We start from the raw sequence: 922746 nt of genomic DNA on the forward strand, positions 1-922746 counted from the left end.
ACCGCAAACCGCCGTGATGGATGCGCTGAAGCGTATGCCGAACTTCTCTTACGAAGTGCACGCCGAAGTGGTGAAAGTGGTGCTGCATGATGACAAGAAAACCGCGAAAGGCGTGATTTACTACGATGTCGATGGCAACGAAGTATTCCAGCCAGCGAAGATCGTGGTGCTCTCCAGCTTCCAGCTCTACAACGTGCGTCTGATGTTGTTGTCTGGTATCGGTAAACCGTACAACCCGATTACCGAAGAAGGTGTGGTAGGACGTAACTATGCGTTCCTGTCCAACGGCGGCGCGACCCTGTTCTTCAAAGACAAAAACTTCAATTCATTCGCGACCGCGGGTGCGACTGGTCAGATGTTTAACGACATCTCCCCAGGTAACTTCGATGGCCCTGGCCTCGGCTTCCTCGGTGGTGCCAAGATCCACAGTTCACAGGCGACCGGTACGCCAATCGCCACCTCGCTGCCGAAAGGTACGCCGAGCTGGGGGATGGGCTACAAGGAAGGTCTGGAGCAGTGGTACAACCATTCGATGAAGATCAGCATCACCACGACTTGTCAGTCGTACCGTGATATCTACCTCGATCTGGACCCGCATTACACCGACCACCGTGGCAATCCGCTGCTGCGTATGACCTTCAACTGGAAAGAGAACGAGTTGAAGCTCCAGCAGCATCTGAAAGGCATCGTGGGTAACATCGCCAAAGAACTGAATCCGGATAGCATGAGCATGAGCTTCCTGCCAATGGGCGCTGACTTTGACCTGACCAAATACGTTTCCACCCACAACGTGGGCGGTGCGGTGATGGGTGACAACCCGAGAACCTCCGCACTGAACAAGTACCTGCAAAGCTGGGACGTGCATAACGTGTTTGTACCGGGCGGAAACGCCTTCCCGCAGAACTTCCAGGCGAACCCGACCGATACCATCGGTGCGATCACCCTGATGGCGGCGCAGGCAATCAAAGAACAGTATCTGAAAAACCCCGGTCCACTGGTACAGGCATAAGCGCATGAAATTAAAATCATTGTTAATTGCTAATGCCGTACTGCTGGGAAGTCTTGCAGTACAGGCGCACGCGGCAGATGATGCTCAACTGATCAAGAAGGGGGAATACCTGTCGCGCCTTGGCGACTGTATGGCCTGCCACTCGGTTGCGGGTAAGCCGGACTATGCCGGTGGCCTGGCGATTGAGTCGAATCTTGGCACCATTTACTCCACCAATATCACGCCGGATAAAGAGCACGGTATCGGTAACTATACCGAGCAGCAGTTCTCCGACGCGGTGCGTAAAGGCGTGCTGCCGGATGGCTCGCGTCTCTACCCGGCGATGCCGTACCCGGATTACGCCAAAATCAGCGATGAAGATATGCACGCGTTGTATGCCTACTTTATGCAGGGCGTGAAACCGAGTGCTGAGCAACCGCCGGAAACCAAACTGAGCTTCCCGTTCAGCCAGCGCTGGGGCATGCGTTTCTGGAACTGGGCGTTCACCTCTGATAAGCCGTTCCAGCCGATTGGTGGCGCTTCGGAAGAGGTGAACCGTGGTGCGTACATCGTTGAGAGCCTCGGCCACTGCGGCAGCTGCCATACGCCGCGCGGCTTCGGTATGAACGAGAAAGCGCTCGACAGCAGCGATGCGCAGTTCCTGGCGGGCGGCAGCCTGAACAACTGGGATGTACCGTCCCTGCGTGGTCTGCCGCGCTGGAGTGAGCAGGAGATCGTTGATTACCTGCAAACTGGCCGTAACGATAAAGCGGCAGTGGGCGGTGAGATGAAGTCGGTGATTGAGCACAGCAGCTCGCACATGACCGATGCCGACCTGAAAGCCATCGCGGCCTACCTGAAGTTCCTGGGGGGCAACCCACCGTTGCAGGCATATAACGTGCAGGCTCAGCAGGCGACGGAAGCGAAGCTGACCGCAGGGAAAAATCTCTCGGAAGGCGAGCGTCTGTATCTCGACAACTGTGGTGCGTGCCACTTTGTCACCGGTAAAGGTGCGCCGGGAGTGTTCCCGGAACTGGATCAGGCCACTATCGTGAATGCCAAAGATCCAACCGGGCTGATCCACACCATTCTGGCCGGTGCGCAGCAGCCATCGACCGAGAAGACGGCCTCAACCTTGCTGATGCCTGGCTTTGCTAATCGTCTGAGCGATGATGAAGTGGCGCAACTGGCAACCTTTATCCGTCAGGGCTGGAGCAACAACGCACCGGCAGTCACCAAAGATCAGGTGACTGAAGTGCGTAAGACACTGAAGCACGAATAATAAAGTTCTAAACCGCACCTCATCGTAGCGGCGCGATTTATCGCGCCATTACATTGGGGTGCGGAAATTCACCGATAGGTATGTATCACTTCCAGCACGCCGTTGATAATAAACTGCACGCCCATACACACCAGCAGGAAGCCCATCAGGCGTGAAATCGCCTCAATACCGCCTTTCCCCACCAGCTTCATAATCGCGCCGGAACTGCGCAGCGATATCCACAAAATCACCGAAACTAAAAAGAAGATCATCACCGGTGCTACGGCCACGACCCAGCCGGGGAAATCAACGCCGCTGCGTATCGTTGATGCCGAACTGATGATCATCGCAATGGTTCCCGGACCGGCGGTGCTGGGCATTGCCAGCGGCACAAAGGCGATATTGACGCTTTCACGTTGGTTGTCACTGGATTCCATCTCGTTGTGTTTATGTTCCGCTTCCACCGAATGGCCGACCGGTTTGGCGGGAAACAGCATACGAAAGCCGATAAAGGCCACTATCAGCCCACCGGCCATGCGCAGGCCAGGGATGGAGATACCAAAGGTATGGAGTACCGCCGTACCGGCATACCAGGCCACCATCATAATCAGGAAAACGTAGATGGATGCCTGCATGGCCTGGCGGTTGCGTTCCTGAAAATTCATATCGCCAGCGAGGCCAAGGAACAGCGCCACGGTGGTGAGTGGGTTAGCGAGGGGCAGAATGACCACCAGCCCAAGGCCAATGGCTTTGAAAAGTTCCAGCATGTCGATTCCTTCTGATGTAGACGCGCCGATGACATATCAGCGCGTGGCACAGTTTACGGAGACAACGTGGCAAATCTTGTGCGGGCGTGTGTTTAGTGTTTCGGACGATCCAGCGCTTCAATCAGCTCCGGGAAAAAGTCTTCCAGCAGCTCGGGCGTCATCAGGTCCGGATATTGGATCAGATGCTCGCGAATACGCTCGTTCACATCCGGTATCAGCCGTTGTGCTGCATCATTGGCGCTGATTTTTTTCTGCTTCATCAGGCGCAGGACATCATCCGGCAGGCTGTCTTCATCTTCCGCTTCTTCCACCGCTTCGAGATCGTCCAGCTCATCCAGCATATCCATTAATGCTTCAATCTGCGGCGTGCGTGACTGGTACTCCTCTGGCTTTTCCTCCTCCAGATAACGTAGCAGGGCGCGCACCGGTGATCCATCTGGCGTCGAGGGTGGCTCGCTGGCAAACCAGTCCAGTAAATCATGCTGGCTCACCTGATGGACGTGATAGCCGTTATCCACCAGTTCATCCGCAAGGATATCGGCGGTGTCATGCTCAATCAGGCAAATATGGGTGCGATTGGGGGTGAACTGCTCCAGCCACTGGTAAATCTCTTCAATTACGCTGTCTTCGTAATTGAAGTTGTGACTCAGGTAGCTGCCGTCCTGCTGATGTACGGAAATACGAATCAGGTCGGGATCGAAGTAAATCGCAATGTTGATGCCTTTCATGCGCGCTGTCCTATGAGATCCAAAACGCCACTATAACGTTAATGATGTTGCGGGGAAATCACAGCGCAAGGGAAGGACGTGACAGGAAGCACGGACGTGCGATTTTGCCGGGGGAGGAGAGAGCGCGATAAACGCACAGACAAGGGACAGCTTGCCTGTGCGCCTCGCGCTGCCCCGGAATTAATTACACCCCGATATATTTTTTACCCTGCTTCAACACCACGTCACAGGCTTTGGTTTTCAGTTTCTCGCCCATGGTGGAATTGCTCAGGGTTTCCAGGTTGAGCTGCTGGCCGTTGCCGGCGTTCAACAAGCCCTGTACGCCCTGCTGATAATCCGTGGTCTGTGCCTGCGCGGTGGTGCTGTTCAGGCCGAGCTTGCTCATCACCTGGTCCTTCACCGACTGCACATTGTTTTTCACCACGTTGTGCTCAACACAATACTGCATCACACCGGCGGCATTGGTCATGCTGTTGGCGCTCACCGCTTTATCACCGCCGTTTAGCAGGCCGGTGATGGAGGAGAGCGACATCCCGCCAGCCTGCGTACCGCTGGTTGGCGTGGTGGTGCTATTCTGCTGGCTCAGCTGTGATGCTGCGCTGCTCAGTTGATCCTGCCAGCTCGCCGCCGATGCGCTACCCGCCACCAGCGCCGCCGCCATACCCAATCCCCAAATCACACGTTGTGTTGTTGTATTCATCTCAACCTCATTTTTTCTTTAATGGCTGACTGATGTCAGTTTTGCTTAAGAAAGGAGAGACCTAAGAAAGTTCCAGGATGCAGAGGAGATTGAGATTGTTCTGGGTTTTAAGCCGGGTGCGCGGGGGGAGGAGGAAGGGAAACGCTGCTTTTTTCAACGCTTGGCGCACACTCCCATTGATTCCGGTTGCGTGCCTTGTCTGTAACGGTATAATCCCCAACGTTTTCCGCATCCTCTTCAGTGCCGAAGTGGCGAAATCGGTAGACGCAGTTGATTCAAAATCAACCGTAGAAATACGTGCCGGTTCGAGTCCGGCCTTCGGCACCATACGATGCAATTAAGTCGCTTACGAGCGGCTTTTTTTGTGTCTGGAATTTAGTAGTTACCAACCTTTCTCGCTTTACTAACTCTCTCAAGGTCAACCGACGTCAACGTACATCTACCAACCGATGTTGGTATTTCCGGTTCGATAATGCTTGTATCAACAAGGAGGGCATTAGCATGGCTCTAACAGATATTAAAGTCAGAACAGCCAAGCCAACGGATAAGCAATATAAGCTGACCGATGGCAGCGGTATGCACCTGCTTGTCGATCCTAATGGATCTAAGTGCTAAGACCGTAGAGATGTCTGGACGTCTTGATGTTGCAGCCCGCCTCCAACAGCGCTGCCACAGCTATCATGCTTTATGTCGTACAGAGCGGATTGATTGATTATAACCTCGCCCAGGAGATGGCAGGGGCAGTTGCTTTTGGAAATAGACAACATCGTCCAGCACTGGAGTTAAAGCGAATTCCTGAATTATTACAGAAAACAGATGACTATACTGGCAGACCACTCACCCGCTGGGCAACAGAACTCACTCTACTTATCTTTATTCGCTCCAGTGAGCTGAGTTTTGCTCGCTGGTCGGAGATCGATTTTGAAACGTCAATGTGGACGATCCCACCTGAACGAGAGCCTATTCTCGGCGTGAAGCATTCTCACCGGGGAACAAAAATGCGTACACCGCATCTGGTACCACTTTCTAAACAGGCGTTGGCGATTCTGAAACAGATAAAACAGTTTTGTGGGGAGCACGAGCTGATTGTTATTGGCGATCATGATCCACGTAAGCCAATGAGTGAAAACACCGTTAACGGAGTGCTGCGGGTAGTGGGCTGACACTAAAGTTGAGGTTTGCGGCCACGGCTTCCGCACAATGGCCTGTAGTTCGTTAATTGAGTCAGGTTTATGGTCGAAGGATGCAGTGGAAAGGCAGATGAGCCATATGGAACACAATTCGGTGAGGGCAGCGTGTTTCCATAAGGCGGAATTTATTGACGAACGCAAGTTGATGCTGCAATGGTGAGCTGATTTTCTGGATGTCAACCGGGGGAGGGGGATTACGCCGTTTGACTATGCGAAGATCGATCGGGGAATGGCGAGTGAAGGGCTTGCCATCTCTGTTTAATTAAAGCAAATCGACCAGACTTGCTAAGGAGGCTGGTTGTGTTTTGACACACGAACAACGATTGGCCTTCATCAGTAAGAACTAGCCGCGTGAACCACGGACGTGAACTGACAATGGCGGCAATGAACATTATGTGTTGCGCGATATGGGACTGAGCTACTGGCGTTGTACAGGTGACATATTTTTTGATTTTTCAGGACGAATACCGAATCAGGTTGAGAGCTTGGCAACATGTCTGGTATTGGTTATCGCCCCAGATAATGGATTGAAGAGTTATATCATCGCAGACTAAACGGATACTCCCCACCATCCCATGGTTGGGGGGAATGGCTCATATTTAAATTGTTAATATTTGATGTTTCACCATGTTTTCTGCGCATTACATTCCATTATATCCCCCTGATACCGCCCTTCATGTTATCTTTAAGGCCCTCTTTTTTATCGCAGTGTACAGCGACATATCGCTCGGGATAGTGTTATCACCACTGCCTCATACAGACAGAAAAACTAATGAATAAGCAAAATTATGCCCCTGGAATGCGGGTGGTTATTCGTGATGCAGAGTGGCGCATTCGCCGGGCGGATGACAGCGGAGATGGTGGCAGCCTGCTGACTTGCGATGGTATTTCGGAGCTGGTACGCGGTAAAGAAGGGCTATTTCTGACAAAGCTGGAGCAAAAAGTCGAGATTCTCGATCCAGCAAAAACAAATCTGGTGGAAGATGAGTCAGCCAATTACCAGGCGGCTCAGTTGTACATAGAGAGCCAGCTACGCCAACGCGTACCGACTGACAGTAAAGTCCATTTTGGACATCAGGCTGCAATGGACTCTATGCCCTTTCAGCTCGATCCCACGCGCATGGCGCTGGCGCAGCCGCGCCAGCGGATATTAATTGCTGATGCGGTAGGGCTGGGTAAAACGCTGGAAGCCGGTATTCTGGTTTCAGAGCTGATTCGCCGTGGACGTGGCAAACGCATTCTGGTGCTGGCGGTAAAATCCATGCTCACGCAATTCCAGAAAGAGTTCTGGAGTCGTTTTGCTATTCCGTTGACGCGGCTTGACTCCGCTGGTTTGCAAAAGGTGCGTAACCGCATCCCAACCAACCACAACCCGTTCCACTATTTCGATAAGACCATTATCTCCATTGATACTCTGAAACAGGACATCGAATATCGCCACCACCTGGAAAACGCTTGGTGGGATATTATTGTTATCGATGAAGCGCATAACGTCGCTGAACGCGGGACCAGCTCCTTGCGCAGCAAACTGGCAAAATTACTCGCCGGGCGCAGCGATACGCTGATTATGCTCTCGGCCACGCCGCATGACGGTAAGGCTGAAAGTTTTGCCAGCCTGATGAACATGCTCGACCCGACGGCCATTGCCAATCCGAAAGAGTATGAATACGCCGATTTTGCCGATAAAAATCTGGTTGTACGTCGCTTCAAAAAAGACGTAAAAGATCAGATGGCTGGCGAATTTCCCGAGCGTAATATCGTCAAACTTACGCACCCGGCAACAGGGGCCGAAGAGGAAGCCTATCGTCGTCTGGTTGAGAACCAGTTCCGTGACGACGATGATGAAGACTCGCAGTCAAACAAAGGCCGCCTGTTTAAAATCACGCTCGAAAAAGCGTTGTTCTCCAGCCCAATGGCATGCGCCAGCGTAGTAGCTAACCGTCTGAAGCGGCTTGAGAATCGCAAAGAGATAAACAGTCAGAACCAAATTAATGAATTAGAGTTACTGCTGCTGGCACTTAATAATATTGATGCTAGTCAGTTCAGCAAGTATCAGTTGTTGCTAGAGACTATCCGTAAGGACCTCGCCTGGAAAGCGAACAATACGGAAGATCGTCTGGTGATCTTTACCGAGAGTATCAAAACGCTCGAATTCCTTGAGCAGCAACTGCGTTCCGATCTCAAGCTGAAAGACGATCAAATTGCCACGTTGCGAGGCGATCAGGGCGATACAGTTTTGATGGAAACCGTCGAAGCGTTTGGCAAAACCCAGTCTCCGCCACGCCTGCTCATCTGCTCTGATGTGGCGTCTGAAGGTATCAACCTGCACCACCTCAGCCATAAAATGATTCACTTCGATATTCCGTGGTCGCTGATGGTATTCCAGCAGCGTAACGGACGTATTGATCGCTACGGGCAAAAACACCAGCCACAGATCCGCTACTTGCTGACTGAAGCCAGCGAACCGCAGATCAACGGTGATATGCGGGTGCTGGAAGTGCTGATCAATAAAGACGAACAGGCGCAGAAGAATATCGGTGACAGCTCCGAATTTACCGGCAAATTTACCCAGGAAGAGGAAGAAGAGCAGGTTGCTGAATTCATGATGCAGGACGATGGTGCCAGCCTGTTCGATGATCTGTTGAATAGCAATGTTACTGGAAATACTGGACACGACCTGTTTGGAGAAATCTGCAACACAGTGTCCAGCGATACTTCGACCGTGACCGAAAGCGACATTAGCCTGTTCGATAATGAGCAGGCATACTGCGAAAAAGCGCTGGGCTATCTGAAGGCCAGCGGCCAGACTGTGCAATACGATACCTTGCCTGATAACACCTTATCGCTGGTCGCACCGGAGGAGTTACGCCGTCGCTTTAACCAGTTACCGCCAGAAATCGTGCCGGAAAACTGGCAGCTTTATCTAAGTCAGGACAAAACGGTTATCACAGAGGCCATTTCGCGTGCGCGCGGTGAGCAACACGCTTGGCCCGATGTGCAGTATCTCTGGCAAATTAACCCGGTCGTGCAGTGGTTAGACGATAAAATCCAGTGCGCATTTGGTCGCCACCAGGCTCCTGTGATGCGTCTGCCGCACCTGTTTGAGCCTGATGAAGATCACTTCATCCTTTCCGGGTTGTTCCCGAACCGTAAGTCGCACCCTATGGTGAACCCATGGTTGGTGGTGAGCTTTAACCGCGAAGCGTTAAGCGGTAGCCTGCCTTTTGCTGAGTTCCTGAAACAACATCCGCAATTGAGTAGCAAGCTGACTAACAGTGGCGGCAAAGATCGTAACCATCAACGCCAGCAGGATCTGCTGGAAGCGGCAATCGCCCATGCGCGGGATGTGTTTGTTCACGATCGAAATGCTTTTGAGGAGCATATCAATCAGCAGCTCAATGAGCATCTACAGAAGCTGGACGTTCTGCGTGGGCGTCAGCTGAGTCAACTGGAGCTGGATTTTGCCGATAATAAACAGCAGCTTTCCGTGAAACAGAACCGCAAAGAACAACGTCAGCGCGAAATCGAACACAATTTTGACAGCTATATCCAATGGATTGAGGACACCATGACCACCGAAAAAGAGCCCTACATCCAGGTTATTGCTGTCATCACCGGGGCGGAGGGCTAATTATGGCGCTGGTCGGTATTAATAACGAAAACGAATTTTACTCCAACCACTATCTGGGCGAAGTCTTTACCAGCGATATCCGCGATGTACTGGAACCCTGGATTGAGCAGGAAAATGTCGCTCGCGAAGCTGAACGTGCTGCCCGTGAACAGGGCAAAGAGGTTGAGGCGGGCTACCGCGCGCCGTGGAACCAGCTAAACAGCTTGGCGACAGAGTTTTTCCGCAAACTCACTGAACATGAAAAACAGCGCCAGATCCCGCAGCGCCTGGCCGATCAACGCGGTCGCTGGCAGCTGCTGTTAAAGGCATTGGGTTATGAACTCAATCCGCACATTCAGATGCTGGATGAAGATACGCCTTTGCCGGTACTGGCTCGTTACAACAGCACCGACGGCAGTCCGTGGCTGTGGATTGTTGAAGCACATGACCAGGAAGAAGGAAAGCTGGATCCGCTGGCGCTGTCACTACTGACCGCGCAGTTTCCTGCAGATACCGATAAACATAAGCGTGACAGTCTGGGTAAAAAAGCTAACGGCGAATACCGAAGCTGGCAGGATCTGCTCTCCACGGTGGTGTTTACGCAAAATGAACCGCCGCGTTTTGTGCTGCTGCTCGGTAACCGCCAGCTGTTATTGCTGGATCGTACTAAGTGGGCGCAAAACCGTCTGCTGCGCTTTGACTTTGAAGAAATTTTAAGTCGTCGCGAGATAGATACCCTGAAAGCGACGTCGGTGTTGCTACACAAAGATTCTCTGTTGCCAGGCAGCGGTGCACCGTACCTCGATTCGCTGGATGACAATTCGCACAAGCATGCGTTTGGCGTGTCAGAAGACCTGAAATATGCCCTGCGTGAGAGCATTGAGCTGTTGGGCAATGAAGCGATGCGTTATCTCATCGACAATGAGCTGGCTTATTATACCGGGAAACGTGCTATTAACCCGGATGAGTTGAGCCGCGAATGCCTGCGGTATATGTATCGTCTGTTGTTCCTGTTCTATATCGAAGCGCGCCCGGAACTGGGCTATGCGCCGATGACCGCCAAAACCTATCTACAGGGCTACAGCCTGGAAACGCTGCGCGATCTGGAGATGATCCCTCTGACCAGCGAAGAAGATCGCAACGGGCGCTACTTCCACGATAGCCTGAATATGCTCTTCAAGTTGGTGCGTGACGGCTACAGTGGCGGCGTGAAAATGCAGAGCGATCTGGAGAGCGGCGACCAGATCACTATTCACAGCCATCAGTTCAGCGTACCGCGCCTTGAAAGCCATCTGTTTGAAGCGAATAACACCCGCATTCTTAACCGTGTGGTGTTTCGCAACGAAACTCTGCAACAGATAATTCAGGCGATGTCGTTAAGCCGCCCGGGTAAAGGACGTTTTAACCGCCGTGGGCGTGTATCCTATCGCCAGCTGGGTATCAACCAGTTAGGTGCGGTGTATGAAGCGCTGCTCTCCTACCGCGGATTCTTCGCCAGCGATGACCTCTACGAGGTGAAGAAAGCCGGGGAAGAGTTTAACGAACTGGAAACGGGCTATTTCGTCAGCAAAGGCGAGATCGGCAAATACCACGACGACGAGAAGGTCTACGAAAAAGACGGCAGCCTCCGTATTCACCGTAAAGGTAGCTTTATTTACCGCATGGCCGGGCGCGATCGCGAAAAATCCGCCTCTTACTACACCCCGGAAGTACTGACCCGCTCGTTAGTCAAGTATGCCCTGAAAGAGTTGTTTAAAGAGCAGATTGATCCGATTACCGATCCGCATGCCAAAGCCGATGCCATCTTAAATCTCACCGTATGCGAACCGGCGATGGGCAGCGCGGCGTTCCTTAACGAAGCCATCAACCAGCTGGCGGAAGCTTACTTGTTCCACAAACAGCAGGCGGAAGGTCGCCGCATTCCTCAGGATCGCTACACCCAGGAACTGCAACGGGTGAAGATGTACATTGCCGACAACAACGTATTCGGCGTGGACTTAAACCCGGTGGCGGTGGAGCTGGCGGAAGTGTCGCTGTGGCTGAACGCCATCAGCGGCGATGCATTTGTACCATGGTTTGGCTACCAGCTGCACTGCGGCAACTCGTTGGTGGGCGCACGCCGTCAGGTGTTCAACAAGATCGAGCTGGCCTACAAAAAAGCGAAAGATCCCAGCTGGCTTAGCAGCGAACCGGCCGAGCTGGCGATGAATATTCCGCGCGAAGAGAAGCAGATTTTCCACTTCCTGCTGCCGGACAGCGGTATGGCCAACTACAGCGACAAAACCGTTAAGCAGCGCTATCCGGATGATTTCAAAGCGCTGGACAGCTGGCGCAAAGAGTTTACCAAAAGCTTTGCACCGCATGAGGCTGCCGATGTGCAGCGCATCAGCGGTAAAGTGGAAGCGCTCTGGAACACGTTCCGTCAGCAGCTGAAAGCCGAGCGTCAGAAAACAGCTGATAACTATCCGATATGGCCTGCGGAAAATACGGCTCAAGTTCGCTCTTCTTTAAGCAGCAAAGATGAAACCTTCAACGGTCGCCTCAAAGATAACAGTACTTATCAGAAACTGCGCTGGGTGATGGACTACTGGTGTGCACTATGGTTTTGGCCAATCGACAAAGCGGATGAACTGCCGGATCGCGGCATGTGGCTGATGGAGATGGAGACTCTGCTCGATGGTATTGTCGTCACAGAAAGAGTCACTGAAGCCGTAGAAAAGGCCACTGGCGATCTCTTTGCCGACGAGGGCATTGTGCGTGAAGAGTCTTCGCTGTTTTCCGGCGCCGGTCGCCTGAAAACCGATGTGCTGTTCCGCCATTTGCCGCGTCTGGCGATTGTTGATGCGCTGAAGAAGCAACATCGTTTCTTCCATTGGGATCTGGAATTTTGCGATCTGTTTTCCGAGCGCGGTGGTTTTGACCTGATGCTCGGAAACCCGCCATGGTTGAAAGTAGAATGGCAGGAAGCTGGCGTGCTGGGCGACTACGAGCCGGATTTTGTTCTAGGCCGATTAAGTGCTTCGAAGTTAGCGACATTGCGTCATGAAACCTTCAATCGAATTCCGCTGCTCGAAAATGCCTGGCGCAACGAGTATGAGGGTTGCGAAGGGATGCAAAACTTCCTGAATGCGCAGCAGAACTACCCTGTACTACGCGGGGTGCAGACTAACCTGTATAAATGCTTCCTGCCGCAGGCATGGCGTTTAGGAGCGCAGAAAGGGGTGGCAGGTTTCCTGCACCCGGAAGGGATTTATGATGATCCAAAAGGTGGGCAGCTGCGTGCGTCGGTGTATCCGAGGATGAGGGCGCATTTTCAGTTTCATAATGAATTGAGCCTTTTTGCCGAGGTTCATCATGCAACGATGTTCAGTATCAATGTCTATGGACCGCAGAATACGACGCCGTCCTTTATTAACATGTCAAATGTTTACGCAGTAAGCGCTATTGATGCCTCGTTTGAACACAACAACGCTGGTCCTGTTCCTGGTATCAAAAATGAGCAGGAAATTGAAGGCAAAATCAAAGTTTCCTGGAATACCTCAGGCCACCGTTCACGGCTAATTCATATTGGTTTGAAGGAGCTCTCTTTATTTGCTCGTCTGTATGACAGTGAAGGAACTCCTGCATGGCAGGCTCGTCTGCCAGCTTTGCACGCAGAACAACTTGTTGCTGTACTGGAAAAGTTTGCTAATCAGCCGAAGAGATTGGGTGATTTACAGGGGCAATATTTATCCCTTGAAATGTGGCATGAAACAAACCAGCAGAAGGACGGCACTATTGAACGTAAGACACAGTTCCCTGAGAATGCCTCCCAATGGGTATTGTCTGGCCCGCACTTCTTTGTTGGGACGCCGTTCTACAAGACTCCACGCCAAAACTGTACGTTAAACAGCGATTATGACTGCCTGGACCTGCTAACTTTGCCCGACGATTACCTGCCGCGCACTAACTATATTCCAGCATGTGATGCGCAGGAATATGCCAAACGTACTCCGCGAGTGACTTGGACTGAACAGGGTAAAGATGAGCCGAGGGAGGTAACGGATTATTTTAGACTAGGCTATCGAGGAATGTTATCTCAATCAGGTGAACGGACTCTCATTGCATCCATTTTACCTCCGGGAATTGCACACATTCATGGAGTACAAAGTACTTCGTTCAAATCAGAAGAATTGCTTTTACAGCAATTTTTAATGAGTGTTTCATTAGTGGGTGATTTTTTTATTAAGAGTACAGGTAGAAGTAACTTAATGGCCAGTTGGGCCAATTTTCCTTTAGTCGGCTTAGTTGGACATACATCTCTGCGATTACTCGCATTAAGTTGCTTAACAAAACATTTTGAAAAATTGTGGCTTAATTTTTTCACCCCTTCTTTCAATCAACTCAGCTGGAGCCGCAATCTCCCACAACTCCCTCAGGATTTCTTTGCCAACCTGACCCCAGAGTGGCAGCGTAACTGCGCTTTACGCTCCGACTACAGTCGCCGTCAGGCGCTGGTGGAAATCGATGTGCTGGTGGCACAGGCACTGGGTTTAACCCTCGAAGAACTGCTGACTATATATCGCGTCCAGTTCCCGGTAATGCGTCAGTATGAAGCCGATACCTGGTACGATCAAAACGGCCGCATTATCTTTACCCCAAGCAAAGGGCTGGTGGGCGTCGGCCTGCCGCGTACCGCGCGTAAAGCGGACCTGAAAAACGGTTTTGTCTTTAACGTCGACAGCCCAGACTGGACCGGCGGCGACTGCACCGATCAAGCCATCGGCTGGGATGATGTCAAGCATCTGCAAACTGGTACCGTCAGCGTTACTTTTGATGACTATACCCGCAGCGACGAAGGCGAGCGCCGAACCGTCACCTGGCAGGCTCCGTTTATCAAGCCGGATCGCGAAGACGACTACAAAGTGGCCTGGGCATTCTTTGCACAAGATAAGGAGAGCGTCTGATGCTGCCTTCCGTTGTCAGTCGACAGGTTGCCGACAGCGTTGCTTCCTTTTTAAGGGCAGCCTTTCCGCTTAACAGCCCGCTGTTTAATGGTGAAGAAAACAATAACGTCTCGATGCTGGAGCAATTTCTGGCCCAGCCGGAAACGCTGCTGAAAGGGCCGTATCTTTCCGCTCAGCTGCCGTTTCGTAAAAGTGACTTAGCGCTGAACTTCTTCCCTAACCTGACGCTGCCGTTCCCACCACACGCGCATCAGGCGCAGGCGTTCCAGCGCCTGGGTATCGAGGTGCCTCAGCCGACGCTGGTGGCTACCGGGACGGGTTCCGGTAAAACGGAATGTTTTATGTTCCCGCTGCTCAACTATTGTGCAGGTGCATCAGAGGCCGGTGTTAAAGCGATCATCATTTATCCAATGAACGCCCTGGCAACCGATCAGGCCAGCCGTTTCGCCAAAACCATCGCCAGCGATCCGCAGCTGCATGGGAAAGTGACCGTCGGCCTGTTTGTCGGCGACAGTGAAATCGAACCCAGCAAAAAGATGTCTGCGGATAAAGTCATCACCTGCAAAGATACCCTGCGTGAGAACCCGCCGGATATCCTGCTGACCAACTATAAGATGCTGGATTACCTGCTAATGCGCCCCGGCGATCAGAAACTCTGGCGCTATAACCAGCCGGGGTCACTGCGTTATCTGATAGTGGATGAATTGCATACGTTTGACGGTGCACAGGGATCGGATTTGGCCTGCCTGGTGCGCCGCTTAAAGCATCACATCGGTGTCGATGACAAGCGTTTTGCCTGCGTGGGGACGTCGGCTACCGTAGGTGACGAACTGGGACAACTACTCGATTACGCGAAAACAATCTTTGATCAGCCGTTTGGCGATGACGCGGTTATTCGAGAAGATCGCTACACAGCGGCGGAATATCTGCAAGGTTATACCATCGAGTACAGTCAGTATCCGGGCCAGGATGTCAGCGCTGCGCTGGATCCACAAACGTACGCCAGCCCGGTAGATTATCTGAACGGACAAATTCCGCTGTGGTTCCCGGGTAGTTCACTGCAATTACCTGCCGATCTGGACAGCGATCGCGGACGTGAAAAGCGTATTGAGTTGGGCGCATTGTTACGTCGCCACAGTATCCTGCATGTACTGCTTGAGGATTTGCAGGGCGGTATTCTGTCGGAGCAGCAGTGCCTGGAAAATCTCCAGGTGATGCTGGCGGAAAGTGCCGGGCATGCGACCCGCGTGCTGCAAAGCATTCTGGCACTGATTGCCCAGGCGCGCCTGGAGGTTCCAGAAAAACAGGACGATCGGGAAAAGCGCCTGCAGGTGAACAAAGCGCGTCCCGTTCTGCCCTTTGTGCAACTTCGTTCTCAGCTGTGGTTGCGCGAGATGCGCCGCCTGGTTGCCAGCGTGTCAAAAACACCTGAGCTTGTTTTTGCTGATGATGTCGCGGTGGAAGATCGCGAACATTATCTTCCCGTTATTCACTGTCGTGACTGCCATGCTACCGGGTGGGCGAGCCTGCGCCATGGTCAGAGTGTTCAACTCGAAACTGACCTGGACGGTATTTATCGTCAGTTCTTCGAAAGAGGCCGTTCTATTGTGTTGGCCTTTCCGGATAACAACGATAAACCGGTCAGCGGTGTTCACCAGAAGCTATGCCCTTCCTGTTTAAAGCTCAATAAGCAATCTAACGTGCAGTGTGGGCACTGTGGCCATACTGATCTGCTACAAGTACTCATCCCGGATATGCTCAAAGAGCGTAAGGATGAGCTGGAATTTGCCAACGAATGCCCGTACTGCAACAGCAAACAGGGTATTTCGATTCTTGGGTCACAGGCAGCCAGCCTGTCGGCGGTGATGATCCATCAGCTTTATGGCAGCCAGTTCAACGAACATAAAAAGCTGATTACGTTTTCTGACTCGGTACAGGATGCCGCACACCGCGCCAGCTTCTTTACCGCCCGAACCTGGCCGTTAATGGTACGCGGACAAATCGCCAGCGTGTTGGGTGAAAAAGAAACGTTACCGTTGGATGCCTTTGCGGCACGCGTCTGCCTGCAGACGCGTGAACGTTCACCGGATGATGCTCATTTTGCCGCGAGCTTCATCGCGCCCAACATGCAGTGGATGAACGATTACCAGATGCTGAAGAACGAAGGCCAGCTGGCAGAGAGTTCCGATTTACCGGAGCTGGTTTCTCTTCGTCTCGACTGGGAGGTATACAGCGAATTTACCCTACGCGCACGAATTGGCCGTACGCTGGAGGCCACCGGTTACGCAGCTGCAGGAATTGATATTGCACGTTTCAATTCAGCGATAACGGCGCTTCACCAACAGCTTGTCGAAGAGCTGGGTGATGAAATGGTTGGGGTCAGCGTTGAGCAGGTGGCACACCTGGTGATTGGCGTTCTTTGGCATCAGCGGCAGGCGGGAGCTGTTCTGCATCCGGCGTTCGAAAGTTATCGGCGTGAGGGTAAAACCTATATGATGACGCAGAAGGAACGAACTTCACGCTATATGCCATCTATTGGTCCGAAAACGCGTAAACCGGCCTATGCCTCGTTTGAAAAAATAAATGGCTTCCATCGACTGATTGGTGCGAAATCCAACCCCAGCTGGTATCAGCATTGGATCAACCGAACGCTCAGCAACGGCAATAATCTGTTCATCAGCAGCCTGGCTGAGACGGTTTTACAACGTCTGTTTACGGCACTGAAAATGGCTGGGTTGGTAAAAGATTTTGATACAAAAGGCAAGAAAGCATGGGGGCTAGTACCTTCAGCGTTGGTGGCAAGCCGAGATGTTGTTCAGCTAAATTGCTCTTGCTGTCGTGAGGTTGTTCGGACACCAGCAGATCAGGGGTGGCACTGGCGAAACGCGCCATGTCTTTCTCTGCGCTGCGAGGGGCGCTATCAGGAAGTTGAAAATACAGTGACCTGGCATTGGGATAATATGGACATCGCTCGTGTTCAGGGGGCAGAGCATACCGGATTACTGAGCCGTGAAGATCGTGAGGCTACGGAACAATCGTTCTACCGCGGTAATCAGCCATGGAATACCAACCTGCTTTCGGCAACACCGACGCTGGAGATGGGTATCGATGTGGGTGACCTTTCTACGGTATTACTCTGTTCTGTTCCACCCGCGCAGGCTAATTACTTACAGCGTATTGGTCGTGCCGGGCGTAAAGACGGCAATGCACTTAACATCACGGTGGCTGAGGGAAATCCGCACGATCAGTTCTTCTTTGAAGAGCCTCTGGAGATGATGCAAGGGCAGGTGCAGGCTCCTGGTGTGTTCCTGAACGCAACGGCTATCCTGGAGCGTCAGCTGGCCGCATTCTGCATGGACAACTGGGTGAAAACCGGCGTTCCGGCATCTGCTATCAGCAAAAACGTGAAGCAGATGCTGGACGAGCTGGAATTTGGACACAAGTCTGGGTTCCCTTATAACTTCTTGGGTTACGTCGAACAGCATCATGTAGATATTGCTCAGCAGTTCTCGTCCATCTTCCCTGATCTTACGGAAGACACACGTCTACAGCTCCTGTCATATTTGCAAGGGGCACCAGGACAACGTTCCCTGGTTCAACGTATCGAACAAGCATTAAAACTACTGTTGGAGGACCGCAAATCGTTGCGTTCCCGGATTGATAAGCTCAAGCGTAGTATCGACAAGCTGGAGAGTGATCCCCACGATCAAAACTTTGACAGCGATATGCGCGAGTTGACTTCGGAACGTCAGGCGCTGATGGCCCTGGTGAACCAGATCAATAATAAGCAGACGCTTAATTTCCTCACCGATGAAGGATTACTTCCCAACTATGCCTTCCCGGAGGCCGGTGTTACGCTGCGTTCTGTGCTGTGGCGGCGCAAGGACGGTGGGGAAACGCGTGAGTATCAGAACACGACCTACGAATACGAACGTCCGGCTTCAACGGCGCTGGCTGAGCTTGCCCCATTGAATAACTTCTATGCGGGCGGGCATAAAGTTGAAATCGAACAGATTGACCTGAAAGTGTCTGAGCCTGAAAACTGGCGTATTTGCAGCCACTGTAACTACAGCGAGAATATCGACCAGACCGGCGATCAGCATAAATACTGTCCAAAATGTGGCACACCAGGTTGGACCGATGCCGGGCAAAAAACGACATTACTGAAGCTTCGCCAGGTTTATGCCCGCTCAAGCGCGCGTGACAGCCAGATCAGTGATGAGAGCGATAGTCGCGAACCGGCATTCTTCCAGCGACAGCTACTGGTCAGCTTCGAAAAAGAGGATGTATCGGCCGCTTATGCTATTGATGAAGGAGAAATCCCGTTTGGCTTTGAGTTTTTGAGCAAAGTGACTCTGCGAGATATCAACTTTGGCAAAATGGCGGATGATGCCAATGAGCTGATGATTGCAGGAGAGGCAAAGAAACGCACCGGGTTTAAAGTTTGCCTCGGCTGCGGCATGGTGCAGCGCCCTCGCGATCATGAACCACGCCATGACCTGAGCTGTAAATATCGCGTTGAACCCGAAAAAGCGAAGTTTGAAGATTATCTCTACCTTTATCGCCAACTGGAATCTGAGGCATTGCGTATCCTGCTGCCGGTAACCAGCTACAGTAACGATCGCGTGGTGGAAGCCTCCCTGGGTGCAGCCATTCAGCTTGGGCTTAAACATTACTTCAAAGGTAACGTGGATCACCTGAAAGGCGTGGTGTATCGCGAGCCGGAAAATGAGGGCGAATCCTGGCGTCAGTATCTGGTGATTTACGACACCGTACCAGGGGGGACCGGCTCACTCAAAGAATTGATGCGTACACCTGACAACCTGCTGAAATTACTTGAGCTGGCCTACAAGGCGCTAGTGGAATGCAGCTGCAACCATGATACGCATAAAGACGGCTGCTATCGCTGTGTTTACGCTTACCGTGACCGCGGGCGTATGAAGTATGTATCAAGAGATCAGGCGCGTCTCTTACTGGCAAAAATCCTGAAGGCCAGTGCTTCTATACGCGTTATTGATTCCATCAAAAACATTTCGCTTGATGCCATGATGGGGAGTGAACTGGAAAAACGGTTCATTCACTGCCTGCAGGATAACAAAAATCTTCTCGTGAGCCGGAGTTATGCCCATCAGAACGCAGGCTGGATTATTAATACCCGTACAGAACCGGCGATGAGCTGGCATCTCAAAGCACAGGTTGATTTAGGGGTTAAAGAAAGAGTTGGCATCCTTAGCCGACCAGATTATGTGCTCTATCCTCTGATGCAGTCAGAAAAGATAAAACCGGTAGCAATTTTCCTGGATGGTTTTGCTTTTCATAAAGATAGCGTGTCGGATGATGTCCAAAAACGGCAGGCGATTAAAGACAGCGGTAATTTTTGGGTATGGACACTGACCTGGGCTGACCTTCAAGAACAAGGCATTAAACATATACAGAATGTTATGGGGCTTGGTCATAATCCGGATATGAAACAGCCTAAGTTTTATAACCTGTTCCATGATACAAACTTTGCTACGCTTGAAGGTTCATTCCGGGAGAGAAACAGTTTCGCACTGCTACTCGATTATCTCTCTGATCCTGTTAATAAAACTCTGCTATGGCAGAAAATGGCAGCTGCTTATGCCTGGGTGTGGCTGGATCCTAAAAAGTCGCAGGGAGACCGGAGCCAAACAAAAGTACGCCTATGAAATGCAGGAGAACGCTCCCGCTTATCGGTTGAATGCACTTTTTGCCTGATGAACCATTTGTATTTGGCGGTTTACTGGATAGCTGTAGTTCATCACAACAATTCATTGAGCTGGCAGCCGTTGTTCCTCAACAAGCCATTAAATCAACGACAAGTATTGAACAAATGCGAAATTGGTTGAGGCTGCATATTTGCTTTGACGATCGTCATTCGCAGGATGATGGCTATGAAGCCGGATTTAACGGTTTCTGGTGGATGGTGAATTTATTGCAGTTCCTGCCAGATATGACATTCACCAGCCGTAGAGCGGTTCATTTACCGCAGGAGCCTGAAACGGTAAAAATGCAGACTTCGGTGGTAGTGGATATTCAGCCTGACGAGAGCTGGGCGGAGATACTTGAGTTTGGTTTATTGAGCGCAGAAGAAATCGCTTTGCTTCAGTCATTATCACTACCGGCACCGACAGTTGGATATGAATTGCAGGATGACGATGGCGAAATTATTGCGGAAGCCGATCTCGCCTGGCCGTTACAAAAGCAAGCTTTGATTATCGATAATCAGGACTTTACTCCTTTATTCGAAAGTAAGGGTTGGCTCGTTGCGTTCGGGCCAATCGACGAAAGTACATTGCAACATCTGTTCGGAGGTGACAAATGACGGTTCAAGCGCCAATGGTGGCACTTTCTGATGGTTTTCTGGGGGCTTTTGCGCGGATTCCTAAAGCACAGCAAAAAAAGGTCCAGGAATTCATCTCCAAGTTCCGCCAGGATCCGACGAGTAATGGAATTAACTACGAAAAAATCCACGATGCGCGCAGCAATAACGTGCATTCCGTGCGTATTGATCAGATCTATCGGGGAATAGTCCTGAAACCCGAACAGGGGGATCTGTATATGCTGATGTGGGTGGATAAGCACGACGAAGCTTATGACTGGGCGCGACGACATGATTGTGCAATTCACCCGGTTACTGGTGCGATTCAGGTAATTGATATCAGCTATATTAAATCCGCCTCCGAACCTGCTGTTGTTGATAAACCCAAACTCTTTGCTGCTTATACTGCGGAGCAGATCCTCGCGCTGGGTGTTCCTCCTGTGTTTATTGAGCAGGTGATGGCTCTTGTGGATACCACAGGGCTGAATCAGCTGGAAAGCGTGATGCCTGCGGAGGCCTGGGAACCCCTACACTGGCTGGCAGAAGGTCTGGATTACCAGGAAGTGCTGGAGGAGTTTAACGATCACCGTGATGAGCCTGTTGATACCAAAGACTTTATTGAGGCAATTGAGAGAAGTAAACGTCGTTTCCATGTCGTTGAAAATGAACAGGAGCTACTGCAAATGCTCAATGCGCCACTGGAAAAATGGCGTGTATTCCTGCACCCGAGCCAGCGAAAACTGGTGGAGTCTCCGGCAAATGGTCCGGTGCGAGTATTAGGTGGTGCAGGTACGGGTAAAACAGTTGTTGCGATGCATCGTGCACGTTGGTTATCCCAATGCCTGGCCGATAAACCGGGTAAGAAAGTTCTGTTCACGACCTTCACACGCAACCTAGCAGCGGATATTCGCGCTAACCTCCAGCGTTTGTGTAGTCGTGAGGAGATGGCGCGTATTGAAGTTGTTAACATTGATGCCTGGATGAGCGAGCAGCTGAGACGCCATGGATATGATTTCCGCGTGGTGTATGACAGCGATGAAGGACGACGTAAATGCTGGAACTATGCCTTGCAGCAAGCCCCTGCTGAATTGGGATTACCGGAAAACTTTTATTCAGAAGAGTGGCAACGTATTGTTCAGCCGAATGCTGTTTACAGCCGTGAAGGATATCTGAAGGTGAGCCGTATTGGTCGTGGCACGGCGTTATCACGTATTCAGCGTGCGAAAATCTGGCCTGTGTTCGAAGAGTTCCGGGCACAAATGGCGCGTGCCAAACTACGAGAGATGGGGGATGCCATGCATGAGGCTATCATTCTGTTTAAAGAAAAACAGGTGCAATTGCCTTATAGCAGTATCGTAGTCGATGAAGCTCAGGATATAGGCGCACCGGCCTTTACCCTTATTCGTAGCCTGGTCCCGGAGTCTCCTAACGATCTCTTTATCGTGGGTGATGGACATCAGCGTATTTACCGCAATAAAGTCGTGCTCGGTCAGTGTGGGATTAACGTTCGTGGGCGTCGTAGTAAAAAACTGAAAATTAACTACCGGACTACAGAAGAGACGCGACAGTTTGCTGTCGGGTTGTTAACCGGAGTTATGGTTGACAACCTGGATGGTGAAACTGATGCCAGCAACGATTATTTATCACTGCTTCACGGTGAAAAACCCATGATCACTCATGCTTCAGATTTTAAAGAAGAGGCTGAGACGATTATCAAGCAAATTCAGGCATTGTTAGCCAATGATGTCCGTTCCCAGGATATCTGCATTACTTCCCGCACGAGGCATGCCAATGAGCGCTATGCGTCAGCCCTAAATGAAGTGGGGATTGAGACTTTTAATTTAGGGAATGATAGTGGCGACAGTGATCAACGAGCTGGTGTTCGCATTGCAACGATGCACCGTATTAAGGGGTTGGAGTTCCAGTATGTGTTCCTTGCGGGCATCAACGATGGTGTTGTGCCTGAAGTCAAAGCAATCGCATCTGATGACCCTGTTGAACAGCGCGATGCATTATTTAATGAACGAGCGTTGCTCCATGTGGCTGCAACCCGCGCGGTAAAAGGACTGTTTGTTTCTTCGTACGGCGTACCAAGTACATTATTAACGGTTCAGTAATATTCTCTATGGGCCATGAAGGCGAGTTTTTCTGGCCTTAAGTACGATATTAAAGTTAGAAAGATGGACCTGAGGGTTTATGCATTTACTGTCCGCTCTGTGGGCGAATCATATAGCTGGCTCTAACGCTGACCCGGCATTGCGGTCATCGCCCACATACGTTCATCATATAACGGTCTTAAAACTTCTGAGATTCATACGGCGCTCAGACAAGAATCGTCCCTGTGTGTGCAGGCTGTCGATGCGCAATTGTTCGATGGCTTTGATGATGATGCCGCGTGCAACCATCGTTTTTCCCAGACCCACTTCATCGGCGACCAGAAGCGATTCAGACGGTAGAACCGTTAAATTACTTTGCTACGGAGTTGGCACCTTTGACGTTTTCTCAGGTGAGAATCCAACAACAAATATTGCTGAATGTGCTTATAAAAACAAAGCTGCGTTACCACCTGGTACTTACTGGATTGTGCCGCGTCCGATTGGCAGCTTCGCTAACCAAGTGTTAAGTGCCATCAAAGATTGGCAGAACGGGACTGATCATAGCCAATGGTTTGGGTTATATAGTGATACCACGATGAGTGATCAACTGTTTGTTCACGGTGCGGAAAGAGGTGGTTTCAGGCTTCATCCTCTTCGCCCTGATGGTGGTGGAGAGTCATGGGGATGTATTACTTTTTACCATATGTCTCAATTTGAACTCCTCCGAAGGGCATTACTTGCAACACCCATGATTCAGGTTAAACCTGGAGTCAAGGCTTATGGACGGGTAGAGGTGAAAGGGAGAACGGATTATGACAACTGCAGCTTTAAGTAAAAGTATGCGTTCTTTCATTGTGTTTCTGCTGATCTACCTGATATGCCTTGCCATTGTTTCTTTGTTCACCCAGTGTGGGGTGTAATTGAGAAATTATCTTACAGGCTTGATGATGTTCTGAATGCCACAGGTGTGGCATTAGCTGATGGAGAAATCGATCCGGCTGGGCTGTGGGTAATATTTGGTGTCCCTCTGATTGTTGCGGCGTTAATTTTTTATCTAATTAGAAGAATTGCTCATCATCGATAATCATTACCTGTATTGATAGTACACATTAGGTGATCATAGCCAATGGTTCGACATATCACGACATGACTGGCAACCAGCTTGTCACCCCATCTGCCCCCCACAAAAACCCCATAGCAATCCCCGGCCACTGGTGGCACGATTCTCTCCATCCTCCCCGGTCACCTACCCAGGCAAAACAGGCAAAACCGTGACAACGCGTTCTCTCCCGCTCGACTGGCGGATTCCCGTCGCAGGATTATTAATCCTGACGTTACTGGCTATCGGCACCACGATGTACACCCATTGGGGTGCATTTCTCCAGTGGAGCCTCGCCACGCAAATCTCCCTGCACCGCAGGCTGGTGACGTATCTGCTGCAACTCAACGGCCACGATTACAATGGTGGAATCTGGTTGCTGGGCGGGGCGTTTATTTACGGCGTGCTGCATGCCGTTGGGCCAGGGCACGGAAAATTTATTATCACCACTTACCTCAGTACCAATAAAGAAATCCTGCTTGCGGCGCGCGTGGTGCCGTTTCTCGGCAGCCTGATGCAGGGGGGCAGTGCCATCCTGTTTGTTTATATTCTGGCAGTGGGGTTTAACCTCGCAGCGGGAGATCTCAGCACCAGCCGCTGGTATGTGGAAAAAGTCAGTGCGCTGCTGATTGGGTTTTTCGGCCTGTTTGTGATTTATCAGACGCTAAAGCCGCTCCGGCAACGGAAAATCGCCATTAATGCGCTGAAGCCGTTGCATCAACACACTGAACACTGTGGCTGTGGGCAGCATGGGGTAGGAAAAGATCTGAGCCACGCGGACTGGAAAACCCGGTTGGGGGTAGTGTTGACGATTGGTGCCAGGCCATGCAGCGGCGCGATCATGATTTTGCTGTTTGCCAATACGCTGGGGATCGTCAGCTGGGGCATTGCGGCGGTGATGACCATGTCCTTGGGTACGGCGTTATCCATTTTGTCATTGTCACTGGCGGTACGTTACGCGCGTAACCACACCGTCACGTTCTTCAGTCGGGACAATGAAAATCTCAGCTGGATGGTCCCAGCAGCCAAAATCGTGGGAGGCCTGATTATCATCCTCTTTGCCACGGTTTTATTTCTTACCGTGGTTCCCATCAGCCCAAACGGGGACTATATCGCCGCCGGGTGCTGATGGCCTTCTGGCATCAGATTGGTTGAGTTAGATGTCGTATTTTTGCTGTCAAAAATGTCGTATGTTTGCTATGATGAAAAAATGACCAGCTGGAGGATGACATGACAATTAAAGCTCTCATTCAGTCGCGGCTGAAACGCTCAAAACGTTATGTTTTCACGCGTGATGATTTCAAGGATCTGGCTGGTTATGATCAGATTGGCAGAGTATTGCGTGAACTGGTGAATGAAGGTCAATTATTGAAAGTTGGTTATGGTGTTTACACCAAAGCACGTAAAAATGCGATTACCGGGAAGTTGATGCCTGCGGCACCTGGTGGCTCTGCGGCAGTTATGATTGAGGCACTAAAGCGGCTAAAGGTTGATTATCGCCTGGTTGGAGCGTCTGATGACTACAATCGTGGTAAATCCACTCAGATTCCTGCTTCTCTGGAAATCAAAACGTCACCACGCTTTAAAAGGACTTTATCTGTGGGAAACAGCAAATTAAATGGATGATTTGATCAAGTTATTCCCTGATGTTGCTGATGCTCTGGGAATTGAGTCTGTAGCAATTGTCGAAAAAGATTATTACATCGTCGAATTATTAAGACTTCTCCAATCCCTGGTATTTGATACTCATCAGTTGGTATTTGCCGGGGGAACTGCTTTGTCAAAATCAGGAATATCCTTAAAAAGGATGTCAGAGGATGTTGATATTAAAATGGTTCCTGTTCCTGGTTTTACACGGAAACATTCGAGAAATCAGCGTAAAAATCTTCGTAAAAATATTGTTCATAGAATTACTAAGTTGATTGATGAATCAGGCATGTTCAGCTTTGATGAAAGCTATCCGTGTATCATCCGTGACGAATACCGTTATGTGGAGATTCCTGTTCGTTATCCGCAGACATATGCACAAGTTCCGTGTTTACGACCTTTTATCAAACTGGAATTGATGGAAGCTGTTTTACTTGAGGCGTCGGAATGTCGTGATATTTGCTCTTTATTAACGGACTTAACAAAACAGGGGAATATAGCGAAGGCTTTCCCTTGCGTAACCATCGAAAGCACTCAGGCTGAAAAGCTGGTAGCAATGATGAGGCGCACAGCTGCCATCATACGCAATGTCGAGCGAGAAGGTGATGAATCTCTGGTGCGCCATATTTATGACAATTTCTGTATTGTCAGAGAAAACGGCGTTGACGTCCCATTGTTAAAGCGCTTTGTGCATGAATGTATCCAACAGGATATTGAGCGTTACGGTAATCAATATCATGAATTCTGCATATCGCCTGTGCAGGAGCTTAGAATGGGGCTGGAAGAGTTAGAGAAAAATATAATATATAAGCAGCGATATCAGCAGTTCGTTGTTCCAATGGTGTTTGGCGATACTCCCATTTCATGGGACGAAGCCTATGCCTGCTTCCACCAAACGGCATCAGATGTACTTGATATCCCGAGCCATAAAATTGGTCAGTATAGATAATTGATAGTACGCGGCTGATAACCAGCTTACGTTCACCCCAACTCCGCAAGATCCGTCAGGCCAGGTGCTCCCCCGTTCAGGCATAGTCACCGGCAAGGAGAATGCCATGTCAGCCAATAAACCGGATGCTTACCGCCTGCGCTTCAATAAGGTGTTCGATTATATCGATCAACACCTGGACGATGCGCTGTTGCTGGAACAGCTGAGCGCAGTTGCCCACTTTTCGCCGTACCATTTTCACCGTCAGTTTACCGGCTACTGTGGGATCACGCCGGGGCGCTACATCCTGTTGATGCGTCTGAAACGCGCGTCGTATCGGCTGGCATTTAATTCTGCCGAAAAAATTATCGACATTGCACTTGATGCGGGATTTCAGCACGCCGAGTCGTTCAGCCGTGCTTTCAAACAGGTGTTTGCTATGACGCCGAGTGAATTCCGTCAGCAGCCCGCCTGGGTGAGATGGCATCAGTGCATGCCGCCGCTACAGCCAAAACGGAGAGAGAGCATGCCCGTCACAATCATAGATTTTCCCACCACCCCGGTGGCGATGTTGTCGCATTTCGGTCAGCCAGAGCGAATTATGGAGACCGCTGCGCGCTTTGTCGCATGGCGTAAAACCACGGGGTTATCTCCCATCGCCAGCAGCCAGACTTTTGGTGTCGCGCCCCATGATCCCGCTACCACGCCGCCGGAAACCTTCCGTTTTGATATCTGTGGATCGGTAAACTCACCGATTCCGGAAGACAACTCCTTCGGTGTGGTGAATGGGGTGATTCCCGCCGGACGCTGTGCGCGGTTGCGCCACCATGGTTCACACGATGCCTTATCGGAAAGTGCATGGACGCTCTATCGGGACTGGCTACCCGCCAGTGGCGAAGAGTTGCGTGATTTCCCTTTGTTCTTCCATTACCAGAATTTTATCCATGACGTCCCGGAGCATCAGCTGATCACTGACATCTATCTGCCATTGAAATGATAGAAACTCCCGGCTGCGCGTGCTGTCGGGAGTTTATCGACACGTCCCGCCCATATCGTGGCAGAATAGCCGCCCGACTCATCGGAAATCGCAAGGGGAAAGACGTTATGTCAGATGACATCGAACAGCGCATCTATGAGCTTGTCCGCCGTTATGATGGCGTATATCTGTTTAAGCAAAAAACGCTGATGCCACAGATTGATATTGATAGCGATCTTAACTTTGAGAACGACGAAGCGGCGGCATTGATGGAAGAGTTCTTTGCCGAATTCAATGTGGCACGTGGCACCTTCGCTATCGAAACCTATTACCCGCCGGAGCCATCCCTGAGCGAAATCCTCAATCCTTTTAATAAGCGAGCCGTGCCGGTAGTGCCGGATTTCACGCTGGGTATGTTGATTGAATCGGCAAAGGCCGGACGCTGGTTATATGAATAGCGTGGTCCGTTAACGTTCCCGGTGTACCCCAAACCCGGTTTCGCCCGGTGCAATCTCCTCCTTCAGCGTCAGCGCCGGAATGGCATAGTCACCGTGGTTCTGTCGCCGGAAAGGAATGGGTTCACACGTTTCCAGGGTATCCAGCCTTGTAGCCAGCGTATCGCACCAGCTACTGAAGCGTGTCTCCGCTGATTTCTGCACCTGATAAAACACCACGGGTGGCAGGACGCTAAAACCGGGATAGAACAGCATGCCGTGCTGAATGGGGAACAACAGATCATCAATCGGGCCATTGATCCCGCGCGGGCTGTAATGAGACTCCCAGCCGCCGGTGGTCACCACCAGCATCGTCCGTTTACCTGCAAGCCGGCCTTCACCGTAGCGGTCGCCCCAGTGGTTTTCGCTGTGTTCTCCCACGCCATAGGCAAAGCCGCAGGCGTATACGCGTTCAAACCAGCCTTTCATGATGGCGGGCATCGAGAACCACCACAGCGGGAACTGGAATATCACCGCATCGGCCCAGCGTAGTTTTTCCTGTTCGGCGCTGATATCTGCCGTCTGCAACTGATGCTCAAAGGCGAAGCGCGGGTCCTGAGAGGCCTGAAAATATTCACCCACCAGCGGAGCGAGGGTGTCGGCAGCATCCAGCTGCGCTTTCCAGTTCATGGCATACAGATCGGAAACCTGCACCTGATGTCCGCTCTGTTGCAGGTGCTGCACACTAAAATCTTTTAACGATCCATTCAGCGAATGGGCTTCCGGATGGGCATAGACAATCAATACATTCATGGCGTAATCCTGTTGGAAGAAATCAGGTGCAGGGTACGGCAGAGCTTTCTATAGTAGAAATCAATTGCTGATATCTCAGGTATAGACAGGATGAATATCGGAAGCCTGGACTTAAATCTTCTGCTGACGCTGGATGTGTTACTGGCGGAGCTAAACGTGACGCGCGCCGCGCAGCGTCTTAACCTGACTCAGCCTTCGGTCAGCGCCCAGCTGGCACGATTGCGCGGCATCTTTGACGATCCGCTCCTGCTGCCAGGGCCGCGAGGTATGTTGCCGACGGCACGGGCCGAAGCGTTGCGTGAACCGCTACGGTTGGCGCTGGAATCGCTGCAACGCGCGGTTGCACCGCCGGATGATTTTGATCCGGCAAAGGCGAATCTTACCTGGCGCATTGCCGCCACCGATTATATGTCCTCAGCGATTATATTACCGGCTATCAACAGGTTACGTGTGGCTGCACCGGATTGCCGCGTGGCGGTGTTCGGCCTTAATCCACCCTTGGTGGCCCAGCAGCTGGAGAAGGCCGAGCTGGATTTGATCTTTCATACCGGCGACCACGCCCCTGAGACGCTGCATCAGCGAAAATTGTTTAGCGAGCGCTATATGCTGGCCGGGCGCAGGGGGCATCCACGGTTGCATCCGGGGCTGACGGTTGATGAATTTTGTCAGCTGGAACATCTGATTGTCTCGCCGGATGGCGGCGGATTCAGTGCTGCGACAGACATCGCACTGGCGAAGCTCGGTCGCTCGCGTCCTGTGGTGCTGTCGGTGCCGCATTTCCTTTTCATGCTGGAAGTGCTGGCGAGCAGCGATTTAGTCGCAGTGCTTCCGGAACGGCTGGTGCGTTCATCCACATCGCTACAGGTTATCGAGCCTCCCATCGATGTGCCGGGATTTGATATTTTGATGATGTGGCATGAACGCGTGCAGCGCGATCCGGCACATCAGTGGCTGAGGCAACAGATGCTGGCGGTGGTGTAGTGATGATTTCGCCAAAAATTCACTTCTCCCCGTTCGAAAAACTGCGCACACTAGCCACCTTTACCATTATGGAGAGATGGCATGACTTCCCGATACCTGCTGGCGTTCGCGCTGTTTGCCAGCATGGCTGCGCCGCTGTGGGCAGACGACAGCGGCATTTCTTATAGTCATAAAGACTGGGAGCTGGCGTGCGACAACACGCTGACCTGCCGTGCGGCGGGCTACAGCACCGAAGAAGGTGCGGGTGGATCGGTATTACTGACGCGTCAGGCGGGTCCAGACACCGCGGTGAGCGGGGAAGTGGTGCTGGCCGATACCATGGATGAGGAGCCGAAGCCGGTGGCGGCGCTGTCGCTGTGGATCGATGACAGCTCCCTCGGTGAGCTGCAAAAGACCGATAACGACGAATGGCGCTTAACCGAAGCACAGACGCAGGCGGTGATCACCGCCGTCAAAGGCAGTGGCACCGTCGAGTTTCGCGGCGGTGTCGAACCGTTTGAGCTATCTGGTAATGGCGCTTTTGCCACCCTGCTGAAAATGGATGATGCGCAGGGACGTATTGGTACACCCGGTGCGATGATCAGGAAAGGCGATAAGCCGGAAAGCAGCACGCTGGTGGCGGTGGCGGCTCCGGTGATTCAGCAGGTGAAAGTCATCAAAGCCCAGCCGCGTCCGTTAAGCGCACAGGAGCTGTCATCGGTGAAGCCGCAGCTCATCGCTTCGCTTACCGATGATGACAGCTGCGATAATCTTGAGCCGTCTGACGATCAGCCAGCAGCTGGCGCTGAACCCATCATGCTGACGCCGGTCGATGGCTCACATGTCCTGATTTCCGCGCTGTGCTGGCGTGGTGCCTACAACGAAGGTTATGGCTACTGGCTGATGGATAAACGCCTGCAACAGAAGCCTGAACTTATCACTGATTCCGCTTCAGACTACAGCGATGGGGTGATTTCGCTGGCACAAAAAGGGCGTGGTATCGGCGATTGCTGGAGCACTGCCGCCTGGGTGTGGGACGGTAAAGATTTCCAGCAAAGCAGTGAAGCCACCACGGGCATGTGTCGCGCTATTCGCGCTGGCGGCCCGTGGCAACTGCCGACGCTGGTGACCAACGTCAAACCGGCGCGATAAATCGCGCCCTGGTCGTGGTTATTTCATACAACACTGCTTGTATTTTTTGCCGCTGCCGCACGGGCAGGGATCGTTACGGCCCACTTTCTTCCCGGCAAAATACGGCACCTGCGGTGCTGGCATGGGTTGAGAAAGACGTTCTTCCTGCCAGTAATCATGCAGTTGCAACGCAGCCAGGCTAATGGCCGCAATGCTGATTTCAAACTCTTCCTGTGAGAAACCGTCGAGTTTGGCAAAATTCTCTTCGCTGCCATGCAGGGCGATGGCATCCAGTGCGGGTTGTTCGGATGGTGGCAGGGCTGACCAGTCATCCAGCGCAACGCCGCGCATATAACCAAAGCACCACTCTTCCACCACGGTGAATTCCTGGCCTTCCATCTCCCGCGTGCCGAACAACGGATCAAACTGTTCCGGGAATTCGCTCAAACGTTCGGCGATATCGTTCATATGCTGGAAGGTCAGGGTCATAAAGCGATCCATTTCGCGCTCGCTGGACCACTTAGGAATGTGTTTCTTGCCGCCCCACATCGCCACCAGCCATTCACTCGGCTCAATGTCGTTCGGGCCGGAAAGCAGCGCTGTCAGCATGCCATCGAGTTCGGCGACATCCACCACGGAATGTTCAGTGCCGTATTTCTCCAGCATCTCCTCCAGCCAGTTCAGTTCTTTTCGGTTAACGGGCCCTGGTTCATACGGCATCTCCTGCGTCTGTGCTGATTGGCGGGCGCATTGCCCAACGTCGATAACGCGCGATTATAGCGGCAAGCATAGTGATTCAGCCATCAATTGCCACTTTATGACTATCCATTGCTGAACCTCTCCTAAAAATCATTTCCCATAACATATTGCCCAACATTATTGGCCCTGATTCGCGACCAATGTCAGCGTAAATACCGACACTTGCTGCATAAAGGACGCAATTATCATGGCTATGGGTACCTTGCCGGTACTGGATTTGGCTTTGCTGGAGTTACCGGCCGCTGAACAGGCAGAACATCTTGCCAGGCTACGGGAAACCGCGCGTGATATCGGTTTTTTCTACCTTGTTAATCACGGCATTAATCCGCAGCTGCTGCAAAATGTGCAGAGTCTCACCCGCGCTTTTTTCGCCTTAGCGGAGACGGAAAAACAGCGGGTGTCGATGATCCACTCGCCGCATTTTCGCGGCTACAACCGGGCGGGCGTGGAATATACCCGCGATCAACGTGACCAGCGTGAGCAGTTTGATATTGGCGCTGAACGGGCGGCACTCACGCTGCTGCCGGGGGATCCCGCATGGAAGCGCCTGCAGGGGCCGAATCTGTGGCCAGAGGCGCTGCCGCAGCTGCGTCCGGTGATTTATGCCTGGCAGCAGGCGATGACCGATGTGGCTCTGCGTTTGCTGCGAGCTTTCGCCAAATCGCTATCGCTGTCGGCCAATGCGTTTGATGCGCTGTACGGCACCCATCCCAATGAACACGTCAAACTGATCCGCTACCCCGGCCAGGAGGCGGATGCGAGCCAGCAGGGAGTGGGGGCGCATAAAGACTCCGGCTTTCTGACCTTTCTGTTACAGGACGAACAACCGGGGTTGCAGGTGGAAGTCACGCCCGGCAACTGGGTGGATGCGCTGCCGAAAACCGGTGCCTTTGTGGTGAACATTGGCGAATTGCTGGAACTGGCGACCAATGGCTATTTGCGCGCCACGGTACATCGTGTGGTGTCACCGCCGCTGCGCAAGGAGCGTATCTCCGTGGCCTTTTTCCTCGGTGCACAGCTGGATGCCCAGGTGCCACTTTATCAATTGCCTGCCTCACTGGCGGCGGAGGCGCAGGGGCCGACCAGCGATCCGGCGAACCCGCTGATTCGCGAGGTGGGCTGGAATTACCTGAAAGGGCGTTTGCGATCGCATCGCGATGTCGCGCAGCGTTACTACGCCGACACTCTCAATACCGTTAAATCATAAGAACTAAGGAAAACATATGCATAAAAAGGTGATAGCTGGACTGGCGTTATTTTCGCTGATGACCACATGGGCCTCGGCTGCCGCACTGCGCGTAGCAGCCGATCCGGTGCCACACAGCGAAATCCTCAACCAGATCAAACAGACGGATAAGCATCTCGATCTGAAGGTGATTGAACTGAACGGCAACCTCAATGCCAACGAGCTGCTGGCGCGCGGCGATGTCGATGCCAACTACTTCCAGCACGTGCCTTACCTGCGCGATCAGGAAAAAGCGCTGGGCGAGAAGTTTGTGGTGGTTGCGACGGTACATATTGAACCGCTGGGGATTTACTCGCACAAAATCAAATCATTGAAGGATATCCCCGATGGTGCACAGATTGCGGTGCCAAATAACGTCACCAATCTGAGCCGCGCGCTGTACCTGTTGCAGGCGAATGGGGTGATTAAACTGAAGGGGAACGGTGATGCCAGTACGCTGGTGACGACCGCCGACATCAGCGACAATCCGCATCATCTGAAGATTATTGAGATTGAAGCGCCGCAGCTGCCGCGTGCGCTGGATGATGCCACGCTTGCGATCATCAACGGTAACTATGCTTTGCAGGCGGGTCTGGTGCCATCGAAGGACGCGCTGGCGCTGGAACAGGCGAAGGGCAATCCCTATGCGAACGTATTGGTGACGACGCCAAAACTGGCGCATGACCCGCGCATACTGGAGCTGGCGAAAGATCTTGAATCAAAACAAACGGCTGAATTTATCAACCAGCAGTACAAAGGGTCGGTGATTCCGGTACATCTTTAATTCCTGTCACCACCCGTATTCTGCGGGTGGTTCTGTGTTATATTTCGCCAGATATATCAGCGATGATTTCCCCCAACCTGTTAATTTGACTTAAAAATACCTGTGATCTTCCTTTTTATCTCTGAGATGGCTTTGTGATGAGGCTGTGCACGCTACTGGTGATGGCGGTGTTGCTCAGTGCCTGTGGCACGCTGTCGCAAACGTCTGCCCCGGTGAGTGACGACGTTTATCTTTCGCACGCCACCTTCCATGAAAATGTCGATGATATGGTGCGGCATTACATGCAGCAGAAGCAGGTCTCCGGCATCAGCATTGCCATTATCCATCAACGAGGTGCACCGCAGTTTTACAGCTTTGGCATCACTGACGCGGTGCATCGTTATCCGATCACTCCGGATACCTTGTTTGCGCTGGGATCGCTGAGTAAGGGGGTGACGGCCGAAGTGATCATCGAGCTGGTCAATCGTGGCGAACTGCACTGGAATGATACGCTGGCGACTTTGCTGCCTGCCTCGGTAGCGCTCAGCGCCGATGCCAGACACATTACGTTGCTGCAATTGGTGACGCATACTTCGGGTCTGCCACGGCAGAATATGGATTTGCCGATGTTGATCAAATTCATGCGTTATCTCGGCAGTGGTGAGAATTTCTATGGCAACCTCGACAGCGATGCGGTGCTGGAGTATCTGGCCGATTTTCGTGCCCCCAGCCACCCGGTGGCACAATATTCCAACCTCGGCTACGCATTGCTTGGCTACATTCTGCAACATCGTTTCCATCAGAACATTGAAAGCCTCGCGCAACGCAATCTGTTTATCCCGCTGGGGATGACCAGCAGCAGTTTCGAAGCAGCAACGCTGCGTAATTTTCCCTGGCGGGCGCTGGGGCATGCGGGTGACCAGCCGAAGTTGATTGCCCGTGGACAGTTGGCGCCGGACTGGCGATTTAACAACAACATGATGGCGGCTGCCAGTTTGTACAGTAACGCGCGTGACCTGATTCGTTATCTCGACGCGCATCTTAGCGCGACACCCGATCAGGCGATTAATCAGGCCTTCACGCAGGTCGGGCAGGATTACCAGCAGCATGGCAACCAGTCGCAGAATATTGCCTGGGTTACCGATCATTATGGTGAGCAGAAAATCACTTATCAGGTCGGTTATATCGGCGGTTATTCCAGCTTTATCGGGTTTGATCAGCACAACGGCAACGCGATTGTGGTGCTGCAAAATGCGTTTAACTGGAGCAACTATCTTGGCATTGCCTTGCTCAGGGATTTGGCGCACAAGGATCGCCAGCCCTGATGTAACATGGTTGCTTGCAATTTTGCTTAGCGGAAAAGCGTATCGGCTGTTGTATGCTGTCGGGCGAAATTTGACGCGCAGGTTGCGGGGTGCAAAACGCACCGGGGAACCTTCCGCGTTCTGCACTTGTCAGTACATTGAACCGGTAATAATCAACCAGAGTGGAAATCACCATGCGCAGGACTCACGCTGTACTTCTTTCTGCAGGACTTTTTCTGGGCTCGTTAACCCTGACGCCCGCCGCGCTGGCCGAAGGCGAGCAAACTGATAACGTACCCACGCCACCGCAGGTGGAACAAACCGCACCGGACGCGCAGGTCCAGACTCCGGTTACCGACGCTCCGGCGGCCGTTGCCCCCGCGCAGCCGCAGGACAATGCGGCACAACCCGCAGCACCGAATAATTACGATCTGACCACCATCGTCATCGACTATAAAGAATACAAAGTCGGCGATGTGGTGCCGGATCAGTATCGTGGTAAATCCTACATCATTGCTGAATGGCAGCCGCGTCATCTGCCGGCTCCGCAGGAAAATACCCATTGGGCGTATATCAACGCCAACTACATCCTGATCACCGACGATACCGGTAAAATCGTGATGGCAAAATCAGGTGACATCTTCTTCAAAGGCTAAGTAAGCGCGCTAACTGCGCCACTGCATTGCCAATCTGACTGGTGCTGGTGTTGCCATATCCCAGCACCAGCCCCTGCTGTTTCTCCTCCCCCAGATAAAATCCCGATAACGCACCCGGTGCATAACCCGTTTTTATCAGTTGATCGACCAGCGTGATATCCGCGAGGGATGCTGGTAGCTGCATCACCAGATGCATCCCACATTCTCCGCCGAGTAACGGCACCTTAGCCCCGAATTGTTGCATCAAGGCCGCGCGCAGGGTGGCCTGGCGTTGACGATACAGACGGCGCATCTTGCTCAGGTGACGGCTGAAATCGCCACTGCGCAGGAAGTGCGCCAGCGCCTGCTGCTCCGGACGGTTGCCACCACGCAGCAGTTCATGCAGCGCGGGGCGTAAATGGGGGACCAGCTGTGCGGGCAGCACCATAAAGCCCAGGCGCAGGGCAGGAAACAGCGTTTTACTGAACGATCCCACGTAGATGACCGGCGTCTGCGGAGCCATACCCTGCATCGCTGCAATCGGTTCGCCGCTGTAACGAAAATCGCTGTCGTAGTCGTCCTCAATGATCCACGCCTGATGCTCTGTGGCGGCAGCCAGTAGCGTCAGACGGCGTGAGGCACTCATCACCACGCCGGTGGGATACTGGTGGGTCGGGGTGGTGTAGATCAGACGTGGCGGGCGCTGCTGCCAGTCTTCGGGTTGTGGTGCCAGCCCCTGGGCATCAACGGCGACCGGTTCGATACGCATATCGCCCGCGCGCATGGCAGCTTTGGCCCCACGATAGCCCGGTTCCTCTACCCAGCCAGTCTCACCCGGATTACTCAACAATAGTACGCACAATGACAGGGCCTGTTGTGCGCCTTCAGTGATAACAATTTGCTCGGGCGTGCAGCGTACACCCCGCGCCAGAGCAAGATGCTGCGCCAGCGCCTCACGTAATGTTCGCTCGCCAAGAGGATCACCGTAGCCCATCAGCGCCTGCGGTTGATGCAGCATCACGCGATTAAAAGCCCGTCGCCACTGGGCCAGTGGGAAGTGCGATAATGCGGGGATACCGGGTCGCAGTGCCATCTCCTGGTTCAGCGTGCGGTGAGAGGAACGCAGCTGTGTCACGCGTGAGGCTACCCTTATTTCTGTGGCGTTTGCCGGGTCAGGGGAGGGCTGCGGTAACTGCGCAATGGGGCTGACACGGCTGCCCTGGCGATCGCTGGTGAGAAAACCTTCCGCCTGTAGCTGCGCCCAGACGGCAATGACCGTGTTACGCGAAACCTGTAGTTCCGCCGCCAGCTGACGCGTGGCGGGCAGGCGTGTCCCTGCTGGCAGCTTACCGGCCAGAATCGCCTGGCGAATGCGCTGAAAAAGCTGTTGTTGCAGGGTTAAGGCATCGTCGCAACGCAATGGGGCCAGGAGCAGGGTGCTGAGATCAAAGGTGTTCATGCTGCGTTCACGTGGATCTATTAATAAGTCTGATTGTGGCGCTTTTTAATGAGCCAGCAAAGTGGCAATCTGCTGTTCACACCTCATCCAGCGACAGGGAAAATATCATGTCTCAAAACACCAATGCTTACGGACAACCGGTGGGCTTTGCGCTGCCAGACTGGCAACCGCGCCCTTGGCCGGAATTTATGACTTTTACCGGTGACTATTGCCGTCTAGAACCGCTCAGTGCGGAACGCCATGGCCAGGCGTTATATGCCGCCTATGCGCAAACCGGAGATGGACGGGACTGGACTTATATGTTTGCAGAACCCTTCGCTACTGAAGAGGCTTATCTGGCTTATGCGCGTCAGATCGAGAATGGACGCGATCCGATGCATTTTGCGGTAATTGACCGGCAAACTAACCAGGCGGTAGGTACCCTGGCGCTGATGCGTATCGAACCCAATCATGGTGTGCTTGAAATCGGGCATGTGGCATTTTCCCCCTTGCTGAAGCAAACACGTATGGCGACCGAAGCGCATTTTTTACTGATGCGTTATGCGTTTGAGCAGCTGGGCTATCGTCGTTATGAATGGAAATGTGATAGCTGTAATCAACCCTCACGCAAAGCGGCGCTGCGGCTGGGCTTCCAGCTTGAAGGGATTTTTCGTCAGGTCATTGTCTACAAAGGCCGCAGCCGGGATACCTGTTGGTTTTCCATTATTGACAGTGAGTGGCCGCAGGTGAAACAGGGATTTGAACGCTGGCTGGCGGCGGATAACTTTACCCCTGAAGGTACGCAGCGCAACCGGCTGGAGGCGCTGCGTCAGGCTAGCTGATAAAGATATATTTGCTGGCGGCAAGCACTATGGCACAGGTTGCTGCCATCATTATCCGCTTCAGCCATTGCAGTTCTTTCTTCATACCGATGATGTCCAGATGTAGGGTATGAATTTGGCCATCCGTTTTTTCAAACCGTGCGTCAATTTTATCGAAACGTTTATCAACCTGTATAAAACGTTTATCGACCTGCTCGAAACGAGCATTGACATTATTTTCAAATAATTCAACGCGTTCTTCTAAACGATCAACGCGTTGATTGAGGGCCTGCTGCCCCTGCACCACACCTTCCATCGCCTGGGCGAGGTCGGCCTTCGTCAGTGAGTGTTCCTGCTGCATTTCGGCAAAGATCTCGACCAGCACTTCTGCCTGCCGTTCTTCCACGCCTGCCTGTTGCAGAGATTTGTATGCTTTATGGGTGTTCATCATCGCCAGTGTCATCCATGTTCTCCCTGATCCGTTTCCTTGTGTGGGGGAAATTAACCAGGTTGTGATAATTACGCTATGCAACGATGTTTATTTTGCGCGCTGTCTCGAAAAAAATCAATTAGTACAAAGAGTAACGCGATATGAGGCAGGGTTGGCCTGCACCGAAGTGCAGGCAGGAAAGGATTAATTGTGTGCGTATTTTCCGCTGACGCTATTGCCTGATGACGGGGTTTCGTCCTCTTCATCGGTGATGGCGGGAACTGACAGGCTGGCTTTCACTCCCCAGAAATAGCAAACCAGTGAGGCGACAATCACCAGGACCATATCCAGTGGCGCGCTAATCACCCCGCTGCCACCGTAAGTACCCAGCATGGAAATCACCATCACCGCAATGTAATAGGCCAGCAGCCACCAGGCGCATTGTAAATCACTGCTGAACTGGCTGTTTTTCTTGCCAAAAATGGCGTAACCAATCCAGGCAATAATCAGTATCGGGATGAGGATTTCATTCACCGACCAGCCGCTCCAGTAAATCAGCAGGGTACTGGCAACAAACGCCAGCGGGCTGAGAATGGCGGCGACCGGCAGGCGGAATGGGCGTTGCATATCTGGCAGATGATTACGGAAGGCGCCCAGCGTTACCGGACCGGGCATATAGGTGAATACGGTTGCTGAGGTCACTGCGCCAATCAGACCTCCCCACACCTGAAACTCTGATGGCAGCGTCCAGACGATAGCCAGCAGCAGCGACAGCCACAGTGCACCACGCGGTACGCCGGATTTCGCATCCACTTCGCCAAACACTTTGAACAGATGGCCATTGCGCGCCCAGGCAAACAGCACGCGTGCGGCACCGGCCAGGTAGATGTTGCCGGTCCCGGCCGGTGAAATCACCGCATCAATCAGGATCAGGTTAATCAGCCAGGTCAGGCCAAGGCTGCGTGCCAGATCGGCATACGGCGACTGGAATACCTGCTTCAGCCCAGCCCAGCCATGCTGCGATAACAAATCACCAGGTACCGCGCCCATAAAGGCGTATTGCAGTGCCAGATAAATCACGAAACTCACGGCAATTGCGATGCCGATTGCCAGCGGTACATTGCGCTGCGGGTTTTTGGCTTCACTGGCGAAATCCACTGCCTGGCGAAAACCGAGGTAGGCAAACACGATACCTGCGCCGGTCAGCGAGCTGAACACGCCATGCGCGCCGCCAGGGGGAGCCGGTGGGACATCGAGGTTTGGCGCATGGAAATAAAGCAGCAGCGTGCCGATGGTCAGCAGCGGCACGATGAATTTGAAAGTGGTCACAATGGTATTTACGCGGCCAAAGAAGCTGACGCTCCAGTAGTTAAGCAGGAAAAATGCCACCAGCAGGCCAATCTGTACGGCAAAACCGAGTCCGGTTGGGCTGCCGTCAGCATGACCGAGCGCGGGCCACCAGTAGATGGCATATTGTCGTACCGCTTCCACTTCGACCCCGGCAGTACTGGTGTAGGCCAGCAGTGAGCTGACGCCAATAACAAAGCCGACGATGTTGCCATGGGAATAGTTGGGATAGCGCACAAAGCCACCCGCACGCGGCAGGGCCGATGATAGCTCGGCATAGACCAGGCCGATCATCAGCACAATGACCGCCCCTAACACCCATGCCCAACCGGTGTTACTACCTGCATAACCTGAGCTGTTAAGCGCCGCATAAAGCCAGCCGGATCCGATCATCGATCCAATGCCAAGTAACGACAGATCGACCAGCCCCAATTTCTGTTTCAGTCCACTTGACGCCATAAAATGCCCCTGTGATGTGTTTACCTGAATGGATTTCAGTTTTGCTTATTAAATGTTGTGGCAGGGGGATAAAGCATATCGCGTGCCATAATTATTTTATCAACGTGATTGTTTTGTTATGAAATAAATGCAGGGGCTGAATGGCTGAATAATTGGCTTTTGGCTTGCTGATTGATGCTAAATAAATTTTCTGGCGTGGAATGGATTATCAGAAATAGCGGAATCACGGTGCAGAGCGCACCGTGATGATCCGAAATATATATTATGAGTGTAGTTGAAACATTATGTCATCCCTGCTTGAGGAATGACATAATTTAACTTAACTCTGCGGCTGGGGAATAATTTTAATATCCACCATGCCGATACCTAATTTGCGCGGATCCTGGCCGATAATATTTCCCACATTGGATAGCTGTGGTTCCGGCGGTGAGATGATTAAATTATGGCTGCCGCCAGGATTGGTGAAATGCAGCGTGGTGGTGGAAAGATCATCCCCGAGGGTGATTTCCTGCTGTTGATCACCGACCCGCACCGGGATCGGACGATGGGCATTCGGGCCAAAGGCGCGTGCGGTGATCACCACATCAAAACGGCCTGGCAGCGGGTCAACATATTCAATATTGACCTCTGGCGCCAGATTGGCGTTGGACCAGCGTCCCCACAGTTCCGGGCGTGAAATACCGGTGAAACTTTTTATGTTCTGCGGTGCGCCTGGCACGTTGAGCATAAAGCTGTCGGCGCTGTAGCGAATGGCGTTGTCTTCGATACGAATCTGCTGCTCGTTATGCTGATACTGCGCGTCGCTCAGCGTGGTTTGCGGGAAGGTGGCTTTGCCTTTCCACACCGGCTTATCGATACGGGCCACACTCGGCTGGCCCCCCATTTGCCCCATCGCGACACAAAGATCGCCGGACAGCGCCAGCTCGGGCTGCCACAGACGCGCCATCTTAAAGCAGCGGTCCACCCAGACAAACTTATCCGCAGCGGCAAAGTCCGCCAGCTGATAGCGTAGCGGGGCGGAATACTCGCCTTCTGGCAGCGGCTCCACGCGTTTATCTCCGACACGGAAGAGAATCGGCAGCCTGAAGGTGGTTCCGGAGAAACTAAAGGTTCCTTTCTGCTGATCGATGGTGAAAGCATCAAGCTTGCTGGGGAAATTCCACAGCTGAATGATATCCGGTTTCCACGCCAGCACCTTCTGCGCCATGTTATCAAACTGGGCCGACAGCGAAGGGCTGCTGAGGCCACTGCGACCCAGGCCAATGGCCTTATCGCCGCCGAGAATATCCAGCACGGTGGCACCGTTATCCAGCGTGCTCCGTTTACCGTCGATCACTTTTGCCTCAGGCTGATCGCCACGAATCACCATAAACAGGTCATGACGCGGTTGCTGGATCAGATATTGATGGGCGGTGTTGTTCATGGCCAGATGGTCGGACGTCACCACAATGATGGTGTTCTTAAACCAGGGCGAGGCTTTGATGCGTTCAATCAGGCGTGCCACATGTTCCTGTGAACAGGCGACGGCGCTGAATGACTGGTTAGGTTTACCGTCATAGCTATAGCTTTTATGTTCACAGGTGCGGGAAATAAAGCCATCCGGGTGGTGTGTATCAACCGTCAGGGTAAAGAGCGCGAAGCGTTTTTGCTGGCTTGACAGCTCCTCAAACTTTTTAAATACCTCATCCATCACGGTGTCATCGTAATAACCCCAGTTATTACGATAGTTAGGATCGGCCACACGGTCTTTCAGTTCCTGCGCACCATACATATGGGCTGGATCAAAACCATGTGATTTCAGGAAGGTGTCTTTACCGGCGAAGCGTAAATCCGCCCCCTGAATAAACCAGTTTTCATAACCTGAGTTTTTCAGGATATCGCCAAGGCAAACATTCTGTGGGAAGAAACTGGAGAGCGCCGCAGAGGCGTTATCCTGGAATGGCGCAAACAGCGGGATACCACACTGTGAGCCGACCATCCCGGCAATAGTGTAATCAGTACCAGGCAGTTGCTCGGTGTTGCTGAAATCCAGGCTTTGATCTTTTTCCCGGCTCAGTTCGGGAGCCAGTCCAGGAAAGGTTTGTTCATTAAAGTAAGTCCGTTCCAGACTTTCGCCATAGATGTAGACCAGATTGAGCTTTGGCTCGGCAATGGCCGATTTTGGTGTTTTGTAATAGGTCTCGAAGTCGGAATCCGCCTGGCGGTTATGGGAGACGATCAAATCTTTGACCTGACGAAATGCCGGGGTGGTTTGTACCGAACCCGCAGCGCAGGCGATAGCCAGCAGACTCCAGCCAAGATGATGCTGCTGTTTACGGCGGCGCAACAGCCAGGAGAGCAGGCAGAACAGCAAAAACAGCGCAATGATAACGCCGATGCCAGGCACCACGTATTTGCTGATACCCGCACCGGTCAGGCTGTTGGTCAGGGTATAGAGTACCGCGTCATTGATGCCGTCACCGGTAAAATAGTTGCTGGCATACAGTGTGGTATTCAGCACGATAAACAGGGTAAGCAAAATCAAAATCAGGACAAACCAGAACTTATTTCGCCCGGCTTTGTAGGAATAGACTGCGATTGCAGCCAAAAAAAGTACAACCGATATGAGTTCGGACAAGATTCAGATCCTCAGGCTAATTGAATACGCATTCCGTGCGTAACGACCCTCTGCGGGGGTTTTCGCGTCAATCTATATTGGCTGTCACATGGCTGCAACATGACCAGTCAGATTTGTGCGGCTGATTTGAATTTGTTTATAGCGGGTTTAGGCGGGCTATGGTTTGTGCTGGCAGCATTGGGGGGCTGCCAGCAGGGGAGCAGGAATGAGGATCAGAGTTTGCCAGTCAGATACTGTGCTTCGCCATCGGCAAAACTCCAGTCACCTTTGTTGTTCGTAATAAAGCTGATCATCAGGTCGTTACCCTGCACGCCACAGTTTTCCTGCAACTCGCGTGCTAACTCTGCCATGAACAGCGTTTTCTGTTCTTCACTTCTTGGGCTGGTGTACACCCGCACCATCACCAGGTTGTCACTGCGCTCAAAACCGAGGCCTGTGTCCTGGAACACCATCTGATATCTTTTATTCTCGTGAACAATCTGATAACGATCGCGTGCCGGGACTTTAAACGCGGTTAAGACGGCGCGGTGAGCGGCATCCAGCAGTGTACGTAATTCTGATTCAGAACGGCCCTGAATAACATCGAACTGGAGTAGCGGCATGATTAAACCCTCGTTTTTGCTCACATGAAAAGAGTAGGATGTGAGGCTATGCTGCCGTGCGCAGCGGTAAAGAAAAAGCGCGCTGACTGAAATGATTATTTATTATTTTGAACAATCATGATGAAAGAGATAAAAACCGACGCACTTTGGGTGCATCTGCACTGGCTCACGGTGCTGGCCGAGCTGGGGAGTTTTACCCGTGCGGCTGAACGCCTTGACGTTAGCAAGGCGGCGATGAGCCAAAAGATTAAAGAGCTGGAAGAGATGGCGGGAGTGGCGCTGGTGCTGCGGACCACACGCAGCGTGCGCCTCACTTCTGCCGGGGAAAAGCTGGTGGAGGAGTTGCGCGATCCCTTTGCGCGTATTGAGCAAAGTTTTTTCAGCGTGCGTGATGAAGCCGGTCCGGTGCGCGGGCTGGTGCGCGTCAGCGCCCCTGTGGCCTTTGCCCGCCAGCAGCTGGTGCCGATTATCGGCGATTTTTTGCGGGAGTACCCGCAGGTGCGTTTACAGCTGGATGTGACGGATCGGCTGGTATCGCTCGGCAGCGAGGGGTTTGACCTGGCGATTCGCCATAGCCAGCAATTGCCGGAAACCCATGTCGCGCTGCCGCTGTGCGAAACCCATACCTTGCTGGTGGCGTCGCCCGCTTATCTGGCGGAGTACGGTATGCCAGCAACCCCACAGGCGTTGCAGCAGCATAATTGCCTGTATTACCCACGCGGGCTGGAGTCCCCCCAGTGGCGGTTCTGCCAGCGTAGCGATGCCAGTGAAACGGTGCTGGTCAGGATCCAGGGGAATTTTGCCACCAACAATAGCGAATCGATCCGCGATGCCGCTTTGCAGGGCTTAGGGATTGCCATGCTACCGGATTTTAGCGCCAGCGCGGCGCTGGCCGCCGGTACATTGCAGCAGGTACTGCCACAGTGGCAGTCGGTGGATGCGTTTGCCGATCGTTTATGGGTGGTGCGCCCTTATGCGGCTCAGGTGCCACGGGCGGTCACCACCTTTATTCACTGGCTACGCGCGCGCTTTGTTGATGGCTGAGGGCGACGTCAGCGTGACTGGCGTATGCGGTTGCATCAGCTCACCCAACAGACTGGTGCGATTGTAGTTACCCAGACGCAGATTAAAGTCGAGATGCAGTCGCTCATTACCGCTCAGTTTGATCACCGGCGGCGGATTGTGTGGGCGCTGCTGAAATAATACTGACCGGGCAAAGGCGGCGCTATTCCACCCGCTCAGACGCTGATAGAAGTACGCATTCGCCTGGCCTTTGCGTAAATAGACATTCGCCCGACGGTATTCACGCATCGCGGCCTGCTGTGCCAGGGAACATAAATGCTGCTCCGGCTCGGCAATCTTTTGTGTCAGCAGATAATAGTCATCACGCTTATTCAGCTCAGTGAAGAAACGTGACCCGCCGAGATGTTTAATCGGAGCATACTGTTTTCGCCACTCACGGATATAGGGATTATTGGGGGCGGCGGCAATAAACCAGTTTTCCATCACCGGTGACAGATAATTCATGGTCGAGACTTCACAATAGAAGCCAATCACGTCCATGCGTTGTTCCTGATGTACCCGATGTACCCAGCTGAGATCTTCAAACAGCAAAGTGCTGCAATCAATGCTGATTCCACCGTAGCGCAATAATAATTCCAGCCGAATCGCTTCACTCTTTTGTTGCAGAGTTAATTCAGAGGACGTAAAGACAAAATCCGGCAGCACTTCTTCAACGTTCCGACGATGTAACAGGTGCACCTGGTGATCGGGATTATCCTTACGTATTTTTTGAATATTTAACATCATTGATGCTGGCAAATATTCATCTTCCCAATACATCCAGACTATTTTTGGTATTTCCGGCAAATCTTTCTTTCCGGAAATTAACACCACATTATCCTCTTCGCTCGGATCGTATTCCGGTGCGGGTACGGCATTCAGCTGCTTTTTTTGCAGTAACATCTGGCTGGTAAAGGCAATTTTTTGCCAGTTTTGCCACAGCATACGGGCAGGTTGTCGGCGTTTTGTTGTCATGGTGCACCTGATTATTGTGATTATCGCGGTTGGGGTTTCCCTGATGCTGGCGCCTTGAGCGCTCTTGTTTCCTCACGGCTGTGTGTAAAATACTACCCTTGCTTAATAAAGCATTCAGGCGTGCCAGGCTATCGTTTTTTTCTTTTCAGATAAACCGGAAAATGAATGAACCGCTGCTGATGGAATGAGTGTGAAATAGATCAATTAATACGGTGGTGTTTAATTTAATGCGGTTAAGACAATTCCTAATAAAATAGAGCGGTCATGTGGCTGTATGCGAAAAAATTAAAAATGGTGTGCCAGATGCGGCGTTAATCCTGTTGTTTTTTTTACGGTCCTGGCATGTTGGCTACGCTTAAGGGAAGTCGTTAACAAAAAGGAGGCGTTATGCAGCCAGGTCACCGCGGACTACTGGCGGTTGATAAGCAGGGCAATCGCGTACTGTTTCTTAACCCGGATACCTTTGCCGTGGAGCAGGAGTTGAATGCTTTTCCCCCACGTCCCCATGAATTACTGATGTTACCGCAGTGGGAGAAAGCTTATGTACCGATTTACGGTGACGGCATCCACGGTGCTAACCCACATCCCGGTCATAAAGTGGCGGTGATAGATTTACGTCAGCGCGTGATTAGCGGCTTTATCGATCTGTCACCGTTGCAGGCACCGCATAGCGGCCAGCTGGGGCGCGATGACAAAGTTTATCTTTGTTGCGAAAACAGCGCGGCGGTGGCGGTGATCGATCCCACCAGCGATCGGGTAGAGAAAACCATTGCGCTACCGTCACACAAGGCCCACCGGCTGGCGCTATCGCCTAGCGGCCGCAAATTGTTTACCGACAATGAAGAGGACGCCAGTATCACGGTGGTGGATTTGTGCGAGGCTGAGGGGCGGGTCATCGACAACATTTTGCTGCCTGGCCCGATCGCCGGTATTGCGGCATCACCGAAACATCCTTATCTGGTTGCCAGTGCGGGTGATGCCCCGTTGCTGTATGTGGTGGATCGCCAGAGCCATCGTATCCGCCAGCGCGTGCGTTTACCGGGACATCAACAGCCTTGTCAGGTGGTCCGTTTCAGCCCCGATGGTGAGCGGCTGGTGGCGATTGGCGATCACGAAGCGGTGATCACGTTGTTTGACGATCTGCTCAATCCGCTGGGGGATATCGCGGTCGGCAACAAACCCATGGACGGCTGTTTTAGCGATGACAGGCGTACGCTGCTGATTGCCAATGAAGGGGATGGTTCGCTCAGCGTAATTGACCTGGCGCAGATGCGGGTGGTGGTGACACCGCAGGCCGGTACCGGCTGTGAAGTGCTGAGCTATTTCACGCTTAAATAAAGGGGCGGTGATAAATGGCGCTGCTCCAGTGACGGCTGCTGGCATGTTTTTCGGCCTGCCAGCCACGCTTACGCAGTTCGCGAGCAATCAGCTTGTTCATAATGCCGTGGCCGACCAGCAGCACGGTGCCGCTATCCGCCAGGGCGATCAGCTTGTCCGCAGCCTGGCAGGCGCGCAGACGGGCATGTTGCATCGATTCCACATGCCCGGCGTAACCACACAGCCACAGCAGGCGCAGCATCGCCAGCCAGACATTCAGCGGCAGATGCAATCGCTCAAACGGCAGCAGGGGGATGGCGACCTCGCTAAATACCGCATCCACCGCATGGGGCTGCAATCCCAGCCGCGCCAGTGACGAGCGCGCACGCGGCAGCGGGCTGGAAGCGATCACGCTGGCGAGGCTGGCAATCGCCTGGCTGCGCGGTGGCGGTGAATCGCAGATATCAGCCTGATCATAACCTTCGCACCAGTCGGCCAGTGCGCGCGCCGTAAAGCGCCCGCTCACCGGATGGTCGGGTTTGCCGTGTCGCATAAGGATGATGGTCATAATGTTCCTGAATGATTTTCTCCAGTGTAATGCAGATTCCGCAGGACCTGACAGGTCGGCAGGATTTAAGACAAATTCGCATTTGTCATTAAACCTTAATTGAAATATGCGACAAGAAGCGCGATGCAGGATCAGTCGCCACTTTGCTAATGATAAGCAGAAATCGTCAATTAAGTTGGTTTTTGACGTTTTTTTGTTCTCACGCATTGAATGTAATGTCATGAATTGACGCCATTTTTATCCTTAATCCCTGAGCGATAGTAAAGATAAATTAATTATTTTTACTAAGATCACTTGATTTATCTACGCGCGTAGATAGACTAATTACACAGTGATAGCTCACGGTGCCACGGAAAAAGTTGGCCTTGAGATGATGCAGTTACATTTGCCTTATTAATGCGATCGGTGAAAAAAACATCGGCAAAGCCTGGCGAATAAGAGAATTCCAACACCAGGGAATCCTTTACTGACCTTTCATCCAGGTTTGCCCACCAAACGTCGCCACCGGGGCGTTCCGCTTGTTGCAAGGGAACCTACCCAGGGAAGGGCGTTTGATTGATCTTCATCTATCAGGGAAATGGTTATGACGGTACATCACTCCGTTTCGCAACAACGCGCACTGTCTTCTTCTTCGGCCGCTGATGAGCGGCTGGCAACCTCGGCTGGCCGCAAAGATTTCTGGCGTGCCACCTTATCCTGCTGGCTGGGTACGGCGATGGAGTATGCGGATTTCGCACTCTATGGCCTGGCTGCCGGTATCATTTTTGGCGATGTGTTCTTCCCCGAAGCCAGCCCGACCATGGCGCTGCTCTCCAGTTTTGCCACCTGGTCGGTAGGTTTTATTGCCCGCCCGATTGGTGCGCTGCTATTTGGCTGGATTGGCGATCGCAAAGGACGCAAAGTGGTGATGATCACCACCATCATTCTGATGGGGGCCTCAACCACGCTGATCGGTTTTATCCCTTCTTACGCCAGCATTGGCCTGTGGGCACCAGCCTGTCTGGTGCTGCTGCGCTTTACCCAGGGGCTGGGAGCAGGCGCTGAACTCTCTGGCGGCACGGTGATGCTGGGCGAATATGCGCCGGTTGAACGCCGTGGACTGGTGTCATCGGTGATTGCGCTCGGTTCCAACAGCGGTACGCTGATCGCTTCGCTGGTATGGCTGGCGGTGGTGCAGATGGACCAGCAAAGCCTGCTGGCCTGGGGCTGGCGAATTCCCTTCCTCAGCAGCGTGCTGATTGCGCTGGTGGCACTGTGGCTGCGTCGTCATCTGCGCGAAACCCCGGTATTTGAACGCCAGCAAGCCGAGCTGAATGCCCAGCGTCATGCCCAGCTTGCCAGCCCGGCACCTGCTGACACGCGCAGCTTCTGGCAGCGCAGCCGCGCCTTCTGGACCATGGTCGGCCTGCGCATCGGCGAAAACGGTCCTTCTTATCTGGCGCAGGGCTTTATTGTCGGCTATGTGGCGAAAGTGCTGATGGTGGACAAATCGGTGCCCACCACCGCGGTGTTTATCGCCTCCCTGCTGGGTTTCCTGATTATTCCTTTTGCTGGCTGGCTCTCCGACCGCTTTGGTCGTCGCATCACCTATCGCAGTTTTTGTCTGTTGCTGATGTTCTACGCCTGGCCCGCTTTCCATCTGCTCGACAGCCGTGAACCGGCGGTGGTTATCCCGGTGATGGTGGTGGGTATGGCGCTGGCATCACTCGGCATCTTTGGTGTACAGGCGGCCTGGGGCGTCGAGATGTTTGGCGTTAAACATCGTTACACCAAGATGGCGGTGGCGAAGGAGCTGGGGTCTATCCTTTCAGGAGGCACTGCGCCGCTGGTTGCGGCGGCGCTGCTGTCGTTTACCGGTCACTGGTGGGCGATTGCGGTCTACTTTACGGCAATGGCGACCATCGGTTTTCTGACCACCTTTGTGGCACCGGAAACCCGCGGGCGTGACCTGAATCTGCCGGATGATGCCATCTGACAGCAGGTTAACCCATTGATGCACCGACCATAAACAGAGGCAGGCTATTGGCTAAATCGTCATCCGGAAATATTACACGCAGCGATGTCGCTAAAGCCGCAGGTACGTCGGTCGCGGTGGTGAGTTATGTCATCAACAACGGGCCGCGTCCGGTGGCGGAAGCGACCCGCCAGCGGGTGCTGGAGGCGATTAAGCAAACCGGCTACCGACCCAATGCCGTCGCGCGTGCGCTGGCCTCGGGCAGCACCAAAACTTTCGGTTTAGTGGTGCCGAATATCGCCAACCCGTTTGTCGCGGCGATGGCGCATGCGTTGTTGCAGGAGTCGCTGAATCACGGTCATGTCATGTTGCTGGGTGATGCCGGTGATGATCGCCAGCGCGAGCTGGAGTTGATTCAGGGGCTGCTGAATCGTCAGGTTGATGGCCTGTTTTACAACAGCGTCGATCGCCATCCCTATATCGATTTAATCAAGGCCAGCGGTACGCCGCTGGTGATGCTCGATCGTGTGGAACCCCAGCCGGGCGTCAGCATGTTACGGGTCAACGAACGCGAAGCGGCACGTCAGGTAACGGTCCATCTGCTCAGCCACGGCTATCAGCAGGTGGGGATGATCAGTGGTCCGCTGGAGATGCTGAATACCCAGGATCGTATTCAGGGCTGGCGCGATGCGCTGGCGGAGTACGGGGTGCAGGCTGACGATAGTTTGATTTTCCCCGCCGGTTATTCGCGGCAGGGCGGTTACGAGGCGGCGCAGCAGATGCTGAACAGTGGCCGCGTTCCGCGCGCCCTGTTTGCCAGCAACGAAGGGCAGGCGATTGGCTGCATTCGTGCTTTTTCGGAACATGGCCTGCGTGTACCGCACGATGTCGCGCTGGTGTGTTTTAACGGTACCGAGCAGTCGGCATTTCATGTGCCAGCACTGACGACGGTACGCCAGCCGCTGCGCGAAATGGCGCAGCGTGCAATTGCCATGCTGAAAAACGGCGATGGCGAGGCGGAGCTGGCGGAGTTTCCTCACCATCTGGAGATCGGTGAGTCCTGTGGTTGCCAACTTAGCAGAAAAAAATAAATAACATCATGAAAAGACTGATTATTGATTGTGATCCGGGGAATGGTATTGCCGGTGCAAACACCGATGACGGCCTGGCGCTGGCCTTAGCCCTGGCGTCGCCTGCGTTATCGCTGGAGTTAATTACCACCGTCAGCGGCAATACGCCCTGTGCAGTGGGTGCGCAGGTGGCGAAGGACCTGCTGCAACGGCTGGGCATCAATATCCCGGTGGTGCAGGGGGCAAAGCAGGCGCTGCGCGAAGATCCGGCTCCGTGGCGCGCCCGTCTTGACGGTGTTGAAGATCAGGCGCTGGCCGAGCTGTGGCGCGGGGTGCGTCAGCCACAGCTGCTGCCCGCCGATGGCAATGATGCAGCAGGGGTGATGGGGCAGTTGATTTGTGATAACCCCGGTGAGTTTACGCTGGTGGCTATCGGCCCACTGACCAACGTGGCGCAGGCGCTGCAACGCTATCCACAGATGGCGGAAGCGGTGGCAGAGATTGTGATCATGGGCGGCGTGTTCGCGCTGGATGATTACATCAAAGACACCAACTTTGGCCTCGATCCGGAAGCCGCGCATCAGGTACTGCATAGCGGGGCGACGGTGACGCTGGTGCCGATGGATGTCACCACACAAACGTTGATGACGCATCAGGACCTTAACCGCCTGACGCTTAACGATCACCCGCTTAGCCAGTTTGTGCGCGAAACCCTGCGGCCGTGGATTGATTACTCGATTCGCACGCGGTATCTGCCCGGCTGCTGGATCCACGATGCGCTGGTGGTGGCCTGGCTGCTGAATCAGCGTGTTGCCGACGGCATGGATTATCATGTCGATGTGGAGTTACGCCCTGGGGCGACACGCGGCAAAAGCTGGCGTTATCGCACGCCGCTGCGCCTGGATGTGGGCATCCCGGAACATGCCGGTGCGCTGGTACATGTATTGCACAGCGTGGATAACCCGCTGCTGCTGGATATTCTCGAACAGGCCTTTAATGGTCTGAAATAATCAACAACACACGGTCATCCCAGGGCGATGACCGTGTGACATGCTTGCTTACAGCGCGAAGCACTCGCTGACAATTCCCCGCCACAGCCCGCCTTTCTGACATGCTATATACAAATAGTTAACATAATAATAACCGATGCAATCATTCGCACGGTAACGTTCACAAGAATGTCCGGCCAACGATCCGGACGCTGTCAGACAGGATACCCCCTATGTTTAACTGGACTGCAACGCAGCGAAATGTGGCTTTTGCCAGCTTCGCCAGTTGGACGCTGGATGCGTTCGACTTTTTTATCCTGGTGTTTGTACTCAGCGATCTGGCTCAGTATTTCCACACCAGCGTTTCAGATGTCTCTATCGCGATTATGCTCACCCTGGCGGTGCGACCGATTGGCGCGCTGGTGTTTGGGCGTCTCGCGGAAAAATATGGCCGTCGGCCTATTCTGATGCTCAACATCGTGCTGTTTTCATTGTTTGAGTTGCTGTCGGCCTGGTCACCCAACTTCGCGGCCTTCCTGACGTTCCGCGTGATTTACGGCGTGGCGATGGGGGGGATCTGGGGTGTGGCGTCGTCGCTGGCGATGGAAACCATTCCGGACCGTTCGCGCGGTTTGATGTCTGGTATCTTCCAGGCCGGTTATCCGTGCGGTTATCTGCTGGCGTCGATTATCTTTGGTCTGTTCTTCGAGAGCGTGGGCTGGCGCGGGATGTTTATGATTGGCGCACTGCCGATCCTGCTGCTGCCGTTTATCTATTTTAAAGTGCCGGAATCCCCGGTCTGGCTGGCGGCGCGTCAGCGTAAAGAGAGCACGGCATTGCTGCCAATTATCCGCCAGCACTGGAAAATCTGTATCTACATGGTGCTGCTGATGGCTTGCTTTAACTTCTTCAGCCACGGTACCCAGGATCTCTATCCCACCTTCCTGAAAGTGCAGCATCAGTTTGACCCGCATACCGTGAGTATTATCGCCATCAGTTACAATATCGCCGCGATGCTGGGCGGCATCTTTTTTGGATCGCTGTCGGAACGAATTGGGCGCAAAAAAGCCATTATGCTGGCGTCATTTCTGGCATTGCCGGTGCTGCCGCTGTGGGCCTTTTCCAGTGGTACGTGGATGATTGGCATTGGCGCGTTTCTGATGCAGTTTATGGTGCAGGGCGCGTGGGGTGTAGTTCCGACCTACCTGACCGAGCTGGTGCCTGCCAACGCCCGTGCCGTGTTGCCAGGGTTTGTCTATCAACTGGGTAACCTGATTGCCTCGGTCAATGCGACGTTGCAGTCGCGGATTGCCGAGGCCCATGGCGGCAACTATGGCTTAGGGATGGCGATTGTTGCCGGGACGGTCGCGGTGCTGATCTGCGTGTTTGTCGCCTTTGGACGTGAAACGCGTGGCATTCAAATCTCCGGTGCCGTGGCGCGCGAATCGCGTTAGCGCGACTCGCACACATCAATCCATTTTGCCGCAGTGAGATCGGCCATACGCTGCGGTGAAATGCGCACGGCACTATGAATCGACCCTGCTGCGGGTAACACTTCCTCAAAGCCGCGCAGTGACACATCGCAATACACGGTCAGCGGGTTTTCCAGCCCGAACGGACAGACGCCGCCAACCGGATGGCCGGTCCAGTTCACCACTTCATCGACGCTCAGCATGCGCGCTTTGGCACCCAGCGCGGCTTTCAGTTTACGGTTGTCGAGGCGCGCATCACCGCGCGTGACAATCAGCACCACGTTATCTTTCACCTTTAACGACAGGGTCTTGGCTATCTGCCCCGGCTCCACGCCGTGGACGCGTGCGGCCAGTTCCACGGTGGCGGTGCTTTCTGGCATCTCGATGATGTCGACATCCGGTGCGTGTTCGGCAAAGAAGTGCCGTACCGATTCCAGGCTCATTTTTTTCTCCGGCAAAAACGAAGCCTAAAAGCTGCCATAAGGCTTTTCTGCTGTAAACGGGAGAAAGGGAGAATCTGTAACAGAATGCGCAGGCTTTACACCGCTTTTAACGTGCAGTTACCACAGCGCTCAACATCGGGAATACGATAGCGCTGGCAGCAGCTCTTGCGTTCCATCTCGCCGTTACGCGGGATCATGGTGCGATACAATGGATTTTCGCTGCCATCCAGCAGGGACTGGCTGAAGAACCATGCCTGCTCCAGCTGTGACGCTATCCCGGCGGGCAGCAGCGTTTTTAACTCTCCCAGATACCACCAGAAGGAGAAACCCATGTTGTTCCAGATAAGCCTGGCGTTGATATCGCCGTGCTGCGTCATGCCGTTCACCGCCGGGATCAGCAGCTGCTGAATCAGGCGTTCGATACGTTGTTGCGCATTAAGGTAGCGTGCCTCTTCATCTTCCTGCACATCAATCCAGAAGGCACAGGGATGGCCGTTTTCATGGAACTCAACGTGAATCAGATGGGGGGGCGCAGTTTAGCGCTCGTGGCTCCAGCAGCAGTGCCAGCAGCAGCGGGGGGAGCAACAGGCCAAAATACCATTGCGCCCACAGCGACTGGAGCGGTTTAGCTTCCTGCTGCGCATCGGGATGATTGCGGTAGAGATGATCGCTGTAGCGTTGCGTCAGGCGGCGGTAATGCGGGGCGGCAGACCATTCGGCCAGCGTCAGCGTACCTGCCGGGGCGGGTTGGCCGAGTTTAATGGTTTCCAGCATAGTGCTGCGCTGCTCACGCATCAGATCTTCCAGCACGCTCGCCAGTCCGCGGTCGCTCTGCATAAAGATCAGTGGATGTTCGCTGAAGCGATGATCCTGACGAGTGATAATGGCCATGCCGGTCCTGAATGAAAACGGTAAGCGAAAAACAAATGATAATCGTTCCCGCTTAACCTCACAAGACTGCCAGGCTAAGGATTCACCGCATCCGTGCGGTGAACCCACGGTTTTCAGGCCAAATCTTTGCTGCTCAGGGCGGTTTTCGGTAGATCTGCCCAGGCAAGAATGGTGTTACGTCCCTGATTTTTCGCCACATACAGAGCTCGGTCGGCATTCGATACCGCCTGATCAAAATCGTCAGCAAAAATCGGGGCGATGCCCGCACTGATGGTGACGTGGGTGGAAACCCGCTCATTAAACCGATGGGGGATTTCCAGGTTAAGCACATACTGGCGAATCCGTTCCGCTAGTTTCATGGCAATGGAGGCATTCACGTTGGTCATCAGCACCAGAAACTCTTCGCCGCCGTAGCGGGTCACCACATCCCGCGAGCGCACTGCATCGCGAATCGCCACCGAGACCCGTGCCAGCGCCTGATCACCCATCGCATGGCCATAGTTGTCGTTGTAAGCCTTAAAATTATCGATATCCAGCAGCAGCACAAAGTGGCTGCCTGCGTGGTTTTCCAGGATGGTATCGAGTCGGTTTTTCAGCCCACGGCGGTTATACAAACCGGTTAGCGGGTCCAGCATACTTAAATCGCTAAAACTTTCTTTTTCTTCATACAGCTGGCGCACCAGACGGCGGGTGAAATGATCAAAGCGGCGACGCATCAGATGGTGTAATGAAAAACCTATCAGCGGCAGGGTGATGGTGAACAGAATCATCATTAAATGCTGACCATCATCCAGCAGTAAAACGGTAAATACGGGCGGCGCGATATGTAAACAGAACGCAACTAAATAATCACTGAGTGCAATAGCACTGACAAAAAATACGCTTAACAGACTGATTATTAAAAAGCTGCCATCAAAATAAAAAACCAGATGGTACTTATGGTCAATGTGCCATGCCCATAATGCACCGAATAACAGCGCAACAGGATTTAATAGCGGGAATTTAAGTTTTGGAATGATTAAACAAACGGTAAGCAAGGTGATGCTAAAGCCCGCCACCAGTGTTGCCGGCAATGACCAGCTGCTGGAACCCTCCCCTAAAAATGGTAACAAACTAAATAGTGAAACAGCGACATTAAGAAACAGAAAAAGCATCACTGAAAGACGATATTTGCTGTGTTTCAATTCTTCGTAAGATTGTAATTTCATTATTATTACTCGTGACAGCCCTGAAATATCAAAGCGCTATCCGGCCGAGATATTCTCTCCACCAGGATAGTGAGCACATTATTGCTGTGTTTTCAAAATAGTTATCGGCGGCAATTTAGCATTTTCCAGTAGCAGTGTCATCCGCATGGCACCGCGCATAAAAAATCCGCTGCAAGATGAGAAGTATTATCATATGATAATGGGAATACTTATCATTTGAGGGTTGCGCGATGATCATGGCGATGATAGCTGCCTGCGGGTTGTGGGGCGTGAGCTGGATGATGGGCAAACGTCTGGATAGCGGCTGGGGCGTGTTATTACCGTGCGCGGCGATGCCGGTCTTCGCGTTGTGGGAACCCAGTTTCAGCCAGTGGCGTGTGGTGATGATGGTGGCGCTGCTGCTGACGGTGGTGATGTTATTTCATCATCGTCTGCGTCACTACCTGCTGCTGCCTTCCTGCCTGGCGCTGGCGGGGGGGCTGGCTGCGGTATCGGTGAATTTTCACCTGATCTGACAAGCAGAAACGACAAAATCACGCCAGAGCGTGTTCAGTACGATAAAAAATCTGGGGAGATAACACCGGGAAGGATGACAACGTTGGTGCGAAGAGAGGGACTTGAACCCTCACGTCCGTAAGAACACTAACACCTGAAGCTAGCGCGTCTACCAATTCCGCCACCTTCGCATCGCGTTGTCTGTTTATATCATCGCATTGGTGCGAAGAGAGGGACTTGAACCCTCACGTCCGTAAGGACACTAACACCTGAAGCTAGCGCGTCTACCAATTCCGCCACCTTCGCGCAGTGCGCTACGATATAAACGTTGTGGTTTTTGGTGCGAAGAGAGGGACTTGAACCCTCACGTCCGTAAGGACACTAACACCTGAAGCTAGCGCGTCTACCAATTCCGCCACCTTCGCGTACCTGCAACACCTTAGAGTATTGCTAACCACGGAGGCGCATTTTAGAGATTTTACTCAAAGCGTCAACACATATTTCGCGACGGTGAAACGATTGCTGCAAAAAGCAACGTTTCTGCCGCCGCGTCAGTCACATCGCTGAATTAACGTGCTTTCGCGCCGCGTCCGTAAACCGCACGATAAACCTTAAAGCGTCCGGTTTGCGCCAGCACTTCATGATTTCCGAAGGTTTCATCCAGCACCTGCGGATAGGGCAGGAAGGCGTTGGCGACAATGCGCAGCTCACCGCCGGTGCTGAGATGCTTCAGCGCGCCACGGATCAGCGTGTTTGCCGCATCCAGGCTGGTTTGCAGGCCATCGTGGAACGGCGGGTTGGAGATGATCAGATCGAAACGGCCATTCACATCCGAGAAGACGTTACTAGCAAACACTTCACCTTCGAGACCGTTGGCGGCGAGGGTGGCTTTACTCGCGGCAATCGCGGCGGCATGCACGTCGCACAGCCACAGACGCACTTTCGGTGAGTGCTGCGCCAGTACCGTCGCCAGCACGCCACTGCCACAGCCGATATCCAGCACTTTCCCTTTGGTATGCGGCGTCAGCGTGGACAGCAGCAGCGCGCTGCCAGCATCGAGGCCGTCACGGCTGAAGACACCCGGCTGGGTGTGGATGGTGAGACCGTCCAGCATGTAGCTGTCACCGAACGCGGCAGCATCAAAGGCCGGTTGCTGCTCCAGCTGGCCGTGATACAGGCCGCAGCGACGTGCGCTGTCGATCTTCTCTAATTTGGCCCAGGGTTCGATCATGCCTTCCGCGCTGCGTACACCGCTGCGGTTTTCACCCACCACAAAGATATCGCTACCGACCGGCAGCAGAGAAAGCAGGTTCTGCAACTGGAACAGGGCTTCTGGTTTGTTTTTCGGCCAGAAGTAGATCAGGGTATCGCAACCGGCAACATCGTCGGCGCTTGCCACCAGACCATACACCGCGCGCTCTGCGAGGCGACGGCTGAGGTTCTGCCAGTGATGATATTGCTGGGTATGCACGCGCGTTGAAGCGGTTTCCAGCTGGGCGGGCAGGTCGTCCTGCAAATCGCCAGCAAATAAAACGTGGCGGGCGGTAAATTCATCACTGTGGCGCAGAATCACTTCGCTGGCCGGGGTTAAAGCTGACATGAATGGCTCCTGTTAAATCAGAGCGGGGATTATAGTGCTTTGTTGGCGCATGTTCGATGGGTTTGCTAGCATAGCGTCGCATTATGGCCGCACAACGGGTAACAGCATGACATCAAGGCGCGACTGGCTTTTACAGCAAATGGGGATTACGCAGTATCAATTGCGGCGTCCGCGCGTGCTCCAGGGCGAAATAGCGGTGAGTCTTGCGCCCGATACCCGGCTGGTGCTGGTGGCTGAACACGCGCCCGACTTGCACGAACCGCTGGTGCAGGATGTGCTGCGTACGCTGCATCTTCAGCCCGCTCAGGTGATGACGCTCACCCCGGAACAACTGCCAATGCTACCGGAACAGGTCGATTGCGCAGGCTGGTTGCTGGGTGTCGACGGCGCGCATCCTTTTAATGGCGTCACCTTCACGACTGCCGCTTTCAATGAATTAATCAGCAGTGGCGCGGCGAAACGCGCCCTCTGGCAACAGATGTGTAAACATGACAGCCATCTCTTTAATCACCCCTGAAGACCAGCCGCAACTGCTGGCGATTGAACGCCGCAGCCACGCTTTTCCCTGGAGCGAACAGACGTTTGCCAGCAACCAGGGCGAGCGGTTTTTAAATTTACGTTTTGCAGCGGAAGGCAAGCTGGTGGCCTTTGCCATCACCCAGGTGGTGCTCGACGAAGCCTCGTTGTTCAATATCGCGGTTGATCCTGATTTCCAGCGCCGGGGTTACGCGCGCCAGCTGTTGCAGCATCTGATTGCCGAGCTGGAGAAGCGCGACGTGATGACGTTGTGGCTGGAAGTGCGCGCGTCCAACTTGCCTGCCATTGCTTTGTATGAGCAGCTGGAGTTTCACCAGGTCAGCCGCCGCCCGAATTATTACCCCACTGCCAGCGGACGAGAAGATGCCATCATCATGGCGTTAACGCTGTAGCCCTTTGGCTTAGGAGATCTATGTTAAACGATTGGGACTGCATTATTTTTGATGCGGATGACACGCTGTTTCACTTCGACGCCTATGCCGGCCTGCAACGTATGTTTGCCGGTTATGATGTGCAATTCACCGACCAGGACTACGCCGATTATCAGGCGATCAACAAACCGTTGTGGGTCGATTATCAGAACGGTGCGATTTCGGCCTTGCAGCTACAGACCCGCCGTTTTACCGGCTGGGGCGAGAAGCTCAGCATCGCACCAGAAGTGCTGAATCACGGCTTCCTCACCGCAATGGCTGAGATCTGCCTGCCTTTGCCGGGCGCGGCCAGTTTGCTGAACGCGCTGCACGGTAAGGTGAAAATGGCGATCATCACCAATGGTTTCACCGCCTTGCAACAGGCGCGGCTGGAACGCACTGGCTTCCGTGATTATTTTGCCACGGTGGTGATTTCAGAGCAGGTGGGGGTGCCGAAACCCGATCGCGCCATCTTCGATCATACGCTGGAGTTGCTCGGCAACCCGGCGCGTGAACGGGTGCTGATGGTGGGCGATACGCCGGAGTCGGACATTCTCGGCGGCATCAATGCCGGATTGAAAACCTGCTGGCTGGATCACGGTACGCGTCCTCTGCCGCAGGAGATTATCCCAGACTGGCGCGTGACATCGCTGGCTGAGCTGGAAAATCTGCTGACGCAGGGGTAAGAGTATCTATTCATCATTACGATGAACCTGTGTCTGAAGGCCCGCTGAGCGGGTCTTTTTTTATGCTAGTATCTATTCATAAATCTATTCATCAGGAGGCGGGATGGCGGATATCACCTCACAGCTGCTGGATGGCCCGCTGGGCGCGCCCGAACTGGTACGTCGGCTTGGCATCAGCCAGGCGACCCTGTCGCGCCAGTTACGTCAGCTGGACCAAATTGTCAGATGGGGCAAAGCGCGTGCCACGCGCTATGCCCTGCTGCGTCCGCTGCGAGGTGAAAGCCGTTTTCCCCTTTATCGGGTGTTGCCGTCGGGGCAAACGGTGCAAACGGGCTGGCTGGTGCGTACCTGGCCGCAGGGCAGTTGTCTCCATCTTGATGAACAGGAAAACGGGACCTTTTACGAAGGATTGCCGTGGTTTCTCAGCGATATGCGCCCGCAGGGTTTTCTCGGACGGCTTTGGGGACGGGAGAATGCGCAATCCCTCGGGCTGACCGAGGATCTGCGCGTCTGGAGTGATGAGCAATGTTTGATGGCATTGACGGTCACCGGCATGGATATGCCAGGCAATTGCCTGCTGGGAGCTACCGCCTATCAGCGTTGGTTACAACAATCAGCCCCGGTGGTGCTGAGCGCCGGGCAAAAAATCATGCGTTATCCGCAGCTGGCGCAGCAGGTGCTGGATGGTGATGAAGTCGGATCCTCGGCGGCGGGTGAGCAGCCCAAATTTCTTTGTTACGCCGAAACCACCTCCGGCCAGCGCCATTGTCTGGTCAAATTCACCGTGGCGCGCCAGAGCGAAAGCAGCCAGCGCTGGCGCGATTTGCTGCGCGCGGAGGATTGTGCGCTGCGGCAACTGGCGGCGGCGGGGCTGGCGGCGGCGCGTAGCCAGATTATCGAACAGGGCGGCCAGTTGTTTCTTGAGGTCCAGCGCTTCGATCGGGAAGGTGAGCGGGGCCGTCGCGGCATGTGTTCCCTTGAGGCGGTCAGTGCCGAATTTTTAGGGCGACAGCAGCACTGGCCGGATGCGCTGCGCGAACTGGCGCGCCAGCAGCGCGTTGATGAGGCATCAGTGCAGCGCGGCACGCTGCAATGGGCCTTTGGCCGCCTGATCGCCAATAGCGATATGCACGCCGGGAATCTGTCATTTTTTACCGGCGGCGATCGGCTGCAACTCACCCCGGCTTACGATATGTTGCCGATGGCGCTGGCGCCGAATTCGCTGGGGCATATGCGCGACGAGGTGAATTTAACCCTCGATTTCTCGCTGCCAGGTGATATCTGGCGCGCTGCCAGCGCGATGGCGAAAAGTTACTGGCAGACGATTGCGGCAGAGGTGGCGTTTAGCGACGGATTTCGGCAGATTGCGCGCCAGGCGCAGCAGCAATTGGCTGCGCTGGATGTGACCATCGAAAAAATGGCTTAAGATTTGGTTTCTTCCTCAGCGGTCTCTTCTTCTTTATCTTCCTTCACCGGCGTACTGGCGGTAAGCAGGAAAGGGGATTGCTGCCAGCGGGTACGACGGTCGCGCAGCAGGGTACGGGTCAGGATGATGCCGATCGCCAGCGCCAGCAGCATCATCAGGCGCAGAATATTGGTGGTGTTATCCACCTGGCGTGATTCGGTGACCAGCACGTGGGTATCCAGCGTGACGCGCAGAAAACCCAGCGGACCATCTTTGCCGTTGAGCGGCTGGACAATCTGATGGTTGAAGTAACTGCCAGCGCGTTTGCCGTCCAGCGCCAGGCGATCGCGCACATTGATGTTTTCACCGCTGTGCGCCACCAGGCTGCCATCATCGTCATAGACGGAGGCATCCAGAATACGGCTGTTATCGGTGAGTTGATTCAGCACCGCTTCAATTTGCGGGCGATTATCGTCGCTGTTATCCATCAGGGGTTGCAGGCTGAACGCCACCTGTTTGGTCAGGGTACGGGCGAGTTCATCCACCTGTTCGGAGCGCGCCATTTGATGGCCGAGACTAAACCAGGATGCACCCTGCATCAGCACCACTAACAGGGCCAGCGAGATAAGAACAATTACCGTGCGGTGCAGGCGAAATTTCAGTGCCGTTTTAACCATCAGAAACCCGTGTGACATAACAACAGAAAGCCTGGCAATTATGTTGCCAGAACCCGCGCAGACAAGGTAGCCTCTTGCGTGGTTTTGTTGTCCCTACAGGAGCTGTAATGCCAAATCGTCTTACCTGGTGCGATCTGCCTGCCGATGTGTCCCTCTGGCCGGGCTTACCCCTTTCCCTCAGCGGTGATGAAGTGATGCCGCTGGATTACCGTGCCGGTCGGACTGGCTGGTTACTGTATGGGCGCGGGCTTGATAAACAAAAGCTGACCGACTACCAGCATCAGCTGGGGGCGGCGATGGTGATCGTCAGCGCCTGGAATGTCGATGAGTACCAGGTGATGCGTCTGGCGGGTTCGCTGACACCCCGTGCCATGAAACTGGCGCATGATGCCGGTTTTGATGTGGCACCGCTCGGCAAGATCCCGCATCTGAAAACCCCGGGTCTGCTGGTGATGGACATGGATTCCACCGCGATCCAGATCGAATGCATCGATGAAATCGCCAAACTGGCGGGCTGTGGTGAGCAGGTGGCGGAAGTTACCGAACGTGCGATGCGCGGTGAGCTGGATTTCAAAGCCAGCCTGCGTGAACGCGTCGCCACCCTGACCGGTGCGGATGCCAATATCCTGAAGCAGGTACGCGATACGCTGCCGCTGATGCCGGGCCTGACCACGCTGGTGCAAAAGTTGCAGGCGCTGGGCTGGCAGGTGGCGATTGCCTCTGGCGGCTTCACTTACTATGCCGATTATCTGCGTGACACGCTGCATCTGGCGGCGGCCATGGCAAATGAGCTGGAAATCCGCGACGGCAAGCTGACCGGCCAGGTGCTGGGACAGATTGTCGATGCCCAATTTAAAGCCGATACCCTGAACAATCTGGCGCAGCGCTTTGCCATTGCGCAGGAGCAGACCGTGGCAATTGGCGACGGGGCTAACGACCTGCCGATGATTAAAGCTGCGGGTCTGGGTATCGCCTATCATGCTAAACCGAAAGTGAATGAGCAGACGGAAGTGATTATCCGTCATGCTGACCTGATGGGGGTGTTCTGCATCCTGAGCGGCAGCCTGATTCACGAAGAGCGTTAATTAAGGAACTGATTTGGCCAAAGCGGCAAAACGCGCGTTTGTTTGTAATGAATGCGGCGCTGATTATCCGCGCTGGCAGGGGCAATGCAGCGCCTGCCACGCCTGGAACACCATCACCGAGGTGCGCATTGCGGCCTCGCCTGCGAGCGCGCGTAACGAGCGTCTGAGTGGCTATGCCGGTAGCGCGGGCACCAGCCGGGTGCAAAAGCTCTCCGAGATCAGCCTTGAGGCGTTGCCACGCTTCTCCACCAGTTTTAAAGAGTTTGACCGTGTGCTCGGCGGCGGCGTGGTGCCGGGCAGTGCCATTCTGATTGGCGGCAACCCTGGTGCCGGGAAATCGACGCTGCTGTTGCAGGTGATGTGTAAGCTGGCGGAAGGGATGAAAACCCTGTACGTCACCGGCGAAGAGTCGCTGCAACAGGTGGCGATGCGTGCCCATCGTCTGGGATTACCCACCGAAAATCTGAATATGCTGTCGGAAACCAGTATCGAGCAGATCTGCCTGATCGCCGAGCAGGAACAGCCGAAGCTAATGGTGATCGACTCGATCCAGGTGATGCATATGGCGGAGATCCAGTCTTCGCCCGGTAGCGTGGCGCAGGTGCGCGAAACCGCTGCCTACCTGACGCGCTTCGCCAAAACGCGTGGCGTGGCGATTGTGATGGTGGGACACGTCACCAAAGACGGCTCGCTGGCGGGCCCCAAAGTGCTGGAGCACTGCATCGACTGTTCGGTGTTGCTGGATGGCGATGCGGATTCCCGTTTCCGCACTCTGCGCAGCCATAAAAACCGCTTTGGTGCGGTGAACGAGTTGGGGGTGTTCGCCATGACCGAGCAGGGCATGCGCGAAATCAGTAACCCGTCGGCCATCTTCCTGTCGCGGGGGGATGAGGTGACTTCAGGCAGCTCGGTGATGGTGGTGTGGGAAGGCTCGCGCCCCTTGCTGGTGGAGATTCAGGCGCTGGTCGATCACTCGATGATGGGTAACCCGCGTCGCGTGGCGGTTGGCCTGGAACAGAACCGTCTGGCGATTCTGCTGGCGGTGCTGCATCGCCACGGCGGTTTGCAGATGGCGGACCAGGATGTGTTCGTGAACGTGGTCGGTGGCGTGAAAGTCACCGAAACCAGTGCCGACCTGGCGCTGCTGCTGGCGATGGTCTCCAGCCTGCGCGATCGTCCACTGCCGCAGGATCTGGTGATCTTCGGTGAAGTCGGGCTGGCGGGGGAGATTCGTCCGGTGCCAAGCGGCCAGGAACGTATTTCAGAAGCGGCCAAGCACGGCTTTAAGCGCGCGATTGTGCCTGCGGGCAATGCCCCCAAAAAACCTATCGACGGAATGAAAGTTTACAGCGCGAAAAAGCTGGCCGATGCGCTGGCGATTCTGGATGAGCTGTAAACCGGCCTGGTCGCCATTTATGGCGACCTCATTACTTTTCATGCAGGAGGCACGCAGTGTCATCATTTGACTACCTGAAAACCGCCATACGCCAGCAGGGCCACACGCTGCAACAGGTGGCGGATGCCAGCGGGATGACCAAAGGCTACTTAAGCCAGTTGCTGAATGCCAAAATCAAAAGCCCCAGTGCGCAAAAGCTGGAAGCGCTGCACCGCTTTCTCGGGCTGGAATTTCCGCGTCGGCAGAAAACGGTCGGCGTGGTGTTCGGGAAGTTCTATCCGCTGCATACCGGACATATTTATCTGATCCAGCGCGCCTGTAGCCAGGTGGATGAGCTGCATATCATCATGGGACATGACGATCCGCGCGATCGTGAGTTGTTTGAAAACAGCGCCATGTCACAGCAGCCGACGGTGAGCGATCGTCTGCGCTGGCTGCTGCAAACCTTTAAATACCAGAAAAATATCCGTATCCACTCGTTCAATGAAGAGGGGATCGAACCTTATCCCCACGGCTGGGATGTGTGGAGTGAAGGGGTGAAAACCTTTCTGGCGCAGCAGGGGATTGAAGCGGATTGTGTTTACACCAGCGAAGCGCCGGATGCGCCGATGTATCAGCAGCATCTCGGTATCGAAGCGGTGGTGATCGATCCCAACCGATCTTTTATGAGCATCAGCGGCGGGCAGATTCGTCAGGATCCGTTCCGCTACTGGGAATATATCCCCACCGAGGTGAAGCCGTTCTTTGTGCGCACCGTGGCGGTGCTGGGCGGTGAATCGAGTGGTAAATCGACGCTGGTGAATAAGCTGGCGAATATCTTTAACACCACCAGCGCGTGGGAATATGGCCGCGATTATGTCTTCTCCCACCTCGGCGGGGATGAGATCGCGCTGCAATATTCCGACTACGACAAAATTGCCCTCGGCCAGGCACAGTACATCGATTTCGCCGTCAAATACGCCAACAAGGTGGCGTTTATCGACACCGATTTCATCACGACGCAGGCGTTCTGCCTCAAGTATGAGGGGCGTGAACACCCGTTTGTACAGGCGTTGATTGATGAATACCGTTTCGACCTGGTGATCCTGCTGGAGAATAACGTGCCCTGGGTGGCGGATGGACTGCGCAGCCTCGGCAGTTCGGTGGATCGCCGTGAATTCCAGTCGCTGCTCATCACCATGCTGCGCGAGAACAATGTTGAATTCGTGCATGTGAAAGAAGATGACTACGATACGCGCTTCCTGCGCTGTGTCGAGTTGGTGAAGCAGATGATGGGGGACGGTGTCCCACGTTAAGCAAAGCCGGGCATCATGCCCGGCAATGGTTTTAATGTGTCGCCAGTGCGCGCAGCGTATTCACCCCTTTTTGCCGCACCAGCAGCGCCAGCAATAACATCCCCGCCAGAGCCAGCACACTCGCCAGCACAAAGGCGGTGTGATAGCCGCCGCCATACTGAATCAGGAAGCCGGTAATCCCCGGTGACAGAATGCCCGCCAGATTCGCCAGCAGATGGACGAAACCGCCCGCGGTACCGATGCGACCCGCCGGGACGATATCCTGCAACAACGACCAGCACGCCTGCGGCGTCATATAGGCAAACACGCTCGCCAGTGTAATCAACGTCACCGCCGTTGCCAGGTTTTGGCTCCAGGCGGTGAGCAACACACACAACGCCGCCACCGCCAGACCGACAAAGATCACCAGTTTGCGCGACAGCAGGAAGTTCTGCGTGCGGCGAAACAGCATGTCACACACCACGCCGCCGCCGAGAAAACCGACAGTGGCACCGAGCCACGGCAGAATGCCGATGATGCTCATGCTTTTGATATCCAGATGCTGGAAATCGGTCAGGTAGCTGGGCAGCCAGGAAAGGAAGAAATACTGGATGTAATTGAAGCAGAAGAACGCACTGGCGACGCCCAGCACTGGCAGCGAGAGGACATAACGCCACAGCGAATGGTTATCCTGCTGCGGTGTGCTGGTGGTCTGGCTGGCGGGGCGCTGCTGCATAATCAGCTGGCTTTCTGCCTGGCTGACGCGCGGATGCTGCTCTGGCTTGTCACGAAACAGCAGCAGCCAGCTGGCAACCCAGACAAAACCGAGCGCGGCAATCACCACAAAGGCGATGCGCCAGCCAAAATTCAGCCCCACCAGACCAACGATCGGTGCGGCAATGGCGGCTCCCAGCGGTTGCCCGGCGTTGGTAAAGCCGACGGCCCGGCCCACCTCCTGACGCGGGAACCAGTTGGCAATCGATTTATTGGTGGTGGTGCCCATTGGGCCTTCGCCGATGCCGAACAGCATCCGCACAATCAGCAGATGGCCAAAGCCGGTGACCAGCGCCGTTGCGCCGCAGAACAGCGACCAGATAGTGGCAGCCCAGGCGTAAACGCGACGCGGACCAAAGCGGTCCGCACCCCAGCCACCGAGGAAGCAAAACAGGCAGTAGCCGATAAAGAAGCAGCTGAACAGGATGCCCATCTGCGCATCATCAATTCCCAGATCCTTTTTCACCAGCGGAGCCATCACTGACAGGGCCGCGCGATCGAGATAGTTGAGCATACCGGCACAGAACAGCAGCAGGGCAATGACCACACGATAGTTTTTAAACATGACGTTGCACTCCTTGCTGATCAATCTGCTGATGGGTTAACCGATATTCCCGCAACACTTGTTCATCGGGCTGATAACCGAGGCCAGGGCGCTGGCTCAGATTAAAGCTCACCTCGGCAGGGAGATCGGGATAGAGTGGGGCAGCAAAATCGATCCACGGGATCTCCATTTTTACGCTCTCCGGCAACGCAGCCACCAGATGCGCCGTTGCCAGCATCCCCGCACCGTAATAGAAGCAGTGCGGCACCACACGCACACGATATTGTTGCGCCAGCTCGAACACATGCAGGGCCGCCGTGATGCCACCCACTTTGGTGACGCTGGGTTGCACCACATCCACGGCACCACTTTCCAGCAGATTGACGAAACCAAAATCGCCATCGACATTTTCACCCGCCGCCAGCGGCACGCCGACGCGGCGTAGCTCCGCCAGACCATCAAAATCATCCGGTGGCCAAATCGGTTCTTCCAGCCAGCCCAGTTCCAGCGACCGCAGTTCGTAAGCCTGCTGACTGGCCTGTTCGCGCGTCCACGGGCAGTTAACGTCCACCATCAGTTGTACATCGGCAGGCAGTGCGGCGCGTGCGGCGGCAATAGCGGGCTGGGCGGTTTCATGCAGCTTCATAGTGCGGAAACCCTGCTGGTGGGCGCGCTGCACCTGAGCGGCGACTTCCTGCGGATCGTTGGCGTAGCTCACCAGGCTGGCGTAACGCTCGATGCGCTGCCGCGTGGCTCCCAGCAGTTGCCATAGCGGTTGCTGGCGCTGCTGACCGAGCAGATCCCACAGGGCGATATCCATGGCCGATAACGCGTAGCGTACCGGACCGCTGCGACCAAATGCATGCAAGGCCTGTTCGGCACTTTGCATCAGTGCTGCGATGGCCTGTTGGCTGTCGGGCAACTCCCGTTGCAGGAAAAACGGTGCCACCAGGCTGGACAGCGCCTGCTCGGTCACCGGATTCGCCAAATGCCCAAAACCTTCACCCCAGCCAACCAGTCCGGTGTCACTGGTAACTTTTACCAGCAGCGTTTCCATCCGGCTGAGCGACGGCGAGGCGGCGTTAAAGGTGGTTTCCTGCTCCGCTGGTGGGCGTCGATGCGCATCAAACGGGATCGCGATACGCATCACTTCGATCATAGTTATTTTCATGCCATAGACCTCAATAGGGGTAACGCCCGGCGTGAATAGTTATGAAGAATGCCGGGACTGAGAGAGATAAGTCAGGTCAATAGCGAGTATAAAAAGCGGGCAAAGCGGCGACATCGGGCAACAGCCCAGGAGTGAAAGCGGATTCAGGCGAGTTTTTGGGCCGATCAACGGAGCAGGGTGCAGGGGATCACAAATAAAGGGAAATGCTGCTATGAATGACAACAATCAGGCTTCATCAATAATAAAAACATGGTCCTGAAGTAGTTCATTCAGTGCTTCAGGCCCTTTTTCATAAGCGGCAATATTTGCTGCCAGCCAGTCATCAGCATTCAGGCCAGTCCAGTCAATACGAAAACCTGCATTCAGGGCGATATGCTCAAACAACACACGCAGGGAGCGACCATTTCCTTCCCGATAAGGATGGATGATGTTGAGTTCACCGTAATACCAGGACATTTTTTCGCAGAACCCGCCGTGCGTGAGGTCGTGAAGCCATAATTCACTCTCCATCTTGCGAAACAACCGTGCAGCTTCCCTCGTAATAAAAATCGGTTGGCAGAAGCGGGTATTACCTTTGCTGATAGCGATATCGCGTATTTCACCTGCCCAGTCATAGAGTTCGGCAAAAAGCGTGCGATGAATATCATTCAGTGTATCAAGTGAGAAAGGGGGCTGGGACAACCTGATATTTTGTACTGTGAGCGCCGTGACATTACGTTCAGCGTCTTCGAGTTGCTTACTGTCACGAATATTATAGCGATTGATTAAAACCAGTGAATCCGGGTAGCAGTAGTGGTCACTCCATGAGGAATAGCGGTCCATCGTTATTTCTGCCGAAAATGTTTACGAACCTGATCCAGTGAAGTGAATGCAAGCTCTCTTGGAATATCAATGCCTTCCAGAGCTGAACTTGCGATGAAGTTGTTATATTTAGTCTGTTCGTAAATGATTTCCTGGCGCTTACCTGTACGGTTTTTTTGCGCTTTTCTCATTTTCTTCTCCCGATGATAGTGAATAATGAGGCACCGTTGGAGGTGCCTCATTTCATGCGTTAGCGTGCTTACTTCGCCATACGTTTGTACTTCATACGCTTCGGCTCCAGTGCATCGGCGCCGAGGGTGCGTTTTTTGTACTCTTCGTATTCGGTGAAGTTACCTTCGAAGAACTCCACTTTACCCTCATCCTGATAATCGATGATGTGGGTAGCGATACGGTCAAGGAACCAACGGTCATGCGAGATCACCATGGCACAGCCTGGGAATTCCAGCAGGGCGTTTTCCAGCGCGCGCAGGGTTTCGATATCGAGGTCGTTAGTCGGTTCATCGAGCAGCAGCAGGTTGCCGCCTACCTGTAACAGTTTTGCCAGGTGCAGACGACCGCGCTCACCACCAGACAGCTCGCCAACGCGTTTGCCCTGGTCGGTGCCTTTAAAGTTAAAGCGACCGACATAAGCACGGCTTGGCATTTCGGTGTTACCGATACGCATAATGTCCTGGCCGCCAGAAACTTCTTCCCACACGGTTTTGCTGCCATCCATCGCATCACGGAACTGATCAACTGACGCCAGCTTAACGGTTTCGCCCAGCTCGATGCTGCCGGAATCCGGCTGTTCCTGACCCGACATCATACGGAACAGGGTGGATTTACCCGCGCCGTTCGGTCCGATAATCCCGACAATCGCGCCTTTCGGCAGCGAGAAGGACAGATCATCAATCAGCACACGATCACCATAGGATTTGCTCAGATTGCTGACTTCGACCACCTTGTCACCGAGGCGTGCACCTGGTGGAATGAACAGTTCGTTGGTTTCGTTACGTTTCTGGTATTCGGTGTTGTTCAGCTCTTCAAAGCGTGCCAGACGGGCCTTGCCCTTTGACTGACGGCCTTTCGCGCCCTGACGCACCCACTCCAGCTCTTTCTCAATCGATTTGCGACGAGCAGCTTCAGACGACGCTTCCTGCGCCAGACGCTGATCTTTCTGCTCCAGCCAGGAGGAGTAGTTACCTTCCCACGGAATACCTTCACCGCGGTCCAGCTCCAGAATCCAGCCAGCGACGTTGTCGAGGAAGTAACGGTCATGGGTGATCGCCACCACGGTGCCTTCGAAATCGTGCAGGAAACGTTCCAGCCACGCCACGGATTCTGCATCCAGGTGGTTGGTCGGTTCGTCGAGCAGCAGCATGTCTGGCTTTTCCAGCAGCAGACGGCACAGCGCAACACGTCGGCGCTCACCACCGGACAGGTTAGCGATTTTCGCATCCCAGTCTGGCAGACGCATCGCGTCAGCCGCACGGTTCAGCTGCGTTTCGAGGTTGTGGCCGTCGTGCGCGTGGATCACTTCTTCCAGACGGCCCTGTTCGGCGGCCAGCTTGTCAAAATCTGCATCCGGATCGGCGTACAGTGCGTAGACTTCGTCGAGACGCTTCAGTGCGCCAACCACTTCGGACACCGCTTCCTCAACGGATTCACGCACGGTGTGTTCCGGGTTGAGCTGCGGTTCCTGCGGCAGGTAGCCGACTTTAATACCCGGCTGCGGGCGCGCTTCCCCTTCGATATCTTTATCAATCCCGGCCATGATGCGCAGCAGGGTAGATTTACCCGCGCCGTTCAGGCCGAGGACACCAATTTTTGCCCCAGGGAAAAAGCTGAGAGAGATATTCTTCAGAATATGACGCTTCGGCGGAACCACTTTGCCGACGCGATGCATGCTATAGACGAATTGAGCCACGTTGTATGGAACTCCTGGTCTGTGGAGGTGAACGTCAGATGCTGAAGTTTAGCCGTTTTCCCGTGGTATTCACAGCCACGCGACGGTGAAACTCGCCGGAAGTGGATAACTGATTGATTCTCACTCAGCCGCCGGACTATGCTGCCTTTTTGCCTTAAAACGGGAGGAGGTGCGATGAGAGTGCTGATTGCTGCGGATGAACATGCCTGGGGCGGATTGATACCGTCGATTCGTCAGACATTACCCGACGTCGAATTTGTGGCGTCTGCCGGTCATGCGGCGGAAAGCCTGGCGGGATTTGATGCGCTGGTGCCCGGCATGTGTCGGGTGGATGCACGGCTGCTGGCCACCGCCGATCGCCTGAAACTGATCCAGCAGGCGGGTGTCGGGCTGGAAGGCGTCGATATCGATGCGGCAAAGAAGGCTGGCGTTATGGTGGCGAACGTCCCCTCCGACCATTCCGGCAATGCTGACTCGGTGGCGGAGCTGGGCATTTGGATGATGATTGGTCTGGCGCGTCGCCAGCAGGAAATCGCCCAGTGTCTGGCGCAGCAACGCCTCGGACAACCGATTGGCATGGGGCTGATGGGCAAAACCGTGGGCCTGGTGGGCCTGGGCGGCATCGGTAAAGCGCTGGCGAAGCGTCTCGCGCCCTTTGGCATGCGTATGATTGGCGTGAAACGTGAAGCCGATGAGGCCTTTGCACGTCAGCATCAGCTCGACTGGGCAGGTGGTATCGGCCAGTTGCCACAGCTGCTGGCGGAGTCTGATTTTGTGGTGTTGAGCCTGCCGGATAGCGCCGAGACGCACCACATCATCGACGCCGCCGCGCTGGCGCAGATGAAGCCAGACAGCTTCCTGGTAAACCTTGGACGTGGCGGCCTGATCGACAAAGCGGCGTTTCTCGCGGCGCTGGAGAATAAAACCCTGGCCGGTGCCGGATTAGATGTGTTCTGGCAGGAGCCGCCGGACCCGAACGATGCGGTGTTCCGTCACAACGTGATTGCCACGCCACATATCGGTGGCGTCACCGATATCTCACTGGCGGGCAATATCAAAGGGGTGTGCGATAACCTGCGTCGTCTGCGCGATGGCGAAGCGGTGGTCGATCGCTGGGCTTAACCACAACATAGCTTCACCTCTGCCGCCTGCATCACTTTCAGTAACGCGGGCGGCGGCGGGCTGTCGCTGACCAGAATATCAAACAGCGAAAAATCGCCGATGCGGGCAGGCAGCACCTTGCCGTATTTGCTGCTGTCACCCACCATGATGCGCGTCTGCGCCCGTTGCAACGCCAGATGTTTAATCGGCAGCTCATTCAGGTTGTAGCAGGTCGCCCCCTGACGCACATCCATCCCGGCGGCGGAGATAAAGGCTTTGGTCGGGCAGAGCGCGTCCAGCACCGTGACTTGCTCCAGCGGGGTAAACACCGCGTTATCGGCATGAAATTCCCCGCCCGATAAAATCACCCGACAGTTCGGTTTCTCCTTCAGCGCCAGAAAGGTATTGATGGCGCTGCAAATGGCGGTGAACGGCAGGTCATGGTCGATGGCATCCACCACCAGCGGCAGCGTGGTGCCGCAGTCGAAAAACACCGTATCGTTAGGCTCAATCAAGGCAGCCGCATACTGAGCCAGCTGCTGCTTTTTGCTCACGTTGAGGTTCTGCTGATCGCTGACAAAGTAATGCGCGATATGCTGACGCGGGTCACGCATGATATAGCCACCCAGCAGCACCACGCCGCTGGCTGGCGTCGGCAGATCGCGGCGAATGGTCATTTCTGACACGCCCAGCAGCTGCGCGGCTTCTTTCAGATGCAGTTTATCGGTGCGCTTCAGCGCCTGTGCCAGGCGGGTGATGCGGTCATCGCGGCGGGTTTCCATCTCTCGGTTTTTCCTGGAAAAAACATACGCCATGTTAACCAGAAATCACCTCAAATCGCCACCAGTCCGCGTACCCCATCGGCTTCCATTGCCTCACCCCGTCCACGCTGCACGATTTCGCCGCGTGACATCACCAGATAGCTGTCGGCCAGCTCGGCGGCAAAGTCGTAAAACTGCTCCACCAGCAGGATCTCCATATCGCCGCGCTGGGCCAGCTGACGGATCACCGCGCCGATCTCTTTGATCACTGAGGGCTGGATCCCTTCGGTGGGTTCATCGAGGATCAACAGCTGCGGTTTGCAGGCGAGGGCGCGGCCAATCGCCAGCTGCTGCTGCTGACCACCGGAAAGATCGCCGCCGCGGCGTGCCTTCATTTCGCGCAGCACCGGGAACAGCTGATAAATCTCCTCCGGCACCGCTTTAGCCTGCGCCCCTGAAAAGCGCGCCAGCCCCATCAGCAGGTTTTCTTCCACCGTCAGACGCGGGAAGATTTCCCGCCCCTGTGGCACGTAAGCAATCCCGGACTGCACGCGCTGATGCGGTTTGCGGCTGTTGATCACTTTATCCTGCCAGCGGATTTCACCGGATTTGGCCGGAATCAGCCCCATCAGGCACTTCAGCAGCGTGGTTTTCCCCACGCCATTGCGCCCCAGCAGACAGGTGATTTCACCGGTTTTCGCTTCGAACGACAGGCCACGCAGAATATGGCTGCCGCCGTAATATTGATTCAGTTCCGATACCTGTAACATCTCAGCGCCCCAGATAAACGTCGATAACCCGATCGTCGGCCTGCACTTCGCGCAACGATCCCTCGGCCAGTACCTGCCCCTGATGCAGCACCGTCACATGATCGGCGATGGTCTCGACAAACCCCATGTCGTGTTCCACCACCATCAGCGAATGCTTACCGGCGAGGCTACGGAACAGCTCGGCGGTGTACTCGGTTTCCGCATCGGTCATACCCGCCGCCGGTTCATCCAGCAGCAACAGATGTGGGTCCTGCACCAGCAACATGCCGATCTCAAGAAACTGTTTTTGCCCGTGCGACAGCAAACCCGCTTTGCGCTGGCGTTCAGCGCCGAGCCGCAGCAGCTTCAGCACCTCGTCGATGCGATCCTGCTGTTCGCTGCTGAGGCGGGCACGCAAACTGGCCCACACCGATTTGTTATTTTTCAGCGCGATTTCGAGGTTTTCGAACACCGTCAGCGCTTCAAATACCGTGGGTTTCTGGAACTTGCGGCCAATCCCGGCGTGTGCGATCTCCACCGGCGACAGGCGGGTGAGATCGGTATCCTGGTCATAGATCACCCGGCCATTATCCGGGCGGGTTTTGCCGGTGATCACGTCCATCAGCGTAGTTTTCCCTGCACCGTTGGGGCCGATGACGCAGCGCAACTCGCCAACGCCAATTTGCAACGACAGATCGGTCAGTGCACGGAAGCCATCGAACGAGACATTAATGTTTTCCAGCAGCAGTACCGGATCGCTTTGATCACGATGGCGATCCGCCGGGTGCGGTTGGGTAAAAAGTTGTTCAGTCATCTCGCCTCCGGCGCAGCAGACCAATCACGCCACGCGGCAGGAACAGCGTGACGAGGATAAACATCAGGCCAAGGAAGAACAGCCAGTACTCCGGGAACGCCACGGTGAACCAGCTTTTGGCTCCGTTAACAATCGCCGCGCCGAGCAGCGGACCGATCAGCGTGCCGCGTCCACCCAGTGCTACCCAGATTGCGGCTTCGATCGAGTTGGTCGGGGACATTTCGCTTGGGTTGATGATGCCGACCTGCGGCACATACAGCGCGCCTGCCAGGCCGCACAGCACGGCGGAGAGCGTCCAGACAAATAATTTAAAGCCGCGTGGATCGTAACCGATGAACATCAGGCGGTTTTCCGCATCACGCACTGCGGTCAGCACCCGGCCAAACTTGCTGCGCGCCAGGGCAAAACCGATGCCGAGGCTGACCAGCAACAACAGGACGGTGGCGACAAACAGGCCGATACGCGTGCTGGTGGCGGTGACGTTAAAGCCGAGCAGGGTGGTGAAGCCGGTAAAACCGTTGTTGCCGCCAAAGCCGGTTTCGTTGCGGAAAAACAGCAGCATCCCGGCGTAGGTCAGCGCCTGAGTCATGATCGAGAAGTAGACGCCTTTGATCTTCGAACGGAAGGCAAAGAAGCCAAACACCAGCGCCAGCAGACCGGGCACCAGCACGATCAGGCACAGCGCCCAGGCGAAGTGCTGAGTACCGGCCCAGAACCACGGCAGCTGATTCCACGACAGGAACGACATAAAGGCGGGCAGGCCGTCCCCCGATGCCTGACGCATCAGATACATCCCCATGCCGTAGCCGCCGAGGGCGAAGAACAGGCCGTGGCCGAGAGACAGCAGCCCGGCATAGCCCCATACCAGATCAAGCGCCACCGCAACGATGGCATAGCACAGGATCTTGCCGACCAGCGTCAGGGTGTAGGTGGAAAGTGCCAGCGGGTGGCTGGCGGGCAGCAGCGCAAAGAACGGCATGATCAGCAGCAGCAGGGCGATGAGCACGCCGAGGCTGAGGGTCAGGCGCGGCGCTTTGCGCGCGGCGGTTAAGGTTAGCGGCTGGCTCATCAGTCAATCACCCTCCCTTTAAAGGCAAACAGGCCCTGTGGTCGTTTCTGAATAAACAGCACGATCAACACCAGGATAAGGATTTTGCCCAGCACTGCGCCAATCTGCGGTTCCAGCACCTTATTAAGAATGCCGAGGCCAAAGGCGGCCACCACGGTACCCGCCAGCTGACCGACACCGCCGAGCACCACCACGAGGAAGGAGTCGATGATGTAGCCCTGGCCGAGTTCCGGGCCGACGTTACCCAACTGGGACAGCGCCACCCCACCCAGTCCGGCGATGCCGGAACCGAGGCCAAACGCCAGCATATCAATGCGTCCGGTAGGCACACCGCAGCAATCCGCCATCGCGCGGTTTTGCGTGACGGCGCGCACGCTGAGGCCGAGACGGGTTTTATTCAGCAGCAGCCAGGTCAGCCCCAGCACCGCAAACACAAACAGGATCACCGCGATACGGTTGTAAGGCAGCACCAGGTTTGGCAGCACCTGCATGCCGCCGGAGAGCCAGTCCGGGTTGGAAACCTCAAGGTTCTGCGCGCCAAACAGCATCCGCACCAGCTGGATCAGCATCAGGCTGATACCCCAGGTGGCGAGCAGGGTCTCCAGCGGGCGGCCGTACAGATGACGGATAATGGTACGTTCCAGCACCATGCCCATCACGGCGGTGATGATGAAGGCCACCGGCAGCGCCAGCAGCGGATACCACGCCAGCCACTGCGGTGCGAACTGCTGAAACAGGCTCTGCACCAGCCAGGTCGCGTACGCGCCCAGCATCAGCATCTCGCCGTGCGCCATGTTGATCACCCCGAGCAGGCCATAGGTGATCGCCAGACCGAGTGCCGCCAGCAGCAGGATCGATCCCAGCGACAGGCCGGTAAACGCCTGGCCGAGCAGATCCCCCCACATCAGGCGATGTTTGATTTGTTGCAGGCTGGCGCTGGCAGCGGCACGGACCTGGGCGTCAGGTTCGTTCGCCGGTTGTGTCAGGTTTAGCAGGCTGGCCTGCATATTGGGATCGCTCGATTCCCCCAGCAGCTGCACCGCTTTCAGCCGCACCTGCGCATCCGGGCTGGCGAGTTGCAGGTTGGCAGCGGCCATGGCGAGTGTGGCGTGGACCTTGCTGTCTTTTTCGCTGGCGAGACGTTGTTCAATCAGCGGCAACTGATCGGCCGCGCCATCATTTTGCAGCTGCTGCGCGGCGCGCAGACGAATGGCAGGATCGTCGCTCACCAGCTGGTGTGCGGCCAGTGCGCTGGCAATCAGCACGCGCAGCCGGTTGTTCATAAAGAGTTTTTTGGCGTCGCCGGTCGGCTGCTGTGCGCTGTCGAGCGGCTGGAATTTGTCGTCCTGTTTACTGAACGGTTGTTTGTTTTCATCAATGACCACGGTTTCATTGTGCAACGCCTCCAGCAGCGGCAGGCGGCTGGCCTGCGGCGCGGCGGCCCATTGCTGGAGCAGCGTGGCCTGTTGGGTACGACTGGCGGCAGCGAAATCTGCGCCATCGCCCGCCTGGGCCAGCCAGGGCAGGAGCAACAGCAGACAGCAGAGATAGCGGCGAATTGTCATGGTTCTGGCCCTGTGGTTGCGGGAGGGTGCGGTGATTGACCAGGTCGGCATTAATGCCGACCCTACATTCGTGCTCACCATTTGTAGGGTCGCCATTGATGGCGACCGCTAACATTACTGGGTGGATTTAACTGGATAATCCGGCTTCTTATCGTTACCGGCGATATACGGGCTCCACGGCTGGGCGCGTACCGGTTTATCGGTCTGCCACACCACGTTGAACTGACCGTTCTCTTCCACTTCACCAATCATCACTGGCTTATGCAGATGGTGGTTGGTTTTGTCCATGGTCAGGGTGAAACCGTCTGGCGCTTTGAAGGTTTGTCCGGCCATCGCCGCACGCACTTTGTCCACGTCGGTGGTGCCCGCTTTCTCTACCGCCTGCGCCCACATATGGATGCCGACATAGGTGGCTTCCATCGGGTCGTTGGTGACCACGGTGTTGGCGTTCGGCAGGTTATGCGCTTTGGCGTAGGCGCGGTAATCGGCGACAAACTTTTTGTTGGTTGGGTTATCAACGGACTCAAAGTAGTTCCAGGCCGCTAACTGACCCACCAGCGGTTTGGTGTCGATACCGCGCAGTTCTTCCTCGCCCACCGAGAAGGCAATTACCGGAATATCGGTGGCTTTGATGCCCTGGTTCGCCAGCTCTTTGTAGAACGGCACGTTGGAGTCACCGTTAATGGTGGAGATCACCGCAGTTTTACCGCCAGCCGAGAATTTCTTGATGTTAGAAACGATGGTCTGGTAATCGCTGTAACCAAACGGGGTATACACTTCCTGGATATCTTTATCCTGAACCCCTTTCGAATGCAGGAAGGCGCGCAGGATTTTGTTGGTGGTGCGCGGATAGACGTAGTCGGTGCCCAGCAGGAAGAAGCGTTTGGCACTGCCGCCGTCTTCGCTCATCAGGTATTCCACCGCCGGAATCGCCTGCTGGTTCGGTGCTGCGCCGGTATAGAACACGTTCGGTGACATTTCTTCGCCTTCATACTGCACCGGATAGAACAGCAGACCGTTCAGCTCTTCAAACACCGGCAGTACCGACTTACGCGATACGGAGGTCCAGCAGCCAAACACCACCGCCACTTTGTCCTGAGTCAGCAGCTGGCGGGCTTTCTCGGCAAACAGCGGCCAGTTGGACGCCGGGTCAACCACCACCGGTTCCAGCTTTTTGCCCAGCACGCCGCCCTTGGCGTTAATTTCATCAATGGTCATCAGCGCAACATCTTTCAGCGGTGTCTCCGAAATGGCCATGGTGCCGGAGAGCGAATGCATAATCCCCACTTTGATGGTATCGGCAGCCTGAGCACCAAAGGCAAAGCCCATGCTGACGACGGTAGCGGAGAGAGCGAAAGCCTTAAGCAACGAACGTCTTTTCATCGTTTAAACCCCTAAATGTGTAATGTGTTTTTATTCAATGGGTTGAAGCCTGGCCTGCTGTAACATATGTAAAGTGATTTTCCTGACCTCGGCCTTACTGACGGCGATATGGTCGGTCAGAATGCGCTGTGCCTCCTCGGTGTGTTGCTGAAAAATCGCCCGTAAGATCTGAGCGTGCTCGCGGTACGTGGCATCGACCCGGTCGTCTCGCGTGAAGTCGAGACGGCGAATGATGCGAATCTTTTCAGTCAGTTCGGCGTGCACCCGTGCCATCTCACGGTTGCCGGTGGCGCTGACCAGCGCCATATGAAACGCTTCGTCATGCAGCGACACCGCTTTGCCATCCTCCAGCCGGGCGTTGTCGATCCAGAAGATTTTCAGTTCGGTCAGGGTTTCCGCGCACTGCAACGGCGGCAGGGCGCAGAGACGGCGTACCGCTTCCCGCTCCAGCACGGTGCGGAAGTCGTACAGTTCTTCGAAGTATTCGAAGTCGAACGGCTTGATCTGCCAGCCGCTGCGGAACCACACCTCGACATAACCCTCGCGCTCCAGCCAGAACAACGCCTGACGCACCGGCGTGCGGCTGACTTCCATCCGTTCCGCGATTTCGCTCTCGCTGAAGCGGTCGCCGGGCATCAGGCGAAACTCAAAAATATCGTTCTTCAGCGCCTGGTAGACTTTCTCAGCCAGCGCTTCCGGACGGCCTTTGCTGCGTTGCGGGGTCGTACTCATGGCAATTCCTTATTCCAGCCACAGCAGGGTGTCGCCCGGACTGACCGGACGGCCCGCCTGGCAGGCGATACGTTTAACGCGACCCGCCTGAGGGGCAGTGATCGCCAGTTCCATCTTCATTGCTTCTACGATGATCAGCGTCTGACCGGCTTCGACTTCATCACCCGGCTGCACCAGCACTTTCCAGATGTTGCCGTTCATATCGGCACACACCGCCAGCGCGCTGTCATCCTGCTCGTCGTTCACTACCAGCGTCTCTTCACTGGTCAGCGGCGCGTTCTGCTCTTCCTGCGCCCACAGCGTCACTTCCTGCTCAAACGCGGCAGCCTGGCGGCTACGGAACGCGTCGATGGAGGCGGCATGTTCGGCGAGGAATTGCTGATGCGCGGCGAAATCAAACACCGTCTCCTCAATGCGGATGCGCGCCCGGCCTTCACGGAAGTCATCACGCAGTTGAGTCAGTTCGTCTTCGCTCACCGGGTAGAAACGCACCTGGTCGAAGAAGTGCAGCAACCAGGGTTCGTCGGCGGCGAACTGATCGTTTTTCAGGAATTTGTTCCAGATAGGCAGCGTACGGCCAACCAGCTGGTAGCCACCGGGGGAGTCCATGCCGTAGATACACATGTACATGCCGCCGATACCCACCGTGCCTTCGGCGGTAAAGGTACGCGCCGGGCTGTATTTCGAGCTGAGCAGACGATGACGCGGATCGACCGGCACCGCGCAGGGCGCGCCGAGATACACATCGCCCAGACCGAGGATCAGGTAGCTGGCATCAAAAATGGTGTCGCGCACCGCTTCGCTACTCTCCAGGCCGTTAATACGCTGGATAAAGTCAACGTTGTTCGGCAGCCACGGCGCAGTAGCGCGCACCGTTTCTTTGTAGCGTTCCACCGCACCGAGCGTGGCGCTGTCTTCAAACGCCATCGGCATCCAGACGATACGCGACGGGACTTTCAGCTGGCTGACATCACCCAGACCGGCTTCCAGTTCCAGCAGCAAGGCCATCAGGCGCGGCTGGCTGAGGATCAGGCTGTCGTAACGGATTTGCAGCGAGCGTACGCCGGGGGATAACTCTTCCACGCCGGGCACCGCGCGTTCGCGCAGGGCATTCATCAGCAGATGCACGCGCAGACGCAGCGCCAGATCCAGCACGTTGTCGCCGTATTCAATCAGCACGTATTTATCCCCCGCCTGGCGATAGGCCACCGCCGGAGTGCGGGTGGTGGCGGGCAGGGCGGCCAGCAGGGTCGCGGAACCGATATCGCTATCGGCCAGTGACGGCACTTCGAAGGCGGGCGCATGGGTCGGACGCAACGTCTCGACGCTGTGCGCCTGGGCTTTCTCCAGCGCCACCGCTTCGTCAGCGCTGATCGGATGGAAACGAATGCTGTCGCCGGGTTTGACCTGGCCGACTTTCCACAACTCGGCTTTGGCGATGGTGACCGGGCAGACGAAGCCGCCGAGGCTTGGGCCGTCATGGGTGAGGATCACCGGGAAGTCGCCGGTGAAGTTCACGGCACCGATGGCGTATTCGCAATCGTGCACGTTGGACGGATGCAGCCCGGCTTCACCGCCGTTGGCGCGCGTCCAGCTCGGTTTTGGCCCCACCAGGCGCACGCCGAGGCGGTTGGAGTTGTAGTGCACCTGCCAGTCGCTGGCAAAAAATTCATCAATGGCGGCCTGGGTGAAGAAATCCGGTGCGCCGTGCGGTCCGTACAGCACGCCGATGCGCCATTCGCTGCCGTAGTGTGGCACCAGCGCGTGATCCAGCGGCTGCGGCTCGCTGACCGGGGCTGGCGTGGTGCAGGCGGCCAGCTGCGGCTGGGAGATTGGCAGCATATCGGCGACGCGCAGGGTGCGTCCGGCATGACCACCAAACTGGCCGAGGGAGAAGGTGGCACGGCTGCCAAGATATTCCGGCACATCAAAACCGTTGCGTACCGCCAGATAGGTGCGGCAACCGCTGTGCGCACGGCCCAGCGTCAGGGTCTGTCCGGCGCGGACGTTGACCGGCTGCCAGTAGCTGATCGCTTCACCATCGAGATCCGCCGGGCAATCCGCACCGGTCAGGGCAATCACCGCATCGTTGTGAAAACGCAGCGTCGGTCCCTGCAAGGTGAATTCCAGCCCGGCAGCGGCTTCGTGGTTGCCGACAATACGGTTGGCGAGACGGAAGGCGAAATCATCCATCGGCCCGGACGGTGGTACGCCGATGTCCCAGTAGCCGAGGCGGCCAGGGAAATCCTGGATGGTACTGAAGGTGCCGGGTTGCAGCACCTCAATCACGCTGGCTGATGGGGTGAAGCTATCAAGGAAACGCGTCCAGACGTTGCCGCTGCGGAAAGCCTCAGTGGCGACGATTTGGCGCAGATAATCGAGGTTGCTGGCAATGCCGTGCAGCTGGGTCGCGCCCAGCGCCTGCTGCATTTTCGCCAGTGCGGCGTCACGGGTTGCGGCGTGCACGATCAGTTTGGCGACCATCGGGTCGTAATATGCTGAGACCTCGGTGCCGGTATCGATCCAGCCATCGACGCGCACGTCATCCGGGAAGCTGACGCCAGTCAGTACGCCAGGGCTGGGCTGGAAGTTTTTCAGCGGATCTTCGGCGTACAGACGCACCTCAATTGATGCGCCCTGCGGTGCCTGCTGCATCCGCGCCCAGTCGAGGCTGTCGCCCGCTGCCACTTTCAGCATGCATTCCACCAGGTCGAGGCCGGTGACGCACTCGGTCACCGGATGCTCCACCTGCAAACGGGTGTTCACTTCGAGGAAATAAAACGCATCCTGTTCGGCGTCGTAGATATATTCCACGGTACCGGCGCTGCGGTAGCTCACCAGCTCGCCAAGGCGTACTGCTGAAGCCAGCAACGCTTCGCGCGTCGCCTGCGGCAGATTGGGGGCCGGGGTTTCTTCCACCACTTTCTGATTACGACGTTGCAGCGAGCAGTCGCGCTCGCCAAGGGCGATGACCTTGCCGTTGCCGTCACCAAAAATCTGGACTTCGACATGACGGGCGCGATCGATGCAGCGCTCAAGAAACACACCCGCATCGCTAAAGAATTGTTCGCCGAGACGACGCACGCTTTCCCACGCGTTGCGCAGGGCATCGGCATCGGCGCAGCGCGTCAGGCCGATACCGCCGCCACCGGCGGTGCTTTTCAGCATCACCGGATAACCGATGTCATCGGCGGCGCTCAGCGCCTCGTCCAGCGAGCTCAGCAGCGGGGTACCCGGCGTCATTGGCACACCGGCACTGGCCGCCAGCTCACGCGCCCGGTGTTTCAGGCCGAATTCGCCGATTTGCTGGGCGGTGGGGCCAACAAACGCGATGCCCGCGTCTTCACAGGCGGCAGCAAACGGCAGGCTTTCCGACAGGAAGCCGTAGCCCGGCCAGATGGCTTCAGCACCGGTTTCTTTTGCGGCAGCGAGGATTTTGTCGATCTTCAGGTAGCTGTCGCTGGCTTTATCGCCGCCCAGCGCAATGGCAACATCGGCTTCTTTAACGTGACGCGCGTTGCGGTCAGCGTCGGAATAAACCGCCACGCTTTTCACGCCAAGGCGCTTCAGGGTGCGGATGGCACGGCAGGCGATTTCGCCACGGTTAGCAATCAGAACGGTGCTGAACATGATTATTTACTCCCCTGAGTCGCCAGCCAGTTGCGCCAGCCGCCGAATTCGGTGATCTCCAGTGCCTGTTTCAGCACCGCCGGTTCACAGATAAAACCTTTCACGACGCGGCCATCGGCCAGTGTCAGTGAGCCAATGCCCAGCGGAGGTGGGATTTCCGCCACGAACTCGCCAAAGCGCGCCAGCGGGATGTCCCACAGCTCGACGGTAATCGCCGTACCCTGCTCATCACGCAGCAGGCCGGGTTTTTTGATTGGCCCATCAAGTAGGGCAAACAGTCGGTAGTTGTTGGCAGTGGTGGTTTCTTCCACCAGCACCGCCTGACGGGTGGTGAGCTGGAAATTCAGTGGCATACCGGTCAGGTGCGCACCGACCACCGCGACACGCACATGGTCGGCTGAAGGAGGCAAGGCGGCGTGCTGCGTCGGTTGCGCCTTGCCAGTGGCACCGAGCGGCAACGCCAGCTGTTGTTGCCAGCGCAGGCCAAACTCTACCAGCGCACGATCGTGCCAGGCGGGCGCGATCAGGGTGATGCCCGCAGGCAGGCCATCGGCACGGAACGGCGCAGGCAGCGCCAGCGCGCTGAGATCGGCCAGGTTGGTGAAATTGGTGTAGGTGCCGAACTGCGAGTTGTAGTGCACCGGCTCCTGTTGCATCTCTTCCAGCGTATGGATGGTCGGCGAGGTGGGCACTACCACGGCATCAAACTGTGCCAGGGTCTGCTGAATCTGACGCGTCAGTTCGGCGCGCAGGTATTCGGCCTGATAAGCCTCCACGGCGCTGTACTTCAGGCCGCTGCTGACGATGCCATACACCACCGGGTCCATCTCTTCCGGGCGGTTGATCATCTCGCCCACTGCCACGGTGCGCTCGGCGACCCACGGGCCGTAGTACAGCTGCTCTGCCAACTGATGGAACGGGGTAAAGTCGATGGGATGCAGCGTGGCACCGCTGGCCAGCAGGCGCTCCAGCGCGCTATCCCAGGCGGCTTCGGCCTGCTTGTCATCAAAGAATTCCGGGTTGGCCGGGATGGCAAAGTCCGGGTGGGCCTTGATGCTGGCCGGTGCGGTATGCGGGTTGCTGCGTGAGTAGGCATCGTCCGCGTCATAGCCACCGGCGGCGCTGGCGACGGCAAACGCATCTTCCACCGTCAAGGCAAACACGGAAACGGTGTCATTCAGGCGACAGGCGGGCAGTAAGCCATTGGCAGAGAACCAGCCTTTGGTCGGTTTCAGGCCAACAATATTGTTAAACCCGGCCGGTACGCGGCCAGAACCGGCGGTATCGGTACCGAGAGAGAAGCCAACCAGACCGCGTGCCAGTACCGAGGCGGAGCCAGAGCTGGACCCGCCGCTGACGTAGTCCGGATTAAAAGTATTGCTGACCGCGCCAAACGGCGAGCGGGTGCCGACCAGGCCGGTAGCGTATTGGTCCAGATTGGTTTTACCGATCAGCACTGCGCCCGCGGCTTTCAGTTGTGCCACGACGAAGGCATCGGCGGTGGCGGTGTAGGTCAGTGCCGGACAGGCGGCGGTGGTCGGCCAGCCCGCAACATCGATATTGTCTTTAACCGCAAAGGGTACGCCGAACAGCGGCAGCGCAGCCGGGTTACTCAGGTAGCTGGCGAGCAGTGGCTCAATTTGCGCCTGCAATTGCGCCGGAGTGGCGAGGTAAAGCCAGGCGTTGTCCTGAGGATCAATGGCGTTGAGGTGCGCCGTCAGCAGGGCAGTAATCTGCTGCGGTTCCTGTTGATAGCGCTGTTGCCAATCCTGAATCGTAAGACCAAAAGTCGATGCCATGGGTGAATTCCAACTGGTATACAAGATGGAATTCAACAGAGCAAAGGACGTGCCATTTTTGTAACAGAATGATTATGCGTAACTAATGGTTTTACGATAAGTTTTTGTGATGAATAAATGCACAATGGCAGCGCGTCGGGTGGTCGATGACGGTGCGTGAGCGTAAATTTTGTGAAGAACATGGCAAGAGGCCGTGGGCCTGGTTAGCATGAATGAAGTCCGGCATGAGCTGGATCGCAGCACAAAGAGGAGATCGTCGTGGAGAAGTGGCGTAACTGGATGATAGGGATCTGTCTGGTCAGCGCGGCCAGCAGCGTATGGGCCGATTCGCTTGATCAGCAACGACAGCGCTATGCCCAGATAAAACAAGCCTGGGATAGCAACCAGATGGATACCGTGGCGCAGCTGATGCCTACGCTACAGGATTACCCGCTTTATCCTTATCTGCAATATCGGATGCTGGCGCAGGATCTCGATCAGGAAACACCGCTGGCGGTGAAAAATTTTATTCAGCAATATCCCACGCTGCCGCCTGCGCGATCGCTGGCGACGCGTTTTGTCAACGTGCTGGCGCACCGTCAGGACTGGCAGGAATTGCTGAGTTTCAGCCCGGAAGAACCCAAGCCGGTGCAGGCGCGCTGTAACTGGTACTACGCCAAATGGGCGACCGGCCAGCAGCAGGCGGCGTTTGACGGGGCGAAATCCATCTGGCTGCGCGGCACCGCGCTGCCCAATGATTGCGACCAACTGTTCTCGGTGTGGCAATCCAGTGGACAACTGTCGCCGATCACCATCCTCGAACGCATTCGCCTGGCGATGAAAGAAGGCAACGATAGCCTGGTGAATTATCTGGCGAAGATGCTGCCTGCGGATTATCAGACCACGGCGAACGCGGTGATGACGTTACAGCAGAACCCGCTCACCATCACCAGCTTTGCCAGCAGCGTCGGCCCCACCGATTTTACCCGTCAGGCCACCACTTTTGCCTTTGCCCGCGTGGCGCGCCAGGATGTGGAAAATGCCCGGTTGATGGTTCCGATTCTGGTGCAATCACAGAAGATGGGGCCGGAAGAGGACCAGGCGCTGAAAGAGATCGTGGCCTGGCGACTGATGGATAATGATGTCACCTCGGATCAGGCGCGCTGGCGCGATAACGTGGTGATGAACAGTGAATCCACCACCTTGATTGAGCGTCGCGTGCGGCTGGCGCTGGCGAATAACGATCGTCGCGGGCTGAACACCTGGATTGCCCGTTTGCCGGTGGAAGCGAAAGAGAAGGATGAATGGCAATACTGGCAGGCCGATCTGCTGATCTCCCAGGGGCGTAAAGAAGAGGCCGACGAGATTCTGCGTAAGCTGATGCAGGCGCGCGGTTTCTATCCGATGGTGGCGGCGCAGCGGCTGGGGGTGGATTATCCGATACAGGTTGATAAGGCCCCGGCACCGGACAATAACCTGGTGCAGGGCGCGGAGCTGGCTCGGGTGCGTGAGCTGATGTACTGGGGGCTGGATAACCTGGCGCGCAGCGAGTGGGCCAATCTGATTGCCAGCAAAACCCGCGATCAGCAGCAGATGCTGGCGCGTTACGCCAACGAGCAGGATTGGTGGGACCTCAGCGTGCAGGCGACCATCACCGCTAAAATGTGGGACAGCCTGAAAGAGCGCTTCCCGCTGGCATGGCAGAACCTGTATCAGCAATACACCGGCGGCAAAGGGATTCCACAGAGCTATGCGATGGCGATTTCGCGCCAGGAAAGCGCGTGGAACCCGAAAGCGCGTTCACCGGTGGGGGCGAGCGGCCTGATGCAAATCATGCCTGCCACCGCTACCCATACCGTGAAGATGTATAGCATTCCTGGTTATGTGAACAGCAGCCAGCTGTTTGATCCACAAACCAATATTCAGATCGGTACGCAGTATCTGGAATATGTTTATCAGCAGTTTGATCAGAACCGTATCTTTGCCTCGGCGGCCTATAACGCCGGACCTGGGCGGGTGCGCAGCTGGCTGAATAACAGCGGCGGACGTCTTGATGCTGTCGCCTTTATCGAGACCATTCCGTTCTCGGAAACCCGCGGCTACGTGAAGAACGTGCTGGCCTACGATGCCTACTATCGTTACTTCATGGGCAAGCCAGATAAGATTCTGGCTGATGGCGAGTGGAATCGCCGCTACTGACTGTGCTATGCTTCCGTACTCGTTAATGAGTACGGAAGCCCTTCATGAGCCAACCCCTTTCTTCCCAGCCGGAATCGGCACAGCCTGTTGAAGATAACTGGCTGCGTTTTGTCGAACTGATGCAAAACGCCTACGCCGATGGCGTGGCATTGCCGTTGCTGCATCTGATGATGACCCCGGATGAGCGGGAATCTTACGGTACGCGTCTGCGGATTATTGAAGAGTTGATGAACGGTGAGATGAGCCAGCGCGAACTGAAAAACGAGCTGGGCGTCGGTATAGCCACGATCACCCGTGGCTCCAACAGCCTGAAAGAAGCGCCGCCGGAGCTGAAACGCTGGCTGGAAGCGCGTCTGGGACGCGCCTGATTACTGCTGATACAGCGGATGCGTGAACGGGCAGAGTGCCAGAATCAACGCCTGATGATATACGCTGGAGCGGGTCAGCAGGCCGTGCGTAAAGGCGCCAATCGCCCCACCTTTGTGTTTGATATTCTCCACACCGGTTAAGCGCGCCATTTCATCACCCAGCTCGTGACCTGCGGCCAGGCCGCGCATCACTACCGGTGGCAGCGTAAAGCTGGCAGAACGCGATTCACCGCGCTGCTGTGCATTCTCCACTACCATCCAGGCGAAGGCGCTATCGCCCTCGATACCCGCTTCTATCGCCACCCAAAAATCGGCATCGGCTTTTTTCTCACGCGCATTGACGACGCGCTGACGTGCGCCAGTTCGCGTTTCGGCATCACTAAGCGGCTGGGCAGCAACGCCACTCTCGACCTCGACCCCCTCAATATGGCAGGATCCTTCGCCGAAAACGTCGTTGAACGCCTGTGCAATCGCGCGGATTTTTGCCGGGTTGATGGTGGCTGCGACAACATGGTACATAATTGTTTGAACCCTCAAGGCAAATTTGTCGCAGTATAACGGAAATTAAGCATGCTACAGGTCTATCTTGTTCGTCACGGTGAAACGGTTTGGAATGCGGCCCGACGCATTCAGGGGCAGTCCGACAGTCCGCTGACGGAAACAGGTGAACAGCAGGCCCATCAGGTGGGCGAGCGCGTTAAATCGCTGGGCATTACCCACGTGATTGCCAGCGATTTAGGACGTACCCGGCGCACCGCAGAAATTATCGCGGATGCCTGCGGTTGCACCGTCACTGTCGATGCGCGTCTGCGCGAACTGAATATGGGCGTGTTAGAGAAGCGCCCCCTCGACGGCCTGACGCCGGAAGAGGAAAGCTGGCGTAAAACGCTGGTGGATGGCACCGAAGGTGGCCGTATCCCTGGCGGAGAGTCGATGGCGGAAATGGCGACGCGTATGCACGCAGCGCTGAATGCCTGCCTTGACTTACCGGCAGGTAGCCGTCCGCTGATTGTCAGCCACGGTATGGCGCTGGGGGTGCTGGTGAGCACCATTCTTGGCTTACCGGCGCATGCGGAGCGTCGTTTGCGTCTGCGTAACTGCTCAATCTCACGCGTTGATCATCAGCAGAGCGCCTGGCTGGCGGCGGGCTGGGTGGTGGAAACGGCGGGCGATGTATCGCACCTCGATGCACCCGCGCTGGATGAATTGCAGCGCTGACACGCTTGTTCAAATTCGTAGCGGCGCGATTTATCGCGCGTCTTTTAAACCCGCGCGATAAATCGCGCCGCTACGTGGAATGTGCAAGATGCCAGTCGCGATTAGCTACTGCGCCGGGCGAATCGGAATCAGGTATTCGCAGCGGATTTCCGTTGGCGGCTCACTACGCTTTTTACCGCCGTGGGTAAAGAAGCGCTCGATATCCTGCCCCTGACGACGTACCAGACCCAGCGTTGGCATACAGGTGCCGTACAGCAGCAGAATAAACTCCTGCAACGCAGTGCGCGGCCCGGTATAGGTGAACTGCACATAATCACCCGCTTCCAGAATCACGCTCTGGTTAGACTGCATGCTTTTCCCTAACTGATCGGCCGTCACTGCGGTGGTGTAGAGAATTTCCTGCTCATCATCTTTCTCGTGGCTGGCACGTACCTGATGCAGGCCGTAGAGCACCGGCGGCACGGTGTCGGTTTCCAGCAGGAACTGCTTCCAGAAATGCACACGCATTTCGTCACGATAGCTGGAGATCTGTTCCAGCGTGCAGCTGTAAATTTGCGTCTGACCCACCAGCACCGTTTCCGGCAGGGTGACATACTGCGGCTCAGGCAGGTGATTATCGTCCAGACGGATGGGGGGGCGGATACCGAAGGAGTTCCAGTCTGACGAACGACGATACCAGGCGGGCGTTTGGTTAAACTGCTTTTTGAACGCGCGGGTAAAGGTCTGCTGGGAATCGAAACGGTATTGCAGGGCGATGTCGAGAATCGGGCGGCTGGTCAGACGTAATGCGACCGCTGCCTTCGACAGCCGGCGTGCGCGGATATACGCGCCGATCGCGTGGCCTGTCACGTCCTTGAACATGCGCTGCAGGTGCCATTTGGAGTAACCCGCTTTCAGGGCGACATTATCCAGTGAAAGGGGTTGATCCAGATGACTCTCCAGCCAGACAAGCAAATCGCGAATGATACCGGCTTGGTCCATAAAACATCCTCATAACTCTCTGGTGGCGCAACTTATGAAGTCGTCGAATAATAGCACGAAATGCAAAAAGGCGAGAGGGCGGTTTTGTAAGTCGACTGTGCTACATCAATGCGGGTTGTTACCCATTTGGTTTGGTTCTGTTACCAATTGCCAGTACATTACATTCTCATCTATTCCGTTTGCAATGGTAACTCAATGACAGTAACTCGCCTTCTTATAGTCACCCTGGCAACTTTCGCTTTCTCTGGCCCCCTCTTTGCTGAGGAGATCGGCTCTGTTGACACGGTGTTCAAGATGTTTGGTCCCGATCATAAGATCGTGGTGGAAGCCTTCGATGACCCCGATGTAAAAAATGTAACCTGTTATATCAGCCGGGCAAAAACCGGTGGGATCAAGGGCGGATTAGGCCTGGCGGAGGATACTTCCGACGCGGCGATTTCCTGCCAGCAGGTTGGACCGGTAACGCTTAGCGATAAAATTGCACAGGGTAAGGCGCAGGGGGATGTGGTGTTCCAGAAGCGCACATCGCTGGTTTTTAAGAAGTTGCAGGTTGTACGCTTTTATGATCAAAAGCGCAATGCTTTGGTGTACCTGGCTTATTCCGACAAAGTGGTCGAAGGCTCACCGAAGAACGCGCTCAGCGCGGTGCCGATCATGCCGTGGCACTGATCATCGCCCATAAAAAACGCCCTGACGGGCGTTTTCTAGCTAGCTAGACGGCGTTTTTTTTGCGGATAACTCAGTCCTGCAGCTCGCCGCAGAAGCGGTAACCTTCGCCGTGAATGGTGGCGATGATTTCTGGCGTATCCGGTGTGGACTCGAAATGCTTACGGATGCGGCGGATGGTGACATCCACGGTGCGGTCATGCGGCTTCAGCTCGCGACCGGTCATCTTCTTCAGCAGATCAGCACGGGTCTGAATTTTGCCTGGGTTTTCACAGAAGTGCAGCATGGCGCGGAATTCACTGCGCGGCAGTTTGTACTGCTCGCCGTTCGGGCTGATCAGTGAGCGGCTATTGATATCCAGCTCCCAGCCGTTGAAACGGTAGCTTTCCACCTGACGGCGCTCTTCATTCGGCATCGCCAGATTCATGGTGCGTGACAACAGGTTGCGCGCACGGATGGTCAGCTCACGCGGGTTGAATGGTTTGGTGATGTAATCATCCGCACCAATTTCCAGACCAAGAATTTTGTCCACTTCATTATCACGGCCGGTCAGGAACATCAGTGCGACGTTCGCCTGCTCACGCAATTCACGTGCCAGCAACAAGCCGTTTTTTCCAGGCAGGTTGATGTCCATGATCACCAGGTTGACGTCGTTTTCCGTCAGGACCTGATGCATTTCGGCGCCGTCGGTGGCTTCATAGACCACATAACCTTCCGCCTCAAAGATACTTTTGAGGGTGTTACGCGTGACCAGTTCGTCTTCAACGATAAGAATGTGCGGGGTCTGCATGTTTCGCTACCTAAAATTTGCCAACAAATCGAAAACAGGGCGTACGGCGGTTGAACTTACTGCGGGTAATAACAGTATGCCGTTCACAACCGGTGTACGAAATAATCTTCGGAATACACCATCCATCTACGTCAACTTCAGTGTTAGCTCAGCCAGTCAGGATGAATATTTGCGTGCCCCGTGGGTATCGGACTGGCGCTTATCCTAACCGTATTAACAGCAACCTAACAGCACCAACAACAACCGATAAGCATAAAAACAACGCTTCGTTGACTTATATCAAATGCAAGTGTAGCACGTTAACACTTTTATGAAAAACTTCTCCAGGAATGCCAGCTTAGCTCACAAAAAGCAGCATTTTTGCTACATTTCAGCTGCATAATAGCAAAACAAAAATCTGCCGGAAATTATATTTCAATAAGATGATATCTAATGCTTTTATATTAAAATGGTCCGGAAATTTAGCTTTAATCCGTTAATTTATGCTACCCATCGGTTTTATTCGCTTTTAACATCCTTAACATCTTATTTTCTTATAGCGCTATGGTTGGTATTTTGCGGTCTGCATGCCAACATAGGCCGCGTTGTTAACAGTTCGATGGAAAAATCATGCATTTCCCCCTCATTCTTGTCTCTCCCGCCCGACCAGAAAATATCGGTGCGGCAGCCCGTGCGATGAAAACCATGGGATTTAGCGAGTTGCGTATTGTTGCCAGCGATGCCTGGCAGGACCCGGCAGCCAGGCGTGTGGCACATGGCGCGGGTGAGATCCTTGATAGCGTAAAAACTTATGACACGCTGGGTGCGGCATTACAGGATGTGGACTTCTCTGTCGCCACCACCGCCCGCAGCCGGGCGAAGTTTCGTTACTACGCCACGCCCGCTAAGGTGGAAACCATTTTGCAGGAGAAACGCCAGTGGCTGAGCCGCATTGCGCTGGTATTTGGTCGTGAAGATAGCGGGTTAACTAACGAGGAACTGGACCAGGTGGATCTGCTGACCGGGATCCCGATGGCCAATGATTATCCCTCGCTGAATCTCGGCCAGGCGGTGATGGTGTACTGCTATCAGCTTGCGGCGCTGAATCAGGTGGCGGCTCCAGCAGCAGAGCGGGCCGACGCTCAGCAATTGCAGGCACTACGCGCGCGTTTCCAGCAATTACTGGTGCGCCTTGAGGTCAGCGACGATGCCAAGATGGCTGACTGGATCGATCAACGCATCGGTTTGCTGGAGCAGCGCGACAGCGCCATGCTGCATCGCCTGCTGCATGATGTAGAAAAAAAACTTATAGATAATAACTCGGGTAAATCCTGAGTTTATAGTGACAGATCGGGAGTTGTGGCTATTTGCTGAACGATCCCGATAGCATTTTCCGGGCAAAGCGTAGCACTGCGTAGTGGCGAAAAATCCAGCAAAGGACAAATTCGTTGACTTAACCGGCACTTTGCTTTAATTCTGGAAGGCAGACGGACAATCAAGACAGACAGAAAAAAATCTCAATGCGTACAATCAGCCTGAACACCACAATTATTATTACCACCACCATTACCACAGGTAACGGTGCGGGCTGACGCATACAGGAAAAACAAAAAAAGAAGCCCGCACCTAAACAGTGCGGGCTTTTTTTTTCGGCAAAAAATTCAGGAGAGCTTCAACCATGCGAGTGCTGAAATTCGGCGGGACCTCAGTAGCCAATGCGGAACGTTTTCTCCGCGTGGCAGACATTCTGGAAAGCAATGCGCAACAGGGACAGGTCGCCACCGTACTCTCTGCGCCAGCGAAAATTACCAATCATCTGGTTGCGATGATTGAGAAAACCATTAGCGGGCAGGATGCGTTGCCGAATATCAGCGATGCCGAACGTATTTTTGCCGACCTGTTGCAGGGGCTGGCCGATACTCAGCCTGGCTTCGATTTTGATGGCTTAAAAACCCGTGTTGATCTCGAATTTGCTCAGCTGAAACAAGTGCTGCATGGCATCAGCCTGCTGGGGCAGTGCCCGGATGCGGTGAATGCCGCCATTATTTGCCGTGGTGAGAAGCTGTCGATTGCCATCATGGAAGCGCTGTTGCAGGCGCGTGGCCACAAGGTCACGGTGATCGATCCGGTGGAAAAACTGCTGGCGGTGGGGCATTACCTGGAATCGACTGTTGATATCGCGGAATCCACCCGCCGTATCGCTGCCAGCCAGATTCCGGCGGATCATATGATCCTGATGGCCGGTTTCACCGCCGGTAACGAGCGTGGTGAGCTAGTGGTGCTGGGCCGTAACGGTTCTGACTACTCGGCAGCAGTGCTGGCGGCTTGCTTGCGCGCCGATTGTTGTGAAATCTGGACTGACGTGGATGGCGTTTATACCTGCGACCCGCGCCAGGTGCCGGATGCGCGTCTGCTGAAATCCATGTCCTATCAGGAAGCGATGGAGCTGTCGTACTTTGGTGCTAAAGTTCTGCATCCCCGCACCATCGCCCCGATTGCCCAGTTCCAGATTCCCTGCCTGATCAAAAACACCGCCAATCCGCAAGCGCCGGGCACCTTAATCGGTGGCGAAGGCGAGCATGATGAGAATCCGGTAAAAGGCATCACCAACCTGAACAACATGGCGATGTTCAACGTCTCCGGTCCGGGGATGAAAGGCATGGTGGGTATGGCGGCACGCGTGTTTGCTGCGATGTCCCGTACCGGCATCTCGGTGGTGTTGATCACCCAATCGTCTTCTGAGTACAGCATCAGCTTCTGCGTACCGCAGAACGAGCTGGCGCGTGCGCGTCGCGTGCTGGAAGACGAATTCTATCTGGAATTGAAAGATGGCCTGCTGGATCCGCTCGAAGTGGTTGAGCAGCTGGCGATCATTTCCGTGGTCGGGGATGGCATGCGCACGCTGCGCGGCATCTCTGCCAAGTTCTTTTCCGCACTGGCGCGCGCCAATATCAACATCGTGGCGATTGCGCAGGGTTCGTCTGAGCGCTCTATCTCCGCCGTGGTCAGCAACGATGAAGTCACCACCGGGGTGCGTGTCGTTCACCAGATGCTGTTCGCCACCGATCAGGTGATCGAAGTGTTTGTGGTCGGCGTGGGTGGCGTGGGTGCTGCGCTGCTGGAGCAGCTGCATCGCCAGCAGGCCTGGCTGAAGCAGAAGCATATTGATCTGCGTGTTTGTGGCATCGCTAACTCACGCGCCTTGCTGACCAACGTGCACGGCATCGATCTCAGCAACTGGGAGTCGGCGCTGGCGGAAGCCAAAGAGCCGTTCAACCTCGGTCGCCTGATTCGTCTGGTGAAGGAGTATCATCTGCTGAACCCGGTGATCGTCGATTGTACTTCCAGCCAGGCAGTGGCCGATCAATATGCCGATTTCCTTGCTGATGGTTTCCACGTGGTGACGCCGAATAAAAAGGCCAACACCTCATCGTGGAATTACTACCAGCAGATGCGCGCCGCCGCAGAGAAATCACGCCGCAAGTTCCTGTATGACACCAACGTGGGTGCCGGTCTGCCGGTGATCGAAAACCTGCAAAATCTGTTGAATGCCGGTGATGAGCTGATCAAATTCTCCGGTATCCTCTCTGGCTCATTGTCGTTTATTTTCGGCAAGCTGGATGAGGGTGTGTCACTGTCGGCAGCAACCAACATGGCCCGTGAACTCGGCTTTACCGAGCCGGATCCGCGCGACGATCTCTCCGGCACCGATGTGGCGCGCAAACTGCTGATTCTGGCGCGTGAAGCGGGACATCAGCTGGAGCTGAGCGATATCGAGATTGAGCCGCTGCTGCCTGCCAGCCTGACGGAGATTGCCGACGTTGAGCAATTTATGCAGCGTTTACCGGAACTGGATAACGCCTTTGCGGCGCGCGTTGCCAAAGCACGTGATGAAGGTAAAGTGTTACGCTTCGTCGGCGCCATCGAAGAGGGTGGGGCCTGCAAGGTGAAAATTGATGCGGTGGATAGCAATGATCCGCTGTTTAAAGTCAAAAATGGCGAAAACGCGCTGGCTTTCTACAGCCGTTATTATCAGCCGATCCCGCTGGTTCTGCGTGGATACGGTGCCGGGAATGATGTGACAGCCGCTGGCGTATTTGCCGATCTGCTGCGCACTCTGTCGTGGAAGTTGGGAGTTTGATGATGGTAAAAATTTATGCACCGGCCTCGATAGGTAACGTCAGCGTCGGCTTTGATGTGCTGGGCGCGGCAGTTTCGCCGGTGGATGGCACCCTGCTGGGTGATTGTGTGTCGGTTGTCGCAGCCGACAGCTTTAGCCTGGTGAACGAAGGGCGCTTTGTCAGCAAACTGCCGACCAATCCCCAGGAAAACATTGTTTACCAGTGCTGGCAGCGTTTTTGTGAAGCGATTGGCAAAGAAGTCCCGGTGGCGATGACGCTGGAAAAAAACATGCCGATCGGTTCGGGTCTCGGTTCCAGTGCCTGCTCAGTGGTAGCAGGCCTGATGGCGATGAACGAATTCTGCGGCAAGCCGCTGAACGACACTGAACTGCTGGCGCTGATGGGCGAACTGGAAGGGCGTATTTCCGGCAGCGTGCATTACGACAACGTGGCACCTTGTTTCCTCGGCGGCGTACAGCTGATGATTGAAGAGGATGGCATCATCAGCCAGCCAGTACCGTCGTTTGATGAGTGGCTGTGGGTGATGGCCTATCCGGGCATCAAAGTCTCCACCGCCGAAGCGCGTGCCATTCTGCCAGCGCAATATCGTAAGCAGGACATTATCAAGCATGGCCGTCTGCTCGGCGGTTTTATCCACGCCTGTCACACCGGTCAGCCCGCGCTTGCGGCTAAACTGATGCAGGATGTGGTGGCCGAGCCGTATCGCACCAAACTGCTGCCGGGCTTTGCCGAAGCGCGTAAAGCCGCTGCCGATATCGGTGCACTGGCTTGTGGTATTTCGGGGTCCGGCCCGACGCTTTTCGCCGTTTGCAACGAGATGGCAACGGCACAGCGGATGGCAGACTGGCTGAGCCAGCACTATCTGCAGAATGAAGAAGGTTTCGTCCACATCTGCCGTCTTGATACGGCTGGCGCACGTAAATTGGGATAACGCATGAAACTCTACAACCTTAAGGATCATAACGAGCAGGTGAGCTTCGCTCAGGCAGTGAAGCAGGGCCTCGGCTCACAGCAGGGGCTGTTTTTCCCGCTCGAACTGCCGGAATTTGAACTGACCGATATCGACGCGATGCTGGAGATGGATTTTGTCACTCGCAGCAGCAAAATCCTCTCGGCTTTTATCGGTGATGAAATCGCCGCCCATCAGCTGGCTGAACGTGTCAAAGCCGCGTTTGCCTTCCCGGCACCGGTAGCAAAAGTCAGTGACGATGTGGCCTGTCTGGAACTGTTCCACGGCCCGACGCTGGCGTTTAAAGATTTCGGCGGCCGCTTTATGGCGCAGATGCTTTCCTACGTGAGTGGTGCCGATGAGAAGATCACCATTCTGACTGCCACCTCAGGCGACACCGGTGCTGCGGTGGCGCATGCGTTTTACGGCATGGAAAACGTGCGTGTCGTAATCCTCTACCCGCAGGGCAAAATCAGCCCGTTGCAGGAAAAGCTGTTCTGTACCCTGGGCGGCAACATCGAAACCATCGCCATCGATGGCGACTTCGATGCCTGTCAGGCGCTGGTGAAGCAGGCGTTTGATGATGAGGAGCTGAAAAAGGCGATTGGCCTGAACTCGGCTAACTCCATCAATATCAGCCGTCTGCTGGCACAGATTTGCTACTACTTCGAAGCGGTAGCCCAACTGCCACAGGAAAAACGCAACCAGTTGGTGGTGTCGGTGCCGAGCGGCAACTTTGGCGACCTGACAGCAGGCCTGCTGGCAAAATCACTTGGTCTGCCGATCAAACGTTTTATCGCGGCCACCAACGCCAACGATACCGTACCGCGCTTCCTCGCCAAGGGTGAATGGACACCGCATGCCACCGTGGCAACGCTGTCCAACGCGATGGATGTGAGCCAGCCGAACAACTGGCCGCGCGTGGAAGAGTTGTTCCGCCGCAAAACCTGGCGTCTGGGCGATCTGGCCTACGGTGCGGTGAGCGACGAGACCACCAAAGCCACCATGCGTGAGCTGGCGGCAATCGGTTATCTCTCTGAACCGCATGCGGCGATTGCTTATCGTCTGCTGCGCGATCAGTTACAGGAAGGTGAGTACGGCCTGTTCCTCGGCACTGCGCATCCGGCGAAGTTTAAGGAGAGCGTGGAAGCGATTCTGGAACAGACGCTGCCGTTGCCGGAAGCCCTGGCTGAGCGTGCTGACCTGCCGCTGCTGTCACATGATATGGCAGCAGATTTCGCCCCGTTGCGTGCGTTTTTGATGAAGTAACGTAAAAAATGGCTGGCGTATGCCAGCCATTTTTTTCATCCGGTGTAACGGCGCGATTATTTCTGTTCGTGGCGCTTAAACACTAACTCGTTTTCGCTGCTCTCTGCCGCCGCAAAGAAATACCCATCCACATCGAATTTCTTCAATTGTTCCGGCTTGCTCAGGCGATGCTGGATGACATAACGGCTCATCAGGCCACGCGCTTTCTTGGCATAGAAACTGATCACCTTAAATTTGCCGTTCTTCTCATCGAGGAAGACCGGTTTGATCAGGCGTCCGGCCAGTTTCTTCGGTTTGATGGCTTTGAAATATTCATCTGAGGCGAGGTTAATCAGCACATCATCACCTTGCTCCGCCAGCGCTGCATTCAGCTTCTCCGTCAGCAAATCTCCCCAGAAGCCGTACAGATCTTTCGCGGCGGGGTTCGCCAGTTTGATCCCCATCTCCAGCCGGTACGGTTGCATCAGATCGAGCGGGCGCAGCAAACCATACAAACCCGACAGCATGCGCAGATGCTGCTGAGCGAAGGTAAAATCTTTATCGCTGAAGGTCTCCGCCTGCAAACCGGTATAGACATCACCTTTGAATGCCAGAATCGCCTGACGCGCATTCTCCAGCGTGAAAGGCGGCTGCCAGTCATTAAAACGGTCAGCGTTGAGATGCGCCAGTTTGTCGCTGATGCCCATCAGCGAGGCAATTTGTGCCGGTGACAGGTCGCGGGCGACATCAATCAGCTGTTGTGACTTTTCTAACAGCGCCGGTTGAGTGAATTGTTGTGTCGCAAGCGGGCTTTCAAAATCCAGTGTCTTGGCTGGCGAGATTACCATCAGCATTATTGTGTCCTCGATTGACCCGCATATTTATCAGGGTATTAACGGAAAATTCGTTCGGGCGAGTGTAGCAAAAAAGCGGCACGGATCGGCAAATCGCTCCCATTTGCGAATGCTTAGTAAAGGGCACGCCACGACCTTGCACCGTGGTTCCCGCGTGATATTATCGCAACAGCCTTTTTCACCCTGACAGTCAACCAAAGAGAAAAGAGAACCATGACGGACAAACTTACTTCCTTGCGTCAGCTGACTACTGTGGTCGCCGACACCGGTGATATCGCGGCGATGAAACTTTATCAACCGCAGGATGCAACCACCAACCCTTCTTTAATCCTCAATGCCGCTCAAATCCCTGAATACCGTAAACTGATTGACGAAGCTATTAGCTGGGCGCGTCAGCAGAGCAGCAACAAAGAAGAACAATTGCAGCTGGTTTCTGACAAGCTGGCCGTCAACATTGGTCTGGAAATTCTCAAACTGATCCCGGGTCGTATTTCGACTGAAGTGGATGCGCGCCTGTCTTATGACACCGAAGCGAGCATCGCCAAAGCCCGCAGCCTGATCAAACTGTATAACGATGCCGGCATCAGCAACGATCGCATCCTGATCAAACTGGCTTCTACCTGGCAGGGCATCCGCGCCGCGGAGCAGCTGGAAAAAGAAGGCATCAACTGTAACCTGACCCTGCTGTTCTCCTTCGCCCAGGCGCGTGCCTGTGCAGAAGCGGGCGTGTTCCTGATCTCTCCGTTCGTTGGCCGTATTCTTGACTGGTACAAAGCCAACACCGACAAGAAAGAGTACGCTGCGCACGAAGATCCGGGCGTGGTTTCTGTTTCTGAGATTTACGATTACTACAAACAGCACGGTTACGAAACCGTGGTGATGGGCGCGAGCTTCCGTAACGTCGGCGAAATCATTGAGCTGGCCGGTTGTGACCGTCTGACTATCTCCCCGAACCTGCTGAAAGAGCTGGCTGAGAGCGAAGGCGCGGTTGAGCGTAAACTGAGCTACAGCGGCGAAGTGAAAGCGCGTCCGGCAAAAATGACCGAATCCGAGTTCCTGTGGCAGCACAACCAGGATCCGATGGCGGTGACCAAACTGGCTGAAGGCATCCGTAACTTTGCCATCGACCAGGGCAAACTTGAGAAGATGATTGCCGAACTGCTGTAAGTGATGACACCGTGGCGACGCCGTTCGCCACGGTTTTAATCTTTATTCTCCCTTTCGCTTTGTATTATCCTTCTTAAATCCCCCTTTATATTTATGCCGCTTGCGGTAAACCACAGCGATAACTCTATGGATACATTACGTATTGGATTAATTTCCGTTTCCGATCGTGCTGCGAACGGTATTTATCAGGATCAGGGTATTCCGGCACTGGAGAGCTGGCTCGGCAGCGCGCTAACCACGCCATTTGAGATCGAAACCCGGCTGGTGCCGGATGAACAGCCGATGATCGAGCAGGCGATTTGTGAACTGGTTGATGAGCTTTTTTGCCATCTGGTGTTAACCACCGGCGGCACCGGACCGGCGCGTCGTGACGTGACGCCGGATGCCACCCTGGCGGTGGCCGACCGTGAGATGCCGGGCTTTGGCGAGCAGATGCGTCAAATCAGCCTGCAATTTGTGCCGACAGCGATCCTGTCGCGCCAGGTCGGGGTGATCCGCAAACAATCGCTGATCCTCAATTTGCCTGGTCAGCCAAAATCGATCAAAGAAACGCTGGAAGGGCTCAAAGCGGAAGACGGTAGCGTAAAAGTACCGGGCATCTTTGCGGCTGTACCATATTGTTTACAGTTGCTGGAGGGGCCTTATGTCGAAACAAACCCGCAGGTGGTAGCAGCATTTCGGCCAAAAAGCGCGAGGCGGGAAACAAACGTCTGAAAATCGTCATTTTCAGGCATAAAATTCAGTCTTACTGGTGTGGCAAAAAATTGACGGTATAGTAAGTATAACTTTACAACTACACTAATTTTGCCTCTGGATACCGGTACGTTATGGATTCGCACTCAACGCGTCGCCTCAATCGACAGGATTACAAAACCCTGGCGCTGGCTGCCCTTGGCGGGGCACTGGAATTTTACGACTTCATCATCTTTGTGTTTTTCGCTGCGGTCATCGGTGAGCTGTTCTTCCCGGCTGATATACCGGAGTGGCTGCGTCAGGTGCAGACCTTTGCCATCTTTGCGGCAGGTTATCTGGCGCGTCCGCTGGGCGGCATCATCATGGCGCACTTTGGTGACAAGGTTGGGCGTAAGAAGATGTTCAGCCTGAGTATCCTGCTGATGGCTCTGCCGACGCTGGCGATGGGCGCGTTGCCGACCTACGCCAGCATCGGGATTGCGGCTCCGTTATTGATGCTGTTACTGCGCGTATTGCAGGGAGCGGCTATCGGTGGCGAAGTGCCTGGCGCATGGGTGTTTGTGGCGGAACATGTACCGGAAAAACGCGTCGGTTTTGCCTGTGGTACCTTAACGGCGGGCTTAACTGCCGGGATTCTGCTCGGTTCGCTGGTGGCAACCATTATCAATACCTCACTGACCCCGGCGGCGATTGCCGATCATGGCTGGCGTATTCCGTTCTTCCTCGGCGGGGTGTTTGGTCTGCTGGCGATGTATCTGCGCCGCTGGCTGCATGAAACACCGGTGTTTCAGCAAATGCAGCAGCGTAAAGCGCTGGCCGATACACTGCCGCTGCAAACCATCCTGGCGCATCACAAACGTAGCATTGTGATTTCCATGTTGCTGACCTGGCTGCTCTCCGCCTGCATTGTGGTGGTGATTCTGATGGCACCAACCCTGATGCAAAAACAGCACGCGATTCCGGCTGCGCTCAGTTTGCAGGCCAACAGCGTTGCCACGGTGATGCTGCTGTTTGGCTGCGTCATCGCGGGTTGGGTGGTCGATCGCTTCGGTGCGGCGCGCACGCTGGTGGTGGGGTCATTGTTGCTGGCTATCGCCAGCTGGAATTTCTTCCATCAGCTCGACGGGACGCCAGAGATGTTGTTTGTCTGGTATGGCCTGGCGGGACTGTGCGTTGGTGTTGTGGGGGTGGTGCCGTTTGTGATGGTACGCGCCTTCCCGGCGTCGGTGCGTTTCACCGGTATCTCCTTCTCCTATAACGTCGCCTACGCCATCTTTGGTGGTCTGACCCCGATTAGCGTGACGCTAATGATGCGTCTGACGCCGATGGCTCCCGCCTGGTATGTACTGGCGCTGGCGGGTATTGGCTTCGTCGTGGGTATCTGGCTGTTGCGCGATAACCGGCAGGAAAGTGTGCAGCTTGATGGCCCCATCCACACCTCATAAATGTTCACGCGGAGCCAGCAGGCTCCGCGTGGCTATCAGCGGGTGGCACCAATCGGCAGAATAGTCCTTCCCCATTGTTCATTCAGCACTTCGCCCATCGCCAGATAGATGGCGCTGGCACCGCACACCAGGCCGATCCAACCCCCTATGCGTACCAGCAGGGTGTTATCGATCAAATGCCCAATTGACAGCATGGCAAACAGCACCGTCAGACTGGCAAAAACAAATTGCAGCATCAATGGGCCGGTCAGAGTACCGAAGAACAAAAACAGCGTGAATACGCCCCATAAGCCGAGATAGGCGCCAAGGAAATGGCTATCGGCGGCTTCCGCCAGTCCCATTTTGGGCAGCAGCAGAATCGCCACCAGCGTCAGCCAGAAGCTCCCGTAAGAGGCAAACGCCGTCAGACCAAAGGTGTTACCTTTTTTAAATTCCAGCAGGCCAGCAAAAATTTGCGCCAGGCCGCCATAAAAGATGCCCATCGCCAGAATGATGGTGTCCATCGCGAAGAGTCCGGTGTTGTGCAGGTTGAGCAGAATGGTGGTCATACCGAAACCCATTAAGCCCAGCGGCGCAGGATTCGCCAGAGAGATGTTGCGCATAGTTCCTCAGAGGTAATGTTGTGTAGACCCCTCGTTGTGGGGGCGCTGCATAATAATCAGCCACCACAAGGGCATCTTTGATCTGAAAGGGGGGAGATAATTAAAATTTTTTAGTTTTAACCCTTGATGCGCTTCGAAGCGGCCCCATCTAGTTGTCATCGAGTGTTGTGGAGCAGGAAAAAAAGCCTGCTCAGGCAGTTGAAAGCGGCAAGAATTGCCCGCATCTCTGCTTCACAACCCAATTTGGCACAGAATTTAAGTGGGAGACGTTTAGATGGGTAAGATTATTGGTATTGACCTGGGTACAACCAACTCTTGTGTTGCGATTATGGACGGCACTAAAGCACGCGTGCTGGAGAATGCCGAAGGCGATCGTACCACGCCTTCAATTATTGCTTATACACAGGATGGCGAAACTCTGGTCGGTCAACCGGCTAAACGTCAGGCGGTGACTAACCCGCAGAACACTCTGTTCGCGATTAAGCGCCTGATTGGCCGTCGTTTTCAGGACGAAGAAGTGCAGCGTGATATCAAAATCATGCCGTACAAAATCACCGCAGCAGATAACGGTGATGCATGGCTGGAAGTGAAAGGCCAGAAAATGGCTCCGCCGCAGATCTCTGCGGAAGTGCTGAAAAAAATGAAGAAAACCGCGGAAGATTTCCTCGGTGAGCCAGTGACTGAAGCGGTGATTACCGTTCCGGCTTACTTCAACGATGCACAGCGTCAGGCCACCAAAGATGCTGGCCGTATCGCGGGCCTGGAAGTAAAACGTATTATTAACGAACCGACTGCTGCGGCGCTGGCTTACGGCCTCGACAAAGGCCAGGGCAACCGCACCATCGCGGTATACGACCTGGGCGGCGGTACGTTCGATATTTCCATCATCGAAATCGACGAAGTTGATGGCGAAAAAACCTTTGAAGTTCTGGCAACCAACGGTGATACCCACCTCGGTGGTGAAGACTTCGATAGCCGTCTGATCAACTACCTCGTTGCTGAGTTCAAGAAAGATCAGGGCATCGATCTGCACAACGATCCGCTAGCGATGCAGCGTCTGAAAGAAGCTGCAGAGAAAGCAAAAATCGAACTGTCTTCTGCCCAGCAGACTGATGTGAACCTGCCGTACATCACTGCGGATGCGACTGGTCCTAAGCACCTGAACATCAAAGTGACCCGTGCGAAACTGGAATCACTGGTTGAAGACCTGGTTGCGCGTTCTATTGAGCCGCTGAAAGTGGCACTGCAGGATGCTGGTCTGTCAGTTTCTGACATCAACGATGTCATCCTGGTGGGTGGTCAGACGCGTATGCCGCTGGTTCAGTCCAAAGTTACCGAGTTCTTTGGTAAAGAACCGCGTAAAGACGTGAACCCGGATGAAGCCGTTGCCGTAGGTGCTGCGGTACAGGGTGGTGTGCTGGGTGGTGACGTGAAAGACGTGCTGCTGCTGGACGTAACCCCGCTGTCACTGGGTATTGAAACCATGGGTAGTGTGATGACTTCGCTGATCAGCAAGAACACCACCATCCCGACCAAACACAGCCAGGTGTTCTCGACTGCTGAAGATAACCAGTCTGCCGTGACCATTCACGTGCTGCAGGGTGAGCGTAAACGTGCCAGCGACAACAAATCTCTGGGCCAGTTCAACCTCGACGGTATCCAGTCTGCACCGCGCGGTATGCCGCAGATCGAAGTCACCTTCGACATCGATGCGGATGGTATCCTGCACGTGTCGGCGAAAGACAAAAACAGCGGTAAAGAGCAGAAGATCACCATTAAAGCTTCTTCTGGCCTGAACGAAGAAGAGATCGAAAAAATGGTACGCGACGCGGAAGCGAATGCGGAATCTGACCGTAAATTCGAAGAGCTGGTGCAGACGCGTAACCAGGGCGACCAGATTGCGCACAGCACCCGTAAGCAGCTGGATGAAGCCGGTGACAAGCTGTCTGCCGATGACAAAGCACCGATTGAATCTGCGCTGAACGATCTGAACACCGCGCTGAAAGGCGAAGACAAAGCCGAAATCGAAGCGAAGATGCAGGCTCTGATGCAGGTTTCCAGCAAACTGATGGAAATGGCACAGCAGCAGGGTCAGGCAGGCGCAGCTGACGCTGGCGACGCTTCCGCGAAGAAAGATGACGACGTAGTCGACGCTGAATTCGAAGAAGTTAAAGATAAAAAATAATTGCCCCTGACCGGGCGCGACGGCTGGCCTGACAGCCGTTGAAACCAGCACGGGCGTAGGAGATCTCTCCACGCCCGTGCGATCATGTTAAGGGCAGAAGATGGCGAAGAGTGATTTTTACGAGATCTTAGGCGTCTCTAAATCGGCAGATGAGCGCGAAATCAAAAAGGCGTATAAGCGCCTGGCGATGAAGTATCACCCGGACCGTAACCCGGGCGATAAAGAAGCCGAAGCGAAATTCAAAGAGGTTAAGGAAGCCTACGAAATTCTGACCGACGCACAGAAGCGTGCGGCCTACGACCAGTACGGTCATGCAGCGTTTGAACAAGGCGGCATGGGCGGTGGTGGATTTGGCGGCGGCGGCTTCGGTGGCGGTGGTGCTGATTTCAGCGATATCTTTGGCGACGTATTTGGCGATATTTTTGGTGGTGGCCGCCGTCAGCGTGCTGCCCGTGGCGCCGATTTACGCTACAACATGGACCTGACGCTGGAAGAAGCGGTGCGCGGCGTGACCAAAGAGATCCGCATTCCAACCCTGGAAGAGTGTGAGGTCTGCCACGGCAGCGGCGCGAAGGCGGGTACGCAACCCCAAACCTGTCCGACCTGTCATGGTGCCGGTCAGGTGCAGATGCGCCAGGGCTTTTTCACTGTGCAGCAGGCGTGTCCGACCTGTCATGGTCGCGGCTCGGTGATTAAAGATCCGTGCAACGCCTGTCATGGTCACGGTCGTGTTGAGCGTTCGAAAACCCTGTCGGTGAAAATCCCGGCTGGCGTTGATACCGGTGACCGTATCCGTCTGAGCGGAGAAGGGGAAGCAGGTGAGCATGGCGCACCGGCTGGCGATCTTTATGTTCAGGTGTCAGTGAAAAAACACCCGATCTTCGAACGTGAAGATAACAACCTGTACTGTGAAGTGCCGATCAACTTCGCGATGGCAGCCCTGGGTGGCGAGATTGAAGTGCCGACCCTGGATGGTCGTGTGAAGCTGAAAGTACCGTCAGAAACGCAGACCGGTAAATTGTTCCGCATGCGTGGTAAAGGTGTGAAATCAGTACGTGGTGGTGCGGTGGGTGACCTGCTGTGCCGCGTGGTGGTGGAAACCCCGGTTAGCCTGAATGACAAACAGAAAGCGCTGTTGCGTGAACTGGAAGAGAGTTTTGGCGGCCCGACCGGTGAGAAAAACAGCCCTCGCTCCAAGAGCTTCTTTGATGGCGTGAAGAAGTTTTTTGACGACTTAACCCGCTAAGTTTTTCTGCGTCATCCTGAAAGCCAGCGCTACGCCGCTGGCTTTTTTATTGCCTGCTTTCCCGCAATCATTCGGTTTTTTCGAACCTGGCCTAATAAATAATCTGTTTTTTTCGAGTTAATATTGTCGTTAAGCTAATCGCCTTTTTACTATTCGCTTACAACAAGGAATCTGGACGTGAATATACGTTTGAAAAAATTGCTTAACAGCGACGCCAGCAGCGGCGTCGTGCTGATTATTGCCGCGGCCATTGCCATGCTGTTGGCTAACAACACCAACACCCACCAGGGTTATCTCGACCTGCTTAACATTCCGGTGGAGTTCCGCTTTGGTGCGCTGGACATCAGCAAAAATTTGCTGCTGTGGATCAACGATGCGCTGATGGCGGTGTTCTTCCTGATGGTTGGCCTGGAAGTGAAGCGCGAAATGGTGATGGGGGCGCTGGCCCGACGCGATCAGGCGATTTTCCCGCTGATTGCGGCGCTTGGCGGTATGGTAGTACCCGGCTTAGTGTTCCTGCTTTTTAACGTCGGTGATGCAGCCACCCGCAGCGGCTGGGCCATTCCCACCGCAACTGATATCGCTTTCGCGCTGGGTATCCTGGCACTGCTGGGTAGCCGGGTTCCGCCTGCGCTGAAAATTTTCCTGATGGCGCTGGCGATCATTGACGATCTGGGCGCTATCGTGATTATCGCGCTGTTCTATACCAGCGATCTTTCCGTGTTGTCGCTGGGTGTGGCGGCAGGTGCGATTGTGGTGCTGGGCATCATGAACCTGCTGAATGTGCGTAACACCGGTTTGTATTTGCTGGTGGGGCTGGTGCTGTGGACCGCGGTGTTGAAATCCGGCGTGCATGCCACTCTGGCGGGCGTGGTGGTGGGTTTCCTGATCCCGCTGAAGAAGAAAGAAGGCCATTCTCCGGCCATCCATCTGGAGCACGCGTTGCATCCGTGGGTACGCTGGCTGATTCTGCCGCTGTTTGCCTTCGCCAATGCTGGCGTTTCGCTGGCAGGAGTGACACCTGGTAGCCTGTTCTCGCTGCTGCCGCTCGGCATCATGCTGGGGCTGTTTATCGGTAAACCCCTTGGCATCACGCTGTTTTGCTGGCTTGGTGTAAAAACCGGGGTAGCGAAGTTACCCGATAATACCTCGCTACGCGATATCGCTGCCGTCGGCGTGCTGTGCGGCATCGGCTTTACCATGTCGATCTTTATTGCCTCGCTGGCGTATGGCGAAGCCGCTCCCCAGCTGATCACGCTGGCGAAGCTGGGTATCTTGCTGGGATCGATAATCTCAGCCATCGTCGGTTATTTCCTGCTGTGGCGACGTCTGCCGCGTCAGGTGGCATAAGCTGACGCAGGGAGAGCGCAGATGTCACATATCAACTACAACCATCTTTATTACTTCTGGCATGTCTGCCGTGAGGGTTCGATTGTCGGTGCGGCGGAGGCGTTATTCCTCACGCCGCAAACCATCACCGGGCAGATCAAGGCGCTGGAAGACCGTCTGCAAGGCAAACTGTTTCGCCGCCAGGGACGTGGGCTGGTTCCGACGGAGCTGGGGCAGCTGGTGTTTCGCTATGCCGATCGCATGTTTATGCTGAGCCAGGAAATGCTCGATATCGTCAACTACCGCAAGGAATCCCATCTGTTGTTTGATGTCGGCATCGCCGATGCGTTGTCCAAGCAACTGGTCAGTAAGGTGCTGGAGGCGGCGGTAGTGGCCGATGAGAAGATACATCTGCGCTGCTTTGAATCGACGCACGAGCTGCTGCTGGAGCAACTGAGCCAGCATAAACTGGATATGATCGTTTCCGACTGCCCGATTGATTCGACGCAGCAGGAGGGGCTGTTCTCGGTCAAGCTGGGCGAGTGTCCGGTCAGTTTCTGGTGCAGCGCGCCCTGGCCGGAACAGGCTTTCCCTGCCTGTCTGGAACAGCGGCGTTTGCTGATTCCAGGCCGTCGTTCCATGCTGGGACGTAAGCTGCTGAACTGGATCCACAGCCAGGGATTGCAGGTTGAGATTCTTGGCGAGTTTGATGATGCCGCATTAATGAAGGCGTTTGGTGCGCAGCATAACGCGATTTTTGTCGCCCCTACGCTCTACGGTGATGCCATTTATCGTGATGATACGATTCAGGAGATGGGGCGTCTGGACGCGGTGATGGAGGAGTATCACGTGATTTTTGCCGAGCGTATGATTCAGCATCCGGCGGTGCAGCGCATCTGTCATGGTGACTTCAGCACGTTGTTCAGCGGCAAATAACAGGCAGAAAAAAACCGGCTTAGCGCCGGTTCTTTCACAAAGCGATTAACAGACGGGCGATTAAGCCAGTTTGTTGATCTGTGCAGTCAGGTTTGACTTATGACGTGCAGCTTTGTTTTTGTGGATCAGACCTTTAGCAGCCTGACGGTCCACGAGCGGTTGCATTTCGTTGAATGCGTTCTGCGCAGCAGCTTTGTCGCCTGTTGCGATAGCCGCGTATACTTTCTTGATGAAAGTACGCATCATAGAACGGTTGCTCGCGTTTTGCTTGCGACGTTTCTCAGATGTTACGGCGCGTTTCTTAGCTGATTTGATATTAGCCAAGGTCCAACTCCCAAATGTGTTCTATATGGACAAATCAAAGGCCGAGGACTATGCCTTTTGTGCCTTCTTTTGTCAATGGATTTGTGCAAATAAGCGTCGTTTTACAAACGACACCCGGTTACGTAATTGATGGCGCAAGATTCTACCAGCATCACCTCGTTGAATACAGTATTTCGCAATAAAATTCTCAAGATCGCACCTAAGCCCCTGCTTGCACGCGGAATAAGCTGTCGCAGACGCAGGAAAGGCACGTATACGGGTTAACCTGAACGCTATTCAAGGGTATAATCCGCCGATTTCCACCGGTTTGAGTCAGCCATGAAGTTTATCCGCGGTATTTACAATCTCAATGAGCAGCATCGCGGCTGCGTCCTGACCATTGGTAATTTTGACGGTTTCCATCGCGGCCATCAGGCATTGATGGCAGAGCTGATTGAAGAGGGCCGTAAGCGCCAGTTGCCGGTGATAGTGATGCTGTTTGAACCACAGCCGCTGGAGCTGTTTGCCGGTGATAAAGCGCCGGCACGCCTGACGCGTCTGCGTGAAAAGCTGAAGTATTTACAGCAGGCAGGTGTGGATGAGGTGTTATGTGTCCGCTTCGATCGCCGCTTCGCTGCCCATTCGGCACAAAGCTTTATCGCTGAACTGCTGGTGGAAAAGCTGAACGTCAAATTCCTCGCAGTCGGCGATGATTTCCGCTTTGGTGCTGGTCGCCAGGGCGATTTCCTGTTATTACAGAAAGCCGGTACGGAATATGGCTTTGATGTCATCAGCACCCAGACTTTTTGTGATGGTGTTGGTATACGCATCAGCAGTACCGCGGTGCGGCAGGCGTTGGCGCAGGATGACTTTGCTCAGGCGCAGGCATTGCTGGGCCATCCCTTCAGCATTTCAGGCCGCGTGGTGCACGGTGATGCACTGGGGCGCACCATTGGTTTTCCCACCGCAAATATCCCTTTACGCCGCACGGTAACGCCGGTGAAAGGCGTATTTGCGGTTGAAGTACTGGGCCTGGGTGACGAACCTATCCCTGGCGTTGCCAACATTGGTACGCGCCCGACGGTAAAAGGTCTGCGTCAGCAGCTTGAAGTTCACCTGCTCGACACAAATATGAATCTTTATGGGCGTCACATTGAAGTGGTGCTGAGGCATAAGATTCGCAGCGAACAGCGTTTCGCCTCGCTGGATGCCCTGAAAGAACAAATAGCGAAAGATGTGGTGACGGCCCGACATTTTTTTGGGCTAAAAACACCGGTTTAATGACCGAAATACGGAACCGAGAATCTGATGAGTGACTATAAATCTACCCTGAATTTGCCGGAAACGGGGTTCCCGATGCGTGGCGATCTGGCTAAACGCGAACCGGGAATGCTGCAACGTTGGTATGATGACAACCTGTACGGCATCATCCGCGAAGCCAAAAAAGGGAAAAAAACCTTTATTCTGCATGATGGCCCTCCCTACGCGAACGGCAGCATTCATATTGGTCACTCCGTTAACAAGATTCTGAAAGACATTATCGTTAAGTCGAAAGGCATGGCGGGCTTTGATTCGCCTTATGTACCGGGCTGGGACTGCCACGGTCTGCCGATCGAACACAAAGTTGAGCAAATGATTGGTAAGCCGGGCGAGAAAGTCAGCGCGGCGGAATTCCGTGAAGCCTGCCGTAAATACGCGGCGGAGCAGGTGGAAGGGCAGAAAAAAGACTTTATCCGTCTTGGTGTGCTGGGTGACTGGGATCATCCGTACCTGACCATGAACTTCCAGACTGAAGCTAACATCATCCGTGCACTGGGCAAAATCATCGGCAATGGTCACCTGCATAAAGGCGCGAAGCCGGTGCACTGGTGTCTGGATTGCCGCTCGGCGCTGGCTGAAGCGGAAGTCGAATACTACGACAAAACTTCTCCGTCTATCGACGTGATGTTCAACGCGCTGGATGCTGATGCGGTGCGTGCCAAATTTGGCGTCACAGCGTCTGAAGGCCCGGTTTCTCTGGTTATCTGGACCACCACCCCGTGGACCATGCCAGCCAACCGCGGTATCTCTCTGCATCCGGAATTTGAATACCAACTGGTGCAAATCGAAGGCCGTAGCCTGATCCTCGCCAAAGACCTGGTAGAAAGCGTGATGAAGCGCGCCGGTATCAGCGAGTGGCGTGTGCTGGGTGAGTGCAAAGGCGCGGCGCTGGAGCTGCAACTGTTCCAGCATCCTTTCCTGGAGAACATCCAGTCGAAAGTGGTGCTGGGTGAGCACGTCACCCTCGAAGCCGGTACCGGTGCGGTGCATACCGCTCCGGGTCACGGTCCTGATGACTACGTGATTGGTCAGAAATACGGCCTGGAAACCGCTAACCCGGTTGGACCGGATGGCGCGTATCTGCCGGGTACCTACCCGACGCTGGACGGCGTTAACGTATTTAAAGCCAACGACATGATCGTTGAGCTGCTGAAGGAAAAAGGCGCGCTGTTGCATGTGGAAAAACTGCTGCACAGCTATCCGCACTGCTGGCGTCATAAAACGCCGATCATCTTCCGTGCGACGCCGCAGTGGTTTATCAGCATGGATCAGAAAGGCCTGCGTGCGCAGTCGCTGAAAGAGATCAAAGGCGTGCAGTGGATCCCGGACTGGGGCCAGGCGCGTATCGAAGCGATGGTGGCCAACCGTCCGGACTGGTGTATCTCCCGTCAGCGCACCTGGGGTGTGCCGATGGCGTTGTTCGTCCATAACGAGACCGAACAGCTGCACCCGGATACGCTGGAGCTGATGGAGAAAGTGGCACAGCGTGTGGAGCAGGATGGCATTCAGGCGTGGTGGGATCTCGATCCGCGCGATCTGATGGGCGACGACGCTGACAACTACACCAAGGTGCCGGATACGCTGGATGTGTGGTTCGATTCAGGATCAACCAGCTATGCCGTGGTTGACGCCCGCCCGGAATTTGAAGGCCATAGCCCGGATATGTATCTGGAAGGCTCGGATCAGCATCGCGGCTGGTTTATGTCTTCACTGATGATTTCTACCGCGATGAAAGGCAAAGCGCCGTACCGCCAGGTACTGACGCACGGTTTTACCGTGGATGGTCAGGGCCGCAAAATGTCGAAATCCATCGGCAACACCGTCGCGCCGCAGGATGTGATGGACAAGCTGGGCGCAGACATTTTGCGCCTGTGGGTCGCTTCAACCGATTACTCCGGTGAAATGGCGGTCTCTGATGAGATCCTGAAACGTTCAGCGGATGCCTATCGTCGTATCCGTAACACTGCGCGTTTCCTGCTGGCTAACCTGAGCGGCTTCAATCCGGCGACCGATAAAGTCAGCCCGGAAGAGATGGTGGTGCTGGATCGCTGGGCCGTAGGCCGTGCACAGGCGGCACAGGCGGATATCGTGGAATCCTACGCTAACTACGATTTCCATGAAGTTATCCAGCGTCTGATGCAGTTCTGCTCGATTGAGATGGGGTCGTTCTACCTCGACATCATCAAAGACCGTCAGTACACCGCGAAGGGCGACAGCCTGGCGCGTCGCAGCTGCCAGACCGCGTTGTGGCACATCGTGGAAGCGCTGGTTCGCTGGATGGCACCGATCATGTCCTTCACCGCAGATGAAATCTGGGGTTACCTGCCGGGCGATCGTGCGCAATACGTGTTTACCGAAGAGTGGTACGACGGCCTGTTTGGTCTGGCGACAGACGAAGCGCTGAATGATGCTTACTGGGCTGAACTGCTGAAAGTACGCGGTGAAGTGAACAAGGTTATCGAGCAGGCGCGTGGCGATAAACGTATCGGCGGCTCGCTGGAAGCAACGGTTACGCTGTACGCGGATGCGGAACTGGCGGCTAAATTGCAGGCGCTGGGCAATGAGCTGCGTTTTGTCCTGCTGACCTCCGGTGCCACGGTGGCGGATTACGCCACGGCGAGCGACGAAGCACAGCAGAGCGAATTGCTGAAAGGTCTGAAAATCGCCTTGCATAAAGCAGAAGGCGAGAAATGTCCGCGCTGCTGGCATTACACTACCGACGTTGGTCAGAACCCGGAACACGCGGCGGTCTGCGGACGTTGTTACACCAACGTGGTCGGCGACGGCGAAGAGCGTAAGTTTGCCTGATGAGTAAAGCTATTCTCTCAACCGGATTGCGCTGGCTGTGGCTGGTGCTGGTGGTGATTGTTGTCGATTTCGCCAGTAAGCAGTGGGTCATGAATAACATGATGCTGCACGAAACGCGGTCGCTGATGCCGTTCCTGAACCTGTTCTACGCGCACAACTATGGCGCGGCGTTCAGTTTCCTGGCGGACAAAGGTGGCTGGCAGCGCTGGTTCTTTGCCGGTATCGCGATCGCTATTGTGGTCGCGTTACTGGTGATGATGTATCGCAATCCTGCCCGCAACAAGTTAACCAACATTGCTTACGCGCTGATTATCGGCGGGGCATTAGGTAACCTGTTTGATCGTGCTTACCACGGGTTCGTGGTCGATTTTATCGACTTCTATATCGGTGACTGGCACTTCGCGACCTTCAACATCGCCGACTGCGGGATCTGCATCGGCGCGGCGCTGGTGGTGCTGGAGGGCTTCTTTAGCCCGAAAGGCAAACAGGTTAAAGATTAAGGGTAAATGATGACAGACACTGTACAGCGCGATAGCGCCCTGCTGGTGCATTTTACGCTGAAGCTGGAAGATGGCTCGACAGCGGAATCAACGCGCGCCAACGGCAAACCCGCGCTGTTTCGTCTGGGCGATGGTAGCCTGTCGGCAGCGCTGGAGCAGGAACTGCTGGGACGTAAAGTCGGCGATAAGCACGGCTTTACCCTGGCACCGGAGGATGCCTTCGGTGGCATCAGCCCGGACCTGATCCAATATTTCTCCCGTCGTGATTTTATCGATGCGGGAGAGCCGGAAGTCGGTGCCATTATGCTGTTCAGCGGCATGGGTGGCAGCGAGATGCCGGGGGTGATCCGTGAAATCTCGGGTGATTCCATCACCGTGGATTTCAACCACCCGCTGGCGGGGCAGCGCATTCAGTTTGAAATTGAAGTGCTGGAGATCGATCCGGTGCTGGAGGCCAGCGATGCAAATCCTGTTAGCTAACCCACGCGGCTTCTGCGCGGGCGTGGATCGCGCCATTAGTATCGTCGAGCGCGCGCTGGAAATGTACGGCGCGCCTATCTATGTTCGCCATGAAGTGGTGCATAACCGCTACGTGGTGAGCAGCCTGCGCGAGCGCGGTGCCATCTTTATCGAAGAAATCAGTGAAGTGCCGGATGACGCCATTCTGATCTTCTCGGCCCATGGCGTGTCGCAGGCAGTTCGTGCCGAAGCGAAAGCGCGTAACCTGACCATGCTGTTCGATGCCACCTGTCCGCTGGTGACCAAAGTGCATATGGAAGTGGCGCGTGCCAGCCGTAAAGGCGTTGAAGCCATTCTGATTGGTCATGCCGGGCATCCGGAAGTGGAAGGCACCATGGGGCAGTACAGCAACCCCAACGGTGGCATGTATCTGGTGGAATCGCCGGAAGACGTGTTCAAACTGGATGTCAAAGATGAAAGCAACCTGTGCTTTATGACCCAGACCACGCTGTCGGTGGATGATACTTCCGATGTGATTGACGCGTTGCGTCAGCGCTTCCCGGCGATCATCGGTCCGCGTAAGGATGATATCTGCTACGCCACGACTAACCGCCAGGAAGCGGTACGCGTGCTGGCGCGTGACGCTGAAGTGGTGCTGGTGGTCGGTTCGAAAAACTCTTCCAACTCCAACCGTCTGGCCGAACTGGCGCAGCGTGCCGGTAAACTGGCAAAGCTGATCGATTCTGCCGACGATATTCAGGAAGAGTGGGTGAAAGGCGTGACCACCATTGGCGTGACGGCGGGGGCTTCTGCGCCGGATATTCTGGTGCAGCAGGTGATTCAGCGTCTGCGCGAGTTCGGCGGCGAAGCGGCGATTGAGCTGATTGGCCGTGAAGAAAACATCGTGTTTGAAGTGCCAAAAGAGTTGCGCGTAGAAGTTCGCAACGTACAGTAATCCCTTCCCCGTAACGGCGCGATGTATCGCGCCGTTACACCATTCCGCGCAGACCCATTTCCACCTGGTGAGATTGCTTTTACTGATAATCTGACGCGGCTGGCATAAAATTCTTATTATCCCTTTTTTATTGTGGCGTGACTGTTATCTCACCGTTAACCTGTTTGCGCTTTGCATGCATAGATTTGTATCAGGAATGAATAAATATGAGTGAAATCCGCATTGCCATTGTTGGTGCGCCGGGTCGTATGGGACGCAATTTGATTCAGGCTGCGCAGCAGGCGGAAGGCGTGGTGTTGGGTGCCGCGCTGGCTCGCAGCGGTTCATCGCTGATCGGTAGCGACGCCGGTGAACTGGCGGGCATCGGTAAAACCGGGGTGTTGGTCACCGCCGATTTACAGCAGGTCGTGGATGATTTTGACGTGCTGATCGACTTCACCCGCCCGGAAGGCACGCTGGAGTACCTGGCCTTTTGTCGCCAGCACCAGAAAGCGATGGTGATTGGCACCACCGGTTTTGATGAAGCCGGTAAAGCGGCGATTCGCGCGGCGGCGGAAGAGATTGGCATCGTGTTCGCCGCAAACTTCAGCGTCGGCGTGAACCTGGTGCTGGAGCTGCTGAAACAGGCGGCAAAAGTGATGGGTGATTACGCCGATATTGAAATCGTCGAAGCGCATCACCGTCATAAAGTTGATGCACCATCAGGGACGGCGCTGGCAATGGGTGAAGCCATTGCTGAAGCGATGGACTGGAAACTGGACGAGCACGCGGTCTACGCGCGTGAAGGCCATACCGGTGAGCGCAAAGCGCAGACCATAGGTTTTGCTACCGTCCGTGCAGGCGATATCGTCGGTGAGCACACCGCGATGTTTGCAGATATTGGCGAACGCGTAGAGATTACCCACAAGGCTTCCAGCCGCATGACCTTTGCAAATGGAGCCGTTAAAGCCGCTTCCTGGCTTAAAGACAAGAAATCTGGCCTTTATGATATGCGTGATGTGCTGGATTTATCGATGTTGTGAGTGTTGTGAACCATCGTGATGTGGTTATTTCAATCGGTAAGGCATTGATTGGATAGGGCAATATTATTATTGCCCTTTATTTTGTCTTTAAAATGATGGTTATGTATCTGTTTTAGTTTGAAGTGTGTTTTTTACTGTGTTTGTGGTCGATTTTTATCCGGTAAATCCTCATTTTTGACCATTTGGTCAAAAATTTTCTCCCGCTAGCACCATTTTAAGATTATTTCCGCCTCGCAACCGTTTATTTTTCCCAGTTGTCTCTCTCTTTTGTCGCTTATTGTGGTTTTTAACATTCAGTTGCCCGAAAAAAGCAAAAAAATACCGTCTCAGGGTAGACAAGGTGCAGGTCGATCATTAGAATGCGCGCAATTTGCCAAAAATCGACCAGTCAGGCGGTTTTTGCATTGATTCAGGACAGTATTTTGAATTAATATGCAAATATTGTGACTGTTTATTCCCTGGAGGATGTTTTGATTAAGTCAGCGCTCTTGGTTCTGGAAGACGGAACCCAATTCCACGGTCGGGCCATCGGGGCAACGGGATCGGCAGTGGGGGAGGTCGTTTTCAACACGTCAATGACCGGTTATCAAGAAATCCTCACTGATCCCTCCTATTCCCGCCAGATCGTCACCCTCACTTATCCCCATATCGGCAATGTTGGCGCTAATGCAGCCGACGAAGAATCCAGCCAAATTCACGCTCAGGGCCTCGTTATTCGCGATCTGCCGCTGATTACCAGCAACTTCCGTAGTGAAGAAAGCCTGTCAGCTTATTTGCAGCGCAACAACATCGTCGCCATTGCCGATATCGATACCCGCAAGCTGACGCGTCTGCTGCGTGAAAAAGGGGCACAGAACGGCTGCATCATCGCCGGTGACAAACCGGATGCCGCGCTGGCATTACAGAAAGCGCAGGCGTTCCCCGGTCTGAAAGGCATGGACCTGGCGAAAGAAGTGACGACGGCCGAAACCTATGCCTGGCAGCAGGGGAGCTGGACGCTGCAAGGTGACCTGCCGGAGCAGAAATCGGCAGAAGAATTACCGTTCCACGTTGTCGCCTACGATTTTGGCGCCAAGCGCAACATTCTGCGCATGCTGGTGGATCGCGGTTGCCGCCTGACGGTGGTTCCGGCGCAAACTTCAGCGGAAGAAGTACTGAAGCTGAATCCGGACGGTATTTTCCTCTCCAATGGTCCGGGTGACCCGGAGCCGTGTGACTACGCGATCAACGCCATTCAGGCTTTCCTGAATACCGACATTCCGGTATTCGGCATCTGCCTCGGCCATCAGTTGCTGGCGCTGGCGAGTGGTGCGAAGACCATCAAAATGAAACTGGGCCATCATGGCGGTAACCATCCGGTCAAAGATCTCGACAACAATACCGTGATGATCACCGCACAGAACCACGGTTTCGCCGTTGATGAAAGCAACTTACCGGCAAATCTGCGTGTGACCCATGTGTCACTGTTTGACCAGACCGTGCAGGGCATCCACCGTACCGATAAATCGGCCTTCAGCTTCCAGGGACACCCGGAAGCCAGCCCAGGCCCGCACGATGCAGCACCGCTGTTCGATCACTTTATCGAACTGATCGAAGCCTACCGTTCTAACGCGAAGTAATCAGGAGCTAACGATGCCAAAACGTACAGACATAAAATCCATCCTGATCCTTGGCGCAGGTCCGATCGTTATCGGCCAGGCATGTGAATTTGACTACTCCGGTGCGCAGGCGTGTAAAGCGCTGCGTGAAGAGGGCTACCGCGTCATTCTGGTGAACTCTAACCCGGCAACCATTATGACCGACCCGGAAATGGCCGATGCGACCTATATCGAGCCGATTCACTGGGAAGTGGTACGCAAAATTATTGAAAAAGAGCGCCCGGATGCGGTACTGCCGACCATGGGCGGCCAGACAGCGCTGAACTGTGCGCTGGAACTGGAGCGTCAGGGCGTGCTGGCAGAGTTCGGCGTGACCATGATTGGTGCCACCGCCGACGCCATTGATAAAGCCGAAGACCGCCGTCGTTTTGACGTGGCGATGAAAAGCATCGGTCTGGATACCGCGCGTTCGGGTATCGCCCACACCATGGAAGAAGCGCTGGCCGTGGCCGAAGACGTTGGCTTCCCGTGCATTATCCGTCCTTCTTTCACCATGGGCGGCACCGGTGGCGGTATCGCGTATAACCGTGAAGAGTTTGAAGAGATTTGCGAACGCGGTCTGGATCTGTCACCGACCAATGAGCTGCTGATTGACGAGTCGCTGATTGGCTGGAAAGAGTACGAGATGGAAGTGGTGCGTGATAAAAACGACAACTGCATCATCGTCTGCTCCATCGAAAACTTCGATGCGATGGGGATCCACACCGGTGACTCCATCACCGTGGCCCCGGCTCAGACCCTGACCGACAAAGAGTATCAAATCATGCGTAACGCCTCGCTGGCGGTACTGCGTGAAATCGGCGTCGAGACGGGCGGTTCCAACGTGCAGTTCTCGGTTAACCCGAAAGATGGTCGCCTGATCGTTATCGAAATGAACCCGCGCGTATCACGTTCTTCGGCGCTGGCCTCCAAAGCGACCGGTTTCCCGATTGCCAAAGTGGCGGCGAAACTGGCGGTGGGCTTCACTCTCGACGAACTGATGAACGATATCACCGGTGGCCGTACCCCGGCCTCGTTTGAGCCGTCCATCGACTACGTTGTGACCAAGATTCCTCGCTTCAACTTCGAGAAATTTGCCGGTGCCAACGATCGTCTGACTACCCAGATGAAATCTGTTGGTGAAGTGATGGCGATTGGCCGTACTTTCCAGGAATCGATGCAGAAAGCACTGCGCGGTCTGGAAGTGGGCGCCAACGGTTTCGACCCGAAAGTAAGCCTGGACGATGCCGAAGCGCTGACCCGTATCCGCCGCGAGCTGAAGGATGCCGGTTCCGACCGTATCTGGTACATCGCGGATGCGTTCCGTGCGGGCATGTCCGTGGATGGCGTCTTCAACCTGACCAATATCGACCGCTGGTTCCTGGTGCAGATTGAAGAGCTGGTCCGTCTTGAGGAGCAGGTCGCGCGTGAAGGCGTGCAGTCGCTGGATGCGACATTCCTGCGTGCGCTGAAGCGTAAAGGTTTCGCCGATGCGCGCCTGGCAACCCTGGCTGGCGTCGCAGAAGGTGAAATCCGTAAACTGCGTCAGCAGTTCAACCTGCACCCGGTTTATAAGCGTGTCGACACCTGTGCGGCAGAGTTCGCCACCGACACTGCTTATATGTACTCGACTTATGAAGAAGAGTGCGAAGCCAATCCGAATCAGGATCGTGACAAAATCATGGTGCTGGGCGGCGGTCCGAACCGTATCGGCCAGGGCATTGAGTTTGACTACTGCTGTGTCCATGCGGCGCTGGCGCTGCGTGAAGATGGTTTTGAGACCATCATGGTTAACTGTAACCCGGAAACCGTATCAACTGACTACGACACCTCTGACCGTCTCTACTTCGAGCCGGTAACGCTGGAAGACGTGCTGGAAATCGTGCGTATCGAGCAGCCTAAAGGCGTGATCGTGCAGTACGGCGGTCAGACTCCGCTGAAACTGGCGCGTGCGCTGGAAGCGGCGGGGGTGCCGGTTATCGGCACCAGCCCGGATGCCATTGACCGTGCGGAAGACCGTGAGCGTTTCCAGCAGGCGGTTGAGCGTCTGAACCTGAAACAACCGGCCAACGCCACCGTCAGCACACTGGAGCAGGCGGTAGAAAAAGCGGTTGGTATCGGTTATCCGCTGGTGGTGCGCCCGTCCTATGTACTGGGTGGCCGTGCGATGGAAATCGTGTACGACGAAATCGACCTGAAGCGCTACTTCCAGACGGCGGTATCGGTTTCTAACGATGCGCCGGTACTGTTGGATCGCTTCCTCGATGACGCGGTTGAAGTGGATGTGGATGCGATTTGCGACGGCGAGCGTGTGCTGATTGGCGGCATCATGGAACACATCGAGCAGGCGGGGGTTCACTCCGGTGACTCAGCCTGTTCACTGCCGGCTTACACCCTGAATGCGGATATTCAGAACGTGATGCGTCAGCAGGTAGAAAAACTGGCGTTCGAACTGAACGTGCGTGGTCTGATGAACGTGCAGTTCGCGGTGAAGGACAACGAAGTTTACCTGATTGAAGTGAACCCGCGTGCGGCACGTACCGTACCGTTCGTTTCCAAGGCGACCGGTGTTCCGTTGGCGAAAGTGGCTGCGCGTGTGATGGCCGGTAAAACCCTGGCTGAGCAGGGCGTCACCAAAGAGGTGATCCCGCCGTACTACTCCGTAAAAGAAGTGGTGCTGCCGTTCAACAAATTCCAGGGCGTTGACCCGATCCTCGGCCCGGAAATGCGTTCTACCGGTGAAGTCATGGGTGTCGGTCGTACCTTCGCTGAAGCCTTCGCAAAAGCGATGCTGGGTGCGCAGAGCAACATGAAGAAATCAGGCCGTGCGCTGCTGTCAGTACGCGAAGGCGATAAGAAACGTATCGTTGACCTCGCAGCAAAACTGCTGAAGTTTGGTTTTGAGCTAGATGCGACGCATGGTACGGCGGTGGTACTGGGTGAAGCCGGGATTAACCCGCGCCTGGTGAACAAGGTGCATGAAGGTCGTCCGCATATTCAGGATCGCCTGAAGAACGGCGAGTACACCTATATCGTTAACACCACCGCAGGTCGTCAGGCGATTGAAGATTCCAAGCTGATTCGCCGCAGTGCGCTGCAGTACAAAGTTCACTACGACACCACCCTGAACGGCGGTTTTGCTACAGCGATGGCGCTGAATGCGGACCCAACCGAGAAGGTGATTTCCGTGCAGGAAATGCATGCGCAAATCAACGGTTGATCTCTGAACGATTGTTACAAATAACGGCTCCGAAAGGGGCCGTTTTTTTCGCTATTGTTAATTGGTGCATAACATTAGTTTATGACAATATTATGATTTTAAGATTTTTTAGCGGCTGGTGCGGTATTTATTGTCTACACATTTATTAGCACGAATTTATAAATAGAAAGCGATACCGCTAGCCTTAGTATTCCAGTCGCTCATCTTTTCGAGCTTAACTGGGATAGATATAAAAAATGAAAATGCGTGCTTTCACACTCACCGCCATTGCTGCGCTGGTCGCAGCGGCTCCTCTCGCCAGCCAGGCTGAAGTGACTCTTCTGAAGGCGGATCCGCAGGCTAACGATCCGCTTAGCCGTCTTACCTTCCAGGTCGGCGGTAGTATTCGTCCGCAGTTCCTGCATCAGAACGGCGTGAACGACAAATCATATAAGCGTAATGGCTATGATGGCGGTTCCCGTTTCCGTTTCTCTGCGGATTACTACCTGTTTGATGATATTAGCTGGGTAAGTTACTACGAGCTGGGTGTTAACTTCCCGGCGTGGTGGGGATGGGATAACCACCATGCAGATGGTGCAAACAACACCACCCGCCGTCAGCTGTATACTGGCCTGAAGAGCGCCACCTGGGGTCAGCTGACCTTCGGTCAGCAGAACAGCGTTTACTATGATGTGGTCGGCGCGAAAACAGATATCTGGGACTACGATATGCTGGCCCAGGCACCTACCGTTGGTATCAACGGCGACTACGACGGTTCCTACCGTGCTCGTAAACAGCTGAAATACAAAAATACCTTCGGCAAGGTTGATGTTTATGCCTCCTACCTGTTTAACGATAATGAACTGTTACGCGGCAACAACCTCCGCTATAAGCGTAAAGGCGGCGGTTCACTGGGCGTGGATTACCACATCACCAAAGATCTGACCTGGGGTACCGCGTGGAACTACACGCGTGCTGAAATGCGTAATACCTCAACGGGTGATGACAAAAATTACGACCAGAACATCTATGGTACGGCTCTGAGCTGGAAACCGGATAACTGGACGCTTTCTGCTGGTGTTGGCTGGTATCAGAACTTCTCGCCAACAGGTATTAAGAATGCCCAGAATTACTTTGCTGACGATGCCTGGGGTGTGGAATACTTCGCAGGCTACAAGTTCCCGATTGGTCAGTATGCGGTGAAATCTATTCAGCCGTACTTTATGGGTGACCGTCTGCAATACGTTAATGGTCGCAACTACCAGCGTATCGACAACGGCCTGGGTGTCTCGTTCCAGCTCGACTACGGCTTCCGTGTTGACTACGAATACGTGATCACTTCCAGCACCGACAAGTCTCTGGGTAACGTCAATCTGGTGCGTCTGCGCTACGATTTCTAACCCTGTTAAAACGGCTCCTGCGGGAGCCGTTTTCTTTTGTCGCACACAGTGCGCTTTTCTTTACAGGCGCATACACGCCAGATCCTCTTTTCACGCTGCCTTGTACCGTTTCACCACCCATTTATGGCGCCTCTTTCGGAAATTGGTGAGAAAAGCGGTGTAAAACTCTGTCCAATAACAAAAATGCGGTGGCAAAGGAGCTTTACGTAAATAGCGAGTTCGCCCTATCGACGAAAGTTTCGCCTTTACGTATGATGGCGCCAATTTTTTTCCTGTAGGTCTTTTAACATGATTAGTCTGATCGCGGCACTGGCAGCGGATCGCATCATCGGTATGGAAAACGCCATGCCCTGGAACCTGTCGGCTGATTTAGCCTGGTTCAAACGTAACACCCTGAATAAGCCGGTGATCATGGGTCGCCTGACCTTTGAATCGATTGGCCGTCCGTTACCGGGACGTCTGAATATTGTGGTCAGCAGCCAGCCGGGCACCCATGATGGCGTGACCTGGGTAACGTCACTGGAAGATGCGGTCAATGCCGCGGGTGATGCTGAAGAGGTGATGGTGATTGGTGGTGGGCGTATTTATGAGCAGATGCTGCCGCGCGCCGATCGTCTCTATCTCACCCATATCGATGCGGAAGTGGAAGGCGACACCCAATTCCCGGACTACGAACCGGATGAGTGGCAGTCAACCTTCAGTGAATTCCATGATGCCGACGCCCAGAACTCACACAGTTACTGCTTCGAGATTCTGGAACGCCGCCGTTAATTAACGGCAGCTCGGTTTATCGCGCGGATGGCACAAGACGCGCGATAAACCGCGGCGCTACGGATGGGGATGTGTTGCGCTCTGCGCCATCGCCTGTTCGCGGTTAGAGTGCTGGACGTAATATTGCTGCGTTTCCCAGTGCAGCAAAGTTAGCGTGCCACCCCAGCAGCAGCCGGTATCAAGACCGATAATCCCTTCCGGTGTACCTTTGCCTTCCAGCGATGCCCAGTGGCCAAACACCACGGTGTAATCCTGCGCGACCGGACTCGGGATCTTAAACCAGGGTTTGAGCGGGGGTGGGGCGGATTCCGGCGCATCTTTGCAGATCATATCCAGCTGACCATTCGGGAAGCAGAAACGCATACGCGTCAGCGCGTTGGTGCTGAAACGCAGACGCGACAGTCCGCTAAGTTCCGGCGTCCAGTTATTCGGCATATCGCCATACATGGCATCGAGGAACAGTGGATAACTATCGCTGGAAAGCACCGCTTCGACTTCGCGCGCGCAAATTTTTGCCGTCGCCAGATCCCACTGCGGCGTGATGCCCGCGTGCGCCATCACCAGCTTTTTCTCTTCATCCACCTGCAATAACGGCTGGCGACGCAGCCAGTTAATCAGCTCATCGGCATCGTCAGCTTCCAGCAAGGGGGTCAGGCGATCTTTCGGTTTATTGCGGCTGATACCGGCAAACACCGCCAGCAGATGCAGGTCGTGGTTGCCCAGCACCAACCGTACGCAATCCCCTAGCGATTTCACATAGCGCAGCACGTCGAGAGAACCAGGTCCGCGCGCCACCAGGTCACCGGTCAGCCACAGGGTATCCTGTTGCGGATCGAAATTAACCTGTGCCAAAAGGGCACGAAGCTCATCGTAACAGCCGTGAATATCGCCAATCAGGTATGTACTCATTACGTCAGTCCGGTTAAAACGCGCCGCCCGGACGGGCCGGGCGGAGAAGGATTAGTGGATGTGGGTTTGTACCGCAAGCCGGAACACCGGGATCTCGACAAAGAACTCTTCACCTTCCTCGTCGATCATTACGTAGTGGCCTTGCATGGTGCCCATCGGCGTTTCAAGGATCGCGCCGCTGGTATATTGAAATTCGTTGCCCGGGGCGATATGAGGCTGTTCGCCAACCACACCTTCGCCCTGAACTTCGGTCTGGCGGCCATTACCGTTGGTGATCAACCAGTATCGGCCACGCAGCTGGACGCTGTTGCGTCCCAGATTGCGGATGGTGATGGTGTAGGCAAACACGTAGCGCTCCTCGTCAGGTGACGATTGCGACTCCACATACAGGCTTTGTACCTGGATACAGACGCGGGCCAATTCACTCATGCACTCAGTTCTCCGGGGTTGCTGCCTGATGATTGCCAAGCCAGTTGGCCAGTTGACAATATTGCGCCACCGAGACGTTTTCTGCACGCAGGGTCGCATCAATATTCAGTGCATCCAGCGCACCCGCAGTAAACAGGTGACTGAGACTATTGCGCAGCGTTTTACGGCGCTGACCAAAGGCTTCAGTCGTAATGCGGCTGAGCAGACGCACATCACTGACCGGATGTTGCGGCTGGGTAAAGGGCACCAGGCGTACCACCGCAGAGTCCACTTTAGGCGGTGGTGTGAAAGATTGTGGCGGCACTTCCAGCACCGGAATCACCTGACAATAATACTGCGCCATCACGCTGAGTCGACCATAGGCTTTGCTGCCCGGTCCGGCCACCAGACGGTTGACCACTTCTTTCTGCAGCATGAAGTGCATGTCTTTAATCGAACCAGTATAGCTGAAAAGGTGGAACATCAGCGGGGTGGAAATGTTGTACGGCAGGTTGCCGAAAACACGCAACGGCTGGCCTTTCTCCTGCGCCAGCGCAGAGAAATCAAAGGTCATCGCATCCTGCTGGAAGATGGTCAGTTTAGGACCGAGGAACGGATGCGTTTGCAAACGTGCGGCAAGGTCGCGGTCCAGTTCCACCACGGTCAGTGCATCCAGACGCTCGCCCACCGGCTCAGTCAATGCGCCAAGGCCAGGGCCGATCTCCACCAGGGCTTCACCTTTTTGCGGATGAATGGCGGAGACAATGCTGTCGATAATGTACTGATCGTTCAGGAAGTTTTGCCCGAAACGTTTACGGGCGTAATGCCCCTGATGGACGCGATTATTCATTACTGCTCTTGATCATAGTGATGGCGAGGTTAAGCGCCGTAATAAAGCTGCCCGGTTCCGCCTGGCCCAGTCCGGCCAGTTCCAGCGCGGTACCGTGGTCAACGGAGGTACGGATAAAGGGCAGGCCCAGCGTAATATTCACCGCACGGCCAAACCCCTGAAATTTTAGCACCGGCAAGCCCTGATCGTGATACATCGCCAGCACCGCATCTGCATGTTGCAGATATTTGGGCTGGAACAGGGTGTCAGCGGGGAGCGGGCCGGTTAATTGGATGCCTTGCTGGCGTAATTCGTCCAGCGCCGGAATGATGGTATCGATCTCTTCGCGGCCCATATGGCCACCTTCGCCCGCGTGTGGATTCAGACCGCAGACGAAAATATGCGGATTCGGCAGACCGAATTTCTGCTGCATATCGCGATGCAGAATGGTGATCACTTCATGCAGGCTGTCACGCGTGATGGCTGCTGAGACATCTTTGAGCGGCAGATGCGTGGTTGCCAGTGCCACCCGCAGTTCTTCGGTAGCCAGCATCATTACGACACGGTCACCGCCAGCGCGATCGGCAAAAAACTCGGTATGCCCGGTAAAGGGGATACCAGCATCGTTGATCACACCTTTGTGCACCGGGCCGGTAATCAGGGCAGAAAATTCGCCATTCAGACAGCCGTCACAGGCGCGCGCCAGAGTTTCCAGCACGTAGTGGCTGTTGGCGACCGTTAACTCACCGGGGGTGACAGGCTGGGCGGTATCGACCTGTAACAGCGTCAGCGATCCAGCCTGTTGTGGCTGGGGCGCGACGCCGGGCTGGTAATCACGCAGCGTCAGCGGTAAACCTAACTGCGCGGCACGGCGACGCAACAACTCGCCGTCGGCACACACCACCAGTTCAACTGGCCAGTCACGCTGAGCCAGTTGCACGGTTAAATCAGGACCAATCCCGGCAGGTTCGCCGGGAGTGATCACCACACGATAATTACTGACCATTGTTATCCAGAATCTTCACGTAAGCACTGGCGCGCTGTTCCTGCATCCAGGTTTGCGCTTCTTCCGCGAATTTACGGTTAAACAGCAGACGATAGGCACGTTCTTTCTGCGCGGCGTCAGTTTTATCAACCTGACGGGTATCCAGCAGCTGAATCAGGTGCCAGCCGAACGAAGAGTGAACCGGCTGGCTGGTCTGGCCTTTCTGCAGACGCATTAACGCATCGCGGAATGCCGGATCAAAGGCTTCCGGAGAGGTCCAACCCAAATCGCCACCCTGGTTCGCTGAACCCGGATCGTCCGAATACTGTTTGGCAGCAGCAGCGAAAGTGATCTTACCGCTGCGAATATCAGCGGCGATCTCTTCCAGCTTGGCGCGTGCCTGGTCGTCAGTCAGGATCGGTGACGGTTTCAGCAGGATGTGACGTGCGTGCACTTCGGTGACGGAGATGTTTTTGCTCTCACCACGCAGATCGTTCACTTTCAGGATATGGAAGCCAACGCCTGAGCGGATGGGACCGACCACATCACCTTTCTTCGCGGTTGCCAGTGCCTGAGAAAACAGGGTCGGCAGCTCTTCAATTTTGGCCCAACCCATATTGCCGCCTTTCAGCGCCTGCGGATCAGCAGAATAGGTCACCGCCAGTTTGCCGAAGTCAGCGCCTTTTTTCAGTTCACCTACCAGCTGATGAGCCAGTGCTTCCTGATCATCAACCTGTTTCTGCGTCGGGTTTTCCGGCAGTGGCAGCAGGATCTGGCTCACGTTCAGCTCAGTACCCTGAGTGTTCTGTGAACCCACCTGCTTCGCCAGCGTATCCACTTCCTGCGGCAGAATGGTGACGCGACGACGGACTTCGTTGTTACGCACTTCAGAGATCATCATCTCTTTACGGATCTGTGCACGATATTCGTTGTAGTTGATACCGTCGTAAGCGATGCGGCTGCGCAGTTGATCGAGGGTCATATGGTTCTGCCCGGCGATGTTCTGGATGGCTTCGTCCAGCTGCTGGTCGCTGACCTGCAGGCCCGCTTTTTCACCCATTTGCAGAATGATGCTATCCATGATCTGGCGCTCAAGGATCTGATGACGCAGGGTGTTGTCATCCGGCAATTGCTGATGGGCCTGCTGTGCCTGTGCTTTTACTGTGCGCAGCATGCTATCAACGTCACTCTCCAGCACCACGCCGTTATTCACCACGGCGGCAACTTTGTCTACCATTTGCGGGGCTGCGAACGCGGTGTTAGCGACAACCGCCACACCAAGAATCAGCATTCTCCAGTTCTTCATACTTTATCCATTGTTGTTTCCGCACTGCGGGATAGCCTGTCAAACATCACAACATCAGAAACCCTGCTGGTAAGGGATAATGCCCTGACGCAGCATTTGATGGGTGCCTAAGCCATAGTCGGAGCTAAGGCCACGTAGCTCAATGTTGAATGAGATTTGGTTGTCATACTTACTTTCGTTGTTTTCCCAACCGTTGATTTTGCGCTCGTAGCCAAGACGGATCGCGTAGCAGCAGGAGCTATACTGCAGGCCCAGTAACTGATCAGCCGGTTTGCTGTTGCGGGTGTCGTAGTAATACGCACCCACCAGCGACCAGGCATCAGCAATCGGCCAGCTGGCAGTCGCACCCACCTGGGATATCCCGTTTTTATAGATCGGGTTAGTCAGCAGACTTGAATCATTCAGCGCCTGCGCCACGTATTCCGGGCTGCTGTAGCGGTAGCTCAGCTGCACCATACGGTCGGCGTCCTGACGATACTCCAGCACCGCATTGCCCTGCGCTACGTTATCAAGGCGGGTATCGTATTGCAGCCCGCCACGCACGGCCCAGCGATCGCTTACCTTCCAGTAAGTGTCACCGGCCCAGATCAGGCTGCCGGTGTCATCTTCATCACTGGTCTGGTTAACACCAGTCCGCGATGGGGTAAACGAGTAGATTTGACCCACAGAAACGTTAAAACGTTCAACCAGATCGTTATCATAAATTCGGGTGGTGACACCGGTTGCCACTTGATTGGCCGAAGCGATGCGATCGAGGCCACTGTATGTGCGATCGCGGAACAGACCGGTGTAGTCGGTTTGCAGCAGCGTTGAGTCATACGGGTAGATACTGCTCTGGTCACGGTACGGAATATAGAGGTACTGTACGCGCGGTTCCAGCGTCTGGGTGTAGCCCTCAGCCCAGTCCATATCGCGGTCAAACACCAAACGCCCGTCCACTTTAAACTGTGGCAGCGTGCGGTTGACGGAATCTTTCAGCAAACCGCTGGCGGTGCGATCGTATGATGCGCTGTTGTAATAATCGAGGCCGTCCTGCTGGTAATGCGTGGCGAGGAATTTGGCTTCGGTATCCAGACTGGCCCAGCCATTCGACAACGGCAGATCCAGCGTTGGTTCGATATGCAGACGTGTCGCTTCTGGCATTCGGCTATTCACGTTGGTGAATTTCACCGCTTGCGCATAAATATGCCCATCAAAGGGTCCGATATCGTTCTGATAGAAATTCAGATCGAGCTGCGGCATCGCGCGATAAATATTGCTGGTACTGGTGCTGCCAAAGACCTGGAAATCTTTGGTGGAGAGCGTCGCGTCCCAGTTGGTATCCGCATAGCCTGCGCTGAATTTCTGCGTCGCATAACCATCGGTGGAGCTGTAGTACTTCGACGTGAGATCGGTGAAGTAGTAAGGATCGCTGACTTTGGTGTAGTCGGCGTTGAAACGCCAGTGTTGATCGTAAACACCAGCGTGACGCCAGTAGAACAACCAGCGATCGGAGCTGGCATCCTGCGAAATGCCGCGCACCGCTTTATCGTTATCGTACTGTTTGTCTGATGGCAGATAATCGAATTCCATCAAACCGCCACCGAACTCGCTCAGATAACGGAATTCGTTCTGCAACTGCATGCCGCGCTTGCTCATGTAGTGCGGCGTAATGGTCGCATCGGCCTGCGGCGCAATGTTCCAGTAATACGGCAGCATGAACTCGAAGCCATTGGTGCTGCTGTATTTTGCGTTAGGGATCAGGAAACCGGAACGACGGCGATCGCCAATCGGCAGCTGCATATATGGGCTGTAGAACACCGGCACGTTGCCCAGTTTGAAGCGTGCGTTCCAGATCTCCGCCACTTCTTCCTGACGATCCTGAATCACTTCAGAACCAACCACGCTCCAGCTATTGGAGCCAGGCAGACAGGAGGTAAAGCTGCCGTTTTCGAGGATGGTATAACGATTGTCGCCGCGCAGTTTCATCTGGTCAGCATCACCACGCCCCTGACGGCCCACCATTTGATAGGTACCGTTCCAGACGTTGGTGTCTTTGGTATTCAGATTCGACCAGGCTTTCGGACCTTTCAGGATGACCTGATTGTCGTCGTAGTGCACATTACCCAACGCATCGACAGTACGCACCGGGGTGGTTTGCCCATCCTGCTGGCGCTGATGCAGCTGAACTTCGTCGGCATTCAGGCGGCTGTTACCCTGCTGTACATCGACATTGCCGGTGAACACCGCGTCGTTGGGATAGTTCCCTTTAGACGTGTCAGAATGAATCGTGACGGGCAGCGAGTTCGTGTCTTTACTCTCCACCAACGGGCGGTTGAAGCTCGGCACGCCCAGCATACACTGCGACATTAAGTCGTCGGCCAGTGAATACTGACTGTATAACGCTGCACCAATCATGGTAGCCAGCACGGTAGGTATACGTTTTTTCATACGCGGTTTCGATAATTCCATGAAAACTGGCATCATGCCGACAATCCGGTCAGAGACTAACTTACTGCCCGGCGTTGCGCCAGTGTTAATCCTTGTCTGTCCGCGTTGCCGTTAGGCGCTGAGGTAAATGACAGGTATGATAATGCAATTTTCAGCCGCAAGCATGGCGAATTGAGGAGTTTATGCGCTACTGGGGAAAAGTAATTGGTCTGGCTCTGGGCTTGCTATCCGGGCTGGGCTTTTGGGGCATCGTACTGGGTCTCATCATTGGCCATATGTTTGATAAAGTGCGCAGCGTTAAAGGACAAGGCTATTTCGCCAACAACCAGACCCGCCAGACACTGTTTTTTAGCACCACTTTTCAGGTGATGGGCCATTTGACCAAGTCAAAAGGGCGCGTCACGGAAGCGGATATCCAGATTGCATCCTTATTGATGGACCGGATGCAGCTGCATGGTGATGCGCGTACCGCCGCGCAGCGTGCTTTCCGTGAAGGGAAACAGGGTGACTATCCGTTGCGTAATAAATTACGTGAACTGCGCAGCGCCTGTTTTGGTCGTTTTGATCTGATTCGGATGTTTCTGGAAATTCAGATCCAGGCGGCATTTGCCGATGGTTCACTCCACCCGAATGAACGGCAGGTGCTGTACGTGATTGCCGAGGAGCTGGGCATTTCGCGCATGCAGTTTGACCAGTTCCTGCGCATGATGGAAGGTGGCCAGCAGTTTGGCGGTGGCGGTTCTTCTTACAGCGGTGGAGGATTCCAGCAGGCCAAACGGGGTCCGACGCTGGAAGATGCCTGTAGTGTGCTGGGTGTGAAAAGCAGTGACGACAGCACCACCATCAAACGTGCTTACCGTAAGCTGATGTCGGAACATCACCCGGATAAGCTGGTGGCGAAAGGGCTACCGCCGGAGATGATGGAGATGGCGAAGCAGAAAGCGCAGGAAATTCAGGCAGCTTACGATCTGATTCGTAAGGAAAAAGGATTTAAATAAATCCTTTTTCCTCCTGTAGCGGCGCGATTTATCGCGCAGGTTTTTCCCGCCCCGCGCACGGAATTGCGCGATAAATCGCGCCGCTACAGAGTATTGGAGTCAGAAATCCGCGGGCTGACGAAACGTCATACTGTTACCAAACGCCGGATGGGTGATGGTCAGCGATTCGGCATGCAGCAGCAGGCGCGGAGCCATCGCCAGCGCTTCCGGTGGCGCATAGAAGCGATCACCGAGAATCGGATGGCCCAGCGCCAGCAAATGCACGCGTAGCTGGTGCGAGCGTCCGGTGATCGGCTTCAGCGCCACGCGCGCGCTGTTATCCGCGTCATACGCCAATACCTGATATTCCGTCTGCGCCGGTTTTCCCGTCTCGAAACACACCTTTTGCTTTGGCCGGTTCGGCCAGTCACAAATCAGCGGTAGATCGATCAATCCCTTTTCCTGCGCCGGGTGGCCCCAGACGCGTGCGACATATTGTTTGGCGGGTTCGCGCTCACGGAACTGGCGCTTCAGCTCACGTTCCGCCGCTTTGTTCAGAGCCACCACGATCACGCCGCTGGTGGCCATATCCAGACGATGCACCGATTCAGCCTGCGGATAATCGCGCTGAATGCGCGTCATCACGCTGTCTTTATGCTCATCGAGGCGGCCCGGCACCGACAGCAAACCACTCGGCTTGTTGACCACCATAATGTGGTCGTCCTGATACAGGATATGCAGCCAGGGTTCGAGCGGGGGGTTATAAGGTTCCATCAGCAGTTCCGTAAGGGGCCTGACGGCCCCGTTCAGTTATTGGTGCGTCACTACAATCAGACGTAACGCATCAAGACGCCAGCCTGCTTCACCGAGGCTTGCCAGCACCTGACGACGGTTGCTTTCCACTGCCTCAACCTCATCGTCACGGATGTTAGGGTTGACGGCACGCAGCGCTTCGAGGCGCGACAGCTCCGCACTCAGCTTCTCATCGGCTTCCACTTTTGCTGCGTCGATGACCGCCTGCGCTTCCGGCACCACGGCGCTTTCGGCCAGCGTCAGAATCTGATGCACATCCTGCTGGACAGCATTAACCAGCTTGCTGCCGGTATGACGATTCACCGCGTTCAGCTGACGGTTAAAGCTTTCGAACTCCACCTTCGTCGCCAGATTGTTGCCGCTGCGATCCATCAGCAGACGAACCGGCGTCGGTGGCAGGAAGCGGGTCAGTTGCAGATGTTTCGGTGCCTGGGCTTCCACGACGTAAATCATTTCAACCAGCAGGGTGCCGACCGGCAACGCTTTGTTTTTCAGCAACGACAGCGCACAGCTGCCGGTATCGCCGGAAAGAATCAAATCCAGCCCGTTGCGGATCAGCGGGTGCTCCCAGGTAATGAACTGGGTATCTTCGCGCGAGAGTGCCTGGTTACGGTTGAAGGTGACGGTGCAGCCATCTTCCGGCAGGCCAGGGAAATCCGGCACCAGCATATGATCGGACGGCGTCAGCACGATCAGGTTATCGCTACGATCTTCCTGATTGATGCCAACGATATCGAACAGGTTGAGGGCGAAATTGACCAGACCGGTATCGTTGTCCTGCTCGGCAATGGCGTCGGCCAGCGCCTGGGCGGCATCTCCCCCGTTGGAGTTTTGCTCCAGCAGACGGTCGCGTCCCTGTTCCAGCTGGATTTTCAGCTGGTCATGCTGTTTGCGACACTCAGTGATAAATTCATCCAGCCCCTGTGGATTTTCCGGTGCTGCCAGGTATTCAATCAGCTGATTGTAAACGCTGTCGTAAATGGTGCGGCCGGTTGGGCAGGTATGCTCAAACGCGTCCAGACCTTCGTGGTACCAGCGCAGCAGCACCGCCTGAGCGGTTTTTTCCAGCCACGGCACCAGAATCTGGATATCGTGCATCTGGCCGATACGGTCGAGACGGCCAATACGCTGTTCCAGCAGGTCCGGGTTGAACGGCAGGTCAAACATCACCAGTCGGCTGGCGAACTGGAAGTTGCGGCCTTCAGAACCGATTTCCGAGCACAGCAGCACCTGCGCGCCATCTTCTTCGGAGGCAAACCAGGCAGCGGCACGGTCGCGTTCAATGATCGACAAGCCTTCATGGAAAACTGCGGCACGAATGCCTTCGCGTTCGCGCAGAACCTGCTCCAGTTGCAGCGCGGTGGCGGCTTTGGCACAAATCACCAGCACTTTTTCTTTGCGATTGCTGGTGAGGTAGCCCATCAACCATTCGACGCGGGGGTCGAAGTTCCACCAGGTGCCGGTATCACCTTCAAATTCCTGATAAATCTGTTCCGGGTAGAGCATGTCACGTGCGCGTTCTTCGGCGCTTTTGCGTGCGCCCATAATGCCGGAGACTTTAATCGCCGTCTGATACTGCGCGGGCAGCGGCAGGCGGATCTGGTGCAGTTCGCGTTTCGGGAAGCCTTTGACGCCGTTACGGGTGTTGCGGAACAACACGCGGCTGGTGCCGTGGCGATCCATCAGCATTGAAATCAGTTCTTTACGTGCGTCTTCTTTGCCTTCGCGATCGCTGTTCGCCACCTGCAACAACGGTTCGATATCCTGCTCACCGACCAGATCGTTAATCAGGTTCATCTCATCTTTGGAGATCGATTTGTCGGCCAGCAGCGTGCTGACCGCATCCGCCACCGGACGGTAGTGCTGCTGTTCGGCGACAAACTGGCTGAAATCGTGGAAGCGATTAGGATCGAGCAGGCGCAGACGGGCAAAGTGACTTTCCAGGCCGAGTTGCTCCGGTGTGGCGGTCAGCAGCAGCACGCCGGGGGTTTGTTCCGCCAGCTGTTCAATCACCTGGTATTCGCGGCTTGGTGCGTCTTCGCTCCATGCCAGATGGTGCGCTTCATCCACTACCAGCAGATCCCAGGCGGCATCGGCCAGCTGTTCCAGACGCTGTTTGTTGCGGCGCACAAAATCGAGGGAGCAGATGATCAGTTGTTCGGTATCGAACGGGTTATCGCTGTCATGCTGGGCTTCGGTGTAGCGACCGTCATCAAACAGCGCAAAGCGCAGATTGAAGCGACGCAGCATTTCCACCAGCCACTGATGTTGCAGGGTTTCCGGCACCACAATCAGCACGCGCTCAGCCCTGCCTGCCAGCAGTTGTTGCTGGATGATCATCCCGGCTTCGATGGTTTTACCGAGGCCCACTTCATCGGCCAGCAGGACGCGGGGAGCGTGGCGACGGCCAACATCGTGCGCAATGTGCAGCTGATGCGGGATCAGGTTAGTACGCATGCCGCGCAGGCCGCTGGTGGGCAGGTTGTACTGTTCACTCTGATATTTACGGGCGCGGAAGCGCAGCGCAAAGCGGTCCATACGGTCCAGCTGACCGGCGAACAGGCGGTCCTGCGGTTTGCTGAACACCAGCTTACTGTCGAGCATCACCTCGCGCATCATCACGTTAGCTTCTTCGGTATCGAGGCGCGTGCCGATGTAGGTGATTAAATCGTTTTCGTTGCGAACTTCGTCAACGCGCATCTGCCAGCCTTCGTGGCTGGTGACGGTATCACCCGGATTGAAGATAACGCGGGTAACAGGAGAATCGTTACGGGCATACAGGCGGTTTTCGCCGGTTGCCGGAAACATCAGGGTGATCATGCGCGTATCCAGCGCAACTACCGTGCCCAGTCCCAGTTCACTTTCCGTATCACTTATCCAGCGTTGACCCAGTGTAAAAACCATATATTTTTTGCTCGACTCTCTGTCATGTCATGAAGATGTGCACCCGCTCTCAGGCAAAGCACTCCCGCCAAACAAGATGGGTTTGGGAAGGCATCGATGCGGTGAGATTCAGGAAGGGCGCTATGGTACTGGATGACAGGGGATTCGTCACCTGTCAAAAAAGCCCCAACTGCCCGGTAATCAGTGTAGCAAAATCATCGCCGACAAAGGGTAATATGCCTTCAGCCACCGGTTGTAGCTGCTTTGACACATAGTGATCATAGTCGAGCGGCGTGCTGCGCGCCTCCAGTGGCTCCGGGCCTGCGGTGGCGATGACATAGCGAATGGAGCCGCCATTTTGATACTGCAATGGGCGACCTAACTTGCGATTAACCTCATCGGCCTGACGGGCGGCACGCACATGTGGTGGCACGTTACGTTCATAATCTTTTAGCGGGCGACGCAGGCGTTTTTTATAGACCAGCAAATCATCGAGTTCACCCGCCAGCAATTTAGCCACGGTATCGCGAATATAATCCTGCCAGGGCTCGCCGCGAAAAATGCGGCCATACAGCGTTTGCTGGAACTGCTGCGCCAGCGGGGTCCAGTCGGTCCGCACCGATTCCAGCCCTTTAAACACCAGCCGTTCCGTCCCGGCAGAGCGAATCAATCCGGCATAGCGTTTTTTGCTGCCTTGTTCGGCACCACGGATGGTGGGCATTAGGAAACGGCTGAAATGGTTTTCGTACTCCAGCTCCAGCGCGCTGTCGAGGCCGTAGGTCTGCTGCAAATGATGCTTCCACCAGCCATTGACGTGATCGGCCAGTTGACGACCAATCGCTGTGGCCTGCTCCTCGCTATGTGCGCCTTTCAGCCAGACAAAGGTGGAATCGGTATCGCCATAAATCACATCATAGCCCTCGGCCTCAATCAGCTCGCGCGTTTGCTGCATAATGGCGTGACCGCGCAGGGTGATGGATGACGCGAGGCGCGGATCGAAAAAGCGGCAGGCGCTGGTGCCCAGCACGCCGTAAAAGGCGTTCATGATAATTTTCAGCGCCTGCGACAGCGGCTTATTGTGCTGACGCTTGGCTTGCTCGCGTCCCTGCCAGATCTGCTCAACAATGGCTGGCAGGCAGTGGGTCTGACGGGAAAAACGTGCGCCGCGAAAGCCGGGCACCGAGTCGGCATCATCGGGGTGCGCCAGTCCTTCCACCAGCCCGACCGGATCGATCAGGAAGGTACGGATAATCGACGGGTAGAGGCTTTTGTAATCCAGCACCAGCACCGAATCGTACAGCCCTGGGCGGGAGTCCATCACATAACCGCCGGGGCTGGCTTCGGGAGTGACTTCACCGAGATTGGGCGCAACGAATCCGGCGCGATGCATACGTGGAATATAGAGATGGCCGAAAGCGGCCACCGAGCCGCCGTGGCGATCCACTGCCAGCCCGTTAACGGTGGCGCGTTCCAGCAGAAACGGCATGATGGCAGTATGCTGGAAAATACGCGTTACCAGCTCGCAATCTTTCAGGTTATAGCGTGCCAGCGCCGGTTTATCATGAGCGAAGCGCCAGTTGATCTCTTCCATGCGCTGCCACGGGTTGTCGATGGCTTTGCCTTCGCCCAGTAATTCACGCGACACCGCTTCGAGGCTGAAGGAGGGGAAATCCCAGAAGGCGGATTTTAACGCCTCAATACCATCAATAATCAGGCGGCCGGTGGCCTGAGCGAAGAAGACGCCGGGTTTGAAACCGTGTTCACGCCACTCCAGCGCCTGTTGCTGGCGGCCCAGACGTAACGGGATACCGTAGCGATCGGCATGTTTTTGCAGCACGCGCAGGTCGAACTGCACCAGGTTCCAGCCAATAATCACATCCGGCTCATGGCGGGCAAACCAGGCGTTCAACTGCTCCAGCAGCTTCGGGCGGCTATCGACATAAATCAGTTCGAAATCAAGCGCGCTGGCATCGCCGTTCGGCGGGCCGAGCATAAACACCTGACGCTGACCGCACCCCTCTAACCCGATGCAGTACAGCTCGCCGTGCTCAGTGGTTTCAATATCCAGCGACACCCAGGAAAGCTGCGGGCGGTAGTCGGGATGGGGTTTCAGGCGCGTATTCACCACGCTGTCGCCACGCACATCGCCGCTGAACCACACCGGCGCGGTGATAAAGCGCTCCATCAGATAGCGCTCCGGCGGGCGAATATCTGCTTCATAGACTGGGATGCCGTTTTCCCGCAGGCGTTTTTCCAGGTTTTGCAACTGGCGGTAGCTGCGACAATAGAGGCCCAGCACCGGGCGGCGGCGGAAATCTTTCAGCGTCAGGGATTGCAGGCGGGTGTGGCGCTCATCACGCAACAGCACTTCAACCTGGGGTTGAAACTCGCTCGGCACAAAGGCGACCGACTCCTGAGCGGGCAGAACCACACGCTGTGCGCCCTGGTCGGTCGCCAGCCATAGCACCACTTCGCTGCCTGTGGGGGTGTCTCGCCAGTGTCGGGTAAGCAGAAATCCTGCGCGTGGATCGGTCACGATAACTCCTGGTATGAATACCCCTTAAGTGTATCATGGATGTTTATACAGTGTCTGTTGCTGGCTTAAACTGTCAGCATAACGTCAACATTGATGTACAAATCTTGCCTTGACGCTGTGGCGCTGGCTCTGGACAATCCAGCCTTCATATTCCGCAGAGGATATTTATGGAAGCCTGGGTACAACATCTCTTTACGCAATCTCTGGAATGGGCGCTGTTTGCTGTGGCGCTGGTGACCTTTCTGGAGTCACTGGCCTTCGTAGGATTGTTACTGCCGGGCACGGTTTTAATGGCGAGTCTGGGAGCGCTGGTGGGCAGCGGCCAGATCGGTCTGTATCCCGCCTGGGCGGCGGGTCTGGTCGGTTGCCTGATCGGTGACTGGGTGTCCTACGGCATTGGCTGGAAATTTCAGGGGCCACTGCATCGCTGGAAATATCTGCAAAAATACCGTGGGCTGCTGGATAAAACCGAGCATGCGCTGCATCAGCACAGCATGTTTACTATCCTGGTAGGCCGCTTTGTCGGGCCGACGCGTCCGCTGATCCCGCTGGCTGCGGGGATGCTGGAACTGCCGGTGCGTAAGTTTCTGCCGCCCAATATTATCGGCTGCATCCTCTGGCCGCCTGCTTACCTGATGCCGGGTATTCTGGCTGGGGTAGCCATCGATGTACCTAAAGCGAGCCAGGGCGGGCACTTTACCTGGCTGCTGTTGCTGGTGGCGCTGCTGGTGTGGCTGGGATTCTGGCTATGCTGGCGCTGGTGGCGCAGCGGTAAAACCGTCGATTGGGCCACGAAGTATCTGCCTGCGGCACGCCTGCGCTGGCTGGCACCGTTAGCCGCGCTGATCGGGCTGGCGGCGTTTATCGCGATTCAGTTCCATCCGATGATGCCCATCTTCCGCCATCTGCTGTGGAAGGTGTTCTTCACCTAAGGTTGTGCCACGCCGAGGATGGCCGCCGCCGGACTGCTGCCGTTAAGCAGGTCTGCGGTGTTGCCATCCCAGTAAACCCGTCCATCGACCACCACCAGGCTGCGCGGCGCAATTTGCCGGGCATCTTCCAGGCTGTGCGACACCATCAGCAGCGTGATGTTGCGTGCTTCACACACGCTGCGCACCAATTGCAGCATCTCATTACGCAGCGCCGGATCGAGAGCCGAAAAGGGTTCATCCAGCAACAGAATCGGCTGATTACGCAGCAGGCAGCGTGCCAGCGCCACGCGTTGCCGCTGGCCGCCAGAGAGTTGCCCCGGCAGACGACTAAGCATCTCGCTAAGCCCGGTTTGTAAGGCGATGTCGTTAACCTGCTGCTGCTGATCGTGATTGAGTTTCAGGCCGGGATGCAGACCCAGCCCGAGATTTTGTTGCACGGTCAGATGCGGGAACAGGTTGTTCTCCTGAAACAGCATCGATACCGGGCGTGCGGCGGGCACGCTATGAGTATGATCCTCATCGTTCAGCAGCAGGGTGCCGCTGCTGACAGGCAGAAATCCGCCAATCAGACTGAGCAGGGTGCTTTTCCCGGCTCCGCTCGGGCCGAGGATCGCCAGCCGCTCGCCCGGTTGTGCGCTGAACTGAAAGCGCATCGGCAAATGCTGGTACAGGTAAGTGAGGTTATTCAGTGTCAGCATGACGACCCGGTAATTTTTCCATCAGGGTAAACAAAAGCAGGCACAGCACCAGCAGCAGCAGGGCGGTCACCGCCCCATCCGCGCCACGATAGGCGCCAATTTGCTGGTACAGATAGAACGGCAGCGTGCGGAAATCCGCGCTGCCAAACAGTGCCACCACGCCAAAATCACCAATCGACAGCACACAGGCAAACGCCAGCGCCTGCGCCAGCGGGCGTTTCAGCGCACGCAGTTCAATCAGACGCAGCCGGTTCAGCCCCTGTACCCCGAGTGAGGCACACAACTGATTGTAACGCGCGCTGAGATCGCGCATCGGGTTCTCCAGCACTTTCATGGCGTAGGGAATGGCGATCAGTGCATTGGTGAAGATCACCAGCCCATCGGCGGATTGTGGCAGGCCGACGGTGGCGTTGAATAACAGGAAAAAGCCGCTGGCCAGCACAATGCCCGGCATCGCCAGAATCAGCATGCCACTGAGCTCCATTGTCTGCGCTGCCACGATGTTGTGGCGCAGACGCAGCTCACGGCTGCTCCACAACAGCATCATCGTCAGGGTGACACACAGCACGCCAGCGCCGACGGCAATGCGCAATGAGGTAAAGGTGGCCTGCCATAAGGCGGGTTGCCGCATCGCTCCGGCCACGCCGCCGCGCAGACCATCAGCCACCACTGCCAGCAACGGGGGGAGCAACAGCAGCAGGGCCATACCAATTAACAGGCTGTCGCTGATACGCGCGCGCCAGCTATCAGCGGGATCGCGCCAGCCGCGTATCTGCTGATGACCTGCGGGAATGGCCTTGCTGAAACGCTGACTCAGCAACACCAGCAGCAGGCAGCAACCGAGCTGCAGCAGTGCCAGCAGCGCTGCGCGTCCGGGGTCGTAGTCAAAATTTAATGCCTGATAAATCGCCAGCTCCAGCGTGGTCGCCTGTGGGCCGCCGCCCAGCGCCAGCACGGTGGCAAAACTGGCAAAGCACAGCATAAAAATCAGGGCGGCAGTGGGGAAAATTTGCCGCCGCAGCCACGGCCACTCCAGCAGACGAAACAGGTTCCAGCCGCGCAGACCCAGTTGCGCTGCCAGCTGGCGTTGTTCGCCGGGAATACTTTCCAGCGCCTGCAACAACATACGCGTCGCCAGTGGCAGATTGAAGAACACGTGCGCCAGCAGAATGCCCTGCAAGCCGTAGGGCGAGAAATGCCAGGGAATGCCCAGCGCTGCGCACAGCTGCGCCAGCCATCCAGTGCGGCCATAGACGCTCAGCAGGCCAAACACCGCCACCAGCACCGGCAGCACCAGCGTCATGGCGCACAGACGCAGCAACAGTTCGCGACCAGGAAAACGACGCCGATACAGGGCGCGCGCCAGTGGGATGGCGGGAAGGACCGAAAACAGCGCTGACAGCAGCGCCTGCCAGAAGGAGAAGGCCAGCACATGATGCAGATAGTCATCGGCGAGCAGGGCGCGCCAGTCGCCGATGGGCGCTGACATCAGCAGCGCGCCAAACGCCAGCAGCGCCACGGCGCACAGCAGCAGCGCAGTGAAACTGCCGGGCAACAGCCAGCCGGGGATTAACGGCTGACGGCGCGTTGCCATGCACTAATCCAGGCTTTGCTGTGGTCGGCGACTTCCGCCGGGCTATATTGCAGCGCCGTTTGCGGCACGTTCAGTGCCTGATAACCGGCAGGCAGATCGCTCTTGATCACCGGATACATCCAGTTGCCGGTCGGGATGGTCTGCTGGAAGGCCGGGGACACCATAAACTGCATGAATTCCTGTGCCAGCTGCGGTTGCTTGCTGCTGGCCAGCTGCGCCGCCACTTCAACCTGCAAATAATGACCTTCGCTAAACGGCGCAGCGGCGTAATTTTCTTTCTTCTCTTCAATGATGTGATACGCCGGAGAGGTGGTGTAACTCAGCACCAGATCGCCTTCACCCTTCAGGAACAACCCATAGGCTTCACTCCAGCCTTTGGTGACGGTGACGGTTTTCTGCGCCAGCTTCTGCCAGGCATCCGGCGCTTTGTCGCCATAGACTTTCTGCATCCATAGCAGCAGGCCGAGGCCTGGGGTGCTGGTGCGCGGATCTTCATAGATAACGCGCCATTTTTCCGGGCTTTCGACCAGTTCCTTCAGGCTTTTCGGTGGGTTTTTCAGTTTGTTTTTATCGTAGACGAAGGCGAAGTAACCGTAGTCGAACGGGATAAAGGTATCGTTATGCCAGCCACCCGGCAGCTGGAGCGCGTGGGTATCTACCTGGCTTTTGGCAAACAGCCCGGTTTTTTCTGCGGCCTGCACCAGGTTGTTATCCAGCCCCAGCACGATATCCGCTTTGCTGTTTTTGCCTTCCATCCGCACGCGGTTGAGCAGCGATACGCCATCTTCCAGCGCCACGTATTTCAGCTCGCAGCCGCACTGGGCTTCAAAGGCTTTTTTCACCGCCGGGCCAGGGCCCCAGTCAGCAGAGAATGAATCGTAGGTGTAGACGGTAAGTACCGGTTTGGCAGCCAGCACCGGGGCAGAGACCAGCAACAGCACAGGCAGAACTTTGTTTAACACTTTGCGCTCCTTGAGGAGAAGATAAGGTTGAGTCGCAAAGGATCTGAGCGGTGAGGCATCTCAAATCCCTACGCCGGTATTAACCGGATCAGGTTCGACGGGTCTCTCTCAGCCCCTGTAATGCAGGGCACCCCGTTGAGAACGGCACATTCTAGACATTTCCGGGTCAGGGCGAAAGGTTCACAGTTCCGGCGGGGCAAACCAGGCGGATTTGAAGTCAAACCAGCCGAGCGTATTCATGCGCACGCCACGCATACTGCGCTGACCTTCCAGCAACAGCCAGTGGTGAAACAACGGGTGCAGATAATCACTATCCACCAGTTGCTTACTCCATTCTGCGAGCGGCAGCGTTTTTTCGCGCCAGTGGGTGGCGGCATTTTCCCAGTCAATCGGGATACACAGCTGCATCAGCGGCAATTCGTACAGCTGGGCGAACAGCGAGTAGTCGAGCGGCAGGGTGAAGTTAACGCTGCCGAGCCAGATGTCGCTCTCGCCTTCGCCGTTAAACCAGGCTTCATAACTCAGCTCGCGGGTAATCAATTCCACGCCTTGTTGCGCCAGCAGTGGGCGTAAGGCGTTGGCGATACCTTCATGTTCCACATGGTGGCTGTACCAACTGATGGTGAGCTGCTTCAGGTTGTCCGGCTTGTTGACCGCCGTCAGATCGCGGCGATGATGCCAGCGCGGTAATAAACCATAAGCCGGGAACCAGTAGCGCTGATAACCGATACCCGCATTATTCAGCAGGGCGATAGGATTAAGCAGGTAACTGACCCAGCGGCGGAAATGCGCATCCCGGCCCTGTTCTGAGCGCTGGTCATACAGCAGAAAATAGCAGCCTTCTTCCAGACGACTTTCTTCCGATTTCTCATCAGCGGTTTCGCCTTGTAACTTCACCCCGGCATACACCAGCTCATCACTGATCTCCGGCAGTACCCAGATGGAGACATCGTCAATCAATGCGCGGTAACCGAAGTAGTCATCAAAGGCGGCGATCTTCAGCTGGCTCTGTTGATTGCGTACCACGCTATAGGGGCCGGTACCGATCGGCTGACGGGCGAAACCGCGCAGGGTCTGCCATTCACGCGGCAGGATCATTGCGCTGACGCTGCCGAGCAGCCACGGCAGCCAGTTGTCGGGTTGCGTCAGCTGAATATCCAGCGTCCAGGGAGCCGGGGAGTGCAGTGTTGCGATATGGGAGAACAGCGGCTGGCTGCGCAGACGCTCCAGCGAGCTGATGACGTCTTCCATCTCCAGTTCACGGCCATGATGAAAGCGAATAGCCGGACGCAAAAAGAAGCGCCAGTGCAACGGTGAGGTTTGCTGCCAGTGATGGGCGATATCCGGTTCGATTTCCCCCTTTTCCTCATTTACACGCGTCAGGCCGCTGAAAATCTGTCGTGCCAGATGGGTTTCCGATCGCCGCAGCGGTGAACCCGGCAGCAAATTCGGCAACGGGCGATAATAAAGCACGCGCAGAATATGTTTGCCCTGACGAAAGCTGCGCCCCAGATGTGCGGCAATCATCTGACGGACCTGATTTTTGTCACCCACCAGCTGCACCAACTGGTCGATACGATCCTGCTCCAGCAAATCTTCCGCCCGCTGCTGTTGTAGCGCCAGCCCGGTGTAGCAGAAACTCAGCATAGAACGTTTGCCGCGACCCGCTTCGGCCTGCCAGATAAGCCAGCCCGCAGCCTGCATGGCATTCAGCAGGTTACGCATGTGGCGGCGTGAGCAATGCAGCAGCTCCGCCAGCTCGCTCAGGGTGGTTTCCTGATCCTGGCCCTGGCAGCTTTGCCACAGGCGGATAAATTGCTGTTGCAGTCGTGAAGAGGACATAAAAGGGGAACTCCAGCGCATAATCGCTCAGTTTTTTCTGCCCTATATTAGAGGCATAGTAGACCTCATTGGAAGAGCGGGAGGCATTCAGTCATGAATGGCGCTCTGACAGTGGTTCCGCCGACGTGGAACCTTTTCTGAGTAGGGTGCAATTTCACCGCCAGCAGTGTTTTCTCTGCTGGCTTTTTTCGTTTTGCTGTGGAATCTTCTACCCTCTTTTTTGGTTCTTCGCTTTTCTTCCGCAAAGGGATTTCACCATGAAATCGCTGTTAACGCGTCAACGTCGCCTCAACCCGGTTTATCTGGCTTTTATGGCCGTCTCCTTTATGACTGGCGTGGCCGGTGCGTTACAGGCACCGACGCTCAGCCTGTTTCTGACGCGTGAGGTGCAGGTGCGCCCGTTCTGGGTCGGGCTGTTTTTTACCGTCAATGCAATTGCGGGCATCGTCATCAGCCTGCTGGTGGCGAAACGATCCGATAGCCACGGTGACCGCCGCAAACTGATCCTGTTCTGCTGCCTGATGGCGGTCGCTAATTCGGTGCTGTTTGCCTTCAGTCGTCATTATCTGACGCTGATTACATTGGGCGTGTTGCTGTCGGCACTGGCCAGCGTGGCGGTGCCACAGATATTTGCGCTGGCGCGTGAGTATGCTGACCATTCGGCGCGTGAAGTGGTGATGTTCAGTTCGGTGATGCGTGCGCAGCTGTCGCTGGCGTGGGTCATCGGGCCGCCGCTATCCTTCGCCCTGGCGCTGAATTACGGTTTCATCACCTTATTTAGCGTGGCGGCGGTGATTTTTTTAATCAGCACCGTGCTGATCTGGCGTACCTTGCCGTCGGTGCCCCGCGTTGCAGCCTCCCCCGAGCAGGTGCTGACGCAACTGAGTCCGTGGAAGGATAGCCAGGTGCGCCTGCTGTTTATCGCGTCGGTGATTATGTGGACCTGCAACGTGATGTATATCATTGATATGCCGTTGTATATCAGCTCCACGCTCGGCCTGCCGGAAAAGCTGGCGGGTCTGCTGATGGGGACGGCCGCAGGGCTGGAGATCCCGATTATGCTACTGGCCGGACATTATGCGCGTCGGTTTGGTAAACGCCGTCTGGTGCTGCTGGCGCTGGTGGCCGCTGTTCTGTTTTACCTTGGGCTGGGGCTGTTCCACTCGCGCACGGCGCTGATGGTGTTGCAGCTGTTCAACGCGGCGTTTATCGGTATTGTCGCCGGGATTGGGATGCTGTGGTTTCAGGATCTGATGCCGGGACGCGCAGGTGCGGCAACCACCATGTTTACCACCTCGATCTCCACCGGGATGATTGTGGCAGGGGTGATTCAGGGATCGTTAAGCGAACGCTTCGGGCATGAGTCGGTGTACTGGCTGGCGTTGGGTCTGGCGGTGCTGGCGCTGGGACTGACGTCGCGCGTGCGGGATGTCTAACTGCGCGCAATAAATTGCGCCGCTACGGGCCAGAGCGTACCTGTAGCGACGCGATATCGCGCTGTTTTTAACGTAAAAACGCGGGCTGGTTCGCCTCAAAACTGGAGATTGACGCTTCGTGTTGCAGCGTCAGGCCGATGCTATCGAGGCCATTGATCATGCAGTGACGGCGGAAGCTGTCGATTTCAAAGCTATAGCTTTTGTCACCGGCAGTCACGGTCTGGGCTTCCAGGTCAACGGTAAAGCTGACACCCGGATGGCTTGCCACCAGTTTGAACATCTCATCCACTTCTTCATCGCTCAGCTTCACCGGCAGCAGCTGGTTGTTAAAGCTGTTGCCATAGAAGATGTCGGCGAAACTCGGCGCAATCACCACCTGGAAGCCGAAATCGGTCAGTGCCCACGGCGCGTGCTCACGCGAGGAGCCACAGCCAAAGTTCTCACGCGCCAGTAAAATGCTGGTGCCTTTATATTCCGGCTTGTTCAGCACGAAGCTGGCCGTCGGCACGGTGCCAGCATCGTCATCGAAGCGCCAGTCGTGGAACAGGTGCGCGCCAAAACCGGTACGGGTCACTTTTTGCAGGAACTGCTTTGGAATGATGGCATCGGTATCGACATTCGCTGCATCCAGCGGTGCGACAATCCCGGTGTGCTGGGTAAATTTCTTCGCCATGGCTTAAGCTCCCTGAGTCAGTTCACGAATATCGGCAAAACGGCCAGTGACCGCCGCCGCAGCGGCCATCGCCGGGCTGACCAGGTGAGTACGTCCACCACGGCCCTGACGACCTTCAAAGTTACGGTTGCTGGTTGAGGCACAACGCTCGCCTGGGTTCAGACGGTCATTGTTCATCGCCAGACACATCGAGCAGCCCGGCAGACGCCATTCAAAACCGGCTTCGAGGAAAATCTTATCCAGACCTTCCGCTTCCGCCTGCGCTTTTACCGGACCAGAACCCGGCACCACCATCGCCACCACACCCGGCGCCACATGGCGTCCTTTGGCGATAGCGGCGGCGGCACGCAGGTCTTCAATACGTGAGTTGGTGCAGGAGCCGATAAAGACTTTGTCGATGGCAACGTCAGTCAGTTTAATGCCTGGTTGCAGATCCATATACGCCAGCGCTTTCTCGGCAGAGGCGCGTTCAACCGGATCGGCGAAAGAGGCCGGATTCGGGATGGCCTGATCTACCGCCATCACCTGACCCGGGTTGGTGCCCCAGGTCACCTGCGGCGCGATATCAGCCGCGTTCAGGGTTACGACGGCATCGAATTTCGCGTCGCTGTCGGATTTCAGGGTACGCCAGTAAGCGACGGCCTGATCCCATTGCTCGCCTTTCGGTGCGAACTGTTTGTCTTTCAGGTAATTAAAGGTGGTGTCATCCGGCGCAACCAGGCCCGCTTTGGCACCCATTTCAATCGCCATGTTGCACAGCGTCATGCGGCCTTCCATGGTCAGCGCTTCAATCGCCGGGCCACAGAATTCCACTACATGCCCGGTACCACCGGCGCTGCCGGTTTTGCCGATAATCGCCAGCACGATATCTTTTGCGGTGATGCCCGGCGCAGCTTCGCCCAGCACTTCAATCTTCATGGTTTTGGCACGGCCCTGCTTCAGGGTCTGGGTGGCAAATACATGCTCCACCTCGGACGTGCCGATACCAAACGCCAGTGAGCCAAAGGCACCGTGGGTGGCGGTGTGCGAGTCACCGCAGACAATCGTCATACCCGGCAGCGTCATACCCTGCTCAGGACCGATCACATGCACGATGCCCTGGAACGGGTGGTTCAGGTCATACAGCTGGATGCCGAATTCAGCGCAGTTCTTGATCAGCTCCTGCATCTGAATACGCGCCATCTCGCCAGAGGCGTTGATGTCTTTGGTCTGGGTAGAAACGTTGTGGTCCATGGTGGCAAACGTCTTCGACGGCTGACGTACTTTGCGACCGTGAGCGCGCAGGCCATCAAAGGCCTGCGGTGAGGTCACTTCATGGATCAAATGACGATCGATATACAGTAACGGAGTTTCATTCGGTGCTTCGTGGACGACATGTGCATCAAATAACTTCTGGTATAAGCTTTTCATTTTTTTATTTTTCCTCGGCGATGAAACGGGCAATGATGCTGCCCATCTCATCGGTGCTCACGGATTGACCGTCACCGGCCAGGTCACGGGTGCGATGACCCGCTTCCAGCGCGCGGTTGATGGCACGCTCAATGCTGTCGGCAGCCTCAGCGGCATTCAGGCTATAACGCAGCAGCAGGGACAACGAGAGGATCTGGGCAACCGGGTTGGCAATGTTCTGACCGGCGATATCCGGCGCGGAGCCACCGGCTGGCTCGTACAGACCGAAGCCTTCTTCGTTCAGGCTGGCGGATGGCAGCATGCCCATGGAACCGGTAATCATCGCGCATTCATCCGACAGGATGTCGCCGAACAGGTTAGAACACAGCAACACGTCAAACTGTGAGGGATCTTTAATCAGCTGCATGGTGGCGTTATCGATGTACATATGGCTCAGCTGCACATCCGGGTAATCCTTCGCCACTTCGTTGACGATCTCGCGCCACATCACTGAGGTCTGCAATACGTTGGCTTTATCGACAGACGTCACCTTATTGCGACGTTTGCGCGCAGATTCAAAGGCGATGCGGGCAATACGTTCGATCTCAAAACGGTGATAGACCTCGGTGTCGAATGCGCGCTCATGCGGGCCGCTGCCTTCACGGCCTTTCGGCTGACCGAAGTAGATGCCGCCCGTCAGTTCACGCACGCACAGGATGTCGAAGCCACGTGCAGCGATGTCGCTACGCAGCGGGCAAAATGTTTCCAGGCCTTTATACAGCGCAGCCGGACGCAGGTTGCTGAACAGTTTGAAGTGTTTACGCAGCGGCAGCAGCGCACCGCGCTCTGGCTGCTGTGCCGGTGGCAGGTGTTCCCATTTCGGGCCGCCTACTGAACCAAACAGGATGGCATCGGCTTGCTCGGCACCGGTAACAGAGGCCGGTGGCAGGGGTTCGCCGTGACGATCGATGGCGATACCACCTACATCAAATTCGCTGGTGGTGATACGCATGTCGAAACGCGCGCGAATCGCGTCCAGGACTTTCATGGCCTGCGCCATCACTTCCGGGCCGATTCCGTCGCCCGGCATGACTGCGATATGAAAAGACTTAGTCATAGTTACACCGTTTCCTTCTGTTCTTTAAATTTACGCTGCAATTCTTTTTCCACCTGCTTAGCACGCCAGATATTGTTCAGGGCGTTAACCATCGCTTTAGCGGAAGATTCGACGATATCGGTCGCCAGACCCACGCCGTGGAATTTGCGATTGTTATAGTTGACCACGATATCCACCTGACCCAGCGCGTTCTCGCCGTGGCCTTTAGCCGTGAGCTTGTAGTTCACCAGTTCCGCTTCAAAACCGGTAATACGGTTAATCGCCTGATAAACGGCATCAACCGGACCGTTGCCAGTGGCGGCGTCAGCTTTGGTTTCTTCGCCACAGCCCAGCTGTACCGACGCGGTGGCGGTGACGCTGGAACCGGTCTGCACGTTGAATTCTTTCAGCTGGAAATGTTCCGGTTCTTCATTCTGTTTGTTGATGAAGGCCAGTGCTTCCAGGTCGTAATCGAACACCTGGCCTTTTTTGTCGGCCAGCTTCAGGAAGGCGTCGTACAGGGTATCCAGGTTGTAGTCGGTCTCTTTGTAACCCATCTCTTCCATACGGTGTTTCACCGCCGCGCGGCCTGAACGTGAGGTCAGGTTGAGCTGGATTTTGTGCAGGCCGATGGATTCCGGCGTCAGGATTTCGTAGTTTTCGCGGTTTTTCAGCACGCCATCCTGATGGATACCGGAGGAGTGGGCGAAGGCGTTTGAACCGACTACCGCTTTGTTCGCCGGGATCGGCATGTTGCAGATCTGGCTGACAGTCTGACTGGTACGGTAGATTTCCTGATGTTTGATATTGGTGTGCACGTTCATGATCTGCTGGCGGGTTTTAATCGCCATGATCACTTCTTCCAGCGCACAGTTACCGGCACGTTCGCCCAGGCCATTCAGCGTACCTTCAACCTGACGCGCACCCGCCATCACGGCGGCAATGGCGTTACCGGTGGCCATACCCAGGTCATCATGGGTATGCACGGACAGAATGGCTTTATCGATGTTCGGTACGCGATTCACCAGCTGGCTGATGATGTTGGCGTACTCGTGCGGCAGGGTGTAACCCACGGTATCCGGGATATTGATGGTGGTGGCACCGGCGTTGATCGCGGCTTCCACCATACGGCACAGGTCGTCAATCGGCGTGCGGCCACCATCTTCGCAGGAGAACTCGACGTCGTTGGTGTAGTTGCGGGCGCGTTTGATCATATGCACGGCACGCTCAATCACCTCGGGCAGCGTGCTGCGCAATTTGGTGGCGATGTGCATCGGCGAAGTGGCGATGAAGGTATGGATACGGAACGCTTCAGCGACGCGCAGGGATTCGTAAGCGGCATCGATATCCTTTTCAACGCAACGTGCCAGTCCGCAGACGCGGCTGTTTTTGATGGTGCGCGCGATGGTCTGAACCGATTCAAAATCGCCCGGTGAGGAGACCGGGAAACCGACTTCCATCACGTCTACGCCCATACGTTCCAGCGCCAGGGCGATCTGCAGTTTTTCTTTAACACTCAGGCTGGCCTGTAATGCCTGCTCGCCATCACGCAGAGTGGTATCGAAAATAATAACTTGCTGGCTCATCGTAATCTTCCTTATGCATTAACTTCGCCGGTGCTACGAGCATAAAAAAACCCGCGCATGGCGCGGGTTTTTTAAACTTTCTGCAGGTTCGAATCAGTTGTCGATTCCGCCCACGAGTCTACCGCGCAATGGGGATGCGTTTAGTAGTAGACCAAGTAGACGGAAAGAACGGGACATGGATCAAACCTCGTAAATTGAGTGCTGCACATATTGATACTGAGAAAGGCCGACGATGTCAACCATAAGTGAAAGGTTATTTCCCGATGCGCTTAAGGCGGATCTGCTGTGATAATCCGCTTGTTCAGAGGAAAAACAAATATTAAGGGGGGAGGGGTTAGCTGAATCCGACTTAAAAAAAGTTTTAAAAATGAATGTTAATTTTAACGTGATGATTTTTATATGTTTTTTATAGGCGGTTTCTCTGGCAATAAGTCAGTATTCACCGGGTTGTTTAGACGATTCTCATGTGAGAAACAGATTTTAAAGATAATCACGCCAGAAATTAATTGGCGGGTAAGATTGTGGGCTGGAACGTTGCAAAATATGCATCGTATATTTCTTATAACTCGCTGGAAATAATCGCCAGGCCAGCATTATCCTCTGCCCTTCGGTGCTGGCATTAGTTTAATCCTCGCAAGCGATTATCACCCCTTAGTGCCTTTACTGCCACCATCAGCACGGTACGGCGTTGCGGCGTTTGCCTGCCGGGTTTTCTGCGGTTATGGTAATCGACCTACTCTCAAAAGAATGAACTCAAGTAGATTTCCCTGTACCTGGAAGGTGGAAATGACTTCCCTCTTCTGAGCATAAACATAAGGTTTTGATCTTAATTGGCGAATATGGGGCAGGATGCAAGTGGCGCGCCGGAAAGCGGTCGTCAGTGGATTCAGTTCCTCAAGCCTGGAGGCAGAAAATGGAGATGTTGTCAGGAGCCGAAATGGTCGTCCGTTCGTTAATCGATCAGGGCGTTAAGCAGGTATTCGGTTATCCGGGCGGAGCGGTGCTCGATATTTATGACGCTCTGCAAACGGTCGGTGGTATTGACCACGTATTAGTTCGCCATGAGCAGGGCGCTGTACATATGGCTGACGGCCTGGCGCGCGCCACCGGCGAAGTTGGCGTCGTGCTGGTGACTTCCGGCCCGGGTGCCACCAATGCCATTACCGGCATCGCGACTGCCTATATGGACTCCATCCCGATGGTGGTGCTGTCGGGTCAGGTGCCTTCTTCGCTGATCGGTTATGACGCTTTCCAGGAGTGCGACATGGTCGGGATTTCCCGTCCGGTGGTGAAGCACAGCTTCCTGGTGAAAAGCACCGAAGAAATCCCCACCGTGATCAAAAAAGCCTTCTGGCTGGCGTCCAGTGGCCGCCCGGGTCCGGTGGTCATCGATCTGCCGAAAGATATTCTTAACCCGGCCAATAAGCTGCCCTACGTCTGGCCGGAATCGGTCAGCATGCGTTCCTACAACCCGACGATTCAGGGCCACAAGGGACAGATTAAGCGCGCGTTGCAGACCCTGCTGGCGGCGCATAATCCGGTGATGTACGTGGGTGGCGGTGCCATTACCTCGGGTTGTGAAGCGGAACTGCTGCAACTGGCGGAAACGCTGAACATTCCGGTGACCACTTCCCTGATGGGATTGGGTGCCTTCCCGGGTACGCATCGTCAGTGCGTGGGTATGCTCGGCATGCACGGCACCTATGAAGCCAACATGGTCATGCACAACGCCGATCTGATTTTCGGCATCGGTGTGCGCTTCGATGACCGCACCACCAACAACCTGGCGAAATATTGTCCGAATGCCACGGTGATGCATATCGATGTTGACCCGACTTCGATCTCCAAAACCGTCGCGGCGGATATTCCTATTGTTGGCGATGCGAAACAAACGCTGTCGCAAATGCTGGAGTTGCTGGCACAGACCGACGTGAAGCAGGAGCTCGACAGCCTGCGCGACTGGTGGCAGCGCATCGACGGCTGGCGCAGCCGCAAATGCCTCGAATTTGATCGCACCAGCGACAAAATCAAACCGCAGGCGGTTATCGAAACCATCTGGCGTTTGACCAAAGGCGAGGCTTACGTCACGTCAGACGTCGGTCAGCACCAGATGTTTGCTGCGCTGTATTATCAGTTTGATAAGCCGCGTCGCTGGATCAACTCCGGTGGCCTCGGCACCATGGGCTTTGGCCTGCCTGCCGCGCTGGGTGTGAAAATGGCGCTGCCGGAAGAAACCGTTATCTGTGTCACCGGTGACGGCAGTATCCAGATGAACATTCAGGAACTCTCGACCGCGCTGCAATACGATTTGCCGGTGCTGGTGCTGAACCTGAACAACCGCTTCCTCGGCATGGTGAAGCAGTGGCAGGACATGATCTACTCTGGCCGCCATTCGCAATCCTATATGGAATCACTGCCGGACTTCGTGCGTCTCGCTGAGGCTTATGGCCATGTGGGTATCGCCATTCAGCATCCGGCCGAGCTGGAAGAGAAACTGACGCAGGCGCTGGAGACCCTGGCGAAAGGGCGTCTGGTGTTTGTGGATGTGACCGTGGATGGCAGCGAGCACGTTTACCCGATGCAGATTCGTGGTGGCGGTATGGACGAGATGTGGTTGAGCAAAACGGAGAGGACATAATTATGCGTCGCATTTTATCGGTACTGCTGGAGAACGAATCCGGCGCATTGTCCCGCGTGATTGGGCTGTTTTCGCAGCGTGGCTACAACATCGAAAGTCTGACGGTTGCCCCGACTGACGACCCCACCCTGTCGCGCATGACGATTCAAACCGTCGGCGATGCCAAGGTGCTGGAGCAGATCGAGAAGCAACTGCACAAGCTGGTGGACGTGTTACGTGTCAGCGAACTGGGGCAGGGTGCCTACGTTGAACGTGAAATCATGCTGGTGAAAATCCAGGCCACCGGTTATGGCCGCGAAGAAGTGAAGCGTAGCGCGGAAATTTTCCGTGGACAGATCATCGACGTGACGCCGACGCTGTACACGGTTCAGCTGGCGGGCACCAGTGACAAACTGGATGCGTTCCTGAACACCGTTCGTGACGTCGCGGAGATCGTGGAAGTGGCACGCTCCGGTATCGTCGGCGTGGCACGTGGCGAGCGCATTATGCGTTAATCGTCACCCACCTGATTGAACCTCAATGCTAACCCGGCGGAATGCCGGGTTTTTTTATTTTATGCGCTTGCACACCCCGGCGGATAAAAGCGGTTGCTCAGCGTAGTTTTCTGCGGTTAGATGTTACAAATGTTTTACCCTTAGCTAATCTGCGGACATTTTCGCCAGCATGGCTAATCAGGAATTAAGGTGTCATCGTGAAACTGGATGAAATCGCGCGCCTGGCTGGCGTGTCGCGCACCACGGCCAGCTACGTCATTAATGGCAAAGCGCGGCAATATCGTGTCAGCGACAAAACCGTCGAGAAAGTGATGGCGGTGGTGCGTGAGTACAATTATCACCCAAATGCCGTGGCGGCGGGGTTGCGTGCCGGGCGTACCCGTTCAATTGGCCTGGTGATACCCGATCTGGAAAACACCAGCTATACGCGTATCGCCAACTATCTTGAGCGTCAGGCACGCCAGCGTGGCTACCAGCTGCTGATCGCCTGCTCGGAAGATCAGCCTGACAATGAAATGCGTTGCATCGAACATTTGTTGCAGCGTCAGGTAGATGCGATCATCGTCTCCACCTCGTTGCCGCCGGAGCATCCGTTTTATCAGCGCTGGATCAACGATCCTCTGCCGATTATTGCGCTGGATCGCGCGCTGGATCGTGAACATTTTACCAGTGTGGTGGGTGCCGATCAGGATGATGCCCAGGCGCTGGCCGCTGAATTGCGTCAGCTACCGGTGAAAAATGTGCTGTTCCTCGGAGCACTGCCAGAGTTGTCGGTGAGTTTCCTGCGTGAAATGGGCTTCCGTGAAGCATGGAAGGACGACGAACGCCCGATTGATTATATCTACTGCAACAGCTTTGAACGCACTGCGGCGGCGGCCCTGTTCGAGAAGTATCTGGAAGATCACCCGATGCCGGAGGCCTTGTTCACCACTTCCTTTGGTCTGTTGCAGGGGGTTATGGATGTCACGCTGAAACGTGACGGGCGGTTGCCCACCGATCTGGCGATTGCCACTTTTGGCGACCATGAATTACTGGATTTCCTCGAATGCCCGGTGCTGGCGGTGGGACAGCGTCATCGCGATGTGGCCGAGCGCGTTCTTGAGCTGGTTTTAGCCTCGCTGGATGAACCGCGAAAACCGAAGCCAGGTTTAACCCGAATTCGCCGTAATTTATTCCGTCGTGGTCAATTAAGCCGCCGGACAAAATGAATGATGGGCGGCGTGCTGCCCACTTTATTCATCATGCTTTTAATTTCCCCCGCAACCTTCCACGTAAAAAAGCGTAAATTCTGGTCTACCTTGCTAACAAATTAAGCGCACTACCTTTTCTTATTTGTTTACATCTTCGGCATCTGCTGCTAGCAGAGCTGTCGCGATGGTGCTGGGCTTCCTTTAGGAAATCCCCTAAAATGCAGCCGCTGTCGCATATCGTCAGATATTTATCAAAACGCGATAAAGCGCTTTATTTTTCGCCGCTTTTCAATACGTGAAAATTTTTATTCCATTATTCATCAGGTTAATTTTTATTTTGCCATTCACGACCTTCTTATTCCCACCGCCAAATAATTTCACCCGCTGTAAAGAGTGATATTCACTTGCCGTTGCGGCTTGACAAGGATTTCATCGGCTCCGTAAACTCTTTTCGTGGTAAAATGTGGGATAAAGTGGTGAAAAAGGGTATCTGAGGGGTGAGGCTGGCATGTTCCGTGGGGCAACGTTAGTCAATCTCGACAGCAAAGGGCGACTGGCCGTACCAACGCGCTATCGTGAATTGCTGATCGCAGAGTCTCAGGGTCAAATGGTTTGTACCATTGACCTCCACCAGCCCTGCCTGCTGCTTTATACCCTGCCCGAATGGGAAATCATTGAGAAAAAGCTGTCTCGCTTATCCAGCATGAATCCCGCCGAGCGTCGCGTGCAGCGGCTGCTGTTGGGTCATGCCAGTGAGTGTCAGATGGATAATGCAGGCCGCCTGCTACTGGCGAATACCCTTCGTCAGCATGCGAGCCTGAGCAAAGAAGTGATGCTGGTTGGACAGTTCAACAAGTTTGAATTGTGGGATGAACAGACCTGGTATCAACAAGTTAAGGACGATATTGACGCAGAACAGTCGGCTCAGGAGCCTTTATCTGAGCGGTTGCAGGACTTGTCGCTATAGCTATGCAGGAAAATTTCAAACACACCACAGTGCTGCTGGATGAGGCGGTTAACGCGCTCAATATCAGGGAAGACGGCATATACATTGACGGCACTTTTGGTCGCGGTGGTCACTCCAGATTGATCCTTTCGCAACTTGGCGCGAACGGGCAGCTACTGGCGATAGATCGCGATCCGCAAGCCATAGCCGCAGCCGCTGAGATAAAAGATCCGCGCTTCTCGATCGTCCACGGGCCGTTTTCGGCGCTGGCGGAGTACGTGACCGAGCGCGGGCTGAACGGAAAAATTGACGGCGTTTTACTGGATTTAGGCGTGTCATCGCCGCAGCTGGATGACGCCGAACGTGGATTCTCTTTCATGCGTGATGGGCCGCTGGACATGCGCATGGACCCGACGCGCGGACAATCGGCGTCGGAATGGTTGCTCGGTGCGGAAGAGGCGGATATCGCCTTTGTTCTGAAGACCTACGGCGAGGAACGCTTCGCCAAACGTATTGCCCGCGCAATTGTTGAGCGCAACCGTGAGCAGCCGATGACGCGCACCAAAGAACTGGCCGACGTTATCTATGCAGCAACACCGGTGAAAGACAAGTTTAAGCACCCGGCGACCCGCAGTTTTCAGGCGATTCGCATCTGGATCAACAGCGAACTGGAAGAGATCGACATCGCGCTGAAAGGGGCATTGTCGGTGCTGGCACCTGGCGGAAGGTTGTCAGTGATCAGCTTCCATTCACTGGAAGATCGCCTCGTGAAACGCTTTATGCGCGATCAGAGTCGTGGTCCGCAGGTACCGGCGGGCATTCCGATGACCGAGACGCAGCTGAAAGCGCTGGGTGGTCGGGAGCTGAAAACCCTCGGCAAATTGGTGCCGGGAGACGCCGAAGTCGCTTACAACCCACGCGCACGGAGTTCCGTGTTGCGTATTGCTGAAAGGACGGCGTCATGATCGGAAACGAACGCCACAGTCTGCCCGGCGTCATCGGTGGCGATTTGCTGCGGTTTGGCAAGATCCCGGTGCTGTTGCTGGTGGCCGTTTTAGTTTCCGCCATGCTGGTGGTGACGACGACGCACAAAACGCGTCGTCTGACGGCAGAACGCGAACAGCTGGTGCTGGAGCGTGACGCATTAGATATCGAATGGCGCAACCTGATTCTTGAAGAGAACGCCCTCGGCGACCACAGCCGGGTAGAACGAATCGCAACCGACAAACTGCAAATGCAGCATGTCGATCCTTCGCAGGAAAACATTGTGGTGCAGCAATAAGGAATCTCAGAACCTGATGAGCGGCGCGAGCAAAACGCTGAAGTTGAAAAAACAGGAAGATAAGGCCAGCTTTGTAAGCTGGCGTTTTGCGTTGCTGTGCGGCTGTATTTTACTGGCGCTGGGTGGCCTGCTGTCTCGCGTAGCCTGGTTACAGGTGATCAATCCTGACAAACTGGTGAAAGAAGGCGACCTGCGTTCGTTACGCGTGCAGGCCGTGCCGACCGCCCGCGGCATGATTAGCGATCGTGCGGGCCGTCCGCTGGCGGTGAGTGTGCCGGTGAACGCCATCTGGGCCGATCCGAAAGAATTGAATGAACACGGCGGCGTCTCCCTCGATAGCCGCTGGAAAGCGCTTTCCGATGCGCTGTCGATCCCCCTCGATCAACTCTCCACGCGTATCAATGCCAACCCGAAAGGCCGCTTTGTCTATCTGGCACGCCAGGTGAATCCGGCGATTGGCGAATACGTCAAAAAACTCAAGCTGCCGGGTATCTACCTACGTGAAGAGTCACGCCGCTATTACCCGGCGGGGCAGGTTACCGCGCATCTGATTGGCTTCACCAATATCGATGGCCAGGGCATTGAAGGCACAGAAAAAAGCTTCGACAAATGGCTGACCGGCGAACCCGGTGAACGTACCGTGCGTAAAGATCGCTTTGGTCGCGTGATTGAAGATATCTCGTCGGTTGATAGCCGTGCCGCCCACAACCTGACGCTGAGCATTGATGAACGCCTGCAAGCGCTGGTGTACCGCGAACTGAATAACGCGGTGGCTTTCAACAAAGCAGAATCTGGCTCGGCGGTGCTGGTGGACGTCAATACCGGTGAAGTGCTGGCGATGGCCAACAGCCCGGCCTACAACCCGAACAATCTGGGCAACACGCCGAAAGATGTGATGCGTAACCGCGCCATCACCGACATCTTCGAACCGGGTTCTACCGTGAAGCCGATGGTGGTGATGACCGCCCTGCAACGCGGTGTGGTGAAAGAAAACAGCGTATTGAATACCGTGCCTTATCGTATCAATGGTCATGAGATCAAAGATGTGGCGCGTTACAACGAATTGACCCTGACCGGGGTTCTGCAGAAGTCGAGTAACGTCGGGGTTTCCCGTCTGGCGTTAGCGATGCCGTCCTCAGCTCTCGTAGATACTTACGCGCGCTTTGGACTGGGTAAGCCGACCAATTTGGGGTTGGTCGGAGAAAGCAGTGGCTTATATCCTCAAAAACAACGGTGGTCTGACATAGAGAGGGCCACCTTCTCTTTCGGCTACGGGCTAATGGTAACGCCGTTACAGTTAGCGCGAGTCTACGCAACCATTGGCAGCTATGGCGTCTATCGTCCGCTGTCGATTACCAAAGTTGATCCACCGGTACCCGGTGAGCGTGTTTTCCCGGAAGAACTGGTGAAAACTGTGATGCATATGATGGAAAGCGTCGCACTGCCCGGTGGCGGTGGCGTGAAGGCGGCCATCAAGGGCTACCGTATTGCGATTAAAACCGGGACCGCGAAAAAAGTCGGACCGGATGGGCGCTACGTCAATAAATACATTGCTTATACCGCGGGCGTTGCGCCTGCCAGTCATCCTCGTTTCGCGCTGGTGGTGGTGATCAACGATCCCCAGGCCGGTAAATATTATGGTGGTGCGGTCTCCGCGCCGGTGTTCGGTGCCATCATGGGCGGCGTGCTGCGTACCATGAATATCGAACCCGATGCGCTACCGGTAATTGATAAGAACGAGTTGGTGAAGAACCGAAGTGAGGAACCAAGTGACAGATCGTAACCTGCGCGATTTACTGGCCCCGTGGGTGCCGGGCGCGCCGGCGCGTCCACTCCGTGACATGACACTGGATAGCCGCTCTGCGGCTTCTGGCGATCTGTTTATCGCCGTGGTGGGCCATCATGCTGATGGACGTCGATTTATTCCGCAGGCTATTGCCCAGGGCGTGGCGGCAGTGATTGCCGAAGCCGAGGGTGAGGCCAGCGATGGAGATATCCGTGAGATGCATGGCGTCCCGGTTATCTACCTGGCGCAGTTGCCGCAGCGTCTCTCGGCACTGGCTGGACGCTTTTATCAGCAGCCTGCTGAAAAGCTTAAATTAATTGGCGTCACCGGCACCAACGGTAAAACCACTACCACGCAGTTGATTGCGCAATGGGCCAATCTGCTGGGTGAAACCGGTGCCGTCATGGGCACGGTAGGTAACGGTCTTTACGGGCATCTGGTACCCACCGAAAACACCACCGGTTCAGCGGTGGATGTGCAGCACGTTCTGCACGGCCTGGTTGGCCTGGGTGCAACGCTTGGGGCGATGGAAGTGTCATCGCACGGTCTGGTGCAACATCGCGTGGCTGCGCTGCCGTTTGCTGCGGCGGTATTCACCAATCTGAGCCGTGATCACCTTGATTACCACGGCGATATGCAAAGCTATGAATCTGCTAAATGGCTGCTGTTTTCAGAACATCAGGTTGGCGCGGCGATTATCAATGCGGATGACGAAGTCGGACGCCGCTGGCTGGCCAAACTGCCGGATGCCGTTGCCGTCACCATGCAGGATAACCTGCAACCGGGTTGTCATGGCCGCTGGCTGAAAGCCACGGCAGTGACGTATCACGATGGTGGCGCGCATATTCGCTTTAGCTCCAGCTGGGGCGACGGTGAGTTCGATAGCCGCCTGATGGGCGCTTTCAATGTCAGCAATCTGCTGCTGGCGCTGGCAACCCTGCTGTCGCTGGATTATCCGCTGGCGTCGCTGGTCAGCAGCGCGTCACAGTTGCTGCCGGTGACCGGTCGCATGGAAGTCTTTAGCGCACCTGATAAACCTACCGTAGTGGTGGATTACGCCCATACGCCGGATGCGCTGGAGAAAGCGCTGGAAGCCGCTCGCCTGCATTGCAAAGGCCAGCTGTGGTGCCTGTTTGGTTGTGGCGGCGATCGCGACAAAGGTAAGCGCCCACTGATGGGAGCCATCGCAGAACAGTTCGCTGACGTGGTGGTGATCACCGATGACAATCCGCGCAGCGAAGATCCGCAGGCGATTGTGAATGATATTTTGACCGGTCTGCTCGATCCGGGCCGCGCCCGTGTGGTGGCTGGCCGCGCGCAGGCGGTAACTAACGCCATCATGCAGGCCAAAAGCAACGATATCGTGCTGGTAGCTGGCAAGGGCCATGAAGATTATCAGATCGTCGGCAATCGTCGTCTGGATTACTCGGATCGCGACACCGTCGCGCGTCTGCTGGGGGTGATGGCATGATCCCGCTTTCACTCGCAACCCTGGCGGAAATCTCGGGCGGCACGCTGATCGGTGACGATCTTAGCGTGAATGACGTAGTGACCGATACCCGCAAGGTGACGGCAGGTTGCCTGTTTGTCGCGCTGGTGGGGGAACGTTTCGATGCCCATGATTTCGCCGCGGATGCCATCGCTCAAGGTGCGCAGGCGTTGCTGGTCAGTAAACTGCTGCCAGTGGCGGTACCGCAGGTGGTGGTGGCCGATACGCGCATTGCTTTTGGTCGCCTCGGTGGCTGGGTGCGCCAGCAGGTAAAAGCGCGCGTGGTGGCGTTAACCGGTTCGTCGGGTAAAACCTCGGTTAAAGAGATGACCGCAGCGATTCTGCGTCAGTGCGGCGAAACGCTGTATACCGCTGGCAACCTGAACAACGATTTTGGCGTGCCGATGACGCTGCTGCGTCTGACCAAAGAACATGATTATGCGGTGATTGAGCTGGGTGCTAACCATCAGGGCGAAATTGCTTACACCACCGATCTGGTGCGTCCGGAGACGGCGCTGGTCAATAACCTGGCCGCGGCGCATCTGGAAGGGTTTGGTTCACTGGCAGGCGTTGCTAAAGCAAAGGGCGAGATTTTTGCCGGTTTGCCGCCTCACGGCACAGCCATCATCAACGCAGAGAGCAATGATCTGCTGAACTGGCAACCGCAGTTTGCCGGTAAAACCCTGTGGCGTTTTTCGCCGCAGCCGCAGGCGGATGCTGAGTTCCGCGCCAGTGATATCACGCTGCGCCCGGACGCCACTCTGTTCACGCTGCATACCCCGCGTGGCGACATTGCCATCACGCTGCCACTGCCGGGACGTCACAACATTGCCAACGCTTTGGCGGCGGCGGCATTAGCGTTATCGGTCGATGCACCGCTGAGCGCGATTCAGGCGGGCCTGAAAACCTTGCAGCCTGTTCCAGGACGCTTGTTCCCGGTTCGTCTGGCTGAACATCAGCTGCTGCTTGATGATAGCTACAACGCCAATGTCGGTTCGATGACCGCTGCTGCGCAGGTGCTGGGTGATATGCCGGGCTACCGCGTGATGGTGGTGGGTGATATGGCCGAACTGGGGGAGGAGGCTGAAGCCTGCCATCGTCAGGTCGGTGACGCGGCCAAAGCCGCCGGAATTGATTGTGTGCTGAGCACCGGATGCTTAAGCCAGTTGATCAGTGAAAACAGTGGCAATGGCGAGCATTTCGCCAGTAAAGCCGCGCTGATTGAACGTTTGCGGACGCTATTGTCCGAACATCAGGACATTACCATTTTGATTAAGGGTTCGCGTAGTGCCGCCATGGAGCAGGTAGTACAGAGCTTACAGGAGAAAGGAACATGCTAGTCTGGCTGGCCGAGCATTTGGTCGCACTTTATTCCGGCTTTAACGTCTTTTCCTATCTGACGTTTCGCGCCATTGTCAGCCTGCTGACCGCGTTGTTCATCTCATTGTGGATGGGCCCCCGCCTGATTGCCTGGCTGCAAAAACTGCAGATTGGCCAGGTGGTGCGTAACGATGGTCCTGAGTCGCATTTCAGTAAACGCGGCACCCCGACCATGGGCGGCATCATGATCCTCACCTCCATCACCGTGTCGGTGCTGATGTGGGCGTATCCGTCGAACCCGTATGTCTGGTGCGTACTGGCTGTGCTGATCGGCTTCGGCATTATCGGATTCGTCGATGATTACCGCAAAGTGGTGCGCAAAGACACCAAAGGCCTGATTGCACGCTGGAAATATTTCTGGATGTCGGTGATCTCGCTGGGTGTGGCCTTCGCGCTGTACCTGGCGGGTAAAGATACCCCGGCGACCGAGCTGGTGGTGCCGTTCTTTAAAGACATCATGCCGCAGCTGGGGCTGTTCTACGTTCTGCTGGCCTACTTCGTGATTGTCGGCACCGGGAACGCGGTCAACCTTACCGATGGTCTGGATGGCCTGGCAATCATGCCCACGGTGTTTGTTGCAGCTGGCTTTGCGCTGGTGGCCTGGGCGACCGGTAACGTGAAGTTTGCTGAATATCTGCACATTCCGTATCTGCGTCATGCGGGTGAACTGGTGATTGTGTGTACCGCGATAGTCGGGGCCGGTCTTGGCTTCCTGTGGTTCAACACCTATCCGGCGCAGGTCTTTATGGGCGATGTCGGTTCACTGGCGCTGGGTGGCGCGCTGGGCACCATTGCGGTGCTGCTGCGTCAGGAATTTTTGCTGGTGATCATGGGTGGCGTGTTCGTGGTGGAAACGCTGTCGGTGATCCTGCAGGTGGGATCGTTCAAGCTGCGCGGGCAACGTATTTTCCGCATGGCCCCGATCCATCACCACTATGAATTGAAAGGCTGGCCGGAGCCGCGCGTCATCGTGCGCTTCTGGATCATTTCGCTGATGCTGGTGCTTATTGGCCTGGCAACGCTGAAGGTACGTTAATCATGGCTGACTATCGGGGCAGAAAAGTCGTCATCATCGGGTTGGGCCTGACGGGTCTCTCCTGTGTTGATTTCTTTTTAGCGCAGGGGGTGACCCCTCGCGTGATGGACACCCGTGTGTCACCACCTGGGCTGGATAAATTGCCGGAGCAGGTGGAGCGCTATGTCGGTGGATTGAACGACGACTGGCTGCTGGCAGCGGACCTCATCATCGCCAGCCCCGGCATTGCCCTGGCGCATCCGGCGCTGAGTGAAGCCGCTGATGCCGGTATCGAAATTGTCGGCGATATCGAACTGTTTTGCCGTGAAGCCCAGGCACCGATTGTGGCGATTACCGGCTCGAACGGTAAAAGCACCGTGACCACGCTGGTCGGTGAGATGGCGCGTGCCGCAGGCTGGCAGGTGGGGGTTGGCGGCAACATCGGTTTACCGGCGCTGTCGCTGCTGAAATCCCCGGCGCAGCTGTATGTGCTGGAACTTTCCAGCTTCCAGCTGGAAACCACCCATAGCCTGAAAGCCGCAGCGGCAACCATCCTCAACGTGACTGAAGATCATATGGATCGCTACCCGCTGGGGATGCAGCAATATCGTGCCGCCAAATTGCGTATCTATGAAAACGCCAGCGTCTGCGTGGTGAACGCCGATGACGGCATGACCATGCCGGTTCGCGGTGCCGATACCCGCTGCGTCAGCTTTGGTATCGACCTCGGTGATTACCATCTCAACCGGCAGCAGGGGAGCACCTGGCTGCGGGTGAAGGGTGAGAAAGTGCTGAACACCGACGAAATGAAGCTGGTGGGTCAGCACAACTATACCAACGCGCTGGCGGCACTGGCGCTGGCGGATGCGGTGAATATTCCGCGTGCGTCCAGCCTGAAAGCGTTAACTACCTTCACTGGCCTGTCGCACCGTTTCCAGCTGGTGCATGAAGCGAAGGGTGTGCGCTGGATTAACGATTCAAAAGCCACCAACGTGGGCAGCACCGAAGCCGCACTGAATGGTTTGCAGGTTAAAGGGACGTTGTGGCTGCTGCTGGGTGGTGATGGTAAATCGGCCGATTTCAGCCCGCTGGCGCGTTACCTGCAAGGTAACAATATACAGCTGTTCTGCTTTGGTCGTGATGGCGACGCGCTGGCCGCGCTGCGTCCGGAAATCGCCACGCGTACCGAAACCATGCAGCAGGCAATGGAACAAATTGCCAGCCAGGTGAAAGCGGGCGATATGGTTTTACTGTCACCTGCCTGCGCCAGCCTCGATCAGTTCCGTAATTTTGAACAGCGCGGCGACCAGTTCGCGCAACTGGCGAAGGAGCTAGGCTGATGCGAATTCCCGGTGCCGCGATAGCCAGCTTCCTCTCCCTGCGCCTGAAAGATTGGGTGATGGGGTCGCGTGAGAATGAAGATGCGCCAGTGGTGCTTTATGACCGTACGCTACTGTGGCTGACCTTCGGTCTGGCGATTGTCGGTTTCGTGATGGTGACCTCGGCTTCCATGCCGGTAGGGCAGCGCCTGAACGAAGATCCGTTCTATTTTGCCAAGCGCGATGCGTTCTATATCGCTCTGGCAGTCGGTATGGCGCTGGTCACGCTGCGCGTGCCGATGGATTTCTGGCAGCGCTACAGCAACGTGATGCTGGTGGTGTCGGTGGTAATGCTGTTGATCGTGCTGGTAGTAGGGAGCTCGGTGAACGGGGCCTCACGCTGGATTGCACTGGGGCCGCTGCGTATTCAGCCGGCAGAACTCTCAAAGCTGACGCTGTTCTGTTACCTCGCCAGTTATCTGGTGCGCAAAGTCGAAGAGGTGCGCAACAACTTCTGGGGCTTCTGTAAACCGATGGGCGTGATGGTGATTCTGGCGGTGTTACTGCTGGCACAGCCAGACCTCGGTACGGTGGTGGTGCTGTTCGTGACGACGCTGGCGATGCTGTTTCTTGCCGGGGCAAAATTATGGCAGTTCCTGGCGATCATCGGATCCGGCATGTTTGCAGTGGTCCTGCTGATTATCGCTGAACCCTACCGTATGCGCCGTGTGACCTCGTTCTGGAACCCGTGGGAAGATCCATTCGGTAGTGGATACCAGTTAACCCAGTCACTGATGGCGTTTGGACGTGGTGAATTCTGGGGGCAGGGCCTCGGGAATTCAGTGCAGAAACTGGAATATCTGCCCGAAGCGCATACCGACTTTATCTTCTCCATCATCGGTGAAGAATTGGGTTATGCCGGTGTGGTTTTGGCGCTGTTGATGGTATTCTTCGTCGCTTTTCGCGCGATGTCGATTGGCCGCCGCGCGCTGGAGATTGACCAACGTTTTTCCGGCTTCCTGGCGTGTTCCATCGGGGTGTGGTTCAGCTTCCAGGCACTGGTTAACGTCGGTGCCGCCGCCGGTATGTTGCCGACCAAAGGTCTGACGTTGCCGCTGATCAGTTACGGCGGTTCCAGTTTGATCATCATGTCGACGGCCATCGTGTTTTTGTTGCGCATAGATTATGAAACGCGTCTGGCAAAAGCCCAGGCGTTTACCCGAGGTGGTCGATGAGTGGGAAGCGACTGATGGTGATGGCGGGTGGTACCGGTGGACATGTGTTCCCTGGTCTGGCTGTCGCCCATCATCTGATGGAACAGGGCTGGCAGGTACGCTGGCTGGGAACCGCCGATCGTATGGAAGCCGATCTGGTGCCGAAGCATGGTATCGAGATTGATTTTATCCGCATCAGCGGTTTGCGCGGTAAAGGGGTAAAAGCACAACTGCTGGCCCCGGTACGTATTTTCAATGCCTGGCGTCAGGCGCGCCGCATCATGAAAAACTGGCAGCCGGATGTGGTGCTGGGCATGGGTGGCTATGTTTCGGGTCCTGGTGGCCTGGCCGCGTGGAGTTGCGGCATCCCGGTGGTGTTGCATGAACAGAATGGTATTGCCGGACTGACTAACAAATGGCTGGCGAAAATCGCCACCAAAGTGATGCAGGCTTTCCCTGGCGCATTCCCCAACGCGGATGTGGTGGGTAACCCGGTGCGTACCGATGTGCTGGCGCTGCCGTTGCCCGCCGAACGCCTGGCAGGACGGAGCGGACCGGTACGGGTGCTGGTAGTCGGGGGCAGCCAGGGCGCGCGTATTCTGAACCAGACGCTGCCTGCGGTTGCCGCCGAACTGGGCGATGCCATCACCTTATGGCATCAGACCGGCAAAGGTGCGCTGGAAACGGTGCAGCAGGCTTACCGAGATGCGGGTCAGCCGCAGCATAAAGTCACCGAGTTTATCGATGACATGGCCGCTGCCTACGCCTGGGCTGATGTGGTGGTTTGCCGCTCAGGCGCACTGACGGTGAGTGAAGTGGCTGCCGCAGGTTTACCGGCGATTTTCGTGCCTTTTATGCATAAAGATCGCCAGCAGTACTGGAATGCGTTGCCGCTGGAGCAAGCGGGCGCAGCCAAAATTTTTGAGCAGCCGCAGTTCACCGCGGCTGTGGTAGCGGACACGTTGCGCCACTGGGATCGCCCCACACTGCTGACCATGGCAGAAAAGGCCCGCCAGGTGGCAATTCCTGATGCAACCGATCGGGTTGCGCAGGAAGTGGCAGGTGCCGCGAAATAAGTTAATCGGTCAGCGAGGCTGACCCGTACCTGACTCAGGTACAAATGGAAAACACAGGTAACAGAGACAGATGAATACACAACAATTGGCAAAACTGCGTTCTATTGTGCCCGAGATGCGTCGCGTCCGGCACATCCACTTTGTCGGCATCGGTGGTGCTGGCATGGGCGGTATTGCCGAGGTGTTGGCGAACGAAGGTTATCATATTAGCGGTTCCGATTTGGCACCCAACCCGGTCACGCAACATCTGGCGTCGCTGGGCGCAACTATCTACTTCAACCATCGTCCGGAAAATGTGACCGATGCGAGCGTGGTCGTGGTTTCCACCGCCGTGGCGCAGGACAACCCGGAGCTGGTTGCGGCGCGTGAGCAGCGTATTCCGGTGATTCGCCGCGCAGAGATGCTGGCCGAACTGATGCGCTTCCGTCACGGCATCGCGATTGCCGGTACGCACGGTAAAACCACCACCACCGCGATGGTGGCGAGCATCTATGCTGAAGGCGGTCTGGACCCTACCTTCGTCAACGGTGGCCTGGTGAAAGCCGCCGGGACCCATGCGCGTCTGGGTAGCAGCCGTTACCTGATTGCCGAAGCGGACGAGAGCGATGCGTCTTTCCTGCATCTGCAACCGATGGTGGCGATTGTCACCAATATCGAAGCCGATCATATGGATACCTATCAGGGCGATTTCGAGAACCTGAAGCAGACGTTCATTAACTTCCTGCACAATCTGCCGTTCTATGGCCGTGCAGTGATGTGTGTGGATGACGTGGTTATCCGTGACCTGATCCCGCGCGTCGGGCGTCAGATCACCACTTACGGTTTCAGCGACGATGCGGATGTCCGTATTGAAAATTACGAGCAGCGTGGCGCGCAGGGCTATTTCACCCTGATCCGCCACGACAAGCCGGTACTGCATGTCACGCTGAACGCACCGGGTCGCCATAACGCCCTGAACGCAGCGGCGGCGGTAGCGGTAGCCAGCGAAGAAGGTATCGACGACAGCGCCATTCTGGCCGCGCTGGAGAGTTTCCAGGGCACCGGCCGCCGTTTTGACGTGCTGGGTGAATTTGATACCGCACCCGTGAACGGTAAGCCAGGCAGCGCCATGCTGGTTGATGATTACGGTCACCATCCGACCGAAGTGGATGTGACCATTAAAGCGGCACGTGCTGGCTGGCCAGAGAAAAAGCTGGTGATGGTATTCCAGCCGCATCGCTACACGCGTACCCGTGATCTCTTCGACGATTTCGCCAACGTGCTGTCGCAGGTGGATGTGCTGCTGATGCTGGATGTGTATCCGGCAGGTGAAACGGCCATCCCGGGAGCGGATAGCCGCTCGCTGTGCCGTGCGATTCGCGGTCGTGGCAAAGTGGACCCAATCCTGGTGTCAGAACACGATGCGCTGCCAGAAGCACTGGCCCCGCTGCTGACCGGCAACGATCTGGTGATTGTGCAGGGCGCGGGCAACATCGGCAAAATCGCCCGCAAGCTGGCAGAAATCCGTTTGCAACCCACGGTGAAAGCGGAGGTGCGCAATGGCTGAGAAGGTCGCGGTATTGTTAGGTGGTACGTCGGCGGAGCGTGAAGTTTCGCTGATGTCCGGTAACGCGGTACTGGCCGGGTTGCGTGAAATGGGCATTGACGCACATCCGGTGGATACGCGTGAAGTGTCGGTGCTCAACCTGAAGCAACAGGGATTTGATAAAGCCTTTATCGCGCTGCATGGCCGTGGCGGTGAAGACGGTACGTTGCAGGCGGTGCTGGAATTCCAGCAGATGCCATATACCGGCAGCGGCGTGATGGCTTCGGCGATCACCATGGATAAACTGCGCAGCAAACTGCTGTGGCAGGGCAGGGGATTGCCTGCGGGTAAATTTGTCTGGCTGACTCGTCAGCAGCAGGACAACGGTTTAGATGCAGCGACGCTGGCGTCGATTGAAGCCCTGGGTTTGCCGCTGTTCGTTAAGCCGAGCTGCGAAGGTTCCAGCGTGGGTATCAGCCGGGTGAATACGCTCGACGCGCTGCCTGCGGCGCTGGAAGAAGCTTTTCGTCACGACGAAGACGTGCTGGTTGAGGCCTTTCTGAGTGGTGCGGAATACACCGTCGGTATCTTAGGCGAGCAGATTCTGCCTTCCATCAGAATTAAGAGCGCCAGCGAGTTCTATGACTATGAAGCAAAATACATTTCTGACGATACTGAGTACTTCTGCCCGAGTGGTTTGAGTGCCGAACGGGAAGCAGAATTGCAGGCGCTGGTGGTGGCGGCCTGGCGTGCGCTGGGATGCAGCGGCTGGGGACGTGTTGATGTGATGGTGGACGGTGATGACAACTTCCAGTTGCTGGAAGTGAATACCTCGCCGGGCATGACCAGCCATAGCCTGGTGCCGATGGCAGCGAAGCAGGCGGGACTGAGCTTCCCGCAGTTGGTTGCACGTATTCTGGAGCTGGCCGACTGATATGTCACAGGCGGCGCTGAACGTACGCAACCGCGAACCCCAGGAGCGCACGCGCACCGGGCGTAGCAACGGTGCCCGACTTTTCGGCATCGTGTTCCTGCTGATTGTGCTGGGCATTATGGTGGCCGGCGGGCTGGTGGTGCTGAAGTGGATGAATGATGCTTCCCGCCTGCCATTATCGAAACTGGTGGTGACCGGTGAAACGCATTACACCACGCACGATGACATTCGCCAGGCGATTTTGTCACTCGGCGCACCGGGCACGTTTATGTCGCAGAACGTCGACATTATCCAGCAGCAAATTGAACGTTTGCCGTGGATTAAACAGGTCAGCGTGCGTAAGCAGTGGCCTGATGAGCTGAAGATTAACCTGGTGGAGTTTGTTCCGGTGGCTCGCTGGAATGACCTGCATATGGTGGACGCCGATGGTGTCTCCTTCAGCGTCCCGGCCAGTCACATTGGCAAAGAAAATATGCCGATGCTGTACGGGCCTGAAGGCAGTGAGAAAGAGGTACTGGCCGGTTATCACACCATGAGTGATGTGCTGAAGGCCAGCAAGTTTACCCTGAAGGTCGCGTCGATGACGGCGCGGCGCTCGTGGCAGCTGGTGACCAGTGACGATGTGCGCATCGAACTGGGTCGCAGCGATACCATGAAGCGTCTGAACCGTTTTATTGAGCTCTATCCGGAACTGCAACAGCAGGCCCAGAGCGGTAATAAGCGCATCAGTTATGTCGATTTGCGCTATGACTCGGGTGCCGCCGTAGGATGGGCACCGGCACCGTTAGAGCCACAGGAAGTCAATCAGCAACAGAACCAGGCACAGGCTAAACAACAATGATCAAGGCAACGGACAGAAAACTGGTAGTAGGACTCGAAATCGGCACCGCGAAGGTCGCCGCCCTGGTTGGGGAAATTCTGCCCGATGGTATGGTCAACATTATTGGGGTGGGCAGCTGCCCGTCTCGCGGTATGGATAAAGGTGGCGTGAATGACCTTGAATCGGTGGTGAAATGCGTGCAGCGCGCCATCGATCAGGCTGAATTGATGGCAGATTGCCAGATTTCATCCGTCTACCTTGCTTTATCGGGCAAACATATCAGTTGTCAGAACGAAATCGGGATGGTTCCGATTTCCGAAGAGGAAGTGACTCAGGATGATGTAGAGAACGTCGTGCATACCGCGAAATCGGTCCGCGTACGTGACGAGCACCGTATCCTGCATGTTATTCCTCAGGAATATGCCATCGATTATCAGGAAGGCATCAAAAATCCGGTTGGGCTGTCCGGCGTGCGTATGCAGGCGAAGGTTCATCTGATCACCTGCCACAACGATATGGCGAAAAATATCGTGAAGGCAGTGGAACGATGTGGCCTGAAAGTGGACCAACTGATTTTTGCCGGACTGGCGTCCAGCTTCTCAGTATTGACTGAGGATGAACGTGAGCTGGGAGTCTGTGTTGTTGACATCGGTGGCGGTACAATGGATATCGCGGTATACACCGGCGGCGCGCTGCGCCACACCAAAGTGATCCCTTATGCCGGGAACGTGGTGACCAGTGATATCGCCTATGCCTTCGGTACGCCGCCAACGGATGCCGAAGCGATTAAAGTACGCCACGGCTGTGCGCTGGGTTCCATCGTCGGTAAAGACGAGAATGTGGAAGTCCCGAGCGTAGGTGGACGTCCACCACGCAGCCTGCAACGTCAGACGCTGGCGGAAGTGATTGAGCCGCGTTACACCGAATTGCTGAATCTGGTGAATGACGAGATTCTGCAACTGCAAGAACAACTGCGCCAGCAAGGCGTGAAGCACCATCTGGCGGCCGGTATTGTGCTGACCGGTGGCGCGGCGCAGATTGAAGGCCTGGCGGCCTGCGCCCAGCGTGTTTTCCACACGCAGGTGCGTATTGGTCAGCCACTGAACATCACTGGCCTGACGGATTATGCGCAGGAGCCGTACTACTCAACCGCAGTTGGTCTGCTGCATTACGGCAAAGAGTCACATATGAACGGTGATGCTGAAACGGAAAAACGTGCTTCAGTGGGCAATTGGTTTAAACGCATCAACAGCTGGCTGAAGAAAGAGTTTTAATTTTTGTAAAAGGGGATCATGCTGGCTTTTTTTATGATCTCCAGGCGACAGGCACATAACGGAGAGAAATCATGTTTGAACCTATGGAATTAACCAATGACGCGGTGATTAAAGTCATCGGCGTCGGCGGTGGCGGTGGCAACGCCGTAGAGCACATGGTACGCGAGCGTATCGAAGGTGTGGAATTCTTCGCTGTGAACACCGACGCTCAGGCGTTGCGTAAAACAGCAGTCGGCCAGACGATCCAGATCGGGACCAATATCACCAAAGGTCTGGGTGCGGGTGCGAACCCGGAAGTCGGTCGTACCTCAGCGGAAGAAGATCGCGAAGCACTGCGTTCTGCGCTGGATGGGGCAGACATGGTGTTTATTGCCGCGGGTATGGGTGGCGGCACCGGTACGGGTGCGGCACCGGTCGTGGCAGAAGTTGCCAAAGATTTGGGTATCCTGACCGTTGCGGTGGTGACCAAGCCATTCAACTTCGAAGGCAAAAAGCGTATGGCTTTTGCCGAGCAGGGTATCGCTGAACTGTCGAAGCATGTCGATTCACTGATCACCATTCCGAACGACAAGCTGCTGAAAGTGCTGGGCCGCGGCATCTCTCTGCTGGATGCATTCGGTGCAGCGAACGACGTGCTGAAAGGCGCGGTGCAGGGTATCGCTGAACTGATTACCCGTCCGGGTCTGATGAACGTTGACTTCGCGGACGTGCGTACCGTGATGTCTGAGATGGGTTACGCCATGATGGGTTCAGGCGTGGCTTGTGGTGAAGACCGTGCCGAAGAAGCGGCAGAAATGGCGATTTCCAGCCCGCTGCTGGAAGATATCGACCTGTCTGGTGCGCGTGGTGTGCTGGTTAACATCACCGCGGGCTTCGATCTGCGTCTCGACGAGTTCGAAACCGTGGGTAACACCATCCGTGCTTTCGCATCGGACAACGCAACCGTGGTAATCGGTACTTCTCTGGATCCAGAGATGAACGACGAACTGCGCGTGACCGTGGTGGCGACCGGTATCGGTATGGACAAACGTCCGGAAATCACCCTGGTGACCAACAAGCAGAGCAGCCAGCCAGTGATGGATCATCGTTACCAGCAGCATGGTATGGCACCGCTGCCGCAGGAGCAAAAACCTGCTGCGAAAGTGGTCAACGATCCCGCAGCGGCATCTGGCAAAGAACCTGACTATCTGGATATTCCGGCGTTTCTGCGTAAGCAAGCCGACTAAGAATAACCCGAGAATTGGGTTTCTCCGCTCTTTGTGCTAAAGTGTTCGCCCGCTGGTAATTTATACTAGCGGTCGGATGGGTAATATTGCGAGATAATGCGATGATCAAACAAAGGACACTAAAACGTATTGTTCAGGCGACTGGCGTCGGTTTACATACCGGCAAAAAAGTCACACTGACCTTACGCCCTGCGTCGGCTAATACCGGGGTCATCTATCGTCGCACTGACTTGAATCCACCGGTTGATTTCCCGGCTGATGCAAAATACGTGCGCGACACCATGCTAAGTACATGTCTGGTGAATGATGAAGGCGTGCGTATTTCGACCGTTGAACACCTGAACGCCGCGTTGGCCGGACTGGGTATCGATAACATTGTTGTTGAAGTCGATGCACCAGAAATCCCGATCATGGACGGCAGTGCTGCACCTTTTATCTATTTGCTGATGGATGCGGGTATCCACGAGCTGAACAGCGCGAAGAAATTTGTGCGTGTTAAGCAAACGGTGCGCGTTGAAGATGGCGACAAGTGGGCTGAGATCAAACCTTACAATGGTTTCTCGCTCGACTTCACCATCGATTTTAAACATCCGGCAATTGATTCCAGCTCGCAGCGCTATCAGCTCAACTTCTCGGCCGAGGCGTTTGTGCGCCAGATCAGCCGTGCGCGTACTTTCGGCTTTATGCGTGAAATCGAATATCTGCAGTCTAAAGGCCTGTGCCTGGGCGGTAGTTTAGATTGTGCGATTGGCCTCGACGACTTCCGCGTACTGAACGAAGAAGGTCTGCGCTTTGAGGATGAGTTCGTTCGTCACAAAATGCTGGACGCTATCGGCGACCTGTTTATGTGTGGTCATAACGTTATTGGCGCGTTTTCCGCCTTTAAGTCAGGCCATGCACTGAACAACAAACTGCTGCAAGCGGTACTGGCGAAACAGGAAGCCTGGGAATGGGCGACCTTCGAAGACGAAGCTGAACTGCCGCTGGCATTCAAAGCACCCAATCTGGTCCTGGCGTAAGTCAGGCACAAAACGGCGGGTTTCCCTGACACTCTCTCCGGTCAGTGGCTCCTGCCGTTTTTTATTGTCTCCTGCCATTTCTGTCTAAAGACAGGCTCATCACTGCCAACACTGGCTAAACGCTGTACAAAAAAGCGCGAAATCTCCCCGCAGCCGTTTAATCACTGGTGTGGAAGCCACACATAAATGCTATTATCAGGCGCTTGTATTGGCAGGGTACGCCGTTAAACACGGTGGATGACTTACTTACTGAAGTTTTGTGGACGGGTTGTGATCGGGATTTTTTCACGCTGGCGACAATTTGGCAGACGCTACTTCTGGCCGCATCTCCTGTTGGGGATGGTTGCAGCCAGCTTTGGCTTGCCCGCCTGTGCCCAGACTGCCGAACCTGCTTCCGCAGATACCCCTGTCAGCAGCCTGTTTACCGGCAATGTTGTTCGTTTTGACCATTTAATTCGCCTGCAGGAAACTGCGCGCCGTCCGAACTTCAATGTCGATTACTGGCATCAACATGCCATTCGTACCGTTATCCGCCATCTTTCCTTCAGCATGACGCCTCCGGCGCAGGCGGAAAACGAGAATGCAGTACCGCTGGCAGCACAAAAGCTGGCGTTGATCGATTCATTACAGGCATTGCTGACCTCGCCAGCGATGCCGCAGATTGCTGCTGAATCGCAGCCTGCCGTTCTGGCCTCAGAACCGCAACTTAATACCCCCGCTTTCTGGTTATCTGCTATTCGCGGCATTCGTGCCGGACCTTCATTGCTCAACTGCTAACTTTTTTCCCGCACACTTTTTAGATTTCGCAGTCCGTGAAGTCACGGCTGAATTGAGAATATATTTATCATGTTAATCAAATTGTTAACTAAAGTTTTTGGTAGCAGCAATGATCGTACTCTGCGTCGCATGCGTAAAGTTGTGGATGTCATCAGCAAAATGGAGCCGGAATTTGAAAAGCTCTCTGATGATGAACTGAAAGCCAAAACCGGTTTATTCCGTGAGCGCCTGGAAAAAGGCGAAGTGCTGGAAAGCCTGATCCCGGAAGCCTTTGCAACGGTACGTGAAGCCAGTAAGCGTGTATTTGGTATGCGTCACTTTGACGTGCAGCTGATTGGCGGCATGGTGCTGAATGAGCGCTGCATTGCCGAGATGCGTACCGGTGAAGGTAAAACCCTGACCGCCACCCTGCCTGCTTACCTCAATGCGCTGAGTGGCAAAGGCGTTCACGTCGTAACAGTCAACGACTACCTTGCACAGCGTGACGCCGAAAATAACCGTCCGCTGTTTGAGTTCCTGGGTCTGACGGTGGGTATCAACCTGCCGGGTATGCCCTCCATCGCCAAGCGCGCCGCTTACGCTGCCGATATCACCTACGGCACCAACAACGAATACGGTTTCGACTACCTGCGCGATAACATGGCGTTCAGCCCGGAAGAGCGTGTACAGCGTAAACTGCACTACGCGCTGGTGGATGAAGTGGACTCCATCCTCATCGATGAAGCGCGTACACCGCTGATCATCTCTGGCCCGGCGGAAGACAGCTCTGACCTGTATATCAAGGTTAATAAAATCATCCCGCACCTGGTTCGTCAGGAAAAAGAAGATTCCGACACCTTCCAGGGTGAGGGTGATTTCTGGGTAGATGAAAAAGGCCGTCAGGCGCATATGACCGAGCGCGGTCTGGTGAAAGTTGAAGAGTTGCTGGTCAGCCAGAGCATTATGGATGAAGGTGAATCACTGTATTCACCGAGCAACATCATGCTGATGCATCACGTGACTGCGGCACTGCGCGCTCACGCGCTGTTCACCCGTGACGTGGATTACATCGTTAAAGATGGTGAAGTGGTCATCGTCGATGAGCACACTGGCCGTACCATGCAGGGGCGTCGCTGGTCTGATGGTTTACATCAGGCGGTTGAAGCGAAAGAAGGCGTGGAAATCCAGAACGAGAACCAGACGCTGGCCTCGATTACCTTCCAGAACTATTTCCGTATCTATGAAAAACTGGCCGGTATGACCGGTACGGCTGATACCGAAGCCTTTGAATTTAGCTCGATTTATAAGCTTGATACCATTGTCGTACCGACCAACCGTCCGATGGTGCGTAAAGATATGGCTGATCTGGTCTACATGACCGAGAAAGAGAAGATCGATGCCATCATCGAAGATATCCGTGCCTGTACTGCCAACGGGCAGCCGGTGCTGGTGGGTACCATCTCCATCGAAAAATCAGAAGTGGTGTCCAACGAGCTGACGCGTGCGGGCATCAAGCACAGCGTGCTGAACGCCAAATTCCACGCCCGTGAAGCGGATATCGTGGCCCAGGCGGGTCAGCCTGGCGCCGTGACCATCGCCACTAACATGGCCGGTCGTGGTACTGACATTATGCTGGGTGGTAACTGGCATGCCGAAGTGGCGGAGCTGGAAGCGCCGACTGAAGCACAGATTGAAGAAATCAAAAACGCCTGGCAGCAGCGCCATGAAGCGGTGCTGGCTGCCGGTGGTCTGCATATTATCGGTACTGAGCGCCATGAATCGCGTCGTATCGATAACCAGCTGCGTGGTCGTGCGGGCCGTCAGGGTGACGCCGGTTCATCACGTTTCTACCTGTCGATGGAAGATGCGCTGATGCGTATTTTCGCCTCGGATCGTGTGTCTAACATGATGCGTAAGCTGGGTATGAAGCCGGGTGAAGCGATTGAGCATCCGTGGGTGACCAAAGCGATTGCCAATGCGCAACGTAAAGTGGAAAGCCGCAACTTCGATATTCGTAAGCAGTTGCTGGAATATGATGACGTGGCGAACGACCAGCGTCGTGCTATTTACAGCCAGCGTAACGAACTGCTGGATGTGTCTGACGTGTCAGAAACCATCAACAGCATCCGTGAAGATGTGTTCAAAGCCACCATCGACACTTATATTCCGCCGCAGTCGCTGGAAGAAATGTGGGATGTGCCGGGACTGGAAGAGCGTCTGCGCACCGATTTCGACCTCAATCTGCCGATTGCTGAATGGCTGGATAAAGAGCCGGATCTGCATGAAGAGACGCTGCGCGAACGTATCATGAAGCACGCAACGGAAAGCTACGCTGCCAAAGAAGAAGTGGTGGGCGTGGAAATGATGCGTAACTTTGAGAAAGGCGTGATGCTGCAAACGCTGGATTCGCTGTGGAAAGAGCATCTGGCGGCGATGGATTATCTGCGTCAGGGTATCCACCTGCGTGGCTATGCGCAGAAAGATCCGAAGCAGGAATACAAACGTGAATCTTTCGCCATGTTTGCTGCCATGCTGGAATCATTGAAATATGAAGTGATCAGCACCCTGAGCAAAGTTCAGGTGCGTATGCCGGAAGAAGTCGAAGCGATGGAGCTGCAGCGTCGTGAAGATGCTGAGCGTCTGGCACAGCAGCAGCAACTCAGCCATGTGGACGATGAAACCGCAGCGGCCGCCGCGCTGGCAGCGCAGGGTGGGGAACGCAAGGTCGGTCGTAACGATCCATGCCCATGTGGTTCGGGTAAAAAATATAAGCAGTGTCACGGCCGCCTGGCCTGATAATAACAAAGGAGCCTGATGGCTCCTTCAGACCGTTGACAAAGCCCAGGTCCTTGTCTGGCACAAACTGTAGCGGCGCGATTTATCGCGCATTTCTGTGCGTGTTGGCAGAAAAAACCGCGCGATAAATCGCGCCGCTACAAAATCAGCGCTTCATTCATCTTTAGCGGAACTCAGTTTATGAAACACCTGCAAGTCGCGGTGGGCATCATTCGCAATGCCAGCCATCAGATCTTCCTTGCTCAGCGCGCGGCAAGCTCTTACATGGCCAATAAATGGGAGTTTCCAGGCGGGAAAATCGAACAAGGTGAAACCGCTGAACAGGCGCTGAAGCGTGAGTTAATGGAAGAGACCGGTATTGACGTGACGGCTGCCAAGGCGATCGGTCAAGCCGATCACAGCTACGAAGATTTGCGTGTGACGCTGCATTTCTTTCTGGTCGAAGGCTGGCAGGGCGAGCCGTGGGGCAAAGAAGGGCAGCCGCAACGCTGGGTTGAGCAGCAAGCGCTGGTTGCCGATGAATTTCCACCCGCTAACCATGCGCTGATTGCGCGTCTGGTCGCAGGCGAAATCTGACATCAGGGGCGCAGGCCCCTGATGGTTATTGCTGCTCTTCACTCCAGTCATCGCTGTCCGTGAGGTCACCGCTACTGGGGATGCGTTTTTCTTCCGCCGCCCACTCGCCTAAGTCAATCAGCTGGCAGCGTTTGCTGCAAAACGGACGCCACGGACTCAACTCATCCCACATCACGTCTTTACCGCAATTGGGACAGGACACAATAATCATTTCTTCCTGCATAACATCCTCTAACAACAGGCCAGTTCAAAATTAAGTCGCGCAGGCACGTCACCACGCTCACTGTCCAGCGGCAGGAAACGAATGGCATAACGGCTCTTGTGGCCGGATACCTGCGGGTAAAGCGCGTCTTCCAGCGTCAGTTGCAGCCGTAACAAATCAGCGCCTTCGGCGTTATCCTGATAAAAACCGTTCAGGCTGGTTTGATTACGGAAAACACCCGACTGACGAATCAGATCGAGGATCATCACCAGGCTATTGCGCAGCGGATTTAGCGACTCGACCCAGGTATTCACCTGCGTGTCGCGTACGGATTGTTCGAGGTGCAACCAAATATGCAAGCCGGGGATATCAAAGCTACAGCAGCCGCCAGGAATGCTCAGACGCTGACGGACCAGCCCAACCAGGCGGTCTTCACGTAATTGCTGGCCCATGCGTGGTGCCTGCATCAACTCAGACGATTGCTGTTTTAACTGCTTGCTAAGGGATTCAACCCGTTGCAGATCCACGCCGGGAACGTCGAGCCAGGCGCGCAATTTCTGCTGCTGCCGCTCCAGTTCTTTCAGCAATTCCGTGCGCATATCGCCACGTTCGAAGATATCCAGCAAATCACCAATAATGCGGAAAACACCCAGCGCCGACACGGAGCTGGTAACGGGAATGGTGTCGTGCAACTGGTTAAGCAAAAACTCAACGCGCAGCCAGGTGCGCATCTTCTCATTCAGGGGATGTTCAAACAGAACGACTGTACTCATGATGTTAATCCTGTCCTGCTGCTGCCAGGCGCAAATAGCGCTGGTGAAGTTCAGCAACACGCGGCAGCGCGTCATCAGGCGTGCCACTATTATCAATGATGTCATCCGCGACGGCCAGGCGCTGCTGTCGGCTGGCCTGCGCGGCAAGAATATTTTTGGCCTGTGCGAGAGAAATCCCATCGCGCTGTTGGGTGCGCTGCAATTGAGTTACCTCATCCACATCCACTACCAGCACGCGATCGGCCTGATGCTGTAAGCTATTTTCCACCAGCAAGGGCACCACCCACAGTACATAAGGTGAGGTCGCAAGTTGCTTTAACTGCTGAGTTCGCGCATTAATCAGCGGATGCAGCAGTTGGTTCAGCCAGTTCTTTTCCTGTGGCTGCTGAAAAATAATCTCGCGCAGACGTGCGCGATAAAGGGTGCCTTCCGCCGTCAGGATGGATTCACCATGGCGTTGGGCAATGGCCTGCAATGCCGGTGTACCTGGCTCAACCACTTCTCTGGCAATGGCGTCGGCGTCAACAATATCGACGCCCAGGGCCGCAAAGGCATTGGCGATGGTAGATTTGCCACTACCAATACCACCCGTTAGCGCAACGGTAAAAGGCATAACGTTATCCCGGAGTTCGCACTGTCATGCCACCACAACCTGCGTATCACTAAAAGCAAGATGAGAGCACGATCACAATCGATTTTCTCAGCTAAATTTAACGGATTGTAGCTTAAATAAAGTGAAATTCGCAGTCTTGTCGCGGAACGAATGGCGCGTATGATAACGACACTGGAGCCGTGAGCGCTACCCGAACTGCGGTTCGATGCCACTAACCAGGACACTTGTTATGCGTATTGAAGAAGATTTAAAACTGGGCTTTAAAGACGTACTCATCCGCCCTAAACGCTCCACCCTGAAAAGCCGTTCCGAAGTCGAGCTGGAACGTACCTATACTTTCAAACATTCTGGTCTGAGCTGGACAGGCGTACCGGTGATTGCCGCCAATATGGATACGGTGGGCACCTTCACCATGGCCGAAGCACTGGCTGCTTTTGGTGTGCTGACCGCCGTTCATAAACATTACAGCGTTGAAGACTGGCAGGCATTTATTCAGCGTGTTCCGGCGTCCGTATTGAGCCACGTGATGGTTTCCTCCGGGACTTCAGAAGCAGATTTCAGCAAATTAACCGCCGTTCTGGCACTTTCCCCGCAACTGAATTTTATCTGCATTGACGTTGCCAATGGCTATTCCGAGCACTTTGTCGCATTTCTGCAACGCGCCCGCGAAAGCTTCCCCGGTAAAACCATCTGCGCAGGTAACGTGGTTACCGGTGAAATGGTTGAAGAATTGATTCTTTCCGGCGCAGATATTGTGAAAGTGGGCATCGGTCCGGGGTCGGTCTGTACTACCCGCGTTAAAACCGGTGTCGGCTATCCGCAGCTTTCGGCGGTGATTGAGTGTGCGGATGCCGCGCATGGCCTTGGGGGGCAGATTGTCAGTGACGGTGGCTGTGCCGTACCGGGTGATATCGCAAAAGCGTTTGGCGGCGGCGCAGATTTTGTCATGCTTGGCGGTATGCTGGCGGCGCATGATGAATGTGAAGGCACCCTCGTGGAGGAACACGGTGAGCAATTTATGCTGTTTTATGGCATGAGTTCTGAGTCGGCCATGAAGCGCCATGTAGGCGGTGTGGCGCAATATCGGGCGGCAGAAGGGAAGACGGTGCGTTTACCGTTGCGCGGCCCGGTTGAAGAAACGATTAAAGATATTCTGGGTGGCTTGCGTTCAGCCTGTACCTATGTGGGTGCGGAAAGACTTAAAGAGCTGACCAAGCGCACCACCTTTATCCGTGTTGCTGAACAGGAAAACCGCGTGTTTACACGCTGATGCCGTGAAGCGGGTGCATGTGATATGCACCCGTTAGCGTATTGCATCTCCCAGCCCAAACACTGGCAAATACATGGCAATCACCAAAGTGCCAACGATGCCACCAATCACCACCATCATCATCGGTTCCAGCGCAGACGCCAGGGATTCTGCACGCGTTAATGTATGTCCCTCGTGCCATTCAGCCAGCCGCGACAGCATCACATCCAGAGCACCAGCCTGTTCACCCACTTTTATCAGCTGGGCGCACAAAGGCGTAAATAACGAATGTTGTTGCAGAGCCTGATGCAGTGGCGCGCCCCCGGCAATATGTTGCTGTAAATCGGTGATGGCTTCCCGCCAGAGCCGTGACGTCAACGTAGCTTCAACCGCCTGTAAACTTTGCAGCAGGGTTAAACCTGCCTGCTGCGTCAATTGCAAAATGGCATAGATTTGACTGAGCTGGCTGCCGCGCCACAGCGGCGCAAGCAACGGCAATCGCAGCAACCAGCGATGTATGCGACGCTGCCAGTCCGCCGACCGTCGATAAATTTGCCGGGCAATCATCGAGAACAATACACAGGTGGCCAGTAAAGGAAGCGCTGCCTGTTGCAGCAGAGCGGACAGGGCCATCACACCGGAGGTGAGCGTGGGCAGTGGTGCATCGAAGCTGGCGTAAACGGCGACAAACTCCGGCAACACAAACAGCAGCATTCCGGCACTCACGGCGATCGCTACCAGTAAAATGAACAGCGGATAACGCAGCGCTTTCACCACTTTTTGCCGCAAATGTTGTTGTCCGGTTTGCTGTTGCGCCAGCTGGCGGCAACATTCATCCAGTTGCCCGGTAAGTTCACCCACCTGCATTAATGCGGGAAACAACGGTGGAAATATTTGCGGCCAGTCGCGCAGTGCCTGAGAAAAGGGGATCCCGGTAATCACCCTTTGTTGCAACCCTTTAAGCAATATCCGCCAGCCGGTATCAGGATGACCTTCAGCAAGCAGTGTCAGGCTTTCCGCAAGTGGCAGACCGGCCCTGAGCAGGGTTGCTAGCTGGCGTATCAAATCGATTTTTTGCTGCCACTTCCAGTCGCGAGCCCGCCAGCATTTGCCCCGTTGCCAGCTCACGGCCAGCATGCCGCGATCGGACAGGTGCTGTAGCAGTGCTTCCTGATGGTTCATTAACGACTCGCCACTTTGCAGCGCTCCCATGCTGTCCAGCGCCTGCCAGCGAAAATGGTAGAGATTAGTCATTGCCTAACCCAATGACGCGCTGCATCTCTTCCAGTGAGGTTTCTCCCCGGCTCACCGCCTCCAGCCCGGCGCTGACTAATGTTTTCATTCCCTGCTGGTTCGCCAGCGACAGCAGATGCTCCAGCGGCATATCGGCGGAAATCGCGTTTTGTAATTTAGCGGTCATCGGCAGCAGTTCGAAAAGTGCCAGCCGTCCGTAATAGCCAGAAAAACAGTGATCGCAGCCGGGGGCTCGCCAGGTTTGCAGGGTGCCTGGCCATAACCCGACAGGTAAATGTGCGATCGCCTGCCCAGGCTGTCGGCAATGTGTGCATAGTCTTCTCACCAGACGCTGTGCCACGATCAGCTGCAACGCCGGGCCGAGCAGATAGCCGGGAATCCCCATTTGCCGTAACCGTGTCAGTGTTTCTGCTGTGGAGTTGGTATGCAGGGTGGAAAGCACCAGATGACCGGTTTGCGCAGCTTTGACGGCAATCCCGGCCGTTTCTGCATCGCGAATTTCGCCCACCATGATGACATCCGGATCCTGACGCAGCAGTGCACGCAGCACCAGATTAAAATCCAGCCCGCTGCGAGGCTGAATTTGTGTCTGGTTGATACCTTCCAGCGGGATCTCCAGCGGATCTTCCACGCTGCATACGTTTTTTTCCGGCACATTGAGTGCGCTCAATCCACTGTAGAGGGTGAAAGTTTTGCCGCTTCCGGTCGGGCCGGTAACCAGAATTAATCCTTGTGGTTTTGCCAGGGCGTTGCTGAACTGGCGCAACTGCGCCACCGGCATGCCGAGTTTATCCAGGGCAATGGCGCTATTTTCACTCTGCATCAGACGTACTACCGCTTTCTCTCCGTGGCTGACGGGCAGAGTTGAAAGGCGAAAGGCCGCGGTTTTACCTTCGATTTCGAGGGTAAACTGCCCATCCTGGGGTAGCCGACGTTCTGCAATATCCAGACCACCCAGAATTTTCAGGCGGGCAAGCACCGCGGCAGGTTGCGCATCGGGCAACTGCGTCAGGTTATGCAGAACGCCATCGATGCGGAGTCGGATACGTAGCGTATGGCGTTGTGGCTCGAAATGGACATCGGATGCCCGTCGCAGTATGGCTTGTTGCAGGATGTGCTCGACGGCGTTGATTGCCGATTCAGCTGAAACCTGCTCGCGGGGCTGCTTCTCAGTGCTTCCCGGCTCGTGCAACAGCTGCTCAATCCGCGCGGCAGGCCAGCACTCCACTTCAACTTTGCACTGGCTGGCAAACTGCAGCGCTTCCAGCAGGGCAGGTTCGGGTGTGCCCGCGACGGCCACACGCAACAGCGTGGTGTCATGATGCAGAATGATTGCGTGGTGGCGCTTGCACAGCGCCTTGAGCATAGCATCACACTTCTCCATTGCGGCCACCTTTGTCGGCAAAACGGAACTGTTCGAGGCAGTTTTCGCGCAGGCTGTTGTTATCGCTGGTGCAGCTGCGTTGCCAGTCAAGCGTGCCATCGGTGCTATTCCAGACGGGTTGCATTTCCACTGTTAAACCCGCAAGGCTTTCCTGGCCAGTCAGGCTGATGACGCCATTAGTCACGGCAAGTGTCGCAACATAGCGCGAACCTTTGGCCGCAGGAATACCGCGATCGCCCGCCTGGCACTGGGCTGGCCCGCCGCGTTCAATCGCGCAGAGCTCGACCGCCGTTTTGTAGGGCACCATGGTCTGCAACATATCCGTCAGTGCGGCGCGCTGCAGGTAGTTTTGATAAGCCGGTACGCCGATTGCGCTGAGGATGGCGACGATGCCAATCACAATCATTAATTCGATAAGGGTAAAACCGCGTTGTCGTTCCATAAACTGGCTCCTTGTTGTCGAGCCGCTACGGTAGAAAAGGGTTGAGCTAAGCGGAAGAGGGCAGAATGGCACGGCTGGAAGCCGTGCGCAGAATAGATTCAGGTTTGCAACGGAACGAACAGCAAACTGGAAGCGGTCACACAAATCGGCCGCGAATCACGATCAGGCGTCGCGGAAGCGCATCGACAGATCAAGGGCGCGGATGTGCTTAGTTAATGCCCCTACCGAGACATAATCCACACCCGTCTGAGCAATTTGCGGCAGTGTGCTTTCTGTGACGTTACCGGAGACTTCCAGCAACGCCTGCTTTTGCGTCAGCGTCACGGCCTCACGCATCATCTCCAGGCTGAAGTTGTCGAGCATGATGATATCCGCGCCCGCATTCAGCGCATCCTGCAATTCAGTCAGGGTTTCCACTTCGACTTCCACTGGCACATCAGGCTGTAACCACAGGGCTTTTTCCACTGCCTGGCGCACCGAACCGCTGGCAATGATGTGATTCTCTTTAATCAAAAAAGCATCAGACAGGCCAAGACGATGATTGCTGCCTCCACCACATAGCACGGCATATTTCAGCGCGGTACGCAGTCCCGGCAGGGTTTTGCGGGTATCCAGTAGCTGGGTGTTACTGCCTGCCAGCAATGTCACATAGTGGCTGACTGCCGTCGCCACGCCGGAGAGGGTTTGCACAAAATTCAGTGCGGTGCGTTCTGCCGTTAATAACAGGCGCGCCGGGCCACGGAGTTCGAATAACAGTTGGTCAGCCACGACAGCCTGTCCATCTTCAACGTGCCAGGTAATAGTGACTTTATTGCCTAACTGGATGAACACTTCTCCCACCCAGCGTTTACCACAGAAAACACCGGCCTCCCGGGTAATGATCTGTGCTTCAGCCTGTTTCTCAGCGGGCAGTAAGAGTGCAGTGATGTCACGATCGGCATCCACTTCGCCGCCTAAGTCTTCCTGAAGCGCGCGTGCAACGGCTTCGGGGATGTCATGCTCAATGCGTTTGATCAATTCGTGACGGCGATGATCGGGATCGTAACGACGTGATGCCATACTCTTCCTGCTCCAGATGACGAGATAGTGAGCGCACACCTTAGCCCGATTTTACCGGCATTGCCAGTTCAGGGCGGTAAAATGTTTAGTATCCTTAACTCTGGCAGGCTTTCGCATTAACGCGCAAGCAGCCGTGGAGAATCATGTTATTCTCAGCCAGACTTAAATGCAGGAAAAATGGCATGAAACTGGAAGATGGCTGGATTAACAGCGCGCGTAAAGTGCCGTCACCGCACTTTAACCAGCGACCGGAAAATGAAACGCCTTCCGTACTGATTATTCACAATATCAGCTTGCCGCCCGGTGAATTTGGCGGCCCGTGGATTGATCGGCTGTTTACGGGCACCTTGCCCGCCGATGCGCATCCTTATTTTGCTGATATTGCCCATTTGCGTGTCGCCGCACATTGCCTGATTCGCCGTGATGGCGAGCTGGTGCAATATGTTTCATTTGATGAGCGCGCCTGGCATGCGGGGATTTCTCAGTTTGAGGGCCGGGAAAACTGTAACGATTTCTCGATGGGTATTGAGCTGGAAGGCACCGATACTCAGCCTTATACCGACGCGCAATATGCCACGTTGCAGGCGGTAACGGCGTTATTAATGCAACACTATCCACTGACCGCGGAACGCATTACCGGCCACAGCAATATTGCGCCGGAACGTAAAACCGATCCGGGTCCGGCATTTGACTGGGAACGCTATAAACACGCCTTAAAGCGGGAGAATCCCTGAAACAGCAGGAGCAGTTATGACGTTGTTTAGCTTGTTATTAGTTTTAGGTTGGGAACGGTTGTTTAAACTGGGGGAACACTGGCAGCTCGATCATCGGCTGGAGCCGTTGTTTCGTGGTCGCCAGCGTTTTTCTTTATTCCGCACCTTGATGATGACGGTTGTGGCGATGCTGATTGTCTGGCTGCTGGTCTGGAGCCTGAAAGGCCTGCTGTTTGGTGTGGCACAGCTATTATTCTGGATTGTGGTGGGTTTGCTGTGTATCGGTGCGGGTTCGGTACGTTTGCATTATCACGCCTATCTGAAAGCGGCGAGCCATGATGATAAGGCGGCTCATCAGGCGATGGCGGCAGAGCTGACGTTAATTCATGGTGTGCCCGTAGAATGCACTGAACGCGACTTTCTGCGCGAGCTACAGAACGCCCTTATCTGGATAAATTTCCGCTTCTATCTGGCCCCGTTGTTCTGGTTTGTGGTGGGAGGCCCCTGGGGGCCGGTGTTGCTGGTGGGATATGCGTTTCTGCGCGCCTGGCAAAGCTGGCTGGCAAAACACCATTCAACGCTGGAGCGTGCGCAGTCTGGCGTTGATCGCGTGCTGCATCTGCTGGATTGGATCCCGGTGCGTCTTGCCGGTGTCGCCTATGCTTTGCTCGGACACGGTGAGCGCGCATTGCCAGCCTGGTTCGCTTCATTAACCGACTGGCATCGCTCGCAATATCAGGTGCTGACCAGCCTGGCGCAATTCTCCCTCGCGCGTGATCCACATGTTGATAAAGTGGAAACGCCGCGCGTGGCGGTTGCGCTGGCGAAACGTATTTCCCTGGTGCTGGTGGTGGTGGTGGCGTTACTGACCATCTACGGCACGCTGGTGTGATCGGCTGGCGGCACGCCAAAATCAGGTGTGCCGTCCTCGCGCCAGTCAAAGTACTTCAGTCGCGTATGGCGGTTAGGATCCCACAGGGGATCACCCTCAATTTCCGTGTAATTGCGTGCATGATAGACCAGCACATCCCGCCCCTGTTCATCGACGGTAAAACTGTTGTGACCCGGCCCATATTGATGATTATCCCAGCTGCTACTGAACACCGGACGCGCTGATTTTCGCCACGCACCAGGCTGGAGTGGATCGGCATTGGCATCAATGCTCAGGATCCCCAGACAATAATTCTCATCGGTGGCGCTGGCTGAGTAGGTGACAAACAGCGTCTTACCGTGGCGAATCACCGCCGGTCCTTCATTGACGCTAAATCCGGCACACTCCCATTCATATTCCGGGCGAGTCAGCATTTGTGGTGTGCCTTTCAGCGTCCAGGGGTTGAGTAATTCAGCAAGATACAGGTTCGAATTGCCAGGAATCGCCGGGTCTTTCTGCGCCCACAGATACCAGTTTTTCCCCTGATGGACGAAATGCGTGGCATCGAGAGAGAAACTATCCAGCGGCGTGTGGACGCGCCGGACGGGCTGCCAGTGGCCGGTCAATGGGTCGGCATCACTGCACACCAGCGCATACATCCGGTGCTGGAATAACCCATCTTTAATTTCACGATTGGGCGCAGCCGCGAAATAGATCACCCACTGCCCATTGATATGATGCAGCTCCGGCGCCCAGATCAGCGCGCTAAACGGACCCGTATCGGGTTTGTGCCACACCACCACCGGCTCTGCCTCAGGCAGTGCCGCCAGCGTAGCGGCATAACGTATTTCCAGCCGGTCATATTCGGGTACCGAAGCGACAAAGTAATAACCCTTGTCGTGGTGGAGAATAAAAGGATCGGCGCGCTGAGTGATAAACGGATTAGGCCATGGATTGCTCATTTAATTTCTCCGGGTTCGATAGCGGCGGTAGCGGCCGGGCGTGAGGCATGCAGATCACGGAAATTAGCGCGGCGCAGAGCGAGATCGTCCTGAATGGTACGCATCAGTTTGCGATCGACTTTCAGCAGACGGACGACCCCGGCGGTAATCAGGTAGCCAACGCCAGGTATCACGGTAAACAGCAGCATGATGCCATTCAGTGCGCTGGGGGCTTGTTGTTTGGCCCCGGCATCATAGCCATAAATGGAGAGTAAAAAGCCTACCATCGCGCCAGCCACCGCCAGCCCGACTTTGAGGAAAAACAGATTGCCGGAAAAGCTCATGCCAGTGATGCGCTTACCGGTTTTCCATTCGCCGTAATCATCGACATCCGCCATCAGCGACCAGTGCAGCGGGGAGGGGATTTGATGCAGGATATTCAGCAGGAAATAAGCAATAACCACTGCCAGGGTGGCATGCGGATCGATCCAGTAAAAACCGCTGGAGAACAGCGCCAGCGCGATGTTGGTCCAGAAGAATACTTTTAATTTGCACCAGCGATCGGTGAGGAGTTTTGCCAGCGTACTGCCCAGCATCATGCCGATCACACCGAGGCTGATAAACAGGGTGGCAAAATGGGTCGACTGGCCCATCACCCAGGTCACGTAATACATGGTGGCGGCCATGCGGATAAAGCCAGGGCAGACGTTGCAGAAGGTTAGCAGCAGAATGCGTACCCACTGGTCATTTTTCCAGACATCGCGCAGGTCGTTTTTCAGATCGTCGTTGCTGGGCACCGCCGGGCGAATACGCTCACGCACGGTGGCAAAGCAGAACAGAAACATCGCCAGACCAATCAGTGCCAGTACGCTCATCGCCATTTGATAGCCGCGTGCTTTGTTATCACCACCAAACCACTCGGCCATCGGCAGCAGCGACAGCGACAGGATCAGCGTGGCGACACCCACCATGACAAAACGATACGACTGGCAGGAGACGCGCTCGCCAGGATCATTGGTGATGACCCCGCCCAGTGAGCAGTAGGGGATGTTGATGGCGGTGTAGGTCAGCGACATCAGGAAATAGGTGATAAATGCCCAGATCACCTTGTTGTCATAGCTCCAGTCTGGCGTAGTGAACATCAGAACGCTGAACAGGACATAGGGAACGGACACCCACAGCAACCACGGGCGAAAACGTCCCCAGCGGCTCTGCGTGCGGTCGGCAATGGCACCCATAATCGGGTCCGTCACCGCATCCAGCACCCGCACCGAAAGCAATAAGGTGCCGACCAGTGCCGGTGCCAGGCCAAAAACATCGGTATAGAAATAGTTGAGGAACAACATGATGGCACCGCCGATCATGTTGCATCCGGCATCGCCCATGCCGTATCCCAGTTTTTCCCGGAACGAGAGTGCTGCTCCTTTCATTGTTCATCTCCAGTAATAACAGATGCAAAAATTATTAACGGAAAATCAGCAATCTGGCGGGGACCAATTGGTCACGATGATGGACAAAACACCTGGGCAGGAAAAAGTGTGAGGAAGATCTAAAGAAGAGAAACTTCTGCCCGGACATGAATGCCGGGCAGAAGGAACAGCTTTACGCCTGTTGGGCTTTGTTTTTGATCGCGTAACCCACGGCCAGCACTACCAGCCAGACCGGAATCAGCCAGACTGAAATCGCCATGCCAGGCGTCATCAGCATGATCACCAGAATCGCCGCAAGGAACAGCAGACAAATCCAGTTACCCAGTGGATAAAGGATGGCAGGGAAGCGCGTGGTGACACCCTGCTGGTCTTTCTTCTTACGGAATTTCAGGTGTGCCAGGCTGATCATCGCCCAGTTAATCACCAGCGCGGAGACCACTAAAGACATCAGCAGGCCGAAAGCTTCGCCCGGCATCAGATAGTTGATCAATACACAGAGCGCCGTGGCGACGGCAGACACCAGAATGGTCGCCACCGGTACGCCACGTTTGTCGACGTTCAGCAGCGCTTTCGGCGCATTGCCCTGTTGTGCCAGACCGAACAACATACGGCTGTTGCAGTAGACGCAGCTGTTGTACACCGACAATGCCGCAGTCAGGATCACCACGTTCAGCGCATTAGCGACCAACGAATCTCCCAGCTCATGGAAGATCAGCACGAACGGGCTGGTGTCTGCGGTGACGCGGGTCCACGGCAGCAGTGACAGCAGAACCGCCAGTGAGCCGATATAGAAAATCAGAATACGCCACAGCACCTGGTTGGTGGCTTTGGGAATGCTCTGCTCCGGGTTGTCGGCTTCTGCGGCGGTGATACCCACCAGCTCCAGGCCACCGAACGAGAACATGATGATCGCCATCATCATCACCAGCCCGCCGAAACCATTTGGCAGGAAGCCGCCCTGGTTCCACAGGTTGCTGACGGTCGCCTGCGGGCCGCCGTTGCCGCTGAACAGCAGCCAGCCGCCAAACAGAATCATGCCGATAACCGCGACCACTTTGATAATGGCAAACCAGAACTCCATCTCACCAAACACTTTCACGTTGGTCAGGTTGATGGCGTTGATCAGCACAAAGAAGATGGCGGCAGTCGCCCAGGTGGGGAAGTCCGGCCACCAGAACTGGACATATTTACCGACGGCAGTCAGCTCGGCCATGGCAACCAGCACATACAGTACCCAGTAGTTCCAGCCTGAAGCAAAACCGGCGAAGTTGCCCCAGTATTTGTAAGCAAAATGACTGAAGCTACCGGCAACCGGCTCTTCCACTACCATTTCGCCTAATTGACGCATAATCAGAAAGGCAATAAATCCTGCAATGGCATAACCGAGAATAACCGCCGGACCGGCGGATTTAATCACCGATGCGCTGCCCAGAAACAGACCGGTACCCACTGCGCCGCCCAGCGCAATGAGCTGAATATGGCGATTTTTCAAGCCGCGGTGCAGCGTGTCGCCATGTTGTTGTTCCATACGAACCTCGTGATGTTGTTATTTTACGCCCAATGTAAGGCTGTTTTTACATAACGTACTCATTTATTTACGGTATCTGGCGTGCTGTGTGCATACGTAAGCTACCCTGGCGACCAGAATAGTGATAAGCGCGCCGCTTTGCACCTGCTTTTGCTTTTTGTGCTGAGGGATGACGGAAAAAGCAGCAGCATCCACTGCTGGCCTGCCGCGCTATTTCTGACATGAATTGGTAATAAACACGAATAGCTTTCCCTTATGGTTGCGGAGAACGAGAAGCGCTAAATCTGTGTAAGGTTTGGTAAAAGCGGATTCTGTTAACAATTCTCCCTGAGGCTCTATTTCTGTCTTTATCAACGCCATTTAGCGCATTTAACCAATGATAATCCCCTGAAGTGTGACGGCTGCCATATAGACACAAGGTGAATACTTTGTTACTTTACCGGCACCCATTGGCAATTGGTATTACCAATTTACTCCGGACGCCTGGCATAACTAAGAAGGGAAGATGGCATACAGTAAGATTCGCCAACCAAAGCTCTCCGATGCAATTGAGCAACAGCTGGAATCCCTCATTATGGAAGGGACGCTGCGGCCGGGAGAGAAGCTGCTTCCCGAGCGCGAACTCGCCAAACAATTCGATGTGTCACGTCCTTCTCTTCGTGAAGCGATCCAGCGCCTGGAGGCGAAAGGATTGCTGTTACGCCGTCAGGGTGGCGGCACCTTCGTCCAAAAACATCTCTGGCAAAGCCTGAGCGACCCACTTATCGGCTTGCTTGCTCAACACCCTGAATCTCAGTTTGACCTGCTGGAAACCCGCCATGCGCTGGAAGGCATTGCTGCCTATTATGCGGCACTGCGTGGCACGGATGAGGACTTGCAGCGCATTCGCGACTGCCATGTTCAGATCCAGCAGGCACAGGACAGCGGCGATCTCGATGCCGAAGCGGACGCCGTGATGCAGTATCAGATCGCTGTCACAGAAGCGGCCCATAATGTGGTGCTTTTACATTTGCTGCGTTCCATGGGCCCTATGCTGGAACAAAACGTCCGTCAGAATTTTGAATTGCTCTACGCTCGCCGGGAAATGCTGGCGAAAGTGAGCGGTCACCGCGCCAGTATCTTTGAGGCGATTGTGGCTCGTGAGCCAGAACAAGCACGCGAGGCATCACACCGTCACCTGGCGTTCATTGAGGAAATCTTGCTGGACAGAAGTCGGGAGCAGAGTCGTCGTGAACGCTCCCTGCGTCGTTTACAGCAACGTAAGGAATAACGCGCGGCAACGAACGTGCGGATCAAAAAGCGACGGGCCTGTCTTCTTGTGCTGTGAACTGAAGCAAAGCACAAGCAGACAGGCTCCTGACAATTCAACGTATTAGACACAGATAAGGAATACACCCCATGTCAGAACGTTTACACAATGACGTGGATCCGATCGAAACTCGCGATTGGCTACAGGCGATCGAATCGGTCATCCGTGAAGAAGGTGTTGAGCGCGCGCAGTATCTGATTGACCAGGTATTAAGTGCTGCACGCAAAGGCGGCGTAAAAGTTGCAGCAGGTTCTTCTGCTGTCAGCAACTACATCAACTCTATTGCCGTTGAAGACGAACCGGACTATCCGGGCAACGCCTCCCTTGAACGTCGTATCCGTTCCGCAATTCGCTGGAACGCCATCATGTCGGTGCTGCGTGCGTCGAAGAAAGACCTGGAACTGGGTGGTCACCTCTCATCATTCCAGTCTTCCGCGACGATTTATGAAGTGTGCTTTAACCACTTCTTCCGTGCACGTAGCGAGAAAAATGGCGGCGATCTGGTTTACTTCCAGGGTCATATCTCTCCAGGTATCTATTCTCGTGCGTTCCTTGAAGGTCGTCTGACCGAAGAACAGATGAACAACTTCCGTCAGGAAGTGCATGGCAACGGCCTGTCTTCTTATCCGCACCCGAAACTGATGCCTGAGTTCTGGCAGTTCCCGACGGTTTCTATGGGTCTTGGCCCACTCAACGCGATTTATCAGGCTAAATTCCTGAAATACCTTGAGCACCGTGGTCTGAAAGATACCGCCGATCAGACGGTCTACGCCTTCCTCGGTGATGGCGAGATGGATGAGCCGGAATCCAAAGGCGCGATCACTATCGCAGTCCGTGAAAAACTGGATAACCTGGTATTCATCATCAACTGTAACCTGCAGCGTCTGGATGGCCCGGTAACCGGTAACGGCAAGATCATCAACGAGCTGGAAGGCATCTTTGCTGGTGCTGGCTGGAACGTGATTAAAGTGATCTGGGGCGGACGCTGGGATGAGCTGCTGAAGAAAGACACCAGCGGCAAACTGATTCAGCTGATGAACGAAACCGTTGACGGCGACTACCAGACCTTCAAATCACGCGATGGCGCATACGTGCGTGAGCACTTCTTCGGTAAATATCCGGAGACCGCTGCGCTGGTGAAAGACTGGTCAGACGAAGAGATCTTCGCCCTGAACCGTGGTGGTCACGATCCGAAGAAAGTCTACGCAGCACTGAAAAAAGCGCAGGAAACCAAAGGCCAGCCGACCCTGATTCTGGCGCATACCATCAAAGGTTATGGTATGGGCGACACGGCGGAAGGCAAAAACATCGCTCACCAGGTGAAGAAGATGAACATGGATGGCGTTCGCTACATCCGCGATCGCTTCAATGTGCCGGTAGCCGATGAAAACATTGAAAAACTGCCGTACGTGACCTTCGAAAAAGGGTCTGAAGAGTACAACTATCTGCACGGTCAACGTGAGAAACTGGGCGGCTACCTGCCGACGCGTCAGCCACACTTCACTGAGAAGCTGGAGATGCCGGCGCTGGAAGAGTTCAATGCGCTGCTGGAAGAGCAGAGCAAAGAGATCTCTACCACCATCGCTTTCGTGCGTGCGCTGAACGTGATGCTGAAGAACAAGTCGATCAAAGATCGCCTGGTGCCGATTCTGGCGGACGAAGCCCGTACCTTTGGTATGGAAGGTCTGTTCCGTCAGATTGGTATTTACAGCCCGAACGGTCAGCAGTACACCCCGCAGGACCGCGAGCAGGTTGCTTACTATAAAGAAGACGAGAAAGGCCAGATTCTGCAGGAAGGGATCAACGAGCTGGGTGCAGGTTCATCCTGGCTGGCGGCGGCGACCTCTTACAGCACCAACAACCTGCCGATGATTCCGTTCTACATCTATTACTCAATGTTCGGCTTCCAGCGTATCGGTGATCTGATGTGGCTGGCGGGCGATCAGCAGGCGCGCGGCTTCCTCGTGGGCGGCACCTCCGGTCGTACCACTCTGAACGGTGAAGGCCTGCAGCATGAAGATGGTCACAGCCATATTCAGTCGCTGACTATCCCGAACTGTATTTCTTACGATCCGTCTTATGCCTACGAAGTGGCAGTCATCATGCATGACGGCCTGGTCCGTATGTACGGCGAAGCGCAGGAAAACGTTTACTACTACATCACCACGCTGAACGAAAACTACCACATGCCAGCGATGCCGCAGGGTGCGGAAGAGGGTATCCGTAAGGGTATCTACAAGCTGGAAACCGTAGAGGGTAGCAAAGGCAAAGTGCAGCTGCTGGGTTCAGGTTCTATCCTGCGTCACGTGCGTGAAGCTGCGCAGATCCTGGCGAAAGACTACGGTATCGGCTCTGACGTTTACAGCGTGACCTCGTTCACCGAACTGGCGCGTGATGGCCAGGATTGTGAGCGCTGGAACATGCTGCATCCGACAGAAACTCCGCGCGTACCTTACATCGCTCAGGTGATGAATGAGGCTCCTGCCGTGGCGTCAACTGACTACATGAAACTGTTTGCTGAACAGGTTCGTAGCTACGTGCCAGCCAGCGATTACCGCGTACTGGGCACCGACGGTTTCGGTCGTTCTGACAGCCGTGAGAACCTGCGTCACCACTTCGAAGTGGATGCATCTTATGTCGTGGTTGCAGCACTGGGTGAACTGGCTAAACGCGGCGAAATCGATAAGAAAGTGGTGGCAGAAGCGATCGCCAAATTCAACATCGATGCCGATAAAGTTAACCCGCGTCTGGCTTAAGAGGTAAGAGAGTAATGGCTATCGAAATTAAAGTGCCGGATATCGGGTCAGATGAAGTTGAAGTCACCGAGATCCTGGTCAAAGTGGGCGACAAAGTAGAAGCCGAACAGTCGCTGATCACTGTGGAAGGCGATAAAGCCTCGATGGAAGTGCCTTCGCCGCAGGCTGGCGTGGTGAAAGAAATCAAAATTGCTACCGGCGACAAAGTGGAAACCGGTTCGCTCATCATGATCTTCGACGCAGAGGGTGCAGCAGCAGTTGCACCAGCGGCAGAAGAGAAGAAAGCGGAAGCGGCACCGGCACCGGCTGCGGCTGCGGCTGCGGTCAGCAAAGACGTTAATGTGCCGGATATCGGCGGTGACGAAGTTGAAGTGACCGAGATTCTGGTCAAAGTCGGCGATACCGTAGCGGCTGAGCAGTCACTGATCACCGTGGAAGGCGACAAGGCTTCCATGGAAGTCCCGGCACCGTTCGCGGGCGTGGTGAAAGAGATCAAAATTGCCACCGGCGACAAAGTAAACACCGGTTCGCTTATCATGGTGTTTGAAGCGCAAGGCGCTGCGCCTGCCGCTGCGGCACCGGCGGCACAGCCTGCTGCTGCACCTGCTCCGGCAGCGGCAGCGGGTGCGAAAGACGTCAACGTTCCTGACATCGGTGGTGATGAAGTTGAAGTCACCGAAGTGCTGGTGAAAGTGGGCGACAAAGTTTCCGCTGAACAGTCTCTGATTGTGGTTGAAGGCGACAAAGCTTCGATGGAAGTTCCGGCACCGTTTGCGGGCACCGTTAAAGAGCTGAAAGTGGCGACCGGCGACAAAGTCAAAACTGGCTCGCTGATCATGGTGTTCGAAGTAGAAGGCGCTGCGCCTGCTGCTGCCGCACCGGCTGCGAAACAGGAAGCGGCTCCGGCTCCGGCAGCTGCGCAACCGGCTCCGGCAGCTGCGAAAGCCGATGCGAAAAGCGACTTTGCTGAGAACGATGCTTACGTCCATGCCACGCCGGTGATTCGTCGCCTGGCGCGCGAGTTCGGTGTCAACCTGGCGAAAGTCAAAGGCACCGGTCGTAAAGGCCGCATCCTGAAAGAAGACGTGCAGACGTATGTGAAAGACGCGGTGAAACGCGCTGAAGCTGCACCGGCTGCTGCTGCCAGCGGTGGTAGCCTGCCAGGCCTGCTGCCGTGGCCGAAAGTTGATTTCAGCAAGTTCGGTGAAATCGAAGAAGTGGAACTGGGCCGTATCCAGAAAATCTCTGGTGCCAACCTGAGCCGCAACTGGGTGATGATTCCACATGTTACCCACTTCGACAAAACCGATATCACCGATCTGGAAGCGTTCCGTAAACAGCAGAACAGCGAAGCCGAGAAACGTAAGCTGGATGTGAAATTCACCCCGGTGGTGTTTATCATGAAAGCGGTTGCGGCGGCGCTGGAGCAGATGCCTCGCTTCAACAGTTCACTGTCTGAAGACGGTCAGAAACTGACGCTGAAGAAATACATCAACATCGGTGTGGCGGTTGATACGCCGAACGGTCTGGTGGTTCCGGTGTTCAAAGATGTGAACAAAAAAGGCATCACTGAACTGTCTCGCGAACTGATGGCGATCTCGAAAAAAGCGCGTGACGGCAAGCTGACCGCAGGCGACATGCAGGGTGGATGCTTCACCATTTCCAGCCTGGGTGGCCTCGGCACCACGCACTTCGCGCCAATCGTTAACGCGCCGGAAGTGGCTATCCTTGGTGTGTCCAAGTCTGCGATGGAACCGGTATGGAACGGTAAAGAGTTTGCACCACGTCTGATGATGCCAATCTCTCTTTCCTTCGACCACCGCGTGATCGATGGTGCTGATGGTGCGCGCTTTATCACCATCATCAACAACATGCTGTCGGACATTCGCCGTCTGGTGATGTGAAGTTAATCAAGGCCGGCAAATGCCGGCCTTGTTGTACGCATTCTGAGTTGCCGCGGTTGGCAGTTTGTTAACAATTCTGTAAACTCTTGCGGTGAAATGTGCCGGTGGAATAAGGGCATCCAGAGCCTGGGACAGGTTCGCGTCTGGCCGCCGGAAATCTAATAAGAGGTCATGATGAGTACAGAGATTAAAACTCAAGTCGTGGTACTTGGGGCAGGTCCTGCAGGTTACTCTGCAGCCTTCCGTTGCGCTGATTTAGGTCTGGAAACCGTACTGGTAGAGCGCTACAGCACCCTCGGTGGTGTATGTCTGAACGTAGGCTGTATCCCGTCAAAAGCGCTGCTGCACGTAGCGAAAGTGATTGAAGAAGCGAAAGCACTGGAAGAACACGGCATCGTGTTTGGCCAGCCTTCAACCGACATCAACAAAATTCGTACCTGGAAAGAGAAAGTCATCACCCAACTGACCGGCGGTCTGGCTGGTATGGCCAAAGGCCGTAAAGTGAAAGTGGTGAACGGTCTGGGTAAATTCACCGGTGCTAACACGCTGGTAGTAGAAGGTGAAGGCGGCGCGACCACCATCAACTTCGACAACGCCATCATTGCGGCCGGTTCTCGTCCGATTGAACTGCCGTTCATTCCGCATGAAGATCCGCGCGTGTGGGATTCCACCGATGCACTGGAACTGAAAGAAGTACCGAAGCGTCTGCTGGTGATGGGCGGCGGTATTATCGGCCTGGAAATGGGTACCGTTTACCATGCGCTGGGTTCAGAGATCGACGTGGTTGAAATGTTTGACCAGGTGATCCCGGCTGCCGATAAAGACGTGGTGAAAGTCTTCACCAAACGTATCAGCAAGAAATTTAACCTGATGCTGGAAACCAAAGTAACGGCCGTTGAAGCGAAAGAAGACGGTATTTACGTTTCCATGGAAGGTAAAAAAGCGCCGACTGAAGCCCAGCGTTATGACGCAGTGCTGGTGGCGATTGGCCGCGTACCGAACGGTAAAGGCCTGGATGCGGGCAAAGCGGGCGTGGAAGTGGACGACCGTGGTTTCATCCGCGTCGACAAACAAATGCGCACCAACGTGCCGCATATCTACGCTATCGGTGACATCGTTGGTCAGCCGATGCTGGCGCACAAAGGCGTGCATGAAGGCCACGTAGCGGCTGAAGTTATCGCCGGTATGAAGCACTACTTCGATCCGAAAGTGATTCCGTCAATCGCCTATACCGAGCCAGAAGTGGCATGGGTGGGTCTGACTGAGAAAGAAGCGAAAGAAAAAGGCATCAGCTACGAAGTTTCCACCTTCCCGTGGGCTGCTTCTGGCCGTGCTATCGCTTCTGACTGCGCTGACGGTATGACCAAACTGATTTTCGACAAAGAAACTCACCGTGTTATCGGTGGTGCCATTGTCGGTACCAACGGCGGCGAGCTGTTGGGTGAAATCGGTCTGGCTATCGAAATGGGTTGTGATGCGGAAGACATCGCGCTGACCATCCATGCGCACCCGACGCTGCATGAATCTGTTGGTCTGGCGGCGGAAGTGTTCGAAGGTAGCATTACCGACCTGCCGAACCCGAAAGCGAAAAAGAAATAAGCGCTGAGAAATAAACAGACGGCTCCTTAAGGGAGCCGTTTTTTATTACGTGTTTTAAATGTAGCGGCGCGATTTATCGCGCAATTCCGTGCAATTGGCTGGAAAAAAACGCGCGATAAATCGCGCCGCTACCCCAGTCTGTTATTTGTTTTTCTGTTTTCTTTAAGCCAGTCAATAAAATAGCGTAGCGGTGTGGGGATATATTTACGGCTGGGATAATATAGCCAGAAGCCTTCTTCTACCTGGGTAAATTCCGGCAGAATTTCCACCAGTTCCCCGCTTTGCAGCGCTTCAGCCACTGTACCCTGATGCAAAAAAGCAATCCCTGCACCCGCCAGTGCGGCTTGTAGAATCCGCTCGTTATTGTCCAGAACCAGAGTGCCGCGCACGGCCACCTCCTGTTTTTGCCCATCCTGCCAGAATTCCCAGCGATAGCGACGTCCGCTGGGAAAGCGCCGTTCGATGCAGGGAAAGTGCAGCAACTCTGCGGGAGTCTGCGGTACGCCGTGACGAGCAATAAATGCCGGGGTGGCGACCGCCACGGCACGCATCGGTTCACCAAATGGCACCGCCACCATATCCTGGGCCAGCACGGCACCATAACGTACACCGGCATCAAAACCCGCAGTCACAATGTCCACCAGCGTGTCATTGCTGTCGATTTCCACGTTGATCTGCGGATAGCGCTGCATAAACGGCAGAATGAGCGACTGGAAAAACAGGGCTTCGGCTGAGCGCGGGATACTGATACGCAGATTCCCCTGCGGATCGCTGCGCCAGTCATTCAGTTCATCCACAGCCTGCGCCAAATCCTGTAACGCGGGCTGGATGCGCTGGAGAAAGCGCTCCCCGTCGGGTGTCAGTGCCACTTTGCGGGTGGTGCGATTGAGAAGCCGCATGCCGAGGCGTTCTTCAAAATTACGCATCGCATGGCTCAGCGCTGATGGCGTGATGTTGCGTTCTCCAGCGGCTTTACGAAAGCTCAGATGCTGGGCGATAGCGGCAAACATCTCCAGTTCCTGTAGCGTGGCGCGATATTGACTCATTGCTGAATTTCACTCACTAAATCGGCAAGAATGCCTCAATTGTTGCGGTGATTGTTGAGGGTTATAACAATAACACTGACAGCGAAGAGGATGAAACAATGCAACAACGTCAATTAGGCAATCAGGGATTACAGGTTTCGGCACTGGGGCCGGGCTGCATGGGGATGTCATTCGCCTATGGCCCTAATGATGAGCAACAGGCGCTGAATACTCTGGCTCGCGCCTTTGAGCTGGGTGTCGATTTTCTCGATACGGCTGAAGTTTACGGCCCCTTTACCAATGAAATCTTGCTGGCAAAAGCCCTGAAGGGGCGTAAAGACATTAAAGTGGCGACCAAGTTTGGTTTCCGTATCAATGAGCAAGGGGAGGGCTGGGAGCGTGTGACGGGGGCCAACAGCGACCCGGCGCATATTCGCCGTGCGGTAGAGGGATCGCTGCAGCGCCTTGGGGTGGAAAGTATTGACCTGCTCTATCAGCATCGTCTTGATCCTGCGGTACCGATTGAAGAGGTGGTCGGCGTGATGGCCGATTTGGTGCGCGAAGGCAAAGTCAAATATCTGGGGTTGTCGGAAGTCTCCCCGGCGACCCTGCGCCGTGCCTGTGCGGTGCATCCGATTTCCGCGCTGCAAAGTGAATACTCGTTATGGACGCGCGATCCGGAGCAGGAGATCTTTGCCGTCTGCCGCGAGCTTAATATCGGTTTTGTGCCTTACAGCCCGCTGGGACGTGGCTTTCTGACCGGTAAATTCCCCGCTGCGGCAACGCTGGCTGAGGATGATTTCCGCCGTTATCTGCCGCGTTTCCAGCAGGACGCGCAAACACATAACCAGAAGTTAGTGAATCAGCTGACAGAGCTGGCTGCAGGTTATGACGCCACGCCAGCGCAACTGGCACTGGCCTGGGTACTGGCGAAAGGCGAGTTTATTGTGCCGATTCCGGGGGCCAGCAAAATTGCCCATCTGGAGCAAAACTGTGCTGCCGCAGCCCTGCAATTAAGCAGCGCTGACATTAGCGCGCTGGATGTGCTCTTTGATCCGCAACAGATTCAGGGTGAGCGTTATAACGCCTCGGAGTTTGTGCTGGTTGATCGTTAAGAAGCAGCGCGAGCGACACAACATAGCAGGCATCTGATGCCTGCTTTTTTTCGTGATAGGGTTCAACTTCAGCGGAATCTGCTGCTTAACCAAAGGATGTTGCTTTTTTGTAAACAGATTAACAATCAGCCGAAATGCTGCTATGCTGGCCGACGCGGAACCGGGCACCTCACCCTACTTTTGGACTGCGTCACAGGGTGCACCGGAAAGCTATACAATGAGAGCGAGGAGAACGTCGTGCTAGAAGAATACCGTAAGCACGTTGCCGAGCGTGCTGCCCAGGGAATCGTACCTAAGCCGTTAGATGCTTCCCAAATGGCCGCGCTGGTTGAACTGCTGAAAAACCCGCCAGCGGGTGAAGAAGAATTCCTTACTGACCTGTTGGTCAACCGTGTCCCGCCAGGTGTTGATGAAGCGGCCTATGTAAAAGCCGGATTCCTGGCAGCGGTCGCAAAGGGCGAAGCCCACTCTCCTCTGGTTACTCCTGAAAAAGCAGTCGAACTTCTGGGCACCATGCAGGGTGGCTACAACATCCATGCATTGATTGAATCCCTCGACGATGAGACGCTGGCGCCGATTGCTGCAGAAGCCCTGTCCCATACGCTGCTGATGTTCGATAACTTCTACGATGTCGAAGAGAAAGCTAAAGCGGGTAACCCACACGCGAAAAAAATTATCCAGTCCTGGGCCGATGCTGAGTGGTTCCTGAAGCGTCCAAAACTGGCAGAAAAAATCACCGTAACCGTGTTCAAAGTGACCGGCGAAACTAACACCGATGACCTCTCTCCGGCACCGGATGCATGGTCTCGTCCGGATATTCCACTGCACGCGCTGGCAATGCTGAAAAACCCACGTGAAGGCATCGAACCCGACGATGCGGGTAACATTGGTCCGATCAAACAGATCGAAGCACTGCAGCAGAAAGGCTTCCCGCTGACTTACGTCGGTGACGTCGTGGGTACCGGTTCTTCACGTAAATCCGCCACCAACTCGGTGCTGTGGTTTATGGGTGATGACATTCCGTATGTCCCTAACAAGAAGGGCGGTGGACTGTGCCTCGGCGGTAAAATCGCGCCGATTTTCTTCAACACCATGGAAGATGCTGGCGCGCTGCCGATCGAAGTGGATGTTGATCGTTTAAATATGGGCGATGTCATTGACGTCTACCCGTATAAAGGTGAAGTGCGTAACCACGACACCGATGAAGTGCTGGCGACATTCGAACTGAAAACCGAAGTGTTGCTGGATGAAGTTCGCGCGGGCGGTCGTATTCCGCTGATTATCGGTCGTGGCCTGACGTCGAAAGCACGTGAATCTCTGGGTCTGCCGCACAGTGATGTCTTCCTGCAAGCGAAAGATGTCGCCGCCAGCAGCCGTGGCTTCTCTCTGGCGCAGAAAATGGTCGGTCGCGCCTGTGGCGTCGATGGCATCCGCCCAGGCGCTTACTGCGAACCTAAAATGACCTCGGTCGGTTCTCAGGACACCACCGGTCCAATGACCCGTGATGAACTGAAAGACCTGGCCTGCCTCGGCTTCTCAGCCGACCTGGTGATGCAATCCTTCTGTCACACTGCCGCTTACCCGAAACCGGTAGACGTGACCACGCATCACACCCTGCCAGATTTCATCATGAACCGTGGCGGCGTGTCGCTGCGTCCGGGTGATGGCGTGATCCACAGCTGGCTGAACCGTATGCTGCTGCCGGATACCGTCGGTACCGGTGGTGACTCACATACCCGTTTCCCGATTGGTATTTCGTTCCCGGCCGGTTCTGGTCTGGTGGCGTTTGCTGCGGCAACTGGCGTTATGCCGCTGGATATGCCGGAATCGGTACTGGTGCGCTTCAAAGGCGAAATGCAGCCAGGCATTACCCTGCGCGATCTGGTGCATGCGATCCCGCTGTACGCGATCAAACAGGGTCTGCTGACTGTAGAGAAGAAAGGTAAGAAAAACATCTTCTCTGGCCGCGTGCTGGAAATCGAAGGTCTGCCGAAACTGAAAGTGGAGCAGGCGTTCGAACTGACCGATGCCTCTGCTGAACGTTCTGCGGCGGGTTGTACCATCAAACTCGATAAAGAGCCGATCATCGAGTACCTCAACTCGAATATCGTGCTGCTGAAGTGGATGATCTCTGAAGGCTACGGCGATCGTCGTACGCTGGAGCGCCGCGTTGAAGGCATGGAAAAATGGCTGGCCGATCCGCAGTTGCTGGAAGGTGATGCCGATGCCGAATATGCAGCGGTGATCGACATTGATCTGGCGGAAATCAAAGAGCCGATCCTGTGCGCGCCGAACGATCCGGACGATGCGCGTCTGCTGTCTGATGTGCAGGGCGAGAAGATTGATGAAGTGTTCATCGGTTCCTGTATGACCAACATCGGTCACTTCCGTGCAGCCGGTAAATTGCTGGATAGCCACAAAGGCCAGCTGCCGACCCGTCTGTGGGTGGCTCCGCCAACCAAGATGGATGCGGCACAGCTGACGGAAGAAGGCTACTACAGCGTGTTCGGTAAGAGCGGTGCGCGTATCGAGATCCCGGGCTGCTCGCTGTGCATGGGTAACCAGGCGCGTGTGGCGGACGGTGCGACGGTGGTATCCACTTCGACCCGTAACTTCCCGAACCGTCTCGGTACCGGTGCCAACGTCTATCTGGCGTCTGCGGAGCTGGCGGCGGTTGCATCGCTGCTGGGCAAACTGCCGACGCCGGACGAGTATCAGCAGTTTATGACTCAGGTTGATAAGACAGCGGCAGATACCTACCGCTATCTCAACTTTGACCAGCTGAACCAGTACACCGATAAAGCAGATAACGTGATCTTCCAGACCGCGCTGTAATCGGCTGTAAACTCAGCAAAGGGGCGATGCGAATCGCCCCTTTTTTTACGCTCTTTTTTCCTCTGTCGTGGCCTGACATAATGCGAGCGCGATCCCACTTTATTCAGCGTGTTGCGCACAAAATGAATTCAGGCAGTGCCACGCGGCGCGCCATTGGTAAGAGGTTACACACATGGAGTATGAATTTTTGCGCGATCTGACCGGTAAGGTCAAAGTGCGTATGTCGATGGACCACGAAGCGGTGGGGCACTGGTTCAACGAAGAGGTTGATGAAAATCTGGCTTTGCTGGATGACGTTGAAGCCGCCGCGCAACAGGTAAAAGGCACCCATCAGCAATGGCAACGTGTCGGTCATGAATACACGATATGGCTGGATGAGGAAGAGGTGATGATCCGAGCCAATCAGCTGGCGTTAGAAGACGACGGGCTGGAAGAGGGGATGACCTATTACGACGAAGAGAGTCTGTCATTCTGCGGCGTCGAGGATTTTCTGGCGGTGATTGCGGCGTACCGGCAATTTCTGGCAGGGAAATAACCGGTCACCGCGTTTTCACCATTTTTATCGGGCCTTGCAGCCCGATAAAAGGTTACTTATTCCAGTCTCTGTCGATGCCATACGTGGAGATAAGATCCACATCCGAAACCAGTGCCCCGCAGGCTTCCAGTGCCTTGCTTTTAGACGCAAATTCAATGGTTAAATGCAGGTCTTCGTGGGGTTCCGGCAGATCCAGTGCCAGGGCGTAAGAATGCCATTGCGGGTTCATTCTGGCGTGTTTGCGTTTACCCTCATGGTCGATGACGAATTCAGGGCTGGTGCCGAGATTATAGCGTTTTTGGGCAACAGGCAGTTCCTGACCTTCAAGTCTGACCGTCACTTCAACATCCTGACTACCCTGCAGGAACGGCAGGCTTCCCTGCCATTGGCTGTCAGCAGGTTTTGCGCACCACGGCTGGGTGTTATTGCCTAAACGAAATAACAAGACCGATTTCAGATGGGCACTTCTATCCGTATCAGGTTTAATAAAACTGACTTTTTGTGAAATTTTACCAGGATAAAGATAATAATTTTTACCCTCATATTCAGCCCGGCTCAACTCTACAGCCTGAGAGGCGCTTTCCGTATGTGCACCTTTAGCGGAAAATATAAATGCACCTCCCTCAACCTGCCATCCACCTTGTGATCCTTCGTTCAGGTAGCGGAGGGCATAATCTTTTAAATTACCCGTGTCGGTAAATGATTTATCTTTCAGTGCAACCAATTCTGAACTGTTGGCCAACAGGCAGGGCTTATCTCCGGCATCTGGCCGTGGTTTACTGTGCTGAACCGCCTGGACAATGATGGTGTTATGGTAATTCATGCCTCCGGGTAATTTAATGCAAGAGCGGTTTTCATTTTCATTTGCCGTCACTGCCCCCAGTCCAGATATATACCAGTAAGAAATTGGGACATATTGCTGTTCAGCATCAACCGCCGCTAATGTCATGCTTTGTTTTTCTGGCAGGCGGGTAATCCTTGAATTTATTTCCTTCCCATCCAGTAAAAAATGAATGTTATTCTCACCGGTCATTCTGTTTATTCCCCGGCCAAACATCGCTCTTCCGGTGGAGGAAAGGATTAAATCGATCTGACCGGACTGGTTGGGAGAAAAATTCCGATAGTGTGGGTTCAGATAGTAGTCTATTCCTGTCCAGGATTTGCCCCACCAGTCTTTTTCCGATGAAGCGATTACCCCATGAATGTAATCAGGTTGGATACCGCCAGGGAAGGCAATTTCCTGTTCGTTGACGCCAAAACTATTATCAACATCAACCCCACCCGGTGCATCAATAATATAGGTGTTCACACCGAAGAAGCGGGTGTGCATAATATTATAGCTGGTGCTGACTATCCCTGATTCCTGGGTAGCAATACCACTCACCATAGCCAGATTGCCACCATCTGGTTGCCATGGAAAAAAACCTTTCAGAAAAACGTCAGGAATAGAAGGGATTGATGTTAATGTTGAACCGGTGGAACGAAAAAGTATGTCTGAGTCTTCACGCCAATGTATTTTTTCAAAAGGCATGGCTTGATCTTTTTCTATATTCTTCAGGTTAATGCAGAGTGATACTGTGGTATTAAGCCAGTGTTGATACCACGGTGCCGATACCATCTCACCATCAGCCCATTCGGGTATTTTACCTGCCGTGGGAACACAGGCTTCACGTAATTTTCCGTAATCCGGATGTAACTCTCCTGGAAGTGATTCAATCGGGCTGGCAGAAAGAAGGTGGTTTTTCAGTGCAGCAGTATTCGCCGAATCTGCAAAGGTGGCAGGGGAGAAGAGGCTGGCGACGACAATATTAGTCGCCAGAAAACTTAATTTCGTTTTCATTACGGTGATGTCCTTATCCTGATTGCTTTGTTTCATCCATTAAAGAGCAATAAATTTAAGGGGTTACCGATAAATATTCATTGATGGCTGTCAAATTCTCACGATTGTAACCAATGTTTTTGCCTGGGGAAAAGAACGCCGCATCAGGACGATGCGGCGTGGCTGGGCACTTACGCGCCGCTGGTCAGGGTGTGTGGATGATGAACTTTTTCCTCATCCACGATCGGTTCAACTTTGCCCATCAGAAACAGGTAATTGAGGATGCCAATCACCACCAGCACGGCGGAGAACACCAGTGCCCAGGTGAAGTGACCGGTGGCACCGACGATGGCACCGGTAATGATCGGACCCACCGCGCCGCCCATATTCGAGACGGTGTTCTGTAAACCGGCAACAATCGATACGCTGTTTTTCGGCGCGACGTCGCCCGGCAGTGCCCATACCTGGGAAGCCGCCACGGTGGTGCCGGATTTCGCGATACATAGCAGCAATACCGTCATAAATACCGAGTCGGTGAAGGGGGCGAAACCGATACACAGCGCCATCAGCAGGCCAATGGTCAGGAACAGTTTGCGGGTGGCGGTGAGCGACAGCACTTTGTTATGCACCATGCGGTCAGATGCCCAGCCTGCCAGTACTTCAATCACCATGCCACAAATCAGCGGCAGTGCAGCCACCATGCCCATTTTCAGGAAATCCATGCCCTTATCTTTCACCAGGTAGGTCGGCAGCCAGGTGATAAAGAAATAGGAAGTGTAGTTAATGGTGAAGAAGCCAATGCACATCGCCCAGATATTGCGATAGCGCAGCAGCTTGTACCATTTCATTGGCAGCACGCTTTTATCGCCATGCTTGTTGGCCTGGCCATCACGGATCAGGCGAACTTCGTCGTGGCTGATCGCCTTATGATCTTCCGGATTTTCTGCGTAGATAAAGTACCAGGCGATCACCCAGAACAAACCGATCGCGCCGATGGCGAGGAAGGTGATGCGCCAGTCAAACATGGCGATCATCCAGACGATCAGCGGCATTGCGACGGCACCACCAAACTTGGAGGCGCTATCAAACAGGCCAGAAACCGTTGCGCGCTCGCGATCCGGGAACCAGCGTGCGGCGATCCCGGCGTTGCTTGGGTAAGCGGCGGCTTCACCGACACCCAGTGCCAGGCGCAGCGCCAGCAATGATTTAAAGCCCGTCGCCAGCCCCATCGCCATGGTGGCAATGGACCACCAGCCAACGGCAATACCAAGACCTTTTTTCTGGCCGAAGCGGTCAGCAAACCAGCCCGCCGGGATTTGCAGCAGCGCATACGACCAGAAAAACGCAGCCATGATCACGCCCATCATTTCCGGGTTGATCGACAGTTCTTTGATCAGGTGTGGGGCAGCAGCAGAGAGTACAGTTCGGTCAATATAGTTAATGGCAACCGCCAGCCACATCAGGCCTGCGATCCACCAGCGAATGCGAGAGGTGTTGTTCATAATAATAATCCACCAGACATTTCGTAGGGTTGAGCCGGGCGGCCTTTAGGCCAGCCCGTTCATCACGTTCAGCGGGCGTTCGCCCTGTTTAATGCACTGCACAATCTGCATCACGCAGCGTTCGCCGATGGCGCTGATGGCTCCGTCGGTGTAGCCCGCGATATGCGAGGTTGGGATAAAGTTACTCAGCGTGAACAGCGGGTGTTCCGCCAGCGGTTGCTGCTCAAATACGTCAGCAGCGGCACCGGCAATCACGTTGTCCTGCAATGCCTGGAACAGATCCTGTTCGTTCACCACGCCACCGCGTGACACGTTGATCAGGAAGGCGCTTTTCTTCATGCGTTTGATGCGTGCGGCATCAAACAGGTTGCGCGTTTCGTTGGTCAGCGGGGTATGCAGGGTGATGAAGTCGCTCGCCTCGGTCAGTTGCTCCATATCGACGAATTCAATGCCGTGTTCGGCAGCGAATTTTGTATCCGGGTAGAAATCAAAAGCGATGACGCGCATGTTGAATCCTTTGGCACGCAGTGCGACTTGCTTGCCTATGTTGCCCAGCCCGACGATACCGAGGGTTTTGCCATACACATCGGTGGCGAAAATGCGTGGCCAGTGACCGGCGCGGGTTTCTACGGCGGCTTGGGTGACCTGACGCGCGCTGTTGAGAATCAACGCAAAGGCGAAGTCGGCCACGGCGTGCTTATTGGCGTCCGGTACGTTGGTGACGTAAATACCGCGTGCGCGGGTAGCGTCGAGGTTGATGTTATCGACGCCAACGCCATGTTTGCAGACAATCTTCAGCTGCGGCGCTTTGCTCAGCAGTTCTTCATTCACGTCGGTAAAGGCGACAATCATCGCCACGGTGTCAGCCAGATGAGGTTCCAGCGCGCTGAGCGGGGCATCGGCCGGCAGGGTAATCAGCTCGAAACCCTGCTGCTGTAAGGTGGTGACTGGCGTGGCGTCATATTTGGCGAATGACGGTGAGGTACAGATGACTTTCATAACGCTTCCCGGTGTAAAAAGTGGAACAGGCAAGGGCAGCAGCGGCTGCCCTGACGGCCGTTACTGCAAATACTGGTTCACTACCTGGCGGATCTTCTGCTCTTCTTCGGCAGAGAAGCGCACCGCATAGCGGCTGTCACCCACGTCATAACCCAGCAGGGAGAGGGCTTTCTTCACCGCTGCCGGGGAGAACCCGATGCTGTAAAGATCGGTACGCAGGCCGGTGACGTTTTCCTGAGCCAGACGCGAACCTGCAATATCACCGGCATGGAAGCGCGCCCAGATGGCGTTGATCTCTTTCGGTGCTACGTTGGCAAGGCCGGAGATGCAGGCAGAGCAGCCATCGACGAAGCCCTGATGGATTAAGGAATCCGGACCGTTCAGCACATCAAAGCTATCGATACCTTCCGCTGCCTTGAGGAAACCGCTCAGGCTCTCATAGCTGCCCGCGCTGTCTTTGATACCGATGATGTTGGGATGCGCGGCCAGCTGGCGCACGGTGTCTGGTTGCAGCGTGTTGCCGGTGCGCGCCGGGATGTTGTAGAGGAACAGCGGCACGCTCAGGGCATCTGCCACGCTCTGATAGTGATAAATCAGCTCATCCTGTTTCAGCGGCACAAAATAAGGGGTGATCACCGACACCGCATCCACGCCCAGCTTCTCAATCTGCTTACCGAGACGGATGGTTTCACGCGTCGAGATCTCGCCAATATGGGCGACGACAGGCGCGCTGCCGTTGACTTCATCGACACAGGTTTCGGTGACGGCCAGCTTCTCCTGCTCATTCAGCACGAAGAATTCGCCGTTGGTGCCGCCGCAGAAAATACCGTTACCGGCGCTCAGCTGACGCCTGACCTGCTCACGCTGAGTAGCAGGGTTGAAGGCACCGTCGCGGTCGAAGGTGGTGACAATGGCGGTCAGTACGCCCTGGATTTTGTTACTCATGATTTCCTCGATAGTCCTTAGTGATTCAATGCCGGAAACAGCGTCAGGTAGACGTTTCGCACGTCATCGGCGCTCACTTTCATCGGTACATTCTTCATCAGGCGTTGCACGTCGAGCGCGGCTTCCACCAGATAGGGCAGGTGATCCGGGCCGATACCCAGTTCTTCCAGGCTGGCAGGCAACTTCAGGCGTTGCACCAGTGCGGCAAAATATTCCACCAGCGCGTGCGACTTGGCCTCTTCATCCAGCTGGAGGCCGGCATCGGGCAGTAAATCCCAGACCTGAGCAAATTTACTCACCGCTGCCGGGCGCACAAAGCGCATGCAGGGTGCCAGCAGGATGGCGTTGGCGACGCCGTGTGGGATGTGATATTTGCCGCCCAGCGGATAAGACATGGCGTGCACCAGGTGCGTACCGGCATGGGCAATCGACGCGCCACCGTAGTAAGACGCCCACAACATATTCAGTCTCGCTTCAAGATTACCCGGTTCGGCAACGGCGGTTTCCAGGCTGGCAAACAGCTTCTTCATGCCGATCATCGCGTAGTTATCGCTGACCGGATTCGCCACTGTCGCGGTGAAGCACTCAATCAGGTGGCACAACGCATCGATACCGGTTGAAGAGGCAATATGCGGCGGCATGCTGGTGGTCAGCTCCGGTATCAGTGCCACGTAATCCGGCAGCATCACCGGGGTGATAATGCCCACTTTGGTCTCTTTCTCCGGGATCGCCAGAATGGCGTTCGGCGTGGCTTCAGAACCGGTACCGGCGGTGGTGGGAATCAACAGCGAGGTGGTGCGGGTCAGCGGTTTCTCCCCCGCCAGCAACGCATCCAGGGTGGGGGCACCTGCTACGCACAGAATAGACAGCAGCTTGGCGACATCCAGTACGCTACCGCCACCCACGCCAATCACCAGATCGACATCGGTAGTTGGCAGGGCCGCGACGATCGCCGCCACATCGTGCTGGCTCGGCTCTGGCGGCACGCTATTGACCACGCTGAGGCTGGCGATCTGCTGCTTCAGCTGGGTGATTAACGTCTGTACTGCCGGAATGCCCTCTATATTCTTATCAGTAACCAGCAGAGCTTTTTGCTTACCTTTCAGCAGGTAGCTGAGGTCATTAAGTGCCTGGTAGCCGCTGATCACGGTGCTGTTGATATTCATTTCGTACCCTTTTCCCGGTGTTATCGCACTGTTTGATTGTTATTGCTCAATGCAATGCGATATCTGTCACTAACTGTGCCTGAATTTATAGGGCATATTGATTTCAATTAATTTGATCTTGCTCACATATAATCAATCATGATTGAATATAATCAATCTCAATACGGCAAGCTGGCCGTGACAGGAGAGAGAATGCGTTCACATCCATGGAAAACGTCGGTTCTGGTGATTGCCGATGATTTTACCGGCGCTAACGATGCCGGAAGCGGGCTGGCCCGGGCAGGCGCGCGCGTACATGTGCTGTTTGATAGCCAGACGCCACACGATGCCACTGCTGCTGATGTGCTGGTCATCAGCACCGACAGCCGGGCGGTGAGCGCAACTGAAGCGGCCGAACGCACCCGTTATGCGGTGCAACAACATCAGGCGATTGCTCAGGATGGCTGGCTGTTGAAGAAGATCGACTCGACGTTACGTGGCAACCCCGGTGCGGAGATCGCTGCGGCATTACAGGCCAGCGGCAAAACGCTGGCGCTGGTGGCACCCGCGGTGCCGAAACTCGGGCGGACCACACACAACGGTGAAGTGTGGATCAACCAGCAGCGGTTGACTGACACCGAATTTGCCAGCGACCCGAAAACGCCAGTCACCAGCAGCCACGTATTGACGCGCCTGCAAATGCAGAGCGATTTGCCGGGCGAGGTTGTCGATGTTGCCACGCTACGCAGCGGCAAGCTTGCGCAGCTGCTGGCTACGATGCACGGGCTGGTGGTGATTGATATTGAGCAGGATGCTGACCTGGCCCTGCTGATGCAGGCTGCCGCGACGCTGAAAACCCGCCCATTGCTGGCTGGCGCGTCCGGCCTCGGTGATGCCTTAGGTGAGTACCTTGCCGGACGCCCGGCACGTCCGGTGCTGGCGATCGTCGGTTCGATGAGTGCCATTGCGCAGCAGCAGATTGACCGGCTCGCCAGCCAGCGCGCCATCCGCATCATCGATATTGATATCCGCCAGCGGTTTGCCCAGCCCGCATGGCCGCAGGCCCGCGTCTGGCAGCAGGAGATGCAACAGGCGTTGCACGCAGGTATCCACTGCGTGGTTCGCACCACGCAACATGCCGGGCAGCGCCATGAGATAGATGCGCTGTGCCAGCAGCATCAGCTATCGCGCCAGCAGCTGGGCGAGCAGATTTGCCAGTTTCTGGCGCAGCTGACCAACACGGTCTGCCGCGATCATCAACCTGCCGGGCTGTATCTCTCCGGCGGTGATGTTGCGATCGCCGTGGCGCAGGCACTCGGTGCCAGTGGTTTCCAGATTCAGGGCCTGGTGGCGGGCTGTGTGCCGCACGGGGTTCTGCTTAATAGTGATTTACACCTGCCGGTGATGACCAAAGCGGGTGGCTTTGGTGACGAAAACACCCTGGTAGAAGCCATTCGTTTTATTGAGGAGAAGTCGAGTGAATAAAATTATTGCGGTGACCATGGGCGATCCGGCGGGCATCAGCCCGGAGATCATCATTAAAGCGCTGGCAGAAGGCGACCTGGCAGGCGTGCCTGCGGTGGTGGTTGGCTGCGCCAGTACGCTGCGTCGGGTGATGGGATTGAACATTACGCCGCAGGTCGAACTGCGCGTGCTGGATCAGGTAAAAGATGCGCACTTTGCGCCAGGCATCATCAACGTGATTGATGAGCCGCTGGCGAATCCGGACGCACTGAAGCCGGGCGTGGTACAGAAGGAAGCGGGCGATCTGGCCTGGCGCTGTGTGAAACGCGCCACCGAGCTGGCGCTGGCCGGGGAAGTCCATGCCATTGCCACTGCGCCACTGAACAAAGAAGCGCTGCATTCGGCCGGTCATATCTATCCGGGTCATACTGAATTGCTGGCGCAGCTGACCAATACCAAAAATTACGCCATGGTGCTGTACACCGACCATCTGAAGGTGATTCACGTCACCACCCATATTGCGCTGCGTAAATTCCTCGATACCCTGAATGGTCCGCGTATTGAAACGGTGATCGGCATGGCGGATAGCTTCCTGCGTCGCGTTGGCTACGACAAGCCACGTATTGCGGTAGCAGGGGTGAATCCGCATGCCGGTGAAAATGGCCTGTTCGGCGATGAAGAGATCACCACGGTGGCACCGGCTATCCGGGCGATGAAGGAAAAAGGCATCGATGTGTACGGCCCGTGCCCGCCGGATACGGTGTTCCTGCAATGTCAGCAAGGCCAGTACGATATGGTGGTGGCGATGTACCACGATCAGGGCCATATTCCACTGAAATTACTCGGTTTTTATGATGGCGTGAACATCACTGCCGGCCTGCCGTTTATCCGCACTTCAGCGGACCACGGCACCGCCTTTGATATCGCCTGGACAGGTAAGGCGAACTCTGCGAGCATGGCGATCTCCATCAAACTCGCGATGCAACTTGCATAGGGAAATATGAAGGGACAAAGTCGCCTCGACCAGATTATGGATTATCTGAAAAGCCATAATCTGGTTACTGTTGAACAGCTGGTGAGTGCCATTTCTGCCTCACCGGCCACTATTCGCCGCGATCTGATTAAGCTGGACAAGGAAGGTGTGGTAAGCCGCAGTCATGGCGGCGTGACCTTAAATCGTTTTATTCCTGCCCAGCCTACTACGCTGGAAAAAATGCAGCGCAACCTGGCAGAAAAACAGGCGATCGCCCATTTTGCCGCTGGTTTTGTGCAGTCCGGGGATGCGGTGGTGCTGGATGCCGGTACTACCATGCTGGAGCTGGCGCGTCAGCTGACCCATTTGCCGTTGCGGGTGATTACCGCCGATCTGCATATCGCGCTGTTCCTGTCAGAATTCAAACAGATTGAAGTCACCATCATCGGCGGGCGTATCGATGATTCCAGCCAGTCGTGCATTGGCGAACATGGTCGCCGCCTGCTGCGCAGTATCAATCCGGATATCGCTTTTGTCAGCTGTAACTCGTGGAGCATTGAACGCGGGATTACCACGCCAACCGAGGAGAAGGCCGGTCTGAAGATGGATCTGCTGGCGAATGCCCGGCGACGGATTCTGCTGGCTGACAGCAGCAAATACGGTTCCTGGTCGCTGTTTTGCGCGGCACCGATCGACAGCCTGACCGACATCGTCACTGATGCACGGCTGGATGAAACGGTATGCCATAGCCTGCGTGAACGCGGTATTGCGCTGCAACTGACGGAAACCTGATGGACACCTGGTCGTAGCGGCGCGATTTATCGCGCAATTCCGAGCGCGATGCCGGAAAAAACGCGCGATAAATCGCGCCGCTACGGGATCCGTTACGATTTCAACCCAATCGACGGGATGTTACGTCCGTAATAAATCTCCCGCATCTCTTTCCACAGCAAGCTGGTTATACGCTTATGTTCCTGCGGGCTGAGATCTTCCGGTTTGGTATTGAACAGGTAATGCTTCAGGTCGAATTCTTTCAGCAACATCTTGGTATGAAAGATATTCTCCTGGTAAACGTTCACGTCCAGCATGTCATACATTGATTTCATATCGTCAGACATAAAGTTCTGAATCGAGTTAATCGCATGATCAATGAAGTGCTTCACGCCATTCACATCACGGGTGAAACCACGCACGCGATAATCAATGGTGACGATGTCGGATTCCAGCTGGTGAATCAGATAATTTAACGCTTTCAGCGGGGAAATCACGCCGCAGGTCGAGACTTCGATATCGGCGCGGAAGGTGCATAATCCGCCTTCCGGGTGGCTCTCCGGATAGGTATGCACGCAAATATGGCTTTTATCGAGATGGGCGACGACGGAGTTAGGCAGCGGGCCGGGATGCTCTGAGTTATCGATATCTTTCGGATCGATTGGCTCCTCGCTCACCAGAATGGTGACGCTCGCGCCTTGTGGTTCATAGTCCTGGCGCGCGATGTTCAGCACGTTAGCACCAATGATCGAGCAGGTTTCTGTCAGGATTTCGGTCAGACGGTTGGCGTTATATTGCTCATCAATATAAGCGATGTAACCATCACGCTCAGCTTCAGTATTTGCATAGCAAATATCGTAAATACAAAAACTCAGGCTCTTTGTCAGGTTGTTGAAGCCATGTAGTTTTAGCTTTTGCAATTTCGTTCACCCCCTTATAAATGTCCGATCAGCGCGCGTCTGACAGGGCATTCAACAGATATTGCGGCAGGGCAAAGCTGCCAGTATGGATTGCCGGATTGTAGTAACGGCAGTTCAGGCCAGCGGCCACAAAACGTGACTGCAAGGTCGCACTATCGAGCGTGCGCAGCGCCGGATTGTCGCTTGCCCAGGCAAAGGTCATGATGCCGCCGTAGTAGGTCGGGATCGCTGCCTGATAAAAGCTGACATCGGAAAAGTAGTGGCTGAGTTTGCGATGGCTGTTAACCGCTTCATCCTGCTGCAGAAAACAGACGCCGTTCTGTGCCACAAAAATGCCGCCAGGGTTGAGGGCGTTTTTGCAACCGGTATAGAATTCCGAGGTAAACAGGCTCTCTCCCGGACCGATCGGGTCGGTACAGTCGGAGATGATCACATCGAATTTTTCCTGCGTCTGATTGACGAAGTTGACGCCATCATCAATCACCAGTTGCAAACGTGCATCGTCGTAAGCCCCTGCGCTGTGGTTCGGCAGATACTGCTTACAGAAGCTCACCACACCCGCATCGATCTCCACCATAGTGATCTGTTCGATGCTGCGATGACGTGATACTTCGCGCAGCATGGCACCGTCGCCACCGCCGATGATCAGCACACGTTTCGCCGCCCCGTGCGCCAGAATCGGTACATGGGTCATCATTTCATGGTAAATGAATTCATCACGCTCGGTGGTTTGTACCACGCCGTCCAGCGCCATAACGCGACCGAAAGCCGCATTTTCGAAGATGACGAGATCCTGATGCGCGGTTTTGTCACGGTAGAGTTCTTTATCAACCGTGAAGTACTGTCCGAAACCGGCATGAAGGGTTTCATACCACATTTCATTTTGGGCCATGATGAGGCTCTCCTGTAATGACATCGCCATGAAAATGGGCGGCAAATCATAGCGAATTATGACCGTGGTTGCACGGTCAAATGTTCAGCAGGAGAGCGGGGCGGCAGGTTATTTCACGTAGGCGAGCAGGCTCAGGGAATCCCGTGCCAGCGACTTACATTTCTTGTCGTTGGTGATGGCGATGCCGCTCAGATCTTTGTAACTGTCTTCGCCGAGCGCTTTCATGTTGAAGGTGCTGTAGTTACTCAAATCCCAGCGATTCTGCTGGGCGAAAAACACCAACGCCTTGCGAATCTGCGCATCGGGGAGATCCTGATAGCCGCAATCATTCTTCAGATAGACAAAAACCGCCGTCAGATCAGCCAGATCTTCCGCTTCGGATTCGCTCAGGGCAAAGCTGGTGGAGGAGAAGCCAAGGAGTCCCGCCAGCAGCAGGATCTTGATGCTTTTCGACATAATCATTCTCAACAGGGGGCAATAAAATGACGTTAGCACAGATATTGGCAGGATTCTGATAAATTTGCCGCTGTGGCACCCGCCACACTTTTTTTCGGTGCATTCTGCAGCAGGGCTTGACCCTCCCGCAGGGGCAAGGTTTACGCTGTGCCCTTATGCACAATAAGGATATGAATATGCAACGTCGTCATTTTCTGAAGCTGACTGCCGCCCTCAGCGCGGCAGGTGCCCTGCCCATGTGGAGCCGTTCGCTGATGGCTGCCACGCGACCGCTGCTGCCTATCCCCAACCTGCTGGAAGCGGATGCACGCGGTACCTACACCCTGACCGCTCAGGCGGGCACCAGCCAGTGGAATGGCAAAGCGGTGCCGACCTGGGGCTACAACGGCAGCCTGCTTGGGCCAGCAATTGTGCTCCAGCGGGGTAAACCGGTCACGGTGAATATTCATAACCGTCTGCCGGACGCCACCACCGTGCACTGGCACGGGCTGGAAATTCCGGGTGCGGTGGATGGTGGCCCACAGGCGACCATCGCGCCAGGGGCATCGCGTCAGGTGACCTTTACGCCCGATCAACCCGCCACTACCTGCTGGTTTCACCCCCATCAGCATGGCAAAACCGGCTATCAGGTGGCGCAGGGGCTGGCGGGACTGGTGCTGTTACAGGATGAAGCATCCGGCAAACTGCGCTTGCCGGTGCAGTGGGGCGTTGACGATGTGCCGCTGATTTTCCAGGACAAGCAACTGAGTTCGGATGGTACGCGGATTGATTATCAGCTCGATATTATGCGTGCGGCGGTGGGCTGGTTTGGCGACATGATGCTGACCAATGGCGTGCAGTACCCGCAACACGCGGTGCCGCGTGGCTGGTTACGCCTGCGTCTGCTGAACGGTTGTAACGCGCGTTCAATGCATATTGCCACCAGCGACCAGCGCCCGCTGTATGTGATTGGCAGCGATGGCGGCCTGCTGGCGGAGCCGATAAAAGTGGACAGCCTGCCACTGCTGCCCGGCGAGCGTTTTGAAGTGATGGTGGATACCTCAGACGGTAAAAGCTTTGACATGGTGACGCTGCCGGTGACGCAAATGGGCATGATGCTGGCACCGTTTGATCAACCGTTGCCGCTGGTGAATATCCTGCCATTACGCGTGATGGCAAGTGCTTCGCTGCCGGATAAGCTGGTGGATGTCCCGCCGGTGCCCGCCACCGACGGGCTACAAACCCGCTGGCTGCAACTGATGATGGACCCGCAGCTCGATAGCCAGGGCATGCAGGCGCTGATGGATCGCTATGGCGCGAAAGCCATGGGCAGCATGGAAGGCCATCACGCCATGAACATGCCGCAAGGGCAAAAGCAGGGCGATATGAAGATGGATATGGGTGACATGCCGATGGATCATAGCAAGATGGCGATGGATCATAGCGGCCATGACAAGGCTGCCGGTTATGATTTCCACAACGGCAACAAGATTAACGGCATTGCCTTTGATATGACCAAACCGATGTTCGATGTGAAGCTCGGCAGCATGGAAAAGTGGACGATTTCCGGTGAAGGCGACAGCATGCTGCATCCGTTCCATATCCACGGCACCCAGTTCCGTATTCTGTCCGAAAACGGCAAGCCACCAGCCCCGCATCGCCAGGGCTGGAAGGATATGGTCAGCGTCAACGGCTGGCGCAGTGAAGTGCTGGTGCGCTTCGACTATGTTGCCAATGCCGAACAGGCCTATATGGCCCATTGCCATCTGCTGGAACACGAGGACACCGGCATGATGCTGGGCTTCACTGTGACTTAACCGCCCAGCGCCTGGCGGATATCCTCAATCAAATCATCGGCATGTTCGATGCCGATCGACAAACGGACGGTGGCGTCAGTGATACCAATACGCTGACGCACCTCCGCCGCCACCCCGGAATGGGTGGTGCTGGCCGGATGACTGGCCAGCGATTCGGTCCCCCCCAGACTCACCGCCAGTTTGAACAGCCCGAGCGCATTGAGGAAACGAAACGCCGCTGGCTGCCCGCCGCGAATATCAAAGGAAAAGGTCGAACCTGCGCCGAAACACTGGCGGCGATAGGTTTCTCCTGCGCTGCTGTTTTTATCCAGGTAGGGTAGCCAATGCAGCTTTTCCACCTCGGGCCGATCGCGCAGGAACGCCGCCACCCGCGCCGCATTGTGCGCCGCTTTCTCCATGCGCAACGCCAGGGTTTCCAGCGAGCGGCCAATCATCCAGCTGGAGTGCGGGTCAAGCTGGGTGCCGATAGCGCTACGCAGCGACCGAACCTGATCGATCAACGCTTTCCTGCCGAGCACCGCACCGGCAATCAGATCCGAATGGCCGCCCACATATTTGGTCAGTGAATACAGCGACAGGTCGGCACCCTGTTCCAGCGGGCGCTGAAACAATGGGCCGAGCAGGGTGTTATCACAAGCGATAATCGGCCGCGATCCCTGATGTTGCGCAATCACCTCGGCCACCTGCACCATCAATTCAATATCCACCAGACTGTTGGTGGGATTGGCCGGGGTCTCAATCAGGATCAATGCCACCCGCCCACGTTGCCAGGCCAGCTTGGCCGCTTCGTGGACTTTCTCTTCATCGGTGCCGTCGCTGAAGCCAACCGCTTTGATTTCGAGGTTATGCAGCGTTTTGCTCAGCAGGGTTTCGGTACCACCGTACAGCGGCTGAGAATGCAGAATCACCTCGCCAGGTCGGGCGAAAGTCAGCAGCGTGGTGGCAATCGCCGCCATGCCGGAGGAGAACAGCGCGGCCTTTTCTGCGCCTTCGTAAATCGCCAGCCGGTCTTCGACAATTTCGCTATTGGGATGATTGAAACGTGAATAGACCAGCCCGCCGCTTTTACCTTCTGGCGGTTCACGTCGCCCGGCGACGAAATCAAAAAAGTCTTTCCCCTCTTCGGCGCTGTTAAACACAAAGGTGGAGGTGAGAAACACCGGCGGCTTCACCGCGCCTTCAGACAGGCGTGGATCGTAACCGTAATTCAGCATCTGGGTTTCGGGATGAAGCGAATGATTGCCAGCTTGCGGTTTTTTACTGGATGAAGATGTCATAACGTCTCCGGTTGGCAGGGGATCGCTGTTGGGTGCTTTTCATACAGTTAACGTCAGAGCAATATTTTTCGCCACGGTAACGTTTGCGTTGTGTGCGCGGCGTCAGTGCTTAAATGGACTATGATAGACTGCGTGGCTTTCTGAGATACCTAACCCAGGCTGAATGCAATGAAACACACCGTTGACGTGATGATCTCTGAGCAGGAGATTGCAACCCGTATTGCCGAACTCGGCAAACAGATAAGCGACCACTACCGTGACAGCGGCAGCGAAATGGTGCTGGTCGGTCTGCTGCGCGGTTCCTTCATGTTTATGGCCGATTTGTGCCGTGCCGTTGAGGTGCCACACGAAGTCGACTTTATGACCGCCTCCAGCTACGGCAGCGGCATGTCCACCACCCGTGATGTGAAGATCCTGAAAGATCTCGATGAAGATATTCGCGGCAAAGACGTGTTGATCGTTGAAGACATCATCGACTCCGGCAACACCCTGAGCAAAGTGCGCGAGATCCTGCGTCTGCGCGAACCCAAATCACTGGCCATTTGTACCCTGCTGGATAAGCCGGAGCGCCGTGAAGTGGATGTGACGGTAGAATACGTCGGCTTCTCCATCCCGGACGAATTCGTGGTGGGTTTTGGCATCGATTATGCCCAGCGTTACCGCCATCTGCCGTACATCGGTAAAGTGGTGCTGCTTGACGAATAACCGCACAATCTTCCAAGGCTAACCTTTCCCGCCTGCGATAAGATGCGCAGCCCGTCGGCCAGTGGCTGGCGGGCATTCTGCTGCGTTTCCCTGCGGCGCGCAGAGTGATAGACTCTGCCCGACTCCTTTGATTTCACAACCTTTATCCCAGCGAACGCGCACGTACCGCTCGCGCACACTATCATTTCAACAGGCAATGATGTCACTACAACAAGGTATGGACTCGCAATGACTTATGCACTGGAACTTTCCGGGCTGATCAAGACCTATCCTGGCGGCGTACAGGCGCTGAAAGGGATCGATCTCAGCGTGGAAGCAGGTGATTTTTACGCCTTACTGGGGCCGAACGGTGCCGGTAAGTCCACCACCATCGGCATTATCAGCTCACTGGTCAATAAATCTGGCGGCAGCGTTCGCGTGTTTGGCTATGACCTGGAAAAAGATGTGGTCAACGCCAAGCGTCAGCTCGGGCTGGTGCCGCAGGAATTCAACTTCAACCCGTTTGAAACCGTGCTACAGATTGTGGTCAACCAGGCGGGTTACTACGGTGTGGAACGTCGCGAAGCGAATCTGCGCGCCGAAAAATACCTGAAACAGCTCGATCTCTGGGGTAAACGCAACGAACGTGCGCGGATGTTATCCGGCGGGATGAAACGTCGTCTGATGATTGCGCGCGCGCTGATGCATGAACCCAAGTTGCTGATCCTTGATGAGCCAACGGCGGGCGTCGATATCGAGCTGCGTCGTTCGATGTGGGTGTTCCTGAAAGAGCTAAACGCGAAGGGCACCACCATCATTCTGACCACCCACTATCTGGAAGAAGCGGAAATGCTGTGCCGCAATATCGGCATTATCCAGAGCGGTGAACTGGTGGAGAACACCTCAATGAAAGGGCTGTTGTCCAAGCTGCAATCCGAAACCTTTATCCTCGATCTGGCCCCACGCAGCCCGCTGCCGCAGCTGGAGGGCTTCCAGTATCGTCTGGTGGATACGTCCACGCTGGAAGTGGAAGTGATGCGTGAACAGGGGCTGAACAGCGTGTTCAGCCAGCTGAGTGCGCAGGGGGTGCAGGTGCTGAGTATGCGTAACAAAGCTAACCGCCTTGAGGAGCTGTTTGTCAGCCTGGTGCAGGGAAAAACAGGAGCGAAAGCATGACGCATTTGTATTGGGTAGCGCTCAAGAGCATCTGGACCAAAGAGATCAACCGTTTTGCCCGCATCTGGATTCAGACGCTGGTGCCGCCGGTGATCACCATGACCCTGTATTTTATTATTTTCGGCAATTTGATTGGTTCGCGTATCGGTGATATGCATGGTTTCAGCTACATGCAATTTATCGTGCCGGGCCTGATCATGATGGCGGTGATCACCAACGCTTACGCTAACGTGGCTTCTTCCTTCTTCAGCGCCAAGTTTCAGCGCAATATTGAGGAGCTGCTGGTGGCACCGGTGCCGACGCACATTATCATCGCGGGTTATGTTGGCGGTGGCGTGGCGCGTGGCGTCTGCGTCGGGATTCTGGTCACGGCGATATCGCTGTTTTTCGTGCCCTTCCATGTGTATTCATGGTCGATGGTGGCGCTGACGTTACTGCTGACGGCGATTCTGTTCTCGCTTGCCGGGTTGCTGAACGCGGTGTTTGCCCGCACCTTTGACGATATCAGCCTGATTCCGACCTTTGTGCTGACACCGTTAACCTATCTGGGTGGGGTCTTTTACTCGCTGACGCTGCTGCCACCGTTCTGGCAGATGGTGTCAAAACTGAACCCGATTGTGTATATGATCAGCGGCTTCCGTTACGGTTTCCTTGGCATCAATGATGTGCCGCTGGAGCTGACCTTATCGGTGCTGGTGGCGTTTATCGTGGTGTTTTACGCGGTGGTGTATGTGCTGATTCAGCGTGGCAGAGGGCTGCGGAGCTAGCATGAGGCTGGGCTGTAGCGGCGCGATTTATCGCGCGATTCTTTGCTCGTTGCCGGAAAAAACTGCGCGATAAATCGCGCCGCTACAGGGGCGGGATATCAATCCCGCCCTTATTTTATCAGGCGACCTGAACCGGCAGCGCTTTGGCTATCCGCTTCATCTCGTTGTCGCCCTCAAAATAGGCCACTTTCGGCTGCCAGCTACGCGCGACTTCATCTTCCACCTGCACATAAGAACAGATGATCATAATATCGCCCTCGCAGGCACAGCGGGCGGCTGCGCCGTTGACGGAGATAATCTTTGAGCCACGCTCAGCGGCAATGGCGTAGGTAGAGAAACGCTGGCCGTTGGTCACGTTGTAGATGTCGATGGCTTCATATTGCAGAATGCCAGACGCATCCAGGAAGTCCTGGTCGATGGCGCAGGAACCTTCGTAATTCAAATCTGCCTGAGTCACTTTGACGCGGTGCAGTTTGCCCTGTAATACGGTACGAATCATGGCGGTACAACCTTCTATAAACGATCCCTTACTGGGTCAGATCTACTTGCTGATTATCGATCAGACGCGCATTGCCCAGCCATGCGGCCATCAGAATCACGGCTCGCTGGCTATCGACGGTCAGCGCCTGCAACGTTTCGGCATCGCAAATCGCCAGCCCGTCCGGGCGGAAACCTTTCTCGCGTAACGCCTGTTCGGCGTGTTCAATAATCTCTTCCACATGGCGCTCGCCATTGCTGAGGCGCTCTGCCATGCTGTTCATCACCTGGCTTAAGCCGGGTGCCAGTGTACGCTCATCTGCGGTGAGATAGCCATTACGCGAGCTGAGGGCTAAGCCATCTTTGGCGCGTACCGTGGGGACACCGACAATCTCGATGTCGAAACCCATATCCGCCACCATCTTGCGGATAATAGCCAACTGCTGAAAATCTTTTTCACCAAAGCAGGCAATGTCCGGCTGCACCAGGTTGAACAGCTTGCTGACAATGGTGGAGACGCCACGAAAATGGCCTGGACGGGCGGCACCTTCCAGCAGCGATGACAAACCCGGGACTTCCACGAAGGTCTGGGTATCGAGGCCTTTGGGGTAGACGTCTGCCGGGGCAGGGGCGAACACCAAATCAACGCCATGGCGATTCAGCTTTTCGCAATCATCCTGCAAAGTGCGGGGGTAGCGTGCTAAATCGTCCGGACGATCAAACTGCATTGGGTTAACAAAAATCGACGTCACCACGATATCGGCACGCGCGCGCGCTTCATCGACCAGCGTCATATGTCCATCATGCAGGTTGCCCATAGTAGGCACCAGCGCGATACGTTTGCCTTCCTGACGCCAGCGACGGATCTCGTGACGCAGCATCGGCAGTGTTTCAATGATCAGCACTGCACATCTCCTGATTTACTGGAAACTGTGTTCGGCGGCCGGGTAACTGCCCGCCTCAACTTCGGCAATATAGTGGCGAATCGCAGCGCGAATGTCGCCGGTTTCCGCGAGGAAATTTTTAGCGAATTTCGGGATATGGCCGCCGGTAATACCAAAGGCATCATGCATGACCAGAATTTGCCCATCGGTCACGTTACCTGCGCCGATGCCAATCACCGGGATGGTCAGCGCCTTGGTCACGCGTTCTGCCAGGGCGACCGGTACGCACTCCAGCACCAGCAGCTGTGCGCCAGCCGCTTCCAGTGCCAGCGCATCGGCCAGCAGGCGTTCCGCTCCGGCTTCGTCACGGCCCTGTACTTTATAGCCACCAAAGATATTCACCGATTGCGGCGTCAAACCGAGGTGACCACACACCGGCACCGCGCGCTCGGTCAGCATTTTGACGGTTTCCGCCAGCCAGGCACCGCCTTCCAGTTTGACCATATTGGCACCGGCACGCATCAGCTGGGCCGCGTTGTCAAAGGTCTGCTCCGGAGTGGCATAACTCATAAACGGCAGATCGGCCATCACCAGCGCCTGTGGAGCGCCACGGCGCACCGCTGCGGTGTGGTAGGCAATATCATTGACGGTAACCGGCAGAGTTGATTCGTGGCCCTGCACCGTCATGCCAAGTGAATCGCCAATCAGCAGGACCTGAATGCCTTCGTCAGCAAACAGACGGGCAAAGCTGAAGTCGTAGGCCGTCAGGGTGGCAAATTTGCGGCCACTGGCTTTCCACTGGCGTAAATGGGAGATAGTTGTCGGTTTCATCGCACGCTCTCAGTATTTTCTGATGGGCGCAGTGTACTGGATTGAAAGGGGAGGCGATACGATTGCCGTGCGATTCTGGGGTTACTCAGACCAGAAACGAATCTCGCTTTGATCGAGCGTAGCCAGCAGCGGGGCCAGAGGGGTGCCATCGGGGAAAGTGAGCTGGGGAGCGAGCTCCAGCAGCGGTAACAACATAAACGCGCGGTTGTGTATATCGTAATGCGGCACCGTCAGACGTGGAGTATTAATCACCGCGTCGCCAAACAGCAGGATATCCAGATCGAGGGTGCGCGGACCCCAGCGCTCGGCTTTGCGCACCCGGCCATGTTCCAGTTCAATGCGCTGGGTCTGGTCGAGTAAGCTTTCGGCGGTAAGCCCGGTTTCCAGCGCGACCACGGCGTTGAGGTAGTCAGGTTGATCCTGCGGGCCATAAGGCGGGGTGCGATACAACGAGGAGGTTGCCACTCGGGTGGTTTGCGGTATCGCATCCAGCGCCGCCAGCGCTGCATCAACCTGATGCAGCGGGTCGGCGAGGTTACTGCCTAAAGCGAGATAAACGCGGGTCATGGCGCACTGTTGTTGCGCGGTGCCGCCGGACGGCGACGCGGACGACGCGGTTTACGGCGTGGCGCAGGATCATCACCCAGGGTGTTCAGCATGTTTTTCTGCTGCGTCGGTGCTGCGGCCTGGAATTCACCCCACCACTGGCTCAGACGTTGCAGTTCCGGGTTATTTTCCACATCGGCACGCAATGCCAGCAGGTCATAAGCTGCTCGGAATTTCGGATGTTCCATCAGCTTCCACGCACGCTTGCCGTGACGACGAGACATGCGCAACTGCAACTGCCAGATATCGCGAATCAGCGTGGTGATACGCTTCGGAATCGCCAGCGCACGGCAGGCTTCATCCAGCGTTTCATTCATCGCCAGCGCAAAGGCATCGTAATAGGTCAGGCCGCTTTCCTGGGCAATCTGCTCAGCAGACTCCAGCTGCGGATACCAGAACATCGCGGCAAACAGGAACGCCGGATTGACGCGCATATCATTCTGAATGCGGGTATCGGTATTTTTCAGCACCTGTGCCAGCATACGCTCCATTGAGCTGTCGCTATGCTCGGTGAAACCGCGCGTCAGCGTCGGGAACAACGGCTGGAACAGCTGATATTCGCGCATCATCTGATAGGTGCGGTAGCCGTAACCCGCCTGCAGCAGCTTGAGCGATTCTTCGAACAAACGCGCGGGCGGAATATCATGCAACAGTGTCGCCAGGCGCGGAATCGGCTCGGCGGTTTCTGCGGCAATGCTCATCTCCAGCTTGGCGGCAAAACGCACCACGCGCAGCATACGCACCGGATCTTCCCGATAGCGTGTTTCCGGATCGCCAATCATACGAATGACGCCCTGCTGCAAATCCTGTAAACCGCCGACGTAATCACGTACGGTGAAATCCGCCACGCTGTAATACAGGCTGTTGATGGTGAGATCGCGACGCTGGGCATCATCTTCGATGCTGCCAAAGATGTTATCGCGCAGCAGCATACCGCTTTGCGCGCGCTGTGAGCTGTTGCGATCTTCTTCTTCGGCTTCTTCCATCTGGTGATGGCCACGGAAGGTCGCGACTTCAATCACTTCCGGTCCGAACATGACGTGAGCCAGACGGAAACGACGTCCGACCAGACGACAGTTGCGGAACAGTTTACGCATTTGTTCCGGCGTGGCGTTGGTGGTGACATCGAAATCTTTGGGTTTTTTACCCAGCAGCAAATCGCGCACACCGCCGCCTACCAGGTAGGCTTCGTAACCGGCTTTATTCAGGCGATAGAGCACTTTGAGGGCATTTTCGCTGATATCTTTGCGTGAGATGTTGTGGCTTTCACGGGGAATAACGGTCATCAGACTTTCGGTTTCCACCTCTTCAGGCGCCTCCTCGTCACGCTTGAGGACTCTCCGGCAAAAATTAGCGACTCGGGTAAAAATGGGACACCTCGACAGTGACATTAGTGGTGTTAGTAAAATCAGCGGCTAATCATAGCCTGTTGCGAACCATTTGAGAATGCCGTTGTCATTTCAACTGGCCTCAGGGCGTTCTCCAGTGGGATCAGACGGATATTCCACTGGTTAATCGCCGTCTTAAGCAGGGTTTCCAGCGATTCGTCCTGCCAGCCTGGTGATACCGGCTGACCCAAAAAGTGTAATGCCTGCACCAGCAGTGGCCGGGGATCACCCGCAGGCAGCGCGGGCGCATGGTTTTGCTTCGATAACTTGTTGCCATCGCCATTCACCGCCAGCGGCAGATGCAGATATTCCGGCACCGGCCAGCCAAATTGCTGATACAGCGCAATCTGGCGGACTGTCGGCTCGATCAAATCAGCACCGCGTACAATCTCGGTCATGCCCTGAAAATGGTCATCCACCACCACAGCCAGGTTATAGGCGAACAGGCCATCGCGGCGATGGATAATAAAATCCTCTTGCGCCAGCCGTGTGTCGGCCAGCAAATGACCCCGCAGACGATCGTCAAAGCCATACACCGGCGTATGCTGGCGCAGGCGCAACGCGGCGTTTTCCGCTGGCAGCTGCAACTCGCGGCAGTGACCATCATAAAAACCGCCCAGCTGCTGAATACGGCTGCGCGTACAGGTACAGAAATAACTCTGACGCTGCTCCCGCAACCAGTTTAACGCCGCGCGGTAAGCTTCATGACGCTGTGACTGCCACAGCACCTCACCATCCCAGTGCAAACCATAATGTTCCAGCTGTTGCAGAATGCGGGTTGCGGCACCCGGCACTTCTCGCGGTGGATCGATATCTTCAATACGCACCAGCCAGCGCCCCTGTTGTGCGCGGGCACTCAGGTAGCTGCCTGTTGCTGCAATCAGCGAGCCAAAATGAAGTTCACCAGAGGGAGAGGGGGCGAAGCGCCCAATACAGGGAAGGTTAGACATTGTTTGATGCGCACCGCACGGCGGGAAAACAGTGGTTTTCCCTGCCGTACGGTGACAGTCTGTTCACGGCCATTAGCCTGCCATCTGTTTCTCGCGGATTTCTGCCAGCGTTTTACAGTCAATGCAGAGATCGGCGGTCGGACGTGCTTCCAGACGACGAATACCAATTTCAACACCGCAGGATTCGCAGTAGCCGAAATCGTCATCTTCCACTTTCTTCAGCGTCTTCTCGATCTTTTTGATCAGCTTACGCTCACGATCGCGGTTACGCAGTTCCAGACTGAATTCCTCTTCCTGCGCGGCACGGTCAACCGGATCCGGGAAGTTGGCAGCTTCATCCTGCATGTGCGACACAGTACGGTCTACTTCATCCCGAAGTTGATTGCGCCAGGCTTCCAGAATCTTGCGGAAATGGTTCAGCTGGGCTTCGTTCATGTACTCTTCGCCCGGTTTCTCCTGATACGGCTCCACCCCAGCGATGGCGAGGATACTCAGGGACGATGTTTTACGGTTTTGCCCTTCTTGCATGTTGTTTCTCCTGGATAACACGCACTACCCTTGATACATCAGATTGCATGCGGCAAGGCCGTCTTCCTGCAACCCGAGTTACTTTGGGTTTATCGATTCCCAACAGGGAAAAAAACAGGCCGCTATAAATAGCAGAAGCAATCAAGGTTGGCAATTATTCATGATCGCACCTTGACAAGCCTGTGAGGAACAGCGTATTTAGCGCACCACTCGGAACATTCCTATCACACCAAATTGCTAAGAATATTACAACTCTACCCTTATCGGCCGCGTCAGTAACATTTTTAGCGGGGAGATGTGAGCCTGATACGCCAATACTTCCACGCCACGCCGCTGCGCCTGTACCAGTAGTTCTGCGTACTGCGCGTCGATATGGCGCGCCGGGGAAACGTCCTCAATCCCCGTATGCAGAACTGCAAACAACAAAACGGCCCGATGGCCTTCTGCCGCGATTTGTGTCAGTTCGCGCAGATGCTTTTGCCCGCGAGTCGTCACCGCATCCGGAAAATAGCCTTTACCGTGTTGTAAAAGTGTGACGGACTTGACTTCAATATAGCAGTTTGATCTGTCATCTGCCCGCAACAGAAAGTCAATTCGGCTTTTTTCCGTGCCGTATTTTACTTCAGGCTGGCAGTGCTCATAAGAGGATAATTCTGGAATCATTGCAGAGATCAGCGCTTCTTTCACCAGCTGATTGGCACGCAGGGTATTGACGCAGATCCAGTGGCCCTGCTGGGTTTCGGTCAATTCCCAGCTGTGCGGATACTTACGTGTCACGCTATCCGACGTGGAATACCACACCGTATCGCCTGGCGTGGCGCAGCCGGTCATGGCACCGGTATTCGCGCAATGAATGGTCAGAGTTTCACCCTCAGGGGTGATCACATCCGCTAAGAAACGCTTATAGCGGCTGATTAAACGGGCCGGTTTGAGAGGTGGGGAGAAAAGCATTCAGTCTCCTGTGGTGGCGGATAGCGGCCATCGGGCCAGCGCCTGATAATGGGTGCGGCCTTTCTCGAAACGCGACGAAAACAGCACAAAATGGCTGACATCCACCCGCCAGTGAAAACCGCGTGGCGGCAGCGCCACCTTTTGTGTGGCGTTACGCCACAAGGTAACGTGCGGATGAAACGACGGTGCGTTTTGCGCGCAGCCGTGACGCGCCGCCTGGGCGCGCAGCAGATTTGCCAGTTGCAGTAACCCACGCGGCGGACGCTGACAACCCAGCCACACCACGCCGGGACGCGGCCAGTGGCCAGCATCATCCAGATCGAGTGCAAAACCGGGTTGCGTGATGCGCGCAGCCAGCTGCTGCAAACGTTGCGAGGTGTCATCGCTGACCTCACCGAGAAACGCCAGCGTAAGGTGCAGATTCGCTGCCGCAATCGGCCTGCCGACATCTTCAGCAAAATTCTCCGCCCGCCAGCGCACCAGCTGCTGTTGCAGCGCGGCGGGCAGTTCGAGAGCAAAAAACAGACGTTGCGTTGCCATGATGGACTCTGCGGGGAATGCTACAATGCGCGCCATCTTAGCACAGGCAGAAACGGAGTTGAGTGTGAGTGAGTTACCGGTAAGCGAGGTGCTGCCTGAACTGCTGGCCGCGCTGGCGCAGTCGCCGCAGGTACTGCTGGCGGCACCCACCGGCGCAGGTAAATCCACCTGGCTACCTTTACAACTGCTGCAACAGGCGCAGTTACCGGGCCGCATCATTATGCTGGAACCGCGACGGCTGGCCGCCCGCAATGTGGCACAGCGGCTGGCGGAATTGCTCGGCGAACAACCGGGCGGCACCGTCGGCTATCGCCTGCGCGGGGAAAATTGCTGTGGGGCCGATACCCGGCTGGAAGTGGTCACCGAAGGTATTCTGACGCGCATGCTGCAACGCGATCCGATGCTGGAAGGGGTCTCTCTGGTGATCCTTGATGAGTTTCATGAGCGTAGCCTGCAGGCAGATCTGGCGCTGGCGCTGCTGCTGGATGTGCAGCAGGGGCTACGTGATGATCTGAAAATTCTGCTGATGTCGGCGACGCTGGATAACCAACGCCTGCGCAGCCTGCTGCCGGATGCCCCGTTTATCGCCTCGGAGGGCCGCAGCTTCCCGGTGACCCGTCGTTATGCCTCGCTGAATAATCAACAGCGGTTTGAGGAGGCGGTGGCACGGGAAGTGGCGCAGCTGCTGCGTGAAGAGCAAGGATCGTTGTTGCTGTTCCTGCCGGGCGTGGCGGAAATCGAACGCGTCAAACGTGAGCTGGAAGCGCGGGTGAGCGAAGATGTTGATCTCTCTCCTTTATATGGTGCGTTATCGCTTGAAGCTCAACGCCGGGCGATTCTGCCGTCGCCGCCGGGCCGCCGCAAAGTGGTGCTGGCCACCAATATCGCGGAAACCAGCCTGACGATTGAAGGTATCCGGCTGGTGGTGGATAGCGCGCTGGAGCGCGCGGCGCAGTTTGAGGTGCGCAGTGGCGTGACCCGGCTGCAAACGCAGCGCATCAGCCAGGCTTCCATGATGCAGCGCGCAGGGCGTGCCGGACGTCTCGAACCGGGTATCTGCCTGCATCTGCTGCCGCAGGAGCAGGCATTAAGGGCGGCGGCCCAGAGCGAGCCGGAAATCCTGCACAGTGACCTGGCCTCGCTGCAAATCGATCTGCTGCAATGGGGTTGCCCGGATGTTGCACAACTCAGCTGGCTGGATATGCCGCCTGCACGCCATCTGCGTGCGGCGCGGGAGTTGCTGGCCCGGCTGGGAGCATTAGATGAGGCGGAGCGATTAACCGCGACCGGGCGCAAAATGGCCGAATTGGGCAGCGATCCGCGTCTGAGCGCCATCCTGTGTGCGGCCGGACAAGATAAGAATGCCATCGCCAGCGCCGCGCTACTGGTGGCGATTCTGGAGGAGCCGCCGCGCAGCGGCAGTGCTGACCTGCGTGATGCGCTGCATCGTCCACAATCGATGTGGCAACGGCGCGCCCGTCAGTGGCAGCAGCGTCTCAATGCCAGCGGCGGCAATGTCGATGCCGATCTTTTCCCGGCGTTACTGGCTGCCGGATTTGCCGACCGGCTGGCGCAGCGCCGTGGCAGCAGCGCGCGTTATCAGCTGGCGAACGGTATTGGCGCGATGCTGGATGAGCAGGATGGCCTGAGCCGTAGCGAATGGCTGATGGCTCCCTCCTTATTACAGGGGGCCAGCGCGGCCGATGCGCGTATCCTGCTGGCGCTGCCGGTGGATATCGATCAACTGCGGCAGCAATGCCCGCATTTGGTGGAGCAACGCACCGATGTGGAGTGGGATGAAGAGAAAGGGACGCTGCGCGCCTGGCGGCGTGAAGTGGTGGGTGCACTGGTCCTGAAAGCACAACCGCTGGCGCGCCCGGAACCGGAAGTGTTACATGCGGCGATGCTGCGCTGGATCCGCGAAAAAGGTCTGGCGGTGCTGGGCTGGACGCCGGAAGCGGAACAGCTGCGCCTGCGTTTGCATTGTGCTGCGTTGTGGCTGCCGGAAGAGGACTGGCCGTCACTGGATGACGAGACCTTGCTGGATACGCTGGAAAGCTGGCTGCTGCCGGAGATGAGTACGGTGCGCGATTTGAAGGGCTTGCAGAGCGTCAATCTTGTCAGCGCATTATTACATTTGCTGACATGGTCACAACGCCAGCGGCTGGATAGTGTGCTGCCAACTCATTACACTGTGCCGACCGGAAGCCGCCTGCCGATCCGCTACGATGCAGAGAAGCCACCCGCGTTAGCGGTGCGTATTCAGGAAATGTTTGGTGAAGCGCGCAATCCGGCTGTGGCTGATGGACGGGTACCGCTGGTATTGGAGCTGTTGTCTCCGGCACACCGACCGTTGCAGATCACCCGTGACCTGGCGGCGTTCTGGTGTGGAGCATATCCTGAAGTACAGAAAGAGATGAAAGGGCGCTATCCCAAACATCCCTGGCCGGATGATCCGGCCAACGCCTTACCAACGAGGCGGACTAAAAAATTTTCATCGTGATCCTTTGGTATCGAATTCAGAGGGTTCTGCCATGCGCAGCACGAGAAAGCAGTTAGAGTAACGGCGCAGCCGTAGCTATGCCTGGAGAATAAAAGCATGTCTGGGAACGATCGCGAACCGATTGGGCGCAAAGGAAAACAGCCCAAACCACCGCGCAGCATCGCGCGCCGGGGTCGCCGCAGGGAACTTGATGATGATACAGAGCAGGATGATGAGGAGAGTGAGCCAGTGCCACGTAAAGGTAAAGGAAAACGCCCGCCGCGCGCGAAACGCCGCTGGTTAGGCTGGTTCATCAAACTATTCCTGGTGTTTGTGGTGGTGATGGTCATCTGGGGCGTCTATCTCGACTCAGAAATCCGCAGCCGTATCGACGGTAAAGTGTGGCAATTGCCTGCTGCCGTTTATGGCCGCATGGTCAGCCTCGAACCGGGAATGCCTTACGACAAAAAAGAAATGATTGCGCTGCTGGAAGGCACGCAATATCGCGAAGTCTCGCGCATTACCCGCCCTGGCGAGTTTAGCGTGAAGGGTAACACGATCGACCTGCTACGCCGTCCGTTTGATTTCCCGGACAGCAAAGAGGGGCAGATCCGTGCCCGTATGAGTTTCAGCAATAACGAGCTGAGCGAGATTAAAAACCTCGATACCGGGCGTGATTTTGGCTTCTTCCGCCTCGATCCGCGCCTGATCACCATGTTGCAGTCCCCGAACGGTGAACAGCGCCTGTTTGTGCCGCGCGCCGGTTTCCCGGATCTGCTGGTTGATACGCTGATCGCCACCGAAGACCGCCACTTCTACGAGCACGATGGCATCAGCCCGTACTCGATCGGTCGTGCGTTCCTCGCTAACATCACCGCCGGTAAAGCGGTGCAGGGCGGCAGTACCCTGACGCAGCAGCTGGTGAAAAACCTGTTCCTCACCAACGAGCGTTCGCTGTGGCGTAAAGCGCGTGAGGCCTATATGGCGATCATCATGGATGCGCGCTACAGCAAAGATCGCATTCTGGAGCTGTACCTCAACGAGGTGTACCTCGGCCAGGCCGGTAACGATCAGATCCGCGGCTTCCCGCTGGCGAGTCTGTACTACTTTGGTCGTCCGGTGGATGAGCTGAGCCTCGATCAGCAGGCGATGCTGGTGGGGATGGTGAAAGGCGCTTCGCTGTATAACCCGTGGCGTAATCCGCAGCTGGCACTGGAACGTCGTAACCTGGTGTTGCGTCTGTTGCAGCAGCAAAAGATTATCGACGAGGAGCTGTACAACATGCTGTCGGCGCGTCCGCTGGGCGTGCAGCCGAAGGGCGGGGTGATTACACCGCAGCCTGCCTTTATGCAGATGGTACGTAACGAGTTGCAGGCCAAACTCGGCGATAAAATGAAAGATCTCTCCGGCGTGAAGATCTTCACTACGCTGGACCCGATTTCCCAGGATGCGGCGGAGAAAGCGGTGGAAGACGGTATTCCGACGCTGAAGAAACAACGCGGCCTGAAAGATCTGGAAACCGCGATGGTGGTGGTGGACCGCTTCAGTGGTGAAGTCCGCGCCATGGTCGGTGGCTCTGATCCGCAGTTCGCCGGTTATAACCGTGCGTTGCAGGCGCGTCGTTCCATCGGTTCACTGGCAAAACCGGCCACCTATCTGACCGCGCTGAGCCAGCCGAATAGCTATCGTCTCAACAGCTGGATCGCCGATGAACCTATCGCGCTGAAACAGCCGAACGGCACCGTCTGGAAACCGCTCAACGATGATCGTCGCTTCAGCGGCAAAGTGATGCTGGTGGATGCGCTGACCAACTCGATGAACGTGCCGACGGTTAACCTCGGTATGACGCTGGGACTGAATTCGGTGGTGGATACCTGGGCGAAACTCGGTGTGCCGAAAGACCAGCTGAACCCGGTTCCGGCGATGTTGCTCGGTGCGCTTAACCTGACGCCGGTGGAAGTGGCGCAGGCGTTCCAGTCCATCGCCAGTGGCGGCAACCGTGCTGAGCTGTCGGCGGTACGTTCGGTGATTGCGGAAGACGGTACCGTGTTGTATCAAAGCTTCCCGCAGGCACAGCGTGTGGAGCCGCCGCAGGCCGCGTATCTGACGCTGTACAGCATGCAGCAGGTGGCGGATCACGGTACGGCGCGTGCGCTGGGTGCGCGTTTCCCGAATGCGCATCTGGCGGGCAAAACCGGTACCACCAATGACCTGGTCGATAGCTGGTTTGCCGGTATCGATGGCAAAGAAGTGGCGATCACCTGGGTAGGCCGCGACAACAACCAGTCAACCAAGCTGTACGGTGCCAGTGGTGCGATGCAGCTGTATCGCCGCTACCTCGATAACCAGGCACCGATGCCGCTGGTATTGACGCCGCCGGAAGATATCAGCCAGATGAATATTGATTCGGCCGGTAACTTTGTCTGCGGCTCCGGCAGCAGTACCTGGCGCACGTTGCCGGTGTGGACGCTTGATCCGAACTCCCTGTGTCAGCAGCAACAGCAGCAGGTTCAGCAGCAGCAACAGTTGCAACAGCAGCAGCAGGAAGAACAGAAAGACAGCAACGGCGTTGCTGGCTGGATTAAAGAGATGTTCGGCAACAACTAAGTGGCTGAAATCTAAAAAAGGGTGCTGTGGCACCCTTTTTTTATGGCCGTTTTTTCGTAACAAAAATGAACGAACTTGCGGCAAACGCACCGCCATCAGGCTTTATATCTTGCGGATCTTGCGACACTTCGCCTAAAATCCAACCTTTCTAATAATCATTCTCGTTTACATTCGCCTGCACCGACTTTTTTTCGAGAGATCCTGATATGAATGCGCGAACTGTTTCCTTTCCGCGCGGAACGTCTACCAAACGTCCGCTCGCTTTACTGATTTCCTTAATCCTGGGCTCCCTGAGCGCGCAAGCGCTGGCTGAAGATACCGTCGTGGTCACCGCCGATGGGGGTTCTGCCGCTCCACAGGAAAGTGCCTGGGGACCGGCACCAACCATCGCCGCGAAACGCAGCGCCACAGCCACTAAAACCGATACGCCGATCGAGAAGACGCCGCAGTCGGTTTCTGTGGTCACTCAGGAAGAAATGGCGATGCACAATGTCCAGTCGGTCAAACGTGCCTTCAGCTATACCCCTGGTATCAGCGATAACCGCGGCAGCTCGGATGTGATCGATGCTTTCTCCATTCGTGGCTTCAGCGAAACCAACACCAACCAATATCTCGATGGCCTGAAGTTGCAGGGCGATAACTACTCCGAGTTTGCCATCGATCCTTACTTCCTTGAGCGCGCCGAATTGCTGCGTGGCCCGGCTTCGGTGTTGTACGGCAAAAGCAACCCAGGTGGTGTGGTGTCGCTGGTGAGTAAGCGTCCGACCCAGGAAACCTTACGTGAAGTGCAGTTCCAGATGGGGACGGATAACCGTTTCTCCACCGGTTTCGATTTTGGTGGCGCGCTGGATGACAGCGGCGTTTACAGCTATCGCCTGACCGGACTGGCACGCAGCCAGGATGCGCAGCAGGAGATGAACAAAGAGAAGCGCTACACCATCGCGCCTTCCTTTAGCTGGCGTCCCGATGCCAACACCCGTTTCGATCTGCTGACCTATTTCCAGAACGAACCCGAAACCGGCTACTACGGCTGGCTGCCGCGTGAAGGCACCGTGGTGCCGATTATTCGTCCTGACGGCAGCCAGTACAAACTGCCGACCAACTTTGATGAAGGCGAACCGAGCAACAAGATTTCGCGCAACACCAAAATGGTGGGTTACAGCTTTGAGCACAGCTTCAACGACACCTGGACGGTGCGTCAGAATCTGCGCTATGCCGACCTGCGTACCGATTATCGCAGCATTTACGGCAGCAGTTTTAATCCTGAGACATTGCAAATTAATCGTGGCTCCGCGGTTTCAGATGAACACTTAAATGAATTCTCAGTTGATACCCAGGCACAGGCGAAATTTAACACAGGAGCCTTGAGCCATACTCTGCTGATGGGCGTTGATTATCAGCAAATGCGTAATGATATCAATGCACAGTTTGGTACTGCCAGCAGCCTGAACGCCGTTAATCCACAGTACGGGAATGATACGGTGACGCCGTTTGCAGATCCCTATCAACATCTGGACAAACAACGGCAGACCGGCCTGTATACACAGGATCAGATGGAGTGGAATCGCTGGGTGTTAACGCTGGGTGGTCGTTACGATTACGCCATGACATCGGTGTATGACCGTGTGGCCAGTTCCCTCGATCGTCAAAACGACCAGGCATTTACCTGGCGCGGCGGTCTGAATTACGTGTTCGACAATGGTATCGCGCCGTATTTCAGTTACAGCGAAGCTTTCATTCCTAATTCCGGTTCAACTTTTGATGGTAAGGCGTTCGATCCATCACGTGCCAAACAATATGAAGCGGGCATCAAATATGTACCTAAAGATCGCCCAATTGTTATCACGGCGGCGGTGTATCAACTGACCAAAAACAATAACCTGACAGCCGATCCTGAGCATCAATATGCCAGTATCCAGACGGGTGAGATCCGCTCACGCGGTGTGGAACTGGAAGCGAAAGCGGCGCTGAGCGCCAATATCAACCTGACAGCGGGTTATAGCTACACCGATGCGGAGTACACCGAAGATACCACGCTGAAAGGAAAAACCCCGGTGCAGGTACCGAAGCAAACTGCGTCCGTGTGGGGAGATTATACCTTCCACGAAACCGCACTTTCTGGCCTGACGCTGGGTGCTGGTGTGCGTTATACCGGTGCCAGCAAAGGGCTTTATGCTGATACCGAGGCAAACGGCAGCAATGCTAACCAAAACTTCGATGTGAAGGGCTATACCGTGGTTGATGCAGCAGTGAAATATGATCTGGCTCGTTTTGGCCTGCCGGGATCGTCGCTGGGTATCAACGTCAACAACCTGTTTGATCGCGAGTATGTCGCCAGCTGCTACCGCGAATATGCCTGCTACTGGGGCACCGATCGCCAGATTGTTGGTACTGCAACCTTCCGTTTCTGATAGAAAAGGGCGCGGAATGCGCCCGTAACGCCAGGGATTATCATGCAGCATCCGCACCACCAGGAAACAACCTTTACGCTGGATAACGTCAGTTTTCGCGTGCCTGGGCGCACGCTGCTCCATCCGCTTTCTCTCACCTTCACGCCGGGCAAAGTGACGGCCCTGATCGGTCATAACGGCTCCGGCAAATCGACACTGCTGAAAATGCTCGGACGCCATCAGGCCGCGAGTGAAGGCCGTGTGTTGCTGAACGGTGCAGCGGTGGATCAGTGGGGCAGCAAGGATTTTGCCCGCCAGGTGGCCTATTTACCGCAGCAGTTACCGGCGGCAGAAGGGATGACGGTGCGTGAGCTGGTGGCGATTGGGCGCTATCCGTGGCACGGGGCGCTGGGTCGTTATGGTCAGGAAGATCGCGACCGCGTGGAGGAAGCCATTGCGCTGGTAGGGCTGAAACCCTTTGCCGGGCGTCTGGTGGATAGCCTGTCAGGGGGGGAACGTCAGCGTGCCTGGCTGGCGATGCTGGTGGCGCAAAACAGCCGCTGTCTGTTGCTGGATGAACCCACTTCGGCGCTGGATATCGCCCATCAGGTGGAAGTGCTGGCGCTGATTCAGCGGCTCAGCCAGGAGCGTGGCTTGACGGTGATCGCGGTGTTGCATGATATCAATATGGCGGCGCGCTATTGCGACCAACTGGTGGCCTTACGTGGCGGCGAGATGATTGCCGAAGGTGGGCCAGAAGTGATCATGCAGGCTGATGTGCTGGGCAGCATTTACGGCATTCCGATGGGCATTCTGCCCCATCCGCAGGGCGGTGCGCCCGTCAGTTTCGTTTACTGAGGCTGGTGATGCTGGATATTTCTCGCCGTCGGCTGCTGGCGGCGCTGGCGTTATCGCCATTAATGAAAATGACGCCGTTACAGGCGGCGTTACCGGATACCCAGCGCATTCTGGCGCTGGAGTGGCTGCCGACCGAACTGCTGATGGCATTGGGCGTGGCCCCGCTGGGTGTTGCGGATATCTCCAACTATCGGGTGTGGGTAGGGGAACCGGCACTGCCTGCCGGGACGATTGATCTCGGCCTGCGTACTGAACCCAATCTGGAGCTGATGACTCAGCTCAATCCTTCTTTAATCCTGCATTCCAACGGCTATGGTCCTTCAGCGGCTACCCTGGCGCGCATCGCCCCTACTATGGGCTTTGATCTGAACAGTGGCGATGGCAAACCGCTCAGCACCGCACGCAAGTCATTGCATGAACTCGGGGCGCGTATTGGCCGTGAAGCGCAGGCGGTGCGACATTTGCAGTACGTTGATGGCGTGCTGGCGGCGGCGCGTGAACGCCTCAAACCCTGGGCAGGGCGACCGATCCTGTTGATGTCGATCCTCGATAGCCGTCATGCGATTACCTTTGGTAAAGGCAGCCTGTTTCTTGAGGTGATGGAACAGCTGGGACTGCAAAGCGCCTGGCAGGGCGAAACCAACTTCTGGGGCAGTGCGGTGATTGGTATTGAGCGACTGGCTGCCGTGGGTGATGTGCCGGTGATTTGCTTTGATCACGATAATGAATTGCAGATGCAGGAGATGATGGCAACGGCGCTCTGGCAGGCGCTGCCGTTTGTGCGCGCCGGGCATTTTCAGCGTGTGCCTGCCGTCTGGTATTACGGTGCCACCTGGTCGGCACTGAAATTTGTCCGCGTGCTGGAACACGCGCTGGAGTCGCACTGATGCGCAATCGTCTCTTTCCCGTCGCGCTCTTAAGTGCCTTATTTCTGCTGGCGCTGGCGTTAACCCTCGTTAACCTGCGCCAGGCGTTGCCGATGGCCGAGTGGGCGCAGGCGTTTGTCGCGCCGGACGTTAACAATATCCAGCAGGTGGTGTTCCATCACAGCTTACTGTCGCGCCTCGCGCTGGCGCTGCTGGTGGGAGCCGGACTGGGGCTGGCGGGGTTGCTGTTTCAGCAGGTGCTGCGTAACCCGCTGGCGGAACCTACAACTTTAGGTGTCTCTTCCGGTGCCCAGCTTGGCATCACGGTCGCTACCCTGTGGCAGTTGCCCGGCGGTGCGCTGACGCAGCAATTTGCTGCGATGGGCGGGGCGGTGGTGGTGGGTATTCTGGTGTTTGGCGTGGCCTGGGGCAAACGCCTGTCGCCAGTGACGCTGATTCTTGCCGGGCTGGTGCTCAGCCTGTATGCCGGTGCAGTCAACCAGATCTTTGCCATCTTCAACCACGACCAATTGCAGAACATGTTTCTGTGGAGTACCGGCGCGCTGAACCAGCTGGATGGGCGCAACGTGGCCTTGTTATGGCCGCGTCTGCTGCTGGCCTTTATGCTGGCGCTGGCGTTGCTGCGTCCGCTTACCCTGATGGGGCTGGATGATGGGGTTGCCAAAAATCTCGGACTGGCGCTGTCGCTGGCGCGGGTGGCTACCCTGGCGCTGGCGATTCTGCTTAGTGCTCAACTGGTCAACGTGGCGGGCATTATCGGTTTTATTGGCTTGTTTGCTCCGCTGCTGGCGAAGATGCTGGGCGGTCGCCGTCTGCTGAGCCGGATGCTGCTGGCGCCGTTGATTGGTGCGTTGCTGCTGTGGCTGGCGGATCAATGCGTGTTGTGGCTGACAACGCACTGGCGTGAAGTTTCTACTGGCACGGCGACGGCGCTGATTGGCGTGCCGATTCTGCTGTGGCTGCTGCCGCGTCTGCGCACCGGCTCGGTGCCTCCGCCGCTGAATCAGGGTGACAAAGCTCCGGCTGAACGTCAGGCGGTGGCGCGCTGGTGCCTGTCTGGCTTGCTGATACTGGCGTTGCTGGCAGTGATCGGCGTGACCTTTGGCCGCGATGCGCACGGCTGGGCGTGGGTGAGCGGCGATATGCTGCATCAGCTGCTGCCGTGGCGTGCGCCGCGTGTGCTGGCAGCGCTGGTGGTCGGGCTGATGCTCGGGGTGGCCGGTGCGCTGATTCAGCGCTTAACCGGCAATCCAATGGCCAGCCCGGAAGTGCTGGGGATCAGTTCCGGTGCTGCCTGCGGCGTGGTGGTGATGATGTTTTTCGTGCCGGGCAATGCAGTTGCCTGGCTGCTGCCCGCCGGTGCGCTGGGTGCGGCAGTGACCTTGCTGACCATTATGCTGGTGGCCAGTCGCGGCGGCTTTTCGCCGGAACGCATGCTGCTGGCGGGGATGGCGCTTAACAGTGCCTTCGTCACCTTGCTGATGTTGCTCATGGCGAGCGGCGATCCGCGTATGGGCGGACTGCTGAGCTGGATCTCGGGGTCCACCTACAACATTACGATGCAGCAGGCGCTGCAAAGCGCGGTGTGTGGCGTGGTGCTGGTGGCGCTGGCACCGCTGGCGAGTCGCTGGCTGACGTTACTACCACTGGGCAGCGCCACGGCGCGTTCGGCGGGCATGGCGCTGACCTCATCGCGTCTGGCGTTGCTATTGCTGGCTGCGGCGCTAACGGCTACCGCTACCTTAACCATCGGGCCGTTAAGTTTTGTTGGTTTGATGGCACCGCATATCGTGCGCATGCTGGGTTTCCGCCGCGCCTTACCGCAGCTGTTAATGGCGGGGCTGCTGGGGGCGGGGTTGATGGTGTTTGCTGACTGGTGCGGGCGTATGCTGGCGTTTCCGGATCAAATCCCGGCCGGATTGATGGCGACCTTCTTTGGCGCGCCGTATTTTATCTGGCTACTGCGACGGGCGCGATAAGAGCAGGGCACCGAACGGTGCCCTGTTTGATTACAGCTGCGCGAAGCAGCGGCGTGCCGCATCAATGGTACGCTGAATATCTTCCTGGCTGTGTGCCAGCGACATAAAGCCCGCTTCGAACGCGGAAGGCGCCAGGTAAACGCCTTCTTCCAGCATCAGATGGAAGAAACGTTTGAAGCGCTCCACATCACACTGGGTGACGTCCTGATAGCAGGTCACGCTGTCGGCTGCGGTAAAGAACAGGCCAAACATGCCGCCCACATGGTTGATCACCAGCGGGATGTTTTCCTCTTTCGCCGCCGCCAGCAGACCCTCAGACAACTGGGTGGTCAGCTCGGTCAGGGTTTCATGGGTGCCAGGCTGGGCAATCTGCGACAGGCAGGCAAAACCTGCCGCCATGGCAATCGGGTTACCGGACAGGGTGCCCGCCTGGTAAACCGGGCCAGTCGGTGCCAGTGCTGCCATCACATCACGACGGCCACCAAAGGCACCCACCGGCATACCGCCGCCGATGATTTTACCGAGGCAGGTCAGATCCGGGGTGACATCGTAATACGCCTGAGCACCACCGAGAGCGACACGGAAACCGGTCATCACTTCGTCAATAATCAGCAGCGCGCCAAACTCATCGCATAGCGCACGCAGGCCTGGCAGGAAGTCCGGCTGCGGTGGAATGCAGTTCATGTTACCCGCTACCGGCTCAACGATGATGCAGGCGATATCCTCGGGATATTGCTCGAACGCGCTGCGCACGGTGGACAAATCGTTGTAAGTGCAGGTCAGGGTATGTTTGGCGAAATCAGCTGGCACGCCTGGGGAGTTCGGCTGGCCAAGGGTCAGTGCGCCGGAACCGGCTTTCACCAGCAGGCAGTCGGCATGGCCGTGGTAGCAGCCTTCAAATTTGATAATCTTGTCGCGATGGGTGAAACCACGTGCCAGGCGAATCGCGCTCATGGTGGCTTCGGTGCCGGAGTTGACCATGCGCACCATATCCATGCTCGGCACCAGCTCGCAAACCAGCTGCGCCATTTTGACTTCCATCTCGGTCGGCGCACCAAAGCTCAGGCCACGCGAGGCAGCTTCAATCACCGCGTTACGGATGGTGGCGTTGTTGTGACCGAGCACCATCGGACCCCATGATCCGACATAGTCGATATAGGCTTTGCCGTCGGCATCATACAGGTAAGCGCCATCAGCGCGTTCAATGAACAGCGGCACGCCGCCCACACCGGTAAATGCACGTACCGGGGAGTTCACACCGCCAGGGATCAGGCGCTGTGCTTCGGCATACAGGTTTTCTGACTTACTCATTCTTCGGCTCCGGCTGTGTCTTAGAAAAACTCGCGCCATTCTACGGGAAGATAGCGGTCAGGTGAAAGGCACCCGGGCGCTAAAGCCGCCATGTGGCTATACTTTAAAGCATAACAGGCGGCACGCAGTGCGAAGGGCAACACTTGATTGCACTCAGCGGCTGGCAGATAATAGCGTGATTGAGGTCGTTTTCTGACCTGGACGTTTACCCGGAGTAAAACATGAGTGACGATGTAGCAGCACTGCCTTTGCAATTCACCGATGCAGCAGCCAAAAAAGTGAAAAATCTGATCGCGGATGAAGAAAACCCGGATCTGAAATTGCGTGTTTACATCACCGGCGGCGGCTGTAGCGGCTTCCAATACGGTTTCACTTTTGACGATCAAATGAATGACGGCGACATGACCATCGAGAAACAAGGCGTGGCGCTGGTGGTGGATCCGATGAGCCTGCAATATCTGGTGGGTGGTTCGGTTGACTACACCGAAGGGCTGGAAGGCTCACGTTTTATCGTGACCAACCCGAATGCCAAAACTACCTGCGGTTGCGGTTCTTCCTTCAGTATCTGATTTATCAGGCCGCCGTTCTGGCGGCCTGTTACCACTCTATCGTAACTAATCGTGACGTTTCGTGGCGCATCGCGTCGCGCGGCAATGTGCTTTGCGTAATACGTGGCTGGGCGCTGAAATGGCGGCCACAATCTACTGCAGGCAGCGATTGAATACCGGGGCGTGAAATATCACAGCGGGAGAAAATAGTCAGCGTAGCGACGATAGAGCCGGTGGTGGTGGCCGCACCGATGGGTACAGCGATCACAAGCCCTATGGCCAGCAGCAGAGCTCTGGTCATATTGATTTCCTGGTGTTTTAAAATTGCGCTTAGCGCAAAAAGGGCACAGAGCATACATGGCTGCTGTGCTTTGTTACCTGATTAACGACAATCTTTGGTGATTCTTTAATCGTTTTTGGTACTGATTTTCGCCGGATGCAGTGCTGCGCACAGCTGCCGGGCAGCCTGCAGCATACGTGGACCCGGTCGGCTTAGCCAGTCATCATTAAGTGCGATGACCGGCACCTGTAACTGCGGCTGCCAGTACTGCCCGATAGCGCTGGCCTGCGCGGCAGTACCACCCATCACAATTGCCTGGGGATGACGTGCCAGGACCTGTTCGCGACTCACCTGCGGCCAGCTCACCGTGCTATCGGCAAAGATATTACGGCCTCCGCACAATTCGATGACTTCATTTTGTAAGGTGTTGCGGGCGGCGGTGAACAGCGGCTGCTGACCAAACTGCAAAAACACCCGCACAGGTTGCTGTGCCTGATACTGCTGGCGCAATTGCGCTTCCTGGCTGCGCAGTGCCTGGGCGGCATCACGCGCCTGCTGCGGATGTGGGCTCCAGCGTTGCAGTGACGCCAGCGCATCAATCATCTGATCAAGGGTTTGCGGATCGATCCACTCTACCTTAATGCCTAAGCGTTGCAGTTGATCAATTTGCCGCTGCGGATTGCCACCACGCCACGCGAGCACCACATCCGGTTTGAGCTGCACAATGCGTTCAATGCGGATGCCCTGCCAATTCGCCACCTGCTCCAGCGATTTGGCACCGGCCGGGTAATCCGACCAGGCGCTCACCGCCACTGGCGTGATACCGGCGGCAAATGCCAGTTCCGTCAGATGCGGGGCAAGGGTAATAACGCGTGGCGTGGCAGCCAGCAGGCTGCTGCAAAACAGCAGCAGCCCGGCCAGCCAGAACGATTTAGCCACGTGCCAGCTGTGCCAGCAGGTTTTCCACCATCAGGGAAGATTGCTTCGCGGCAACGCTGAGGAATTCATCAAAGCTGAGATGCGATTCCTGATCGGCGACATCAGAGATGGCGCGAACCACCACGAAAGGTACTTTGAACTGGTGGCATACGTGACCGATCGCGGTGGCTTCCATTTCGACGGCAATCGCCTGCGGGAAGGTGCTGCGAATGCGCGCCAGCGGTGCGGCACCATTAATAAAGGCATCGCCACTGACCACCAGGCCACGTACCGCATTGAGATCCAGCTGTTTGATCACCTGCTCAGCCGCGGCAATCAGTTTTTCGTCGGCTACGAAAGCCGCCGGGCAATCGGCCATCTGGCCTGGCTCATAACCAAAAGCGGTCACATCGGCATCGTGATAACGCACCTCGTCAGAAACCACGATATCGCCGACTTTCAGGGTCGGAGCCAGACCACCGGCGGAACCGGTGTTGATCACCACATCCGGCTTGCACAGCTCCAGCAGCAGCGTGGTGCCGAGAGCGGCGGCGGTTTTACCAATGCCCGATTTCAGCAGGGCAACCTCAACACCATTCAGCGTGCCAGTGTAAATTTCGCACCCGGCCAGCGTCAGCGTCTGACGGTTTTCAATTTTGTCACGCAGCAGGGTAACTTCCTGCTCCATCGCGCCAATAATGCCTGCTTTCATAAAAGAGTCTCGCTAATGTTGTGGATGTAAACGGCAAAAGTGAGGCATAGTCTAACATGGCTGTCAGAGGAAGAATTCACGAAAAAATAAGGGGTAATTATGGCGACGATCAATTTCAGGAAGAAGATCAGCTTCACCCGACCCTATACCAGCCGCAAAGATCCCGAAGGGGAATACTTTATTACCCGTCATTTTGAGAGCGATCGCGGACGCATTATTAATTCCGCCGCCATCCGCCGTCTGCAACAAAAAACCCAGGTCTTTCCGCTGGAGCGCAATGCGGCAGTGCGCTCGCGTCTGACCCATTCGCTGGAAGTGCAGCAAACCGGGCGCTATATCGCTAAAGAGATCCTGCAAACCCTGAAAACGCAGGGTGGCGGGCTGGCAAAATACGGCCTGGATGAACTGGAAGGCGCATTTGAAAGCCTGATCGAGATGGCTTGCCTGCTGCACGATGTGGGAAATCCGCCTTTTGGTCACTTCGGTGAGGCGGCGATCAATGACTGGTTCGATGACAATTTGCCTGCCGAGCTGGTTGATCCGCTGGTGGCGGGTGTCGAAGATGATGCGCAACGTGTCGCTTTTGACCAGCTGAATGCAATGATTCGTCAGGATTTGTGCCATTTCGAGGGCAATGCGCAGGCGATTCGCATGGTCCATACCTTGCTGCAACTGAACCTCAGTTATGCTCAGGTGGCCTGTATTTTGAAATATACCGCCCCCGCCTGGTGGCAGGGAGATAAACCGGCTGAGTTCAGCGTATTAATGAAAAAGCCGGGTTTTTATTTATCAGAGCGGGAATATGTCGCTAATCTTCGCGTGGCGACCGATATAAAAGAACATCATCGTTATCCGCTGACCTGGATAATGGAAGCTGCCGATGATATCTCTTATTGCATCGCCGATCTGGACGACGCAGTAGAGAAAGACATCTTCAATGTCGATACCTTATATGATTATTTGTCGAAAGCCTGGGGTGTGGTGAAACCGGGGGATGCGTTCAGTCGTACCATTGGTGAGGCCTGGAAAGATGCCTGCCAGAAAAAATGGCGTACTAAAGGCGACCAGTTTTTTATGTCGTTACGCGTCAACGTACAAAACGTGTTAGTCAGCCATGCGGTACGGCGCTTTATCGATAACTTACCGGCTATTTTTACAGGTAATTTTAACCACGCCTTGCTGGAAGATGATGGTGAAGAGGGGCGTCTGCTGATGTTATTTAAGACGGTCGCTCGCCAGCAGGTGTTTAATCATCCGGAAGTCGAACAGCTGGAATTACAAGGCTATCGTGTGATTAAAGGGTTACTGGAAATTTATCAGTCATTAATGCAGCTGGATTATGAACAGTTCACCACGCTGATGAATGATGATTTCTTAGCCAGACACCCAATTGAAACGCGTCTGTTTCATAAACTTTCTGGCAAACATCGCAAAGCGTATCAACAATCAATGCGTGCTTTGATCGTCGAACATAAATATGAGCGCCTGCTGTGGGAACGCTATTATCGTTCACGTCTTATTCAGGACTATATCAGTGGTATGACCGATCTTTATGCCTGGGATGAGTACCGTCGTTTGATGGCGGTGGAATAAGCGAAGATTTGTAAAGAAGAGGAATAATTTTTACTTTTACCCAAAACTTTATCAGGAACTTCGCGTTTACAATTTAATCTCATCATCACGACCACAGCAATGGTAATGGTCCGGACGTAAATCTTATATGAGACACAGATGAATGAAAAAAAGCACATTAACGTTAAGTGCGCTGGCACTTAGTCTGGGCATGGCGTTCAGCCCTGTCAGTGTTTTCGCGGCGGAGACAGCTTCCTCCTCCAGTCAACAACTGCCCAGCCTTGCACCAATGCTGGAAAAAGTGATGCCCTCGGTGGTGAGTATCAGCGTGGAAGGCAGTACGACGGTGAAGACCCCGCGCATGCCGCAGCAATTCCAGCAGTTCTTTGGTGATAACTCACCGTTCTGCCAGGACGGTTCGCCGTTCCAGAGTTCACCGATGTGTCAGGGCGGTGGCGGCGATAACAGTGGCGGCGGTAGCGACACGCAGCAGGAGAAATTCCGTGCGCTTGGTTCTGGCGTGGTGATCAATGCGGATAAAGGCTACGTGGTCACCAACAACCATGTGGTTGAAAACGCGACGAAAATCCAGGTGCAGCTGAGTGATGGCCGTCGCTACGACGCGAAGGTGATCGGTAAAGATCCGCAGTCGGATATTGCGTTGATCCAGCTGCAAGACGCGAAAAACCTGACGGCGATTAAGATTGCCGATTCCGACAACCTGCGCGTTGGTGATTACACCGTCGCCATCGGTAACCCGTATGGCCTCGGCGAAACCGTCACCTCGGGCATTGTTTCGGCGCTGGGTCGTAGTGGCCTGAATGTCGAAAACTATGAAAACTTCATCCAGACGGATGCCGCGATCAACCGGGGTAACTCGGGTGGTGCACTGGTGAACCTTAACGGTGAACTGATCGGTATCAATACCGCGATTCTGGCACCGGACGGCGGCAACATCGGTATCGGTTTTGCTATCCCGAGTAACATGGTGAAAAACCTCAGCGCGCAGATGGTGGAATACGGCCAGGTGAAACGCGGCGAGCTGGGGATTATGGGCACCGAGCTGAACTCCGAGCTGGCAAAAGCGATGAAAGTCGATGCGCAGCGCGGGGCGTTTGTCAGCCAGGTGCTGCCAAATTCAGCGGCGGCGAAAGCCGGTATCAAAGCGGGTGACGTCGTGGTTTCCATGAACGGTAAACCGCTGACCAGCTTCTCTGCGCTGCGTGCGGAAGTCGGTTCGCTGCCGGTGGGCACCAAACTGCAACTGGGTCTGCTGCGTGACGGCAAACCGGTGAGTGTCACCGTCGAGTTGCAGCAGAGCACCCAGGATAAAGTGCAGTCAGCCACGATCTACACCGGCATTGAAGGTGCGGACCTGAGCAATATCGACAGCAATGGCCAGAAAGGCGTGCGTGTTGATAGTGTGAAACCGGGTAGTGCGGCAGCGCGCATCGGCCTGAAAAAAGGCGATGTGATCCTCGGTGTGAACCAGCAGGCCGTGGCGAATCTGGGCGAATTACGCAAGATCCTCGATACCAAACCGTCGGTTCTGGCGTTGAATGTACAGCGCGGCGACAGCAGCCTGTACCTCCTGATGCAGTAATCTCTGTAGCGTTAACTCAAGGCGGACTTCGGTCCGCCTTTTTTTGTGGTCACAGATGTGACCTCTCCCGCAATTCCCGCATTCTCTATCCGGCTATGTGCATTTGCACAATGTCAGCTACCGAATGGGCGCGTATTCTGTCTTCTCGTCTTTTTTCCGGAGTGATTGATGGCCACCTATCATCTCGATGCGCGCCTGGCACAGGACATTGTTGCCCGCACCATGAAAATTATTGACAGCAATGTCAACGTGATGGATGCCCGTGGCCGCATTATTGGCAGTGGAGATCGCGAACGTATTGGCGAATTGCACGAAGGTGCACTGCTGGTGCTGTCGCAGGGCAGGGTGGTAGATATTGATGAGGCAGTCGCCCGACATCTGCATGGCGTCCGCCCTGGTATTAATCTGCCGTTACGTATTGATGGCGAAATCGTCGGCGTAATCGGCCTGACCGGGCAGCCGGTCGCACTGCGTCATTACGGCGAGCTGGTTTGCATGACGGCCGAAATGATGCTGGAACAGGCGCGTTTGCTGCATATGCTGGCGCAGGATAGCCGTCTGCGCGAAGAACTGGTGCTTAATCTGGTGCGGAGTGAAAGCCTGTCACCGGCGTTGAGTGAATGGGCACAGCGACTGGGTATTGACCTCAATCAGCCACGCGTTGTGGCGGTGGTGGAGGTGGATAGCGGCCAGCTGGGCGTGGATAGCGCCATGTCGGAATTGCAGCAACTGCAAACGCTGCTGACCACCCCTGAGCGCGATAACCTGATTGCTATCGTTTCACTGACTGAAATGGTGGTGTTAAAACCGGCGCTGAATGCGCATGGTCGCTACGATCAGGACGACCATCGCCGCCGGGTTGAACAACTGCTGCATCGGATGAAAGAGAGTGGCCATCTGCGCATGCGTATTGCGCTGGGCAACTACTTCACCGGGCCTGGCAGCATCGCGCGATCCTATCGTACTGCCCGCACTACCATGATGGTGGGCAAGCAGCGCATGCCAGAGCAGCGTAGCTATTTTTATCAGGATTTGGTGTTGCCGGTGCTGCTCGACAGTTTACGTGGTGGCTGGCAGGCGAATGAGCTGGCCCGGCCGCTGGCGAAATTAAAAAATATGGATAACAACGGCTTGCTGCGTCGGACCCTGATCGCCTGGTTCACGCATAATGTGCAGCCCAGCGCCACGGCACGCGCGCTGTTTATCCACCGTAACACGCTGGAATACCGTTTGAACCGCATCTCGGAATTGACCGGTCTGGATTTGGGCAACTTTGACGATCGGCTGTTGCTGTATGTGGCACTGCAACTGGATGAGCAGACCTGATGAAGCTGACAGGGCTACTGGCATCGTTGCTGTGGCTGTACAGTAGCTTTGGCCTGGCGACGGAGCTGGCGTTTCTCTCGCTGACCGATTTACAACAGGTCAGGCAACAGCTGGCGCAGCGGACTGCCGCAGCGCCAACCCTTGCCGCCTGGCAGCAATTGCAGCGGGAGGCGCAGCAGGCGCTGAAACATCCAGACCCGAGCGTCACCGATAAAGGGCTGCTGCCACCGAGCGGTTCAAAGCATGATTATCTCAGTCTGAGCGCCTATTGGTGGCCAGACGACACCCACCCGGCAGGTCTGCCCTGGCAGCGGCGCGATGGGGTGGTCAATCCCGCCAGCAAAAATGATCAAAGCGATGGTGTCCGGCTGGCGCGTTTTACTGCCGATTTGCAGGTATTGACCCTCGCCTGGTACTTCTCGGGTGAGCAGCGTTATGCCGATAAAGCGCAGTCGATGGCGCGGCATTGGTTCATTGATCCCGCCAGCCGCATGAATCCTAACCTCAATTTTGCCCAGGGGGTGCCGGGTGTGGCGCAGGGGCGTCATACCGGGGTGCTGGATGGGCGTTATTTCGCCACCCGTGTGGTGGATGCGCTGACGCTGTTGCGCGGATCGCCGGGCTGGCAACACGCGGATGAGCAGGGCGTGCAGCAGTGGTTTCATGCCTATCTGCACTGGCTGCAACAGAGTCCGCTGGCGCAACAGGAGGCTGCGGCGGCTAACAACCATGGCAGCTGGTACTGTACGCAGGTGGCGGGCATCGCCTGGTATCTTGGCGATCGCGCGACGGTGCAGACGATGGTGGCGCTGGCGCGCCGTAAGATCGACCAACAAATTCGGGCTGATGGTACGCAACCGGCGGAACTGGCGCGCACGCGATCCTTTCATTACAGCTATTTTAATCTGCAGGCACTCAGCAACCTTGCCTGGCTGGCACAACGAAGCGGCTTCGGCGATCTCTGGCATTACCAGAACCCGCAGGGCGGATCGTTGCTTGCCGCGCTGGCAGCCATGGCCCCTTACAGCGATCCGGCCAAAGTCTGGCCGTGGAAAAATCGCGATCGTGTCAGCGTGCGGCTGATTCCTTTACTGTCACTGGCGGATAACAGTTTGCAGCAATCACGCTGGCAGCAGCGCATTGCTCAGGCGGACTGGACGGTATCGGGTGGCACGGTGCAACAGGCACAGCAAGATACCTGGTTGTTTTCACTGCCTTATGCGCAGAAAAAAGGCCAGCATTAGCTGGCCTGAGCAGAGCGGGAAGCAAGTATTAACGACCGCTGCGGGTCAGTTTATCGAGGTCGGATTCGATCTCAGCAATCTTGTTAGACACCACGTTTTCCAGATGGCGCAGATCGTCAAGGATTTTGCGTTTCAGATCGACTTCAACCTGATCGCGCTGGCAAATCTGATCCAGCTCATCAATCACATAACGCAGGTTAGGGCTGATTTCCTGAACTTCTTTATATCCCTGGCTGCTGTGGTCGGCCACCACGGTTTTGCGTTGACGCGGGTATTTGAACTTCACGCTTTTCGCGAAGAATTCGCCTTTGTCTTTGCGGAAGTAGATTTTCAGGATGTCGTTATTGGCTTCCTGACGCAGGCTGTAACGGTCAATGTCGTCAGGGTTGCTGATACCTAAGCTTTTCAGGTTGTCGTACATAGCTTTATATTCCATCAAAAGTGGGAGAGCGCGCAGGACCATCATCATTCAGGATGCAGCTGAAACGCAGCAACCAGCTTAAACAACTGTAGACATAAAAAACCGGGATGAACATTGCGCGGCCTGAGTTAACTGGCGCGGATTATGACCTGTTTGAAAAACAAACGCACTTGTTAATTCGCGGTGAGAAACAGGTTGTCAGGTAGGATGTGTAAAGAAAAAATTACGGGCCTGAATACAGGCCCGTCGGATAAGTTTATTTAAGGCAAATTCGCCTTAGTCGATAGTGCGCAGCAGCTCGTTGATACCGACTTTGCCACGGGTTTTCGCATCAACTTTCTTCACGATAACCGCGCAGTACAAGCTGTAGCTGCCGTCTTTAGAAGGCAGGTTACCTGAAACCACCACAGAACCCGCTGGAACACGGCCATAATGCACTTCGCCGGTTTCGCGGTCATAAATTTTGGTGCTCTGACCGATGTAGACGCCCATGGAGATCACGGAACCTTCTTCAACGATCACGCCTTCAACGATTTCTGAACGTGCGCCGATAAAGCAGTTGTCTTCGATGATGGTCGGGTTAGCCTGCAGCGGCTCCAGTACGCCACCGATGCCGACGCCGCCGGACAGGTGAACGTTTTTACCGATCTGCGCGCAGGAACCCACGGTTGCCCAGGTATCGACCATTGAACCCTCATCAACATAAGCGCCGATGTTAACGTAAGACGGCATCAGCACGGTGTTGCGTGCAATAAACGCACCCTGACGTACCGCTGCCGGAGGAACAACGCGGAAGCCTTCTTTTTTGAAGCGTGCTTCGTCCCAGTTAGCGAATTTCATCGGTACTTTGTCGTAGAAACGGGTTTCTGCGCCTTCCATGACCTGGTTGTCGTTGATGCGGAACGACAGCAGCACTGCTTTCTTCAGCCACTGATGCGTTACCCACTCACCGTTGATCTTTTCAGACACGCGCAGTTCACCGCTGTCCAGCAGACCGATGACCTGGTTGATGGCTTCACGAGTGGCGCTGTCCACGCTGGCTGGCGTGATGTCGGCGCGGCGCTCAAAGGCGGATTCAATAACGCTCTGTAACTGTTGCATGATAATTTCCTGATTCTGTCATAGCGGATGCCCGGCCAATGCCAGGCATGAGTCAAATTTTCTACCCTAAATCATTCAGGTTGCAGGAAGGCGGCGACGCAGCGAATCCCTGGGAGCATACTTCAGTATGTGACCAGGGTGAGCGAGGAAAGCCAACGCACCTGCAGCTTGAATGATGACGGGTAGATCACACTTTATCGTTTGGATTAAGGGCCTCTGTCAACCGTTGTTGCAACACATTGCGCATTTCGACATCAAGCGCGCGTCGCTCGCTGTTCGCCAGGATGAAAAGATCCTCAACCCGCTCACCAATTGTACTGATACGCGCACCATGCAGTGACACACCTAAATCGGCAAAAACCTCACCCACCCGCGCCAGCAAGCCAGGCTGATCGAGCGCGATCAGTTCCAGATAGCTGCGGCGATCGGTATGGGTTGGCAGGAAGCTGACCTCGGTGTCGACGCTGAAGTGCTTGAGACGTGATGACTGACGACGCACGCGCGGCGGCACCCATTCGGTTTGGGCGATCGCCTGTTCCAGTGCGTGGATGATCATCGGATGACGATCGGCGGCCAGCGGGCTGCCATCGGGTTCCAGCACGATAAAGGTGTCCATGGCCATGCCATCACGGCTGGTAAAGATCTGCGCGTCGTGCACGCTAAGGTTGCGCCGATCCAACTCGCCTGCCACTGCGGCGAACAGATAAGGGCGATCCGGGCTCCAGATGAAAATTTCGGTACCGCCACGGGTGGCCTGCGGGCTGACCAGCACCAGTGGCTTGCTCAAATCATGGTTAATCAGATGGCGTGCATGCCATGCCAGCTGATTAGGGGTGTGACGCAGGAAATAGTCGGAACGGCAGCGGCTCCAGATATGCTGCAATCGTTCTTCGTCGAGGTTTTCCATGCGCAACAGGGCCAGCGCCTGCAACCGATGATGGCGCACGCGCTCGCGCAGGTCCGGGCTGTTTTCCATGCCGCGGCGCAGCTGTTTTTCGGTGGCAAAAAACAGTTCACGCAGCAGGCTCTGCTTCCAGCTATTCCACAGACTTTCGTTAGTGGCGCAGATATCCGCTACCGTTAAGCACACCAGATAACGCAGGCGGTTTTCGTTCTGCATCACTTCAGCAAATTGCTGAATGACGGTGGGGTCCTGAATATCACGACGCTGAGCGGTGACCGACATCAACAGATGGTGGCGCACCAGCCAGGCAACCAGCTGGGTTTCGCGTGAATTGAGACCATGCAGTTCGGCAAAATCCAGCGCATCCTGCGCCCCCAGAATCGAATGGTCACCACCGCGCCCTTTGGCGATGTCATGCAACAGCGCCGCCATCAGCAGCAGTTCCGGTTGTGGCAGACGTGGCCAGAGTTCAACACACATCGGATGCATCGGACGCGTGGCTTCGTCGGCAAAGCTCTCCAGCTTCTGCAATACGCGGATGGTGTGTTCATCCACGGTGTAGGCATGGAACAGGTCAAACTGCATCTGGCCGACGATATTGCCCCACAGCGGCGTGTAGGCCCACAGCACGCTATGGCGATGCATCGGCAACAGCGCGCGCTTCACGGCGCCGGGGTGGCGCAGAATCGCCATAAAGGTCTGGCGCGCTTCCGGGATTTGGCACAACGGTTGTTTCAGGTGACGACGTGAATAACGCAGCTGGCGCAAGGTGGTGGAATAGATGCCTTTAATGTCCTCGTTGCGTACCATTACGTAAAACATACGCATGATCGATTGCGGTTCACGATCGAACAGCGTCGGATCGCGCAGGTCGATCAAATCCCCCCGCAGCTGGAAATCGTCGTCAATGCTGCGCGGTTTTTCTGTCGAGGAAAGTCCGAGAATGGCTTCATCAAACAATTGCAGCAGCATCTGATTCAGTTCGCCAATACGGCGCGTGACGCGGAAAAAGTCCTTCATCATGCGCTCAACCGGCTCATTACCTTCGCCAAGGTAGTTAAGGCGTTGGGCGACGTTTAACTGGCGATCAAACAACAGCCGGTTATCGTAACGCGTTAACGTCAGATGCAAAGCAAAGCGGATACGCCAGAGAAATTCCTGGCATTCATTCAGCTCGTTGCGTTCAGCTTCGGTGAGAAAACCGAAGCCGACCATTTCATCCAGCGTGGTGGCACCAAAGTGGCGGCGCGCCACCCATTGCAGCGTGTGAATATCGCGCAGGCCACCGGGGCTGCTTTTGATATCCGGCTCCAGATTGTAACTGGTGCCGTGGTAGCGCTTATGGCGTTCCTGCTGTTCCTCAATTTTGGCGGCAAAGAAATCCGCCGAGGGCCAAAAGCCATCGCTGAAGATGTTCTTTTGCAGTTCGAGAAACAGCGCCACGTCGCCGGTCAGCATACGTGACTCAATCAGGTTGGTGGCGACAGTCAGATCCGACAATCCTTCCAGCAGGCACTCTTCCAGCGTACGCACGCTATGACCGACTTCCAGTTTGAGATCCCACATCAGCGTCAGCAGTTGACTGGTGCGCTGTGCTGCCTGCTCGTCCAGCGGGCGACGGCTGAGGATCAGCACATCGATGTCTGACAGCGGATGCAATTCGCCACGGCCATAACCACCGACCGCCAGCAGGGCGATCTCTTTCATCTGATCAAAGCCAAAGAAGCGCCATAAGCGACGCAACAGCCGATCAATAAACAGCGTGCGTACATCAATCAGCGATTCAACATCGGTCCCGGCATCAAAAGCCACGCCCATGTGCTGCTGAAATTGTTCGAGATAGAGTTTGAGGTTCTCGCGGGTTAAGGCTTCATCAGGCCAGTCGGCAGGGGAATCGGTCAGGCTCTTGTGTACTGCTTCAGTCACGCTACCACTCATCGACATCGTCTCGTCTGCACGCCATAAAAAAGCCGACACAAGGTCGGCGAGGTCATTATTGGAAAGAGATTTACGCTACGTTTTCCAGCACCGCCGGAATGGTGTCGTCTTCACGCAGGGTCAGAATCTCACAGCCGTTCTCCGTCACCACAATAGTATGCTCATACTGCGCGGACAAGCTGCGATCTTTGGTTTTTACGGTCCAGCCATCCTTCATGGTGCGGATGCGGTAGTCACCGGCGTTAACCATCGGCTCGACGGTAAAGGTCATGCCAGCCTGCAACACCACGCCACTGTCATCAGCATCGTAATGCAGCACCTGCGGTTCTTCATGGAAACCTTTACCAATGCCGTGGCCGCAATATTCACGTACCACGGAGAAATCCTGCGCTTCAACGTACTTCTGAATCGCACGACCCAGCTCACGCAGGCGAATGCCCGGTTTTACCAGACGCAGCGCCAGATACAGGCTTTCCTGCGTGACCCGGCACAGGCGTTCACCCTGGATAGTGGGTTTGCCAACGATGAACATTTTCGAGGTGTCACCGTGATATTCATCTTTGATCACCGTGACATCGATATTGACGACATCGCCATCTTTCAGCAGGCGATCGTCGCTGGGAATGCCGTGGCACACCACTTCATTGATTGAGATGCACACCGATTTCGGGAAACCGTGGTAGCCAAGGCAGGCAGAAATAGCCTGCTGCTGTTGGGTGATGTGCTCGTGGCAGAGACGGTCCAGTTCACCGGTAGAGATACCCGGCACGACATGCGGTGCAATCATTTCCAGCACCTCAGCGGCCAGACGGCCCGCAACACGCATTTTTTCGATTTCTTCAGGGGTTTTGATTGAAATTGCCATTAAATTAATCCGCGGCTGTCGAAAATTTCGACGATAATTGAATTCTGTGCAGTCATGTTAGCAGCAGCGATTTAGGCTGCCAAATCGGGAAACACTAAGCCTTTTCCCGCTAACTACTATTGGCGTATTCCTGCACATTATGGTATAAAGCGCGCCGACGATTCTCTGTCAGCCGCCAGGTCGACAGGAAACGCATAAATCTCATTATGTGTACTAAAACACACATGTATCGACACGTACGCCGGGGTGCCTCGTAAGAGGTCGGTTGTATGGGATACATGGAGGCCCAACCCCAATCAAACTTTAGAGGTAATCATGGCAACTGTTTCCATGCGCGACATGCTCAAGGCTGGTGTTCACTTCGGTCACCAGACCCGTTACTGGAACCCGAAAATGAAGCCGTTCATCTTCGGTGCGCGTAACAAAGTTCACATCATCAACCTTGAGAAAACTGTACCGATGTTCAACGAAGCCCTGGCTGAGCTGAACAAAATTTCTTCCCGTAAAGGTAAGATCCTGTTCGTCGGTACTAAGCGCGCTGCTGCCGAAGCGGTAAAAGAGTCTGCACTGAGCTGCGACCAGTTCTTCGTTAACCACCGCTGGTTGGGTGGCATGCTGACCAACTGGAAAACCGTTCGTCAGTCAATCAAACGCCTGAAAGATCTGGAAACTCAGTCTCAGGACGGTACTTTCGACAAACTGACCAAAAAAGAAGCGCTGATGCGCGCTCGTGAACTGGCCAAGCTGGAAAACAGCCTGGGCGGTATCAAAGATATGGGCGGTCTGCCGGATGCACTGTTCGTTGTTGATGCTGACCACGAGCACATTGCAATCAAAGAAGCAAACAACCTGGGTATTCCGGTATTTGCTATCGTTGATACCAACTCTGATCCGGACGGCGTTGATTTCGTTATCCCGGGTAACGACGATGCAATCCGTGCTGTAAGCCTGTACCTGACTGCCGTTGCCACTACCGTGCGCGAAGGCCGTTCACAGGATCTGGCTGAGCAAGCTGAAGACGCGTCTTTAGAGAACGCCTGATAAGGTCTGCTCTTTCACAGAGCCCTTAGACATCAGATGTAATCTGTTAAGGGGGCCGCACAGGCCCCTTTATTATATCCAAGTTTGTCACGCTGACCTGTCAGGTGAGCGGGGCAGAGTAAATTTTCCGCAACAAGTTTCTGGCAGTGTGCAAACACTGAGAAACGAATCGAGGATTCTGGAATGGCTGAAATTACCGCTGCACTGGTAAAAGAACTGCGCGAGCGTACTGCCGCTGGCATGATGGATTGCAAAAAAGCGCTGACTGAAGCGAATGGCGATATCGAACTGGCCATCGAAAACATGCGTAAGTCTGGCGCAATCAAAGCAGCGAAAAAAGCGGGTAACGTTGCTGCTGATGGCGTGATCAAAACCAAGATCGTTGACGGCTTTGGTGTGATCCTGGAAGTTAACTGCCAGACCGACTTCGTCGCAAAAGATGCCGGTTTCCAGGCGTTTGCTGACAAAGTGATTGACGCAGCAGCTGCTGGCAAAGTGACTGACGTTGAAGTTCTGAAAGCGCAGTTCGAAGAAGAACGCGTAGCACTGGTTGCGAAAATCGGTGAGAACATCAACATCCGTCGCGTTGCGATTCTGGAAGGTGCTGAGCTGGGCAACTACCTGCACGGCGCACGTATCGGCGTTCTGGTTTCTACCAAAGGCGCTGACGAAGAGCTGATCAAGCAGGTTGCAATGCACGTTGCAGCAAGCAAGCCGGAATTCGTTAAGCCGGAAGACGTGTCTGAAGACGTGGTCGCTAAAGAGTACCAGGTTCAGCTGGACATCGCGATGCAGTCTGGTAAGCCGAAAGAAATCGCAGAGAAAATGGTTGAAGGCCGCATGAAGAAATTCACCGGCGAAGTTTCTCTGACTGGTCAGGCTTTCGTTATCGACCCGAGCAAAACCGTTGGCCAGGCTCTGAAAGAGAAAGGCGCAGACGTGATCAACTTTATCCGCTTCGAAGTGGGTGAAGGTATCGAGAAAGTTGAGACTGACTTCGCAGCAGAAGTTGCTGCAATGTCCAAACAGTCTTAATTGGTCCGAAAGAACCGCCGGAAGGCGGTTCTTTTTTGTCTGCATTTTGTTGCGGACGCATTTTCAGTCACTTCCCAATAGCTTTTCTCTCTCGCTAAGCGGATGATTGATCAGATTTAACTTCTCCTTTTCATCATATCTTCCAGGAAGAATTGACCATGGCGACCAACGCAAAACCTGTATATCAACGTATCCTGCTAAAACTGAGTGGCGAAGCACTGCAAGGTGCCGAAGGTTTTGGTATTGACGCGAGTGTGCTTGACCGCATGGCGCAAGAGGTGAAAGAGCTGGTTGAGCTGGGTATCCAGGTAGGTGTGGTTATTGGTGGCGGTAACCTGTTCCGTGGCGCGGGCCTGGCACAGGCGGGTATGAACCGTGTGGTCGGTGACCATATGGGTATGCTGGCAACCGTGATGAATGGCCTGGCGATGCGCGATGCGCTGCACCGTGCCTATGTCAATGCGCGTCTGATGTCAGCGATTCCGCTGAATGGCGTATGTGATAACTACAGCTGGGCCGAAGCGATCAGCCTGCTGCGCAATAACCGTGTTGTGATTTTCTCTGCCGGTACTGGCAACCCGTTCTTTACCACCGACTCAGCCGCCTGCCTGCGTGGCATTGAAATTGAAGCGGACGTGGTGCTGAAAGCCACCAAAGTCGATGGCGTCTATTCTGCCGATCCGGTTAAAAATCCGGACGCAACGCTGTATGAACAGCTGAGCTATGCCGAAGTGCTGGATAAAGAGCTGAAAGTGATGGATCTGGCAGCCTTTACGCTGGCTCGCGATCATCAGTTGCCAATCCGCGTCTTCAACATGAACAAGCCTGGCGCACTGCGCCGCGTAGTGATGGGTGAAAAAGAAGGCACCCTGATTACGCATTAATACCCGACGCAAGATAAAATAGGGTATATTCTGTTGGCGCGGCGCTCGGTCGTCGTGCCATACCCGAAATATGACGGGTATCAGGATGATCGATGATTATCGATACCGCTTCCGGTTAGCCCGGAAATGGCCAGGTCAAACCGAATCCAAGGGTTTCAACGTGATTAACGAAATTAAAAAAGATGCTGAAACGCGCATGGACAAATGCGTGGAAGCATTCAAAAACACCATTAGCAAAGTGCGCACTGGTCGCGCTTCTCCCTCTCTGCTCGACGGCATTGTTGTTGAATATTACGGTACGCCAACGCCGCTGCGTCAGCTGGCTAGCGTCACTGTAGAAGATTCCCGTACGCTGAAAATCAACGTCTTCGATCGCTCGCTGGGTCCGGCCGTTGAGAAAGCGATTATGGCATCCGATCTGGGTCTGAACCCAAGTTCAGCAGGTAGCGACATCCGTGTTCCGCTGCCAGCGCTGACGGAAGAACGTCGTAAAGATCTGATCAAAATCGTCCGTGGTGAAGCGGAGCAGGGTCGTGTGTCAGTACGTAACGTACGTCGTGACGCCAACGACAAGATCAAAGCGTTGCTGAAAGATAAAGAGATCAGCGAAGACGACGAACGTCGTACGCAGGACGAAATCCAGAAAATGACCGATGCACGCATCAAGAATGTTGATGCAGCACTGGCAGAGAAAGAAAAGGAACTGATGGAGTTCTGATTCCATCTTTGTCCGACAAACGCCGTCAAGAGAGGTATACCCATTTGGGAATGCACGATCTTGCGGCGTTTTATTTTTGTCCCTGCGGATGAGGGCATTTTCTGCCTGCCTTCTCCGGAAAACACACGGAAAGCGTCATGAAGCGATTAACTCTGCTTGGTTCCACCGGCTCAATTGGTACCAGCACACTGGCAGTGGTGCGGGAAAATCCCGAGCAATATCAGGTAACAGCGCTGGTGGCTGGTCAGAATGTGGCGTTGATGGCCGAGCAATGCCAGCAGTTTGCGCCGCGCTATGCGGCGATGGCGGATGAAATCTCCGCACAGGCGCTGCGTGAGCGACTGAGAGCACTCAACATCAAAACTGAAGTGCTCTCCGGCGTTCAGGCTGCCTGCGAACTTGCTGCGCTGGATGAGGTTGATCAGGTGATGGCGGCGATTGTCGGTGCATCGGGCCTGCTGCCGACGCTGGCAGCCATCCGCGCCGGTAAAACCGTGCTGCTGGCGAATAAAGAATCTCTTGTCACATGCGGCCGCCTGTTTATGGAGGCGGTACAGCGTCATCAGGCCCGGTTATTGCCCGTCGACAGCGAGCACAATGCCATTTTTCAGAGTTTACCGGCTTCCATACAGCAGCAGTTGGGGTACGCTGATCTGCGGGAGAACGGCATTGAGTCGATTATCCTCACGGGATCAGGTGGCCCTTTTCGTGACACGCCATTAGCTGAGTTAGCGGCTATGTCGCCGGATCAGGCATGTGCGCATCCGAACTGGTCAATGGGGCGTAAAATCTCTGTTGATTCAGCCACCATGATGAATAAAGGTCTTGAATACATTGAAGCCCGCTGGCTATTTAACGCAACGGATGCGCAGATGGAAGTGATCCTGCATCCGCAGTCGGTCATCCATTCTATGGTGCGTTATTGCGATGGTAGCGTGCTGGCGCAACTGGGATCGCCCGATATGCGTACCCCTATTGCTCACAGCATGGCATGGCCAGCACGTATTTCTGCCGGCGTGACACCGCTCGATTTCACTCGAATGAAAGCGCTGACCTTCGCTGAGCCGGATTACGCGCGCTATCCCTGCCTGAAGCTGGCAATTGACGCCTGCGCCACTGGCCAGGCCGCCACGACGACGCTGAATGCAGCGAATGAGGTGGCGGTCGCCGCATTTCTGCAGCATCAGATCCGCTTTACCGATATCGCAGCACTGAACAGTGAAGTGCTGGCATCGCTGAGCTGCGGGGAACCCGATAGCGTTGAGGCGGTGGTGGAGATTGATCGGTTAGCGCGAGTATGTGCCACGGAAATGTTGCCACGTTTGCGCATAGCAGGTTGATTGTCCCCGCTATTTGTTAGCTCAGGGCGAAAATGGTATAGTCGCTCGCTCGCGTTTCACGGCCTGGCATTGTTTCGATGCCAGCCGACTGAAAAGTCGGTGTTTGCTGCAGGCGCAATGTATTCAGAAACCACAGCATTTCTGATTAAAGGAATTATTACGCGTTATGTCGTCCAACAATCACAACACATTCGATGACCGGTCTGATTGTACGCCGCGTCACGTGGCCATCATTATGGATGGTAATGGTCGCTGGGCAAAAAATCAGGGCAAACTGCGTATTTCAGGCCACAAAGCCGGGGTAAAATCAGTACGCCGGGCCGTCAGCTTTGCGGTCAGCCATAAGCTGGAAGCGCTCACACTTTACGCATTCAGTAGCGAAAACTGGAGCCGACCGATACAGGAAGTGACGGCCTTAATGGAATTATTTGTCTGGGCGCTTGATAGCGAAGTCAAAAGCCTGCACAAACATAACGTACGTCTGCGTGTTATTGGCGACATCAGTCGTTTCAATTCCAGAATCCAGGAACGCATTCGTCGCGCCGAGGAACTGACTCAGCAAAATAATGGACTGACTCTCAACATTGCTGCCAACTATGGTGGACGTTGGGATATTATCCAGGGTGCCAGAAAATTGGCCGAGCAGGTTCAGGAAGGTTTGTTACGTCCTGACCAGATAACCGAAGAGAGTCTGGCTCCGTACCTTTGTATGAATGAGCTGGCGCCGGTGGATTTAGTGATAAGGACCGGGGGAGAGCATCGAATCAGCAACTTCCTGCTGTGGCAGGTTGCCTATGCTGAGTTCTGGTTTACCGATGTTCTCTGGCCTGATTTTGATGAACATGTTTTTGAAGGTGCACTGAATGCTTTCTCTCTGCGGGAGCGTCGCTATGGCGGCGCTGCACCAGGCGGCGCCTGAGCAACCTGGGGGTAACCTTTGCTGAAGTCTCGTTTAATTACCGCGTTTATTTTAATTCCGCTGGTGATTGCTGCGCTGTTCTGGTTACCACTATCCGGTTTTGCGATAACAACCATCATCATCTGTATGCTTGCCGCCTGGGAATGGGGGCAGCTGGCGGGTATGGCGACCCGTCAGCAACGCATCTGGCTGGCTGTGCTTTGTGGCTTGCTGCTGGCGGTGATGTTATTCACGCTGCAACCTTACCAACGTGATTTGCACCAGGTGCAGATGGAAAGCTCGTTATGGGCGTCTCTTATCTGGTGGGTCGTGGCGTTGGTGCTGGTGCTGTTTTATCCCGCTTCTGCGGCCGTCTGGCGTCATTCACGCCCGTTACGTCTCCTGTTTGGTGTGCTCACCGTGATCCCGTTCTTCTGGGGCATGATGGCGTTGCGCCAGTATCATTACGATACCGATCATTTCGCCGGAGCCTGGTGGCTGCTGTTTGTCATGTTTCTGGTGTGGGGTGCCGATTCAGGTGCCTATATGTTTGGCCGGTTATTTGGTAAACACAAGCTGGCTCCCAAAGTCTCGCCGGGTAAAACCTGGGAAGGCTTCCTCGGCGGGTTAGTCTGCTCTGCCGTGATTGCCTGGCTGTTTGCCACGTTCGCGCCATTAACTATTGCCACGTCAACCCTGATTATCTGTGCTGTTATCGCCGCATTGGCTTCGGTACTGGGCGATTTGACAGAAAGTATGTTCAAACGTGAAGCCGGTATCAAAGACAGCGGTAACTTAATTCCGGGCCACGGTGGTATCCTCGATCGCATTGATAGCCTGACAGCAGCGGTGCCGGTCTTTGCCTGCCTGTTGCTGCTGGTGTTCCGCACCCTCTGAGGATAGGCGACGATGTTGAGCATACTCTGGAGTTTTGCAGCCTTTATTGTGGCGCTCGGCGTGCTGATTACCGTGCACGAGTTCGGCCATTTTTGGGTTGCGCGCCGTTGCGGTGTCAAAGTTGAACGTTTTTCGATTGGTTTTGGCAAAGCGCTGTGGCGTCGTAGCGACCGTCAGGGCACGGAATATGTCATTGCCCTGATCCCCCTTGGCGGTTACGTCAAAATGCTTGATGAACGCGTTGAAAGCGTCCCCGCTGAACTGCGCCATCAGGCTTTCAATAACAAAGCTATCTGGCAGCGGGCATCGATTATTGCTGCCGGACCCATTGCTAACTTCATCTTTGCCATCATTGCGTACTGGGCGGTGTTTATTCACGGTGTGCCTGGTGTGCGCCCGGTTGTTGGCGAAATTCTGAACGGTTCCATAGCTGCAGAAGCGCAAATTGCCTCTGGTATGGAACTTAAAGCGGTAGATGGTATCGAAACGCCTGATTGGGATGCGGTACGCATGGCGCTGATCGGCAAAATCGGTGACCAAAGTACAACGCTTACCGTCTCGCAGTTTGGTGAACAGGCTACGCAGCAGAAGCAGCTGGATTTGCATGACTGGCAGTTTGAGCCAGACAAGCAGGACCCGGTGGTTGCGTTAGGTATTCGCCCACGTGGGCCGCAGATTGAAACGACCCTCGCCGAAGTGCAGGCTAACTCTCCGGCGAGTGACGCCGGTTTGCAAGCGGGCGACAGGATCGTTAAAGTCGATGGTCAGCCGTTAACGCAATGGCAGACTTTTGTGGTGCAGGTGCGCGATAACCCTGGCAAAAACATGGCGCTGGAGGTGGAGCGTAACGGTGAATCGCTGGCATTAACGCTGACACCCGAAGCCAAGCCGGGGAATAAAGCGGAAGGTTTTGCGGGGGTTATCCCGCGAGTGATTCCGCTACCTGACGAGTACAAAACGGTAAGGCAGTATGGGCCTTTCGCCGCGATTGGTGAAGCCAGTGTAAAAACCTGGCAACTGATGAAGCTGACGGTCTCCATGCTGGGCAAGTTGATAACCGGGGATGTGAAGCTGAATAATCTGAGCGGGCCGATTTCGATCGCGCAGGGTGCCGGGTTATCAGCAGAATATGGGGTGATTTACTACCTGATGTTCCTGGCGCTTATCAGCGTCAACTTAGGGATAATTAACCTGTTCCCACTGCCGGTTTTAGATGGTGGACATTTGCTCTTTCTGGCGATCGAAAAGATCAAAGGTGGACCTGTGTCCGAGCGAGTTCAGGACTTTAGTTATCGCATTGGCTCAATTCTGCTGGTGCTGTTAATGGGGCTTGCACTTTTCAATGATTTCTCACGTCTGTAATAGCTGGAATGCAGACAGACGTGGGATGTGTTAGGAAAACGCATAACAACGATGGCGATGAAAAAGTTGCTCATAGCGTCGCTGCTGTTTAGCAGCGCCACCGTGTACGGTGCAGACGATTTCGTGGTGAAGGATATTCATTTCGAAGGGCTACAGAGAGTCGCCGTCGGCGCGGCTCTGCTAAGCATGCCGGTTCGTGTCGGCGATACAGTGAATGATGATGACGTCAGAAATACCATTCGCGCACTGTTCGCCACCGGCAACTTTGAAGATGTTCAGGTTCTGCGCGACGGTACTACGCTGATTGTCCAGGTGAAAGAACGCCCGACCATTGCCAGCATCACTTTCTCCGGTAACAAAGCGGTGAAAGAAGATCAGCTGAAGCAAAACCTTGAAGCATCGGGTATCCGCGTCGGTGAAGCCCTTGACCGCACCACGCTCTCTTCCATTGAGAAGGGACTGGAGGATTTCTATTACAGCGTCGGTAAATATACCGCCAGCGTTAAAGCGATTGCCACGCCGCTGCCGCGTAACCGTGTCGATCTGAAATTTGTCTTCCAGGAAGGTGTTTCTGCACAGATTCAGCAGATCAACATCGTGGGCAACAAAGCGTTTAGCTCAGATGAACTGATCTCTCGCTTCCAGCTGCGTGACGAAGTGCCGTGGTGGAACGTTGTGGGCGATCGTAAATACCAGAAACAGAAACTGGCCGGGGACCTCGAAACCCTGCGCAGCTTCTATCTGGATCGCGGTTATGCGCGTTTTAATATCGATTCAACGCAGGTGAGCCTGACGCCGGACAAAAAAGGCATCTACATCACCGTCAACATCACCGAAGGCGATCAGTACAAGATTGCTGGTGTGATTGTTAACGGCAGCATGGCAGGCCACTCGGCGGAAATTGAACATCTGACGAAAATCCCTGCGGGTGAGCTGTATAACGGCACTAAAGTCACCCAGATGGAAGATGACATCAAGAAACTGCTGGGCCGCTACGGTTATGCCTACCCGCGTGTGGTGACACAGCCGGAAATCAATGATGCTGATAAGACGGTAAAACTGCATATCAACGTTGATGCAGGTAACCGTTACTACGTGCGTAAAGTCCGCTTCGAGGGTAACGATACGTCGAAAGATTCGGTACTGCGTCGTGAGATGCGTCAGATGGAAGGTGCCTGGCTGGGTAGCGATCTGGTTGATCAGGGCAAAGAACGTCTGAACCGTACCGGTTACTTTGAAACTGTGGACGTGGATACCCAACGCGTGCCGGGTTCACCTGATCAGGTAGACGTGGTCTACAAGGTGAAAGAACGTAATACCGGTACCTTTAACTTCGGCGTGGGCTACGGCACCGAGAGTGGTGTGAGCTTCCAGGTCGGTGTGACCCAGGATAACTGGCTCGGCACCGGTAACACTGTTGGCATCAGCGGCACCAAAAATGATTATCAGACCTATGCTGAATTCTCACTGACCGATCCGTATTTCACGGTGGACGGTGTCAGCCTGGGTGGTCGTATTTTCTATAACGACTTTAGAGCTGACGATGCTGACCTGTCTGACTACACCAACAGAAGTTATGGTCTTGATGGCACGCTGGGCTTCCCGATTAACGAGAACAACTCCCTGCGCGTTGGTTTAGGTTACGTACATAACGACCTGTCCAATATGCAGCCGCAGATTGCGATGTGGCGTTATCTCGACTCAGTAGGGAATCATCAGGGTCTGAATAAAGATGGTGATTATTCTGCCAATGACTTTACCTTCAACTATGGCTGGACATATAACACCCTTGACCGCGGGTTCTTCCCAACGTCGGGTAACCGTACCAACCTGAACGGTAAGATCACCATCCCAGGTTCAGACAACAGCTTCTATAAAGCGACGCTGGATACACAGCAGTACGTGCCGATTAACCAGGATCGTACTTGGGTGCTGTTGGGTCGTGGCCGTATTGGATATGGTGACGGACTCGGTGGTAAAGAGATGCCGTTCTATGAGAACTTCTACGCCGGTGGTTCCAGCACCGTTCGTGGCTTCCAGTCCAACACCATTGGTCCGAAAGCGGCGTATCTGAATGATGGCTCGTCCACCTGTACGCTGTCCGATCCGAATGGTGTTTGTAAGTCGGATGATGCGGTGGGGGGTAACGCAATGGCAGTGGCCAGCCTTGAGCTGATCACACCAACACCGTTCCTGAGTGAGAAGTACGCTAACTCAGTACGTACCTCATTGTTTGTCGATGCCGGTACCGTCTGGGATACTAAATGGCAGAATACCGCTGAAACGCGTGCGGCAGGGATTCCTGACTACAGCGATCCAAACAATATTCGCGTATCCAGCGGTATCGCACTACAGTGGATGTCACCGTTGGGGCCGTTGGTGTTCTCATATGCCCAGCCGGTCAAGAAAGTCGAGGGAGACAAGTCAGAGCAGTTCCAGTTTAACATCGGTAAAACCTGGTAAAGCTCTGAGCAGGGAAGTGTATACCCAACGGGTATAAATAGCGTCTTGCAAGCGTGTGGTTCTGCCACGCGCTGCAAACACACATGTTGAGGGTAAGGAGTTTATAGTGAAAAAGTTGTTCTGTGCCGCTGCTCTGGGTGTTGCATTAGCTGCTTCTGCTGGCGCCCAGGCGGCAGACAAAATCGCCGTTGTTAACCTGAGCCAGGTTTTCCAGCAGTCTCCGCAGCGTGCTGCTGTTGCTAAGCAACTTGAGACTGAGTTCCAGGGCCGCGCCTCCGATCTCCAGTCTCAGCAGCAGAAAATTCAGCAGGAAATCCAGGATCTGCAGCGCAATGCTTCCACCATGAAAGCAAGCGACCGTACCAAGAAAGAGAAGCAGATCTCTTCTGAGCGTGCTGCTTTCGAATCAAAAGCCCAGGCTTTTGAAAAAGACAACCAGACCCGTCAGATGCAGGAGCGCAACAAGCTGCTGGCTAAAATCCAGACCGCAGTTCAGTCTGTAGCGAAAAGCGAAGGGTACGATCTGGTTCTGGACTCTCAGGCCGTGCTGTACACTTCTTCCGATGCTAAAGACATCACTGCAGACGTTGTAAAACAGGTTAAATAATCGATGTCATCTATTCGACTGGCTGATTTAGCCCAGCAGTTGGATGCAGAATTGCACGGAGATGGCGATATCGCCATCTCCGGCATTGCTTCTATGCAATCCGCCACAACTGGCCAAATCACTTTTCTTGCAAACAGCCGTTACCGCGAGCAGCTCGCCCAGGTTCATGCTTCGGCCGTGGTGCTGACGGAAGCGGATCTGGAGTGGTGTAAGACGGCCGCGCTGGTGGTGAAAAATCCTTACCTGACTTACGCCCGCATGGCACAACTGCTGGACACGACGCCTCAGCCCGCGCAAAATATCGCGCCCAGCGCGGTGATCGACCCGACCGCGAAGCTGGGAAATAATGTGTCGGTAGGCGCGAATGCGGTGATCGAGTCCGGTGTTGAACTGGGCGACGATGTCGTTATCGGTGCCGGATGTTTTGTTGGTAAGCAGACGCGTATTGGTCGCGGTTCACGTTTGTGGGCAAACGTGACGATTTATCACGAAATCCAGATTGGTCAGGATTGTCTGATTCAATCAGGTGCCGTCATCGGTGCAGACGGATTCGGATATGCCAATGATCGCGGCAATTGGGTGAAAATCCCGCAACTGGGAACGGTGGTCATCGGTGATCGGGTGGAAATTGGTGCCTGTACCACCATCGATCGCGGTGCGCTGGATAACACTCTGATCGGCAATGGTGTTATCATAGATAACCAGTGTCAGATTGCGCACAACGTTGTGATCGGCGATAACACCGCTGTTGCTGGTGGTGTGATCATGGCGGGTAGTCTGAAGATTGGTCGTTACTGTATGATTGGCGGCGCCAGCGTCATTAATGGGCATATGGAAATCTGTGACAAAGTGACCGTGACCGGAATGGGCATGGTAATGCGACCGATCACAGAGCCTGGGGTATACTCTTCGGGTATTCCGTTGCAACCCAACAAAACCTGGCGTAAAACGGCAGCGCTGGTGATGAACATCGATGACCTGAGCAAACGTCTCAAAGCCATCGAGCGTAAAGTCGGCAAAGACGACTAACGTCATCCCGCGAGACCCGCTTCATAATAAGCAGCGTACCTCTTTCCACCTCAGGCGTTTTTTGAGGAAGTGCAGCAGGTATCGCAGAGAAGCGAAACGCCACCGAACTGATTTGCGGCCTGCAGATGATCGTTTTGATCGATGCAGGCCGTGTTATTGTTGCCATCAGAATTTTTTAGGACAGGAAGAGTATTTTGACTACTGAAACGCATACTCTGAAAATTGAAGAGATTTTAGAATTGCTGCCGCACCGTTATCCATTTCTGCTGGTTGACCGCGTGCTGGAGTTTGAAGAGCATAAATATCTGCGTGCGGTGAAGAACGTTTCCTTTAACGAACCGTTTTTCCAGGGACACTTCCCTGGTAAACCGATTTTCCCTGGCGTTCTGATTCTGGAAGCTATGGCGCAGGCGACGGGCATTCTGGCGTTTAAAAGCGTTGGAAAACTGGAGCCGGGCGAACTTTACTACTTCGCAGGTATTGATGAAGCTCGTTTCAAGCGTCCGGTTGTTCCGGGCGACCAGATGATCATGGAAGTCACTTTCGAGAAAACCCGTCGTGGTCTTACTCGCTTCAAAGGTGTTGCTACTGTAGACGGTAAAATTGTCTGTGAAGCGACCATGATGTGTGCCCGTAGCCGGGAGGCATAATTAGTGATTGATTCAACCGCCAACATCCATCCCAGTTCTGTTATCGAAGAGGGTGCCGTTATCGGTGCCAATGTTCACATCGGCCCGTTTTGCTTTATTGGTGCCAACGTGGAAATTGGTGAAGGTACAGTGCTTAAATCGCACGTGGTGGTGAATGGCCATACGCGTATCGGTAAAGATAACCAGATCTACCAGTTTGCTTCCATTGGTGAAGTCAATCAGGACCTGAAATATGCCGGTGAGCCGACCCGCGTGGAAATTGGCGATCGCAACCGCATCCGCGAAAGCGTCACCATTCACCGTGGTACGGTGCAAGGTGGCGGTTTGACTAAAGTCGGTAGCGACAATCTGCTGATGGTGAATGCCCATATCGCGCATGATTGTGTGATTGGCAATCGTTGCATTTTTGCCAATAACGCCACGCTGGGCGGGCATGTCACTGTTGATGATTTTGCGATCATTGGTGGGATGACAGCCGTGCACCAGTGGTGCACCATTGGCGCACACGTGATGGTAGGTGGTTGTTCTGGCGTTGCTCAGGATATTCCTCCTTATGTCATTGCGCAGGGTAACCATGCGACGCCTTTTGGTATCAATATCGAAGGTCTGAAGCGTCGTGGTTTCAGCAAAGAAGCACTGCATGCGATTCGCAATGCCTACAAATTGTTGTATCGCAGCGATAAAACGCTGGAAGAAGCCAAGCCGGAAATTGAAGCACTGGCAAAAGCTCACAGCGAAGTCCAGCCTTTCTATGACTTCTTTGCCCGTTCTACCCGTGGGTTGATTCGTTAATCCATGTCAGTGCGTCCCCTGACTATTGCCCTGGTCGCCGGAGAAACCTCCGGCGATATTCTTGGTGCTGGACTTATCCGCGCGTTGAAGGCGCGCCACCCTGATGCGCGTTTTGTTGGCGTGGCAGGCCCGCGTATGCAGGCTGAGGGTTGCGAAGCCTGGTATGAGATGGAAGAACTGGCGGTGATGGGCATTGTCGAAGTGCTGGAGCGCTTGCCACGCCTGCTGAAAATCCGTCGTGACCTGACGCAGCGTTTCACTGAACTGCGGCCGGACGTGTTTGTTGGCATTGATGCACCTGATTTTAATATCACGCTGGAAGGCCGCCTGAAGCGCGCTGGTATCCGTACCATCCACTATGTCAGCCCGTCTGTCTGGGCCTGGCGTCAAAAGCGCGTATTTAAAATCGGTCGTAACACCAATCTGGTGCTGGCATTTCTGCCGTTTGAAAAAGCGTTCTACGACCGTTTCAACGTGCCATGTCGTTTTATCGGGCATACCATGGCCGATGCGATGCCGATGCAACCTGATAAGCGGGCAGCGCGGCGTGATTTAGGTATTGCCGAGGATGCGATTTGCCTCGGCCTGCTGCCGGGCAGCCGTGGTGCAGAAGTCGAAATGCTGAGCGCTGATTTTCTGCGCGCCGCGCAGCTACTGTGCCAGCGTTACCCGACACTGGAAATTGTGGTGCCATTGGTTAACGCCAAACGCCGCGAACAATTCGAGCAGATCAAAGCTGAGGTTGCACCTGAGCTGCCGATGCATCTGCTCGACGGTAAAGGCCGTGAGGCGATGATCGCCAGCGATGCAGCGATTCTGGCGTCAGGTACGGCAGCCCTGGAATGCATGCTGGCAAAATGTCCGATGGTGGTGGGTTATCGTATGAAACCCTTCACTTTTTGGCTGGCGAAACGACTGGTGAAAACCCCGTACGTTTCTTTACCGAATTTACTCGCCGGACGTGAATTGGTGAAAGAGCTGTTGCAGGATGAGTGCCAGCCGGAAGCGTTAGCTGCCGCACTGGAACCGCTGCTGCATGCTGGCCCGGAGCGTGATGCGTTGCTCAACACCTTTAACGAGCTACATGCACAGATTCGCTGGAATGCCGACGAGCAGGCCGCGGATGCCGTATTGGAGATTGCCCATGGCTGAGTTTATTTATCCAGATGCGCGTTTGATTGCGGGTGTTGACGAAGTGGGGCGCGGTCCGTTAGTGGGTGCGGTGGTGACTGCTGCGGTGATCCTCGATCCGGCAAAACCGATCGTGGGCCTGGCCGACTCCAAGAAGCTGTCAGAAAAACGCCGTGTGGCGTTGTATGAAGAGATCAAAGAGAAAGCGCTGGCGTGGAGCCTCGGACGAGCCGAGCCGGAAGAGATCGACCAGCTGAACATCCTGCACGCAACGATGCTGGCGATGCAGCGCGCGGTAGCCGGTTTGACGCTGGTGCCGGATTTTGTCTTGATTGACGGTAATCGTTGCCCGGTCTTACCGATGCCTTCGCAGGCCGTGGTCAAAGGCGATAGCCTGGTGGCGGAGATCAGTGCCGCGTCGATCCTGGCCAAAGTGACGCGCGATCGTGAAATGGCCGAGCTGGATCTGCTGTTCCCGCAGTATGGTTTTGCGCAGCACAAGGGGTATCCTACGGTGCTGCACATGGAAAAACTGACTCAGCATGGTGCCACACCCCATCACCGTCGCAGTTTTGCGCCGGTACGTAACGCCCTGATTGATGCCGACGTGCTGGCCGCGCGTCAGCCGACTACGCTTTAATAGCCTGACGCTGTTTTAACCGGAAACTGATATGGCTGAACCCCGTTTTATACATCTGCGTGTCCACAGTGACTACTCAATGGTTGATGGCCTGGCGAAGACCGGGCCGCTGGTAAAAAAAGCTGCCTCATTAGGTATGCCAGCTATCGCCATTACCGACTTCACCAACCTGTGCGGGCTGGTGAAGTTCTATGGCACAGCGCATGGTGCCGGGGTGAAACCGATTATCGGCGCTGATTTTAACGTTGCCAATGAGCTGATGGGCGATGAACTCACTCAGCTTACCGTGCTGGCGGCCAATAACACCGGTTATCAGAACCTGACGTTGCTGATTTCACGCGCTTATCAGCGCGGCTACGGCATTGCCGGCCCGGTGATTGATCGTGACTGGCTGGCTGAGTATCAGGAAGGTTTGATTCTGCTTTCCGGTGGTCGCCGTGGTGATGTGGGGCGTAGCTTGCTGCGTGGCAACAATGCGCTGGTGGCGCAGTGCCTGGCGTTTTATCAGCAACACTTTCCCGATCGCTATTATCTCGAACTGACGCGTACGGGCCGTCCGGATGAAGAAAGCTATCTGCACTCCGCAGTCGAACTGGCCATAGCACACGGCGTGCCGGTGGTGGCGACCAATGAAGTTTGCTTCCTGAATGAAGACGATTTTGACGCACACGAAATTCGTGTAGCGATCCACGATGGTTATACGCTGGACGATCCGAAGCGCCCACGTAACTACAGCCCTCAGCAATATATGCGTAGCGAAGCGGAAATGTGCGAGTTGTTCTCGGACATCCCGGAAGCGCTGGAAAATAGCGTAGAAATTGCTAAGCGTTGTAACGTCACGGTGCGTCTCGGTGAATACTTTCTGCCGCAGTTCCCCACCGGCGATATGACCACTGAAGACTTCCTGGTGCTGAAATCGCGGGAAGGTCTGGAAGAGCGTCTGGAGTTCCTGTTTCCCGACCCGGCAATACGCGCCGAGCGGCGGCCGGAATATGATGAACGTCTGGAGATTGAGCTCAACGTTATTAACCAGATGGGCTTCCCCGGTTACTTCCTGATCGTTATGGAGTTCATCAAGTGGTCGAAAGATAACGGCGTACCTGTGGGGCCGGGACGTGGTTCCGGTGCCGGTTCACTGGTGGCCTATGCGTTAAAAATTACCGACCTCGATCCGCTGGAATTTGACCTGCTGTTCGAACGTTTCCTTAACCCGGAACGTGTGTCGATGCCCGACTTTGACGTCGATTTCTGCATGGAAAAACGCGATCAGGTGATTGATCACGTGGCAGAAATGTATGGTCGTGATGCGGTATCACAGATTATTACCTTCGGTACCATGGCGGCTAAAGCGGTTATCCGTGACGTAGGCCGCGTGCTGGGTCATCCCTATGGTTTCGTCGATCGCATCTCCAAACTGGTGCCACCCGATCCGGGCATGACACTGGAGAAAGCCTTTGCTGCTGAACCGCAACTGCCGGAAATTTATGAGGCAGATGAAGAGGTTAAAGCGCTGATCGATATGGCGCGTAAGCTGGAAGGTGTCACGCGTAACGCCGGTAAACACGCCGGTGGTGTGGTGATCGCGCCGACCAAAATCACCGATTTTTCCCCGTTGTATTGCGATGAAAACGGCAATCATCCGGTGACGCAGTTTGATAAGAATGATGTGGAATACGCGGGTCTGGTTAAGTTCGACTTCCTCGGCCTGCGTACGCTCACTATTATCGACTGGGCGCTGAAGATGATAAACCCGCGCCGCGAGAAACAGGGGCTGGAACCGATTGATATTGCCGCCATTCCGCTCGAAGACAAAAAGAGCTTTGACATGCTGCAACGCGCGGAAACCACCGCCGTGTTCCAGCTTGAATCGCGTGGCATGAAAGATCTGATCAAACGTCTGAAGCCAGACTGCTTCGAAGACATGATCGCACTGGTTGCGTTGTTCCGTCCTGGTCCGTTGCAGTCAGGCATGGTAGATAACTTTATCGACCGTAAACACGGTCGTGAAGCGATCTCTTATCCGGACATTGAGTGGCAACACGAGTCGCTGCAACCGGTGCTGGAACCTACCTACGGCATCATTCTGTACCAGGAACAGGTCATGCAGATCGCCCAGGTGCTATCCGGTTACACCCTCGGCGGTGCAGATATGTTGCGACGCGCGATGGGTAAAAAGAAACCGGAAGAGATGGCGAAGCAGCGCTCGGTGTTCCAGGAAGGCGCGGAGAGGATGGGCGTCAACGGCGAGCTGGCGATGAAGATCTTTGACCTGGTAGAGAAATTCGCCGGTTATGGTTTCAACAAATCGCACTCCGCGGCTTACGCACTGGTTTCTTATCAAACGCTGTGGCTGAAAGCACACTACCCGGCAGAATTTATGGCGGCGGTAATGACCGCTGATATGGATAATACCGAGAAGGTGGTGGGGCTGGTGGACGAGTGCTGGCGTATGGGCCTCAAGGTTCTGCCGCCGGATATCAACTCCGGGCTTTATCCGTTCCATGTTAACGATGACGGTGAAATTGTTTACGGCATCGGTGCGATCAAAGGGGTGGGTGAAGGCCCGATCGAAGCGATCCTCGAAGCGCGTAATCGCGATGGTTACTTCAAAGAGCTTTTTGATCTCTGCGCGCGTACCGATACCAAAAAGATCAACCGCCGGGTGATGGAAAAACTGATCATGTCCGGGGCGTTTGATCGTTTAGGTCCGCATCGGGCAGCACTGATGAGTTCGCTTAGCGATGCGCTGAAAGCGGCCGATCAGCACGCGAAAGCCGAGGCCATCGGCCAGGCGGATATGTTTGGCGTACTGGCGGAAGAACCGGAGCAGGTGGAGAAATCCTATGCCAGCGTGGCGCCGTGGCCGGAACAGATTCAGCTGGATGGCGAACGTGAAACGCTGGGTCTGTATCTCACCGGCCATCCGATTAATCAGTATCTGAAAGAAATTGAACGTTACGTCGGCGGCATGCGCCTCAAGGACATGCATCCGACCGATCGTGGTAAAGTGACCGTCGCGGCGGGGCTGGTCATTGCAGCCCGGACGATGGTCACCAAGCGCGGTAACCGAATTGGTATCTGTACTCTGGATGACCGCTCTGGTCGTCTGGAAGTGATGTTATTTACCGATGCATTGGATAAATACCAGCAATTGCTGGAGAAGGACCGAATCCTGATCGTCAGCGGACAGGTCAGCTTTGATGACTTTAGTGGCGGCCTTAAAATGACCGCCCGTGAAGTGATGGACATTGACGAAGCGCGGGAAAAATACGCGCGTGGTCTTGCTATCTCGCTGACGGACAGGCAAATTGATGACCAGCTTTTAAACCGTCTCCGCCAGTCTCTGGAGCCTCATCGTTCCGGGACTATTCCGGTGCATCTCTATTATCAGAGAGCAGATGCGCGGGCGAAGCTGCGCTTTGGTGCAGCGTGGCGTATTTCGCCCAGCGATCGTTTACTCAACGATTTGCGGTTGTTAGTTGGGTCGGAGCAGGTGGAACTGGAGTTTGACTAAAACAGGAACATTATGAGTCTTAATTACCTGGATTTTGAACAGCCAATCGCTGAACTGGAAGCGAAAATCGATTCGCTGAAATCGATTGGCCGTCAGGATGAGAAACACGATATTAATCTGGATGAAGAAGTGCAGCGTCTGCGTGAAAAAAGCGTCGAGCTGACCCGTAAAATCTTCTCCGATTTGGGTGCATGGCAGGTCGCGCAACTGGCGCGTCATCCGCTGCGTCCTTATACGCTGGACTATGTCCGCAATGCCTTTGACGATTTTGACGAGCTGGCAGGCGATCGCGCCTATGCTGACGATAAAGCCATTGTTGGCGGTATCGCGCGTCTCGATGGTCGCCCGGTGATGATCATTGGTCATCAGAAAGGCCGTGAAACCAAAGAGAAGATTCGCCGTAACTTCGGGATGCCAGCACCAGAGGGCTACCGTAAAGCGCTGCGTCTGATGGAGATGGCGGAACGCTTTAAGATGCCGTTGATCACCTTCATCGACACCCCGGGTGCTTATCCGGGTGTGGGTGCGGAAGAACGCGGTCAGTCTGAAGCGATCGCGCGTAACCTGCGTGAAATGTCTGGACTGAAAATCCCGGTGATTTGTACCGTGATCGGTGAAGGCGGTTCGGGTGGTGCGCTGGCGATTGGTGTGGGCGATAAAGTCAACATGCTGCAGTACAGCACCTATTCGGTGATCTCACCGGAAGGCTGTGCCTCTATCCTGTGGAAAAGCGCCGATAAAGCGCCGCTGGCCGCAGAAGCGATGGGTATCACCGCCGATCGTCTGAAAGAGCTGAAGCTGATCGATTCTATCATCCCGGAACCGCTGGGTGGTGCGCATCGTCACCCGGTCGATATCGCTGCGTCGCTGAAAAAACAGCTGCTGGCCGATCTGGCAGACCTCGATGTGCTGAGCACGGAAGAGTTGCTGAACCGTCGTTATCAGCGTCTGATGAGCTACGGCTACGCCTGATCCTGATTTGATCAAAAAAAGCGGACTCCGGTCCGCTTTTTTTATGTCTGCACAACAGCAGAACATTCCGACGGCCATTGCCTGTCGCTTTTCGCTATCATTATTCAGTGCCACAACACCACAGGAGGTGAGCATTGAATATTCTTGCGATCATGGGACCGCATGGCGTTTTCTACAAAGATGAACCGATTCGTGAGCTGGATGCCGCGCTGAAGCTACAGGGGTTTCAGACTGTCTATCCCACCAATGCCAGCGACCTGCTTAAGCTGATTGAGCATAATCCACGCATCTGCGGCGTAATTTTTGACTGGGATGACTACAGCCTGGAATTATGCAGCGAGATCAATCAGCTCAATGAATATCTGCCGTTATACGCCTTTATCAACACCCATTCGCAAATGGATGTCAGTATCAACGAAATGCGCATGGCGCTGCATTTCTTTGAGTATGCACTGAGTGCCGCCGACGATATTGCGCTGCACATTCGGCAGTACACCGATGAATACATTGATAAAATCACGCCACCACTGACCAAAGCGCTGTTTACCTATGTCAAAGAAGGAAAATACACCTTCTGTACGCCGGGCCATATGGGGGGCACGGCGTTTCAAAAAAGCCCGGTCGGCAGCCTGTTCTACGATTTCTTTGGGGCTAATACGCTAAAAGCGGATATCTCCATTTCGGTCACCGAGCTGGGCTCACTGCTCGACCATACCGGCCCACATCTGGAAGCGGAAGAGTACGTGGCGCGCACCTTTGGTGCCGAGCAAAGCTACATGGTGACTAACGGTACCTCGACTTCAAATAAGATCGTCGGTATGTATGCGGCCCCGGCGGGTAGCACGGTGCTGATTGACCGCAACTGCCATAAGTCACTGACGCACCTGCTGATGATGAGCGATATTATCCCGCTGTGGCTGAAGCCCACGCGCAACGCACTCGGCATTCTCGGCGGCATCCCGCAGCGAGAGTTCACGCGCGATAGCATTCAGCACAAAGTTGACATGACGCCGCGCGCCAGCTGGCCGGTGCATGCGGTGATCACCAACTCAACCTACGACGGCCTGTTGTACAACACGCAATACATCAAACAGACGCTGGACGTGCCATCGATCCACTTCGACTCGGCATGGGTGCCTTACACCAATTTTCACCCGATCTACGCCGGTAAAAGCGGCATGAGCGGCGATCGTGTGCCAGGCAAGGTTTTTTATGAAACGCAGTCTACGCACAAATTGCTGGCAGCGTTTTCGCAGGCGTCGCTCATTCACATCAAAGGTGATTACGACGAGCAGACCTTTAACGAAGCCTACATGATGCATACCACCACCTCGCCGAATTACGCCATTGTTTCCTCAATCGAAACGGCAGCGGCGATGCTGCGGGGTAATCCGGGTAAACGGCTGATCAATCGTTCGGTGGAGCGTGCCTTACATTTCCGGCGTGAAATCCAGCGCTTGCGCGAGGAGTCTGATGGCTGGTTCTTTGATATCTGGCAGCCAGAGAAGGTTGATGAAGCAGAATGCTGGCCGATCCAGCCCGGCGAAGAAGAGTGGCACGGTTTTACCCAGGCCGATCGCGATCATATGTATCTCGATCCGATCAAGGTCACCATCCTGACACCGGGAATGAGTGAGTTGGGGGTGATGGCGGAGGAGGGGATTCCGGCGGCATTGGTGGCAAAATTCCTCGACCAGAGCGGCGTGGTAGTGGAAAAAACCGGGCCATATAACCTGCTGTTCCTGTTCAGTATCGGCATTGATAAAACCAAAGCGATGAGCGTACTGCGCGGTCTGACGGAATTTAAACGCGCCTACGATCTCAACCTGCGGGTAAAAAACATGCTGCCGGATCTGTATGCCGAAGATCCTGATTTCTACCGCAACATGCGGATTCAGACGCTGGCACAGGGCATCCATCAGTTGATCCTGCAACATGATCTGCCTCGCCTGATGCTTAAGGCGTTTGATGTGTTGCCGGAGATGGAGATGACGCCCCATCAGGCCTTTCAGCAGCAGGTGAAAGGACAGGTGGAGACGGTGGATATTCGTGAGCTGGTGGGCCGTATTTCAGCCAATATGATTTTGCCGTATCCACCCGGTGTACCGCTGGTGATGCCGGGGGAAATGATCACCGAACAAAGCCGCGCGGTACTCGATTTCCTGCTGATGCTCTGTACCATCGGGCGGCACTATCCTGGCTTTGAAACCGATATCCACGGCGCGACATTGACGGAGGATGGACGCTATCTGGTGCGGGTATTAAAAGGCGAGAACGATCATTAACTTCGGACAAAAGCCTCTTTTCAGCTGGTCGCCTGCCGCGTAAGGTAGGCGGCAAATCAGAAAACCGGAGCCGCTATGCTGCAAATTAAACAGATCCACCACATCGCCATAATCGCGACTGATTATGCGCGCAGTAAGGCGTTCTATTGTGATGTGCTGGGATTTGCATTGATGGGTGAGTTTTACCGCGCGGAGCGTGATTCCTGGAAGGGCGATCTCGGCCTGAACGGGGTGTACACCATTGAATTGTTCTCCTTCCCGTCGCCACCGGCACGCGTCAGCCAGCCGGAAGCCTGTGGTTTGCGCCATCTGGCGTTTTGCGTTGAGGATGTCGAACAATCGGTGGCCGCGCTGGCAGAGAAAGGCGTGGTTTGTGAACCGATTCGTATCGATGCCCTGACCGGTAAAGCCTGTACTTTCTTCTCAGACCCGGATGGTTTGCCGCTGGAGCTGTATCAGGCGTAAAATAGCCACCGTCGTGAGCCACAATCAGGTGGCTCGCTTTCACGGAACGCGCCATGTCTTTGTCCCATCTTGCTGCACTGCTGACACCCGACGCCCGCTATTTGCTGGCGTTCAGCGGTGGGCTGGATTCCACCGTCCTGCTGCACCAATTGGTTTGCTGGCAACAGCAGCACCCGCAGGTCCACCTGCGCGCCTTACATGTTCATCATGGCTTAAGCCCCAATGCGGATAGCTGGGCGGCGCATTGCCTGCAAATTTGCCAGCAATGGGGGATTCCCTTAGCGGTGTTGCCTGTGTTGGTCGATGGTCGTGAGCAGGGGATAGAAGCCGCAGCCCGTGATGCGCGTTATCAGGCATTGTTTCAACAGTTGCAACCTAGTGAGTGCTTACTTACCGCCCAGCACCTTGATGATCAATGTGAAACCCTGTTGCTGGCGCTAAAACGTGGCAGTGGTCCGGCAGGACTGGCGGGGATGCCTGCGCAGCGTTCCCTCGGTGAAAAACGGCATCTGCGTCCGCTGCTGGGGATCAGCCGTCAGCAGCTAGAAGCCTGGGCGGCAGAACATCAACTGAGCTGGATTGAAGACGAGAGCAACGCTGATTGCCGCTACGATCGCAACTTCCTGCGTCAGCGGGTGATCCCTGAGTTGCAGGCGCGCTGGCCGCATTTTAGCGCCGCCGCTGCACGCAGTGCCGCGCTGTGCGGTGAGCAGGAGCAACTGCTGGATGAACTGCTGGCGGAGCAGCTGGCGCAACTCACCGATGCGCAGGGGCGGCTGACCTTCATGTCTCTGTTGGGCATGAGCGAAGCACGTCGTCATGCGCTGCTGCGTCGCTGGATTGCCGGGCAGGGAGGGGGGATGCCCTCGCGTGATGCCTTGTTGCGTATCACCCGTGAAGTGATGCAGAGCCGGGAAGATGCACAACCCTGTCTGAATTTTGGCGCTTTCGAGCTACGCCGTTATCGCCAGCACCTTTACTGGCTGCCACCGCAGACCTCCCTCAGTCAGCACTTACTTACCTGGGATGACCGTTCACAGTCGCTGCAATTACCTGATCAACTGGGTGAATTGGTGGCGCGCCCTGAAGTCTCACAGTTACGTTTTCCCGCCGCAGATGAGCAAGTAAGCGTGCGTTTTCAGGCGCAGGGCTATTTCCACCTGCAGGGCCGGACGGGCGGGCGCGAGATGAAAAAACTATGGCAGGAAGCCGGTATTCCACCGTGGCAGCGCGAACGCATCCCACTGATTTACTACAACCAGACGTTAATTTGCGCGCCGGGATTGTTTATCACCCGTGAAGGCGCGGCCAGCAATGAGCAAGGCTGGCAGGCGATTTGGTTAAAACAACAATAAAACGGAGAGCAATGATGAAACACTGGATCGCGGCGGCGTTTTTAGTCGTGACACTGCCGGCGCTGGCCGACGGTGATATCAAGGTAGGTGCGCAGAAAGCCGCCAGCTGTATGGCATGCCACGGTGCTGAGGGAAAAAGCGCAGTACCTTTGTATCCTAATCTGGCTGGGCAGCATGCGCCTTATCTGCTGCATTCCCTGCAGGCATACAAAAAGGGCGAGCGCAGTGGCGGCCAGGCTGAAGTCATGAAGGCGTTTGTGGCTGGGTTAAGCGATGAGGATATGGCGGATTTGGCGGCGTATTACAGTTCGCTACAGCCGTAAATGAGGGGGGCGGGATGTGAAACTTCCCGCCCGTTGGCAGATTACTCGTCTTCGCTGACGATGACGGTGCCCAGCTCAGGATGACTGAAGCTGGCGATGTGATCGAGCCGCAGCTCGCGTGTTTCACCGGAGAGGTCGACAGCAAGATACTCAACGTTTTTACGTGAGACCATGTCCACGGCTTTCGCCTTGAGCTGTTCGCCGCTTTTCAATTCCAGCGACAGCGTCCAATGTTTTTGGCAGGCGAGTTCCAGGTTGTCGTAGTCATCGCAGTTGATGGGTTTGTAGGCTTCATTCGTCAACATAGTCGCTCACCAATAAGTTCGCAGCGGCATAGGCTGCCTGTTCCCTGACAGAAGAGTTTAGCGCAGAATTAGCGGCAATATCATTGAGTGCATTCAGCGCACATCCAATGGCGTCTGGCACATACCCCAGGTCGCCGCTGCCAATCTCGGCATATTTCTGGCGAACTAACTCACAATACTTTTGCACATTCACCTCCTCAGCAGAGTATCAATACTCTGGTTGATAGGTGACTATATCACAGGCATTTCATTGAAATCAGCCAGGCAACAGCGTGAAGCACACAGAGAAAACCATGAAAGTGACAAAATCCGCTGGTCCTGAGCATGAGCAAAGAGCACAAAAGGTTAAGTTGATGAACAGGTTATTTTGCGGTATCGGCCCGCAGCCGACGGCAGGTGACAGATGATTGTGTTGTCACGTTCAGTTTCACTGCCGGAAAATGAGGTGGAGCTGAGTGCCATACGGGCGCAGGGGGCGGGCGGGCAGCATGTAAATAAAACCTCTACCGCCATTCATCTGCGCTTTGATATCGCTGCGTCGTCTCTGCCACCGTTCTACAAAGAACGTTTACTGGCAGCCCGCCACCATCTGATCACCGATGAAGGGGTGGTGATCATCAAAGCGCAGGAGTACCGCAGCCAGGAGATGAATCGTGAGGCGGCAGTGCAGCGATTAATTAACCTGATTCGGGAACTGACTACCGTGGAGAAGGTACGGCGTGCCACTCGTCCAACGCGCGCATCGAAAGAACGACGGCTGGAAGGCAAAGCGCGGCGGAGTAGTACGAAGTCGTTGCGGGGAAAAGTACGTTAAAAAAAAGCGCCTCCGGAGGGAGGCGCCTGCAGGCATTACTTGTTCAGGGCTTTTGCCAGGAAATCGACGATTTCGCTGTGCTTAATCATCTCTTTCTCACTGGCTGAGCGCGCTTTGTACTCGATCTCTGCGTTATCGAGGTTGCGGTCGCCAATGACGATGGTGTGTGGCACACCAATCAGTTCCATATCGGCAAACATCACGCCCGGACGCTCTTTACGATCATCCAGAATCACGTCGATGCCTTTAGCACGCAGCGTGTTGTACAGCTCTTCCGCCACTTCTTTCACACGGAAAGATTTGTGCATATTCATCGGCAGAATCGCGACTTCAAACGGTGCCAGCGCGGCTGGCCAGATGATGCCACGATCATCATGATTCTGCTCAATGGCGGCTGCAACAACGCGGGTAATACCGATACCGTAGCAACCCATGGTCATGACCTGATTACGGCCATCTTCGCCCTGGACTGCGGCTTTCAGTGCGTCTGAGTATTTGGTGCCCAGCTGGAAAATGTGGCCGACTTCGATACCACGCTTAATCAGCAGTGTACCTTTACCGTCCGGGCTCGGGTCGCCAGCAACGACGTTACGGATATCTTCCACGCGCGGTTCTGGCAGATCACGTCCCCAGTTAATACCGGCGAGGTGTTTACCATCGATGTTGGCACCTGCGCAGAAATCGCTGGTTTTCGCTACGGTGCGATCCGCGATGACCGGCATGGTCAAACCTACCGGGCCGAGGGAGCCTGGGCCTGCGCCCAGCACCGCACGGATTTCGGCTTCAGTTGCCATTTCCAGCGGAGCAGCAACGATATCCAGCTTCTCGGCTTTCACTTCGTTCAACTGATGGTCGCCACGCAGCAACAGGGCAACCAGCGCATGGCCGCTCTCTGCGGTGCCTTTCACGAACAGCGTTTTAACGGTTTTCTCAATCGGCAACTGATGTTGCTCAACCAGTTCGGCGATGGTCTTGGCGTTCGGCGTGTCGAACTGCACCATCTCCTGCGTCGGCTGCGGACGTTCACCGGCTGGTGCCAGCGCTTCAGCTTTCTCAATGTTGGCCGCGTAATCAGATTCGCTGGAGAAGATCACATCATCTTCACCGCTCTGCGCCAGTACCTGGAACTCATGCGAAGCGCTACCGCCAATCGAACCGGTATCGGCCTGCACAGCACGGAAATCCAGCCCCATACGGCTGAAGCTCTGGCTGTAGGCGCGATACATTGCGTCATAGGTTTCCTGCAACGATTCCTGAGAAACGTGGAACGAGTAAGCATCTTTCATGATGAACTCGCGCGAACGCATCACACCGAAGCGCGGACGGACTTCGTCACGGAATTTGGTCTGGATCTGATACAGGTTGAGTGGCAGCTGTTTGTAGGAGCTTAACTCGTTGCGAATCAGGTCAGTAACGACTTCTTCATGCGTCGGACCCAGCACGAACGGACGATCGTGACGGTCTTTAATACGCAGCAGTTCGGGGCCATATTGCTCCCAACGGCCACTCTCTTCCCACAGATCGGCTGGCTGAACCACTGGCATGGAGATCTCAATCGCGCCAGCGTTGTTCATCTCTTCACGCACGATGTTTTCAACTTTTCTCAGTACGCGGATGCCGGTCGGTAACCAGGTGTAGAGTCCTGAAGCCAGTTTGCGGATCATCCCGGCGCGCAGCATCAGCTGGTGGCTGATCACTTCCGCATCGGAGGGCGTCTCCTTCAGAGTGGAGAGCAAATATTGAGTAGTACGCATTGATTACGATTCCAGTTATACGGAAGGTCACTGACAAAAAATTTTGCTGGCGGCTAGTGTACCAGCGAGATCAGCCACTCAAAAGCGGGTTTTAGCGCGGATCGATCGCGACCACCTCTGTACCTGCCTCATCAATCCGCCAGCGCACATTAAAATCGAGCAGCCATGCGGCATATTCACGGCCGGCTTCCTCTCCTTTGCGATACGCCGGACGGGGATCCTGCGCCAGCACATCGCTGATAAAACGCGTCAAATGAGGATGTTGCTGCTGGTGCTGCTGAAGTTGCGCCAGGGCCAGAGGAGAGAAGCGCACCGGCATTGAGGCTTCAGGCGCGGCCTGCGCGAATCCAGCGCGTGCATCAGGCAATGCCTCGGCAAACGGCAAATAGGGTTTGATATCGACAACCGGCGTACCATCCACTAAATCGAGGCTGCCAAGTTGTAAAATGACCTGCTGCTTCTCACAGCGAATACCTTTGAGTTCAACCAGCGACATGCCGATAGGGTTCGGACGAAAGGTTGAACGTGTGGCAAATACTCCCATGCGCGTATTACCGCCCAGGCGTGGCGGACGCACGGTGGGACGCCAGCCGCCTTCCATCGTCTGATGAAAGATAAACAGCACCCATAAATGGCTGAATGCTTCCAGGCCACGTACCGCTTCAGGCTGATTATAAGGCGGCAGCAGATGTAGCTCACCACCGCCATCCTGCACCAGACCGGGCTGGCGCGGGACGGCAAATTTCTCTTTCCACGGTGAGCGGATCACACCGATTTGCGCAAAGGCAAACTCACTCATTGATTAGCGACTTTCAGTGCAGAACCCTGACAGATGGCCTGACGATAGCAACCTGGGGTGGTGGAGACGATTTCGCATTTGTGCAGCAGCACGGCGTTCGCTTTCATTCCTGCGGCTCGCTGTTGCAGGCGTTTACGGGCGGTATTGATATTTGGTGGTGAATCCTGGTTGCTGCTCTGGCAATCATCGTCGGAGACTTCGCCCAAATCGCGGAACGGTTTGCTGACCAGGTCGGTCGCATCAGTGTAGATCTTCACCGGGGCCGGGCGCGGAGCAGGTTTGCGTTCCGGCTCGCTGGATTGCTGCTGCGGGCGCGATGAAGCACTGCTTATCGGGTGATATTCACGCACACACCCGGTTAGCATCAATGCTAACAAGCAGAGCGGTAAAAAACGCATGGCAACATCCTCATGTTTTTAAAAGTGGCGTTATTGAAACAAGGACAACGGTAAATAACAAGTCAGGTGCCACAACCGGCAAAAGAAAGGGCGGCCGAAGCCGCCCTGCAAGGCATGAAGGGGGAGGGATTACCAACCCTTCACAGCACCGCCATTGAAGATTTTGTTCGCTGCTTCAGCAACTTCGTCAGACTGGTAAGCCTCGACAAATTTTTTCACGTTTTCAGCGTCTTTATTATCTTCACGGCTAACGATCAGGTTCACGTACGGTGAATCTTTATCTTCAACGAAGATGCCGTCTTTAGCCGGAGTCAGGCCAATCTGGCTGGCGTAGGTGGTGTTGATCACCGCCAGCGCAATCTGCTGATCGTCCAGTGAACGAGGTAACTGCGGCGCTTCCAGCTCAACAATCTTCAGGTTTTTCGGGTTTTCGGTGATATCCAGCGAGGTTGGCAGCAGACCAACACCGTCTTTCAGTTTGATCAGGCCCACTTTCTGCAGCAGCAGCAGTGAACGGCCGAGGTTAGTCGGGTCATTCGGAATGGCAATCTGTGCACCGTTCTGCAGTTCATCCAGCGATTTGATCTTTTTGGAGTAACCGGCAATCGGGTAAACGAAGGTGTTGCCAACCGGTACCAGTTTATAACCGCGATCTTTGATCTGCTGATCCAGATACGGTTTGTGCTGGAAGGCGTTAACGTCAATATCACCTTTGCTCAACGCTTCGTTCGGCAGAACGTAATCGTTGAAAGTGACCAGCTCAACATCAAGACCATATTTCTCTTTGGCGACTTTCTGGGCTGTCTCAGCAACCTGCTGCTCAGCACCGACGATCACACCCACTTTAATGTGGTTTGGATCTTTTGCTTTCTGATCGCATCCTGCCAGCGCAATCACGCCAATCAGAGCGCCCACAGCGGCAATCTTTTTAAATGTAAAAGACATATCCTTTCCTTAATAGAGAATATTGATATTGCTTGCTTACTTATGGGACACGGCACGTACGATGCGGTCGCCACAGAATTGGATTAAATAAACCAGCACAACCAGCAGTACCAGCACGGTATTCATCACGGTAGCGTTATAGCCGATGTAACCATACTGATAGCCAATCTGGCCCAGGCCGCCAGCCCCCACGGCTCCACCCATAGCGGAGTAACCGACCAGCGTAATCAGGGTAATTGTAGCGGCATTCACCAGTCCCGGCAGGGCTTCTGGCAACAGGACTTTACGGACGATCTGCAAGGGTGTGGCACCCATCGCGCGTGATGCTTCGATTAAACCCGTAGGCAGCTCCAGCAGGGCGTTTTCGACCATGCGGGCGATAAACGGAGCCGCACCGACGGTAAGCGGAACGATAGCCGCCTGCAGACCAATTGAGGTGCCGACAATCGCGCGGGTAAACGGAATCATCCATACCAGCAGAATAATGAACGGAATCGAACGGAAGATATTCACCAGCGCAGAAAGTACGCGATACAGCGCTCCGTTCGCCAGAATCTGCCCCGGACGCGTGACGTACAGCAGAACACCAACCGGCAGACCGAGCACAAAACCAAAAAAGCCGGAGACGAAGGTCATCATCAGCGTTTCCCAAATGCCACGTCCCAGTAGCCACATCATCGCTTCAGACATAACCCAGTACCTCTACTTTCACGTGGTTCTCTTTCAGCCAGATAATCGCGGCTTTGGTATCTTCTTCACTACCGTCCATTTCGGCCAGCATAATGCCGAACTTCACGCCACCGGCGTAATCCATCTGCGCACTAATAATATTGTTGTTAACGTTGAAGCGGCGTGCCGCTTCCGACAGCAGTGGGGCATCGACCGACTTGCCGGTAAATTCCAGACGTAATAAAGGTACGCTTCCCGCTACAGGCTGTGCGGACATACGTTGCTGGTAGTCGTCAGGAATATCGAGATGCAGCGTTGACTGAATAAATTGCTGTGCCAGCGGTGTTTTCGGATGAGAGAACACTTCACTTACGCTGTCTTTCTCGATCAATTCACCATTGCTGATGACGGCAACCTGATCACAGATGCGTTTCACAACATCCATCTCATGAGTGATCAAGAGAATGGTCAGACCGAGACGACGGTTAATATCCTTCAACAGTTCCAGGATGGAACGTGTCGTCGCGGGATCCAGTGCGCTGGTGGCTTCGTCGCACAGCAGTACCTTGGGATTGCTTGCCAGTGCGCGGGCAATCGCCACACGTTGCTTCTGGCCGCCGGACAGATTGGCTGGCCAGGCGTCATGCTTATCCGCCAGTCCCACCAGTTCCAGCAATTCGCTGACGCGTTTCTTAATCTGTTCACGGGAAAGATTACCCAGCTCCAGCGGCAAAGCGACATTGCCGGAGACGGTGCGCGAGTTCATCAGATTAAAATGCTGGAAGATCATGCCAATCTGGCGGCGAGCCAGCGTCAGTTGACCACCTGAGAGCGAGGTCAGATCCTGACCACCGACGACCACACGGCCTGAAGTGGGGCGCTCCAGCAGATTGACGCAGCGAATGAGTGTACTTTTACCGGCACCGGATGAACCGATGACGCCATAAATCTGTCCGGCAGGCACATGCAGGCTGACGTTTGACAACGCCTGAATAGTGCGTGAACCTTGCTGGAACACTTTGCTAATATTTTCTAGTTTAATCATTAGGTTAATTATTATCGTGTTGCGTTATCCGTGGTGTTTCGGTTTTCATCGGTCTGAACCATATGAAATCTGGATGGATGTTAAGGCATCCAGACGGCTAAATCAATGAAAGTCATTCAATCTGCCATTCTCTCATTATGCGCAATCATGCCATACTGAGCGGCAATTTTTGCAGCAGGAGTTTCTACGTGGCGAACAAAGTCCCGGCTATTTTTCTTGATCGTGATGGCACATTGAATGTCGATCACGGCTATGTTCATGAGATCGATAATTTTCAGTTTATTGAAGGCACCATCGAGGCGCTGCAGGCGCTGAAAAAAATGGGCTTTGCACTGGTACTAGTGACCAATCAGTCGGGCATTGCGCGCGGCATGTTTACGGAAGACCAGTTTATGCAGCTGACCGAGTGGATGGACTGGTCGCTGGCTGACCGTGATGTTGATCTCGACGGTATCTATTTTTGTCCGCATCTGCCGGATGCAACAGTAGAAGCTTATCGTCAGCAATGTGATTGCCGTAAACCACAACCTGGCATGCTGCTTTCGGCGCAGGAACATTTGCATATTGATATGGCCGCTTCTTATATGGTTGGCGATAAACTGGAAGATATGCAGGCTGCGCAGGCGGCAGGTGTGGGCACTAAAGTGTTGGTACGCACAGGCAAACCGGTGACGGCGGAAGGCGAAGCGGCGGCGGATTGGGTAATTGATAGCTTGGCGGACCTGCCAGCTCGCATTAAAAAGGGCTAAAAACGGGCCTTTTGCACAAATTTCAGCCGAACAGTAAAAAAGTTGAAATTTGCGCTTGCGCTTCGTCAGAGTCTCCCTATAATGCGCCTCCACTGACACGGCAAAGCGGCAACGCAGAGGGTCAGTGAGGGACGAAGTGATTCATCCCGCCGGAGAAAATCGCTGAAAAAAGTGATTGACTCTGAAGGAGGAAAGCGTAATATACGCCACCTCGCGACAGACGGCTAACCCGCTGCTCGCACTGCTCTTTAACAATTTATCAGACAATCTGTGTGGGCACTCGCAGGATTGATATCAAAAGTCTGCGGACTTAAAAAATATCAAGTCTCAAGAGTGAACACGTAATTCATTACGAAGTTTAATTCTTTGAGCATCAAACTTAAATTGAAGAGTTTGATCATGGCTCAGATTGAACGCTGGCGGCAGGCCTAACACATGCAAGTCGAACGGTAGCCTAGCTAGCTAGACGCTGAGGCAAGGCGGCAAGCGCAGTAAATGAAGGAGCATACATAAGTATGTGACTGAGTTTACAAGAGCGGCCAACGCAGCATCAGTGAAAAATATTCGTTTCTGGCACAAAGAATTTGCCTGGCGGCTGTAGCGCGGTGGTCCCACCTGACCCCATGCCGAACTCAGAAGTGAAACGCCGTAGCGCCGATGGTAGTGTGGGGTCTCCCCATGCGAGAGTAGGGAACTGCCAGGCATCAATTTAAGGTATTTACCTGAAAAGGTAACACCGGTTATCAGCGAGACCCCGCTGGTAATGCAGTATTCGGTGGTGCGGTAGTTCAGTCGGTTAGAATACCGGCCTGTCACGCCGGGGGTCGCGGGTTCGAGTCCCGTCCGCACCGCCACTCTCTTGATTAGCCCTGACTGAAAAGTCAGGGCTTTTTCATTTCTGGCATATCAACATTGATTGTTGACTGAAACGCAAAATTCCTCTGCTTATAAGCGGATTTTTCAGCAGCAATGATGCTGTCACAATATCCCTCATCGAAATATATTCCATTCACCGATGAGGAAATCATGACAATCCCTGCTTTTGGTTTAGGTACTTTCCGTCTGCAAGACGACGTTGTTATTCATTCAGTTAAAACCGCACTTGAGCTGGGTTATCGTACTATCGATACCGCTCAGATCTATGAAAACGAAGCCGCAGTAGGCCAGGCAATTGCCGAAAGTGGCGTCGAGCGTGGTGAGCTGTTCGTGACGACTAAGATCTGGGTAGAAAACCTCTCTGCCGATAAACTGATTCCCAGCCTCAAAGATAGTCTGTTGAAATTGCGCACCGACTACGTCGATCTCACCCTGATCCACTGGCCATCCCCAGGAGCCGCCGTGTCAGTGAAAGAAAGTATGCAGGCATTAATGGCTGCCAAAGAAGCGGGTTTGACGCGCCAGATCGGTATTTCAAATTTCCCCATCGCGCTGATGAAAGAGGCAATCGAAGCCGTAGGTGTGGAAAATATCGCCACGAATCAGATCGAGCTGCATCCCTATTTGCAAAATGGGCAGGTAGTGGAGTTCGCTCGGGAGCAGGGCATTCACATTACCTCCTATATGACGCTGGCTTATGGTGAAGCGTTGAAAGACGAAGCAATTAAGGCGATTGCGCAAAAACATCAGGCCACTCCTGCGCAGGTTGTGCTGGCGTGGGCAATGCAGCTGGGATATGCGGTGATCCCATCATCGACCAAACGTGAGAACCTGGCGGGCAATCTGCATGCGCAGGATCTGACCCTGGATCGCGAAGATATGGATAAGATCCATGCTCTGGATCGAGCACAACGTCTGGTCAGCCCGGAAGGTCTGGCACCGTCCTGGGATTAAGCGTGAAATGATCAGTCCTGGCTACGCCAGGGCTGTTTCTGCACCCATTCGCTAAGAAAATCAATAAACGCCCGCACACGCTGGCTCACGCCAAGGTCACTGTAGTAAACCGCATTAAAGGGCATTTCTACTGGCAGGCGCTGCTGCGCCAGCAATTCCACCAGGGTCCCCTCAGCAATTTCTTTATCGACCATATAGTCCGATAAGCAGGCAATACCATTGTCATTCAGGCAAAGCTGTTTCAGCGTCTCTCCACTGTTTGACGACATACCCGGCTGGATATCATAAAGTTCGCCATTTTCCTGCGCTACCGGCCAGCGATTAAGGCGTAAGGTTTCAGCGAAGCCCAGACATTCATGATTAGCCAGATCAGCCACCGACGCAGGAACACCAAACTTCGCCAGATAAGCAGGGGTGGCGACCAATTTACGGTAGCTGATAAACAGCAGACGAGCGCGCAGGGTGGAATCCGTCAGCGTTCCTGCCCGAATGGCAACGTCGACTTTTCTCTCAATAAGATTAATAAAGCTTTCTGAGGAGATGAGCGAGAGCGTGACATCTGGGTAACGTTCGCGAAAAGGCTTAATCATTGGCAGCAGCAGATGCAAAATCACCGGTGTTGCTGCATCAATACGCAGTAAACCCTGCGGCGCTTGCTGGCGTTCAATCAGCTCGTTTTCGGCTGTCGACATTTCCTGCATCAATTTCTGTACGCGACGGAAATAATGTTCACCTTCATGAGTGAGTGCCAACTGGCGCGTAGTACGAGTCAATAATGCCACTCCCAGTTTGGTTTCAAGCTTTTTTACTGTGCGACTGACGGCAGAGTTGGCCATATTCAACTGCTCCGCAGCCCGGCTAAAGCTGCCACTTTCCACCACGGCGATGAATACCTTCACTTCGTCTGATGATGCTTTCATTATCTCTCCAAAAGCAAAAGTCTATTGTTACTTTGCACCTTTTTGTTATTAAAGCATAAGCAGATACTGACGCCTATCAAAACCAATGGGAGTCAATCATGCCACTTGCACTCTGGGCGCTGACCATCAGCGCCTTCGCTATCGGAACAACTGAATTTGTCATCGTTGGGTTAATCCCGACCATTGCGGAACAGCTTGCCATCACTCTGCCTTCTGCTGGGATGCTGGTCTCTATCTATGCTCTCGGGGTTGCTGTAGGTGCGCCGGTGCTCACTGCTCTCACCGGGAAATTGCCACGTAAGCATTTGCTGATGGGATTGATGGCACTGTTTACTCTGGGGAACCTGGTAGCCTGGCAGGCACCGAACTATGAAACGCTGGTCATTGCCCGTTTGCTAACTGGCCTGGCGCACGGTGTATTCTTCTCTGTAGGCTCCACCATCGCCACCAGCCTGGTAAGCAAAGAGAAAGCGGCCAGTGCAATTGCGATTATGTTTGGTGGTCTGACCGTCGCGCTGGTGACGGGGGTACCGCTGGGAACGCTGATAGGACAGCATTTCGGCTGGCGAGAGAGTTTTCTTGCGGTATCGATGCTGGGGGTAATTGCCCTAATCGGTAGTATGTTGCTGGTGCCACGTAACATCGCGCAGCCGCCCGCTACATCGTTACTGCAGCAGGCTCGGGTGCTGACCAATCCACGTTTATTATTGATCTATGCGATTACTGCGTTGGGCTATGGTGGCGTGTTTACGGCCTTTACCTTTCTGGCGCCGATGATGCAGTCTCTGGCAGGCTTCTCTCCCTCAGCCGTGAGCATTATTTTGCTGGGATATGGTATCGCGGTGGCGATAGGTAATATCTGGGGTGGAAAACTGGCGGACCGTCGTGGTGCCGTGCCAGCCCTGACCATAATTTTCGCCGCTCTGGCGATTTTGTTAGCCGTCTTTCAGTTCACGGCCAATACGCACTACCTGGCGTTAGCGACAGTGATCATTATGGGCATCTTTGCCTTCGCCAATGTGCCTGGCTTGCAGGTTTACGTGGTACAAAAGGCAGAACACTATGCCCCCGGAGCAGTCGACGTTGCCTCTGGACTCAACATCGCCGCCTTTAATATTGGTATCGCACTGGGTTCCACGGTTGGCGGGTATATAGTGCAGCATTATGGATTAGCACAAACGCCGTGGGTGGGGGCAGTGATTGTCTTTGTCGCCTTGTTGCTGGTACGCCTTAGTAGTTTGCTGGATAAGCCACGTGCCGTTATGGCTGCGGAATAATCTTCAGAAACAGCCTGCCAAATGGCAGGCTGTTCACGTTTAAGCCGAAATATCCACTCCGACAATCAAGAACACCAATTGAAACCCCGCGCTAAAATCCCTATAACAGTCAGGTGAAGTATGTTTGTAACCAGCCAGGCGGGAAAGTGCGGAAAAAAACCTATGCAATGCGTTATGTAGCAGGTCAGCCTGCCGAGCGGATCTTTCCGCCGGGAGCGATGCTGCATCTTGGGCAGGCACTGCCGCCCGGCGCACCATTGCCAGCCGACCCAACTTTACGGGTATTGGTCTGGAACATCTTTAAACAGCAGCGAGCAGACTGGATGTCAGTGCTGCAGGGCTTTGGCAAAGATGCGCATCTGGTGTTGTTACAGGAAGCACAGACCACGCCTGAGCTAGTCAGATTTGCCACCAGCAACTATCTGGCTGCAGACCAGGTACCCGCATTTGTCCTGCCTCAGCATCCTTCTGGCGTGATGACACTGGCATCAGCGCATCCTGTTTATTGCTGCCCATTGCGTGAGCGTGAGCCGTTGCTACGGCTGGCAAAATCAGCACTGGTGACGGCTTACCCGCTACCGAACGGCGAAATGCTGATGGTGGTGAACATTCATGCGGTGAATTTCAGCCTTGGCATTGATGTCTACAGCAAACAGCTGGGGCCGATTGGCGAGCAGATTCAGTATCACCGTGGCCCGGTGATTATGGCGGGAGATTTCAACGCCTGGAGTCGTCAGCGCATGAAGGCGCTGTTTCGCTTTGCTCAGGAGATGTCATTAAGGGAAGTGACTTTTACTGATGACCACCGACGGAAAGCCTTCGGCCGTCCACTGGATTTTGTTTTTTACCGCGATATGAAAGTGAATGAGGCGTCGGTACTGGTGACTCGTGCTTCAGACCACAACCCATTGCTGGTCGAATTTAACTCCACCTGGGCAGCAGCGCGCTAAAACCGATTTTTCCCGATAAGAAAATGAAAAAGGCCGACAAATGTCAGCCTTTTCGAGCCATTAGGTATCTGGCGTTGCGCTATTATGGACAAACAGCGTGAGGTTATCCCCCGGCTGAATGCTTTTCGCAGCAGTTAATACACTGTTCCAGCGCATAACGTCCTGGATGTTAACACCATGACGTCGCGCGATACTGGCAAGAGAATCACCCTTACGAACACGATAGGTGATGCTGTTGCCGTTATCGGCCAGCTGCGAGCCTTTGTCGCCAACGGTCAGTTTCTGACCGATTCGAACCGAGGCACCGCGCAGGTTATTCTGCTGTTTCAGTGCATTGACGCTAACGCCAAGCTTGCTGGCAATGCCAGACAAGGTGTCACCTTTGCGCACCGTGTAGCTGCTAACGGCATCACTGGCTTTCGCCAGCTGCGGCTGCACGGAGGCAATATCACCGGATGCCAGTGAATTGCGTAGCTGAGCAACATTGGACTTAGGCACCATAATGTAGTGCGGTCCATTCGGCGCTGTCGTACCGTGTTTATAGCCGGCATTGAAGCTTTTCAGCTTACTTAACGACATACCAGCCATATCTGCGGCCTGCGTCAGCTCAATCTGCTGACCCACTTCCACGCGAGCCAGTGCACGGCTCTCATTTGGGGTCGGCAATTTGATGCCGTAGCGCTTGTTGTTCTTGAGAATATCACTCAAGGCCAACATTTTCGGAACATAAACCGTGGTTTCGCGTGGCAGCGACAAGTTCCAGAAGTCGGTCGGCTTACCGCGCGCCTTGTTCTGTTTAATCGCCTTGAGCACACGTCCTTCACCGCTGTTATAGGCGGCGATGGTCAGTAACCAGTCACCGTCAAACATGGTGTTGAGACGCTGCATCATATCCAGCGCAACCTTGGTAGAAGCCACCACATCGCGGCGACCGTCATACCATTGGTTTTGTTTCAAACCATAGTTTTTGCCCGTAGTTGCAACAATCTGCCAGATGCCAGCGGCATTCGCAGAAGATGTTGCATGTGGGTCAAAAGCGCTCTCCACTATGGGTAGCAGTACCAGTTCCATCGGCATTTTACGTTTCTGTATCTGCTCGACTATCCAGTACATGTACGGCTCTGCCCGTAATGTTACATCGTGGAGATAGCTCTTATTTCTTAAGTACTTTGTTTTTTGTTCGCGGATCCGGGGGTTATCCGGAATCCCCATCTTCAACTCGTCACTAATGTGATTCCAGAGATCAGTGTCTTCTGCGAGGCTTGTTCCATCATCTTGCCAGCGCGGCGACAACAAGCGATCTCCGTACTTTCCATTTTCACCTTGACCAGCTGAAGACAGGCTCTGAGCATGCTGTTCTGGGATCGTGGCGTCATTCCTTGATGCCTGACATCCTCCCACCAGCAAGACAGAGGCGATTAATATCGCTTTTGCCTTCATGTGTGTGTCAATAGTTCGCTTAAAAGACGAGCAATAATACGTGACGACCTGACACAACACAACCATAAAAATTAAAAACGATCTTTCTTCTCGCGTAGAACAGCAAAAGTTTGCCATAGCGGGGCGGTTGCTAAATTAACGCCTAAAGCCTTTTGCAAATCAGGATCTTGCGTGCGCAAAAATAAATTTATTTCCCTCTCCAGCGCCAGATTTGTGGGCAAAGTAATGCGATTTTCTGCACGTAAGTCCTTAATTTGCTGATACCTTGCCAAAATTTTCGGGTCATGAGGCAGAATAGCCGCAGCAAACTTCATATTGGATAAAGTGTACTCATGGGCACAGCAAATTAAGGTGTCGGCAGGGAGTTCATTAAGCTTTTGAAATGAATCAAACATTTGTTGCGCAGTGCCTTCAAATAATCTGCCGCAACCACCGGAAAACATAGTGTCGCCACAGAAAAGATAAGGCGAACTGAAATATGAGATATGTCCTAAAGTGTGCCCGGGGGTCGCGATGACACGAAAATTTCTCCCTAACAACGTAAATTCATCTCCATCGGCGATAATCTGCTTTGCCCCTTTATCTGCAGTTTCCTGTGGACCGAAAACGGCCATATCGGGGTAATGCTGGAGCAATTCGCTGACGCCACCCACATGGTCGTGATGATGATGAGTCAGTAAAATCGCCACCGGATGCCAGCGATTGGATTTGATTTTATCCAGTACCGGTTGTGCTTCGCCGGGATCGACAATCAGGCAATTTTGCTGGTCATCCGTCAGTGTCCAGATGTAGTTATCCTGCAATGCGGGAATACTGGTAAGATTCATAAACACCTCTCAGGCCGTAGAAAAGGAAGATGGTAAAGCATGAAGCCGGCTAAAACACGCCAAATCCTGACTGCGCCGCGCTCCTGGCGCGACATGCCCTGGGGCGATTACTTTCGCGACGCACTTACACAACAACTTCAGCCTTCGCTCGGCAAGCTGTATGGCTTTCATATGCTTAAAATTGGCAGCCTGAGCGCGGAAATCAATACCAGCCATTGTGCTATTTCGCATCAGGTCAATGTCGGCGAAGAGGGCGAAGGGCTGCAGGTGATTGCCCGTGCTACTCAGCTGCCATTTGAAGCCAAATCGATTGATGCCTGCTTGCTGGCGCATACGTTAGCCTGGAGCCAGGATCCGCATCGCGTGCTGCGTGAAGTGGACCGGGTCTTGATTGACGATGGCTGGATGATTATCAGCGGTTTTAATCCCTTTAGCCTGCTCGGCATCAGCAAAGGCATTCCGGGTTTGCATGGTCGTGCGCCCTGGAGCGGACGGATGTTTAGCCAGATGCGACTGCTGGACTGGCTGAATCTGCTGAATTACGAAGTAGTCTACCGTACCCGCTTCCAGGTAGTGCCGTGGCATCGGCAGGGCGGCAAAGTGATCAGTGCGCATCTGCCTGCGCTGGGTTGTCTGAATGTGGTGGTGGCGCGTAAACGCACCTTCCCGTTAACGCCCACCAAAGTGAAAAAAAGCCTGAGTAAAACGCAGCTGCGGCAGACGGTAAACGCCACGCGGCAGTTTCGGAAAATGAAGGATCAGGATTCGGGCTGATAGCCGATATCGTCCTGTGACGGCTGGCTGGCGGCACTGCGCGCCAGTTCGTCACAGCGTTCATTCTCCGGGTGACCGGCATGGCCCTTCACCCATTCCCACACTATCTGGTGTGAACTCAGCGCCAGATCCAATCGTTGCCACAGATCGACATTCTTCACGGGCTTTTTATCTGCGGTTTTCCAGCCACGTTTTTTCCAGTTGTGGATCCAGCTGGTAATACCCTGGCGCACATATTGGCTGTCGGTGCTGATCACCACTTCACAGGGTTGAGTCAGCGCTTCCAGCGCCACAATGGCGGCCATCAGTTCCATACGATTATTGGTGGTGAGGCGATAACCGGCACTGAAGGTTTTTTCATGCTGGCGATAACGCAGAATGGCACCATAGCCACCAGGACCGGGATTGCCAAGACAGGATCCATCGGTGAATATTTCTACCTGTTTACGCATCTCTGGTAGACTTCCTTCTGACAAAACGCCAAGTCTGACATAAACGAGTCCTATGAGCACTGCAAATAACCGCCAGATCGTCCTCGATACAGAAACCACCGGCATGAACATGCTCGGTGTGCACTATGAAGGACACCGCATCATTGAAATCGGTGCGGTTGAAGTTATCAATCGCCGCCTGACCGGCAACAACTTCCATATTTACCTCAAGCCTGACCGGCTGGTGGATCCGGAAGCCTTTGGCGTGCATGGTATTGCCGATGAATTTCTGGCGGATAAACCCAGCTTCAGCGACATCGCCGATGAGTTTCTTGACTACATCCGGGGTGCTGAGCTGGTGATTCATAACGCATCGTTCGATATCGGTTTTATGGATTACGAGTTTGCCATGTTGAAACGCGACATCGGCAAAACGGAAACCTTCTGCCAGATAACCGATAGCCTGGCGATGGCGCGTAAGATGTTCCCCGGCAAGCGTAACAGCCTTGATGCGCTCTGTAACCGTCTCGAAATTGATAACAGTAAGCGTACGCTGCACGGCGCATTACTCGATGCCGAAATCCTGGCGGAAGTGTTCCTGACCATCACCGGTGGCCAGACATCACTGGCATTCTCGCTGGACAGTGAGCAAAGCAACCAGGCCGATGGTGAAAATATTCAGCGTATTGTGCGTCCGGCATCCGGGCTGCGCGTGGTCAGCGCCAGTGATGAAGAATGTCTGGCACATGAAGGGCGTTTAGATCTGGTGATGAAGAAGGGCGGCAGCTGCCTGTGGCGCGCCTGAAATCGCTGATTTTGCGTGGAAAAGCGGCGTTAAGTCGAAAAAAGCAGCAAACGAAACAAAGCCACAGAAAAAGCGTTGACGGCTGATCGCCCTGCCATTAATATGCGCCTCGTTCCCGACGGGGAACACAGCGCGGTGCGGTAGTTCAGTCGGTTAGAATACCGGCCTGTCACGCCGGGGGTCGCGGGTTCGAGTCCCGTCCGCACCGCCAATCTCTTTAAAGAAGCCGATTCAGCAATGAATCGGCTTTTTGCTTTTCTGCCGTAGCGTCGCGATTAATCGCGCGGGTTTTACCGATATCGCGCGATTCCTGTAAATCACACTTAATCCTTCTGTACCGCCACTTTTCCACGATAGGTTGTCGTTACCGACGTCTCGCGTTCAGCGCGTGCCAGCCAGCGATAGCAACCCATGCCCAGTGCCACACCGATAAACCAGCTGAAGTTCGCCACTTCATGCAGTGAAGGGATAAAGCTGATAATCAGACCAATTCCCACTGATGGCAGCAGAGCGGCGATTGCTTTTGGGTTAAAACCGCTCTGATACCAGTAACGGCCTTTCGGCGTGTCATCAAACAGATCATCGACATACACCTTGCTGCGTTTGATCAGGTAGAAATCGGCGATCAGAATGCCAAACAACGGCCCAATAAACGCACCCAGCACATCCAGGGTGTAGTGGATCAGTTCAGGTGACTGGAACAGGTTCCACGGCGTCAGCAGGACCGAACCCACTGCGGCAATCATGCCACCGGTGCGGAAACTGATTTTCTGCGGCGAGCAGTTGGAGAAGTCGAAAGCCGGTGAAACGAAGTTCGCCACGATATTGATACCGATGGTGGCGGTGATCATGGTCAGCAGGCCAATCGCCACTGCCAGATCGTTACCCACCATGCTGACCGTTTCAATCGGGTCGGTAATCATGCGGCCAAACAGCGAATTGCTGCCGGAGACAATCACCACGGTGACGATGGAGAACAGCAGGAAGTTAAACGGCAGACCCCAGCGGTTGCCACGACGAATCTCACCCATATTTTTGCCATAACGGGAGAAGTCGCCAAAGTTAAGCAGCGGACCAGAGAAGTAAGACACCACCAGCGCCGTGGCGGTGATCATCTGCCAGGTCTGCTCACCGGCGCTCAGCTGCTTGCTGGCGAGGGTAAAGGAGATACCGTCAAACCCGGTCTTGTATACAATCCATCCGGCCAATGCCACCATCACGACGTATACCGCCGGGCCGGCAACATCGATGAAACGTTTAATCGCGTTCATCCCGTGCCAGAACACCAGCGCCTGCAGGAACCACATCACACCGAAGCAGCACCAGCCCAGCTGAGATAAGCCCAGCCAGCTGCTGTGGGTCATGCTGGTGAGTGACGGGAAGAACTTCAGCAGCACCAGCATCAACGCGTTGGCTGCCAGGTAAGTCTGAATGCCATACCAGGCGAACGCGATCAGGCCACGAATCACCGCCGGGATATTAGCCCCGAAAACACCAAACGCCTGACGTGAAATCACCGCGTAAGGCACGCCCGCCATCTGGCTGGGCTTGGCTACCAGGTTGGCACACAGCTGGACAATGCAAATTCCCACCAGCAGACACAGCAATACCTGCCAGCTTGCCAGGCCGAGAGTAAAGAAGCTGGCAGCCACCACATAGCCGCCCATACTGTGTACATCCGACATCCAGAAAGAAAAAATGTTGTACCACGACCAGTTCTGGTCACGCGTCGGTGCCAGATCCTCGTTGCAAAGTCGTGGGCTGTAATGGGCGTTGGCTTCAGAGGCCACCGCAGAGGTCACTTCAGAATGATTTGGCATGAAACCTGCTCCTCTCTTAATAATGAAAAAATAATCACAGCGTGAAACGGTATTGCAGGATCCAGGCCAGAATTGATTTCTTGTATACAAAAATTGTTTTTCGCGTATACGATGTGCTGTGCACAGACATTTACCGGAGCGGGAAATGAAGAGTGAAACAGGCCAGAGAACGGCCGCAGATCTGAATGATAGAGATGAACCCATCTACCAGGCGTTGCTGAACGCCATTGTCGAACATCAATTACCGCCAGGCAGCAAATTGCCGGAAGAAGCCTTATCCGAGGTGTTTGGCGTCAGCCGCACGGGCATTCGCAAGGTGCTGCAACGCCTCGCGGCGGTGCAAATGATCACCTTATCGCCCAGACGTGGTGCACAGGTTGCGACGCCTGGCGTGGAAGAGGCGCGTGATATTTTTGCCACGCGTAGTTTACTGGAATGTGCCAACCTGCCTGCGGTGGTCGCGCATGTGCAGCCGCCGCATCTGGCGGCGCTGGCTGGCCTGATTGCGGAAGAACAGCAGGCGCACGAACAGAATGATGGTGCCGCCGCGATTCGTCTGTCGGCCGCCTTTCACATCCAATTGCAGGCGATTTCCGGTAATCAGGTACTGACCGAGATGGTGACGCGCCTGACGCAACGTTCCTCGCTGGTGATTGCCGCCTGGGGCGCGCCCTGGCAGCGTGGCTGCCGTTGTGATCATCACGATCGGCTGGTGGAGCTGTTGCGCCAGAAGGATCTGCCTGCACTGACGGCAGCACTTCAGCATCACTTCGAACATATTGTTGCCAGCCTGCACTTTGAGCGCAGCGGTGAAACCCTTCCTGACTTTGCCCGGTTATTTGCCGGGAAAGGAGCAACGTAATGAGCCTGATCCAGGTCATCAACCCCAACACCAGCCTGGCGATGACGGAAACCATCGGCCAGGCGGCGCGTGCCGTTGCTGCACCGGGTACGGAAATTATCGCGGTATGTCCGAGCCAGGGCGTACCTTCGATTGAAGGGCATTTTGATGAAGCCATTGCGGCGATTGGCGTACTGGAACAGGTGAAGCTGGGCAAAGCGCAGGGGGTGAGTGGGCATGTGATTGCCTGTTTTGGCGATCCCGGCTTATTAGCTGCCCGCGAGCTGGCAAGCGGCCCGGTGGTCGGCATTGCCGAAGCGGCGATGCACACCGCCACGTTACTGGCGACGCGTTTTTCCATCGTCACCACGCTGCCACGTACGCTGATTATCGCGCGCCATTTATTGCAGCAATATGGTTTTACCCATCACTGTGCCGGGGTGCACGCCATCGATTTGCCGGTGCTGGCGTTAGAAGATGGCAGCGGAATTGCACAGGAAAAAGTACGTCAGCGTTGTATCCAGGCGAAGCGGGAAGATGGCAGCGGGGCGATTGTGCTGGGTTGTGGCGGTATGGCAACACTGGCACAGGATCTGACCCTGGAACTCGGTCTGCCGGTGATCGACGGCGTCGGTGCGGCGGTCAAAATGGTGGAATCGCTGGTGGCGCTGGGCTTTGGCACCAGCAAACATGGCGATCTCGATTACCCGCTAGAAAAACCGCTCACAGGTGCTTTTCAGCACCTAAACTAAGCACTGGTTGAGGTTTACCACAGGAATTTACAGAATGAGTGATGTATCTGAAAAGAAAGAGTACAGCTTCAACAAAAACTATCCACGCGACCTGATCGGCTATGCCAGTCAGCCACCCCATGCCCGCTGGCCGGATAAAGCGCGCGTCGCGGTGCAGTTTGTCCTCAATTATGAAGAGGGGGCAGAGAATAACGTGCTGCACGGCGATGCCGGTTCCGAGCAGTTTCTTTCCGACATCATCGGTGCAGCCAGCTACACCGATCGCCATATGTCGATGGACTCGTTATACGAGTACGGTTCACGCGCCGGGTTCTGGCGCATCCACAACGAATTTCAAAAGCGCGGTTTGCCGCTGACCATTTTTGGTGTGGCGATGGCGCTGGCTCGTCACCCGGAAATTGTCGCAGCAATCAAAGCCGCTGACTATGACGTGGTCAGCCACGGCTGGCGCTGGATCCACTATCAGGGCATGGATGCGAAAACCGAGCGCCAGCATATGCAGCAGGCGGTGGATGTGCTGAAAGATTTGTTCGGTAAAGCGCCGACCGGCTGGTACACCGGGCGCGACAGCCCCAACACCCGCCGTCTGGTGGTGGAGCAGGGCGGCTTCAGCTACGACAGCGATTATTACGGTGATGACTTACCGTTCTGGACCCAGGTCACCTGTCAGGATGGTACGGTCAAGCCGCATCTGATCATTCCGTATACGCTGGAATGTAACGATATGCGCTTTGCCTCGCCGCAGGGGTTCAACACCGCCGAGCAGTTCTATACCTATCTGCGTGACACCTTTGATGTGTTGTATGAAGAGGGGGAAACTGCGCCGAAGATGATGTCGATTGGCATGCATTGTCGTCTGCTGGGGCGTCCGGGCAAATTCCGTGGCCTGCAACGCTTCCTCGACCATATCCAGCAGCATGATCGGGTCTGGGTATGCACCCGCCAGCAGATCGCCGATCACTGGATGGAAACACATCCGGCCCCGACAGCCGGATAAGAGCACCCGCCGCGGCACGATAAATTGCGCCGCGGCGGCAATAAATCGCTAGTTCATCAAACTCACCTGCGCGGCAACAATGCGCCAGCCGCATGGCAGCCGTACCCAGGTTTGCTGCTGACGGCCAATCCTCTCCGTTCCCTCACGGGTAAACTCGGTGCTGCACACCGCAAAGTCATCGCCATAGGTGGTGATCACCGTGTGGCGTAACGTACGATCCAGTCCGGCCGAGGGGCGTGCGGCACGAAACGCGCGGATCTCTTCGATGCCATACAGATTCTCACCGGCACCGAGACGTACCGTGCGGCTGTCATGCCAGAACAGCTCATCCAGCACCTCCACGTCATTGCTGATCAGCGCCTGCTCGTAGCGATAAAACGCCGCTGTCACTTCGGCGACAATCGCCGGGCGATCAATATGTTCAGGTGTCATGCTTATGCGTCCATCAGGGTGGTTTGCGGCAGAGTAAGCCCTTGCTGTTGCAGCGCCCAGGCGGCGCGCAGTGCGAGGTGTTCTTTAAACGGTGCGGCGATCAGCTGCAATCCAATCGGCAGGCCGCTCGCCGTCGGCAGCGGTACGGTACACACCGGCAGGCCGAGGAAGGAGATCGGCTGAGTCAGCATCCCCATACTGGCGCGCGTCGGCAGATGCTGGCCGTTGATATGAATGGTTTCCTGGCCGATGGTGGTGGCGCTGCACGGCGTTGCCGGGGCGATCAACACATCGAACTGCTCAAACAGCGGCAGTATCTGTTGCTGGAAATGACGACGGAAGCGCTGTGCCTGCACATACCAGGCGGAGGGCAGCATCGCACCGGCCAGCAGGCGTTCGCGTGAGTTTGGTTCGAAACGTTCCGGCATCTCGCGCAGTTTTGGCAGGTAGTGATTGCCTCCTTCCGCTGCGGTAAGGATAAAGGCGGCAGAGCGGGCAATCTCAGCATCTGGCATCGTGACTTCATCGCTGGCTGCCAGCGCTTTGGCCACCACGGACAGCGCGGCACGCGCATCATCATTGCACCAGGTGGAGAAGAAGCCGCCTAACACGCCACAACGTAACCCTGCCGATCCCTGCGTCAGCGTGTCGCTGGCCGTCATCACAGGTTGCGCGGCCTGAAAGGCATCGCTGGCGTCAGCGCCCTGCAAAATGTCGTACACCAGGCTGAGATCTTCCACGGAACGCGCGAAGGGGCCGATATGGTCGAGGCTGGCGACGAACGGGTGGCTGCCGCTGCGGGATAAACGGCCAAAGGTAGGCTTCAGGCCGAAAATGCCGCACAGCGAAGCCGGGACGCGAATTGATCCGTTGGTATCGCTGCCGAGCGAGAAATGCACCAGCCCGGCCGCGACGGCGGCGGCCGATCCGCCGGAGGAACCACCCGCCACCCGCGTCAGATCGCGCGGGTTATGGGTGGGGCCATAATGGGTGTTCTCGGTGGTGAAACCGTAGGCGTAAGCATCCATATTCAGCATCCCGGAGAGCAGCGCCCCTTGTTGCCGCAGCTTGCTCACCGCCCAGGCATCTTCGCGCGCTGCCGGACGTTCGCTGAACAGGCTGGCCCCGGCCAGGGTACTGTGACCGGCGACGTCAAACAGGTTCTTCACCGCATAGGGAATGCCCGCCAGCGCCGGTAAGGTTTCCCCGCGCTGGCGTTGTGCGTCCAGCTGATCCGCTTCTTTCAGCATGCGCTGACCGGTGACTTCGGTCCAGGCGTTGAGTGCCGGGTTATGCTGTTCAATCGCGCTTAACGTGTGTTCGGCGATGTCACGCGCACTAATCTCACCGTTGCTCAGTGCCTGTTGCAGCGCGCTGATGGAGAGGGCAGAAAGTTTCATAGCTTATACACTCCCGCCACTTCCAGACGATCGTCGAGCGGATAAGCCATCAGCGGTTCAGCCATCGCGGCAATGCGATTAAATTGGGTCAAAAGTTCGGCGCGGCGCGCCTCATCCAGCTCCAGCGCCAGAATCTGTTCCATCTGGGCGATATAGGCGGCCCAGTCCGGTTGTGCACTCATCAGTTTTCTCCTTAGAAACCAGCGGCGCTGCCGTTGCTGCGCGGATCAAACGCGCCTTCCAGCATGCCGTTATTATGGCGAACGATGGCACCCGCATGGCCGACCACCTCGCTAAAATCAGGTAACAGCTCCACTTCATGGCCCAGTGCACGGAGCTGCTGCACCGTTTCCGGTGCCACGCGCGCTTCCAGCTTGAGGGAGTCAGAGGATTGGCCCCAGGTGCGGCCGAGCAGCCAGCGCGGCGAGCTTACCGCCTGTTGCAGTGGCAATCCCTGGATGACATGGCGGGTAAAAATCGCCGCCTGGGTCTGTGGCTGGCCGTCGCCGCCCATCGATCCATACACCATGGTGCGGCCATCTTTCAGGCGTGCCGCCGCCGGGTTAAGGGTGTGGAACGGTTGTTTGCCGGGAGCCAGTGCCAGTAGGTGGCCGGGCTGCAAACTGAAGGCCGCGCCACGGTTCTGCCAGGTGATACCGGTGCCCGGCAGCACCACGCCGCTGCCGAATTCGTGATAAATGCTCTGGATAAAGGAAACCGCCAGCCCGCTGCTGTCCATCACCCCCATCCACACGGTATCTCCCGGACCTTTGCCGGTGCCCCATGGAGCGGCACTGGCATCATCAATCTGCGCGGCCAGGCCAGCGAGATGATCGGCATCCAGCAGGCTTTGTACATCAATGTCGATATGGCGCGGATCGGTAATATGTTGATCGCGCAGGGCAAAGGCTTTCTTGGTGGCTTCAACGATGCGGTGCACGGTCTGCGTTTCATCGGCATCCGCCATATTGAGCTGGTCGGTAATGCCCAGAATCGCCAGCGACACCAGCCCCTGGGTGGGTGGCGTCATGTTCCAGATATCGCCTTCGCTGTGTGCCAGATGCAATGGCGTACAGCGGCGGGCCTGCTGGCGTTGCAGATCTTCGAGGGTGACCGGCATGCCGAGTGCCGACATTTCCCGTGCCAGATGATGCGCCAGTTCACCGCGATAAAAACTGTCTAATCCCTGCTCGCACAGCAGGCTGAGGGTATTGGCCAGCGCCGGTTGGGTGAAACGGCTGCCTGCCGCAGGCACTTCGCCATCGGGCAAAAAGGTGGCAGCAAACCCCGGCTGATCCTGCAATTCATGGCGTTTAGCGGCGGTGGCGGCAGCCTGCGAGTCAGTGACGGGAATGCCATCAGCGGCATAGCGGATAGCGTCACGCAGCAGGCGTGGCAGCGGCAGCGGTGTCGCTCCCAGCTCGGCGGAGTAGTTCAGGGCCTCCTGCCAGCCGCTGACGGTGCCTGCCACGGTCAGTGCCGCTTTCGGTCCGCGATGTGGAATTTTTGTTGCGCCGTGATAAAAATCGAAGTGCGCCAGAGAACCGGCGGCACCGCTGGCATCGATAGCGATGGGATCGCCGCCCGGCGGCACAATCAGCCAGAAGCCGTCACCGCCCAGCCCGTTCATATGCGGGTAGACCACGGCGATAGTGGCGGCAGCCGCGACCATGGCTTCAATGGCGTTGCCACCTTCGCGCAGCACCGCTAAGGCGCTTTCGCTGGCGAGATGGTGCGGGGTCACGGCCATGCCTAATGGCGCCATATTGCTCTGTATCATAGTGAACTCATTTTTCGGGTACGTGGGGAAGTTATAGCAAGAGCTGTTCCAGTTTTGGCAGGAAAACCATTGTGGATCGATTTATGCTAGCTTGTGATGAAACGAAAGTTACAGGACGAATGATGAAACAGTTAGATGAACGCCTCCGTAGCCACTATCCGCAACTGTCGCCGCAGGAGCAGCGCATTGCCGATTTTGTCTTTGACCATTTTGACGACCTGATCAGCTACAACAGCGCGGAACTGGCGCGGCTGAGTGGTGTGTCAAAAGCGACGGTGAGCCGCCTGTTCAAGCGCCTTGGCTACGAAAAATACAAAGATATGCGTGATGAGCTGCGTACCCTGCGCCAGAGCGGTATGCCCCTGACGGACAACCGCGATGCGGTGCAGGGCAACACGCTGCTGTCGCGTCATTACAAGCAGGAGATGGCGAACCTGACGCAGTGGGTCAACAGCATTGATCCGCAGCAGTTTGGCGAGGTGATTCAGGCGCTGGCACAGGCGAAACGGCTGTTTATCGTCGGCATGCGTAATGCCTATCCGGTAGCGCTGCATCTGCGCCAGCAGCTGATGCAGGCGCGTCCTCAGGTCCATGTGCTGCCGCAACCCGGCCAGACGCTGGGTGAGGAGCTGGTGGATATCACCCCGGAAGATGTGGTGGTGGTGATGGCGTTTCGCCGTCGGCCCCGCATCCTCCGCCCGCTGATGCAGCAGCTGCAACAAAGTAATATCCCGGTGCTGGCGCTGTGTGAACCGCAGGCGCAGGGGGTGATCACCCTGGCGCGCTGGCAGCTGTGTGCACCGCTCGACAGCGTCTCCGCCTTCGACAGCTACGCCTCCGCCATGAGCCTGGTGAACCTGCTGGCTAACGCCCTGTTGCATGAAATGTTGTCGCAAGGTCGTCAGCGTATTCATCAAATCGCCGACCTTTACCAGCATCTGGATGAGCTGGAACACCGTTAAAGGGCACCGTTTTGGTGCTTTGCACCTTTTTTGATCGCTTTAACGTCCCGGCGCTGCGCCGGTTTTTTTCACCCTGATAAAGCTGCAACCCTGATTTTTCGTGGAAGTGTTCTTTTTGTTTCGGTTGGCACATTAGTTGCAGAACGATTCATCAAGAATCTTTTGTTTCACGTAAACTCACCGGGGTGCATAATGAAAAAAGTTTTAATGGCAGTGGCAGGCGCTGCGTTAATGATGGCGCAGGTCGGTAGCGCGATGGCCGATCAGCTGCAGGACATCCAGAAACGCGGTGTTATCCGCATTGCCGTACCGCAGGACTTCCCGCCGTTTGGTTCAGTCGGCACCGATTTACAGCCGCAGGGCTATGACATCGACATGGCGAAGTACCTCGCCAAAGAGATGAAACTGAAGTTGCAGCTGGTGCCTGTCTCCAGTGCTAACCGCGTGCCGTATCTGCAAACCGATAAGGTCGATCTGGTGATCTCCAGCATGGGGAAAAATGCCGAACGTGAAAAAGTGATCGACTTTAGCCGTGCTTACGCGCCGTTCTTCCTGGGCGTGTTTGGTCCGAAAGGCGAAGAAATCAAAGATGCAGCGGCACTGAGCGGAAAATCCATCGGCGTTACCCGTGGTGCGGTCGAAGATATGGTTCTGAGCGATGTGGCACCGAAAGACGCCGATGTGAAACGTTACGAGGATAACAACACCACGCTGTCTGCTTATCTTTCTGGTCAGGTGCAGTACATCGCCACCGGCAACCTGGTCGTGGCCGCGATCGCACGCCAGAACCCGGCCAAAGCCCCGGTTGCGCAGTTTATGCTGAAAGACTCCCCGTGCTTTATCGGCCTGAAGAAGGACGAGCCTGCGCTGAAAGATAAAGTGAACACCTTGATCGAGCAGGGCATTAAAGATGGCACCCTGAACAAGTTGTCCGAAGAGTGGCTGAAAGCGCCACTGCCGGCCAACCTCGGCGCATAAGAAGGACGGCCAATGATTGGGCAACTTAACTTTGCTGCGCTCTGGCCGCACTGGCCGGAGCTGCTGGCGGGGCTGTGGGTCACCATCCAGCTGACGGTGCTGGCGACTGTAGGCGGTGTTGCGCTGGGGATTCTCGGTGCGGCACTGCGCAGCGGCAAACCCAGCTGGCTGAGCCGTATCTGGGGCATTTATGTCGAGCTGATTCGTAACACCCCGTTTGTAGTGCAGCTGTTTTTTATCGTCTTTGGTTTGCCCAATCTTGGTCTGAAACTGACGGCGGGCGAAGCAGCGCTGCTGGCGATGCTGATTAACCTCGGTGCCTACAGCACTGAAATCATCCGCGCCGGTATCCAGGTGACGCCGAAAGGGCAATGGGAAGCTGGGCGTGTACTCGGCCTGACCCGCAGCCAGACATTTTTTCGCGTGGTGTTGCCGCCGTCGTTGCAACGCATTTACCCGGCGCTGGTCAGCCAGTGCATCATCGTGATGCTGGGGTCGTCCGTGGTGTCGCAGGTCTCCTATGAGGAACTGACCTTCGCCGCCAACCTGATTCAGTCGCGCACGTTTTTGAGTTTTGAAGTCTATCTGGTGACCACGTTGATTTACCTGGCGTTGTCGATTGCCATGCGTCAGCTGCTGCTGGCAGTGGGACGTAAATGGTTTGGAGCGCTGCCATCATGACGACCTTTACCGACTGGGACATCCTGCGCAACCTGCTGCTGGCGGCGCGCTGGACGATTTTGCTGTCGCTGGTGGCCTTCTTTGGTGGCACGCTGGTGACCCTGCCGCTGCTGTTTTTACGCCTGCTGCGTAAGCCGTGGCTGATGCGGGTTATCCGCGGTTACACCGAATTGTTTCAGGGCACGCCGTTACTGATGCAGCTGTTTCTGGCGTTCTTCGGCGTCGCGCTGTTTGGTATTGATGTCGCCCCCTGGACCGCCGCCTCGCTGGCGCTGACGTTCTACACCAGTGCTTTTCTGGTGGATATCTGGCACGGCAGTATCCGTGCGTTGCCAAAAGGTCAGTGGGAAGCGTCGCGCTGCCTCGGCCTGACGTTCGGCCAGACGCTGTACCGCGTGATTGCCCCGCAGGCGATCCGCATTGCCATCGCCCCGACTGTCGGTTTTGCCGTGCAGGTGATTAAAGGCACGGCGCTGGCGTCCATCATTGGTTTTGTCGAGCTGACCAAGGCAGGCACCATTCTGAACAACGTGACTTATCAGCCGTTTAAGGTGTTTGGCCTGGTGGCGCTGGGTTACTTCCTGATGTGTTATCCGCTGTCTCGCTACAGCCAGTACCTGGAGAAAAAATTCAATGCCGCTCATCACCATTAATCAGGTACAGAAGTACTACGGCGACAATCATGTGTTGAAAGGGGTCGATCTCGATATCGAAATGGGCGAGGTGATCTCCATCATCGGCCGCAGCGGGTCGGGTAAAAGTACCTTGCTGCGCTGCATGAACGGACTGGAAGGCTATCAGGAAGGCAGCATCAAACTCGGCGGCATGACCATTACCGACCGGGAATCCCAGGCGCGTGACATCAGCCGTTCGGTCGGCATGGTGTTCCAGAGCTTCAACCTGTTCCCGCATATGACGGCGCTGGAGAACGTCATGCTGGCACCGCGCCGCGTACTGAAAAAGAGCGAGGCGGAGTGCCGGGAACTGGCAAAACAGATGCTGGAAAAAGTCGGCCTCGGTGAGCGCCTCGACTATTACCCGGCCAATCTTTCGGGCGGTCAGCAGCAGCGCGTGGCGATTGCCCGTGCGCTGGCGATGCAGCCCAAAGTATTACTTTGTGACGAGATCACCTCGGCGCTCGATCCTGAGCTGGTGGGTGAAGTGCTGAAGGTGCTGGAGCAACTGGCAGCAGAAGGCATGACGCTGATTCTCGTGACACATGAAATGAACTTCGCCCGCGACGTGGGCGATCGTGTGGTCTTTATGCATCAGGGACGCGTCTGGGAGCAGGGCGACAGCAAAACGGTGTTCGCCAATCCGCAAACCGCGGAACTGAAACAATTTATCTCGACGGTTCGTCTCTAAGCCAATAACAAGGAATTCATCATGGACATCGCGCAGTTTCCGCAAATCAATCCACCGCAACGCCTGCTGATGGGGCCGGGGCCGATCAACGCTGATCCGCGCGTACTGCGCGCCATGTCTACACAGCTGATTGGTCAATACGACCCGGCGATGACGAATTACATGAATGAGGTAATGGCGCTGTATCGCGGCGTATTCCGTACCGAAAACCGCTGGACCATGTTGATCGACGGCACTTCACGCGCCGGGATCGAAGCGATTCTGCTGTCGGCGATCCGTCCGGGCGACAAAGTGCTGGTGCCGGTATTCGGTCGTTTTGGTCATCTGTTGTGTGAAATTGCCCGCCGCTGCCGCGCGGAAGTACACACCATTGAGGTGCCGTGGGGCGAAGTGTTTACGCCGGATCAGATCGAAGACGCCATAAAGCGTATTAAGCCGCGTCTGCTGCTGACTGTGCAGGGTGATACCTCCACCACCATGCTGCAACCGCTGGCTGAGCTGGGTGCCATTTGCCAGAAATATGGCGTGCTGTTCTACACCGATGCCACCGCCTCGCTCGGCGGCAACGCGCTGGAAACCGATGCCTGGGGCCTTGATGCGGTTTCGGCGGGGATGCAGAAATGCCTCGGCGGTCCGTCGGGTACGTCACCCATTACCCTCAGCCCGCAGATGGAAGCGGTGATCCGCAAACGTAAATGCGTGGAGGAGGGGATCCGTACCGCCGATCATCAGGACGGTGAGGACGAGATGATCTACTCCAACTACTTCGATCTTGGCATGATCATGGATTACTGGGGGCCGGAGCGTCTGAACCATCATACCGAAGCCACCACGGCGTTGTTTGGTGCGCGTGAGTGCGCGCGTCTGATCATGCAGGAAGGTCTGGATAACGGTATCGCCCGTCATAAGCTGCATGGCGATGCGCTGCTGAAAGGTATTCAGGGTATGGGGCTGGAAACCTTCGGTGACCTGCAACATAAGATGAATAACGTGCTGGGTGTGGTGATCCCGCAGGGCGTGAACGGCGACCAGGTGCGCAAGCTGGTGCTGGAAGATTTCGGCATTGAGATTGGCACTTCGTTTGGCCCGCTGCACGGCAAGGTTTGGCGCATCGGGACCATGGGCTACAACGCGCGCAAAGATTGCGTGATGCAAACCCTGACGGCGCTGGAAGCGGTGCTGAATCATCTGGGCTTCCGTTCCACACAGGGTGCGGCGCTCCAGGCGGCCTGGGATCATTACGGGAGCCACGCATGAGTGAAAGCCTGATGACTGCCAGCGAGGCGCAGTCCGCCGCCGCACGCGTCATGGCGCGCTGCGATGCGCTGGCTGAGATCAGTGAAACGGAAGATGGCCTGATGCGGGTCTACCTCTCGCCGGAACAAATGCGTGCTAATCAGCGCGTCGGTGAGTGGATGCAGGCCGCAGGTATGACGGTATGGCAGGATGCGGTTGGCAATATCTGCGGCCGCTATGAATCCGCCACGCCGGGTGCACCGGCGCTGCTGCTCGGTTCACATCTCGATACCGTACGTAACGCCGGTCGCTATGACGGGATGCTTGGCGTATTGAGCGCGATTGAAACCGTACAGTGGCTGCACGATCACCAGCAGCGTCTGCCGCTGGCGATTGAGATTGTCGGCTTCGGCGACGAAGAGGGCACGCGTTTTGGTATTACGCTGCTGGGCAGCCGTGGCATCACGGGCAGCTGGCCGGAAAGCTGGATCACCCATCCTGACGGCAATGGTATTACGGTTGCCCAGGCGATGCAGGATGTTGGCTTAGACGCAGCAAAAATCCTTGATGCGGCGCGTGATGTTAATGATATCGCCGCCTATCTGGAGCTGCATATTGAGCAGGGGCCATGCCTGGAACAGGAAGATCTGGCGCTCGGTGTGGTCACCGCCATCAACGGGGCTCGCCGCCTGAATTGCCGTTTTACCGGCGAAGCAGGCCATGCGGGTACGGTGCCGATGACGCATCGTAAAGACGCACTGGCCGCAGCGGCCGAATGGATGGTGTTTATCGAGCAGACCACTCGCGAGCTGGATCCACAGCTGGTGGCGACGGTGGGAACGCTGCACTGCGCGCCAGGGGCGGTGAATGTCATCCCTGGTGACGTGCAGTTGTCACTGGATGTGCGCGGCCCGCAGGATGAACCGCTGGCCCGTCTGCTGTCGCTGTTACTGACCCAGGCGGAAGCCATTGCCTTACGCCGTGGCCTGACCTTCAGCGCTGACGAGTATTATCGTATCGCTGCGACGGCCTGCGATGCGCGTCTGCAACAGGCGCTGAGTCATGCGCTGGAAACGGTGCAGGGGCGCAGTTTGTCGCTGCCAAGTGGTGCCGGACACGATGCGATCGCTATTGCCGAGCGCTGGCCGGTGGGGATGCTGTTTGTGCGCAATCATCGCGGTATCAGCCACCATCCGGCGGAATCAGTGCAAACGGCGCACGTAGCGCTGGGTGTGCAGGCGTATTTGCAGGCGGTGTGCGATCTGGCACGGGCATAAAGGAGTGGTGGCATGAATCTGGAGAGCTTTAATCAGTTGTCGCCAGCGGAAGCACAGGCGGCGATTGCCCATTGTGTCGCCATTCCCGCCTGGCAACAGGCGCTGGTGGCGGCTCGCCCGTTCACGGATAGCGCCGGGTTGATCGCCGAGGCCGAGGCACTGGCCCAGCGGTGGCAGGGGGCGGAACTGGAACAGGCGCTGAGCGCTCATCCACGCATTGGTGAGAAAGCGCAGGGCAAAGGCAAAGAAGCCACGTTTTCACGCAGCGAGCAATCCGCCATGTTGGATGCAGACGGTGCGTTGCAGTTTGCCATGCTGGCGGGGAATCAACGCTATGAACAGCGTTTTGGCCGGGTGTTTCTGATTCGCGCCAAAGGTCGTAGCGGCGAGGAAATGCTGGCGGAGTTGCAGCGCCGCCTCAATAATGATGCCGCGACAGAACAGCAGGAAGCGCTGGCACAATTACGGGAAATCACTTTGTTACGGCTGAAGGAGAGCATCACATGAGCACCATCACCACGCATATTCTCGATACTTCGCTGGGTAAACCGGCGATTGGTGTGGCGATTTCGCTGGAGCAGAATAGCCCGGAAGGCTGGCTGCCGCTGGCACAGGGCAAGACCGATACCGACGGGCGAATTAAAGATTTGACGCCAGAGCCGTTAGCGCCGGGGCATTATCGACTCACCGCTGAAATTGGGGATTATTTTGCCGCAGCGGGTCGTGATGCGCTGTACGTCAGCGCGCAGATTGATTTTGTGCTGGGGGAAACCGGCAGCCATTATCATCTGCCGTTCCTGATTTCCCCGTGGTCGTGGTCAACCTATCGCGGCAGCTGACAGACAAGGTTACAACGTGAACGCATCCGCATCGCGCCACGCCGGGAAGCGTTCACGATACGCCTGCAACTCCTCCAGCGACAACTCAGCATCAATGCGCGCCCGCGCAAACGGCTCAGCGGCGGCCAGGATGTCACCCAGCGGTGAAATAATCCGGCTATCGCCGCTGTACTGGTGCTGATTACCGTCGCTGCCGACGCGATTACAACCCGCGACATAGGCCTGGTTTTCAATCGCCCTTGCCAGCAGCAGTGACTGCCAGTGCAGCGCACGCGGCGCGGGCCAGTTGGCGACAAACAGCGCCAGATCATAATCGTTGCGGTTGCGGGTAAAGACCGGGAAACGCAGGTCATAACAAATCTGCGGCAGAATGCGCCAGCCACGCCAGGTAAACACCTCGCGCGTTTCACCCGCGACATAATGCTGATGCTCATTCGCCATGCGGAACAGATGGCGCTTGTCATACTGATGCAGCGTGCCATCCGGTTCCACCAGCAGGAAACGGTTTACCGCGCCTTTTTCGGTCTGGATTGCCGCGCTGCCGCCGACCAGCGCATTGCTGGTTTTGGCATGCTGGTGCAGCCACGCTACCACTTCTTCCTGCGGCAGCGAGCTTTCCGCTGCTTCCATCGCGAAGCCGGTAGTAAACATCTCTGGCAGCAGGATCAGATCGCGCCCTTCAATGCCTTTCAGCACGCCGTCGAAATGGCGCAGATTCGCTGCACCATCCATCCAGCTCAGAGTTTCCTGCAAAACGGTAATTTTCAAAGCTGACATAAACGCTCCGCAGCGGCGTCGAGCGTCGCTTCCTGTTTGGCAAAGCACAGGCGGATCAGCTTATGCGGGAAAGGATCGGCGCAGAACACCGACAGCGGAATCGCCGCTACGCCGACTTCTTTAGTCAGCCACTGGCAGAAACTCACGTCATCCAGATCGGAAATGGCGCTGTAGTCTGCCAGCAGGAAGTAGGTGCCTTCACAGGGCAGCACTTCGAAACGACTTTTCGCCAGCGCCTGTACCAGACGGTCGCGGCGGGCGCGATAAAATTCTGGCAGCTCGCGATAGTGCTCCGGCTCGGCGCGCAGCATATCAGCAATCGCCAGCTGCGCCGGGGTATTCACCGAGAAGGTCAGGTACTGGTGCACTTTGCGGATTTCCGCACTGATCGCCGCAGGTGCCACGCAGTAACCCACTTTCCAGCCGGTCATATGGAAGGTTTTACCAAAAGACGACACGGCAATCGCGCGCTGACGCAATTCGGCATGGGCCAGCACGCTGGCATGTCCCTCTTCGGCGAAGCAGATGTGCTCGTAAACTTCGTCGCTCAGCACATAAATTTCCTGGGCGGCGATGGCCTGCCACAGCTGCGCGTAATCACTCTTGCGCCAGACGGTGGCGGAAGGGTTGTGCGGCGTATTCAGAATCACCAGACGGGTTTTGGCGCTCAGCAGGCTCTGGAATGCGTTCCAGTCCACGCGGAAACCCGGTGGCTGCAAGGCAATGCGTTTCAGCACGCCACCGGCCAGCTGCACGGCAGGGGCATAGCTGTCGTAACTCGGATCGAAGCAGATCACTTCATCGCCCGGACGCACCAGCGCGGTAATGGCGGCGTACAGCGCTTCGGTCGCTCCGGCGGTCACGGTGATATCGCTGTTAACGTCAGGTTTGTGACCATACAGCTCTGCCGTTTTGTCGGCGATGGCTTCGCGTAACGGTAATGCACCGGTCATCGGGGCATACTGATTAGCACCCTGGCTGACGTGATACGCCAGGCGTTCCTGGAGATAGCGCGGACCGTCGAAATCAGGAAAACCCTGCGACAGGTTAATGGCGTTATGTTGCTGCGCCAGCGCGCTCATTTGGGTAAAAATGGTGGTGCCGAGTGCCGGTAATTTGCTCTCGGGAATCAGGTTGTGCTGCGTCATTGATCTTTTGCCTTAAGCGCGAATGTCGTTGCGGAGTTAACCCTCTGTTGCTGCCACTATAAACAGGATGTTAATATTTGGCAATCGAGACGCTTAGACGTCCAAACTAACCTGCGGGATATCAATATCGCTATGACCGATTTTCTTCCACTGGAACAGCTGGTGGCTGCCTGCCACTGGATTGGCGCAAAAGGCTGGGCACCGGCCACGGGCGGTAACATGTCGGTTCGTCAGGATGACGAGTATTGCCTGCTGAGCGCCTCGGGCAAGGACAAAGGTCGCCTGACGCGTGATGATTTTATTCAGGTGGAGATTGCCACTAACGAGGTGCCGTCCGGACGTAAGCCATCGGCGGAGACCGGTCTGCACACCCTGATTTATCGTCTGTTCCCGGAAGCCGGTGCCGTGCTGCATACGCATACTGTCAATTCGACGGTGTTGTCACGGGTGGAGAAGGGCAGCGCGCTGCTGCTAAGCGGTTATGAGATGCAGAAAACGCTCGCCGGTCAGGACACCCATCTCAACACCGTGGCGATTCCACTGTTCGATAACGACCAGGATATCGATGCTCTGGCAGAACGCATTGCAGCCTTTGCCGCTGAAACACCGCTGCGTTATGGTTTTCTGCTGCGTGGCCACGGCCTGACCTGCTGGGGTAAAGACGTCAACGAGGCCCGTCGTCATCTGGAAGGGCTGGAATTTTTGTTTGAATGTGAATTACAACGTCGGCTGCTGGAGGCCAGATGATTCGCGCAATTGTTACCGATATTGAAGGCACCACCAGCGATATCCGCTTTGTCCACAACGTGTTATTCCCGTATGCCCGCCAGCATCTGGCGACCTTTGTGCGTGAGCATCAGGCGGAGCAGGCGGTCACCGCCGCGCTGGAGGCGGTGCGGCAGGAATCCGGCGCACCCGAGGCCACGCTGGATGAAGTGATCGCCACACTGATTAGCTACATCGACCTGGATCGTAAATCACCCGGCCTGAAAGCGTTGCAGGGCATGATTTGGCGTGATGGCTATGTCGAAGGCCAGTTTACCGGCCATCTCTATCCTGATGTGCTGCCCGCGTTTGAACGCTGGCGTCAGCAGGGTAAAGCGCTGTATGTATATTCCTCCGGTTCGGTGGCGGCGCAGAAATTGTTATTTGGCTACAGTGACGAAGGTGATTTAACGTCGTTGTTTAGCGGCTATTTTGACACTGGCGTCGGTGCCAAGCGTGAAAGCCAGTCCTACCGCAATATCGCGCAGCAAATCGGCCATGATGCGTCTGAACTGCTGTTTCTGTCCGATATTCACCAGGAGCTGGACGCGGCGGCTGAAGCGGGCTGGCGCACCCTGCAATTAATTCGCGGCGAGGCGGATAGCGAAAGTCGCCATCGTCAGGTAAACGATTTTTCCCAGATTAACCCGGAGTCGATTTAGGATGAGTGCACTGACCATTTTTACCGATACTGAAGCCAGCCAGCCGGTGTGGCACAGCAGCGATGCAGAAGCGATTCGCGAGCGTCTGAACGCCAAAGGCGTCCGTTTTGAGCGCTGGCAGGCCGATCGCGATCTGGGTGCTAACCCGGATTCTGACACGGTGATTAACGCCTACCAGCATGCGATTGATCGTCTGGTGGCAGAGAAAGGTTATCAGAGCTGGGATGTGCTGAGCATGCGTGCGGATAACCCGCAGAAAGAAGCGCTGCGCAGTAAGTTTCTTAACGAACATACCCACAGCGAAGATGAAGTGCGTTTCTTTGTCGAAGGTTCCGGTTTGTTCTGCCTGCATCTTGATGGTCAGGTGTATCAGATTCTGTGTGAAAAACAGGACCTGATTTCCGTGCCAGCCGGTACGCCGCATTGGTTCGATATGGGCTCTGAACCACACTTCACCGCAATCCGTATTTTCGATAATCAGGAAGGCTGGATTGCCAATTTCACCGGCGACAGCATCGCGGATGCGTACCCGCGTCTGGCGTAGTCTGGTACGGAATTCAACAAGGTCGGGATAAATCCCGACCTTGTTTATTTACGGCTTAAAAATCCCTTCCTGAACCTGCTCAGGCGTAACCACGCCGGTATCCAGCACCCAGCCACTGATAAGCGCAGCGGGCGTTACATCAAACGCCGGGTTGTAAACTGCCGCATTCTCGGGTGCCCATTGCACGCTACCAAAACTGCCGGATACGCCGGTCACTTCGCTGGCGGCACGCTGTTCAATCGGAATTGCGTCACCGTTCGGGCACAGGCGGTCCAGCGTGGTATGCGGCGCAGCCACATAGAACGGAACGCCGTGATAATGCGCCAGCACCGCCATGCTGTAGGTGCCGATTTTATTCGCCACATCGCCATTGGCAGCGATGCGATCCGCACCGACCCAAATCGCATCCACCACGCCGCGCGCCATCAGGCTGGCGGCCATTGAATCGGTGATCAGGTGATAAGGAATCCCCAGTTCACCCAGCTCCCAGGCGGTGAGACGACCACCCTGTAACAGCGGGCGGGTTTCATCCACCCAGACATTTTTCACTTTGCCCTGCTGATGCGCATGGGCAATCACCCCGAGCGCGGTGCCGACACCCGCCGTAGCCAGGCCGCCGGTGTTGCAGTGGGTCAGCAACTGGCTGCCCGGCGTGACCAGTGCGCTCCCCGCGCGGGCGATGTTGTCGCACAGTTGTTTATCTTCCGCCACCAGGCGCAGCGCTTCTGCCGTTAGTGCGGTGACAAAATCGTTCTCTGCCAGCGCCAGTTTCATGCGGTCCAGATTGTTCATCAGGTTGACCGCCGTCGGGCGTGCCGCCCGCAGCACCTCCAGCGCTTCTGCCAGCCCGGTTTTAGTCATGCCCTGCTCAGCCAGCAGCGCCAGCAGCAGACTGGCGGAAAGACCAATCAGCGGGGCGCCACGCACACGTAACGCGTGGATATGAGCTACCAGCTGCGCAACATCGTGCGCGGGTAGCCAGTTTTTCTGCTGCGGCAATGCCTGCTGGTCAAGGATCCACAGCTGGTTATCACGAATTTCCAGGCTGGTTGTGCGAAGTGTTTGCATGGTGTGAAATCTCTGTTGCGTTAATGGCGGCTATTGTGCCAACATGCGTGACGGATGTATAGACGTCTGAACGGCTTATTACTTACGATTCACGAGGAACAGGCAATGTCGCAATACCGTACGTTCACCGCTGCCGATGCTGTGGAATATGCAAAACAATTTGGCGGTGTGGACGATCCGTCAGCGCTGGTGAGCGCCGAGGAGATCGGTGATGGGAATCTCAACCTGGTGTTTAAGATTTACGACAATCAGGGCGTCAGCCGTGTGGTGGTGAAACAAGCGCTGCCGTATGTTCGTTGCGTGGGTGAATCCTGGCCGTTAACCCTTGACCGTGCACGCCTCGAAGCGCAGACGCTGGTGGAGCACTACAAACATTGCCCGCAGCACACCGTGCATGTCACCCATTACGACGCCGAACTGGCGGTGATGGTGATGGAAGATCTCTCCAGCCATCGTATCTGGCGTGGCGAGCTGGTGAAAGGCGTGTATTATCCGCAGGCCGCCAGCCAGCTGGGCGAATACCTGGCGCAGACTTTATTCCATACCTCGGATTTCATCCTGCATCCGCATAAGAAAAAAGCGGAAGTGGCGCGCTTTATCAACCCGGAAATGTGTGAAATCACCGAGGACCTGTTTTTTAACGATCCTTACGTCGATCATGAACGCAATAAATACCCGGCGGCGCTGCAATCGCTGGTGGAAAGCCTGCGCAGCGATGACGCATTACGCATTGCGGTCGCTGGTCTGAAGCATCGCTTCTTCGCCGATGCCGAAGCCTTGCTGCACGGCGATATCCACAGCGGATCGATCTTTGTGGCGGATGGCAGCCTGAAAGCGATTGATGCCGAGTTTGGCTACTTCGGGCCGATCGGTTTTGACGTCGGTACCGCGCTGGGCAACCTGCTGATTAACTACTGCTGCCTGCCGGGCCTGCTGGCCCCGCGTGAAGCGGCGGAAGCGCGTGAACGTCGCCTGAGCGATGTGCATCAGGTGTGGAGCACCTTTGCCAGCCGTTTCCTCGAACTGGCACAGGCCAAAACCACCGATGTGGCGCTGGCATATCCCGGCTATGCTGCGGCTTTCCTGCGCAAAGTGTGGAGCGACACCATTGGTTACTGCGGCACCGAGTTGATTCGCCGTACCGTGGGAATGTCACATGTCGCTGATTTCAAAAATATTGGCGATGACGCCATGCGTACCGAGTGCATTCGTAACTGCATCACGCTGGGTCGCACGCTGATTCTGGCGGCCAACCATATTGATGATGCGGATGGGTTGATTGCCCGTATTCGTCAGGCGAGTTAAAGAATAAAGCCTCCCGCAAGGGAGGCTTTTTTGCGCGATAAATCGCGCCGCTACGACCGGGTGCGAGCAGGTTTATGCTGCTTCGCTGGCGCGTGCGGGTGTTTTAGTTTGTGGCTTTGGCACAGCAAGGGCTTCCGGCGCAAACTCATCCACGTTGATGGCACGCAGACGGCTGGCCTCGGCGCGGGTCAGGATCTTCGCTTCGGCTTCGTCAATCCAGCCTTCTTTCAAACCACGTTGTGCCAGCTGATCCAGCCGGGTGAAGGAAAGATTTTTCTTCAGTTGCAGGCACAGACGATCGTGAATCACTTCCGCCGCCATCACATCCTGTAGCGCCTGTTCCAGCTGGCCCGCCGGATTGTGCGCGCTCGGTGCCAGATACTGGCCGCGACCCAGACGGGTACGCGTCGCGGAGGGCAGTTGCAGCAGTTTCGCCAGCTTATGATCGAGCTTATCAGACGGTGCCGGGCAGTGATGTCCACCAGCAAAGATCACCAGACGCAGCGCACCGGCGACAAAACGATTCGGGAAGTTGCGCAGCAGGTCGTCGATGGCCACTTCAGCCTGATGCAGCGCATCCTGGACACCCCAGTGCACCAGCGGCAGATCGGCTTCGTTACGGCCTTCGTCCTCATAACGTTTTAAGGTTGCTGATGCCAGGTAAAGCTGGCTCAGGACATCCCCCAGACGCGCAGAGATGCGCTCACGACGTTTCAGGCTGCCGCCCAGCACCGCCATGGCCACATCAGCCAGCAGCGCCAGGTTAGCGCTCAGGCGGTTCATTTGCTGATAATAACGGCGGGTGGCGTCGCGGGTGGGCGTCGCGCTGGTGCGACCACCGGTCAGGCCCAGCCACAGGCTGCGAACTTTATTGCTGCCCACATGGCCGATATGGCTGAACAGCGCGCGGTCAAAGGCGGCCAGATCGTTTTTCGCTGCGGCATTCATCTCTTCCAGTACCCACGGATGGCAGCGAATCGCTCCCTGACCGAAGATAATCATACTGCGCGTCAGAATATTGGCACCTTCGACGGTAATGGCAATCGGTGCACCCTGGTAGGCACGGGCGAGGAAGTTATTCTCGCCGAGCATGATGCCTTTGCCCCCGGCGATATCCATCGCATCAATGATCGACTGCTGGCCGCGATGGGTGCAGTGATATTTAACAATCGCCGACAGCACCGCCGGTTTTTCGCCCAGCATAATGCCGCTGGTGATCAGCGTTGCTGCCGCATCCATCACGTAGGCATTTCCGGCAATGCGTGCCAGCGGTTCTTCAATCCCTTCCATTTTGCCGATAGACACTTTGAACTGGCGGCGAATGTGCGCATAGGCACCGGTCGCCAGCGCGATACTTTTCAGGCTGCCAGTGGAGTTGGACGGCAGGGTAATGCCACGCCCGACCGAGAGGCATTCCACCAGCATACGCCAGCCCTGACCGGCCATCGCCGGGCCGCCGATAATGTAATCAATCGGGACGAAGATATCTTTGCCACGCGTCGGGCCATTCTGGAACGGCACGTTCAGCGGGAAGTGGCGGTGACCAATTTCCACGCCTGGCGTATGGGTGGGGATCAGCGCGCAGGTAATGCCCAGTTCTTCGGTATTGCCCAGCAGGTGATCCGGGTCGGAGAGTTTAAAGGCCAGGCCGAGCACGGTAGCAATCGGTGCCAGGGTGATATAACGCTTGTTCCATGTCAGGCGCATGCCGAGCACTTCTTTGCCCTGCCATTCCCCCATACACACCACGCCGGTATCCGGGATGGCTCCGGCGTCAGAACCGGCTTCCGGGCTGGTCAGCGCGAAGCAGGGGATTTCGTCGCCGCGCGCCAGGCGTGGCAGGTAATGATCTTTCTGCGCATCGGTGCCGTAGTGTTGCAGCAATTCACCCGGGCCGAGGGAGTTAGGCACACCAACGGTGATGGCGAGGATACCGGATACGCCGGCCAGTTTTTGCAGCACGCGCGCCTGAGCATAGGCAGAGAATTCGAGGCCGCCATACTCTTTTTTGATGATCATGGCGAAGAAACGATGTTCTTTCAGATACGCCCACAATTCCGGCGGCAGATCGGCCATTTCGTGGGTGATCTGAAAATCGTTCGCCATACGGCAGGCTTCTTCTACCGGGCCATCGAGAAAGGTTTGTTCCTCTTCTGTCAGACGTGGCTGCGGGTAGTTGTGCAGCTTCTGCCAGTCCGGCTTACCGCGGAACAGGTCGCCTTCCCACCAGGTAGTACCGGCGTCGATGGCTTCTTTTTCGGTGCGCGACATCGGCGGCATCACTTTCTGAAAGCTGTGCAGTATTGGCTTCGAAAACATGCTGCGACGCATCGCGGGCAGGTTAAAGGGCAGCAGGATAATGGCGAGCGGCAGCAACAGCCAGGGCGTCCACAACCCGCTAAAGGCGAGGGCTGCGGTCCACAGCAGCAGGATAGCGCTGCTGAAGCGCAGGGAAAGTTGATGGTAGAAGAGGGCGCTAATCAATATCAGCGTCGCAACGATTGAGGCAACCAGCATAATGAACCGCTCCGTAAGTTGTAAGAGGTCTGACCTGTTATATATAGAGGTTTAGAGCAGCGCCGAAAATTTATCAATCTGTTTACAACACAATTACAACCCAACTCACAAAATCGTCGGGGTGAGTTGATCTGACACACGACTTCACGCTTTTTACCGCCCGGCACCGGGCTTTCTCCTGCGCCTGTGCTTTGCGCCTCAACGTCATTCCGTTAAACTTGCAGGGGTCAATCTTTCCTCTAAAGGACATCCCTATGTATCAGGACATTATCCGGTCAGAACTTAATGAAGCCGCCGATACGCTGAACAATTTCCTCAGCAATGAAGCCAACATCCATGCGATTCAGCGCGCGGCGGTGTTGCTGGCGGATAGCTTCAAAGCGGGTGGCAAAGTGCTCTCCTGCGGCAACGGCGGCTCGCATTGCGATGCCATGCACTTCGCCGAGGAGCTGACCGGGCGCTATCGTGAAAACCGTCCTGGCTACCCGGCGATTGCCATCTCTGACGTCAGCCATCTTTCCTGCGTCAGCAACGACTTTGGTTACGATTACGTGTTCTCGCGTTATATCGAAGCGGTAGGGCGTCCGGGTGATGTGCTGCTCGGTCTGTCTACTTCCGGCAATTCCGCCAACATCATCAAGGCGGTGGAAGCGGCACGCGCGCAGGGGATGAAGGTCATCACCCTGACCGGCAAAGACGGCGGCAAAATGGCCGGTAGCGCGGATATTGAAATCCGTGTGCCGCATTTTGGTTATGCTGACCGCATTCAGGAAATTCATATCAAAGTCATCCATATCCTGATGCTGCTGATTGAAAAAGAGATGGTGAAGTAAGTCGTGGCTTCTCCTCCCACGCCGGTGGGAGGATTTTACTAAGGCGGTAGCTATGTGCGAATTGCTCGGGATGAGCGCCAATGTCCCCACGGATATCTGTTTTAGTTTTACCGGGCTGGTGCAGCGTGGCGGCGGAACCGGACCGCACAAAGATGGCTGGGGCATCACTTTTTATGAAGATAAAGGCTGCCGCACCTTCAAAGATCCTTTACCGAGCTATAACTCGCCGATTGCCCGTCTGGTGCAGGAATATCCGATCAAATCACATTCGGTGGTGGCGCATATTCGCCAGGCCAACCGCGGTGAAGTGTCACTGGAAAATACCCATCCGTTTACCCGTGAGCTGTGGGGCCGTAACTGGACCTACGCCCATAATGGTCAACTGAAAGGTTATCGTCAGCTGGAGACCGGCCATTTCCGCCCGGTGGGGGAAACCGACAGCGAAAAAGCCTTCTGCTGGATCCTGCATAAACTGACCCAGCGTTATCCGCGCACGCCGGGCAACTGGCCAGCGGTGTTTCGCTATATCGCGGAGCTGGCGGCGGAGTTACGGCAGAAAGGGGTGTTTAACATGCTGCTGTCGGATGGACGTTATCTGATGGCGTTCTGTTCCACCAATTTGTTCTGGATCACCCGTCGCGCGCCGTTTGGCAAAGCCAAGCTGCTCGATCAGGATGTGGAGATTGATTTTCAGCAGCAGACGACGCCGCAGGATGTGGTGACGGTGATTGCTACGCAACCGCTGACGGGGAATGAAACCTGGCACCGGATAGTGCCAGGCGAGTGGGTATTATTTTGCCTGGGAGAGCGCCAGGAATGATTTTGAAGCAGCGTCTGGCGCGGTCATTACCGCCGGACTGCTGTTTACCGCGTACTGCCCGCTGCCGGTGACGTTCACCGTCGGTGGCTGGTGGTACTTTGCAAAGTACGCATAACCCGGCTGTAGCTGACGCCAGAAGCTGGCGTAAGTGGAGTAGCGGTGACGCTGCATGTTGCTGTCGGTCATACGGAACGGGAAGATGCCTAACGACACTTCTTCCTGCCCGTTACGCAGTGCAGCGTTAACGTAGGTGTAGATCTCATCCATATAGGCGTTGGTCATGGCATAGCAGCCAATGGATTTACAATCGCCGTGGATCATCAGATATTTGCCGCTGTAACCATTGTCGCGGTCAAATTGGTTCGGAAAACCGGTATTAATCGCGCGATAATAATGGCTATCCGGCTTTAACTGATTCAGTTTGACGCTATAAAAACCTTCCGGGCTTTTAAAATCCCCTTCGCGGCGTTTGGGACCCAAACCGCCAGAGAAATTACAAATGCGGTAGCTATCCAGCAGACGATATTCATTACCGATCTTGCCGTACAGTTCCAGCGTACGCTCTTCCTTGAAAATCTGAATATAAACCGGGGTGCCAAGTAATTGTTTTTTTAGTTCTTTGCTTACCGGAGCCTCGGGGTTAACTGGCTCGGGATTGATTGCCCAGCTAAGGACCGGCATAAAAATCATCGCAAGCAAGAATGCGATTCTGCCCATTCTGTGTGTACCTTGAAGTGAAGAGGAACTGTGACGCATAACGTCTCTTATTGCATTATCGGAAATATCCGCTACCGCAGCGCAACATTAACATTGTCTGGCGTTTAATCAAGCCAGTGTCTGAGAAAATAGCCATTTACCACAGGGATTACGGCCATAAATTTGTAAACTTTAATGCGTGACCCGACAAATATTGCTGATATTTTGCAATGCTGTATACTTATCCAGTATTCGGAGGGGGTATGCGTAAGATCATTCATGTCGATATGGACTGCTTTTTTGCGGCGGTTGAAATGCGCGACGATCCTTCTTTGCGTGATATCCCGATCGCCATCGGCGGCAGCCGGGTACAACGAGGCGTGATCAGCACGGCCAACTATCCGGCGCGTGAATATGGCGTGCGCAGCGCGATGCCCACCGCCATGGCGCTGAAACTCTGTCCACACCTCCGCCTGTTGCCTGGGCGTTTCGAAGCCTATAAAGAAGCCTCCCGCCAGATCCGCGCTATCTTCGCGCGCTACACCTCGCTGATTGAACCCCTGTCGCTGGATGAAGCTTACCTTGATGTCACCGATAGCCCGCATTGCCAGGGATCAGCCACGCTGATGGCGCAGGCGATTCGCGCTGATATTCTGCGTGAAACCCAGCTCAGTGCCTCGGCGGGGATCGCGCCAATCAAGTTTCTCGCCAAAATTGCCTCCGACCTGAACAAGCCGAATGGCCAGTTCGTGATCACGCCGCAGGCGATGCCTGATTTTCTGTTGACGCTGTCGCTGAGTAAAATTCCCGGCGTCGGTAAGGTGTCGGCGAAAAAGCTGGAAGAGATGGGGCTACGTACCTGCGGCGATGTGCAGCAGGCCGATCTGGCACAGCTACTCAAACGCTTCGGCAAATTTGGCCGGGTGTTATGGGAACGCAGCCACGGCATTGACGATCGCGGCGTAGTGGTGGAGCGGGAACGTAAATCACTCGGCGTTGAGCGTACCCTGATGGAAGATATTCACAGCTGGGAACAATGCCTTGAAATCATTGATTATCTCTACGAGGAGCTGGATCGTCGTCTGACGCAGATTCGTCCGGACAAGTTGATCGCCCGTCAGGGGGTGAAGCTGAAGTTCAATGATTTCCAGCAGACGACCCAGGAGCATATCTGGCCGGTGCTGAATAAAGAGGACATGATTGCGGTGGCGCGCAAAACCTGGGACGAACGCCGCGCCGGGCGTGGTGTCAGGCTGGTGGGGCTGCATGTGACGCTGGTGAATCCACAGCTGGAGAGGCAGTTATTATTGGGATTGTCGTAGCGGCGCGATTTATCGCGCGGTTTTTTGGGGCGGGCACCTGCTGGCAAACCCGCGCGATAAATCGCGCCGCTACGGATCTGGGGTGGATTTACCCACCCCACTTGTTATTTGTTGCCGTACTTCGCTTCCAGGGTGGCAAACCACGGTGCGACGAAATCGTGGTTCTCACCCCAGCCTGGGATGATTTTGCTCAGCGATGCCACATTTACCGCACCCTGCTCGCTGCTCAGCTGCTGCTGAGTAATCGAGGAAGCCTTAAACTCGTAGCTGGCCGGGGTGCTTTCACCGGCAATCTTATTCGCCACCAGACGCATATTCACGGCGCCAATGGTTTTCGGATCGACTGCCACAGTCTGCACCCACGGGCTGTTCTTCTCGTGCATCAGCTGCAGATCCTGGTTGGAGACATCAATGCTGTACAGCTTGATCTCGGTACGGCCATTCTCCTGCAATGCTTTGTAGGCACCCTGGCTGAAGGCATCCCAGGAGCCCCAGATCGCATCAATTTTGCCTTTCGGGTACTTCGCCAGAATCGCACCAATCTTGTTAGCGGTATCGCCCTGCACGTCAGAAGAGACCGCACCGATCGATTCCAGTTGATGGATGCCCGGATTTTCCTTCATCAGTTTTTCATACACTACCTGACGACGATCCATCGCCGGGAAGCCAGCGACCCACAATTTGACGATGTTCGCCTTGCCGTTAAAGTCTTTTATCAACTGGCCCAGCGATTCCTGCGCCAGTGAGGCGTCATTCTGCGCGGTGACCGTCACGCCGTTCACCGGCGTATCAACCGGGGTATCAAACACCGACACCTTGATACCGGCATCGGCAATGCGTTTTACCAGCGCGGTGGAGTAGGGTTCTTTGCCGTGCGACAGAATGATGCCGTCATATTTCTGGCTGATCGCCTGGCTGACGAAGTCCTGGAAACGTGCGTCATCGCCGTTGCTCAGGAAGGTGCTAACTTTGAAGCCCAGCTTACGTCCCTGCTGGATGGCACCGGCAACAAACTGGGTGGTGTTATCGTCAGAACCGAGGTTACGGATAATGGCGATACGCACCGGTCCCTGGTGATTCGCGATGGCGGCAGGCACCGGTACGACGGTATCGGCAAAGGCGGCGCTGACATTCAGCAGGCCTACGGCCAGCAGTGAAAGGGTGATTTTTTTCATTTTGTTCTCTTTCTTCAGGGAAGCGCCTTAGCGGCGCTGAATATAGGTAATCGCCAGGGCCAGAGCCAGCACCAGGCCTTTAATAATGTCCATGGCGTAGTAGGGCACGGAAAGCATCACCAGTCCGTTTTGCAGCACGCCAAGGATGATTGCGCCGACCAGGGTTCCGAGCGCATTCGGTTTGCCGGAACCGGCCAGCGAGAAGCCGATCCAGGCCGCCGCCACTGCATCCATCAGGTAACCACCACCGGCATTCACCTGAGAGGAGCCAATACGCGACGCCAGCAGAATGCCGCCCACTCCGGCCAGCAGTGACGAGATGACATAAGCCAGCACGCGATAACGGTTAGTACGGATGCCGGAGAGACGAGCGGCTTCCGGATTGCCGCCGAGGGCATACATCCGACGGCCATGTTTGGTGAGCGACAGTGCCAGCTGTGCCACCACGGTCACGACCAGCATGATAATGACGATGGTCGGCACCTGGCCGAGCAGGTTGAAGCCAGCCGGAATAGCGCCTTCCGCCATATCCCCGTTTGGCATCACCATATTTTCGGTAATGGAGCCGCCAAAACTGTAGGTCATCGCCACGCCCTGAACCACAAACAGCGTCGCGAGGGTCGCCAGCATGTCAGGGATGCGCAGAATCACAATCAGGAAGCTGTTAAACAACCCGACCAGGGTACACAGCAGCAGGGTGATGACGATGGCTTCGGTGGAATTGAAGCCGTACCAGACGAATAGCGAAATCACCAGCGCATTCGCCAGCGAGGCGGTAGAGCCGACAGACAAGTCAAAGCCGCCAATGGTCAGCGAAATCGACACGCCAATCGCAATCACCGTGACAATCGCGATGGAACGCAGAATGTTGATGATGTTGGTAGGCTCAAGGAAGCTGTCTGAGGCGAGGCCAAATGCGGCGATCAGGATCACCACCGTCAGCAACATGCCCCATTTATAGAGAAAATCAAACAGCTGATGGCGCAGAGAAGGCTGCGGGTTCAGGATTATATCTTTGCTGCTCACGCAGGGGTTCCTCCGGTGGAATAAAGCAAAAGCGTCTCTTCTGTGGCCTCACGTCCTTCCATTTCTGCCACAATGCGCCCGTCCCAGAGCACACAAATGCGGTCGCACAGGCCCACCAGCTCGGAAAACTCACCCGAAGCATAGATGATGCCTTTGCCTTCCCGCGCTAAACCGTCGATCAGGCTGAACAGATCGGTTTTGGCCTTGATATCGACCCCTTTGGTCGGTTCATCAAAAATCAGCACATCGGCGTTATTACGCAGCCATTTGCCAATCGCCACTTTCTGCTGGTTCCCGCCCGACAGGCGGCGCAGCGTTTGCGCCGGTCCGGTGGTGCGCACGTTGAGACGGTTAATCACCTCTTCCGCCCAGCGCCACGCCTGACGATGGCCGAACAGGCTCCAGCGCGAAAAACTGCTATCGGCGCTGACGCTGAGGTTCATTGTCACCGATTCATCGATAAAGATGCCTTCTTTACGACGTTCTTCCGGTACCAGCGCCATGCGGTTTTCCACCGAGTCGTGCGGTGAACGCGGACGCCACGGTTTGCCATGCAATTCGCCGTGACTGACGCGGCTTTTGCTGGCGCCAAACAGCGCTTTGCACAGCTCGGTTTTCCCGGCTCCGGCTAATCCGGCGATACCGAGGATTTCGCCTTTATGCAGGCGCAGCGAAATATCCTGGAGCAACTGGTCATCATGCAGGCCTTCCACCGCCAGCAGTAGCGGCTGTTGCTGGCGTTCACGGCGCGGCGGATAAACATCGGTCAGCTGGTGGCCGAGCATCTTTTCCACGATCTGTTCGCCGCTCAGTGCCGCCATCGGGGCGGTTTCGATCAGGCGTCCATCCCGCAGCACCGTCAGCTGGTCGCAAATTGCTTTCAGCTCGTGAATGCGGTGGGAAATAAACACCACGCCGATGCCATTGCCCTGTAAACGACGTACCACGCTAAACAGACGCTCGCTTTCATGCTGGTCGAGCGGCGCGGTCGGTTCATCCAGAATCAGGAAACGGCAATGATGGGAAAGGGCGCGGGCCAGCAAAATCTGCTGCTTTTCCGCCAGTGAGCAGCGCTCCACCAGGCGTTTGACATCAATATTCACTTCCAGCTGGTCCAGCAGGGCGCGCGCCTGACGGCGGATTTCGCCCCAGCGATAACCGTGGCCCGGTTCGGCCAGCTGATCGAGCAGGATGTTTTCCGCCACGCTGAGCTGCGGCACCAGGGCCACGTCCACTTCCTGCTGGACCAGGTGAATACCCAGTTTTTTGGCATCGCGCGGTGAGCGAATGGTGACGGGCTGATCATCGAGCAGGATCTCGCCGTGATAATGGCTGTGAGCGCCAGAGAGCACCGCCATCAGCGTCGATTTCCCTGCACCGTTGGCACCGGTCAGTGCATGCACCGAGCCGCCGTGGGTGACAAAGTCCACCTCGGTCAGCGCGGCAAAACCGCCAAAAGCGATGGAGATATTACGCATCTCCAGGCGGTTAATCGCACTCATGGACGGGGCCTTTTAAAGAGAGAATTGGGCGCATTTTTTCCTGAACATCCAGGCTCGGCAACGAACGAAAGCGCATAAGCTAGCACAAAATCTTATTAGCCATCCAGACATCTGGGCGTAACGGCGTCTAAAACTGGCAGGGGGCTGACAGAGTAGTGGAAGAGGGGGGTGAGGTTAGGATTTGTCAGCATATTATGCTGGTTTGTTAACAGGCATAAAAAAACCAGGCCGAAGCCTGGTGAGTTACTTAACCAAATAATTACACTTTTTCTGGCACCACGTTGAGCAGTGAGGTCAGCAACTGCCAGTAAAGGCCAACGCTGGCGACATGTACTTGCTCATCCGGTGAGTGCGGGCCGGTGATGGTTGGGCCGATGGAGACCATATCCATGTCAGGATAAGGTTTCTTGAACAGACCACATTCCAGACCCGCATGAATCACCTGAATGTTCGGCGTTTTGCCAAACAGCGCTTCGTAAGTCTTACGCGTCAGCGCCATGATCGGCGAATCAGCATCCGGCTGCCAGCCAGGGTAGCCGCCTTTCGGCGCAGTTTTGGCACCGGCCAGCTCACCCAGCGACGTCAGCACTTCCACCACGTAATCTTTACCGGTATCGATCAGTGAACGAATCAGGCAGATGATCTCGGCATTGTCCTGATCCATGGTCACCACGCCGACGTTGAGCGAAGTTTCTACCACGCCTTTGGCCACGTCTGAATTGCGGATCACGCCGTTCGGGGTGGTGTTGAGCAGGTTAAGGAAACGATCGCGGCAGTCAGCGGTCAGCGCCTGGCCCTGATGCGCCAGCGGTTCGCTCAGCAGCGTGATGTTTTTCTCTTTAATACCCAGCTCGTTTTGCAGCGTGGCCTGGAAATGTGCCGCAGCAGATTTCAGAGCATCCACTTTGTGGCTGTCGATAGCCAGGGTGGCAAAAGCTTCACGCGGGATAGCGTTACGCAGCGTACCGCCAGTGAATTCGATCAGACGCACATCCAGATCGCGCGCATGTGCCGCCAGGAAGCGTGCCAGCAGCTTGTTGGCGTTGCCCAGACCCAGGTGGATATCCGCACCCGAATGGCCGCCTTTCAGCCCTTTCAGCGTCAGACGCAGGGATTCATAACCGGCAGGCACCGCTTCACGCGTCAGGGGCAGGGTGGTGATAAAATCGATACCACCGGCGCAACCCATATAGATCTCACCTTCTTCTTCTGAGTCGGTGTTGATCAGGATATCGGCCTGTAGCCAGTTCGGCTGTAAACCAAAGGCACCATCCATACCGGATTCTTCCGTCATGGTCAGCAGCACTTCAATCGGGCCGTGTGTCAGGCTGTTGTCGGCCAGCACCGCCAGCGCTGAGGCCATACCAATGCCGTTATCGGCACCCAGTGTGGTACCGCGTGCTTTCACCCATTCGCCATCCACATACGGCTGAATCGGGTCTTTGGTGAAGTCATGCACCGTATCATTGTTCTTCTGCGGCACCATGTCGAGGTGAGCCTGCAGCGCGACCGGAGTGCGTTTTTCCATGCCTTTGGTAGCGGGTTTACGAATCAGGATATTTCCGACCTGATCGCGTTCCACCCAAAGTCCCTGCTCTTTGGCCCAGCCGACAATGTATTCGGCCAGGGCTTCTTCATGGTAAGACGGGTGTGGAATGGAGCAGATTTTGGCGAAAATATCCCACAGTGGCTGGGGTGAAAGTTGCGACAATTCAGACACAACGCGTCTCCTGTGTCAGCGTGGCGGACGAGCCGCTCGCACGCGGGGTTCCAGTGAAAGATCGCCGTCAGCTCATCTGACGTGATGGGGCTGAGAATACCACTGTTTCTGACGGGGTGCGTAATCAGCCGCGCTAAAAAGCCGCAACCGATGCGTCAGATGCTGGTTTTTAACGCGACAGATCCTTATAATCTCGCGCAACCTTTTCCCCCTTGCACATTTTTAAGCCAACTTCAATTGGCCGGGACTCCTTTTATGAGCGAAAAATACGTCGTCACCTGGGACATGCTGCAGATTCATGCCCGTAAACTGGCCCAGCGCCTGCTTCCTGTGGAACAGTGGAAAGGTATCATCGCGGTCAGCCGTGGTGGTCTGGTTCCGGCATCGCTGCTGGCGCGTGAACTGGGTATTCGCTATGTCGATACCGTATGCATCTCCAGCTACGATCACGATCATCAGCGTGAAATGACCGTGCTGAAGCGTGCCGAAGGCGATGGTGAAGGATTTGTGGTCATTGACGACCTGGTGGATACCGGCGGCACCGCGCAGGCGATCCGTGATATGTATCCCAAAGCACGTTTTGTCACCATTTTTGCTAAGCCTGCTGGCCGTGCCCTGGTGGACGACTACATTGTCGATATTCCGCAGAACACCTGGATTGAACAGCCGTGGGACATGGGCGTGGTCTACATTCCCCCCATCGTCAAAAGCTGATTGATGCAACGCAAACAACGCCCGCTTTCGTCGGGCGTTGTGCTTTCTGGATATCGCACCGCACCGCAGTGTGCAGTAAACTGATCCTCGCCGTGACTGCCGCAGAAGAGAGTTTACGATGCCCAGCAAAAATCTCAGCGAAGAGCTGTTTAAACCGCGTTTCAAACACCCTGAAACCTCCTCTCTGGTGCGACGTGAGCACCATCAGCCCATCCAGGTTCATAACGCGCTGGAGGGTGACACTCAGCATTGCTGGTATCGCATGCTGAATAAGCTGCTGTGGACGTGGCGTGGCCTGTCTCCGCAGGAAATCAGCGAAGTGCTGGCCCGTATCGCCATCTGCAATCTTGAACACACCAGCGATTCCCTGTTGGACACGGTGATTGGTTACCGTGGTGGTAACTGGAACTTCGAGTGGACGAAGCAGGCAGGGATGTGGCAGCAGGAAGCGATGCAGTGCGAAAACCCTGACCAGGCTGGCCAGCACTGGCTGCATGCAGCAAACCTCTACAGCCTTGCGGCTTATCCTTATATTAAAGGCGACGAACTGGCCGATCAGGCTCAGGTGCTCGCCAATCATGCCTATGAAGAAGCGACGCAGCGGCTGGCTGGCGAACTGAAAACCCTGACCTTTCCTATCAGTGGCGGCAGTCCGGTTACGGGCTTCCTGCATATGCCAGCGCAGGCGCAGGCTCCGTATCCGACGGTGATGTTATGCGGTGGCCTGGATTCGTTGCAGATTGACCATTATCGCCTGTTCCACGATTACCTCGCACCGCGCGGCATCGCGATGCTGACGCTGGATATGCCATCGGTCGGCCTGAGCAGTAAATGGACGCTGAACCAGGACACCAGCCAGCTGCATCAACAGGTACTGCGTGAGCTGAGTAACGTGCCATGGATTGATCACACCCGCGTGGGGTTGTTTGGTTATCGTTTCGGGGCCAATGTGGCGACGCGACTCGCCTATCTGGAAGTGCCGCGCCTGCGTGCCGTGGCGACGCTGGGAGCGATGGTGCACGGCGTGTTTGTCGATGAACAGCGTCAGGACCAACTGCCGGATATGTATATGGATATGCTGGCAAGCCGCCTGGGCATGTTGTCCACCCCGGACAGCAATCTGCGCACGGAACTCAATCGTTACTCCCTGAAAGTGCAGGGCCTGCTGGGCCGCCGCACGCCGATACCGATGCTGGCGGCGTACTGGAACAACGATCTGTTTAGCCCCGAAGAGGACGCGCGCATGATTGTTAACTCCTCGGCGCAGGGTAAAGCATTGTTGATTCCGGCGGCACCGGTTTTCAGCAGTTTCGACAAAGCGCTAAATCAGATTTGCGACTGGCTGGCAAAGCAGTTAAAAGACTAAGTAGCGATCGTTACAAGGTCTGTTAACCAGTTAAGGGAGAATTAGCATGTCGTTACCGAGTGGTCACCCCCGTAGTCGCCTGCTTAAGCGTTTTACTGAGCTGGGACCCTATATCCGCGAAGGGAAATGCGCAGAAACACGCTTCTTTTTCGATTGCCTGGCTGTGTGCATCAATGTGAAACCGGCACCGGAAAGCCGTGAATTCTGGGGCTGGTGGATGGAACTGGAAGCGCAGGAAGATCACTTCACCTACCAATACACGTTTGGTATGTTTGATAAAGCGGGGAACTGGAGTGCCTCGGCGATCAAGGGCAAAGACAATAACGCCAGAGTAGAAGAGACGCTGCGCAACTTCCACGAGCGTCTTAAAGCCACACTTCATGAACTGAAGCTGGATCTCAAACCTGCTGCCGGATTTGATGAGCAGCCGGTAAAGTTAAGCGCCTGACGGCGATAAAAAAAGGGCAGGTGATGAGCCTGCCCCTGGTTTCAGACACATTGAGGGTAAAGCTAAATCAGAACTGGTAGGTCATGCCCACTGCAACCACGTCGTCGCTGTTGAGTGCCAGTTTGTTGTCGTCAGACAGCTGGTTGATTTTGTAATCCACCATCACAGACATGTTTTTGTTGAAGTAGTAAGTCGCACCCACGTCGATGTATTTCACCAGGTCGGCATCGCCGATACCGTTTTCGATATCTTTGCCTTTGGTCTGTACGTAACCCAGTGACGGACGCAGGCCGAAATCAAACTGATACTGTGCCACCAATTCGAGGTTCTGTGCTTTGTTCGCGGCACCAGAAACTGACGCACCCTGATATGTTCCGCTGATCGGAGTCATATTGCGGGTTTCGGTGTAGATCGCCGCCAGATACACGCTGTTGGCGTCATATTTCAGACCAGCACCCCAGGATTCAGCTTTCTGGCCTTTACCGTAGGTACGGGCTTCCTGCTGATTGGTACGGTCAGAAGAGGTGACGGCACTGATCGCGCTGATGCCGGTATCACCAAAGGTGTAACCCAGTGATGCACCGTAACCGTCGCCGTTCTGACGAGAAGTATCGGTGGCGCTACCACGGGCGTTGGCGCTGGTAGAATCGTTTTTGCCCTGGTATTGCAGCGCGAAGCGCAGACCATCAACCAGGCCAAAGAAGTTGTTGTTACGGTAAGTGGCTACGCCAGTAGCGCGCTGAGTCATGAAGTTATCCGCACGCGCAGTACCGTCGCCGCCGAATTCCGGGAATACGTCGGTCAGACCTTCCACGTCATACAGCACGCCGTAGTTACGACCGTAGTCGAATGAACCGTACTGGCTGAATTTCAGACCAGCAAAGCCCAGACGGGTTTTGTTGCCGGTGTTAGCGTCTGAACCTTCAGAGTTGTTGACGTTGTACTGATATTCCCACTGGCCGTAACCGGTCATCAGGTCGTTGATCTTGGTCTGACCTTTGAAGCCGATACGAACGTAGGATTTGTCACCGTTTGAGCTGGCGTTATCGCTCATGTAGTTTTCGGCTTTAACTTTGCCGTAGAAGTCCAGTTTGTTACCGTCTTTGTTGTAAACTTCAGCGGCATGCGCGGTTGAAGCCAGAGCCAGCGCGGATACGACTAATGCCAGTTTGCTTTTCATCATTTTGCTATCAATCCCAATGAGTAAAATTTGTTGTGCCCGTGAAAGGGCTTGTAATAAAACACGGGGACTTTTTACCGTTTAGCGATGAAAGTTTTATGACAGTTTTTCTGATTTCTTGTTAATTGCGAACTTTTGGTCTACCGCATTGTCCGGGGATTTTTGTGCTTTTCCCCCGGCGGCTGTTGGCTTCCTTGCTCACTCCTGATAAAACGTCCCTTCGCAGAACTTTTTTCTTATATGGCAGGAAAAACATGAGTGGCAGTCAGACCCTTGTGGTCAAGTTGGGTACCAGCGTTCTTACTGGCGGTTCACGTCGGTTGAATCGGGCGCATATGGTGGAGCTGGTTCGTCAGTGTGCACAGCAGCATGCGGCGGGTCATCGTATTGTTATCGTCACCTCGGGCGCGATGGCGGCCGGGCGCGAACACCTGGGTTACCCTGAACTGCCACCTACCATCGCCTCAAAGCAGCTGCTGGCTGCGGTGGGGCAGAGCCGTCTGATCCAACTGTGGGAACAGCTGTTTTCGATTTACGGCATTCATATCGGGCAGATGCTGCTGACGCGTGCTGATATGGAAGACCGTGAGCGTTTCCTGTACGCACGCGACACGCTGCGCGCGTTGCTCGATAACCATATCGTGCCGGTTATCAATGAAAACGATGCCGTTGCCACCGCCGAAATTAAAGTTGGCGATAATGATAATTTGTCGGCGCTGGCCGCCATGCTGGCGGGTGCTGACAAGCTGCTGCTGCTGACCGATCAACAGGGGCTGTTTACGGCCGATCCACGCAATAATCCGGAAGCGGAGCTGATCAGCGATGTGCATCAGATTGACGATGCGCTGCGCACGCTGGCCGGTGGTAGCGTCTCGGGTCTCGGGACCGGTGGGATGGCGACCAAGCTACAGGCGGCGGATGTTGCCTGTCGTGCAGGTATCGATGTGATTATCGCCGCAGGCAGCCGCAGCAACGTGATTGGCGAGGTGATCGACGGGAAACCAGTCGGCACCCGTTTCCACGCGCAGCAAACGCCACTGGAAAACCGTAAACGCTGGATCTTTGGTGCGCCTCCGGCCGGTGAAATCACCGTGGATGATGGCGCGCTGGCTGCGATTCTTGAACGCGGCAGCTCCCTGCTGCCAAAAGGTATCCGTGAGGTGCAGGGCAACTTCTCGCGTGGGGAAGTGATCCGCATTCGCAGCCTTGAAGGGCGCGATATTGCCCATGGCGTAACACGTTATAACAGCGATGCGATGCGTATGATCGCCGGACATCACAGCCAGCAGATCGGCGAGATCCTCGGTTACGAATATGGCCCGGTAGCCGTGCACCGTGACGATATGATCGTCAGTTAAGGAGCGATTGATGTTAGAAGAAATGGGTAAAGCGGCGCGAGCGGCGTCGTATAAACTGGCGGAACTCTCCACCGCAGAAAAAAACCAGGTGCTGCTGACTATCGCCGATCGGCTGGAAGCGGAAAGCGCCGACATCCTCGCGGCGAATGAGCAGGATCTGGCCGATGCGCGCCAGAACGGCATGAGTGCCGCGCTGCTGGATCGTCTGACGCTCAACCCACAGCGCCTGAAAGGTATCGCTGATGATGTCCGTCAGGTATGCCGTCTGGCCGATCCGGTCGGACAACTGATTGATGGCGGGTTGCTTGATAGCGGCCTGCGTATTGAGCGCCGCCGGGTACCCTTAGGCGTGGTGGGAGTGATTTATGAAGCACGTCCTAACGTCACGGTGGATGTTGCCTCGCTGTGCCTGAAAACCGGTAACGCAGCGATTCTGCGCGGCGGTAAAGAAACGTATCGTACTAACGCGGCGACGGTGCGGGTGATTCAGAACGCGCTGGTGCAGCACGGTTTACCGGCGGGCGCCGTCCAGGCAATTGAGAACCCGGATCGTGAATTGGTTAATCAGCTGCTGAAGCTGGATCGCTATGTCGATATGCTGATCCCGCGCGGTGGTGCCGGGTTGCACAAACTCTGCCGTGAAAACTCGACCATTCCGGTGATCACCGGGGGGATTGGGGTGTGCCATCTGTATCTTGATGAAACCATGGACATCGAAGCGGCGCTGACGGTCATCGTCAACGCTAAAAAGCAGCGCCCGAGTGCCTGTAACTCACTGGAAACGCTGCTGATTCATCGCGATCAGGCCGCACGCTTCCTGCCTGCTTTCCTGCAACGTATGGCGCAGGAACAGATTGCGCTGCATGCTGATGAGAACATCATCGCACTGGTGCAGAACGGTCCGGCCAGTGTGGTGGCGGTGAAGGCTGCCGAATATGACGATGAATGGTTGTCGAACGATCTGAATATCAAGTTGGTGGATAGCATTGATGAGGCGATTGACCATATTCGGCTTCATGGTACTCAACACTCGGATGGCATCCTGACGCGTAGCATCAGCAACGCCAACCGTTTCGTGAATCAGGTCGATTCATCGGCAGTTTACGTTAATGCCAGCACGCGCTTCACCGATGGCGGCCAGTTTGGCCTGGGTGCTGAAGTGGCTGTCAGTACACAAAAACTTCATGCGCGTGGGCCAATGGGCCTCGAAGCCTTAACCACCTACAAATGGATTGGCTGGGGCAACGATACGCCACGCGGTTGATGTTTATTTAGTCTGGAAATGGGCACCCGAAGCGGTGCCTATTTTTTTATTAATAATGCGATGCGGAACTGATATTACGCATGTATGGTATTTACGGTTTTTAATTACGTGTTCTCGTTACTTAAATAAAGAAATGGGCGCCTGAGCAAACATGTAAACAATGACGGAATAGCGGGGGAAATCCCCCGCTTATGAAGTTTCTACGATCGTAACTCGCAGGCCATTACCGCAGATAATTCAGCTGTGAATATCTTTAATCGTAACTCGCATAACGAACTGCGATTAATCAGACACAGAACTAATAAAATGAGTCCGCTGATAATCAGCTGGCTGAATATTGACTTCATCGTCACTTACTCCTTGATTTAAAGCGAGCAAGCGACTACCCTGACATTGTTGAGATGTGGTTGGGTAGTCGCTCGCTCGCGGTGGTTAAGTAAAATTAATCCCGCGAGCAACCTCTCCACAATCCACCTCAATTATCCTTTCTGATGCTTAAGGCAGATTGCCTCAAGCGCCCGCAGGCAGTCTACTCTGTTTTTTATTAAACCTGGTGTTTATTTTAATTATTTTTACTTTTCTATTTTTTTAATTAACGGATTTATTTAATGTCTTCTGTTAATTCGATGCGTTAATTTTTAATCTAATTTTTTAATGGCGAATACAAGCTGTGAGGCGTCTTACCAGCCATCACCGACGAGTGTTTTTGTGTGCGATATGAACGTTTTTATCAGCTAATGCTGAGAAAACTAACTCCCCGTGCTTTGGCGCTTGACTCATGTGGCGGTTTTTTCTAACGTGTTGCCCCGTAGTTCCCGCCTTATGCCGGTATAGCTCAGTTGGTAGAGCAGCGCATTCGTAATGCGAAGGTCGTAGGTTCGACTCCTATTACCGGCACCAGTTAAATTAATCCACCCCGCTATCAACCCCCAATGTTCCCCCTTGCACTCTTTTCACGTCTCAGGTCAAATAGCGCCCAGGCAAACGGTTGCGTGCTTACTTCGTGCATTTATGTCCATTAAATAGTCGACATGAGCATTAATCACACTTTTGTGACCGATTTTTGCGTTTATGCCATCCGGGCCGTAAAAAAACGGTTAGCATGAGGGTGTCGCGCCGACCGCGTCATAATTCGCAGCCGATACCGGCTGTGCTTTGGATCAAGATTCATTCTGGAGAGACAGATGGAAACCACGCAAACCGGCACGGCGGGTGCCGTCGAGGTAGCCGCAAAGGGCTGGCGAAAAAGTGATACCGTGTGGATGCTGGGCTTGTACGGTACGGCGATTGGGGCAGGGGTGTTGTTTCTGCCCATCAATGCCGGGGCAGGCGGTTTGATTCCGCTGATTATCATGGCGATTCTCGCCTTTCCGATGACGTTTTATGCCCACCGTGCACTGACGCGGTTTGTGCTCTCCGGGAAAAATCCCGGCGAAAATATCACTGAAGTGGTGGAAGAACATTTTGGCGTGGGCGCGGGTAAGATCATCACGCTGCTCTACTTTTTTGCCATTTATCCCATCCTGCTGATGTACAGCGTGGCGATTACCAACACCGTCGATAGCTTTATCGTGCATCAACTGGGCCTGGTATCGCCGCCGCGTGCCGTGCTGGCGCTGATTTTGATTGTTGGCATGATGACCGTGGTGCGTTTTGGCGAGCAGATGATCGTCAAAGCGATGAGCGTGCTGGTGTTCCCGTTTGTGGCGGTACTGATGCTGCTGGCGTGCTATCTGGTGCCGCACTGGCATGGCGCAGCGCTGGAAAGTCTGTCATTCAGCCAGAGTAGCGGCGACAGCAATATCTGGATGACGCTGTGGCTGGCGATTCCGGTGATGGTGTTTTCCTTTAACCATTCACCGATCATCTCCTCTTTTGCCGTGGCAAAGCGCGAAGAATATGGCGCAGGGGCGGAACAGAAGTGTTCCCGTATCCTGGCCTGCGCCCATCTGATGATGGTGCTGACGGTGATGTTCTTTGTGTTTAGCTGTGTGCTGAGCCTGTCACCGGCGGATCTTGATGCGGCCAAAGCGCAAAACATCACCATTCTGTCTTACCTGGCCAATCACTTTAACGTGCCGATGATCGCCTGGCTGGGACCGATTGTGGCGATGGTCGCGATCACCAAATCTTTCCTTGGCCATTATCTTGGCGCGCGTGAAGGTTTTAATGGGCTGGTGATTAAATCGCTGCGCAGTCGGGGGAAAAGTGTTGCACCGCAGCGTCTGAACCGTCTGACGTCGCTGTTTATGCTGCTGACCACCTGGCTGGTGGCGACGCTCAATCCGAGCATTCTGGGGATGATTGAGACCCTGGGCGGGCCGATTATTGCCATGCTGCTGTTCCTGATGCCGATGTATGCCATTCAGAAAGTGCCGGCAATGCGTCAGTACAGCGGGAAGATCAGCAATGGATTTGTGGTGATTGTCGGCGTGCTGGCAATTTCATCCATTTTTTATTCGCTGGCGAATTAATGCCATGACGGTGGCGAATTCTCGCCACCGTTAAATTGCCTTACACCGCGCTCAGTTCTAACGTGCGGCCAGTTTTAAACACACTCATTGATTGCGCCAGACGCTCAGCCTGGTCCTGCAATGCCTGGGAGGCTGCCGACGCTTCCTGTACCAGTGCGGCATTCTGCTGTGTTACCGCTTCCATCTGGGTAATCGCCAGATTGATTTCGCTGATGCCGCTGCTCTGCTCGTTGCTGGCAATGGTGATTTCACCCATGATATCCGCCACGCTTTTCACGCTGTTGACCACTTCACCGATGGTTGAACCGGCATGAGAGACCAGACGGCTGCCTTCATCCACTTTCGCCACCGAATCTTCAATCAGCACTTTGATCTCTTTCGCTGCTGAGGCAGAGCGCTGTGCCAGATTGCGGACTTCGCTGGCGACCACGGCAAAACCACGCCCTTGTTCACCGGCACGCGCGGCTTCCACTGCGGCGTTGAGTGACAGGATGTTGGTCTGGAAGGCAATGGAGTCAATCACGCTGATGATATCGACAATCTTCTTCGATGACAGCGCAATGGCCTCCATCTTCTCAATCACCTGCTCCATCACCTCGCCACCTTCTTTCGCCACATCAGAGGTGTTGGCGACCAGCTTGTTAGCCTCACGCGCGTTCTCGGCGTTGTGTTTCACCGTTGAGGTCATTTGCTCCATCGCTGAGGCGGTTTCTTCCAGCGAACTGGCCTGCTGTTCGGTACGCGAGGAGAGGTCAAGGTTGCCGCTGGAGATCTGGTTGGATGCCACGGCAATGGTGTCAGAACCGGCACGCACATCAGAAACGATGGTCAGCAGGTTATCGTTCATGCTTTGCAACGCACGCATCAGCACGCCGGTTTCATCGGTGCTTTTCACTTCAATGTGGGTGCTGAGATCGCCCGCCGCGACTTTACCGGCAATCTCAACCGCTTCATTCAGCGGACGTACGATCGAACGCGTCAGTAAAAAGCCGAGGATAATCGAGGCGACAATGGCGATAGCGGAGAACACCAGCGTCACCATGATGGCGGTTGAACCATCGGCAATAATGGTAATCCCTTCCTTCTGCAGCTGTTCAGACTGCGAATTGGCAAACGCGTTAGCACTGTCGAGATAGGTATTCTGGGTATCGGTGATCGATTTCAGCACATAGGTACTGGCACCATCCAGATTGCCTGCACGCACCAGATCCAGCAGCGCATTTTTCTGCTGTTCAAACTTATGACTGGCTTCCAGCAGACCGGCGATCTTCTTTTTCCCGACAGCGGTCACCTGGATCGCTTCGATTTTTTTCATCGCCGTGTTGGTACGGTCGGTCGCTTCAGCCAGTTGTTTGAAGCGTTTTTCGTTGTTCTCCGGACGGGTGGTATCGATGACGATGCCGCGCAGGTATTTGATCTGATCGTTGACGCCATCGCGCACATCAAATCCCAGGCGCACTTTGACATAACGATCTTCGACAATGGAGGTGATGCCATTTTTGATGTTGCTGATTTTCGTGATGGAGGTAATTCCCACCACCACCAGCAGCGCCACCACCAGGCCAAAGGCGATGCCCAGCCGGACGCCGACCTTCAGGTTCTTAAAGCTCAACATAGGTTCTCCCCGTGATACCAAAATGTATGGTTTTCAAGATAGAAAAGCAGATGAGTTATCTGCATCAGGTTGATGTTTTTTAAGGAAAAAAAAGTGTACTCACTTCGGCGGGACAAGCCTGACCGGCACGCGCAAGCGCTATGGTTATCGGATGTTAATGTTTTTACTTTAATTTTTTAGAGGTGTGTCACAAAAATTTGACCGGAAATGACATCTTGCAGGCGGGATGTAACATGCAGCGGCGCGATAACTCGCGCCGCACGCGTGATTTAGCGCACCGCTTCCAGCACGCGGTAAATCACATTCGACAATTCGTTAATTTCGAATTTTGCCACATAACCATCGGCCCCGACTTTGCGCACATGATCTTCGTTAGCGCTGCCGGAGAGAGAGGAGTGGATCACCACCGGAATATGGCGCAGCACATCATCACGTTTGATGTTACGCGTCAGGGTAAAACCGTCCATCTCTGGCATTTCGAGATCCGTCAGCACCAGCGCAATTTTGTCATGGATGGACTGACCCGCCGCCTGCGCTTCCTGCTGCATCTGGGTGATTTTTTGCCACGCCTCAAGACCGGTGTTGTGCATGATGGCGGGGATGCCCATGCTTTTCAGACCCTGCTCCAGCAGCTGACGCGCCACTTTAGAGTCTTCCGCCACAATCGCGACCTGGCCTGGCTTGAGGTTGAAGTTTTTCACCGTCTCTTCGCCCGGCTCGACGCCACGTACCGATGGGATGATGTCATACAGGATCTGTTCGACATCCAGCACCAGGGCCAGATTGTTGCTGTCACCGTCGCTATCGAGGCAGGCAATGCTGGTGATGTTGCGACTACCGATACCCGCCTCAGCGGTGTGCACCTGATTCCAGTCGAGACGCACGATGTTTTCCACCGATTCCACCGCGAAGGCCTGGGTGCTGCGCGCATATTCTGTCACCAGCAGCAAATTCAGCCCGGTTTCCGGGGTGCAGCCGGTCACGGCAGGCAGGTCGATCACCGGAATAAACTGATCGCGAATGCTGGCCATGCCCAGCAGGGGGGACTGCATACCCGCAGCACGGGTAATATTCGGCATCGGTACGATTTCACGCAGTTTGAATACGTTAATCCCGTACAGCTCGGATTTGCCTTTCCGCTGATCGGAGCCGAGGCGGAATAGCAGCAGTTCGAATTTGTTTGATAACGCGAGGTTAGCGCGTTCATCGATCTCTTTCTGGAAATTATCCATCCTGGCCTCGCTCAGGGCTGTGTTAAGGGCATGGCAACATCGCCGTGATCGAGTTATCGGCAGGTTGGTTAAAAAATAGAGAGTGGAGAGGGGAATTTTAGCGTGAAGGCGATCACCCTCACGCTAGCAGGATCATTTCAGCAGAATGGCACGCACGCTTTTGCCTTTGATCTTGCCTTCTTTTAGCTTGATCAAGGCCGCTTTGGCCTGGGAGGCCGCAATCGCGACATAAGCATGGGTGGGGGTGAGATCGATCTTACCGATCTGATCGGCATTGAAACCGGCGTCGCCCGTCAGTGCGCCGAGGATATCACCGGGACGGATTTTGGCTTTGCGGCCACCATCGATACACAACGTCATCATCGTGGCAGGCAGCGCTTTTACCGCATTGCCTTTCAGGGTGCTGGCGGCAACCCATTTGAGTTTCTGTTGCAGATAATCTTCCAGGGCATGGGCGCGCACCATCTCGTCGGCAGCGACAAAACTGACCGCCAGACCGGTTTCTCCGGCGCGGCCAGTACGACCAATGCGGTGCAGGTGCACTTCCGGATCCCATGCCAGCTGGAAATTCACCACCAGCGACAGCGCTTTAATGTCCAGACCACGTGCCGCCACATCGGTAGCGATCAACACCCGGCTGCTGCCATTGGCAAAGCGGATCAATACGCGTTCACGATCGCGTTGTTCCAGATCGCCATGCAGGGCGAGGGCGCTAATCTGACGATCGTTCAGGGCGGCGGCAATGTCATCGCACTCACGTTTGGTGTTGCAGAACACCACACAGGAAGCAGGTTGCTGCTGGCTGAGCTGCGCGCTCAGCAGATTGATACGTTCGCTGGCGCTGACTTCGACAAACTGCTGCTCAATGGCGGGCAGCTCGGCTTCGGTTTCGGTCGCCACTGCCAGTGCGTCACGCTGATAGCGCTCGCTCAGGCTGGCGATGCTGTCTGGCCAGGTGGCGGAAAACAGCAATGTCTGACGGGATGCCGGGGTAAAGCCGATAATCGCTTCCATGTCGTCACGGAAACCCATCTCCAGCATACGATCCGCCTCATCCAGCACCAGGGTTTGCAGCTGGCTGAGGTCGAGGTTGTCGCGCTTCAGATGATCAAGAATACGGCCCGGCGTGCCGACTACGATATGCGGGGCGTGTACCAGCGAATCGCGCTGCGCGCTCATCGGCTGTCCACCACATAACGTCAGGATCTTAATGTTGCGTGTGAAGCGTGCCAGCTGGCGCAGCACGTTGCTGACCTGGTCGGCCAGTTCGCGTGTCGGGCACAGTACCAGCGCCTGAGTATGAAACTGGCTGTTTTCAATCCGTTGCAGCAGTCCGATACCAAAGGCGGCAGTTTTACCACTACCGGTTTTTGCCTGCGCACGCACATCGCGCCCCTGCAAAATGGCGGGCAGGGCGGCAGCCTGAATGGGCGTCATGGCGTCAAAACCCATCTCGCGCAGGTTGTCGAGTTGGCTGGCGGGCAGTTGCGTCAGGGTAGAAAAAGCAGTCACGGAACAGTCTCTGATATCGGGCGGAGTTGCGGCGGCCAGTCTGGCAGAAAGGGGCGGTATCATCAATGATAAATCGCGCGGGTGTCAGCAGGGTGATTACCTGCGGGAAACAATAAACATCTGGAAATATTTAGTTTATTTTTTGACAGGTATTATCGCAAAGTTCTAATGAATTTTCCGAAATCTCCGAACGGCTGAAAAAACCTGTCTGGCAAAAAATAGTCGATTTAACATCATGATGTCAGCAAATTGACGGCAGGATATCACCTTTTTACTGATGTTATGCTTATATGACCTGTCTGTTACAGGAAATTCCGATTAAACGAGGCCGTTAGTCTGTTTTATATTTAGCGCGCCATTTGGCGATATAAAACAACTTCAGAGGTCACTTCATTGAGTCACTACGTCCAGGGACAAAACGAGGACATTCTGAAAATCGTCGGCCGCGCCGTGTTAACCCTACACATTCATGGAGAGACGCTGTCATCTGACAAAGTCAGTTCCATGATTGCCTGTTACGCGGAAGAAGAGCCTGTCAGCGACGAAGAAAACCAGCGGCTGTATGCGCTGGCTATTCAGATGTTATCGTAATAATCCAGCACATGGCGGCGGATGCATGTTATCCCTGCCTTTACGTTCATAAAGCCTCCTTTGCGGAGGCTTTCTTGTTTCAGAAGGCAGACTTCGGTAGCTGATTGGTCCTACCAATTGGCTTTAAATGTTGCCAGGACGTCACATAATACGAAAAATCACCCCAGCCTCGTTGCTTTATGTTAACAATGCGTTAACTATCTGGAGCCAGAAAGCCCGGTTAGCTGAATTTTGGTCGGACCAATTTAGCTAAAAACAGCGGCAAATCACGTGTGGTGCACTTCTGATGCGTCACGCAGACTTCTGGTGACCTCTGGAGATCGCAGCATGCAAGTCTGGCAACAAAATTATGATCCTCTCGACAATATCTGGCTCTCCAGCCTGGTGGCGGTGATCCCGATTGTGTTCTTCTTCTTCGCGCTGATTAAGCTCAAGCTGAAAGGCTATCAGGCGGGTACGGCGACAGTGGTGCTGGCACTGCTGGTGGCCTTGCTGTTGTACGGTATGCCGGTGGGGCAGGCGCTGGCCTCGGTGGTTTATGGTTTTCTTTATGGCCTGTGGCCGATCGCCTGGATCATCATCGCGGCGGTGTTCGTCTACAAAATTTCGGTGAAAACCGGTCAGTTCGACATTATTCGTGCTTCGATTCTGTCGATCACCCCGGATCAGCGTTTGCAGATGCTGATTGTCGGCTTTTCATTTGGTGCCTTCCTCGAAGGGGCGGCGGGCTTTGGCGCACCGGTGGCGATCACCGCCGCGCTGCTGGTGGGGCTGGGTTTCAATCCGCTGTACGCCGCTGGCTTGTGTCTGATCGTCAACACCGCGCCGGTGGCGTTTGGCGCGATGGGGATCCCGATCATTGTTGCCGGGCAGGTCACCGGGCTGGACAGCTTCCAAATCGGGCAGATGGCAGGGCGTCAGCTGCCGTTCCTGACCATCATCGTGCTGTTCTGGATCATGGCGATTATGGATGGCTGGCGTGGGGTGAAAGAAACCTGGCCTGCGGTGATGGTGGCGGGGGGATCGTTCGCCATCGCCCAGTTCCTCAGCTCCAACTTCCTCGGCCCGGAGCTGCCGGATATCATTTCCTCGCTGGCCTCCCTGATCTGTCTGACGCTGTTCCTGCGTCGCTGGAAACCGGTACGGATTTTCCGCTTCAATGATGTGGGTACTTCGCTGGTGGATCAGAACCTGGCGCGTCAGCGTTATAGCGCCGCGCAGGTCATCCGCGCCTGGATGCCGTTCCTGTTCCTCACCGCCACCGTCACGCTATGGAGTATCCCGCCGTTCAAAGCGTTGTTTGCCAAAGGCGGCGCGCTGTATGACTGGGTGTTTACCGTTCCGGTGCCGTTGCTGCATGAACTGGTGGCGCGTATGCCGCCGGTGGTCGGTAGCGCCACACCCTATCCGGCGCTGTTCAAATTTGATGTGGTCTCGGCGACCGGTACCGCGATTCTGGTGGCGGCGGTGTTGTCAGTGATTTGGCTGCGGATGAAGCCCAAAGCGGCACTGGAAACCTTTGGCGAGACGCTGAAAGAGCTGGCGCTGCCGATTTACTCGATTGGCATGGTGCTGGCCTTCGCCTTTATTTCCAACTACTCCGGTCTGTCTGCCACTTTAGCGCTGGCGCTGGCCCATACCGGCGATGCCTTTACCTTCTTCTCACCGTTCCTCGGCTGGCTTGGGGTGTTCCTGACCGGATCGGATACCTCATCAAACGCCTTGTTTGCCGCTTTGCAGGCCACCACGGCGCAACAGATTGGGGTGTCCGACGTGCTGCTGGTGGCGGCCAATACCACCGGCGGGGTGACGGGCAAGATGATTTCACCACAGTCAATCGCCATTGCCTGTGCCGCCGTTGGGCTGGTGGGCAAAGAGTCGGACCTGTTCCGTTTTACCGTCAAACACAGCCTGATCTTCACCTGCATGGTGGGGGTGATCACCACGCTACAGGCTTATGTCTTAACCTGGATGATTCCATGACAGAAAACACGCCGCGTTTAGCGGAGACGTTGCGGGCGCGGTTGCGCGCCTGGATTGATGAGCACCAGCTGCAACCCGGCATGCGCCTGCCGGCAGAGCGGCAGCTGGCGGCTGAATTTGGGGTTTCGCGCTCGTCGCTGCGCGAGGCCATTCAGCAACTGATCAGCAGCGGCGTGTTAATCAGCCGACGCGGCGGCGGCACCTGGCTTTGCGAGCCGCAGGAGCCGTGGTCAGAACAACGTATTGTTGCCCCGATTCGTCAGCTGCTGGCTGACGATCCTGATTACCGTTATGACATCCTCGAAGCGCGTCACGCCATCGAAGCCAGCACCGCCTGGCATGCGGCGTTACGCGCCACAGAGGCGGATAAAGAGAAATTGCAGTATGCCTTCGATGCCACGCTGAAACTGAGTGAGCGTGATGATCCCGATTTGGCCGCTCAGGCTGACGTGCGTTTTCACCTTGCCATTGCCGAAGCCTCGCACAATGTGGTGCTGTTGCAGACCATGCGCGGTTTCTTCGAACTGCTGCAATCTTCCGTGATGCAAAGCCGTCAGCGCATGTATACCCAGCCGGTGATTTTTGACCGCCTGACGGAACAACATCAGGCTTTGCTGAACGCCATTCTGGCGGGGGATGCTGAAGCGGCACGCCTCGCGGCGATGGACCACCTCGGCTTCGTCCACACCACCTTAAAAACCCTGCATGAAGATGAAGCCCGACAGGCGCGTATTACCCGTCTGCCGGGCCATGACCTGGATAAACGCAAGGACAAATCCTGATGATCATTTCTGCTGCAAGTGACTACCGCGCCGCGGCGCAACGTATTCTGCCGCCGTTCCTGTTTCATTATATCGACGGGGGTGCCTATGCGGAGCATACGCTGCGGCATAACGTGTCGGATCTCGCGGAGATCGCATTGCGTCAGCGTGTGCTGAAGAACATGTCAGATCTCAGCCTTGAGACCAAACTGTTCAATGAAACCTTATCGATGCCGGTGGCACTGGCACCGGTGGGGCTGTGCGGCATGTATGCCCGGCGCGGCGAAGTGCAGGCAGCACGCGCCGCCGCGTTAAAAGGGATTCCGTTTACTTTATCGACGGTTTCAGTGTGCCCTATTGAGGAAGTGGCTCCGGCTATTAATCGTCCGATGTGGTTCCAGCTGTATGTGTTGCGCGATCGCGGTTTTATGCGCAATGCGCTGGAACGTGCCAAAGCGGCGGGTTGCTCAACGCTGGTGTTTACCGTGGATATGCCCACGCCGGGGGCGCGCTACCGTGATGCGCACTCCGGGATGAGTGGGCCAAATGCGGCGCTGCGTCGTTACTGGCAGGCGGTGACCCATCCGCAATGGGCGTGGGATGTCGGTTTGCATGGCCGTCCGCACGATCTCGGCAATATCTCCACCTATCTCGGCAAACCGACCGGACTGGAAGATTATATTGGCTGGCTGGCGAATAATTTTGACCCGTCGATTTCCTGGCAGGATCTGGAGTGGATCCGTGAGTTCTGGGATGGCCCGATGGTGATCAAAGGTATTCTTGATGCGGAAGATGCACGCGACGCGGTGCGGTTTGGCGCTGACGGTATCGTGGTATCTAACCACGGTGGGCGTCAGCTGGATGGCGTGCTGTCCTCCGCGCGGGCGCTGCCTGCCATTGCCGATGCGGTGAAAGGCGATATCACTATTCTTGCGGACAGCGGCATTCGCAGTGGTCTGGATGTGGTGCGGATGATCGCCCTCGGTGCCGACAGCGTGCTGCTCGGTCGTGCTTTCCTGTATGCGCTGGCGACACATGGTCAGCGTGGTGTCGAGAATCTGCTGACGCTGATTGAGAAAGAGATGAAGGTGGCGATGACGCTGACCGGGGCGAAAACCATTGCGGATATTACGCGGGATTCGCTGGTGCAGGCTAACGCGCTGCTGTCCGAAGCGGGGCTGGCCCCGGCGCGTCCGCGCGCGGTGAGCTGATCCGGCAGAGTGAAGGGCGTTGTCTATACTTACTCCCTGTCTGACTAACAGGAGGAATGACATGACCATTCATAAGAAAGGATCGGCCCATTGGGAAGGTGACATCAAAGGCAAGGGAACCGTCAGTACCGAAAGCGGCGTGTTGAGCAACCAGCCTTATGGCTTTAACACGCGCTTTGAAGGGCAGAAGGGCACTAACCCGGAAGAGTTGATTGGTGCCGCGCATGCTGCCTGTTTTTCCATGGCGCTCTCACTGATGCTCGGCCAGGCCGGACATCCGCCAAAAAGCATTGATACGACTGCGGATGTCTCGCTGGACAAGCAAGGTGAAGGCTTTGCCATCACCAAAATTGCCCTGACCAGCAGCGTATCGCTGCCCGGTATTGATAAAGCCCAGTTTGATGAAATTATTCAGAAAGCCAAAGCCGGGTGTCCGGTGTCCCAGGTACTGAATGCCGAGATCACCCTCGACTACACCCTGAATAATTGATCGCCTCAGCGGCGGACCAGAGCTAAACTCGACGATGCGCCTGCGGGCGCATCGTTACGTTCAGCCAACCGGGAGGGTGCGTGGCAAAATATCTGGCTGCGAAGAAACACTGGAAAATGGTTTTGGTACTGCTGTGCATCTGCGGGGCGTTGCTGCTGATTCGCTGGGCGGCAATGATATGGGCTTAAAAGACTGGATTAGCCGCCACAAACTCGGTGTGCTGGTGATGGTCATTCTGGTGCTGGAACTGGTGCATTATCTGCTGACGGCCAGCTGGTTGCCGTGGCAGCTGGGCCAGGCTTAAGCGTATTCGTTGTCCGGCCGCGCGCTGCGTACGTTACTGCGCGCAATACGATAGGCTTTGCGCGGATCCCCCACCACAAATTCGAAGGTGGGTGAGTAGTAAAAAGGCAGCCAGCCACCATAGCCGCTCTCCCACTCCCAGCGTACCGGGCAGGGCCAGAGAATGCCGTCATACAAAATGTAATAAACCCAGCGTCCGTTCGGACGACGGGGGCGAGAAGTCTTCATGGGATTCACAACGGTAAAAGTGTACAACAGCTTATATTTTGAACGCTAAGCCGCGTACTTGCAATGCCGCCTGGTTAATTTATACCCAGACAGCAGACTCGCCGGCACCAAATTAACGGTGTACTTCACCGCAAATCAGTACCACTTTTGGTCGGACTTTATGAATCCGGTCCGCCATTTGCTCACAGGCCACTTTGGTCGGATAAATATGTTCCGACACGGGCAAGGCATCACAGGCATCGTGCCCACAAGCGCTCACTAATAAAACAAAACCAATCAGCATGGTTTGGCTCCTGATACACATTTTCTCTGGTACGGAAAGTGTGACTGTTTGTTCCTTTTTTACGATCCAGTATAGCCAAACGAAACGGGAGCCGCTTATCAGCCTGAGCGGCTTTTTTTACCCGAATTTCGGTATTATAACTGCGCCAGGGCTTAACAGCAGCGCAATCTGAGCTAAACTGTGCGGCCCTGGAAAAATGAGAAGTGAGTATAAGATGTCTACTGAAATTGCCCATCCTGACAGCAGCCCGAAACAAGCCGCTCTGCAACTGGTGATTGAGCTGGTGCGTGCCGGGAAACTCAGCCCGCTGCACGGCGATGCCTCGAATATGATTTCAATCTACGAACAATTCAAAAGCCATTTCGAAGCGGAAAAAGCGTAACGGTCGCGGCGCGAGTTATCGCGCTGTTTTTATGCGTAATACCAGACCGGCAGAATAGCGATAAGGTTATTCAGCGTGTGCAGGAACACCGGCAGCGCCAGGCTGTTACTGCGCAGGCGCGCGTAGCACAACAGCAGTGAGAACAGCGTCAGCGCCACGATGGTTTCCCAGTGCACGTATTGCGTGTGCATCACGGCGAACAGCAGCGACGTCAGCAGCATACAGGCGAAGCGGCTTTTCGGCGCCCACAGCAGGAAACCCTGTAGCAAAAATCCCCGAAACAACACTTCTTCAAATACCGGTGCCAGCAAAACTGCTGTCAGCAACAGGATCAGCATCGAATTGCGTCCCTGCTGGGTTTGCGCCACCAGCCAGCCTTCCGGTTGCAGGAACTGGGTTTGTGCTGCCATCAGAATAAACAACGCACCAATAAACATCAGTGTCTGGCCGGGACGCAGGTAGCCCAGCGGAATGTCATTACGACGCTGACAATAGAAGCGATACAGGGGATAGATCACCGCAAATTCGAACAGACACAACACCGGCACCAGCAAACCATCATTCCGCAGCACCCCGTAGTTAGGAAACAGCGTAATCAGCATGGTGACGAGGTAATAAACCACAAAGCTGCCAACGTAAAACAGCGTCAACGTAACTTTGTCGGATTGGGTGTCCATAGGCGACTCAGCGAGCAGAGGAAAACGCATAGTAGCAACGGCGGTGATCGCTGTCGAGGTGGCGGCGAGCAGTTTTCTGTTGCTCAATTATTCTGCCATTGGGCTAAATCTGCCGCGTGTCACGCCGATAACCGAAAAAACCATTACAGGCGTCGCTGCGCGATTGACAAGCAGCCTGCCACCTTTTTCCGCTGTCTGTTTTTCGCGAGCATTACGCATGAATTCTGAGTTCCACCGGGATACGTTGTTGTCTGCCAGGGACAACATGGAAGCACACACGGTGCGCGTGACGCGGCGTAGCCTGCGCACGCTGACCGTGTTGCTGTTTGGTGTCCTGATACTCTCGATGCTGATGGTGCTGGTGATTGCCCATCGCCAGAATAGCGCATCGGTCGGGCATGACGAGATGATGCTGCGCCAGGCGTGGCAGGCGCGTCAGCAGGAGATGCTGGTTGATGTGCGGGATTACGCCTTCTGGGATGACGCTTATAAGCATCTGCATCAACAGGTGGATAAAGTCTGGGCGTTCGATGAAGAGAACGTCGGGCCGGGATTATATAAGGAGTATCACTACCAGGGCGTGTTTGTGGTTGATGGTGCGGGCCAGACGCGCTATGCGCTGATCAATGGCGAGTTGGTGGACACCACGCTGGAAGACTGGCTTGGTGCGCAAGCCGCCCCCCTGCTGGCGACCGCCGGTAAACTCACGCATGATGCGATCGCGCGCAATGTGCAGGTCAATAAACAACCTGCCATCGTGGTCGCTGCGCCTATTTTACCGGGTAAAGTCGCCAGTGTGCCACTGCCTCCTGGTCCGCCTTCGGTGCTGGTTTTCGTCAATATTTTTACCCCCGCCAGGTTGCAGGAGATGGGTAAAACGATTGACGTACTTAACCCGCATGCGCCTGCTAACGTCAGGGATGCGAGCAGCGAACCGCGGTTGACGGAGCCGGTCCCCGGTGGTGAGCCGTCGCTGGTGATTCGCTGGCAGCCTAAAAATCCGGGGATGGGTTTGATTTGGCTGCTGCTACCTCTGTTGCTGTTGACGGCGCTGACCATTGCACTGGTGACACGGCGGGTGAGCCGCCATGCGTTATATAACGCGGTGCTTTCCGATCGACGTTTTGAAATGCTGGTGATCAGTCAGCGTGAGCTGGCCGACAGCGAGGAGCGCTTTCGCGATTTGGCCGAAGCCGCCTCCGACTGGATTTGGGAAACCGACGATCAGGGACGCCTGTGCTATCTGTCTTCACGTTTTAGCGAAGTGACCGGCCATGATGTGAAACGTTGGCTGGGGCGACATCTTGACCATTTGCTCAGCCATCCCAGCCACTCGCTGGTGGCCTGGCTGATGCGGCAGGGTGAGGACGTACAGCGCGTGCCGCTGCGTTGCCAGTTTATGTCTGCGGCGGGAGATCGCCGTATCGGGCAGTTGATGGCGAAAACCATTCGTCGTAACGGATTACGTGCCGGTTTTCGCGGTACCGTCTCGGACATTACCTATGAAGTCGATGCACAGGCACGCATCCAGTTCCTGTCACGGCATGACATTCTCACCGGGCTGGCAAACCGTATGCAGTTGCAGGAGTACCTGACTGCGCATCTCGATCAGGCCACCGATGACGATCCCTTAATCGTGATCAGCCTCGATCTCGATCAGTTCAAGCCGATCAACGATACCTGGGGCCACACGGTGGGTGATGCGGTGCTGAACCAGATTTCCCAACGCCTGCGTAGCCTGATGGGGGCGCATGAGCTGGCTGCCCGACTGGGCGGTGACGGATTTATTCTGGTGATGCGTGAGGCCTCGCGCGCGGGCGTTGAGTACCGCTGCCGTGCCCTGCAACGTGCGGTGCATCAGCCGGTGTTGAGTGGTACACATCAGCTGAACCTCAGCGCCAGTATGGGGATCGTCTGTGCGCCGCAGGATGCCAGCCAGCCGGAGGCGCTGTTGCGTCTGGCAGATATCGCGCTGGGACAGGCGCGGGCCGCCGGACGCAATCAATGGGTATGGTATTCCAATGAGATGGCGAGCCATTTGCAATCAAAACGCGAAATGGTACAGGCGATAGAAGCCGCCCTTAGTAATGAGGCATTCAGCCTGCATTATCAACCGCGCTATCAACTGCAAAGTGGTCAGCTGGCAGGGGCTGAAGCCTTGATTCGCTGGCAGGTTGCGGCGGACAAGTGGATCACACCAGATCGCTTTATTCCCCTCGCGGAAGAGAATGGCTTGATTACCGCCATCAGCGATTGGGTGCTGATGCGTGCGTGCACCGATGCCTGTGCGTGGGGCGAGCAACGTTATGTGTCGGTCAATATCTCACCGGTTGAGTTTCGCACCAGCGATCTGGTGCAACGTGTGGCTCATGCGCTGGCTGCCAGTGGACTGCCGGCAACCCGCCTGGAGCTGGAAATCACCGAAAATATTACCTTTGAAAATCCGGACCGGGCACTGGAGATCATGCAGGGGCTGCGGGCATTAGGCGTGCGTCTCACCGTGGATGACTTCGGCACTGGCTATGCCGCGTTGGGTTACCTGAAAGCGTTCCCGTTTAACGGCCTGAAAATTGATCGTTCATGGATGAAGGAGTTTCCCGAGTCACAGCAGGCGCAGTCGGTGGTGGCGGGGATTGTGGCACTGGCACGGGCATTCGCGCTGACCATCACAGCCGAAGGAATTGAAACAGAAGCGCAGTTGAACGAGTTGAAAGTATTGTCGTGCGAAGAGGGCCAGGGCTACTTTCTTGGGCGACCGATGCCGCTGGCGGCGTTCAGTGCGCTTCTGGAAAAACAGGATGTTTAACGAACTTTGACGGCCACGCAGGTCATCAAAATTGCCACAACGATAAAGATTGCGAGTTCCATAATTATCACCTCAGATAAATCTTAGGTCATTTTACGCAATACCTGCTGAGATAATGGGCGAATTGTGTGATTAATCCGAAAAAATGCGGAGGGAATCGCCATTTCACGAGGTTTTTCTGCTGGAAATCTTTGCGCATCACGGGCACGCTGGGTGACTCTCGGGCATCCGTTTGTCTGAAAATCCAGGAGGAGAAAACGTGAAATATTATGGAAAAGCGCTACTGGCGCTGGGATTTTTTGCCCTGACCGCCTGCCAGTCGGCGACCAAACCTGACACCGCAGCGGGGACCACCCAGGATGCGGAAAACGATATGTGTGGCGCATCGCAGTATCAAAACACCATCGGCCAGCCCTTATCGGTGCTGCATGACCAACGCTTTGACGTGCCAGTGCGCGCCATTCCGTGGAATTCGGCTGTCACCATGGACTTCAATCTGCGTCGGCTTAACTTTATGGCTGACCAGAGCGGCAAAATCAGCAAGGTCTATTGCGGGTAACATCAAACCGACATGGCATTGTCATCGGGCTGTCACAGCCTCAGGCGAGGATAGCAACGCATTTAGGAGATTTCCTCGTCACTCTCGAATATGCAATGCTCGTCTTGTTTCTTCCCGCTTCGGCGGGAATTTTTTTTACCCGTCAAAAGCTGATGTGGGGATTTATGCCGCAACCCAGGATCGCACTAGTTGTAGCGGCGCGATTTATCGCGCTTATTTGAACCAGTTAAGCATCTTAAAACCCGCGCGATAAATCGCGCCGCTACAGAATGTGCGGGATTACGATTTTACTCATGGGGTCGTGCTTCCAGCAGTTGTGCCAGCAGATTGCGATAACTTTGCAGGCGTTGCTCATCACCCTCAAATTCCAGCTTGGCAATCACTCTGGCGATCACCGCTTTGCTGGTCGCGGGCTGACCATCATCCATCAACTCACGCATAATGGCAGCCAGCAGATCTGTCTCGTGCGGTGCATGCCATGCAGGACTGTTAAAATAATCGGTAATCGCCCGACTGGCGCTGTTGGGATGCGTTCTCATAGCTGACCTCCGCAGAGACAACGATGCCCGCCGCCCGGAACAGGCAAGCGCGGGGAGATAGTGGTTTAAGCATGCACGCTGACCAGAACGGGTAGCGCCCCACCAGCGGTCGCTGGTGATTTTTTAAACATAGTTGCGACGTCAAAAATTGTCAGTAACCGTCAGAAATATTTTTTCACGTTTTGAGCTATTGGCGATGCGTGAAAATCATCCCCGCAATGTTTTTACACATTAAGCCGCTGTGAATTGCCGCCTGCGTAATATTTGCTGTGCGCAGACGTAAGCTGCACAGCGGAAAACTGCGTTTTTATCCTGATGCCATGTTTTGCCGTCCAGTAATGTCAGCTGATTGTTAAACTGAACCTTCATTTCATTTTTGATGTGCTTTCTCATGTTACGCTCCGTTGAACCCTGGAAAATCAACCTGATCTCGGTATGGTTTGGTTGTTTTTTTACCGGACTGGCGATCAGCCAGATCATCCCGTTTCTGCCGTTGTATATCGAACATCTTGGGATACGCGGAGATAATGCGCTCAGCCTGTGGTCGGGGCTCACCTTTAGTATCACTTTCGTGGTTTCCGCTGCGGTAGCACCGCTGTGGGGCAGCCTTGCGGACCGTAAAGGGCGCAAGCTGATGCTGCTGCGTGCTTCTTTTGGCATGGGAGTGGTGATCCTGTTGCAGGCCTTTGTCACCCACTCCTGGCAATTGCTACTGTTGCGCGCCCTGATGGGGCTGACTTCCGGTTATATTCCTAACGCGATGGCGCTGGTGGCGGCACAGGTGCCGCGCGAACGCAGCGGCTGGGCGCTGAGCAGTGTGGCAACCGGGCAGATTGGCGGCGTGATCCTGGGGCCGATGATTGGCGGCCTGCTGGCTGACTGGCTTGGTCTGCGCCTGGTGTTTATCGTCACCGCCGCGCTGTTGTTGATCAGTTTTCTGGTCACGCTATTTCTGATTAAAGAAACCGGTTATACCCCGATCAGCAAGCAGGACAAGATGAGCGGACGCGAAGTGTTTCGCAGTCTGGATAATCCGCGTCTGATGGTCTGCCTGTTCGTCACCACCATGGTGATTCAGATGTGCAACGGATCGGTGAACCCGATCCTGACGTTGTTCGTACGTGAACTGGCACCGAACGCGCAAAACATTGCTTTCCTCAGCGGCTTTATCGCGGCGCTGCCGGGCATTTCAGCGCTGATCTCTGCGCCACGGCTTGGCAAACTCGGCGACCGCATCGGCACCCAGCGCATTCTGATCGCCACCATGATCACCTCGCTGGTGTTGCTCACCGCCATGTCGTTTGTGACCAGCGCCACCCAGCTTGGCGTGCTGCGTTTTCTGCTGGGCTTTGCCGATGGCGCGATGATGCCCGCAGTGCAAACGCTGCTGGTACGTCATTCCCGCGATAATGTCACCGGACGCATCTTCGGTTATAACCAGTCGTTTATGTATCTGGGTAATGTGGCGGGACCCCTGCTGGGCGCGGCCGTTTCGGCGGCGACTGGCTATCGCTGGGTATTCTTTGCGACCGCGATGGTGGTGCTGCTTAACGTGCTGTTGCTGCGTCGTTTCTATCGCCGCCCGAAAACCACGCTGACTCAACCGGTGAGCCAGCGTGAATCGGCAGAGAAAACTACTGACGCAGCGTCAGAGCGAAGTGCCAGCGCTGCTGAGTAAGCAGGAACTCCGGGCTAACGCTCGGACTCCAGGAATCATCGCCGCCGACTCCCATATGGAAGCCATCGAGATGCAGCCAGCAACCCGCTTCCGGTTGCAGCAGGTGGCGATGTGAGGTGTCACGCAGCTGCTCCAGGCTGTGCGGGCTGAGTGAAAAGGCAAAATCACCGCTCACCTGCCAACTGCCACTATCCAGCTGACGAGTACCCCCCCGCAGGCCATTCTCGCCCGGAAAGACGTAATCGGTGCGCATCGCGTCCAGCGGCAATTGCCAGCGGGAGAACTGCGCCGCCAGCTGGCGATCGGGATAGTTTTCATCGGGTCCCAGCCCCAGCCAGCTAACCTGCTGTGGCGTGTGCGCCAGCTGGCAGCGTAAACCGATACGCGCCGGGGGCGGCAGCCCGGCAGCCTGTTCCACCTCGATGTCGATAGTCAGTTCACCCGTACCGCGAATTTGATAGCGCTTACGGCTGGTAAAAACCACTTGTCCGGCAAACAGCCACTGATGCAGCGTGTCGATCAACACGCTGTGCCTCAGGCTATCCAGCTCCAGTTCGACCAGCTGTGGCTCCAGTTGCTCGTAACCGGCGCGTTTCCAGCGTTCGATCCAGGCGTTAGGATCAATATTGGCGGCCTCGCTGGTGCCAATATCGTTATCAATGGGCGCGCGGATAAAACAATCCTGCAACGGAGTCAGCAGCGTCTCTTCATCGTTAACAAACCATTGCACCAGCTCACCGCTGCGGCGGGAAAAATGCCAGCGCTGGTTCGGCAGGCAGACGGCAATCAGATCGTGATTCGATTCGATAACCGGAGCCGGTTCGTGGTTCGCCAGCGTGCGCGCAGGGAGGGTGGCGGGCAGTGGCCACTGCTGCCAGGCAACGCGCGCATCAGCTTCCGACCAGGTGGTCGGCTGCACCTGATGCACTGCCAGATTGAGCCAGCAATTGCCCTGTAAATTTTCCACCGGCGGCAGGCTGAATGACTGGCTGCCGCGCGGTGCGATCGCCAGTGCCAGTTCGCCATGGGCTATCGATTCTCCTTCCTGCTCAATCGACCAGCGCAGCACCTCGTTATCGCTGTGGCGAAACAGGTAATCGCTGCTGACGGTAAAGCGCCAGGGATCCTGAGTATCCGGGGTGAACTGGAAAAACTGCTGGGCGCGCTGCGCTTCGAATAACGCCGGGTGCGGAGAGCGGTCGGCAAACACCAGCCCGTTCATACAGAACTGACGATCATTAGGAGTGTCACCAAAATCGCCACCGTAGGCCTGCCACGGCTGTCCTTGCTCGTCGTAGCGCGTCAGGCTTTGATCGACCCAATCCCAGACGAAACCGCCCTGCAAACGCGGGTGCTGGCGAAATGCCTGCCAGTATTTGGCAAAGCCGCCAAAGCTGTTGCCCATCGCGTGGGCGTATTCGCACAGGATCAGCGGGCGCGTTTCGCCAGGCAAACCGATCCATTTTTTCAGCGACCATTTCGGCACCGCCGGGAAGGGTTGATCCTGATCGACGCGTGCATACATCGGACAAATAATATCGGTGGCGGCGGTGTTGGCTCCGCCGCCTTCATATTGCACCGGACGGGTGGGATCGCTGCTTTTCACCCATTGATACAAGGCATCATGCGTGCTGCCGTGGCCGGATTCATTGCCCAGCGACCAGATAATGATGCAGGGATGATTTCGGTCGCGCTGCACCATGCGCGTAACACGTTCGCTGTAAGCGGCAAACCAGCGCGGATCGCTGGAGAGGCGATTCATCGGCTGCATACCGTGCGTTTCGATATTGGCTTCATCCACCACGTACAAGCCGTATTCATCGCACAGGCGATACCACAATGGATGATTGGGATAATGGGCGCAGCGCACCGCGTTGAAGTTGTGGCGTTTCATCAGTTCGATGTCGCGCCGCATACTGGCTTCATCCACCACCTGACCGTTTTCCGGGTGGTGCTCATGGCGATTGACGCCGCGAATCAGCAGCGGCTGACCATTCAGACACAGCAGACCGTTCTCAATCGCGACGCGTCGGAAACCGACATCATAAGCCTCGGATTCCAGCAGTACGCCTTGCTCATCCAGCAACGATACCACCGCGCGATACAGATGCGGGGTTTCAGCACTCCACAGCAGCGGCTGGCTGACGGGCAGCACCAGCAAGGACTGCTCCGGGTAGTGGCCGCGCTCGTCAATAATGGTGCTGCCCGGTGCCTGTTCATGTTCGCCAATCAGGGTGGTGCCCTGCCACAGGCGCAGGCGTAACCGACAGCCTGGCAGCGGGCGTGTCGGGCTGTGGATCTTCACGTTCACGCGCAAATCGCCGCGACTATATTCCGGACTGAGTGCAGTCTCGATCTGCACATCCGCCAGCTGTGTCGCCGGTTTATGCAACAGGGTGACATCGCGGAAAATACCGCTCATGCGCCACATATCCTGGTCTTCGAGATAGCTGCCGTCGCTCCAGCGCAACACCATCACCGCCAGGCGGTTATTGCCAGTGCGCAAGGTACGGCTCAGGTCGAATTCGGCGGGTAAACGGCTATCCTGCGAATAACCGATCCACTGACCATTGCACCAGAGAAAGAACGCCGAATTGACGCCATCGAAAATAATGCGTGTCTGGCCCTGTTGCAGCCAGGCATCATCGACATTAAATGTGAGCGAGTAACATCCGGTGGGATTGCTGGCAGGAACGAAAGGGGGATTGACCGGAATCGGGTATTGCACATTGGTATAAATCGGTGCGTCGTAGCCCTGTAGCTGCCAGTTTGCCGGGACGGGGATGTTGTCCGCGTCGGACAGATCCTGCAATAGCCAGCTTTGTGGTACCGCTTCCGGCTGAGCGAAATAGCTGAATGCCCACTGGCCATTCAGACTCTGACGTGAAGGGGAGGGGCGATCATCACGCGCGGCCTGTTCATCACGCCAGCTGGCAAAGGGTGGATGGGCGTCAAGCCGGTTCAGACTGGTGACGACCGGATTTTCCCAGTCGCGTCGCGCCAGAATATCACTGAGGGAAACAGATAAAGATGTCATGTTGGGATCTCATTAATTGTAATGCGCTCACATTGCGTGAAATTCCCCCAGCTGTAAAGCGCCATGACGCCTTGCCGGAGCGGATTTTTTATCGCGTTCATTACGTCTTTGTCGGTTTTCTCCTGGCTTAGTGCCAGTAAATTGTTAAGCATGGTGAGCAGAGATGAATAGCGCCAGCTTACGGAGAATTCTGTGTTGTCGGGCATGACGGCGGCTCATACACTCAGCCCGATTTCTCCATCCTGAGGTAATTATGGTCCGTATTGTTAAACTCGCCGCCGTAGTGGCATTGGTGACCGCGCTGAGCGGTTGTATTTTCCCGCCGCCGGGTGGCGGAGGTGGTTGGGGTGGCGGTGGTGGTGGCTGGGGCGGCCATGGCGGCGGTCCGGGCCGTGGATTTATGGGTCCATAAGTGATTAACGTCTTGCGTTAATGACTGCTTTTTGCGTGCGAAACGTTTCACGAGAACATTATTTCTGAGAGAAACGTTTCGCCGCTTAATAATAAAATCCTGCGCTGAGTTTTCTTTCCCGCCATTTTTAACTGTGTTATCTGGATCCCACAAAAATCCCTGTTTTTTTATTCTGCTCAATGCTAACGTCAACATTTCCCTCAACTAATTGAGTTGGTCGCATGAAAAATCTGATTGCGGAACTCCTGCTTAAGCTGGCTGAAAAAGAAGAAGAGTCTAAAGAGTTAGTGGTCCAGGTTGAGGCGCTGGAAATTGTGGTCACGGCCCTGTTACGCAAACTGGAACCGGAGCAATTAAAAGACATCACTTCGGGTATTAACGTTGCGATGTCACCCGTTGCGCATCATGAAGCCTCATCGGATGCCATTCTGCTGCGTAATTACGTGGAAAAACTGTTAAACCATCCCCGCATCTGATTTCCGCAACGCCTGTGATCGCCACAGGCGTTTTCATTATATTTATTTCTGCTTTGCTTATCTCATGCCAGACTTATCAGGCAATAACTTTATGGAGAAGGTGCAATGAAATCGTTTCTTATGGCAATGATGGCTGCGGGTCTGCTGATCGCAGGCAGCGCGGGTGCGGCAGAGAAGACCGCACAGCAGGAAAAAATGACCATGTGTAATCAACACGCGTCTTCACAAAACCTGAAAGGTGACGCGCGTAAAAGCTTTATGAGTGACTGCCTGAAAAAAGACAGCAAGATGGGCAATATGACGCCACAACAAATGAAGATGAAAACCTGTAACACCGAAGCGGGTGATAAAAAACTCAGCGGTGATGCACGTAAAACCTTCATGAGTTCCTGCCTGAAAAAAAGTTGATCTCCTGATAGCGGCCTGCGGGCCGCTAATTTTTTATCCCTTCCACGCACCCGCTTTTATTAATCTGTTTCTGTCGCGGGTCTTCCCTTAATTACATTTTCTTTCATCTGCAAAATGGTGAATAAACAGGCTGTTATTCCCCACATTGTTTTCCTCGCCCTGCCAAATCATCAGACTTTGCCACACTTACTGTTTGTATGGATTTATTGCATCACATCTAACTACAGCGTAGGGAGGCACAACGTGAGCTATCAATCTGTCGTTGAACTGAAAGCACTCAGGCAGCATAAACCCACTAAATTCTCCGTGGGTGAGAAGGATATTTTACTCATCCGTGAAGGTGAACGTGTCCATGCGCTTCAGGCGAAATGCCCGCATGCCGGAGCGCCGCTGGAACAGGGGGCGGTTTGTGGCGGCGAGCTGGTATGCCCCTGGCATAAAGCGGTATTTGGCATCGAAGATGGCAGGATGCATGAACCGCTGGCGCTGGCTGACTTGAAAAACTACCCGGTACGCATTGAACAGGGCAAGGTCTGGGTTGATACCAAACCCATGTCTGCCGCGTCACTGCCTGCTGTTGAACGGGAAACGCCGGTCTGCGTGGTGCTGGGATCCGGTGCCGCAGGGAGCGCGGCCTTATGGACGCTGCGCCATGAGGGCTTTAAAGGGCATCTGGTGTTAGTCGAGCGTGAAGCGGAAGCCCCTTACGATCGCACCGCGTTAAGTAAATTTGTTCCTTCCGGGAAAATGGCGATTGAAGATGTGCCGCGTTTGCTGAAGTCGGATGTGCTGAGCCATGTGGAGCGTATTCAGGCCAATGTGGTGGAACTGAATAGCGCGGAGCAGCTGTTAATCTTTGCCGATGGCAACAAATTACATTTTGATCAGTTACTGATCGCCAGTGGCGGCACGCCACAACCGCTGGCGATTCCAGGACACGATCTTCCCGGCGTGCATTTGCTGCGTTCGCTTAATCAGGCCAGCTCACTGCTGGATGATGTCGATGAAACCCATCAAATCGTCATCATCGGTAATAGCTTTATTGGTATGGAGCTGGCGGGGGCGTTACGCAATCGCGATATTGACGTCACGGTGCTGGCTCGTCACCCGCTGCCATTTGCGAAACAGTTCGGTGAGGAAATTGGCCAGCATTTCCGCGATCTGCATACCAGCAACGGCGTGAAGATGATCGTGGGAGAGCCGCAGGCGCTGGTCGGCAATGGCAAAGTCGAGGCGGTGATGTTGAAAAATGGCAAAAGTCTGACGGCCAGCCTGGTGCTGTTTGCCACCGGTATTAAACCGGTAACCGGCTTTGTTCATGATCTGGCGATGCAGAGCGACGGCAGCCTGACCACCGATAGTCAGCTTCAGGTGGCAAAAAATATCTGGGCGGCAGGGGACATTGCCAGTTATCCCACGCAACAGGGACCGCTGCGGATTGAGCACTATCGGGTGGCGCACCAGCAGGGACGGATTGCCGCGTTGAATATGCTGGGCCAGCGTGAGCTCTATGACCGGGTGCCATTTTTCTGGACGGCGCATTACGGCACGCGTTACGAGTATCTGGGACACGCCACGGAGTGGGATGAGTTCCACTTGCTGGGTTCGCTGCCGGAGAAACGTTTTATCGCTTTTTATGGTCAGCAGGGCAGGCTGGCGGCGGTGTGTTCAGCTGGCATGTATACCCTGACGGCGGCACTGGTGGAACATATGCAGCAGCCGATGACCGTGGCGCAGGGCATCGCGCTGTTTGAGGATTATCAGGGGTAGCGAATATCATTACCTGCCTGTGCAGCGGCGCAATTTATTGCGCGATAAATCGCGCCGCTACAATGGGTTACGATTTACTCAACGCATCCGATTTTTTCATACATTGCTGCATCGCTTCGATCACCGCTGCCCGGAAGCCTTTTTCTTCCAGCACCTTGACTGCTTCGATGGTGGTGCCGCCGGGAGAGCACACCATGTCTTTCAGCTCGCCAGGATGTTTCCCGGTTTCCAGCACCATCTGTGCAGAGCCTTTCACCGCCTGCGCGGCAAACTGATAGGCCTGGGCACGCGGCATACCGCCGAGTACCGCCGCATCCGCCATCGCTTCAATAAACATAAACACGTAGGCCGGGGCAGAGCCACTTACGCCAACAACCGCGTGAATCAGGTATTCACTCACCACGGCGGCTTTACCGAAACTCTCGAAAATCGCCACCACTTCGTCGGTTTCATGCTGCTCAACCAGCACATTCGGCGTGACTGAGGTCATGCCCTCATTCACCAGTGACGGCGTATTCGGCATCACGCGGATGATTTTACGATCGTGACCCAGCACGGCAGCCAGCGAATCCAGCGTTACGCCAGCGGCGATCGACACCACCAGCGCCTCTTTTTTCAGCTGGCTGGCCAGATCCTTCAGCACTTTGAGAATCACATTCGGTTTCACTGCGCCAAAAAGGATATCGACTTCACGTGCCAGGCTTTCGGCGCTCTCGGCTGCCGTGACGCCATACTGCTGCGCCAGCGCCTGATTGGTGGCGGGTTTGCGGTCAAAAACCCAGATGTTGGCCGGGGCGATTTGTCCGCTATTCACCAGGCCGCTGATGATCGCTTTCGCCATATTACCGGCACCAATAAACCCGATTTTCTTCTCCAGCATCGCTTGATCCTTTAGATGGTTCGATTTTCTGTATCGGCTAGCTTACGTCGCTGGGCAGGGGTTGCAACGTTCCGATCAAATTAAATTTGCCATTCTGGCGCAGAACGGGAAGATCACCTGCATTCACCGAGAGAAAGGATCAAATATGTCGATTTGGGTTGATGCCGATGCCTGTCCCAATGTCATCAAAGAAGTGCTCTATCGCGCCGCCGAGCGTACCCAAACCCAGGTCACCTTTGTGGCTAACCAGCCACTGCGCGTGCCGCCTTCACCCTGGTTGAAAACGTTGCAGGTGGCAGCGGGTTTTGATGTGGCCGATAACGAAATCGTCAAACGCGTACAGCCGGGTGAGCTGGTGATTACCGGTGATATTCCGCTGGCGGCGGAAGTGCTGGAGAAGGGAGCGGCGGCGCTAAATCCGCGTGGTGAACGTTATTCGCCGGACACGATTCGCCAGCGGTTAACCATGCGCGACTTTATGGAAACCATGCGCGCCAGTGGCATTCAAAGTGGCGGCCCGTCGGCACTAAGCCCACGCGACCGCCAGCAGTTTGCTAACGAACTGGATAAGTGGTTACGTCAACGGCGTTAGACAAAATTGTCATCGTCGTCGTTGAAGTCGCTGCCGCCGAAATCGCTGAAATCGTTGTTATCGGCGAAGCTGTTATCCCAGCCGTTGTTATTGTCATTCAGGAACGCATTGTTGCTATCGTTGACGCCATTAAAGCTATCAAGATTGTCATCAACCTGCGGCAGCGCGGGTTCATTGATGATGTTCACAATCTCTTCCGGCTGCGAATGGTGGAACATGCTGGTTAGCATGTCCGCCATCACCACACCACCGGCCACACCGACGGCGGTCTGCAACGCGCCACCGAGAAAACCGGTGCCGCGTGCGGGTGGCGCGCTGGCGTATTGCGGCTGCTGAGGTGGTTGCTGCTGCTGTGCCGGGGCGCTGTTCCACACCGGCTGCTGCTGAGGCTGTGCAGCAGGGCGCGATGCGCCACCACCAAACAGGCTGGAAAGGAATCCGCCGCTGCTTTGCTGCGGAGCCTGCTGTTGCTGCTGTGCCTGCGCCAGACGATTTTCCAGCTCACCCACTTGGGCATTGAGCTTTTTCATCGCCGCTTCCTGAATCAGGATGGCCTGTGCCATGTAATAAGGCGCACCGGGCTGTGACAGCAAATGCTGTTTGATTAACTGCTCGGCGCCGATATCACGCGGGCCGCTCTGGCTCTCAGCCTGTTTCAGACGGCTGAACAGGCTTTCAATTAACTGTTGTTCTTCGCTCTGCATGGTAAACCTCCGTTTGCGAGTTACCCCACTATATGCGGGCGAGATGACAGAAAGTAAATCAATGCGCTGGTAAGCAAATGTTGCCCAGACTTACATTTTTGTCGATGCACAAAAATTGCATGATTTTTTCTATGTAAATCATACGCATGTGAGATTGTATGGGCAAGATACGCGTAAATCGTGCTTCGCCGGTGGCTGATGAAATGAAATCCAGGTATCATGCGACGCAATATTGACCTGATGACAATGCCCGTGCGGCAAAACACGGCGGAGGATGAGCCAGAATGTCATTACCCATCTATCTGATCGGCGCACGCGGTTGCGGTAAAACCACCATTGGCCAGGCGCTGTCGCAGGCCCTCGGCTACGCCTTCCGCGATACCGACCATCACCTGCAAACCACCACCCAGCGCAGTGTCGCCGAAATCGTGACGGCTGAGGGCTGGGACAGCTTCCGTGCACGCGAAACCGAGTCACTGCAGGCAGTCACCGCACCCTGCACCATCATTGCCACCGGCGGCGGCATGGTGCTGGCGGAAGTGAACCGTCGTTTTATGCGCGAACATGGCCAGGTCATTTGGTTAAATGCCCCTTCCAGCGTACTGGCAGATCGTCTGGAGCGGCAGCCCGAAGCGGATCAACGTCCGACACTGACCGGTCGCCCGATTGCGGAAGAGATGGGCGATATCCTGCGCCAGCGTGCGCATTTGTACCATCAATCGGCCCATCATGAAGTGAATGCGATGCAGTCACCGGAATTGGTGGTTGAAGAGATTCTCCGCTCGCTGTCACTGGCCCGCGCCAGCTAACCTCCTCAGACTTCTCCCGGTTTAAATTGCGACCCTCCCCGCTTGTCTATACTTAAGGACGGGCAGGGGATTGCTGCTGTCCGTTTGGATAACTGACATACCCAGGAGGGAGATGTATGCCATCAAGACCACCTTATCCGCGACATGCTCGCATCGTCGCTGTTGAAAAAGGCACACCGGGCAACACTGTGACCTGGTACGAATTACGCGCCGATCATCCACGTCCTGATTCGCTCATCAGCGAACATAAAACTGCTGCTGAAGCGCAGGATGCTAAACTTCGCTACGAAGATGTGGAAAAAGAGTAATATCGGCTGGCAGGGATGCCGGTTATTAGTTTGTGCCGCTCAGGGTCATTTTCTATTTACGCGAAATAACTGCAAACCTGCCACAAAGTTACCGCCTTTTCTGCGTTCAATTTATTCTGCCTGATAAAATCATTGAGTTTTAACTTTACTCCTCATTTTATGCTGCCTTAATTTCTCCCCTGATTTGACCGGTACAAAATTTGCGCTTGACCACAAAAACCTGACGTTTTACTTTCGGGGTATTGATTCAGGAACTTAGTTCCAAATAGTGAAACTACCTGCATGACCACACTCGAAAATGCTGCCGCCGTACTTAAATTATTTCAGCGCTTTGGCGTGACGCAGGGGCATCCTGGTCTCACCTTTACCGAAGTGGTTGAGGCGCTGGATCTGCCGAAAAGTACCGTTTCCCGTTTACTGGCGACGATGGAAAGCCAGGGATTGCTGGAGCGCGATCCCGATAGCCGTTGTTTCCATATTGGCCGCGTGTTGCTGTCGGTGGCGGGACATTATCTTTCAACTCCGCTGGTGGATAGCGCCTCTGCTGCTATGGCACGCCTGGCGGCCAGCACCGGCTGCATGGGCTACATCTCGGTGCTGGACGGGAACGACATCATCGTGATGCGTATGTACCACGGACGCCTGTTTACCCAGTTGATCACCCCGCCAGGTACCCGTATGCCTGCGGCGGGCACCTCCACCGGGCGTGTGCTGCTGGCACAAAGCAGCGATGACGTGGTGCGCGAGCGTTTTGCCCATGAGTGGCATGCAGCCTCACTGAATTCACCGCTCGATCCTGATGCGCTGTGCGCTGAACTGGCGACCATCCGCCAGCAAGGCTGGGCGCTGGCGCGTAATGAAACGCTGCCAGGTATCAGCTCGATGGCGGTTGCCGTCACCAACAAACACCGCGGCGAAAGTGTCGCACTCTGCCTGTCATTTCTTTCACAAGAAGCCGCGCCCGGCTATCCGGAAGCGCTGCTCAATGAATTACGCGCCACTGCGGCCCTGATGGCCGAAAAATATGGCGCATGATTTAACGGCGTAATACTTCGCGCCACACCAGGGAAATAACAGGCCTCCGGGCCTGCTTATTTCAATCATCAGGGAACGATATTTAACTAAAACGCCGCTGTCCCGCGTGACGGGCGGTGCGTAATAACGTTTTCGCCAGGGTGAAAATACGGGGAATACCATGCGTCACCATAATCCAATAAAAAGTGTCGGAGTCGGTTTAATGCTGGTGTTGTTGTCCATTGCGGGCGCGATCATTGGCGTACAATTAATTACTACCATCGGAGTCACTCCCAATACTTCCATTATCGGCGCGCTGTTTGCCATGCTGCTGGCGCGTATTCCGCTGCAATGGTATCAAAGCTACCGTTCGGTGGAGGTGCAGAACCTGGCGCAAACCGCTATCTCATCCGCCACCTTCGGTGCCGCCAACAGCCTGCTGATGCCGATTGCGGTACCCTGGGCGCTGGGCGAACCACAGCTGGTGCTACCGCTGTTTGTCGGGGTCAGTGCGGCGATGTTGCTGGATGCTTATTTGCTGTATCGCCTGTTCGATACCCGCGTATTCCCGGCCAGCAATGCCTGGCCGCCGGGGGTGGCCGCTGCGGAAGCGATCAAAGCCGGTGACAAAGGGGGCCGCCAGGCGTGGCTGCTGGTGGTGGGCATTGTCGGCGGGATTGTGGGTTCGATGCTGAAGATTCCAATGTCGGCATTTGGCACGGCGTTTATCGGCAATATCTGGGCGCTGACCATGCTTGGTGTGGGCTTCCTGTTGCGTGCTTATTCTCAGCCGGTGGCGGGTATCGATATTAATGCGCTGTATATTCCGCACGGGGTGATGGTCGGTGCCGGTGTGGTGGCTCTGATTCAGGTGGTGCAGGTGATTCGCAGCCGCCGTAATGATGCGCTTAACGTCAGCCGCAGCGATAGCGAAGTGAAACGCTCGCTCGGTTTCGGCACCGTCGGCTATATCGTCATTTCCACGCTGCTGGCGCTGGCAGGTGGTTTGTGGAGCCAGATGGGCCTGCCGATGCTGGTGCTATTTATTGTTTATGCTGCCTTTGCTGCTTTTGTTCATGAGTTGATCGTTGGTATCGCTGCGATGCATTCCGGCTGGTTCCCGGCTTTTGCGGTGGCGCTGATTACCCTGATCCTCGGTATTTTGCTCGGCTTCCCGCCGCTGGCGCTGTGTCTGCTGTGTGGCTTTACCGCCGCAACTGGCCCGGCCTTTGCGGACATGGGTTATGACCTGAAAGCCGGTTTTATCCTGCGCGGTAATGGTGCGGATGTGCAGCAGGAGTTGTGGGGCCGTCGCATTCAGCTGATTGCGGCGATGATCGCCTTTGTGATCGCCATTCCGGTGGTGTGGTATGCCCATACGCTGTTCTTTGCGGAAAACCTGTTGCCGCCGGTTGCCCGGGTTTACGCCAAAACCATTCAGGCCGGTGCGGAGCCGGGCATCGCGGGTAATTTGCTGATTTGGGCCATTCCCGGCGCGATCATTCAGCTGATTGGTGGACCGAAACGTCAGCTCGGTGTGCTGCTGGCCACCGGCCTGCTGATTAACAATGCCGCCGCTGGCTGGGCGGTGTTGGTGGGGATTGCGTTACGCATTCTGATCCTGCGCGTGTGGGGCGAGCGCGGTCGTTCACCGATGGAGGTGATGGCGGCAGGCTTTATCGCCGGTGATGCGCTCTACAGCTTCTTCCATTCACTTTTTGCCAGTAGCAGTAAGAAATAACCAGGGAATCCAACATGAGTTTACAGCAGACATTGCAGGTCTTTGAGTTACTCGATAGTGCCTTTGTGGATGGTCAGCAGGTGGTTGATCTGTTTGCCGCCTATCCCGGCGTCAGCGCCAGTACCAAACGTGTCAGCGGGCCGAAAGGGCGTACCGATTTTGTGCGCATCGATATCCCTGGCGCCAAAGGTAAAAGCCAGGGAGGCAGTGCGCCGACCCTCGGTATTATTGGGCGTCTCGGCGGGATTGGTGCCCGTCCGACACGTATCGGGATGGTGTCGGATGCTGACGGTGCCGTGGCGGCCATCAGCAGCGCGCTGAAACTGGCACAGATGCAAACCAAAGGCGATGTGCTGGCCGGTGACGTGATCATTACCACCCATATCTGTCCGGATGCGCCGACACGTCCGCACGAGCCGGTGGATTTTATGGATTCACCGATCGATGACGTCACCATGAATGATAACGAAGTGGTAGCCGGGGTGGACGCGATCCTCTCCATCGATACCACTAAAGGCAACCGTATCCTGAATCACAAAGGTTATGCGCTGTCACCGACGGTGAAAGAGGGCTACATTCTGCGCGTCTCGGAAGATCTGCTGCGCATTATGGAAATGACCAGTGGCCGTCCGGCAGTGACCTTCCCGATCACCACCCAGGATATCACGCCGTATGGCAATGGGGTTTATCACCTTAACAGCATTCTGCAACCCTCAACCGCCACCGATGTGCCGGTGGTCGGCGTGGCTATTTGCGCTGAGTCGGTGGTGCCTGGCTGTGGGACGGGTGCCAGCCACGAAGTGGATATCGCCAGCACGGTGAAATTTGCCGTGGAAGTGGCTAAAGAGTTTGGTCGCGAGACTTGTCAGTTCTACGACGCGCAGGAGTACGCTCTGCTGCTATCTTTGTATGGTAGCCTCAGTCATTTGCGTTCCCGGAAATCCTAAGTATGAAAACATCTCTGGTTACTCTGACCATTGGTCAGTCGCCGCGCAGCGATATTCTGCCATTGTTGCAGGCGTATCTGCCCGCAGAGCAGGTGGCGCACGCCGGTTTACTCGACGGCCTCTCCCTGGCGGAAGTGGAGCAGCACTACACACCAGCAATGGGTGAAAAAGTGCTGGTTTCGCGGATGCAGGACGGACAGCAGGTACGCTTATCGGCACGTCAGGTGGAGCAGGGATTGCAGCAAAAAATCTACGCACTGGAGGAGCAGGGTTACAACACCATCCTGCTGCTGTGCACCGGAGAGTTTGGTGCATTGAAGACGCAAAAAGCGTTGTTGCTGGAGCCTGATCGCATCATTCCGCCGCTGGTGGGGGCGATTGTGCACGGCCACAAAGTTGGGATTGTGGTGCCGGTGGAGGAACAGATTGCTGAGCAGGCCAGCAAATGGCGTAACCTCGGTACTCCCCCCTGTTTCGCCGTCGCCAGTCCTTATCTGGCGCAGCAGACGGATATGATTGAAGCCGGCCTGTCGCTACAGGAGCAGGGAGCCGATGTGGTGATACTGGATTGCATCGGTTATCACCAGAAGCATCGTGATTTTCTGCAGAAGATGCTGGGGATTCCGGTCCTGCTGTCTAATGTCCTGGTAGCCAAACTGGCAGCGGAATTGATCGTTTAATCCACAGGGATCACAACTTGCGATCCCACCTGTCATTTCGCGTGACAGATCAGCGAGTTCCCTTGTAATCTGCCAGTCAACCTAATGTGCTGTGAGGAAGTGACATGCTCAACGTGAGTGAGTATTTTGACGGAAAAGTGAAGTCCATTGGTTTCGATAGTGTCACCATTGGGCGCGCAAGCGTGGGCGTGATGGCAGAAGGTGAATACACCTTCGGTACAGGTCAGCCAGAAGAGATGACGGTGGTCAGTGGCGCACTGAAAGTGCTGCTGCCGGGTGAAACTGAGTGGAAATGGTTTGAAGCGGGTAGCGTGTTCAACGTACCGGGCCAAAGCGAGTTCCATCTTCAGGTCGCTGAGCCAACCTCTTATCTGTGCCGCTATCTGTAAGCAGTTGCCCCAGGCCGCAGATTGCGGCCTTTTTTCACCGATTCACATCACAAAATTTGTAAATTTAATTTTTTATCCTATCTTCATTTAGAAAAAATCACTTCTTTTTTATTCGACGTTTTTCAAACAGATAAATTGAAGTTAATTAGTCGAATAAGTAATTAATAATTCGCTATGTTAATTTTTATGGCGATTATGCTGGTTGCATATTGATTTTATCTGTATTAAAAATGAATTCGCTCGCTGAATAATGATTCTAAAAAGGAGGTTAATATGTCGATTGGTCGAATATATTCTGCACCAATTTTACCGGAGCCTGTTATTCATTCTGGTAAAGATTATTCTGAGTCATCACCGTCACTGGCTGGTTTTATTTCCCATGTTTTTTGTTCAGCATGTAAGGAACGACCGGATTCATTGAAGTATCAGGTTAATTCTCGTGTCAGTCTGAATGAATTACCTGCGGCAAATAAACGGTGGTTTGGGGAGGCGGTGCCGCCACTTTCTGAACCTGTTGTCAAACCTGCACCGGTTAAACTAACAAGAGGTTTTGTTTCACCTTTTAGCGGAAAGTTAAATATTCTCAATCTCAGATTGAATAAGTTTGGTAGCTATTCACCAGTGGACGTTGCGGCTAAATCCGTGCAGACGAATTCTGTGCCAGAACCAAAAAAAGTGACCCAGGACGCGGGATGTGTTTCTGGGTTAGGGCAGTTTGTTCGTGCGATTAGTAAATCAAATAAGTATCCCGATGATACAACGCTGGAAGCAATAATGACTTCACTGGAAACAGGAAGAAATCCTTCCGGGAATTACCGGAGCTGGCCATTTGATTCTGAATGCAGAACAGTGCCAGAACCTGTTTCTGAGCATCCAGCGTCACCGACGCCTGAGCCAGAGCGTCAAACGTTGCCGGAGCCTGAGTCAGAGTCAGAGTATCAAACGTTACCGGAGCCTGCTTCTGAACATCTGACACCACCGAAACCGGACCCAGCGCCTGAGTATCAAACGTTGCCGAAGGATATCGAAGAGACTTCTTCGTTGTCCGGAAGTGACTCCGGGTGCGACATTCTTTCCGACAGTGAAGAACCCTCCAGGCCACCCATCCCACTCGAACCGGTTGTCATTATCAAAACGGCAAAGGACAGAAAAGCAGAGGATTTACAGGTAAAAATAGATAATTTCTATAACCAATTTGATGAAGATCGTGCGAGGAAGAATGAGATAAGAAGGCCAAACCCTTCTGGTTTTACGCTAAGAGCGCAGATGAGTAATCATTATCTTTGTAAAAATGCTAAACCACCCGCTGTCATCGGAACCATTCTTAAAAATGAAGTCCCGACAAGCAAGTATGAGAGTTTTGTCATTCCTTTTACTCATGCTGACCATTTGAAAATGGAGAATGACAGGAATAGAAAATTATCGGTCCGAGATTCTGATGATCAATTCCTGGAGGATCTGAAAAAAGAAATAAAAGAATGTGCTCGTATTTTTGAAGAAAGTCAGGCGTATCATTATGCACGCTATAAGAAGCTCAGAGAGAAAATAGATGGCCTCAATGGTGTGATGGAAACTATTAATGAAGGCAGTCTTTTATATCTCCCTCGTGTCGATGATGTAGGCGACTATTACCATAGCCTGCGTGATGAAATTATGCTGGCTATTGCAAGCGAGCAAAAGACCATCCTTGTTGATCATGCAGGCAGGAAAATAAATCCGCTGTATGTGGAGGACGAACCTGACTATTAGAGGCATCAACGTTTTTATTGAACTGAACGGACTCGTAGCGGCGCGATTTATCGCGCTGTTTCGTGCGCGATATCGGAAAGAAATGTGCGATTTCCTGCGCTATGCGTTAAAAACGCGTGATAAATCGCGCCGCTACGTCACAGCTCCGCCTTTATTCTTTTAATGGCCATAACCAGGCGGCACCACGTACACCGCTGGAATCGCCATGCACCGCTTTGAGTACCGGTGTTTCGCACTCCCGACCAAAGACCCACTGTTTCATCAGCGTCGGTACGGTCTGATACAACCGATCGTTATTACTCATGCCACCACCCAGCACAATGACATCCGGGTCGAGCAAATTCACCACCTGAGCCAGCGATTTTGCCAGACGCATTTCGTAACGGTGCATCGCCAGCTCAGCCACCGGGTCCTGCTGTTCTATCAGCTTAATGATCTCTGCCCCTTTCAGCGCTTGTCCGCTCAGACGCTGATAATCGATGGCAAACCCGGTGCCGGATACAAAGGTCTCGATGCAGCCCTGCAAGCCGCAATAACACGGCACTTCTGCGCGATAACGCAGCTCATCTTCATCCATCCACGGCAGCGGATTATGGCCCCATTCACCGGCATTGCCGTTGCCGCCGATGCGCGACTCACCGTTTATCGCCACCCCCGCTCCCGAGCCGGTGCCGATAATCACCGCAAACACCAGCGGCTGTCCTGCACCAGCACCGTCCACCGCTTCGGACACCGCCAGACAATTCGCGTCGTTAGCGATTCGCACGTCACGATTCAGCGCCTGTGCCAGATCCTTATCCAGTGGTTGCCCGTTCAGCCAGGTGGAATTGGCATTTTTCACCCGTTGGGTATAGGGCGAAATGGTGCCTGGGATGCCCAGTCCGACCGTACCCCGCTGCCCGGTTTTTTCTTCCGCCAGCTGCACCAGATCGACAATCGCCTGAACCGTCGCACCATAGTCATCACGCGGGGTATTCACGCGGTGCCGAAACAACTCCTGCCCCTGGTCTGACAGCGCAATTACTTCAATTTTGGTGCCACCTAAATCGATACCAATACGCACGTTTTATTCCTCATTATTCGTTCTGGTGAGAGATACAGTAGAAGGCCGTTTGGGTAAAGGCAATGAAACCCATTCGATGTTTCGCTATCATGCGCGCTGACTCGTAGACTTGTGCGTCCGATCGCACCCCCGGTAAGGAATCCCGATGTTGTGGTTTAAAAATATGATGGTTTATCGTCTGAATCGTGACATCCCGCTGTCCGCAGACGATCTGGAAAAACAGCTCGACGCCTTCACCTTTTCTCCCTGTGGTAGCCAGGATATGGCTAAAACCGGTTGGGTCTCCCCAATGGGTAACCGCAGCGAGGCGCTGACGCACGTGATTAATGGTCAGATTGTGATCTGTGCACGTACTGAGCAAAAAATCCTGCCTTCTCCCGTGGTGAAGCAGGCACTGGAAGCCAAAATTGACAAGCTTGAAGCGGAACAGAGCCGCAAGCTGAAAAAGACCGAAAAAGACTCGCTGAAGGATGAAGTGCTGCACAGCTTGCTGCCGCGTGCGTTTAGCCGCTTCAGCCAGACCTTTATGTGGATCGACACCGTCAACAACCTGATTATCGTTGACTGCGCCAGCGCTAAGAAAGCCGAAGATACGCTGGCGCTGCTGCGTAAAAGCCTGGGGTCGCTGCCGGTGGTGCCGCTGACGCTGGAAAAACCGATTGAAATGACGCTGACCGAATGGGTGCGTTCTGGTGAACTGCCTGCCGGTTTTGCCCTGATGGATGAAGCCGAGCTGAAAGCGCAGCTGGAAGACGGTGGCGTGATCCGCTGTAAAAAGCAGGATCTGGTGTCAGACGAAATTGCGACCCATATCGAAGCCGGGAAAGTGGTAACCAAACTGGCGCTCGACTGGCAGGAGCGTATTCAATTGGTTATCGCCGATGACGCATCGGTAAAACGTCTGAAATTCAGCGATACGCTGCGTGAGCAGAATGACGATATCGATCGTGATGATTTTGCCCAGCGTTTCGATGCCGATTTTATCCTGATGACCAGCGAACTGGCTGCGCTGATCAGCAACCTGGTCGAAGCGTTAGGCGGCGAAGCCCAGCGTTAAGGATGACATCCTCACTCGTAGCGGCGTGATTTATCACGCGCCTTTTAGCCGGGGCACTTTTCCTGACTGAAAAACAGCGCGATAAATCGCGCCGCTACGTAATGTTGTTGCTATTCGCCCACCAGCATTGAATCCTGCGGGGCGTTGTCGCGTTGCGCTTTCGTGGCAAGGAAGTAGACATAGCCCACCGCCATAATCGCCACAAACAGGCCGCCAATCACCGGGTTAAACCACAGCATCGCCACCAGACACACCAGCGACAGCACCAGCGCGATACCCGGCACAATCGGATAGCCCGGTGCGCGGAAGCTGCGTTCCAAATCCGGCGCGGTGCGACGAAGTTTGAACAAACTCAGCATGCTCATCAGGTACATCACAATCGCGCCAAACACCGCCATGGTGATCATGGCTGCCGTCAGGCTCATACCTTGCAGGTTAATCCAGCCGTCACTGTAAATTGCCGCAATCCCAATCAGGCCACCGGCAATAATGGCACGATGCGGCGTCTGAAAGCGTGACAGTTTCGCCAGGCTTTGCGGCAGATAACCGGCACGCGCCAGCGCAAAGAATTGACGTGAATAGCCCAGAATAATGCCGTGGAAGCTGGCAACCAGGCCGAACAGGCCGATCCACACCAGCATATGCATCCAGTTAGAGTTTTCGCCGACGATCATCTTCATCGCCTGTGGCAGCGGGTCATTGATGTCCGACAGTTTGCGCCAGTCACCGGCACCGCCCGCCAGCAGCATCACGCCAATCGCTAAAACCACCAGGGTCAGAATGCCGGTGATGTAGGCTTTGGGGATGGTACGCTTCGGATCTTTCGCTTCTTCTGCTGCCATCGCCGCCCCTTCAATGGCGAGGAAGAACCAGATAGCAAACGGAATGGCGGCAAAAATGCCAGACACCGCAGGCATACCAAAATGTTCGCTGCCCGCCCAGCCGTTGGCGGCGAAATTGGCAATGCTGAAGCCGGGTGAGACCACGCCCATAAACACCAGCAGTTCCAGCACCGCCAGCACCGTAACCACCAGCTCAAACATCGCTGCCAGTTTCACGCCGAGAATATTCAGCGTCATAAACACCACATAAGCCCCGACCGCAGCGGTTTTGGGGTTGAGTTCCGGGTATTGCACATTGAGATAGGCACCAATCGCCATGGCGATGGCCGGGGGCGCGAACACGAACTCGATCAGGGTTGCCAGACCGGCAATCAGGCCACCGGTTTCACCAAAGGCGCGGCGGCTATAGGCAAACGGACCACCGGCATGCGGGATAGCGGTAGTCAGTTCGGTGAAGCTGAAAATAAAACAGGTGTACATGGTGGCGATCAGCGCCGTCGTAATGAGAAATCCCAGCGTCCCTGCTACGCCCCAGCCGTAACTCCAGCCGAAATACTCCCCGGAAATGACCAGGCCAACCGCGATACCCCAAAGATGCAGGGTTCCCAGGGTGGGTTTGAGCTTGCTCGTCATAATCTTATCCCCGTCGTTTTTGTTGAGTGCGGTAACTTCACCGCGCCGGTTTATCGTTTGCGCTACAGTGAAGGGGATAATGCCGCTGCCTCTTACGGGAAAACTTGACGCAGGCGCAGTGAGTTTTGTCCTCCACGGTCAACTCTGACGCAAGAAAAGTGCCAGATGCACGCTGCGGTCAACTTTGGGTCATCTGCGGTCAAGCAGTCAGGACGACGTCATCCCATGCTGATAACACTGTTGTCATCCCTGGAGCCTGATGAATGAGTGCCAAACAATCCGACACCCTGACAAATGCTGAAACCACCGTGCTGGCGCAACAGGCGCTGGCTTGCTATCCCGCCGCGCTACAGGGCGAGCTGAAGCTGCTGTGCCGTTCTGAAAATGCCACCTTCCTGGTGCTGGCAGGTGGCAAACGTTATGCGTTACGTCTGCATCGCCCGGACTACCACAGCAAAGCGGATATCCAGAGCGAGTTGTTGTGGCTGGATGCGCTGCGCGACACCGGCATCATGGTGCCGGAAGCGATCCCGGCCAGTGATGGCGAAACGGTGCTGTCGCTGCGCCTGCCGGATGGCGAAGTACGCCATGCGGTGCTGTTTCACTGGATCGAGGGCGATATGCCGACCACCGATGTCGATCCCAAAGCCTTCCAGCAGCTCGGTCACATCACCGCGCGGTTGCATCAGCACAGCAAACGCTGGCAGAAACCACAGGGCTTCCAGCGCATCATCTGGGATCATCACACCATGGTGAGCGATCACAGCCATTGGGGACGTTGGCAGGATGCCCCCAATCTGAACCCGGCCGATCATCCTGTTGTGCAACAGGCGATCGCCCGCGTGGGGCAGGAGTTACAGGATTTTGGCAAAGGTGAGGATCGTTATGGTTTGATCCATGCCGATCTGCGTCTTACCAACCTGCTGCTGCACAAAGGGGAAACCCGGGTGATCGATTTTGATGACTGCGGCCTCGGCTGGTATTTACACGATCTGGCGGCGGCGATCAGTTTTGTCGAGCATCATCCGCGCGCAGAAGAGTGGGTGGATAACTGGATCCGCGGCTACGAGCAGGTGGGGCACATCACTGATGCGGAAATGGCGCTGGTGCCCACCTTGCTGATCCAGCGTCGTATTCAACTTACCGCCTGGATGGGATCCCATGCGGAAACCGAAATGGCGCTGAGCCTCGGGCCGCGCTGGGCCGATCATTCAGTACGGCTGTGTCATCGCTATCTGGAGAACAGCCAGCTGCCTGTCGGGGCCTGATGCACCATCAGCGGGCGTGGCTGCGCTGTTACGGTGCTCGCCGCGTCCGCTATCCACCCTAATCGCCTCTTTTTCTGCGTTGCCCGCCTGGTACGAAAATTGCTGGATACGGTAATTCGATTCACTCCTGCGTATCCTGTGAGGTCAGCATGAATTCACTGATGAGACAGCCCGAGGCGTTCAACGCCTTGTCAGCGCATGCCAGTGCCAGTAACCGTGGCGTGCTGGCGGCAGCGGCCACTGGCCTGAGCGACTTCATTACCGGTAAAGGCGGTGATGTGGATCGCATCTTTGGCATCAGCGGCATTGATTCAGAATTGCTCGCCAGCCCAACCCTCAGTCTGGGTCTGGTTAACTATTGTCGCGTGATGGAAGAAGCGGCGCGACATTCCGGTTTTGATAACTTCGGTTTGCACTACGGCAGGCAGTTCAAACCGCAGTCATTAGGCCTGATTGGCTACATCGGCCTATGTTCGCCCACGCTGGAGCAGGCGCTGCACAACGTGGTGAATGCTTTTCCGTGGCACCAGCACGACACCCTGACGCGCCTGGTGGACAAAGGCGACTGCTGGCGGCTGGATTATCAGGTACGTCACGGGGCAATTCTGTCGCGTCGGCAGGATGCGGAGCTGACGCTCGGCATGTTTCTCAATCTGATCCGTCATGTGGCAGGGAAAAACTGGGCACCGCGCGAAGTTCACTTCGAGCATCCGCGCCCGGAGCAGTGGCATGAGCACTGCAAAGTTTTCGATGCGCCGGTGTGGTTCGAACAACCCTTCAACTCGTTATTGATCCCGAAACGCGATCTGTTACGTACCATGCCGGAACAGGATCCGATGCTGCTGATGGTGATGCAGGATGCTATCCGCCGTCTCAACAGCAGCGCCAGCCAGCAGAGCGTGGTGGAGCAGGCGCGTTCGCAGGTCAATCTGTCGCTGATTCAGGGCGAACCGGTGCTGGAGGAAATTGCCGACAAAATGGGGCTGTCGAGCTGGTCGTTACAGCGCCGTTTACGCGAAGAGGGCATCAGTTTCACCGCGCTGGTGGACAAGGTACGGTGCGAAATGGCCACCCATTATCTGCAACAGAAACAGCTGCCGATTTCCGAAATGGCGCTGTTGCTGGGGTATTCCGAAGTGAGCGCGTTTTCACGCGCGTTTCGTCGCTGGTTTGGTATCAGTCCGCGCCAATGGCGGCAAGATGGACTGGTAAATTAACCTGCTGCGGCGCAAAGCCAAACCACGCTGGCTGCCCACGATCGGGTGGCGGCGGTAATCCTTTCGACTGACCAATCAACTGCCAGGCACGCAGACACAGCGGCTCATCGCCCTGGGTCTGGGTGACGGCATAGCGCCCGCTTTTTTCCCACTCCAGCCGCACCAGGCAACGCTGACCCGCATAATGACTGGCATCGCGGAAATCATGTACCAGCTTCAACTGCATTTCATCAGCCCATTTGCAGGATGCACTCGTGGGTGACTTATCCGGCTGGCAGACATTGCTCGCCTCATCCCGTTGTTGTGATGAGGAATTCTGACAGGCGCTCAGCACCACCCCAATGGTTAGCAGGCCCAATAGTCCCGCCATTCTATTAATTAAATTCATTAATATGCCGTTGTTAACCCTAAAGATCTGATTGTGCCCTGCCGACAGTCTACAGACCGACTCTCTGAATGCTATGGCAATCGTCTTACTGTCGGAAAAACCAGAATTTGCCGCCCCGTGCGGTTTTCTCTTCTTTATTCATGGATCTGAAATGCAAAAAAAATATGCCTTCGCGGCACTCTCCTTGTTATCGGCAGCGCTGCTGAGTGGCTGTGCCACTGAGTCTTCGCGCGCCATTGAAGCCCCGCAGGTGCGGGCCGCCAGCCAACCGGCGTACCAGGGCGTGCGTAGCCCGATTGCAGTAGGTCAGTTTGATAACCGTTCGTCGTATATGAACGGCATCTTCTCTGATGGTGTGGATCGTCTGGGTAATCAGTCAAAAACCATTTTGATCACCCATTTGCAGCAGACCGGGCGTTTCAACGTGCTGGAACGCAGCAACCTGAAAGAGCTGCAGCAGGAAGCGAACTTTAAGCACAGCCAGCAAAACATCAAAGGGGCCAACTATATCGTCACCGGCGATATCACCGAGTTTGGTCGCAAAGAAGTGGGTGATCAGCAGCTGTGGGGCATTCTGGGTCGCGGTAAAACTCAGGTTGCTTACGCTAAGGTCAACCTCAATGTGGTCGACGTCAACACCTCAGAAGTGGTTTACAGCGCGCAGGGCGCGGGCGAATACCAGCTTTCCGCACGCGAAGTGATTGGTTTTGGCGGCACCGCCAGCTACGACTCGACGCTGAACGGCAAAGTGATGGATCTGGCGATCCGTGAAGCAGTCGATCATCTGGTTGACGGCATTACCAGCGGCGCATGGCGTCCGGCGAAATAAGGATATCCCCGATGAAATTGATCAAACTGAGTGCCGCGCTGATTGCTGCGGGCGTGCTGGCAGGCTGTGCACCGAAAGGGCCGGAACCGATTTACTACTGGGGCGACTACCAGCAGCAGATTTATAGCTACTACCAGAAAGATAAAGATCCGATGCAGCAGATTGATGCGCTGAATCTGGATATCGAAAAAGCCCGTTCGGTGAATAAACCGGTTGCCCCAGGTCTGCATGCGCAGCTGGGCCTGCTGTATGCCCAGACCGGCCAGACGGATAAAGCGTTCAGCCAGTTTGCTGCGGAGAAGCAGCAATTCCCGGAATCCGCCCCGTATATGGATTTTCTGATGAGTAAGAAAAAAGGAGCAACCCAGTGAACAAACTGATTGCAGGCTTCGCGGTTCTTACTGCGTTGCTGCTGACCGGCTGTGCGCCGCATAAAAAACCTTATGATTACAGCGCGTTTCGTGCCAGCAAACCGGCTTCGATTCTGGTGCTGCCAGCGGAAAACAAAGCGCCGGACGTCAATGCCGCGCACAGCTTCACTTCGCTGGTGACGCAGCCCCTGGCGGAAGCGGGTTATTACGTGTTCCCGGTGGCAGTGGTGGAAGAGACGTTCCAGCAGAACGGTCTGACCAATGGTCATGATATTCAGGCGGTAAGTACCCAGCGCCTGCACGATATTTTCCATGCTGACAGCGCACTGTATATTTCGATTACCGATTACGGTACCAGCTATTTAGTGGTGGACAGCAACACGAAGGTATCGGCATCGGCGCGTCTGGTGGATCTGCGTACCGGTAAGGAACTGTGGCAGGGCAGCGCCACTGCCAATGACGGCGAGAATGGTAACAACAATAACGGTAGCATCATCGGCATCCTGGTGTCGGCGGCGGTGAAACAAATCGCCAATAATGTCACCGATAAAGCGCACACCATTGCTGGTGTGACCAGCGCACGTTTGCTGGCGCAAAACGAAGATGGCGGCCTGCTGGCGGGACCGCGTCGTCCGGTAACGGCAGCGCGTTAAGTGATCGCAAAGGGAGCGGGGTAACCGCTCCCTTCCACACGAAAATCACGTCGCGACGGCTTATTCCCCTGGCAACTCCAGCTTGCTGTAACCCAGCCCGTTCATCTTACGCACCTTGATCTGCACTGGAATGCGTTCTTTCATCGCTTCCACATGGCTGATCACGCCGATGGTTTTGCCACTGGCATTTAGCGCATCCAGCGCATCGAGCGCGGCATCCAGCGTCTCGGCATCCAGCGTGCCGAAGCCTTCATCGAGAAATAACGATTCAATGCGCGTTTTATGGCTGACCAGATCGGACAGGGCCAGCGCCAGTGCCAGACTCACCAGAAAACTCTCGCCGCCTGACAGGGTACGGGTATCGCGGGTGGCATCGGCCTGCCAGGTATCCACCACATCCAGCTCCAGCTCATCGCTGGCGCGGCGTTGCAGCAAATAACGGCCATGCAGACGATCGAGCTGACGATTCGCCAGCCACACCAGATGATCGAGCGTCAGACCCTGCGCGAAACGGCGGAATTTGTCACCCTTGGCTGAGCCAATTAACTCATTGAGCTGGCTCCACTGTTGCAGCTCTGCTTCGTTGTCGCTGATTTGGCTCAACAGGGAATGCTGCTGCTGACGCAGATTGGCGTCACTTTGCAATTGTTGCTGTGCCTCGCCCTGATGGCGGGCATTGTCGCGCAGCGCCATACGCAGGTTTTCAAGCCTCGCATCAATATCCGCCGCCATCTCATCGCTCAGCGCTGCCGGGCGCTGCTGCTGGTGCGCGCTTAGCCGCTGTTCCAGCTGCTGGGTCAGGGTAATTTGCTGCTGCCGTTGTTGCTCCAGCGCCTGTAAATGCTGACGCAGTTGCAGCGCCTGATGCTCGTCGAGCAGCGCTGCCCGCAGTGCCGACTCGTCGGCGAAATCACTTTTCTGCAATGCACTGAGGAAGGTGCTTTCGGCGTCCTGTACCCGCGTGCTCAGCGTTTGCTGTTGCTGGTCGATTTGCGCTCGTTGCCCATTCAGGCTATGCAGCGTGCTTTGTGCCTGCTGCCAGGCCTGCAACTGCTGCGCCAGCTCCCGTTCACACTGCTGCATCAATTGCTGCTGCGCCTGGCGCTCGGCCTGTACCTGACGATCGCCAAACAGCTGCTGGCGTTGCTGCTGCTGTTCTGTCCGTTGCTGCTGTAGCCCGCTCAGTCCTTGTTGCAGGGTGTCCAGCCGCTGTTGTTCACGCGCATGGTTTTGTTGCAGGTTATGGTATTCACTGTCGGCTGTGGCGCGCTGCGGTTGCAGGGTAGTGAGTAACCGCTCACTCTCCTGCCATTTTTGCCAGCGCTGTTGCAACGCCGCCAGCCAGCTGGCGCGGCTATCACGGGCGGGCAGGGTGAGTTGATGCGGTGCCAGCTGCTGTTCAAGTTGCTGGCTTAATTGCTGCCAGGCCGCGCGCTCAGTTTCGCTGCGCTGGCTGAGATCGTTCAATGTCTGCTGGACGCTGGTAATCTGCTGCTGCGCCAGCTGCTGCTGTTGCAGATGTTCCAGCCATTCCCGTAGCTGGTTTTCCTGCTGATCCTGCTGCTGTTGCCAGCAGGTAACTTCATCCTGCTGCTCCAACGCAAAGGTGAGCGCCAACTCACCGATCAGTCGTTGCCACTGCTCAGTCAAGGTGGTGATTTGCTGCCCGATATCCTTGAGTTCCTGCTGCAACGCCTGCTGTTGCAGCAGCGACAGGCGTTGTTGCTCACCTTTAGCGGTGCCGGATTCCTTTAACTGAGTTTCCTGAGTTTGCAGTGCGACAAGCCGCTGCTGATTTTCACCGGGTTCCAGCTGCCGATATTCTTCGATAGCCGGATGCTGACAGGAGCCGCACAGCGGGCAGGGTTGGTCCGGCTGTAACCGGGCGCGTTCATCCGCCAGCCGGGCGATAGCGAGTTCCAAATCACAGATTTTCTGCACATCAATTCGCGCTTGATTGATGCGCTTCCACTCCTCGCGCAGCGCCTGTAAAACCTGTTCTTCCGCGTGATATTGCTGGGTTAACGCGTGCAGTTTCTGCTGGCGTTGTTGCTGTTGTGGCTGGAGCGAACGCCACTGCGCAGCCAGCAAGGATAGCTGCTGACGGGATGCACGCTGTGCCTGATGCTGTGTCAGCGCATCACGCACCTGACTGATATCATGTTGTGTCCCCAGCTCTGCCACTGGCTGCGCCGCATGCTGGCGGGCAGAGAAGGCTTGCTGTAGCTGGTCGAGCTGCTGTCGCTGCTGCTGCTGCTGGTTGCTCAACTGGGCGATTGCCTGCTCGCGCTCATCCAGTCGCGCAATGTCAGATTGCCAGCGCGACAGATGCTCGCCCCAGTCGGCGACACCAGCCTGTGCAGCTCGCCACTGCTGCTGCTCATCCCAGATCTGTTGTAAGCGTTCACTCTCCTGTTGCTGCTGGCTGAGTGCGGTTGCGCTTTGTTGCAGCAGCTGTTGCTGCTGGGCTAGCTGACGTTGTTGCTCGGTGATCTGCTGTTGCAGGGTGGCGATTTGTTGATCAAGCGGGATGACCTGCTCTGTCAGCAAGGTTTCCAGTTGCTGTTGTCCGGCCTGCGCCTGATCTCGCGCTTGCTGAGCCGCCTGATAACGCACTTCACCCTGCTGCTGAGCGCCGAGCGCCTGTTGCTGCTGCTCCAGTAACTGCTGTGATTGCTGCGTCAGTGCCGCCAGTTCCTGGCGCAACTGTTCCCGCTGTTGCAGCTTATCGCGCAGTTTTTCCGCCGGTTCGGCGCGTGCCAGTCGCTGGCGTTCCGGTTCCGCCTGCTGCCAGGCACTTTCTGCGTTTTGCAGCGCCTGTTGCGCCTGCTGCTGCTCATTGCCCAATTGCCGGGACTGAGTTAACCACTGCTGCTGTTGCTGGGTGGCGGTTAGCTGCTGGTTGAGCGCCAGTTCGCTGGCGCTGAGTTGTTCCAGTTGCGTGGTCAGCTCTGCCCGCCGGGCGTCATCCAGCAGCACCATGCCACCGGCACGGGCGCGCAGGGTATCCAGATCGGTGCGCGCGGTTTTGTAACGCTCAAAAATCTGCATCGAGATTTGTCCATAGATCTCGGTGCCGGTCAGCTCTTCCAGCAGTTCGGCGCGTTCGCCGGGTTTAGCGTTGAGGAAGGCAGCAAATTGTCCCTGCGACAACATCATCGATCGGGTAAATCGGGCGAAGTCGAGGCCAGATAAGCTTTCAATCAGCCTGAGTTTGTCACCGACTTTATCGGCGACGATTTGGTTATCAGCGCAGCGTGCCAGTTCAACACGCGGAGCCTGCAATTTGCCATCGGCCTGACCCCGGGCGCGGTTCTGGCTCCAGAAGGCGCGCCAGGCTTCACCTTTGATTTCAAACTCCACCTCGGCCAGACATTCGCTGGCATCGCGGGTGATAAGTTCGTTCTGGGTTTGTGACAACACGCCGAGGCGGGGTGTCTGGTGATAAAGTGCCAGACAGATAGCATCCAGCAGGGTGGTTTTACCCGCCCCGGTGGCACCGGTGATGGCGAACAGGCCATTGCTGGCAAAAGGCTCACGACGAAAATCGATAAACCACTCACCGCGCAGGGCGTTGAGGTTTTTAAAACGCAGCGTCAGGATTTTCATGCAGAAGGATTCTCCAGCGCGGCAAGGGTAGTGCGAAACAGTTGGGTGAGCCGGGCAGCCTGTTCCGTATCCAGATCTTCTTCCAGCGCCAGACGACGGGCAAACACCTCTTCAACCTGCAATTCACTCAGGGTTTCATTATCCAGCCTGGCGAGGCTGCGGCTACGTTGCTCGCGGCTGCGGCGTACCAGTAGCACTTCCACCGGTAAACCTTCTGTCAGTTGCTCAATCCGCCGTTGCAAATCGCTGAGATGTTCCTGGGTGGTGATTTCAATGTCCAGCCACACCGGTTGTGATGCATCGTTAGTTTTAAAGGCGGCCAGCTGTTGTTCAATCTCCGCCAGCGAACCTTTGAGCATTTGCATGGGCTGAAACAGGGGAATGGTCAGCGGTGTCACGGTATCGAGGCCCACGCTGAAATCAAGCAGGAACACGCTCTTATCGCGGCCCAGCTCATCAAAACTCAGCGGGATGGGGGAGCCGCTGTAGCGAATATGGTCGCTGTCGGCAATGCGTTGTGCACGATGGATATGGCCGAGGGCGATATAATCCGCGGCGGGAAAGGCCTGGGCCGGGAAGGCATCCAGGGTGCCGATATAGATATCGCGTACCGAATCACTTTTAGTCACCCCCACGGTAGTGAGATGCCCGGTGGCGATAATCGGCAATTGGCCGCCCAATGCCGTACGCTGTGCCTCAGCGGCGGCAAAGCAGTGCTGATAATGTTGCTCGATGGCTTCCAGCAGCGAAAGCTGTTTTTCCCGCCCGGATTGTCCGGCCTGGCTGCGCAGAATATCGCGCGGACGCAGATAAGGGATGGCGCACAGCACCGCGCCTGGCGAGCCGTCACGCTGTTTCAGCGTCAGGATCTGCTGCTCGCCGTGTGGCGTCGCGCTGGTGATCACCTGGGTATTCAGGCAGGCAAGCAGCTCACGGGATTCATTCAGCGTCGCCACTGAATCGTGATTACCGGCCAGTACAATCAGCTGGCAACCGCTGGCCTGTAAGGCCACTACAAAGCGGTTAAACATTTCACGGGCATAACTCGGGGGGGAGCCGGTATCAAACAGGTCACCGGCGATAATCAGCGCATCCACCTGATGCAGCTCAATTTGCTGGCGCAGCCAGTCGAGAAAGGCCTGATGCTCCGCCGCGCGACTTTTGCTATAAAAGAACTGGCCCAGATGCCAGTCCGCCGTATGAATGATGCGCATGGATGCTCCCTGCCAGATTTCGCGTTGGGCGATTATATACGGATGGGGCTGTCACTGACATGCGTATTAGCCGTTCACTTTCGCTGGGAAAAAAATCATTTTTTCTTAATAGTTACCTGAGAAGCATATTCATATGCTACCCGCTGAAAATCCTGTTTCTGCTGTCACATTTCTGTTTTTATACTCCAGGCTACCCGTTGGTTTTTTCATAAAAGTGTCATAAAACTGACGCATAATGACGCCGCAAATCTCAGTGACAGCCGTCATATCAGCAGGAGTAATAATGGCTAAGCGCATTTTGGTTGTGGAAGACGAAGCTCCCATCCGTGAAATGTTATGTTTCGTGCTGGAACAGAACGATTACCAGCCGATTGAGGCAGAAGATTATGACAGCGCAGTAGGGAAGCTGATTGAACCCTGGCCAGATTTGATTTTGCTGGACTGGATGTTACCTGGTGGTAGCGGTATCCAGTTTATCAAACACCTGAAGCGTGAAGCCATGACGCGGGATATCCCGGTGATGATGCTGACGGCGCGTGGTGAAGAGGAAGATCGCGTACGGGGTCTGGAAGTGGGCGCGGATGATTACATCACCAAACCTTTCTCCCCCAAAGAACTGATGGCCCGTATCAAAGCGGTGATGCGCCGTATTTCACCGATGGCGGTGGAAGAGGTGATTGAGATGCAGGGACTGAGCCTGGATCCGTCATCGCACCGCGTGATGTCAGAAACCACGCCGCTGGAAATGGGACCGACTGAATATAAACTACTGCACTTCTTTATGACGCACCCGGAACGCGTTTACAGCCGCGAACAGCTGCTGAACCATGTCTGGGGCACCAATGTGTATGTCGAAGATCGTACTGTCGATGTGCATATCCGTCGTTTACGTAAAGCGCTGGAGGTCTCCGGCCACGACCGCATGGTACAAACCGTACGCGGAACAGGGTATCGTTTCTCTGCCCGCTACTAAACGGAGTTTATACCGTGCTGGAACGACTCTCCTGGAAGAGATTATTGACCGAGCTGGTGCTGGCTTGTCTGCCAGCACTGATTATCGGTTTGCTGTTTGGTTATCTTCCCTGGCTGCTGCTGGCTACGGTACTGGGCGTGCTGTTATGGCACTTCTGGAACCTGATGCGGCTGTCGCACTGGCTGTGGGTTGATCGATCCATGACGCCACCCGGCGGGCGTGCCAGCTGGGAACCGTTGTTTTACGGCCTGTATCAAATGCAGCTGCGCAACCGCCGCCGCCGCCGTGAGTTGGGCAATCTGATCAAACGCTTTCGCAGTGGTGCGGAATCGTTGCCGGATGCGGTCGTGCTGACCACGGAAGAGGGCGCCATTTTCTGGTGTAACGGTCTGGCGCAGCAGCATCTCGGTCTGCGCTGGCCGGAAGATAACGGCCAGAACATCCTCAACCTGCTACGTTATCCTGAGTTCTCCCGCTATATTCGCCAGCGTGATTTCAACAAACCCCTGACCCTGGTGCTGAATAATCAACATCACATGGAGTTTCGCGTGATGCCTTACAGCGAAGGACAGTGGTTGATGGTGGCGCGTGATGTCACGCAAATGCACCAGCTGGAAGGCGCACGGCGTAGCTTCTTTGCCAACGTCAGCCATGAACTGCGCACGCCGCTCACCGTGCTGCAAGGCTATCTCGAAATGATGAACGATTCGGTAATGAACGAACGTTCCCGCCACAAAGCGTTGCAAACCATGCAGGAGCAAACCCGGCGTATGGATAGCCTGGTGAAACAACTGCTGACGCTATCGCGCATTGAAGCCGCTCCCGCCATTGATCTGAAAGAGACGGTTGACGTGCCAACCATGCTGCTGCTGTTGCAGCGTGAGGCGGAAACCCTCAGCCAGGGGCGACACGAGATTCACTTCCACACTGACCCGCACCTCAAAGTGCTCGGCAATGATGAGCAACTGCGTAGCGCAATCTCCAATCTGGTGTACAACGCGGTGAACCATACGCCGGAAGGGACGCGGATTGATATCAGCTGGCTGCGGAGTAAGCAGGGCGCGGAGTTTAAGGTGTGCGATAACGGGCCGGGTATCAGTGCTGAACATCTGCCCCGTCTCACTGAACGTTTTTATCGGGTGGATAAAGCACGTTCTCGCGCCACCGGGGGAAGCGGGCTGGGACTGGCGATCGTGAAACATGCTCTCGGCCACCACAATACGCGGCTTGAGATCAGCAGTGTGCCGCATCAGGAGACGAGCTTCAGCTTTATCCTGCCAGCAAGGTTGATTGTCGCCAGTGGGATACGGGAGAATGTGGCGCAATAACTGTCACGGAAATCCCGCATGAAATCGTTGCTGCTGTTCATTTTGCTGTCGTTCTCTGTCCTGGCACAGGGGCAACAAACCATGCTGGCTGGCAATCTGAGTAGTGTGGGTTCCGATACCCTCGGTTATCTGATGACCTTGTGGGGTGAGGATTTCAGCCGCCAGTCACCCGGTGTGAATGTGCAGGTGCAGGCAGCAGGATCGTCAACGGCTCCTACGGCGCTGGCCGCCGGGGCGGCGCAACTCGGTCCGATGAGCCGGCCAATGCAGGCAGATGAGCGTCAGCTGTTTACCACGCGCTATGGCTACCCGCCGCTGGCAGTGCCGGTGGCAATGGATGCGCTGGTGGTGGTGGTAAATCAGGACAACCCGCTGACGCACATCGAACCGCAGCAGCTCGATGCGTTGTTTTCGGTGACGCGTTTATGTGGTGCACCGCAGGCTGCACAGCGCTGGGGCGATGTGGGGCTGAAGCTTCCCGGCTGGGAAACGCGCAGCATCCAGCGTTATGGACGCAACTCCGCTTCCGGCACCTGGGGTTTCTTCAAGCAGCAGGTGCTGTGCAAAGGCGATTTTCGTGCCGATGTGTCCGAATTTCCCGGTTCCGCAGCCGTGGTGCAAGCCGTAGCGGCGACGCCCAACAGCATCGGTTATGCCAGCTTTGGTTTTCATCTGAGCGGGGTAAAAACCTTACCGGTGGTGACCGCCAGCGGCGACAGCGTGATGCCCGATGCGGAGTCTATTCGCAGCGGACGTTATCCGTGGTCACGTCCTCTTTATATTTACGTTAACAAAGCGCCGGGCAAACCTTTGCCACCGCTGGTATCCGCGTTCCTGCATCAGGTATTGTCGCCACAGGGGCAGCGCCGCGTGAGCGAAGCGGGCTACCTGCCGCTGTCAGATAGCCAGATGGCGCTGGCGCGGGCGGCCATTGAAGGGAATTGAAGAACGAACATCGCATCATGAATTTTCTTCATGTCACCTGAATTTTCTTCGTTTGCCCAATCTCACTCAGCATGTCACTCTCCTTGGCCATATAGCCATCCAGATGGCTAAAGATAACCGGACGAAATTATTACCTGACGCAACCATGCGTTTACGGCTTTAGCCAGGAGTGATCATGCAACGAGTTACCGCCCCGTTCCGTGCCGATACTGTCGGCAGTTTTCTACGTCCCGCTGCGATCAAGCAGGCGCGTGAGCAGTTTGCTCAGGGTGAGATTGATGCCGCCCAGCTGCGTCAGGTAGAAGATGATGCCATCCGCCATGTGGTGGAGCAGCAGCGTGCCAACGGCCTGAAAGTGGTGACTGATGGTGAATTCCGTCGCGCCTGGTGGCACTTCGACTTCTTTGACGGCCTGCTGGGTGTGGAGCGTTACGAAGCCGAGCAGGGCATTCAATTCAACGGCGTGCAGACCAAAGCGCGTGGCGTTAAAGTGACCGGCAAAGTGGCGTTTAACCCCCATCACCCGATGCTGGAACATTTCCGCTTCCTGCAAAGCATTGCCGGTGATGCGGTGCCGAAGATGACCATCCCCAGCCCGAGTGTGCTGCACTTCCGTGGTGGTCGTAAAGTGATCGATGCCACCGTCTATCCGGATCTGAAAGACTATTTCGCCGATCTGGCGCAAACCTACAAAGATGCCATCAAGGCGTTTTACGCTGCGGGCTGCCGTTATCTGCAACTGGATGATACCGTCTGGGCTTACCTGTGCTCGATGGATCAGCAACAGCAGATCCGTGAACGTGGTGAAGATCCACAGGAACTGGCGCACATCTACGCTCAGGTGCTGAATACGGCGCTGGAAGGTAAACCGGCGGATCTGACAGTGGGCCTGCATGTCTGTCGCGGCAACTTCCGTTCCACCTGGATCTCGGAAGGCGGCTATGAGCCGGTGGCTGAAATCCTGTTTGGCGGTGTGAATATCGATGCTTTCTTCCTCGAATATGACAACGAGCGTTCAGGTGGTTTTGAGCCGCTGCGTTTTATCAAGCCGGGCCATCAGCAGGTGGTACTGGGCCTGATTACCACCAAAACCGGTGAACTGGAGGATCCGGCACAGGTGAAAGCGCGTTTGCAGGAAGCGGCGCAATTCGTCAGCCTGGAGCAGATTTGTCTCAGCCCGCAGTGTGGTTTTGCTTCCACCGAAGAGGGCAACAGCCTGAGCGAAGAGCAGCAGTGGCAAAAAATTCGCCTCGTGGTCGACATCGCAAATCAGGTGTGGTGATGCTGTAAAGTTGTGCAAACAGGCGCGTAAATCGCGCCTTTTGTGCATGTAAAAGGCGGGTTTTGCGCGGATTTCTCTCGCGCTGTGGAAAGTTTCAGCAAATCATCTGATGCGTTATCGACCTTATCTATACTGATTCACTGCTTTTTACCTGATTCGTGATATATCCTTCTGGTTTTCCGATCCCGTATTGCCTTTCTTCGCTATAAACGTTTTACTACGGCCCGTTGTCAATCCATCCCTCTGTGAACAGAAGAAAAGCAGTTTAAATCACCTGCGCTTTGAGTATACGGCGAGCATAACGCACTGGCATTGCCTGATAAGTCGTTGTTTTTAGCGCGGTCAGGGGACAACACGAACCCAACTTCCACCGCAACATCAGTTACAGGCAGTACAGAAGTTTATGACATATCGTTTAACCCCGAAGGATATCCTCGCGCTGGGCTTCATGACGTTTGCCCTGTTTGTCGGCGCAGGAAACATCATTTTCCCACCAATGGTCGGTATTCAGTCTGGCGAACACGTCTGGACTGCCGCGATTGGTTTTCTGATTACCGCGGTAGGTCTGCCGGTGATGACCGTCATCGCCCTGGCGCGTGTTGGCGGCGGTATCGATGCCCTTAGCTCGCCGATTGGCAAAGCTGCCGGTCTGCTGCTGGCGACCGTGTGCTATCTGGCTGTTGGCCCGCTGTTCGCGACGCCGCGTACCGCAACCGTATCCTTTGAAGTGGGCATTGCCCCGCTGACCGGTGATGGCGCGCTGCCGCTGTTTATCTACAGCCTGATCTACTTCTCGCTGGTGATCGTCATTTCCCTCTATCCGGGCAAATTGCTGGATACCGTGGGCCATTTTCTTGCGCCACTGAAAATTGTTGCGCTGACGGTGCTGGGCATCGCCGCGCTGCTGTGGCCAGCCGGTGGTCTTTCTCCGGCGACGGCGGATTATCAGCGTGCTGCCTTCTCCAGCGGTTTTGTTAACGGCTATCTGACCATGGATACGCTGGGCGCGCTGGTGTTCGGTATTGTTATCGTCAACGCTGCCCGTTCACGCGGTGTGGAAGATGCGCGCCTGCTGACCCGTTACACCATGCTGGCCGGAATCATCGCCGGTGTCGGTCTGACGCTGGTTTATCTCTGCCTGTTCAAGCTGGGTTCAGACAGCGGCGCGATTGTTGATCAGAATGCCAACGGCGCGGCGATTCTGCATGCTTATGTACAACAGACTTTCGGTGGCATGGGTAGCTTCTTCCTGGCTGCGCTGATCTTCGTGGCCTGTATGGTGACGGCTGTTGGCCTGACCTGTGCCTGTGCAGAATTTTTTGCGCAATACCTGCCGTTATCGTATAAAGCCCTGGTCTTTATCCTCGGTCTGTTCTCTATGGTGGTGTCGAACCTCGGCCTGAGCCATCTGATCCAGATTTCGATTCCGGTGCTGACGGCCATTTATCCGCCGTGCATCGTGCTGGTAGTGCTGAGCTTCACCCTGAGCTGGTGGAACAAAAGCAGCCGCATTATCGCTCCGGCGATGCTGGTCAGCCTGCTGTTCGGTATTATTGATGCCATCAAAACCACCAGTTTTAAAGACGCGCTGCCGTTATTCAGTCAGCACCTGCCGCTGGCCGATCAGGGACTTTCCTGGTTGCCGCCTTCGCTGGTGATGCTGCTGATCGCGGCGGTGGTGGATCGCGTAAAAGGACGCGAACAAGTCGCCGTTCACCAGTAAGCGACATTGCTGTTAATTTCGACCACGGGCCTGCCCGTGGTTTTTTCATTTGCAAGGTACTGTTGTTATGCAAGAAACCAATAAGCTCAAACGCGGACTGAGCACGCGCCATATCCGTTTTATGGCGCTGGGGTCAGCGATCGGCACCGGGCTGTTTTATGGCTCGGCTGATGCCATCAAAATGGCCGGTCCCAGCGTGTTGCTGGCGTACATCATTGGCGGCGCGGTGGCGTATGTGATCATGCGTGCGCTGGGTGAGATGTCGGTCAACAATCCGCAGGCCAGTTCATTTTCGCGCTATGCGCAGGATTATCTTGGCCCGCTGGCCGGTTACATCACTGGCTGGACTTATTGCTTCGAGATTCTGATTGTGGCGATCGCCGACGTGACGGCTTTTGGTATCTACATGGGGGTGTGGTTCCCCGAGGTTCCGCACTGGATTTGGGTGCTGAGCGTGGTGCTGATTATCGGCGCAATCAACCTGATGAGTGTGAAGGTGTTTGGTGAAGTGGAGTTCTGGTTCTCCTTCTTCAAAGTCGCCACCATTATCGTGATGATTCTCGCCGGTTTCGGCATGATCTTCTGGGGCATTGGCAACGGTGGGCAGCCAACCGGTATCCATAATCTGTGGACCAACGGCGGCTTCTTTGCGCATGGCGTGGTGGGGATGTTGCTGTCGTTGCAGATGGTGATGTTTGCCTACGGCGGGATTGAAATCATCGGTATCACTGCCGGTGAAGCGAAGGATCCGGAGAAGTCGATTCCGCGCGCCATCAACTCGGTACCCTGGCGTATTCTGGTGTTCTACGTGGGTACGCTGTTTGTGATTATGTCGATCTACCCGTGGAATCAGGTCGGTACTTCTGGCAGTCCCTTTGTGCTGACCTTCCAGCATCTCGGTATTGCCGCAGCGGCGTCGATCCTCAACTTCGTGGTGCTGACTGCCTCCCTGTCAGCGATCAACAGTGACGTATTTGGTGTCGGACGTATGCTGCACGGCATGGCGCAGCAGGGCCATGCACCGAAGATGTTTATGAAGGTCTCAGAACGCGGCATTCCGTGGGTCACGGTGCTGGTGATGATGCTTGCCATGCTGGTGGCGGTCTATCTCAACTACCTGATGCCGGAGAAAGTCTTTCTGGTGATCGCCTCACTGGCGACCTTTGCTACCGTCTGGGTATGGATCATGATTCTGCTGTCGCAGATTGCCTTCCGCCGCAAGATTAGCCCGCAGGAAGTGGGTAAGCTGAAGTTTGCCTTACCCGGTGGCAGTGCCACGGCGTGGGTTGGGGTGGTGTTCCTTGCCTTTATCATCGCCCTGATTGGTTACTTCCCGGATACACGCGTGTCGCTGTATGTCGGTTTTGCCTGGATAGTGCTGCTGATGCTGGCATGGCCGCTGGCGAAGCGAAATAAATAATAAATTGGGCGGCCTGGGCCGCCCAATTTTATTTAGGGGTTAGCGGCGCGATTATCGCGTTGTTTTTGTTTTGTCCAGTGACGGTGTATACCCGCCCCGGCATTGCGCGATAAATCGCGCCGCTACGTATTTTTGTGGTTTCTCACCAGTTCTTTCCTAACGCAATCTCGCCGCCATAGGGGCTGAGATGGTTGTTGTCGTAATACAACGGCAATCCGCCATTGGCAAACAGGCAACCATGGTCATTACAAAGATTTTCACGCAAAGACAGCACCCGCACGCCCTGCTGTGCATAGCTTTGCAGCAATTTGTCCACCGCCGCTTCCGGGTACTGGAAGAGTTTGGTGCGTGCCGTGCTCAATGGCGGGGTATCCCAGCGTCCCAGCCAGTCGCTCAGTTCACGACGAATCGGGATATTACGGTTGTTGCTGTAGCGCAGGGGATCGATATCCAGCGATGGGGCATCCTCAATGATGGTGACTTTCTTCCCGGCCTGTTGCAGTGCCGCAACCACCTTATCCATACCGAATTTTAACGCCTCCAGATTGCTTTTTTCCGGATGCGCCAGCTCACGAAAACCGGAGCCAGGCAGGATGCTCATACCGGATGCCCAGTAAGCACTGATCACCACTTCATCAATCTTGTCACTCAGCACCATTTTCAGTACTTCGCGATTAAAATCGACGCACTGCTGGGCATGGGCGGGTTCCTGAACCACCACCCGTGTCACATCAATGAAAAACGGACAGGAGGCTTTGGTTAGCTGAAACAGCGGCTTGTGCTGGCGCAACGCATAACCCGCGACCGAGGTGCGCAGCGCGGCGGCATGGCTATCGCCGATTAAGGCAATACCCGGTTGATCGGTGTCCGGATGGCATTGCGCATTCAATGACGGGAAATTAGCGCCGTAGTCCAGCAGACAAGGGTTGCGCTGCGCTGAAATTTTCCACGACTCACCGTTGACCACCTGTTCGCTGACGCGATACTTCAGGCCGCCGGTTTGCCACAGGATCACCATCGCCCCGGCGGCCAGCAGTGAGGAGGCGCAGTAAACCGGGATCACCAGGCGGGTGGCGCGCTGCGGATGACGGAAAGGTTGCTCGACAAAGCGCCAGGAGATCCAGGCAATCAGTAATGCCAGGGCGCTAATGGTCAGGCCCTGCCAAACCGTTAACGGATGATCGCTACAAATGCGCGCCAGGCTGAGCAGCGGCCAGTGCCATAAATACCAGGAGTAGGAGACGGTGCCGATAAAGCGCATGACGCGGTTTTCCAGCAGCAGCTGGTTCAGGCGACCGCGCGCGCCGATCATCAGGCAACCTGCCGCCACCGGAATCATCGCCAGCCAGCCGGGGAAGTCACTGTTGTTGGCCAGCAGCATGGCGGAGGCCACAATCAGCAGCCAGCCGAGCAGATTACACAAGTTAGCGGCGCGTCCCTGTATTGGCTGTGGTTGCCACAGCGCCAGCAGCACCCCGGCACCCAGCTCCCAGGCGCGGGTCGGCAGCAGATAGAACGCACGGGTGCTGTTAACCGGGGTCATCCACAGGCAGGCGATTAACGAGGCGATGCTGATCAGCAGAATCACCGCTGGCATGGAGCGTTTGAAGCGTGCGGTCAGCAGCAAAATAAAGGGCAACACCACGTAGAACTGTTCTTCGATGCCGAGTGACCAGGTCATCAGCAGCGGGTTTAAATCGGAATCGGTGCTGAAGTAGTCACCACTTTTCATCAGCAGCATGTTGGGTACGGAAATAAATACCGCTACGCTATATTTTGCCAGCTGGCTGAATTCGAGCGGGGAAAGCAGGAGGTAGCCGAGTAATAGCAGGATCGCCATCATAAAAAACAATGCCGGGGCGATACGTCGGATACGTCGTAAGTAGAATTGATAAAAGGAGAAACGCGCTTCGGTTATTTCCCGGCTGATAATGCCACCAATTAAAAAGCCAGAAATAACAAAGAAGATATCTACGCCAATAAAACCGCCGGGCAGGAAGGTCACACCTGAATGGAACAACACCACTGATAAAATCGCGACGGCGCGCAGGCCGTCAATATCCGCGCGATAACCGAAATTACCCGATTTGGTCATAAGGCCACCCGTTGCTCTTAAATATCCTGACGCCTGAGGCGAAAAAAATAAATCGGCGCATCCTGTCGCCGAAAAACAAGGGTAAAAAAATAATGAATCAAGGGATGATTGACGTTTAAAGGTTAACGCGAGGTAAACGAAATGCGTACCTCTGACGGAAAATATAGATAATTCTCAGACGACCCTGCGAATTACTCACACAAACTTAATGATTGTCTTTTTTATCTGATAAGCCGTGTGAGTATAAATAACGGGTTATTGTGGGTAATTGACGGGGATTATCGCTTGCTTATCCAGTGCCTGGCTGAAGGTACGCAACGTCGATTGATAAGGACACAAGGTACCGACATCGGTAATCCGACAGTTTTTCTCATGCCACTCCTCACGCAGCAACGGATGGCGATCGTCCACCGGGGCTAAGTGCCGCAGATCATCCAGACTTTGGGCCTGGAAGTAGATATGCAAAAAACGCTCGCCGGTTTGCATGTCGCGCCAGCGTTCGAACACCAGGCTACTGCCGGGTGGGACATTGCCACGGGCATAGCCCGGCAACTGCCAGCTGAAGTTCATCAGCGTTCGCACACGAGCGATATTGGTATCGTGCGCCACCAGCAGTAGCCAGCGGGTGTTCGGTGACGCGTTCTGCACCGGGCTGACACCCTGTTCCAGCCCTTTGATAATGGCATCCAGCAAAATCGAACCACGGCGCTGTGCCAGATAAGGGACATCGTTGCTGAGATCATAGCTGGCGGTCAAAATCGGTAACAGCGCGGTGATCTGGCTGGCGGCGGTGATATTGCCCCATGCCAGCTGGTTGAGCGGCAGGTTCTCGCTCCAGCCCAGCCGCAGCGTTTCCACCATACTGGCCAGCACGCTCAGGCCCTGTACGTAAGTATGTCCTTTTTTGGTTTGTTTCAGCTGCCACGGGCGATCAAACTGGGCGCAGTCGTTACCGGGCGCGCAAACCGCCTGTTTAAGCAGCTGCACGGCGGGTTGCAGCTGCTGTTGCAGTGCCGCCAGATCACCGGCTTTGGCCACCATCGCGGCATGTTCCCGGGAGGGATCGAGGTCAGCAAAGGGCAAATCCTCCGACTGGAACAGCGGGTCGGTAGCACCATCAACATGATGTATCGCGACCCCACAGCCAGGAAATGCGCCATCAACCAGTGCCTCTGCGGTGGCGCGAGTGCGCTGTAGCGGGCTGGCCCGCACGTAAATTTCGTCGCCCGTCGGGCAACCCAGGGGCAGCAGACCGAGCTGTCGATAATGCTCGCCTTCCCAGCGACCTTTATTCACCACGGCGGCGTAACCGTGCCCGGTCAGTTCACCGTCGGCAGTGACCCAGCGTGTCCAGGGGCGAGCGGTCACCGCTTCGATCTCTTTGCGATTGCCGGGGGTAGGAGGGCGCACACCGTGTCGGCTGAGCTCCACCACTTTTTCCAGCTGGTAGTGATCGGCAGCCTGACTGCTACCGATCAACAGCCACAGCGCACTGACCAGCAGCAAAGACGATCGCATGGACATCGGTGAATCCTTTTATAAGCGGGCAGAGGAGGCTGGCAGCATCGCTTTCAGCTGTGGATAGAGCGTCGCATTGGTGAGCAGCACCGGATTACCGTTTTTTAGCCCGTCGTGGCGCAGATAATCATTAGTGACGCCGCCTGCTTCACGCATCAGGACGATGCCCGGCAAACCGTCCCACGGGTGCATATGGGCTTCAAAATAGCCGATCAGACGCCCGGCAGCGGCCCAGGCGCTCATCAGTGCACCCGAGCCGGTACGGATAAACATGCCACCCTGTTGCAGCAGGGCAGAAATAAAGTTTGTAAGAGGTTCTGGTGGCTGGCTGTTGGAGCTGCTAATCCCCAGCACCCCCTGATCCAGCTGCCGGGCGCTATGTACCTGGATACGTTTGTCATTAACCCAGGCACCTTTGCCGCGGCAGGCGTGAAACAATTCGTGATGATTGGGATCGCACACCACGCCAATCACCGCTTCATTTTCACATACGATGGCCAGCGACACGCACCAGTTATGCAAACCATTAATAAAACAGCTGGTGCCATCAATCGGATCCACCACCCAGACAAAGCGCGCACCTTCCGTTTCGCCGCCACTCTCTTCGCCCAGCACCGCGTCTTCAGGAAAACGTTCGGCAATCAGGGATTTAATCAGTTGTTCCACATTGCGATCGGCTTCACTGACCACATCCTGAAGGTCCTTTTTATGCTCAATCACCAGTTGGTGGCGCTGCTGATACCAGGAAAGCGCGCGACTGGCGGCAGCTTTAGCGACATCACAGGCATAGTGATAACGCGCGTCAAGTTCAGTAAGTGATGCTGATGACATCTTTCCCTCTTATGATTTGCGACAGGCGAAATAGATTAAACCGCCCGGACAGGCGAATTGGCTGTGTGATCCAGGTAACGAAAGTTAAGAAAGGCTTCATTAAGCCGCAGATAAAAGCGGCTGGCAAGAGGGGCGATGGATTCGGAATGCGTTATAGCTGTTGCGTGCGGGCCAGCGCCATCATGCGCGGATAGAACTGGAAGAACTGTTGCTCCAGCCCGGCATAGTGCTCAACGAAGTCCTGATAAGAATCACGCAGTGCTTTAAGGCGCGGACGGCGCAGAGCCATGCCGTTCAGCACCCGTTCAAGACGCGTGGGTTCTGCATAATGTTCAAACCAGTGCTCGCGCCACATCACGCTGTTTAGCTCGATAAAGCCTTCCGGCGTGCCGTTTAACTGCGGCACAATTTCGCGCTCGGCAGCGGCAGTGAAGGCCACCAGCGATTGTTGCGGATGCATTTTATCCCAGTGCAGGGCGAGGAAATGGTCCCAGATAACGTCCAGCGTAATCGGGGCGACACGTCGGGTTTCGGCACGAAACCACTGACGCGCTTCGCGTACTTCCGGCAGATTATCGGTCATAACGTCGATACGACGGTGCATCCGGATGCCATCGGCAACCGGGGTCGGCCAGTCCTCATGCGGGTTACCGCGCACAAAGTCGGCCATTAAGTTACCGAGCAGTGAGCTGTCAGCCAGATGGGCCAGATGAAGGTGAGCAAGAAAGTTCATGGCGCATTATAGCCAGAATCAACGAGACGCAGCCAGTTGTTCAGAATTAGTCGCTTTTCCGCTAAACTATGCCGCCTGTTTTTAGTCCTGAAGAAGTGAAGTATGCGTGTAGCCGATTTTGCCTTTGAGTTGCCGGAATCTTTGATCGCCCATTATCCCCAGGCGCAGCGTAGCGGTTGCCGTCTGTTGTCGCTGGATGGCCCGAGCGGTGCGCTCAGCCACGGTGTGTTTACCGATGTACTGGATAAACTCAATCCGGGCGATCTGTTGGTCTTCAACAACACCCGTGTCATTCCCGCGCGCGTTTTTGGTCGCAAGGCCAGCGGTGGCAAAATTGAAATGCTGGTGGAGCGCATGCTGGATGATAAGCGCGTGCTGGCGCATGTGCGAGCCTCCAAAGCACCGAAGCCGGGTACCGAATTATTGCTGGGCGATGATGAAAGCGTCAAAGCAACCATGGTGGCGCGCCATGATGCGTTGTTCGAGATCGTATTTGAAGATGACCGTGCAGTGCTGGATATCCTGAATAGCGTCGGCCATATGCCGCTGCCGCCTTATATTGACCGTCCGGATGAAGATGCCGACCGTGAGTTGTACCAGACGGTATACAGCGCGCGTCCGGGGGCGGTAGCCGCGCCGACGGCGGGCCTGCACTTTGACGAGCCTTTACTTGAGGCGCTGAAAGCCAAAGGCGTCGAGATGGCGTTTGTCACGCTGCACGTGGGGGCGGGCACATTCCAGCCGGTGCGGGTGGAAACCATCGAAGATCACACCATGCACGCGGAATACGCCGAAGTGCCGCAGGACGTGGTGGATGCGGTGCTGGCCTGTAAAGCACGGGGTAATAAAGTGGTGGCGGTTGGCACCACCTCGGTGCGGTCGCTGGAAAGTGCAGCGCAGGCAAGCAAGGATGCGCTGATTGCGCCGTTCTTCGATGATACCCAGATCTTTATCTATCCCGGTTATCAGTACCAGGTGATCGATGCGCTTATCACCAATTTCCATCTGCCGGAATCCACCCTGATTATGCTGGTGTCGGCGTTTGCCGGTTATCAGCACACCATGGCGGCCTATCATGCGGCGGTCGCGGAGCAGTACCGTTTCTTTAGCTACGGGGATGCCATGTTCATCACCCGTAATATGAATGCACCTGACGAAAGCGTCGGGATTTAAAAATCAGACTGTCTCTCTGATGAGGTAATTGTGAAATTTGAGTTAGATACTACTGACGGGCGCGCACGCCGTGGCCGTCTGGTTTTTGATCGTGGTGTGGTGGAAACCCCGGCATTTATGCCAGTGGGCACCTATGGCACGGTAAAAGGCATGACGCCGGAAGAAGTCCAGGATACCGGTGCACAAATTATCCTCGGCAACACCTTCCACCTCTGGCTGCGCCCAGGGCAGGAAATCATGAAGCTGCATGGCGATCTACATGATTTCATGCAGTGGAAAGGACCTATCCTCACCGATTCGGGCGGTTTCCAGGTGTTCAGCCTGGGTGATATCCGTAAGATCACCGAAGCCGGTGTGCATTTCCGTAACCCGATCAATGGCGATCCGATTTTCCTCGATCCGGAAAAGTCGATGGAGATTCAGTTCGACCTCGGTTCCGATATCGTCATGATCTTTGATGAATGTACGCCTTACCCGGCGGATTGGGACTACGCGAAGCGCTCAATGGAGATGTCGCTGCGCTGGGCAAAACGCAGCCGTGACCGTTTTGACTCACTTGGCAACAAAAATGCGCTGTTTGGCATTATTCAGGGCAGTGTTTACGAAGATTTACGTGATGTCTCCGTCAAGGGTCTGGTAGAGATTGGCTTTGATGGGTACGCTGTGGGCGGCCTGGCGGTGGGTGAGCCAAAAGAAGACATGCACCGTATCCTGGAACACGTCTGTCCGCAAATTCCGCACGACAAACCGCGTTATTTGATGGGCGTTGGCAAGCCGGAAGATCTGGTGGAAGGCGTTCGTCGCGGTATCGATATGTTTGACTGCGTTATGCCGACGCGTAACGCGCGTAACGGTCATTTGTTCGTCACCGATGGCGTGGTGAAAATCCGTAATGCGAAGCATAAAGATGATACCTCGCCACTCGATGCCGAGTGTGATTGTTACACCTGTCGCAATTACAGCCGTGCATACTTGCATCATCTCGATCGCTGTAACGAAATACTGGGCGCACGTCTGAACACTATCCACAATCTGCGCTATTACCAGCGTCTGATGGCGGGTTTACGCAAGGCTATCGAAGAGGGTAAATTAGAGCACTTTGTTAGCGAGTTCTATCAACGGACGGGCAAAGCGGTTCCACCGTTAAACGTCTGATAATTCATCAATGAGGGAAATTTAATGAGCTTTTTCATTTCTGACGCTGTGGCTGCAGCAGGCGCACCGTCTCAGGGAAGTCCTTATTCTCTGGTGATCATGCTGGTGGTCTTTGGTCTGATCTTTTACTTCATGATTCTGCGTCCGCAGCAGAAGCGTTCGAAAGATCACAAGAAATTGATGGATTCCATCTCCAAGGGGGATGAAGTGCTGACCAGCGGTGGTTTAGTGGGTCGCGTGACCAAAGTAGCAGAAACTGGCTACATCTCTATCGCCCTGAACGACACCACTGAAGTAGTAATCAAACGTGATTTCGTGGCTGCCGTTCTGCCGAAAGGCACCATGAAGGCGCTGTAATTTTTTCTTCCCGAAGGAAACTGCCGTGTTAAACCGTTATCCTTTGTGGAAGTACATCATGCTGGTCGTCGTGATTCTCGTCGGCCTGCTCTATGCGCTTCCCAACCTTTATGGTGAGGATCCGGCCGTTCAAATCACTGGTGCGCGCGGTGGCGCCGCCAGTGAGCAAACGTTGGATCAGATCCAGACTGCATTACAAAAAGATAATATTCAGAGCAAATCCCTCGTTCTGGAAAATGGCGCGATTCTTGCGCGCTTTGCTAATACGGATGTGCAGCTGCGCGCCCGTGAAGCGATTACTAATGTGCTTGGCGAGAACTACGTTGTTGCGCTCAACCTGGCTCCGGCTACCCCGCGCTGGCTGAGCATGCTGTCCGCAGAACCGATGAAACTCGGTCTTGATCTGCGCGGCGGCGTACACTTCCTGATGGAAGTGGATATGGATACCGCCCTGGGCAAACTGCAGGAGCAGAACGCCGACGGCCTGCGCAGTGACCTGCGCGATAAGGGCATCCCCTACGTTACCGTGAATAAAATCGCGAACTATGGCGTGGAAATCCGTTTCCGTGACGGCACCAGCCGTGATGCGGCCATTAGCTATCTGTCGTCGCGTCACCGTGATCTGGTGATCTCAAGCCAGGGTAGCGATACCTTGCGTGCGGTGATGACCGATGCTCGCCTGAGCGAAGCGCGTGAGTATGCGGTTCAGCAGAACATCAACATCCTGCGTAACCGTGTTAACCAACTCGGCGTAGCCGAACCGCTGGTACAGCGTCAGGGTTCTGACCGCATCGTGGTTGAGTTGCCGGGTATTCAGGACACTGCGCGTGCCAAAGAGATTCTGGGTGCGACTGCTACCCTCGAATTCCGTCTGGTTAACACCACCGTTGACCCGAGCGCCGCGGCCAGTGGCCGTGTTCCGGGTGACTCTGAAGTGAAAATGACGCGTGATGGTCAGCCGGTTGTGCTGTACAAACGTGTGATTCTGACCGGTGACCACATCACGGATTCCACATCCAGCATGGATGAGTACAACCAGCCTCAGGTGAACATTTCACTGGATGGCGCGGGCGGTAACATCATGTCTAACTTCACCAAGGACAACATCGGTAAGCCGATGGCGACCCTGTTTGTGGAGTACAAGGACAGTGGTAAGAAAGATGCCAACGGTCGTGCGATTCTGGTGAAACAGGAAGAAGTGATTAACGTGGCGAACATTCAGTCGCGCCTCGGTAACAGCTTCCGTATCACCGGTATCAGCAACCCGAACGAAGCTCGTCAGCTGTCGCTGCTGCTGCGTGCCGGTGCGCTGATTGCGCCGATTCAGATTGTGGAAGAGCGTACCATCGGCCCAACTATGGGTCAGCAGAACATCACACAAGGTCTCGAAGCCTGCCTGTGGGGTCTGATCGCTTCCATCATCTTTATGGTGGTGTTCTATAAGAAATTCGGTCTGATCGCCACCAGTGCTCTGCTGTGTAACCTGGTGCTGATTGTCGGCATCATGTCACTGCTGCCGGGGGCTACGCTCACCATGCCGGGTATTGCCGGTATCGTGCTGACGCTGGCGGTAGCGGTGGATGCGAACGTACTGATTAACGAACGTATTAAAGAAGAGTTGCGTAACGGACGTTCCGTGCAGCAGGCGATTCATGAGGGGTACAAAGGTGCCTTCTCCAGTATCGTCGATGCTAACGTGACCACGCTGATTAAAGTCATCATTCTTTATGCGGTCGGTACCGGTTCAATCAAAGGTTTTGCGATCACCACGGCTATCGGTATCGCTACCTCCATGTTTACCGCTATCGTCGGCACCCGTGCCATCGTTAACCTGGTGTACGGCGGCAAACGCATCAACAAGCTGTCTATCTAAGGAGTGCGTTGTGGCACAGGAATACAGTATTGAACAGCTGAACCATGGGCGTAAGGTCGTTGACTTTATGCGCTGGGACACGCTGGCTTTCATCATCTCTGGTTTGCTGATTCTGGCGTCTATCGCCATTGTCAGCGTGCGAGGCTTCAACTGGGGCCTCGACTTTACCGGCGGGACGGTGATTGAGATCAACCTGGAAAAACCAGCCGAGCTGGATACCCTGCGTGTTGCGCTGGTGAAAGCAGGCTTCCAGGAACCCCTGGTGCAGAACTTTGGCAGCAGCCGTGACGTGATGGTACGCATGGCTCCGGTCCAGGGTCCGGCGGGTCAGGAACTGGGCAACAAAGTGGTGTCGGTGATTAACGAAACCGCACAGCAGAATGCTACCGTGAAGCGTATCGAGTTCGTTGGGCCGAGCGTGGGCAGCGATCTGGCGCAGGCGGGGGCGATGGCGCTGATGTCGGCACTGCTTGCGATTCTGATCTATATCGGTATTCGTTTTGAGTGGCGTCTGGCACTGGGCACCGTACTGGCGCTGGCGCACGACGTGATCATCACCTGCGGCATTTTGTCGCTGGCGCACATCGAGATCGACCTGACTATCGTCGCGTCACTGATGTCGGTGATTGGTTACTCGCTCAACGACAAAATCGTGGTTTCCGACCGTATTCGTGAGAACTTCCGCAAGATCCGTCGCGGTTCTTCTTACGATATCACCAACGTGTCGCTGACCCAGACGCTGAGCCGTACCCTGATCACCTCGCTGACCACGCTGGCGATGATCCTGATCCTGTTCATCTTTGGTGGTGCCCTGCTGAGAGGTTTCTCGCTGACCATGTTGATTGGTGTGACCATTGGTACCATCTCATCAATCTATGTCTCTTCAGCGCTGGCGCTGAAACTGGGCATGAAGCGTGAACATATGCTGGTGCAGAAAGTGGAGAAAGAGGGCGCCGATCAGCCTTCTATCATGCCGTAATTTGCGACAGTAAAAGCGTTGAAGTAAACCGCATCCTGGTTTGGATGCGGTTTTTTTTATCCAATCCATGTGCACTTTTACCATTCTCCTTAGCTTTTCCTCCTCACATCCAGAATTCAGTTATTCAATTGAATGGCGACTTTTCAATTCAATGTGATTTGACTCTGGTTAATGCATCAAAAGAGTATACATTTCCATCACTTTAACCATATTGTAACTGTGGTTTATTACTTGTCGGGTTTGTTCGATTATTTGAAAAGGAACTTTAGTGTATGGCTATACAAGGAAAGTTTGTTATCAACGATGCCGATTTCTGCCCATTAATGTTTTACGGGATAGGCACCTTCATGGCCTATTCCGGTAAAGACCAGTACCGTAACAAGGTTGGTTGTGTAGGTGTGCCAAATCTCGGGCCAATACCTGGGGGGCGCTACCACATTGTTAAGCGTCCGAGTGGGGGGCTAAAAGGTATTATTCGCACTGACCTTCAGGATATGTATTCATGGCCTACATCAACGCCAGTTAATAAACATGAATGGTTTGCACTGTTTCGAGATGATGGAACAATTAACGATGACACTTGGATAAATGGGGTAAAGCGAGGTAATTTCAGATTGCATCCCCCTGGGCCTATGGGGGTTTCTTTGGGGTGTATCACGTTGCAGCATCGTACTGATTTTATTGCAATTCGTCAGGCGTTAATGGCAACGAAACTGATTAAGCTAAGTAATGGCATGATGTCCTATGGAATGATCGAGGTGATTTTGCATGGCAGCCCGACGTGTCCCGATGGGGTTTAAGATAGCGATTGGCGTAACGCTATTCATTATCTCGTTTTTGTTGGTACGTCCGTCGTCTCCCGCCACTACGAGTGAATATGCGTTCTGGAATAAGGCAGCAAATTTGTTTGGTGAAAATGATGTCGAGGGGTTTGTCGGCATTGTTTTACTCATCATTTGCACATTAACGACGATTATTGGTTATCCCATAGCTATCAGACTTATTGAATGCAGGCTTAACAGAAAAAAAGAGTGAGACAGCTGTTCCGCATTTCAGTAGCAGCGCGATTTATCGCGCTGTTTTAATCACAGCGCAGAAAAACAGCGCGATAAATCGCGCCGCTACGAATCACTGCAAACTCACTGGCGATCAGGGTGTCGTTGCGCTGGTCACATCATGAACACGGACATAACCGAGTTGCTCAGGAGACAGTCCGCTGAGGCGCAGCGGTACGGTCACGGAACTGCGTGGCATCAGGCTGGCGGGCACGCTGATGGTCTGGCTCAGGCTGTCTGCATTCAGCGGTTTGCCGCTGGCCGGGTCCATTTCACCCCAGACCACGGTGGCGTTCAGCGCCGGAACCGGTTTGTCGTCCGTTGAGCGAATATTCAGATTGGCACGACTGCCGCTGGCTTCACCCTCTACGCGTGTGAGTGACAGGCGTAATTTGCCCAGTTGGGTTTGCAGCTCCACCGGCGTGTTGGCCTGGGGTAGCAACCATGCACCCTGGCTGGATTGGCTATTCAACTGCCCCTGAATTTCCAGCGCGCTGGCCTGATTGGTTAGCTGACGCATTTGCTGATTAAGCTGACTGACTTCCCGATGCAGTTGTTTGACCTGCGGTGAAACCGGGGTTGAACTACAACCACTCAAAACCAGCAAAGAAAGCGCTGCCGGCACCCATAACATCCTGATCGTCATGCAATGTCCTTTCCATTGTTGGGAAAACCTCATGTTGCGCGATAAATCGCGCCGCGACAACCCGTGCACTGTATCGTAGCGGCGTGATTAATCACGCTGTTTTAACCATTACCGTCCTTTTCATGTCAACGCATTTTGTTGAAATCGAGATCGGCGCTACACTGTATGGCCCAAATTCTCGCGACAGGAAACGTCATGCATTGCCCATTCTGCTCCGCTGTGGACACCAAAGTGATCGATTCGCGCCTGGTCAGTGAAGGCTCCTCAGTGCGTCGTCGTCGCCAGTGTCTGGTGTGTCATGAGCGTTTTACCACCTTTGAAGTGGCTGAGCTGGTGATGCCGCGTGTGGTAAAAAGCAACGATGTGCGTGAACCCTTTAACGAAGATAAGCTCAGCAGCGGCATGATGAAGGCGCTGGAGAAGCGTCCGGTCAGCGCCGATGCGGTGGAAAGCGCGGTTAATCATATTAAAACGCAGCTGCGCGCCACCGGTGAGCGCGAAATTCCCAGTAAACTGATCGGCAATCTGGTGATGGATGAACTGAAGAAGCTCGATAAAGTGGCTTACATCCGTTTCGCGTCGGTTTACCGCAGTTTTGAAGATATTCGTGATTTTGGCGAAGAGATCGCCCGCTTACAGGATTAATTCATGACCGACGAACGCTATATGGCGCGCGCGCTGGAACTGGCACGTCGCGGACGTTTTACTACCACACCGAACCCCAATGTCGGCTGTGTGATTGTGCGTGATGGCGAGATTGTCGGTGAAGGCTGGCATCAGCGTGCCGGAGAACCCCACGCAGAAGTTCATGCGCTGCGCATGGCTGGCGATAAAGCCCGTGGCGCTACCGCCTATGTCACTCTCGAACCCTGTAGCCATCATGGCCGGACCCCGCCTTGTTGTGATGCGTTGATCGCCGCCGGTGTCAGCCGCGTAGTGGCTGCGATGCAGGATCCCAATCCGCAGGTAGCCGGTCGAGGTCTTTACCGTTTGCAGCAGGCAGGCATTGAGGTGAGCCACGGTTTGATGATGAATGAGGCTGAAGCACTCAATCGCGGCTTCCTGAAACGCATGCGTACCGGATTTCCGTGGATCCAGCTCAAACTGGGTGCCTCGCTGGATGGCCGCACCGCGATGTCCAGCGGCGAAAGCCAGTGGATCACTTCTGCTGCGGCAAGGCGCGATGTGCAACGTTTTCGTGCCCAAAGTTCGGCTATTCTTAGCACCAGCAGCACGGTGCTGGCGGATAACCCGTCGCTGACGGTGCGCTGGGGTGAACTGAATGACGAAATCCGCCAGCAACTGGATGAAAACCAGCTGCGCCAGCCGGTGCGGGTGGTGATCGATAGTCAGCAGCGTGTGACGCCGCAACATCAGTTGATTGACCAGCCGGGCGAAACCTGGCTGATGCGCAGCCAGGCGGATCAACAGGCCTGGCCTGCAAGCGTCAGCCAGATTGCCGTGCCGCAGCGTGAAGGCCAGCTGGATTTGGTGGCAATGATGATGTTGCTGGGTCAGCGCCAGATTAACAGCGTCTGGGTTGAAGCCGGGGCATCGCTTGCCGGTGCGTTGTTACAAGCCGGGTTGGTGGATGAGCTGATTATTTATCTGGCACCGAAGTTGCTGGGTAACGCCGCGCGCGGCCTGTGTGAACTGCCGGGTCTGGAGCGTCTTGCCGATGTTCCTGCCCTGAATTTTAGCGATGTGCGCCTGGTGGGCGAAGACCTGCGTCTGACCCTGACCCCGCGCTGAAAAGCCTGAGCGCGTCGCCAAAGAGTATGATAGAATCCGCCCCCTTCTCGGGGCTTAACTCCGAAGGATATGTATGAAAGTTATCGAAGCTCCTGTTGCCACGCCTGATGCCAGCATCGCCATCGTAATTGCGCGTTTTAACAACTTCATCAATGACAGCCTGCTGGACGGTGCGGTTGATGCGCTGAAACGTATCGGCCAGGTGAAAGACGAAAACATCACCATCGTCTGGGTACCGGGCGCTTATGAACTGCCACTGGCGGCGCGTGCGCTGGCCAAAACCGGTAAACATGACGCCATCGTGGCGCTGGGTACCGTGATCCGTGGCGGCACTGCACACTTCGAATATGTGGCCGGTGAAGCCAGCTCAGGTATCGCCAACGTGGCAATGACCAGCGATATCCCGGTGACCTTTGGCGTGCTGACCACAGAAAACATCGAGCAGGCGATTGAACGCGCCGGCACGAAAGCGGGTAACAAAGGTGCCGAAGCGGCCCTGACTGCACTCGAAATGATTAACGTATTGAAAGCCATCAAAGCCTGATTTTTGTAAGGGGAATTTTGTGAAACCTGCTGCTCGTCGTCGCGCCCGTGAGTGCGCTGTCCAGGCGCTTTACTCCTGGCAGTTGTCCAACAACGACATTGCCGATGTGGAATACCAGTTTCTGGCGGAACAAGACGTCAAAGACGTCGATATTAGCTACTTCCGCGAACTGCTGGGCGGTGTGGCGACCAACAGCGCATACCTGGATGGTTTGATGAAACCTTACCTGTCGCGCCAGCTGGAAGAGCTGGGCCAGGTTGAGAAAGCCATCCTGCGTATTTCGCTGTATGAGCTGAGCAAGCGTGCTGATGTGCCGTACAAAGTGGCCATCAACGAGGGTATCGAGCTGGCAAAAGTATTCGGCGCGGAAGACAGCCATAAATTTGTCAACGGCGTGCTGGATAAAGCCGCTCCACAAATCAGACCCAACAGAAAATAGTGCAAGAGGCCGGATTCCCGGCCTTTTTTCATTGAGACCTGACTATGTCCTGTGGTGAATTCGAACTGATCGCACGTTATTTTAACCGCGTCACCAGCTCCCGCCGCGATGTGGAGAAGGGGATTGGTGATGACTGCGCGTTACTGAACGTGCCAGAAAAACAGACGCTGGCCATCAGCACCGACACGCTGGTGGAAGGCGTACATTTCCTGCGTGATATCCATCCTGCCGATTTGGGCTACAAAGCCGTCGCAGTAAACCTCAGCGATCTGGCGGCGATGGGGGCCGATCCGGCATGGCTGACGCTGGCCCTGACGCTGCCGGAAGTCAACGAAAGCTGGCTGGCGGCGTTCAGCGATAGCCTGTTCGAACTGCTTGATTACTACGATATGCAGCTGATCGGCGGTGATACCACCCGTGGCCCGTTAAGCATGACGCTGGGTATTCACGGCCTGGTGCCGGTGGGCCGCGCGCTTAAACGCTCCGGTGCGAAGCCAGGTGACTGGATTTTTGTCACCGGTACGCTGGGCGATAGCGCAGCCGGTCTGGCGCTGTTGCAGCATCGCTACCGTCTGTCTGATCCGGCGGTGCATGAAACCCTGATTAAACGCCATCTGCGCCCGATGCCGCGTGTGTTGCAGGGGCAGGGGCTGCGCAATCTGGCGACCTCGGCCATTGATGTGTCGGACGGCTTGCTCGCCGATCTCGGCCATATCCTGCAAGCCAGCCGCGTTGGCGCACGCCTCAATCTGGATGCATTGCCGCTCTCAGCGGCGCTGCGTGACCATTTCGAGCTGCCGCAGGTGCAGCGCTGGGCGCTCACTGGCGGTGAAGACTACGAACTGTGCTTTACCGTGCCGGAAGTAAATCGTGGCGCGCTGGATGTGGCGCTGGGCCATCTCGGTGTTCCCTATACCTGTATTGGTCAGATAGCGCCGGAAGCGGATGGACTCACGTTGCTGGAACATGGCAAACCGGTGAGCTTCAATCACAAAGGATTTGATCACTTTGACGTTAAATAAAGATGTGGCGAAAGGCCGCCTGCGCATGTCCAATCCGTGGCATCTGCTGGCGACCGGATTTGGCAGTGGCCTCAGCCCGGTGGTGCCGGGCACCATGGGATCGCTGGCGGCGATCCCCTTCTGGTGGCTGATGACTTTTTTACCGCTCCAGATCTACTCCCTGGTGGTGCTGATCGGCATCAGCGTGGGGGTGTATTTGTGCCACCGAACTGCCAAAGATATGGGTGTTCACGACCACGGCAGCATCGTCTGGGACGAGTTTATCGGCATGTGGATCACGCTGATGGCGATACCGATGATGAGCTGGCAGTGGGTGCTGGCGGGCTTTGTCATTTTCCGCATTCTGGATATGTGGAAGCCCTGGCCGATCCGCTGGTTCGATCAGAATGTGCATGGCGGCATGGGGATTATGGTCGATGACATTATCGCCGGGGTAATTTCCGCGGCGATTTTGTACGGGTTAGGGCATGCGATGGCTTAAGCTATTCGAAACCCACCACGGGATGCGGTTGATACACCGTCTCCAGTTCGGCGACATCGGTTGAACTTAGCTCCACATCCACCGCTTTCACCAGCTCATCAAACTGCTCGGCGCGTGAAGCACCGATAATCGGCGCAGTTACTGCCGGTTTATGTAACAGCCACGCCAGTGCGACCTGAGCACGCGTCACGCCTTTATCGGCGGCGATGGTGGCAAGACGCTCTGCGATGGCGGCATCATTCTCTTCGGTGTCGCTGTAGAGTTTTGCCATCACATTATCCGAAACGGAACGTGCGGTGGTTTCTCCCCAGGGGCGTGTCAGTTTGCCGCGCGCCAGCGGGCTCCACGGCAGTACCGCAATCCCTTCACGCAGGCACAGCGGATGCATTTCGTTCTCTTCCTCACGCTGAATCAGGTTGTATTGATCCTGCATGCTGACAAAACGCGCCCAGCCTTCACGCGCCTGCAACTGGAGCGCCTGCTCAAATTGCGCCGCATGCATCGATGACGCGCCGATATAACGCGCCTTACCTGCTTTAACCACGTCGTGCAACGCTTCCAGCGTCTCTTCAATCGGCGTGTCGTAATCCCAGCGGTGAATTTGCAGCAGATCGACATACTCCATGCCGAGGCGTGCCAGGCTGTCATCAATCGATTGCAGGATATTTTTGCGGGATAACCCCTGCGACAAATTACTCAGCGGAAAGTAAACCTTAGTGGCGACAACGATATCTTCGCGGCGGGCAAAATCTTTCAGCGCCCGTCCGACAATCTCTTCACTGCTGCCATCAGAATAGGAATTGGCGGTATCGAAAAAATTAATGCCGGCTTCCAGCGCTTGTTTGATCAGCGGGCGGCTACTCTCCTCCGGCAATGTCCAGGCGTGATTACCACGCATTGGATCGCCAAAGGTCATGCAGCCTAAACACAGGCGTGAAACCTGTAAGTCGGTGTTGCCTAACGGGATGGTTTTCATGAAGGCTCCTGCTGCCATGCTTAAGGGAAAGCGATCCCTAAAGCATAGCAGCAGGCCCGCTCATCGGTCGATGAGCGGGTAGGGGACTATTGTGCCAGCCAGGTGGTGATTTGCTGCTGAATACCGGCAGCATCCAGCTGATAATCATGACGCACTTCTTCCTGGGTACCCTGCGGGATGAACTCATCGGGCAGGCCGAGGTTCAGTACCGGGATGCCGAGGCGCTTCGCCATGACGAACTCGTTCACGCCGCTGCCCGCGCCGCCCATGATCGCCCCTTCTTCCAGGGTGATCAGCGCGTCGTGGCTGTCCGCCAGTTCAGCGATCAACGCTTCATCCAGCGGTTTAACAAAACGCATATCCACCAGGGTGGCATTCAGTGCTTCTGCCGCTGCTGCCGCTTCGGGTAGCAGTGTGCCGAAGTTGAGAATAGCCAGTTTCTCGCCCTGGCGCTTCACCACGCCTTTACCCAGCGGCAGGCTTGCCAGCGGGTCCAGCGTTGCTCCGGTGCCTGTACCGCGCGGATAACGCACTGCACTCGGACCCTCCTGATAATGGTAACCGGTGTACAACATCAGGCGACACTCGTTCTCGTCGCTTGGCGTCATGATCACCATTCCCGGAACGCAACGCAGATACGCCAGATCAAACGCACCCTGGTGGGTTTGTCCATCCGCGCCGACGATACCGCCACGATCGATGGCAAACAGCACCGGCAGCTTCTGGATCGCCACATCGTGGATCACCTGATCGTAGGCACGTTGCAGGAAGGTGGAGTAAATCGCCACAATCGGTTTGTAACCGCCGATAGCCATCCCGGCAGCGAAGGTCACCGCGTGCTGTTCGGCAATCGCCACGTCGAAATATTGCTGCGGATAGTCGCGGGAAAAACCGACCATGCCGGAGCCTTCACGCATCGCCGGGGTGATAGCCATCAGACGGGGGTCATCAGCAGCCATCTCGCACAGCCAGCTGCCGAACACTTTGGAGTAGCTCGGCAAACCGCCCGCGCTTTTTGGCAACGAGCCACTGGCGGGATCGAATTTAGGCACTGCGTGCCAGGTGATCGGATCTTCTTCCGCCGGGGCGTAGCCTTTGCCTTTTTTGGTCATGATGTGCAGGAACTGCGGGCCTTTCAGGTCACGCATGTTCTTCAGCGTACTCACCAGTGCCAGCACGTCGTGACCGTCTACCGGGCCGATGTAGTTAAAACCGAGTTCTTCAAACAGCGTCCCCGGTACCACCATGCCTTTCAGATGTTCTTCGGTCCGTTTGACCAGTTCTTTGATCGGCGGCAGGTTGCCCAGCACCCGTTTGCCGCCTTCACGCAGGCGGGAATAGGTTTTACCGGAAAGAATTTGTGCCAGACGGTTGTTGAGCGCCCCCACGTTTTCAGAGATCGACATCTCGTTGTCGTTGAGGACCACCAGCATATCCGGTTTGATGTCGCCCGCGTGGTTCATGGCCTCAAACGCCATGCCTGCGGTGATCGCACCATCGCCAATGATGGCGGCGGTGCGGCGGCCTTTGCCTTCACGCTCGGCAGCAGCAGCCATCCCCAGGGCGGCACTGATGGAGGTGGATGAGTGACCGACGCTCAGTACGTCATATTCACTCTCTTCGCGCCACGGAAAAGGATGCAGGCCATTTTTCTGCCGAATGGTGCCGATGCGATCGCGGCGACCGGTCAGAATTTTATGCGGATAAGCCTGGTGGCCTACGTCCCACACCAGATGGTCAAACGGGGTGTTGTAAACATAATGCAGCGCCACTGTTAGCTCGACGACGCCCAGACCCGAAGCGAAGTGACCACTGGAGCGGCTGACGCTGTCCAGCAGATACTGACGCAGCTCGTCACACAAAGCCGGAAGCTTCTCTTTTGGCAGTAAACGTAATTCCTGTACCGTGCCTGCCAGCGCCAGTGTCGGGTATTTTGCAATATCAAAACTCATCAGAGACTCATTATGAAAGTTATTTATCGCGTTCAATTATGAAGCTAGCCAGCGCTTGTAATGCTGTGGTGTTGAATGATTGCGCGGCCAGAATATCCAGCGCGCCCAGCGCCTCCTGATAGAGGTCCCAGGCTTTTTGACGGGCATTATCCAGCCCCATCAGCGCCGGATAGGTACTCTTGCCCAGTGCCTCATCGGCACCCTGGGTTTTGCCCAGTACGGCGGTATCACCAACCACATCCAGAATGTCATCCTGAACCTGAAACGCCAGCCCAATGGCATTAGCATACACGTCCAGCACCGGAAGGGCAGCGCGGCCTTGCTCACCTGCCGTCAGCGCGCCAAGGCGGACTGCGGCGCGAATCAGTGCGCCGGTTTTATGGCGATGGATCTGCTCCAGTTTTGCCAGGTCGATGTTTTTACCTTCTGCGGCAAGATCCAGCGCCTGTCCGCCGCACATCCCTGCCACGCCACTGGCCTGCGCCAGTTCCGAGATCATGCTAATACGGGCTTCTGCACTGACGCCAGGCATAGGCTGGTCGGCCAGAATAGAAAACGCCAGAGTTTGCAGGGCATCGCCAGCGAGAATCGCCGTGTCTTCACCATATTTAATATGGCAGGTTGGCTGCCCGCGGCGCAACGCATCGTCATCCATCGCAGGCAGATCGTCATGAATTAAAGAGTAAGCATGGATACATTCAACCGCCGCAGCGGGCGCGTCCAGGCTGGCCGGATCGGCCTTCAGCATCTCACCCGTGGCGTAGACCAGAAAAGGGCGCAGACGTTTACCGCCTAATAGTGCCCCATATTGCATGGCGTTCACCAGAGGAGAACTCTGAAAAGGAAGTGGATCTAACAGGCGCGTCAGCGCAAGGTTCACCCGTTCGTGATAGGCGCTCAGCAGTTCAGGAAAATCCATCAGTTATCTTCCGGGGTAAAAGGGGCGAGCGCAGCGTCTTTATCATCGCTGAGCAGAATCTGCACGCGCTGCTCTGCCTGTTGCAGGGTTTGCTGACCACTACGTGCCAGCTGAACGCCGCGTTCAAATTCTTTCAGCGCCTCTTCCAGCGGCAGCTCACCACTCTCCAGGCGGCTGACGATCTGTTCCAGCTGCTGTATTGCGCTTTCAAAACTGGCGGGCGCTTCGGCTTTTTTCGGCATAATCAGTGTCGACTCACAGGTTGGGACATCATCTTGCAGTCGGTCATGGTAGCCGACGAGGATTAATTAGCAAAATAATGAATGTGACTGCGGTTGCAGAAGCAGTCACCTGACAAAGGTGATATACTCTCGCGCCTCGGATGCGGGCGCTCCTGCTTAACCCGCAATTATATGATTTTAACAGCTAAGTGCCGATGCTTTTAGCACTTATTTGCCCAAACGAACCTGTGTCGCCATGAAGTTTATCATCAAGCTCTTCCCCGAAATCACCATCAAGAGTCAGTCGGTGCGACTGCGCTTTATCAAGATTCTGACCGGGAACATTCGTAACATTCTTCGTACTCTGGATGATGACATCGCCGTTGTACGCCACTGGGACCATATCGTGGTACGGGCGAAGAATGAGTCGCTGCGCGAAACGGTGGTTGCCGAGCTGACGCGCATTCCTGGCATTCATCATGTGCTGGCGGTGGAAGATCATGAATACACCGACATGCATAACATCTTCGAACAGACGCTGGCGTTATATCGTGACCGCCTCGAAGGCAAAAGCTTCTGTGTGCGTGTGAAGCGCCGTGGCAAACACGACTTCAGCTCGCAGGATGTGGAGCGTTACGTCGGCGGCGGTCTGAACCAGCATATCGAAACCGCGCGTGTGCAGCTGAATCACCCGGATGAAACGGTCAATCTGGAGATTGATAACGATCGTCTGTTGCTGATCACCGGCCGTTATGAAGGGCTGGGTGGCTTCCCGATAGGTACCCAGGAAGATGTGCTGTCGCTGATTTCCGGTGGCTTTGACTCCGGCGTCTCCAGCTACATGCTGATGCGTCGTGGCTGCCGCGTACATTATTGCTTCTTCAACCTCGGCGGCGCAGCGCATGAAATTGGCGTACGCCAGGTGGCGCATTATCTGTGGCAGCGCTTTGGTCGTTCGCATCGCGTGCGTTTTGTCGCCATCAATTTTGAACCGGTGGTGGGCGAGATTCTGGAGAAGGTCGATGACGGCCAGATGGGCGTGGTGCTGAAACGCATGATGGTGCGTGCCGCGTCAATGGTGGCTGAGCGCTACGGCGTGCAGGCACTGGTCACCGGCGAAGCGCTGGGTCAGGTATCGAGCCAGACGCTGACCAACCTGCGTTTGATCGACAACGCCTCTGATACGCTGATTCTGCGTCCGCTGATTTCGCACGACAAAGAACACATCATCAAACTGGCGCGTGAAATTGGCACCGAAGATTTTGCCCGTACCATGCCGGAATATTGCGGCGTAATTTCGAAAAGCCCGACGGTGAAAGCGGTGAAAGCGAAGATCGAAGCGGAAGAACAGCATTTCGATTTCGCCATTCTCGATCGCGTGGTCCAGGAAGCCAGCAACGTTGATATCCGCGACATCGCCGAGCAGGCTGATGAAGAAGTGGCGGAAGTGGAGACGGTTGCGTCATTCACGGCCAATGACGTGGTGCTGGATATCCGTTCAATTGATGAACAGGATGACACCCCACTGGCGCTGGAAGGGGTGGAAGTGAAATCACTGCCGTTCTACAAACTCAGCACCCAGTTTGGCGATCTTGACCAGAGCAAAACCTGGTTGCTGTATTGCGATCGCGGCGTGATGAGCCGTTTGCAGGCGCTGTATCTGCATGAGCAGGGCTTTACCAATGTGAAGGTTTATCGACCGTAACGTCGATAAACCTCTGTAGCGACGCGATTTATCGCGCGGTTTTTATTGAACCGCGCAATAAATTGCACCGCTACGATTCCTGATAATCATAAATCCCGGCCGCCAGCACCAGCTGTGACGCCACTTCGCGCGCTTTATCCTTATCTACCAGCAAATCAATCAGCTTCAGCGCAAAATCAATCGATGTACCCGGTCCCTGGCTGGTCAGCAGATTGACACGCGGATCCCACACCACCCGACGTTCCATCCATTTCCCTTCCGGGATGGTCTCTTTCAGACCGGGAAAGCCGGTCATATTACCCACCGGAAACAGATCATGCGGTATCAGCACCGTACCGGGCGCGGCGCAAATCGCTGCGACAATCCGCCCGGAAACATGAAACTGGCGCACGGTTTCCACCAGCAATGGACTGTCGCGAAAGGTTTCTGCCCCTTTTAAACCGCCCGGCAGGACGATGGCGGCAAAATCATTATCCGCCACTTCCACTAACGGCGCGTCGGCCAGCAGGCGTACGCCACGCGAGCAGACGATTTCCCGGCTGCCATCGCTTTCGACACTGGCGGTGGTGACCTGCAAACCGCCACGCACCAGCAAATCGATGGTGGTGACCGCTTCGGTCTCTTCACTGCCATGTGCCAGGCAAACCAGAACCGATGCGTTCGTGCTCATATTGGGACTCCTTGCGTTTAATCAGGTCATACATACGGGTGTTCTCCGGCACTGCGATGCCCTGTGCCCGCGCGCGGCGCAGCAGGTAGCCGGTGATGTAATCAATTTCGGTCTGACGTTGTGCGCGCACATCCTGTAGCATCGATGAAACGTTGGCAGCGGTGGTGTCGATCACGTCATAGATGATGTCGCGCAGATTATCGACGGCAATATGATGGCCTTCACGCTCCATCACCCAGGCGATTTCTTCGCACAATGTTGCAATCTGTTCAGGATAAGCGCGTAGCGCGCCGTTCTGGCAATCGTGTTCCACTGTCATGGGATTGATTACGCAATTTACCGCCAGCTTGCGCCAGCAGGCCGCAGCGATGTGGTTATGCCAGGCGACATCCGGCAGCGCCTGATGGAGGATATCGGCAATATCGCTGAGCGCCTCACTCTCGCGGCTGGTCGGGCCGATATGGGTAATGCCCTGCGCCACATGTTTGATCACCGTGCCATCGCGCATCGCCGCATGGGTGGTAATGCCGCGCAGCAGCGGCTGCTGGATATCTTTCAGCTCATCCAGCGTGCCCATGCCGTTGTGCAGCAGCAGAATCGGCGCATGGGCGGGCAGCACGCTTTGCAGGTTTTTCACCGCCGGTGAGACCTGGGGTGCCTTCAACGTCACCAGCAATAACTGGCTCTCCGCCAGAAACAGCGGGTCATTGGCGATAAAAGTGTGGTTACTGACCTGTCCTTCGGGATCGATCACATTGACCGAACAGTAAGGTTGCGGCACCCGCAACCAGCCCTGAACATCATGTCCCTGGCGTGCGAGTGCGGCGAGCCAAATCTGACCCAGGGCGCCGCAACCCAACACGGTAATTTTCATATTGCCTCCCGCTGGCGGGTTATTGTTTTTACACTCACCATCAATTATAGCTTTCGGCGGAGCGTGTTTTATTCGCGTGACAAGACGCGTATTATGCATGTCACTTTAGCGTCAGGAGAAGACAAGATGCCATCTTTCGATATCGTTTCCGAAGTCGAACTGCAGGAAGTCCGTAATGCGGTGGAAAATGCCAGCCGTGAACTGTCTACCCGTTTTGATTTCCGTAACGTCAGCGCCAGCATTGAGCTGAACGAAAAGAATGAGACCATCAAAATCACCACGGAGTCTGATTTTCAGGTCAAACAGCTGGTGGATATTTTAAGAGAAAAACTGCTGAAGCGCGGGATTGAAGGGGCAGCGATTGACGTCCCGGAAGAGATCGAGCACAGCGGCAAAAGCTGGAGCGTCGAAGCCAAACTGAAAAAAGGCATCGAAAGCGACGTGGCGAAGAAACTGGTTAAGCTGATTAAAGACAGCAAACTCAAAGTGCAGACCCAGATTCAGGGTGATGAACTGCGCGTGACCGGTAAGTCGCGTGATGATCTGCAAGGCGCGATGGCACTGGTGCGCGGCGGCAACCTCGGCCAGCCTTTCCAGTTCAAAAACTTCCGCGATTAATCGCGTTTGTCGCGTGCAGCACGACGATACAGCGTGCTGCGCGCGACACCTAACGCCTCGGCGGTTTTGCTGATATTGCCGTTAAAGCGTTGCAGCGTTGCGGCGATCAACCGCTCATCATGACTTTGCCTGTCCTCAGCCACCGGGGCCGCCCTGCGGTATTCGGCGGGCAAATGCACTTCACTGACTTCTTCCCCTTCATCCGCCAGCGCCAGTAACACGCGCAGCAGGCTGCGTAACTGACGCACATTGCCCGGCCAGGGAAGTTGTGCCAGGGAAGCCAGCAACGCGGGTGCCAACTGGATGTCGCGTTCTCCACCCCCCAGCTCAAGCCACAGGCGGTGAATGAACCCGGTGAGATCCGGCCATTCACGCAACGGCGGGATGGTCATGGAGAATTCCTGCAGGCGATAAAGTAAATCTTCCCGGAATTCACCTTCAGCAACGCGTTGCGCCAAATCACGGTGGGTGGCGCAAATCACTGCAAAGTTCACCGGCCAGCTGCGGCTGGACCCCAGCGGTGCCACTTCTTTTTCCTGCAACACCCGCAACAGACGGGTTTGCAGTGCCAGCGGCATATCGCCAATTTCATCGAGGAACAGCACGCCCCCATCGGCTTCACGGATCTTACCGATGTAGCCATTTTTACCCGCACCGGTGAAGGCACCCGGCTGATAGCCAAACAATTCGGACTCAATCAGCGATTCAGGGATGGCGGCACAGTTGATGGCGACAAATTTGCCCTCGCGCCAGCGACTCTGCTGATGCAACGCCCGGCTGACATACTCTTTGCCGCTGCCGGTTTCACCGTGAATACACAATGAAACTCCGGCATTGAGCAGACGCACCATTTTTTCGCCGTCACGACGTAACGAGAAGGGCAGGTCGCTGTGCGGATCGGCCGGGGTAGCAAAATGGGTGCGATGCGGCGCACGCAGACGGAAATACCAGGCTTGAGCGCCATAATGCAGTGGCAGTGGGATGGTGTTGGCAGCCTGCTCCTGCTGCGGGAACAGTTGCTGGAAAGTCAGACAACCGAGCTGCTCCGCACTGAGTGCCAGTTCCCGCATCGCCAGGCGATTAGCTGCCATCAGCACGTTATCGGAAAACACTAGCAGCAGTTCGTCGCAGGTATCAATGCCCTGCGGTTCGCGATGCAGGCTCATCAGCCATTGCTGCGGGTGCAGGCTCTGTTTCACCCACAGATACTCAATTTGTTTCGCGGCAGCTTTTACCCAACCGAAGGTTTGCGGATGAGGGAAGTGGGCCGGGCCGGAGATATCCAGCACGCCCGCAATCTGACCATTGGGCATCTGCAGCGGCATGGCGGCGCAGTATAGCCCCTGATTGCGCGTCAGGAAGTGCTGATGACCATCGATTTCGCAGCCGTCGTCAATCGCCAGCGCGGTACCGATGGCATTGGTGCCGCGTCCGCATTCGCTCCATAAATTGCCGGGCGCCAGCGCATAACGTTGCGCTTTTTCCATCGACTGCATATCGCCAAAGGTATGCAGCACCATGCCACTGGCATCGGAGAGAATCACCACCGATTGCAGTTCTGCCATCTTTTGCGCCAGCTGTTTGATCACCGGCTGGGCAAACTGCTGTAACCCAAGATTACTCGCCAGCAGGTCTGCCAGTTCGCCCTGGCGTACACGGGGAAAATCATCAGCGGTGCGATCAAGACCGTAAAGCTGGCTGCGGAACCAGGAATCGCTCAGAAGCGGAGTGGAATCTACGGCTGGTGCAATCGCGACGGATGAATTTCCCTGCATTGGTAACCTCATGCCTTAGCAAAGTGTTGCGACATTGTAGCTATTTGGTTTTTGTGGTGTTGCGATACGCAACACAGATGGCGATTTTTACCGCACTATCCCCTGCGCTCGTCAGGGGTAATCCATTTATAACCGACTGATTAACAATATCATTTTTTAGATTATCGCCAACTAAAAAAAACTGGCACGCCTGCTGCAATAACCTATCCGGCAGCGGGCTGTTCAACCTGTGACCCTCAGGTTGCCGCTGCCAGCTCCAGAACATCTGACCCTACATTAAGGAGTTTGCGATGCGTTATGCACATCCCGGCACGCCCGGCGCTTTGGTTTCTTTTAAAGCGACTTACGGCAATTACATTGCGGGCAAATTCACAGAGCCGCTTAGCGGCCAGTACTTCACCAACACCTCGCCAGTTGATGGCAGCGATATTGCGCAGTTCCCCCGTTCGGACGCGCGTGATATCGACTTAGCACTGGATGCTGCTCATCAGGCCGCCGACGCCTGGGGAAAAACCAGTGCCCAGCACCGTGCTAACCTGCTGTTAAAGGTGGCCGACCGGATTGAAGCCAATCTGGAAATGCTGGCCGTTGCCGAAAGTTGGGATAACGGTAAGCCCATCCGTGAAACCCTGAATGCGGATCTGCCGCTGGCCGCTGACCACTTCCGTTACTTCGCAGGTTGTCTGCGGGCGCAGGAAGGCAGCACGGCAGAGATTGATGAACATACCGTTGCCTATCATTTCCACGAGCCATTGGGCGTGGTCGGGCAAATTATCCCGTGGAATTTCCCACTGCTGATGGCAGCGTGGAAACTGGCTCCGGCGCTGGCGGCGGGTAACTGCGTGGTGTTGAAACCGGCTGAGCAGACCCCGCTGGGTATTACGCTGCTGCTGGAGTTAATTGGCGATTTGTTCCCGGCGGGCGTGCTTAACGTGGTACAGGGGTTTGGCCGCGAAGCCGGTGAAGCGCTGGCGACCAGTAAACGCATCGCCAAAATCGCCTTTACCGGCTCGACCCCGGTGGGCCGTCATATCATGGCCTGTGCAGCGGAGAACATTATTCCCTGCACCGTGGAGCTGGGGGGTAAGTCACCCAACATCTATTTTGCCGATGTGATGGACGGTGAACCGGAGTTTATTGAGAAAGCAGTGGAAGGACTGGTGCTGGGTTTCTTCAACCAGGGCGAAGTCTGTACCTGCCCGTCACGCGCCCTGATCCATGAATCGATTTATGCCCCTTTTATGGAACGCGTGATGGCGAAGATCGCCACCATTCGCCGCGGCGATCCGCTGGATACCGAAACTATGATCGGTGCCCAGGCTTCCCGTCAGCAGTTCGATAAAATTCTCTCCTATATTGATATAGCGCGTCAGGAAGGCGGCCAGATCCTGACCGGGGGTGAACGCGCCAGCATTACGCCTGCACTTGATAACGGCTTCTACATCCAGCCGACGTTGATCAAAGGTGACAACCAGATGCGTTGCTTCCAGGAGGAGATTTTTGGGCCGGTGATCGGTGTCACCACCTTTAAAGATGAAGCGGAAGCACTGGAAATTGCTAACCAGACGCAATTTGGCCTCGGGGCAGGTGTCTGGACACGAAACACTAATCTGGCTTATCGCATGGGGCGTAGTATTAAAGCCGGTCGCGTCTGGACTAACTGTTACCACATCTACCCGGCGCACGCTGCTTTTGGCGGTTACAAGCAATCCGGGGTGGGACGCGAAACCCATAAGATGGCGCTCAACGCCTATCAGCAAACCAAAAACCTGCTTGTTAGCTATGACATCGCACCACTGGGCCTCTTTTAGGCCCATATCAGACCCTTTTGGAGAGTGAATTGATGACTATGAAGATCAAAAGCACGATGAAAGCGGCAGTTGTGAAATCATTCGGTGAGCCATTGGTGATTGAAGACGTCCCGGTACCGTCCGTTGGACCGGGCCAGGTGCTGGTTAAAATCGCCGCCACCGGGGTTTGCCATACCGACCTGCACGCTGCCGAAGGTGACTGGCCCATCAAACCGAATCCGCCGTTTATTCCTGGCCATGAAGGCGTTGGTCAAATCGTGGCGTTAGGTGAGGGTGTGAAACATCTGAAAATGGGCGATCGTGTCGGTGTGCCCTGGCTTTACTCAGCTTGCGGCCATTGCGAATACTGTCTTGATAGCTGGGAAACCCTGTGCCTGTCGCAGCAAAACGCGGGCTACTCGGTTAATGGCAGCTTTGCTGAATATTGCCTCGCGGATGCAAACTACGTGGGTATCCTGCCTGATAACATCGAATTCAATGAAATCGCACCGATTTTATGTGCCGGTGTGACGGTGTACAAAGGGCTGAAAATCACCGATACCAAGCCGGGTGACTGGGTGGTGATTTCCGGCATTGGCGGGCTGGGGCATATGGCGGTTCAGTACGCGGTAGCCATGGGGCTGAATGTTGCCGCTGTCGATATTGACGACGAGAAGCTGGCGTTTGCGAAACGCCTCGGTGCCAGCGTGGTCGCTAATGCGAAAAATGTCGATCCGGCCAAAGTGTTCCATGAAAGCTTTGGCGGTGCGCATGGGGTGCTGGTGACGGCGGTGTCGCCTAAAGCCTTTGAACAGGCGCTGGGAACTATGCGTCGCGGCGGAACCATGGTGCTGAACGGTCTGCCACCGGGCAAGTTTGATCTGTCGATCTTTGATATGGTGCTGGACGGCATTACGGTGCGCGGTTCGATCGTGGGTACCCGTAAAGATTTGCAGGAAGCGCTCGATTTTGCGGGTCGCCACAAGGTGAAAGCCAATGTCGCCGTGGAGCCGCTGGTCAACATCAACGACATCTTTGCGCGTATGCATGCGGGTAAAATCGAAGGGCGTATCGTGGTGGATATGTCGCTGTAAACAACAAGCCCGACGCAAAGGTCGGGCTTAGTTTTAACTGCTGGCGAGCAGCGCTTCCAGTTCGACGCGGCTCGTCACCTTGCTGTCTATCTTGATATAAGCACTTTTCTCTTCCGGCACGATAAACACCGAGGCGACGCCCGGTTGTGCTTTCAGGCGTTTTTCCAGGTTTGGCACCGCCAGTACCGCATCGCTCAATACCAGACGCAGGCTGCTGACGTAGGGCGGTTCCTGCATTGACATACTGACGAACAACCAGATGGCTGCGACCACCGCGCCGACCAGAAACACCGTTTGCGCGTCAAAATGACCAAACACCCAACCGCCCATGCTGCCGCCAATCGCCACCCCAAGGAACTGGCTGGTGGAGTAGATGCCCATTGCGGTACCTTTGTAACCCGGCGGGGATTCTTTACTGATCAGTGACGGCAGAATCGCTTCCATCAGGTTAAAGGCGAGGAAGAACAACTGCACGCCAATCACCAGTGTCCAGAAGTGATTACCTGCACCCCATAGCACGATTTCAGCGATGACAATTAAGGCGACGCAACTGACGAAGACGCGCTTCATGCGGCGTTTCGCTTCGGCATAAATGATGAACGGTATCACGCTGACGAAGGAGATCAGCATGGTCACCAGATAAACTTTCCAGTGCTCAGAGGCGGGCAAGCCAGCCTGCTCAAACTGACCCGGCAAGGCCACAAAGCTCGACATCAGTAGGATATGCAGACACAGAATGCCGATGTTGAGTTTTACCAGCCTGGTATTGGTCAATACCGCGCGAATGCTGCCTTTCACCATCCCGGATTCACGGTTCAGCACGTGATGTGGCGCATTGGGTACCACCAGCAAAGTAATGACAATGCCAAGGCTGGCAAGAATGGCAATCATCCAGAACAGTGCGTGCAGACCGAGCGCATGGGTCACAATCGGGCCAATCACCATAGCGATGGCAAAGGTGATGCCGAAGCTGATGCCGATAAAGGCCATCGCTTTGGTGCGGTTCTGTTCGCGGGTGAGGTCAGACAGCAGCGCCATCACCGCAGCGGCAATCGCACCAGAACCCTGTAAGGCGCGGCCTAAAATCACCCCCCAGATGGAGGTGGTGGTAGCGGCAATCACGCTGCCCAGCACAAACATCAACAGGCCGCCGACAATCAGCGGTTTACGGCCGATACGGTCGGAGAGTAAACCAAAGGGGATCTGGAAAACCGCCTGCGCCAGGCCATAAATACCAATCGCCAGACCAATCAACGTTTCACTGGCACCCTGCAATGCCATGCCATAAGTGGTGAGCACCGGCAGCACCATAAACATTCCCAGCATGCGCAGGGAAAAAACCGTACCTAAGCCCCAGGTCGCGCGCCGCTCTGTTGGGGTCATTTTGTTATCGTTCATTCCAACCTCTAATAATTTGCTGCACTTATTCTAGGGAGCAGGGCAGGGTGGGTAAAACAATTGTTCTTAAGCAGTGGTAACAAAAAGAAAGGGCGCGAAATTCGCGCCCTTTCATGGTCTTGCGGAGCTGAATTACCAGACGTAAGTCAGCAGGTCTTTTGACGCCGGGGTCATAAAGTCCACCGACATCATCACGCTCAATGCAGTGACAGCAACAATCGAGAACACAAACAGTTTACGTGCCCAAACTTTGTCGTTTGAGGTTTTGTAACCTGAAAGTGCCATCCCGAGCCACCAGACACTCACTGCCGCAGCAACCACCAGATATTTGTAGCCAGCGTAACCGCCCAGCGAAAGCATCAGGGTGGCAATCATAAACGCCAGGATATACAGCGTAATATGATTCTTCGCCACTGAAATGCCTTTCACTACCGGCAGAACCGGAATGTTCGCTGCCTGGTAATCTTTAAAGCGGAAGATAGCAATCGCATAGGAATGCGGCATCTGCCACAGGCTAAAGATCGCCAGCAGAATCAGCGCGCCAGCATCAAACTCGTTGGTCACCGCGCAGTAGCCAATCACCGGCGGCATTGCGCCGGAAAGGCTACCAATCAGCGTACCGTAGACTGAATTACGCTTCATGTAGAGGCTGTAAATGCCGACGTATACCACGAAGCCCAGCACCGCCAGCCACATGGCCAGCGGGTTAGCTCCGAAATAAAGCAACGCAAAGCCAGCAATACCTAATGCGGTTGCATAAACCAGGCTTACTTTCGCCGAGATCAGGCCTTTCACCAGCACTCGATTCCGCGTTCTCTCCATCTTGATATCGATATCGCGGTCAATCACGTTGTTGAAAACACAACCTGATGCAACGACCAGCGATACACCAACCAGTGAGATGAGGAACAGGGTGTAATCAATGCTGCCCTTAGAGGCCAGCAGGAATCCACCGATCACAGAAATTAAATTGCCGAAAATAATTCCTGGTTTTGTTACTTGCAGGTATTGCTTAATCATCATGAGCGACTCTTAGTGGACCATCATGTTGTAGTTGAGGTTCCACATAATCCACAGTGAGCCTACGACGACAATCAGGATAATAACTGCCGCAAAGACAATGGCTACCATGTTCCAGCCACCCTCAGATTTGCTGTCCAGGTGCAGGAAGTAAACCAGATGCACCAGCACCTGAACCACCGCACACACCAGAACCACACCCAGAATGGTGCCGTGAGAGGCGCTGCCATCCATCACCATCCAGAACGGGATTGCCGTCAGGATGATCGACAGGATGAAGCCAATCATGTAGGACTTCACGCTACCGTGAGATGCACCATGGTCAGTTACAGAATGACTCATTACATGGCCCCCATCAGATAAACAATGGTGAATACGCAGATCCACACCACATCGAGGAAGTGCCAGAACAGGCTCAGACACATGATACGAGTGCGGTTAGTCGCCGACAGGCCACGTTTGGAGATCTGGAACATCAGAACGGCCATCCAGATCAGACCAGAGGTGACGTGCAGACCGTGCGTACCAACCAGGGTAAAGAATGCCGACAGGAAGCCGCTGCGGTCTGGACCGAAGCCTTCCATGATCAGGTGATGGAATTCATAGATTTCCATCCCGATAAATCCGGCACCGAACAGGAAGGTCAACGCCAGCCAGCTGATGACCGCGCCCTTGTTCTGGTTGTTCATCGCGATAACTGCCATACCGTAGGTAATGGAGCTCAGCAGCAGCAGCGCGGTTTCTACCAGTACAAACGGCAGTTCGAAGATATCTTTACCTGCCGGGCCACCGGCAGTGTTGTTGACCATGACTGCATAAGTCGCAAACAGGGTTGCGAAGATGATGCAGTCACTCATCAGGTAGATCCAGAAACCAAAGACTTTATTGGCTCCTGCATCGTGATGCCCATGCTCCGCATGGGCGTCGTGGTGGTGTGTCGTCACAGTTTGAGTTGACATTATTTCAGACCTGCTTTGCTGATTTCGTCAAAGTGCTTCTTCTCGATCTGCTCGATTTCCGCAACCGGTACGTAGTAATCCACGTCTTCATCGAAACTCTTCACGATCCAGGAGATGATCATGCCCAGGAAGGCAACAACCACCAGCCACCAGATGTGCCAGATAGCCGCGAAACCGAAAATCGTACCGAAGGCAGCGATAACAATGGCAGCACCACTGTTTTTCGGCATATGAATTTCTTCATATTTAGCCGGCTGCTGATACGCTTCGCCTTTCTCTTTCATTTCCCAGAAAGCATCGCGCTCGTGAACGTGCGGGATTACAGCAAAGTTGTAGAACGGCGGCGGTGAAGAGGTTGCCCACTCCAGCGTACGACCACCCCACGGGTCACCGGTCAGATCACGGTTCTGGTCGCGGTCACGCACAGAAACGTAGAACATGATCAGCTGGCACAGGATGCCACAGGCAATCAGCGCGGCACCACCAGCAGCAACCACCAGCAGTGAGTGGAACTGCGGATCGATGTCCTGGCTGATACGACGGGTCATACCCATGAAGCCCAGCGCGTACAGCGGCATAAACGCCACGAAGAAGCCGATGATCCAGAACCAGAAGGCGCGTTTGCCCCAGGTCTCGTTCAGGGTGAAGCCGAAGGCTTTCGGGAACCAGTAGGTCACGCCAGCCATACAACCGAACACCACACCACCGATGATGACGTTGTGGAAGTGCGCAATCAGGAACAGGCTGTTGTGCAGGACGAAGTCCGCACCCGGTACCGCCAGCAGAACACCTGTCATACCACCGATAGAGAAGGTGACCAGGAAGCCGATAGTCCACAGCATTGCTGAGTGGAACTCGACACGGCCCTGATACATGGTGAACAGCCAGTTAAAGATTTTCACGCCGGTCGGAATCGCGATGATCATCGTCATGATACCGAAGAAGGCGTTAACGTTCGCACCCGCACCCATGGTGAAGAAGTGGTGCAGCCAAACGATGAACGACAGTACGGTAATCGCGATGGTCGCCCACACCAGAGAGGTGTAACCAAACAGACGCTTTTTCGAGAAGGTCGCAGTGACTTCAGCGAAGACACCAAATACCGGCAGAACAAGGATGTAGACTTCCGGGTGACCCCAGACCCAAATCAGGTTGACGTACATCATCATGTTACCGCCCATTTCATTGGTGAAGAAATGGAAGCCGAGGTAACGATCGAGGGTCAACAGTGCCAGCGTAACGGTCAGAACCGGGAACGCAGCGATGATCAGGACGTTAGTACACAGAGAAGCCCAGGTGAATACCGGCATTTTGAACAGGTCCATGCCCGGTGCACGCATCTTCAGAATGGTCACGAAGAAGTTGATACCGGTCAGCGTGGTCCCGATACCGGATAGCTGGAGACTCCAGATCCAGTAATCGACCCCGACGCCTGGACTGTACTCCGCACCCGAAAGCGGCGGATAGGCCAGCCAGCCAGTCTGCGCGAACTCGCCCACACCCAGCGACAGGTTAACCAGGATCACACCGATCGCAGTGAACCAGAAGCTCAGGTTGTTCAGGAACGGGAAGGCAACGTCACGTGCACCGATTTGCAGCGGTACCGCGATGTTCATCAGACCGACCACGAAAGGCATCGCCACGAAGAAGATCATGATCACGCCGTGAGCGGTGAAGATCTGGTCGTAGTGGTGTGGTGGTAGTATGCCTGCTTCCCCGGCGGAAGCCATAACCTGTTGGGTACGCATCATCACCGCATCGGCGAAGCCGCGCAGCAGCATGACAAACGCCATGATGATGTACATGACACCCAGTTTTTTATGGTCGATTGACGTCAGCCATTCAGACCAAAGATATTGCCATTTACCAAAGTAGGTGATGGCCGCAATGACAGCCAGACCACCTATGATGATACCGGCAACCGTGACCATGATAATCGGCTCATGGTACGGCACTGCATCCAGTGTTAATTTTCCGAACATCGTATTATTCCTCGGCTCCGGCGTGACTCATGTCCATGCCTGCAGGCATGTCCATCTTCCCGTGGCTCATCTTGAACTTATCAATAACTTGCTTGAACAGTTCTGGATTGGCTGTTGAGAAATATTCCACCGGGTGATTTTCGCTTGGCGCAGCCAGTTTCTCGAAATCATCCATGGTGGTCAGCGTGTCAGGTGCCGCTTTAACTTTGGCGACCCACTGCTGGAATTCCGCGTCGTCTTTGGTGGCAATGGCTTTGAACTTCATACCAGAGAAACCGCGACCACTGAAGTTAGCAGAGATACCGTCGAAAATTCCCGGCTCGTTGGCGATCAGGTGCAGTTTGGTCTGCATGCCCGCCATCGCGTAGATCTGGCTACCCAGCGTAGGAATAAAGAAGGAGTTCATGACGGAGTTGGAAGTAATTTTGAAGCTGACTGGCGTGTTTGCCGGGAAGGCAATTTGGTTAACGGTTGCAATACCCTGTTCCGGGTAAATAAACAGCCATTTCCAGTCCAGCGCCACGACATCGATTTCAACCGGTTTCACGTCAGAGGCCAGCGGTTTGCTTGGCTCCAGCGCGTGGGTTGATTTCCAGGTCAGAACGCCGAGGAAGAGAATGATCAGGATCGGAATGGTCCAGACCACAGCTTCCACTTTGTTAGAGTGCGACCAGTTGGGGCTATACTTCGCATTGGTATTGGTTGCCCGATATTTCCAGGCAAAAAATACCGCCATAAAGACTGCGGGGATTACGACGATCAACATCAAGCCGAAAGCTGTCAGAATCAACGAACGTTGCTCCAGTGCAATCTGTCCTTTGGGATTTAACAACGCACTATCGCAGCCGCTGAGTAATACAGCGCCTGCAATTAATGACAAAATCCCCAAACTTTTATTGTATTTCCTGAGTCTCATTTAACGACCTCAATGACAAAGGGCTCTATTGTCGTTTAAGTGTGCGCGCATTTTACGGGAAGGTTTATACAGTGTAAACCAGCTTAAGGATGTGTCAGGAGCCTGTTGACACCTTTTGCTAAGGGTGTCACAGATGTTGCGTAGGGTGACAAATTATTAAAAGAGACAAGCAGTTGGCGTTAATATAACAAAAACAAATGATAGTAACCGCAGTAAAAACAGGGAAAGCATAAACCGTACTTTTAATACCCATTTATTTAACAATTTTGCATCATTTGTGAGATAAGAAAGCTACAAAATAATTGCTCACCGGTTTTTAATATTTTCTGCGATTGTTAATTTAATGTTTCTTTTTGTCGTTGCGAAAAAATGCTATCTACTAAAATTAGTCGCAGATATTTTTTCGTCAATTATTTCGCCAGCGACAATATAGTGATTAAGACTGATGCTGTTTTATCCGCGGGTGTTTTCGCAGCGCCAGGTAATCCAGTGTCACCCCAAATGCCACGGCGATTAAGGCCAGCGCCATTCCTGCCTCGAACAGATGCGTGACCAAATCCCCGCTTTGCCAGATTCCTGCGGCACCGAGCGCCAGCGCCAGCAACCACAGAGCCAGCAAAGCACATCCGAAGCTGAACAGGCGCACGGTCCAGCGATACCCCTGCGGGCAATAGCTACGGGTGATAAATTCGCCACTTTCCTGGATCGCCTGGAGTGTGTTACGGCATACCCAGAGCAGCAGCAGGCCCGGCACGCCCGCGAAGACCGTAAAGGCGTAAAACGTTGACCAGCCCCAGAGTTCAACCAGCCAGCCAGCGGCGGGGCCGACATAGACCCGGCCAACGGCAGAAAGCGCCGAGAGCAGGGCGAACTGGGTGGCGGAAAAGGATTTATTGCAGAGCGTCATCAGCAACGCGACAAAGGCTGCCGTGCCCATCCCACCGCACAGGTTCTCGATAAATACCGCGCTGGCCATGCTCCACAAGTGTGGTGGGGTGACCGCCAGCAACCAGTAAGCAAAGTTGGATATGGCCTGTAACACGCCAAAAATCATCAACGCGCGGAACAGGCTCAGGCGTTGCATCAATACGCCGCCATACAGCGCACCCACGATAGTAGCCAGTAAGCCAAGGGTTTTATTGACCAGCCCGACATCGCCTGCATTGAAACCGACGCCTCGAATCAGGAACGTGGTGGTGAGTGAGGCTGCGAATGCATCGCCCAGCTTATAAAGGATGATCAGCGTGATGAGCAACCAGGCATTGTTGCGCAGGAAGAAGTCTTTTAGCGGCAGCGAAACCGCCTGGCGCAGGCTGTGCGGTTCGTTGGCCGGGGCCGCTGGCTCTTTTGCCAGTAACGTGGCGATAAGGCCTGGCACCATCAACCCAGCCATCAGCCAGTAAGTGGCCTGCCAGCCCAGATAACGGTCGGCCAGCCACAGCGCGAGACCGCCGGAAATCAGCATCGCCAGACGATAACCTAATACGGTAATCGCCGCGCCGCTACCACGCTCTTCGGGTGGCAATACGTCAGTTTTCCACGCATCAAACACAATATCCTGTGAGGCGGAGCAGAAGGCGACCAGCACCGCAAGGGCCGCCAGCAGCGTTAAATCGCGTGAGGGCTGCATATAACCCATCGCGATGATGCCAGCGATGAGCGCCAGTTGCGTCACCAGCAGCCAGCCACGGCGACGGCCAAGAAAAGGCGGGGTGTAACGGTCCATCATCGGTGACCACAGGAACTTGAACACATAGGCCTGGCCGACAAGGGAGAAAAAACCAATGGTTTTCAGATCAACGTTCTCAACGGTCATCCATGCCTGCAATGTCCCTGCGGTTAACGCCAGTGGCAGTCCGGAAGCGAAGCCAAGCAGCAACAACACTGCGGCGTTACGTTGGGTAAAAATGCGCAGATAGTGAGAAGTCATAGCCAACCTGAAGTGAAGCCCGGCCAGAGGAGGCCGGGCGAAGAACGGCGAGATTAACGGGCGTTCTGTTTGATGAAGTTATGTACGCTGGTGTCCTGCGCCATATCAGCAATCACGTCGCCAAGCGTGGAGTTAACCGCGTTGGTGATCTTGTCGTTGGTCGCAGTGAATGCGCCTTCTACGCTGTAGGTCTGGCGGTAGTTTTTAATCTGCTTGTTACCATTTTTCGCGGTAGCAATAATAGAAATGTCCGCTTTAGTGGTAATGCTGTAGCGCACGTTGCCCTGTGTCACATCGGCATACAGACCATTGACCACGATTTGCAGATCAACCGCGCCATTCGGGCCAACCATATAGCCACGTGCGGTCATCTGTTTCTCCAGCACTTCCTGTAGCAGGAAACGCAGGTCACGGGAGGGGGTGAGGGTGACCAGCTGACCGTCGCGGTTTACTTTTGCCAGGGCCTGATCGCTACGTTGATCGGCACCATTGATGCTGACGGTCACGCCCATCAGGCTCGGATCCTGCTGTGGCAGCTGAATTTTAGGTTCGATATTCAGCGTCGTATTATTGCTGGCGCAGCCGGCCAAAATAAATGCAGCCAGCAGAGGGAATAACAGTTTTTTCAACATACTCATTCTCGTTAGCGGGTATATAGGTTGGTTTGCAAAACTGCGGTCATCATAGCATTGCATGACAGCGAAAAAAGCCCTGGGCCAGTGGAAATTGATTGTAAAGGCTTTTTTCAGATTGACTGAGATAAACCCCCGTTGACCTGCGTGGCAGGCAGGTTAAGATGCGCGGCGCACATTATTTTTTCCAGCTTCCCTGCGGAAATGGTTAAAAACCTACTAATATTTAAACAGATGAGGCACAGCGCTCGCCGTAGAGGAGTGTTAACAATGATTCGCGAAGAAATAGAAGAAAAGCTGCGTAAGGCATTCGACCCTGCACACCTCGAAGTGCATGATGAAAGCTACCGTCATAACGTGCCTGCTGGTTCTGAAAGTCACTTTAAGGTGGTAATCGTCAGTGATTGCTTTACCGGCCAGCGTTTTTTAGCCCGCCATCGCTCCATTTACAGTGAGCTAACGGCGGAGTTTGCAGGAGGCGTACATGCGCTGGCACTGCATACTTATACACAAAAAGAGTGGGATGGCTTACAGGACACGGTGCTGGCTTCCCCTAATTGTCGTGGTGCTGGTACGCTCGCCTGATTTTTCTGACTTAATCTATATAAAACGGCCTGCGGGCCGTTTTCTCTTCCTTATTTACTCCTAAACGCGATCTGCGGCGCAAAAAAGCAGCAAAACCGTTTAAAAGTGGTGACTTTGCAGCCTCGACTCGCCCCGGTGATGCCGCTATAATGCGGCGTCTATTTTTCCGGAATGTCTTCGGGAGCTTCTGACAACAGGGAACAGGTTCTGTCAGCAGATGCCCTCCCGCTAGTTGGATACGGCGCATTTCATATGTGTGGTGTCTGAAGTTGACCGAGCACGTGATTTTTTGAGGTAGCAAGATGACAGTTTCAGTAGAAACCACTCAGGGTCTGGGCCGTCGCATTACGATTACTGTTGCAGCTGACAGCATCGAAAGCGCAGTGAAGAAAGAACTGGTGGATGTGGCGAAGAAAGTCCGTATCGATGGTTTCCGTAAAGGCAAAGTGCCGATGCAGATCGTAGCTCAGCGCTACGGTGCATCTGTTCGCCAGGACGTGCTGGGCGATCTGATGCAGCGCAACTTTGTTGACGCCATCATTAAAGAAAAAATTAATCCGGCTGGTGCACCGAACTACGTTCCAGGTGAATACAAGCTGGGTGAAGACTTCACCTTTACGGTTGAATTCGAAGTCTATCCGGAAGTTGAGCTGAAAGGCCTCGACACCATCGAAGTTGAAAAGCCGGTTGTTGAAGTGACCGACGCTGACGTCGATACCATGCTGGAAACCCTGCGTAAGCAGCAGGCAACCTGGAAAGAGAGCGATGCAGCCGCTGGTGCTGAAGATCGCGCGACCATCGACTTCACCGGTTCTGTTGACGGCGAAGAGTTCGAAGGTGGTAAAGCCTCTGACTTCGTTCTGGCCATGGGCCAGGGCCGCATGATCCCGGGCTTTGAAGAAGGCGTTGTGGGTCACAAAGCCGGTGAAACCTTCACCATCGACGTGAAATTCCCGGAAGATTACCACGCGGAAAACCTGAAAGGTAAAGACGCGAAGTTCGAAATCGTACTGAAGAAAGTTGAAGTACGCGAACTGCCGGAACTGACCGAAGAATTCATCCAGCGTTTCGGCGTGGAAGATGGTTCAGTGGCGGGTCTGCGTACTGAAGTACGTAAGAACATGGAGCGCGAGCTGAAAGGCGCAATCCGTAACCGCCTGAAGTCTCAGGCGATCGACGGCCTGGTTAACGCCAATGCTATCGACGTGCCAGCTGCCCTGATCGACAGCGAAATCGATGTTCTGCGTCGCCAGGCGGCTCAGCGTTTCGGTGGCAACGAGAAGCAAGCGCTGGAACTGCCGCGTGAGCTGTTCGAAGAGCAGGCGAAACGCCGCGTTGTTGTTGGTCTGCTGCTGGGCGAAGTGATTCGCACCAATGAGTTGCAGGCTGATGAAACCCGCGTTAAAGCGCTGATCGAAGAGATGGCTTCTGCGTACGAAGATCCGCAGGAAGTGATCGAGTTCTACAGCAAGAACAACGAGCTGATGAACAACATGCGCAACGTTGCGCTGGAAGAACAAGCAGTGGAAGCGGTGCTGGAAAAAGCAAAAGTTACCGACAAAGCGACTAACTTCCAGGAACTGATGAACCAGACTGCTTCAGCCTGATTCGTTAGTTAACACGAAGTGCGAAGCCCGCGACCAAAAAGTCGCGGGCTTTTTATTTTTTTCGCTAAAAACCCTGGATTTGTCTTCTATTTGATTAATTAATCGGCAAATTATTCGCTAAGCTCTTTTTCCGTGTTAGCGATTGGGGAAAAGGTTGTTATGCTTGAAATAACTGGGCAGCATCCCCAGATACAGGGAGAATGCATGAAGACAGTGAAACTGACTGATTAACCGTCCTGTTGGTGTCGGAGTGAGGAGGCAGCGCATGGTTTTCGTCGCACGCCTCACGTAAAATCGGTACAGAATGTTGCCAACGAAATTTATCCAGGAGACGGTAATGTCATACAGTGGCGATCGTGAATTTACTGCACCGCAGATGGCGCTGGTGCCAATGGTGGTCGAACAAACCTCGCGCGGCGAGCGTTCTTACGACATCTATTCCCGCCTGCTCAAAGAGCGTGTGATCTTCCTGACCGGCCAGGTTGAAGATCATATGGCTAACCTGATCGTGGCGCAGATGCTGTTTCTGGAAGCGGAGAATCCTGAGAAGGATATCTACCTCTACATTAACTCACCGGGTGGTGTGATTACCGCCGGTATGTCAATTTATGACACAATGAAATTCATCAAGCCTGACGTGAGCACCATTTGTATGGGCCAGGCTTGTTCGATGGGTGCGTTCCTGCTGACCGCAGGCACGAAAGGCAAACGCTTCTGCCTGCCTAACTCGCGTGTCATGATTCACCAGCCGCTGGGTGGTTATCAGGGTCAGGCCACGGATATTGAAATCCATGCGCGTGAGATTCTGAAAGTTAAGCAGCGTATGAATGAGCTGATGGCTGAGCATACCGGTAAATCGCTGGAGCAGATCGAGCGCGACACTGAGCGCGATCGTTTCCTCTCTGCCAGTGAAGCGGTAGAGTATGGCCTGGTCGACTCCATTTTGACGCATCGCCAATAAGACACATCTGCCCGGCTCCTGCGCTATAGTTAACAGGACGAAGGGCAGGTGGGTTGAATGAATATCGGCCGTAAATGCACGGCCAGTGCCGTACGCCAGTATGGCCTGAGAACGAAAAGAGGTTAGCTGATGACAGATAAGCGCAAAGACGGTTCAGGTAAGTTGCTGTACTGCTCTTTTTGCGGCAAAAGCCAGCATGAAGTGCGTAAGCTGATTGCCGGGCCGTCAGTGTATATCTGCGACGAATGTGTCGATTTATGTAACGACATCATTCGCGAAGAGATTAAAGAGGTTGCCCCGCATCGCGAGCGCAGTGCACTGCCGACGCCGCATGAAATCCGCCATCATCTCGATGATTATGTCATCGGTCAGGAAAAGGCGAAAAAGGTGCTGGCTGTGGCGGTGTACAACCACTACAAACGTTTGCGCAATGGCGACACCAGCAATGGTATCGAACTGGGCAAAAGTAACATTCTGCTGATCGGTCCAACCGGTAGCGGGAAAACCCTGTTGGCGGAAACGCTGGCACGTTTGCTGGATGTGCCGTTTACCATGGCCGATGCGACCACGCTGACTGAAGCGGGTTACGTGGGCGAAGATGTGGAAAACATCATCCAGAAACTGCTGCAGAAATGTGATTACGATGTGCAGAAAGCCCAGCGCGGCATTGTCTACATCGACGAAATCGACAAGATTTCACGCAAATCTGACAACCCGTCAATCACCCGTGACGTATCGGGTGAAGGCGTGCAGCAGGCGTTGCTGAAACTGATCGAAGGCACCGTGGCTGCGGTACCGCCGCAGGGTGGTCGTAAGCACCCGCAGCAGGAATTTTTGCAGGTTGATACCTCGAAGATCCTGTTTATCTGTGGTGGTGCATTCGCCGGTCTCGATAAAGTGATTTCCCAGCGCGTAGAAACCGGTTCAGGTATTGGTTTCGGTGCGACGGTGAAAGGTAAGTCACAGAAAGCGAGCGAAGGTGAACTGCTGTCACAGGTGGAGCCAGAGGATCTGATTAAGTTCGGTCTGATTCCTGAGTTCATTGGTCGTCTGCCGGTGGTTGCGACGCTGAATGAGCTGAGTGAAGAAGCGCTGATTCAGATTCTGCGTGAGCCGAAAAATGCGCTGACCAAACAGTACCAGGCGTTGTTTAACCTGGAAGGTGTGGAGCTGGAGTTCCGTGATGAAGCGCTGACAGCGATTGCTAAGAAAGCGATGTCACGTAAAACCGGCGCGCGTGGTCTGCGTTCAATCGTGGAAGGTGCGTTACTCGAAACCATGTACGATCTGCCTTCAATGGACGACGTGGAGAAAGTAGTGATTGATGAGTCGGTTATCGATGGTCAATCAGAGCCGATGTTGATTTATGGTAAGCATGAAGCGCAGGCTTCTGGCGAATAAATAAACAATTAAACCACGTTGTTATCTTAAAAAGGGGAAAATCTTTCCCCTTTTGTTTTTCTCACGCCTGTGACATTGAATGTCGGATAAGCATCCCCATATACTCAATATCCTGTGGGTTTAACTGCAAATTGACTGTGTTCAGGCGGTTCCCATCACCTGGCGGACATTAAACTAAGAGAGAGCTCTATGAATCCTGAGCGTTCTGAACGCATTGAAATCCCCGTGTTGCCGTTGCGCGACGTGGTGGTTTATCCGCACATGGTAATTCCGTTGTTTGTTGGTCGGGAAAAATCGATTCGGTGCCTCGAAGCCGCGATGGATCATGATAAAAAGATCATGCTGGTTGCACAGAAAGAGGCTTCAACGGATGAACCTGGTATTAACGATCTCTTCTCTGTAGGGACCGTCGCTTCGGTATTGCAGATGCTGAAGCTGCCGGACGGCACGGTCAAAGTGCTGGTTGAAGGTTTACAGCGTGCCCACATCACCACGCTGGCAGACAACGGCGACCACTTTGTAGCCCAGGCTGAATATCTGATCTCGCCGGAAATTGAAGAGCGCGAGCAGGAAGTGCTGGTCCGTACCGCCATCAATCAATTTGAAGGCTACATCAAGCTCAACAAAAAAATTCCTCCTGAGGTCCTGACCTCACTGAACAGTATTGACGATGCAGCCCGTCTGGCTGACACCGTTGCGGCGCATATGCCGTTGAAACTGGCAGACAAACAATCCGTGCTGGAGATGTCCGACGTTAACGAGCGTCTGGAATATCTGATGGCAATGATGGAGTCTGAAATCGATCTGCTGCAGGTTGAGAAGCGTATTCGCAACCGTGTGAAAAAGCAGATGGAGAAAAGCCAGCGCGAGTATTACCTGAATGAGCAGATGAAAGCGATTCAGAAAGAATTGGGCGAGATGGACGATGCGCCTGATGAATATGAAGCGCTGAAACGCAAAATCGAAGCGGCAAAAATGCCAGACGAAGCGCGCGAAAAAGCTGAAGCTGAGCTGCAGAAGCTGAAAATGATGTCGCCGATGTCGGCTGAAGCGACCGTGGTACGTGGCTACATCGACTGGATGGTGCAGGTACCGTGGAATGCGCGCAGCAAAGTGAAGAAAGATCTGCGCAAAGCCCAGGAAACGCTGGATACCGATCACTACGGTCTGGAACGCGTGAAAGACCGTATCCTTGAGTATCTTGCGGTGCAAAGTCGCGTCAGCAAAATCAAAGGACCGATCCTGTGTCTGGTCGGACCGCCGGGGGTAGGTAAAACCTCGCTGGGTCAGTCTATCGCCAAAGCAACTGGCCGTAAGTATGTTCGTATGGCGCTGGGTGGTGTGCGTGATGAAGCGGAAATCCGCGGTCATCGTCGTACCTATATCGGTTCTATGCCGGGCAAACTGATCCAGAAAATGGCGAAAGTCGGGGTGAAAAACCCACTGTTCCTGCTGGATGAGATCGACAAAATGTCTTCGGACATGCGTGGCGATCCTGCTTCAGCACTGCTTGAGGTGCTGGATCCGGAGCAGAACATCGCCTTTAACGATCACTATCTGGAAGTGGATTACGATCTGTCAGACGTGATGTTCGTGGCGACCTCAAACTCAATGAACATTCCGGCGCCGCTGCTTGACCGTATGGAAGTGATTCGTCTTTCCGGTTATACCGAAGATGAAAAACTGAACATTGCGAAACAGCACCTGCTGCCGAAACAGATTGAGCGTAACGCGCTGAAAGAGAAAGAAATCAGCGTCGATGACAGCGCGATTATGGGCATCATCCGTTACTACACCCGTGAAGCGGGCGTGCGTAGCCTGGAACGTGAACTCTCCAAATTGTGCCGTAAAGCGGTGAAAGCGCTGCTGATGGACAAAGAGAAAAAGCACATCAGCATCAACGGTGACAACCTCAAAGATTTCCTTGGGGTACAACGCTTTGACTATGGCCGTGCCGACAGCGAAAACCGTGTAGGTCAGGTGACGGGTCTGGCGTGGACCGAAGTGGGTGGTGATCTGCTGACCATCGAAACCGCCTGTGTTCCGGGTAAAGGTAAACTGACCTATACCGGTTCACTGGGTGAAGTGATGCAGGAATCCATCCAGGCTGCTTTGACCGTGGTTCGCGCTCGTGCTGAGAAGCTGGGTATTAACGGCGATTTCTACGAGAAACGTGATATCCACGTTCATGTGCCGGAAGGTGCGACGCCGAAAGATGGTCCGAGCGCAGGTATCGCGATGTGTACTGCGCTGGTGTCCTGTCTGACTGGCAACCCGGTGCGTTCTGATGTGGCGATGACCGGTGAGATTACGCTGCGTGGTCAGGTACTGCCAATTGGTGGCTTGAAAGAGAAACTGCTGGCAGCACACCGTGGTGGCATCAAAACGGTGCTGATCCCGGATGAGAACAAACGCGATCTGGAAGAAATTCCACAGAACGTGATTGCCGATCTGACCATTCATCCGGTGAAACGCATTGAAGAGGTGCTGAACCTGGCACTGGAAAATGCGCCTTACGGGATGCTGGTTGCGACCGCAAAATAGTGATTAGCGGCAAAAACCGCTAAAAAGCGAGGCTGGCAGGCCAAATGGTGCTTGCCAGCCTTTTTTTGTGCCGCTAAGTTAGGGGGCTGCTGGATCAACGATTAAGATGAATACCGTTGTTTCGGCTCGTCAGGCTTGATATAACTGGCTGCGCGTTCGTACCCGGCGGGAAGCTCGGATACGATGTGAATAATAAAAGAGGGGATGAATAGAGTGAATAAGTCACAGTTGATCGACAAAATTGCTGCGGATGCGGATATTTCTAAAGCGGCAGCGGGACGTGTATTAGATGCATTCATGGGCTCCGTTTCTGATGCGCTGAAAGGCGGTGATGAAGTGGCACTGGTTGGTTTCGGTACTTTCTCTGTTCGTGAGCGCGCTGCTCGCACCGGCCGTAACCCGCAAACCGGTAAAGAAATCACCATTCCGGCTGGTAAAGTGCCGGGCTTCCGTGCTGGTAAGGCACTGAAAGACGCTGTCAATTAATGACTGTTGTCACATCCGTTGAAGCATTTTCTTCGATGGATTGAGGACGCAAAAGCCGTTCTCATGTAACATACGGGCACATCATTTTTGATGTGCCTTTTTTATTCTGATGCGCAGCAAAAAGCCTTTGGCTCTTGTCTCCGCAGGGTTGCCAGCTGCCAGCCTGAACTGCAGCTGCACGATGATGACATCGTGTCAGAGCTTTACATTCACACTACAGCGGAGTGTTGTCATACCATGATGGACAATTTACGTGCGGCGGGAAATCACGTCGTGCTCAAAATCATTCTGGGATTGATTATCCTGTCCTTTGTACTGACCGGGGTGGGCAACTACCTGATTGGCGGTAACAGTGATTATGCTGCCAAAGTGAACGGCCACGAAATCAGCCGGGCAGAGCTGGAGCAGGCTTATAACAATGAGCGCAATCGCCAGCAACAGATGCTGGGTGATCAATTCTCGCAGCTGGCCAGCAACGAAGGCTATATGCAGCAGATGCGTCAGCAGGCGCTTTCTCAGTTGATCGATCAGGCACTGCTTGATCAGTACATCAAAGATTTGCACATGGGTATCAGCGATGACCAGGTCAAGCAGGCGATTTTCAGCCAGCAGGCTTTCCAGACCAATGGTAAGTTCGACAACGTCAAATATAACGGCCTGATCACCAGCATGGGCTTCACCGCTGATCAATATGCCGAAGCTCTGCGTAAGCAGCTGGCGACACAGCAGCTGATCAATTCTGTGGCTAATACCGATTTCATGCTGAAAGGCGAAACCAGCAAACTGGTTGACCTGGTGGCACAGCAACGTGAAATTCGTCAGGCGACGATTGATGTCAATGCGCTGGCGGCAAAACAAACCGTTACTGACGATGAAATCAGCCAGTATTACCAGCAGCATCAGAACAGCTTTATGGCGCCTGAGCAGTTCCGCGTGAGCTACATCAAAATGGATGCTGCCAGCCTGCAGGAAACGGCCAGCGAAGCAGATATCCAGAGCTGGTTCGATCAGCATAAAGCCGATTACTCTCAGCCGCAGCGTAACCGTTACAGCGTGATTCAGACCAAAACTGAAGCCGATGCTAACGCCGTGTTGGATGCGCTGAAAAAAGGCGAAGATTTTGCGACGCTGGCGAAGAGTAAATCCATCGACCCGATCTCTGCACGTCAAGGTGGTGACATGGGCTGGCTGGAACCGAACACTACCCCGGATGAACTCAAAAACGCCAACCTGACGGAAAAAGGTCAGCTCTCTGGCGTCATCAAGTCATCTGTGGGCTTCCTGATTGCGCGTCTGGATGACATCCAGCCGGAGCAGGTAAAACCGCTGGCAGAAGTGCATGCTGCCGTTGCTGACAAAGTGAAGCAGGAAAAAGCGGTGGATGCCTTCTATAAAATGCAGCAGAAAGTCAGCGAAGCGGCCAGCAACGATAACGAATCCCTGGCCGGTGCTGCCGAGGCTTCCGGTCTGAAAGTGGTGGAAACTGACTGGTTTAGCCAGGACAGCGTACCGCAGGATCTGGATTTCGACGCGGTTAAACAGGCGATTTTCAACGGTGGTCTCGTGGGCCAGAACGGTGCGCCGGGCAATAACTCGGACATCATTTCAGTCGATGGCGATCGCGCATTTGTACTGCGTATCAGCGAACATAAACCTGAAGCAGTGAAACCGCTGGATCAGGTGAAAGCGCAAATCGCCGATACGCTGAAACATGATAAAGCCACGCAGCAGGCGAAAGAGCAGGCGAACAAGCTGTTGGCCGATCTCAACGCCGGTAAGCAGGATGTGTTGCAGGCCGCCGGTCTGACGCTCAGCGCCAGCAAATCGGTTGATCGCAATGCGCAGGATCCGGTCGCGCAGTCAGCCTTTAATCTGCCACAGCCAGCGGATAACAAACCGTCCTGGGGCGTGAGCGAAGATATGCAGGGCAACGTGGTACTGGTGGCGCTGGATAAAGTCAGCGCGGGTAGCATGCCGCAGCCGCAGATTGACCAGATGGTGAAAGGTGTGACGCAGAATAACGCGCAGATCGCCTTCGAAGCTCTGCTGGAAAACCTGCGTAAAGACGCCAAAATCAAGTACGGCGCAGCCGCACAAATGCAGTAAGCCTCGCAAAAAAATCAGAACTGCTGAAACAACCAAAGGCCGCTTATGCGGCCTTTTCCATTTCTGATTTTCCCCTTTTGAGCCTTTATCCACGCTGTGACACTCTGCATCTGCTGTTAAACACAAGGAGAGACACAGCATGGTCAAACACACTTTTCAGGTTTTATTCTTCTCGCTGGCCCTGGCTGGCACGGTCGCTACCTCCAGCCTGGCTGCGGCGGAAAGCCCCAGTGAAACTCAGGCCACACAGGTTTCGTCACCGGCAGAAGGGCAGATCAGCATCAATGAAGCAACGGCTGAGGAACTCGCCGCCGCCATGAATGGCATCGGCCTGAAGAAAGCCCAATCCATCGTCAGTTATCGGGAACAGTACGGTCCGTTTACCGCGATTGATCAATTAAAGGAGGTGCCAGGCATTGGCAGTGCGTTGGTTGAACGTAATAGCGCCCGGCTGAAATTGTGAGAAAGCTCGCGACTCATGAAGGATGAGGCAGACCTGCATTGACGCTGTGCTATGCTCAACAGGTCCAACCAGTTGTCATTCTCAGCCTAATCAGGAGCAACAATGCAGACCACAATCAAAGTGCGCGGCTACCATCTTGATGTCTATCAGCATGTTAATAATGCGCGTTACCTGGAGTTTCTGGAGGAAGCGCGCTGGCAGTGGCTGGAAGATGTCGATGCGTTTAACTGGCTGGTACAGCAGCAGCTCGCTTTTGTGGTGGTGAATATCAACATTAATTATCGCCGCCCGGCGGTGCTGGGCGACGTACTGACCATTGAGAGTGAGATTGCCCAACTGAACGGCAAGAGTGGTGTCATATCGCAACGTGTGTTGCTCGCCAGCGATGGTTCACCGGTTGCTGATGCGGCATTAACTTTTGTTTGTATTGATTTGCGCACGCAAAAAGCAGTGCCGATGGAAGGGGAATTGCGCGAACGTCTGGCGGCACTGATGGTATAACGGATGGAGCTGGCGTCAGCGACGCCAGCCGATTTCGGCGGTTATCAGGCCAGAGCGCTTTTCTGTTTCATCTGCGCCATAATCGCCGCAGTATTCGCCTGGTAATCCGCCAGACCACGCGCACGTAAATGGCAGGCGGCACATTCGCCACAACCATCGCCTTTTACGCCGTTATAGCAGGTTAGCGTTTCAGCACGCACCAGCGGCAGTTGCTGCCAGTAGTCGGCCAGCGCCCAGGTTTCGGCTTTGTTCAGCCACATCAGCGGTGTTTCGAAACGAATATTGCGCGCCATTCCCAGACTGACGGCGTTATTCAGGGCCTTAACAAACTCATCACGGCAGTCAGGATATCCGGAGAAGTCAGTTTCGCACACGCCGGTGATCACCGCTTCGGCTTCAACCTGATAGGCATAAATTGAGGCCAGCGTTAAAAACAGGATATTGCGACCCGGCACGAAGGTGCTTGGCAAGCCACTGGCTTCAGGATCATAAGCCGGGACCGGAATGTTATCGCGCGTCAGGCTGCTGACGGCTAATTCGTTCAGCAACGTCACATCCAGCACTTTGTGCGCCCGGGCACCGAGCTTGTGCGCCAGTTCGGCTGCCACCTCAATTTCTTCGCGATGGCGCTGACCATAATCAAAGGTGACGCAATGCACTTCATCATATTGTTGCAACGCCTGAATCAGGCAGGTGGTGGAATCTTGTCCGCCACTAAAAACTACAACGGCTCTTTTCATCTTTTCTTCCGTATAAAACTGAGCCGCTATGGTACTGGCTCAGGTGTGTGATGAACAGTATCGACTGCGGCTGGGGGTGGTATCCAGGCACGCGTGAAGTCGAACCAGCCCAGGCTGTTGAGTTGAATGCCTTCCACGCCGGGCGGGGCTGAAATCTGGTAGCGATAATTAAATAATGGCAGCAGATAACCGGCGCGCATCAGTTGCTCAAACAGCTGGTGGCTAAGAATAGCACGCTGCTCCGGATTCTGTTGTTGAGCGATCTCGCGCAAATGTTGACGTAAATGGATGTCACTTTGCGCACCCCTGAGCGGTTGCCATACCGGATCGTTCTCCAGCCAGCTGATCAGAGTAAACAACGGCGCATCGCCAATCAGACGATCACCCATCACTACGTCTGCATCAGCCAGCTCGCGTTCATCGCGCCAGCTTTTCACATCATGGAATATGCAGGTTAGCTGGCAACCATAGCTGGCCAGCAGGGGTTTCAGTGCTTCAGTCATCACATGAAGCTCAACCGGCAGATGATAATGCAGCGTCAGTGTGGCGGGCAGCGGCACATTTTCTTCTGCGGGTGGGGGAACCGGCCAGCCGGGCAGCAGCTCCTGGCTTGGCGTGATGAGCCCCTCATCCAGCGGCAACTGCTGAATCATGCCGCTACGCTGAATCAGGGAAATCAGGGTTTTGGCTTGTGCTGAACTGAGCCGGGATGAGATGCGCGGTGCCAGGTAGCAGAATCCCAGGCTGATGCTGCGATCGACCGGGCGCAGAGCATCCAGCTCGTCAGGATCACCAATAGCAATTTGCACCGGATGGCGACAACTGGTGCCAAGGGTGCGATCAAACAATTGCGGGGTGATCCAGTATTCAACGGCCTGGATCAGCGGCCGTTGCAGATGCCAGCGCGGGTGGCTTTCCAGTCGCACCAGTTCATCGGTGAAGTGCGCCAGTTTCCACGCACCGCTGCCGATGGTAGCAAGCTCCGGGTGTGGCAACAGGCAAAACTGATGCGCCAGTCGTTGTGGCAGCCAATAGTCACTGTGGCGCAGGCGGATACGCAGCGCCAGCGGGTGAGGGGCGGTGATGCTTTCAACTGAAGCCAGCAAGCGTAATCCTGGTGCGCTACGCAGAATCTTGTGTAACTGCGTGACCAGTTGCGTGGCATACAGTGGTTCATCGTTATGCCAGCTGAGCTGCGGCCGCAGCCAGAAAAACCAGTCGCAGCCGCTTTCATCATGCTGCCAGTGATGGGCTAAGTCGCCTTCAACATCATTGTCCCGAAAGCGCGTCAGCCCGGAAAATATCTGACGAGCGAGGTGTTGTTCGGCGCGCCCGGTCAGATGTAGCGGCAGCAGCGCTTCGAGGGATCGATAGTAAGGAATTCGCAGTACCGGGGCCTGATTGAGCCACTGTCCGCCCATCAATGGACGCAGCATCGTTAGCAAATGCTCCGGTTGCACATCCAGCACCTGCAATGCCTGCGTTGCTTCACCTGCCGCGAGCTGCTGCTGCAAAAGTTGCTGGCGTAGCTGATCCGGGGTGGTGAGAAAGGTCAGTGTTCCCTGTTTACCGCGCCCCGCAGTGCCCAGCCAGCGCAGCCAGCCAGCCTCCTGCCATTGGCGTAACAGGGTGCGGATATGGCGTTCACTGCAAAAACAGTGCTGCGCCATCGTCGCGACACTCAGATGCTGCGTTTCACCCTGGCTAAGTTGCCAGAGACGCTGAAATTGATTGACCCGATTAAGCTGGCGCATATCTAAACCCGGAACAGTTTTCTAAAAGTATTCACTATTAGTTCCGTAATTACCAGGCGATAGTAAAGGCCTCTAACCGACAGGAGAATTCGCATGGTCCGCCTCGCGGCATTTGATATGGATGGCACGCTGTTGCTGCCGACACATCGCTTAGGCAAAGAAACGCTCGCCAGTCTGCACGCCTTACACCATCGTGATGTCACGCTGACTTTTGCCACCGGACGTCATTTGCTGGATATGCAACCGGTGGTGAAGGAACTGATTACGCTGCCCGCATGGCTGATTACCGGCAATGGCACGCGCGTGCACGATCTGGATGGCAACCTGTTATTTGGCTGCGATTTGCCGCCAGCGATCGCCGAAGAGGTACTTCATCGCCACTGGCAAACCCCCGCGTCTATCCATGTATTTAATGATGAAGGCTGGTTTACCGACAAACCGTTACCCTTTGTACGCGAAGCGCATGTGATGAGTGGTTTTCAGTATCAGCTGCGTGACCTGAAGCAAATGTCGGCGCATGAAGTGACCAAAATCTGCTTTATTGCCCCGCATGAAACACTGCGTGCGCTGGAAATCGAACTGCGTGAAGCGCTGGGCGAACGTGCGAATATTTGTTTTTCTGCCTGGGATTGTCTGGAAGTACTGCCGCTGGGTTGCCACAAAGGCGCTGCGCTGACATGGCTGTGCCAGCACCTTTCACTGTCGTTAGCGGATTGTATGGCGTTTGGCGATGCCATGAACGATCGCGAAATGCTGGAGCAGGTAGGTAACGGCTTCATTATGGGCAACGCCATGCATCAATTGAAAGCGGTGTTGCCCCATTTACCGGTTATTGGCCATTGCGAGACACAGGCGGTGTCTCACTATTTAAATCACTGGATGACCACACCACACCTCGATTATTCCCCCGAATGCTGAGGTTTGCAGTGAACCGGACAGGATGTCCGGTTTTTTATTGCAGTTCACGCACCCACGGCGTGATATCACCAATGTGCTCCGCCACCCATTGCGCATCGTAATAAGTATCCGGATAACGCTCGCCACTGTCGCATAAAATGGTCACCAGTGACCCTTGCTCACCCTGTTCGCGCATGCGTTTCGCCACCTGCATCATGCCCCAGAAGTTAGTGCCGGTCGACGCACCCGGCCGACGCCCTAAAATCTGCTCCAGTTTCAGCATTGCTGCAATGGTTGCGGCGTCCGGCACTTTCATCATTTCATCAATGACATCCGGCATGAACGAGGGTTCAACGCGTGGGCGGCCAATGCCTTCAACCATGCTGCCACGTTCGCTGCGCAGCTGGTTATCACGGCTATGCCAGTAATCAAAAAAGACGGAATACTGTGGATCGACCACCAGCAGCCGGGTGTCAAAACCCTGATAGCGAATATAACGTCCCAGGGTGGCGGAAGTACCGCCGGTGCCAGCACTCATGATCAAGGTATGCGGCACCGGGAAAGGTTCATGCGCCATCTGGCGGAAAATACTTTCGGCAATATTGTTATTACCCCGCCAGTCCGTAGCGCGTTCGGCGTAGGTGAACTGGTCCATAAAATGGCCATTCAGTTCACGCGCCAGGCGTTCTGATTCGCTGTAAAGCTGGCAGGGATCGCTGACGAAGTGACATTCGCCGCCATAAAAGCGGATCTGCTCAATTTTACGTTTGGCGGTGCTGGCAGGCATCACGGCGATAAACGGCAGCCCCAGCAGACGGGCAAAATAGGCTTCCGATACCGCCGTGCTGCCGGAGGAGGCTTCAATAATTGGCGTTCCTTTGCGGATCCAGCCATTTGCCAGACCATACAGAAATAACGACCGTGCCAGACGGTGCTTCAGGCTGCCGCTGGGATGGGTGCTCTCATCTTTCAGATAGAAACGAATGCCGGGGAAATCATCCAGCGTAAAGCGAATCAGGTGTGTATCGGCAGAACGCTGAAAATCAGCGTTAATTTCGTTGATAGCGTGACGAATCCAGGGCGTTTGCATGCTGTGTTTCCGCAAAATTGAATGGCCACAGTTTAAGGCACTGGCAGGAAAAAGAGGTTGCTTTAATCCGGGTATAATGGCCCGATGAGAGAAAATTTTTCTCCCGGAGAGGCAAATGCTAGATAAAACTGACCGTAAACTGCTGGCATTATTGCAGCAGGACTGCACCCTGTCGCTACAGGCGCTGGCGGATGCGGTCAATCTGACCACCACGCCGTGCTGGAAACGCCTGAAAAAACTGGAAGATGATGGCATTATTCGTGCGCGCGTTGCGTTGCTGGACGGGGAAAAAATCGGCCTGGCACTGACGGCGTTTATGTTTGTCAAAACCCAGCAACACAGCAGTGACTGGTACCAGCAATTTGTCAGCGTCGTCCAGCAGATGCCGGAAGTGATGGCGTTCTACCGTATGGCCGGGGAATACGACTATCTGCTGCGTATTCAGGTGGCGGATATGAAAAGTTATGATGGTTTTTATAAGCGGCTGGTGAATGGCGTACCGGGCCTGATTGATGTGACCTCCAGCTTCGCCATGGAAGAGATTAAATACACAACCGCATTGCCGGTGGCACCCTGAACGGGTAAAGAAAGAGACAGTCTTGTGCGATTATTCAGCCAGTTAAGTTGGTATTTTCTGCGTGAGTGGCGGCGATATCTGGGCGCAGTCACGTTGCTAATCATTATTGCGCTTTTGCAATTACTGCCGCCGCATCTGGTGGGGGTGATTGTCGATGGCGTCACCCAACATACCTTAAGCACCGGACGGCTGATGATGTGGATCGGCGTGATGCTGATTACCGCCGTTATCGTCTATCTGCTGCGCTATGTCTGGCGCGTGTTGCTTTTTGGTGCCTCGTACCAATTGGCGGTGAAACTGCGTGAGGATTTTTATCGTCAGCTGAGTCGCCAGCATCCGGCATTTTATCTGCGCCACCGCACCGGTGATTTGATTGCCCGCGCCACCAACGATGTCGATCGCGTGGTGTTCGCCGCCGGGGAAGGGGTGCTGACATTGGTGGATTCGCTGGTGATGGGCTGCATGGTGCTGGTGGTGATGAGCGTGCAAATCAGCTGGCAGCTTACCTTACTGGCGCTGGTGCCCATGCCGATTATGGCGCTGATTATCCATCGTTACGGTAACCAGCTGCATGATCGCTTCAAACTCGCTCAGGCGGCGTTCTCCAGCCTGAACGATCAAACTCAGGAAAGCCTGACCAGCATTCGCATGATCAAAGCCTTTGGTCTGGAAGATCATCAGTCGCAGCAGTTTGCTGCTATCGCACGCGATACCGGTGAGAAAAACCTGCGCGTGGCGCGGGTGGATGCGCGTTTTGATCCCACCATTTATATCGCTATTGGTTTCTCAAACCTGCTGGCGATTGGTGGCGGTAGCTGGATGGTATGGCACGGCAGCCTGACGCTGGGACAGCTCACCAGCTTTGTTATGTATCTCGGTCTGATGATTTGGCCGATGCTGGCGCTGGCGTGGATGTTCAATATTGTCGAGCGCGGCAGCGCCGCCTGGGGTCGTATCCGCGCGCTGCTGGCAGAAGCACCGGCGGTTGAAGATGGCCAGACCGTCCTGCCGCCGGAAGCGGGGAATTTGCAGGTGGCGATTCGCGAGTTCCGCTATCCGGCTACGGCCGGTGCGGCGCTCAGCCATATCAATTTTCAGCTCAAGCCCGGTCAGATGCTGGGACTATGCGGGCCAACCGGCTGTGGTAAAAGTACGCTATTGAGTCTGATTCAGCGCCACTTTGACCTTGAGCAGGGCGACATTCGCTATCACAACACACCGCTGCCGCAGCTGCGTATTGATAGCTGGCGCAGTCGCCTGGCGGTGGTCAGCCAGACGCCTTTCCTGTTCTCCGACACCGTAGCCAATAACCTCGCGCTGGGGCGACCTAATGCCAGCCAGCAGGAGATTGAACGCGTGGCGAAAATGGCCTGTGTCCACGAGGATATCCTGCGCTTACCGCAGGGTTATGAGACCGAAGTGGGTGAACGTGGTGTCATGTTGTCGGGGGGACAGAAGCAGAGGATTGCCATCGCGCGTGCGCTGTTGCTGAATGCCGAGATCCTGATTCTGGATGATGCGCTGTCCGCCGTGGATGGGCGCACCGAACACGATATCCTGCACAACCTGCGACAGTGGGGCCAGGGGCGAACTCTTATTATCAGCGCCCATCGTCTGTCGGCTCTGACGGAAGCCAGCGAGATTCTGGTGTTGCAGCAGGGCATGGTGGCGCAGCGGGGCGATCACGATGAGCTGGCGGCACAAAACGGCTGGTATCGCGATATGTACCGTTACCAGCAACTGGAAGCGGCGCTGGACGAGGATGAGATCACCGAAGGAGCGAGTCGTGGCTAAATCTGTACGCCTGTGGCCCACGCTAAAACGTTTACTTGCATACGGTAAACCCTGGCGCAAATCATTATGGCTGGCGGTGGGGATGCTGTGGCTGGCAGCGGTGGCCGAAGTGACCGGACCAGTGCTGGTCAGTTATTTTATCGATCATCTGGTGGCGAAACATCAGATGCCGTGGGGAATTGTCGCCGGGCTGGTGGTGGGTTTTATTCTGCTGCAACTGCTGGCTGCGGGGCTGCATTATTTTCAGGCATTGCTGTTTAACCGCGCCGCGATTGGTGTGGTACAGCAATTACGTTCTGATGTGATGAATGCCGCGTTGCGCCAGCCACTCAGCGCCTTTGATACCCAGCCGGTGGGGCAGATTATCTCGCGCGTCACTAACGATACCGAGGTCATCCGCGATCTTTATGTCACGGTCGTGGCAACGGTGTTGCGCAGTGCCGCATTGATTGGTGCCATGCTGGTGGCGATGTTTGCTCTCGACTGGCGTATGGCGCTGGTGGCGATTGCCATTTTCCCGCTGGTTCTGGTGGTGATGCTGATTTACCAGCGTTACAGCACGCCCATTGCGCGTCGGGTACGCAGTTATCTGGCGGATATCAATAATGGCTTCAATGAAGTGATTAACGGCATGAGCGTCATCCAGCAATTTCGCCAGCAGGCGCGTTTTGGCGAACGCATGGGGGAGGCCAGCCGCTACCACTATCTGGCACGCATGGAGACGCTGCGACTTGATGGTTTCCTGCTGCGTCCGCTGCTGAGTTTGTTCTCTGCACTGATTTTGTGCGGCCTGCTGATGCTGTTCAGTTTTGCCACGCCCGGTGTGTTTGAAGTTGGTGTGCTGTATGCGTTTATTACCTATCTCGGGCGTCTGAATGAACCCTTGATTGAACTCACCACGCAGCAATCCATGCTGCAACAGGCAGTGGTCTCTGGCGAACGTATTTTTGAGCTGATGGATGCGGTCCAGCAGAATTATGGCGCGGACAACCGTCCGCTGGCGTCCGGGCGTATTGCGTTGCGTGATGTCAGTTTTGCTTACCGTGCCGATCGTGATGTGCTGAGCCGGATCGATCTGGATGTGCCTGCGCGTGGCTTTGTCGCGCTGGTGGGCCACACCGGCAGCGGCAAAAGCACGCTGGCGAATCTGCTGATGGGCTACTATCCGGTCACGCGCGGCAGTATCGAACTGGATGGTCGGCCGTTGCCACAACTGACGCATCAGGCGTTGCGCCAGGGTGTGGCCATGGTGCAGCAGGACCCGGTGGTGCTGGCCGATACCCTGCTTGCCAATGTCCGCCTTGGCCGCGATATCCCGGAAGACGCGGTATGGCAAGCGCTGGAAACGGTGCAACTTGCGCCACTGGTACGCTCGATGCCGGATGGCATCCATACCCGGCTGGGCGAGCAGGGCAATAATCTGTCAGTCGGGCAGAAGCAGTTGCTGGCACTGGCGCGGGTATTGGTGTCGCTGCCGCAGATTCTGATTCTCGATGAAGCCACCGCCAATATCGATTCCGGCACCGAACAGGCCATCCAGCATGCGCTGCGCGCGTTGCGCCAGCACAGCACACTGGTGGTGATTGCGCATCGCCTTTCGACCATTACCGAAGCGGATCAGATCCTCGTGTTGCACCGTGGTCAGGTTGCCGAGCGAGGCACGCACAGCGAATTGCTGGCGCAGCAGGGCCGTTACTGGCAAATGTATCAGCTGCAACAGGCGGGTGATGAACTCGCGGCGGGCATTCCCTTACCTATTGAAGGGTGACTTGCACCTTTTTTGAGCGCCATTATCGGATTATTCTGTACAAATGCACTTCTTTGAGGCTGTCCGCACCAAAGAAGTGCAAATATTCCACTCCTTTCTTCCTTTCCTTGTTGCATTTGTGTTGTCCATCACAGAACGAAGCGTGCTGCCACGCGGCTAATCCGCTGACTCTGCGGTTTTTTTATTTATGGCACACCCTTTGCTTATATCCCTGCGTGTCCGGTAAGACTTACTCATTAAATACCTGGAGGGGATCGTATGAAGCTGGTTACCGTGGTAATCAAACCATTTAAGCTGGAGGACGTGCGTGAAGCCTTATCCTCTATTGGCATTCAGGGACTGACAGTTACCGAAGTGAAGGGTTTCGGTCGCCAGAAAGGTCACGCAGAGCTTTATCGCGGTGCCGAGTACAGCGTGAACTTCCTGCCAAAAGTAAAAATTGATATCGCCATTGCTGATGATCAGCTGGATGAAGTGGTCGATGTCATCAGTAAAGCCGCTTACACCGGCAAAATTGGCGACGGTAAAATTTTCGTCGCGGAACTGCAGCGCGTTATCCGTATTCGTACTGGCGAGACCGACGAAGCAGCACTGTAACTGGGCCTTGATTGTGATGGGATGGAAAGAAATGAATAAAATGATGACGAAGTTGGGCCTGACCAGCCTGGCGCTGTTACCGTCTCTGGCCATGGCGGCAGCACCTGCCGTTGCGGATAAAGCCGATAACGCGTTTATGATGATCTGCACCGCGCTGGTGCTGTTCATGTCAATTCCTGGTATTGCCCTGTTTTACGGCGGTTTGATTCGCGGTAAAAACGTGTTGTCAATGCTGACTCAGGTAGCGGTAACCTTCTCCCTGGTCTGCGTGTTGTGGATGATTTACGGTTACTCACTGGCCTTCAGCGAAGGTAACGCCTTCTTCGGTAGCTTCCAGTGGGCGATGCTGAAAAACATCGAACTGAAAGCGCTGATGGGTACCTTCTATCAGTACATCCACGTTGCGTTCCAGGCTTCCTTCGCCTGTATCACCGTGGGCCTGATTGTCGGTTCTATCGCTGAGCGTATTCGTTTCTCTGCGGTGCTGATTTTCGTTGCGGTGTGGCTGACTCTGGCTTATCTGCCGATTGCGCACATGGTCTGGGCTGGTGGCTTGCTGGCGACCGATGGCGCGCTGGACTTCGCAGGCGGTACTGTGGTGCATATTAACGCCGCGGTGGCTGGTCTGGTGGGTGCTTACCTGGTGGGCAAACGTGCTGGCTTCGGTAAAGAAGCATTCAAACCGCACAACCTGCCGATGGTCTTCACCGGTACTGCGATCCTGTATGTGGGCTGGTTCGGTTTCAACGCCGGTTCTGCTTCTGCTGCGAACGAAATCGCTGCCCTGGCGTTCCTGAACACCGTGATTGCCACTGCGGGTGCGGTACTGTCATGGACCTTCGGTGAGTGGGCGCTGCGTGGTAAGCCTTCTCTGCTGGGTGCGTCTTCAGGCTTCATCGCGGGTCTGGTTGCTATCACCCCGGCGTGTGGTTATGTCGGTGTCGGCGGTGCGCTGATTATCGGTCTGGTGGGTGGTCTCGCAGGCCTGTGGGGTGTCACTACCCTGAAGAAATGGCTGCGTGTTGATGACCCGTGTGACGTGTTCGGTGTGCACGGCGTGTGTGGCATCGTAGGTTGTATCCTGACGGGTGTGTTCGCTTCCTCTTCACTGGGTGGCGTGGGTTATGCCGAAGGCGTGACTATGGGTCATCAGGTTTGGATTCAGCTGTTCAGCGTTGGCGTGACCATCGTCTGGTCCGGTGTGGTTGCCTTCATTGGCTTCAAACTGGCCGATATGATTGTTGGCCTGCGTGTTCCGGAAGATCAGGAACGCGAAGGTCTGGATGTTAACAGCCATGGCGAAAACGCTTACAACCAGTAAGAGCCAGGCTAAGAAGAGCAGTGCGCTAAAATAATAAAAAGCAGAAGGGGCGAGAAATCGCCCCTTTTTTTATGCGTCTCGCTGGCGCATCACGCCTTCCTGCACCGTGGTTGCCACGAGCCGGCCATCCTGAGTAAAGAATTCTCCGCGTACAAAGCCACGCGCACCCGAAGCCGAGGTGCTGACAACGCTATACAGCAGCCATTCCGACAGATCGAATGGGCGGTGGAACCACATCGAGTGGTCGATAGTCGCTACCTGCATATCCGCTTCGAGAAAACCTTTGCCGTGCGGTTGCAACGCGACGGGCAGGAAATTGAGGTCAGAAGCGTAGCCGAGCAGGTATTGATGAATCCGGCGGTCCTGCGGCAACTGCCCGTTGGCGCGAACCCATACCTGGCGTACCGGCTCATCGACGCGCCCTTTAAGCGGGTTGTGGATTTGTACCGGGCGAATATCCAGTGGCCGTTCGGCAAGGAATTTTTCCCGCAGCTTACCGGGCAGATGTGCTGCCAGCTTATGTGCCAGATCTTGCTCCGATGGCAGGTTATCCGGAGGCGGCACCTGCGGCATCACGTTCTGATGCTCAAAACCGCTTTCCGGAGCCTGAAATGAGGCCGTCATATAGAAGATCGGCTGGCCATTTTGCACCGCACTGACGCGGCGTGCGCTGAAGCTCTTACCATCACGCAGGGTTTCGACATCATAGATGATGGCTTTCTGGCTATCGCCCGGGCGCAGGAAGTAGCTGTGAAACGAATGAATGATACGTGCTTCCGGCACTGTCTGTTTCGCCGCATACAGGGCCTGACCAACGACCTGGCCACCAAACACCTGTCGCAGGCCGAGGTCTTCGCTCTGGCCGCGAAATAATCCCTCTTCCAGTTTTTCCAGATTCAATAAATTAAGCAGGTTGTGCAGGGCCTGGCTCATAACGGATTCCTCAGTGATACCGGTCGGGCAAGTTTGAAAGATCCGACCAGTTGTCGTCAATCTTTTTGCCGTGGTTTCAGCGATCTAAGACCAGTCTCAGGCGCAACGCGGATTTTTGTGCCAGAATTAATGACATTCGGCGGTTGAAAAGCTGCACATTATTTTTACCACCGATAATCATAGTGTTCATAAGGAGACGACATCGATGAAACTCTGGCAAATTATTAGCGGTATGACGCTGGCCGTGGCGGTCGCAGGGTGCGCGGACCACAGCAAGCCGGTAGCAACACCGACCTTAGGTGCAAGCGTCGCAGGACAGCAGGCGGCCATTGCGCAGCCGAATGTGAGTGGGACCATTTATATTCGCCAGCGCATTGCACTGCCACCCGATGCAGTCCTGACGGTAACGCTGTCGGATGCTTCGATATCCGATGCGCCATCCCGAGTGCTGGCACAGCATGTGGTACGCACCGAGGGCAAACAGGCACCGTTCCAGTTTGTTCTGCCGTTTAATCCGGCTGACATCCAGCCGAACGCACGCATTTTGTTAAGCGCGGCAATTGCCATCGATGGCAGACTGGCGTTTATCACCGATACCGTGAAACCTGTGATTAATCAGGGGGGCACGAAGGCGGAACTGCTGCTGGTACCGACCACCAATATGGCGATGCCGACGCAGCCAGGTGCGGCGACCACCGTACCTTCGACCTCACCGACGCAGATCACGCCGTCTTCTTCGGTACCTGCGCCAACCAGTATGTAGCATCGAAAGCGGCTTTAAGGATAAAGCCGCTCATTCAATTCTGATCCCAGCGATAACGCGCCAGTTCGATTTCCCCGGCGTCACTCACTTCAATACCTTCGGCCTCCAGCGCGTCACGCTGGCGAAACAAATCATCACCCTGGAGCGAAATACGACCATGACGGTTAAGGACGCGATGCCAGGGGAGCTGGCTACCCGGCGGCAAACGTTTCAATACGCCGCCCACCTGACGTGCCGCACGCGGCGAACCTGCTAAGCGGGCGACATCGCCATAAGTCATCACTTTACCCGGCGGGATGGCGGCGATAATCTGCCATACGCGCTGTGGAAAGCTATCGTGCTCGCTCATCGAGGCAACCCTGAGTCACTGTAAAGGCCAGACTTTAGCATGAGCGTGGTGAATGAAGCAGCATCCGGAGGCATAGCTGTTCAAGAAACCAACGGTCATCCGGGGTTTGCTTGCAATTGCCGGGGGCTTACCTGATAATGCCAGCGCTCTCGTAATGAGGGCTTGTCAATGGGGGCCCTGTTGGTTCTCCCGCAATGCTAACTTGTGAACTCGGTCAGGTCCGGAAGGAAGCAGCCGCAGCAGGCGACGCGTGTGCCGGGATGTAGCTGGCAGGGCCTCCACCATTTCTGTCTTCCGAAAAATCCCCATAATTCAACCCATAGCGTGATGCTGGCACTCCTTTGCCAGTGGCATGGTCAATCCCTGAAATTCGGTTGCTATGGCAGGCCGTAGATGAGAAGGGGAAAACTTAGCGGACAAACTTCCAGACAGAACCGGGCACTTTATCGTAGAGCTTATTCATCGTCAGCTCTGCAAGGCGGTGATCGGCAGCAGAATAGAATACCGCTAACTCGTCATCGGACAATTCATACTTGTTTTTCTCAATCACCCGCTCAAGGGTGTCGATTGAGCGACAGCGGCGCAGTCGCATCAAATAATCGGTTTTGGTTAAGGCTTGGTTGCTCATAAATAAGTCGTTCTCACTCTGATGCTAAAAGGAATGGCTGGGTTGCTGTAGAAAAGCGCACTCTTCGGCAAACAGGTTAAATAGGCGTCGGGCTGAACGTTGCCAACGTTGAAGATCCTGAGTATTGATTCCGTAGCTGCTAAACAACATAAAGGTATCGTCAAGATATTCATCGATTTGCGTTATCAGTGCTTCATCTTCAACATGCTTAATTTTGTAATTCATCGTGAAAGACGCGATATGCTCAATCAAATCGTTGAGCTGTAAATTGCTTTCCGAAGTTGGATCATTAACCCAGCCATGATGACTGTCAGTTAATGTTGCCATACTTTCGTCAAACAGGTTCTCACACAGGAATTTAAGCTGGGCAATATCATGCCGTTTCGGTGAGTATTCGTCCATCTTTTTCCCCTCCATAGCTAGCACAGTTACCGCAGCGCGGCGAGATTAGGAAAAGCTACCTGGAAGCGATCACGAATAAAATGAATTCAGCGACTCCTTAAATATAATCCACAATCATTAGTTTTGCTCACCTCCATTACCAAATATTACAATTCATCGGCAGGAGAAGGGCGTGTATTGTCGATCACTTCAAACACCAGCGCACCGGGGACGATATGAAACAGAACATCTTCCTGGCGTGTAAAGGTTTCATTTAAATCCTGACAGGGACTAAATAAATTCCACATGAAATCGTAAAGCATTTTAAATCGATTATTAGGACCAGGACTAATGGATATAATGCGAAAACTCTCGGGAACTAATCGCGCATTTTGTGAATACCATTGCAAATCACCTGCAAGTGCTTCCGCTATTTTGAGAATATTCCCCTGAATTATTGCCTGCAACTTAGTGCAGTCATCCTCACCTTCAGCAATATCACAATGAATAATGGCCTGCATCGTTAATCCGGTAAAAAAGATGATGTTTATATCATTGGGGTTTCATGCAGATATTGCAAGCACGCCTTAAGCAGAAATAGCTATTGTTGTGATGGATTCCAGCACCTGTTGGTGACGAAAAGGATGTAAGCCGCGCAGCGACTCCTTCGGTTGGCGGTGCTGGTTAACTTTTGAAACACTTTCCTGCGCGGCAGCCTGAGGCATAATCTGATAGTGTATTTGTTATGTTATAACATTTTGGTTGTGTCGTATGAATCATAGTGGATTACTTCTGTCTCTGGGCGGACGCTTGCTGGTGGCCCTGTTGCTGGTGGCCCTGCTGGGGATGGCGATTGTTTGGGGTATGCAGAAATGATGCAGTTTCACCATCTGCAAGCCGGTTATCAGGGACAAACCGTTACGCCGACTATTAATGGCGAGTTGCCTGCTGGCAGTATGACGGCGCTGATTGGCGCAAACGGCAGCGGCAAATCCACCTTATTAAAAACTATCGCCGGTTTGCTGGCCCCGATAGCAGGCCGTTGCGATCTTGCGGTTTCCCGTAAAGAACTCGGCTGGCTACCACAACGTACCGAGCTGGAGACGCGTTTTCCGATCACCGCTTATGAACTGGTGGCGATGGGATGCTGGCCACGCTGTGGTTGGTTCGGTGCGATTAACCGTGCTTTACGCAAAGAAATTGATGCGGCGCTGGATGCGGTACAGATGCGAGATTTCGCCGATGCCCAGCCTGCCACCTTGTCCGGCGGCCAGTTGCAGCGGGTACTGTTTGCGCGCCTGATGCTGCAACGCAGCAAGCTGTGGCTGCTGGATGAACCTTTTAATGGTATCGACAGCCAGACGGTAACCTTGCTGATGTCGATCCTCGAACAGCAGCAGCAGGCGGGCACCACGTTGCTGGTGGTGTTGCACGATCGCCCGCTGGTGGCACGTTATTTTCAGGATGTGCTGTCGCTCGATGAACCCGAATCCGCCCATGCGCCGTTGTTGCGGAGGGTGGCATCGTGACCCTGCTGCAACCTTTTATTGAGTTCGGCTTTATGCGTCGTGCGCTGGTGGCCTGTGTGGCGCTGGCGCTGAGTGCCACGCCGCTGGGCGTTTTCCTGTCGCTGCGCCGTATGAGCCTGATTGGTGACGCGCTTTCTCACGCCGTGCTGCCAGGTGCGGCTATCGGTTATCTCATTTCCGGGCTATCGCTGGTGGCGATGGGGATCGGCGGTTTGATCGCCGGTCTGGCGGTGGCATTGCTCTCCGGCGCGGTCAGTCGCTACACCCCGTTGAAAGAAGATGCCAGCTTTGCCGGTTTCTATCTTGGTTCTCTGGCGCTGGGTGTCACCCTGGTTTCCCTGCGCGGTTCCAGCGTCGATCTGCTGCATGTGCTGTTTGGATCGCTGCTGGCAGTGGACAACGCCGCCATCATGCTGGTGGGGGGCATCGCTGCATTTACCCTGCTGATGCTGGCCCTGATCTATCGCCCTTTAGTCATCGATGCTTTTGACCCCGATTTCCTGCGTGCACAGGGCAAGTGGAGTGCGCCGTTAGTACACGGCATTTTTCTCACCCTGGTGGTACTCAATCTGGTGGCGGGATTCCAGGTGCTGGGCACGCTGATGTCCGTGGGATTAATGATGCTGCCTGCCGCCAGCGCCCGTTTCTGGAGCCGTCATCTCGCCTGCATGCTGGCCATCGCCATGTTGCTGGCAGTCATTGCCGCTCTGATCGGCCTGATTTTATCGTGGCACTACTCGCTGCCAGCCGGACCGGCAGTGGTGCTGAGTGCCGCCGGACTCTTTTTACTTTCTATTTTGACAGGACCATGTGGCGGTTTACTGCGCCGCCGATAACGAAACCAATAAGGGGATATGTATGAAGAAGTTACCGATTAGCCTGGCGTTGGGTGCCATGTTGATCAGCCCGCTGGCGCTGGCGAAAACCGTGGATGCGGTGGCGAGTTTTACCGTGCTGGCGGACATCGTTAAACAGGTTGGTGGCGATCACGTTAACGTGAAGTCGCTGGTCGGGCCGAATGGTGACCCACACACCTTCGAACCGACGCCGCAGGACAGCCAGGCACTGGCGCAGGCGGATGTGGTGTTTGTCAGCGGTCTGGGCCTGGAAGGCTGGATGGATCGTCTGGTCAGCGCCTCGGGCTATAAAGGTTCGCTGGTGGTGGCATCACAAGGCATCAATACGCGTGAAATGGTTGATGATGGTAAAACCATCACCGATCCGCACGCGTGGAACAGCATGGCAAATGGCGTAATTTATGCCACCAACGTCATGAATGCCTTGATCAAAGCGGATCCGGAAGATGCCGCAGCGATTCGCAAGCAGGGTGAGAACTATATCCAGCAATTACAAAAACTGGATAGCTGGGCGAAGACGTCTTTTGCTGCCGTGCCGCAGAGCAAACGTAAGGTACTGACCAGCCATGATGCGTTTGGCTATTTTGGCCAGCGCTATGGCGTGTCCTTCCTGGCTCCCGTGGGCTTCTCCACCGAAGCGGAAGCCAGCGCCAGTGATGTGGCATCGATTATCAAACAGCTCAAAGCCGAGCACATCAATACTTACTTTATGGAGAACCAGACTGACCCACGTCTGGTGAAACAGATTGCCAGCGCGACGGGTGCGAAACCGGGGGGCGAGCTGTATCCGGAAGCCCTGTCGGAAGCCAATGGTCCGGCTGCCAGCTATGAAGCGGCGTTCAAACATAACGTCAATGTCATGCTGAAAAGTATGAAGTAATAAAAAAGGCCGGGGATTACCCCGGCCAATTATCACGACACATCCTAACGTTTCTTCTTCCTTCCCTGTACCGCTTTAAAGCGCGGATTGGTTTTGCAGATCACATAGATGCGACCTTTACGACGCACGACTTTGCAATCTTTGTGACGGGTCTTCGCTGACCGCAATGAACTCAATACCTGCATGATATTCTCCGTTATGCCTTACTGCGGCCCAGGAAGCGGCCAAAACGCTGGTTGAAGCGTGCAGCGCTGCCTTCTTTGGCAAAGTCTTTCTGTTTACCGGTGTAATACACGTGTGATTTCGAAGAGACATCAAGCGTGACGTAGGGCAGCACTTCACCTTCGAACTCGATGGTGCGTTCGGTTTTGATGGTGGAACCCACTTTGAAATATTCGTTCGCCGTGGTGTCGTGGAACACCACCGGACGGTAATGAGGATGGATATCAGGTTTCATAATTTCTCGCCTTGTGTAATGTTATAATATAACAATAGTATGAACCTGAGCACGTGACAATGCAACTCGTAGCGGCGCGATTTATCGCGCGGGTTTTATCTGAGGACATAAAAAAAGGCCGCATCAGCGGCCTTTTAAGGAAGAGAAAATCTTAGTGGTTGACCGGATGGCCCTGTTCCAGCTCGCTCTTATTCTTGCTGAAACGACGGCGTACCACGACGAAGAACACCGGTACGAAGAAGATCGCCAGCGCGGTAGCGGTAACCATCCCGCCCATTACGCCGGTACCTACTGCGTTCTGTGCACCCGAACCGGCACCGGTACTGATTGCCAGTGGCAGTACGCCGAGGATGAAGGCCAGTGAGGTCATCAGAATCGGACGCAGACGCATACGGGATGCCTCCAGCGTTGATTCCACCAACCCTTTACCTTCTTTCTCCATCAGATCCTTGGCGAACTCAACGATCAGGATGGCGTTCTTCGCCGACAAACCTATGGTGGTCAACAGACCTACCACGAAGTAGACGTCATTGCTCAGACCGCGCAGGGTGGTGAACAGCAATGCGCCAACCACACCAAGCGGAACCACCAGCATGACGGAGAACGGAATTGACCAGCTCTCATACAAGGCTGCCAGACACAGGAACACCACGATCAGCGAGATAGCGTAGAGGGCCGGAGCCTGGTTACCGGACAGACGTTCCTGGTAGGACATACCGGTCCAGTCGTAGCCGATACCGGCTGGCAGTTTCGACGCCAGCTGCTCCATCAGGTTCATCGCATCACCTGAGCTTTTTCCTGGTGCTGCCTGGCCGAGGATTTCCATCGATGGCAGACCGTTGTAACGCTCCAGACGCGGCGAACCATATTGCCACTTCGCACTGGAGAAGGCTCCGAACGACACCATCTCACCGGCGCTGTTGCGCACATACCATTTGCTGACGTCATCCGGCAGCATACGGGCATTCGCCTGTCCCATCACGTACACCTTCTTCACACGACCACGGTCGATGAAGTCGTTGACGTAAGAACCACCCCAGGCGGCACCCAGTGAGGTGTTGATGTCAGACAGCGACACACCCAGTGCTGAGGCTTTTTCCTGATCAATAATCAGTTTGAACTGTGGCGTATCTTCCAGACCGTTAGGACGCACACCCACCAGGGTATCCGGGTGCTGTGCAATCATGCCGAACAACTGGTTACGCGCTTCAGTCAGTTTTTCATGACCCAGGTTCCCCTGGTCGATCAGCTCAAAGTCAAAACCGGTGGCGTTACCCAGTTCGATAATCGCTGGCAGGTTGAACGGAATAACCATCGCATCTTTGATGGCACCGAGCGCACGCATGGCACGGCCTGCCAACGCGGGTACTTTCAGGTCTGCGCTGCCACGCTCATCCCACGGCTTGAGGCTGACGAAGGCGATACCGGTGTTCTGTCCACGTCCGGCAAAACCGAAGCCGTTAACGGTGAATACCGAGTTCACACTGTCTTTCTCTTTGGTCAGGAAGTAATCCGTCACCTGATCCAACACTTTCTGGGTGCGTTCCTGCGTCGCACCGGCTGGCAATTGCGCCTGAGCCAGCAGCAGCCCCTGGTCCTCTTCCGGCAGGAACGAGGTGGGTAAGCGCAGGAACAGGTAGGCCATACCGATCACGATGAGCAGGTAAAGCACCAGATAACGGCCGGTGCTGCGCACGATATGGCCGACGCTATCAACGTAGTGATGGGTGCTCTTATCAAACATACGGTTAAACCAGCCAAAGAAGCCGGTGGTTTTGCCGTGGCTGCCTTTCTCAACCGGTTTCAGCATGGTGGAGCACAGTGCTGGCGTCAGAATCAACGCCACCAGCACCGACAACGCCATAGCGGAAACGATGGTGATGGAGAACTGGCGATAGATAACCCCGGTCGATCCGCCGAAGAAGGCCATCGGGATAAATACCGCCGAGAGCACCAGCGCGATACCGACCAGTGCGCCCTGAATCTGCTCCATCGAACGTTTGGTGGCCTCTTTCGGCGGCAGACCTTCTTCTGCCATCACACGCTCAACGTTCTCTACCACCACGATGGCGTCATCCACCAACAGGCCGATGGCGAGCACCATCCCGAACATGGTGAGCGTGTTTATCGAGTAGCCACAAGCGGCAATGATTGCAAAAGTCCCCAGCAGCACCACCGGTACGGCAATGGTCGGGATCAGCGTGGCACGGAAGTTCTGCAGGAACAGATACATCACCAGGAACACCAGCACGATCGCTTCGAACAGGGTTTTCACCACTTCGAAGATGGAGATTTTAACGAACGGTGTGGTGTCATACGGATACACCACTTTCATTCCCGATGGGAAGAAAGGTTGCAGTTTCGCTAATTCGGCTTTTACCGCAGCGGCGGTGTCCAGGGCGTTGGCACCGGTTGCCAGCTTGATACCGATACCGGAGGCCGGTTTGCCGTTATAACGTGCGATGATGTCGTAGTTTTCACCACCCAATTCGATCTTCGCGACGTCACGCAGGCGCACCTGGGAACCGTCGGTGTTCACCTTCAGCAGGATATTGCCGAACTCTTCGGTCGAGGTCAGACGGGTCTGCGCAATGATCGAAGCGTTTAATTGCTGGCCCGGAACCGGTGGCGTACCACCTAACTGACCGGCTGCCACCTGGGTGTTCTGCGTGCCAAGCGCGCTGATCACATCCACTGGCGTCAGCTGGAAGTTGTTGAGTTTGTGTGGGTCCAGCCAGATACGCATTGCATACTGCGCACCAAACACCTGAGTATCACCAACACCCGGGGTACGGCTGATCGGGTCTTTGATATTCGAGGCGACGTAGTCCGAGATATCGTTCTGCGTCATGTTCGGATCGTCACTGACGAAACCGGCCACCATCAGGAAGCTGCTGGAGGATTTTTTAACCTGAATCCCCTGTTGCTGTACTTCCTGTGGCAGCAGCGGCATTGCCAGCTGCAATTTATTCTGTACCTGAACCTGCGCGATATCCGCATCGGTCCCGGACTGGAAGGTAATGGTCAGGGTGAGGGTACCGGACGAGTCACTGCTCGAGGACATATACATCAGCCCGTCGATACCGTTCATATTTTGCTCGATGACCTGGGTCACCGAATCCTGCAGCGTTTTCGCATCAGCACCCGGGTAGGTAGCCTGGATCTCAATCGCTGGCGGAGCAACATTGGGGTATTGCTCGATCGGCAGACTGATAATCGATAGCGCACCTGCCAGCATGATGATGATGGCGATTACCCACGCAAAAATGGGGCGATCGATAAAAAACTTAGCCATGTATTAACGGCTCCTGTTTATGAAGACGATTTCTGAGACTGCGCCTGAGATTCGGGTGCTGCTTTGGTATCGTCTGACACTTCTTGTGGTGTTACCTGCGCACCCGGTTTGGCACGTTGCAGGCCGACGGTGATCACACGATCGCCCGCTTTCAGCCCTTCAGTGACCAGCCACTTATCGCCAATGGCCTGGCTGGCTGTCAGGTTACGCATTTCAACTTTATTGTCGGCACCGACCACCATGGCTGTGGCCTGACCGGTTGGTGTACGCGTTACCGCCTGCTGAGGTACCAGCAGTGCTGACGGGTTGGTACCTTCATCCAGACGCGCACGGACAAACATACCTGGCAGCAGGCGGTGGTCCGGGTTCGGGAAGACGGCACGCAGAGTGATAGAGCCAGTGGTTTCATCAACCGTCACATCCGAGAATTCCAGGGTGCCGGTCTGCGCGTAGGTGCTGCCGTTTTGCATCAGCAGGGCGACATTGGCTTTGCCATCGTTCTGCTTCAGCTGACCGGATTCCAGCTCTGCGCGCAAACGCAGGAAGTCTTCACTGGATTGAGTCACGTCGACATACATCGGATCGAGCTGCTGCACGGTGGCGAGTGCGGTGGTTTGCGCATTGGAGACCAATGCCCCTTCCGTCACGGAAGATTTACCAATGCGGCCGCTGATAGGCGAGGTCACTTTGGTATAGGCGAGGTTAATACGCGCGCTTTCCACATTTGCCTGTGCGGCCTGAACGGCGGCGGCATTCTGTGCAGCGGTGGCGACGGCGGTGTCATAATCCTGCTGGCTGATGTACTTCGTTCCCAGCAGCGGTTTGTAACGTTTTACCGTCAAATCGGCGATACGGGCATTGGCCTGGGCCTCAGCCAGCGCGCCTTTGGCGTTATCGTAGGTGGCCTGATAGGTTGCCGGATCGATCTGATACAGGGAAACCCCGGCCTTCACGTCACTGCCTTCGACAAAATTACGCTTCAGAATGATTCCCGAGACCTGAGGACGAACTTCCGCTACCCGGAAAGCCGAGGTACGACCTGGCAGTTCTGTAGAGATGGTCAGTGGCTCGTTTTTTAACGTCACAACACCCACTTCTGGGGGCTGCTGCTGGGCGGCTTGTTGGGATTTATTATCATCACATCCTGTTAACACAAAGCTGCCTGAAAGCATCAGGACGGCCGCCAGAGGGGCTAATCCTCTGTTTTTATTCATAAATAAACCTCGAATGTCCGATATCAAATGATCAATGGATCACAAACCGATAAACCCATTGCTGCGTTAAAACACGGGTCGTGCTATGGTACATACATTCACAAATGTATGTAAACTTGCCAGTTTGTAAAAAAAGTCCTCTATGGCACGAAAAACCAAAGCGCAAGCGCTTGAAACACGTAATCAAATTCTCGATGCCGCGTTAGCACACTTCTCTGAACACGGTGTTGCTGCTACTTCACTGACGGATATCGCAACGGCTGCCGGCGTCACGCGGGGAGCCATCTACTGGCATTTCAAGAATAAAGCCGATCTGTTACATGAAATCTGGCTACAGTGTGACGCTGGGCTTGACGATGTGGAACTTGAGTATCAAACAAAATACCCCGGCGATCCACTCTCTGTTGTACGTTCGATGTTGATCTATATCCTTGACGCCACTGCAAAGGATCCACAAAGACGCGCATTGATGGAGATCATTTTTCATAAATGCGAATTTGTCGGCGAAATGGCGACCCTGCAGAAGATGCAGCAAAGCTTATTGTTGGAATGTTACGACAGAATAGAAGATGTACTGCGTTTATGCATTGATGCGGGCCAGTTACCCGCCAGCCTTAATACACGCCAGGCGGCATTAATTATGCGCGCCAATATTAATGGGCTGATGGAAAGCTGGTTATTTAACCCGGAAAGCTTCGACCTGGCGGCGGAAGCGCCGTGTCTGGTGGATGCATTGCTTGATATGCTGAAATTTAGCCCTACGCTGGCCATGTCACGTTAATTTTCAATGCGTTGAGTGGATTCGTAGCGGCGCGATTTATCGCGCAACAGCAGCATCGTGCTAACGGATGCGCGATAAATCGCGCCGCTACAGATGTTGCTGGTCGGGGTTCTCAGCCGCGTTTTTCTGTTCATAATCGCGCTGGACAATCGCCAGCGCCGCCAGCACCGTGGCGGCAGGGATGCGGTTCTCCTCCAGCAGCTGAATTAAATCCACCGCCAGTTTGATCTCGTCTGATGCAGTTTCCAGGGACATCTTTGCTCCTAAATACGTAATTTCGCCACCACCAGCAACATCAGCAAGGCACCTGCCAGTGCCATGCCGACGGTGGGCAGGCTCAGGGTCACCATATCACCGGCGTTAAAATAACTCGCGATATAACCGCCGATCAGCGCACCGATCACCGTCAGTACCAGCGTAACGAAAAATCCGCCGGGCCGTCCGGGAAAAATCACCCGCTTTAACCAGCCGACAGCAATACCTGTCAGAATCCAGGTGATAAAGGCCATGCGTAACTCCTTCTGTCAGAAGAGAAGAGTATAGAAGAAAGGGCGATGGGCTCACCGTGCGGAAAATTGCAGTTCCAGCTTGTGTATCGCCTGACGGCAGCGGCCAAGGCGAACTTTTAGCTGCTCCACTTCGCGAATCAACTGCTGTTGGATACTCAGCGTCTCGGCGCGTTGCAGATGCTGCTCGCGTTCGGCAATCATTGCCAGCAAACGGGTTTCATAGCCGCGATACTCTTCGCGTTTTTGCTGTCTGCTATCACCCCGCGGGCGTTCGCGCGCCACGCGCAGCTGCTGGCTCTGGCACTCGCGTTGCAGGGCGGCAATCTGATCCAAGACCTTATCGGCCAGCCACTGGCGACGTGCCACATCGGTATCCGCGGCGGTGAGCTGCGCGATATTGTGTTCCAGCTCCCGTAAATAATCGGCCAGTCGCGTTCCCTTGCAGTGAAATAACTGGGCGTCAAAGCGTGGCTGACGGCAGCTGCCATCCGGCTGCTGAGCAATTTGCTGACGGAGCAGATCGAGGGTGGATTGCAGGCGTTGCTGGGGTTGCGGTAGGGGCATCACTCTTTTCCCGACTGTGTTAACGTAGCGCGGTATCGATTTTATCAGGCATCGGGCATGCAACGCATATTATTACTGACGCTTGGCTGGCTGGCGATTGTGCTGGGTACGCTGGGGATTGTATTACCTTTATTACCAACAACGCCATTCGTGTTGCTGGCGGCCTGGTGTTTTGCCCGTTCGTCACCGCGCTTTCATCACTGGCTGCTGTGGCGCTCACCTTTTGGCCGTTACCTGCGGCACTGGCAGCAGCATCGTGCCATGCCACCCGGCGCAAAAGGGCGAGCCATGTTGCTGATTATCCTTACCTTTGCCGTGTCCATCTGGCTGGTTCACCTGCTATGGGTGCGTATCATGCTGGGCGTGATGCTGTGCATTTTGCTGCTGTTTATGTGGCGCATTCCGGTGGTGGCAGAAAGTACAGACGAACGCGAAACGGATTGACAGGGTTGCATTTAGGCGGCCATTTGCTTAGATTTGGGCCTCTTCGTGCGTGGCTTCCCTCTGTGAACTGACTTCGCTTAACCCGGTCCCCGGGTAATGGCGCTATGGGAGCTGCGCGAAATAGAGATTTCATCAGGCGTAACACTATGACCGCAACTGCCCAGCAGCTTGAACTCATCAAAAACAGCATCAAAAGCATTCCTGACTACCCTAAGCCGGGCATTCTGTTCCGTGATGTCACCAGTTTAATGGAAGATCCGCAGGCGTATGCCGCGTCGATCGCCATCCTGGTTGAGCGTTATCGCGACAAAGGCATCACCAAGGTGGTAGGGACGGAAGCGCGTGGTTTCCTGTTTGGTGCGCCAGTCGCACTGGGTTTGGGTGTGGGTTTTGTCCCGGTACGTAAGCCGGGCAAACTGCCGCGTGCCACCTTCAGCGAAAGCTATGAGCTGGAGTACGGCACTGACACGCTGGAGCTGCATCAGGATGCTATCCAGCCGGGTGACGTGGTGCTGGTGGTGGATGATCTGCTGGCAACCGGCGGCACCATCGAAGCTACCGTGAAACTGATTCGCCGCGCGGGCGGTGAAGTCAAAGACGCCGCCTTCATTATTAACCTGTTTGATCTGAGTGGCGAAGCACGTCTGCAAGCCATGGGCCTCGACTGCTTCAGCCTGGTCAATTTCCCCGGCCACTAAGGCCAGTGCGCTCCGCCTTAGCGCGGGGCGCGACTTCCGCAAAGTAATAGGCATATCCTGTTGTGGCTGTTAGACTACTGCCAAAATAAACAGGGTTTGCAAAGCAGCATTTTTCCCCTTTTGACTTACGGCGGACTGCGGTTCTTCAGCCGTGCCGCTGTGCCAACTCAACCAAATCCAGTGATCGAATCCACATGAGCTATCAGGTACTTGCGCGAAAATGGCGTCCCCAGGCTTTTGCTGACGTAGTCGGTCAGGAACATGTGCTGACTGCGCTGGCCAACGGGTTGTCACTGGGACGAATCCATCATGCTTATCTCTTTTCCGGCACTCGTGGCGTGGGTAAAACCTCGATTGCGCGTTTGCTGGCCAAGGGCCTCAACTGCGAAACCGGTATCACCTCGACGCCCTGCGGCGTATGTGATAACTGCCGGGAAATTGAGCAGGGACGTTTTGTCGATCTGATTGAGATCGATGCCGCCTCGCGGACCAAAGTCGAAGACACGCGTGACCTGCTGGATAACGTGCAGTACGCACCTGCGCGCGGACGCTTCAAAGTCTATCTGATTGATGAAGTGCATATGCTGTCGCGTCACAGCTTCAACGCGTTGTTAAAAACGCTGGAGGAGCCACCGGCGCACGTTAAATTCCTGCTGGCCACCACTGACCCACAAAAACTGCCGGTCACCATTTTGTCGCGCTGTTTGCAGTTCCATCTCAAGGCGCTGGATGTGGAACAAATTCGTCAGCAGCTGGAGCATATTCTGCAACAGGAGCAGATCGCCGCAGAGCCGCGCGCACTGCAACTGCTGGCGCGTGCAGCCGAGGGGAGCATGCGTGATGCCCTCAGTCTGACCGACCAGGCGATTGCCATGGGGCAGGGCAGCGTGACGCGCGATAGCGTGGCGCAGATGCTCGGTACGCTGGATGATGAGCAGCCGCTGGCGTTAATTGAAGCGCTGAGCGACGGTAACGGCGAACAGGTGATGGCGCTGCTGAATCAGGCGGCGTCGCGCGGTGTTGAATGGGAAGCGCTGCTGGTGGAGATGTTACGCCTGCTGCATCGTATTGCGATGGTGCAGTTACTTCCCAGCTCCCTCAGTGATGATGAGTTCAGCCAGGCACAGCGCCTGCGTGAACTGGCGCGCGTGCTGCCACCTGCGGATGTGCAGCTGTATTACCAGACGCTGCTGATGGGGCGTAAAGATCTGCCGCTGGCACCGGATCGGCGTCTGGGCGTGGAGATGACTTTGCTGCGTGCGCTGGCGTTCCATCCACAGGCGGCGATTGCCGAACCTGTGGCGCGCCCGGTATTAACCCCCCAGGCGGTTCCGGCTCAGACCCCGGTCCCGACCCAGGTTGTGGCGGCTCAACCACAAATGGCACCGCCACAGACTGAAGCGCCGCCGATTCCTGCCGATTATCCTGATATGCCCCCTGCGCCGGAAAATCTGCCGGATGCGACCAGCCAGTTATTGCAGGCGCGTACCCAGCTGTTGCGTCAGGGAGCCAGCAAAGCAAAAAAGAGTGAGCCGGCAGCGCGTTCCGCGCGGCCGGCTAATGCGGCGCTGGAACGTCTGGCTAACGTCACGGAACGGGTACAGCAACGCAGCGAGCCGGCGGTAAAGGCGACGGCGAAGCCGGAAGCGTATCGCTGGAAGGCGCAAACGCCGACTGAGGAAGTGATCGCTGCCCCGGTTGCGACGCCAAAAGCCTTGCGTTCGGCACTGGAGCATGAGAAAACGCCTGAGCTGGCGTTGTGTCTGGCGGAAGAAGCGCAGCAGCGCGATGCCTGGGCAGCTGAAATCGCAGCACTGACGCTGCCGAAGCTGGTGCAGCAACTGGCGCTGAATGCGTGGAAAGAGCAGGGTGACAACAGCGTCTGCCTGCATCTGCGCAGCAGTCAGCGCCATTTGAATTCAGGTTCTGCGCGCCAGGTGTTAGCGGAAGCACTCAGCGCGGCCGCCGGTCAGACAGTTGAACTGACCATTGTTGAAGACGATAATTCCACGGTAATGACGCCACTGGAATGGCGTCAGGCCATTTATGAAGAGAAGCTGGCGCAGGCGCGTCAGTCGATCATTAGCGATACCCACATTCAGACGTTGCGTCGCTTTTTTGATGCCGACCTGGATGAAGAGAGTATTCGACCCGTATGAACACGCTGCCGCGCGATGAGCGCGCAACGCAGCCCCAGCAGAGAGAGAAAACTATGTTTGGAAAAGGCGGATTGGGCAACCTGATGAAACAGGCCCAGCAGATGCAGGACAAAATGGCCAAAGTTCAGGAAGAGATCGCCGCGCTGGAAGTGACCGGCGAATCAGGTGCTGGCCTGGTCAAAGTTACCATCAACGGCGCGCATAACTGCCGTCGCGTAGAAGTCGATCCCAGCCTGCTGGAAGATGACAAGGATATGCTGGAAGATCTGATCGCTGCGGCATTCAACGACGCAGCACGCCGCATCGATGAAACCCAGAAAGAGAAAATGGCTTCCGTATCTGCCGGTATGCAGCTGCCGCCAGGCTTCAAGATGCCGTTCTGATGCAAACCAGTCCACTGCTTGAATCTTTGATGGAGTCGCTGCGTTGCCTGCCGGGCGTGGGTCCGAAGTCGGCGCAGCGTATGGCGTTTCATTTGTTGCAGCGCGATCGCAGCGGTGGCATGCGTCTGGCGCAGGCATTGACCCGCGCCATGTCGGAAATCGGCCACTGTGCCGATTGCCGTACCTTCACCGAGCAGGAAATCTGCACCATCTGCGCTAATCCGCGTCGTCAGCAAAACGGTCAGATTTGCGTGGTGGAAAGTCCGGCGGATATCCACGCCATTGAGCAAACCGGCCAGTTTGCCGGACGCTACTTTGTGCTGATGGGCCACCTGTCGCCGCTGGATGGCATTGGTCCGCACGATATCGGGTTGGATCGCCTTGAGCAGCGTCTGGAGCAGGAAAGTTTGCAGGAAGTGATCCTCGCCACCAATCCAACGGTGGAAGGGGAGGCGACGGCAAACTATATCGCCGAGCTGTGCAACCAGTATGGCGTTGATGCCAGCCGCATTGCGCACGGTGTGCCGGTGGGGGGCGAGCTGGAGATGGTCGATGGTACCACCCTGTCGCACTCGTTAGCCGGACGTCATAAGATTAAATTCTGAACACTTGCTGGTGTCGTCACTGACACCGGCTTGAAATTCTCCGCACCATCCCCATCTCTTCCTCAACGTTCGATCAACCCGATTCAGTTGAGGTAGCAATGACCATGAAAGGACAAGAGACGCGTGGCTTCCAGTCAGAGGTAAAACAACTTCTGCACCTGATGATCCATTCCCTCTATTCAAACAAAGAGATTTTCCTGCGTGAACTGATCTCCAACGCCTCTGATGCGGCTGACAAACTGCGCTTCCGCGCGCTGTCGGCACCGGATCTGTATGAAGGCGACGGCGAGCTGCGTGTGCGGATCTCGGTCGACAAGGAAAATCGTACGCTGACGTTGAGCGACAACGGCATCGGCATGCGTCGTGATGAGGTGATTGAGAACCTCGGTACCATCGCGAAATCAGGCACCAAAGCGTTCCTGGAATCGATGGGTTCTGACTCGGCAAAAGACAGCCAGCTGATTGGCCAGTTTGGTGTCGGTTTCTACTCTGCTTTTATCGTGGCCGATAAAGTCACGGTGCGCACGCGTGCCGCCGGTGCCAGCGCTGATGAAGGCGTGTTCTGGGAATCGGCTGGCGAAGGTGAATATACCCTCGCAGAAATCGAAAAAGCCGATCGCGGCACCGAAATCACCCTGCATATGCGTGAAGGCGAGGATGAGTTCCTTGATGCCTGGCGCGTGCGCAGCATCATCAGCAAATATTCCGATCACATCGCGCTGCCGGTAGAAATCGAAAGCAAAGATGAAGAAAGCGACGCCACCAGCTGGGAAAAGATCAACAAAGCCCAGGCGCTGTGGACGCGTAACAAAGCGGAAATCAGCGACGAAGAATACAACGAATTCTACAAACATATCGCCCATGACTTCAGCGATCCGGCGATCTGGAGCCACAACCGGGTGGAAGGTAAGCAGGAGTACACCAGCCTGCTGTATATCCCGGCACGCGCCCCGTTCGACATGTGGAACCGCGACCACAAACACGGCCTGAAACTTTATGTTCAGCGCGTGTTTATCATGGATGACGCCGAGCAGTTTATGCCGAACTATCTACGTTTCGTGCGTGGTCTGATCGACTCCAATGACCTGCCGCTTAACGTGTCGCGTGAGATCCTGCAAGACAGCCGCGTAACCCAAAGCCTGCGTGGCGCGCTGACCAAGCGCAGCCTGCAAATGCTGGAAAAACTGGCGAAAGATGACGCGGAAAAATATCAGCAGTTCTGGAAAGAGTTCGGTCTGGTACTGAAAGAAGGTCCGGCGGAAGATAATGCCAACCAGCAGCAGATCGCTAAGCTGCTGCGTTTTGCCACCACACAAAGCGAAGGGGCGGAACAAACCATTTCGCTGGAAGATTACCTGAGCCGTATGGTGGAAGGTCAGGATAAGATTTACTACATCACCGCCGATAGCTACGCTGCGGCGAAGAGCAGCCCGCATCTGGAGCTGTTCCGCAAAAAAGGTATCGAGGTGCTGCTGCTGTCCGATCGTATCGACGAATGGATGATGAGCTACCTGACCGAGTTCGACGGTAAATCCTTCCAGTCCGTGAGCAAAGCGGATGAATCGCTGAGCAAGCTGGCTGACGAAGAAACCGAAGAACAGAAGGAAGCGGAAAAAGCGCTGGAGCCGTTCGTTGACCGCGTGAAAACCCTGCTGGGCGAGCGTGTCAAAGAAGTGCGTTTAACCCATCGTCTGACCGATACTCCGGCGATTGTCACCACTGACGCCAACGAAATGAGCACCCAGATGGCGAAACTGTTCGCTGCTGCGGGCCAGGAAGTGCCGGATGTGAAGTACATCTTCGAACTGAACCCGGATCATACGCTGGTGAAACGCGTGGCAGATACCCAGGATGAAAGCCGCTTTGGTGAATGGGTGGAGCTGCTGCTGGATCAGGCGCTGCTGGCTGAGCGCGGTACGCTGGACGATCCTAACCAGTTTATCCGCCGTATGAACCAGCTGCTGACGGCTTAACATAAAAAGGGCGGCTTCGGTCGCCCTGATACATCAGATCCATGTAGCGGCGCGATTTATCGCGCTTTTTTTTTGAACAAAGGTCAAAAGAGCGCGATAAATCGCGCCGCTACGTTAATGCAGTGCCTCATCCCGTAACCAATCGCGAAACAAGGTAATTTCCGCATCATGCTGCCGCGAGGCTTTGGTCATCATCCAGGTGGCACGATCTACGCGCACAAAGCCGAGCGGAGCGATCAGCGTGCCGTCGTTTAACTCCTGACGCACCAGCAGGCGCGGTGCCATGATCACCCCCAGCCCATTTCTTGCCGCCTGGATACCCAGCGTGAGATTGTCGAAATGTTTACCCACCCAAAAATTACCCCGGGTGCCACTGGTTTTCGACCATTCGGCCCAGGCGTGCAGTCGCGTGTCGGCATGCAATAGCGGAAGCGTGGCCAGGTCCTGTTCATTCTGGAAACGCGCAGCAAATTGCGGGGCGCAGAGCGGGCCGATGTAATCATCGCTGATCAGCGTGGCATCAATATCGTCATCAGGTGACTGTTCATAGCTGAGAATCAGTACATCGGTGTGTTCGCTGCGCAGCAGATCGATCTCCACCAATTGCTGGAACTGGATCTCAATGTCGGGATAACGCAGATAAAAGCTGCTGATACGCGGAATCAACCATTGGGAAAGAAAACTGGGGGCGCAGGAGACGCTGAGGTGATGGCGCATACCGGTACGAATACTTTCGCAGGTGGTGGACAGTTCGCTAAAGGCTTTCTGGCAACTGACCAGCAAGCGCTCACCATGTGAGGTTAATTTGACGCGTCCATTGGTGCGAACAAACAGAGGCTTGCCCATCCAGCTTTCCAGCTGACGAACCTGATGGCTGATGGCGCTGTGAGTCACATGCAGGCGTTCAGCGGCAACGCTAAAACTGCTGTGGAGGGCCGCCTGGTGAAAATAATGCAGTGCGCGTAACGAAGGTAGCCCGGTCATACTCATCCCCTGTGTAAAAACCTAACAGGGATTGTCAGTTTATATCATTTCAAAGTCCAGCCGCATTGGCCTAACCTTTCCCCCTGATTATGGCGGGTTGACTGGCAGGCGTCTCTGTGTTTACGCCGGTGATTTTCGCCATGGACCTGAGCATCACCCGCCATCCCACACAGCAAAAAATAAGAGAATAATCACGCGATGGCTCGACAGAATGCTTCTGCCAGGGCGGCGGCGCGCGATCGGCTTCGCGGCTTGCTTTCCCGCCACTACCGGCTTGAACAGTATGACCTGTTCTTTGCACCTTCATTACATATTGCGCGGGTGTTGCTCTCGCAGCTGTTCTTACGTCAGGAGCAGGCGCGCAATCAGTCTCGTTTTGCCTCGCAATATCGCGCCAGTGAATTAAGCGTATTACCGGCGGTTCCGGTCATGGCGGGGAATATCGCGCTGATTGAACATGTTGATCTGTTCTATGGCCGCGTGCGTCCGCTGGATGAGTGTCAAAGCCAGAGCGTAACGGATGCGTCTGAGTCTTTTGCCTCGCAATTGCACCGTCGTCTGATCAGCGATGCCCGGCTATTTGTGGCGCGTCTGGATCGCCACGCAGAATTAAGCGCAGATCTGGTGTTGATCGCTTTGCGTACCCAGGATTTCAGTACGCTGGTGCGCAGCGAGTTGCGGTTGTTTGAACAGGGGCTGGCCCTCGGCGATACGCCGGAGCAGGCGCTGGCGCAGATGGCGGCAACGGGGTGGCGACCTTACAATATCGCCAGTGTCGACACCATCACGCTGGAAGCGCCATTTTCACTGCAATCTCTCCAGCAGCCCGGCCTGCCGTTTGCAATTTTGCCGACACTGCCCGGCAAGCCGCCACCGGAGCCGAATCCCGATTTGCAGCTGTGGCCAGTACAAAGGCGCATGTTGTTACGTGCCAATGTGCGCGGTAGCGCAACCAAAAGTCAGAATATGACCAGCACACTGGCGAAGCGTCTGCGCGAGCTGCTGAATAGCGGTCGCGATTCTGAAAAAGTGGAAAAATCCCGCATCGGGCTGGTATCCGCAACAAAAGGCAGTAAAGTAGGACATTAGGCGTAACCGCGCCCCCTTTCCTTGTGGTGCGCGGGTCATAATGGTATGGTCTTCGCCTTCTCAGATTGATCAATGCGATTCGCAAGGGGAATTACGCAATGCGTATTATTCTGCTCGGGGCACCGGGCGCAGGTAAGGGCACTCAGGCTCAATTCATCATGGAGAAATACGGTATTCCGCAAATCTCCACGGGCGACATGCTGCGTGCGGCAGTGAAAGCAGGCACCGAGCTGGGCCAGCAGGCGAAAGCCATTATGGATGCCGGTAAACTGGTGACCGACGAGCTGGTAATTGCGCTGGTTAAAGAGCGTATTACCCAGGAAGACTGCAAAAACGGTTTCCTGCTTGATGGCTTCCCGCGCACCATTCCGCAGGCTGATGCGATGAAAGAGGCGGGTATCAACGTCGATTTCGTGCTGGAATTTGCCGTGCCGGATGAACTGATTGTGGATCGCATTGTTGGCCGTCGCGTGCATGCGCCGTCTGGTCGTGTTTATCACATCCAATACAACCCACCGAAGGTGGAAGGTAAAGATGATGTGACCGGCGAAGAGCTGACCACACGTAAAGATGACCAGGAAGAAACCGTGCGTAAACGTCTGGTGGAATACCATCAGCTGACCGCGCCGCTGATTGCTTACTACAGCAAAGAAGCAGAAGCCGGTAACACGCAGTACCACAAAATCGACGGCACCCGCCAGGTTGCTGAAGTGAGTGCACAGCTGGCAACCATCCTCGGTTAAGCCATCTCAGGGCCGGTTTACCGGCCCTTTTGCAGCAATTGCTTTCCCCTCCGGCTTTTTCCGCTACAATTTCTCCCGATTTTGACCCATTCGTTTTGACAGCAAGGAAATACAATGAGGCAAGAAAAGCCCGGGGTTTTACTGGTCAATTTAGGCACACCAGAGGCACCCACTACACCCGCAGTTAAACGTTATCTGAAACAATTCCTTGGTGACCCGCGAGTGGTTGATACACCGCGCTGGCTGTGGTGGCCGATTCTTAACTTCATCATTTTGCCATTTCGATCGCCGCGCGTGTCCAAACTGTATGCGTCGGTATGGATGGATGAAGGTTCACCGTTGATGGTGTTCAGCCAGCGGCAACGCGCTGCGCTGGCGCAGCAGCTGGATATGCCGGTAGAGCTGGGAATGAGCTACGGTCAACCGAGTCTCGATGGTGCGGTGCAGCGCCTGCTGGCGCAGGGCGTGACCAAATTGATCGTACTGCCACTCTATCCGCAATTCTCCTGCTCAACGGTGGCTGCCGTGTGGGATGGCCTGGCGACCAGCTTCAAACCGCTGCGTTCACTGCCAGAAGTGGCATTTATCCGTGATTATGCCGAGCATCCGGCGTATATCGCCGCCCTGAAAGCGTCAGTCGAGCGTTCGTTTGCACAGCATGGCGAGCCGGATCTGCTGGTCCTTTCTTATCATGGCATCCCGCAGCGCTTTGCTGACGAAGGCGATGATTATCCGCAGCGCTGTAAAGACACCACCGCTGCACTGGCGGCTGCGCTGGGTATCGCCCCGCATAAAATTATGATGACCTTCCAGTCGCGCTTTGGCCGCGAGCCGTGGCTGACGCCTTACACCGATGAAACCATGCAGGGTTTACCTGCGAAAGGTATCAAACATGTACAGGTGATGAGTCCGGGTTTTTCCGCCGACTGTCTCGAAACGCTGGAGGAGATTAGCGAGCAGAATCGCGAATTTTTCCTGCACGCTGGCGGTGAAAAATTTGAGTATATTCCTGCACTCAACGCGGACGATGAACACATCGAAATGATGGTTCAGCTGGTCAACGCACGTCGTTAAGGGAGCGGCAGAGAATGTGCTATCATTCTCTGCCTGATTTTCCACACGGCATCCCCCATGAAATTTCCCGGCAAACGTAAATCCAAACACTACTTCCCCGTTAGCGCGCGCGATCCGCTGCTGCAGGTTTCGCAACAGATTCAGGAGGAGGGGAGCTGGGTGGTCGGTATTGACCAGACGCTGGTGGATATCGAAGCGAAAGTTGATGATGACTTCCTGCAACGCTACGGCCTCAGCGCCGGTCATTCGCTGGTAATTGATGATGCGACCGCTGAAGCGCTCTACAACGAGTTGGTGCGTGACCAGTTGATTAGCCATCAGTTTGCCGGTGGCACCATTGGCAATACGCTGCATAACTACTCGGTGCTGGCCGATGATCGTTCGGTGCTGCTGGGGGTGATGTGCAGCAACATCCAGATTGGCAGCTATGCCTATCGCTACCTGTGCAACACTTCCAGCCGTATGGACCTCAACTATTTGCAGGGCGTTGATGGCGCGATTGGCCGCTGCTTTACCCTGATTGGCGAGCAGGGCGAGCGTACGTTTGCCATCAGCCCAGGGCTGATGAATCAGTTGCAGGTCGCCAGCATCCCGGAAGAAGTCATCGCGGGTGCGTCCGCGCTGGTGCTCACCTCCTATCTGGTGCGTTGCCAGCCGGGCGAACCGATGCCTGAAGCGACGTTGCGCGCGATTGAGTATGCCAAACAACATAATGTGCCGGTGGTCCTGACGCTGGGCACCAAATACGTCATTCAGGATGATCCGCAGTTCTGGCGTGATTTTCTGCGCGACCACGTCTCCATTGTGGCGATGAATGAAGAAGAAGCCCTGGCGCTGACCGGTGAAACGGATCCGCTGCTGGCAGCCAATATGGCGCTGGACTGGGTCGATCTGGTGTTATGTACGGCGGGGCCGACCGGGCTTTATATGGCGGGCTTTACCGAACAGGAATACAAACGTAAAACCAACCATCCATTGCTGCCGGGGGCGATTGCGGAATTTAACCAGTTTGAGTTCAGCCGCGCGATGCGTCAGCAGGATTGTCAGCAGCCATTGCGTATCTTCTCGCATATCGCCCCGTATATGGGCGGGCCGGAGAAGATTATGAACACCAACGGCGCAGGCGATGCGGCTCTTGCGGCGCTGCTGCATGACATCACCGCCAACAACTTCCATCGTCAGAAAGTGCCGAACTCCAGCAAGCATGCACGGGAATATCTGACCTATTCGTCACTGGCGCAGGTGTGTAAATATGCTAACCGCGTGAGTTATCAGGTGCTGAACCAGCATTCACCGCGTCTGACGCGTGGCCTGCCGGAGCGCGAGGATAGCCTGGAAGAGTCGTACTGGGACAGATAAGCATCAGGCCCGTAGCGGCGGGATTTATCGCGCGTTTTTTCAAACCAGCGCGATAAATCGCGCCGCTACAGTATTTGCGATAGCCCGCTTAAATCGGGCACTCACGCACAATCGGGTTTTGCGCGATCGCTTCTTCCAGCATATGCAGCATGCTGTTGGCAATCTCGCGTTCACCCATCACCACGCGATTGGCACCACGCTCAAGGATATATTCCACCTCGTCGTCATAATGGGCGCGGGCGATAATCTCAATATTGTCACGCTTCTCACGGGCGGCAGTGACAATCTCACCGGCTTCATAGCCATTGGGAATGGTCAGCAACAGCCAGCGGGCGCAATCAAGCCGGGCCAGTTCCATGGTATCGCTGCGGGCGGCATTGCCCAGCACCGCTTTGATCCCTTGATCGCGCAGGGCTTCCACGCGCGCTCGTGAGTTTTCCACGACTACCAGCGGGACATCGGCTTCCATCAGTTTCTGCCCCAGCAGGCTGCCGACACGGCCATAACCGACAATCACCGCGTGATCGCAGATATCCACCGGAATTTGTTTTTCTTCTTCAATAGCTTCCTCCAGAGTCTGCTCTGCCATGGTCTCGGTTTTTTCGAGATAGCGCTCCAGCAGGGTGAACAGAATCGGGTTGAGCATAATCGAGAGAATAGCGGCGGCCAGCACCAGATTGCGTCCCTCCTGGCTCAGCAATCCCAGCGAAATGCCCAGACCGGCCAGAATAAAGGCGAATTCGCCAATCTGCGCCAGGCTGACGGAAATCGTCATGGCAGTACGGCGTGAGTGGCCCAGCAGCGTCACCAGCAGCCAGGCGGCCACGGATTTACCCACCACGATGATCACCAGCGCACCCAGCACCGCCAGCGGCTGTTCGATCAGGATCATCGGGTCGAACAGCATACCCACGGAGACGAAGAACAGCACCGCAAAGGCATCGCGCAACGGCAATGTATCGTGCGCCGCGCGATGGCTCAGTTCCGATTCATTCAGTACCATTCCGGCGAAGAACGCGCCGAGGGCAAAGGAGACATCAAAAAACTCAACCGCACCAAACGCGATGCCCAGCGCCAGTGCCAGCACCGCAAGGGTGAACAACTCGCGTGAACCGGTGGCCGCGCTTTTTGCCAGAATCCACGGCACCGCACGACGGCCTACCACCATCATCAGTACCATAAAGGCGACCACTTTACCGATGGTCAGTAACAAATCCCACGCCAGTAGCGTCGGGCTGGCATTGCCTTGTTCCAGCATACCAGCGATGGCCGGGAGCAGTACCAGCGTCAGCACCATCACCAGGTCTTCCACAATCAGCCAGCCGATCGCGATTTGCCCGCGCTGGCTGTCAATCAGCTGACGCTCCTCCAGCGCACGCAGCAACACCACGGTGCTGGCGGTGGAGAGACACAGGCCAAACACCAGTCCGGTCATCACTGACCAGCCCAGCGCCCACGACAACCCCATTCCCAGCAGCGTTGCCACGGCGATTTGCGCCACAGCGCCAGGAATGGCGACGGACTTTACCGACATCAAATCCTTCAGCGAAAAGTGCAGCCCCACACCAAACATCAGCAGAATGACACCTAACTCAGCCAGTTCGGGTGCCAGATTGGTATCGGCGACGAAGCCGGGCGTGAAGGGACCCGCGAGGACGCCAGCCAGTAAATAACCGACCAGCGGTGAAATGCGCAGGCGATTAGCCAGCATACCAAGGAGAAAGGCGAGGACCAGTGCCCCGACAATGGTGGTGATCAACGGTGTGGTGTGATGCATGCCTGTCTCCTTGTGTGCAAATGTATCCGCTTGTAACAACCTAGTCTACTGCACAATGGCTAACGGCGTTTATACATTTGCGCAGAATATGTAGAAAACTGAGAAAAAAGCCGCCGAAGCGTCATTTTCATCAGTTATCCCCCTCTATCGGCAGGATTTATGCTGAATAGAGGGGGAAGGGAAAAATAATTCCCCCCGGAAACTGGCTTAGGCGTGACGATTATCAGGCAGGAAAGCAGTCAAAAGGCCAATAAGTGGCAGCCAGGCACAGATTTGGTATACCCATTCGATGCTGGTGTGGTCTGCAACCACGCCCAGTACCGCGGCACCCAATCCACCCATACCGAAGGCAAAACCGAAAAACAGCCCGGAAACCATACCGATACGTCCCGGCAACAGCTCCTGCGCATAGACCAGAATGGCGGAAAACGCCGAGGCGAGAATCAGGCCAATAATCACGCTCAATACGCTGGTCCACATTAATGAGGCATGTGGCAAAAGTAGTGTGAAGGGGGCCACGCCCAGAATTGAACCCCAGATAACATATTTACGGCCAATCTTATCGCCAATCGGTCCGCCAATAATGGTGCCAGCCGCCACTGCGCCCAAAAAGGCAAACAGATGAAACTGCGATGCCTGCACCGAAAGGCCAAATTTCTGCATTAAATAGAAGGTGTAGTAGCTACTCAGGCTGGTGAGATAGAAATACTTGGAAAAAATCAGCAGCAACAAAATGCTGATCGCCAGCGCCACTTTTTTGCGTGGCAGCGGGTTCGCTGGCGTGATGGTGGTTTTGGCTTTAGCGGCGCGCTGCTGGTGGCTATACCAGCGGCTGACCTGCAACAGCACGATAATCCCCAGCAGTGCTGCCAGCACAAACCAGCCGAGGTGGCCTTTGCCATAGGGGGCGACAATCATCGCCGCCAGCAGTGGGCCGAGGGCGCTGCCAAAGTTACCTCCCACCTGGAACAGCGATTGCGCCAGACCGTGACGTCCGCCAGACGCCATACGCGCCACGCGTGATGATTCGGGATGAAACACCGATGATCCGCTACCCACCAGCGCGGCCGCCAGCAGAACCTGGACATAATCGCTGGCAAAGGTCAGCAGCACCAGACCACACAGCGTAAAGCCCATCCCGACCGGGAGTGACCAGGGTTTGGGGTATTTGTCGGTGTAATAACCCACCAGCGGTTGCAACAGAGAGGCGGTAACCTGAAAAGTCAGGGTGATCAGGCCAATCTGCACAAAGTTAAGGCTGAAATCTTTTTGCAACAGTGGGTAAATCGCCAGCAGCAGTGACTGCAACATATCATTCAGCAGATGGGCGAGGCTGATAGCCCCTAAAATGCCAAATGCAGTACGCGCCGGAGCGCGTGTCGGGGAAGTGAGGGTATGATCGCTTGCCATAAAATTCCTGAAATGTGCCAATTTTCGTTATCAAGTTGTTACTTCTCACATGACTCTATAAGCCTTTCATCTTGAGTTAAAGTGCGATCTGTGCGACACAGAAGGGCGATAAAGCACATAAAGTCCACTGGTTAGTGGAAACACGCAGAATAAGGAGATCGGCTTTGTTGTTACTTCCACGCAGAACGCATTGGCTGGCGTTGATCATCTTACTGTTGCCAATGCTGGCACAGGCCTGGCAAACCGATCGCACCTATCGTCTGACTATCCTGCATACCAACGACCAGCACGGCCATTACTGGCCTAACGCGCAGGGTGAGTATGGCCTTGCGGCGCAGAAAACCCTGATGGATTATCAGCGCTACGATGCACAGTCCAAAGGAAACGGCGTGTTGATTCTGTCGGGTGGCGACGTGAATACCGGTGTGCCGGAGTCTGATTTGCTGGATGCGGAACCCGATATCCGCGGCATGAATCTGGTGGGCTATGATGCAATGGCGTTGGGGAATCATGAGTTTGATAAGCCGCTCAGCGTGTTACAAAAGCAGCAAAAGTGGGCCAAATTCCCTTTCCTTTCCGCCAATATCTACGACAAAAGCACCGGTAAGCGGCTATTCAAGCCGTGGGCGGTCTTCAACCGCATGGGTCTGAAGGTGGCGGTGATCGGCCTGACGACTACTGATACGCTGCGCATTGCCAATCCCGCCAGCGTGGCTAACCTGGATATTCGCGATCCGGTCACGGAAACCGAAAAGGCGGTGGCGGAACTGCGTGCCAGCGTAAAACCGGATGTGATCATTGCGCTGACCCATATGGGCCATTATGACGATGGCAGGCACGGCAGCAATGCGCCGGGGGACGTGGAACTGGCACGTAGCCTGCCGCCTGGCACCATCAACCTGATTGTCGGTGGTCACTCGCATGATGCGGTCTGTATGGAAAAAGAGAATGTCAGCGTCAAAAATTATCAGCCAGGCCAGCCCTGTCAGCCGGATCGCCAGAATGGCGTGTGGATTGTGCAGGCGAAAGAGTGGGGGAAATATGTCGGGCGCGGCGATTTTACTTTCCGCAACGGCGAGCTGTCGCTGGAAAACTACCAGCTGATCCCGGTTAACCTGAAGCACAAGGTGAAGAATTTCGACGGCAGCGAGTCGTGGCTGACCTGGCAGGAAGAGATTCCGCAGAACCCGGCAATGATGAAATTGCTGACCCCGTTCCAGAAACGTGCTGAAGCCAAACTGGATGTGAAGGTTGGCAGCAGTGATGGTGTTTTTGTCGGCGATCGTGATCAGGTGCGTTTTGTACAAACCAATCTGGGGCAGCTGATTTTACGCGCTCAGATGGCGGCGACCAAAGCGGACTTTGCGGTGATGAGCGGTGGCGGCATTCGCACCTCGCTGGCGCAGGGGGAGATCAGCTGGCGCGATTTATTGCAGGTGCAGCCGTTCAGCAACCAGGTGGTTTCCGTGACGCTGACTGGCCGGGAATTGCTGGCGTATCTGGCAAAGGTCGCCAACATCACCACCGATGCGGGCGGCTTTGCGCAGTTTGCCCATATCAGCCTGGTGGCTGATGGCAGCAGCGTCAGTGAGGTAAAAATCAACGGTGTCCCGCTGGATATGGATAAAACCTATCGCATGGCGACCAACAGTTTTAACGCCACCGGCGGTGATGGTTATCCGCGTATCGACAACCATGCGGGCTATAGCAACACCGGGTTGCGTGATGCCGATGTGTTGCGTGACTGGGTCAGCCATCATTCACCGCTGAAGGTGAGTGATTACGCGCCAGGTGATGGCATCGTTCACCTGACGGAAGCACAGAAGCAGCAACGGGATAAAGCGCAGGAGCCACCGCAGGAGAAACCAAAGAAACGCAGCTATCCGCAAACGGTGCTGGCGTGGATTCTGCCCCATGCGGTGGAGAAATAAATCTCAGGCCTGACATGACTTACGCGTCAGCCAGCGCTGGCGCAACTTATCCCATAACCAGTTATACGCCACGGTATAAGGCAGGAAGAACAGGAAAAACGCCACTTCCAGCATAAAGGCTTCCAGCAGGGAAATACTCAGCATCCAGGCGGCGATCGGCAAGCCAATCACGATAAAGCCGCCTTCAAAGCCCAGCGCGTGCAGAATACGCAGCAGCGGACCCCGATGCACTTTACCTGGCGGGCAAAGGCGGTCGAAACCGGTGTTGTAAATCATGTTCCACAGCATGGCGACGGTCGACAGCATAATCGCCAGCGATCCCATCTGAAACAGCGGCTTTTCCATTGCCCAGGCTGCCAGGGGTGCCACAGTCAAAATCGCCAGAATTTCAAAGCATGCGGCGTGATAAAAACGCTCTTTTAATGAACGGGTACGCATAAAAACCTCCTGATTTGTTACGCGGCGCATTTTCTCACTCGCTGATGCTAAGATAAAATGAACACCTATCGATAAAAGCGATGGATAACGATGAAATACTCCCCGGAATCCCTTGAGGCTTTTGTGCAGACCGTGGCCAGCGGCTCCTTTTCTGCGGCCGCGCGTGCGCTGGGCAAAAGCCAGTCCACCATCAGCAGTGCGGTGGCGAATCTGGAAGATGATTTAGGTTTTATGCTGTTTGATCGCCAGGGGCGTCAGCCGGTCATAACCGAGCAGGGCCAGCGTGCGCTGGCGCAGGTGCAGCAAATTCTGGCGGCTAGCCAGCGGCTGGATGAACTGGCGGTGCGTCTGGCACAAGGCGTGGAGCCACGCCTCAGCCTGGCGATTTCTGATTTCTGGCAGGCGGATCATCATGAAAATCTGCTGACCCGTTTTGAGGCGCGTTATCCGGATATCGAATTTGAATGCATGATTGCGGAAGACGCCGATGTGCTGGATCTGCTACAGGCCGGGCGGGTACATCTGGGCGTGGTGCGCGCCCAGCCTGCGCTGCCTGCAGATATTGCGGTGACACGGTTGCAGGTGGGGGCGCAGATGGCGATTTATCTGCATCAGGATCACCCGCTGGCGCAACAGGCACAGGTCAGTGAGGGGCAATTGGGCGATCTGCGCCAGTTACGGCTCAATACCTGGGTGGAAACGCGCGAACCGATGCCTGCTGGCCGGGTGTGGTCAGCGCCTTCCTATCTGTTATTGCTGGAGATGGCTGAACAGGGGTTTGGCTGGAGCGTGCTGCCGCGCTGGCTGGTGCAGCAGTTTGGTCATCAGGTATTGCAGGAGTTGCCGGTGCCGGGATGGCCGCAGCATATTGCGGTGGAAGCGGTCTGGTCGCGGCGCAATCCGCCCGGACCTGCCGGGCGTTGGATGATCGATCAGCTCTGCGCTCAGCAGCCCGCTTAATCGCGACGGGCGACATCCGCCAGCGGCGCATCCAGCAGACGCGACAGATCCTGCGCCGCCAGTTCAATATCCAGCCCACGTTTCCCACCGGAAATAAAAATGGTGGCGAACTCTGCGGCCTGTTGATCTATCACCGTAGGCAGACGTTTTTTCTGCCCCAGCGGGCTAATCCCACCCACCAGATAACCGGTTACGCGCTGCGCCAGCAGCGGATCGGCCATATCGGCTTTTTTCGCCCCCAGTGCTTTGGCAACTTTCTTTAAATCCAGCTGGGTGGAAACCGGGGTGACGGCCACTGCCAGCTGTTTGGCATCAACGTTTAGCGCTACCAGCAGCGTTTTGAATACCTGACGTGCATCCAGATTCAGCTTACGCACCGCCTCGTCACCAAAATTGGTTTCATGGCTGTCATGTTCGTAAGGATGCAAAGTAAAGCTGACTTTTTGTTTTTCCAGCAGTTTTACGGCGGGAGTCATTTTTTTAATCCTTGCTAAGAAAAATCTTAAACTTATTGTGGCGAATAATGCTGGCGAAATTCTGAACTTTGCGCGAGAATTGGCCCGCGCCAGCCAGTAATGGCTGTGTGATAACCAAAATCATAAACAAATTCTTCTTTGACGGGCCAATAATAATATTGGCCTTCTTTTTTTAGCGCGTCTTTAACAGGCCCGGTAAATTATCATCCCCGTAAAGATGGAGCGCACCGACCGCCACCACATAACGCCCCGGCGGCAGTGCCAGCAGCAATTCCCGCCAGTGCTGGTTGCGATTACGCATCAAAGTGTCATTCAGTTCATTGCTAAAAGTGGTGGGTAACGCCACCGGTTGCCGTTTCGGTGGGGCATCAAGCCACCAGCTGATCATGGTTTGCAGCAAACGGGCGTTGGTGTGCCAGTGCTCCAGCGTATCCAGCAGCAGCGGCAGGCCATCGTCTGGCAACGATTTCAACAGGGCGATTTGCGTGTCAGGGCCTTCCAGCTCAATCACTGGCTTATTGACGTTTTTGGCCGCCTGCAACAACTGATAATCGATACCATATTGTGGTCGCAGGCCGAGGCGCTGCGCCTGTTGCGCCTGCAACATCAGGGCAATCTGCCACATGGGCAGATGATCAAACATCGCTATCGACAACGTCAGCTCATCACACAAGCTGCTGAGCCTGCTGAGGGTGGCGCTATCCAGACGCTCCGCCAGCGACGGCAGCTCGTCACCGTCGGTGAACGGTGATCCACCTTGGGTGATATCGGCTTCGACGATCAGTGCATCGGCCTTGGCTAACAGGCGGAGCAGACGAGCCGGCAGCGGCTGCATATCGCGTGTGCCCATATGAATGCTGCCGACCAGATGTAACCGGCGATCGCCCAGCTGAATATCCATCGCGGGCCAGGGGTAGCTGGCCGGAAACAGTCGCGCTATCAGCTGTGTTACGCATTGCCACAGGCTGCGTCTCATTCCCTGTCCTTTTTAAGTCAAAAATCCATGCTAGCGATTTCGACGCGCAAAAAACAGCGCAGGGCTTGCTATTAGCGCACCGGCGGCTTAAAGCGCAGCAGACGATTCGCGTTACTCACCACGGTAATGGAGGAGAGTGCCATTGCTGCACCGGCCACAATCGGGCTAAGTAGCATCCCGGTAAACGGATAAAGTACACCCGCAGCAATCGGTATACCTAAGCTGTTGTAAACAAATGCACCCAGCAGGTTTTGTCGCATATTACGCAGTGTGGCGCGGGAAATGGCCAGCGCATCAGCGACACAATGCAGGTCGTTGCGCATCAGCGCCATGGTGGCGGTTTCAACAGCGACATCGCTGCCGCCACCCATGGCAATCCCCACGTCTGCCTGCGCCAGTGCCGGAGCGTCGTTAATCCCATCGCCCACCATCACCACTTTGCGCCCCTGCTGTTGTAACTGCGCAATGGCCTGCGCTTTGCCTTCAGGCAGTACGCCCGCAATAACCTGGTCAATGCCAGCTTCGTCAGCGATGGCCCGCGCGGTTTTTTCATGATCGCCGGTCAGCATGATCAACTGATATCCCTGTTGATGCAGGCGTTGCAGCGCGTCACGGCTCTCCGGACGCAGGCTGTCACGCAAGGCGATCAACCCCAGCAGTCGGTGCTCATCCGCCAGCAGTACCGGGGTGGCACCCTGCGCTGCCAGCCGCTCGATATCGCCACCAGCGACCGCACAATCCACCTGCTGCGCTTCCATTAACGCAAGATTGCCCAGCAACAACGTTCTGCCTGCGACTTTAGCGCTGACGCCCTTGCCACGTATTGTACGAAATTGCTCAATGTCAGCGGCAGGCAGCTCTGGTGTAGCCGCAATGATCGCTTTTGCCAGTGGATGGCTGGAGCCTTGCTCCAGCTGTGCCGCCGCATGCAGCACCTGTTGACGATCCCAGTCGGCATACAACAGCACATCGCTGACCTGAGGCGAGCCCTGCGTCAGGGTGCCGGTTTTATCAAACACCAGCGTGTCTACTTCGCTGGCGCGCTGTAGCGCATCAGCATCGCGCACCAGCACGCCCAGCTCTGCGGCGCGTCCCACCCCGGCAATCACCGACATCGGCGTTGCCAGCCCGAGGGCGCAAGGGCAGGCGATAATCAATACGGTGGTGACAATTACCAGTGTGTAAGCCAGCTGCGGTTGCGGGCCTGCCATGTACCAAATCAATCCACTAAGCAGGGCAATCACCACCACCACGGGCACAAATACCGCGGAGATACGGTCTGCAAGGCGTCCGATGTCGGGTTTGCTGCTCTGTGCCTGGCGCACCAGATTGATGATGCGCGCCAGGGTGGTGTGGCTGCCGGTAGCTCGCGCGGTAAATCGCAGCGTGCCATCCTGTACCAGCGTACCGGCGTAAACTTTGTCTCCGGGCTGTTTGCTTTGCGGTACGGCTTCGCCCGTCAGCATGGCTTCATCGCACCAGGCTTCGCCACTGGCTACTTCGCCATCGACCGGCACGCGGTCACCGGTGACCAGTTTAATCAGCATGCCGGGCTGAACTTCACTCAGCGGCAGCAGGGTTTCACCCTGATCGCTGATAACGCGGGCCTGGGCCGGGGTTAAATCCAGCAAACGTTCCAGTGCCTGGGAAGCCCGTTGCCGTGCTCGCTGCTCCAGCGCATGGCCCAGATTGATCAGACCAATGATCATCACGCTGGCTTCAAAATAGAGATGACGCGCCTGCATCGGGAAAAATTCGGGCCACAGCGCCACGCTCATGGAATAGAGCCAGGCTGCGCCGGTGCCGAGGGCAACCAAGGTATCCATGGTTGCGGTGCCGTGACGCAGGCTGCGCCAGGCGCTGCGGTAGAAGTGGCCGCCTGCGATCACCATCACCAATAGCGTTATGACCCCCAGCGTGCGCCATAACGTGATGTTGCTGGCGCTGAGCATCATATTGTCGCCCAGCATGCCCCAGATCATCATCGGTACGCCGAGCAACAACGCCAGTGCCGATTGCCAGCCAAAACGGCGCATTGCCTGACGGGCGCTGACCTGCTGGCGTTCACGGCGGGTTTGTTCATCTTCGATAATTTCTGCGGAATAACCGGCCTGATCGACCGCACCTATCAGGTCTGCGGGCTGCGCATCACCGAGCACCAGCGCGCTGCGCTCGCCAAGGTTAACGCGTGCCTGACTGACGCCAGGCACCTTTTGTAGTGCCTGCTCAACACGGCTGACACAACTGGCACAGCTCATACCACCAATCAGTAAGTGATGGACGGGCTGGGTTTCATCTGCCGGGGGCGAATAGGACTCCGTTGCCAGTGCCTCCGGCTGCGGCTCTGATGCTGCCAACGGTTCAGACTTTGGGCTGTCTTTCAACGCTGCGTGATATCCCGCCTGTTCTACGGTGGCGATCAGATCGCTGGCGCTGGCGGCACCGGTGACACGCGCTTCCTGCTGAGTCACTTCAGCCTGTTCAACATCGCTGCGCTGTTCCAGCGCCTCTTTGACCCGTTTGACGCAGTGGCCGCAGGATAAGCCATCCAGCGCCAGTAACTGTGTATGTGACATGTTTAACTCCTTATGCGTTCAGGTTTGACTGCATGCAGACTTTGCATTAGTTATAAAGCCTAAACCTTCCATTCAGGGGAAGGTCAACACCCTTTCACACTGATGGGAAGGGAGGATAATGTTAACAAGGACGATACCTATGATTAGTGCTAAAAAATTGGCAGATGAAATGGCTGAGGCTATGCACATGGACAGCAATTTCTTCCGCGGTTTCTTACATGGTTTTGTAAATCTTCCTGTGGATTTTTATTATCTCGGGCGTGATTACATTGATACGGATAGCAGAACGGTCAATTCGTATGACAAGGAACGCATAATCAGAATGGTTAAACACGGAATGGCTTCAAGGCCGAACCTTGAAAAGGTGATTCGCCTTTTCCTGGATGATTTTATGAGGCACGTTGATTTTCAAAAGGTTAAAGAATTATCTGCAAAGGGTGGGGGGAGTTTTCTGGGGAGGATGACATTTAACCAGTTAGCCTCTGCAAATATGGGTTACATCCTTTCATCAAAATTGATCCCACGTCTTGCATCGGGTTTGACCATCGGCAGTATTCTTTCAATCGGCGCAGCGATGTCCCGCTCAGTCTACGTTGCCAGAGACCTGCAGGGCCGTAATCCTGTTGCATACAATCTACTCAGGCGTATGGGTGATTTGGATTTGCTCTACTTTATGGTTGCCGATAAAACCCGACCTTTTGAGGATGCAGCGGCGTTATGGTCAACAGACCGCGACAAGTTTCATCAGACATGCTGCTACTTTTTTGAAAAAGTTGATCTATGAAAAGAATATTACTGGCTGCTATCTCTCGTATTGTTCAGGGCATTGGGATTGGTGTGTGTGGGTTGGCACTGATTCTAATGGGGTGGTTCATTTTTTTCTCTTACAGCGAATATAGATACTATCTCGCGGTTATTAGTCTCATTGGTTTGCTGCCGGGTTACTACATCTTTAAGTTTGCTGTACGTAAAATATACGATGAAAGCCCCGGTGACTGGTGATCGTTGCGGCATTCACGCAGGTGGCTGTGAGGTATAAAATCCTTCCATTCAGGGGAAGGTCAAGGGGAGCAAATGAACATTAGCGATGTCGCCAAAAAAACCGGGCTGACCAGCAAAGCGATTCGTTTCTACGAAGAGAAGGGCGTTGTGACGCCGCCGCTGCGTAGCGAAAATGGTTATCGCAGTTACAATCCACACCATATTGATGAACTCAACCTGCTACGCCAGGCGCGGCAGGTGGGTTTCACCCTTGAAGAGTGCCGCGAACTGGTGACGCTGTTCAATGATCCTGCGCGGCATAGTGCTGATGTGAAGGCGCGAACGTTGCAAAAAGCGGATGAGATTGCGGCCCATATCGAGGAATTACATGCGATGCGCGCTCGTTTGCTGGCGCTGGCCGAGGCTTGTCCGGGGGATGATGGCGCAGAGTGCCCCATCATCAATCACCTGGCGGGTTGCTGCCATCAGGGTGCCGGGAAACGCGGCTGAATCCGCAGCGTGATGCCAACCACACCCGTGACCACCACCTGGGTTCCGGCGGGCAGATCGTTTTCTGCCTGCACGCGCCAGCTGCTGTCGCCAATGCGTATATGGCCGGTACCATCTTTCAGGGCGCTTTCCAGCGTGAAATGCTGCCCGATCAGTTGCGTACCGCGCTGATTGAGCACGTTAGGCTGCTGCGAGGATTCGCGGTAGCGCAACCAGCGATACCAGAAAAATGCACACAGCAGCGTCAATACCGCAAACAGCACGCCCTGGCTGGTCCACGAGAAGGGAAAAAACCACTCAATGATGCCGACCAGCACCGCCGCCAGTCCGCTCCATAGCAGATAGCCACTGGTGCCGAGCATCTCAGCGGCCAGCAGCAGGCCGCCAAGTGTCAGCCAGAACCAGTGCGGATGCGCAATCAGCTCCATCAGGATCACGGTTTGCGCTCCCGACCACTGTCTTTCAGCAGCTCGCTAATCCCGGCCACCGAGCCGAGCAGGCTGCTGGCATCCAACGGCATCATCACGACCTTGCTGTTGTTGGCTTCACCGATTTTTTGCAGCGCATCGGTATATTTTTGTGCCACAAAGTAGTTCACCGCCTGGATATCCCCGGCAGCGATCGCTTCAGAAACCATGCGTGTCGCATTGGCTTCCGCCTGTGCCTGGCGTTCGCGCGCTTCGGCGTGCAGGAAGGCTGATGTCCGTTCACCTTCAGCTTTCAGAATCTGAGATTGCTTTTCACCCTCGGCGCGTAAAATGGCGGCCTGACGCACCCCTTCGGCGGTCAGAATATCAGCACGTTTGGTTCGTTCGGCTTTCATCTGCGCGTTCATGGCAGCAATCAGTTCCTGCGGCGGACGCACATCACGAATTTCGATGCGGGTGATTTTCACGCCCCAGGGGTTGGTCGCTTCATCGACAATGTGCAGCAGACGGGTATTGATGTTATCGCGCTGCGACAGCATCTCATCCAGCTCCATGCCGCCGAGAACGGTACGGATGTTAGTCATGGTGAGATTGATGATCGCCAGCTCAAGGTTGCTGACTTCATACGCTGCGCGTGCCGGATCGACCGCCTGAATAAAGCACACGGCATCGATAGTGACGTTGGCGTTGTCTTTGGAAATGATTTCCTGAGAGGGGATATCAAGGACCCGCTCCATCATATTGACCTTGCGGCCAATGCGGTCCATGAAGGGAACAACTAAACTCAGACCGGGTTGCAGGGTGCGGGTATAACGCCCAAAGCGTTCCACCGTCCACTGATACCCCTGTGGCACAATTTTCACACCGGCCCATACAGTAACCAGCGCGAGTACGATGATTACCGGCATCACAGTCAACATATAACCTCCTGGTTGTCAGATGAGGGAGCTGAGTCTCTTCGGCTCCCTTTTAACGCTAGTACAGCAGCGAATAAAGCTGGCGGCGATAGCGGGCTGCCAGTGCATCCCCCGTTCCCAGCGCGGCAAGAATTTCCTGCAACATCTTACGTGCCTGGCCGTCAGCGGCGTTGAGATCGCTTTTCAGGAAGCCGAACAGCAGCTCAAGCGCTTCTTCATTTCGACCCACCTGATGTAGCTGTAACGACAGTTTAGCAGCCAGCTCGGCGTTCGCCGGGTCGTTTGCCAGCTGTTCCTGCAAATGCTGGATTTCCGGAGTGTCGGCGGCCTGTTTCAGCAATTCGATTTGTGCCACCAGGCTCTGATAGCGGGTGTCCTGATCCTGCAACGGCACCACGTTCAGCACCGCTTCTGCTTCATCGCTGCGGTTCAGGGTGATCAACACTTCTGCCAGCAGAAAACCGATTTCACTGGCCTGATGGCTTAACTGCCAGGCGTCTTTCAGCAGCGGCAGCGCTTCCAGCGGTTTGCCTTCATCCAGCAGGGCCATCGCCTGCTGCGCTTTCAACTCTTCTTCACGCGGCAGAACTTTTTGCAGCAGGGCGCGAATGGCTTCTTCGGGCTGAGGTCCCTGGAAACCATCAACGGGCTGACCATTCTGGAACAGATAAACCGTGGGCAGAGAGCGCAGACCAAACTGTGAAGCCACCATCTGCTCTTTATCGCAATCCAGTTTCGCCAGAATAAACTGCCCGGCATACTCCTGAGCCAGATGCTCCAGCACTGGCGTCAGTTGCTGACAGTGCTGGCTTCGGTCGGACCAGAAATAAAATAGCACCGGCAGCTGCGTGGATTGTTCCAGCGTCTGATGCAGGTTGGATTCGTTGATGTCGATAATTAAAGCGTGTGACATGAATGCGTCTCTTTGCTGAAAGTGTGTTGAGGATATGGGGGCAAGCTGCCCGGCTTCAAGTTCAAATCAGGGTTGCAGGCTATTTGCTGCGCAAAATGCGATCCAGCATCCAGCCTGGCAAGATGCGTTTTAACAGACTCATACTCCAGGCCACCAGCGTCACCGGGTAGCGCAGGCGCGGATGCTGACTTTCCAGCGCATGGCGGAGCTTCGGTAAAATCGCTTCGGGCGGCAGGGTGAAGCGCGCGGCAATACCGGGATTACGCACCGGTTTATCGCTCTCGCCCTGATGAACGTTATCGGTGAAGCGGGTACGAATCGGCCCTGGCTCAATCAGGCTGACACGGACGCCGGACTGACGCAACTCCATCCGCAGCGCATCACTCCAGGCTTCCAGCGCATATTTACTGGCGGCATAAGCGCCGCGTCCGGGAGTGGAGATCAACCCGAGGACGGAGCTGGTGTTGATGATACGGCCATTGCCGCTGGCTTTCAGCGCAGGCAACAGACGCATCGTCAGCTGATGCGTGCCAAAAAAGTTGGTGGAGAATTGCTGTTCCAGTTGCTGACGCGACAGGCTTTCGAGTGGCCCGTAAATGCCAAAGCCACCGTTGTTGAATAAACCGTGCAGGCGATTTTCCGTCAGCGCAATCACCTGGTCAGCGGCGGCATCGACGCTGGCCGGATCGTCAAGATCCAGTGCAATCCCGATAAATCCCAGCGCATGCATACGTTCAACGTCTTCCGCCCGACGGCAGGCAGCAATCACGCGATACCCGCGAGACAGCAGATCATTTGCCGCCACCAGGCCAATCCCACTGGAACAGCCGGTAATAAGAATCGATTTTTGCATATCTTTACCTGTTAAAAATCACGCGCCTGCGTTAATCATGCTTTACTAGCGGGGCCAGTTCTTTTGCCATCACCCCAGCGATAAAGGGCTGCGCATCCGGATTCGGATGTATGCCATCCTGCTGCATCCACTCCGGTTTCAGGTAGACCTGCTCCATAAAGAAGGGCACCAGAGGAATGTCGTACTGCTGTGCCAGCTGCGGATAAATCGCGCTAAACGCCTCCGTATAACGACGTCCGTAATTTGCCGGTAAACGAATCTGCATCAGCAGCGGCTGGGCATTTGCCGCTTTAACGTCGTTGATGATTTTGCTCAGATCCTGGGCGATATTTTGTGGTGGGAAGCCGCGCAGACCATCGTTACCGCCCAATTCGATTAACACCCAGTGTGGTTGGTGCTGTTTTAATAACGCCGGTAAACGCGCCAGTCCTTGTCCGGCGGTATCGCCGCTGATACTGGCGTTGATAATTCTGGGCTGCTGCTGCCATTGTTTATCCAGCAGGCTCGGCCAGGCGACGGCGGCGGACATCCGGTAACCGGCGCTGAGGCTATCGCCCAGCACCAGCAGGGTATCAGCCGCGGCAAGACGTGACACCAGCAGAAGCAATAACAACAGGAAGGGATAATGCCAGCGGAAAACATTGTTGAAGTTCATCATCTTACTAAGTCCGTCGGTCAGGGAGAGCATCAGCTGACCATCCTTACCGGAGTTGAGCTGGTTGTCAAACCAGCCGAGACCATCGCGCTGATTGGGGAGTCTGGCTCGGGCAAATCGACCCTGCTGGGCATCCTCGCCGGGCTGGATGATGGCAGTAGCGGCGAAGTCCATCTGCTCGGTGAACCCCTGCATTCCATGGATGAGGAGCAGCGGGCTGCGCTGCGTGCCCGTGAGGTCGGCTTTGTTTTTCAATCCTTTATGCTGGTACCAACGTTAAATGCGCTGGAAAACGTGCAGCTACCTGCGCTGTTGCGCGGCGTGAGCGATCGGGAAAGCCGCGCTCAGGCGGTGGATTTGCTGACCCAGCTTGGGCTGAAAGGGCGTTTGCATCATCTTCCCGCACAACTTTCCGGCGGTGAACAACAGCGAGTGGCGCTGGCGCGTGCCTTTAACGGGCGGCCCGGTTTACTGTTTGCTGATGAGCCGACCGGCAATCTCGATCGTCAGACCGGTGACCGCATTGCCGATCTGTTGTTCTCTCTCAACCGGGATCTGGCCACTACCCTGATCCTGGTGACACACGATGAGCAACTGGCGGCGCGCTGCGATCGTCGCCTGCGGCTGCGTGACGGCAAATTGTGGGAGGAGTCATGATCTGGCGCTGGTTCTGGCGCGAGTGGCGTTCGCCCTCGCTGTTGATCGTCTGGCTGGCGCTGACGCTGGCGGTGGCCTGTGTGCTGGCGCTGGGATCGATCAGCGACCGCATGGAAAAAGGGTTAAGCCAGCAAAGCCGTGATTTTATGGCAGGCGATCGCACGTTGCGCAGCAGTTCTCCGGCACCGGACGCCTGGCTGGCAAAAGCGCGTGAGGAGGGCTTGTCAGTCAGTCGACAGCTGAGTTTTATGACCATGACCTTTGCGCAGCAAACACCGCAGCTGGCGGATGTGAAGGCGGTCGATGATGCGTATCCGATGTTTGGCACCCTGCAAACGGATCCCCCTGGCCTGCGCCCGGTTGCCGGAACGGTGCTGGTGGCCCCGCGCTTGCTGGCGCTGCTCAACCTGAAAACCGGCGACCAGATTGATGTGGGTGACACCACGCTGCGTATTGCCGGGGAGGTGATTCAGGAGCCGGATGCCGGTTTCAATCCGTTCCAGACCGCCCCGCGCCTGCTGATGAACCTGGCCGATGTGGAGAAAACCGGTGCCATTCAGCCAGGCAGCCGTCTCAGCTGGCGTTACAAATTCTCGGGCGATCCGGCCCCGCTGGCGCGTTATGACAGCTGGATTCAGCCGCAACTGAAAGCCGATCAGCGCTGGATCAGCGTCGAAAACTCAGAAGATGCATTAGGACGATCGATGCAGCGGGCGCAGCAATTTTTGCTGCTTTCGGCGTTACTGACGCTGCTGCTGGCGATCGCCGCCGTCGCGGTGGCGATGAGCCACTATTGTCGCAGCCGCTATGATTTGGTGGCGGTGCTGAAAACCCTTGGTGCGACGCGGCGGGTGCTGCAACGCTTAATCATCGGCCAGTGGCTGGCAGTGTTGTTGCTGGCAGCGCTGGCGGGGAGCGTATTGGGGCAGGGGATTGAGGTCATCCTGCTGGTGATGCTGAAACCGGTCCTGCCTGGCGCGCTTCCGGCCGCCAGTTTCTGGCCCTGGCTGTGGGCGCTGGGGGCGATGTTTGTGATTTCGCTGCTGGTGGGGCTGCGACCTTATCGTTTATTAATGGCAACCTTGCCGCTGCGCGTATTGCGACGGGATGCGGTGGCGAATGTCTGGCCGCTGCGCGTCTATCTGCCGGTGATGGCGCTGGTGGTGATTGGTTTGCTGGCGCTGCTGATGGGCGGCAGCAAAATGTTGTGGGCGCTGCTGGTGGGCGTGGTGATGCTGGCAATCTTGCTGGCGGTGCTTGGCTGGGGGGCGCTGCTGCTGTTGCGGCGTCTGGTGGTGCGCAATCTGGCGATGCGGCTGGCGATCAATCGTCTGCTGCGCCAGCCTGCCATGACCCTCAGCCAGTTGGCGGCTTTTTCGCTCTCCTTTATGTTGCTGGCGCTATTGCTGGTGATGCGCGGTGACCTGCTGGATCGTTGGCAACAACAATTGCCACCGGATAGCCCCAACTATTTTCTGCTGAATATGACGCAGGAACAGGTGCCGCAGGTACGTGATTTCCTCAATTCGCATCACATCAAAGCAGAAACCTTCTATCCGATTATTCGCGCGCGTCTGACGCAGCTGAACGGGAAGGATGCCGATCCGAATATGGATAACGCGCTGAATCGCGAGCTGAATCTGACGTGGCAGGCGGATCGACCGGACCACAACCCGCTGGTGGCGGGCACATGGCCGCCGCGTGCCGGGGAGGTTTCAGTAGAAACTGAGCTGGCAGATCGGCTGGGAGTGAAACTGGGCGATACCTTAACCTTCAGCGGCGATACCCAGCAGTTCAGCGCCAAAATTACCAGCCTGCGTAAAGTTGACTGGGAAAGCATGCGACCAAACTTCTTCTTCATTTTCCCGCCGGGGGCGCTGGATGATCAGCCGCAGACGTGGCTGACCAGCTTCCGTATGGACAGCAATCCGACCTTACTGGCGCAACTGAATCGCAGCTTCCCCACCCTAAGCCTGCTGGATATTGGCAGCATACTGCGCCAGATCGGTCAGGTGCTGGCGCAGGTCAGCCAGGCGCTGGAAATTATGGTAGTGCTGGTGACGATTTGCGGCGTGTTGCTGTTGCTGGCGCAGATTCAGGTCGGTATGCGTCAGCGGCGTCAGGAGCTGGTGGTTTATCGCACGCTGGGGGCGAGCAAGCGGCTGCTGCGTGGGACGTTATGGTGCGAGTTCGCGCTGCTTGGTGTGGTGTCGGGTGTGGCGGCGGCGCTGGGTGCGGAAGCGGCCCTGTGGGGATTACAGCGTAAAATCTTTGATTTTCCGTGGGAACCAGACTGGAGCCTGTGGCTGGCGTTACCGATCTGCGGAGCAGTTTTGCTGTCGTTGTGCGGCGGCTGGCTGGGTGTGCGCTTGCTGAAAGGGAAAGCATTGTTCAGAAGGTTTGAGGCGGCGTGATTTTATTACGGCCAATAACCGCACGGAGCCGGTAAACCCCGCGTGATAAATCACGCCGCTACAATCCGGTGCGAGATTTCACTGCGGGGTCGTTTTCGTTACAGCTTCTCCACCGCCCAGGCAATGCCACTGGCGTACTCAGGCGGCAGCATGGGCACCAGCGCGTTCAGAGCCGCAGCCAGGCGGGTCTGGTCGCTGTCAGTGAGATTCAGGTGGCCCACTTTACGTCCCGGACGCACTTCTTTTTCGTACCAATGCAGATGTACCAGCGGCTGATGCAGCCACGCCAGATTCACATCAGTACCGATCAGGTTGACCATCACGGAAGGTGCAAATACCACCGGCTGTGGCAGCGGTAAGCCCAGTACGGCACGTAAATGCAGCTCGAACTGGCTGATGGACGCGCCATTCTGTGTCCAGTGCCCGCTGTTGTGCACGCGTGGAGCCAATTCGTTGATCAGCAGACCTTGTGGTGTGACGAAACATTCCATCGCCATCACGCCCACGTAGTTCAGCTCATGCATGATGGCGCTGAGCATGGCTTCGGCCTGCTGCTGCTGCGCGGCATCCGCCTGCGGAAAGGCCACGCTGGTACGCAGAATGCCATCCTGATGCAGGTTATGGGTCAGCGGATAGAAAACGGTGCTGCCGTCCTGACCGCGCGCGCCCACCAGTGAAACTTCACCGCTGAAGTTGATACCCTGCTCAACGATACATTCACCGTAGCATTCATCCGGCAGGCTATCGGTTTCATTGGCGCGCAGACGCCACTGACCACGCCCGTCATAACCACCGGTACGGCGTTTGACAATGGCAAGTTCGCCCAGTGAACTGAACACCTGCGGCCACTCGCCTTTATCCGCCAGCAACTGCCACGGCGCGGTGGCGAGGTTGAGCTGATCGAGCAGCTGTTTTTGCGTCAGGCGATCGGCCAGACGCGGGAAAATATCGCGATTCACAAACGCCGGATGGCTTGCCAGCTCACGCGTCAGCGCGGTTTCCGGCCAGCGTTCAATTTCGGCGGTGATAACGCTTTGTGCAATCGGCAGGGCAGAGGGTTCCGCATCCAACCCTACCGGGTAGACAGCGATCCCCAGCGGTTCACCGGCCTGACGCAGCATGCGGCCTAACTGACCATTTCCCAGTACGCAAACCGGCTTCATGCATCCCCCCGCGGGTCCGGGTTGTTCAGCACTTCATCAGTCTGGGTCTGACGCCAGGTTGCCAGGCGAGTTGCCAGCGTGCTGTCGTGAATCGCCAGAATCTGTGCGGCCAGCAGTGCGGCGTTCGCGGCACCGGCTTTACCGATTGCCAGCGTACCTACCGGGATACCACGCGGCATTTGCACGATGGAGTAAAGGCTATCGACCCCACTCAGCGCGGCGCTTTGTACCGGGACACCCAGCACCGGCACCAGGGTTTTGGCTGCCAGCATGCCCGGCAGATGTGCGGCACCGCCAGCACCGGCGATAATCACCTGAAAACCATTCTGGGCGGCGTTTTCGGCAAAGCTGAACAGTTTGTCCGGCGTACGGTGAGCAGAGACCACTTCAACGTGGAAGGGGACATCCAGGCTGTTAAGAATTTCCTCGGCGAACTGCATGGTAGCCCAGTCACTTTTGGAACCCATGACGATGGCGATACGAGCCGGGGCGGCGTTGGATGACATGCGGTCAACTCCTGTGAATATACAAACGAACCTGGCCGGGCGGGCAGGTGAAGAAGGGCACAGAGAATAGCATGAGATGGCAGCAAGGAAAACGGTTGCGTGGCCGGAAAACGGGCAAGATTGCCCGTTTGTCAGAACGGAAATTCGATAAGGCTGACGCCACTGGCATCGACCTGAACCATCGATCCCTGCTGATGCCAGGCACCGAGCACCACGCGTTGCGCGTTTTCCGCCTGTAAAACAAACTCATGGATAGCCGGGCGATGGGTATGGCCGTGAATCAATAGCCGCACCTGCTGGCGTGTCATGGCCTCGATAACTGCCTGTTGATTGACATCCATGATGCTCAGCGACTTATGCTGATTGGCCTGTTTGCTGTTGGCGCGCATTCTGGCGGCAATTCGCATCCGCAGACGCAGCGGTAAGGCGAGAAACAACTTTTGCAGCCAGCGCTGATGCACTTTGGCGCGAAAACGCTGGTAACCTTCATCATCGGTGCAGAGGGTGTCGCCGTGCATAATCAGCAGGCGCTGACCATACAAAGTTAACACCTGTTCTTCCGGTAGCAACGTCATGCCGCAGGCAGCAGCAAAGCGCTGGCCGAGCAGGAAATCGCGATTGCCGTGAATAAAATACTTCGGCACCGGCAACGCCTTGAGTGCAGCGGCGATTTGCTGATGCAGCGGATTAGGATCGTCATCGCCGATCCAGGCTTCAAACAGGTCACCGAGGATGTAAAGTGCATCGCACTGATGCGCTTCACGCTGCAAAAAATGCAGAAAACCGGCAGTAATTGCCGGTTCGTCCTGACACAGATGAAGATCTGCGATAAACAGCGTGCGCGACATTACTCGCTAACGGTCACTTTCTGGATGATCACGTCATCTTTCGGCACATCCTGGTGCATGCCGCTGCGGCCGGTAGCGACCGCTTTGATTTTTTCGACTACGTCCATACCTTCAACCACTTCAGCAAACACGCAGTAACCCCAGCCCTGCAGGCTTTCGTCACGGAAGTTCAGGAAGTCGTTGTCGGCTACGTTGATGAAGAACTGCGCAGTGGCAGAGTGCGGGGCCTGAGTACGAGCCATCGCCAGGGTGCCACGGGTGTTTTTCAGACCGTTGTTGGCTTCGTTACGGATTTCTTCTTTGGTGGCTTTCTGTTTCATGCCAGGCTCAAAACCGCCGCCCTGGATCATAAAGCCATTGATGACACGGTGGAAAATGGTGTTGTCGTAGAAACCATCACGGCAGTAATCCAGGAAGTTCTTTACGGTTGCCGGCGCTTTATCATCGAAAGTTTTAATTACGATATCGCCATGGTTCGTCTGGAAAGTGACCATCATTCTCGTCCTGTAAAGGTTGTCGTCGGTGCCAATAGCCGCGCATGCAAAGCAGCGGGCCTTTTTGTAGACGCTCCTTATATCACAAATTGTGATGACGCGTCAGCAAGGTGGCGGCTGTTGCTATGCTGGCGTCGCGCTGGCGTAAAAAATACGGCACAATACGCAGCTAGCCTGAACAGGCCTTCTTCGCACACGTTTATACGGAACCTTTCAATGTTAAAGATTTATAACACCCTGAGTCGACAGAAAGAGGAATTCAAACCCATCCATGCTGGCGAAATCGGCATGTACGTGTGCGGCATCACGGTGTACGACCTCTGTCATATCGGCCACGGGCGTACCTTCGTTGCGTTTGATGTGGTGGCGCGCTACCTGCGCTATGTCGGTTATACGCTGAAGTATGTGCGTAACATCACCGATATTGACGACAAAATTATCAAACGTGCCAACGAAAACGGCGAAAGTATCGAAACTCTGACCAATCGTATGATCGGTGAAATGCATAAAGATTTCGCCGCGCTGGGTATCCTGCCGCCAAATCTGGAGCCGCGCGCCACGCGTCATATCGACGAGATTATCGAGCTGGTTGGCCTGCTGATTGAGCGTGGTCACGCCTATGTGGCTGACAACGGCGACGTGATGTTTGATGTCCTCAGCGACAAAGATTACGGTGCGCTGTCACGCCAGGATCTGGAGCAATTGCAGGCCGGTGCGCGCGTGGAAGTGGCTGAAGTGAAACGCAATCCGATGGATTTTGTGCTGTGGAAGATGTCCAAAGCGGACGAACCGGCATGGAGTTCACCGTGGGGCAATGGTCGCCCGGGCTGGCATATTGAATGTTCGGCGATGAACTGCAAACAACTCGGCACCCATTTCGATATTCACGGCGGCGGTTCCGATCTGATGTTCCCGCATCATGAAAATGAAGTGGCACAGTCCACCTGTGCGCATGACGGCCCGTACGTTAATTACTGGATGCACTCCGGTATGGTGATGGTTGACCGCGAGAAGATGTCAAAATCCCTCGGCAACTTCTTTACCGTGCGCGATGTGCTGCAACATTACGATGCGGAAACCGTGCGTTATTTCCTGATGTCGGGCCACTATCGCAGCCAACTTAACTATGGCGAAGATAACCTCAATCAGGCGCGTGCGGCGCTGGAACGCCTTTACACCGCGCTGCGTCATACCGATGCTGCTGCGGTGGCGGCGGGTGGTGAAGAGTTCGAAACGCGTTTCCGTACCGCAATGGATGATGACTTCAACACGCCGGAAGCTTACTCGGTGCTGTTTGATATGGCGCGTGAAGTGAACCGTCTGAAAACAGAAGAAAAAGCGGCTGCCGATGCGCTGGCGGCGAAACTGCGTCAGCTGGCGGATGTGCTGGGCATCCTGCAACAGGATCCGGAGCAGTTCCTGCAAAGCGGTGCGCAGGCGAACGATGATGAAGTGGCGGAGATTGAAGCGCTGATTCAGATGCGTAACGATGCGCGTAAAGCGAAGGACTGGGCGCAGGCCGATGTGGCGCGCGATAAGCTGAATGCGTTGGGGATCGTGCTGGAAGATGGTCCGCAGGGCACGACATGGCGTCGTAAATAAGAACAAGGGCGAACTTCGGTTCGCCCTTGTTGTTTATGCCACAACGGTAATGCGTTGACCGGCAAATTCCACCGTCTGACCGGCGAAAATCTTACAGCGTTTACGGGTTTCCACTGCGCCATCAACGAGCACTTCACCTTCGCCGATGACCGCTTTAGCCTGAGCGCCACTCTCTACCCAGCCTTCGAGTTTCAGCAGATCGCACAGATCAACATGCGGGTGTTTACCCAGAGAAAAACTTGCCATTATACGTTCTCCTCATCGTGATATTCTTCGCACGCCTGCAGCGTGTTTTGGATCAGGGTGGCGACCGTCATCGGGCCAACACCGCCCGGCACCGGCGTGATATAAGAAGCGCGTTCGGCAGCGGCAGCATAATCCACATCACCCACAACTTTACCGCTTTCCAGACGGTTGATACCCACATCGATCACAATCGCGCCAGGTTTAATCCAGTCACCTGGGATAAAGTTTGGTTTACCCACCGCGACGATTAACAGGTCAGCATGTTCAATATGGTGACGCAGATCTTTAGTGAAGCGATGGGTGACGGTGGTGGTGCAACCCGCCAGCAGCAGCTCCATGCTCATCGGACGCCCAACAATATTCGATGCGCCAACCACCACGGCATTCAGGCCGTAGGTATCGATGTTATAGCGCTCCAGCAACGTCACGATACCGCGCGGGGTGCAGGGGCGCAGTTTCGGTGCGCGCTGACACAGGCGACCGACGTTGTACGGATGGAAGCCATCGACGTCTTTATCCGGCACGATGCGTTCCAGCACTTTGACGTTATCGATGCCTGCCGGCAGCGGCAACTGCACCAGAATGCCATCGATCTCGTGATCGTTGTTCAGGGCATCGATTAAATCCAGCAGCTCGGCTTCGCTGGTAGTGGCAGGCAAATCGTATGAACGGGATATGAAGCCCACTTCTTCACAGGCGCGACGTTTGCTGGCGACATAGATCTGTGAAGCAGGGTTTTCACCCACCAGAACGACTGCCAGTCCCGGGGCGCGTTTTCCGGCTGCCAGACGCTGCTGTACTTTTTCCGCAACCTCAAGGCGCACCTGCTGCGCAATCGTTTTACCGTCAATAATTTTTGCTGCCATCAGAGAGGAAATCCACTGTGTTATGTTGAATCGGGGAAAGGCGCCTATTCTGTCAGAAGCGCGCCGCGCTGTCAGGCACAGATTGATCCTGAGGTCTGCTTTTGTCACTTCAGATCGTCAGCGTTAACCCGTATCATGCCTGGCGATTAATTTAGTGGAATGCATATGATCTGGCTAATTCTTGCGACTTTAGTGGTGGTATTTGTAGTGGGTTTCCGCCTGCTGACTGCCGGTTCACGCCATGCGGCGCAGGCGCTGAGCAAGCGACTGCAACTGCCCCCGGTGCATGTGGAATCGATGTTGTCGCTGATGGGCAAAGAGGCGGCGAAGGAGTTTACCGACTACATCACCGGCGACAATGAAAGCCATTTACAAAATGCCGCGGCGGTGCTGCTGATCTGGCAGGTGTTTATCGTCGATAGCGGGGAGGCGAATATGCAGCGCTGGCACCAGATTCTGACGCGCGCGCATTTTTCTCCGGTTATCACGCAACAACAACTGTTGCTGGCGATGGGTTTTCTGCGCGAACTGGAACCCGACAGGCAGGAGATGAACGCGCTGCGCGAACGATTTAATGGCGGTTTTGCCCAGGGAATCGAGCTGGAAGGCGAGGCGAAAGAAGAGACGAATCTGATCTCAATGAGCGAATATCGCAATCGCCACTGAGCGGCGATTGGCTGGCGGGCGCAAGCGCACTCATACCGCAAAAAAATGCCCCCGTCTGTTACCAGCCGGGGGCATTTTTATTGCTGACACCGATGATTATTTGCGGTTTTTACGCATGAAATCATCCATGAAGTTGGTCAGTTTTTCAGCCGCAGGCAGGGACAGTGCATTATAGATAGAGGCACGGATACCGCCGATGGCGCGATGGCCTGCCAGGCCTGAGAAGCCTGCTTCATGGCTTTCAGCCAGGAATTTTTTCACCAGCATTTCATCAGGAAGTTTAAACGCCACGTTCATTTGTGAGCGGTCTTCGACGCTGCTCCAGCCATTGTAGAAACCATCACTGTTATCCAGCATGGCGTACAGCAACTCAGCTTTATGGCGGTTGGTTCGCGCCATATTTTCCAGACCACCAACATCATTAAGTAACCAGCGGGTAACCAGCAGTACAACGTAAATGGCAAACACCGGCGGCGTGTTGAGATTGGAATGGGATTCCACCTGACGGCGGTAGTTCAGGAAAGAGGGCAACTCCTCAGAAGAGGCTTTTACCACGGTGTCATGTACCAGCACGATGGTGACGCCTGCCGGGCCGATGTTTTTCTGGGCATGAGCGTAAATCACCGAGAATTTATTGGCATCGCAAGGTTTTGACAGGAAATCAGAAGACATATCGCACACACGCGGAACATCATCGCGGCCCAGGATGCGCTGGAATTGCAGCCCTTCAACCGTTTCGTTCGAGACGTAATGCAGATAAGGCGCGTCCGGTGAAAAATCGAGTTCATCATCAGCAGGCAGGCGGTTAAATCCGCAAGATTCACCGCTCCAGAGCACTTTAACCGGGCCTTCGCGGCGAGCTTCAGTGACAACTTTACTGCTCCAGTAACCGGTATCAAGATATTCAGCGGCGTGTTTCTGACCGCGAAGCAGTGTCATCGGTACCATAGAGAACTGCTGCGTGGCACCGCCTTGCAGGAACAGAATGTGGAAATCTTTCGACAGCCCCAGCAGGGTGCGAATGTTGTTTTCTGTTTCTTCAACAACGGCAGCAAACCAATCAGAACGATGGCTGATACCGAGGATGGACAGGCCAACTTCTGGCACTTCTTTAATTGCAGCTTCAACCTGTGCGAGAACCGTTTCCGGTAATGCCCCAGGGCCACCGGAGAAATTCAGGGCGTTACGTGAAATCATGTTTATTTTTGTCCTTTTAACGCATCATCAGATGTGTCGGTGTGCGCAAAGGCACGGGATAACAGCAAATTGCGGCATGCTGTTTTAACTTTGTTCATGTGGATTTGTTTATGCGGGAACATCTCTTCCAGATCCATTGCATGGACGACCATTGCCGGGTCAATTTCAAACACCAGCAGGGTGCCTTCCGGTGTTTCACTGCAATCAATTCCCAGATAATCGAGCTGCGTGGTGTCGTAAATAGCCTTCAGCGCCTGCTGGTGACGGTTTGCAAAATCCTGGAAGTGATCCAGAAAAGCCGCTTCTTCTTCACGTTTTTTCGGATCTTCGTACATGGACGCGTTGACGTAATGCACCATCCAGTGTGATGAAATCGCCATATGGCAGGCATAAGGCACACCGTCGATCAACGAAATACGGTACTTGCGGAACTGACCATCTTCATTGCTGTAATCAATAAAACGAGACAGGAAATAGTCTTCAACCTTAACGCGTGTCAAATATCCGGCCAGTTCGTCCTGGCTGGTGATTTTCTCCAGACCATGACCGCCATGTGACCCTGCCGGGCGCAGGATCACCGGGAAGTCACTGTCGGGCAGGGCATCGCGCAGTGTCATTTGTCCGGCAGCGACTGCGGCCAGTGTCGAAAATGTCACCGGATGTGCCTGCGCGATGGTTAAACCGGGTTTGTTCTGCAACACCCTGCTGGCGGTATGGCGCTCAGAACCCGGAATATGTTGCGGTGCATTGATCACCGGTACCGGCCACTGATTCGTGATGCTTTCAAGCTGTTGCAGCAGGAACAGATTTTCGGTGGTGGCACTGATGCCGATCATCAGGAGATCATGTTCAGGGATCGGAGATTCAAACGGGGCTTCTGGCGTAATGTAGTAATAAATCAGCTCGATATCGCTGTTTTCCAGCAGGCAATCGAGGGGCACATTGGCGGAAAGCGTACCGGGAACCATCAGCATCAGTAAACGCAGCCTGGCTGGTTGTTGTGCAGCCCTGAGGGTGTAAACCTGTTGCATCGCCAGGGCCTGATTCTGAATCGTCAGCCCCAGGTCAGTGCATTGCAGGCACTGCATGACGGTGGAAAGATTCATCCACAATACCGCGTCATCAGGATTTTGCTCAGCGCGCTTGATCAGTTCCTGTGCGATCTGAGTACATTCATCGCCCGCAATACTCATGCGTAAAAACGGTGCCAGTCCAAGGAAATGTGTCGCGTCAAAAGCCCTGGGCGTTGAGTTCTGGTCCGGAGAGAGGGGGGATAGTGTTTGCAAAGAAGTCGTCTCTTTTGGCCGTATGGTGCATCGAATACTGCATCGGTTTCTGTCCGTAGGATAACGAATCAGAGGGGGTGCCAATCGCCAGAAAATCGCTAAATTATTCGTCGACTAATACTGATTAAGGGCTTTTGATCTGGCTTAAACAGGCTGGATGTATCTAAACGTAAAAATTAATGTGGGTGTGCTTCTGCCAGTTATCATCGCATTCGGCATTGTTATCGCGATGCGGCACAGACGCTCAGCAAATGGCTGCAACTGCTTTCAATTCCTGTGGAATCGAGCTGGAAGGTGAGGCGAAAGAAGAGACGAATCTGATCTCACTGAGCGAATATCGCAATCGTCATTGAGGGGGATTGGTTATATGATCATCACTCTGCACTTAGCGGGTGCAAAAACGTTGACGCGACAACGTGCCAACGTATAATTCGACGCAACCGCATATGCGCCCTTAGCTCAGCTGGATAGAGCACCGGCCTTCTAAGCCGTAGGTCACAGGTTCGAATCCTGTAGGGCGTGCCATCTCCTCTTCTTCCTATATCCTTTTTAGTCTGCGAATCCCCTCGCAACCCTTATCACTGCTGCATTCCCGCTCTTTTAACTTCTATTCAGTTCCGCTAAAAACTTTACTTTTGTGGGGGCATCATTGGGGGCACTGGCCTGTTCAATGGAGTGAGATGCCCCCAAATGAAGCTCAATGCCCGTCAAATCGAGACTGCCAAGCCGAAAGACAAAGCCTACAAACTGGCTGACGGCGGCGGTCTGTACCTCGAAATCTTCCCCACTGGTGGTAAAAGCTGGCGGCTGAAATACCGCTTTGCAGGAAAAGAAAAGCGCGTGGTGTTTGGTTTGTATCCTGCGGTGTCACTTGCTCAGGCGCGGGGCAAGCGCGAAGACGCGAAAAGGATACTGGCCGCCGGTGGCGACCCCGGCGCGCTGAAGCAGGAAGCGAAACAGGCCAAAATCCTTGCGTTGAACAACAACTTTGAAGCGATGGCGCGGGAATGGCACGAGTACAAGAGCGTGGGCTGGTCGAAGGGCTATGCTAACGACATCCTTGAGTACCTGCGCAAAGATATCTTTCCCCACGTCGGCAAAATGCCCGTCACTGAAATCAAATCGACCAGAATGCTCGAAGTGCTGAGGAAAATGGAGCAGCGCGGCGTGCTGGATAAACTAAAGAAAACCCGCCAGGCGTGTAGTCAGATCTATGCCTACGCCATCATAACCGGCAGGGCGGAGTACAACCCCGTCACTGATCTGGCCGGTGCGTTGAAAAGCCCGAAGCAAAAACATTTCCCTCATCTGCTGAATAATGAGTTAGGCGCGTTTATGCGCGCGCTCTGTGGTTATAGCGGCAGCCTGATGACTCAGTACGCCACGCGCTTGCTGATGCTGACAGGGACGCGAACGATTGAGTTACGCGCTGCTGAGTGGCGTGAATTTGATTTAAGTAAAGGACTCTGGGAGGTCCCCGCAGAACGCATGAAGATGCGGCGTAAGCATTCTGTGCCGCTGTCTCGGCAGGCTGTTGAGTTGCTGGAGGAGATCCAGCAACTGACCGGGCGTGGGAAGTATGTGTTTCCGGGTAGGAGCAATGCCGGAAAGCCGATGAGTGAAGCCACGATTAATCAGGTGATCAAACGGGTTGGCTACGATGGGAAGGCTACAGGGCATGGGTTCAGGCATACCATGAGTACCGTTTTGCATGAGCAGGGGTATAACACCGCGTGGATTGAGTTGCAGTTGGCGCATGTGGACAGGAATACCATTCGCGGCACGTACAACCATGCGCAGTATATGGATGGGCGGAGGGAGATGTTGCAGTGGTATGCGGATTATTTGGATGGGTTGAGGGATGGGGGTTGAGTTTAAGGAATGGGGTAAGTCGGTTTTGTGTCAGAGATGGGCGTTGCAGGAAATTGTTATTACTCTCATTTCATTGTTCAACCCCATGTAAAGCGGGCAGTTCAGCTTATTAGCTACCAGCAGCCGAGGGTATAAACCTGTGTACCGTATGGGATGTGGAATAAAGCGCAAGTAAAGCCGGGTATCAGGCAGCAGCGCGTTTTGAGTCTTAGTTATCGTCCACTTGAAGTAATGTAAATATCACACAATTTTATTGCATGTTACTCATTGACCCTCTTTTGGCGGTTTGAATTGCCAGGATAATTAAGGCATTAATAACACTTCTGCGCGACCCGGAGGGATAACAATGGAGATGGATGACTGGTGGTTTGGCTGGAAGGGGTTCACGCCCGAACGGCCTTGTCCAGGCAAGGTTGTGTTGATGGTTGGGGCGGGGATTTCCATAGAGAGCCCCACGCAGCTACCCGGCGGATACGCACTAACGGAGGCACTGCTCGACCATTTGCTTGACGGCCATGCGGCCTCCGAAATAAAAACGGTGTTTAGCAAATGTGAGCAGTGGATGGGGCGAAGACTGCCGCGTCTGGAACACGTTCTTGATAAAGCGTTTGAACCGTCAACTATTGAAGGAGTCGAGCGTAGCGGTGCCGCGCGGGAACTGCTGCGCATCTTTTCCCAGCGTCCTCCGAATGCGAATCACCACCTGATTGCTGATTACCTGATTAAGCAACGTAGCTGGTGTATTACCACCAATTTTGATGACTGTATCGAACAGGCTGGGCGTCATCAGATCCCTGTGCACGTTATTGATCCTGATACCAAAACCTTTGACATCCTGCATCGGGTATACGGCGAAGATTGGGGTATCATCAAAGTGCACGGCACCATAGAACACGGCTGTGCTGGGCTTGGCGCAACGCTTGCGGATCTGGAGCACGGGCTGCCAGAAGCGTTCAAAATGCTGCTCGAACAGGTTACAGTTCAGGCCGAATTGATGATTGTCGCGGGCTACAGTGGTACCGACCATTTCGACATTAATCACTGGATCCGCGAGCGCTGGAACGGGGATCGCGCTACCCGATTGGTATGGATCGACCATCAACCGGAAGAGGTGGAAGAATTCTGGCGGCTAAGCAAACAAGAGAATCGTGAGCCGAGAGTCTACTGGCAAGGAGCCTTTGGCGGTATGAAGGTTCAGTACGGGCCAACGTCAGAGCTGCTGACCGCCCTACTGGGAATTTCCCGCAGGACGTTGGCCGATGCAGGAGACGGTAGCGATTGGTGGCGGACTGCCCTGACTGAATATTATACCCCAACGGAGAAAGAAAAGTATCTTACCGGTACCCGGCTGGCCAGTTCGATCGGGCTTGGCCAACTGGCCGAAGAGCAGCTTCGCTATTTGAAGCGCCTGTTGGAGAACGACGATTTATTGGCGCCTTTTGAAGCTGAGATTTACTACTCCCGTGGGTTTATTGCCGGGGCGCTATTGATTCAAAACTATCTAAAACCCCCACACGAAAAAATCAGAAAAGTGAACCGTACAGGTCTAATTCGCGCTAAAGGCAAACCTGCAAAAGCACTTTTATTTTATCTTGCGCAGTGGTTAAGGAGTCCACGTAAACTCTCACTTGATGAGCAAATTGACGCGTTTGCCTGTCTGCTCGATATCGCTGAACGGAGGCAAAAATGGCGACTCTGGCAAAGTAAACCTTTACGGCGCTTGAGCGAAAAGATATGTAGCATTTTCTGTCATAATTTCATGAAAATTGAGAATGAAAATCTGCCTCTTTATCTGCACGGGAGGATGCAAATGCAGTCCATTCGCATGGGCACCCTGTTTTACGATGAAGATGTCTTTTCCTTCGGCGAGGTTTGGAATTTACTATACCGCGAGAGCAGTCCGCCGAGTTTTTATACCCCGCATGGCCCGGCAATCCGAGGTTTTTATCTTATTGAACGCAGCACAGCCCGTGAGGAAGACCGCATCGCAGACCTGGTGCTGGCAAATATTGATTACGTCAATATCCTGCTTTCCGCGCTGCGGCGTCGCTGGCCTAAGGGCAGCCAAAGCGTGCTGAAAGAAAGGCAGTGGCGTGAGGGATATCAGGATTCGGGAGACCATGTTGTGACGTATATCGTGCAGTTGTTAAACGAAAGCTCACAGATCGTCAGCGCTCTCAACGCCCCACATTTGCAGATTCTGATTGCCAGAGCGTGGCTTAGGGCGGACAGCATTTTGGGCGGCATCGAATACTGGAAGCAGCAGCGACTGTATCTCGCTTAACGATGGCAGGCTATGGGTCGATATAGCACAGCACTGTTTTCACCACCATTTCACGGACGTGTCTGATGCGCTCCATCGGAGCACATCGTCCCAGAAGAGCCTGGAGAAGGTGTAACTGTTGGCAACGTGGTAGAAGAAGTTGTTTATCAGAAGGTGAACGTCTTTGATTCTGGCCGTGCGGCAGAATAGCAGCTTCATTTCAGTTAATTGGAATAGATAGGTTCTTTCTTCTCCCTGCTACTCCGTGTTTGACTGCTTTGTGCCAGGAGCGGAACTTGCTTACATCGTACTATGTTAGTTTGCAGGGAACAGGTCACAGACAGTTCAAATGACGTTATCGACTGAGGACGGAATAATGATTACTTATCAAGATGCGATGGACAAGGCTTTGGATTACCTTAAAGGCGATGACATTCCAGTCGTAATTACACTCCATGGCCGATTCTCAGAAGGCTGGTTCTATTGTTATGAATCGAGAGAGTATCTGGAAACGGGTGAGTTTTCTGCTCAGTTGGCAGGGAATGCACCATTCATAATTGATAAAGATAATGGAGAAATTCACTCATTTGGAACTGCTTATCCGTTAGATAAATATCTGCAGGATTACGAACAACTAAAAAACAAATAACGTCTGCATCTCGCTCATGTCGGACTAAGGTCGACAAGGCGAAAGCTTCAGAATATCAAACGTTAATTTATGGGCAGCAGTTCGTGGGGGCAAAATTATGAAGCATGAGCTATGGACAAATGAAGATGGTTTAGATTTGTTTTGTCTTGCCGGTCCACAGGGAGAATCCGCTCGTAAATTGCTGGATCCGGACTACAGATTAGTGTGGACATGTGATGCAGATTCCCACCTTGAAGCAATGAAAAGATATTACACGTTCCGTAACTGGGGAGAATATCAAACTGATTTTCCTGAACAGGATAGTAAGACCTACAAAGAAATGGGATGGGAGTAAAAAGCACAACACTCATACATAACATAGCCGCCGGTGTTCTAATGTCTCCGCGACGTCCGCACTTCGCTCATAGCTGCCAGTTAGATTTTTCCGGGCTTTTATTTTGAAAAATGCGAGGTTCAGTGGTGGGCAACCCATACATCATCTTCCCCCACTTCCCCCCCACTTTGGAGTCGTCCCACCTTTCCCCACTTCATTTTTTCATATCACCATAACTCATTGTTTATAAGTGTTTTTCATGACTTCCCCCACTTAACGTATATATGCAAATGGGAAGTGGGGAAAATCAGCCTAAAAAGCGATTGTTGATACTGCTTCCCCCACATGTTCCCCACTTAATCCCCCACTTTAAGATCATGGCAAAGTGGCCTGACATGCTCACCATCGCAAATAATCAGGCCTTCTTTTTTCAGTTTTTCCAGCCAGCGGTTAAATTTCTTGGAAACATCGAACCCCATTTTTCTCATATCATCACGAAGCAAAGTACGAGTACATGGTTCACCGTAGGCAGTGCGCAAACGAATAGCTTTCCAGAGCGCCAGATGGTTTTCAGTCAAACGTGAAATCCCGGCCAATTCAGCATTGCCTTCATCATCCGACTCATTGACTGGCCTTCCTTCATCCTTTGGTGCCAAAAACGATACTCAATCGCTCAGCCCCCTGGCTCAGTTGCTTCTGCCAGGTTTTGAGGGAGGCGCAACACTGAACGGATTCCTGTGACCGCAACCCCAGCAAACAAGAGAGTTGCAGGGCCGCAGCCAGCCCCTCATCGAGCTGCTCGGCTTTTTGCATAATTTGCCGATATTTCTCTGAAGGAATCGCTAACTTCGTTCCTGCCCGACTACAACCACCGAGGCCTAATGCCCGGTTCGTCAGTCTTTCAGAGGACATCAGTTTTTCTCGTCCAGCCTGATCCAATACGGAACGCAATGCAGCCATCTCGTTTTGCAGGGTACGCGGAGCAATCCCCTGCGAACGCCGTGCCGCGATATAGCTTTCGATATGCCTGGCTTTCAGATACTTGACGCTACGTACCTGAATATTGAGTGCCAGCAAATGGCGGCTAAATCTGTCGGCGATCCGCATACGATCATGCACCGTTTTATGGCTGCCCCCGGCCTGCTTCGCCAGTTGCTTCATTTCTTTACCTGTCTGACTCATCCGTTTTTCCTTTTTAAAATTCAATACCGATTTGCTTCCCTGGCGCATGGCAAATAACGGATACAGCGATGCTGTATCCGTGCTGAACGTTGCCTGTGCGCCAGGGCGGTGCAGTTGAGGTATTGCGGGGTGTCAGTGGTGCACTCGGTGCAACTGCCTGCTATTGCAGGTCATCCCCAGGCTTAAGCCTGCCTCGGCAACAATTCAGTTCTCCTGTGAAATGGATAGTTAGCGCGTAAAGCGCGGTGTCAGAGTTCATGGCCCGGATGTAATGGGCGAAAGTAGAAGGTTTATGGCGGTGTTTGCTGTGGCGTCACTTTCATGCGTTAACACGCAAAAAGTGACGCCACGTATTAACACGCAGCAGGGCAGGCGCATGCAGATGCCTGACGGCATAGCAAGGCGCAGCCAGCAGCGTTTAATACGTGCCAGATAGCGATATGCAAATAGCAGGATGTAAGGAACAATCCTGAGGAGTATGTGAATACAACTTCGTCCGTGACCTACGGCTTAGAAGGCCGTTGGTCATGAATAGTAGATATGATTATAAGAGCTCAAACAAACACACAATGTGGTGCTTGCTCATAGTCGAAACGCTCGTTATAAGCCGTTTGACGTGGTGTATTAGCTCCAGACCTTCATCACAATTGTGATCCCTATTCTCAAAGGTTAAAAAGGGGTTTAGCCACAAGGGTATCCTCTTTCAGGCTGCAAGGATATTTGACCGCCCGAAGGCGTTTCTCTCAGGTCATACGAAACATTGACTAGCACTCACCCGAAGGCGCTTCTCTCAGAGTGCAGAAGCATTGGATGGCTGTCGTAGACAGCGGGTCTTCGTGGCCGAATCTACGATAACTAATGATAGGGTTCAAGGGGGATTATGGGAGGGAAATTGTGAGAGATTAGATATCTCCTGTTTAAGCTGTGGAGTTAAAAAATGAATTGTATATATCGAAACCTCTTTCGATCTCTTCATTTTAGAGGTCCTTTCATTATTTTTAGTGTTCAATTAGTTATTCGTTTTTAAGTGGTTATAATTATGAGGTGCTTTAGCTGTGTGAGGTGGGTGCTGTTTTATTACGAGATCTTTTAAATAGTGTTCCTAAATTATGGTTGGTTCGTAAATTTCAGTTTTCCCTGGGTGCTTAAAGTATTAATTAACATTCTTTCGGCTCTACTATATGATTCACCCCAATACGTTAAGATTAAATGTCAATAGGAAATATTATGATCAGAGAAAGTAAAAAATTCGGTTCCACTAAAGCGATGGCTGCTGCGAAACGCTCCATTGAATTCTGGGCCACTATCGACGGTAAGAAGCTTGCCAAAGTCGGTCAAAACGAAAAATATATGGATTTAGTCGGACCGGAAAAAAGAAAAAGTTGACCAGATTTGCATAATCAGATTAATTAAAATAAATGACTAAGGCTCCTGAGAGGGGCGCCACGATTGAGTAATTTATTTCCTATTTCCGATTTTTTTTGGTGTTATAAGGAATGTTCCTGCATCTCGAAATGTGAGAGTTGAAGTTTATTTATTCAGTTATTCGTCCGTTTTTTTTTGCGAGATGGCTTTTTGACATCCAGGAGATGCTTGTCGATTATAAGATAATAAAAGATTAATAATAAGGTGATGTGTTGTTTTTAAATTTCAGGAGAAGGCCGTTGGTTTAAGGGGGGATGTATTAAAAGAGCACAGGCTTTCATAAGGTGATATTTTATTTTCTTCATAAGATAGTTGTTGATAGACATTTGATTGATTTTAAAGAACTTCCTCACGGGCTGGTGTTCCGATTTTTCAAAGACTTAAATGGGAGCACCATAAGAGCATTTTCTATCTTGGTTGCAAGGAAATTTGAACATCCTGAGGGGTCACTCAGGCCAGATGAAACATTAGCTGGCACTAACCCGAAAGTACTTCTCGCTGGATGCCTGTCATAGGTCACGGGTTTTATGGCAATGAGTTGCAAGGTGAAAAATATTTAACTTCGGTAAAAAACTATAAAATTGATATATACAGGATTTAATATCTATATTATGTCAATATTTTGGTTTTTTGTTTTGTTATTTGTATTAATTTAGTGATTATGTGGCTAATGAATGACATAAAAAATCATTAATAGAGTTTCTTTTCTTATCAATTCCTGAGAAAAAAATTTACAAAAACAAATCAATATAATAGTGTTATGTATATGGGATGAATCTCAATTTAAAATATATTTTTTGTTTTATATCAGTATGTTAATTGGTGTATTAGCCGATTGTGGTTAAGTTTTCTTGACGACAGTCCTCTAGGAAAGAGGTTGATATGTTGGTTAAAAATATAAGAAAAACAGTATGTTCTGAATGGGTGATGAGAAACAGTCTTTACTGGATGAGTACTCTTAGTCGATGGAGACTTGAAGAAAACGACTTTGAGTGGGTAGTGTCTTTTGATACTTACAGTAGGGAGGTCGAGTTCGAGTTTGAACGACTCCTGAATGACTACAAGTTGAGGGAATGCCTTCATAGTCAAACCGGAGATGTAAGAGCTTCAATCATAGGTAATGTTCTCAAGAGCATTGATTCGAGACTGTCTCAATGAATACCATGCCGTTTAACTTTGATAGGTTGAATGATGGCAAAGTTTTCATCAGCAACCTTGCTGGTTTTCACTACTTCGTTGAAGACGAAGAACTTAAACTTCTTGCTCTAAATCATTTCACTCAGGATCACCCTTCTTCAGCAAAGCTAGAAACTAGACTGTTCGTTACAGATGAATCTAATCAGCTTTTAGCTAAAGCATCCTTAAGTTCTGGCTTTGCAAAACGACTAATGAATGAATTAGCCGTTAGACCCATTTTTATGATCGTACCGACATTACGATGTGATCATACTTGCAAATATTGCCAGGTTAGTAGGGCAGCTATTGGAGCTGATGGATACGACTTGGATCCGGCTCTGATTCCTCAAATAATCTCTGCGATAAAGAAACTTGGAACTGCACCGTATAAAATTGAAGTGCAGGGTGGTGAGCCATTGCTGAGATTTGATCTGGTACAGATGATATATGAAGAATGCCAGCACATACTTGGTCATGATACTTTTGAGATGGTTATTGCAACCAGTTTATCATTGCTTGATTATTCAATAATCGATTGGGTAAAGGATAGAAATATCACCTTCTCAGTTTCACTTGATGGAAATGAAAATGTTCACAACAAAAATCGTATTCTTAATGGAGGGGAAGCCCACTCCAAAGCTGTTGTTGGCATAAAAAATCTCCATGAGAAACTTGGCGAAAATCGTGTTGCGACAGTTACCACTGTTACTAAGGAACTTACCACAGAACCTGCTTCGATAATTCAAGCACACCTGTCGTTAGGCTTGAAAGATATGTTTATCAGACCGGTAAGCCCTTATGGATTTGCTCACAAGCAAACTTTTACTTTTTCCATGTCTGAGTATTTTGATTTTTATGATCAATTAATGCGGGAAGTCCTCTGGCATAATCAGAGAGGAAATTCTGTGGTAGAGCATTCCGCTGCAATACATCTGAAACGCATCTTTAATCCGGGTTTTAGTGGTTATGCAGATTTGAAGTCACCAAGTGGTGTTGTACTCAATTGTATTCTTTTCAATTACGATGGACGAGTATATGGAAGCGACGAAAGTCGTATGCTTCAGAAAGTAAATCAAGATGCTGATTTCAGTGCCGGGAAGTTTGATTCGCTGTCTTTTCGCAGTAATGAATACTATCGTTCTGTTTTGGCATCCTCATTCAACTTTGCTATTCCAGGCTGCGACACTTGTGCCTATCAGCCTTTTTGTGGGGCTGATCCCTGTCAGAACATCAGTGTTCATGGTGAACCTATTGGAGACAAGAGTCGGTCAACCTTCTGTCAGTATCACAAAGGTATGTTCCGTTACCTCTTGAATGAAATTTCCCAGAAAGGAGCAATGGCGGAGATGCTCAAAGGCTGGGCCTATGTCTGAGGTATTGAGGAACGATATCTTTCACTTTGCATCTGAATCCCCTGTACCGCAGGGATTCTATCGGTTGTGTAAACAAAAGCCCGAAGATCCACAATTCTATCTTCCAAATTTATTGGTTACGGGGGCTATCCCTGTTTCACCGTTACCTGCATATTTCTCTGATTCGGTGTCCGGTAAATACTTATACGATTCGATAGAAGATGGTGATATCGGAATAGTTAATAATGGCAATATGCTCAGGGTAATTTTGTCCCGGAGAGCCAATCACAATACTGTTTTGGTAACTGAGAGATGCAACAACAGTTGTTTGTTTTGTTCTCAACCACCTAAGACAGGAAATGATGACTGGTTACTCAGTCAGTCAGCATTGGCTATAGCCTCCTTTGCTATTGATGGAGTCGTTGGTGTAAGTGGGGGAGAGCCTCTCCTGTATGGGGAGGATTTCTTGCACTTCCTGGATTTCATTATTGAGAACTCTCCAGAAACTGCACTACATGTTCTATCAAACGGGCGTAAATTTTCTGATGTGGCCTTTACTCAGCAGATTAAAGAGCGAAGTGAAAAAATCAAAATCACTTTTGGCATTCCGCTTTATTCTTCAAGGCCGTCTGTGCATGACTATCTGGTTGGAAGTGAGGGTGCATTTAATGAGACGGTCAGAGGGTTAATCAATGCTGGTAACTCAGGCATTAACATCGAACTGAGAGTCATCCCGACTCAGGGTAATTATACAGAGCTTGATGACATCGTAGAGTTTGCTGGCCGAGTGTTCTCCAACATTAACCAGATTTCCCTAATGGGGCTGGAATCAATTGGTTGGGCTCGTAAAAATTGGTCATCAATCTTCATTGAGCACGATAGCTATAGCGATAAGATTCTTTCGGTTGTAGATACTGCACTCAGGTCAGGAATCCCTCTGACCATCTTCAATTACCCATTGTGCCACCTTCCTGAGAGAGCACGCGGTTTTTCTACACAGTCCATCTCTGACTGGAAAAATTACTATCCCAAAGAGTGTGATCAATGCACTCAGAAGTCTTCTTGTGCTGGTTATTTCAGTTCATCAAAAGGCCGTTTTCATCAACCTCCGAGACCAATAATATGAAAAAGTTTAACCTCGCAGCTCTGCTTCCGGGTTTTTTGGCTCTTAATAACTCTGTATGGGCAAGTGATTCATCAACTGGTGCAAGTGATTTACCGGGCATGACCTTAAATGAACATGATCTGGTTATAGCTCCTCTTAACACTGAAGTACCGTTTTATATTGCAGGACATCGTAGCCATAGCTCTCACCGGAGTCATAGCTCACACCGGTCTTCATCAGGTGGTGGCTACTATGGTGGTGGTTCTCCTTATTATCCAAAGACATACAGCACACCCAGCACTTCTGACTCTTCAGGTTCAGGAACTAGCTCATCATCGTCTTCTTCATCGACCCGTTCGCTTCGTTCTAACAATACCGATAGCTCTACGAGCACGACCTCTGCCGGAACGACCGGAGCCAATCGTGCAACGAATGGTCTTACTTCTGATGTTGAAAAACGTAAGCGCCTGATCATGAGGGTTCAGTTTGCACTGCTTGATAAGGGCTATTACAACGGAAATATTGATGGGAATATGGGGCCAGCAACACGGACCGCTATCAAAAATTATAGAGTAGCAAATGGTTTACCTACTCCTGCAAGAGAAACTCTTGATACTCAGTTATTAAATTCATTGAATATATTAGCCCGATAGCTGATATGAAATTAATAAGTGGAGGTTTCTTAATTATAAAATCCTTCTCAAGAATGATTAAATATAAGAGGTTGTGAAATGTCAGTAAGTTATAATATTTACAGGATGCCACATAAATCACTGCCAGAATTGACGAAAAAAATCCTGCGAGAAGGCCTTATTGAGCAGAAGTCTATTCTTCATCAGGGGTATCAGATGAAATTTTATTTTTCTGATAAATTAAAAGGAAATGAGGTATGGTGGTGGGAGGTTTTCAGTCATTTCTTTAATGAAGATATTGAAAAACCTTATAATATCTTTTATTTCGGTCTGTTAATAGGATATAAGGAGAAAGAACCTGAAAATTGCTATCTGATCAGTCTGGGTAAATCACATTTCTATCTTAGTAAGTTTATAGAAATAGATTTTGGGCTAAATGTGGCAATGCGTATAGCGAACGATGAGAATATCTTGCTCAAAAAAAGTAGATTCTTTTGCGGTGGTAAAAATCAAGAGGCTTCATCATATTTACAGTTTGTAAAAGGTTCGTATCTACCAGGTGAATCAATTGAGCATTTGAAAACAAAAGCAAAAGAAACTGAGAGGTGGGGTGGAAATAATATAACATTTTCAGACTCAATTCAATTAAGTCTGGATGGAGCACCAACAGAATTGGTTGAAGTTTTCAACGATATAGATTCTTCGTTAAAGACAAAAGAAAATATCGAATTTCCAAAATCTGAAAAGATTACGGATGAATTTAAGATTAAAGAGCTTGACGATTATCTCCTTGGTTCAATTATCAAAGGGAATGCAAATGTTATTATAGATGAGATTCAATCATTCGGTTCGTCAATAATAATCGCTAATTCCTTATTAAGATTTAAGTTGCATACAAAAGTTGAAGGCAGTAGTAAGTATCAATACTCGACCGATTATATCACTGATGTAAAAATAGAGGATGTAAAAGAATTTATAACTGAACATGAAGTGGATAATATCAATAGAATATTTGTTAAGATAACAAATGAAACAAATGGCAGCCACACAAGCACTTTGAAAGAAATACTTAGCATTACGCATACTGAAGGAAGTGAGCATTATTTTCTTAAAAGAGGGCTTTGGAATAGATTCAACTCTGCTTTCATGAAGTATCTATCTGTTTCTTTATGTTCAATTGATTTTGAACTTAAAGATGATCTGAAGGAGGCTGATTTCAACGCATGGAAACTTGTTAAAGCTAAGGAAATTGCAGATGGTAAAGCCAAAGATAAATTAGAATATAGAGAGTATTATTTCAATGAGAAAATGTCTCTTGATAAAGGATATGCTCTTTTAGATCGTCAGCTTAAGAAAATACCTTCACTCAGGGATGACGGAAAGGATTACAATGTTGAAATTGCAGATCTTTACAAAGGCGGAGAGCTTATAGCTGTCAAGATATCGGATAAGCCGCATGATCTGATTTATAATGTCGAGCAGTCTAAAACAACTGTTCAGGCTATAAAAAGAGGCGTTTTAGAGTTCGACGATCCTTTGACGGATGTAGTTTTATGGGTCTCCACAACTAATAAAGCAAAAAAAATAATTGATATCAATTCGATTCAATTTCTCTTGGCGGTACAATCGTGGAAGGAGGTAGTTGAAGGATTTGGTTTGACACCTAAAATATATTATTCTTATCATGAAAAACAGAAGGAAAAGAAGGGTGCTGAAAGTAATCCTTAAAAAAAAGCAGAAGTTATGGCGAAAGGAAGAGCATGTTGGATATATATTTTCCAAGCAGTCAATCAGGACATGGCGAACATTGATACTCAGGAACTATCTGGGTTTCGTGAACTGGCAAAGCATTACGCTGCTCTCTCAGATCAGAACATTACAGCACTCATGAAGATTAAAGAACTGGTGGAGATTTGCCATGACTGCAAAAACTAAATTCAAAAGCCCTGCTTTCGAAGCTATCCATAGCGCAGCTTCCGGGATGTTTAAAGCTGGTGTGATCCCACAGAAAACTATGCGCATCTTTGATGCAACCTGCATCGAAGATGTGGCAGAATTACAACCATCTGAAATAAAAAGGCTACGTGAAAAACTAAAAGTGAGTCAGCCAGTTTTCGCCCGTTATCTGAATACCAGCGTTTCGACCATTCAGAAATGGGAAACAGGGATGAAACGCCCCAGCGGGATGTCCTTGAAGCTGCTGTCTGTGGTGCAAAAGCATGGGCTGGAAGTGCTAATTTAAGTAGCCACTTGCGGCAATATTATCAATGGGCACGACCAAAACCTCTGGCGAGATAAAAATAATCAGTAAACGTATTTGGGATACTGCTCAGGTTTTAAGGGGGCAGTCCAGGAGTAAGTCCTAACTTACATCAGTAATTAAGTTTATTATACGATACGAATACAACACTCTAACAGATAAAAGTGAAATTAATTTCAAAACAATCCATGATCGCAAAGTTGATATGATGAAACGTTTTATGGCTGCTAATACTGAAGCAGAGCGAAAAGGTGAAGTGATCTACAAGCTACTTTAATCTCTCGAAATGCGTCATAAGAGAAAAAGCTCAGTTGGAATTTTTATATCCAAATAGTCATAGGAGTGTGTTCATCATCGTTAGAAAAATGCCGATAGGTGGTGATGTATTTATTAGCTCTAACTTTATCAGTTAGTGATCTTTTGAAGAACGTTAGACTTTTATTCATCCTCCGAACGGCTTTACCAGTGTGTAGCATCCATTAGTTGAACCCACAGCGAAAAGTGAACGATTCAGCTTAATAGTAAGCAATGATGAACTGGCAGGTTTGCAAGAAACAGCTCACCAAATGTTATAAGAAAATGATATCAGTAATATACTAAACAGCTTGAATGCGTCTGGATTACATGTGGCGATCAAGTTTAAACTCTGCTAATGAGTAGGACAGATTGCAACAGTATGGATTTTTTCTAAAAATGCTCTGCGCTGAGTAAAGGAGATACTGATGATTTACCAATGTTATTCATGTAATAAAATATCCTTCGAAGTTAGCTGTCCATGGTGTTCCGGAGTGATACCAACAACATCGACTCAATGGGGTATCAAAGCTCCATCTGCATCTGAGATGCAACGAATGACACCTCTAAATCCGTCTTTTTATCCAGAGTTTCAATACCGTTCAAAAGGTATGTTTAAAGATTTATTTGGAAAAAAGAAGGAATTGTCACAGCTTAACCAACTGCTAGAGAATGTTCTGGAGAAATACTCTAGTTTTAAGGACCCATACTTTACAAACTTCATTTATACATCCAGGTTTTCTCATGAAGGAGAAATAGATAATAACTATTCGGAAGATAATGGTGTTTACTCAGAATTACGATTGTTTCGGGAGGTTCTTGTCCGAAAAGGATTTAATGAGCTTGAACAACTACCATTGTTATTGGGTAAACTACTACTGACAACATCCTTCAATGCTTTATATAATGGCTTTTCAAAAGAAGTTCAAAGGCATATTAAGCCAACTCTGACTGAATCCTTAAAATCGTGGATAGAAGAGGCTGGTACAACTTTTCGAGCAGACCTCTCATTGTTCTTGTTTTATGTTTGGAAAAATAGAGTGCAGTTTTCAACGCTAGAATTCAATGATAATGCGGAAACTACACCTGGTGTACCGTTAGTTTCATTTGATAATGTTAAAAACTATCTCGCTATATGCGAAAGTATTTATTTCGATATTTTAGTTGAAAGATTAGCGACTCGGCTTGAGTATTTCAATCCAAATAAATTTGTCACAATGTATCTGGTTGATGCAATGGATGGATTTCAGTTCGAAGACTTTTTGGTCGAGATATTTCAGACTATGGGATATGACGTTAAGGAAACAAAGAGGACTCAAGATCAAGGTGCTGACTTATTCGTCACTCGTTTTGGTAAAAATATGGTTATTCAGGCGAAAAACTACTCCGGGTCTGTGGGTAACTCAGCCGTGCAACAGGTTATCTCTGCAAAAACATTTTATGGTTGTGATGAAGCAATGGTAGTTACAAACTCTTATTTTACTAAATCCGCAAAAGAATTGGCTGATTCTGCCACGGTTCGTTTGATAGACAGAGATGAGCTACAGAATTATCTGGATGATTATAACCAGAAAATCATTGAAGATTTCCAATCACATTCATAGTGAATGTTTTTTCATCATTTATCAGCAAGCTGTAAAGTTTTAATGTCTGCTTTTAGCTCCATCTCTCTTTAAAGAGTAGACTCTTGGACAGGCATGAGCCAAAGGCAGACCGTAACTCTTTAGTTATCGTTATGAACTGTATTTTTTTGAACGATAACCCCTACCACCAAAAAAAACGGGGGCACTTCCGGGGGCATGACAGAAAACCAAAACACGATTTACCCCCCCATAAATCATCCAATTACGTCTTATTTTTCAATCCTGTAGGGGCTAATAATAAACTTCCTTTGTCAGCACAATTTTACTCTCATCCCCACTAACCCAAAGTAAAAAGACATCATTACTCCTTTCATTTTCCCAACGCTCACCGTATCCCTCATCGTTTCCCATATACTTATAGCCGAGCGATTCAATGTATTTTTTTAACGGCATGACATCTGTAGCACCATTAAAAATAATACTACTCATCAATGGCACCATACCGTCTTGAGCGCGATACCTAAAACTATAGTCATTGCTGACTCTCGGGGTATTCTGTATCTGATTGTCAGTGAAATAATGATATCTAAAAAAATCGCTCTGCCGGTATTCAGGGCGAGAATCAATTGTTTTCCCCATTCCCCATATCAGAGTTGAAATAAGTAGAACAACTAAAATCAAAACGACAGACAGTTTGCGCAAAATTTTCATCATTGACCCTTTACATGTTTGGGTTCAAGAAGGCTAAAGATAATACCATTCTTACTAACAGGATAGGCAATGCCTGATTGAACTTCAGTGAAGGGTTTTATGCGTTGCATCCATACCGGCAATTGACCACGGTAAGGATGATGTTTGATTCCAGGGATTTGAGGATCAGGAAAAAACATTGGGCAAAATGAGGTATTCTTATACTTACCTAAAGGGCCATAGTAATCCCAGCGTCGAAGCGCGGCTTCCTGAGAAACTGGTTTGAGTTGATGGAGGTAATTCTGAGGTGATACAGCGTAATAGAAACCCAGAAGATTTGATACTAAATCCTCAGCGCTGAAACCACTATCAGTCGTCCAGCTAAAATAGGTTTGCCAGCGTTCGAATGCATGAGCCGTATGCATCATCATTGCTAGCGCAATACTATATATCTCAGCTGTGGTCCTGCCACGTTGGATTTCCCACTCAACAAAACGCCCTGTGCCAATAAAACGAGAACCAATAAACATCATCTGTTGGTACTTGATTCTGTAGAATGCCTTATTGCTGTTTTCGCCAATGCGAAAATGTTGCAATAGCGTTTTAATATCCGAGCCTCGTGCATGTCCCAAATCTATCCAACCCAAAACCTCTGAATAGATGAGACCATATGAATGTGGGGATTGCTCTGCTTTAGACGGTTCAGCAAGAATATCACTTCTCTTACTCATAACAACTCCTTGTTAACCTGTAAGGGGATAACAGGTTAGCTTTTCCTGGAGAGGTTGTCATGATTAATTTTGTCGAAAATTTCAATGTCAGAATTGGATTAACGAAATAACTAAATATAATTACAAGGTTCAATGTAACTACAAGTGATTAACTTGTCTGGTTAGCATGACCGATAAATAGTTGGTGAAAAAGAGTGATTATTAATTTAAGGAGGGGATATTTAATTAACGCCAACATCCCCCGACCAGATAACCCCTTATCTCCCCGCCGAAACACTTCTCCCCGCATCCGGTGCCAATCTCACCATATCCAGCACCCCAATCAGCGTTATAACCGCAATCACCACAAACCCGACCTTAAACCCCATTCCGGGCACCGATCCATAGCCTAAATCATCTCCCAGCACCGTTCCCAACCGAATACACAGCGCCCCCAGTGTTACGCCCAGCCCATTCGCCAGTTGCAGTGAGGTACTGAATAACGTATTCGCCGAACTCATTTCCTGGGCGGGTACTTCAGCAAATGCCAGAGAACTGATCCCGGTAAATTGCATCGAGCGGCTTAGTCCCCCTAAGAAAAGCAGAACCAGCGTAATGACATGTGGCGATGTCGGCGTGAGGAACGCACACAACAACAGCGTCAACACACAAGCCACCCCATTGCCAATCAGCAATTTACGGAAGCCAAAGTAACGAATCAGCGGTGTAGTGGCGGGTTTCATTGCCAGGTTGCCTGCAAATACCGCCAGCACCAGCGAGCCTGCCTGAAATGCGTTCATGCCAAAACCCACCTGGAACATCAGCGGCAGCATAAACGGGGCGGAGCTGATGGTGGCGCGCAACAGAAATCCTCCACGCATGGTGATGCGGAAAGAGGGGACAGCCAGTGATGACAGTCCAATCAGCGGCGCTTTGCTACGACGCAAATGCCGGATGCTCCAAACCAGCGTCCCCAGCCCGATGGCAATTGTCACCGCCGCACTCGCCAGGTTTGCGCTTTGCTGGCTCAGCATCTCCAGCCCGGCAACCAGGCACAGCATCGTGATGCCAGTGGCAACAAATCCGGTGAAATCGAATGAGCGTCGTTCATGCGCCGACTGGTTCGGCATCATGCGCAGAGACAGCACGATGGCGATAATTCCCAGCGGCACGTTGAGGAAAAAGATCCAGTGCCAGCTGGCGTAAGTGGTGATAAATCCCCCCAGCGGCGGTCCGATGATCGGGGCCACCAGCGCGGGCCATGTCAGGGTCGCAATGGCTTTTATCAGCTGATTTTTAGGTGTGGTACGCAGCACCACCAGACGTCCGACAGGCACCATCATGGCACCGCCAACACCTTGCAGAATGCGCATCAATATGAATTCTGTGACGTTATGCGTCAGGCCGCAGAACAGTGATGACAGGGTAAAAATACTCAGCGCGAGGGTGAAGACATTCCGTGCACCAAAGCGTTCCGCCACCCAGCCATTGGCCGGAATTAACACCGCCAGCGTCAGCAAATAAGCACTGATACCAATATTCAGATCGACGGCTGAGACACCAAACGCTTTCGCCATATCCGGCAACGCGGTAGCGATCACCGTGCCATCAAGGAATTCCATAAAGAATGCGCTCGCCACCAGCAGCGCCAGCCCTGAAATGCGGCCCGAACCAGAACGGGAAATATCGTCCCCGGTTGAATCAGATAAAGCCATGAGGCGTCCTTAGCATGCAACTTTTCAAAGCAGAGGTTGATGTCTGACAGGTTTGAAAAGTTGTTATACCAAAAAAACAATTGGCATAAGAACCCTCTCTTCATACTTGTTAGCTAAATATTGATATTTGACAATCATTTCCCTCTCTGATGACGCACGCAATTTCCATCACAAGCCGTTCTGCAACCGGTGCTCAGGATGGTAAGATACGGCAATAATCAGCCCGGGAAGAGGTCAGAATGAGTCAGGTCGCCACCGCGAAACAGCGAGAAGTGCAGCGTATTGTTGATGCGTTGTCGCTGGCCATCGCGCAGCATCGTCTAAAGCCCGGTCGGCGCTTAGTCGAAGCGCAGATTGTTGAGGCGCTGAAAGCCAATCGAAACCATGTTCAGGCCGCTTTGCAGCGCCTGGCGTTGCAGCATATTGTCACCATTGAACCGAATATCGGGGCGATGGTGGCACATCCCGAAGCGACCGAAGCGCGCGAGATTTTTATCGCGCGTCGGGCAATTGAGAGCGCCATTGTTGCCTCCATCACCCCCGAGCAAATGGCGCAGTTTGCTGATGAGATCGAGGCACAGCAAACGGCGGAACATGCTGCCACCGGGCAACAGGACCGTCGCCATATTGTGCGTGAATTAAGTGCGTTTCATCTGTTGCTGGCAAAGGTCAGTGGTAACAAGGTGCTGAGCGAGATCCTGTCCAACCTGATGGTGCGCAGTTCTCTGATTGTGGCGCTCTACCAACGCAATGATGTGCCGTCCTGTCAGTGTGCTGAACATGGAGCCATTCTGGCGGCATTAAAAGCGGGCAATATTGCAGAAGCGCAGCAAACCATGCTGGCGCATCTGGATGAGCTGGAAGCCGAGCTGGATTTAACCGAAGTGGTTTCTGAGGATTTGTCGCTTAGCCAGGCATTGATTTAGCGGCGCATTTCGTGCGCCGCTTCAGGCTTTCAGGGGCGATAGAGCGTTGCCTGCGGACGGGAAAAGGTTTGCCGCCCGCGCTTAAATCCGGCGATCGGCGGCGCTATCTGCGCCACAATCTGGTCGGCGCGTGCCACATCAAACACCACCATATCAGCCAGACATCCCGGTGCTAACCCATAGTCGGTTAAGCGCAACAGCTTTGCTGACTGGCTGGAGATCCAGCTCAGGCAGCGCAGCAAATCCGCCTGCGTTCCCAACTGGCGCACGTTGGCGAACAAATTGGCCTGACGCACCAGCGAAGCATCGCCAAAGGGCGTAAAGGGATTGGCGATATTGTTGGTGGAGAGCGAACACACCACGCCGCAGCGATCCAGTTCATCCAGCGGGGCTACGCCACGCGGTTGCAGTGCAAAGCGATCGCGCGCGGTGAGAAACAGGTCGGTGGCGGGCAGGGCAGTGACCTGCACACCGGCCCCGGCCAGTTTGCGGCCTAACTCATGCAGCTTATCCCTCGCCAGAATCGACAGCTTAGTGACGTGCCCGACAGTGACGCGGCCACCCCAGTTGGCAGCTTGCGTCTCATCGATCACGCAGTCAATCAGCCGATTCTCTGGCGCGAGATCGAAATCGAGGTGGAAATCGATATCGACATCGTAGCGTTGAGCCAGGGCGAATAGCCTGCGGATCTGTCCAGCCGGATCGCTGTCGGTATACGGACAGCCCCCCAGCAGATCCGCGCCCGATGCCAGCGCTTCACACAACAGTTCTTCGGTGCCGGGATTATTCAGCATCCCTTCCTGCGGAAACACGCAAAGTTGCAGATCCATCGCCCAGGCATATTCCGCCTGTAAACGGCGGATGGCACGAAAACCTTTCAGACCGATCACCGGATCGATTTCGATATGGGTACGCATACGCGTGGTGCCCTGCGCAATGGCTTGCTCCAGCACGCGGGCACCGCGTTGATAAACATCCTCTTCACTGAAATCGGCTTTGGCGCGTGCCGTTTCACGAATCGCCTCAGCCAGCGTACCTTCCTGCTGATGGCAACGATCAATGATGCAGGCTTTGTCGAGGTGGATATGGGTTTCCAGCAGACCGGGCAGCACCAGCGCACCGGCAAAATCCAGCGTCTCTGCCGGTCCACTCTGCGTAGCAACAAAATGCTCCCCGGCGATATGCAGGGTCTGCAATGCATCTTCACCCGGCACGCGGGCGTTGATGATGGTGAGTCGCTTCATGCGTTTCCTGCTCCCAGCCAGGCTTCTGCCAGATCCGCCTGCGCCAGCAAATCCTGCGCACGTCCGGCTTTCACCACTTCACCCGATTCCAGCACCAGCGCCCGGTCAGCAATGGTCAGGGCGAGGTTCGCCATCTGATCGACCAGCAGCAACGTGACACCTTCATTGCGCAATCCTGCCAGTGCGTCATATAACTCGCCGATCATCGCTGGCGACAAGCCCAGGCTGGGTTCATCCAGCAACAGGATCGAGGGGCGGGACATCAGCCCGCGACCGATGGCCACCATTTGCTGCTCACCGCCAGAAAGCAGCCCCGCCTGGCTGTGCAGACGATCGCGCAGACGGGGGAAGCGGCGCAGAATCGACTCCACTTCTGCCTGCGGATCGAGGCGTTGGCTACAGGCATATTGGCCGATCAACAGGTTTTCCAGCACGGTCATTTGCGGGAACAGTTGTCGGCCCTCCGGTACCAGCGCCAGGCCGCGCGCAGCGATCTGAGCGGCATTGAGTTCCTTGATCGAGTGATCGTGCAGATAGATCGCGCCGCTGCGTGCCGGATGCAGGCCCGCCAGCGTTTGCAGAATGGTTGATTTCCCGGCACCGTTTGCTCCGAGGATGGCGACGGTTTCGCCTGGATTCACGGTAAAGCTGACATTACGCACCACCGGCGCGGCACCATAATCCAGCGTCAGTTTATCCACCACCAGACCCGGTTCTCCGTTGGATCGCAGCGGCATCACGCGTGGCTTGCCGCGATATTCTGTACCGCCGAGATAGGCAGCGATCACCGCCGGATTGCGCTGCACTTCAGCCGGGTTGCCCTGTGCCAGCGGCTTACCGGCATCCAGCACCTGCAAACGATCACTCACTGCCATCACCAGCGCCATGTCGTGTTCAACAACGATCACCGCCAGACCAAAGCCAGCCAGACGACGCAGCAGCGGGATCAGCGCATCGGTTTCTTCCCGGCTCAGTCCGGCGGCGGGTTCATCCAGCAACAACAGGGCGGGATCCAGCGCCAGCGCACGGGCAATCTCCACCAGACGACGATCAACATGGGGCAGATCTTCTGCCGGGGTGTGCACCGAACCGCGATATCCCACCAGCGCCAGCAGTGCCATCGCCACCGCCTGTGCCTCCCGGCCCGGATGACGCCACGGCAAGCCCTGGCGGCCACGTTGCTGCGCCACCAGCAGGTTTTCCAGTACGCTCATGCCGCTGAACAGCTGGGTGGTTTGATAGGTGCGGGCGATTCCGGCACGCGCCACCCGCCACGCAGGCAGACCACGCAGTTCCTGTTGCAGACGGATGCTGCCGCTGTCGGCGCGATAGAACCCGCTGATCATATTCAGCACCGTGGTTTTACCGGCCCCGTTCGGTCCCATCAGTCCCAGGATTTCTCCGGCGCGCACGTTGAAGCTCACGTCTTTTGCCGCCTGCACGCCACCAAAACGGATGCCGATGCCTTCAACTTTCAGCACATCCTGGCCAGCACGCTGGAAGTGGCGTTGCAGCAGCGTTTCATCCGGAGTTTCCGGGGCGAATTGCGGGACGGGTTTGACCAGCCAGCGCGCCAGTGTGCCCAGCAGGCCACGCGGTGCCAGCCACAGTACGCTGAGCAGCAGCACGGCGAAAATCAGCAGACGATATTCGGCAAAGGATGACAGCAGCTCCGGCAGCACCACAATCAACAGCGCACCGAGCACCGGGCCGAACAGCGTGCCGCTGCCGCCCACCACCACGGCCAGTACAAACAGGATCGATTGAGAAAAAGGGAATGAATCCGGGTTGATAAACATCATCAGAGGCGCAACCAGGGTTCCGGCAGCACTGGCCAGCATGGCGGAGAGGGTAAACGCCAGCGTTTTGCTCACCACCGGATTAAAACCCAGCGAGCGCGCGGCAATGTCGCTGGCCTTGACGGCACGCATCGCCAGTCCCCACTGGCTGCGTTGCAGACGGGCAAACAGCGCCAGCGCCACAATCATCAGCAGGGCACAGCACAGCGCCAAACCCACGGTGGGGTCCAGCGGGCCAAAGTCCGGCATTGGGATGCCCATCAGGCCGTTCGAGCCGCCCGTCACCTCGCGCCACTCAATCAGGACATGGCGCACCACCAGTGCGAAGGCTATGGTGATCATCGCCAGGAACGGACCGCTGACGCGCAACGCCGGAATCGCCAGCAGCCCGCCAATCACACCACATACCAGCATGGCTGCCAGCATCGCGACGCCCAGTGGCACGCCGTTCATGGTCAGCCCTGCCGAAATATAGGCTCCGACGGCATAAAAAGCGATGTGGCCGAAGGAGATTTGCCCGCTCAGTCCCAGCAAAATATTCAGCCCAACCACCGTGGTGACAGCGAGGGCAAATAACGAAAACACCAGCAGGGCATAGCTGCCGAGCACGAAGGGCAGCAGCAGGCTCAGCAGCGCGACGGCTGCCAGCGCGAGTGCATTGAAGGGGAGGGTTTTGATCATACTTTTACCCTTAATTTTTGCCCAAACAGACCGTTCGGGCGCAGCGCCAGCGCCAGAATCACCAGTGAGAAAGTGAAGATTTGCGTGAAGGCGGAACCAAACCACAGCGTGACCAGCGCTTCGCTGAGGCCAAACAATAAACCGGCGACCCAGATACCGCTGCTACTGGCGAGGCCGCCAAGGATCGCTACCGCAAAGGCTTTCAACCCGAACAGCGTGCCCATATCGCTTTGGATGCTAAACAAGGGGGCGATCAACAAACCCGCCAGCGCAGCAAATACGGTGGAGAGGGCGAAGGCCACGGCGATCACCCGGTTGACGCGGATGCCCATTAATTGTGCCGCACGCGGATTTTGCACCGTGGCTTCCAGCACTTTGCCGATACGGCTGTAACGCCGCACCAGCGTCAGGGCCACGACGATCACCACGCCGGTCAGGGGGATCAGCAGGTTGATCAGTGACCATGAGGTACCGAACAGGGTAAAGGTGACGTCGGTCACCGGGAACTGGCGCGGTTCTTTGCCAAAGGTGAACATCGCGAGGTTATCGACCAGGATCCCGCCTGCCACCGTTGCCATCAGCCAGGCTTCGGAATTACGCGCCACAAACGGCCGCACCAGCAGGCGCTCAATCACGACGCCATACAGCGCGCAGCACAACAGTGTGGCGGGTAAGGCCAGCCACAAGGGCCAGCCAAATGTCACGTACAAACTGTAGCCAAGGGTAGCACCGACCATCATCGCGCTACCCTGAGCGAAATTCAGGGTGCGCGACACAATCCAGGTGATGTGAAAACCCAGCGCCAGCAGGGCATACATGCTGCCGAGGCTCAGTCCGGTGGACAGGGCAGTGCTCCACATAATCCGTCTCCTTACTCAGTGACTGGCAGGATCTGCTCGCCTTTGAACTGGGCGAAAACGTAATCTTTCGGCCCCAGCGCATCGTGCTGCTGCACGGTGAATGGTTGCTGGTAGTGCTTAATCAGTCCGTCATAGTCTTTGATGGCGTAGAAACCGTCGCGAATGGCGGTGCCATCGAGGCTGCTGGCGTTGTTAAGTGCCATCGCTGTCAGGTGCATCGCATCGTAAGCGTTGGCGATACCCACAGCCGGAGTGACATCCGCCAGCCCTTTGATTTGCGGATACTGTTTTTTCAGTTCATCCATCACCTGGTTGCCTTTGGCCGAATTGTGGTCGGTGAAGACAAAAGTCTGGATAAAGGTCACCTGATCGGCTCCCGGCCCTGCCAGCTCGCTGAAGCGTCCACCAGCCGGTCCCCAGTGCGAAACCACCGGCACCTGCCAGTTCATCTTATGCAGCGATTTAACCACCTGAGCAGAAGGGCCGACGTTGCCGACCATCAGCAGGGTGTTGGCACCGTCGTTTTTCAGGCGGGTCAGCTGCGGCACCAAATCAACATCGCTGTCTTCAATACGCTCGACGCCCGCTACCGGGATGTTGTTTTTCTGCAACGCGGCACGGAAGCCTTTCTCGTTTGATTCACCCCACGGGTTGTTGACCAGAATCATGCCGGCTTTTTTCATGCCTTTCTTTTCGCTGGCGTATTCCACCAGCGCTTCATCCACCAGTTCATCCACGGCGGAGACACGGAACACATAGTTTTGTTTCGCACCGTTATGGGTAATGCCAGTACCGGCGGCCCACAGTCCGACAAATGGCGTTTTCAGTTGATTAGCCAGCGGGACGATCGCCAGAGATACCGGGGTATCGAGGCCACCAAACAGCACGGCGACTTTTTCCCGTTGGATCAACTCACGCGCCGCCAGCATCCCTTTGCCGGGGTTACTTTCGTCATCGCGGCGTACCAGTTCCAGTGGATGGCCTTTTACGCCACCGGCAGCATTGATCTCGTTGATGGCGATGGTCAGCCCGCGCGTCAGGGCTTCACCTGATTTTGCTGATTGACCCGATAACGCCGTGACCAGGCCGACTTTGATCGGATCCGCTGCGATAGCGGCTGCCGACATCATGGTCATCACGGTCACGACAGCGCATTTACGCCAGTTTTTCAGTAACGATTTTCCGGACATCTCTCACCTCGGGTAGATTGCTAGCAATAATATTTTTATTTCTAGCAATTACGATGCCAGTTTGATATTGCTTAGAAACAGGCGCTTTTTAACGCAAGTTAGCGACAAAACTGCGCCATTTTGGTGCTGATGCGCCAGCGTTGTGCAAATTACCTTCAGGAGGCGTTATGTCTGGCATTGAGCAGGCAGTAGAAGTGGTGAAGAAGTTTCTGGCGGCATCGATGGCACCCGATGCGGTGTTAGCGGCAACCTATATGCATCCGCAGGTGAGCATTACCTTTACCGGTAAACGTGAGTTTCCCACCACCAAAGGGATCACCGATTTCAATGGGGCACGTTATAAATGGGTGAAGAAGTCACTCGGGCAGTTTGACTGGATGGATCGCGGCGATCATGTGGTGGTGTACTCCAACGGCACGCTGTATGGGGAATGGCCGGATGGTCAGCCTTTTGCTGGCAACCGTTATCTGGATCGTTATGAAGTCCGCGACGGATTGATCGTGAAAATGGATGTGTGGAACGACAGCGCCGAATGGATACTGGCGCCGGAAATTGGCCGGGTGGCGTAGTTCTTCGCCATGGCGGCGTGATGAATTGCGCGATAAATCGCGCCGCTACAACCTGGCGCTGGCTAGCTGCTGGCGTTTTGCGCATCGAAACTGATATACAGATTTTCCGGCATGCTGAAAATCCTCTCCAGCGACAACATGTTTTTCGCGCCGGTATCAATATTGGTCGGAGCCAGGCGCGGGCCTTCAGCATTATTTTTTGATTCAGTGGATTTAATAACGTGCGGCACTATCATTCCCGTTATTTTCTTATTATCACAACCAATAAGAACCAGACAGCACAGCAGTGCGGTGAGTATCGGCCAGTTATTCATTTTTCTCGTCCCTGTAAGTAACAGTGGGGGGAATATAATGGCATATCCCGGACGAAATACTGATTACCCGCAAAGTTTGCTATGAAAATTAAATTTCCCCGTCTCCGTTTAACTCCGGTTAAATGTTGTTTGTGCTACACAGCCAGCCATGACACGATATTAAAGGTCAGCAGGCCAACCAGTGTGGTAGCGATCATAGCACCTAAAACAAAGAAAATAACTAATTTAACTGATTGTTTTTGAATTGGTTTCATTGGATGCCTCGTCGCTGAATAAAAACAAAATAGATAGCCAGTAACCTCTTATTATTTGTGGGTTAGAATCTTCTTACCCTGATAATAATTTACCCTGGTTACTAGCCCGCACTGAATTATCGTGGCAGCTTTTAACTGAGGAAAACATGATGTCGGTCATCACGCTAGCGGGAAATATTATTAAAGTATCATTTTTATTTTGCTTTTCATTAATTGAGTAAATCGCGCGGGGTAATTATGAACATCATTCCTTTTGAGGCGAGGCGAACGGAAGCATCCGATCGGCCTTTATATCAGCAAGATAGTACGGCGGCATTTACGGCATTAAATAGCTCTCCGTCAGGATTAAGTGGTGAAGAGGCGCAGACGCGGCTGCGCGATCATGGTCCTAATGTTCTGCCGCAGAAGCAGGGCAAATCTGCTTTCATGCGTTTTATTGCCCACTTTAAAGATGTGCTGATTTATATCCTGCTGGCCGCTGCGGTGATCACCGCGCAGATGGGCCACTGGGTCGATACCTTTGTCATTCTCGGCGTTGCTGTCATCAACGCACTGATTGGATATATCCAGGAAAGTAACGCCGAGAAGTCATTGAAAAGCATTCAGAATATGCTGTCGAACGATGCCATCGTGTTGCGTGAAGGGTTGCAGGCGACCGTGGCAACGCAAAATATCGTGCCAGGGGATGTGGTGATGTTGCGTCCAGGCGACAAAATCCCGGCCGACTTGCGTCTGTTCGAAGTCCATAACCTGCGCGTCGAAGAAGCGATTCTCACCGGTGAATCCACCGTGGTGTCGAAAAACACCGCTGCGCTGGAGGGGGAAAAATCCCTCGGTGACCGCGTCAATCTGGCTTATTCCGGCACCACCGTCAGCGCGGGTACTGCTGCGGGGGTGGTGATTGCCACCGGTGGCGATACGGAACTGGGCCATATCAATGCAATGATCTCCTCGATTGAGGAGGCAAAAACCCCGTTGCTGGTGCAGATCGATAAACTCGGTAAAGCCATTTTCGCCATCATTCTGCTGATGATGGCGGGTCTGTTCGTGTTTGGTTTTCTGCTACGCGACATCCCGCTGGGGGAGTTGTTGCTGTCGGTGATCAGTCTGGCGGTGGCGGCGGTGCCGGAAGGGTTGCCGGCCATTATCTCCATCATTTTGTCTCTTGGTGTGCAGTCGATGGCGCGCAATCAAGCCATTATTCGCAAATTGCCGACGGTGGAGACCCTCGGGGCAATGTCGGTCATTTGCTCCGACAAAACCGGCACCCTGACCATGAACGAGATGACGGTGAAGGCGGTGGTGCTGGCCGACAGCCAGTGGCGTATCAGCGGCGATAGCTATGAACCCAAAGGTGAGTTTCACGCTGAGGTCAGTGCCAGCGGCGTGTCCGCGGCACAGGATGAGGTGTTGCAGGGCTTTTTACAGATTGTCGATATCTGCAATGAAAGCCAGCTGCATCAGGACACCCACGGTCATTGGGGCATCGTCGGCGGCCCCACCGAAGGGGCGTTAAAGGTGCTGGCGGCAAAAGCGGGTATCAGGTCCGACAGAGTCGACGTGGTCAGTAAGCTGCCGTTTGATTCGCTATACAAATATCAGGCGGTCAGTGCGGTCATTGATGGCAAACCCGGCATTATGCTGACCGGTGCGCCGGATGTGCTGCTGTCCCTGTGCCAGCAGCAGCAGGGTGATCAGGGCGTCGCGCCGCTCGATCGTGCGTATTGGGAACAGGCCATCAGCACCTACGCCAGTGAAGGTTTACGCACCGTGGCCGCCGCATGGCGCTGGTTACCGGTGGCTAAACAGACGCTGGACCATGACGATTTGCGTGACGGCATGGTGTTGCTCGGCCTGGCCTGCATGATGGATCCGCCGCGTCCGGAAGCCATTACCGCCATTCGGGACTGCCAGCAGGCCGGTATCCGCGTGAAGATGATCACCGGCGATCATCAGGAAACGGCGATGGCAATTGGTCAGATGTTGGGTATCGGCAACAGCCAGTCGGCGGTGACCGGTTATCAGCTGGAGCATATGGATGATGCCGAGCTGAGCGTGGCGGCGCAGAAGTATGACATTTTTGCCCGCACCAGCCCGGAGCATAAACTGCGCCTGGTGAAGGCGCTGGCGTCGGTGGGCGAAATAGTTGGTATGACCGGCGATGGCGTGAATGATGCGCCTGCGCTGAAGCAGGCCAATGTCGGTATCGCGATGGGGATCAAAGGCACGGAAGTGACCAAAGAAGCCGCAGATATGATCCTCGCCGATGACAACTTCGCTACCATCGCTGCGGCGGTGAAAGAGGGGCGTCGTGTCTATGACAACCTGAAGAAAACCATCCTGTTTGTAATGCCGACCTGTTTTGCCCAGGGGTTATTGATCATCATTGCGATTCTGATGGGCAACCTGTTGCCGTTAACCCCGGTGCAGATTCTGTGGATGAACATGGCAACCTCGGCCACGCTTTCCTTTGGCCTCGCCTTTGAACCGGCGGAAAACAACATCATGCGCCGTCCACCGCGTAACGTGCGCAGCAATGTGATGGATGGGTTCGCCATCTGGCGTGTGGTGTTTGTCGGCCTGCTGATCTCGGTCAGCGCCTTTATGCTGGAAGCCTGGTTGCAGCCGCGCGGCTACAGCCCGGAGTTTATCCGTACCGTGCTGTTGCAGATGCTGGTCACGGCGCAGTGGGTGTATATGCTCAACTGTCGTAACAGCGACGGCTTCTCACTGGATGCCGGTCTGCTGAAGAATCGGGGGATCTGGCTGGTGACCGTGGTGCTGATTCTGCTCCAGGCATTGATCATCTATGTGCCGTTGATGAACACCTTGTTCGGTACGCAACCGCTGCCGCTGAAATACTGGTTGATCGCCTTAGTGGTCAGCGCCGGTATCTTTGTGCTGGTGGAGATAGAAAAACGCCTGACGCGCGGCTGGCGTGCATCAGGCGAGCAGGAGATGGTGCGATAATTCTCGTGGCGGGTGCCGTTCGGCACTCGCCCTTAATCGCGTTTTTTACCCTCTTCGATAAATTCTTCGTCAATTTCCTCAACGTTATCGCGATTGTCGCGCCCGGAGAGCAGATTCCAGCAGGCGATAAACAGCGCGGCGATCAGTGGTCCGATAACGAAGCCGTTGATGCCGTACACTTCCATGCCGCCGAGGGTGGCGATCAGAATCATATAGTCCGGCATTTTGGTGTCTTTCCCCACCAGCAATGGGCGCAGAATATTATCCACCAGACCCACCACCACCACGAAAAAGCCGATCAGGAAGAACCCTTTCCACAGCGCGCCAGTGGCGAAGAAGAAAATGGTTGCCGGTACCCACACGATAGCGGAACCAATTGCCGGAACCAGCGACAGGAACGCCATCAGCGCGCCCCACAGCAGGCTGCCGTCAATGCCGGTGAACCAGAAGGCCAGTCCGCCCAGTACCCCCTGAACCACCGCGACCACCACCGTGCCTTTAACCGTGGCGCGGGATACAGCGGCAAATTTCAGCAGCAGGTGATGCTTCACATGAGTGGAGAGCGGCAGTGATTCCAGGATCAGGTTGACCAGCCAGGCTCCGTCTTTCAGCAGGAAAAACAGCAGGTACAACATCACGCCAAAACCCACGGTAAAGGTGAAAGTGCCTTTGCCAATGATGAACACGCTGCCTGCCATGTACTGGCCACCCTTGAGGGCAAAACCGGAGAGTTTTTCCTGAATTTGCGCGGCATTATTCAGGTGATGCTCGGACAGGTAATTGCGCGCCCACTCGGGCAGATGCTGAAACAGATCGGCAAACACCGCGGGAAACTGCGAGGAGTTGTTTTGCAGTTTGTTGTAGACGGTATTGATCTCCACTACCAGCGACGACGTGACGATCGCCAGTGGTGTGAAGACGATCAGGCAGATAATCAGCAGCGTAATCAGCGAAGCCAGTCCATTACGATCCCCCAGTTTCTGCCGCAGCAGTGATTTCAATGGATGGAAAATCACTGCCAGAATCGCCGCCCACAAAATGGCGGAGAAGTAAGGTGCGAGCACATCAAAAAACGCCACCGTGACAATCGCCAGGATGACAATGAAAAAACCGATATTCAATCCTTTAACTTGCATTAACACGTCTCTTAGATAATGGGGACGAATGAACTATAGAAGGTCTGATGGGGAATGTAACAAATTCGGATGACAGGAAACCGGCCAACTGATGTCCTGATTTGTCCCTGCTTCGTCCGGTCCGGGGCTGGTCAGGCACCGTCACCAGCAGCGATGATGGCATTTCACCAACAGGAGAAAACCATGCTGGAATTACGTCCCAACTGTGAATGCTGCGATAAAGATTTACCGCCGGAAGCGCCTGATGCGCATATCTGTTCGTTCGAATGTACCTTCTGCGCCCGCTGTGCCAGCGAGGTTCTGCATGAACGTTGCCCCAACTGTGGTGGGGAGCTGGTGCGACGCCCCATCCGTCCGGCTGCTGAGCTGCTACTGCATCCGGCTTCGACCACGCGCCATAAATCGACGTTGCGCTGACTGACATTTTTTCCACCGGCAGTTTCTGCCAAAGCAAATACCTGAACATGAGTATTACACAGGGTATTATTCGCTTCATCTTTAGGGTGGAAAAAGAAAAGAATCTCCAGAAGGCTGGTTCAGGCAGAATTAACGCATCTGATAAACTTCGTTAATAATGCTAATATTGAGCTCTGTATTAATCACGGTTGTGTATTAAATCTTCCTGGCAGGAATTTATACCAATTGGTGAAAAATAAAATTTGTCTTAGCGGAAGTGAGACGTAAAGTTTTGCCAGTGATGGATGGGTTTTTGTATTGATTTTAATGATTTTTTTATGATTTCAGGGTGACGTCCTCCTGAAGTTAGTTGAACGGGTAAAATAACGTATGATTTGTGCTGGTCGGAGCACAGACCTTATTCCCTGTAAAATGATACTGCGCAATACATTATTTCTTTAACCCGCTAACTCTTTACGTATTTTTCCGAAAAATAGTCATTTTTAAAAGTTTTTTTCATTTTTAAATGGTATTGTTTATCGGCAATGCTAGTGATGTGGCGTTGTGTGCTTCAGTTTTACCCTCACTTTTTGCAGGGTTCTCCCTCTTTATGCAATAAATGGAAATTGATTCCTCCCGATCCCTGCGATCGGGCTTTCTTTTCTCTTCCGCTGGTTTCCGCATGGCAAATATTGCTGCTTTTTCGGTCCATTCAATGTCAGTACAGACACAAGTGTTAAGAAAGCGATAAACCGAGGTAATTTATTGTAAGACGGCGGTTTTTTAGGAATTTTGGAAATGCGCTTTTGCCTCCATATCATCAATAGTATTGCTTAACGGCGCTACCATTGCCGTTATCATTGGAGGCAACACCATGAAAAAAACAACATTAACGCTAGTCGCTTCGCTTATTGCATGCAGCTCACTGATTTCCAGCGTTTCCTGGGCCGATGGTCCGGGCGATCAACACTGGCAGCCACACGGTGGCAACCAGCATCAGGATCACGGTAATGGCCCCGATCATGGTGGCAATCGTGGTCCCGACCATGGCTATGACCGTGGCCCGGATCGGGGTAACGATCATAACGATCATTATGCTGGCCGTCCGATGCCGCAAGATCATCATGGCGGCGATCGTTTCGCCTGGAATGGTCATGACTTCCGTCGTGGCTACCCGGCACCGCCGGAGTACCGTGGTCCGCATTATCGCGTTGATGACTGGCGTGGACACGGTCTGTACGAACCGCCACGCGGCGAGCACTGGGCGTATATCGACGGTAACTATGTTCTGGTCGCGGCAGCCACCGGTATCATCACCGCCATTCTGCTGAATAACGCGTTCAACTAATCTCCCGCAGACGGATGGCACTCGCCATCCGTCTTTTCGCTGTTTTCTCCTCCCTGCCAGGCTATCCTGTAAAGCGTCTGTTTTCCTTTCAAAGCGCTAAGGAGTGATGATGGCCGTGGTAAAAATGGTGGCGGTGGATATGGACGGCACCTTTCTCGACGATAAAAAACAGTACAATCGCGCACGTTTTCAAGCCTGTTACCACCAGATGCAACAGCGTGGCATCAAATTCGTGGTCGCCAGCGGCAACCAGTATTATCAACTCAAATCTTTCTTCCCCGACATTGCCAGTGACATCGCTTTTGTGGCGGAGAATGGCGCGTGGATTATCGACCGTGATGAAGAGTTGTTCTGCGGCTCTTTCTCACGTGATGACATCCATGCGGTGATGGATACGCTGCAACGCGGCCACTATCCCGACCTGAAATACCTGATCGCCGGTCGTAACAGCGCTTACTACTTCTCGGGTGTCGATGAACAATGGCTGACGAAGATGCGCCATTACTGCCATCGGCTAACCGCCATCGACAGCCTGAGTGACACCGGTGATGACAAACTGTTCAAGTTTGCCCTTAACCTCTACGACGACTATGTGGCGATTCTGATGGCCGATATCGAGCGTTTGCATCATGGGGCTGCGGCAGCGACGTCCAGCGGCCATGGTTCGGTGGATTTGATTGTGCCGGGCCTGCATAAAGCCAATGGCCTGCGCTTGCTGCAAACCCGCTGGGGCATCAACAATGATGAAGTGCTGGCTTTCGGCGATGGTGGCAACGATCTTGAAATGCTGGCGCAGTCTGGCTTCAGCTTTGCCATGCAAAATGCCCCGCAACGCGTGAAACAGGCGGCGCGCTATCAGGCGCCGTCCAACAATGACGAGGGCGTGTTGCAGGTGATTGAGCAGATGCTGGCAGGGCAGGGGCCGTTCCAGGTTTGAGACATGATGGTAACGGCGCAATACACTGCGCCGTTACCGGGTTGTGTGTCTGACAGGATTAAACAATCGGCCAGGCGGCGGCGATCATGTCGCGCAGGATTTCCGGGTCGTAGCTGACCCAGCCGTTTTTACTGTTCGCGCGGGCCACTATCCACTCCACCTCGGTGGTGGATAAGGCTGGGCCATCCAGCCAGAACGGCATGATGGCATGCTGTTGCAGCCAGGCTTTTAATGCAAGCGCCGGTGGTGCCGGATCCTCTGGCAACAGTTGCTGCGCCAGTTGTGCCATCAGGCGCTGCTGTTCGGGATGTTCACTTTCGGCCAGTACCTCAAGGAACGGAAACAGCAAACGTCCGCAGACTTCCCCATGATGGAAAGGTTTAATCGCCCCCAGCTCACCGGCGATGCCGTGGATCACACCTAATCCGGCGCTGCTCAGACATACGCCGCCCAGCCAGGAAGCCATCATCATCGCTTCGCGTGCGTCATCACCAGCCTGGTCGTTGCGATTGAGCGCAGGCCAGGCTTTAAAGAACAGTTGCAAACCATTCAGCGCCATTTGCTGGCTGAACAGATTGCCTTTGCGTGACAGATACGCCTCAAACAGATGGGTGAAGGCGTCAATGGCGCAGGTCGCCAGCACCGAATCCGGCGTTCCTCTCAGTAAATCCGGGTCGAGAATTGCCACCTGTGGCACAAATACCGGATGACGTAGCGAGGCTTTCACCTGGATATTTTGCTGATCGGTCACGACGGCATTCTGCGTCGCTTCGCTGCCGGTACCGGCGGTAGTGGGAATGGCGATCAGCGGCAATGTTACGGGCTGCACCGGCGTATCACCGACCTTTTCCAGATAACGCGCGGTCGGCAGCGGGTGTTGCATCATGGCGCTAAAGGCTTTGGCTGCGTCCAGCACGCTGCCACCACCAATCGCCACCACGCGATCCACATGACCCCGCCAGCGCGTGACCCAGGCATCGATCTCAGCGGGCGATGCTTCATGGCTGACGATCTCATAACCAAGAATGTGATCGTTGAGTGCCGTACCCAGGCGCGCCCAGGCCGGACCGTTGAGAAACGAGCGACCACAGAACAGCAACGTGGGCTGTGGATTCGCGGCAAGCAACGGCACCAGCCGGTCAATACTGCCACGGGCAAACAGGGTTTGTTGATTACTGTACAGCTCAATCAGATTCTCACTCACCTGCAGATCCTTTTTCATAGGCGGAAAACCCCTAGTGTAACCAAACCCCCCTGGCTGTCGGGACAAACATTCTGATAACTGACCGGCAAAAATTTGATCACCTTCTCAATTCAGAAATTCACCTGGCGTAGCAGGTGATTTCTTCATCTTGTTACCCTTAACATGATACCGGTAACAAGATGCATCGCGATGTAACAACATCTCAAATGCTGCTGTATCCATCGTCCTCAGGACTTATCACAACAAACCGCTGCCGGTGAAAGACCGTGCAAAAAGGTGGAGAAAAATTATGCCATTACTCTACGTGGCAATTGGCGTGGCGTTACTGCTACTGCTGATGATTCGCTTCAAACTGAACGGATTTATCGCGCTGATTCTGGTGGCGCTGGCGGTCGGCATGATGCAGGGCATGCCCGTCAATAAAGTGATTGGCTCGATCAAAACCGGTGTCGGCGGCACGCTGGGCAGCCTGGCGCTGATCATGGGGTTCGGTGCCATGCTGGGCAAACTGCTGGCCGATTGTGGTGGCGCACAACGCATTGCCACCACGCTGATTGAAAAGTTCGGGCAAAAGCATATCCAGTGGGCGCTGGTGCTGACGGGCTTCACCGTGGGCTTTGCGCTGTTTTATGAAGTGGGCTTTGTGCTGATGCTGCCGCTGGTGTTCAGCGTTGCCGCGTCTGCGCGGGTGCCATTGCTGTTCGTGGGCGTGCCAATGGCGGCTGCGCTGTCGGTCACGCACGGCTTTTTACCACCACATCCGGGTCCAACCGCGATTGCCACGCTGTTCAATGCGGATATGGGCAAAACCCTGCTGTTCGGTACCCTGCTGGGCATTCCTACCGTTATTCTGGCGGGACCGGTCTACGCACGTTTTCTGAAAGGTATCGATAAACCGATCCCGCAAGGACTGTGGAACCCGAAAACCTTCAGCGAAGCGGAAATGCCGGGCTTTGGCGTCAGTGTTGGCACCGCGCTGGTGCCGGTGATTCTGATGGCGCTGCGTGCGGTGGCCGAAATGGTCCTGCCAAAAGGACATGTGATCCTGCCTTACGCTGAGTTCTTTGGCGATCCGATCATGGCGACGCTGATTGCGGTGCTGATTGCGATCTTCACCTTCGGTCTGAATCGCGGACGCAGCATGGATGAAGTGATGGGCACATTAAGTGACTCGATCAAAATCATCGCCATGATGCTGCTGATTATCGGTGGTGGCGGGGCGTTTAAGCAGGTGCTGGTGGATAGCGGTGTCGATAAATATATCGCCAGCATGATGCATGAAACCAATGTTTCCCCGATCTTTATGGCCTGGTCAATTGCGGCGGTGCTGCGTATCGCCCTGGGTTCCGCTACCGTGGCGGCGATTACGGCGGGGGGCATTGTGGCGCCGCTGATTGTCACCTCTGGTGCCAGCCCGGAACTGATGGTGATTGCCGTTGGCTCAGGCAGCGTGATTTTCTCTCACGTCAACGATCCGGGATTCTGGCTGTTTAAGGAATATTTCAACCTGACGATCGGTGAAACCATTCGCTCCTGGTCAGTGCTGGAGACCATCATCTCAGTCTGCGGTTTAGTGGGTTGTCTGCTGCTGTCGATGGTGATTTGATGTGAAGATGCTGAGGCATGTCGCCTCAGCATTCGCGGTCTACTGCGCCAGTGCGCGGAAGGCCGCCAGTTCTTCTTCTGGCATCCCCGCCTGTAAAGCCGCCTGGCAAATTTTGTCCCAGCTATTGGTATCCAGCGGAATGCCTTCGCGTTCACGCTCCAGACGATTGTTCTCTTCCCATTCGCCCGGTATCTGAATCGGCGCATCGCCGCTTTGTGGCGAACGTTTTACCCAACTGAGGAAGGCTTCCGCTTCCTGCTGCATTGCGGGCGCATCAAAAGCTTCCGGATTCACGATGATGGTGGTCATGCAGTTGAAGATGGCATCGTGGCAGCTCACCAGGGTTTCGTCATGTGTGGTGCGTCCACCTGACAGCGCACCGCCGAGAATTTCACACATGGTAGCCAGTGCATAACCCTTATGCAGCCCAAACGGCAGCAGCGAGCCATAAGGTTCCTGATGCATCACGCCAGGTTCGGTGGTGCCTTTGCCCTGATGATCGATCAGATACCCCGGTGCAACCTGCTGTTCTTTGTTCCATGCCACACGGGTTTTGCCGAAGGCAATGCCGCTGGTGGCGAAATCAAGCAGCAGCGGTTTGGCGTTGGTGCGCGGGAAAATGGCACAGAAGGGGTTAGTACCAAAACGCCGGTCGCTGCCGTTGAACGGTGCAACCATCGGGTCACCCGCGACGTTGACGAAGTGAAAAGAGACAAACCCGGCAGCCGCACATTGTTCAGCCCAGTGACCGATGCGCCCGATATGATGCGAATCGTGCAGGCCAACGGCGGCGATACCAAATTTTGCCGCGCGCTCGATCCCCATCTTCATGGCTTCCCATGCGGCGACCTGGCCAAAACCATTATGGCCGCTCAGAGTCAGCACCGCGCCGACATCTTTTTCAACCGTGGTGTGCTGATTCAGCTGCAAAAAACCCTGAGAGAGAGAAACCATGTAACTCGGGATCATGCCTACGCCATGCGAATCATGACCCGCCAGATTCGCTGCCACCAGGTGGTCGGCGACCAGCCGTGCTTCGTCGGCACTACTGCCTGCATGTAACCAGATAGCTTGTACAAATTGATGGAGCCGGGAAGAAGGGATACGAAGAAGGGCACTCACGCGGTTGATCTCCTTTCAAAATAGGTACTCCATCCTGCGACGAATGCTTAATAACGGCAAGTGAGAATTGTCGAAAGCAAAGGGCCACAAGATGTGGCCCAAAAACTCAGTGCGGTTGTTCAAAACCCGCTTTAACCATTTGGTCGCGCAACGCGCGGGTAATCTCACGGTTCCCACCCGTGACAGGGTAAATAACATTGTTGACGACATCGTCAAGATAATGTTCTTCAAACTCCTGCATGGTGAGCTGGGTGCCACCTTCGTCATTGATGGCAATGCTTCCTCTGATGTGATTGCCATAGTCCTTTGCCTTCAGGCTATAACGCCCCATGCTGGTATTTATCGTGCTCATATAATCTCCTTGTTACTTAGGCAGTGATAACAATTGAGGCCTGCTACAGGCGCTGTAAGTTTAGACAGTAGGCGGCGGGAGAACGAAGCGGCAAAGTTAAGAAAAATCTGTAGCTGCGACCGGCCTCGCAGAAATAATCATCAGCTAAACGAAACCACAGCATGATGGCGTGATGGCTATCGCACCTGACAGCAGAAGCAGGATCTTCGTCTATACTTGAGTGAACTGGCGCTATTAATGATGTAAAAAGGAGCGGAAAATGAAAATAATCCTGTGGATCATCGCTATCATCTTCATTGTTGGGCTGTTAACCATTACCGGCGTGTTTAAATTGATTTTCTGACGCTTACAGGCACCCGTAGGTGCCTGTTGACGTTCATTCGGCTTTGGTAAAGGCAGGTGAGTGGGGACGCGAGACTGGCAAAATCACATCCCGCAGATTGAGCGGCTTTTGACACTCAGCACAACAGGCGCCGTGGTGGCTTTGCTGCCTGGTTTGTCTGGTTCCGGGCAGCGTATAAAAAAACCGGACACACCCACAGCGGCTACAACGAATAGTCATCAGCATTCCTCTTTATCTCCCTCCTGGAATGCTGAGATTTATCTCATTCATCTGATTAGTTCAATCGATAAATTTCATTAATTTATTTACGTTATCAACAATGAAGCACAGATTGCTGAAAATTAAGTCATTTCCGCCAGGCATTGTTAAGAGAACACTGCACATTTTATCAATTATGCCAATAGCCCCTTCGTTTATCCCCGGTTCCGGTAGCATTTGGTCATTATGGTAAAATGCGCCCATCGCGTGTCGGAAATTCCAGACAATACCTGGAGTGTTTCAGGAAACTTTTCACTAAACTTTTCAGACAGTAGCGTTAATTTTTGGGCAGACGCCGGGCAGGATATCCGTGGCTCTGTCGTCTTAAGGATTGTTTTACAGGAACCTTCGTTGTGAATCGGTACATTTCGGCAGCCTGTGTTGGCTGTATTTTGACCCTCGGAAGCGCTTTTTCTGCCTCGGCAGCTACTGCCACTCAGACCATCAAATCAGGCTGGAATACCTTTACTGACAATGTGGCCGAGACCTGGTCGCAGCCGCAAAATTATGATTTTTACCTGCCCGCCATTACCTGGCATAACCGCTGGACTTACGATCAGGAGCATATCGACAGGTACAACGAACGCCCATGGGGCGCGGGGGGCGGTGTTTCGCGCTGGGATGACAAAGGTAACTGGCATGGCCTGTACCTGATGGCGTTTAAGGATTCGTTCAACAAGTGGGAACCGATTGGCGGTTACGGCTGGGAAGCCACCTGGCGTCCGCTGAGTGATGACAATTTTCACATCGGTGCTGGCTATACGGCGGGTGTCACTGCCAGAGATAACTGGAAATATATCCCGATTCCGGTTTTATTGCCGATGGCTTCTATCGGATATGGCCCTGTTACCTTCCAAATGACTTATATTCCAGGTACTTATAACAATGGTAATGTCTATTTTGCCTGGTTACGATTTCAGTTTTAACTGATGAAGACGGATGGAAAGTGTGAAGGTTGGCGAAAAACACGATATTTATCACTTTTTCATCAATTCGCACTGGACAAATGTCACCGCAATTGCTGTACTAGACGCCGACACAGTTTAGTGTCCATTTTTCATGTAAAGGTAATATAGATGTCCAAGATCAAAGGTAACGTTAAGTGGTTTAATGAATCTAAAGGATTCGGTTTCATTACTCCTGAAGATGGCAGCAAAGATGTATTCGTACACTTCTCTGCAATCATGAGCAATGGCTTCAAAACTCTGGCTGAAGGTCAGCGTGTAGAGTTTGAAATCACTGACGGCGCTAAAGGCCCATCTGCTGCTAACGTTATCGCTCTGTAAGTTAACACGCAGAATTCTAAAAACCCGCCTTCTGGCGGGTTTTTTTATGCCTGCCACCAAATGATGGCCCAGGCGACCAGGGCGAAAGTGCTGATGGATAATGCCAGCATTTCATCCAGGGTTCGTGGGATCATACTCTTCATTGCGTTGCCTCCTGTCGCATTCAGGCCAGCATGGCAAAGCAATATTAAGTCTGCCTTAAGCGCTGATGACAGGCGCATGACAGGGCACAAACTGCGGCGTCTCTCACAGATAATCTCTGTAACATCCCCATAACAATCCTTACTTGCAGCTTTTTGGCTGACAACGCTATATAACAGCAGGAAATGGATTACTGAGGAGGCAGGATGAAGATACGTCAGGCACAGGCGAAAGACAGTTTTGCTCTGAGTGCACTGCTAACCGAACTGGGTTATGACGGCACTGAAGGGTTTATTGAGACACGATTAGCACAGCTTTGTAGCCATCCCGATGAAGTGCTGCTGGTGGCCGAGCATGGAACTCAGGTGCTGGGTTTTCTGTCGCTCCACTTTATCCCGCAACTGGCACTGGCGGGCGATTTTGCCCGTATCAGCTATTTCTGCATAGCCGAAGGCGAGCGCAGCAAGGGGAGCGGGCAGCAGTTGCTCAGCTATGCCGAGCAACTGGCACGCGAGCGTGGCTGTGATCGCATGGAAGTGCATTGCCATGCCTCACGCCTGAAAGCCAACCAGTTCTACGCGCGCGAAGGCTATGTGGAATCGCCGCGTTATCACATCAAAGATTTGGGCTGAGGTTAATTTCGCGACCAGAAGCAATCACCAGCGCGTCAGCAATACTGTCAAGTTGCTGCAATGGCAGCATGGCAGTGCTGACGCGAATGAATTGTTCGGCGTTGATGCTGTAGCGTTCACCCGGCACGGCGGCGATACCTCGGGCAGCCAGCGTAATCATGGCATATTGTTCTGACGCCACCGGAATATACAGACTGAGGCCGTCACGTTCGGCCAGCACCAGCCCGCGAGCTTGCAGGGCATGCAGCAGCTGCTGGCGACGTTCCCGATAGGTGGTTTTTGCCTGTTCTACCTGCTGCTGCGTGGTGGCGTCTGTCAGCATCCAGGCAACGGCATCCTGCAAAATTCGGCTGGTCCAGCTGACACCAAAATTACGCCATGCCTGAATGCGTTTCACCAGTTCACAGGGGGCGGAAAGCACAGCAAGCCGCAGATCCGGGCCGTAGGCTTTCGAAAACGAATGGACATGCACCACGCGTTCGGGAAAGTGGTATCCGAGGCTCCACACCGGCCAGCGTGATAAGTCGCCAATCCCGTCATCTTCCACAATCAGCGTTTTGCTATTGGCCAACACGCGCGCCAGCTCAGCGCTACGTTGCTGTGTCACGGTATGTCCGGTGGTTGAATGGGTACGCGGCTGGTAGATAAACATCGCCGGTGATTTGTGCAGATGCGCGGCCAAGGCGGAGGGAATCGGTCCCTGTTCATCGCAGGGCAGCGGCAGAATCTCCGCGCCGATATTGTCCAGCATATCCAGCAAACGTGTTGCGGTGGGATCTTCGAGTACCACCCGATCACCAGGAGACAGCAGCGTTTGCACGATTAAATTCATCGCATCAAAGCCACCATCGGTCGCCAGCCATGCCTCTGCCGGATAGGGCCAGCGTGGCGTAATTGCCGCCAGTAGCTGAGGTGAAATGGCTTCACGATGATAGCTATTCAACTGGGGCGACTGAAGGCCAGCCAGCATCGCTGGCTGCAAATCGGGTAACAGCGCCGGATCCGGGGAGGCCATTGCCAGATCGGCCTGGATGTTATCGCCGTAGTTGCCGATTTTTTCAAAACGAATCGGCCGCGGCATCACCGTATTGCCACACACCCACACGCCACTGCGGCCTTTACCGGCCAGCACTTTTTGTTTTTTCAGCTGCGACCAGGCCGCCGATACCGTTGCAGGACTCACGCCCAATAGCTCCGCCAGCTCGCGTACGGCGGGCATCTGCGTACCGACAGCAATCTGACCATCGCGAATTAATGTGGAAGCGGTAAGCGTAATGCCCTTCACCGACGCATCGGTAATTTGCGCGCTGAACCAGTCGATATCTACCGTTTGCGTCATAAGAAAAACCTTTGTTCAGTAACAAAGAATTTATTGTTCAGGTTAGTATTCCCGATTTAGTATCAAATTCAAGCACAATTTGCTGAATAACTAAACGCAGCCTGACTGCAATCGGAACGAACGGGGAAACAACAACTATGGTAACCATCAGACTGGCGGTTCGTGACTGGGATTACTTTACACCGCTGGCACTCGGCGACCTCAAGCCGGAAGGATTTCAGCTGGAAATTGACCGCGTCGGCACGCTGGTTGATAACCTGGGCAGCAGCGACAAATACGATGCCGGCGAGGTGTCCTTTAGCCGTTATGCCCAGTCACGCGCCAAAGGCGACACCTCGCTGCTCGGTCTGCCACACTTTCTGATGCGTGGCTTTCGTCAGCGTTGCATCATCACCACGGCGGACAGCCCGATTACCACCCCGGCTCAGCTGAAAGGAAAAAAAATCGGTGTCACGGGTTGGCAGGATTCCGGCAATACCTGGACGCGCACCGTGCTGCGTGAAGCCGGGGTCGGTATTGATGATGCGTACTGGTTTGCGGGCCGCCTGACTGCAGAACACCCGATTGTTGACCGTCTCGCGGGCTTTGGCCGTCCGGGACGTATTGAAGTCGCTCCCGGCGAACGCCCGTTGATTGAGCTGTTGAAAGCCGGTGAGCTGGATGCGGTTTTCACTCCGTTTATGCCAGAAGGCTTCTTCCTGCCGGAATCCGGGCTGCGCCAGCTGCAAACGGATTTCGCCAGTGCCGAGCGCGATTACTTCAATCGTGTTGGTTATGTGCCGGGGATTCATATTCTGGCGCTGAAACCCGCACTGGCGGAACAACATCCGTGGCTGCCGCAGGCGTTGAGTGAGATCATCGATCGTTCGTACCAGCTATGGATGAAGAAACGCGAAAAATACGCCGACACCACGCCGTGGTTGCTGGACGATTTGCGACGTACCGCGCAGGAATTACCGGCCGACTGGAATCAAAACGGATTTGCCGCTAACAAAAAGATGATTGCGGATTTTGCCAGTGAGTTGTTTGAACAGGGCTTAACCAAAACATTGCTGACGCCGGAAGCGATCTTCCCGGCGGTGGCGCAGGGGGAATGATGATGAAAGTAGCGATGGGGCAATTTGCGGTCAGCCGCGAATGGCAGGAAAACGCCGATATCTGCATCGGCCTGATGAATAAGGCACTGGCGGGCGGAGCCGATTTGCTGGTGCTGCCGGAAGGCGTGCTGGCGCGTGATATTGCCGATCCAGACCTGGTGCTGAAAGCGGCACAGCCGCTGGATGGTCCTTTCCTGACGCAGATCCTCGCGGCCAGCAAAGGTAACACGCTGACCACCATGATGAGCGTGCATGTGCCAACCGAAGGGCAGAAGGCGCTTAACGTGCTGATCGCCATTCGTAATGGCGAAATCATCGCGGAATACGAAAAATTGCACCTGTACGACGCCTTTGCCATGCAGGAATCACAGCGTGTTAACCCCGGCCATGTCATTCCGCCGTTGGTTGAAGTGGCGGGAATGAAGGTGGGTCTGATGACCTGTTATGACGTCCGTTTCCCTGAGCTGGCGCGCCGTCTGGTGCTGGATGGTGCCGATGTGCTGGTGCTGCCTGCGGCCTGGGTGAAAGGGCCGCTGAAAGAGATGCATTGGGAGCTACTGACCACGGCACGTGCGCTGGAGAACACCTGCTATATGGTGGCGGTGGGAGAATGTGGCCCGCGCAACATCGGCAACAGTCTGGTGATCGATCCGCTTGGTGTGGCGATTGCCAAAGCACCGGAGTCGGCGGCACTGGTGTTTGCTGACCTCGACCCACAGCGTATTGCTTATGCACGCAGCGTGTTGCCGGTGCTTGAGAACCGCCGCTTTGCTCGCCCTGAACTGAAAACACACTGACAGCACTGGGAAATTGAAGAATGAAAAAAATGACTCTCGCTATCGCGCTGGCTCTGGGCCTGTCGGCATCATTCGCTCAGGCGGCTGATGCGATTCCCAGCCAGAAAGTTGACCAGGCGCTGCACGATCGTCTGCCTGCGGATATCAAAAGCGCTGGCAAAATGATCGCCGTGAACAACGGTTCTTTCCCTCCGTATGAGATCGTCAATGGTACGCACTCGATGGATGGCGCTTCTGCCGATCTGGCGGTGGCGCTGGGACAATTGCTGGGGGTGAAAATCGAACATGCCACCGTCAGCGGCTTGTCCGGGGTGCTGGCAGGGATTAATTCCGGCCGTTATCAGCTGGCGATTGGGCCGATTGGTGATTACCCGGATCGTCAGGAGAAGGTCGATTTCATCGATTTTGTGCAGGAGTTCGTGGTATTTGGCGTACCCAAAGGCAATCCGGCCAAAATTAATGGCCTTGATGACACCTGCGGCAAGCGTATCGCGGTGATGGCGGCGGGTTCTGCGGAGCAGGTGATCCGCAAGCAATCTGATGCTTGTGTGGCTGCCGGTAAACCTGCGGTGGTGGTGCAGTCCTTCACTGATCAGCCTTCTTCGATTCTCGCGGTGCGTTCAAAACGTTCTGACGCCTTCTTCTCGTCACAGGCTCCGCTGACGTACTTTGTCGAGCAGGCCAATGGTCAGCTGGAATTGTCCGGCAAGGGCCAGAAAAACGGCTTTGGTGATATCTTCCAGGGCACCGTGGTGCCGAAAGGTTCTGAGCTGGGTAACGTGGTGCTGGACGGGTATAAAGAACTGTTCAGCAACGGGACTTACGCTGCCATCATGAAAAAGTGGAAGCTGGACGGTAACATGTTGCAGGCACCGGGCCGTAACCTGGCGAAAGGGGCAGCAAAATGAGTTTACACACCAACGATTCGCGAGCCAGGGACAAGGCCGACGTGCAGCAGCGCGACGTGGCTTTTGCCCGCAACGCGCCCACTTATGGACGCTGGGTCTCATGGATTGTGGTGCTGGTGATCGCCTCCAACTTCCTTTGGCTGGTGGCGACCAACCCAAACTTTGAGTGGACGGTGGTGCTGAAATGGTTCACTGAAGGTTCGGTGCTGAAAGGGTTGCAGGTAACCCTCGGGCTGACGGTGGTGTCGATGATCCTCGGCACCCTGCTGGGCCTGCTGCTGGCGGTGTGGCGTCTGTCGGAGAACAAGCTGCTGAGTGGCATCTCGTCGCTCTACATCTGGTTCTTTCGCGGCACCCCGCTGCTGGTGCAATTGATCTTCTGGTATAACCTGTCAACGCTGTTCCCGACGTTGTCGATTACCATTCCCTGGACCGGCATCACCTTTGCCAGCTGGAATACCAATGATCTGATCACGCCGTTAACTGCCGCGATCGCTGGTCTGGCCCTGAATGAAGCCGCGTATATGGCGGAAATCATTCGTGCGGGTTTACTCTCGGTCGATAACGGCCAGGTAGAAACCACACAGGCTTTCGGCATGAGCCGCACGCGTGCACTGCGCCGCATCATCATTCCGCAGGCCATGCGTTCCATCATTCCTCCCACGGGTAATCAGTTGATCAGCATGATCAAAGCCACCTCGCTGGTGAGTGTGATAGCCATGGGCGATCTGCTGTATTCGGTGCAGGCGGTCTATAACCGAACCTTTGAAATCATTCCCATGCTGATGGTAGCGGTGATCTGGTATCTGCTCATCACCTCAATTCTCAACGTGGGTCAGTCGGCTATTGAACGTTACTACGCCCGCGGTACCCGACGCACGGTGGTTGTCACCAAACGCCGCAATCAGAGTGACGATATCAGCCAGCGGGCCCTGGTGCAGAAGGAGGATGTATGAGTGATGTTCAGCCGCTGGTGCGCGCCCGCAATGTGCAGAAAAGCTACGGTGATAATGAGGTGCTGAAAGGTATCGATCTGGATGTGTTTCCGGGCGAAGTGGTGGTGATCCTCGGGCCGTCCGGCTCGGGCAAGTCAACCTTTCTGCGCTGTATTAACCATCTGGAAGATATGAACGCCGGTTCGATCATGGTGGGTGATGAGCAAATTGGTTATGAATTAAAAAAAGGCATTTTGCATCGCCTGTCGCCACGCCGGATTGCCCATCAGCGCCAGAAGATTGGCATGGTGTTTCAGCAGTTCAACCTCTATCCGCATATGACGGTGCTGCAAAACATCATTGAAGCGCCGATTGGCGTGCATAAGTTCCCGCGCCAGGACGCGTTAAAACATGCCCATGAGCTGCTCTCGACGGTGGGGCTGAGTGATAAAGCGGATGCCTGGCCGCGTCATTTGTCCGGTGGTCAGCAGCAGCGGGTAGCGATAGCGCGAGCGCTGGCGATTAAGCCATCACTGATGTTGTTTGATGAACCGACCTCGGCGCTCGATCCTGAGCTGGTGGGGGAAGTGCTGGCGACCATGCGCACGCTGGCGGATCAGGGATTAACCATGATTGTGGTCACCCATGAAATTGGTTTTGCCCGTGAAGCCGCTGACCGTGTGGTATTTATGGATGGTGGCGTGGTGGTGGAGCAGGGCAGCCCGGAGCAGGTGATTGGCAATCCGCAGCACCCGCGTACTCAGGCGTTTTTGAGCCGTTTTATCTGAAATTTGCCCGGTGGCCGATCTTACTCTGTTACAGATTGCAGTTGAGCTGGCAAGCGATCTGCGCGTAAATATCAGTCACCGTTTTTCGCTAAGGTTGAAAGGTTAATTATGGAAGGTATCAGTATTGCCAAACTGCTGATCATCGGTGCTCTCATCGTTCTGCTTTTTGGCACCAACAAGTTACGTTCACTGGGTGGCGATCTGGGTTCCGCAATCAAAGGCTTCAAAAAAGCCATGAAAGATGATGAATCCACCGCAACCAAAAGCACTGCTGAAGAAGCACCGGCAGAACGTGTCAGCCACAAAGAGTAATCTCTGCGGCTAACGTCAATAAGTGTAAAAATTTATTACGTTGTAAAAAACCAGACTGATGCCAGTCTGGTTTTTTGTTTTCTGTAGCGGCGCGATTTATCGCGCGCCTTTGGTTTTGATGCAGCGACCGAACAGTGTCGCTGCGAATGGGCGCAGGGATTACTTAACTTCCAGACCTTTGGCCTGCATGTCGGCATGGTAAGAGGAGCGCACGAACGGGCCACAGGCCGCGTGGGTGAAGCCCATTGCCATTGCTTCAGCTTTCATCTCATCAAACTCAGCAGGGCTGACATAACGCTGCACCGGCAGATGATGACGGCTCGGTTGCAGATACTGGCCCAGTGTCAGCATGGTGACGCCATGACGACGCAGATCGCGCATCACCTCAACAATTTCCGCATTGGTTTCACCCAGACCCACCATCAGGCCGGATTTCGTCGGCACGTCCGGATGCGCTTCTTTAAAACGCTCCAGCAGCTTGAGTGACCACTCGTAGTTGGCGCCCGGTCGTACCTGACGGTAAACGCGTGGGACGTTTTCCAGGTTGTGGTTGAACACATCTGGCGGCGTCGCGGTAAGGATTTCCAGCGCACGATCCATACGGCCACGGAAATCAGGTACCAGGGTTTCAATCTTGATCGACGGGCTTTTTTCGCGGATAGCGCTGATGCAGTCGGCAAAGTGCTGAGCACCGCCGTCGCGCAGGTCATCGCGGTCAACCGAGGTGATAACCACATAACGCAGCGCCATATCGGCGATGGTTTGGGCCAGTTTCACCGGCTCGTTAGCATCGGGGGCAGTCGGGCGACCGTGTGCCACATCGCAGAACGGACAACGACGGGTACAGATCGCGCCAAGAATCATAAAGGTGGCGGTGCCGTGGTTAAAACATTCTGCCAGGTTGGGGCAGGAGGCCTCTTCACACACCGAATGCAGGCCGTTTTTGCGCATGGCGGCCTTGATGCCCTGGATACGGCTGGAGTCGGCAGGAAGTTTGATCTTCATCCACTCCGGCTTGCGCAGAATTTCCTCGCGCTCAGTGACCACGGTTTTCACCGGAATCAGCGCCATTTTGTCGGCATCGCGATATTTGACGCCACGTTCCATCTGAATTGGTTTACTCATAAATCTGCAGGTTCCGGTCGGGATTGCGATTTGAAAGCTTCCTCACTCAAACTGAGAACCAGGCTTTCAACTTTATTTGAAAAAACTTGCAAAAACTTATATCATCTCGCAGCGCGGGAAGCAGCCGCTGTGAATGTCATCAGGTTACAAAATTGTAAATACGCACTGACAGACATCACAGCGTGGGTTCATCCTGTCGCCACTCGCTGGTGGTAAAGCCGGTCAACTGGGCAAAATGCTGCACCAGACGTGGCTGGACATCAGCGGTGGTAACGCCGGGCTGGAACTGCCCCAGCTGTGTCATACGCATACCGGCATAACCACAGGGATTGATGCGCAGGAAAGGGGCGAGGTCCATCGCCACATTCAATGCCAGGCCGTGAAACGAACACCCTTTGCGGATGCGCAGACCGAGCGAGCAAATCTTCTCTTCACCCACGTACACACCTGGGGCATCTGGTCGCGCATGGGCGCTGACACCGTAATCCGCCAGGGTGGCAACCACCGTTTCTTCCAGTGCCGTCACCAGTTGGCGCACACCAAGCTTACGGCGTTTAACATCGATCAGCACATACATAACCTGCTGGCCGGGACCGTGGTAGGTGACCTGGCCGCCGCGATCGCTCTGTACCACAGGAATGTCGCCGGGCATCAGCAGATGCTCAGCTTTGCCAGCCTGGCCCTGGGTAAACACCGGGTTATGCTCCACCAGCCAGACTTCATCCGGGGTGTCGCTGTCGCGTTGATCGGTAAAGCGGTGCATGGCGTCAGAAATCGGCTGCCAGTCGCGCTGGCCGAGTTGACGAACAAGAAGCGTATTAGCTGACAAAACGGGCATCCGGTAAAGAGTGAGAGGCAAAGTATAACGCTGGCAAAGATCCCTTTGCCAGCGTCAGCATTACAGCACCATGCGCACGATATCGATATTGCCTAACTCTTCATACAGGGTTTCAACCTGTTCGATGTGTGTGGCCATGATGGTGATGGAAACAGAATGATAATTGCCTTTGCTGCTCGGCTTCACATCTGGCTTGTAGTCGCCGGGCGCATGACGCTGCACCACAGCAACCACTTGATCAACCAGCTCCGGTTGCGCCAGACCCATCACTTTATAGGTAAAGGAGGTAGGGAATTCGAGCAGTTCATTCAGTTTGGTTTTCATATTGACTCCGGTGCATAAAAAACAGGCTCCCGCCTGAGCGGGAGCAATAATCCCCGTCATATTTCAGTCTGCAGGTGCGTTGGCTACGTTCGTTCACCCCAGTCACTTACTATTGTAAGCTCCCGGGGATGAACTCGCTTGCCGCCTTCCTGCACCCTGAACTATTTAGGGGATAGTAAATATATGATGGTATATGGCGGGTTTTTCAACCATACGGCCTTAGCCGAACCAGTGGTGGAACATCAGTTTGATGTAATCAATGATACGACTGATGAAACCGCCTTCCTGCACTTCGTTCAGCACCACCAGCGGACGCTGTTCAATGGTTTTGCCATCCAGCTGGAAGTTGATGCTGCCCACCACCTGGTTTTTCTGTAGCGGCGCATGCAGTTCGGTGTTGTTCAGCACGTAGCTGGCTTTCAGATCTTTCATGCGGCCACGCGGGATGGTCAGATAAGCATCTTTCTCCACGCCGAGCTGCACGCGGTCGCTGTTACCAAACCACACCGGCTCAGAAGCAAATTCTTTACCGGCCTTCAGCGGTGCCACGGTTTCAAAGAAACGGAAGCCCCAGGTCAGCAGTTTTTTGCTCTCGGTTTCACGACCTTTGTAGGTATGGCCGCCCATCACCGCCGAAATCAGACGCATTTGGCCTTCGGTTGCTGACGCCACCAGGTTGTAACCTGCGGCATCGGTATGGCCGGTTTTGATGCCATCGACATTGAGGCTGGTATCCCACAGCAGGCCGTTACGGTTCAGCTGGCGGATGTTGTTAAAGGTGAACTCTTTCTCGTGATAAACCGCGTACTCGTCCGGAACGTCACGAATCAGTGCCTGGCCGATCAGCGCCATATCGCGGGCTGAGCTGTACTGGCCGTCTGCATCCAGACCGTGTACCGTCTGGAAATGGGTGTTTTTCAGACCCAACGCCTGCACATAATTGTTCATCAGGTTGACGAAGGCATCCTGGCTGCCTGCCACATAATCGGCCATGGCAACACAGGCATCGTTACCGGATTGCAGCACGATACCGCGCGTCAGCTGCGAAACGGGAACGCGATCGCCTGGTTTGAGGAACATCAGCGAGGAGCCTTTAAATACCGGGTTACCGGTCGCCCAGGCATCTTTACCCACGGTGACAATATCATCCTGATGGATTTTACCCGCTTTGACCGCCTGGCCGATGACGTAGCTGGTCATCATTTTGGTCAGACTGGCTGGGTCGCGACGTGCATCGGCGTTCTTTTCCGCCAGCACCTTGCCCGAGTTATAGTCGATCAGAACGTAAGCTTCAGCATCAATGTCCGGGACACCCGGAATCATGGTTTTGAGGTTTACATCGTCCGCCAGGGCGGCATGGCTGAGTGAAAGGGCGACCAGTGATCCCACTGTCAGGCGTTTCAGAAAACGAGAAGGTTTCAGCGTATTCATGTTCAGGACTACAACATCCGTGAGGTTGAGAGTAAAAAAAAGTGCCTTGACTCAAGCAAACGCCTGATTGGGCGACATCTTGCTTTGCAAAACTGTAGTAACCAGGCAGCACTATGCCTGGTTGTTATTATCACATGCCGTTATGCGACGTGGTAATAAATGAACTCATCTGCGCTTCGTTGTTCAGGCGCTGCTGCAATGCAGCGGCTTCCGCGCGGGATTTATAGCCACCCAGCTGCACGCGATAAACGTTGCCATTGGCTTCAACCGAACCCGGTACGCCGAAACGTTTGCCGAGGCTGGTTGCCAGCTCGCGTGCGCGGGCGGCATCGTTAAGTGCGCCCACCTGCACCACATAACCGCCAGCGCTCTGGCTGGTGGCTGGCGCTGCAGCTGCGGCTACCGGAGCGGCTACCGCAGCAGTCGCCGCGGGTGCAGACGCAGCGGCGGCCGGTTGCGGTTCGCTGCCTTCCAGTACGCCATTGGCTAACGGTTGCGGTGCGCCAAGAAAACCATTGCTGCGCACCGGTGCGCCCATGCCATCGCTGCTTTGCAGCGTGCTGTTATCCACCGCGCGGACATCCTGCGCCGGAGGTGTGGCGCTTTGGGTGCTGGCACTGCCGCCCATCATCACCATGCCGCCGCCCAGGTCAGGACGTGCTGGCAGTGCGTAACTTTGTTTAGCGACCGTGGTACCAATGGTGCCGGGACCCGACAGCGTGCCGTCCGGTGCGACATTGATATAGTCAACGCGTACACGGGTATTATTCGAGATATTCAGACGGTCGGCTGCGGCGCTCGACAGATCGATAATTCGGCCCGGTGTGTAGGGACCGCGATCATTGACGCGTACCACGATCTGACGACCATTCGCCAGGTTAGTGACGCGCACATAGCTGGGTAAGGGCAGGGTCGGATGAGCCGCGCTCATGGCGTTAGGATCGAAGGTCTCACCAATCGCGGTACGATTGCCCTGGGCTTCAGTACCATAGGAAGTGGCTAAACCCACTTCACTGAAGTTAGAAGGATCTTTAACGATACGGTAGGTTTTACCGTTGACGCTATAGTCCTGGCTGGTTGACGGATTGATCGGTTCATAGCGCGGTTCCACCCCCGGAATTTCAACCACCGGGCCGTTGTAAGCCGGTTGTGGTGGGGCGGTATTCTGCGGTTCCTGAGAGGAACAGGCAGCCAGTACCAATGATGCCAGAGCAACCCCAAGCCAGTCCTTACGCATGTGCAGCCTCTTAAACGCTTTTAGATAACATTTTTCGATGAGTATGGATCGACATGACGATGCCAAATCCAGCCATTAGTACAATCAATGCCGATCCGCCGTAGCTGACCAGCGGCAGCGGTACGCCAACCACCGGTAAGATACCACTAACCATGCCAATGTTAACGAAAACATAAACGAATAAAATCAGCATCAAACCTCCCGCCATCACGCGACCAAAGGTGGTTTGTGCACGGGCTGCGATAATCAAACCACGCATAATCAGCAGCAGATACAGCACCAATAGCAGCAGCACGCCGACCAGCCCCAGTTCTTCCGCCAGTACGGCAAAGATAAAGTCAGTATGGCGCTCAGGCAAAAACTCCAGCTGCGACTGGGTGCCATGCAGCCACCCTTTACCGCGCAGGCCACCTGAGCCGATGGCAATTTTGGACTGAATGATGTGATAACCGGCACCCAGTGGATCGCTCTCGGGATTGAGCAGCATCATCACGCGGTCGCGCTGATAATCGTGCATCAGGAAGAACCACAGCACCGGGATAAACGCCGCAATCAGCAGCACCGCAACGCCAATCAGTTTCCAGCTCATGCCTGACAGGAACAGCACGAACAAACCTGATGCAGCGATCAGGATTGAGGTCCCGAGGTCAGGCTGCGCCGCAACCAGCAGGGTCGGGGCGAAGATCAGGATCAGTGCGATGCCGGTGTTCTTCAGCGTTGGCGGACACACATCGCGGTTGATAAAGCGCGCCACCATCAGTGGCACGGCTATTTTGGCGATCTCCGACGGCTGGAAGCGCACGATACCTAAATCCAGCCAGCGCTGCGCCCCTTTACTGATATGGCCGAAGGCATCAACGGCAATCAGTAATATCACGCAGATGATGTAGAGATAGGGTGCCCAGCTTTCGTAAACGCGCGGTGGCACCTGCGCCAGCACGATCATGATTACCAGACCCATCACAATCTGGCCGATTTTACGTTCCATCATGCCGGGATCCTGGCCACTGGCGCTCCAGATAACGAAAGCGCTATAGACCAGCAGGCCGATGATCACCAGCATAAAGAGGGGGTCAATATGGATGCGCGTCCAGATCGTTCTTTTCTGCGGACTATCGTTCATGGACATGCTTATTCACCTTCGTAACCGGGTGGCGTCGGTGCGGCTTCTGGCAGCACCGTGTTGTTATCGCCTAACATAATGTGGTCGAGAATCTGACGCATCACCGAGCCAACAGCCGGACCCGCACCGCCGTTCTCCAGAATCATGGTGACGGCGACACGCGGTTTATCGAACGGCGCGAAGGCGGTCATCAGCTTGTGGTCGCGCAGATGCTCAGCAATTTTGTGTGCGTTATAGGTTTCGTTCTCTTTCAGACCGAATACCTGGGCCGTACCGGATTTGGCGGCGATTTTATAGGGTGCGTCGGCAAAGCTCTTATGCGCAGTGCCGTTAGGGCGGTTGGCAACGCCATACATCCCGTCTTTGGCGATCTCCCAGAAGCCGGAGTGGATATCGCCAATCGGTTCATCTGCTGGTTGGCGATACGGCACCATGGTGTGGCCTTCACGGGTGGCGTGCAACAGATGCGGCACTTTTATTACCCCATCGTTTATTAAAATCATCATCGCTTTGTTCATCTGCACCGGTGTGGCAGTCCAGTAGCCCTGGCCGATCCCCACCGGGATGGTATCGCCCTGATACCAGGGTTTCTTAAAGCGTTTCAGCTTCCAGTCACGCGTCGGCATATTGCCGGGGCTTTCCTGCGGCAGGTCAATGCCGGTGCGATGGCCGTAGCCAAATTTGGTCATCCATTCAGACAGGCGATCAATCCCCATGTCATAGGCAACTTGATAGAAGAAGGTATCGGCGGATTCTTCCAGCGCTTTGGTGACGTTGAGACGACCATGGCCCCATTTTTTCCAGTCACGATAACGCTTTTCAGAACCCGGTAACTGCCACCAGCCGGGGTCAAACAGGCTGGTGTTGCGGTTAATCACTCCGGCACTGAGCGCTGATACCGCGACATAAGGCTTCACCGTGGATGCCGGAGGGTAGGCGGCCTGCAAGGCGCGATTATAAAGTGGACGGTTTTCATCGCTGAGCAGCGCTTTGTAATCTTTGCTGGAGATACCATCGACGAACAGATTCGGGTCGTAGCTTGGTGTTGAAACCAGCGCGAGGATTTCCCCGGTGCGTGGGTCGCTCACCACCACCGCCGCACGGCTGCCCGCCAGCAGCGTTTCGATGTACTGCTGCAATTTGAGATCGATGGTGAGATAGATATCGCGCCCGGCCTGCGGTGATTGTTCATGCAACTGACGGATCACCCGGCCACGGTTATTCACCTCGACTTCTTCATAACCGGTGGTGCCGTGCAGCACATCCTCGTAATAGTTTTCGATACCCAGCTTGCCGATGTCATGCGTTGCCGCATAGTTCGGCCATTTGCCTTCCTGATCGAGACGCGTGACATCACGATCGTTAATTTTCGACACGTAGCCCACCACATGGGTCAGCGTTTGTCCGTAGGGATAGTAGCGGCGCTGGTAGCCTTTCACTTCCACGCCAGGGAAGCGGTACTGATTGACAGCAAAACGTGCCACCTGCACATCGCTCAGGGCGGTTTTGACCGGAATGGAGGTGAAGCGGCGAGAACGCTTGCGTTCTTTTTCGAACGCGTCCAAATCGTCATCAGTGAGATCGAGGATCGGGCGCAGGTCCTGTAGCGTTTGCTTCAGGTCATCGACTTTTTCCGGCACCAGCTCGGCCTGATAAATGGTGCGGTTCAGCGCCAGCGGCACGCCGTTGCGATCAAAAATGATACCGCGGCTCGGTGCCACCGGCACCAGCTTGATACGGTTGTCATTGGAGCGGGTGCTGTAATCAGCAAAACGCAGAATTTGCAGGTGGTACAGGTTGACCACCAGAATACCGGAAAGCAGCAGGATGCCGAAAAAGGCCACCAAAGCCCGACGGACAAACAGCTTTTGTTCGGCAGTGTAATCGCGAAAAGCGTTGCTTTGTAATTTCATCCGCTGCGTTTAATGTCCGGGGTTGGCCTGGCGTTTATTCACGGTGATAAGGATGATTGGCGGTGATGCTCCAGGCACGGTACAGGCTCTCGGCCACCAGCACACGTACCAGCGGATGTGGCAGCGTCAGGGCCGACAGCGACCAGCTCTGTTCTGCCGCCGCCTTACAGGCAGGCGACAGGCCTTCAGGCCCGCCGATCAACAGGCTGACATCGCGGCCATCCTGCTTCCAGCGTTCCAGCTGCTGTGCCAGCTGCGGGGTTTCCCACGGTTGCCCGGGAATATCCAGCGTCACAATGCGGTTACCTTTGCCCACGGCCGCCAGCATCGCTTCACCTTCTTTTTCAAGAATGCGTTTGATGTCAGCGTTTTTGCCGCGTTTACCTGCTGGCACTTCGGTCAGTTCCAGCGGCATATCTTTAGGGAAACGGCGCAGATACTCGGTGAAACCGGTCTGAACCCAATCCGGCATTTTGGTGCCGACGGCCACAAGCTGCAATTTCACCGCTTAGCTCCAGAGCTTTTCCAGCTCATACAGCTGACGGCTGTCTTCCTGCATGACGTGCACAATCACGTCACCCAGATCGACCACCACCCAATCGGCTGCCGCTTTACCTTCAACGCCTAATGGCTTCAGGCCCGCAGCGCGTGACTCCTGCATGACATGGTCAGCAATTGAGGTCACATGACGGGTTGAGGTGCCGGTGCAGATAATCATGCAATCGGTGATGCTGGATTTGCCCTGAACGTCAAGCGCGACGATATCCTGGCCTTTGAGATCATCAATCTTATCAATAACGAACTCTTGGAGTGCTTTACCTTGCAAAAGGTTCCCCTTAAATCAGGTGATTACGGGCAGGCTGAATGCCCTGGAAACGCAGCCAAAAATGAAGCGGCGCAGTATAGCATGCCGCGATTGGTCGCGATATATACCCGTTATACATCAAATTGCAGGAGCGTTAACTGTCAGCGAGCCTGCAAGCCGAATTATTTAAGGTATAAGCCTGCGCGATCGATATAGTCGATGACCGCCGCAGGCAGTAAATCCGCGCAGGACTCGCCCTGTAAGCGACGCTGGCGGATCTCGGTGGCTGAAATATCAAAAAGCGGCGTATCGGCCAGCCAGATAAGGCCAGCCGGAAGGCGATGCAGTTGTTGCACATCGCGCGCGAGATGCTGATCCAGCCACTGCTGCATCTCAGGGGTGTCCATTTGCGCCGGATAAGCCGGGCGTTTGCACACCAGCAAATGACACAGCGACAACAAATCCTGCCAGCGGTGCCATTTGGCTAACGTTAGCAGAGAATCCTGGCCAATGATAAACCCCAGGGGCTGCTGATCACCACGTTGCGCACGCAATGCTTCCAGCGTTGCCACCGTCCATGACGGCGTTTCCCGCTCCAGCTCGCGCGTATCGATATCAAACAACGGGCGGTCTGCAATGGCACAGTGCAGCATGGCGACGCGCTGTTGCGCACTGGCCTGGGGTTGCGGGCGATGCGGTGGCACATTGTTCGGCAGCAGCGTCACCTTTTTCAGGCCGATCTGTTGCGCCAGTGCTTCGACCGGACGCAAATGTCCATAATGGATGGGATCAAAGGTGCCGCCGAACAGGGCGTCAAGTTCAGACATCAGCAAAGCTCATCGGGAAATCACGGTGGCAGAGCAGCAGGGACAGGGTCTCCAGCTGCGGCCACAGGTTTTGACCGTAGTCCTGTTTCAGCGACAGCTCCAGCTCCGCCAGCAAATGAACCGCACGTTGTAAACGACGGGCATCCAGCCGTTGCAATGCCTCCATAAACAGCGCACGGCGGTTCTGCCAGATACGTTGTTGATCCATCAGCGTGCGCAGCGGTTGCCGGGCCTGATGGCGTTGCAGATGCAGTAACGTCAGCAGATCGCGTTGCAGGCTGCGCAGCAGGATCACCACTTCGCTGTCTTCCTTCTCCAGCTGATGCAGGATATGCAGGGCGCGCTTACTTTTGCCCGCCAGCAGGGCATCAACCCAGTGGAAAGGCGTAAAGTGGGCGGCATCATTGACCGCTTCTTCGACCCGAGGCAGGGTGAGTTTGCCATCCGGCCATAACAACGAAAGGCGTTCCAGCGCCTGAGCCAGCGCCAGCAGGTTGCCTTCATAACAGTAGCAAAGCAGCTGGATGGCGGCATCATCGACGCTCAACTTCATAGCTTTGGCGCGATTTGCCACCCAGCGTGGCAACTGGGCCTGTTCCGGGGTCTGGCAGGGTACCAGCACGGCCTGCGCACTCAGCGCTTTAAACCAGGCGCTGTTTTCCTGCGCTTTGGTCAGCTTCGCCATGCGCAGCACCAGCAGGATATCGCTGTGCAGCAGGCTGGCAAGTTTGACCAGCTGCTCGGCCATGGCGGCGTTCGGGCCATTTTCCGGGAATTGCAGCGTCAGTGTCTGACGTTGGGTAAACAGGCTGAGTGACTGGCAGCTGGCAAACAGGTCGTCCCAGCTGGTTTGTGCATCCAGTGTGACGCTGAAATGCTCTTCGAAGCCCTGAGCCGTTGACGCGGTGCGAATGGCGTCAGCGCTTTCCTGAATCAGCAGCGGTTCATTGCCGGTGAGAAAATAACAGGCGCGCAGCCCCTCACGGAGTTGCGCGCTGAGTTGTTCAGGATAGATCCTGATCATTGCAGGCTGGTAGCTGACGAGGAAGGTGCTTCCGGTGCGCTTTCACCGGGTAAGATCGTCTCAGGCTGCGGCAGTGTATCTTTGTTGCTTTCCTGCGCCGCATGCACCACCAGTAGCTTACGCACCAACTGTTCGGCGGCACGCTGACGCATCTCCTGCATGATCTTGTCCTGCTCGGCATCCTTCGCCAGGGCGGCGTTCGGGTTGTCGAAGAAAGAACGATACACAGTGGTGCTGATCGGGTAGATACCTTTACCTGGCAGCAGTACCTGCGCCGATACTGACATCACCAGTGAGTATTCAGCGGTGGTGCCGCTGATAAACACCGAAGCAGTATCGCGGCTAAAGCCTTCGCCGCCGAGACGCAACGTCGGAATGTTGTTACGCGTCTCTTTGGTGTCATCAACAATGCGCACGTTATTGAGGCGCAGCTGCTGACGAACGGTGCGCGCCAGTGGACCATAAGGGTCGCCAGTGGAGACGATCAGCGTTTTCATTTCGGCGGGCACCTGAGTGGTGCCGCGCGGATGAAAACCACAGCCAGCGGTGATCATCACCGCCAGCAGGACAAACAGCCTGATTATCAGTTGTCGCACAGTTCCTCCTGAACTTAACCTACGACCAGGTTAAGCAGTTTGCCGGGGACATAAATCACTTTACGAATGGTGACGCCTTCCAGATATTTCGCCACCAGATGCTCCTGCGCGGCACGCGCCTGCACCTGCTCCTGGGTTGCATCGGGCGCAACGGTGATTTTGCCGCGCACTTTGCCATTAACCTGAACCACTACCAGCAGTGAATCTTCAACCATAGCGGCTTCGTCTGCAAGCGGCCAGCTGGCGTCATCAACACTGCCTTCACCGCCCAGCGCTTCCCACAGTACGTAGCAGGTATGCGGAGTGAACGGATACAGCAGACGGGTGACGGCAATCAACGCTTCCTGCAGCAGCGCGCGATCCTGGTCGCTGTCCTGCGGGGCGCGGATCAGTTTGTTCATCAGCTCCATAATCGCGGCAATCGCGGTATTGAAGGTCTGACGACGGCCAATATCATCCGCCACTTTGGCGATGGTTTTGTGCAGATCGCGACGCAGCGCTTTCTGATCATCGTTCAGCGCGTTGACATCCAGCGCGGTGGTCGCGCCTTTTGCAACGTGCTCGTAAGCCAGTTTCCACACACGTTTCAGGAAGCGGTTTGCCCCTTCCACGCCTGATTCCTGCCACTCCAGCGTCATTTCCGCCGGGGAAGCAAACATCATGAACAGACGAACGGTATCGGCACCGTAACGTTCTACCATCAACTGCGGGTCGATGCCGTTGTTTTTTGACTTCGACATTTTGCTCATGCCCGCGTACACCACTTCGCGGCCCTGATTATCAATGGCTTTGACGATACGACCTTTTTCGTCACGCTCTACGCTGACGTCTACCGGAGACACCCAGTTACGCTCGCCGTTAGCGCCGACGTAGTAGAAGGCATCCGCCAGTACCATGCCCTGACACAGCAGACGTTTGGCTGGCTCATCAGAATTTACCAGGCCTGCATCACGCAGCAGCTTATGATAGAAGCGGAAATACATCAGGTGCATGATGGCGTGTTCGATACCACCCACATACTGATCAACCGGCAGCCAGTAGTTTGCTGCAGCCGGATCCAGCATGCCTTCATTGTAGTTAGCGCAGGTATAGCGCGCGTAGTACCAGGAGGACTCCATAAAGGTGTCAAAGGTATCGGTTTCACGCAGCGCAGGCTGGCCGTTCACGGTGGTTTTTGCCCACTCCGGGTCAGCTTTGATCGGGCTGGTAATACCGTCCATCACCACGTCTTCTGGCAGGATCACCGGCAGTTGATCTTCCGGCGTTGGCATCACGGTGCCATCTTCCAGCGTCACCATCGGGATCGGTGCGCCCCAGTAACGCTGACGGGAGACACCCCAGTCGCGCAGACGGTAGTTCACTTTACGCACGCCAACGCCTTTGGCAGCCAGTGCGTCAGCGATCGCGTTAAAGCCAGCTTCGTGGCTGAGACCGTTGTAGTCGCCGGAGTTGAACAGCGCGCCTTTTTCGGTCATCGCTGCGGCGCTGATATCTGGCTCGGTGCCGTCGAGGTTCAGGATCACTGGTTTGATCGGCAGAGAGTATTTAGTGGCAAATTCCCAGTCGCGCTGGTCATGGCCCGGAACCGCCATCACCGCACCGGTGCCGTATTCCATCAACACAAAGTTGGCGACCCATACCGGGATCTCTTCGCCGGTCAGCGGATGGATAACGTGCAGGCCGGTGGCCATGCCTTTTTTCTCCATCGTCGCCATATCGGCTTCGGCTACTTTGGTGTTGCGGCATTCGTCGATGAAGTCAGACAGCGCCGGATTGGTCGCTGCGGCCTGCTGTGCCAGCGGGTGACCTGCGGCGACGGCAACATAGGTGGCACCCAGGAAGGTATCCGGACGGGTGGTGTAGACCGTGACTTTTTCTGCGCTGAAGGCCACGTCAAAGGTGATTTCCACGCCTTCTGAGCGACCAATCCAGTTGCGCTGCATGGTTTTAACCTGCTCAGGCCAGTCTTCCAGCTTGTCGAGGTCGTTCAGCAGTTCTTCGGCGTAATCGGTGATTTTTACGAACCACTGCGGGATCTCTTTGCGCTCAACTTTGGTGTCGCAACGCCAGCAGCAGCCGTCGATAACCTGCTCGTTCGCCAGCACTGTCAGGTCATTCGGGCACCAGTTAACCGCAGAGGTCTTCTTGTAAACCAGACCTTTTTCATACAGTTTGGTGAAGAACCATTGTTCCCAGCGATAGTATTCAGGCTGGCAGGTCGCCAGTTCACGGCTCCAGTCATAGCCAAAACCCAGCAGTTTAAGCTGGTTTTTCATGTACTGAATGTTGTCGTAAGTCCAGGGAGCTGGAGCGGTATTGTTTTTTACCGCTGCGCCTTCAGCAGGCAGACCAAACGCATCCCAGCCGATCGGCTGCAGCACGTTTTTACCCAGCATACGCTGGTAGCGGGCAATCACATCACCGATGGTGTAGTTACGCACATGGCCCATGTGCAGGCGGCCGGAAGGATAGGGTAGCATAGAGAGGCAGTAGTATTTCTCTTTGCCTTCCTGCTCGGTCACTTTAAAGGTTTCATTTTCGTCCCAGTGCTGCTGGACGCGGGATTCTATCTCTTCCGGGCGGTATTGCTCTTGCATGGCTGCCTGTGGTCCTTAATGAATATCGCACTTAGCGTACTTTTAGATCCGCATAGCATACCCATAAGGTAGCCCCTCAACAACACTTCACGCCTTTGCCTGGGCGATTTCTGCCGAATGCGCCGCCGTATTCACCCTTTTGCGATTTCCCCCGCGACCTGACTCGCAAGTGACTAAACTTAATCAGAGCATTCGCAGCAGAAAGGAGAACAAAATGAATAACGTGGCGCAGGTATATCGTGCAACGGTAGCGGCATTAACCCAGCGGCTGGAACGCGGTGAACGTGATATTGATGCGCTGGTCGCCAGTGCGCGTTTGCGGCTGCTGGCACAGCAGGATTTAACCTCGGACCAGGTCGACGAAGTGTTACATGCCGTCAGGCGAGATTTGCAGGAATTTGCCCTTAGCTATGAAGAGTCTTCCAGCGTGCTGGGCGATTCGGTGTTTATGCGGGTGATTCGCGAGAGTATCTGGAAGGAGCTGGCGGATATCACCGATAAGAGTCAGCTGGAATGGCGCGAGGTGTTTCAGGATCTGCGTCATCACGGTGTCTATCAAAGCGGCGAAGTCGTGGGGCTGGGAAACCTGGTGTGTGAGAAGTGTCAGTTTACCCGCGCTATTTATACCCCGGAAACCTTAACCCGTTGCCCGGAATGTGGGCACGATCATTTCCAGCGCCAGCCGTTTGAACCCTAAAAAACATCGGGCAGCATTGCTGCCCGATACCATGTTTTGCGCTCATGATTGCGCGATAAATCGCGCCGCTACAGGTTATTTAATGCAAGATCTTCGCGAGGAAGTCTTTGGCGCGATCCGACTGCGGATTGTTGAAGAAATCGTCCTTATTGGTGTCTTCAACAATTTTGCCTTCATCCATAAAGATCACGCGGTTAGCCACTTTGCGCGCAAAGCCCATTTCATGGGTCACCACCATCATGGTCATGCCTTCCTGTGCCAGTTCCACCATCACATCCAGCACTTCGTTGATCATTTCCGGGTCAAGCGCGGAGGTCGGTTCATCGAACAGCATCGCCACCGGGTCCATGCACAGCGCACGGGCAATCGCCACACGCTGCTGCTGACCACCAGAGAGCTGGCCAGGGAATTTATCCGCATGGGCAGATAAGCCCACGCGCGCCAGCAGTTTCAGGCCTTTTTCCCGCGCCAGCTTTTTGTCACGCTTCAGCACTTTCACCTGCGCCAGGGTCAGGTTGTCAACGATGCTCAGATGCGGGAACAGTTCGAAATGCTGGAACACCATCCCGACCTTGCTGCGTAACTGTGCGAGGTTGGTTTTTTTGTCGTTAACTTCGATGCCCGTAACCTGAATGCTACCCTGCTGAATCGGCTCCAGGCCATTTACCGTTTTGATCAGCGTTGATTTACCGGAACCCGATGGACCGCACACCACCACCACTTCACCGGTTTTGACTTCGGTGGAGCAATCGGTCAGCACCTGAAAGTGCCCGTACCACTTAGAAACATTTTTCAGGCTAATCATTTAAACCGTCCTTTTTCTTTTCAGATAGCTAACCAACAGCGAGGCGCTCAGGCTGATGACAAAGTAAACCAGGCCCGCAAACAAAACCATTTCGACCTGGGTACCGTCACGCTCACCAATGGTTGAAGCGGTACGGAAGAAATCAGCCAGGCTGAGGACATAAACCAGCGAGGTATCCTGAAACAGGACAATCCCCTGAGTGAGCAACAGCGGCACCATGGCACGAAACGCCTGCGGCAGGATCACCAGTTGCATCGATTGCCAGTGGGTCATACCCAGTGCCAGCGCGGCATTGGACTGACCGCGCGCGATACTGATGATGCCGGCGCGGATAATCTCCGAATAGTACGCGGCTTCAAACAGCGAAAAGGCCACCATCGCCGAGATCAGACGGATATCGGTTTTCGGCGACAATCCCAGCACCTGCTGCAGAAAGCTCGGTACCACCAGGTAGAACCACAGCAGCACCATGACCAGCGGCACGGAACGGAACAGGTTCACGTACAGTTTGGCAAACCAGCGGATTGGGGCGAAGGAGGACAGGCGCATTACCGCCAGAATGGTGCCCCAGATGATGCCGAACACCACGGCAGTGACGGTGATTTTGAGCGTAATCACCATACCTTCCAGCAGGAAGGGCAGGCTGGGAGGAATTGAACTCCAGTCAAAATCGTACATTATTTCCCTCCCACATTGCCGGGCAGACGCACTTTACGTTCTACCAGACTCATGAGCAGCATGATCACCACGTTGATACCAATGTAGGCCAGGGTGATGGCGGTGAAAGATTCATAGGCGTGTGCCGAGTAATCCAGCAGCTTACCGGCCTGTGCAGCCATATCCACCAGGCCGATGGTGGAGGCGATGGCCGAGTTTTTCACCAGGTTAAGCATCTCCGACGTCATCGGCGGCACAATCACGCGATAGGCGTTCGGCAACAACACATAGCGGTACGTTTGCGGCAGGGTCAGGCCCATCGCCAGACCAGCATTTTTCTGCCCGCGCGGCAATGACTGAATTGCGGCACGTACCTGTTCAGACACGCGTGCGCCGGTGAATAGCCCAAGGCAAATCACCGACGAAGAGAAGAATTGGATGTTGGGATCCAGCTCCGATTTAAACCACATACCGAGGCTCTGCCCCACCAGTTCTGGCGCCACCAGATACCAGAAGAAGAACTGCACAATCAGTGGGATATTACGAAATAACTCCACGTAGCAGGTGCCGAGGGTGGAAAGCCAGCGATTAGGCGCGGTACGCAGAATGCCAAAGAAGGAACCTACGAAGAAAGCGATAATCCAGGCGCAGCAGGAGACGGCAATAGTCACCTGAAAACCGGACCACAGCCAGCCGAGATAGGTCGTATTGCCGAACGGGGCCTGTTGTAAAAAGATGCCCCAGTTCCAGTCGATACCCATAATAGCTCCGGTAAAAAAAGGGTAGCTGAGCTTCAGCTACCCAGAAGATTGATGAACGGTGTCTTGTTTACTCTTTACAGGGGAACGACCTGAGAGAGTCTGTCTGTCCGCACCGCGTTTTCAGCAATCGAGAGGGCAGCGGGGCTGCCCTTGTTGTCGTTGTTAGTTAGAGTGCTTTATCGTTCGGTGATTTGAACAGCGCTTTCATATCGTCTGACAGTTCAAAGTTCATGTTCAGATTTTTCGGCGGGATCGGCTGTTTAAACCAGGTATCAAACCATTTAGCGGCTTCACCTGAGGTCTGGGCTTTTACGATGGTGTCGTCAACCAGCGTTTTGAACTGCGGGTCTTCTTTACGCATCATACAGCCGTAAGCTTCTTTGGATTGCGGCGTGCCAAGGATTTCCCAGTCACCCGGTTTCTTCGCTTTGGCTCGTTCGCCCGCCAGCAGCGCGTCATCCATCATAAAGGCAACAGCGCGACCAGTTTCCAGGGTACGGAAGGAATCACCGTGGTCCTTGGCGCTGATGATGCGCATATCCATTTTTTTCTCGTCATTCAGCTTATGCAGCAGAACTTCAGAGGTGGTACCTGAAGTCACAACCACGGTTTTGCCTTTCAGATCGGGAAAATCATGGATCGGGCCGCCTTTTTTCACCATCAGACGGGTGCCGATGACAAAGATGGTGTCAGAGAAAGCCGCCTGTTGCTGACGCTCCAGGTTATTGGTGGTAGAACCACACTCAAAGTCGTATGTGCCGTTTTGCAGCAACGGAATACGGTTTTGCGAGGTGATCGGCAGCATTTTTACCTGCAGATCAGGTTTGTTCAGTTTGGCTTTAATCGCAGCAACAATCGCATTGGAGTAGTCCTGTGAATAGCCCACAACTTTTTGCTGATTATCGTAATAAGAAAAGGGAACTGATGATTCACGGTGCCCAACGACAATCACGCCGCTGTCGTTAATCTTTTTCAGGGTGCCAGCGAGATCTTCCGCCTGGGCCGTTCCCACTGCTGCACCTAACAGCAGAAGAGATAGTGCCACTTTGCGCATCTGCATGTTCCAACTCCTTCGTATGGATATCGCGCAGCACATTTACTACGCATATTTGTGATGTTGTGTGTATTTCCTGCTGCTTTTCTGGTTATCCCCGCACACAATGGCGCGCAGTTCAGGATTAACATAGCGAATTGTTAACACAATGAAACAGACAAGTTTCTTTTTTGCGAGCCGCGCCGCACCAATAAGAGGCAAAATTTTCCCTATGCGCAAAAATAGTGCGCATTGGCGCTTTTTTATGGTGCGTAACCCTTTGCAATGTGCTGACAAAAGCTGATGTTTACGAAAAACACTGAAATAAATAGCAATGATCGTGCCAAAGCAGTTAAAGAGTGTAAGAAACCAGCAGAGAATGCGGCAAAGCAGGGGGAAAGGGAGCGGAAAAATGCGATAAAAAAAGGCGAAGGGTGAGCTTCGCCTCAGGAAGAGAATGGCGAATCAGCGACGACGGCGGATCAGACCCAGCACCACACCCAGCAGGGTCAGCACCCACACTGGCCACACGCCGGCTTTGGCGTAAGGTGTCTCACCCGTGGTGGGGGTTACTTTCGCTGACAACACATCACGGGTGAACTGCGGCAGCATCTTCTCGACATCGCCGTTGGCATTGACCACCGCGGTAACGCCATTGTTGGTATCACGCAGTAGCGGGCGGCCCAGCTCCAGCGCGCGCATTCTTGCCATCTGGAAATGCTGCCACGGGCCGATGGAGTGACCAAACCAGGCATCGTTCGACACGGTGAGCAGGAAATTGGTGTCCGGCCGGAAATTGGCGCGTACCTGTTCTCCCAGCACGATCTCATAGCAGATGGCGCTGGTCAGGTTGTAGCCCGCCACTTTCAATTGCGGCTGAATATAGGATCCGCGGCTGAATGACGACATCGGCAAATCAAAGAACGGAGCCAGTGGCCGTAACAACTCTTCCAGCGGTACAAACTCACCAAAGGGCACCAGGTGATTCTTCTGATAACGGTTCTGGCTCTGGTAGCTGTAGGGCTGCTCGCCGCCCAGCACAATCACGGAGTTGTAATCGTGGTAGCGGTTGTCACCTTCCAGACGAGAATCGACGATACCGGTGATCAGTGAGCTGCCACGCGCGCGCAGTTCTTCATCCAGCGCATGCAGGAAGGGTTGCTGGTTGCTTTCCAAATCGGTAATGGCTGATTCCGGCCAGATAATGATCGGTGCTTTACCCATCCACGGCTGGCTGTACGAGGTGTAGATGCGCAGCGTGTTGAGCAATTGCTGCGGATCCCATTTCATCGATTGCGGAATATTGCCCTGCACCATGGCGACATCGACGCTGCGCTCCGGCAGTGGCTGATACCACTGCAACATGCGTAACGGCCACGGCAGCAGTAACAACAGAACGGCGGCAATCAGGCTTTTCACGCTGCGGTGATACAGCGCATATACCAGCAGACCGGTAATCACCATCAACAGGAAGGTGATGGTTTCCACGCCCGCCAGCGGGGCCAGTCCTTTCAGCGGACCGTCAATCTGGCTGTAGCCGAACTGCAACCACGGGAACCCCGTCAGGATCCAGCCACGCAGGAACTCGGTGATTTGCCACAACGCCGGGGCTGCCACTGCCAGACGCCACAGCGTAGCACGTGGCCACAGGCGATTAAGCAAAATGGCGAACAGCATCGGATAGAGGGACAAATATGCCGCCAGCAGCACCACCAGGAAGATGTTAACCGGTCCGGGCATCCCACCAAAGGTGGCGATGCTGACATAGACCCAGTTAATGCCGCTGCCGAACAGGCCAAAACCCCAGGCAAAACCGATGGCTGACGCCTGCGCAGTGCGACGATCCAGCAGCAGCAGTTGCAGGCCGAACAGCGAAATCAGGGCGGCGGGCCAGAAATCATAAGGGGAAAAGGAAAGGGTGCCAATGGCACCCGTTATTAACGCCAGCAACAGGCGAACCCGCTGCCGCGAGTAAAGAGAGGCTAAAGCCATAAAGTTATTCGTCATCCAGTTGGGGGAGCGGCGAGTCTTCCGGAATTTTTACATGCACCTGGATGATACGGCGGCTGTCAGACATGGCGACCTTGAATTGGTAACCATCAATTTCAATGCTTTCACCGCGCGCGGGAAGGTGGCCGAATCCCTGCATCACCAGACCGCCAATGGTATCCACTTCGTCATCGCTGAAACCGGTGCCGAACACCTCGTTGAAGTCTTCAATCGGCGTCAGCGCACGCACCGTATAGGTGTGGCGGTTTAACTGACGGATATCGCGATCTTCTTCATCGTCATATTCGTCTTCAATTTCTCCGACGATCAGTTCGAGGATGTCTTCAATGGTCACCAGACCGGACACGCCGCCAAACTCATCAATCACAATCGCCATATGGTAGCGCTGTGAACGGAACTCTTTCAGCATGCGATCGACACGCTTACTTTCTGGCACCACCACGGCGGTACGCAGTACTTTCTCCATGCTGAACGGTTCTGAGGCACTGCTCATAAAGGGCAGTAAATCCTTAGCCATCAGAATGCCTTCAACATGATCTTTATCTTCGCTGATCACCGGGAAGCGTGAATGGGCCGATTCAATGATCACCGCCAGACACTCTTCAAGGCTCTGGTTACGTTTCAGGGTGATCATTTGGGAGCGCGGGATCATGATGTCGCGCACGCGTTGTTCGGCAATATCCAGCACCCCTTCCAGCATGTCGCGGGTGTCCTGGTCGATCAGTTCTTTTTGCTCAGAATCGCGGATTAGCCCCAGCAGTTCGTCACGGTTTTTAGGTTCGCCGTGGAACAGTTGGTTGATTAACAGGGAAAAAAATCCCTTTTTACTACTGGGTGCATCGCTGTTTTGAGAATGGTCGTCGCTCATGGCGTTTTTATTAAGTTCTCTCTGGTGAGGGAAGGAAACTGCCGGCATCCGCGCCAGCAGCGTAAATACCTGAGCCAGTGGCTCAGGCGTCTTCTTTCTCCGAAATGTACGGGTCCGGATAACCAAGGGCAAGCATTATCTCGGTCTCCAGTGCTTCCATTTCTTCGGCTTCGTCATCTTCGATATGGTCATAGCCCAGCAGATGCAGCGTACCGTGGACCACCATGTGCGCCCAGTGGGCTTCTACAGTTTTCCCTTGCTCTGCGGCTTCCGCTTCCACCACCTGACGGCAAATAATCAGGTCGCCAAGCAGCGGCAGTTCGATGCCCGGTGGGGCTTCGAAAGGAAAAGACAGCACGTTAGTGGGCTTGTCTTTACCGCGATATGTCAGGTTCAGTTCATGGCTTTCCGCTTCATCAACCAGACGAATGGTGACTTCGCTCTCCGGCTGAAAAGGGGTGACTGCCGCTTCCAGCCAGCGCTGAAAAGCGGCTTCTTCGGGCAATCCCAGGCTTTCGGCACAGGCCAGTTGTAAATCAAGAATTACCGCGCTCATGAAGGCTCCTGCGGGCTGGGTTGGGTGGCGGCGAGCGCTTCACGTTTGCGCTCCTCTGCCTGTTTATCACGGCGTTTCTGGTCTGCTTCTTCCCAGGCTTCATAGGCGATAACAATGCGGGCCACAACCGGATGGCGTACCACGTCTTCGCTGTGGAAGAAGTTAAAGCTTAACTCATCCACTTCCGACAACACTTCAATCGCATGGCGCAGGCCAGACTTGGTGTGACGCGGCAGGTCAATCTGTGTAACGTCACCGGTTATCACCGCTTTTGAGTTGAAACCAATACGCGTCAGGAACATCTTCATCTGTTCAATGGTGGTGTTCTGGCTTTCATCAAGGATGATGAACGCATCATTCAGTGTACGACCACGCATATAGGCCAGAGGGGCAACTTCAATCACGTTGCGCTCCATCAGCTTTTCAACCCGTTCAAATCCGAGCATCTCGAACAGCGCGTCGTACAATGGACGCAGATAAGGATCGACTTTCTGGCTGAGATCACCTGGCAGGAAGCCGAGTTTCTCCCCGGCTTCAACCGCCGGACGCGTCAGCAGAATACGGCGAATTTCCTGGCGTTCCAGCGCATCAACTGCCGCGGCCACCGCCAGATAAGTTTTACCGGTACCCGCCGGGCCGATACCGAAGGTGATGTCGTGATCGAGAATATTGGCGATGTACTGTGCCTGGTTCGGCGTGCGGGGTTTAATCACACCACGCTTGGTCTTGATATTCACCGCTTTACCGAACTCCGGTACGCTTTCGGCGGTTTGTTCCAGTACGCGGCTTTCTTTAATCGCTAAATGGATTTGCTCTGGCTCGATATCCTGAATCTGGCCACGCACCGGTGCCGTATCGACATACAGCGTGCGCAGAATATCTGCCGCTGCGTTGACGCACAGGGTGCGGCCAACCAGTTTAAACTGGTTATCACGGCGGTTGATTTCGATCCCCAGACGCCGTTCCAGCTGTTTCACATTGTCATCAAACGGACCGCACAGGCTAAGCAGGCGGCGGTTGTCTACCGGTTCAAGGGCGATTTCACGAGTTTCGATATTCAAATGAATCCTTTGGGTCACTCAGGGCCAGTTGAAAAAATGTATCCGGCGCGCAGCAGCAGGCCATGCGCATCATTACGGAATTATTTATGGGGTAACGCCTGGGCGCAAGCATCAGGGGAGATATTTGGGCAGCACCGTCAGAATGCAAGTGCTGCCTGGGGAAACAGGCGACAGCGTTTTGTGCGCTGTCGCTCAAAGGTCGGGGTTTCAAGGCTGGAAAAGACCCACGCCGATTTCGTTTTCTTTACGCGTGCGCGCAATGACCGAAGCCGGGCTTTCCACCACACGCAGACCCATCTCGTCTTCGGTACGGACCACTTTGCCACGCAGCGAGTTGGTGTAGACATCCACGATTTCGACGTCAACAAACTTACCAATCATCGCGACAGAACCTTCGAAGTTCACCACGCGGTTGTTGGCGGTACGGCCAGACAGCTCCATCACGTTTTTACGTGAGGTGCCTTCCACCAGGATGCGCTGTACGCTACCGAGCATGCGGCGGCTGATCGCCATTGCCTGCTGGTTAATACGGTCCTGCAGGATATAGAGGCGCTGTTTCTTCTCGTCTTCCGACACGTCGTCTGGCAGGTCAGCCGCTGGCGTGCCAGGGCGAGCAGAGTAGATAAAGCTGAAGCTCATGTCGAAATTGACATCGCCAATCAGTTTCATGGTCTGCTCGAAATCCTGCTGGGTTTCCCCCGGGAATCCGATGATGAAGTCAGAACTGATCTCAATATCCGGACGCGCAACGCGCAGCTTACGGATGATCGCCTTGTATTCCAGCGCGGTGTGCGCACGCTTCATCAGCGTCAGGATGCGGTCAGCGCCGCTCTGTACCGGCAGATGCAGGAAGCTGACCAGCTCCGGCGTATCACGGTAAACCTCAATGATGTCATCCGTGAATTCAATCGGGTGGCTGGTGGTAAAACGGATGCGGTCGATGCCATCGATGGCCGCTACCAGACGCAGCAGCTCGGCAAAGGTGCAGATATCGCCGTCAAAGGTAGCGCCGCGATAGGCGTTCACGTTCTGGCCCAGCAGGTTAACTTCGCGTACGCCTTGCGCCGCTAACTGTGCAATCTCCAGCAGGATATCGTCACTCGGACGGCTGACTTCTTCGCCACGGGTGTAAGGTACCACGCAGAAGGTGCAGTATTTGTTGCAGCCTTCCATGATGGAAACGAACGCGGTTGGGCCTTCTGCGCGGGGTTCCGGCAGACGGTCAAATTTCTCGATTTCCGGGAAGCTGATGTCAACGATCGGGCTTTTGCTGCCTCGCACCGTGTTAATCATTTCTGGCAGGCGGTGCAGCGTTTGCGGACCAAACACGATATCAACGCAAGGCGCACGCTGGCGAATATGATCGCCTTCCTGTGAAGCGACGCAGCCACCGACGCCAATGATCAGGTCGGGATTATGATCTTTCAGCTTTTTCCAGCGTCCTAACTGATGGAAAACCTTCTCCTGCGCCTTCTCACGGATCGAGCAGGTGTTGAGCAGCAGAATATCTGCCTCTTCGGCTTCCTCAGTCAGGGTGTAGCCGTGGGTGCTGTTCAGCAGGTCAGCCATCTTCGATGAATCATACTCATTCATCTGACAGCCCCAGGTTTTGATATGCAGTTTTTTGGTCATCGGACTAGCCATTCAATTCAGTGCAGGTAAGTGCTGGGCGCGTATTGTAATGCTTTGCTGCTGTTGTGACCAGTATAAGGGTAAGGGCTTTTCTGTTTGTGACGTGAATTTCCGGTACACTTCGCAGAATGAAGGCTGCGGTAAGAAGAGGGATAACAGACAATGCAGGATTCACATTTTGATGTGGTGGTGATCGGTGGCGGTATGGTCGGCGCGGCGCTAGCCTGCGGCCTGGCGCAGCAAAAGTTTCGGGTGGCGGTTGTCGAACGTGCCGAACCCGCGCCTTTTGATGCTGCGCGTGCACCTGATGTGCGTGTTTCGGCCATCGGCGCGTCCTCGGTGGCGTTGCTTAAGCAACTGAATGTCTGGCCACGCGTACAGGCAATGCGTTGTGCGCCTTACCGCAAGCTGGAAACCTGGGAGTGGCAAACAGCACACGTCACCTTCGATGCGGCCTCACTCGGGTTGCCCGAGCTGGGTTATATGGTGGAAAACAGCGTGCTGCAACGCGCGTTGTGGGAAAAAATGCAGGAAGATGGGGGGACGTTGTGCTCCCCGGCCACGCTGGAAAATTTGTTGCCGCACAGCGGCGGTTGGCATGTCCAACTGGATAACGGCACCACGCTGGATGCCCGCCTGGTGGTGGGCGCTGATGGTGCCAATTCGCGTGTACGCCAGCTGGCCGGTATTGGTGTGCATGGCTGGAATTACGCGCAATCCTGCATGCTCATCAGCGTGGAATGCGAGCATGAAGCGGGAGACGCCACCTGGCAGCAGTTCACGCCAGAGGGGCCGCGTGCATTTCTGCCGTTGTTTGACCGCCATGCCTCGCTGGTGTGGTATGACGCTCCCTCACGCATTCGTCAGTTGCAGAGCATGCCGTTGCCCCAGCTGGAGAAAGAAATTCATGCTCACTTCCCGGCGCGCGTCGGGCGATTTCAGGTAACAGCGGCCGCATCGTTTCCGCTGGTGCGTCGCCACGCCACGCGCTATGTCACCGCTGGATTGGCGCTGGTGGGGGATGCGGCGCATACCATCAATCCGCTGGCCGGGCAGGGCGTTAATCTTGGCTATCGTGATGTCGAAGCGTTGCTGGATACACTGGTGGAGGCGCGGAGTCAGGCTGAATTGTGGTCATCTCTGGCGGTGTTGCAGCGCTATCAGCGCCAGCGCCGTAAAGACAATTTGCTGATGCAGGGCGGGATGGATTTGTTCTACTTCGCCTTCAGCAATAAATTACCGCCACTGCGTTTTGCCCGTAATTTGGGGCTGATCGCGGCGGAGCATGCGGGTGTGCTGAAGCGACAGGTGCTGAGATACGCACTGGGGCTGTGATTACCTGAACTCGTAACGGCGCGATTCATCGCGCTGTTTTTTTGGCTATGTAGCAGACACACAAAAACAACAAAGCCCGCAAAAGCGGGCTTTGTTGTGCAATTTGGCTGGGGTGCAGGGATTCGAACCCCGGAATGCCGGAATCAGAATCCGGTGCCTTACCGCTTGGCGACACCCCAATAGGTGTTAATTCAAATTGTCTTTTGTATGGCTGGGGTGCAGGGATTCGAACCCCGGAATGGTGGAATCAGAATCCACTGCCTTACCGCTTGGCGACACCCCAATAATATGGTGGCTACGACGGGAATCGAACCTGTGACCCCAGCATTATGAGTGCTGTGCTCTAACCAGCTGAGCTACGTAGCCAAATTGTACTGCTTTACATCACATCCGACGATGGCTGGGATACCTGGATTCGAACCAGGGAATGCCGGTATCAAAAACCGGTGCCTTACCGCTTGGCGATATCCCAATATTCGACTCGTATCCACGAGAGTGCATCGGATTGGCTGGGGTACCTGGATTCGAACCAGGGAATGCCGGTATCAAAAACCGGTGCCTTACCGCTTGGCGATACCCCATCCGGCTGCCGAAGACTGAAATGGTGCGGGAGGCGAGACTTGAACTCGCACACCTTGCGGCGCCAGAACCTAAATCTGGTGCGTCTACCAATTTCGCCACTCCCGCAAAAAAGATGGTGGCTACGACGGGAATCGAACCTGTGACCCCAGCATTATGAGTGCTGTGCTCTAACCAGCTGAGCTACGTAGCCATCTTTTTTTCGCGTTACCTTCATCGGCGTTGCGGGGCGCATTATGCGTATTGAGCTTTGTAGCGTCAACAAATTTTTTACCGATTTTTGCCTTAACGCGCCTGTTTGTCTGGCTTATAACCAGGCTGATGATTTATTCGGCAATTTTCGATCGCTTACAACGCAATTACAAAAAAAGGGGCCTTTTCAGACCCCTTTTGCACTCAGGTAAAAACCTTATTTATAGGCTGACTGATGCACGCCTACCGCACGACCTGATGGATCGTCCATTGATTTGAACGCTTCATCCCATTCAATCGCTTTCGCGGAAGAACAGGCCACTGACGGGCCACCCGGTACGCATTCGGCCGCGCTCGGCAGCGGGAATAACTCTTCAAAGATCTCGCGATACAAATACGCTTCTTTCGAGTTCGGCGTGTTGTAAGGGAAGCGGAAGTGCGCCGTTGCCAGTTGCTGCTCGCTAACCTGTTTTGCCGCCACTTCTTTCAGCGTATCGATCCAGCTGTAACCCACGCCGTCAGAGAACTGCTCTTTCTGACGCCAGGCGACGCTTTCCGGCAGATAAGAGGAGAAGCATTCACGCAGGATGTGTTTTTCCATCTTGCCGTTGCTGCCGCACATTTTATCTTCCGGGTTGATGCGCATGGCGACATCAAGGAATTTCTTGTCGAGGAACGGCACACGCGCTTCCACACCCCAGGCAGACATCGCTTTGTTGGCACGGGCGCAGTCATACATATGCAGGGCCAGCAGCTTACGCACGTTTTCTTCGTGGAACTCTTTGGCGTTCGGCGCTTTATGGAAGTAGAGATAGCCACCAAACACTTCATCAGCACCTTCGCCAGACAGCACCATCTTGATGCCCATCGCTTTGATTTTACGCGACATCAAATACATCGGCGTTGAAGCGCGGATGGTGGTCACATCATAGGTTTCGATGTGGTAAATCACGTCACGGATGGCATCCAGACCTTCCTGCACGGTGAAATGAATTTCGTGGTGCACTGTGCCGAGATGATCAGCAACAGATTTGGCGGCTTTCAGATCCGGCGATCCTTCCAGGCCGACGGCAAATGAGTGCAGCTGCGGCCACCAGGCGTCGCTCTTGTCGTGATCTTCAACGCGTTTTGCTGCAAAGCGTTTGGTCACAGCAGAAATGATGGAGGAATCAAGGCCGCCAGACAGCAGCACGCCATAAGGCACGTCTGACATCAGGTGGCTTTTTACGGATTCTTCCAGCGCGGCTTTCAGGCCAGCGGCATCCGTCTCGTTGTGCTCAACGCTTTTGTAGTCCATCCAGTCACGCTGCCAGTAACGACGGATTTCACCATCAGTGCTGGAGAGGTAGCTTCCCGGCGGGAATTCTTTGATGGAACGGCACACTGGCACCAGCGCTTTCATTTCTGAAGCAACGTAAAGGTTGCCGTGTTCATCATTGCCCATATACAACGGGATGATGCCGATATGGTCGCGGCCAATCAGATATTGCTGCTTCACGCTGTCCCACAGAATGAAGGCGAACATGCCTTCAAGATCGTCAAGGAAATCAACGCCTTTTTCCTGATACAGCGCCAGGATCACTTCACAGTCAGAACCGGTCTGGAACTGGTAGCGGTCGCTCAGTTCAGCACGCAGTGCCTGATGGTTGTAGATTTCACCGTTAACGGCCAGTACGTGGGTGTGGTCGGCGTTGTACAGCGGCTGTGCACCGTTGTTAACGTCAACAATCGACAGGCGCTCATGCGCCAGAATGGCTTTATCATCGGCGTAAACGCCTGACCAGTCCGGGCCGCGATGGCGCATCAGACGGGAACATTCCAGCGCTTTCTTGCGCAATTCAATTGGATCGCTTTTCAGATCCAGCACACCAAAAATCGAACACATAACTGACTCCTGATCTCACCCTGTGGGGATGTTATTGCACCGTTTGTCCGGCAGCATCGCTGCGTGATGTATAAGAAAATGCGCTATTTGATGGTGGTAATGCAAGCAAATTCACGATTAGCTGATAAAAAGAATGTTGCTATGGCAATAAAATTGAATTTCATTCAATGAAATGGTGATTTTATTAGATGGCATCTAATGATTTTGTGTTTTTGCTGGTTTTGTGAGCGTATGGAGAGGGCTGGTTCGGGGAGAAAAGAGAGACCCGGCGGCGATGATGAGTCAGCCGGGTCATAAGCGAAGATGATGGTGAAAATCAGAACAGATCGATATCTGCGACGGAAGGGTAGATCCAGTCCGGACGGAACGGCATGGCATCAATATCGCTGAGCGTCGAGACCCCAGACAACACCAGCACGGTTTCCAGACCCGCCTGGAAACCGGCGAGAATATCGGTACGCAGATTATCGCCGACAATCACGGTTTCTTCGGAGTGCGCCTGCATCTTGTTCAGCGCGGCACGCATGATGTAGGGGCTGGGTTTTCCGACATAAAACGGTTTGCGACCGGAGATTTTTTCGATACCGGCACAAAGCGCGCCACAGGCCGGGACAAAATTGCGCGCGTGGGTATCCGGGTTGGTCGCGATAAAGCGCGCACCATTGGCGACAAAAAACGCCGCCTTATGCATCATGTCCCAGTTAAAGGAACGGGTTTCACCAACGATAACGAAATCAGGATTGATATCGGTGATGGTGAAACCAGCTTTATAAAGCTCATGAATCAGCGCGCCTTCACCAATCACATAGGCTTTCTTGCCTTCCTGACGGCGCAGGAAGTCGGCGGTGGCCATCGCCGAGGTGTAAAAAACCGAATCCGGCACTTCGATACCGGAGGAGGCGAAACGGTTCGCCAGATCTTTTGCCGTTTGCGATGGGTAGTTAGTCAGCACCACCAGCGGCATCTTTTTTTCAAGGATGCGCTGCAGGAATTCCTGGGCGCCGGGAACGGCAGTGTTGTCGTGCATCAACACGCCGTCGATGTCACAGATTACGCTTTTAATTGTCATAGATTGCATCCGGTGTGGCCTGCTCCTGGCAGGCGTCGGTTACTCTTCCAGCAGATGTTGCAGCAGAATGCCATTCAGCATAGCGCGTTTTGCCAGAGCAAAAGCGCCAATGGCCGAGCGATGATCGAGTTCTGAGCGTACCACAGGCAAATTTTTACGAAACGCATTCAGTGCCTGGGTGTTGATGCAGCCCTCAATTGCCGGAAACAATACCTTGTCTGCGTCGGTGATTTCACCCGCCAGCACCACTTTTTGTGGATTAAACAGGTTAATAGCGATGGCTATCGCTTTACCGAGATAGCGGCCAACGTATTCAATCACCTCACACGCCAGTGCATCGCCCTGATTGGCGGCCCGGCAGATTTGCGGCATCTGGCAATCATTCAGGGTCAGCGAACTGGGGTAGCCTTGATTGAGCAGGTGGCGTACCCGGTTTTCAATCGCGCCATTGGCGGCGATGGTCTCCAGACAACCGAAGTTACCGCAGTGGCAGCGCTCACCGAGCGGATCGACCTGAATATGGCCGATTTCACCTACGTTGCCATTGCTGCCGAGAAAAATGTGGCCGTTGGCGATGATGCCCGCCCCGGTGCCGCGATGCAGGCGCACCAGAATGGAGTCTGCACAGTCACGACTTGCACCGAAGTAGTGCTCGGCAAGGGCCAGACTGCGGATGTCATGGCCAACAAAACTGGTGACGTTGAAACGTTTTTGCAGGCTGGAAACCAGCGGCCAGTGGCTGACGGCAATATGCGGCATATAGCGAATAATGCCGTTTATCGGATCCACCAGGCCGGGCAAAATCACCGCAATAGCAATCAGTTCATGAATTTTGCGCTGATGCGCCGCCATAAAGGCGCTGATGGCGTTAAATAGCGCATTCTCCAGCGTTTCCTGGGTACGTTCCGGTAGCGGGTAATCTTCCTGCGCCAGTGATTTACCACTGAGATCAAACAATGTCAGCGTGGCATCGTTACGTCCGAGGCGCACGCCGATAGTATGAAAATGACGGGTTTCGGTAATGATGGAGATGGCGCGGCGTCCGCCGGTGGACGCTTGCTGGTCCACCTCTTTAATCAGGCCGCGCTCAATCAACTGGCGGGTAATTTTGGTGACACTGGCTGGCGCAAGCTGGCTGACTTCGGCGATTTGAATGCGCGAAATAGGCCCCTGTTGATCAATCAACCGGTAAACGGCTGCGCTGTTGAGTTGTTTGACAAGATCGACATTTCCTATTTGAGTCTGGCCGCCAGTGGTCATTCAATGCTTACTCGCTGAGGACGTTGTCTCCATTGACGAACGTCTTAATGATTTGATAATCGCGGGTAAAGACAGTCAGGTTGGCGACTTTTCCGGCTTCGACCGTACCCAACTGTTTCTCCACTCCCATCGCCTTTGCCGGATAAAGTGTTGCCATGCGCAGCGCCTCATCCAGCGCAATGCCACAATGTTCCACGCAGTTCCGTACCGTTTCAATCATGGTGATCGCGGAACCACTTAAGGTGCCGTTTTCATCAACGCAAAGGCCATTGCGATAGTATATTGTTTTGCCTGCAAAAATAAATTTATCAATCGATGCACCTGCCGGGGCAGTGGCATCCGTGACCAGCACCAGCTTGTCACCTTTGATACGTTTTGCATTGCGCACATTAGCGTAGTGGACATGTAAACCATCTGCAATGATGCCGCAGTATACATCAGGCGAATCGAACAGCGCACCGATCAGGCCCGGCTCGCGACCGGCGAAAGTGGGCATCGCATTGTAAAGATGCGTCGCAAAACTGACGCCTGCGGCGAAACCGGTTTTCGCTTCTTCATAGGTGGCGTTGGAGTGACCAGCAGAAACGATAATGCCCGCATCACGTAATTTGCGGATCACGGTACTGCCCGCATTTTCCGGGGCCAGCGTCACCTTAGTAATGAAATCGGCGTTAGCGCAAAGAAAATCCACCAGCTCAGGATCCGGCAGGCGAATCAGCTCTGGATTGTGCGTGCCTTTCTTCACTTTATTCAGCCACGGGCCTTCCAGGTGCAGGCCGAGAGCCTGATGCTGATACTTTGCTTTATACGCGCGCATGGTTTCAATGGCGCGTTTCATCAATTCATCTGTGCTGGTGATAAGCGTCGGCAGGAAGCTGGTGCAGCCCGATTTCTCATTGGCGCGCTGCATAATTTCCAGCGTTTCAACGGTCAGTGCGTCGATATCATCGTTAAATTGCACGCCGCCGCAGCCGTTCAGCTGCAAATCAATAAAACCGGGAGCGATAAACGCACCAGCAACATCCTGTTGTGGCAGGGTGGCATCCAGCGCATCGCGTGGACAGACACGTTCAATCAGGCCATCGGCAATCACTACCGCATGGTTGTCCAGAATTTCATGACCGGTGAAAATCCGGCCGTTTACTAATGCGTACATCGTTTCTCTCTCCCGGCTATACCCGCTGCGTGATAGCAGCAGGTTTTTTACAACGTGCTCTTACACACCTTTCATATTTTCCGCTTCCATTTCGCGGAAATATTTCACGGTTTTCACTTTCAGTTCCATGGTGGCGGGTTCGTCGCAGACCACCACGGATTTGGCATGCAGTTGCAGACAACTGATGGTCCACATATGGTTAACGTTGCCTTCTACGGCAGCCTGCAATGCCTGCGCTTTGACATGACCGGTAACCAGAATCATCACTTCTTCTGCATCCAGCAGCGTACCCACGCCAACGGTCAGGGCATATTTTGGCACCTGATCCACATCACCGTTAAAGAAACGGGAATTGGCGAGACGGGTTTCGTGTGTCAACGTTTTGATACGGGTTCGGGATGCGAGCGAGGAGGCAGGTTCGTTAAAAGCAATGTGACCATCATTGCCCACGCCACCCATAAACAGATGGATTTTGCCCAGGGCGCGGATCTTCTCTTCGTACTGACGACATTCTGCGTCAATATCTTCCGCATTGCCATTCAGAAGATTGATATTTTCCGGTTGAATATCAATGTGATCGAAAAAGTTACGATACATAAAACTGTGATAACTTTCCGGGTGTTCTTTTGGCAGACCAACGTATTCATCCATGTTGAAGGTGACAACATGTTTGAAGCTAACCTGGCCCGCTTTATGCATCTCAATCAGGTGCTTGTAAGCTTCCAGCGGTGTACCACCGGTTGGAAGACCTAGCACAAAGGGACGATCTGGGCCAGGATTAAACGCGTTAATGCGGTTAACGATATGGCGCGCGGCCCATTTACCCACCTGGGTAGGTGTGGCTAAAGGGATCAGTCTCATGTCTTCACCTCAGTTAAAGATTGGAAAGTGGCGTCGCGGTTCTCTCTACAGATTGTTCTTAAGCGTAATCCGTTTAAGCTCAACCATGCAGGGAAAAGTGCGTCTTGATATTTTTCATAATAAAATAAGTTCGGGGTGAAGGCTAGCGATACGGGTACTAAAACGTCATTTTTGGTGATAAAAATCACAGTTATCGTGGTTTTAATTTGCGAGGCGAATTAATTTATCTTTACACTGCGCCTCGTGGTCATCGTGTCATCAAGGTACCGGATGCCGGGATAATAAAATCAACCCGCACCGGGTAAAAAGCCAGTCTCAAAGGGGGAGAATAAGGTGAGTGTTCTAGGATATCTGCAAAAGGTCGGCCGAGCGCTTATGGTGCCGGTAGCGACCCTGCCGGCAGCGGCAATCTTAATGGGGGTAGGGTATTGGATCGATCCAGACAGCTGGGGGGCGGGTAACGCTCTGGCGGCGCTGTTGATCAAATCCGGTGCCGCTATCATTGAACATATGTCTGTGCTGTTTGCCATCGGTGTGGCTTATGGCATGTCCAAAGATAAAGATGGTGCTGCGGCACTGACTGGCTTCGTGGGTTTCCTTGTGGTCACCACGCTGTGTTCGCCAGCCGCGGTCGCGATGATTCAAAAAATACCCGTGGATCAAGTGCCTGCTGCATTCGGCAAAATCGAAAACCAGTTTGTCGGTATTCTGGTGGGGATTATCTCGGCGGAAGTGTACAACCGCTTCAGTCATGTCGAGCTACCCAAAGCGCTGTCGTTCTTCAGCGGCCGCCGTCTGGTACCGATCCTTGTCTCCTTCCTGATGATCCTGGTTGCTTTCATCCTGATGTACATCTGGCCACTGGTGTTTAATGGCCTGGTGAGCTTTGGTGAAGAGATTCAAAAGCTGGGTTCCGTCGGCGCAGGTGTCTATGCCTTCTTTAACCGTCTGCTGATTCCGGTTGGTCTGCATCATGCGCTGAACTCGGTATTCTGGTTCGACGTTGCCGGTATCAACGATATTCCGAAATTCCTTGGTGGCGCGCAGTCCATCGCCAATGGTACCGGTATCCCGGGTATCACCGGTCGTTACCAGGCAGGTTTCTTCCCGATCATGATGTTTGGCTTACCGGGAGCTGCGCTGGCAATTTATCACTGTGCTCGTCCGGAAAACCGCGCCAAAGTCGGTGGTATCATGCTGGCAGCGGCTTTCGCTGCTTTCTTCACCGGTATTACCGAACCGCTGGAATTCTCCTTTATGTTCGTGGCACCGGTGCTGTATGTCATCCATGCGGTGCTGACCGGTCTCTCAGTGTTTATCGCGGCCAGTATGCACTGGATTGCCGGTTTCGGCTTCAGCGCCGGGTTAGTGGATATGGTGCTGTCAACGCGTAACCCGCTGGCGGTGCATTGGTGGATGCTGATCCCGCAAGGGCTGGTGTTCTTCGTCATCTACTACGTGGTGTTCCGCTTCACCATCCAGAAATTCAACCTGATGACGCCGGGTCGTGAACTGTCTGCTGATGATGAAACTGATGGCTATGATGTCAACGTTGATCACAGTGGCAGCAACGAAAGCCAGACCGAATCCCTCGCACGTCGCTATATCGGTGCGGTAGGCGGTTCGGACAACCTGACCAATATCGATGCCTGTATCACCCGTCTGCGTCTGAACGTGAAAGATTCCTCGCAGGTGAATGACAGCGTGGCGAAACGTCTTGGCGCTTCTGGCGTGATTCGTCTGAACAAACAAAGCGTGCAGATCATCGTCGGTACTCAGGCTGAAAGCATTGCCACAGCAATGAAAACGGTGCTGACCAAAGGCCCGGTGGCCGCGGCAGCGACGGCCTCAGTAGCGGCGGCTCAGCCAGCTGCTGCTGCACAACCGCAGGCGGTGCTGAACAGCGATAAAGGCGTGATCGCCACGCTGCTGGCCCCGGTCAGTGGTGAGGTGGTGGCACTGGATGCGGTGCCGGACGAAGCCTTCGCCAGCAAAGCAGTCGGCGATGGTCTGGCGATCAAACCCACCGGTAAAACCGTGGTGGCACCGATTGCCGGTACTATCGTGAAAATCTTCAACACCAACCATGCGTTCTGTCTCGAAACTGACAACGGCGTCGAGATTGTGGTGCACATGGGCCTCGATACCGTGGCGCTGGAAGGCAAAGGCTTTACCCGGCTGGTGGAAGAGGGGGCGACCGTTGCGGCGGGTCAGCCAGTGCTGGAGATGGACCTGGATTTCCTCAACGCTAATGCGCGTTCGATGATAAGTCCAGTGGTGGTCAGCAATAGCGATGATTTCGCGGGCCTCAATCTGCTGGCGAGTGGTTCTGTCGTGGCAGGTGAAACCCGTCTGTACGAGGTTAAAGGCTAAGTCCTTGTGATGAACCCGGAAGGCAGGAAGCGATTCCTGCCTTTTTTGTTTTAAAACGGCCAACAAACGGTTGTTTCCCTCCTGCGCTTTGTGGATCATACTCCGTTACTTCGTAGTACAAATCACCCGTATTGTATTTGAGGATTTTGAGATGAGTGAGGCTGAAGCCCGCCCAACGAACTTTATTCGTCAGATTATCGACGAAGATTTGGCGAGCGGTAAGCACAACAGCGTGCATACCCGTTTCCCGCCTGAGCCCAATGGTTACCTGCATATTGGCCATGCGAAATCGATCTGTCTGAACTTTGGTATCGCGCAAGATTACCAGGGTCAGTGCAATCTGCGCTTCGACGACACCAACCCGGTGAAAGAAGATATGGAGTTCGTTGAATCCATCAAGCGTGACGTGCAATGGCTGGGCTTTGAATGGAGCGGAGACGTTTGTTACTCCTCAGACTATTTCGACCAGCTGTATAACTACGCCGTGGAGCTGATCAATAAAGGCCTCGCCTATGTTGATGAGCTGACGCCAGAAGAGATCCGCGAATACCGTGGCTCCCTGACCGCACCGGGCAAAAACAGCCCATATCGCGATCGTACCCCGGCTGAAAACCTCGCGTTGTTTGAAAAAATGCGTGATGGTGGTTTCGAGGAAGGTAAAGCCTGCCTGCGCGCCAAAATCGACATGGCATCCAACTTTATCGTGATGCGCGATCCGGTGCTGTACCGTATTAAGTTTGCGGAACATCATCAGACTGGCAAAAAATGGTGCATCTACCCGATGTACGATTTCACCCACTGCATTTCCGATGCGCTGGAAGGTATCACTCATTCGCTCTGCACCCTGGAATTCCAGGATAACCGTCGTCTGTATGACTGGGTGCTGGATAACATCTCCATTCCGGTACATCCGCGTCAGTATGAATTCTCGCGCCTGAATCTGGAATATGCCGTGATGTCGAAGCGTAAGCTGACACAGCTGGTGAGCGAGAAGGTCGTTGAAGGCTGGGATGACCCGCGTATGCTGACCGTTTCTGGTTTGCGCCGCCGTGGTTACAGTGCCGCCTCGATTCGTGAGTTCTGCCGCCGCATTGGCGTGACCAAGCAGGACAATATCGTGGAGATGGCGTCGCTGGAGTCATGCATTCGTGATGATCTCAACGAGAACGCACCGCGCGCGATGGCGGTACTCGATCCGCTGAAAGTGGTGATTGAGAACCTGCCTGCGGGTCATGAAGAAATCATCACCATGCCAAACCATCCCAACAAACCGGAGATGGGCACGCGTGATGTGCCGTTCAGCCGCGAAGTGTGGATCGATCGCGCGGATTTCCGTGAAGAAGCCAATAAACAGTACAAACGTCTGGTGCTGGGCAAAGAAGTCCGTCTGCGTAATGCTTACGTGATCCGTGCAGAGCGCGTGGCAAAAGACGAAGAAGGCAATATCACCTGCATCTACTGTAGCTGTGACGTTGATACCCTGAGCAAAGATCCGGCTGATGGCCGCAAGGTGAAGGGTGTGATCCACTGGGTTTCAGCGATCCACGCGCTGCCAGCGGAATTCCGTCTCTACGATCGTCTGTTCAGCGTGCCAAATCCGGGAGCGGCTGAGGATTTCCTCACCACCATTAACCCGAATTCGCTGGAAATCAAACAGGGCTTTGTCGAGCCGGGACTGCGTGATGCCGATGCACTGGCGCCGTATCAGTTTGAACGTGAAGGTTATTTCTGCGCAGACAGCGTTTACTCACAGCCCTCTAAGCTGGTGTTTAACCGCACTGTCGGTTTACGTGATACCTGGGCGAAAATCGGCGATTAATCCTTTTTGTCGTTATCACCATATCATCACGAAAGGGCGAGCAATCGCCCTTTTTTATTGGCTGTAATTTCGGGCTGGCAACCTTTTATGCTGTAGGCTGTGAAAGGCGTTTGTTACCGGGATTTGCAACTAATCTGACTTTAGTAAAATTAATCCATTTGCGAGTGTGAAAAACTGTATTTCAGGTAGGCTATGCGCTCCCAGACGTTGCTCCGCGGGTTATAAAAGGAAAAAAAATGACGAGTCTCGCTCAGGAAGCCAAACACAGCGTAGTGGTTTTACATCAGCTTATCGAACGTATTTTTAATCAGTCAGAGGGCACTGACGACAGCATTGAGTTGTTTCTCTCGCATTTTCACCCGGATTTCAAAATGGTGACCCCGCAGGGAAAACAGCTGGATTTGAATGCGACGGAGGTGTTGTTCCGCCAGTTGCGTGGTCAGCGGGAAGGGATGCGCATCGCGACCAGCGAACATGCCATCATTTCACAGCAAAGCCAGGAAGTGACCATTCAATATCGTGAATTGCAAATGATGAACGGCAACAACCAGAGCCGCATTTCTCTGGCGGTGCTGGATTGCACCACCTCCATTCCGCGCTGGCGTTACCTGCAGGAAACGCTGGTTCTGTAATTTCAGGCATAAAAAAACCGGTGCCAGGCACCGGTTTTTTCATACTGCATAGCACACTTTATTGCTTATCGTGGAGCGTCTCGTCTTCGCGGCAGTCTCCCAGCGCACAGTGGCCGTACAGGTACAGGCTGTGGTTGGTGAGTTTGATACCGTGACGTGTTGCGATTTCACGTTGACGCGTCTCAATAGACTCATCACTGAACTCGATCACTTTGCCACAATCCAGGCAGATCAAGTGGTCATGATGATGCTGTTGCGTCAGTTCAAAGACGGATTTGCCACCTTCAAAGTTATGACGAGTCACGATACCCGCGTCATCAAACTGGTTAAGAACGCGATATACCGTTGCCAGACCAATCTCTTCGCCCATGTCGATCAGGCGTTTGTACAAATCTTCCGCACTGACGTGATGGCACTCGGGTTCCTGAAGCACTTCCAGAATTTTCAGTCTGGGTAGAGTGACTTTCAGGCCAGCCTTCTTCAATGCGGAGTTGTTGTCAGTCATGCGGATATTGTCCTGTTACTTTGCTAGTCACTTGCGGCGCAGGGCCTTGAATGTCGATCACGCGCATTCTCATTTGCGTCTCATTATAGAACTCAAGCAGTGAAATGAAAACCAAGGGCACGTCCTGAAATCACCAATGGCTGTAGGGATAAATGTCGCTAACGCCGGCGGGGATCGTACAGGTCTTTGTTTCCATTTCACTCAGCCTCATTCTGATGCCAGAGGAATAAGCGGATGACCGTTACGGGTATTCTACAGATTTGCAGGTAAAAGTTAAAAAAACGTGGCTATTATTTTTATAGGAATTTCCGATTCTCAATGTGAGCCAGCGCCCACATTGAGTAGGAAAGGGGATCAGGCTTCGATAATGTCTTTCAACTGCAGCTCATCGAAAATCTGTTTCACCCACTTATCAACACGTTCGTTGGTCAGTTCCGGCTGACGATCTTCATCGATAGCCAGACCAAGGAAGTGTTTGTCATCGGCCAGACCTTTGGATGCTTCGAAGTGGTAACCTTCAGTCGGCCAGTGACCGACAATCACCGCACCATTTGGCTCGATAATGTCACGGATGGTGCCCATCGCATCACAGAAGTATTCTGCATAATCTTCCTGGTCGCCACAGCCGAACAGCGCAACCAGTTTGCCATTGAAGTCGATCTCTTCCAGTGTCGGGAAGAAATCATCCCAGTCACACTGCGCTTCGCCGTAGTACCAGGTCGGAATGCCCAGCAACAGAATATCGAATGCTTCGAGATCTTCTTTAGTGCTCTTGGCAATGTCATGCACTTCGGCCACGTCTTTACCCAGTTGTTTCTGGATCATTTTTGCAATGTTTTCAGTGTTGCCGGTATCGCTGCCGAAGAAAATGCCTACGATTGCCATGGGTTAAGTGACCTCTTAAATCCTGATATTGAATACGTAATTACAGCGAATGATAGCAGACCGGGCAAAGTGGCGGAACTTGTAAAGCCGTGACTTTTGTTCCTGCGTGCGGTCTGCGCCTGTTACGACAGTTTGAGCTGCGCCAGCAGCATTTGTTCAATCAATTCGCTACGGCTGATGTTTTGTTGCTCAGCCAGGGTGTTGAGTGCATCAACGGCCTCGCTGCTCATTTTCAGCTCAACACGACGCAATCCTCGCACTTTATCGCGTTTCAGCTGATTGCGTTTGTTAATCCGCAACTGTTCGTCACGCGTCAGCGGACTGGTTTTGGGGCGACCGGGACGCCGCTCATCAGCGAAGAGATCGAGCGTGGTACGGTCAGTCTGTTCTTTTGCCATGATTTGTAAAACTGAGTGGGCGCGAACGGCGGAAAGGCGCTGCGCGATTTATACATTATCGGCCCGGCCACGGTGAAAAAATCATCCGTGGCAAATTTTTAGCGCGACATCATACTCCAGCGCCCCTTACTACGCCAACCTTAAACGGTTCGCGGCAAGCTTTTGCTTTTACAGTACAAAAAATCGGCGCACTGCGCGTAAAACGGCTTCGGGTTTTTCGGCATGGACCCAGTGCCCGGCTCCGCTGATGACATGCGCATGTGCCTGGGGGAACTGGCGCAACAACGCATCACGGTGCTGATTATCCAGATAGGGAGAATCACCGCCGCGGATAAACAGCGCCGGATGCGGCCATGCAGGCACCTCTTCCCAGCCGGAGATGGTGGTGTAGTTGTCCCACAACACCGGCACATTGAAGCGCCATTCACCGTCCTGGAACGATTTCAGAATGAACTGAATCACGCCTTCTTCATCCAGCAGGGTGCGCATCACCTCAGCGGCTTCGCTGCGGCGCGTGACCCCAGCCGCACTTACGGCACGGATAGCGGCGAATATTTCATCATGGCGACGCGTCTGATAATCGACCGGGGCGATATCGATCATCACCAGTTTTTCAATACGGTGCGGCGCGATGGTGCTTAACGCCATGGCAATTTTGCCGCCCATCGAATGACCGACGACGCTGACACGATCGATGCCCTGGGCATCCAGCGTTTCAACCATATCCTGCGCCATCGCCGGATAGTTCATGATTTCGCTGCGGCTGGAAAGGCCGTGATTGCGGACATCAACCTGCAGGGTAGGGCAGGCATCGCGCAGGCCACGCGCCAGTACACCGAGGTTATCCAGGCTGCCAAACAGGCCATGAATTAACAGAATAGGGGTAGCATCGGGAGCAGATTGTTCAGTTTGCAGACGGGCATTCAAAATCATGGCAAAGTTCTTACGGTTGTGAGCTTCGCTTAGGTTATCATGGATCCACCTGTCCAGGAGCCAGCCAGGTGGGTATTAGGGCATTATCTGACTTTTGCCCTGAAACGATGCCAGCGCTATCGGCAGCCTGGGATTTAACTTTATAATCCTCATGTTAGAACCCGCTCACATTTTGCACGGCAGGATTTTGCTAAGGCCTTTGCAGAAATGCGTGGTTCTGTCATTTGCCAGAATCGTACGGAAAAAGATGAAAACGATTGAAGTTGACGAAGAACTCTACCGTTATATTGCCAGCCACACCCAGCACATTGGCGAAAGCGCCTCCGAAATTTTGCGCCGCATGCTGAAGTTCACTGCCGGTCAGAGTGCCCCTGCAACCCCTGTTGTGGCTCAGGCTGCAGCAAAAGAATCACAGCCAGTGCGCAGCGAACCGCGCCCGCAGGATCGCGTTCGCGCGGTACGTGAACTGCTACTTTCCGATGAGTATGCGGAGCAAAAAAAGGCGGTTAACCGCTTCATGCTGGTCTTGTCAACGCTCTATCGTCTTGATCCCGCAGCCTTTGCTGAGGCCACTGCTTCACTGCAGGGGCGTACCCGTGTTTATTTTGCGGGTGACGAGCATACGCTGTTGCAAAATGGCACCCATACTAAGCCGAAGCACGTGCCCGGCACGCCGTATTGGGTGATCACCAATACCAATACTGGTCGCAAATGCAGCATGGTGGAGCACATCATGTTAGCCATGCAGTTCCCTGCGGAACTGACAGAGAAAGTTTGCGGCACCATTTAAACTGAAGCGTCAGGGAGAAGCGCCAATGGCCAATCACCCCCGTGCCGGGCAACCTGCCCAGCAGAGCGATTTGATTAACGTTGCACAATTAACCTCTCAGTACTACGTTTTGCAGCCTGATGTGGCTAATCCGGAACATGCGGTGAAATTTGGCACCTCCGGCCATCGTGGTAGCGCAGGACGTCAGAGCTTCAACGAAATGCACATTCTGGCGATTGCTCAGGCGATTGCGGAAGAGCGTAAAAAGAACGGCATCACTGGCCCGTGCTATGTCGGTAAAGACACGCATGCGCTGTCTGAACCGGCAATTCTGTCTGTACTGGAAGTGCTGGCGGCTAACGGCGTGGATGTGATTGTGCAGCAGGACAACGGTTATACACCGACGCCAGCGATTTCTAACGCCATCCTGGAGCACAATAAACGTGGTGGTGCTCAGGCTGATGGCATCGTCATCACGCCGTCGCACAACCCACCGGAAGACGGTGGCATCAAATACAACCCGCCGAATGGTGGTCCGGCCGATACTAACGTCACTAAAGTGGTGGAAGATCGTGCTAACCAGCTGATGAAAGGTGGATTGAAAGAGGTGAAGCGTCTGCCACTGGATCAGGCGTGGGCCAGCGGTCATATCGTTGAACAGGATCTGATTCAGCCTTACGTGGAAGGTCTGGCGCAGGTGATTGACTTCCCGGCGATTCAGAAAGCGGGCCTGAAAATTGGTGTGGATCCGCTTGGCGGTTCCGGCATGGCTTACTGGCAGCGTATTGCCGAGCACTACAAGCTGGACATCACCATCGTTAACGATGCCATCGACCAGACGTTCCGCTTTATGCATCTGGATAAAGATGGCGTAGTGCGTATGGACTGCTCGTCAGAATGCGCCATGGCTGGCCTGCTGGCTTACCGCGACAAATTCGACCTGGCATTCGGTAACGACCCGGATTATGACCGTCACGGTATCGTGACTCCGGCTGGTCTGATGAATCCCAACCACTATCTGGCGGTGGCGATCAACTACCTGTTCCAGCATCGTCCGCAATGGGGCAAAGATGTCGCCGTGGGTAAAACCCTGGTGTCCAGTGCAATGATTGATCGGGTGGTAAACGATATTGGCCGCAAACTGGTGGAAGTACCGGTTGGCTTTAAGTGGTTTGTTGATGGCCTGTTTGATGGCAGCTTTGGTTTCGGCGGTGAAGAGAGCGCCGGGGCATCGTTCCTGCGTTTCGATGGTACAGCCTGGTCCACAGATAAAGACGGCATCATCATGTGCTTGCTGGCCGCAGAAATTACGGCGGTAACCGGTAAGAACCCGCAGCAGCATTACGATGAGCTGGCTGCGCGTTTTGGTGCGCCGAGCTATAACCGTCTGCAAGCTTCAGCTACGTCGGCACAGAAAGCGGCGCTGTCGAAACTGTCTCCGGAAATGGTCAGTGCTGATACCCTGGCAGGTGACCCGATCACCGCGCGCCTGACGGCGGCCCCTGGTAACGGTGCGGCGATTGGTGGCCTGAAAGTGATGACGGAAAATGGCTGGTTCGCTGCTCGTCCGTCAGGCACTGAAGATGCCTACAAAATCTACTGTGAAAGCTTCCTCGGTGCTGAACATCGTCAGCTGATCGAGAAAGAAGCAGTAGAGATTGTCAGTGAAGTGCTGAAGAACGCGTAAGCGATACAGGATCAGGCATACAATATATTGCCGACCTTGCCGATTTTATTGACCAGCTAATGGTTGATGCAGAAGGGTTCATGTCCATCATGAACCCTTTTTTATTGGTAATTTAACAGGGATAGGGACAGTTCAATTCCCCAATTCGACACGCTAAGGTGAGGGCCACATTTCAGGTTGCAGGATAGGACATCATGCTTGAACCAGAGGAAGGATTGCTGACATTTCGCGCCGAAGGTAACAATGTTAAATCAAGTAGGGATTATTCAAGGAAGATTCATTGGCCTGGAATATCATCTTCATGTAGGGGAAATTCATCTGGAGTAACAATTGGCCGAGGTTTTGATTTGGGAGATAGAACGAAAATAAATGTATTGATAGTGCTTAAGAAGTCTGGGGTAAATAAAGAGCAGGCAGAGCTTATCTCTGATGGAGCAGGTCTAAAAGGATGTGCTGCGCATGAATTTGTTATCAGGAATAGAGATAAGATAGGTGAAATATCGGAATCTCAGCAATTGTCTTTATTTAAAATTATTTATGAGTGGTTAAAAAAAGATGTGGAGAGGATTTGTAAGAATAGAGTAACGATAATGAAACATCATCCAGACCCTGAGGTGCAAGCTGATGAGGCATGGAGAGTAATACCGTTGAAAATTAAAGATGTCTTAATAGACTTACGTTACAGAGGTGACTATACACCACACAGTAGAGAACTGATACAGCGTTTTGCATATTTAGGTGACATGGAAGGATTTGGTAAAGTGATATCTAATCGGGCACTTTGGCCAGATGTGTCCACTGACAGGTTCATAAGAAGAGTTGATTATTATGAAAAAAATTAATGCGCTTTTTATTTTTTTATTTTTCTATTCCGTTTTGTGCCATTCGGCAGGAACGCAAATAGAAATAGAACAACTTCAGGAGATTAATGATAGATCATTTGAAAAAATGGAAGCAGCCCGAAAAGAGGTAAATAAGTCTATTGAAAATCAGATAAAGAATACTCCGGAGAGAAAAAAATCCATTCTTGATCTAAAAAAATCATGGGAATCAACTATTCAAAAAAAATGCACGGTAGAAATATATGAATCGCTAAATACTGATGCTGAAATCGCTACAAGGAATAGATGCTTATCGTTAGAGTATCTAAAAGAGAAAATTTTTTTTGATAATGTTTATCCTTAATATGATAAAAGTTTTTATTTGACAGTTGCCGAATTTAAGTAAGCAACTGTCAAAGTACATATACTAATGAATCAGAAATACGATGCCGATTCTTTTATATTCCACCCCATACGGGTCTCCGCACCTTTCACTCCTGAAGCACATTGCTCCCAGTACTGGAATTTGACCCTGTCAGCCTGGAATTCATATTCAACGTCTGTCATTGAGCCACTTTCATTCAAAAGTACCTCGATGATGATGACGCTCTCCAGCGTAATTCGATAATATTCCATCTGACTTCCGCCAGCCTTGCATGTTGATATTTCTACTTTCTTTACCTTATTACCATTTGAAGCATACATAAGCGCGCCAGCGGTGGCTTTGTCTGCCTGGCAATGTATGGTGAGATGATGATAATTTGTTGCACCTGATCCCGGTGTATCACCTTTCCTTCTTACACCCCATGAGTAAGTGCCAACATCAATCCAGCCCTGATGTGCTGAATCCTTCGATTCTCCCATTAATCCATCTATTTTAAGAAAAACATTATTCATTTAAATCTCCCTATTTATTTAATAATGCTTGTAACGTAGCGGCGCGATTTATCGCGCTGTTTTTATGCGGTGTTGTAAAACGCGCGATAAATCGCGCCGCTACGACTGACTGAGGAAACTCAAATATCGCAGTGAAAATTAGGCGGGTCATCCTTAACGATCAACATTTGCGGATTAACACACATTTTTACGGCATAAATCGATACCCAATACCGGTCTCGGTCAGCAAATGGTTTGGCTGAGTGGGATTGGCTTCCAGCTTCTGGCGCAAATGTCCCATATAAATACGCAGATAATGGCTATGTTCCACCGCATTCGGCCCCCACACCTGATTCAGCAACTGGCGTTGCGTCAAAACCTTACCGGCATTATTCAGCAGCAGAGTAAGCAGACGAAATTCTGTCGGCGTCAGATGGACTTCTTCACCACCACGCAATACGCGGCGTGCTGCGATATCGACACTGACATCACCAAAATTCAACACTGGCTCGGGTTGGTTGTTCTGATGACGGCGCAATGCCACGCGGACGCGTGCCAGCAATTCACCGATACCAAAAGGTTTGGTGAGATAGTCATCGGCACCGGCATCCAGCGCATCGATCTTATCCTGTTCATCGGTGCGGGCTGACAACACAATCACCGGCATGCTGCTCCACTGACGCACTTCGCGGATAAAATCATTGCCATCACCATCAGGCAGCCCTAAATCCAGGATCACCAGGTCAGGCTTGCGTGTTGCGGCTTCGATTAACCCACGCTGCAACTGCTCAGCTTCCACAATCTTTAACCCTTCGCCTTCCAGCGCCAGGCGCACGAAACGGCGGATTTCCTTTTCATCTTCGACGATCAAGATGGTGGTCACACGAACTCCTGCGGCAAAAAAAATGGATAACAGCTCACTGTAGCAATAAATCGTTCTGGCGTCCGCGTTGGAGTTTGTTACCCAATGAGAACTTTAAATTTACACTTATGTAACTTAATTTCATCCGGGTGAAAAAATGGACAAAAAAGATCAAAAAAGTGGTCGGATGAGTAGTAAAATTACACAACCAGGCGTAATATTCGTGTCAGATCACATTTTCTACGACTCACCAGGAGGCATTCATGTATCAGGCATATCCGCTCTACAAAGTTGTGCTGCGCCGTGCGCTGGTGGTGTCACTGGGCGTGCTGGCGCTCCCCGTGATGCTGTTCCGTGCCGATCGCGCACGTTTTTACAGCTATCTGCATCGTATGTGGTGCAAAACCAGTGCTAAGCCGGTGTGGCTGGCACAATCTGAAGCGGCAGGCGGCATTTTCTGGTAACGCTTTTCCGCGACAGAGCAACCCGGTGTCTTCCCTGAAGCACCGGGTTTTTTTGTCTCAATTTTCCCTTCAGCGCAGCGTTGACGCTGTGATCAACACGCATTTCAGCTACACTTAAAACCTCTACAAGATTTCAGAGGTTGTACAACTATGCGCGAGAAAATTCCTGTCGGTATCAGTGCCTGCCTGCTCGGGGATAGCGTTCGTTTCGATGGCGGCCACAAGCGTTTTGCCTTTGCGACTGACGAACTCGCCCCATTTGTCCATTTTGAACCGGTCTGCCCTGAAATGGCGATTGGCCTCCCCACACCACGCCCGGCGTTGCGCCTGGTAAAAGAAGAAGATGCACGTGTGCATCTTTGTTTCAGTAAAGAAGGCGGGGATGAGGTCACTGATGAAATGGCGCAATGGTCAGCGCAGCGGGTGAAATCGTTGCATCACCTTTGTGGCTATATTCTGTGTGCCAAATCACCCAGTTGTGGCCTGGAACGGGTGCGAGTGTATGAGCCGGAAACCAACAACAATCGCAAGGCGGGTACCGGCATTTTTGCCGCGTTTCTGCAGCGTGAATTACCCTGGTTACCGCTGGAAGAAGATGGACGGCTCCATGATCCCGATATCCGCGAAAACTTCATCGGGCGTGTCTACGCCCTGCATGAATTTAATCAAATGTGGCGCAATGGTCTGACGCGCCATCAGTTGATGGCGTTCCACAGCCGTTACAAATTGCTGCTGCTGTCCCATTCTCAGGATGAATACCGTGAACTGGGGCGTTTTGTGGCGAAGATGGATCAGTGGGATTCGCTGGATGATTACGCCTTTGAATACCGTCATCGTCTGATGCAACTGCTGGCGCATAAATCGACCCGAAGCAACCACACCAATGTGTTGATGCATGTGCAGGGCTATTTCCGTCGCCAGCTGACCTCACCGCAGCGTCAGGAACTGGCGCAATTGATTGACCGCTACCGCCGCGGGGTGCAGCCGTTACTGGCTCCTATCACCATACTTAAACACTATATGGCGGAGTTCCCGCATCCGTGGCTGACTCAGCAGCGCTACTTCGATCCCTATCCGGAAGCGCTGCGACTGCGCTACGGCCAATAATGTCAGGAGTATTATGACCACCCATCTCGTCTGGCTGCGTAACGATTTACGCATCAATGACAACAGCGCCCTATACGCCGCCTGCCGTGACACTAACGCGCAGGTGATAGCGCTGTTTATCGCGACGCCGGGCCAGTGGCAACAGCATCATATGGCCCCCAAACAGGCGATGTTTATTTATCAAAACCTGTGTTTGTTGCAGACATCGCTGGCGGAGCGAGGCATCAGGCTGCATTACCATCAGTGTGACGACTTTGCCGCATCGGTGGATTATCTGGCGGAGTTTTGCCAGCAGCACAAGGTTGATCAGCTGTTTTATAACTACCAATACGAAATCAACGAACGCCAGCGTGACGCAGTGGCAGAAAAACGTCTCGACGATCAGGGGGTGATTTGTCAGGGTTTTGATGACAGCCTGCTGTTGCCGCCAGGCAGCGTGCAGACCGGCAACAACACCATGTTCAAAGTGTTTACCCCGTTCAGCAAAGCTTTTGTGCGTCGCCTGCATCAGGGGTTGCCCGAGTGCCATATCGCCCCCCGCGCCCGTGAAGGCGCACCAGTCAACGCCGGAAAAAAAATCCCTGCGTTCGATTATCCGATGGATGCGATCGATGAAACGTTATTCCCGCCGGGTGAGGACGCTGCCCTCAAGCAGTTGCGTCATTTTGCGCAGCAGTCAGTGGTGGACTATGCAACCGAGCGTGATAAACCGGCGGTAGATGGCACCAGCAGGTTGTCGGTGTATCTGGCGACAGGCGTGTTGTCGCCGCGTCAGTGCCTGCATCGCATCCTGAAACAGCACCCGGATGCTCTTGATGGCGGGAAAGCCTTCGTCTGGCTGAATGAATTAATCTGGCGTGAATTTTACCGCCATCTGATGGTGGCGTTTCCGGCGTTGTGTAAGCATCAGCCGTTTGTTGGCTGGACGCGAAACGTACGCTGGCAGGAGAATCAGGCCCATTTTTCCGCCTGGCAGCAGGGTAACACCGGCTACCCGATTGTCGATGCCGCCATGCGTCAGCTCAATGCGCTGGGCTGGATGCATAACCGGTTACGCATGATCGTTGCCAGCTTCCTGGTAAAGGATCTGTTGATCGACTGGCATGAAGGTGAACGTTACTTTATGCAGCAGTTGATTGATGGCGATCTGGCCGCCAATAACGGTGGCTGGCAGTGGGCGGCGTCTACCGGCACCGATGCGGCACCTTATTTCCGCATTTTTAATCCCACTACCCAGGGTGAGCGTTTCGATAAGCAGGGAGAATTTATTCGTCAGTGGCTCCCCGAGCTGGCAAGTGTGCCTGACGCGCATATCCATCAGCCACACCTCTGGGCGCAGAAAAATAACAAGACACTCGATTATCCCGAGCCGATCGTGGAACATAAGGACGCACGTAAAAAGACACTGGACGCCTTCGAGCGCGCGCGCAGCGCGGCCTGATGGGTCAGGGAGCCATTATGAATCATGTCGAATTAGAACACATCGTTAACCAGCAGCTGAACACCAGCGCCTTCAGCGACTACGCGCCAAACGGGTTGCAGGTGGAAGGGCGGCCGGAAGTGAAAACCATTATTACCGGTGTCACCGCCTGTCAGGCCTTGCTGGACGAAGCGGTACAACGTAATGCCGATGCAGTGTTGGTGCATCACGGTTACTTCTGGAAAAGCGAAGCCCCGGTGATTAAAGGGATGAAGCGCCAGCGCCTGCGCACGTTACTGGCCAATGATATCAATCTTTATGGCTGGCATCTGCCGCTTGATGCGCACCCCCATCTCGGCAACAACGCGCAGCTGGCGCGGCTGTTCGGTATTGAAGTGAAGGGTGAAATCATGCCGCTGGTGCCCTGGGGAGAGCTGGCAGAACCGCTGAGCGGTGAGGCATTGGCGCAGCGCATCACTCAGGCGCTGGGGCGCACGCCGCTGCACTGCGGTGATAATGCGCCAGAGAAAATCAAACGCATCGCCTGGTGTAGCGGTGGCGGCCAGGGTTTTATAGACAGTGCGGCGGCTTTTGGCGTTGATGCCTTTATCACTGGCGAAGTGTCGGAGCAAACCATTCACAGCGCGCGTGAGCAGGGATTGCACTTCTTTGCCGCCGGTCATCACGCCACCGAACGTGGCGGTATCAAGGCGCTGGGTGAGTGGCTGGCGCAAAGCTATGGCCTCGACGTGACCTTTATCGATATCGATAATCCTGCCTGATTTTTCATCTGTTACGCCCTTAGCTGCCGCTGAGGGCGCAAATCGGTTGACACATCTCTGACACTTTCGCATAACTGATGGCCTTTAAATCATGAGCATCATGGGCTGGCTGCCCGTGAGAAAGTGAATCAGGAGGTGGGTTTTGCAACGAGCACGTTGTTATCTGCTGGGTGAACGCGCGGTGGTACTGGAGCTGGAACCCCCGGTTTCCTTAGCCAGCCAGCAACGCATCTGGGGATTGTGCCAGCGGTTACAGGGTAATGACACGGTGTCGGAAGTGATCCCTGGCATGAATAATCTGACGCTGCTGCTGCGCGATCCGCAACGCAATGCACTGGATGCGATCGAGAATCTGCAACGCTGGTGGGAAGAGAGTGAAGCGCAACTGCCGGAATCGCGTCTGGTGGAGATCCCGGTAATTTATGGTGGCGACGTGGGGCCGGATCTCCAGGTGGTCGCCGATCATGCCGGTATGACGCCGCGTCAGGTGGTTGAGCTGCACAGCAGCAGCGCATACGTGGTTTATTTTATTGGCTTTCAGCCAGGATTCCCCTATCTCGGCGGTCTCGATAGCCGCTTACACACGCCGCGTCGGGCGGAGCCTCGTGTCATCGTGCCTGCGGGGTCGGTGGGTATCGGCGGCAGTCAAACCGGCGTTTATCCACTGGCAACCCCCGGTGGCTGGCAGTTGCTGGGACAAACGTCCATCAGCCTGTTCGATCCTCAGCTGCAACCCCCCACGCTGCTACGCCCCGGTGATAGCGTGCGCTTCGTGCCGCAAAAGGAGGGCGTATGTTAAAAATTCTGCGCGCCGGATTGATGACCTCATTGCAGGACCAGGGCCGCAACGGCTGGCGACAGTTTGGCGTTAGCGTCAGTGGTGCCCTGGATCAACCGGCGATGCGCACCGCCAACATGCTGGTGGGTAACGATGAAAACAGCGCGGTGCTGGAGATTGTGCTGGGGCAGTTTAAAGCGCAGTTTCAGCGTGATGGCTGGTTTGCCCTGACGGGCGCGGGCTGCAACGCGGAACTGGATGGCAAAGCGGTCTGGACCGGCTGGCGTCTGCCGGTGAAAAAAGGGCAGGTGCTCAGCCTGTCGATGCCGGTTCATGGCATGCGCAGCTATCTGGCGGTTAACGGTGGCTTTGCTGTGCCGGAGATGCTGGGTTCCGCCAGTACCGATCTGAAAGCCGGGTTTGGCGGTTTTGCCGGACGCAGGTTACAGGACGGCGATCAGCTGCCGCTGGGTAAGGCCACGCGCAGCTTCAACCGTAGGGCCGGGGTGCGCCAGTTGCTGTGGGGTAATCGCCTGCGTGCCTTGCCTGGCCCTGAATACAATGAATTCACTCGTGAAGCGCAGGAAGGATTCTGGCGCAGTGCGTGGAAGCTCAGCCCGCAAAGTAACCGTATGGGTTACCGTTTGCAGGGGCGCACATTACATCGTAAAGCCACGCGAGATTTGCTGTCGCACGGACTGGTGCCGGGTGTGGTGCAGGTGCCGCCTAATGGGCAACCCATCGTCTTGATGGCCGATGCGCAGACGACCGGAGGCTATCCGCGTATTGCCTGCATTATCGAAGCCGATCTCTACCATCTGGCGCAAATTCGTCTCGGCGAACCGATCCATTTTGTCCACTGTACGCTGGAAGAAGCCATGCAGGCGAAGCAGCAGCAACAACGTGTATTCGATCAAATGACCTGGGGACTCTCACATGAAGATTGATCTTAATGCCGACCTCGGTGAAGGCAGCGGCAGCGATCAGGAACTGCTGCAACTGGTCAGCTCCGCCAACATCGCCTGTGGTTTCCATGCGGGTGATGCCGTCACCATGCTGCAATCGGTACGCTGGGCGAAAGCGGCAGGTGTTGCTATTGGCGCGCATCCCAGCTTTCCTGACCGGGAAAACTTTGGCCGCACTGCCATGCAATTGCCCGCGGAGACGGTCTATGCCCAGATGATTTATCAGGTTGGCGCATTGAAAAGCCTGGCGGAGAGCGAAGGCGAGCGGCTGGTTCACGTCAAGCCGCATGGCATGCTGTATAACCAGGCGGCGGCCGATCCGCTGCTGGCGGATACCATTGCGCGGGCGGTAAAAGCGGTGGATGCGCGACTGATTCTGGTGGGGCTGGCGGGCAGCGAGTCGATTCGTGCGGCGGCACATTATGGCCTGCAAACCCGTGAAGAAGTGTTTGCCGACCGGGGCTATCAGGCCAGCGGGGCGCTGGTGCCTCGCAGCCAGCCGGGAGCACTGATCGAGGACAGCGCTCAGGCGATCGCCCAGACGCTCACCATGGTGCAACAACGTAAAGTACAAAGCATCAGTGGCGACTGGGTAGCGGTGAACGCGCAAACCGTTTGCCTGCATGGTGACGGTGCGCATGCGCTGCAATTTGCCCACGCGTTGCGCGCGGCGTTTGCCACCCAGCAAATCACCGTGACCAGTGCATAAGTTTTGACTGATTGCCCGGCTTTGTGCCGGGCTTTTTATTTTCTGACAAGGGGGGAAAATATGGAAAGCGTGGTGAATCTCTGGCCGCTGCTCGGTATTGCGACCATCGTGCTCGGCTTTGTGCTGCGGTTCAATCCGGTGCTGGTGGTGATTGTTGCCGGTTTTGTTACCGGGCTAGCGGCGCATATGCCGCTGGCGGACATCTTAGACAAGCTGGGATCCGGGTTCCTCAATACCCGTAACCTGCCACTGATTCTGCTGTTGCCGCTGGCCGTTATCGGTCTGCTGGAGCGGCACGGTCTGAAAGAGCGGGCGCAAACCTGGATCGCTCAGATCAAAACGGCCACCGCAGGACGTTTGCTGATCGTCTACCTGTTTGTCCGTGAAATCACGGCCGCGCTGGGACTGACCAGCCTCGGTGGTCATCCACAAATGGTCCGTCCGTTGCTGGCACCGATGGCAGAAGGGGCGACAGAAAATCGTTATGGTGAAGTTTCGCCGGAGGTGCGCCATCGTCTGCGTGCCATGTCGGCAGCCACTGACAACGTCGGTTTATTCTTTGGCGAGGATATCTTCGTCGCCTTTGGTGCCATCATCTTTATGCACAACTTTATGCAGCAGTCGGCGGGCATCCAGACCGAACCGCTGCATATCGCGGTATGGGGCATTCCGACCGCGATTTGCGCCTTCCTGATTCACTCTGCCCGCCTGATCCGTCTCGATCGCCAGCTGGCGCGTGAACTGGGCACACTGAATCATCAGGCGTTGCAGGCGAAAGGAGAGCAATGATGTTCCAGCAACAATATCTGATGTGGCTGGCAGGCATTATTCTGCTGGTTGTTGCCGTCTTCTCGTGGCGGGATCGCACTAATCCGCGTCGTCTCACCACCGGGCTGTTCTGGGCGCTGTATGGTCTGATTTTCCTGATTGGTGACGGCGCTTATCAACTGATGGGGCAGCTGGCAGGGAACGCTGAACAGGGCCAGCGCTGGCTGCATATCGGCGTGGGTATCGCCGTGGTGCTGATGGCGCTGATCGCCGGATTTGGCGGGGTGCGCCTCGGCAGTTATCACCAGCGCAGCGACGCAGAAAAACAGGCCAGTGCCAAACGTCTCGGTAACAAGCTGTTCCTGCCCGCACTGGCAATTCCGGTGGTGACCGTGATTGGCGTGCTGGCGTTCAACAATCTTCCTGGTCTGCAACAAGCGGTGTTTGGTGCCGGTAATCATTCAACGCTGATTACCCTGTTCTCGATGATGCTGGGCTGCCTGATTGGCTGGTTAGTGGCATTGAAAATGACCCATGAAAAACCGGCGCAGTCGATGCAGGAGACGCGTCGCTTACTGGATGCAGTGGGCTGGGCCTTTATCCTGCCACAGATCCTCGCCACCCTCGGCCTGTTGTTTACCAGCGCCGGTGTGGGTAACGCGATATCGCATCTGACCGAAACCTATCTGGCGGTGGATAACCGTTTTGTCGCGGTGGCGGTGTATGCCATCGGCATGGCGCTGCTGACCATGGTGATGGGCAACGCCTTTGCCGCGTTTCCGATTGTCACCGCCGGGATCGGTATCCCAATTCTGGTGTTGCAACATCACGGTAATCCGGCGGTGATGGCGGCGATTGGCATGTTCTCTGGTTATTGCGGCACGCTGATGACGCCGATGGCGGCCAACTTTAACCTCGTCCCGGCACGTCTGCTGGAGCTGCCGGACCGCAATGCGGTGATCAAGGCTCAGGTGCCGACCGGTGTGCTACTGTTGGTGGTCAATATTTTCCTGCTGTGGTTCATGATGTTTTTGTGAGGATGCAATGAAAACGGTATTAATGACCGCGTTTGAGCCTTTTGAAGGCGAAAGCATCAATCCCTCATGGGAAGCGGTAAGTTCCTTCGAGGGTAGGGTGATCAATGGCGCACGCGTGGTGGTGCGCCAGTTGCCGGTGGTGTTCAGCCGCTGTGGTGTTGTGCTGGCCGAGGCGCTGGATGAACTGCAGCCGGACCGCATTCTGTGCATCGGCCAGGCAGGTGGACGCAGCGATATCACCGTGGAACGGGTGGCGATCAATGTGGATGATGCGCGCATTCCCGATAACGACGGGCAGCAACCGATTGATCAGCCGATTGTTGCCGAAGGGCCGGTCGCGTACTTCTCCCGCCTGCCAATCAAAGCCATTGTGGCTGCGGTACGCGAGGCGGGCATCCCGGCTTCGGTATCGCAGACCGCAGGCACCTTCACCTGTAATCATGTGATGTACCGCCTGTTGCACTGGCTGGAAACCAACCAGAGCCAGGCACGCGGCGGTTTTATCCATATTCCTTATTTGCCTGAGCAGGCGGTAAGCCATCCCGGTGCACCGAGTATGTCGTCTGCCAGCGTGATTCAGGCGCTGGAGATTGCGTTGCAGGTGACACTCAGCGTTGATCAGGATCTGCGCATCGCCGGTGGCGCGACGCATTAAACAGGAGAGGTCATGCCTGAAGGACCGGAGATCCGCCGAGCGGCGGATCAACTGGCAGCGGCGATGACGGGCAAACCGCTCACCGATGTGTGGTTTGCCTTTCCGCAGTTGAAAACCTACGAACCCGCCTTGCTGGGGGAGACCGTCACCACCATTGAAACGCGTGGTAAGGCGCTACTCACCCATTTTTCAAATGGTCTGACGCTGTATAGCCATAACCAGTTGTACGGCGTCTGGCGTGTGGTGCCCACCGGTACCGAACCGCAAACCACACGGCAGTTACGGGTGCGGCTGGCGAATGCCGACCAGACCATCTTGCTCTACAGCGCCTCGGATATTGAGCTGCTCAATGCCGAAACACTGGCAGTGCATCCTTTCCTGCAACGCGTTGGGCCAGATGTACTGGATGCCAGCCTGACTGTCGATGAAGTACAACAGCGGCTGCTGTCACCACGTTTTCGGCGGCGGCAATTCAGCGGTCTGCTGCTCGACCAGGCCTTTCTCGCCGGGTTGGGAAATTATCTGCGGGTAGAGATTTTGTGGCACGCCCGGCTGCTGGCGCAGCATCGTGCCGAGGATCTGGATGCCGCACAGCTACGCGCGCTGAGTGAAGCGATGCTGGCGGTGCCGCGTCTCTCGTATCAGATGCGTGGCAGCATGAAGAAATATCATGAAGAAGCGTCGTTTCGCTTTGAGGTTTTTCATCGGCAGGGGAAACTTTGTCGGCGCTGTGGTGCGGTGATTGAGAAGGGCGTGCTGTCATCACGGCCATTTTACTGGTGTCCGGGATGCCAGAAATAACAAGGGCGGGATAACCCGCCCTGACACTTATTTTTTCAGCGCAGAGGTGAAAGGACGCTCGGTATAACCGGTGTACAGCTGACGCGGACGGGCAATCTTCATGCCTTCGTCGTGCATCTCTTTCCAGTGGGCAATCCAGCCAACGGTACGCGCCATGGCGAAGATCACCGTGAACATTGAAGATGGAATACCCATCGCTTTCAGAATAATGCCTGAGTAGAAATCAACGTTCGGGTAGAGTTTGCGCTCGATGAAGTACGGGTCGTTCAGCGCGATATGTTCCAGCTCCATCGCCACTTCCAGCAGGTCATCTTTCATGCCCAGCTCGTTCAGCACTTCGTGGCAGGTTTCACGCATCACGGTGGCACGCGGGTCATAGTTCTTATACACGCGGTGACCGAAGCCCATCAGACGGAACGAATCGTTCTTGTCTTTTGCACGGCGGACGAATTCCGGGATATGTTCCACGGTGCTGATCTCTTCCAGCATACGCAGCGTGGCTTCGTTAGCACCACCGTGCGCCGGTCCCCACAGGGAGGCGATACCGGCTGCGATACAGGCAAACGGGTTAGCGCCTGATGAACCCGCGGTACGCACAGTAGAAGTAGAGGCGTTTTGCTCATGGTCGGCGTGCAGAATCAGAATACGGTCCATTGCGCGTTCCAGCACCGGGTTCACTTTGTACTCTTCGCACGGCGTGGCGAACATCATGTGCAGGAAGTTACCGGCGTAGGAGAGGTCATTGCGCGGATAAACGAACGGCTGACCGATGGAGTATTTGTAGCACATCGCCGCCATGGTCGGCATTTTAGACAGCAGACGGAACGCAGCGATTTCACGGTGACGTTCAATATTCACGTCCAGCGAGTCATGATAAAACGCCGCCAGCGCACCGGTCACACCACACATCACCGCCATCGGATGGGAGTCACGACGGAAACCGTGGAACAGGCGGGTGATTTGCTCGTGGATCATGGTGTGGCGGGTAACGGTGGTGCGGAATTCTTCGTACTGATCCTGGGTTGGCGCTTCGCCATTGAGCAGGATGTAACACACTTCCAGGTAGTTTGAGTTTGTTGCCAGTTGATCAATCGGGAAACCGCGATGTAACAAAATACCTTCATCACCATCTATAAAGGTGATTTTTGATTCGCATGACGCTGTAGACGTGAAACCGGGGTCGAAGGTAAACAGGCCTTTAGATCCGAGAGCGCGGACATCAACGACATCCTGTCCCAGCGTGCCTTTCATCACATCCAGTTCAACAGGCGTATTGTCTTGTAGGGTTAGCGTCACTTTTTTATCTGTCATTTTTCGTCTCCATAGCGCCTTGGTAGGTAAGGATCTTAGACACCTAAACCGCCATCATGTTGCATAAAACCACAATCTTCACAGTATCACTCTGCGGTCATGTTTGTCGTGCAGGGTAGAGTACAGAGCGAACGATGTGTATGGGCCAGTGGCGTCCGGGCATGACATGCTGCAAATCGCGGATGTTAAAGATCCTGTCACGACATAACTTCTTGGTAACCAATAACCTGATGCTTTGTAATGCTCACAGTGGCAATGTTACATAACTTCAGCTTAGGGGAAAGTGTATCCCCATAACTTTTGTGCATCATAGGGCTTTAATGCGTTTGTTTGTAACCGAATTGTTGAACTTTTGTCAAATCAGATAATTAAAAATGTATGAAATGTGAAATTCGTGAGGGGGATCACTGTTCAGCTTAAATGTGACCAAAGAGATTGTAGGGGAATTGTAATCAGAATGTGATCCTCCTATACTGCCGCCAGGTCTCCGGAATACCCTGACACCAGGAGCCACCCAGCGTTTTCCCCGCGTCATTGAACACTGGATGTTGCTTCTTTGGTGACGGTTGCTGTCTGAACACGTCCTGTGTCTCTGATGTAACCCAGGACCGGAGGAAGCAAAATAAAAAAGAGCTGTGTGGGCAAAACCGTGAAAAAACAAAGACCTGTTAACTTGGATCTCTCGACGATCCGGTTTCCCGTTACTGCAATATCGTCCATTCTCCACCGCGTCTCCGGCGTGATCACCTTTGTCGCTCTCGGAATTCTGCTCTGGTTACTGGGTCTCTCGCTCTCTTCTCCCGAAGGTTTCCTGCAAGCCGCGTCCATTATGGATGGCTTCTTCGCTAAGTTCATCATGTGGGGCATTCTTACCGCGCTGGCATATCATGCCGTGGGCGGCATTCGCCATATGTTAATGGACTTCGGCTATCTGCCGGAAACACTGGAAATGGGCACCCGTTCCGCTCAGGCGGCTTTTGGTATCACTGTCGTGCTTTCAATTTTGGCTGGAGTCCTCGTATGGTAAGCAATGCTTCTGCATTAGGACGCAACGGTATTCATGACTGGCTGTTACTGCGTGCTGCTGCAATCTTAATTACGCTCTACATTCTCTACATTCTCGGTTTTGTAGTGATGACAGGCACGCTGACGTATGACGTCTGGCGCGGCTTCTTCGCTTCCTCCTTCACGAAAGTGTTCACGTTGCTGACGCTGTTCTCCATTCTGATTCATGGCTGGATCGGGATGTGGCAGGTGCTGACTGACTACGTGAAACCGCTGGCGACCCGTCTGGTGTTGCAGCTGGTGATTGTGGTCGCGCTGTTGTCCTATGCAATTTATGGAACCGTTGTCGTGTGGGGTGTGTAAATGAGTTTGCCAGTCAGAGAGTTTGATGCCGTGGTGATCGGCGCAGGTGGTGCAGGTATGCGCGCTGCTTTGCAAATCTCCCAATCGGGCCAGACCTGCGCCCTGTTGTCGAAAGTTTTCCCTACCCGTTCCCATACCGTTTCCGCCCAGGGCGGCATTACCGTGGCGCTTGGCAACACCCACGAAGATAACTGGGAATGGCATATGTACGATACCGTGAAAGGTTCCGACTATATCGGTGACCAGGACGCGATCGAATATATGTGTCATGTCGGCCCGGAAGCGATTCTGGAGCTGGAGCATATGGGTTTGCCTTTCTCCCGTCTTGATGATGGCCGCGTGTATCAGCGTCCGTTTGGTGGTCAGTCGAAAAACTTCGGTGGTGAGCAGGCGGCGCGTACCGCTGCGGCTGCCGACCGTACCGGCCACGCCCTGCTGCATACCCTGTATCAGCAGAACCTGAAAAACAAAACCACCATCTTCTCCGAATGGTATGCGCTAGACCTGGTGAAAAACGCCGACGGTGCCATCGTCGGTTGTACTGCCATCTGCATCGAAACCGGTGAGACGGTCTACTTCAAAGCCAAAGCCACCATTCTGGCAACCGGCGGTGCAGGCCGTATTTACCAGTCCACCACCAACGCCCACATCAACACCGGTGACGGTGTCGGTATGGCCCTGCGTGCAGGCGTACCGGTGCAGGACATGGAAATGTGGCAGTTCCACCCAACCGGTATCGCCGGTGCGGGTGTGCTGGTGACCGAAGGTTGCCGTGGTGAAGGTGGTTATCTGCTGAATAAACACGGCGAACGTTTTATGGAACGCTACGCACCTAACGCCAAAGACCTGGCGGGCCGTGATGTGGTGGCGCGTTCGATGATGATCGAAATCCGTGAAGGTCGCGGCTGTGACGGCCCATGGGGTCCGCACATTAAGCTGAAGCTCGACCATCTGGGCAAAGACGTGCTGGAATCCCGTCTGCCGGGCATTCTGGAGCTGTCGCGTACCTTCGCCCATGCCGATCCGATAAAAGAACCGATTCCGGTGATCCCAACCTGTCACTACATGATGGGCGGTATTCCGACCAAAGTGACCGGCCAGGCGCTGTGCGTGAATGAGCAGGGCGAAGATGTTGTCATTCCGGGTCTGTTCGCGGTAGGTGAAATCGCCTGCGTATCGGTACATGGTGCTAACCGCCTCGGCGGTAACTCATTGCTCGACCTGGTAGTGTTTGGTCGTGCGGCGGGTCTGCATCTGCTGGAGTGTATCGAGGAGCAGGGCGAACTGCGTGAGGCCACCCAGGACGAGATCGATGCGGCGATGGCACGCTTCAATCGCTGGGAAAATAACACCACTGGTGAAGATCCGGTTGAGATTCGCAAGGCGCTGCAACGCTGCATGCAGAACAACTTCTCGGTCTTCCGTGAAGGTGATGCGATGGCGCAGGGTCTGGAAGAGTTGAAAGTGATCCGCGAACGCCTGAAATCAGCGCGTCTCGATGACCGTTCACCGGACTTCAATACCCAGCGTATCGAGTGTCTGGAGCTGGATAATCTGATGGAAACCGCTTATGCCACAGCCGTGGCGGCGAACTATCGTACCGAAAGCCGTGGCGCGCATAGCCGCTTCGACTATCCGGAGCGCGATGATGCCAACTGGCTGTGCCATAGCCTCTATGTTCCGCAAACGGAAAGCATGACGCGCCGTGAGGTGAACATGCAACCGAAACTGCGCGCGGCCTTCCCGCCGAAAGTGCGTACTTATTAATTGCGGAGATCATCATGAGACTCGAATTTTCAATCTATCGTTACAACCCGGAAGTTGATGACGCGCCGCGTATGCAGGAGTACAGCCTGGAAGCGGAAGATGGTCGCGACATGATGCTGCTGGACGCGTTGATCAAGCTGAAAGAGAAAGATCCGACGCTGGCGTTTCGTCGCTCCTGCCGTGAAGGCGTGTGCGGGTCTGATGGCCTGAACATGAACGGTAAAAACGGTCTGGCCTGTATCACCCCGGTGTCCGCGCTGGGCAATGGTACGAAGAAAATTGTTATCCGTCCGCTGCCTGGTTTGCCGGTAATTCGCGATCTGGTTGTGGATATGGGGCAATTCTACGCACAGTATGAGAAGATTAAGCCTTACCTGTTGAATAACGGGGAAAATCCACCGGCGCGTGAGCATCTGCAAAGCCCGGCTGAGCGTGAGCATCTGGATGGTCTGTACGAGTGTATTCTCTGCGCCTGCTGCTCAACCTCGTGCCCGTCGTTCTGGTGGAACCCGGACAAATTCATCGGTCCGGCCGGTTTGCTGGCGGCGTACCGCTTCCTGATTGACAGCCGTGATACCGAAACCGATGCACGTCTGGACAATCTGAACGATGCTTTCAGTGTATTCCGCTGTCACAGCATCATGAACTGTGTGAGCGTGTGCCCAAAAGGACTAAACCCGACGCGCGCCATCGGCCATATTAAGTCGATGCTGCTGCAACGCGGAGCATAGCAAGACCCACTGTCCGGGAACCTCAGGTTCCCGGCAGTTTACGGAAGCCTCTATAAGCGCGGTCTGAACCACGCTTATAAAGGTTCCCTTACGAGTCGGGCGCCGATAGCGCAAGGGCTCGTATCGCTGAACTCACTACGGCAAGCCGCGAAAGCGGCAACAATGAAACCTCAAAAAAAGCATACTAATGCTTAAGGGATCACAATGCAGAACAGCGCGATGAAGCCCTGGCTGGACTCCTCCTGGCTGGCCGGCGCGAACCAATCTTACATAGAGCAACTCTATGAGGATTTCCTGACCGATCCTGACTCTGTTGATGCCATGTGGCGCGACATGTTCCAGCAGCTGCCCGGCACTGGCGTGAAACCTGAGCAGTTTCACTCCACCACGCGTGATTACTTCCGCCGCCTGGCCAAAGATGCGACGCGTTACACCTCCACAGTCACTGATCCGGCCACCAATTCCAAACAGGTTAAGGTGCTGCAGCTGATCAACGCCTTCCGCTTTCGCGGACACCAGCACGCTAACCTTGATCCACTCGGCCTGTGGAAACAGGACGCCGTCCCGGATCTCGACCCGACCTATCACGACCTGACCGACGCGGATTTTCAGGAAAGCTTTAACGTTGGTTCTTTTGCTATCGGCAAAGAGACCATGAAGCTGGCCGATCTCTTCGAAGCGCTGAAGCAGACCTACTGTGGCTCCATTGGTGCTGAGTACATGCACATCAATAACACCGATGAAAAACGCTGGATTCAGCAGCGTCTCGAATCGATCGTGGGCCACGCCAGTTTCAGTGCTGACGAGAAAAAAGGTTTCCTGAAAGAGCTGACGGCGGCAGAAGGCCTGGAAAAATACCTTGGTGCTAAATTCCCCGGCGCGAAACGCTTCTCACTGGAAGGCGGCGATGCGCTGATTCCGATGCTGCGCGAAATGATTCGTCACGCCGGTAAAAGCGGTACGCGTGAAGTGGTGCTGGGTATGGCGCACCGCGGCCGTCTGAACGTGCTGATCAACGTACTGGGCAAAAAGCCGCAGGATCTGTTCGACGAGTTTTCCGGTAAGCACAAAGAACACCTCGGCACCGGTGACGTGAAGTACCACATGGGCTTCTCGTCAGATGTGGAAACCGAAGGTGGACTGGTGCATCTGGCGCTGGCATTTAACCCGTCGCACCTTGAAATTGTCAGCCCGGTGGTAATGGGTTCGGTGCGTGCGCGTCTGGATCGTCTGGCCGAGCCGAGCAGCAATAAAGTGCTGCCAATCACCATTCACGGTGATGCTGCGGTGACCGGGCAGGGCGTGGTGCAGGAAACCCTGAACATGTCGCAGGCGCGTGGTTACGAAGTGGGCGGTACGGTTCGCATCGTGATCAACAACCAGGTGGGCTTCACCACCTCAAACCCGCAGGATGCACGTTCAACGCCATATTGTACTGACATCGGTAAAATGGTGCTGGCACCGATTTTCCACGTTAACGCGGACGATCCGGAAGCCGTTGCCTTTGTCACCCGTCTGGCGCTCGACTATCGCAACACCTTCAAACGTGATGTGTTTATCGACCTGGTGTGCTATCGCCGTCATGGCCACAACGAAGCCGACGAGCCAAGTGCAACCCAGCCGTTGATGTACCAGAAAATCAAAAAGCATCCGACGCCGCGTAAAATCTACGCTGACCGCCTGGAAGCAGATGGCATCGCCAAACTGGAAGATGCTACCGAAATGGTCAATGTGTATCGCGATGCGCTGGATGCCGGTGAATGCGTGGTGCCGGAATGGCGTCCGATGAGCCTGCACTCCTTCACCTGGTCGCCGTACCTGAATCACGACTGGGATGAAAGCTACCCGGCGACCGTTGAGATGAAACGTTTGCAAGAGCTGGCGCGCCGTATCAGCCAGGTGCCGGAAGCGGTTGAAGTCCAGGGCCGTGTTGCCAAGATTTATAACGACCGTAAAGAGATGGCCGAAGGTAATAAAGCCTTTGACTGGGGCGGCGCGGAAAACCTGGCTTATGCCACGCTGGTTGATGAAGGCATCCCGGTGCGTCTGTCAGGTGAAGACTCGGGCCGTGGCACTTTCTTCCATCGTCATGCGGTGGTACACAACCAGGCGAACGGTTCCACCTATACGCCGCTGCACCATATCCATCATGGTCAGGGACAGTTTAAGGTCTGGGACTCGGTGCTGTCGGAAGAAGCGGTGCTGGCGTTCGAATACGGTTATGCCACCGCAGAACCGCGTGTGCTGACCATCTGGGAAGCGCAGTTTGGTGACTTTGCCAATGGTGCGCAGGTGGTTATCGACCAGTTCATCAGTTCCGGCGAGCAGAAATGGGGCCGTATGTGTGGCCTGGTGATGCTGCTGCCGCATGGTTATGAAGGTCAGGGTCCGGAGCACTCCTCTGCGCGTCTGGAGCGCTATCTGCAACTCTGCGCCGAGCAGAATATGCAGGTGTGCGTGCCTTCTACGCCAGCACAGGTTTACCATATGCTGCGTCGTCAGGCGCTGCGCGGTATGCGCCGTCCTCTGATCGTGATGTCACCGAAATCGCTGCTGCGTCATCCGCTGGCGATCTCGACTCTCGATGAACTGGCGAACGGCAGCTTCCAGCCCGCCATCGGTGAAGTCGACGATCTCGATGCGAAACAGGTGAAACGCGTGGTGATGTGTGCTGGTAAGGTTTACTACGACCTGCTGGAACAGCGCCGCAAGAGCGAGAAGAACGACGTCGCGATTATTCGTATTGAGCAGCTGTATCCGTTTCCGCATAAAGCGGTACAGGAAGCACTGAAACCCTATTCTCATGTCCAGGATTTTGTCTGGTGTCAGGAAGAACCACTGAATCAGGGTGCATGGTACTGCAGTCAGCATCATTTCCGCGAAGTGGTTCCGTTTGGTGCTTCACTGAGCTATGCAGGCCGCCCGGCTTCTGCTTCACCGGCCGTGGGCTACATGTCCGTACATCAAAAACAGCAGCAAGACCTGGTTAATGACGCGCTGAACCTTGGTTAATAAAAAGGAAAGATAATGAGTAGCGTAGATATTCTCGTTCCCGATTTGCCTGAATCCGTAGCGGACGCAACGGTAGCAACCTGGCATAAAAAACCCGGCGACGCGGTCAGTCGCGATGAAGTAATTGTCGAGATCGAAACCGACAAAGTAGTGCTGGAAGTGCCGGCATCGGCCGACGGCGTACTGGATGCGGTGCTGGAAGATGAAGGTTCAACCGTAATTTCTCGCCAGATCCTGGGCCGTCTGAAAGAAGGCAACAGCAGCGGGAAAGAGACCACCGCGAAAGTGGATAGCAAGGAATCAACGCCTGCACAGCGTCAGACGGCTTCTCTGGAAGAAGAGAGCAATGACGCACTCAGCCCGGCGATCCGTCGCCTGATCGCTGAGCATGACCTCGATGCCAGCCAGATTAAAGGCAGCGGCGTTGGCGGTCGTATCACGCGTGAAGATGTCGAAAAACATCTGGCGAAGAAACCGGAAGCCAAAGCGGCACCGGCTGCAGCACAACCTGCAGCTGCACCGCAGACCGCGATTGCCAACCGTAGCGAGAAGCGTGTGCCAATGACGCGTCTGCGTAAGCGTGTTGCTGAGCGTCTGCTGGAAGCGAAAAACAGCACCGCCATGCTGACCACCTTCAATGAAATCAACATGAAGCCGATCATGGATCTGCGTAAGCAGTACGGCGATGCCTTCGAGAAGCGTCATGGCGTGCGTCTGGGCTTTATGTCTTTCTATATCAAAGCCGTGGTTGAAGCGCTGAAACGCTACCCGGAAGTGAATGCTTCCATCGACGGTGAAGACGTGGTGTACCACAACTATTTCGACGTCAGCATCGCGGTATCCACCCCGCGTGGTCTGGTGACGCCGGTGCTGAGAGATGTTGATGCGCTGAGCATGGCTGACATCGAGAAGAAAATTAAAGAACTGGCGGTGAAAGGCCGTGACGGCAAACTGACCGTTGACGAACTGACTGGCGGTAACTTCACCATCACTAACGGCGGTGTCTTCGGTTCGCTGATGTCCACCCCGATCATCAACCCACCGCAGAGCGCGATTCTGGGCATGCACGCCATCAAAGATCGTCCGATGGCGGTGAATGGTCAGGTTGTGGTGCTGCCGATGATGTATCTGGCGCTCTCTTATGATCACCGTCTGATTGATGGCCGCGAGTCTGTCGGTTATCTGGTGGCGGTGAAAGAGATGCTGGAAGATCCGGCGCGTCTGCTGCTGGATGTCTGATTTTCATAGGGCGCGCCAGGTTCAGGGCGCGTCCAAAACTCATTAGTCTTTACTAGACCTAAATGGATAGAACATCATGAACTTACACGAATACCAGGCTAAACAGCTGTTTGCACGGTATGGTATGCCGGCACCGACTGGCTACGCCTGTACTACACCACGTGAAGCAGAAGAAGCCGCATCAAAAATTGGCGCAGGCCCGTGGGTAGTGAAATGTCAGGTTCATGCCGGTGGCCGCGGTAAAGCGGGCGGTGTGAAAGTGGTGAAGAGCAAAGAAGAGATCCGTGCCTTTGCTGAACACTGGCTGGGTAAACGCCTGGTAACCTATCAAACAGACGCCGAAGGTCAGCCGGTAAACCAGATTCTGGTTGAAGCAGCGACTGACATCGATCAGGAACTCTATCTGGGTGCGGTTGTTGACCGTGCCAGCCGCCGTGTGGTCTTTATGGCCTCTACCGAAGGCGGTGTGGAGATTGAGAAAGTCGCGGAAGAAACCCCGCATCTGATCCACAAAATGGCGCTGGATCCGTTAGCCGGTCCGCAGCCGTATCAGGGCCGCGAGCTGGCATTCAAACTGGGCCTGACAGGTAAACAAGTCAGCCAGTTCACCAAAATCTTCATGGGTCTGGCGACCATGTTCCTGGAACGTGACCTGGCGCTGGTTGAGATCAACCCGCTGGTGGTGACCAAGCAGGGCGATCTGGTGTGCCTCGATGGCAAACTGGGTGCCGATGGCAACGCCCTGTTCCGTCAGCCGGAACTGCGTGAAATGCGTGACCCAAGCCAGGAAGATCCGCGTGAAGCGCATGCGACGCAGTGGGAACTGAACTATGTCGCGCTGGAAGGCAACATTGGCTGTATGGTCAACGGTGCGGGTCTGGCGATGGGTACCATGGACATCGTGAAACACCACGGTGGCCAGCCTGCTAACTTCCTTGATGTCGGCGGCGGCGCAACCAAAGAGCGCGTAACCGAAGCCTTCAAAATCATCCTGTCTGACGATGCAGTTAAAGCTGTATTCGTTAACATTTTCGGCGGCATCGTGCGTTGCGACCTGATCGCAGACGGCATCATCGGTGCAGTAGCGGAAGTGGGTGTGAACGTACCGGTAGTGGTACGTCTGGAAGGTAACAACGCCGAGCTGGGCGCTAAGAAACTGGCGGACAGCGGTCTGAACATCATTGCAGCAACCAGCCTGACAGACGCGGCACAGCGTGTTGTTGCTGCTGCGGAGGGTAAATAATGTCCATTTTGATCGACAAAAACACCAAAGTCATTTGCCAGGGTTTCACCGGTGGCCAGGGGACTTTCCACTCTGAGCAGGCACTGGCCTATGGTACGCAGCTGGTTGGCGGTGTGACCCCAGGTAAAGGCGGCACCACCCATCTCGGTCTGCCGGTGTTTAACACCGTGCGTGAAGCGGTAGAAGCCACGGGTGCAACCGCCACCGTGATCTACGTTCCGGCTCCGTTCTGCAAAGACGGTATCCTGGAAGCTATCGACGCGGGTATCAAACTGATCATCACCATCACTGAAGGTATCCCGACGCTGGATATGCTGACCGTGAAAGTGAAGCTGGATGAAGCTGGCGTGCGGATGATCGGCCCGAACTGTCCGGGTGTGATCACCCCAGGCGAATGTAAGATCGGGATTATGCCGGGCCACATTCACCTGCCAGGCCGCGTCGGTATCGTGTCACGTTCAGGCACCCTGACTTATGAAGCAGTTAAGCAGACCACTGACATCGGCTACGGCCAGTCAACCTGCGTCGGTATCGGCGGTGACCCGATCCCAGGTTCTAACTTCATCGACATCCTGAAAATGTTCCAGGAAGACCCGCAGACCGAAGCGATCGTGATGATCGGTGAGATCGGCGGTAGCGCTGAAGAAGAAGCGGCTGCTTACATCAAAGAGCATGTGACCAAGCCGGTTGTGGGTTACATCGCGGGTGTGACTGCGCCGAAAGGTAAGCGTATGGGTCACGCAGGCGCGATCATCGCCGGTGGTAAAGGCACAGCAGATGAGAAATTTGCTGCGCTGGAAGCGGCCGGTGTGAAAACCGTGCGCAGCCTGGCTGATATCGGCGACGCCGTGAAAGAAGTACTGCCAGCTAAATAAGTTTTAGTTGTTGCACGTATTGAGCCGCTGTCCTTTGAGGGGAGCGGCTTTTTTGTTGCTTCTGTAGACTGCGAGTAGATTTAAAGACGTGGTTGTTAGTTAGTATTGGTGTGTATAAACGACGGACACCAATACATCCTTATTTTGTGCGATCGTGCCAACTGTCACTGTGACCTCCGGATTTTTACCTCTCCAGCAATCGCCACTCACTACGCAATCGTTGTGTTTACTGTAGCCAAGAGACGCCAGGTATGCGCTAATCTTGCTGGTATCCGTAGTATCGTGAAATGTGACGGTATAGCCCTGTGATTCCGGGCCCGAGACATTGTAAAAGGCGAATTCATAGCGATCAGATATACGTGGCATTTTTTTCAGGATGTCAGGGGTAAAATGTTCATACAGCCTTGTTTCCTGTTCGGTGTAATGTGCACTACCGTCAAATCCTGGTTCTATTATCGGCCAGTAATAAGCAATCACACCTGTAAGAACGACCACCAGAATGGCGATGATGCTGGTTGCGATTTTAAAAGGCCTTTTCATTCCGTCATATCCGTCTGATTCCCACCCTGCATATAAGTACCATCAGCGGTTGCTATGCCTACATTGCCAGACTTCCAGTCATTGTAGGGGCGGATGGTTTGCATAAAACCGGGAAGCTGGCCTAAGTGAGGTTGAGCTCTGGGAAATCGCTCCGGGTCAGGGAACAACAGCGGCTGAAAAGTCTCATTTTTCCAGGAACCGATTTTGCCATAATAATCCCAACGTTTGAGTGCCTCCTCTTTGCTGACGGGCGCAATAATGGGAATGGATTGCGAATCGACATGACGCGGTAAAAACCCAGCAGGTCTGAGCAGAGATCTTCGCCACTGAATCCACTATCGGTTACCAGATTGATGGGGAATGTATTTTGCATAGCTTCAAAACGCCTGGCTAACGTCATCATCATTGCCAGCGCAATACTCTGACGCTCCTGATAAGGGCGGCCTGTGCGGATACGCCATTTAATAAATTTGCCCATCCGAAGGGTTTTCCAGGGATCAACCATCGACTGGGAATACGTAATGTCGTAGCGAGCCACACCCATCGCTTCTATTCATCAGTTTTCGGATGTCCTCTCCCTGGGCATGACCGAGGTCCACCCAACCCAGCACTTCCGTGTAAACCAACCCGTAATTGGTGTGCGCCGCATCTGCACCCTCAAAAATCTCACTCCGTTTACTCATCCTTAAACCCTCATCATCCTTTCAGCACACCCTATGCGGTTTTCACTTTACTCAAAACATTGGCAAAGTTGAGGTGTTAAGGACCGGATTGTGATGCTTGTCGTATCCTGTTAAAAATAAAAGAAAATTTTAATCAATAAGGGTTAGGGCAATCACTAACAATTCCTTACCGCTGGGGCTACTGTCGGCCAGGTTGCCGGGGCAGGGGCAGTTTTTGCTGCCTTTACACGCGCAAAAAGTGGGAAAAGTCCGACGAGGTCAAAATTGGCAGCTATGATTATTTTGTCAGAGGGTAAAGAAGGGCAAATTCGATGGTGTCTGATTGAAAATTAAGAAAGTCTTGCCAGCCGCTTCGTTAAAAAATTATGGCAAAGGTAATTATTTTCTTAATTACGTCATCATCTCATGACATCTAATTAACAATAAGCTCCACAATACATATCTGGAAATTTTATGCGTTAATCCAGATCAACAAATGCGGAGTTATAACAAACTTTACCACTGGCAAAGCGCAACTTAACCGGTATAAATTGCGCTACATCAATTCAATCTTTTTCACGCATTTTCAGGAGTTTGTGCCAGGCGTTGTTATATCAATTCTGTCGCCTCCTCTCTCACTCCTGTCCGAAACGGATTGTTGCGATACGTTTTCAGGGAATTTTCGTCACTGTTACTCGCTCACTTCGGGCAGCAGATTTCTCTGTTCTGTCGGTAACAAAACTGGAATCAATAATCAGTCGTTCCTGACTCTTCTTCTGCACGTCAATGTCTGTTGTTTGCCGTTGTCGCCCGCAGGGAGAGTTCATGCGAGGAGCAAGGAGTCATCATGTTAGATATTGTCGAGCTGTCGCGTTTGCAGTTTGCCCTGACGGCGATGTATCACTTCCTGTTCGTGCCATTAACGCTGGGTATGGCGTTTTTGCTGGCGATCATGGAGACCGTATACGTCCTGACGGGAAAACAGATTTACAAAGATATGACCAAGTTCTGGGGCAAGTTGTTTGGCATCAACTTCGCACTCGGTGTAGCAACCGGTCTGACCATGGAATTTCAGTTCGGGACTAACTGGTCCTATTACTCACACTACGTCGGCGATATCTTCGGTGCGCCGCTGGCCATTGAAGGCCTGATGGCGTTCTTCCTCGAATCCACCTTTGTTGGCCTGTTCTTCTTCGGCTGGGATCGTCTCGGTAAGGTACAACACCTCGCGGTGACCTGGCTGGTGGCACTCGGTTCAAACATGTCAGCACTGTGGATCCTGGTGGCGAACGGCTGGATGCAAAATCCGATTGCCTCTGAGTTCAATTTTGAAACCATGCGTATGGAGATGGTGAGCTTCTCCGAGCTGGTACTGAACCCGGTGGCGCAGGTGAAATTCGTGCACACCGTAGCAGCGGGCTATACAGCCGGTGCGATGTTCATTCTCGGCATCAGCGCCTGGTATTTGCTGAAAGGCCGTGACATCGCCTTTGCTAAGCGTTCTTTCGCGATTGCAGCCAGCTTCGGTATGGCAGCGGTGCTGTCGGTGATCGTGCTGGGTGACGAATCTGGCTACGAAATGGGCGATGTGCAGAAAACCAAGCTGGCGGCTATCGAAGCCGAATGGGAAACCCAACCGGCTCCGGCGTCGTTTACGCTGTTTGGCCTGCCGGATCAGGACGCGCAGCAAAACAGATACGCAATCCAGATACCTTATCTGCTTGGATTGATTGCTACCCGCTCTGTCGATACCCCGGTCACGGGTCTGAAAGAACTGCTGGCCCAGCATGAAGTTCGTATCCGTAACGGTATGAAAGCCTATGCGCTGCTGAACGAGTTACGCGGTGGCAGCCAGGATCCGGCGGTGCGTAAAGCGTTTGAACAGAGCAAACAGGATCTTGGTTATGGTCTGCTGCTGAAACGTTATACACCAGATGTGGCGAACGCCACCGAAGCGCAGATCCAGAAAGCGACAGCGGATTCAATCCCGCGTGTAGCACCGCTTTACTTTGCCTTCCGTATCATGGTGTTGTGTGGAATCCTGCTGCTGGCGGTGATTGCACTGTCGTTCTGGAGCGTGATTCGCAATCGTATCGGCAAGTGCCGCTGGCTGCTTAAAGCTGCGTTGTACGGCATTCCGCTGCCGTGGATTGCCATCGAATCGGGTTGGTTTGTCGCGGAGTATGGCCGTCAACCGTGGGCAGTGGGTGAGGTGTTGCCAACGGCGGTCGCGAACTCATCACTGACCGTCGGCGACGTCCTGTTCTCAATGATTCTGATTTGCGGTCTGTACACCCTGTTCCTGGTGGCGGAAATGTATTTGATGTTCAAATTTGCCCGCCTTGGTCCAAGCAGCCTGAAAACCGGCCGCTATCACCATGAGCAGATTGCGGCATCAGCCCAACCGGCGCGTGGATAAGGAGAGCTACCATGTTTGACTATGAAGTATTGCGATTTGTCTGGTGGCTATTGATCGGCATTCTGCTGGTTGGGTTTGCCGTCACCGAAGGCTTCGACATGGGTGTGGGGATGCTGGTCCGTATTATGGGCCGCTCCGATACGGAACGCCGTGTCATGATTAACACCATCGCCCCGCACTGGGACGGTAACCAGGTGTGGCTGATCACCGCGGGTGGCGCGCTGTTTGCTGCCTGGCCGATGGTCTACGCCGCCGCGTTTTCCGGCTTCTATGTGGCGATGATTCTGGTACTGGCCTCTTTGTTCTTCCGTCCGGTGGGTTTTGATTACCGCTCCAAGATTGAAGATGTGCGCTGGCGTGGTATGTGGGACTGGGGCATTTTCATCGGCAGCTTTGTCCCGCCGCTGGTGATTGGCGTAGCGTTTGGCAACCTGTTGCAGGGTGTGCCGTTCCACGCTGACGAGTATCTGCGTCTGTTCTACACCGGCAACTTCTTCCAGCTGCTGAATCCGTTTGGACTGCTGGCGGGTGTGATCAGCGTGGCGATGTTCCTGACCCAGGGCGCAACCTATCTGCAAATGCGTACCACCGGTGAACTGCATGTCCGCGCACGTTCTCTCGCGCAGATTACTGCGTTAGTGATGATGGTGTGCTTCATTCTGGCCGGGGTGTGGGTGAAATACGGTATCGACGGTTACGTGGTGAAAAGCGTTATCGATCACCATGCTGCGTCTAACCCGCTGGGTAAAGATGTGGTGCGTGAAGCCGGTGCCTGGCTGGTGAACTTTGAGCAGACCCCGATTCTGTGGATCTTCCCGATATTGGGTGTGGTCATGCCGCTGCTGACTACTCTGTGCTCACGCATGGAGAAAGGGGCCTGGGCATTTATCTTCTCTTCACTGACGCTGGCAGGTGTGATCATGACCGTGGGCATTGCGATGTTCCCGTTCATCATGCCATCAAGCACCGTGCCGGGTACCAGCCTGACCATGTGGGATGCGACATCAAGTATGCTGACGCTGAAGATTATGACCTTTGCCGCCATCATTTTTGTCCCACTCATTCTGCTGTACACCACCTGGTGTTACTGGAAAATGTTTGGTCGCATCACCAAAGAACACGTTGAGAGCAATACGCACTCCCTGTACTGATTAAGGAGCTAGAACATGTGGTATTTTGCCTGGATTCTTGGCACCCTGCTGGCCTGTTCGTTCGGTGTGATCGCGGCACTGGCGCTGGAGCGTGCTGAAGAGAGCGCAGCGAAAGGCGATAAAGCCTGATGCGCCAATTGTTTCAGACCCTGTATCGTCTGATGGATAAAGGCCCGTTACGGGCCTTTTCACTGTTACTGGCCTTATGGCTGGCGGGTTGTGTGTTCTGGGATCCGTCGCGCTTTGCGGCAAAAACCAGCGCACTTTCGGTCTGGCATGGTGCGGTACTGATTTGGGCGGTGTGTACCGGCGTGATTCACGGCACGGGGTTCCGTCCACGTCGGTTACGCTGGCAGGCGTTCTTCACGCCATTACCGGCGATGATTATCCTGCTGGCGGGGATTTTCTGGTTTTATCGTTAAGTCCCCGATCAGGACAAATTCAATCCATTTATTGCTGCAATTTCAGGCGCTGATGTGAGTATTTGTCAGCGTCTGGTCAAGAAATCTGCCGAAAATCCTTCCGGTTGTTACCGTCTGATAATTATTTTCTCGGGGCGTCAGCGGGCCATTCCCAAGCCGATCTCACTTGCGTATAGTAGCAACGTTTAAAATGATACCGGGATGTAGAGTGAGTACAACGCTGTTTCGCTGGCCGGTTCGGGTCTATTACGAAGATACCGACGCCGGTGGTGTGGTTTATCACGCCAGCTATATCGCTTTCTATGAACGAGCACGTACCGAAATGTTGCGCCAGCACCATTTCAATCAACAGACCCTGCTGGAACAGCAGATCTGTTTTGTGGTGCGGCGTATGACGGTGGACTATCTTGCGGCAGCACGTCTTGATGACCTTCTGGAGATCCAGAGTGAGGTAAGTTCAATGACGCGAGCCACCATGACGTTCTCTCAGCGTATCGTGAATGCAGAAGGCAAAGTGCTCAATGAGGCAGAAGTCCTGATTGCCTGCATCAACCCACATCTAATGAAGCCGATTGCGCTTCCCAAGTCTATTGTCGCGGAGTTCAAGCAGTGACTGACATGAATATTCTTGATTTGTTCCTGAAGGCGAGCCTTCTGGTCAAACTTATCATGTTGATTTTGATCGGCTTTTCCATTGCCTCATGGGCAATCATTATCCAGCGCACCCGCATTCTGAATGCTGCCGGGCGTGAAGCCGAAGCGTTTGAAGATAAATTCTGGTCAGGTATCGAACTGTCTCGTCTTTATCAGGAGAGCCAGGGGCGTCGTGACGAGCTGAACGGTTCTGAGCAGATTTTCTATTCCGGGTTTAAAGAATTTGCCCGTCTGCACCGTGCCAACAGCCATGCGCCAGAAGCGGTGGTCGAGGGTGCCAGCCGTGCGATGCGTATTTCGATGAACCGTGAACTGGAAGCACTGGAAAACCATATTCCTTTCCTTGGCACCGTCGGTTCCATCAGCCCGTATATCGGTCTGTTTGGTACGGTGTGGGGGATCATGCACGCCTTTATCGCCCTGGGTGCCGTGAAGCAGGCCACGTTGCAAATGGTCGCGCCGGGTATCGCCGAAGCGCTGATCGCCACGGCGATCGGTCTGTTTGCCGCGATTCCAGCGGTGATGGCGTACAACCGTCTGAACCAGCGCGTCAATAAGCTGGAGCAGGGCTACGACAACTTTATGGAAGAGTTCACGGCTATCCTGCATCGTCAGGCTTTCTCCACCGACAACACGAAGTAAGTCGAGGTAAACGATGGCCAGAACCCGTGGTCGCGGACGCCGCGATCTTAAGTCTGAAATCAACATCGTTCCGCTGCTGGACGTGCTGCTGGTGCTGTTGCTGATCTTTATGGCAACCGCGCCGATCATTACCCAAAGCGTGGAAGTGGATCTGCCGGATGCAACCGACTCGAAGACGGTCTCCAGCGATGATAATCCGCCGGTGATTGTTGAAGTTGCGGGGGTAGGGCAGTACAGCCTGGTGGTGGATCACGATCGTATGAATCAGCTCCCGCCTGAGCAGGTGGTGAGCGAAGCACAGCGCCGACTGGAAGCCAATCCGAAGACGGTCTTCCTGATCGGTGGCGCAAAAGACGTGCCTTACGACGAAATCATCAAGGCGCTTAACCTGCTGCATCAGGCTGGCGTGAAATCTGTCGGTTTGATGACGCAGCCGATTTAAAGCGAACCGTTTTTGGGAACCGAGAGTGTCGAAGGCAACCGAGCAAAACGAGAAGTTAAAGCGCGCGATAATCATATCGGTGATTCTGCACATCGTGTTGATCGCCTTGCTGGTCTGGAGCTCGTTTAACGAAAAAGTTGAATCCAGCGGTGGTGGTGGCGGTAGCGATATCGACGCAGTGATGGTGGACCCGGGTGCCGTGGTCGATCAGTACAACCGTCAGCAGAATCAGCAGAGCGATAGCCAGCGTGCCGAGCAGCAGCGTCAGAAGCAGTCGCAGCAGCAGGCCGAAGAGTTGCAGCAGAAGCAGGCCGCCGAACAACAGCGTCTGAAAGAGCTGGAAAAAGAACGTCTGCAGGCGCAACAGGATGCCAAAGAGCAGGCGAAGCAGCAGGCTGAACAGCAAAAAGCGGCTGAAGCGGCGGCGAAGCAGGCGCAGGAAGAACAGAAAGCAGCGGAAGCCGCGGCAGCCAAAGCCAAAGCCGATGCCAAAGCGGAGGCGGATGCCCAGGCGAAAGCCGCAGCGGATGCTAAGCAGAAGGCGGAAGAACAGGCGAAACAGGCTGCGGCCGAAGCGAAGAAACAGGCTGAACAGGAAGCGAAAGCGGCAGCCGCCGAGGCAGCGAAAGAAAAAGCTGCTCAGGAAGCAAAAGCGGCCGCCCAGGCGAAGGCCAAAGCGGATGCGGAAGCCAAAGCGCAGGCAGCGGCAGATGCGAAGGCGAAAGCTGCGCAGGAAGCGAAAGCTGCTGCCGCCGAAGCAGCGAAAGAGAAAGCGGCTGCAGAAGCAAAAGCCGAGGCAGCGGCCAAAGCCAAAGCGGATGCCGCAGCGAAAGCCAAAGCCGCAGCGGATGCGAAGAAGAAAGCCGCAGCCGAAGCCGCGAAGAATGAAAACGCCGTTGACGATCTGCTGGGTGGCCTCTCATCCGGTAAGAATGCACCGAAAAGTGGTAACGCTGCCGCTTCCGGTGGTGGCGCGGCGGGACAAGGTAATCAGAAGAAAGCCGGAGCCTCGGGAGCCGAAATTAACTCCTATATGGGCCAGGTGGTTGCGGCGATTCAGAGCCGTTTCTATGATGCCGATTCATACAAAGGAAAAGAGTGTAACCTGCGCATCAAGCTGGCTCCGGATGGTCTGCTGATTGATGTGAAAGCGGAGGGCGGCGATCCGGCATTGTGCCAGGCGGCGGTCTCAGCAGCCAAACAGGCACGTATACCGAAGCCACCTTCACAGGCGGTGTATGAAGTGTTCAAAAACGCACCAATGGATTTCAAACCACAGTAATGCAGTAACAAACGGCAGGTTGAACTAAGGTTAGCTTGCCGTAATCTATGAGTACCCGTTTTTTTCAGGAACAGTGCGAATTATCGTGAACTGAGGTTCAGATAAGGGAGAAAAGATGAAGCAGGCACTTCGTGTAACCTTAGGTTTTTTTGTACTGCTGTGGGCGGCGATGCTGCACGCGGAAGTACGCATTGAAATTACGCAGGGCGTGAATACTGCGCGTCCTATTGGTGTGGTTCCTTTCCAGTGGGCCGGTCCGGGCGCTGCACCAGAAGATATTGGTGGCATCGTCGCAGCAGACTTGCGCAACAGCGGTAAATTCAATCCGCTGGATCGCTCGCGTCTGCCGCAGCAGCCGACCAGCGCGCAGCAGGTTCAGCCTGCCGCGTGGAGCGCACTGGGTATTGATGCCGTGGTGGTGGGTCAGGTTACCCCGAACCCGGATGGCAGCTACCAGATCGCCTATCAGCTGGTTGATACCGGTGGTGCGCCTGGTACGGTGCTGGCACAGAACTCTTACAAAGTGACGAAGCAGTGGTTGCGCTATGCCGCACACACCGCCAGTGACGAAGTGTTTGAGAAGCTGACCGGTATCAAAGGTGCCTTCCGTACACGTATCGCCTATGTGGTGCAGACCAACGGCGGTCAGTTCCCGTATGAGCTGCGCGTATCGGATTACGATGGCTACAACCAGTTTGTGGTTCACCGTTCACCAGAGCCGCTGATGTCGCCGACCTGGTCACCAGACGGCAGCAAACTGGCTTACGTAACCTTTGAAAGTGGCAAATCGGCGCTGGTTATCCAGACGCTGGCCAACGGTGCTATTCGTCAGGTTGCCTCGTTCCCACGTCATAACGGCGCACCGGCCTTCTCGCCGGATGGTTCTAAACTGGCTTTCGCTCTGTCGAAAACCGGTAGCCTGAACCTGTATGTGATGGACCTGGCATCAGGTCAGATTCGTCAGATCACGGATGGCCGTTACAACAGCACTGAGCCGACCTGGTTCCCGGATAGCCAGACTCTGGCCTATACCTCAGACCAGGCGGGTGCACCTCAGATTTACAAAATTGGCATTAACGGCGGTGCGGCACAGCGTATTACCTGGGAAGGTTCACAGAACCAGGATGCGGATGTGTCAGCCGACGGTAAAACGATGGTGATGATTAGCAGCGCCGGTGGCGCTCAGCACGTCGCCAAACAGGATCTGGAAACGGGAGCCGTTCAAACGTTAACGGACACGTTCCTGGATGAGACGCCAAGTCTGGCTCCTAACGGCACGATGGTAATCTATAGCTCTACTCAGGGGATGGGTTCCGTGTTGCAGTTGGTTTCAACCGATGGGCGTTTCAAAGCGCGTCTTCCGGCAACTGATGGACAGGTAAAATCACCTGCCTGGTCGCCGTATCTGTGATGCATCTATCCCCTGCTGAGGTGGGGGATAAATATGTATGGCAAACAATATAATAGGATAAAGAAATGCAACTGAACAAAGTGCTGAAGGGTTTGATGCTGGCTCTGCCGGTTATCGCAGTGGCTGCATGTAGCTCTCACAAAAACAACAACAATGACCAGACTGGTATGGGTGCTGATGGCGCTAACGGTTCTGGCATGAACAGCGGCAACATGTCTTCTGACGAGCAAGCGCGTCTGCAAATGCAGCAGCTGCAGCAGAACAACATCGTTTACTTCGGTCTGGACAAGTATGACGTGCAGTCTGAGTACGCTCAGATGCTGGATCAGCACGCTGCTTTCCTGCGTAGCAACCCGTCATACAAAGTGACCATCGAAGGTCACGCGGATGAGCGCGGTACGCCGGAATACAACATCGCCCTGGGCGAGCGTCGTGCTACCGCAGTTAAAATGTACCTGCAGGGTAAAGGCGTGTCAGCTGATCAGATGTCTATCGTTTCTTACGGTAAAGAGAAGCCGGCAGTTCTGGGTCACGACGAAGCGGCTTACGCTAAAAACCGTCGTGCCGTTCTGGTTTACTAAGATAAGCACATGATGAGTAACTTCAGACTTCATCTCTTGAGTCTGTCGTTACTGGTTGGTGTAGCGGCCCCCTGGGCCGCTACTGCCCAGGCGTCAATCAGTAGCGTTGGCTCAGGCTCGGTCGAAGACCGTGTCACCACTCTTGAACGTATCTCCAATGCCCAGGCTCAGCTAATGCAGCAGTTGCAGCAGCAGATGAGTGATAACCAAAGCGATATCGATTCGCTGCGCGGGCAAATTCAGCAGAATACCTATCAGCTTAATCAGGTGATTGAGCGCCAGAAGCAGATCTACCAGCAGATCGACAGTTTGAGCAGCGGTAATAACGGTGCCCAGGCCAGCGGTGGCGGTGGTGATGCGACGGCAGCCGCCGCCGGTGCTGGTGCTGGAGCAGCAGCCGCTGATGCGGGCAGCAGTGCAGCTGCAGCCCCAGCCGCAGCACCGACGCAAAGCGGTGATGCCAACAGCGACTACAACGCTGCCGTGGCGCTGATTCTGGAGAAGAAGCAGTATGATCAGGCCATTACTGCGCTGCAGGCATGGGTGAAGCGTTATCCTGATTCTACCTATCAGCCGAATGCGAATTACTGGCTGGGTCAGTTGTTTTACAACAAGGGCAAAAAGGACGATGCGGCCTATTATTTTGCCACTGTGGTAAAAAACTACCCGAAATCGCCTAAGGCTGCAGAAGCGTTGTTTAAGGTTGGGGTGATCATGCAGGAGAAGAACGATACGGCGAAAGCCAAAGCGGTCTACCAGCAAGTGATCAAACAATTCCCAAACAGCGAATCTGCCAAACTGGCTCAGAAGCGTCTCGCCGGGTTGTAATTTGTGCAGCACAGACCGGATTTCGTGTGATTTCTGGTCTTGCCGCATGAAAGGTAAGCAATTGAGTCAGTTGGTGGAAAATAAGGGTTGCGCTACCCCGCTAAATCAGTAATATATGCCGCCGTTGCCGGGACATATCTTAACAAGTATCGGCAGCGCTGAAGATGGGTCGTTAGCTCAGTTGGTAGAGCAGTTGACTTTTAATCAATTGGTCGCAGGTTCGAATCCTGCACGACCCACCATCTCAACCCCAGCCGGTTCAGTGTTTTCTTCAGTTCGCTTCACAACCACGATGGGTCGTTAGCTCAGTTGGTAGAGCAGTTGACTTTTAATCAATTGGTCGCAGGTTCGAATCCTGCACGACCCACCATCTGGTAGTTCTGGTTGTAAGCCCTCATCGAGCGGGTCGTTAGCTCAGTTGGTAGAGCAGTTGACTTTTAATCAATTGGTCGCAGGTTCGAATCCTGCACGACCCACCAATGTAGAAAGGCGCCCTAAAGGCGCCTTTTTGCTATGCGCGCAAAGTGCAGGATGAGAACCTGCAGCAGGTTCGACTGAATCGCCGGGAGCGATTCAGGCTGATGCGTCAGCATCACCCGCAGGGCGAGGCCCCGGATGGGCCGAGGCATATCCTGCACGACCCACCAATGTAGAAAGGCGCCCTAAAGGCGCCTTTTTGCTTTTCGGCGTTGTAGCGGCGCGATTTATCGCGCTGTTTTCAGCCGACGTGCCACATCATAAAACCTGCGCGATAAATCGCGCCGCTACGTATCAATGCCAATCACGCGAGCTGATACGACTTCTTAACTGGCAGGCATTGTGCGATTAATCCCGCCGCTACGCCAGATATGCAACACCGCATAGCTACGCCACGGTCGCCACACCTGAGATAACAGCTCTGCTTCCTTCGCACTGACGCCGCCGAGATTATTACGAATGGCGATATCTTCTTTGGGAAACGCATCCGGCCAGCGCAGGGCACGCATCGCAATATAGCTGGCAGTCCACGGCCCGACGCCTTTCAGTGCCAGCAGCTGTTGTACCACCACATCGGGATGTACCGCGCCATTAAAGCGTAACGCGCCTGAGGCACAAGCCTGCGCCAGCGCCATGATCGCCTGGGCTCGTGCGCTGACGATGCCAAGACTGGCGATATCATCCTGCGTCGCCGTTGCCAGCGATTCAGCACTGGGGGACAAACGGGATAACTCAGGCCATGGCGTCTCCAGCGGCTCGCCAAAACGCTGCGCCACCCGGCTGCTTAAGGTGGTGGCGGCTTTGACGGTGACCTGCTGGCCGAGAATCGCCCGCACGCCCAGTTCAAAACCGTCAAATGCTCCCGGTACGCGCAGACCAGGAGAATTTGCCAGGCTCGGGGCCAGCAGAGGGTCCTGAGACAGTTGATCGGCGATACGCTGGGGTTGGGCATCCAAATCAAATAAATCGCGCAGACGGCGCAGCAGGGCGGGTAGCACCGGGGTCAGGCTGGTAGTGAATTGCACCTTCAGCGCCTGTTTCTCAGGATAATGGCTGACACGCACCCAGCCGCGACAGCCACCCAGCGCCACGGTGCGGTGATAAACGCCATCCGCCACCCATTCCACTTCCTTCATTACGCGCTGTTGCAGAAAATCGAGTATCGCGTCCCAGTCATAGGGGGGACGATAGCTGAGGCGCAGCTCGGCGCTTTCCTGCAACTGTGTGCCGGTGGCGGGGGCGCTTTCCTTACGGAGGCGGGACGGGGTCATGCGATAGCGCGCCTGAAACACATCATTAAAGCGGCGCAGGCTGCGGAAACCGCTGGCGAAGGCAATTTCCGTCACCGGCAGCGTGGTTTCGGTCAACAGCTGCTTCGCCAGCAGCATGCGGCGTGTCTGGCGCAGTTCGAGCGGAGAAACGCCCAGTTCCTGCTGCACCACGCGTCTTAGCTGGCGCTCGCTCAAACCAAACTCGGTGGCAATCTCGGCCAGCGTCTCCTGCTCTTCAAGCAGCCCCTCCTCAATACGCCGAATCAGCCGATCGGCGATGCGATGATGGCTATCAACCGGTGCGAAGCCTGGAGCCAGTTCAGGACGACAGCGCAGGCAGGGGCGGAAATGTGCTTTTTCCGCGGCTTCGGCGCTGGAAAAAAACAGGCAATTCTTCTGCATTGGCGCTTTGACCGGGCAAATTGGCCGGCAATAAATACCGGTCGATGTCACGCCGACAAAAAACAAGCCGTCGAAGCGGCTATCGCGTGAAGTCAGCGCCTGGTAGGCAATGTCGGGATCAAACATCTTCGTCTCCAGCAAATAAGCCGCATCCTCGCGCAACCCTGATGAGAAAACTGGCTGCTTTCGGACAGCTAACCAGTTTATCTGCATGACCGAAAACAGCCAGTTTATCGCGTCAAAAGTGCGATAATGCTCCCCTGATATCAAGCCGGAGGCGCACCATGTATCATGCAAAAATTATCCCGACGCCAGTCGGAGAACTCACGTTAATTGCCAGCAATAAGGGACTGTCAGCGATTCTGTGGGAAAATGAAGGTTCACAACGCATCCCGCTGAAGCCCATCAGCCGGGACGATCAACATCCGATCCTGTGTGAAACCGAACGCCAGCTTCGCGAATACTTCGCCGGGGAACGCCAGCATTTTGATCTGCCGTATGACACCGTCGGTACGGAGTTCCAGAAAAAAGTCTGGCAGGCGTTAATCACCATCCCGTTTGGTGAAACCCGTAGCTATCGCCAGATTGCCGAGCAAATTGGTAATCCGAAAGCGGTACGTGCGGTGGGAGCCGCGAACGGTAAAAACCCGCTGTCGATTGTGGCACCCTGCCATCGAGTCATCGGTAGCAATGGCAAACTGACCGGCTTTGCGGGCGGGCTGGCGGTCAAAGCCTTCCTGCTGGATCTGGAAGCCACGCCAAAAAGCTAAGCGGGTCACAGCCCGTATTTTCTGCATAAAAAAAGCACGACACTCCCGGTCAGATCCGCTATCTTGTTTAGCATATAAAACAAGATGGCGGTTATGATGCTGTCTTAATGGTCATAAAAGGCCGTTTTGTTAAATTAAGAAAACCGAGAGCCGTGTCATGAGCCTGATGTTCGATCCAGAAAGCGCGATCTATCCCTTCCCGCCGAAACCGGCGCGTCTCAGCCAGGATGAAAAAGCCTTTTATATCGCCGAAATCAAGCGGTTGCTGCAAGAACGCGATGCGGTGATGGTGGCCCATTACTACACCGATCCGGAAATTCAGGCGCTGGCGGAAGCCACCGGTGGCTGCGTGGCAGATTCGCTGGAGATGGCGCGCTTTGGCAGTACTCACCCGGCGTCGACGTTGCTGGTGGCTGGCGTGCGTTTTATGGGGGAAACCGCGAAAATCCTCAGCCCGGAAAAAACCGTGTTGATGCCCACGCTACAGGCGGAATGTTCGCTCGATTTGGGCTGCCCGATTGAGGAGTTCAACCGTTTTTGCGATGCGCACCCGGATCGTACCGTGGTGGTGTATGCCAATACCTCGGCAGCGGTGAAAGCGCGTGCTGACTGGGTGGTGACCTCAAGTATCGCAGTTGAACTGATTGAACATCTCGACAGCCTCGGTGAGAAGATTATCTGGGCACCGGACCGCCATCTGGGTCGTTACGTGACGCAGAAAACCGGGGCCGATGTGTTGTGCTGGCAGGGAGCCTGTATCGTCCATGACGAATTTAAGACCCAGGCGCTGCAACGTATGAAGGCCCTGTATCCCGAGGCGGCAGTGCTGGTGCACCCTGAATCGCCGCAGGCGATTGTCGATCTGGCTGATGCGGTGGGTTCCACCAGCCAGCTGATTCAGGCGGCGAAAAGCCTGCCGCATCCGCAAATGATTGTCGCCACCGACCGTGGCATCTTCTACAAAATGCAGCAGGCGGTGCCGGAAAAAGAGTTGCTCGAAGCCCCCACCGCCGGAGAAGGGGCCACCTGTCGTAGCTGCGCCCATTGTCCGTGGATGGCGATGAACGGCTTGCAGGCGATTGCCGAGGGCTTAGCGCACGGTGGCAGCGAGCACGAAATCCATGTGGATGATGGATTGCGTGAAGCGGCATTGCTGCCGCTCAACCGCATGCTATCCTTTGCAGCGGAACTCAAACTCAAGGTGAAAGGGAACGCCTGATGCGCCGCACCTTTCAGACAGGTGCCCGTTATGGATTTCTTTAGCACACAAAACATTCTGGTTCATATTCCTCTTGGTGTCGGCGGCTACGATCTCTCCTGGATCGAAGCGGTCGGCACCGTGGCTGGCCTGCTGTGCATCTGGCTGGCCAGCCTGGAAAAAATCATCAATTATTTCTTCGGCCTGATTAACGTCACCCTGTTCGCGGTGATTTTCTTTCAGATCCAGCTGTATGCCAGCCTGCTGTTGCAGCTGTTTTTCTTTGTTGCCAATGTCTATGGCTGGTATGCGTGGAGTCGGCAAAATGCTGCCCAGGAAGCCGAGTTGAAAATTCGCTGGCTGCCGCTGCCGAAAGCGCTGGGCTGGGGAGCCGCCTGTGTGCTGGGTATCGGCCTGATGACGTTGTATATCGACCCGGTGTTTGCCTTCCTCACCCGCATCGCGGTGAACATAATGCAGGGCATGGGTCTGCATGTGGTGATGCCACAATTGCAGCCGGATGCCTTCCCGTTCTGGGATTCCTGCATGATGGTGCTGTCGATCGTGGCGATGATTCTGATGACGCGCAAATACGTGGAGAACTGGCTGCTGTGGGTGGTGATTAATGTGATAAGCGTGATGATCTTTGCCCGCCAGGGAGTGTATGCCATGTCACTGGAATACGTCATCCTGACGTTGATTGCCCTGAACGGCTCGCGGTTGTGGATACAAAGCGCACGCGAACATGGCTCACGCGCGCTTTCTTCTTAATGACGATGTACGTGGCCTTCCAGCGCCTCATGATGATGATTGTGCTGGTCGTTGCCATCATCAAAGCACAGTTCACAATCCGGCCCGTTACAGGGCTGGTATTCCATCTGTACCGTGGCATGAGCGATTTGATAATGCGTATGCAGGTAACGATGAATGCGCAGCAATAGCGCATCATGATCGTAAGGCGGGATCACCTGCACATGCAGCGTCAGCACCGGTTTCTCGCCCACCTGCCACAGATGCACATGATGAACATTGCGCACTTCCGCGATATTCAGCGTCAGATCGCGCTTCAGCTTATCCACATTGATATTACCCGGCGCGCCTTCCAGTAACTCATGCAGGCTTTCACGCAGCAGTGACCAGGCGCTGCGCACCACCAGCAGCGACACCAGCAATGACAGAATCGGATCGATCGGCGTCCAGCCGGTCCACATGATGATCAGCGCAGCGACAATCGCCCCCACCGAACCCAGCAGATCACCCAGCACATGCAGGGCGGCGGCACGTACGTTGAGATTCTTCTCTTCGCTGCCATGATGCAGCAGCCAGAAGGAGAGCAGATTCGCCAGCAGCCCGGCCACGCCAATCGCCAGCATCAGACCACCCGCCACTGGCTGTGGCTGGTAAAAGCGCCGCAGCGCCTCCCAGACGATCAGCACGGTAATCACCAGCAGGGCGATGGCGTTAACAAAGGCGGCGAGGGTTGTCAGCCGCAGCAAGCCAAAAGTATGACGGGCATTGGGTTTACGCGCAGAGAATTGCACAGCCAGCAATGCCATCAGCAGCGCGGCGGTATCAGTGAGCATATGACCGGCATCAGCGAGCAGTGCCAGCGAGCCGGAGATCCAGCCTCCGATGGCTTCCACCAGCATAAAAAGGGCGGTAATACCAAACGCCGCCGCCAGTCGCGTACGGTTGCCGTCAGGCCCGCTGTGAGAATGGGTGTGTGCCATAACTTTCCAGTTGTTTCAGTAACCTGTTGGTTAATGATATCAGTAAATCGAACGATTCAGGTTCCAGCCGTTGCTGTTTTGCCGCATCCGTCAGTTGCTGGCAATGGGTGGCGATATCATCGATACCCAGCAACAGCCAGCTGCCTTTCATGCGATGGGCAGCCCGCGCCAGTTCTGGCCAGTTCTGGTCCTCGTGCGCCGCCAACAGGGCATCACGATCCTGCATCAGGGTGCGCTGTAACGTCTGGCAGATGCGCGGAATAAAGCTTTCGTTATGCTGAGCCAGGATGCGCAGGCTCTCTGGTAGATGGCTTAACGGGTCATGTGCCGTACGCGCCAGCAGGGGGGCGATAGCCGCCAGAGTGATGGGTTTAATCAGCAAAGCTTCATCAGGTTGTAGCGGCTGCTTCGCCAGCTGCGCATCAGCGGAACAAAGAATACGTAATGCTGCGCTGCCACGCTGACGCTGGCGGCGGCGCAGGATGCGCAGCAGAGTGAAGCCATCGGGGCGTGGCATCATCTGGTCGATAAACAGCACGTCAAATGGCTGCCTGGCATCAGCGCGCAGCAGCGCACGGCCGTCATCAAACACCTCCGCATGGATGGCAAACGTTGCCAGCTGCTGCTGCATCACCAGTAAATTGGTGGGATGGTCGTCAACGATGGCCACGCGAAGCTGTGGATAATGCGGCCAGCTGCTGGCGGCTGCTGCTGGCTCGCCATCGGCTAATTGCAGAGGCAACGTCACCTGAACAGTGGTGCCCACACCGGGTGCGGAAGTCAGGGTTAGCGTGCCGCCCATCCGCTGCACGATCTCGCGACAAATAAATAAACCGAGACCGCTGCCCTGCACCGCATGGGTTTTGCCGGAGGGAGCCTGATACCAGGGTTCGAACAGCTGCGCTTGTTCTTCCAGCGGAATGCCGCTGCCACAGTCGGCAACCATCAGCACGATGTCATCGTTTACCGCCAGCGTCAGGCGGATATCCCCGGCACGGGTAAACTTCAGCGCATTCGCCACCAGATTATTCACCACCTGTTGCAGGCGGTCGCCATCCAGCAGCACCGCCGCAGGCAGGGGGGTTAGCGCTTCCACCACCAGCTGTGGGCCAGCATCACGCATCAGGGGATGATAAAACTGCTGTTGCTGCTGCAACCAGTGCGCCAGTTCGATGGGGCGGGGCGACAGCCGGAAGCTGTGGCTTTCGATGCGAGCGTGATCCTGCAAATCATTCAGCAGCGCCATCAGCGAACGTGCACTGCTGTGCATCAGCTCCAGCCGCGCGCTGGGATGCTGCTCCTGTTCCAGCTCCAGCAGGCCGAGGATCGCCTGCATCGGCGTGCGCAGCTCATGGCTGGCAGTGGCCAGAAACTGGCTTTTCGCCGCATTGGCGCGTTCGGCTTGCTCACGTTGCAGCCGTTCACGCCGCTGTTGCAGGTAACGACGTACCAGCAATATCAGCAGCACCAGAATGGCGATGCCTGCGGCGATCAGCACCAGCAGCGGCACATTGCGCATCGTCATGGTGGTACCGGGCTGCGGTGGCATCGACCAGTTATCGCGCATCTGGCTCAGGGTTTCCGGGGGGATTTGTTGCAGCGCCCGGTCGAGTAACGCGCGCAGCACCGGTTGCTGTGCACTGATCTCCGGGGCCAGCGGCCAGGCAATATCACTGGCGGCAAACGCCAGATGGATACGATCGCCATAGTGACTGGCGATGCGCCAGCGGGCCGACAGCACATTATCCACCAGCGCATCGATCTGGCCGCTGTTCAGGGCCTGCCACAGCTGGGCACGATCGTCAAAAATCTGCGGCGTGATGCCAGCGGGCAGCATACGCTGCGCCAGGTCAGCGCGCAGTATTCCCACCCGCTGTCCCTGTAGTCCCTGCCAGTTCATCGGCTGATGCGAGGTCAGGGTATAAATGCCCCAGATGGCGCGCCACACCGGCAGCGTGGTGGCACCATCCTGCGGGGGCAGTACGCTCAGCATCACCTGTTGCTGTTGCAGCAGGGTTGCGGCTTGCTGCGGATTAGCGACCCAGCGTGGGGTAAAACGCAGCCCGGTGCTCTGGCTGAGGGCATTGAGTAAATCGATGGCGAAACCACGCGCATTGCCGCTGGCGTCACGGTAGCTCCAGGGGGCGTTATCAGTTTCGGCAGCGTAGGGGATTTCCCGATGCTGTGCCAGCCACTGCTGCTCGACGGGAGACAGCATCAGGGTTTGCGTGTCCTGATAGCGCAACAGCGGAGGGCTCCAGCGCTGCCGCACCCGGTTACTGAATTCGGCAGGCAGCAGGCGCAGCTGTTGATTCAGCCACTGGATCAACGCCGGATCGCGCGCCATCGCCCGCAAAGTAATGTCTCCAGCACCAGGATCGGCGGTGATTTGGTAAATCTGCCCCTGTTGCAACTGGCTGAGCAGAAACCCGGCGCTGGCCTCGTCGGCCACCAGATAATCACTTTGCTGATTGAACAGCGCATACAGCGCCTGGAGATCCCCCGGCAGGCTGTGCCAGCGGTGGGCACGGACAAAATTGTCCGGTAACTGGTCCAGCGTGGATTGCGCCACGGTAAGCTGTGCATTGTGACTGTTGAACATCACCGCACGCTGATTGTCCCGGTTGCGATAAATACGCACCGGACTGCTGTACCAACTGTCGCTCAGCCCGATACCGGGCGGCAGCGCAGCATGCTCGGTACTCAGCACCAGATCCACTTCGCCACGTGTCAGCGCGGCCAGTTGCTGGCTGAGGTCGGGATAGCTTTCCAGCACGAAATGGCTCCCGGTGAGCTGGCTGAGGGCGCTGAGATAATCTGCGTCGATACCCCAGATTTGATCGCCGATGCGCATCGCCCAGGGCGCGCTGTTTTGTGCTGGTAGCGCCACGCGTAGCGGTGAGGTGGGCCAGGGCGTGCTGTGCGGCGCTGGCATCATCGCGGGCAACATCACGCTGCTGGCCGGTTGTAAGTCCGCCTGTGTCAGCGTGCTGCACAGCAAGGTCAGCAGCAGGAGCCAGCGTCTCACTGTTGGGCTTTCCACAGCTCGGCCAGTTCAACCACCGATTGCACCCCGGTTTTCTCCAGAATGTTCTTTTTATGGGTGCTGACGGTTTTGTTGCTGATATGCAATTGCTCGGCAATCTGCAAATTGGACAGGCCGCGCGCCAGCAGAGCCACAATTTGCTGCTCTTTCTCCGTCAGCGGCAAATCAATGCGCTCGGGCAGGGCGGGAAAAGCCTGTTGTCCACCCAGCACCGCGAGGATGGCACTCAGTAATTGCGCCATGCTCTGGCTTTTCACCACATAACCGGCGGCACCGAGCGAAGCGGCGCGTAATAAGGTATGGCGACTCTGTTCCGCCGAGTAGATCAACACCGGGCGCTGCGGATGGTGGACCCGCAGGCGGCGCAGCAGCTCCAGCCCATCGCTATCCGGCAAGCCAATGTCGAGAATGACGAGATCAATCTCCTGCTGTTGCAGCAACTGACGCGCTCCGGCTTCATCGCTGGCAGCGAACAGCTGTAAAGGAATCGGGGATTTAGCGCAGGCCGCTTCCAGCGCGACCTCAACTAACGGGTGATCATCAATAAGCAGCAGCGCAGCCATAACCATATCCTGTCTTTTTCATTGCTTCAGCATAACGGAAAAGGGGGAGGCTGTTGATTATCTCATCCTTTCCCTGCCATATGAGTGTTAACATCGTGCGGTGTCCCTTTATTAATAACGACGAAACGCCATGAATCTTCGGGAAAATATTGTCAGCCAGTTCAGCCTGCTCTCACCAGAGTTACAGCGTGCCGCCGAGTTTTCACTGCAACATGCCAATAAACTGGTGGTGCTGTCGATGCGTGCCTTTGCCGCAGAAGGTGGCGTGAAGCCTGCCACACTGCTGCGCCTGGCCCAGCGTCTGGGCTTTAACGGCTGGGGTGAATTGAAAAACGCCATGATTGACGATCTTGGCTTACGTAATGATACATATGTATCCAAAGCGGAAAAACTGATCGCTAAAGGGACGCAGCCTGCGTTGTACGAAGAGGTGTTTCTGGCGCATCAGGCCAATCTGGCTTTCACTCAGACAGAAAATCAGCAGGCGATGCAGCAGGCCGTCACCCTGCTGGATGAGGCGGAAAACGTCTATATCTGTGGTTTTCGCGCCAGCTTCCCCATCGCCTGGTCGCTGTTTTATGTTTACCGGCTCTTCAATCGCCAGGTGTCGTTGATTGACGGGCTGGCGAGCAATATCGAAGTCTTTACCCGCGAGCTGACGGAGAAAGATTGCGTGCTGCTGACCAGCTTCGCCCCCTATTCGCGTGAATCACTGGATGTGTTGCATGCGGCAACCGAGGCCGGTACGCGTATTATCACCATTACTGACTCTCCGGTGTCCCCGTTGGCGCAGGCGGCAGATTGCACTTTGCTGTTTTCCATTGATAGCCCGTCATTCTTCCCTTCGGTGGTTTCCGGTATGGGTTTGGCGGAGTGTTTACTGGCGATGCTGGTGGCGCGACATGGCCGCGAAGCGGTCAGCAAAATCGAGAGTGCGGAACGTTATCTGATAGATTCCGGTGCCTACGTGATCCCCGGTAAATCCTGAGCAATGATTCATTTGTTTCCATCATAAGAAAATACAATGCATTTGGATCATATTTGCGTTGACGTGATTCAAATGGATCATGCAAGATGCTTCCAATCTATCGCGCAAGCGTTTTCAGGAGCAGGAAAAGAGCATGAGTCAGATCATTCACCGCAGCCTTCGTACCACGCCAGCCGTGGCGGTGAGCGCCCAGGGGGCTTATATCACGGATGCCAATGGTAAGCGTTTTCTTGATGCCTGCGGCGGCGCGGCTGTCTCCTGCCTCGGGCACAGCCACCCCGAGGTTCTGGCAGCGATGCACCGCCAGATTGATCAACTGGCCTATGCCCATACCAGCTTTTTCACCAGCGAAACCGTTGAGCAGCTTGCTGAGCAACTGACGCGCACTGCGCCCGGTGACCTGAACTATGCCTATTTTGTTTCCGGTGGTTCTGAGGCGGTGGAAACCGCACTGAAACTGGCGCGCCAGTATTTTGTTGAGATCGGTCAGCCGGAGCGCACCACCTTTATTGCCCGCAAGCAGAGCTATCACGGCAATACGCTTGGTGCGCTGGCGGTCGGCGGCAACGAATGGCGTCGTCGTCAGTTTGCCCCGTTGCTGATGGATGTGGTGCGTGTCTCAGCATGCAATGAGTACCGCGATCGCCGCGACGATGAAAGCCAGCAGCAATATACCCAGCGTCTGCTGAATGAACTGGAAGAGGCGATTCTGACTACCGGGCCGGAGAAAATCATCGGCTTTTGCGCGGAAACCGTGGTGGGTGCCACCACCGGAGCTACCCCGCCGACGCCGGGTTACTTCCAGGGCGTACGCCGCCTGTGTGACAAATACGGCATCCTGTATATCGCCGATGAAGTGATGTGCGGCATGGGACGCACCGGCACCCTGCATGCCTTTGAACAGGATGGCGTGGTACCGGATATCGTCACCATCGCCAAAGGTTTAGGTGGTGGTTATCAGCCGATTGGCGCGGTGCTGGCGAGTGAAAAGATTGTCGCTGCGTTACAGGCGGGGAGCGGCCTGTTCCAGCACGGCCATACTTATATCTGTCATGCCACGGCTGCCGCTGCTGCCCTGGCTGTGCAGCAAATTATTGAGCGCGATAATCTGCTGGAGCAGGTGCAGGTGCAGGGGGCGTATCTGCAACAGGCACTGCGCGAGGTGCTGGGAGAGCTGCCGCACGTCGGCGATACCCGTGGGCGCGGTTTGTTCGCCGGTGTGGAACTGGTGCAGGACAAGGGCAGCAAAACCCCGTTTGATCCGGCGCTGAAGTTACATGCCGCGATTAAAGCGCAATGTATGGAACGTGGCCTGATGGTCTATCCGATGGGCGGCACCCTTGATGGGCAATATGGCGACCATATCCTGATCGCACCGCCGTTTATCGTCACCCGTCCGCAGCTGGATTTTGTGGTGGAGACGTTACAGCAGGTGATCAGCGCAGAAACGCGCAAGCTGGCAGGGCGTTGATCATGAATCGTTTACCTCCGCTCGCCGAACATCAATGGAGCGATGAGCAGCGTCAGCTGGCCGAAGAGATCATTAACGGACCGCGTGGCGCGTTGCTGCCACCGTTTGAACCGCTGCTGCGTAGCCCGGAGCTAATGGCCCATGCGCAGCGGATGGGTGAGTATCTGCGCTATCGCAGTGCGCTGGGTCAGCGTCTGTCGGAGCTGGCGATTCTGCTCACCGCCCGTCATTGGTCGCAACCGGTGGAGTGGGCCATTCATGCCTCAATCGCCCGCGACAAGGGGATTTCCGCCCGCGCGGTGCAGGCGATTAATGAACAACGTCTGCCTGATGATTTGCAGGCTGACGAGTGGGTGGTGTATCACTTCTGTCAGCAATTGCATCAGCAGAAAAAGGTGCAGGACGACACCTGGCAACAAGCCATCGCCTTGTGGGGCGAAAAAGGTGTGGTCGATCTGATCGGTATTAACGGCTATTACAGTCTTCTTTCCATGATTATGAACGGTGCACAGACGCCGGTACCCGACACCCGGGATTTTATTATCCCCGCATAAGTGGTTCACTCGAAAATAAGAGCCGGCAGATAATGCATGTGTTGTGCTCTTATTCCCCGTGCTGAATAACATTGACTTTAAATGGTGGCGCAATGATTTATTGCGCTGCGCGAAGGCTACTGCCTGCAGTTTCACTGACGCCGAGGGTTATTATGTCTGCATTTTTTAATAAATTAAAAGTCACACTGGCACTGGTTGCCTGTTCCGCGAGTTTTGCTGCGATGGCGCAGGATAAATTAGTGGTGGGTGTTGATACCGCATTTGTTCCTTTTGAATTTAAACAAGGCGATAAATATGTCGGTTTTGATATCGACTTATGGAATGCCATCGCACAGAAAATGCATGTCAGCTATGAATTGCGTCCGATGGATTTCAGCGGATTAATTCCGGGCCTGCAATCACGCAATCTGGATGTGGCGATGGCAGGGATTACCATCACCGATGCGAGAAAACAGGTGGTTGATTTCAGCGAGGGGTATTACAACGCTGATCTGTTAATCGCGGTAAAAAGCGGTGATAACAGCATCACCAAATTCAGCGATCTGGCCGGTAAAAAAGTGGGGCTGAAGCAAGGTACCGCTGCTGCCAGCTTTATGAAGAGCAAATATAAAGCCGATTACGTTGAGTTCCCGAATATCGACAACGCCTACCTCGATTTGCAGGCAGGTAATCTGGATGCCGTGGTACACGATTCCCCCAACGTGCTGTACTACGTGAAAACCGCCGGAGATGGCAAAGTGAAATCTGCCGGTGAAAACGATAGCAGCCTGCCGCAGCAGTATGGCTTTGCCATGCAGAAAAACAGCAGCTGGACACCGAAAGTCAATGCCGCGTTGCAGGCACTGCGCACCGACGGCACCTACACCAAGATCTACGTGAAGTGGTTTGATAAGAAACCTAAATAATCCCATCAGGCCGGTATCAACCGGCCTGAATTGAGACAATCTGGTCGATATATGAATTTCGAAACAAAATATATATGGGAATCCCTGCCGCTATTATTACAGGGATTACAACTGACGCTTATCATCTCACTGACGGGGTTGTTAGGTGGCTTTATTATTGGTCTGCTGGCGGGCACCTGTCGTGCACTCGGTGGCCGGGTAACGAAGACGATATCGTTAATTTTCGTCGAGTTGATTCGTGGTACCCCAATTATGGTGCAGGTGATGTTTATTTACTTTGCCTTGCCGATGGTACTGCCCGTTCGTATTGACCCGGTGACTGCCGCGATTGTTACCATTATTATCAACTCTGGCGCTTATATTGCGGAAATTACCCGCGGTGCCATTTTATCGATTAATAAAGGTTTTAAAGAAGCGAGCCTGGCAATGGGATTATCCCAGCGCAGCACGCTGTGGTTCGTCATTATGCCGCTGGCGCTGCGTCGTATGATTCCGGCATTGGGTAACCAATGGATCATCAGCATTAAAGACACGTCACTGTTTATTGTGATTGGTGTGGCTGAGTTAACGCGGCAGGGGCAGGAAATTATCGCCGGAAACTTCCGTGCGCTGGAAGTGTGGACCGCAGTGGCGCTGATTTACCTGCTGGTGACGCTGTGCCTGAGCTTCCTGCTGAAGCAACTGGAGAAAAGGATCCATATTTTATGAGCATGGTTGAATTCAATGCGGTGTCGAAGCATTTCGGTGCGACCCAGGTGCTGCACGATATCAATTTAAAAATTGAAGCTGGCGAAGTGGTGGTGATTATCGGCCCGTCGGGATCGGGGAAATCGACGCTGCTGCGTTGCATCAATAAGCTGGAAGAGATTTCATCCGGCACCCTGCTGGTGGCGGGCATGCATATCACCGACCCACACGCCAATGAATGTGATATCCGGCGCGAGGCGGGGATGGTGTTCCAGCAGTTTCATCTGTTCCCGCACCTGACGGCGCTGGAGAATGTGATGTTCGGCCCGATTCGCGTGCGTAAGCAGAGCAAAGCGGCGGCGCGTGAACAGGCGCTGGCACTGCTGGATCGGGTTGGTTTACGTGAGCGTGCCAACCATTATCCTTCGGAATTATCGGGTGGCCAGCAGCAGCGTGTTGCCATTGCCCGCGCGCTGGCGGTAAAGCCGAAAATGATGTTGTTTGATGAGCCAACCTCGGCACTGGATCCGGAGCTGCGTCATGAAGTATTGAAGGTGATGCGCTCGCTGGCGGATGAAGGGATGACGATGGTGATCGTGACCCATGAGATCGGTTTTGCCCGTGATGTGGCATCGAGACTGATTTTTATTGATGGCGGTACCATTGCTGAAGATGGTCCACCTGATATCCTGCTGAATGCCAGCCGCAATCCGCGCCTGAAAGAGTTTTTGCAGCACGTTTCCTGAATATAAGTGAATGATAACACCATGAAAAACATCGCAATCAGTGGTTCCGCCTTTGCCATCGGCCAGCAGTTGGGTGAGTTTGGCCGTGATGCCTGGCATCGCGAGCTGACGCAAACCCGGCTATGGCAAACCGTGGTCGCCATGCAGGGTTCTGAACAGTTGCAGGCGATGCGCGCGATGGTGATCGCGCAATATCCGCTGATTTGGCAGGAATTGCAGGGCATGGCGCAGGGGCTGACAGCCTCCATCGATGAAGTCTTTGCCTGGAACTGTCGTGGCGATTTAGTTCGTTCCACCTCGGATGGTTGCACCACGGTAGCGGGTTGTAGCCCAAACGGAGAGGTGCTTATCGCCCATAACGAGGATGGTTTCCCGCAGTTGCGTGATGATTGTGCGCTGGTGAGCGTCACCCCGGATGAAGGGTTGAGTTTTACCAGCTTCGCCTATCCCGGTTCCATTCCCGGCCATACCTTTGCGGTTAATGAAAAGGGTATCGTTAACACGGTGAATAACATCCGGGCGCAGCATCGCCCGCTGGGTTTACCGCGCCAGGTACTGGCCCGTGCGGCGCTCAATGCCAGCACGCTGGACGAGGCTGTCCTTCAACTGACCACCCATACGCGCGCGGGTGCTTTTCACCATACGCTGGGTCAGATGGGGGATAGCCGCGTGTTTAGCGTTGAAGCCACCGGTTCAGGTTGCTCGGTGGTACAACTGACGTCGGTCATGGGCCATGCCAATCATCTGATTCATCCGGTGATGGCCGATGTGCAGCAGGTGATCACTGCCAGCTCCGCCTCACGCCAGAGCCGGTTGATCGCCTGGCAGGCCAGCCAGCCGCAGCTGGATACCGATGCCGCCAGAGCGATTTTATCGGATCAGCATGATGCTGAGCTGCCGATCTATCGGCTCGCACCGCAGGACCCGGACGAAGAAAACACCCTGGCGACGGCGGTGTTCACCCTCGGCGCACAGCATGTTGATTGGCAGGTGTTTGGTCTGAATCGTGCAGTCGCAACATGTCAGGGAAGGGTAGTCTAGCGGCAATGCCGTCATCCGCCAGGATGACGGCCTGATAAAAAAGTCATTTACTGGCTGGTGCCGTCAGTTTTGCTATTGACGTCATCACTACCGGTTTTGGTTTTGACTTTCTTATTTATGTCCGGACATTTACCGTCTTTACACTGACTATTTTTATTCACTTCGCTGGCAGACATATTACTGCTGCTCCCACCTGAAGTGGCTGCGCTATTGGTGTTGCTATCAGTGTTATTAATTTTGCTGTTATCGACTTTATTGGGCGGCAGATTCTGTTTTGCGCCACCGGCAGCCGCACCAGCATCAGCCGCCTGATTGGTGGTACCGTTATTTTCAGCCGCCGCCATTGCAGCGCCACTGCCCAGAGTCATTGCTGCTGTCAGAAAGATCATTGCAAACTTATTCATCATTTTGCTCCTGTAATTTATGACAGTCGCCGTCTTAAACCCGATGGTGCGGTTTGACGAAAACAAAGCACCCCAACGGAATATAATTCCATCGAAGATGTGTTGTCTGAATATAAATAATGAAAGCGATTCATTCCGTAGTGCTTACTATTAAAAGTCTAGCGTAAAACCGCATAAACGCAAATTTCGCTTATACCCGTTCCCGGCGTGGGCAATTTACAGCTGTTGCCTGACGGGCTACATTGGACGGGTTGCGTCCGGCGCGCGCCGGGCCAGAAATTGAATGGAATAAGCATGAATTACCAGAACGACGATTTACGTATTCGAGAAATCAAAGAGTTATTGCCTCCTGTTGCGCTGCTTGAGAAATTTCCTGCGACCGATAACGCGGCACAAACCGTTGCTAAAGCCCGTCAGGCTATCCACCGTATTCTGCATGGTGCAGATGATCGTCTGCTGGTGATCATCGGACCCTGTTCGATCCACGACACCACCGCAGCAAAAGAATATGCAGAGCGTTTGCTCAAGTTGCGCGATGAGCTGAGCGGCGAGCTGGAAGTGGTGATGCGCGTCTATTTTGAGAAGCCGCGTACCACGGTGGGCTGGAAAGGGCTGATTAACGATCCTTACATGGACGGCAGCTTCCAGATCAATGATGGTCTGCGTCTGGCGCGTAAACTGCTGGTGGATATTAATGACACCGGTCTGCCCGCTGCTGGCGAGTTCCTTGATATGATCACCCCGCAATACGTGGCTGATCTGATGAGCTGGGGCGCAATTGGTGCGCGTACCACCGAATCACAGGTGCACCGTGAGCTGTCCTCCGGTCTGTCCTGCCCGGTTGGCTTCAAAAACGGCACTGATGGCACCATCAAAGTGGCGATTGACGCTATCAACGCTGCCAGCGCGCCGCATTGTTTCCTGTCAGTCACCAAATATGGTCATTCGGCGATTGTCGAAACCAGCGGTAATGAAGATTGCCATATCATCCTGCGTGGCGGTAAAGAGCCGAACTACAGCGCTCATCATGTGGCTGCGGTAAAAACCGGGCTGGAAAAAGCGGGCCTGACGCCGCAGGTGATGATCGACTTCAGCCACGCCAACAGCAGCAAACAATTCCAGCGCCAGATGGTGGTTGCGGAAGATGTTGCGCAGCAGATTGCGGGTGGCGAGCAGGGGATTACCGGTGTGATGCTGGAGAGTAACCTGGTGGAAGGTAATCAGAGTCTGGAGAGCGGTGAACCGCTGGTGTACGGCAAAAGCGTGACGGATGCCTGCATTGGTTGGGACGATACAGATAAGGTGTTGCGCCAGTTGGCCCAGGCGGTTAAACAGCGCCGCGGTTGATTCTACCTGCGGGGTGGTACCGAGTAGTTTTCGTTCGCTATGGGCTGAGGTAGTTTCAGCTCGCTGGTGCGGCGACCGAGCAAAGGGGACCTGGCCGTCCCCTTTGCATTCCCCGGCCCTGCGCCGCCTTCCTCGCCGCTTCGCGGCTTTTTCGCGCGATAAATCGCGCCGCTACACGCCGCCTTTCGCCGCATCCTTGCGGCTCATCCTGGAATCGCTCCCGCGCTCAGCGAGTCCGGATGGCGCTCACCCCCCCGCTGCCACAGCGATGACTTTCTGGGATTTTTCTGTTGTTGTTTGTTTTTTCTTTTTTCTTTTTTCTTTTTTCTTGCGGGTTTTCAGGCGGGGTGTGGATGGAACCTTCTCAGAGCCAAACAGCCTCAAAAAAAAGCCAGACTTGCGTCTGGCCTTATTTTTTTATTTCGCTTTACCCTGGTTCGCGACGGCTGCGGCTTTCGCAGCGATCTCGTCAGCATCACCCAGATAATAACGTTTGATCGGCTTGAAGTTCTCGTCGAACTCATACACCAGCGGTACGCCGGTCGGAATGTTCAGTTCGAGGATTTCATCTTCGCTCAGGTTGTCGAGGTATTTCACCAGCGCACGCAGGGAGTTACCGTGTGCTGCAATGATCACTTTCTCACCGCTCTTGATGCGCGGCAGAATGCTGTCGTTCCAGTAAGGAATAACACGCTCGATGGTCAGCGCCAGGCTCTCGGTGGTCGGCAGCTGGGCATCAGTCAGTGACGCATAACGCGGGTCGTGGCCCGGGAAACGCTCATCGCTACGATCCAGTTCCGGCGGAGTCACGGCAAAACCACGACGCCACTGTTTCACCTGATCGTCACCGTATTTAGCGGCGGTTTCAGCTTTGTCCAGACCCTGCAGCGCACCGTAGTGACGCTCGTTCAGACGCCAGCATTTTTCTACCGGCAGCCAAGCCTGATCCAGCTCATCCAGCACATTCCACAGGGTGTGGATGGCACGTTTCAGCACGGAAGTGTAGGCAAAATCGAATACGAAACCTTCTTTCTTCAGCAGCTGACCGGCTGCTTTGGCTTCGGTGCGACCCTTATCGGACAGATCCACATCGTACCATCCGGTGAAGCGGTTTTCCTGATTCCACTGGCTTTCGCCGTGGCGCACCAGAACCAGCTTAGTTACGGCCATAGCTTAACTCCTTAATGCTTGATGATTATAGAAACCGGCGGCGGCCACCTGATTGAGCGGCTCACTAATAGCGCCATACCATAGCGGAAAACATCGCACTGCGTAAGCCTGTCCACGACGCAGTGCGCGTTTTTCAGCCTGCTGTCAGTGCGGGGTGAGGCGATAACGCGTCACAGACTGCCAGCTGTCGCCAGGTTGCAGCCAGCAATCCGGCTGTGGCCACTCAGTATGGTTGGGCGAATCCGGTAAAAATTCACTCTCTAAGGCGATGCCCTGGAAAGCAGTATAGCTTCCCTGCTCACGGGCGCGTGTTCCGTCCAGATAGTTGCCGGAGTAGAACTGCAGCGCCGGGGCAGCGGTAAATACGCTCAGCTCCAGTTTGCCGTCAGCCGACCACAGTCGGGCTGCGGGCTGGCTGCTGTCACCGGCGGTATTCAGCAGAAACGCATGGTCATAACCTTTTACCGCTTTCTGATCGTCATCGGCGAGGAAGTCATCGGCAACGGTTTTCGGCTGACGAAAATCGAAGCTGGTTCCCTCCACCGCTTTAAGCGGCGCATTGGGGATGCCTTCACTGTCGACCGGCAGATAACGGTCCGCCAGCAGTTGTAAGCGATGCTGGCGTGCATCGCCATGATGCGCGTCAAGGTTGAAGTAAGCATGATTGGTCAGGTTAACCGGGCAGGGCTTATCGGTGCGCGCCTCGTAATGGATCGACAGACAATTGTCGTCATCGAGGTGATAGCGCAGATCAGCAATCAGATTGCCGGGGAAACCCTGATCGCCATCGGGCGAGTCGATGCGATAATGCACCTCGGTTTCACTCTGGCTGAGAATTTGCCAGCGGCGCTTATCAAATCCTTCCGGCCCGCCGTGCAGCTGATGTTGACCCTGATTGGCGACCAGCGCCAGATTCAGCGGTTGCAGCGTGGCGTTGGCAATACGGTTGGCATAGCGGCCCACCGTCGCCCCAAGATAGGCATCCTGATGCAGATAATCGGACGGCGTAGCGCAACCAAGCAGCGCTTCGCGCACGCTGCCATCCTGCATCGGCACACGCGCCGAGAGCCAGGTGGCGCCCCAGTCCATAAAAGTCACTACCATGCCGTTGCGATTACGTAATACGGTAATCCGCCACGGTTGTCCGTCCGGTGCATGTGATTGCACATCATTTACCATTGGCCCGCTCCTTCAGAAGCTTTGCACACGTAAAAGGTTTCTTTGATACCGGTTTTGGCTTCGTATTGTTCGGCCACAGCGGCCTTCACCTGATCCACCAGATCGGTTGGCATCAGCGCCACGATGCAGCCACCAAAACCGCCACCGGTCATACGCGCACCACCGCGCGTACCGATCTCAGCTTTGACGATCTCGACCAATTGATCAATCGGCGGCACGGTGATTTCGAAATCATCACGCATCGAAGCGTGCGATGCGGCCATCAGCTCACCCATACGGGTCAGATCGCCCGCGCTCAGTGCATCGGCGGCTTCCAGCGTGCGGGCGTTTTCAGTGATCACATGACGTACGCGTTTGGCCACCAGCGGATCGAGCTGGCTTGCTGCGGCTGTGAATTCTTCCAGCGTGACATCGCGCAGTGCCGGTTTATTGAAAAAGCGTGCACCGCTTTCACACTGTTCGCGGCGGGTGTTGTACTCGCTGCCTACCAGCGTGCGGCGGAAGTTGGAGTTGATGATCACCACCGCCACATCGGCAGGCATCGACACGGCGCGGGTGCCAAGGGTGCGGCAATCCAGCAGCATGGCGTGATCCTGTTTACCGAGCGCGGAAATCAGCTGATCCATGATGCCGCAGTTACAGCCGACGAACTGGTTTTCCGCTTCCTGGCCGTTTACCGCAATGGCAGCGCCGTCGAGCGGCAGTTGCCACAGTTGCTGGAATACGGTGCCGACCGCCACTTCCAGCGATGCCGATGAACTCAGGCCCGCACCCTGCGGAACGTTGCCGCTGATCACCATATCCACGCCACCGAAGCTGGCATCACGTTTTTGCAGATGTTTCACTACACCACGCACATAGTTGGCCCACATCGGCTCGGTTACCGGCTCAATCGGCGCATCCAGTGAGAAGCTATCCTGCTGATTGTCATAATCCACCGCGACCACGCGTACCTGGCGGTCATCACGTTTGGCGCAGGCAATGACGGTTTGATAATCAATGGCGCAGGGCAACACGAAACCATCGTTATAGTCGGTGTGTTCGCCAATCAGGTTTACGCGGCCCGGTGCCTGAATGCTGTGGCTCGGCTGATAACCAAATGTCTCAACGAAGGTCTGTTGTGTAATGGATTTTAATGACATTTATTGCGCCTCGCGGAAATGGACATCGCTGACAGAACGCAGGCGTTCTGCCGCCTGTTCTGCCGTTAAATCACGTTGGGTTTCGGCCAGCATTTCATAGCCAACCATAAATTTGCGTACCGTTGCTGAACGCAGCAGCGGCGGATAGAAGTGAGCATGCAGCTGCCAGTGTTCGTTAGCTTCGCCATTAAAAGGCGCACCGTGCCAGCCCATTGAGTAGGGGAAGGAGCACTGGAACAGGTTGTCGTAACGGCTGGTCAGCAGTTTGATCGCCAGCGCCAGATCTTTACGCTGAGCGTCCGAAAGATCGGTGATGCGTTTTACATGCGCTTTGGGCAGCAGCAGGGTTTCGAACGGCCACGCCGCCCACCAGGGTACCACTGCCAGCCAGTGATCGGTTTCTACCACCGTGCGGCTGCCATCTTTCAGTTCACGCGCCACGTAATCCACCAGCATCGGCGTGCCTTTTTCGGCAAAGTAGCGACGCTGATGCTCGTCTTCACGCTGTGCTTCGTTAGGTAAGAAACTGTTGGCCCAAATCTGACCGTGCGGATGGGGGTTGGAGCAACCCATCGCCGCGCCTTTGTTTTCGAATACCTGCACCCAGGGGTAGTGCTGGCCGAGGTCGGCGGTTTGTTCCTGCCAGGTTCGGACGATATCTTCCAGCGCGTTGAGTGGCAGCTCCGGCAGGGTTTTGCTGTGATCCGGCGAGAAACAGATTACCCGGCTGGTGCCGCGAGCGCTTTCGCAACGCATCAGGACGTCGTCGCTCTCGGGGGCGTCCGGTGTGTCGGTCATCAGGGCGGCAAAGTCATTAGTAAAGACGTAGGTGCTTTTATAATCAGGGTTTTTATCACCGGTGATACGGGTGTTACCGGCGCAGAGGAAGCAATCGGGATCGTGTGCGGGCAGCTTTTCCAGTGCCGGTGTTTCCTGTGCGCCCTGCCACGGGCGTTTAGCACGATGTGGCGAGACCAATACCCACTGATCGCTCAACGGGTTGTAACGGCGATGCGGGTGATCGACCGGGTTAAATTTTTCCATGTGTGATCCTGGTAAAATACAAACAGATAAAAATGACTTCGATCAAAGTAGCACAAAGGTCAGACTGAAAGCGTGATCCAGTCTGTATAAATGGTATCGTTTACACAAGGTGACGATTCTCATTTTGTGGGTTTAATCGCAGAGTTTGCTGAATATATGGGCAATGAAGTGGTAGCGATTACACTAGAGGGGGGCGCGATAAATTGCGCCGCTACTTATGATCGCACCAGGCGTAGCGGCGCGATTTATCGCGCATGTGTTTGGGTGTTGACCTTAATGTAGCTTTTCCTGTTGGTAGCCGTAACCACCGCCTTCCTGCGCCACAAAACTCAAACGATGGGTGATGCACTGCGGTGCATCCTCAGCATGGTGCGAAACAAACAGCAATTGCGTCCGCCCCTCACCAATCAACACATCAACAAAACGGCGCACCAGTTGACGGTTGATCGGATCCAGCCCCTGCAACGGCTCATCAAGGATCAGCAGCGCGGGATGTTTGACCAGCGCGCGGGCGATCAGCACCAGCCGCTGCTGGCCCCATGACAGGCTATGGAAGGGCGCATCGGCCAGCGCGTTATCCATCCCCAGCAAGGCCAGCCACTGGCGTGCGAGCGCTTTCTGTCGATCGGACACCGCCTGATACAAGCCAATGGAATCGAAGAAACCCGACAGAACCACGGTGCGCACATTCACGCTGACGCGATAATCGAGATGCAGGCTGCTGCTGACATAACCAATATGTTGTTTGATATCCCAGATAGTTTCCCCGCTGCCGCGCCGGATGCCGAACAGCGTTAAATCGTTGCTGTAGCCCTGCGGGTGATCGCCGGTTACCAGGCTGAGCAGGGTGGATTTGCCTGCGCCGTTCGGTCCGACAATCTGCCAGTGCTCGCCAGGATTAACCTGCCAGCTCAGGCCGTTAATCACCGGTTTGTCGTTATAGGACACCACACCGTTGCGCAGAATCACGCGCGGCGCATCATCCGCCAGCGGGGGGAGCTGGTCGGGCGCATCGGCCTCCGGCAGCGCCATTCCCTCCAGCTTCTCGCTGTGCGCCAGCTGGGCCACCAGCGCTTCCGCCAGGATCGCGCGACGCTCGCCGACATGTGTCAGGGTGCATTCCGCCAGTACGCCCACCTGCTGAACAAAATCAGGAATATCATCAAAGCGGTTCAGCACCAGCACCACGGTGTAACCCTGCTGATGCAGGTCGCTCAGGGTTTGCGCCAGGCTGGCACGGGACGCTACATCCAGGCCATCAAAGGGTTCATCGAGGATCAGCAGGTCCGGCTGCGCCATCAACGCCTGGCATAACAGGGTTTTACGGGTTTCGCCGGTGGAAAGATATTTGAAGCGACGATCGAGCAGATAACTGATGCCAAACTGCTGCGCCAGTGCCTGGCAGCGCGCTTCGTCTTTCACTTCATCCTGAATGATCTGTGCGGCGGTACGACCGGTGTCATCTTCGCCTTCGCTGAGCATGTCGGTGTTATTGCGTTCCCACTCTTCGGTTACCAGCTTTTGCAATTGCTCCAGCGATAAACGCGTCGGACGCTGAAAGTCATGGCTGACGCTGCCTTTGCCCGCGGGCAGTTCGCCTGATAACGCGCGCGCCAGTGATGACTTGCCGCTGCCGTTGGCACCGACAAAGGCCCAGCTTTCACCGCTGTTAAGGGTTAAATCGTTGAGGGACAGCACTCGGGTGTCGCTAAGACGAAACGTGCCTTGCGAAATTTGCAATGAAGTCATGATTTATTCCATTTTATGCATCGTGTCACTCAGTTGTAGCGACCGCTGCCAATGAAGTCAAATCATGGCCGGGATTTCAGAGCAGTGTGGCGATGATGGCGTGTTCCGCATTAAAACTGGCGGTGACGTTATCGCCAGCCTGCAGATTCTGCTGCGTCACTTCGCTGTTGGGAACGGTGGCGCACAGGATTTCTCCTCCTGGCAATGCCATCAGCACTTCGCTTACCTGTTCGCCGGGTTCGATGGCGGTGATCTGCACAGCCAGCTGATTATCACTCTGGCTGGCCGCGCGGCTGACCTGAATCCACGGCGCTTTGATCAACACCAGCACTTCTTTGCCGTTTTCCAGCTGCAAACGCTCGGCGCTGCGCTGGGTCAGTGCCACCTGCAGGCGGGTCACGCCATCGCTCAGCAGTACATCAATATGTTGCACCACCTGCTGGTGATCACGCGTCAGCACCGTACCAAAAAGCTGGTTACGCGCGCTGGTCTGCAATGAGAAACGAGCAATCGCCGCCAGCAGGCTATCGAGGGGCAGGCTGTCATTTTTCAGCACATCAAAGGCTTTCTGCTGAATCTGCTCCATCAGCTGAAACAGCTGAATCAGACGCTCGCCGTAACGCGTCAGCTGCGCGCCGCCGCCGCCTTTGCCACCGGTGGCGCGTTCCACCAGCGTTTGATCGGCCAGTTGGTTCATTTCGTTGATGGCATCCCAGGCGCTTTTGTAGCTGATACCCGCCAGTTTTGCCCCCTGGCTAATGGAGCCGGTTTCCTGGATACGCTTCAGCAGCTCAATACGACGTGGATCGGCAAACAACTTTTGTTGCAGACGAATATGAAGAGAGAGTTCAGCTTGCATGTCAGCTCCTTAGGTTGGTTTGTCGATTCTAATCAGCTGTTAAGGTAAAAGCACGAAAAGGGCATGGCACTTTATTCCCAGGACGTTACAATCACTTTTTTATTTTCTGCGTGAGGTTTCCATGCTGGAACTGCTAAAAAGCCTGGCCGTCGCCGTGATTATGGTGCCGATTGTTATGGCCATCATGCTGGGCCTGATTTACGGCCTTGGCGAAGTGTTTAACGTCATCTCTAAATTTGGCCGTCGCGAAGATCGTTCCGCCAACAACTCACATTGATTTTCCAGCGCCCGCATCTTGCGGGCGTTTTGTCCTTAACTTCCATCAAATCCTGCCGATATAAAGCTCATGACAGCATCAAACCTTGCGTTGTAGTATTCAGTATATAACGTAACAAGGAGATAAAAATGCTATCAAAACATTACCGCTGGGGTGCCGTTGCCGTTCTGTCTTTCTCACTGACCGGACCGGCACTGGCCGCAGAGAAAATCACCGTGTTTGCTGCGGCTTCACTGACCAATGCGTTGCAGGAAATTGGCACGCAATATCAGAAGCAAACCGGCGTTGAAGTGGTGTCATCTTTTGCATCTTCGTCCACGCTGGCTCGCCAGATTGAACAGGGCGCGCCAGCGGATCTGTTTATATCTGCCGATCAGCAGTGGATGGATGATGCGGTGCAGAAAAAGAGCGTGATCGACAATACGCGCTATACCCTGCTGGGTAATGATCTGGTGCTGGTGGCCCCGCGCAGCAACAGCGCGAAAGAAGTCACCATCAATGAAAAAACCGACTGGAAAAGCCTGCTGAAAGGCGAGCGTCTGGCGGTGGGCGATCCGGATCATGTACCAGCCGGGATTTACGCCAAAGAAGCATTACAGAAGCTGGGCGCGTGGGACACCTTAGCGCCAGTATTGGCACCGGGCAATAGCGTGCGTGCTGCGCTGGCGCTGGTCGAACGTAATGAAACGCCTTACGGCATTGTTTACGGTTCTGATGCGGTCGCCAGTGATAAAGTCCAGGTTGTCGGTCGTTTCCCGGAAGATAGTCACAAACCGGTGGAATATCCGATGGCGATTGTCAAAGAACATCAACGTGCGCCGGTTGAGGCCTTCTACAAATATTTGCAGGGGCCGGAAGCCGCCGCAGTGTTTAAACAGTATGGATTTACGCCGAAGAAATGATACTGAGTGATCCTGAATGGCAGGCGGTGTTTCTCAGCCTGAGAGTCTCCTGCGTGGCGGTGCTGTGCAGCCTGCCGTTTGGCATCCTGATGGCCTGGATTCTGGCACGCTGCCAGTTTCCAGGCAAAACCCTGCTGGATAGCCTGATCCATCTGCCGCTGGTGTTGCCACCCGTGGTAGTGGGCTATCTGCTGCTGATTTCCCTCGGACGCCGTGGCTTTATCGGCCAATGGTTATATGACTGGTTCGGCATCAGTTTTGCCTTTAGCTGGCGCGGTGCGGTGATTGCCGCGGCGGTGATCGCGTTTCCGCTGATGGTGCGGGCGATTCGCCTGGCGTTGGAAGGCGTCGATACCCGGCTGGAACAGGCGGCGCGCACCCTGGGTGCGGGGCGCTGGCGCGTATTCTTCACCATCACCTTACCCCTGACGTTTCCCGGCATTATTGTTGGCACGGTACTGGCTTTTGCCCGCTCGCTGGGCGAATTTGGTGCCACCATCACCTTTGTCTCCAATATTCCCGGCGAAACGCGCACCATTCCCTCCGCGATGTTTACCCTGATTGAAACGCCAGGGGCGGAAAATGCGGCGGCACGGCTGTGTGCGGTGGCGATTTTGCTGGCGCTGTTGTCGCTGGTGGCTTCGGAACTGCTGGCTCGCTGGGGCCGCAAGCGGCTGGGGGTTTAATGCTGACACTTAATTTCTCCCAGCAGCTGGGTAATCACCAGCTGGATGTGGATGTGGACATTCCCGGCAAAGGTATCACCGCTATTTTTGGCGTGTCCGGTGCCGGTAAAACCTCGCTGATCAACGCCATCGGTGGCTTAACGCAGCCGCAGCGTGGGCACATCAAACTGAACGAGCGGTTGTTGTTTGATGCCGAATCCAGCCTGAATCTGCCACCTGAGAAGCGCCGCATCGGTTATGTGTTCCAGGATGCTCGCCTGTTCCCGCATTACAGTGTGCGCGGCAATCTGCAATATGGTATGGCCGCCGCGATGAAGCCTCAGTTTGATGACCTGGTGGCGCTGCTCGGTCTGGAACCGCTGCTGCGGCGTGCGCCGTCTTCTTTGTCGGGCGGTGAGAAACAACGCGTGGCGATTGGCCGTGCATTGCTGACCGCGCCAGATATCCTGCTGATGGATGAGCCACTGGCTTCGCTCGATCTGCCGCGCAAGCGCGAGTTGATGCCTTATCTGCAAAAGCTGGCGAAGCAGGTGGATATTCCCCTGTTATATGTGTCGCACAGCCTCGACGAAATCCTGCAACTGGCGGATAACGTGCTGGTGCTGGATAGCGGCAAAGTGAAAGCCTTTGGTTCGCTGGAGAAGGTATGGAGCAGCGCGGCCATGCGCCCATGGCTGCCGGTGAGCGAACGCACCAGCGTGCTGCGGGTGCAGGTGCTGGAGCAGCATCCTGATTACCCGATGACCGCACTGTCGCTCGGCGACCAACATATTTGGGTCAGCCGGGTTAATCAGCCACTGAAAACCGTGTTGCGCATTCGTATTGCGTCTGCCGATGTCTCACTGGCGTTACAACCGCCGCAAAACACCTCGATTCGCAATATCCTGCCCGCGCGGGTGGTGGAGTTGCTGGAGATTGATGATCAGGTGGAAGTGAAGCTGCGCATCGGCATCAGCGAGTTGTGGGCGCGGATCTCGCCGTGGGCGCGGGATGAGCTGGGCATCCGGCCAGATCAGTGGCTGTATGCCCAGATTAAAAGTGTCTCAATTACCGCCTGATTACAGGATTTCCTGGTAAATCACTTCGGCAATGCCGGGTTCCAGATTGGTGCCAATCACCTTGCCGGCACGCGCTTTAATCGCGTCGTCGGCATTGCCCATCGCCACACCCAGACCCACTTCTTCCAGCATGCTGAGGTCGTTGTAGTTATCACCGAACGCCAGCACATCTTTCATGCTCAGCCCCTGGCTTTCTACCCACTGTGCGAGGCGTTTGCCTTTGCTGTTGCCGCGCTGGGCGATATCCACCTGATCGTGCCACGACCATTCACAGGCCAGCCCCAGTTCGGCTTCGGTCTGCTCAGCGAATTGTTGTAACGCGCGGGTGTCAGAATGGGACAGGGCGAACTTCCAGATCGACTGCGCATCATGCGCCGCCTGCACCAGGCTCGGTACGTGCAGGAAGGTCGGACGTTGCTGCGGTGGCAATGATTCGGCCCAGTTAAGCGTGCGCGTGACATGGCCTGTCGGCTGCTGGTAAAGCATTGCGTCATCGACATACAGCAGGCCGTGGATGTCCTGCTGATCGAGCATTTCAATCACGCGTACTGCCTGTGATTTCTCCAGCGGATCGGACGCCAGCACCTTTTTTGCCTGATAATCATACAAATAGGTGCCGTTGCAACAGATTGCGGGTGTATCCAGTTGCAGTGCCTGATAAAAAGGATGGATGGCACAATGGTGACGACCGGTGACGATCAGCACTTTGACACCAGCCTGCTGAGCGCGGGCCAGCGCTTCAAGGGATTCAGGCAGAATAGTTTTACGCGGGGTCAGCAGGGTGCCGTCGAGGTCAAGGGCGATTACGCGGTAGCTCATTACTCTTTCCGTCTGGGGTTACAAAGCAAACAGTCTACACCGGGCAGCCGCTCTGAGACAAAAAACAGGGCACAAATGATTCCAGCGCGTCCAAATGAAACGCGCTACAGTGATACCCTTTCAGCAAGCCGAACAAGGAGAACGCATGAAACAAGTCGTGTATACCGCCAGCCCCGAGAGCCAGCAAATCCATGCCTGGCAGCTACAGGAAGATGGCGCGCTGACGTTACTGCAGGTGACGGATGTTGCGGGTCAGGTGCAGCCGATGGTGGTCAGCCCGAAGAAAGATTTCCTCTATGTCGGCGTGCGTCCGAATTTCCGTGTGCTGGCCTACCGCATCGCTGCTGATGGCACGCTGAGCGAAGCGGGTGAAGCCCCACTGCCGGGCAGCCCGACACATATCTCCACCGACCGTCTCGGTAACTACCTGTTCTGCGGTTCCTACAACGATGCCTGTGTCAGCGTCAGCCCGATTGGCAGCGATGGTGTGCCGCAGGCCCCGAGCCAGGTGATTGGTGAGCTGGAGGGTTGCCACTCCGCCAATATTGATGTGAAAAATCAGACTTTGTTTGTTCCGGCATTGAAGCAGGACCGTATCTGCCTGTTCCAGCTGAACAGCGACGGTACGCTGACGCCGCGCCCGCAAGCGCAGGTGACCACGGTGGAAGGGGCAGGGCCGCGTCATATGGCGTTCCACCCGAACGGCAGCTACAGCTATTGCGTGAACGAACTGGACAGCACCGTAGATGTCTGGGCCTTGAGCAATGCGCATGGCGAAGTTGAACGCGTGCAGAGCCTGAATATGATGCCTGCCGATTTCACCGGCACCCGCTGGGCGGCAGATATCCACCTGACGCCAGATGGCCGTTTCCTGTATGCCTGCGATCGTACCAGCAGCATCATCACGGTGTTCAGCGTCAGTGAAGACGGTGGCCTGCTGACCCTCGAAGGTTTCCAGCCGACGGAAACGCAGCCGCGTGGTTTTAACATCGACCACAGCGGCAAGTACCTGGTCGCGGCGGGACAGAAATCTCACCATATCGAAGTGTACAAAATCAGCGACGATCGTGGTCTGCTGACACCGCTGGCGCGCTATGCGGTTGGACAAGGCCCGATGTGGGTGGTGATTCACTCGCTGGATTAAATCCTTGCGCGATAAATCGTACCGCCCTGTAGCGGCGCGATTTATCGCGCTGTTTTTATCTCACTGAAAATGATGCGAAAAATCCAGCGCATCACGCACCGCGTCGGTGAGTTTCGTCAGCTCAGCGGCGGAAATTACATACGGCGGCATCAGATAAATTAAGCGTCCGAACGGACGGATCCACACCCCACGCTCGACAAAGAACTGCTGTAACGCCGCCATATCCACCGCCTGATGGGTCTCAATCACACCAATCGCCCCCAGCACGCGCGCATCTGCGACGGCGGGATGGTTGCGCAGCGGCAACAACGCGGCCCGCAATTGCTGCTCAATGGCGGGCACCTGAGTGGACCAGTGGCCTTCATTAATCATGGTCAGACTTTCCACGGCCACCGCGCAGGCCAGCGGATTACCCATAAAGGTCGGGCCATGCATAAAGCAGCCTGCCGCGCTACGGCTGATGGTGTCCGCCACTTCGCGGGTGGTCAGCGTGGCGGAGAGCGTCATGGTGCCGCCGGTCAGCGCTTTCCCCAGACACAAAATATCCGGTGTGATCCCGGCATGTTCACAGGCGAACAATTTACCGCTGCGACCAAATCCGGTGGCGATCTCATCAGCAATCAGCAGCAAACCGTAGCGGTCGCACAGTTCACGCACCTGTTGCAGATAACGCGGATGATAAAAACGCATGCCGCCTGCACCCTGCACAATCGGCTCCAGAATCACCGCCGCAATCTGCTGATGATGCTGCTCTGCCAGACGGGCAAAATCGGCGAAATCGTCCTCCTGCCACGCCTCATCAAACCCCAGCTGTGGTGCGGCTGCGAACAGATGTTCCGGCAGATAACCGCGCCACAGGCTGTGCATCGAGTTGTGAGGATCGCACACCGACATGGCGGCAAAGGTATCGCCGTGATAACCGCGTTTCAGGGTGAGGAATTTTTGTCGGGTTTCGCCACGTCCCAGCCAGTATTGCAACGCCATTTTCATCGCCACTTCGACGGCGATCGAACCTGAATCGGCGAGGAATACGCATTCAAGCGACTCAGGCGTCATCGCCACCAACTGGCGACACAGCGCCACTGCGGCCGGATGGGTGATGCCGCCAAACATCACGTGTGACATTTGGCTGATTTGCGCCTGCATCGCCTGATTGAGGCGGGGATGGTTATAACCGTGAATCGCGGCCCACCAGGACGACATCCCATCCACCAGTTCGCGTCCATCGGCCAGCTGTAACTGGCATCCGTGTGCTGCCACCACCGGGTAGCAGGGCAGTGGATTCTGCATCGAGGTATAGGGGTGCCAGATATGCTGGCGGTCAAAATCGAGGTCATCCTGATTGAACATGGGTATTGTAAACCAAAATTAAAAGATTTAGTTTACAAGTATAACCACGTTAATCGTCAGGATGAACCCTTTTCTGGAGCGAAGCAATGGCACACCGCTGGACACTGGCACAAGCCCAGGCACTATTCGATAAACCTTTCCTTGAGCTAATGTTTGAGGCGCAACAGGTACATCGCCAACATTTCGACCCGCGTCAGGTGCAGGTCAGTACGCTGCTGTCGATCAAAACCGGCGCCTGCCCGGAAGACTGTAAATATTGCCCGCAGAGCGCACGCTACAAAACCGGGCTGGAATCAGAGCGGCTGATGGAAGTGGAAGCGGTACTGGAATCGGCGCGCAAAGCCAAAGCGGCTGGTTCCAGTCGCTTCTGCATGGGCGCTGCGTGGAAAAACCCGCACGAGCGCGACATGCCGTATCTGGAGCAGATGGTGCAGGGCGTGAAAGCGATGGGCATGGAAACCTGTATGACCCTCGGCACGCTCGACAACAGCCAGGCGCAGCGTCTGGCGCACGCCGGGCTGGATTTCTACAACCACAACCTCGATACCTCGCCGGAATTTTACGGCAACATCATCACCACCCGTAGCTACCAGGAACGTCTGGATACGCTGGACAAAGTGCGCGGTGCCGGTATCAAAGTCTGCTCAGGCGGTATCGTCGGCCTGGGAGAAACGGTGAAAGATCGCGCCGGTTTACTGGTGCAGCTGGCGAACCTGCCGACGCCGCCGGAAAGTGTGCCGATCAACATGCTGGTGAAGGTGAAAGGTACGCCGCTGGCCGATAACGACGACGTAGAGCCATTCGATTTTATCCGCACCATCGCCGTGGCGCGCATCATGATGCCATCTTCGCACGTACGCCTGTCAGCGGGCCGTGAGCAGATGAGTGAACAGACCCAGGCGATGTGCTTTATGGCCGGGGCGAACTCGATTTTCTACGGCTGCAAACTGCTTACCACGCCGAACCCGGAAGAAGATAAGGATCTGATTCTGTTCCGTAAACTGGGGCTGAACCCGGAACATACCGCCACCACTGCCGGTGATAACGAGCAGCAGCATCAGCTGAGTGAGCAGCTGCTGCACGCCGATACCGCACAGTTTTACAACGCGGCGGTGTAATGAGCTGGTCGCAACGCATCGAACAGGCGCTGGCCGAGCGGCGCGCCGCTGATGGCTGGCGTCAGCGCGTGCGCGTTGAGCACAACAGCGTGCGCGAACTGACGGTCGCCGGACAGCGCTATTGTCACTTTTCCAGTAACGATTATCTCGGCCTGAGCCAGCATCCGGCGGTGATTGCCGCCTGGCAGCAGGGGGCGGCGGAGTCGGGTGCAGGGGCAGGGGCATCAGGCCATGTGACCGGTTACAGCCGCCATCATGCGCAGCTGGAAGAGGAGCTGGCCGACTGGCTGGGCTATCGGCGTGCGTTGCTGTTTATCTCCGGTTTTGCCGCGAATCAGGCCGTGATCCATCTGCTGGCGGAAAAACCGGATCGCATCCTTGCCGACAAGCTGGCACACGCGTCATTGCTGGATGCTGCCAGCCACAGCCCGGCGCTGCTGCGTCGTTTCGCCCATAACCAGCCGCAAAGCCTGGCAAAACTGCTGGCAACGCCGGTAGAGGGCAACACGCTGGTGGTGACGGAAGGGGTGTTCAGCATGGATGGTGACAGCGCGCCGCTGGCAGAGATTGCAGCGGAAACGCGGCGTGGCAACGGCTGGTTGCTGGTGGATGATGCGCATGGTATCGGCGTCACCGGCGAACAGGGGCGCGGCAGCTGCTGGCAGCAGCAGGTGCGACCGGAACTGCTGATCGTCACCTTCGGCAAAGGCTTCGGCGTCAGCGGCGCGGCGTTGTTGTGCGATGACGCCACTGCCGATTATGTCGAACAGTTTGCCCGCCATCTGATCTATTCCACGGCGATGCCTCCGGCGCAATGTTGCGCGTTGCAGGCCGCATTGCAGCAAATTCAGCAGGGTGATGAACTGCGCGCGCGTCTGCACGCCAACATCGCTCGCTTCCGCGCCGGTGCAGCCGATTTGCCGTGGCAGCTGATGCCTTCGGCCAGCGCCATTCAGCCGCTGGTAGTGGGGGAGAACAGCGAGGCACTGGCGTTATCACAACGGTTGAAGGCAGCGGGGTGCTGGGTTAGCGCCATTCGTCCGCCCACCGTACCACCGGGCACCGCACGGCTGCGTATCACGTTAACCGCCGCGCATCGCCCGGAAGATGTCGACCGTCTGCTGGAGGCGCTGTATGACGCTACAGGTCAATAAACAGGCGGTTGCGCAGGCGTTTGGTCGCGCAGCACAGCATTACGAACAGCATGCCGAGCTGCAACGCCAGAGCGGCGATGCGTTGCTGGCGCTAGCCCCGGCCGGGTTTGGTCCGCATCTGCTGGATGCCGGATGCGGCACCGGCTGGTACAGCCGGTACTGGCGCGACCGTGGGCGCGAAGTGACCGCGCTTGATTTGTCGCAAGCCATGCTGGATAGCGCGGCACAGCAGCATTCGGCACAGCATTATGTGCAGGGTGACATTGATGTGTTACCGCTGCCGGATGCCTGCGTTGATGGCGTGTGGAGCAATCTTGCGGTGCAGTGGAGCAGCGATCTGCGCACTGCTTTGCAGCAGTTTTTACGCGTCACCCGACCGGGCGGCACGGTGCTGTTTTCCACGCTGTTGTCAGGTTCGCTGCACGAGGTGCATCAGGCGTGGTCGCAGCTGGATGGGCGTCAGCATGCCAACCGTTTCCTCAGCGCAGCGCAAATTGCCGCAGCCACTCACGATCTCTCGCTTTCTCACCAGCAGCAGACCATCACGCTGCATTTTCCCAGCGCGCTCAGCGCGATGCGTTCACTGAAGGGCATCGGCGCAACCCATTTGCATGACGGGCGGTCGGGAGGTTTGCTGACGCGCACGCAACTGGCCCGGCTGGAACAGGGCTGGCCGCAGGATGAGGCGGGGTATCGCCTCAGCTATCACCTGATGTTTGGAGTATTAACACCATGAAACGCTGGTTTATTACGGGCACCGATACCGAAGTAGGAAAAACGGTGGCCAGTGGGGCGCTGTTGCAGGCGGCCAGTGCAGCCGGATTGACCACCGCAGGCTACAAGCCAGTGGCTTCCGGTTGCGAGATCACCGCCGAGGGGATTCGCAACAGCGATGCGCTGGCTTTGCAGCGTTACAGTTCGCTGACATTGCCTTATGAGCAGGTCAATCCGCTGGCGTTTATCGAGCCAACGTCGCCGCATATCGTCAGTGCGGAAGAGGGGCGACCCATCGAATTCGCTCAGCTGTCAGCGGGACTGCGCCAGCTGGAACAGCAGGCTGAATGGGTGCTGGTGGAGGGGGCGGGCGGCTGGTTTACCCCGTTGTCCGCCACCCAGACCTATGCCGACTGGGTGATCGCTGAACAACTGCCGGTGATTCTGGTGGTGGGAATCAAACTGGGCTGCATCAACCATGCGATGCTGACAGCCGCAGCCGTGCGCGCCAGTGGTTTACCGTTGGCTGGCTGGATCGCCAATGATATTCAGCCACCGGGCAAACGTCACCAGGAGTATCTGGCAACTCTGCGTCAGCGTATTGAGGCACCCTGCCTGGGCGAGATTCCGTACCTGACGGATGACGCTCAGCAGGCAGAGTGCGGACGTTTCCTGACACTGCCGTAGCGGCGCGATTTATCGCGCGGCTGTCATGGCGCAATAAATTGCGCCGCTATGGTTTGTGCCAAACATAACCGGCATTATCAGGTCACCGTCAGCCATTTGTTGATGGTGACATCATCCAGCTGTGCCACTTTGCCCTGCGCCACATTGCGACCCCGATGCAGCAACAGAAAGTAGTCAGCGACGCGGCGAATAAAGGAGACGTGTTGCTCCAGCAGCAGGATGGTCAGACCGTAATCACGGTTGAGACGGCGGATTAGGTTACCCATCTCCTCTTCGAGCCAGGGTGACATCCCTTCGGTCGGTTCGTCGAGGATTAACAGCTTTGGTTGCAGCACCAGCGCACGCGCCAAAGCCAGTTGCTGTTGCTGATCCATTGGCAGCTCGCCGCTGCGCTGGTGACGCAGTGAATAGAGCGCCGGGAACAAATCAAACACCATTTCCGGGATAGCGCGGCTGCGTTCATCCTGTGCCGCCATCAGCGCAATCAGCAGGTTATCTTCCACGCTCATCTGCGAGAAAATATGACGTCCCTGCGGCACATAGCCAATGCCCATGCGTGCGCGCTGTTCTGCCGGTTGCAGCAATAAATTTTCGGGGGGCGAGCCATCTTCCTGCCATGTCATCGAGCCGCTGTTGATTGGCAGCCGTCCCATGATGCAGTTAACCAGCGTGGTTTTTCCCATCCCCGGACTCCCCAGCACGCCAGTGCAGGTGCCGGGCGGCAGATCCAGATCCACATCCCACAGAATATGGTTTTGACCGTAAAACTGATTCACCGAACGTAAACTCAGCATCTGACATTCTCCTTCCAGATAATTAGCCTGAATGCTTCCGCTCTGTGTCGTCTGGCAAACAGTCAAACACGATTCATCATTGCCACTCTCACCATCAGTGAGTTGTTACAAATGCTCTATCGATAAACTTGCAATTCCCAGGCCAGGTTGCCGATGCGATGAAAAATGCATCAATGGCGGGCAAGAATCAGGCTTAAAAGTTGAGTAACGCTTAATAATTCCACGGAGTGATAAAAAGGCTGCACTTTAGCGGTGCTGAATGCTTAACGATTCTGGTGCAGCCGATCTGGCATAAGGCAGAACCGGCAGGAATAAGTGGCCTTATTTACTGGAAATTTCATCCAGCAGACCCCCTCAGCACGGAAAAAGAATAGTTAATGCCGCGCGGGTTGTGAGAAAAATAAACGCAAAAAAAADTTTTTTTCGCACGTCAGGACAAGTCGGAGAAAATTATGCACAGGCGATGGCGGCGGGGCTGCCATCAGTTATCCACTATTCCTGTGGATAACCTTGTGTATTAGAGACTGAAAACAGAGCGCAAGCGAGGAAATACGCGGCCTGCATACATTATGATGAGAAACTGGACTTTTTAGTGATTTTCTAACAAATCAACATGTTAGTTAAAAGCAAGCCTGAGAATTATCTTGCTCGTCATCAGACTGCAATTTTATGACGCTCTATTGACAAATGTTAAAAGCATCTCCTTTCTGGGGATAACCTTGTACCACAAGGTGTTACCTGTCGTTGTTAAAATTGCACTGCGGCGAGTCGCCACGCCTCCCCGTAATCGTGCAGAATATATGTAAATATATCCAGTATTTTTTACTGGCAAATTCGCGCTGGCAGAGTAGAATTAGCAGCCTGCCCGCCGACTTCTCCAGCAGGAACCGCAAAACCATGAGTAAAGCCTTTAAACTCAACTCCGCTTTTAAACCATCAGGGGACCAGCCTGAGGCGATTCGTCGTCTGGAAGAGGGGCTGGAGGATGGCCTGGCGCATCAGACGCTGCTGGGGGTGACCGGTTCGGGAAAAACCTTTACCGTGGCCAATGTGATTGCCGATCTTAACCGGCCGACCATGGTACTGGCCCCCAACAAGACGCTGGCGGCTCAGCTTTACGGCGAGATGAAGGAGTTTTTTCCGGATAACGCGGTGGAGTTTTTCGTCTCCTACTACGACTACTATCAGCCAGAAGCTTATGTGCCCAGCTCCGACACCTTTATAGAAAAAGATGCGTCGGTGAATGAGCATATCGAGCAGATGCGTCTGTCGGCCACCAAGGCGCTGCTGGAGCGGCGTGACGTGATTGTGGTGGCGTCGGTTTCGGCGATCTACGGCCTGGGCGATCCCGATCTCTACCTGAAAATGATGCTGCACCTGACGCGCGGCATGATCATTGATCAACGCAGTATTCTGCGCCGTCTGGCGGAGTTGCAATATAGCCGCAACGACCAGGTGTTCCAGCGCGGCACTTTCCGCGTGCGCGGCGAGGTGATTGATGTCTTCCCGGCTGAATCTGACGATATCGCGCTGCGCGTGGAGCTGTTCGATGAAGAAGTGGAGCGGCTGTCGCTGTTTGACCCGCTCACCGGCCAGGTGGTTTCGGTGGTGCCGCGTTTTACCGTTTATCCAAAAACCCACTACGTCACACCGCGCGAACGCATCCTGCAATCGATGGAAGAGATCAAAAAGGAGCTGGTGGTACGCCGTCAGGTGCTGCTGGAAAACCACAAACTGCTGGAAGAACAGCGTATTACCCAGCGTACCCAGTTTGACCTCGAAATGATGAATGAGTTGGGTTACTGCTCCGGTATCGAAAACTATTCGCGCTATCTTTCCGGGCGTGGGCCGGGCGAGCCGCCGCCGACGCTGTTTGACTATCTCCCGGCCGATGGCCTGCTGGTGGTGGATGAATCCCACGTCACCATTCCTCAGATTGGCGGCATGTATCGCGGTGACCGCGCGCGTAAAGAGACGCTGGTGGAGTATGGTTTCCGCCTGCCGTCAGCGCTGGATAACCGTCCGCTACGCTTTGAAGAATTTGAAGCGCTGGCCCCGCAAACCATCTATGTTTCGGCCACGCCGGGTAACTACGAACTGGAGAAATCCGGTAATGAAGTGATTGATCAGGTGGTGCGTCCGACCGGCCTGCTCGATCCGATCCTCGAAGTGCGTCCGGTGACCACCCAGGTGGATGATCTGCTGTCGGAAATTCGTAAGCGCGTAGAGATCAATGAACGTGTGCTGGTCACCACCCTAACTAAGCGCATGGCGGAAGATTTGACCGAGTACCTGGAAGAACACGGTGAGAAGGTGCGTTATCTGCACTCGGATATCGACACCGTGGAGCGTATGGAGATCATTCGCGACCTGCGCCTGGGTGAGTTTGACGTGCTGGTGGGGATCAACCTGCTGCGTGAAGGGCTGGATATGCCGGAAGTGTCGCTGGTGGCGATTCTGGATGCCGATAAAGAAGGCTTCCTGCGCTCCGAACGTTCACTGATTCAAACCATTGGCCGTGCCGCGCGTAACATCAATGGTAAAGCAATTCTGTACGCCGATAAGATCACACCGTCGATGGCGCGCGCCATTGGGGAGACTGAACGCCGTCGCGAGAAACAGCAGCGCTACAACGAAGAAAACGGCATCGTGCCACAGGGACTGAACAAAAAGATCACCGATATTCTCGAACTGGGTAAAAACGTGGTCAAAACCCGTGGCAAGGGCAAAACGGCATCGCGCACCGCCGCTGAAGCCGAGGCCAGCTATCTGGCGCTCACGCCGCAGGCGATGCAGAAGAAAATTCATGAGCTGGAAGGGCAGATGCAGCAGCACGCGCAGAATCTGGAGTTTGAAGAGGCCGCGCGGGTACGCGACCAGTTGCATGAACTGCGCGAGCTGTTTATCGCCGCCTCCTGATAACCGGAGCACCCTTTTGCAGCGGCGCGATTTATCGCGCTTTTTTCCGATGCTGCGACCGAAATTGCGCGATAAATCGCGCCGCTACGGGATGTAGCGCAATTTTCAGGTCAAAATGCCTGGATGGCATGTTCCAGCGCCACGCGCAGCAGCTGGCGGTCGTGTCGATATTTAATATCGGCGGCTTCCAGCGGTTCGCGCACGATTAAACGCTCCTCCACACCGCGAATATCCGCCGCCGGGCTGACGATCACCGCATCAATCACCCGCTTACCAATTGCTTGTTCCATGATCACCAGTTTGTCCGCCACGGTCAGGCTGGCTGCCGCCGGGCTGAGTTCCCGGCCCAGGTTGCCGATAAACACCATGGTTGCCGGGGTGCGACGCAATGCGCGCGCCATCTCTTCCATCAGCAGAATCGGCATCAGGCTGGTGTAGAAACTGCCGGGACCGATCAGGATCAGATCCGCTTCGCCAATCGCATCCAGCGCTTCACGCGTGGGGATGACGTTGGGATGCAGCATCAACTCCTGCGGAGCCTGCTTCATCTCATCAACTGCGGTTTCGCCGTACACCATATTGCCTTCGTTATCCTGGGCCACCAGATCGACGGGTTGCTCGGACATCGGAATCAAAAAGGCATCCACTTTCAGCAGGTTGCGGATGATGTTGATGGCTTCCAGCGGCCGCACGCTGAGATGGTCAAGCGCTTTCAGGATCAGGTTGCCGAGGTTGTGGCCGGCCAGTTCGCCATTGCCGGTGAAGCGATATTCAAACATCGCCGAGGCGACGCTCGGTTCGGTGATCAACTGGTTGATGCAGTTACGCATATCGCCCCAGGCAATGCCGCCTTCTGAGCGGCGGATGCGTCCGGTCGAACCGCCGTTGTCGGTGGTGGTAACAATACCGGTCAGACGCGAGCCAAGCGGTGCCAGCGCCGACATCACACGACCCAGACCGTGGCCGCCGCCCAGCGCCACCACACGATCCAAATCTGCCAGGGTACGATTCATGTTGCTCCTTATGACTGACGCTCAACCGTTGAGCAGCAGTTAAACTGATATGTATCAAAATCTGTCGGCTATTTTAACGTATCCTGTCGCGAAAATGCGGTGAAAAAACGTTATGTATCAGTATATATAGCGAAAATCCCTGATGGAAGCGAACAACAAATCGCGCTAACATTCAGGCAACCGTGTTGCCTTGAGTCGCAACATACACTCTAGCCTGTGTACCTAAGTCTTCGGATACGGTGCCCAGGCCGCAGCCTTGAGCTGCCAGGGTGCAGAAAGAAATGACTGCATCTCCCGTATTTGGAAAGGTGTTCAGGTGTCACAACTTACAGATAGCTACGCGCGCAGCTTTTATTATCTGCGCTTGTCGGTCACGGACGTGTGTAACTTCCGTTGTACCTATTGCCTGCCCGAGGGCTACAAACCCCAGGGAACGCGCAATAAAAGTTTTCTCTCGCTTGATGAAATCCGTCGCGTGACGCGTGCCTTTGCGGCCGCGGGCACTGAAAAAGTGCGCCTGACGGGTGGCGAGCCTTCCTTACGTCGTGATTTCACCGACATCATTGCTGCGGTGCGCGAAAATGACGCCATTCGTCAAATAGCCGTTACTACTAACGGCTATCGTCTGGCGCGTGATGTTGGCGAATGGCGTGCCGCCGGGCTGACGGCCCTCAATGTCAGCGTCGATAGCCTTGATGCCCGCCAGTTTCACGCCATCACCGGGCAGGACAAGTTTCATCAGGTCATGGCGGGCATTGATGCCGCTTTTGAGGCCGGTTTTGCGCAGGTGAAAGTCAACAGTGTGCTGATGCGCGATGTTAACAGCCACAGCCTCGACACCTTTCTGCAGTGGATTCGTACCCGACCGATCCAGCTACGTTTTATCGAGCTGATGGAAACCGGGGAGGGCGGCGAGTTGTTCCGTCGTCACCATATCTCGGGCGAGGTGATCCGCGACCAGCTGATTATGCAGGGCTGGCAGCGCCAGCCGCGCGGTCGGAGCGATGGCCCGGCGCAGGTGTTTCGCCATCCCGATTATCAGGGCGAGATCGGTCTGATCATGCCGTATGCCAAAGATTTTTGTGCCAGCTGCAATCGCCTGCGTGTGTCGGCGATCGGTAACCTGCATCTGTGCCTGTTTGGTGATGGCGGAGTTCCGCTGCGCGATCTGCTGGCATCCGACGATCAGCAGGACGAGCTACAGGCACGCATCGCCTGGAGCCTTGGGCAGAAAAAGCAGACGCATTTTCTGCATCAGGGCAACACCGGTATTACGCAAAATCTTTCCTTCATTGGTGGCTAACAAAGGAGTTATGGCCATGGGTAAATCTTCCGGCGACTTTGTTGCCATCAACGCTGCGGTGCTGACCGTTTCTGACAGCCGTGATGCCAGTAACGACACCTCAGGTGATTATTTGCGTGAAGCACTGACCGAAGCCGGACATCAGGTGGTCGATCACGCGATCGTCCCGGATAACCGCTATCGCATTCGCGCCACGGTGTCGCGCTGGATCGCCAGCGAAGATGTCCAGTTGGTGATCGTTAACGGCGGCACCGGTTTTAACAGCAAAAACAGCACGCCAGAAGCGCTGCTGCCGCTGTTTGATCGCGAGATTGAAGGATTTGGCGAGCTGTTCCGCATGATCTCATACGAAGAGATCGGCAGCGCCACTTTGCAGTCACGCGCAGTGGCGGGTATGGCGAACCAAACGCTGATTTTTGCCGTACCCGGTTCCAGCAACGCCTGCCGCAGTGCCTGGGAACGCATCATTATCGATCAACTGGATGCGCGTACCCGTCCCTGTAATTTTGTCTCTCATTTGAAGAAGTTGTAAGCATGTCCTCGTTAACTCATATCAATGCCGCTGGCGAAGCCCATATGGTGGATGTCTCCGGCAAAACCGAAACGGTGCGTGAAGCCCAGGCGGAAGCGCTGGTGCTGATGAAGCCGGAAACGCTGCAAATGATCATCGATGGCAGCCACCACAAAGGCGATGTGTTCGCGACTGCGCGTATCGCAGGTATTCAGGCCGCCAAGCGCACCTGGGAACTGATCCCGCTGTGCCATCCGCTGATGCTAAGCAAAGTGGAGGTGACGCTGATGGCTGAGCCGGAACACAGCCGGGTGCGCGTCACCTCGCGCTGCCGTCTCACCGGTAAAACCGGTGTCGAAATGGAAGCGCTGACGGCTGCGTCGGTCGCGGCCCTGACCATCTATGACATGTGCAAAGCGGTGCAAAAAGATATCGTCATCGATCAGTTACGTTTGCTGAGCAAAAGCGGCGGCAAATCCGGTGATTTTCAGGCGGTGCAGCATGATTAAGGTGCTGTTTTTTGCTCAGGTCCGTGAGCTGACCGGCACCAGCGCGCTGGAACTGACACCTGAATATGCTGATGTGGCGGCATTACGCCATGCGCTGGCGGCGAAAAATGATCGCTGGGCGCTGGCGCTGGAATCCGGCAAATTGCTGGCGGCGGTCAATCAAACCCTGGTGCCGATGAGCCACCCGCTGCGCACCGGTGATGAAGTGGCCTTTTTCCCGCCGGTAACCGGAGGTTAATGATGGAAACCCGCATTCGTGTCGGCCACGAGGCCTTTAGCGTGGCAGAGGAGTATGCCTGGTTGTCGGCGCATGACAGCGACGGCGCAGTGGTGACCTTCACCGGTAAAGTCCGCAATCATAATCTTGGTGACAGCGTGGCAGCACTGACGCTGGAGCATTATCCGGGCATGACGGAAAAAGCGCTGAAGGAAATCGTCGATGAGGCCCGTCAGCGCTGGGCGCTGCAACAGGTATCGGTGATTCACCGCGTCGGCGCGCTTTTCCCAGGCGACGAAATCGTGTTTGTCGGTGTCAGCAGTGCGCATCGCAGCACCGCCTTTGCCGCAGCAGAATTCATCATGGATTACCTGAAAACCCGCGCCCCCTTCTGGAAGCGTGAAGCGACCACCGAAGGCGAACGCTGGGTGGATGCGCGCGATAGCGACCATCAGGCAGCAGAACGCTGGAAGTAACGCGCAAAACCGTCCGGCTCTGATGGCGGCAGGCCACTGAAAACGTTAAGGTAAGGTTTTTGTTTGCGTCAGGGAACGAGATGAAAACCACTGTAGGGAACGAGATGAAAACCACTGTGATCCTCAAACGCGCCGCGTTACTGGCCTTGCTGGTGCTGGCGGGTTGTAGCACCAAAAAGCCACCGCAGGCACCGGTGCGCCAGCCAACCGACGTCAAGGCGCAAATCCGCCAGCTTCTGCCCAGCCATGTCACGCAGAAAGCCGACTGGGCTGACGATATCTACACCGCCTTTCGCACCCAGCAACTGGATCCCAGCGTCAGTAACCTGTGTGCGGTGATCGCCATCGCCGATCAGGAATCCAACTTTAGCGCGGACGCCAACGTTCCGGGGCTGCCGAAAATTGCCTGGGGCGAAATCGATCGCCGCGCGGCGAAGCTGCATATTCCCGCCTTTGTGGTGCGGACTGCGTTATTGATTAAATCCCCCAGCGGCGAAAGCTATGCCGCGCGTCTCGACAAAGTCCGTAGCGAGAAAGAGTTGAGCGCCATCTTTGATGACTTTATCGATATGGTGCCGATGGGCCAGAAATTGTTCGGCAACCTCAACCCGATTCACACCGGAGGGCCGATGCAGGTCAGCATCGAGTTTGCTGAGGCGCACGCCAGGGGTTATCCGTGGCCGGTGGATGGCTCAATTCGTCGCGAAGTCTTTACCCGGCACGGCGGCATGTATTTTGGCATCATGCATCTGCTGGGCTATCCGGCGGATTACTCCGCGCCACTGTACCGCTTTGCCGATTTCAATGCCGGTTGGTACGCCAGCCGCAACGCGGCTTTCCAGGCGGCAGTGGCACGCGCCAGCGGCATCAAACTGGCGCTGGACGGTGATTTGATTCAATACGGTAGTGATGCCGCCGGATCAACCGAGCTGGCGGTGCGCACGCTGAGTAAGCAACTGGATATGAGCAACCGGGAAATTCGCCGCGACCTGGAGAAGGGGGAACAACCCGACTTCAGCAACAGCGTGCTGTGGAAACAGCTCTTCACCCTGGCGGATAAAATGGCGGGAAAACGTCTGCCGCGTGAAATGCTGCCGGGCATTAAGCTGGAAAGCCCGAAAATCACCCGTAATCTCACCACCGCCTGGTTTGCCCAGCGTGTAGACAGCCGTTATCAACAGTGTTTGACGCGCCGTTGACGCGGCAGGGCGTAAGCTCCACACTTACAGAGTTTGTCTAACTACTAAGAGGTGCATCATGGACCGATATCCACGTAACGATTCAATCGTGCAGCAGGCCTCGGCCGGGCTGCAAACCTATATGGCGCAGGTGTATGGCTGGATGACCTGTGGTTTGCTGCTGACGGCGTTTGTATCCTGGTTCGCCGCCCGCACACCCGCAGTGATGGAGCTGGTGTTTGCTAACCGCATCACCTTCTTTGGCCTGATCATTGTGCAGCTGGCAGTGGTGTTTGTGCTGTCCGGGATGGTGCATCGTCTGAGCGGCGCGGTAGCAACCGCGTTGTTTATGCTGTATTCGGCGCTTACCGGCCTGACCATCGCCAGCATTTTCCTTGTTTATACTTATTCGTCTATCGCCAGCACCTTCTTTGTGACTGCCGGGATGTTTGGTGCCATGAGTTTTTATGGCTACACCACCAAACGTGACCTCAGCCGTTTTGGCAGCCTGCTGTTTATGGCGCTGATTGGTATTGTGCTGGCGTCGCTGGTTAACTTCTGGCTGAAAAGCCCGGCGTTGATGTGGGCCATCACCTATATCGGCGTGGTGGTGTTTGTTGGCCTGACCGCCTACGACACCCAGAAGCTGAAAGCGATTGGTGAGACGGTCAACGTGGATGATAAAGAGAACCTGCGTCGTTTCTCAATTATGGGCGCGCTGACGTTATATCTCGACTTCATCAACCTGTTCCTGATGCTGCTGCGGATTTTCGGTAACCGCCGCTAAGTAAAACCGGCACCTGGTGTTCAGGTGCCGTTCTCCGAGGGTGTCGATTCCGCCATCCGCCGTTCATTCAGCTGGCGTAAATGCCGGGCGCGACTCTCCAGCCACAGATACAACACCAGCGCCAGCAGCAGCGGCAAAATAAAATACAACACCCGATAAGCCAGCAGCGCCGCGATAATGGTGCCGTGCGACACATGTTGTCCGCTAAGCAGCGCGAGGAAGACCGCTTCCAGCACGCCAATCCCGGCCGGAATATGGATAATCACCCCCGCGATACTGCTAATCAGCAGCACACCCAGCACCACCGGATAGTCAACCCGTTGCGCCAGCAGCAGCCAGATAATCGCCCCCATCACCATCCAGTTGGCGCAGGATACCGCGAACTGAAACAGCGCCATACGCAGTGAAGGCAGTTGCAGGTGCTGACCTTTTACCGTCCAGCGACGTCGTTTGGCAAAGGCACAGGCCCACAGATACAGCGCGACGCCAGTCAGCAGACAACCGCCAATGATGCGCAGCGTCTGGCCGCCAATAAACCAGCCCTGGGGAATCGGCACCATCCCTGCGACAAACACCACCCCCGCCAGCAGGATATACCCCAGCCAGTTGGTGGCGATGCTCAGCGAGAAAATCCGCGTGATGGTGCCGCCGGGTAAACCCAGCCGCGAGTAAAGGCGATAGCGCATCGCTACGCCACCGACCCAGGTACTGAGCGTCAGATTGAAGGCATAACAGATAAACGACACCAGCATCACCTGGCGTTTGGCCAGCTTGTGCCCGCAGTAAGCGCGACCAATCAAATCATAAACGCCGTAGGTCAGGTAACTGACCACCACCAGCCCGACGGCAGTGAGGATCACCGTGCGGTTGTAATTGACGATCACATCAATAACGTCGTCCCAGTTCACTTTGCGCGCGTACACCACCAGCAGCACGATCACGGCGATGAAAAATAGCCAGGTGAAAATTTTCTTCACCTGCTGCCAGCGAGAATGCTTTTTACTCATCAGGGCTTGGCTCCTTCGTTATCGGTTGCTACCCGATCCTGGGTTTCCAGCTCGGGTTGTACCGGGGGAGCAACCTGCGCCAGACGCGGCGTATGGGCGGGTAACCAACCGGCAATTGCCGGGAAGTGGCGCAAGAAGTGGAACACCACCACGCTTTTGGTCAGTTGCCACCAGGTCCGTGGCGGCAGTTTATCGTCGCGCACCCGCTCGCAATCCTGTTGCAGCATCAGCTCCAGATTGTCGCGTAGCGTCTGATTGAAACGGCGATCGTGGATCATCAGGTTGGCTTCCAGATTCAGCGACAGGCTGAGCGGATCGAGATTGCTGGACCCCACCGTTGACCATTGGCTGTCCTGTACCGCAATTTTGGCATGCAGCGGGCGGCGGCAATATTCGTACACCTCCACCCCGGCATCGACCAGATAGTTGTAAAGCAGCTCGGCGCCGACTTTCACAATCGGCATATCCGGCTCTCCCTGCACCACCAGCCGCACGCGCACGCCACGTTGTGCTGCGTGACGCATCTCGCGCAGCAGGCGATAACCCGGGAAGAAGTAGGCGTTGGCGATGATCACGTCTTGATTCGCTTTGCGCAGCATATCGAGGTAATGCTGTTCGATATCATCGCGGTGGTCATCGTTGTCGCGAAACACAAACAACACCTGCGCATCGCCGGGCAGGGCATTCAGCGCCGGACGATGCGAGCGCGTTCCCCACCAGCGCCGGGTCACCTGCTTGCTGCCGATAGCCTGTTGCACATAGCGGGCAATATCCAGCACCACCGGTCCTTTCACTTCGACGGCGTAATCCTGTTTGGCTTCCGGTCCATAGTCACTATTGTGCTCGGCGGAGAAATTGATCCCGCCGACGAAGGCGATGGTTTCATCAATCACCACGGTTTTACGGTGCAGACGGCGAAACACGTTGGTGCGCATCCCCAGCACCAGCGGGCGGGGATCATAAAAGATAAAACGCACACCGGCGGCGGTCAGGCTATTGATGTAGCTGGCGGAAAGCGCGTGCGAACCATAACCGTCCACCATCACCTCGACCCTGACCCCACGCTGGGCTGCCGCCAGCAGTGCGCGATGGAGCGCTTCACCCACCTGATCTTCAAACAGGATAAACGTCTCCAGCAGCAAGCTGCGTTCAGCGCGCTGAATCGCCCCCATCACGCGGGGAAAGAAGGCATCACCGTTCTCCAGCAGACGCAGCTGATTGCCATCACGCCAGTTAAAATTCACAGGGAAATCTCCACGGCCAGCGGTGCATGATCGGAAAGATGCGACCAGGGCCGCACCGGCAGCGCCCACGGCTGGCTGACTGAAGCATTGCGCACATAAATACGATCCAGACGCAGCAGCGGGAAACGCGCCGGGAAAGTCCGCGCCGGGTGGCCATGTTTAATGCTGAACACCTCGTCCAGCCCGGCATGGCGCTTAAGGAATTTATTGGCACGAACCTGCCAATCATTAAAATCACCCGCCACGACCAGCGGGGCATCGGGTGGCAGCGAGGCGATGACTTCGCACATCATGCGCATCTGCGCCCGGCGATGCGGTTCACGCAGGCCGAGATGCACGCAGATGACATGCAGTGGTTGTGGCTGCCCCGGCAGGCCGATTTGGCAGTGCAACATGCCGCGATTTTCACCACCGGCAACGGAAATATCGCGATTTTCATACTCAATGATGGGAAAACGTGACAATATCGCGTTCCCGTGATGTCCTTCGGGATAGACGGCGTTGCGACCATAGGCATAATCGTGCCACATGGTGTCGGCGATAAACTCGTAATGTGAGGTTTCCGGCCAGTTTTCAATATGTAATGAATGAATGGCATGGGTGCCCATCACCTCCTGCATAAAGACAATATCCGCTGAGGTGGCACGCACTGCGTCGCGCAATTCCGGCAGGATAAAGCGGCGGTTGAAGCTGGTGAACCCCTTGTGGGTATTGATCGTCAGGACTTTAAATGAAAATCCTTGCGCATTTTGTGGCATACTCGGACGCGCTCCTTTTCATCAACAACAGAATAAAGTGTAGTCTTTGTCACAAATGGGTGGCGAAAAGAGCAGAAAATTAGGGCGTTATCCGAAATTTGCTTTACATTGAGGAAATCCGTCTGGCTAGCGCCAGATACACTTGGGCGACCTGTTGGGTCTGCCAGGAGAAGAGAATGAAATGGTCTAATCGTGTTCAGATTGTTACCGGACAAACCTGTGTTCATATAGCCATGCATCTGCTGGTCATTGCTGCGCTGGTTTGGGGCTGGAAACATAAGGCGCTGGTTGAAGTGAGCAGTACCCTGGTGGCGGCTTATGTTGTGGTGTTTATCACCATGCTGGTCACGCAGCGTAGTGCCCGTTTGCGTATGCTTGGCGATTCTCTGGAAGAGGTGACCACCACCTACTACTTCGGCGCAGCCATGCTGACGTTGTTCCTGGTTTCACGCATCATCCATAACAACCTGTTGCTGGGTTGCCTTGGTGTGGTAATGCTGGTGGGACCGGCGGTGGTATCGCTGCTGGCCAAAGAGCCAGCCCAGCGCGTGGAGAAGAAGCGCAGTTAACTGCGCACTTCTGACGAAAAGGAGCCTGATGGCTCCTTTTTTTATGCCGATGATGCGCGATAAATCGCGCCGCTACGGGCTGGTGCAACGTTGATGCCCTGATTCACATCACGCAAGGATTGTAGCGGCGCGATTTATCGCGCAATGCCATGTCGTGCGGTTATTTGCGGGTCGCGCTGCTGGCGCAAAGCTGCTACACTCGCGCCCTTACGCATGGTAGTTTGTGCCCTTTTCACACGTGAGCCTCAGGCTTGCGTCATATCCCCCCTGAAAACTACATCGCCTACGGCGATCAGGGCGGTTCGGAGTAATACACCTGCATGTCTTTTGACTCTCTCGGCCTGAGTGCCGATATTTTGCGTGCGGTAGCAGAACAGGGCTATCGCGAACCGACGCCAATTCAGCGTCAGGCAATTCCCGTGGTGCTGGCTGGTCGTGACCTGCTGGCGAGCGCCCAAACCGGCACCGGTAAGACCGCTGGTTTTACGCTGCCATTGTTGCAGCGCCTGTCCGCGAAAGCGACCCCGGCACGCGGACGTCGTCCGGTACGCGCCCTGATCCTGACACCTACCCGTGAGCTGGCTGCTCAGGTTGGTGAGAACGTGCGTGATTACAGCCAGTACCTTGACCTGCGTTCGCTGGTGGTATTTGGTGGCGTCAGCATTAACCCACAAATGATGAAACTGCGCGGCGGCGTAGATGTGCTGGTGGCGACACCGGGCCGTCTGCTCGACCTGGCGCACCAGAATGCGGTTGACCTGTCCCAGGTGGAAATCCTGGTACTGGATGAAGCGGACCGTATGCTGGATATGGGCTTTATCCACGATATCCGTCGTGTGCTGGCAAAACTGCCGGCCAAACGTCAGAACCTGCTGTTCTCCGCGACCTTCTCGGACGAGATCAAAGCACTGGCAGAAAAACTGCTGAACAACCCGGAGCAGGTGGAAGTGGCACGCCGCAACACCGCCTCCGAGCAGGTTTCTCAGCAGGTTCATTTTGTTGATAAGAAACGCAAGCGCGAGCTGCTGTCGCTGATGATCGGTCGCGATAACTGGCAGCAGGTGCTGGTGTTCACCCGTACCAAACACGGTGCTAACCATCTGGCAGAACAGCTGAATAAAGACGGCATCACCGCTGCGGCGATCCACGGCAACAAAAGCCAGGGTGCACGTACCCGCGCGCTGGCCGATTTTAAAACCGGCGGCATCCGTGTGCTGGTGGCGACCGATATCGCGGCGCGTGGTCTTGATATCGAAGAACTGCCGCACGTGGTGAACTACGAGCTGCCTAACGTGGCGGAAGATTATGTGCACCGTATTGGCCGTACCGGCCGTGCGGCGGCAACTGGCGCGGCGTTGTCGCTGGTCTGCGTTGACGAGCACAAACTGCTGCGTGACATCGAACGTTTGTTGAAGCGCGAAATTCCGCGCATTGCGCTGCCGGGTTTTGAACCGGATCCGAACATTAAAGCGGAGCCGATCCAGAATGGTCGTCAGCAGCAACAGCAGCGCGGTCGTGGCCGTGGTCCGGGGCAGGGTGGAAACCCACGTCCGCAGGGTGAAGGCCGTCCGCCGCGTCCGCAGGGTGAAAACCGTGGGCCGCGTCGTCAGGGACAGAGTGCGGGCCAGGGTCAGGGACCGGCTCGTCCTCGTCGTCCGGCTGCGAAGAAAACCGGAAACGCCTAAGACCATGAGGGTGTTACTGGCGCCGATGGAGGGCGTGCTCGATTCGCTGGTGCGTGAGCTGCTCTCGGAAGTGAATGATTATGACCTGTGCATCACCGAGTTTTTGCGCGTGGTCGATCAACTGCTGCCAGTAAAATCCTTCTATCGTCTTTGCCCGGAACTGCAACACCACAGCCGCACGCCGTCTGGTACGCGCGTGCGGCTGCAATTGCTGGGACAATATCCCGAGTGGCTGGCAGAAAACGCCGCGCGCGCGGTGGAGCTGGGCTCCTGGGGTGTTGATCTCAACTGTGGTTGCCCGTCAAAGCTGGTTAACGGCAGCGGCGGTGGCGCTACGCTGCTGAAAGATCCGGAACTGATTTACCGCGGAGCCAAAGCGATGCGGGAAGCGGTGCCGGACCATTTGCCGGTGACGGTCAAAGTGCGTCTTGGCTGGGATTCCAGTGAACGTCGTTTTGAAATTGCCGATGCGGTGCAGCAGGCGGGTGCCAGCGAACTGGTGGTGCACGGTCGTACCAAAGAAGAAGGCTACCGGGCCGAAAGCATCAACTGGCAGGCGATTGGCGAAATTCGTCAGCGTCTGCGCATTCCGGTGATCGCCAATGGTGAAATCTGGAACTGGCAGGATGCGCAGGATTGTCTGCGTATCACCGGTTGCGATGCAGTGATGCTGGGACGCGGCGCGCTCAACGTGCCGAATCTGAGCCGGGTGGTGAAATATAACGAAGCCCCAATGGCGTGGCCGGATGTGGTGACGCTGTTACAGAAATACACTCAGCTGGAAAAGCAGGGCGATACTGGTTTGTATCATGTGGCACGAATTAAGCAGTGGCTGGGCTATCTGCGTAAGGCGTACCACGAGGCCGATGGGCTGTTCAGCGAAATCCGTACTTTGAAAGTCTCAGCAGAGATTGCTATGGCGATTGATCGTCATGCCGAATGCTGCATAAACCAGACATAAAAAAATCCGCGACCCATTAGCAGGCTAAGGGTATAGTAGTGCTTCAACTTCACCCAGTTACGCTACGCCACCGCTCATGTCTGACGCCGCTGTACTGAGTAATGCTCAGTTAAATAAACGTATTGTCTCCGTCCTGATTTTCACCTTTTTTTGCTATCTCTCCGTAGGCTTGCCGCTGGCGGTGCTGCCGGGATTTGTGCATAACCAGCTCGGTTTCAGCTCCTTTATGGCGGGGTTGATCATTAGCGTGCAGTATTTCGCCACCCTGATGAGTCGTCCGCATTCTGGTCGCCTGGCAGATCGCTTTGGTCCGAAACGCGTGGTGATGCTCGGTTTGATCTGCTGTGGCATGAGTGGCGTGCTGTCGATTGTCGCCGCGTTATGCCGTGACCTGCCGGTGCTCAGCCTGCTGCTGCTGGCGCTGGGACGGGTGTTTCTCGGTGTCGGGGAGAGCTTCAGCAGCACCGGATCGACGCTGTGGGGAATGAATATTGTCGGGCCGTTGCAGACGGCGCGCGTGATTTCCTGGAACGGAGTCGCCACTTACTTTGCTATGGCGATTGGTGCACCGCTCGGGGTGTTGCTGAATCAATGGTTTGGTATCAGCGGTTTTGCCGGTCTGGTGGTGCTGATGGGCATCGTGGGTTTTGTGCTGGCGTATCAAAAACCTCCGGTCAGCGTGACGGCGGGCGTGCGTATTCCGTTCCATCGCGTGGTCAGCCGCGTATGGTTGTTCGGCCTGGCGCTCGGTTTCGGCACCATTGGCTTTGGGGTAATCTCCACCTTTATCACCCTTTATTTTGCCAGCCGTGACTGGAGTGGGGCAGCCTTTGCGCTGACGGTGTTCAGCCTCGGCTTTGTCATTGTGCGTCTTGGTTTTGGTCGTTACATCACACGCTTCGGTGGCCTGAAAGTGTCGCTGGTCTCCTTTGTGCTGGAGTGCGCGGGCTTGCTGTTGATCTGGCAGGCTGACAGTGCCTGGCTAGTGGACTTGGGGGCGTTTCTCACCGGGGCGGGATTCTCGCTGATCTTCCCGGCACTGGGGGTGGAGGCGGTAAAACAGGTGCAGCAGCAGGATCAGGGGTCGGCGCTCGGCACCTATTCCGCCTTTCTGGATTTGGGACTGGGGCTGACCGGCCCGGTGGCGGGGTTACTGATTAGCCACTGGGGGATGCAATCGGTCTACCTGGCGGCAGCGCTGATGGTGCTCGGCGCATTTCTGATTACGCTGCGCCTGCAACAGCAGCACGGTCGCCGCACGACCGTGCCAACTGCGGGTTAATACTTTTCCGGTACGATCATATGATCCGGTACCGGTGCGCGACGATAGTCTTCATGACGCTCGCGCACCGGTAACACAATCGCCTTTTGCTCGCTTTCTTCGTAAGGCACCTGTTGCAGCAGATGGCTGATGCAATTGAGACGAGCACGCTTCTTATCCACGCCCTGTACCACCCACCACGGCGCTTCGTCGATGTGGGTACGCGCCAGCATCTCCTCCTTCGCCTCGGTATACTCTTCCCAGCGGCGGCGGCTTTCCAGATCCATCGGGCTGAGTTTCCACTGCTTCAGCGGATCATGAATACGGCTGAGGAAGCGTAGCTCCTGCTCCTCATCGGTGATAGAAAACCAGTATTTGACGATCTGAATCCCGCTGCGTGTCAGCATTTTTTCGAACTCCGGCACGCTGCGATAAAACTCTTCTACCTCGTCATCGTTGCAAAATCCCATCACGCGTTCCACCCCGGCACGGTTGTACCAACTGCGGTCGAACAGCACCATTTCACCCGCGGCAGGCAAATGGGCGATGTAGCGCTGAAAATACCATTGGGTTTTCTCACGATCGTTTGGCGCGGGCAACGCCGCAACCCGGCAGGTGCGCGGGTTAAGGCGCTGGGTGATGCGTTTGATCACGCCGCCTTTACCAGCAGCATCGCGTCCTTCAAACAGAATCACCATGCGATGCCCGGTGCGCATCACCCAATCCTGCATCTTCACCAGTTCGCCCTGCAAATGCAGCAGTTCGCGGAAATACTGGCGTCGCCAGGTCTTTTCGTCCTCGGCCTGTGGCTGGCCGTCGCCAAAACGCAGGTCGTCCAGTTCCATTTCGAGTTCTTCGTCGTAGCTATCGTAGAACTCCTGGAGCAGGCGTTGGTGGAAGGTCTCGCTTTGAAACGTATTGTCGTGTGTGGCCATATCCAGTCACCGTTAAAGATGGATAAACAGGGCGTAAAGCAAGCCCGAAAGAAGAATAGAAACCGGTAGCGTCAGCACCCAGGCGACGGCCAGGTTACGCAGGGTCGCAAGCTGTAAACCCGAACGGTTGGCCGCCATGGTGCCCGCTACGCCGGACGAGAGCACATGGGTGGTGGAAACCGGCAGACCAAAGCCGTCGGCAGCCCCGATGGTGGCCATCGCCACCAGTTCAGCGCTGGCTCCCTGGGCATAATTGAGGTGGGTTTTACCAATACGTTCGCCCACCGTCACCACAATGCGCCGCCAGCCCACCATGGTGCCGAGACCCAGCGCGATGGCGACCACCACTTTCACCCACATCGGGATAAAGCGGGTGGCGCTGTCCAGTTCACGTTTCACCGCCGTCAGATTGCGCTCGGTCTCTTCCGGCAGCGCGACTTTGGCGGTTTGCAGATGTTTGATGGACTCGGATGCCAGATACATGTCATTACGCGTGTTGGTGACTGACTGCGCCGGGATGTTCTCCATCGAGCCGTAGCGGCGGATCTGATCGCCAATATCCCCCAGCATCATGCCCAGTGCCGGTAACACCTGCGGGCGCGATTGCCCGGTACGCACGAACTCGGTCAGCACCTCGCGCGGTGCAGGCATGGTGGCGGGGGTGGGTTGCAGTGACAGAAGTTGTTGCTCGGTCACCTGAGTTAAAGCAGCGACGCGTGGGATCTGATCCGGCGGCAGCGATCGGTTCAGGGCGTAGGCGATGGGCATGGTGCCGACCAGAATCAGCATAATCAGCCCCATCCCTTTCTGCCCATCATTCGAGCCGTGGGCGAAGGACACACCGGTGCAGGTGAGGATCAGCAAGCCACGAATCCAGACCGGCGGCGGCTGGTCATTCTTCGGCGCTTCATACAGCTGACGGTTGCGAATTAACGCCTTCATCGCCAGCAGCAGCAGGGCGGCGCAGAGAAAACCGACAATCGGTGACAGCAGCAGCGAGTAACCGACTTTCAGCGCCTGATCCCAGTCCACACCGCTGGTGCCGCTGCGGCCATGCAGCAAGGCATTGGCCACACCGACGCCGATAATCGAACCAATCAGCGTATGGGAAGAGGAGGAGGGCAGACCAAAATACCAGGTGCCGAGGTTCCAGATAATCGCCGAGAACAACAGCGCGTATACCATGGCAAAGCCGTTGCCGCTCCCGGCCTGCAAAATCAGTTCCACCGGCAGCAGCGAGATAATGCCGAACGCCACCACGCCGCTGGAGAGCAGCACACCGAGAAAGTTACATAAACCAGACCACACCACCGCCACGCCGGGCGTGAGCGAATGGGTATAAATCACCGTGGCCACTGCGTTGGCAGTATCGTGAAAGCCATTGACGAACTCAAAGCCGAGGGCGATCAGCAGCGCCAGCCCCAGTAACAGAAAAGGGGTATAGCTTGTGATCGGTGCGCCGGTATCGGAGACATCGTTAAACAGGTTGATAGCGGTGAAAGCCAGACCGGCGAGCACCAGCAGCAGAAACAGCGAGCGGGAAAAACGACCGCCGCGCTGATGCAGATTTGGGCGTCCAGCGCCTGATGACGCTGATGCAGGTAAACTGTTATCACTCATAACACACCCCGATGGTGGATGACGGTGCCGAATGGCAACCGTTACCCGCAGTGTGATACCTGCTTTGTATGACAGAATGATGATGTCGCGGGCTTGCTGTCATCGTTCTGTCATATTGCTGACGCAGGCTGTGGGTCTGTCCGCAGCCGGATTTCCTGATCGCTATGCTCCAGCCTGTTCTGCCGCTCACTACGCTGCCCGACTTCAATAATGAAGTGGCCGGGTTGATTCATGGTTATCTGTTCACCCCTGACCTGCCACCCCAGCGACTCAGCGCACGCGAAGCGGCGCAGCTGGCACGTCAGACCCTGCCGGAAGCCCATTTTCTCTGGCTGCATATCAACCTTAACCATGCTCGTGCTGAGCGCTGGGTCCAGGTCCATTTTGAAGTTGACAGTGATTTCTTCGATGAGATCCATTCCGCCTCGCCCCGCACCCGGTTGGCGCAGCAAAATGATGCGCTGCTGGCGGTCCTCAATGATGTGACTTTTAGCCAGGAAGAGCGCAGCGCGCAGAACGCTACCCTGTGGATGTGGTGTCGTGAACAGATCATCGTCAGCGCGCGCTACCGGCCGGTGGGCATGATTGAACGTATGCACCAGCAACTGGATCGCTTGCAGTTTCGCCAGCCGGATGCGGTGCTGCTGTGGTTGCTGGGCGAACAGGAAGCACAACTGGAGCAGGTGGTGCGCCGTTCCAGCGCGGCGGTGGATGCGATTGAAGAACGCCTGCTCAGCCCGGCGATCAAAGCCAACCGCAGCGAGCTGGGACGTCTGCGGCGTATGTTGCTGCGTATTCAGCGCTTGCTGGCACCGGAACCGGCGGCGTTATTCCGTTTGCTCAACCGGCCACCGGGTTGGCTGAAGCGCGAACAGTTGGGTGAGCTGCGAATTTTTACCGAAGAGTTTAGCGTGGCGTTAAACGATCTCGCCAGCCTGATGGAGCGTATTCGCCTGTTGCAGGAGGAGATTGCCGCCCGTTTGATGGAGCAGAGCAACCGCACGCTGTTTTTGCTGACGGTGATTACCGTACTGGCGCTGCCGATCAATATCGTGGCGGGATTCTTTGGTATGAACGTGGGGGGCATCCCGCTGGCGAGCAATCCACACGGCTTTTTGCTGCTGGTGTTGGTGGTGCTGGCGTTTACCCTGGTGGCGGGCTGGCTGGCACTGCGACGACCACACGAATAAATCCTGCCTGAATTGCGCGATAAATCGCGCCGCTACAGGAACGTGCCATCCTGGGCTATAGATTTTAAACGCCGCAATGGCGCGTAGCGGCGCGATTTATCGCGCAGGTTTTTGCGGGCAAAAAAAAGCCAGCCCGCAGGCTGGCCTGATCTTATCCGTCAGGATTAAGAATTATTATTGGCAGTGGCGGTATTGGCCGCAGCCGGAGTCGGGATCACCGCGCCCTGCGGCGTCAGCGGTTCCTCTTTCGGCATTGCGTCAGGCGTTTCCTGTACCGGGATCGGTGCAGGCTGCGCTTCACCTGCCGGACCATTGATTTTGGTCGGCATGCCGCTACGTGCCTGGATCGCGTTGTTCACCGCATCCTGATTGGTGCTGGCATCGGCAATCACTTTGGTCACCGCAGCAGTCAGGGTGATCGGCACGATTTCGCGCGAGTTGAACTGTTCTTCGGTGGTTGACAGCGGGTTGTGAACCTCGATGTAGCGCGAACCGTCTGGCTCGACGGAGGCTTTCACTGGCTGGTCAACAAACTGGACGCGCGTACCGACTGGCACGTTGTCGAACAGCCATTTGATGTCATCCGCACGCAGACGCACGCAACCGTGGCTGACGCGCAGGCCGATACCAAAGTTGGCGTTGGTGCCGTGCACGGCATACAGGCGACCGATGTACAGCGCGTAGAGGCCCATCGGGTTATCCGGGCCTGCCGGGAACACTTCCGGGATAATTTCACCGCGTGACGCGTATTCGGCGTGCATCGCTTTAGTCGGGGTCCAGGTCGGGCCGGCTTTTTTGCGCTGTACGCTGGTGGTCCAGTTGATCGGGGTATCTTTACCCAGCTCACCGATACCGATCGGCAGCACTACCACGGTTTTGGTGCCTTTCGGGTAGTAATAAAGACGCATTTCAGCACTGTTGATCACAATACCTTCGCGCGGAGCGTCAGGCAAAATCAGCTGCTGCGGGATCACCATGTTAGTACCGGCTTTCGGCAGATAGACGTCAACACCCGGATTGGCTTCCAGCATGTTGCTGAGGCCCATCTGGTATTGCGCCGCAAAGGCTTCCAGCGGAAGTCTGCTGTCCTGAGGCACAGTGATTTGGATGTTTTCGCCGATCAGACGGCTGTTAGCAGGCGGTAGCGGATAAACCACCGCAAAGGCCGACTGGCTGAACGCCGCCAGTACGAGGGCGAGTGAAGCGAACGCGCGAATGCTCTTTTTCATGTTTTTCAAGTCGTTATAGCCGTGTTTCAGGCATGTCAGTGTGTCGAACCCATCTTGGTCTTATTGACCCGCTGCGCATTATATGTGCATAGAAGCGGTGATGGGAATCACGATTTTAACAGGTTGATGATACTTTACGTAAAAACCTGTAATAACCCTTCTGTGTTATTTTTCGCTGGTCTGCATTCAGGGCTGCCAGAGTGTCACTTCCCCGCTGAGTTTGCGGTTGAGAAAGAACGCCGCGCTGATCAGCGCCAGATGGGTCAGCGCCTGTGGCATATTGCCCAGCGCCATGCCGTGCGGGGTGAATTCCTCGGCATACAACCCCAGCGGATTGGCATAGCTCAGCAACTTTTCAAACTCGAAATGCGCTTCGTGCACCCGTCCCGCGCGCGCCAGACACTCCACATACCAGAACGAACAAGCGGCAAAAGAACCTTCGCCACCCTTCAATGCATCGGCGGGCGTTTCGCTGATGTTGTAGCGCCGTACCAGTCCGTCGCTCACCAGCTGGACTTTGATGGCATCCAGAGTAGCGATCCAGTCGGGATCGGTGGCACCGACAAAGCGTACCAGCGGCATCAGCAGCATCGACGCATCAAGAAAGCGGCCACCCCGCGTGGCGGTAAAGTGGCCCAGCTCCGGGTTCCAGAAGTTCTGCCAGATATCGGCACGGATGGCGCTGCGTTCCCGATCCCAGCGCTCGTAGGGCATCGGCAGTGAACGTTTCAGGCCGAGCCGTAAAGCGCGATCCAGCGCCACCCAGCACATCAGACGCGAATGGAGAAAATGCTCCGGCTCACCACGCATCTCCCAGATCCCGGCGTCGGGTTGCTGCCAGTGATCGCACACGTAATTGATCATGTTGACCACGTGCTGCCAGCCGCGCTGGGAAATCGCCTCGCCATATTTGTTGGCGAGATAGATGGTGTCCATCAGTTCGCCATAAATGTCCAGCTGCGTCTGCCGCCAGGCATCGTTACCGATGCGCACCGGGCGCGAGTTGGCGTAGCCGGAGAGATTCAGCAGCTCGGTTTCGTGCAGCTCGGTGCTGCTGTCGAGACGATACATCACCTGCAAATGCGGCCTGTCGTCATGGCTATGTTCAACACAGCGGCCAACCCAGTGGGTAAAGTGTTTCGCTTCTTCGACATAACCGAGGCGCATCAGGGCATACATGCTGAATGACGCATCACGGATCCAGGAGGCGCGATAATCCCAGTTGCGCTCACCGCCCAGTTCTTCCGGCAGACCAAAGGTGGCGGCAGCGGCAATCGAACCGTGCTGGTGGGAAGTCAGCATTTTCAGCGCCAGCGCGGAACGCGTCACCATTTCCTGCCAGCGGCCGCGATAGGAACTGTGGCGGCTCCAGCGCCGCCAGTAGTGCAGGGTGTCACGGAAGCAGTGCTCGGTGGCAATCTTGTCCAGATGCGGATCTTCATCGCTGCCAAACACAAATTCGGCGTATTCGCCTGCCTGTAAGGTGAAATCGGCGGTGGCCGCGTGGGTTTCCCGCGTCATCACTACGCTGGCGCTGAGGCGCAGCGAAGGCTGGCTTTCGGCATGGAAGGCGATACCACCGGGGCGTACTTCGGTCCGGGTTTCTGCACGGGCGTAATCGTGGCGCGGTGAGCACAGCAGTTTGAAACGCGCGGAACCGCGTACCATTTTCACCCGGCGCACCACGCGCGGCAGCTTGCTGCTGTCGTCGCAGATCGGCATGTAATCGGTGATCTCCGCCACGCCCTCATCGCCGAGCCAGCGGGTTTGCAGGATATTGGTATCAGGCAGATAGAGTTGCTGCTGGCGCGCATTTTTCCACTGCGGTGCCAGCGAAAACAGACCCGCTTCGTCGCTGTCGAGCAAGGCGCTAAACACGGACGGGCTATCGAGTTCCGGCCAGCACAGATAATCAATGGTGCCATCGCTGGCGACCATGGCGCAGGTACGTAGATCGCCGATTACGCCATGGTCGTCAATTTTGCGTTTGATTTCGCTCATCCTGCCTCCTTTACGCTATTCCATTGTTAACTATAGCCGAAGCGGTTTTTACGGCTGTGGCGGGGCACAGAAGGATAACTTCTATACTGAGGAGACACCTGACAGAAAGGAGAACGTGATGGCGCTGGTAAAACAGAAAGTGGCGGTGGTGACCGCTTCCGATTCAGGCATTGGGCGCAGCTGTGCACTGATGCTGGCCGAGGCGGGCTACACCCTCGGTATCACCTGGCGTTCGGACGAAGAGGGGGCGCATGAGACTGCGCGCCAGGTTGAAAGCCGTGGTCAGCAGGCGCAGGTACGGCAGCTGGATCTTTCCGATCCACAGGCCGGTGGGCAGCAGCTGGTGCAGCTGATTGCGTCGCTCGGGCGGATTGATGTGCTGGTCAACAACGCCGGAGTGATGACCAAAGCGGATTTTCTCGATGTCACCTTTGAAGACTGGCGCAAAGTATTCAGCGTCGACGTCGATGGGGCGTTTGTCTGTGGTCAGATTGCCGCCCGCTATATGGTGGATCAGGGCAACGGCGGACGCATTATCAACATCACCTCGGTGCATGAACACACGCCATTACCTGATGCGGCGGCATACACCGCAGCAAAACACGCCCTCGGCGGCCTGACCAAATCGATGGCCCTCAGCCTGCTTCCGCATCATATCCTGGTGAATGCGGTGGCCCCCGGCGCGATAGCGACGCCGATGAATCATCTGCGTAACGAGGAGGCACGCAGTACGCGCATGCCGGAAATCCCCATCGGGCGACCGGGTGACACGCGCGAAGTGGCAAGTTTAGTGGCCTGGCTATGCTCGGAGTGGGCCACCTACACCACCGGACAATCGTTTGTTGTCGACGGTGGCTTTATGCTGGCGAACCCGCAGTTTAAGGGATATCACAATTAATCGACGCGGCGGCGGTTCCAGCGACGGATAACGTAGCGCAGCAGGATGGCAAATCCCACCGCCGCCACCAGCCACAGCAGATGTTTGAAGTGCTGATCGAGTTTATGCAGCCACGGGGTGATGATCTCCCCGGCAAAATAGCCGAGGGTGACAAAGATCAGCGCCCAGAGTGCGGCCCCAAGCACATTCAGCAGGAAAAAGCGCAGGGGTTTCAGGCGGCTGGTGCCGATGATAATCGGCCCGACAATGCGGAAGCCGTACATAAAGCGCACGCCTATCACAAACAGGCTGGGGTGACGCTGAATCAGGTGGCTGGCTTTGTGGATGGTGTCCTGATGTTTTTTAAAACGGCGCAGGATACGGGTGCCAAAACGACGGCCGAGCCAGAACAGCAACTGATCGCCAATAATGCCGCCCCCCATCGCGGCCAATACCACGCCGCCGAAGTGCAACAAGCCTTCATGTGCTGCCACCCCTCCCAGCAGGGTAAAGGTTTCCCCCTCGGCGATACAACCAATCAGCAGCGCCAGATAGCCGTACTGGCTAATTAATCCGTTGATATCAAGATGCAAATCGTCCTCCCTGTTGTTATCAACCCTTGTAACAGTCTACACCCGCAGGCGATTTTTTGTGCCGCTTGCCGCAAAAACGACAGCGCCGATTATACTTGAAGTGAAGCTGCCTGCGCTGGTCAGCCTGAGCGTTGGGGGCAGCCCGTCGCATCAGAGGAGTGATTTTATGAATCATGTCTGGGGACTTATCGCGCATCCTAATCAGGAAATGCGCGACATCAAGCAGGAAAACGAGAGCGTCTCGCACCATTACACCCACCATGTTCTGCTAATGGCGGCGATCCCGGTGATCTGTGCCTTTATTGGCACCACACAGTTGGGCTGGAATCTGGGCGAGGGGCAATTTGTACAACTCAACATGCTGACCGGTATTGGTCTCGGCATTCTGTTTTATCTCGTCATCCTCGGTGGGGTGGCGGTGATGGGACGTGTTATCCACTGGATGGCGCGTAATTATCCGCAACGACCCAGCATTCAGCGTTGTACCGTGTTTGCGGGCTATGTAGCGACGCCGCTGTTTATGAGCGGCCTGGTAGCGCTTTATCCGCTGGTCTGGCTCTGCCTGCTGGTGGGGACGCTGGCGCTGGTGTACACCGGTTATCTGTTATTCGTCGGTATCCCGGTATTCCTCAATATCGATAAAGAAGAGAGCCTGCGTTTCTCCGGTTCGACGTTGGCGATTGGGGTGCTGGTGTTTGAAGTGCTGCTGGCGTTAACCGTGATTCTGTGGGGCTATGGACCGAAGCTGTTCTGACTTGCCTGGCTGGGCGGCCTTGTGCCGCCCTTTTTGATCCCCTCCTGATTTTTAACGCCCGGAAACAATCTCTCCAGGAAATTTCGCAGAGAACCACGTATTATGCTGTCGCCAGCCCGCATCCCATCTGGCCTGATGCGCGCGGCCTGTGCGATAGCACAGCACAAAACTCCTCACCGGATTTTTTTGACACGATGTCTGCAAAAATGCGTATTTCTTTACTGTCGCTGGCGCTGATGATCGGCGCACCGGCAGTGACTACACCTGTTCTGGCCGCGCCTGCTGCGCTGTCAAATCTGGCACCTGTCGCACAACCGCAAATTGCCTCAGGCAGTGCGATGATTGTCGATCTGGATAGCGGCAAAGTGCTGTATTCCAGCCATCCCGATCGCGTCCGTCCGATCGCCTCACTCACCAAGCTGATGACGGCGATGGTGGTGCTGGATGCCAAACAGCCGCTGGATGAAATGTTGTCGGTGGATATCAGCCATACCCCGGAGATGCGCGGCGTGTTTTCCCGCGTCAAGCTGAACAGCGAAATCAGCCGTCGTAATATGCTGCTGCTGGCGCTGATGTCATCGGAAAACCGTGCTGCTGCCAGCCTGGCGCACCACTATCCGGGTGGCTACGATGCCTTTATCCGCGCGATGAATGCCAAAGCACGCTCCCTTGGCATGACCCATACCCGCTATGTGGAACCGACCGGGCTCTCGATTCAAAACGTCTCCAGCGCGGAAGATTTGATCAAGCTGGTGAAAGCGACGCGTCAGTATCCGTTGATTGGTGAACTGAGTACCACCAAAGAAGACACTGCGGTGTTTAAACACCCGAACTATGCGCTGCCGTTCCGTAACACCAACCACCTGGTGTACAAAAATGACTGGCGCATCCAGCTTACTAAAACCGGGTATACCGACGAAGCGGGCCACTGCCTGGTGATGCGCACCTTTATTAACAATCGCCCGGTTGCGCTGGTGGTGCTGGATGCCTTTGGCAAATACACCCACTTCGCGGATGCCAATCGTCTGCGCGACTGGCTGGAAACCGGCAAAGCCGCCCCGGTACCGGCGGCGGCGCTGGCGTATAAAAAACAGAAAGCCTCACAAACTGCGAGCAACGGCGCTCAGGGACAGAACGTCGAATAATCTGTCGCAGATGCCATCCGGCCGGGTGGCATCTGCAAAAAGTCTTATCGTCATGACCCATGTTTTACGCATTCATTCCTATAGTTTCACGATTGCCAAAGGCCTACACTAGCCGCCACAGACACACAATAAGATGCGTCTGCAGACTGTTATTGCGCTGGAATCTCACTCTTATGTTTACGTTTCGATCTCTTTTTGCTCCTTTCCTGCTGTTAATGGCCCTGGCCGCACCGGCGATGGCACTGGCTGATGACAGTGCTGCCGCGCCTGCGCAAGAGGATACGACGCCGAAGGTTAACGCTTCGGTCGAGCTGCCTAAAATGCAGAAAATTCTCGACAAGATAAAAGGTCAGGTGTCGGGAAATACCAATGAAAACCAGCTCAACCAACTCAACGAGATGGCGCTGGAACTCTCCGGCAACGCCGATACGCTTGGGCAGGCGTTGATCCCTCAGCGTCAGCAGTTAGATGCCCAGCTGGCGGTCCTTGGCCCGGCACCCAAGCCTGATAGCGGCATGAAAGAAACGCCGGAAGTGACGCGTAAGCGCAGCACGCTTGAGAGCCAGAAAAGTAAGCTGGACGATCAAATCAAGCAGGCGGAAGGCATCAAAAACGGTGCGCTGGTACTGTCGTCGCAAATCGTTAACCTGCGTCGTGACCAGTTGAAAAGCCAGCTGGCGCTGAATTCCGGCAGTATTTTCGGCCCGCGTTTCTGGTCACCGCTGGTCAGCACTCAGGATCTTGATGGCGAGAAAATCAGCGACTTCCTGAGTGAATTGCAGGATACCGCTGCACTGTCATGGGAACCGGGCTGGCGCTTTGGCACCATTGGCTGGCTGATCGCCGCCATGCTGGTGATGACGCTCGGACGTCGTTATGGCGAAGAGTTTCTCGCGTGGGTCAGTATCCACAAAATGCCGGAAGGGCGTCTGCGCCGCAGTTTCCTGGCTACCGCCATCGCGCTGACCACCCTGGCGGCAGTGGTGCTGACCTTCAACTTCTTTGCGCTGGCGTTTGCTCGCCGTGATGAAGTGTCGACCGATGTGCAGGATTTCATCGTGCGTCTGGTACAGCTCAGCGTCTATTGCGGCCTGATCGCGGGCTTAGGGCGGGCTTTCCTGTCGACCCGTCGCCCCAGCTGGCGTTTACCCAGCATCTCGAATGAAGTGGCGCAGGCGCTGAAACCCTTCCCACCCATTACCGCTGCGCTGGTGTTTATTTTCCAGACCGCCGAATCATTCAACTACAGCGTCGGCACCAGCCTCAACACCACCATTTTTGCCAACGGCCTGACGGCGCTGCTGATTGGTGGTACCGGGCTGGCGATCAGCATGCGTACCAACCGGGTACGTCGCCGTATGGTGCAGGCGGGTAACCCGCCGGAAGCGCGTTCCACCCTGGTGGGCCTGATTCAGATGGGGCTGACGCTGACGGCGCTCGCCATCCTGGTGTTCCTGGTTATTGGCTACGTCGCACTGGCGCGTTTCCTCAGCTATGAATTGATCTGGTGCGGTATTCTGTTTGGTTCGTTCTATTTCCTTAGCCAGCTGATTACCGACGGTTGTGACACGCTGTTTTCGACGCAAAACAGCAGCGGCAAACGTATTCAGAGTTCACTCAATATTGATGAACGCCACCTGCAACAGGCGGCTACGCTGCTCGGCGCGCTGGGTAAAACTGCGCTGATTGGCTTCGTTGCGCTGGCGCTGCTCAACGGGACGTTTGCCTCGTCGACACCGATTGAACTGATCCAGAAGGTGATTGAATTCTGGGGCGGTAAAGGGCTGGAGTCGCTGAACATTGTTCCGGCACACCTGGTCAACGCTATCCTGTGCCTGGTGGTGGGCATTTACGTGCTGCGCGCAGTACGCCGCTGGCTGGATAAAGAGTTCCTGCCAAAAACCACCATGGATGCCGGCATGCGCGTGTCGCTGGTGACGCTGTTCAGCAATGTCGGTTATGTCCTGATTATCCTGCTGACGCTGTCGATCATGGGCCTGCAATGGAACAAGCTGGCGTGGATCGTCAGCGCCCTGTCGGTAGGTATCGGTTTCGGTTTACAGGAGATTGTGAAGAACTTTATCTCCGGCCTGATTCTGCTGACTGAGCGCCCGGTAAAAGTGGGGGATTTGGTGAGCATCAGCGGCATTGAAGGGGATATCCGCCGTATCAATGTTCGTGCCACCGAGATTCAGCTCAGCGACAAATCCACCGTGATTGTGCCGAACTCGCAGTTTATCTCGCAAAACGTGCGTAACGCGACTATGGGTAACGCGCAGGGCGTGGTCACCATCCCGCTGACCTTCCCGCTCGATATCGATCCGGTGCGGGTGCGGGAACTGCTGCTGGAAGTTTACGAGGAGAATGAACGCATCCTGGAAACGCCCGCGCCGTCGGTGTCGTTTAAGGAGCTGTCACCCGCGGGTATCGTGCTGAGCGTAACCGGCAACGTTGCCAGCCAGCGTCAGATCTCCGGAGCCAAAAGTGATTTGCTGTTCGATATTCTCACGCGGCTGCGTAAAGAGGGCATCGTGCTGTCAACGCCGCAGACGATGATCATCGAACGCCGCGCGCAGCAGGCCGCCGCAGGTGACAGCGAGCCGTTAGCCTAAACGATGGCAACCCCCCGTAGCGGCGCGATAAATCGCGCCGCTACGGGCAGACTATGCTTTGACTGCCCAGCCTTTCTGCTTACTGGTTTTGCCAATCCCCGGATTAAAACTGTTGGTGGGGTCCAGGCGGCGATAGAACGCCTGGAGCTGCGGCTGCGCGGCATACAAATGCCCGACGTTATGCTCCGCCGGATATTCCGCGCCACGCTGGCTGAGAATCGTCAGCATCTTCTCTTTCAGCGCATGGGCATCCACGCCTTTCTTCACGATGTAATCCTGGTGGAATACGTGACAGAAAAAGTGCCCGTAGTAGAGACGATGGCTCAGATCGTTATCGAATTCTGGTGGCAGGCGCTCAAACCAGTCGTGGTCATTACGGCGCAGCGCAATATCCAGCGCCAGAATATCTTCCACTTCCTCCGCATGGACCGCGTGATAACGCACAGCGGCACCGGCGGCGGCAAAACGATGCAGAAACGCATGCGCGCCTTCTTTGGCATCACAGGCAAAAAACTCCCCGCCACCCTCACGGAAAAAGTCGTGCAGATATTCCTGCGCCTCTGCCACGCCATCGCCGGACATTTTCAGCATCAGATGATGTTCATACCTGTCGCGATACTGCTTCAGACGTTTTGGCAGATGGGCCGGGAAGAGGGTACTCAGGCGCTGCAACAGGCGATCGGTGAAGTGCGGCTTGATCCAGTTACGCTTCGCCAGCCAGGCATCAAGGCGTCCCTTGAGGGTGAAAAACAGCGGCATTTTGTCGGTGCCAAGCCGGTCGATCATCAGGAAGGTATCTTTGCCATACACTTCGGCGATATCAAAAATATCGCGATGCATATATTCCCCGGCCACCGGTAAGTGGTGGAAATTTTCGAGGATATGACGGCGGATTTCCCCCAGCTCTGCCGGGTCGTTACTGCCGATATAGAACACCTGCTGTTTTGGTTCGCTGGCGAAGGTATCGAGACGCACGGCAAACACCGCCAGCTTGCCGGCACAGCCAGAGGCTTCAAACAGGCGGCGTGCATCGGCATTGAAACGTGCCGGGGTATCGGCGTGGATATCGCGCACGCGATCGGCATATTCATGATCCGATGCGTGGCGATCGTCCCAGATAACATCACTTTGCTGCCAGCGATCATCGTCCAGTCGTCCCAGTATCTCTTCCGGCGAATGACCCAGCTCGATACCGAGATGATTCACCAGACGCAGCTTTCCTTCGGCATCAATCTGCGCATACAGCGCCATCTCGCTGTACGCCGGGCCGCGTTTAATCAGGGAGCCACCGGAATTGTTGCAGATCCCTCCCATCACCGACGCGCCAATGCAGGAGGAACCAATGACCGAGTGAGGCTCACGTCCCAGCGGTTTAAGCGCTTTTTCCAGCTGATACAGGGTACTGCCGGGGAACGCCAGGATCTGTTTGCCGCTCTCAATCAATTGCAGCTTATCCAGGCGTAGCGTGCTGATGATCACCACCGGGCGGTCATAATCGTTACCGTTTGGCGTCGAACCTTCCGTCAGCCCGGTATTGGCGGCTTGCATCAGAATGACCGCATCGGCCGCCACCAGCGCCTGAAGTACCCGCCACAACTCCAGTAGCGTACCAGGGAACACCACCGCCAGCGCTTCACCCTCGCCAGAGCGAAAGCCTTTGCGGTAGCGCGCCGTTTGTTCGGCGTCGGTCAGCAGGTGTGCAGAACCGACCAGGCGTCGCAGCTCACCCAGCAGGTTCGAATCAGAGAGGGTTGTCATTGGCTTATCCTTGTCATTAACGTTGCGAAAAATACTGTAGCACGCCTGGGGCGAAGCGGTGGCGATGTGACATCGGTGGCTACCTGCTATCCTCATCTTATGGCACACTTCCCTGGCTATTTTTATATTGCGCAGTCACTTAAGAGAACCTGACCTGATGAAATGGATTTGCTCTATTAGCCTCGCTGTATCCCTCGCCATTCAACCCGCGCTGGCGGACGACATGTTTGGTAACCATCCGATGACGGAACAGGCGCGTGACGCCTTTGTTAACCAACTGCTCAGCAAGATGACGCTGGATGAAAAAATTGGTCAGCTGCGTTTAATCAGCGTGGGGCCGGATAACCCAAAGGAAGCCATCCGTGACATGATTCAGCACGGGCAGGTCGGGGCGATTTTCAATACCGTGACGCGTCCGGATATTCGCGCCATGCAGGATCAGGTGATGCAGCTCAGCCGCCTGAAAATTCCCTTATTCTTTGCTTACGATGTGGTGCACGGTCAGCGTACCGTGTTCCCAATCCCGCTGGGTCTGGCGTCAAGCTGGGATCTGGATGCGGTGGCGGAAGTCGGGCGGGTTTCTGCCTATGAAGCGGCCGATGATGGCCTGAACATGACCTGGGCACCGATGGTGGATGTCAGTCGTGAACCGCGCTGGGGACGCGTCTCCGAAGGCTTTGGTGAAGACACTTTCCTGACCTCACAAATGGGCAGCACCCTGGTGAAAGCGATGCAGGGCAAAAGCCCGGCGGACCGCTACTCGATCATGACCAGCGTAAAACATTTCGCCCTGTACGGCGCGGTGGAAGGGGGACGTGATTACAACACCGTGGATATGAGCCCGCAGCGTATGTTCCAGGATTATATGCCGCCGTATAAAGCCTCGCTGGATGCGGGCAGCGGTGGCGTGATGGTGGCGCTCAACTCAATTAACGGCACGCCAGCGACGGCAGATAGCTGGCTGTTAAAAGATTTGCTGCGTGGCGAATGGAAATTCAAAGGCATCACCATCAGCGATCATGGCGCGATCAAAGAGCTGATCAAACATGGTGTTGCCAGCGATCCGCAGGACGCGGTGCGCATTGCGCTGAAATCCGGCATCGATATGAGTATGAGTGATGAGTACTACAGCAAATATCTGCCGGGACTGGTGAAACGCGGCGTTGTGAGCATGGCGGAAATTGATGATGCGGTGCGCCATGTGCTGAACGTTAAATACGATATGGGGCTGTTTAACGATCCCTACAGCCATCTGGGACCGAAAGGCAGCGATCCGCAGGATACCAACGCCGAAAGCCGGTTACACCGTGCTGAAGCGCGTGACGTGGCGCGCAAGAGTATCGTCCTGCTGAAGAACTGGCATGAGACGCTGCCACTGAAACGCAATGCCACGGTAGCGCTGGTCGGCCCGCTGGCCGACAGCCAGCGTGACATTATGGGCAGCTGGTCCGCAGCTGGGGTGGCCAGTCAATCCATCACCCTGTTGCAGGGTATGCGCAACGCGATGGCAGGCAAAGGCACGCTGCTGTACACCAAAGGCGCGAATATCACCGATAACAAAGGCATTCAGAACTTCCTGAATTTGTATGAAAAAGCGGTGACCGTCGATCCACGTAGTCCACAGCAGATGATCGAAGAAGCCGTCGCTATCGCGAAGAAGGCTGATGTGGTGGTAGCGGCGGTTGGCGAGGCGCAGGGTATGGCGCACGAAGCCTCCAGCCGGAGCGATCTGGTGATACCGGAAAGCCAGCAGAAATTACTGGCGGCGCTGAAAGCCACCGGCAAACCGCTGGTGATTGTGCTGATGAATGGTCGTCCGCTCAATGTGGTGAATGAAGATCGCCAGGCTGATGCGATGCTCGAAACCTGGTTTAGTGGTACGGAAGGCGGTAACGCGATTTCCGATGTGCTGTTTGGCGACTACAACCCATCCGGTAAGCTGCCGGTTTCCTTCCCCCGTTCGGTGGGGCAGATCCCGATTTATTACAACCATCTGCCGACAGGTCGCCCGTATAACTTCGAGAAGCCAAACAAATACACCTCGCATTACTACGACGCCATCAATGGACCGCTTTATCCGTTTGGTTATGGTCAGAGCTACACCACCTTTAACGTATCTCCGGTGAAAATGTCCGCAAAATTCATGCCACGTAATGGCACGATTGAAGCCCGCGTGACGGTAACCAACACCGGCAAGCGTGACGGTGCCACCGTGGTGCAGATGTATCTTAACGATCCGGTTGCCAGCATCAGCCGCCCGGTAGCGGAGCTGCGTGGTTTCAAACGCATCATGCTGAAGGCGGGTGAATCGCAGACGGTGAGCTTTAAGATTGATGTGGATGCGCTGAAGTTCTGGAATCAAAAAATGCAGCAGGTGGCCGAGCCAGGTAAGTTCAATGTGATGATTGGGCTGGATTCGGTGCGCACCCAGGACGCCAGTTTCGATTATCTTTAAAGCAGGTCATCGTGGTGGCGCGATAAATCGTGCCACCATTTTGGCACCTGCATTCACAGGCCGCAGAAAGTGTAGCGGCGCGATTTATCGCGCAGTAATATTTGCAGCAAATTCCTTCAATCCAACACCATGAATATCCGCAACCGCATCGAACAACAAGTCTTCCGCCTGAATGGCCTCTCGCTCAATGAATTCGACATCTCGCAACCACCAGGCGATCCGGGCCTGTTCGGGCCGGACAGCGTTATCTGGCGTGTGCACGGTGATTTTGCTGCCATGATGTGCGGCGGCATCAGTGCCTTGCTGTTGCAGATGCTGCATCCGGCGGCGCTGGCCGGTGTATGGGATCACTCCAACTTCCGCGAAGACATGATGGGGCGGCTGCGACGCACCAGTCAGTTTATCGCCGTCACCACCTTTGGTAACCGGCAGGATGCCCATACGCTGATTGAACGCGTCAAACGGATTCATCTGCGCGTCACCGGCGTTGATAATGCCGGACATCCGTATGCCGCCAGCGACCCGCAGTTGCTGACCTGGGTGCATGTGGCGGAAACCAGCCGCTTCCTTGCCGCCCACCTGCGCTATAAAAATCCCCATCTCAGCCTGGCTGAGCAGGATCGTTATTATCAGGAAGCGGCGCTGATTGCCGAATCGCTCGGTGCTGAGCAGGTGCCGCAAAGCGTGGCGGCGGTTGAAGACTATTTACAGGCGATGCGTCCGCAGCTGATCTGTGATGAGCGCACGCGTGAAGTGACGCAATTGCTAATGAACGCGCCAGCGCCCAGCTGGCAGGCGAAACCGGTGATGAAGGTGATGCTGAAAGCGGGGACGGGCCTGCTGCCCGACTGGGCGCAGCAGCAGGCAGGCTTAACCATCAATCCTGTGCAGCAACGGCTGGTGGATGGACAAATTCATCTGATTGCCGGGTTGTTGCGCTGGTCGATCCAGCGCGGGGCCTATGCGCGTGCCATGAAGCGTATGGGACGCTGACCCATTACGGATGAAAATCATCCCCGGTTTTGGTGTAGGTGCGTGGCGTTCTGGCTTCGCGACGCAGGGTTAACTGCCGCAATTGATAGTGGTGGATTAACATGCCCAGCCCGAAGCCGATCAGCGCCAGCGGTAACAGGCTGTAGTAAAGATCGGCAGGCAGGATCACCAGTAAGGCAATGCCGCTAACGATCAACGTCAGCGCTGACATCACCCAGGTGTAGCGGATAAACAGCCAGACCAGCAGGGCAAAAATCACCACATCACGCAGGTTCAAATCCAGACTTTGCAGCACCATGATGGCGACTCCTTTGATGCGAATGGCGCGACAATAGCATGTGCCGTGGCAAATGAATCGCGAATTAATTTGATGTCTGAACGCGGATTGCATAGCGAAACATCAATAATCCTCAACCTTTCCCGACATCACTTTGAGAGTTTTACCCTTGTGTCACATGGCGCGAGTGCCGATCCTGCTCTATTCTCGGGGGAAATGGATCCCTCCAGGCATTGTTGAGGCGTTATGACACACCAACCTCTGATTGCTGAGGTGCCTAATCAGCAACACACATTAACGGCCATCGTCGAGCAGGACGCGCGCACGGCCTATTTTTATATCTGGCCGAGCGACCTGTTCCGCAGCCAATATGCGGTGCGCGGGTGCTGGCTACGCAACCTGCTACCCGCGCCAGCCACTGAAGATCGTGCTGCGATGGAGCAGGGTATTGCGCCGCTGCTCAGCGCTGAGTATTGCCGCACGCTGGAAGCTGAGCCGATGCTCGATCCGGCGGGTTTACAGGTGATATGGGAGCCGGGCGATGAGGGCGCGGCGCTGTGGTATTACGGCCAGCTGCTGGCGGTGATCCCCGGCTGGAGCCTGTATCAGGACAAACAGGTCAGCTTCTCGGCAGGTTGCATCAAAGCCAATCGCCTGACGGCACCGCTCGGTTCTGCATCAACCAATGATTACTACGCGCGCGCAGAACAACAGCGTCATTTCTGGCGAGACTGGCACGACGGCCATCAGTGGGATGCGGTGCAACGTGAGCTGATGCAGTGCTATCAGGCGCAATTTGGCGAGTCGGTGAAGTATTACGCCATCGATCAGGGCAACTGGCCACCGATGGCGATTTCGCAGCACTGGCATCAGGGCGTCTGGTATTTTCTCACCCTGGGGATGTGCATCCGTCCGATGCCACAGGTGGATTACTTGTTTGATGAGCTGGCCCCGCAGTATCGGCGGATCGAACTGGCGATGGCGGTGGACGGCGAAGTGATGGACGAAGCCAATGCGGTGCAGATGGCTAGCGCGCTGGCGGAGTTTGCCCATCTGCCGTGGGCGCGCCTGACCTGGCTGGGAGAGGGCCATACGCTGGCGTCGGAGGTGGCCCCGGTAGGGTTTGAAAGTTTCCTGCTGGCAAATGGACTGGCCCCGGAAGCCGCGCAGTTCCGTCTGCCGAAGCGCGAAGGCGACCGGGTGAATTTGCTGTGGTCCACGCCGATTACCGAGGCTGAGCGCCAGTTTGCCCAGGCCGACGAGCGCGGCGGTCAGCAACTGGTGCAACGCCTGCTGGCTGAAGGGAATGACCACGTTTTTCGCCCTCGTCAGGAAGTGGTAGAACCTTCCCCGCGTGCCAGGTAGCCACCGTCTGGGGGGCGAGAGCCCCCATCAGGCACAGATAACTCACGTAGCCAGAGCAGATGGAAAGGGTTTAAAACTGATGGTTTTATCACGTTATTCTGAATAACTTAAATCCTCCTGATAATTTCATCCCTTAGATATCAGTAATATAGCCTCTATGGTAGCGTCTGGGCACTCCCATTACCTGGCAGGTAGTCTTCATGAGCGCTACAGTGACACCGCACGATGCCCTGTTCAAAAAATTTATGAGTCAGCTCCCTCTTGCCAGGCAGTTCCTGGAAATTCACCTGCCGTCAACAATACGCTGCCACTGCGACCTGGATACATTGCAACTGGTACCAACCACGTTTATTGAACGGGATCTCAGCGCTTTTTATTCCGATGTTTTGCTTTCAATGAAAACTGACTGTGGTGATGGGTATATCTATACGCTGATTGAGCACCAAAGTTCCCCAGATAAACATATGACCTTACGCATGATGCGCTACGCCATTGCCGCCATGCAGCGACACCTTGATGAAGGCCATAACGAATTACCGATTGTGGTGCCAATGCTGTTCTATCAGGGAAAAACCAGTCCCTATCCTTATTCCATGAACTGGCTGTCTTCATTCCGCAACCAGCAGCTGGCTGAGCAGATTTATTGCCATCCCTTCCCACTGATTGATATCACGGTGATTCCGGATGAGGAGATCATGACACACCGTGCTGTGGCGCGGCTGGAAATGGCGCATAAGGTCATACGCCTGCGCGACATGCTGGAAAAAATCGACCCGATGGCAACGTTACTGTCGGTGGATTATGATGATGATCTTTCTATCGACGTGATCTTCTATCTGATGCAACATGGGGATACGGATGACCGGGAAAAACTTGTTGAGACACTGATACAAACCAAACCTCAACTAAAGGAACAGATTATGACTGTTGAACAGCAGTGGCGGCAGGAAGGGCGTCAGGAAGGACTGCAGGAGGCTAAATTGCTGGTGGCGCAGCGCATGCTTCTGGACAAAATAGACGTTGCAACCATCATGAAATTCACGGGCCTGAGTGAGAGTGACGTTCAGCAGCTGAATGCCTGAATACCACCAGTTTTGCCCCTTCATCCAGGATGGCGTGAGCAGTCGCGCCGCTGGATCATCACCCGCATCAACTATTTTATTGCTTTGTGATCGTGCGCACCTCAAGTTCCTTCTTAACACGCCGTTAACCCGGATCAGGCATCTCGCCACTCCAGGGTAAGGGCACTCCAATGTTAAAAACCACACAATCACGTTTCACCGCGACCCTCATCGCGTTTTTCGTTGTCCTGATGCTGGTCACCTTGCTGGTGATCAACCAGTTTATTGCGCCGCAACTCACGCAAAATGAGAGCCGCCTGGTACGTTACGAAGTGGACGGCCTGGCTGGACGCATCGTTGAGCAGATGAACCGCGTACAGGCGCAGCAACGCGCCATTACCGAAGCCGCCGGCGTGATGGACAGCGCCAGCATTGATACGCTGCTGCCCGCGCTGGTGAACCAATATCAGGATAGCAACGTGTTCGGTGGCGGCATCTGGCCGTTACCCAATCGCCGCGATCCCGCCAAAGAAAAAGACAGCTCGTTCTTTGCGCGCAACGCCAGTAATCAGCTGCAGGTGAATACCTACTGGAACTCCGATGCTGCCGATAAATACTGGGAGCAGCCGTGGTACAAAGATGGCATGGCTGCGGCCAAAGGGCAGTGCGCCTGGGCGAAAGCCTATCAGGATGCTGCCAGCCCGCAGCCGCGTACCAACTGTGCGATGGCGATTTATCGCAATGGCACGGTCTGGGGCGTCGCGACCATTGACGTTACTCTTGGCTTTTTCAATCAACTGGCGAAGCAAATGGGTGAGGCGATCAAGGGCCGCGTGCTGATTGTCGAGGCCGATGGCAAAGTGGTGGGTAACGCCACGCTGGTGGAGGGGACGCCAAAACTGGAAAACCTGGCGGATACCCAGTTGCCGCTGGCAGCAACCCTGAAAACCTTGCTGGCGCAGGCGGGTGCGCAGCCAACCCAGGCTAGCTACAAAGGTGATGACGGCGAACATACCCTGTTCCTGCAAGCGATCCCCGGCAGCCCCTGGTATCTTGCCAGCGATGTTCCGTCGAGCCTGCTGGATGCCCAAACCCATAGCATGTTGACGCGCCTCGGTCTGGTACAAATCCCGCTGGCGGTGATTCTGCTGCTGGTGCTGCTGGGTTTTGTGCGCGCCATGATGCAACGCCTCAGCCTGCTGAACCGCAATATCGAAGCGTTATCAACCGGTGGTGCCGATCTGACACAACGTTTGCCGGCCAGCAACAGCCCGGAATTCAATGCGGTAGCGCAGAGTTTCAACCAGTTCATCGCCTATTTGCAGGGACTGATGCGCCAGGTGGGCGACAGTGCGCTGGCCATTACCGCGGCTTCGCGCGAGATTGCCAGTGGCAATGCGGACCTCTCCGCGCGTACCGAATCGCAGGCCAGCTCGATTGTTGAAACGGCTGCCTCGATGGAAGAGTTAACCGGCACGGTACGTCAGAACGCCGATAACGCCACCCACGCCAACCAGCTGGCGGATGGTGCTTCGCAGGTGGCGGCTCGTGGTACCGAGGTGGTGCGTCAGGTGGTAAGTACCATGGGCGAGATTCACCACTCTTCGCGCAAAGTGGTGGATATCATCAGCGTCATCGACAGCATCGCTTTCCAGACCAATATCCTGGCACTGAACGCCGCGGTGGAAGCTGCGCGTGCTGGTGAGCAGGGGCGTGGTTTTGCCGTGGTGGCATCGGAAGTGCGCAATCTGGCGCAACGCTCGGCGAACTCGGCGCGTGAGATTAAAAAGCTGATTGAGGAATCCGTTGCCAATATCGACACCGGCAGCCAGCTGGTGGAGCAAGCCGGGCAGACCATGGATGAACTGATGCAGGGCGTCAGCAGCGTGACCACGCTGATGGGGGAAATCATGTCTGCCAGCCGCGAGCAGAGTCTGGGCATCGATCAGGTTAACGTCGCTATTACCCAGCTTGATGGCAGCACCCAGCAAAATGCCGCGTTGGTTGAACAGGTTTCCGCTGCGGCGCGTGCGATGGAAGAACAGAGCGTGCAACTGGAGCAGGTGGTGCATAGCTTTAAACTCTAACCTTACCTGGCACGGCAGCTCGCTCCGGGCTGCCGATTCTCCTTCCTAAGCAGAAATTCCCCATTTTTTATGCTGGCTGCTAAGATTAACGTTCCGTTACGGAAACGCACGGAATGTACGCAATTTCTCCCGTCCTCTGCGTGGTGATTGTGTACAATGGTTGAGATTTTTCTGAAGGAGTTGTCATGTCCGCCATAGAAGTTATTCTCGTCGACCACCTCGATCGTCCCACCGGCAAGATGGAAAAGCTGGAAGTTCATGAAAAAGGATTACTGCATCGCGCGGTAACGGTTTACGTATTTAACTCGCGGCATGAACTGCTACTGCAACGACGTGCCAGTGGTAAATATCACTGCGGTGGATTATGGAGCAATACCTGTTGCGGTCATCCCTATCCACAGGAATCGACGCGTGCTGCTGCGGAGCGCCGTTTGCGCGAAGAGATGGGGCTGACGCTGACGCTGACCCCGGTATTTGAACTGAGCTATAACCTGCCGCTCAGTAATGGCCTGACCGAACATGAATATGGTCACGTGTTTTTTGCCATCAGCGACGAGCAGCCCGAGTTAAACCCGGAAGAAGCCGACGCCTGGTGCTACCGTTCTGTGGCGCAAATCCAGCAGGAAATCGCCCAGCAACCGGCGCAGTTCACTCCGTGGTTTCTCTACACCTTCGCGCGTATTCCCGCCACGCTGGACGCTTTTCAGATCACGGCCTGATCGGCTTCGGTCAGGTAAGGCGCGATAAATCGCGCCCTTATGGTTACTGGCCGGTAAAATCCTCGGCATCCACATCGTAACCCGACGGCTCCCAGCGAATCGCCAGCAGTGCCAGCAATCCGATCAGCGGTGCCAGGAAGATCACCCAGAACACGCCAGTGCCAAACGCCGCGACCAGCAGCGGGAACACAAACAGCGACACGGTGGAGCTGCCACGCATCAGTGTCTGGTTAAAGCCAACGCCCACGCCACGCAGTGATGCCGGATAGCTCAGGGAAGCAAAGGTCATGGTGTGTGATCCTGGACCAAAACCCTGACCAAACAGGAACAGTGCCAGCATGGCAATCGCCAGGGCCGCCTGTTCGCCACCTTCCGGACGCCCAATCAATGCCAGCCCCAGTAGCGCCACGCACTGCAAGCTATATCCCGTCACCGACATCTTCCACGCGCCGAGACGCGGTACCAGACGCACCGCCAGCAAACCACCGACAAAGGCAAACAACAGGTTCAGCGCCAGCGACACCAGGATGGTGGTCAGCATCGACTGGGCAAAGAAGCTGGAGATAATCACCGGCAGACCAAACGCCACCGCGTTGTAGGCGAAGGAGGAGGCGATGGAGGTCACGGTCGCGAGGATGGTGCGACGACGATATACCCCCTGCAACAATGCCCCGTAGTTGCGCCAGCTGGCTTTGCGAACGGTCGGTTGCTGGCTTAGGTCAGCATCTTCCGCCACACGGGCATTGATGTTGTAGGAGCGGCGTAAAATTTCCGCAGCCCCGTTCAGGTTGCCCTGATTGGCAGCCCAGATTGGAGATTCGCTCATATAGCGGCTGCGGATGGCAATGATCAGCAGTGCAGGCACAGCACCGAAGCCGAGAATCAGACGCCACAGCCAGCCGGTATGGCTTTCCGGCAGTACCGCGTACAGCAGCAACACCAACAGATAGGAGATGCTGATCGCCGCATACCAGGTGGGACACCACATCGCCACGCTGGCGGCTTTATTGCCTAGCTAGCTAGGCATCGCCTCCATACTCATGCCTTCAATCAGCCGTAATGAAGCCAATGATTTCCGCGAGTTAGCGATTTTTAAAAGCGGCGTCACATTGTAAAGGCCGTAGCGGCGCGATTTATCGCGCGGGTTTTAACACCCGTTCAGGTTGCCCTGATTGGCAGCCCAGATTGGAGATTCGCTCATATAGCGGCTGCGGATGGCAATGATCAGCAGTGCAGGCACAGCACCGAAGCCGAGAATCAGACGCCACAGCCAGCCGGTATGGCTTTCCGGCAGTACCGCGTACAGCAGCAACACCAACAGATAGGAGATGCTGATCGCCGCATACCAGGTGGGACACCACATCGCCACGCTGGCGGCTTTATTGCCCTGGCCGCGCAGTTTCGAGAACTCAGCAAGAAACGCCATCGCTACCGGCAAATCGATACCCACACCGAGACCCATGACGAAGCGCGCACCGCCCAGCACATATTCGTTGGGCGCAAAGGCACAGGCCAGCGCCGCCACCACAAAGAAGAACATATCCGCCATAAACACGCGGTAACGGCCAATTTTATCGGTGAGATAGCCGCCAATCAGCGCACCGACGATGGCACCGAAGGTAATAGCTGCCGCCACCATCCCGGTTCCGGCCGGTGTCAGCTGAAATTCGCGTGCGACATCTTTGATGCCGAACGCCAGCGCCCCAAGGTCGTAGGCGTCGAGAAACACCCCGCCTAGCGCGATGGCGATGACGATGCGTGCGTTGCTACGAGACTGCTCGCTGTTATTCACCAGGCTGGTGACATCGGCCGCACTGCGGATCCACTGCGTCTCACCCTGAGGTTGATTCCCTGCCAGCGCCACATGGGCGGGAGAAGTTAAGTCGGACATGATGTTGTTGTCTGTATTTTTGTTGGTATGGGGGATATGAGAATAATCCTCAGTTCGCTACTGAAAAATTCCATTTGGTTATAAGTGCAACGAATTGGTTATAACTGATTTGAAATGGCTAGCAGAAATTGAGCGAAGTGAAAGCCCCTGGCGCACTTGACCGCGCCCATCCCGGTTCGCCAGGCTACGCTTGTAACTCAACATACGATAACAATACCGAGGGTGAACGGCATGATTAAGCAGGGTTTACTGGGACTGATAGCATTGGCAATGAGTGTTGGCGCAGCGCAAGCGGCGGATCCGGTGCGGGTGGGATCGAAGATTGATACCGAAGGTTCGCTGCTCGGGAATATTATTTTGCAGGTGCTGAACAAGCATGGGGTGCCGACAGTTAACAAAATTCAGCTCGGCACCACCCAGGTGGTACGCGGTGCGATTACCGCCGGGGCGCTGGATATCTATCCTGAATACACCGGTAACGGGGCGTTTTTCTTTAATGATGAGAAAGATCCGGCGTGGAAGAATGCGCAGCAGGGCTATGAGAAGGTCAAAACCCTGGATGCAGAAAAAAACCATCTGATCTGGCTGACTCCCGCACCTGCCAACAACACCTGGACCATCGCGGTACGCAGCGATGTCGCTGAGAAAAACCAACTCACCTCGCTGGCGGATTTGAGCCAGTATCTGAGAAAAGGGGGCACCTTCAAACTGGCGGCCTCGGCAGAATTTATTGAGCGCAGCGATGCGTTACCGGCGTTTGAAAAAGCCTATGATTTCAAACTTGATCAGTCACAGCTACTGTCGCTGGCGGGCGGCGATACCGCAGTGACCATCAAAGCGGCAGCGCAGCAAACCTCCGGGGTCAATGCGGCGATGGCCTACGGCACTGACGGCCCGGTTGCGGCGTTGGGGCTACAAACGTTGACCGATCCAAAAGGGGTACAGCCGATTTACGCGCCTACCCCGGTGATCCGTGATGTGGTGCTGAAACAGTATCCTGAGATTGCCAACTGGTTGCAGCCGGTGTTCAGCAAACTTGATGAAAAGACACTGCAACAGCTTAACGCGCAGATCGCGGTGGATGGACAGGATGCCAGCCAGGTGGCTAAAGCGTGGCTACAGCAGAATAAGTTGCTGTAACGCGTGGTATTTTTCACCGAACGACCGCGCCAGCAACCGGTGATCCTACTGCTGGTGGTGCTGTTAAGCCTGGCGTTTGCCACATTGCCGCTACTCAGTTATGCCGCGAATCGGCTGGTGTCAGGCCAGCCGCTGTTGCTGTGGCAGATCCCGCTGGGAGGAGGGTTACTGCTCCCGTTGCTGGCGCTGTGGCTATTGTTATGGTGTCCGCCCGGTCGCCGCACCGCGTTGCTGCTGCTGGTGAGTGCTGAATGCCTGTTTACGCTGCTGATCTGGCTGGGCGGGCATCAGGCGACGCTCCTGGCGCAGACTGGTAGCCGATTGGCGCGCACCGCTTTTGGCAGCGGATTATGGAGCGCGGCGGCCCTGTCTCTGCTGCTGGCGGCCGAAGCGGTGCGTCAGCTCAGTCAACAGACCATCGGGCGCATCCTGCTTAACCTGCAAATGTGGTTGTTACCGCTTGGTCTGTTGCTGAGCGGCCATCTCAACCAGCTTTCCCTGCTAAAAGAGTATGCCAACCGCAGTGCCACCTTTGACGCCGCCTTCAGCCAGCATTTGACCTTGCTTGGCGGCACGCTGCTGCCGACGCTGTTGATTGGCCTGCCGCTCGGTATCCTCATTGCCCGACGCACGCGCTGGCAGCAGGCGGCTTTTAGCGTGCTGAACCTGATTCAAACCATCCCCTCGGTAGCGCTGTTTGGCCTGTTGATTGCGCCGCTGGCCGGGCTGGCCGCCCATTTCCCGGTTCTCGGGCGCTGGGGCATCGCCGGTATTGGCATGGCACCGGCGCTGATTGCGCTGGTGCTGTATGCGTTGCTGCCGCTGGTGCGCAGCGTGGTGGCGGGTCTGCAACAGGTGCCGCCAGAGGTACGGGAAACGGCGCGCGGTATGGGGATGAGTCGCTGGCAACAGTTCTGGCATGCGGAACTGCCGCTGGCACTGCCGGTGTGGCTGTCCGGGTTGCGGGTGGTGGTGGTACAGACGCTGGGGCTGGCGGTGGTTGCGGCGCTGATTGGTGCGGGGGGTTTTGGCGCCATTCTGTTTCAGGGGTTGCTGAGTAGCGCCCTGGATTTGGTGCTGCTGGGGGTGATCCCGGTGGTGGCGCTGGCGGTGATCGCCGATGCGCTGCTGCGTTTAGTGGCGGTACTGCTGGAGAAACAACATGATTGAATTTCATCAGGTAAATAAAATCTTCGACGGCAAAGCGGCGGTACGTGATCTGTCGCTGCATATCGCCAAAGGGAGCTTTACGGTGCTGATTGGCACCTCCGGTTCCGGTAAATCCACCACGCTGAAAATGATCAACCGGCTGGTCGAGCACGACAGCGGGGAAATTCGCTTTGCCGGTGAGGCGATTGAACGCATGGATGCGCGTGCGTTGCGGCGGCGCATCGGCTATGCCATTCAGTCCATCGGCTTGTTTCCGCACTGGAGCGTGGCGAAAAACATCGCTACCGTGCCGTCGTTGCTGGGCTGGCCGCAGGCGCGCATTCGCGAGCGCGTGGCGGAACTACTGGCGCTGCTGAATCTGGACCCGCATCTGTCCACCCGCTATCCGCATCAGCTATCTGGCGGGCAGCAGCAGCGTGTCGGGGTGGCGCGTGCGCTGGCGGCGGACCCCGAGTTATTGCTGATGGATGAGCCGTTCGGTGCGCTCGACCCGGTGAACCGGCAGGCTCTGCAACAGGAGATGCTGCGCATTCATCGGCTGTCCGGCCGCACTATCGTGCTGGTGACGCACGATATCGACGAGGCGCTGACGCTGGCAGATCATCTGGTGCTGATGGATGGCGGAGAGATTGTGCAGCAGGGCAAACCGATCGAACTGCTGACTCAGCCCGCCAGCGATTTTGCGCGCGAATTTTTCGGTCACAGCGAACTCGGTGTGCGGTTGCTGGCACTGGGACGGGCCGGGAACGCGGTACGGCGCGGGGAATGGCTGGAGGCGGAGCCGATCGCCGCGGCGCTCACGCTGCGCGAGGCGCTGTCGCAGTTCATTGCCCGACGTACCGACAAGCTGCCGGTGGTCGATCAGCATCAGCAACCGCTTGGGGTACTGCATTTTAGCGATCTGCTGCACCAGCGCGAGGCGGGCTGATGAGCTGGCTCAAAGATCCGCTGAGCTGGCTGCTGGCGCTATTTCTGTTGCTACTGTGGGGATTGCCGCACAGCGCGCCGCTGTTTAGCGCCTGGTTTCCGCAGCTGGAGCGGCCTTTATATCAGCAGGACAGTTTCTGGCGACTGGCACTGGCGCATTTGTGGCTGGTGGTCAGCGCCAGCGTGCTGGCGATTGTGGTCGGGGTGAGCTGCGCGGTGTTTGCTACACGCCAGAGCGGACGGGCCTTTCGCCCACTGCTGGAAACGCTGGCCGCCGCCGGGCAGACTTTTCCGCCGGTGGCGGTGCTGGCCATCGCGGTGCCGGTGATGGGGTTTGGCGCGCTGCCTGCGGTGATCGCGTTGTTTCTGTATGGATTGTTGCCGATTTTGCAGGGCACCCTCGCCGGGTTGGATAGCGTACCCGCCAGCAATCGCGAAATCGCCACCGGTCTTGGCATGGGGCCATGGCGGCGTTTATGGCAAATTGAGCTGGCACTGGCTGCGCCGGTGATCATGGCCGGGATACGGACTTCGGTGATGATCAACATTGGTACGGCGGCGATTGCGTCAACAGTTGGCGCGGAAAGCCTGGGATCGCCGGTGATCATCGGACTGAGCGGTTTCAACACCGCCTATATCATTCAGGGGGCGGTGCTGGTGGCGTTACTGGCGCTGGTGTGCGATCGCGCGCTGGAGCGGTTGCAGCGCTGGCTTAGTTGGCGTGAAGGATAAGACTGTAGCCAACCAGCATCAGGCCGCCCATACCACCGAGCGCCATTACGGCAAACAGGGTGGAGATGAAGATTTTTTGCCAGTTCATGTCGAAACCTGAAAAAAGTCATGGAGGGCGGCATGATAACGCGCACATCCGCCGAGGCAAAGGCCGATGTGTGCGTTTTTACTGCGTTGGGTCGTGCAGATGGATATTAAAGCCCTGCGCCTGCCAGTGTTCCAGCTGTTCATGCTGACGGCGGGTCAGTTTTTTTCCCGTCCAGACAAACAGATTCTGGCCGGGAAACAACTCCGGGCGCGGCAGTTCCAGCGGTTCTGCCAGCACATCCATCCGCCATCCCAGCTGCGACAGCCGCCAGGCTTCCAGCCAGATGCGCGTGCGATCCTCCACGCCCCAGCCGATCATCAGCGCATCTTTCCCGGCTTTTTTACGTGAACCGGTGAGGCAAAACGCCACGTAGTCAATTAACGCGCCATCCAGCAGGCTACACATGGTGCGTGCGGTGTTCTGATCCAGCCCAAGTCGCTGGCGCACCGGCACAATGACGTGATCGATCAGCGCATCCACCGGGTGTTCACGCCCGATGGTGGCGATTTTGGCCCGCAGCTTGGAGGGTCTGACATGGCGCAACACGCTCATCAGCTCTTCCTGCAACGTGTTCCAGCCGTCATGCACATTGACGCTTTCCCCTTCGAGCAGGGCTTTCACCTTACCCACGGGCACGCCGCTTTCTATCCAGCGCTTGATCTCTTCAATGCGCTGAACATCTTCATCATCAAACTGTCGGTGACCGCCTTCGGTGCGCTGGGGCTTTAACAGACCGTAACGTCGCTGCCATGCGCGAAGTGTTACCGGATTGATTCCACAGCGTTCGGCAACGTCACCGATACTGTATAAGGCCATATCTTCCTCAATATACTGACCTGCGATGCCACACCATAACTGTGGTTGCAAACTTGTACAATGATTTTTTCTTTGTACAAGTTGACGCGGGTCATGTTTTCAGGCTTTATCTCACATATGAGAAATTTAATCCATATGTGAGAGGTTATCATGTCTGAACCGGATACCGAAGACCGTCTGGCCGCACGTCTGGCGGAATTACGCCTGCAACGCGGCTGGTCGCTGGATGAACTGGCGATGGCCACCGGCATCAGTCGGGCGACATTGTCGCGCATTGAGCGCGCGGAGACCAGCCCAACGGCAGCGTTGCTTAACCGGCTCTGCGTTGCCTACGGTCTCACCATGTCGCGTTTACTGAGTGAGGTCGAGGAGGACGCGCTGCTGCTGCTGACAGCCGAACAGCAGCCGGTGTGGATTGATGAGCAGAGCGGCTTTCAGCGCCGCAACGTTTCGCCACCTGCTTCTCATTTTAGAGCAGAAATGGTGGAAGCGGTGCTGCAACCTGGTGCGCAAATCGATTATGACGCCCCGCCGGTGCAGGGGCTGGAGCAGCATATCTGGTTACAATCCGGTGAACTGACCATCACCATGGAATCGCAAAGCTGGACCTTACAGGCCGGCGACTGCCTGCGCTTTCATCTGACCGGCAAATCTTCCTTTACTGCGCATCCGCAGGGCGGGGCACGTTACATTCTGGTGGTATGCAAACCATGATTGAGATCGAACAGCTCAGCGCCAGCCAGGCGCAACCCCTGATTGGCGCGTTGTGTGATGTTTTACAGGGCTGCGTGGCAGATGGGGCCAGCGTGGGTTTTATCGACGCCAGCGATCGGGCGGTGATTGAACGTTTCTGGCAGGACAAAATTTTCAGCCTGGCCAGTGGCGATAATCAGCTGCTGGTGGCGCGTCTGCACGGTGCGATCGTGGCAACGGTGATGGTGGGCTATAGCGCGATGCCCAATGGTCGTCACCGTGCCGAGATCAGCAAATTGCTGGTGCATCCGCGCGCCCGTCGTCAGGGTATTGCCCGACGCCTGATGCAGCAGGCAGAACAACTGGCGGCAGATAAAGGGAAAACCTTGCTGGTGCTGGATACGCGTAGCGGTGATGTGGCGACGGCTCTCTATCTGTCGCTTGACTGGCAGATTGCCGGTTCCATTCCGTACTATGCCGAATCGACGGAAGGCGTACTGGATGCCACCACTGTGATGTTTAAGACGCTGCGGGCACCCGCATGATTGTAGTGGCGCAGGAGTCGATTCAACAGCCGGATGCCGACTGGCTGCTGGATCGCTTATCCACTACGCTGGGGCAACTCACCGGCTGCAGCGGGCGCGCCAGTTTTGATCCGCACGCGATGCAGCAACCCGGCAGTTGCTTTGCCATGGCGCGCGATGCTCAGCGCAGGCCGGTGGGCTGTGGCGCGTTTCGTCCGCTGCAACCGGGTATTGCCGAACTGAAACGCATGTATGCGTTAAGCGGCGGGCAGGGCATCGGTGCGGCGGTTTTGCAGTTTCTGGAACAGCAGGCGCGGGCGCAGGGTTATCAGGCAATGTGGCTGGAAACGCGCAAAGTGAATCAGCGTGCGCTGGCGTTTTATGCCCGTCAGGGTTATCAGCCGATTGCCCCCTTCGGGCATTATATTGGCAATGCAACGGCGCAGTGTCTCGGCAAGATTTTTGCGCAGTCATAAAGGGCTGCACATATCGTAGCTGCGCGATTTATCGCGCAATTCTGAGCACGGTGCCAGTCAACCCTGCGCAATAAATTGCGCCGCTACAACTCAGTGCGATATTGGGTCACGAGGCGATTTATCGCGCGCTTTTGCCCCCTTTTAGTGCGTCGCTTCCGCCTCCGGGATCGCCAGTGCCTGCATAAACAGCCGGATAATCGGGTTTATTTTGCGGCCTTTCTTCATTAGCAGGCAGAACGGATTTTCCATGCGTATCGATTCATCACCCAATTCGCACAGCTGGCCGCGCGCAATAAACGCAGCCGCGTAGTGTTCGGGTAAATAACCAATAAAGTGTCCGGTCAGAATCAGCATGGCAACGGATTCAACCTGAACAGCCTGTACCCCGCTGTCGTGTATTGGAATCAGGCGGCGCGCATCACGTGGTGTGACATATAAATGATTTATGACTTTTTGTTCACGTAATAATTCCAGTGATATTTTATTGTCATGACTGCCAGAATAAAGCGGGTGACCGGCGGAACAATATAATTTCGAATATTCTTTATATAACGGGAAGTAATCGAAATCACTTTTCATTTCATAAACTGGCGCGATGCCGCAATGAAATCGTCCTTCGCTAATACCGCGTTCAATATCATCTAATTGCGCCGTTTGCAGACGGATTTGTACCTTTGGTGCATTCTGGTGCAACTGCTGCACCGCGCTGGTGACCGGGGATTGCGGATCGGAAATGGTGTTATCCACCACACAAATGGCGATGTCGCCCAGCAGTTCGTTGCGGCTGTTGTGCAGGCGTTCGCGGAACAGGTTGAGGGAGACGAACAGCTCCAGCGTCGCCTGATATACATTGATGCCGTACTGCGTCAGTTCAAAGCCTTCGCGCCCACGGCTGCACAGTGTCATACCCAGACGAATTTCCAAATCGGAAACCTGTTTACTGATCGCCGCCAGCCCAATATTCAGCTCATGACTCGCCGCGGTTAATCCACCGGCTTCCACCACGCATTTAAATACGCGCAGCAATTTTAAATCGATATTACTTAATGCCAGCACCGCATTATCGCTGCGATTGATCGCATTGTTTCCAGACTGGGAAACTTTACTTTCCATCTTTGCTATTCAACTCCGGAATTATTGCGGTGAAAGTGTAGTGAACCTGAAATGTGCCGTGTTTACCAGTACGCAAATAAAATAAGTTTTTATTATCGCTGGCATTCCATTCATCTCGCTATTGATTATCTGTAAGGGGAAATTGCATGTCTGATAAAGCCGAACTGTTATGGGGTGCGCGTTTTAAAGCGGCGCCTGCCGCCAGTTTAACTGCGCTGTCTCGTAGCCCGGATTACTACTTTGCCCTGGCTCCTTACGATTTAGCGGGCTGCCGTGCCCATGCCCGTGAACTGATGCGTGGTGGCCTGCTGAGCGACGCAGAACTGAGCACCATGCTGGCTGCGATTGATCAACTGGATGCTGATTTCCGCGCCGGTCAGCTGCATCCCATTGCCGCTGACGAAGATGTACATACCTTTATCGAACGTGCCCTGACGGAGCGCTTAGGGCCGCTGGGTGGCAAGCTGCGCGCCGGTCGTTCACGTAACGATCAAACCGTCAACGATTTGCGCCTCTATCTGCGCGACAACGGACGTAAGGTGGTGACCGCATTGCTGGGTCTGCAACAGGCGCTGGTTGAGCAGGCGGCACAGCATACCGAAAGCGTGGCACCGGGCTTTACCCATCTGCAACAGGCGCAGCCGATTGTGTTTGGTCATCAGCTGCTGGCCCACGCGCAATCCTTTGCCCGCGATATCGAACGTATGCAGGACTGGGATCGTCGCAGCGCGCGCTGCCCGCTCGGCGCAGCCGCGATGGCCGGTTCGGCGATTGCGCGTCAGCCGGAATTGGCGGCGGTGGATCTGGCCTACCTCGCACCGTGCGAGAACTCGATTGATGCCGTTGCCAGCCGTGACTACGCCGCAGAATTCCTGTTTGTCACCAGCATGATTGGCATCAACCTGTCGCGCCTGTGCGAAGAAGTGTGCATGTGGGCCTCACGCCAGTTTCGCTGGGTGGAGCTGCACGACAGCTACGCCACCGGCAGCTCGATCATGCCGCAGAAAAAGAACCCGGATATTGCCGAGCTGACGCGTGGTCGTTCCGGTCGACTGGTCGGTAACCTGATGGCGCTGCTCACCACCATGAAAGCCATGCCGCTTTCCTACAACCGTGACCTGAGCGATGACAAACGCAACGTGATCGATGCGGTTGATACCCTGCTGCTGGTGCTGCCCGCGATGGCGGGCATGATGGCGACGCTGAAATTCAATACCGACGTGATGCGCGAGCAGGCACCGGATGGCTTTACGCTGGCGACCGAAGTGGCCGACTGGCTGGCGATGCGCGGCGTACCGTTTCGTGAAGCCCACGAAATCACCGGCCAGCTGGTGCAGTTGTGCGAGCACGAAGGCTGTGGCCTGTCGGATCTCAGCGACGCACAACTTCAGGCGGTGGATAGCCGTCTTACCGCCGAAGTCCGCGGCGCGTTAACGCTGGAATCGGCGCTGGCGGTGCGTAACGGTTACGGTGGCACCGCCCCGGAACGCGTGCGCGAGCAGCTGGCGCGTCTGCAAACCCTGATGCAGGCCCAGCAGCTATGGGCTGATGATTACGCTGGCCCGCGTGCCTGAGGAGACGCTTATGTCGCAATCGACACCGACTGAACTCAACAACGCCAGCCGCCAGCCGCATTACGATCTGGATCGCTATCAGGTGGTGCCGCGCCGTTATTACGGCCGTATCACCGCTTCGGTGGTGATCCTGATCCTGCTGGCGCTGCTGGTGAATGCGTTCGCCCACGGCAAGATTGAATGGTCGTTCGTTGGTCAGTTCTTTACCGCCAAAGCGATTCTCGACGGGGTGGTCAACACCCTGATCATGTCTGTGCTGGCGATGGGCTTTGGCATCCTGTTCGGGGTGATCACCGCCATCATGTATATGTCGCCCAACCCGGTGCTGCATTACATCGCGGTCGGTTACGCCTGGATCTTCCGTGGCACGCCGCTGATTCTGCAATTGCTGCTGTGGTTTAACCTCGCGCTGGTCTTCCCCACCATCAGCATTCCCGGTGTCTTTAGCGTGCAGACCGTCACCATTATGACGCCATTCCTCGCGGCGTTGCTGGGCCTGAGTATCAACCAGGGAGCTTACACCTCCGAAGTGGTGCGTGCCGGATTGCTGTCGGTGGATACCGGCCAGTACGAAGCGGCAAAAGCCATCGGCATGCCGCGCTTGCAGGCGCTGCAACGCATCATTCTGCCGCAGGCGATGCGCGTCATCCTGCCGCCGGTCGGCAATGAATTTATCAGCATGATCAAAACCACCAGTCTGGCGAGCATGATTCAGTACTCCGAACTGCTCTACAACACCCAGAACATCTATTTCGCCAATGCACGCGTCATGGAACTGCTGTTCGTGGCGGGTATCTGGTACCTGATCGTGGTGACGGTGCTGTCGTTCGGCCAGAGCCAGCTGGAACGCTACTTCTCACGCGGCCACCGCCGTCATCACTAAGGGAGTCCGAGATGAGAAACATCGTGCGCGCCGTCAAGGTGAACAAATATTTCGATCAGTTCCATGCGCTGAAGGATGTCAGCCTCGAAGTGAATTACGGCGAGGTGATGTGCATCCTCGGCCCATCCGGCTCTGGTAAAAGCACCTTTTTGCGCTGCATTAACCAGCTGGAGAAGGTCGATCAGGGCGGTATCTGGGTCGATAACGAACTGGCGGGTTATCGCATCAATGGCAACAAACTCTATCCGCTGAGCGACAAACAGATTGCCCGTCAGCGCCTGCAAACCGGCATGGTGTTCCAGCGATTCAACCTGTTTCCGCATAAAACCGCGCTGGAAAACATCATCGAAGGACCCTGCCGGGTGCTGCTGCGTCCGAAGCGTGAAGCCAGCGAAGAAGCCATGGCGCTGCTGGATCGCGTCGGCCTGGCACACAAGGCCCATGACTATCCGCAGTCGTTATCCGGTGGGCAGCAGCAGCGCGTGGCGATTGCCCGCGCGCTGGCGATGAAACCGAAATTAATGCTGTTTGATGAACCCACTTCGGCGCTCGACCCGGAAATGGTCGGTGAAGTGCTGGCGGTGATGCGTCAACTGGCAAAAGAAGGCACCACCATGCTGGTGGTCACCCATGAGATGGGCTTTGCCCGTGAGGTGGCGAACCAGGTGGTGTTTATGGATGAGGGACGCATTATCGAGCAGGGCGCGCCAGAAGACATTCTGCTGAACCCGCAAAACCCACGGATGAAAAACTTTATCAACGCGATTCTTCTTTAACTACCGGGGTGAAATAAATGAAAAAGTTGTTACTGAGCGCCATCAGCGCCGCGCTGTTGCTGCAATCGACGGCCTGGGCTGCCGACATCGCCGTGCCAGCGGCAATTAAAGAGAAAGGTTTGACCGTGGCGATTATGCCGAACTATCCGCCGATGGATTTCAAAGATCCGGCCAGCAACCAGCTGACTGGCGTTGATTACGACCTCGGCATGGCGATTGGCCAGAAGCTGGGCGTGAAGATCAACTGGCAGGAAATTGCCTTTGAACAGATGGTCAACGCAGTCGTCACCAAACGCGTTGATATGGTGATGTCCGGCATGACCGACACCAAAGAACGCCAGAAGGTGGTCAACTTTATCGATTACTTCAAAACCGGCCCGCAGTTCTACACCTTATCCGCGCGGAGCGACATCAACAGCGCGATGGATCTGTGTGGTAAGCGCGTGGGCACCAGCCGTCGTACTACCTTCCCGCAGGAGATCGCCAACTGGAGCAAGGCGCACTGCGAAGCCGCTGGTAAGCCTGCCATCATCGTGGTCGGTGCAGAAGGGACGGCGGATGCACGTACCCAGCTGCGTCAGCGCCGTCTGGATGGCGCTGTGCAAGGCAGCGAAACCCTGCCGTACATCATGAACCTGGAAAAAGGCACCTTTAAGCCACTCGATAAAGCCTTCTCCTTCCAGTACACCGGCATGGCAATCGGCCAGGATGCCGGGGATCTGACCAAAGCGGTACAGGCTGCGCTGGATGCGATGATCGCCGATGGCAGCTACCAGAAGATCCTCAACAAATGGGGTCTGAGCGACAATGGCGTGGCGCAGGCCACGGTGAACCAGGGCTAACAGGAGGCCTCTGATGCAACAACCGGGCGCAGTGCGCTGGCCGCAGGGTAAGCGCGGCTGTATGGCGCTGGCATTTGACCTTGACGGTCCCACCGGTGATGCCATGTTGAATGGCAGCCTGTGGTCCACGCCAGAGTATTTCACTTTTGGCGCTTACGGTCCGTACCGTGCGCTCGGGCGTTTGCTCGATCTGCTGCGGGCGTTTCAGCTGCCCGCCACCTTTTTTGTTCCCGCATGGGTGGTGGAGCAGTGGCCCCAGCAGTGTCAGGCGATTGTTGAGCAGGGACATGAAGTGGCCTATCACGGCTACCGCCACGAATCTTTCTGGGCGATTTCCCCCGAAGAACAGCGGGCGGTGATGGCGAAGTCGGCGGCGATTTTTAAACAATACCTCGGCATCACCGCCTGCGGTTTCCGCACGCCATCAGGCGACTGGCATGCAGAAACCCCGCAGATCCTGCGTGAAGCCGGGGTGATTTACTCCAGCAGTATGCGTGGCGACGATCGTCCCTACAGCATTCCGGTGGCAGGGCACACGCCGCTGGTGGAGATCCCGGGCAAATGGGAGATGGATGATTACGCCTCGCTGGCCTACACGCGCCAGCCAGACTTCCCGAAAGGTGGCGATCGCATCAGCAGCTATGCCCACACGCGTGATAACTGGCAGCGGGAATTTGATGGGGCGATGGATGAGGGGCTGTGCCTGACCACCTTGTTCCATCCAAAAATTTCCGGTCAGCCGGGACGTCTGCTGCTGCTGGAGCAGCTGTTTGAACATATGACGGCGCGTGATGATGTGTGGTTTGCGCGTTGTGATGCGGTGGCGCAGTGGTATTTGCAGGAGCAGCAACATGACTGAATCTTCCCGCTGGCCGCTGGGCTTCCAGTCGGCAGCGATCCTCACCATCGATTTTAACGATATTCACGGCATTCTCACCCAGGCACCGGCGGTGGCCGGACGGGATAAAACCCTGTCGGTGTGGCGCTATGGCACGCTGCGCGGGGTCGATCGTCTGCTGAATCTGCTGGCGGAAAAACAGCTGAAAGCCAGCTGGTGCTTACCGGCGATTGTGGCGGAAGAACAGCCGGAACTGGTGCAACGTATGGTCGCCGACGGCCATGAAATCGCCTGTAGCGGCGACCGCCATGAAGATTTCTCCAGCCTGACGCTGGAACAGCAAATAGCCAGCGTTACGCGCGGCTGCGACAAACTGGCGCAGGTCACCGGTCAACCGGTTACCGGCTTCCGCACCCCGGCGGGGCAATGGAAACCCGGCCTGGCACAGGCGTTGATCGAACTGGGCATCCGCTGGTCATCGAGCTGGCGTGGAGACGATCTGCCGTATTTCCACCCCGGCACCCGGTTGGTAGAACTGCCGATGCACTACACGCTGGAAGATGAACCTTACTTTGCCTTTAACCTCAGCCCGGCCATTCCGCCGGGGCAATCCCGTATCGCCCCTTATGCTGAAACCCTGGCGAATCTGACGCAGGATTTCCACGGTTTTCATCGCTTTGGCCTGTGCTACCTGCTGCGGCTGCACCCGGAAATCATCGGTACTGCCGGACGTATCGGCCTGCTGCGAACGCTGCTGGAGACGCTGCAACAACACAACGTCTGGATCGCCACCGCGCAACAGGTGGCCGCGCACTGGCAAAGCCAGCCGGACAATGGACCGGATCATCCGGCGGAGGTGTTCACCCGTGTTACCGGAGAGATCAATGCTTAATCAGCTGGCGAGTTTTATCGCCGATACCCGCTTTGAGCAACTGCCGGAGGCGCTGGTGGATCAGGCCAGACGTCACTTTCTGGATACGCTCGGTGCGGCACTGGCGGGGAGCGACAGCCCGATCTGGCGCGAGTGTCTGGCGCTGGTAAAGGAAGAGGGCGGTTACGCGCAGGCGCAGGTGTGGGGCAGTGCCGAACAGGTCAATGCGCGTCAGGCGGCATGGCTGAACGGTGTGGCGGCGCATATGTATGAACTGGATGATACCGGCGGTTGCGATCACTCCGGTGCGGTGGTGATCCCGGCGCTGCTGGCGGCGCTACCGCTGGCAGCAACGCCGGTGAGTGGCAAAGCGCTACTCACCGCGATGGTGATCGGCTATGACATTGGCCGCCGCGTGCTGGAAGCCTGTGGCGGCTACTCAGCACATAACGGTGCGGGCTGGCACTCGACAGCCAGCTGCGGGGTATTCGGTGCGGCGGCAGCAGTGTGCGCGTTGTTGCAACTTAGCCCGGCGCAGTGTGCGTCGGCGCTGGGTATCGCGGCCAGTTTCAGCGGCGGGTTGTGGGGCTTTATTCACGACGGTTCCCACACCAAGAAACTGCATGCGGCGCGTGCGGCAGAAGGCGGTGTGCAGGCGGCGCTGCTGGCGCAACGCGGTATCAGCGGCCCTTCGGCGGTGTTTGAAGCGCGCTGGGGTGGTTTCCTGCAAACCCTGGCGGCTGAGACGCAGCAACCAGAAGCGCTGGTGGCCGATCTTGGCGTGGTGTGGAAACTGGCTCGCTGTTCGATTAAACCTTATGCCGCCTGCCGGGGTACTCACGCGGCGGTTGATGCGCTGGGTATCATGCTGCAACAGCAGGAGGTGGCGACGGCGGATATCGCCCGCATTGTGGTGGGACTGAATCCGTTCCTGCTGGAAATGTGCGGCACCCGTGACGTTGCCAGCCTCGCTGCCGCGCAGATGAGTTTGCCTTATGCGCTGACCGCCCGGGCGCTGTATGGCGCAGCGGATCTGGACAGTTATGATGACGCGAAACGCCTGCATCCGGATGCCGAAGCGCTGATGGCGCGCATCGAACTGGTGATCGATCCTGAACAGAGCCGGGATGCCGAACCCTGGGTACGGCTGGAGACGGTGCAGGGTGCGCAATGGCAACAGCATGTGCCAGTGCCGTCCGGTGCCCCCGCCAATCCGCTGAGCCTGGAAGCACTGGTCGCGAAGTACCGCAGCCTGGCCGTGCGCGTATTGCCGCCAGAGCAGGTGGTACTGCTGGAGGCATTGTGTCTGGGGCTGGATGAGGTTATTGACGTGAGTGAGATGACGGCGTTATTAGCGACCAAAGCCTGATAATCAAATCCACGCGCCGCTATGGATGATCGCACATATCGTTGCGGCGCGATTTATCGCGCGGTTCCGTGCAGGATGCCGGAAAAACCGCGCAATAAATTGCGCCGCTACAGGGCTATCAAACCCGCCCGGCCAGCGCCTCAACCCGTGCGATTGCCGCCAGCAAACGTGCTTCGGTGACCGCCTCTGCCATATTCTCCATATCCGGCGCATGTACCGATTCGCGCACAATCAGCGCCAGTTCGGCCGCATCCAGTTCGGCAATTTCTGACAACCGTAGCGGTACGCCGCAATCGCGTGCCAGACGCATCTCTTCCAGCACTTCTTCATCACTGCGATGCTCCAGCGCCAGCAGGCACAGGTTACCAAAACCCACCAGCAGACCATGACCAAACTCGCGGGTTTTATCGCAGAAGGTAAAACCTTCATAGATGGCATGGGAGGCTGCGGCATGCGCACCGTTGCTCATCAGCGAGGTTAGCCCAGCCCAGGTGAAAATCGCATCCAGCACCTGATCCAGTGAGGCGCTGCTCTCGCCACGCAGCACGGCAGCATAGGCAGCCGGGCCATGTTCAGCAATCACGTCATAACAAATCTTGCTGTGCGCCAGTGACGACAGCGCATTGCCTTCCCGTGCCGGGTGACGCGTGCTGACGGCGCGGAACTCATACCATTTCGCCAGGGTATCGCCCAGCCCGGCAGCCAGCCAGCGCGGCGGTGCTTTTGCCTGCAGGGCACTGTCGATCACCACTGCTGCCGGAGCCTGCGGCAGCGGGAAAATGTCAAAGAAATTGCCGTTATCATCGTAACGGATACTCAGCGGCGTCACCGCTGAACAAGTGGCGGCGATGGTTGGAATGGTGACGATCGGCAGGCCCAGCTGTGCGGCAACCGCTTTACAGGTATCCAGCGATTTACCACCGCCAACCCCGATAATCACATCCGCCTGCAACCCGGTCGCCAGCGTTGCCAGCCGGTTGATATGGTTGATTGAGGTCTCTCCACCAAACCACTCCTGCGCCAGCAACGTCACTTCGGCCGCCAGCAATTGGGCGCGGACCTGGCTTTCTACCGCATGCAGCGCCTGATGACCACCGATCAACAACGCGCGTTTACCAAGACTGGCGCACACCTCACCCAGCTGATTGATTACGCCCGCGCCGCGCAGCACGCGCGCCGGAAACACCAGATTCATTTGTGTCATTGCTTCTTCTCTGTATAACGGACGCCAGGCAACACGCACAGCATCTCATAAAGGATATTGGCCGCCAGCTGCGAGGTCATGCCACTGTGATCATAGGGCGGCGACACTTCCACCAAATCACCGCCCACCAGGTTCAAACCGCGACAGCCACGCACGATCTCCAGCCCCTGCATCGATGTCAGGCCACCCACTTCCGGGGTGCCGGTACCGGGTGCCCAGGCGGGATCGAAGCTGTCGATATCGTAGGAAAGATAGACCGGGCCGCTGCCGATACGCTGGCGTACCTCGGCCATTAACGGCGTCAGCGATCGGTGCCAGCACTGCTCGGCGGGGATTAGATGGAACCCCTGATCGACGCCCCACTGAAAGTCATCGGCGGCGTAGCCCTGCGCGCGCTGTCCGATCTGTACCACGCGCTGACAATCCAGCAAACCTTCTTCCACCGCACGGCGGAAGGTGGTGCCGTGGGCGATCTTCTCGCCAAACATGTCGTCGTTGGTATCGGTATGGGCATCGACGTGGATCAGCCCCATCGGGCCATGTTTCTTCGCCAGCGCCCGCAAAATTGGCAGCGTCAGGGTGTGGTCGCCACCGAGCGTCAACGGGATCAGCGGCCAGCGATTCAGCTCGCTGTAGTAATCCTCGATAATCTCTACCGATTTCAGCAGGCTGTAAGTATTGATCGGTACATCGCCGAGATCGCCCACGCGCAGGGAATCGAACGGGGCGGCACCGGTTGCCATGTTGTAAGGGCGAATCATCACTGAATCGGCGCGAATCGCTCGCGGCCCGTAGCGGGTGCCGCTGCGCTGCGAAGTGCCGATATCCAGCGGGATACCGACAAAGGCAACATCCAGATCGGCGGGGGACTCGACAGCCGGTAAACGCATCATGGTGCCACGTCCGGCGAAACGCGGCATCTCATTGCCGCCCTGCGGTTGGGGAAATTGGGTCATTACCGGCTCCTTAAACTGAACAGACTGACATCATTACCCGCCTCGCCTGCGGGAAAAATCCTTGACAGCAGATAATCACTTCAGGGATTACTTAACTTTAGCCAGCAATCTCTGAAGGAAAACGGTGCAACCTTTACCCAATCTCAAACTGCTACAGGTATTTGTCAGCGTGGTGGAAAATCAGGGCTATTCACGCGCCCAGCAGGCGCTGAACATGACCACACCCGCCATCAGCGCCTATATGAGCGAGCTGGAAACCCAGCTCGGGTTTATCCTGTGCCAGCGTGGGCGCGGCGGGTTTAGCCTCACCAGCAAAGGGGAACAGTTTTATCGCTACAGCCAGCAGATGCTGGCGACGCTGGCGGGCTGGCAGGAGCAGGTGGAGACGCTGAAAAGCGCGCAGGGCGGCACTTTCTCGCTGGGGGTGGTGGACGCGACCGTCACCGATAACACGCTGGATTTGCCCGCTGCCATCGCACGTTTTAATCAGCGCTTTCCGGCGGTGTTTTTTAACCTCAGCGTGCGCGATCCCAACGAATTACAACAGCAGCTGCTGGAGGATCGGCTCGACCTGGCGATTGGTCACTTTCCGCTGCGCGCCAGCAATCTGGTCACCATCCCGCTGTACGAGGAGCAACACTGGCTGTATTGCAGCCCGCAGCATCCGCTGGCGCAGGGCGCGCCTGATATGCGCACCGTGCAGCAAACCGGCATGGTCACCCGCGGCTACTGGAATCAGCAGGAACTCAACAAACGGGGCTTCCGCCAGAGCAACGCCTCGGTGGAGAGTATCGAAGCGCAGTTGACGTTGATCCTCAGCGGACGCTTTATCGGTTATCTGCCGGAACATTACGCGCGCAGCTGGGAACAGCAGGGGGGGCTGTGCCGTCTGCTGCCGCAACATTTTCAGTTCCGCGCGCCGTTTTCCTTTGCCTTCCGGCGAGGACGCGCCCGTGAAACGCTGATCCGTGCGATGCGTGAAATCCTGAATCCAGCGCGAAAAAATAGCAGCGAAAGCTGACGCTGTAGCGATACTGTGTAAAAATACAGGCCATTTTCCCGGAAACAGTAACGATAATGGCCCTGACAGCAGCGATAAAAAGCCAGATTGCGCAATGGTATAAGGCGCTGCAACAGCAGGTTCCTGACTTTATCCCACGCGCGCCGCAGCGGCAGATGATTGCCGAAGTGGCGAAAAGCCTTGCCGGTGATGAAGGCCGCCATCTGGCGATTGAAGCCCCCACCGGCGTGGGGAAAACCCTGTCCTATCTGATCCCTGGCATTGCCGTCAGCCGCGCGGAAGAGAAGCGGCTGGTGATCAGCACCGCCAACGTGGCGTTACAGGATCAAATATTCAGCAAAGATCTGCCGTTGCTGAAGAAAATCATTCCCGACCTCACCTTTACTGCCGCCTTTGGACGTGGACGCTATGTTTGCCCGCGTAACCTCGCGGCACTGGCGGCGAGCGAAGATCAGCAGGGCGATCTGCTGCTGTATCTCGATGATGAGGCGGTAACCGGCTCCAAAGAGGAGCAAAAGTTGTGTGCCGGGCTGGAGAAGCAGCTCAGCCGCTACCAGTGGGATGGGCTGCGCGACCACACCGATGTCGCCATCAATGACAGCCTGTGGCAGCGTCTTTCCACCGACAAAGCCAATTGCCTGGGTCATCACTGCCGCTGGTATCGCGAATGCCCGTTCTTTGTGGCGCGGCGTGAGATTGAACAGGCCGATGTGGTGGTGGCTAACCATGCGCTGGTGATGGCGGCGATGGAGAACGAATCGGTATTGCCGCCCGCCAAACACCTGATGCTGGTGCTGGATGAAGGCCATCATCTGCCGGAAGTGGCGCGCGACGCACTGGAGATGAGTGCCGAGATCACCCCAGGCTGGAGCAGTCTGCAACTCGATCTGTTTGTGCGGCTGGTGGAAACCATCATGGCGCAGTTCCGCCCGAAATCACCGCCGCCGCTCACTAATCCCGAACGGCTGAAAGGCCACTGCGACGAGATGCGTGAACTGTTGCAGATACTGTGCGATGCACTTAATCCGCTGCTGCCTGCCAATAACCAGCCGGGCGAGTTTCGCTTTGTGCTGGGGGAGCTGCCGGAAGAGTTGCTGACGATGTGCGCACGGCTGTTCAAACTCAGCGATGCGCTGCGAGGCCTGGCGGAAGGGTTACTGAATGAACTCGGCGATCAGACCGGCAAGGCCGATATCATGCGGCTGCATAAAGCGATTTTGCAGCTGAATCGCCACTTCGGCTGGTTCGAATCCATCAGTAAATTGTGGCGGCTGGCAGCGCTGGAAAAAGCCTCCAACGCCCCGGTATCCAAATGGATAACGCGCGAACTGCGCGATGGTCAGGCGCATTTGCTGTTTCACTGCGCGGGCATTCGCGTCAGCGATCAGCTGGAAAAATTGCTGTGGCGTAAAGTCCCCCATGTGGTGGTGACCTCCGCTACGCTGCGCTCGCTCAACAGCTTTAACCGCTTGCAGGAAATGTCAGGGCTGAATGAAAAAGCCGGTGACCGCTTTGTGGCGCTCGACTCGCCGTTCCAGCATGTCGATCAGGGCAAGCTGGTGATCCCGCAGATGCGTTATGAACCGCTGATGAACAGTGAGACGGAGCATATCGCCGAGATGGCGCGTTTCTTCCGCGCGAAAATGGCGCAGGAAAAACACAAAGGCGTGCTGGTGCTGTTTGCCAGCGGGCGTGCCATGCAGCAGTTTCTGACCCATGTCACCGACCTGCGTTTGTCGATGCTGGTGCAGGGCGACCAGCCGCGTTACCGGCTGGTGGAGCTGCATCGTCAGCGCGTCGAACAGGGTAAAACCAGCATCCTGGTGGGGCTGCAATCCTTTGCCGAAGGGCTGGATCTGAAAGGGGATTTGCTGTCGCAGGTACATATCCACAAAATTGCTTTTCCCCCGGTGGACAGTCCGGTAATTTTGACCGAAGGGGAGTGGCTGAAGAGCCTCAGACGCTACCCGTTTGAAGTGCAAAGTTTACCCAGTGCCTCTTTTACCCTGATCCAGCAGGTAGGGCGTCTGATTCGCAGCCATCAATGCTTCGGTGAAATCGTCATTTACGATCGACGCTTAATCAGCAAGCCGTATGGCAGTCGCCTGCTGGCGGCATTACCGGTGTTCCCGATTGAACAACCGCCCATGCCCGAGGCCACCACTGAACCGGCCACGCCGCGTAAACGGCGTGTCAGCAAAAGGAGTTGAGCATGTTGTACAGGCCCTGGGCGTTTAATCAGCCGACAGAATTAACAGCAGATGGCGGAAAGTTTGCCGCAATCACAGAACACCCCTTTGGCCGCCGAGATGCGGCGCACACTGGAAGCGGAAACTCCCGATGGAACTGAATAAAATCATCAAAGAGATCGGGCGTGGTAAAAATCACGCGCGTGATATCGATTTCGACACCGCCGTGGCGCTGTACAGCGCCATACTGGCGGGTGACGTGCCGGACCTGGAACTGGGCGGCGTGCTGATTGCGCTGCGCATCAAAGGGGAAGGGGAAGCGGAGATGCTCGGCTTCTATCAGGCGATGCAGCAGCAAATGATGCGTCTGCAACCCCCGGCCGGGCGTCCGATGCCGATGGTAATCCCCAGCTACAACGGCGCACGTCGTCAGGGCAACCTGACGCCGTTGCTGGCGCTGTTGCTGGTAAAACTCGGCTTTCCGGTACTGATGCACGGCGTCAGTGACGACCCGACGCGCATCACCAGCGAAGAGGTGCTGGCGGCGCTGGGTATCCAACCGGTCACCAACGCGCAGCAGGCGCAGGCCGCGCTGGACAGCGGTGGGCTGGCGTTTATCACCATCGATAATTTGTGCCCGCCGATGGCGAAACAGCTGTCGCTGCGCTGGCGGATGGGGGTGCGAAATAGCGCCCACACGCTGGCAAAACTGGCGACACCCTTTGCCGAACGTGCGGCGCTGCGCCTTGCCAGCGTTTCCCATCCCGAATATGTCGCGCGGGTGGGTAAATTCTTCCAGGATATTGATGCCCCGGCGATTTTGCTCAACGGCACTGAGGGTGAGGTGTATGCCAGTCCACAGCGCTGCCCGGCGATCAACTATATTCAGGGCGCGGGTGGTGAGGCGGAGGTGTGGATTGATCGCCAGCCGGAGTGCGACGTTGAGCTTCCCGCGTCAAAAAGCGCCAGTGATACGGCGGACTGGACGCGCGCAGTGCTGGCAGGAGAACGCGCGGTGCCGCAGGCGCTGCGCCTGCAACTGGCCTGTTGCCTGGTGGCGAGCGGGGAAAGTGCCAGCCTGGCAGCGGCCGAAACGCGCCTCAGCCAGGCGGGACTCTGAGGGATCAGGCTTTCGCCAGCGTGCTTTCCACTAGCTGCTGCCAGAAGGTGATGCCAATTGGCAGCAGCTCATCATTGAAGTCGTAACCGGCGTTATGCAGCGGTGCGGAAGGCGTCGCGCCATCGGCACCCAGCCAGAAATAAGCCCCCGGACAGGCTTCCAGCATACAGGCGAAGTCTTCCGAAGCCATCGACGGATTGACCTGCCAGTGCACCTGCTGCTCGCCGAGTAACTGGACAGCGGCCTGGCGCACCTGTTCTGCCTGTTCAGCATGATTGGCGGTGACCGGATAGCCTGGATACCAGTGAATCTCGCCGCTGACGCCGAACGGGCGCGGCAGCGTCGTGACAAAATCCTCAATCAAGCTGCGTACCCGATCGCGCACGTCAGGTTGCAGGCAGCGCACCGTGCCGCGTAACACCATCTGCTCCGGGATAACGTTAATGGCTTCGCCGCCGTGGATTTGCGTGACGCTCACCACCGCTGACGCGAGGGGGGATAAGCGACGTGACGGAATGGTTTGCAGCGCCAGAATCAGTTCAGCTGCCACCACCATCGGATCCGCACCGCTTTCCGGCATCGCCGCATGGCAGCTTTTGCCGTTGAGGGTGATTTCAAATGAATCGAGTGAAGCCATCATCGCCCCGGCATTGACCGCCAGCGAGCCGACCGGTAAGCCAGGCCAGTTATGCATGGCATATACCGCATCCATCGGGAAACGCTGGAACAGGCCTTCTTCCACCATTTTGCGCGCGCCGCCGAGGTTTTCTTCAGCAGGCTGGAAGATAAAATGCACCGTGCCGCTGAACTGGCGCGTTGCGGCCAGCTGGCAGGCAGCAGCCAGCAGCACTGCGGTATGACCATCGTGCCCACAGGCGTGCATCACGCCGGGCTGGCCGGATTTCCACTGCGGGTTGCCTTTTTCGGTAATCGGCAGCGCATCCATATCGGCGCGCAGACCAATCACCGGCCCCGGACCGTTCTCCAGCGTGCCAATCACCCCGGTTCCCGCCAGGCCGCGAAACACCTGCAAACCGGCATCGCTGAGTACCTGCGCCACCCGTTCGCTGGTGCGCTGCTCCTGGTAACCCAGTTCCGGATGTTGGTGTAACTGGTGACGCCAGCGCAGGGCGTTATCGAGCAGGGCGGCAGGCAGGGTCATAAGGCAGAATTCTCCATCAGCAGCAGTACCTCCATAAACCGATACCGCAGGAAATTGAGTTATCACTGTAGTGGCAAGCGCGGGGTGGCGTCTATCGCAGAACGGGAGAATTTGGCTATAGGCTATAGCTAAATGGAATAATCAGGTTTTGTTAACTGCGCGGCGAACATAACAGCGCGATAAATCGCGCCGCTACAAATGATTGCACCCATCCGTAACGGCGCGATTTATCGCGCAGGGGTTGTACACTGGCCGGAATCAGGCAATGGCGGGATCAACTCCCGCCAGCGATGTTATTTCAGCATCGGCAGATTCAGCCCGTGCTCTTTCGCACAAGCCTGTGCCTGCTCGTAACCGGCATCGGCATGACGCATCACCCCGGTAGCCGGATCGTTCCACAGCACGCGCGCCAGACGCACATCCGCTTCCGCGCTGCCGTCACAGACGATCACCACACCGGCATGTTGCGAGAAGCCCATGCCGACACCGCCGCCGTGATGCAGGCTCACCCAGGTCGCACCGCCTGCGGTGTTGAGCAGGGCGTTAAGCAGCGGCCAGTCGGAAACCGCATCGGAACCGTCTTTCATCGCTTCGGTTTCACGGTTCGGTGAGGCGACTGAGCCACAGTCGAGATGATCACGACCAATCACAATCGGTGCTTTCAGCTCGCCGTTGCGTACCATCTCGTTAAACGCCAGCGCCGCTTTATGGCGCTCGCCCAGACCCAGCCAGCAAATACGTGCCGGTAAGCCCTGGAACGCGATACGCTCCTGCGCCATATCCAGCCAGCGATGCAGGTTTTTGTGCTCCGGGAACAGTTCTTTCAGTTTGGCATCGGTTTTATAGATATCTTCCGGATCGCCCGACAGCGCTACCCAGCGGAACGGACCTTTACCTTCGCAGAACAGCGGACGGATATAAGCCGGTACAAAGCCTGGGAAATCAAAGGCATTGGCTACGCCTTCATCCAGCGCTACCTGACGGATGTTGTTGCCGTAATCCACTGTCGGAATGCCCATATGACAGAAATCCAGCATCGCCTGAACGTGGGTCGCCATCGACGCACGCGCCGCTTTTTCTACCGCTTTCGGATTGCTGACTTTTTCAGCCTGCCAGCGATCAACATCCCAGCCAATTGGCAGATAACCGTTCACCGGATCGTGGGCTGAAGTCTGGTCAGTGACGATATCCGGCTTCATGCCGCCCGCTTTGGCACGTTTTACCAGCTCCGGCAGAATTTCCGCCGCATTGCCCAGCAGGCCAACAGAAATGGCTTTCTTCGCTTTGGTGGCTTCGTCGATCAGTTGTAACGCTTCATCGAGGGTATAGGCTTTGTGATCGACATAACGGGTGCGCAGACGGAAATCGATACGCGATTCCTGGCACTCAATCGCCAGCACGCAGGCACCGGCCAGCACGCCCGCCAGCGGTTGTGCGCCGCCCATGCCGCCAAGACCGGCGGTGAGGATCCAGCGTCCGCTCAGATCGTTATCGTAATGCTGACGACCGGCTTCGACGAAGGTCTCGAAGGTGCCCTGCACAATGCCCTGCGCACCGATGTAGATCCAGGAACCGGCAGTCATCTGGCCGTACATCATCAGGCCGGCTTTATCCAGCTCATGGAAATGATCCCAGGTGGCCCAGTGTGGCACCAGGTTGGAGTTTGCCAGCAGCACGCGTGGCGCGTCGGCATGGGTGCGGAACACGCCAACCGGCTTGCCCGACTGAATCAATAACGTTTCTTCCGGTTGCAGGGCGCGCAGCGAGCGCAGAATCTGCTCGAAGCATTCCCAGTTACGCGCTGCTTTACCGATGCCGCCGTACACCACCAGATCTTCCGGGCGTTCAGCCACGTCGGGATCGAGGTTGTTCTGGATCATGCGGTAAGCCGCTTCAATCAACCAGTTGGCGCAGTGGAGTTCAGAGCCGTGCGGAGCACGGATTTCACGGGCAACTGCCTGGGTCAGAGTTTCGCTCATCATCAGTTCCTTTATTCAACATTGGGTGGTGCGCATGCTCGGCAGCAGCGCAGAAAGGGCTTCCGGCCAGGCATTGCTGCTGGCCCACTGGCGCATGGTGTCGATATCCGGTGCCAGTAAACGATCCTGATCGAGGAAGGCGACCTGAGCGCGAATGCGGCTCATCTCCTGCTCGATAGTGGTGGAACTTTGCAGAGGACGGTGGAAGTCGATCCCCTGGGCGGCGGCCATGGCTTCAATCCCCACTACGGCGGCGGTGTTGAAACACATGCTGCCAAGACGGCGCGCGGCGTAGGTCGCCATCGACACATGGTCTTCCTGGTTGGCGGACGTCGGCAGGCTATCGACGCTGCCTGGATGCGCCAGCGATTTGTTTTCCGACGCCAGCGCGGCGGCAGTGACCTGCGCGATCATAAAGCCGGAGTTGACGCCACCGTCACGCACCAGGAAAGGCGGCAGACCGGAGAGTCCGGTATCCAGCAGCAGTGCCAGACGACGTTCAGAAATCGCGCCCACTTCGGCCACGGCCAGGGCGATGATATCGGCGGCAAACGCCACCGGTTCGGCGTGGAAATTACCACCGGAAATCACATCGCCGGTGTCGCTAAACACCAGCGGGTTGTCCGAGGCGGCGTTAGCTTCAATCTGCAACACGCGGGCGGCGTGGCTGAGGTTATCAAGACAGGCACCCATCACCTGCGGTACGCAGCGGATGGAGTAGGGGTCCTGTACCCGGCCACAGTTGGCGTGCGAGCTGAGGATCTCACTGCCTTCCAGCAGCGTGCTGACCGCTGCCGCAACGGCGATTTGCCCCTGCTGACCGCGTGCCAGGTGGATACGCGCATCAAAAGGTTTGATCGAGCCTTTGATGGCTTCAAGCGACAGCGCACCGGCCATCAACCCGGCAGCGAACAGGTTTTCCCCTTCGAACAGGCCACGCAGCGCCAGTGCGGTAGAAACCTGGGTGCCATTCAGCAGCGCCAGACCTTCCTTCGGACCGAGCACAAATGGCGTCAGACCAACGCGTGCCAATCCTTCAGTGGCAGGGATCAACGCACCATCAACGCGGACATTACCTTCACCCAGCAGCATCAGCGACAGATGCGCCAGCGGGGCGAGGTCGCCGGATGCGCCGACGGAACCCTTTTCAGGAATGCACGGCATCACACCGGCATTGAACAACGCCAGCAGCGCTTCGATCAGGGAAATACGGATCCCGGAATGGCCGCGCGCCAGGCTGATGATTTTGGTGGCGACCACCAGGCGAGTGACGTTATCAGGCAGCAACTCACCGAGACCGACGCTGTGCGACAGCACCAGGTTACGTTGCAGTTCGGCGAGGCGGCCAGCCGGAATCTGCGTCTGCGCCAGTTTGCCAAAGCCGGTATTGATGCCGTACACCACGTTGCCTGAAGCGACGATGGCATCAACGGTAGCGCTGGCACGATCGATGGCGGCACGCGCCTCATCAGCCAGCGTCAGTGCGACGCCACCCTGGTAAATCGCGCGCAGTGTGGCGAGGTCCACTTCACCGGGAATGAGGCGAATATTCTGAACCGAACCTGACATAGTCTACTCCTGTCTATACAAGTAAAACGGCAATCCCGGATGATGCTGGCATGTGGAAGTGCTGCGGGAGATGCCATGAATAATGCGAGTGAAGCATAAGTGTCTATTCTTGTCTATACAAGTAGCAAGCACTGTGCCAGATTGATCACATTCTTTGCAGGGCGCGGCAGAGCCTCCAGGCCTTCGGATCGCCGCAGGCATTGCACTGTAATAAGGCAAATGCTGCACAGGAAGCGGGACTGTTGCACAGCGGGATGTATATACATTTACGCGTTGAGACAGTAAACTTTGGGCACTATCAGGAAAAGGAACAGGATATGGTTGAGCAGACGGCAATAGCACAACTGGCCGCGGCCATGGGTGATGAGCCTGCGCCGATTTACCAGCGCGTTAAGCAGGCGATTATCAGCCAGATCCGTGAAGGTCACTGGAAGGCCAATCAACGTGTACCCTCGGAAAGCGAGCTGGTGAATGAACTTGGTGTCAGCCGCATGACCATCAACCGTGCGCTGCGTGAACTGACCAGCGAAGGTTTTCTGGTGCGTATGCAGGGTGTCGGCACCTTTGTCGCCGAGATGAAGGGCTACACCGCGATGCTGGAAGTGCACAACATTGCAGATGAAATCGCGCAGCGTGGTCATCTGCACAGCTGTAAAATTCTCTCCCTCGGGCAGATGAAGGCGGACCCGGAGCAGGCGGCGGTGCTGGGGTTATCCACCGGCCAGATGCTGTTCCATTCGCTGATCGTACATTACGAGAATGATTTGCCGGTGCAGCTGGAGGATCGTCTGGTCAACCCGCTGGTGGCCCCGGATTATCTCAGCCAGGATTACCATCAGCTGACGCCTTACACCTATCTGATGCGGGTTGCGCCGTTAACCGCCGGTGAGCATATTGTCGAAGCGGTGCTGCCGGACCTGCGCCAGCGTAAGCATCTGGCGCTGGATGAGCACGAACCCTGCCTGCTGATCCGTCGCCAGACGTGGAGCGACAACAAAATCGTCACCTATGCGCGTCTGCTCTATCCCGGCTCGCGTTACAAGCTGCTGGGCCGCTTCAGAGGACACGGCTAAGCGCGGTAAACAACAGGCTGGCATCGGCAGAACACGGTGCCAGCTGCGTCATCTCATCCAGCCACCACATCCCCTGATTCACCGTGAAAACCTCACCTTGCGCTGTTTGCCAGCTGCCCGCCAGCACCCAGGCGACACCCTGTTCGCTGCCGACCGGCTGTTGCTGCACCGTCACCTGCGCCTGCCAGCTGTCGCGGCGCGTCATGATATTGAAATCCTGACAGGCGCTGTCGCCAATTTGCGCATCGATCGCCCATTCGCCCGGAAACGGCCAGGGCTGATGCGGTTGCAGCTGCTGCTCGCCCTGCGCGTGGCGCAACAGCACGCTATCGCCATGCAGCAGGGTGATCACCCGGTCGATACCGGGGAAGGGGGAAAAGGGGCCGTCAGCGGCGATGGTGGCGATACTGGCGCGCCAGGCGAAATCCGCCGCACCCGGCGGATAACTGACGATTTCGCGGGTTTCACCGCCGCCGTTACGCCAGCGGCTGACGGGTAAAGCGTCGTAGTCGAAACGGGTTCTCATCGCAGCGCCCTCATGGCGGCGGCGAAGCGTGCTGCGCAGGCTTCTTCTGCCGGATGCTGCCCTTGCTCGACCACCGCCTGACCGGCGACGTAAACATCGCGAATTTGCTCACGCTGACCGGCAAATAACCAGCGATTCAGCAAGGATGCGCTGTCTACGCTGCTTAACCAGGCATCCGCTTTCAGCACCAGCCAGTCAGCGCGTTTGCCCACGGCCAGTTCGCCGCTCTGGATACCACAGGCCTGCGCGCCACCCTGGGCCGCCTGTTGCCACAGCAGGTCACCGACCGAGGATTGATCAGTGGTGGTGATGCGATTGCGACGGCGATCGCGCAGACGCTGGCCGTACTCCAGCCAGCGCAGCTCCTCCAGCGTGCTCAGGGAGACATGGCTGTCGGAACCGATGCCCCAGCGTCCACCACGGGCGATGTATTCCACTGCCGGGAAGATGCCGTCGCCGAGATTGGCCTCGGTGATCGGGCACAATCCGACCACGGCACCGCTGGCGGCGAGACGGGCAATTTCGTCTTCATCAAGGTGGGTCGCGTGGATCAGGCACCAGCGGGCATCAACAGCAAAACGATTCATCAGCCAGGCCACCGGGCGCTCACCGCTCCATGCCAGGCTGTCGTTGACCTCTTTCTCCTGCTCGGCCACATGAATATGCACCGGCAGATGGTCCGGGCTGGCTGCCAGCACCTCACGCATCTGTGCCTCATTCACCGCGCGCAGCGAGTGGAAGCACAGGCCGTGATTGAACAGCGGTTTGTCGGCCACCCATTGGCTCAGTCGTTGCTGTTGTTGCAGGTAAGCTTCGGTCTGCTGGATAAACCGGCGCTGGCCGTCACTGGCGGGTTGCGAGCCGAAGCCGCTGTAGCTGTACAGCACCGGCAGCAGCGTCTGGCCGATCCCGGCGGTGTCTGCCGCTGCCATCAACTGTTGCAGCATGTCATCGTGAGGATAGGCTTTGCCCTGAGCGTCATGATGCAGATAGTGGAATTCCGCCACCTGGGTATAACCGCCTTTCAGCATCCCGATATACAACAGCGCGGCAATATCGCCCACCTGCTGCGGTGAGAGACGCTGCACCATGCGGTACATCAAATCGCGCCAGGTCCAGAAGCTGTCCTGGGGATCGCCCGCCACTTCGGCCAGCCCGGCCATGGCGCGTTGAAAGGCATGGGAATGCAGGTTGGCAATCGACGGGATCACCGATCCTGCCAGACGAATCGCCTCGCCAGGCTCGCTGTTGGGGGTTAACGCGGTTATCACCCCGGCGGGGTTAACAGTTATCAGCACCTGGTCATGCCAGCCATCGGCCAGCAGTGCCCGTGGGGCAAAAAAAGTTGCCATGGTTGATCCTTAGCGGCGGTTAGTTGTATATACATATACATACTTTGATGAGCAGTGTAAATCGCGAAAGGTAAGGGGATTTGGGGATGGCAGAAGCGAAGCAGATCGACAGCCTGTGGCTGGGCGCGGATATCGTGACCATGCGCGAAGGCCGTTACAACCTGATTGCCGACGGCGCGCTGGCGGTGGATCAGGGCCAGCTGGTGTGGGTGGGGCCACGCAGTGAACTGCCGGAATTTCACGCGCGTGAGCAGCATCATTTCGAAGGTGGCATCATCACGCCGGGGCTGGTGGATTGCCATACCCATCTGGTGTTTGGCGGCGATCGCAGCGCGGAATTTGAGCAGCGTCTGAACGGTGTCAGCTATGCCGAAATCGCTGCGCAGGGCGGTGGTATTCTCTCCACGGTGCGCGCTACTCGCGCGGCCACGCAGGAGGAACTGGTGGCGTCGGCACGCTGGCGGCTGGATCGTCTGCTGGCGGAAGGGGTGACGACGGTCGAGATCAAATCCGGCTATGGGCTGGATGAAGCCAGCGAGCTGACCATGCTGCGTGCCATCCGCGAACTGGCACAAAACGTGCCTGCTGATGTACTGGCAACCTGTCTGGCGGCGCACAGTTTCCCGCCTGAGTTTAAAGACAACCCGCAGGGCTGGGTGGATATCATCTGTGAGCGTCTGCTGCCGCAGGTGCACGCCGCCGGGCTGGCGGATGCGGTGGATGCATTCTGTGAACATCTGGCATTCTCACCTGAGCAGGTGAGCCAGGTGTTTGATAAAGCCAAAGCACTGGGCATGCCGATCAAACTGCATGCTGAGCAGCTTTCCTCACTGGGCGGCGCAGCGCTGGCGGCCAGCTATGGTGCGCTGTCGGCTGATCATCTGGAATACGCCACCGAAAGCGATGCACAGGCGATGGCGCAGCATGGCACCGTGGCGGTGCTGCTGCCGGGCGCGTTTTATCTGCTGCGCGAAACCCAGCGTCCGCCGGTAGCCTTGTTCCGCCAGTACGGTGTGCCGATGGCGCTGGCCAGCGATGCCAATCCAGGTACCTCACCGGCGCTGTCGCTGCGTCTGATGCTGAATATGGGTTGCACGCTGTTTGGTATGACGCCGGAAGAGGCGCTGGCAGGCGTGACCTTATGGGGCGCGCAGGCGCTGGGTCTACAGCAGACGCACGGCTCACTGGAGCCGGGTAAAGTGGCAAATTTTGTGCACTGGCCGCTGGCACGTCCGGCGGAACTGGTTTACTGGCTGGGCGGCGAGTTGCCGTGCCAGGTTATCTATCGTGGAGAAGCGCAATGACACCGTTTCATTTTACCCAGGGGACGCTGCCGTTACTGGTCAGCATTCCGCACGCCGGAACGCAACTGACACCAGAAGTCGATGCCGGATTAAGCGATGCGGCTCGTGGTCTGCCGGACACTGACTGGCATATTCCGTTACTGTATGATTTTGTGCGTGATTTGGGTGCCAGCGTGCTGATCGGGCATTACTCACGTTTTGTTATCGACCTCAACCGTCCGGCGGACAACCAGCCGCTGTACACCACCGCCACCACCGGGCTGTACCCGGAAACCTTGTTTGATGGCACGCTGACCTTTGCCCCCGGTAAAACCCCGACGGCGGAGCAGCGGCAGGGCTATCTTGACCATATCTGGCATCCTTATCATCAGCAGCTACAGCAGGAGCTGGCGCGCCTGCAAGCGCAGCATGGCTATGCGTTGTTGTTTGATGCGCACTCCATCGCTTCGGTAATCCCGCGTCTGTTTGATGGTCAGCTGCCGGATTTGAATATCGGCACTAATGAAGGCACCAGCTGCACGCCAGCGGTGACGGCGGCAATTCAGGCGGTGTGCGAAGCGCAGAATGATTACAGCTGGGTAATTAACGGACGCTTCAAGGGCGGCTATATCACCCGTGCCTATGGTCAGCCGCAGCAGGGCGTACAGGCGGTGCAGCTGGAGCTGGCACAGATTAATTACATGGACGAAACACCGCCATTCGCGTGGCAGCAGGATCGCGCTGCGCAGTTGCAAAAGGTGCTGAAACCGTTGCTCCAGGCGTATTTGCAGCAGGGCAAACCGGCCTGATAACGGCAGTGACCCGTAGCGGCGCGATTTATCGCGCTATTCTGTGCACGGTGCTGGTAAACCCTGCGCAATAAATTGCGCCGCTACAACCCGGTGCGATATTTCACTACGGGGTTCAATTATGCTGTTGTCGTAGCGGCGCGATTTATCGCGCAATAAATCGCGTCGCTACAACCTGGTGCATTCACCGCCACCTTCTGGTGCAATCCAGCACCATTTCCCTTGTATCCCCCTGATTCTCCCCGTCACCACGAGCTGGCACAGCCTTTGCTAGGTTGTATGTACAAGTACAGACCGCGTGGCAATTTTAACGATTTATTCTGTCTGGCTCACAAAAAACTCAAGCCGACAATGATCTGGCGCAGGCTAACTTGTATATACATGAAATGTCATCTGCGAAAAAACGCCGAGACAGCACACAACGATTATCGACCAGGAGAAGCCGCATGACGCACCGCACCACTGTACGCCGTTTTTGCCTCACGACCCTGTTTTCCAGCCTGTTGCTTTGCGGCGTGACTGCCCAGGCTAAAGAGTGGAAATCGATCACCATTGCCACCGAAGGCAGCTATGAACCCTGGAACCTGACCCTGCCGGGCGGCAAACTGGGCGGTTTTGAACCTGAGCTGATGGCCGATCTGTGCAAACGCATGGGCATTCAGTGCAAGCTGGTGGTGCAGAACTGGGATGGGATGATCGCCGGACTGAATGCCGGAAAATATGATGTGATCATGGACGCCATCGTTATCACCCCGGATCGCAAAAAAGTGGTCAGCTTCACCACGCCGTATGCTTCCACCCCTGCCACCTTTATCACCGTGAAAGATTCACTGCTGCCGCCGGATAGCAAAATCATCAAGCTGCACGATGATGCCAAAGAGATCGAACCGGCAATTGCGCAGCTGAAGGCCGCGCTGAAAGGCAAAACCATCGGTATCGCCTCCGGCACTGTCTATACCCCGTTTATCGATAAATACTTCAAAGATGTCGCTGATGTGCGTGAGTACACCACCTCTGCCGACGCGATCCTCGATTTGCAGGCCGGTCGTATCGATGCGGTGTTTGATGACGTCACTTTCGCGCAATCGATGCTGGCACGGAAAGAGAACAGCAACCTGACCTTCAGCGGCCCGCAGCTTGGCGGCCCGATCTGGGGTGAAGGGGAAGCGCTGGGCGTGCGCATGGCCGATAGCGATTTGAAAGCCAAACTCGACGCCGCCATTCAGGCTGCGCTGGCTGATGGCACGGTGAAAACCCTGAGTGAGAAGTGGTTTAAAACTGACGTAACCCCGTAAGTGAGGTCAACCATGATGAGCCTGCTGAGTTTTGGTGCAGACGGCTGGGGTCGCCTGATCCTGAGCGCCACGTTAACCACGTTGCTGCTCTCGCTGGCGGCATTGATGATCGGGGCGCTGGTCGGCGCGGGCGTGGCGGCAGCCAAACTCTCCACGCAACGCTGGCTGCGCTGGCTGGGAGAAGCCTATTCCACGGTGTTTCGTGGCATCCCGGAGCTGCTGGTGATCTACCTGTTCTACTTCGGTGGATCCGGTTTGATCACCCTCGTCGGTCAGATGTTCGGTGCGGATGGTTTTATTGAAGCGCCGCCGTTTCTGATTGGGGCACTGGCTATCGGGCTTATCTCAGGTTCTTACCAGGGGGAAGTGTATCGGGCGGCGCGGCTGGCACTGGCGAAAGGCGAGATCGAAGCCGCGGTTGCCATCGGGATGCCTCGGTTTCGCATCGCCCAGCGCATTCTGCTGCCGCAGGTGGTGCGCTATGCGCTGCCCGGCATGTCGAATGTCTGGCAGATGAGCCTGAAGGACTCGGCGCTGGTGTCCGTCACCGGCATCGTCGAACTGATGCGCGCCAGCCAGGTGGCCGCCGGATCCACCCGTGACTACTTCACCTTCTATATGGTGGGCGGTGCCTGTTATCTGGTGCTGACTCTGCTTTCCAACCATGCATTTCGTCGCGCGGAATCGCGCCTCGGCCGTGCCTGGCAAAGTCGCACTGCGGCACAGCATTAAGGAGCAGCGCGATGATCGATTTTGCCTTTCTCACTGACACCTTTCTCAAGCTGAGCGCCGCGCTGCCGGTCACGCTCGGCCTGTTTATCAGTTCATTCCTGTGTGGCGGGGTGCTGGCGCTGGGCATTCTGACGCTGCGTATGAGCCGCTGGCGGGTGCTGAGCGGATTTGCGCGCGGCTACATCCTCGTGTTTCGCGGCTCACCGCTGCTGATCCAGCTGTTTTTGATTTATTACGGGCTCGGCCAGTTTGGCGTGATTCGCCACAGTTTTGTCTGGCCGTTCCTGCGTGAGCCCTTTACCTGCGCGGTGCTGGCGCTGTCGCTCTGTACCGCCGCGTACACCGCTGAGATTCTGCGTGGTGCGCTGCTGGCAGTGCCGCCGGGTCAGGTTGAAGCCGGGCTGGCCTGTGGCATGTCACGCGGCCTGTTACTGCGGCGCATTATCGCGCCCATCATGCTGCGCTATGCCTTACCGGCGTACTCCACCGAAGCGATTCTGCTGGTGAAATCCACCGCGCTTGCCAGCCTGGTGACGGTGTGGGATGTCACCGGCGTGGCACAACAGATTATTCAGCGTACTTACCGCACCATGGAAGTGTTTCTGTGTGCAGCGGCTATCTATCTGATTCTGAACTTTATTATCGTCCAGTTGTATGCGCTGCTTGAGCGCCGCCTGACCCCGGTGCATCGCGTCGAAAAAAAGCCGTTGCCCGCCGTTAAACCGATTGCCGGAGAGTGATATGCACGACTTACCCCCGATTACCTTATCCGCCACCGACATCCATAAATCCTTTGGGGCGATGGAGGTGCTGAAAGGCATCAATTTACAGGCACGCAAAGGCGATGTGATTTCGATTCTCGGTGCCAGCGGTTCCGGCAAAAGTACGCTGCTGCGCTGCATCAACCTGCTGGAAACGCCGGATGCTGGCGTGGTCAGCGTGGGCGGTGAAACCATTGAGATGAAGCGCCATGCCCATGGCCACCAGCTGGCCGCCAACCCGAAACAGATTGAACGGCTGCGCTCCCGGCTCGGCATGGTGTTCCAGAGTTTCAATCTGTGGTCGCATATGACGGTGCTACAGAACGTGATTGAAGGGCCGCATTATGTGCTGAAGCGCGATAAAAAAAGCTGCATTGCCCAGGCGGAACAGCTGCTGGATCGGGTGGGGCTGCTGAATCGCAAAGATTTCTATCCGGCGCAGTTGTCGGGTGGTCAGCAGCAGCGCGTCGCCATTGCCCGCGCGCTGGCAATGGACCCGGAAGTGATGCTGTTTGATGAACCCACCTCCGCGCTTGACCCGGAGCTGGTGGGGGAGGTGCTGAAGGTGATGCGCAGCCTCGCGGAGGAAGGGCGCACCATGCTGGTGGTGACCCACGAAATGGGGTTTGCCCGCAATGTATCGAACCGCGTGGTGTTTATGCATCAGGGCACCATTGATTGCGAAGGTTCGCCGGAAGCGATGTTTGGCGAGCAAGGCTCGCTGCGCTTTAAACAATTTATCTCCAGCCACCAACGTGCGGAGCAACCGGCATGAGCGGAACGGTGATCTGGGGCGATAGCCCCCTCAGCTGGCAGGACGTGGTGCAGGTGGCACGCCACGGCGCTGAACTTAGTCTGAGCGCCAGTGCCTGGCAGCGTATCGCGCGCGGACGTGAAATTGTCGATGAGATTGTCGCCAGCGGCCATATCGCCTACGGCATCAACACCGGGCTGGGCGCTTTGTGCAACATCACGTTGCCAGAGGAACAACTCAGCCAGCTCTCGCGTAATACGCTGCTCAGCCACGCCTGTGGTGTCGGGCCGTTGCTGCCAGCGGATGAAGTGCGCGCCATTATCTGTGCCGCCATCGCCAACTACAGCCACGGGAAATCTGGCGTATCGGTAGCGCTGGTGCAGCAACTGCTGGCGCTGCTCAATCAACAGATCATTCCTCAGGTGCCGTCACAGGGATCGGTCGGTTATCTCACCCATATGGCGCATATCGGACTGGCGTTGATTGGTGTCGGTGAGGTGACCTGGCAGCAGCAAACGATGCCTGCCGAACAGGCACTGGCACTGGCTGGTCTGACCCCGTTCCGCCCAGGAGCAAAAGAAGGGTTGAGCCTGGTGAACGGCACCCCCTGCATGACCGGGATGGCCTCGCTGGCGCTGGACGATGCGGCACGCCTACTGGATTGCGCTGATATGACCGGGGCGATGAGCTTTGAAGCTCTTCGTGGGCAACTGGCGGCGTTCGATGCGGAGATCATCGCGCTGAAAGCCAGCCCAGGTATGCAGCGCAGCGGTGAACGGCTGCGCCAGCTCCTGAGCGACAGCCCGTTGTTGCAAAGCAGTCTCGGCGTGCGCACGCAGGACGCCCTCAGCCTGCGCTCAATGCCGCAGGTGCACGGTGCCTGCTGGGATCAGTTCGAGCATGCGCAGCGCCAGGTCAATACCGAACTCAACGCCTGCACGGATAACCCGCTGGTACTCGGCACGCCGGATAACTGGCGCGTGGTGTCGCAGGCCAATCCCCACGGTGAATCTGTAGCGATGGCCTGCGATCTGTTGGCGATTGCCATGGCGGAGCTGGGCAGCATTGCCGAGCGTCGGCTGGATCGGCTGGTCAATCCATTGGTCAGCGGGCTACCGGCGTTTCTGGTGGCCCAGCCGGGGGTGAATTCCGGCATGATGATCGCGCAATATGTCGCGGCTGCGCTGTGTGCGGAAAACCGCCAGCTGGCGCAACCGGCGGTGCTGGATAACTTTGTCACTTCCGGTTTGCAGGAAGATCATCTCAGCCTGGGCACCGGCGCGGCATTGAAGCTGCTGAAGCTGGTGGGCAATGTGTGGCAGATTCTGGCGATTGAGTATCTGCTGGCGGCGCAGGCGCTGGATTTCCACGGGGAAAACCAGCTGGCAGACGGTACAAAGCAGGCATTGCGTCGCCTGCGGGCGGTGGTGGCCAATTGGCAGGAGGACCGCTGGCTGGCACCGGAAATGGCGCGAGCCGTGCAGGTCCTCAAAGCGACCCGTTTTTAACTACGACGCGCATCCGGCCGCACCAGATCAAAGCGCGACGCTTCACTGATACCGTAATAGGCCGACGGGCCACCGGCACGCAGGATGGGTTGCGCTTTGGCGGTTTGATAGATGCCGTTCTCCAGCAGTTGTTCATCAATATGAATCGCTACCACTTCACCCAGCACCAGCCAGCTCTCCAGCTCGCTGCCGTGCACATCCTGCAGGCGGATGAGCTGCGTCAGGCGGCATTCGAAATTGACCGGGCTTTCCGCCACCATGCTGACCTTCACCTGCGAGGCCGGAATCGGGGTTAACCCCGCCAGCGCGAATTCATCCTGCTCCGGTGGTATTGAGGCGGAACTTTCATTCATTGCTTCCGCCAGTGGACGGGTCGCCAGATTCCAGACAAACTCTTTGCTTTCGCTGATATTTTGCACGCTGTCTTTCCAGCCGCTGCTGGCAAAACCGATAATCGGCGGATGATAGTTGAAGCAGTTAAAAAAACTGTAAGGCGCAAGGTTGCGCAGGCCGCTGGCGCTTTGCGAACTGATCCAGCCAATCGGGCGTGGGCCGACGATGGCATTGAGGGGATCGTGCGGTAAACCGTGACCGGCACGCGGTTGATAAGAATAGCGTTGACGCGTCATAACCTCTCCTGGCGTAATTTGTACCTTTATTGACCAGGTCGGCATAAATGCCGACCCTACGCTGTAGGGGACGCATTTATGCGTACCTGGGGGCGTTATGGAATTTAACATCCTGACTCTACCTCAGCAGAGATTTTCTTTTTTGTCCGGCAAAGGGTATCTTACGCCGCGTTATTTATCGGAGATCCTATGAACAAGCCAGCCGCCAATCCCTTTCATCCCCGCAATCGCCATCAGGGCCGTTATGATTTTGCTGCCCTCACCGCAGCGCATCCGCCGCTGGCGGACAAAGTGCGCCCGAACGGTTATGGCGAGTTATCGGTAGATTTTGCCGATCCGCAGGCGGTGATGTTGCTCAATCAGGCACTGCTGAAGCTGTTCTACAACCTGAACTGGCAGCTGCCGGAAGGTTATCTGACGCCGCCGGTGCCAGGGCGAGCGGATTATATCCATGCGCTGGCTGATTTGCTGGCCACCGATAATGGCGGCGTGATCCCGCGCGATGTGGATGTGATGGATATAGGTTGCGGTGCCAACTGCATCTATCCGCTGATTGGACACGCGGAATACGGCTGGCGCTTTACCGGCACCGAGATCACGGCGGAAGCGATCACGGCGGCTAACCATATCGTTGCCAGCAATCCGGGCTTGCAGCGCGGGATTCGTCTGCGTCGGCAGAAGCAGGCCGAGGCGATCTTCGCCGGTGTGGTGCACAAAAATGAACGCTACCAGGCGGTGCTGTGCAATCCACCGTTCCATGCGTCGGCAGAAGAAGCGGCGGCGGGCAGCCAGCGTAAAGTGCGCAACCTCGGTTTAAAGAAAAATGCGCCGCTGAACTTCGGTGGTCAGCATAACGAATTGTGGTGTGACGGCGGCGAACGTCGGTTTATTGGCCGGATGATCGAGGAAAGCGTGGCTTTTGCCGATCGTATTGTGTGGTTTACCTCGCTGGTTTCACGCAAAGAGAACCTGCCTGCGCTGCGCGACCAGCTGCGTGATGCGGAGGCGTACGAGGTCCGCATCATCGAAATGGCGCAGGGCCAGAAACAGAGCCGTTTCCTCGCCTGGACCTTCCTGCCGGAAGCCGGACGCGCCCAGCGGCTGAAACGCTAAACTCACGGCGTCGGTGGCAGCGCCGGAAAGCTGGCGGCGGATGCCACGTCGTTGCCGGTTTGCATCACCTCCACCGTCTGGTGCGGCGCTTTAATCCCCACCGCGTCAAAATGTTTCTTCACTTTGTCGTCCAGCGCAAACCTCACCGACCACTGCTTCAGGGGCTGGGTGGTAAAGGAGACACGGGCGGTAAAGGATTGGCTGGTTAGCCCGACCAGTCCGGCAAAGCTCGGCTCGCCAATCACCATGCCGCGGATTTCCGGGTTTTCCAGCAACTCCTTCACTGCCGCCTGCAAAGTGGCGTTCACTCTCGCCGTGTCTTCGCTGCGATCGACATCATAGTTGGCAACAAACGAGCCGATACCGCGCACAAAATTGGCGAAGGTGGTGATGGATGACCAGGGAATAATATTCAGCGCACCGGTATCCTGACGCACTCCGACTGAGCGAATCGACATTCGCTCCACGGTGCCGGTGATGCTGCCAATGGTCACCAGATCGCCAGTATTCATGCCGTTTTCAAACTGGATAAAGATACCGGTGATGATGTCTTTGACCAGCGTTTGCGAACCAAACGACACCGCCAGCCCCAGTGCCCCGGCACCGGCCAGCAATGGGGCGATATTCACCCCGACTTCAGACAGCAAAATCATGATGGTGATGGTGCTGATCACCACCGCCAGCGCATTACGGAACAGCGTCAGCAGCGTGCGGGTACGGGCGCTGGGCATCGGGCGGCCATGAGAGTCGGACGCCAGACGGCTTTCAATCAGGCTGGCGAGCAGCGTCCAGCCAATCGCCGAAAGCAGCACGATCATCACGATGCGGATCATCACATCAACCATCTTCTGTCCGGCCCCGAAAGTCAGCCAGTGCCAGAGATCAAACAGGTTCCATGCGTTGAGCAGTGACAATAGCGTGGCAAATACGGTGATCACTCGCGCCAGCTTCAGCAGCGCCTTGACCCAATCGTTAACGCGTTTTTGCAGTTCGGGATAGTTGCGCCTCATATCCGGCGACAGGGTCAGGGTTTTGCCAATCCAGCGCGTCAGCATGCCGGAAATCAACGCGGCGATACCGATGATCGCCAGGCTGCGCACCGTGGCGGACATCATAAATTTCAGGCTGTCGCCGGGATTGAAAATGGAGAACAGGAACAGCGCGATAAAATAGGCGCTCGCCAGCCAGTGCCACACCATGCCAAAGGCGCGGATAAACAGCGCGAAGAAGCTCAGGCTGTGGTCAGCCAGGCGTGATAACTCTTCGTGGATGTTGCGTTTGTTACGAAAAATCAGCCACAGCGCCCACACCGTCATGATGCCCATCACCAGCACGTTAACCAGCGCGGCGACCTGCATATTCACCTGATTGGACACTATCGGCACCACCACCAGCAAACCGTAACCAATGATGCCGCTCAGCCAGCTCAGGCGGGTGTTCCAGTAGCTGGCGCGGGCATCGGACAAATGAAAAAAGCGCAGGGCAGGGAAGCGCGGGCAAAAAATCAGGCGCAGCACTGCTTTGAAGAACTCAATCAGCGCGAAGGCATTCAGGAACAGGCCCTGCTGATAGGCGATGGTGCGATTATCGCCGTGGTAATTGTCACTGATGATCTGACCGATAAACAGCGTCAGCGCCAGCAGCAGCAAATCAATGATAAAGGCCAGCACAATGGTGGCGGGCAGATGCAGCCATTTGCTGCGTTCCAGGTTGTGATTGCGGCCCCAGCGTCCCATGCGCTGCCAGATGGGCCCCATCAGGCGTCGTGCCAGCCAGTAAAAAGCAAACACTGCGGCAGCAAGACCGGCAAAGTGTTGCAGGGCATTGAGGAAAGTTTGCTGGTTGAAGGCCTTGTGTGGTGCGTTGGCAATGCTGTCGTGCAGCCGGACAAACTGGGATGCGACGGCACCGCCGTATTCACGGGTGACGCTGGTGACACTCTCCAACACGGTGGGGTCTTGCGCGTCTGCCTGTGGTGGGGCCAGCACCGGTTCCTGATTGGTGGAGGTGCTGGTGGATGCCTGACGTAGCTGATCGATCAGCTCCTGACGTGAGTCATTATTTTCCAGAATGTTAGCCAGCGCGGCATAGGCGGCTTTTTTGTCCTCCAGCGTTGGCGCGGCGCTGGTGGTTGCGGCGGGTGGCGGTGACTGCTGCGCGGCAACAGCGGCCTGTGGCAGGGTGACGGCCTGGGCAGCCGGGATCAGCAACAGGAAAATAATACCCAGACTCCAGCTGATGGCACGACGCCATGGTGGGCTGGCAAACGACATGGCTTTCTCCCTGATTTTGGCACAAGGGAAAAGTATAGACAGCGCAGGAGGGAGATGAGTCTGAAAGCGGGGATGGATACCCGCGTGTAGCGGCGCGATTTATCGCGCGCATTTAAAACAGCGCGATAAATCGCACCGCTACGATAATTGCCAGTTTAAGAAACGTGCTGCAAAAACTCGCGCAGACGATCGCTCGGCGGGTTGGTGATCAACTCGTCCGGGTTGCCATCTTCAGCGATGGTGCCTTTATCAATAAAGATCAGGCGTGAAGCCACTTTCTGGGCGAAGCCCACTTCGTGCGTCACGATCACCATGGTCATGCCTTCTTCGGCCAGATCCTGCATCACTTTCAGCACTTCATGACGCAGTTCCGGGTCAAGTGCCGAGGTTGGCTCATCGAACAGCATCATTTTCGGCTTCACCGCCAGCGCACGGGCAATCGCCACGCGCTGCTGCTGACCACCGGACAGTTCTGACGGGAAGTGGTGTGCACGTTCAGCAAGACCGACTTTGCCCAGCAGTTCACGCGCCAGTTTTTGCGCGTCTTCTTTCTTCGCACCACGTACGCGGATCGGACCAAAGGCCACGTTATCCAGCGCGCTCATTTGCGGGAACAGGTGGAACTGCTGGAACACCATGCCCGCTTCCTGACGAATCAGGCGCTCGTCGACTTTCGGGTCGTTAACCTTCATGCCATCAACGATCAGGTCACCGGTGGTGATCTCTTCCAGCTTGTTAATACAACGCAGCAGCGTTGATTTACCGGAGCCCGAAGGGCCGATAATCACCACCACTTCACCCTGATTAATTTTCAGGTTGATGTCGTGCAGTACCTGCGTCTGGCCGAAGTTTTTAGAGACGTTTTTAAATTCAATCACAGGATTTTCACCCTTTTCTCAATACGGCGCAGCACAAAGCTCAACACCAGCGTAATAATCAGATAGATGACGGCAACAGCGCTCCAGATCTCCAGCGCGCGGAAGTTACCGGCGATGATCTCCTGGCCCTGACGGGTCAGTTCGGCCACGCCAATGACGATAAACAGCGAGGTGTCTTTGATGCTGACAATCCACTGGTTACCCAGCGGCGGCAGCATACGGCGCAGCGCCAGCGGCATGATCACATAGCGCAGCGTTTCGCGGCGCGACAGACCCAGCGCCAGACCGGCCTCACGGAAGCCTTTGTTGATCGACAGCACCGCACCACGGGTGATTTCCGCGATATAGGCACCGGAGTTGATCATGATGGTCACCACCGCGGCAGTGAACGGATCAATACGTAAATCCGGGAAAGCCATCGGCAGGGCGAAGTAGATAAACATCACCTGCACCACAATCGGCGTGCCGCGAATTAATTCAATGAAAACCAATGCGATGTTGTTAGCGATCCAGCCGCCGTAAGCGCGGGCGAAACCGGCGACCAGGCCGATAATCAAACCGCCGATCAAGCCGAGGACCGAAATAATCAGGGTCATTTTGGCGCCTTCCAGCAAAATCGGGATGGCAGGCCAAATGACGCTCCAGTCAAACTCCATGGTGGAACTCCAGAATCTGTTGCGATGGAAAAAGCAGGGCGGAATCAGCCCTGCTTCAAAGATAAAAATAGAACAAAATGCGAATTATTTAGGCTCGCTGCCGAACCATTTTTTATAGATGGTGTTGTAAGTGCCGTTTTCGCGCAGGGTTTTCAGCGCGCCGTTCACTTTTTCACGCAGGTCGTCGCTGCCTTTCGGGAAAGCGATGCCGTACTGCTGAGCTTCGATAGATTCGCCAACCGCTTTGAAGCGGCCTTTGCCCGCAGTGTGGATGAAGTACAGGATGTTCGGGGTATCGTGCAGCACAGCGTCAGCACGGTTGGTGCCTAACTCCATGTAGGCGTTGTCGATGTTCGGGAACTGACGCAGATCTTTTGATTTGATGTGCGCTTTCGCGTAATCAACAGAACCGGTACCGCTTTTCACTGCCACGACTTTGCCGTTCAGATCATCGATACTTTTGATGTTGTTTTCGTTTTCACGCACCATCACCAGCAGACCACTTTTGTAGTAGCCGTCTGAGAATTCAATCGCTTTCTTACGCTCGTCAGTAATGGTGATACCGGCCAGCGCCAGATCCACGTTACGGGTTTGCAGTGCCGGGATGATGCCGCTGAAATCCATTGGCTTCAGGGTGTAATCCAGTTTCAGCTCTTTCGCGATAGCTGCCCACAGATCGATATCAAAGCCGACGTACTGGTCGCCCTGCTTAAATTCGAACGGAACGAAAGCGGTGTCGGTGGCGACAACCAGTTTTTTGTCTGCTGCGGTGGATGAAAGGGAGAAGGCCAGCGCCAGGGCTGCCACGGAGACTTTAATCAGTGACTTCATCATTTTTCCTTATTACCTTCCAGACCAGCTGGCCTGATTTGCGGCTAATCATATGAAAAAATTATGCCAACTTTTCATTTGTCGCGAAATCAGCAGCTTGCATAGCATGGCTGACACGATTTTGCATGTATAGAGGAATTTGCACCAATATGAAGCACCAAAATAGTGCGCGGTGCTGTTGTGGTGCAGATCGCAGTTTGCACCAGAGCGCAGGGCAGGGAAAGCAGGGATGAAGAAATTGTTAACGGTGTCAAAAAAAGCACCAGGATGTTACACAGACATAAAAAAAGGCGGGGAAACCCGCCTTGTTAGGAATTTGCTGATTATTCGATATTGGATTCGATAAACCACAGGAACTTATCGAGATCACGTGAAGCCGCGGTGAAAATATCCGCACTGTCTTCGTCACTCACTTCGCTGATCGCCTTGCGTACGTCGTTAGCGACGATGGCATAACGGTCGGCTAACGCTTTTAGGTGATCCTGCACGCTGTGAATGTTAAGCGGGTAGCTTTTCAGCGGTGTCTTGTCATTAACAACCTGGGTCGTACCCAGGGCAACGCCACCCAGCTGTACCACGCGCTCTGCGATGGTGTCCTGATGATCGGTAATCGCGGTACGGAAGCCATCCAGCATTTCATGCACCGCAATGAAGTTCGCTCCGCGCATGTTCCAGTGCGCCTGTTTGGTGATCAGCGACAGGTCAATAAACTCCACGACCAGACGGTTGAGAACCTCAATGGTGGCTTTCTTCTCACTATCAGCCACGTCGTTGCGGGTGTAAATCAGATCGGAAGATTTTGTTTTAACCAGTTTTGCGGTACTCATCATTAAAGTCCTCTCGTTGATGGGTTGTCCTAATCAAGCACGGGACTAAGTATAGCAGCACTTCTCTGCGATGCAGGATTGATTCAGTCAATATCAGGAATAGGTAAACACAAATTGATCATCGGCAATGGATTAAACGCTGATGGGAAGGGTTTTCAGGAAAGTTTAAGATTATCAGTTGGATAAAATATGACTGTTAATTATCGTTCATCAATGTTGCAAAATAATAACAGAATGGTCGAAGCAACAATTAAAAAGTGATAATGAGAACAGTTTATATATTCAGCTGACCCGTCGGCCAGCTGAATATAGCGCGGATCACTGCGGCGGATTTAAATCGACTTCATTAATTTGCGCCGCTTTTTGTTTCATGGTCAGGGTGGAACCGGCGGAAGCGATAATGATCGCCAACAGAGCAATCCACTGTTTTAGCGTCAGCAATTCGCCAAGAAACAACATGCCGGATAACGCCGCCATGGCGGGTTCCAGGCTCATCAGCGTGCCAAAAATGCGTGCAGGGAGGCGGGTTAACGCCATCATTTCCAGTGAATAGGGAATGGCGCTGGAGAGCAGCGCAATCAGCAACGCCAGCGGTAAAATTTCCCAATGCCAGATGCCGCTATGCGCAAAGGTCAATCCGAGCGGGACAAAAATGATCGAGGCGACGAGTGAACCCATCGCTACTGTAGCCGGGCCATGCTCGGCCCCGGCGCGTTGTCCCGCCAGAATATAAATCGCCCAGCAGGCACCGGCACCGACCGCCAGCAAGGCACCGAGCGGATCAATATGGCTCATCCCTTCGCCAATCGGCAGCAGGAACCACAGACCGGTTACCGCCAGCAGCACCCAGAGGAAATCCAGCGGACGGCGTGATCCCAGCAGCGCCAGCGTCAGCGGGCCGGTAAATTCCAGGCCAACCGCCACGCCGAGTGGCACGGTGCGGATCGAGAGATAAAACAGATAGTTCATACAGCCGAGCGCCAGGCCATACATCAGCAGCGGCATGCGCTGCTCACGCGTGAAGCGCAAACGCCAGGGTTTAAAGATGGCGCAGAGAATCAGGGTGCCAAGCCCGAGACGCAGCGCGGTGATACCGGGTGCGCCTACGGTGGGGAACAGTGATTTTGCCAGTGATGCGCCGCCTTGCAGCGAGAGCATAGCAATCAGCAACACCGCGATGGGGAAAAACACCGGCGTCAGTTTTTTGGCAGTCAGAGGTGCGGACATCCTGGAATCAATTCCTGTTGTTATTAACATCAAAGTAACAGCCAGCAGTGTAAAGGAATTGAAGGCAAATAAGGAGGCGCACATCAGGTAAAAATAAGCGAAACGACTGATGCGAAAATAGCCAAATCCAGGGCCAGTTAAGTAAAGAAATGTCAGATTAGTTTAGGAATTTACTTAAAGGTGTGACTGAGAGACAGAAAATTCATTGCAAAAAGATGACGTTTTTTATAAGAAAAATGAATGACATAGGAAACTTCATTAACTTTCTGTTACACCAAACAATCTGTTAGACAACAAAATAGCGGCAGAGTTTCGCGCTATTTTTTGTTATATTTTCAGCGTTGTCAGGAGAGAAGTTTTATCACATTTGAGGTGGGTATGAAAAAAATTGCATGTCTTTCAGCACTGGCTTGTGTACTGGCAGTATCCGCAGGTTCTGCCATGGCTCAGAGCACCGTTACCGGTGGTTACGCTCAGAGCGATATGCAGGGTGTTGCCAACAAAGCTAACGGCTTCAACCTGAAATACCGTTACGAAGATGGTACTAACCCGCTGGGTTGGATCGGTTCTTTCACCTATACCGAGAAAGACCGTACTGACGCTGGCGTGTACAACAAAGGCCAGTACTACGGCATTACCGGTGGTCCTGCTTACCGTCTGAATGACTGGGCGAGCATCTACGGTGTTGTCGGTATCGGCTACGGTAAATTCCAGGCAAACGGTGTTGACCGTCAGAAATCTGACACCAGCGACGTAGGTTTCTCCTACGGTGCCGGTATGCAGTTCAACCCGATTCAGAACGTTGCACTGGACGTGGGCTACGAGCAGAGCCGCATCCGCAGCGTCGACGTGGGCACCTGGATTGCTGGCGTAGGTTACAGCTTCTAAGTTTTTGCTTAGACCAGAGTTGCAAACAAAAACGGCCCTATGGGCCGTTTTTTTATGCTTGTCGCGGTGCGATTTATCGGGCATTTTTCAGCCGATATGCAAAAACGGCACGATAAATCGCGCCGTCAGATAATGTACGTCAGAGGGAGTGCTTAACCGCGCCAGATCAGGTTTGGGCAGGGACGTTCAGCGATTTTTTTTCCGGTGAGCTTTTCGATCAGCATCAGACGCAGCGCAAACGGTGAGCGGGTCAACAGGCACAGCAGTGACTTCAACTCGAAAGCCGATGTGCTTTTTTCCGCCTGGAAGCATTTGCCACAGTCGAGGCAGCTTTTCATGGTGGTCATGTTCACCTCCCGATTATTGACGACGTAACAGTAAGCACAGCCCTGCGATGAACAGCAGGAAAAGGAGCAACAGCAAATAAGGTTCATGCATTTTTTGTCTCCTTTGTGAGCATTGCTGCTTACATTATCAGCGAATATAGCACTGGCTATACCCTTTAGCCAATGCTATTTAGGAAAATTTTGTGCTTATTTGTGCCTGGTTTACAATGAGCGCAGCCAGCCCGTACCGCAGTTCTGGTACGGCAAATAATAAAGAGGAAGCTGAATGAGTCGTCGTGCCAAGAGCGCCATCACCCCGCCACAGGGACCGCTTAAAGATATTGAGGAGCATGTCGAAGGATTTCGCCAGGTGCGCGAAGCGCATCGTCGTGAATTAATTGATGACTACGTTGAGTTAATCTCTGATTTAATTGGTGAATTTGGCGAAGCTCGTCAGGTCGATATGGCCGCTCGTCTCGGTGTTTCGCAACCCACCGTGGCGAAAATGCTGAAGCGTCTCGGCAGTGCTGGTCTGGTGGAACAGGTGCCATACCGTGGTGTTTTCCTGACGCGTGAAGGCGAAAAACTGGCAGAAGAGAGCCGTGCGCGTCATCACATTGTGGAAACTTTCCTGCTGGCGCTGGGCATCAGCCCGGAAACGGCGCGTCGTGATTCGGAAGGTATTGAACATCATGTCAGTGATGAAACCCTCGCTGTTTTCCAGAAATTCTACGAGAGTCGCTAACTTTTTTTAAGGCCTTCCGCCACCATGCCCATCGTGCTTCGCTCGTTAATGCGTGATCGCATTTTGCATTTGCTGTTGTTGCTGGGCGTGATTTTGCTGCCACTGGCGGATTTCCGCTGGCAGCAGTTACCCGGTGCCGTTGACTGGCACACCATCATGACGCTCACCGGGCTATTGATGTTGACCAAAGGCCTGGAAAACAGCGGTTATTTTGATGTGCTGGGCGCGCGCCTGATTCAGCGCTTCTCCCATGAGCGTGCGCTGGCGCTGTTTATGGTGTGCGCTGCCGCGCTGCTCTCGACCTTTCTCACCAATGATGTCGCGTTGTTTATTCTGGTCCCGCTGACGCTGACTTTACGTAAGTTCTCCCGCCTGCCGATTTCGCGCCTGATCATCTTCGAAGCGCTGGCGGTGAATGCCGGATCGCTGCTGACCCCGGTGGGCAACCCGCAAAATATTTTGCTGTGGAGCCACGGTACGCTGAGCGTATCGGGGTTTATTCTGCAAATGCTACCGCTTGCCGCCTGGCTGATGCTGACGCTAATGGCACTGACATGGTGGAGTTTTTCCGCGCGTACCATCCAGAAACATGCCCAGACGGAGGCGCATCAGTGGCAAAAGCCGCTGTTTATCCTCAGCGTGGTGCTGTATCTGGTGTTTGTGGTGGCGCTGGAGCTTAAGCTCACCGGCTGGGCATTGCTGCTGGTGGCGGGATGTTTTCTGCTGTTGGCACGTCAGGTGCTGATCAGCATCGACTGGAGCCTGCTGCTGGTGTTTGTCGCCATGTTTATCGATGTCTTTCTGCTGATGCATCTGCCGTGGTTACAACCGCATTTTGCCGCCATTGGTCAACTGGGTGAGGGCGGGTTATACCTGCTGGCGATAGGTCTGTCGCAAATCATCAGCAATGTCCCTTCAACCATTCTGCTGTTGCAAAAAGTGCCACCCAGCGAAGTGCTGGCCTGGGCGGTCAATATCGGTGGTTTTGGTCTGTTGCCCGGTTCGCTGGCGAATCTGATCGCGCTGCGTATGGCGCAGGATCGCCGCGTCTGGTGGCGCTTCCATCTGTTTTCACTGCCGATGCTGGCGTGGTCGATGCTGAGCGGCTGGCTGTTGCTGCAGTGGCTGCGCTAACCCAGCGAATTCTCTTCCCGTAGCGCGGTTAGCCGTCGCATATTCAGTATGTTATCGCGCATTTTTGCCGAAAATGCGCGCGTTCGCCGTTTTGTAAAGAAACACTGGAATTTGTCAATTTCTTATCTAAGGTTAACTTGACCGTTTACGCCCGGGGATCGGGGCCAGGATTAAGATGACAACTTATGAGTGATAACGAAAATCAGCCGTCAGCGAGCAACACGCAGGATCCGCATCAGGCAGCAGCAACCCACTCCCAATCGTCAGAAAACAATGAGCCGGAACGCAAGCGCCCAGGCAAAAAGCCACTGATCATCCTCGTGATTGTCGCGGTGATCATGCTGCTGGTGATTTTCTGGTTCTGGTTCAGCAACCGCAATATTGAAACCACCGATGATGCCTTTACCGAAGGCAATGCGGTCACGATCGCACCCAAAGCCGCCGGTTATGTGGTGAAACTGCTGGTACGGGATAACCAGCGGGTGAAGCAGGGTGATTTGCTGGTGGAAATTGACCCACGGGACAACATCGCGCAGCGTGATCAGGCTAAGGCGCAGCTGGGATTGGCGCAGGCGCAACTGCATCAGGCCCAGGCGCAACTGGCGCTGTCGCGCGTGCAATATCCGGCACAGCGCGATCAGGCGTTAGCCGACCAGGCCAAAGCGCAGGCGAATTTGCTCAATGCGCAGGCTGATTATCGTCGGCAGCGCGGCGTCGATCCGCGCGCCACCTCGCAGCGCAATATCGATACCGCCACGGTGCAATTACGTTCTGCCGAGGCGCAGCTGGAGAGCGCGAAAGCGCAGGTGGAAGTGGCCTCGCAGGTGGCTTTGCAGATTCGTGCCCAGGAAACCAACGTCGAAGCACGTCAGCAACAGGTGGAGCAGGCGCAGGCGCAGCTGAACACTGCCGAACTGAATCTTTCCTATACCCAGGTGCGCGCGCCCTATGACGGGTTCGTCACCAAACGTAATGTCCATATTGGCTCGCTGGTGCAGGCAGGGACGGCGCTGTTCTCGCTGGTGTCACCGGATATCTGGATTACCGCCAACTTTAAAGAGTCGCAGCTGGAACGCATGAATACGGGCGATAAAGTGGCTATCAGTGTCGATGCCTGGCCGAGCCTGAAGCTGGAAGGGCATGTGGACAGCATTCAGATGGGCACCGGCTCACGTTTCTCGACCTTCCCGGCTGAGAACGCCACCGGGAATTACGTCAAGATTGTCCAGCGCGTCCCGGTGAAAATTGTCATCGATAAAGGTCTTGATGCCAATCACCCGCTGCCGCTCGGACTGTCGGTTGAACCGAAGGTGACAGTGGAATGAGTGCCAGCCAGAGCTGGAAACCCGCCAGCAATCCCTGGCTGGTCGCAATCATGGTCACGCTGGCGGTGTTTATGGAGATCCTCGACACCACTATCGTTAACGTCGCGTTGCCGCATATTGCGGGATCGCTCTCCTCCAGTTATGACGAATCCACCTGGGTACTGACCTCGTATCTGGTGGCGAATGGCATCGTACTGCCGATCTCGGCCTTCTTTACCCGCCTGTTTGGCCGCAAGCGGTTCTTCATGATCTGCATCGTGATGTTCACCGTCTGTTCATTCCTGTGCGGCATCGCCACCGAACTGTGGCAAATCATCTTGTTCCGGGTGCTACAGGGCTTCTTCGGCGGGGGATTGCAGCCGACACAGCAATCGGTGCTGCTCGACTATTTCAAACCAGAAGATCGTGGCAAGGCATTTGGCCTCTCCTCCATTGCGATCATCGTGGCGCCGGTGATTGGCCCGACGCTGGGCGGCTGGATCACCGATAACTACAGCTGGCGTTGGGTGTTCTTTATCAATATTCCGGTGGGGATTCTGACGGTGCTGGCGATTTACCAGCTGCTGGAAGACCCGCCGTGGGAAAGCAAGTGGAGCAAAGGTCGCCTGAAGATCGACTATATCGGCATCGGGTTGATCACCATTGGGCTGGGCTGTTTACAGGTGATGCTGGATCGTGGTGAGGATGAAGACTGGTTCGCTTCCCACTTTATCCGGTTGTTCGCCGGGCTGGCGGTGGTCGGCATTGTCGGGGCGGTGTACTGGCTGTTGTACGTGCGTAAACCGGTGGTGGATCTGACGGTAATGAAGGACCGCAACTTCTGGGTTGCCGGGTTGCTGATGGCGGGCATGGCGATGATTCTGTACGGCAGTTCGGTGGTGTTGCCACAGCTGGCACAGCAGGATCTGGGATATACCGCCACCTGGTCGGGGTTGGTGCTGTCGCCCGGTGCCGTATTGATTGTGCTCACCATCCCGCTGGTGCTGAAGCTGATGCCAATCGTGCAGACGCGTTACATCATCGCCTTTGGCTTCACCTGTCTGACGCTGGCGTTTCTCTATTCCACCCGACTGACTCCGAATGTGGACTTCACCACCCTGGTCATGATGCGCAGCGCCCAGTCGATTGGCCTCGGCTTCCTGTTTGTGCCGCTCACCACCATCGCTTTTGTCACCATACCGCAGCGTCTCAATGCCGATGCGGCGGCGTTGTTTACCATGTTCCGTAACGTCGCGGGATCGATTGGCATTTCGCTCTCGACTGCCGCGATTACCGAGCGTATGCAGACGCAGTCGGCCAATATGGTGCATAACATGTCGCCGCTGAATGAGCCCTTCAACCTGACGCTGCAACACTGGGCGCAGGCCATCCGTGATTACACCACTGCGGTGGGCGATCCGCTGCAACTTGCCAGCGGTCAGCTTTACCAGGAGATGATTGCCCAGGCGCGCATTCTGGCTTATATCGACGTGTTTATGGGGCTGAGTATCGTGGCGTTGCTGTTGATTCCTTTTTGTTGGTTGCTTTCGCCGATCAAGAGCGAAGGCAGTGCAGGAGCACATTAAAATGAATAAGCCGTTGCGCTTTGCACCGTCACTGACTGCTCTGGCGCTGCTGCTGGCCGGATGTGCGGTGGGTCCCGATTATCAGCCACCCCATGCGCAAACGCCGGGCAGTTACCACGATTTAGCGTCACAGGAAGCATCAAAACCGCTCTCCGCCGCCACCAATCCGCTGTGGTGGAAAACCTTTAATGACCCGCAGCTCGACAGTCTGATTACGCGCGCCATCGCCGATAACCTGACGCTACAACAGGCGGTGCTGCGCATTGCCGGGGCGCGTGAACAGCTGGCGCAGGCACGGGGAGGATTATTTCCCAGTATAAGCGGCTCCGCGAAGGTGACGCGTCAGCAGCTTGGGCTGAAAGGGTTGCTGGAATCGAACGGAGTTTACAATCAGGTAGACAGCGATGTGGCGGATCAGCTTAATGGCCTGACTCACTCGGTGAATTTGTATCAGGGCAGTTTCGATGCCAGCTGGGAACTGGATCTGTGGGGCAAAGTCCGGCGGCAGATGGAAATGGCCAATGCGCAGCAGCAGGCGGCGATTGAGCAACGTAATGATGCGCTGGTGTCGCTACAGGCGGAAGTGGCGCGGGCTTATCTGCAACTGCGCGGCGCGCAGGCGGTGCTGCAAACGCTGCAACAGCAAATCGCTATCGCACAGCAAACCTCTGAGCTGACGCAAAGCCAGCAGCGCAATGGTATGGCTCCGCTCACCGATGTGGAGAATGCCCGCGCGCAACTGGCTTCGCTTAATGCGCAGCTGCCGCAGTATCAGGCGCAGGAACATCAGGCGATGAATGGTCTGGCGGTGTTACTGGGTAAAACGCCGGGATCGCTGGATAACGAACTGGCGAACGATAAGCCGCTGCCGGTGCTGCCCAAACTGGTATCGGTCGGCATTCCTTCCACGCTGGCGCGCCGTCGCCCGGATATCCGTCAGGCTGAAGCCACCTTACACGCGCAAACCGCCAACATTGGCGTCTCGGTGGCCGAGCTGTTCCCCAGTCTGTCTCTCACCGGACAACTCGGGGTACGCAACACCGATGCCAGCTATCTCGATAACTGGAGCAGCCACTTTTACAGCATCGGCCCCTCGTTATCGATACCGATTTTCCAGGGCGGACAACTGGTGGCGAACGTGAAACTGGCGCGTGCAGAGCAGGCCAATGCGGCGCTGGCGTATCGTCAGACAGTGCTTACCGCATTGCAGGACGTGGAAAATGCGCTGGTCAGTTACCGCGCCGATCAGCAGCAGGTCACCGCGCTGACTGAAACCGCCGATGCGTTGCAACATGCTTTTGACCTTGCCACCGACAGCTATCGTCAGGGCATTTCGACTTTCCTTGACGTGCTGGATGCGCAACGTCAGCTGGCGCAGGCGCAGGCACAATTAACCCAGGCGCGGATGCAAACGGCACTGGATCTGGTAGCGCTGTATAAAGCCCTCGGCGGCGGCTGGGAGCCTTATCAGAACGTCAACCTGCCGGACTATTCGGTGTTTGGTCCGGCAACCACGGTGAAATAACCCCTGCTGACCGCAGGTTTTTATCTGCGGTCTTCTCTCCGATGAAATAACATCGCTGACATTGTCCTGGCAAATTAACCGGGGGCGACCGGGGCGACGTGACCATGACATAAATAAAAAAATGCCGCCGTAAAACATGTTTTTGTCAGGTTATTAATCTTTGTTTACCTTTGTGTTCACTTCTGCAGCAGACAAAGTGCTGGCTTAAAATCGATGCAAGTTCCAGCAGGTGGTACAAGTTATAGGGTTAATTCAGGTTTAATAAAAGCGGCTTCACAGATTTAATCAACCGCGTGATCAATATTGTCATCACTTAAGAATTATCCGCGATGTAAAATTAATTTGTTTTTTATTTGAATTGGGTAGTCTTGCCGCTACAGTTTATTTAAACCCCTTAAGCAAGGACATTGTGATGAGTGACGCATTTAAAGTTCTGAACAACATTCGCACATTACGTGCGCAGGCTCGTGAACTGCCGCTGACCGATCTGGAAGAGATTCTGGAAAAATTAACCGTGGTAGTCACTGAGCGTCGTGACGAAGTTGAAGCCGAAGAAGTACAGAATCGCGAAAAAGAAGAGAAACTGTCTAAATACCGCGAAATGCTGCTGGCTGATGGCATCGACCCGAACGAATTACTGGGTGCGCTGGATACCGGTAAAAAACGCGCTAAGCGCGCACCGCGTCCGGCAAAATATTCTTACACTGATGAGAACGGTGAAGAGAAATCCTGGACAGGTCAGGGTCGTACTCCGGCAGCGATTAAAAAGGCGCTGGATGCTGGCAAAAGCCTCGACAGCTTCCTGATCAAATAATCTGCACAATCCTTGTAGACGGGAGCCGAAGGTGGCATGCACCTTCGGCTTTTTTATTTCTGTCGTAGCAACAATACGCTACCGGCCAACCGCACAAGCTGACAGGCGCAATGGTGGCGTCCTGGGCCCTGCTTCTGGCATAATGCCCGCTGTTTTTTCCTCCACTGCGTAACAAAGGTCAATGCCGTGTTAGTTTCCAGCAATATCACCATGCAGTTCGGCAGTAAGCCGCTGTTTGAGAATATCTCCGTTAAGTTTGGCGGCGGTAATCGTTACGGTTTAATCGGTGCAAACGGCAGCGGTAAATCGACCTTCATGAAAATACTGGGCGGCGACCTGGTGCCATCGGCGGGAAATGTTTCCCTCGATCCTAACGAACGTATCGGTAAGCTGCGTCAGGACCAGTTTGCGTTTGAGCAATATAGCGTGCTCGATACCGTGATTATGGGTCACCAGGAATTATGGACCGTGAAGCAGGAGCGTGATCGGATATATGCTCTGCCGGAAATGAGCGAAGAGGAGGGCTATAAAGTGGCCGACCTCGAAGTGCTATACGGTGAAATGGATGGTTACAGTGCCGAATCCCGCGCAGGGGAATTATTACTGGGTGTGGGTATTCCGGTGGAGCAGCATTACGGACCGATGAGTGAAATTGCTCCCGGCTGGAAATTACGTGTGCTGCTGGCGCAGGCGCTGTTTGCTAATCCGGATATTCTGTTGCTCGATGAACCGACCAACAACCTGGATATTGATACGATTCGCTGGCTGGAGCAGGTACTGAACGAACGCAACAGTACCATGATCATCATTTCGCATGACCGTCATTTTCTGAATATGGTTTGCACCCATATGGCAGATCTGGATTACGGTGAGCTGCGTGTTTATCCGGGTAATTACGACGAATATATGACCGCAGCGACCCAGGTGCGTGATCGTTTATTATCGGATAACGCGAAAAAGAAAGCGCAAATTGCCGAGCTGCAATCTTTTGTCAGCCGTTTTAGCGCTAACGCCTCAAAATCACGTCAGGCAACTTCACGCGCGAAACAGATTGATAAAATCAAACTGGATGAAGTGAAAGCCTCCAGCCGTCAGAACCCTTATATCCGTTTTGACCAGGATAAGAAGCTGTTCCGTAATGCGCTGGAAGTGGAAGCCATCACCAAAGGTTTCGATAACGGTCCGTTATTTAAAAATCTCAACCTGCTGTTAGAAGTGGGAGAGAAAATGGCGGTGCTGGGTGCCAATGGTATCGGTAAAACCACCTTGCTGAAAACGCTGGTAGGTGAACTGACGCCGGAAAGCGGTACGGTGAAGTGGTCAGAAAATGCGCGCATTGGTTATTACGCGCAGGATCATGCTGCCGATTTTGCCGATGATCTGACGGTGTTTGACTGGATGAGCCAGTGGAAACAGGAAAGCGACGATGAGCAGGCGGTGCGCAGCATTCTGGGCCGTCTGTTGTTCAGCCAGGACGATATCAAAAAGCCAGCCAAAGTGCTTTCCGGTGGTGAGAAGGGGCGCATGCTGTTTGGTAAGCTGATGATGCAAAAGCCGAACATCCTGATCATGGACGAACCGACCAACCACCTCGATATGGAATCGATCGAATCGCTCAATATGGCGCTGGAGATGTATGAAGGCACGCTGATTTTTGTGTCGCATGACCGTGAGTTTGTTAGCTCGCTGGCGACCCGTGTGCTGGAATTTAAAGGCGACCGCGTGGTGGACTTCACCGGCAACTACGAAGATTATCTGCGTAGCCAGGGTATCGTTTAATTAACAACCGTCGCGGCGTTATTTTTCGCGCCGCGACGTTGATGTGCCCATTATCCCTTACCGCACACCTCACAATGCGCGTCCTGCGCCACTTTCATACTGCGAAACTCAGCGCTTAACGCATCGTACATCAGCAACCGTGAGCTGGCCGGTGTGCCAAAAGCCGTCAACACCTTCAGCGTTTCCATTGCCTGCATGGCTCCCATCACCCCAACCAGCGGTGACATCACCCCGGCTTCGACGCAGCTGAGCGCCTGCTCGCCAAACAAACGGCTGATACAACGATAGCAGGGCGTACCGGGCTGCCAGGTAAACACGCTGAGCTGGCCTTCCATACGAATGGCGGCTGCGGAAATCAGCGGCACCTGGTGCTGCCGGCACAAGCGATTGACCTGCTCCCGGGTGCCGACATTATCGCTGCAATCCAGCACCGCGTCATGGCGCGCAATCAGCGCTGACAACGCAGCATCATCAAGCTGCGCATTGATCGTTTCCAGCAAACAATGCGGGTTAATGGCCGCCAGCTGAAGCGCGGCGGAGTCCACTTTTGCCATGCCGATGGTGCTGTCGCGATGCAGAATCTGACGTTGCAGATTACTGAGCGCCACGGTATCGAAGTCAAGCAGGGTGAGATGTCCCACACCCGACGCGGCCAGATAAGGGGCGGCGGCACAACCCAGACCACCCAGACCGATGACCAGCACGCGGGCCGCTTTCAGCTTTTCCTGGCCGTCAAAATCGAAGCCACGCAGCACGATCTGTCGGTTGTAACGCAGCATCTCCTCATCGCTCAGCTCAGCGTGCATTTATCCCTCCAGCAGGCTGTTAAAGGGTTCAACATCCACCCATTCACCCGCTTCAACATTACCGCGTTCGCGTTCCAGCACGATAAAGCAGTTAGCCAGCGCGAACGAACTGAACACGTGTGATCCCTGCGGCCCGGTGCTGTGCACTTCCAGCGTACCGTCTGCGCCACGGCTGAACACGCCGCGCTGAAAATCGAGGCGGCCCGGTGATTTTTTCAGGCGCTGTGCGGCTCGGGCGCGCAGACGCGGCGGCATCACCGCGGTTTTCTGCCCGGTGAGGGTCGCCAGCAGCGGTTGTACCAGTTGATAGAAGGTCACCGCAGCGGAGACCGGGTTGCCCGGCAGGCCACAGAACCAGCTGTTGGCCAGGCGGCCAAAGGCAAAAGGTTTGCCTGGTTTGATGGCCAGTTTCCAGAAAGTGATGGCACCTAATTCTTCCAGCATCGCTTTGGTAAAGTCGGCTTCACCCACTGAGACGCCACCGGTGCTGATCACCACATCGGCCTGGCGATCCGCTTCGCTAAATGCCTGGCGTAACTGCTCCGGGTCATCCGCAATCACGCCAAGATCGATCACCTCACAGCCGAGGCGTTTCAGCATCAGGGAAACGGTGAAGCGATTGGTGTCGTAAATTTGTCCTGCCGCCAGCGGCGTGCCCACGGCCTGCAATTCGTCGCCGGTGGAGAAGATCGCCACGCGCAGTTTGCGCAGCACGCTGACCTCGGCGATACCGAGTGAGGCCAGCAATGGCAGCTCGGCTGCCCCGAGGCGCACGCCGACATCCAGCACCTGTTTGCCGGTCTGGATATCTTCACCGCTGCGACGGATATGTTGTCCGTCCTTCACCGGTGCGGTGATCACAATGCCGCCGTCACGCTGCTCGGTTTCTTCCTGCATCACCACCGCGTCGCAGCCAGCGGGAACCGGCGCGCCGGTCATAATGCGGATCACGCTGCCTGCGGGCCATTCACCGTTGAAAGGCACACCCGCAAAGGCTTTACCCGCCACCGGCAACACGCGATCTGAGGCGAGATCCGCCAGCCGAACCGCGTAACCGTCCATCGCGGCGTTATCGAACGGCGGCACATCCAGCGGGGATAACACCGGCGCGGCGGTGATGCGTCCGGCGGCTTCAAATAAGGATACCTGTAAGGAGTCGGTAATCGGGGAGAGTTGTGCCAGCATTTTTTGCTGTGCGTCTTCGAGGGAGATTAAGCCTGCGGTAAAGGGTTCCATGTCCATATCAGCCTGGTTGTGTCAGATGCAGCCTATTATGGTGGCAAATAGCTGTCGAGTCACATGCGGCTGGTCAGATTATTGTGGCAAATGTTTGATCAGCACATCAATGTTTAAGCGATTGATGTACTCCATGGAACTGGAGGTGAGCACACCCATAAAGCGGTTGCGATGTCCGGCAATCAGTAAATCGATATGCTGCTCAGCGATACATTTTTCAACATCTTCGAAGCGACGCACGGTGACCAGCTGATGGCATTTGACAGGCAGGGTCACGCTGGCTGACAGCTTACTCATCAGCGCTTTCACCCGGATAATGTCTTCGGATACCACATCATTCATCAGGCTGTCAGAAACGTAGTTCATCTCCCTGAAGTCGTCGCTGATGTGCGCCAGCGTGACTTTCATCGCCAGCGCCTCCGCCAGCACCACCGCCTGGTGGAGCAGCAGGGAGCCATCTTCGTGACCCTGAACCAGCACCAGGGCGTGGGTATAGGTGTTCATGCTTGATTCCCGTAGCCTCATTGCTGTGAGTATAGTGTTCCACCATTGGTTTACCGGGCGCGGCTCACGCTTTTGTCAAACTTAAAGGCATAAACCACAATAAAAGGTTATGACCCGGCAGCACAGTTTCTGCTTTACAAGGCTGGACGGCCTTTCTATAGTCGAAAGTTGCCAAAAAATAATGAAAACCATTCTAAATCAGTGTTTTTGGTTCTGATTCCTTGACAGGGTAACGGGTATGACTAAAGCAGTTATCGCCATTCACGGCGGAGCGGGCGCGATCACCCGCGCGGCGATGAGCGCCGAAAAAGAGCAATATTATCGTCAGCAGCTGACGGCGATTGTCGCAGCCGGTCAGCAAATTCTCGCCGACGGCGGCAGCGCGATGGATGCGGTTACCGAAGCGGTCCGTCTGCTGGAGGAGTGTCCGTTGTTTAATGCCGGTAAAGGGGCGGTGTTTACCCACCAGGGTACGCACGAACTGGACGCCAGCATTATGGACGGCAAAACGCTGGAAGTGGGGGCGGTGGCCGGTGTTAACCATATCCGCAATCCGATCCTGGCGGCGCGCGCGGTGCTGGAAGTCAGCCCGCATGTGTTGTTTATCGGCGCAGGTGCTGAAGCCTTTGCGACACAACAGGGGCTGGAAATGGTGGCGGCCGATTTCTTCTCAACGCCAGAACGCTGGGAACAGTTGCAGCGGGCGCTCGGTAGCCAGCAGGCGGTGCTGGATCATGACGGTGCGGCGCAGAGCCACAGCGACGATCCGCTCGACCCCGATCGTAAATTCGGCACGGTGGGCGCTGTGGCCCTCGATCTTCATGGCAACCTGGCGGCGGCTACTTCCACCGGCGGCATGACCAACAAACAGGCCGGACGTGTCGGCGATTCACCGCTGGTGGGTGCGGGCTGCTACGCCAGCAACGACAGCGTGGCCGTCTCCTGTACCGGCACCGGCGAGGTGTTTATCCGCACGCTGGCGGCCTATGACGTGGCCGCGCAGATGCGTTACGCCGGACGTACATTACAACAGGCCAGCGCCAACGTGATACACGATAAAGTGCAGGAGCTGGATGGCAGTGGCGGGCTGATTGCGGTGGATTGTGACGGCAACGTGGCCCTGCCGTTTAACAGCGAAGGAATGTACCGGGGATTCGCTTACGTTGGTGGTGAAGTTGAGGTAGCCATTTACCGCGACAGCTAAGGAGCAGGCATGACGGATCGGCAGCTGCAGTTAACGCCAGAGCAGGTTCTGGCGGTACGTGACCTGAACGTGAGTTTTCAGCATGAAGGACGCATCACCGAAGCGGTGCGTCAGTTGTCGCTGGATCTGCATCGCGGTGAAACCCTGGCGCTGGTCGGGGAATCCGGTTCAGGTAAGTCGGTCACCTCGCTGGCGCTGATGCGGTTGATTCAGCAGGCGGGGGGAGACGTGAGTGGTGAGATCACCCTGCGGCGGCGTAACGGCGAATTACTGGATGTGATGCGTGCCTCCGCCAGCCAGATGCGGCGCGTACGCGGTGCCGATATGGCGATGATCTTCCAGGAACCGATGACTTCGCTCAACCCGGTGTTCACCGTGGGGGAGCAAATTGCCGAATCGATCCGTCTGCATCAGGGAAAAAGCCATCAGCAGGCGCTGGCTGAAGCGCGGCATATGCTGGATCTGGTACGCATACCGGAAGCGCAAAACGTGCTGGGACGCTATCCCCATCAGCTTTCCGGCGGGATGCGTCAGCGGGTGATGATCGCGATGGCGCTGTCCTGCAAACCGGCGCTGTTGATTGCCGATGAACCGACCACGGCGCTGGACGTCACCATCCAGGCGCAGATCCTGCAACTGATCCGGGTGCTGCAAAAAGAGATGCAGATGGGGGTGATTTTTATCACCCATGATATGGGCGTGGTGGCGGAAATGGCTGACCGGGTACAGGTAATGTATCGCGGCGATGTGGTGGAACGCGCACCGGTACAGCAACTATTCGACCATCCCCAGCAACCCTATACCCGCGCGCTGCTCTCCGCCGTCCCCAAACTGGGGGCAATGCACGGTCAGCCGCTGCCCGCCAAATTTCCGTTAATTCACCGGGATGGTCGTGCCGAAGTGGAAACGCCGCAGGACACGGTGCGGCTGGATGTACCGCCGATTTTGCAGGTGCGCGACCTGGTGACACGTTTCGATATTCGTGGCGGCTTGCTGAACCGGGTGAAACGCCGCGTGCATGCGGTGGAAAAGGTGAGTTTCGATCTGTATGCCGGAGAAACCCTGGCGCTGGTGGGGGAGTCCGGCTGTGGTAAATCGACCACGGGCCGTTCCCTGCTGCGGCTGGTTGCCAGCCAGGGCGGCACCATCACCTTTGATGGTCAGCGCATTGACACCCTCGAAGGGCGGGCGCTGGCTACGCTGCGGCGTGATATTCAGTTTATTTTCCAGGACCCGTATGCGTCGCTCGATCCCCGTCTGACGGTGGGTTTTTCCATCATGGAACCGCTGCTGGTGCATCAGACGATGAGCCGACGTCAGGCTGAGCAGCGCGTTGCCTGGCTGCTGGAGCGCGTCGGCTTGCTGCCGGAACATGCGCAGCGTTATCCGCACGAATTTTCCGGCGGCCAGCGTCAGCGCATTTGTATTGCGCGTGCGCTGGCGCTCAACCCCAAAGTGGTGATTGCTGATGAGTCGGTCTCAGCGCTGGATGTGTCGATTCAGGCCCAGATCATCAACCTGATGCTCGATTTACAACGCGAGTTTGGCATCGCGTTTCTGTTTATTTCGCACGATATGGCGGTGGTGGAACGCATCAGCCATCGCGTGGCAGTGATGTATCTGGGACAGATCGTGGAAATGGGGCCGCGTCAGGCGGTGTTTGAGCAGCCACGTCATCCGTACACCAAAAAACTGATGGCCGCGGTGCCGGTTGCCGATCCGGCACACCGGCGCCGCGAGCGGGCGTTAATGGTGGATGAGATCCCCAGCCCGATTCGCCCGCTCGGCGCAGAGCCGGAAGTGGCACCCTTACAGGAAGTGGCACCGGGACATTTTGTTGCCCGGCACGCCATCAGCGGCACCTGAACAGCAGCAACTCATCCGCGTCACCGGCTGGTGTCGCGTTAAGACAGGGACTACAGGAGAACCATAACGATGCACAATATTATGCGTAAAGGGGTTATCACTGCCGGGTTGTTAAGTTCGGCGCTGGCGTTACCGGCCTGGGCGGCTAAAGATGCGGTGATTGCCGTGGCCTCCACCTTCACCACCCTCGACCCCTACGATGCCAACGATACCTTGTCGCAGGCGGTGGCGAAGTCCTTCTATCAGGGATTGTTCGGCTTCGATAAAGATATGAAGCTGACCAATGTGCTGGCTGAAAGTTATCAAACCAGCAGCGATGGCCTGACGTACACCATCAAACTGCGTCCCAACGTCAAGTTCCAGGACGGCACCGATTTCAACGCCGCAGCGGTGAAGGTCAACCTCGATCGCGCCAGCAATCCGGATAATCACCTCAAACGCTACAACCTGTTTAAATACGTGGCTTCAACCGAGGTGGTGGACCCGCTGACGGTGAAAATCACCCTGAAACAGCCGTTCTCCGCCTTTATCAACAACCTTGCCCATCCGGCGGCAGTGATGATTTCTCCGGCTGCGTTGCAGAAATATGGCAAGGACATCGGTTTCCATCCGGTGGGCACCGGTCCGTTCGAATTTGTCACCTGGAATCAGACCGACTTCGTGAAAGTGAAGAAGTGGGATGGCTACTGGAAAAAAGGTTATCCGAAGCTCGACAGCATCACCTGGCGTCCGGTGGTGGATAACAACACCCGTGCGGCGATGTTGCAGACCGGCGAAGCCACCTTTGCGTTTCCGGTACCGTTTGAGCAGGCCAAACTGCTGGAGAAAAACAGCAAGCTCGATGTGGTCACCACGCCTTCGATTATGCAGCGTTATATCAGCCTGAACGTGACACAAAAACCGTTCGACAACCCGAAAGTGCGTGAGGCGCTGGAATATGCCATCAACCGTCAGGCACTGGCGAAAGTGGCATTTGCCGGTTATGCCACCCCGGCGACCGGCATTGTGCCCCCGGCTATCGACTTTGCGCAGACCTATCCCGCCATCGCCTACAATCCGGCCAAAGCGCGTGAATTGCTGAAAGAAGCGGGCTATCCCAACGGTTTCGAGAGCACGCTGTGGTCATCACACAACCACAGTACCGCGCAGAAAGTGTTGCAGTTCACGCAGCAGCAGCTGGCACAGGTGGGTGTGAAGGTGAAACTGCTGGCGATGGATGCCGGTCAGCGTGCGGCGGAAGTGGAAAGCAAAGGCCAGAAAGAGAGCGGGGTACGCATGTTCTACACCGGCTGGTCCGCCTCTACCGGTGAAGCGGACTGGGCGCTGACGCCGCTGTTTGCTACCAGCTCATGGCCGCCAGCGATCTTCAACACTGCGTTTTACAGCAATCCACAGGTGGATAAAGATCTGGCGGATGCGCTGAAAACCACCGATCGCGATCAGAAAGCCAAACTGTACAAAGATGCCCAGGACCGCATCTGGAACGATCATCCGTGGATCCCACTGGTGGTGGAACAGCTGCTGTCTGCCAATAACAAAAACCTGAGCGGTTTTTACGTCATGCCTGATACCTCATTTAATTTTGATGAGGCCGACCTGAAGTAACCCTTATGGCCAGCCTGCAACGGCTGGCCATACCGTGCAGGATTTCGCATGCTGAATTATTTTCTCAAACGATTACTGGGACTGATTCCCACGCTGCTGATTGTGGCGGTGCTGGTGTTCCTGTTTGTTCATCTGTTGCCGGGTGACCCGGCGCGGCTGATTGCCGGACCGGAAGCAGATGCCTCGGTGGTGGCGCTGGTGCGCCAGGAACTGGGGCTGGATCAACCGCTGATCCAGCAATTCTGGCATTTTATCTGGAATGCGTTGCAGGGGGATTTTGGTCAGTCGATGGTGTCGAAACGCCCGGTTTCCGAGGAGATCGCCACGCGTTTTCTCCCCACGCTGTGGCTGACGCTGAGCAGCATGGTATGGGCGGTGGTGTTTGGTATGGCGATTGGCATCGTCTCGGCCGTCTGGCGTAATCGCTGGCCGGACCGTCTGGGTATGACGCTGGCGGTATCGGGTATCTCCTTTCCGGCGTTTGCCCTCGGTATGCTGCTGATGCAAATCTTTTCCGTCGATCTCGGTTGGTTGCCCACCGTCGGTGCCGACAGCTGGCGACATTACATTTTGCCTTCCATCACCCTCGGCGCGGCGGTGGCGGCGGTAATGGCACGCTTTACCCGCGCCTCTTTCGTCGAGGTGATGCAGGAAGATTATATGCGTACCGCGCGTGCCAAAGGGGTGCGCGAGTCGCTGGTGGTGGTCAAGCATGGGCTGCGCAATGCCATGATCCCGGTGGTGACCATGATGGGCCTGCAATTTGGTTTTTTGCTTGGCGGCTCAATTGTGGTGGAAGTGGTGTTCAACTGGCCTGGTCTGGGCCGTCTGCTGGTGGATTCGGTGGAGATGCGTGATTACCCGGTGATTCAGGCCGAGGTGTTGCTGTTTTCGCTGGAGTTCATTCTGATTAACCTGATTGTCGATATGCTGTACGCGGCGATCAACCCGGCTATTCGCTACAGGTAAGGAGTCGCAATGAAAAACTGGCGACGCGAAGCGGCATTGAAAATCATGCCGACGATGACGGAGAACCGGGTACGCACGCCGTGGCGCGAATTCTGGCGGCGTTTTCGTCGTCAGAACGTGGCGATGCTGGCCGGATTGTTTGTGCTGTTGCTGATCGTGGTGGCGTTTATCGCCCCGTGGATTGCCCCGTTCGATGCGGAAAACTATTTTGATTACGATCGTCTGAATGAAGGCCCGTCGCTGATGCATTGGTTTGGCGTGGATTCGCTCGGGCGCGACATTTTTAGCCGGGTGCTGGTCGGGACGCGTATTTCGCTGATTGCCGGTTTCTTCTCGGTGGCGATTGGTACGGTGATCGGCACCGTGCTGGGCCTGCTGGCGGGTTACTACGAAGGCTGGTGGGATCGTATCACCATGCGCGTCTGTGATGTGTTGTTTGCCTTTCCGGGCATTCTGTTGGCGATTGCCGTGGTGGCGATTATGGGTAGCGGCATGAGTAACGTGATTGTCGCGGTCGCCATTTTCAGCATCCCGGCGTTTGCGCGGCTGGTGCGGGGTAACACTCTGGTCCTGAAGCATCAGACTTATATCGAATCGGCGCGCAGCATCGGTGCATCGGACTGGACCATCATCCTGCGCCATATCCTGCCGGGTACGGTGTCTTCGATTGTGGTCTATTTCACCATGCGTATTGGTACGTCAATCATCACCGCGGCCAGCCTGTCCTTTCTCGGCCTGGGGGCGCAACCGCCAACGCCGGAATGGGGCGCGATGTTAAACGAAGCCCGTGCCGATATGGTGATTGCCCCGCATGTGGCGATTTTCCCCAGCCTGGCGATTTTCCTCACCGTGCTGGCGTTTAATTTGCTGGGTGACGGACTGCGCGACGCGCTGGATCCGAAACTGAAGACCTGAGCATTCTTCCAGGTGCGCATAAATGCGCATCCTACAGCCGTAGGGTCGGGATTAATCCCGACCCTATTCTCAGAAAGTTTCCCAGTTTTCGTTGCCGGAAGCGGCGGGGGCCTTTAATGCGCGTGGGGCCATCACAGGTGCTGCCGGACGTACCAGCACCGCCGCAGCCACCTGGCGAGCGCCGGTATTGAAGCGAGCCACGGCGGCTGACAGACGGCTGGCCTGCTGCTCCAGCGACGCCGACGCATTGGCCGATTCCTGTACCAGCGTGGCATTCTGCTGCGTCACGCGATCCATCTCATTCACCGCCTGACCGATCTGATCAATACCACGGCTCTGCTCATCTGAGGCGGAGGCGATCTCACCCATGATGTCGGTGACGCGGGTAACCGCGCTGACAATTTCCTGCATGGTGTCACCGGCGCTGCTGACCTGCTGCGAACCGAGATCGACGCGCTGCACCGAGTTCTCAATCAACAGCTTGATCTCCTTCGCCGCCTGCGCACTGCGCTGGGCAAGGTTGCGTACTTCACCGGCGACCACAGCAAAACCGCGTCCCTGTTCTCCGGCGCGCGCTGCTTCAACTGCGGCGTTCAGCGCCAGAATATTGGTCTGGAAAGCGATGCCATCGATCACGCTGGTGATATCGGCGATCTTTTTCGAGCTATCCGCGATATCACGCATGGTCTTCACCACACCCTCGACCACGTTACCGCCTTTATCCGCGGTGTCGGAGGCGGTTTTCGCCAGCTGTGTGGCCTGACGGGCGTTATCGGCGTTCTGTTTCACCGTGGCGGTAAGCTGCTCCATACTGGCGGCGGTTTCTTCCAGTGAAGCGGCCTGCTGTTCGGTGCGCGCGGAGAGATCGTTATTACCGGTGGCGATTTCGGTCACGCTGCTGAAAATCGCGTCGGCGCTGTCACGCACGTTGCTGACGGTACTCAGCAATGCCTGTTGCATATGGTTCAGGCTGGTGGCGAGTGCGGCCATTTCGCTGCGTCCCTCCACCTGCAAGGTGCCGGACAGGTCGCCTTCCGCGAAGCGCTCCATCTGCTGTTGCAGCAACTTCATCGGTGTCAGCAGGATGCGGCGCACCAGCACCCATACGGCCACCAGCATCAGCAGCACCACCAGCGTCATCACCCCGACCATGGTCATCATGCGGTGATAAGTGCTTTCATTCTGGGCATTGCCTTGCTCCAGCAGCTCGACATTCTGCGCCCGCCACTGTTTGTAGGCATCTTCGAGATCGTCCTGCGCCTGCTGGGCATCCAGATTGCCGTAGGAAGGATAATCGTTAGCTTTCAGGAATACCGCAGACTGCTGCAACAGATTGGCCATTGCGGTGAACTTCGCTTCAACCAGCGTTGCAGCGGCATCACTTTGCCCGGCGATGCGTGGCAGATTCTTATACTGAGTGAAGTGCTGCTGCGCTTCATCCAGCGACGCCCCGGCGGCGGTTAACAACTTGTCGATGGCGGCCAGCGAGGCGGCATCGGTTTGCTTCTTCAGAATACGAATGGCGACGCGGTTAATGGTGACACGGGTTTTGACCAGCGTTTGCCAGCCGTCGGCCAGTTCACGTTGCTGGTGAGAGAGTTGATCGCTGGTGGTGAAGTTTCGTTGTCCTGAAATTAATGAGGTTAAAAACAGGGAGCCGGAAACGGCCTGCATGGCTGTGAACACCACCAGAATCATGATGATGGCGGTCACGACTTTCATTCTTTTAAGCATCCTGGTATCTCTGCGCAAAAAGGGGCGTGTACAGAGGTTATCGGTGTAAAAGAAAGGCGCTTTACTGTCGGCAGAAAATAATTTCGGCGGAAAATGATTCCCCCATGACGGGCATGGGGGAGGAGGGGAGGTTAGATGCGGCTGCCCCACAGGTCGTACTCATCAGCGTGCTCGACTTTGACGCGCACCACATCGCCGACCTTCACCTGACGATCGCCATTCAGGTACACCGCGCCGTCGATTTCCGGTGCATCGGCCATGCTGCGGCCTACGGCACCTTCTTCATCCACTTCATCGATGATCACCAGAATTTCGCGACCAATCTTCTCTTGCAGACGTTCTGCGGAAATCTTCTGCTGCAGCTGCATAAAGCGATCGAAACGTTCCTGTTTCACATCGTCCGGCACCGGGTCCGGTAACTGGTTGGCAGTGGCACCTTCAACCGGGCTGTACTGGAAGCATCCGACGCGGTCAAGGCGCGCTTCCTTCAGGAAGTCGAGCAGCATCTGGAAATCTTCTTCTGTTTCACCCGGGAAACCGACGATAAAGGTCGAACGCAGCGTCAGCTCCGGGCAGATTTCACGCCAGCGTTTAATGCGTTCCAGCGTGCGTTCTACAGCACCCGGGCGCTTCATCAGCTTAAGAATACGCGGGCTGGCGTGTTGCAGCGGGATATCCAGGTACGGCAGGAGTTTACCTTCCGCCATCAGTGGGATGACATCATCTACGTGCGGGTAAGGATAGACATAATGCAGACGCACCCAGACGCCGAGTTTTGCCAGCTGTTCACACAGGCTAACCATGCTGGTTTTGACCGGCGAGCCATTCCAGAAACCGGTACGGTGCTTCACATCCACGCCATAAGCGGAGGTATCCTGGGAGATCACCAGCAGCTCTTTCACGCCCGCTTCCACCAGACGTTTGGCTTCATCCAGTACCGAACCAATCGGGCGGCTATCAAGATCGCCACGCATCGACGGAATGATGCAGAAGGTGCAGCGATGGTTGCAGCCTTCAGAAATTTTCAGGTAAGCGTAGTGACGTGGCGTCAGTTTCACGCCCTGCTGCGGCACCAGGCTCAGGAACGGGTTGTGTTCCGGCTTTGGCACATAGTGATGCACATGCGACAGCACCTGCTCATAGCTGTGCGGTCCGGTGATTTCCAGCACTTTCGGGTGAACTTCACGGATCTGATCCACTTTGGCACCCAGGCAGCCGGTCACGATCACTTTGCCGTTCTCGTTCAGCGCTTCACCAATCGCTTCCAGGGATTCCTGCACGGCGCTGTCGATAAATCCACAGGTGTTGACGATGACGATCTCCGCATCATCGTAGCGTGGGACCACGTCATAGCCTTCAGTACGCAGCTCCGTCAGGATACGCTCTGAATCGACAAGGTTTTTTGGACAGCCTAAAGAGATAAATCCTACTTTAGGTGGAAGAGTCGTCGACTTTTCCAATACGTTGTCAGGTGTTTTGTTATGGGACATTGCTCATTTTCCGGTTCTAAGCAGGAATGGCGCGAGATTCTACAGATGGACAAACAAAAATTATACTCCTATATGTGCAGATCAAGTGATAAGCAGACACCGGGAACTGACCCAGGGGTGCTAACCAGGGGCAGAAAGACAATTGCAGCTTATCTTTCATCTCGGGGGGCTGTTGACTGTTCCGGGGTAATTCATAAGGAATTTTGCGAAAAAATATGACGCAAATAATGTTTTGAGGAAAAAGTTATTTTTTATTAATGTCATTTGTTCTAAATTTCGCATGATAATGATGCACGCTGTGCATAAGTGTTTGATTAGTGATTTTGTACGCAATTTACTATTGCGAATTACCATCTTCGTTAAAATTAAAACCCCTCTGAATCGGGACCGGAGTGTCCTTGCGTAGTCATATAAGAAGTTAAACTTAACAAAAGGATTCGTTATGTCTTACAGTTGTTATTTCATTCTTAATCGTCGTGAGTTCTCAACATTGCATTGTCCTGGTATAGGAACATTCAGAGCATTTTCCGGGCAGGGTGAGGGGCGTAACAACCCTGACATGACACATGTCACTAATATTGGACCTTTGCTCAGAGGGCGTTATTTTATTGTTGAACGTCCTGTTGGAGGTACACTTGGACCAATAAAGGAAATGTTCTATCGTGACATCTACGGTACTGACCGCTCAAAATGGTTTGCTCTCTATCGGGATGATGGAAAAATTGATGATTGGACGTTTACGCAAGGCATAAAACGCGGAGGTTTCCGCTTGCATCCTGTCGGGCCAAGGGGATTGAGTGAAGGGTGTATCACCCTCACAAGTCAGGCACAATTTGAATATCTTCATGATAGGTTGATTGCAGCAGGTGCAATGATTAACATCCCAGGAAGTAAGCTGAAAGCCTACGGTACGGTAAAGGTATATTGAATGAAGAAAATCGTCCTGTTTATCCTGGTTTTTTTAGGCTGCTTTTATGGCTCTGTTAACCTTCTTTCCTTCGTGATTCCGATGCGGTTCTTTTATATTCTGGGAAATTGGCTTAATCAGGACGGGGTAGATAATACACTTGATTTGGTGTTCTATGTTAATGCTGGCTTATCAGTGTTCATTTCAGCTGCTCTGGCGTTATTAGCTTGTAATTTGTGGGTTGGAAAAAATTAGAATCCATTTTTTATTTACCTATCGAGGCCTGATGATTGCAATCATATTGTCTTTCTCATAAGTGGGGGTGTTGAGAAAATGACGTGGTTATATAAAAAGTGATTCAGACGATTGGGGTTCTTTTTGGTAATCTAATCCCTCTCGCTGCGATTTTTTTAGGTGGTATCTTCTTCGTCATTTTTATCCCTGGATATGCTGTGTTACTGACTGTTATTTGGGCCGTAGTTGTACTGGTAATCGATATCCGTTACTCGAAATGGTATTAATTAGCGAGTCAGTGAAACCCCATTTTTCTTAGGTTGAAAATAGTGAAGGAGAAGTTTTTATACCAGTCGGGTGTGGCGCCATGGGGAGCCAGAGGCTGACAAATAAAAATCCATCACAGTGACTCTGGGTGCAAGGGAAATTGTATAGCCAGTTGTCAGGCTTTTTGCCAGGCTATGAATGCGGCTTACCACGCGGGATGTGGGCAAAGTCGCGGGCTGGGTGAGGGTAACCGCAGCGCTGGCGGGGTTGTCTTCCCCAGGCTATTTTGCTTAAATCCCCGGTTGGAATTTATAAGTGATTATCGATATTAGAAAAAAATGTGCGTCGCTGACGGTGAATCCCTCACTGCCAGGGCCGAAGTGGATAATGTGAGAGCAGAGAAATGAAAGAGATCATCAAAGGTTTTCTGAGTTTTCAACAGAATGTGTTCCCTGAAAGGAAGGATCTTTTCAAAAGCCTGGCGTCCAACCAAAATCCCAAAGCCCTGTTTATCTCCTGCTCAGACAGCCGTCTGGTGCCGGAACTGGTTACGCAGCAGGAGCCTGGCCAGCTGTTCGTTATCCGTAATGCCGGTAATATTGTGCCGTCATTCGGACCGGAACCAGGCGGTGTCTCTGCCACTATCGAATACGCGGTCGTGGCGCTGGGTGTGAGCGAAATCATCATTTGCGGCCACTCCAACTGTGGCGCGATGAAAGCGATCGCCGAATGTTCCTGCATGGATACCATGCCAGCGGTGGAGCACTGGCTGCGTTATGCCGATGCCGCGCGTGCGGTGGTGGAAAACAAAAAGTACGACACGCCGGAAACCAAGCTGACCGAGATGGTAAAAGAGAACGTCATCGCGCAGCTGCACAATATCAAAACTCACCCGTCTGTTGCGGTGGCGCTGCGTAAGAAAACGCTGCGCCTGCATGGCTGGGTTTATGATATTGAGAGCGGCAAAATTATGGCGCTGACTAAAGGGGGCGACGAGTTTGTTTCCCTGTCAGATAATCCTGAAACCTGCTTCGAATAATCCTCTAACCACCTGTGCTTACAGGGCGCAGGTGGTTTCTATTCACATTTCTTCAAATTTCCTCACCTCCCGTTACTGCCCGCACTATGCTTGAAAAGCAATGAATAAACATAAGGGCTCTCGTATGCGATCACATCTGTGTATTCCATTAGTGACGCTGGCTTTTCTGGCGGCGGGTTGTACATCTCATGTTGCTGATACGAAACAATATTCTGGTTTTCTCGGCGATTATAGCCAGCTAACCATGGCGGAGTCAGCAAGTGGTAAACCGACGATGCGCTGGATATCGCCGGATTATCATGGCGCGAAGTATCCAAACGTCGTTTATACCCCCATCGTTTATTACCCGGCAGCGCATCCCACGCAGCGTATCAGCCAGCAGACGCTGGATCAGATACGACAATATGCCGACCAGAAACTCAAAGACGGGATTTCAGTACATAAAAATCTCGTGACGCAGAAAGGCCCGAATACCATGGTGGTGAGAGCTGCTATCACCGCCGTGGCGGGTGAGAACGAGGGTGTCCAGTTCTATGAAGTGATACCGGTTGGGGCAGTGATTGCCGGAACCATGGCGGCCACCGGACATCGTACTCAGAACAGCGCGTTGTACCTTGAAGTGGAAGCTTCCGATGCGCAAACCGGTAAACCGCTGATCAAGGTGGTACGTAAAGCCTTTGGCCGTACGCTGCCGAACAGTGAAACACCGATCACCCTGAATGACATCCGTCCAGGCATTGATGAGATGGTACGGGATGCCGTCTCCTTCTCCGCGCCGTAACAAGCTGCCCGGTTCGCCGGGCTTAATGTTTTGTAAATCCTGCACATCCTTTTTTACTTGCTGACTACCCTTAACGGCAGACGGTGAAAAAGGAGAAACCCATGCGATTGTTGCAAGCTGCGTTGCTGTTCGGCAGTGCGCTAAGTTGTTCCCTGCCAGTATTGGCGGCTGATGTACAGGTGCAGGTTTTGCAGGAGAAACTGGACCATCCCTGGTCGGTGGCCTTTCTGCCGGATAATCACACCCTGTTAATTACCGAACGGTCGGGCCAGTTACGCAGCTGGCAGCCGGGCAAAGGCGTATCGGCACCTATTAGCGGCGTACCCAAAGTCTGGGCGCATCGGCAGGGCGGCCTGCTTGATGTGGTGCTGGCACCGGACTTCGCGCAAAGTCGCCGCGTGTGGCTCAGCTATACCACCGCCGATGCTGACGGACGTGCGGGGGGCGTGGTGGGTTATGGTCGTCTGAGCGACGATAACCGGCAGCTGAGTGATTTTCAGGTGGTACTGGAGCAAACCCCGAAGCTCTCCACTGGCGCCAACCTGGGAACGCGGCTGGCGTTCGACAGGCAGGGATTTTTGTGGATTGCTTTTGGTGACAACTTTGCCAGCAGCAGTGCGCAGGACCTCGATAAACTCTCGGGAAAAATCATTCGCCTGACTGCCGATGGCAAAATTCCGGCGGATAATCCATTTGTCGGACGCCAGGGGGCGCGTGGTGAAATCTGGGCCTATGGCGTGCGTAATCCGCAGGGGCTGGCGCTCAATCCCTGGACGCAGCAGATGTGGGAGAGTGAGCATGGCCCGCGCGGCGGCGATGAAGTGAATATCCCGGAAAAAGGCAAAAACTACGGCTGGCCGCTGGCGACCTGGGGTATCGATTACAGTGGGCAAAAAGTACCGGAAGCCAAAGGTGGCGAGGTACCGGGTACCGAACAACCGCTGTTTTACTGGAAAGTCTCACCGGCGATCAGTGGGATGGCGTTTTACAATAGCGCACGTTTCCCGCAGTGGAAGAATTCGTTATTTATTGGCGCATTGAAGGAAAAAAGCCTGATTCGCTTACAGGTGAATGGCGAGAAAGTGGTGGAAGAACAGCGTTTGCTGAACGATCGCGCTGAACGCATTCGCGATGTCCGCCAGGGACCGGATGGCTTTCTGTATGTGCTGACCGATGAGGCCAACGGCAAACTGCTGAAAGTGGGGCTGGCGGAGAGCGCCAGCACACCACGTGGGTAATTAACGTACCCAGTTACACACTTCCCAGCCGCGTTGTTGCGCTTCCTGTTGCAACAGCGTGTCCGGGTTAATCACATAAGCATGATCGGCATGGGCCAGCAGCGGCAAATCATTCATTGAGTCGCTGTACGCCCAGGTATGATCGAAACGATGGTCCTGCTGTAGCGCTTTCCAGTCGCCCAGCCGTGCCACTTTACCTTCTTTGTAGGTCATGGTGCCGTAGGTCTGGCCGCTGTAGCGGTCATCGACAATCTCGACACCAATCGCCAGCGCACCGTGTACGCCGAGGCGTTCAGCAATCGGAATAGCCAGATGTTCACCGCTGGCAGTAATGATCATCACCGTGTCGCCACGCTGCTGATGCCAGTTGATGCGTTCGCGCGCGGCGGGAAAGACCCGCGGCAGAATGTCGCGGTGGATAAAACGGCGCACCCAGCCGGATACCGTCATGGTGGCCATACCGGCTAACGGGGCGAGGGTGGTGTTCATATATTCTTCTATTGATAGCGTACCGGCGTGATATTGGGTCATTAGCGATTGTTCTTCGCTAATCAGATCGGCGGGGGCAAAACCCTGTGAAACCAGCCAGCGTAGCCACAGGCTGGTGCTGTCTTCACAAATCAGGGTTTCGTCCAGATCGAACACGGCTAAGTCCATCATGATTCTCCTCAGGCTGACTGAAATCAGGTTAGCGGAAATTTGTGACTGGCTTAACTGATCTGCGAAAAATCGGAATTTCTCGCAATTTTTCACAGATGGCGACAGATCAATGCTGGCAGCGAGGCGGCGTTGGTGCCAGGGTTACTCTAATAAACTCTATAAAACTTTACGGTCAGACGGTTTTTTTCGCCGGCGCGAACCGTTAGCGTTCTGGTTTACGTGCGTCTTGCTGGCAAAGAACCACGATATTTAACAAGGACAAACATCTGGTCATGCTCATGAGAAAATTCGCTATCACCCCTGCCTGGCGGCCTTTGGCTGCATCCTCCTTATTATTACTGCTCGTTCCGGTCACCGTTCTGGCTGAAGACGCACCCGCCGCGCCGCAGCTGGATGCCAAAGCCTGGATTTTAATGGACTACAACAGCGGCAAGGTTCTGGCTGAATCGAATGCCGATCAGCGTCTCGACCCCGCCAGTCTGACCAAAATGATGACCAGCTATGTGGTCGGCCAGGCGCTGAAATCCGGTAAAATCACCAATAACGATCTGGTGACCATTGGTCAGGATGCCTGGGCCACCGGCAACCCGAAATTACGTGGTTCATCTCTGATGTTCCTGAAGCCCGGCGATCGCATTCCGGTATCCGAGCTGAATAAAGGCGTCGTGATTCAATCCGGTAACGATGCCTGTATCGCGCTGGCCGATTATGTGGCGGGCAGTCAGGATGCGTTTATCGGTTTGATGAATAACTACGCCAAAGCCTTTGGCCTGCAAAATACCCATTTTATGACGGTGCATGGGCTGGATGCCGACGGGCAGTACAGTACCGCGCGTGATATGGCGATTATTGGTCAGCGGCTGATCCGCGATGTGCCGGATGAATATGCGCTGAATAAAGAGAAAGAATTTACCTTCAACCACATTAAACAGATGAACCGTAACCGTCTGCTGTGGAGCACCAATCTCAACGTGGACGGTATCAAAACCGGTCATACCTCGGGAGCAGGCAATAACCTGGTGGCGTCCGCCACTGACGGCGATATGCGTCTGATTTCGGTGGTGCTCGGGGCGCAGACCGATGCCATCCGCTTCCGTGAAAGTGAAAAGCTTCTCACCTGGGGTTTTCGTTTTTATGAAACCGTAACGCCGATCAAGTCGGATAAACCTTTTGCGCAGCAACGCGTCTGGTTTGGCGATCGTAGCCAGGTCAATCTCGGGGTCGCCCAGGATGCCGCCATCACCCTTCCTAAAGGGCAGATGAAAAACCTGAAAGCCAGTTTCACGCTCACCTCGCCGCAGCTGGAAGCACCACTGAAGAAAAATCAGGTGGTGGGAACCATCGATTTTCAGCTGGATGGCAAAACGGTGGAACAACGTCCGCTGGTGGCGATGGAAGATGTTGCGGAAGGGGGCTTCATTGGCCGTATCTGGGATTTCATTATGATGAAATTCAACGGCTGGTTTGGCAAATGGTTTAGCTAATTGCCCTTTGCGGACTGATAACGGCGCGATACATCGCGCCGTTATCGGGTATTTACTCGCGAATCCATCCTTTACGAATCGGCATCGCAAACAAGGCGCGGTAAATCTGATGCGTCAGTGCCAGCATACGCTCACCATACAACTGCCAGGCGAGGTGCGACGCCAGACAGCCGAGCATACCCACCAGGAAACCGCCGAGCATATCCAGCGGCCAGTGCACGCCAAGGTAGACGCGCGACCAGGCGATAGCGCTGCCGACCAGCAGTAAAATCACCCCCGACCACAAACGGTGCCAGCAAATAAACGCCAGCGCGAAGGTGAAAATCGTGGTGCCATGATCGCTGGGATAGGAATCATCAGCAGCATGAGACAGAAACTGATGCCCCAGGCCGATGACAAACGGGCGTGGATGAGGCAGCAGTTGGCTGATGCACCAGGCGATGCTGAGCGCATAAATCAGCGCCATCCCGGTTTTCAATACCAGCGCGCGCTGCGAACTGACCTGCTCACGCGGCCCCCACAGCCACAGCGCGACAATCAGGAGCGGCACAATGGCGATCAGGTCCTGCGCAATAAAGGTCGCCAGTTTTATCAGCCACTGTGGTGAATCCGGCGTGGCGTTAATCCATAAAAAGAGGGTGCGGTTGAGTTCTTCCATTACGCTCTCTTGTTCCTCATCTTGTTTACCCAAAAGAAACACCAGCAAAAATCAGCATCTGGGTCAGCCAGACCCACCAGCCCGCCCACAGGTTGTGGGAGAAAAAGTGCGCACCGCGCATCACCTGGCCATAACCCATCAGCAGGCCCAGTGCGATGCCAGCCAGCAGTGCCAGCAGGGCGCGGCGTGGCTTCTCCGGCCACCACAGGAAAAACAGCCCCATTACCGCAAAACCGCTTGAAGCATGCCCGCCGGGGAAACACTGACCGGGACCGCTACCCGCCGGAATGGCATCCAGCAGGGGAAAGCTCACCGCTTTGCCACCAAACATCGCCAGATCCCACGGACAGGAGTGGGCGCTGTGCGCCTTCAAAATCCCGACCACCAGCGGCCCCAGACCGAATAGCAAGGCCACCAGCACCCGGCGTCCATCGCGGCGCTGAATCCCACGTAACAGCATCAGCACGGCACCGACGATGATCACATCCTTCAGCAGGCGATGGTTAATCAGGTCCAGCCAGCGGTTGTGCTGCCACGGGAAGCGCTGCGTCAGCGGATCAAACCAAAACTGGCTGATGGCGATATCGAAGCTTTCATGGCGCGACCACAGCAGGAACACAGACGCTAAAAATGCCAGCAAAATAAAGTTGATAGCGTAAAAGCGACGCGACAGCGGGTAAATAGCAGGGTTCTTAATCATGAGGTGGGTTGTTGAATTGTTTAATTTGGATGACAGTTGCATGATTTTTTGCACAGAGCGAAACCAGGGTGGCAGGGTGTCAGTCTGCGCTTAAGAGAACCTTAAGCCACGATCGACAGGCATAAAAAAACCCGTCAGTCAGAGACTGGCGGGCTCCTCAATTTGGGGATTTCAAAGAAAAGCAGTGGCAATAATTCAGACTGCACCCCGGAAAAAAAGTTCTGGACTCCGCCAAAAAATTTTTATAAAGGCAAAATCGGCCAGATAATGACGATCAACGTCCCCGCGAGGGTCAGTAAAACGTTGGCAATGGCGTAGGTTCCGGCATAGCCCAGCGCCGGAATATTGCTGCGCGCCGTGTCACTGATAATCTCCATCGCCGGTGCGCAGGTGCGAGCGCCCATAATCGCGCCGAACAACAGGGCGCGGTTCATGCGCAGTACATAGGCACCAAACAAATAGCAAATCACCACCGGCACCAGGCTGACCAGCAAGCCGCTCAGCAACATCAGCGCACCTTCGCTACCCAGCCCGTGTTGCAGGCCACTACCGGCACTCAGGCCGACGCCCGCCATAAACACCATCAGGCCGAATTCTTTCACCATGGTCAGCGCACCCTGCGGAATATAACCAAAAGTCGGATGGTTGGCGCGCAGGAAACCCAGCATGATCCCGGCGAACAGCAGTCCGGCAGCGTTACCAATGCCAAAGCTAAAATTGCTGAACTGGAAAGTGATCATGCCGATCATCAAACCAATAATGAAGAAGGCACAGAAGGCCAGCAGGTCGGTCATCTGACTGTGGATGGCGATAAAGCCGATGCGGTCAGCCAGGCTTTTCACGCGACGCGCTTCGCCGCTCACCTGGAGTACATCACCTTTATTCAGCATGATGCTGTCATCAATCGGCATCTCAATCTGGCTGCGGATCACGCGGTTGAGGAAACAGCCGTGATCGGTCAGTTTCAGGTGGTTGAGACGTTTATTCACCGCGTTATGGTTCTTCACCACAATCTCTTCAGTGACGATGCGCATATCCAGCAGGTCGCGGTCGAACACTTCTTTGCCGTTGCGGAAGCTGGGATCGAGGCGCGCATGGGCATCGGGATAGCCCACCAGCGAAATTTCATCTCCCAGTTGCAGCTGAGCGTCACCATCCGGGCTGGCGAGAATGCCGTTACGGCGCAGACGTTCAATATAACAACCGGTCTGGCGATGAATGCCCAGCTCGCGCAGATTTTTGCCGCCGCTCCACTCCACTAGTTCCGGTCCGACGCGGTAGGCACGAATTACCGGCAGGAACACTTTGCGCTGGCTATCGGCATCCAGGCCGCGTTCACGGGCGATTTGTTGCGCACAGGTTGGCAGGTCCTGATGTTGCAGACGTGGCAGGTAGCGTGCGCCAAAAATCAGGCTGACCAGCCCCACCAGATAGGTAATGGCGTAACCGAGGCTGAGGTGATCCTGCATCAGGGTGAGGTGCTGGCTGTCCGTGATGCTATGCCGGAGCGTGTCACCCGCGCCGACCAGCACGGGCGTGGAAGTCATGGCTCCCGCCAGCATGCCTGCGGTTAAGCCAATATCCCAGCCAAACACTTTGCCGAGCAGCAACGCCAGCAGCAGGGCGCTGCCGACCATGACGATGGCGAGGATAAAATAGTTTTTACCGTCGCGGAAAAAGATTGAAAAAAAGTTAGGACCGGCTTCGACGCCAACACAAAAAATAAACAGCATAAAACCCAGGCTCAGGGCTGCGGTATTAATGGCGAAATGTTGGTCACCTAAAATTAGCGATACGACTAATACGCCAATAGAATTTCCCAGCTGGACAGAACCAAGACGTAATTTACCCAGGCAGAGGCCGAGTGCTAAAACAACAAATAATAACAGGACGTCATTTCCGCTTAACAATTCTGCGACGTTAATATTCACGCTTTAACTTCTTATTTACCTGTAACATGTTGATGAAAAGGTCGTTTTTCGCTATCTTGTGCCGACCGCAGGTGCCCGTTTTGCCGGGATGGCAGGGACTGAATTTTGAAGCGGCGTCATTCTAATCATAATTAACACCCTCAGCTATCGGCAGTTTTCATTCCTTCCGCATTCAGCTGTTTCTTTTTATTTCCACTCAGGTGTACAGGGTCGGTAAAAGTTTCAATATTGTTAACGGTGAAGTTGAGGATGGTTATGTCGCAGCGTACTAATCGCTGGCCTGCAGCGGTGCTGGGTGTGATGCTATATACGCTGATGTTTATTTTTGCTCATCACTTCTGGGCCTCGTCTGGCGCTCAGGCCGTGGGCGGTCAACCTGAGTTGTTGCTGTTTTTACTGCCGGGGATCGTCGTGGCGTTGCTGCGCCCGGAAAGCCCGTTAAAAAGCACGCTGTGGGTCGCCGTGGCGGGCACGGTGCTGGGGACGTTGTGGGTCGTGCTGGCGCTGAACCTGAGCCATAGCGGCTGGCTGATTATCTGGGGTTTGAGTGCGCTGTTTTGGGCGGGTTGCGGCGCGTTACTGGTGCGTCTGCTGCGTATCATGCTGGCGATGCGATCGTGAAATGAAAAATGGGCCAGAGCGGCCCATGTTTTATACTGCGAAGTCCAGATTCTCTTTGGTCCAGGCGGCAAAATCGGTGTATCCGCCGATATGCTGCTGGTCGAGGAAAATCTGCGGTACGGTAGTCACCGGTTTACCCGCGCGGGCTTCCAGATCGGCTTTGGTAATGCCTTCCACCTGAATATCAACGTATTGATAATTAAAATCGTCACGCTCGGTGGTCAGTTTGGCGGCCAGTTCCTGGGCGCGTACGCAGTAAGGGCAGCCGGGACGACCAAAAATCACTGCAAACATTGCTTCTCTCCTTTCCGCTGCTGTTTTGTGATGGATGTCACATTACAGCGTGAATAATGCCACACATGATGCCCGTGGATGCCCGCTAAATAAAGCAGGAATTACCTGTTGCTTCGATGTGCGCAGGCTTAGAGCAGCGTTGCCGGTCCCCGGAAGGTGCGACGCCATTCACTGGGACTGACGTTAAAACGTGCCTTAAAACTCTGCCGGAATGAGATGGGGGATTGATACCCCGTCAGCGTGGCCACCGCTTCGATACTGTGGTCGGTGGTTTCCAGCAGCTCCTGGCTGCGTTGCAGTCGTTCGGCGCTGAGCCATTCCCCTGGCGTCATGCCGGTGGCGCGGGAGAAATGACGGGTGAGGGTGCGTCGGCTCATGTTAACCATACCCGCCAGCGAAGCCAGATCGTGGCGTTTATCCAGATTACGTCGCAGATAATCGATCAGGTCATTAATCTGGCTGTCACGCGTGGTGTCGGGCACCGCGCGTTCGATAAACTGCGCCTGGCCGCCTTCGCGGTAGGGCGGCATCACCATCCGTCTGGCGACCCGATTTGCCAGCGCGGAACCGTAATGCTCGCGAACGATGTTCAGGCAGCAGTCAATACCGGCCGCCGTCCCTGCGGAAGTAATCAAACGTTCATCACTGGTATACAGGGCGTTACTGTCGAGGTGGATCTGCGGAAAACGTTCGGCAAAATCCTTTTCAAATTCCCAGTGCGTTGCGGCGCGACGACGGTTCAGCAATCCGCTATACGCCAGCACATAAGCGCCGAGACATAATCCCACCACTTCCGCACCGCGTTGCCAGGCCTGGGTCAGCGCGTCTGATAATGCGGCTGATGGCTGTTGTGAGGGATGTTGCCAGAACGGGACAATCACGATATCGGCCCCGGTCAGGCACTCCAGACCGTGCTCCACGCTGATGGCGAGCCCGCTGTCAGAGACAATCATCCCCGGCTGCTCAGCGGCAATCGTCACCTGGAAAAATCCATCCTGCGGCATCGCCTTACCGAATACCATTAATGGCACCGAAAAGTGGAAGGGGCTGAAACCTTCGGTAGCAATTACCACAACCTGTAAAGCGGACATCGTTTCTTACCCTGGTTAAAAGCGCAGCGTCTCACCATCTTCCGGCACCCACAGCTGTTGTTCAAGAGCGTTCTCAGCGGCGAAAGCGCGCAGCTCTGCACGGCTCAGCAGGCAGTGGTTAATGGCTTCCATATGCGAGGCGACGATCGCCGCTGAAGGCAGGAGCTGGTGGGTACGTAACGCATCCTCTTTACCCATAATAATGGCACCGAGTCCGTCAATATGGGCGTAACCCATATTCAGTACAATCACCTCGGGCGCATAGGTTTTCAGGCTATCTTCGTAAGGTTTAACCCAGATGGTATCGCCAGCAATATAGAGCGTTTTTTCCTGTGCGTGACGGAACACCAGACCACAGGCGTCTCCCAGCCGCTCGGCCACTTGCGGAATGGCGTAAGCCTCATCACTGCCGTGCTGACCCTCCGTTTTGCTGACGGTGATGCCACCCATGTTATTTTCCGCTGCCAGTACCTGAACCTGGGTGAAGCCCTGTGAACGCAGCAGCGCGGCGTCCTGCTCATGCTGGGTGTAGATGAGCTGGTCTTTGCGGATCAGGCGCTGGGCTGCTTCATCCCAATGGTCCTCATGCGTATGGGTGACAATGATGACATCCACATCCAACAGCTCCTCAATGGCAACCGGCAGCGGCACCATTGGATTACGCAGATGCGATCGCGGCGTACCGGCAAAGCCTGGCCAGGCATGCTGTTCCGATAACATCGGGTCGATCAGAAAACGGGTGCCAGCAAAATCCAGCCTCAGGGTCGCGTTACGAATTTGCGTCAGTTTCATTTTTAACTCCTCCGGTCATATTGTTGAGCCAGTATAAGAAGCTGCCGCGATCGGGGGTGAGTGGCACCGGGGCCATCATTCGATGGAAAAAGGTCAGGAAATCGGATCACAGCTAGGCAAGCGCGCCAGGGTTCGCTATAACAGACGGCTTAACGGATTGAACAGGGGGAGCGCCATCGTATGAATAATCTGGCCCGATTACCGAAACCGGTATTACTGCTGGAGGCAGTGGGCGTGATTGCCGTGATTGGTGCGTTGTTGCTGATTAATGGCTGGATCGACGCACCTGCGGCGATCAGCGCCAAACGGCTGGCGACGGTGCTGTTTTTTGCCGGCATTGTGATGATGTTGCCTGCTGCCTGGCTAATGATGTGGCGAACGGCCAAAGCGATGGCCCCTCAGTTGTTCAATCAACACGACAAAAAGAAGTAACCGGAGAGGATTATGACGCCGACCATTGATTTACTGTGCAGCCACCGTTCCATTCGCGCATTTACCGAACAGGGCATTGATGAGGCGCAGCGCAACGCCATTATTGCTGCGGCTCAGGCGGCATCCACCTCCAGCTTTTTGCAATGCTCTTCTATTATTCGTATCACCGACCGGGAAAAACGTGAGCAACTGGTTAAACTGACTGGCGGCCAACCGTGGGTCGGTGCGGCGGCTGAGTTCTGGGTGTTCTGCGCGGACTTTAATCGCCATCTGCAAATCTGTCCGGATGCGCAACTTGGGCGCGCGGAGCAGCTGTTGCTGGGCTGCGTGGATACGGCGTTAATGGCGCAGAATGCCATGACCGCGGCGGAGTCACTCGGTCTCGGCGGGGTATTTATTGGTGGTATTCGTAACAATATCGCCGACGTTACCACGCTGCTTGGCCTGCCGAAATTTGTGCTGCCGCTGTTTGGCTTCTGTATCGGGCATCCTGCGGCGCAGCCGGACGTGAAACCGCGTATTCCACAGACGATGCTGGTACATGAAAACAGCTATCAGCCGGTCGATGCCGCAGTGCTGGCGGAATATGACAGCCGCACCAGCATCTACTATCAGCAACGTGATACCAATCAGCGCGCGGAAACCTGGAGCGAACTGATTCAACGCCTGATCATTAAAGAAACGCGCCCGTTTATGCTGGACTACCTGCATCAGCAGGGCTGGGCAACCCGTTAAGCACAAGGAACTCTGCGATGAAAATGGCCATTCTCTCCCGTGATGGGCAGCTCTACTCGTGCAAACGCCTGCGTGAAGCAGCGGAAGCGCGTGGCCATCAGGTGCAGATTATCGATCCGCTCTCCTGTTATATGAACATCAACCCGGCATCTCCGGCGATACATTATCGCGGTGAACCGCTGGGGCACTTTGATGCGGTGATCCCGCGTATCGGCTCCGCCATTACCTTTTACGGCACGGCGGTGCTGCGCCAGTTCGAATTGTGCGGCAGCTATCCCCTGAATGAATCGGTGGCGATCACCCGCGCGCGCGACAAACTGCGTTCGCTGCAACTGCTGGCGCGGGAAGGGATCGATATGCCGGTCACCGGCTTTGCTTCATCCCCGGATGATACCGACGACCTGATCGCCATGGTGGGCGGTGCGCCGCTGGTGGTGAAACTGGTGGAAGGCACCCAGGGGATTGGTGTGGTGCTGGCGGAAACGCGTCAGGCGGCGGAGAGCGTGATCGATGCATTTCGCGGCCTCAATGCCCATATTCTGGTGCAGGAGTTTATCAAAGAAGCGCAGGGACGTGATGTTCGCTGCCTGGTGATTGGCGGTGAGGTCGTGGCGGCGATTGAGCGCCATGCGAAGGAGGGGGATTTTCGTTCCAACCTGCATCGCGGCGGCAAGGCGCACCCGGTAACCGATCACCGATCAGGAGCGTGAAATCGCGGTGAAAGCCGCCAGCACGCTCGGGCTGGAGGTGGCGGGGGTCGATATCCTGCGTGCCGGACGCGGACCACTGGTGATGGAGGTCAATGCCTCCCCAGGTCTTGAAGGCATTGAGTGCACCACCGGGTTGAATATCGCCTCCATGATGATTGACTGGATAGAACAGCACGCGCTGCCTGGCTTTAAGCTTAAAACTGGTGGCTGAGGCGCGCTTTTCAGCGGTTTTCGTGGCATCGCTGGCATTTTTTCCGTAAGCTAAGGCGCTTATTTCTTCACCCCACGGGACATGACGATGGATTCACTGGTCGTTCCTGACATCGACGTGCTGCGTCGCTGGCTGGATCAACAAAATATCACCTGGTTCGAATGCGATGCCTGCCAGGCTTTGCATCTGCCGCATATGCAGAATTTTGACGGGGTGTTTGATGCAAAAATCGACCTTGTGGATGGCGTGATCCTGTTTTCCGCGCTGGCTGAAGTCAAGCCGACGGCGTTGATTCCGCTGGTGGGCGACTTATCACAAATCAATGCCAGCTCCCTGACGGTGAAAGCCTTTATCGACATTCAGGATGACAATCTGCCGAAGCTGATTGTCTGTCAGTCCCTCAGTACCAGCGCAGGGTTAACCTTTGGTCAATTCTCGTATTTTATGAAGCAAAGCGAGGAGCAGGTTTCCATGGTGATTATGGAAGCGTTCGCCAATAATTTGCTGATGATGGGCGAGGAAGAGGACCGGCAACCCAGCTCGGTCGGCCGCGCGATGCTGCACTGATTTACCCGCTTTATTAACTGCCGCTTTTTGCGGCAGTTTTCATTTTAACCCCACCACTTTTTATTCTGCATTTTGCCCTTTATTGCCAGATATTTCTCGTGCTTTATGCCGTCCTTGCCGAACCCCATAGCAGAAACATGCAATACTTATCGCTAAAAGGCGTTTTTTACGCTGGGATCTGGTGCAGGTGAAGCGGGGCGGCTATTCTTGCGGGGCTGCCAGAGACGTGCAACCTCAGCAGAGGCATAGGTTTTTACTATTAAACACCCGCTGAATATTGATTCATTGTGTGTCTGTGTATTAACAGAAAACACAACGACCGGATCGCGTGTATGCAGCGTTGTGATGACCCGCTCAGGAGGAAGGAAAATAATGTTCAACCAACGTCAAAAATGGTTGTCAGGTGTGGTTGCTGGTGTGCTGATGACAGCTTCAGCTGGTACGCTGGCCGCAGATAAAACGCTGCACGTTTATAACTGGTCTGATTATATCTCGGCGGATACGGTCCCGAATTTCGAGAAAGAGACGGGGATTAAAGTCGTTTACGACGTGTTTGATTCCAACGAAGTGCTGGAAGGCAAACTGATGGCAGGCAGCACCGGTTATGACGTGGTGGTGCCATCTTCCAGCTTCCTCGCGCGTCAGCTGCAATCCGGCGTGTTCCAGGAACTGGATAAGAGCAAGCTGCCGAACTACAAAAACCTCGATCCGGCGCTGATGGCCAAAGTGGCACAGCACGATCCAGGCAACAAGTTCGCTATCCCTTACCTGTGGGGTACCACCGGCATCGGCTATAACGTCGATAAAGTGAAAGCGATCCTCGGCAAAGATGCGCCAGTGGATAGCTGGGATCTGGTGCTGAAGCCAGAAAACCTGGAAAAACTGAAAAGCTGTGGTGTTTCCTTCCTCGATGCGCCGGAAGAGATTTTTGCCACCGTGCTGAACTATCTCGGCAAAGATCCGAACAGCTCTGATCCGAAAGATTATTCCGGCGCTGCTACCGATCTGCTGCTGAAACTGCGTCCGAGCATTCGCTATTTCCACTCTTCGCAGTACATCAATGACCTCGCTAACGGCAACATCTGTGTGGCGATCGGCTGGTCTGGTGACATCCTGCAAGCGAAAGATCGTGCGGCACAGGCGAAAAACGGTGTGAACCTGGCGTACAGCGTACCGAAGCAGGGCGCTCTGGCGTTCTTCGACATGATGGCGATTCCGAAAGATGCGAAAAATCTCGACGAAGCCTATCAGTGGCTGAACTACATCATGGATCCGAAAGTGATCGCCGACATCTCTAACAAGATGAACTATGCCAACGGCAACAAGGCGTCACTGCCGCTGATCAATGCGGATGTACGTAACAACCCAGGCATCTTCCCGCCTGCGGAGATTATGTCCAAGCTGTTTGTGCTGAAAGTCCAGGATCCGAAGCTGGATCGTGTGCGCACCCGTGCGTGGACTAAAGTTAAAAGTGGTAAGTAATTCGTTCTGAACGGATTCACTTGTATTAGGACGACAACAGAGGCGCGGTGATGGCCTCTGTTGTGCCATTTTTAGCGGCTGAAGTTAAGGCCGTTAAGCGTTGGAGATATGTTAGTGAGCGACGCGATTCCCCGCCCCCAAAATAAAAATGCAAAGGCGTTAACGCCATTGCTGGAAATCCGCAATCTGACCAAGTCCTTTGACGGCCAGCACGCCGTGGATGATGTCAGTCTGACCATTTACAAAGGTGAGATTTTTGCTCTGCTGGGCCCTTCGGGCTGCGGCAAATCGACCCTGCTGCGTATGCTGGCGGGCTTCGAGGTGCCGAGTAGCGGTCAAATTGTGCTGGATGGGCAGGATCTCTCCCATGTGCCGCCGTATCAGCGGCCCATCAATATGATGTTCCAGTCTTATGCTCTGTTCCCGCACATGACGGTGGAGCAGAACATCGCGTTTGGCCTGAAGCAGGACAAACTGCCAAAAGACGAAATCACCAGCCGCGTGGCGGAAATGCTGGCGCTGGTGCATATGCAGGAATTTGCCAAACGTAAGCCGCATCAGCTTTCTGGCGGACAGCGTCAGCGTGTGGCGCTGGCACGTAGCCTGGCAAAACGTCCGAAGCTGCTGCTGCTGGATGAACCCATGGGTGCGCTGGATAAAAAGCTGCGCGACCGTATGCAACTGGAAGTGGTGGATATCCTCGAACGCGTCGGTGTGACCTGCGTGATGGTGACCCACGACCAGGAAGAAGCGATGACCATGGCGGGCCGTATCGCGATTATGAATCGCGGAAAATTCGCGCAGATTGGCGAGCCGGAGGAGATCTACGAGCATCCGACCAACCGCTTCAGCGCGGAGTTTATCGGCTCGGTGAACGTGTTTGAGGGACTGCTGCGTGAGCGGCGTGAAGACGGCCTGGTGCTGGATAGCCCTGGCCTGGTCCATCCGCTGAAAGTGCAGACCGACGTTTCTATTGTTGATAACGTGCCGGTCCATGTCGCGCTGCGTCCGGAAAAAGTGATGCTGTGTGAAGACGTGCCTGCCGACGGCTGCAACTTTGCCGTGGGCGAAGTGGTGCATATCGCGTATCTCGGTGATTTGTCGATTTACCACGTCCGTCTGAAGAGTGGCCAGATGATCAGTGCGCAGTTGCAAAACGCCCATCGCTACCGCAAAGGCGCGCCAACCTGGGGCGACGAAGTGCGTTTGTGCTGGGATGCTGACAGCTGTGTGGTTCTGACGGTTTAAGGAGGCGGAATGAGCCAGATTTCTCAACCCGGCACCCCGGAAGCCGAACAGCCGGGCACGCCGCTGCAACGCTGGGCCACGCGCATCAAGATGCAGCATGGTCGCAAGCTGGTGATCGCACTGCCTTATGTGTGGCTGGTGCTGTTCTTTTTGCTGCCGTTCCTGATCGTGCTGAAAATCAGTTTTGCCGATATTGCGCGTGCGATCCCGCCCTACACCGATTTGATCACCTGGGCTGACGATCAGCTCAATCTGGTGCTTAATCTGGGGAACTATCTGCAACTGACGGACGATCCGTTGTATGCCGATGCGTATCTGCAATCGCTGAAAGTGGCGGCCATTTCCACCATCATCTGTCTGATGATTGGTTATCCGCTCGCCTGGGCGGTAGCTCACAGCAAGCCGTCGATGCGTTCCATTCTGCTGCTGCTGGTGATCCTGCCGTCATGGACCTCGTTCCTGGTGCGTGTGTACGCCTGGATGGGGCTGCTGAACAATAACGGCATCCTCAACCGTTTCCTGATGTGGCTGGGGGTCATCGATCATCCGCTGGTGATCCTCTACACCAACACCGCGGTGTATATCGGTATCGTTTACTGTTATCTGCCGTTTATGGTGCTGCCCATCTATACCGCACTGACGCGTATTGATTACTCGCTGGTGGAAGCCTCGCTCGACCTCGGCGCGCGTCCGCTGAAGACCTTCTTCAGCGTCATTGTGCCGCTGACCAAAGGCGGGATTATTGCCGGTTCGATGCTGGTGTTTATCCCGGCAGTAGGGGAGTACGTGATCCCGGAACTGCTGGGCGGCCCGGATAGCATCATGATTGGTCGTATCCTGTGGCAGGAATTCTTTAACAACCGCGACTGGCCGGTGGCTTCAGCGCTGGCGGTGATCATTCTGTTAATCCTGATCCTGCCGATTGTCTGGTTCCACAAACATCAAAACCGTGAGCTGGGAGAGAAGGAATGAATCAGTTACCTGCAATCCGCTCTCCGTGGCGCACCGCGATCCTGGTGCTGGGTTTTATGTTCCTGTATGCGCCGATGCTGCTGTTGGTGGCCTACTCGTTTAACAGCTCACAACTGGTAACGGTATGGGAAGGCTTCTCGTTCCACTGGTATCACGTGTTGTTCCAGGATGACGCGATGATCGATGCGGTGGTACTTAGCCTGACCATCGCGGCGTTGTCTGCGACCATGGCCGTGGTGCTGGGAACCATTGCGGCGGTGATTATCGTGCGTTTTGGTCGCTTCCGGGGCCATAACGGATTTGCGTTTATGCTCACCGCCCCGCTGGTCATGCCCGATGTGATCACCGGTTTGTCGCTGCTGCTGCTGTTTGTCGCGATGGGGAATACCCTCGGCTGGCCGAGCGATCGTGGCATGCTGACCATTTGGCTGGCGCATGTGACCTTCTGTACCGCTTATGTGGCGGTGGTGATCAACTCGCGCCTGCGTGAATTGGATCGCTCCATCGAAGAAGCGGCAATGGACCTCGGAGCAACGCCACTCAAGGTGTTCTTTGTCATCACCGTGCCGATGATCGCACCCGCGATCATTACCGGCTGGCTGCTGGCGTTTACCCTGTCGCTGGATGACCTGGTGATTGCCAGCTTTGTCACCGGCCCAGGGGCAACGACGCTGCCGATGGCAATTTTTGCCACCGTGCGTCGTGGGGTGAACCCGGAGATCAACGCCCTGGCGTCGCTGATTTTGTTTGTGGTCGGGCTGGTGGGCTTTATTGCCTGGCGCTTTATGGCACACGAAGAAAAACAACGTTTGCGTGATATTCAGAAAGCAAGACGTGGCTGAAATCCATAACATTTGCCAATATAAGAAAAGCTGGCGATGCCAGCTTTTCTTTTGGAGTCTGGTCGATGTCGGAAACCCTGAAGCATGTCCCCGTTTTAACCCCAGCGCCGGTCACGGTGGCGGGGATCGCCATTATCGCCACCCGCTGCATCAGCGTGCTGATGCTCGCCAATGAGCTGGGTTATGACGAGCTGGTCAACTTTGTGCACCGCAGTGCCCAGGCCTGGGATTCCACCCTCATCTTCGTCGCCAGCCAGCTGATTTTCTTATTTGAGCTGCGCTGCGCCTTTACCCTGATGCGTGGCAGTAACCGGGGCCGCTGGGGCTATGTCGCCACCCAGGTTGTGGTGCTGGGCTATATGCTGCTGGCGTCGATGGGGTGGATATACCCGGAAATCTTCAGCATCCACGGTGAGAGCAACGCCCAGATCATCCACCATACGCTACTCCAGAAGCTGCCGGATGCGATGGTGCTGTTGCTGTTGTTTGTCCCGGCCAGCAGCCGCGCTTTTTTCCGTCGCCGGTGATACAATCGGCCCCCGTTTTTTCTCCCGATTCTGAATACAGGCTCCACAATGCATTGCGCGCTTTATGATGCCGGTCGCTGCCGTTCCTGCCAGTGGCTGGAAAAACCCTACCCACAACAGCTGAACGAAAAACAATCGCTGCTGGAACAACTGCTGGCGCAACAGGCGGTGAGCGAGTGGTGTCCGCCGGTGACCTCGCCTGGGCAGGGGTTTCGTAATAAAGCCAAAATGGTAGTTAGTGGCAGCGTGGAGCGTCCGGTATTGGGCATGCTGTCGCGCGAGGGCGATGCCGTCGATCTCTGCGCCTGCCCGTTATATCCCGCCAGTTTTGCCCCGGTGTTTGCGCTGCTAAAACCCTTTATCGCGCGGGCGGGTTTAACGCCGTACAACGTGGCGCGCAAGCGTGGAGAACTGAAGTTTCTGCTGCTTACCGAAAGCACCCAGGGCGGCATGATGCTGCGTTTTGTACTGCGTTCCAGCGCCAAGCTGGCACAGTTGCGTGCGGCGCTGCCGTGGCTGCAACAGCAACTGCCGCAGCTGACGGTGATTTCTGCCAATATCCAGCCGGTACATATGGCGATTCTGGAAGGCGACGAGGAAATTGCGCTGACGCCCGACCAGGCATTAGCGGAAAGCTTCAACAACGTGCCGTTGTATATCCGTCCGCAAAGTTTCTTCCAGACTAACCCCCAGGTGGCCGCCGCGCTGTACGCCACGGCGCGTGACTGGGTGGCGCAGCTGGATGTGCACAGCATGTGGGATCTGTTTTGTGGTGTCGGCGGGTTTGGTCTGCACTGCGCCACCCCGGAGATGCAGCTCACCGGCATTGAAATCAGCGCCGAAGCCATTGCTTGTGCGCGTCAGTCGGCACAGCAGCTGGGGTTGGATAAGGTCAGTTTTGCTGCGCTGGATTCCACGCAGTTTGCCACGGGGCGCGATCAGGTGCCGCAACTGGTGCTGGTGAATCCGCCACGTCGCGGGATTGGTGCGGAGTTATGTGATTATCTGAGCCAGATGGCACCGGATTACATCCTCTACTCCAGCTGCAATCCGCAGAGTATGGCGCAGGATATTGCGCGTCTCAGCGATTATGATGTCAGCCGGGTGCAGCTGTTCGATATGTTCCCGCATACCGCCCATTTTGAAGTGCTGACGCTACTGACCAAACGCGGCCAGGGTGGGGCGACGCAGCGTTCATCCTGAACTGAGGACTGTGCAGAACCTGTCAGGCTTCGCACTGCGCCGACCCATTATTTTATTCCGGGAACCACTTCTGATTGATTTGCTGGTACGTGCCATTGGCTTTGATCGCCACCAGCGCGCTGTTCAGCTGATCGCGTAATTCGGTGTTGCCTTTACGTACCGCAATCCCCAGCCCGGTGCCGAAATAGCGGGCATCGGTGACATGTGCGCCGACCGGTGCCAGATCGGCATTGGTCTTCAGCCATTGGTTCACCACGGCGGTATCACCAAACACACCATCCAGGCGACCGTTTTTCAGATCGAGAATCGCGTTCTGGTAGCTGTCATAGGCCACCGCGACCACTTCTGGATGCTGCTCCAGCAAGTATTTCTGGTGCGTCGTGCCGTTTTCCATGCCAATGCGCTTGCCTTTCAGCTGGGCAAAATCACTGAACTGGCCTTTGCGGGCGATCACCACCGCCGAGTTGGCGTAATAAGCCTGGGTGAAATCCACCTGCTTGCTGCGATCATCGGTGATATCCATACCCGAGATGATGGCGTCATAGCGGCGGAATTTCAGCGACGGGATCAGGCTGTCAAAAGCGTTGTTGGTGAAGGTACATTCGGCTTTCAGCTGCTGGCATAACGCTTTCGCCAGGTCGATATCAAAACCGACGATTTGATTTTCACGATCCAGAGATTCAAACGGAGGGTAAGTCGCAGAGGAAGCGAAGCGGATTTTTTCCGCTGCCGAGGCATTCATTGCCAGAGTTGCCAGCGCCGCAGCAACGATCCATTTTTTCATTTTGAGGCTCCTGTAAATCACTCACGCTCTCAAGAGCGAACGCGTGACAAGATGCCATTGAATGAATCTTTATGCAACATTATTGGATAAATAATTAAAAAAGGCGGGATAACCCGCCTGGATATTAATTTCTGCGTTCAAATGCCAGCGCGCGACGTTCAATCAGACGCATCATCAGCGTCAGCAGGCCGTTGACGCACAGGTAAACCAGCCCGGCGGCGGCAAACACCGTGACATCATAAGTGCGGCCATACAGCAGCTGACCGTGGCCCATCACTTCCATCAGGGTGATGGTGTAGGCCAGCGAGGTGCTTTTGAACACCAGCACCACCTCATTGGAGTACGAGGACAGCGCGCGTTTAAATGCATAAGGCAGCAGAATGCGCAGCGTATCTTTGCGATTCATCCCCAGCGCCGCGCAGGACTGCCACTGGCCGGAGGGAATGGCACGCACCGCGCCATAGAACAGCTGGGTGGTATACGCCGCGCTGTTGAGCGACAGGGCCAGCATGGCGCACAGCCAGGGCTGGGACAGCAGATGCCATAACCACGGCACATGCTGGATGCTGGGAAACTGCCCCGGTCCGTAGTAGATCAGGAAGATCTGCACCAGCAGCGGCGTACCGGTAAATATCGTGATGTACACTTTCACGATGGTATTCAGCACCGGGACTTTCAGCGCCAGCACCACGGTGAACAGCAGCGACAGCATCAGCGCGGCAATCAGCGAGGCGATGGTGAGCGTCAGGCTGGTGTGCAGCCCTTTCAGCAGCTCAGGTAAATATTGCAGCATATCAGGCCCCCCGCTCGAAACGCGTGGTGCGCAATTCAATACGGCGCAATACCGCCTGACTGAACAGCGTAATAATCAGATAGATAGCGGCGGCCGCCAGATACCAGGTAAAGGGTTCCTGGGTGCGTGTCGCGATACTTTTGGTTTGCAGCATCAGATCGTTAACGCTAATCAGCGATACCAGCGCGGTATCTTTCAACAGCACCAGCCACTGATTACCGAGACCCGGCAAGGCGTGACGCCACATTTGCGGCATGATCAGACGGAAGAAAATCGCCGACTTTTTCATCCCCAGCGCCTGGCCGGATTCCCACTGTCCAACGGGCACCGCTTTCAGCGCGCCGCGCAGGGTTTGTGATGCATAAGCGGAGTAGAGCATCGCCAGCGCAATCACCCCACACAGGAATGGGCTGACATCGAAATTCTCAATCTGCACCTGTACCGGAATGCTGAACAGCCCGAGGTTGATATGGAAGCCATCCGACAGCGTCAGCAACAGTTGCGATGCGCCAAAATAGATAAACAGCACCACGAGGATTTCCGGCAGGCCACGGATCAGCGTGACCAGCGCGGTGCCGACCCAGGCGAGCGGTTGCCAGCGCACCGATTCCCAGCCAGCAAAAATCATCGCCAGCGCAAGGCCGGCGATCAGTGCACAAACGGCAAGGCCGACGGTCATACCGGCGGCGCTTGCGAGTGGAATTATTTCATTCATCAGGAATTACTGCTGAAACCATTTGTTGTAGATGGTTTTGTAGGTGCCGTCGGCTTTGACTTTATCCAGCGCAGTGTTGAATTTTTCCTGCAGCTCAGTGTTGCCCATGCGCACCGCAATACCCAGACCGGTGCCGAAGTAGGCTTTGTCGGTCACTTTATCACCCAGCGCGGCCAGGTTCGGGTTCTGCTTCAGCCATTCGTTCACCACGGCGGTATCACCAAACACCGCATCGATACGGCCATTTTTCAGGTCGAGGATGGCGTTTTGATAGCTGTCGTACGGCACCACGGTGATGTCGGTGTGTTTGTCAGACAGGTATTTCTGATGAGTCGTACCGTTCTGTACGCCAACACGTTTGCCTTTCAGCGCTGCCACATCCGCCAGTTTGCCTTTCTGCGCGATGAAGATCGCGGAGTTGTCGTAGTAAGGCTTGGTGAACAGGACCTGTTTTTCACGCTCCGGCGTGATGTCCATACCGGCCATCACCGCATCAAAACGACGGAATTTCAGGCTTGGGATCAGGCTGTCAAAGGCCTGATTGGTGAAGGTACAGGTTGCATCAATCTCTTTACACAGCGCATTCGCCAGGTCGACATCGAAGCCCTGAATTTTGTTGTCCGAATCGACAAACTCAAACGGCGGGTAAGAAGCCTCAGTAGCAAAACGCAGGGTCTGCGCAGCGGAAGCGCTCAGGCTTAAACCGGCAAGCAGTGCAGCAAGTACGACTTTTTTCATTAGAGACATCCTGACTTAGTGCGAAAGATAGTTGGCAAACGCTTCGGTTTGCGGCTGTGTAAAGTGGCTGGCGTCGCCCTGTTCCACAATGTGGCCGTTTTCCATGTACACCACACGACTGGCAGTTTTACGTGCGACTTCCACTTCATGGGTGACGATCACCTGGGTAATCTGCGTCTGCGCCAGCTCACGAATAATGCTGACGATTTGCGCGGTAATTTCCGGGTCGAGCGCCGCGGTTGGTTCATCAAACAACAACACCTGCGGTTCCATCATCAGGGCGCGGGCAATTGCCACGCGTTGCTGCTGGCCGCCGGAAAGGTGCAGCGGGAAACGGTCGGCATAGGGCGTCAGACGCAAACGATCCAGCAGTTTGTCTGCCCTGGCGCGGGCCTGATCTTTGCTTAAACCCAGCACGCGGCAGGGGGCTTCCATCAGGTTCTGCAACACCGTCAGATGCGGCCACAGGTTGTATTGCTGAAATACCATGCCAACGTTTTGCCGCAGCTCGCGGATCGCGCTGTCTGACGGGGTTTTGCTGAAGTCAAAGTGATTACCGGCGATCTGCAAACTGCCGGAACGCGGTTGCTCCAGCAGATTGAGTACGCGCAGGAGTGAACTCTTACCCGCGCCGCTCGGACCGAGCAACACCAGCGTTTCACCCTGCGGGCAGGCCAGGTTGATATCGAACAGCGCCTGGTGGGCACCGTAAAAACAGTTAATGCCGGTTAGTTGAATACTCATGCGCAATAAATGAATAGCAATTGATGCCGCGAATCTTAACGTCACCAGAATAGTTATGCAATTGAGGTGGGTTAAAATTTATTAAAGAGCAGTTAAACCTCAAAAGCGTAGCACAATATCGCGCCAGGCAAGGTCGATGCGGCCGATGGGATGCAAATTCTTCATACGAAATTAACAAACAGCGCCGCCTGGGCGGCGCTGGACCCATTAATGACTCTCTTCCAACAATTGGCGCAGCGAGCCGCCACCCGCATGCGGCCAGTCACCGACGTAGCGCACATCATCCACCACCCAGCAGGTGCCTTCGTGGATCATCAACACTTCGTCCTGCCATTTTCGGTCACCACGGGTTAAATCAACGCGCAGCGGAATATTGCGCGCGTCGCGATTCGGGATAGTGGAGGCGCTTGCCACCTCGGCTGCGGTCGGACCTTGTGCCAGACTGGAGAACAGGTCGCCGGTGCGCCAGTCGGCGGGTTTATTGCTCAGCCCGTTAGCCTGCAACAGTTTCTGATACAGACGGTCGCTGAGATAAGGGCGGTATTTTGCCAGCGTCGAGTTATCCGGCAATCCCTGCGTCGGCTGGCTGACGCGTAAATCGTAGAACTGCTGGGCCACTGTGTCCGGTCCCCCATCGACGCAGGCTGCGGTACGCGGACCATTATCCTTAATCACCGGCTCAACGGTAGTACAGGCGCTGAGCAGCAGAGCAGCGGGAACAAGCAGCGCAAAGGCTTTGTTTCTCATCTATATTTCCTTGTTGTTCACTGGCAAAGGACCATTTTTAGCATAAAGTATAGCCTTGCATTTACGCCGTACGAGCTAAAGGAGAGAGCAATGGCGTTTCGTTTGTTGTGTGGCGGGCTGCTATTGGGGCTGTTGCTGCTGAGCGGCTGCCAGTCAACCCTTGAAGCGCGCCACGGTTATTGGGTCGATACCGCGCATCCGGCGCAGGGTGCCAGGCCACGAATCAAAGTCATCGTGATCCATTACACGGCAGAGGATTTTCCTTCTTCGCTGGCGACGCTCACCGATCGTGAGGTCAGCGCCCATTACCTGATTCCGACACAGCCGCCGCAGCAGCAGGGGCAGGGTGTCGTCTGGCAACTGGTGCCGGAAAGCCAGCTGGCGTGGCATGCCGGGCCGAGCTTCTGGCGTGGAGCCACGCGTATCAATGACACCTCAATCGGCATTGAGCTGGTGAACAGCGGTTATCAGCGCACATTAACGGGACTGCGCTGGCAGGCGTTTACCCCGATGCAAATCACGGCGCTGGAGGCACTGGTCAAAGACATCAGTGCGCGTTACGACATCCCGCCGGAAAATGTGGTGGGGCATAGCGATATCGCGCCGCAACGCAAACAGGATCCGGGGCCGTTGTTTCCCTGGCGGCAGCTGGCGCTGGCGGGGTTAGGCGCCTGGCCTGATGACACAACGGTACAGCGTTATCTGGGTAACGAGGCGGCAGATGCACCGGTTGATCAGAATGAATTGCTGGATGCTCTGCAACGCTATGGTTATGACGTTGCAGCGGCGAGTACCCCGGCGATGCAGCGTAAGGTCATTGCGGCGTTTCAGATGCATTTCAGGCCACGGGATTACCGTGGCCTGGCGGATGCGGAGACGCTGGCGATTGCCCGCGCCCTGCTGGCGAAATACGGCGCGGCGCAATAGCGCCGTCCGTCATGCCTGTTGCAGGAATGCCTGCCAGTGTGCGACCAGTTGGGTGAGGTCCTCACGGCTGACATCCAGATGGGTCACGATGCGCGTTACCGGACCGACGCTAATCAACACATCACGTGCGCTCAGCCACGCTTTCAACCCGTCAACCTGCTGCGCGGGCACCTTAACAAACAACATGTTGGTCTGCTGGCTCACCACTGCCACACCGAGACTCTTCAGCTGTTCACCAAGCCAGGCGGCGTTGTCGTGATCCTGCTGCAAACGCATCACGTTATGTTGCAGGGCATATAAGCCCGCTGCGGCCAGAATGCCCGCCTGGCGCATTCCACCACCCACCATTTTACGCCAGCGGCGCGCTTGTTCGATGTAGGCTGCCGGGCCGCACAGCAGCGATCCCACTGGCGTACCCAGCCCTTTGGACAGACAGATGGTCAGGGTATCGCAGTAGCGGGCAATGCCTTCCAGCGTGGTATTTTGTGCCACCACGGCGTTAAAAATACGCGCGCCATCGATATGCAACGCCAGCTGGTGCTGACGCGTGAATTGATACGCCTGTTCCAGATAGCTGATTGGCAGCACTTTACCGTGATGGGTGTTTTCCAGGCTGAGCAGACGGGTACGCGCAAAGTGGATATCGTCTGGTTTAATCGCGGCAGCCACATCGGCCAGCGGCAGGGTGCCGTCTTCTGCGGCAAGGATCGGCTGCGGCTGAATGCTGCCCAGCACGGCGGCTCCACCGGCTTCATATTTGTAGTTATGCGCCTGCTGCCCAACGATATATTCATCGCCACGCTGACAATGGCTGAGCAGCGCCACCAGATTGGCCTGGGTGCCGGTGGGGAAGAACAACGCCGCTTCTTTGCCGCTCATACAGGCGGCTTCGGCTTCCAGCGCATTGACGGTGGGATCGTCTCGGTAGACATCATCACCAGTTTCGGCAGCCATCATGGCGTCGAGCATGGCGGAACTTGGGCGGGTTACGGTATCACTGCGTAAATCGATCACGTCGCTCTCCTGAAAGAAAAAGCGGGCTGAGCGCCCGCATCGCATTTTTTTGCCTGTCCCGTTTTACCTCAGCCAGTTGGTTTTCGCCAGCTCCACGATCTCATCGCCGCGGCCATTCAGAATCGCCCGCAGCATATACAGGCTGAAGCCTTTGGCTTGTTCCAGTTTTATTTGTGGCGGGATGGCCAGTTCTTCTTTGGCGGTGATCACATCCAGCAGCACCGGGCCGTCGTGGGCGAACGCCTGCTCCAGCGCACTATCCAGCTGCGAAGCCTTTTCCACCCGAATGCCTTTGATGCCGCAGGCGGTGGCGATGGCGGCGAAATCCGGGTTCTCCAGTTCGGTGCCATCGGTCAAATAACCCCCGGCTTTCATCTCCATCGCCACAAAACCCAGCACGCTGTTATTGAAAATCACCAGCTTCACCGGCAGCTTCAGTTGCGCCACCGAGATAAAATCGCCCATCAGCATACTGAAACCGCCATCGCCACACAGCGCTACCACCTGACGATTACCATCGATCGCCTGCGCCCCCAGCGCCTGCGGCATGGCATTGGCCATCGAACCGTGATTGAACGAACCGAGCAGCCGCCGCTTACCGTTCATCTTCAGATAACGCGCTGCCCATACGGTCGGGGTGCCGACATCGCAGGTAAAGATGGCATCGTCAGCAGCGAAATGGCTGATCTGCTGCGCCAGGTATTGCGGATGAATCGCCTGTTTATCATTGGCGCTGGCCAGCTCGTCCAGCCCTTTGCGCGCCTCTGCATAATGCTCCAGCGCGCTATCAAGATGCTGGCGATCGCTCTTGCTGCTGAGCTGTGGCAGCAGCGCCTGCAATGTCGCTTTGATATCGCCCACCAGCGCCATATCGACGTGGCTGTGCGCGCCGAGGCTGGCAGGATTGATATCAATCTGAATGATGTTGGCTTCCGCCGGATAGAACGGTCGATAGGGGAATTGTGTCCCGAGCAACACCAGGGTGCTGGCATTCATCATGGCGTGAAAACCGGACGAGAAACCAATCAGGCCGGTCATGCCGACATCGTAGGGATTGTCATACTCGATATGTTCTTTGCCGCGCATCGCATGCACCACCGGTGCTTTCAGCGTCTCGGCCAGTTTTACCACTTCAGCATGTGCACCCGCACAACCGCTACCGCACAGCAGGGTAATGTTTTTCGCCTCGTTCAGCGTGGCGGCCAGACGGCTGATTTCACTGGCGGAGGGCAGCACCTGCGGCAACTGCGGCGGATACCATTCGGCGCGTGCCCCTTCCGGAGCCGGTTTGAGTGCCACATCGCCCGGCAACACCACCACCGACACGCCACGATTCAGGATCGCTTTGCGCATCGCGATGCCCAGCACCTGCGGCAATTGCTCTGGGTTCGACACCAGTTCGCAATAATGGCTGCATTCGCGGAACAACTCTTGCGGATGGGTTTCCTGGAAGTAGCCGCTGCCGATTTCGCTGGAAGGGATATGGGCGGCAATCGCCAGCACCGGTACGTGGTTACGATGGCAATCAAACAGGCCGTTGATCAGGTGCAGGTTGCCCGGCCCACAGGAACCGGCACAAACCGCCAGCTCGCCGGTAATTTGCGCTTCGGCACCGGCGGCAAAGGCGGCGACCTCCTCGTGGCGCGTCGGCATCCATTTAATGGTGCCCATACGATTGAGGCTGTCGTTTAACCCATTCAGTGAATCACCGGTCACGCCCCAGATGCGCTTCACACCTGCGTTTTCCAGCGTTTTTGCCAGCAGCGCCGCAACAGTTTGCTTCATCGAACACTCCTTTCCGGGAATTTAACGTCAGTGAGAAAGGGTAGACGAAGGAATTCGGGCGTAGCCGTGAAAAAATGCGCTACGCCACTGGGGGAGGGATCAGGCTGAGAACAGGGCGATCAGAATCGGTGCCAGCAGGCTCATGATAAAGCCATGCACAATCGCGGCCGGGACAATTTCCATCCCGCCTGCGCGTTGCAGAATCGGCAGAGTAAAATCCATCGAGGTGGCGCCGCTCAGCCCCAATGCGGTACAGCGATGGCGGGTGACCAGCAGCGGGATCAGCATGATGGCAAATAATTCACGCAGCAGATCATTGAAGAAAGCTGCGCTGCCCATCACCGGGCCGAAGGCTTCCGTCATCAGGATGCCGGAGAGAGAGTACCAGCCGAAACCGCTCGCCAGTGCCAGCCCGGTTTTCAGCGGCAGACCGAGCAGCGTGGCAGCCAGTGCGCCGCCTGCCAGCGCGCTCATCAGTGAGACCGCCGCCACCAGCATGCCCCGGCGATTCAGCATCACCTGGCGCAGTGTCATGCCGCTGCCACGTAACTGAATGCCCACCAGAAATAGCATCAGGATCAGCGCGTACTCGCTGGCGGTAGAGGCGTGTCGCAATGGCGAGGCATGGGTCAGGCCCAGCAGAAAACCGGCCGCGACGGTCGCGCACAGCTTCACCGATTCCAGCGCCATCTGCCAGCGGGAAGGCAGCGTTTGTGGGCGATGGTTGTGTTGCCACGGCGAGCGCTTTTCCAGCAGCCACAGCGCACCCAGCGAGCAGGCGAGAATACACAACATGCTGATCAACGCGGTGTGGAAGATGGTCAGCAGATTGCTGCCGAGGTTGTCGAGAAACGCCAGGCTGATCCCCATAAAAAACAGAATCAGGTAAACGATATTACCGAGCAGACGGTTGACCGACTTCAGCAAACGCGGGCTATGGAACGGCAGCAACCAGCCGATAATCAGCGGCAGCAGGATAATGATCAGTCCGGTATACATCATGAGGCAGTTCGTCCCTGAAAAAAGAGGCGTCACGCTAACCAAAAACATCTGAAGTGTAAACCTTTTCCCCGCCAGATAACTTGACCAACCTAACGCGGGCGACCATGCTCAGGCAAAGAAGAGGAAGAACGCTGCGATGATTCTGGAACATATCGATATTCACGGTTTTCGTGGGATTAATCAGCTCTCGCTACCGCTGACCAACACCAATCTGCTGATCGGGGAAAATGCCTGGGGTAAATCGAGCCTGCTCGATGCGCTCACGTTACTGCTGGCACCCGCGACCGAATCCTATTTATTCACCGAACATGATTTCCACTTTCCCCCCGGTGATCTTGACGCGCGTATGCATCAGCTTCAGCTGGTGTTCCGCTTTCGTGCCGAAAATCATGAAGACGAACCCTTACTGGAGCCTTTCTGGCAGCGGGATAACGCCGGGCGTTACGTCAGCTTCAGCGCACGCGGCAAGCGCAGGGAGCAGGGGGTAAAAACCACCCACCGCTTTATCGATGCCCGGGGTGACGTGCTGCCGCTGGAAGGGACGGCACAGGCGCTGGCCCATTTGCGCACCTGGTACCCGGTGTTGCGCGTGCGTGATGCCCGTTTTAGCCGGCGGGCGCGTCAGACAGAAAACGATCCGGCGCGGCGTGCCAGCACCATGAGTGAACTGGCGCTGGAAGTGGACAAACTGACGCGCGATTTGGTCGCGCGGCCACAAATGCTCAGTGATGAATTGCTACGCCAGGGGCTGCACACCATGCAGCAATTGCTGGAACACTATTTTCTGGTGCAGCAACCGGGGGGTAGTGTGGCGCGGGTGGCACCGGAAGTCCGGGACGGCGGCGAGGGCTGGCGATCGCTGGATCAGCTCAATCATCTTATCGCCGGTACCGAATCACGTAGCCGTCAGGTGATTTTGCTGCGTATGTTTTCTCTGCTGATTCAGGCGCACGGTAACGCCCCTTTGCCGCCGGGTGCGCGGCCGCTGTTGCTGGTGGAAGACCCGGAAACCCGTCTGCATCCCATCATGCTGGCGGTGGCGTGGAATTTGCTGGATCTGATGCCGGTACAAAAAATTGCCACCACCAACTCGGGTGAGCTGCTGTCGCAGGTGCCGGTGGAGCATGTGTGTCGTCTGGTGCGTGAGCCGAGCCGGGTCGCCGCCTGGCGCATTGGTCCGGAAGGATTAAGCGCCGAGGAGAGCCGCCGCATTGGTTTCCACATTCGCGTCAATCGTCCGTCGGCTCTGTTTGCGCGCTGCTGGTTACTGGTGGAAGGGGAAACCGAAGTGTGGATCATTAACGAACTGGCGCGTCAGCGTGGTCATCACTTTGCGGCGGAAGGCGTCAAAGTGATTGAGTTTGCCCAGTCGGGACTGAAACCGCTGCTGAAATTCGCCCGGCGTATGGGCATCGCCTGGCATGTGCTGACTGACGGCGACGATGCTGGTAAGAAGTATGCCGCCACCGCGCGTAGCCAGTTACAGCCGCACGAACATGAAAACGATCATCTGACACAATTACCCGCGCTGGATATTGAGAATTTCTTCTATAAGCAGGGATTTAGTGATGTCTATCATCAGATGGCGCACCTGCCGTTAAACGTACCGATGAATGCCAGGCGTATTATAACCAAAGCCATTCATCACAGTTCGAAGCCGGAACTGGCGATTGCCATAGCCCTGGCCGCTGCTGAACGCGGGCCAGAGGCGGTTCCGCCGCTGCTGGATACGTTGTTCTCGCGGGTGATGTGGCTGGGGCGTGGTAAGGCCGATTGATTTTATAGAAAAATCTTGCCGCCAAAGGACGTAAAATTCTCAAAAGAAAAATGCCAGCATCACTGGCTGGCATTTTTTTTTCGGGAGTGGTCAGAATGGATGAAGAGGCGCAGGGCTATGCCTGGACCGATGTTTCCACCGGCACGATCAAACTGGCATGGTTGCCTTTTGGCCCTTCATGGACATCGAACTGAACCTGCTGGCCGGCTTTCAGCGTTCTGTATCCCTCCATCTGAATCGTGGAGTAGTGTGCGAAGATATCGTCGCCGCCGCCAATCGGACAGATAAAACCGAAGCCTTTGGCGTTGTTGAACCATTTAACAGTACCCGTCTCCATGCTTTTACTTCCCTCGCAAGACATTTTGATAAGTAGGTGAGGTCATTGAAGCTGTGAGTCGAGCTTGTTTAAAACTCAATCAGCTTGTGTAAGTAGAATGTAGAGAAACGGTCCTTATCGTCAAGCAAACGACCCGAGCGCGCAGGGGGAAATTCATCAAAATTTGAGGCAGTTAACGCTATTGCAAATTTTGTGATACAGGTCGCGCATGCGCTTTCAGGTCCAATTTTTCATGAGGGAAAAGTGGCTTGACAGGCATGTTAAACTTTAGGTGTGGGCGCAGAATTGCGCGCAACCGTAACGCAGAATTTCGACGGAACATTATGGCAAACACAAACGACTGGCTTAATTTTGAACATCTGGCCGAAGACAAAGTACGCGAAGGGTTAAAGCCGCCTTCGATGTATAAAGTCATTCTGAATAATGACGATTATACACCTATGGAATTTGTTATTGACGTTCTGCAAAAGTTCTTTTCTTATGATGTTGAACGTGCAACGCAACTGATGTTGAAAGTTCACTACCAGGGAAAGGCAATCTGTGGTGTATTTACTGCAGAAGTGGCGGAAACCAAAGTTGCCCAGGTGAACAATTACGCACGAGATAATGAACATCCGTTGCTGTGTACGCTGGAAAAAGCCTGAAACCGTCTCCATATAGGAGAAAGGTCGTCAGAGCGATAATTGGGGGAGGTGCCTAATGCTCAATCAAGAACTGGAACTCAGTTTAAACATGGCTTTCGCCAGAGCGCGTGAGCACCGTCATGAGTTTATGACCGTCGAGCATCTGTTGCTGGCTCTGCTCAGCAACCCGTCGGCCAGAGAGGCACTGGAAGCCTGTACGGTGGATATAGTGGCTCTGCGGCAGGAACTCGAAGCCTTCATCGAACAAACCACACCGGTGTTGCCCACCAGTGAAGAGGAGCGTGATACCCAACCGACGCTCAGCTTCCAGCGTGTGTTACAACGTGCGGTTTTCCATGTCCAGTCATCCGGGCGCAGTGAAGTTTCTGGCGCGAACGTGCTGGTCGCCATCTTCAGCGAGCAGGAGTCGCAAGCGGCTTACCTGTTGCGCAAACATGAAGTGAGCCGCCTCGATGTGGTGAACTTTATCTCCCACGGTACGCGTAAAGACGAGCCTGGTCAGGCACAGAATACGGAAAATCCGGTTAACGAAGAGCAGGCAGGCGGGGAGGAACGTATGGAAAACTTCACCACCAATCTTAATCAGCTTGCTCGCGTCGGCGGGATCGACCCGTTGATCGGTCGCGAGAAAGAGCTGGAGCGTGCCATTCAGGTCTTGTGCCGTCGCCGTAAGAATAACCCGCTGCTGGTGGGTGAATCGGGCGTCGGTAAGACCGCCATCGCAGAAGGCCTCGCCTGGCGTATTGTGCAGGGTGATGTGCCGGAAGTGATGAAGGATTGCACCATCTACTCGCTGGATATCGGTTCGCTGCTGGCAGGCACCAAGTACCGTGGTGACTTTGAAAAACGTTTCAAAGCGCTGCTGAAACAGCTGGAGCAGGATAACAGCAGCATTCTGTTCATCGACGAAATCCACACCATTATCGGTGCGGGTGCGGCGTCGGGTGGCCAGGTGGATGCGGCAAACCTGATTAAACCATTGCTTTCCAGCGGTAAAATCCGCGTGATGGGTTCCACAACCTATCAGGAATTTAGCAATATCTTCGAGAAAGACCGGGCGCTGGCGCGTCGTTTCCAGAAAATCGACATTACTGAACCGTCGGTGGAAGAAACGGTGCAGATCCTCAATGGTCTGAAACCGAAATACGAAGCGCACCATGATGTCCGTTACACCGCCAAAGCGGTACGTGCGGCGGTGGAGCTGGCGGTGAAATACATCAACGATCGTCATCTGCCCGATAAGGCGATTGATGTGATTGATGAAGCCGGTGCGCGTGCGCGTCTGGTTCCAGCCAGCAAGCGTAAAAAAACCGTCAATGTGTCTGACATCGAAACGGTGGTGGCACGTATCGCTCGTATTCCGGAACAAAGCGTTTCGGCGACCGATCGCGATACGCTGAAAAACCTCGGCGATCGTCTGAAAATGCTGGTGTTTGGTCAGGACAATGCGATTGAAGCTCTGACTGAAGCCATCAAGATGAGCCGTGCAGGCCTCGGCCAGGATCGTAAACCGGTCGGTTCTTTCCTGTTTGCTGGTCCAACCGGTGTCGGTAAAACCGAAGTGACGGTGCAGCTGGCGAAAGCGCTGGGCATTGAGTTGCTGCGTTTTGATATGTCTGAATATATGGAACGTCATACGGTGAGCCGTCTGATCGGTGCGCCTCCGGGGTATGTGGGCTTTGACCAGGGTGGCTTGCTCACCGATGCGGTGATCAAACATCCGCACGCCGTGGTATTGCTTGATGAAATCGAGAAAGCGCACCCGGATGTGTTCAACCTGCTGCTGCAGGTGATGGACAACGGCATGCTGACGGATAACAACGGCCGTAAAGCGGATTTCCGAAACGTGGTGCTGGTGATGACCACTAACGCCGGTGTGCGTGAGACTGAACGTAAGTCGATTGGCCTGATTCAACAGGACAACAGCACCGACGCGATGGAAGAGATCAAAAAAATCTTTACGCCGGAGTTCCGTAACCGTCTCGACAACATTATCTGGTTCCGTCACCTGTCTGCTGAGGTGATTCATCAGGTGGTGGATAAATTTATTGTCGAGTTGCAGGCACAGCTGGATGCGAAAGGCGTGTCGCTGGAAGTTAGCGATGATGCGCGTGACTGGCTGGCTGAGAAAGGGTATGACAAAGCGATGGGCGCGCGTCCGATGGCGCGTACCGTGCAGGAAAACCTGAAAAAACCGCTCGCCAACGAACTGCTGTTTGGTTCGCTGGTGGATGGGGGCTCAGTGTCCGTCGCGCTGGATAAAGAGAAAAACCAGCTGACCTACCATTTCCTCAGTGCGGAAAAACGTAAAACCGAAGGGACTGTGCATTAATCAGGTTGTGGTTAAACCCTTTGCATAGTCTTAGAAACCCTGGTGCATTGCACCGGGGTTTTTTTATCGTTACCAAATGAAAAAGGCCGGATGCGAATCCGGCCTTTTATCGCGTTCAGAAAACGCGTGAGATGAGTAGCGTCTTAGCGACTACGGAAGACAATGCGGCCTTTGCTCAGGTCGTACGGGGTCAACTCGACAGTCACTTTGTCGCCCGTCAGGATGCGGATGTAGTTTTTGCGCATTTTACCGGAGATATGAGCGGTAACCACGTGCCCGTTTTCAAGTTCTACGCGGAACATGGTGTTAGGTAACGTATCCAGTACGGTACCTTGCATTTCAATATTGTCTTCTTTGGCCATCGAATCCTCTGGGTGAACTACCAAACTGTTGAACCGGCAAGATAATGCCGAATTCCATGATTTATGTAAAGAAACGTTGGTGATTTTGCCAACACTTCGCCGTGCGTCGCGCCAATGCGCGTGCATTACGGATTAAATTCGGGTGTTTTTGACGTCTGCGGGGGATTAGCGGGCTAAGAATCTGTAGCAATCGGCATCGGGCGCACAACTGAAACAGCTTCGGGAAAACAGTCACTTTCCCAGCCTGGCAATTCCGGCTCGCCACAGCGAAGCGCGGACGACATACCAAACTCGCTTATTATATCACTTTTGCCGCGTATTGTGTGCAAAACATCTGCGCGGGCCGTCAAAAAAGGGTTTGTGTTTGCCAGCAACCGGGTAAAACCGGTTGCCACGCCAGTGTTTGTACATATTGCAAATAATCGACACGCGGAATTTCGACTGCGCCTAAAGAGGCCGTATGGGGATTGAGTACCTGGCAATCAATCAAACGTCCGTTGTGGCCGAGAAAGTGCTGACTGAAGACCCACAGCGCGGTTTTAGAGGCATTTTCTTCACGGCTGAACATCGATTCACCACAAAAAATCTGGCCCAGTGCCAGGCCATATAATCCCCCGACCAGCCGCTGATCTTGCCATACCTCAACCGAATGAGCATGGCCCAGTTCATACAAGCGCAGCCAGGCACGCTTCACCTCGAAAGTGATCCAGGTGCCTTCCTGACGATGGCTGGCGCATCCTTCCAGTACCTGAGCGAACGCCTGATTCATGGTGACGCGATAGGGGGAGCTACGGTGAAAACGCGCCATGCTACGGCTGAGATGGAAAGATTCCGGCAACATAACGGCGCGGGGATCGGGCGACCACCAGAGAATCGGATCGCCCGGTGAGAACCAGGGAAAAATGCCACGCTGGTACGCATTCATCAAACGGGCAGGGGAAAGATCTCCGCCCATCGCCAGCAAGCCGTTCGGCTCACGTAGCGCCATTTCCGGGGGCGGAAAATGCAGCGAATCGCGTGACAGTTGTACCAGTCTCATTGCGTTAATTACCCTTACGGCAGTTCGCTAAGACTATAGCGCAAAGCGTTGGTGGAAACGCCAGTAACGTCCTTCTTTTGAGATTAATTCGTCATGAGAGCCAGATTCAATAATCTGTCCCTGATCCATCACACAAATGCGGTCCATTTGCGCCAGCCCACTCAGGCGATGCGTCACCATAATCAGCGTTTTCCCCTGAGTGACATGTTGCAACAGCGTCAGAATTTGCTGCTCGGTGGTGGCATCCAACCCTTCGGTTGGCTCATCAAGCAGCCAGAGGTCTCCACCGTGCAGCAAGGCCCGTGCAATCGCCAGACGGCGCATCTCGCCACCGGAAAGGGGACGACCACCTTCACCCATCCAGGCATTCAACCCTTCGTTGTGTTCAGCCAGATGACTTAACCCCACCCGATGCAGGGCTGCGGTAAGTGCTTGATCACTGGCGGTGGGGCAGGCCAGCAGCAGGTTATCTCGTAACGTCTGACTGAACAGATGTACCCGCTGCGTGACGACGCTGATGCGCTGGCGCAGCGAGGTTTCGTCCCAGTTCGCCAGCGGGATCCCGTTCAGCGCGATGCTACCTTGCTGCGCCTCCCAGCCGCGGGTGATCAATGCCAGCAGGCTGGATTTGCCGCAGCCGGTTGGCCCAAGCAACGCCAGGTGTTCACCCGTCTGAAGGTTCAGGGAAAAGTTATGCAGCACGGCTTCCGGACGCTGCGGGTAGCTGAACTGAATATTTTCCAGCGTCAGGCTAATGCCCGCTGGCGTGTTGACCCTGGCCGCTGGAAAACGGATAGCGGGTGGTTGATCGATAATTTCCTGCACCCGTTGTGCCGCGCTGGTGACCTGCGTGAGCGGTAAAAATGCCCCGGCAACCGGAGCCAGCGCTTCAAACGCCGCCAGGCCACAAAAGACGAACAGGGCGATAAATGCCCCAGGGGCGCTGTCCCCGCCGACACCGGCAGCCGCAATCCACAGCAGCAACGTCACGGTGACACCGGTAATCAGTAACAACAGACTTTGCGCCACAGCCTGCAAACGATGTTGCTTGCGCTGGGCCTGTTGCCAGTCGATCTCCTCACTATCAAGCTGTGCCCGCCAGCGCGGGGCCGCGCCGTAGATTTGCAGTTCAGCCAGTCCGGTGAGCCAGTTCGTCAGTTGTAAACGCCAGTTAGCCTGATGCTGCGCGATCTGCTGGCCCGCGCTGGCGCCAAAACGCCAGAATAGCGGCGGCATCACTAACAACGTTGCCAGCATGATGCCGCCGAGCAATAGCGCCAGCGGTACATCCAGCCAGGCTAAGCCGAGGGTCACAGCAACGATCACCATAGCAGCCCCCACCAGCGGTGAGATCACGCGCAAATAAAGGTGATCGAGCGTATCGACATCGCCAACAAAACGGTTGAGCAGGTCTCCCTGGCGAAATTGCGCCAGCTGTTGTGGGGCCAGCGCGATTAATTTGCTGAAGGTGAAGACGCGTAAATGTTGCAGCACGCGGAAGGTGGCATCGTGGCTGACCAGACGTTCGAAATAACGCGCTGCGGTGCGAATGATCGCTGCGCCTCGTACTCCGGCGGCGGGTAACATGTAGTTGAAGCTGTACAGACCGGCAACGCCCGCCACCGAAGAGGCAGCCAGGAACCAGCCGGACAGGGTCAGCAAACCAATGCTCGCCAGCAGAGTGGCAATCGCCAGCACCATTCCCAGGCCAAGACGCCATGGATGACGTCGCCACAAACGTAAAAAAGGCATCAGGCTATGCATCAGGCAATCTCCTTCTGACGATGCTGCACCATCTCGCGTAATGGACCTTCCTGCTGATGCAGCTGTTGCCAGTGACCTTGCTGCACCAACTGACCGTTTTGCATCACCCAGATTTCATCCCAGCTGGCGAGGTCGCTGAGCTGATGGGTAATCATCAGGGTGGTTTGTCGTGTCGCGGCCTGTTTCAGTGCCGCCATCACCCGTTGTTCGCTCTGGCTATCCAGTCCCGACCCCGGCTCATCCAGCAACAGCAGTTGCGCCGGTTTCAGCAGCGCACGGGCCACCGCCACGCGCTGGGCCTGGCCGACGGATAAGCCCGTCGCGCTATCACCGAGAGGCGTATCCAGCCCCTGGGGCAGTCGAGGCAGAAATTCCGCGACGCCTGCATCATTCAGTGCGCGTTCCAGCTCTGCCTCGGCGACGCTACGTCCCATCAACACGTTTTCACGCAAAGTAGTAGCAGGTAAGTGCGGGTTTTGCCCCACCCAGGCCAGTTGTTGCTGCCAGCTGGAACGATCGATATCACGCAACTCTGTACCGTTGATTTTCAGCGATCCCGTATAAGGCAGGAAGCCGAGCAACACATTCATCAGGGCAGTTTTGCCCGCGCCACTTTGTCCAACCAGCGCCACGCGTTTTCCTGCTGCGAGGCTAAAGGTCAGCGGCTGAGATAGCGCTTCGTCGCGGGCGGTCATCACCACCAGATCGCGGGCTTCTAACTGAAGAGGGGCGGAAAACGTGGCAGTGACACCCGTTGAAGTGGGGGCGTCGGGGCTGTCCTGCAGAAAACGATCCAGTGCATCTGCGCCGCCTACGGCCTGGGCTTTGGCATGGTAAAAGGTGCCTAAATCACGCAGCGGCTGGAAGAACTCCGGGGCGAGGATTAACGCAAGGAAACCGGCAAACAACGTGACGCCGCTGTGGTAATGACCAAAATTCAGCTCGCCAAGGTAGGAGAAGCCGAAATACACCGCCACCACGGCAATCGCCAGTGAAGCGAAAAACTCCAGCACCGCTGACGAGAGAAAGGCCAGACGTAACACTTCCATGGTGCGCTGACGAAAATCGGTGGTGGTACGGCTGATGGCCTGTTGTTCGGCACTGGCGCGATCAAACAGGCGCAGCGTTTCGCGGCCACGCAGGCGATCGTAAAAATCCCCGCTGAGTCTGGCCAGTGCGAGGAAATTACGTCGGTTGGCATCGGCAGCGCCCATACCGACCATCGCCATAAACAGCGGAATGAGCGGGGCGGTGACCAGCAAAATCAATCCGGCTGCCCAGTTAATCGGGAAAATCGCCACCAGAATGGCGCAGGGAATAAAAACCGCCAGCGACATTTGCGGCAGATAGCGGGCGTAATATTCCTGCATCTCCTCAATCTGCTCCAGCAGTAGCGTCGCCCAGCTGCCGGCAGGTTTACCCTGAATCCAGGCCGGTCCGAGGGCATTCAGCCGGTCCAGCACCTGCTGCCGCAGCGCCCGGCGAATCGCCATCCCCGCCCGCTGTCCGGCCATTTCGCGGCCATAGTTCAGTCCGGCGCGCAGTACAAAGCACAGCAGCAGCAGGGCAAACTGGCTGATAAGTTCAGCGCGGGGTTGATGGGTGATAATCAGCGCCTGTAGCAGCGTGGCGAGCAGCCATGCCTGGGCAATGATCACCACGGCGCTGGCAAAGCCCAGCAGAGAAACCAGACGCAGACTGCGTGCACCGTGATGACGTTGCTGGCGAAGCCAGCGGATAAGTTCCTGTTGCCGCGATTTGTTCATGCGAAGCCGTTCGATGATCCAGATGAGAAGCCGTGGAGAGGGGAAAACCTCTGCAAGGTCAGGCGCATGAACTGTAGCACGCAGGTAATAAAAAAGGCGACCAAAACAGGTCGCCTTCAGTAAATATGATCAGGTTATTAACAACTTACTTATCGTTTTTAACCAGACCATCCAGGTAACGTTCAGCATCCAGCGCCGCCATACAACCGGTACCGGCAGAGGTGATTGCCTGACGATAGATATGGTCCATCACGTCACCGGCGGCAAACACGCCAGGGACGCTGGTCTGGGTGGCGTTGCCATGCAGGCCAGACTGAACTTTGATGTAACCATTTTCCAGCGCCAGCTGACCTTCGAAGATTGCCGTGTTAGGGCTATGGCCGATGGCGACGAACAGACCGGCAACCTCCAGCGACTCTGGCTCTTCGCCTTTGGTTGACAGCAATTTCAGACCGGTCACACCCATCTGATCACCCACCACTTCATCCAGGGTGCGATCGGTATGCAACACGATATTGCCGTTGCGCACTTTTTCCATCAGACGATCGATAAGGATCTTCTCGGCGCGGAAGTTGTCACGGCGGTGAATCAGGTGAACTTCAGCAGCGATATTCGCCAGGTACAGCGCTTCTTCCACGGCGGTGTTACCCCCGCCAATCACCGCGACTTTCTGGTTGCGGTAGAAGAAACCGTCACAGGTGGCGCAGGCCGATACGCCTTTGCCTTTAAACGCTTCTTCAGAAGGCAGGCCAAGGTAACGGGCAGAAGCACCGGTGGCGATGATCAGTGCGTCGGCGGTGTATTCGCCGCTGTCACCGGTCAGGCGAAACGGACGGTTCTGCAAATCAACGGTGTGGATATGATCGAAAATGATCTCGGTGTTGAACTTCTCCGCATGCTCATGCATACGTTCCATCAGTGATGGACCTGTCAGATCGTGCGGGTCGCCCGGCCAGTTTTCCACTTCAGTGGTGGTGGTGAGCTGACCACCTTTTTCCAGACCGGTAATCAAGACCGGATTCAGGTTGGCGCGTGCGGCATAGACTGCCGCCGTGTAACCGGCAGGGCCGGAGCCCAGAATGAGCAGCTTACTGTGTTTGGCCGTACTCATGTGTTCCTCAGTTTCTTGTCTGACAACATAGCGAATGATTGTAGGGAAATTACCGGCGCAAAAAAAGTCTTGAGCGATTTTGTTAACAATCGCTGCAAGCGGCGTAGACGATGAGTGGTGATTCTGCACGCCGATTGCGCCAAAAGGGGGCAATGCTCGGTAATTAGTGGTGCAGCTGTATAAAAAATCTCATTAGAAAACAGGAACCCAGCACTCTGTATGGCATCTTGTACTGAATTTGGATGTTTTACTTTGACAATCGCCTGCGCATTTGCGAAAACATTATCAGAAGCAGAGAAGATTTAGCGATTCGAAACAGAATTTCATGCCTGTTTTGGTTTGTTTCGCCAAATAAACTCAGCCTGACATTGGTAATGACGCATGATGTGGACAGACAACATGCGTCATACGGATGGTCGCATTACTGCACAGGCTTATGGTCTTCACTTCGAGTAAGGCCCTGAACAATGAACGTTTTCAGGGTGTGGCAGGTTAAGGGAAGGAATTAAGAGAGATAATAATAATGGTAGACAATAAGAAGCGCCCCGGAAAAGATCTGGACCGAATCGACCGCAACATCCTCAACGAATTGCAAAAGGATGGTCGTATTTCCAATGTTGAGCTTTCGAAACGTGTTGGTTTATCGCCGACGCCGTGTCTTGAGCGTGTTCGCCGCCTGGAACGACAGGGTTTCATTCTTGGTTACACTGCACAGCTCAACCCGCATTATCTCGATGCTTCACTGCTGGTGTTTGTTGAGATTACTCTGAATCGTGGCGCGCCCGATGTGTTTGAGCAATTTAACGCCGCTGTGCAAAAACTTGAGGAAACTCAAGAGTGTCACCTCGTTTCCGGTGACTTTGACTATCTGCTGAAAACCCGTGTGCCGGATATGTCAGCCTATCGTAAACTGCTGGGCGAAACCTTGCTGCGCCTGCCAGGCGTGAACGACACCCGCACCTATGTGGTAATGGAAGAGGTCAAACAGAGCAATCGTCTGGTGATCAAAACCCGTTAACGCAGGGCAGGTGCAAAACTTGCAGGATTTCGGTACACTCCTGTGAATTCATACAGGACCAGCGTCGGGCGTGCCCGACGCTGTTGCCTTCTTAATTTACAGGCACCTGGAGAGTTCTCTTGAGCCAGGAATATACAGAAGACAAAGACGTTTCATTACAACCGCTGAGCAGCGGACGTCGGCTGCTTGAAGCGTTGCTCATCCTTGTGGCCTTGTTCGCCATCTATCTGATGGTTTCTTTGGTCAGTTTTAACCCTTCCGATCCCAGTTGGTCGCAGACGGCCTGGCACGAGCCTATCCATAATTTGGGTGGCAGCGTGGGGGCATGGCTGGCTGATACCTTGCTGTTTATCTTCGGCGTGATGGCCTATGCCATTCCTCCGGTGATCATCGGCTTATGCTGGATAACCTTCCGCCAGCGCGATCGCCACGACTACATCGACTACTTTGCCGTTGGGCTACGTCTGATTGGCGTGCTGGCGCTGGTGGTCACCACCTGTGGTCTGGCGGCGCTGAATGCTGACGATATCTGGTATTTCGCCTCCGGTGGCGTGATCGGCAGTCTGATCAGTAACGCCATGGCCCCCTGGTTCAGCTCGGCAGGCGGCACCTTAACGCTGCTGTGCGTGTGGGCTGCGGGTATCACGCTCTATACCGGATGGTCATGGCTGACGATTGCCGAAAGAATTGGTGGCGTGGTGATGGGGGTGCTGACATTTGCCAGCAACCGCTCCCGTCACGATGAACCCTGGCAGGAAGAAGATGAGTATGAGGACGAAGATGAGCATCAGCAGGCGGATGACGCTGTTCCGCCGCTGCGTGCCGCTGCGTCCGACGATGATGATGTGCTGCTGGCTAAACCCCGTAAGGTGAATGAAGCGCCACTGGCCGATGTGCAGGATGATCCGTTGCTGGTGAAAGCCAGTGCCGCGACGGCTGCCGCCATTGCCGTGAGCAGTGAAGCCGCTTTGCAGGAACCGCAGGTCGCGCCAGCGGCTCCGCTCCAGCCAGCAGAAACAGCTGCGCCGCAGCCTGTGACTCAACCCGCGCAGCCGACGCAGCCTGCTCCGACAGTGCCCGTCGCAGCACCTCAGCCGCCGTTGTATCGGTTTGAGGTTCCCGCTGAGGCACCCGCATTCTCCCCGGTGGATGACGACGATGGTCCGCAGATGGGTAACTGGCAGGATGCTGCGCAGGCCCCGTCAGCGCTGAACACCACCGCCAGCGTCGCCCTGGCCGCCGGCACGGTAAAAGCCGCATCATCCAGTGCGCCTTACATGCCAGCGTTCGATGTGGTACCGGAACGTGATTACAATCCGCAGGTTAAACAGGGTATTGGCCCGGAACTGCCACGTCCGAATCCGGTGAAACTGCCGACACGACGTGAACTGGCATCCTATGGTATCAAACTGCCGTCGCAACGGATGGCGGAAGAGAAAGCCAGAGAGACAGAGCAGCCGGTGTCGTCACCTGCGCTGGATCAGCTTGCGGCTGATGATGCCGAAGCTTTGCAGCAGGCGCAGTTGCGTGATGCTTTCCAGTCACAGCAACAGCAACGTTATGGCGAAAGCTGGCACACGGAAGCCGCAGCGGAAGACGAAGAAGCGTTGCAACAGGCACAGCTGGCGCGTCAGTTTGCTGAGCAGCAGCAACAGCGTTACGGGGAAGAAAAAGCCGCTGAGCCTGATGACGGACCGGTATTTAACCTCGATACCTCGTCAGCGTTTGATTTCTCACCGATGAAAGATCTGGTGGATGACAGCCCAACTGAGCCGTTGTTCACCATCGCGGCGACGCCGGAACCTGAAGTTCCTGCTCCCGCACAGTGGCAACAACCGGTTGCGCCGCAGCCGCAGGTGGAGACTTCCTTTGATGAGGAAAGCAGCCCGTGGTCCGCTGCTGAACCTGAACCCACTGTGGAAGAACCTCGCGCGAAACCGGTGCAGGATAGCCTGTTCCATCCGTTCCTGGTTCGTCATGAACAGCCGCTGGAGCGTCCTTCCACGCCGCTGCCGACCCTCGATCTGCTGACGCAGCCGCCAGCGGAAGAGGAGCCGGTAGATATGTTTGCGCTGGAGCAGACGGCGCGTCTGGTGGAAGCCCGTCTGGCGGATTATCGCGTCAAAGCGGAAGTTGTGGGGATCTCTCCGGGTCCGGTCATCACCCGTTTTGAACTGGATCTGGCACCGGGCGTTAAAGCCGCGCGTATCTCCAACCTGTCGCGCGATCTGGCCCGTTCGCTTTCCGCTGTGGCAGTGCGTGTGGTGGAAGTGATTCCAGGTAAGCCTTATGTCGGTCTGGAACTGCCGAACAAACATCGTCAGACGGTTTATCTGCGCGAAGTGCTGGATTGTGCCAAATTCCGCGACAATCCTTCGCCGCTGGCCGTGGTGCTGGGGAAAGACATTGCCGGTCAGCCGGTGGTGGCCGACCTGGCTAAAATGCCGCATTTACTGGTAGCCGGTACCACCGGTTCGGGTAAATCCGTCGGCGTTAACGCCATGATCATCAGCATGCTGTATAAAGCCACGCCGGAAGAAGTGCGCTTTATCATGATCGACCCGAAAATGCTGGAGCTTTCCGTATACGAAGGCATTCCGCATCTGCTGACGGAAGTAGTCACCGACATGAAAGACGCCGCCAATGCGCTGCGCTGGAGTGTGGGTGAGATGGAACGGCGTTATAAGCTGATGTCGGCGCTTGGCGTGCGTAACCTGGCCGGTTACAACGAAAAAGTCGAGCAGGCGGAAGCGATGGGGCGTCCGATTCCCGATCCGTTCTGGAAACCGGGCGACAGCATGGATATCACGCCTCCGGTTCTGGAAAAACTGCCTTACATCGTGGTGATGGTCGATGAATTTGCTGACCTGATGATGGCGGTGGGCAAGAAAGTGGAAGAACTGATTGCCCGTCTGGCGCAGAAAGCGCGTGCGGCAGGCATCCACTTAGTGCTGGCAACCCAGCGTCCGTCGGTGGATGTGATTACCGGGTTAATCAAAGCTAACATCCCGACACGTATCGCCTTTACCGTATCGAGTAAAATCGACTCGCGTACCATCCTCGACCAGGGTGGAGCGGAATCGCTGCTGGGGATGGGTGACATGCTGTATATGCCACCTAACTCATCACTGCCGATGCGTGTCCATGGCGCGTTTGTGCGCGACCAGGAAGTGCATGCCGTGGTGCAGGACTGGAAAGCGCGTGGACGACCGCAGTATATCGATAGCATTACCGCGGGCGAAGAGAGTGAAGGTGGTGGAGCTGGTCTGGAAGGCGACGAAGAGCTGGATCCGCTGTTCGATCAGGCGGTGGCTTTTGTGGTGGAGAAACGCCGTGCCTCGATCTCGGGTGTGCAGCGTCAGTTCCGTATCGGTTATAACCGTGCTGCGCGTATTATCGAACAGATGGAAGCGCAGGGCATTGTGTCCGAACCTGGACATAACGGTAACCGTGAGGTGCTGTCGCCACCACCGCATGAGATGTAACCTGGTGCAGTACCACCGTTAATCCCGGGCCAGTATTTACTGGCCCATTGTTTATCTGGCAGTCGATCCCCATATCAACGGGAGTTTTCGGCTTTTTCTCCTGTCGAACAGACAGTGCGGCAACTACGTTTTATGCAGTAAGTGTCGGGAAACAATGAATAAGGAATCGAATCAGATGAAATTACACGTTATTGCCTGTGGTCTGCTGGCCTCTTTTCTTTCTGCTTCCGTGCTGGCGGATGCGTCCAGTGATTTACAGCAGCGTCTGAATAAAGTGAGCAGCTTCCATGCCAGTTTTAGCCAGAAAGTCACCGATGGTAGCGGTGCGAATGTGCAGGATGGCGAAGGTGAGCTGTGGGTTAAGCGGCCCAGCCTGTTTAACTGGCATATGACGGCCCCGGATGAGAGCGTGATCATTTCCGATGGTAAAACGCTGTGGTTCTACAATCCGTTTGTGGAGCAGGTCAGCGCCAGCTGGCTGAAGAATGCCACCAGCAACACACCGTTTATGCTGATTGCCCGCAACCAGCCGAGTGACTGGAAGCAGTACAACATTAAGCAGCAGGGCGATAATTTTGAGCTGACGCCAAAAAGCAGCGACGGTAATCTCAAGCAATTCACCATTACGGTCACGCCGTCAGGCACCATCAATCAGTTCAGCGCGATTGAGCAGGATGGCCAGCGCAGCAGCTATCAGCTGAAAAGCCAGACCAATGGTGCCATCAGCCCGGACAAATTCACCTTTACGCCGCCTAAAGGGGTAACGGTAGACGATCAACGTCAGTGAGGTCACGGTGAGTAACCTTTCCCTGGATTTCTCCTCCAGTAATGAATTTCAGCCACTGGCCGCGCGTATGCGGCCGGTGACGTTGCAGCAATACATCGGTCAGCAACATTTGCTGGCACCCGGTAAACCGCTGCCGCGCGCGATTGAAGCGGGCCATCTGCATTCGATGATTCTGTGGGGGCCACCAGGGACGGGGAAAACGACACTGGCAGAGATTATCGGTCATTACGGCAAAGCCGATGTCGAGCGTATCTCCGCGGTGACCTCCGGGGTGAAAGAGATTCGCGAAGCGATTGAACGTGCCCGACAAAATCGTCAGGTCGGTCGTCGTACCATCCTGTTTGTGGATGAGGTGCATCGCTTTAATAAAAGCCAGCAGGATGCGTTTTTACCGCATATCGAAGATGGCACCATCACCTTTATTGGTGCCACCACGGAAAACCCCTCGTTTGAACTGAACTCGGCGCTGCTGTCGCGTGCGCGTGTCTATCTGCTGAAATCGTTAACCACGGCGGATATTGAGCAGGTTTTGCAGCAGGCAATGCAGGACAAGGAACGTGGCTATGGCAACAGCGACATTTTGTTGCCGGATAATACCCGGCGCATGATTGCCGAGCTGGTGAATGGTGATGCGCGTCGGGCGCTGAACACGCTGGAAATGATGTCTGATATGGCGGAGATCAATGCTCAGGGCCAGCGCGAGCTGACGCCACAGCTACTTAATGAGGTCTCGGGTGAGCGGGCGGCGCGCTTTGATAATAAAGGTGACCGCTTTTATGATCTGATTTCCGCCTTGCATAAGTCGGTACGGGGTTCCGCGCCGGATGCGGCATTGTATTGGTATGCACGGATAATCACCGCCGGTGGCGATCCGCTGTATGTGGCGCGTCGTCTGCTGGCGATTGCCTCAGAGGATGTCGGCAATGCCGATCCACGTGGGATGCAGGTGGCGATTGCTGCCTGGGATTGTTTTACCCGCGTAGGGCCAGCCGAAGGTGAGCGGGCCATCGCTCAGGCTATTGTGTATCTGGCGAGTGCGCCCAAAAGTAATGCTGTCTATACCGCCTTCAAAGCGGCAATGCATGATGCGCGTGAGTTCCCTGATTATGATGTTCCTGAGCATCTGCGCAACGCACCCACCAAGCTGATGAAAGAGATGGGGCTGGGTAAAGAGTATCGTTACGCCCATGACGAACCGAATGCGTTCGCCGCCGGTGAAGTTTACTTCCCACCGGAAATGGCACAAACACGCTACTATCATCCCACCAACCGCGGGCTTGAAGGGAAAATTGGCGAAAAACTCGCCTGGCTGGCTGAACAGGATCAAAATAGCCCGATAAAACGCTACCGCTCCTAAAGACGTTACGGTAAGGTGAGCAAGGAATTCAATGCATTCCAGAGGGATGCATCCCTTCATTCGTTCAATCAACCTTAATTACACAGGATAAGCATGCTCGATCCCAATCTGCTGCGTAACGAGCCAGACGCAGTCGCAGAAAAACTGGCACGCCGGGGATTTAAACTGGATTTGGAAACGCTGCGCTCCCATGAAGAGCGTCGTAAAGTATTGCAGGTCGAAACTGAAAATCTGCAGGCTGAGCGTAACTCCCGATCCAAATCCATCGGTCAGGCCAAAGCCCGTGGGGAAGACATCGAGCCGCTGCGTCTGGAAGTGAACGCGCTGGGCGAACGCCTGGATGCCGCTAAAGCAGAACTGGATGCCCTGCAGAACGAAATCCGTGATTTTGCGCTGGCACTGCCAAACCTGCCGGCAGACGAAGTCCCGCTGGGTAAAGATGACACCGAAAACCTCGAAGTTGCGCGCTGGGGTGAACCACGCCAGTTTGATTTCCAGGTCAAAGATCACGTGGAGCTGGGTGAGCAGGCGAAAGGATTAGATTTCGCGTCGGCGGTGAAACTGACCGGTTCACGTTTTGTGGTCATGCAGGGTCAGATTGCCCGTCTGCATCGCGCCCTGAGCCAGTTTATGCTTGATTTGCATACCCAGCAGCACGGTTACCTTGAGACTTATGTCCCTTATCTGGTGAACCATGACACGCTGTATGGTACCGGCCAGCTGCCGAAGTTTGGTGAAGACCTGTTCCATACCAAACCGCTGGATGAAGAAGCGGGCAGCAGCAACTACGCGCTGATCCCAACGGCGGAAGTGCCGCTGACCAACCTGGTCCGCGACGAAATCGTCGAAGAAGAAAGCCTGCCGCTGAAACTGACTGCGCATACGCCGTGTTTCCGCTCCGAAGCGGGTTCTTATGGTCGCGATACGCGTGGTTTGATCCGTATGCACCAGTTCGACAAAGTGGAGATGGTGCAGATTGTGGCACCGGAGACCTCCATGCAGGCGCTGGAAGAACTGGTCGGCCATGCCGAGAAAGTGCTGCAACTGCTGAATCTGCCATACCGTAAAGTGCTGCTGTGCACCGGTGATATGGGCTTTGGTTCCACCAAAACCTATGACCTCGAAGTGTGGTTACCGGCGCAGAATACCTACCGTGAGATCTCCTCCTGCTCCAATATGTGGGATTTCCAGGCGCGTCGTATGCAGGCACGTTGCCGCAGTAAGACAGAGAAGAAACCGCGCCTGGTCCATACCCTGAACGGTTCTGGCCTGGCGGTGGGTCGTACGCTGGTCGCGGTGCTGGAAAACTACCAGCAGGCGGATGGTCGTATTGAAGTGCCTGAAGTTCTGCGTCCTTATATGGGCGGCGTTGAATTTATTGGTTAATCTTCCGCTGCTTTTAAAAACCCGGCTATGCCGGGTTTTTTTATTTCTGAAGTACAAAGCGATTTAATCTTTGCCACGGATTAATCAGAAATAAACGTTATCGATACTATCCCGCCTCTGTTGCCTAAAAATATGCAAATTCATAGAGATAGCCAAACGGCTGAGAATGTTCTTTCGTACTCTAACTAACTGAAGATAAAAAAATTAAATTGTTCAGCAGCAAAATGTGCGGCGGCTTTTTTTTGCACATTGACTTTAAAATAGCGAATGGCAAACTGCGCGCAATTCTCTCCAATTCTTTGGTTTTTATCCCTATGTCAACCTGGTCGCGCCCCGTCCTGCTGCTGCTTTGCGGTTTGCTGCTTCTGACGGTGTCTATTGCTGTGCTTAATACGCTGGTGCCGTTATGGCTGACGCATGATCAACTGCCGACCTGGCAGGTGGGGATGGTCAGTTCATCGTATTATACCGGTAACCTGGCGGGCACTCTGCTCGCCGGCTGGTTGATCACGCATTACGGTTTTAACCGTTGTTACTACCTGGCGACGGTGCTGTTTGCCGTTGCGACGGTAGGGATGGTAATGCTGGATGGTTTCTACAGCTGGACTTTGCTGCGTTTTGTCGCCGGTGTTGGCTGTGCGCTGATGTGGGTGGTGGTTGAAAGCGCCTTGCTGTGCAGCGGCACGGTGCGCAATCGCGGCCAGCTGCTGGCTGCGTATATGATCATTTATTATCTTGGCACCGTGGCTGGACAGCTGCTGGTCAGCCGGGTATCGACCGAACTGCTGCATGTCATTCCGTGGGTCACGGCGCTGGTGTTGTGTGCGGTGCTGCCAGTGGTATTTGTCCGCGTCAATGCCGGTGCTGCCAGCGAAGACGCTTCACCGGGTCGCATCTGGCCAATGTTGCGTCGCCGCAGCTCCCGCCTTGGCATTAACGGCTGCATTATTTCCGGTATTGTATTGGGTTCACTTTATGGCCTGATGCCGCTGTATCTTGCCCATCAGGGCATGAGCGATGCGACCGTCGGTTACTGGATGGCGCTGCTGGTGAGTTCTGGCATTGTGGGGCAGTGGCCGGTTGGCCGTCTGGCCGATCGTTTTGGTCGTCTGCTGGTGCTGCGTGTTCAGGTGTTTGTGGTGGTTCTGGGCGCGATTGCCATGCTGAGCGATGCCGCCATGGCTCCGGCGTTGTTCGTGTTGGGTCTGGCTGGATTTACGCTGTATCCGGTGGCGATGTCCTGGGCGTGTGAATCTGTCCCGCATCATGAACTGGTGGCAATGAACCAGGCGCTGCTATTCAGCTACACCATTGGCAGCCTGGTGGGGCCGGGCATGACGGCGATGCTGATGCAAAGTTACTCTGACCGTCTGCTGTTTGTGATGATTGCGGTGGTCGCGCTGGTTTATCTGGTGATGCTGCTGCGTAAGGCGGATCATCATGCCACGCCGGTGGCCCACGCCTAAAGCATACGTTGTGGCGGCGCGATATTTACCGCGCCGCTATGACTTAATACATCACCTGGTGCCCATAACCGGTGAGAATATTCTTCACCCGTTCCATGGTCTCTTTGGTGGGCGGTTTTACCCCTTCCAGTTTGTACTCTTCACCCATGGCGATCCATTTATGCTTACCTAATTCGTGGTAAGGCAACAGTTCGATCTTTTCAATGTTATCCATGTCTTTGGTAAATTCCCCCAGCCGATGGACTGAATCGTCATCATCCGAATAGCCGGGAACCACCACAAAACGAATCCAGGTGCGGATACCTTTCTTCTGCAAATAGTGGGCAAAATCCAGCGTACGGTGGTTGGAAACGCCGACCAGAATCTGATGAATATCGTCATTGATTTGTTTCAGGTCGAGCATCACCAGATCGGTCACTTCGAGTAACTCGTCGATGACCGGATCGTAGCGACGCACAAAACCATTGGTATCCAGACAGGTATTTATTCCCTCGGCCCGACAGGCGCGGAACCAGTCACGCACGAACTCTGCCTGCAGGATAGCCTCACCACCGGATGCCGTGACACCGCCGCCAGAGGCGTTCATAAAGTGCCGGTACGCCAGCACATCTTTCATCAACTCCTCAACCGTGACCTCTTTACCGCCGTGGGTATCCCAGGTATCACGATTGTGGCAGTAGAGGCAGCGCATCAGGCAGCCCTGGAAGAAGGTAATAAAGCGGATGCCTGGGCCGTCAACAGTGCCGCAGGATTCGAAGGAGTGGATACGACCGATGGCTGACATTGCGATGAGTTCTCCGGTTAGCCTGAAATCAGGCGGCACAATCTTTGTTGTGCTCTGAGGTTTAAGTCGGTTTTGCCAGCGAGCCTGGATAAGCCTGCTGGCAAAACGACCTGGAGAAAAGGCTCCCGCAGGAGCCTTTTATTACCGGGATGAATTACAGGGACTTGGTGAAAGTACGGGTAATCACATCCTGTTGCTGCTCTTTAGTCAGCGAGTTAAAACGTACTGCGTAACCTGAAACACGGATGGTCAGCTGCGGATATTTCTCCGGATGATCCATCGCATCCAGCAACATTTCGCGGTTCATCACGTTAACGTTCAGGTGCTGGCCGCCCTCAATGGTGTTGGCTTCATGGTGGAAGTAACCATCCATCAGGCCAGCAAGGTTAGCTTTACGTACGTTGTCGTCTTTGCCCAGCGCATTCGGCACGATGGAGAAGGTATAAGAGATACCATCTTTGGCGTAGGCGAACGGCAGTTTCGCGACGGAAGTCAGTGAAGCCACAGCACCTTTCTGGTCACGTCCGTGCATCGGGTTAGCACCCGGTCCGAACGGTGCACCGGCACGACGACCATCCGGGGTATTACCGGTTTTCTTACCATAAACCACGTTAGAGGTAATGGTCAGCACAGACTGAGTCGGTACGGCGTTGCGATAGGTTGCCAGTTTCTGAATTTTTTTCATGAAACGTTCAACCAGGTCACAGGCCATGTCATCGACGCGGGCATCGTTGTTACCGAACTGCGGATACTCACCTTCGATTTCGAAATCAACCGCCAGGCCGTCAGCATCACGCACCGGTTTCACTTTGGCGTATTTGATGGCAGACAGGGAGTCAGCTGCCACAGACAGGCCAGCGATACCACATGCCATAGTACGGTAAACATCGCGGTCATGCAGTGCCATCAGTGAAGCTTCGTAGCTGTATTTGTCGTGCATGAAATGGATGATGTTCAGGGCGGTGACATACTGTTTTGCCAGCCAGTCCATGAAGTGATCCATGCGCGCCATGACGGTATCGAATTCCAGCACGTCATCAGTGATTGGCGCTTCTTTCGGACCAACCTGCATTTTCAGTTTTTCATCAACGCCGCCGTTGATTGCGTACAGCAGGGTTTTTGCCAGGTTAGCACGGGCACCGAAGAACTGCATTTGTTTACCGATAACCATCGGACTAACACAACAGGCGATGGCGTAGTCATCGTTGTTGAAGTCAGGACGCATCAGGTCATCGTTTTCATACTGCAGTGATGAGGTATCGATGGAAACTTTGGCCGCGTATTTTTTAAAGTTAATCGGCAGTTTTTCTGACCACAGAATGGTCATGTTGGGTTCCGGTGACGGGCCCATGGTGTAAAGGGTATTCAGGAAACGGAAGGTGCTTTTGGTCACCAGGGTACGACCATCAACGCCCATACCGGCCAGAGACTCGGTTGCCCAGATCGGGTCACCAGAGAACAGTTCATCGTATTCCGGAGTACGCAGGAAACGCACCATACGCAGTTTCATGACCAGATGGTCAATCAGTTCCTGAGCTTCGTCTTCGGTCAGTTTGCCAGCTTTGATGTCACGTTCAATGTACACATCAAGGAAGGTAGACACACGGCCAAACGACATGGCGGCACCGTTCTGTGATTTCACCGCTGCCAGGTAGCCAAAGTAGGTCCACTGTACGGCTTCCTGCGCATTAGTGGCAGGCACAGAGATGTCGCAACCGTATTTCGCTGCCATCTCTTTAATCTGGCCCAGCGCACGATGCTGTTCAGAAATCTCCTCACGCAGACGGATAGTGGCTTCCAGATTGACGCCATTTTCCATATCGCTTTGCAGAGAGTTGAACTGTGCAACTTTGTCTTTCATCAGATAGTCGATGCCGTAAAGTGCGACACGACGATAGTCACCAATGATACGACCACGGCCATAGGCATCAGGCAGACCGGTCAGAACACCAGATTTACGGCAGCGCAGAATGTCCGGGGTATAGACATCAAACACGCCCTGGTTATGAGTTTTGCGGTAATCAGTGAAGATTTTTTTCAGTGATGGATCCAGTTCGCGGCCGTAAACCTTACAGGAACCTTCCACCATTTTGATGCCGCCAAACGGGATGATGGCACGTTTCAGCGGTGCTTCAGTTTGCAGACCAACGATTTTTTCCAGTGACTTGTTGATGTAACCGGCATCGTGCGCAGTGATGGTTGAAGCGAGGTCGGTATCAAAGTCGACAGGAGCGTGAGTGCGGTTTTCGATTTTGATGCCTTCCAGCACGTTATCCCACAGTTTAGTGGTTGCCGGAGTTGCACCTGCGAGGAATGACTCGTCGCCTTCATAGGGGGTGTAGTTTTTCTGGATGAAGTCGCGTACGTTGACATTGTTCTGCCATTCACCCGCGCTAAATCCTTCCCAGGCTGACGCCATTTTTTCATTCAGTTCGGTCATGATATACCTGCCTTATTTAGGGAGACTTTGACGTTCAGCGCGCAATGCGCGCCCGTACTAATTTCTTGCTTAATGCACCGGGTCATCACCACGCAGATAGATAACCCAGTAGGTCAAACCGACTAACAACCCACCACCAATGATGTTGCCTATGGTTACAGGAATAAGGTTGTCGACAATAAAGTTACCGACACTGAGCGCCGGAAATTGTGATGCACTGGCGCCCGTCATCTGCCAGAACTCAGGGCTGGCGAAATCACGGATGACGATAGCCATCGGAATTAAAAACATGTTAGCGATACTGTGCTCAAAGCCGCTGGCAACGAACATGGCTACCGGCAAAATCATCGCCACCATTTTGTCCAGCAGGCTGCGGCCGGAATAGCTCATCCACACGGCCAGGCAGACCATCAGGTTGGCGAGGGTGCCAAGGCTGACTGCTTCAATAAAGGTATGGTGCATTTTATGGTCAGCGGTTTGCAGCACATTCAGACCCCAGGCACCGTTAGCGACCATGTGCTCGCCAGAGAGCCAGATAAGAATCACAAAAAATATCGCGCCAAGCAGGTTACCGACATACACATTCAGCCAGTTGCGGGCCAGCTGGCCCCAGGTGATACGACCACTGGCTTTTGCTACCACAATCAGCACGGTTGAGGTGAAGAGGTCCGCACCACAAACCACCACCAGCATCAATCCCAGAGAGAAGCAGATACCGCCAATCAGTTTTGCCATGCCATAAGGCATAGCACTACTGCCGGTGGTGGCGGTGATATAGAACACAAAAGCGATAGAAATGAATACGCCAGCGGTAATGGCAAGAAAGAAGGTGGTTAGGGGGTGTTTTGTTGCTTTGTAGACCCCGGCATCTTCAGCAACCTTTGCCATCGCAGCCGGTAATAATGAATTAAACGGGTTGTCAGTTTTCACACTAACGCTCTCCAGGAATTATCTGGGATTAATACTACCAAAGGAGTATAGGTCAGGAATTGATGTGGATCATATTTGCCTGGAGACCAGGCAGCCTTAAGTGATTTTTAACGAAGAAAATTAAGGTAACTTATTGAATTTGTTTATTTAAATATTTTTTAAAATATACAACTATTGTTGAAGGTGACATCTGGAATGATACGAAATTGTTATCGCTGAGCCTTCGCAGGGCTACAAAGATGTGACTCAGTGATGGCGAGAAATTAACCGTTGTCGATGATTATAAAAAAGGCACTGATTTCATTCAGTGCCTTTTTATCCACTAGCCGATGTTTATTGCAAAATAATGATATTTATTTTGCCGACCAGTAACGACGCTTGGCGGCCTGCAATTTTTCATAAGCAGCAAGCAGCGATTGATGCGCCGGGAAGGCTTTCAAATCCAGGTCGACTGCCTGCAGACCATAGAAAGGTGCCTCACCGCTGATGGCAGCAGAAGCAGCATCGACGGCAGCTTCGCCATACATACGAATGAATGCACGGTGGTACTGCACAGGATCGCGTTCATCTTCCATCGCCAGCAGCAGCAGGGTTTGCAGGCAGCGGTAGTAGTTAGCACGCTCTGCGCTGAAGATGGACTGGTTGAATTCCATCGTCCATTCCGTCCAGATCAGCGCCTGATCCAGGTCACCACCGGCCAGTGCCAGCATGGCTTTCAGTTCGCCAATACGCAGCGTATACCAGCCGTTATCTTTGCCGGTCGCCAGACCCAGCAGTTCGCGCACACGGGTGAAGTCATCATGGCCTTCATCATCCAACTGGGTGATCAGCTCCAGATAGGCTTCAGGTTCCCACTGGCTTTCCGGCAGTGCCAGCAGCGTTTCACGCAGCGGAGCGCCCATGCTGTTGTTGGCCAGCAGCAGGTCTTCAGCCGGATAGATATCCGACATGCCTGGTACGATGATGCGGCAGGCGTAGACGCTCAGATGTTCGTAGTCCGCGATGTACACTTCTTTATCTTCAGCGCGGAAAATTGCCATCAGGGTGTCAAATTCTTCCTGCGTGGTACCGGCGAAGCTCCAGTCAACAAACGGATAATCCGCATCGTCTTTGAACATATCCCAGGAGATCAGGCCACTTGAATCGATAAAGTGGGTTTCCAGGTTGGCATGTTCTGCCACTTCTTCGTCATCAAAGGTCGGCGGCGTGAAGACGTCAAGATCCTTCAGGCTGCGGCCCTGCAACAGTTCGGTAACGGTACGCTCCAGCGCGACACCAAAATCAGGATGTGCACCAAAAGAAGCGAAACAGGTGCCATTCTCCGGGTTGAACAGCACGACACAAATCACCGGATAGTTACCGCCGAGTGACGCATCATAGGCGAAGATCGGGAAGCCTTCTGCTTCCAGGCGCGCGATGGCCTCGATCACACCAGGATAACGCTGCATCACGGCGTCAGGAATTTCCGGCAGGCTGATGGACTCAGCAATGATGCGGTTTTTGATATGGCGTTCAAAAACCTCTGACAAACCCTGCACGCGGGCTTCGTTTGCGGTATTACCCGCTGACATGCCGTTCGAAACATACAGGTTGCCGATAATATTCATCGGAATATAGACCGTTTGCTGATCCGACTGACGGGTAAAGGGCAGGCCACAAATACCCCGTTCCACATTACCGGATTGCAGATCGATCAGTTCGCTGGCGCTCAGGCTATCGTCAGGATCATAGAATTTGCGCAGACGGGCGTCGAGAATACCTTCTGGCAGGCTATCGTCATCTGGCAGCGCGAACCACTTCTCGTTGGGGTAGTGAACAAATTCGCCGTTGGCGATGGATTCACCCAGCCAGAAGTCAGCAAAAAAGTAGTTGGTTGAGAGGCGCTCGAAGTATTCGCCCAGCGCGGAAGCCAGCGCTGCCTTTTTACTGGCACCTTTACCGTTGGTAAAGCACAGCGGGCAGTCACGATCGCGAATATGTACTGACCATACATGCGGAACCGGGTTCAGCCACGAAGCTTCTTCGATGTTGAATCCTAAATCCTGCAATTTGTGCTGGAAGCGTGAAATGGAGTCTTCCAGTGCGGCGTCTTTACCTGGAATAAAAGTTTGCGTCATGATGGCGCTCTCTAAGTCAATGAGGTGGGCGTAAAGCGCGCAATAGTACGGGTTTTGCGCGGCCAGCGCTATACCCGCATATTACAGGCTTCAGGTGTGCTGGCTGTCATCCGATTTTACTTCGCCGATAAACCTCACAATATTCCATTGCGGATTGCATTTATGACATAAGCTGTCGCCGGGCTGGCTCTGGAAATGTGATCGCGGATGGATTAGTGATTGCAGCCACCCGGAGGCAATGATAAAACCGGTAGGGTATTCATAACCGTTCGATATGACAGTGGTGAGGGGAAATGACGCAGGTTTACAATTTTAGCTCCGGTCCAGCGATGCTGCCGGTTGAAGTGCTCCGTCGTGCAGAACAAGAACTGACAAACTGGCACGGGTTAGGCACCTCGGTGATGGAAATCAGTCACCGTAGTAAAGAGTTTATTCAGGTAGCGGAAGAGGCTGAGAAGGACTTTCGCGATCTGCTGAAAATCCCCGCCAACTACAAAGTTTTATTCTGTCATGGCGGCGCGCGTGCACAGTTTGCTGCCATCCCCGGCAACCTGCTTGGTGCAGCGAAAAGCGCAGATTACATCGATGGCGGTTACTGGGCGCACAGCGCCATCAAAGAGGCTGAGAAATTCTGCTCGCCGAATACCATCGATGTAAAAACCACCCGCGACGGCAAACGTGCCATTCTGCCAATGCGTGAATGGCAGTTGAGCGATGATGCGGCTTATGTCCACTTCTGCCCGAACGAAACCATTGACGGTATCGCGATTGATGAACAGCCGGACTTTGGTGACAAAGTTGTCGTGGCTGACTACTCGTCAACCATCCTGTCTCGTCCGATTGATGTCAGCCGTTATGGTGTGATTTATGCTGGTGCACAGAAAAATATCGGCCCGGCTGGCCTGACTCTGGTTATCGTGCGTGAAGATTTGCTGGGTAAAGCGCACAGCTATGTGCCTTCCATCCTGGATTACAAGGTGCTGGCTGAAAACGATTCCATGTTTAACACCCCACCAACCTTCGCGTGGTATCTCTCCGGCCTGGTGTTCAAATGGCTGAAAGAGAAGGGTGGCGTTGCAGAAATGGACAAGCTGAACCAGGCGAAAGCGGACCTGCTTTACGGCGTGATCGATAACAGCAACTTCTATCGTAACGACGTTGCCGCTGAAAACCGTTCACGTATGAACGTACCTTTCCAGCTGGCGGATGCGGCGCTGGACAAAGTGTTTCTGGAAGAGTCACTGAAAGCGGGCCTGCATGCGCTGAAAGGCCACCGCGTGGTTGGCGGTATGCGTGCCTCCATCTACAATGCGATGCCGCTGGAAGGTGTTAAAGTTCTGACTGACTTTATGGTCGATTTTGAACGTCGCCACGGCTGATGATTTATTAGTACCAGTCTGACTGGTTTCAGGCCCCGTTTTCGGACGGGGTCTCGTCTTTTCTGGAGATTTGGTTTCACATGCAGGACTCCCTGACTTTACAACCGATTGCCCGCGTTGATGGCACGGTAAACTTACCGGGTTCAAAAAGCGTTTCTAACCGCGCACTGCTGCTGGCTGCGCTGGCTAAAGGCACCACGCGCCTCACCAACCTGCTGGATAGCGATGACGTGAAGCATATGCTTAACGCGCTGAAAGCGCTGGGTGTGAGCTACACACTGTCTGCGGACCGCACGGTCTGCATCGTGACCGGCAACGCTGGCCCTTTGCATTCAGACCAACCGCTGGAGCTGTTTCTCGGCAACGCAGGTACGGCCATGCGTCCTCTGGCGGCGGCATTGTGCCTGGGTCAGCAATCCATTGTGCTGACCGGTGAACCGCGTATGAAGGAACGTCCGATTGGACATCTGGTTGATGCACTGCGTCAGGGCGGAGCGAAAATTGATTATCTGGAGCAGACGGACTATCCACCTTTGCGCCTTAATGGTGGTTTCAATGGCGGTGACGTCAGTGTCGATGGCAGCGTTTCCAGCCAGTTCCTGACGGCGTTATTGATGACTGCTCCGCTGGCCCAGCAGGACACCACCATCACCATCAAAGGTGAACTGGTATCGAAGCCGTATATCGACATTACCTTGCATCTGATGCGTTGCTTCGGTGTTGAAGTTGATAACCAGAATTACCAGCGCTTTGTCGTCAAAGGTCAGCAGCAGTATCAGTCACCGGGTGATTACCTGGTGGAAGGTGATGCATCATCCGCGTCTTATTTCCTGGCGGCAGCCGCGATTAAAGGCGGCACTGTGCGTGTCACCGGCATTGGTCGTAATAGCGTGCAGGGCGATATTCGCTTTGCGGATGTGCTGGAGAAAATGGGCGCAGTGGTTGAGTGGGGGGATGATTACATCGCCTGCACGCGTGGTGCATTGAATGCCATCGATATGGATATGAACCATATCCCCGATGCCGCCATGACTATCGCTACCACGGCGTTGTTTGCCCAGGGCACCACCCTGATGCGCAACATCTACAACTGGCGAGTGAAAGAGACGGATCGTCTGGCAGCGATGGCGACTGAATTGCGTAAAGTCGGCGCTGAAGTTGAAGAAGGCCACGATTTTATTCGTATCACGCCGCCGTCTCAGTTGCAGCATGCGGACATCGGGACTTATAACGACCACCGTATGGCGATGTGTTTCTCGCTGGTGGCGCTGTCGGACACGCCAGTGACCATCCTGGATCCGGGATGTACGGCGAAAACCTTCCCCGACTATTTCCAGCAGCTGGCGAAAATTAGTCACGAGGCCTGATGCGGAGTTACCCGGTACATCAGATACCGGGCAACTCTACTTTCAATTGGCCTTAAGTCACCGCAAATTCCTCCGATTCTGTTCAAATTTATAACACTGTCTGCGCTAAGGGGTAACGAACCTGGCGCGGGCAGCGTATAATGCCGCGCAATCCAGACAGCCATGCAGGCTGAAAATACGCATCCAGCAACAGGAGAAGACAATGACGGCAATCGCCTCGGTTATTACCATCGATGGGCCCAGTGGTGCAGGGAAGGGGACCTTGTGCAAAGCGATGGCGGAGTCGTTGCAGTGGCACTTGCTGGATTCTGGCGCTATTTACCGCGTACTGGCATTGGCTGCGCTTCACCACCAGGTGAATATTGAGTCTGAAGAAGCGCTGGTACCGATGGCTGCGCATCTTGATGTGCGCTTTCTCTCCGTTGAGGGTGAGATGCAAGTGATCCTTGAAGGGGAAGATGTCACTGGGGAAATTCGCACTCAGGAAGTGAGCAACACGGCGTCGCGGGTGGCTGCCTTTCCGCGTGTGCGTGAGGCGCTGTTGCGTCGCCAGCGCGCGTTCCGTGAGGAACCCGGATTAATTGCTGATGGTCGCGATATGGGAACCGTCGTCTTCCCGGATGCGCCAGTAAAAATCTTTCTTGATGCGAGTTCAGAAGAGCGTGCTCATCGCCGTATGCTACAGTTGCAGGAGAAGGGCTTTAGTGTTAACTTTGATCGCCTTTTAGCCGAGATAAAGGAACGCGACGACCGCGATCGTAACCGCGCCATCGCCCCTTTAGTGCCTGCAAATGATGCTCTGGTGCTGGATTCAACCAGTATGTCCATTGAGCAAGTGATTGAAAAAGCACTTGATTATGCCCGCAAGAAGTTGGGCATTTAATCTTTTCGGCAACCGAATTGTTATAACCCTGTACCACGGATCCGGTGCCGGGCATGTGAAACAACCCCATCCGACAATGACGTCAGGTGGACGTTAAATTGAAGAATCCTGAAGATTATCAATATGACTGAATCTTTTGCTCAACTCTTTGAAGAGTCCCTGAAAGAAATCGAAACCCGTCCGGGTTCCATCGTTCGTGGCGTCGTTGTTTCTATCGACAAAGACGTAGTCCTGGTTGATGCGGGTCTGAAATCTGAATCTGCAATCCCTGCAGAGCAGTTCAAGAACGCAGCTGGCGAACTGGAAATCCAGGTGGGCGACGAAGTTGACGTTGCTCTGGACGCAGTAGAAGACGGCTTCGGTGAAACCCTGCTGTCCCGTGAAAAAGCTAAACGTCACGAAGCTTGGATCACGCTGGAAAAAGCTTACGAAGACGCTGAAACTGTTACCGGTGTTATCAACGGCAAAGTTAAAGGTGGCTTCACTGTTGAGCTGAATGGTATTCGTGCGTTCCTGCCGGGTTCACTGGTAGACGTACGTCCGGTTCGCGACACTCTGCACCTGGAAGGCAAAGAGCTTGAATTCAAAGTAATCAAGCTTGATCAGAAACGTAACAACGTGGTGGTTTCTCGCCGCGCAGTTATCGAATCTGAAAACAGCGCTGAACGTGATCAGCTGCTGGAAAACCTGCAGGAAGGCATGGAAGTCAAAGGTATCGTTAAGAACCTCACTGACTACGGCGCATTCGTGGACCTGGGCGGCGTTGACGGCCTGCTGCACATCACTGACATGGCCTGGAAACGCGTTAAGCATCCGAGCGAAATCGTCAACGTGGGCGACGAAATCACTGTTAAAGTGCTGAAGTTCGACCGCGAACGTACCCGTGTATCTCTGGGCCTGAAACAGCTGGGCGAAGATCCGTGGGTAGCTATCGCTAAGCGCTATCCGGAAGGCACCAAGCTGACCGGTCGTGTTACCAACCTGACTGATTACGGCTGCTTCGTAGAAATCGAAGAAGGCGTTGAAGGTCTGGTACACGTTTCTGAAATGGACTGGACCAACAAAACATCCACCCGTCTAAAGTTGTTAACGTGGGCGACGTGGTTGAAGTTATGGTTCTGGACATCGACGAAGAGCGTCGTCGTATCTCCCTGGGTCTGAAGCAGTGCAAATCTAACCCATGGCAGCAGTTCGCTGAGACCCACAACAAGGGTGACCGCGTTGAAGGTAAAATCAAGTCAATCACTGACTTCGGTATCTTCATCGGCCTGGACGGCGGCATCGACGGTCTGGTTCACCTGTCTGACATCTCCTGGAACGCGACTGGCGAAGAAGCCGTTCGTGAGTACAAAAAAGGCGACGAAATCGCTGCCGTTGTACTGCAGGTTGATGCAGAGCGTGAGCGCATCTCTCTGGGCGTGAAACAGTTGGCTGAAGATCCGTTCAACAACTACATCACCCTGAACAAGAAAGGCGCTATCGTGACTGGTAAAGTCACTGCAGTTGACGCGAAAGGTGCTACAGTAGAATTAGCTGATGGCGTAGAAGGTTACCTGCGCGCTTCTGAAGCTTCACTGGACCGTATCGAAGACGCAACTCTGGTTCTGAGTGTTGGTGACGACGTTGAAGCTAAATTCACCGGCGTTGACCGTAAGAACCGCGTTGTAAGTCTGTCTGTCCGTGCGAAAGACCAGGCTGATGAGAAAGAAGCTATCAACACTGTTAACACCAAACAGGAAGAAGGCAACTTCTCTAACGCTATGGCTGAAGCGTTCAAAGCGGCTAAAGGCGAGTAATCGACCCGAGGCACCGGGTGGCGTAAGCTGCCCGGTTTCGGTAAAAGCTGTCATACCTTTCCAAACAGGGATTAACCGGAGGTTACATGACCAAGTCAGAACTGATTGAAAGACTTGCTGGCCAGCATACTCATATTCCGGCGAAAGTCGTTGAGGATGCGGTCAAAGAGATGCTCGAGCATATGGCCACAACGTTGGCACAGGGCGAGCGCATTGAAATCCGGGGATTCGGCAGCTTTTCTTTGCACTACCGCGCACCGCGCACCGGACGTAACCCGAAAACGGGTGACAAAGTGGATCTGGAAGGTAAATACGTTCCCCACTTCAAGCCGGGCAAAGAATTGCGTGACCGTGCGAACATTTACGGCTAAGCCGTTACCGAACATTGAAAACGACACCTTCTGGTGTCGTTTTTTTTTGCCTGAACGCCCCCGGCTCCGGCGAGCGGGCTTCAGAAAAGATGTAATACCGCTGCAAACACGACGATTTACCGTAATCTGACGCAGAAATCCCCCATTCATTTCAACAGAAAAACCGCCAGTTCTGGCACTCTGTTTTCTCCTTTCATGGAGAAGAAAGATGCCGACCACATGGATTGTGCTGGCAGGATTAATGATCCCTGCTGCGTTGCCTTTAGTTTTTTTGCCACAACTGCCGGGTAACGGCATCCTGGCGGCGATAGCCGTAGCTGCTTTGTTGCTAAGGTTGCAGCCGTTCACTTCATTGCGTATTGCCGCCCCCTTTTTGCTACTGATGCTGTGGGCGCTGTCCGAAGCACGGCAGATGACTGCCAGTATTGACCTTCTGACCAGGGCGCCGGTAAGCGCGACTGTGCGGGTCACCGATGTACGGGAAGACAACAAACAGCTGAAGATCCAACTGCTGCAAATTGATGGGCGTTATCAGTTTCCCCCGTTATTCGCCACGCTCAACGACAATGGCGAGGAAGAACCGTTCTGCGCAGGACAGCGCTGGCAGATGCAGCTTCGCTTACGTCCTGTGCATGCCCGGCTCAATGAGGGGGAGTTTGATTTACAACGTTTTGCCGTAGCACAACATACGCCGTTGCAGGGATCCATCATCCGGCGTCAGGAAGTGAACAAGACATGTAGCTGGCGATCTCGCCTGATTCAATATCACTTACCTGCATTTGCGCAGATGGAGTCCCCAGCCATTGTTCAGGCTCTGGCATTTGGGATACGCGATGCGATGACCGAAGAACAGCGGCGGCTATTGCGCGAGACGGGAACCGCGCACCTGATGGCTATTTCGGGTATGCATATCGCGCTGGCAGCGAGTGTCGGCTGGATACTTGCACGCATGCTGCAGTTTTTTTTCCCCGCCAGGCGCATTAATTATTTATTTCCTCTGATAGCGAGTGGGTTAACGGCGGCAATTTACTGCTGGGTATCCGGCAGCCATCCTCCTGCGCAACGGGCGATGCTGGCTCTGACGCTTTGGATATTGTTACGCATTGCAGGCTGGCAATTAAGTGGCTGGCAGGTGTGGACATTATGCGTTGGGCTGCTGCTCTTTGTTGATCCTCTCACCGTGTTATCAGAGAGTTTTTGGCTTTCAGCATTGGCGGTGGCGGTATTGCTCATCTGGTATCACTGGTTCGCGTTGCCGGTGGGTCTCCGCACCCGGCGTCGCTGGATAGTGTTGCAGCTGCTGCATTTGCAGTTGGGCATGATGTTATTGATGGCACCACTGCAAATATTTCTGTTTCAGGGCATCAGTCTCAGTGCATTGCTGGCAAATCTGCTGGCGGTGCCAGTCATCTCTTTTATCTCCGTGCCGCTAATCTTACTGGCGATGCTGATTCCTGTTACATCATTGTCCGGCGGCTTATGGTGGCTGGCTGACCAGTCGGTTCATAAGGTGATGCAGGGGCTGGCGTGGCTTCCTCCAGGCTGGCTGGCCTGGGGAGAGGCATTGCCAGCGATGGGTGTGCTATGGGGCGGGATAGTTGCCTGGCGCAGCGGGATTCTTTATCGCGCTCCTGTACAGTGTTGCAGCATCGCGGTTGCTCTATTGATCTGGCGTAGCAATTCACCACGTGATGAATGGCAAATTGACATGATCGATGTGGGCCATGGGCTGGCGGTGGTTATCACCCAGGGGGATGAGGCGGTGCTGTATGACACCGGGCCACGCTGGAACCAGGGCGATGCCGGTAATCGTGTCATACTTCCCTGGTTGCAGCGTAAAAACATAACGCTCCGCGCGGTGGTGTTGAGTCACAAGCATCTGGATCATCGTGGCGGTCTTGACTCTATCGTTGCAGCCAAGCCAGAGACACCGGTGCGCAGCGCGCTGCCGGAGACTCATCATCTCCCTTGCTATCAGGGGGAAGTCTGGCATTGGGGTAAGCTGCGTTTTAACGTGTTATGGCCACCTCGTGGGGCCATCCGGGGAGAAAATAATGATTCCTGTGTGGTGCGCGTTGATGATGGCAAAGTCAGCCTGCTGTTAACCGGGGATATTGAGCTGGAAGCGGAAAGACAATTGGTTGCGCAGCAAAAGCAGGCGCTGGCCTCGACCATCCTGCAAGTGCCCCATCATGGCAGCCGCACATCCTCCAGTGCGTTGCTGTTACGCAATGTCGCAGGCAGGGTAGCGATTGCCTCGGTGGCGCGTTACAACGCCTGGCGAATGCCGGCAAAAACGGTAGTCGATGCTTACCGCCAGAATGGATATCTTTGGTATGACACTGCGCAATCAGGACAGATTAATATCGCGATTAATGCAGGTGATTGGCAGATTAAGGGTTTAAGAGAGCAAATAATGCCCCGCTGGTATCATCAGTGGTTTGGCGTCAAACGTGAATCCAGGTAGAATGAGCGGCTATTTCAAACAGCGTGAATAAATGATGCATCAAGACAAAGATCTCTCAACGTGGCAGACATTTCGCCGACTCTGGCCGATGATTGCGCCCCACAAAGCTGGCTTATTCGTGTCTGCTGTGGCGCTGATACTCAATGCGGCAGGCGATACTTTAATGCTCTCCCTGTTGAAACCTTTACTGGATGATGGCTTCGGTAAAGCTGACAAATCCGTACTGCTGTGGATGCCGCTGGCGGTAATTGGCTTAATGCTTATCCGCGGCGTGACCAGCTATATTTCAAGCTACTGTATTTCATGGGTTTCAGGCAATGTGGTGATGAATATGCGCCGTCGCCTGTTTAGCCATATGATGGGGATGCCGGTTGCCTTCTTCGACCAGCAATCTACCGGTACGCTGTTGTCCCGTATTACTTACGATTCTGAACAGGTTGCTTCATCATCATCCAGTGCGCTGGTCACGGTGGTGCGTGAAGGGGCGTCAATCATTGGCCTGTTCATTATGATGTTCTACTACAGTTGGCAGCTGTCTTTGATCCTCATTCTGCTGGCGCCGATTGTGTCATTCGCGATTCGTAACGTCTCAAAACGCTTCCGTAATATCAGCAAAACCATGCAGAACACCATGGGGCAGGTGACCACCAGCGCAGAACAGATGCTCAAAGGGCATAAAGAAGTGCTGATTTTCGGTGGTCAGGAAGTGGAATCTGAACGCTTCGCGCGTGTCAGCAATAAGATGCGTCAGCAGGGTATGAAGCTGGTATCCGCTTCGTCTATTTCTGATCCGGTTATTCAGCTGATTGCTTCTCTGGCTCTGGCGTTCGTGCTGTATGCCGCCAGCTTCCCAAGCGTTATGGCGACGTTAACCGCCGGTACCATCACCGTGGTGTTCTCCTCGATGATTGCGCTGATGCGTCCGCTGAAATCCCTGACCAACGTTAACGCGCAGTTCCAGCGTGGTATGGCTGCCTGCCAGACGTTATTCAGCATTCTCGATAGCGAGCAGGAAAGCGATAACGGTAAGCGTGAACTGGCCCGTGCTAAAGGCGATGTCGAGTTTCGCAACGTCACCTTTACCTACCCAGGCCGTGATATTCCGGCGTTACGCGACATCAATCTGTCGCTACCTGCGGGCAAAACGGTGGCGCTGGTTGGCCGCTCCGGTTCTGGTAAATCTACCATGGCAAGCCTGCTGACCCGCTTTTACGATATCCAGCAAGGTGAAATCCTGCTGGATGGTTACGATTTGCGTGAATACACCCTGAGTACATTACGTAATCAGGTGGCGCTGGTGTCGCAAAACGTGCATCTGTTTAATGACACCATTGCCAACAACATCGCTTACGCGCGCAATGAACAATACAGCCGTGAAGAGATTGAGCGTGCGGCGACGATGGCCCATGCCATGGATTTCATTAAGAAAATGGATAACGGTCTCGATACAGTTATCGGTGAAAATGGGGTATTGCTTTCCGGTGGTCAGCGCCAGCGTATTGCCATTGCCCGTGCTTTGCTGCGTGATTGTCCGATCCTGATCCTCGATGAAGCCACCTCGGCGCTGGATACCGAGTCCGAACGCGCGATTCAATCGGCACTGGACGAGTTGCAGAAAAACCGCACTTCACTGGTGATTGCGCACCGCCTTTCGACCATCGAAAAAGCCAATGAAATCGTCGTGGTTGAAGATGGCCGTATCGTTGAGCGGGGTACGCATGAGGTGCTGCTGGCGCAGAAAGGTGCTTATGCTCAACTTCACAAGCTCCAGTTTGGCCAATGATTGAACGCATCTGGAGTGGGCGATCGCCATTATGGCTGCTGTTGTGGCCGCTCAGTCTGTTGTATGGGGCAATCAGCTGGCTGATTCGCCTCAGTTTCCAGCGCGGCTGGCGTAAAAGCTGGCGCGCGCCCTGTCCGGTGATTGTTGTTGGCAACCTGACGGCAGGGGGCAACGGAAAAACGCCCGTGGTTATCTGGCTGGTGCAGGCACTGCAACAACGTGGCCTGCGTCCGGGTGTGGTCTCACGTGGTTACGGTGGTAAAGCAGAAAGCTATCCATTGCTGGTCAGCGCAGAAACGCCCACCGGGCAGGCGGGCGATGAGCCGGTTTTGATAGCGCAACGTACTCAGGTACCGGTGGCGGTAGCCCCGCAGCGGCGTGCTGCCGTTGAAGCCTTACTGGCCCAGCAACCGTTGGATGTGATCATCACCGACGATGGTTTGCAGCACTATGCTTTGCAGCGCGATCGTGAGGTGGTGGTGGTCGATGGCGTACGTCGCTTTGGTAATGGCTGGTGGTTACCGGCCGGGCCGATGCGGGAGCGAGCTTCGCGTCTTGAGCAGGTTGATGCGGTTATCGTCAATGGCGGTGAGGCCAGGGGCCGGGAAATTGCCATGACGCTGCAACCCGGCCTCGCCATTAACCTGGTCACGGGACAAAGCACCACGCTGGACCAACTGCCACCGGTGGTGGCGATGGCCGGTATCGGACATCCACCACGCTTCTTCACTACCCTGAAACAACAGGGAGTACAGCCAGTTGCCGAAGTTGCCTTTGCCGATCATCATGCCTATAGCCAGGCGGAACTGAACAGCCTGATCCAGAAGGGCCAATGTCTGTTGATGACGGAGAAAGATGCCGTTAAGTGCCGGGCTTTTGCCGGCGAAAACTGGTGGTATTTACCCGTTGATGCCCATCTGTCCGGGGCGGCGCTACCCGTGCTGCTGGATGACATCACGCAACTTTGTCTCACAGCGCGCAATTCACAGCCGCGCTAGTTTCTGGAGGGAAACTGAGTCATGACCCACACGGATTCCCTTTCTTTAGCCACTGCCCGTCACCTCCATCTTGCCGCCCAGGGCCTGCTCAGGCCGCCGAAACGCCGGGCGCGTTTTGCCGATATTCACGCCACCATTCGGCAGATGTCGCTGCTGCAAATCGATACCATCAATGTCGTGGCGCGTAGCCCATATCTGGTGTTGTTTAGTCGGCTGGGCGATTACCCGATTAACTGGCTGGAAGAGACGCTGGCAGCGGGGGCGCTATTTGAATACTGGGCGCATGAAGCCTGTTTTATTCCCCGCGAAGATTATCCGTTATTGCGCCATCGCATGCTGGATCCTTCGCGTCTGGGCTGGAAATACAATGCGCAGTGGGTAGCGGATCATCAGCAGGAAATTGCGGACTTGCTGGAGCATATCAATGCCAACGGGCCAGTACGCGCCGCCGATTTTGTGGCGGATAAACAGAGTAAACCAGGCTGGTGGGCGTGGAAGCCGCATAAGCGTCATCTGGAAAATCTGTTCAGTGCCGGTGAGCTGATGGTAGTGGAGCGGCGTAATTTTCAGCGGGTGTATGACCTGCAACAGCGTGTGATGCCGGACTGGGATGATGGGCAGCACGCGCTAAGTGAAGACGATGCGGTGATAAGCATGCTGAACCACAGCGCGCGCAGCCTGGGGATTTTCCGTCCCGCCTGGCTGGCAGATTATTACCGTCTGAAACGCGTAGCGTTACAACCCTGGCTGGCGGAGGCTGAGGAGCGGGGTGACATCGTGCCGGTGCAGGTTGAGCAGCTGGGCGACATGTGGTTGCATCGCGATCTCTTGCCACAGCTGGAGCAACCGCAGTCTGCGACCCATACCGCGCTGCTGTCGCCTTTTGATCCGGTGGTATGGGATCGCCGCCGCGCGCTGGAACTGTTCAATTTTGACTACCGTATCGAATGCTATACCCCGGCAGAGAAGCGTAAATACGGTTATTTCGTGTTGCCTGTTTTGCATCGCGGCAGCCTGAAAGGGCGTCTGGATGCGAAAATGGATCGCCAGGCGCAGCAACTGGTGATCCGATCATTTTGGCTGGAAGAGGGGGTGCGTGTGACGGCTGGCTTTATCAGCGATGTACAGCGCGCCATCTCGCGATTTGCGCACTGGCAGGGTGCCAGTGAAGTGGTGATCGAGCAGGTTCCGGCAGCATTACGCGCCGCCTGGTCAGATCGCTGGATATTAACCGAGTAGTGGATTGCGGCACGTTGCCTGGCGCTGCGCTATGGTATGCTAATCGCCTGACGCATCGATCCACTGGAGGATATTATGGATCACCGTTTACTTGAGATTGTGGCTTGCCCGGTTTGCAATGGAAAACTGTACTACAACAAAGAGCAGCAGGAGTTGATCTGCAAACCTGATGGGCTGGCGTTCCCGGTGCGGGATGGCATTCCAGTATTACTGGAAACCGAAGCGCGCACCTTGTCAGTTGAAGAGATCCATCCATGAGTTTCGTCGCCATTATTCCGGCGCGTTATGCTTCAACGCGTCTGCCGGGTAAACCGCTGGTGGATATTCTCGGTAAACCGATGGTGGTGCATGTGATGGAGCGTGCACGTGAATCCGGTGCGGATCGTGTCATTGTTGCCACCGACCATCCGGACGTGGCCGCCGCCGTCGAAGCCGCCGGTGGTGAGGTCTGCATGACCAGCCCTGACCATCATTCCGGTACCGAGCGTCTGGCAGAAGTGATTGAAAAATATCAGTTCCCGGATGACACCATTATCGTCAATGTCCAGGGCGATGAGCCGATGATCCCGCCTGCCATTGTGCGTCAGGTCGCGGCGAATCTGGCTCAGGCTGAAGCGGGGATGGCGACCCTGGCAGTGCCGATTCACGATGCAGAAGAAGCCTTCAATCCCAACGCGGTAAAAGTGGTGACTGATGCACGGGGTTATGCGCTCTATTTCTCACGCGCCACTATCCCGTGGGATCGTGAACGTTACGCGAAATCGCGTGAACAGGCTGGCGATACACTACTGCGTCATATTGGCATCTATGCTTATCGTGCAGGCTTTATACGTCGCTACATTGCCTGGGCACCTTGCCCGCTGGAGCAGATTGAGCTGCTTGAGCAGTTGCGTGTGTTGTGGTACGGCGAAAAAATCCACGTTGCGGTGGCGGAAACCGTGCCGAGCGTGGGGGTTGATACCCCGGAAGACCTGCAACGCGTGCGCGTAGCAATGCAGGGATAATCCCGCAGAGGCCAGCTTGTTGTGAGCTGGCCCTGCTGTTCTTTGATCTGGCGCATCACTCTGCGCTGCAGTGACCTCCAGGATAATCAAGTCACTTTGACTGGGGAGGATGACGCATGGAACAGCTCCGTTCAGAACTCGCGCTGGTGCTTGGAGAAAGCGTCGGCCGTCTCGAAACCATTAGTGAACAATCACAATCGCGGCTTTACGCCCTGTACGATGCCGCCGATAAACCGATGCCGGTGGTGGCGAAGTATTTCCGTCATCAGGGGCGCGCCGCGCTGGAAGCCAAAAAGCTGGCGATGCTGGGCCGTGATGGTTTGATTGCCGTTCCTGCGGTGTTTGGTCTGGTGCTGAGTCAGCAAAAGCCGGTGCATGAAATGTTACTGATGGCCCGCCTCAATGGTGTTTCTGCCGAAGTGCCATCGCGCACTGCCGCACGCTGGGAGCAATTGTGTGAGCAGGTCATTGAGGGCTTGCTGGCCTGGCATCGTATTGATAGCCACGGTCTGGTGGGGAGCATCGATAGCATTCAGGAAAACAGCTGGCCCGCCTGGTATCAGCAGCGGGTTGAAGTGCTGTGGTCGACCCTGGGTTATCTGTCACCGCCTGGTTTCACCCTCGACGATCGGCAAATTCTGTTTCGCAGTCGTCAGCAACTGCCCCGCCTGCTGGAAGGATTTGACGATCCCTGCGTGTTGATTCATGGCAACCTGCGCCTCGCGAGCATTATGAAGGATGTACACAGCGATCAACTGGTGGCAATGACCCAGCCCGGCAATGTGCTGTGGGCACCGCGTGAGTTTGAGCTGATGCGGCTGGGGGATAACGGTGCTGAGGCGTCACTGCTGCAACACTATTTGCAGCGCGCGCCGGTGGCAGAGGGCTTCCTCTGGCGGCGCTGGCTGTATCAATTATGGGACTGCATCGATACCCTGGTGAATACCGGGCAATTTGATCGTCCGCGTTTTGATCGTGCGCGGGAACAGCTACTCCCCTGGCTGGGGTGAGGTCATATCATCTCCGCGGACTGCCTGCCACGCTTGCCCCAGCGTTTCATAAATCGCCCGTTCGCTATGGCTCAACCACAAGGGAGAGGGGATAGCTCGCTCCCACCCATTGAGTGGTGAGGTGATAGCCAGCTGGTTAGCCGGTGCTGCCAGAGGATTTAGCCCGGCGCTCTGGAAGAAATGCATGGCGCGTGGCAGATGATTAGCTGAAGTGACCAGCAGGAACGGATGCTGTCCCACGGCGATTTTTACCGCCTGTGCTTCCTCACGGGTGTCTTTAGGTTGATCCAGCACCATGATGGCGTCAGCCGGAACGCCGAGACTTTCCGCCACCTGCGCTGCGACGCGGGCATTACTCATCGGGTTATCTCCTGCTGCCGCACCGGTAAAGATCATTTTTGCCTGCGGATAGCGTCGCCACTGGCGTACCCCTTCAGTCACGCGAGGCAGACTATTCCCAATCAGGTTCGAACTGGGCGCCCATGCAGGATTAAAGGTGTATCCGCCGCCCAACACCACGATATAATCGACGCGTTCACTGCGGTTCCAGGTCGGATACTGGTTTTCCAGCGGCAGCAACAGGCGATCGGCCACCGGTTGCAGGCTAAGTAACAGCAGCAGAAGCCAGCTGATTGATATCAGGATTTTGCCGCTTTTCTGCCAGCGGCTGAACCAGAGCAATAAAAGTCCAGCTGCCATTAATGACAGCAGCAGCGGCAAGGGCAGTAACATCCCACCGATCACTTTTTTTAACGTGAAAAACATCGAAAATTGCTCCTTTTGGCCGAAAAAACAGCAGCCAGACACTAACCACGGGATGAAAGGTTCATTCTTGTTGAGCCTGTGACAAAATAGCACAAGTTGAATGCAGCAGAGCGGAGCGACCAGCATGCAGGATCGTAACTTTGACGATCTCGCGGAGAGATTTTCAAAGAACATTTATGGCACCAAGAAAGGCATGGTGCGTCAGGCGATCCTGTGGGATGAGCTGGATGCGCTACTGCCGACGCTGCCCGCTGGGCCGCTGTCGGTGCTGGATGCGGGTGGTGGCGTGGGACAAATCTCCAGCGGCCTGGCTGCGCGTGGACATCAGGTGGTGCTGTGCGACCTCTCTGCAGAGATGCTGAAGCTGGCTGAGGCACACGCGCTTGCCGAGGGTGTGAGCCACAACATGCAATTCAAACAAATTAGCGCGCAACAGGTCGGCGAACATTTGGATAAGCCGGTTGATCTGGTATTGTTTCACGCTGTGCTGGAATGGGTCGCGCAGCCCGAGGAAGTATTGCAGGCGTTATGGCGTACTCTGAAGCCGGGTGGCGTATTGTCGCTGATGTTTTTTAATCGTCATGCCTTAACCCTGCGTCTGCTCACCCTCGGCAATTTTGGCTATCTGCAGGCCAATATGTCCAAACGCAAAAAGCGCACGCTGTCGCCTGATTATCCCCGCGATCCTGAAGAAGTGTATCGCTGGCTGACAGACTGCGGCTTTGAGATTGAACAGCGCGCTGGCATTCGCGTCTTTTGTGACTACATGAAAGAGCAGGCCGCCGCCCTGAAAGACGTTGAGTCCATTATTGAGATGGAACGGCGCTACTGTCGCCAGGAGCCCTTTTTGAGTTTAGGGCGCTATATCCATGTGACCGCGCGCAAACCCAGGTAGAAGGACCAACTATGAGCGAATTTTCCCAGACGGTGCCCGAACTGGTGGCATGGGCGCGCAAGAACGATTTTTCGCTTGCGTTGCCGGTAGAACGTCTGGCCTTTTTGCTGGCTATCGCCACCTTAAACGGTGAGCGGATGGACGGCGAAATGAGTGAAGGTGAGTTGATTGACGCATTTCGTCATGTCAGCAAAGCGTTCGAACAAACCCACGAAACCGTACAGGTGCGTGCCAACAACGCCATCAACGATATGGTGCGGCAGCGTCTGCTTAACCGTTTTACCAGCGAACTGACGGAAGGCAATGCTATTTACCGTCTGACGCCGCTGGCCATCGGCATCACCGACTATTACATCCGCCAGCGCGAATTTTCGACTCTGCGTCTTTCGATGCAGCTGTCGATTGTGGCGCAGGAGCTGAAACGCGCTGCCGATGCTGCGGAAGAGGATGGTGATGAATTTCACTGGCACCGTAACGTCTTTGCGCCACTGAAATATTCGGTGGCGGAAATTTTCGACAGCATCGATATGACGCAGCGTCTGATGGATGAACAGCAGCAGGCGGTGAAAACCGATATCGCCGATCTGCTGAACAAAGACTGGCGTGCGGCGATTTCCAGCTGTGAAATGCTGCTGTCAGAAACCTCCGGCACGCTGCGTGAATTGCAGGATACGCTGGAAGCGGCGGGCGATAAGTTACAGGCCAATCTGCTGCGTATTCAGGACGCTACCCTGAGCAGCCCGGACCTGGGCTTTGTCGATAAGCTGGTATTTGATCTGCAAAGTAAGCTGGACCGCATTATCAGTTGGGGTCAACAGGCTATCGACCTGTGGATTGGCTATGATCGCCACGTCCATAAATTTATTCGTACCGCCATCGACATGGACAAAAACCGCGTATTTGCGCAGCGTTTGCGTTTGTCGGTGCAAAACTATTTCGACCAGCCGTGGGCGCTGACCTACGCCAACGCCGACCGTCTGTTTGATATGCGTGATGAAGAAATGACGCTGCGCAACGACGAGGTGATGGGGGAACTGCCGCCCGAGCTGGAATACGAAGAGTTTAACGAAATTCGTGAGCAACTGGCCGCAATGATTGAAGAAGCCCTGCAGGTGTACCGGCAGGAGCAGCGACCGCTCAACCTTGCCACGGTGATGCGCGACTATCTGTCGCAATATCCGCGTGCCCGCCACTTTGATCTGGCGCGCATCGTGATTGATCAGGCGGTTCGCCTCGGCGTGGCCGAAGCCGATTTAGCCGGTCTGCCTGCGGAATGGCAGACCATTAATGAATACGGAGCCAAGGTGCAGGCACATGTCATCGACAAATATTGAACAAGTGATGCCAGTCAAACTGGCTCAGGCACTGGCAAATCCTATTTTCCCCGCGCTCGATAGCCAGTTACGCGCGGGACGCCACATTGGCATCGAAGAGCTGGATAATCATGCATTCCTGATGGATTACCAGGAATATCTGGAAGAGTTTTACGCGCGTTATAACGTGGAACTGATTCGTGCGCCGGAAGGCTTTTTCTACCTGCGTCCACGTTCGACCACGCTGATCCCGCGTTCTGTGCTGTCCGAGCTGGATATGATGGTGGGGAAAATCCTCTGTTTCCTCTATCTCAGCCCGGAACGTCTGGCGAATGAAGGCATCTTCACCCAGCAGGAATTGTACGACGAACTGCTGTCACTGGCGGACGAGAGCAAATTGCTCAAGCTGGTTAACCAGCGCTCCACCGGCTCCGACCTTGACCGTGCCAAATTGCAGGAGAAGATGCGCGCATCGCTCAACCGTCTGCGTCGTCTCGGCATGGTGTGGTTTATGGGCAATGACAGCAGCAAATTTCGCATTACCGAATCGGTGTTTCGCTTCGGTGCCGATGTGCGCAGTGGTGATGATGCCCGCGAAGCGCAGCTGCGTCTGATTCGCGATGGCGAAGCCATGACGCTGGAAAATGCCAGCGCCACCCCGGACAGCGATGAAAATGATAACGACGCCGAGAGCGAAGCGAGTGATAACGCGGAGGATGAGCAGGCATGATTGAACGCGGTAAATTTCGTTCGCTAACCCTGATTAACTGGAACGGCTTCTTTGCCCGTACCTTTGATCTTGATGAGCTGGTGACCACCCTGTCGGGCGGTAACGGTGCCGGTAAATCGACCACCATGGCGGCGTTTGTCACGGCGTTGATCCCGGACCTGACGCTGCTGCACTTCCGTAACACCACCGAGGCCGGTGCAACCTCCGGTTCGCGTGATAAAGGTCTGCATGGTAAGTTGCGGGCCGGTGTCTGCTATGCGGTGCTGGATGTGGTCAACTCACGCCATCAGCGCGTGGTGGTTGGGGTACGTCTGCAACAGGTGGCCGGGCGTGACAAGAAGGTGGATATCAAGCCGTTCAGCATCCATGGCTTACCCACCGATACGCAGCCGACCGATATGCTCACCGAGATCCTCGGCAGTCGCCAGGCGCGCGTCCTGCCGCTGGCGGAAGTGAAAGATCGGGTGGAAGCGCAGGAAGGTGTGCAGTTCCGTCAATACAGCTCGGTAACCGATTACCACGCCACGCTGTTTGAGCTTGGCGTGGTGCCGCGTCGCCTGCGTACCGCGGGTGATCGCAGCAAGTTCTATCGTCTGATTGAAGCCTCGCTGTACGGCGGTATCTCCAGCGCCATTACCCGCTCGCTGCGTGATTACCTGCTGCCGGAAAACAGCGGGGTGCGTAAGGCCTTCCAGGATATGGAAGCCGCACTGCGTGAAAACCGCATGACGCTGGAAGCGATTCGCGTCACCCAATCTGACCGCGACCTGTTTAAGCATCTGATCTCGGAAGCCACCAGCTACGTTTCAGCGGACTACATGCGTCACGCCAACGAACGTCGCATCCATCTCGATGGTGCCTTGCAGCTGCGTAACGAGTTGTTTACCAGCCGTAACCAGCTGGCTTCGGAACAGTATCGCCACATTGAAATGGCGCGCGAGCTGTCGGAACACGCGGGTGCTGAAAGCGATCTGGAAACCGATTATCAGGCCGCCAGCGATCACCTGAATCTGGTGCAGACGGCGATGCGTCAGCAGGAAAAGATCGAGCGCTACGATGCCGATCTGGAAGAGCTGACTTACCGCCTCGAAGAACAGAATGAGGTGGTGGCCGAAGCACGCGAAGTGCATGAAGAAAATGAAGCGCGTACCGAAGCGGCTGAAGTGGAAGTGGATGAGCTGAAAAGTCAGCTGGCCGATTTCCAGCAGGCGCTCGATGTGCAGCAAACCCGCGCCATTCAGTATCAGCAGGCCTTGCAGGCGCTGGAAAAAGCGCGCGCGCAATGCCAGCTGGCCGATCTGACCATCGACAATGCCGCTGAATGGCAGGAAACCTTCCAGGCACGTGAAGAAGAAGCGACGGAACAACTGCTGCGCCTGGAACAGAAGCTGAGCGTTGCCGAAGCGGCGCACAGCCAGTTTGAGCAGGCGCTGACGCTGGTCACCAGCATTGCCGGTGAGGTAAACCGTCAGGATGCCTGGCAGGTTGGCCGTGAATTGCTGCGTGATGCCGCCAACCAGCGTCATCATGCGGAACAACTCTCCTCGCTGCGCTTGCGCCTCAATGAACTGGAGCAGCGCCTGCGTGAGCAGAATGAAGCGGAGCGTTTGCTGGCGGAATTCTGTAAGCGGCAGGGCCAGCAATATGATGCTGATGCGCTGGAAGGCTTGCAGCGTGAGCTGGAAGCGCAGATTGAACAACTGAGCGCCAGCGTCGCCGATGCCGGTGAACGCCGCATGCTGATGCGTCAGGAGCTGGAGCAACTGCGTGAGCGTATCACCGCGTTGACCGCGCGCGCGCCGCACTGGCTAGCTGCGCAGGAGATCCTGACTCAGCTCAGCGAACAAACCGGCCAGCAGCTGACCAGCAGCCAGCAAATCACCGAATTTATGCAGCAACTGCTGGAGCGTGAGCGTGAAACCACCGTCGAACGTGATGAAGTGGCGGCGCGTAAGCGTGAAATCGAGAAGCAAATCGAACGCTTAAGCCAGCCTGGCGGTGCGGAAGATGCGCGTCTGACCCAGCTGGCCGAGCGTTTTGGCGGCGTGTTGCTGTCAGAAATTTATGATGATGTGACGCTGGACGATGCGCCTTACTTCTCGGCGCTGTATGGTCCGTCACGTCATGCCATCGTGGTACCAGATTTGTCGCTGGTACGCGAGCTGCTGAATGGTCTGGAAGATTGCCCGGAAGATCTCTATCTGATCGAAGGGGACCCGCAGTCATTTGATGACAGCGTATTCGGCGTTGATGAGCTGGAAAACGCGGTGGTGGTGAAGGTGGCGGAACGTCAGTGGCGCTATTCCCGCTTCCCGAAAGTGCCGTTATTTGGTCGCGCCGCGCGTGAAAACCAGCTGGAGTTGCTGAATAACGAACGCGACCAGCTGGCGGAACGCTATGCCACGCTGTCGTTTGATGTACAGAAAACCCAGCGTCTGCACCAATCTTTCAGCCGCTTTATCGGCAGCCATCTGGCGGTGGCGTTTGATGAAGACCCGGAAGCGCTGATTCGCCAGCTCAATAGCCGTCGTGGTGAACTGGAACGCGCGCTGAGTCAGCATGAAAACGACAACCAGCAGCAACGTATGCAGTACGAGCAGGCGCGCGAGGGCGTGGCCCAGCTGAATCGCCTGTTGCCGCGCGTTACGCTGTTGCTGGACGATACGCTGGCCGACCGCTGCGAAGAGATCCGTGAGCGCGTTGATGAAGCCCAGGAGGCCGCACGTTTCCTGCATCAGCACGGCAATAAACTGGCGAAGCTGGAACCGCTGGTGGCGGTGTTGCAGAGCGATCCGCAGCAGCACGATCAGCTGGAGCGCGACTATCAGCAAGCGCAGCAGTTGCAGCGCGAAACGCGCCAGCAGGCATTTGCGCTGACCGAAGTGGTGCAGCGTCGTGCTCACTTCAGTTATGTCGATTCAGCGGGCATGCTGACCGGCAACAGCGACCTGAACGAGAAATTGCGTCAGCGTCTTGAGCAGGCGGAAGGCGAACGCAGCCGCGCCCGTGAACGTCTGCGCGAGCATCAGACGCAGCTGACGCAGTACTCTCAAGTGCTGGCATCACTGAAAAGCTCTTATGACGCCAAGCGCGACATGCTGAAAGAGTTGCAGCAGGAGATGCAGGACATCGGTGTTCATGCGGATGCCAGCGCGGAAGAACGCGCCCGCGCCCGTCGCGATGAACTCTATACCGCGCTGAGCCATAACCGTGCGCGCCGCAATCAGCTGGAAAAACAGCTGACGTTCTGCGAAGCCGAAATGGACAGCCTGCAGAAGAAACTGCGTAAGCTGGAGCGCGATTATCATCAGATGCGCGAGCAGGTGGTGAGTGCTAAATCGGGCTGGTGTACCGTGCTACGTCTGGTGAAAGAGAATGGCGTCGAGCGTCGTCTGCATCGTCGTGAACTGGCCTACCTGAGTGGCGATGAGCTGCGTTCTATGTCGGATAAAGCGTTGGGTGCGCTGCGTCTGGCGGTGGCGGATAACGAACACCTGCGCGATGTGTTGCGCATGTCGGAAGACCCCAAACGCCCGGAGCGTAAAATTCAGTTCTTTATTGCAGTGTATCAGCATCTGCGCGAGCGTATTCGTCAGGACATCATTCGTACCGATGATCCGGTGGAAGCCATCGAGCAGATGGAGATTGAGCTGAATCGTCTGACGGAAGAACTGATGGCGCGTGAGCAGACGCTGGCGATCAGTTCGCGCAGCGTCTCCAATATCATCCGTAAAACCATTCAGCGTGAGCAGAACCGTATTCGTCAGCTGAACCAGGGATTACAGGCGGTCAGCTTTGGTCAGGTACGCAGCGTGCGTCTTAACGTTAACGTGCGCGAGACCCATTCCATGCTGCTGGATACGCTGTCGGAAGAACACGAACAGCATCAGGATCTGTTTAACAGCAATCGTCTGACCTTCTCGGAAGCGCTGGCGAAGCTGTACCAGCGTCTGAATCCGCAGATCGATATGGGCCAGCGCACGCCGCAAACCATCGGTGAAGAGCTGCTCGACTACCGCAACTATCTGGAGATGGAAGTTGAGGTTAACCGTGGCTCCGATGGCTGGTTACGTGCGGAAAGTGGCGCGCTTTCTACCGGTGAAGCCATCGGTACCGGGATGTCGATTCTGGTGATGGTGGTGCAGAGCTGGGAAGAGGAATCACGCCGTCTGCGCGGTAAAGATATCTCGCCGTGTCGTCTGCTGTTCCTTGATGAAGCGGCACGTCTCGATGCACGTTCCATCGCCACCCTGTTTGAACTGTGTGAGCGTCTGGAGATGCAGCTGGTGATAGCTGCGCCGGAAAACATCAGCCCGGAAAAAGGGACCACCTATAAACTGGTGCGTAAGGTGTTCAACAACACCGAACACGTCCATGTGGTGGGCCTGCGCGGTTTCTCAGCTGACCCGGCACCGGTAAAACGCGAGAACAGTGATATCGACCTGGAAACAGAAAATTCATAGCGCTGAATCTGGTTAAAATTCATCGCTACGGTTAATGTGTAAACGGCATTTGCAGCCTGATGCAAATGCCGTTTTTATTTGTATACTCAAAAATATGGTTAAGGTAGTACACAGCATAAGCGAGTCGGCTGTGTCTTAGGCGAGAAGGGGGCAGGGATGTTGCTGAATAATAAAAGCAGATTCAATCGTGCTGCAATAGCACTCAGTTTGTCACTGGTATTGTCGCCATTGGCTGTTAGCCATGCGGCGATTATCGCGGCGCTGCCTGGCACAACGCATCACACCATGACCGTTGCGGCCAGTCAGCATCAGATTCAGCAGGCTTTCAGCCCCAGCGAACAACCGTTCTATCTGCCTGGCCTGGCGGGCATTTATGCGGCGCGTAACATGGCGCCGCTGTGGCAGGATCGGGCTGCGGTGCAGGCGTTCCAGCAGCAGCTGGCGGAAGTGGCACTTTCCGGCGTGCAACCGCAGTTTACCCGCTGGGTGGGGCTGTTAACCAACCCGGAAATCAAAGGGATGGCGCGTGATATCGTGTTAAGCGATGCCATGCTGGGCTATCTGCAATTTGTCTCGAATGTCCCCACCCAGGGTGAGACCTGGTTGTACAGCAACGTGCCTTACAAAATGGCTATGCCGACGGTAGCGGTGATTAATCAATGGCAGAACGCGGTGAACGGCGGTGGCAGCCGTAGCTTTGTGACGTCGCTGGAGCCACAGCATCCGCAATACCGGCCGATGCATGCTGCGCTGAAAACCCTGCTGACTGACAATCGCCCGTGGCCACAACTGCGCGACAGCGGCACGTTGCGCCCCGGCCAGATCAGCAATGATATCCCCGCGCTGCGCGAAATTTTACAACGCACCGGCATGCTGACCGGCCATAGCGCGACGCCAACGCCAGCAGACGATGCGGTGCCTACCGCGCCGGTGCCGGTGAGCCAGAGTGAGCAGCCCGTCGCTGTCAGCCCTTCGGCCACCAGCGTTAATGATTTGCCCGCCCAGGCACCGCAACCGCTGGGCAATGTGGCCGCCAACCCAGACCAGTCAACCAACAATGTTTATGATGCGGCGCTGGTGGATGGCGTAAAACGTTTCCAGCACTGGCAGGGACTGGCTGACGATGGGGCGATTGGCCCACGTACCCGTGAATGGCTGAATGTGTCGCCGCAAATGCGTGCTGCGCTGCTGGCGCTGAATATCCAGCGTTTACGCCTGCTGCCGGATGACATGCATAACGGCATCATGGTGAATATCCCCAACTATTCTCTGACCTACTACAACAACGGTGCCACCATCCTGTCATCACGGGTGATTGTCGGCCGTCCCGATCGCAAAACCCCGCTGATGCGCAGCGCCCTGAATAATGTGGTGCTGAATCCACCGTGGAATGTGCCAACCTCACTGGTGCGTCAGGACATTGTGCCGAAGGTCAAACAGGATCCGAGCTATCTTTACAAGCATGGCTTTATCTTGCTGTCCGGCTGGAGTGAGGATGCTGAGGTGATCGATCCGTCGATGATCGACTGGAGAATGGTATCGGCTGCCAGCTTCCCGTATCGCATACGGCAGTCCCCAGGGGCGATGAATTCGCTGGGTCGCTACAAATTCAATATGCCCAGTTCAGATGCGATTTATCTGCACGATACGCCCAACCATAACCTGTTCCAGCGTGATATCCGCGCCCTCAGTTCCGGCTGTGTTCGCGTGAATAAGGCATCGGAGCTGGCTGATTTGTTGTTGCAGGACGCGGGCTGGAATGACAGTCGCATCTCCGACACCCTGAAGGAGGGCAACACGCGATATGTGCCGATTCGCCACCGGATCCCGGTTAACCTGTACTATCTGACGGCCTGGGTGGCGGATGATGGTCAACCACAGTATCGTACAGATATTTACAATTATGATAATCCAGCGCGTTCTGGCAGTCAGGTATTGGTGAAAGCCGGACAGTTGCTGCTCTAGTGATTGATTTATCGATACTCCCCGCTATTTAAAAATTCCAAAACCAGTTCCGAATAAGTGATGTCGGGCTGGTTTTGGCCTTTCCGTTCCCGACCACGGGTTGACTGAGTGTATGGCTGCGGTTAATGTTCGGCCTTGTGTGCTTTTTACACATTTTTTATCGCATTAATCTCAGGTAAACCCGCTAAATGGCTAATTTTGATTCTCAGCGTCGTAAATTGCTCCTGATCGGAGGGGCCGCCGCAGGCCTGTCACTGCTGCCTGGCTCAGCACTGGCCTCGCTTTCCACCTCCCGTCCGCGAATTCTGACGCTCAATAACCTTCACACCGGTGAAAGCCTTAAAACAGAGTTTTTTAACGGCAAGAGTTATGACAAGGATGAGTTAGCTCGCTTAAATCACTTTTTCCGTGACTACCGTGCCAATCAGATGAGAAAGATTGACCCGCATCTGTTTGACCAGATTTATCGCCTGCAGGCGTTGCTGGGAACGCGTAAACCGATTCAGCTGGTGTCGGGTTACCGCACCATCGCCACCAACAATATGCTGCGCGAATCCGGTCCGGGTGTGGCGAAACACAGTTATCACACCAAAGGCCAGGCGATGGATTTTCATATTGAAGGCATTGCCCTGAACAATGTTCGCAAAGCGGCGTTATCTCTGCGTGCAGGTGGTGTAGGATATTACCCGCGCAGCAACTTTGTTCACATTGACACTGGTCCGATAAGGCACTGGTCCTGATACCGGCAGCGCTGCGTGTGTCGGTCATGGAGCGCTATGAACTACCTCATTATTCCGGTCACGGCATTTTCCCAGAACTGTTCAGTTATCTGGGGGGATGATACCCAGCAGGCCGCGTTGGTGGACCCAGGTGGCGATGCTGCCACCATCATCGCGGTGCTGGCTGAGCGTGGCATTACCCCGCAACAAATTCTGCTGACGCATGGACACCTCGACCATGTTGGCGCGGCGGCTGAGCTGGCGGCGCATTTTCAGGTACCGATTATCGGACCACAGTTACGCGATAAATACTGGCTGGATGGATTGCCGGTGCAGAGCCAGATGTTTGGTCTGCCGGAATGTGCGCCTCTGACGCCTGATCGCTGGCTGGAAGAGGGGGAAACGGTGCAGGTCGGTGAAGTGACGCTGGAAGTGCTGCATTGCCCTGGTCATACGCCGGGCCATATCGTATTTTTCGACCGCGCTGGTCGTCTGCTGATCTCCGGGGATGTGATCTTTAACGGTGGCGTTGGACGGACTGATTTTCCCCAGGGAAGCCATAGCGATTTGATCGCGGCGATTAAAACCAAACTGCTGCCGCTGGGCGATGATGTGACCTTCGTACCGGGGCATGGACCGATTTCCACGCTGGGCCGCGAACGTATCAGTAATCCGTTTCTGCAATAAAACTGCATGCACAAACCGTAGCGGCGTGATTTATCACGCGTCTTTTTCGCAATGCGCGATAAATCGCGCCGCTACGGGTTAATCCTTACAACACTGCGACAATCGCTTCGCACAACGCCGACATATTGTCTGGCGTCATCCCGGCAACGTTAACGCGACCGGAATTCACCGCATACACGCCGAACTCTTCACGCAGACGCACCACCTGATCTTTTGTCAGGCCGCTGAACGAGAACATGCCGTTCTGTTTGATGATAAAGCTGAAATCCTGCTGCGCGCCGCTCGCAGCCAGTGTGTTGACGAACAGCTGACGCATGCGCTGAATACGCTGGCGCATATCGGTCAGCTCCTGCTGCCAGATGGTACGCAGGGCATCGTTACTGAGGATGGTCGCCACAATGGCCGCGCCGTGGGCGGGCGGGTTGGAGTAGTTGGCGCGAATGCTGTATTTCACCTGGCTGAACGCGGTTTTTGCCACATCGCTGTTGGCGGCCACCAGTGTCAGCGCACCAACGCGCTCATTGTACAGACCAAAGTTTTTCGAGTAAGAGCTGGCAACAATCAGCTCCTGATGCGAAGCAGCAAAAATGCGTAAGCCTTCTGCGTCTTCATCCAGACCACGGGCAAAGCCCTGGTAGGCGAAGTCAAACAACGGCAGCCAGCCGTTAGCCTGAGACAACGCAGCCAGTTGCTGCCATTGTTCTGCTGTTGGATCGATACCGGTCGGGTTGTGGCAGCAGCCGTGGAACAGCACCACATCACCTGCTTTGGCTTCACGCAGTGACGCGACCATGCCGTCAAAATCCAGCGTATGGTTGGCCGCATCGTAATACTGGTAATCACAGACTTCCAGACCCGCCGCGTTAAACACATTTTTGTGGTTCGGCCAGCTTGGATTGCTCACCCACACACGCTTCACATTGGTCTGATTCGCGAGGAAATCGGCAGCTACGCGCAACGCACCCGTACCACCCGGTGTTTGAGCGGTGCAGGCTCGCCCGGCGGTCACCAGCGTGCTCTCTTTGCCAAACAGCAGTTCCTGGGTACAACGCGCGAAATCAGCCAGGCCATCAATGCTGAGGTAATTTTTGGTGGTTTCGTTTTCCAGCAAATATTGCTCAGCTTTTTTAACACTGGTGAGTACCGGGGTTTTACCGGTTTCATCTTTATAAACACCAATGCCAAGGTTGATTTTATTCGGGCGGTCGTCGGCACGAAACAGGTCGGCCAGACCAAGGATAGGATCGGCGGGTGCGGCAGAGATCGATTCAAACATGAGTGAGGTCCAGTTGCGTGAACTTTAGCAAAATGAGCTATCAGGTTAACTTTAGATGGCACGCTTGCCAACCGCTGAGACGAAAAAGAAATAATACAGCTGAAGGGATTAATGCTGCTTATTTTGAAGCGGATCACTGAAATGCAAAACGGAGCCATAAGGCTCCGTTTTTAAGGTATTACGCGGTGCTAATCGGCAGATTAGAACTGGTAAACCAGACCAACCGCTACGATATCGTCGGTGTTCAGACCCAGCGGGTTGTCGTCGTCCAGCAGGTTGATTTTGTAGTCAACATAGGTAGACATGTTTTTGTTGAAGTAGTAGGTTGCGCCCACATCAACATATTTGTACAGGTCAGCATCGCCGATATTCTCGATGTCTTTGCCTTTGGACTGAACATAGGCCAGAGACGGACGCAGACCGAAGTCGAATTGGTACTGAGCTACGAACTCGATAACCTGAGATTTGTTAGCAAAACCATCTGCGCCATTGCTGTCGCTGATGTAGGTCGCATTGCGGGTTTCGCTGTACATTGCTGCCAGGTAAACGTTGTTCGCGTCATATTTCAGAGCAGTTGCCCACTGCTGAGCTTTGTCACCACGGCCATAAGTGGCAGTGTTCTGTGCGTTGGTACGATCGCTGGAACCATAAGCACCTACGATACCCACACCGATCGGAGAGGTATAGGAAACTGAAGTACCCCAGCCATCGCCATTAGCACGACGGATGTCGTCAGTACGATCGTTTTTACCCTGGTACTGCAGAGCAAAGTTCAGGCCATCAACCAGACCGAAGAAGTTGGTGTTACGGTAGGTTGCCAGACCGGTAGAACGGCCAGCCAGGAAGTTATCAGAGTAACCGGAGTCACCACCGAATTCCGGCAGCATGTCGGTCCAGCCGATTGCGTCATAAACAACGCCATAGTTACGACCGTAGTCGAAAGAACCTGCGTCAGCGAATTTCAGACCAGCAAAGCCCAGACGGGTTTTGTTGCCAGTTTGCGCGTCAGCGGTGCCTTCAGAGTTGTTAGCCTGGATGTTGTATTCCCACTGGCCGTAACCGGTCAGCTGGTCGGTGATCTGAGTTTCACCTTTGAAGCCGAAGCGCACGTAAGACTGGTCGCCATCGTTGCCTGAGTCGTCAGAGAAGTAATGCAGACCATCAACTTTACCGTACAGGTCTAATTTGTTGCCATCTTTGTTGTAGATTTCTGCTGCGTTTGCTGCACTTGCAGCTAACAGAGCAGGGATAACCACTGCAAGAATGTTGCGCTTCATCATTTTTTATTACCCTCATTGGAGTTATTTGGACACCTGCCACTGCCGTCAAGAAACCTTTACGGGAACCTTGAAAGAAGTTTGGTGTCTCCTGTGTCTGAACGCATCTTTCCATTCCGGGGTTGGTAATTCTACCCCGAAAATGCTACTAATCTCGCAATTAAGTATCAAAAAGAAAATATGTATTACAAAATGTAAAATATCGGGAACTTTGTGAGAGAACTCTAAATTTACAAAAATAAAAAAGGCCGGCTAAGCCGACCTCGTTATATATATGAATTACTTATAATTAATCGCGGATTTTAGAAATTGGCGTTGCGCGGAGTACGTGGGAAGGGGATAACATCCCTTACATTTTGTACGCCGGTGACATAGGCGATTAATCGTTCGAAACCTAAACCGAAACCGGAGTGCGGCACGGTGCCGTAACGACGTAAGTCACGGTACCACCAGTAATCTTCTTTGTTCAGACCCATCTCAGCGAGGCGGGCATCCAGCACATCCAGACGTTCTTCACGCTGTGAACCACCGATGATTTCACCAATGCCAGGCGCCAGCACATCCATCGCCGCAACGGTTTTGCCATCTTCGTTCATACGCATATAGAAGGCCTTGATATCTTTCGGATAGTTTTTCACCACCACCGGTGCCTTGAAGTGCTGCTCGGCAAGATAACGTTCGTGTTCTGACGACAAATCCACGCCCCAGGCGACCGGATTTTCGAAGCTCTGGCCGCTTTTCAGCAGAATCTCGATGGCATCGGTGTAGTCCACCTGCGCGAAATCTGCATTAACAAAACGTTCCAGGCGCGAAATCGCATCTTTGTCTACGCGCTCGGCAAAGAACGCCAGATCGTCGGCACGCTCTTCCAGCACCGCTTTAAACACATACTTCAGCATGGCTTCAGCCAGCGCTGCAGCATCATCCAGGGTGGCAAATGCCACTTCCGGCTCCAGCATCCAGAACTCGGCCAGATGGCGGCTGGTGTTGGAGTTTTCGGCACGGAAGGTTGGGCCAAAGGTGTAGACCTTCGACAGCGCACAGGCGTAGGTTTCACCGTTGAGCTGGCCGGATACCGTCAGGAAGGCTTCTTTACCGAAGAAGTCTTTATCGAAGTCAATTTTGCCCTGCGGATCGCGCGGCAGGTTTTCCAAATCCAGCGTCGAAACGCGGAACATTTCGCCAGCACCTTCGGTATCGGACGCAGTGATCAGTGGCGTGGAAACCCAGAAGTAACCATTCTCATGGAAAAAGCGATGCAGTGCCTGGGCCAGGGTATGGCGGACACGCGCGACTGCGCCAATCAGGTTAGTGCGCGGACGCAAGTGCGCCACTTCACGCAGGTACTCGATGCTGTGGCGTTTTGCCGCCATCGGGTAGGTGTCCGGATCGTCAACCCAGCCAACCACTTCCACGTTGGTGGCCTGCAATTCAAACGCCTGGCCTTCACCCGGTGATTCCACCACTTTGCCGGTAATAATGACCGAGCAACCGGTGGTGAGACGCAGCACTTCGTCCTGATAATTATTCAGAGAATTATTGACGACAGCCTGAACGGGATTAAAGCAGGAACCGTCATAAACGGCGATAAAGGAAAGACCGGCTTTGGAATCTCTTCGGGTACGCACCCAACCACGTACGGTGACTTCACTGTCAACCGCGACACGGCCGTGTAGTACATCCGCTACAGGCACTACGCTCATAAATTTCTCTCTTTATATAGATGAAGTAATGTAATCCCCCATTTGGGGTTTTGCTATGTTACTTGCGAGCCATCAGGAAACAAGCAAAATTGCCGGGTCAGGGGGAGATTTGTTGCAGAACAGCAGGGTGCGGGCACCCTGCTGTAGAAAGGTCAGCTGGCTCTTTTCACCAGCGGCAGGTCAAAGGCTTTACGCAATGCGCGTACGAAGGCCTTATCCTGGCAGATGGTTTTGCCGGGGCTGTCGGAAAGTTTTGCCACCGGTTTGCCGTTGCAGCTCACCAGCTTGATCACGATATTCAGCGGCGTCACCCCTGGAATATCGCAGGTCAGACGCGTGCCGATACCAAACACCACATTGGCGCGCTGGCCAAAATGACGGTACAGCGCCAGCGCTTTATCCAGGTCAAGGTTGTCCGAGAACACCAGCGTTTTGCTGCGTGGGTCGATATCCAGTCGCTGATAATGCGCAATGGCTTTCTCACCCCATTCCACCGGATCACCCGAATCATGGCGCAAGCCCTGATAGCGGTGAGCAAAGCCGGGGCCAAAATCACGCAGAAATGCATCCATGGTGATGCAATCAGTGAGGGCGATGCCGAGCTGGTCATCATATTCGTCCAGCCAGGATTGCAGCGCCGCGCGCTGGCTGTTGGCAAGCACCGGGCTAATCTGCTGATGCGCCTGGAACCATTCATGTGCCTGGGTGCCAACCGGATTGAGTTGCAGACGGCGCGCCAGATCATAGTTACTGGTGCCAACCAGCCACGGAAAATCCTGTTTAAGCGTGCTGACGATCGCTTCCTGCACCGGTTGTGAAAAGCGGCGGCGGGTGCCAAAGTCCATCAGATGGAATCGGGACATATCCAGATCACCCACTTTCTGCCGAAAATCAGCCAGCTTATGCTGCAGATGCGTGACCGCCTGATCTACGCCGATGTCCGGCGTGCGATGATGGTGGACCACTTCGCTGATCAGCGCCAGCAGCGGCACTTCCCACAGAATCACTTCACGCCACGGACCGCTAATCTGAATGGCGAGTTTGCCGTGGTCATTACGCACCACCACCTGGCCGGGATTAAAGCGGAAACCGCGCAGCCAGCCGAGGTAGTCGGCATCAAAGAAGGGCAGGGCAGAAAGGTAACGATATTCCTCTTCGCTCAGGGCGAGGGATTGCATCGCATCGATATGGGTACGGAGTTCGTCCGCGTAGACGCCGAGCAACTCAGCGCCACGGCAGCGAAACTCCGCCGTGACCGGGACATCGTAATAACGATGATATACGGCCTGCTGCATATGAAGCTTGTAGGCATCGGTATCAAGCAGCGTGGTCAAAATCGGGGAAGCGTGTCCTGTCATGGTGCGTTTCAGCATCCTCTTCCGCGGAGCATAGCCCGGTGTTCAACAAAGTCATAAAGACGCAGGAGTATAAAACAGTAATAGACCGCGATCACACCATATTTGCGGGTACCGGGTCGAGGGTCATTTGTGCCATTGTTAATAAATTGTAGCATTTTCTGCTAAGGCACGCATTGTGCGTGGCAACTGAGGCGCAACACGCTTAGACTTTGACGGGTAAACATTTTAACGATGCGAGAAGGATTTATGACGCAACAGCCGCAAATTAAATATCGTCACGACTACCGTGCGCCTGATTTCACTATCACCGATATCGATCTGACGTTTGATCTGGATGCGGCTACCACGCGTGTCACCGCCGTCAGCCAGGTGAAGCGTTTAGGGGCTAGCCAGGCCGAGCTGCGTCTGGATGGGGAAGACCTCACGCTGGTGTCGCTGGCGGTAGACGGCAATGCCTGGTCGCATTATCGCGAGGAAGAGGGCGCGCTGGTGCTGAGCCAGTTGCCGGACAACTTTACCCTGACCATCATTAATGACATCCATCCGGATAAAAATACCGCCCTGGAAGGGCTGTACCAGTCGGGTGAAGCGCTGTGCACCCAGTGTGAAGCGGAAGGTTTCCGTCATATCACCTGGTATCTGGATCGCCCGGATGTGCTGGCGCGTTTTACCACCACCATTATTGCCGATGCGGCACGCTATCCGTTCCTGCTCTCCAACGGTAACAAGCTGGAGAGCGGTCGCCATGAAGATGGCCGCCACTGGGTAAAATGGCAAGACCCGTTCCCGAAACCCTGTTATCTGTTTGCGCTGGTAGCCGGTGACTTTGACGTGCTGCGCGACAGCTTCACCACCCGTTCAGGCCGTGATGTGGCGCTGGAGATCTTCGTCGATCGCGGCAACCTGGATCGTGCTGACTGGGCGATGACCTCGTTGAAAAACAGCATGGCGTGGGATGAAGAACGTTTTGGCCTCGAATACGACCTCGATATCTTTATGATCGTCGCGGTGGATTTCTTCAATATGGGCGCAATGGAGAACAAAGGTCTCAACGTCTTTAACTCTAAATATGTGCTGGCAAAAGCAGAAACCGCCACCGACAAAGATTACCTCGGCATTGAAGCGGTGATCGGCCACGAATATTTCCATAACTGGACCGGCAACCGCGTCACCTGCCGCGACTGGTTCCAGCTCAGCCTGAAAGAAGGACTGACGGTGTTCCGCGATCAGGAATTCAGCTCCGATCTTGGCTCGCGCGCGGTCAATCGCATCGATAATGTGCGCGTGATGCGTGGTGCGCAGTTTGCGGAAGATGCCAGCCCGATGGCGCATCCCATCCGCCCGGATCAGGTGATTGAGATGAACAACTTCTACACCCTGACGGTGTATGAAAAGGGTTCGGAAGTGATCCGCATGATGCACACTCTGCTGGGCGAAGATAATTTCCAGAAGGGGATGCAGCTGTATTTTGAGCGTCACGATGGCAGTGCCGCCACCTGCGACGATTTTGTTCAGGCGATGGAAGATGCTTCCAATGTCGATCTGTCGCAGTTCCGCCGCTGGTATAGCCAGGCGGGTACGCCGGTGCTGACGGTGCGTGATGATTACAACCCGGAGCTGGAGCAATATACGCTGCACGTGACCCAGCACACGCCGCCCACCGCCGAGCAGAAAGAAAAGCTGCCGCTGCATATCCCGCTGGATATCGAACTTTACGATGGCGAAGGCAAGGTTATCCCGCTGCAACATAACGGCCATCCGGTGCACCATGTGCTGAACGTGACCGAAGAGTTCCAGAGCTTCGTGTTTGATAACGTCTATTTCCAGCCGGTGCCATCGCTGCTGCGTGAATTCTCTGCGCCAGTGAAGCTCGACTATAAATGGAGCGATGCGCAGCTGACGTTCCTGATGCGTCACGCGCGTAACGATTTCTCACGCTGGGATGCGGCGCAGAGCCTGCTGGCGACGTACATCCGTCTGAATGTGGCGCGTCATCAGCAGGGACAGCCGCTGTCGCTGCCGCTGCATGTGGCCGATGCCTTCCGTGCGGTGCTGCTGGATGAGCAGGGTGACCCGGCGTTGATGGCGCTGATCCTGTCACTGCCGTCAGAAAATGAAATCGCTGAGTTGTTCGAGGTAATTGATCCACAGGCGATTGCCGAGGTTCGGGAAGCGCTGGTACGCACCCTGGCCAAAGAACTGAGTGATGAGTTACTGGCGGTTTATCGTGCTAACCAGAGCAGCGTCTACCACATCGAGCATGCGGAAATTGGTAAGCGTGCGCTGAAGAATGTATGTCTGGGCTATCTGGCGTTTGCCGATGCGGAACAGGCGGACCAACTGGTGCAGGCACAATATCAGCAGGCCACCAATATGACCGATGCACTGGCTGCGTTGTCTGCGGCTGTTGCCGCTCAGTTGCCGTGCCGCGATGCGTTGCTGGCGGCGTATGATGAGCGCTGGCATCAGGATGGCCTGGTGATGGACAAATGGTTCGTGTTGCAGGCGACCAGCCCGGCGGCTGACGTCCTAAGCAAAGTGCGGGAACTGCTGCATCATCGTTCCTTCACCATGGGCAACCCGAACCGTATCCGTTCCCTGATTGGCGCGTTTGCTTCGGCGAATCCAGCGGCATTCCATGCCAAAGATGGCAGCGGTTATCAGTTCCTGGTGGAGATGCTGACCGATCTCAACACGCGTAACCCTCAGGTTGCAGCGCGTATGATCGAGCCGCTGATTCGTCTGAAACGTTACGATGCAGGCCGTCAGGCACTGATGCGTCAGGCGCTGGAGACGCTGAAAGGGCTGGATAAACTCTCCGGAGATCTGTACGAGAAGATCACCAAAGCGTTGAATGCGTAAATCATTTGCATGAACCGTAGCGGCGCGATTTATCGCGCGTCTTTTAAAACACGCGCGATAAATCGCGCCGCTACAGAGTTTTGCTATCGCTGCTGCACAAATCGCAACGGTTGCTCAGCGGCGCTCCGCTTCATTACCCGATCCAGCACTTCCGCTTCCAGCTCGGCCAGCCGGGCAGAACCGCGACGGCGGGGGCGTGGCAGATCAACCGTTAAATCCAGTCCGATCTGGCCTTCTTCAATCAGCAACACCCGGTCCGCCATGGCGACAGCTTCACTGACATCGTGGGTGACTAAAAGCACCGTGAAGTTATGTTGCTGCCACAACGATTCAATCAGTCCCTGCATCTCAATACGCGTCAGCGCATCCAGCGCTCCGAGGGGTTCGTCCAGCAACAACAGGCCGGGACGATGAATCAACGCACGCGCCAGCGCCACACGTTGTTTCTGGCCACCAGAGAGCGCCGCCGGCCATTCATTGGCACGTTCCGCCAGGCCGACTGCCTCCAGCGCTTCCCGCGCACTTTCACGCCAGGCGCGGCCTTTCAGCCCAAGGCCGACGTTATCGATCACCTTTTTCCACGGCAGCAGTCGGGCGTCCTGGAACATCAGGCGGGTATCCTCCCACGCTGCCGCCAGTGGGGCATTCCCGGCCAGCAATTCACCGCGAGTGGTGGATTCCAGCCCTGCCAGCAGGCGCAGCAGGGTACTTTTGCCACAGCCGCTGCGGCCCACTACCGCGACAAATTGTCCCGCCGGAATGTGCAGGTCGATATTATTCAGGATGGTGCGGTCGCCATATTGTTTGCTGACGCCGTTAACGCCCACCGGAGTGCCGCTGTTCAGGCGCGCCGGGGTGAGGGTTGCAGTGCTCATGCGTTAGCCTCCTTCAGTTGATAAGCCGGATGCCAGCGCAGCCATACGCGTTCCAGCAGTTGTGCCGCGACATCGGCCAGTTTGCCGAGCAGGGCATACAGAATGATGGCGACCACCACCACATCGGTTTGCAAAAATTCACGGGCATTCATCGCCAGATAACCAATGCCAGAGTTGGCGGAGATCGTTTCGGCCACAATCAGCGTCAGCCACATCAGGCCGAGCGCAAAACGCACGCCTACCATGATGGAAGGCAGCGCGCCGGGCAGGATTACCTGAATAAACAGGCTCCAGCCGGAGAGGCCATAGCTGCGCGCCATTTCCACCAGACCACGATCGATATTACGGATACCGTGGTAGGTGTTGAGATAGATGGGGAACATGGTGCCGAGCGCGACGAGGAAAATTTTTGCCGCCTCATCAATGCCGAACCACAGGATCACCAGCGGGATCAACGCCAGGTGCGGCACGTTACGTAGCATCTGCACCGAGGTATCAAGCAGACGCTCCCCAAAGCGCGAAGTGCCAGTAATCAGACCCAGCACCAGGCCAATGGATCCGCCAATACCGAAACCAATCGCCGCGCGCCAGCTGCTGATGGCGAGGTTCTGCCACAGTTCACCGCTGGCGGTGAGACGCCAGAAAGTGATCAAAATATTCTCCGGCGATGGCAGGATACGTGTCGACAGTAGCCCGATTTGTGATGCCAGCTGCCAGACCACCACCAGCAGCACTGGTAGCAACCACGGCAGGAAGGCGTTACTGAGCTGTTTCCTGGACATTATGTGCTCCTTAACTCTGCGCGACTTTCTGCGGCATATAGTCATTGCCTACGGCTTCACCGTGCGGCTGAATGTTACGCGGCTGAGGAATCTGCGGCACGTCGAGGTCAAGATGCGGGAACAGCAACTCAGCGACGCGATACGCTTCCTCCAGATGCGGATAGCCGGAGAGAATAAAGGTCTCGATGCCGAGATCTCTATATTCCTGCATGCGTGCCGCCACTGTCGGGCCATCACCGACTAGCGCCGTACCGGCACCGGTCCGCGCCAGGCCAACCCCGGCCCACAGATTCGGGCTGACTTCCAGCTTGTCACGACGGCCACCGTGCAGCGCCGCCATCCGTTGCTGGCCGACAGAATCGTAACGCGCGAACCCTGCCTGTGCTTTGGCGATGGTGGCGTCATCCAGATGAGAAATCAGCTGATCGGCTGCCCGCCACGCTTCTTCGTTGGTTTCACGCACGATAACGTGCAAACGAATGCCAAAACGTACTTTGCGGCCCTGTGCCTCGGCTTTGGCACGAACCTGGGCAATTTTCTCTTTCACCAGTGCCGGTGGTTCACCCCAGGTGAGATAGACATCAACCTGTTCCGCGGCCAAATCCTGCGCGGCATCGGAGGAGCCACCAAACCACAACGGTGGGCGCGGTTGTTGCACCGGTTTAAACAGCAGGCGAGCACCGCGGACTTTGACGTGCTTGCCGTCATAATCGACGGTTTCGCCTTCCAGCACCCGACGCCAGATACGGGTAAATTCGGCGGACTCAACGTAACGCTCGCGGTGATCAAGAAACACGCCGTCACCCTCCAGTTCTTCCGGGTCACCACCGGTCACCAGGTTAAACAACACGCGACCATTAGAGAGGCGATCGAGGGTAGCGGACTGACGCGCGGCCTGGGTGGGGGAAATTACCCCTGGGCGCAGCGCAACCAGAAAACGCAGACGCTGCGTGACCGGAATCAGTGACGCCGCGACCAGCCAGGCGTCTTCGCAGGAGCGCCCGGTCGGAATCAGGACGCCCCCAAAACCAAGGCGGTCGGCAGCCTGCGCCACCTGTTGCAGATAAGCATGATCAACCGCACGTGCCCCTTCGGCCGTGCCGAGATAGCGACCATCACCGTGAGTAGGAAGAAACCAGAATACGGATACGCTCATTGTTGACTCCTTAAGGCTGGGCGGACTGTGGCTGCCAGATGCGATCGGCGATGTTCACTTTTATCGGCATCAAATGATTGGCATAGAACAGGTCAGCGGTTTGTTGTTGGGCCTGCGCCGTATGGGCGCTGACCGGCGTAATGGTGGTGGGGGGACGATGATCGAGATAGCTGGCAATCACCGGTTTTGGCAGACCCATCGCCTGCGCCAGCAGGTCAATGCTTTGCTCGCGCTGACTGCGGGTCAGGGCATCGGCATCACTGAAGGTTTGCAGCACCTGCTGCACAAAACTGCCATTGGCTGCGGTAAATTTGCGCGTGGCGAGATAGAACGAACCAGTTTGATTCAGCTTGCTGCCATCCGCCAGCACGCGCACGCCGCCCTGCAACAGTGCGGCTGAGTAATAGGGATCCCAGATCGCCCAGGCATCAACATCGCCCTGCTGAAAGGCGGCACGGGCATCGGCAGGTGTCAGATAAGTGGGCTGGATATCTTTGAAGCTCAGACCGGCCTGCGCCAGCGCGCGCAATAAAAGATTGTGCGAGCTGGACCCTTTCTGAAACGCCACCTTATGGCCTTTCAATTCGGCCACGCTATGGATTGGGCTATCTTTCGGCACCAGAATCACCTCGGCTTTTGACTTCGGCGGTTCCGCTCCGACATACAGCAAATCGGCACCTGCCGCCTGCGCAAAAATCGGCGGGATATCACCGGTGCTGCCCAGATCGATACTGCCGACATTCAATGCTTCCAGCATTTGTGGGCCAGCGGGGAACTCGATCCATTGAATCTGGGTGTGCGGGAAACGTTGTTCCAGCATCTGGTGTGATTTTGCCAGCACCATACTGACCGAACCTTTCTGATAACCAATACGAAACTGGGCGGGTGCCTGCGCGGCCTGCACGCTGAGAGTCAGCGTCAGCAACGTTGCAAGGCCAGCCAGCCAGCGCGATAGCGTCCTTTTCATATCTCTTCCTTTTATACGGCCTGAGCGTAAGGTTGATGGCGGCGATGCAACGCATGCCAGAAGGTATCCAGCGCTTCATCAATGCGCGCGGCCAGCAACTGGTCCAGCTCGGGCTGACGATCGTAATGGCTAATCTGGCTATCGTCGGCGAAGACACCGTGCAGCACTTCCTGGGCTTTCAGCGCGTTCAGCACCGGTTTCAGGGCGTAATCCACCGCCAGCATATGGGCCACGCTACCGCCGCTTGCCAGGGGTAACACCACTTTGTGCTCCAGTGCGCGCTCTGGCAGCAGGTCGAGCAGTGTTTTCAATGCTCCTGAAAAGGAAGCTTTATAAATCGGTGTCGCGACGATCAGGCCATCGGCACTCGCCAGGTCCTCTTTCAGTGCCTGCAGTGCCGGGGAGTCGAAACGCGCATAGAGAAGGTCTTCCGGTTGAAAGTTGTGAATATTCCAGGGAATCACTTCGACACCGCGCGCTTCCAGCACGTGCTGGCACAGGGTCAGCAACGCCGTAGAACGGGAAGGGAATCGAGGGCTGCCTGCCAGCGTAATAACCCGCATAGTCACTCCTTATAACTGAAAGTTATTGATTATCTGATATTGAGAACTGATGGCTTAATCCTGACAGAGCGGGGGGCGGGGCTTAAATGATTTATCCGGCAATGGTAAGCCGGAATCTGCAAATGGGTGGGGCCGTCAATAATAAGATGGCAGGGTCGCGTTACGACTAATCCGAAAAGCCGGATGTCATAAAATAGAAATGATTCACTCCCTTTATGCAATGAAATACGTGCTGGGGATTTTATTAGTATGTGAAAGGATAAAAAGTGTATCTGCACAGTTCTGAAAGGATGTCAGCACCATACCAGGATAAAGCGTAACCCTGGTAATATGTCGAAGATAATCTCTCATAAAAACAATCATCCATCCGCGTGCCCCTGCGTTGCAGTTATGTCTTTTTGTATCTTCTGATGTCAACTTTCTCCAGCTTCATAGATTCAATAAGAAGCCACTCATCTCGATAATTCACGCAAGCTGGTTTTAAATTACAAATAGCAAAATTTAATGGTGGTCAGAAAAATAAACCACAACTCAACAGAGCAAAAATAAAAAATGAATACTTCACTTCTGATAATAAATTTATTGCTCGTTGTCAGGAGGGGGTAAACAAGTGGAGCTGTAAAAAGCACAGCGCTCTGATTAAGCTAACGCTAAATGATTCTTTTGATGATGCATTCCGTGCGTTCTGACGCACATGGATGTGATTGCTGTTTTTTTACCAGGTTGTTAAAAAGAGAGTGCTTATGTCAGAGAAATTACTTTCCGTCATCGTCCCAACTTATAACGTAGATAAATATATTGTTGAATGCGTGGATTCTCTGTTGCTGCAAATATCCGCGCCCAATGAAATCATCATCGTTAACGACAGTTCTACCGATGACACGCTGCATCTTCTCAACCAGCATTATGCCAACCTGCCACAGGTGCAAATTATCACTGTGCCCAACGGGGGAGCCGGGTTAGCACGTGACAAAGGTATTGAGCTGGCCCGGGGAGAATTTCTGTTTTTTTGTGATCCGGACGATCGCGTCGCTCCGGGGCTGGTCAGCGAGCTACAGCAAGTGGTACAGACGCATCCTCAGGTGGAGTTGTTCTGTTTTAATTCAATCATATTTGACCATGACCAGCCGCATCGCACCTCAAAAAAGGTGAGGCATGAACTGTCTGGCCTGCAATCCCCACTCCAGGTGTTTTCCTCTTTATTACGTAATGGCAGCTATACTTCCGCCGCATGGAACTACCTGCTGAAACGCTCGGTTATCGATAAATATCATCTGCGTTTCCAGCACCGGGTGCATGAAGATCACTGTTTCAGCCTGGGGGCTTTCCTGAAGAGTCACCATGCCTGGGTTAGTAATAAAAGTTATTATCAGCAGCGTGTCCGCCAGGGGTCATTAACCCATGGGCATAAAAATAGCGATTATTTCTTGCAGCGTTACCATGCGTTTCTGCAGGCATATCATGACCTCATCATCACGCTAGGGAAAAATAAATGGCGCAGTCAGTTACAAAAAGAATATTTGTTACATTCTTTCCGGCTAATGATTTATCTCTCGCTTTATAACCGCACGCCGGTGCCCTATTACGTGATTAATGCTATCCGTTTTCTGGGGCGTGAAATCAAACCTGCCGGATTAAAAGAGTGGTTGCTGCTGAATTATCCAGAGTTTTTTATCCGCATGCAAAATTACAAAGTGATTAAAGAACTGAAGAAAAACCGCCTTATTCCGAAAAGTGTTCCGGTGGTTTGATTGCACCAGGAATAAGTGCGAAAGTCATTGCTGGTATGAGCATTAAGGTTGTTGCGTCATGGCAAAAACACTCGATAAGAGTTTAGTGATTAATATTTTATCTTTGCTGGCCTATCGGGGAGCGTCATTTCTCTTTCCTTTAGTCACCTTACCCTATCTGGCGCGGATACTCGGCGTCAATCAAATGGGGGTGCTGGCGCTGGCTATCGCCTGCGTACTTTATTGCAGCACCATTTCAGATTGGGGTTTTAACGTTTATACCACCAAGGACATTGCTCACCATCGTGAGGATAAAGTCCGGGTGACGCAGATATTCTGGTCAACCTTCAATGCAAAATTGATGCTGATGCTCTCAACCAGCGGTGTGCTGTTACTCGCGACCTGGTTGAATCCGTCCTGGCATTTCCTGTTCTGGATAGTGCTGGCAAACTGCACCACGCTGCTGGGATCGCTGTTCTCCTTTGGCTGGCTGATGCAGGGCTTTGAGAAGCTCGGTAAAACGGCGGTGATTGCCACCTTTGGCAATTTCTGCGCTATCCCGCTGACGTTTCTGCTGGTGAAAACCCCGAGCGATACCTGGCTGGCGGCGATGATTCCGGGTGTGGTGTCGATTATCAGCGCGCTGATTACGCTGCGGTTTGTGCTGAAGATGAAGGTGATAGGTCGCTACCGCTTCGAACCCAGTGAAATCATGCAGCGCCTGAAAGACAGCGTGCACGTCTTTATCGCTATCGCCGGTGCAAATTTGTTTAACAGCGTCAACGTGGTGATTCTGGCCGCCTTTACCTCGCATTATGCCATCGGGATCTATAACGGGGCCGACCGTCTGCGTAAGGCGGCGAACTCGGTGCCGGAACAGATTGGCAACGCCTTTTTTCCACGCGTCAGTTATCTGTTTTCGCGTGATAAGGCAGCAGCCATCGCGGCGACGCGTAAGAGCTTGCTGATCTCGTTTCTGCTTAGCTTCGGTATTGTGATCTTCACGTACTTCTTCGCTGATGAAGTGGTCCGTATTTTGCTCGGCCCGGAATTTGTTGCCTCGGCTGACGTGCTGCGTGTGTTTGTGTTGTGTTTCCTGTTTGGCAACATTGCTTACCCGGCTGGTTTACAGGTGTTGATCCCGCATGGTCTGGCGCGTCAGCGTATGCTGGTGATGCTCGGCCCGGGCGTTATCAATATTCCGGTCTGTGCCTTCCTGGCCTGGAAATACGGTGCCATTGGCGCGGCATGGTCGATGGTGATTGCTGAGTTCCTTGTCTGCGTCGGGATTTTCTGGGTGATGGCACGCCACGGCATTCTGCGTGAGTATCTGCGTAATCCCGCTGCCACCACCACACCGATGAAAGACGCCGCAAGCTAATGATGACGCAGGTCAATTCGACCTGCGTTTCCTCGCGCTGCAATTTACTTTTGTGCCAGAGGCCATTACCATTCTGGCGCACATTTTCCCGTGCCCCCCGACTTTCACGAAGCTTCCGCCATTCAGGAGAGTGCATGTTATATCCTATCGTCCGGCCGGCGCTGTTTAAGCTCGATCCAGAGCGTGCGCACGAACTCACCCTGCATCAACTGCGTTTTATCAGCGGCACCCCGCTTGAAGGGTTTATCCGCCAGTCGTTACCCGCGCGTCCGGTTAACTGCATGGGGCTGACATTTCCTAATGCCCTTGGACTGGCCGCCGGTCTCGACAAAAATGCGGAATGCATTAATGCCTTTGGTGCGATGGGTTTTGGTTTTGTCGAAGTGGGCACCGTCACGCCGCGCCCACAACCAGGTAATGATAAGCCGCGTATGTTCCGCCTGGTGGAAGCGGAAGGGATTATCAACCGGATGGGATTTAATAATCAGGGCGTCGATTACCTGGTGGAGAACGTTAAAAAGGCGCGTTTTAAAGGAATCCTTGGTATCAATATTGGTAAAAATAAAGATACGCCGGTCGAGCAGGGGAAAGATGATTATCTGACCTGCATGGAAAAGGTGTATGCCCACGCCGGTTATATTGCCATCAATATTTCCTCGCCTAACACCCCAGGATTACGCACGCTGCAATATGGTGAAGCGCTGGATGATCTGCTGGCAGCCATCAAATTAAAACAAAAAGAGTTGCAGGAACGGCATCTTAAATATGTTCCCGTGGCGGTGAAGATCGCGCCGGATCTTTCTGAGGAAGAGTTGATCCAGATTGCTGACAGTTTAGTTCGCCACGAAATTGATGGTGTGATTGCCACCAACACCACCCTCGATCGTTCACTGGTCAGCGGCCTGAAATACGGTGAAGAAGCAGGTGGTTTAAGTGGCCGTCCGGTGCAGAATCGTAGCACCGAAATCATCCGCCGCCTGTCACAGGAGTTGCAGGGTCGTCTGCCCATTATTGGTGTGGGTGGTATTGATTCGCTGGTGGCGGCACGGGAAAAAATTGCCGCAGGTGCCACGCTGGTCCAGATATACTCCGGATTTATATATAAAGGACCTGGCTTAATTAAAGATATCGTGACCCATCTCTAAGACATTTCCCACATTCCCGCGCCAGGGGGTTTATTTATCCCTCTGGCTCGTTTATATTTTGTCCTGCTGGTGTATTTTTCAGCTTTTTCCTTAGCGTTATTTTCCTTTTGCTGTGAAGCGTAATTTTGCGCAGCGATGAACCACAGGGCACATCATGAAAATCAAACCCGATGACAACTGGCGTTGGTATTTTGACGCGGAGCATGACCGGATGATGCTTGATCTGGCCGATGGCATGTTATTTCGCTCGCGCTTCTCACGCAAAATGCTGACCCCGGATGCCTTTAATGAAAGCGGTTTTTGCGTTGATGACGCCGCGCTTTATTTTACCTTTGAAGAACGTTGCCGTCAGAGTGGTTTAAAAAGCGATCACCGTGCCGAGCTGGTATTAAATGCGCTGGTCGCCAGCCGTTTTCTGAAACCATTAATGCCGAAAAGCTGGCATTTCACCAGTCACGCCCACAGCTGGCAACCGGTCGCAGGCGATATGGTGGCGGTGACCCTCGCAGACAGCGGTGAGCAGGCGCAATTGCTGGTGGTGGAAAGCGGAGAAAATGCGGCGCTTTGTTTGCTGGCACAACATGCGCTGACCGTAGCCGGTAAAGGCATGGTGCTGGGGGATGCGATCAAAGTGATGAATGATCGTCTGCAACCTTGTAAGCCCGAATCTTCCGCCCAGTTTGCCCGGGCGGTGTAACGCGTTACGCCAGCTCGATATCACCAGCCGGAATACAGCTACAGCTCAGGATGGTGCCATCCTGACGCACTGCGCTTTTCTTTAAGGCTTTCACTTCACCTGATACCAGCGTCATTTTACAGCTGCCACAGATACCGGCGCGGCAGGAGTAGGGAATGCGAAAACCTTGCATTTCAAGCTGTTCCAGCAGCACCTGCTGATTATCTCCGGTAAATTCGCTGCCCTGATAGCCAATGGTAACGTTGCTCAGATTGCTGGTTACAGGGGCCAGGGTTTCCACCACCTGACCGGCACCGTAGGCGCGTGCAGGCTGTTTTTCCACGATTGTCACCTGATCGCCAACGCGGATCACGCCACTGTTCAGGGCGATCAAATTCAGACCAAAATCGATATCGCCGCTGCCATCCTGGGCGCTACGGAAACGTTGCAGCGTGGCCAGCGGTTCACCCTGCGGATGTTTTTGCCCGCTTTCGGTGCCGACGGTGGTAAACACGCAGCGGCTACAGGGCTTCGGCATCTCAAAAGTAATATCGCCAATGGTTAATTTCTTCCAGCTGTCTTCTTCCCACGCCTGCGCGCCGCTGACCACCAGGTTAGGGCGGAACTGTTCGACACGAACGCTGGCCGGGCAGCGTTGTTGCAGATCCTGCAAGGACGCCATATTGACCAGCAGATAAGGAAAGCCATCCGCAAAGCTCAGTGGCACCTGATCAAAGCGTTTTACCCGGCGGGTGGGCTGTGATCCGGTCCAGCGCAGTTGTACCGGGCGGGGGAAAAAGTCGCTCAGCCAAAGGTTTATCTCTGCCGGGGCGATGCGTGAGGTAAAGTGGTTACCCCAGACCTCGGTCGGTGCGTCAGTGGCGGCAAAATCAGCAAAGCGGATTAACGCCTGGCTGCCGTCCGGTGCCTGCAAAAACAGGCCATCGGGCAGCAGCGCCGGGGTGAAGCGCACCATTTCCGGATACTGACGGGCAGTGATAAAGGTGCCATCGGTTTCGGTAACCATAAAGATGCGGTCAAAGGCCAGGCCGCTTTCCAGCACCTGGGCATGCGACAGTTGCAGGCCGCGCATCGATTTTACCGGATGGATAAACAGACGGGACAACGTAATCATCACTACTCCCTGAAAGCCGTCATGCAGGACAAAAAGAAGCTAACTTTATGACATAGGACGCTGATTCGCTATAATGCGCAACAATTTTATCAGGAGTAGAAGTGACGATATGAATTCTCTGTTTGCCAGTACGGCGCGCGGGCTGGAAGAACTGCTTAAAACTGAGCTGGACGCGCTGGGTGCGCAGGATTTGCAGGTGGTGCAGGGCGGTGTCCATTTTGAGGCCGACGACCGCGTGATGTACCAAAGCCTGCTGTGGAGCCGCCTGGCTTCACGTATTTTACTGCCGCTGGGAGAATTCGGCGTCTGGAGCGATCTCGATCTTTACGTCGGCGCCCAGAGCATTCCGTGGTGCGACATCTTCGACAGTGATACCAGCTTCGCCATCCATTTCAGCGGCACCAACGAGGTGATCCGTAATAGTCAGTTTGGCGCGTTGCGTATTAAAGATGCCATCGTGGACAGCTTTACCCGCCAGAATTTGCCGCGTCCGAATGTGGATCGCGAGCAGCCGGGGATTCGTATCAACGCCTGGCTGAATAAAGATCGCGTCAGCATCGCGCTGGATCTGAGTGGCGATGCCTTGCATCAGCGTGGTTATCGTCAGCAAACCGGTCAGGCTCCGCTGAAAGAGAATCTGGCGGCGGCGATTGTGCTGCGTTCTGGCTGGCAAAACGGCACCCCGCTTGTCGACCCGATGTGTGGTTCCGGTACGTTGCTGATTGAAGCGGCGTTGATCGCCTGCGATCGCGCACCGGGCCTGCTGCGTTCACGCTGGGGTTTTAACAGCTGGAAAAAACATAATCAGCCGCTGTGGCAGGAACTGCGTAGCGAAGCGATGCAACGAGCCCGTGAGGGAACGGCAGCGACCAGCGCTCGTTTCTTTGGTTACGATAACGACGGCCGCGTGCTGGAATGGGCGCGAGCCAATGCGCGCCGCGCCGGTGTGGCCGATCTCTTTACCTTTGCCCAGCAGGACGTGCTGAAGCTGCATAATCCGCTGTCGGGTGATGTCACCGGCACGGTGCTGAGTAACCCGCCGTATGGCGAGCGTCTGGAAAGCGAGCCTGCGCTGATCGCGTTGCACAGCCAGCTGGGCCGCATCATGAAGCAGCAGTTTGGTGGCTGGAACCTGTCGTTGTTCAGTGCCTCGCCAGAACTGCTGAGTTGCCTGTCATTGCGCGCCGATCGTCAGTTCAAAGCGAAAAACGGTCCGCTGGAATGTGTGCAGAAAAATTATCAGCTGGCGGCCAGCAGTGGCGAAAGTTCGGCACAGATTGCTGATGATTATGCCAACCGCCTGCGCAAGAATGTGAAAAAGCTGGAGAAGTGGGCGCGTCAGTCAAATATTGATTGTTATCGTTTGTACGATGCCGACCTGCCGGAATATAACGTTGCGGTGGATCGTTATGGCGATTGGGTGGTGATTCAGGAATATGCGCCGCCGAAAACCGTTGATGCGAACAAAGCGCGTCAGCGTCTGTTTGATGTGATCAGCGCCACGCTCAGCGTGCTGGAGATCCCGGCGAATCGTCTGGTGTTGAAAACCCGTGAACGTCAGAAAGGCAAAAACCAGTATCAGAAACTGGGTGAGAAGGGCGATTTCTTCGAAGTTCAGGAATTTAACGCGCGCTTCCTGGTTAACCTGACGGATTATCTCGACACCGGCCTGTTCCTCGATCACCGCATCGCACGTCAGATGCTGGGTAAAATGAGCCAGGGTAAAGATTTCCTCAATCTGTTCTCCTACACCGGCAGCGCCAGTGTGCATGCCGGTCTGGGTGGGGCGAAATCCACCACCACGGTGGATATGTCGCGTACCTACCTGGAGTGGGCAGAGCGTAATTTACGTCTCAACGGTCTGACAGGGCGTCAGCATCGCCTGATGCAGGCGGATTGCCTGAGCTGGTTGCGCGAAAGCGACGAACAGTTCGACCTGATCTTTATTGATCCGCCCACCTTCTCCAACTCGAAACGGATGGAAGACGATTTTGACGTGCAGCGCGATCATTTGATGCTGATGCAGAACCTGAAGCGTCTGCTGCGTCGCGGCGGTACCATTATGTTTTCAAACAACAAGCGCGGCTTCAAAATGGATCTCGACGGGTTGCAACGTCTGGGCTTACAGGCTCAGGATATCACCCAGAAAACCCAGTCGCAGGATTTTGCCCGCAACCGTCACATCCACAACTGCTGGCTGGTCAGCCACGCCGGTAAGGAATAAGTTTTATGTCACTGATCAGTATCCATGGCGCTTACCTGTCGTTCAGCGATGCGCCGCTGTTGGATAATACCGAACTGCATATTGAAGAAGGCGAGCGCGTCTGTCTGGTGGGGCGCAACGGTGCCGGTAAATCCACGCTGATGAAAATCATCAACGGCGAACAACCGCTGGATGATGGCCGCATTATTTATGAAACCGACCTGGTCGTGGCGCGCCTGCAACAGGATCCGCCACGCAATATTACCGGTTCGGTGTATGACTTTGTTGCTGAAGGGGTGGAAGAACAGGCCGAGCATCTGAAGGCTTACCACGCCATTTCTCATGTGGTGATGGAAGATCCGAGCGAGAAAAACCTCAACGAAATGGCGCGTCTGCAGGCGATTCTAGATCACCAGAACCTGTGGCAGCTGGAAAGCCGCATCAATGATGTGCTGGAAAAAATTGGTTTGCAGGCCGATACCGAGTTGTCGTCGCTGTCGGGCGGCTGGCTGCGTAAAGCGGCGCTGGGGCGCGCGCTGGTCAGCAATCCGCGTGTGCTGATGCTGGACGAACCAACCAACCACCTCGATATCGAAACCATCGACTGGCTGGAAACTTTCCTCAAAACCTTTACCGGCAGCATCGTGTTTATTTCGCATGACCGCTCCTTCATCCGCAATATGGCGACGCGCATTGTCGATCTCGACCGTGGCAAGCTGGTCTCGTGGCCGGGGGATTACGATCAGTATCTGCTGGGCAAAGAAGAAGCGCTGCGTGTAGAAGAACTGCAAAATGCCGAGTTCGACCGCAAGCTGGCGCAGGAAGAAGTGTGGATCCGTCAGGGTATCAAAGCGCGTCGTACCCGTAACGAAGGCCGTGTTCGCGCCCTGAAAGCGCTGCGTCGTGAGCGTTCTGAACGCCGTGACGTGATGGGCAAAGCCAATATGCAGGTGGGTGAAGCCTCACGCTCCGGCAAAATCGTCTTTGAACTGGAAAATGTTGACTACGCCGTCGATGGAAAAGTGCTGGTGAAGGATTTTTCTTCCCAGGTGCAGCGTGGCGACAAGATTGCGCTGATTGGTCCTAACGGCTGCGGTAAAACCACGCTGCTGCGCCTGATGCTGCAACAGCTGAAGGCAGACAGTGGTCGTGTGCATTCAGGTACCAAGCTGGAAGTGGCATATTTCGACCAGCATCGCGCGGAACTCGATCCGGACCGGACCGTGATGGATAACCTGGCAGAAGGTAAGCAGGAAGTGCTGGTGAACGGCAAGCCACGCCATGTGCTGGGCTATTTGCAGGACTTCCTGTTCCACCCGAAACGAGCCATGACGCCGGTACGTGCGCTGTCGGGCGGTGAACGTAACCGCCTGCTGCTGGCGCGCCTGTTCCTCAAGCCCAGCAACCTGATGATTCTCGATGAACCGACTAACGACCTCGATGTGGAAACGCTGGAGTTGCTGGAAGAGTTGATTGATGGCTATCAGGGTACCGTGCTGCTGGTCAGCCACGATCGTCAGTTTGTGGATAATACCGTCACCGAATGCTGGATCTTTGAAGGTAACGGTGAGATTGGTGCTTTTGTTGGCGGTTATCATGATGCTCAGCAGCAGCGTGCGGCGTATAAGCAGCTGAAAACCGCATCAGCGGCGAAAGCCAGCGCCAGCGCTGAAAAAACGGCTGAGAAAAATGATGCCAACAAACGTGGCGCAGGCAAGCTAAGCTATAACCTGACGCGCGAGCTTGAGCAGTTACCGCAAAAACTGGAACAGCTGGAAACGCGTATTGGCGAGCTGCAGGCGCAGATGAGTCATCCGGATTTCTTCAGCCAGCCACATGATAAAACGCAACCAGTGCTGGATGCATTGGCGCAGACCGAGCAGGAACTGGAAACGGCGTTCGAACGCTGGGAAGAACTGGAAGCGCTGAAAAACGGCGCTTAATGCAGAAGGAAACCGGCATGTGTGCAGCGGATGATGCGCAGTCGTGGATACTCTGTCCACAGTGCGATTTAACGGTAAAACTGCCAGTTGTGCCGGTTGGCAGCCGGGCGCGTTGCCCGCGCTGTCACACCACATTAACGGCTAACTGGCATGAGCCGCGTAAGCGGCCAACCGGTTATGCGATCGCGGCTTTGTTTATGCTGGTGCTGGCCAATCTGTTTCCTTTCGTCAATATGCACGTTGCTGGCCTGAGCAGTGAGATCTCACTGCCGGAAATTCCGAATGTCATGGTGCGCGAGGACTATAGCAGCCTCGCGACCCTGTTCCTGCTGTTTGTGCAGGGCATTCCGGCGTTTTGCATGGTAACCATCATTCTGCTGGTGAATAAGGTCAGAATGCCGCATCACCTGCGGCTGGTGCTGGCGCGCATTTTGTTCCAGTTACGTAACTGGGGCATGGCGGAAATCTTCATGGCAGGGGTGCTGGTCAGTTTTGTCAAACTGATGGCCTATGGCGAGATAGGTTTTGGCAGCAGTTTCTGGGCGTGGTGCCTGTTCTGCGTGCTGCAACTGCGCGCCTTCCAATGTGTGGACCGCCGCTGGGTCTGGCAGCGTATCGCGCCGTTGCCTGCGCTACCGCACGCACCAAAGGCGGGTATCAGTGGTATCCAACAGGGGATGCGCCGCTGCCCGTGCTGTACCGCCATCATGCCCGTCGAGCAAAAGGCGTGCAGCCGTTGTGGTGTCGTGGCACACGCCCGACGTCCTCACAGCCTGCAATGGACGCTGGCGTTGCTGGTAACCTCCCTGCTGCTATACCTCCCATCGAATATTATGCCGATCATGGTGACGGAGACGTTGGGCACGGCGTATCCCTCCAACATCATGGCAGGGGTGATCTTGCTGTGGAGTGACGGATCCTGGCCGGTGGCGCTGGTGATTTTTATCGCCAGTATTATGGTGCCTTCGCTCAAAATGCTGGCGATTGGCTGGTTGTGCTGGGATGCCAGTGGACGCGGGCAGCATGACAGCGAGAAGATGCACCTGGTTTATGAGGTGGTGGAGTTTGTTGGTCGCTGGTCAATGATAGATGTGTTTGTTATTGCCGTTCTCTCCGCGCTGGTACGCATGGGACGGTTGATGAGTGTTTACCCGGCGCCAGGCGCGCTGCTGTTTGCCATGGTGGTGATTCTCACCATGTTTGCAGCGCTGACTTTTGATCCGCGTCTGACCTGGGATCGTGTACGGAAAACCGAACGTAAGGAGCCGCGTCTTGACGGACAATCATCAGGGAATTGCTAACGTCGATCAGATTAAACGCTGGTCCCCGGTCTGGATTGTACCCATTGTCACGCTGTTAATCGGCGGATGGATTCTTTTTTATCACTTCAGCCATCAGGGGCCGGAAGTGACACTGATTACCGAAAATGCCGAAGGTATCGAAGCGGGTAAAACCACCATTAAGAGCCGTAGCGTGGATGTTGGTGTGGTGGAGAGCGCGGTACTGACTGACGATCTGCATCATGTGGAGATCAAAGCGCGGCTGAATTCAGGCATGGATAAACTGTTGCACGGCGACAGCGTGTTCTGGGTGGTCAAACCCCAGATTGGACGGGAAGGGATTACCGGCCTCGGTACCCTGCTATCCGGTGCTTATATCGAGCTACAACCGGGTACCAAAGGAGATAAGCCGGAAAGTTATCAGCTGCTGGATGCGCCGCCGCTGGCACCACCGGATGCCAAAGGCATTCGTGTCACGCTGGATAGCAAAAAAGCCGGGCAGCTTAATCCGGGCGACCCGGTGCTGTTCCGTGGTTATCGTGTCGGTACGGTCGAAACCAGCACTTTCGACACGGAAAAACGCATGATGACCTATCAGCTGTTTATCTCCGCGCCTTATGACCGGCTGGTCACCACCAATGTCCGTTTCTGGAAGGACAGCGGAATTGCGGTGGATATGTCATCTTCCGGGATGCGCGTGGAAATGGGGTCACTCACGACGTTGTTCAGCGGTGGCGTCAGCTTCGATGTGCCAGATGGCTGGGAACTGGGGCAGGCGGCAGAGAATAAAGCGGAATATCATCTGTTCGATGATCAGCGCAGTATCCAGGATTCGTTGTATACCAACCATATCGATTTCCTGATGTTCTTTACCGATTCGATCCGTGGTCTGCAAGTCGGTGCACCGGTGGAATTCCGGGGTATTCGTCTCGGTACGGTGGCGGAGGTGCCTTATACCATTCCTGGTGTTAACCAGGCACTGAACACGGATTATCGTGTACCGGTACTGATCCGCATCGAACCCGATCGCTTTATCAGCCGTCTCGGTGGTGATTTCAATCTCGAACAGCATTTGCAGGATGGGAAAAAACGCGGTCTGCGTGCCACCCTGAAAACCGGCAACCTGTTGTCGGGGGCGTTGTATGTCGATCTGGATTTCTACGACAACGTTGCCCCTTATCAGGGACCGGACAAAGTCGCGGGTCTTGAAGTGATCCCGACGGTGAGCGGTGGTCTGAGCCAGATTCAGCAAAAACTGCTGGCCGCGCTCGACAAAATCAACAACCTGCCGCTCAATCCGATGATTAATGAGGCAACCGGCACCCTGAAGGAGAGCCAGCGCACGCTGCAGCAATTGCAGAAAACGCTCAACAACCTCAATCAGATCACCGGCAGTCCGGCGATGAAGACGCTGCCAGCGGATATGCAGCAAACGCTGCGTGAACTGAATCGCAGCATGAAAGGGCTGCAACCGGGATCGCCAGCCTACAACAAGCTGGTAGGCGATATGCAGCGGCTGGATCAGGTGCTGCGTGAATTGCAGCCGGTGCTGAAGACCTTGAATAGCAAGAGCAACGCGCTGGTGTTTGAAGCCAAACCGGGTCAGGATCCACAGCCGAAGAGGGCGAAACAGTGAAGAAAGGGCTGATGATTGGGGCGATGCTGCTGCTGGCAGGTTGCAGCAGCACCATTGAAACCACTTACTATCAACTGCCTGCGGGTGCCAGTATGGCTCCTGTCAGCACCGATGCCAGCAGTGGGCAACCGATGCTTTGGGTGCAGCAGGTCAGTGTTCCGGATTATCTGGCGGGTAATGGCCTGGTGTACCAGACCAGCGACGTGAAATACGTTATTGCCGCTAATAATCTGTGGGCCAGTCCGCTTGACCAGCAATTGCAGCAAACGCTGGTCAATAATCTGAGCCGCGCATTGCCAGGGCGTCTGGTATCCGGTACACCATTGGGTGAAACGCACGACACGTTGACGGTGAATGTGACCGGTTTCCAGGGACGTTACGATGGCAAGGCAATTGTGAGCGGTGAATGGGTGCTGCAACATCAAGGACGGCTTATCAAACACGGCTTTAATCTGACGTTGCCGCAAACGGAAGACGGTTACGATGCGCTGGTGCGCATATTGGCACTCGGCTGGCAGCAGGTTGCACAGCAAATTGCGAATAGTGCGATCACGCCAAATTAAGATTTGTTCGAAGCTTATGCTAAGTCCCTGATTTGCCATCATCGTGTGGCAAAAATATCAGGGACTTTTTTATTGCCTAATCAGCCAGATAAGCGATTTTTCTGAAAATTTACCTCATTCTGTGATGTCGGTTTCAGGTCAAATTTATGACATTGGCGTGAATATTGCGCATTGATCTTTTCCGCGGCTGGAGTTAGAACGTTAGAGTGGTTGAACATTAATTCGCCACTCTATCTTTCCACCAGATTCCACCAGACCTGAAATGAGGGAAACGAGGTATGAAGAGACAGAAAAGAGACCGCCTGGAACGAGCACATTCACGTGGCTATCAGGCCGGCATTACGGGACGCTCAAAAGAGATTTGCCCGTACCAAATGATCGACGCACGGTCTCACTGGTTGGGAGGTTGGCGACAAGCCATGGAGGACAGGTCGGCGGTGGCCTAGCACTGCCGGATGTTCATCGAGTAAGGAACAAACCTCCGCTTAGTGCGGAGGTTTTTGTTTTCCCCGTAATACTTCAGGCTGCATGGGCGTTGGCTTTACTGCAACTCGAAATATTCAGGGGAAGTCCGGAGGACTAAAAAGCGGTGGTGTCTTTGAACAGGCCCACTTTCAGGTCTGTGGCGGCATAAATCAGGTTGCCGTCGACAAACACTTCACCATCAGCCACGCCCATCACCAGTTTGCGGTTGATGACACGTTTGAAGTGAATTTTGTAAGTCACTTTTTTCGCTGTCGGCAGTACCTGTCCGGTGAATTTCACTTCACCCACGCCCAGTGCGCGGCCTTTACCTTCAGCACCCAGCCAGCCCAGATAGAAGCCAACCAGCTGCCACATAGCATCCAGACCCAGACAGCCCGGCATCACCGGGTCACCGATGAAGTGGCAATCAAAGAACCACAGGTCAGGGCGGATATCCAGCTCGGCTTCGACAAAGCCTTTATCGTATTTACCGCCGTCTTCGGTCATTTTGACCACGCGGTCCATCATCAACATATTGCCTGATGGAAGCGGCGGTCCGTTTTCGCCAAACAGTTCTCCGCGACCTGAGGCAACCAGGTCTTCTTTGCTATAGGATTCGCGTTTATCTACCATGTTCTCAATAAGCCTTATTTAGTGAAGCCCGAATATTAGCGAACAGTTGTACGCTGGGCAATGCTATCAGCTGTGGTTAAACCAGTTAAGCCAACGTAATGGCCACGGACGCTGACGTGTTTCATGCTGGTTAAGCAGAGCGATACGTTCCTGAATGGTGCTTAGCAGCGAATCACCGCTCTCACTTTGCCACTCCACGCCTGTCAGCAAGGGCAGGGCTTCGTCTACACGCTCAATTGCCCAGATGTGGAACTGGCCCTGTTCTACTGCCTCAACGACTGCGGCATTCAGGCTCAGGTGGCGCACGTTACTGGCGGGCAAAATCACGCCCTGCTGACCAGTGAGACCGCGTTCGTGACAAATGCTGAAGAAACCTTCAATTTTCTCATTAAGGCCGCCTACCGGCTGCACATTGCCGAACTGGTCCACAGAACCGGTAACGGCGATCTGCTGGTTCAGTGGCTGATTAGCCAGTGCACTGATCAGGGCGCAGAGTTCGGCAAGAGAGGCGCTATCGCCATCGACCTCAGAATAGGATTGTTCAAACACCAGCGAAGCAGAGAAGGGGAGTTGCTGTTCCAGCTCCAGTTCTGCAATCAGATAGGCCTGCATGATCATCATGCCTTTCGCATGAATATTGCCACCCAGCTCTGCTTTGCGTTCGACATCGGTGAATTCACCGTCACCCGGATGCACCACACAGGTAATGCGGGAAGGTTCGCCCCACGGACGCGGATGACCCGGAAATTCAATCACCGAAAGACCATTGATCTGACCTACCACTTCACCTTCTGTCTCGATCATGATCTGATTGAGCAGAATTTCATCACGCATACGGTCGGCGAGGAAACTTTCCCGCCAATGACGCGCTTCCAGTGCGTCTTTCAGCGCTTCGGCATTGAGCACTTCACCGTGCAATGCCGCTTCCTGCATCTGACGGCGCAGCCAGCGTGGACAAAGTGGCAGCGTATCCTGATCGCCAGTGTTGCGTACTGCCTCGTTGATCAGTAGCGGCCAGAAGTCCTCTTCCGGATCGGGCAGACCGGCCTGACGCGCCAGGTTCAGTGTCCACTGGCACCAGGATGTCATGTCTTCTTCATCCAGCACCTGAAGGTTTTCTTCAAACTCACTGTAAAGCGCCATCTCATGCGCTTCTGTGTCCAGCGCCTGAAAATCAGCCAGTGCATCACGTTCACCACACAAAATCAGGCGCAACTGAAGGGGCAGAGGCGGGATGGCGACGGGCAATGGCTGGCGCTCATCCTGCGAATACCAGTCAAAACGGCCTGATTCGATGCTTTTTTTCAGGCGTAACCACATCAATGGCTGTGCCAGTAGCGTGGTTACGCTCAGAATAAGCGTGCCACCGTTAGCACGATGCAATAACCCCGGCTCCAGCTGCACACGATCTTTATACTGACGCACGCAACCGAAAAGCTGTTCAAATTCAATCCAGTCGGCATAATGCACGCCGCCCTGGCTGGTAAAAGGTCGGCTGCTGTCAGTCGGCGGCAGCAGACTGACATTGTCGCCCATAACCAGATAATCGCCGCCCGAAAGGGTTGCCGTTTCTGGCTGGAAACGCTGCGCAGCACTGGCAATCCAGGCGAGGTAATCGTTATTTTCCTGGCTGCGTAACAACAGCAGTGGTAACCCTTGTTGCTGATGATGCAAATGCGCCAGCGCATTCAGCAGACGCGGCTGGACCGCGGCCAGACTATCGCTATCTTCCAGTGAGACGTCAGAGAAAATGGATTGGTAGCGGGTGCTATCCGGCTGCAGGGCTTGCCACGTGAGTTGAGAGCTGGTCAAAATATTCCATTCGTCAGATTCGGGAAAAGCGCGATTATACAGGAATCAACCGGGTTAAGCACTGCGGAGTTCCGGCCCGAATTGTGACGGTTGCAACATGTTTTTCCTTGCTGCATCCGGGAAAAAAGCTGTTATTCTTAGTTTGTTACGTGATCACGATGAGATTCCGATGAAATACCAGCAACTCGAAAATCTTGAAAGTGGATGGAAGTGGAAATACCTGGTGAAAAAGCATCGGGAAGGTGAGTTGATCACCCGTCATCTGGAACTGAGCGCAGCCCAGGTCGCGGTGGATGCCTTGCTGTCGATGGAAAATAGCCCGGTAGAGGTCAATGAATGGATTGCCCAGCATATTCATCCCGATCTGGATAATCGTCTTAAGCAGACCATCCGGGCACGTCGGAAACGCCATTTTAATGCGGAACATCAGCATACCAGGAAGAAATCCATCGACCTGGAATATCTGGTGTGGCAGCGTCTGGCAGGGTTAGCACAACGTCGTAGCAGTACCCTTTCTGACACTATTGTGCAGCTGATTGAAGATGCAGAACGCAAAGAGAAGTATGCCAGCCAGATGTCTACGCTGAAGCAGGATTTACAGGCAATTCTGGGAAAAGATGGCGCAGAGAACGAATAGCTTTCATTCCTGTTAAACAGCTATAAAAAAACCCCGCCGAGGCGGGGTTTTTACTGCGTGTGAACTTAAGCCTGCGGCTGAGTTACCACGTCTTTGATACCTTTCACGTCGATTTCAACGCGACGGTCCGGCGCCAGGCAGTCGATCAGGGCATTGCGGCCTTTCACGCTGTCACAGGTGTTGCCAGTAACCGGGTTAGATTTGCCCATACCACGTGCAGAGATCTTGTTGGACGGGATACCTTTAGAAACCAGGTAATCGACAACAGACTGAGCGCGTTTTTCAGACAGTTTCTGGTTGTACTGCTCTGAACCGATACGGTCGGTGAAGCCCAGAACAACGACTGAACCATCTTTCGGGTCCAGTGAGCTCAGCTGGCTGTACAGCTGATCCAGAGCCTGCTGACCTTCTGGTTTCAGGGTAGCTTTGTTGAAGTTGAACAGGACGTCAGACTTCAGGGTGAAACGCTTGGTTTCAACAACCGGAGCCGGGGCCGGAGCCGGAGCGACAACCGGTGCAGCAGCTTCATCCTGACCGAAACGGTAAGAAACACCGACGCTCAGCATGCTGTTGTCAGGGCGTGCGCCAACGGTGCCAGCATCGCCGATGTTGTTAACCCACTGGTAGTCCAGACGAGCAGCCCAGTTTTGGGTCAGTGCGTATTCAACACCAACAGCAGCCAGCGGAGAAACGCCGGTGTCGTGATCGCTGATGCGAACGCCGTTGTTGTTCTGAGTTGAATCAGCACGCCATACCATGCCGCCCAGACGGGTATAAACGTCCAGATCGTCAGTGATTGGGTAGCTCAGTTTAGCAGCCAGCTGAACGCCTTGTGCTTTGAATGCGCCATTGATGTTGTTGCCTTTGTAAGGCATACGGCCCAGCCAGTCATAGCCCAGCTCGAAGCCCAGGTACGGGTTAGCCTGGTAACCCAGGAATGCGCCTGCACCCAGCTGATCCTGATGGGTCGGACCGTCGTTGTTCACGTAACCGTTACCGTAGTTACCTTTGTCGTGGTACTGAGACCAGCCCAGTTTAGCACCGGTATACCAGGTGTTATCTTTAGGAGCGGCCTGCGCTACGGTAGCGAAGCCAGCCAGTGCCACTGCAATTGCGATAGCTGTCTTTTTCATTTTGCGCCTCGTTATCATCCAAATAGGCAATGAGCAAAAATGTTTGCTCTTGGTTGTAATCCAATCCTTCGCCGGGTCAACATGCTCGCTTATGACTCTACCGAAAAAAACGGAGGTTATTGAGCACCCTGGCGAGGTAAAGTCTACAACGAGATTGGAAACTTACAAGTATGATGTGACGCCAGGCGATAAAAAAACAGGGGTTTATACACACATTTTAACAATTGACATGGCATAATCTTCGTGATCAGAAATGAAAAAAACGGCTAAGCCATTGTCTAAGCTGGCTGGACAAGAATCAGTGGCTTAGCGTTAACTTCCGCAAAAAACGTTGTGAGAAAAATCTTAATTTTACTTAATGAAACAAATCTGAGGGAATTTTTGACGCAGACGGTTGTCTCGACAAAACGGCTTCGTACCCTTGCGGACGCATAACCAGCCCCAAAGCTTCACCTTCTGCTGCTGCCTGTTTTAGTTCCCAGCGTTCTTCATCATTAAGCTCGTACGGAATCCATGCCAGAACCACGCTATAGTTCCCGGTACGCAGGGCTTTGACCATACTTTCTACCGTACTGTAACGTTCACTTTCGGTGATATGCATACTCTTTTCCAGCGGCAAACCTGACTGCTGCAGCCACTGGCGATTCAGTTTGTGCGCTGGCGTTAACCACAGTTGCCAGCGTGATTGCAGGCTCAATTGTTGCAGGACTGGCAGCAGCAAAAGCTGCATCATGCCAGGTTGTTCACTGTAACGCAGCTCTGTAATGCCACCCAGAGTAGGTTGCGCTACACCTGAAGTTGCAAAACGGTGAGAACGATCAGCGGTGCCAGAGAATTGAGTACGCATAATTTAATCACTCAGTAATGAACTGTATGAATATACAGTAATGGCTTCCTGGATAAAGATCAACCTCAATTTCTGAAAACGTCTCGCAAATTCAGCACATTTTTTGCTCTGATTGCATTTATTCATTGAACAGCCAGATCGTTTTTCATATCTTCTAACTCGATGAATAAATGGATGTTTATTAGGATTTTTCTGGTAAAAGGACTTCAGGAAGGTGTCAGCATGAAAAAAACTCATCCGGTTGTTGAGCAATCAAAAGTGCGGCTGGCGGCACTGGGAAAAATTGAATCTCGCACGCAGTTTGGTGGCTACGCGCTAACCGTGGAAAAGGTGGTCTTTGCGTTTATCAATGACGATTCACTCTACTTACGTGCCTGTGAAGCGGTGGCGGATTATGCAGTGGAACGACCCATGGAGCCGCTAATTTATCGCAAGCGTGGCATACCTGTGGTCCTGAATTATTTCAAAGTCGATAACTGGCTTTGGCAGGAGCCAGAACGGTTGATGCGGTTGTCTGCCAGTGCTTTACGGGCGGCGCGCGATGAGCTTGAGACCAAATATGTCTCGCTGCGGTTAAAAGATTTACCCAATCTCAGCATGCGCATGGAGATGCTGCTGCATAAGGTGGGTATTTGTTCGGTAAACATTTGTATGAAATCGGCGCGAAGCAGAGTTGGCTGAAATTGCGGACGGTGAATAAGCATATTGGCCTGAAAACACTGCTGGCGTTACAGGGAGCGATTTCCGGGCATCATGAGGCGGCGCTGCCGAGTGAGGTACGAGCAGAGCTTTGCGCGTGGTATCAAAAAACGCTCCGCTAGTGACATCGCAGAGCGTTTTTCGTTTTTAAGCCGCCACGAGGATACGACGCAGGCGCGCTATTTCCGGCAGCAGGGCGATGAGTAACCCCAGCTGTTGCAAAACTAACGGTGCCTGCGTTTCCGGGCTGGCTTTCATCCCGGCCAGACGATGGAGCAGGGCCTGCTGCATCCGGGCGGCCTCAGCATCGCTGACGCGCTCAATTTGCAAAACATCTTCAACAAAGCATACCGCATCATCCAGCAACGCCAGTAGCGTCGGGTCGCTCAGCCCGACACGATGCGCGCCGAGTGCTGAAATATAGCTGAGAAAAGAGTGATTCAGGCACAGTAGCCGAAAAGCATTTTCACGTAATGACTGCTGGTAACGGGCTTCACTGCTCATATTGGAAACCACCGAAGCCAGTTCTGCATCGGCGTTGTGTGCATCGCGGCGAGCCACACGGTAAGCCAGACGGTTATCTTTGCCCTGATGATATTGCTCCATAATGGCATCAAGGTAGCGACAGTTGGCATTCAGGGTGCGTTCGGCTACGGCGGGTAACTGACGGAAGTGCCAGTCCGGCCAGACGAAGGCGACAGCCAGCCATGCCAGACCACAACCCAGCAACGTATCCATGACACGCGGCAGTGCGACTTCAAACCCTTCACCCAGCAGATTGAAGCACAGCAGCACCAGCAGAGTAATGAACAGTGTCGCCTGGGCATATTGTATTTGCCGAAAGGCAAAAAACAGCACACCACTGAAGACGATCAGTATCAACTGTCCCTCTATTGAAGGCACCAGCCACAATACCGGTAAACCGATAGCTATCCCCGCCAGCGTGCCACCAATGCGCAGTGCGAGGCGACGTCGCGTGGCATTGTAGTTCGGCTGGCAGACAAACAGGCTGGTGAGCAGAATCCAGTAGCCACGGTGTAGGCCCGTTAGTTGAATAAAGCCATAACCCACGCATAACACCAGCGTCATTCTGACTGCGTGTCGGAATAGCGCTGAAGTCGGTGTGAGATGGCGGCTAATACGCAAGCGGATATCCGCCCAGCCGCTTAACTCATCGCTGGAAAGGTTGTCATCGCTTGAAGCAGCGGGTTGCGCCAGCTTTTGTTCTGACTCAATCGACGCCAGTTGAGCGTCCATGGCACGCAAATTCCGTAACAGCCAGAACAGGGCGCGGATGTTGGCTTCATCGGGAGCACTTTGCTGCAAGCGTGCCAGCGCGGTTTCCAGCCGCTCAAAGGCGCGTTCAAAGTGTGCATCGTGGTGCCATGGCTGGCGCAATAAAATATTCTCAGCCAACTGACGACAGGCGTGCGCCTGCATATTCAGCAAACGCTGAAAACGAAACAGCACTTCGTTGTAGCGCCAGTCGTCACGTAGTTGATGATATTGCAGATGCGACGAGCTGGCGCGTTCATGGATATCCTGGGCGACAAAATAATAGTGCAGGCTGCGTCTGGTACTGCGGGAACCCCGGTCGCCACGTAATCGGCTCTGAATGGTACTTTTGGTGAGGTTTAGCTGGGCCACCAATTGGCTGTTCGCCATGGCGGTGGCGATCAGTGCAGCATCATCCTGCTCGCCACCATCAGGATCAAACAGGGTGGCTTTGGCATCCAGGTAGCGTGCCAGCTGGGAAAAACTGGCTGCTAATTGTTCCTGAACCGGGCGTACCGGAAAGATCAGATGGCCAATTAAGGTCAGCAGGTTGTACCACAAGGCTCCCACTAACAGGAGGGACGGTTGCATCCACCATTGGTGAAACAGACCCGTGCCGAGCATGGTATAGACGGCGATAAGCAGGGCACCGAAGGCGATGGTGGCGTAACGCTGCCCGAGCGCCCCCAGCAAAATAAATCCCCAGGTTGACAGTGCCAGACCGATAACAAAGGCCCAGGGATAGGGGAACAGCAACTCGACCGATACCGACGCGATGCAAAAACAGATTAGGGTAATCAGCAGATTACGCAGGCGTCCTGCCAGACGATCGTCGAGATCGGCCAGTGCTGCTGCCACGACACCCAGGGTGAGTGGGATCGTCCACTCAATCTGCTGTAGCCACCAGGGTACGGCGGCGCATCCCGCAAGGGCGAAAAAAATACGCAGTAAGTAACGCAGGCTGCTGTTAAACAGATAACGACGCCAGCCAGGTAAAGCATCATATATCATGGTGCAGCCTTAGTAACGACGGCGGGCATTGGCTTCCCGCGCTGCCTGAGCTTCTTCCACCGACACCACGCGACGTCCCACCGGCCACAAAGCGATGGCAGCAATCTTGAAATTGGCAATGCCAACAGGAATTCCGATAATCGTCAGGCACTGTACGATACCGGCAGAAATATGCATCAGGCACAGCCACCAGCCAAAAAACACCAGCCAGAAGATGTTGAGAAAGGTGCCACCCGCGTTCATCACCTGGTTTTTGCTGTCCGGACGCAGTACATCAATGTGCACCGCCTCATTACCAAATGGCAGCAGCGAGAGTTTGGTTATCTCCCAGCAGGAACGCGTTAATGGCAGCGTAAAGATAAGAATGATGCTGATCAGGGTCGCCAGCAGCCAGCTAAGGGTGGTAAAAACGCCCCCCAGCACAAAGTTGAGAATATTGAGCACGGTGCGCATAACACGATTTTCCTTTTGCAATCCGCAATATGTGTCGCCAAGTTTAGCCTGTTTTAAGGCTGGAGCGTCAAGGGTCTGGCAGGTAAACTGCGCGATAATCCTATTCCTGAAGACGGTGCAGACATGGAACTGAAAGCAACATCAATGGGTAAACGTCTGGCACAGCACCCTTATAATCGCGTGCGTCTGCTGGCTGCAGGGGTTGAAGTCAGCGGCGATCGTCATGAATACCTCATACCTTTCAATCAGTTATTAGATATCGTTTGTAAGCGAGGACTGGTATGGGGCGAGCTGGAATTTTTGTTGCCTGAAGACAAAGTGGTGCGACTACATGGCACCGAGTGGCAGGAAACACAGCGCTTTTTTCATTACCTGCAACAAGCCTGGCAACGCTGGAGCCAGGAGATGAGTGAGGTCTGTGTTGAGGTGTTGACCCACTTACAACAGGAAATCTTTGCCTTTACCGGACAGGACCGCTGGTTGAAACGCAGCGAACTCAATGCGGTGAAGGAAAATATCACCCGGCAATTCTCCGCGTTACCTTTGCCAACATCACGTCTCGAAAAGTTCGAAAATTGCCGTGAATTATGGCAATTCTGCCAGCAATGGCTGGAGCAGGGTGATGCCGCTATTCGTCAGCGTAATCGTGAATGGACCGCAAAAATTCTGCAGGAATATCAGGAATTCTTTTCCACGGTTGAGACGACCCCACTGAATCCTTCGCAATGCGAAGCCGTGGTTAACGGTGAAGATGCGTTGCTGGTGCTGGCGGGGGCCGGCAGCGGCAAAACCTCGGTGCTGGTGGCGCGTGCTGGTTGGTTATTAAAACGCAAACTGGCACAACCGGAACAAATTTTGCTGCTGGCCTTTGGGCGTCAGGCGACAGATGAGATGAACGATCGCATTCAGGCGCGGCTCGGCGAAAGCGCGATTCAGGCGCGTACCTTCCATGCGCTGGCGTTGCATATTATTCGTGAGGGCAGTAATAAGCAGCCGGTTATCAGCAAACTGGAAAGTGATAGCAAAGTCCGCCGTCAATTGCTGATTGAGGCCTGGCGTGAACAATGTAACGGTAAAAAAGCGCAGGCCAGCGGCTGGCGTCAGTGGCTCCAGGACGAGCTGGAGTGGGACATTGCCGAAGGGCCGTTCTGGCAGGATGACAAACTGGCGCAGCGTCTGGCTTCTCGTCTGGAACGCTGGCTGGGACTGATGCGGATGCACGGCGGTGCTCAGGCCGCGATGATTGCGGATGTGCCGGAAGAACAGCGCGATCAATTTAGCAAACGTATTAAGTTGATGGCTCCGATCCTGAAGGCGTGGAAAACCGCGCTGAAGGAGGAGGGGGCTGTCGATTTCTCCGGCCTGATCCATCAGGCGATTGCTATCCTGGAGAAAGGGCGATTTATCAGCCCGTGGAAGCATATTTTGGTGGATGAATTTCAGGATATCTCCCCACAACGTGCCGCATTGCTGACCGCATTACGTCAACAAAACAAACGTACGGCGCTGTTTGCTGTGGGTGATGACTGGCAGGCAATTTATCGCTTTAGCGGCGCGGAGATGAGTCTCACGACGGCCTTCCATCATTATTTTGGCGAAGGTGACCGCTGCGTGCTGGATACCACGTATCGTTTTAACGATCGTATTGGTGAGATTGCCAATCGTTTTGTGCAGCAAAACCCACATCAGCTGCGCAAACCACTGAATAGTCTTACCAAAGGGAATAAGAAGTCGGTTACGTTACTGGCACAGGAACAACTTGAACCATTACTCGATAAGTTAAGTGGTTACGTGAAGCCGGATGAACGAGTTCTGCTGCTGGCACGCTACCATCATTTACGTCCGGCGTTGCTGGATAAAGCCAAAACTCGCTGGCCAAAACTGCAACTGGATTTTATGACGATCCACGCCAGCAAAGGGCAACAGGCGGATTATGTGATCGTGCTGGGCTTGCATGAAGGGCGTGATGGATTCCCGGCTGCGGCGCGGGAATCCATCATGGAACAAGGGCTGTTACCGCAACCAGAGGCGTTCCCGGATGCAGAAGAACGTCGATTAGCCTACGTGGCGCTGACGCGTGCACGTCAGCAGGTTTGGTTGCTGTTCGATAAGGATCGGCCTTCCGTATTTGTCGGGCATTTCCGCGATTTAGGGGTGCCGCAGAACCGGAAAGCCTGATGTATTACGCTTTCAGGCGATCTGCCAGATAACGAGGGTAATCAGGGATCTGAATCTCCACTTCACGGGCAAACAACGGCGACTGGATGAGGAAATCCGCGGTGGAGCGGTTAGTCGCCACCGGGATATTCCAGACTGTCGCCAGGCGTAGCAACGCTTTAACGTCCGGATCGTGCGGTACGGCGTTAAGCGGGTCCCAGAAGAAGAACAACACATCAATTTTACCTTCCGAAATCAACGCGCCAACCTGCTGATCGCCGCCCAGCGGGCCGCTCAACATGGCGTTCACGTCCAGACCGGTATGACGATTGATGAGATTGCCGGTGGTACCGGTGGCGTACAACACATGTGACTGCAATGCGCTTTGGTTTTTCTGCACCCAATCCAGCAATGAGGCTTTGCAGTGATCGTGAGCGACGAGGGCGATATGTTTCTGAATATTGAGGGTACGAACGGTTTGCTCCATGGGGCTTCCTGATTCTTAGCGGTCGATGTAAGTAATACATCGAGTTTACCCCTGGCGTTTCGTTCCTATCAACTTGCGCGTAAGGTTTTCATCCAGCTGAGAAAACGCAAACGGGTGGCAGCATCAAAACGCTCAAACCAACGTTGTAATAAAGGCAGATCACTGACGTCCTGCCAGGCGAAATCTGCGTTTATCTGAGTGTCAGACAGGCTGCTGGTTTGCACCGCAAAGCGCGGCACGGAAGCGGCCTGACCATTACGGTTATACTTCAGCATTGCCTGTTCCAGATCGCCACCATCCGGCTGTGGCAGACGGTCACGAATGCTGGCGATTTCTTTGCCCTGCTCATCGATCAGCTGGAAATTGAGTGTTCTGTCGAAGGTGGAACGCTCACGGCGGTTGTCCAGCGCGGGCAGACGAATAGCGACGCTTTTGGCTGTGGCGGTGAAGGTCACAATCATCGGCACGGATTGATAATGCGGGTTGTTGCGAGGTGATGAGTCCGGTGATTTTTCCACGCGAAACAAAAACTGGTGCTGTCCGCGTTCCAGTTCCAGGCTGTCCGCCCCTTTCAGCAGTGAACCGGAAATTTTGCGCCCATCCAGCACCAGAAGATCGATTTCCGGATCAAGTTTCAGGGTAATGGCATGGCAGGATGCTGATACGAGTAGCATGATCAAACCCGTAACAGTCAAAAACAGCTTCATTTCAACTCCCGTGAGCTGGGCGCAAATCAGTGATGTGTAGCAAATTATTACATTATGGCAGTTAGTTTACATTTTAACATACTTATTCGTGCTGCCGCGCAAACTTTTCCGCTATGGAAAAGGGCGCGGTCAGCTGATGCCATTTACACTCAGGCGAGTGAAAAAAGGAGAGATGCATGAACGATCAAACCATTCGTGATGTTTTGACTCACGCCAAACGTATTGCGCTGGTGGGTGCCAGCGATCGTCCCGATCGTCCCAGCTACGGCGTGATGAAATTTTTGCTCGATCAGGGCTACGACGTGGTTCCGGTCAGCCCAAAACTTGCCGGTCAGCAGCTGTTGGGACAGACAGCCTACGCTACTCTGGCCGATATTCCAGGCAACATTGATATGGTGGATGTGTTTCGCAATGCCGAAGCGGCGTGGGGAGTGGCACAGGAAGCCATTGCGATTGGCGCGAAGACACTCTGGTTGCAACTCGGCGTGATCAATGAACAAGCCGCGGTGCTGGCGCAGGATGCGGGATTGACGGTGATAATGGATCGTTGCCCGAAGATTGAGATACCGCGACTGGGCATTTCGCAACCGGTGCATTAAAACAAACGGCGACCTGAGGTCGCCGTTTTTGATCAATGACGCAGGCGTGGTGCCTGTAGCTGCTGCCGAATCGACGCGGCCAGTTCGTCCATGGAAGGTTGTTCCGGGTGTTCAAATGAGGTTTCACCAGCAAGCTGGATTTCAGCGACATAGGTATGAACCTGCTCGCCTTCTTCATCTTCCATCACCACATGATACCAGGGCGCTGCACGCAGTTTCTCTGCGGCACCCACTTCTTCCAGCTTAGGTTCGTCCAGCGAATACTCCGCATCGACATCCACAATCACGCCGAGCACCCCGGAGAGACGGTGTCGGACCTGCTGTCCAATTCCAAATTTACTGGCAATCATAGTGACCTCCCAAAATACTGCCCTGCTCAAGATATGGAGGCAGAGGCAGCTTTTTCAAGTCACAGTGCGCGGCAGGCGAAACCTTTCAGATAAAGCCCTTCAGGATAGCTGGCGATCACCGGGTGGTCGGCTGCCTGACGGAACTGCTCAATAAATTGTACATCACGACCGGCATCGACGGCGGCATCAGCAATGATTTTCTGGAACAAATCAGTCGCCATCAGTCCTGAACAGGAGAAGGTCATCAGAAAACCGCCGGGGTTCAGCAATTGCATCGCCAGCATATTGATGTCTTTATAACCACGACAGGCACCGGCCAGTTGATTTTTGTTCTCAACGAATTTCGGCGGGTCCATCACGATAAGGTCAAACTTTTCACCGCTATCACGGTAACGACGCAGCAACTTAAACACATCATCACGCAGGAACTGGGCACGGGAGACATCCAGGCCATTAAGTTCCACGTTCTGTTTTGCTACATCCAGGGCATCCTGCGAGGTATCAACGCTAATCACTTCACGGCAACCGCCCATCAATGCCGATACCGCAAAACCACCGGTGTAAGAGAAGCAGTTCAGCACGCGCGCATTATCGGCATAACGGCGAGTGGCAAAGCGGCTATCACGTTGATCGAGGTAATAACCGGTTTTATGGCCGCCCTGAATATTCACCAGCAATTTCATGCCATGCTCGGTAATCGGCAGCAGCGGTGGTGGAAGCTCACCACACACCGGACCTTGTGCCAGCTCCAGTCCCTCTTTTTTACGTACTGCCACGTCGGAACGATCGTAAATCGCGCATTCCGGGAAGCATTGCTGCAGGGCGGAAACAAGGGTCGGGCGCTGATATTCAGCACCGGCAGACAGCAGCTGCAGCACGAGGAAATCACCGAAACGGTCAATGGTCACGCCAGGCATGCCATCAGATTCACCGGCAATCAGACGATAGCTATCCAGGCCATCGCGCTGTGCCAGCCAGCTACGCCACTGCTGTGCCTCGGTAAAGCGGCGGACAAAGAAGGCAATGTCGATTGACTCATCCTGTTGCCAGCTCCAGACGCGCGCCCGAATCTGCGATTGCGGTGAATAAGCGGCACGGGCCAGCCATTTGCCATTGCTGTCACAAATATCAATGGTTTCCCCGGACTGGGCTTTACCTTCCATGCGGGCAACGGCACCCGAAAACACCCAGGGATGGCGGCGGAGAAGGGATTTTTCACGTCCCTTAGCGAGAATCAATCGAACTGTCATAGTTTGCTATGCTTACCTGAAAAAATGAGGCGCCATTTTCCGGTGGATGGCGGCAAAATGCAATGAACAGTGACGGGAGAGCACAATGGCCACTACCTGCTTCAAAATCTGGGTGCACGGTCTGGTGCAGGGCGTTGGATTTCGCTACAGCACGCAGGCGCAGGCCAGACAGCTGGACGTGAAAGGTTATGCCCGCAACCTGAGTGATGGCAGCGTGGAAGTGCTGGCCTGGGGCGAGGAAGCGCAGGTCACGGCATTAATTGATTGGTTAAAGGCGGGTGGCCCGCGCAGCGCACGCGTAGAAAAAGTGCTGGTGGAACCCCATCAGCCGGCAGAACCGCCCAGCCGTTTCACCACTGGCTGATTACAGACACTTCGCCGGTTTTGGCAATCCGGCAATTTTCGTCGCCTGCTTTGCCGGGCCTTCCGGGAACAGGCGGAACAGATAGCGGCTGTTGCCTTTCTCCTCGCCATATTTTTGCGCCATTGCCTTTACCAGCATACGAATTGCCGGTGAGGTATTAAATTCCAGATAGAAAGCCCGCACAAAGTGCACCACTTCCCAATGCGCTTCGCTCAGGGTGATGTCCTCGGTTGCGGCAATGGCTTGCGCCAGGGGCTCGCTCCAGTCCGCGCTGTTTTTCAGATAGCCTTCCGCATCGGTGGCGATCTCTTTACCGGCAAAAATCACGGTGACTCCTCAGATTCAGTTTGCGCGTATTGTAGGGCGGGGCGGCCAGAAAAAGCAAAAACCCCGCCGGAGCGGGGTTTTATGACGAACTGACTGACGTTAATCGCGGCTGGCAAAGCCCAGCAGGCTAAGCAGGCTGACAAAGATGTTGTACAGCGATACATACAGGCTCACCGTGGCGCGAATATAGTTGGTTTCGCCGCCGTGAATGATGTTGCTGGTTTCCCACAAAATGGCACCCGCTGAGAACAGGATAAACAGCGCGCTGATTGCCAGGTGCAGGGCAGGCAGCTGCAGGAACAGGTTAGCGACAACCGCCACCAGCAGCACCACAAAGCCCGCCATCATCATGCCGCCGAGGAATGACATATCGCGACGGGTGGTCAGGACGTAGGCCGAGCAGCAGAAGAACACCAGCGCGGTTCCGCCCAGCGCCATGCCAATCACATCCCCCATACCCGCCGAGAGGAATGAGTTAAGAATTGGCCCCAGGCAGTAACCAAGGAATCCGGTAAAGGCAAACGCTGCCAGAATACCCGTTGGGCTGTTCGCCAGGCGGTAAGTCAGGAACATCAGGCCATAAAAGCCGACCAGCATCAGAATCAGACCCGGTGCAGGCAGGGCGAAGACGGTGCTGAGTGTGGCGGTAACGGCGGAGAACGCCAGTGTCAGGCCAAGTAAGAAATAAGTATTGCGCAGCACTTTGTGGGTGCTGATTAGCGACTGCCGCTGCGACGACGTAATAATTCTATCCATCATGCGCTCCTTAAATTGAAAGAACACCAAATCTGCGGAAAGAATACGCAGCGGTGCTGGGACAGAAAAGGCGTTTTACCCTTCTTTACGCGATAAATTGCTGTTTCCCTGAGCGGAATGGCGATTATGGCAGCGAATAAATAGTTTTTGGCTGTTTTTCAGGCGAATGAATCGCAGCAGGCTTTACATCTTCGGGGGGGATGTTTATAGTGCGCGTCATTGCGGAGGGGTGGCCGAGCGGCTTAAGGCAGCGGTCTTGAAAACCGCCGATGGGAAACCATCCGAGAGTTCGAATCTCTCCTCCTCCGCCACTTAACCTGCTCAGGGTTAAGTATTTGTTTTATCAGGAGGGATGGCCGAGCGGCTTAAGGCAGCGGTCTTGAAAACCGCCGATGGGAAACCATCCGAGAGTTCGAATCTCTCTTCCTCCGCCAAATTAAAGAAGCCCGCAGCGATGCGGGCTTTTTGCATTTCTACTTCAGAGATTCTGAAAAACATCCCGTTGCTTTTCAATCTGCTGCCTTAAGCCTACGGCGAGGCTCTGGTCTGCTATAGTCCATTCACGGTTTTTGCAAACATCTGGCGATTTTCCCAGGCAAGCTGGGTTACACTGTGGGGCAATTCGCTCTGTGGCCGAGCTAATCGTTTGAATGCCAGAGTGTTTCACTGATGAATTATGGAATAGGCACAATGATCAAGAAACTGAGTCTTTGCGCGTTGTCAGTCATCGCTGCATTACCGATGGGCATGGCAGCGCAGGCTGCGGAAGGGGACATGCAGCTGCAGCAGGTACTGATGCTGAGCCGTCACAATCTGCGCGCACCGCTGGCGAACAACGGCAGCGTGCTGGAGCAATCAACGAAAAAAAGCTGGCCGCAATGGGATGTGCCCGGTGGGCAGCTCACCACCAAAGGTGGAGTGCTGGAAGTCTACATGGGTAACTATACCCGTCAGTGGCTGGCTCAGCAGGGCCTGGTTGAAAACGGCGTCTGCCCGGATAGCAGCAACGTGTTTGTCTATGCCAACAGCCTGCAACGCACCGTAGCAACGGCTCAGTTCTTCGTGAATGGTGCTTTCCCTGGATGCGACATCGCCGTGACGCATCAGGATGCCATGGGGACCATGGATCCGGTGTTCAATCCGGTGGTGACTGATGGCAGCGACGATTTCAATAAAAAAGCCCTGACGGCGATGACCGCGGCCAATGAAAAGCTGGCGTTAAAACCCGCTTACCAATACCTCGAAAAAATTGTTGATTACAAATCCTCGCCAGCCTGCAACGGCAAGAAGCAGTGTGATTTGAGCAGTGGCCAGAACACCTTTAGCGCCGACAATGGTAAAGAACCGAACGTCAATGGCCCGCTGAAGGTTGGAAATTCGCTGATCGATGCTTTCACCCTGCAATATTACGAAGGTTTCCCGCTGGATCAGGTTGCCTGGGGGCAGATCAAAACGCCTGAGCAGTGGAAAGAGCTGGCAGCGATTAAAAATGATTATCAGGATGCGTTGTTCACTTCACCAGATGTGGCACGCGAAGTGGCGGCACCGCTGGTGGATTACATCCGCAGCCAGCTGATCGATCAGGACAAAGCCAACGCGCCGAAAGTGACGTTGATGGTGGGACATGACTCGAATATCGCTTCGCTACTCAGCGCGTTGCAGGTGAAGCCGTATGAGCTGCCGGGCAACGATGAGAAGACGCCGATTGGTGGCCAGGTGGTATTTGAACGCTGGCACGATGCGAAAAACAACAAAGACCTGCTGAAGGTGGAATATGTCTACCAGACCAGCGATCAGCTGCGTAACGCTGATGTGCTGAGCCTGAAGAATCCGCCGAAACGTGTCACGCTACAACTGGCGGGTTGTGATGCCGATGCCAATGGGTATTGCAGCTGGGATCAATTCGCCAGCGTGCTGAATGCCGCCTTGCAGGGCACGCCGTTGCAGCCTGCTGCTCCGGCACCGGCTGCTGCGCAACCAGAACAAGCTGCCGCGCCAGCGACGACCAGCGATGATGCGCAGGTACAGGCAGATCAAGCCGCTGCTGACAAAGCCACCGCAGATAAAGCGGCGGCGGATAAAGCTGCTGCGCAGAAAGCGGCAGATGCCAAAGCGGCAGAAGAGAAGGTGAAAGCCGACAAAGCTGCGGAAGCGAAGGCGAAAGCTGAGAAAGCGACAGCCCAGAAAGCAGCGGAAGAGAAAGCGAAAGCAGATGCGGCGGCGGCAGAGAAGGCCAAAGCGGATGCGCCAGCTAAATCAGACAAGAGCGAAGCGCCTGCCCCGGCGGCCAGCAACTAAGCTGCCAGCAGTGAAAAACCCCGCCGAGGCGGGGTTTTTTATTTATCCGGCCACCACCACCAGTTTCTGGTTGGCGAATTCTTTCAGACCGAGATCAGACAGCTCCCGTCCATAGCCTGAGCGTTTCACGCCACCAAAAGGAAGTTCTGCGGCGGTATCGCTTTGTGAATTGATAAACACCATACCGGTTTCGATTTGCGCTGCCATTTTACGCCCGCGGGCAATATCCCGCGTCCATACCGAGCCACCGAGGCCATAATGTGAGTCATTCGCCAGCGCCACGGCAGCACTGTCGCTAGCCACCACATAGACCTGAGCCACCGGGCCGAAGAATTCCTGATAATAGGCCGGATTATCCGGCGTCAGGCCGGTGAGAATCGTCGGCTGGAAATAATTGCCGACGCCGTCGATGACACGCCCGCCTATTTCGACCTTAGCACCCTGTGCAATGGCCTCATCAACCTGTTTGATTAAACGCTCACGCGCATCCTGTGACGACAGCGGACCGAGAGTGGTTTTCTCATCCAGCGGATCGCCAGCGACAGCCGATTGCAGCGCAGCGCTGAATTTTGCCATAAAGGGCCCGGCAACCTTCTCATGTATGATAAAGCGCTTCGCCGCGGTACAGACCTGGCCACAGTTGCTGAGGCGTGCCTGCGCCCCCTGGCGCACCGCCTCATCGAGGTCGGCATCGTCCAGCACCACAAACACATCGTTGCCACCCAGTTCCAGCGTCGATTTCTTCAGATACTTACCGGCCTGCTGCGCTACCGCACTGCCTGCCCGTTCGGACCCGGTGAGCGCCACGCCCTGCACACGGTCATCGGCGATCAAATCCGCCACCTGATCATTCGAAATATACAGATTGGTCCAGGCTCCAGGAGGTGCGCCTGCCTCATGGACCAGTTTTTCGAAGGCATCGGCGCAGTGCGGCACAATGTTGGCGTGTTTTGCCAGCACCGGGTTGCCGAGTGCCAGGTTGGGAGCCAGCACGCGCATCAACTGGTAATAGGGGAAGTTCCACGGTTCCACCGCCACAATCACGCCAACCGGATGATATTCCAGCCAGGCATCACCCACATCGCTGGGATAGGCTTGCGGTTGCAGCAGCGTTGCCGCGTGTTCGGCATAGTAGCGGGCGATTTGGGCACAAATTTTAACTTCGCCACGGCTTTGACCAATCAGCTTGCCCATCTCCTGGCTGGCGATGGTGGCCAGTTGTTCAACGCGCGCATCAATCAGATCTGCCAGACGTTTCAGCACCTGCAGTCGCGGTTGGATATCTCCTTTGCACCAGTCGGAGTGGTAAAGACGATCGGCAGTTTCCAGCGCCTGCTGCACATAAGCGCCATCATGCGATGGCCAGCTCTTCAGCAATTGGTTATTGGCGGGATTGATACTTTGGTAGGAAGACATACAACGCTCCTTGGTCAATTAAGACGACAAAGGCGGGACTGGCCCGCCTGAGATTCAGATGTTTTTACGCTCAACCGTCTTATCATCCCACGTCAGGACGTCCTGATCGGTCTTATCAAAGGCGCGAAACAACACTTCATCGCTGCCCTGTTGACGCCAGATTTCTTCTGCCAGGCGTTCGTCATAGTTAGCAACCTCAAATATCGCTTCTGCGATTTCTCTAGAGGTGTGGCGTAGTTTGGCCCATTCGCCCACGTGGTGAGCCTTAGACTGTTCTGTTGCCATAAAGGTCTCCTGTTGTGGATTTATCCTTTCAGTTTTACCGCCAGACCGGCGACATGTTCGCCCTGAAAACGGGCGATATCGAGTTCTTCTGCAGAAGGCTGGCGCGATCCATCGCCCCCTGCAATGGTGGTGGCCCCGTAAGGGGTGCCGCCGCGTACATGGGAGATATCGAAAAGTTCTTTGGTGCCATAACCGATGGGAACAATCACCATGCCGTGGTGGGCGAGGGTGGTCCAGACTGAAGTGATGGTTTGCTCCTGGCCGCCGCCGGTGCCGGTGGAGGCAAACACACTGGCAATTTTGCCGTACAGCGCGCCTGAGGCCCACAGTCCGCCAGTGCGGTCGAGGAAGTTACGCATTTGCCCCGCCATATTACCGAAACGTGTGGGGGTGCCGAGGATGATGGCATCGTATTGCGGGAGATCTTCGGGAGTTGCTTCAGTAGCTGGCTGATTGACCTTGCCGCCGACCTGCGCGAAGCGTTCGGCGTCCATGGTTTCCGGCACGCGTAATATCGTCACTTCTGCACCGTTCACACGACGTGCGCCTTCTGCAATGGCCTGCGCCATGGTTTCAATATGTCCGTACATGGAATAATAAAGCACCAGAATTTTCGCCATCTTTTTTCTTCCTGCGGGGTTTGAACACGTAATCTGAAGTATAGAAGAGCCTGCGTGACCTGCCGCTGAACAGCACAGCCGCTCACCTGCGGCTTCGCTTAATACTCCGCTAAGCGCTTGTCATCTGGCGTAAAATGCCGAGTTGATGAAAAAATAAAGAGGAATATGTGTTTCAAAGTATAAATATCAGCCATAAACGCAACGCTATTGGCTATTCTTTAATCGGGTGGCCCGGAAAACGAGCCACCTAAGCTTTTCACCCTTGCATGTGAAAAGTCCTGACCACAGATGCGAAAAACTCTCTCGGAGGAAATGATGGCCCAACATCGTGGAGGATCGGGTAATTTCGCGGAAGATCGCGAAAGAGCCGCGGAAGCAGGCCGTAAAGGCGGTAAGAATAGCGGCGGGAATTTCAGAAACGACCCGCAGCGCGCTTCCGAAGCAGGTGAAAAAGGGGGACGCAGTCGCGGTAAGAAATAATCCGGCTGTGCAGTAATTCCCTCCGCCGCCGGGAGCGCCCGGCGGTGACAACGCCTTCTGACTCTGCGAAAATGGCGCCCGAATTCACATCCTGGTGCTTTATGTCTTCAGCTTCTTCTCGTCTTTCCCTGCGCCTGACGCGCCAGGAACTTGTTTTGATCTTCATTACCATGGTCTGGGGCGGCACCTTTCTGGTGGTGCATCGGGCGATGGCTCACTCCGGCCCATTCTTCTTCGTCGGTCTGCGCTTTGCGACGGCAGCGCTACTGTTGGCTTTTTTCTTCCGCCGTTACCTGAAGCAAACCACCTGGCTGGAGTGCAAAGCGGGGGCGTTGATCGGTGTGGCTATCGCCGGAGGCTATGGCCTGCAAACCTGGGGCATGCAAACTATTTCCAGCAGCCAGTCCGCCTTTCTGACTGCGCTTTACGTGCCCGTGGTGCCGCTGTTGCAGTGGCTGTTTTTACGTCGTCCACCCGGATTGATGGCGTGGCTGGGGATTCTGCTGGCGTTTATTGGCTTGTTGCTGGTGGCGGGTCCGCAGGATGGCCGTTTCGCCCTAAACGCCGGTGAAATTGCCACCCTGCTGAGCACCCTGGCGATTGCCGCTGAAATCATTCTGATCAGCCGGTTTGCTGGTCAGGTTGATGTGCGTCGTGTGACGCTGATCCAGCTGGCCGTGGCATCGGCCTGTGCTTTCGTGTTGATGATCCCCAATGGGGAAACGTTACCGACATTCAGTACGCCGCTGGTGCTGAGCGCGCTGGGACTCGGTGCCGCAAGCGCGCTGATTCAGGTCACCATGAACTGGGCGCAGCGCAGTGTCTCGCCGACGCGCGCGACGGTGATCTACGCCGGTGAACCGGTGTGGGCCGGGGTAGTCGGACGGCTGGCAGGTGAGCGTTTACCGGCGGCGGCGCTGCTGGGCGGCGCGTTAATTGTCTGTGGGGTGATCGTCAGTGAATTACGTATCCGGCGTAAAAAAGCGGTGCCGGAGCTGGCACCGCAGGAGATGCAGGAGCCTTAACTGTTTTGGCGTGCCGCCTGGTTTTCACCCAGGCTGGCACCGCGACGGCGCAGAATCGCGTTAAGAATGATGGCACCAAAAGTGGCGGTGCCGATGCCGCCCAGGGTGAAGTTACCGATTTTTAGCGCGAAATCCCCGGCACCCAGCACCAGCGTGGTGGCCACCATAATCAGATTGCTGTTCTGGCTGAAATCGACGTTATTTTGCACCCAGATACGCGCACCTGCCACGGCAATCAGGCCAAACACCACAATCGATGCTCCCCCAATCACCGGACCAGGAATGGTGTGGATGAGTGCGCCAAATTTGGGTGAAAAGCCCAGCACCAAAGCAATCAACGCCGCTGCGACAAAAGCCAGCGTAGAATAGACTTTTGTTACCGCCATCACGCCAATGTTTTCCGCGTAGGTGGTCACACCGCTGCCACCGATCGATCCCGATAGCATGGTCGCCAGGCCATCACCAACAAAAGCTCGCCCCATCCAGGGATCAAGATTGCGCCCGGTCATCCCCGCCACGGCTTTAATATGCCCAAGGTTCTCAGCCACCAGAATGATGGCCACCGGTGCGATCATCACGATCGCCTGCATATCAAACACCGGCGTGGTGGTATGCGGCAGGCCAAACCAGGCGGCGTTGGCGACACCAGTGAAATCGACCGGCTTGCCAAACCCCAGGACATTGGTCAGCAGGGCGTAAATGGCCCAGGCGGCAATCAGCCCCACCAGGATCAACAAACGCTGCACCATGCCGCGGGTAAACACCGCCACCAGACCAATACACAGCACCGTCATCACCGCCATCCAGCTATCGAACATTGACGATGACACGCTATGTACCGCAATCGGTGCGAGATTCAGCCCAATTGCCATGACAACCGCACCAGTGACCACCGGTGGCATCAGCCTTTCGATCCAGCCCGTACCCACTTTCATCACCACAAACCCAATCAGCGTGTACAGAGCACCACAGGCGATCACCCCACCGAGCGCCAGCGCCAGGTTGGGGTTGAGTCCCTGACCATTGAAGCCGGTGACGGCGATAATCACGCCGACAAAGGCCGCACTGGAACCGAGATAGCTGGGCACGCGCCCCCCGGTGACGACAAAGAACAGCAGGGTACCGATCCCGGAAACCAGAATTGCCAGATTTGGGTCCAGCCCCATCAGCAACGGCATCAACACCGTTGCGCCAAACATTGCCACAGCATGCTGCAGGCCCAGAATCACGGTCTGCCCGAGCGGCAGCGTTTCATCCGGTGCAATCAGCCCATTTTCAGTCAAGGCTGACTTTTTCTGCCAGCGGGGAAACCAGGAACTCGCCATCGTCTTCTCCAGAGTGTCTGTGGAACCGGACCGCACAGGGCGGCGTTAGCGGGCTTCCTGCCGTGAAAAGTGATGATATCCGCGGTCAAACCAGGCGAGGCCGTGCGGCTCTTCATTTCGCACCAGCGCGGCTGCCTTCCAGCCATTGCAGCAACAGCGCGTTGAAGTTTTCCGCATCGGTCACGCTCATCGCATGCCCGCCCCAGCTCATTTCGATCAGGCTGGCATTGGGGAGCGCGGCCGCCAGTTGCGGAGAGCAACTCCACGGCACCAGCAGATCATCCTGGCTATAGATCGCCAGTACCGGCTGGGTGATACGTGCCGCACAGGGGCGGAAATCGGCACTTTTCAGCGCATGTAAGCGGCGTAACAGGTTTTCCATACCCTGGAAATGCTTCACGTGATGGGCGTCTTCCGCTTCAATGCGCGACTGATGGCGTGCCAGCCATTCAGCCGGATAAAGAAACAGCGGCTGGGCGCGGACAAAAGCCTCAACCCCCACATTGAGCAGCAGATCCTGGCGTACCTGGAAACAACGTCCGGTGTGGGCATCGAGTGACAGCCAGCCATTAATCACCACTACGCGTCCAACACGTTGCGGATAATCGAGCGCCAGTTGCAGGCCAATCAGCCCGCCAAGTGCATGGCCGATCAGATCAAAGCGTTCGATTCCCTGCTGCTCCAGCGCATCTGCCAGCTCGGCGGCCATCATCGCCATGCTGTAGCCTTCAGGCAGTGTATCCGGGCTGCGGCCGGTGCCGCGCTGGTCGTAGGTCACCACGCGATAATGCTGCCCCAGCGCCGCCAGCTGGGGTTGCCAGAAACCGGCAACGCCCCCCAGGCCGGAGGAGAGCACCAGCGTCGGTGCATCCTTCGTCTGTAAACCCTGAATCTCCAGATGCATTACGCCTCCTGTTTGCCGATGTGTGCCACGGTGGCAATCTCGACCAGCGCATCCGGCTTCACCAGCCCGCATTGAATGCAGTAGCGAGCGGGTTTATCTCCAGGGAAGTATTCGGCATACACCTGATTAATGGCGGCGTAGTTACTCCAGTCAGTGAGGAAGATGGAGTTGAAGGTGACGTCATCCATGGTGCCGCCCGCCGTTTCAATCACCTTTTTAATGGTTTCCAGTACGTGGCGGGCCTGAGCAGCCGCGTCGCCAACATGCACCACATTATTTTGCGCGTCGAACGGCAGGGTGCCAGAAACGTAGACCACGCCATCGGCGAGGGTACCGGGCACAAAAGGGGCGATAGGTGTGGTGGTGCCGGGCGGAATAATGACACTTTTAGGCATGGCTTGATGTTCCTTTTCGTGGTTTTTGCAGGTGATAATGATCGTAATTTCAGGATGTTAGCGTTTCGCAGAAGGTGTCGGTGTCGCTGACCCAACCGAAAAACGTTTCGATATTGAAGATTGCCGCCTGCTGCGCAAACGGCGGTCCGGCCTGGTAAGTTGCGTCTTCCAGTACCACACCGAAATATTCCAGAAAGAATCCGTCGCGCAGCGTCGATTCCACGCAGACATTGGTGGCAATGCCGGTAAAAATCAGGTGGCGAATGCCGCGACTGCGCAACATGCTGTCGAGCGGCGTGTTGAAGAAGCCGCTGTAACGGGGTTTGGGCAGGACAATGTCACCCGGCTGCGGCACCAGTTCATCCACCAGCGCATAATCCCAGCCGCCTTTCGCCAGCAGCGTGCCCTGCAGTTCGGGGCGCTTACGCATGGTTTTCAGGGCATTGGATTTATGAAAATTGGGCGATCCGGCATCACCGGCTTCGACATATTTATCGTCCCAGCCATTCTGGAACCAGATGATTTGGATACCGGCGGCGCGGGCGGCCGTCACGGCCTGGTGAATTTTGGCGATCACCGGTTTGGTGGCAGAGACGTCAAAACCGGCCAAATCGAGATAGCCGCCCTCGGTGGCATAGGCATTTTGCATATCCACCACAATCAGGGCGCTTTGCGCGGGCGGAAAGGCAATGGCTTCCGGGCGTGCGGGCAGGGTGACCTGCGCTAAGGTCGATGTATGGGCGCAAACAACGGCAGTCATCAGGCAACCTCCTTCTGCGATTCAATCAAAGCATGACGGCACTGCATCAGCGGCTGAATATGTTGACCAAAGTCCTCGATCCCCTGCAGGAAATCGTCGAAAGTCAGCAGCACGCCCTGCGTACCTTCCACCCCAGCAACTTCATCCAACATTCGTGCCACATTGGCCCAGGAACCCACCAGCGTACCCATATTGATGTTCACGGCGGAGGTGGGATCGGCCATCTGGCGTACGTTGGTGTCGCTGCCGGATTTGGTGTCCTGCTGACTTTGGGTGGTCAGCCAGGCGAGCGCCTCTTCATCGGCACCGGCTTTGTAGTGCTCCCATTTGGCGCGTGCGGCTTCATCACTCTCGGCGGCGATGATCATAAACAGCACATAAGAACCGACATCCCGACCTACATTGTCGGCGGCTTGTTTCATGCGTGCGGCGGTGGGGGCGAAGGCGGTTGGTGTGTTCACGCCTTTGCCAAAGCAGAAGTTGTAATCGGCGTGTTGTGCCGAAAACGCCATACCGGCATCACTTTGCCCGGCGCAGATCACCTTCATCGGCCTTTGCGGCTGCGGGCTGAGGCGGCAATCGTTCATGGTGAAGAATTCACCTTTGAAATCGCTTTGGCCGTTGCCCCACAAATCGCGCAGCACGGTGACGTATTCGGTCAGGTATTGATAGCGGCTGGCGAAGTAGTCATCACCGGGCCACAGGCCCATCTGTTCATATTCCGGTTTCTGCCAGCCGGTCACCAGGTTGACGCCAAAGCGGCCGTTGGAGATAGAATCGATGGTCGAGGCCATGCGCGCGACAATCGCGGGTGGCAGCGTCAGAGTGGCGGCGGTCGCGTAAATTTCGATACGCGAGGTGACCGCAGCCAGCCCGGCCATCAGGGTGAATGATTCGAGGTTATGGTCCCAGAATTCGGTTTTCCCGCCGAAGCCACGCAGTTTGATCATCGAAAGTGCGAAGTCGAAGTGGTAATGCTCAGCTTTTTGCACAATCGCTTTGTTCAATTCAAACGTCGGCTTGTACTGCGGGGCATGGGTGGAAATTAACCAGCCATTGTTACCAATCGGGATGAAGACGCCAATTTTCATGTGAAACCTCTCAGCAAATAACGGGTTTGTTTCACGCGCTGCGCTGCGTCCTGCTCGCTCCCTGCTGGCGGCGCTCCGTCACAATTTTGCAAAGCCTGTGCCACATTTTTAAATGTCTTATACAACATGGTGTTAAAAAAACAGGGTAAGAAAAAGCGGAGTAAATGGTCCGTTTTGGACCATTTGGTAAAAATAAACTGCACATTTTTCATGCGTCAGTGGTCAAAAAAGGTGCAGGGGCGGTATTAGGCAGGAGCGGGGGGCTTTGTTATGATGCGCGTACGCACAATGGATGAGGTAACAGTGTGAAAAGTGATGAAAAAAAGCCAACGCGTCGCTCTCGTGCGGTGGCAGCAAAACGGGCAGCGATTCTGGAAGCGGCGCTGACCTTCTTTTCGCAATTTGGTATTCACGGCACCAGCCTCGATAAAGTGGCGGAGCGCGCCGATGTGTCAAAAACCAATCTGCTTTATTACTACCCTTCGAAAGAGGCACTGTACATTGCGGTGCTGAAAGAGATTCTGGATGTCTGGCTGGCACCGTTACGCGCACTGCGTCACGATCAGGAGCCGCTGACGGCCATCCGCCGCTATATCCGCCTGAAACTGGAAGTTTCACGCGATCATCCTCAGGCATCGCGTCTGTTCTGCCTTGAGATGCTGCAGGGAGCGCCTTTGCTGAAGGGAGAACTGGCGGGAGATCTTAAAACGCTGGTGGATGAAAAGGCGGCGATCATCGAACAGTGGATCGATGAAGGGCGGCTGGCGGGCGTACGGCCCCAGCATCTGTTTTTCCTGCTGTGGGCCACCACCCAGCATTACGCCGATTTCGCCTCGCAGGTTGAGGCAGTGACCGGGCAGACGCTGAATGACCCGGCGTTCTTTGAACAAACGGTAGATAACGTGCAGCGCATGATTATTGAAGGGATCCGCGTGCGCTAATCCCTTCCAGGCACAGGAGTTTGCATGGATTCGCTTTCACAACTGGCATTAGGTGCATCGGTAAGCGTGGCGGTGATGGGCAGGCGCGTGCCGGTGTGGCAGTCAGCGCTGGTCGGTGCGGTGATCGGCACTTTACCCGATCTGGATGTATTTATTGATCACGGCGACGCCATTCGCAATATGACGCTGCATCGCAGCGAAAGTCATGCGTTGCTGTGGCTTACCCTGGTCGCACCGTTGCTGAGCTGGCTGGTGGCGGGATTACTCCGTCAACGCCAGCATTGGGTTGCCTGGTGGCTGGCTATCTGGCTGGCGCTGATCACCCATCCGTTACTTGATTTGATGACGGTCTATGGGACGCAGCTCGGTCTGCCGTTGACGGATTGCCCCTATGCTGTCGGAAGTATGTACATTATCGACCCGTTGTATACGTTGCCGTTGCTGGTTGCGCTGGGTGTGGCACTGGGGCGGCGCGACAGGATCGGCTTGCGCTGGAATCAGGTCGGGTTGGTGGTGAGTACACTGTATCTTGGCTGGAGTATGGTGGCGCAAAGTATGGCAACGCAGCATATTGGCCAGCAGCTGGCTCAACAGCGGGTGCAACCTGAGCGACTGCTGGTGACGCCCACCGCGTTTAACACCCTGGTATGGCGTACGGTGATCATGACACCGGAACGTTATGGTGAAGCTTACTGGTCGCTGCTGTCACCGAATCGTCCGCTGGAGATTCACTGGTATGATCGCCAGCCAGCCTTGCTCACACCGTTCAAAGGTCAATGGCTGGCCGAACGCGTCGCCTGGTTCAGCCATGGTTTTTATGCCATGCGCCAGCAGGGGGGCGAGACACTGATTACCGACTTGCGTATGGGCGAGGAGCCGAATTACACCTTTACCTTTAATCTCGGCGCGCCAGATGCACCGGATGCCGCCCCTACACGGGAACCGTCGTTACGGCCTACGCTGGCAGAAGCGTGGAGAAAATTACGCGAAAGGATATGAAAAATAAGGCCCTGTAATGGGCCTTATGTTTTTAGAGCGGTCAGGCTTTACGTCGACGCAACAGCCAGCCCATGGTCAGAATCATAAACCACAGCGGTGTGACCATCAGGGCATGACGGGTGTCATCCTGCAGGGTCAACAGCACCAGGACAAAGGCGAAAAACGCCATACATACCCAGCACATAAATTTACCCAGCGGCATCTTAAACGTTGACTCCGCGTGACGCTGCGGATGCTGTTTGCGGTAGGCCAGATAGCTGCACAGGATGATGGTCCAGACGAACATAAACAGAATGGCTGATACCGTGGTGACCAGCGTGAACACGGTCATCACATCCGGGATCAGATAAATCAACGCCACACCGCCGAGCAGGCACAGGCAGGAGAAAAACAAACCGGTGGTCGGTACGGCACGGGCCGACAGTCGGCCAAACGCCTTGTGTGCCACTCCTTGTTCTGCCAGACCAAACAGCATGCGGCTGGTGGAGAAAATGCCGCTGTTGGCAGAGGACGCCGCGGAGGTGAGCACCACAAAGTTGACGATGCTGGCGGCGGCAGGCAGGCCGATCATCACAAACATCTCAACAAAGGGGCTGCGGTCGGCCAGCACCTGGTTCCACGGGGTCACCGCCATAATCACCATTAGCGCCAGTACATAAAACATAATGACGCGCAACGGAATGGCGTTGATGGCACGCGGCAGCACTTTGTGCGGGTCGTGAGTTTCTGCGGCGGCAGTTCCCACCAGTTCAATGCCCACAAAGGCAAACACCGCAATCTGGAAACCGGCAAAAAAGCCGCTCAATCCTTTCGGGAACATACCGCCATGACCCCAGATATTGCTCAGCGAAGCCGTACCGCCACCCGGTGAAGGGTAATGCATCGTCACCAGTACGACGCCGGTGATAATCAGCGCGACGATGGCGACAATTTTGATAATCGCGAACCAGAACTCCATTTCGCCGAACATCTTCACGGTGGCGATATTCAGCGTCAGGAACACCACGACACACAGCAGGGCGCTCATCCAGATGGAGAAATCCGGGAGCCAGAGCTGGAAGTAAGCACTTATCGCCACCACGTCGGCGATGCCCGTCACGACCCAGCAGAACCAGTAGGTCCAGCCAGTGAAATAACCGGCCCAGGGGCCAAGAAGGTCAGCGGCGAAATCGCTGAAGGATTTATATTCCAGATTGGAGAGCAGTAACTCCCCCATGGCACGCATCACGAAAAACAGCATAAAACCGATGATCATATAAACAAAGATGATCGACGGTCCGGCCAGACTGATGGTTTTGCCGGATCCCATAAACAGCCCGGTGCCGATAGCACCCCCAATGGCGATAAGCTGGATATGGCGGTTGTGGAGATTGCGCCGGAGCTTTTCCGGTTGCTCCGTTGTGAGGAGTGCCTCTTTGGATTGATCAACCATAACGATTTCTTTCCTGTTTCGATGTTGTGTCAGCTCTGCTGGCTGTTAATTAACCTGCTGTTGTACAGGGCAAGTGGCATAAGATAGTGGAATAGCACTGGCTCTCGGTAATTGTTTTTTAACATCTGCGACCTTTTGCATGCTTTGCGCTGTCAGTAAATATTTACATGGCGCAATCTTTCACCAATGCGGTTGAAAACTAAGCAGTTTCAGCAGGGAGGGGGCTTAAGCGGTAATGGGGTAAAGGTGGCGAAAGGGATGAAGATTGCGGTTAGCCCTGGTCCTGATGGCAGTGCCGCACATGCCCGTCATCTTCATTTCGGCATGTGCGTTCGCGGCCAGGGACGCTGAGATTATACTGCCGGATTGAGTCCGCGTTTGATGAGGAAATGGTTAGCGGGCCAGGAGAAGAGAAAACCTATTATCATGGCGAGTTGAAGCATGAACCAGAATCCGACCAGCAGTGGATTGATTTGCTGATTTAAAACGAATTTTAGGGCCAGACCCATGAAGAGAAAGATTCCTGCCTGATAAATCAGCAACGGGAAAATTTCAGTTTTCAGCGCTAATAATAATGCGTTGCCGAATGAACGTTTTTCACGTTGGCGAATTGCCAGGAATTGGAAAAATAACCCCACTAATAACGAAATAGCGACGCAAATAATTGCCTCGGTCCATAATGCCGGATTAATCGCAAATTGGTTTAGCAGGGTGATTATCGGGAGTGTCATTATGTCGCCGAATATACAGGCAGCGGCGGATAATGAAGTGGAAATAAAAATGGTTTGCCAGCCAGCGTTACGATGTAATTTTTGCGGAACCAGCAGGGCAAGTTTTACCTGACGTGAGGGTTTTCTTCCCAGATACCACCAGGCCAGCCAGCCAATGAATGGCATATATAGCCCGGTTAATGGCCAGATTATATTCATCACCGCGACCGGATGAGGGTGACGGAAGAGGTCTTTTAAAATCATCAGGGCGGTACAGCCACCCAGAACAAGGAAGGGTAATGCCAACTGGTTCAACATAGTCAGTCCCGCTTAGCTTCTCGAATACGCGCGACAATGCGGTCAGCCCGGCTGCGGCATTGTCTTCCCCTGCAAATCACCGTTGCGTGTTACGCCGCTCACTGCTAAGAGTAGCTGGAAACCTGCCTGACGGGAATCACTGCGAGGGGTGAAAAAGTGAACGGGTGGCAGAAATAAATGAGATAAAGAATAAGGGTAGGCGGAAATGTGGCATAAATTAACCTGGAGGGTGAGGTTAAAACACTGTAAAGAATAGATTTCAGTTAATGATGATGCTGAATACTTATCAAACTATTGAAAATTTTCGATGGTCAGAGAGATTGAAACGACATAAGAAAAATCCTATTCTAATCGTCAGCATCAGTGAAAATTGTGATGCTGTTAACAAAGACGATATGCCCAATCCATTCCATTACGGTAACGCATTGACAACCGGATGTTTATGATTGTGATCTGACGGCTTGAACTCTTTTCCATCAATATTTTTTCTCTAACTAATTTAATTTTTGTGTTAATCAGTTCGAATAACAAGGTGCAAGAGCGTTAAACCGCGCTGAGGCAATAATGACGACCGATAATTATTTCGTCTGGCGAGGCGAGACCGAAATTCAATTTCAGACTGTTACCGCAGTGATGCAATTGAAATCGCTCATACAAAAACACGTAGAAACACTGGGATTTGATTACTTTGCCTTTTTGATCCAGCATCCGGTGCCTTTTACCCGACCGCGGATCTTTTTGTTTAGCACTTATCCTGAAAACTGGGTCAGCCGGTATGAAAGTGAGAACTATTATGCTGTCGATCCGGTGCTGTTACTTTGTCAACGCCCTGGCCACGGGGTGGAGTGGACGCATGACCTGTTTAGCGGGGCCGGCAACTTATGGGCCGAAGCCAACGCTTACGGCTTGATGAGTGGTTTTTCCTGCTCCGCAATGGCATCAAATCGTGCCATTGGTATATTATCTATTGCGTCTAAGCAACAGAGTAAGACCCGACACTTACGCGTTGAGCTGGAGGTAAAACTTCACTTCCTGGCGGGACTGAGTCTGCGTGCGCTGGGGCGTCTCAATGATAGCTCCATGGCAGTTTTATCTAATGATTTTAGCCAGCGCGAGCTGGAAATTCTGAAATGGACGGCGGAAGGAAAAACCTCTGCGGAAATTTCACTTATTTTAGCGATTTCGGAACACACGGTGAATTTTCACCAAAAAAATATGCAAAAGCGCTTTAATGTTTCCAATAAAACGCAAATTGCCTGTTATGCCGCAGCAATTGGTCTGATTTAGCGAAAAGGCAACTACTAACTTTAGTAGTTCCCAGCCCGAAGCCAGTTGTCTACCCTGCGCCGGAACTTTGCCAGGCTGGCGCAAATAAATCATTGCAAACATGGGGATGTCAGGGGCGCATGATGAAAATAATTCAAACCCAGTTAAAGGATATGCCGTCCTCACTGCTGGCGGAATTGGGGACTTATCGCTACAGCGTGTTTGCGCGTGGTGAAGGATGGTCCATTCCACCTCGATTAAGCACCCCAGGTCAGGAGTATGACCGTTTCGATCGTTCGGATGTCACCTGGATGATTGCCTGGGACCCTCGTCGCGGGATTTGCGGCTGTTCCCGACTGATGCCGTGGCAGGAACCTGAAGTCACCGAAGGTTTGGTGTTACCTTTCAGCCATGAAAAGGTTTGGGAGATGTCACGTTTCTCTGCCCGACTGGAAGTGGATGCGGAACTGCCGCTCAACATTCTGTGGCACTCGGTGCAGCTGGCAGAATTAAGTAATATGGAGTTTTTGATCAGCTCCGCTACGCCGATGCTGGAAAAGATGTTTGAACAGCATCAGGTGGTTTATGAACCGTTGTCGCCAGGATTGATTCAGTCTGAGGATAATCTGTTCGCCATTCGCATCCCGGTGCACCAACCGGCGCTGGCTGATAAATACCGCGGTACGCGGCGGTTTAGCCCGGAAGAAGTATTGCCGACATTGGGTGTTTCGGTTAACTGGCAATCACACAGCTAATGTCCCCGCGCGTGCGGCGCGGGGCAGGCCGCTTACTGACGGTAGGCGGTTTTGATTTGGCGAATGGTATTGCTGAATACTTCCGCCTGCGGTTTTTCCCCTAACGTTTGCACATAGCGTTCCATATTGATGATCACTTTCCCGGCATCCGCCTGACCCATTCCCTTCAGAATCAGTGTGACCATCATTTTCAGGCAGGCAACTTCATCTGCCAGCTTCTGCGTTTCCTGCGAGGTTACAAAGTCTTCATCACTCATAATCGACTCCCTGGTTGTGTTACATGATCCAGGCACATTCTTCCTGTGCGCAAAAAACAGAGTATATCATATGGTTGTCAGAGCAATTTATTCGCGCTGAAATCAGAAATTCATGCTAAAAACGAAATAATAAATTGCTGTATTTATCGTCAATAAAAAATGACGGGAAGCATTATTTATTTTACATGTTATGAGCATAAAGCGAGACGTGTTATAAATTATAACTTAATGATATTGATGGTTATTTTACTTTTTTATTCTCGCGTGTTATTGCCGGATACTAAAAATGAGTGGTCCATACCCTCTATTTGATTTGTATCATTTGAAGCGGGATTTATCTGCGGCGGGCGATGTTCTTTGCCCAGAAAACCCGGTAAGATAAGCCTCCTGAAAATATATTCCCCATCACTAACCTGCGGAGTACGTCCCGTTGATCAGCTTGCTTCTTGTTGATGACCATGAACTGGTACGCGCCGGCATTCGTCGCATACTGGAAGATATGAAGGGACTGGTAATTGCCGGGGAAGTGGCTTGTGGTGAGGATGCGGTGAAATGGTGCCGTAACCATCCGGTGGACGTCGTGCTGATGGACATGAACATGCCCGGCATTGGCGGCCTTGAAGCAACGCGCAAAATTGTGCGTTACAACCCGGATATCCGCATCATCATGCTGACTATTCATACCGAAAACCCACTGCCTGCCAAAGTCATGCAGGCAGGTGCTTCGGGTTATCTCAGCAAAGGTGCCGCGCCGCAGGAAGTGGTAAGTGCTATCCGTTCGGTACATGCCGGGCAACGCTATATTGCCTCTGATATTGCGCAACAGATGGCGCTGAGCCAGATTGAGCCGCAGAAAGCCGAATCACCCTTTAGCTGTTTGTCGGAAAGGGAATTGCAGATTATGCTGATGATCACCCGGGGGCAGAAGGTGACGGAGATTTCCGAGCAGCTTAGTCTCAGCCCCAAAACCGTTAACAGCTACCGCTATCGTATGTTCAGCAAACTGAACATCAGTGGCGATGTGGAGTTAACGCATCTGGCCATTCGACATGGCCTGTATAATGCGGAGCCGTTAATCAGTAGTGAGTGACGTTTTCAATTCCAAAGCCTTTCTCAGCACCGTGACCAGTCAGCCCGGCGTCTACCGTATGTATGACGCGACAGGCACGGTGATCTATGTTGGCAAAGCCAAAGACCTCAAAAAACGCCTCAGCAGCTATTTCCGTTCCCAGGTCGGTAGCCGTAAGACCGAAGCGCTGGTCAGCAATATCCAGCAAATCGATGTCACGGTCACCCATACCGAAACCGAAGCGCTGTTGCTGGAGCATAATTACATCAAGCTATACCAGCCGCGCTATAACGTGCTGCTGCGCGATGACAAATCTTATCCTTACATCTTTCTCAGCGCCGATACCCATCCGCGGCTGGCGATGCACCGTGGGGCCAAACATGCCAAAGGCGAATATTTTGGCCCGTTTCCGAACGGTTATGCAGTACGTGAAACTCTGGCGCTGCTGCAGAAAGTGTTCCCGATTCGTCAGTGCGAAAACAGCGTTTATCGCAATCGTTCACGGCCATGTCTGCAATATCAGATTGGTCGTTGCCTCGGTCCCTGCGTAGCCGGTCTGGTCACTGAAGAAGAGTATGCGCAGCAAACCGATTATGTGCGGCTCTTTCTGGCGGGTAAGGATGACCAGGTGCTTAATCAACTGGTCAAAAGAATGGAAGCCGCCAGCCAGGATCTGCGTTTTGAAGAAGCCGCACGGTTACGCGATCAAATCCTGGCGGTGCGTCGCATTACCGAGAAGCAGTTTGTCTCCAATCAGGGTGATGACCTTGATGTGATGGGCGTCGCCTACGATGCGGGTATGGCATGTCTGCATGTCTTGTTTATCCGTCAGGGTAAAGTGCTGGGCAGCCGCAGCTATTTCCCGAAGGTTCCGGCGGATACGGAACTGGCGGAGGTGGTACAAACCTTCCTCGGCCAATTTTATTTGCAGGGCAGTGAGGCGCGTACTTTACCGACCGAGATCCTGCTGGATTTCAGCCTGCCGGAACGCGAGTTGCTGGCTGAATCGCTCAGCGAGCTGGCCGGGCGGAAGGTGAATATCCAGAGCAAACCGCGTGGCGATCGCGCCCGCTACCTTAAGCTGGCACGAACCAATGCCGCAACCGCGTTGACCACGCGACTTTCGCAGCATTCGACGATACAGCAGCGATTAGCTGCACTGGCAACGTTCCTCGAACTGGACCAGATCAATCGTATGGAGTGTTTTGATATCAGCCACACCATGGGGGAGCAGACCATTGCTTCCTGCGTGGTATTTGATCGCAATGGTCCGTTGCGTAGCGATTACCGCCGCTACAATATCGAGGGCATTACCCCCGGCGATGATTATGCAGCGATGAATCAGGTATTACGTCGGCGCTACGGTAAAGCGCTGGAAGAAGATAAAATCCCTGACGTTATCCTGATTGATGGCGGTAAAGGGCAGCTGGCGCAGGCCAAGCAGGTATTTGCCGAACTGGATGTGCCATGGGACAAAGACCGTCCTATTTTGCTCGGCGTGGCGAAGGGGAGCGATCGTAAAGCGGGTCTTGAGACGCTATTTTTCGAAGCGGAAGGGGAGGGCATCTCACTGCCACCGGATTCGCCAGCGCTACACGTCATTCAACATATTCGTGATGATTCTCACAATCATGCGATCTCAGGCCACCGGAAAAAAAGGGCCAAAGTTAAGAACACCAGTGCGCTGGAAAGTATCGAAGGTGTCGGGCCGAAACGCCGTCAACAGCTGCTGAAGTACATGGGTGGCCTGCAACCATTGATGAATGCCAGTGTGGATGAGATAGCGAAGGTTCCGGGCATTTCTTTCGCGCTGGCAGAAAAAATCTTCTATTCACTGAAACACTAGCATTGAAACAGGGGGGGCAATGTAGGAACATACGTTAAATTCTACCCATACCAGACAGTTACTGGCATATGCAATTTAACATTCCTACATGTCTTACTTTGTTTCGGGTCGTGCTGATTCCTTTCTTTGTGCTGGCTTTCTATCTGCCATTTCATTGGGCACCTTTTGTTACGGCGTTCATTTTTGTGGTTGCAGCAGTTACTGACTGGTTCGATGGCTTTCTTGCGCGTCGCTGGAAACAAACCACGCGTTTTGGTGCGTTCCTTGATCCGGTAGCCGATAAGGTGATGGTGGCGATAGCGCTGGTGCTGGTGGCGGAGTATTTCCACGCCTGGTGGATTACACTGCCTGCAGCCACGATGATCGCTCGTGAGATCATTATTTCTGCGCTACGTGAATGGATGGCGGAAATAGGTAAGCGCAGCAGCGTAGCCGTCTCCTGGATTGGTAAAGTGAAAACCACAGCGCAAATGCTATCGCTGGTGGCGCTATTATGGCGTCCAGATGCCACGGTGATTGGCGTGGGTGTGGTTGCTTTATATATCGCGGCAGTGCTGACCTTCTGGTCAATGTTCCAGTATTTGAACGCAGCGCGTGGTGATTTGTTCGAACGGTGATCGATGCGATTCAAAAAGCAGCAAACGGACGCACTGTGAGGATAATTTTATTGACTCATTGCGCCAGTTCAGTAGAATGCATCGCATCGAACGGCAGCGTGTCTGCAAAAAGCTAAATAAAATCAGCAAGTTCGATGATAATGCGGGAATAGCTCAGTTGGTAGAGCACGACCTTGCCAAGGTCGGGGTCGCGAGTTCGAGTCTCGTTTCCCGCTCCAGATTTAGCACTCTGTTCGTAACGGAATGCACATCAGATTGAAAGGCGCGTTGGCAGAGTGGCCATGCAGCGGATTGCAAATCCGTCCACCTCGGTTCGACTCCGGGACGCGCCTCCACTTTACACCCTGCCCGGGTGGTGAAATCGGTAGACACAAGGGATTTAAAATCCCTCGATCGTAAGGTCGTGCGGGTTCAAGTCCCGCCCCGGGCACCATATTTATCTGCCGATAAAACCGAATAAAATCAAAGCAATAAGCAGTAATGTCGTAACCGCCCAAGGGCGGTTTTTTTGTTTCTCTACCTCGTTTTCCTAATATCCTTTCCTAATATACTTCGCTCTATTTTTGACCGCCGACCACAGGGACAACTGCAATCTTGCGATTGTAGCGCGCAGTTTGCTCAACATTTTTGTGCCCTGATATCGCCTGCTTCTCATATAAATTCCCATCTAGATCCGAAATGCCTTTAGCCTTCAGATCGTGGAAAGTGAAATCGAAGGTCATCTCTGGGAATTTCTCTTTTGCTTCCTTCTTCGCTTTCAGCCAGCGGCTGTTAAAGCCATCACGGGTATATTTCGCACCTGATGGCTGGTGGATCACATAGATGCTACTCATCCCTGTTTTTAACGGCAGGCATGAGGCATCCCTGATAATTTTCTCAAGGCGAGGAGACCAGCCTTTAATCTGAGACACCGAAGTTTTGCTCTGTTTGATTAGTATTCCTTCGTCAATCAATTGGCTTTTCTTCATTTCGAGAACATCACCCTGACGAGCACAACACAGGTAAGCCAATTCCATGGCAATCTGAACAACGTCAGGTGCAACACTAAACAGGGCAGCATATTCAGCATCTGTCACATAGCGATCTCTGGCCTTCTCTTTGAACTGTTTTACGCCTTTTGTCGGATTGCGCTTCACAATACCTCGCTCATACCCCCAACGATAAATACGCGACATGAAAGCCTTTTCCCTGTTAGCCTGGGTGCGACTTTTCAATCCGCGTTTATCCATGTATTTGCGGATATGCTCAGGTTTAACTGCATCAGAAGGCATGGAGCCAAAGACAGCCAAAACGCTTTTAGAATATTTTCTGTAATCTTTCTGGGTTTCGGGTGCCAGCTCAAAGAAATCTGCTGACTTGAAAAAGCGATCAGCCAGTGCAGCAAGAAGGCTGTCATCAGGCAATTCGTTCAGTAAAGACTCATATGCTGCCCACACCTGAGACTGAGGTGCGTCAAGGCTGCAAAGCCTGATTGCTCCACCATTTTTGGGGTGAAACTCAAACGCTGATTTGCCCCGGTAAACACGGGGCGGCATCCAACTGTCTTCTTTATTTTTTCTGGTCCGGGCCATTAGTCGAGTGCCCCAAAGTTAGGTTCAAATGCATCCGGCATCACTGTCTTACGGTGAGTGATGGGATCGTTGAAATGTTGCCAGGTTGTGCGAGGACGTCCATCGCGACGAACCACGAAGAAAACCCCAGCTTGCTTTAGACACTGGCATTGTTTAGACGGGATTTTGTACCCGGTGATTTGTTCAATGTCAGCATCAGAAATTATATCGTTGGTCTGCATATCCATCTCTCCATGCCTTTCCTGCTGCAACAGGTAAATTAATGACCGTGACATGTCACGGTGTGATTTTTAACCTCAGTTCATGCCAGCCGCGATTAAGCCAGCATGCTTCCTCTACATCACAAACGCATTCCGTTACCGGCAACTGATCACCACAGCGGCCACAGTTGCGTTTATTCAGTTCTGCCACCTGGCGTTTTAATTGGGCGTTATCGATACGAATAAGCATGGTGAGGTATTCGCTGATGTCGTATGGTTCGCGCCCAGGGCGACGACCGGCGCAATTCTGCGCCAGCATTTCGAGTTCCTGATTATCGAGAGTAACCTCAATAGTTTTTTCACCGGCAGCGGCCTGACGGGCGCGCTGGATGGCTTTGCGTTCTGCTGAAGTTAAAGCCATTAGCGTACCTCAACGTCCGTTGAAATTGCCTGCACCACTGGCGTGCCTACAACACGGATGTCCTGCCCATAAAATAGTTTGCTCAGCTTACCGTTCGCTTCTTCAATCGCCTGCCGATACACCTGGCTAATTTGGCAATCTGGCCCCCACATGCCGAGATTTGAAATCTCTATGGTTATCGTCACCTTTGCGCTGGTGGATGTTCTTACGATAGGCTTGCGCTGAAAACTGCTCATTTGGTTGGCTCCTTCAGAAAAAGAATCCAGTGGGTTTTGTCGCTTTTGCCGGTGCGCTGCCAGATAGTTGGTTTTTGGTCGGTCAAAGCAATAACCTGGCTAACTGGTATCTGCGTTTCGTTCCATTTAAAGATGAGAGTGCCGTGTGGCCGCAACACCCTGAACGCTTCGCTGAAACCGGCGCGGATATCATCACGCCACGTCTTCTTATCCAGTGCGCCGTACTTCTTACGCATCCAGCTATTTTCCCCAACCCGCTCCAGGTGAGGTGGGTCAAACACCACTTGAGCGAATCTGTTATCAGGGAAGGGCAACTCCCGAAAATCGGCAGTGATATCTGGCCCAATGTGCAGCGACCGACCATCGCATAACGTGTGTGATTCGCTGCGGATATCAGCGAATACAGCACGAGAGTCCTGCTTATCCAGCCAGAACATGCGAGAGCCACAGCACATATCGAGGATTGGACGCTCACGCATAGTCTTCATCCTCTTCCCGCCAGGACTTTCGTTCTTTATCAATACAGGGAAGACAAACGTCATAAACTCTACCGGAACTCCCCTCTTCAATATCCCTGTGTGGATAGAGTTGATCGGCATGCTTCCTGCACCAATCGCAGCAACCCGAACGATCTGAATTCTTCGATTCTTCGATGTGAGCCTGATAACATTCTTGGCACATGTCTAAATATTCACACCCGAATGAATCTGTTTCGCCCTGGACACGTTTTACAGCGTCTCTTTCAGGATGATCGTCACATTTAGTATTAGATGGTGCCGCTTTCGTATTTCCGGGAAGAGAAGAAACCGGACCGTTGCTAATATCTGCCATCACTCACCATCCTTAGCTGGTTCTGGCTTGATAAATTCCGCATAGGCCAATACGTCAAGATCAGACTTTTGGTAACAGTAATCAAAATCAGGGTGGGAGCAGAGGTCATGCCAGCCTTCAGGCCAGTACGGATCGCCATCAAATGTAGTCATTTCAGCGTCACAGAAGGCGTCTTCATCTTTGGGCGCAGGGCAGTTGAAGAAGAAGAGATCAGTAACATGCAATGACCCATTTTTCAGGCGGTGAGTAACCCAAAATCGCTCGTTGCTTCCTTCAGGGATGCAAGGTGATCCTGTCTTCCAGGTAACTCCTGCCGCCAGAGAATCCAGCTTCTGTTGCAGTTCATCGCCACGCACCACTGCAACATCAAGACGTGTTGAAATATCAGATACCAGCTTTGCTACTTCCATCAGAGGAGAGTCAGCGGAGAGGGCATTAGCCAAAGCATGCCCGGCTTGCACCAATTCTCTGTTTGTTTTTTGGTTAGTCATGCTGGTGGCCTCAGTGAACGGTTTTACTGGCATTGTTAAGGTGCTCCGCTGCGTTTTGCGCCGCGATAGGGTTTTTAATCACTGCGCCGTCAGGCAAAAGCCAACCGTGAAACAGGCCGCTATAGGGAAGGGTGATCATCCCGACAATGATGTGATCGTGTGGATGCTGCATATATTTCTCCATACCGATTTTTGGTTGCACGAATCCCTTGCCGTTGATGGCAATAAATTGAGAAGGGATTCATTCAAATTGACTGGCAGGTACTGCAACACCTGCCGCCGTTACTCTCCATACCTGAAAGGGTGTGTGGTGCCGGGTGCCTCCCGGTGCCCTATGTAAGCTGACAAAACACAGGGAGGTGACTTATAGAATTGACGCATCGCACGAAACGATTATTGTCAGTTTTACCGCGTGCGCTGGCCGCATTCACCACAACGGAGAGAGCACTGTCAGGACGCTTCAGGCGCTATACCCGCCATCGGCCAATGCTCTTGCCTGTTGTGTGCCGGTTTATTTATTCACGTCCGGCCCGTGTTTCCCTGCTATTCCCCAACAACAAGGAATCGGATAATCTGGATATACCCCAACAACAAAGAAGGAATCTCGGATGTCTGATGAAACTCCTGGCTATGAAGAAAGACACATGCCGGTAAACAAAAGACCACCTCCGCCGCCTAAAGATGATGATGAGTGAGATAAGCCATGACCCGACATGAATTGATTTTTGACATTACGTATTCCCATTATCTCGAAAAGATGTACGGCACCATTACTGGCCGCATTGATCGGGGAATCACATTAATAATCATTGCTGTCGGTCTAAGTGCCTTCACTCCAATCTTTAGCAAAACATGGTTTGCAGCCATCATCGGCCTGCTTTCTGTTGCTCAAATTGTCTATCAATTCGCCCGCCAATCCGGTATTTCTGAAGACTTGGCGCGGAAGTATCTTTCTTTGCTAACTGACGCCGATCTGTTATCAGATTCGGAATTGCATTCCCGATTTAAATCCCTTCAGGAGAATGATTCCAACGTATGGGGTGTACTTAAAGCCCCCGCCTATAAAAGGGCATGCATAAGTATGGGGTTAACTGACACCACCCAAAAATTGACCTTCCGGCAAAAAGCATTTGCGATGATGGCGGGAGACATAACCGATTAGGAATGCAATATGATCGATCATGCTGGTGGGCACAAACCAAATAACCCACGACCTCCAGCTCCACCCACACCATTACCTCGCCGATAAAGCACATAACTGGCGTTGTGTTGAGGTATCCAGATTTTTAAAGAGCTAAGCGTCCTGACGGGCGCTTTTTTATTTGTTCATATTGAAAACGGCACTTACTCCACGTCTCTAAAGCGTCCGAAAACACCCGTTCTGCAAATGCCATTGTCATTGTGAAAAAGGGCGGCTAAACCGGAGCAATCACCAGAGAAACCGCCAACCAACTACCTACTTAAACGAGGTTTAAAGTTCCACTATCACAACACCCTGGTCACCATCACAGATCAGCCTCGGGGAACAACCGCAAGAAGGTGAGTAAATCGGCCAAGCTGGTGTTAGCCATGTTCTTTACCATCTTCATTTGGGGTTATCTGATCGCTGTCGATGAATTTATCATAAACATTGTTTGCGATATGCGCAATATTTAAATTGCGCAATATGCAAATTGTTGCGGCGAAAAAAAATACCGCCACTGTGGGCGGTACTTGTGAAGGAGGGAGAAAGGTTAACCGTGTCGTTTGTAGGCTTGCGTCTGGCTTATCATCACCTTGCCAAAAACGTAGAAGCGATGCTCATTTTTTTCATCAATGTGCCACTCACGGTACTTAGCGTTGTCCGAAAGGACCAATATTTGGTCTGGAATGATTTGCAATCGTTTTACGTGTATTTTTTCATCAAAACCAAAAACATAGATTCCATCACCATCAACGGTGTGCACTGAAACATCGACAAAAATCAGATCGCCGGGGTCAATTGTGCCAGCCATGCTATCACCGCGAACATTAATCACCTTAATTGATGATGATGGCATTCCGTTGAAAAGTGACCGTGCATGTTCATTCTCATACTCTATGGAACGGATGATATCTATCACGTCACCTGATTTGATAGAACCTGGCCCAGCGCTGGCGCTCACATCCAAGATATCCACACGATACACAATACCGGCCTCCTGCTTTACACTTTCTTTACTGTGATTATATACAGTAATTTCAGTAGGGCCAGTAGTAAATAGATCACTTACGTTGACAGATAGCGCGTCTGCTATCTTCTTAATCGATTGTTCAGTAAATGATTTCTGCTTACCGGTTTCAAGACGTGAAATATTAGCACCGTCTATACCAACGGCTTCAGCCAGTTCTTCAATTTTGAGACCACGCGCTTTGCGCAGCTCTCTTATCTTCATTCCAATGTTCATGCGTTTATTACAAGTCTTATTTGCATGACACGCAAATCATCTTGCGCAAATCCCTTGATTGCCATAATATGCGAATTACGCAATTAAGGGGGTGAAAATGCAAAATCCGCAAACGCCATTGCGAGCCGTTAGACAGGCAAAAGGCTTAACACTTAATCAGGTAGCGGAAGCAATTCAGTTAGATGTTGGAAACCTTAGTCGAATTGAGAGAGGAATTCAGATTGCATCACTTGATGTAGCTGAACGGCTCTCGATTTTCTTCAAAGGTCAAGTCACTGAAATGCAAATTCTTTATCCAAAGCGATTTGTTCTAACTGAAGCTGAACAACGAACGAACTCACCCGGTAAGAATTAAATACTCAAACCGGAAATTACAAAACCACAGTAGCAAGGTGATAACCGTGGATCACAAACACTGGCAAGTAGAAAAACAACCAGCCTGGCTGGTGGCCGCAATCAAGAAGACGATTTCCAGTCTTCCTGGAGGCTACGCCGAAGCCGCGGAATGGTTGGGTGTAACAGAGGATGCTTTGTTTAACCGCCTGCGCAGCAATGGCGATCAAATCTTCCCAATGGGTTGGGCGATGGTATTGCAACAGGCCAGCGGCACTAAACATATCGCTGATGCAGTTTCCCGCCAATCCAACAGCGTTAACGTCCCGCTGGTGGATCTTGAAGAGGTTGATAACGAGGATATCAATCAAAAGCTGATAGAGACATTTGAGCAGCTCAGCCGTTATTCAGAGAGATTCCGCGAGGCTGTGAAAGATGGCGTTATGGATAAACAGGAGTTTGAAGAACTTAAAGAGGAGGCATATCTCGCTTCTGTGAAGCTTCAGGAACACCTGAATCTCGGCAAGCTGATTCATGGTGAGCCAGAAGAGTTGAACGCCCCAGGTTGCAGCCCGGAGCGTTCGTTTGCGATTAATTTCCGGCATGGAGAAAAATCGGCATGAGCATTGTAACCAGAAATCGGTCAATCCCTCAATTCCGCTGTTTGCCTTTGGTTGGGCGCACAGATTCATTTCGGTATGTGCAGATGATAAACGGCACATGGCAGACCATCAACCACGGCGAAATTACTCAGGCTGTGGGGCAATTCGGCCAGGCAAGAAGTTCAGGAAGGTAGCGCCATGAGTTTACTGCTTAAAGTAAAGCCGCTGGTGGTTAGTCCTGTGCTCGCCTGTCGTATTGGTCTGCCTGAAGCAATCGTGCTTCAGCAGATTTGCTACTGGCTGGAAGAGACGCCATCAGGCATCGAAAAAGACGGGCAAAAGTGGGTTTATAACACCCATGAACAATGGGGAGAGCAATTCCCATTCTGGTCAACGGACACGGTTAAGCGTGCTTTAAACAGCCTCAAAAAGCTGGGACTAATCCGCGTCGAGCAACTGAATAAATCGAAGCATGATCGCACCAATTTCTATGCGATTAACTACGAAAGCCCGTTACTTACCGATGAGTGCAAATTGCCCTCATCGAAGAGTGCAAATTCACCCTCATCGAACAGTGCAAATTTACCCTCATCGAATGGGGGAAAAATTACCTCATCGATGGGGGGTAAAATGCCCTCATCTCTTACAGAGAATACAACAGAGATTACTACAGAGAATACAGGTAAAGACTCTTGTCAGGTTGCTGCGCAACCCGACCGGGAAGTTGTGATTACAGACCTGGCTAAACAGGTTTTAACCCATCTCAACCAAACCACCAGTTCAAAGTTCCAGGTCAGCCGTGCGTCACTGGAGAATATCCGAGCCCGCCTTGCCGAGGGCTACGAACCCGATGAGCTGAAACTGGTTGTTGATTACAAGAATGAGCACTGGCGCGACACCGAGCAGGCTCAGTACCTTCGCCCGGCAACGCTTTTTATCCCGAAGAATTTCCCTGGTTATCTCCAGTCGGCGAATAAATGGGACCATGCTGGCCGCCCACCTCGCTCCGAATGGAACAACATCAAAAAGTCCATGCCGCGCGATGTTAACCAAACCGCGAGCGTTGATTACGCGCACCCGGATGGATGGAGGGGGGCATGATGAACGCTGAAACCGCAATCACCAGAATCCTGCTGGACCAGCCAGGAAAGACGGCATCACAAATCACAGAATTGTCAGGCTATACGCGAAACACCGTTTCAGAAACTCTTCGGAAAATGTCAGTGATGGGCGATGTGTGGCGTGATGCTGAATCCCGTTACTACACCGCTGAAAAAACAGACGCCAGCGATAAGCGGTATATCGAAATCGCGGAAAACGCGATGAAACTCCAGGCGAAAAACTTTTGGCATCGCGCCGCCCGTGAGTGGTTGAAGGCCCACGATGAGACATACCGGCCAGGACTGCGACAGAAGGCGATCATTTGCCGTGCGCACTGCATTGAGATGGCGAACTGGATAAGACCAAAGCCGGAACCTGAATACCCGGAAAAGCGGAGTAAGCGCCAATGAGATCAGCCATAGAGCGCCACTACCGGCGCAACGCAGATTTCTACCGTGGAAGCCGCTTAGCGGTCCTGATGATAACCGGTCTGATTATTACCCTGGCATGGGAGCTGGAAACCAAATGAGCACTTTATCTCTGGTGTACAAAGGCAAAGAGAAAAACGGTACAGGCATCACTGTAAAAAAAACCTATATGGTGCCGATTGACGAGCTGTATCTGGAGGAAGGCTTTAACATTCGGCCTCTGGACATGGAGCACGCTGAATACATGCGTGACTGCTGGATTGCAGGAGCTGATCTTCCCCCGCTTTCTGTAATCGTGACAGAGCAGGGGATCAAGGTGCTAGATGGTCAACATCGATTCATCGGTGCCAAACTGGCAGCAGAAATGGGGTATCCAATCCCACGCATTGAGTGCAAAGACTTTGTGGGAACCCCTCTACAGGCTCTTGCACATCAGGCTAAATCGTCCCAAGGCAAACCAATCAGCGCTATTGAGCGTGCGCTAGGGTATGTACGCGCGAAAAATCAGGGATATTCACTTACTGAAATTGCCAAAGAGTTTGGACGTTCAATCACTGACGTGGAAACCCATCTCCAGT

At 54.9% G+C, this 922746-nt stretch carries 838 protein-coding genes, 23 tRNA genes, 1 rRNA gene, 2 other RNA genes, 12 pseudogenes, 2 riboswitches and 2 other annotated features (2 of these 880 running past the window's edge); of the genes and pseudogenes, 506 read left to right on the forward strand and 370 right to left on the reverse strand.

Translation table 11 applies throughout. From position 1 onward, the window contains the following. Both HA50_RS02850 and HA50_RS02855 read left to right on the forward strand, forming a co-directional pair. Positions 1-1009 carry the 3' portion of a GMC family oxidoreductase gene (locus HA50_RS02850; protein ID WP_084872350.1) on the forward strand. The gene continues 761 nt to the left of window position 1, outside the view, so only the last 1009 of its 1770 coding nucleotides appear in the window; its start codon lies off the left edge, out of view; it ends in the stop codon at positions 1007-1009. 4 nt (positions 1010-1013) lie between these two features. Next, positions 1014-2270: a c-type cytochrome gene (locus tag HA50_RS02855; RefSeq protein ID WP_084872352.1), complete on the forward strand. Its 1257-nt coding sequence runs from the start codon at positions 1014-1016 to the stop codon at positions 2268-2270. A gap of 68 nt (positions 2271-2338) precedes the next feature. Here the strand turns inward: HA50_RS02855 and HA50_RS02860 are convergent, their stop codons facing one another. From HA50_RS02860 to HA50_RS02870, 3 genes are all read right to left on the reverse strand, one after another. Further along, the gene (locus tag HA50_RS02860) at positions 2339-3016 is read right to left on the reverse strand and encodes a MarC family NAAT transporter (protein ID WP_084872355.1); all 678 of its coding nucleotides are present in this window, start codon (positions 3014-3016) and stop codon (positions 2339-2341) included. 92 nt (positions 3017-3108) lie between these two features. Continuing rightward, the gene (locus HA50_RS02865; protein ID WP_084872357.1) at positions 3109-3744 is read right to left on the reverse strand and encodes a hypothetical protein; all 636 of its coding nucleotides are present in this window, start codon (positions 3742-3744) and stop codon (positions 3109-3111) included. 184 nt (positions 3745-3928) lie between these two features. Next, entirely contained in the window at positions 3929-4444 is a 516-nt protein-coding gene (locus HA50_RS02870) for a YjjA family protein (protein WP_084872360.1), read from the reverse strand. Positions 4445-4686: 242 nt separating this feature from the next. On the opposite strand from HA50_RS02870, the gene HA50_RS02875 reads away from it, so the two are divergent. The 14 genes and pseudogenes from HA50_RS02875 (at position 4687) to HA50_RS02930 (ending at position 27734) form a co-directional block, all read left to right on the forward strand. After that, positions 4687-4771, forward strand: a tRNA-Leu gene (locus tag HA50_RS02875). 174 nt (positions 4772-4945) lie between these two features. Next, positions 4946-5059, forward strand: a complete 114-nt coding sequence (locus HA50_RS32260) for an Arm DNA-binding domain-containing protein (RefSeq protein ID WP_476739504.1) — start codon at positions 4946-4948, stop codon at positions 5057-5059. Next, positions 5058-5896, forward strand: a pseudogene (locus tag HA50_RS02880) (tyrosine-type recombinase/integrase); the annotation flags it as partial. The gene HA50_RS32260 and the pseudogene HA50_RS02880, both read left to right, overlap by 2 nt. A gap of 106 nt (positions 5897-6002) precedes the next feature. Beyond that, a pseudogene (locus HA50_RS32105) lies at positions 6003-6188 on the forward strand (hypothetical protein); the annotation flags it as partial. Positions 6189-6406: 218 nt separating this feature from the next. Next, the gene (locus tag HA50_RS02885) at positions 6407-9265 is read left to right on the forward strand and encodes a DEAD/DEAH box helicase (RefSeq protein WP_084872362.1); all 2859 of its coding nucleotides are present in this window, start codon (positions 6407-6409) and stop codon (positions 9263-9265) included. A gap of 2 nt (positions 9266-9267) precedes the next feature. Then, complete coding sequence (locus HA50_RS02890; protein WP_084872365.1) at positions 9268-14190, forward strand: DNA methyltransferase family protein; 4923 nt, start codon at positions 9268-9270, stop codon at positions 14188-14190. Then, positions 14190-20533 (forward strand): annotated as a pseudogene (locus tag HA50_RS02895) (DEAD/DEAH box helicase). The gene HA50_RS02890 and the pseudogene HA50_RS02895 overlap by 1 nt, the downstream one beginning before the upstream one ends. Further along, the gene (locus tag HA50_RS02900; protein ID WP_084872368.1) at positions 20530-22647 is read left to right on the forward strand and encodes an ATP-dependent helicase; all 2118 of its coding nucleotides are present in this window, start codon (positions 20530-20532) and stop codon (positions 22645-22647) included. The pseudogene HA50_RS02895 and the gene HA50_RS02900 overlap by 4 nt, the downstream one beginning before the upstream one ends. 256 nt (positions 22648-22903) lie before the next feature. Continuing rightward, a complete protein-coding gene (locus HA50_RS02905) occupies positions 22904-23461 on the forward strand; it encodes a DUF2778 domain-containing protein (RefSeq protein WP_244193558.1) in 558 nt (185 codons plus the stop codon). 436 nt (positions 23462-23897) lie between these two features. Further along, a complete protein-coding gene (locus HA50_RS02910) occupies positions 23898-24854 on the forward strand; it encodes a nickel/cobalt transporter (RefSeq protein WP_084872370.1) in 957 nt (318 codons plus the stop codon). A gap of 101 nt (positions 24855-24955) precedes the next feature. Next, complete coding sequence (locus HA50_RS02915) at positions 24956-25351, forward strand: DUF6088 family protein (RefSeq protein WP_084872373.1); 396 nt, start codon at positions 24956-24958, stop codon at positions 25349-25351. Then, positions 25344-26321, forward strand: coding sequence for a nucleotidyl transferase AbiEii/AbiGii toxin family protein (locus tag HA50_RS02920; RefSeq protein WP_084872376.1), 978 nt, complete (start codon positions 25344-25346; stop codon positions 26319-26321). Before HA50_RS02915 ends, HA50_RS02920 begins: the two co-directional genes overlap by 8 nt. Before the next feature lie 106 nt (positions 26322-26427). Beyond that, positions 26428-27297 carry an AraC family transcriptional regulator gene (locus HA50_RS02925; RefSeq protein WP_084872379.1) on the forward strand — a complete coding sequence of 290 codons (870 nt, stop codon included), beginning with the start codon at positions 26428-26430 and terminating at the stop codon, positions 27295-27297. Positions 27298-27404: 107 nt separating this feature from the next. After that, positions 27405-27734 (forward strand): DUF1493 family protein, encoded by a 330-nt coding sequence (locus HA50_RS02930; RefSeq protein WP_084872381.1) that lies wholly within the window; start codon positions 27405-27407, stop codon positions 27732-27734. A gap of 9 nt (positions 27735-27743) precedes the next feature. On the opposite strand, the gene HA50_RS02935 is transcribed toward HA50_RS02930, so the two are convergent. Next, the gene (locus HA50_RS02935; RefSeq protein WP_084872383.1) at positions 27744-28523 is read right to left on the reverse strand and encodes an NAD(P)H-dependent oxidoreductase; all 780 of its coding nucleotides are present in this window, start codon (positions 28521-28523) and stop codon (positions 27744-27746) included. Between the two features lie 90 nt (positions 28524-28613). Between HA50_RS02935 and HA50_RS02940 the strand changes: the two genes are divergently transcribed. Beyond that, positions 28614-29504: a LysR family transcriptional regulator gene (locus HA50_RS02940; protein ID WP_084872385.1), complete on the forward strand. Its 891-nt coding sequence runs from the start codon at positions 28614-28616 to the stop codon at positions 29502-29504. 81 nt (positions 29505-29585) lie between these two features. Next, entirely contained in the window at positions 29586-30635 is a 1050-nt protein-coding gene (locus HA50_RS02945) for a DUF1176 domain-containing protein (RefSeq protein ID WP_084872388.1), read from the forward strand. 18 nt (positions 30636-30653) lie between these two features. On the opposite strand, the gene HA50_RS02950 is transcribed toward HA50_RS02945, so the two are convergent. Continuing rightward, complete coding sequence (locus tag HA50_RS02950) at positions 30654-31334, reverse strand: YecA/YgfB family protein (protein ID WP_084872391.1); 681 nt, start codon at positions 31332-31334, stop codon at positions 30654-30656. A 226-nt stretch (positions 31335-31560) separates the two neighbouring features. Here HA50_RS02950 and HA50_RS02955 point away from each other — a divergent pair, with 226 nt between their 5' ends. From HA50_RS02955 to HA50_RS02970, 4 genes are all read left to right on the forward strand, one after another. Beyond that, positions 31561-32580 (forward strand): isopenicillin N synthase family dioxygenase, encoded by a 1020-nt coding sequence (locus HA50_RS02955; protein WP_084872394.1) that lies wholly within the window; start codon positions 31561-31563, stop codon positions 32578-32580. A 16-nt stretch (positions 32581-32596) separates the two neighbouring features. Continuing rightward, the gene (locus HA50_RS02960) at positions 32597-33382 is read left to right on the forward strand and encodes a MetQ/NlpA family ABC transporter substrate-binding protein (protein WP_084872396.1); all 786 of its coding nucleotides are present in this window, start codon (positions 32597-32599) and stop codon (positions 33380-33382) included. A gap of 137 nt (positions 33383-33519) precedes the next feature. Then, a complete protein-coding gene (locus HA50_RS02965) occupies positions 33520-34686 on the forward strand; it encodes a serine hydrolase domain-containing protein (protein ID WP_084872399.1) in 1167 nt (388 codons plus the stop codon). A 173-nt stretch (positions 34687-34859) separates the two neighbouring features. Continuing rightward, positions 34860-35321: an RcnB family protein gene (locus HA50_RS02970; protein WP_084872405.1), complete on the forward strand. Its 462-nt coding sequence runs from the start codon at positions 34860-34862 to the stop codon at positions 35319-35321. Here HA50_RS02970 and pdxR read toward each other — a convergent pair. Then, the gene (pdxR, locus tag HA50_RS02975) at positions 35311-36759 is read right to left on the reverse strand and encodes a MocR-like pyridoxine biosynthesis transcription factor PdxR (protein ID WP_084872409.1); all 1449 of its coding nucleotides are present in this window, start codon (positions 36757-36759) and stop codon (positions 35311-35313) included. The two genes, HA50_RS02970 and pdxR, sit on opposite strands and share 11 nt — an antisense overlap. Positions 36760-36866: 107 nt before the next feature. Here pdxR and HA50_RS02980 point away from each other — a divergent pair, with 107 nt between their 5' ends. After that, on the forward strand, positions 36867-37580 hold the full coding sequence (locus tag HA50_RS02980) for a GNAT family N-acetyltransferase (protein WP_084872411.1): 714 nt from the start codon (positions 36867-36869) through the stop codon (positions 37578-37580). Here HA50_RS02980 and HA50_RS02985 read toward each other — a convergent pair. The 4 genes from HA50_RS02985 to HA50_RS03000 all read right to left on the reverse strand — a co-directional run bounded on the left by HA50_RS02985 (position 37573) and on the right by HA50_RS03000 (position 43014). Continuing rightward, on the reverse strand, positions 37573-38022 hold the full coding sequence (locus tag HA50_RS02985) for a hypothetical protein (RefSeq protein ID WP_084872414.1): 450 nt from the start codon (positions 38020-38022) through the stop codon (positions 37573-37575). The two genes, HA50_RS02980 and HA50_RS02985, sit on opposite strands and share 8 nt — an antisense overlap. A 171-nt stretch (positions 38023-38193) precedes the next feature. Next, on the reverse strand, positions 38194-39795 hold the full coding sequence (locus HA50_RS02990; RefSeq protein WP_084872416.1) for an APC family permease: 1602 nt from the start codon (positions 39793-39795) through the stop codon (positions 38194-38196). 319 nt (positions 39796-40114) lie between these two features. Continuing rightward, complete coding sequence (gene opgB, locus HA50_RS02995) at positions 40115-42412, reverse strand: phosphatidylglycerol--membrane-oligosaccharide glycerophosphotransferase (protein ID WP_084872419.1); 2298 nt, start codon at positions 42410-42412, stop codon at positions 40115-40117. Positions 42413-42624: 212 nt separating this feature from the next. Continuing rightward, entirely contained in the window at positions 42625-43014 is a 390-nt protein-coding gene (locus tag HA50_RS03000) for a tautomerase family protein (RefSeq protein WP_084872422.1), read from the reverse strand. Positions 43015-43134: 120 nt separating this feature from the next. Here HA50_RS03000 and HA50_RS03005 point away from each other — a divergent pair, with 120 nt between their 5' ends. Next, positions 43135-44058 carry a LysR family transcriptional regulator gene (locus HA50_RS03005; protein ID WP_084878305.1) on the forward strand — a complete coding sequence of 308 codons (924 nt, stop codon included), beginning with the start codon at positions 43135-43137 and terminating at the stop codon, positions 44056-44058. Here the strand turns inward: HA50_RS03005 and HA50_RS03010 are convergent. Further along, positions 44032-45051: a glycosyltransferase family 32 protein gene (locus HA50_RS03010; RefSeq protein ID WP_084872426.1), complete on the reverse strand. Its 1020-nt coding sequence runs from the start codon at positions 45049-45051 to the stop codon at positions 44032-44034. The two genes, HA50_RS03005 and HA50_RS03010, sit on opposite strands and share 27 nt — an antisense overlap. Positions 45052-45438: 387 nt before the next feature. On the opposite strand from HA50_RS03010, the gene HA50_RS03015 reads away from it, so the two are divergent. Beyond that, positions 45439-46389, forward strand: coding sequence for a beta-propeller fold lactonase family protein (locus tag HA50_RS03015; protein WP_084872429.1), 951 nt, complete (start codon positions 45439-45441; stop codon positions 46387-46389). Here HA50_RS03015 and HA50_RS03020 read toward each other — a convergent pair. Then, entirely contained in the window at positions 46382-46936 is a 555-nt protein-coding gene (locus HA50_RS03020; protein WP_084872432.1) for a histidine phosphatase family protein, read from the reverse strand. The two genes, HA50_RS03015 and HA50_RS03020, sit on opposite strands and share 8 nt — an antisense overlap. Positions 46937-47519: 583 nt before the next feature. Here HA50_RS03020 and HA50_RS03025 point away from each other — a divergent pair. From HA50_RS03025 to HA50_RS03040, 4 genes are all read left to right on the forward strand, one after another. Next, positions 47520-48911 carry an MFS transporter gene (locus HA50_RS03025; protein ID WP_084872434.1) on the forward strand — a complete coding sequence of 464 codons (1392 nt, stop codon included), beginning with the start codon at positions 47520-47522 and terminating at the stop codon, positions 48909-48911. A 47-nt stretch (positions 48912-48958) separates the two neighbouring features. Continuing rightward, on the forward strand, positions 48959-49981 hold the full coding sequence (locus tag HA50_RS03030) for a LacI family DNA-binding transcriptional regulator (RefSeq protein ID WP_084872437.1): 1023 nt from the start codon (positions 48959-48961) through the stop codon (positions 49979-49981). Positions 49982-49989: 8 nt separating this feature from the next. Further along, positions 49990-50970, forward strand: a complete 981-nt coding sequence (locus HA50_RS03035) for a nucleoside hydrolase (RefSeq protein WP_084872440.1) — start codon at positions 49990-49992, stop codon at positions 50968-50970. A gap of 212 nt (positions 50971-51182) precedes the next feature. Beyond that, positions 51183-52403 (forward strand): MFS transporter, encoded by a 1221-nt coding sequence (locus HA50_RS03040; protein WP_084872442.1) that lies wholly within the window; start codon positions 51183-51185, stop codon positions 52401-52403. Here the strand turns inward: HA50_RS03040 and HA50_RS03045 are convergent. From HA50_RS03045 to HA50_RS03055, 3 genes and pseudogenes are all read right to left on the reverse strand, one after another. Beyond that, positions 52400-52864, reverse strand: a complete 465-nt coding sequence (locus HA50_RS03045; RefSeq protein ID WP_084872445.1) for a YbaK/EbsC family protein — start codon at positions 52862-52864, stop codon at positions 52400-52402. The genes HA50_RS03040 and HA50_RS03045 overlap by 4 nt on opposite strands. Positions 52865-52959: 95 nt before the next feature. Further along, positions 52960-53755, reverse strand: a pseudogene (gene fhuF, locus HA50_RS03050) (siderophore-iron reductase FhuF). Between the two features lie 113 nt (positions 53756-53868). Continuing rightward, positions 53869-54963, reverse strand: a complete 1095-nt coding sequence (locus HA50_RS03055; protein ID WP_084872448.1) for a GGDEF domain-containing protein — start codon at positions 54961-54963, stop codon at positions 53869-53871. A 230-nt stretch (positions 54964-55193) separates the two neighbouring features. Between HA50_RS03055 and HA50_RS03060 the strand changes: the two genes are divergently transcribed. Then, the gene (locus HA50_RS03060) at positions 55194-55478 is read left to right on the forward strand and encodes a DUF1435 domain-containing protein (RefSeq protein ID WP_084872451.1); all 285 of its coding nucleotides are present in this window, start codon (positions 55194-55196) and stop codon (positions 55476-55478) included. 84 nt (positions 55479-55562) lie between these two features. On the opposite strand, the gene HA50_RS03065 is transcribed toward HA50_RS03060, so the two are convergent. The 4 genes from HA50_RS03065 to rsmC all read right to left on the reverse strand — a co-directional run bounded on the left by HA50_RS03065 (position 55563) and on the right by rsmC (position 57058). Further along, a tRNA-Leu gene (locus tag HA50_RS03065) sits at positions 55563-55649 on the reverse strand. Positions 55650-55677: 28 nt separating this feature from the next. Further along, a tRNA-Leu gene (locus HA50_RS03070) sits at positions 55678-55764 on the reverse strand. Positions 55765-55796: 32 nt separating this feature from the next. Then, a tRNA-Leu gene (locus tag HA50_RS03075) sits at positions 55797-55883 on the reverse strand. 143 nt (positions 55884-56026) lie between these two features. Continuing rightward, positions 56027-57058 carry a 16S rRNA (guanine(1207)-N(2))-methyltransferase RsmC gene (gene rsmC / locus HA50_RS03080; RefSeq protein WP_084872453.1) on the reverse strand — a complete coding sequence of 344 codons (1032 nt, stop codon included), beginning with the start codon at positions 57056-57058 and terminating at the stop codon, positions 56027-56029. A gap of 106 nt (positions 57059-57164) precedes the next feature. On the opposite strand from rsmC, the gene HA50_RS03085 reads away from it, so the two are divergent. From HA50_RS03085 to yjjJ, 4 genes are all read left to right on the forward strand, one after another. Then, positions 57165-57575 carry a DNA polymerase III subunit psi gene (locus tag HA50_RS03085; RefSeq protein WP_084872456.1) on the forward strand — a complete coding sequence of 137 codons (411 nt, stop codon included), beginning with the start codon at positions 57165-57167 and terminating at the stop codon, positions 57573-57575. Further along, positions 57547-57987: a ribosomal protein S18-alanine N-acetyltransferase gene (gene rimI, locus HA50_RS03090; protein ID WP_084872459.1), complete on the forward strand. Its 441-nt coding sequence runs from the start codon at positions 57547-57549 to the stop codon at positions 57985-57987. Before HA50_RS03085 ends, rimI begins: the two co-directional genes overlap by 29 nt. Before the next feature lie 20 nt (positions 57988-58007). Then, a complete protein-coding gene (gene yjjG, locus HA50_RS03095) occupies positions 58008-58691 on the forward strand; it encodes a pyrimidine 5'-nucleotidase (RefSeq protein WP_084872461.1) in 684 nt (227 codons plus the stop codon). Between the two features lie 103 nt (positions 58692-58794). Next, positions 58795-60117 (forward strand): type II toxin-antitoxin system HipA family toxin YjjJ, encoded by a 1323-nt coding sequence (yjjJ, locus tag HA50_RS03100; protein ID WP_084872464.1) that lies wholly within the window; start codon positions 58795-58797, stop codon positions 60115-60117. Here yjjJ and HA50_RS03105 read toward each other — a convergent pair. Beyond that, positions 60114-60773 (reverse strand): YtjB family periplasmic protein, encoded by a 660-nt coding sequence (locus HA50_RS03105; protein ID WP_084878308.1) that lies wholly within the window; start codon positions 60771-60773, stop codon positions 60114-60116. The two genes, yjjJ and HA50_RS03105, sit on opposite strands and share 4 nt — an antisense overlap. Before the next feature lie 107 nt (positions 60774-60880). On the opposite strand from HA50_RS03105, the gene serB reads away from it, so the two are divergent. Genes serB through nadR form a run of 3 tightly spaced genes read left to right on the forward strand, consistent with a single transcriptional unit; the run spans position 60881 to position 64549 of the window. Next, positions 60881-61858, forward strand: a complete 978-nt coding sequence (gene serB / locus HA50_RS03110) for a phosphoserine phosphatase (protein ID WP_084872467.1) — start codon at positions 60881-60883, stop codon at positions 61856-61858. Positions 61859-61871: 13 nt separating this feature from the next. After that, the gene (gene radA, locus HA50_RS03115; protein WP_084872470.1) at positions 61872-63254 is read left to right on the forward strand and encodes a DNA repair protein RadA; all 1383 of its coding nucleotides are present in this window, start codon (positions 61872-61874) and stop codon (positions 63252-63254) included. A 56-nt stretch (positions 63255-63310) separates the two neighbouring features. Next, positions 63311-64549, forward strand: coding sequence for a multifunctional transcriptional regulator/nicotinamide-nucleotide adenylyltransferase/ribosylnicotinamide kinase NadR (gene nadR / locus HA50_RS03120; RefSeq protein ID WP_084872472.1), 1239 nt, complete (start codon positions 63311-63313; stop codon positions 64547-64549). 31 nt (positions 64550-64580) lie between these two features. Here nadR and HA50_RS03125 read toward each other — a convergent pair whose 3' ends face one another. The 5 genes from HA50_RS03125 to ettA all read right to left on the reverse strand — a co-directional run bounded on the left by HA50_RS03125 (position 64581) and on the right by ettA (position 69745). Continuing rightward, positions 64581-65867 (reverse strand): MFS transporter, encoded by a 1287-nt coding sequence (locus HA50_RS03125; RefSeq protein WP_084872474.1) that lies wholly within the window; start codon positions 65865-65867, stop codon positions 64581-64583. Beyond that, complete coding sequence (locus tag HA50_RS03130) at positions 65860-67017, reverse strand: mandelate racemase/muconate lactonizing enzyme family protein (RefSeq protein ID WP_084872477.1); 1158 nt, start codon at positions 67015-67017, stop codon at positions 65860-65862. The genes HA50_RS03125 and HA50_RS03130 overlap by 8 nt, the downstream gene beginning before the upstream one ends. Before the next feature lie 225 nt (positions 67018-67242). Continuing rightward, entirely contained in the window at positions 67243-67839 is a 597-nt protein-coding gene (locus HA50_RS03135) for a Fic/DOC family protein (protein ID WP_084872480.1), read from the reverse strand. A gap of 2 nt (positions 67840-67841) precedes the next feature. Then, entirely contained in the window at positions 67842-68009 is a 168-nt protein-coding gene (locus HA50_RS03140; RefSeq protein WP_158087396.1) for a YhfG family protein, read from the reverse strand. Positions 68010-68077: 68 nt separating this feature from the next. Further along, positions 68078-69745 carry an energy-dependent translational throttle protein EttA gene (gene ettA, locus HA50_RS03145; protein WP_084872486.1) on the reverse strand — a complete coding sequence of 556 codons (1668 nt, stop codon included), beginning with the start codon at positions 69743-69745 and terminating at the stop codon, positions 68078-68080. A gap of 174 nt (positions 69746-69919) precedes the next feature. On the opposite strand from ettA, the gene HA50_RS03150 reads away from it, so the two are divergent. Then, entirely contained in the window at positions 69920-70867 is a 948-nt protein-coding gene (locus HA50_RS03150; RefSeq protein ID WP_084872488.1) for a 2-hydroxyacid dehydrogenase, read from the forward strand. Here HA50_RS03150 and deoR read toward each other — a convergent pair. The 9 genes from deoR to atzF form a co-directional block, all read right to left on the reverse strand. Continuing rightward, the gene (deoR, locus tag HA50_RS03155) at positions 70864-71628 is read right to left on the reverse strand and encodes a DNA-binding transcriptional repressor DeoR (protein ID WP_084872491.1); all 765 of its coding nucleotides are present in this window, start codon (positions 71626-71628) and stop codon (positions 70864-70866) included. The genes HA50_RS03150 and deoR overlap by 4 nt on opposite strands. Positions 71629-71678: 50 nt before the next feature. Beyond that, positions 71679-72377: an urea ABC transporter ATP-binding subunit UrtE gene (gene urtE / locus HA50_RS03160; protein ID WP_084872494.1), complete on the reverse strand. Its 699-nt coding sequence runs from the start codon at positions 72375-72377 to the stop codon at positions 71679-71681. 1 nt (position 72378) lies between these two features. After that, positions 72379-73170, reverse strand: a complete 792-nt coding sequence (gene urtD / locus HA50_RS03165) for an urea ABC transporter ATP-binding protein UrtD (RefSeq protein WP_084872497.1) — start codon at positions 73168-73170, stop codon at positions 72379-72381. Then, a complete protein-coding gene (gene urtC, locus HA50_RS03170) occupies positions 73163-74239 on the reverse strand; it encodes an urea ABC transporter permease subunit UrtC (RefSeq protein WP_084872502.1) in 1077 nt (358 codons plus the stop codon). The genes urtD and urtC overlap by 8 nt, the downstream gene beginning before the upstream one ends. Further along, on the reverse strand, positions 74239-75804 hold the full coding sequence (urtB, locus tag HA50_RS03175) for an urea ABC transporter permease subunit UrtB (protein ID WP_084872504.1): 1566 nt from the start codon (positions 75802-75804) through the stop codon (positions 74239-74241). The genes urtC and urtB overlap by 1 nt, the downstream gene beginning before the upstream one ends. Positions 75805-75918: 114 nt before the next feature. Further along, the gene (urtA, locus tag HA50_RS03180) at positions 75919-77187 is read right to left on the reverse strand and encodes an urea ABC transporter substrate-binding protein (protein ID WP_084872506.1); all 1269 of its coding nucleotides are present in this window, start codon (positions 77185-77187) and stop codon (positions 75919-75921) included. Positions 77188-77217: 30 nt separating this feature from the next. Beyond that, positions 77218-77919 carry a GntR family transcriptional regulator gene (locus HA50_RS03185; RefSeq protein ID WP_084872509.1) on the reverse strand — a complete coding sequence of 234 codons (702 nt, stop codon included), beginning with the start codon at positions 77917-77919 and terminating at the stop codon, positions 77218-77220. A 9-nt stretch (positions 77920-77928) separates the two neighbouring features. Next, a complete protein-coding gene (gene uca / locus HA50_RS03190) occupies positions 77929-81549 on the reverse strand; it encodes an urea carboxylase (protein ID WP_084872511.1) in 3621 nt (1206 codons plus the stop codon). Between the two features lie 2 nt (positions 81550-81551). Next, a complete protein-coding gene (gene atzF, locus HA50_RS03195) occupies positions 81552-83348 on the reverse strand; it encodes an allophanate hydrolase (protein ID WP_084872513.1) in 1797 nt (598 codons plus the stop codon). Between the two features lie 258 nt (positions 83349-83606). Between atzF and sltY the strand changes: the two genes are divergently transcribed. Then, positions 83607-85526 carry a murein transglycosylase gene (gene sltY, locus HA50_RS03200; RefSeq protein WP_084872515.1) on the forward strand — a complete coding sequence of 640 codons (1920 nt, stop codon included), beginning with the start codon at positions 83607-83609 and terminating at the stop codon, positions 85524-85526. Between the two features lie 44 nt (positions 85527-85570). Further along, positions 85571-85894 (forward strand): trp operon repressor, encoded by a 324-nt coding sequence (gene trpR, locus HA50_RS03205; protein ID WP_084872518.1) that lies wholly within the window; start codon positions 85571-85573, stop codon positions 85892-85894. Here the strand turns inward: trpR and yjjX are convergent, their stop codons facing one another. Then, complete coding sequence (yjjX, locus tag HA50_RS03210) at positions 85895-86413, reverse strand: inosine/xanthosine triphosphatase (protein WP_084872521.1); 519 nt, start codon at positions 86411-86413, stop codon at positions 85895-85897. A 51-nt stretch (positions 86414-86464) separates the two neighbouring features. Between yjjX and gpmB the strand changes: the two genes are divergently transcribed. Next, on the forward strand, positions 86465-87112 hold the full coding sequence (gene gpmB / locus HA50_RS03215) for a 2,3-diphosphoglycerate-dependent phosphoglycerate mutase GpmB (RefSeq protein ID WP_084872523.1): 648 nt from the start codon (positions 86465-86467) through the stop codon (positions 87110-87112). Positions 87113-87217: 105 nt separating this feature from the next. Here the strand turns inward: gpmB and robA are convergent, their stop codons facing one another. Then, positions 87218-88093, reverse strand: a complete 876-nt coding sequence (robA, locus tag HA50_RS03220; RefSeq protein ID WP_084872525.1) for an MDR efflux pump AcrAB transcriptional activator RobA — start codon at positions 88091-88093, stop codon at positions 87218-87220. Between the two features lie 195 nt (positions 88094-88288). On the opposite strand from robA, the gene creA reads away from it, so the two are divergent. Continuing rightward, entirely contained in the window at positions 88289-88762 is a 474-nt protein-coding gene (creA, locus tag HA50_RS03225; RefSeq protein WP_084872528.1) for a protein CreA, read from the forward strand. 70 nt (positions 88763-88832) lie between these two features. Here creA and arcA read toward each other — a convergent pair whose 3' ends face one another. Continuing rightward, positions 88833-89549, reverse strand: a complete 717-nt coding sequence (arcA, locus tag HA50_RS03230; protein ID WP_084872530.1) for a two-component system response regulator ArcA — start codon at positions 89547-89549, stop codon at positions 88833-88835. Between the two features lie 609 nt (positions 89550-90158). Here arcA and HA50_RS03235 point away from each other — a divergent pair. The 5 genes from HA50_RS03235 to thrC all read left to right on the forward strand — a co-directional run bounded on the left by HA50_RS03235 (position 90159) and on the right by thrC (position 95888). After that, positions 90159-90863: a tRNA/rRNA methyltransferase gene (locus HA50_RS03235; RefSeq protein ID WP_084872532.1), complete on the forward strand. Its 705-nt coding sequence runs from the start codon at positions 90159-90161 to the stop codon at positions 90861-90863. A gap of 185 nt (positions 90864-91048) precedes the next feature. Beyond that, on the forward strand, positions 91049-91120 hold the full coding sequence (thrL, locus tag HA50_RS03240) for a thr operon leader peptide (protein WP_084878310.1): 72 nt from the start codon (positions 91049-91051) through the stop codon (positions 91118-91120). After that, positions 91056-91178: a sequence feature (Thr leader region), on the forward strand. Its footprint overlaps the gene before it by 65 nt. Positions 91179-91206: 28 nt before the next feature. Continuing rightward, complete coding sequence (thrA, locus tag HA50_RS03245) at positions 91207-93669, forward strand: bifunctional aspartate kinase/homoserine dehydrogenase I (protein ID WP_084872534.1); 2463 nt, start codon at positions 91207-91209, stop codon at positions 93667-93669. Positions 93670-93671: 2 nt separating this feature from the next. Further along, complete coding sequence (thrB, locus tag HA50_RS03250; RefSeq protein ID WP_084878312.1) at positions 93672-94601, forward strand: homoserine kinase; 930 nt, start codon at positions 93672-93674, stop codon at positions 94599-94601. A 3-nt stretch (positions 94602-94604) separates the two neighbouring features. After that, positions 94605-95888, forward strand: a complete 1284-nt coding sequence (gene thrC, locus HA50_RS03255; protein WP_084872537.1) for a threonine synthase — start codon at positions 94605-94607, stop codon at positions 95886-95888. Positions 95889-95944: 56 nt separating this feature from the next. Here the strand turns inward: thrC and yaaA are convergent, their stop codons facing one another. After that, positions 95945-96721, reverse strand: a complete 777-nt coding sequence (yaaA, locus tag HA50_RS03260) for a peroxide stress protein YaaA (RefSeq protein WP_084872540.1) — start codon at positions 96719-96721, stop codon at positions 95945-95947. Positions 96722-96934: 213 nt separating this feature from the next. Between yaaA and tal the strand changes: the two genes are divergently transcribed. From tal to HA50_RS03275, 3 genes are all read left to right on the forward strand, one after another. Then, positions 96935-97888: a transaldolase gene (gene tal, locus HA50_RS03265; protein WP_084872543.1), complete on the forward strand. Its 954-nt coding sequence runs from the start codon at positions 96935-96937 to the stop codon at positions 97886-97888. Between the two features lie 126 nt (positions 97889-98014). Next, entirely contained in the window at positions 98015-98602 is a 588-nt protein-coding gene (gene mog / locus HA50_RS03270; RefSeq protein WP_084872546.1) for a molybdopterin adenylyltransferase, read from the forward strand. A gap of 113 nt (positions 98603-98715) precedes the next feature. Continuing rightward, positions 98716-100026 carry an MFS transporter gene (locus HA50_RS03275; RefSeq protein WP_084872549.1) on the forward strand — a complete coding sequence of 437 codons (1311 nt, stop codon included), beginning with the start codon at positions 98716-98718 and terminating at the stop codon, positions 100024-100026. A gap of 35 nt (positions 100027-100061) precedes the next feature. On the opposite strand, the gene satP is transcribed toward HA50_RS03275, so the two are convergent. After that, on the reverse strand, positions 100062-100628 hold the full coding sequence (gene satP, locus HA50_RS03280) for an acetate uptake transporter (RefSeq protein ID WP_084872552.1): 567 nt from the start codon (positions 100626-100628) through the stop codon (positions 100062-100064). 274 nt (positions 100629-100902) lie between these two features. Here satP and dnaK point away from each other — a divergent pair, with 274 nt between their 5' ends. The 4 genes from dnaK to nhaR all read left to right on the forward strand — a co-directional run bounded on the left by dnaK (position 100903) and on the right by nhaR (position 106324). Continuing rightward, complete coding sequence (gene dnaK, locus HA50_RS03285; protein ID WP_084872555.1) at positions 100903-102813, forward strand: molecular chaperone DnaK; 1911 nt, start codon at positions 100903-100905, stop codon at positions 102811-102813. A gap of 100 nt (positions 102814-102913) precedes the next feature. Further along, the gene (dnaJ, locus tag HA50_RS03290) at positions 102914-104059 is read left to right on the forward strand and encodes a molecular chaperone DnaJ (protein WP_084872557.1); all 1146 of its coding nucleotides are present in this window, start codon (positions 102914-102916) and stop codon (positions 104057-104059) included. A gap of 177 nt (positions 104060-104236) precedes the next feature. Further along, complete coding sequence (gene nhaA, locus HA50_RS03295) at positions 104237-105409, forward strand: Na+/H+ antiporter NhaA (RefSeq protein WP_084872560.1); 1173 nt, start codon at positions 104237-104239, stop codon at positions 105407-105409. 21 nt (positions 105410-105430) lie between these two features. Beyond that, positions 105431-106324 carry a transcriptional activator NhaR gene (gene nhaR / locus HA50_RS03300; protein WP_084872563.1) on the forward strand — a complete coding sequence of 298 codons (894 nt, stop codon included), beginning with the start codon at positions 105431-105433 and terminating at the stop codon, positions 106322-106324. Positions 106325-106384: 60 nt separating this feature from the next. Here the strand turns inward: nhaR and rpsT are convergent, their stop codons facing one another. Continuing rightward, positions 106385-106648, reverse strand: coding sequence for a 30S ribosomal protein S20 (gene rpsT, locus HA50_RS03305; RefSeq protein WP_084872566.1), 264 nt, complete (start codon positions 106646-106648; stop codon positions 106385-106387). Between the two features lie 318 nt (positions 106649-106966). On the opposite strand from rpsT, the gene ribF reads away from it, so the two are divergent. The 10 genes from ribF to folA all read left to right on the forward strand — a co-directional run bounded on the left by ribF (position 106967) and on the right by folA (position 120698). Beyond that, complete coding sequence (gene ribF / locus HA50_RS03310) at positions 106967-107908, forward strand: bifunctional riboflavin kinase/FAD synthetase (RefSeq protein WP_084872569.1); 942 nt, start codon at positions 106967-106969, stop codon at positions 107906-107908. Positions 107909-107935: 27 nt separating this feature from the next. Then, positions 107936-110755 (forward strand): isoleucine--tRNA ligase, encoded by a 2820-nt coding sequence (ileS, locus tag HA50_RS03315; protein ID WP_084872572.1) that lies wholly within the window; start codon positions 107936-107938, stop codon positions 110753-110755. Continuing rightward, positions 110755-111255 carry a signal peptidase II gene (gene lspA / locus HA50_RS03320; protein ID WP_084872574.1) on the forward strand — a complete coding sequence of 167 codons (501 nt, stop codon included), beginning with the start codon at positions 110755-110757 and terminating at the stop codon, positions 111253-111255. Before ileS ends, lspA begins: the two co-directional genes overlap by 1 nt. Before the next feature lie 9 nt (positions 111256-111264). After that, entirely contained in the window at positions 111265-111735 is a 471-nt protein-coding gene (fkpB, locus tag HA50_RS03325) for an FKBP-type peptidyl-prolyl cis-trans isomerase (RefSeq protein ID WP_084872576.1), read from the forward strand. Continuing rightward, the gene (ispH, locus tag HA50_RS03330) at positions 111716-112669 is read left to right on the forward strand and encodes a 4-hydroxy-3-methylbut-2-enyl diphosphate reductase (protein ID WP_084872579.1); all 954 of its coding nucleotides are present in this window, start codon (positions 111716-111718) and stop codon (positions 112667-112669) included. Before fkpB ends, ispH begins: the two co-directional genes overlap by 20 nt. 206 nt (positions 112670-112875) lie before the next feature. Continuing rightward, the gene (dapB, locus tag HA50_RS03335) at positions 112876-113691 is read left to right on the forward strand and encodes a 4-hydroxy-tetrahydrodipicolinate reductase (protein WP_084872582.1); all 816 of its coding nucleotides are present in this window, start codon (positions 112876-112878) and stop codon (positions 113689-113691) included. 470 nt (positions 113692-114161) lie between these two features. Then, positions 114162-115310, forward strand: a complete 1149-nt coding sequence (gene carA / locus HA50_RS03340) for a glutamine-hydrolyzing carbamoyl-phosphate synthase small subunit (protein ID WP_084872585.1) — start codon at positions 114162-114164, stop codon at positions 115308-115310. Positions 115311-115323: 13 nt separating this feature from the next. Beyond that, positions 115324-118548 carry a carbamoyl-phosphate synthase large subunit gene (carB, locus tag HA50_RS03345; RefSeq protein ID WP_084872587.1) on the forward strand — a complete coding sequence of 1075 codons (3225 nt, stop codon included), beginning with the start codon at positions 115324-115326 and terminating at the stop codon, positions 118546-118548. Between the two features lie 236 nt (positions 118549-118784). Beyond that, on the forward strand, positions 118785-119927 hold the full coding sequence (locus HA50_RS03350; protein WP_084872589.1) for a porin: 1143 nt from the start codon (positions 118785-118787) through the stop codon (positions 119925-119927). Between the two features lie 288 nt (positions 119928-120215). Then, a complete protein-coding gene (gene folA, locus HA50_RS03355) occupies positions 120216-120698 on the forward strand; it encodes a type 3 dihydrofolate reductase (RefSeq protein ID WP_084872592.1) in 483 nt (160 codons plus the stop codon). 57 nt (positions 120699-120755) lie between these two features. On the opposite strand, the gene apaH is transcribed toward folA, so the two are convergent. Genes apaH through lptD form a run of 6 tightly spaced genes read right to left on the reverse strand, consistent with a single transcriptional unit; the run spans position 120756 to position 127565 of the window. Then, positions 120756-121607 (reverse strand): bis(5'-nucleosyl)-tetraphosphatase (symmetrical) ApaH, encoded by an 852-nt coding sequence (apaH, locus tag HA50_RS03360; protein ID WP_084872595.1) that lies wholly within the window; start codon positions 121605-121607, stop codon positions 120756-120758. Positions 121608-121658: 51 nt separating this feature from the next. After that, the gene (gene apaG / locus HA50_RS03365; protein WP_084872598.1) at positions 121659-122036 is read right to left on the reverse strand and encodes a Co2+/Mg2+ efflux protein ApaG; all 378 of its coding nucleotides are present in this window, start codon (positions 122034-122036) and stop codon (positions 121659-121661) included. A gap of 4 nt (positions 122037-122040) precedes the next feature. Continuing rightward, positions 122041-122865, reverse strand: coding sequence for a 16S rRNA (adenine(1518)-N(6)/adenine(1519)-N(6))-dimethyltransferase RsmA (rsmA, locus tag HA50_RS03370; RefSeq protein WP_084872600.1), 825 nt, complete (start codon positions 122863-122865; stop codon positions 122041-122043). Then, on the reverse strand, positions 122858-123850 hold the full coding sequence (pdxA, locus tag HA50_RS03375; RefSeq protein ID WP_084872602.1) for a 4-hydroxythreonine-4-phosphate dehydrogenase PdxA: 993 nt from the start codon (positions 123848-123850) through the stop codon (positions 122858-122860). Before pdxA ends, rsmA begins: the two co-directional genes overlap by 8 nt. Beyond that, complete coding sequence (gene surA, locus HA50_RS03380) at positions 123840-125135, reverse strand: peptidylprolyl isomerase SurA (protein WP_084872605.1); 1296 nt, start codon at positions 125133-125135, stop codon at positions 123840-123842. Before surA ends, pdxA begins: the two co-directional genes overlap by 11 nt. Before the next feature lie 54 nt (positions 125136-125189). Beyond that, positions 125190-127565, reverse strand: coding sequence for an LPS assembly protein LptD (gene lptD, locus HA50_RS03385; RefSeq protein ID WP_084878314.1), 2376 nt, complete (start codon positions 127563-127565; stop codon positions 125190-125192). A 182-nt stretch (positions 127566-127747) separates the two neighbouring features. Between lptD and djlA the strand changes: the two genes are divergently transcribed. Further along, positions 127748-128563: a co-chaperone DjlA gene (djlA, locus tag HA50_RS03390; protein ID WP_084872607.1), complete on the forward strand. Its 816-nt coding sequence runs from the start codon at positions 127748-127750 to the stop codon at positions 128561-128563. Positions 128564-128662: 99 nt separating this feature from the next. On the opposite strand, the gene rluA is transcribed toward djlA, so the two are convergent. The 3 genes from rluA to polB all read right to left on the reverse strand — a co-directional run bounded on the left by rluA (position 128663) and on the right by polB (position 134774). After that, positions 128663-129322: a bifunctional tRNA pseudouridine(32) synthase/23S rRNA pseudouridine(746) synthase RluA gene (gene rluA, locus HA50_RS03395; RefSeq protein WP_084872614.1), complete on the reverse strand. Its 660-nt coding sequence runs from the start codon at positions 129320-129322 to the stop codon at positions 128663-128665. Positions 129323-129352: 30 nt separating this feature from the next. After that, the gene (gene rapA / locus HA50_RS03400) at positions 129353-132259 is read right to left on the reverse strand and encodes an RNA polymerase-associated protein RapA (protein ID WP_084872616.1); all 2907 of its coding nucleotides are present in this window, start codon (positions 132257-132259) and stop codon (positions 129353-129355) included. A gap of 154 nt (positions 132260-132413) precedes the next feature. Continuing rightward, the gene (polB, locus tag HA50_RS03405) at positions 132414-134774 is read right to left on the reverse strand and encodes a DNA polymerase II (protein WP_084872619.1); all 2361 of its coding nucleotides are present in this window, start codon (positions 134772-134774) and stop codon (positions 132414-132416) included. A gap of 167 nt (positions 134775-134941) precedes the next feature. Here polB and HA50_RS03410 point away from each other — a divergent pair, with 167 nt between their 5' ends. Beyond that, on the forward strand, positions 134942-135706 hold the full coding sequence (locus tag HA50_RS03410) for a DedA family protein (RefSeq protein ID WP_084872621.1): 765 nt from the start codon (positions 134942-134944) through the stop codon (positions 135704-135706). Here the strand turns inward: HA50_RS03410 and thiQ are convergent. From thiQ to sgrR, 4 genes are all read right to left on the reverse strand, one after another. After that, positions 135703-136404 (reverse strand): thiamine ABC transporter ATP-binding protein ThiQ, encoded by a 702-nt coding sequence (gene thiQ, locus HA50_RS03415; protein ID WP_084872623.1) that lies wholly within the window; start codon positions 136402-136404, stop codon positions 135703-135705. The genes HA50_RS03410 and thiQ overlap by 4 nt on opposite strands. Next, positions 136388-137998 carry a thiamine/thiamine pyrophosphate ABC transporter permease ThiP gene (gene thiP / locus HA50_RS03420; protein ID WP_084872625.1) on the reverse strand — a complete coding sequence of 537 codons (1611 nt, stop codon included), beginning with the start codon at positions 137996-137998 and terminating at the stop codon, positions 136388-136390. Before thiP ends, thiQ begins: the two co-directional genes overlap by 17 nt. Then, the gene (thiB, locus tag HA50_RS03425) at positions 137974-138960 is read right to left on the reverse strand and encodes a thiamine ABC transporter substrate binding subunit (RefSeq protein WP_084872627.1); all 987 of its coding nucleotides are present in this window, start codon (positions 138958-138960) and stop codon (positions 137974-137976) included. Before thiB ends, thiP begins: the two co-directional genes overlap by 25 nt. Before the next feature lie 47 nt (positions 138961-139007). Beyond that, positions 139008-139105, reverse strand: a riboswitch (TPP riboswitch). 35 nt (positions 139106-139140) lie between these two features. After that, positions 139141-140802, reverse strand: coding sequence for an HTH-type transcriptional regulator SgrR (gene sgrR, locus HA50_RS03430; RefSeq protein WP_084872630.1), 1662 nt, complete (start codon positions 140800-140802; stop codon positions 139141-139143). Positions 140803-141059: 257 nt separating this feature from the next. Between sgrR and HA50_RS03435 the strand changes: the two genes are divergently transcribed. Next, entirely contained in the window at positions 141060-142238 is a 1179-nt protein-coding gene (locus HA50_RS03435; RefSeq protein ID WP_084872633.1) for an MFS transporter, read from the forward strand. A gap of 67 nt (positions 142239-142305) precedes the next feature. Here the strand turns inward: HA50_RS03435 and leuD are convergent, their stop codons facing one another. The 5 genes from leuD to leuL all read right to left on the reverse strand — a co-directional run bounded on the left by leuD (position 142306) and on the right by leuL (position 147159). Continuing rightward, positions 142306-142911 carry a 3-isopropylmalate dehydratase small subunit gene (leuD, locus tag HA50_RS03440; RefSeq protein ID WP_084872635.1) on the reverse strand — a complete coding sequence of 202 codons (606 nt, stop codon included), beginning with the start codon at positions 142909-142911 and terminating at the stop codon, positions 142306-142308. Positions 142912-142914: 3 nt separating this feature from the next. Beyond that, positions 142915-144321, reverse strand: coding sequence for a 3-isopropylmalate dehydratase large subunit (gene leuC / locus HA50_RS03445; protein WP_084872638.1), 1407 nt, complete (start codon positions 144319-144321; stop codon positions 142915-142917). Between the two features lie 4 nt (positions 144322-144325). Further along, complete coding sequence (gene leuB, locus HA50_RS03450; protein ID WP_084872641.1) at positions 144326-145417, reverse strand: 3-isopropylmalate dehydrogenase; 1092 nt, start codon at positions 145415-145417, stop codon at positions 144326-144328. Between the two features lie 2 nt (positions 145418-145419). Next, positions 145420-146982, reverse strand: a complete 1563-nt coding sequence (gene leuA, locus HA50_RS03455; protein WP_084872644.1) for a 2-isopropylmalate synthase — start codon at positions 146980-146982, stop codon at positions 145420-145422. 93 nt (positions 146983-147075) lie between these two features. Beyond that, complete coding sequence (gene leuL / locus HA50_RS32110; protein WP_139810964.1) at positions 147076-147159, reverse strand: leu operon leader peptide; 84 nt, start codon at positions 147157-147159, stop codon at positions 147076-147078. Positions 147160-147895: 736 nt separating this feature from the next. Here leuL and ilvI point away from each other — a divergent pair. From ilvI to mutT, 22 genes are all read left to right on the forward strand, one after another. After that, entirely contained in the window at positions 147896-149620 is a 1725-nt protein-coding gene (ilvI, locus tag HA50_RS03460; RefSeq protein ID WP_084872647.1) for an acetolactate synthase 3 large subunit, read from the forward strand. Between the two features lie 2 nt (positions 149621-149622). Further along, complete coding sequence (gene ilvN, locus HA50_RS03465) at positions 149623-150114, forward strand: acetolactate synthase small subunit (protein WP_084872650.1); 492 nt, start codon at positions 149623-149625, stop codon at positions 150112-150114. A gap of 197 nt (positions 150115-150311) precedes the next feature. Further along, positions 150312-151322 carry a catabolite repressor/activator gene (cra, locus tag HA50_RS03470; protein WP_084872652.1) on the forward strand — a complete coding sequence of 337 codons (1011 nt, stop codon included), beginning with the start codon at positions 150312-150314 and terminating at the stop codon, positions 151320-151322. A 490-nt stretch (positions 151323-151812) separates the two neighbouring features. Next, positions 151813-152271 carry a division/cell wall cluster transcriptional repressor MraZ gene (mraZ, locus tag HA50_RS03475; RefSeq protein ID WP_084872656.1) on the forward strand — a complete coding sequence of 153 codons (459 nt, stop codon included), beginning with the start codon at positions 151813-151815 and terminating at the stop codon, positions 152269-152271. A 2-nt stretch (positions 152272-152273) separates the two neighbouring features. After that, the gene (gene rsmH, locus HA50_RS03480) at positions 152274-153215 is read left to right on the forward strand and encodes a 16S rRNA (cytosine(1402)-N(4))-methyltransferase RsmH (RefSeq protein WP_084872659.1); all 942 of its coding nucleotides are present in this window, start codon (positions 152274-152276) and stop codon (positions 153213-153215) included. Beyond that, positions 153212-153532, forward strand: a complete 321-nt coding sequence (gene ftsL, locus HA50_RS03485) for a cell division protein FtsL (RefSeq protein ID WP_084872661.1) — start codon at positions 153212-153214, stop codon at positions 153530-153532. The genes rsmH and ftsL overlap by 4 nt, the downstream gene beginning before the upstream one ends. 16 nt (positions 153533-153548) lie before the next feature. Beyond that, positions 153549-155315: a peptidoglycan glycosyltransferase FtsI gene (locus tag HA50_RS03490; protein ID WP_084872664.1), complete on the forward strand. Its 1767-nt coding sequence runs from the start codon at positions 153549-153551 to the stop codon at positions 155313-155315. Further along, positions 155302-156789, forward strand: a complete 1488-nt coding sequence (gene murE, locus HA50_RS03495; protein WP_084872666.1) for a UDP-N-acetylmuramoyl-L-alanyl-D-glutamate--2,6-diaminopimelate ligase — start codon at positions 155302-155304, stop codon at positions 156787-156789. Before HA50_RS03490 ends, murE begins: the two co-directional genes overlap by 14 nt. Next, entirely contained in the window at positions 156786-158147 is a 1362-nt protein-coding gene (murF, locus tag HA50_RS03500; RefSeq protein ID WP_084872669.1) for a UDP-N-acetylmuramoyl-tripeptide--D-alanyl-D-alanine ligase, read from the forward strand. Before murE ends, murF begins: the two co-directional genes overlap by 4 nt. Beyond that, on the forward strand, positions 158141-159223 hold the full coding sequence (gene mraY, locus HA50_RS03505; protein WP_084872672.1) for a phospho-N-acetylmuramoyl-pentapeptide-transferase: 1083 nt from the start codon (positions 158141-158143) through the stop codon (positions 159221-159223). Before murF ends, mraY begins: the two co-directional genes overlap by 7 nt. Before the next feature lie 2 nt (positions 159224-159225). Then, complete coding sequence (gene murD, locus HA50_RS03510) at positions 159226-160542, forward strand: UDP-N-acetylmuramoyl-L-alanine--D-glutamate ligase (RefSeq protein WP_084872674.1); 1317 nt, start codon at positions 159226-159228, stop codon at positions 160540-160542. Then, complete coding sequence (gene ftsW, locus HA50_RS03515) at positions 160542-161756, forward strand: cell division protein FtsW (RefSeq protein ID WP_084872677.1); 1215 nt, start codon at positions 160542-160544, stop codon at positions 161754-161756. The genes murD and ftsW overlap by 1 nt, the downstream gene beginning before the upstream one ends. Continuing rightward, positions 161753-162811, forward strand: a complete 1059-nt coding sequence (gene murG, locus HA50_RS03520; protein ID WP_084872680.1) for an undecaprenyldiphospho-muramoylpentapeptide beta-N-acetylglucosaminyltransferase — start codon at positions 161753-161755, stop codon at positions 162809-162811. Before ftsW ends, murG begins: the two co-directional genes overlap by 4 nt. Before the next feature lie 70 nt (positions 162812-162881). Then, positions 162882-164357 (forward strand): UDP-N-acetylmuramate--L-alanine ligase, encoded by a 1476-nt coding sequence (gene murC / locus HA50_RS03525; RefSeq protein ID WP_084872683.1) that lies wholly within the window; start codon positions 162882-162884, stop codon positions 164355-164357. Further along, positions 164350-165270: a D-alanine--D-alanine ligase gene (locus HA50_RS03530; RefSeq protein WP_084872685.1), complete on the forward strand. Its 921-nt coding sequence runs from the start codon at positions 164350-164352 to the stop codon at positions 165268-165270. Before murC ends, HA50_RS03530 begins: the two co-directional genes overlap by 8 nt. 1 nt (position 165271) lies before the next feature. Next, positions 165272-166111 (forward strand): cell division protein FtsQ, encoded by an 840-nt coding sequence (ftsQ, locus tag HA50_RS03535; RefSeq protein ID WP_084872687.1) that lies wholly within the window; start codon positions 165272-165274, stop codon positions 166109-166111. Continuing rightward, complete coding sequence (gene ftsA / locus HA50_RS03540; protein WP_013507861.1) at positions 166108-167364, forward strand: cell division protein FtsA; 1257 nt, start codon at positions 166108-166110, stop codon at positions 167362-167364. Before ftsQ ends, ftsA begins: the two co-directional genes overlap by 4 nt. A 71-nt stretch (positions 167365-167435) precedes the next feature. After that, positions 167436-168590 carry a cell division protein FtsZ gene (ftsZ, locus tag HA50_RS03545; protein WP_084872689.1) on the forward strand — a complete coding sequence of 385 codons (1155 nt, stop codon included), beginning with the start codon at positions 167436-167438 and terminating at the stop codon, positions 168588-168590. A 101-nt stretch (positions 168591-168691) separates the two neighbouring features. After that, complete coding sequence (gene lpxC, locus HA50_RS03550) at positions 168692-169609, forward strand: UDP-3-O-acyl-N-acetylglucosamine deacetylase (protein ID WP_084872691.1); 918 nt, start codon at positions 168692-168694, stop codon at positions 169607-169609. A gap of 270 nt (positions 169610-169879) precedes the next feature. After that, a complete protein-coding gene (gene secM, locus HA50_RS03555; RefSeq protein WP_208617277.1) occupies positions 169880-170386 on the forward strand; it encodes a secA translation cis-regulator SecM in 507 nt (168 codons plus the stop codon). Positions 170387-170455: 69 nt separating this feature from the next. Beyond that, entirely contained in the window at positions 170456-173161 is a 2706-nt protein-coding gene (secA, locus tag HA50_RS03560; protein WP_084872696.1) for a preprotein translocase subunit SecA, read from the forward strand. Positions 173162-173341: 180 nt separating this feature from the next. Next, on the forward strand, positions 173342-173737 hold the full coding sequence (mutT, locus tag HA50_RS03565; RefSeq protein ID WP_084872700.1) for an 8-oxo-dGTP diphosphatase MutT: 396 nt from the start codon (positions 173342-173344) through the stop codon (positions 173735-173737). A 25-nt stretch (positions 173738-173762) separates the two neighbouring features. On the opposite strand, the gene yacG is transcribed toward mutT, so the two are convergent. Genes yacG through coaE form a run of 3 tightly spaced genes read right to left on the reverse strand, consistent with a single transcriptional unit; the run spans position 173763 to position 175325 of the window. Next, positions 173763-173960: a DNA gyrase inhibitor YacG gene (gene yacG / locus HA50_RS03570; RefSeq protein ID WP_084872703.1), complete on the reverse strand. Its 198-nt coding sequence runs from the start codon at positions 173958-173960 to the stop codon at positions 173763-173765. An 8-nt stretch (positions 173961-173968) separates the two neighbouring features. Further along, complete coding sequence (gene zapD / locus HA50_RS03575; protein ID WP_084872706.1) at positions 173969-174712, reverse strand: cell division protein ZapD; 744 nt, start codon at positions 174710-174712, stop codon at positions 173969-173971. 4 nt (positions 174713-174716) lie between these two features. After that, positions 174717-175325, reverse strand: coding sequence for a dephospho-CoA kinase (gene coaE / locus HA50_RS03580; protein ID WP_084872709.1), 609 nt, complete (start codon positions 175323-175325; stop codon positions 174717-174719). A gap of 229 nt (positions 175326-175554) precedes the next feature. Between coaE and HA50_RS03585 the strand changes: the two genes are divergently transcribed. Beyond that, positions 175555-176595, forward strand: coding sequence for a GMP reductase (locus HA50_RS03585; protein WP_084872711.1), 1041 nt, complete (start codon positions 175555-175557; stop codon positions 176593-176595). 33 nt (positions 176596-176628) lie between these two features. Here HA50_RS03585 and hofC read toward each other — a convergent pair whose 3' ends face one another. From hofC to nadC, 4 genes are all read right to left on the reverse strand, one after another. Next, positions 176629-177828 carry a protein transport protein HofC gene (hofC, locus tag HA50_RS03590; protein WP_084872713.1) on the reverse strand — a complete coding sequence of 400 codons (1200 nt, stop codon included), beginning with the start codon at positions 177826-177828 and terminating at the stop codon, positions 176629-176631. Then, positions 177821-179212 (reverse strand): type II secretion system protein GspE, encoded by a 1392-nt coding sequence (gspE, locus tag HA50_RS03595; protein WP_084872715.1) that lies wholly within the window; start codon positions 179210-179212, stop codon positions 177821-177823. Before gspE ends, hofC begins: the two co-directional genes overlap by 8 nt. Then, positions 179199-179654, reverse strand: coding sequence for a prepilin peptidase-dependent pilin (gene ppdD, locus HA50_RS03600; protein WP_084872717.1), 456 nt, complete (start codon positions 179652-179654; stop codon positions 179199-179201). The genes gspE and ppdD overlap by 14 nt, the downstream gene beginning before the upstream one ends. Before the next feature lie 162 nt (positions 179655-179816). Beyond that, positions 179817-180713: a carboxylating nicotinate-nucleotide diphosphorylase gene (nadC, locus tag HA50_RS03605; protein WP_084872720.1), complete on the reverse strand. Its 897-nt coding sequence runs from the start codon at positions 180711-180713 to the stop codon at positions 179817-179819. A 182-nt stretch (positions 180714-180895) separates the two neighbouring features. Here nadC and ampD point away from each other — a divergent pair, with 182 nt between their 5' ends. Both ampD and ampE read left to right on the forward strand, forming a co-directional pair. Further along, on the forward strand, positions 180896-181447 hold the full coding sequence (ampD, locus tag HA50_RS03610; protein ID WP_084872722.1) for a 1,6-anhydro-N-acetylmuramyl-L-alanine amidase AmpD: 552 nt from the start codon (positions 180896-180898) through the stop codon (positions 181445-181447). A gap of 16 nt (positions 181448-181463) precedes the next feature. Beyond that, positions 181464-182318 carry a beta-lactamase regulator AmpE gene (gene ampE, locus HA50_RS03615; protein WP_084872725.1) on the forward strand — a complete coding sequence of 285 codons (855 nt, stop codon included), beginning with the start codon at positions 181464-181466 and terminating at the stop codon, positions 182316-182318. Here the strand turns inward: ampE and HA50_RS03620 are convergent. From HA50_RS03620 to aroP, 3 genes are all read right to left on the reverse strand, one after another. Continuing rightward, the gene (locus HA50_RS03620) at positions 182300-183259 is read right to left on the reverse strand and encodes a glycoside hydrolase family 43 protein (RefSeq protein WP_084872727.1); all 960 of its coding nucleotides are present in this window, start codon (positions 183257-183259) and stop codon (positions 182300-182302) included. The genes ampE and HA50_RS03620 overlap by 19 nt on opposite strands. Further along, positions 183256-184668, reverse strand: a complete 1413-nt coding sequence (locus HA50_RS03625) for a glycoside-pentoside-hexuronide (GPH):cation symporter (protein ID WP_084872730.1) — start codon at positions 184666-184668, stop codon at positions 183256-183258. The genes HA50_RS03620 and HA50_RS03625 overlap by 4 nt, the downstream gene beginning before the upstream one ends. Positions 184669-184840: 172 nt before the next feature. Continuing rightward, positions 184841-186196, reverse strand: coding sequence for an aromatic amino acid transporter AroP (gene aroP / locus HA50_RS03630; protein WP_084872732.1), 1356 nt, complete (start codon positions 186194-186196; stop codon positions 184841-184843). A gap of 505 nt (positions 186197-186701) precedes the next feature. Between aroP and pdhR the strand changes: the two genes are divergently transcribed. From pdhR to lpdA, 4 genes are all read left to right on the forward strand, one after another. Then, a complete protein-coding gene (pdhR, locus tag HA50_RS03635) occupies positions 186702-187466 on the forward strand; it encodes a pyruvate dehydrogenase complex transcriptional repressor PdhR (RefSeq protein ID WP_084872735.1) in 765 nt (254 codons plus the stop codon). 128 nt (positions 187467-187594) lie between these two features. Next, positions 187595-190261, forward strand: a complete 2667-nt coding sequence (aceE, locus tag HA50_RS03640) for a pyruvate dehydrogenase (acetyl-transferring), homodimeric type (RefSeq protein ID WP_084872737.1) — start codon at positions 187595-187597, stop codon at positions 190259-190261. 14 nt (positions 190262-190275) lie between these two features. Then, a complete protein-coding gene (gene aceF, locus HA50_RS03645; protein ID WP_084872739.1) occupies positions 190276-192165 on the forward strand; it encodes a pyruvate dehydrogenase complex dihydrolipoyllysine-residue acetyltransferase in 1890 nt (629 codons plus the stop codon). Between the two features lie 174 nt (positions 192166-192339). After that, a complete protein-coding gene (lpdA, locus tag HA50_RS03650) occupies positions 192340-193764 on the forward strand; it encodes a dihydrolipoyl dehydrogenase (RefSeq protein WP_084878317.1) in 1425 nt (474 codons plus the stop codon). A gap of 128 nt (positions 193765-193892) precedes the next feature. Here the strand turns inward: lpdA and HA50_RS03655 are convergent, their stop codons facing one another. Further along, positions 193893-194810, reverse strand: coding sequence for a LysR family transcriptional regulator (locus HA50_RS03655; RefSeq protein ID WP_084872741.1), 918 nt, complete (start codon positions 194808-194810; stop codon positions 193893-193895). 98 nt (positions 194811-194908) lie between these two features. Here HA50_RS03655 and HA50_RS03660 point away from each other — a divergent pair, with 98 nt between their 5' ends. From HA50_RS03660 to yacL, 3 genes are all read left to right on the forward strand, one after another. Further along, positions 194909-195904, forward strand: coding sequence for an aldo/keto reductase (locus tag HA50_RS03660; protein WP_084872743.1), 996 nt, complete (start codon positions 194909-194911; stop codon positions 195902-195904). A gap of 237 nt (positions 195905-196141) precedes the next feature. Further along, a complete protein-coding gene (gene acnB / locus HA50_RS03665; RefSeq protein WP_139810893.1) occupies positions 196142-198739 on the forward strand; it encodes a bifunctional aconitate hydratase 2/2-methylisocitrate dehydratase in 2598 nt (865 codons plus the stop codon). A 172-nt stretch (positions 198740-198911) separates the two neighbouring features. Beyond that, on the forward strand, positions 198912-199274 hold the full coding sequence (gene yacL / locus HA50_RS03670; RefSeq protein ID WP_084872746.1) for a protein YacL: 363 nt from the start codon (positions 198912-198914) through the stop codon (positions 199272-199274). Between the two features lie 52 nt (positions 199275-199326). Here the strand turns inward: yacL and HA50_RS03675 are convergent, their stop codons facing one another. From HA50_RS03675 to HA50_RS03695, 5 genes are all read right to left on the reverse strand, one after another. After that, on the reverse strand, positions 199327-201114 hold the full coding sequence (locus tag HA50_RS03675) for a scabin-related ADP-ribosyltransferase (RefSeq protein ID WP_084872748.1): 1788 nt from the start codon (positions 201112-201114) through the stop codon (positions 199327-199329). Positions 201115-201284: 170 nt separating this feature from the next. Continuing rightward, positions 201285-202595, reverse strand: coding sequence for an MFS transporter (locus HA50_RS03680; protein ID WP_084872751.1), 1311 nt, complete (start codon positions 202593-202595; stop codon positions 201285-201287). Positions 202596-202640: 45 nt separating this feature from the next. Beyond that, entirely contained in the window at positions 202641-203594 is a 954-nt protein-coding gene (locus tag HA50_RS03685) for a phosphoglycerate dehydrogenase (RefSeq protein ID WP_084872753.1), read from the reverse strand. Between the two features lie 60 nt (positions 203595-203654). Further along, positions 203655-204539 carry a dihydrodipicolinate synthase family protein gene (locus tag HA50_RS03690; RefSeq protein ID WP_084872755.1) on the reverse strand — a complete coding sequence of 295 codons (885 nt, stop codon included), beginning with the start codon at positions 204537-204539 and terminating at the stop codon, positions 203655-203657. Between the two features lie 17 nt (positions 204540-204556). Further along, the gene (locus tag HA50_RS03695) at positions 204557-205705 is read right to left on the reverse strand and encodes an iron-containing alcohol dehydrogenase (RefSeq protein WP_084872757.1); all 1149 of its coding nucleotides are present in this window, start codon (positions 205703-205705) and stop codon (positions 204557-204559) included. A gap of 192 nt (positions 205706-205897) precedes the next feature. Between HA50_RS03695 and dtnK the strand changes: the two genes are divergently transcribed. Genes dtnK through HA50_RS03710 form a run of 3 tightly spaced genes read left to right on the forward strand, consistent with a single transcriptional unit; the run spans position 205898 to position 208913 of the window. Beyond that, positions 205898-207169, forward strand: a complete 1272-nt coding sequence (gene dtnK / locus HA50_RS03700; protein ID WP_084872759.1) for a D-threonate kinase — start codon at positions 205898-205900, stop codon at positions 207167-207169. Beyond that, positions 207162-208142: a D-threonate 4-phosphate dehydrogenase gene (locus HA50_RS03705; RefSeq protein ID WP_084872762.1), complete on the forward strand. Its 981-nt coding sequence runs from the start codon at positions 207162-207164 to the stop codon at positions 208140-208142. The genes dtnK and HA50_RS03705 overlap by 8 nt, the downstream gene beginning before the upstream one ends. Positions 208143-208148: 6 nt before the next feature. Then, positions 208149-208913 carry a DeoR/GlpR family DNA-binding transcription regulator gene (locus HA50_RS03710; protein ID WP_084872764.1) on the forward strand — a complete coding sequence of 255 codons (765 nt, stop codon included), beginning with the start codon at positions 208149-208151 and terminating at the stop codon, positions 208911-208913. A gap of 92 nt (positions 208914-209005) precedes the next feature. On the opposite strand, the gene speD is transcribed toward HA50_RS03710, so the two are convergent. The 3 genes from speD to HA50_RS03725 form a co-directional block, all read right to left on the reverse strand. Next, complete coding sequence (gene speD / locus HA50_RS03715; protein ID WP_084872767.1) at positions 209006-209812, reverse strand: adenosylmethionine decarboxylase; 807 nt, start codon at positions 209810-209812, stop codon at positions 209006-209008. A 28-nt stretch (positions 209813-209840) separates the two neighbouring features. Further along, positions 209841-210704 carry a polyamine aminopropyltransferase gene (speE, locus tag HA50_RS03720; protein WP_084872769.1) on the reverse strand — a complete coding sequence of 288 codons (864 nt, stop codon included), beginning with the start codon at positions 210702-210704 and terminating at the stop codon, positions 209841-209843. Positions 210705-210812: 108 nt separating this feature from the next. Beyond that, positions 210813-211160, reverse strand: coding sequence for a YacC family pilotin-like protein (locus HA50_RS03725; protein WP_084872772.1), 348 nt, complete (start codon positions 211158-211160; stop codon positions 210813-210815). A gap of 176 nt (positions 211161-211336) precedes the next feature. On the opposite strand from HA50_RS03725, the gene cueO reads away from it, so the two are divergent. Continuing rightward, the gene (gene cueO / locus HA50_RS03730; protein ID WP_084872774.1) at positions 211337-212956 is read left to right on the forward strand and encodes a multicopper oxidase CueO; all 1620 of its coding nucleotides are present in this window, start codon (positions 211337-211339) and stop codon (positions 212954-212956) included. Here the strand turns inward: cueO and HA50_RS03735 are convergent. Continuing rightward, on the reverse strand, positions 212953-214233 hold the full coding sequence (locus HA50_RS03735) for a cystathionine gamma-synthase family protein (RefSeq protein ID WP_084872777.1): 1281 nt from the start codon (positions 214231-214233) through the stop codon (positions 212953-212955). The genes cueO and HA50_RS03735 overlap by 4 nt on opposite strands. Positions 214234-214401: 168 nt before the next feature. Here HA50_RS03735 and hpt point away from each other — a divergent pair, with 168 nt between their 5' ends. From hpt to HA50_RS03750, 3 genes are all read left to right on the forward strand, one after another. After that, positions 214402-214938, forward strand: coding sequence for a hypoxanthine phosphoribosyltransferase (hpt, locus tag HA50_RS03740; RefSeq protein WP_084872780.1), 537 nt, complete (start codon positions 214402-214404; stop codon positions 214936-214938). Positions 214939-215166: 228 nt separating this feature from the next. Further along, a complete protein-coding gene (locus tag HA50_RS03745; protein ID WP_084872782.1) occupies positions 215167-216093 on the forward strand; it encodes an ABC transporter ATP-binding protein in 927 nt (308 codons plus the stop codon). Then, complete coding sequence (locus HA50_RS03750) at positions 216090-216860, forward strand: ABC transporter permease (protein ID WP_084872784.1); 771 nt, start codon at positions 216090-216092, stop codon at positions 216858-216860. The genes HA50_RS03745 and HA50_RS03750 overlap by 4 nt, the downstream gene beginning before the upstream one ends. 118 nt (positions 216861-216978) lie before the next feature. Here the strand turns inward: HA50_RS03750 and panD are convergent, their stop codons facing one another. From panD to thpR, 9 genes are all read right to left on the reverse strand, one after another. Further along, positions 216979-217359, reverse strand: coding sequence for an aspartate 1-decarboxylase (gene panD / locus HA50_RS03755; RefSeq protein ID WP_013507914.1), 381 nt, complete (start codon positions 217357-217359; stop codon positions 216979-216981). Positions 217360-217387: 28 nt separating this feature from the next. Continuing rightward, positions 217388-218242, reverse strand: a complete 855-nt coding sequence (gene panC, locus HA50_RS03760; RefSeq protein WP_084872786.1) for a pantoate--beta-alanine ligase — start codon at positions 218240-218242, stop codon at positions 217388-217390. A 15-nt stretch (positions 218243-218257) separates the two neighbouring features. Further along, the gene (panB, locus tag HA50_RS03765; protein ID WP_084872788.1) at positions 218258-219052 is read right to left on the reverse strand and encodes a 3-methyl-2-oxobutanoate hydroxymethyltransferase; all 795 of its coding nucleotides are present in this window, start codon (positions 219050-219052) and stop codon (positions 218258-218260) included. Between the two features lie 81 nt (positions 219053-219133). Continuing rightward, complete coding sequence (gene folK / locus HA50_RS03770) at positions 219134-219619, reverse strand: 2-amino-4-hydroxy-6-hydroxymethyldihydropteridine diphosphokinase (RefSeq protein WP_084872791.1); 486 nt, start codon at positions 219617-219619, stop codon at positions 219134-219136. Continuing rightward, positions 219616-221028: a polynucleotide adenylyltransferase PcnB gene (gene pcnB, locus HA50_RS03775; protein ID WP_208617307.1), complete on the reverse strand. Its 1413-nt coding sequence runs from the start codon at positions 221026-221028 to the stop codon at positions 219616-219618. Before pcnB ends, folK begins: the two co-directional genes overlap by 4 nt. Before the next feature lie 38 nt (positions 221029-221066). Beyond that, positions 221067-221996 (reverse strand): tRNA glutamyl-Q(34) synthetase GluQRS, encoded by a 930-nt coding sequence (gene gluQRS, locus HA50_RS03780; RefSeq protein WP_084872796.1) that lies wholly within the window; start codon positions 221994-221996, stop codon positions 221067-221069. Between the two features lie 72 nt (positions 221997-222068). Further along, the gene (dksA, locus tag HA50_RS03785) at positions 222069-222524 is read right to left on the reverse strand and encodes an RNA polymerase-binding protein DksA (RefSeq protein ID WP_084872798.1); all 456 of its coding nucleotides are present in this window, start codon (positions 222522-222524) and stop codon (positions 222069-222071) included. Positions 222525-222770: 246 nt separating this feature from the next. Next, positions 222771-223475 (reverse strand): DNA/RNA nuclease SfsA, encoded by a 705-nt coding sequence (sfsA, locus tag HA50_RS03790; RefSeq protein ID WP_084872800.1) that lies wholly within the window; start codon positions 223473-223475, stop codon positions 222771-222773. Then, entirely contained in the window at positions 223476-224015 is a 540-nt protein-coding gene (gene thpR / locus HA50_RS03795) for an RNA 2',3'-cyclic phosphodiesterase (RefSeq protein ID WP_084872802.1), read from the reverse strand. 25 nt (positions 224016-224040) lie between these two features. Between thpR and hrpB the strand changes: the two genes are divergently transcribed. The 6 genes from hrpB to fhuB all read left to right on the forward strand — a co-directional run bounded on the left by hrpB (position 224041) and on the right by fhuB (position 235218). Then, entirely contained in the window at positions 224041-226518 is a 2478-nt protein-coding gene (gene hrpB, locus HA50_RS03800; protein WP_084872805.1) for an ATP-dependent helicase HrpB, read from the forward strand. A gap of 96 nt (positions 226519-226614) precedes the next feature. After that, positions 226615-229104, forward strand: a complete 2490-nt coding sequence (gene mrcB / locus HA50_RS03805; protein WP_084872807.1) for a bifunctional glycosyl transferase/transpeptidase — start codon at positions 226615-226617, stop codon at positions 229102-229104. A gap of 206 nt (positions 229105-229310) precedes the next feature. Further along, complete coding sequence (fhuA, locus tag HA50_RS03810; protein ID WP_084872809.1) at positions 229311-231515, forward strand: ferrichrome porin FhuA; 2205 nt, start codon at positions 229311-229313, stop codon at positions 231513-231515. 42 nt (positions 231516-231557) lie between these two features. Further along, positions 231558-232352 (forward strand): Fe3+-hydroxamate ABC transporter ATP-binding protein FhuC, encoded by a 795-nt coding sequence (fhuC, locus tag HA50_RS03815; RefSeq protein WP_084872811.1) that lies wholly within the window; start codon positions 231558-231560, stop codon positions 232350-232352. 8 nt (positions 232353-232360) lie between these two features. Further along, on the forward strand, positions 232361-233239 hold the full coding sequence (fhuD, locus tag HA50_RS03820) for a Fe(3+)-hydroxamate ABC transporter substrate-binding protein FhuD (RefSeq protein WP_084872813.1): 879 nt from the start codon (positions 232361-232363) through the stop codon (positions 233237-233239). Continuing rightward, a complete protein-coding gene (gene fhuB / locus HA50_RS03825; RefSeq protein ID WP_084872815.1) occupies positions 233239-235218 on the forward strand; it encodes a Fe(3+)-hydroxamate ABC transporter permease FhuB in 1980 nt (659 codons plus the stop codon). The genes fhuD and fhuB overlap by 1 nt, the downstream gene beginning before the upstream one ends. Positions 235219-235248: 30 nt before the next feature. Here the strand turns inward: fhuB and hemL are convergent, their stop codons facing one another. Next, positions 235249-236529 carry a glutamate-1-semialdehyde 2,1-aminomutase gene (hemL, locus tag HA50_RS03830; RefSeq protein ID WP_084872817.1) on the reverse strand — a complete coding sequence of 427 codons (1281 nt, stop codon included), beginning with the start codon at positions 236527-236529 and terminating at the stop codon, positions 235249-235251. Positions 236530-236750: 221 nt separating this feature from the next. On the opposite strand from hemL, the gene erpA reads away from it, so the two are divergent. Beyond that, positions 236751-237098, forward strand: coding sequence for an iron-sulfur cluster insertion protein ErpA (erpA, locus tag HA50_RS03835; RefSeq protein WP_084872819.1), 348 nt, complete (start codon positions 236751-236753; stop codon positions 237096-237098). Between the two features lie 28 nt (positions 237099-237126). Here erpA and HA50_RS03840 read toward each other — a convergent pair whose 3' ends face one another. The 3 genes from HA50_RS03840 to mtnN all read right to left on the reverse strand — a co-directional run bounded on the left by HA50_RS03840 (position 237127) and on the right by mtnN (position 238987). Beyond that, positions 237127-237378, reverse strand: a complete 252-nt coding sequence (locus tag HA50_RS03840) for a hypothetical protein (RefSeq protein ID WP_084872821.1) — start codon at positions 237376-237378, stop codon at positions 237127-237129. A gap of 105 nt (positions 237379-237483) precedes the next feature. Next, positions 237484-238296 (reverse strand): vitamin B12 ABC transporter substrate-binding protein BtuF, encoded by an 813-nt coding sequence (btuF, locus tag HA50_RS03845; protein WP_084872823.1) that lies wholly within the window; start codon positions 238294-238296, stop codon positions 237484-237486. Then, positions 238289-238987 carry a 5'-methylthioadenosine/S-adenosylhomocysteine nucleosidase gene (gene mtnN, locus HA50_RS03850; RefSeq protein ID WP_084872826.1) on the reverse strand — a complete coding sequence of 233 codons (699 nt, stop codon included), beginning with the start codon at positions 238985-238987 and terminating at the stop codon, positions 238289-238291. The genes btuF and mtnN overlap by 8 nt, the downstream gene beginning before the upstream one ends. A gap of 99 nt (positions 238988-239086) precedes the next feature. Here mtnN and dgt point away from each other — a divergent pair, with 99 nt between their 5' ends. The 4 genes from dgt to HA50_RS03870 all read left to right on the forward strand — a co-directional run bounded on the left by dgt (position 239087) and on the right by HA50_RS03870 (position 244732). After that, positions 239087-240580: a dGTPase gene (gene dgt / locus HA50_RS03855; RefSeq protein ID WP_084872828.1), complete on the forward strand. Its 1494-nt coding sequence runs from the start codon at positions 239087-239089 to the stop codon at positions 240578-240580. Between the two features lie 142 nt (positions 240581-240722). After that, positions 240723-242162, forward strand: coding sequence for a serine endoprotease DegP (degP, locus tag HA50_RS03860; protein ID WP_084872830.1), 1440 nt, complete (start codon positions 240723-240725; stop codon positions 242160-242162). Positions 242163-242330: 168 nt separating this feature from the next. Then, positions 242331-243488, forward strand: a complete 1158-nt coding sequence (locus tag HA50_RS03865) for a CdaR family transcriptional regulator (protein ID WP_084872832.1) — start codon at positions 242331-242333, stop codon at positions 243486-243488. Continuing rightward, positions 243488-244732, forward strand: a complete 1245-nt coding sequence (locus tag HA50_RS03870) for an alginate lyase family protein (RefSeq protein WP_084872834.1) — start codon at positions 243488-243490, stop codon at positions 244730-244732. Before HA50_RS03865 ends, HA50_RS03870 begins: the two co-directional genes overlap by 1 nt. Positions 244733-244760: 28 nt before the next feature. Here HA50_RS03870 and HA50_RS03875 read toward each other — a convergent pair whose 3' ends face one another. From HA50_RS03875 to map, 4 genes are all read right to left on the reverse strand, one after another. Further along, a complete protein-coding gene (locus tag HA50_RS03875) occupies positions 244761-245153 on the reverse strand; it encodes a DUF3461 family protein (protein ID WP_084872836.1) in 393 nt (130 codons plus the stop codon). Positions 245154-245429: 276 nt separating this feature from the next. Next, complete coding sequence (dapD, locus tag HA50_RS03880; RefSeq protein WP_084872838.1) at positions 245430-246254, reverse strand: 2,3,4,5-tetrahydropyridine-2,6-dicarboxylate N-succinyltransferase; 825 nt, start codon at positions 246252-246254, stop codon at positions 245430-245432. 187 nt (positions 246255-246441) lie between these two features. Further along, positions 246442-249096: a bifunctional uridylyltransferase/uridylyl-removing protein GlnD gene (glnD, locus tag HA50_RS03885; protein WP_084878321.1), complete on the reverse strand. Its 2655-nt coding sequence runs from the start codon at positions 249094-249096 to the stop codon at positions 246442-246444. 70 nt (positions 249097-249166) lie between these two features. Further along, on the reverse strand, positions 249167-249961 hold the full coding sequence (gene map / locus HA50_RS03890; RefSeq protein WP_084872840.1) for a type I methionyl aminopeptidase: 795 nt from the start codon (positions 249959-249961) through the stop codon (positions 249167-249169). A 315-nt stretch (positions 249962-250276) separates the two neighbouring features. Between map and rpsB the strand changes: the two genes are divergently transcribed. The 21 genes from rpsB to HA50_RS03995 all read left to right on the forward strand — a co-directional run bounded on the left by rpsB (position 250277) and on the right by HA50_RS03995 (position 274362). Beyond that, the gene (gene rpsB / locus HA50_RS03895) at positions 250277-251002 is read left to right on the forward strand and encodes a 30S ribosomal protein S2 (RefSeq protein WP_013507942.1); all 726 of its coding nucleotides are present in this window, start codon (positions 250277-250279) and stop codon (positions 251000-251002) included. A gap of 183 nt (positions 251003-251185) precedes the next feature. Continuing rightward, positions 251186-252037, forward strand: coding sequence for a translation elongation factor Ts (tsf, locus tag HA50_RS03900; protein WP_084872842.1), 852 nt, complete (start codon positions 251186-251188; stop codon positions 252035-252037). A 158-nt stretch (positions 252038-252195) separates the two neighbouring features. Next, entirely contained in the window at positions 252196-252921 is a 726-nt protein-coding gene (gene pyrH / locus HA50_RS03905; RefSeq protein WP_084872843.1) for a UMP kinase, read from the forward strand. Between the two features lie 160 nt (positions 252922-253081). Continuing rightward, positions 253082-253639: a ribosome recycling factor gene (gene frr / locus HA50_RS03910; RefSeq protein WP_084878324.1), complete on the forward strand. Its 558-nt coding sequence runs from the start codon at positions 253082-253084 to the stop codon at positions 253637-253639. A 137-nt stretch (positions 253640-253776) separates the two neighbouring features. After that, positions 253777-254979 (forward strand): 1-deoxy-D-xylulose-5-phosphate reductoisomerase, encoded by a 1203-nt coding sequence (ispC, locus tag HA50_RS03915; protein WP_084872845.1) that lies wholly within the window; start codon positions 253777-253779, stop codon positions 254977-254979. A 166-nt stretch (positions 254980-255145) separates the two neighbouring features. Then, the gene (ispU, locus tag HA50_RS03920; RefSeq protein ID WP_084872847.1) at positions 255146-255898 is read left to right on the forward strand and encodes a (2E,6E)-farnesyl-diphosphate-specific ditrans,polycis-undecaprenyl-diphosphate synthase; all 753 of its coding nucleotides are present in this window, start codon (positions 255146-255148) and stop codon (positions 255896-255898) included. A gap of 18 nt (positions 255899-255916) precedes the next feature. Beyond that, positions 255917-256774, forward strand: a complete 858-nt coding sequence (gene cdsA / locus HA50_RS03925; RefSeq protein WP_084872849.1) for a phosphatidate cytidylyltransferase — start codon at positions 255917-255919, stop codon at positions 256772-256774. A 12-nt stretch (positions 256775-256786) separates the two neighbouring features. Beyond that, positions 256787-258136: a sigma E protease regulator RseP gene (rseP, locus tag HA50_RS03930; RefSeq protein ID WP_084872851.1), complete on the forward strand. Its 1350-nt coding sequence runs from the start codon at positions 256787-256789 to the stop codon at positions 258134-258136. A 51-nt stretch (positions 258137-258187) separates the two neighbouring features. After that, positions 258188-260599, forward strand: a complete 2412-nt coding sequence (bamA, locus tag HA50_RS03935) for an outer membrane protein assembly factor BamA (protein WP_084872853.1) — start codon at positions 258188-258190, stop codon at positions 260597-260599. Between the two features lie 106 nt (positions 260600-260705). Beyond that, positions 260706-261206: an OmpH family outer membrane protein gene (locus HA50_RS03940; RefSeq protein ID WP_084872856.1), complete on the forward strand. Its 501-nt coding sequence runs from the start codon at positions 260706-260708 to the stop codon at positions 261204-261206. Between the two features lie 3 nt (positions 261207-261209). Continuing rightward, entirely contained in the window at positions 261210-262235 is a 1026-nt protein-coding gene (lpxD, locus tag HA50_RS03945; protein WP_084872857.1) for a UDP-3-O-(3-hydroxymyristoyl)glucosamine N-acyltransferase, read from the forward strand. 194 nt (positions 262236-262429) lie between these two features. Beyond that, the gene (gene fabZ / locus HA50_RS03950; protein ID WP_084872859.1) at positions 262430-262885 is read left to right on the forward strand and encodes a 3-hydroxyacyl-ACP dehydratase FabZ; all 456 of its coding nucleotides are present in this window, start codon (positions 262430-262432) and stop codon (positions 262883-262885) included. Positions 262886-262888: 3 nt separating this feature from the next. After that, positions 262889-263677: an acyl-ACP--UDP-N-acetylglucosamine O-acyltransferase gene (lpxA, locus tag HA50_RS03955; RefSeq protein WP_084872861.1), complete on the forward strand. Its 789-nt coding sequence runs from the start codon at positions 262889-262891 to the stop codon at positions 263675-263677. 3 nt (positions 263678-263680) lie between these two features. Next, positions 263681-264829 carry a lipid-A-disaccharide synthase gene (lpxB, locus tag HA50_RS03960; protein WP_084872863.1) on the forward strand — a complete coding sequence of 383 codons (1149 nt, stop codon included), beginning with the start codon at positions 263681-263683 and terminating at the stop codon, positions 264827-264829. Then, positions 264822-265448: a ribonuclease HII gene (gene rnhB / locus HA50_RS03965; protein ID WP_084872865.1), complete on the forward strand. Its 627-nt coding sequence runs from the start codon at positions 264822-264824 to the stop codon at positions 265446-265448. Before lpxB ends, rnhB begins: the two co-directional genes overlap by 8 nt. Positions 265449-265479: 31 nt before the next feature. After that, positions 265480-268962, forward strand: coding sequence for a DNA polymerase III subunit alpha (dnaE, locus tag HA50_RS03970; RefSeq protein WP_084872867.1), 3483 nt, complete (start codon positions 265480-265482; stop codon positions 268960-268962). Between the two features lie 12 nt (positions 268963-268974). Further along, positions 268975-269934, forward strand: a complete 960-nt coding sequence (accA, locus tag HA50_RS03975; protein WP_084872869.1) for an acetyl-CoA carboxylase carboxyl transferase subunit alpha — start codon at positions 268975-268977, stop codon at positions 269932-269934. Between the two features lie 134 nt (positions 269935-270068). Further along, positions 270069-272219, forward strand: a complete 2151-nt coding sequence (locus tag HA50_RS03980; RefSeq protein ID WP_084872872.1) for a lysine decarboxylase LdcC — start codon at positions 270069-270071, stop codon at positions 272217-272219. A gap of 75 nt (positions 272220-272294) precedes the next feature. After that, on the forward strand, positions 272295-272684 hold the full coding sequence (locus HA50_RS03985; RefSeq protein ID WP_084872874.1) for a VOC family protein: 390 nt from the start codon (positions 272295-272297) through the stop codon (positions 272682-272684). A 53-nt stretch (positions 272685-272737) separates the two neighbouring features. Continuing rightward, positions 272738-274039, forward strand: a complete 1302-nt coding sequence (gene tilS, locus HA50_RS03990; protein ID WP_084872876.1) for a tRNA lysidine(34) synthetase TilS — start codon at positions 272738-272740, stop codon at positions 274037-274039. A gap of 14 nt (positions 274040-274053) precedes the next feature. After that, positions 274054-274362 (forward strand): c-type cytochrome, encoded by a 309-nt coding sequence (locus HA50_RS03995; RefSeq protein ID WP_084872877.1) that lies wholly within the window; start codon positions 274054-274056, stop codon positions 274360-274362. 41 nt (positions 274363-274403) lie between these two features. Here HA50_RS03995 and rof read toward each other — a convergent pair whose 3' ends face one another. Beyond that, positions 274404-274667 carry a Rho-binding antiterminator gene (rof, locus tag HA50_RS04000; RefSeq protein ID WP_084872879.1) on the reverse strand — a complete coding sequence of 88 codons (264 nt, stop codon included), beginning with the start codon at positions 274665-274667 and terminating at the stop codon, positions 274404-274406. Next, positions 274654-274854: a YaeP family protein gene (locus tag HA50_RS04005; protein ID WP_013507964.1), complete on the reverse strand. Its 201-nt coding sequence runs from the start codon at positions 274852-274854 to the stop codon at positions 274654-274656. The genes rof and HA50_RS04005 overlap by 14 nt, the downstream gene beginning before the upstream one ends. A gap of 216 nt (positions 274855-275070) precedes the next feature. Here HA50_RS04005 and arfB point away from each other — a divergent pair, with 216 nt between their 5' ends. Next, positions 275071-275481, forward strand: coding sequence for an alternative ribosome rescue aminoacyl-tRNA hydrolase ArfB (gene arfB, locus HA50_RS04010; protein WP_084872881.1), 411 nt, complete (start codon positions 275071-275073; stop codon positions 275479-275481). Between the two features lie 35 nt (positions 275482-275516). Here arfB and proS read toward each other — a convergent pair whose 3' ends face one another. The 6 genes from proS to metN all read right to left on the reverse strand — a co-directional run bounded on the left by proS (position 275517) and on the right by metN (position 281091). Beyond that, positions 275517-277235: a proline--tRNA ligase gene (gene proS, locus HA50_RS04015; protein ID WP_084872884.1), complete on the reverse strand. Its 1719-nt coding sequence runs from the start codon at positions 277233-277235 to the stop codon at positions 275517-275519. 91 nt (positions 277236-277326) lie between these two features. Further along, positions 277327-278034: a tRNA (N6-threonylcarbamoyladenosine(37)-N6)-methyltransferase TrmO gene (tsaA, locus tag HA50_RS04020; protein ID WP_084872885.1), complete on the reverse strand. Its 708-nt coding sequence runs from the start codon at positions 278032-278034 to the stop codon at positions 277327-277329. Beyond that, positions 278031-278432 (reverse strand): Rcs stress response system protein RcsF, encoded by a 402-nt coding sequence (rcsF, locus tag HA50_RS04025; protein WP_084872887.1) that lies wholly within the window; start codon positions 278430-278432, stop codon positions 278031-278033. The genes tsaA and rcsF overlap by 4 nt, the downstream gene beginning before the upstream one ends. A gap of 129 nt (positions 278433-278561) precedes the next feature. After that, complete coding sequence (locus HA50_RS04030; RefSeq protein ID WP_084872890.1) at positions 278562-279377, reverse strand: MetQ/NlpA family lipoprotein; 816 nt, start codon at positions 279375-279377, stop codon at positions 278562-278564. 36 nt (positions 279378-279413) lie between these two features. Continuing rightward, entirely contained in the window at positions 279414-280067 is a 654-nt protein-coding gene (locus HA50_RS04035) for a methionine ABC transporter permease MetI (protein ID WP_013507970.1), read from the reverse strand. Beyond that, positions 280060-281091 (reverse strand): methionine ABC transporter ATP-binding protein MetN, encoded by a 1032-nt coding sequence (metN, locus tag HA50_RS04040; RefSeq protein WP_084872892.1) that lies wholly within the window; start codon positions 281089-281091, stop codon positions 280060-280062. The genes HA50_RS04035 and metN overlap by 8 nt, the downstream gene beginning before the upstream one ends. 188 nt (positions 281092-281279) lie before the next feature. On the opposite strand from metN, the gene gmhB reads away from it, so the two are divergent. From gmhB to dkgB, 4 genes are all read left to right on the forward strand, one after another. Beyond that, positions 281280-281840, forward strand: a complete 561-nt coding sequence (gmhB, locus tag HA50_RS04045; protein WP_084872894.1) for a D-glycero-beta-D-manno-heptose 1,7-bisphosphate 7-phosphatase — start codon at positions 281280-281282, stop codon at positions 281838-281840. A 587-nt stretch (positions 281841-282427) separates the two neighbouring features. Beyond that, positions 282428-282543, forward strand: a 5S ribosomal RNA gene (rrf, locus tag HA50_RS04050). 74 nt (positions 282544-282617) lie between these two features. Beyond that, positions 282618-282694, forward strand: a tRNA-Asp gene (locus HA50_RS04055). Positions 282695-282866: 172 nt separating this feature from the next. After that, a complete protein-coding gene (dkgB, locus tag HA50_RS04060) occupies positions 282867-283670 on the forward strand; it encodes a 2,5-didehydrogluconate reductase DkgB (protein WP_084878326.1) in 804 nt (267 codons plus the stop codon). Between the two features lie 11 nt (positions 283671-283681). Here the strand turns inward: dkgB and yafC are convergent, their stop codons facing one another. Further along, positions 283682-284590, reverse strand: coding sequence for a DNA-binding transcriptional regulator YafC (gene yafC, locus HA50_RS04065; protein WP_084872896.1), 909 nt, complete (start codon positions 284588-284590; stop codon positions 283682-283684). A gap of 98 nt (positions 284591-284688) precedes the next feature. On the opposite strand from yafC, the gene HA50_RS04070 reads away from it, so the two are divergent. After that, on the forward strand, positions 284689-285867 hold the full coding sequence (locus tag HA50_RS04070; protein WP_084872898.1) for an MFS transporter: 1179 nt from the start codon (positions 284689-284691) through the stop codon (positions 285865-285867). A 146-nt stretch (positions 285868-286013) separates the two neighbouring features. After that, positions 286014-286817: an endonuclease/exonuclease/phosphatase family protein gene (locus HA50_RS04075; protein ID WP_084872900.1), complete on the forward strand. Its 804-nt coding sequence runs from the start codon at positions 286014-286016 to the stop codon at positions 286815-286817. A gap of 60 nt (positions 286818-286877) precedes the next feature. Here HA50_RS04075 and mltD read toward each other — a convergent pair whose 3' ends face one another. Further along, positions 286878-288257: a murein transglycosylase D gene (gene mltD, locus HA50_RS04080; RefSeq protein ID WP_084872902.1), complete on the reverse strand. Its 1380-nt coding sequence runs from the start codon at positions 288255-288257 to the stop codon at positions 286878-286880. 71 nt (positions 288258-288328) lie between these two features. Further along, positions 288329-289084, reverse strand: a complete 756-nt coding sequence (gene gloB / locus HA50_RS04085) for a hydroxyacylglutathione hydrolase (protein ID WP_084872904.1) — start codon at positions 289082-289084, stop codon at positions 288329-288331. A 39-nt stretch (positions 289085-289123) separates the two neighbouring features. Here gloB and HA50_RS04090 point away from each other — a divergent pair, with 39 nt between their 5' ends. After that, a complete protein-coding gene (locus HA50_RS04090) occupies positions 289124-289858 on the forward strand; it encodes a class I SAM-dependent methyltransferase (protein ID WP_084872906.1) in 735 nt (244 codons plus the stop codon). On the opposite strand, the gene rnhA is transcribed toward HA50_RS04090, so the two are convergent. Further along, positions 289843-290409 (reverse strand): ribonuclease HI, encoded by a 567-nt coding sequence (rnhA, locus tag HA50_RS04095; protein WP_167379253.1) that lies wholly within the window; start codon positions 290407-290409, stop codon positions 289843-289845. The genes HA50_RS04090 and rnhA overlap by 16 nt on opposite strands. Between rnhA and dnaQ the strand changes: the two genes are divergently transcribed. Both dnaQ and HA50_RS04105 read left to right on the forward strand, forming a co-directional pair. Continuing rightward, positions 290363-291094: a DNA polymerase III subunit epsilon gene (gene dnaQ / locus HA50_RS04100; protein ID WP_084872910.1), complete on the forward strand. Its 732-nt coding sequence runs from the start codon at positions 290363-290365 to the stop codon at positions 291092-291094. The two genes, rnhA and dnaQ, sit on opposite strands and share 47 nt — an antisense overlap. A 134-nt stretch (positions 291095-291228) precedes the next feature. Further along, a tRNA-Asp gene (locus HA50_RS04105) sits at positions 291229-291305 on the forward strand. 112 nt (positions 291306-291417) lie between these two features. Here the strand turns inward: HA50_RS04105 and HA50_RS04110 are convergent. Then, a complete protein-coding gene (locus HA50_RS04110; RefSeq protein WP_084872912.1) occupies positions 291418-292914 on the reverse strand; it encodes an NCS1 family nucleobase:cation symporter-1 in 1497 nt (498 codons plus the stop codon). Positions 292915-293059: 145 nt separating this feature from the next. On the opposite strand from HA50_RS04110, the gene HA50_RS04115 reads away from it, so the two are divergent. Genes HA50_RS04115 through puuE form a run of 3 tightly spaced genes read left to right on the forward strand, consistent with a single transcriptional unit; the run spans position 293060 to position 295504 of the window. After that, complete coding sequence (locus HA50_RS04115) at positions 293060-293776, forward strand: GntR family transcriptional regulator (RefSeq protein ID WP_084872914.1); 717 nt, start codon at positions 293060-293062, stop codon at positions 293774-293776. Beyond that, positions 293776-294507 (forward strand): allantoin racemase, encoded by a 732-nt coding sequence (gene hpxA / locus HA50_RS04120; RefSeq protein WP_084872916.1) that lies wholly within the window; start codon positions 293776-293778, stop codon positions 294505-294507. Before HA50_RS04115 ends, hpxA begins: the two co-directional genes overlap by 1 nt. A 34-nt stretch (positions 294508-294541) precedes the next feature. Beyond that, complete coding sequence (gene puuE, locus HA50_RS04125; protein WP_084872918.1) at positions 294542-295504, forward strand: allantoinase PuuE; 963 nt, start codon at positions 294542-294544, stop codon at positions 295502-295504. A gap of 48 nt (positions 295505-295552) precedes the next feature. Here the strand turns inward: puuE and hpxZ are convergent, their stop codons facing one another. The 4 genes from hpxZ to HA50_RS04145 are packed head-to-tail and all read right to left on the reverse strand — an operon-like array spanning position 295553 to position 299116. Beyond that, the gene (hpxZ, locus tag HA50_RS04130; RefSeq protein WP_084872920.1) at positions 295553-295936 is read right to left on the reverse strand and encodes an oxalurate catabolism protein HpxZ; all 384 of its coding nucleotides are present in this window, start codon (positions 295934-295936) and stop codon (positions 295553-295555) included. Positions 295937-295938: 2 nt separating this feature from the next. Further along, entirely contained in the window at positions 295939-297336 is a 1398-nt protein-coding gene (locus HA50_RS04135; RefSeq protein ID WP_084872922.1) for an AtzE family amidohydrolase, read from the reverse strand. Further along, positions 297333-297518, reverse strand: a complete 186-nt coding sequence (hpxX, locus tag HA50_RS04140) for an oxalurate catabolism protein HpxX (RefSeq protein WP_084872924.1) — start codon at positions 297516-297518, stop codon at positions 297333-297335. Before hpxX ends, HA50_RS04135 begins: the two co-directional genes overlap by 4 nt. Positions 297519-297529: 11 nt before the next feature. Then, a complete protein-coding gene (locus HA50_RS04145; RefSeq protein WP_084872926.1) occupies positions 297530-299116 on the reverse strand; it encodes a gamma-glutamyltransferase family protein in 1587 nt (528 codons plus the stop codon). Positions 299117-299238: 122 nt separating this feature from the next. On the opposite strand from HA50_RS04145, the gene hpxU reads away from it, so the two are divergent. From hpxU to uraH, 9 genes are all read left to right on the forward strand, one after another. Beyond that, the gene (gene hpxU / locus HA50_RS04150) at positions 299239-300078 is read left to right on the forward strand and encodes a MurR/RpiR family transcriptional regulator HpxU (protein ID WP_084872928.1); all 840 of its coding nucleotides are present in this window, start codon (positions 299239-299241) and stop codon (positions 300076-300078) included. A gap of 192 nt (positions 300079-300270) precedes the next feature. Then, a complete protein-coding gene (locus HA50_RS04155) occupies positions 300271-301056 on the forward strand; it encodes a transporter substrate-binding domain-containing protein (RefSeq protein WP_084872930.1) in 786 nt (261 codons plus the stop codon). 12 nt (positions 301057-301068) lie between these two features. Next, the gene (locus tag HA50_RS04160; protein ID WP_084872932.1) at positions 301069-301737 is read left to right on the forward strand and encodes an amino acid ABC transporter permease; all 669 of its coding nucleotides are present in this window, start codon (positions 301069-301071) and stop codon (positions 301735-301737) included. Next, positions 301734-302390 (forward strand): amino acid ABC transporter permease, encoded by a 657-nt coding sequence (locus tag HA50_RS04165; protein ID WP_084872934.1) that lies wholly within the window; start codon positions 301734-301736, stop codon positions 302388-302390. Before HA50_RS04160 ends, HA50_RS04165 begins: the two co-directional genes overlap by 4 nt. After that, positions 302371-303102, forward strand: a complete 732-nt coding sequence (locus tag HA50_RS04170; RefSeq protein WP_084872936.1) for an amino acid ABC transporter ATP-binding protein — start codon at positions 302371-302373, stop codon at positions 303100-303102. Before HA50_RS04165 ends, HA50_RS04170 begins: the two co-directional genes overlap by 20 nt. Positions 303103-303123: 21 nt before the next feature. Continuing rightward, positions 303124-304359: a pyridoxal-phosphate-dependent aminotransferase family protein gene (locus HA50_RS04175; protein WP_084872938.1), complete on the forward strand. Its 1236-nt coding sequence runs from the start codon at positions 303124-303126 to the stop codon at positions 304357-304359. Continuing rightward, entirely contained in the window at positions 304356-305615 is a 1260-nt protein-coding gene (gene hpxK / locus HA50_RS04180; protein ID WP_084872940.1) for an allantoate amidohydrolase, read from the forward strand. Before HA50_RS04175 ends, hpxK begins: the two co-directional genes overlap by 4 nt. 12 nt (positions 305616-305627) lie before the next feature. Next, complete coding sequence (uraD, locus tag HA50_RS04185) at positions 305628-306122, forward strand: 2-oxo-4-hydroxy-4-carboxy-5-ureidoimidazoline decarboxylase (protein WP_084872942.1); 495 nt, start codon at positions 305628-305630, stop codon at positions 306120-306122. Then, positions 306119-306454 carry a hydroxyisourate hydrolase gene (gene uraH, locus HA50_RS04190; RefSeq protein ID WP_084872944.1) on the forward strand — a complete coding sequence of 112 codons (336 nt, stop codon included), beginning with the start codon at positions 306119-306121 and terminating at the stop codon, positions 306452-306454. Before uraD ends, uraH begins: the two co-directional genes overlap by 4 nt. Positions 306455-306463: 9 nt before the next feature. On the opposite strand, the gene HA50_RS04195 is transcribed toward uraH, so the two are convergent. Both HA50_RS04195 and HA50_RS04200 read right to left on the reverse strand, forming a co-directional pair. Next, positions 306464-307231, reverse strand: a complete 768-nt coding sequence (locus tag HA50_RS04195) for an amidohydrolase (RefSeq protein WP_084872946.1) — start codon at positions 307229-307231, stop codon at positions 306464-306466. After that, positions 307219-308379 carry a pyridoxal phosphate-dependent aminotransferase gene (locus HA50_RS04200; protein ID WP_084872948.1) on the reverse strand — a complete coding sequence of 387 codons (1161 nt, stop codon included), beginning with the start codon at positions 308377-308379 and terminating at the stop codon, positions 307219-307221. The genes HA50_RS04195 and HA50_RS04200 overlap by 13 nt, the downstream gene beginning before the upstream one ends. Positions 308380-308511: 132 nt before the next feature. Here HA50_RS04200 and HA50_RS04205 point away from each other — a divergent pair, with 132 nt between their 5' ends. The 3 genes from HA50_RS04205 to HA50_RS04215 are packed head-to-tail and all read left to right on the forward strand — an operon-like array spanning position 308512 to position 310350. Further along, positions 308512-309126 (forward strand): methylthioribulose 1-phosphate dehydratase, encoded by a 615-nt coding sequence (locus tag HA50_RS04205; protein ID WP_084872950.1) that lies wholly within the window; start codon positions 308512-308514, stop codon positions 309124-309126. Then, positions 309123-309806: an acireductone synthase gene (gene mtnC / locus HA50_RS04210; protein WP_084872952.1), complete on the forward strand. Its 684-nt coding sequence runs from the start codon at positions 309123-309125 to the stop codon at positions 309804-309806. Before HA50_RS04205 ends, mtnC begins: the two co-directional genes overlap by 4 nt. 1 nt (position 309807) lies before the next feature. Continuing rightward, positions 309808-310350, forward strand: a complete 543-nt coding sequence (locus tag HA50_RS04215; protein ID WP_084872954.1) for a 1,2-dihydroxy-3-keto-5-methylthiopentene dioxygenase — start codon at positions 309808-309810, stop codon at positions 310348-310350. A 48-nt stretch (positions 310351-310398) separates the two neighbouring features. On the opposite strand, the gene mtnA is transcribed toward HA50_RS04215, so the two are convergent. Next, the gene (gene mtnA, locus HA50_RS04220; protein WP_084872956.1) at positions 310399-311418 is read right to left on the reverse strand and encodes an S-methyl-5-thioribose-1-phosphate isomerase; all 1020 of its coding nucleotides are present in this window, start codon (positions 311416-311418) and stop codon (positions 310399-310401) included. A 105-nt stretch (positions 311419-311523) separates the two neighbouring features. Here mtnA and mtnK point away from each other — a divergent pair, with 105 nt between their 5' ends. Then, positions 311524-312723: an S-methyl-5-thioribose kinase gene (gene mtnK / locus HA50_RS04225; protein WP_084872958.1), complete on the forward strand. Its 1200-nt coding sequence runs from the start codon at positions 311524-311526 to the stop codon at positions 312721-312723. Between the two features lie 72 nt (positions 312724-312795). On the opposite strand, the gene fadE is transcribed toward mtnK, so the two are convergent. Next, the gene (fadE, locus tag HA50_RS04230) at positions 312796-315240 is read right to left on the reverse strand and encodes an acyl-CoA dehydrogenase FadE (RefSeq protein WP_084872961.1); all 2445 of its coding nucleotides are present in this window, start codon (positions 315238-315240) and stop codon (positions 312796-312798) included. A 254-nt stretch (positions 315241-315494) separates the two neighbouring features. Here fadE and lpcA point away from each other — a divergent pair, with 254 nt between their 5' ends. Then, positions 315495-316073, forward strand: a complete 579-nt coding sequence (gene lpcA, locus HA50_RS04235) for a D-sedoheptulose 7-phosphate isomerase (protein ID WP_084872963.1) — start codon at positions 315495-315497, stop codon at positions 316071-316073. Positions 316074-316125: 52 nt separating this feature from the next. Next, the gene (locus HA50_RS04240; RefSeq protein WP_084872965.1) at positions 316126-316893 is read left to right on the forward strand and encodes a class II glutamine amidotransferase; all 768 of its coding nucleotides are present in this window, start codon (positions 316126-316128) and stop codon (positions 316891-316893) included. Here the strand turns inward: HA50_RS04240 and dpaA are convergent. After that, positions 316864-317610, reverse strand: coding sequence for a peptidoglycan meso-diaminopimelic acid protein amidase (gene dpaA / locus HA50_RS04245; protein WP_084872968.1), 747 nt, complete (start codon positions 317608-317610; stop codon positions 316864-316866). The genes HA50_RS04240 and dpaA overlap by 30 nt on opposite strands. 242 nt (positions 317611-317852) lie before the next feature. Between dpaA and dinB the strand changes: the two genes are divergently transcribed. Then, positions 317853-318911, forward strand: coding sequence for a DNA polymerase IV (dinB, locus tag HA50_RS04250; protein ID WP_084872970.1), 1059 nt, complete (start codon positions 317853-317855; stop codon positions 318909-318911). A 104-nt stretch (positions 318912-319015) separates the two neighbouring features. Here dinB and HA50_RS04255 read toward each other — a convergent pair whose 3' ends face one another. The 4 genes from HA50_RS04255 to pepD all read right to left on the reverse strand — a co-directional run bounded on the left by HA50_RS04255 (position 319016) and on the right by pepD (position 324334). Continuing rightward, entirely contained in the window at positions 319016-320086 is a 1071-nt protein-coding gene (locus tag HA50_RS04255; protein ID WP_084872972.1) for a sugar ABC transporter substrate-binding protein, read from the reverse strand. 27 nt (positions 320087-320113) lie between these two features. Further along, complete coding sequence (locus HA50_RS04260) at positions 320114-321112, reverse strand: ABC transporter permease (RefSeq protein ID WP_084872974.1); 999 nt, start codon at positions 321110-321112, stop codon at positions 320114-320116. After that, the gene (locus HA50_RS04265) at positions 321109-322614 is read right to left on the reverse strand and encodes a sugar ABC transporter ATP-binding protein (protein WP_084872976.1); all 1506 of its coding nucleotides are present in this window, start codon (positions 322612-322614) and stop codon (positions 321109-321111) included. Before HA50_RS04265 ends, HA50_RS04260 begins: the two co-directional genes overlap by 4 nt. A 259-nt stretch (positions 322615-322873) precedes the next feature. Further along, the gene (pepD, locus tag HA50_RS04270; RefSeq protein WP_084872978.1) at positions 322874-324334 is read right to left on the reverse strand and encodes a beta-Ala-His dipeptidase; all 1461 of its coding nucleotides are present in this window, start codon (positions 324332-324334) and stop codon (positions 322874-322876) included. 255 nt (positions 324335-324589) lie between these two features. Here pepD and gpt point away from each other — a divergent pair, with 255 nt between their 5' ends. The 3 genes from gpt (at position 324590) to crl (ending at position 326862) form a co-directional block, all read left to right on the forward strand. Then, positions 324590-325048 carry a xanthine phosphoribosyltransferase gene (gene gpt, locus HA50_RS04275; protein WP_021186168.1) on the forward strand — a complete coding sequence of 153 codons (459 nt, stop codon included), beginning with the start codon at positions 324590-324592 and terminating at the stop codon, positions 325046-325048. Between the two features lie 118 nt (positions 325049-325166). After that, a complete protein-coding gene (frsA, locus tag HA50_RS04280; RefSeq protein ID WP_084872980.1) occupies positions 325167-326414 on the forward strand; it encodes an esterase FrsA in 1248 nt (415 codons plus the stop codon). A 46-nt stretch (positions 326415-326460) separates the two neighbouring features. Further along, positions 326461-326862, forward strand: a complete 402-nt coding sequence (gene crl, locus HA50_RS04285) for a sigma factor-binding protein Crl (RefSeq protein ID WP_084872982.1) — start codon at positions 326461-326463, stop codon at positions 326860-326862. A gap of 67 nt (positions 326863-326929) precedes the next feature. Here crl and HA50_RS04290 read toward each other — a convergent pair whose 3' ends face one another. Further along, positions 326930-328045, reverse strand: coding sequence for a porin (locus HA50_RS04290; RefSeq protein ID WP_084872984.1), 1116 nt, complete (start codon positions 328043-328045; stop codon positions 326930-326932). Between the two features lie 251 nt (positions 328046-328296). Between HA50_RS04290 and proB the strand changes: the two genes are divergently transcribed. Further along, the gene (gene proB / locus HA50_RS04295) at positions 328297-329400 is read left to right on the forward strand and encodes a glutamate 5-kinase (RefSeq protein ID WP_084872985.1); all 1104 of its coding nucleotides are present in this window, start codon (positions 328297-328299) and stop codon (positions 329398-329400) included. A 10-nt stretch (positions 329401-329410) separates the two neighbouring features. After that, positions 329411-330664 (forward strand): glutamate-5-semialdehyde dehydrogenase, encoded by a 1254-nt coding sequence (gene proA / locus HA50_RS04300; RefSeq protein WP_084872988.1) that lies wholly within the window; start codon positions 329411-329413, stop codon positions 330662-330664. A 200-nt stretch (positions 330665-330864) separates the two neighbouring features. On the opposite strand, the gene HA50_RS32115 is transcribed toward proA, so the two are convergent. Beyond that, positions 330865-331011: a Hok/Gef family protein gene (locus HA50_RS32115; RefSeq protein ID WP_139810894.1), complete on the reverse strand. Its 147-nt coding sequence runs from the start codon at positions 331009-331011 to the stop codon at positions 330865-330867. A gap of 477 nt (positions 331012-331488) precedes the next feature. Between HA50_RS32115 and HA50_RS04305 the strand changes: the two genes are divergently transcribed. Next, a tRNA-Thr gene (locus HA50_RS04305) sits at positions 331489-331564 on the forward strand. A 284-nt stretch (positions 331565-331848) separates the two neighbouring features. Further along, positions 331849-333138, forward strand: a complete 1290-nt coding sequence (locus tag HA50_RS04310; RefSeq protein WP_084872990.1) for an HAAAP family serine/threonine permease — start codon at positions 331849-331851, stop codon at positions 333136-333138. A gap of 40 nt (positions 333139-333178) precedes the next feature. On the opposite strand, the gene HA50_RS04315 is transcribed toward HA50_RS04310, so the two are convergent. The 3 genes from HA50_RS04315 to dbpA all read right to left on the reverse strand — a co-directional run bounded on the left by HA50_RS04315 (position 333179) and on the right by dbpA (position 337497). Then, positions 333179-334753, reverse strand: coding sequence for a methyl-accepting chemotaxis protein (locus tag HA50_RS04315; RefSeq protein ID WP_084872992.1), 1575 nt, complete (start codon positions 334751-334753; stop codon positions 333179-333181). Positions 334754-335022: 269 nt separating this feature from the next. Next, entirely contained in the window at positions 335023-335985 is a 963-nt protein-coding gene (locus tag HA50_RS04320) for a chemotaxis protein (protein WP_084872994.1), read from the reverse strand. A gap of 132 nt (positions 335986-336117) precedes the next feature. Then, a complete protein-coding gene (gene dbpA / locus HA50_RS04325; protein ID WP_084872995.1) occupies positions 336118-337497 on the reverse strand; it encodes an ATP-dependent RNA helicase DbpA in 1380 nt (459 codons plus the stop codon). A gap of 393 nt (positions 337498-337890) precedes the next feature. Here dbpA and HA50_RS04330 point away from each other — a divergent pair, with 393 nt between their 5' ends. The 7 genes from HA50_RS04330 to HA50_RS31990 all read left to right on the forward strand — a co-directional run bounded on the left by HA50_RS04330 (position 337891) and on the right by HA50_RS31990 (position 342837). Next, on the forward strand, positions 337891-338088 hold the full coding sequence (locus tag HA50_RS04330) for a hypothetical protein (RefSeq protein ID WP_021185917.1): 198 nt from the start codon (positions 337891-337893) through the stop codon (positions 338086-338088). 327 nt (positions 338089-338415) lie between these two features. Further along, on the forward strand, positions 338416-340071 hold the full coding sequence (gene lldP / locus HA50_RS04335) for an L-lactate permease (protein WP_084872997.1): 1656 nt from the start codon (positions 338416-338418) through the stop codon (positions 340069-340071). Then, positions 340068-340853, forward strand: coding sequence for a transcriptional regulator LldR (gene lldR, locus HA50_RS04340; RefSeq protein WP_084872999.1), 786 nt, complete (start codon positions 340068-340070; stop codon positions 340851-340853). The genes lldP and lldR overlap by 4 nt, the downstream gene beginning before the upstream one ends. Then, positions 340853-342043: an FMN-dependent L-lactate dehydrogenase LldD gene (lldD, locus tag HA50_RS04345; protein WP_084873001.1), complete on the forward strand. Its 1191-nt coding sequence runs from the start codon at positions 340853-340855 to the stop codon at positions 342041-342043. The genes lldR and lldD overlap by 1 nt, the downstream gene beginning before the upstream one ends. Before the next feature lie 61 nt (positions 342044-342104). Beyond that, entirely contained in the window at positions 342105-342533 is a 429-nt protein-coding gene (locus tag HA50_RS04350; RefSeq protein WP_084873003.1) for an OsmC family protein, read from the forward strand. Positions 342534-342613: 80 nt separating this feature from the next. Beyond that, positions 342614-342721: a small membrane protein YniD gene (yniD, locus tag HA50_RS31670; RefSeq protein WP_223300457.1), complete on the forward strand. Its 108-nt coding sequence runs from the start codon at positions 342614-342616 to the stop codon at positions 342719-342721. Further along, positions 342712-342837: a hypothetical protein gene (locus tag HA50_RS31990; protein WP_276329367.1), complete on the forward strand. Its 126-nt coding sequence runs from the start codon at positions 342712-342714 to the stop codon at positions 342835-342837. The genes yniD and HA50_RS31990 overlap by 10 nt, the downstream gene beginning before the upstream one ends. Here the strand turns inward: HA50_RS31990 and HA50_RS04355 are convergent. Both HA50_RS04355 and HA50_RS31500 read right to left on the reverse strand, forming a co-directional pair. Further along, entirely contained in the window at positions 342834-343064 is a 231-nt protein-coding gene (locus HA50_RS04355) for a hypothetical protein (protein WP_084873005.1), read from the reverse strand. The two genes, HA50_RS31990 and HA50_RS04355, sit on opposite strands and share 4 nt — an antisense overlap. A gap of 112 nt (positions 343065-343176) precedes the next feature. Then, positions 343177-343347: a hypothetical protein gene (locus tag HA50_RS31500; RefSeq protein WP_167379233.1), complete on the reverse strand. Its 171-nt coding sequence runs from the start codon at positions 343345-343347 to the stop codon at positions 343177-343179. Positions 343348-343561: 214 nt separating this feature from the next. Here HA50_RS31500 and HA50_RS31505 point away from each other — a divergent pair, with 214 nt between their 5' ends. After that, on the forward strand, positions 343562-343729 hold the full coding sequence (locus HA50_RS31505) for a hypothetical protein (protein WP_167379234.1): 168 nt from the start codon (positions 343562-343564) through the stop codon (positions 343727-343729). A gap of 29 nt (positions 343730-343758) precedes the next feature. On the opposite strand, the gene HA50_RS04360 is transcribed toward HA50_RS31505, so the two are convergent. Further along, positions 343759-344406, reverse strand: coding sequence for a CPBP family intramembrane glutamic endopeptidase (locus tag HA50_RS04360; protein ID WP_084873007.1), 648 nt, complete (start codon positions 344404-344406; stop codon positions 343759-343761). A 265-nt stretch (positions 344407-344671) separates the two neighbouring features. Between HA50_RS04360 and HA50_RS04365 the strand changes: the two genes are divergently transcribed. Beyond that, positions 344672-347212 (forward strand): bifunctional diguanylate cyclase/phosphodiesterase, encoded by a 2541-nt coding sequence (locus HA50_RS04365; protein ID WP_244193559.1) that lies wholly within the window; start codon positions 344672-344674, stop codon positions 347210-347212. Positions 347213-347471: 259 nt separating this feature from the next. Further along, entirely contained in the window at positions 347472-347771 is a 300-nt protein-coding gene (locus HA50_RS04370) for an I78 family peptidase inhibitor (protein WP_084873009.1), read from the forward strand. Between the two features lie 287 nt (positions 347772-348058). On the opposite strand, the gene HA50_RS04380 is transcribed toward HA50_RS04370, so the two are convergent. Continuing rightward, positions 348059-348310 carry a biofilm development regulator YmgB/AriR family protein gene (locus HA50_RS04380; RefSeq protein WP_084873013.1) on the reverse strand — a complete coding sequence of 84 codons (252 nt, stop codon included), beginning with the start codon at positions 348308-348310 and terminating at the stop codon, positions 348059-348061. 391 nt (positions 348311-348701) lie between these two features. Between HA50_RS04380 and HA50_RS04385 the strand changes: the two genes are divergently transcribed. Continuing rightward, the gene (locus HA50_RS04385) at positions 348702-349988 is read left to right on the forward strand and encodes a multidrug efflux MFS transporter (protein WP_084873015.1); all 1287 of its coding nucleotides are present in this window, start codon (positions 348702-348704) and stop codon (positions 349986-349988) included. Here HA50_RS04385 and HA50_RS04390 read toward each other — a convergent pair. Continuing rightward, positions 349945-353025 (reverse strand): beta-galactosidase, encoded by a 3081-nt coding sequence (locus tag HA50_RS04390; protein WP_084873017.1) that lies wholly within the window; start codon positions 353023-353025, stop codon positions 349945-349947. The genes HA50_RS04385 and HA50_RS04390 overlap by 44 nt on opposite strands. Then, positions 353022-353231 (reverse strand): hypothetical protein, encoded by a 210-nt coding sequence (locus tag HA50_RS31375; protein ID WP_084873019.1) that lies wholly within the window; start codon positions 353229-353231, stop codon positions 353022-353024. Before HA50_RS31375 ends, HA50_RS04390 begins: the two co-directional genes overlap by 4 nt. Positions 353232-353278: 47 nt before the next feature. On the opposite strand from HA50_RS31375, the gene HA50_RS31510 reads away from it, so the two are divergent. From HA50_RS31510 to HA50_RS04410, 4 genes are all read left to right on the forward strand, one after another. After that, positions 353279-353437: a hypothetical protein gene (locus tag HA50_RS31510; RefSeq protein ID WP_167379235.1), complete on the forward strand. Its 159-nt coding sequence runs from the start codon at positions 353279-353281 to the stop codon at positions 353435-353437. Between the two features lie 221 nt (positions 353438-353658). Continuing rightward, positions 353659-353913: an anti-adapter protein IraP gene (gene iraP, locus HA50_RS04400; RefSeq protein WP_084873020.1), complete on the forward strand. Its 255-nt coding sequence runs from the start codon at positions 353659-353661 to the stop codon at positions 353911-353913. A 105-nt stretch (positions 353914-354018) separates the two neighbouring features. Next, positions 354019-354321, forward strand: coding sequence for a PsiF family protein (locus tag HA50_RS04405; protein WP_084873023.1), 303 nt, complete (start codon positions 354019-354021; stop codon positions 354319-354321). A gap of 243 nt (positions 354322-354564) precedes the next feature. Beyond that, positions 354565-356091 carry an FAD-dependent oxidoreductase gene (locus HA50_RS04410; protein WP_084873025.1) on the forward strand — a complete coding sequence of 509 codons (1527 nt, stop codon included), beginning with the start codon at positions 354565-354567 and terminating at the stop codon, positions 356089-356091. Between the two features lie 67 nt (positions 356092-356158). Here the strand turns inward: HA50_RS04410 and proC are convergent, their stop codons facing one another. After that, a complete protein-coding gene (proC, locus tag HA50_RS04415) occupies positions 356159-356971 on the reverse strand; it encodes a pyrroline-5-carboxylate reductase (RefSeq protein WP_084873027.1) in 813 nt (270 codons plus the stop codon). Positions 356972-357116: 145 nt separating this feature from the next. On the opposite strand from proC, the gene HA50_RS04420 reads away from it, so the two are divergent. Then, a complete protein-coding gene (locus HA50_RS04420; RefSeq protein WP_084873030.1) occupies positions 357117-357563 on the forward strand; it encodes a YaiI/YqxD family protein in 447 nt (148 codons plus the stop codon). Here HA50_RS04420 and HA50_RS04425 read toward each other — a convergent pair. Beyond that, positions 357560-358267 carry a DUF2076 domain-containing protein gene (locus tag HA50_RS04425; protein WP_084873032.1) on the reverse strand — a complete coding sequence of 236 codons (708 nt, stop codon included), beginning with the start codon at positions 358265-358267 and terminating at the stop codon, positions 357560-357562. The two genes, HA50_RS04420 and HA50_RS04425, sit on opposite strands and share 4 nt — an antisense overlap. 284 nt (positions 358268-358551) lie before the next feature. Here HA50_RS04425 and aroL point away from each other — a divergent pair, with 284 nt between their 5' ends. The 8 genes from aroL (at position 358552) to HA50_RS30970 (ending at position 365904) form a co-directional block, all read left to right on the forward strand. Then, the gene (gene aroL, locus HA50_RS04430; RefSeq protein ID WP_084873034.1) at positions 358552-359076 is read left to right on the forward strand and encodes a shikimate kinase AroL; all 525 of its coding nucleotides are present in this window, start codon (positions 358552-358554) and stop codon (positions 359074-359076) included. Between the two features lie 116 nt (positions 359077-359192). Next, positions 359193-359384: a YaiA family protein gene (locus HA50_RS04435; RefSeq protein WP_084873037.1), complete on the forward strand. Its 192-nt coding sequence runs from the start codon at positions 359193-359195 to the stop codon at positions 359382-359384. 282 nt (positions 359385-359666) lie between these two features. Further along, positions 359667-360419 carry an IclR family transcriptional regulator gene (locus HA50_RS04440; RefSeq protein WP_084873039.1) on the forward strand — a complete coding sequence of 251 codons (753 nt, stop codon included), beginning with the start codon at positions 359667-359669 and terminating at the stop codon, positions 360417-360419. 160 nt (positions 360420-360579) lie between these two features. Beyond that, positions 360580-362139 (forward strand): OPT/YSL family transporter, encoded by a 1560-nt coding sequence (locus tag HA50_RS04445; RefSeq protein WP_084873041.1) that lies wholly within the window; start codon positions 360580-360582, stop codon positions 362137-362139. Positions 362140-362153: 14 nt separating this feature from the next. Continuing rightward, on the forward strand, positions 362154-363086 hold the full coding sequence (locus tag HA50_RS04450; RefSeq protein WP_084873043.1) for a DUF1177 domain-containing protein: 933 nt from the start codon (positions 362154-362156) through the stop codon (positions 363084-363086). 2 nt (positions 363087-363088) lie between these two features. After that, the gene (locus HA50_RS04455) at positions 363089-363766 is read left to right on the forward strand and encodes an AroM family protein (protein ID WP_084873045.1); all 678 of its coding nucleotides are present in this window, start codon (positions 363089-363091) and stop codon (positions 363764-363766) included. 104 nt (positions 363767-363870) lie between these two features. After that, entirely contained in the window at positions 363871-364155 is a 285-nt protein-coding gene (gene ppnP, locus HA50_RS04460) for a pyrimidine/purine nucleoside phosphorylase (protein ID WP_084873048.1), read from the forward strand. A 273-nt stretch (positions 364156-364428) separates the two neighbouring features. Then, positions 364429-365904: a hypothetical protein gene (locus tag HA50_RS30970; protein WP_139810895.1), complete on the forward strand. Its 1476-nt coding sequence runs from the start codon at positions 364429-364431 to the stop codon at positions 365902-365904. Positions 365905-366055: 151 nt separating this feature from the next. Here the strand turns inward: HA50_RS30970 and mak are convergent, their stop codons facing one another. Further along, positions 366056-366967: a fructokinase gene (gene mak / locus HA50_RS04475; protein ID WP_084873053.1), complete on the reverse strand. Its 912-nt coding sequence runs from the start codon at positions 366965-366967 to the stop codon at positions 366056-366058. Between the two features lie 145 nt (positions 366968-367112). On the opposite strand from mak, the gene rdgC reads away from it, so the two are divergent. Continuing rightward, positions 367113-368024 carry a recombination-associated protein RdgC gene (gene rdgC / locus HA50_RS04480; RefSeq protein WP_084873055.1) on the forward strand — a complete coding sequence of 304 codons (912 nt, stop codon included), beginning with the start codon at positions 367113-367115 and terminating at the stop codon, positions 368022-368024. A 110-nt stretch (positions 368025-368134) separates the two neighbouring features. Here rdgC and eat read toward each other — a convergent pair whose 3' ends face one another. Then, entirely contained in the window at positions 368135-369499 is a 1365-nt protein-coding gene (eat, locus tag HA50_RS04485) for an ethanolamine permease (RefSeq protein ID WP_084873057.1), read from the reverse strand. Between the two features lie 263 nt (positions 369500-369762). Here eat and HA50_RS04490 point away from each other — a divergent pair, with 263 nt between their 5' ends. Next, the gene (locus HA50_RS04490; protein ID WP_084873059.1) at positions 369763-370767 is read left to right on the forward strand and encodes a phosphotransferase enzyme family protein; all 1005 of its coding nucleotides are present in this window, start codon (positions 369763-369765) and stop codon (positions 370765-370767) included. A gap of 161 nt (positions 370768-370928) precedes the next feature. Beyond that, a complete protein-coding gene (gene qhpR, locus HA50_RS04495) occupies positions 370929-371984 on the forward strand; it encodes an AraC-like transcriptional regulator QhpR (RefSeq protein ID WP_084873061.1) in 1056 nt (351 codons plus the stop codon). On the opposite strand, the gene HA50_RS04500 is transcribed toward qhpR, so the two are convergent. Next, complete coding sequence (locus HA50_RS04500) at positions 371944-372372, reverse strand: cell envelope integrity TolA C-terminal domain-containing protein (protein WP_084873063.1); 429 nt, start codon at positions 372370-372372, stop codon at positions 371944-371946. The genes qhpR and HA50_RS04500 overlap by 41 nt on opposite strands. 151 nt (positions 372373-372523) lie before the next feature. On the opposite strand from HA50_RS04500, the gene HA50_RS04505 reads away from it, so the two are divergent. Genes HA50_RS04505 through HA50_RS04515 form a run of 3 tightly spaced genes read left to right on the forward strand, consistent with a single transcriptional unit; the run spans position 372524 to position 374225 of the window. Then, a complete protein-coding gene (locus HA50_RS04505; protein WP_084878330.1) occupies positions 372524-373201 on the forward strand; it encodes a CsgG/HfaB family protein in 678 nt (225 codons plus the stop codon). 11 nt (positions 373202-373212) lie between these two features. Next, positions 373213-373572 (forward strand): DUF4810 domain-containing protein, encoded by a 360-nt coding sequence (locus HA50_RS04510; protein WP_084873065.1) that lies wholly within the window; start codon positions 373213-373215, stop codon positions 373570-373572. Further along, on the forward strand, positions 373569-374225 hold the full coding sequence (locus tag HA50_RS04515; RefSeq protein WP_084873067.1) for a DUF799 domain-containing protein: 657 nt from the start codon (positions 373569-373571) through the stop codon (positions 374223-374225). Before HA50_RS04510 ends, HA50_RS04515 begins: the two co-directional genes overlap by 4 nt. A 60-nt stretch (positions 374226-374285) precedes the next feature. On the opposite strand, the gene HA50_RS04520 is transcribed toward HA50_RS04515, so the two are convergent. Continuing rightward, positions 374286-377834, reverse strand: a complete 3549-nt coding sequence (locus HA50_RS04520; protein ID WP_084873069.1) for an AAA family ATPase — start codon at positions 377832-377834, stop codon at positions 374286-374288. Further along, entirely contained in the window at positions 377831-379048 is a 1218-nt protein-coding gene (gene sbcD / locus HA50_RS04525; protein WP_084873071.1) for an exonuclease subunit SbcD, read from the reverse strand. The genes HA50_RS04520 and sbcD overlap by 4 nt, the downstream gene beginning before the upstream one ends. 283 nt (positions 379049-379331) lie before the next feature. On the opposite strand from sbcD, the gene phoB reads away from it, so the two are divergent. The 6 genes from phoB (at position 379332) to proY (ending at position 386719) form a co-directional block, all read left to right on the forward strand. Then, the gene (gene phoB, locus HA50_RS04530) at positions 379332-380021 is read left to right on the forward strand and encodes a phosphate response regulator transcription factor PhoB (protein ID WP_003852491.1); all 690 of its coding nucleotides are present in this window, start codon (positions 379332-379334) and stop codon (positions 380019-380021) included. Between the two features lie 14 nt (positions 380022-380035). Beyond that, positions 380036-381349 carry a phosphate regulon sensor histidine kinase PhoR gene (gene phoR / locus HA50_RS04535; RefSeq protein ID WP_084873073.1) on the forward strand — a complete coding sequence of 438 codons (1314 nt, stop codon included), beginning with the start codon at positions 380036-380038 and terminating at the stop codon, positions 381347-381349. A gap of 18 nt (positions 381350-381367) precedes the next feature. Continuing rightward, positions 381368-382294, forward strand: coding sequence for a PstS family phosphate ABC transporter substrate-binding protein (locus HA50_RS04540; RefSeq protein ID WP_084873075.1), 927 nt, complete (start codon positions 381368-381370; stop codon positions 382292-382294). 175 nt (positions 382295-382469) lie between these two features. Continuing rightward, complete coding sequence (locus HA50_RS04545; protein WP_084873078.1) at positions 382470-383576, forward strand: cobalamin-independent methionine synthase II family protein; 1107 nt, start codon at positions 382470-382472, stop codon at positions 383574-383576. A gap of 403 nt (positions 383577-383979) precedes the next feature. Further along, positions 383980-385299: a branched-chain amino acid transporter carrier protein BrnQ gene (gene brnQ, locus HA50_RS04550; protein WP_084873080.1), complete on the forward strand. Its 1320-nt coding sequence runs from the start codon at positions 383980-383982 to the stop codon at positions 385297-385299. A 67-nt stretch (positions 385300-385366) separates the two neighbouring features. Next, complete coding sequence (proY, locus tag HA50_RS04555; protein ID WP_084873082.1) at positions 385367-386719, forward strand: proline-specific permease ProY; 1353 nt, start codon at positions 385367-385369, stop codon at positions 386717-386719. 142 nt (positions 386720-386861) lie between these two features. Here the strand turns inward: proY and HA50_RS04560 are convergent, their stop codons facing one another. The 4 genes from HA50_RS04560 to HA50_RS04575 form a co-directional block, all read right to left on the reverse strand. Continuing rightward, positions 386862-388814, reverse strand: a complete 1953-nt coding sequence (locus HA50_RS04560) for an acyltransferase family protein (RefSeq protein WP_084873084.1) — start codon at positions 388812-388814, stop codon at positions 386862-386864. 255 nt (positions 388815-389069) lie between these two features. Then, complete coding sequence (locus tag HA50_RS04565; RefSeq protein ID WP_084878333.1) at positions 389070-390332, reverse strand: histidine-type phosphatase; 1263 nt, start codon at positions 390330-390332, stop codon at positions 389070-389072. An 18-nt stretch (positions 390333-390350) separates the two neighbouring features. Then, positions 390351-391163 carry an inositol monophosphatase family protein gene (locus HA50_RS04570; RefSeq protein WP_084873087.1) on the reverse strand — a complete coding sequence of 271 codons (813 nt, stop codon included), beginning with the start codon at positions 391161-391163 and terminating at the stop codon, positions 390351-390353. A 151-nt stretch (positions 391164-391314) separates the two neighbouring features. Next, positions 391315-391896, reverse strand: coding sequence for an ACP phosphodiesterase (locus HA50_RS04575; protein WP_084873088.1), 582 nt, complete (start codon positions 391894-391896; stop codon positions 391315-391317). Positions 391897-391998: 102 nt separating this feature from the next. Here HA50_RS04575 and queA point away from each other — a divergent pair, with 102 nt between their 5' ends. The 7 genes from queA (at position 391999) to HA50_RS04610 (ending at position 398468) form a co-directional block, all read left to right on the forward strand. Then, entirely contained in the window at positions 391999-393069 is a 1071-nt protein-coding gene (queA, locus tag HA50_RS04580; protein WP_084873090.1) for a tRNA preQ1(34) S-adenosylmethionine ribosyltransferase-isomerase QueA, read from the forward strand. A gap of 30 nt (positions 393070-393099) precedes the next feature. Next, on the forward strand, positions 393100-394224 hold the full coding sequence (gene tgt, locus HA50_RS04585; protein WP_084873092.1) for a tRNA guanosine(34) transglycosylase Tgt: 1125 nt from the start codon (positions 393100-393102) through the stop codon (positions 394222-394224). A gap of 24 nt (positions 394225-394248) precedes the next feature. Then, positions 394249-394581 (forward strand): preprotein translocase subunit YajC, encoded by a 333-nt coding sequence (yajC, locus tag HA50_RS04590; RefSeq protein WP_084873094.1) that lies wholly within the window; start codon positions 394249-394251, stop codon positions 394579-394581. A 25-nt stretch (positions 394582-394606) separates the two neighbouring features. Next, positions 394607-396454, forward strand: coding sequence for a protein translocase subunit SecD (gene secD / locus HA50_RS04595; protein ID WP_084873096.1), 1848 nt, complete (start codon positions 394607-394609; stop codon positions 396452-396454). A 10-nt stretch (positions 396455-396464) separates the two neighbouring features. Then, positions 396465-397433, forward strand: coding sequence for a protein translocase subunit SecF (secF, locus tag HA50_RS04600; RefSeq protein ID WP_084873098.1), 969 nt, complete (start codon positions 396465-396467; stop codon positions 397431-397433). A 272-nt stretch (positions 397434-397705) separates the two neighbouring features. Further along, a complete protein-coding gene (locus HA50_RS04605) occupies positions 397706-398233 on the forward strand; it encodes a DUF2778 domain-containing protein (protein ID WP_084873100.1) in 528 nt (175 codons plus the stop codon). After that, complete coding sequence (locus HA50_RS04610; protein ID WP_084873103.1) at positions 398202-398468, forward strand: hypothetical protein; 267 nt, start codon at positions 398202-398204, stop codon at positions 398466-398468. The genes HA50_RS04605 and HA50_RS04610 overlap by 32 nt, the downstream gene beginning before the upstream one ends. 114 nt (positions 398469-398582) lie before the next feature. On the opposite strand, the gene HA50_RS04615 is transcribed toward HA50_RS04610, so the two are convergent. Next, on the reverse strand, positions 398583-399134 hold the full coding sequence (locus tag HA50_RS04615) for a SadB/YajI family lipoprotein (RefSeq protein ID WP_084873105.1): 552 nt from the start codon (positions 399132-399134) through the stop codon (positions 398583-398585). A 195-nt stretch (positions 399135-399329) separates the two neighbouring features. Here HA50_RS04615 and nrdR point away from each other — a divergent pair, with 195 nt between their 5' ends. From nrdR to pgpA, 6 genes are all read left to right on the forward strand, one after another. After that, on the forward strand, positions 399330-399779 hold the full coding sequence (gene nrdR / locus HA50_RS04620) for a transcriptional regulator NrdR (RefSeq protein ID WP_021185864.1): 450 nt from the start codon (positions 399330-399332) through the stop codon (positions 399777-399779). Between the two features lie 3 nt (positions 399780-399782). Beyond that, complete coding sequence (ribD, locus tag HA50_RS04625) at positions 399783-400886, forward strand: bifunctional diaminohydroxyphosphoribosylaminopyrimidine deaminase/5-amino-6-(5-phosphoribosylamino)uracil reductase RibD (RefSeq protein WP_084873107.1); 1104 nt, start codon at positions 399783-399785, stop codon at positions 400884-400886. Between the two features lie 73 nt (positions 400887-400959). Then, positions 400960-401430, forward strand: a complete 471-nt coding sequence (ribH, locus tag HA50_RS04630) for a 6,7-dimethyl-8-ribityllumazine synthase (protein ID WP_084873109.1) — start codon at positions 400960-400962, stop codon at positions 401428-401430. Positions 401431-401449: 19 nt separating this feature from the next. After that, positions 401450-401869 carry a transcription antitermination factor NusB gene (gene nusB, locus HA50_RS04635; protein WP_084873111.1) on the forward strand — a complete coding sequence of 140 codons (420 nt, stop codon included), beginning with the start codon at positions 401450-401452 and terminating at the stop codon, positions 401867-401869. Between the two features lie 44 nt (positions 401870-401913). Beyond that, positions 401914-402891 carry a thiamine-phosphate kinase gene (gene thiL, locus HA50_RS04640; RefSeq protein WP_084873113.1) on the forward strand — a complete coding sequence of 326 codons (978 nt, stop codon included), beginning with the start codon at positions 401914-401916 and terminating at the stop codon, positions 402889-402891. Then, positions 402878-403372: a phosphatidylglycerophosphatase A gene (gene pgpA / locus HA50_RS04645; protein WP_084873115.1), complete on the forward strand. Its 495-nt coding sequence runs from the start codon at positions 402878-402880 to the stop codon at positions 403370-403372. Before thiL ends, pgpA begins: the two co-directional genes overlap by 14 nt. Before the next feature lies 1 nt (position 403373). Here pgpA and HA50_RS04650 read toward each other — a convergent pair whose 3' ends face one another. The 4 genes from HA50_RS04650 to xseB form a co-directional block, all read right to left on the reverse strand. Next, on the reverse strand, positions 403374-404348 hold the full coding sequence (locus HA50_RS04650; protein ID WP_084873117.1) for an aldo/keto reductase: 975 nt from the start codon (positions 404346-404348) through the stop codon (positions 403374-403376). Between the two features lie 86 nt (positions 404349-404434). Continuing rightward, the gene (dxs, locus tag HA50_RS04655) at positions 404435-406300 is read right to left on the reverse strand and encodes a 1-deoxy-D-xylulose-5-phosphate synthase (protein WP_084873119.1); all 1866 of its coding nucleotides are present in this window, start codon (positions 406298-406300) and stop codon (positions 404435-404437) included. 19 nt (positions 406301-406319) lie between these two features. Beyond that, the gene (ispA, locus tag HA50_RS04660) at positions 406320-407219 is read right to left on the reverse strand and encodes a (2E,6E)-farnesyl diphosphate synthase (protein WP_084873121.1); all 900 of its coding nucleotides are present in this window, start codon (positions 407217-407219) and stop codon (positions 406320-406322) included. Further along, positions 407219-407461 (reverse strand): exodeoxyribonuclease VII small subunit, encoded by a 243-nt coding sequence (gene xseB, locus HA50_RS04665; RefSeq protein WP_084873123.1) that lies wholly within the window; start codon positions 407459-407461, stop codon positions 407219-407221. Before xseB ends, ispA begins: the two co-directional genes overlap by 1 nt. A gap of 235 nt (positions 407462-407696) precedes the next feature. Here xseB and thiI point away from each other — a divergent pair, with 235 nt between their 5' ends. Then, positions 407697-409145, forward strand: coding sequence for a tRNA uracil 4-sulfurtransferase ThiI (thiI, locus tag HA50_RS04670; protein WP_084873125.1), 1449 nt, complete (start codon positions 407697-407699; stop codon positions 409143-409145). 70 nt (positions 409146-409215) lie between these two features. Here the strand turns inward: thiI and yajL are convergent, their stop codons facing one another. Together yajL and panE are read right to left on the reverse strand one after the other, a co-directional pair. Further along, entirely contained in the window at positions 409216-409815 is a 600-nt protein-coding gene (gene yajL, locus HA50_RS04675) for a protein deglycase YajL (RefSeq protein ID WP_084873127.1), read from the reverse strand. After that, the gene (panE, locus tag HA50_RS04680; RefSeq protein ID WP_084873129.1) at positions 409769-410689 is read right to left on the reverse strand and encodes a 2-dehydropantoate 2-reductase; all 921 of its coding nucleotides are present in this window, start codon (positions 410687-410689) and stop codon (positions 409769-409771) included. The genes yajL and panE overlap by 47 nt, the downstream gene beginning before the upstream one ends. 126 nt (positions 410690-410815) lie before the next feature. Here panE and HA50_RS04685 point away from each other — a divergent pair, with 126 nt between their 5' ends. Further along, positions 410816-411307 (forward strand): YajQ family cyclic di-GMP-binding protein, encoded by a 492-nt coding sequence (locus HA50_RS04685; RefSeq protein WP_084873131.1) that lies wholly within the window; start codon positions 410816-410818, stop codon positions 411305-411307. On the opposite strand, the gene HA50_RS04690 is transcribed toward HA50_RS04685, so the two are convergent. Beyond that, positions 411304-413082 carry a sigma-54-dependent Fis family transcriptional regulator gene (locus tag HA50_RS04690; protein ID WP_084873133.1) on the reverse strand — a complete coding sequence of 593 codons (1779 nt, stop codon included), beginning with the start codon at positions 413080-413082 and terminating at the stop codon, positions 411304-411306. The two genes, HA50_RS04685 and HA50_RS04690, sit on opposite strands and share 4 nt — an antisense overlap. Positions 413083-413372: 290 nt before the next feature. Between HA50_RS04690 and exaC the strand changes: the two genes are divergently transcribed. Together exaC and adhP are read left to right on the forward strand one after the other, a co-directional pair. After that, the gene (exaC, locus tag HA50_RS04695) at positions 413373-414893 is read left to right on the forward strand and encodes an acetaldehyde dehydrogenase ExaC (protein ID WP_084873135.1); all 1521 of its coding nucleotides are present in this window, start codon (positions 413373-413375) and stop codon (positions 414891-414893) included. A gap of 32 nt (positions 414894-414925) precedes the next feature. Then, positions 414926-415966 carry an alcohol dehydrogenase AdhP gene (adhP, locus tag HA50_RS04700; RefSeq protein WP_084873137.1) on the forward strand — a complete coding sequence of 347 codons (1041 nt, stop codon included), beginning with the start codon at positions 414926-414928 and terminating at the stop codon, positions 415964-415966. A 33-nt stretch (positions 415967-415999) separates the two neighbouring features. Here adhP and HA50_RS04705 read toward each other — a convergent pair whose 3' ends face one another. The 8 genes from HA50_RS04705 to HA50_RS04740 all read right to left on the reverse strand — a co-directional run bounded on the left by HA50_RS04705 (position 416000) and on the right by HA50_RS04740 (position 424803). Beyond that, positions 416000-417364, reverse strand: a complete 1365-nt coding sequence (locus HA50_RS04705; protein ID WP_084873142.1) for an MFS transporter — start codon at positions 417362-417364, stop codon at positions 416000-416002. 132 nt (positions 417365-417496) lie between these two features. Beyond that, a complete protein-coding gene (gene cyoE / locus HA50_RS04710; RefSeq protein WP_084878335.1) occupies positions 417497-418384 on the reverse strand; it encodes a heme o synthase in 888 nt (295 codons plus the stop codon). Between the two features lie 12 nt (positions 418385-418396). Continuing rightward, complete coding sequence (locus HA50_RS04715) at positions 418397-418726, reverse strand: cytochrome o ubiquinol oxidase subunit IV (protein ID WP_084873144.1); 330 nt, start codon at positions 418724-418726, stop codon at positions 418397-418399. Next, positions 418726-419343, reverse strand: coding sequence for a cytochrome o ubiquinol oxidase subunit III (locus HA50_RS04720; protein WP_084873146.1), 618 nt, complete (start codon positions 419341-419343; stop codon positions 418726-418728). Before HA50_RS04720 ends, HA50_RS04715 begins: the two co-directional genes overlap by 1 nt. Next, complete coding sequence (gene cyoB / locus HA50_RS04725; RefSeq protein ID WP_084873148.1) at positions 419343-421325, reverse strand: cytochrome o ubiquinol oxidase subunit I; 1983 nt, start codon at positions 421323-421325, stop codon at positions 419343-419345. The genes HA50_RS04720 and cyoB overlap by 1 nt, the downstream gene beginning before the upstream one ends. A gap of 4 nt (positions 421326-421329) precedes the next feature. Next, on the reverse strand, positions 421330-422241 hold the full coding sequence (cyoA, locus tag HA50_RS04730; RefSeq protein WP_084873150.1) for a cytochrome o ubiquinol oxidase subunit II: 912 nt from the start codon (positions 422239-422241) through the stop codon (positions 421330-421332). 436 nt (positions 422242-422677) lie between these two features. Further along, entirely contained in the window at positions 422678-424171 is a 1494-nt protein-coding gene (gene ampG / locus HA50_RS04735) for a muropeptide MFS transporter AmpG (RefSeq protein WP_084873152.1), read from the reverse strand. A 53-nt stretch (positions 424172-424224) separates the two neighbouring features. Next, positions 424225-424803: a lipoprotein gene (locus HA50_RS04740; RefSeq protein WP_084873154.1), complete on the reverse strand. Its 579-nt coding sequence runs from the start codon at positions 424801-424803 to the stop codon at positions 424225-424227. Positions 424804-425073: 270 nt separating this feature from the next. Here HA50_RS04740 and bolA point away from each other — a divergent pair, with 270 nt between their 5' ends. From bolA to HA50_RS04785, 9 genes are all read left to right on the forward strand, one after another. Beyond that, positions 425074-425388 carry a transcriptional regulator BolA gene (bolA, locus tag HA50_RS04745; protein WP_084873155.1) on the forward strand — a complete coding sequence of 105 codons (315 nt, stop codon included), beginning with the start codon at positions 425074-425076 and terminating at the stop codon, positions 425386-425388. Positions 425389-425690: 302 nt separating this feature from the next. Continuing rightward, on the forward strand, positions 425691-426995 hold the full coding sequence (tig, locus tag HA50_RS04750; protein WP_084873158.1) for a trigger factor: 1305 nt from the start codon (positions 425691-425693) through the stop codon (positions 426993-426995). 337 nt (positions 426996-427332) lie between these two features. Beyond that, the gene (gene clpP, locus HA50_RS04755) at positions 427333-427956 is read left to right on the forward strand and encodes an ATP-dependent Clp endopeptidase proteolytic subunit ClpP (protein ID WP_084873160.1); all 624 of its coding nucleotides are present in this window, start codon (positions 427333-427335) and stop codon (positions 427954-427956) included. Between the two features lie 129 nt (positions 427957-428085). Then, on the forward strand, positions 428086-429357 hold the full coding sequence (gene clpX, locus HA50_RS04760) for an ATP-dependent protease ATP-binding subunit ClpX (protein WP_084873162.1): 1272 nt from the start codon (positions 428086-428088) through the stop codon (positions 429355-429357). A gap of 189 nt (positions 429358-429546) precedes the next feature. After that, on the forward strand, positions 429547-431901 hold the full coding sequence (gene lon, locus HA50_RS04765) for an endopeptidase La (protein WP_084873164.1): 2355 nt from the start codon (positions 429547-429549) through the stop codon (positions 431899-431901). A gap of 213 nt (positions 431902-432114) precedes the next feature. Further along, positions 432115-432387 (forward strand): nucleoid-associated protein HU-beta, encoded by a 273-nt coding sequence (gene hupB / locus HA50_RS04770; RefSeq protein WP_014606441.1) that lies wholly within the window; start codon positions 432115-432117, stop codon positions 432385-432387. A gap of 237 nt (positions 432388-432624) precedes the next feature. After that, the gene (ppiD, locus tag HA50_RS04775; protein WP_084878337.1) at positions 432625-434493 is read left to right on the forward strand and encodes a peptidylprolyl isomerase; all 1869 of its coding nucleotides are present in this window, start codon (positions 432625-432627) and stop codon (positions 434491-434493) included. Between the two features lie 139 nt (positions 434494-434632). After that, a complete protein-coding gene (locus tag HA50_RS04780; protein ID WP_084873166.1) occupies positions 434633-434956 on the forward strand; it encodes a helix-hairpin-helix domain-containing protein in 324 nt (107 codons plus the stop codon). A gap of 102 nt (positions 434957-435058) precedes the next feature. Continuing rightward, positions 435059-435457: an acyl-CoA thioesterase gene (locus tag HA50_RS04785; RefSeq protein WP_084873168.1), complete on the forward strand. Its 399-nt coding sequence runs from the start codon at positions 435059-435061 to the stop codon at positions 435455-435457. A gap of 44 nt (positions 435458-435501) precedes the next feature. Here HA50_RS04785 and queC read toward each other — a convergent pair whose 3' ends face one another. Both queC and HA50_RS04795 read right to left on the reverse strand, forming a co-directional pair. Further along, positions 435502-436197, reverse strand: a complete 696-nt coding sequence (gene queC / locus HA50_RS04790; RefSeq protein ID WP_084873170.1) for a 7-cyano-7-deazaguanine synthase QueC — start codon at positions 436195-436197, stop codon at positions 435502-435504. Positions 436198-436223: 26 nt separating this feature from the next. Beyond that, complete coding sequence (locus HA50_RS04795; protein ID WP_084873171.1) at positions 436224-437951, reverse strand: SgrR family transcriptional regulator; 1728 nt, start codon at positions 437949-437951, stop codon at positions 436224-436226. Positions 437952-438044: 93 nt separating this feature from the next. Here HA50_RS04795 and cof point away from each other — a divergent pair, with 93 nt between their 5' ends. Beyond that, positions 438045-438869, forward strand: coding sequence for an HMP-PP phosphatase (cof, locus tag HA50_RS04800; protein WP_084873173.1), 825 nt, complete (start codon positions 438045-438047; stop codon positions 438867-438869). A 34-nt stretch (positions 438870-438903) separates the two neighbouring features. Here cof and HA50_RS04805 read toward each other — a convergent pair whose 3' ends face one another. Then, entirely contained in the window at positions 438904-439938 is a 1035-nt protein-coding gene (locus tag HA50_RS04805) for a PLP-dependent cysteine synthase family protein (RefSeq protein WP_084873175.1), read from the reverse strand. 115 nt (positions 439939-440053) lie between these two features. Between HA50_RS04805 and HA50_RS04810 the strand changes: the two genes are divergently transcribed. From HA50_RS04810 to amtB, 5 genes are all read left to right on the forward strand, one after another. Further along, a complete protein-coding gene (locus HA50_RS04810; RefSeq protein ID WP_084873177.1) occupies positions 440054-440515 on the forward strand; it encodes an Lrp/AsnC family transcriptional regulator in 462 nt (153 codons plus the stop codon). Between the two features lie 24 nt (positions 440516-440539). Further along, positions 440540-442309, forward strand: a complete 1770-nt coding sequence (locus tag HA50_RS04815) for a SmdA family multidrug ABC transporter permease/ATP-binding protein (protein WP_084873179.1) — start codon at positions 440540-440542, stop codon at positions 442307-442309. After that, complete coding sequence (locus HA50_RS04820) at positions 442302-444077, forward strand: SmdB family multidrug efflux ABC transporter permease/ATP-binding protein (RefSeq protein WP_084873181.1); 1776 nt, start codon at positions 442302-442304, stop codon at positions 444075-444077. The genes HA50_RS04815 and HA50_RS04820 overlap by 8 nt, the downstream gene beginning before the upstream one ends. A gap of 258 nt (positions 444078-444335) precedes the next feature. Next, positions 444336-444674, forward strand: coding sequence for a P-II family nitrogen regulator (gene glnK / locus HA50_RS04825; protein WP_007886947.1), 339 nt, complete (start codon positions 444336-444338; stop codon positions 444672-444674). A gap of 31 nt (positions 444675-444705) precedes the next feature. Continuing rightward, positions 444706-445995 (forward strand): ammonium transporter AmtB, encoded by a 1290-nt coding sequence (gene amtB, locus HA50_RS04830; RefSeq protein WP_084873183.1) that lies wholly within the window; start codon positions 444706-444708, stop codon positions 445993-445995. Positions 445996-446064: 69 nt separating this feature from the next. On the opposite strand, the gene tesB is transcribed toward amtB, so the two are convergent. After that, entirely contained in the window at positions 446065-446928 is an 864-nt protein-coding gene (gene tesB, locus HA50_RS04835) for an acyl-CoA thioesterase II (protein ID WP_084873185.1), read from the reverse strand. A 205-nt stretch (positions 446929-447133) separates the two neighbouring features. On the opposite strand from tesB, the gene HA50_RS04840 reads away from it, so the two are divergent. Beyond that, on the forward strand, positions 447134-447691 hold the full coding sequence (locus HA50_RS04840; protein ID WP_084873187.1) for a YbaY family lipoprotein: 558 nt from the start codon (positions 447134-447136) through the stop codon (positions 447689-447691). Between the two features lie 34 nt (positions 447692-447725). On the opposite strand, the gene HA50_RS04845 is transcribed toward HA50_RS04840, so the two are convergent. Beyond that, the gene (locus tag HA50_RS04845) at positions 447726-448040 is read right to left on the reverse strand and encodes an MGMT family protein (RefSeq protein WP_084873189.1); all 315 of its coding nucleotides are present in this window, start codon (positions 448038-448040) and stop codon (positions 447726-447728) included. A gap of 178 nt (positions 448041-448218) precedes the next feature. On the opposite strand from HA50_RS04845, the gene ffs reads away from it, so the two are divergent. Then, an RNA gene (gene ffs, locus HA50_RS04850) (signal recognition particle sRNA small type) lies at positions 448219-448315 on the forward strand. A gap of 134 nt (positions 448316-448449) precedes the next feature. Here the strand turns inward: ffs and HA50_RS04855 are convergent. The 3 genes from HA50_RS04855 to HA50_RS04865 form a co-directional block, all read right to left on the reverse strand. Further along, a complete protein-coding gene (locus HA50_RS04855; RefSeq protein ID WP_013508151.1) occupies positions 448450-448668 on the reverse strand; it encodes an HHA domain-containing protein in 219 nt (72 codons plus the stop codon). 24 nt (positions 448669-448692) lie between these two features. Continuing rightward, the gene (tomB, locus tag HA50_RS04860) at positions 448693-449070 is read right to left on the reverse strand and encodes an Hha toxicity modulator TomB (RefSeq protein ID WP_021185827.1); all 378 of its coding nucleotides are present in this window, start codon (positions 449068-449070) and stop codon (positions 448693-448695) included. 146 nt (positions 449071-449216) lie between these two features. Next, on the reverse strand, positions 449217-449570 hold the full coding sequence (locus HA50_RS04865; protein WP_084873191.1) for a hypothetical protein: 354 nt from the start codon (positions 449568-449570) through the stop codon (positions 449217-449219). A gap of 351 nt (positions 449571-449921) precedes the next feature. Between HA50_RS04865 and HA50_RS04870 the strand changes: the two genes are divergently transcribed. Genes HA50_RS04870 through HA50_RS04880 form a run of 3 tightly spaced genes read left to right on the forward strand, consistent with a single transcriptional unit; the run spans position 449922 to position 452315 of the window. Continuing rightward, the gene (locus tag HA50_RS04870; RefSeq protein WP_084873193.1) at positions 449922-450578 is read left to right on the forward strand and encodes a metal ABC transporter ATP-binding protein; all 657 of its coding nucleotides are present in this window, start codon (positions 449922-449924) and stop codon (positions 450576-450578) included. Beyond that, positions 450575-451414 (forward strand): metal ABC transporter permease, encoded by an 840-nt coding sequence (locus HA50_RS04875; RefSeq protein WP_084873195.1) that lies wholly within the window; start codon positions 450575-450577, stop codon positions 451412-451414. The genes HA50_RS04870 and HA50_RS04875 overlap by 4 nt, the downstream gene beginning before the upstream one ends. Before the next feature lie 22 nt (positions 451415-451436). Beyond that, a complete protein-coding gene (locus tag HA50_RS04880) occupies positions 451437-452315 on the forward strand; it encodes a metal ABC transporter substrate-binding protein (protein ID WP_084873198.1) in 879 nt (292 codons plus the stop codon). Between the two features lie 44 nt (positions 452316-452359). On the opposite strand, the gene ykgO is transcribed toward HA50_RS04880, so the two are convergent. The 4 genes from ykgO to HA50_RS04900 form a co-directional block, all read right to left on the reverse strand. After that, entirely contained in the window at positions 452360-452500 is a 141-nt protein-coding gene (gene ykgO, locus HA50_RS04885; RefSeq protein WP_008103894.1) for a type B 50S ribosomal protein L36, read from the reverse strand. 11 nt (positions 452501-452511) lie between these two features. Continuing rightward, positions 452512-452772, reverse strand: a complete 261-nt coding sequence (locus tag HA50_RS04890; protein ID WP_084873200.1) for a type B 50S ribosomal protein L31 — start codon at positions 452770-452772, stop codon at positions 452512-452514. Positions 452773-452923: 151 nt separating this feature from the next. Next, positions 452924-456067, reverse strand: coding sequence for a multidrug efflux RND transporter permease subunit AcrB (locus tag HA50_RS04895; RefSeq protein ID WP_084873203.1), 3144 nt, complete (start codon positions 456065-456067; stop codon positions 452924-452926). A 17-nt stretch (positions 456068-456084) separates the two neighbouring features. Then, a complete protein-coding gene (locus HA50_RS04900) occupies positions 456085-457281 on the reverse strand; it encodes an efflux RND transporter periplasmic adaptor subunit (protein ID WP_084873206.1) in 1197 nt (398 codons plus the stop codon). Between the two features lie 142 nt (positions 457282-457423). On the opposite strand from HA50_RS04900, the gene acrR reads away from it, so the two are divergent. Further along, positions 457424-458062 (forward strand): multidrug efflux transporter transcriptional repressor AcrR, encoded by a 639-nt coding sequence (acrR, locus tag HA50_RS04905; RefSeq protein ID WP_084873208.1) that lies wholly within the window; start codon positions 457424-457426, stop codon positions 458060-458062. 87 nt (positions 458063-458149) lie between these two features. Here acrR and rsmS read toward each other — a convergent pair whose 3' ends face one another. Genes rsmS through priC form a run of 3 tightly spaced genes read right to left on the reverse strand, consistent with a single transcriptional unit; the run spans position 458150 to position 459135 of the window. Beyond that, complete coding sequence (rsmS, locus tag HA50_RS04910) at positions 458150-458317, reverse strand: pleiotropic regulatory protein RsmS (RefSeq protein ID WP_084873210.1); 168 nt, start codon at positions 458315-458317, stop codon at positions 458150-458152. 8 nt (positions 458318-458325) lie between these two features. Continuing rightward, positions 458326-458571: a GlsB/YeaQ/YmgE family stress response membrane protein gene (locus tag HA50_RS04915; protein ID WP_084873212.1), complete on the reverse strand. Its 246-nt coding sequence runs from the start codon at positions 458569-458571 to the stop codon at positions 458326-458328. Between the two features lie 51 nt (positions 458572-458622). Beyond that, complete coding sequence (gene priC, locus HA50_RS04920; RefSeq protein ID WP_084873215.1) at positions 458623-459135, reverse strand: primosomal replication protein PriC; 513 nt, start codon at positions 459133-459135, stop codon at positions 458623-458625. A 57-nt stretch (positions 459136-459192) separates the two neighbouring features. Between priC and HA50_RS04925 the strand changes: the two genes are divergently transcribed. From HA50_RS04925 to htpG, 6 genes are all read left to right on the forward strand, one after another. After that, the gene (locus tag HA50_RS04925; RefSeq protein WP_084873217.1) at positions 459193-459579 is read left to right on the forward strand and encodes a DUF454 family protein; all 387 of its coding nucleotides are present in this window, start codon (positions 459193-459195) and stop codon (positions 459577-459579) included. A 146-nt stretch (positions 459580-459725) separates the two neighbouring features. Next, positions 459726-460277, forward strand: a complete 552-nt coding sequence (gene apt / locus HA50_RS04930) for an adenine phosphoribosyltransferase (RefSeq protein ID WP_084873219.1) — start codon at positions 459726-459728, stop codon at positions 460275-460277. 194 nt (positions 460278-460471) lie between these two features. Then, entirely contained in the window at positions 460472-462436 is a 1965-nt protein-coding gene (dnaX, locus tag HA50_RS04935) for a DNA polymerase III subunit gamma/tau (RefSeq protein ID WP_084873221.1), read from the forward strand. After that, positions 461778-461839 (forward strand) — a sequence feature (DnaX frameshifting element). Its footprint overlaps the gene before it by 62 nt. A gap of 53 nt (positions 462437-462489) precedes the next feature. Next, on the forward strand, positions 462490-462819 hold the full coding sequence (locus HA50_RS04940) for a YbaB/EbfC family nucleoid-associated protein (RefSeq protein WP_021182290.1): 330 nt from the start codon (positions 462490-462492) through the stop codon (positions 462817-462819). After that, positions 462819-463424, forward strand: a complete 606-nt coding sequence (gene recR / locus HA50_RS04945) for a recombination mediator RecR (RefSeq protein ID WP_084873223.1) — start codon at positions 462819-462821, stop codon at positions 463422-463424. Before HA50_RS04940 ends, recR begins: the two co-directional genes overlap by 1 nt. Before the next feature lie 98 nt (positions 463425-463522). After that, on the forward strand, positions 463523-465397 hold the full coding sequence (htpG, locus tag HA50_RS04950) for a molecular chaperone HtpG (protein WP_084873225.1): 1875 nt from the start codon (positions 463523-463525) through the stop codon (positions 465395-465397). 114 nt (positions 465398-465511) lie between these two features. On the opposite strand, the gene HA50_RS04955 is transcribed toward htpG, so the two are convergent. Beyond that, a complete protein-coding gene (locus tag HA50_RS04955) occupies positions 465512-466381 on the reverse strand; it encodes a LysR substrate-binding domain-containing protein (RefSeq protein WP_084873227.1) in 870 nt (289 codons plus the stop codon). A gap of 198 nt (positions 466382-466579) precedes the next feature. On the opposite strand from HA50_RS04955, the gene HA50_RS04960 reads away from it, so the two are divergent. From HA50_RS04960 to HA50_RS04975, 4 genes are all read left to right on the forward strand, one after another. Continuing rightward, the gene (locus HA50_RS04960; protein ID WP_084873229.1) at positions 466580-467470 is read left to right on the forward strand and encodes a DUF6024 family protein; all 891 of its coding nucleotides are present in this window, start codon (positions 466580-466582) and stop codon (positions 467468-467470) included. Between the two features lie 98 nt (positions 467471-467568). Continuing rightward, the gene (gene adk / locus HA50_RS04965; protein ID WP_084873231.1) at positions 467569-468213 is read left to right on the forward strand and encodes an adenylate kinase; all 645 of its coding nucleotides are present in this window, start codon (positions 467569-467571) and stop codon (positions 468211-468213) included. A gap of 114 nt (positions 468214-468327) precedes the next feature. Further along, a complete protein-coding gene (hemH, locus tag HA50_RS04970; RefSeq protein ID WP_084873233.1) occupies positions 468328-469287 on the forward strand; it encodes a ferrochelatase in 960 nt (319 codons plus the stop codon). Positions 469288-469344: 57 nt separating this feature from the next. Then, complete coding sequence (locus HA50_RS04975; protein ID WP_084873235.1) at positions 469345-470646, forward strand: inosine/guanosine kinase; 1302 nt, start codon at positions 469345-469347, stop codon at positions 470644-470646. Positions 470647-470734: 88 nt separating this feature from the next. Here HA50_RS04975 and ybaL read toward each other — a convergent pair whose 3' ends face one another. Together ybaL and HA50_RS04985 are read right to left on the reverse strand one after the other, a co-directional pair. Continuing rightward, positions 470735-472423, reverse strand: coding sequence for a YbaL family putative K(+) efflux transporter (ybaL, locus tag HA50_RS04980; RefSeq protein WP_084873237.1), 1689 nt, complete (start codon positions 472421-472423; stop codon positions 470735-470737). Positions 472424-472630: 207 nt separating this feature from the next. Next, entirely contained in the window at positions 472631-473833 is a 1203-nt protein-coding gene (locus HA50_RS04985) for an MFS transporter (protein WP_084873239.1), read from the reverse strand. 164 nt (positions 473834-473997) lie between these two features. On the opposite strand from HA50_RS04985, the gene ushA reads away from it, so the two are divergent. Continuing rightward, entirely contained in the window at positions 473998-475764 is a 1767-nt protein-coding gene (gene ushA, locus HA50_RS04990) for a bifunctional UDP-sugar hydrolase/5'-nucleotidase UshA (protein WP_084873242.1), read from the forward strand. A gap of 3 nt (positions 475765-475767) precedes the next feature. On the opposite strand, the gene HA50_RS04995 is transcribed toward ushA, so the two are convergent. Further along, positions 475768-476202 carry a multidrug/biocide efflux PACE transporter gene (locus tag HA50_RS04995; protein WP_084873244.1) on the reverse strand — a complete coding sequence of 145 codons (435 nt, stop codon included), beginning with the start codon at positions 476200-476202 and terminating at the stop codon, positions 475768-475770. Positions 476203-476292: 90 nt separating this feature from the next. Here HA50_RS04995 and HA50_RS05000 point away from each other — a divergent pair, with 90 nt between their 5' ends. Next, positions 476293-477162: a LysR family transcriptional regulator gene (locus tag HA50_RS05000; protein ID WP_084873246.1), complete on the forward strand. Its 870-nt coding sequence runs from the start codon at positions 476293-476295 to the stop codon at positions 477160-477162. On the opposite strand, the gene ybaK is transcribed toward HA50_RS05000, so the two are convergent. From ybaK to copA, 3 genes are all read right to left on the reverse strand, one after another. Then, positions 477159-477638 (reverse strand): Cys-tRNA(Pro)/Cys-tRNA(Cys) deacylase YbaK, encoded by a 480-nt coding sequence (ybaK, locus tag HA50_RS05005; RefSeq protein ID WP_084873248.1) that lies wholly within the window; start codon positions 477636-477638, stop codon positions 477159-477161. The two genes, HA50_RS05000 and ybaK, sit on opposite strands and share 4 nt — an antisense overlap. Before the next feature lie 172 nt (positions 477639-477810). Further along, complete coding sequence (locus tag HA50_RS05010) at positions 477811-478614, reverse strand: TraB/GumN family protein (RefSeq protein ID WP_084873250.1); 804 nt, start codon at positions 478612-478614, stop codon at positions 477811-477813. A gap of 71 nt (positions 478615-478685) precedes the next feature. Then, on the reverse strand, positions 478686-481190 hold the full coding sequence (gene copA, locus HA50_RS05015; RefSeq protein ID WP_084873253.1) for a copper-exporting P-type ATPase CopA: 2505 nt from the start codon (positions 481188-481190) through the stop codon (positions 478686-478688). Between the two features lie 139 nt (positions 481191-481329). Between copA and HA50_RS05020 the strand changes: the two genes are divergently transcribed. Continuing rightward, positions 481330-481974: a hypothetical protein gene (locus HA50_RS05020; protein ID WP_244193560.1), complete on the forward strand. Its 645-nt coding sequence runs from the start codon at positions 481330-481332 to the stop codon at positions 481972-481974. A gap of 290 nt (positions 481975-482264) precedes the next feature. Further along, complete coding sequence (gene cueR, locus HA50_RS05030; protein WP_084873257.1) at positions 482265-482681, forward strand: Cu(I)-responsive transcriptional regulator; 417 nt, start codon at positions 482265-482267, stop codon at positions 482679-482681. Here cueR and HA50_RS05035 read toward each other — a convergent pair. The 5 genes from HA50_RS05035 to tesA form a co-directional block, all read right to left on the reverse strand. Then, positions 482657-483115, reverse strand: coding sequence for an NfeD family protein (locus HA50_RS05035; RefSeq protein WP_084878342.1), 459 nt, complete (start codon positions 483113-483115; stop codon positions 482657-482659). The genes cueR and HA50_RS05035 overlap by 25 nt on opposite strands. Beyond that, on the reverse strand, positions 483115-484029 hold the full coding sequence (locus HA50_RS05040) for an SPFH domain-containing protein (protein WP_084873260.1): 915 nt from the start codon (positions 484027-484029) through the stop codon (positions 483115-483117). Before HA50_RS05040 ends, HA50_RS05035 begins: the two co-directional genes overlap by 1 nt. 55 nt (positions 484030-484084) lie before the next feature. Further along, positions 484085-484939, reverse strand: a complete 855-nt coding sequence (locus HA50_RS05045; protein WP_084873263.1) for a thioredoxin family protein — start codon at positions 484937-484939, stop codon at positions 484085-484087. A gap of 79 nt (positions 484940-485018) precedes the next feature. Further along, the gene (locus HA50_RS05050) at positions 485019-485792 is read right to left on the reverse strand and encodes an SDR family oxidoreductase (RefSeq protein ID WP_084873265.1); all 774 of its coding nucleotides are present in this window, start codon (positions 485790-485792) and stop codon (positions 485019-485021) included. Between the two features lie 31 nt (positions 485793-485823). Next, positions 485824-486450 (reverse strand): multifunctional acyl-CoA thioesterase I/protease I/lysophospholipase L1, encoded by a 627-nt coding sequence (tesA, locus tag HA50_RS05055; RefSeq protein ID WP_139810897.1) that lies wholly within the window; start codon positions 486448-486450, stop codon positions 485824-485826. On the opposite strand from tesA, the gene ybbA reads away from it, so the two are divergent. Then, positions 486418-487104, forward strand: coding sequence for a putative ABC transporter ATP-binding protein YbbA (ybbA, locus tag HA50_RS05060; protein WP_084878346.1), 687 nt, complete (start codon positions 486418-486420; stop codon positions 487102-487104). The genes tesA and ybbA overlap by 33 nt on opposite strands. Further along, positions 487101-489518 carry a putative ABC transporter permease subunit YbbP gene (gene ybbP, locus HA50_RS05065; RefSeq protein WP_084873267.1) on the forward strand — a complete coding sequence of 806 codons (2418 nt, stop codon included), beginning with the start codon at positions 487101-487103 and terminating at the stop codon, positions 489516-489518. The genes ybbA and ybbP overlap by 4 nt, the downstream gene beginning before the upstream one ends. A 98-nt stretch (positions 489519-489616) precedes the next feature. Here the strand turns inward: ybbP and purK are convergent, their stop codons facing one another. The 4 genes from purK to ppiB form a co-directional block, all read right to left on the reverse strand. Next, positions 489617-490681: a 5-(carboxyamino)imidazole ribonucleotide synthase gene (gene purK / locus HA50_RS05070; RefSeq protein ID WP_084873270.1), complete on the reverse strand. Its 1065-nt coding sequence runs from the start codon at positions 490679-490681 to the stop codon at positions 489617-489619. Beyond that, positions 490678-491187 (reverse strand): 5-(carboxyamino)imidazole ribonucleotide mutase, encoded by a 510-nt coding sequence (purE, locus tag HA50_RS05075; RefSeq protein ID WP_084873272.1) that lies wholly within the window; start codon positions 491185-491187, stop codon positions 490678-490680. Before purE ends, purK begins: the two co-directional genes overlap by 4 nt. Positions 491188-491318: 131 nt before the next feature. Further along, a complete protein-coding gene (locus tag HA50_RS05080; protein ID WP_084873274.1) occupies positions 491319-492035 on the reverse strand; it encodes a UDP-2,3-diacylglucosamine diphosphatase in 717 nt (238 codons plus the stop codon). Beyond that, entirely contained in the window at positions 492035-492529 is a 495-nt protein-coding gene (gene ppiB, locus HA50_RS05085; protein ID WP_084873276.1) for a peptidylprolyl isomerase B, read from the reverse strand. Before ppiB ends, HA50_RS05080 begins: the two co-directional genes overlap by 1 nt. A gap of 216 nt (positions 492530-492745) precedes the next feature. On the opposite strand from ppiB, the gene cysS reads away from it, so the two are divergent. Beyond that, on the forward strand, positions 492746-494131 hold the full coding sequence (gene cysS, locus HA50_RS05090; protein WP_084873278.1) for a cysteine--tRNA ligase: 1386 nt from the start codon (positions 492746-492748) through the stop codon (positions 494129-494131). A gap of 33 nt (positions 494132-494164) precedes the next feature. Here cysS and ybcJ read toward each other — a convergent pair whose 3' ends face one another. Further along, positions 494165-494377 carry a ribosome-associated protein YbcJ gene (gene ybcJ / locus HA50_RS05095; protein ID WP_084873280.1) on the reverse strand — a complete coding sequence of 71 codons (213 nt, stop codon included), beginning with the start codon at positions 494375-494377 and terminating at the stop codon, positions 494165-494167. After that, on the reverse strand, positions 494377-495243 hold the full coding sequence (folD, locus tag HA50_RS05100; RefSeq protein ID WP_084873283.1) for a bifunctional methylenetetrahydrofolate dehydrogenase/methenyltetrahydrofolate cyclohydrolase FolD: 867 nt from the start codon (positions 495241-495243) through the stop codon (positions 494377-494379). Before folD ends, ybcJ begins: the two co-directional genes overlap by 1 nt. A gap of 165 nt (positions 495244-495408) precedes the next feature. On the opposite strand from folD, the gene HA50_RS05105 reads away from it, so the two are divergent. Then, on the forward strand, positions 495409-495909 hold the full coding sequence (locus HA50_RS05105; RefSeq protein ID WP_084873285.1) for a DUF1198 family protein: 501 nt from the start codon (positions 495409-495411) through the stop codon (positions 495907-495909). A gap of 96 nt (positions 495910-496005) precedes the next feature. On the opposite strand, the gene HA50_RS05110 is transcribed toward HA50_RS05105, so the two are convergent. Continuing rightward, positions 496006-497106, reverse strand: coding sequence for a phosphoserine transaminase (locus HA50_RS05110; RefSeq protein ID WP_084873287.1), 1101 nt, complete (start codon positions 497104-497106; stop codon positions 496006-496008). A 2-nt stretch (positions 497107-497108) separates the two neighbouring features. Then, positions 497109-498392, reverse strand: coding sequence for an ATP-grasp domain-containing protein (locus HA50_RS05115; RefSeq protein WP_084873289.1), 1284 nt, complete (start codon positions 498390-498392; stop codon positions 497109-497111). 448 nt (positions 498393-498840) lie between these two features. Here HA50_RS05115 and HA50_RS05120 point away from each other — a divergent pair. The 5 genes from HA50_RS05120 (at position 498841) to HA50_RS05140 (ending at position 503510) form a co-directional block, all read left to right on the forward strand. Beyond that, positions 498841-498917 (forward strand) — tRNA-Arg (locus tag HA50_RS05120). 165 nt (positions 498918-499082) lie between these two features. Next, positions 499083-500264 (forward strand): tyrosine-type recombinase/integrase, encoded by a 1182-nt coding sequence (locus tag HA50_RS05125; protein ID WP_084873291.1) that lies wholly within the window; start codon positions 499083-499085, stop codon positions 500262-500264. Between the two features lie 346 nt (positions 500265-500610). After that, positions 500611-502548, forward strand: a complete 1938-nt coding sequence (locus HA50_RS05130; protein ID WP_084873293.1) for an SIR2 family protein — start codon at positions 500611-500613, stop codon at positions 502546-502548. Between the two features lie 355 nt (positions 502549-502903). Continuing rightward, a complete protein-coding gene (locus tag HA50_RS05135; RefSeq protein WP_084878348.1) occupies positions 502904-503176 on the forward strand; it encodes a YrhB domain-containing protein in 273 nt (90 codons plus the stop codon). A 97-nt stretch (positions 503177-503273) separates the two neighbouring features. After that, positions 503274-503510 carry a hypothetical protein gene (locus HA50_RS05140; RefSeq protein WP_084873295.1) on the forward strand — a complete coding sequence of 79 codons (237 nt, stop codon included), beginning with the start codon at positions 503274-503276 and terminating at the stop codon, positions 503508-503510. Positions 503511-503845: 335 nt separating this feature from the next. Here HA50_RS05140 and HA50_RS05145 read toward each other — a convergent pair whose 3' ends face one another. Both HA50_RS05145 and HA50_RS05150 read right to left on the reverse strand, forming a co-directional pair. Beyond that, the gene (locus tag HA50_RS05145) at positions 503846-504145 is read right to left on the reverse strand and encodes a hypothetical protein (protein ID WP_139810898.1); all 300 of its coding nucleotides are present in this window, start codon (positions 504143-504145) and stop codon (positions 503846-503848) included. Beyond that, positions 504132-504671: pseudogene (locus HA50_RS05150) on the reverse strand (phage integrase N-terminal domain-containing protein); the annotation flags it as partial. The pseudogene HA50_RS05150 and the gene HA50_RS05145, both read right to left, overlap by 14 nt. 1227 nt (positions 504672-505898) lie before the next feature. On the opposite strand from HA50_RS05150, the gene HA50_RS31515 reads away from it, so the two are divergent. The 9 genes from HA50_RS31515 (at position 505899) to HA50_RS05190 (ending at position 514519) form a co-directional block, all read left to right on the forward strand. Next, entirely contained in the window at positions 505899-506057 is a 159-nt protein-coding gene (locus HA50_RS31515) for a hypothetical protein (RefSeq protein ID WP_167379236.1), read from the forward strand. Positions 506058-506978: 921 nt separating this feature from the next. Next, positions 506979-507254, forward strand: coding sequence for a His-Xaa-Ser system protein HxsD (gene hxsD / locus HA50_RS05155; protein ID WP_084873301.1), 276 nt, complete (start codon positions 506979-506981; stop codon positions 507252-507254). Further along, the gene (gene hxsB / locus HA50_RS05160; RefSeq protein WP_084873303.1) at positions 507251-508645 is read left to right on the forward strand and encodes a His-Xaa-Ser system radical SAM maturase HxsB; all 1395 of its coding nucleotides are present in this window, start codon (positions 507251-507253) and stop codon (positions 508643-508645) included. The genes hxsD and hxsB overlap by 4 nt, the downstream gene beginning before the upstream one ends. Next, positions 508638-509750: a His-Xaa-Ser system radical SAM maturase HxsC gene (gene hxsC / locus HA50_RS05165; protein ID WP_084873305.1), complete on the forward strand. Its 1113-nt coding sequence runs from the start codon at positions 508638-508640 to the stop codon at positions 509748-509750. The genes hxsB and hxsC overlap by 8 nt, the downstream gene beginning before the upstream one ends. Continuing rightward, positions 509747-510382: a His-Xaa-Ser repeat protein HxsA gene (hxsA, locus tag HA50_RS05170; RefSeq protein ID WP_084873307.1), complete on the forward strand. Its 636-nt coding sequence runs from the start codon at positions 509747-509749 to the stop codon at positions 510380-510382. Before hxsC ends, hxsA begins: the two co-directional genes overlap by 4 nt. 78 nt (positions 510383-510460) lie before the next feature. Further along, positions 510461-512089 carry a DUF6119 family protein gene (locus HA50_RS05175; RefSeq protein ID WP_084873310.1) on the forward strand — a complete coding sequence of 543 codons (1629 nt, stop codon included), beginning with the start codon at positions 510461-510463 and terminating at the stop codon, positions 512087-512089. A 15-nt stretch (positions 512090-512104) separates the two neighbouring features. After that, entirely contained in the window at positions 512105-512296 is a 192-nt protein-coding gene (locus tag HA50_RS05180) for a type II toxin-antitoxin system RelE/ParE family toxin (RefSeq protein WP_084873312.1), read from the forward strand. Then, positions 512280-512603 (forward strand): helix-turn-helix domain-containing protein, encoded by a 324-nt coding sequence (locus HA50_RS05185; protein ID WP_084873314.1) that lies wholly within the window; start codon positions 512280-512282, stop codon positions 512601-512603. The genes HA50_RS05180 and HA50_RS05185 overlap by 17 nt, the downstream gene beginning before the upstream one ends. Positions 512604-513343: 740 nt before the next feature. Further along, complete coding sequence (locus HA50_RS05190) at positions 513344-514519, forward strand: restriction endonuclease (protein WP_084873315.1); 1176 nt, start codon at positions 513344-513346, stop codon at positions 514517-514519. Between the two features lie 270 nt (positions 514520-514789). On the opposite strand, the gene HA50_RS05195 is transcribed toward HA50_RS05190, so the two are convergent. From HA50_RS05195 to HA50_RS05205, 3 genes are all read right to left on the reverse strand, one after another. Next, entirely contained in the window at positions 514790-515212 is a 423-nt protein-coding gene (locus HA50_RS05195; protein ID WP_158087397.1) for a hypothetical protein, read from the reverse strand. Next, entirely contained in the window at positions 515209-515919 is a 711-nt protein-coding gene (locus HA50_RS05200) for a DUF4056 domain-containing protein (RefSeq protein WP_084873319.1), read from the reverse strand. Before HA50_RS05200 ends, HA50_RS05195 begins: the two co-directional genes overlap by 4 nt. A 257-nt stretch (positions 515920-516176) precedes the next feature. Beyond that, positions 516177-517613, reverse strand: a complete 1437-nt coding sequence (locus tag HA50_RS05205) for an MFS transporter (RefSeq protein ID WP_084873321.1) — start codon at positions 517611-517613, stop codon at positions 516177-516179. A 239-nt stretch (positions 517614-517852) separates the two neighbouring features. Between HA50_RS05205 and HA50_RS05210 the strand changes: the two genes are divergently transcribed. Next, positions 517853-518539, forward strand: coding sequence for a GntR family transcriptional regulator (locus HA50_RS05210; protein ID WP_084873323.1), 687 nt, complete (start codon positions 517853-517855; stop codon positions 518537-518539). 29 nt (positions 518540-518568) lie between these two features. Here HA50_RS05210 and HA50_RS05215 read toward each other — a convergent pair whose 3' ends face one another. Genes HA50_RS05215 through HA50_RS05230 form a run of 4 tightly spaced genes read right to left on the reverse strand, consistent with a single transcriptional unit; the run spans position 518569 to position 524313 of the window. After that, on the reverse strand, positions 518569-519783 hold the full coding sequence (locus HA50_RS05215) for an amidohydrolase family protein (RefSeq protein ID WP_084873326.1): 1215 nt from the start codon (positions 519781-519783) through the stop codon (positions 518569-518571). Then, positions 519780-522263 carry a branched-chain amino acid ABC transporter ATP-binding protein/permease gene (locus HA50_RS05220; RefSeq protein WP_084873329.1) on the reverse strand — a complete coding sequence of 828 codons (2484 nt, stop codon included), beginning with the start codon at positions 522261-522263 and terminating at the stop codon, positions 519780-519782. Before HA50_RS05220 ends, HA50_RS05215 begins: the two co-directional genes overlap by 4 nt. Continuing rightward, positions 522260-523123 (reverse strand): branched-chain amino acid ABC transporter permease, encoded by an 864-nt coding sequence (locus tag HA50_RS05225; RefSeq protein ID WP_084873331.1) that lies wholly within the window; start codon positions 523121-523123, stop codon positions 522260-522262. The genes HA50_RS05220 and HA50_RS05225 overlap by 4 nt, the downstream gene beginning before the upstream one ends. Positions 523124-523134: 11 nt before the next feature. Then, positions 523135-524313 carry an ABC transporter substrate-binding protein gene (locus HA50_RS05230; protein ID WP_084873333.1) on the reverse strand — a complete coding sequence of 393 codons (1179 nt, stop codon included), beginning with the start codon at positions 524311-524313 and terminating at the stop codon, positions 523135-523137. A gap of 167 nt (positions 524314-524480) precedes the next feature. On the opposite strand from HA50_RS05230, the gene HA50_RS05235 reads away from it, so the two are divergent. Then, on the forward strand, positions 524481-524882 hold the full coding sequence (locus tag HA50_RS05235) for a nuclear transport factor 2 family protein (RefSeq protein WP_084873336.1): 402 nt from the start codon (positions 524481-524483) through the stop codon (positions 524880-524882). Between the two features lie 62 nt (positions 524883-524944). On the opposite strand, the gene HA50_RS31380 is transcribed toward HA50_RS05235, so the two are convergent. Beyond that, complete coding sequence (locus tag HA50_RS31380; protein ID WP_158087398.1) at positions 524945-525112, reverse strand: hypothetical protein; 168 nt, start codon at positions 525110-525112, stop codon at positions 524945-524947. 575 nt (positions 525113-525687) lie between these two features. Between HA50_RS31380 and HA50_RS05245 the strand changes: the two genes are divergently transcribed. After that, a complete protein-coding gene (locus tag HA50_RS05245; RefSeq protein WP_084873342.1) occupies positions 525688-528420 on the forward strand; it encodes a cation-transporting P-type ATPase in 2733 nt (910 codons plus the stop codon). A 32-nt stretch (positions 528421-528452) separates the two neighbouring features. On the opposite strand, the gene HA50_RS05250 is transcribed toward HA50_RS05245, so the two are convergent. Next, the gene (locus tag HA50_RS05250) at positions 528453-529556 is read right to left on the reverse strand and encodes an AI-2E family transporter (RefSeq protein ID WP_084873345.1); all 1104 of its coding nucleotides are present in this window, start codon (positions 529554-529556) and stop codon (positions 528453-528455) included. Between the two features lie 183 nt (positions 529557-529739). Here HA50_RS05250 and HA50_RS05255 point away from each other — a divergent pair, with 183 nt between their 5' ends. The 3 genes from HA50_RS05255 to HA50_RS05265 all read left to right on the forward strand — a co-directional run bounded on the left by HA50_RS05255 (position 529740) and on the right by HA50_RS05265 (position 532237). Then, on the forward strand, positions 529740-529973 hold the full coding sequence (locus tag HA50_RS05255) for a DUF1272 domain-containing protein (RefSeq protein ID WP_084878351.1): 234 nt from the start codon (positions 529740-529742) through the stop codon (positions 529971-529973). Between the two features lie 853 nt (positions 529974-530826). Continuing rightward, positions 530827-531300, forward strand: a complete 474-nt coding sequence (locus HA50_RS05260) for an RcnB family protein (protein ID WP_084873347.1) — start codon at positions 530827-530829, stop codon at positions 531298-531300. Between the two features lie 109 nt (positions 531301-531409). Continuing rightward, entirely contained in the window at positions 531410-532237 is an 828-nt protein-coding gene (locus tag HA50_RS05265; RefSeq protein ID WP_084873349.1) for a Cof-type HAD-IIB family hydrolase, read from the forward strand. A gap of 58 nt (positions 532238-532295) precedes the next feature. On the opposite strand, the gene HA50_RS05270 is transcribed toward HA50_RS05265, so the two are convergent. Beyond that, positions 532296-533441 (reverse strand): iron-containing alcohol dehydrogenase, encoded by a 1146-nt coding sequence (locus tag HA50_RS05270; RefSeq protein ID WP_167379237.1) that lies wholly within the window; start codon positions 533439-533441, stop codon positions 532296-532298. 289 nt (positions 533442-533730) lie between these two features. Between HA50_RS05270 and gntT the strand changes: the two genes are divergently transcribed. Continuing rightward, positions 533731-535047, forward strand: coding sequence for a gluconate transporter (gene gntT, locus HA50_RS05275; RefSeq protein ID WP_084873352.1), 1317 nt, complete (start codon positions 533731-533733; stop codon positions 535045-535047). A gap of 39 nt (positions 535048-535086) precedes the next feature. Here gntT and HA50_RS05280 read toward each other — a convergent pair whose 3' ends face one another. Next, positions 535087-536169, reverse strand: coding sequence for a malate/lactate/ureidoglycolate dehydrogenase (locus HA50_RS05280; protein WP_084873355.1), 1083 nt, complete (start codon positions 536167-536169; stop codon positions 535087-535089). Between the two features lie 106 nt (positions 536170-536275). After that, positions 536276-536521 (reverse strand): hypothetical protein, encoded by a 246-nt coding sequence (locus HA50_RS05285; protein ID WP_084873357.1) that lies wholly within the window; start codon positions 536519-536521, stop codon positions 536276-536278. 259 nt (positions 536522-536780) lie between these two features. On the opposite strand from HA50_RS05285, the gene HA50_RS32265 reads away from it, so the two are divergent. From HA50_RS32265 to HA50_RS05310, 4 genes are all read left to right on the forward strand, one after another. Then, positions 536781-536864, forward strand: a complete 84-nt coding sequence (locus tag HA50_RS32265; protein WP_017346848.1) for a small membrane protein YohP — start codon at positions 536781-536783, stop codon at positions 536862-536864. A 611-nt stretch (positions 536865-537475) separates the two neighbouring features. Then, positions 537476-538048 (forward strand): lipid IV(A) palmitoyltransferase PagP, encoded by a 573-nt coding sequence (gene pagP, locus HA50_RS05300; protein WP_084873366.1) that lies wholly within the window; start codon positions 537476-537478, stop codon positions 538046-538048. A 150-nt stretch (positions 538049-538198) separates the two neighbouring features. Then, on the forward strand, positions 538199-538408 hold the full coding sequence (cspE, locus tag HA50_RS05305) for a transcription antiterminator/RNA stability regulator CspE (RefSeq protein WP_034829024.1): 210 nt from the start codon (positions 538199-538201) through the stop codon (positions 538406-538408). Positions 538409-538755: 347 nt separating this feature from the next. Further along, positions 538756-539181 (forward strand): GNAT family N-acetyltransferase, encoded by a 426-nt coding sequence (locus HA50_RS05310; protein WP_084873369.1) that lies wholly within the window; start codon positions 538756-538758, stop codon positions 539179-539181. On the opposite strand, the gene HA50_RS05315 is transcribed toward HA50_RS05310, so the two are convergent. Next, entirely contained in the window at positions 539165-540520 is a 1356-nt protein-coding gene (locus HA50_RS05315; protein WP_084873372.1) for an aminotransferase-like domain-containing protein, read from the reverse strand. The two genes, HA50_RS05310 and HA50_RS05315, sit on opposite strands and share 17 nt — an antisense overlap. 137 nt (positions 540521-540657) lie before the next feature. On the opposite strand from HA50_RS05315, the gene HA50_RS05320 reads away from it, so the two are divergent. The 6 genes from HA50_RS05320 to tatE all read left to right on the forward strand — a co-directional run bounded on the left by HA50_RS05320 (position 540658) and on the right by tatE (position 545357). Then, positions 540658-541617, forward strand: a complete 960-nt coding sequence (locus HA50_RS05320; RefSeq protein ID WP_084873375.1) for an ABC transporter substrate-binding protein — start codon at positions 540658-540660, stop codon at positions 541615-541617. A gap of 2 nt (positions 541618-541619) precedes the next feature. Next, complete coding sequence (locus HA50_RS05325) at positions 541620-542414, forward strand: deaminated glutathione amidase (RefSeq protein WP_084878355.1); 795 nt, start codon at positions 541620-541622, stop codon at positions 542412-542414. A 20-nt stretch (positions 542415-542434) separates the two neighbouring features. Further along, entirely contained in the window at positions 542435-543322 is an 888-nt protein-coding gene (locus tag HA50_RS05330; protein ID WP_084873377.1) for an ABC transporter substrate-binding protein, read from the forward strand. Then, on the forward strand, positions 543319-544278 hold the full coding sequence (locus tag HA50_RS05335) for an amino acid ABC transporter permease (RefSeq protein WP_084873380.1): 960 nt from the start codon (positions 543319-543321) through the stop codon (positions 544276-544278). Before HA50_RS05330 ends, HA50_RS05335 begins: the two co-directional genes overlap by 4 nt. Beyond that, positions 544275-545045: an amino acid ABC transporter ATP-binding protein gene (locus HA50_RS05340; protein WP_084873389.1), complete on the forward strand. Its 771-nt coding sequence runs from the start codon at positions 544275-544277 to the stop codon at positions 545043-545045. The genes HA50_RS05335 and HA50_RS05340 overlap by 4 nt, the downstream gene beginning before the upstream one ends. 108 nt (positions 545046-545153) lie before the next feature. Next, positions 545154-545357, forward strand: a complete 204-nt coding sequence (gene tatE, locus HA50_RS05345) for a twin-arginine translocase subunit TatE (RefSeq protein WP_084873392.1) — start codon at positions 545154-545156, stop codon at positions 545355-545357. A 159-nt stretch (positions 545358-545516) separates the two neighbouring features. On the opposite strand, the gene lipA is transcribed toward tatE, so the two are convergent. The 13 genes from lipA to leuS form a co-directional block, all read right to left on the reverse strand. Next, positions 545517-546482, reverse strand: coding sequence for a lipoyl synthase (lipA, locus tag HA50_RS05350; RefSeq protein WP_084873395.1), 966 nt, complete (start codon positions 546480-546482; stop codon positions 545517-545519). 175 nt (positions 546483-546657) lie between these two features. Next, a complete protein-coding gene (gene lipB / locus HA50_RS05355; protein WP_084873397.1) occupies positions 546658-547311 on the reverse strand; it encodes a lipoyl(octanoyl) transferase LipB in 654 nt (217 codons plus the stop codon). 69 nt (positions 547312-547380) lie between these two features. Beyond that, complete coding sequence (gene ybeD, locus HA50_RS05360) at positions 547381-547644, reverse strand: DUF493 family protein YbeD (RefSeq protein WP_084873400.1); 264 nt, start codon at positions 547642-547644, stop codon at positions 547381-547383. Between the two features lie 219 nt (positions 547645-547863). Further along, the gene (gene dacA, locus HA50_RS05365) at positions 547864-549075 is read right to left on the reverse strand and encodes a D-alanyl-D-alanine carboxypeptidase DacA (protein ID WP_084873402.1); all 1212 of its coding nucleotides are present in this window, start codon (positions 549073-549075) and stop codon (positions 547864-547866) included. Between the two features lie 130 nt (positions 549076-549205). Beyond that, positions 549206-550312, reverse strand: a complete 1107-nt coding sequence (gene rlpA / locus HA50_RS05370) for an endolytic peptidoglycan transglycosylase RlpA (protein WP_084873405.1) — start codon at positions 550310-550312, stop codon at positions 549206-549208. Between the two features lie 10 nt (positions 550313-550322). Further along, on the reverse strand, positions 550323-551435 hold the full coding sequence (gene mrdB / locus HA50_RS05375) for a peptidoglycan glycosyltransferase MrdB (protein ID WP_084878358.1): 1113 nt from the start codon (positions 551433-551435) through the stop codon (positions 550323-550325). Between the two features lie 8 nt (positions 551436-551443). Continuing rightward, on the reverse strand, positions 551444-553348 hold the full coding sequence (gene mrdA, locus HA50_RS05380; RefSeq protein WP_084873410.1) for a peptidoglycan DD-transpeptidase MrdA: 1905 nt from the start codon (positions 553346-553348) through the stop codon (positions 551444-551446). A gap of 34 nt (positions 553349-553382) precedes the next feature. Next, entirely contained in the window at positions 553383-553853 is a 471-nt protein-coding gene (gene rlmH, locus HA50_RS05385; protein WP_084873413.1) for a 23S rRNA (pseudouridine(1915)-N(3))-methyltransferase RlmH, read from the reverse strand. A 3-nt stretch (positions 553854-553856) separates the two neighbouring features. Further along, the gene (rsfS, locus tag HA50_RS05390; RefSeq protein ID WP_084873416.1) at positions 553857-554174 is read right to left on the reverse strand and encodes a ribosome silencing factor; all 318 of its coding nucleotides are present in this window, start codon (positions 554172-554174) and stop codon (positions 553857-553859) included. A 161-nt stretch (positions 554175-554335) separates the two neighbouring features. Next, positions 554336-554980, reverse strand: coding sequence for a nicotinate-nucleotide adenylyltransferase (nadD, locus tag HA50_RS05395; RefSeq protein ID WP_084873419.1), 645 nt, complete (start codon positions 554978-554980; stop codon positions 554336-554338). Beyond that, positions 554973-556004, reverse strand: coding sequence for a DNA polymerase III subunit delta (gene holA / locus HA50_RS05400; protein ID WP_084873422.1), 1032 nt, complete (start codon positions 556002-556004; stop codon positions 554973-554975). The genes nadD and holA overlap by 8 nt, the downstream gene beginning before the upstream one ends. Then, positions 556001-556600: an LPS assembly lipoprotein LptE gene (gene lptE / locus HA50_RS05405; RefSeq protein WP_084873425.1), complete on the reverse strand. Its 600-nt coding sequence runs from the start codon at positions 556598-556600 to the stop codon at positions 556001-556003. The genes holA and lptE overlap by 4 nt, the downstream gene beginning before the upstream one ends. Before the next feature lie 14 nt (positions 556601-556614). Beyond that, positions 556615-559197: a leucine--tRNA ligase gene (gene leuS / locus HA50_RS05410; protein ID WP_084873428.1), complete on the reverse strand. Its 2583-nt coding sequence runs from the start codon at positions 559195-559197 to the stop codon at positions 556615-556617. A gap of 214 nt (positions 559198-559411) precedes the next feature. Between leuS and HA50_RS05415 the strand changes: the two genes are divergently transcribed. After that, positions 559412-559894, forward strand: a complete 483-nt coding sequence (locus HA50_RS05415; RefSeq protein WP_084873431.1) for a zinc ribbon-containing protein — start codon at positions 559412-559414, stop codon at positions 559892-559894. Positions 559895-559973: 79 nt separating this feature from the next. Here HA50_RS05415 and HA50_RS05420 read toward each other — a convergent pair whose 3' ends face one another. The 9 genes from HA50_RS05420 to miaB form a co-directional block, all read right to left on the reverse strand. Next, on the reverse strand, positions 559974-560699 hold the full coding sequence (locus tag HA50_RS05420; RefSeq protein WP_084873434.1) for an amino acid ABC transporter ATP-binding protein: 726 nt from the start codon (positions 560697-560699) through the stop codon (positions 559974-559976). After that, complete coding sequence (gltK, locus tag HA50_RS05425; protein WP_084873437.1) at positions 560700-561377, reverse strand: glutamate/aspartate ABC transporter permease GltK; 678 nt, start codon at positions 561375-561377, stop codon at positions 560700-560702. Next, positions 561377-562117, reverse strand: a complete 741-nt coding sequence (locus HA50_RS05430; RefSeq protein WP_084873440.1) for an amino acid ABC transporter permease — start codon at positions 562115-562117, stop codon at positions 561377-561379. The genes gltK and HA50_RS05430 overlap by 1 nt, the downstream gene beginning before the upstream one ends. A 166-nt stretch (positions 562118-562283) precedes the next feature. Then, positions 562284-563177, reverse strand: a complete 894-nt coding sequence (locus HA50_RS05435; protein WP_084873443.1) for an amino acid ABC transporter substrate-binding protein — start codon at positions 563175-563177, stop codon at positions 562284-562286. 438 nt (positions 563178-563615) lie between these two features. Further along, positions 563616-565142, reverse strand: a complete 1527-nt coding sequence (gene lnt, locus HA50_RS05440) for an apolipoprotein N-acyltransferase (protein ID WP_084878360.1) — start codon at positions 565140-565142, stop codon at positions 563616-563618. 4 nt (positions 565143-565146) lie between these two features. Further along, positions 565147-566028 (reverse strand): CNNM family magnesium/cobalt transport protein CorC, encoded by an 882-nt coding sequence (gene corC / locus HA50_RS05445; protein WP_084873446.1) that lies wholly within the window; start codon positions 566026-566028, stop codon positions 565147-565149. An 82-nt stretch (positions 566029-566110) separates the two neighbouring features. Continuing rightward, entirely contained in the window at positions 566111-566584 is a 474-nt protein-coding gene (gene ybeY, locus HA50_RS05450) for an rRNA maturation RNase YbeY (RefSeq protein WP_084873449.1), read from the reverse strand. Next, positions 566581-567645: a PhoH family protein gene (locus tag HA50_RS05455; protein WP_084873452.1), complete on the reverse strand. Its 1065-nt coding sequence runs from the start codon at positions 567643-567645 to the stop codon at positions 566581-566583. Before HA50_RS05455 ends, ybeY begins: the two co-directional genes overlap by 4 nt. Positions 567646-567852: 207 nt before the next feature. Then, positions 567853-569277, reverse strand: coding sequence for a tRNA (N6-isopentenyl adenosine(37)-C2)-methylthiotransferase MiaB (miaB, locus tag HA50_RS05460; RefSeq protein ID WP_084873454.1), 1425 nt, complete (start codon positions 569275-569277; stop codon positions 567853-567855). A gap of 162 nt (positions 569278-569439) precedes the next feature. Between miaB and ubiF the strand changes: the two genes are divergently transcribed. Beyond that, positions 569440-570612, forward strand: coding sequence for a 3-demethoxyubiquinol 3-hydroxylase (gene ubiF, locus HA50_RS05465; RefSeq protein ID WP_084873457.1), 1173 nt, complete (start codon positions 569440-569442; stop codon positions 570610-570612). A 104-nt stretch (positions 570613-570716) separates the two neighbouring features. Here the strand turns inward: ubiF and HA50_RS05470 are convergent. From HA50_RS05470 to nagB, 12 genes are all read right to left on the reverse strand, one after another. Further along, positions 570717-570791, reverse strand: a tRNA-Gln gene (locus HA50_RS05470). Between the two features lie 29 nt (positions 570792-570820). Continuing rightward, positions 570821-570895 (reverse strand) — tRNA-Gln (locus tag HA50_RS05475). A gap of 6 nt (positions 570896-570901) precedes the next feature. Beyond that, positions 570902-570978 (reverse strand) — tRNA-Met (locus HA50_RS05480). Between the two features lie 31 nt (positions 570979-571009). Continuing rightward, positions 571010-571084: transfer RNA gene (locus tag HA50_RS05485), tRNA-Gln, on the reverse strand. Between the two features lie 34 nt (positions 571085-571118). After that, positions 571119-571193 (reverse strand) — tRNA-Gln (locus tag HA50_RS05490). A 21-nt stretch (positions 571194-571214) separates the two neighbouring features. Then, a tRNA-Leu gene (locus HA50_RS05495) sits at positions 571215-571299 on the reverse strand. An 8-nt stretch (positions 571300-571307) separates the two neighbouring features. Further along, a tRNA-Met gene (locus HA50_RS05500) sits at positions 571308-571384 on the reverse strand. Between the two features lie 216 nt (positions 571385-571600). Further along, on the reverse strand, positions 571601-573268 hold the full coding sequence (asnB, locus tag HA50_RS05505; protein WP_084873459.1) for an asparagine synthase B: 1668 nt from the start codon (positions 573266-573268) through the stop codon (positions 571601-571603). A 316-nt stretch (positions 573269-573584) separates the two neighbouring features. Continuing rightward, a complete protein-coding gene (locus HA50_RS05510; protein ID WP_084873462.1) occupies positions 573585-574337 on the reverse strand; it encodes an HAD-IIA family hydrolase in 753 nt (250 codons plus the stop codon). Between the two features lie 39 nt (positions 574338-574376). Further along, a complete protein-coding gene (nagC, locus tag HA50_RS05515) occupies positions 574377-575597 on the reverse strand; it encodes a DNA-binding transcriptional regulator NagC (protein ID WP_084873464.1) in 1221 nt (406 codons plus the stop codon). 7 nt (positions 575598-575604) lie between these two features. Beyond that, a complete protein-coding gene (nagA, locus tag HA50_RS05520; RefSeq protein ID WP_084873466.1) occupies positions 575605-576753 on the reverse strand; it encodes an N-acetylglucosamine-6-phosphate deacetylase in 1149 nt (382 codons plus the stop codon). Between the two features lie 60 nt (positions 576754-576813). Further along, a complete protein-coding gene (gene nagB / locus HA50_RS05525) occupies positions 576814-577614 on the reverse strand; it encodes a glucosamine-6-phosphate deaminase (RefSeq protein WP_084873469.1) in 801 nt (266 codons plus the stop codon). Positions 577615-577947: 333 nt separating this feature from the next. On the opposite strand from nagB, the gene nagE reads away from it, so the two are divergent. The 3 genes from nagE to HA50_RS05540 all read left to right on the forward strand — a co-directional run bounded on the left by nagE (position 577948) and on the right by HA50_RS05540 (position 582438). Beyond that, positions 577948-579987 (forward strand): N-acetylglucosamine-specific PTS transporter subunit IIBC, encoded by a 2040-nt coding sequence (gene nagE / locus HA50_RS05530; RefSeq protein ID WP_084873472.1) that lies wholly within the window; start codon positions 577948-577950, stop codon positions 579985-579987. A 151-nt stretch (positions 579988-580138) separates the two neighbouring features. After that, complete coding sequence (glnS, locus tag HA50_RS05535) at positions 580139-581806, forward strand: glutamine--tRNA ligase (RefSeq protein WP_084873474.1); 1668 nt, start codon at positions 580139-580141, stop codon at positions 581804-581806. A 236-nt stretch (positions 581807-582042) separates the two neighbouring features. Then, entirely contained in the window at positions 582043-582438 is a 396-nt protein-coding gene (locus HA50_RS05540; protein WP_084873476.1) for a hypothetical protein, read from the forward strand. 58 nt (positions 582439-582496) lie between these two features. On the opposite strand, the gene fur is transcribed toward HA50_RS05540, so the two are convergent. From fur to ybfF, 4 genes are all read right to left on the reverse strand, one after another. Further along, positions 582497-582943, reverse strand: coding sequence for a ferric iron uptake transcriptional regulator (gene fur, locus HA50_RS05545; protein ID WP_013508277.1), 447 nt, complete (start codon positions 582941-582943; stop codon positions 582497-582499). Positions 582944-583297: 354 nt separating this feature from the next. After that, a complete protein-coding gene (gene fldA, locus HA50_RS05550; protein ID WP_084873479.1) occupies positions 583298-583828 on the reverse strand; it encodes a flavodoxin FldA in 531 nt (176 codons plus the stop codon). Between the two features lie 122 nt (positions 583829-583950). Then, the gene (gene ybfE / locus HA50_RS05555; protein WP_013508279.1) at positions 583951-584226 is read right to left on the reverse strand and encodes a LexA regulated protein; all 276 of its coding nucleotides are present in this window, start codon (positions 584224-584226) and stop codon (positions 583951-583953) included. 168 nt (positions 584227-584394) lie between these two features. Next, positions 584395-585159, reverse strand: a complete 765-nt coding sequence (gene ybfF, locus HA50_RS05560; protein WP_084873481.1) for an esterase — start codon at positions 585157-585159, stop codon at positions 584395-584397. Positions 585160-585406: 247 nt separating this feature from the next. On the opposite strand from ybfF, the gene seqA reads away from it, so the two are divergent. The 4 genes from seqA (at position 585407) to HA50_RS05580 (ending at position 588800) form a co-directional block, all read left to right on the forward strand. Continuing rightward, positions 585407-585949 (forward strand): replication initiation negative regulator SeqA, encoded by a 543-nt coding sequence (gene seqA / locus HA50_RS05565; RefSeq protein ID WP_084873483.1) that lies wholly within the window; start codon positions 585407-585409, stop codon positions 585947-585949. A 25-nt stretch (positions 585950-585974) separates the two neighbouring features. Then, positions 585975-587615, forward strand: coding sequence for a phosphoglucomutase (alpha-D-glucose-1,6-bisphosphate-dependent) (gene pgm / locus HA50_RS05570; RefSeq protein WP_084873486.1), 1641 nt, complete (start codon positions 585975-585977; stop codon positions 587613-587615). A gap of 194 nt (positions 587616-587809) precedes the next feature. Further along, positions 587810-588457 (forward strand): pesticin C-terminus-like muramidase, encoded by a 648-nt coding sequence (locus tag HA50_RS05575; protein ID WP_084873489.1) that lies wholly within the window; start codon positions 587810-587812, stop codon positions 588455-588457. Beyond that, positions 588444-588800, forward strand: a complete 357-nt coding sequence (locus HA50_RS05580) for a hypothetical protein (RefSeq protein WP_084873491.1) — start codon at positions 588444-588446, stop codon at positions 588798-588800. The genes HA50_RS05575 and HA50_RS05580 overlap by 14 nt, the downstream gene beginning before the upstream one ends. 71 nt (positions 588801-588871) lie before the next feature. Here the strand turns inward: HA50_RS05580 and HA50_RS05585 are convergent, their stop codons facing one another. Then, positions 588872-589333 carry an Hcp family type VI secretion system effector gene (locus tag HA50_RS05585; RefSeq protein ID WP_084873494.1) on the reverse strand — a complete coding sequence of 154 codons (462 nt, stop codon included), beginning with the start codon at positions 589331-589333 and terminating at the stop codon, positions 588872-588874. A 187-nt stretch (positions 589334-589520) separates the two neighbouring features. Then, positions 589521-590195, reverse strand: coding sequence for a two-component system response regulator KdpE (gene kdpE / locus HA50_RS05590; RefSeq protein ID WP_084873497.1), 675 nt, complete (start codon positions 590193-590195; stop codon positions 589521-589523). A 242-nt stretch (positions 590196-590437) separates the two neighbouring features. On the opposite strand from kdpE, the gene HA50_RS05595 reads away from it, so the two are divergent. From HA50_RS05595 to nei, 11 genes are all read left to right on the forward strand, one after another. Continuing rightward, positions 590438-590638: a YbfA family protein gene (locus tag HA50_RS05595; protein ID WP_084873501.1), complete on the forward strand. Its 201-nt coding sequence runs from the start codon at positions 590438-590440 to the stop codon at positions 590636-590638. A 150-nt stretch (positions 590639-590788) separates the two neighbouring features. Then, positions 590789-591745: a YbgA family protein gene (locus HA50_RS05600; protein WP_084873505.1), complete on the forward strand. Its 957-nt coding sequence runs from the start codon at positions 590789-590791 to the stop codon at positions 591743-591745. Between the two features lie 13 nt (positions 591746-591758). Next, positions 591759-593186, forward strand: coding sequence for a deoxyribodipyrimidine photo-lyase (phrB, locus tag HA50_RS05605; RefSeq protein ID WP_084873506.1), 1428 nt, complete (start codon positions 591759-591761; stop codon positions 593184-593186). Positions 593187-593203: 17 nt separating this feature from the next. Continuing rightward, complete coding sequence (locus HA50_RS05610) at positions 593204-593947, forward strand: type 2 GTP cyclohydrolase I (RefSeq protein ID WP_084873507.1); 744 nt, start codon at positions 593204-593206, stop codon at positions 593945-593947. A gap of 142 nt (positions 593948-594089) precedes the next feature. Continuing rightward, positions 594090-594746, forward strand: coding sequence for a 5-oxoprolinase subunit PxpB (gene pxpB, locus HA50_RS05615; RefSeq protein WP_084873508.1), 657 nt, complete (start codon positions 594090-594092; stop codon positions 594744-594746). Then, positions 594740-595672, forward strand: coding sequence for a 5-oxoprolinase subunit PxpC (gene pxpC, locus HA50_RS05620; protein WP_084873509.1), 933 nt, complete (start codon positions 594740-594742; stop codon positions 595670-595672). Before pxpB ends, pxpC begins: the two co-directional genes overlap by 7 nt. Beyond that, a complete protein-coding gene (pxpA, locus tag HA50_RS05625) occupies positions 595662-596399 on the forward strand; it encodes a 5-oxoprolinase subunit PxpA (protein WP_084873510.1) in 738 nt (245 codons plus the stop codon). Before pxpC ends, pxpA begins: the two co-directional genes overlap by 11 nt. Positions 596400-596459: 60 nt before the next feature. Then, a complete protein-coding gene (locus HA50_RS05630; protein ID WP_084873511.1) occupies positions 596460-597188 on the forward strand; it encodes a DUF969 domain-containing protein in 729 nt (242 codons plus the stop codon). Beyond that, entirely contained in the window at positions 597185-598204 is a 1020-nt protein-coding gene (locus HA50_RS05635; RefSeq protein ID WP_139810900.1) for a DUF979 domain-containing protein, read from the forward strand. Before HA50_RS05630 ends, HA50_RS05635 begins: the two co-directional genes overlap by 4 nt. Positions 598205-598211: 7 nt before the next feature. Beyond that, positions 598212-598859: a pyroglutamyl-peptidase I gene (gene pcp / locus HA50_RS05640; protein ID WP_084873513.1), complete on the forward strand. Its 648-nt coding sequence runs from the start codon at positions 598212-598214 to the stop codon at positions 598857-598859. A gap of 12 nt (positions 598860-598871) precedes the next feature. Further along, entirely contained in the window at positions 598872-599660 is a 789-nt protein-coding gene (gene nei / locus HA50_RS05645; RefSeq protein ID WP_084873514.1) for an endonuclease VIII, read from the forward strand. A 27-nt stretch (positions 599661-599687) separates the two neighbouring features. Here nei and HA50_RS05650 read toward each other — a convergent pair whose 3' ends face one another. Next, positions 599688-600971: a citrate synthase gene (locus tag HA50_RS05650; protein ID WP_084873515.1), complete on the reverse strand. Its 1284-nt coding sequence runs from the start codon at positions 600969-600971 to the stop codon at positions 599688-599690. Between the two features lie 637 nt (positions 600972-601608). Between HA50_RS05650 and sdhC the strand changes: the two genes are divergently transcribed. From sdhC to sucD, 8 genes are all read left to right on the forward strand, one after another. Beyond that, the gene (sdhC, locus tag HA50_RS05655; protein ID WP_084873516.1) at positions 601609-601998 is read left to right on the forward strand and encodes a succinate dehydrogenase cytochrome b556 subunit; all 390 of its coding nucleotides are present in this window, start codon (positions 601609-601611) and stop codon (positions 601996-601998) included. Further along, a complete protein-coding gene (gene sdhD / locus HA50_RS05660; protein ID WP_013508297.1) occupies positions 601992-602339 on the forward strand; it encodes a succinate dehydrogenase membrane anchor subunit in 348 nt (115 codons plus the stop codon). The genes sdhC and sdhD overlap by 7 nt, the downstream gene beginning before the upstream one ends. Beyond that, on the forward strand, positions 602340-604106 hold the full coding sequence (sdhA, locus tag HA50_RS05665) for a succinate dehydrogenase flavoprotein subunit (RefSeq protein WP_084873517.1): 1767 nt from the start codon (positions 602340-602342) through the stop codon (positions 604104-604106). It abuts the gene before it with no gap. A 14-nt stretch (positions 604107-604120) separates the two neighbouring features. Next, on the forward strand, positions 604121-604837 hold the full coding sequence (locus tag HA50_RS05670; RefSeq protein WP_084873518.1) for a succinate dehydrogenase iron-sulfur subunit: 717 nt from the start codon (positions 604121-604123) through the stop codon (positions 604835-604837). A gap of 204 nt (positions 604838-605041) precedes the next feature. Next, positions 605042-607849 (forward strand): 2-oxoglutarate dehydrogenase E1 component, encoded by a 2808-nt coding sequence (gene sucA, locus HA50_RS05675; protein WP_084873519.1) that lies wholly within the window; start codon positions 605042-605044, stop codon positions 607847-607849. Between the two features lie 15 nt (positions 607850-607864). Continuing rightward, entirely contained in the window at positions 607865-609088 is a 1224-nt protein-coding gene (odhB, locus tag HA50_RS05680; protein WP_084873520.1) for a 2-oxoglutarate dehydrogenase complex dihydrolipoyllysine-residue succinyltransferase, read from the forward strand. Positions 609089-609164: 76 nt separating this feature from the next. After that, the gene (sucC, locus tag HA50_RS05685) at positions 609165-610331 is read left to right on the forward strand and encodes an ADP-forming succinate--CoA ligase subunit beta (protein ID WP_013508302.1); all 1167 of its coding nucleotides are present in this window, start codon (positions 609165-609167) and stop codon (positions 610329-610331) included. Further along, on the forward strand, positions 610331-611206 hold the full coding sequence (gene sucD, locus HA50_RS05690; protein ID WP_084873521.1) for a succinate--CoA ligase subunit alpha: 876 nt from the start codon (positions 610331-610333) through the stop codon (positions 611204-611206). The genes sucC and sucD overlap by 1 nt, the downstream gene beginning before the upstream one ends. A gap of 99 nt (positions 611207-611305) precedes the next feature. Here sucD and HA50_RS05695 read toward each other — a convergent pair whose 3' ends face one another. Continuing rightward, positions 611306-611746 (reverse strand): hypothetical protein, encoded by a 441-nt coding sequence (locus HA50_RS05695; RefSeq protein WP_084873522.1) that lies wholly within the window; start codon positions 611744-611746, stop codon positions 611306-611308. After that, positions 611743-612429: pseudogene (locus HA50_RS31675) on the reverse strand (hypothetical protein). The gene HA50_RS05695 and the pseudogene HA50_RS31675 overlap by 4 nt, the downstream one beginning before the upstream one ends. A gap of 826 nt (positions 612430-613255) precedes the next feature. Between HA50_RS31675 and cydA the strand changes: the two are divergent. From cydA to HA50_RS05780, 15 genes are all read left to right on the forward strand, one after another. After that, a complete protein-coding gene (cydA, locus tag HA50_RS05710) occupies positions 613256-614827 on the forward strand; it encodes a cytochrome ubiquinol oxidase subunit I (protein ID WP_084873524.1) in 1572 nt (523 codons plus the stop codon). Positions 614828-614838: 11 nt separating this feature from the next. Beyond that, positions 614839-615978, forward strand: coding sequence for a cytochrome d ubiquinol oxidase subunit II (gene cydB / locus HA50_RS05715; protein WP_084873525.1), 1140 nt, complete (start codon positions 614839-614841; stop codon positions 615976-615978). Between the two features lie 15 nt (positions 615979-615993). After that, positions 615994-616107: a cytochrome bd-I oxidase subunit CydX gene (gene cydX, locus HA50_RS05720; RefSeq protein ID WP_084873526.1), complete on the forward strand. Its 114-nt coding sequence runs from the start codon at positions 615994-615996 to the stop codon at positions 616105-616107. Then, the gene (ybgE, locus tag HA50_RS05725) at positions 616107-616400 is read left to right on the forward strand and encodes a cyd operon protein YbgE (RefSeq protein WP_084873527.1); all 294 of its coding nucleotides are present in this window, start codon (positions 616107-616109) and stop codon (positions 616398-616400) included. Before cydX ends, ybgE begins: the two co-directional genes overlap by 1 nt. 190 nt (positions 616401-616590) lie before the next feature. Continuing rightward, positions 616591-617013 (forward strand): tol-pal system-associated acyl-CoA thioesterase, encoded by a 423-nt coding sequence (gene ybgC, locus HA50_RS05730; protein ID WP_244989061.1) that lies wholly within the window; start codon positions 616591-616593, stop codon positions 617011-617013. Continuing rightward, positions 617010-617696 carry a Tol-Pal system protein TolQ gene (gene tolQ, locus HA50_RS05735; RefSeq protein WP_013508309.1) on the forward strand — a complete coding sequence of 229 codons (687 nt, stop codon included), beginning with the start codon at positions 617010-617012 and terminating at the stop codon, positions 617694-617696. Before ybgC ends, tolQ begins: the two co-directional genes overlap by 4 nt. Before the next feature lie 13 nt (positions 617697-617709). Beyond that, positions 617710-618138 (forward strand): colicin uptake protein TolR, encoded by a 429-nt coding sequence (tolR, locus tag HA50_RS05740; RefSeq protein ID WP_084873529.1) that lies wholly within the window; start codon positions 617710-617712, stop codon positions 618136-618138. A 25-nt stretch (positions 618139-618163) separates the two neighbouring features. Further along, positions 618164-619420 (forward strand): cell envelope integrity protein TolA, encoded by a 1257-nt coding sequence (tolA, locus tag HA50_RS05745; RefSeq protein ID WP_084873530.1) that lies wholly within the window; start codon positions 618164-618166, stop codon positions 619418-619420. Positions 619421-619535: 115 nt separating this feature from the next. Next, positions 619536-620831: a Tol-Pal system beta propeller repeat protein TolB gene (gene tolB, locus HA50_RS05750; protein WP_084873531.1), complete on the forward strand. Its 1296-nt coding sequence runs from the start codon at positions 619536-619538 to the stop codon at positions 620829-620831. 65 nt (positions 620832-620896) lie between these two features. Beyond that, positions 620897-621412 (forward strand): peptidoglycan-associated lipoprotein Pal, encoded by a 516-nt coding sequence (pal, locus tag HA50_RS05755; protein ID WP_084873532.1) that lies wholly within the window; start codon positions 620897-620899, stop codon positions 621410-621412. Between the two features lie 9 nt (positions 621413-621421). After that, complete coding sequence (cpoB, locus tag HA50_RS05760; protein ID WP_084873533.1) at positions 621422-622240, forward strand: cell division protein CpoB; 819 nt, start codon at positions 621422-621424, stop codon at positions 622238-622240. A 166-nt stretch (positions 622241-622406) separates the two neighbouring features. Then, a tRNA-Lys gene (locus tag HA50_RS05765) sits at positions 622407-622482 on the forward strand. A gap of 52 nt (positions 622483-622534) precedes the next feature. Then, positions 622535-622610 (forward strand) — tRNA-Lys (locus tag HA50_RS05770). Positions 622611-622643: 33 nt separating this feature from the next. Beyond that, a tRNA-Lys gene (locus HA50_RS05775) sits at positions 622644-622719 on the forward strand. Positions 622720-622750: 31 nt separating this feature from the next. After that, a non-coding RNA gene (locus tag HA50_RS05780) (RtT sRNA) lies at positions 622751-622887 on the forward strand. Between the two features lie 156 nt (positions 622888-623043). Here HA50_RS05780 and HA50_RS05785 read toward each other — a convergent pair. Further along, positions 623044-624516: an AlkA N-terminal domain-containing protein gene (locus HA50_RS05785; protein WP_084873534.1), complete on the reverse strand. Its 1473-nt coding sequence runs from the start codon at positions 624514-624516 to the stop codon at positions 623044-623046. A 158-nt stretch (positions 624517-624674) separates the two neighbouring features. Here HA50_RS05785 and HA50_RS05790 point away from each other — a divergent pair, with 158 nt between their 5' ends. The 3 genes from HA50_RS05790 to pnuC all read left to right on the forward strand — a co-directional run bounded on the left by HA50_RS05790 (position 624675) and on the right by pnuC (position 627129). Next, the gene (locus HA50_RS05790; protein WP_084873535.1) at positions 624675-625160 is read left to right on the forward strand and encodes a methylated-DNA--[protein]-cysteine S-methyltransferase; all 486 of its coding nucleotides are present in this window, start codon (positions 624675-624677) and stop codon (positions 625158-625160) included. A gap of 157 nt (positions 625161-625317) precedes the next feature. After that, positions 625318-626379, forward strand: a complete 1062-nt coding sequence (nadA, locus tag HA50_RS05795; protein ID WP_084873536.1) for a quinolinate synthase NadA — start codon at positions 625318-625320, stop codon at positions 626377-626379. A 30-nt stretch (positions 626380-626409) separates the two neighbouring features. Further along, positions 626410-627129 carry a nicotinamide riboside transporter PnuC gene (gene pnuC / locus HA50_RS05800; RefSeq protein WP_084873537.1) on the forward strand — a complete coding sequence of 240 codons (720 nt, stop codon included), beginning with the start codon at positions 626410-626412 and terminating at the stop codon, positions 627127-627129. Here the strand turns inward: pnuC and zitB are convergent. Genes zitB through HA50_RS05815 form a run of 3 tightly spaced genes read right to left on the reverse strand, consistent with a single transcriptional unit; the run spans position 627126 to position 631697 of the window. Then, the gene (gene zitB, locus HA50_RS05805) at positions 627126-628088 is read right to left on the reverse strand and encodes a CDF family zinc transporter ZitB (RefSeq protein ID WP_084873538.1); all 963 of its coding nucleotides are present in this window, start codon (positions 628086-628088) and stop codon (positions 627126-627128) included. The genes pnuC and zitB overlap by 4 nt on opposite strands. Next, entirely contained in the window at positions 628057-631116 is a 3060-nt protein-coding gene (locus HA50_RS05810; RefSeq protein ID WP_244193561.1) for an ATP-binding protein, read from the reverse strand. The genes zitB and HA50_RS05810 overlap by 32 nt, the downstream gene beginning before the upstream one ends. Further along, positions 631113-631697 carry a response regulator transcription factor gene (locus HA50_RS05815; protein ID WP_084873540.1) on the reverse strand — a complete coding sequence of 195 codons (585 nt, stop codon included), beginning with the start codon at positions 631695-631697 and terminating at the stop codon, positions 631113-631115. The genes HA50_RS05810 and HA50_RS05815 overlap by 4 nt, the downstream gene beginning before the upstream one ends. 130 nt (positions 631698-631827) lie before the next feature. Here HA50_RS05815 and HA50_RS05820 point away from each other — a divergent pair, with 130 nt between their 5' ends. The 7 genes from HA50_RS05820 to HA50_RS05850 all read left to right on the forward strand — a co-directional run bounded on the left by HA50_RS05820 (position 631828) and on the right by HA50_RS05850 (position 638089). After that, positions 631828-632685: a MurR/RpiR family transcriptional regulator gene (locus HA50_RS05820; protein WP_084873541.1), complete on the forward strand. Its 858-nt coding sequence runs from the start codon at positions 631828-631830 to the stop codon at positions 632683-632685. Between the two features lie 133 nt (positions 632686-632818). Beyond that, a complete protein-coding gene (locus tag HA50_RS05825; protein ID WP_084873542.1) occupies positions 632819-634156 on the forward strand; it encodes an aspartate aminotransferase family protein in 1338 nt (445 codons plus the stop codon). A 2-nt stretch (positions 634157-634158) separates the two neighbouring features. Further along, positions 634159-634710, forward strand: a complete 552-nt coding sequence (locus HA50_RS05830) for a carboxymuconolactone decarboxylase family protein (RefSeq protein WP_084873543.1) — start codon at positions 634159-634161, stop codon at positions 634708-634710. A gap of 152 nt (positions 634711-634862) precedes the next feature. Continuing rightward, positions 634863-635615 carry a glutamine ABC transporter substrate-binding protein GlnH gene (glnH, locus tag HA50_RS05835; RefSeq protein WP_084873544.1) on the forward strand — a complete coding sequence of 251 codons (753 nt, stop codon included), beginning with the start codon at positions 634863-634865 and terminating at the stop codon, positions 635613-635615. Positions 635616-635666: 51 nt separating this feature from the next. Beyond that, entirely contained in the window at positions 635667-636323 is a 657-nt protein-coding gene (glnP, locus tag HA50_RS05840; protein ID WP_084873545.1) for a glutamine ABC transporter permease GlnP, read from the forward strand. A 2-nt stretch (positions 636324-636325) separates the two neighbouring features. Further along, positions 636326-637048 carry a glutamine ABC transporter ATP-binding protein GlnQ gene (gene glnQ / locus HA50_RS05845; protein WP_084878363.1) on the forward strand — a complete coding sequence of 241 codons (723 nt, stop codon included), beginning with the start codon at positions 636326-636328 and terminating at the stop codon, positions 637046-637048. Positions 637049-637069: 21 nt separating this feature from the next. Then, positions 637070-638089 carry a C45 family autoproteolytic acyltransferase/hydrolase gene (locus tag HA50_RS05850; protein ID WP_084873546.1) on the forward strand — a complete coding sequence of 340 codons (1020 nt, stop codon included), beginning with the start codon at positions 637070-637072 and terminating at the stop codon, positions 638087-638089. Between the two features lie 47 nt (positions 638090-638136). Here the strand turns inward: HA50_RS05850 and HA50_RS05855 are convergent, their stop codons facing one another. After that, the gene (locus HA50_RS05855; protein ID WP_084873547.1) at positions 638137-638496 is read right to left on the reverse strand and encodes a YbgS-like family protein; all 360 of its coding nucleotides are present in this window, start codon (positions 638494-638496) and stop codon (positions 638137-638139) included. 291 nt (positions 638497-638787) lie between these two features. On the opposite strand from HA50_RS05855, the gene aroG reads away from it, so the two are divergent. Next, positions 638788-639840 (forward strand): 3-deoxy-7-phosphoheptulonate synthase AroG, encoded by a 1053-nt coding sequence (gene aroG, locus HA50_RS05860; RefSeq protein ID WP_084873548.1) that lies wholly within the window; start codon positions 638788-638790, stop codon positions 639838-639840. A gap of 417 nt (positions 639841-640257) precedes the next feature. On the opposite strand, the gene gpmA is transcribed toward aroG, so the two are convergent. The 6 genes from gpmA to modE all read right to left on the reverse strand — a co-directional run bounded on the left by gpmA (position 640258) and on the right by modE (position 646983). Further along, positions 640258-641010: a 2,3-diphosphoglycerate-dependent phosphoglycerate mutase gene (gpmA, locus tag HA50_RS05870; RefSeq protein ID WP_084873550.1), complete on the reverse strand. Its 753-nt coding sequence runs from the start codon at positions 641008-641010 to the stop codon at positions 640258-640260. A 144-nt stretch (positions 641011-641154) separates the two neighbouring features. Further along, positions 641155-642189: a galactose-1-epimerase gene (gene galM / locus HA50_RS05875; RefSeq protein WP_084873551.1), complete on the reverse strand. Its 1035-nt coding sequence runs from the start codon at positions 642187-642189 to the stop codon at positions 641155-641157. Further along, positions 642183-643331: a galactokinase gene (gene galK / locus HA50_RS05880; protein ID WP_084873552.1), complete on the reverse strand. Its 1149-nt coding sequence runs from the start codon at positions 643329-643331 to the stop codon at positions 642183-642185. The genes galM and galK overlap by 7 nt, the downstream gene beginning before the upstream one ends. Beyond that, on the reverse strand, positions 643332-644375 hold the full coding sequence (gene galT, locus HA50_RS05885; RefSeq protein WP_084873553.1) for a galactose-1-phosphate uridylyltransferase: 1044 nt from the start codon (positions 644373-644375) through the stop codon (positions 643332-643334). It lies immediately after the preceding gene. Positions 644376-644648: 273 nt separating this feature from the next. Continuing rightward, positions 644649-646124: a molybdate ABC transporter ATP-binding protein ModF gene (modF, locus tag HA50_RS05890; protein WP_084873554.1), complete on the reverse strand. Its 1476-nt coding sequence runs from the start codon at positions 646122-646124 to the stop codon at positions 644649-644651. A gap of 76 nt (positions 646125-646200) precedes the next feature. Continuing rightward, the gene (modE, locus tag HA50_RS05895; protein ID WP_084873555.1) at positions 646201-646983 is read right to left on the reverse strand and encodes a molybdenum-dependent transcriptional regulator; all 783 of its coding nucleotides are present in this window, start codon (positions 646981-646983) and stop codon (positions 646201-646203) included. Between the two features lie 121 nt (positions 646984-647104). Here modE and HA50_RS05900 point away from each other — a divergent pair, with 121 nt between their 5' ends. The 4 genes from HA50_RS05900 to modC all read left to right on the forward strand — a co-directional run bounded on the left by HA50_RS05900 (position 647105) and on the right by modC (position 649906). Then, positions 647105-647260: an AcrZ family multidrug efflux pump-associated protein gene (locus HA50_RS05900; RefSeq protein WP_084873556.1), complete on the forward strand. Its 156-nt coding sequence runs from the start codon at positions 647105-647107 to the stop codon at positions 647258-647260. A 128-nt stretch (positions 647261-647388) separates the two neighbouring features. After that, positions 647389-648162 carry a molybdate ABC transporter substrate-binding protein gene (gene modA / locus HA50_RS05905; protein WP_084873557.1) on the forward strand — a complete coding sequence of 258 codons (774 nt, stop codon included), beginning with the start codon at positions 647389-647391 and terminating at the stop codon, positions 648160-648162. Continuing rightward, on the forward strand, positions 648159-648848 hold the full coding sequence (gene modB, locus HA50_RS05910; RefSeq protein WP_084873558.1) for a molybdate ABC transporter permease subunit: 690 nt from the start codon (positions 648159-648161) through the stop codon (positions 648846-648848). The genes modA and modB overlap by 4 nt, the downstream gene beginning before the upstream one ends. Continuing rightward, positions 648848-649906 (forward strand): molybdenum ABC transporter ATP-binding protein ModC, encoded by a 1059-nt coding sequence (gene modC, locus HA50_RS05915; protein WP_084873559.1) that lies wholly within the window; start codon positions 648848-648850, stop codon positions 649904-649906. The genes modB and modC overlap by 1 nt, the downstream gene beginning before the upstream one ends. On the opposite strand, the gene HA50_RS05920 is transcribed toward modC, so the two are convergent. Continuing rightward, positions 649907-650725, reverse strand: coding sequence for a pyridoxal phosphatase (locus tag HA50_RS05920; protein WP_084873560.1), 819 nt, complete (start codon positions 650723-650725; stop codon positions 649907-649909). Positions 650726-650870: 145 nt separating this feature from the next. Here HA50_RS05920 and pgl point away from each other — a divergent pair, with 145 nt between their 5' ends. Further along, the gene (gene pgl, locus HA50_RS05925; RefSeq protein WP_084873561.1) at positions 650871-651869 is read left to right on the forward strand and encodes a 6-phosphogluconolactonase; all 999 of its coding nucleotides are present in this window, start codon (positions 650871-650873) and stop codon (positions 651867-651869) included. 60 nt (positions 651870-651929) lie between these two features. Here pgl and bioA read toward each other — a convergent pair whose 3' ends face one another. Next, positions 651930-653219, reverse strand: coding sequence for an adenosylmethionine--8-amino-7-oxononanoate transaminase (bioA, locus tag HA50_RS05930; RefSeq protein WP_084873562.1), 1290 nt, complete (start codon positions 653217-653219; stop codon positions 651930-651932). Positions 653220-653305: 86 nt separating this feature from the next. Here bioA and bioB point away from each other — a divergent pair, with 86 nt between their 5' ends. From bioB to bioD, 4 genes are read left to right on the forward strand one after another with little or no spacing between them, the layout of a single operon-like run. Beyond that, complete coding sequence (bioB, locus tag HA50_RS05935; RefSeq protein WP_084873563.1) at positions 653306-654337, forward strand: biotin synthase BioB; 1032 nt, start codon at positions 653306-653308, stop codon at positions 654335-654337. Beyond that, positions 654337-655491 (forward strand): 8-amino-7-oxononanoate synthase, encoded by a 1155-nt coding sequence (bioF, locus tag HA50_RS05940; RefSeq protein ID WP_084873564.1) that lies wholly within the window; start codon positions 654337-654339, stop codon positions 655489-655491. Before bioB ends, bioF begins: the two co-directional genes overlap by 1 nt. Beyond that, positions 655472-656227, forward strand: a complete 756-nt coding sequence (bioC, locus tag HA50_RS05945; RefSeq protein ID WP_084873565.1) for a malonyl-ACP O-methyltransferase BioC — start codon at positions 655472-655474, stop codon at positions 656225-656227. The genes bioF and bioC overlap by 20 nt, the downstream gene beginning before the upstream one ends. Next, entirely contained in the window at positions 656224-656892 is a 669-nt protein-coding gene (gene bioD / locus HA50_RS05950; protein ID WP_084873566.1) for a dethiobiotin synthase, read from the forward strand. Before bioC ends, bioD begins: the two co-directional genes overlap by 4 nt. A gap of 77 nt (positions 656893-656969) precedes the next feature. Here bioD and HA50_RS05955 read toward each other — a convergent pair whose 3' ends face one another. Then, a complete protein-coding gene (locus tag HA50_RS05955) occupies positions 656970-657686 on the reverse strand; it encodes an ABC transporter ATP-binding protein (RefSeq protein WP_084873567.1) in 717 nt (238 codons plus the stop codon). 897 nt (positions 657687-658583) lie between these two features. Between HA50_RS05955 and uvrB the strand changes: the two genes are divergently transcribed. Beyond that, on the forward strand, positions 658584-660605 hold the full coding sequence (gene uvrB, locus HA50_RS05960; protein ID WP_084873568.1) for an excinuclease ABC subunit UvrB: 2022 nt from the start codon (positions 658584-658586) through the stop codon (positions 660603-660605). Between the two features lie 110 nt (positions 660606-660715). Here the strand turns inward: uvrB and HA50_RS05965 are convergent, their stop codons facing one another. Then, positions 660716-661618, reverse strand: coding sequence for a gluconeogenesis factor YvcK family protein (locus HA50_RS05965; RefSeq protein WP_084873569.1), 903 nt, complete (start codon positions 661616-661618; stop codon positions 660716-660718). A 193-nt stretch (positions 661619-661811) separates the two neighbouring features. Then, positions 661812-661944: riboswitch (molybdenum cofactor riboswitch) on the forward strand. Between HA50_RS05965 and moaA the strand changes: the two genes are divergently transcribed. The 7 genes from moaA (at position 661935) to HA50_RS06000 (ending at position 666599) form a co-directional block, all read left to right on the forward strand. Beyond that, on the forward strand, positions 661935-662921 hold the full coding sequence (moaA, locus tag HA50_RS05970; protein ID WP_084873570.1) for a GTP 3',8-cyclase MoaA: 987 nt from the start codon (positions 661935-661937) through the stop codon (positions 662919-662921). Its footprint overlaps the riboswitch before it by 10 nt. A gap of 16 nt (positions 662922-662937) precedes the next feature. Next, complete coding sequence (moaB, locus tag HA50_RS05975; protein WP_084873571.1) at positions 662938-663453, forward strand: molybdenum cofactor biosynthesis protein B; 516 nt, start codon at positions 662938-662940, stop codon at positions 663451-663453. A gap of 2 nt (positions 663454-663455) precedes the next feature. Next, complete coding sequence (gene moaC / locus HA50_RS05980; RefSeq protein WP_084873572.1) at positions 663456-663941, forward strand: cyclic pyranopterin monophosphate synthase MoaC; 486 nt, start codon at positions 663456-663458, stop codon at positions 663939-663941. Beyond that, the gene (moaD, locus tag HA50_RS05985; RefSeq protein ID WP_084873573.1) at positions 663934-664179 is read left to right on the forward strand and encodes a molybdopterin synthase sulfur carrier subunit; all 246 of its coding nucleotides are present in this window, start codon (positions 663934-663936) and stop codon (positions 664177-664179) included. The genes moaC and moaD overlap by 8 nt, the downstream gene beginning before the upstream one ends. A 2-nt stretch (positions 664180-664181) precedes the next feature. Then, a complete protein-coding gene (gene moaE / locus HA50_RS05990; RefSeq protein WP_084873574.1) occupies positions 664182-664634 on the forward strand; it encodes a molybdopterin synthase catalytic subunit MoaE in 453 nt (150 codons plus the stop codon). 104 nt (positions 664635-664738) lie between these two features. Then, positions 664739-665833 (forward strand): DUF1615 domain-containing protein, encoded by a 1095-nt coding sequence (locus HA50_RS05995; RefSeq protein WP_084878365.1) that lies wholly within the window; start codon positions 664739-664741, stop codon positions 665831-665833. A 58-nt stretch (positions 665834-665891) separates the two neighbouring features. Further along, positions 665892-666599, forward strand: coding sequence for a Bax inhibitor-1/YccA family protein (locus tag HA50_RS06000; RefSeq protein ID WP_084873575.1), 708 nt, complete (start codon positions 665892-665894; stop codon positions 666597-666599). Between the two features lie 20 nt (positions 666600-666619). Here the strand turns inward: HA50_RS06000 and HA50_RS06005 are convergent, their stop codons facing one another. From HA50_RS06005 to HA50_RS06015, 3 genes are read right to left on the reverse strand one after another with little or no spacing between them, the layout of a single operon-like run. After that, positions 666620-667606 (reverse strand): lysylphosphatidylglycerol synthase domain-containing protein, encoded by a 987-nt coding sequence (locus HA50_RS06005; RefSeq protein ID WP_084873576.1) that lies wholly within the window; start codon positions 667604-667606, stop codon positions 666620-666622. Then, entirely contained in the window at positions 667606-668850 is a 1245-nt protein-coding gene (gene clsB / locus HA50_RS06010) for a cardiolipin synthase ClsB (RefSeq protein WP_084873577.1), read from the reverse strand. Before clsB ends, HA50_RS06005 begins: the two co-directional genes overlap by 1 nt. Beyond that, positions 668847-669608, reverse strand: coding sequence for an endonuclease/exonuclease/phosphatase family protein (locus tag HA50_RS06015; protein ID WP_084873578.1), 762 nt, complete (start codon positions 669606-669608; stop codon positions 668847-668849). Before HA50_RS06015 ends, clsB begins: the two co-directional genes overlap by 4 nt. 176 nt (positions 669609-669784) lie before the next feature. On the opposite strand from HA50_RS06015, the gene HA50_RS06020 reads away from it, so the two are divergent. From HA50_RS06020 to HA50_RS06035, 4 genes are all read left to right on the forward strand, one after another. Beyond that, positions 669785-670177, forward strand: a complete 393-nt coding sequence (locus HA50_RS06020; RefSeq protein ID WP_084873579.1) for a YbhQ family protein — start codon at positions 669785-669787, stop codon at positions 670175-670177. Positions 670178-670497: 320 nt separating this feature from the next. Continuing rightward, positions 670498-671862 carry an ATP-dependent RNA helicase RhlE gene (rhlE, locus tag HA50_RS06025; protein WP_084873580.1) on the forward strand — a complete coding sequence of 455 codons (1365 nt, stop codon included), beginning with the start codon at positions 670498-670500 and terminating at the stop codon, positions 671860-671862. Positions 671863-671866: 4 nt separating this feature from the next. Then, positions 671867-672823: a tRNA dihydrouridine(16) synthase DusC gene (gene dusC / locus HA50_RS06030; RefSeq protein WP_084873581.1), complete on the forward strand. Its 957-nt coding sequence runs from the start codon at positions 671867-671869 to the stop codon at positions 672821-672823. A 76-nt stretch (positions 672824-672899) separates the two neighbouring features. After that, complete coding sequence (locus HA50_RS06035) at positions 672900-674105, forward strand: MFS transporter (protein ID WP_084873582.1); 1206 nt, start codon at positions 672900-672902, stop codon at positions 674103-674105. Here HA50_RS06035 and ppk2 read toward each other — a convergent pair. Both ppk2 and HA50_RS06045 read right to left on the reverse strand, forming a co-directional pair. Then, complete coding sequence (gene ppk2 / locus HA50_RS06040) at positions 674102-675019, reverse strand: polyphosphate kinase 2 (RefSeq protein WP_084873583.1); 918 nt, start codon at positions 675017-675019, stop codon at positions 674102-674104. The genes HA50_RS06035 and ppk2 overlap by 4 nt on opposite strands. Positions 675020-675031: 12 nt before the next feature. Beyond that, positions 675032-676639: an inorganic phosphate transporter gene (locus HA50_RS06045; protein ID WP_084873584.1), complete on the reverse strand. Its 1608-nt coding sequence runs from the start codon at positions 676637-676639 to the stop codon at positions 675032-675034. A 164-nt stretch (positions 676640-676803) separates the two neighbouring features. On the opposite strand from HA50_RS06045, the gene HA50_RS06050 reads away from it, so the two are divergent. Continuing rightward, positions 676804-677829 carry a CorA family divalent cation transporter gene (locus HA50_RS06050; RefSeq protein ID WP_084873585.1) on the forward strand — a complete coding sequence of 342 codons (1026 nt, stop codon included), beginning with the start codon at positions 676804-676806 and terminating at the stop codon, positions 677827-677829. A 164-nt stretch (positions 677830-677993) separates the two neighbouring features. Here the strand turns inward: HA50_RS06050 and HA50_RS06055 are convergent, their stop codons facing one another. Both HA50_RS06055 and HA50_RS06060 read right to left on the reverse strand, forming a co-directional pair. Continuing rightward, positions 677994-679058, reverse strand: a complete 1065-nt coding sequence (locus HA50_RS06055) for a L,D-transpeptidase family protein (RefSeq protein WP_084873586.1) — start codon at positions 679056-679058, stop codon at positions 677994-677996. 186 nt (positions 679059-679244) lie between these two features. Continuing rightward, entirely contained in the window at positions 679245-681059 is a 1815-nt protein-coding gene (locus tag HA50_RS06060; RefSeq protein ID WP_084873587.1) for a glycoside hydrolase family 15 protein, read from the reverse strand. Positions 681060-681177: 118 nt separating this feature from the next. Here HA50_RS06060 and HA50_RS06065 point away from each other — a divergent pair, with 118 nt between their 5' ends. Then, positions 681178-681957, forward strand: coding sequence for an SDR family oxidoreductase (locus tag HA50_RS06065; protein ID WP_084873588.1), 780 nt, complete (start codon positions 681178-681180; stop codon positions 681955-681957). Here HA50_RS06065 and HA50_RS06070 read toward each other — a convergent pair. Then, entirely contained in the window at positions 681954-682529 is a 576-nt protein-coding gene (locus HA50_RS06070; protein WP_084873589.1) for a DedA family protein, read from the reverse strand. The genes HA50_RS06065 and HA50_RS06070 overlap by 4 nt on opposite strands. A gap of 166 nt (positions 682530-682695) precedes the next feature. On the opposite strand from HA50_RS06070, the gene HA50_RS06075 reads away from it, so the two are divergent. The 3 genes from HA50_RS06075 to HA50_RS06085 all read left to right on the forward strand — a co-directional run bounded on the left by HA50_RS06075 (position 682696) and on the right by HA50_RS06085 (position 687040). Continuing rightward, the gene (locus HA50_RS06075) at positions 682696-683283 is read left to right on the forward strand and encodes a Yip1 family protein (protein WP_084878368.1); all 588 of its coding nucleotides are present in this window, start codon (positions 682696-682698) and stop codon (positions 683281-683283) included. A gap of 194 nt (positions 683284-683477) precedes the next feature. Further along, entirely contained in the window at positions 683478-684428 is a 951-nt protein-coding gene (gene pbpG, locus HA50_RS06080; protein WP_084873590.1) for a D-alanyl-D-alanine endopeptidase, read from the forward strand. 173 nt (positions 684429-684601) lie between these two features. Then, entirely contained in the window at positions 684602-687040 is a 2439-nt protein-coding gene (locus HA50_RS06085) for a DUF3772 domain-containing protein (RefSeq protein WP_084873591.1), read from the forward strand. Between the two features lie 51 nt (positions 687041-687091). Here the strand turns inward: HA50_RS06085 and dld are convergent, their stop codons facing one another. Further along, complete coding sequence (gene dld / locus HA50_RS06090; protein ID WP_084873592.1) at positions 687092-688798, reverse strand: D-lactate dehydrogenase; 1707 nt, start codon at positions 688796-688798, stop codon at positions 687092-687094. 157 nt (positions 688799-688955) lie between these two features. Here dld and bglX point away from each other — a divergent pair, with 157 nt between their 5' ends. Continuing rightward, positions 688956-691253, forward strand: coding sequence for a beta-glucosidase BglX (gene bglX, locus HA50_RS06095; RefSeq protein ID WP_084873593.1), 2298 nt, complete (start codon positions 688956-688958; stop codon positions 691251-691253). 129 nt (positions 691254-691382) lie between these two features. Next, on the forward strand, positions 691383-692246 hold the full coding sequence (locus HA50_RS06100; protein WP_084873594.1) for an oxygenase MpaB family protein: 864 nt from the start codon (positions 691383-691385) through the stop codon (positions 692244-692246). A 4-nt stretch (positions 692247-692250) separates the two neighbouring features. Here HA50_RS06100 and HA50_RS06105 read toward each other — a convergent pair whose 3' ends face one another. Next, positions 692251-692544, reverse strand: coding sequence for a hypothetical protein (locus tag HA50_RS06105; RefSeq protein ID WP_084873595.1), 294 nt, complete (start codon positions 692542-692544; stop codon positions 692251-692253). Between the two features lie 225 nt (positions 692545-692769). Here HA50_RS06105 and HA50_RS06110 point away from each other — a divergent pair, with 225 nt between their 5' ends. From HA50_RS06110 to idi, 4 genes are all read left to right on the forward strand, one after another. After that, complete coding sequence (locus HA50_RS06110; RefSeq protein ID WP_084873596.1) at positions 692770-693888, forward strand: suppressor of fused domain protein; 1119 nt, start codon at positions 692770-692772, stop codon at positions 693886-693888. 200 nt (positions 693889-694088) lie between these two features. Beyond that, on the forward strand, positions 694089-694970 hold the full coding sequence (locus tag HA50_RS06115) for an Rpn family recombination-promoting nuclease/putative transposase (protein ID WP_084873597.1): 882 nt from the start codon (positions 694089-694091) through the stop codon (positions 694968-694970). Positions 694971-695140: 170 nt separating this feature from the next. Continuing rightward, positions 695141-697036 carry a methyl-accepting chemotaxis protein gene (locus HA50_RS06120; RefSeq protein ID WP_084873598.1) on the forward strand — a complete coding sequence of 632 codons (1896 nt, stop codon included), beginning with the start codon at positions 695141-695143 and terminating at the stop codon, positions 697034-697036. Positions 697037-697221: 185 nt separating this feature from the next. Further along, positions 697222-697755: an isopentenyl-diphosphate Delta-isomerase gene (gene idi / locus HA50_RS06125; protein ID WP_084873599.1), complete on the forward strand. Its 534-nt coding sequence runs from the start codon at positions 697222-697224 to the stop codon at positions 697753-697755. A 43-nt stretch (positions 697756-697798) separates the two neighbouring features. On the opposite strand, the pseudogene HA50_RS06130 reads toward idi, so the two are convergent. Together HA50_RS06130 and HA50_RS06135 are read right to left on the reverse strand one after the other, a co-directional pair. Continuing rightward, a pseudogene (locus tag HA50_RS06130) lies at positions 697799-698767 on the reverse strand (MFS transporter); the annotation flags it as partial. Positions 698768-698926: 159 nt separating this feature from the next. Further along, positions 698927-699646 (reverse strand): annotated as a pseudogene (locus HA50_RS06135) (MFS transporter); the annotation flags it as partial. A gap of 231 nt (positions 699647-699877) precedes the next feature. On the opposite strand from HA50_RS06135, the gene osmF reads away from it, so the two are divergent. From osmF to HA50_RS06155, 4 genes are read left to right on the forward strand one after another with little or no spacing between them, the layout of a single operon-like run. After that, on the forward strand, positions 699878-700786 hold the full coding sequence (gene osmF / locus HA50_RS06140; protein ID WP_084873600.1) for a glycine betaine ABC transporter substrate-binding protein OsmF: 909 nt from the start codon (positions 699878-699880) through the stop codon (positions 700784-700786). 3 nt (positions 700787-700789) lie between these two features. After that, complete coding sequence (locus HA50_RS06145; RefSeq protein WP_084873601.1) at positions 700790-701956, forward strand: ABC transporter permease; 1167 nt, start codon at positions 700790-700792, stop codon at positions 701954-701956. Further along, a complete protein-coding gene (locus HA50_RS06150; protein ID WP_084873602.1) occupies positions 701949-702884 on the forward strand; it encodes an ABC transporter ATP-binding protein in 936 nt (311 codons plus the stop codon). Before HA50_RS06145 ends, HA50_RS06150 begins: the two co-directional genes overlap by 8 nt. Further along, positions 702884-703615 carry an ABC transporter permease gene (locus HA50_RS06155; protein WP_084873603.1) on the forward strand — a complete coding sequence of 244 codons (732 nt, stop codon included), beginning with the start codon at positions 702884-702886 and terminating at the stop codon, positions 703613-703615. The genes HA50_RS06150 and HA50_RS06155 overlap by 1 nt, the downstream gene beginning before the upstream one ends. 166 nt (positions 703616-703781) lie before the next feature. Here the strand turns inward: HA50_RS06155 and HA50_RS06160 are convergent, their stop codons facing one another. Beyond that, positions 703782-704519 (reverse strand): MerR family transcriptional regulator, encoded by a 738-nt coding sequence (locus tag HA50_RS06160; RefSeq protein ID WP_084873604.1) that lies wholly within the window; start codon positions 704517-704519, stop codon positions 703782-703784. 150 nt (positions 704520-704669) lie between these two features. Here HA50_RS06160 and HA50_RS06165 point away from each other — a divergent pair, with 150 nt between their 5' ends. Genes HA50_RS06165 through HA50_RS06175 form a run of 3 tightly spaced genes read left to right on the forward strand, consistent with a single transcriptional unit; the run spans position 704670 to position 706212 of the window. After that, entirely contained in the window at positions 704670-705233 is a 564-nt protein-coding gene (locus HA50_RS06165) for a helix-turn-helix domain-containing protein (RefSeq protein WP_084873605.1), read from the forward strand. Beyond that, entirely contained in the window at positions 705230-705757 is a 528-nt protein-coding gene (locus HA50_RS06170) for a GNAT family N-acetyltransferase (RefSeq protein ID WP_084878371.1), read from the forward strand. Before HA50_RS06165 ends, HA50_RS06170 begins: the two co-directional genes overlap by 4 nt. Then, positions 705754-706212 (forward strand): GNAT family N-acetyltransferase, encoded by a 459-nt coding sequence (locus tag HA50_RS06175; protein ID WP_084873606.1) that lies wholly within the window; start codon positions 705754-705756, stop codon positions 706210-706212. The genes HA50_RS06170 and HA50_RS06175 overlap by 4 nt, the downstream gene beginning before the upstream one ends. A 141-nt stretch (positions 706213-706353) precedes the next feature. Here the strand turns inward: HA50_RS06175 and HA50_RS06180 are convergent, their stop codons facing one another. Continuing rightward, positions 706354-707325, reverse strand: a complete 972-nt coding sequence (locus HA50_RS06180) for a LysR family transcriptional regulator (RefSeq protein ID WP_084873607.1) — start codon at positions 707323-707325, stop codon at positions 706354-706356. 146 nt (positions 707326-707471) lie between these two features. On the opposite strand from HA50_RS06180, the gene argH reads away from it, so the two are divergent. The 7 genes from argH to HA50_RS06215 are packed head-to-tail and all read left to right on the forward strand — an operon-like array spanning position 707472 to position 714478. Next, entirely contained in the window at positions 707472-708899 is a 1428-nt protein-coding gene (gene argH / locus HA50_RS06185) for an argininosuccinate lyase (RefSeq protein ID WP_084873608.1), read from the forward strand. Between the two features lie 10 nt (positions 708900-708909). Then, positions 708910-709782, forward strand: coding sequence for an amino acid ABC transporter permease (locus tag HA50_RS06190; protein ID WP_084878374.1), 873 nt, complete (start codon positions 708910-708912; stop codon positions 709780-709782). Between the two features lie 11 nt (positions 709783-709793). Continuing rightward, a complete protein-coding gene (locus HA50_RS06195; RefSeq protein WP_013508406.1) occupies positions 709794-710558 on the forward strand; it encodes an amino acid ABC transporter ATP-binding protein in 765 nt (254 codons plus the stop codon). A 17-nt stretch (positions 710559-710575) separates the two neighbouring features. Beyond that, entirely contained in the window at positions 710576-711400 is an 825-nt protein-coding gene (locus HA50_RS06200) for an ABC transporter substrate-binding protein (protein ID WP_084873609.1), read from the forward strand. 13 nt (positions 711401-711413) lie between these two features. After that, positions 711414-712259 (forward strand): polysaccharide deacetylase family protein, encoded by an 846-nt coding sequence (locus tag HA50_RS06205; protein WP_084873610.1) that lies wholly within the window; start codon positions 711414-711416, stop codon positions 712257-712259. Beyond that, positions 712252-713130 (forward strand): polysaccharide deacetylase family protein, encoded by an 879-nt coding sequence (locus HA50_RS06210; RefSeq protein WP_084873611.1) that lies wholly within the window; start codon positions 712252-712254, stop codon positions 713128-713130. Before HA50_RS06205 ends, HA50_RS06210 begins: the two co-directional genes overlap by 8 nt. Then, on the forward strand, positions 713123-714478 hold the full coding sequence (locus tag HA50_RS06215; RefSeq protein WP_084873612.1) for an MmgE/PrpD family protein: 1356 nt from the start codon (positions 713123-713125) through the stop codon (positions 714476-714478). The genes HA50_RS06210 and HA50_RS06215 overlap by 8 nt, the downstream gene beginning before the upstream one ends. Positions 714479-714596: 118 nt before the next feature. On the opposite strand, the gene HA50_RS06220 is transcribed toward HA50_RS06215, so the two are convergent. Both HA50_RS06220 and speB read right to left on the reverse strand, forming a co-directional pair. Next, entirely contained in the window at positions 714597-715682 is a 1086-nt protein-coding gene (locus HA50_RS06220) for an iron-containing alcohol dehydrogenase family protein (protein WP_084873613.1), read from the reverse strand. Beyond that, a complete protein-coding gene (gene speB, locus HA50_RS06225) occupies positions 715679-716638 on the reverse strand; it encodes an agmatinase (RefSeq protein ID WP_084873614.1) in 960 nt (319 codons plus the stop codon). Before speB ends, HA50_RS06220 begins: the two co-directional genes overlap by 4 nt. A gap of 124 nt (positions 716639-716762) precedes the next feature. Between speB and HA50_RS06230 the strand changes: the two genes are divergently transcribed. The 3 genes from HA50_RS06230 (at position 716763) to ybiB (ending at position 720968) form a co-directional block, all read left to right on the forward strand. Then, on the forward strand, positions 716763-717659 hold the full coding sequence (locus HA50_RS06230) for a LysR family transcriptional regulator (RefSeq protein ID WP_084873615.1): 897 nt from the start codon (positions 716763-716765) through the stop codon (positions 717657-717659). A 56-nt stretch (positions 717660-717715) separates the two neighbouring features. Next, the gene (dinG, locus tag HA50_RS06235; protein WP_084873616.1) at positions 717716-719869 is read left to right on the forward strand and encodes an ATP-dependent DNA helicase DinG; all 2154 of its coding nucleotides are present in this window, start codon (positions 717716-717718) and stop codon (positions 719867-719869) included. 130 nt (positions 719870-719999) lie between these two features. After that, positions 720000-720968, forward strand: coding sequence for a DNA-binding protein YbiB (gene ybiB / locus HA50_RS06240; RefSeq protein ID WP_084873617.1), 969 nt, complete (start codon positions 720000-720002; stop codon positions 720966-720968). Positions 720969-720972: 4 nt separating this feature from the next. Here ybiB and HA50_RS06245 read toward each other — a convergent pair whose 3' ends face one another. From HA50_RS06245 to hutH (HA50_RS06255), 3 genes are all read right to left on the reverse strand, one after another. Further along, a complete protein-coding gene (locus tag HA50_RS06245; protein ID WP_084873618.1) occupies positions 720973-722130 on the reverse strand; it encodes a M20 aminoacylase family protein in 1158 nt (385 codons plus the stop codon). A gap of 293 nt (positions 722131-722423) precedes the next feature. Beyond that, on the reverse strand, positions 722424-724109 hold the full coding sequence (gene hutU, locus HA50_RS06250; RefSeq protein WP_084873619.1) for a urocanate hydratase: 1686 nt from the start codon (positions 724107-724109) through the stop codon (positions 722424-722426). Positions 724110-724124: 15 nt separating this feature from the next. Then, positions 724125-725678 carry a histidine ammonia-lyase gene (hutH, locus tag HA50_RS06255; RefSeq protein ID WP_084873620.1) on the reverse strand — a complete coding sequence of 518 codons (1554 nt, stop codon included), beginning with the start codon at positions 725676-725678 and terminating at the stop codon, positions 724125-724127. A gap of 317 nt (positions 725679-725995) precedes the next feature. Between hutH (HA50_RS06255) and hutC the strand changes: the two genes are divergently transcribed. Continuing rightward, positions 725996-726751 (forward strand): histidine utilization repressor, encoded by a 756-nt coding sequence (gene hutC / locus HA50_RS06260; protein ID WP_084878376.1) that lies wholly within the window; start codon positions 725996-725998, stop codon positions 726749-726751. Here the strand turns inward: hutC and HA50_RS06265 are convergent. Together HA50_RS06265 and HA50_RS06270 are read right to left on the reverse strand one after the other, a co-directional pair. Continuing rightward, positions 726735-727277: a HutD/Ves family protein gene (locus HA50_RS06265; RefSeq protein WP_084873621.1), complete on the reverse strand. Its 543-nt coding sequence runs from the start codon at positions 727275-727277 to the stop codon at positions 726735-726737. The genes hutC and HA50_RS06265 overlap by 17 nt on opposite strands. After that, positions 727274-728629 carry a formimidoylglutamate deiminase gene (locus HA50_RS06270; RefSeq protein ID WP_084873622.1) on the reverse strand — a complete coding sequence of 452 codons (1356 nt, stop codon included), beginning with the start codon at positions 728627-728629 and terminating at the stop codon, positions 727274-727276. The genes HA50_RS06265 and HA50_RS06270 overlap by 4 nt, the downstream gene beginning before the upstream one ends. A gap of 86 nt (positions 728630-728715) precedes the next feature. Here HA50_RS06270 and hutI point away from each other — a divergent pair, with 86 nt between their 5' ends. From hutI to hutH (HA50_RS06305), 7 genes are all read left to right on the forward strand, one after another. Then, positions 728716-729933 carry an imidazolonepropionase gene (hutI, locus tag HA50_RS06275; protein WP_084873623.1) on the forward strand — a complete coding sequence of 406 codons (1218 nt, stop codon included), beginning with the start codon at positions 728716-728718 and terminating at the stop codon, positions 729931-729933. Beyond that, positions 729930-730721 (forward strand): N-formylglutamate deformylase, encoded by a 792-nt coding sequence (gene hutG, locus HA50_RS06280; protein ID WP_084873624.1) that lies wholly within the window; start codon positions 729930-729932, stop codon positions 730719-730721. Before hutI ends, hutG begins: the two co-directional genes overlap by 4 nt. A gap of 446 nt (positions 730722-731167) precedes the next feature. Beyond that, the gene (locus tag HA50_RS06285) at positions 731168-732016 is read left to right on the forward strand and encodes a transporter substrate-binding domain-containing protein (RefSeq protein ID WP_084873625.1); all 849 of its coding nucleotides are present in this window, start codon (positions 731168-731170) and stop codon (positions 732014-732016) included. Positions 732017-732028: 12 nt separating this feature from the next. After that, positions 732029-732748: an ABC transporter permease gene (locus HA50_RS06290; protein WP_084873626.1), complete on the forward strand. Its 720-nt coding sequence runs from the start codon at positions 732029-732031 to the stop codon at positions 732746-732748. 11 nt (positions 732749-732759) lie between these two features. Next, a complete protein-coding gene (locus HA50_RS06295; protein WP_084873627.1) occupies positions 732760-733488 on the forward strand; it encodes an ABC transporter permease in 729 nt (242 codons plus the stop codon). Between the two features lies 1 nt (position 733489). Continuing rightward, positions 733490-734284, forward strand: coding sequence for an ABC transporter ATP-binding protein (locus HA50_RS06300; protein ID WP_084873628.1), 795 nt, complete (start codon positions 733490-733492; stop codon positions 734282-734284). After that, positions 734281-735771, forward strand: coding sequence for a histidine ammonia-lyase (hutH, locus tag HA50_RS06305; protein ID WP_084873629.1), 1491 nt, complete (start codon positions 734281-734283; stop codon positions 735769-735771). The genes HA50_RS06300 and hutH (HA50_RS06305) overlap by 4 nt, the downstream gene beginning before the upstream one ends. Here hutH (HA50_RS06305) and HA50_RS06310 read toward each other — a convergent pair. Then, positions 735768-736400, reverse strand: a complete 633-nt coding sequence (locus tag HA50_RS06310; RefSeq protein WP_084873630.1) for a flavin reductase family protein — start codon at positions 736398-736400, stop codon at positions 735768-735770. The genes hutH (HA50_RS06305) and HA50_RS06310 overlap by 4 nt on opposite strands. A 189-nt stretch (positions 736401-736589) precedes the next feature. Here HA50_RS06310 and rlmF point away from each other — a divergent pair, with 189 nt between their 5' ends. Beyond that, positions 736590-737513, forward strand: coding sequence for a 23S rRNA (adenine(1618)-N(6))-methyltransferase RlmF (rlmF, locus tag HA50_RS06315; RefSeq protein ID WP_084873631.1), 924 nt, complete (start codon positions 736590-736592; stop codon positions 737511-737513). A gap of 2 nt (positions 737514-737515) precedes the next feature. Here the strand turns inward: rlmF and ybiO are convergent, their stop codons facing one another. The 6 genes from ybiO to rhtA all read right to left on the reverse strand — a co-directional run bounded on the left by ybiO (position 737516) and on the right by rhtA (position 744205). Next, positions 737516-739786: a mechanosensitive channel protein gene (gene ybiO / locus HA50_RS06320; RefSeq protein ID WP_084873632.1), complete on the reverse strand. Its 2271-nt coding sequence runs from the start codon at positions 739784-739786 to the stop codon at positions 737516-737518. A 155-nt stretch (positions 739787-739941) separates the two neighbouring features. Then, positions 739942-740664, reverse strand: coding sequence for a glutamine ABC transporter ATP-binding protein GlnQ (gene glnQ, locus HA50_RS06325; RefSeq protein WP_084873633.1), 723 nt, complete (start codon positions 740662-740664; stop codon positions 739942-739944). Continuing rightward, positions 740661-741320, reverse strand: coding sequence for a glutamine ABC transporter permease GlnP (gene glnP, locus HA50_RS06330; RefSeq protein ID WP_084873634.1), 660 nt, complete (start codon positions 741318-741320; stop codon positions 740661-740663). Before glnP (HA50_RS06330) ends, glnQ (HA50_RS06325) begins: the two co-directional genes overlap by 4 nt. Positions 741321-741404: 84 nt before the next feature. Continuing rightward, complete coding sequence (gene glnH, locus HA50_RS06335) at positions 741405-742151, reverse strand: glutamine ABC transporter substrate-binding protein GlnH (RefSeq protein ID WP_084873635.1); 747 nt, start codon at positions 742149-742151, stop codon at positions 741405-741407. A gap of 323 nt (positions 742152-742474) precedes the next feature. Beyond that, positions 742475-742978, reverse strand: coding sequence for a DNA starvation/stationary phase protection protein Dps (gene dps, locus HA50_RS06340; protein ID WP_036624544.1), 504 nt, complete (start codon positions 742976-742978; stop codon positions 742475-742477). A gap of 318 nt (positions 742979-743296) precedes the next feature. Further along, positions 743297-744205 carry a threonine/homoserine exporter RhtA gene (rhtA, locus tag HA50_RS06345; protein WP_084873636.1) on the reverse strand — a complete coding sequence of 303 codons (909 nt, stop codon included), beginning with the start codon at positions 744203-744205 and terminating at the stop codon, positions 743297-743299. A 378-nt stretch (positions 744206-744583) separates the two neighbouring features. On the opposite strand from rhtA, the gene ompX reads away from it, so the two are divergent. After that, on the forward strand, positions 744584-745093 hold the full coding sequence (ompX, locus tag HA50_RS06350) for an outer membrane protein OmpX (RefSeq protein ID WP_084873637.1): 510 nt from the start codon (positions 744584-744586) through the stop codon (positions 745091-745093). Between the two features lie 152 nt (positions 745094-745245). Here the strand turns inward: ompX and HA50_RS06355 are convergent, their stop codons facing one another. After that, entirely contained in the window at positions 745246-745440 is a 195-nt protein-coding gene (locus tag HA50_RS06355; protein WP_084873638.1) for a hypothetical protein, read from the reverse strand. Between the two features lie 265 nt (positions 745441-745705). Between HA50_RS06355 and mntR the strand changes: the two genes are divergently transcribed. The 7 genes from mntR to HA50_RS06390 all read left to right on the forward strand — a co-directional run bounded on the left by mntR (position 745706) and on the right by HA50_RS06390 (position 754306). Continuing rightward, positions 745706-746164 (forward strand): manganese-binding transcriptional regulator MntR, encoded by a 459-nt coding sequence (mntR, locus tag HA50_RS06360; RefSeq protein WP_084873639.1) that lies wholly within the window; start codon positions 745706-745708, stop codon positions 746162-746164. Positions 746165-746188: 24 nt separating this feature from the next. After that, positions 746189-747298, forward strand: a complete 1110-nt coding sequence (locus HA50_RS06365; protein WP_084873640.1) for an SLC13 family permease — start codon at positions 746189-746191, stop codon at positions 747296-747298. 185 nt (positions 747299-747483) lie between these two features. Continuing rightward, complete coding sequence (locus tag HA50_RS06370) at positions 747484-748623, forward strand: HlyD family secretion protein (RefSeq protein WP_084873641.1); 1140 nt, start codon at positions 747484-747486, stop codon at positions 748621-748623. Continuing rightward, positions 748620-750188, forward strand: a complete 1569-nt coding sequence (locus HA50_RS06375; RefSeq protein ID WP_084873642.1) for a DHA2 family efflux MFS transporter permease subunit — start codon at positions 748620-748622, stop codon at positions 750186-750188. The genes HA50_RS06370 and HA50_RS06375 overlap by 4 nt, the downstream gene beginning before the upstream one ends. A 1-nt stretch (position 750189) precedes the next feature. Next, positions 750190-751713 carry an efflux transporter outer membrane subunit gene (locus HA50_RS06380; protein WP_084873643.1) on the forward strand — a complete coding sequence of 508 codons (1524 nt, stop codon included), beginning with the start codon at positions 750190-750192 and terminating at the stop codon, positions 751711-751713. Between the two features lie 412 nt (positions 751714-752125). Next, the gene (locus HA50_RS06385) at positions 752126-752527 is read left to right on the forward strand and encodes an H-NS family histone-like protein (protein ID WP_084873644.1); all 402 of its coding nucleotides are present in this window, start codon (positions 752126-752128) and stop codon (positions 752525-752527) included. Positions 752528-752713: 186 nt separating this feature from the next. After that, the gene (locus HA50_RS06390) at positions 752714-754306 is read left to right on the forward strand and encodes an ABC-F family ATPase (protein WP_084873645.1); all 1593 of its coding nucleotides are present in this window, start codon (positions 752714-752716) and stop codon (positions 754304-754306) included. 50 nt (positions 754307-754356) lie between these two features. On the opposite strand, the gene moeB is transcribed toward HA50_RS06390, so the two are convergent. The 3 genes from moeB to HA50_RS06405 all read right to left on the reverse strand — a co-directional run bounded on the left by moeB (position 754357) and on the right by HA50_RS06405 (position 756852). After that, positions 754357-755112: a molybdopterin-synthase adenylyltransferase MoeB gene (gene moeB, locus HA50_RS06395; protein ID WP_084873646.1), complete on the reverse strand. Its 756-nt coding sequence runs from the start codon at positions 755110-755112 to the stop codon at positions 754357-754359. Beyond that, a complete protein-coding gene (gene moeA, locus HA50_RS06400; RefSeq protein WP_276329374.1) occupies positions 755113-756348 on the reverse strand; it encodes a molybdopterin molybdotransferase MoeA in 1236 nt (411 codons plus the stop codon). 78 nt (positions 756349-756426) lie between these two features. Beyond that, positions 756427-756852 (reverse strand): universal stress protein, encoded by a 426-nt coding sequence (locus HA50_RS06405; RefSeq protein ID WP_084873648.1) that lies wholly within the window; start codon positions 756850-756852, stop codon positions 756427-756429. Between the two features lie 238 nt (positions 756853-757090). Between HA50_RS06405 and HA50_RS06410 the strand changes: the two genes are divergently transcribed. The 5 genes from HA50_RS06410 to gsiD all read left to right on the forward strand — a co-directional run bounded on the left by HA50_RS06410 (position 757091) and on the right by gsiD (position 763411). Beyond that, positions 757091-758056: an isoaspartyl peptidase/L-asparaginase family protein gene (locus tag HA50_RS06410; protein ID WP_084873649.1), complete on the forward strand. Its 966-nt coding sequence runs from the start codon at positions 757091-757093 to the stop codon at positions 758054-758056. A gap of 9 nt (positions 758057-758065) precedes the next feature. Further along, complete coding sequence (gene gsiA, locus HA50_RS06415; protein WP_084873650.1) at positions 758066-759922, forward strand: glutathione ABC transporter ATP-binding protein GsiA; 1857 nt, start codon at positions 758066-758068, stop codon at positions 759920-759922. A gap of 69 nt (positions 759923-759991) precedes the next feature. Further along, the gene (gene gsiB, locus HA50_RS06420; RefSeq protein WP_084873651.1) at positions 759992-761527 is read left to right on the forward strand and encodes a glutathione ABC transporter substrate-binding protein GsiB; all 1536 of its coding nucleotides are present in this window, start codon (positions 759992-759994) and stop codon (positions 761525-761527) included. 48 nt (positions 761528-761575) lie between these two features. Then, positions 761576-762496 carry a glutathione ABC transporter permease GsiC gene (gene gsiC, locus HA50_RS06425; protein WP_084873652.1) on the forward strand — a complete coding sequence of 307 codons (921 nt, stop codon included), beginning with the start codon at positions 761576-761578 and terminating at the stop codon, positions 762494-762496. A 9-nt stretch (positions 762497-762505) separates the two neighbouring features. Then, positions 762506-763411 carry a glutathione ABC transporter permease GsiD gene (gene gsiD / locus HA50_RS06430; protein ID WP_084873653.1) on the forward strand — a complete coding sequence of 302 codons (906 nt, stop codon included), beginning with the start codon at positions 762506-762508 and terminating at the stop codon, positions 763409-763411. A gap of 69 nt (positions 763412-763480) precedes the next feature. On the opposite strand, the gene HA50_RS06435 is transcribed toward gsiD, so the two are convergent. Both HA50_RS06435 and rimO read right to left on the reverse strand, forming a co-directional pair. After that, positions 763481-765145 (reverse strand): methyl-accepting chemotaxis protein, encoded by a 1665-nt coding sequence (locus HA50_RS06435; protein ID WP_084873654.1) that lies wholly within the window; start codon positions 765143-765145, stop codon positions 763481-763483. Positions 765146-765276: 131 nt separating this feature from the next. Further along, complete coding sequence (rimO, locus tag HA50_RS06440) at positions 765277-766635, reverse strand: 30S ribosomal protein S12 methylthiotransferase RimO (RefSeq protein ID WP_084873655.1); 1359 nt, start codon at positions 766633-766635, stop codon at positions 765277-765279. A gap of 442 nt (positions 766636-767077) precedes the next feature. Here rimO and HA50_RS06445 point away from each other — a divergent pair, with 442 nt between their 5' ends. From HA50_RS06445 to HA50_RS06465, 5 genes are all read left to right on the forward strand, one after another. Further along, positions 767078-767563 carry a DUF2778 domain-containing protein gene (locus HA50_RS06445; protein ID WP_084873656.1) on the forward strand — a complete coding sequence of 162 codons (486 nt, stop codon included), beginning with the start codon at positions 767078-767080 and terminating at the stop codon, positions 767561-767563. Further along, positions 767564-767797: a hypothetical protein gene (locus HA50_RS06450; RefSeq protein WP_084873657.1), complete on the forward strand. Its 234-nt coding sequence runs from the start codon at positions 767564-767566 to the stop codon at positions 767795-767797. Between the two features lie 649 nt (positions 767798-768446). After that, a complete protein-coding gene (locus HA50_RS06455; protein ID WP_084873658.1) occupies positions 768447-769082 on the forward strand; it encodes a carbonic anhydrase in 636 nt (211 codons plus the stop codon). A 124-nt stretch (positions 769083-769206) separates the two neighbouring features. Continuing rightward, positions 769207-769863 (forward strand): DUF3313 domain-containing protein, encoded by a 657-nt coding sequence (locus HA50_RS06460; RefSeq protein WP_084873659.1) that lies wholly within the window; start codon positions 769207-769209, stop codon positions 769861-769863. Positions 769864-769964: 101 nt separating this feature from the next. Continuing rightward, the gene (locus HA50_RS06465) at positions 769965-771101 is read left to right on the forward strand and encodes a PQQ-dependent sugar dehydrogenase (RefSeq protein ID WP_084873660.1); all 1137 of its coding nucleotides are present in this window, start codon (positions 769965-769967) and stop codon (positions 771099-771101) included. On the opposite strand, the gene HA50_RS06470 is transcribed toward HA50_RS06465, so the two are convergent. After that, positions 771102-771758: an HAD family hydrolase gene (locus HA50_RS06470; RefSeq protein WP_084873661.1), complete on the reverse strand. Its 657-nt coding sequence runs from the start codon at positions 771756-771758 to the stop codon at positions 771102-771104. It abuts the gene before it with no gap. Between the two features lie 281 nt (positions 771759-772039). On the opposite strand from HA50_RS06470, the gene HA50_RS06475 reads away from it, so the two are divergent. Next, the gene (locus HA50_RS06475; protein ID WP_084878379.1) at positions 772040-773245 is read left to right on the forward strand and encodes a serine hydrolase; all 1206 of its coding nucleotides are present in this window, start codon (positions 772040-772042) and stop codon (positions 773243-773245) included. A gap of 52 nt (positions 773246-773297) precedes the next feature. Here the strand turns inward: HA50_RS06475 and ybjG are convergent, their stop codons facing one another. The 3 genes from ybjG to HA50_RS06490 all read right to left on the reverse strand — a co-directional run bounded on the left by ybjG (position 773298) and on the right by HA50_RS06490 (position 776534). After that, the gene (gene ybjG / locus HA50_RS06480; protein WP_084873662.1) at positions 773298-773903 is read right to left on the reverse strand and encodes an undecaprenyl-diphosphate phosphatase; all 606 of its coding nucleotides are present in this window, start codon (positions 773901-773903) and stop codon (positions 773298-773300) included. 25 nt (positions 773904-773928) lie between these two features. Next, positions 773929-774603: a phosphatase PAP2 family protein gene (locus HA50_RS06485; RefSeq protein WP_244193562.1), complete on the reverse strand. Its 675-nt coding sequence runs from the start codon at positions 774601-774603 to the stop codon at positions 773929-773931. Positions 774604-774845: 242 nt separating this feature from the next. Next, positions 774846-776534, reverse strand: a complete 1689-nt coding sequence (locus tag HA50_RS06490) for an aspartate:alanine antiporter (protein WP_084873664.1) — start codon at positions 776532-776534, stop codon at positions 774846-774848. A gap of 255 nt (positions 776535-776789) precedes the next feature. Here HA50_RS06490 and ybjM point away from each other — a divergent pair, with 255 nt between their 5' ends. Beyond that, the gene (ybjM, locus tag HA50_RS06495) at positions 776790-777155 is read left to right on the forward strand and encodes an inner membrane protein YbjM (protein ID WP_084873665.1); all 366 of its coding nucleotides are present in this window, start codon (positions 776790-776792) and stop codon (positions 777153-777155) included. Between the two features lie 30 nt (positions 777156-777185). Here ybjM and HA50_RS06500 read toward each other — a convergent pair whose 3' ends face one another. The 3 genes from HA50_RS06500 to HA50_RS06510 form a co-directional block, all read right to left on the reverse strand. Further along, complete coding sequence (locus tag HA50_RS06500) at positions 777186-777449, reverse strand: GrxA family glutaredoxin (RefSeq protein ID WP_013508468.1); 264 nt, start codon at positions 777447-777449, stop codon at positions 777186-777188. A gap of 128 nt (positions 777450-777577) precedes the next feature. After that, positions 777578-778540: a GlxA family transcriptional regulator gene (locus HA50_RS06505; protein ID WP_084873666.1), complete on the reverse strand. Its 963-nt coding sequence runs from the start codon at positions 778538-778540 to the stop codon at positions 777578-777580. 15 nt (positions 778541-778555) lie between these two features. Continuing rightward, positions 778556-779332, reverse strand: coding sequence for an MBL fold metallo-hydrolase (locus HA50_RS06510; protein WP_084873667.1), 777 nt, complete (start codon positions 779330-779332; stop codon positions 778556-778558). 180 nt (positions 779333-779512) lie between these two features. Here HA50_RS06510 and HA50_RS06515 point away from each other — a divergent pair, with 180 nt between their 5' ends. The 10 genes and pseudogenes from HA50_RS06515 (at position 779513) to rlmC (ending at position 788261) form a co-directional block, all read left to right on the forward strand. Beyond that, positions 779513-779764 carry a DUF1418 family protein gene (locus HA50_RS06515; RefSeq protein ID WP_084873668.1) on the forward strand — a complete coding sequence of 84 codons (252 nt, stop codon included), beginning with the start codon at positions 779513-779515 and terminating at the stop codon, positions 779762-779764. 12 nt (positions 779765-779776) lie between these two features. Further along, positions 779777-780499: an oxygen-insensitive NADPH nitroreductase gene (gene nfsA / locus HA50_RS06520; protein WP_084873669.1), complete on the forward strand. Its 723-nt coding sequence runs from the start codon at positions 779777-779779 to the stop codon at positions 780497-780499. 17 nt (positions 780500-780516) lie between these two features. After that, positions 780517-781420: pseudogene (gene rimK, locus HA50_RS06525) on the forward strand (30S ribosomal protein S6--L-glutamate ligase). Positions 781421-781507: 87 nt separating this feature from the next. After that, the gene (locus tag HA50_RS06530) at positions 781508-781987 is read left to right on the forward strand and encodes a YbjN domain-containing protein (protein WP_084873670.1); all 480 of its coding nucleotides are present in this window, start codon (positions 781508-781510) and stop codon (positions 781985-781987) included. 372 nt (positions 781988-782359) lie between these two features. Continuing rightward, the gene (potF, locus tag HA50_RS06535) at positions 782360-783469 is read left to right on the forward strand and encodes a spermidine/putrescine ABC transporter substrate-binding protein PotF (protein WP_084873671.1); all 1110 of its coding nucleotides are present in this window, start codon (positions 782360-782362) and stop codon (positions 783467-783469) included. Between the two features lie 114 nt (positions 783470-783583). Then, positions 783584-784717 (forward strand): putrescine ABC transporter ATP-binding subunit PotG, encoded by a 1134-nt coding sequence (gene potG / locus HA50_RS06540; RefSeq protein ID WP_158087399.1) that lies wholly within the window; start codon positions 783584-783586, stop codon positions 784715-784717. Positions 784718-784726: 9 nt separating this feature from the next. Then, on the forward strand, positions 784727-785689 hold the full coding sequence (potH, locus tag HA50_RS06545) for a putrescine ABC transporter permease PotH (protein WP_084873673.1): 963 nt from the start codon (positions 784727-784729) through the stop codon (positions 785687-785689). Then, positions 785686-786531, forward strand: coding sequence for a putrescine ABC transporter permease PotI (gene potI / locus HA50_RS06550; RefSeq protein ID WP_084873674.1), 846 nt, complete (start codon positions 785686-785688; stop codon positions 786529-786531). The genes potH and potI overlap by 4 nt, the downstream gene beginning before the upstream one ends. Before the next feature lie 65 nt (positions 786532-786596). Next, positions 786597-787058 carry a YbjO family protein gene (locus HA50_RS06555; RefSeq protein WP_084873675.1) on the forward strand — a complete coding sequence of 154 codons (462 nt, stop codon included), beginning with the start codon at positions 786597-786599 and terminating at the stop codon, positions 787056-787058. Positions 787059-787106: 48 nt separating this feature from the next. Then, complete coding sequence (gene rlmC / locus HA50_RS06560) at positions 787107-788261, forward strand: 23S rRNA (uracil(747)-C(5))-methyltransferase RlmC (RefSeq protein ID WP_084873676.1); 1155 nt, start codon at positions 787107-787109, stop codon at positions 788259-788261. A 52-nt stretch (positions 788262-788313) separates the two neighbouring features. Here rlmC and artJ (HA50_RS06565) read toward each other — a convergent pair whose 3' ends face one another. The 6 genes from artJ (HA50_RS06565) to HA50_RS06590 all read right to left on the reverse strand — a co-directional run bounded on the left by artJ (HA50_RS06565) (position 788314) and on the right by HA50_RS06590 (position 792782). Further along, positions 788314-789045 carry an arginine ABC transporter substrate-binding protein gene (artJ, locus tag HA50_RS06565; RefSeq protein ID WP_084873677.1) on the reverse strand — a complete coding sequence of 244 codons (732 nt, stop codon included), beginning with the start codon at positions 789043-789045 and terminating at the stop codon, positions 788314-788316. A gap of 124 nt (positions 789046-789169) precedes the next feature. Continuing rightward, positions 789170-789838 (reverse strand): arginine ABC transporter permease ArtM, encoded by a 669-nt coding sequence (artM, locus tag HA50_RS06570; RefSeq protein WP_084873678.1) that lies wholly within the window; start codon positions 789836-789838, stop codon positions 789170-789172. A 1-nt stretch (position 789839) separates the two neighbouring features. Further along, positions 789840-790553, reverse strand: coding sequence for an arginine ABC transporter permease ArtQ (gene artQ / locus HA50_RS06575; RefSeq protein WP_084873679.1), 714 nt, complete (start codon positions 790551-790553; stop codon positions 789840-789842). A gap of 6 nt (positions 790554-790559) precedes the next feature. Further along, complete coding sequence (artJ, locus tag HA50_RS06580) at positions 790560-791291, reverse strand: arginine ABC transporter substrate-binding protein (RefSeq protein ID WP_084873680.1); 732 nt, start codon at positions 791289-791291, stop codon at positions 790560-790562. A gap of 15 nt (positions 791292-791306) precedes the next feature. Continuing rightward, positions 791307-792035, reverse strand: a complete 729-nt coding sequence (artP, locus tag HA50_RS06585; RefSeq protein ID WP_084873681.1) for an arginine ABC transporter ATP-binding protein ArtP — start codon at positions 792033-792035, stop codon at positions 791307-791309. 207 nt (positions 792036-792242) lie between these two features. Beyond that, positions 792243-792782, reverse strand: coding sequence for a lipoprotein (locus HA50_RS06590; RefSeq protein ID WP_084873682.1), 540 nt, complete (start codon positions 792780-792782; stop codon positions 792243-792245). A 90-nt stretch (positions 792783-792872) separates the two neighbouring features. On the opposite strand from HA50_RS06590, the gene HA50_RS06595 reads away from it, so the two are divergent. After that, positions 792873-793709, forward strand: a complete 837-nt coding sequence (locus tag HA50_RS06595) for an N-acetylmuramoyl-L-alanine amidase (protein ID WP_084873683.1) — start codon at positions 792873-792875, stop codon at positions 793707-793709. 9 nt (positions 793710-793718) lie between these two features. Here the strand turns inward: HA50_RS06595 and ltaE are convergent, their stop codons facing one another. From ltaE to HA50_RS06610, 3 genes are all read right to left on the reverse strand, one after another. Further along, positions 793719-794723, reverse strand: coding sequence for a low-specificity L-threonine aldolase (gene ltaE, locus HA50_RS06600; RefSeq protein WP_084873684.1), 1005 nt, complete (start codon positions 794721-794723; stop codon positions 793719-793721). 63 nt (positions 794724-794786) lie between these two features. Then, positions 794787-796508, reverse strand: coding sequence for a ubiquinone-dependent pyruvate dehydrogenase (gene poxB, locus HA50_RS06605; RefSeq protein ID WP_084873685.1), 1722 nt, complete (start codon positions 796506-796508; stop codon positions 794787-794789). 99 nt (positions 796509-796607) lie between these two features. Continuing rightward, positions 796608-797507, reverse strand: a complete 900-nt coding sequence (locus HA50_RS06610; protein WP_084878381.1) for a LysO family transporter — start codon at positions 797505-797507, stop codon at positions 796608-796610. 139 nt (positions 797508-797646) lie between these two features. Here HA50_RS06610 and HA50_RS06615 point away from each other — a divergent pair, with 139 nt between their 5' ends. Continuing rightward, positions 797647-799287, forward strand: a complete 1641-nt coding sequence (locus HA50_RS06615) for an ATP-dependent nuclease (RefSeq protein ID WP_084873686.1) — start codon at positions 797647-797649, stop codon at positions 799285-799287. Between the two features lie 115 nt (positions 799288-799402). On the opposite strand, the gene cspD is transcribed toward HA50_RS06615, so the two are convergent. Then, complete coding sequence (gene cspD, locus HA50_RS06620) at positions 799403-799624, reverse strand: cold shock-like protein CspD (protein ID WP_084873687.1); 222 nt, start codon at positions 799622-799624, stop codon at positions 799403-799405. Positions 799625-799947: 323 nt separating this feature from the next. On the opposite strand from cspD, the gene clpS reads away from it, so the two are divergent. Both clpS and clpA read left to right on the forward strand, forming a co-directional pair. Further along, a complete protein-coding gene (gene clpS / locus HA50_RS06625) occupies positions 799948-800268 on the forward strand; it encodes an ATP-dependent Clp protease adapter ClpS (RefSeq protein ID WP_021182586.1) in 321 nt (106 codons plus the stop codon). A 55-nt stretch (positions 800269-800323) separates the two neighbouring features. Next, positions 800324-802600, forward strand: coding sequence for an ATP-dependent Clp protease ATP-binding subunit ClpA (gene clpA, locus HA50_RS06630; RefSeq protein WP_084873688.1), 2277 nt, complete (start codon positions 800324-800326; stop codon positions 802598-802600). A 143-nt stretch (positions 802601-802743) separates the two neighbouring features. On the opposite strand, the gene infA is transcribed toward clpA, so the two are convergent. The 5 genes from infA to trxB all read right to left on the reverse strand — a co-directional run bounded on the left by infA (position 802744) and on the right by trxB (position 808642). Next, a complete protein-coding gene (gene infA, locus HA50_RS06635; protein WP_002211347.1) occupies positions 802744-802962 on the reverse strand; it encodes a translation initiation factor IF-1 in 219 nt (72 codons plus the stop codon). A 346-nt stretch (positions 802963-803308) separates the two neighbouring features. Next, entirely contained in the window at positions 803309-804001 is a 693-nt protein-coding gene (gene aat, locus HA50_RS06640) for a leucyl/phenylalanyl-tRNA--protein transferase (RefSeq protein WP_084873689.1), read from the reverse strand. 33 nt (positions 804002-804034) lie between these two features. Then, positions 804035-805765 carry a heme ABC transporter ATP-binding protein/permease CydC gene (gene cydC, locus HA50_RS06645; RefSeq protein WP_084873690.1) on the reverse strand — a complete coding sequence of 577 codons (1731 nt, stop codon included), beginning with the start codon at positions 805763-805765 and terminating at the stop codon, positions 804035-804037. Beyond that, entirely contained in the window at positions 805765-807531 is a 1767-nt protein-coding gene (gene cydD / locus HA50_RS06650; RefSeq protein ID WP_084873691.1) for a heme ABC transporter permease/ATP-binding protein CydD, read from the reverse strand. Before cydD ends, cydC begins: the two co-directional genes overlap by 1 nt. 145 nt (positions 807532-807676) lie before the next feature. Further along, complete coding sequence (gene trxB, locus HA50_RS06655; protein WP_084873692.1) at positions 807677-808642, reverse strand: thioredoxin-disulfide reductase; 966 nt, start codon at positions 808640-808642, stop codon at positions 807677-807679. A 523-nt stretch (positions 808643-809165) separates the two neighbouring features. Here trxB and lrp point away from each other — a divergent pair. From lrp to HA50_RS06685, 6 genes are all read left to right on the forward strand, one after another. Next, positions 809166-809660: a leucine-responsive transcriptional regulator Lrp gene (gene lrp / locus HA50_RS06660; protein ID WP_006118610.1), complete on the forward strand. Its 495-nt coding sequence runs from the start codon at positions 809166-809168 to the stop codon at positions 809658-809660. 119 nt (positions 809661-809779) lie between these two features. Further along, a complete protein-coding gene (locus HA50_RS06665; protein WP_084873693.1) occupies positions 809780-813145 on the forward strand; it encodes a DNA translocase FtsK 4TM domain-containing protein in 3366 nt (1121 codons plus the stop codon). Positions 813146-813320: 175 nt separating this feature from the next. After that, positions 813321-813932, forward strand: a complete 612-nt coding sequence (lolA, locus tag HA50_RS06670; RefSeq protein WP_084873694.1) for an outer membrane lipoprotein periplasmic chaperone LolA — start codon at positions 813321-813323, stop codon at positions 813930-813932. A gap of 7 nt (positions 813933-813939) precedes the next feature. After that, positions 813940-815289 carry a replication-associated recombination protein A gene (locus HA50_RS06675; RefSeq protein WP_084873695.1) on the forward strand — a complete coding sequence of 450 codons (1350 nt, stop codon included), beginning with the start codon at positions 813940-813942 and terminating at the stop codon, positions 815287-815289. Positions 815290-815382: 93 nt separating this feature from the next. Then, on the forward strand, positions 815383-816675 hold the full coding sequence (serS, locus tag HA50_RS06680) for a serine--tRNA ligase (protein WP_084873696.1): 1293 nt from the start codon (positions 815383-815385) through the stop codon (positions 816673-816675). A 314-nt stretch (positions 816676-816989) separates the two neighbouring features. Further along, positions 816990-818141, forward strand: coding sequence for an MFS transporter (locus tag HA50_RS06685; RefSeq protein ID WP_084878383.1), 1152 nt, complete (start codon positions 816990-816992; stop codon positions 818139-818141). A gap of 43 nt (positions 818142-818184) precedes the next feature. Here the strand turns inward: HA50_RS06685 and pflA are convergent, their stop codons facing one another. The 4 genes from pflA to ycaO all read right to left on the reverse strand — a co-directional run bounded on the left by pflA (position 818185) and on the right by ycaO (position 824412). Further along, a complete protein-coding gene (gene pflA, locus HA50_RS06690; RefSeq protein ID WP_084873697.1) occupies positions 818185-818925 on the reverse strand; it encodes a pyruvate formate lyase 1-activating protein in 741 nt (246 codons plus the stop codon). Positions 818926-819079: 154 nt separating this feature from the next. Next, positions 819080-821365 (reverse strand): formate C-acetyltransferase, encoded by a 2286-nt coding sequence (gene pflB, locus HA50_RS06695; RefSeq protein ID WP_084873698.1) that lies wholly within the window; start codon positions 821363-821365, stop codon positions 819080-819082. A 69-nt stretch (positions 821366-821434) separates the two neighbouring features. After that, a complete protein-coding gene (gene focA / locus HA50_RS06700; protein WP_084873699.1) occupies positions 821435-822295 on the reverse strand; it encodes a formate transporter FocA in 861 nt (286 codons plus the stop codon). A 353-nt stretch (positions 822296-822648) separates the two neighbouring features. Continuing rightward, positions 822649-824412, reverse strand: coding sequence for a 30S ribosomal protein S12 methylthiotransferase accessory factor YcaO (ycaO, locus tag HA50_RS06705; protein ID WP_084873700.1), 1764 nt, complete (start codon positions 824410-824412; stop codon positions 822649-822651). A 293-nt stretch (positions 824413-824705) separates the two neighbouring features. Between ycaO and serC the strand changes: the two genes are divergently transcribed. The 12 genes and pseudogenes from serC to HA50_RS06765 all read left to right on the forward strand — a co-directional run bounded on the left by serC (position 824706) and on the right by HA50_RS06765 (position 838709). Beyond that, positions 824706-825791: a 3-phosphoserine/phosphohydroxythreonine transaminase gene (gene serC / locus HA50_RS06710; RefSeq protein WP_084873701.1), complete on the forward strand. Its 1086-nt coding sequence runs from the start codon at positions 824706-824708 to the stop codon at positions 825789-825791. Positions 825792-825871: 80 nt separating this feature from the next. After that, on the forward strand, positions 825872-827158 hold the full coding sequence (gene aroA / locus HA50_RS06715; RefSeq protein WP_084873702.1) for a 3-phosphoshikimate 1-carboxyvinyltransferase: 1287 nt from the start codon (positions 825872-825874) through the stop codon (positions 827156-827158). Between the two features lie 202 nt (positions 827159-827360). Further along, the gene (gene cmk, locus HA50_RS06720; RefSeq protein ID WP_084873703.1) at positions 827361-828041 is read left to right on the forward strand and encodes a (d)CMP kinase; all 681 of its coding nucleotides are present in this window, start codon (positions 827361-827363) and stop codon (positions 828039-828041) included. A gap of 123 nt (positions 828042-828164) precedes the next feature. After that, positions 828165-829837: pseudogene (gene rpsA, locus HA50_RS06725) on the forward strand (30S ribosomal protein S1). A gap of 86 nt (positions 829838-829923) precedes the next feature. Continuing rightward, entirely contained in the window at positions 829924-830208 is a 285-nt protein-coding gene (ihfB, locus tag HA50_RS06730; protein ID WP_003849360.1) for an integration host factor subunit beta, read from the forward strand. 208 nt (positions 830209-830416) lie between these two features. After that, a complete protein-coding gene (locus HA50_RS06735; RefSeq protein ID WP_084873704.1) occupies positions 830417-832675 on the forward strand; it encodes a DNA internalization-related competence protein ComEC/Rec2 in 2259 nt (752 codons plus the stop codon). Positions 832676-832709: 34 nt separating this feature from the next. Further along, a complete protein-coding gene (msbA, locus tag HA50_RS06740; protein WP_084878385.1) occupies positions 832710-834458 on the forward strand; it encodes a lipid A ABC transporter ATP-binding protein/permease MsbA in 1749 nt (582 codons plus the stop codon). Then, complete coding sequence (lpxK, locus tag HA50_RS06745) at positions 834455-835456, forward strand: tetraacyldisaccharide 4'-kinase (RefSeq protein ID WP_084873705.1); 1002 nt, start codon at positions 834455-834457, stop codon at positions 835454-835456. Before msbA ends, lpxK begins: the two co-directional genes overlap by 4 nt. A gap of 21 nt (positions 835457-835477) precedes the next feature. Further along, positions 835478-836695: a winged helix-turn-helix domain-containing protein gene (locus HA50_RS06750; RefSeq protein WP_084873706.1), complete on the forward strand. Its 1218-nt coding sequence runs from the start codon at positions 835478-835480 to the stop codon at positions 836693-836695. A 75-nt stretch (positions 836696-836770) separates the two neighbouring features. Beyond that, a complete protein-coding gene (locus HA50_RS06755; RefSeq protein WP_084873707.1) occupies positions 836771-836953 on the forward strand; it encodes a Trm112 family protein in 183 nt (60 codons plus the stop codon). Then, positions 836950-837699 carry a 3-deoxy-manno-octulosonate cytidylyltransferase gene (kdsB, locus tag HA50_RS06760; protein ID WP_084873708.1) on the forward strand — a complete coding sequence of 250 codons (750 nt, stop codon included), beginning with the start codon at positions 836950-836952 and terminating at the stop codon, positions 837697-837699. Before HA50_RS06755 ends, kdsB begins: the two co-directional genes overlap by 4 nt. A 116-nt stretch (positions 837700-837815) precedes the next feature. Then, positions 837816-838709, forward strand: a complete 894-nt coding sequence (locus HA50_RS06765) for a YcbJ family phosphotransferase (protein ID WP_084873709.1) — start codon at positions 837816-837818, stop codon at positions 838707-838709. On the opposite strand, the gene elyC is transcribed toward HA50_RS06765, so the two are convergent. Further along, a complete protein-coding gene (elyC, locus tag HA50_RS06770; protein ID WP_084873710.1) occupies positions 838689-839474 on the reverse strand; it encodes an envelope biogenesis factor ElyC in 786 nt (261 codons plus the stop codon). The two genes, HA50_RS06765 and elyC, sit on opposite strands and share 21 nt — an antisense overlap. A gap of 124 nt (positions 839475-839598) precedes the next feature. On the opposite strand from elyC, the gene cmoM reads away from it, so the two are divergent. The 7 genes from cmoM (at position 839599) to HA50_RS06805 (ending at position 850246) form a co-directional block, all read left to right on the forward strand. Continuing rightward, on the forward strand, positions 839599-840369 hold the full coding sequence (cmoM, locus tag HA50_RS06775) for a tRNA uridine 5-oxyacetic acid(34) methyltransferase CmoM (RefSeq protein ID WP_084873711.1): 771 nt from the start codon (positions 839599-839601) through the stop codon (positions 840367-840369). An 11-nt stretch (positions 840370-840380) separates the two neighbouring features. Then, positions 840381-841703, forward strand: a complete 1323-nt coding sequence (mukF, locus tag HA50_RS06780; protein ID WP_084873712.1) for a chromosome partition protein MukF — start codon at positions 840381-840383, stop codon at positions 841701-841703. Beyond that, the gene (gene mukE / locus HA50_RS06785; protein ID WP_084873713.1) at positions 841684-842412 is read left to right on the forward strand and encodes a chromosome partition protein MukE; all 729 of its coding nucleotides are present in this window, start codon (positions 841684-841686) and stop codon (positions 842410-842412) included. The genes mukF and mukE overlap by 20 nt, the downstream gene beginning before the upstream one ends. Further along, on the forward strand, positions 842409-846875 hold the full coding sequence (gene mukB / locus HA50_RS06790) for a chromosome partition protein MukB (RefSeq protein WP_084873714.1): 4467 nt from the start codon (positions 842409-842411) through the stop codon (positions 846873-846875). Before mukE ends, mukB begins: the two co-directional genes overlap by 4 nt. Positions 846876-847031: 156 nt before the next feature. Beyond that, positions 847032-848840: a L,D-transpeptidase gene (ldtD, locus tag HA50_RS06795; protein ID WP_084873715.1), complete on the forward strand. Its 1809-nt coding sequence runs from the start codon at positions 847032-847034 to the stop codon at positions 848838-848840. 188 nt (positions 848841-849028) lie between these two features. After that, a complete protein-coding gene (gene mepK, locus HA50_RS06800) occupies positions 849029-849580 on the forward strand; it encodes a peptidoglycan L,D-endopeptidase MepK (RefSeq protein ID WP_084873716.1) in 552 nt (183 codons plus the stop codon). Between the two features lie 36 nt (positions 849581-849616). After that, a complete protein-coding gene (locus HA50_RS06805; RefSeq protein ID WP_084873717.1) occupies positions 849617-850246 on the forward strand; it encodes an MBL fold metallo-hydrolase in 630 nt (209 codons plus the stop codon). A gap of 85 nt (positions 850247-850331) precedes the next feature. Here HA50_RS06805 and HA50_RS06810 read toward each other — a convergent pair whose 3' ends face one another. The 4 genes from HA50_RS06810 to pncB form a co-directional block, all read right to left on the reverse strand. Further along, the gene (locus HA50_RS06810) at positions 850332-851522 is read right to left on the reverse strand and encodes an amino acid aminotransferase (protein ID WP_084873718.1); all 1191 of its coding nucleotides are present in this window, start codon (positions 851520-851522) and stop codon (positions 850332-850334) included. 200 nt (positions 851523-851722) lie between these two features. After that, on the reverse strand, positions 851723-852802 hold the full coding sequence (gene ompF, locus HA50_RS06815; RefSeq protein WP_084873719.1) for a porin OmpF: 1080 nt from the start codon (positions 852800-852802) through the stop codon (positions 851723-851725). A 299-nt stretch (positions 852803-853101) separates the two neighbouring features. Continuing rightward, positions 853102-854502, reverse strand: a complete 1401-nt coding sequence (asnS, locus tag HA50_RS06820) for an asparagine--tRNA ligase (protein ID WP_084873720.1) — start codon at positions 854500-854502, stop codon at positions 853102-853104. 152 nt (positions 854503-854654) lie between these two features. After that, the gene (gene pncB / locus HA50_RS06825) at positions 854655-855875 is read right to left on the reverse strand and encodes a nicotinate phosphoribosyltransferase (RefSeq protein WP_084873721.1); all 1221 of its coding nucleotides are present in this window, start codon (positions 855873-855875) and stop codon (positions 854655-854657) included. A 231-nt stretch (positions 855876-856106) separates the two neighbouring features. Here pncB and pepN point away from each other — a divergent pair, with 231 nt between their 5' ends. After that, positions 856107-858722 carry an aminopeptidase N gene (pepN, locus tag HA50_RS06830; RefSeq protein ID WP_084873722.1) on the forward strand — a complete coding sequence of 872 codons (2616 nt, stop codon included), beginning with the start codon at positions 856107-856109 and terminating at the stop codon, positions 858720-858722. 83 nt (positions 858723-858805) lie between these two features. On the opposite strand, the gene ssuB is transcribed toward pepN, so the two are convergent. The 5 genes from ssuB to ssuE are packed head-to-tail and all read right to left on the reverse strand — an operon-like array spanning position 858806 to position 863065. After that, entirely contained in the window at positions 858806-859597 is a 792-nt protein-coding gene (ssuB, locus tag HA50_RS06835; protein ID WP_084873723.1) for an aliphatic sulfonates ABC transporter ATP-binding protein, read from the reverse strand. After that, positions 859594-860379 carry an aliphatic sulfonate ABC transporter permease SsuC gene (gene ssuC, locus HA50_RS06840; RefSeq protein ID WP_084873724.1) on the reverse strand — a complete coding sequence of 262 codons (786 nt, stop codon included), beginning with the start codon at positions 860377-860379 and terminating at the stop codon, positions 859594-859596. Before ssuC ends, ssuB begins: the two co-directional genes overlap by 4 nt. 10 nt (positions 860380-860389) lie before the next feature. Continuing rightward, positions 860390-861535 (reverse strand): FMNH2-dependent alkanesulfonate monooxygenase, encoded by a 1146-nt coding sequence (ssuD, locus tag HA50_RS06845; RefSeq protein ID WP_084873725.1) that lies wholly within the window; start codon positions 861533-861535, stop codon positions 860390-860392. Between the two features lie 10 nt (positions 861536-861545). Next, entirely contained in the window at positions 861546-862502 is a 957-nt protein-coding gene (locus tag HA50_RS06850; RefSeq protein ID WP_084873726.1) for a sulfonate ABC transporter substrate-binding protein, read from the reverse strand. Between the two features lie 11 nt (positions 862503-862513). Next, entirely contained in the window at positions 862514-863065 is a 552-nt protein-coding gene (gene ssuE / locus HA50_RS06855; RefSeq protein ID WP_084873727.1) for an NADPH-dependent FMN reductase, read from the reverse strand. 743 nt (positions 863066-863808) lie between these two features. Between ssuE and HA50_RS06860 the strand changes: the two genes are divergently transcribed. The 4 genes from HA50_RS06860 (at position 863809) to HA50_RS06875 (ending at position 868018) form a co-directional block, all read left to right on the forward strand. Beyond that, entirely contained in the window at positions 863809-864816 is a 1008-nt protein-coding gene (locus HA50_RS06860) for a glycosyltransferase family 2 protein (protein ID WP_084873728.1), read from the forward strand. Positions 864817-864874: 58 nt separating this feature from the next. Further along, positions 864875-866176 (forward strand): flippase, encoded by a 1302-nt coding sequence (locus tag HA50_RS06865; protein ID WP_084873729.1) that lies wholly within the window; start codon positions 864875-864877, stop codon positions 866174-866176. A gap of 134 nt (positions 866177-866310) precedes the next feature. Then, entirely contained in the window at positions 866311-867321 is a 1011-nt protein-coding gene (gene pyrD, locus HA50_RS06870) for a quinone-dependent dihydroorotate dehydrogenase (protein WP_084873730.1), read from the forward strand. A 154-nt stretch (positions 867322-867475) separates the two neighbouring features. Further along, complete coding sequence (locus HA50_RS06875; RefSeq protein WP_084873731.1) at positions 867476-868018, forward strand: cell division protein ZapC; 543 nt, start codon at positions 867476-867478, stop codon at positions 868016-868018. 4 nt (positions 868019-868022) lie between these two features. On the opposite strand, the gene HA50_RS06880 is transcribed toward HA50_RS06875, so the two are convergent. Further along, entirely contained in the window at positions 868023-869132 is a 1110-nt protein-coding gene (locus HA50_RS06880; RefSeq protein WP_084873732.1) for a YcbX family protein, read from the reverse strand. 109 nt (positions 869133-869241) lie between these two features. Between HA50_RS06880 and rlmKL the strand changes: the two genes are divergently transcribed. The 6 genes from rlmKL to rmf all read left to right on the forward strand — a co-directional run bounded on the left by rlmKL (position 869242) and on the right by rmf (position 877203). Then, on the forward strand, positions 869242-871356 hold the full coding sequence (gene rlmKL, locus HA50_RS06885) for a bifunctional 23S rRNA (guanine(2069)-N(7))-methyltransferase RlmK/23S rRNA (guanine(2445)-N(2))-methyltransferase RlmL (RefSeq protein ID WP_084873733.1): 2115 nt from the start codon (positions 869242-869244) through the stop codon (positions 871354-871356). Between the two features lie 5 nt (positions 871357-871361). Then, positions 871362-873278 (forward strand): ABC transporter ATP-binding protein, encoded by a 1917-nt coding sequence (locus HA50_RS06890; RefSeq protein WP_084873734.1) that lies wholly within the window; start codon positions 871362-871364, stop codon positions 873276-873278. A gap of 17 nt (positions 873279-873295) precedes the next feature. Further along, positions 873296-874579 (forward strand): membrane integrity-associated transporter subunit PqiA, encoded by a 1284-nt coding sequence (pqiA, locus tag HA50_RS06895; protein WP_084878387.1) that lies wholly within the window; start codon positions 873296-873298, stop codon positions 874577-874579. After that, positions 874551-876194, forward strand: coding sequence for an intermembrane transport protein PqiB (gene pqiB, locus HA50_RS06900; protein WP_084873735.1), 1644 nt, complete (start codon positions 874551-874553; stop codon positions 876192-876194). Before pqiA ends, pqiB begins: the two co-directional genes overlap by 29 nt. Then, the gene (gene pqiC, locus HA50_RS06905) at positions 876191-876757 is read left to right on the forward strand and encodes a membrane integrity-associated transporter subunit PqiC (RefSeq protein ID WP_084873736.1); all 567 of its coding nucleotides are present in this window, start codon (positions 876191-876193) and stop codon (positions 876755-876757) included. The genes pqiB and pqiC overlap by 4 nt, the downstream gene beginning before the upstream one ends. A 278-nt stretch (positions 876758-877035) precedes the next feature. Continuing rightward, complete coding sequence (gene rmf, locus HA50_RS06910) at positions 877036-877203, forward strand: ribosome modulation factor (RefSeq protein WP_013508548.1); 168 nt, start codon at positions 877036-877038, stop codon at positions 877201-877203. A gap of 133 nt (positions 877204-877336) precedes the next feature. On the opposite strand, the gene fabA is transcribed toward rmf, so the two are convergent. After that, positions 877337-877855, reverse strand: a complete 519-nt coding sequence (fabA, locus tag HA50_RS06915) for a bifunctional 3-hydroxydecanoyl-ACP dehydratase/trans-2-decenoyl-ACP isomerase (RefSeq protein ID WP_084873737.1) — start codon at positions 877853-877855, stop codon at positions 877337-877339. A 66-nt stretch (positions 877856-877921) separates the two neighbouring features. Continuing rightward, positions 877922-879783 (reverse strand): annotated as a pseudogene (locus HA50_RS06920) (AAA family ATPase). A gap of 53 nt (positions 879784-879836) precedes the next feature. Here HA50_RS06920 and matP point away from each other — a divergent pair. After that, entirely contained in the window at positions 879837-880304 is a 468-nt protein-coding gene (matP, locus tag HA50_RS06925) for a macrodomain Ter protein MatP (RefSeq protein ID WP_139810901.1), read from the forward strand. A gap of 65 nt (positions 880305-880369) precedes the next feature. Here the strand turns inward: matP and ompA are convergent, their stop codons facing one another. Beyond that, on the reverse strand, positions 880370-881437 hold the full coding sequence (ompA, locus tag HA50_RS06930; RefSeq protein WP_084873740.1) for a porin OmpA: 1068 nt from the start codon (positions 881435-881437) through the stop codon (positions 880370-880372). Positions 881438-881792: 355 nt separating this feature from the next. Then, positions 881793-882284 (reverse strand): SOS-induced cell division inhibitor SulA, encoded by a 492-nt coding sequence (sulA, locus tag HA50_RS06935; protein WP_084873741.1) that lies wholly within the window; start codon positions 882282-882284, stop codon positions 881793-881795. A gap of 222 nt (positions 882285-882506) precedes the next feature. Here sulA and HA50_RS06940 point away from each other — a divergent pair. After that, positions 882507-883105, forward strand: a pseudogene (locus tag HA50_RS06940) (TfoX/Sxy family DNA transformation protein). 25 nt (positions 883106-883130) lie between these two features. Here the strand turns inward: HA50_RS06940 and yccS are convergent. Beyond that, complete coding sequence (yccS, locus tag HA50_RS06945) at positions 883131-885269, reverse strand: YccS family putative transporter (protein ID WP_084873742.1); 2139 nt, start codon at positions 885267-885269, stop codon at positions 883131-883133. A 9-nt stretch (positions 885270-885278) separates the two neighbouring features. Further along, the gene (locus tag HA50_RS06950) at positions 885279-885722 is read right to left on the reverse strand and encodes a YccF domain-containing protein (protein ID WP_084873743.1); all 444 of its coding nucleotides are present in this window, start codon (positions 885720-885722) and stop codon (positions 885279-885281) included. Between the two features lie 123 nt (positions 885723-885845). Here HA50_RS06950 and helD point away from each other — a divergent pair, with 123 nt between their 5' ends. Continuing rightward, positions 885846-887900: a DNA helicase IV gene (gene helD / locus HA50_RS06955; RefSeq protein WP_084873744.1), complete on the forward strand. Its 2055-nt coding sequence runs from the start codon at positions 885846-885848 to the stop codon at positions 887898-887900. Positions 887901-887904: 4 nt separating this feature from the next. Here the strand turns inward: helD and mgsA are convergent, their stop codons facing one another. Both mgsA and HA50_RS06965 read right to left on the reverse strand, forming a co-directional pair. Beyond that, positions 887905-888366: a methylglyoxal synthase gene (gene mgsA / locus HA50_RS06960; protein ID WP_084873745.1), complete on the reverse strand. Its 462-nt coding sequence runs from the start codon at positions 888364-888366 to the stop codon at positions 887905-887907. Between the two features lie 68 nt (positions 888367-888434). Then, positions 888435-889073: a YccT family protein gene (locus HA50_RS06965; RefSeq protein ID WP_084873746.1), complete on the reverse strand. Its 639-nt coding sequence runs from the start codon at positions 889071-889073 to the stop codon at positions 888435-888437. A 176-nt stretch (positions 889074-889249) separates the two neighbouring features. Here HA50_RS06965 and HA50_RS06970 point away from each other — a divergent pair, with 176 nt between their 5' ends. Beyond that, positions 889250-889672, forward strand: coding sequence for a CoA-binding protein (locus tag HA50_RS06970; RefSeq protein ID WP_084873747.1), 423 nt, complete (start codon positions 889250-889252; stop codon positions 889670-889672). A gap of 32 nt (positions 889673-889704) precedes the next feature. Here HA50_RS06970 and hspQ read toward each other — a convergent pair whose 3' ends face one another. Next, the gene (hspQ, locus tag HA50_RS06975) at positions 889705-890022 is read right to left on the reverse strand and encodes a heat shock protein HspQ (RefSeq protein WP_084873748.1); all 318 of its coding nucleotides are present in this window, start codon (positions 890020-890022) and stop codon (positions 889705-889707) included. Positions 890023-890081: 59 nt separating this feature from the next. Beyond that, complete coding sequence (gene rlmI / locus HA50_RS06980) at positions 890082-891272, reverse strand: 23S rRNA (cytosine(1962)-C(5))-methyltransferase RlmI (RefSeq protein ID WP_084873749.1); 1191 nt, start codon at positions 891270-891272, stop codon at positions 890082-890084. Between the two features lie 85 nt (positions 891273-891357). Here rlmI and yccX point away from each other — a divergent pair, with 85 nt between their 5' ends. Further along, on the forward strand, positions 891358-891636 hold the full coding sequence (gene yccX / locus HA50_RS06985) for an acylphosphatase (RefSeq protein WP_084873750.1): 279 nt from the start codon (positions 891358-891360) through the stop codon (positions 891634-891636). Here yccX and tusE read toward each other — a convergent pair whose 3' ends face one another. Both tusE and yccA read right to left on the reverse strand, forming a co-directional pair. Beyond that, positions 891637-891963 carry a sulfurtransferase TusE gene (gene tusE / locus HA50_RS06990; protein ID WP_084873751.1) on the reverse strand — a complete coding sequence of 109 codons (327 nt, stop codon included), beginning with the start codon at positions 891961-891963 and terminating at the stop codon, positions 891637-891639. A 99-nt stretch (positions 891964-892062) separates the two neighbouring features. Further along, positions 892063-892719 (reverse strand): FtsH protease modulator YccA, encoded by a 657-nt coding sequence (gene yccA, locus HA50_RS06995; protein ID WP_084873752.1) that lies wholly within the window; start codon positions 892717-892719, stop codon positions 892063-892065. A 223-nt stretch (positions 892720-892942) separates the two neighbouring features. Here yccA and HA50_RS07000 point away from each other — a divergent pair. The 3 genes from HA50_RS07000 (at position 892943) to agp (ending at position 895017) form a co-directional block, all read left to right on the forward strand. Next, positions 892943-893030 (forward strand) — tRNA-Ser (locus HA50_RS07000). Between the two features lie 35 nt (positions 893031-893065). Continuing rightward, positions 893066-893153: transfer RNA gene (locus tag HA50_RS07005), tRNA-Ser, on the forward strand. 256 nt (positions 893154-893409) lie between these two features. Continuing rightward, positions 893410-895017 carry a bifunctional glucose-1-phosphatase/inositol phosphatase gene (agp, locus tag HA50_RS07010; protein WP_208617278.1) on the forward strand — a complete coding sequence of 536 codons (1608 nt, stop codon included), beginning with the start codon at positions 893410-893412 and terminating at the stop codon, positions 895015-895017. Between the two features lie 42 nt (positions 895018-895059). Here agp and HA50_RS07015 read toward each other — a convergent pair whose 3' ends face one another. Genes HA50_RS07015 through wrbA form a run of 3 tightly spaced genes read right to left on the reverse strand, consistent with a single transcriptional unit; the run spans position 895060 to position 897338 of the window. Further along, positions 895060-896433, reverse strand: a complete 1374-nt coding sequence (locus HA50_RS07015; protein ID WP_084873754.1) for an NAD-dependent succinate-semialdehyde dehydrogenase — start codon at positions 896431-896433, stop codon at positions 895060-895062. A gap of 54 nt (positions 896434-896487) precedes the next feature. After that, positions 896488-896718: a YccJ family protein gene (locus HA50_RS07020; RefSeq protein WP_084873755.1), complete on the reverse strand. Its 231-nt coding sequence runs from the start codon at positions 896716-896718 to the stop codon at positions 896488-896490. Between the two features lie 20 nt (positions 896719-896738). Next, a complete protein-coding gene (wrbA, locus tag HA50_RS07025) occupies positions 896739-897338 on the reverse strand; it encodes an NAD(P)H:quinone oxidoreductase (protein ID WP_084873756.1) in 600 nt (199 codons plus the stop codon). Positions 897339-897653: 315 nt separating this feature from the next. On the opposite strand from wrbA, the gene HA50_RS07030 reads away from it, so the two are divergent. Together HA50_RS07030 and HA50_RS07035 are read left to right on the forward strand one after the other, a co-directional pair. Next, a complete protein-coding gene (locus HA50_RS07030) occupies positions 897654-897818 on the forward strand; it encodes a con-10 family general stress protein (protein WP_084873757.1) in 165 nt (54 codons plus the stop codon). A gap of 101 nt (positions 897819-897919) precedes the next feature. Continuing rightward, positions 897920-898843 (forward strand): DMT family transporter, encoded by a 924-nt coding sequence (locus HA50_RS07035; RefSeq protein WP_084873758.1) that lies wholly within the window; start codon positions 897920-897922, stop codon positions 898841-898843. On the opposite strand, the gene rutG is transcribed toward HA50_RS07035, so the two are convergent. The 5 genes from rutG to rutA form a co-directional block, all read right to left on the reverse strand. Continuing rightward, the gene (gene rutG / locus HA50_RS07040; RefSeq protein WP_084873759.1) at positions 898840-900168 is read right to left on the reverse strand and encodes a pyrimidine utilization transport protein G; all 1329 of its coding nucleotides are present in this window, start codon (positions 900166-900168) and stop codon (positions 898840-898842) included. The genes HA50_RS07035 and rutG overlap by 4 nt on opposite strands. Positions 900169-900280: 112 nt before the next feature. Further along, positions 900281-901072, reverse strand: a complete 792-nt coding sequence (gene rutD / locus HA50_RS07045) for a pyrimidine utilization protein D (RefSeq protein WP_084873760.1) — start codon at positions 901070-901072, stop codon at positions 900281-900283. Further along, positions 901072-901467: a pyrimidine utilization protein C gene (rutC, locus tag HA50_RS07050; protein ID WP_013508575.1), complete on the reverse strand. Its 396-nt coding sequence runs from the start codon at positions 901465-901467 to the stop codon at positions 901072-901074. Before rutC ends, rutD begins: the two co-directional genes overlap by 1 nt. Before the next feature lie 49 nt (positions 901468-901516). Beyond that, on the reverse strand, positions 901517-902227 hold the full coding sequence (gene rutB / locus HA50_RS07055) for a pyrimidine utilization protein B (protein WP_084873761.1): 711 nt from the start codon (positions 902225-902227) through the stop codon (positions 901517-901519). After that, positions 902227-903318: a pyrimidine utilization protein A gene (rutA, locus tag HA50_RS07060; protein ID WP_084878389.1), complete on the reverse strand. Its 1092-nt coding sequence runs from the start codon at positions 903316-903318 to the stop codon at positions 902227-902229. Before rutA ends, rutB begins: the two co-directional genes overlap by 1 nt. A 305-nt stretch (positions 903319-903623) precedes the next feature. On the opposite strand from rutA, the gene rutR reads away from it, so the two are divergent. Next, complete coding sequence (gene rutR / locus HA50_RS07065) at positions 903624-904259, forward strand: HTH-type transcriptional regulator RutR (protein ID WP_084873762.1); 636 nt, start codon at positions 903624-903626, stop codon at positions 904257-904259. A gap of 24 nt (positions 904260-904283) precedes the next feature. Next, positions 904284-905258, forward strand: a complete 975-nt coding sequence (locus HA50_RS07070) for a metal-dependent hydrolase (protein ID WP_084873763.1) — start codon at positions 904284-904286, stop codon at positions 905256-905258. A 40-nt stretch (positions 905259-905298) separates the two neighbouring features. Here the strand turns inward: HA50_RS07070 and cycA are convergent, their stop codons facing one another. Then, the gene (gene cycA, locus HA50_RS07075; RefSeq protein WP_084873764.1) at positions 905299-906690 is read right to left on the reverse strand and encodes a D-serine/D-alanine/glycine transporter; all 1392 of its coding nucleotides are present in this window, start codon (positions 906688-906690) and stop codon (positions 905299-905301) included. Positions 906691-907043: 353 nt separating this feature from the next. Further along, positions 907044-907718, reverse strand: coding sequence for a DUF4396 domain-containing protein (locus tag HA50_RS07080; protein WP_084873765.1), 675 nt, complete (start codon positions 907716-907718; stop codon positions 907044-907046). 564 nt (positions 907719-908282) lie between these two features. Between HA50_RS07080 and sdiA the strand changes: the two genes are divergently transcribed. Together sdiA and HA50_RS07090 are read left to right on the forward strand one after the other, a co-directional pair. Further along, complete coding sequence (gene sdiA, locus HA50_RS07085) at positions 908283-909005, forward strand: autoinducer binding domain-containing protein (RefSeq protein WP_084873766.1); 723 nt, start codon at positions 908283-908285, stop codon at positions 909003-909005. Between the two features lie 122 nt (positions 909006-909127). Beyond that, positions 909128-909739 (forward strand): acyl-homoserine-lactone synthase, encoded by a 612-nt coding sequence (locus HA50_RS07090; protein ID WP_084873767.1) that lies wholly within the window; start codon positions 909128-909130, stop codon positions 909737-909739. 32 nt (positions 909740-909771) lie between these two features. Here the strand turns inward: HA50_RS07090 and HA50_RS07095 are convergent, their stop codons facing one another. Next, positions 909772-909996, reverse strand: coding sequence for a DUF2594 family protein (locus HA50_RS07095; protein WP_084873768.1), 225 nt, complete (start codon positions 909994-909996; stop codon positions 909772-909774). 430 nt (positions 909997-910426) lie between these two features. Here HA50_RS07095 and uvrY point away from each other — a divergent pair, with 430 nt between their 5' ends. The 6 genes from uvrY (at position 910427) to HA50_RS07125 (ending at position 913961) form a co-directional block, all read left to right on the forward strand. Beyond that, positions 910427-911086, forward strand: a complete 660-nt coding sequence (gene uvrY / locus HA50_RS07100) for a UvrY/SirA/GacA family response regulator transcription factor (protein WP_084873769.1) — start codon at positions 910427-910429, stop codon at positions 911084-911086. Next, complete coding sequence (uvrC, locus tag HA50_RS07105) at positions 911079-912911, forward strand: excinuclease ABC subunit UvrC (protein ID WP_084873770.1); 1833 nt, start codon at positions 911079-911081, stop codon at positions 912909-912911. Before uvrY ends, uvrC begins: the two co-directional genes overlap by 8 nt. A gap of 68 nt (positions 912912-912979) precedes the next feature. Next, positions 912980-913528, forward strand: a complete 549-nt coding sequence (gene pgsA, locus HA50_RS07110; protein ID WP_084873771.1) for a CDP-diacylglycerol--glycerol-3-phosphate 3-phosphatidyltransferase — start codon at positions 912980-912982, stop codon at positions 913526-913528. Between the two features lie 142 nt (positions 913529-913670). After that, positions 913671-913746: transfer RNA gene (locus HA50_RS07115), tRNA-Gly, on the forward strand. A 43-nt stretch (positions 913747-913789) separates the two neighbouring features. Further along, a tRNA-Cys gene (locus tag HA50_RS07120) sits at positions 913790-913863 on the forward strand. A gap of 11 nt (positions 913864-913874) precedes the next feature. Next, a tRNA-Leu gene (locus HA50_RS07125) sits at positions 913875-913961 on the forward strand. Between the two features lie 124 nt (positions 913962-914085). Here the strand turns inward: HA50_RS07125 and HA50_RS07130 are convergent. From HA50_RS07130 to HA50_RS07160, 8 genes are read right to left on the reverse strand one after another with little or no spacing between them, the layout of a single operon-like run. After that, the gene (locus HA50_RS07130; RefSeq protein WP_084873772.1) at positions 914086-915099 is read right to left on the reverse strand and encodes a tyrosine-type recombinase/integrase; all 1014 of its coding nucleotides are present in this window, start codon (positions 915097-915099) and stop codon (positions 914086-914088) included. Further along, the gene (locus tag HA50_RS07135) at positions 915099-915320 is read right to left on the reverse strand and encodes a DUF4224 domain-containing protein (protein WP_021182676.1); all 222 of its coding nucleotides are present in this window, start codon (positions 915318-915320) and stop codon (positions 915099-915101) included. Before HA50_RS07135 ends, HA50_RS07130 begins: the two co-directional genes overlap by 1 nt. Positions 915321-915375: 55 nt before the next feature. Further along, the gene (locus HA50_RS07140) at positions 915376-915720 is read right to left on the reverse strand and encodes a hypothetical protein (protein ID WP_084873774.1); all 345 of its coding nucleotides are present in this window, start codon (positions 915718-915720) and stop codon (positions 915376-915378) included. After that, positions 915720-915956 (reverse strand): hypothetical protein, encoded by a 237-nt coding sequence (locus HA50_RS07145; protein WP_084873775.1) that lies wholly within the window; start codon positions 915954-915956, stop codon positions 915720-915722. The genes HA50_RS07140 and HA50_RS07145 overlap by 1 nt, the downstream gene beginning before the upstream one ends. Further along, positions 915953-916435, reverse strand: a complete 483-nt coding sequence (locus tag HA50_RS07150; RefSeq protein WP_084878391.1) for a class I SAM-dependent methyltransferase — start codon at positions 916433-916435, stop codon at positions 915953-915955. Before HA50_RS07150 ends, HA50_RS07145 begins: the two co-directional genes overlap by 4 nt. Further along, on the reverse strand, positions 916428-916787 hold the full coding sequence (locus HA50_RS30985; protein ID WP_139810902.1) for a hypothetical protein: 360 nt from the start codon (positions 916785-916787) through the stop codon (positions 916428-916430). The genes HA50_RS07150 and HA50_RS30985 overlap by 8 nt, the downstream gene beginning before the upstream one ends. Further along, a complete protein-coding gene (locus tag HA50_RS07155) occupies positions 916787-917311 on the reverse strand; it encodes a hypothetical protein (RefSeq protein ID WP_208617279.1) in 525 nt (174 codons plus the stop codon). Before HA50_RS07155 ends, HA50_RS30985 begins: the two co-directional genes overlap by 1 nt. Next, positions 917289-917450: a DUF1317 family protein gene (locus HA50_RS07160; protein ID WP_084873776.1), complete on the reverse strand. Its 162-nt coding sequence runs from the start codon at positions 917448-917450 to the stop codon at positions 917289-917291. Before HA50_RS07160 ends, HA50_RS07155 begins: the two co-directional genes overlap by 23 nt. 531 nt (positions 917451-917981) lie before the next feature. Here HA50_RS07160 and HA50_RS07165 point away from each other — a divergent pair. Next, entirely contained in the window at positions 917982-918440 is a 459-nt protein-coding gene (locus HA50_RS07165) for a hypothetical protein (protein ID WP_084873777.1), read from the forward strand. A gap of 571 nt (positions 918441-919011) precedes the next feature. Here the strand turns inward: HA50_RS07165 and HA50_RS07170 are convergent. Then, entirely contained in the window at positions 919012-919704 is a 693-nt protein-coding gene (locus HA50_RS07170) for an XRE family transcriptional regulator (protein WP_084873778.1), read from the reverse strand. 97 nt (positions 919705-919801) lie between these two features. Here HA50_RS07170 and HA50_RS07175 point away from each other — a divergent pair, with 97 nt between their 5' ends. From HA50_RS07175 to HA50_RS07195, 6 genes are all read left to right on the forward strand, one after another. Continuing rightward, on the forward strand, positions 919802-920059 hold the full coding sequence (locus HA50_RS07175) for a helix-turn-helix domain-containing protein (protein ID WP_084873779.1): 258 nt from the start codon (positions 919802-919804) through the stop codon (positions 920057-920059). A 46-nt stretch (positions 920060-920105) separates the two neighbouring features. Beyond that, a complete protein-coding gene (locus HA50_RS07180) occupies positions 920106-920660 on the forward strand; it encodes a YmfL family putative regulatory protein (RefSeq protein ID WP_084873780.1) in 555 nt (184 codons plus the stop codon). A gap of 177 nt (positions 920661-920837) precedes the next feature. Continuing rightward, positions 920838-921740, forward strand: coding sequence for a conserved phage C-terminal domain-containing protein (locus HA50_RS07185; protein ID WP_084873781.1), 903 nt, complete (start codon positions 920838-920840; stop codon positions 921738-921740). Further along, positions 921737-922150, forward strand: coding sequence for a hypothetical protein (locus HA50_RS07190; RefSeq protein ID WP_084873782.1), 414 nt, complete (start codon positions 921737-921739; stop codon positions 922148-922150). Before HA50_RS07185 ends, HA50_RS07190 begins: the two co-directional genes overlap by 4 nt. Next, positions 922147-922269: a hypothetical protein gene (locus HA50_RS31995; RefSeq protein WP_276329368.1), complete on the forward strand. Its 123-nt coding sequence runs from the start codon at positions 922147-922149 to the stop codon at positions 922267-922269. The genes HA50_RS07190 and HA50_RS31995 overlap by 4 nt, the downstream gene beginning before the upstream one ends. Then, positions 922266-922746, forward strand: partial view of a ParB/RepB/Spo0J family partition protein gene (locus HA50_RS07195; protein WP_084873783.1) — the 5' portion only. The gene runs 350 nt beyond the window's last position; the window shows 481 of its 831 coding nt (coding positions 1-481); the start codon lies at positions 922266-922268; its stop codon lies off the right edge, out of view. The genes HA50_RS31995 and HA50_RS07195 overlap by 4 nt, the downstream gene beginning before the upstream one ends.

This window comes from Pantoea cypripedii (genome assembly GCF_002095535.1).
In the GTDB taxonomy this organism is placed as follows: domain Bacteria; phylum Pseudomonadota; class Gammaproteobacteria; order Enterobacterales; family Enterobacteriaceae; genus Pantoea; species Pantoea cypripedii.

Excerpts from the sequence above, each read along its gene's own strand:
- HA50_RS05610 (WP_084873507.1), top strand. The coding sequence starts at position 593,204 with ATGAATCATGTCGAATTAGAACACATCGTTAACCAGCAGCTGAACACC.
- yacL (WP_084872746.1), top strand. The coding sequence starts at position 198,912 with ATGGAGTATGAATTTTTGCGCGATCTGACCGGTAAGGTCAAAGTGCGT.
- nagB (WP_084873469.1), bottom strand. The coding sequence starts at position 577,614 with ATGAGACTGATCCCTTTAGCCACACCTACCCAGGTGGGTAAATGGGCC.
- glnH (WP_084873544.1), top strand. The coding sequence starts at position 634,863 with ATGTCTGCATTTTTTAATAAATTAAAAGTCACACTGGCACTGGTTGCC.
- modA (WP_084873557.1), top strand. The coding sequence starts at position 647,389 with ATGCTATCAAAACATTACCGCTGGGGTGCCGTTGCCGTTCTGTCTTTC.
- HA50_RS05320 (WP_084873375.1), top strand. The coding sequence starts at position 540,658 with ATGGTAACCATCAGACTGGCGGTTCGTGACTGGGATTACTTTACACCG.
- ribF (WP_084872569.1), top strand. The coding sequence starts at position 106,967 with ATGAAGTTTATCCGCGGTATTTACAATCTCAATGAGCAGCATCGCGGC.
- HA50_RS05260 (WP_084873347.1), top strand. The coding sequence starts at position 530,827 with ATGAAAAAAACAACATTAACGCTAGTCGCTTCGCTTATTGCATGCAGC.
- HA50_RS05050 (WP_084873265.1), bottom strand. The coding sequence starts at position 485,792 with ATGCAAAAATCGATTCTTATTACCGGCTGTTCCAGTGGGATTGGCCTG.
- odhB (WP_084873520.1), top strand. The coding sequence starts at position 607,865 with ATGAGTAGCGTAGATATTCTCGTTCCCGATTTGCCTGAATCCGTAGCG.
- mukF (WP_084873712.1), top strand. The coding sequence starts at position 840,381 with ATGAGCGAATTTTCCCAGACGGTGCCCGAACTGGTGGCATGGGCGCGC.
- leuL (WP_139810964.1), bottom strand. The coding sequence starts at position 147,159 with ATGTCCCGTTCTTTCCGTCTACTTGGTCTACTACTAAACGCATCCCCA.
- ybjG (WP_084873662.1), bottom strand. The coding sequence starts at position 773,903 with ATGGAAGAACTCAACCGCACCCTCTTTTTATGGATTAACGCCACGCCG.
- yafC (WP_084872896.1), bottom strand. The coding sequence starts at position 284,590 with ATGAAAGCATCATCAGACGAAGTGAAGGTATTCATCGCCGTGGTGGAA.
- idi (WP_084873599.1), top strand. The coding sequence starts at position 697,222 with ATGTCCGCCATAGAAGTTATTCTCGTCGACCACCTCGATCGTCCCACC.
- acrR (WP_084873208.1), top strand. The coding sequence starts at position 457,424 with ATGGCACGAAAAACCAAAGCGCAAGCGCTTGAAACACGTAATCAAATT.
- HA50_RS04455 (WP_084873045.1), top strand. The coding sequence starts at position 363,089 with ATGAAAACATCTCTGGTTACTCTGACCATTGGTCAGTCGCCGCGCAGC.
- HA50_RS06000 (WP_084873575.1), top strand. The coding sequence starts at position 665,892 with ATGGACCGATATCCACGTAACGATTCAATCGTGCAGCAGGCCTCGGCC.
- proS (WP_084872884.1), bottom strand. The coding sequence starts at position 277,235 with ATGCGTACTACTCAATATTTGCTCTCCACTCTGAAGGAGACGCCCTCC.
- HA50_RS04805 (WP_084873175.1), bottom strand. The coding sequence starts at position 439,938 with ATGCAAACGCCCTGGATTCGTCACGCTATCAACGAAATTAACGCTGAT.
- exaC (WP_084873135.1), top strand. The coding sequence starts at position 413,373 with ATGCGTTATGCACATCCCGGCACGCCCGGCGCTTTGGTTTCTTTTAAA.
- HA50_RS06505 (WP_084873666.1), bottom strand. The coding sequence starts at position 778,540 with ATGTCCGCTTTACAGGTTGTGGTAATTGCTACCGAAGGTTTCAGCCCC.
- modC (WP_084873559.1), top strand. The coding sequence starts at position 648,848 with ATGCTGACACTTAATTTCTCCCAGCAGCTGGGTAATCACCAGCTGGAT.
- HA50_RS03625 (WP_084872730.1), bottom strand. The coding sequence starts at position 184,668 with ATGAAAGGAGCAGCACTCTCGTTCCGGGAAAAACTGGGATACGGCATG.
- HA50_RS03725 (WP_084872772.1), bottom strand. The coding sequence starts at position 211,160 with ATGTCGAAAAGCATCAAGATCCTGCTGCTGGCGGGACTCCTTGGCTTC.
- modF (WP_084873554.1), bottom strand. The coding sequence starts at position 646,124 with ATGACTTCATTGCAAATTTCGCAAGGCACGTTTCGTCTTAGCGACACC.
- HA50_RS02855 (WP_084872352.1), top strand. The coding sequence starts at position 1,014 with ATGAAATTAAAATCATTGTTAATTGCTAATGCCGTACTGCTGGGAAGT.
- rimO (WP_084873655.1), bottom strand. The coding sequence starts at position 766,635 with ATGTCCCATAACAAAACACCTGACAACGTATTGGAAAAGTCGACGACT.
- HA50_RS06515 (WP_084873668.1), top strand. The coding sequence starts at position 779,513 with ATGAATAATCTGGCCCGATTACCGAAACCGGTATTACTGCTGGAGGCA.
- bamA (WP_084872853.1), top strand. The coding sequence starts at position 258,188 with ATGGCGATGAAAAAGTTGCTCATAGCGTCGCTGCTGTTTAGCAGCGCC.
- lldD (WP_084873001.1), top strand. The coding sequence starts at position 340,853 with ATGATCATTTCTGCTGCAAGTGACTACCGCGCCGCGGCGCAACGTATT.
- thrA (WP_084872534.1), top strand. The coding sequence starts at position 91,207 with ATGCGAGTGCTGAAATTCGGCGGGACCTCAGTAGCCAATGCGGAACGT.
- HA50_RS04940 (WP_021182290.1), top strand. The coding sequence starts at position 462,490 with ATGTTTGGAAAAGGCGGATTGGGCAACCTGATGAAACAGGCCCAGCAG.
- HA50_RS02985 (WP_084872414.1), bottom strand. The coding sequence starts at position 38,022 with ATGACACTGGCGATGATGAACACCCATAAAGCATACAAATCTCTGCAA.
- HA50_RS03085 (WP_084872456.1), top strand. The coding sequence starts at position 57,165 with ATGACATCAAGGCGCGACTGGCTTTTACAGCAAATGGGGATTACGCAG.
- nagC (WP_084873464.1), bottom strand. The coding sequence starts at position 575,597 with ATGACCACTGGCGGCCAGACTCAAATAGGAAATGTCGATCTTGTCAAA.
- HA50_RS02980 (WP_084872411.1), top strand. The coding sequence starts at position 36,867 with ATGTCTCAAAACACCAATGCTTACGGACAACCGGTGGGCTTTGCGCTG.
- trxB (WP_084873692.1), bottom strand. The coding sequence starts at position 808,642 with ATGAGTACGGCCAAACACAGTAAGCTGCTCATTCTGGGCTCCGGCCCT.
- carB (WP_084872587.1), top strand. The coding sequence starts at position 115,324 with ATGCCAAAACGTACAGACATAAAATCCATCCTGATCCTTGGCGCAGGT.
- glnP (WP_084873545.1), top strand. The coding sequence starts at position 635,667 with ATGAATTTCGAAACAAAATATATATGGGAATCCCTGCCGCTATTATTA.
- pyrD (WP_084873730.1), top strand. The coding sequence starts at position 866,311 with ATGTTATATCCTATCGTCCGGCCGGCGCTGTTTAAGCTCGATCCAGAG.
- sulA (WP_084873741.1), bottom strand. The coding sequence starts at position 882,284 with ATGCGTACTCAATTCTCTGGCACCGCTGATCGTTCTCACCGTTTTGCA.
- HA50_RS06370 (WP_084873641.1), top strand. The coding sequence starts at position 747,484 with ATGAGTGATAACGAAAATCAGCCGTCAGCGAGCAACACGCAGGATCCG.
- HA50_RS05920 (WP_084873560.1), bottom strand. The coding sequence starts at position 650,725 with ATGAGCTACCGCGTAATCGCCCTTGACCTCGACGGCACCCTGCTGACC.
- HA50_RS04740 (WP_084873154.1), bottom strand. The coding sequence starts at position 424,803 with ATGTTGAAAAAACTGTTATTCCCTCTGCTGGCTGCATTTATTTTGGCC.
- HA50_RS07155 (WP_208617279.1), bottom strand. The coding sequence starts at position 917,311 with ATGCCAGTAAAACCGTTCACTGAGGCCACCAGCATGACTAACCAAAAA.
- hspQ (WP_084873748.1), bottom strand. The coding sequence starts at position 890,022 with ATGATTGCCAGTAAATTTGGAATTGGACAGCAGGTCCGACACCGTCTC.
- HA50_RS07095 (WP_084873768.1), bottom strand. The coding sequence starts at position 909,996 with ATGAGTGATGAAGACTTTGTAACCTCGCAGGAAACGCAGAAGCTGGCA.
- HA50_RS03870 (WP_084872834.1), top strand. The coding sequence starts at position 243,488 with ATGAAGCTGACAGGGCTACTGGCATCGTTGCTGTGGCTGTACAGTAGC.
- mtnN (WP_084872826.1), bottom strand. The coding sequence starts at position 238,987 with ATGAAAGCAGGCATTATTGGCGCGATGGAGCAGGAAGTTACCCTGCTG.
- HA50_RS06215 (WP_084873612.1), top strand. The coding sequence starts at position 713,123 with ATGCTTAATCAGCTGGCGAGTTTTATCGCCGATACCCGCTTTGAGCAA.
- mtnA (WP_084872956.1), bottom strand. The coding sequence starts at position 311,418 with ATGCAAACACTTCGCACAACCAGCCTGGAAATTCGTGATAACCAGCTG.
- HA50_RS02950 (WP_084872391.1), bottom strand. The coding sequence starts at position 31,334 with ATGCCGTATGAACCAGGGCCCGTTAACCGAAAAGAACTGAACTGGCTG.
- HA50_RS06450 (WP_084873657.1), top strand. The coding sequence starts at position 767,564 with ATGAAGAAAATCGTCCTGTTTATCCTGGTTTTTTTAGGCTGCTTTTAT.
- ybcJ (WP_084873280.1), bottom strand. The coding sequence starts at position 494,377 with ATGGCAAGTTTTTCTCTGGGTAAACACCCGCATGTTGATCTGTGCGAT.
- glnP (WP_084873634.1), bottom strand. The coding sequence starts at position 741,320 with ATGGAGTTTGACTGGAGCGTCATTTGGCCTGCCATCCCGATTTTGCTG.
- HA50_RS05220 (WP_084873329.1), bottom strand. The coding sequence starts at position 522,263 with ATGATCAAAACCCTCCCCTTCAATGCACTCGCGCTGGCAGCCGTCGCG.
- HA50_RS06175 (WP_084873606.1), top strand. The coding sequence starts at position 705,754 with ATGATTGTAGTGGCGCAGGAGTCGATTCAACAGCCGGATGCCGACTGG.
- HA50_RS05000 (WP_084873246.1), top strand. The coding sequence starts at position 476,293 with ATGAAATACTCCCCGGAATCCCTTGAGGCTTTTGTGCAGACCGTGGCC.
- murD (WP_084872674.1), top strand. The coding sequence starts at position 159,226 with ATGGCTGACTATCGGGGCAGAAAAGTCGTCATCATCGGGTTGGGCCTG.
- lspA (WP_084872574.1), top strand. The coding sequence starts at position 110,755 with ATGAGTAAAGCTATTCTCTCAACCGGATTGCGCTGGCTGTGGCTGGTG.
- phrB (WP_084873506.1), top strand. The coding sequence starts at position 591,759 with ATGACCACCCATCTCGTCTGGCTGCGTAACGATTTACGCATCAATGAC.
- ileS (WP_084872572.1), top strand. The coding sequence starts at position 107,936 with ATGAGTGACTATAAATCTACCCTGAATTTGCCGGAAACGGGGTTCCCG.
- HA50_RS05265 (WP_084873349.1), top strand. The coding sequence starts at position 531,410 with ATGGCCGTGGTAAAAATGGTGGCGGTGGATATGGACGGCACCTTTCTC.
- holA (WP_084873422.1), bottom strand. The coding sequence starts at position 556,004 with ATGATCAGGATCTATCCTGAACAACTCAGCGCGCAACTCCGTGAGGGG.
- HA50_RS04685 (WP_084873131.1), top strand. The coding sequence starts at position 410,816 with ATGCCATCTTTCGATATCGTTTCCGAAGTCGAACTGCAGGAAGTCCGT.
- ampE (WP_084872725.1), top strand. The coding sequence starts at position 181,464 with ATGACGTTGTTTAGCTTGTTATTAGTTTTAGGTTGGGAACGGTTGTTT.
- HA50_RS06385 (WP_084873644.1), top strand. The coding sequence starts at position 752,126 with ATGAGTGACGCATTTAAAGTTCTGAACAACATTCGCACATTACGTGCG.
- HA50_RS06685 (WP_084878383.1), top strand. The coding sequence starts at position 816,990 with ATGTCAACCTGGTCGCGCCCCGTCCTGCTGCTGCTTTGCGGTTTGCTG.
- HA50_RS04200 (WP_084872948.1), bottom strand. The coding sequence starts at position 308,379 with ATGACGCAGCACAACCTGATTCCCGAGAGCAAATTACCGGCACTCGGC.
- sucD (WP_084873521.1), top strand. The coding sequence starts at position 610,331 with ATGTCCATTTTGATCGACAAAAACACCAAAGTCATTTGCCAGGGTTTC.
- rcsF (WP_084872887.1), bottom strand. The coding sequence starts at position 278,432 with ATGCGTTTTTTACCGCTCTGCTTGTTAGCATTGATGCTAACCGGGTGT.
- HA50_RS04690 (WP_084873133.1), bottom strand. The coding sequence starts at position 413,082 with ATGCAGGGAAATTCATCCGTCGCGATTGCACCAGCCGTAGATTCCACT.
- queA (WP_084873090.1), top strand. The coding sequence starts at position 391,999 with ATGCGTGTAGCCGATTTTGCCTTTGAGTTGCCGGAATCTTTGATCGCC.
- HA50_RS03055 (WP_084872448.1), bottom strand. The coding sequence starts at position 54,963 with ATGAAATTACAATCTTACGAAGAATTGAAACACAGCAAATATCGTCTT.
- HA50_RS04420 (WP_084873030.1), top strand. The coding sequence starts at position 357,117 with ATGTCGATTTGGGTTGATGCCGATGCCTGTCCCAATGTCATCAAAGAA.
- ppdD (WP_084872717.1), bottom strand. The coding sequence starts at position 179,654 with ATGGAACGACAACGCGGTTTTACCCTTATCGAATTAATGATTGTGATT.
- ybaK (WP_084873248.1), bottom strand. The coding sequence starts at position 477,638 with ATGACTCCCGCCGTAAAACTGCTGGAAAAACAAAAAGTCAGCTTTACT.
- HA50_RS07015 (WP_084873754.1), bottom strand. The coding sequence starts at position 896,433 with ATGTCTTCCTACCAAAGTATCAATCCCGCCAATAACCAATTGCTGAAG.
- HA50_RS07070 (WP_084873763.1), top strand. The coding sequence starts at position 904,284 with ATGGATTCGCTTTCACAACTGGCATTAGGTGCATCGGTAAGCGTGGCG.
- ybiO (WP_084873632.1), bottom strand. The coding sequence starts at position 739,786 with ATGTCGTTTGCCAGCCCACCATGGCGTCGTGCCATCAGCTGGAGTCTG.
- HA50_RS06805 (WP_084873717.1), top strand. The coding sequence starts at position 849,617 with ATGAACTACCTCATTATTCCGGTCACGGCATTTTCCCAGAACTGTTCA.
- moaC (WP_084873572.1), top strand. The coding sequence starts at position 663,456 with ATGTCCTCGTTAACTCATATCAATGCCGCTGGCGAAGCCCATATGGTG.
- HA50_RS04545 (WP_084873078.1), top strand. The coding sequence starts at position 382,470 with ATGCAACGAGTTACCGCCCCGTTCCGTGCCGATACTGTCGGCAGTTTT.
- HA50_RS04915 (WP_084873212.1), bottom strand. The coding sequence starts at position 458,571 with ATGGCCTTTATCACCTGGATTCTGACAGGTATTGCTGTCGGCTGGTTA.
- fkpB (WP_084872576.1), top strand. The coding sequence starts at position 111,265 with ATGACAGACACTGTACAGCGCGATAGCGCCCTGCTGGTGCATTTTACG.
- HA50_RS04205 (WP_084872950.1), top strand. The coding sequence starts at position 308,512 with ATGACCGATTTTCTTCCACTGGAACAGCTGGTGGCTGCCTGCCACTGG.
- HA50_RS06735 (WP_084873704.1), top strand. The coding sequence starts at position 830,417 with ATGCCGACCACATGGATTGTGCTGGCAGGATTAATGATCCCTGCTGCG.
- HA50_RS04380 (WP_084873013.1), bottom strand. The coding sequence starts at position 348,310 with ATGAGAACGCATCCCAACAGCGCCAGTCGGGCGATTACCGATTATTTT.
- poxB (WP_084873685.1), bottom strand. The coding sequence starts at position 796,508 with ATGAAGCAAACTGTTGCGGCGCTGCTGGCAAAAACGCTGGAAAACGCA.
- bioF (WP_084873564.1), top strand. The coding sequence starts at position 654,337 with ATGAGCTGGTCGCAACGCATCGAACAGGCGCTGGCCGAGCGGCGCGCC.
- leuS (WP_084873428.1), bottom strand. The coding sequence starts at position 559,197 with ATGCAAGAGCAATACCGCCCGGAAGAGATAGAATCCCGCGTCCAGCAG.
- HA50_RS05195 (WP_158087397.1), bottom strand. The coding sequence starts at position 515,212 with ATGATGAAAATTTTGCGCAAACTGTCTGTCGTTTTGATTTTAGTTGTT.
- msbA (WP_084878385.1), top strand. The coding sequence starts at position 832,710 with ATGCATCAAGACAAAGATCTCTCAACGTGGCAGACATTTCGCCGACTC.
- yajL (WP_084873127.1), bottom strand. The coding sequence starts at position 409,815 with ATGAGCACGAACGCATCGGTTCTGGTTTGCCTGGCACATGGCAGTGAA.
- HA50_RS06055 (WP_084873586.1), bottom strand. The coding sequence starts at position 679,058 with ATGAAAAAGAGCATTCGCGCGTTCGCTTCACTCGCCCTCGTACTGGCG.
- HA50_RS06875 (WP_084873731.1), top strand. The coding sequence starts at position 867,476 with ATGAAAATCAAACCCGATGACAACTGGCGTTGGTATTTTGACGCGGAG.
- nadC (WP_084872720.1), bottom strand. The coding sequence starts at position 180,713 with ATGGCATCACGTCGTTACGATCCCGATCATCGCCGTCACGAATTGATC.
- HA50_RS06270 (WP_084873622.1), bottom strand. The coding sequence starts at position 728,629 with ATGGCAACTTTTTTTGCCCCACGGGCACTGCTGGCCGATGGCTGGCAT.
- glnQ (WP_084878363.1), top strand. The coding sequence starts at position 636,326 with ATGGTTGAATTCAATGCGGTGTCGAAGCATTTCGGTGCGACCCAGGTG.
- cof (WP_084873173.1), top strand. The coding sequence starts at position 438,045 with ATGGTCCGCCTCGCGGCATTTGATATGGATGGCACGCTGTTGCTGCCG.
- panE (WP_084873129.1), bottom strand. The coding sequence starts at position 410,689 with ATGAAAATTACCGTGTTGGGTTGCGGCGCCCTGGGTCAGATTTGGCTC.
- HA50_RS04175 (WP_084872938.1), top strand. The coding sequence starts at position 303,124 with ATGGACATCGCGCAGTTTCCGCAAATCAATCCACCGCAACGCCTGCTG.
- yaaA (WP_084872540.1), bottom strand. The coding sequence starts at position 96,721 with ATGCTGATGGTAATCTCGCCAGCCAAGACACTGGATTTTGAAAGCCCG.
- mutT (WP_084872700.1), top strand. The coding sequence starts at position 173,342 with ATGAAACACCTGCAAGTCGCGGTGGGCATCATTCGCAATGCCAGCCAT.
- hemL (WP_084872817.1), bottom strand. The coding sequence starts at position 236,529 with ATGAGTAAGTCAGAAAACCTGTATGCCGAAGCACAGCGCCTGATCCCT.
- brnQ (WP_084873080.1), top strand. The coding sequence starts at position 383,980 with ATGACATATCGTTTAACCCCGAAGGATATCCTCGCGCTGGGCTTCATG.
- ubiF (WP_084873457.1), top strand. The coding sequence starts at position 569,440 with ATGCAGGATTCACATTTTGATGTGGTGGTGATCGGTGGCGGTATGGTC.
- djlA (WP_084872607.1), top strand. The coding sequence starts at position 127,748 with ATGCGCTACTGGGGAAAAGTAATTGGTCTGGCTCTGGGCTTGCTATCC.
- uvrB (WP_084873568.1), top strand. The coding sequence starts at position 658,584 with ATGAGTAAAGCCTTTAAACTCAACTCCGCTTTTAAACCATCAGGGGAC.
- HA50_RS04385 (WP_084873015.1), top strand. The coding sequence starts at position 348,702 with ATGTTACGCTCCGTTGAACCCTGGAAAATCAACCTGATCTCGGTATGG.
- proY (WP_084873082.1), top strand. The coding sequence starts at position 385,367 with ATGCAAGAAACCAATAAGCTCAAACGCGGACTGAGCACGCGCCATATC.
- rlmC (WP_084873676.1), top strand. The coding sequence starts at position 787,107 with ATGCATTGCGCGCTTTATGATGCCGGTCGCTGCCGTTCCTGCCAGTGG.
- HA50_RS03620 (WP_084872727.1), bottom strand. The coding sequence starts at position 183,259 with ATGAGCAATCCATGGCCTAATCCGTTTATCACTCAGCGCGCCGATCCT.
- mog (WP_084872546.1), top strand. The coding sequence starts at position 98,015 with ATGGATACATTACGTATTGGATTAATTTCCGTTTCCGATCGTGCTGCG.
- dnaQ (WP_084872910.1), top strand. The coding sequence starts at position 290,363 with ATGAGCACTGCAAATAACCGCCAGATCGTCCTCGATACAGAAACCACC.
- mepK (WP_084873716.1), top strand. The coding sequence starts at position 849,029 with ATGGCTAATTTTGATTCTCAGCGTCGTAAATTGCTCCTGATCGGAGGG.
- pflA (WP_084873697.1), bottom strand. The coding sequence starts at position 818,925 with ATGTCAGCCATCGGTCGTATCCACTCCTTCGAATCCTGCGGCACTGTT.
- potI (WP_084873674.1), top strand. The coding sequence starts at position 785,686 with ATGAATCAGTTACCTGCAATCCGCTCTCCGTGGCGCACCGCGATCCTG.
- rhlE (WP_084873580.1), top strand. The coding sequence starts at position 670,498 with ATGTCTTTTGACTCTCTCGGCCTGAGTGCCGATATTTTGCGTGCGGTA.
- proA (WP_084872988.1), top strand. The coding sequence starts at position 329,411 with ATGTTAGAAGAAATGGGTAAAGCGGCGCGAGCGGCGTCGTATAAACTG.
- cydB (WP_084873525.1), top strand. The coding sequence starts at position 614,839 with ATGTTTGACTATGAAGTATTGCGATTTGTCTGGTGGCTATTGATCGGC.
- ihfB (WP_003849360.1), top strand. The coding sequence starts at position 829,924 with ATGACCAAGTCAGAACTGATTGAAAGACTTGCTGGCCAGCATACTCAT.
- adk (WP_084873231.1), top strand. The coding sequence starts at position 467,569 with ATGCGTATTATTCTGCTCGGGGCACCGGGCGCAGGTAAGGGCACTCAG.
- ftsA (WP_013507861.1), top strand. The coding sequence starts at position 166,108 with ATGATCAAGGCAACGGACAGAAAACTGGTAGTAGGACTCGAAATCGGC.
- ispA (WP_084873121.1), bottom strand. The coding sequence starts at position 407,219 with ATGGATTTTCCTGAACTGCTGAGCGCCTATCACGAACGGGTGAACCTT.
- proB (WP_084872985.1), top strand. The coding sequence starts at position 328,297 with ATGAGTGGCAGTCAGACCCTTGTGGTCAAGTTGGGTACCAGCGTTCTT.
- HA50_RS31515 (WP_167379236.1), top strand. The coding sequence starts at position 505,899 with ATGATCAGAGAAAGTAAAAAATTCGGTTCCACTAAAGCGATGGCTGCT.
- yacG (WP_084872703.1), bottom strand. The coding sequence starts at position 173,960 with ATGCAGGAAGAAATGATTATTGTGTCCTGTCCCAATTGCGGTAAAGAC.
- HA50_RS05325 (WP_084878355.1), top strand. The coding sequence starts at position 541,620 with ATGAAAGTAGCGATGGGGCAATTTGCGGTCAGCCGCGAATGGCAGGAA.
- HA50_RS31505 (WP_167379234.1), top strand. The coding sequence starts at position 343,562 with ATGTCTACTGAAATTGCCCATCCTGACAGCAGCCCGAAACAAGCCGCT.
- HA50_RS02955 (WP_084872394.1), top strand. The coding sequence starts at position 31,561 with ATGGCTATGGGTACCTTGCCGGTACTGGATTTGGCTTTGCTGGAGTTA.
- HA50_RS05285 (WP_084873357.1), bottom strand. The coding sequence starts at position 536,521 with ATGAGCACGATAAATACCAGCATGGGGCGTTATAGCCTGAAGGCAAAG.
- cydA (WP_084873524.1), top strand. The coding sequence starts at position 613,256 with ATGTTAGATATTGTCGAGCTGTCGCGTTTGCAGTTTGCCCTGACGGCG.
- lldP (WP_084872997.1), top strand. The coding sequence starts at position 338,416 with ATGCAAGTCTGGCAACAAAATTATGATCCTCTCGACAATATCTGGCTC.
- hutU (WP_084873619.1), bottom strand. The coding sequence starts at position 724,109 with ATGAGCGAAACTCTGACCCAGGCAGTTGCCCGTGAAATCCGTGCTCCG.
- HA50_RS07145 (WP_084873775.1), bottom strand. The coding sequence starts at position 915,956 with ATGAGCAGTTTTCAGCGCAAGCCTATCGTAAGAACATCCACCAGCGCA.
- zapD (WP_084872706.1), bottom strand. The coding sequence starts at position 174,712 with ATGAGTACAGTCGTTCTGTTTGAACATCCCCTGAATGAGAAGATGCGC.
- HA50_RS05140 (WP_084873295.1), top strand. The coding sequence starts at position 503,274 with ATGAAGCATGAGCTATGGACAAATGAAGATGGTTTAGATTTGTTTTGT.
- HA50_RS06485 (WP_244193562.1), bottom strand. The coding sequence starts at position 774,603 with ATGATTAAGAACCCTGCTATTTACCCGCTGTCGCGTCGCTTTTACGCT.
- HA50_RS04840 (WP_084873187.1), top strand. The coding sequence starts at position 447,134 with ATGAAACTCTGGCAAATTATTAGCGGTATGACGCTGGCCGTGGCGGTC.
- HA50_RS05200 (WP_084873319.1), bottom strand. The coding sequence starts at position 515,919 with ATGAGTAAGAGAAGTGATATTCTTGCTGAACCGTCTAAAGCAGAGCAA.
- HA50_RS03745 (WP_084872782.1), top strand. The coding sequence starts at position 215,167 with ATGACTTATGCACTGGAACTTTCCGGGCTGATCAAGACCTATCCTGGC.
- ribH (WP_084873109.1), top strand. The coding sequence starts at position 400,960 with ATGAAAGTTATCGAAGCTCCTGTTGCCACGCCTGATGCCAGCATCGCC.
- HA50_RS04165 (WP_084872934.1), top strand. The coding sequence starts at position 301,734 with ATGACGACCTTTACCGACTGGGACATCCTGCGCAACCTGCTGCTGGCG.
- frsA (WP_084872980.1), top strand. The coding sequence starts at position 325,167 with ATGCCCAGCAAAAATCTCAGCGAAGAGCTGTTTAAACCGCGTTTCAAA.
- rsmC (WP_084872453.1), bottom strand. The coding sequence starts at position 57,058 with ATGTCAGCTTTAACCCCGGCCAGCGAAGTGATTCTGCGCCACAGTGAT.
- hutH (WP_084873620.1), bottom strand. The coding sequence starts at position 725,678 with ATGTCAGGTTCGGTTCAGAATATTCGCCTCATTCCCGGTGAAGTGGAC.
- HA50_RS04975 (WP_084873235.1), top strand. The coding sequence starts at position 469,345 with ATGAAATTTCCCGGCAAACGTAAATCCAAACACTACTTCCCCGTTAGC.
- HA50_RS04240 (WP_084872965.1), top strand. The coding sequence starts at position 316,126 with ATGTGCGAATTGCTCGGGATGAGCGCCAATGTCCCCACGGATATCTGT.
- atzF (WP_084872513.1), bottom strand. The coding sequence starts at position 83,348 with ATGGCATCGACTTTTGGTCTTACGATTCAGGATTGGCAACAGCGCTAT.
- queC (WP_084873170.1), bottom strand. The coding sequence starts at position 436,197 with ATGAAAAGAGCCGTTGTAGTTTTTAGTGGCGGACAAGATTCCACCACC.
- HA50_RS04615 (WP_084873105.1), bottom strand. The coding sequence starts at position 399,134 with ATGACGATCAGGATGTTATGGGTGCCGGCAGCGCTTTCTTTGCTGGTT.
- HA50_RS03680 (WP_084872751.1), bottom strand. The coding sequence starts at position 202,595 with ATGAACAACACCTCTCGCATTCGCTGGTGGATCGCAGGCCTGATGTGG.
- HA50_RS05210 (WP_084873323.1), top strand. The coding sequence starts at position 517,853 with ATGAGTCAGGTCGCCACCGCGAAACAGCGAGAAGTGCAGCGTATTGTT.
- artJ (WP_084873677.1), bottom strand. The coding sequence starts at position 789,045 with ATGAAAAAATGGATCGTTGCTGCGGCGCTGGCAACTCTGGCAATGAAT.
- dnaJ (WP_084872557.1), top strand. The coding sequence starts at position 102,914 with ATGGCGAAGAGTGATTTTTACGAGATCTTAGGCGTCTCTAAATCGGCA.
- HA50_RS05215 (WP_084873326.1), bottom strand. The coding sequence starts at position 519,783 with ATGAAGCGACTCACCATCATCAACGCCCGCGTGCCGGGTGAAGATGCA.
- lolA (WP_084873694.1), top strand. The coding sequence starts at position 813,321 with ATGAAATTACACGTTATTGCCTGTGGTCTGCTGGCCTCTTTTCTTTCT.
- ssuC (WP_084873724.1), bottom strand. The coding sequence starts at position 860,379 with ATGTCCAGGAAACAGCTCAGTAACGCCTTCCTGCCGTGGTTGCTACCA.
- cueO (WP_084872774.1), top strand. The coding sequence starts at position 211,337 with ATGCAACGTCGTCATTTTCTGAAGCTGACTGCCGCCCTCAGCGCGGCA.
- HA50_RS04255 (WP_084872972.1), bottom strand. The coding sequence starts at position 320,086 with ATGAAAAAAATCACCCTTTCACTGCTGGCCGTAGGCCTGCTGAATGTC.
- hpxK (WP_084872940.1), top strand. The coding sequence starts at position 304,356 with ATGAGTGAAAGCCTGATGACTGCCAGCGAGGCGCAGTCCGCCGCCGCA.
- HA50_RS04520 (WP_084873069.1), bottom strand. The coding sequence starts at position 377,834 with ATGAAAATCCTGACGCTGCGTTTTAAAAACCTCAACGCCCTGCGCGGT.
- creA (WP_084872528.1), top strand. The coding sequence starts at position 88,289 with ATGACAGTAACTCGCCTTCTTATAGTCACCCTGGCAACTTTCGCTTTC.
- HA50_RS04290 (WP_084872984.1), bottom strand. The coding sequence starts at position 328,045 with ATGATGAAAAGCAAACTGGCATTAGTCGTATCCGCGCTGGCTCTGGCT.
- dapD (WP_084872838.1), bottom strand. The coding sequence starts at position 246,254 with ATGCAACAGTTACAGAGCGTTATTGAATCCGCCTTTGAGCGCCGCGCC.
- HA50_RS06590 (WP_084873682.1), bottom strand. The coding sequence starts at position 792,782 with ATGAGAAACAAAGCCTTTGCGCTGCTTGTTCCCGCTGCTCTGCTGCTC.
- tomB (WP_021185827.1), bottom strand. The coding sequence starts at position 449,070 with ATGGACGAATACTCACCGAAACGGCATGATATTGCCCAGCTTAAATTC.
- serC (WP_084873701.1), top strand. The coding sequence starts at position 824,706 with ATGACGCAGGTTTACAATTTTAGCTCCGGTCCAGCGATGCTGCCGGTT.
- HA50_RS03060 (WP_084872451.1), top strand. The coding sequence starts at position 55,194 with ATGATCATGGCGATGATAGCTGCCTGCGGGTTGTGGGGCGTGAGCTGG.
- dkgB (WP_084878326.1), top strand. The coding sequence starts at position 282,867 with ATGACAATCCCTGCTTTTGGTTTAGGTACTTTCCGTCTGCAAGACGAC.
- HA50_RS06110 (WP_084873596.1), top strand. The coding sequence starts at position 692,770 with ATGACACACCAACCTCTGATTGCTGAGGTGCCTAATCAGCAACACACA.
- HA50_RS02990 (WP_084872416.1), bottom strand. The coding sequence starts at position 39,795 with ATGGCGTCAAGTGGACTGAAACAGAAATTGGGGCTGGTCGATCTGTCG.
- secA (WP_084872696.1), top strand. The coding sequence starts at position 170,456 with ATGTTAATCAAATTGTTAACTAAAGTTTTTGGTAGCAGCAATGATCGT.
- HA50_RS05540 (WP_084873476.1), top strand. The coding sequence starts at position 582,043 with ATGACGAGTCTCGCTCAGGAAGCCAAACACAGCGTAGTGGTTTTACAT.
- galM (WP_084873551.1), bottom strand. The coding sequence starts at position 642,189 with ATGGTAAATGATGTGCAATCACATGCACCGGACGGACAACCGTGGCGG.
- HA50_RS06300 (WP_084873628.1), top strand. The coding sequence starts at position 733,490 with ATGCACGACTTACCCCCGATTACCTTATCCGCCACCGACATCCATAAA.
- sucC (WP_013508302.1), top strand. The coding sequence starts at position 609,165 with ATGAACTTACACGAATACCAGGCTAAACAGCTGTTTGCACGGTATGGT.
- rhtA (WP_084873636.1), bottom strand. The coding sequence starts at position 744,205 with ATGTCCGCACCTCTGACTGCCAAAAAACTGACGCCGGTGTTTTTCCCC.
- leuB (WP_084872641.1), bottom strand. The coding sequence starts at position 145,417 with ATGACTAAGTCTTTTCATATCGCAGTCATGCCGGGCGACGGAATCGGC.
- ybiB (WP_084873617.1), top strand. The coding sequence starts at position 720,000 with ATGGAACTGAATAAAATCATCAAAGAGATCGGGCGTGGTAAAAATCAC.
- HA50_RS04895 (WP_084873203.1), bottom strand. The coding sequence starts at position 456,067 with ATGGCTAAGTTTTTTATCGATCGCCCCATTTTTGCGTGGGTAATCGCC.
- HA50_RS06115 (WP_084873597.1), top strand. The coding sequence starts at position 694,089 with ATGAGCGCTACAGTGACACCGCACGATGCCCTGTTCAAAAAATTTATG.
- artP (WP_084873681.1), bottom strand. The coding sequence starts at position 792,035 with ATGAGTATTCAACTAACCGGCATTAACTGTTTTTACGGTGCCCACCAG.
- HA50_RS02960 (WP_084872396.1), top strand. The coding sequence starts at position 32,597 with ATGCATAAAAAGGTGATAGCTGGACTGGCGTTATTTTCGCTGATGACC.
- mntR (WP_084873639.1), top strand. The coding sequence starts at position 745,706 with ATGAGTCGTCGTGCCAAGAGCGCCATCACCCCGCCACAGGGACCGCTT.
- htpG (WP_084873225.1), top strand. The coding sequence starts at position 463,523 with ATGACCATGAAAGGACAAGAGACGCGTGGCTTCCAGTCAGAGGTAAAA.
- thiP (WP_084872625.1), bottom strand. The coding sequence starts at position 137,998 with ATGGCAACGCGCCGTCAGCCGTTAATCCCCGGCTGGCTGTTGCCCGGC.
- crl (WP_084872982.1), top strand. The coding sequence starts at position 326,461 with ATGTCGTTACCGAGTGGTCACCCCCGTAGTCGCCTGCTTAAGCGTTTT.
- HA50_RS03010 (WP_084872426.1), bottom strand. The coding sequence starts at position 45,051 with ATGACAACAAAACGCCGACAACCTGCCCGTATGCTGTGGCAAAACTGG.
- cycA (WP_084873764.1), bottom strand. The coding sequence starts at position 906,690 with ATGGTTGATCAATCCAAAGAGGCACTCCTCACAACGGAGCAACCGGAA.
- HA50_RS02885 (WP_084872362.1), top strand. The coding sequence starts at position 6,407 with ATGAATAAGCAAAATTATGCCCCTGGAATGCGGGTGGTTATTCGTGAT.
- ssuB (WP_084873723.1), bottom strand. The coding sequence starts at position 859,597 with ATGAGCACTGCAACCCTCACCCCGGCGCGCCTGAACAGCGGCACTCCG.
- rnhB (WP_084872865.1), top strand. The coding sequence starts at position 264,822 with ATGGCTGAGTTTATTTATCCAGATGCGCGTTTGATTGCGGGTGTTGAC.
- galK (WP_084873552.1), bottom strand. The coding sequence starts at position 643,331 with ATGTCATTAAAATCCATTACACAACAGACCTTCGTTGAGACATTTGGT.
- HA50_RS02870 (WP_084872360.1), bottom strand. The coding sequence starts at position 4,444 with ATGAATACAACAACACAACGTGTGATTTGGGGATTGGGTATGGCGGCG.
- HA50_RS06065 (WP_084873588.1), top strand. The coding sequence starts at position 681,178 with ATGGCGCTGGTAAAACAGAAAGTGGCGGTGGTGACCGCTTCCGATTCA.
- ompA (WP_084873740.1), bottom strand. The coding sequence starts at position 881,437 with ATGAAAAAGACAGCTATCGCAATTGCAGTGGCACTGGCTGGCTTCGCT.
- HA50_RS06100 (WP_084873594.1), top strand. The coding sequence starts at position 691,383 with ATGAATATCCGCAACCGCATCGAACAACAAGTCTTCCGCCTGAATGGC.
- mrcB (WP_084872807.1), top strand. The coding sequence starts at position 226,615 with ATGTCTGGGAACGATCGCGAACCGATTGGGCGCAAAGGAAAACAGCCC.
- modB (WP_084873558.1), top strand. The coding sequence starts at position 648,159 with ATGATACTGAGTGATCCTGAATGGCAGGCGGTGTTTCTCAGCCTGAGA.
- priC (WP_084873215.1), bottom strand. The coding sequence starts at position 459,135 with ATGCCCCTACCGCAACCCCAGCAACGCCTGCAATCCACCCTCGATCTG.
- HA50_RS03435 (WP_084872633.1), top strand. The coding sequence starts at position 141,060 with ATGAAATCGCTGTTAACGCGTCAACGTCGCCTCAACCCGGTTTATCTG.
- thrB (WP_084878312.1), top strand. The coding sequence starts at position 93,672 with ATGGTAAAAATTTATGCACCGGCCTCGATAGGTAACGTCAGCGTCGGC.
- HA50_RS04900 (WP_084873206.1), bottom strand. The coding sequence starts at position 457,281 with ATGAATAAAAACAGAGGATTAGCCCCTCTGGCGGCCGTCCTGATGCTT.
- qhpR (WP_084873061.1), top strand. The coding sequence starts at position 370,929 with ATGAGACAGCCCGAGGCGTTCAACGCCTTGTCAGCGCATGCCAGTGCC.
- HA50_RS04110 (WP_084872912.1), bottom strand. The coding sequence starts at position 292,914 with ATGCCAAATCATTCTGAAGTGACCTCTGCGGTGGCCTCTGAAGCCAAC.
- HA50_RS06510 (WP_084873667.1), bottom strand. The coding sequence starts at position 779,332 with ATGAAACTGACGCAAATTCGTAACGCGACCCTGAGGCTGGATTTTGCT.
- cpoB (WP_084873533.1), top strand. The coding sequence starts at position 621,422 with ATGATGAGTAACTTCAGACTTCATCTCTTGAGTCTGTCGTTACTGGTT.
- HA50_RS06455 (WP_084873658.1), top strand. The coding sequence starts at position 768,447 with ATGAAAGAGATCATCAAAGGTTTTCTGAGTTTTCAACAGAATGTGTTC.
- HA50_RS06890 (WP_084873734.1), top strand. The coding sequence starts at position 871,362 with ATGTCACTGATCAGTATCCATGGCGCTTACCTGTCGTTCAGCGATGCG.
- ycaO (WP_084873700.1), bottom strand. The coding sequence starts at position 824,412 with ATGACGCAAACTTTTATTCCAGGTAAAGACGCCGCACTGGAAGACTCC.
- HA50_RS04715 (WP_084873144.1), bottom strand. The coding sequence starts at position 418,726 with ATGAGTCATTCTGTAACTGACCATGGTGCATCTCACGGTAGCGTGAAG.
- tesB (WP_084873185.1), bottom strand. The coding sequence starts at position 446,928 with ATGAGCCAGGCCCTGCACAACCTGCTTAATTTATTGAATCTGGAAAAA.
- yccS (WP_084873742.1), bottom strand. The coding sequence starts at position 885,269 with ATGATATATGATGCTTTACCTGGCTGGCGTCGTTATCTGTTTAACAGC.
- rapA (WP_084872616.1), bottom strand. The coding sequence starts at position 132,259 with ATGGTTTTTACACTGGGTCAACGCTGGATAAGTGATACGGAAAGTGAA.
- HA50_RS05635 (WP_139810900.1), top strand. The coding sequence starts at position 597,185 with ATGATGTTCCAGCAACAATATCTGATGTGGCTGGCAGGCATTATTCTG.
- nei (WP_084873514.1), top strand. The coding sequence starts at position 598,872 with ATGCCTGAAGGACCGGAGATCCGCCGAGCGGCGGATCAACTGGCAGCG.
- bioD (WP_084873566.1), top strand. The coding sequence starts at position 656,224 with ATGAAACGCTGGTTTATTACGGGCACCGATACCGAAGTAGGAAAAACG.
- HA50_RS02970 (WP_084872405.1), top strand. The coding sequence starts at position 34,860 with ATGCGCAGGACTCACGCTGTACTTCTTTCTGCAGGACTTTTTCTGGGC.
- ftsZ (WP_084872689.1), top strand. The coding sequence starts at position 167,436 with ATGTTTGAACCTATGGAATTAACCAATGACGCGGTGATTAAAGTCATC.
- hutI (WP_084873623.1), top strand. The coding sequence starts at position 728,716 with ATGGCAGAAGCGAAGCAGATCGACAGCCTGTGGCTGGGCGCGGATATC.
- tolR (WP_084873529.1), top strand. The coding sequence starts at position 617,710 with ATGGCCAGAACCCGTGGTCGCGGACGCCGCGATCTTAAGTCTGAAATC.
- HA50_RS02920 (WP_084872376.1), top strand. The coding sequence starts at position 25,344 with ATGGATGATTTGATCAAGTTATTCCCTGATGTTGCTGATGCTCTGGGA.
- ftsW (WP_084872677.1), top strand. The coding sequence starts at position 160,542 with ATGCGAATTCCCGGTGCCGCGATAGCCAGCTTCCTCTCCCTGCGCCTG.
- serS (WP_084873696.1), top strand. The coding sequence starts at position 815,383 with ATGCTCGATCCCAATCTGCTGCGTAACGAGCCAGACGCAGTCGCAGAA.
- gspE (WP_084872715.1), bottom strand. The coding sequence starts at position 179,212 with ATGGAGAAGTGTGATGCTATGCTCAAGGCGCTGTGCAAGCGCCACCAC.
- cspD (WP_084873687.1), bottom strand. The coding sequence starts at position 799,624 with ATGGAGACGGGTACTGTTAAATGGTTCAACAACGCCAAAGGCTTCGGT.
- lpxB (WP_084872863.1), top strand. The coding sequence starts at position 263,681 with ATGTCAGTGCGTCCCCTGACTATTGCCCTGGTCGCCGGAGAAACCTCC.
- HA50_RS05595 (WP_084873501.1), top strand. The coding sequence starts at position 590,438 with ATGTATCAGGCATATCCGCTCTACAAAGTTGTGCTGCGCCGTGCGCTG.
- lpxD (WP_084872857.1), top strand. The coding sequence starts at position 261,210 with ATGTCATCTATTCGACTGGCTGATTTAGCCCAGCAGTTGGATGCAGAA.
- sdhA (WP_084873517.1), top strand. The coding sequence starts at position 602,340 with ATGAGTTTGCCAGTCAGAGAGTTTGATGCCGTGGTGATCGGCGCAGGT.
- pdxR (WP_084872409.1), bottom strand. The coding sequence starts at position 36,759 with ATGAACACCTTTGATCTCAGCACCCTGCTCCTGGCCCCATTGCGTTGC.
- HA50_RS02940 (WP_084872385.1), top strand. The coding sequence starts at position 28,614 with ATGAATATCGGAAGCCTGGACTTAAATCTTCTGCTGACGCTGGATGTG.
- fhuD (WP_084872813.1), top strand. The coding sequence starts at position 232,361 with ATGCTGGATATTTCTCGCCGTCGGCTGCTGGCGGCGCTGGCGTTATCG.
- deoR (WP_084872491.1), bottom strand. The coding sequence starts at position 71,628 with ATGGAAACCCGCCGCGATGACCGCATCACCCGCCTGGCACAGGCGCTG.
- HA50_RS05335 (WP_084873380.1), top strand. The coding sequence starts at position 543,319 with ATGAGTTTACACACCAACGATTCGCGAGCCAGGGACAAGGCCGACGTG.
- ppnP (WP_084873048.1), top strand. The coding sequence starts at position 363,871 with ATGCTCAACGTGAGTGAGTATTTTGACGGAAAAGTGAAGTCCATTGGT.
- HA50_RS04995 (WP_084873244.1), bottom strand. The coding sequence starts at position 476,202 with ATGCGTACCCGTTCATTAAAAGAGCGTTTTTATCACGCCGCATGCTTT.
- dinG (WP_084873616.1), top strand. The coding sequence starts at position 717,716 with ATGGCCCTGACAGCAGCGATAAAAAGCCAGATTGCGCAATGGTATAAG.
- HA50_RS30985 (WP_139810902.1), bottom strand. The coding sequence starts at position 916,787 with ATGGCAGATATTAGCAACGGTCCGGTTTCTTCTCTTCCCGGAAATACG.
- HA50_RS02965 (WP_084872399.1), top strand. The coding sequence starts at position 33,520 with ATGAGGCTGTGCACGCTACTGGTGATGGCGGTGTTGCTCAGTGCCTGT.
- HA50_RS02935 (WP_084872383.1), bottom strand. The coding sequence starts at position 28,523 with ATGAATGTATTGATTGTCTATGCCCATCCGGAAGCCCATTCGCTGAAT.
- HA50_RS03865 (WP_084872832.1), top strand. The coding sequence starts at position 242,331 with ATGGCCACCTATCATCTCGATGCGCGCCTGGCACAGGACATTGTTGCC.
- pcp (WP_084873513.1), top strand. The coding sequence starts at position 598,212 with ATGAAAACGGTATTAATGACCGCGTTTGAGCCTTTTGAAGGCGAAAGC.
- HA50_RS03750 (WP_084872784.1), top strand. The coding sequence starts at position 216,090 with ATGACGCATTTGTATTGGGTAGCGCTCAAGAGCATCTGGACCAAAGAG.
- yccA (WP_084873752.1), bottom strand. The coding sequence starts at position 892,719 with ATGGATAGAATTATTACGTCGTCGCAGCGGCAGTCGCTAATCAGCACC.
- HA50_RS07160 (WP_084873776.1), bottom strand. The coding sequence starts at position 917,450 with ATGCAGCATCCACACGATCACATCATTGTCGGGATGATCACCCTTCCC.
- ftsQ (WP_084872687.1), top strand. The coding sequence starts at position 165,272 with ATGTCACAGGCGGCGCTGAACGTACGCAACCGCGAACCCCAGGAGCGC.
- hxsD (WP_084873301.1), top strand. The coding sequence starts at position 506,979 with ATGTTGGTTAAAAATATAAGAAAAACAGTATGTTCTGAATGGGTGATG.
- serB (WP_084872467.1), top strand. The coding sequence starts at position 60,881 with ATGCCAAATCGTCTTACCTGGTGCGATCTGCCTGCCGATGTGTCCCTC.
- pbpG (WP_084873590.1), top strand. The coding sequence starts at position 683,478 with ATGTCTGCAAAAATGCGTATTTCTTTACTGTCGCTGGCGCTGATGATC.
- HA50_RS06445 (WP_084873656.1), top strand. The coding sequence starts at position 767,078 with ATGTCTTACAGTTGTTATTTCATTCTTAATCGTCGTGAGTTCTCAACA.
- HA50_RS05420 (WP_084873434.1), bottom strand. The coding sequence starts at position 560,699 with ATGATTAGCCTGAAAAATGTTTCTAAGTGGTACGGGCACTTTCAGGTG.
- HA50_RS03125 (WP_084872474.1), bottom strand. The coding sequence starts at position 65,867 with ATGTTTAAAAACTATCGTGTGGTCATTGCCCTGCTGCTGTTCTGTGCC.
- folK (WP_084872791.1), bottom strand. The coding sequence starts at position 219,619 with ATGACCCGCGTTTATCTCGCTTTAGGCAGTAACCTCGCCGACCCGCTG.
- modE (WP_084873555.1), bottom strand. The coding sequence starts at position 646,983 with ATGCAAGCTGAACTCTCTCTTCATATTCGTCTGCAACAAAAGTTGTTT.
- fadE (WP_084872961.1), bottom strand. The coding sequence starts at position 315,240 with ATGCTGGTTGCCTCAATCGTTGCGACGCTGATATTGATTAGCGCCCTC.
- robA (WP_084872525.1), bottom strand. The coding sequence starts at position 88,093 with ATGGACCAAGCCGGTATCATTCGCGATTTGCTTGTCTGGCTGGAGAGT.
- map (WP_084872840.1), bottom strand. The coding sequence starts at position 249,961 with ATGGCAATTTCAATCAAAACCCCTGAAGAAATCGAAAAAATGCGTGTT.
- HA50_RS04780 (WP_084873166.1), top strand. The coding sequence starts at position 434,633 with ATGGTCAAACACACTTTTCAGGTTTTATTCTTCTCGCTGGCCCTGGCT.
- yjjG (WP_084872461.1), top strand. The coding sequence starts at position 58,008 with ATGTTAAACGATTGGGACTGCATTATTTTTGATGCGGATGACACGCTG.
- HA50_RS02945 (WP_084872388.1), top strand. The coding sequence starts at position 29,586 with ATGACTTCCCGATACCTGCTGGCGTTCGCGCTGTTTGCCAGCATGGCT.
- accA (WP_084872869.1), top strand. The coding sequence starts at position 268,975 with ATGAGTCTTAATTACCTGGATTTTGAACAGCCAATCGCTGAACTGGAA.
- HA50_RS05630 (WP_084873511.1), top strand. The coding sequence starts at position 596,460 with ATGGAAAGCGTGGTGAATCTCTGGCCGCTGCTCGGTATTGCGACCATC.
- ybeD (WP_084873400.1), bottom strand. The coding sequence starts at position 547,644 with ATGAAAACCAAACTGAATGAACTGCTCGAATTCCCTACCTCCTTTACC.
- HA50_RS31990 (WP_276329367.1), top strand. The coding sequence starts at position 342,712 with ATGGGCTTAAAAGACTGGATTAGCCGCCACAAACTCGGTGTGCTGGTG.
- HA50_RS05230 (WP_084873333.1), bottom strand. The coding sequence starts at position 524,313 with ATGTCCGGAAAATCGTTACTGAAAAACTGGCGTAAATGCGCTGTCGTG.
- HA50_RS04315 (WP_084872992.1), bottom strand. The coding sequence starts at position 334,753 with ATGTTGAGCTTTAAGAACCTGAAGGTCGGCGTCCGGCTGGGCATCGCC.
- HA50_RS05785 (WP_084873534.1), bottom strand. The coding sequence starts at position 624,516 with ATGTTTGATCCCGACATTGCCTACCAGGCGCTGACTTCACGCGATAGC.
- HA50_RS03585 (WP_084872711.1), top strand. The coding sequence starts at position 175,555 with ATGCGTATTGAAGAAGATTTAAAACTGGGCTTTAAAGACGTACTCATC.
- HA50_RS04320 (WP_084872994.1), bottom strand. The coding sequence starts at position 335,985 with ATGGATAATTTCCAGAAAGAGATCGATGAACGCGCTAACCTCGCGTTA.
- glnH (WP_084873635.1), bottom strand. The coding sequence starts at position 742,151 with ATGAAGTCACTGATTAAAGTCTCCGTGGCAGCCCTGGCGCTGGCCTTC.
- potF (WP_084873671.1), top strand. The coding sequence starts at position 782,360 with ATGTTCAACCAACGTCAAAAATGGTTGTCAGGTGTGGTTGCTGGTGTG.
- arcA (WP_084872530.1), bottom strand. The coding sequence starts at position 89,549 with ATGCAGACCCCGCACATTCTTATCGTTGAAGACGAACTGGTCACGCGT.
- thiL (WP_084873113.1), top strand. The coding sequence starts at position 401,914 with ATGTCCTGTGGTGAATTCGAACTGATCGCACGTTATTTTAACCGCGTC.
- thiQ (WP_084872623.1), bottom strand. The coding sequence starts at position 136,404 with ATGCTGACACTGAATAACCTCACTTACCTGTACCAGCATTTGCCGATG.
- puuE (WP_084872918.1), top strand. The coding sequence starts at position 294,542 with ATGAGTGATGTATCTGAAAAGAAAGAGTACAGCTTCAACAAAAACTAT.
- HA50_RS04155 (WP_084872930.1), top strand. The coding sequence starts at position 300,271 with ATGAAAAAAGTTTTAATGGCAGTGGCAGGCGCTGCGTTAATGATGGCG.
- mraZ (WP_084872656.1), top strand. The coding sequence starts at position 151,813 with ATGTTCCGTGGGGCAACGTTAGTCAATCTCGACAGCAAAGGGCGACTG.
- glnS (WP_084873474.1), top strand. The coding sequence starts at position 580,139 with ATGAGTGAGGCTGAAGCCCGCCCAACGAACTTTATTCGTCAGATTATC.
- HA50_RS05955 (WP_084873567.1), bottom strand. The coding sequence starts at position 657,686 with ATGCTGAGTTTACGTTCGGTGAATCAGTTTTACGGTCAAAACCATATT.
- HA50_RS06265 (WP_084873621.1), bottom strand. The coding sequence starts at position 727,277 with ATGAGAACCCGTTTCGACTACGACGCTTTACCCGTCAGCCGCTGGCGT.
- speE (WP_084872769.1), bottom strand. The coding sequence starts at position 210,704 with ATGGCCCAAAATGAAATGTGGTATGAAACCCTTCATGCCGGTTTCGGA.
- ftsL (WP_084872661.1), top strand. The coding sequence starts at position 153,212 with ATGATCGGAAACGAACGCCACAGTCTGCCCGGCGTCATCGGTGGCGAT.
- gpmB (WP_084872523.1), top strand. The coding sequence starts at position 86,465 with ATGCTACAGGTCTATCTTGTTCGTCACGGTGAAACGGTTTGGAATGCG.
- pnuC (WP_084873537.1), top strand. The coding sequence starts at position 626,410 with ATGGATTTCTTTAGCACACAAAACATTCTGGTTCATATTCCTCTTGGT.
- tig (WP_084873158.1), top strand. The coding sequence starts at position 425,691 with ATGACAGTTTCAGTAGAAACCACTCAGGGTCTGGGCCGTCGCATTACG.
- HA50_RS05205 (WP_084873321.1), bottom strand. The coding sequence starts at position 517,613 with ATGGCTTTATCTGATTCAACCGGGGACGATATTTCCCGTTCTGGTTCG.
- HA50_RS06050 (WP_084873585.1), top strand. The coding sequence starts at position 676,804 with ATGCTCCAGCCTGTTCTGCCGCTCACTACGCTGCCCGACTTCAATAAT.
- HA50_RS05080 (WP_084873274.1), bottom strand. The coding sequence starts at position 492,035 with ATGTCGCGCACGCTGTTTATCGCAGATCTTCATCTGTGTCAGGACGAA.
- HA50_RS03000 (WP_084872422.1), bottom strand. The coding sequence starts at position 43,014 with ATGCCGCTACTCCAGTTCGATGTTATTCAGGGCCGTTCTGAATCAGAA.
- HA50_RS07130 (WP_084873772.1), bottom strand. The coding sequence starts at position 915,099 with ATGGCCCGGACCAGAAAAAATAAAGAAGACAGTTGGATGCCGCCCCGT.
- HA50_RS05125 (WP_084873291.1), top strand. The coding sequence starts at position 499,083 with ATGAAGCTCAATGCCCGTCAAATCGAGACTGCCAAGCCGAAAGACAAA.
- yccX (WP_084873750.1), top strand. The coding sequence starts at position 891,358 with ATGGCCACTACCTGCTTCAAAATCTGGGTGCACGGTCTGGTGCAGGGC.
- thpR (WP_084872802.1), bottom strand. The coding sequence starts at position 224,015 with ATGGCAACGCAACGTCTGTTTTTTGCTCTCGAACTGCCCGCCGCGCTG.
- HA50_RS04090 (WP_084872906.1), top strand. The coding sequence starts at position 289,124 with ATGAAGCCGGCTAAAACACGCCAAATCCTGACTGCGCCGCGCTCCTGG.
- mukE (WP_084873713.1), top strand. The coding sequence starts at position 841,684 with ATGTCATCGACAAATATTGAACAAGTGATGCCAGTCAAACTGGCTCAG.
- HA50_RS06435 (WP_084873654.1), bottom strand. The coding sequence starts at position 765,145 with ATGCTTAAAAGAATGAAAGTCGTGACCGCCATCATCATGATTCTGGTG.
- HA50_RS05825 (WP_084873542.1), top strand. The coding sequence starts at position 632,819 with ATGAGTCAGATCATTCACCGCAGCCTTCGTACCACGCCAGCCGTGGCG.
- HA50_RS04435 (WP_084873037.1), top strand. The coding sequence starts at position 359,193 with ATGCCATCAAGACCACCTTATCCGCGACATGCTCGCATCGTCGCTGTT.
- HA50_RS05695 (WP_084873522.1), bottom strand. The coding sequence starts at position 611,746 with ATGAAAAGGCCTTTTAAAATCGCAACCAGCATCATCGCCATTCTGGTG.
- HA50_RS03275 (WP_084872549.1), top strand. The coding sequence starts at position 98,716 with ATGGATTCGCACTCAACGCGTCGCCTCAATCGACAGGATTACAAAACC.
- HA50_RS02905 (WP_244193558.1), top strand. The coding sequence starts at position 22,904 with ATGGCTTTGATGATGATGCCGCGTGCAACCATCGTTTTTCCCAGACCC.
- yajC (WP_084873094.1), top strand. The coding sequence starts at position 394,249 with ATGAGCTTTTTCATTTCTGACGCTGTGGCTGCAGCAGGCGCACCGTCT.
- HA50_RS04880 (WP_084873198.1), top strand. The coding sequence starts at position 451,437 with ATGAAGAAGTTACCGATTAGCCTGGCGTTGGGTGCCATGTTGATCAGC.
- HA50_RS03660 (WP_084872743.1), top strand. The coding sequence starts at position 194,909 with ATGCAACAACGTCAATTAGGCAATCAGGGATTACAGGTTTCGGCACTG.
- apaH (WP_084872595.1), bottom strand. The coding sequence starts at position 121,607 with ATGAGTACATACCTGATTGGCGATATTCACGGCTGTTACGATGAGCTT.
- HA50_RS06160 (WP_084873604.1), bottom strand. The coding sequence starts at position 704,519 with ATGGCCTTATACAGTATCGGTGACGTTGCCGAACGCTGTGGAATCAAT.
- HA50_RS03045 (WP_084872445.1), bottom strand. The coding sequence starts at position 52,864 with ATGAGCCTGGAATCGGTACGGCACTTCTTTGCCGAACACGCACCGGAT.
- HA50_RS06105 (WP_084873595.1), bottom strand. The coding sequence starts at position 692,544 with ATGGTGCTGCAAAGTCTGGATTTGAACCTGCGTGATGTGGTGATTTTT.
- mgsA (WP_084873745.1), bottom strand. The coding sequence starts at position 888,366 with ATGGAGCAAACCGTTCGTACCCTCAATATTCAGAAACATATCGCCCTC.
- matP (WP_139810901.1), top strand. The coding sequence starts at position 879,837 with ATGAAATACCAGCAACTCGAAAATCTTGAAAGTGGATGGAAGTGGAAA.
- ssuE (WP_084873727.1), bottom strand. The coding sequence starts at position 863,065 with ATGCGGGTTATTACGCTGGCAGGCAGCCCTCGATTCCCTTCCCGTTCT.
- rutA (WP_084878389.1), bottom strand. The coding sequence starts at position 903,318 with ATGAAAATTGGCGTCTTCATCCCGATTGGTAACAATGGCTGGTTAATT.
- dld (WP_084873592.1), bottom strand. The coding sequence starts at position 688,798 with ATGACAACCCTCTCTGATTCGAACCTGCTGGGTGAGCTGCGACGCCTG.
- rutD (WP_084873760.1), bottom strand. The coding sequence starts at position 901,072 with ATGCATCTGGAGATTCAGGGTTTACAGACGAAGGATGCACCGACGCTG.
- cydC (WP_084873690.1), bottom strand. The coding sequence starts at position 805,765 with ATGCATAGCCTGATGCCTTTTTTACGTTTGTGGCGACGTCATCCATGG.
- gsiC (WP_084873652.1), top strand. The coding sequence starts at position 761,576 with ATGCTGAATTATTTTCTCAAACGATTACTGGGACTGATTCCCACGCTG.
- speB (WP_084873614.1), bottom strand. The coding sequence starts at position 716,638 with ATGACCCAATTTCCCCAACCGCAGGGCGGCAATGAGATGCCGCGTTTC.
- HA50_RS03105 (WP_084878308.1), bottom strand. The coding sequence starts at position 60,773 with ATGGTTAAAACGGCACTGAAATTTCGCCTGCACCGCACGGTAATTGTT.
- HA50_RS06195 (WP_013508406.1), top strand. The coding sequence starts at position 709,794 with ATGAGAAACATCGTGCGCGCCGTCAAGGTGAACAAATATTTCGATCAG.
- tolB (WP_084873531.1), top strand. The coding sequence starts at position 619,536 with ATGAAGCAGGCACTTCGTGTAACCTTAGGTTTTTTTGTACTGCTGTGG.
- HA50_RS04785 (WP_084873168.1), top strand. The coding sequence starts at position 435,059 with ATGCAGACCACAATCAAAGTGCGCGGCTACCATCTTGATGTCTATCAG.
- helD (WP_084873744.1), top strand. The coding sequence starts at position 885,846 with ATGGAACTGAAAGCAACATCAATGGGTAAACGTCTGGCACAGCACCCT.
- cspE (WP_034829024.1), top strand. The coding sequence starts at position 538,199 with ATGTCCAAGATCAAAGGTAACGTTAAGTGGTTTAATGAATCTAAAGGA.
- HA50_RS02925 (WP_084872379.1), top strand. The coding sequence starts at position 26,428 with ATGTCAGCCAATAAACCGGATGCTTACCGCCTGCGCTTCAATAAGGTG.
- adhP (WP_084873137.1), top strand. The coding sequence starts at position 414,926 with ATGACTATGAAGATCAAAAGCACGATGAAAGCGGCAGTTGTGAAATCA.
- HA50_RS03035 (WP_084872440.1), top strand. The coding sequence starts at position 49,990 with ATGAAAAGACTGATTATTGATTGTGATCCGGGGAATGGTATTGCCGGT.
- panB (WP_084872788.1), bottom strand. The coding sequence starts at position 219,052 with ATGAAACCGACAACTATCTCCCATTTACGCCAGTGGAAAGCCAGTGGC.
- rof (WP_084872879.1), bottom strand. The coding sequence starts at position 274,667 with ATGTTGACGAATGAAGCCTACAAACCCATCAACTGCGATGACTACGAC.
- bioC (WP_084873565.1), top strand. The coding sequence starts at position 655,472 with ATGACGCTACAGGTCAATAAACAGGCGGTTGCGCAGGCGTTTGGTCGC.
- HA50_RS06245 (WP_084873618.1), bottom strand. The coding sequence starts at position 722,130 with ATGACCCTGCCTGCCGCCCTGCTCGATAACGCCCTGCGCTGGCGTCAC.
- aceE (WP_084872737.1), top strand. The coding sequence starts at position 187,595 with ATGTCAGAACGTTTACACAATGACGTGGATCCGATCGAAACTCGCGAT.
- ispH (WP_084872579.1), top strand. The coding sequence starts at position 111,716 with ATGCAAATCCTGTTAGCTAACCCACGCGGCTTCTGCGCGGGCGTGGAT.
- HA50_RS05310 (WP_084873369.1), top strand. The coding sequence starts at position 538,756 with ATGAAGATACGTCAGGCACAGGCGAAAGACAGTTTTGCTCTGAGTGCA.
- HA50_RS02915 (WP_084872373.1), top strand. The coding sequence starts at position 24,956 with ATGACAATTAAAGCTCTCATTCAGTCGCGGCTGAAACGCTCAAAACGT.
- seqA (WP_084873483.1), top strand. The coding sequence starts at position 585,407 with ATGAAAACGATTGAAGTTGACGAAGAACTCTACCGTTATATTGCCAGC.
- HA50_RS04145 (WP_084872926.1), bottom strand. The coding sequence starts at position 299,116 with ATGATACAGAGCAATATGGCGCCATTAGGCATGGCCGTGACCCCGCAC.
- lpxK (WP_084873705.1), top strand. The coding sequence starts at position 834,455 with ATGATTGAACGCATCTGGAGTGGGCGATCGCCATTATGGCTGCTGTTG.
- clpX (WP_084873162.1), top strand. The coding sequence starts at position 428,086 with ATGACAGATAAGCGCAAAGACGGTTCAGGTAAGTTGCTGTACTGCTCT.
- HA50_RS06020 (WP_084873579.1), top strand. The coding sequence starts at position 669,785 with ATGAAATGGTCTAATCGTGTTCAGATTGTTACCGGACAAACCTGTGTT.
- cydD (WP_084873691.1), bottom strand. The coding sequence starts at position 807,531 with ATGAACAAATCGCGGCAACAGGAACTTATCCGCTGGCTTCGCCAGCAA.
- HA50_RS06755 (WP_084873707.1), top strand. The coding sequence starts at position 836,771 with ATGGATCACCGTTTACTTGAGATTGTGGCTTGCCCGGTTTGCAATGGA.
- sdiA (WP_084873766.1), top strand. The coding sequence starts at position 908,283 with ATGACGACCGATAATTATTTCGTCTGGCGAGGCGAGACCGAAATTCAA.
- lon (WP_084873164.1), top strand. The coding sequence starts at position 429,547 with ATGAATCCTGAGCGTTCTGAACGCATTGAAATCCCCGTGTTGCCGTTG.
- apt (WP_084873219.1), top strand. The coding sequence starts at position 459,726 with ATGACCGCAACTGCCCAGCAGCTTGAACTCATCAAAAACAGCATCAAA.
- folD (WP_084873283.1), bottom strand. The coding sequence starts at position 495,243 with ATGGCAGCAAAAATTATTGACGGTAAAACGATTGCGCAGCAGGTGCGC.
- urtA (WP_084872506.1), bottom strand. The coding sequence starts at position 77,187 with ATGAAAAGACGTTCGTTGCTTAAGGCTTTCGCTCTCTCCGCTACCGTC.
- HA50_RS06860 (WP_084873728.1), top strand. The coding sequence starts at position 863,809 with ATGTCAGAGAAATTACTTTCCGTCATCGTCCCAACTTATAACGTAGAT.
- ybbA (WP_084878346.1), top strand. The coding sequence starts at position 486,418 with ATGCCAGCGGAAAACATTGTTGAAGTTCATCATCTTACTAAGTCCGTC.
- HA50_RS04450 (WP_084873043.1), top strand. The coding sequence starts at position 362,154 with ATGAGTTTACAGCAGACATTGCAGGTCTTTGAGTTACTCGATAGTGCC.
- ompX (WP_084873637.1), top strand. The coding sequence starts at position 744,584 with ATGAAAAAAATTGCATGTCTTTCAGCACTGGCTTGTGTACTGGCAGTA.
- hutG (WP_084873624.1), top strand. The coding sequence starts at position 729,930 with ATGACACCGTTTCATTTTACCCAGGGGACGCTGCCGTTACTGGTCAGC.
- argH (WP_084873608.1), top strand. The coding sequence starts at position 707,472 with ATGTCTGATAAAGCCGAACTGTTATGGGGTGCGCGTTTTAAAGCGGCG.
- HA50_RS04405 (WP_084873023.1), top strand. The coding sequence starts at position 354,019 with ATGAAATCGTTTCTTATGGCAATGATGGCTGCGGGTCTGCTGATCGCA.
- HA50_RS05510 (WP_084873462.1), bottom strand. The coding sequence starts at position 574,337 with ATGACAATTAAAAGCGTAATCTGTGACATCGACGGCGTGTTGATGCAC.
- HA50_RS05435 (WP_084873443.1), bottom strand. The coding sequence starts at position 563,177 with ATGCAGATGCGCAAAGTGGCACTATCTCTTCTGCTGTTAGGTGCAGCA.
- hrpB (WP_084872805.1), top strand. The coding sequence starts at position 224,041 with ATGCGCGCCATCTTAGCACAGGCAGAAACGGAGTTGAGTGTGAGTGAG.
- lipA (WP_084873395.1), bottom strand. The coding sequence starts at position 546,482 with ATGAGTAAACCAATTCAGATGGAACGTGGCGTCAAATATCGCGATGCC.
- hxsA (WP_084873307.1), top strand. The coding sequence starts at position 509,747 with ATGAAAAAGTTTAACCTCGCAGCTCTGCTTCCGGGTTTTTTGGCTCTT.
- HA50_RS06180 (WP_084873607.1), bottom strand. The coding sequence starts at position 707,325 with ATGGAAAGTAAAGTTTCCCAGTCTGGAAACAATGCGATCAATCGCAGC.
- mtnC (WP_084872952.1), top strand. The coding sequence starts at position 309,123 with ATGATTCGCGCAATTGTTACCGATATTGAAGGCACCACCAGCGATATC.
- HA50_RS04365 (WP_244193559.1), top strand. The coding sequence starts at position 344,672 with ATGGAAGCACACACGGTGCGCGTGACGCGGCGTAGCCTGCGCACGCTG.
- HA50_RS32265 (WP_017346848.1), top strand. The coding sequence starts at position 536,781 with ATGAAAATAATCCTGTGGATCATCGCTATCATCTTCATTGTTGGGCTG.
- hxsB (WP_084873303.1), top strand. The coding sequence starts at position 507,251 with ATGAATACCATGCCGTTTAACTTTGATAGGTTGAATGATGGCAAAGTT.
- pyrH (WP_084872843.1), top strand. The coding sequence starts at position 252,196 with ATGGCGACCAACGCAAAACCTGTATATCAACGTATCCTGCTAAAACTG.
- bioA (WP_084873562.1), bottom strand. The coding sequence starts at position 653,219 with ATGTTCAATCAGGATGACCTCGATTTTGACCGCCAGCATATCTGGCAC.
- mrdA (WP_084873410.1), bottom strand. The coding sequence starts at position 553,348 with ATGAAATTACAAAGCAACGCTTTTCGCGATTACACTGCCGAACAAAAG.
- tatE (WP_084873392.1), top strand. The coding sequence starts at position 545,154 with ATGGAAGGTATCAGTATTGCCAAACTGCTGATCATCGGTGCTCTCATC.
- HA50_RS06120 (WP_084873598.1), top strand. The coding sequence starts at position 695,141 with ATGTTAAAAACCACACAATCACGTTTCACCGCGACCCTCATCGCGTTT.
- pgsA (WP_084873771.1), top strand. The coding sequence starts at position 912,980 with ATGCAATTTAACATTCCTACATGTCTTACTTTGTTTCGGGTCGTGCTG.
- HA50_RS05225 (WP_084873331.1), bottom strand. The coding sequence starts at position 523,123 with ATGTGGAGCACTGCCCTGTCCACCGGACTGAGCCTCGGCAGCATGTAT.
- uraH (WP_084872944.1), top strand. The coding sequence starts at position 306,119 with ATGAGCACCATCACCACGCATATTCTCGATACTTCGCTGGGTAAACCG.
- nadA (WP_084873536.1), top strand. The coding sequence starts at position 625,318 with ATGAGCCTGATGTTCGATCCAGAAAGCGCGATCTATCCCTTCCCGCCG.
- ybfF (WP_084873481.1), bottom strand. The coding sequence starts at position 585,159 with ATGATTTTGAATGCCCGTCTGCAAACTGAACAATCTGCTCCCGATGCT.
- urtE (WP_084872494.1), bottom strand. The coding sequence starts at position 72,377 with ATGTTACAGGTATCGGAACTGAATCAATATTACGGCGGCAGCCATATT.
- bolA (WP_084873155.1), top strand. The coding sequence starts at position 425,074 with ATGATTCGCGAAGAAATAGAAGAAAAGCTGCGTAAGGCATTCGACCCT.
- rsmA (WP_084872600.1), bottom strand. The coding sequence starts at position 122,865 with ATGAATAATCGCGTCCATCAGGGGCATTACGCCCGTAAACGTTTCGGG.
- mraY (WP_084872672.1), top strand. The coding sequence starts at position 158,141 with ATGCTAGTCTGGCTGGCCGAGCATTTGGTCGCACTTTATTCCGGCTTT.
- proC (WP_084873027.1), bottom strand. The coding sequence starts at position 356,971 with ATGCTGGAGAAGAAAATCGGGTTTATTGGTGCCGGTAATATGGCGAAA.
- HA50_RS05020 (WP_244193560.1), top strand. The coding sequence starts at position 481,330 with ATGATTAGTGCTAAAAAATTGGCAGATGAAATGGCTGAGGCTATGCAC.
- HA50_RS05965 (WP_084873569.1), bottom strand. The coding sequence starts at position 661,618 with ATGAATCGTACCCTGGCAGATTTGGATCGTGTGGTGGCGCTGGGCGGC.
- pgl (WP_084873561.1), top strand. The coding sequence starts at position 650,871 with ATGAAACAAGTCGTGTATACCGCCAGCCCCGAGAGCCAGCAAATCCAT.
- HA50_RS04215 (WP_084872954.1), top strand. The coding sequence starts at position 309,808 with ATGAGTGCACTGACCATTTTTACCGATACTGAAGCCAGCCAGCCGGTG.
- ispC (WP_084872845.1), top strand. The coding sequence starts at position 253,777 with ATGAAGCGATTAACTCTGCTTGGTTCCACCGGCTCAATTGGTACCAGC.
- HA50_RS04705 (WP_084873142.1), bottom strand. The coding sequence starts at position 417,364 with ATGAACGATAACAAAATGACCCCAACAGAGCGGCGCGCGACCTGGGGC.
- ilvI (WP_084872647.1), top strand. The coding sequence starts at position 147,896 with ATGGAGATGTTGTCAGGAGCCGAAATGGTCGTCCGTTCGTTAATCGAT.
- lpxC (WP_084872691.1), top strand. The coding sequence starts at position 168,692 with ATGATCAAACAAAGGACACTAAAACGTATTGTTCAGGCGACTGGCGTC.
- moeA (WP_276329374.1), bottom strand. The coding sequence starts at position 756,348 with ATGGAACCCTTTACCGCAGGCTTAATCTCCCTCGAAGACGCACAGCAA.
- HA50_RS06475 (WP_084878379.1), top strand. The coding sequence starts at position 772,040 with ATGAGAAAATTCGCTATCACCCCTGCCTGGCGGCCTTTGGCTGCATCC.
- HA50_RS02860 (WP_084872355.1), bottom strand. The coding sequence starts at position 3,016 with ATGCTGGAACTTTTCAAAGCCATTGGCCTTGGGCTGGTGGTCATTCTG.
- HA50_RS06380 (WP_084873643.1), top strand. The coding sequence starts at position 750,190 with ATGAATAAGCCGTTGCGCTTTGCACCGTCACTGACTGCTCTGGCGCTG.
- aroP (WP_084872732.1), bottom strand. The coding sequence starts at position 186,196 with ATGGAACAACAACATGGCGACACGCTGCACCGCGGCTTGAAAAATCGC.
- asnB (WP_084873459.1), bottom strand. The coding sequence starts at position 573,268 with ATGTGTTCGATTTTTGGTGTGCTGGATCTGAAAAGCGATCCAATTGAA.
- dtnK (WP_084872759.1), top strand. The coding sequence starts at position 205,898 with ATGCGTTCACATCCATGGAAAACGTCGGTTCTGGTGATTGCCGATGAT.
- mltD (WP_084872902.1), bottom strand. The coding sequence starts at position 288,257 with ATGAAGGCAAAAGCGATATTAATCGCCTCTGTCTTGCTGGTGGGAGGA.
- HA50_RS06210 (WP_084873611.1), top strand. The coding sequence starts at position 712,252 with ATGACTGAATCTTCCCGCTGGCCGCTGGGCTTCCAGTCGGCAGCGATC.
- aroG (WP_084873548.1), top strand. The coding sequence starts at position 638,788 with ATGAATTACCAGAACGACGATTTACGTATTCGAGAAATCAAAGAGTTA.
- ybgE (WP_084873527.1), top strand. The coding sequence starts at position 616,107 with ATGCGCCAATTGTTTCAGACCCTGTATCGTCTGATGGATAAAGGCCCG.
- tesA (WP_139810897.1), bottom strand. The coding sequence starts at position 486,450 with ATGATGAACTTCAACAATGTTTTCCGCTGGCATTATCCCTTCCTGTTG.
- dnaX (WP_084873221.1), top strand. The coding sequence starts at position 460,472 with ATGAGCTATCAGGTACTTGCGCGAAAATGGCGTCCCCAGGCTTTTGCT.
- nagA (WP_084873466.1), bottom strand. The coding sequence starts at position 576,753 with ATGTACGCATTAGTAAACGGCCGGATTTTCACCGGTCATGAAATTCTG.
- HA50_RS06075 (WP_084878368.1), top strand. The coding sequence starts at position 682,696 with ATGAATCATGTCTGGGGACTTATCGCGCATCCTAATCAGGAAATGCGC.
- hxsC (WP_084873305.1), top strand. The coding sequence starts at position 508,638 with ATGTCTGAGGTATTGAGGAACGATATCTTTCACTTTGCATCTGAATCC.
- HA50_RS03985 (WP_084872874.1), top strand. The coding sequence starts at position 272,295 with ATGCTGCAAATTAAACAGATCCACCACATCGCCATAATCGCGACTGAT.
- HA50_RS05830 (WP_084873543.1), top strand. The coding sequence starts at position 634,159 with ATGAATCGTTTACCTCCGCTCGCCGAACATCAATGGAGCGATGAGCAG.
- HA50_RS31510 (WP_167379235.1), top strand. The coding sequence starts at position 353,279 with ATGGTCCGTATTGTTAAACTCGCCGCCGTAGTGGCATTGGTGACCGCG.
- rlmKL (WP_084873733.1), top strand. The coding sequence starts at position 869,242 with ATGAATTCTCTGTTTGCCAGTACGGCGCGCGGGCTGGAAGAACTGCTT.
- ssuD (WP_084873725.1), bottom strand. The coding sequence starts at position 861,535 with ATGAGCGTATCCGTATTCTGGTTTCTTCCTACTCACGGTGATGGTCGC.
- HA50_RS07170 (WP_084873778.1), bottom strand. The coding sequence starts at position 919,704 with ATGAACATTGGAATGAAGATAAGAGAGCTGCGCAAAGCGCGTGGTCTC.
- HA50_RS05850 (WP_084873546.1), top strand. The coding sequence starts at position 637,070 with ATGAAAAACATCGCAATCAGTGGTTCCGCCTTTGCCATCGGCCAGCAG.
- HA50_RS04560 (WP_084873084.1), bottom strand. The coding sequence starts at position 388,814 with ATGACCAAATCGGGTAATTTCGGTTATCGCGCGGATATTGACGGCCTG.
- HA50_RS06610 (WP_084878381.1), bottom strand. The coding sequence starts at position 797,507 with ATGTATACCGGACTGATCATTATCCTGCTGCCGCTGATTATCGGCTGG.
- glnD (WP_084878321.1), bottom strand. The coding sequence starts at position 249,096 with ATGAGTGGTAGCGTGACTGAAGCAGTACACAAGAGCCTGACCGATTCC.
- purK (WP_084873270.1), bottom strand. The coding sequence starts at position 490,681 with ATGAAGCCGGTTTGCGTACTGGGAAATGGTCAGTTAGGCCGCATGCTG.
- yjjJ (WP_084872464.1), top strand. The coding sequence starts at position 58,795 with ATGGCGGATATCACCTCACAGCTGCTGGATGGCCCGCTGGGCGCGCCC.
- ribD (WP_084873107.1), top strand. The coding sequence starts at position 399,783 with ATGACCGACGAACGCTATATGGCGCGCGCGCTGGAACTGGCACGTCGC.
- aroA (WP_084873702.1), top strand. The coding sequence starts at position 825,872 with ATGCAGGACTCCCTGACTTTACAACCGATTGCCCGCGTTGATGGCACG.
- HA50_RS06005 (WP_084873576.1), bottom strand. The coding sequence starts at position 667,606 with ATGAGTAAAAAGCATTCTCGCTGGCAGCAGGTGAAGAAAATTTTCACC.
- HA50_RS07080 (WP_084873765.1), bottom strand. The coding sequence starts at position 907,718 with ATGTTGAACCAGTTGGCATTACCCTTCCTTGTTCTGGGTGGCTGTACC.
- HA50_RS03020 (WP_084872432.1), bottom strand. The coding sequence starts at position 46,936 with ATGACCATCATCCTTATGCGACACGGCAAACCCGACCATCCGGTGAGC.
- HA50_RS03140 (WP_158087396.1), bottom strand. The coding sequence starts at position 68,009 with ATGAGAAAAGCGCAAAAAAACCGTACAGGTAAGCGCCAGGAAATCATT.
- hpxZ (WP_084872920.1), bottom strand. The coding sequence starts at position 295,936 with ATGACACCTGAACATATTGATCGCCCGGCGATTGTCGCCGAAGTGACA.
- pflB (WP_084873698.1), bottom strand. The coding sequence starts at position 821,365 with ATGACCGAACTGAATGAAAAAATGGCGTCAGCCTGGGAAGGATTTAGC.
- HA50_RS06460 (WP_084873659.1), top strand. The coding sequence starts at position 769,207 with ATGCGATCACATCTGTGTATTCCATTAGTGACGCTGGCTTTTCTGGCG.
- HA50_RS06290 (WP_084873626.1), top strand. The coding sequence starts at position 732,029 with ATGATGAGCCTGCTGAGTTTTGGTGCAGACGGCTGGGGTCGCCTGATC.
- HA50_RS06035 (WP_084873582.1), top strand. The coding sequence starts at position 672,900 with ATGTCTGACGCCGCTGTACTGAGTAATGCTCAGTTAAATAAACGTATT.
- HA50_RS05340 (WP_084873389.1), top strand. The coding sequence starts at position 544,275 with ATGAGTGATGTTCAGCCGCTGGTGCGCGCCCGCAATGTGCAGAAAAGC.
- HA50_RS04810 (WP_084873177.1), top strand. The coding sequence starts at position 440,054 with ATGCTAGATAAAACTGACCGTAAACTGCTGGCATTATTGCAGCAGGAC.
- fldA (WP_084873479.1), bottom strand. The coding sequence starts at position 583,828 with ATGGCAATCGTAGGCATTTTCTTCGGCAGCGATACCGGCAACACTGAA.
- HA50_RS04355 (WP_084873005.1), bottom strand. The coding sequence starts at position 343,064 with ATGAAGACTTCTCGCCCCCGTCGTCCGAACGGACGCTGGGTTTATTAC.
- HA50_RS05130 (WP_084873293.1), top strand. The coding sequence starts at position 500,611 with ATGGAGATGGATGACTGGTGGTTTGGCTGGAAGGGGTTCACGCCCGAA.
- HA50_RS06190 (WP_084878374.1), top strand. The coding sequence starts at position 708,910 with ATGTCGCAATCGACACCGACTGAACTCAACAACGCCAGCCGCCAGCCG.
- hpt (WP_084872780.1), top strand. The coding sequence starts at position 214,402 with ATGAAACACACCGTTGACGTGATGATCTCTGAGCAGGAGATTGCAACC.
- HA50_RS04925 (WP_084873217.1), top strand. The coding sequence starts at position 459,193 with ATGCAACGCATATTATTACTGACGCTTGGCTGGCTGGCGATTGTGCTG.
- aroL (WP_084873034.1), top strand. The coding sequence starts at position 358,552 with ATGTCATTACCCATCTATCTGATCGGCGCACGCGGTTGCGGTAAAACC.
- HA50_RS31995 (WP_276329368.1), top strand. The coding sequence starts at position 922,147 with ATGAGATCAGCCATAGAGCGCCACTACCGGCGCAACGCAGATTTCTAC.
- HA50_RS05575 (WP_084873489.1), top strand. The coding sequence starts at position 587,810 with ATGCTTGAACCAGAGGAAGGATTGCTGACATTTCGCGCCGAAGGTAAC.
- miaB (WP_084873454.1), bottom strand. The coding sequence starts at position 569,277 with ATGACCAAAAAACTGCATATCAAAACCTGGGGCTGTCAGATGAATGAG.
- sucA (WP_084873519.1), top strand. The coding sequence starts at position 605,042 with ATGCAGAACAGCGCGATGAAGCCCTGGCTGGACTCCTCCTGGCTGGCC.
- HA50_RS04445 (WP_084873041.1), top strand. The coding sequence starts at position 360,580 with ATGCGTCACCATAATCCAATAAAAAGTGTCGGAGTCGGTTTAATGCTG.
- zitB (WP_084873538.1), bottom strand. The coding sequence starts at position 628,088 with ATGGCACACACCCATTCTCACAGCGGGCCTGACGGCAACCGTACGCGA.
- HA50_RS03040 (WP_084872442.1), top strand. The coding sequence starts at position 51,183 with ATGTTTAACTGGACTGCAACGCAGCGAAATGTGGCTTTTGCCAGCTTC.
- HA50_RS03235 (WP_084872532.1), top strand. The coding sequence starts at position 90,159 with ATGCATTTCCCCCTCATTCTTGTCTCTCCCGCCCGACCAGAAAATATC.
- HA50_RS07035 (WP_084873758.1), top strand. The coding sequence starts at position 897,920 with ATGTCTTCAGCTTCTTCTCGTCTTTCCCTGCGCCTGACGCGCCAGGAA.
- HA50_RS02890 (WP_084872365.1), top strand. The coding sequence starts at position 9,268 with ATGGCGCTGGTCGGTATTAATAACGAAAACGAATTTTACTCCAACCAC.
- HA50_RS07135 (WP_021182676.1), bottom strand. The coding sequence starts at position 915,320 with ATGCAGACCAACGATATAATTTCTGATGCTGACATTGAACAAATCACC.
- hpxA (WP_084872916.1), top strand. The coding sequence starts at position 293,776 with ATGAGCCTGATCCAGGTCATCAACCCCAACACCAGCCTGGCGATGACG.
- nadD (WP_084873419.1), bottom strand. The coding sequence starts at position 554,980 with ATGTCTGAACTTGACGCCCTGTTCGGCGGCACCTTTGATCCCATCCAT.
- xseB (WP_084873123.1), bottom strand. The coding sequence starts at position 407,461 with ATGCCGAAAAAAGCCGAAGCGCCCGCCAGTTTTGAAAGCGCAATACAG.
- leuD (WP_084872635.1), bottom strand. The coding sequence starts at position 142,911 with ATGGCGAAGAAATTTACCCAGCACACCGGGATTGTCGCACCGCTGGAT.
- HA50_RS04960 (WP_084873229.1), top strand. The coding sequence starts at position 466,580 with ATGGCTCGACAGAATGCTTCTGCCAGGGCGGCGGCGCGCGATCGGCTT.
- gsiA (WP_084873650.1), top strand. The coding sequence starts at position 758,066 with ATGACGGATCGGCAGCTGCAGTTAACGCCAGAGCAGGTTCTGGCGGTA.
- ykgO (WP_008103894.1), bottom strand. The coding sequence starts at position 452,500 with ATGCAGGTATTGAGTTCATTGCGGTCAGCGAAGACCCGTCACAAAGAT.
- urtC (WP_084872502.1), bottom strand. The coding sequence starts at position 74,239 with ATGAGCCAGCCGCTAACCTTAACCGCCGCGCGCAAAGCGCCGCGCCTG.
- hutC (WP_084878376.1), top strand. The coding sequence starts at position 725,996 with ATGGTTGAGCAGACGGCAATAGCACAACTGGCCGCGGCCATGGGTGAT.
- lrp (WP_006118610.1), top strand. The coding sequence starts at position 809,166 with ATGGTAGACAATAAGAAGCGCCCCGGAAAAGATCTGGACCGAATCGAC.
- HA50_RS03530 (WP_084872685.1), top strand. The coding sequence starts at position 164,350 with ATGGCTGAGAAGGTCGCGGTATTGTTAGGTGGTACGTCGGCGGAGCGT.
- trpR (WP_084872518.1), top strand. The coding sequence starts at position 85,571 with ATGAGCCAACCCCTTTCTTCCCAGCCGGAATCGGCACAGCCTGTTGAA.
- fur (WP_013508277.1), bottom strand. The coding sequence starts at position 582,943 with ATGACTGACAACAACTCCGCATTGAAGAAGGCTGGCCTGAAAGTCACT.
- cyoE (WP_084878335.1), bottom strand. The coding sequence starts at position 418,384 with ATGATTAAGCAATACCTGCAAGTAACAAAACCAGGAATTATTTTCGGC.
- dps (WP_036624544.1), bottom strand. The coding sequence starts at position 742,978 with ATGAGTACCGCAAAACTGGTTAAAACAAAATCTTCCGATCTGATTTAC.
- HA50_RS06470 (WP_084873661.1), bottom strand. The coding sequence starts at position 771,758 with ATGGACTTAGCCGTGTTCGATCTGGACGAAACCCTGATTTGTGAAGAC.
- ilvN (WP_084872650.1), top strand. The coding sequence starts at position 149,623 with ATGCGTCGCATTTTATCGGTACTGCTGGAGAACGAATCCGGCGCATTG.
- ybfE (WP_013508279.1), bottom strand. The coding sequence starts at position 584,226 with ATGGCAAAAGAACAGACTGACCGTACCACGCTCGATCTCTTCGCTGAT.
- HA50_RS04360 (WP_084873007.1), bottom strand. The coding sequence starts at position 344,406 with ATGGACACCCAATCCGACAAAGTTACGTTGACGCTGTTTTACGTTGGC.
- HA50_RS06355 (WP_084873638.1), bottom strand. The coding sequence starts at position 745,440 with ATGACCACCATGAAAAGCTGCCTCGACTGTGGCAAATGCTTCCAGGCG.
- folA (WP_084872592.1), top strand. The coding sequence starts at position 120,216 with ATGATTAGTCTGATCGCGGCACTGGCAGCGGATCGCATCATCGGTATG.
- yjjX (WP_084872521.1), bottom strand. The coding sequence starts at position 86,413 with ATGTACCATGTTGTCGCAGCCACCATCAACCCGGCAAAAATCCGCGCG.
- ispU (WP_084872847.1), top strand. The coding sequence starts at position 255,146 with ATGTCGTCCAACAATCACAACACATTCGATGACCGGTCTGATTGTACG.
- gntT (WP_084873352.1), top strand. The coding sequence starts at position 533,731 with ATGCCATTACTCTACGTGGCAATTGGCGTGGCGTTACTGCTACTGCTG.
- clpA (WP_084873688.1), top strand. The coding sequence starts at position 800,324 with ATGCTCAATCAAGAACTGGAACTCAGTTTAAACATGGCTTTCGCCAGA.
- HA50_RS06615 (WP_084873686.1), top strand. The coding sequence starts at position 797,647 with ATGATTCTGGAACATATCGATATTCACGGTTTTCGTGGGATTAATCAG.
- HA50_RS04890 (WP_084873200.1), bottom strand. The coding sequence starts at position 452,772 with ATGAAACCTGATATCCATCCTCATTACCGTCCGGTGGTGTTCCACGAC.
- HA50_RS04035 (WP_013507970.1), bottom strand. The coding sequence starts at position 280,067 with ATGTCTGAAGCGATGATGTGGCTACTGGGACGTGGCATTTGGGAAACG.
- HA50_RS05255 (WP_084878351.1), top strand. The coding sequence starts at position 529,740 with ATGCTGGAATTACGTCCCAACTGTGAATGCTGCGATAAAGATTTACCG.
- agp (WP_208617278.1), top strand. The coding sequence starts at position 893,410 with ATGATCAAGAAACTGAGTCTTTGCGCGTTGTCAGTCATCGCTGCATTA.
- HA50_RS05820 (WP_084873541.1), top strand. The coding sequence starts at position 631,828 with ATGAATCTTCGGGAAAATATTGTCAGCCAGTTCAGCCTGCTCTCACCA.
- HA50_RS04510 (WP_084873065.1), top strand. The coding sequence starts at position 373,213 with ATGAAATTGATCAAACTGAGTGCCGCGCTGATTGCTGCGGGCGTGCTG.
- mrdB (WP_084878358.1), bottom strand. The coding sequence starts at position 551,435 with ATGAACGATAGTCCGCAGAAAAGAACGATCTGGACGCGCATCCATATT.
- pxpC (WP_084873509.1), top strand. The coding sequence starts at position 594,740 with ATGTTAAAAATTCTGCGCGCCGGATTGATGACCTCATTGCAGGACCAG.
- HA50_RS04865 (WP_084873191.1), bottom strand. The coding sequence starts at position 449,570 with ATGCAGGCCATTATTCATTGTGATATTGCTGAAGGTGAGGATGACTGC.
- eat (WP_084873057.1), bottom strand. The coding sequence starts at position 369,499 with ATGACGAGCAAGCTCAAACCCACCCTGGGAACCCTGCATCTTTGGGGT.
- HA50_RS04425 (WP_084873032.1), bottom strand. The coding sequence starts at position 358,267 with ATGCAGAGCGAAGAACAACAGTTAATTGAAAGCCTGTTCAGCCGTCTG.
- HA50_RS04795 (WP_084873171.1), bottom strand. The coding sequence starts at position 437,951 with ATGCGCCAGCTTAATCGGGTCAATCAATTTCAGCGTCTCTGGCAACTT.
- lpcA (WP_084872963.1), top strand. The coding sequence starts at position 315,495 with ATGTATCAGGACATTATCCGGTCAGAACTTAATGAAGCCGCCGATACG.
- HA50_RS05045 (WP_084873263.1), bottom strand. The coding sequence starts at position 484,939 with ATGTCACACGCTTTAATTATCGACATCAACGAATCCAACCTGCATCAG.
- HA50_RS05650 (WP_084873515.1), bottom strand. The coding sequence starts at position 600,971 with ATGACAGATAAAAAAGTGACGCTAACCCTACAAGACAATACGCCTGTT.
- HA50_RS06500 (WP_013508468.1), bottom strand. The coding sequence starts at position 777,449 with ATGTTTGCAGTGATTTTTGGTCGTCCCGGCTGCCCTTACTGCGTACGC.
- HA50_RS04390 (WP_084873017.1), bottom strand. The coding sequence starts at position 353,025 with ATGACATCTTTATCTGTTTCCCTCAGTGATATTCTGGCGCGACGCGAC.
- hpxX (WP_084872924.1), bottom strand. The coding sequence starts at position 297,518 with ATGAGTGCACAACCGGACTGGGCCGCCTATATCGCCCAGATGGAACAG.
- HA50_RS06405 (WP_084873648.1), bottom strand. The coding sequence starts at position 756,852 with ATGAACACCTATACCCACGCCCTGGTGCTGGTTCAGGGTCACGAAGAT.
- HA50_RS06950 (WP_084873743.1), bottom strand. The coding sequence starts at position 885,722 with ATGCGCACCGTGCTCAATATTCTCAACTTTGTGCTGGGGGGCGTTTTT.
- HA50_RS06850 (WP_084873726.1), bottom strand. The coding sequence starts at position 862,502 with ATGAAAAGGACGCTATCGCGCTGGCTGGCTGGCCTTGCAACGTTGCTG.
- HA50_RS03150 (WP_084872488.1), top strand. The coding sequence starts at position 69,920 with ATGAGAGTGCTGATTGCTGCGGATGAACATGCCTGGGGCGGATTGATA.
- asnS (WP_084873720.1), bottom strand. The coding sequence starts at position 854,502 with ATGAGCGTAGTGCCTGTAGCGGATGTACTACACGGCCGTGTCGCGGTT.
- moaD (WP_084873573.1), top strand. The coding sequence starts at position 663,934 with ATGATTAAGGTGCTGTTTTTTGCTCAGGTCCGTGAGCTGACCGGCACC.
- HA50_RS05180 (WP_084873312.1), top strand. The coding sequence starts at position 512,105 with ATGGCGAAAGGAAGAGCATGTTGGATATATATTTTCCAAGCAGTCAAT.
- tal (WP_084872543.1), top strand. The coding sequence starts at position 96,935 with ATGACGGACAAACTTACTTCCTTGCGTCAGCTGACTACTGTGGTCGCC.
- HA50_RS03710 (WP_084872764.1), top strand. The coding sequence starts at position 208,149 with ATGAAGGGACAAAGTCGCCTCGACCAGATTATGGATTATCTGAAAAGC.
- iraP (WP_084873020.1), top strand. The coding sequence starts at position 353,659 with ATGAAAAATCTGATTGCGGAACTCCTGCTTAAGCTGGCTGAAAAAGAA.
- HA50_RS03130 (WP_084872477.1), bottom strand. The coding sequence starts at position 67,017 with ATGAAAATAACTATGATCGAAGTGATGCGTATCGCGATCCCGTTTGAT.
- urtB (WP_084872504.1), bottom strand. The coding sequence starts at position 75,804 with ATGACAATTCGCCGCTATCTCTGCTGTCTGCTGTTGCTCCTGCCCTGG.
- HA50_RS06880 (WP_084873732.1), bottom strand. The coding sequence starts at position 869,132 with ATGATTACGTTGTCCCGTCTGTTTATCCATCCGGTAAAATCGATGCGC.
- sbcD (WP_084873071.1), bottom strand. The coding sequence starts at position 379,048 with ATGCGCATCATTCATACGGCGGACTGGCATCTGGGCCAGTTCTTTTAT.
- uca (WP_084872511.1), bottom strand. The coding sequence starts at position 81,549 with ATGTTCAGCACCGTTCTGATTGCTAACCGTGGCGAAATCGCCTGCCGT.
- HA50_RS02900 (WP_084872368.1), top strand. The coding sequence starts at position 20,530 with ATGACGGTTCAAGCGCCAATGGTGGCACTTTCTGATGGTTTTCTGGGG.
- HA50_RS05250 (WP_084873345.1), bottom strand. The coding sequence starts at position 529,556 with ATGCAAGTTAAAGGATTGAATATCGGTTTTTTCATTGTCATCCTGGCG.
- infA (WP_002211347.1), bottom strand. The coding sequence starts at position 802,962 with ATGGCCAAAGAAGACAATATTGAAATGCAAGGTACCGTACTGGATACG.
- elyC (WP_084873710.1), bottom strand. The coding sequence starts at position 839,474 with ATGTTTTTCACGTTAAAAAAAGTGATCGGTGGGATGTTACTGCCCTTG.
- fhuC (WP_084872811.1), top strand. The coding sequence starts at position 231,558 with ATGCAGCATCCGCACCACCAGGAAACAACCTTTACGCTGGATAACGTC.
- HA50_RS05105 (WP_084873285.1), top strand. The coding sequence starts at position 495,409 with ATGATCTGGCTAATTCTTGCGACTTTAGTGGTGGTATTTGTAGTGGGT.
- cysS (WP_084873278.1), top strand. The coding sequence starts at position 492,746 with ATGTTAAAGATTTATAACACCCTGAGTCGACAGAAAGAGGAATTCAAA.
- HA50_RS04720 (WP_084873146.1), bottom strand. The coding sequence starts at position 419,343 with ATGTCAACTCAAACTGTGACGACACACCACCACGACGCCCATGCGGAG.
- rpsB (WP_013507942.1), top strand. The coding sequence starts at position 250,277 with ATGGCAACTGTTTCCATGCGCGACATGCTCAAGGCTGGTGTTCACTTC.
- rsmH (WP_084872659.1), top strand. The coding sequence starts at position 152,274 with ATGCAGGAAAATTTCAAACACACCACAGTGCTGCTGGATGAGGCGGTT.
- leuC (WP_084872638.1), bottom strand. The coding sequence starts at position 144,321 with ATGAAAAGCTTATACCAGAAGTTATTTGATGCACATGTCGTCCACGAA.
- ybjM (WP_084873665.1), top strand. The coding sequence starts at position 776,790 with ATGTCGCAGCGTACTAATCGCTGGCCTGCAGCGGTGCTGGGTGTGATG.
- HA50_RS07020 (WP_084873755.1), bottom strand. The coding sequence starts at position 896,718 with ATGGCAACAGAACAGTCTAAGGCTCACCACGTGGGCGAATGGGCCAAA.
- lptD (WP_084878314.1), bottom strand. The coding sequence starts at position 127,565 with ATGAAAAAACGTATACCTACCGTGCTGGCTACCATGATTGGTGCAGCG.
- potH (WP_084873673.1), top strand. The coding sequence starts at position 784,727 with ATGAGCCAGATTTCTCAACCCGGCACCCCGGAAGCCGAACAGCCGGGC.
- ppk2 (WP_084873583.1), bottom strand. The coding sequence starts at position 675,019 with ATGGCCACACACGACAATACGTTTCAAAGCGAGACCTTCCACCAACGC.
- HA50_RS05855 (WP_084873547.1), bottom strand. The coding sequence starts at position 638,496 with ATGATGAATAAGTTTGCAATGATCTTTCTGACAGCAGCAATGACTCTG.
- HA50_RS03995 (WP_084872877.1), top strand. The coding sequence starts at position 274,054 with ATGAAACACTGGATCGCGGCGGCGTTTTTAGTCGTGACACTGCCGGCG.
- HA50_RS05815 (WP_084873540.1), bottom strand. The coding sequence starts at position 631,697 with ATGGCTGCGCTGCTGCTTATTGATGATCACCCGTTAGTTGAGGTCGCG.
- HA50_RS06045 (WP_084873584.1), bottom strand. The coding sequence starts at position 676,639 with ATGAGTGATAACAGTTTACCTGCATCAGCGTCATCAGGCGCTGGACGC.
- rimI (WP_084872459.1), top strand. The coding sequence starts at position 57,547 with ATGACAGCCATCTCTTTAATCACCCCTGAAGACCAGCCGCAACTGCTG.
- HA50_RS06750 (WP_084873706.1), top strand. The coding sequence starts at position 835,478 with ATGACCCACACGGATTCCCTTTCTTTAGCCACTGCCCGTCACCTCCAT.
- degP (WP_084872830.1), top strand. The coding sequence starts at position 240,723 with ATGAAAAAAAGCACATTAACGTTAAGTGCGCTGGCACTTAGTCTGGGC.
- erpA (WP_084872819.1), top strand. The coding sequence starts at position 236,751 with ATGAGTGACGATGTAGCAGCACTGCCTTTGCAATTCACCGATGCAGCA.
- tsaA (WP_084872885.1), bottom strand. The coding sequence starts at position 278,034 with ATGAGTGAGTTTGCCTTTGCGCAAATCGGTGTGATCCGCTCACCGTGG.
- pepN (WP_084873722.1), top strand. The coding sequence starts at position 856,107 with ATGACGCAACAGCCGCAAATTAAATATCGTCACGACTACCGTGCGCCT.
- ybgC (WP_244989061.1), top strand. The coding sequence starts at position 616,591 with ATGATACCGGGATGTAGAGTGAGTACAACGCTGTTTCGCTGGCCGGTT.
- HA50_RS06015 (WP_084873578.1), bottom strand. The coding sequence starts at position 669,608 with ATGCCACAAAATGCGCAAGGATTTTCATTTAAAGTCCTGACGATCAAT.
- pal (WP_084873532.1), top strand. The coding sequence starts at position 620,897 with ATGCAACTGAACAAAGTGCTGAAGGGTTTGATGCTGGCTCTGCCGGTT.
- HA50_RS02930 (WP_084872381.1), top strand. The coding sequence starts at position 27,405 with ATGTCAGATGACATCGAACAGCGCATCTATGAGCTTGTCCGCCGTTAT.
- HA50_RS03135 (WP_084872480.1), bottom strand. The coding sequence starts at position 67,839 with ATGGACCGCTATTCCTCATGGAGTGACCACTACTGCTACCCGGATTCA.
- HA50_RS06060 (WP_084873587.1), bottom strand. The coding sequence starts at position 681,059 with ATGAGCGAAATCAAACGCAAAATTGACGACCATGGCGTAATCGGCGAT.
- HA50_RS06200 (WP_084873609.1), top strand. The coding sequence starts at position 710,576 with ATGAAAAAGTTGTTACTGAGCGCCATCAGCGCCGCGCTGTTGCTGCAA.
- HA50_RS31375 (WP_084873019.1), bottom strand. The coding sequence starts at position 353,231 with ATGCCCGACAACACAGAATTCTCCGTAAGCTGGCGCTATTCATCTCTG.
- HA50_RS04605 (WP_084873100.1), top strand. The coding sequence starts at position 397,706 with ATGGCTATACAAGGAAAGTTTGTTATCAACGATGCCGATTTCTGCCCA.
- HA50_RS06150 (WP_084873602.1), top strand. The coding sequence starts at position 701,949 with ATGATTGAATTTCATCAGGTAAATAAAATCTTCGACGGCAAAGCGGCG.
- ppiD (WP_084878337.1), top strand. The coding sequence starts at position 432,625 with ATGATGGACAATTTACGTGCGGCGGGAAATCACGTCGTGCTCAAAATC.
- gloB (WP_084872904.1), bottom strand. The coding sequence starts at position 289,084 with ATGAATCTTACCAGTATTCCCGCATTGCAGGATAACTACATCTGGACA.
- HA50_RS06530 (WP_084873670.1), top strand. The coding sequence starts at position 781,508 with ATGGATTCACTGGTCGTTCCTGACATCGACGTGCTGCGTCGCTGGCTG.
- moeB (WP_084873646.1), bottom strand. The coding sequence starts at position 755,112 with ATGCACGCTGAGCTGAGCGATGAGGAGATGCTGCGTTACAACCGACAG.
- HA50_RS06375 (WP_084873642.1), top strand. The coding sequence starts at position 748,620 with ATGAGTGCCAGCCAGAGCTGGAAACCCGCCAGCAATCCCTGGCTGGTC.
- HA50_RS03690 (WP_084872755.1), bottom strand. The coding sequence starts at position 204,539 with ATGAGTAACAAAATCCAGGGCGTACTGACCGCCATTGTCACCACCTTC.
- bglX (WP_084873593.1), top strand. The coding sequence starts at position 688,956 with ATGAAATGGATTTGCTCTATTAGCCTCGCTGTATCCCTCGCCATTCAA.
- HA50_RS06295 (WP_084873627.1), top strand. The coding sequence starts at position 732,760 with ATGATCGATTTTGCCTTTCTCACTGACACCTTTCTCAAGCTGAGCGCC.
- HA50_RS05040 (WP_084873260.1), bottom strand. The coding sequence starts at position 484,029 with ATGTTGACTGTGATGCCGGTAATCATCGTACTCGCGCTGGTTACTGTA.
- HA50_RS04115 (WP_084872914.1), top strand. The coding sequence starts at position 293,060 with ATGAAGAGTGAAACAGGCCAGAGAACGGCCGCAGATCTGAATGATAGA.
- HA50_RS07090 (WP_084873767.1), top strand. The coding sequence starts at position 909,128 with ATGAAAATAATTCAAACCCAGTTAAAGGATATGCCGTCCTCACTGCTG.
- HA50_RS04565 (WP_084878333.1), bottom strand. The coding sequence starts at position 390,332 with ATGCGATCGTCTTTGCTGCTGGTCAGTGCGCTGTGGCTGTTGATCGGT.
- HA50_RS30970 (WP_139810895.1), top strand. The coding sequence starts at position 364,429 with ATGTCGATTGGTCGAATATATTCTGCACCAATTTTACCGGAGCCTGTT.
- HA50_RS02865 (WP_084872357.1), bottom strand. The coding sequence starts at position 3,744 with ATGAAAGGCATCAACATTGCGATTTACTTCGATCCCGACCTGATTCGT.
- HA50_RS04610 (WP_084873103.1), top strand. The coding sequence starts at position 398,202 with ATGGCAGCCCGACGTGTCCCGATGGGGTTTAAGATAGCGATTGGCGTA.
- surA (WP_084872605.1), bottom strand. The coding sequence starts at position 125,135 with ATGAAGAACTGGAGAATGCTGATTCTTGGTGTGGCGGTTGTCGCTAAC.
- HA50_RS05670 (WP_084873518.1), top strand. The coding sequence starts at position 604,121 with ATGAGACTCGAATTTTCAATCTATCGTTACAACCCGGAAGTTGATGAC.
- HA50_RS05245 (WP_084873342.1), top strand. The coding sequence starts at position 525,688 with ATGAACATCATTCCTTTTGAGGCGAGGCGAACGGAAGCATCCGATCGG.
- HA50_RS05175 (WP_084873310.1), top strand. The coding sequence starts at position 510,461 with ATGTCAGTAAGTTATAATATTTACAGGATGCCACATAAATCACTGCCA.
- fhuB (WP_084872815.1), top strand. The coding sequence starts at position 233,239 with ATGCGCAATCGTCTCTTTCCCGTCGCGCTCTTAAGTGCCTTATTTCTG.
- amtB (WP_084873183.1), top strand. The coding sequence starts at position 444,706 with ATGAATAAAATGATGACGAAGTTGGGCCTGACCAGCCTGGCGCTGTTA.
- dinB (WP_084872970.1), top strand. The coding sequence starts at position 317,853 with ATGCGTAAGATCATTCATGTCGATATGGACTGCTTTTTTGCGGCGGTT.
- HA50_RS07185 (WP_084873781.1), top strand. The coding sequence starts at position 920,838 with ATGAGTTTACTGCTTAAAGTAAAGCCGCTGGTGGTTAGTCCTGTGCTC.
- HA50_RS05010 (WP_084873250.1), bottom strand. The coding sequence starts at position 478,614 with ATGAGACGCAGCCTGTGGCAATGCGTAACACAGCTGATAGCGCGACTG.
- pdhR (WP_084872735.1), top strand. The coding sequence starts at position 186,702 with ATGGCATACAGTAAGATTCGCCAACCAAAGCTCTCCGATGCAATTGAG.
- coaE (WP_084872709.1), bottom strand. The coding sequence starts at position 175,325 with ATGCCTTTTACCGTTGCGCTAACGGGTGGTATTGGTAGTGGCAAATCT.
- HA50_RS03685 (WP_084872753.1), bottom strand. The coding sequence starts at position 203,594 with ATGAAAGTCATCTGTACCTCACCGTCATTCGCCAAATATGACGCCACG.
- nhaR (WP_084872563.1), top strand. The coding sequence starts at position 105,431 with ATGTCACATATCAACTACAACCATCTTTATTACTTCTGGCATGTCTGC.
- copA (WP_084873253.1), bottom strand. The coding sequence starts at position 481,190 with ATGTCACATACACAGTTACTGGCGCTGGATGGCTTATCCTGCGGCCAC.
- HA50_RS06810 (WP_084873718.1), bottom strand. The coding sequence starts at position 851,522 with ATGTTTGAATCGATCTCTGCCGCACCCGCCGATCCTATCCTTGGTCTG.
- artJ (WP_084873680.1), bottom strand. The coding sequence starts at position 791,291 with ATGAAAAAAGTCGTACTTGCTGCACTGCTTGCCGGTTTAAGCCTGAGC.
- hutH (WP_084873629.1), top strand. The coding sequence starts at position 734,281 with ATGAGCGGAACGGTGATCTGGGGCGATAGCCCCCTCAGCTGGCAGGAC.
- HA50_RS03410 (WP_084872621.1), top strand. The coding sequence starts at position 134,942 with ATGGAAGCCTGGGTACAACATCTCTTTACGCAATCTCTGGAATGGGCG.
- HA50_RS04870 (WP_084873193.1), top strand. The coding sequence starts at position 449,922 with ATGATGCAGTTTCACCATCTGCAAGCCGGTTATCAGGGACAAACCGTT.
- mukB (WP_084873714.1), top strand. The coding sequence starts at position 842,409 with ATGATTGAACGCGGTAAATTTCGTTCGCTAACCCTGATTAACTGGAAC.
- osmF (WP_084873600.1), top strand. The coding sequence starts at position 699,878 with ATGATTAAGCAGGGTTTACTGGGACTGATAGCATTGGCAATGAGTGTT.
- fabA (WP_084873737.1), bottom strand. The coding sequence starts at position 877,855 with ATGGTAGATAAACGCGAATCCTATAGCAAAGAAGACCTGGTTGCCTCA.
- rlmI (WP_084873749.1), bottom strand. The coding sequence starts at position 891,272 with ATGACAGTTCGATTGATTCTCGCTAAGGGACGTGAAAAATCCCTTCTC.
- HA50_RS04030 (WP_084872890.1), bottom strand. The coding sequence starts at position 279,377 with ATGTCTTTTACATTTAAAAAGATTGCCGCTGTGGGCGCTCTGATTGGC.
- HA50_RS06205 (WP_084873610.1), top strand. The coding sequence starts at position 711,414 with ATGCAACAACCGGGCGCAGTGCGCTGGCCGCAGGGTAAGCGCGGCTGT.
- HA50_RS05315 (WP_084873372.1), bottom strand. The coding sequence starts at position 540,520 with ATGACGCAAACGGTAGATATCGACTGGTTCAGCGCGCAAATTACCGAT.
- HA50_RS06365 (WP_084873640.1), top strand. The coding sequence starts at position 746,189 with ATGCCCATCGTGCTTCGCTCGTTAATGCGTGATCGCATTTTGCATTTG.
- moaE (WP_084873574.1), top strand. The coding sequence starts at position 664,182 with ATGGAAACCCGCATTCGTGTCGGCCACGAGGCCTTTAGCGTGGCAGAG.
- HA50_RS07030 (WP_084873757.1), top strand. The coding sequence starts at position 897,654 with ATGGCCCAACATCGTGGAGGATCGGGTAATTTCGCGGAAGATCGCGAA.
- HA50_RS31500 (WP_167379233.1), bottom strand. The coding sequence starts at position 343,347 with ATGCTGATTGGTTTTGTTTTATTAGTGAGCGCTTGTGGGCACGATGCC.
- dksA (WP_084872798.1), bottom strand. The coding sequence starts at position 222,524 with ATGCAAGAAGGGCAAAACCGTAAAACATCGTCCCTGAGTATCCTCGCC.
- rseP (WP_084872851.1), top strand. The coding sequence starts at position 256,787 with ATGTTGAGCATACTCTGGAGTTTTGCAGCCTTTATTGTGGCGCTCGGC.
- tilS (WP_084872876.1), top strand. The coding sequence starts at position 272,738 with ATGTCTTTGTCCCATCTTGCTGCACTGCTGACACCCGACGCCCGCTAT.
- rutG (WP_084873759.1), bottom strand. The coding sequence starts at position 900,168 with ATGGCGAGTTCCTGGTTTCCCCGCTGGCAGAAAAAGTCAGCCTTGACT.
- HA50_RS04855 (WP_013508151.1), bottom strand. The coding sequence starts at position 448,668 with ATGAGCAACCAAGCCTTAACCAAAACCGATTATTTGATGCGACTGCGC.
- murC (WP_084872683.1), top strand. The coding sequence starts at position 162,882 with ATGAATACACAACAATTGGCAAAACTGCGTTCTATTGTGCCCGAGATG.
- HA50_RS32260 (WP_476739504.1), top strand. The coding sequence starts at position 4,946 with ATGGCTCTAACAGATATTAAAGTCAGAACAGCCAAGCCAACGGATAAG.
- lnt (WP_084878360.1), bottom strand. The coding sequence starts at position 565,142 with ATGGCTTTAGCCTCTCTTTACTCGCGGCAGCGGGTTCGCCTGTTGCTG.
- dacA (WP_084873402.1), bottom strand. The coding sequence starts at position 549,075 with ATGAATACGCTGAAACCTTCTCGTTTTCTGAAACGCCTGACAGTGGGA.
- HA50_RS04570 (WP_084873087.1), bottom strand. The coding sequence starts at position 391,163 with ATGTCATCAGCATCACTTACTGAACTTGACGCGCGTTATCACTATGCC.
- HA50_RS04985 (WP_084873239.1), bottom strand. The coding sequence starts at position 473,833 with ATGGCAAGCGATCATACCCTCACTTCCCCGACACGCGCTCCGGCGCGT.
- HA50_RS05235 (WP_084873336.1), top strand. The coding sequence starts at position 524,481 with ATGTCTGGCATTGAGCAGGCAGTAGAAGTGGTGAAGAAGTTTCTGGCG.
- cyoA (WP_084873150.1), bottom strand. The coding sequence starts at position 422,241 with ATGAGACTCAGGAAATACAATAAAAGTTTGGGGATTTTGTCATTAATT.
- HA50_RS06165 (WP_084873605.1), top strand. The coding sequence starts at position 704,670 with ATGTCTGAACCGGATACCGAAGACCGTCTGGCCGCACGTCTGGCGGAA.
- HA50_RS04310 (WP_084872990.1), top strand. The coding sequence starts at position 331,849 with ATGGAAACCACGCAAACCGGCACGGCGGGTGCCGTCGAGGTAGCCGCA.
- rlpA (WP_084873405.1), bottom strand. The coding sequence starts at position 550,312 with ATGCGTAAGGACTGGCTTGGGGTTGCTCTGGCATCATTGGTACTGGCT.
- HA50_RS06865 (WP_084873729.1), top strand. The coding sequence starts at position 864,875 with ATGGCAAAAACACTCGATAAGAGTTTAGTGATTAATATTTTATCTTTG.
- hpxU (WP_084872928.1), top strand. The coding sequence starts at position 299,239 with ATGAAACAGTTAGATGAACGCCTCCGTAGCCACTATCCGCAACTGTCG.
- ampG (WP_084873152.1), bottom strand. The coding sequence starts at position 424,171 with ATGACTTCTCACTATCTGCGCATTTTTACCCAACGTAACGCCGCAGTG.
- HA50_RS07165 (WP_084873777.1), top strand. The coding sequence starts at position 917,982 with ATGACCCGACATGAATTGATTTTTGACATTACGTATTCCCATTATCTC.
- sgrR (WP_084872630.1), bottom strand. The coding sequence starts at position 140,802 with ATGTCCTCTTCACGACTGCAACAGCAATTTATCCGCCTGTGGCAAAGC.
- HA50_RS03015 (WP_084872429.1), top strand. The coding sequence starts at position 45,439 with ATGCAGCCAGGTCACCGCGGACTACTGGCGGTTGATAAGCAGGGCAAT.
- wrbA (WP_084873756.1), bottom strand. The coding sequence starts at position 897,338 with ATGGCGAAAATTCTGGTGCTTTATTATTCCATGTACGGACATATTGAA.
- cydX (WP_084873526.1), top strand. The coding sequence starts at position 615,994 with ATGTGGTATTTTGCCTGGATTCTTGGCACCCTGCTGGCCTGTTCGTTC.
- HA50_RS05430 (WP_084873440.1), bottom strand. The coding sequence starts at position 562,117 with ATGGGTATCGACTGGAACTGGGGCATCTTTTTACAACAGGCCCCGTTC.
- clpS (WP_021182586.1), top strand. The coding sequence starts at position 799,948 with ATGGCAAACACAAACGACTGGCTTAATTTTGAACATCTGGCCGAAGAC.
- bioB (WP_084873563.1), top strand. The coding sequence starts at position 653,306 with ATGGCACACCGCTGGACACTGGCACAAGCCCAGGCACTATTCGATAAA.
- HA50_RS05185 (WP_084873314.1), top strand. The coding sequence starts at position 512,280 with ATGACTGCAAAAACTAAATTCAAAAGCCCTGCTTTCGAAGCTATCCAT.
- HA50_RS32115 (WP_139810894.1), bottom strand. The coding sequence starts at position 331,011 with ATGAAGTCAATATTCAGCCAGCTGATTATCAGCGGACTCATTTTATTA.
- lpdA (WP_084878317.1), top strand. The coding sequence starts at position 192,340 with ATGAGTACAGAGATTAAAACTCAAGTCGTGGTACTTGGGGCAGGTCCT.
- HA50_RS07190 (WP_084873782.1), top strand. The coding sequence starts at position 921,737 with ATGATGAACGCTGAAACCGCAATCACCAGAATCCTGCTGGACCAGCCA.
- HA50_RS06765 (WP_084873709.1), top strand. The coding sequence starts at position 837,816 with ATGGAACAGCTCCGTTCAGAACTCGCGCTGGTGCTTGGAGAAAGCGTC.
- thrC (WP_084872537.1), top strand. The coding sequence starts at position 94,605 with ATGAAACTCTACAACCTTAAGGATCATAACGAGCAGGTGAGCTTCGCT.
- panD (WP_013507914.1), bottom strand. The coding sequence starts at position 217,359 with ATGATTCGTACCGTATTACAGGGCAAACTGCACCGCGTCAAAGTGACT.
- rmf (WP_013508548.1), top strand. The coding sequence starts at position 877,036 with ATGAAGAGACAGAAAAGAGACCGCCTGGAACGAGCACATTCACGTGGC.
- HA50_RS04135 (WP_084872922.1), bottom strand. The coding sequence starts at position 297,336 with ATGAAACTTTCTGCCCTCTCCATCAGCGCGCTGCAACAGGCACTGAGC.
- satP (WP_084872552.1), bottom strand. The coding sequence starts at position 100,628 with ATGCGCAACATCTCTCTGGCGAATCCTGCGCCGCTGGGCTTAATGGGT.
- murF (WP_084872669.1), top strand. The coding sequence starts at position 156,786 with ATGATCCCGCTTTCACTCGCAACCCTGGCGGAAATCTCGGGCGGCACG.
- HA50_RS04170 (WP_084872936.1), top strand. The coding sequence starts at position 302,371 with ATGCCGCTCATCACCATTAATCAGGTACAGAAGTACTACGGCGACAAT.
- HA50_RS05790 (WP_084873535.1), top strand. The coding sequence starts at position 624,675 with ATGTATCATGCAAAAATTATCCCGACGCCAGTCGGAGAACTCACGTTA.
- cmoM (WP_084873711.1), top strand. The coding sequence starts at position 839,599 with ATGCAGGATCGTAACTTTGACGATCTCGCGGAGAGATTTTCAAAGAAC.
- sdhD (WP_013508297.1), top strand. The coding sequence starts at position 601,992 with ATGGTAAGCAATGCTTCTGCATTAGGACGCAACGGTATTCATGACTGG.
- HA50_RS06595 (WP_084873683.1), top strand. The coding sequence starts at position 792,873 with ATGGCGTTTCGTTTGTTGTGTGGCGGGCTGCTATTGGGGCTGTTGCTG.
- pdxA (WP_084872602.1), bottom strand. The coding sequence starts at position 123,850 with ATGGTCAGTAATTATCGTGTGGTGATCACTCCCGGCGAACCTGCCGGG.
- HA50_RS04195 (WP_084872946.1), bottom strand. The coding sequence starts at position 307,231 with ATGTCAGCTTTGAAAATTACCGTTTTGCAGGAAACTCTGAGCTGGATG.
- sfsA (WP_084872800.1), bottom strand. The coding sequence starts at position 223,475 with ATGCTTTTCTCCCCACCTCTCAAACCGGCCCGTTTAATCAGCCGCTAT.
- HA50_RS04575 (WP_084873088.1), bottom strand. The coding sequence starts at position 391,896 with ATGAACTTTCTTGCTCACCTTCATCTGGCCCATCTGGCTGACAGCTCA.
- HA50_RS04070 (WP_084872898.1), top strand. The coding sequence starts at position 284,689 with ATGCCACTTGCACTCTGGGCGCTGACCATCAGCGCCTTCGCTATCGGA.
- ompF (WP_084873719.1), bottom strand. The coding sequence starts at position 852,802 with ATGATGAAGCGCAACATTCTTGCAGTGGTTATCCCTGCTCTGTTAGCT.
- HA50_RS05995 (WP_084878365.1), top strand. The coding sequence starts at position 664,739 with ATGAAAACCACTGTGATCCTCAAACGCGCCGCGTTACTGGCCTTGCTG.
- galT (WP_084873553.1), bottom strand. The coding sequence starts at position 644,375 with ATGGAAAAATTTAACCCGGTCGATCACCCGCATCGCCGTTACAACCCG.
- HA50_RS03655 (WP_084872741.1), bottom strand. The coding sequence starts at position 194,810 with ATGAGTCAATATCGCGCCACGCTACAGGAACTGGAGATGTTTGCCGCT.
- nrdR (WP_021185864.1), top strand. The coding sequence starts at position 399,330 with ATGCATTGCCCATTCTGCTCCGCTGTGGACACCAAAGTGATCGATTCG.
- metN (WP_084872892.1), bottom strand. The coding sequence starts at position 281,091 with ATGATTAAACTAGAAAATATTAGCAAAGTGTTCCAGCAAGGTTCACGC.
- HA50_RS04160 (WP_084872932.1), top strand. The coding sequence starts at position 301,069 with ATGATTGGGCAACTTAACTTTGCTGCGCTCTGGCCGCACTGGCCGGAG.
- HA50_RS04505 (WP_084878330.1), top strand. The coding sequence starts at position 372,524 with ATGCAAAAAAAATATGCCTTCGCGGCACTCTCCTTGTTATCGGCAGCG.
- rdgC (WP_084873055.1), top strand. The coding sequence starts at position 367,113 with ATGTTGTGGTTTAAAAATATGATGGTTTATCGTCTGAATCGTGACATC.
- HA50_RS06555 (WP_084873675.1), top strand. The coding sequence starts at position 786,597 with ATGTCGGAAACCCTGAAGCATGTCCCCGTTTTAACCCCAGCGCCGGTC.
- HA50_RS05600 (WP_084873505.1), top strand. The coding sequence starts at position 590,789 with ATGCGCGAGAAAATTCCTGTCGGTATCAGTGCCTGCCTGCTCGGGGAT.
- HA50_RS05580 (WP_084873491.1), top strand. The coding sequence starts at position 588,444 with ATGAAAAAAATTAATGCGCTTTTTATTTTTTTATTTTTCTATTCCGTT.
- HA50_RS06970 (WP_084873747.1), top strand. The coding sequence starts at position 889,250 with ATGAACGATCAAACCATTCGTGATGTTTTGACTCACGCCAAACGTATT.
- dnaK (WP_084872555.1), top strand. The coding sequence starts at position 100,903 with ATGGGTAAGATTATTGGTATTGACCTGGGTACAACCAACTCTTGTGTT.
- rsmS (WP_084873210.1), bottom strand. The coding sequence starts at position 458,317 with ATGTCCCTGGAAACTGCATCAGACGAGATCAAACTGGCGGTGGATTTA.
- dpaA (WP_084872968.1), bottom strand. The coding sequence starts at position 317,610 with ATGGGCAGAATCGCATTCTTGCTTGCGATGATTTTTATGCCGGTCCTT.
- nfsA (WP_084873669.1), top strand. The coding sequence starts at position 779,777 with ATGACGCCGACCATTGATTTACTGTGCAGCCACCGTTCCATTCGCGCA.
- HA50_RS03025 (WP_084872434.1), top strand. The coding sequence starts at position 47,520 with ATGACGGTACATCACTCCGTTTCGCAACAACGCGCACTGTCTTCTTCT.
- uraD (WP_084872942.1), top strand. The coding sequence starts at position 305,628 with ATGAATCTGGAGAGCTTTAATCAGTTGTCGCCAGCGGAAGCACAGGCG.
- HA50_RS05900 (WP_084873556.1), top strand. The coding sequence starts at position 647,105 with ATGCTGGAACTGCTAAAAAGCCTGGCCGTCGCCGTGATTATGGTGCCG.
- leuA (WP_084872644.1), bottom strand. The coding sequence starts at position 146,982 with ATGAGCCAGCAAGTTATTATTTTCGATACCACTCTGCGTGATGGCGAG.
- HA50_RS06155 (WP_084873603.1), top strand. The coding sequence starts at position 702,884 with ATGAGCTGGCTCAAAGATCCGCTGAGCTGGCTGCTGGCGCTATTTCTG.
- HA50_RS04955 (WP_084873227.1), bottom strand. The coding sequence starts at position 466,381 with ATGACCGGGCTACCTTCGTTACGCGCACTGCATTATTTTCACCAGGCG.
- tsf (WP_084872842.1), top strand. The coding sequence starts at position 251,186 with ATGGCTGAAATTACCGCTGCACTGGTAAAAGAACTGCGCGAGCGTACT.
- gpmA (WP_084873550.1), bottom strand. The coding sequence starts at position 641,010 with ATGGCCGTAACTAAGCTGGTTCTGGTGCGCCACGGCGAAAGCCAGTGG.
- cyoB (WP_084873148.1), bottom strand. The coding sequence starts at position 421,325 with ATGTTCGGAAAATTAACACTGGATGCAGTGCCGTACCATGAGCCGATT.
- aat (WP_084873689.1), bottom strand. The coding sequence starts at position 804,001 with ATGAGACTGGTACAACTGTCACGCGATTCGCTGCATTTTCCGCCCCCG.
- corC (WP_084873446.1), bottom strand. The coding sequence starts at position 566,028 with ATGAGCGACGACCATTCTCAAAACAGCGATGCACCCAGTAGTAAAAAG.
- moaB (WP_084873571.1), top strand. The coding sequence starts at position 662,938 with ATGGGTAAATCTTCCGGCGACTTTGTTGCCATCAACGCTGCGGTGCTG.
- glnK (WP_007886947.1), top strand. The coding sequence starts at position 444,336 with ATGAAGCTGGTTACCGTGGTAATCAAACCATTTAAGCTGGAGGACGTG.
- urtD (WP_084872497.1), bottom strand. The coding sequence starts at position 73,170 with ATGACTGAACAACTTTTTACCCAACCGCACCCGGCGGATCGCCATCGT.
- HA50_RS05585 (WP_084873494.1), bottom strand. The coding sequence starts at position 589,333 with ATGAATAATGTTTTTCTTAAAATAGATGGATTAATGGGAGAATCGAAG.
- HA50_RS07175 (WP_084873779.1), top strand. The coding sequence starts at position 919,802 with ATGCAAAATCCGCAAACGCCATTGCGAGCCGTTAGACAGGCAAAAGGC.
- HA50_RS04650 (WP_084873117.1), bottom strand. The coding sequence starts at position 404,348 with ATGAAAACCATCCCGTTAGGCAACACCGACTTACAGGTTTCACGCCTG.
- dnaE (WP_084872867.1), top strand. The coding sequence starts at position 265,480 with ATGGCTGAACCCCGTTTTATACATCTGCGTGTCCACAGTGACTACTCA.
- HA50_RS07150 (WP_084878391.1), bottom strand. The coding sequence starts at position 916,435 with ATGCGTGAGCGTCCAATCCTCGATATGTGCTGTGGCTCTCGCATGTTC.
- pxpA (WP_084873510.1), top strand. The coding sequence starts at position 595,662 with ATGAAGATTGATCTTAATGCCGACCTCGGTGAAGGCAGCGGCAGCGAT.
- cmk (WP_084873703.1), top strand. The coding sequence starts at position 827,361 with ATGACGGCAATCGCCTCGGTTATTACCATCGATGGGCCCAGTGGTGCA.
- dgt (WP_084872828.1), top strand. The coding sequence starts at position 239,087 with ATGGCGACGATCAATTTCAGGAAGAAGATCAGCTTCACCCGACCCTAT.
- rlmF (WP_084873631.1), top strand. The coding sequence starts at position 736,590 with ATGAACAAGCCAGCCGCCAATCCCTTTCATCCCCGCAATCGCCATCAG.
- HA50_RS03490 (WP_084872664.1), top strand. The coding sequence starts at position 153,549 with ATGAGCGGCGCGAGCAAAACGCTGAAGTTGAAAAAACAGGAAGATAAG.
- artM (WP_084873678.1), bottom strand. The coding sequence starts at position 789,838 with ATGCTGCAATATTTACCTGAGCTGCTGAAAGGGCTGCACACCAGCCTG.
- ldtD (WP_084873715.1), top strand. The coding sequence starts at position 847,032 with ATGTTGCTGAATAATAAAAGCAGATTCAATCGTGCTGCAATAGCACTC.
- clpP (WP_084873160.1), top strand. The coding sequence starts at position 427,333 with ATGTCATACAGTGGCGATCGTGAATTTACTGCACCGCAGATGGCGCTG.
- apaG (WP_084872598.1), bottom strand. The coding sequence starts at position 122,036 with ATGAGTGAATTGGCCCGCGTCTGTATCCAGGTACAAAGCCTGTATGTG.
- HA50_RS06170 (WP_084878371.1), top strand. The coding sequence starts at position 705,230 with ATGATTGAGATCGAACAGCTCAGCGCCAGCCAGGCGCAACCCCTGATT.
- mtnK (WP_084872958.1), top strand. The coding sequence starts at position 311,524 with ATGTCGCAATACCGTACGTTCACCGCTGCCGATGCTGTGGAATATGCA.
- HA50_RS07140 (WP_084873774.1), bottom strand. The coding sequence starts at position 915,720 with ATGGCTTTAACTTCAGCAGAACGCAAAGCCATCCAGCGCGCCCGTCAG.
- HA50_RS04540 (WP_084873075.1), top strand. The coding sequence starts at position 381,368 with ATGAAATCGTTGCTGCTGTTCATTTTGCTGTCGTTCTCTGTCCTGGCA.
- ybeY (WP_084873449.1), bottom strand. The coding sequence starts at position 566,584 with ATGAGCGCGGTAATTCTTGATTTACAACTGGCCTGTGCCGAAAGCCTG.
- HA50_RS03675 (WP_084872748.1), bottom strand. The coding sequence starts at position 201,114 with ATGAAAACGAAATTAAGTTTTCTGGCGACTAATATTGTCGTCGCCAGC.
- HA50_RS03695 (WP_084872757.1), bottom strand. The coding sequence starts at position 205,705 with ATGAATATCAACAGCACCGTGATCAGCGGCTACCAGGCACTTAATGAC.
- dapB (WP_084872582.1), top strand. The coding sequence starts at position 112,876 with ATGAGTGAAATCCGCATTGCCATTGTTGGTGCGCCGGGTCGTATGGGA.
- hemH (WP_084873233.1), top strand. The coding sequence starts at position 468,328 with ATGAGGCAAGAAAAGCCCGGGGTTTTACTGGTCAATTTAGGCACACCA.
- HA50_RS05110 (WP_084873287.1), bottom strand. The coding sequence starts at position 497,106 with ATGATTTCACGTAACGCCCTGAATTTCTCCGGTGGCCCTGGGGCATTA.
- HA50_RS06085 (WP_084873591.1), top strand. The coding sequence starts at position 684,602 with ATGTTTACGTTTCGATCTCTTTTTGCTCCTTTCCTGCTGTTAATGGCC.
- HA50_RS04500 (WP_084873063.1), bottom strand. The coding sequence starts at position 372,372 with ATGAATTTAATTAATAGAATGGCGGGACTATTGGGCCTGCTAACCATT.
- HA50_RS06410 (WP_084873649.1), top strand. The coding sequence starts at position 757,091 with ATGACTAAAGCAGTTATCGCCATTCACGGCGGAGCGGGCGCGATCACC.
- purE (WP_084873272.1), bottom strand. The coding sequence starts at position 491,187 with ATGTCATCCAACGCCGCCCCGGCTCGTATCGCCATCGTCATGGGTTCC.
- thiI (WP_084873125.1), top strand. The coding sequence starts at position 407,697 with ATGAAGTTTATCATCAAGCTCTTCCCCGAAATCACCATCAAGAGTCAG.
- HA50_RS04845 (WP_084873189.1), bottom strand. The coding sequence starts at position 448,040 with ATGAGCGAGCACGATAGCTTTCCACAGCGCGTATGGCAGATTATCGCC.
- HA50_RS03840 (WP_084872821.1), bottom strand. The coding sequence starts at position 237,378 with ATGACCAGAGCTCTGCTGCTGGCCATAGGGCTTGTGATCGCTGTACCC.
- HA50_RS03350 (WP_084872589.1), top strand. The coding sequence starts at position 118,785 with ATGAAAATGCGTGCTTTCACACTCACCGCCATTGCTGCGCTGGTCGCA.
- pgm (WP_084873486.1), top strand. The coding sequence starts at position 585,975 with ATGGCCAATCACCCCCGTGCCGGGCAACCTGCCCAGCAGAGCGATTTG.
- rutC (WP_013508575.1), bottom strand. The coding sequence starts at position 901,467 with ATGCCTAAAAGTGTCATTATTCCGCCCGGCACCACCACACCTATCGCC.
- ybaL (WP_084873237.1), bottom strand. The coding sequence starts at position 472,423 with ATGCATCACACCACACCGTTGATCACCACCATTGTCGGGGCACTGGTC.
- arfB (WP_084872881.1), top strand. The coding sequence starts at position 275,071 with ATGATTGTGTTGTCACGTTCAGTTTCACTGCCGGAAAATGAGGTGGAG.
- gltK (WP_084873437.1), bottom strand. The coding sequence starts at position 561,377 with ATGTACGATTTTGACTGGAGTTCAATTCCTCCCAGCCTGCCCTTCCTG.
- HA50_RS04265 (WP_084872976.1), bottom strand. The coding sequence starts at position 322,614 with ATGAGTGCGATTAACCGCCTGGAGATGCGTAATATCTCCATCGCTTTT.
- ampD (WP_084872722.1), top strand. The coding sequence starts at position 180,896 with ATGAAACTGGAAGATGGCTGGATTAACAGCGCGCGTAAAGTGCCGTCA.
- HA50_RS06310 (WP_084873630.1), bottom strand. The coding sequence starts at position 736,400 with ATGACGCGTCAACGCTATTCTTATCAACCGCGTGCCGGTCACGGTTTA.
- HA50_RS03875 (WP_084872836.1), bottom strand. The coding sequence starts at position 245,153 with ATGTACGACAACCTGAAAAGCTTAGGTATCAGCAACCCTGACGACATT.
- kdsB (WP_084873708.1), top strand. The coding sequence starts at position 836,950 with ATGAGTTTCGTCGCCATTATTCCGGCGCGTTATGCTTCAACGCGTCTG.
- aceF (WP_084872739.1), top strand. The coding sequence starts at position 190,276 with ATGGCTATCGAAATTAAAGTGCCGGATATCGGGTCAGATGAAGTTGAA.
- HA50_RS04350 (WP_084873003.1), top strand. The coding sequence starts at position 342,105 with ATGACCATTCATAAGAAAGGATCGGCCCATTGGGAAGGTGACATCAAA.
- ybbP (WP_084873267.1), top strand. The coding sequence starts at position 487,101 with ATGATCTGGCGCTGGTTCTGGCGCGAGTGGCGTTCGCCCTCGCTGTTG.
- HA50_RS06965 (WP_084873746.1), bottom strand. The coding sequence starts at position 889,073 with ATGAAGCTGTTTTTGACTGTTACGGGTTTGATCATGCTACTCGTATCA.
- HA50_RS05415 (WP_084873431.1), top strand. The coding sequence starts at position 559,412 with ATGAATAACGTGGCGCAGGTATATCGTGCAACGGTAGCGGCATTAACC.
- murG (WP_084872680.1), top strand. The coding sequence starts at position 161,753 with ATGAGTGGGAAGCGACTGATGGTGATGGCGGGTGGTACCGGTGGACAT.
- artQ (WP_084873679.1), bottom strand. The coding sequence starts at position 790,553 with ATGAATGAAATAATTCCACTCGCAAGCGCCGCCGGTATGACCGTCGGC.
- gsiB (WP_084873651.1), top strand. The coding sequence starts at position 759,992 with ATGCACAATATTATGCGTAAAGGGGTTATCACTGCCGGGTTGTTAAGT.
- HA50_RS06465 (WP_084873660.1), top strand. The coding sequence starts at position 769,965 with ATGCGATTGTTGCAAGCTGCGTTGCTGTTCGGCAGTGCGCTAAGTTGT.
- HA50_RS05330 (WP_084873377.1), top strand. The coding sequence starts at position 542,435 with ATGAAAAAAATGACTCTCGCTATCGCGCTGGCTCTGGGCCTGTCGGCA.
- HA50_RS05135 (WP_084878348.1), top strand. The coding sequence starts at position 502,904 with ATGATTACTTATCAAGATGCGATGGACAAGGCTTTGGATTACCTTAAA.
- lldR (WP_084872999.1), top strand. The coding sequence starts at position 340,068 with ATGACAGAAAACACGCCGCGTTTAGCGGAGACGTTGCGGGCGCGGTTG.
- HA50_RS04490 (WP_084873059.1), top strand. The coding sequence starts at position 369,763 with ATGAGTGCCAAACAATCCGACACCCTGACAAATGCTGAAACCACCGTG.
- fhuA (WP_084872809.1), top strand. The coding sequence starts at position 229,311 with ATGAATGCGCGAACTGTTTCCTTTCCGCGCGGAACGTCTACCAAACGT.
- dusC (WP_084873581.1), top strand. The coding sequence starts at position 671,867 with ATGAGGGTGTTACTGGCGCCGATGGAGGGCGTGCTCGATTCGCTGGTG.
- HA50_RS06285 (WP_084873625.1), top strand. The coding sequence starts at position 731,168 with ATGACGCACCGCACCACTGTACGCCGTTTTTGCCTCACGACCCTGTTT.
- HA50_RS04440 (WP_084873039.1), top strand. The coding sequence starts at position 359,667 with ATGACCACACTCGAAAATGCTGCCGCCGTACTTAAATTATTTCAGCGC.
- HA50_RS03735 (WP_084872777.1), bottom strand. The coding sequence starts at position 214,233 with ATGACATCTTCATCCAGTAAAAAACCGCAAGCTGGCAATCATTCGCTT.
- cueR (WP_084873257.1), top strand. The coding sequence starts at position 482,265 with ATGAACATTAGCGATGTCGCCAAAAAAACCGGGCTGACCAGCAAAGCG.
- dxs (WP_084873119.1), bottom strand. The coding sequence starts at position 406,300 with ATGAGTTTTGATATTGCAAAATACCCGACACTGGCGCTGGCAGGCACG.
- gsiD (WP_084873653.1), top strand. The coding sequence starts at position 762,506 with ATGAAAAACTGGCGACGCGAAGCGGCATTGAAAATCATGCCGACGATG.
- hofC (WP_084872713.1), bottom strand. The coding sequence starts at position 177,828 with ATGACTAATCTCTACCATTTTCGCTGGCAGGCGCTGGACAGCATGGGA.
- pncB (WP_084873721.1), bottom strand. The coding sequence starts at position 855,875 with ATGCTGAAACGCACCATGACAGGACACGCTTCCCCGATTTTGACCACG.
- HA50_RS05190 (WP_084873315.1), top strand. The coding sequence starts at position 513,344 with ATGATTTACCAATGTTATTCATGTAATAAAATATCCTTCGAAGTTAGC.
- rutB (WP_084873761.1), bottom strand. The coding sequence starts at position 902,227 with ATGACTGCCGTTGTTTGCGCCCATACATCGACCTTAGCGCAGGTCACC.
- ppiB (WP_084873276.1), bottom strand. The coding sequence starts at position 492,529 with ATGGTCACTTTCCAGACGAACCATGGCGATATCGTAATTAAAACTTTC.
- HA50_RS03185 (WP_084872509.1), bottom strand. The coding sequence starts at position 77,919 with ATGAGTACGACCCCGCAACGCAGCAAAGGCCGTCCGGAAGCGCTGGCT.
- pqiA (WP_084878387.1), top strand. The coding sequence starts at position 873,296 with ATGTGTGCAGCGGATGATGCGCAGTCGTGGATACTCTGTCCACAGTGC.
- HA50_RS03005 (WP_084878305.1), top strand. The coding sequence starts at position 43,135 with ATGAAAGAGATAAAAACCGACGCACTTTGGGTGCATCTGCACTGGCTC.
- gluQRS (WP_084872796.1), bottom strand. The coding sequence starts at position 221,996 with ATGTCTAACCTTCCCTGTATTGGGCGCTTCGCCCCCTCTCCCTCTGGT.
- phoB (WP_003852491.1), top strand. The coding sequence starts at position 379,332 with ATGGCTAAGCGCATTTTGGTTGTGGAAGACGAAGCTCCCATCCGTGAA.
- recR (WP_084873223.1), top strand. The coding sequence starts at position 462,819 with ATGCAAACCAGTCCACTGCTTGAATCTTTGATGGAGTCGCTGCGTTGC.
- HA50_RS06220 (WP_084873613.1), bottom strand. The coding sequence starts at position 715,682 with ATGACACAAATGAATCTGGTGTTTCCGGCGCGCGTGCTGCGCGGCGCG.
- gpt (WP_021186168.1), top strand. The coding sequence starts at position 324,590 with ATGAGCGAAAAATACGTCGTCACCTGGGACATGCTGCAGATTCATGCC.